We start from the raw sequence: 922,746 nt of genomic DNA, 5'->3' as shown, positions 1-922,746 counted from the left end.
CCGCCAGAGAAACGCGAACCTGGGTGCGCCGGGTTGATCGTCTCAGCGCTCACCTGCGCCATACGCATCCCGTCTCGGGTACGCGCCAGCGTCAGCTCGGAGTTAACCGCGTTACGCTCGCGGTCGGCATATTTTTTATCCAGCAATGGATCGGCAATAGCATCCGCCAGGCGATCCACCGCCCCCACCAGCGCGTCGTTTTCGACTTCAAGATAGAAGGCCGTACGATAAGGCGCAGTGCTGGCATTGTGGCTACCGCCGTGCATTTTCAGGAACTCAGCCAGGCTGTCTGGCTGTGGGTATTTTTTCGAGCCCATCAGACACATGTGTTCGAGATAGTGCGCCAGCCCCTGATGATCGTCCGGATCTTCCAGCGAGCCCACGGGGACTACTAGTGCAGAAAGGGATTTCACGGCCTGAGGATCGGATACCAGCAGCACAACCATGCCGTTATCAAGGCGCACGGCCTGATACTGACGGGTGTCTTTATCGCTTTTACGGATGGTTTCAGCTAAAGGCTGCCAACCGGTATCTGCCTGACTTACGGGAACCCAAAGGGCGACGAACAACAGTAATGCGCTGAACCAGGTGCTGCGGGGCATTCACAAACCTCATCATTAACGAATTCACCTGTTCACTACAAACCACGCATAAATACATGATCTGAACAGGGCAAGACTATGTGCTGAACGAGCCAGCATCTTCTCTTTGTAAGAATCAGTCCGTGACAGAATGCGCATCATAGTGGAAGCCATCGAATTGCGCAATTTTTATACAATCATCATGACTGATTAAAGCGAAAAATCGGTAACAGGTAGCGCTGAGACTGTAAAACAATAGCCTCCTGCGTATCAGCATCCAGTTGACGCCAAAGACGCTGATACCAGATATCATCACCTTCGCCACGTACCATCATGTTGCCTTCATAGGCTTGCAGAAACTTACTGCGCGCTTTTTGCAACGTTGCATCGTCATCTAACATGGCATCATTTGCGGCGTCATAACAGGTTTTTATCCATGCACCGCCGCTTTCGGGCAATACCAGCAACGGTGACGACATGCCTTCCCGATACCCCTCAATGAGTTGCGACAGGTACAGCAACGCCTGTTCTGCATCCAGCGGCGGAAAACGCCATTCTCCGTCTTTACGCAGGAACAATCGGCTCTCTCCCCTACCGCCACTGGCACAATAGACAAGATGTTCCAGCCAAAGTTGCACACCCTGCACAATGCTTATCAAAGATGGGCGCCAGCGCAACAAACCGTCCTCTTGCACCTGCGGCAGCCAACCGGTGATTTGCACGCCGTGACAGTTAAGATCGATTTCCATGCTCTGACAGGGCTGACGACAGGCGATAATGCGTTCAGCCAGCGACTGCATTTCCTGACGCTGCGTATCCCACAGAATTTCGCCAAACGGCCCATAGGGTAGCGCGCCCGCCGCACGAAAACGGCGGAACAGTCGTTCAGCATCGTTCTCTTCAACCAGCGTATTAAGCAATTGCTGATTAAGCTGGTAGCGGGTTAACCCTTCAAGAGTGAAAGGTTCCGTATCCGGGATCTCACTCTCTTCAGAGCGGAAGTTGACCCTTAAACGCATCTGGAAAAAGGCGCGTACCGGATGTGCCCAAAATCGCTGCAGCGTTTCCAGCGTTAGCGTTTCTGGCATTTCAAAGGGCAGAGGCTGCACAAAATCCGTGTGCGCTTTTCCTGACAGACTCGCTGCAGGCAGCCATTCCCGGGCATAGCTTTGCTGTTCGCCCGGCAAATAGTTTTGTGCATCAAAGGGCATACGGGTATGCAAACGGGTTATATGCGCTTTTACCCTTGCCTCGCTTTGATCGCAGGTCAACGATTCATCGCCCGGCAGATAATGGCTTTGTCCAATGTAGTCCATCAGTTCTTGCACCAGCACCGACGGGAAGCGCTCGCTGTTATCCTGAATAGAGCGGCCAATGTAGCTGATGTAGAGCGTCTGCTGTGCCGAAATTAATGCTTCGAGGAACAGATAGCGGTCATCATCTCGACGACTGCGATCGCCCCGCATCGGTTTTTGGCTCATTAAATCAAAGCCCAGCGGCGCAAGCTGACGCGGATAAACCCCATCGTTCATACCCAGCAGGCACACCACTTTGAACGGAATGGAGCGCATCGGCATCAGCGTACAAATGTTAACGGGCCCCGCCAGGAAGCGCTGGCTGATGCGTTCCTGGTCAAGGCGCTGGGCTAGCTCATCACGCAACAGAGAGAGCGGTATAGCATCGCCGTACTCGGCCCCTAAACCTTCGGTAATAATGGCCTGCCACTGCTGTTCAATCAGCGTCATTGCAGCTTCGGTGTCCGCGTCCGGTATGAAGAAATCATTAAGCATTTCCCGACAAACGGGTAGCCACTCTTCCAGCGGTCGTTCCTGCGCTAACCCTCTACGCCAGAGATTAAGCTGCATCAGCAACGAGGCCAGATGCCCTACCAGCTCGGCAATCAGGCCGCTGGACTCATCGTAAGGCAATACCGATTGCCACTCGCCCTGCGAGCTTTCCATCGCGTAGCCGAGCAGCATACGCGTTAAACCAAATTGCCAAGTATGCTGACCTGTAGGTGGAAGTTCCAGTTCACGCACGTTATCGTCGTCAATTCCCCAACGAATCCCGGATTCATTGACCCATAAGCGAAGATAGCGCAACCCTTCTTCATCAATGTTGAAACGCGCCGCCAGCACGGGAACATCCAGTAACGCCAGGACATCCTCTGAGACAAAACGGCTATCCGGCAGCGACAGCAGGCTGATAAAGGCCTGTAAGACGGGATGAGACTGGCGTGCCCGACGGTCAGATATTGCATAAGGTAGGTAACGCTCGGCTGTCGCGCTACCAAAAACCGACTGAATGAATGGGCTGTAGCTGTCGATGTCCGCCACCATCACGATAATATCGCGCGGCGTCAGCGTTGGGTCCGCTTCCAGCATGGCCAACAGCCGGTCATGAAGAATTTCCACCTCGCGCTGTGGGCTATGGCAGACATGAAAAGTCACGCTGGTGTCGTTCAGCTCAAGCCGTCGTTTATTGTCGCTACGGGAATATTCTTCCAGCGTAACGCCCGCCACGGCATGACTTTCAAGTTCCAGAATATCTGATTGAATATTATGCAAAAGGTTGTCAGGCGTAATATCGACAAACGCATCCAGTTCCTGACTATTTTCCAGCTCCGAAAGCAAATAAATGTAATCACGCCCCAGCTTGCCCCACGAGGCCAGCATCGGGTTGCCCACATCCTGTTCGCCATCGCTGTTAAATAATCCTTCGGCTTTCTGATTATCACGAAACAGCGGCAGATGCCGTTCTTCAAAGCTGTGCCGACGCTGACGTGCCATCAGCTTCGCCAGCCAGGCCGGATCTTTAATATCCCCCCAGTAGTAGCGACAAGGGTTGGTAAACAGCAGATGAATATCAATGTGCTTACCCAACGCCTGCAAGGCCTGCAGGTAAACCGGCGGTAGCGCCGAAATTCCGCAAATAAAGACGCGAGAAGGCAGCCCCTGCGGACATTCAGACGCATTTTCCAGGGTCTGAATAAATCGCTGGTATAAATTGGCACGATGCCAGCGCGGCTGGCCCAATTCCGCGGTGTATTCCACCAGCGCTTTCCACAACGGTGCCTGCCAGGCCTGAGACTCGCCAAGTCCCTCAACCTGTCGCCCCGCTTCCCACTGGGTCAACCAGTCAGGGCGGTAGACTAAATACTGGTCGAAAAGGTCAGCCGCGCGCGAGGAAAGCTGAAAAAGCTTACGTTTATCAGTATCGTCCGTCAGATAGTGGCGTAGCAATGCGAAGTCATCGCTATCCAGCAATTGTGGCAACAGCGTCATCAACTTCCAGCTCATACTCTGTTTGCTGAACGCACTCTCTTTCGGGATATCCGGCAGCACGCGCACAAACATATCCCAGATAAAACTCGCGGGCAGCGGAAAATCGATATTGGCGGCAATACTAAACTTCTGTGCAAGAGTCATTTGTAGCCACTGCGCCATACCGGTACTTTGAACCAGGATCATCTCAGGTTCAAAGGGGTCGTCCAGCCGCTCGCGCTCAACGATAAATTCCATTAACGCTTCCAGCACATCCAGACGGTTGGAGTGGTAGACCCTTAACATAGCGACTCCTGACTACTGACGATTCGGGCAATGCAGACGCGTCATCTGACCCTGCCTGCCGAGGGGTGAAGAAATTATAACGTTGATGCTGACACATCCCGCTCTCGTTGTCTGCATTCGGTTAACCTGCCAGTTCACAGGCGATGAAAACGGGTACAGCTGGGTTTGCTGCCAGGCGTGGCGCCAGAGTTGCTGATACTGGTTTCTGATGATAAAGCTGTTCATTAGCACCCGCTGGTATCCTGACAGCGCGGTCACAATCATGATCATCAGTACCATTGCCAGCATCACTTCCGGCAGACTAAAGCCACGCTGTCTGTTCAGGGGATCTGGCATAACGTCTGCTCCTTTAGCGGACAAAAATCGCTCCAGCCATGCGGCGAAAAATTGATATTGCCATCGATAACCTCTCCCTGACGCCATAACGATATCCCTTCATAGTGGGCAATAAGCAGAACAAAATTATTGGTAAGCCGACGCAGGCAAACCGCGGCATCCTGCGTGGGATCGCGCCGACACTGTACGGCGGGTTGTAAGCGCCAGGGCTGCGTACGCCCCCATTCCATCGCGGATTGCACTACCGCCTGACGCTGCAGCGCCTGACTTTGTGTAGCCACACGCGCAGCAAAACTGGCCTCCTGTCTGCTAACGCCTTGCAGCAGCAGACTACCGAGCACCAGCAGCAACAGGACCATTGCCAGAGAGGATACGCCTCTCTCACGGTTCACAGGTTGAATCCCGTAACGCTGTAGACCGCTTCAACAACTTTTTGTGGTTGGTCATTGCTCACTCCACGCAAACGCAGCGTAAGAAGCGGGGAATATCCGCTGAAATTCAGCCTTTCAACCAGGAATGCCTCAATCTGCATCGTGGCCGGATCGGTCATTTTGTCCCATCCTTTGCCAGTGCAGCCGGTGGCTCCACGCACGGTTTCCAACACCTTGTCCTGTAAACGAAACCCAATAGAATCAGCCTCTTTCACGGGACTGCTTTCCCAAACGCCATTGCTGTTGGCATCCCAGCGGGCAATAACACAGTCTCCCTTAGCCGATATCACCAGTCCCTCTCCGACACAGTTTCCCCGGCAATACCCCGCCCGCTGAAGATGCTTCGCCACGGTGTAGACCCGCTGCCATATTTCATCTTCCAGTACTAACTGGCGCGTGTTACGCAGAATCTCTCGCTGTAGCGCCGGTAAAAATCGTGCTGAGCTAAGCAATAAAATACTGCTAATCGCCATGGCAATGAGCATCTCCAGCAGTGAAAATCCCCGTTCATTTACTGACATAATCTCGCCTCATCGCGCTCGCAAAGCCTGATTCGTCCCCAGCCAGACACCACCACGCGCCATTCCCCTGCCGTATTTTTCAGACGTATATGTCCGGCCCATGCCGTATTGCGCAGTCCAAAAAAGGCCAGTGAAGGTGTTATCTCTGCCATTTCGACGTCGTCCCAGGGCGATGTAAAAACCAAAGACGAAGCGGGTCGACACGTGGTTTGCGAAGCCGCAGAGCTGACAAAACACCATGATGTGCCATCCCGAATCACGCTTATCACGTGATCGCGGTTACGCCAGTTAGCATCTTCACGCAGTTGCAGCAGGTAGTCCCGCACCTGGCAGGCGGTCTGCCACAGCCGCTGTTGCTGCTGCCAGCGCTGCCAACCATACAGCCCAGATGCACCAAGCGCCGCGACAATCAGCATCGCAATCAGGGTTTCAAGAAGCGTGTAACCTTGTTGTTTTTTCATGTCGCCAGTATGGCGTGAGGAAAATGAATAACGAGCGGGAAATTCGGTTTCTACGGCGAGCTATGGGGAATATTTAGCGCGTTACAGGCCGTTGCAATATTTCAGGAATCCGCGCCGAAGAACGCGATTTGAGACAAAAAAAACCGACGCACATGGGCGTCGGTTGTGACAGCATGAAACAGGTTAGATAGCTACCGGTGCTTTAATACCCGGGTGCGGATCGTAGCCTTCAATTTCGAAGTCTTCGAAGCGATAGTCAAAGATTGATTCAGGCTTACGTTTGATAACCAGTTTCGGCAGCGCGCGCGGTTCACGGCTAAGCTGCAGATGCGTTTGATCCATATGGTTGCTGTACAGGTGCGTGTCGCCGCCGGTCCAGACAAAATCACCCACTTCCAGATCGCACTGCTGCGCCATCATGTGTACCAGCAAAGCGTAGCTGGCAATGTTAAACGGCAGGCCGAGGAACACATCGCACGAACGCTGATACAGCTGGCAGGAGAGCTTGCCATCCGCCACGTAGAACTGGAAGAACGCATGGCACGGTGCCAGCGCCATTTTATCCAGCTCACCGACGTTCCATGCTGAAACGATGATGCGGCGAGAGTCCGGATCATTTTTCAGCTGGTTTATCACGGTGGTGATCTGGTCGATATGGCGACCATCTGGCGTAGGCCAAGCGCGCCATTGTTTGCCATAAACCGGGCCTAAATTACCGTTTTCATCCGCCCATTCGTCCCAGATTGAGACGTTGTTTTCATGCAGGTAGGCAACGTTAGTATCGCCCTGCAAGAACCACAGCAGCTCATGAATGATCGAGCGTAAATGGCAGCGTTTAGTCGTAACCAGCGGGAACCCTTCCTGCAGATTAAAACGCATCTGATGACCAAAAATGGAAAGCGTTCCGGTTCCGGTACGGTCGTTTTTCTGTGTGCCTTCATCCAGCACTTTTTGCATCAGTTCTAAATACTGTTTCATGGTTCCTCAGGAAACGTGTTGCTGTGGGCTGCGGCGGTACGCCCAAACCATCATAATAATGCCTGCGACAATCATCGGGATAGAGAGGATCTGCCCCATGCTGATGTACTGTACCCAGGTGCCGGTAAACTGCGCATCCGGCTGGCGGAAGAATTCAACAATAATACGAAACGCGCCATAACCAATCAGGAACAGACCGGATACCGAACCCATCGGGCGCGGTTTGCGAATGTACAAGTTCAGAATGATAAACAGCACAACGCCTTCCAACGCCATCTCATAAAGCTGTGAGGCGTGGCGTGGCAGCGAGCCGTAGGTATCAAAAATAGACTGCCATTGCGGGTTAGTTTGCAGCAGTAAAATATCTTCGGTACGGGAGCCCGGGAACAGCATGGCGTACTTGAAGTTCGGGTCAACGCGTCCCCACAGCTCACCGTTGATAAAGTTGCCCAGACGCCCTGCACCCAGGCCAAACGGAATCAGCGGGGCAATGAAATCAGAAACCTGGAAGAACGAACGCTTAGTGCGTTTGGCGAAGATAATCATCACCAGGATCACACCGATAAGTCCACCGTGGAAGGACATACCGCCGTCCCAGACGCGGAACAGATACAGGGGATTATCGAGGAATAACGGGAAGTTATAGAACAGTACGTAACCAATACGCCCACCGAGGAAAACCCCGAGGAAGCCCGCATACAGTAAGTTTTCTACTTCATTTTTGGTCCAGCCACTGCCCGGACGATTCGCGCGGCGCGTCGCCAGCCACATCGCGAAAATAAACCCCACCAAATACATTAAGCCGTACCAGTGAAGCGCGACGGGTCCGATTGAGAAAATGACCGGATCGAAATCCGGAAAATGCAGATAGCTACTGGTCATCTGTCACCACAAGTTCTTGTTATTTCGCTGAAGTCAGACAGCAATTGATAAGCGCGCCTGCATAATGCAGGCGCTCCAAAGGTGCGAATGATAGCACAAGGGGTTAGAAGCGGATGCCGGGAAGATGTAAAAGATCTGTATAGGTAATCTCTATCCCCCGTAATACCTGATAGCGCTACGCTTGTCAGACCTACAATCCCCCGCGAATCAAGCCCCCCATGCCACGACGCTCCATGAAGGCCGCTACCTGATGGCGTACTTCTGTTGCCATCTGTGCCTCCAGGCTGCGCTGCGCCAGCGTTTGCGCCTCATCAAAATCGATATGACGCAGCAGATATTTTACGCGAGCGACAGAACGACCGTTCATCGACAAATGACGGAAACCGAGACCGATCAGAATAGCCACGCACATCGGGTCGCCCGCCATTTCACCACACAGGCGCAAATCGATACCGCTTCTTTCGGCTTCCTGCGCAATCATCGCCAGCGCACGCAACATCCCCGGATGCAGGCTGTCATAAATGCTGGCTACCCGTGTGTTGTTACGATCGACGGCCAGTATGTACTGGGTAAGGTCGTTGGTTCCGACCGAGATAAAGTCTATCCGGTTTGTCAGATGCGGCAGCATGAACACCATCGACGGAACTTCCAGCATGATGCCAATGCGCGGTTTCGGGATCTCGTAACCGATCATCTCCTCCACTTCGCGTCCGGCGCGTTCAATCAAACGTCGCGCTTCGTCCACTTCATCGATGCTGGTTACCATCGGCAGCAAAATGCTCAAGTTTCCGGTTGCCGCATTCGCACGCAGCATAGCGCGAACCTGGATCAAAAAGATCTCCGGCTGATCGAGCGTTATGCGGATCCCTCGCCAGCCAAGGCACGGGTTCTCTTCACTGATCGGCATGTAGGGCAGCTGTTTATCGGCGCCGACATCCAGCGTACGCAGGGTCACCGGCTTGTCGTTAAACATTTGCAGCATACCCTGATACTGCGCAACCTGTTCTTCTTCCGAAGGAAATCCGCTTTGCAGCATGAACGGGATTTCGGTGCGATAGAGGCCAATGCCGTCGATTCGGCTACCCAGCTTTTCTTCATGTTCCGGGCTGAGGCCCGCATTGAGCATCACCTTCACGCGCTCGCCGCTTTTCAGCTGTGCTGGCTGGTTGACGTCGTCTTCCGCCAGGCGGCTCAGCTCAATTTCTTCACTGATAAGACGCTGGTATTCCTGGATTAATACCGGTTCCGGATCGACCAGCAGTTCACCGCGATAACCGTCCACCACCAGCGTACGGCGATGCAGCACCGACGGCTGGATATCGGCCCCCATGACGGTAGGGATACCCAGCGCACGCACCATAATTGCCGCATGAGAGTTGGCTGCGCCGTCCCGGACAACCACGCCAACTAACCGGTCCTGAGGAAGCTCCGCCAGCGTGGTTGCTGAAAGTTCATCCGCCACCAGCACAAAGCGTTCCGGCCAGGCATTCGGCCCCTGGATAGAGTCGTCAAGGTGGAACAGCAGACGCTGGCCCAGCGCGCGTAAATCTCCGGCCCGCTCTTTGAGGTAGTTATCGCTCAGCGCGGCGAACTGTTCGGCAAACTTTTCAATGATCGTTTTAACCGCCCACTCGGCCACCGAACCGTTATCCACTTCCGCAAACAGCTCGCGGCGCAGACGGGTATCGGAAAGCAAGTGCGAGTAAAGATCAAAGATCGCCGCCGTTTCTTTCTGCGCCCCAGCGGTAAAACGCTTGCTGTAGCGGCGGAATTCGTTCGCCGCCTCTTCCAGCGCACCGGTCAGTCGCTCGCGTTCAAGCACAGGATCCAGCGTTGAAGCCTGGTAGACCTGTTCCATCAACGGCAGCGTCGCATCCTGCCAACCTTCGGCTATTGCCACACCGGGAGCGGCAGGCAGCGCACGGATGCGCGTTTGACGGTACTGGCCGAACAGCGCATTTAGCTGCGACTGCGAAAGTATGGCCGCCATTTGCGTGGCGAGCGTGACGAGGAAAGACTCTTCACTTTCATCGTACTGACGCAGTTCACGCTGCTGCACCACCAGCACACCTAAAAGCTGGCGACGCTGAATGATCGGTACGCCTAAGAATGCACGAAAACGCTCTTCTTTTACCGAAGGAATGTATTTGAAGCTGGGATGTTTTTGCGCATCGGCGAGGTTGATAGGTTCCGCCAGCCTGCCAACCAGGCCAACGATACCTTCATCAAACGCGAGTGCGACAGTGCGACCACGTGGTTTTTTTAGTCCCCGGGTCGCCATGAGGTAATAACAACGTCGATCGTGATCGGCCAGATAAACCGAACAGACCTCTGTATCCATCGCAAGACAGATGTCGGTAACCAGTATATTCAGCGCTTCGTTCAGACGCGGAGCACTGGCCACCTTTTCGACTATTTCGCGCAGGCGGGTGAGCATAATTTGCGTAGCTTAACCTCTTTTACGTCTGTACGCAGGTGCGCTTTGCGGTTTAGGAGTGCTCTCCTGAAGCGCCATGACAACACTTGCGAATTCTTTCATCACCCTGCGATAGACATCGCGTTTAAATGACACCACCTGTCGAACCGGATACCAGTAACTCACCCAGCGCCAGCCGTCGAACTCAGGTGTACTGCTGGTTTGCATATTGATTTCAGCATCGCTGCTGACCAATTGCAGAAGAAACCATTTTTGTTTCTGGCCGATACAAACCGGCTTTGTGTCCCAACGCACCAAACGTTTCGGTAACTTGTAACGCAACCAGTTACGAGTAGAAGCAAGGATCCGTACATCTTTACGACTGAGACCCACTTCTTCAAAGAGTTCCCGGTACATCGCCTGCTCTGCTGTCTCTCCTGCATTGATCCCACCTTGTGGGAATTGCCAGGAGTGCTGACCAAATCGCCGGGCCCACATGACCTGCCCCTGGCGGTTACAAATTACTATCCCTACATTCGGGCGGTAGCCATCGTCATCAATCACCGGACTACCTCAACATAAACCTTATATACAAACGATTGTTTCACACTCCTGAGGGGCGGTAAACCACTCTGTTAAGGGTGCGATATTCTAATAACAATTGAATAACTCACAGTTAAAGGCCGAGTTATAAACAGAAGAAGGGCAAGCAAGGCGATTTTATTCACCTTTTCTGTGGATATAGTTGTGAAGAAGTACGGAATTACTATGGGAAAACCCAGAACAGTCCGAATAAGACATTCGTCACATATCAAAAATACTCTTATACATTCATAAAGTTAAAACAGATCCACGCAGATAAACACACAGAAATGTGATGTGCATCACGCATACGATCTTCACGCTGATGAAAGATCGACCAGCGTTGGTTTTATCCACAGATTATGCCAATAAGTTAGGCACAATTTGTGTGAAAATTCGATTTTCGTCGCACGTCAAGGCTGTAAATTGAAACAGTAGTGGGGGTTTTTCACAGTTATCCCATCTTTCTGTGGATAACATGGTGTAAGATCCTGTTCATTGTCAGTGACCAGAATTGGAAAACCCGCTTCGCTGTTGCGCAACTCTGCGAACGTAAATCTAAAAACCAATATAAATCATAGAATTGAATAAAGCATGTGGAAAAAGATAAACTCTGTCCACACGGTATAAAATCATTGCTCATTTTTTCACCTAAGGGTTAACCCGATGCCAGAACTCCGTCCGTTACTTTCTCCCCCTGAATCTGAAGCCCAGTTGCTGAGCCAGGCACGGCAGCTTTCGGGCTACGCGTTAGGAGAATTAGCGGCAATGGCGGGAATCGTTACGCCGAAGGATCTTAAGCGCGATAAAGGCTGGATTGGCGTCCTGCTGGAAATCTGGCTCGGTGCCAGCGCGGGCAGTAAACCAGAGCAGGATTTTGCGGCGCTGGGCGTGGAGCTGAAAACGATCCCTGTGGACAGTCTTGGCAGACCGCTGGAAACCACCTTTGTGTGTGTGGCGCCGTTAACCGGCAATACCGGCGTCACCTGGGAAACCAGCCATGTGCGGCACAAACTCAAACGTGTTCTGTGGATCCCGGTAGAAGGCGAACGCAGCATCCCTCTGGCTGAGCGCCGCGTCGGCTCTCCCCTGCTGTGGAGCCCGAATGAAGAAGAAGACCGGCAATTGCGTCTGGACTGGGAAGAGTTAATGGACATGATTGTGTTAGGACATGTCGAACGCATCACCGCTCGCCATGGGGAAGTACTGCAACTGCGTCCTAAAGCCGCCAACGCCCGCGCGCTTACCGAGGCCATTGGCGCCAACGGCGAACCCATCCTGACCCTGCCACGCGGCTTTTACCTGAAAAAGAACTTCACCCGCGCATTGCTTGAGCGACATTTCTTGTTCCAGGCGCAATAGGCACCGTCCGGCCTTTCACCCGCCGCGTTACGGGCCTATAATTACCGCTTCTTTTTTTTGGCAGGACTTTGTTCGATGTTATTTGCATGGATAACCGATCCTAACGCCTGGCTTGCGCTCGGTACGCTGACGCTGCTGGAGATCGTTCTTGGGATCGACAATATTATTTTCCTTTCTCTGGTTGTAGCCAAACTCCCGACAGCGCAACGCAATCATGCCCGACGTATTGGGCTGGCGGCGGCGATGATCATGCGTCTGGCACTGCTGGCTTCTATCGCCTGGGTAACGCGGCTGACAAACCCGTTATTCGAGCTGTTTGGAGAGGCGATATCAGCACGCGACCTGATCCTTCTGCTGGGGGGATTGTTCCTGATCTGGAAAGCCAGTAAAGAGATCCACGAATCCATTGAAGGTGAGGAAGAGGGGTTAAAAACCCGCGTATCTTCTTTCCTGGGCGCGATTGTACAGATCATGTTGTTAGACATTATCTTCAGTCTGGATTCCGTGATTACTGCGGTTGGTTTGTCCGATCATCTGTTTATCATGATGGCGGCGGTGGTGATTGCCGTAGGCGTGATGATGTTTGCTGCTCGCCCGATTGGTGAGTTTGTCGATCGCCACCCTTCGGTAAAAATGCTGGCGCTCTCGTTTCTGATTCTGGTCGGTTTTACGCTGATTCTGGAAAGTTTCGACGTCCACGTTCCAAAAGGATATATCTATTTCGCCATGTTCTTCTCTATCGCGGTAGAGACCCTGAACCTGTGGCGTAATAAAAAAAATCCGCTCTGATGAAATCCATCGCTCCCCGCAAGGGGAGCGAATGCCAGCCACACCTACCCCTTCTCACAGTTTAAGATTTTACTGCTTTCACCCTGCACAACTTCGCGTTATTACTAAACTATTGTCAGACGCAGGCCATGTGAGGATAAGCAGATGAAAAAATGGGCAGTTTTGATTTCCGCCGTAGGACTGGCTTTTGCCGTTTCCGGATGCAGCAGCGATTATGTTATGGCGACAAAAGATGGTCGAATGATCCTGACCGATGGAAAACCAGAAATTGACGATGATACTGGTCTGGTGAGCTATCACGACCAGCAGGGCAATGCGATGCAGATTAACCGCGATGATGTGTCTCAAATCATTGAACGCTGATGGTTGAGGTCAGCAGCGCGCTGGCCTTAACAATTTTACTTCCCTTTTTCTCTTCCCTCAGCCATTTTTATAATCCTTATGTCGTGATTATAAAAAGGAAACGGCTATGCAATATCACCGTATACCCCACAGCTCGCTGGAAGTCAGTACACTGGGGCTGGGCACAATGACGTTTGGTGAACAAAACAGCGAAGCCGACGCACATGCACAGCTCGATTATGCCGTAGCACAGGGCATTAATTTGATCGACGTTGCCGAGATGTATCCGGTACCGCCGCGTCCTGAAACCCAGGGTCTCACCGAAACCTACGTAGGTAACTGGCTCGCCAAACACGGCAGCCGCGAAAAGCTGATCGTTGCGTCTAAGGTCAGCGGACCATCACGTAACAACGACAGCGGCATTCGACCGAATCAGGCGCTTGACCGTAAAAATATCCGTGAAGCGCTGCACGACAGCCTGAAAAGACTGAAAACCGATTATCTGGATCTGTATCAGGTTCACTGGCCGCAGCGCCCGACTAACTGTTTTGGTAAGTTAGGCTACAGCTGGACAGACTCCGCGCCGGTCGTTTCCCTTCTCGATACGCTGGACGCACTGGCCGAGTTTCAGCGCGCCGGGAAAATTCGCTACATCGGCGTTTCTAATGAAACCGCGTTTGGCGTGATGCGCTATCTGCACCTGGCGGACAAACACGATCTGCCACGCATCGCCACCATCCAGAACCCCTACAGCCTGCTGAACCGCAGCTTTGAGGTTGGACTGGCTGAAGTGAGCCAGTATGAAGGCGTTGAGCTGCTGGCTTACTCTTGCCTGGGCTTCGGTACGTTAACCGGGAAATACCTGAACGGCGCGAAACCTGCCGGTGCACGCAATACGTTGTTTAGCCGTTTCACGCGCTACAGCGGCGAGCAGACGCAGAAAGCCGTTGCGGCCTATGTAGATATCGCGAAACGCCATAATCTGGATCCTGCGCAAATGGCGCTGGCATTCGTGCGTCGTCAGCCGTTTGTCGCCAGCACTTTGCTGGGCGCCACGACGATGGAGCAGCTAAAAACCAACGTTGAAAGTCTGCATCTGGAGTTGAGCGAAGAAGTACTGGCAGAGATTGAAGCGGTGCATCAGGTGTATACCTATCCTGCACCGTGACGATTAGCGCCTGATGGCGCTACGCTTATCAGGCCTACAAAGTGAGCATCCGGCAACAGCATACAACAGACTAATGGCGGCGCTGCCAAATCCACAGCGCCGCAATCGCCAGCGCAAACAGCGCACCAAATCCAATACCAATCGCAACAGCCGGGATCCCCACCAGCACCGCCAGTGAGTAAATACCGAGCATCAACAGCATCGCGCTGTTTTCGCCCAGGTTTTGCACCGCTATCGCATTACCCGCGCCGACGCTTTTCTTACCCCGTTCCTGCAGCAACGCATTCAGCGGCACCACAAAGAAGCCACCCGACACGCCGATAAGCATCAGCAATGCGTAGGCCGGAAGCAGCGAATGTTGAAGAGAGAAAATCAGCACCACGACGCCAATCAGGATCCCCGCAGGCATACAGCGCGAAACGGTTTCCAGCGTTACCAGCTTCGCTGCCGCACCCGCACCGACCACAATCCCGATCGCTACCATGGCATTGAGGTAGGTCGGCGTGGCGTTATCGGTGATGCCGAGCGCCACCGGGACCCACAGCACCAGCAGAAAACGCAGCGTAACACCCGCGCCCCAAAAAAGGCTGGTTCCCACCAACGAGAAGCGTGTTTCACCGTTGCGCCACAACGATGAAGCAGCACAGAAGAAACTGCGCGTCATTTTCCCCAGATGCCAGGACTGGCCAGGACGAGCCGCGGCCAGTTTCGGGATATACAGGTTAGCCACCACCGCGCCAGCATAGGCCAGGGCACAGGCAGAAAGCGCGGCAATCACGTGCCAGTCGGCCAGAACGCCGCCGGCGACAGAACCGAGCAAAATCGCGGCAATGGTGGAGGCTTCCATCAGGCCGTTAGCCTTCACCAGTTTGTCGCCGGTAGTCAGTTCACCGAGAATGCCGTACTTGGCCGGTGAATATGCCGCCGCGCCGATCCCCACCAGCGTATACCCAAGAAACGGATTAATGCCGAAGCAAATACTCGCCGCGCCCAGCAGTTTCAGAGCGTTCGCGAACATCATCACTCTGCCTTTGGCAAAGCTATCCGCCACCTGTCCCACAAAGGGAGCAAACAGAATGTAAGCGCCCACAAACACCATTTGCAGGATTGGCTGACTCCAGTCCGGATAGAATTGTTCTTTCAGCAACGCCAGCGTAGCAAACAGCAACGCATTATCGCCAAACGCCGACAGAAACTGCGCGGCGATAACGGACATCATCCCTTTGGACCAGATTGAAGTGTTAGTGTGCACTGACTCACTCATGTTGTTTTTCCGGCTCATCGACCCAGCTTTTCAGCGTAACAAAATCCGGCTTACCGCTGCCGAGTAAGGGGAGTTGCTTCAGATGGCGAATATCACGCGGTACGGCGAGTTCAGGTACACCGTGCGCCCGCGCATACTGCTGTAGTTTTTCACGTGTCAGCTCGCTGTCGGTAGTGAACAGCACCAGCGCCTCACCTTTGCTGGCATCACTCTTGATCGCCGTGGCGTGCATTTTGTCTGCGGATACCGCCAACGCCAGTTGCTCAACCATTTCCAGCGAAACCATCTCTCCGGCAATTTTAGCGAAACGCTTAGCGCGCCCCTGAATCTGTACAAAGCCGTTTTCATCAAAGCGCACGATGTCTCCGGTGTCATACCAGCCGCGCTCAATCTCACCTTGCGCATTCTCTGCTGTCGGCACTTCCAGCACGCCAGGTTTTTCGACGCGCAAATAGCCGCTCATAATATTAGGACCTTTCAGCTGTAAACGCCCACCGTCCTCAATTCCCGGAACGGCCAACAGTCGAGCATCCATACCAGGCAAGATGCGCCCTACCGTTCCCGATTTTGCCGCCATTGGTACGTTAATCGACACAACCGGCGCACATTCCGTCACGCCATAGCCTTCAAGAACGCGCAGGCCAAATTTCTCCTGCCACAGCTGCTTTGTGCTGTCCTGAAGTTTTTCCGCTCCCGCCACCACATAGCGCAGGCGGTGGAAATCGTACGGATGCGCAAAACGCGCATAGTTGCCGAGGAACGTTGAAGTACCAAACAACACGGTGCAGTTCCGGTCGTATACCAGCTCTGGCACAATGCGGTAATGCAGCGGGCTGGGATAAAGAAACACTTCTGCGCCAGTCAGTAGCGGCGTGAATAATCCCACCGTCAGGCCAAAGGAGTGGAACAGCGGCAGCGCCGACATAAAACGGTCATCGGCGGTGAAATCGGCAATCGTTTTGATCTGCTCAACGTTCGCCAGAATGCTTTTATGACTGTGAACCACACCTTTCGGATGGCCTTCTGAGCCAGAAGTAAAGAGGATCACCGCAGCGTCTTCCGGCTGCTGCTTCACCTGCGCCAGATGCGGTGCCAGCAGATGTGAGAAAATCCACAGCTTATCGCTAAAGGTCACATCAGCTTTTAAGTCTTCCAGATAAACCCAACGCACCTGGGTGAGTTGTTCCGGTAAATGCCAGAGTTTGCCTTTATCGAGAAACTGTCGGGATGTGAAGATCGTTTTGATTTCAGACGCAGTAATGGCGCTGGTTAATCCTTTCACGCCCGCGGTGTAGTTCATCATGGCCGGAATGCGTCGACGCGCAATGGCGCCAAAAATAACCGCCGCGCTGATCCCCGCGTTTGGCAGCATCAGGCCGATTTTTTCACCTTCGACGCTGTATTTTTCCAGAATACGGGCCACAAAGAGCGTCTTTGTCAGCAGCTTGCGGTAGCTGTCCGGGGTAAAGTTAACATCTTCAATGCAGTTTTTGCCTGCGCCAAAACGGTATTTCGCCGCCAGCAGCGACTCGTATAGCGTTTCACGCGGACGAACCGCCATGCGTGCTTCCATCATAATTTGATGCAGCATCTCTCCGGCAATTTTGCGGCGATCGCGAGCACGCGGAGCTTCCGGCATCGGCAGTTGTGTGGGCGGTAGGATGTGTAAGCGGATGCGCGGGAAGAATCGCTGTTTAACCAAACCTTTCAGGCGGCTAAAGCGGGAAAGCTCCGCGCCTTCAATGCGCACAGGGACCACCGTCGCCCCCGACTTAGCGGCAACAAACCCCGCGCCGTCATAAATTTTCATTAACGAGCCGGAGGTCGAAATACGTCCTTCCGGGAAAATAACCACCGGACGGCCCTGTTCGACCAGACGAACCAGATGTTTAATCGACATCGGTTTGGTCGGATCTAACGGTACGAAATCAATCAGCGGAGTTAGCCAGCGCATATACCATTGCTGGCTGATCGAGGTGTAAACAGCGAAGACGGGACGAATCGGTAAAAAGAGCGCCAACAGGATGCCGTCTATAAATGAGACATGGTTGGGAGTGATTAGAACGCGTTCTCCCTGTAGCGCGCTGACATCGCCCGTGACGCGAACGCGGAAAAGCACGCGAAACAGATTACGAAAAAAGCCAAATAGCATCTCAACTCCCTGTGCCATTAATTATATAAACATCAATGGTGGGAGAGTATACGAGTTGGGGAATGGGCGCGACAGGTAACTGGTAAATACAATCCGAAAAAAAACCTGCGCATCCGCGCAGGTTGGTGCAAGAGACAGGTACGAAGTGCGTACCGAATAATCTCACCAATCAATACCTCTGGGATCTTGATTGTGGTCGTCAGCAGCCAGATACGCCAGTGCGAAAACGCAAAGGAATGAACCCAAATGCAACGAGTTGTGTAAATTATCGGTTACTGTTACAGATAGACTGAAGGTAAAAAAAAACCTGCGCATCTGCGCAGGCTGGTGTAATTCTAGTGATCAACCCGAAAGTTGATTTCACCTATCAATACCTCTGGGATCTCAACTCTAGCAATCTGCTCAGTTCCCTCACCAGCGAACAATCGCAACAGCACATCGCAAAGTGTAAGCAAAAATTAGCATTTTCTATTTTCTGTCTTACTTCGCTCGTGTGCGCTCACATTTGCGACGTTCTGACGGGCAATCTGCTTGAACAGCCAGCCATTTTCCGTAACACTGACGGAATGTAAGCGTTTACCCACAACAGGTACTATCATGGCGACCATAAAGGATGTAGCCCGACTAGCTGGTGTATCAGTCGCCACCGTTTCTCGAGTGATTAATGATTCCCCTAAAGCCAGCGAAGCATCGCGCCTGGCCGTAACGAGTGCAATGGAATCACTCAGCTACCACCCCAACGCCAATGCGCGTGCGCTGGCACAACAATCCACTGAAACCATCGGTCTGGTGGTAGGTGATGTGTCCGATCCATTTTTTGGGGCAATGGTTAAAGCTGTCGAGCAGGTGGCGTATAACACCGGTAATTTTTTACTGATTGGTAACGGCTACCATAACGAACAGAAGGAACGACAGGCGATTGAACAGCTCATTCGCCACCGCTGCGCAGCCCTTGTTGTCCACGCAAAAATTATCCCGGATGCTGAGCTGGCATCACTCATGAAGCAAATCCCCGGCATGGTATTGATTAACCGAATTCTGCCGGGATTCGAACAACGCTGCGTTGCCCTTGATGACCGTTTCGGCGCATGGCTCGCAACCCGACACCTCATTCAGCAGGGCCATACACGCATTGGCTATCTGTGCTCCAATCACACGATTTCAGATGCGGAAGATCGTCTGCAAGGCTATTACGACGCGCTGGCAGAGAGCAATATTCCTGTCAGCGATCGACTGGTAACGTTTGGTGAACCGGATGAAAGCGGCGGTGAGCAGGCCATGACCGAGTTACTTGGCCGTGGCAAAAACTTCACTGCGGTAGCCTGCTACAACGACTCAATGGCGGCTGGTGCCATGGGCGTATTGAATGATAACGGCATTGATGTGCCGGGAGAAATCTCGCTGATTGGTTTTGATGATGTGCTGGTTTCCCGCTATGTGCGCCCGCGTCTGACCACGGTGCGCTACCCGATCGTGACGATGGCAACCCAGGCTGCCGAACTGGCGCTCGCGCTGGCGGAGAAGCGTCCCGTGCCTGAAATTACCCACGTTTTTAACCCAACTCTGGTGCGTCGCCATTCCGTTTCGACGCTGACAGAGCCGGGGAATTCATCGTCAAACGAATAACCAGGATAGCGTTATGACTACGATGTTGGACGTTTCACGACACGCAGGCGTCTCAAAAGCGACCGTTTCGCGCGTACTGAATGGCACGGGTCAGGTAAAAGAGAGCACGCGCCAGAAAGTGTTTAAGGCCATGCAGGCACTTGATTATCGGCCTAATTTTTTAGCGCGCTCTTTGGCAAACCGCACCAGCAACAGCATTGGTCTGGTAGTTTCCACATTTGATGGATTCTACTTTGGCCGCCTGCTGCAACAGGCTTCACGCCAGACGGAATCTCACGGCAAGCAGTTGATCGTCACCGACGGCCACGACACACCAGAGCGTGAGCAGGAAGCCGTGCAAATGCTGGCGGACAGGCAGTGCGACGCCATTATTCTCTATACCCGCTATATGAGTGAAAAGGCGATTATGTCGTTGATGAACAGCATTGCTATGCCCTTGCTGGTCATCAACCGTGATGTCAGCCAGGCCCGCGATCGCGCAATTTTCTTTGAACAGGAAGACGCGGCCTATCAGGCGGTCAATTACCTGATCTCCCAGGGCCATAGCGATATTGCTTGTATCACTGTGCCAGGCCATACGCCTACCGGTAAATCCCGCCTGATGGGGTATCGTAAGGCGCTGGAAAAAAACGGTATTCCCTGGGATCCCGATAAGGTCAAATACGGCGACTCCACGATGACGCGAGGCTATGAGGCCTGCCGTGAACTGCTGGAGGAAGGGGTAAAATTTAGCGCCCTGTTCGCCTGTAACGATGACATGGCATTAGGCGCATCAAAAGCGTTACATCAAGCCGGGCTAAGGATCCCAACGGACGTCTCACTGTTTGGTTTTGATGATGCGCCCAGCGCCAAATGGCTGGAGCCGGGGCTGTCTACCGTTTATCTACCGATTGATACCATGATAACCACGGCAATCGACCAGGCTATTCGGCTGGCCAACGGCGAGAGCGTCGAGCCAATCCCACCGTTTACCGGCAAACTGGTACTACGTGACTCAGTAACGCTCGGGCCATACTTTAAGTAATCAAATGCCGGATGGCGGCGCAGTTAATCTTGTAGGCCGGATAAGCGTAGCGCCATCCGGCATTTCACAACGCTGTAATCAGATTAATTCCAGCGCTAACAGCTCATCAATGGTCTGGCGACGGCGAATCAGCCGCGCCACGCCGTTATCGAACAAAACTTCCGGCAGCAGCGGACGGCTATTGTAGTTTGACGACATTGACGCGCCGTACGCCCCGGTATCATGCAGCACCAGATAATCGCCCGGCACCACCGCAGGCAACAGACGGGTTTCCACATTTCCGCCTTCCTGCTGGGTAAACACGTCGCCAGATTCGCACAGCGGCCCGGCTACCACGGTTTCCCGTTGCGGTGTGTGCTCCAGAGAGCGACCATCTCCTGACAGCGCTGAGATATGGTGATAGCTACCGTACATGGCCGGGCGCATTAGATCGTTGAAGCCCGCATCGATCAGCACAAAGTGACGGCTGCCCATTTCTTTTACGCTACGTACCTGCGCCACTAACACGCCAGCTTCCGCGACCAGAAAACGACCCGGCTCTATCTCAAGCGCGACCGGGTGACCCAAGTGTTTAGCAATCTGTTCACGCGCAGCGTTCCACAATCCAAAGTAGTGATCGGTATCGATCGCCTCTTCGCCTTCGCGATACGGGATTGATAAACCGCCACCCGCGGAGATCGCCTCCAGATCCTGGCCAAATTCAACCACCTGGCGCACCATCGCACCGCACACCTGCTCCAGATGCGCATAGTCCACGCCGGAGCCGATATGCATATGAATCCCCACCAGCTTCAGCTTATAGCGCTGAATCACCTCCAGCGCCGCGGGAAGATCGCTATACCAGATCCCGTGCTTGCTGTTTTCGCCGCCGGTATTGGTTTTCTGACTGTGCCCATGCCCAAAGCCAGGGTTTACGCGTAGCCACACGCGATGGCCCGGCGAGACCTGGCCCAGTTGTTCCAGCATATCCACCGACCCGGCATTTACCGGAATGCGCAATTCATGCACCCGCGCGAGCGTCGCTTCATCAATCATATCGGCGGTAAAGACGATTTCATCTTTCCCCGGTACGAAGCCTGCCGCCAACGCACGTTCAATTTCGCCAAGCGAGACTGAATCAACCTTCACGCCCTGCTCGCGCATCAGGCGCAAAATATGAATATTCGAACATGCCTTTTGGGCGAAACGCACCACGTCAAACTGACTCAATTTGGCAATCTGCCCGCGGATAATCTGCGCATCATAGACCCACACCGGGCAGCCGAATTCGGCAGGCAGGCGCAGCAGGTTGTCGGCGGTCAGGTCAGTGTCAGTACTATTGAGTGGGCGTGGCATGGTGTGCTCCGGTATTGGCTTTTTTATGATTACGCCACAGCCCGAAAAGAATAAAAAATATCGTTTTATCGTGAGTCTATGCAAAAATGATATGGATTGATTCATTTGAGGATTGCCCATGCCCGCCGTTAACCTGCGACACATCGAAATTTTTCACGCCATCATGACGGCAGGCAATCTGACAGAAGCCGCGCGCATGCTACATACCTCGCAGCCCACCGTCAGCCGGGAACTGGCCCGATTCGAGAAAGTGCTGGGATTAACGCTGTTTGAACGTACGCGTGGCCGACTGCACCCAACCGTGCAAGGGTTACGTCTGTTTGAAGAGGTGCAACGTTCGTGGTATGGCCTGGACAGAATTGTGAGCGCCGCCGAAAGCCTGCGCGAGTTTCGCCAGGGCGAATTGTCGATTGTTTGCCTGCCGGTATTCTCACAGTCTTTTTTACCGCCGCTGCTGCAGCCATTCCTCGCACGCTATCCACAAGTCAATATTCAGATAGTGCCGCAGGAGTCACCGCTGCTGGAAGAGTGGCTGTCGGCGCAGCGCCACGATCTGGGGTTAACGGAAACGCTGCATACGCCTGCCGGAACGAAACGCACCGAATTGCTGGCGCTGGATGAAGTGTGCGTGTTGCCGCAGGGCCATCCGCTGACTAAGAAAGCGGTGTTAACGCCGCAGGATTTTCAGGGAGAAAACTACATCAGCCTGTCGCGCACCGACAGCTACCGTCAGCTACTGGATACCCTGTTTAATGAGCACCAGGTGAAGCGCCGCATGGTGATTGAAACCCATAGCGCCGCTTCAATTTGTGCAATGGTACGGGCAGGCGTGGGGATCTCGGTGGTGAACCCACTGACCGCGCTGGATTACGCCAGCAGCGGAGTCGTTATCCGCCGCTTCAGTATTTCGGTACCCTTTACAGTCAGCCTGATTCACCCGCTTCATCGCCCCGCCTCGGCGCTGGTTGATGCTTTTACGGCGCATCTGCAGGCCCATCTACCGAGGCTTATTGACCCGCTGGAGGCTATTTTGCATCCACAGCCGAAAGCATAAACGCCACCGCATCTTGCGCATGGATTGCCGCTGTGTCGAAAACCGGTAGTGGGCTTAGCTCGGTGGGAACCAGCAGACCAATCTCGGTACAGCCAAAGATCACCCCTTGCGCCCCCTGTTTCGCCAGTTGGTCGATGACGCCCAGGTAATAATCGCGGGAAGCCTCGCTGAATTCACCGAGACACAGCTCATCGAAAATAATCTGGTTTATTTTCTGACGATCATCAGCTTCAGGGATCAACGTGCTAATGCCGAATTCAGTCTGTAAACGCCCGCGGTAAAAATCCTGCTCCATGGTGTAACGCGTACCCAGTAGCGCCACGTTGTTCATCTGCTGCTTTTGTATCGCCCGCCCCGTCGCGTCAGCAATATGCAGAAACGGCACATCACAGGCGCTTTCAATCGCCTCTGCAACTTTGTGCATGGTATTGGTACACAAAACAATTCCTTGCGCCCCGGCTTGCTGTAGCCCTGTGGCGGCCTGCGCGAGGATCTCACCGGCTCGCTGCCAGTCACCGCTTGACTGGCAGACTTCAATCTCGTGAAAATCCACGCTGTGCAACAGAATCTGTGCCGAATGCAGACCACCCAGACGCTGTTTTACCCCTTCATTAATGAGTCGATAATAAGGAATGGTAGATTCCCAGCTCATACCGCCTAACAGACCGATCGTTTTCATCATTTCCCCTGACTCGTTGTTGTCTCTCCAGTGAACCAAAGATGTGATCAACTTTCCACATCTGTTGGCGTGCATTTCTTTTTTTAATTTTCTGATATAGTTTTAATGAAACATTGTTTTAATTAATTACAGGAAGGCCGGATGTTTATTTTTCATAAAGAGACCACGCTTGACGATCTGGGCAATGGCGTTACCCGGCGTATTCTTGCTCACGACGGTAACATGATGGCGGTTGAGGTGAACTTCGAGCAAGGCGCAATCGGCCCGATGCACAATCATCCGCACGAGCAGCTGACTTACGTGTTGTCCGGTGAGTTTGAATTTACCATCGGCGAAGAAAAGCATATCGTTAGGGCGGGCGATACCCTGTATAAACAGCCCAACATTATGCATGGCTGCGTCTGCTTAAAACCGGGAACGCTGCTGGATACCTTTACCCCAATTCGCGAAGATTTTCTGCACGGGTAAGGCGCTAAATAAAAAAACCGGGTCGCGTTGACGCTTTCCCGGCCTGTAAGAGACTCCACTCGCAGGCCGGATAAGGCTGAACCGCTATCCGGCATGCTTGTCTGACTTACACCCCAATATCTCTTAACTTCTCGCCTGCCATCAGCTTACGTTCGATATGCTCCAGCGTGACGTTTTTGGTTTCTGGAATCAGCCAGAACGTGATGCCAATAAACACGACGTTCAGCGCAGTATAGAGCCAGAACGTACCGGCGGCGCCAATGCTGTCGAGCAGCGTCAGGAACGTTGCGCCAATGATCATGTTCGACACCCAGTTGGTGGTGGTGGAGCAGGTAATACCAAAATCACGGCATTTCAGCGGCTGAATTTCCGAACACAGGATCCACACCACCGGTGCGGCGCTCATCGCATAGCCTGCAATACACATCATCGTCATGCCAACTGACAGCCAGGATAGCCCACTGGAAGCCGTGCCGTTATCAAACTGCATCAGACAATAACCAAGCACCAGCGTCCCGATAGCCATTACGCTGAAACCAATTTTCAGCGCCGGTTTACGTCCTGCTTTGTCGACCGTGAAGACGGCAATAAAGGTGGCGAACATAAACGTTAAGCCAACTACCAGCGTGGCAATCATCTGCTGCTCTGTGGTGGTAAAACCCGCCATTTTAAAAATGCGCGGCGCGTAATACATGATGATGTTCATTCCGGTGAACTGCTGCATCGCCTGCAGTAACATTCCGAGGAAAACCGCACGACGCACGTTACGGTTAATTTTAAACAGCGCCCAACCACCTTGCTTCAGCTTCAGGCTTTCACGGATTTCGTTCAGCTCATCGCGGGCTTTTTCTGACGTATCGCGCAACATGCGCAGTACTTCTTCAGCTTCGATGTGGCGACCTTTCTCCGCCAGCCAGCGCGGGCTGTTGGGCAAGAAAACAACCAGAATAATCAGCAATACAGCCGGAAGCGCCAGCACGCCAAGCATAGCGCGCCAGTTACCGCTGTAGCTGAACGCGGTATCGGACAAAAAGGCCAGAACGATGCCCAGCGTCACCATCAGCTGATACATACTGATCATCTTGCCACGCACATTTTCGCTGGCCATTTCAGAGAGATAGAGCGGTGCGGTGTAAGACGCGATCCCCACCGCTACGCCCAGCACCACGCGGGCAAAAATGAGCATTTCTACGCTGGAGGCAAACGCCGAGCCCAGAGATCCGACGACGAAAAGGATCGCGCCCGCCATCAGGCTGTATTTGCGCCCCAGGCGGAATGACAACCAACCGTTAAACAGCGCACCAATTGCCGCACCCAGCATCATGCTGCTTACCACCCACTCCTGCAGGCGGCTGGTCAACACAAAGTGATCGGTGATAAAAGGCAACGCGCCAGCAATCACGCCAATATCCAGGCCGAATAACAACCCTGCGACAGCCGCAGAGATAGAAACAAACATATTCATACGTCGCGTATCGCGCACTGGGCGCGGCGCTAAAGCAGCATCATTATTTATTGAGACCATTTTTTCCTGCCAGATACAGAGTAACCATGCCATTGAAAGTAAGGGATCCCTTGCAGGAAGCGTCAGGCGGGAAACGGCAAAAACATGGATTAAATAGCTACACCACATGGTTATGTGATGGATATTCCAATTTTAAAATTTACCGACAATCACTCAATTAAATTTAATTCGTTGATATTAAAGAATATTAAAAACAATAAATTTATACGTATGAAATTTAATATGGAATAATTTATAACCACAATATGGATTTTAATGATCCGAATATAAAAAAACCCTGCCAGAGGGCAGGGTTTAACGGTTCTGGAAAGCGAATTAACGTGCCAGCCAGCCGCCATCTACTGCAACGGTATAGCCGTTGATATAGTCAGATGCGCTGGACGCCAGGAACACGACAGGCCCCATCAGGTCGCTCGGTAAACCCCAACGCCCCGCCGGGATACGATCGAGGATCTCTGCGCTACGTTGCTCATCAGCACGCAGCTGTTGAGTGTTATTCGTCGCCATGTAACCTGGTGCAATCGCGTTGACGTTGATGTTATGTTTTGCCCACTCGTTCGCCATCAGACGGGTAACACCCATTACGCCGCTTTTAGATGCGGTGTAAGACGGCACGCGGATCCCGCCCTGGAAGGAAAGCATAGAGGCGATATTGATAATTTTGCCGCCGTTACCCTGAGCGATAAAATGCTTCGCCGCAGCCTGAGACATAAAGAACACGCTCTTAATGTTCAGGTTCATCACGTCATCCCAGTCTTTTTCGCTGAAGTCGATCGCATCGTCACGACGGATAAGACCCGCGTTGTTGACCAGAATATCAATATGGCCGAATTCTGCCACTGCGCGCTCCAGCAGTGCCGGAATACCATCGATTTGACGCAGATCGGCGGTCAGGCTTAAAAAACGGCGGCCCAGTGCGGTCACGCGTTCGATGGTTTCTGTCGGTTCAACAATATTGATACCGACGATATCGCAGCCCGCTTCAGCCAGGCCCAGCGCCATACCCTGACCCAAACCTGTGTCACAACCGGTCACAACGGCGACTTTACCTTCAAGAGAGAATGCATTCAAAATCATTGTAAATCCTTAATTTTTTATAATGCCCGCCGCAGCAGGCACGGCTGTCGCCCGCAACTAGCGCAGATCTTTTACTGCAACATGGTCCATATCATCAAAGACCTGGTTTTCGCCGACCATGCCCCAAATGAACGTATAAGCTTTTGTGCCGACACCGGAGTGAATAGACCAGCTTGGAGAAATCACCGCCTGCTCGTTGTGCATCACAATATGACGCGTTTCCTGAGGCTGACCCATCATGTGGAAGACGCAGGTATCTTCTTCCATATTGAAGTAGAAATAGACTTCCATACGACGTTCATGGGTATGACACGGCATGGTGTTCCACAGGTTACCCGGTGCCAGTTCAGTCAGACCCATGCTCAACTGGCAGGTTTCCAGAACATCCGGCACAAAGTATTTGTTGATGGTACGACGGTTACTGGTGAGGTTATCGCCCAGCGTCACTGGCGCAACGTCTGCAGGCGTGACTTTCTTAGTTGGGTAAGTCGTGTGTGCCGGCGCGCAGTTGTAGTAAAACTTCGCCGGTTTCGCCGTATCAATACTGGCGAATACCACTTCTTTTGCCCCTTTTCCGACGTACAGCGCGTCGCGATGACCAATTTCATAGCACTGGCCGTCAACGGTAATCGTGCCCGGGCCGCCGATATTGATCACACCCAGCTCACGACGTTCGAGGAAATAGGTTACGCCCAGCTGTTTGCCGACTTCGCCACCCACAGAGACGGTTTTGGCCACTGGCATAATGCCGCCAACAATGATGCGGTCGATGTGACTGTAGACCATGGTGTATTCATCTGCGACAAACACTTCTTCGACCAAAAACTCATTACGCAGCCCCTGAGTGTCCAGGGTTTTCGCATGCGCACTATGGATGCTTTGTCTTACGTCCACATTTACCTCCAGTGATAAATTGACCGTGAATGCTTAAACGAATAGCAAAACGCTGTTCCGTTTTATCTTATGCGCTCATGATATCCCTCCCTGAATGTGTTTTCAATTATAAATAAAACGATGTTTCACTTTTTCCGCATCTTATTATCAAAAGTGTAAGTGCGATCACGCTAGCGCATATAAATCGCAAAAATGGTTTCAATAAAATCACTTAAAACAATTAGATAGATAAAAACACAAAAGAGTTAATCATTAGTGGCAGGGATAAGATATTGAAAATACAGCCAGGCTCATACGTCATTCACACACCTTTTCTAACAAAGTGCGCTATCAATCACATGAAATGAAACAACGTTTTGATATGTTGGCAGGGTTTAGAGTGTATGTTTCTGTAACTGGCCTTGCCCTCCTGTTGGAGGGCTTTTTTATAGAGGAAGAGATAACACGGCAGAAAACTGTTCGAGAAGAAAAATATATACCCTAAATAATTCGAGTTGCAGGAAGGCGGCGACGCAGCGAATTCCCCGGAGCGTACATAAGTACGTGACTGGGGTGAGCGAGTAAAGCCAACGCACATGCAGCTTGAAGTATGACGGGGATTAGTCTCGTTCGATAGCGAGCGCCACCCCCTGACCGCCACCAATACACAGCGTTGCCAGACCCTTGTGCGCCCGACGTTTCACCATTTCATGCACCAGCGAAACCAGAATACGACAGCCAGATGCGCCAATCGGATGGCCGAGCGCAATGGCCCCGCCGTTCACATTCACCCGCCGTTCATCCCACTCCAGCATTTTCCCAACGGATAATGCCTGCGCGGCGAAGGCTTCATTAGCTTCGATAAGATCAACATCAGCCAGTTGCCAGCCCACGCGCTCAAGGCAGCGGCGTGTTGCATACACTGGCGCAATCCCCATAAGCGCAGGGTCGACTCCGACGCTGGCAAAGGCGCGAATACGGGCCAACACAGGTAAGTTAAGTTCCTGCGCCTTGGCCTCGCTCATCATCATCACCGCAGCGGCACCGTCGTTGATGGATGACGCGTTACCCGCCGTTACCGAACCGAGTCTGTCAAAGGTAGGATCCAGACGCGCCAGCCCCTCGGCGCTGGCATCGGTACGCGGTTGTTCGTCGGTGTCCACCACGAACGATTGCCCATTACGCTGTGTTACCACCGGCACGATTTCATCTTTAAAGCGTCCGGCATCAATTGCCATCCGCGCTTTGTGCTGCGAGTGCAGCGCGTAGGCATCCTGCAATTCGCGGCTGATTCCGTATTCTCGCGCCAGGTTTTCCGCGGTAACGCCCATGTGATAATCGTTGAAGGCATCCCACAGACCGTCATGTACCAGGCTGTCGACCAGTTGGCTGTTCCCCAGCTGTGCGCCAGTGCGGCTATCGGTAAGGACATGCGGTGCACGGCTCATATTCTCTTGCCCGCCCGCAATCACAATGTCGGCTTCACCACACTGGATAGCCTGGGTCGCCAGATGCAGCGCTTTCAGACCCGAGCCACAGACATCGTTAATGGTGATGGCGGAAACGGTATTGGGTAGCCCACCATTGATGGCAGACTGACGCGCAGGGTTCTGCCCGGCACCTGCGGTAAGCACCTGTCCGAGGATCACTTCATCCACAGCGTGAACGTCCACGCCCGTGCGTTCCAGTAACGCCTTGACCACCATGCTGCCTAACTCAACGGCAGAGTGGCGCGCCAGCGTCCCCTGGAAGCAGCCAATCGGTGTCCTTAATGCCCCGACGATCACAACCTCTTTCATCACTACCTCAGCGCAAAATAACATCGCAATAGTAGATGATTGTTAAAAATAGTTATCAAGGTTGTTTAAAAACGGTGATTTTTATCACAAAGGAAATTCGTATCACTTATTGGTCATCTGAACGCCACTCTGCTGTAAATGGTCACGCAACCAGCTTCCTGCCACACCAGGCGGTGATTTCTTATTCCACAACAGATCGATAGAGATAGCCTTTGGCCAGCCAGGCATCTTTAATTGCACCAGTGGTTTTTCTGCCGCAAACTCCTCCACCAGCGCACAAGGGAGCGCGCACCAGCCGAATCCCTGAACAGCCATACTTAGCAATAACAGATAGTTAGGAGCAGACCAGACGGGGCCGCGCGCCACGTTGGTGCCGCTTTCCAGATAGGTATTCAAGCGCAGCTCGCGCCAGGTGTGTAGCTGCTCCCACTGCAGTTTTTCTTGAGCCGCGAGCGGATGCGACGCTGCAACGTATAATCCCATCCAGGTTTGCATCGGCAGACGCGTAACGCCCATGTCGGTCGGGTAATCTTCCCGCGCCTCGATCAACCCCGCCTGAGCACGTCCTTTTTGCAGCAGATCGATCACGTCTTCATCTTCGCCAATCAGGCATTCAAACTCGGTATGGGGAAACTTGCGATCAAACTGCACCATCAACTCTTCCAGCACATCCGGATGCAGCGTGTCAGACAGCACAAAGGTCAGACGCGCCTCAGTTTCACCCGACAGCGAGATCGCCGCCTCATCGAGACGTTCGCTGGCCGTCAGAATAGCCTGCACATAGCCCAACACCCGCTTACCTTCCTCGGTCAGCGTTGGCTGGCGGGATGAGCGGTCAAACAGCGCAAAACCAAGATCGGCTTCCAGATGCGCAATGGCCGTACTGATAGTGGACTGGCTTTTACGCAACCGCCGGCCCGCCGCAGAAAATGAACCGCAGGAAACGGTCTCCACAAATGCCGTTAATGCTTCAGGAGAATAACGCATGAACTATCTACTTTATCGATGGATACTATCTTTTAGATATCACATAAAACGATAAAATTGCCACCATTCCGTTATCCGGGCATCAAAGAAGGTTTTAGGTTATGCAACACGATACTGTCCAACGCCGCTCGTTAGTTGAGCGTATTTTTCATGCCGTCTGCTTTGAAGGCATTGCCACCGCGATCCTCGCACCAACCACCGCATGGTTGATGCAGCGCTCGGTACTGGAAATGGGCGGACTGACCATTCTTCTCGCCACCACAGCGATGATCTGGAATATCATTTATAACGCCCTGTTTGACCGTTTGTGGCCGTCGCACCTGGTAAAACGTACGGCGAAAGTGCGAGCATTTCACGCGTTAGGCTTCGAGAGCGGTTTTATTGTGATCGGGGTGAGCATCGTGGCGTATGTGCTGAACGTCAGCCTGGTTCAGGCATTCACGCTGGAAATAGGTTTCTTCCTGTTCTTCCTGCCGTACACCATGTTCTATAACTGGGCTTATGACACGTTACGCGAGCGCGTTATGAAGCGCCGCCAGCAGCGCGTTACTGCCTGATAATTAAAATAATAGTCGGAATCTTCTCGGTTCCGGCTATTGTCCCATTCACTCGCCCGCTTGTTCACACCTCCCCCAGCCCCTGCCATTTGTGGTAAATTGCGCTTCTTTTTGTTTATTTTATAGTTGATACGTTCAAATAATGTCGAAATTTTGGTCAAAAGAAGAGACTCTCTGGAGCTTCGCACTATATGGGACTGCCGTCGGCGCAGGAACCCTATTCCTACCCATACAGCTGGGTTCTGCAGGCGCGGTGGTATTGTTTATCACCGCACTCGTCGCCTGGCCTTTAACCTACTGGCCGCACAAGGCGCTATGCCAGTTTATCCTGTCCTCAAAAACGTCGGCTGGTGAAGGGATCACTGGCGCGGTTACCCACTACTACGGTAAGAAGATTGGCAGCCTGATCACCACCCTCTATTTTATTGCCTTCTTTGTGGTGGTGCTGATCTACGCCGTAGCGATAACCAATTCACTCACTGAACAGCTGGCAAAACATATCACTATCGATCTGCGGATCCGCATGTTGGTCAGCCTTGGCGTGGTGCTGGTGCTGAACCTGATTTTTCTGATGGGCCGGCAAGCCACTATTCGGGTCATGGGCTTTTTGGTGTTCCCCCTCATCGCGTACTTTTTGTTCCTTTCGCTCTACCTGACCGGAAGCTGGCAGCCAACGCTACTCACCGGCCAGATGTCTTTCGATCAGCACACGCTTCATCAGGTTTGGATATCTATTCCCGTGATGGTTTTCGCTTTTAGCCATACGCCAATTATCTCTACGTTCGCCATCGACAGACGAGAGAAATACGGCGAGCAGGCCATGGGTAAATGCAAAAAAATCATGAAGGTAGCCTACGTTATCATCTGCCTGAGCGTACTGTTTTTCGTCTTCAGCTGCTTGCTTTCGATTCCGACAAACTATATCGAAGACGCGAAAAATGAAGGCGTGACGATTCTTTCCGCGCTGTCGATGATGCCGAACGCACCGGCATGGCTGTCGATTTCCGGGATCATCGTTGCCGTCGTAGCGATGTCAAAATCGTTCCTTGGCACCTACTTTGGCGTGATTGAAGGGGCAACGGAGGTAGTAAAAACGTCGTTGCATCAGGTGGGTGTGAAGAAAAGCCGGGCCTTTAACCGCGCTCTGTCCATCATGCTGGTCTCGGCTATCACGTTTATCATCTGCTGCATTAATCCTAATGCTATTTCAATGATTTACGCGATAAGCGGCCCGCTGATTGCCATGATTCTGTTTATCATGCCAACATTGTCTACCTATCTGATCCCGGCGCTGAAGCCGTACCGTTCAGTGGGTAACCTGATCACCCTGATTGTCGGTCTGCTGTGCGTATCTGTGATGTTTTTTGGCTAGAACGTGTTGTTTAGCGGCTCATTCTCCTGGAAGTGGGTGCGATGTCGTTCAGTTAACGACTCAATTTCAGAAAGTATCAACCTGTGTTGGCGGAAGTAATGAACATGCTATCTCAGAGAAGGGTTCCGTTCACCTCATGTTCATCGTTTCTCTGAAGCACCGATTCCTGTGAACGTGCAAGGGAGGCTCACCGCCGCCTCCCTTGCAACCCAGGCTCCCGGCGGGAAAATCGTCGCTACGCGATTCATTCGTCTTATGCCGTCTGCCTGTCGGGTCGGGGCCGAGCCTGCGTCCATGCAGCCCGTCCCCTCTGTCCGCATCCCTGCGGACAGCCCCGGTCAGACGTCAACTCCTCATCGATTTTCAGCCGGACCCGAGTCATCGCTTCAACGCTCTGATTTCCAGTTAAATCTGTTTTGCTGTTCAGACCAAAAACGCAGATGGTGAGGTGTGGGCTGGTCCGGCTGAAAATTGCCGACGTGTTTCCGTAAGCCCGGGAGAGCCAGCATGGATGCTGGCTCAGGGCGCGCTTTGCAGGGATGCTTCCTCGCGCCCGACCCGGTAGCCTGGAGGAATAAGCGGAGGGGACCGCGGAGCGGCAATTTTCCCGCCGGGAGCCGGGATTGTAAAGGGCGTGGCGAAGAACGCCCTTTACACGTTCACGGGTATCTGTGCTTCAGATAAATGACACTGCTGAGGTGAACGGAACCCTGAGCAAGAAGAACATGTTCACCCCTGCATGCTTAACTGGACAGTATTGAACGTGGATGAGCCGTTAAACTGACTTATTTGATGTACGAATCCAGCACTTTCAGGACCACATCCAAATCCTCTTCGCGCTTAATTTCATCGCCCTGATGCACAATGTGCTCGGTCAGATGACCTTTAATCACTTCACGCATTAATCCATTTACTGCCCCGCGGATCGCCGCTATTTGCTGCAATACTGCCGCGCATTCATGCGGTTCATCCAGCATGGTTTTCAACGCCGCTACCTGCCCCTGAATCTTGCTGGTTCGGGCTTTCAGCTTTTGTTTGTCGCGGATCGTATGTGACATAACTTTACCTTTTTAACGTCTGGCTGTAGGGACAATACCATCGACATTCTACTGGGGGGTAGTATTTGATACTGGGGGGGAGTAGAATCAGGCGAAATTAAACAACTAAGAATCATTCTCATGGGTGAGTTTTCTACGCTTCTTCAGCAAGGTAACGCCTGGTTTTTCATTCCCAGCGCGATTCTATTGGGTGTGTTGCACGGTCTGGAACCGGGGCATTCCAAGACGATGATGGCGGCCTTTATTATTGCCATTAAGGGGACCATCAAACAGGCGGTGATGCTGGGGCTGGCAGCAACGCTGTCGCATACCGCCGTGGTATGGCTGATTGCGCTCGGCGGGATGTATATCAGCAAAGCGTTTACTGCCCAGGCCGTTGAGCCCTGGCTGCAGTTTGTCTCGGCGATTATTATTCTCGGGACCGCATTCTGGATGTTCTGGCGAACCTGGCAGGGAGAGCAGAACTGGCTGGCCCAGACGCATCACGACCACAATCACGAGCATCATCACCACCATGATCATGATGACCATCATCATGACCACGATGACGATCATCACCATCATCATCACGAACACGAGCATAATCACGACCATGCCGCACTGGCAGGACTCACCGAAGGCTCGAAAGAGTATCAGGATGCCCACGAACGGGCGCATGCCACCGATATTCAGCGCCGCTTTGCGGGCAAAGAGGTCACCAACGGCCAAATATTACTGTTCGGTCTGACCGGCGGGCTTATCCCGTGCCCAGCCGCCATTACGGTGCTGCTGATTTGCATCCAGCTCAAAGCCTTCACGCTGGGTGCGACCATGGTGCTGTGCTTCAGCCTCGGGCTGGCGCTGACGCTGGTAACGGTGGGCGTGGGAGCGGCAATCAGCGTGCAGCAGGCGGCCAAACGCTGGAGCGGATTTAACACGATGGCACGCAAAGCCCCCTATTTTTCCAGTGTGCTCATTGCGATGGTCGGTTTATATATGGGGATTCACGGCTATATGGGGATCGTCGGTTAACACTAAGAGAGCGCAGCAGCGCTTGCCGCTGCGCGTAAAACCAGGCTAGCTTGCGACATTCCCCCACACCAGTTGCCCTTTATGGAAGGTCGCGGTGCGTGGGGAAATTCGCGCGACCGCTTCCGCCGAACAGGAGGCATCCACCAGCACAAAGCTGGCTTCATCCTGCGCTTTCGGCCAGACGCGCTCGCCTTTATCGTTAAGCGGCAACACATCGCCGGTGGCGAGGAACAACGCCCGCGACAGGTTCAGTTCGTTGGGGCGAATATAGAGCTGGGCGTACAGATTCGCCTTCTCCAGCATGTCTCCCAGCCCGTACGGCGACCAGTGGTCAATCACGCTGTCGGTGCCGGTAATCACCTCCACGCCTTTGTCTCGCAGCTGTTTGAGCGGCATATGCAGCGTGCCAATCGGCACCGTCGAGGCAATTGTAATCTGCTGCGCCGCCATACGGGTCGCCAGCGCGTCAACCTGCTGCTCGTTCAGCGTTGCCAGCGCAAACGCGTGGCTGATGGTCAGTTTGCCCTTTAGCTGCGGCGTTTTCTCCACCGTTTCCACCATGTAATTCACCGCCGCCACACCCGCCGGACTGGTTTCATGCAGATGGATATCTACGCCTTTATCGTAATCCAGCGCAATCTGGAACATGGTGTCGAGGGATTTTTCCATCGCCCCATCGACGCTGGTTGGGTCCAGACCGCCGACGTAATGCGCTCCCGCCTGCATCGCTTCGCGCATCAGCGGTTCAGATTTTGATAACAGCAGGCCATGCTGCGGAAATGCCACGATTTCACAGGCAAAACCCGGTTGACGACGCGCCAGCACCGCCTGCAGGTTTTCGAGATTTTTCAGCCCGGAAACCGGTTCGATATTACAGTGGCTGCGCGCGATCGAGGTGCCTTTTGACTGCAGTAGATCGATCAGCTTTTCCGCGCGCTCCTGTGTGTAAGGCTGGAGTTCAGGCAGCAGCTTTTGTTCCAGGCGGATCATATCCTGAATAGTGGTGCCAGCCGGACGGTTCAGCGAACGCCAGGGACCGCCGTAAAAGGTTTTATCCAGATGGATGTGCATGTCGCGCATGGCGGGCAGCATCAGCTTTCCTCCCGCATCATAGTGCGGCAGCGTCGCATCCGGATGCTGCTTATTCTCGCGCAGCGCAACAATTTTCCCGTCCTGGATTTCAACGGTTTGTAGCGCGGTACGGGTATGCACCACCACCGAGTTTTCGTAATCAAACCCGGCTTCCAGCAGGACGTTATCCAGGTAATAGTGCTTATCGTTAATCGTCATTGTGCTCTTCGACCCGCAGGTGTTCCCGACAGGATTAGCAGCATACGCGACCGGAGCCACTGCGCCAAACAGCGCGGCAGCGGTCACCATTTTTCCACTCTGACTTAAAAATTCACGGCGGCTGTTACTTTCCTTCATTCACGTTTCCTCTCAGGAATGGACAATATGGGTGCCCGTTTCGCCACGCAGTGCGGCAGGCAGGCATTCCGGCGTGGTGATGATCACTCGTTTACCGCCACGCTCCAGAAACGCCAGGCTGGCAACGATCTTGGGTAACATGCTGCCCGGCGGGAAATGTCCTTCCTGCATGTAGCGGGTCATCGTTGCGACATCCACCGTATCCAGCGCCTGCTGGTTGGGTTTGCCAAAATGAATACAGACCTGCTCGACGCCGGTGGTGATCACCAAAATGTCGGCGCGGATCTCCTGCGCCAGTAGCGCCGTGGAGAGATCTTTATCAATCACCGCGTCCACGCTCTGGTAATCCCCTTGATCGCTACGCACCACCGGGATCCCGCCGCCGCCCGCGCCAATAACCACAAAGCCTTGCTGGGTCAGCGTTTTGATCGCCTCCGCCTCGACAATGCGCTTCGGTTGTGGAGAGGCGACTACCCGACGGTAGCCGCGCCCCGAATCCTCAACAAAGCGCCAGCCCGGATTGACCCGCTGCAGTTCATCACGCTGCACTTCGCTAAAGAACGCTCCAATGGGCTTGGTCGGATTAGCGAAGCCCGGATCGTTTTTGTCGACCTCCACCTGCGTGACCACCGTAACTGCCCTCTGCTCACCGCGCCGCGCCAGACGGTTATTCAGCGCCTGTTGGATCAGATAACCGATACCGCCCTGCGTATCGGCAACGCAGTTTGCCAGCGGGGTAAGCGGCAGCCCTTCACGCTCGTGCGCGATTTCCGCACGCCGCAGATCCAGCCCTACCTGTGGCCCGTTACCGTGCGTCAGCACAATGTTGTAGTCCGATGCCAGCATCTCCAGCACCGTATCCGCTACCGCTTTCACCGCTTCAGCCTGGTGTTCAATCGACTGGCTGGCGTTATCTTTGATAATGCTGTTGCCGCCAATGGCAACGACCACAAGTTCTTTCATAGTGTTATCTTCCGCTTGCAGGCAATTCAGGTCGTTTTCGTCGGTTCCTGCTCAGGCGCAGTCACCGCTTCACGGCTATCAAGAACATGCTTGAGGACAAACATGCCACTCATCATCAGGTAGGCCACAACAAACATCATCGAGCTGCCTTCCGCAAAGCCAACCGCCGGGGAGTGGATCACGCCAAACAGTGATAACAGTGCGCCAAAGGCTGCGGCAATCGCGCCGCGCAGCGGCTTGTTCATAATGGCGAAGATAACGACGCAGCCCCAAAGCATGCTGGCCAGCGGTGCGCCGCTTCCCAAATGCACCAGTCCGTCGTAATAGACACCTTTGCTGTGCAGCAAGTCACTACCCAGTTTCCCCGCGGAAGTTCCGGCGGCACCCATCACGCTGTTGACGATGGTCAATGCCCAGTTGGCGATCCACGGGAACAGACAGATGAAGATAACGGGAACCTCGACTTTGGGCGTTTCTCGCACCACCTGGTTGGCGGTCACCACGCCGATAAACACCAGAATCGGCACTATCGCGGTCATCGGAATAATGGCGAGCATAAACGCGCCCAACCCAAACAGCGGGACCAGGAACATGGTGATGCCTGAAGCGAGGGTATAGCCGATGCTGGCGCCCATCGCTTTCCAGCCCGCATGCCCAACATATACGGTCACCGGGAACGGGTTACCCAGCATGCAGCCGAGCATGGAGGCAAAGCCGTTCGCCATCATGACCTTACGGGTGTTGTACTCATCGCCCGCCGCGTGCGCACTTTCAATGTTCTCAAGGTCAAAAATATAGTTCGCCAGGCCCAAAGGAACTGCAGAAGCCAGATACGGCAGTGCGTGCGGTAAACCTTGCAGGAAGCTGTCGACATGAATTTCCGGCGGGTTGAAGCCAAAGGAAGACATCGACGCTTTAATGGCTTCCGGGCTTTGTAAACCGGAGATCCACGCCAGGGCCGTACCGGCAATCAGCAGCAGTAAACCGGTAGGAATACGGGCAAAAATCGGCTTCTTACCGAACCAGTTAATGAAGATCAGCAACAGGACGATGAAAGAAACCGTCGGCGCTTCGAATGCCTGCAGCATCGGGTTCATCGCCAGCAGCAACAGCCCCAGGCCGGACAGACAAGAAAGCAGTACCGTACGTGGGATCATCTTGCGGATGGTCTCGCCCAGGAAGGAGCCGCCGACCAAGATCAACGCTTCGACAAAGCACCACACCAGGGCTATCTGGATAGCGAAGTTGGCATCTTTGGTTTGCTGATAAACCGGCATCAGCACCAGGAAGGTCACGGTGAAGATTGACGGTGCACTCGGTCCGGACGGCAGCGCCGTTACGTCGTTACGCCCGGTGTGCTTTGCCATCTGCAGGCCAAACCAGGCGTAGCAGACGCTGGCCACCAGCACCGCCAGACCAAAGGCAGGCGCAATGCGACCATAGACAATTTCGGTAGGGATCCCGACGACAAAAATGAGCAGCCCCATCATTGTCAGCAGGTTAGTCAGGTTGTTGGTCATCAGCCCAAAGTAAGCCGCCCAGTCACCACGTTTCCATTCTAGTTTTATGCTGTTCATGGAATATCCTTAACAGGTTAAGCATCATTTGCGATCGCGGAGATCGCCCGGCCCTGCAGGTAAGCAACGTTTTTCGCTTCGCTACTGTGGGGCTAACCGCGTTAGCCCCGGTTATTGTTATTGGCAGTAGCGGTCGCGCCAGTTGAGGATCGCCTTTTCAAAACAGGCGAACGGCGGGTGAACTATTCCGGCGCCGATCATGCCGATCCCCGCGTCTTTGTGCGCAATAGCGGTGTTGATCACCGGCAGAATGCCGGTGCTGCCTACGCGCGTAATATCAATAGCAGTCGGTACGCCCATAAAACCAAGCAGCGGAATGGTGACGTTGGGGTTTTCGCCGAGAGTGATTTCACGCATCTGGCGAGAGAAATCAACGGCCTCTTCGACCGTACCGCCCACCAGCGCTACGATGGCCGGTGCCGTCGCCATGGCGAAACCGCCAATGCCGTAGGTTTCGGTGATCGCGCTATCGCCGATATCACGTCCGGAATCTTCCGGCTTATAGCCCGCAAACATCGGCCCAATCACCTGCTGCGCCGGACCGGTAAACCACTGGCCCGGTAAGCCACTAATGCGCAGACCGAACTCAACGCCATTGCGCGCCATCGTCGTCACCACGGTGCTGTATTCAATACCGTGTGCAGCGTCCATTGCGGCTTTACACATCGCCATCCAGGTCGGTCCGGAGAAGTAATCACTACTAAGGACGAACTCGAACACCTCACGTTGCTGCTCAACCGGATAACCGGTCTGAATAATCCACGGCGTCAGCGCCTGAATCAGCAGCGCCGTCCCGGCGTTGTTGCGGTTATGGCACTCATCACCCATGTGCAATGCCTGCGCCAGCATCAGGCGCAGATCGATTTCGCCCGCCAGTTTCATAGCGTCGCGCAGCATCGGTCCCAGCACATCGCGCATCCAGTTCAAACGATCGATAACGCTCTGATCGTTCGCGCCCATGCGCAGGATCTTCGCCATCTGCTCGCTCATATTGGTATATGCGCGGTTGCCATAGGTTTTGTTCTCGACGATGTGCATAAACATCGATGCCGATGTCACGCCCGCCATCGAGCCGACACAGTCATGCTCGTGGCACGGAGAGAAGATGATTTCACCCGAGGCGGCCAGTTCGGCGGCTTCATCCAGATCTTTCGCCAGCCCTTCAAAGACCAGCGCCCCGGTTACCGCCCCCTTCATTGCGCCGCACATTTTTTCCCAGCGGATTGGCGGCCCGGCGTGCAGGATGGTGTTACGGGTCATGCCCGGCACGACGTTGATCGCCTGGTCATAGCCAATCAGCACCGGATGCGACTGGATAATGCGTTCCAGCGCCTGCTGGTTAGCGGCCGCGATTTTGTCTGCCAGCGGTGAATCGGCAATGTCGTCCAGTGCCGCTACCACCTGCATGTTGCCCTGGCCCGGCGGCGTCCAGTCGAGCTGGGTCACCGGTACGTTCTGCTTTTTCAGGTCATCGCTGAACATTGCGATACCAACGTTAATCACGTTCAGCGGCTGGTTAAACAGTGTCTGGCTCATCAGGCTTCCTCCCCTTTACAGATAAATTCACGCGCCAGCAATCCGGTGTTGGTGCTACTGCTCGCCCAGATAACCCCGGCGTCGGTCAGCATCTGACACTGTTTTTCCAGCGACGGCGTATCAAGATCGGTTCCCAGCACATAGCCGAGGATCTCAAGCGGACGACCGTCTGCGGCGGCGATCGCTTTGGCTTCAACGATCGCATCGAGCATCACGCCAACCGGATCTTCATGCGATCCAAATCCAAGGACGAAGTCCATCACGATCACGCCAACTTCAGGATCGCGTGCTTCCTGCAACAGACGACTAATGCGGTTGGTGGGATCGATCATTGGGTGCGGTTTGCCATTGGTAAAATCGTCATCACCGAAATCGAGGAAGGTATGCGCCACGCTGCGGTTGAGATCTTTCAGGCGGAATGCCGGATCCGGATGAATGTTGCTGTAAACTTCGGCATGTTTTTCCATGGCAGCAAACATCGCCTCATCGCACAACGTGCCGCCACAGAACAAGCCACGGATGTACTTTTGCTGTGGGGTCAGACGGGCGCGAACCTCTTCAATCAGCGGCCAGTTGAGCGGATGCAGATCCAGACTCTCTTTTTTCACGCCGGTCAGCAGTACCGCTTTCAACGCCGCCTCTTTAGTACCGCGGGCAAACTGCAGGCCTTTTTCATCCGCAGGCGCGGCTTCACGTCCGAGGAAACACACCACCACGGGCTTATGACAGGCGCGCGCACGTTCCAGCACCTTGCGCGCCACCGCTGGCGCAGGTGGTTTGGAGATAAGTGCGATGATCTCAGTTTGCGGATCGGCCTCCAGCATGCCAATCGCGTCAAGCATCATCAGGCCGCCAATCTTTTCGCTAAGATCGCGTCCACCTGTGCCAATCAACTGGGAAATTCCGCCGCCAAATTCGTGAATGCGTACGCTCAGCTCCTGGCTGCCGGTACCGGAGGCACCAATAATTCCGATGTTGCCGCGACGCACCGCGTTGCCAAAACACAGCGCCGCGCCGTTAATGATGGCGGTTCCGCAATCTGGCCCCATCATCAACAGTCCTTTTTCATGTGCCAGTTGCTTAAGCGCCAGCTCGTCCTCAAGAGAGACGTTGTCAGAGAACAGCATCACATTGAGGTTATTTTGCAGCGCCTGGCGCGCTTCACGCGCGGCAAACAGGCCATTGACCGAGATCACCGCCAGATTGCTCTCAGGAACATGCTTCTTCGCGCTGGCAAGCGTGGCATAGCGCGCTTCATGCTGGCCACCCTGCTCTTTATGCGTAAACAGATCGTCAATCGCCACCAGCGTTTGGTCGTTCGCCGCCTCGCTGGCGCCTTTAATGACAATCATCAGATCGCCACTTTTCGCCTCTTCCAGCTCAGGCGTCAGCAGGCCGAGATTCTTCAGCACGCCCTTATTCATCTCTGTCGCCATAGCCACAAACGCCTGCTCAACGCCATCGAGCTTATTTGCGCGCGTGGAGATAGACATCAGTGAGACAGAATCAAAATACGTGTTCTTTTTAACAACTATCCTGATCGACATAATTCCCTCCGGACCTGTGGCTCAGGGCGCAGGCATCCGCCATGCCATACAGCATGTCGCAGCCAGAACTTGAACCGATATTTTTAATGTCAGTAATATATTGCGTAGAAACGAGTTGTTGCTCAGTAATAAATTGGTTCAGCAGCCGGCCGATGCTTTCCCGATAACGCTGATTAAATGCTTCCTCTAGCGTTATTTTGCTAAGTAGCGTTGTGTTATTTCCTGCACGTTGCAATGCTGCTAAAAAATCATCTCGATATTTCCTCAGCGGATGTCCGGGAATAAATAAAATGGTGCTTAAGCCTACTAAATAATCATCCGATGAGGGCGTCAGCCCTATCCCCAAACCAATTAAATGGCTGACCGCCGTAGTAATATTTTCTCCTGTACGCAACGCCATCAGTAATGTTTGTCGGCGGTTGAGTAATTGACGGGTGATTTCCTGAAAAAACGGATTGTCACCCTGGTACAGAAATAATGTGTCGTCGCTTCTTAGCTGTTGGCGGATAACCTCTTCCCAGTGCTGCCAGCCGACTGCGGCAAGGCTTGCTGCATCAGATGTCCACCGTGGTATTCGCCACAGCAGGCAACCGGCGGTTTCTATCCATTTATCATTGCCAACAACTATTCCCGACCCGCTAAAATTGACCCGCTCACCGGGGTGAAACAGGTCTTCACAATGCGTCAACGCCAACCGACAGCTGTTAGGTGCGTTATCACAATCTTCACTCAGTAACGTCAGCAGCCGCTGCTGTTCGGGTATCAACAGGTTTACCGCGTGGGAAAAAACCTGTTCAACCCGTCCCGTTCCCCGGAAAGTGAGAAACGCGCTGTCTGCGGTTAGCGCCCGTACGCATCGCCGTGATGGCGTAGCGATAATGGCGCTCCTGTGTCAGGCTCCGGCCGCAATCAGCAGCTCGGCAATTTCGTGGTACCCTTTCTCTCGCGCCAGTTCCAGCGGGGTTTTACCGTATTTATCCGTCATGTGCGGGTTTGCGCCATGGTCGAGCAGCAGCTTAACGATCTCCTGCTGCTTCGCACCGCCGTCATTTAGCACGATGGCTTCCAGGAGCGGCGTCCAGCCAACAAAATTAGTATGGTTGACATTGATATCGGTACGCAGCAGTAGTTCGCGCACGATCTCGACATGACCTTTTTCGCTGGCAGGTGTAATACCAACGCCGCCAAAACGGCTCAGGCAATTGAGGTCGGGGTCAGCCGGTAATACCGTACGCAACAGCGTTAAATCATTAGTCAGGCAGCTAATCAGGAAGGGATTAAAACAAGTTTGATCTTGTTTATTAATATCGGCACCCGCAGCAATCAATAAAGAAACACAGTCATAATGTTTATTCAGGCTGGCAATAATAATGGCAGTACGCCCCTGGCGGTTGGTGGCGTTAATATCCACATTTTTTGCCAGACAGGATTTTAATCCATCGGCATTGCCCTGCTCTGCCGCCAGCAGAAATTCAGTAATGAGTTCTTTCTCTGACATAATCGCTCTCCTGCAGTTTTTTAGACTTTTTAAATATCCGATAACCTGAGAATAGCAATAGAGTGCAGAGAATAACATCCGCTTAAATTTCATTCATCGTTAGCGCATCGATTATTGAATCAATTTTAACAATGAGAGCAAAACGTGCTGTAGTGCAATCTTTCCCTTATGGCTGGGGCCCTTTTAGCCACTAATCAGTAGTCCGGAAAATCAGGCGGTATGCTGCACGGATAGCGGCCTGCAATTAAAATACAGAAGTGTGATTGCCTTCAAATCAAATGTAAAACTAGTGTTAAATTCTGTTCAAAACTGATTGCTCTGTATAAGGATTACAAATACATTCAACAATCATCGTGGTGCGGATGCGCATTGTCGCCGGAGGGGAGAAAGATGAATTCAATATTTACCGAGGAAAACCTACTGGCATTTACGATGGCTGCCCGCTATAGCAGTTTCAGCAAGGCAGCGGAGGAGCTTGGCTTAACCACATCGGCAATTAGTTACACCATTAAGCGCATGGAAATGGGTCTCGACGTGGTGCTGTTTACCCGCAGTACTCGCAGCATTGAGCTGACCGAGTCCGGGCGTTACCTGTTTCGCAAGGCGACCGACCTGCTCAACGATTTCCACGCCATCAAGCGCAGCATTGATACCATCGCTCAGGGAATTGAGGCTCGGGTGCGCATCTGCATTAACCAGCTGTTGTATACCCCTCAACATACGGCGAGGCTGCTGCAGGTACTCAAGAAACAGTTTCCAACCTGCCAGATAACCGTCACTACAGAGGTGTATAACGGCGTCTGGGATTCGATCATCAATAACCTGGCCAATATCGCCATTGGCGCGCCCGATACATTACTGGACGGCGGCGGAATTGATTACACCGAGATCGGCGCGATCCGTTGGTCGTTCGCGATTGCTCCGGATCATCCGCTGGCGTTTATGCCTGAACCCATCTCTGAGAGCCAACTGCGCCTGTACCCGAACATCATGGTGGAAGACACCGCACACACCATCAACAAAAAAGTCGGTTGGCTGTTACACGGTCAAGAGTCGATTCTGGTTCCCGATTTTAATACCAAGTGCCAGTGCCAGATCCTGGGGGAGGGCATCGGTTTTCTGCCAGACTATATGGTGCGCGAGGCGATGGAAAAGTCATTGCTGGTGACACGGCAGATCCACAACCCACGTCAGGATTCACGAATGCTTTTGGCAACCCAGCATTCGGCAACCGGTCGTGTCACTCAGTGGATTAAAAAAGAGTTTGGCCCACAAGGGATACTGACGGGGATTTATCAGGATTTACTGCATCGGGCGTGATGCACCGGGTGGCTGTTATACCTTCCGGTGCATATAAGATAATCAGGCGCGGATATCGTCGTACTCGCGGGTTTTATCAAATTCATGTTTGGCAAACGGGCACAGCGGAATAACTTTGCGGTTTTCAGCGCGCATCTTCTCTACCACTTTCGCCACCAGCTGTTTGCCGACGCCCTGACCTTTCAGGCTGGGATCGACATCGGTATGTTCAATGATGCTCAGATGCTCGCCCGTCGGCACGAAAACAATCTCGGCAACCTGGTTGCCCTCAGCATCATTGACATAAAACTTGTTATGGCCTGCAAGAATTTCCATGCTTCCCTCACTCATTTTTGGCGATATTTCAGCGCACCGCTCGGACAGGTATCGATGACCTTGATGACCGTGGCAACGTCCACTTCATCCGGAATAATCCACGGTTTACGTTTCAGGTTAAACAGCTTCGCGCTTCCCCGCACGCAATTGCCCGAATGCTGACACATCGCCGTGTTGAAGTAGACGTCAATCTTCTCGCCGGTATAGGCCCGGTAACCTGCATCCAGTAGTTCCTTATCCACGACATTGCCTCGCATTTTTTTATTGTCTGGGTCTAATCATAGACCTATGCGAGGCTGAAGGAAGCGGCTGAAAGCAGAAATATCATTCAGGCTTTTTCTGTATCGACGGCTGCGGCTCTGGCGGCAAATACTCCAGCATCGCAGGCGTCGGCGGCGGGAGGCGGTTATCGGCAATATCCCTGTCCACATCGATATGACTGATTTCGCCATTCTCATGATGGTGGACCGTCAGCACCCTCGCCTTGTTCAGTTCCGTAACCAGCTCCCGGGTAATACGCAAACTTTCTGCCAGCTCATGGTCTTCAAGCCCGGGTCTGCGACTGCGGCGTTCGACCCGAAAACGAAACTGGTTGTACTTCGCCCAGCCAATCAGCACCAGGCCGTTGACCAGGGCGACAAGGATATAAAACGTGACCGTATCCAGCGTGGTGAAAAAGGGTCGCACCCCCATATACGGTGAATGCGCCAGGGCTGTGATCAGCCCTTTATAGATCAAATAGATAAATCCAACCCATGCGATGGCCGTCAACAACACATCGATGATGCGCGGCAGCAAACGCCGCTCCGTGAAGATCAGTGGCTGGTTCATGATTCAATCCTCCCAATACCGCGATCAGGACTCACCCAACGCGCTCTGCCACGTTTGCGTTTGAGCATCACTTTCGGGAACGCGACCAGCGTGGTGAACAGGCTTAGCATCCAGTACACCACCGGGAACCAGATAATCCAGAACAACGAGGCGCCAATGCCTTTTTCATAGCGTCGTTCAATCATCAGGCTCACCGCAAACTGCAACAAGCACACCACGCCGAGGATAAGCCCGGTAAAGGCTGGCGGGAACAGATGCTGTACATACAGCGAGTCCGGCATCGGGATCATCAGCCCTAACAGGAACAGCACGATACTGATCGCATAGGCAAACGACCAGGCGGTAGAAAAACAGAACTCAAGAAACAGCGGCCACATGCGGCGGAACTCCCACGACCACAGGCGACGCATGTTAACGATAAACACCTCTGCACCACCCTGCGCCCAGCGCAAACGCTGCTTCCATAGCCCTTTTAATGTTTCAGGCATCAGGATCCAGCACAGTGCGCGCGGCTCAAAGAATACCGACCAGTGGCGCAATTGCAGCTTCCAGCTGATATCGATATCTTCGGTGATCATGTCCGGGCTCCAGTAACCGACCTCGGCCAACGCGCGACGACGAAACGCCGCAACTACGCCGGAAACGGTAAAGATCTGCCCATAGACTCGCTGAGTACGCTTAATTAAGCCGATAATGGAAGAGAACTCACCGACCTGCACACGACCGATTAACGTAGAGCGGGTTCGAATACGCGGGTTCCCCGTCACTGCACCAACGCGCGGGAACTGGATCAGCGGAGCCACAATATAGGCAACGGCATCACGATCCAGTAACGCATCGCCATCAATGCACACCAGGTAATCACTGCGCGCAGCGGCTGCACCGGTCTTGAGCGCCAGCGCTTTACCCTGGTTTTCAGCAAGATGAATAACCCGCAGGCTGGGGTATTCCACTGCCAGTTGTTCCAGCACGTCGTGAGTGTCATCCGTCGAACCATCGTTGATGGCGATCACTTCGATATTCTTATATCGCTGTGCCAGTGCTGCCTCAATGGTTTCACGCGCATTGATCCCTTCGTTAAAACAGGGGATCAGAATGGACACCAGTGGATTCCCCGGCAGGGTCGGTGGTGGCGTGTCATCTCCCCATTTCCAGTGACGTTCACGGTAAAACCAGAAATAGACCCCGCCGCTTATCCACAAAGCAGACATGAACAAAGGCCAGAAGAAGACGAAGTTCAACATCACTTCACCTGTAAAGATGACAGCCACGCCAAACGGCAGGCTGAACATCAGGCAAAGTATCAGGAAAGCAATAATGCGATCGGTCATTTTTGCGGATACCAGTATGAGGAGAACGTCGAGCGAATCTCTGACATCTCAGGTTTGTCGCTGATGAAATCATCCGGGTAATAGCCGTAGTTACCTGCACCGCTTAATTTCAGCTGGCGCATCCATTCGGCTATTTGTTTTCCGCTGATTTCAGCCTGATCCCCGGATTTACGCCAGTCTCGTGCCTGCAGTTCAAACACGGTTTTATCCAGCGCCCCAGGGGTTTGTGCAACGGCATTCACCAGTCGGTCAAGCCATGCGTTGGCATCATTGGCCGGGATCTGTTCCATGAATGGCATCGCCATCGGCGCCGTCCAGTCATAGGTATTGAGGAAATCATTCAGGTTTTGTGCAAACCAGGCTTCACTTTCAGGCTCCAGTACCGGCATGGCGTAAATATTGCGCGCAGTTTGCACCTGTGGACCGCGAATATTACGCACCGTCCGGGTCAGCTGTTTGGTGAAGTCAATCAGCATCTTACTTTTCAGGCGAGTCCAGCGCTCGAACGCCTGAGGATTATTACGTATTTGCTCGATACTGCCCGGAAGCCCTGCGGCACGGTAGGCGGCTAACGCCTCCGGTGACGCATCTTCAAAATCCGTCAGGAAAGCATCGTCATGGAACAAAATACCTTTGAAGCTGGCGTGCTTCGCCAGGTCTTCATAGATTTCAGTGATGCGTTTGCGCGCTTCGCTGTCCCAGGGCGAGAGACGAACATAGTTCTCGTGATTGATAGCAGTGCGTCCCGTTTTCGGATCCCATGCGGTTACGCGTGGAATGGACGCGTCGAGATCGAAAGCCAGAACCGGCATCCAGGCATACACCGTCACCCCTGCCCGCGTTTGTAACTGCCAAGAGATATAGTTAAAGAGATCGGCACGCATCGGCAGCCAGCGGTTGGGGAAATAGAGTTCGCGAATATTCCCGTCGCCCTGCGGATCGGCGTACGCCTGCAGGAAGACATGAGAAATACGCATGTCATAAACGCGCTGGATCAGCTTATCGATATTTCGCTTCTGCTGAGCAGGGTCTTTGTCATACACGTAATCCAGATCGACATGCATCACGCGCATCGTCTGTGGTTCACGGACCTGAGCGACCTGACTGGCAAAGCGCTTAAGGGATGGGTTATCAGAAATCAGCACGCGCGGAATATCATCGAGAAACGCGGCATTTGCCAACCCTTCATTAAGCGTAAAGGCCATCTTATAGCCATGCTCTTTGGCCAGGTTTAACGTTGTACCGTTGGCTGCGCCGTAAGGCCATACCCACGCGCGCGGCGATTTGCCGGTCACCGCTTTGATCTTGTTAGTGATCAGAGAGATATCCGTGTTTATACGTCGCGTGTACTGTTCGTCCGTTTCGTAAGTGCCGGTTTTCTTATCATACAGGCGGTTCGCCACTGCGGGCTCTTTACTCCCCTGCGGGTTGGCCTCAGCGCCAAAGTGCGAGTTCCAGGTGTGCGCACCGACTTCTACCAACGGCGACTTGCCCATTTCTTCGACCATTTTCCAGGTGGCGAATTTGTCTCGCGCGGTCATTAAGCCGCCAAAATCGACTTTTTTGTTGGCTGGCGCATCAACCCAACTGCCTACTGGTGCCCAGAGTGCAGGCCAGTTGTAGGCTTTCAGCAATGGCCAGACGCGGGTATAAAAACTGCTATATCCGTCGTCAAAGGTGAGTAATACCGCTTTTTCCGGCAGTACAATTTTACCGTCATGGGCGTCCAGAATTTGCTGCACGCTGATCGGCTGATAGCCATTATCACGCAGCCAGGCCATTTGGTCGCTCAACGCGCTGGTACGCACAGAGAGGTAGCGCTGGTCGGCTGCACCATCCTCCACATCATGGTAGCCGAGCACCAGAAAGCTATTTTTCGGCCACGGATGATCCGCCGTCAGCGGTGTTCTCTCTGCGGGAGGAACATAGCGAGGCGTTGTATTGTGCGCGCTGCTGCACGCGGTAATCATCAACCAGCCAGCGATTAATGCGCTAAGCCACAGGCATCTTTTCAGCATGAACAATCCTTAAAACCTGACATTTAAATCGAAAGCGAGGGAGATATTCCGCTCACGTTTACCGTCATAGGGGCGTTTATCCCAAATCAGCATCACCCCGCCATCTACGACGTTGTTCCATTTAAGCCGTTGGCCGTATCCCACCTGGACGATTGCGCCTGCATCTTCACCTTGCTGCCAGTAGCCACCTACGCCAGCCAGACCTTGCTGCGTCCAGACGGTATCATAGTGGCGGTAAAGAACCTGCTCCGCGCTCAGGCCAGGGACAACGGAAAAATCACTCTTCGGGTTGTAATACGGAACATTTTCTTTGGTGTTGGTGCTCCCGCCGATACCCGGCGTAAAGTCCAGCGTGAAGCGCGGCGTGGTCCACATGCGCTCTTTTCCGCTGAGTCCGTATTCGATGCGATCGTTACCGTCCGAGAAATGTGATGCGGCAAACGACAGTTGATATTCACGTCGTTCGTTTTGATACCAGCGAACAAACATATCGCCGCCGTTGGCATACACGCCACTACGCAGCGCGCGCAACGGGGTATTGCGAGAGAGGCGCTCGGCCGACCCACCAACGCGCCAGTTGTCATTAAAGTCATGCCAGCCGGATAGACGCCCGCCAATCTTCTGACCATCGCCATAATTTCGGCCAGACACTTCCATTTCCGCCCAGTAATCGCGGGAAGTCCATTCTGCACCCGCCGCCAGATCGCGGCTGATGCCCTTCCCTTCCTCAAATTCACCAGTAGCAAAGTTGAATCCGGTAAACAGTCGCCAGTTGTCATTAATCGGCGGACTGTAAATAGCCGTGTTGATGTTGAAGTCATTCTTACCGCTGACCGGGCTATCGGACGAGATCCCCTGCGTTCCGCTAATACGCACTTCCGACATTTTGTGGACATCACGAATACGCGCGAGGCGCAGCGTCGCTTCATCATCCGGGCTACGGGCAATAACGTCATCCGTCAGTTCATCTGCCTGTTTCCACTCCTGAAGATCCAGTGCAACGTAAGCCTGCTGACGTTCCAGCTCCAGGTTGCTTGGCTCAATGACTTCCGCCAGCTTAAGCTCTTTCTCCGCCGCATGCGGCAATCCACGCGCTTCAAGCACAGAGGCATAGGAAATGCGCAATCCCTGGTTACCAGAGCCTGTTCGTGCCAGATGCTCTGCGAGCTTTTCTGCCTCTGGCAGTTCATTGGCAGCGATATGATATTGCGTCAGTAGCGACTGTCCGAGCAGCCAGTTATCGTTAGGCTGCGGCGTTGGCGAGCCATAGATACGCCGCAGATACGGACTCTCTTTGATCAAATCATCGACTTGTTTTTTGGCAGCATCGAAGTTTTCATTATCAATGTGCGCGTAGAACAGATCTTGTTGATCCTCAGGACTGAGCGGCGTCACCGGGATAGGTCCATTCGGGTAGTAGATGCTCGCCAGCATCGCTTCGGTTTTTTCCGGCTGGCGTTCGCTTAACCATGCTGATGCCACCCAGCGTTTTGCATAGTTTGGTACTTCGCCGCTTGCAGAAAGGGATTCATACTCATCAATCACTTCGGCAGTACGCTTACGCACCAACAGGGCACCCATACGGTCAATTCTCGCCCGACGGACATCATTCTGCGCAGACGGCTCATCTTTCCAGGCCGCCAGCAACTGGTCATAACGGGCCAGCGCTTTATCGGCCACGATAAAACGTTCTTCTTCATTACGTGCGGACGTATAAGAGGAGCGTACCATTTCAGCCGCCGCATCAAGCTCAAGACGGCGCTTCACTGGATCAGCCGTGGGAACGACCTCCGCCATATTTAAAGCGGGTCCGGAAACACGGTTCGCCGACAGCGCAGATAGCAGCGTGGATTTTGCATTTTTGTTGCCTGGATCAACATCATCCGCCTGGCTGGCAACCAACAGTGCATCCCAGTTTTTCCCCTGAGAATGATATACGTAGGCAAGCAGTGCGTCGGAGTCTGCGCCCGGATGCGCCTGCGCCCATTTATTCGCTTCAGTAAGGGCTTGCTGATTGTAGCGCGCATCCGCCAACGTCATTATCCAGCCGGTGCGTACATCCACGTTATCAGGCTCTTCCTGTAAAACGCTTTCCCACACCGCCAATGAATCATTCCAGTTTTTCTGGTTACGGTACGCACGTGCAGCGGCTACTTTGCCGCGCGCAGGCACATCCATCTGCCCACGATACCGCTGCCAGATTTGAATGGTTGTTTTATCGTTGTTCTCAACCCAACCAGAAACTTGCAGCCAGTCGGCAACCTGATTTGGCGTTAGCGCACTTTTCTTTCCCTGATCCTCAAGGTAGCGCAATAGTGGCGCACTATTCCCCCCCCGCGCTTCAATAACCAAAGCATCATAATCTGATACCGCAGCAGAGATTTGCATAGGGAAAAGAATGCTTGCCGTAAATAAACAGCTTACAGACTTAAAACGTTTAATGAAGTTGGCATGTCGACGCATACTGAACATATCTGCCCTTATATCTTACATCAGAGTAAAAATAAGCGTTTTCAATAAGTTACGGCCATCCCTGACAGTTGCCGACCATGTAAGATGCACTGCCGCTTATTTCGTAATAGGGTTATGAAGCAATTAATTCTTTCGTCTTATTGACTACCCGCACCGCGTCCTCTAATCGTTGGACAGGAGGCATAAACTCGGGAATTTTATCACTCCATGTAGTTCGTGGCTACGCAATAAGAAAAGTCTTAGGCAAAAAAGTATTTTAGACTAAATAATCCTAATACTCTTGGGATTGAATTCTGGGTTTAAACAAAGTTTGCCCGGTGACATCATGTGACGATACTTACTATTGCTGGTTAGCATAGCTACACCGCGCAACTGTTTGCATGGTAACTATTTTGAGAGGTGAATAGAGAAAAATCTGATAATAGGCTCTCTGCTAACAACAAAATATAACTTAATTTTTAGGGCTCAAACAGGGCCAATGAAATGAAAATAAGGGTACAGGCGCAAGAAGAATTAGATACAGTAACAATGCGTTGAAATCAAACAACTTTATTTATCATTTTTCGAAACCTACCATAATTGGTATTTGGAAACTCAATCAAATACGTGCGTGAATAATTGTGTATTACTCTACCTGTTAATATATTTACCAACCTTGCGTACTATTGACAATATCAACCACAATCAATTATTTCCCCTTACAATATGCAAGCCTATTTGCATTACAAGCAACTGATAGAAGCATAATTTTTTGCACTTACCTTCCCCTCAGACTTTCAGGTAATCTGGGCAAAGACGCCAATGGGAGCCGGTCAATGAAAATCGTTAATGCAGAAGAAAAGCACATCCCCGCCATACGCGATATCTATGCACATCATGTTCTTCACGGTACCGGCAGCTTTGAAACCGACCCGCCGGATGCACACGAGATGCTTGCTCGTCTGGAAAAAATCCGCAGCCTCGGGCTGCCGTGGGTCGTCGCTCTGCAGGAAGATAAGGTCATCGGGTATTGCTACCTCACCCGCTACCGCGAGCGCTATGCCTACCGCTATACCCTTGAGGATTCGATTTATATTGCTCCAACGGCTCAGCGTCAGGGTGTAGGAAAAGCCTTACTGCGTCATGTGATTGGCTGGGCTGAAGCACAGGGTTATCGGCAACTGATTGCCATCGTCGGCGACAGCAATAATCAGGGATCGTTAAAAGTCCATCAGCAGGCCGGATTTACGCAAATCGGCACACTGAAAAACATTGGCTTCAAACATGGGCTATGGCTCGACACGGTATTGCTACAACGTAATCTGGGTGAAGGTAACGGCACGCTACCACCGGATTCCGGTGTCGCTATCTAACGTTTTTAAGGATTAACTACAGGGATAGAGTCTTGGAGCGGGCGAAGGGATTAGAATAGACTCTCCAATAAATTGAAAAATATGAAATTTTCAAGTTATAACTTTACTTATACCCCCAAAGATACCCCCAAAGCACAGAAGCTTTGAATTCAAGCAATTACCTTTGTCGATAAATCAGCAGGAAGCGAGATGATACCAAATGGCAGGCATACTCAAAAGCAGCGATACCGTTAGCATCAGACTAATTACGATTCATTAAACCCAGATCGCGACGGGCCCTCATGATATCAATAATCGTGAGATATGGCGTTTGTTCTTGCCAGCTAAACCCTCTGCGATCGATACGAACCAGTTCGTACTTTTCGACTAGAAAGTTAATGGCATTAGCGAGAGTGATACCGGCATCGATATGTTCCTGTATGACGGTTTCATCACAGAAAGGTGTATCGTTTAGTGTCAGGCCATAATGCTGTTCCAGCAGACGACTAAGTAGCATTTGCCAGATAGTCACGGGCGACAAGCATGGCTTCGCCGCCCGCATATTTGTTGTAGGTAGAAATTTCATTTTTTCTCTCGTGAAAGTAATTAACGTTGAGTGGGATAAATGGCGATGTATACGTAGCCACAACTACCAAGCGTATCGGCTTCGCAGGTGAGTCCGTTGTGATAGAGGGTGACACAGTGCTGATGGCGGGGGGAGAGTTCTCCGCTGGTGAGTATCAGCTCCAGCTGCTTGAGTATCAACGGAAAGGCCTGGTCGAGGCGCAACGCATGCTCGTCGCTGAAAGCACCGTTAAACCCGGCGCGGTCAGCGAGAAAATGCAGGCGGTCGCCTTCCTGCACCAGACGTGCTCCAAAACAGGGTGTGATCGTACTCTTTAGCCCCCACTGCTGGCAGGGGGGATTCTCCGGTATGGCACCGGATTCTGAGTGATTGTTCATTATTGTTCCTGATTAAAGTGAAGGATTAATTGAGAGTAACGCTTCGAAGAATGACATAGGGACCATTGCGGTCCTGGCGACGTTCAGCAAACACGGCCAGAACGCCGCGTATGTCCTCCACCTCGCGGCCAGCATAATGACAGATACTACCTGACCATTTATATTTGCTCGTACTGAAGCGAAACAGTCGGGAGCCAGGATGTTGCCGGTACAGGGTCATTGCCTGGCGTTTGCTGATGATTTTCATATCCAGCCTCGCTCTGCGAACGACACAATGCCCTCTGAACCGATGACCAGATGATCGAGCGTGTTCACATCAACCAGTGCTAGCGCTTCTTTAAGCCTGCCCGTAATGTTGCGGTCGCATTGGCTGGGCTCCGGGTCACCGGATGGATGGTTATGCGCCAGTACGACAGCTGCAGCATTGAAGCGAAGCGCTGATTTCACCACCTCACGGGGATGGACCTGGACATGGTTAATCGAACCGGCAAACAGCGTTTCGCTCTCCAGTAAACAGTGCTGGTTATCGAGATAGAGCACCATAAACAGTTCCCGTTCCTGTCTGGCCAGCTGTAGCCGAAGCCAGTCACGGGCAGCAGTACTTGAGGTAAAGGCTATTCCAGGCCGGCGCAGATATTTATCAAGCAAATTGATAGCCCGGCGGATGGTCCGTTGGGCATAAGGTGTCAATCCGGATGTCGCTGGGAGCAGACAACCATGCCGGGTCATAACCGCCAGCGGAAAGAGTTCAGGCTGAGATGACAGCGGGGATAATTCGGTATTCATTTCAGGCATTCCTCAGTCGATGAGATGCATAATGGCGCTGCACTCTGGATGGTGTAGCGCGAAGTCACGTAAGCGATAATAGTGCTCAGTCATCGCATCACATTCGGTATGACAGGCGTGGTGGCTGTATGCCATCAGACAGGCGACTATCCCTGCCGCTTCGCCAGTAAGTTCAGCGCCGTTGCCGTTCATGCTGTTGAACAATGCCCACGTCTTATCGTGCTCTGACTCAGGAGCCATGAAAGCACCGCCGTTGCTGAGCGTCGAAAAGTTCCAGATACCACCGTGGTAATCGACACACAGACGGCTCATCCAGCCAAAGATTCGGGGCTCAAGGGTTATCCATTGTGGGATGGAGCCAAAGTGCTGCGGCCAGAAGCCTATGCGTAACTCGTCAGGGACCACCGAGGCAGTAATTGCTGCCTGCTCAGCGAACTCAAAGTTTTGTGTATTCATTAAACTATCTCCTTATGCCGGAGCGGTTGTTTAACGCCCGAAAAACTCGAGCATGTTTTCTGCCATAACCCACAAGGCGCGATTGAGCTTCACATCGCCATCAATACCGGTAACAGCACGAGTGCGACTGCTTTTCCCCTGAGCGGTTCGCCCTGACAATCCACCTTTCATCAGGTTCTCCTGCACACGCTGGTATACTGTCCACAGGTCATCGCTGTAGTCCTCCCGGCGACGTGGGGTCAGCAACTGCGATACCGTGACCGGTTGGTGGTCTTCACCAAAGCGATACTTCAGAGCGGCATTCGCCAGCGCGTGACGGGCCGGGGCTGGTAACGCCAGCGACTGCATTGCATCGCGTTTCTCATCCACCCGGTCAAAGACCCCGAGCACTTCGTAAGCCCCTTCAATCACCTTCTCAACAACATTCCCTTTATGCGGTACCCGCACTTCTCCGAATGACTGACCGCAGACCAGGCCATTAGTACAGACGCCGCGAAATAATCCCGGCAGCATCTGGTAGCTTGATGAGCCGTCATGGCTATTAAGTAGAATGATTTCCGGCACCTGATGGCCGGTCAGTTGACCGGCACGACGCAGGCGAAGCATGTGTTTGGTGTGCTCCCTCTTGCTCTGGTCGCGAACCTTTGTCTGGCAGGCAAAGAACGGCTCAAAGCCTTCACGCAGCAGGCTTTCGAGGATGGTGATGGTCGGGATGTAGGTGTACCTGTCTGAACGAGATTCATGCTTGTCACTCCCGAACACGCTGGGAACATAGTGAGCAAGTTCATCACGGGTTAAGGGACGGTCACGGCGAACAAGGTTCACCGCACCAAAGCGGGATGCTAATCGCATAATTCACTCCTTTGTGCGTTTATCGGTATAAAAAGAAAAGGCCACGCTCCCGAAGGAACATGGCCTTTAACATTAAAAATGGCGTGGCGGATAAGACGTTATTGCCCCATATATTCAACCCTGGCACCGGTGGCCTTACCATCAGCACCAACGGTCACCACCACCTTATCGTAGATACGATACCCGGCATTGTAGACCTCATAAACCACAGTATTTCCCTCCACTTTGTAGCTGCCAAAATCAGCGGCCTCAGCCGTGTCACGGTCATACTCTTTCGTGTATGCTTCTTTGGCCGCTTTCATGACTGAGCCTTTGTTAATCTCCGGCGCTCGACTCCCGGCACTGGCAGCAAGGCCAGATACGTATTTCGGGCAGACCGTCATCATGTCCCCACGGGTGAATGTCAGTTGCGCACCAAAGACCTGAAGGGTCGATGTTTCCTGACCTGCAATCGAAGCAATTGCCTTTCTGGCGGCTGCAGGTGCCTGCCCGCCTTCAACCTCAACAGCCTTAAATCCTGTTTGCTGGTTGCACAACTGAGACGTGGGTACCAGATTGCCGTTTACACTGATGCGACTCCCCATCAGCTCCTGCGGGCCATTGGGGCAGCCCTGCAACTGACCAAAGATGCCAATGGTGTTGTTTTTCAGCATCACCAGTGCCTGACCATTTTCGGTCAGCGTCTGGCACCAGCCGTTTTTCACAGCCCAGTTACCCGCCTGAGCAGAAACCGAAATGGCTGACAAAACAAGTGCAATCACGGTCTGAATTTTCATATGTCACCTTATTAATGAATCAGAAGCGGCAACGGGGGACGCGGTACACAGAACCTGATGCATCTTTGTATCCTGACCATCACGTCAACGTCCCTGTTCGTCGTGCTCATGAACACTTTTGAGAAAGAAATATCCCTTTGCTTTGATAGGTAAAAGCGATCAATAGGGGGCTTATACATCGATATTTTAATAGATAAAAACGATCGATATTCTATTATCGATCGTTTTTACAGATCAATATACTGTTTTTTGAATGTGGTAATTGAGGGGTAAAGCGGCAGATTTCAGCCAAATATTCGGTCCCATAATGCCGTGGCAAGTTGCACTAACTTTTGTCGGATACTCCTTAACAGAGCAGTCCAGACAGAAGGCAGGTGGTCAGGATTAATCACCGTGTCAAAAGCCTTACCCGCTGCCTCACCAAACTGCTGCCGTACAGCGGCATCAGTGTCCGGGGTCTGATGCTCTGGTTTCAGCTGGCAATACACGGTACTGCTGGCCTGTACGGGCAAGGCATGCACAATCAACTCCACTAGGGCGGGCAGGTTATAGCCGGTATGTGCAGAGACAGCCATGACCGGGAAAGAGGACGGCAACTGACCGGCAACCTGCGCACTGACTGAAGCTAGTGAAAGGCATTGCTCAGAAGAAGGTGATGCCTGCCAGGGCTCACCATCCCTGAGGGGTGGAATACGGTCGGCCTGAGTGAGTACAAACAGGAAACGTGAAGGTTCAGCACCGGCTTCCATCAGTGCCCTGTATGTCGTGATATCCGTTGCCCGGGCACGGTCATCGGCACGCAGTACCCAAATAATCAAATCCAGCTCTCCCAGCAACGCCTTATAGAGCGCCAGATATTCCTCGTCGTATTCCGGTGTTTCGCCCACACCCGGTAAATCCACCAGTGTCATGCTGTGCTCACCAACGGTGAGTAACAGACGCTGGGGTTCGCGGGTGCAGCCTAACAAATCACTGGTCAGACAAACGGGTTGCTGAAAAAGCGCGTTGCATAATGAACTCTTGCCCGCACCACTTTTGCCCATGATGCCTATCACGGGTTCATAGTTAATCGCCTCCTGGAGGCGGGACAGAATACGTTCAGTAGCCTGCCGGGGTAAGAGATTGAGGCAGGTACGCACCACATCACTGGTATCCTGCGGATCGGGGATTTGAGGCATGATTTACTCCTGTGAAAAAACTATGCCGGGAAATTTTTCTCCCGGCGACTCACATGAGTAATGTAGGCGTTATATTTTTTGGAGTTATCGTTGCCTGTCTAGGATGGATTTTTGTAATCAAAAGGCTTGCTTTTATATCTTAGATACTCATCATGAATAAGTTTTTCAATAACTTTAATCTCTTTTTTATTAAGTGCCACTGCTAACTCAGATAATTCCTTGCTGGCTTTGGCAGAGATTGTCAAATCATGTTTTCCAGACCTTCTTTTTCGTTGCTTAAAAGAATCACTCATTTTTTTCAGGAGTGCACTTTTATCATCCAGAAATTTTCTGTAATTTTCCACATCCAGTTTATTCGGGATGGCCCAGCAATCAATCGCGCCCATTACACCAATGTATCGCTCATTAAGGTCTGCGGGTTTAAACCAGGACAGAACATTTCTTTTTATATCCTTTTTCTTTGATAAATACGACCATGCCCACTCAATGCCTTCATTATCATTTTTCTTTAACCATCTGGGGCTTTGAACCTGACTATTAAAAACAAGCCAGATACTACGAATATAATCGAATGTTTTCTTACTTTGATATGGACTGAGGGAACAAGACAGTTTATTCATGAAGGTAATAATTACCCGGCTTCTTTCAGCTGAACTCGTTGGATTACCAGATAGTCTGAAAAAAGAGTATAAGTTTTCCTCTCTTTGATCCCATTCCGGAATTAACACAGCCGTATCTTCAGGTAAATAAAGCTCCCGGGCAGAGGCTTTTCGTATATACGCCCAGAACCAAAAAATAGCACGTGAATTAACCGCCCCCTTCAACCACTTTAAATCGACGTCTTGTAGACATGAAGAATCTTCACCATGAAGACTTTTAGTTTTAACATTGCGTTTTTCCCCGGCCTGCATATTTTGTATTAAACGCTTAAAAGCTTCATCACCCCTGGTGGCGTTATTACTGCTTTCAGACACCGGGGGGCTTGAGATCGGTTCTCCTGTCCTGACTTCAATATCAGAATCCTCGGCCGCCTGCGCAGACTCACCTTCTGGCCAAGAGTCGATACTAAATTCTCTCTCAGGACTGGTAAAGCGGCTCCCTCCCTCAAGGAGAGGTTCTTCTGGCCTTGCTAATTCTTCAGCGCCCAGTTTACCAATCCATTTTGGATAATAATTCTCATTATCACTATCACTCACCGTTACCTCCTGTAGTAAAATCCACCATAAACAGTATGTATAATGAATCGATTATGAAGTAAACAAGTTTTTATTTTGAATGAAAATAGCTCGAAAATTGTAAGTTTTTTGTAAGAGTAAAATCGACGCCAACCTCTAAAATAAAGGGGGTTCCGGCGATTTACCAGGTAAAAATGAACATTCATAAACTTGTACAGCATACATAAATTTGTGGCAGGCATTCACTATGTTTTACATTGTCACGCGCACCGCGAATGTAGCTCACGTCAGTTCTGTTCTTATTATCAGGGTACAGGGCTGGACACGTTGTGTCCTGACAGCACTACTAGCTGGTGAGAACTAGCTGATGTAATTTTCTACTTATCAGCTGATGGTATGAGAAGGATGCCCGTTACTCTATCGATGGCAACTGGCCCTCTCCCGAACTCACACTAAATCGCGGGAGCATTACCATGACAAACAAAACTCATCCGATATCATCCAGCACCCAGACAACCACATCTTTACTGAATGATCAGCTCGTTGATATGACATTCATCACTGGCTATACAAACATGACCGATAAATGGTTCTACCGATTAATTTCAGAAAATGCGTTCCCTGCACCAATTAAACTGGGGCGTAGCTCACGCTGGCTAAAAAGCGAAGTGGAAAAATGGATGCTGGATAGAATACAAGCATCTCGAGGTTAGAACCTTTAATGTTGGTGTTTTACACAGGAAGGTTACGTAATTTAATTTAGGTTTTTTAATATAATTATACTCACTCTCATTTGTTCTTATATTCATCGCTTACTATCAAAGCCCGTTCAAGCCCCCTCGTAAACAATATTTCAACAACCACTATCATCTTTTTAAAGTGATAATTAATTTAAGTGTCAGTTCAGTATTGGCTTAAAGAAAAGCCTTGCATGAAATATCATTAAATTAGTGCTTGTACTGACCTCTCTCATCATATGCAGTGGAATAATCATGCTTAAAAATTCAGATAGAACTTTTAATGAAGACTGGTTCCTGGCTTCACTTCTCAATGCACACATCGATGAAATGATATACAGATACTCATGCCTTTTGGCATTACGTATGGATTTTTTCTACCAAAAGGACAGTGCCCGGTATTCAAGCTTCAATCACCAAACACTTGAACGTGACTTGCGTGAACTAATGGATAAAATGACAAAAGAGAAAGGTGTGGTGGGCTATTTCTGGGTTGTCGAATGGACTGAACGACATAGATACCATGCGCATGTCGTATTCTGGCTGGACAGACAAAAAACACAGCACTCTTATCCCTTTGCCCTTACAGCAAATACACTTTGGGAGGAAATAACGCACCGGGACGGCGTATCGCACCGATGTGAATATCGGCCGCAGTATTCTGGAAATATCAATATACCTGTTCGGTATAACGATCCGGAAAGCATTAACAATATCCGTCATGTTCTGAGCTATCTGGCTAAGGAAGAACAAAAAGAAGGTTTGTGTGCATACGGCTGTAATGACGTTCCTCCACGCTCAGCGGCAGGGCGTCCACGTAAGCCAGGCCCCTGATCCTACGGCTACGCAACTGGCTCGGCATCCTGTACAAACCCCGTTATTACGGCGACAAATAATGTCCTCGCAGTCGTGACCGGACCAGCACACTTGAAGCTTGTCGCTCCAACCGCAGTGAATCAGCAAATCCACAACTCCATTTATACCCGGCAGCTCTCCTGTCGGGTATTTCTCATACCTGTCAAACAAGGGAAATCAAAAATGAAACAGCCAGAGAACACGATCGTGGTAAAGGTGGCGGAATACAGTTTATACATCACCCGGCTTAGGGTCTGCCGGGATAGCCTGGCTGGATGATGTAGTGATGCCGAGCGGCGTGGCTGGCGTTTGAGAGCGCTTGAGCAGTTAAGTAAAGCCTCATCGCTCTACTGCCAAAGGGCTAACTCTGCCGATACCAGCAGTGGAACAGCCCTTCAACTCAGGTTAAGCATCGTGACCACTGGAACCTCCGTTGCAGATTAAGTCGTTTCTCCAGTTTGACTCTCAGGCATGTTGACTATGGTTTCCTGGGAAAATAAGTTATTATTTCCACAATTCCGGAAATATAGAAATAAAATGCAAATGGAGCTTTCAAAAGCAGCAGACACCCTGAAAGAGCTGGGTCATCCTACACGACTGAGCGTGTACAGAGAGCTGGTTAAAGCCGGACATAAAGGGTTACCGGTTGGCGAACTGCAGAAGCGGCTCGACATCCCTGCCTCTACGCTGAGCCATCATCTCTCATCGCTGATATCAGTCTCTCTGGTACGCCAGGAACGTCAGGGCAGAACGCTCTTTTGCCATGCTCGATATGAAAACCTTGAGGCTCTGATTGCCTTCCTGACCGAAGAATGCTGCTCAGGAACTGACGACTGCCTCACCATGCCCCAGAAGACGGAGAACTAAAATGACAGGTGATCTTAAGAATGTTGATTCTGGTTTGTTCGACACCTCAATCACAGAGGCAAGATTCGGTGTTCCTGCCGTTCCCCATCCTCCACGTATCCTCATGTTGTACGGCTCTGTGCGCGAACGTTCCTATAGCCGACTGGCAACGGAAGAAGCGGCAAGGTTACTGACCGCAATGGGCGCAGACGTGCGGATCTTCAATCCTTCTGGCTTGCCTCTTCCTGATGATGCACCTGACTCGCATCCTAAAGTCATGGAACTGCGCGAGCTGGTTCGTTGGTCCGAAGGGATGGTGTGGTGTTCCCCTGAACGCCATGGTGCGATGACCGGCATCATGAAGGCCCAGATTGATTGGATACCGTTATCAGAAGGTGCAGTTCGCCCTTCGCAGGGTAAGACGCTGGCCGTAATGCAGGTCTGCGGTGGCTCTCAGTCTTTCAATGCAGTAAACCAGATGCGCATTCTTGGCCGCTGGATGCGGATGATCACCATCCCGAATCAGTCCTCTGTCGCAAAAGCCTGGCAGGAGTTTGATGAAGATGGACGCATGAAGCCGTCGTCTTATTACGACCGGATCGTGGATGTGATGGAAGAACTGGTGAAATTTACTCTGCTGACCCGAGGTAACTCAGCCTATCTCGTTGATCGCTACAGCGAACGAAAAGAGTCAGCAGAAGAACTTTCCCGGCGGGTTAATCAGAGCAAAATCTGAGGGCTGGTATGAGTGATATAACGGCATTCAACAACTGCATGAGCGTGTTCTGGCGGCAACATGAAGCCGAACTCTCTCGCTTCCTGACATCGAAGACAGGTGATAGCGAAAAAGCAGCCGACCTTCTGCAAGAGCTATTCCTGCGTGCCCGCGCTCATTCAGACAGTTTCTGCGAGATGGAGAATCCGCGAGCCTGGCTATATCGGGCGGCGAGGAATCTGCTGATTGATGAGTACCGCACCACCAGGAAGTTTGTTGAGCTGGAAGAAGATGCCCTATTAACAGACGCATCCCCTGATGCAATCTCAATGCTGGGTATATGCCTGCCTGAAACATTACAGGCTTTACCCGAAGATGAGCGGTGGTTGATTGAAGAGTCCGACCTTAACCGGCGTCCCCAGCAGTCCCTGGCCGATGAACTGGGAATTACGCTTACGGCGTTTAAATCCCGACTACTTCGGGCCAGAAAACACCTGAAAGAGACGATGACAGAACTTTGTCAGATCGAGGCGGATGACACGTCTTCCGTCTGCTGCCACAAAAAAATGAATTAATCGCGCATCTTTTCCCCACCACCTTCGTTTACTTCAGTGTAAAGCCAAATGACTAAACACTGAGGTAAACACTCCATGTCAAAAATTGAGATCTTTGAAGCTGCAGGCTGCTGCGCAACCAGTAGCGTTGTGGTCAGTGACGAAGCCGTCAAATGGAACGCCAGCGCCGAATGGGCGAAAAAGAATGGCGTTGATATACAGCGCTACAGCCTTGCGAATAACCCGCAGCAGTTCCTGAATTCACCGGTCATTAAAGAGTTTCTGAACACATCAGGGATGGAGTCTCTCCCTGTCACCTTGCTCGACGGCAAACTCGTGATGGCAGGCAAACTCCCGACTCGTGAAGATATCGCCCGTTGGGCAGGTATTCCGCTTAGTCAGGACTGGAGTGAAGACAGCACGCAACCACGCTGCTGCAGCATTCCACGTATGCCTTAATTCCAGAGGAGCAATCACTGATGAATATGCCATTTTTAAAAGACATTCCCCCGTTCATCTTTTTCACTGGCAAAGGTGGCGTGGGTAAAACATCCCTGGCCTGTGCTACTGCGGTATGGCTGGCCGATCAGGGTAAGAGAACGCTTCTGGTGAGTACCGATCCGGCTTCCAATGTCGGCCAAGTCTTTAGCCAGACTATCGGCCACCGAATCACAGATATCAGTACCGTAGAAAATCTTGCCGCAATGGAAGTTGATCCGATGGCTGCAGCACAGGCATATCGTGACCGAGTACTCGACCCGGTTCGCGGGCTGATGCCAGCTGATGTGGTCAGCAGCATTGAAGAACAGCTCTCCGGTTCATGCACTACGGAAATCGCGGCATTTGATGAGTTTACTGGTCTTCTTACCAACCATGAGTTGCGGGAAAAGTATGACCATATCGTATTTGATACTGCGCCAACCGGTCATACCATCCGTATGCTTGAGTTGCCGGGGGCCTGGAGCGGTTATCTTGAAGCGAACCCTGATGCCGCCGCTAACCTCGGGCCGCTGGTGGGGCTGCAGAAACAACAGCACCAGTACTCAGACGCGGTTAAGGCGCTGTCTGATGCAGCTCTCACGCGCTTGGTTCTGGTTGCCCGAGCCCAAGCTTCAACACTGAAAGAAGTCTCTCATACGCACGATGAGCTTTCTGCTATCGGTTTGCAGCATCAACACCTTGCCATTAATGGCGTGCTGCCGCCGTTTGCGGGTGAAAATGATCCACTGGCGCAAAGTATTCTGGCTCGAGAAGAAAAAGCATTACAGGCAATGCCAGAGAACCTGGCGAACCTTCCCCGCTCGCAGCTGTATCTGAAGCCATTTAATCTGGTCGGTCTGGAAGCCCTGCGTCTGTTATTTACGGAGAACAAAGCCTCGCTGCCGCTCCCTGCTACCACGCTGAATACTTTGGATTTACCGAAACTTGCCTCTCTGGTAGATGAACTCAGCCAGACAGGCAAAGGGCTGGTCATGACGATGGGTAAAGGCGGTGTGGGCAAAACGACTGTTGCGGCATCGGTGGCGGTATCTCTGGCAAAACGCGGCCATAAAGTCCATCTGACCACGTCCGATCCGGCAGCACATCTGTCTTATACGCTGGATGGCTCGCTGCCAAATCTTCAGGTCAGCCGTATCGACCCGAAAGTTGAGACAGAACGTTATCGCCATTTTGTACTGGAAAATCAGGGGAAAGGGTTAGATGCGGAAGGGCTGGCGGTGCTGGAGGAAGACCTCCGCTCGCCATGTACTGAAGAGATCGCCGTCTTCCAGGCATTCTCGCGGATCATCAAAGAGGCAGACGATCATTTTGTTATTATGGACACCGCGCCAACGGGTCACACACTTCTGCTACTGGATGCAACAGGAGCCTATCACCGGGAAATGGTGCGTCAGATGGGGCAAACACATGACCATGTGATGACGCCAATGATGCAATTGCAGGACCCGGAAAAGACGAAGGTGATTATCGTGACGCTTGCCGAAACGACACCGGTACTGGAAGCAGCAAACCTGCAGCAGGATTTGCGTCGGGCTGAAATTGAACCATGGGCATGGGTAATTAATAGCAGTCTGGCTGCTGCAAAACCGTCCTCACCGTTCCTCGTAACCCGAGCCAGTCGCGAACTGCCGCTGATAAATGACGTTACAGAGCAGTATGCAAAGCGCATTGCATTAGCGGCACTGCAAAATGAAGAACCCGTAGGTACGGCTCTGCTGGCAAAAATGGCAGGCTAACAGATGGGGCTGCGGCCCCATCTTCTGTAGCCAAACTTTTGCTTATACAGGTTATAAGTTTAAGTACTTAACCTGCTGTCGCGAATTCCGGTAGTTTGTAAAACACCATTACTGGAGTAACACGATGCACATTATTAATGCTGAAGAACAGCACATTACCGCGATACGCAATATCTATGCTCACCATGTTCTGCATGGTACAGGTAGCTTCGAAACCGAACCTCCGGATACGCAGGAAATGCTTAACCGACTGAGGAGCATTCAGTCTCGGGGATTCCCTTGGTATGTCGCTCTGCATGGCGATACGGTCATCGGCTACTGTTATATTTCCCGTTACCGCGAACGCCATGCCTATCGGTATACGGTCGAAAATTCGATATATATTGATTCGGCTTATCAGCGACAGGGCGTCGGAAAAGCACTGCTCGATCATGCATTAAAATGGGCCGAGTCCGAAGGCTATCGCCAGATGATTGCTGTTGTGGGTGACAGCGCTAACGTCGCTTCTGTAGCGCTTCATATCCGCGCAGGATTTACTGAAATAGGCACATTAAAGGACATTGGTTTCAAACATGGCCGCTGGCTTGACACGGTTTTGCTGCAAATGAAACTTGGTGAAGGGAATAGTACTCTGCCAGAAGATTCAGATCTTATGCTCTGAGGCAGGAATAAGGGGGCGTCTGCCCCCTTTATGTTTATTTCAATCGCTTACCTGTTTCATCAACGACTTTCTCGCCGTCTTCCTTTGCAAATGCGCCTTTTTGCGCATCCGGAAGAATATCCAGTACCACTTCGGAAGGGCGGCACAGACGCGTTCCCAACGGTGTCACCACAATAGGGCGGTTAATCAGGATCGGATGCTGAAGCATAAAATCGATTAACTGATCGTCAGTAAACTTATCTTCCGCAAGCCCCAGTTCTTCATAAGGCTCGACGTTTTTACGCAGCAGCGCCCGTACTGTAATCCCCATATCTGCGATAAGTTTGACCAGTTCATCGCGTGACGGTGGATTTTCAAGATAATGAATAACGGTCGGTTCATTACCGCTGTTGCGGATCATCTCCAGCGTATTACGCGACGTGCCGCAGGCCGGGTTGTGATAAATGGTGATATTGCTCATATCAGTATCTCATTATAAAGTGAAAGAGAGACGTAGCGCCAGCGCTGCCAGCGTTACAAACAGCACAGGCAGAGTCATGACGATCCCGGTGCGGAAATAGTATCCCCAGGTGATGGTCATATTCTTCTGTGAAAGGACATGCAGCCAGAGCAGCGTTGCCAGGCTACCAATAGGTGTAATTTTAGGTCCCAGATCGCAGCCAATCACGTTGGCATAAATCATCGCTTCTTTGATAACGCCTGTTGCGGTGCTGCCATCAATAGAGAGAGCGCCAACCAGCACGGTAGGCATGTTGTTCATTATGGAAGACAGGAAAGCCGTCAGGAAGCCAGTACCCAGCGTCGCAGCCCAGAGTCCTTTATCCGCCAGTACATTCAGCACACCAGAAAGGTATTCGGTTAGCCCGGCGTTGCGCAGACCGTAGACCACCAGATACATCCCCAGCGAGAAAATAACGATCTGCCAGGGTGCCCCACGCAGCACTTTACCGGTGTTAATGGCATGGCCTCGTTTAGCTACCACAAACAGGATCACAGCGCCAACAGCCGCAATCGCGCTAACTGGAATACCGAGCGGCTCGAGGACAAAGAACCCTACCAGAAGAAGGATCAACACAATCCAGCCGGTTCTGAAGGTTGCCAGATCTTTAATCGCCTTTGCCGGTGCTTTCAGGAGAGCCAGGTCGTAAGTCGGTGGAATATCTTTGCGGAAGAACAGATGCAGCATCACCAGCGTGGCGATAATAGCGGCAATATCCACCGGCACCATTACCGACGCATACTCAGTGAAGCCCAGACCAAAGAAGTCTGCAGAAACGATGTTAACCAGGTTCGACACGATAAGCGGCAGGCTGGCCGTATCGGCAATAAATCCGGCGGCCATGACAAATGCCAGCGTGGTGCCTTTGCTGAACCCTAATGCCAGCAGCATGGCGATGACTATCGGCGTCAGAATAAGTGCCGCACCATCATTGGCAAACAGTGCCGCCACCGCTGCACCGAGCAGAACGATATACGTAAAGAGTAAACGGCCATGACCGTTACCCCAGCGGGAAACGTGCAGCGCTGCCCATTCGAAAAAACCGGATTCATCGAGCAGCAGGCTGATAATAATTACGGCAATAAAGGTCGCCGTCGCGTTCCAGACGATATTCCACACCACCGGAATATCTCCCACATGCACAACGCCAGATATCAGAGCCAGTCCCGCGCCCAGCATTGCACTCCAGCCGATCCCTAATCCCTTAGGCTGCCAGATAACCAAAACAATGGTCAGGACAAAAATAGCGCCTGCCAGTAACATAAAACCTCCTGACAGGGCGACTTTGCCGCCCTGTATATGCAAAAAAATTAACTCATCAACTCTCTGAGCTTTTCAATACCGGCGGGCTCTGACGCCATCACCGGAACAAGCGCTATGCGCTCAGCGTGCTGATTCTTAACAGCCTCAATCTGAGGCAGTTCCTGATGAGCACGCTGGCAAAGCAACGGAGAACGCGTATCCGCAATGGAAAGGCTGTTATTGATAATCCAGCCCCACGGATGAATCCCCGCTCTTTCAAGGTCAGCCTGCAGGTTTGCCGCTTCCAGTACCGGTGTGGTTTCAGGAAGCGTAACAAGCAGAACTTTGGTTCTATCCGGGTCCTGAAGCTGCATCATTGGGGTAGTAAAATGACCTTTACTCCCCATTTTTTTGGCAATCTCTCGGTGGTAAGCCCCGGTCGCATCCAGCAGTAACAGCGTGTGTCCCGTAGGGGCGGTATCCATGACAACAAACCGTTTACCCGCTTCACGAATCACCCGGGAAAAGGCCTGAAACACAGCAATTTCTTCAGTACAGGGAGAACGTAAATCCTCTTCCAGTAGCCGTTTCCCGGCCTCATCCAGATCCCTGCCTTTCGTCTCAAGAACATGCTGACGATAGCGTTCAGTTTCATCGTGAGGGTTGATTCGGCTGACCTGCAGATTCTTGAGGCTGCCATTCAGCGTTGTACTGAGATGTGCAGCGGGATCTGAGGTGGTGAGATGGACATCAAATCCCATATCCGCCAGCCTGACAGCGATGGCTGCAGCCATCGTGGTTTTACCTACGCCACCTTTGCCCATCAGCATAATCAAACCGTGTTCACTGCGAGCGATATCATTGACCAGGCCAGAGAGCGATAAGTTTTCAGGCGTGTACAGGATGTTCGTTACCGGGAGCGGTAATGCCTCAGAATGGGTATCCAGCAGTCCCTTCAATGCTGAAACACCAACCATATTGACTGGCTGTAGTAATAGGGTATCTGTCGGTAGCTCAGATAAACCGGCAGGAAGATTCGCCAGTGCCTCCTGCTCACGTTGCCAAGTCGCTGCGGCCAGGGCGTCATGTTCAGCTTCGGCTTTAGGCAGCACACCATTAATCACCAGATACTGGTTTTTCAGGCCAATTGCGGCGAGTTCTTCATGGGTGCGGGCGACTTCCTGCAGCGTAGATTTTTGCAGTCGTGCAACCAGAACCAGGCGGGTACGTTCAGGATCGGATAACGCCTCTACCGCATGAGCATACTGCTCACGCTGCTTTTCCAGTCCGGCCATTGGGCCAAGACAAGAAGCACCATCTGGATTACTTTCAATGAAGCTACTCCAGGCACCGGGAAGCTGGAGAAGGCGAATCGTGTGGCCCGTCGGCGCTGTATCAAAAATAATGTGATCGAAACGGGTCAGCAGGGAAGCGTCTGTCAATAAGCCGGTGAACTCATCAAACGCCGCAATCTCAGTCGTACAGGCTCCTGAAAGCTGCTCGCTGATACTGTTAACAACGTCATCAGGCAGAAGACCTTTGATAGGCTCAACGATTCTGGCGCGGTATTGCTGGGCGGCTTCCTGCGGATCAATCTCCAGAGCAGAAAGCCCAGGAACTGCTGTCACAGGGCGAATGGTATTACCGATAGCCTGATCGAACACCTGACCGACATTGGAGGCTGGGTCAGTACTGACCAGCAAAACTCGCTTACCCTGTTCAGCAAGGCGGATAGCCGTCGCGCAGGAAATAGAAGTTTTTCCTACACCACCCTTACCGGTAAAAAACAGGTAAGGCGGGATATTCTGTAAGAATTTCATATGTCCTCCTGACATATTCAGCAACAGGAAGTATTACCACCACAGCAGCTGGTGGGAGCTAACCCTACCTTCTCCAGCGGAATACCGAACCAGCGAGCCAGCTCAGCGCGTTTTGGGTATCGCCCTGCCATCACTGTTTCACCGTCCAATAGCAGTAACGGAAGCCCTTCTGCTCCAGATGCTTCGAGGAATGCTTTCGCTTTCTCATTCTGAACAAAGCTCATGGGCTGCTGCGTCAGGTTGTAACGTTCAACCTGTACACCACGTCCTTTCAGCCACTGCACATCAGCAGAAAAATCAACCAGAACCTGATCGACATCTGAGCCACATACGCCGGTACTGCAGCACATTGCCGGGTCAAACACCGTTAACGTCTTCATTCTGAATACCTCACATTCGTAAAATCATATATGTTCAGGCAAATTTTTTAGATGCAAACAGTCTTACCGCTACCAGAGCAGTTTGCCGATGCCAGCTTACGGGCGATGGCCTGTACGTCGTCCTGTTGGCTTAACCAGGCCTGCTCAATCACCTGAGCGGCCCAGGAAGGAATATGCGGGGATAAGCGGTAGTGAACCCACTTGCCCTGTTTACGGTCCAGCAATAGACCACTTTCCCGGAGCATTGCCAGGTGGCGGGAGATCTTGGGCTGTGACTGTTCTAGCGCAGTACAAAGGTCGCACACGCACAGCTCTCCCATCTCTCTAAGCAGCAACACAATGCCCAAACGGGTTTCATCGGAGAGGTTTTTGAAGAGTTGTAATGCTGTAAAAATCATAGTCGTTCCCCTACCTATCTGGCTCTATGATACTCGGCGAAAGATTCCTTGCAAGATCACATATGGTAAATCAAATGTATAGCATTAATAGCGAACGCACAAACTTGTGCGTTCGCTATTAACTAAAGGAATCATTCAGTAAGCCGACAAGTATCGACAAAAATATCGAGGTTTAAATCCAAAGGTTTTGATAAAAATGTTCTCTCATGCTTCCCATCACCAATAAAGAATAAATTCGTACCATCAGGGAAGTATCGATTTTTAATATCTTTAACCTTGGCTCTTCGGAATGCACTTATCTCTTTACCATCTTTCAAGAGGTTATCTTCAGCATACTCAGACATTGATATAAATGATTGAGTATCAGTCGGAAGATTTTTTCCCACAAACGACAGTATGAGATCAAAATTTCTGTCATCGATATCTTCCTTAAGAATTGCGTCAAGCATAAATGGAAGTCGATGTATATTGTCTGTTTTTCTTATTAAAGAATTTAATGCAAAATGATATGACATTACAGTTTTATGAAGTTCAACCCCTTGAAAAGGAAATGAATTTATTTTATAAAGTTCTGTATATCTAGGTTCTGTTACATTGAACAACTGCATATCATTAAGATATTTTTTAAATATTTCCTTGAAATCTTTTTCTTTGTTAAACCGCTCGACAAAAAGAGACTGCTCCTCTCCCATCCCATCAATTAATCCTTTAATTTCATCAGACCTTTTTGTATATTCTTCTATCTCTTCATGAATATTGCCTAACAGACGTATGTTTGCTTTATTATCGATCCATGTGTTGACAGATAAATTTTGTGATTTTTTCTCAAGAAAATATGAATACTTTGAAGATATATCAATTTCTAACTTTTTAATCTTCGCAAGTGAACTATTAATGTCAGACTGTATTTTTTGTATTTTATTATTTATTTGCTCCGATAGTTTATCAGTATCATTGATGTTTTGATAATAACCATATAACCCTTCTAAGGAATAAGGAAGTATTTGCGTACATGCAGGACAACGATCAATATTGTTATAGTTTTGGTTTTTAATATTTCTTTTAGTTCTTCTTAGTATCTTGACATGATTTTTAGTTAAGGATAACTTATTACACAAACCAGTATATACATCACGTTCTTCATCTAATGATGCTACTAATTTAATATAACCATCTATATACTTCTGAGCCTCATCACCAAACTCTTCATCCAGTAATTTAGAAACAACAAAGTGAGGCTCGGCGCTATATTTATTCAATGAGGAGATCTTCGACTGAAGTTGTGCCCGCTCTTTTGTTAATTTATAAAAATATTCTTTATCAAAAGAATTTTCTATGCCAAGATAATAATCAAGATACGTATCTTTAAAGTCTTTATAAAAACCAAGATTAGAGAATGACTCTCTCAAATAAACCCACCCTACAGATTGAGAAATATAATAAGGCAGGAACATGCATTCTATCGATGCTTTTTTTAGCTCACCCTTCTGTTCTAAAAGCATGTTAAAATCAAATAATTGAGATAACATCTCCTTAAGCTTCACATGTTCAACTCGACCATCAGAGTCAATTCCATGAAAACTAAAAACATTTCCCCCATCCTCTTTTAAATATATGCTACCAAGCTCTCTTACTATTATATATTTTTTATCTACGCCTCCTTTAGTGATGCTGAAATCCAATCTGAACGTAGGGTTGTATCGAATAATTTCGCTCAAGCCATCTTTAACATCGTTAATTCCAAAGGTAAATAAAATACTCTGTATTAAAGTACTTTTACCTGAGGTATTACACCCACTTATTATGTTTATTTTATTTGAAAACTTTTGGTCGAAATATAAATTATGACTTTCAGAGACAACAAACAATCTATCAAATTTTATAATTGTCTTCATGGTTTACCTTAATCGTAGCACTCAACGTATGAACACAGAACTGCAAAAAATGTATCAATATTATCTAGGTTTATAGAATGAGATTTTCTAACATTATCAACATATGCAGTTAATGCGTCTTGAAGAGAAAAATATTGAGTTGTGTAATCATTATTTCTAACAAAGTCTTTAATGATTTGATAATCGTAATTACTCATATCCTTGAGTAGTTCAAAAGAGTTAAGTATATAGTTTTCATGATTTTTCTGTATGCTAAGTGGTATTCTGAATTTCATTGAGAATTGCTGTGCTTCGTCACGCCAATAGTCGAATGCCTTTTGCTGTGAATCAATTATATTCATAACTTTCTTAACATCTTCGCCTTCAACCCTTTTTGTTGGATCGAGTAGACATATTTCCTGCCCTTGATTATATACAGTTTCCACATTTCTAAAAAGAGCAAGTATTACCTCGATGGCTGCTTTCGGGTCAGCTATATGAGAAAACTTTCTAGACATAAGTCCAATAAGCGATTCTTTTTGTTTTGCAGCTGTTCTTGGAAAATCTACCCACTGAATTTTTAGGTTACTTAGTTCTTTACGATGGAAAACAGAAGATTCTTCATTACAAATATCTGTAACTTTCTCTTCAATTTTATTCTGAATGTTTTTATGTAATTCATCATAAGCACAGATAGAGTTTTGCTCATTAATCCTTAATATCTGCTCAGTAATACCTTCTTTTTTTAAAGCCTTTGACGGTGAGTATTTTAATTCTATTTCTGTATTTGATATAAATGTTAGCTGGTGTTTATAATCTTCACTTTTTTCAAAAGCATCATTTCTTAAGTTTTCGCCCACCAATAGTATTTTAGATACCATCTCAGAAAACCTAGAATCGATAGTCCATATTTTCCCGCTAAGTTTCTTTGCTTGATAGGCATGTATCTCGTTTATATAACTTAAGCAATCAGTTTTATAACAAAATAGAAAATCATCGTGATGTTCGATACAAATAAAGAACTCTTTATTGATAAAAGAATTGAAATTATCTAACAAAAGATACAATGCACAGTTTCTTTGAAACTCAAAACCAGTTAACGCATCAACCCCGGCGTTTGCCGCTTTATTTTTAGCCACCCTGCTCTCCTACAACAGCTAAAAATTTCCATCGTCATCCAGTGATGGATGTGGATGCAAATTAAACCATTTAAGGCGATGTTTATCACGAAAATCAAAAAAAATAAATTTGTAAGATCACTTTTAGTGATCTAATGCACTGTTTTACATACTGTTTTTTTATACAGTTAAAAGATAGTACTTCTAGGGAAAACTTTAAAAATTAGTTTTCCCTATTTACAGACTTATACAACCTTAGTTAAAGATGCTTCAATATAATCCGCATACCACTGCATCATCTCCTTCCTCCCCTCCAGATATTGAGCATGGTTATACGTTCCACGAATTGAGTTCTTATCGACGTGAGCCAGTTGTAACTCAATCCATGCTGAGTTGAATCCCTGCTCATGCAAAATGGTACTCATCGTGTGGCGGAATCCATGCCCTGTAACGCGCCCGGCATAGCCGATACGCCTTACCAACACAGTTAATGCCATATCACTCATCGGTTTCTTAGGATTATTACGTCCTGGGAACAGCAACGTTCCTGCTCCAGTCATGGGTTTAAGCTGATTAAGCAGGTCAATTGCCTGGCTTGATAACGGAACCAGATGAGGTCGGCGCATTTTCATTCGCTCTGCTGGCACGTTCCAAACCTTCCGCTCAAAATCAAATTCCTGCCACTCCGCTTGCCTCAACTCCCCAGGCCTTACTCCTGTCAGAATAAGTAATTGCATCGCAATCTTAACAAGCACACTACCGGCATAGGTGTTCAGAGTCCGAAGAAACTCTGGCAATTCATCCTGGGTTAAAAAAGCATAGTGCTCTTTCTCATGAGGAGTCACGGCGCTGGCTAGATCTGGTGCTGGATTGTACTCGGCCCTGCCAGTCACAACGGCATACTTCCAGACTTCTCCACAACGCTGGCGAACCTTACGGACCTTCTCAGTTGCTCCTCGAGCTTCTATTTTTGAAAGAACTGCAAGCAACTCCATCGGCTTGATATCTTTGATTGGCCTGTGACCGATATAAGGAAATACATCTTTCTCAAAGGTTCTCAGCATTTCTTCGCGGTAGGAGACAGACCAGCGGTCATAGCGACGCTGATACCACTCCCGTGTGATAGCCTCAAACGAGTTTTCAGCGTCTTGTTGACGACTAAGTTTCTCAATTTTTCGTTCAAGAGAGGGATCGTTGCCAGCCGCTAATGTTCTTTTAGCATCCTCACGCTTACTTCGGGCTTCAGCTAAAGAAACATCGGGATAAACGCCAATAGCGAGCAGCTTCTCTTTACCTAACGAACGGTATTTGAGACGCCAGTATCTTTTACCGTTGGGATTAACCAGCAGGTAAAGCCCACCACCATCGGCCAGTTTGTAGGGCTTCTCTTTGGGTTTCGCAGTTTCAACCTGACGAGCAGTCAGCTTCATTGGGGGTACCTCTCAGCAGGGGGTACAATTATACCCCCATCCATACCCCCACATTGAGCTTGACCCTGGGGGAGTACAATTGAGTTCAATAGACTAATAGAATGCTATAACTGCTGATTTATCAAGGGAAAATTGAGTTTGGTAGACTTCAGGAGACTTGAGTTTGGAGCGGGCGAAGGGAATCGAAACTCTGTTTCATTTTTCCATAACGCGACGGTCATAGAATCAACATAGTAACTATTATTGATACTTGATTGCGAGATTTTAGAGGATCAATCTCATGACAATCAAGGGCCAGGAGTATCTTTATCTTTCACCGGACGGCGTTTGGCAGTTTCAAATCTACGTTCCTGCTTACATGCGCCACATGTTCGGCGGGAAGCGCCTCTACCGGAAAAGCACTGGTACAAGAGACATTTACAAGGCTCGACACTTCCGCAATCACATGCTGGTAGAGTGGAACAACCTGAAAGAACAATTCAAGCCAGATACAGAGGACAGGCGCATCCAGCTTGCGATCACTTCCCTGCACTCACAGATCCGCAAGAATAAAAACAAACCCCTGATTGAGGAGCGAGCCAGTTCTATTCCTCACCTGTGCCTATTACGTGACGAATACGCCACTGCTTACCGGGATCGGCGTTCACTGTCCACACTGAGCAAATCGGCGCGAGCCGTGGAGGTTTTTCTCCAGAGTATCGGGAAAGTTGATATCAGTTTGGATCAGATAGGACGGCGGCTGGTTACGGATTTCATCGAAGAACAGCAGAAACGCGACGTAGCAGGGCAGACGCTGCAAAACTGGTTAACGTCACTGGGAAGCCTCTATGAGTTTGCCAAACGTCGCTACGACGCTATAGCGCCGCTTAATCCGTTTCACGGCATGAACCTCGAAGCACGGCGCACTATTGAGAGCTACCAGCCGTTTGAATGGCATCAACTATCTACCCTGCTCAACGAAGCAGACGAAGAACTACGAGCCGTCATTCTGATCGGTTTGTTCTCTGGTGCAAGGCTGGACGAAATCGCCAGCTTGAAAAAATCAGATGTTGTTATAGTGGAAGGGATACAGACTTTCTTCATTAGCAAATCGAAAACGAAAGCAGGGGTTAGGCACATACCGATCCACGCTTTTCTGATCGGTATGGTGGATTATTATCTGAGTTTGAACACTGGAGATTACCTGTTACCACAGGCTAACAAGATTGAACGCAAAGACGGGAAAAAGGGGCCGTTCTATTCCCAGGCATTCACCCGCTTACGGCGTCGCGTAGTGCCTATGGCTACAGATCGCCAATGCTTTCACAGTTTGAGGGGGCATTTTATCACGTGTCTTGACCGTGCCGGAGTACCCGAACAGCGTATAGGCTACATCACGGGGCACTCTTCCCAAGCCGCAGCCACAGAAGCATTCAAGACATACAGCGCGGGGTGTTCCATGAAAGAATTGTCCGACTATGTGGAAATGGTGGATTATCCAGAGATCATCTTCCCTGAAACGGAAAAAGGGGCGTAAGCCCCTTATTTATAAACAAATTGATTAGATTAATAAGCTATTGTTTATGAATAATACACGCTAATTCTTGCTTTACGAACAAAGCAAGATTAAATAGTAACCAAAAAGCATCAAAGCCACAACACTAAAACCCAAAAAAAACCCACCCAATTCAGTAGGTTACACACTTAAATAACAGAAACCATTATTGATTTTTTGTTACAAAGACCACATTATGAATGAACCTATGTAGAAATTTAAGGTGTTTGTTATGGATACTACATTCATTGCTGAACCTATAGTAAGCATTGACGAAAAGTTGTTGGGCGTTGAGCTTCTCACTCGCTTCATTTCCCCAGATGGACGCCCCCTTCATCCTGAGTTCGTAATTTCATCTTGGGATTTAGATAGGAAACGGCTTTTCCTATACGAACAATGCGGAAACATTGCCAGTATGCAAAAGTGGTTCGAACGAAAGAATCTATTTTGTACACTGAACATTGATCAGCAAATGGCTTTTCTGATACGTCATGACTACATACTTAGACAAACTTTCGAATCGATGCCATTCATCAAACTTGAGCTTTCTGAGAATTTCCTAGGTTTAGATAAAGGATTAAAAAACCCCTTGTTAAAGGCACTGAGCCAGGGTGTAAATGGGCTATGGCTCGATGACCTTGGCGCAGGAAACGCGAATGTAGTTAGTTTGATGGAAGGATACTTTGAGGTTGTAAAAGTAGATCGCTGCTTCTTTAATCAGCAGGTGCAGAAACCAACCTTCTACCCGCTGATTGCTTCCATTCAAAAACACTGCGGCAAAGTTATTATCGAAGGGATTGAGAATCGAGAACATTTGGGAATACTGCGTGAGGTGGGGATTTGGGGATTACAGGGGTATCTTATTAAATCTGTCCCTTTTAAAAATGTGGATTCATTGCTGTAGTGTTGAAACCATCACCCCTTTGATGTATCACCCACCTGTAGACGATTGACCGGACGACATTTGCAGCGTTAGCGACTGAGCAAAGCTGGCTTGAGAAGCTCTCGCCTGGAAATCAATGTAATCGCTTAATCTTGAGCTATCGCTGGCGATAGTGAGCGGTACGGATGCCTCAAGATTTAGATTGAATGTAGGATTCACCGTGTACACTGGCGCATTGCCGCTGCTGAGTGACATTGCGGAACCACGAAGAGAATCAACATTTAGGCTGTATTGATTTGCCGCTGTTCCAGCATTACCGCCACCAACGCCCAACCAATCCATGATAGCTGGCCCCACTGAACGAGTATTGAAGCCCGTCTTATCCTGAATCCAATCCGCTGTAGCATTCGCAGAACCACCCACAGCACCATCGTAGAGGGCCTGGGCCGCTGGCTTATCGCTATTAGTGAACCACTGAGGGAAACGGGAGCGAAGCCCTTCATTCAGATCAGACACTACGCCGGAAATCTCACCAACAAAGCCCGTCACCTGTTTAGCCAGATCTCCTAATCCCTCTCCAAGCATTCCAGCCGATTCGGTGATAACTTGCGTGTTTTTAACAAGCTCGTCGCCACCGTCAGCGAAGCCTTTCATAAAGCCAGTGAATAGACTGTTATCAACACCATTCACCAGATTACCCATTGCAACGGACAGATCGCCGTAAGCGTAGGCTTGTTTGATCTGCTCGTCGTCCAGCGTCTGACCGCTATCAACCAGCTTTTTCAGAGTCGAAATAAATTGTTCACCGTTATTCTTGAAGAGATCGAGGTAATGAGCGCCATCGTCGAAAATGTTTTCCAGAAGGTGGGACAGTTCACCGTCAGAGTATCCGCGTCTTTGCCCTTCGTTAACACTGGCCTGGAGGAAGTCCAGAGGGTTGTCTTCGTATTGTGAAAGCTGCGACTTGTTCCAACCAAACTTGTTGAGGATTTCTTCAATGTTAGAGTTGCCCCCCTTCCATTTACCACTCTTCTGATCGAATTGGCTGTTCATCAGAGTTTCACTGATTTTCTCGCGCGTATCTTTCCCGAAGCCGTCAGTGATTTTGTCCACGCTGGCACTGTCTACGCCGTGTTGCTGTCCCCAGGCGACAATCGCCTTAACAGCATTAGGATTCAGTTTGGTACGTTCGGACATACGGACAAGTTCCAGATTCTCATTCCCTTTGTCACGGATACGAGACAGGATGCCAGCGCCCCCCGCAAGGGCAGCAGTAGCACCAATAAAACCAGCACCGCCGCCGATCACATTCAGCCCCTTCTCTTTGATACCAGCCGCCGCGCCTTTGTAATCCGTGCGTTTAGCGTGTTTGAGTGCTGCCGCCTGTGCCTGAGTAGATGCCGTCACTTTAGCCTGTAAAGCCGCCTCACGGCGCATGAGGGCAATTCTCTCGCGTAGCTCATAGTTCATCTTCTGACTACTGATCTGACCGCTACGGAACAATTCAGTCTGCTGGTGAGCGAATTTAGCAAACTGGTGTTGTGTGGCGGCATTAACGCCGTATTTTCCGGCTATACCTTTCATTTGGAGGTTGGCTGAGCGCCGTTTCAGGTCGGCTGTCTCATTACGTTTGGCAATCTTAGCCGCTTCCCTGGCTTGCGCTTTCCCTGCCTTTTCTGCCTGGCGTTGCTGCTGCTTCAAGTCACTGGGCGTTTTAGGCAAAGCAGATTTTGCATCAGCCACTTGTTCCCGCGCTTTAGTTCTACGTTGCTTTTGAGCCTGAAAACGAATCTTCGGGTCTTTAATCTTAGAAAAATGACGTTGAAGGTCATCTGCGGATTTTTTAGCCTCCGCAATACTCTGCTTGTCCACAACGAAGGTGACGGTATTTTTTATAACACTTGTAGAAATCTCAAGCATCACCACCACCTTTCTGATCCAAAAAGTGATGAACAGCCTGTTCCACCGTCTCACCACGGAAGATGCGCGCTCTAACGCCCGTGTAAGAAATTTCTAATAGCTCGCAAAGCTGGCTCACCTTGAGCAGTCCTTCTGCATCGTCTGCACTCAGTCGAACGTGTAAACCACGATTTGATTTGAGTATGAGTTCCACCTGTATTTTTCCTCTTGTTCTGGGGGAAACAAAAAAGGGATACCACCAGAGCCACAATTGCGCTGTGGATTAGTTTGCATCCCTGATTGAAAGCTCTTCTGTTATTTCCAGACGTGAAGAGCTAACGTCTATCGCTTGTTAAGCCGCTTTGATGTGAACAGAGAAGCCCAATCCGTGGTTAACGCTTAACGCGGAATTTTCCGAAATCACGTTCACTACATCGCCACGTTCGCTTTCATAGCTCCAGCTATAGGTTTCTGCTGGGGTAGCGTCCAGAAGCTGGAAGGAACTCGAAGGAGCACCGTAGATGTTTTGGTAAACACCGGAACCAGCCGCAAATTGCGGGATAGCGATAGCATCAGCATCACCCATCTGTGCGATTAGGAGCGGATCTGTCACCTTGATCACGTCTACATTTGAGCCGGGGATCGAGAAGGTGCTTACACCTGGCAGGAGGTCACGACGCTGGTAAACAACGTTGCTTTCATCCAGTGGAGACACGTAGCGGAAAGCCGCTTCCATCGCAGGACTGAAACGCAGGTCGCTATAGAACGAGGACTTAGCAAAGACAATGATTCGCTCCACTGCCGCCGCCTGGCTTTGTGCCGCTTCGGTAATCTGGCTCACCATGTCATCAATTGCACGTAGTGTGCTGTTGTCTGTAGCAGTGAGATCAAGCGTGGTGTTCATCGGCGCTACGCCGAATAGCTCGCCAAAATCGATCAGCACATCATCAGTTTTCGGCGTATTCACCGTACCGGAGAACAGAGAACGTGCAAGATAGCTCTCACGAGTACGCATAAACGCTACACTGTGCTTGTGAGTGTAATCCGTGAATAAATCGGTGAGGGTTTCTTGTGTGTCCGTGCCAGGCTTGCGCTTGCCCTGAATGTCTGCCGGAGTGATCTGGTCTTCACGCAGGAAATACGGAAGCTCGATCAGCCATTCTTTCCCGTTCTGCCGTGCCGTGGTGTTATGTTCGCTGGAGAACCTTGCAGTAGGCGAATTGAGCAGAGAACGGTTATCCTCAACAAGACGGCTCACCGCCACTTTATGAGAAGAAACGCCCACGCCATCGAACAGCCCCAGCGAGGCAAGCAGATAATTGCGTGTTGGGTTCAGATTGAACAGTGGAGAAAGATCCACGTAGTTTTGACCTAAAATAGCCATGTTATTATTTTCCTTCCTTGATTAACTGGTGAAGAATTCGCGCATCTGGAAGCCTTGAGCAGCCAGAGCAGCTACAGCGGCATCATGTGCGCCATCAGCAGCGGTGAGGTTGTCCGATTTGATGCAGACAAGAGAGCCACGCGCCGGAGAGCGTAGGACGTTGACAGCCTTATTAGAGCCAGCAGTGACAAATTCACTGACCACCACAAAGGCATCAGCGCCGGAGGTGTAGAGAGCGCCTGTAGCGTCCACCACATCGCCGCATTCAACATCAGCAGGAAGAGAGGCAAAAATCTTGCTCTCGATAGAGGCAAAATGGTCAGTTGAATAGCTAACCAGATCCGTTAGTGACAGGCGCTGTGGGAACAGCGTATCAAGATCAATAATCATTTGGTTGAGTCCTTTACTTTGCGTGCGATCAAATCGTCAATGGTTGGCTTTTGTTCTGGTGATTCGTCAGGGAAATACGTTTCCATTGCTTTGATCACGTCGGACACTTCACAACCAGCATACTGCGCCACCATCTCAATCATCTGAGGATTGACGGTAAGCACATCATTTTTATACTTGAGTACACGCGATTTGTTATTAAGTAGAAACATTGTCGTTTCCTTCGCGTTATGTCTGCATGTTTATAACGAAAGCGTTACATGCAGGGTAAAGAGAGGGGCTACCGAAGTAGCCCCAGGAGGAATGCCCTTGTTAGAAAGCATTGGTTAAGGTCATTTTTGATAATTATGATGTTAAACAATGACTTCTAAAAAATGAAGGGCGCAACTGTTACGAATAACAGAGGCAGATCGCCCTTTCATTGCTCCCACTTCAAAACAGAAGCCCTTCTGTCATGGCCAGAAGTGGGAAAGTGGAATCTCGTTATCATCGCTGGAAACAATAATAAGAGAATGCCAGACGTAACAAAGAAACAACTTTGACATTTGTCTGACTGCTTATAATCCCTAAAGGAGGTTATAAGGCGTAAAAAGCAACAATGCTTTCCCGTAAAGAGAGGAGAGCGCGGGGAATTGGTCGCCACTGCCCGACAAAAAGCAGAAACGCCCGCGCATCCTTCGGAACGACAAAGAAGAAAACAACCGTCAAAAGAACATCAACCATTCTTTACGGGAAGACATTGAGGGGAGAGCGCCGCCTATGGGAAACGGCATTCTCGGGAGTGCTCACACTATGGGATAGTGTTTGCAAGTCGTATTGACATACGAGGGAGAGAAACGTGATTCGATACGTTTATAGATACCCTATAAGTCCTATTCTACAACATTTCCGTTACAAAGTCAAGCGATTTATTCATTATAAGTGAATAATTATGCGGATTGGTTTTGTAACAGATCGCTCAGTTCATCCTTACACGCTGCCAGGGACAGCGCCAATTGTGTAACATCCTCTACCAGTGTCTGATCCTCGTGTAGGCTGTCTGTACGCTCCACAGAGAGGATGATCCCTTCCAGTGCTGCCGCTGCAAGGGTGAGCATTTTACCAGCGTCAGAAAGGCTTTCAGACACGTTCTCAGGGCATGCTTTGTATACGGCGTTCACTGCGTCAAGAAGTGGCATGTGTAGCTGTTCGTGGAATTCGTCCAGGGCATCATCAATTTCATACTTAGTCATTTGTTAGCCGTCCCTTTGTTGCTTTGACGATGTTCAGCGCCACTTGAAACGGCGCTATTTCCGTTGCCAGCACATCGAGGAGGTATTCCACCTTATTAACATCTTGTGCCTGTTCAGCCCATTCAGCTTGCTTAACTAAATCCTGCATGTACTGCATTCGCTCTTGAAAGTATTCTTGTTCTGTTATTTCTGTGATCATTCTGTATAGCTGTCTCCAATGTTAAATAGTTCATCAAAGCCCCTAACTCCCGCCACGGTGTTGTTCATTGCGTTGTATGTTAGGTAGTGGCGTAGTGATGTGAATCCGAGGCATTGCCAGCGGCGAAGTTGGCTATCATCGTAGGTGTAAACTTTGCGCTTGCGAGGGCGGTAAAAAACGCCGCTTGAACATTCGAGGAGATCATTTAACGCGGCCCACTCTTCCACAGAGGGCGGTGTTGAATGAACTTCTGTCACTGTTTCGATAAGCTCCCCAGGGATTTCCTCAAGGGATTTGACGTAAAGGCGTTTTGTTCGTATTTGCGAGGCTTTGCCGATCCGGTTGACATTTTCCCGTTCTATACGGGTGAGGGTGTTCCGTTCCTTTTTACTCATTGCACCTCGTCTTAGTGGTTCGAGGTGATGAAAGCAACGTTGTGATTCACGTCAAAATCATAGTGATTGCTGCGCCTGGTTAGCGTGATCACTTTGGCATCTCGCATCAGGAACAGCCAGTAACGGATTCCGCTTTCCGAGTAGCCCAGGGCGGAAGCCAGGGTTTTGACGCTGGAACGGAATGTTCCATTCTCACGGTGTAGGCTGGAAAGGTGATTGTAAATACGTCTGCAAACGTCATTGCAGCCAAATTGAAAGTTTGTATCTTCGTTCAGTAGATAAAGATTGGTCATAATCCTCCTGGTTAAAATGGTATTGGGTCGCAATCGTCGTAGATTGCCGTTGTTCGCGGTGTAAATACTTCTGTCCTTCCGGTGTATTCAGATACCACTCTGGAAAGAAGTTGGTAGGCTGCTTCCTCATCGCCCATTGTCTCTTTTAGCCCCCATGCCACAGCGGCATCAGTGGGATCGCCATTCGTTTTGTAAATAGCTACACCGCCCCAGGGAAGCTCTGGCTTGTCCTGCTGAATGAGGATCGTTGGTGTTGATTGATAATCAGGGTCATCCCAGACACATGGAATGTCATCCCGATCAGGAACTAAATGTTCCTCTGCGGCCTTAACTGGTTCAGGGGCTGGCACTTCGTCAGACACTACTACAGGCTGCGCTGTTAGCGCTTCTGGTGGGGTAATGTGAGCATCAATTAGCGGGAGTGCTCGTAATTCCTTATTTCTCCGTCCTTCGATTTTGGTTCTGGTAATGAGTCCAATTAATTCCATCTGTTCGATCAGGTCGTTTGTCTTTGGTCGAGATAACCTGCAAACTTTTGCAAGATCGCTTTGTTCCTCGTAACAAACACCGCCGGATTTCTCCCAGTCTGCTACGTAACAATACAATTTTTGCATGCTGGCGCTGAACTTCACTCTTCCTTTTTCAAGAAGAGGGGAATAGATAAATGGGATTTCTTTGAAGTAATGCGGAATGTTGAGTGTGCGATCTCTCGTTACGCCGTCTTTGCCTGTGTACTGGTAATCTGCCTTAATCTGGGCGAGGGTTTTTGCCATTGTTGTTTGCTCCTATGTATGCTCAGTAAATTACGAATGCTCTTCATTTGGTTTTCTCCGCTTCTCATTCGTGGGGGGTGGGTTAACGCTGGAACGTAGTTATTACGCGCCAGCCTTCGAGTATTTGACCGCCAGACTTTGGCATTCCTCAAGAAGAAGTGCGCTTACGCTCATTTTTCGGCGCTTTGCTTCTTTGAACAGAATCTGGAATGTGTCATCCGGGATCATTAACGATGTGGACGGCGGTAATTTGGTTTTCTTCTCGATCATACTGGTTTCTCCTTCTGGGTTATTCGTTGGTTGTCGTATCAGCCTGTTCAGCTTTCCACTGATCGTAAAGTTCGATCCCCTTACGTAATCGTTCAGCATGTTCTAAGTAACCTTGACGCTGTGCTGCTGCTCTCTGGCTGTTCATTGCCTTGCGGGTCTTATCACCTGCTTTCAGAGCATCGAAGACAAGCTCTGGATTGAAATACTTAATGTTGGTTCTCCTTGCGTTAGATACACGGAAACACCATCCAGGAAGAACGTTATTAACGTTGCCTGATAGTGCAGTGTGATCTGGATTGTTTGGGTCAGGCTGGATGCCTAAGAAGAGGACGGATGAATGCTTTCATCACCCGACAGAACTTACTATAACATGAAATGATTTCAATGTCAACAGGTAGGTGTTAATTTTTCCCATTACAGATAGTAACACACCTTCCCTGTTGCGATCAACCTCTGTCTTCCATCATAAAACGCGCTGTATCGCGCTATAAGAGGTTTGCATACACATGCACTACATCGGTACTCCCTGCGCCGTTTAAATTGCCCTACGGGCTTCCTGTGCGTTCCGGTGTGTCATGGGCCACCCTCTGGCATTTATTCCCGAAACCAATAGCACAACTACAGACGGATAACGGTAGTTATCAGGATGGTAGGTGTTGGTATTGGATTGAGGCTTAGTGAACCGTAGCACGGTGAGCTTTAGCCCTGCTGCTCTACCTTCGAGAATGAGCACGACTACGGACAACAGGACGTAGGAGGGGTTAATTGTCGTTAGGTAGAGTTGGCATGTGGACGATTACACGTAGTGTAGTTGGGTACATGGTTACATACCGCGCACAGCGCAATGGTATTCGTCAACGGCGAAAGCGATCTCTTGCCGATGGCAAATAATCATTCGTGCCTGACGTTCGTCAGAAACGAAGTTTGCACGAGTCCAGAAGGTACAGAGAATGCTGTCGCTTGTTCCATGAGCGGTACGGGGCTGACCGAGGAGCCAACCAAAGGCGAAACAGGTCACTTGCCCGGAGAGTACCGAGCAGGGACAACGACAAAAGAATTAAAAGATAGTCTTATTAATTAGTAGTCTTGTTTAATCTTATAGTGTGCCGTTTCGTTACTTTAAAAGTACCAAAACGTTACTTTCGTTATGATCTCGAGTACCAAAACGTTACTTTCAGTTACCCATTGGTGCAGATGCCCATCATTTTGATGTATGCCGAAAGTAACAAAATGGTACTTTCAGCCCTTCACCCAACGGTAAATCGTCGCCCTGCTCACTGCGTACCGTCCACGCAACAACACCTAAGATTAATCCGACTAAAGCAGCGGTTAATAACGGTAAACCCGGCGGTAATAGGCAGGTAATGATCAAGGGTAAATGTAGCCTAAGTTAAACTTTCAACTTATAATTCATAATCACTTAACTTTGTTGAAGTCTTACGCTGTGCGACTTACAGCGATCATTGTGGACAATGTACACTTTCACCTGTGCAACATTTGTTGAACGAGTTTTCTCGTTTAATCGTTATAATGTAACAACTCGATTTTCCATGCCAAAACAGCCATTATTGAGAATAATTCTCACTTCCTCAGATCTCATCGCTACAAATGTGAGTAGTTATCATTTGTCATGCTAATTCCTCCCGATTCGATACACTTTCGCAAAGTGTATTATGTAACCTGTTGATTTAACTAACTCAGTACACTTTTCAATCACTTCACCGTGTAAACAGGGGTAACACCCCACCATCGAAAATAAATCTCTTGACACAACCACCGTTTCATGAATCATGAGGTGAAATGTATTTCCACTTATTTTTCAATGGCTTACTGATATTTGCCATTTTCTACCAGTTCAGATCGGGGCCTGGCTTTTTGCCGTTAAGCGACTCAAACAACCGCGCACACATTTTGATCATTTTGTGCTCTTCTAAATAAACGCATCGTGCAACCTATTGAAAATGATAAATTTCTGATCAATGATGTTTTCAACGAAACGAACAAGAGGAGAAATCACGATGAAAGGAATTAGCCAGGCGCTAAAGAGTGCAGACGAAGTAAAGGCAGTGGCAGCAGAGCTACGACGCAATACCAGAACAAACCTGTTCTATTGCTTGTGGGTGTTTATGTATGAATCGGGCTTGCGTATCTCTGACGTGCTCAAGCTCAAGTATGAAGACGTAGAGGGGCAATCTCACCTCAAAGTGAAGCAGGAGAAAACAGGGAACGTGGTAAGGCCAAAAGTTACAGCGTCCATGTTGTCAGTAGTGGCACAACGCAAGGCAGAACAAGCTAAGATGCCTGTAGCTACAGATTACATTTTCAGTGCTGCCACATTACGCAGCAAAGGCCACGCCGTCACACGTAACACCGTGTTTGCGGAGTTTGGGAAGATGGGACGTAGAGCAGGATTCTCAAACGTGGGATGCCATACGCCACGTAAAAGCCGTGGGCGCGTGATGTTCGATGCAGGGGTGGCTATTGAAACTACCGCCCATTTCCTGGGACAGACAGATCCGCGCTCAACTATGTATTACATCGGGTATGGTCAGGACGTGCAAGACGATTTAACAGAGGAGTTTTCTTTAGAATGGTGATCAACATGAAAGGCTTAATTGTGCTCACGCTAGCGCTATTGCCTGCCCTCGCACATGCCGCTACACAATGACCTTTGAAGAGGAGTAATGAGTATGGAGATTATAGAGATGAACGAACACACAACCGCTTTCAGCCCTATTGAGAGCGAAGAAGAATTGAAATTCGCCGTAGCATTTTTGGACATCTGGCAGAGAAGCCAGGAGCACGGCGTGAACTTTGAACAGGTGTTGAAAGATGCAATTCAACAAGCAACACCGAACGAGGATCGTAAATGGGTGAGTATCAAATGACTAACAGTTACGGATTGAAAACGCCTGAACAATGGCAACAAGAAAGTATTCTTACCCTGCTGTTTCATTACGATCACGTTGAAGCCTGTTTCATGGCTGATTCAAGCAAGGAGCTACCAGAGGATCACGACTGGAACAGAGCGGAGGAGTATTTAGAAAGCCTGATAGAATGGCTGGCTGGTTATACGGACGAAAGCGAGGTGAGAAAGGCTATCGAGTGTTACAGCATCAAAGGCAGTGAAGAGCAAACAGAATTTTTCTTAGGTGCAATTCTCGGAGATGAGTATTGAAAAAGGAAGAAGAGCTAATCACCAGCTTTATCTGGTGTGGTGCTACGGTGTGCGTTTATACGCAGGTAGTGAAGTTTGCAGGGACGACGATACAGCGTCACCTGTTACCAACAAACCTTAGAAGAGCAGTTGATCAGCAAGTGGCAGGGGCCGCCAACCACCAAGAAGCCAGCCCCCGCCGTATTCAACATTCCCAACGGAGAGAAGGAAATGCAGAACAGCAGCATTATGGCGTTAGCGCTCGCGCTGTGCAACGCAGAACGAGGTCAAGCGGTTAAAGTACCAGCAATGACTGGAAGCCAGCTTCATTTGCTTATGATGTGGCTACGGGCTTTACAGGAATGATACGAGGGGGCGTGATGCCCCCTTTGTATTTATGGTGTTAGGTGCGTTCGTTGCGTAAGGGCTTAAAGATTAGAAGTATCGCTTGCCACCCTACTGTTTGGAATGTAACGAACAACTGTTTGGGCCATGATCCCAGAAATGACCATCTTACTTAACTCAACCGTAGTTTCAGGAAGTTTCCAGGTTGCTTTATCTGAATCTGAAAACTCAGGTTTCCCATACTTCTGAGTTAACAATTGACTCAATGTGCCAAATTGACTCGCAGCGATACCTTCATTTTTTTTCTCATTACTGGCTACATTCGTTTGTACAAGACGATCTGCGCTATTAAAAAGGAATGTGACAGTATAAAGACCGCTACCGATCGATACATTATCAATCCGCACTTTCCCAAAATTATCTTTATACTTCTCTGGTGAGATCAAATGTGCGCCATTGCCCTGAGCCGCAACAACTTCTGACGGATTCATGTCCCATTTAGTATTTCCATAACCAATACCCTTAGCGAATGAGAGCAGAGGTAAAGTTAGAATCACGAAAGCCATTAGTAATTTTTTCATTCCATCCCCACGAATTGAGTTTATTAATTGTGAACCAGTTTACAATTATCCCATTGCTCAGTGCTTCTTGCGATGCGGTCACTAATTGCAAAGTTCATCAGCGACGAATCATAGGCATACACTTTGCTTTTATCATCTGCCATCATCAACTTACCGTTAGTTTTCAGCTTTGGTGAGAGCAGGTATGTACCGTTTAAACGGTTAGCTTTGAAGCTATCGACATACAACGTTACCTCTGCACTACCCAGCACACGTAAAGCACCTATTCTACCATTCTGTACTGCTGCAATAGCGTACTGACAGAGATAGGTTTTCGCAGTTGAAGCTGTGTTTTTTCCCTCAACCTTCGCTGAAGGGGAATGTGAAGAGGAGTTAGGGATTGAACTATGAAGAGAAGATGATGGGTAAGAGTAAGAATAATTTTTATACGCAGAAGAGGTACTTGATCCAATCCTGCACGTTTTTCCAACCGCAATGCACGAATTACCGCATGGTATACCTTTCTTGCAGTTCTTCGCGTATGTAGAGAACGACAACCCAGCTAATAGAAATGTACCAATGGTTATCCTAACCAACGAAGACCAGCTCATAAACCACCCTTCTTTTAAGATTTTCCCTACATAGTACCATACTTAAATTAAGGGAATAGCAGCCAATAAGCCCGTTGGTGGTAAGACAACGCGCGGAGCCGTTAGGCGACAACATCAGGGTATGTCAGACAGTGAAGTTTATCAGGATGACCATGTACCCGAAGGAGCGAGGCCGAACCGCTGGCAGAGCCGGATCTGTAGCTACCGGAGCATCACCACCATAAAACCTGTTTATTCCCTGCAACGTCATCTCGACGTGTGGCATGTGGGAGCATCGGCAAAAAATGCGCTTCACTGTAAGGTTATGAGAAGTGCGATCCGTCGCTGCCTGGTGTAGGCTTTGCGTTCATTGTTGGACTATCGCGGTAAGAACTTGAAACCACCGCCGACGATTGGCTAAACTCTCATTTCACCGAGTAACCATTCGTGACAAGTGTCAAAGTAGTGAACTATGGTAGAACGCCTCAGCATGTTAGTAAGCACTACTGCGTAACATGCTGGCAGAGCAGCATTTTAGAATGCTTGCTCCACAAGGGGAGATTCTGGAGCGGGCGAAGGGAATCGAACCCTCGTATAGAGCTTGGGAAGCTCTCGTTACTCCATCCCGACATTGTACATATGGCTGTACCTGATGGCGTGATTTTAGAGGATCAAAATCATGACTATCAAGAACAATCAGTATCTTTTTCAAAGTCATTCGGGCGTATGGATCTTTCAGGTCTTTGTACCTGCGTACATGCGTCACTTGTTTGACAACAAACGAGCCTGGCGAAAATCCACCGGGACAAAAGACATCCTTAAGGCTCGTCACTTCAGAAATCACATGTTGATTGAGTTCAACAATCTGAAAGCCCTGTTGAATCCTGATCGGGAAGACATTCGCATCCAGAATGCGATCACCACACTCCACACCACAATCAAACAGGCCAAGAGTACGCCTGTAGCAGTCTCCCCTATCCCAACGTTGGCAGTCATCCGTGATGAATACATGACGGTTTATAGTGAACGTCGGGCATTTTCCACACTCAGCAAATCCGCGCGAGCCGTAGAAGTTTTTCTTCAGAATATCGGTAAAGTTGATATTAGTCTGAACAAGATAGGACGCAGAACGGTTACAGACTTCATCGAAGACCAACAGAAAAAGGCAGCACCGCAGACCGTGCAAAACTGGTTAACCTCATTGGGGAGTCTGTACGAGTTCGCCAAACGTCGATATGACGCAATCCCCGACAGTAACCCGTTTCACGGTCATAACCTCGAAGCACGTCGCACGATAGAGAGCTATCAGCCGTTTAAACCTGAACAATTGCAAGCCCTTATCAGAGAAGCCGATGACGTTATACGTGATGTCATTTTGATCGGGCTTTACTCTGGAATGCGACTTGATGAGATCGCCAGCATCAAGCGGGAAGAGATTGTCATGATGGAGGGTGTGCGTTGTTTCTTCGTCAGTAAGTCAAAAACACTCGCGGGGGTGCGGTATGTTCCGATCCACTCGCTACTGATAGGGATTGTTGATAAGCATCTGGCACAGAACAGCGGTGAATACCTTCTGGCTCAGTCAAATAACATCATTAGGAAGGATGGCAAGCGGGGTCCGTGGTACAGCCAAAAGTTCACCCGGCTGCGTGATAGCGTTTTGCCAACAGCTACAGATCGGCAATGTTTCCACAGCCTACGGGGAATGTTCATCACCTGCTTAGACCGTGCAGGGGTGCCAGAACAACGGATCGGTGCTATCACCGGACACACCGAACAGAAAGCAAAAACTGAAGCATTCAGAACGTACTCACGCGGTGCGGGAATGAAGGAATTGTCAGAGTATGTCGAATTGGTGAATTACTGAAAAATAGGGGGCGAGCCCCCTAAAGTGTTATTTAGGCCATTGTTCTTTAATAAAATTAGCAACCTCTGCCGACAAGTTGAACCAACTTGCAACATTGTTGCTTGCATCAACAACAATTAATTTATCGTCTGCATCCATAGATTTTCGCACAATTTCCGCAGCTTGCGAGGCGGTATAAGTTGAGTTTACATACCAGTTAGACTCTGTAACTTTAGCCCATGCCCCTAATGATTGGATGGCTTTATGTACTGCCGGATAGTCTTTGGTCTTGATCAGGTCGTAAGTAATAAATAAGTTATTAGCCATTAACTTTCTCCCAAAGGACAATAAAAAATAAAGCGCCCCGTAAGGCGCTCATATTTCAATGGTCTTTAAGCCAAGCCTGCACTTTTTTAGCCGAATGACCTACGGCTTGAACAGCTTGAATAAGCTTAGCCTCACTAACGCCAAACTTTTTAGCCCAATCACGTCTTTCGTAATCCTGTTTGATACTTATTAAATCATTGTCAGGTGTACCGATTTTGGTCTTGTCATCAGCCATTTTACTGATTCCTCGTGATACAGGCTTATGCCTGCACATTACTTATATGACTCCTCTGCCGCTTCGTAAACGGTCAGTTATCAAACAATTGACACTGGTCATAAAACCAGTAAAAACTTTTTTCCGAGATTGCTAACCTTGCCGCTTCGCCCCTATCATAACCACTACATATTGTGTTTATTGATATAGAAAATACAATATATCCAAAAATCCATCTAGTGAATAGGTGTTGAAATGGCGAACAATGATAAGCAATCCTCGAAAGATGTAGCTCATCTGGCAGCAGAGACTCTAAACAACCCAAACGCCTCTGCGATTCAGAAAAGTTTAGCGGGTTCGGTGCTATCACAAGCAGGAACAAAAAATCAGACTGGCGCGAACATGGAAGCCAAAGCATCAGCAGCTTTGAAAAACCCACGTTCAAGCGAGGTTACTAAAACCTTAGCTGGTTCGGTTGTTTCCCAATCGAATAAAAAACGCTAAAAAAAGCCGGGATTAACCCGGCTCTTATGTTTTCAGTTTTCGTTTTCTCTGTTCGCTGAGGTAATGCTTGATAGCCCCCTCAAGCCCAAGTCGCTCGACCTTATCGAGAAATGAAGAGCGCGGAATATCTCCTAGTGCCCTGCATAGCCCACTGACATTAATCAGGTCGTTATCCTCTAGAGTCTTGACATGTGAAACCACCAAAGGCAGCCCACCAACACCTGAAATTGTAATTCTCATTATTGTGTATCTCCTCTGGAGATTTGCCGGAGGCAACCCCGCTAACGGGTATCTATCCCCTCTTCATCTATAAATGCGGCGGGGAGCAAATCGCTCCCCGAAAACAACCGTTTGGTTATGCCTCAGCAGTATTCACCGTTAGACGGGTAATCATTGACTGGTTATAGCAAATCGGCAGCAGACCGTACTCGGATTGGACAGTGGTATTGTGCAGGTGGTCCTCCCACGAATACTGGAAGAATTGACTCTCAGCTTCCTCTGCCGCTAGACGCGCATCTCGTGATGCTGGCCCGTGGTAAATTTCGAAGGGTTGCAGGTCGCTGCCAACGAGATTGTTTGCACCGAATACCGGAACCATGAAGGCCTCTCCAGCCGGAATGAATTCACGATACAGCAGACCAGTATTAACAAAGGTCAACCCGTCAATTGTCATCGCCTGGAATGCTGGCAGACTTTCCTTAACACTACCGTTAAACAGATTGCTATCTGGCAGCACACCATGATTGATCAGGGTCAGCATAGACGGATGGAACTTGATCGCCTTGTATGCTTCTGGAGAGCACAGAACAACCACACCACGCATTGAACTTAGCCAACCACCAAGAGCAAAACGCATGTTATTTGCAGCGGTATCCAGATCCTCTAACGGACCATCACCTGCTTTGGTAGCGTCTACGGTAGCTGTTGCTACGGTCTGACCGAATTCATCTTCAAAATCCAAAACGGGGCGGTCTTGCGTATACGGTGATAAAACCTGTCCAGCGAATAATGCGCGAGCGAGATATTCTTCTTTTGTGGCTCGGAATTTCAGATACTGGCGAATACCCTCATCAGAAATTAGTTCATCCCGTAATGTCTGACGCTGAGTCGCGATACGGCGGCGTGACTGGAAGTCGGCAGCGCTCACCGTTCCAACAGTTACAAAATGTGGAATTTCAATCAGGCGGTTTTTTCCGAGTGGGCGTTCTGTCGAATCAACTTCCGTTGAATAGCGGTTAACACTAGCAGAAACGGCCTGCTTATTTTCATGAAGCTCGTCGATCTCCAGCTTAGGCAGTGGAGAAGTTTTATCTTTGAAGATATCCAGCGCCTGAAGCAGGAAATTATCCCCAAACTTCTCTTTATAAGCACCAGTGAAATATTTGACTTTGAAGCCAGAGGTAGAAATTGTCATATTTTGATGTCCTTATCGTTATTATTATTCAGAAACAGAAACACGATTCAGGCCAGAGGCCTCAATTTGAGCGATAGCATTCGCAACGGCGGTTGCATCGGTGCCAATCAATCCGGCTCGATTCAGTACACAACCACGGTCAACCACAATCACAGGGACATTAGAGCCTGCCTTGTGGCTATCAAGAGCGATTAGCAGATCGCTACCGCTGGCGTATGCCTCACCTGTGGAGGTGAGCAATGTTCCGGGAACCGCATCCACCGCTAGTGTGGCAAAGGTTTTGGTCTTGTGTGAAAAGACGGGATCATCACGGTAAATTACGACATCCCGGAATGAACGTTCTTCAGAAGATACAATCATCATTAACTCCATAGATTTTTATATTGTTTGTACATCCGACATATTCGTCAGACGGCAGGCAAGAAAAACGCCAGTTAAGGCGCTTAAACTTATGCTTGGTTTTTGTCAGAAAAAAGCCGAAGCGAGAGTGATCTCGCCCGGAGGCAGGAGAAATAACGATGATGTTATTATTTTCTGACAGTAGGAATGAGGGAGTACAGCAGCGGGAGACCTCATATCTTCGCTGCCGCACTCAATGCCAGTTTGCATCATGGCTGATGACCGGAGGAGAGCCGGATTTAATGGCAAATCCAGACCAGAGGCCCAGACTTTGTACGCCCTAAGGCGAATCTTTTGTGATGTACCGCCCGTTGGCAAACGTCCAGTGAGAGGCTGGAAGCGACACATTACAAAAGAGGCCCGCACGGTGTTCACACAGGCACTTTATATTTCGTAAGGAGAAGGAATGACAACGGCTGTTGTACGCACATACAATTTAAATCATCACCCTATGCAATCATTTTAACACGAATGATTATCATTTGCAACAACAAAAACAATAACATGGCGAATTTAACGGCCCTCTCTCGTGTGGGCCAATTTACTACGTCATTTTTGACGGAACGATGATTTTAGTCCGCAATCCCAAGGATGAGGTTATTCTGCGCCTGGTTGTTTTCCCTTATCTTGGTATCAACCAGCCCTGCGATCTTATCGTCATGGACAAACACATCCATCTGCTGATTAATGTTCGCTTGCCCGGTAACACTGACAGGAATCGGCTGTCGCTGCGTCATGCTATCAATTGTCGGAACCGTGAATGTTGGTTTCTGGGGTGTCAGATAGTTCAGGCCAGGAACATTCAACGCTAGCGCTGGATCGTTATACGCCGTGCCTGAGCCGATATTGCTTGGTGCTGAACTATCCAGCCACGGATAAATCTGCTTAAGCGTTTGACCGATGCTACGAGGATCAAAGCCTGTCTTCTGCTTAATCCAATCGGCGGTGCTATTTGCAGAGTCATCCACAACGGTGTTGTAGACTGCATCCGGCAGTGTCGCGCCTTTCTTGAGTTCTTCACCAACTCGACCAGCGAAGGAGAGAATGTTGGTGGTTAGCTCACCAAGGGCAACGCCGAGGGCATCGGAAATTGGGATCAGTCCAGTCATATTCTGACGTAGAGTGTCAGTATTGGCAGCGTACTGCCCCAGGCCTTCAACAAACGAGGCTGAGAAGTGATCCGCAAGGCTGGTTTGTACTCGGTTGTACTCAGCACCCAAAGCTGCCAGCTTATCAAGGTTGGCCTGCTGTGCATCAGATAGGGTCCATCCTTCAGAAGCGAGTTGATTCATACGCTGGATAAGTCCCTCCCCCTCATCGTTGAACACTTCGAGGAAGACCGAACCATCATTCACAGCCTCAGCCAGGTGCCGGGTCTGGTTGTCCGTCCATTTGAAAGTTTTCTGCAACTGTTTCAGGTAAGTGATGAAGGTCGGAAAATCCAGCTTTTGCAGTTCTCCGATCACCTTCTGTGCTACCTTCTGGTTGCCGTTGGTAGAGGTCAGCACGTTGTTGATGATATCTGCGAACTCGCCACCGCCGCTGAAATTCACCTGTCCAGTTTTCTTGTTACGTTTGAAAGAGCCGGTGTTCAGCAATTCCCCGGCCTTTTCGGTTGTGTCCTTGTTGAGGTCAGCCAGCTTATCAGCACTCAGTGAGTAACCAACACGGCTCATTGATAGATCCTGAAGCGCTGCAAACTCAAGGTTGCTGATCCCGTACTGCTGGAGTTTTTTCACATCGCGAGAACGCTCAAGGCTTCCCTGAAGGGTCTGACCAACACGAGCAACACCCATTGAGCCAATCAGGGAACCACCTGCAATTACACCAGTGGCAGCAAGGCCACCATAACCACGTTCGCTACGTTCACGGGTCAGACGTTGAGCATTGATCCGCCCTGCTCGATCGGCTTTCGCTTTATCTTTAAGAATCTGGCGGTTTAATCTTGCCTGGCGTCTGGTTTCCAGAGTCGCAGCCGCTAGTTCGTGACGCATCTCTGAGATCGTATAACGCTGCTCGGAGTATCCCTTGGTAGCCTCTTTGATTGCCTGCACAGCTTTCATCTTGTCAGCTAGGCTAGCGCCTTCGATATGACTGATAGTTAAACTGGCACGGCGCAGAGTATCGTATGCAGTGCTCTGGCGTTTAAGACTGGCCTCTTTCTCACGCTGGCGCTTTTCTTCTAAGGCCATAGCCCTTTTGGTGGCTGCGATGTCGGCAGCAACAGCACCATGTGAGCGATTCATTGCCGCATTCTGCCTGGCTACAACATCAGGATCGTAATGTTGACCGCCTATGTTAGGGTTGTACGTCATCGCTCGTGATCTGGCAGCGGCCTGCACTTTTGCAGAAATGGCTGCAAGTCTGGCATTCTGCCGTTCTGCCTGTTCCTGCTGAGATAACTGACGCGCCTGTAATGAGGTCATTTTATTGGCGTGGGCGATTGCGTCCCGCTCCATTTTGGCCTGTATCTGAGCTTGTTTCTGTTGCTGTTTTGACAATTGTTCAGCCTGGCGGAGCTTCGCTGTCTGAGCGCGGGCTGCTGCAAGGGCCGCTTTGCCCTCACTCTGAGCGGTCCGCTTCTGGGCCTTCTCAAGCGCTTTAGCTGGTTTCTCATGAGCAGCCTTAAGCGAAATTATCTTCTTTTTGGCTTTTTGATATGAGGCATCGTCTGTGATCCACGAGATTTCGTTTACTAAGCTACTGACGATCTTATTTGTACCGGACATCATTCCCCCTGATTGATAACGTAACCCAGACGCTCAAGTGCGGCGCGTTGTTCAGGTGTTAGCTCATCAAGGCTTGCCTTCATCATGAGACTTACCGGACGCAGATTAGCGCTATAACCTTGGGCCTGGTGGCAGAGTGCGATACCTTTCTCTTTAAGGGTCTTGCCAGCTTTCGGGGCTGATTTGCTGGCTGTTGCAGTCGAAGCGGTCAGATATCCCTCGATAGCATCAGCCAACACCTGATCGGCGCTTTTATTCAGCTCTCCGCTCTCCGGTTCGGCAGCGGCCTGCATTGCCGCGAGAATATCGGCGCGGATGTCGTTTACGTTTTTCATTATTATGTTTCCTGTAGAGGTCCAGGCCGTCACGCAGCCATAGGAAAACGGCTACCGATAACGGCAGGTAAGATAAATATTCAAGTAAGGTCATAGTCCCCGGCAGGGGTTGGTTAGGAGGTTTTGCGGCGCTTTCGCTTCTTCTTCACCGTCGGCAGCTTGCAGATATTCGCGAACACGTCAGGGAAGTACCCCAACATTTCAGCATCGGTGATCCCTGCGTTGTGGAGGTAATAACGCAGGCTGACGTATGACAGACCATCGCAACGCTTGCGGATCTGCTCAGGATGCATCCGATGTGACCACATTTCACGGACAAATTCTGTCCGGGTTGTCGGTGTCATCATCGCCCAGGTCACCGCTTGTTTTTGACGCGCGAGCCGCCAGACTTCAGCGAACGGCAGATCTAGGGTATTAGCGACAATATGCGGTGAGAAACCGCGATTTAATAGCAAACGAGCTTTTCTTTGTGTTTCCGGATCAGATGGTTGAGACCGGGATTTGTATGTCGGGTTCTCCAGGATGGAGAAAAGGCGAGAAAGCTGGTTTTCTTCTTCGGCGCTTAGGCCGTTGGCAACATCACACAATATTCCTCCAAATGTTAAAACGGATAATCTTCTGATTCTTCCTCTTCTTCGTCAGCGGCTGTTGAAGGGTCAGATGGTTGTGGTTCTGGTTTGGATTGACTATCCAAGAGTGGGTTTATAATCTCCAGCGCTCTCCATATCTCATGTTTCTCCTCTTCTTCAGACGTTGCACCTCGTAAACGCGCCCATGCTTTCGCCTCAGGAACTAAGTCACCATTACCTTTAAACGCAGCACGGAACCAAGCAGGCCTGCCATTATCATTACTGCCTTGTTCAGGCTGATCATTCATCACTGAATGATTACTACCGGATAAATCAGCATTGTTGCCAGCATCCACAACAGGTAAAGGTTCTCCGACTCCAGCAACAGGCGCGGCAGTCTCAGGGGCATCAGTAACGGGTTGCTGTTCGTCTTGATCATTTCTCTCCTCAATGAGTGTTTCAATATTCCACCCAAGCGCGGCTAATTTCTCAGTCGCGATCTGAAAAGCAAATTGCATCACCTCTTCATCAGAGAGATCACGATTTGCGATAGTTTTTGCCATCACCTTGATCCCACGGTTAACTGCACGGGGATCAACTTGTCCGGACTTCTTCAGCAAGGAATTGAGCTGTGATTTTTTCAGCGGCTTATCTTGCGGTGTCACTGGCGCGTCAGTCATGCGGGACACGATGACATCAATAGGCGTACAGGTGTACGTATTGCGCCAACCGTCCTTGAATGGCTCTTTACCTACTTCCAGAAGGCCCAGCTCTTGCAGTTTATCGATCCTATCCTGTGCTACTGAGACGGCTCGGCCCATCTCCTTAGCTATTGTTTTAATGCTCTGGTAACACTTATTGCCCTGCGCCTCGAAGGTGTAAAAGTGATTGAACCACTTGAGATCGGTATCAGTTACACGCATCACTGCCCCGGCAGGTGTCATAATGTTTTTGATACCTTTTAACGGGCTGGCGGTTTGGTCGAAGTTGGTCTTAGTTTCTACTATCTCGGACATTGTTCTCTCCTTCAATGGGATTCTTCATATTGGTTCGGATGCGTTCGGCCTCTGCATCCACGAGTCTGTTGATGAACGTTGCAACAGGTGTCCCGGTTCGGCGGCATTCGTGCATAATTGCGTCCATCGTTGAATTGCTAAATGTCAGTTTCATCTCAAGTTCCCTCCGAATGCATAAAAGTTATCGCTCCTGCTATCGCGGATGGCGATCAGGAGTAAGAAGCCGTGTTTGCGGCGATTTCGTTTGGTGGCGTTGCTGCCAACGGAGTAATACAGAGAATGATTATTCGGTTGTGGTCAGTTCTGGAATGGGTTTTCCGGTAATGCCTTCGAGTTCGCCGCCAGACTCAATGATCTTAAGCAGGAGGACCTGCTCATTCATGAGCCCGATACCATGAGAGGCGTAATAGACACGCCAGGCAGACAGCACAGGTTCGATGATCTCCATAACATCACGGCCTTTTGCTAACTCTGCTGAGAACGGTTTAAGAATATCCTGGATGATTTTTGCATTCTTAGCCTGCTGGCGCAGACCTTTGATGATATTCATGGCTTCACGAGTTGCAGGGTATAGTTTGTCTGCTTTCTTGGAGCCGCCAACGCGGGTTCTGAAACTGCGAAGATTTACTAAAGAAGTGATTTTGTTGTCGATTGCAGAAACAATCTCTGAGGCGGTAGCGTTCGAAAAGTCGAACAGGACTGGTTTTGTCATCTAATCTCCTATGTTGTTTTAATGTTTCCTTTTCTCAAGGTATGAATATATTATGTCATAAATCACACTTTTTGTCAAGTTTTTTGTTGCATCATGGATAAAAGTGTGCTAGCAGCATTTTGGGCTGGGCCGCATAATCCCATAAAGCAACATAAAATGTCATTAGCAATTCGTGCTATATCTAATTATATGTATTGCATTCTTATTTTAGGTGGGAAACAATTGAGGGTTACACAAATTACCCATGACGCGCTCTAAGCGATTCCAAGCCGTAGGCAGTACCTATGGGTTACCTCTACCGTTTAAATGCCGTGTAGCGTGTCTGATGCGCTCTGTGAGCCTCCTGTTATCTAGTCTTGATAGTCCGTTGTCAATCAACGGTCACAACAATCAAGATGAATCGGGGATTCACCGCGTAGCGGCTTTGTGAAGTCTGAGGGGGGTGCGCCGCCCCTCCAAGGGGGGAGTTACGTCGCGTTTAAAGCTCCTGACTGCATCGCAGTCGTTCACATTGGACTGACGCGCTTGCGCTTGTCTTCCACACATAGTGTAAACAGGCGAAGCCTGTCTACATAACACCTAACAACTCCAACAATTGAACGCATGTTCAATCTGCCTTTGACCTTAAGGTTTTAGGTCTTAGATCTTGTCAAAGATTTTGTAAGGATCTTGTATGGGTCTAGTTGTTACTGGTAATAACCGGTAAACCCCTCCCTGTTATAACCGGTATACCTTCTCGGTAATAACCGGTAAACCCTTTCTGTTATAACCGGTATACCCCCCCGTAGTAGTAACACCCTCCCCTCTGACAGAAGACACCTGGTGACCACGGAAGATTCTTCCATCAAGTACCTGAGACACCATTCTGTGATCGCCTTATGAAACATGTAAATTAAACACCAGTTAAATAAGGTTTAATGCTCCTTAAATCGCCATTTCTACCACCTGTTGTCACTGGCTCACCTGCGGATGTGGAGATCGTTATGGTGTGGTGTAAACAACGAAGCCAGTAATGGCACGGCCTCGGCAGATCTGTCACTCGTGGTGTGGCTAAACACAATCACCGATCCGCCCTTCCATACCAAAAAATAAATTTTCTTCGCAACCTTCTGAAAGTCCATCTATTTCTGGACGCATTGAGCCGCCTGTATCGCGCTGTGGGAGGTCGTGGATTATCGGTAGGTCAGTTTAATTGTGGGGAAGATGACGCGCTGTAGCGCTTCTGGTGGAGCATACGGGGCTATTGGTGGGGCTGCTTGCGCTGGTGTGGGAAAAGGTACGTATCCGTGACCTGCTAGGGCGGGAGAATTTCGCCTGTTGGAGGCTGACGTAGTGGCCTGCTGGCAGGTATTAGAACTCACCTCTAACTTACACAATGTGAAAGTGTAATTTAGCAAGTCATTGATTCTATTAATATGTATTGTGGGTGAACATCAAAGAAGCGTCTATACGCTGTCTTATGCGCCATTTATGCACGTTCTATGCACCTGCGCTATGTGTGCAAAGAACTGACTCAAGATATTTTGCCAAGATCCTTAACAACTAGCGAGGAGTGTGATTTTCCGCCTAACCCATCTGACGGTGTGCATCCTCGAAGAGACCTTAAGAGCCCCCCAACTTTCGTTTCTCACTGCGCGGGAGTGGGTGCTTTAACATATAAAAAACCCTTTACAATGATCATATTATGATCAATATTTGCATCCTAACTTACATATTGAATATCGGAGAGGGACGCAATGAAGAGAGTCGAACCAGTCAGAGACAAAGAGAAGATCGCAGAGGTTGAAAGACTGCTGCGTCAGAATAACAGCAACGCTATCTACGGTGATTTGTGGGTGTTCCTGAATCAGACAGCGGCGCGTATTGGTGACGCTCTTAAGTTGCGGTATGCCGACTTTAACCATATCGAAGGGAACGTGTTGAACCTGAAGGAACAGAAGACCGGGAAGACACGCTCAATTATGTTGACACCAAAAGCACTTGAATTGGTGGCACAGCGTCGTGCTGATAATCCAGGTCAGGAATACCTGTTCGAAGTGGACAGCAACCGGGCCAAAGGAAAACCGATCAGCCGGGTGACGGTCTCAGCCAAATTCAAAGAAGCCGGGGATATGCTCAATCTTCACATTGCGGCGCACAGCCCACGCAAGAACCTTGGTTATCACGCTATAAAACGTGGGGTAAGTCTGCCGACGCTCACGAAGCTGTACGGGCATTCATCGCAGGCGGTCACGCTAGCGTATTGTGGGATCATGGATAAGGATGTTGAAGACGTATTCCAGGCAATCGATTATTGAGAGTGCAACTATGAAGAAAGTTTTACTTTATGCGCTGATGCTGCTGCCGTTGGCGGCTCAAGCAGGAAAAATCACCATGAGCAACCCCGACGAACAAGAGTTAAAGGGCGGGAAGAGGCTTTGCACTTACGAAAACAGCGTTTATCTGTTTACGCTGGTGACTCGCTCGCAATCCTGCCCTTTCTCAAAAACGTTCGATACCTTGGACAACGAAAAATAAACAGACCACCTAGTTATGTCCATCTTGGGTAACAAGACTAGACGCTACTACACAATATATTAACAATTGATTGATACATCGCTTTTGCATACTTTACAGTGCCATCTATGCCAAACTGCATCATAGTATTTTTCGTAACGTAGCATATGAATTTTCAACTTATCCTTCTCAAAGCAAGTTGCACAAAAAGCAGTATCATCCCCATCTTTGAAATAAACTCCATCGTTAAAGGTAAACGCTTCTTTATCCTTTAGCTGTTCTTCAAGTTGTTTATTCTTCTGTTCGGCTTCGAAAAGCAAAACCTGAGTTGTGACAACTTCCATCTTGACACTAGCAAGCTCCGTCATGAGGTTTGCAAGCTCAAGCTTTAGGGTTGCGTTATCAAGCTCGTCACTCTCATCAGAGAGCTTCTTCGCGATACCAACAGCTTTATCAATAATCCCAACAGCGGCGGCTGTACTTGCTAACATTCCAGACATTGATCATTCCTTTCGTATAAATAACCTATCGTAATCTTCATCATTTCTAATTTTATTTTTATTGAGTGTATCAATGATGATTGAATCTTCAGGGAGCGGGAGTCCTGCCAAGGTTCGTAAGCTAGAAGAAACGTTGTAAAAATAAATCGCAAGGTCTGTCAATTCCTTGGCACGTATTGTTGTAGGATAATCATCGTTTAAATGTTCATCAAATTCATTCCACTCTTTGGCGAAACGTTGCCTCGCATTATTAACTTTTGTGGGAAGTGTAAAAATTTCATGCATTAAATTCACAGGTAACAACTTCCAGTCGATGTCTTCGAACTTCCCAAGGTTAAATTCTGGAAATTCGATGCTATAACCTCTGAACAACGAACCAGAACATCTACCTTCATCTTCATAATAATACTCACGCCCATCATCCTCTGAACACTCTAGGCACAGTGCAACATAACGCTCTAGTTTATAAGTCAGTTTTAGGGATAACACTTCTAAATCTTTTTTATTCTTCGAACTGTTCTTACGCCAATCAGTAAACCAAGCAAAGCCGCCAGTAATGATTGCACCCACAACCGTACCAATAAGACCAGCATAACTATCCGACATAAGCCCCCCTGTTTTTTTCGCATAGTACATCATAAGCCCCGTTGGTGGTAAGACAACAAGCGGAGCCGTTAGGCAACAACATCAGGGGTATGTCAGACAGTGAAGTTTATCAGGATGACCATGTACCCGAAGGAGCGAGGCCGAACCGCTGGCAGAGCTTGCATGTGGTGTGCAAGTACCAAAACCACCATAAACCTGTTTATCCCCTGCAACATCATCTCGACGTGTGGCATATGGGGGCATCGGGCTAAAATGCGCTTCACTGAAAGTTTTGGGAGTTATGCCAGGTATGCGGCTTTTTGTTCGTTGTTGTACTGTCGCGGTAAGAACTTGGAACCACCGCCAGCGTGATGATATGCTCCCTTGTACCACAGACCAATCACGCGACAGGTGCGGGCGTAGAACAATGGGTAGTTTAAGTTGTACCTGCTAAAGCGGGGCAACGTAACTAACTGATAAATCATAACTTGTTGATTTATCAGGAGATTGGAGCGGGCGAAGGGAATCGAACCCTCGTATAGAGCTTGGGAAGCTCTCGTTCTACCATTGAACTACGCCCGCATCGAAGTGCGTAAGGGATTATAAACCTTACGCTCTTCTTGGCAAGGGACTAACCGACTGACTGGCGATTAAATCACCGTCAGCATTTTGGCTTACTGCCCTGCGGCGGCAAATAACGCAGCGGATCGATAGCTGTCGCCCGGTAGCGGATTTGGAAATGCAGCCGCACCGTAGTCGCATCCGAGCTGCCCATCGTCGCAATTTTCTGCCCGGCCTTCACGTTTTGACCGTTGTTCACCAGCATGGTGTCATTATGCGCATACGCAGTGATGTAGTCCTCACTGTGCTTAATCATGATGAGATTACCATAGCCCCGTAGCTGATTACCGACGTAAACCACCTTCCCGGCGCCGGCGGCATAAATCGGTGTACCGCGCGCAGCCGAGATATCAATGCCCTTGTTGCCGCCGTCCGCGGTTGAATAAGGCAGGATCACCTTACCGCTGGCAGGCCACAGCCAGCAACGTTGCCCTACCGGAGGCCAGGAAGACTGCGGTACGGACGAAGACGGTCTGACCGCTGCCGTTTTGGTTGAGGATTTCTTGGTTGTTTTGCCAGAGTTAGAACTGGTTTTCGCGCCACCGCTGACCTTCAGTTTTTGCCCTACTTCAATGGTATAGGGCGGTGAAATATTATTCAGGCGGGCGATCTCTTTCACGCTGGTCCCGGTAGCGCGCGAAATACGGTATAGCGTATCCCCCCGCTTCACGGTATACACGGAGCCGGAATAACTTCCTGTATCAGACGACTTGCTCCCGGAACACCCTGCTAACAGCAGACCGACGCACAGCAACATCACGATACCCAGGCCATTTTTCTTCAGGCGTCCTGCACTCAAAACAATACCTCGCAACATTTTCAGACGCTTTATCATAGCAGCCAGAAACCGGATGCCAAATCATATCGCGCAACGAACAGTCGGCCCTGGCATTTCACACCCTCTGTTAATCAATCTGACTTAATTAAGCATATAATATGAATGCTTAAGATTGATGGTGGACGCTATGCGACAGGAACATGTCATTTTATTGAATGAGCAGGACCAACCCTGCGGAACGCTGGAAAAATATGCGGCGCATACCGCCACAACCCCCCTGCATTCCGCTTTCTCGTGCTGGATATTTAACGAGCTGGGCCAACTGCTGGTCACCCGCCGCTCGCTGCACAAAAAAGCCTGGCCTGGCGTCTGGACCAACTCTGTCTGTGGTCACCCGCAGTTGGGTGAAACCCACGAAGCCGCTATTGTCCGCCGGGCTCGCTTCGAACTGGGTGCAGACATCGACTCGCTCAGCCCCGTGTATGCTGACTTTCGTTATCGCGCTACAGACCCGAGTGGAATTGTGGAAAACGAAGTGTGCCCGGTTTATGCCGCACATATCGTGAGTCCGCTACAGCTAAACCCAGATGAAGTGATGGATTGCCAGTGGAGCAGTCTTGAGGATGTCTTAAGCGGGATTGACGCGACGCCGTGGGCTTTTAGCCCGTGGATGGTAATGCAGGTTGCAGACAAAGAAGCGCGTGCGCTGTTGCGGAATTACTGCCAACAAATTATTGCCTGATGGCGCTACGCTTATCTGGCCTACATAACGAATCGTAGGCCGGATAAGGCGTCAGCCGCCATCCGGCATTTCACATCTTACTTAACCGGGCGCATCGCCGGGAACAGGATCACGTCGCGGATAGTGTGGCTGTTGGTGAACAGCATAACCATACGGTCGATACCAATGCCCAGACCCGCAGTCGGCGGCAGACCGTGTTCCAGAGCGGTAACGTAGTCTTCGTCATAGAACATTGCTTCGTCATCACCCGCATCTTTAGCGTTAACCTGATCCTGGAAACGCTGCGCCTGATCTTCCGCATCGTTCAGCTCGCTGAAACCGTTACCGATTTCACGTCCGCCGATGAAGAATTCGAAGCGGTCAGTGATTTCCGGGTTTTCGTCATTACGACGCGCCAGCGGAGAAACTTCTGCCGGGTACTCGGTAATGAAGGTCGGTTGAATCAGGTGCGCTTCCGCAACTTCTTCAAAGATCTCGGTCACGATACGGCCCAGACCCCAGCTCTTCTCAACTTTGATGCCGATAGATTCAGCAATCGCTTTTGCAGAGTCGAAGTTATCCAGATCGGCCATGTTGGTTTCCGGACGGTATTTCTGAATCGCTTCGCGCATGGTCAGTTTTTCGAACGGCTTACCGAAGTCGAAGACTTCTTCACCGTAAGGCACTTCAGTCGTTCCCAGAACGTTCTGCGCCAGCGTACGGAACAGCGATTCGGTCAGTTCGATCAGATCTTTGTAGTCCGCATAAGCCATGTAGAGTTCCATCATGGTGAACTCTGGGTTATGGCGAACAGAGATGCCTTCGTTACGGAAGTTACGGTTAATTTCGAATACGCGTTCGAAGCCGCCAACCACCAGACGCTTGAGGTACAGTTCCGGCGCGATACGCAGGTACATGTCCAGATCCAGCGCGTTATGATGAGTGATAAACGGACGCGCTGCCGCACCGCCAGGGATCACCTGCATCATCGGGGTTTCTACTTCCATAAAGCCACGAGCAACCATGAACTGACGGATGCCAGCCATAATCTGTGAACGCACTTTAAAGGTATTGCGGGATTCATCGTTAGAGATGAGATCCAGGTAACGTTGACGATAGCGCGCTTCCTGATCCTGCAGACCGTGGAATTTGTCCGGCAGCGGGCGCAGCGCTTTGGTCAGCAGACGCAGTTCGGTGCAGTGAATAGACAACTCACCGGTCTTGGTCTTGAACAACTTACCTTTCGCGCCGAGGATATCGCCCAGATCCCATTTTTTGAACTGCTCGTTATAGACGCCTTCCGGCAGGTCATCGCGAGCAACGTACAGCTGAATACGGCCGCCAACGTCCTGCAGCGTAACGAATGATGCTTTACCCATAATACGACGGGTCATCATACGGCCAGCAACGGATACCTCAATGTTCAGCGCTTCCAGCTCTTCGTTTTCTTTCGCGTCGAAGTCAGCATGCAGTTGGTCTGAGGTATGATCGCGACGGAAATCGTTCGGGAACGGGATCCCCTGCTCACGCAGGCTCGCCAGCTTCTCACGGCGCGTTTTCAGTTCATTGTTAAGGTCGGCTACCGCGTCAGCGCCCTGTACGTGTTGTTCAGACATGTTGGTTCCTCATAACCCTGCTTTCAAACTTGCTTCGATAAATTGATCCAGGCTGCCATCCAGCACCGCCTGCGTGTTACGGGTTTCAACCCCGGTACGCAGATCTTTGATGCGGGAGTCATCAAGGACATAAGAACGAATCTGGCTACCCCAGCCGATATCTGACTTGTTGTCTTCCATCGCCTGTTTCTCGGCATTCTTCTTCTGCATTTCCAGTTCATAAAGCTTCGCTTTCATCTGCTTCATGGCCTGGTCTTTGTTCTTGTGCTGGGAACGGTCGTTCTGACACTGCGTCACAATCCCAGTCGGGATGTGGGTAATACGCACCGCAGATTCCGTACGGTTAACGTGCTGACCACCCGCACCGGAGGCACGGTAAACGTCAATACGCAGATCTGCCGGGTTGATATCGATATCAATATCATCATCAACTTCCGGATAAACAAACGCAGAACTGAACGACGTATGGCGGCGTCCGCCGGAGTCGAACGGACTCTTACGAACCAGACGGTGTACGCCGGTTTCAGTACGCAGCCAACCGTACGCATATTCGCCAGCAATTCTGATGGTTACGGATTTAATACCCGCCACTTCACCTTCAGACTCTTCAATAATTTCAGTCTTAAAGCCGCGCGCTTCAGCCCAACGCAGATACATGCGCATCAGCATGCTTGCCCAGTCCTGCGCTTCCGTACCGCCAGAACCTGCCTGAATATCGAGATAGCAATCTGCGCTGTCATATTCACCGGAGAACATACGACGGAATTCCAACTGGGCCAGTTTATCTTCCAGCGTGTCGAGTTCTGCTACGGCTTCGTTAAAGGTTTCTTCGTCGTCGGCTTCTACAGCCAGTTCCAGCAGGCCGGAGACATCTTCCAGGCCCTGGCTCATCTGATCGAGCGTATCAACGATGGCTTCAAGAGAAGAACGCTCTTTACCCAGCGCCTGCGCGCGTTCGGGTTCGTTCCATACGTCCGGCTGTTCCAGCTCGGCGTTTACTTCTTCCAGACGCTCTTTCTTGGCATCATAGTCAAAGATACCCCCTAAGAACGTCAGAGCGCTCCGTGAGGTCCTGAATGCGGTTATTTACCGGATTAATTTCAAACATTGTCTGATTTCTTTTATTGGACTAGTCAAAATGCGGTGATAAGAGCGGGATTGTAACTAATCCACGCCCTTTTTTATAGCGATTAGTGACGCTAAAGTGGCCAGATATTGTCGATTATAATCTGCAAACTACGGTTGCCGCGAAACTCGTTAATATCCAGTTTGTAGGCAAGCTGAACTTCGCGCACGCCGTTGTCCGGCCAGCAGGTGGTATCGACGTTAAACGCAATACCGTCCAGCAGTGGGCCGCCGCCAACAGGCTCGACCATCACCTTCAGATGACGCTCACCGACCAGACGCTGCTGGAGCAAACGGAAATGCCCGTCAAACAGCGGTTCCGGGAACATTTGCCCCCACGGTCCGGCATCACGCAGCATTTGTGCGACCTCCATGGTCATCTCCGACGCGTTCAGTGGGCCATCCGACACCACTTCACCTTGCAGTAAGGCGGGATCCAACCACTCGGTTACCAGTTCGCCAAAACGCTGCTGGAAACGCTCAAACTGCGCCTCTTCAAGCGATAAGCCCGCAGCCATGGCGTGACCGCCAAACTTGAGGATCATGCCCGGATAAAGGGTGTCCAGGCGCTCCAGCGCATCGCGCATGTGCAGCCCCTGAATCGAACGCCCGGAGCCTTTGAGAGTACCGTCACCTGCCGGGGCAAACGCTATCACCGGGCGATGGAATCGCTCTTTAATACGCGATGCCAGAATCCCCACAACGCCCTGATGCCACTCGGGATGATACATTGCCAGGCCGCCCGGAAGCGTATCGCTACTGCGTTCCAGCTTTTCACACAGGGTCAGCGCTTCGGCCTGCATACCCTGCTCAATCTCTTTGCGCGTCTGGTTGAGTGCATCCAGCTCATTGGCCAGCACGCGCGCTTCACCAATGTTGTCGCACAGCAACAGCGCTACGCCAACGGACATATCGTCCAGACGCCCCGCCGCATTCAGCCGTGGCCCGAGGGCAAAACCTAAATCACTGGCTGCCAGCTTTAGGGGGTCGCGATTGGAAATCTCCAGCAGCGCTTTAATACCAGGGCGGCATTTTCCAGCACGGATACGGCTTAAGCCTTGCCACGTCAGAATGCGGTTATTGGCATCCAACGGGACCACGTCCGCCACCGTGCCAAGCGCAACCAGATCGAGCAAATCCGCCAGGTTCGGCGGTGCAATGCCTCGCTCATCAAACCAGCCTTTGTCACGCAGGAAAGTGCGCAGCGCCAGCATCAGATAGAAGGCTACACCAACGCCTGCCAGCGATTTCGACGGGAACTCACAGTCGTGCAGGTTAGGATTGATGATCGCCTCTGCGCCCGGCAGCGTATCCCCTGGCAGGTGGTGATCGGTCACAACGACCGGGATCCCCAACGTTCTGGCATGTTCGACACCCGCGTGAGACGAGATGCCGTTGTCTACGGTGACAATCAGCTGAGCACCACGGGCATGGGCCTGATCAACGACTTCCGGGCTTAAACCATAACCGTCCTCAAAACGATTTGGCACCAGGTAGTCAACGTTACTGCAGCCCAACGCGCGCATCGCCAGGATGCTTAGCGCCGTGCTGGTCGCGCCATCGGCATCGAAATCGCCAACAACGATGATGCGAGTTCCCGCACGAAAGGCGCTGTAGAGGATCTCAACCGCCTTTTCGACACCGTTTAAATGCTGCCACGGCAGCATTCCTTTGACGCTACGCTCAAGCTCCTGCGCGCTACGTACACCGCGACTGGCGTATAAACGGCGCAGCAGCGGCGGTAAGTCGGCAGGTAGCTCGACTGTCTCGTCGGCTTCACGCCGACGAAGTTGTATCTGTTGTTTCACGCGAATTATTTACCGCTGGTCTGTTTTGCATGTGCGTCGAGGAATTCTTTCATCTCTTTCGGGCCCTGATAACCAGGTACGACATAGCCATTGCTCAGCACAATCGCCGGTGTACCGCTGACGCCAAACTGTACGCCCAGCGCATAGTGGTTAGCGATATCCACATCACAGGTCGCCGCTTTCACGCCCTTGCCAGTCATCGCGTCGTCAAAGGCTTTGTTTTTGTCCTTAGCACACCAGATAGACTTCATGTCTTGCTCAGCCTGGCTGTCCAGCCCCTGACGTGGGAAGGCCAGATAACGTACGGTGATCCCCAACGCATTGTAATCTTTCATCTCTTCATGCAGCTTGTGGCAGTAACCACAAGTGATGTCGGTGAAAACGGTAATGACGTGTTTTTCCTGCGGCGCTTTGTAGATGATCATCTCTTTTTCCAGCGCGTTCAGATGCTTCATCAGCAGTTGGTTGGTGACATTCACCGGACTTGCGCCGCTCACGTCGTACATCGGTCCCTGGATAATATGTTTACCGTCTTCGGTAACGTACAGCACGCCGCTATTGGTCAGTACGGTTTTCATGCCCGCAACCGGAGCAGGTTGAATCTCGGTGCTCTGCACACCCAGCTTTGCTAATGACTGACGAATTGCCGCGTCGTCTGCATGTACCATGCCGGAAAACGCCGTCGCCAGCAGGGTGAACATCATAAAACGTTTTTTCATAGCCTATCCTATCCTGTCAGCACTCACGCTCGCGGGTGATGCTGTTGATGTAGTTGCCGCAAGCGCTCCGTTGCGACATGAGTATAAATTTGCGTTGTCGAGAGATCGCTATGCCCCAGTAGCATCTGCACCACGCGCAGGTCTGCGCCATGGTTGAGCAGATGCGTGGCAAACGCGTGCCGCAGGACGTGCGGTGACAGCTTTTCGCTGTCGATTCCCGCCAACACAGCATAGTGTTTGATACGATGCCAGAAGGTCTGACGGGTCATCTGTTGCGCCCGCTGACTAGGAAACAGCACATCAATCGATACGCCGTTGAGCAACCATGGACGCCCATGCTCCAGGTATGTTTCCAGCCAGTACACAGCCTCCTCACCCAACGGGACAAGGCGCTCTTTGTTGCCTTTACCGATCACCCGTACCACACCCTGACGCAGGCTGACGTCACTCATCGTCAGTCCTACCAGTTCAGACACGCGCAGGCCTGTTGCATACAGCACTTCCAGCATGGCTTTGTCGCGTAGCTCCAGCGGTTGCTCAATAAGCGGCGCTTGTAGCAGCCGCTCAACCTGCGCTTCGCTGAGATCTTTAGGCAGGCGCTGCGGAAGTTTAGGTGATGCAAGCGAGGCGCTGGGGTCATCTTCGCGATATTTTTCGCGGTACAGATGCTGAAAAAAACGTCGCGTCGCACTGAGCAAACGTGCGGAACTAGTGGCTTTATACCCTCCATCCATCCGCTCAGCCAGCAAGGCTTGCAGATCATCACTTTGCGCGGTCGCAAGCGAAGCGCCGCGGTGATGTAACCATTCCACAAGCATGGTCAGATCGCGACGATACGCACTTAATGTGTTTTCCGCCAGATTTCGTTCCAGCCACAGGGCATCAAGAAACTGCTCGATGCGCGCCAGATCCTGTTCCACTCGCGCCCCTTATTCCACTCTCATTTTTGATGCATTATGCCTCATTGTGCCGAGAATGCGGCGATTCTGTTACACTACCCGCAACGCTACAGCAGAATTGAGATGTTTACGTCATGAACATGGGTCTTTTTTACGGTTCCAGCACCTGCTACACCGAAATGGCAGCAGAAAAAATCCGCGATATCCTGGGTCCCGAACTGGTGACACTGCACAACCTCAAAGACGATTCCCCGACCCTAATGGAGCAATATGACGTGCTCATTTTGGGCATCCCAACCTGGGATTTCGGTGAAATTCAGGAGGACTGGGAAGCGGTCTGGGAGCAACTGGACGACCTCAACCTGGAAGGCAAGATTGTCGCACTTTACGGTATGGGCGATCAGTTGGGATACGGCGAATGGTTCCTGGATGCGTTGGGTATGCTGCACGATAAACTGATCACCAAAGGTGTAAAGTTTGTCGGCTACTGGCCCACAGAAGGCTACGAATTCACCAGCGATAAACCCGTCATTGCTGATGGACAGCTGTTTGTTGGCCTGGCGCTGGATGAGACGAACCAGTACGATCTCAGCGATGAACGCATTCAGGCCTGGTGCGAGCAAATTCTTGGGGAAATGGCCGAGCACTGGTCCTGATAACCGATTTGCCGGATGACGGCGTAAATGCCTTATCCGGCCTGCATGACGCACCTAACTGTTGGCCTTCAAGCTGCGCGCCATCAGGCATGTGTCATGCGTTACCCTTGCTTCGCCTTTTGCAGCATCAACCGCCGTAAATCCCGCCACTCTGCATCATCCATACTGTCTGCTGCCAGCCACAAATGTTGACGTTTTCCGGCATCAGATCGCAAGCGTAGCATCATACCTGTTTTAACCATCCAGGGGGCGCTAACGATAGACCACTCTTGCCCTTGCCAGCGCAGACGGCCATCCATCAATAGCCGAATCTCACCCTGACAGGCGTTGATTCGACGCTGACTGCGAACGCTATCGAACACCACCAGAGAGAGCAAAACCAGCCATAATGGGGTGTAGCTCAATGGCCAGGGCATCAATAAAATAAACACCGCGACCAGCCCATGAATTAGCAGTGAAAGCCACTGCGCGCGCCATGATACGCGTAAATCAGATTGCCACTGGACCACGTTCCCGATTCCGTGTCTGGATAAGTCGCACCATCTGTTCCAGCTGCTCATCAGCTGGTTTCCCATGATTCATCAACCAGTTAAATAAATCTGGATCATCACATTCTAGCAGACGGATGAAGATACGTTTTTCTTCGTCACTTAAGCTGTCATATTCATGTTCAAAAAACGGCATGATCGAGATGTCCAGCTCGCGCATACCGCGGCGGCATGCCCAATGAATACGTGCTTTGTTGTTAATATCCATGTTCTTCTCCCTGTCTCGCGAAAACGAAGTATCCCGCTATTGTAACGTGTTTTTCCCGCTCTTTTTACGGGAATATCAGTAAACTGAAGCTCGCTCGCTAAATAAAACCTTATTAAGCCAAAGGATTCACCAATTTTGGATGTCTCCTCGCAAAGCACAATATATGGCACAAATAGCCTGTTTAAACCGCTTGCAATGGGCCATAGCTCTTTTACCATTAGTCATCATCACTGCGTTAAGCAAATCAGGACATTATTATGGCTTTTACATCTTTTCCTCCTCGCCAGCCTTTTGCGTCAACGCGTTTACCTCTGACGCTAATGACGCTCGATGACTGGGCGCTCGCCACCATCACCGGTGTCGACAGTGAGAAGTATATTCAGGGTCAGGTCACGGCGGATGTCAGCCAGATGACCGAGCATCAGCACCTGTTGGCTGCACATTGTGACGCCAAAGGTAAAATGTGGAGCAACCTGCGTCTGTTCCGCCGGGGTGACGGTTTTGCATGGCTTGAGCGCCGTAGCCTGCGTGATGCGCAGCTCACTGAGCTGAAAAAATACGCGGTCTTCTCGAAGGTGGCGATCGCCCCAGACGACGAACGCGTCCTGTTGGGCGTAGCGGGATTCCAGGCTCGTGCAGCGCTGGCCAATATCTTCAGCGAATTACCGAACAGTGATAAGCAGGTCATTACCGAAGGTGCCTCCACGGTATTGTGGTTCGAACACCCTGCCGAACGTTTTCTGCTGATCGTTGATGCCACCACCGCAGAAACCTTGGTTGAAAAGCTGCGTGGCGAAGCTGAGTTAAATAACAGCCAGCAGTGGCTGGCGCTGGATATCGAAGCGGGTATCCCCGTGATTGATACAGCCAACAGTGCACAGTTTATTCCACAGGCTACCAATCTGCAGGCTCTGGGCGGGATCAGCTTTAAAAAAGGCTGCTACACCGGTCAGGAAATGGTGGCTCGTGCAAAATTCCGCGGAGCCAACAAACGCGCCATGTGGACTTTGGCGGGTGCCGCCGGTCGAGTACCGGAAGCTGGCGAAGACCTTGAATTAAAAATGGGCGAGAACTGGCGTCGTACTGGTACCGTACTTGCTGCAGTACAACTGGCCGATGGTCAGGTACTAGTGCAGGTTGTGATGAATAACGACATGGAGGCCGACAGCGTGTTCCGCGTCCGTGACGACGCAAAAACGCTGCGTATCGTACCGCTGCCATATTCGTTAGACGAAGAGTAATTGGTCGGCCTGATAAGCGCAGCGCCATTAGGCAATTCGGCACAGGCCGCCGGATTGCGGCATTGCCTCGTCCGGCCAACAAAATACAGCCCGGGCGAGGCGTTTACGCCGCCCCCGGGGTTGCACTGAATCTATGCGTGTTGCCCCACGTACAGATAGATCGCCAGGAAGTGGCAAACACTGCCGCCCAGCACAAAGCCGTGCCAGATCGCATGGTTATAAGGAATACGCTTACAGACGTAGAAAATTACGCCCAGCGAATACACCACACCGCCAACAGCCAGCAACGTCACGCCTCCCGCCGCCAACTTCACCGCCAGTTGATACACCACAATCAGCGAAAGCCAGCCCATTGTCAGGTAAGTCACCAGCGACAGAATTTTAAACCGGTGTGCGATGGTCAGTTTGAATAAAATACCGATCAGCGCCAGGCTCCAGATAACAATCATAAGTCCACGTGCCAGCGGCGAATCAAGCCCCACCAGCAGAAATGGCGTGTAGGTCCCGGCAATCAGCAGATAAATCGCACAGTGGTCGAACTTTTTCAGCCAGACTTTCGCTCTCTGATGGGGGATCGCGTGATACAAGGTTGAGGCGAGGAACAGCAGGATCATGCTGCCGCCGTATAGGCTATAGCTGGTAATCGCCATAGCGCTGGCATTGGTATCCACTGCCTGAACCAGCAACAACACCAGTCCGACAATCCCAAACACCAGCCCGATACCGTGACTGATGCTGTTGGCTATTTCCTCTGCCAGCGAATATCCCTGCGCGATTAATGGCTTCTGAACCATAACTTACTCCCGAGAAACGAACCCTATCGTGATTGCTCCTCTAGCGTAACTGAGAATGGTTCCAGTGAACACCTGTTAGCTAAAATAATTACCAGATAAATATTTACCATTAAAAATCATGGTGTTAGTTTTTAAATTTCAGCTAACATGCGTACCATTAAAATCAAAGACATTTAAAATCAATCACATAAAATTGCGTCTGATCCGGGTAAATCTCGGCAATGACATGTTTAAGTTCTTCAAGCGTCATATTTTCCTGCTGGGCATGTTTATCCGTCAGCGTATCCAGCGTGACGGTTGAGGTGCCAACAACCTCAATCGTGCAGAAGTAACCGTCATCTTCGAAGCGCCCAACCCGTAAAATGTCCCCGGCTTTGAAGTGTGATTCAGACTCATCACGAATAGTGATGGTCTTGCGTCCGGCCAGAATGTCATCCTGGAAACGCTGAAAAAAAGTGATGTCATTTGGCTGCATGTTATTATTCCCTGTAGATGAAGTCTGATGAGTGAGTTTTGCCATTGTGAGTATGTTCTCCCACGCTGCCATCGCCAGTCTCAACAATCTTGAGATGCTGGTCTACAACTATGTCATCAAAAACCGTGACAAAGTCATGTACATGACCATTCGCGAACTGGCCGATGCCGTGGGTGTTTCCACTACCACCGTACTGCGCTTTTGCCGCAAGCTTAAGTGTGAAGGTTACTCAGAATTTCGCGTGCGCTTCAAATTATATTTAGAGCAGAATGAACCGCAACAGGCTAATTTCGGTGCTAGCGAAATTATCAGCTTCTTTAAAGGCGTTAATAACGATGAGTTCGATAATCTGCTCGATCAGGCTGTTGATATTATATTATCTTCCGAGCGTATTATATTCGTTGGGGCGGGAACATCCGGAGCCTTAGCCAAATATGGCGCACGTTTTTTCTCAAACGTTGGAAAATTCAGTAATCACATTGATGACCCTTATTTCCCGGTAACGAATGACATGGCCAGAAACGCGCTGGCGATCGTGCTTTCCGTTTCCGGTGAAACAGAAGAGATCCTGCGTTTTGCCAGCCAGTTCAGCCTGCATAACTGTAAGGTCCTGTCAGTCACCAGTAATGAACATTCGCGGCTGGCCAAATTGGCTGACTTTAATCTCTCCTGGCACGTTCCACAGACGCGCATTGCCGGGGTATACGATATAACCACACAGATCCCTGTTATTTATATTCTGGAGTCACTCGGCCGCAAGCTGGCGAAAAGAATAGCGTAAAAAAACAATCTGTTTTTTGGATGTAACAAATCACATTAGCGCTATTTTGTTATATCGTGACATTTATCTTTCCTTTGTTAGACTCAAAATCAGATTGTATTAATTTGAGACTGAGCGCAGATGAAAAAACTTACCTTACCAAAAGATTTTTTATGGGGCGGCGCGGTTGCGGCGCACCAGGTTGAAGGCGGCTGGAACAAAGGTGGCAAAGGCCCCAGTATTTGCGATGTACTGACCGGTGGTGCGCACGGCGTTCCGCGAGAAATCACTCAGGAAGTTGTGCCCGGTAAGTACTACCCCAACCACGAAGCCGTCGATTTTTACGGTCATTACAAAGAAGACATTAAGCTGTTTGCCGAGATGGGCTTCAAATGCTTCCGTACCTCAATCGCCTGGACGCGTATCTTCCCCAAAGGGGATGAAAGCCAGCCGAATGAAGAAGGGCTAAAGTTCTACGACGACATGTTCGATGAACTGCTGAAGTACAACATCGAACCGGTCATCACCCTTTCCCACTTTGAAATGCCGCTGCACCTGGTTCAACAATACGGTAGCTGGACCAATCGTAAAGTCGTCGATTTCTTTGTCCGATTTGCTGAAGTCGTTTTTGAGCGCTACAAGCACAAGGTCAAATACTGGATGACCTTTAACGAGATCAACAACCAGCGCAACTGGCGCGCACCGCTGTTTGGTTATTGCTGCTCCGGCGTGGTGTATACCGAGCATGAAAACCCGGAAGAAACCATGTACCAGGTGCTGCATCACCAGTTCGTGGCCAGCGCTCTGGCAGTGAAAGCCGCACGCCGCATCAACCCGGAAATGAAAGTCGGCTGCATGCTGGCGATGGTGCCACTTTACCCGTTCTCCTGTAAGCCTGAAGATGTGATGTTCGCGCAGGAATCGATGCGTGAGCGCTACGTTTTCACCGACGTTCAACTGCGCGGCTACTATCCATCATATGTACTGAACGAGTGGGAACGCCGCGAATTCAACATCCGAATGGAAGCCGGAGATGAGCAAATCCTGCGTGAAGGCACCTGTGACTATCTCGGATTCAGTTACTACATGACCAACGCGGTAAAAGCGGAAGGCGGCAGCGGCGATGCCATTTCTGGTTTTGAGGGCAGCGTACCGAACCCGCACGTAAAAGCGTCCGACTGGGGCTGGCAGATTGATCCGGTCGGTCTGCGTTACGCCTTATGTGAACTGTATGAGCGCTATCAGAAACCGCTATTTATCGTAGAAAACGGATTTGGTGCCTACGACAAAGTGGAAGAAGACGGCAGCATCAACGACGACTATCGCATCGACTATTTGCGCGCCCACGTTGAAGAGATGATGAAAGCGGTAACCTATGATGGCGTAGACCTGATGGGCTACACGCCGTGGGGCTGCATCGACTGTGTCTCGTTCACCACCGGTCAGTACAGCAAACGTTACGGCTTTATCTACGTGAACAAACACGACGACGGCACCGGCGATATGTCGCGTTCACGCAAGAAAAGTTTTAACTGGTACAAAGAGGTGATTGCCAGCAACGGCGAGAAACTTTGATTTTTTGCCGGATGGCGGCGTATACGCCTTATCCAGCCTACAGATTAAATTCCCGTAGGCCGGATAAGCATAGCGCCATCCGGCGATTAAATCCTACTTCCCGCCAGCCAGTTCCAGAAAACTGCCCGTTACGTACGACGCCTTCTCGCTCAGCAGCCAGGTAATCGCCTGCGCGACCTCCTCCGGTTGTCCTCCGCGCTGCATAGGCAACATCGATTTCACGCGATCGACCCTTCCCGGCTCGCCGCCTGAAGCGTGCATTTCAGTGTAGATAAGACCAGGTCGCACGCAGTTTACGCGGATCCCTTGCGCTGCAACCTCCAGCGCAAGGCCGGTGGTGAGCGTGTCCACAGCGCCTTTTGAGGCCGCGTAATCAACATATTCGAATGGCGCACCAAGCCGCGATGCCGCCGAAGACACATTCACAATCGCCCCGCCTTGCCCTCCGTGTTTGAACGACATCCGCTTTACCGCTTCCCGACAACACAAAAAATAGCCGGTAACATTGGTCGCCAGCACGCGGTTAATTCTTTCGGCGGTTAGGCTTTCCACCGTGCTCTGTTCAAACAAAATCCCGGCATTATTCACTAACGCAGTCAGTGGTTCACCTTCGCGGTCAATAGATTCAAACATTGCCACAACCTGGCTTTCATCGCTGATATCAGCCCGTAGAGCAAACGCCTTTCCCCCGACAGCGACAATAATATTCACCACCTCCGTTGCCGCACGGATATTGTGATGAAAGTTAACCGCAACCGTGTAACCCTCTTGCGCTAACTGCAGCGCGGTTGCCCGCCCGATGCCGCGACTGCCGCCAGTAACCAGTGCGATTCCCATGGATACCTCCAGATATGAAAAAGCCGGGAGGCGACTTCGCCTTACCCGGCCTACAAAAGCTTTACTGCGCGGAAAAGTTACTGATATTCGCTCATCGGCACGCAGGAGCAGAACAGGTTACGGTCACCGTAAACATCATCAAGGCGTTTCACGGTCGGCCAGTATTTGTTCGCCACACCAGCCGGGAAGACGGCGATTTCGCGGCTATAACCGTGATTCCACTCCGCGACCAGCTCGTTTTGCGTGTGCGGTGAGTTAACCAGCGGGTTATCTTCCAGTGACCATTCACCGGCTTTCACGCGATCGATTTCAGCGCGGATTGCCAGCATCGCATTGATAAAGCGATCAAGTTCCACTTTGCTTTCAGATTCAGTCGGTTCAACCATCAGGGTACCCGCGACCGGGAATGACATAGTCGGCGCATGGAAACCGTAATCGATCAGACGCTTGGCAATATCCAGTTCGCTGATGCCGGTCTCTTCTTTCAGTGGGCGAATATCGAGAATGCATTCATGCGCCACGCGACCATCGCGACCGGTATACAGTACCGGATAAGCATCTTTCAGACGGCTGGCAATGTAGTTAGCGTTAAGGATAGCTACCTGGCTTGCCTGCTTCAGACCTTCTGCACCCATCATACGGATGTACATCCAGCTGATTGGCAGAATGGATGCGCTACCGAACGGCGCCGCTGAAACTGCGCCCTGACGGGTGAGCATTCCTTCAATCTGCACTACGCTGTGACCCGGTACAAACGGTGCCAGATGTGATTTGACGCCAATCGGTCCCATACCTGGGCCGCCGCCGCCGTGCGGAATGCAGAATGTTTTATGCAGGTTGAGGTGCGAGACATCTGCGCCGATAAAGCCCGGCGTGGTGATCCCAACCTGAGCGTTCATGTTCGCGCCATCGAGGTAAACCTGGCCGCCAAACTGGTGTACAACGTCGCACACTTCACGGATCGTTTCTTCATACACGCCGTGAGTAGACGGATAGGTCACCATGATGCAGGAGAGATTCGCAGCATATTGTTCTGCTTTTGCTCGCAGATCGTCCAGGTCGATGTTGCCGTTCTTATCACACGCGACAACCACAACCTGCATCCCCGCCATCTGTGCGGATGCCGGGTTGGTGCCGTGGGCAGAAGCCGGGATCAGACAGATATCGCGATGGCCTTCGTTACGGCTTTCGTGATAGTGACGAATCGCCAGCAGACCCGCATATTCGCCCTGCGCGCCGGAGTTCGGCTGCATGCAGACGGCGTCATAACCGGTCAGTTTTACCAGCCACTCGGAAAGCTGGCCGATCATCTGGTGATAACCTTCTGCCTGCTCTGGCGGGCAGAACGGGTGAAGTTCAGCGAATTCCGGCCAGGTGATAGGGATCATCTCGGCGGCAGCGTTCAGCTTCATGGTGCAAGAACCCAGCGGGATCATTGCCTGGTTCAGCGCCAGATCTTTGCGCTCCAGCGAGTGCATGTAGCGCATCATTTCGGTTTCGCTGTGATAGCGATTAAACACCGGATGGCTGAGGATCGCATCGTCACGCAGCATGCTGTCCTGAATGGAACGGCTGTCGAGCGCCACATCTTTATCCAGCGTATCGATATTCAAACCGTGGCTGTCGCCCAGCAGAACATTGAACAACTGCACCACGTTTTCACGGGTGGTGGTTTCATCGAGCGTAATACCTACCGCGTTATGGATATCGCTACGCAGGTTGATTTCTGCCGCTTCGGCACGCGCCAGAACAGCCGCTTTGTCGGCCACTTCAACACACAGAGTGTCGAAGTAGTGCGCATGGCGCAGCTTCAGCCCTTTCTGCTGCAAACCGGCCGCCAGAATATCAGTCAGGCGGTGGATGCGATTAGCGATACGTTTCAGGCCAACCGGACCATGATAAACGGCATACAGGCTGGCGATGTTGGCCAGCAGAACCTGCGAGGTACAAATGTTGGAGTTCGCTTTCTCGCGGCGGATATGCTGCTCGCGAGTCTGCATCGCCATGCGCAGTGCGGTATTGCCCGCCGCATCTTTCGATACGCCGATAATACGGCCTGGCATGGAGCGTTTGAATTCGTCTTTAGCGGCGAAGAATGCCGCGTGTGGGCCGCCGTAACCCATCGGTACGCCGAAGCGTTGCGCAGAGCCGAAAACAATATCCGCGCCCTGTTTGCCCGGTGCAGTCAGCAGTACCAGCGCCATAAAGTCGGCAGCAACACTGACCACAACTTTACGGGATTTCAGCTCGGCAATCAGTTTGCTGTAGTCGTGCACTTCACCGGTAGTGCCAACCTGCTGCAACAGCACGCCAAACACATCCTGGTGATCCAGCGCTTTCGCCGCGTCATCAACAATGACGTCAAAGCCAAAGGTCTCTGCACGGGTGCGAACCACGTCCAGCGTTTGCGGGTGAACATCAGCCGCCACAAAGAAACGGTTGGCATTTTTCAGTTTGCTGACACGTTTGGCCATCGCCATGGCTTCAGCAGCCGCAGTGGCTTCATCCAGCAGAGAAGCGGAAGCCATATCCAGGCCCGTCAGGTCCAGTGTGACCTGTTGGAAGTTCAGCAGAGCTTCCAGTCGTCCCTGGGAGACTTCCGGCTGATACGGCGTATATGCGGTGTACCAGCCTGGGTTTTCCAGCATGTTACGCAGAATAACCGGTGGCAACTGCACGGCGGTGTAGCCCATGCCAATGTAGGACGTGAAGCGCTTGTTACGCCCGGCGATGGCTTTTAATTCAGCCAGCGCAGCGTATTCGGTCGCCGCCTCGCCCACCTGTGGCGGGGTTGCGAGCTGAATGTCTTTCGGCACAATCTGGCCGATCAGCGCGTTTAACGACTCGGCGCCAACCGCATTCAGCATCTCTTGCTGCTGCGCGGCGTCCGGTCCGATGTGGCGTTCAATGAAAGCGCCGCTGTTTTCAAGCTGGCTTAACGTCTGTGTCATGGGCGATGGTTCCTGAAACGTGCAGTGAATCGTGATTGTCTCTAACTCAATTGCCCGGTGGCGCTGACGCTTACCGGGCCTACATAAAACCGTAGGCCGGATAAACGCAGTGCCATCCGGCACAATCTTATTCGTCTTCCAGTAATGCCTCGTACGCAGTGGCATCCAACAGCGATTCAATTTCGCTTTCATCGCTGGCTTTGATTTTGAAAATCCAGCCGCCCGCATACGGTTCGCTGTTGACCAGTTCCGGGGAGTCGCTGAGCGCATCGTTAACCGCAACAATCTCACCGCCTACTGGCGCATAGATATCGGATGCCGCTTTTACGGACTCCGCAACGGCGCAATCATCGCCCGCGCTGACGGTGGCGCCAACTTCTGGCAGGTCAACGAAAACCATGTCACCTAACAGCTCCTGAGCGTGTTCGGTGATACCAACGGTGTAAGAGCCGTCAGCTTCTTTGCGCAGCCATTCGTGTTCTTTGCTGTATTTCAGTTCTGCAGGTACGTTGCTCATCAATCAATCTCCAAAAAAGGATGAATTACGCGACGGCTTTGCCGTTACGCACAAAAACAGGTTTAGTCACTTTTACCGGCATTTCACGGTTACGGATCTGTACGATCGCAGTCTCACCGATACCCGCAGGCACGCGCGCCAACGCGATGCTGTAACCCAGGGTTGGGGAGAATGTGCCACTGGTGATAATGCCTTCATGCTGGTTGCCAGAAGCATCGGTGAAACGCACTGGCAGTTCATTACGCAGCACGCCCTTCTCAGTCATCACCAGCCCGACCAGCTGTTCGTGGCCTTTTTCGCGCTGCATTTCCAGTGCTTCACGACCAATAAAGTCGCGGTCGGCAGGTTCCCACGCAATGGTCCAACCCATATTGGCTTCCAGCGGAGAAATCCCTTCGTCCATCTCCTGACCGTACAGGTTCATACCCGCTTCCAGACGCAGGGTGTCGCGCGCGCCGAGACCACAAGGTTTGACACCAGCCTGTACCAGCGCACGCCAGAAATCTGCCGCTTTTTCATTCGGCATGGCGATTTCATAGCCTGCTTCGCCGGTATAACCGGTGGTTGCGATAAACAAATCACCCGCCTGAACGCCAAAGAACGGCTTCATACCTTCTACCGCATGGCGCTGTTCGTCAGTAAACAACGTGGCTGCTTTTTCCTGCGCATTTGGCCCCTGCACCGCAATCAGCGACAGGTCGTCACGAACGGTGATGTCGATGGCGTAAGGTTCAGCGTGTTGGGTAATCCAGGAGAGGTCTTTTTCGCGGGTGGCGGAGTTTACAACGAGGCGGAAGAAATCTTCAGTGAAGTAGTAGACAATCAGGTCATCTATCACGCCGCCCGAAGCGTTGAGCATCCCGGAGTAGAGGGCTTTACCCGATTTCGTTAGCTTCGCAACGTCGTTTGCCAGCAGATAACGCAAGAACTCCCGGGTGCGGCTACCGCGCAGGTCGACGATGGTCATATGCGACACATCAAACATTCCGGCGTCGGTGCGAACAGCATGGTGTTCATCGAGCTGAGAACCGTAATGCAGTGGCATCATCCAGCCATGGAAATCGACCATGCGCGCGCCACATAGCGTGTGTTGTTCGTACAAAGGAGTCTGTTGAGCCATCTTTTCCTCGTTGAATAAGCGGGGCTACCAACTCTTTCGCGGTGAAATTTTCGCCACGAAACCCAGCACCGCAGCCGCTCCAGGGGCTACGACGCAAACGTTCTCTTTGTCCTGAACTTACCACCGAAACAGACGCTAAACCATAAGTCAAAATTAACCATCACATTAGCTTATGGCGAAAAACAGCCAGATCGCCAACAGAATAAAACTCCATACATATAGCAATCAATCAGAACAACAAACAAAGATAAGCGCAAAATTACAGCGCCAATCCACATTAAATGTGGAAAAAATGTCAAAAATGGCGTTATGAAAAAAACGTAATATTAGAAAAACTAATGCGAAAAAAGGCGTGGAATTAGATTATTTCAAATGAGAGAAGCACCCCGGCGCGAAGGCCGGGAGAGGAAAGTGTGACGGGTCTCAAACTCTTAAGATTGTCCTTACGGACACTAACGTAACCACTCGGGAAGATCGTTCAGTCCCATCGCCTGACGGATGAGTTGTGGTTTTACGCCCGGGAGGGTATCGGCCAGTTTCAGCCCAATATCGCGTAGCAGTTTTTTCGCCGGATTCTCGCCTGCAAACAGTTCACGGAAACCCTGCATCCCCGCCAGCATCAGCGCTGCGCTGTGCTTACGGCTGCGCTCGTAGCGGCGTAAATAGAGATACTGCCCAATATCTTTGCCCTGACGCTGTAGCCGCTTAAGTTCATCGATCAGCTCCGCCGCATCCATAAAGCCAAGGTTAACCCCCTGACCCGCCAGCGGGTGGATGGTATGCGCCGCATCCCCAACCAGCGCCAGACGATGGGCCGCGAACTGGCGAGCATAACGTCCCGTCAGCGGAAACGCCTGACGTTCGCTTTCAAGGCTGCACTGCCCCAGACGATTATCAAAGGCGATATTCAGCGCCTGATTAAACTCGTCAACGCTTGCCTGCTGCATACGTTCTGCTTCCTGCGGCGAGAGCGACCAGACGATAGAACACAGGTGTGGATCGCTGAGTGGCAGGAATGCCAGGATCCCCTCGCCATGAAACGCCTGACGCGCAACCGCACCGTGAGCTTCCTGCGTACGGATAGTCGCCACCAGCGCATGATGACGGTAGTCCCAGAAGGTGAGCGGAATGTCCGCTTTATTGCGCAGCCAGGAATTAGCACCATCGGCACCGACGACCAGACGCGCCGTCAGCATTGCGCCATCTTTGAGGCTCAGAAATGCCTCGTTCTCGCCCCAGGCCACCTGCTGTATTTCAGCTGGCGCCATCAGCGTAATATCCGCTGAACGCTGCGCCTTTTGCCACAACGCATAATGGATTCCTGAGTTTTCAACGATGTGGCCCAAATGGCTGTAACCCATGCTCTGGTCATCAAATTCAATGCGTCCAAAGCTGTCTTTGTCCCAGACTTCCATGCCGTGGTAGCAGCAAGCGCGACGGGCAACAATGTCGGACCAGACGCCAAGACGGGTAAGCAGTTTTTCGCTGGCTGCATTAATGGCCGAAACGCGAAGCTGAGGAGGTGCATCCGCCGCCAACGGCTGCGGAACATGTTGTTCTAATACAGCAACGCGCAACCCACTGCCCTGCAGGCCGCAGGCAACCGCCAGCCCCACCATGCCGCCACCAACAATTGCTACATCAACACTTTGCACTGTTTGTACCTCGAAACCTGTAATCCGTAGGCCTGATAAGCGCAGCGCCATCAGGCATTTTTGCGGGGACCCTTGCCGGATGTCGGCGTTGCCTTATCCGGCCTACAGGTCATATTTATCGTGCAACCCAACCCAGGGTCCGCTCCGCCAGCGCATCGCGCGCAGGGGTGAATAATTCCATCGCCATCAACCCGACATTGCGCCCAACAACCAGCGGGGCCCAGTGATTGGCAAACAAATACACTAAATTGTTGGTCACACCAATCGTCGTCTCGCGATCGCGCTCGCGGCGCTGCTGATAGCGTGCCAGCACCGCATAATCACCCACATCTTCCGCGCCGTTCTGCGCCTGCGTCAACGTCTCAGCAAGGCTCATTACATCGCGCAGGCCAAGGTTGAAACCTTGCCCGGCAATGGGATGCAGCGTCTGGGCGGCGTTCCCTACCAGCACGGTACGATGGGTAATCGCTTTCAGCGCCGTAGTTAACGAAAGCGGATAAGCGCTGCGTTTACCAGCCTGGGTAATACGTCCCAGTCGCCAGCCAAAAGCGGTTTGCAGTTCACGGCAAAACTGTTCGTCGGACCAGGCCATGATCTCATCACGCTGCTCCAGCGGATGGCACCACACCAGCGAGCAGCGACCGTCAGACATTGGCAGCATTGCCAGCGGGCCATATTGCGTGAAGCGTTCAAACGCTCGCCCATCGTGCGGTACAGAGGTCGTGACGTTGGCAATCACCGCCAGTTGCTCATAAGGCTGTTGCAGCCAGTCAACACCGCAGGCAGTCGCCAGTGCGGAACGCGTGCCGTCAGCAGCCACCAGCAGGCGACCGGTAATCATCTCGCCATTCTCCAGCGTCACTTCAACGTGCTCCTGCGTGCGCGACACGCTGGCTACGCGGTCGGGGCAGTGCAATGTGACGCCCGGTGCTTTGCGCAGCAGCGCAAACAGACGCAGCCCGACGTCGTGCAGTTCTACCACCTGGCCCAGAGCCGGAATACGGTATTCCTGCGCATCCAGCGTCACAAATCCGGCATGGCCGCGATCGCTGACGTGAACCGTTTTAATGGCCGTTGCGCAATCGGCAATCGCCTGCCATACGCCAATTCGCGCCAGCTGTTGGCAGGTACCTGCCGCCAGCGCGATCGCCCGGGCGTCAAACCCGGGATGGCGGTCAGTTTCAGGTTCGCTCGCTTCTATCAGATGAACCGGCAGAGTCCCATGACTGAGCTGGGAAATGGCCAGCGCCAGCGTCGCGCCAACCATACCACCACCAACGATAATCACGCTCATTGCAGTCGCGCCGCAGCCATTAAGGCTTCAATGTCATCAGCTTTCTTCACTACGCTGGCGGTCAGGTTTTCATTGCCGTCCTCGGTGATGAGGATGTCATCCTCAATACGAATACCGATACCACGATAGGCCGGTGGTACATCGGCATCCGGTGCGATATACAGTCCCGGTTCGACGGTGAGTACCATTCCCGGCTCAAGAATACGTGAGCGGTCCTGACCATAAACGCCGACGTCGTGCACATCCAGACCCAGCCAGTGACTTAGACCATGCATAAAGAATGGGCGGTGCGCATTTTCGGTAATCAACTGATCGACATCACCGTGCAGAATGCCAAGCTTCACCAGGCCCGTAATCATGATACGCACCACTTCGCCAGTGACTTCCTGAATGGACGTTCCGGGACGATACAGACGCAGGCTGGTCTCTAAGGATTCCAGTACGATATCGTAGATTTCACGCTGCGCTGGGGTAAATTTACCGTTTACCGGGAAGGTACGCGTAATGTCACCCGCATAGCCTTTGTATTCGCATCCAGCGTCAATCAGCACCAAATCGCCATCGCGCATTTCACTTTCATTTTCGGTGTAATGCAGGATACAGCCGTTTTCACCGCTGCCGACAATCGTGTTATAGGACGGATAACGCGCGCCATGACGGGTAAATTCATGGTGAATCTCCCCTTCTAACTGGTATTCAAACATTCCCGGACGGCATTTTTCCATCGCGCGGGTATGCGCCAGTGCGGTGATTTCTCCGGCACGACGCATGACCGCAATTTCTTCCGGTGATTTGAACAGGCGCATTTCATGCACCATCGGACGCCAGTCGATAATCGCGGCAGGCGCGTGCAGATTTTGTCTGGAGCCTTTGCGCAGTTTATCCAGCGCCGTGCACACAATCTCGTCTGCCCAGGCATACTCGCCCTGGGCGTGGTATACCGCGTCCAGACCATTGAGCAGCAAATACAGCTGTTGGTTGATTTCACTGAAGGCCAGCGCCCGGTCAACGCCAAGTTTTGCCGGGGCAGCATCCTGGCCCAGACGGCGGCCAAACCAGATTTCCGCCGTCAGATCGCGAACCCGATTGAACAAAACGCTGTGGTTATGAGTGTCATCACTTTTAATCAGCACCAGCACGGCTTCAGGTTCGTTAAAACCGGTGAAGTACCAGAAATCACTGCTTTGGCGGTAAGGGTATTCACTGTCCGCACTACGCGTCGCTTCCGGTGCGGCAAAAATCAGCGCGGCGCTGCCGGGCTGCATTTGTGCCAGTAAAGCCTGGCGACGACGCTGGAATTCTTGCTGAGATATCTCGCTCATCACACTCTCCTTTGCGTTTCGTTCTTAGTGCAGAGTCGGTTTACGGACTTCCGGCGCGGTCGGCTGCTGACGCGTAAACGTGTCATGGCACAGCAAGGCGGCTACGCGCACGTATTCGATGATCTCTTCGAGCGACATTTCCAGCTCTTCCTGATCTTCGTCTTCGTCATATCCCAATTGAGCGATATTGCGCAGGTCGTCAATCGCTTCCCCGGTTTCGCCGGTCACTTTGTCGAGCTTCGGCTGCGTGACGCCAAGGCCCAGTAAAAAGTGGTTTACCCATCCCGCCAGCGCATCGGCGCGATCAAACACGCTGACGTCATCCCCTTCAGGCAGATAAAGCTGAAAAAGGAAGCCGTCGTCTTCGAGGGCATCACTGGTGGCTGAGTGCATTTTCAGCAGCGCCTGAGCCAGCTCATGACCAAAGGCCAGACCTTCGTTCGTCAGGTCGTGCAGCAGCGGCTGCCATGAGCTGTCGTTGTTTCCGCCACAAATCATTCCGCTTATCAAGCCGTGCATTTCGGCCGGGGTTAATCCAGCCCCTTGTTGGTTCAAAAACTGGCTAACTTCGTTGTAACCAGGCATTTCGTTCTGTATAGACATAAGCATTCGTCATCAAAGGGAGGAATATTCATGATATGCTACCACTTTGGACCCTGGTGGACCAGAAAAGGGCTTGTATCTTGATACCAGGGTAGCTATAGTGTCGCCCCTTCGCGGACCCACGGTCTGGAGACGAAGGCAGCGCAGTCAATCAGCAGGAAGGTGGCATGTCTGCACAACCCGTCGATATCCAAATATTTGGCCGTTCACTGCGAGTGAATTGCCCGCCTGAACAAAGGGATGCGTTGAATCAGGCTGCGGACGATCTCAATCAGCGATTGCAAGATCTGAAAGTTCGCACTAGAGTCACAAATACTGAGCAGTTGGTTTTCATCGCCGCGTTGAACATCAGCTATGAATTAACTCAGGAAAAAGCGAAGACGCGTGAGTACGCGGCGAGCATGGAACAACGTATTCGGATGCTACAACAGACCATCGAACAGGCGTTGCTTGATCAGGGTCGCATAACCGAAAAAACGGGCCAAAACTTTGAATAACACTTTTCGGTTTACTGTGGTAGAGTGACCGTGAAGACAAAATTTCTCTGAGATGTTTGCAAGCGGGCCAGTCCCCTGAGCCGATATTTCATACCACAAGAATGTGGCGCTCCACGGTTGGTGAGCATGCTCGGCCCGTCCGAGAAGCCTTAAAACTGTGACGACGCATTCACCTTGAACCAAGGGTTCAAGGGTTACAGCCTGCGGCGGCATCTCGGAGATTCCCTTCTACCTGGCAACAGCCATGACATTACTTTCTGAACTTCCTTTATCCCGGCAAGAAATCCGTCAACTGATTCGGCAGCGTCGTCGCGCGCTTACTTCCGAACAGCAACGACAATACGGTCAGCAAGCCGCGACCCGAATGCTCAGTTATCCCCCTGTTGTACTCGCTCATACCGTGGCGGTATTCCTCTCGTTCGATGGCGAACTCGATACCCAGCCGCTAATAGATCAGCTGTGGCGAGCAGGCAAGCGCGTCTATCTTCCAGTTCTTCACCCCTTCAGCCCTGGCAACCTGCTGTTCCTGCACTATCATCCGCACAGCGACCTGGTAACCAATCGCTTAAAGATCCAGGAACCACGGCTTGATGTACGTGACGTATTGCCGCTCTCACAGCTGGATGTACTGATTACGCCGTTAGTGGCATTTGATGAGGTCGGGCAACGCCTGGGTATGGGCGGTGGATTTTACGATCGAACGCTTCAAAACTGGCAGCAGCATAAGATCCAGCCCGTAGGCTACGCGCACGATTGTCAGCGAGTGGAAAAGCTACCTGTCGAAGAATGGGATATCCCGCTGCCTGCGGTGGTGACGCCGTCCAAAATCTGGGAGTGGTAGCTTTTTTACCAATTGCGGCAAGGCTCGAAAACAGAATGTATGCGTGACAGGAAGAGATTTTGAGGCCGGGAAATCAGAGGAAAGATGGGCAGGTCAACCGCCTGCCCATGTAGAGGAAATCAGTACAGCAGACGAGCGCGAATGGTTCCCGGAAGGGCTTTCATCGCCAGCAGCGCTTTCTCTGCCACATCTTCATCCGCTTCAATATCAATAACCACGTAACCTACCTGTGCGGAAGTCTGCAGATACTGCGCGGCAATGTTGACGCCCTGCTCGGCAAAAATCTGGTTCAGCGCAGTCAGTACGCCCGGACGGTTTTCGTGAATGTGCATCAGACGACGACCGCCGTGCAGCGGCAGCGAAACTTCCGGGAAGTTAACTGCAGACAGCGTAGAGCCGTTGTCGGAATACTTGGTCAGTTTCCCAGCCACTTCCAGACCAATGTTTTCCTGTGCTTCCAGCGTTGAACCACCAATGTGCGGCGTCAGGATCACGTTGTCGAAATCACACAGCGGCGAAGTGAAAGGATCGCTGTTGGTTGCCGGCTCGGTTGGGAATACGTCGATTGCTGCCCCTGCCAGGTGCTTGGTCGCTAACGCGTCGCACAGCGCAGGAATATCAACAACTGTGCCGCGTGCGGCGTTAATCAGCAGCGCGCCTGGTTTCATCAACGCAATCTCACGCGCGCCCATCAGATTTTTGGTGGAGGCATTTTCCGGTACGTGCAAACTGACCACGTCGCTCATATTGAGCAGGTCGGAAAGATGCTGCACCTGCGTGGCGTTGCCGAGCGGGAGTTTATTTTCAATATCATAGAAATAGACGTGCATCCCCAGCGATTCCGCCAGAATGCCTAGCTGAGTACCAATGTGACCATAACCGATGATCCCCAGTTTTTTGCCACGCGCTTCAAACGAGCCGGTAGCCAGTTTATTCCACACGCCGCGGTGTGCTTTGGCGTTAGCTTCGGGTACGCCGCGTAGCAGCAGCAGCAGTTCGCCAATCACCAGTTCCGCAACGGAACGCGTGTTAGAGAATGGTGCGTTAAACACGGGGATACCGCGCTTTGCCGCAGCGCTGAGATCAACCTGGTTGGTGCCGATACAGAAGCAGCCAATCGCGACCAGTTTCTCTGCGGCGTCAATCACATCTTCAGTCAGATGGGTACGGGATCGCAGGCCAATGAAGTGGGCATCACGGATGGACTCTTTCAGTTGTTCAGTGTCCAGAGCGCCTTTATGAAACTCGATGTTGGTATAACCTGCTGCACGAAGGCTTTCGAGCGCTTTTTGATGCACGCCTTCAACCAGCAGAAATTTAATCTTATCTTTCTCCAGTGATACCTTTGCCATTTCCCCGACCCTGTCTTTTTTTGTTCAAACTGATGTGTTGTGTGTGGGATTTTCATCCGTCTCTTCAACATATCAAAAAATAATATTGCGGCAATATGAACGTTTGCGTCGCCGTGCTGAAGAAATGTCATTCAGAGAGAAATGTCAGAGGAAAATACTGGCGATAACTTTTTCTTTGGAGAGATCGGCAGGACAATATTATAAACGTGACACAAGTCACCAAATTTGCCCTGCCAAAATTTTTTTAACGGGAGAAGACACTCCCGTCAGATCATTTTACGATAGTTTTCACGCCGTCTGGCGTACCGATCAGCGCAACATCCGCACCACGGTTGGCAAACAGACCGACGGTTACCACGCCCGGAATCGCATTGATGGCGTTTTCCATCGCGATGGCATCGAGGATCTCCAGACCGTGTACATCAAGGATCACGTTACCATTGTCCGTCACTACGCCCTGACGGTATTCAGGACGACCGCCCAGCTTCACCAACTGGCGAGCCACAGCGCTGCGCGCCATTGGGATCACTTCAACCGGCAGCGGGAAGTTACCGAGAATATCGACTTCTTTGGACGCGTCGGCAATGCAGATAAATTTCTTCGCCACGGAAGCAATAATTTTTTCACGGGTCAACGCAGCGCCGCCGCCCTTGATCATCTGCATGTGGCCGTTGATTTCATCCGCGCCGTCAACGTATACGCCGAGGCTGTCCACTTCGTTAAGATCGAACACGTGGATACCGAGGCTTTTGAGTTTTTCGGTTGAAGCGTCCGAACTGGATACCGCACCTTCAATCTGACCTTTCATTGTGCCCAGCGCATCAATAAAGTGTGCGGCTGTTGAACCTGTACCTACGCCCACAATGGTACCGGGCTGTACATACTGAAGTGCCGCCCATCCTACTGCTTTTTTCAGTTCATCCTGCGTCATGATCGTTTCGCCTGTGGTGTGAATATGGTGGGAAAATTCACGCGCATTATAGAACATTGTGCAGAAAAATGTCCCCACACCCGCTCGCAAGCGGCGGATTTCGTCTTTACCCAACCTAAATTTGTGTCATAGTGCAGAACAAGCAAAATTTTCAGGAGTGCGTCAAAGCAATGAAACGTCCGGACTACAGAACACTACAAGCACTGGATGCGGTTATTCGTGAACGAGGATTTGAGCGCGCGGCGCAAAAGCTGTGCATCACGCAATCCGCGGTTTCACAGCGCATAAAACAGCTTGAGAATATGTTCGGACAACCGCTGCTGGTGCGTACCGTACCACCACGCCCAACCGAACAGGGGCAGAAACTACTGGCGCTTTTGCGTCAGGTTGAACTGCTGGAAGACGAGTGGCTGGGTGATGAACAAACCGGCTCGACGCCGCTGCTGCTCTCACTGGCGGTGAACGCCGACAGTCTGGCGACCTGGTTGCTTCCGGCGCTGGCTCCGGTACTGGCAAATTCGCCGATTCGGCTGAACCTGCAGGTTGAGGATGAAACCCGAACTCAGGAACGTCTGCGTCGTGGTGAAGTGGTCGGTGCGGTGAGTATTCAACATCAGGCGCTGCCAAGCTGTCTGGTGGATAAACTCGGCGCGCTGGACTACCTGTTTGTTGGCTCGAAACCTTTCGCCGAGCGTTATTTCCCTAACGGCGTCACCCGCTCTGCCCTGCTGAAAGCCCCGGCGGTAGCGTTTGACCATCTTGATGATATGCACCAGGCGTTCCTGCAACAAAACTTCGACCTGCCGCCAGGCAGCGTGCCGTGCCATATCGTTAACTCGTCTGAAGCCTTCGTTCAACTGGCGCGCCAGGGAACCACCTGCTGCATGATCCCCCACTTACAGATTGAGAAAGAACTGGAAAGCGGCGAGCTTATCGACTTAACACCGGGCCTGTTCCAACGCCGGATGCTGTACTGGCACCGTTTTGCACCGGAAAGTCGCATGATGCGCAACGTCACCGATGCGCTGCTGGCCTATGGTCACAACGTACTGCGTCAGGATTAAACCGCTCATAACCTCAGAGTGCCGGATGGTGGCGTAACACCCTATCCGGCCGACAAGCCTTTTACCCTATTTTCATGCTATTCCCGCCACGTCTTTGAAATAAATCACAAAATCAAACACGCCACGCGGCAAAAAACGACGCCCTGTTGGCTATTTTTTGCTGGCGACAAGCCAAATGAAAAAGCTCACCGTATTCGCAAAGATTCAACTTATTGCGTAATACGGAGCAAAAAATGGCAAACGTGCAGGAGTGGCAAACACTCGCCAATAAAGAACTCAGTCGACGGGAAAAAACCGTCGAGTCGCTGGAAAGACAGACGGCGGAAGGGATTGCCATCAAGCCGCTGTACACCGAAGAAGACCTCGATAATCTGGAAGTCACGGGCACCCTTCCCGGGCTGCCGCCTTACGTGCGTGGCCCGCGCGCCACCATGTATACCGCGCAGCCGTGGACCATTCGTCAGTACGCCGGTTTCTCAACCGCCAAAGAGTCCAACGCCTTTTACCGCCGCAACCTCGCCGCCGGACAAAAAGGACTTTCCGTCGCCTTTGACCTTGCCACCCATCGTGGCTATGACTCTGACAACCCACGCGTGGCGGGTGACGTCGGTAAAGCAGGCGTGGCGATCGATACCGTCGAAGATATGAAGATACTGTTCGACCAGATCCCGCTGGATAAGATGTCAGTATCGATGACCATGAACGGCGCGGTTCTACCTGTGTTGGCGTTTTATATCGTCGCTGCAGAAGAACAAGGCGTAACGCCGGAACAACTCACCGGGACCATTCAGAACGATATTCTGAAAGAGTACCTGTGCCGCAACACCTACATTTATCCACCAAAACCGTCCATGCGCATTATCGCCGACATCATCGCCTGGTGCTCTGGCAACATGCCGCGCTTTAACACCATCAGCATCAGCGGCTATCACATGGGGGAAGCCGGAGCGAACTGCGTGCAGCAGGTAGCGTTTACGCTGGCAGACGGTATTGAATACATCAAAGCTGCACTCTCCGCCGGACTGAAAATTGATGATTTCGCCCCGCGCCTGTCGTTCTTCTTCGGCATCGGCATGGATCTGTTTATGAACGTCGCCATGCTGCGCGCGGCGCGCTATTTGTGGAGTGAAGCGGTCAGCAGCTTTGGCGCGACCAACCCGAAATCTCTCGCTCTGCGTACCCACTGCCAGACGTCTGGCTGGAGCCTGACCGAGCAGGATCCATATAACAACGTGGTACGAACCACTATTGAAGCACTCGGCGCTACGCTTGGCGGCACCCAGTCGCTGCATACCAACGCCTTTGATGAAGCGCTCGGTCTGCCCACCGATTTCTCCGCCCGTATTGCGCGTAATACGCAAATCATCATTCAGGAAGAATCAGAGATCTGCCGCACCGTTGATCCGCTGGCCGGATCGTATTACGTCGAGTCACTCACCGATCAAATTGTGAAGCAGGCACGCACGATCATCAAACAGATTGACGAGGCAGGCGGCATGGCGAAAGCGATCGAAGCCGGGCTCCCTAAACGGATGATCGAAGAAGCTTCCGCGCGTGAACAGTCGCTGATCGACCAGGGTAAGCGCGTTATCGTCGGCGTCAATAAGTACAAGCTGGATAAAGAAGACGAGACGTCGGTACTGGAGATCGACAACGTGAAGGTGCGCAACGAGCAGATTGCCTCGCTGCAGCATATCCGCACCACCCGCGACAACGATGCCGTTAAAGCCGCGCTCACGGCACTGACCCACGCCGCGCAGCATAATGAAAACCTGCTGGCTGCTGCCGTCAACGCCGCCCGCGTTCGCGCCACGCTCGGTGAAATCTCCGACGCGCTGGAAGTCGCTTTTGATCGGTATCTGGTTCCCAGCCACTGCGTCACCGGGGTGATTGCGCAAAGCTATCACCAGTCAGACAAATCCGCCGATGAGTTCGATACCATCGTTGCGCAAACCGAACGATTTCTCGCGGAAAATGGCCGCCGCCCGCGTATTCTGATCGCCAAGATGGGTCAGGACGGCCACGATCGCGGCGCGAAGGTAATCGCCAGCGCCTATTCCGATCTCGGTTTCGATGTCGATCTCAGCCCGATGTTCTCCACTCCGGAAGAGATCGCCCGTCTGGCGGTAGAAAACGATGTGCATGTAATAGGCGCATCGTCACTGGCGGCGGGCCATAAAACGCTGATCCCGGAACTGGTTACCGCACTCAAAAAATGGGGCGTGAAGATATCTGCGTGGTAGCAGGAGGCGTTATTCCGCCACAGGATTACGCCTTTCTGCACGAGCATGGCGTGGCAGCCATTTATGGCCCCGGCACGCCAATGCTCGACAGCGTCCGCGATGTGTTAACCCGTATCAGTCAGCATCATGATTAATGCCGCCACGCTTGAAGATACCGTCCGCCGTTTGCGACTCGGTGAACGGGCTACGCTCGCCCAGGCGATGACGCTGGTCGAAAGCAACCATCCGCGCCACCAGCCGCTGAGTACGCAATTGCTGGACGCGATTATGCCGTTCACCGGTAACGCCCTGCGCTTGGGGATCACCGGTACGCCGGGCGCGGGCAAAAGCACTTTCCTGGAAGCATTCGGCATGCTGCTTATCCACCACGGATTACGGGTAGCGGTGATCGCCGTCGATCCCAGCAGCCCGGTCAGCGGCGGCAGCATTCTTGGCGATAAAACCCGCATGACGGAGCTGGCCCGCGCCGAATCTGCGTTTATTCGACCGGTCCCTTCCAGCGGTCATTTAGGCGGTGCCAGCCAGCGCGCCCACGAATTAATGCTGCTGTGCGAAGCGGCTGGCTTTGACGTGGTGATTGTGGAAACCGTCGGCGTAGGACAGTCAGAAACCGAAGTCGCAGGCATGGTGGATTGCTTTATCTCACTGCAAATCGCTGGCGGTGGCGACGATTTACAGGGCATCAAAAAAGGACTGATGGAAATGGCGGATCTGGTCGTCATCAATAAGGACGACGGTGATAACCATACCAGCGTTGCCATTGCCCGCCATATGTACGAATCCGCCCTGCATATTCTGCGCCGCAAATATGACGAGTGGCAGCCGCGGGTTCTGACCTGTAGCGCCCTGGAAAAACGCGGTATCGAGGAGGTTTGGCAGGCGATTAGCGACTTTAAAACGTGCCTGACCGCCAGCGGCCGACTGGAAAAAGTTCGCCAGCAGCAGGCGGTGGACTGGTTACACCAGCAGGCTGAAGAAGAAGCCCTGCATCTGCTGTTTGCCCGCACTGATTTCGACCGCTATTTCCAGCAGACGCTACAGGCCGTCAAAAACAATGATCTTTCGCCGCGCACCGGTCTGCGGCACATCAGCGAATTTATTCAGCATCATTACTTTCAATAAAGAGAACATTATGTCTTATCAATACGTCAACGTGGTCATCATCCAGAAAGTCGCGGTTATTGAGTTCAATTACGCCCGCAAGCTCAATGCCCTGAGTAAAGTGTTTATTGACGATCTGATGCAGGCGCTGAGCGATCTCAATCGTGCAGACATTCGCTGCATCATTCTGCGCGCTCCAAGCGGGGCCAAAGTGTTTTCTGCCGGGCATGATATTCATGAACTCCCTACCGGACGTCGCGATCCGCTCTCTTATGACGATCCGCTGCGTCAGATAACCCGTATGATCCAAAAATACCCGAAGCCGGTGATCTCCATGGTCGAAGGCAGCGTCTGGGGCGGCGCGTTTGAGATGATCATGAGTTCCGATCTGATCATTGCAGCCAGTACCTCCACTTTCTCGATGACCCCGGTCAACCTCGGTGTGCCGTATAACCTGGTGGGCATCCACAACCTGACCCGCGACGCTGGTTTTCACATCGTGAAAGAGCTGATTTTTACCGCTTCGCCCATCACCGCTCAACGCGCCATGGCGGTCGGGATCCTTAACCATGTCGTGCCCGTCGAGGAACTGGAAGATTTCACTCTGCAAATGGCGCACCACATCTCGGAAAAAGCGCCGCTGGCCATCGCCGTCATCAAAGAAGAACTGCGCGTGCTGGGTGAAGCGCACACCATGAATTCTGATGAGTTCGAGCGTATTCAGGGCATGCGCCGCGCGGTGTACGACAGCGAGGATTATCAGGAAGGGATGAACGCGTTTATGGAAAAACGTAAACCAAATTTTGTTGGCCATTAATCACGTCCGAGGAAGGAGACGGCCATGAAACGGATGAGCGCCGAACAGGCGGCAGAAATTATCCAGCACGATGATATGGTGGCGTTTAGCGGCTTTACCCCTGCGGGTTCACCCAAAGCGTTACCCAGCGCAATTGCCCAACGCGCCTGCGAACGGCATCAGAACGGGCAGCCTTTTCAGATCCGCCTGCTGACCGGAGCATCAATTGGCGCCGCCGCTGATGATGTTCTATCCGCGGCGGATGCCGTTTCCTGGCGTGCGCCTTATCAAACGTCATCGGGCCTGCGCGAGAAAATTAATCAGGGCCAGGTGAGGTTTGTCGATCTCCATTTGAGTGAAGTGGCGCAAATGGTTAATTACGGCTTTTTTGGCGAGATCGATGTTGCCGTCATTGAAGCCTCCGCCATTGCGCCAGATGGCCGGATTTGGCTTTCCAGCGGTATTGGTAATGCGCCGACCTGGCTGCTGCGGGCGAAAAAAGTGATCATTGAATTGAATCATTACCATAATCCGCGCGTAGCGGAGTTTGCCGACATCGTGATACCCGGTGCGCCGCCGCGGCGTAACAGCGTACCCATTTTTCATACCATGGATCGCGTAGGCAGTCAGTGCGTACAGATAGACCCCAAAAAGGTGGTTGCGGTGGTGGATACCGAGCTGCCCGATGCCGGAAATGCGGCGGATAAAACCAATCCGGTCAGCCAGCAAATTGCCGATAACGTAGTCACTTTTTTGCTGGCAGAAATGGCCCACAAACGTATTCCAGCTGAGTTTCTGCCCTTACAAAGCGGCGTGGGCAATATCAACAACGCGGTAATGGCGCGACTGGGCGAGAACCCGGATATCCCGCCCTTTATGATGTATTCGGAGGTGTTGCAAGAGTCGGTGGTGCATCTGCTGGAAACGGGCAAGATAACAGGTGCCAGCGCCTCCAGCCTGACCATTTCAGCCCCGTCGCTACAGAAGATTTACGACAACATGGACTTCTTCGCCAGCCGGATTGTGCTACGCCCGCAGGAGATCTCCAATAACCCGGAAATCATCCGTCGGCTGGGGGTTATTGCGCTCAACGTCGGTCTGGAGTTTGATATCTACGGCCATGCCAATTCCACGCACGTTGCGGGGGTGAACCTGATGAATGGCATCGGTGGCAGCGGGGATTTCGAGCGCAACGCCTACCTGTCTATCTTTATGGCGCCGTCGATTGCCAAAGGCGGGAAAATCTCCACCATCGTACCGATGTGCAGCCATGTCGACCACAGCGAACATAGCGTTAAAGTGATCGTGACCGAACAAGGGATTGCCGATCTGCGTGGGCTATCTCCGATGCAGCGGGCGCACACAATTATCGATAACTGTGCGCACCCTCTTTATCGGGATTATCTGCACCGCTATCTGGAGAAAGCGCCCGGCGGGCATATCCATCACGATCTCAGCCATGCATTCGATCTGCATCGCAACCTTCTCGAGACTGGATCGATGCTCGGCTAACTTGCGCTACCGTCACGATCTTCAGCAATATGCTGGAGCATGGTGGCGGTATAGCGATGATTTTTCAGCGAATAGAGAAACTCCTGCATATACATGGGGCTGCCGGGCGCATCGAAATACTTTAGCGTCGACGGGTTCACCAGCCGCCAGGCGAAATGAGGGATCACCGTCAAAAACTGTCCGCGCTCTACCGCGCTGATCTTGGCCATAAAGCTGTACGGACGGTAGATAATCGTCGGGTTGATCCCGCAGGGCCGCATGTATGCATCCAGCATCGCCTCAAAGTTGGCGCGATTCTGGAAGCGCATTTGCAGCCAAGGCAGCTCGCGCAGCAGATCCTGCGGCTGTTTTTCTTCGTAGCGCCGGGAAACGAGAAACCCCAGACGCAGCGGAGGCAGCTCGCTAATCGCCAGATTCTCCAGTTCCTGGACGCGGGGGGAAACGTGCTGCGGCGAGATAATAAAATCCAGTTTGCGATCGAACAGGTTATCAATCACCCCATTCTCGCTGAATTCAACGGCCTGAGCCGTCACGCCGTCATACTTATCACCAAGGCTAATCAACTGGTCAAAAATAATCGTTGGGTAGGTATTGTCGATACCGATGACGATTTCCCGCGAGCGGCGAGAGGCGTTGTGGATTTCGTTATCAATGGCAGAAAGGCGCTGATAAACGGGAAACAGCTTCTGATACAGCTCTTGTCCGGCTTTATTCAGGCTGATGTTGTTATCTTTGCGGGTAAACAGCGTATAGCCGATTTGATCTTCCAGTGCGGCAATGCTTTTACCGAAAGGCGATGCGGTCATATGTATTTTTTCTGCCGCTCTGGCGATGTTATTAGTTTGCGCCAGCAGAATGAAATTACGCATCTTTTTCGAGATAAAAATATCCATAGCGTCCCCTTAAAAATCGCTATGGCCTATCCTCATTACGGCGAAAAAAAAGACTGGATGTAGGGTCTCATTTTTACAGTTGCTCACAGAAAAAACCCGGCTGGAAAGCCGGGTCTGCAATGATTACTGGGTTTTGGCTGGCGTTGCTGCTGGTTGCCCCGCCGTCGGCTCAATCTGGAAGACCACATCAACCTGATCGTCAAACTGAATAACCGGCTGTTCGTAGGTTTCCTGAGCGGATGTCGCAGGCGCTGCATCTGCTTTCATCATCCGTACCATCGGGCTCGGTTGATAATTGGAAACGTGGTAGCGCACGCTGTAAACGGGCCCCAGTTTGCTGTTAAAGCCCGCAGCTAACTGCTCAGCCTGATGAATAGCATCATCAATTGCTGCTTTACGCGCTTTATCTTTGTAAGTATCCGGCTGGGCAACGCCAAGCGATACCGAACGGATCTCATTCAGACCGGCCTTCAGTGCACCATCGAGCAGCGCGTTGAGTTTGTCCAACTGACGCAGCGTGACCTCAACGGTACGTACCGCACGATAGCCTTTAAGGACGCTTTTACCATTCTGGTAGTCGTAGTCCGGCTGGGTGCGCAGGTTTGCCGCGCTAATATCTTTCTTCGCTATCTGGTTCTGTTCAAGGAAGGACAGATATTGCGCCACGCGCTCATCAGCCTGCTTCTTCGCTGAAGCCGCATCCTTTGCAGCTACGTTCACTTCAATCGCCAGAGTAGCGATGTCTGGTGTCGCATCCACGCTTGCCGTTCCGGAAGTCACGATGTGCGGTCCATTTGGCAACTCATTTGCCTGTACCGATAGTGCGCTGAATCCGACTAATGCCGCCAGGGCCATTATTTTGAACTTCACGGTCGTTCCTCCATGTTTCATTAATTACCCCGAAACTCAGGGCACATGCAGGCAAGCTTAGCCGATCTCGCTGCGTTGTCCATCAGACAACACTTAGTTGAACAACGCATGAACGTGCGCAACACCTTCTTTTGCCAACTGAAAAGCGATAAACCACATCACCAATCCTACCAGGGTATTGATGATCCGCTGTGCTTTAGCAGTGCGCAAACGCGGAGCGAGCCAAGCCGCAAGCAATGCCAGGCCGAAGAACCACAGGAACGAAGCGCTGACGGTACCCAGCGCAAACCAGCGCTTAGGCTCAACGTCCAGTTGGCCTCCCAGACTCCCCAACACCACAAAGGTATCCAGGTAAACATGGGGGTTGAGCCATGTCACCGCCAGCATAGTAGCGATAATTTTCCAGCGTCCCTGCTTCATCACCTCGGCGCTGGCCAGTTCCAGGTTACTGCTCATCGCCGTTTTTAACGCCCCGAAACCGTACCAGAGTAAAAATGCCACCCCACCCCAGGTGACAAGCGCCATCAGCCATGGTGACTGCATCAGCAAGGCGCTACCGCCAAAGATCCCCGCGCAAATCAGCACTAAGTCGCTGATAGCGCAGAGTAAAGCAATCATGATGTGATACTGGCGACGGATCCCCTGATTCATCACGAAGGCGTTTTGCGGACCGAGCGGAAGTATCATAGCCGCACCAAGTGCAAGCCCTTGAAAATAATACGATAACACGTTAATCATCCCGAACTGTTTCTCTTAGGAGCAGACTATAGCGCGGGGAAAACATTAGCGGAAATGGATAATTTTAATCAGGGATAAGAAGAATTAATACCAAGGGTGGGGAAATGCCGGATGACGGCTGACGCCTTATCCGGCCTACAAAACCTGTGGGCCCGGTAAGCGATAGCGCCACCGGGCACGCGATTACTCTGCCGCGCTCTCTTTCACACGCTTGAAGTTCACATCCATCTGCGGGTACGGGAAGCTGATACCGTTGGCGTCAAACTCGCGTTTAATACGCTCCAGTACGTCCCAGTAGACGCTTTGCAGATCGCTACTGTTGCTCCAGACGCGTACCACAAAATTAATCGAGGAAGCGCCCAGCTCATTCAGGCGCACCGTCATTTCACGATCTTTAAGGATACGCTCGTCAGACTGAATGATATCGGTGAGGATTTTTTTCACCTGATCGATATCGGAGTCGTAAGCCACGCCGATGATAAATTCGTTACGACGAACCGGCTCACGAGAGAAGTTAATGATGTTCCCGGCAATGATTTTACCGTTTGGGATCACAACAATCTTACCGTCTACGGTACGCATAGTCGTGGAGAAAATCTGCACGTTGAGTACGGTTCCCGCTACGCCGCCGAGGTCTACATACTCACCTGCGCGGAACGGACGGAACATCACCAGCAGCACGCCAGCGGCGAGGTTGGACAGCGAACCTTGCAGCGCCAGACCAACGGCTAAACCTGCGGCACCGAGAACGGCAATCACAGAAGCGGTTTGTACCCCAACGCGACCCAAAGCGGCAATCAGCGTGAACGCGATAATCCCGTAGCGCACCAGTGCGGAGAGGAAGTCAGCAACGGTTGCATCAATTTTACGTGCCACCATCAGGCGGTTAACGGTGTTTGATACGATTCGCGCCACAATCATACCGATAATGACAATGGCGATGGCCGCAACGATGTTGACGGCATAGCTTAACAGCAGCTCCTGATTGCGGACCAGCCAGGTGCCCGCACCATTTATGCTGTCGACAACATTCAAATCTTCCATTCAATATTCCTTTTTTGCTTACCCAAATGGGAAAAATAAAGCCGTCCCAACGGGACTGGCAATCTGACAAGGGTAAACAATAAACCTGGATTTTGCCAAACAGATCACAGAATTCTCTGCCAGCAGCATATTGAAATGGCAATAAAAAAGGCCCGCATTTGCGGGCCTCATGTCACGTAGAACGGCGTAAATTACAGAACGTCAACCGCGTTCAGTTCTTTGAAAGCCTGTTCCAGACGGGTGATCATGGTTGCCTGACCAGCACGCAGCCATACGCGCGGATCGTAGTATTTCTTGTTCGGCTGATCTTCGCCTTTCGGGTTGCCCAGCTGGCCCTGCAGGTAAGCTTCGTTCGCTTTGTAGTAGTTCAGAACACCTTCCCAGGTAGCCCATTGGGTATCGGTGTCGATGTTCATTTTCACTACGCCGTAGCTTACGGAGTCTTTGATTTCCTGAGCAGTAGAACCGGAACCGCCGTGGAAGACGAAGTTCAGGCTGTTGTGCGGCAGGTTATGTTTCTTAGAAACATAGTCCTGAGAGTCGCGCAGGATGGTCGGGGTCAGAACAACGTTACCCGGCTTATAAACGCCGTGTACGTTACCGAAGGAAGCTGCGATGGTGAAACGCGGGCTGATTTTGCTCAGCTCGGTGTATGCGTAATCAACGTCTTCCGGCTGGGTGTACAGTGCAGAAGCGTCCATGTGGCTGTTGTCCACGCCGTCTTCTTCGCCACCGGTGCAACCCAGTTCGATTTCCAGGGTCATGCCCATTTTGGACATGCGCGCCAGGTATTTGGAGCAGATTTCGATGTTCTCTTCCAGAGACTCTTCAGACAGGTCGATCATGTGAGAAGAGAACAGCGGTTTGCCGGTTGCTGCGAAGTGTTTTTCACCCGCGTCCAGCAGACCGTCGATCCACGGCAGCAGTTTCTTCGCGCAGTGGTCAGTGTGCAGGATAACCGGAACACCGTAGTGTTCAGCCATCTGGTGAACGTGATGCGCGCCAGAGATAGCACCCAGGATTGCAGCGCCCTGAGGAACGTCAGACTTCACGCCTTTACCCGCGATGAAAGAAGCACCACCGTTGGAGAACTGTACGATTACCGGCGCTTTAACTTTAGCAGCGGTTTCCAGAACGGCGTTGATGGAGTCGGTACCCACGCAGTTAACAGCTGGCAGAGCAAAGTTGTTTTCTTTAGCTACCTGGAAAACTTTCTGTACGTCATCACCAGTGATTACGCCTGGTTTTACGAAATCAAAAATTTTAGACATATTACGAATCCTGTATCTTCGGCCTTGGAAAGGGCGCGCGCTCTAAAGCGCGCTAATAATTGGGCAGGTTTCCCTGCCCATTAAATGCTTACTTTTTAGCGCGCTCTTCGAGCATCGCTACTGCTGGCAATACTTTACCTTCCACGAATTCGAGGAAAGCGCCGCCGCCAGTGGAGATGTAGGAGATTTTGTCAGCAATGCCGAACAGGTCGATTGCTGCCAGGGTGTCACCGCCGCCTGCGATAGAGAACGCTTCGCTGTCTGCGATAGCGTTAGCAACGATTTCAGTACCTTTGCGGAAGTTCGGGAATTCGAACACGCCAACCGGGCCATTCCACAGAATGGTTTTCGCATTTTTCAGGATGTCAGCCAGCTGCTGTGCAGAAGCGTCGCCGATGTCCAGGATCTGCTCGTCTTCTTTCACATCGCTAACGGACTTCAGAGTAGCCGGTGCAGTTTCAGAGAATTCAGTCGCTACGCGAACGTCAGTCGGGACCGGGATGTCGCAAGTGGTCAGCAGACGCTTAGCTTCGTCAACCAGGTCAGCTTCGTACAGGGATTTACCCACGTTGTGGCCTTGAGCGGCAACGAAGGTGTTCGCGATACCACCGCCAACGATCAGCTGGTCAGCGATTTTTGACAGAGAATCCAGAACGGTCAGTTTGGTGGAAACTTTAGAACCGCCAACGATAGCAACCATCGGACGAGCAGGTTCTTTCAGTGCTTTACCCAGCGCATCCAGCTCAGCAGCCAGCAGCGGGCCTGCGCAAGCTACATCAGCGAATTTACCGATACCGTGGGTAGAAGCCTGTGCACGGTGAGCTGTACCGAAAGCGTCCATTACGAATACGTCGCACAGCGCAGCATATTTTTTGGACAGTGCTTCGTCGTCTTTCTTCTCGCCTTTGTTGAAGCGAACGTTTTCCAGAACCACCAGTTCACCGGCAGCGACTTCAACGCCGTCCAGGTAATCTTTTACCAGGCGAACCGGAGCAGACAGTTTGTCTTTCAGGTAGTTAACAACCGGCAGCAGAGAGAATTCTTCGTTGTACTCGCCTTCGGTAGGACGACCCAGGTGGGAAGTTACCATCACTTTCGCACCCTGTTTCAGGGCCAGTTCGATGGTCGGCAGAGAAGCACGGATACGCGCATCGCTGGTTACTTTCCCTTCTTTAACTGGTACGTTCAGGTCCGCACGGATAAAAACGCGTTTACCAGCCAGATCCAGATCGGTCATCTTAATTACAGACATGGTGAATCCTCTCGTTGATTCATAAAGTTTTGTCGACGCTCAAGCGTCGAGCCTGAAACCAATAGCAGCCATCGCTAACGTAGTGTCGAGCATACGGTTAGCAAAGCCCCATTCATTATCACACCAGACCAGCGTTTTGATCAGGTGAGCGCCACTCACACGCGTTTGCGTACCATCAACGATGGCGCTGTGCGGGTCGTGGTTAAAATCTACAGAGACCAACGGTAATTCCGTATAGTCAACTATACCATGAAATGCACCTTGTGCTGCTTTTTGCAGCAACTGGTTGACTTCACTGGCTTTTACTGGTTTTTTCACCGTCACGCTTAAGTCGATCGCCGTCACATTTATGGTCGGTACACGCACCGCTATCGCTTCAAAACGATCGTTAAACTGCGGGAAAATTCGCGTGATGCCCGCCGCCAGTTTGGTATCAACCGGAATAATCGACTGGCTGGCCGCTCGCGTGCGACGCAGGTCAGGATGATAAGCATCAATAACCTGCTGATCGTGCATCGCGGAGTGGATCGTGGTGACGGTACCAGACTCAATGCCGTAAGCATCATCCAGCAATTTAATGACGGGTATTATGCAATTCGTGGTGCAGGAAGCGTTGGAAACGATCCGGTGCTCAGCGCGCAGCTGATCCTGATTAACGCCATACACAACGGTTGCGTCGATGTCGTGACTACCAGGATGTGAAAAGAGCACTTTTTTTGCACCAGCGGCAATATGCGCCTCGCCGTGTTCGCGATTGCCGAAGACCCCCGTACAATCCAGCACGATGTCGACACCCAGTTCGCGCCATGGAAGTGCATCGAGTGTTCGCTCATGCAGAATGCGGATAGCGTCATCGCCAACGATGAGCTGGTCACGTTCCTGACGAACATCCCAGGCAAAACGTCCATGGCTGGTGTCATATTTCAACAAATGCGCCATGCCTGCAGCATCCGCAAGTTCGTTGATTGCCACCACGGTGATTTCCGCCCGACGCCCGGATTCATACAAAGCACGAACCACGTTGCGTCCGATGCGACCGAAACCATTAATCGCTACGCGTACGGTCATAGGTCTCCTGCAAGGATTTCTCAGAAACGATGTGGCAGACAGAGTAATGCAGCAAATCGCTCAGGGAAACCTTACCTGTCGCAAACTGCGACTAATTGGTTAATTGTCGAACATTTAATCGACTGAAACGCTTCAGCTAGAATAAGCGAAACGCGGAATAAAAGGAATGATTGTCCAGCAACAGAACACAGTTATCTGACTTGCGTCACATTTTAACGCCCTTCAACGCTAAATTTATTCCATATTCCAGAATGACGAATAACTTTAGCAAAATTATTTCGTTGTCGTGTTACACACCCTGATTTAAATCAGAAAGCCCCCTAACCTGCATCTAATCACCAGCGCGAGGACCGCGTCCCAGAGCCCTTCAACGATGCCGCAGACGCTCTGGATAGCAGACTGCGCCGTGCGATTGCGCAACGCGCGGCGCGTTGCGGAAAAGCAAAAAAAAACGGGCCGCCTGAGCGACCCGTTTTCACCTGTAATCGAAATTACAGCAGTTCTTTAGCTTTCGCGACAACGTTGTCTACGGTGAAGCCGAACTCTTCAAACAGCAGCTCTGCCGGAGCAGACTCACCAAAGGTGGTCATACCGACGATTGCGCCGTTCAGGCCCACATATTTGAACCAGTAGTCAGCGATACCTGCTTCCACTGCAACGCGAGCGGAAACCGCTTTCGGCAGCACAGACTCACGGTAAGCGGCATCCTGTTTGTCGAACGCGTCGGTAGACGGCATGGAAACCACGCGAGCCTTCACGCCTTCGGCAGTCAGTTTGTCCCACGCAGCCACAGCCAGCTCAACTTCAGAACCGGTAGCGATGAAGATCAGTTCCGGCTGACCGTCGCAGTCTTTCAGCACGTAACCACCGCGAGCGATGTTTGCCAGTTGCTCTTCGGTACGCTCCTGCTGTGCCAGGTTCTGGCGGGAGAGGATCAGCGCGGTCGGGCCGTCCTGACGCTCAACACCGTATTTCCACGCAACGGCGGATTCAACCTGGTCACACGGACGCCATGTGCTCATGTTCGGGGTCACACGCAGAGAAGCAACCTGCTCTACCGGCTGGTGAGTCGGGCCGTCTTCGCCCAGACCGATGGAGTCGTGGGTGTAGACCATGACCTGACGCTGTTTCATCAGCGCAGCCATACGCACCGCGTTACGGGCATATTCCACAAACATCAGGAAGGTGGAGGTGTACGGCAGGAAACCACCGTGCAGGGAGATACCGTTCGCGATAGCGGTCATACCGAATTCACGCACACCGTAATGGATGTAGTTACCGGCAGTATCTTCGTTAATCGCTTTCGAACCAGACCACAGCGTCAGGTTAGACGGTGCCAGGTCAGCGGAGCCGCCGAGGAATTCAGGCAGCAGAGGACCGAAGGCTTCAATCGCGTTCTGAGAAGCTTTACGGCTGGCGATTTTCGCCGGATTAGCCTGCAGCTTAGCAATGAACTCGTTCGCTTTTGCGTCGAAGTCAGACGGCATTTCACCTTTCATACGACGGGTGAATTCAGCCGCTTCCTGCGGGTAGGCTTTCGCATAAGCAGCGAACTTCTCGTTCCATGCAGCTTCTTTTGCCTGACCGGCTTCTTTCGCATCCCACTGCGCGTAGATTTCAGACGGGATTTCGAACGGCGCGTATTTCCAGCCCAGCTGTTCACGGGTCAGTGCGATTTCTGCATCGCCCAGCGGTGCACCGTGAGAGTCGTGAGTACCCGCTTTGTTCGGAGAACCGAAACCGATGATGGTTTTGCACATCAGCAGGGACGGTTTGTCGGTCACTGCGCGTGCTTCTTCTACTGCGCGCTTAATCGCGTCAGCATCGTGGCCATCAACACCACGAACCACATGCCAGCCGTAAGCTTCAAAACGCTTCGCGGTGTCATCGGTGAACCAGCCTTCAACGTGGCCATCGATAGAGATGCCGTTGTCATCGTAGAACGCAACCAGTTTACCCAGCTTCAGCGTACCAGCCAGGGAACATACCTCGTGAGAGATACCTTCCATCATGCAGCCGTCGCCCATGAAAGCATAGGTGAAGTGGTCAACGATGTCGTGACCTGGACGGTTAAACTGCGCCGCCAGCGTTTTTTCAGCGATAGCCATACCCACTGCATTCGCAATGCCCTGACCCAGAGGACCTGTAGTGGTTTCAACACCCGCGGTGTAACCCACTTCCGGGTGACCAGGAGTTTTGGAGTGCAGCTGACGGAAGTTCTGCAGCTCGGACATCGGCAGATCGTAGCCGGTGAGGTGCAGCAGGCTATAAATCAGCATGGAGCCGTGACCGTTGGACAGCACGAAGCGGTCACGGTCAGCCCAGGACGGGTTAGTCGGGTTGTGGTTCAGGAAATCACGCCACAGGACTTCGGCAATGTCAGCCATACCCATCGGGGCACCCGGGTGACCGGATTTGGCTTTCTGTACTGCGTCCATGCTCAGCGCACGAATAGCATTGGCAAGCTCTTTACGTGAGGACATTTTGACTCCAGATCGGATAATGAAGGCTGAGCCCTTAACGACTTGACGACAGCGCGTTTTGGGCTACGCCGGAAAAAAGTGCCAACAATGTAACCCAAGCCGCGTGTCATGTACATGGAGCATCCTTTTGCCGCTTCAGAAATCTCTGGATCGTGCGCGCAAGTTGCGCAATCTTCTCGCCCGCGTATTGTTCTTTTCTTTATACTTAGGCCGAGCGTCGGTTCACCTGCAAACGACGTAATTTTTAGAATAATCCTGACTTTGTGCGGAAGAGAAAAAATGAAAATTCGCGCTTTACTGCTTGCTACGAGCATGGCTGCGGCATTGACCGGCTGCCAGAACATGGACTCCAACGGACTGCTTTCTTCTGGCGCGGAGGCTTTTCAGGCCTACAGTCTGAGCGATGCTCAGGTAAAAGCGCTGAGCGATCAGGCCTGTAAAGATATGGACAGCAAGGCTACTATCGCCCCGGCCAGCAGCGAGTACGCAACGCGTCTTGGCAAAATCGCCGCCGCGCTTGGCGATAACATTAACGGCCAGCCGGTGAACTACAAAGTCTATATGGCGAAAGATGTGAATGCCTTTGCCATGGCAAACGGCTGTATCCGCGTGTACAGCGGCCTGATGGATATGATGACCGACAACGAAGTCGAAGCGGTGATCGGCCATGAAATGGGCCACGTCGCGCTGGGTCACGTGAAAAAAGGTATGCAGGTTGCGCTGGGTACCAACGCCGTACGTGCAGCGGCGGCATCCGCTGGCGGCATTGTCGGCAGCCTGTCGCAGTCGCAATTGGGCGATCTTGGCGAGAAACTGGTGAACTCGCAGTTCTCCCAGCGTCAGGAATCCGAGGCGGATGATTACTCGTATGATTTGTTGCGCAAACGCGGGATCAATCCGGCAGGTTTAGCCACCAGCTTTGAGAAACTGGCCAAACTGGAAGCTGGACGTCAAAGCTCAATGTTTGACGATCACCCGGCATCCGCAGAACGTGCGCAACATATTCGCGATCGCATGAGCGCAGACGGGATCAAATAACCGTTAATCGTGCCGGATGCGGCGTGAACGCCTTATCCGGCCTACAAACATCAACCAGCTGTAGGCCGGATAAGCGTTAGCGCCATCCGGCAAAACAACTTACTCGCCTTTTTTCGCTGCCTGGATGTACAGCATTTCCAGAGCCAGCGTAGCCGCCGCCAGCGCGGTGATCTCAGACTGATCGTAGGCCGGAGCCACTTCAACGACGTCCATCCCGACGATGTTCAGATCTTTCAGACCACGAACCAGCTTGATCGCGCGATCGGAAGTCAGACCGCCAATCACTGGCGTACCGGTACCCGGCGCAAACGCAGGATCCAGGCAGTCGATATCAAAGGTCAGGTACACCGGCATATCGCCGACGATCTGCTTAACCTGGGCGATGATGTCATCCACGCTGCGATCGTTCACCTGGCAGGCATCCAGCACGGTAAAGCCGTTGTCTTTGTCGAATTCGGTACGAATACCAATCTGCACAGAGTGATTCGGATCGATCAGACCTTCGTTCGGCGCAGTGTAGAACATGGTGCCGTGGTCGAATTCGCAGCCGTTCGCGTAGGTATCGGTGTGGGCATCAAAATGCACCAGCGCCATTTTACCAAAATGCTTAGCGTGTGCGCGCAACAGCGGCAGCGTGACGAAGTGGTCGCCGCCGAAAGAGAGCATGCGCTTACCGGCAGAAAGCAGCTTCTCAGCATGAGCCTGCAGTTTTTCACTCATTTCACGCGCATCACCGAAGGCATAAACCAGATCGCCGCAGTCCACCACGTTCAGGCGCTCGCGCATATCGAAGTTCCACGGGAAGCGGTTATGCTCCCACGCCAGATTAGTGGAAACCTGACGGATCGCCGCCGGACCATGACGCCCGCCCGCGCGGCCAGACGTTGCCATATCAAACGGTACACCGGTGATCACCCAGTCGGCGTCGCTGTCGTATGGCATGAAGTTCATCGGCAGACGTAAAAAACCAAAGGCGTTAGAAACCAGGGAGTTGTCGTATTGATGACCTAAGGTGCTCATGTACTGACCTCTTTAAAAATCGAAGAAAAAAAATCCCCTCCGCGTCGTTAAGCCCGACGAGGAAGGGATTGATTTGGTAGCTGCATATTTACGGCAAATTATCGCCGTTATTTTGTACGGATTCAAGTAAGTGCCACAAATGCGGCTTCGCTTTATCCGGCCTACTTTCGTAGGCCCGGTAAGCGTAGCGCCAGCAGGCATTTATCATTACTCATCTTCCAGATAAGTATAACCGTACAGACCGGCCTCAAACTCTTCGAGGAACTGTTGCTGCAGCTCGGTATCCAGATCGGTGTTTTTCACCTGGTCACGGAACTGCGTCAGCAAGGTGTTCGGATCCAACTGCACGTACTGCAACATATCCGCCACGGTATCCCCTTCGTCGGACAGCTCAACTTCTACGCTGCCGTCAGGGAAGACGAACACGTCAACCGCTTCGGTATCACCAAACAGGTTGTGCATGTTGCCGAGGATCTCCTGGTACGCCCCCACCATAAAGAAGCCCAGCATCGGCGGGTTCTCCGGGTCATATTCCGGCATCGGCATGGTGGTCGCAATGCCATCACCGTCAACGTAGTGGTCGATAGCGCCATCAGAGTCACAGGTGATATCCAACAGCACCGCGCGGCGCTCAGGTACCTGATTCAGTCCTTCCAGCGGCATTACCGGGAACAGCTGATCGATCCCCCACGCATCCGGCATCGACTGGAACAGCGAGAAGTTGACGTAAATCTTATCCGCCATACGCTCCTGCAGCTCGTCGATAATCGGGCGATGTGCGCGGTTGCTCGGGTCGAGTTGTTTCTGCACTTCATGGCACATGTTCAGATAAAGCTGCTCAGCCCACGCGCGCTCTTGCAGGCTAAAAGTACCTGAAGAGTAACCAACGTGAATATCGTGCAGATCCATCTGGCTGTCGTGCAGCCATTCACGCAGCGAACGGCGAGTTCCCGGTTCATGCATTTCTTGCCAGGTTTCCCACATACTTTGCAGAGCACGCGGCGCATCATCAGCCGGAGGCGTTGCTTCTGTGTGTTCGCTACGCTCAACGCCGATAATGTTAGATACCAGCACGGTATGGTGCGCGGTAACCGCGCGGCCAGACTCGGTGATTACCGTCGGATGCGGCAGACCGTGTTCTTCACAGGCGTCGCCAATAGCCCAGATGATGTTGTTGGCGTATTCGTTCAGGCCGTAGTTTACGGAACAGTCAGACTGCGAACGGGTACCTTCGTAATCCACGCCCAGACCACCGCCCACGTCGAAGCACTGGATATTGACGCCAAGCTTGTGCAGCTCAACGTAGAAACGCGCCGATTCACGTACGCCGGTGGCGATATCACGAATGTTCGCCATCTGCGAGCCAAGGTGGAAGTGCAGCAACTGAATGCTGTCCAGACGACCGCGCTCGCGCAGAATTTCGACAAGCTGCAGCACCTGGTTTGCCGCCAGGCCGAATTTTGATTTTTCCCCGCCGGAGGACTGCCACTTGCCAGAGCCCTGCGACGCCAGACGCGCACGCACGCCCAGACGCGGAACGACATTCAGGCGTTCAGCTTCATCCAGCACGATTGCAATTTCAGACATCTTCTCGATGACCAGATAGACCTTATGGCCCATCTTCTCGCCAATCAGCGCCAGACGGATATATTCACGGTCTTTATAACCGTTACACACGATCACGCTACGGGTCATTCCGGCATGAGCCAGAACGGCCATCAGTTCAGCTTTGGAACCCGCTTCCAGCCCCAGCGGTTCGCCGGAGTGGATCAGCGATTCAATCACGCGGCGGTGCTGGTTGACCTTGATCGGGTAAACGAGGAAATAGTCACCGTTGTAACCGTAAGATTCACGGGCACGTTTAAACGCGGCGTTAATCGAACGCAGACGGTGTTGCAGGATCTGCGGGAAGCAGAACAATGCAGGCAAACGCTGGCCCTGCGCTTCACGGGCTTTCACCAACTCAGCAAGGTCAACGCGCGCTTCGGGTACGTCCGGATCCGGGCACACGCTAATGTGACCCAGTTCATTGACGTCGTAGTAGTTATTACCCCACCAGGCAATATTGTAAGTACGCAGCATCTTGCTGGCTTCCTGGGAACTCATTGCAACCTCCTGCATGGAGCGTAGTACACCGTGTTCGCCTGCTGACGAAGGCGAACCCAAAGAAATGTCGTCAGACATAGCGAACCTCAATTTTATTAACAAGTGTAAAACAGTTGACTACTATCGCAATCCGAAGACGCGATAACAACCCAAATACAGGCAGAATTTGCAGCAGATAGTGCTGACGCTCCGACTGTGCGACCGGTTTCTTTTTCATATCAATGTAAACACGTAACCGAACTTAATGCTGACGGTTCGGCGAAACCACGAGAAAACTCTTGTTTACCAAGAGCGCCCTTGTTCAGTTCTTAGTGACCGTTACCGGCTCTTGAGTCCTGAGATACGCCGAGATGGGTATACACTTCATCCTTCATGCAGCCTCTTTGTTGGCTACGCTCATTTGCCCTAGTCACGTACTACTCGTACGTTCAGGAGACTCATTCACTTGCCGCCTCGACGCAGCATAAATGATTTTGTGTATATAACATCGACAGGTATGCAAAGCAGAGATGCAGATTGCGGGGGACATATGTACACCAGAACGGTGCGACAGATTCTGCAGAATACAACGGTTCATTATCTCGTATCACCTCCACGGTTGCTCCTTACGGAACGAACCCACAAGCCAAAGCTAAAGTTTTAACCCGGCTGGAAGTGGCAACACGATGAAAACGTCGTGTGCTTTTGTCTATCCTAAATAATTCGAGTTGCGGGAAGGCGGCAACGCAGAGAGTCCCCGGGAGCTTACATGAGTAAGTGACTGGGGCGAGCGAGGAAGCCAACGCACATGCAACTTGAAGTATGACGGATATGAGCCGCGCGCCGCGTTTTATACCGATAAGAAAGTCAAAAAGCAAAAGATAAATATGCACATTGCCAGCACCGTCAGGAAAAATTTCCAGTTACATTTTCAGTACAATGCGACCTCAATCAAAAAAAGCTGGAAATCAGGCGAAGAACTGTCCTAAAATAGCCGTCCAGATGTTAATCCATCTATACCGATTAACACTCAGACTGCCAGTGTCCGTCATCTGCAGACTCATGGTAGAATCTTCTACACATGGCTATTCCACTCGACAGTTTGAGCTAACCAAATTCTCCTTAGGTGAAATTAAATATGGCAAAACACCTTTTTACGTCCGAGTCCGTATCAGAAGGGCATCCTGACAAAATCGCTGACCAAATCTCTGATGCTGTGCTGGATGCAATACTGGAACAGGATCCAAAAGCACGCGTTGCCTGCGAAACCTACGTCAAAACCGGTATGGTTTTAGTTGGCGGTGAGATCACCACCAGCGCATGGGTTGATATCGAAGAGATCACCCGTAACACGGTTCGCGAAATTGGCTATGTGCATTCCGACATGGGCTTTGACGCCAACTCTTGCGCGGTACTGAGCGCGATTGGTAAACAGTCTCCGGACATCAACCAGGGTGTTGACCGTGCCGATCCGCTGGAACAGGGCGCAGGCGACCAGGGCCTGATGTTTGGTTATGCAACCAACGAAACCGACGTGCTGATGCCAGCACCTATTACCTATGCTCACCGTCTGGTGCAGCGTCAGGCTGAAGTGCGTAAAAACGGCACCTTATCCTGGCTGCGTCCGGATGCCAAAAGCCAGGTAACCTTCCAGTATGACGACGGCAAAATCGTCGGTATTGATGCGGTTGTTCTGTCTACTCAGCACTCTGAAGATATCGACCAGAAATCGCTGCAAGAAGCCGTTATGGAAGAGATCATCAAGCCGGTACTGCCGACTGAATGGCTGACCGCTTCGACCAAATTCTTCATCAACCCAACTGGTCGTTTCGTTATCGGCGGCCCGATGGGCGACTGCGGTCTGACCGGTCGTAAAATCATCGTTGATACCTACGGCGGCATGGCGCGTCACGGCGGCGGTGCATTCTCTGGTAAAGATCCGTCTAAAGTTGACCGTTCCGCAGCCTATGCAGCCCGTTACGTAGCGAAAAACATCGTTGCCGCAGGCCTGGCTGACCGTTGTGAGATTCAGGTTTCCTACGCAATCGGCGTGGCAGAACCGACATCTATCATGGTGGAAACGTTCGGTACTGAAAAAGTGCCTTCAGAGCAGTTGACCCTGCTGGTACGTGAGTTCTTCGACCTGCGCCCGTATGGCCTGATTCAGATGCTGGATCTGCTGCACCCGATTTACAAAGAAACCGCTGCTTACGGTCACTTTGGTCGCGAACATTTCCCATGGGAAAAAACCGACAAAGCACAGTTGCTGCGCGACGCTGCCGGTCTGAAGTAATTTAAACCAGACTTAACGCTTATGAAGACCAGCCTCGCGCTGGTCTTTTTTTATACCTATTTCCTCTCCCACATCCATCACCAAACCGCGCTGATTACTATTGCTTTAAATGAAAATGAAAGCGATTACATCACACCATATTTCCCTCTACCTTGAATTAACATCTCTTAGCCAGCATACTTGCATCACTGTTACATTATATTTCATCATTGTCTTAAATTCAGACGACCAACATTATTTAATCCCAATAAATAATGTTAACTTTCAATGAATTAACCAATAACCAGCATGAATGGCAGTGTAAGCGATTACACTAATGTGATGTGATTCGCATTTTTTTACCCCGTACTCACCTACCCTTAACATCAACAAAACTAGCTACCCAACCGGAGGGCATCATGCCTGACAATAAAAAAACGGGGCGTTCCAACAAAGCCATGACATTTTTTGTCTGCTTTCTGGCTGCCCTGGCTGGATTACTTTTTGGCCTGGATATCGGTGTTATTGCCGGTGCTTTACCGTTCATCACCGACGAGTTTCAAATTACCCCGCACACTCAGGAATGGGTGGTGAGCTCCATGATGTTTGGTGCGGCGGTAGGTGCTGTCGGCAGCGGTTGGCTCTCCTTCAAACTGGGACGCAAAAAAAGCCTGATGATCGGTGCGATCTTGTTTGTTGCGGGTTCACTGTTCTCCGCCGCTGCGCCAAACGTTGAAGTCCTGCTGGTTTCCCGCGTGCTGCTCGGCCTGGCTGTAGGCGTTGCGTCTTATACCGCGCCGCTGTACCTGTCTGAAATTGCCCCAGAAAAGATTCGTGGCAGCATGATCTCTATGTATCAGCTGATGATCACCATCGGTATTTTGGGCGCGTATCTTTCCGATACAGCGTTTAGCTACAGCGGCGCATGGCGCTGGATGCTGGGTGTAATCATCATCCCTGCCCTGCTGCTGCTGGTTGGCGTTATCTTCCTGCCGGACAGCCCACGTTGGTTTGCAGCTAAACGTCGTTTTGTTGATGCCGAACGCGTCCTGTTGCGTCTGCGTGACACCAGCGCAGAAGCCAAACGCGAGCTGGATGAAATCCGTGAAAGTCTGCAGGTAAAGCAGAGTGGCTGGGCGCTGTTTAAAGAAAACAGCAACTTCCGTCGTGCGGTATTCCTTGGCGTTCTGTTGCAGGTGATGCAGCAGTTCACCGGGATGAACGTCATCATGTATTACGCACCGAAAATCTTTGAGCTGGCGGGCTACACCAACACCACCGAGCAGATGTGGGGGACTGTTATCGTCGGTCTGACCAACGTGCTGGCAACCTTTATCGCCATTGGCCTGGTTGACCGTTGGGGCCGCAAGCCTACGCTGATCCTTGGCTTTATCGTGATGGCCGTTGGTATGGGCGTGCTGGGTACAATGATGCACGTGGGGATTCACTCGGCATCCGCACAATACTTCGCAGTACTGATGCTGCTGATGTTTATCGTTGGCTTTGCCATGAGCGCCGGTCCGCTGATTTGGGTACTGTGCTCTGAAATCCAGCCGCTGAAAGGCCGCGATTTCGGCATCACCTGCTCTACTGCAACCAACTGGATTGCCAACATGATCGTCGGCGCAACCTTCCTGACGATGCTGAACTCACTGGGCAGCGCCAACACCTTCTGGGTCTACGGCGGCCTGAACGTACTGTTCATCTTCCTGACTCTGTGGCTGATCCCTGAAACTAAAAACGTCTCTCTGGAACACATTGAGCGTAACCTGATGAAGGGTCGTAAACTGCGCGAAATTGGCGCACACGACTAATCACCAAAGGCTTCCTCCCCAGCGGAGGAAGCCTTCCTCTTGCAGTCCCTTCCCTGTCGCACTATCCTCTGGCGTTATGAAAACCTCCCGTCTCCCTATCGCCATCCAGCAAGCCGTTATGCGTAGCCTGCGGGAAAAACTCGCCCAGGCCAATCTCAAGCTCGAACGCCAATACCCGGAGCCAAAGCTGGTTTACCAACAGCGCGGCACCGCCGCGGGCACTGCGTGGCTACAAACCTATGAAATTCGCCTTAATCCCGTCCTGCTGATGGAAAACGTCGACGCATTCATTAACGAAGTTGTGCCCCATGAACTGGCGCATTTACTGGTGTGGAAGCACTTTGGGCGCGTGCCGCCACACGGGAAAGAGTGGAAATGGATGATGGAAAGCGTTCTGGGCGTACCGGCCCGGCGCACGCATCAGTTTGAACTGCAATCGGTGCAGCGCAAGACTTTTACTTACCGATGTAAGTGTCAGGAGCACCAACTGACCGTCCGCCGCCATAACCGCGTTGTGCGCGGTGAGGCCACCTACCGCTGTGTTCACTGCGGCGAACCACTGGTTGCAGAATAATCTTCAGAATTATCAGGAACTTTTCTGACCTAACTGATTGCATACTGGAATAACTTTCGCTACGTTGCGGGCTCGTTTTGACACGGAGTTTGTGATGTACCGTCATTTTTCTTTTGCTGCGGCCCTGTTAGCCGCTGCGTTTTCAGGCCCGGTTTTAGCCGAAGGCATCAACAGTTTTTCTCAGGCAAAAGCAGCAGGCGTCAAGGTTAACGCCGATGCGCCGGGCGATTTCTACTGCGGTTGTAAAATTAACTGGCAAGGTAAAAAAGGGGTCGTTGACCTCGAATCCTGCGGCTATAAAGTGCGAAAAAATGAAAACCGCGCCAGTCGAATTGAATGGGAGCACGTTGTCCCCGCCTGGCAATTTGGTCATCAGCGTCAGTGCTGGCAGGACGGAGGGCGTAAAAACTGCGCCAAAGATCCGGTCTATCGTAAGATGGAAAGCGACATGCATAACCTGCAACCTGCTGTGGGTGAGGTAAATGGCGATCGCGCTAACTTCATGTACAGCCAGTGGAACGGTGGCGAGGGTCAGTATGGGCAATGCACCATGAAGGTCGACTTCAAAGAGAAAGTTGCCGAGCCGCCGGCCCGTGCCCGCGGTGCCATTGCTCGTACCTATTTTTACATGCGCGACCAGTACGATCTAACGCTCTCCCGCCAGCAAACTCAGCTTTTTAACGCCTGGAATAAGCAATATCCGGTCACCGACTGGGAGTGTGAGCGCGACGAACGCATTGCAAAGGTACAGGGGAACCATAACCCATATGTGCAACGCGCTTGCCAGGCGCAAAAGAGCTAACCTACACTAGCGTCAATATTTTTAACCATGCCCTGGCATTTCGTAGCCCAGGGCCATGACGCGGATGTTTAACTATGCGCATTCCTCGCATTTATCACCCTGAGCCAATCACTTCCGGCAGCCAAATTTCACTGTGTGAAGATGCAGCCAACCATATCGGCCGCGTGCTGCGTATGGGACCGGGCCAGGCGCTACAGCTGTTTGATGGCAGCAATCAGGTATTCGACGCTGAAATCACCCACGCCAGTAAAAAAAGCGTGGACGTGAAGGTACTTAACGCTGAACTCGACGATCGTGAGTCGCCCTTGCACATCCACCTGGGTCAGGTGATGTCGCGCGGTGAAAAAATGGAATTCACTATCCAGAAATCGATCGAACTGGGTGTAAGCCTCATTACGCCACTTTTTTCTGAGCGCTGCGGGGTTAAACTGGACAGTGAACGCCTGAACAAGAAGCTCCAGCAGTGGCAGAAAATCGCCATTGCCGCCTGCGAACAGTGCGGTCGAAACCGGGTTCCCGAAATTCGCCCGGCAATGGATTTGGAAGCATGGTGCGCGGAACAGGACGAAGGTCTGAAACTGAACCTGCATCCGCGCGCCAGCGCCAGCATCAATACGCTGCCGCTGCCGGTGGAGCGCATCCGCTTGCTGATTGGCCCGGAAGGCGGGTTGTCGGCAGATGAAATTGCCATGACCGCACGTTATCAGTTTACTGATATTCTGTTAGGACCTCGCGTTCTGCGTACTGAGACAACCGCGCTCACCGCCATTACTGCGCTACAGGTGCGTTTTGGCGATCTGGGCTAAGGCATAAACGGAGAAGAAAATGATCAAGCTCGGCATCGTGATGGATCCCATCGCAAGCATCAACATCAAGAAAGATTCCAGCTTCGCTATGCTGCTGGAAGCGCAACGTCGCGGTTACGAAATTCATTATATGGAGATGGCCGATCTTTATCTGATCAACGGTGAAGCCCGCGCCCATACGCGTACCCTGAGCGTAGAGCAGAACTACGACAAATGGTATGAGTTCAAGAGCGAGCAGGATCTCCCGCTGGCAGACCTGGACGTTATTCTGATGCGTAAGGATCCGCCGTTTGATACCGAGTTCATCTACGCAACCTATATTCTTGAACGTGCAGAAGAAAAAGGGACGCTAATCGTCAACAAACCACAGAGCCTGCGCGACTGCAACGAAAAGCTGTTCACCGCATGGTTTGCCGACCTGACGCCGGAAACGCTGGTCACGCGTAACAAAGCGCAGCTGAAAGCCTTCTGGCAAAAACACAGCGACATCATTCTCAAACCGCTGGACGGCATGGGCGGCGCATCTATTTTCCGTGTGAAGGAAGGCGACCCGAACCTTGGCGTCATTGCTGAAACGCTGACCGAGCACGGTACCCGCTACTGCATGGCGCAGAACTATCTGCCAGCAATTAAAGATGGCGATAAACGCGTCCTGGTGGTCGATGGCGAACCCGTTCCTTATTGCCTGGCGCGTATTCCGCAGGGCGGCGAAACCCGTGGCAACCTGGCCGCTGGCGGTCGTGGCGAGCCGCGTCCTTTGACCGACAGCGACTGGGAAATTGCACGTCGCATTGGGCCAACGCTGAAAGCGAAAGGTTTGATTTTTGTCGGTCTGGATATCATTGGCGATCGTCTGACGGAAATTAACGTTACCAGCCCAACCTGTATTCGTGAAATCGAAGCGGAGTTCCCGGTTTCGATTACCGGTATGCTGATGGATGCCATTGAGGCGCGTTTGCAGAAGTAAATACGTTGCCGGATAGCGACGCCATCGCGTCTTATCCGGCCTGGAATTGCACCCCGCAGGCCGGATTAGGCGAAGCCGTCATCCGGCAATGCTATCTTCAGAGGGTGACATCTTCGAGCTTTGCCCACATACTGGGCTCTGTTGCTTTTTTGAACCAGGAAACAGAACCTCTGACAATGAATTTACAGCATCACTTTCTGATTGCCATGCCTGCTCTCCAGGATCCGATTTTCCGCCGTTCCGTGGTGTACATCTGTGAACATAATGAGAACGGAGCAATGGGGATTATCGTTAATAAGCCTCTGGAAAACTTACAAATTGAAGGGATTCTGGAAAAGCTGAAGATTACCCCAGAAGAACGCGATCCGGCCATTCGTCTGGATAAACCAGTGATGCTCGGCGGCCCGCTGGCGGAAGACCGTGGATTTATTCTCCACACTCCACCGTCACGCTTTGCCTCCAGTATTCGCATCTCAGATAACACCATCATCACAACCTCCCGCGATGTACTAGAAACCCTGGGTACGCAGGAGCAACCGTCCGAAGTGCTGGTTGCGCTGGGTTATTCATCATGGGAAAAAGGTCAACTGGAACAAGAGTTACTGGATAACGCCTGGCTCACGGCGCCCGCAGACCTCAACATCTTATTCAAAACGCCGATTGCCGACCGCTGGCGCGATGCGGCGAAGCTTATCGGGATAGATATTCAGACCATGCCTGGCGTGGCGGGACATGCCTGATGAGCGGAACATTACTCTCTTTTGATTTTGGTACGAAAAGTATTGGTGTTGCTGTTGGTCAGCGCATTACCGGTACGGCCAGACCGTTGCCCGCCATTAAGGCGCAGGACGGTACGCCAGACTGGAGTTTGATTGAACGCCTGCTGAAAGAATGGCAGCCGGATGAAATCATTGTCGGCCTACCACTCAACATGGATGGCACAGAACAGCCCCTTACCGCGCGCGCGCGTAAGTTCGCTAACCGTATTCACGGTCGCTTTGGCGTAACCGTAACGCTGCACGATGAACGCTTGAGTACCGTCGAAGCCCGCTCTGGCCTGTTTGAACAAGGCGGTTATCGGGCGTTGAATAAAGGCAAAGTAGATTCCGCTTCTGCCGTGGTCATCCTCGAAAGCTATTTCGAGCAGGGCTACTAAATCCGCCCCTGCGCCTGACGCTGCTGCTGGCTTTGTGCAAATGTCTGCATACCTGTCTGCTGCCCGGTTTGAATTACGCCGGGTAGCTGATGCGTTTTCCCTTCACGAATCAAATTGCCCACGGCTGGCGTGTTGACGAGCAGCTCAAATAGCGCCACGCGCCCTCCCTGTTTATCTTCCTCCAGCTTTTGCGAAAGTACCGCCCGCAGGCTGTCTGCCAGCTGATTACGCACCGGATCTTTCTCCTGTGCGGGAAAGGTATCCACCAGCCGCGCGATGGCCTGCGCCGCCCCTCGCGTATGTAACGTTGCCAGCACCAGATGCCCAGTTTCCGCTGCGGTTAACGCCAGACGAATGGTTTCCACGTCGCGTAGCTCGCCCAGCAAAATGACGTCGGGATCTTCACGCAACGCGCCGCGTAAACCAGCTGCAAAAGAAGCGCAGTGCACGCCCACCTCCCGTTGTTGAATAAGACAACGCTGGCTGGTGTAGCGATATTCAATCGGGTCTTCCAGCGTCAGAATATGCCCCGCAACTTGCTGATTAAGGTACTCAACCATCGCCGCCAGGGTCGTTGATTTACCGCTACCGGTAGCGCCTGTCACCAGAATTAACCCATTTTCACTGCGCAGCAGTTCAGGTATGACGTCAGGGGTCTGGAGATCGTCTAAACGTGGACAATCAAGCGGGAGCAATCTTAGCGCCAGTGAGGTTCCCTGTTGATGAACAAAAGCACTGGCGCGCAGCCGCCGGGAACCTGCCAGCGCAATAGCAAAATCAATCTGCCCCTGTTCCTGCCACTGTACCAGTTGTTGCTCACTGAGCCAGCACATCAGCAGATTCTCCACGTCAGGCGTAGTAAAGGGTGCGATTTCGACTTTTCCACGTATGCGCCAGCGCGCAGGCCATGCATTGCACAGGTGTAGATCCGACACGTTATGCTTTACACTAAGGGCCACTATTTCTTCCATATTCATATGAACATCCTCGGAAAATGAACGATATCGCGCATAACCTGGCACATGTCCGGGACAAAATCTCAGCCGCCGCGACGCGTTGCGGGCGGTCTTCAGAAGAAGTTACGTTGCTTGCAGTCAGCAAAACCAAACCTGCGAGCGCCATCGAAGAAGCCATTGCCGCCGGGCAGCATGCCTTCGGTGAAAACTATGTGCAGGAAGGGGTGGATAAAATCCGCTACTTCCAGGAAGAAGGCGTCAACGATCTGCAGTGGCACTTTATCGGCCCGCTGCAGTCCAACAAAAGTCGTCTGGTCGCTGAGCACTTTGACTGGTGCCATACGATCGACCGTCTGCGTATCGCTGCCCGTCTGAGCGAACAGCGCCCGGCGGAACTGCCGCCGCTCAATGTACTGATCCAAATTAATATCAGCGATGAGAACAGTAAGTCAGGAATTCCGCTGGCAGAGCTTGATGCACTGGCCGCTGAAGTCGCTGCACTGCCGCGCATTACCCTGCGTGGTCTGATGGCGATTCCGGCTCCAGAGTCAGATTATGTAAGGCAGTTTGAAGTTGCACAGCAAATGGCGGTAGCATTTGCCGGGTTGAAAACACGCTACCCAGGCATCGACACTCTCTCACTGGGAATGTCTGATGATATGGATGCCGCCATCGCGGCGGGTAGCACGATGGTGCGCATTGGCACTGCCATTTTTGGTGCTCGTGATTACACTAAAAAATAAGGAAAACTAAGGAACACCATGAATACGTTGACCTTCCTGCTCTCAACGGTAATTGAGCTGTATACCATGGCGCTGCTGCTGCGCGTGTGGATGCAATGGTCTCGCTGCGATTTTTACAACCCGTTCTCGCAGTTTATAGTGAAAATCACTCAGCCCATCATTGGGCCGTTACGCCGCATTATTCCCCCGATGGGGCCGATCGACAGCGCATCGGCATTAGTTGCGCTCGTTCTCAGCTTTATCAAAGCAATCGTGCTGTTTAAGGTGGTCACGTTCCAGCCGATCATCTGGATCGCCGCCGTACTGATTGTCCTGAAGACTATCGGGCTGTTGATTTTCTGGGTGCTGCTGGTGATGGCAATTATGAGCTGGGTCAGCCAGGGCCGCAGTCCTGTAGAGTACGTGCTGATTCAACTGGCAGATCCGCTGCTGCGTCCTATTCGTCGCATACTTCCAGGCATGGGCGGGATCGATTTCTCCCCAATGATTCTGGTTCTGCTGCTCTACGTTATTAACATGGGCATCGCGGAAGTGTTACAGGCGACAGGCAACATGCTGCTGCCGGGGCTGTGGATGGCGCTATGAGTGCCGTTACACCCTGCGACGACGGTCTGGTTTTACGGCTCTACATTCAGCCTAAAGCCAGCCGTGACAGTATTGTGGGTTTACATGGCGACGAAGTTAAAGTCGCCATTACCGCCCCACCGGTTGATGGCCAGGCCAATAGCCATCTGGTGAAGTTTCTCGGTAAACAGTTCCGTGTGGCAAAAAGCCAGGTCGTCATTGAGAAGGGCGAGCTTGGACGTCACAAACAGGTTAAAATCATTCATCCGCAACAGATCCCGCCCGAAATTGCGGCGTTAACTGATTAGGTATCCCATGCAAAAAGTTGTCCTCGCGACCGGCAATGCCGGTAAAGTGCTTGAACTCGCCTCTCTTCTGAGTGATTTCGGTCTTGATGTTGTTGCCCAAACGGAACTGGGTGTTGATTCTGCAGACGAGACCGGGCTGACGTTTATTGAGAACGCCATTCTGAAGGCGCGTCATGCCGCGCAAATTACCGGCTTACCGGCCATTGCTGATGACTCAGGTCTGGCAGTAAATGCCCTTGGCGGCGCGCCGGGTATCTATTCAGCCCGCTATTCCGGCGAAGATGCGACCGATCAGCAGAACCTGGAAAAACTGCTTCACACCCTGCAGGATATTCCTGATGACAAGCGCCAGGCGCAGTTCCACTGCGTGCTGGTGTATATGCGCCATGCAGACGATCCAACGCCTGTTGTTTGCCACGGAAGCTGGCCGGGCGTGATTACCCGTGAACCTGCCGGAAACGGTGGTTTTGGCTACGACCCGATCTTCTTTGTGCCGTCTGAAGGGAAAACCGCGGCTGAGCTGACCCGTGAAGAAAAGAGTGCGATTTCTCACCGCGGACAGGCGCTGAAGCTGTTGCTGGATGCCCTGCGTAATGGTTAAGCTTCCACCGCTAAGTCTTTATATTCACATCCCGTGGTGCGTGCAGAAATGCCCGTACTGCGACTTCAACTCGCATGCGCTAAAGGGCGAAGTCCCTCATGACGACTATGTGCAGCATCTGCTGAGCGATCTGGATACTGAGGTGGCCCATGCCCAGGGCCGTGAAGTAAAGACGATTTTTATCGGTGGTGGCACGCCGAGCCTGCTTTCTGGCCCGGCGATGCAAACGCTGCTCGACGGCGTGCGAGCACGGCTGAATCTGGCCGAAGATGCAGAAATCACGATGGAGGCGAATCCCGGGACGGTGGAAGCCGATCGCTTTGTGGATTATCAACGCGCTGGCGTCAACCGTATCTCGATTGGCGTACAGAGCTTTAGCTCCGCCAAACTCGAACGTCTGGGACGTATTCACGGGCCGGAAGAAGCCAAACGAGCAGCACACCTGGCGAGCGGTCTGGGGCTACGCAGCTTTAACCTCGACCTGATGCATGGTTTGCCGGATCAGACGCTGGAAGAGGCGCTGGGTGATTTACAGCAGGCCATCGCGCTCAACCCACCGCATCTTTCCTGGTATCAGTTGACCATCGAACCCAACACGCTGTTCGGTTCCCGACCGCCGGTTTTACCGGACGATGACGCGCTGTGGGATATTTTTGAGCAAGGCCACCAGCTACTGACCGCCGCGGGATATCAGCAGTACGAAACCTCAGCCTACGCCAGACCGGGTTATCAGTGTCAGCACAACCTTAACTACTGGCGTTTTGGCGACTATCTTGGCATTGGCTGCGGCGCACACGGTAAGATCACATTCCCTGACGGACGCATCCTGCGCACCACCAAAACACGGCATCCGCGTGGGTATATGCAAGGGCGTTATCTCGAAAGCCAGCGCGATGTCGCCGAAACCGATAAGCCGTTCGAGTTCTTCATGAACCGTTTCCGGCTGCTGGAAGCCGCGCCTCGCGCGGAGTTCACGCAATATACCGGTCTTACCGAAGACGTTATTCGTCGACAGATCGATGAGGCTATTTCCCAGGGCTACCTGAGTGAATGCGATGAGTACTGGCAGATTACCCAACACGGTAAGCTGTTCTTGAATTCGCTGCTGGAGCTGTTTCTGGCGGAGTGATGGCTGGTGAGCGTAGGCCTGATAAGCGTAGCGCCATCAGGCAAATTGCCGGATGGCGGCTGCGTCTTATCCGGCCTACAGGGTTAGGGCGGTAAGCGCAGCCACCTTCATCGATTAATACTGATTAAACATTTCCTGGATCTGCTTAGGATCCTTGGTTTGAGTCAGCGCAAGCTGCAGCAGAACACGTGCTTTTTGCGGGTTCAGGGAACCTGAAGCCACAAATCCGTATTTTGCATCATCAACTTCTGCATCCTGTGTAGTGGCGCCCGTTGGTACACGGGATGAACGCACTACAACGGTACCTTTATGCGCGGCGGTAGCCAGCGTATCGAAAATGGTTTTATACAGGTTACCGTTACCTACACCCGCACTGACGATCCCAGCGTAACCCGCATCCACCAGCGCTTTTGCCGGCAGATCGGAGGCGTTAGCGTAGTTATAAACAATCCCAACTTTCGGCAGCTCGGTCAGCTTAGACACATCGAACGGAGTAGACGTGGTGTGCTTACGCGCAGGCGTACGCTGGTAGTCGATTTTACCGTTATGGATGTAACCCAGCGGGCCGTAGTTAACGGATTTGAAGGTAGCGACGTCGGTAGTGTTGGTTTTAGTCACGTCACGACCATCCATAACGGTGTCGTTCATCACCACCAGCACTCCGCGGTTGGCAGAGGCTTTGTCTGCGGCAGTTACTACCGCGTTATACAAGTTGAACGGGCCATCAGCGCTCATACCCGTAGACGGACGCATTGCACCGACCAGCACCACCGGCTTGTTGCACTTGACGGTCAGGTCGAGGAAATAGGCGGTTTCTTCCATGGTATCCGTACCATGTGTTACCACGAAGCCGTCGGTTTTATCACACTCGGTATTAATCTTTTTCGCCAGCGTTAACCAGACTTCGTCATTCATATCCTGGGAGCCGATATTCACCACCTGCTCGCCTTTAACGACAGCGATATCTTTCAATTGAGGTACGGCCTCAACCAGATTTTCTACGCCAACCTTGCCTGCCGTGTAGTTAGATTTTGTCGCGGAATCACCACCGCCGGCAATCGTCCCACCGGTCGCTAAAATGGTGATGTTTGGCAGTGCAAGCGCCGCGCCGCTGAAACCCATAACCAGTGCGGCAAGTGCCGTTTTCTTGAAAAACTCCATGTTATTTCTCCAGTTACTTGAATTTGCAGCATTATGTCTATCCTACAGATGAATAATGTGACGAGTTCCAATTAACCAGATTTATATCTCCACCAAATTGCCGTTCTTAGAGATGGATATCAAAAAAACAGAAATATACAAAATAAAACGGCACAGAATGTTTCTGTGCCGTTAATAAGAGGTGAAGATTATTTCAGAGTGCTAACCAGCGTTTTACGATCGTTTTCCAGCGTCACAACGCGGGAACAAACATCTTTGCCAAACTGCTGGAAGTCTTGTTCCTGATTCTTCCATTCGTTCTGAATTGAGGTCTGCAAACCACCGAGGCTTCCGAGTACGCCCTGCAGTGGATTACCACCGCCTTTGAGCACGGCTTTCGCTCCCATCTCGTTGATGCTGTCCTGCAAAATGCCGCCCATCGCCTGATTCACCAGCTGTTGTCCGTCCGCGCGGACCTGATCAATCGCCTTATAATGGAAAGTCAGGCCATCAGTTCGATGCTCGATGATGCGGTTCATCTGCTCTTTCAATTGCGCATCCAGCTTGGTTAAGCGGCCACGCATGTTGCTGCTTTCACCGACCTCTTTGGCGATGATTTTGTCCAGCGCCACGCGACCTTTCTCTACGCGCGCTCTGGCACCTTCGTCGATCCACGGCAGGCTGCTACGCAACGCCGCCTGATAATCTTTGGCCTGCTCACGCTGTGCGGCGTTCAGGTTGTACTGTTTACCGTTGAAGGTGACATCACCAGCCTGGGTAATAACCAGGTCGCCATTCTCGCCCTTCACCTGCACCGTTTGTGGGCTCAAAATCACATCGTCACGCGGGGTGACGCTGCACTGGTAATCTGCATGTGCGGCCATCGCCGTGAACGTTAGGACTGCCGCCAGCAGCGTTTTGCGCATCATATCTTTCCCTCAATACAAATCGGGCCGGCATTTGCCGACCCTGTGCTACTTAGTCCCACCAAATATCGAAAAGTTCGCTGGTACGCACTTCTTCGAGTTTGTGCTCTTCCAGCCACTTACGCACGATTGCCTGGTGTTCTTCGGTGCATTTGCCGATTTCCTGCAGACAGATCAGACCTTCCCAGGCCAGATAGCCGCTGCCGTCAAAAGCCAGCTTGTTCGGTTCGATGACTTCATTGATAAAGTCATCAACGATTTGATCGACCTGCTCTCCAGATGTACCTTCCGGGAAACGCCATGCAACCGAAAATCCTACTTCCTGGAATTCTTCGATGTGCATCTTTTTACGCAGACGACGGCTACGGTTCTTTGCCATTATTTCACCCTCTCGAACATTAAGTCCCATACGCCGTGGCCAAGACGATGACCACGTTGTTCAAATTTGGTTACCGGGCGCGATTCCGGGCGCGGTACATAATCGTTACTCTCTGACTGGTTTTTATACCCGTCAATCGAGGACATCACTTCAAGCATGTGCTCCGCATACGCTTCCCAGTCGGTCGCCATATGGAACACGCCGCCCAGCTTCAGCTTACTTAAGATATGCTCAGCAAACGGTACCTGAACGATACGGCGTTTATTATGACGTGCTTTATGCCACGGGTCAGGGAAAAACAGCTGAACCATAGATAAAGAATTGTCAGGAATCATTTTATGCAGGACTTCAACGGCATCATGGCACATGACGCGCAGGTTCTCGACACCCTCTTCATGGGCTGAAGCCAGACACGCACCAACGCCAGGTGAGTGAACCTCAATGCCGAGGAAATTCTGTTCCGGACGCGCTTTCGCCATTGCAACCAGCGACGCTCCCATACCAAAACCGATTTCCAGCGTGACTGGCGCGTCACGGCCAAACAGTTCTGCGAAATCTACAGGCTCTTCGCTGAACTCAACGCCCATCACCGGCCAGTAGTTTTCCAGCGCGTGTTCCTGCCCTTTCGTCAGTCGCCCCTGGCGACGAACAAAACTACGAATCCGGCGCAGAGGGCGGCCGTTTTCATCAAATTCCGGTGAAATGACGTCGTTCTTCATAAAAGTTTAGTCTGCTGTGTTTGAGTTCTGAAAACGGGCATTATCCAAAGTTAGTTGCCGGATGCAAGTAAAGGAAGAAAGTGAGCAGCGGAAAGTTCCGGTTTACACCCCGTTGCCGCTGTGCTGCAATCTTGCCCCCGGCAATAATGAAACGGTAATCATGCAAGCGTCTCAATTTTCGGCTCAGGTTTTGAGCTGGTACGACAAATACGGGCGGAAAACGCTGCCCTGGCAAATTGACAAGACGCCTTACAAAGTATGGCTCTCTGAGGTAATGCTGCAACAAACTCAGGTTGCGACCGTTATCCCTTATTTTGAGCGCTTTATGGCGCGCTTCCCAACGGTAACGGATTTAGCCCATGCGCCGCTGGATGAAGTTCTGCATTTGTGGACCGGGCTGGGTTATTACGCCCGTGCGCGAAATCTGCATAAAGCCGCGCAGCAGGTTGTGACGCTGCATAGCGGTATATTTCCGCAAACCTTTGATGAAGTAGCCGCCCTACCTGGCGTCGGACGTTCAACCGCAGGCGCGATCCTTTCTCTCTCTCTGGGTCAGCATTTTCCGATTCTCGACGGTAACGTCAAACGCGTGCTGGCTCGCTGTTATGCTGTAAGCGGCTGGCCGGGTAAAAAAGAGGTCGAAAAGAAGCTGTGGGAGCTGAGCGAGCAAGTTACGCCGGCCCAGGGTGTTGAGCGTTTTAATCAGGCGATGATGGATTTAGGCGCGATGGTCTGTACGCGCTCAAAACCTAAATGTTCCCTGTGTCCGTTGGAAAATGGCTGTGTGGCGAGCGCCAATGCAAGTTGGGCGCTGTATCCCGGTAAAAAGCCCAAACAGACGTTACCGGAACGAACGGGCTATTTTTTACTGATGCAGCATGATGACGAAGTGCTGCTCTCACAGCGACCGCCCAGCGGCTTGTGGGGTGGTTTATACTGTTTTCCGCAGTTTGACGACGAAGATGGACTGCGCAACTGGCTGGCGCAACGACAAATTAACGCAGATAATCTGACCCAACTTAATGCGTTTCGCCATACCTTTAGCCATTTCCACTTAGATATTGTGCCTATGTGGCTTCCCGTGTCTTCATTCACCTCATGCATGGATGAAGGCAACGCGCTCTGGTATAACTTAGCGCAACCGCCGTCGGTCGGACTGGCGGCTCCCGTGGAGCGTTTGTTACAGCAATTACGTGCCGGTACACACGTTTAACGTACCGGACGATAAAGAGGACTTTTTATGAGCAGAACGATTTTTTGCACTTTCCTGCAACGCGAAGCAGAAGGCCAGGATTTTCAGCTGTACCCGGGCGATCTGGGAAAACGCATTTATAACGAGATTTCTAAAGAAGCATGGGCGCAATGGCAGCATAAACAGACCATGCTGATTAACGAGAAAAAACTCAATATGATGAACGTCGAACACCGTAAGTTACTGGAACAGGAGATGATTAACTTCCTGTTTGAAGGTAAGGATGTGCATATTGAAGGCTATACGCCAGAGTCATAAGAACCGTTGCCGGATGGCGCTGCGCTTATCCGGCCTACGTTTTAATCTGGTCCTTGCAAACAACAAACACAACACGCACTCCCGGAATGATGAAAAAATTTCTCGCGCTTGCCGTTATTGCGCCGTTGCTCATCTCCTGTTCCAGTTCGACCAAAAAAGGCGATTCCTATAACGAAGCCTGGGTCAAGGATACCAACGGTTTTGATATTCTGATGGGGCAATTTGCCCATAATATTGAGAATTTGTGGGGATTTAAGGAAGTGCTGATTGCGGGTCCGAAGGACTACGTAAAGTATACCGATCAGTATCAAACCCGCAGCCACATCAACTTTGATGACGGTACAATAACCGTCGAGACCATTGCCGGGACAGATCCCGCCGGACACCTGCGTCGGGCGATTATCAAGACATTGCTGATGGGCGATGATCCGGGTTCTATCGACCTCTATTCCGATGTCGACGACATTAAGATTTCCAAAGAGCCATTCCTGTACGGACAGGTGGTTGATAATACCGGCCAGCCCATTCGTTGGGAGGGGCGTGCCACCAACTTTGCCAACTACCTGCTGCAAACACGACTTAAAAGCCGCAGCAATGGCCTGCGTATCATCTATAGCGTGACGATCAATCTGGTGCCGAACCACCTTGATAAGCGCGCGCATAAATACGTTGGCATGGTGCGTCAGGCTTCACGTAAGTATGGCGTCGACGAGTCGCTGATTCTGGCTATCATGCAAACCGAATCCTCGTTTAACCCGTATGCGGTGAGCCATGCCGATGCGCTGGGACTGATGCAGGTGGTACAGCACAGCGCCGGGAAAGATGTGTTCCGCTCGCAAGGGCGCTCAGGCACACCAAGCCGTAGCTTCTTGTTTGACCCGGCCAGCAACATTGATACCGGTACGGCCTATCTGGCAATGCTCAACAATGTCTATTTGGGCGGTATCGATAATCCGACCTCACGTCGCTATGCGGTAATCACCGCGTATAACGGCGGCGCGGGCAGCGTGCTACGCGTGTTCTCGAACGATAAAATTCAGGCCGCGAATATCATTAACAGCATGTCTCCTGGTGACGTTTATCAAACGCTGACCACCCGACATCCCTCTGCTGAATCACGCCGATACCTTTACAAGGTCAATTCCGCACAAAAATCCTATCGACGCCGCTAATGTATCCCCCTTCAGCCCCCTAAACCGGGGGCCTGAAGCACCAAAAATGTTAACTCCATCACTCTTTTGCTTTGCAATCAGAAATTGTTTGCAAATATTTGTCACAGGTAACAAAAAAAGAGTGCATCTCATTGATAGAATCACATCATATAGCCACGGCAAATGTGCCTTTTAAAACATTCATCCGCATTACGGTGTGAGGAAATTAACATGAATCTTAAGCTGCAGCTGAAAGTTCTCTCGTTTCTGCAGTTCTGCTTATGGGGTAGTTGGCTCACTACCCTCGGCTCCTATATGTTTGTCACCCTTAAATTCGATGGTGCATCCATTGGCGCGGTGTATAGCTCGCTGGGGATCGCCGCCGTGCTTATGCCAACGCTGTTAGGGATCGTGGCCGATAAATGGATCAGTGCTAAGTGGGTTTACGCCCTTTGCCACCTGGTCGGTGCAGGAACGCTGTTTGCCGCAGCCGAAGTCACCACGCCAGGGGCCATGTTCTTTGTGATCTTGCTTAACTCCCTGGCCTATATGCCAACACTGGGGCTAATCAACACCATCTCCTACTATCGCCTGCAATCTGCCGGGATGGATATCGTTACCGACTTCCCGCCAATTCGTATCTGGGGCACCATCGGCTTTATTCTGGCGATGTGGGCCGTGAGCTTCTCCGGCTTTGAACTGAGCCATATGCAGCTGTACATCGGTGCGACATTGTCCCTGGTACTGGTACTGTTCACCCTGACGCTGCCGCATATTCCGGTTGCCAATCAGCAGAAAAACCAGAGCTGGACATCAATGCTCGGTCTGGATGCTTTCGCGCTGTTTAAAAACAAGCGTATGGCGATTTTCTTCATCTTCTCAATGATGCTGGGCGCAGAGCTGCAGATTACCAATATGTTTGGTAACACCTTCCTGCACAGCTTCGATAACAACCCACTGTTCTCCGGTAGCTTTATCGTGGAACACGCATCGGTGATGATGTCGATTTCACAGATTTCCGAGACGCTGTTTATCCTGACCATCCCGTTCTTCTTAAGCCGTTACGGTATTAAGAACGTGATGCTTATCAGTATTGTGGCGTGGATGCTGCGCTTCGGCCTGTTTGCCTACGGCGATCCAACGCCGTTCGGTACCGTGCTGCTGGTTCTGTCGATGATTGTTTACGGCTGCGCCTTCGACTTCTTCAACATCTCTGGTTCCGTGTTCGTAGAGAAAGAAGTACGCCCTGAAATCCGCGCCAGCGCACAGGGTATGTTCCTGATGATGACCAACGGTTTCGGTTGTATTCTGGGCGGACTGGTGAGCGGTAAAGTCGTTGAACACTATACGCTGAACGGTATTACCGACTGGCAGACCGTGTGGTTGATCTTCGCAGGTTACTCGCTGGTTCTGGCTTTTGCCTTCGTTGCGCTGTTTAAATACAAACACGTACGCGTTCCAGCAGGCACCCAGACTATCGCGCACTAACGTTTACGTATAGAAAAGCGGGTTGCCAAAAGGTAACCCGCTTTTTTTGCACTTACTTCACCACATATCCATACAGACGCTTAATACCGTCTGCATCCGTTTCACTGTAAACACCTTGCAGCTCCGGCGAGAAGCCTGGCAGCAGGTTTACGCCCTCTTCCAGCGCCAGGAAATATTGCTGTACCGCGCCACCCCATACTTCGCCCGGTACCACGCACAGCACGCCCGGAGGATAAGGCAGCGCACCTTCCGCCGCAATGCGGCCAGCTGCTTCACTAATCCGCACCAGTTCAACATCACCACGGATAAAAGCGCTGTTCGCATCCTGTGGGTTCATCGCCACGGCAGGTAAACTTTCCTGACGGAACATCGCTTTTTGCAGATCTTTCACATCAAAGCTGACGTACAGTGAGTGCATCTCCTGGCACAGTTCACGCAGGGTGTAATCCCGATAGCGTACCGGATACTTATTGAAGATGGTGGGCAGCACATCTGCCAGCGGCGTATCGTCTTCAATATGCTGCTCAAACTGCGCCAGCATCGCCACCAGTTGCGCCAGTTTCTCTGCGCTTTCTGCCGGGGTCAGCAGGAACAGAATCGAGTTAAGGTCGCATTTCTCCGGCACGATGCCGTTTTCACGCAGGTAATGCGCCAGAATCGTCGCCGGAATACCAAACTCGGTATATTGCCCGGTTTGTGCGTCAATGCCCGGAGTGGTTAACAGCAGTTTGCAAGGATCGACGAAATACTGGTCGCGCGCGTAACCGGAAAAACCATGCCATTTAGCACCTGGTTCGAAGCTAAAGAAGCGACGCTCGCTGGCAATCACCTGCGTCGGATAGCTTTCCCACGGTTTGCCATCAACTACCGGGGGAACAAACGGCTGAATCATCTTACAGCGGGTAATAATCGCTTTACGGGCCTCAATGCCCAGCGTCACACACTCCGCCCACAGCCGACGACCGCTCTCGCCTTCATGGATTTTGGCGTTAATGTCCAGCGCTGCAAACAGCGGGTAAAACGGACTGGTAGAAGCATGCAGCATAAATGCATTATTCAGACGCTTATGCGGGCAGAACCGCGCCTGACCGCGAATATGGTTATCCTTTTTGTGGATCTGCGAGGTTTGCGAGAATCCGGCCTGCTGTTTGTGTACCGACTGGGTGACAAAGATCCCCGGATCGTTAGCATCGAGATCCAACAGCAGCGGTGACCCATCGGCCATCATCGGAATAAATTGTTCGTAGCCGACCCATGCAGAGTCAAACAGGATGTAATCACACAGATGACCGATCTTGTCGATCACCTGCCGGGCATTGTAGATCGTACCGTCATAGGTGCCGAGCTGAATGATCGCCAGACGGAACGGGCGCGGTTGATCGGCCTTTTGCGGCGCAACCTCGCGAAGTTGCTGGCGCAGATACTCCTCATCAAAGCAGTGCTCGTCAATACCGCCAATAAAGCCAAACGGATTACGCGCCGCTTCCAGATACACCGGCGTCGCACCCGCCTGGATCAGCGCACCGTGGTGGTTCGACTTATGGTTATTACGGTCAAACAGCACCAGATCGCCGCGCGTCAGCAGCGCATTGGTTACTACTTTATTGGCCGCAGAGGTCCCGTTCAGCACAAAGTAGGTTTTATCCGCGTGGAAAACTTTCGCGGCAAATTTCTGCGCATGTTTCGCCGAGCCTTCATGAATCAGCAGATCGCCAAGCTTAACGTCGGCGTTGCACATATCCGCGCGAAACAGATTCTCGCCAAAGAACTCGTAGAAATGGCGCCCCGCGGGATGCTTTTTAAAGAACTCACCGTGTTGATGTCCTGGGCAGGCAAATGTGCTGTTCCCCATCTCGACATACTGAGTCAATGTGTCATAGAACGGCGGCAGCAAATTTTCTTCATACTGACAGGCAGCAGACTCCAGCTCCAGCCAGTCCTGCGCCTGACCGCGAATGACCGCATTCACACCCATCGGCAGATCAACATCCGACTCTGCGAACAGAAACACGGGTATATGAAAACCGGTGCGTTTCAGCAAAGCAAGGATCCCGCTGCGGCTATCCGCAACGGTAATGACGACTGCCGCAACGTCAGTAAAATCAGTACTGTCCAGCGACACCACCTGACGATGGCTGGACAGACGAGAAACCAGTTCTCCACTGGCGGCAATTTTCATTGATTTCATAAGCGCAATAACCCGTTTCGGGAAAATCAAAAGTCCCGGACAAAGCCACATTGCTTTGCCCACGAAATGACAGGTCAAACTGGTTACCAGCCCCGACCGCCAGACATCAGTAAAAGCAGATAGCCTCTGATTTTACTGTTATCCTGCAGTGAGCGTGCGCTGCCCTCACCGCATGGTGGGAGCGTAAAGATAAGTCGCAGGAAGGGGCAAACGTCGCGCAAAAAGGCGATGTTGAATGCGATGTAGGGGGAGTAATATCATCCCAGGCAGCCCCATTCAGACAGGAGAAAATTCGCGCAATCATGGCACCTTTCACTTTCAGGCGCAAGATAAAATCCCGCGCCCGAACCTCACAGATAAACAAGCATTTCGACTGTCAATCGCGGCATAATAATGCAATCTGAAAACATATTTTACCCAGAGAATTGCCTTTAGCATCAAGACGATAATGGGTATGCAGGAGCAAACGTGGTAATTGGACCCTTTATTAATGCTGGCGCTATTTTATTTGGTGGTGTTCTCGGCGCACTACTCAGTCAGCATTTACCGGAACGCATTCGTGCCTCCATGACCTCCATATTCGGACTGTGCTCTTTGGGAATTGGTATTTTGCTGGTTATCAAGTGCGCTAACCTACCGGTGATGGTTCTGGCTACGTTGGTCGGTGCATTAATTGGCGAGTTCTGTTATCTGGAAAAAGGGATCAATACCGCGGTTGCCAAAGCGCAGCAGCTTTTCACCCAGTCGGATGCCAACACCACGCACGAATCCTTCATCCAGAGCTATGTGGCCATCATCGTGCTATTTTGCGCCAGTGGTACCGGGATCTTCGGGGCGATACATGAAGGGATGACCGGCGACCCGAATATTTTAATCGCCAAGTCGTTTCTTGATTTCTTCACGGCCATCATTTTTGCCTGTTCATTAGGTATCGCGGTATCGGCAATTTGTGTACCAATGCTGGCAATCCAGCTAACGCTTGCCACCTGCGCAGCACTTATTTTGCCCCTGACGACACCAGCCATGATGGCCGATTTCAGCGCCGTAGGTGGGCTACTGTTGTTGGCAACCGGTTTACGTATTTGTGGAATCAAAATGTTTGCGGTTGTGAATATGCTTCCTGCCCTTCTGCTGGCAATGCCGCTTTCCGCCGCGTGGACGGCATTTTTTGCCTGAGAATGCGTGCGATAGCAACAATGTGGTGATAGATTGTGCAGTCTGCGTTGATTTGAAGAAATTTCGTTGACGAAACGAAGCGAATCGGTTTTAATGCGCCTCGTTGCCCGGATAGCTCAGTCGGTAGAGCAGGGGATTGAAAATCCCCGTGTCCTTGGTTCGATTCCGAGTCCGGGCACCACTATTTAGAAGAACCCGCCTATGGCGGGTTTTTTGCTTTTGGCGAAACGGACTCTTCATCGAACTTTGCCAACTGCTCACCTCCAATTCGTCTACTCTTATACACAAATTAGATTGGCAGAAGTCGCGCGTAAGCTGCTGGCATCTACCTTTCTCGGCAACACTCAAGAGCATGGGCGAATCCAGGACGTTGAGACACACCGCCCCCCCACCTGTATACCCGAAATCTTAAAATCTGATCCGAAGGAGACGCTTCTTGTCTTACTCTGATGTTGTATATTCCAGAGTTTTCATCATTTATTCCCGGCTTAAATTCATTCAGGAGAACAAACCAATATTAGTGTTAAGGCAATAATATAGTTTTACTCCCGAATATTGCCCCCCCCTAAAAACTCTTCGTACTGTTATAATTCTCCCAATAATACTGCCAGCCAGCCCCACACGGATAAACTGTACTCTGCAATAGGATTGCATATATTTAAATAATACATACAAAACCATCAATTATTATTTAACCGAATGTTTTAATAAACAGCAATTCTCTTTTTAGGTCTTTATTTCATGTGTATAATTCAGTTTGAGTTTTCAGATAAAAAATTGCAGGAAACACCTGACGCCATTGAGGATGCAAATATGAATTCCAGGTCAGCAGTATTTTTATGTACAGCAGTATTTCTGCTAGCTGGCTGCACGCCACACTCTCCTATTGATGCAAAGAAAGCAGGGGCACGGACAGAGAACGGCGTAAGTAAGACTGCTTCAGCACAGAAACTGACGGACAAGGATATTTTTGGCAATGAAACTACGCTGGCGGTGTCCGAAGAGGACATCCAGGCTGCGCTGGAAGGGAATGTATTTCGCGTACCTCTGAGTTCGCCTGTTATTCTGGTACAGTCCGGTAGCCGAGCACCGGAAGCCATCATGCAGCAGGAAATGAGTCGATATTATACCGTCGCAACCTTCTCCGGTATCCCGGACAGGCAAAAGACCGTGACTTGTAATAAAGATAAAAATAAAGACGAGAGCCAGGATATTGCTGTTGTAGAAAACATGAACTGGATGCAGGCTCTGCGTTATGTCGCCGCGAAAGGTCATCAGAAAGCAATCATCGTTTATCAGGATACATTGCAGTCAGGCAAATATGACGCTGCGACAAAAAACATGCTCTGGTCAGATTATAAAAATGAAAAACTAACCGACAATACATCACTACGTTATCTGGTGCGTTTCACTCTAGTGGACGTGGCAACTGGTGAATGGGCTACCTGGTCGCCGGTCAATTATGAAGATAAAATGCTACTACCACTGCCAGGGAAAAAAAATGCTGCAGAAGCAACTGCTGAAAGGCAATTTTCGCAGCTTAAGCAAAAAACCTATGCATCAATGGTTAAAGACCTGGTGAACCGTTACCAGTAATCCGTCCTGGCTACCATTATTGACTTGTAGCGGCGCGTCAGCGAATCCGACGTACCTGCTGCCCCTGGCGGGCTGGAGCAGCAGGGCAAGATTACTCCCCCCGCCAGCCCTATCGGATCAGGACAGAGAATCTCACTGGAGTATGAATCGTAACGTTAGCTTTATATGTAAATCACCAAGCTCATTGCGTCGTAGTCCATACGCCACCGCCACACCTTGATCATTTAAGCCATCGGAACACCATTTATTTTACTATTAAATCATATAGTTAAACACATAAACTCATCCAGAACACGGCGCGCATGAAAGTCGGTTATGTCGGCATCTCCCGTACCAACCGCAAAACCAAAATCCCCACCGGATATACTCGCAGTCCCAGCCTGCACCTTAAGGGCGACTGGCTCGAAGAGGCGGGATTTGAGACCGGGCGCGGCGTGACGGTGAAGATTTCAGACGGATGTATTGTGCTGATGGCGGATAATAACGAGGTGCAGGAGCTGCGCGAACAACTTTATCAGGCTAAACAGGTGGTTAAGGGGATTAAGGATGTGCTGGTTTAGTGGACTGAACGAGGGTTAAATAATAAGAAAGCCGGGAAGATTTTATAACCTTCCCGGTTTTTTGTTTAATAAAGTCTGGAATCTGAACGTGGTTCAATTTCTCTTATACCAAGTTTGCTTGTTTTTTCTAAAATCAAATCATAGCAATAAACAGTATCACCATCCTTTTCTAAATGAATCCCTTCTAGGCTGACTTTATATATTCCTTTAGGAATATCAGCATTATGCCAACCGGTATAATCTTCCCACTCCCAAAAGACCGACATATCGGCAATATATAAATCACCTGTCACATTAAGGTAAAAATATTTATCACTAAATATAACTTTCCTATTTTCATTATCAGGGAGTTCATTTAAAAATAACCGAACAACATAGCTTCCATCATCAATGCCCATGATAGGTAAAGCAATACCTTCATCAAGAACAAGATCCCCTTTATCTGTGGTAGTAAATCCCTGGAGAATATTGTCCCCATTTTCTATTTTCCCACCAAAAGGTACTAGTATCCCCGGATAATCGAAGATAATTATTCCATTAAAATCAACATCGACTTTTATTGTTTTAACCACACTTACCTCCTGAGGTCTTACCCGCTTGTTTATTATTGTACCATTCCAATAATTTTGAATGAGCTTCTTTAGGAGTTACATTTCTGGCTAAGACCTCACCCGTCGAAGGAATTCTTAAATCACCTCTTATATGAGAGACAGAATCTAAATTGCGACTAGTAGCAGTAAATAAATCATCCGCTGTTCCTGTCCACGGCCCTTGAATTTTGCCTATGTCACCTTTAATAGCTCTGTGCAATTCTTCATGCATTCCAGAATTATAAGGATCAGGAAAGAATGTTGGCGTATTTCTCATAGTACCAAGCTCGGTCAGACCGATGCTATTGGCCTTGTTGCGTGGGATTAAATGGTGTCCCATTCCATTAGGATCCCACGCCCACGGCATTAACCCTAAAGGATCTATCCATGTCAGCGGATTAGGAACGTAACTATAGAGGTTGATACCACCCGCCAGCCCTATCGGGTCAGGATGCGCAATCTATGCGTCTTGCTGATCGTACCGTCAACTTCGTATATAAATTATCAAAGTTGCAATGTCATAGTGCCATCGTCTGTCGTCATACATAGATAAATTTACTCATAAACTGGGAAGGGGTAATTTCTTAACCAGTTTTTGATTTGGTAAATTTCAGAAATGAAAATAAAATCACATGATGTGTTCATTCAAAAAATTTAAATGTTTATCATTATTTAATTCGCTGTTTGTATTTCAGTCGTGCTTCTTTCCTCACAAATTCACTAGGATCATTGTCAGCCATTTCTTTTAAAATAGATGTTGGTAATTTTTTATTATAAGTTAATCTAACTCTAATCCCATCATCGGGATCTTTTGATAACAGCAAATAAATATCAAAATCCAAAGGATATTTCGATGATATAGCATCCCTAACAATAGGATTTATATCTCTTGACAAAATATTAATTATTTCTTTTGGTATGGATTTGTTTCTTGCAACCCATACTTTCATATCATGATGATTTTCAATAAGATCCATCCATACATCAAGAGGAGCCTCTTCTGTGGCCGCTCGGTTATACTCATCAGGAATATCACTATTTCTCAATGAGACAAATTCTGCGCTATTTTTTATCATGTCATTAACTCACTTTATTCCTTTACAACCTTTTTTAGGGATACTTCGCCCCGTATTCCCTTTATGTTTATCAGGCATAAACTGACCATTTTCATCAGCATCTGCAATCCATTCTAGAGTGGTTGATGTTTCTCTATATACTTTGTACGCAGACCCACCGTGCCCGGTAGTGTCTTTAGACCACCACAAACCTGTTCTTCCATCTTTATAATATTTCTCTTTAAAAGGACCACCTTGCAAAATAGCTGTAGTCTTATCGCCATCTATTTGCCAACCACTTAATCCAAGAGGATCAATCCACATCAGCGGATTAGGTACATACGCGTAGTTGTTTATTCCCCCACGTAGCCCTATCGGGTCCGGCGTAATAAACCGCCCCATATCCGGCGCATAATACCTGAACGTATTGTAGTGAAGCCCCGTTTCCCTGTCCAGATACTGACCCGCGAACCGCAGGTTCTCTTCCGGCGCACCACCCCATATCTTCCGCCACCTGCTTCCCTCTTCATCCGCGTATTCCGACCGCGTTTCTCCCCACGTATCCACATCCTGACGCCAGTGCAGTTTCCCGTCCTCATCCGTCAGCGCCTGCGGCATACCGTTATGGCTGCAGCGGTAGTAGTCCACACGCTGTTTGTCGCCGGTGCCGTAAATCCTCGCCAGCGGCGTGTAACTCCCCGCCCCTTCGTACACGTACACCAGCGACTGTCCGTTGCGGGTCTCCGCCAGTAGCCGGAACCCTTCCCACACAAAGGTTGTCACCTCCTGCGCCCCGGTGACACGCCCGTCATCCGGCGCAGATACCGTCACCTCGCTGCGCTTTTCTGTTCGTCGCCCAAACGGGTCGTAGGTAAAAATCACCCGGTGTCGCGTATTTCCGGCCCCGGTTACGTCCGGCGTGTCCAGCACCGCTTCCGTCATCCGGTGTTCACTGTCATAACCGTAGCGCCACAGGCCACCCGGGCCCGGTTTCTGCACCATCCGGCCGTAAACATCATACCTGCACGCACCATTACCGCACTGCGTCTGCCGGTTATGTGTCAGCGACTGCCCTGCCTGCGGGGCAGTCAGCAGGTTACCTGCCGCATCGTACGTATGATGCGTCACCCCACGAAAACTGGTGTCGTGGCGACAGACGTGGTCACCGTCATCGTAATGGTAGCCCTGATAGCGGTAGTCGCTGATTTGCGTTTCACTCAGCAGGTTGTGACGGCTGTCGTACTGCCAGTGCCACGCCTCCACCGGCCGCATCCCGTTCTCTTTGCGGTAGATTTCCCGGCGCGCCTGCCGCCCCAGTCGATCATAACGCGTACGTGTCGTCAGGCCGCCCTGCGTTCGACTAATTTCCCGGTGCAGGTTGTCACGGGTAAATTCCGTAATCAGCCGCTCATCCAGGCTGATACTCAGCGCATGACCGCTGCCGTAATACAGCGTCTTCAGGCTGCGACCATCCGGCAGCTGAACGGATGTCCGGTTACCCAGTTCATCCAGGCTGTAGCTCACCCGGCCAGAGTCGTTCTCCTCCGCCGTCAGCCGGCCGAGCCGGTCATGCTCCAGCAGCACGCGCTGTGCAGGACTCTCTGCTCCCGGCGGATAAAACAGCGCCGCCTGCAGAGTCCCTCCCGTCGTGTACCGGTAGACCGTGTGCCCGTCCGGCGTTTGCTTATCGGTCACTTCCCCGGCTGCGTTATACTGCCAGCGGTGCGTCAGCGCATCCGGCGTGCCGGCCGCCAGGTTTTACTGACCACCCGGTCACAGACATCGTATTCGTAGCGGGTGATAACACCATCCAGACCCCGCTCTTCCGTCAGATGCCCATTTATGCCGTGGATAAACCGGTACAGCTCACCACTTTCGTTATACAAACGCGTCAGCCGGTTGCGCGCGTCATATTCACGCCGCACGGTATGGCCCAGCGGGTCAGTCACCACGCTCACCCGACCACAGGCATCATACTGCCAGCGCACCGGATTATTGTGTCCCACCCGGTAGCTTTCCGGCAGCCCCTGTGCCGTCCAGGACAGGCTGGCCGTCCAGTCCTCGGCACCGGAAACCGTTCTTAGCCTGCCTGCCGGGCTGTAAACATAGCGGGTACTCTCCCCGGCCGCATCCACCTCTTCGGCCAGCCGGTAAGCCGCATCGTACCGGTACTGCGTTGTTTTCCCGGAACAGTCCTGAACGCTGATAAGCTGCCCACGCTCATTACAGCTAAAGCGTTGTACGCCGCCCTTTTCATCTGTGAATTCGACGACCTGGCCCCATTCATCACGACGGTAATAACAGCACAGCCCGAGTGCATTGATTTCTGCACGCAGACCAAAGTTCGCATCATAAAAATACTGGTGTACGCTTCCCTCCGGCCCGCTGGCCTGAACAGGCAGCGCCCGGTCTTCAAGCCAGCGTGTACAAACGGCCCGGCCCAGCGGGTCGGTCTCCAGAATCATGTTTCCCGCATTATCATAGTGATATGCTCTGCTGGCACCCAACGGGTCGACGGTACGCGAAAGCTGCCCGTCCTCGTTCCACTCATAGCCCCATACCTGCCCGGATTCATCGGTGTACTTCTCCACCAGATAGCGATGATCCCATTCATGCCGGTGCGTTTCGCCACCGCCATGGGTGACGGTGGTCACGCCCTGTGTCAGGTCATAACCAATCGTGGCGCTGTCGCCTCCGCTGGACTCATAGGCCACCACCCGCCAGCCGTCGCTGAACTTTTTCCACTGATAGCGGTGACGGGCCCCGCCGGGCATCCGGTGCCCTGCCATCAGGGCATCCGGGGTGTAATCAAATTCACGCAGGCAGACATCATCCGCATCGGTCACACGGCACAGTTCCCCCTGCGGGGTGTAGTCGTAGGACATCAGTAGCCGATGAACCGGCTCGCCACCGGGGGGGGCCGGGGTGAGCATGTGCTCAGTGATCCGGGTCGGACGCTGCGGGGAGTGTAAGTCCTGATAATGCAGCACCACCCGCAGGCTTTCCTGGGTATCGGTAATCGCCTGCAGGCGATCCTGTTCGTCATAATGGAGCCGCAAGCCATTGCCATAATTATCCGACAGCAGGTGCAGGCGCAGTTGCGAGGGCGCTGACGGGTGCGGAAGATAGAGCCGCCAGGTGGCGCCGTCCAGATCACCAATCACCACCATGCCCTGTTCGCTCTGCGCAAATAACAGTCCTTCATCGGGACTGAATCCTGCCTCACCCGGCGGGGGACAGACAAAACGGAGTTCGCGTCCCCCTTCATCATGGAAGCAGGTGTATTCCTCCTCCCTGACCACGCGGGTTTCAAATGCGGTGCGCCAGCCGCGACCAAAGAGCCCTTCATGCGGGTTACGGCTGTTGTAGATGCGCTGCCAGATGAGAGGGAAACGGGCCGGGAGCTCAAAATCACAGTCCTCTTCCCCGCTCAGAACCTTCGCGCCCGTCGCGGCATGTACCGGATTCCACAGTGCCCGCACAGATTCGCCAATCTTACTGGCAAGCATTGCCGCCGCCATCCCCATTATCATGCAGGGAAGCTGTTTCAGTAGCTTAGTGGGGCGGCACGTCAGGACGGAAAGCGCGAGCAGCGCGGTTTCCACGCCGGGTGATTTGCCGCTATGAATAGGGCGAACCACAACCGGTTTCCCCCCGATGATGACGTTGGGAGAGACCACCGTAGAAACGGTGCCGCCGCAGGTTGTCCGGTCTCCGGTGCGGACAGCAGGCAGACCATTGATACTGACCTGAGAAGAGCCTTCGGCCATAAACTGTATGGGATTCGGTGGGTGTTTTTCGCATAGCACCACATCGTGCTCAGCTTCCACCACTCCGCCTGACGGCCCGGCCACGACAGGGTTAATCAACTCTCCCAGCAGTTCGCTGCCATAGCTGAACAGTGCAGACACCCCGTTCAGCACTTTCATCCCTGTGGACATCCGGGCGTCCTCTTCTTCCCGCCGTTTCTTCTCTTCCGCCTCCATTTTTTCCCGCGTGGCATTTTCGGCGGCGGTCATCAGACGCCCCGCAGCTCTGGCGGCAGGCAGACCATTGGTCTGCACATTTAAAGAGCCTGTCGCAATTTTCCCCTGCGGTGACGGGGGGGAGATAAAGTTTGCCGCGCCCTGAGCAATATCGCCGACAACCTCAGCAGCGCCCGATAACGAAACGGTCAGCCCTCCGACAATGCCCGCGGCTGTACAGGTTGTTGCGGCGGCTGACGCGGCCGCAACCGTCGCAGCTGACACGCCTGCAGCAGTTGCCGCCGCGGCGGCAAGAGGGGCTGCAGCAGCAACCACGACGACCCCAACAGCAACGCAAATAGCCGCTTCAAAAGCTCCCCCCAGTATATCGGCCAGAATACTGGTATGAATGATGTCGTCGCCCAGACGGGCGGCGTTCGGATTGCTCATGGCAAAACGTCCTCTGTCTGATCTCAGTCCCTGTCCAGCGTATTTTTAACCTGCAGCCAGAACCGTTCGTCCTCTTCGCTAAAGGTATTCAGTGCGGTGCAGGTCAGCATCAGCAGCCACCGTTCTGGCATCAGTACGGCCAGCTGGCGCTGGCAACAAAAATAAGGTTCACGAAGATATGTAGCCGTCGTTTCCCGGGCAGGACAGTCAGGCAATAAAGGCAACGTTAATGTGACGGGTGGCGTCTGTTGATAGTTATCGATCTGTGCAGCCACCTGTGCCCACTGGAATGCCAGTTCGTCATCAAACGACCTGTCCCCGGCAATAACTGCGCGGGTGATCACCAGTGAGGTGTGGGTGCGGGTATTGCGGATAACCTGCATCGTGCAGTCAAGCCAGTCTTCTCCGCTCAGCGCCAGATGTCCTTCATTCATGCGGTAAATGGCGTTCATTTTCCGTCCCCCGTCTCTTCGGGGAATAATCCCTGTATAATGCTGGTTAAGTCTTTTTTATGGCTGTCACCGACAACGCCAATAGCCGGGGCAGGCTCTTCCGGATTCAGGCCCAGCATAGCTGTGCCTGTCGTAATGAGACTGTTACCCTCAGCCACGATGTTAAACGCCTTGCCCTTAAGGTTAATCACGCCCCCGGCATGCAACTCCAGTGCACTCTCCCCACATTCCAGCCGGATCATGGAACCTGAGCCGATGACCACATTTCCCGCGCTTTGCATTATCCTGTCGCCGCCGTTAAAACAGGTCACATCGGTTTTGACATTCACTTCCTGAAACTGCCGAATATTGAGCAGCTGGTGCCCGTCAATTTTGACATCTTCGTTGGCGGTCACGACTTTCAGCCGGTTATTGCCCACTACCAGACTCTGGTTACGAATGATCGCCGTACCCTGATCGTTGAGTACCGTCGTCTTCATGTCCTTCTGCGCATGCATCGACAACAGTTCCTGACCTGTTTTATCCTCGAACATCAGCTCGTTATACCCGCTACCTTTATAGGTTTTCGAGCGGATGGTCATCTGCGTCTTCGTCCCCGGCAGACCGCCCGGCGGCGGGTTATCCGCATGGTACGTCCGCCCCATGATGATTGGCTGGTCAGGGTCCCCGTTCAGGAAGTCCACTATCACCTCCTGTCCCACCCGCGGTATCGCCAGGTTGCCGAACCCCGGTCCCGCCCACGCCTGCACCACCCGTATCCAGCACGAGCTGTCCTGGTTCGCCGGGTTATACCGGTCCCAGTTAAACTTCACCCGCACCCGGCCATGTTCGTCACAGAAGATTTCCTCCCCCTCAGGGCCGGTAACAGTAGCTGACTGCGGGCCGTCCACTGACGGCTTTTCCATTGGCCGGGGTCGCCACGTCCTGTCCGCCGGTATCACCGTAAAATCATTCTCAAGGGTGGTCCCTGAACCGGAACGCCCCGCCACCGCCTGCGGTTGTTTCCCCTGCAAATCGCTGCTCACCACCTGCCATTCCCGGTTCAGGCCCGCCTGCGGATGCTCCGTCAGCTGAATGCGCCGTCCTGGCCATATTGCCGGCGAGCGGCTTTTTCCCTGCGCCTCTTCGGCATTATTGCGCCAGCCCTCCACCTGCCAGCGGGCGAAGTTCTGTCCGTGGCCGTCCTTGAAGCGCCCCGGATAATCAAACACTTCATACTGTGTACGCTGATAATCCTGGTTCTGCCCCTGCTGCTCAAAGCGGCCCGCCCAGCCGGGGCGTTTAAAGGTGTAGTCCTTGCCAATGACAGAAGAGGGGCGTATCTGTGCGCTGTGGCGGAACTGGCTGATGCACGGCGTGCTCACTTCGGTCCGGGTATTCGGGTTCCACGGGATGTCAAACGCCTCCGGCAGAAAGCGCACCGTGTCACACAGCACCAGACTCTGGTCGTCGCTGTCAGGCGAGTGCTCTTCGTAGAAGAACAGTCCTTCCTCCGCCGCCATCCGCGCCAGAAAGTCATAATCCGTTTCACCGTACTGCACGCAGAATTCCCGTGCCGGATGCGCCTCACTGAACAGCGGACTCCAGTCCGTCACCCCGTTTTCCTGCAATATCGTCCCCAGAATGCTTTTAATGTCCTCATTCTGAAAAATACGGGAGTTCTGCCGCAGGGCTGCACGCCACACCGGTGGCCGGACAATCATGCTGTACAGCATCTGATGTCCGTCGTTTTCCCCCTGCTCAAACCAGGTCACAATACCGTTCACCCGGCGCTGTATCTCCGTGCCCTGCCAGATTTTAAGATGGGCTGTTTTTTCCAGTACCTGAGAGAAATCAATGCTGAGAAGCTGCTGGCTGACCAGCGAAATATTGAGGGTGAACAACGAGGAAAGGGACTGCTCCAGGTGAAAGGACGCCACGGCCAGCGCATCCGGTGGCAGGCCGTCCACCTCCAGTGTGAAACGTAATCCTGTTGACATGAATAATCTCCTGAATTAACAGGGAAAAGAAACCACCAGCCGGACTGCGGCGAATGACAGTACAGTGTTACGCTTGCATTATTCAGGCACGCTACCGCCGAAGTTTCCGGCGTCCGCCATCTCCCGTAAAAAACGTAACCCCTTACTGACACTGCTTTTTTGTTTACGATCCCCAACAAAAACAGCACCCTGCCCGTAAGGGTGGGGTGCTGTGGATTCAGCCTTACGCTTCCAGCGGCGCGCGCCAGTCATCAGCACCAGAGGTGCCGGACTTGACGTGCTCCCACTCGATTTTGCGGTAGGCCAGTGAGACTTCGAGCAATTGCGTGAACTCGCGCTTCGCCGGGTCCTGGCAGTGCGGCATATGCAACTTCATATCCACAATCGTCGAGTCCGTCAGGCGGGTGGTGAAATAGTGCTCCTGTTTGCCTTCAACAGAGGTACGCCACCAGTGCAGTTCAGTTTTCGGCAGCATTTCGCCGGAGGCCAGCGCGTTGTACAGCAGTGGTACGGCTTTGTTCAGCGCTACAGTAAAAATGAACGGCTTGTGCGAACGCTGACCACTCGGCTGCCCGGACTGCGGATCGGTGGGTACAGTCACGTTGTGCTGGAATTCCTGTACCAGCATTTCATCCTCGTGCCCCTGCACGTAGATATTGCCGACAGAATCTGCGGTAAATGCACCAGCGGTAATATTCCCCTGGGTTTGCCCCGTAATTGAGATGTAACACGGTGTTGGCATTCATAAACTCCTTGTTAACGATTAACGACACTTACATACATCTGCCAAAAGATATCCGGCAGATAAAAACATGCTTAACACATAAAAAACTCTGTAGTTTAAACTCTCTTGACATGGCAGATTAAACCGTAAACCCAGAGGCTAAAAAGCATATTCCTGATGACTGAATTAAATATTCACACATCCATTATTGTGATATATCAACATTCATTTCTATAAAATAATGACAATATCATATTCATGAATAAATATTATATTCATCATTGTTCCATTACTCCAATCGGTAAAAACCATTCACCAACCAACCCGTCACATAAAGATAATTGCGGTATATTGATTCATGAAAAATATATTAAATACATATAAAACCAAACAAAAACCACATATAAATCATGCAATTAAATAAAAATAAAAATCACTAAAATTTCTTTTAATTTATTCTTAACGAAACCAATACAACCTGAACAATAACCACAACAGAAGGATACTCCTGTATTTCATTTAGAAAAAGTGCTTCTCAAAAAATTTTCTTCGCGTAATAATGATTGCCAGTTGTTTTTTATTGCACGGTATTTCATGGTCTGTACGGAGATGCAGAAAACATAACATAACCTGATGGATGATCTCTATGAGCAAAGATTATAACGGCAGTGTGGCCCCCAAAGAACGCATTAATATTTCTTACGTTCCAAAAACTGACGGCGAGCCTTCTGAGGTGGAATTACCCCTCAATATGTTGATAGTGGGAGATACCGGAAACTCACAAGAAACAGCACCACTTGATGAACGCCAGATGGTTTCTATCGACAAGCATTCATTCAATTCAGTGATGGCAGAAGCTTCCATTAGCCTGAATTTTGCAGTTCCGGCAGCATTGAAGGACGACGCAAAAGATGACGATGAGATGAATGTCTCGCTGGAAATCAAATCCCTGAACGATTTTTCTCCGGACAGTGTGGCAAAACAAGTGCCGGAGTTGAACAAATTGCTGGAACTACGCGAAGCGCTGACAGCATTAAAAGGGCCGCTGGGTAATTTGCCTGCATTTCGCGCCCAGCTTCAGGCATTGCTGGAAAATGAAGAATCCCGCGAACAGTTACTGCGGGAGATCAGCCAGGCAGAAAACCAGTAATCTCTGTTTTTCAGGGAGATTATCCTGGTATGGGCTTGCGGAAAGATACCACCAGAACCGATGACGCAATAACGCAGACAGTGAGCCGGTTATGTATCACTCAGACAGGCGATATCAACACAGAAACACTGGATGTATTGATCGCGGCGCCTGACCAGAGGCTCGGATGTTTGATGGATGAAATCATCCATATCAACGGGTATCAGCAGATGAAGCCACACTGGCGGAAGGTGTTCCACTGACCGTGAAACCTGACTCCAGAAATACAGATCAACACAAGGATTTTCAGTATGTCGTTAAAGGAAGAGGAACTTGTTTCCACCCGCGCTGAACAGGGAAGCCATGCCCCGTCGTTGCTTGATGAAATCATGGCACAAACCCGTATCCAGCCCGGTGCTGACGGTTATGATATTGCCCGACAGGGCGTAACGGCTTTTGTTGCCAGCCTTCTGCAATCCAGCTCACCAGCAGAACCCGTAAATAAACTGGCCGTGGACAGTATGATTGCGGATATTGACGCCCGAATCAGCCGCCAGATGGATGCTATTATTCACGCCCCTCAGTTTCAGCAACTGGAGTCATTCTGGCGTTCAATGAAAGCCCTGGTGGACCGCGTTGATTTTCGCGAGAATATTAAGGTTAATATCCTGCATGTCACCAAAGAAGAACTGCTGGACGATTTCGAGTTCGCGCCAGAGATTACCCAGTCAGGCTTCTACAAGCATGTTTATTCCAGCGGATTTGGTCAGTTTGGTGGTGAACCCATCGCGGCGGTATTAGGCGCATATGAGTTCAAAAATACCACGCCAGACATGAAACTGCTGAACTATGTCAGCGCCGTCGGCGCTATGGCCCATGCGCCGTTCCTTTCTTCCATATCTCCGGAATTTATGGGACTCAATTCATGGACTGAGCTGCCCAATATCAAAGATCTTTATGCCATCTTTGAAAGCCCTGCTTACACAAAATGGCGCGCCCTGCGTGATTCCGAAGACTCTCGCTACCTGGGGCTGACCGCACCGCGTTTTCTGCTCCGCCAGCCCTATTCAGCCACCGAAAACCCCATCAGAAGTTTCAACTACGCCGAAGATGTCAGCCACAGCCACGAGCATTATCTTTGGGGCAATACCGCCTGGATGCTAGCCAGTAATGTGGCCGACTCGTTCGCAAAATATAGATGGGCGCCGAATATTATTGGGCCGCAGAGCGGCGGCGCGGTAAAAGATCTTCCGGTACATTTATATGAATCAATGGGACAGATTCAGGCCAAGATCCCAACAGAGGTGTTGATCACCGACCGCCGTGAGTTCGAACTGGCCGAAGAGGGGTTCATCACGCTGACCATGCGCAAGGGCAGCGATAACGCCGCCTTTTTCTCCGCCAATTCGGTTCAGAAACCCAAGCATTTTCCGGGCAAAGATGCCGAAACCAACTACAAGCTGGGTACACAACTACCGTACCTGTTCATTATCAACCGCCTCGCACACTACATTAAAGTTTTGCAACGCGAGCAGCTCGGGTCGTGGAAAGAGAGAAGTGACCTTGAGCGAGAACTCAATATTTGGGTCCGCCAGTATGTCGCTGACCAGGAGAATCCGCCCACTGACGTCCGCAGCCGTAAGCCCCTGCGTGGCGCTAAAGTTGAGGTTCTGGACGTGGACGGCGAACCAGGCTGGTATCAGGTGGCAATTTCCGCAAGACCCCATTTTAAATATATGGGTGCGTCGTTTGAACTGTCTTTAGTCGGACGGTTAGACAAGTGATACCGGAGCACGAGAGACCTGCCGGATCGCTGTTTGAGCGTCTGGAAAACCCTCCTGCCAGAAACTGGCGGGGGGACAGCAATATAGAGGCATTCAGACAGTCCATTCGCCACAGCCTGCGAAATATCCTGAATACCCGCTCCGGCAGTTGTCGGGGCACCCCGGAGCTCGGCATCGAAGAGCCGGAAGGAGCAGATAATTATCGCAGCGCCATGAGCCAGGCTATCGTGCAGTGCATTGAGCGTTATGAACCCCGAATCTCACATTCTGAGGTTCGGGCGGTGCTTCCCCTTATGGCCAGCCCACAGGAAATAACATTCCATATCACCGCCTGGGTGACATTTAACGACATCGACGATGTGCTTGAGTTTGATATGGCACCGGACGGCAGTCAGCATTATCGGGTGGAGTAGTAAAATGGAATTCGAAGAGCGTTATTACAGGCAGGAACTGAATTACCTTCGCCAGTTAAGTAAACAACTGGCAACCGAAAAGCCGCATCTGGCCCGGTTTCTGGCTGAAAAAGGAGCCGATCCGGATATCGAGCGTCTACTGGAAGGCGTGGCATTTCTGACCGGCAATCTGCGCCAGAAAATTGAGGATGAGTTTCCTGAGCTGACACACGGCTTGATCAAAATGCTGTGGCCCAATTATCTGCGCCCGGTGCCGTCGATGACGCTGATTGAATACAGCCCGGATATGGACAAAACCTCCGTGCCGGTATGCATCCCCCGCAACGAACAGTTCAGAACCGGTTCGAAAGAGACTCAGGGAAACCAGGTATTGTCTGCGTATTCCGGCTATGAACACGATGTAGCCCCGCCCTGTACGTTCACTCTTTGCCGGGATATCTGGCTGCTGCCCGTTCAACTGGATCAGGTAGAGGATCGCAGTACGCCCCGCCATGGCATTATTGATATTACATTTGCCATCGCACCTGGTACAGATTTCACCACTCTGGATCTAAACAAGCTGCGCTTCTGGCTGGGCAACGATGATAACTATACCCGCTACCAGCTGTATTTGTGGTTTTGCGAATATTTACAGGGCGCAGAGTTGCTTACGGGCGAGCAGCCGATCCCGATGCCCGAATTTATGCTGAAAGCTGTGGGGTTTGAACCAGAAGATGCCATGCTGCCCTGGCCCGGTAATGTCCACAGCGGCTACCGCATTCTCCAGGAATTTTTCTGCTACACCGACAGTTTTCTCTTTTTCGATGTCTGTGGCATTCCGGCGCTACTTGACAGATTGAAGGAGAATCGTTTCACCCTGCGGCTGCGTTTTTCGCGCCCTTTACCCGTGGATATCCAGTTACACTGCGACTCCCTGCGTTTATATTGTGCGCCCGCCATTAATCTTTTTTTCCATCATGCCGAAGCGATTACGCTGGATCACCAGCGGGCAGATTATCCACTGATACCCAGCCGCCACTATCCGGATCATTACGACATTTTTTCGGTTAACAGTGTGGTGAGCCAGACGCAGGGTATATTCAGAAAAAAAGAGTTTGGACAACCCATTACAACACCTTCTGTGCGTCAGTGGCCTGCATTTGAAAGTTTCAGTCATCAGATGGAATACAGTCGCAAGCGGGAAGTTGTCTACTGGCAGCACCGGACAAAGACCTCGCTGTTTCAGCGGGGCTTTGATCATAGCCTTGCTTTTATTCACGCTGATGGCGGCCACCCGGATGCCTCGCTGCTTAATAATGAAGTGGTCTCAGTATCGCTGACCTGCACCAACCGTGAGTTGCCGATACAGATCCTGCCTGGCGACATAACAGGTACAACAGGTAAAAACGCGTCAGTGGCATCGTTTCGCAATATCACCCGACCCACGCCGCCACTCTGGCCGGTTATAGACGGCAGCCTGCACTGGTCCCTGTTGTCCGCCATGAACCTGAATTATCTCTCACTGCTGGATGCTGATGCGCTCAAACAGGTCATAGCCAATTTTGACCGCCACGCCATTCATCATCCACAGATGGCTCGCCTGTCACAGCAAAAGCTGGATGCCATTGAACGGCTGGACACCAGACCCGTTGATCGCCTGTTTACCGGGATACCGGTGCGTGGTCTGGCGTCAACTCTGTATATCCATCCGGGACCGTTTGTCTGTGAAGGAGAGATGTACCTTCTGGGTGCAGTTTTGTCGCACTTTCTGTCGCTGTATGCCAGCGTCAATTCATTCCACATGCTGACCGTTGTTAACACGGAAAGCCAGGAGTCATGGAAATGGGCGGAAAGAACCGGGCAACACCCGCTCATCTGACCCCGGACGATGCTCCGGTACAGGATGAACAAAACGCATTACGGGAGAGTTTTCTTCAGGAAGCCTGCGCCTGTAATTTTTTCGCTCTCTCAGAACTGCTGCACCGGCTGGCATCAGAGGGGGGAGAAACACCGGAATTATCGCTGGATACCCCTCCGTCACAGGAGACTATTCATTTCCGGGCTGATGCCAGCCTGGGTTTTCCGGTAAGTGATGTCAGCGCGCTAGAGCAGGAGACCTCCGGGCAGTTCCGGATGACCACCACCTTTATGGGGTTACAGGGCAGCCAGTCTCCCCTGCCAGGTTATTACCTTGATCACCTGGCCTGGAAATCCGCACATGAGCAAAGTCCGGTTGGTGATTTTCTGGATATGTTCAGCCACCGCCTGACACAGTTCGTCTGGCATACCTGGCGTAAGTATCGCTACCACGTCTCTTTCCGTAACGGTGGCGTGGATGTGTTCTCGCAACGGATGTATTCCCTGGTCGGGCTTGGCCACCGGCAACTTCGCGAAAGGCTACCAGTTAATCACAGCAAAATGCTGGCCTATGCCGGAATACTGGCGAATCCGGGACGCTCGCCAGAGATCGTCTGCTCGCTGGTCGCGCACTGTTTCGATTTAAATTTATCAGACGTGACACTGCAAAACTGGCAGCGACGGATGGTGGAAATAGAGCCGGATCAGCAAAACAGTCTCGGATGTTACACGATTAAAAATGGCGAAAAACTGGCCGGTCGATCGGTGCTGGGCAGTTTTGTTCTCGGGACGAGTGTTCCCGACCTCAGCGGTAAATTTCAGTTAAGCATTAACAACCTGAGTCGTAAGCGGTTTCTCTCGTTCCTGCCATCAGGAGAAAGCTTTCTGCCGCTGGCGATGTTTGTCTCCTTCGTCCTGCGCGATCAACTTGCCTGGGATTTGCACCTGGGACTGGCACCGGAGCAGGTGGGCACCATGCGGCTGGGCGATAACAAGAGCGCACTACTGGGCTGGACGTCATTTCTCGGCGAACCGGGAGAACATCCCTCAGTCACCATCAGGGTCAGGGAGTAAAATATAACCATCATGGAGCATGATATGGCGGAAGAAAAAACGCGACAACAAACGCTTTCACTGCATGTCGTCAACGGCAGCGAACTGGAAAGCGGGCGCGCGGCACGGTGTCTGTTCACACAGAGCGGGGATGTGGGCCACAGCAGTGAGTGCCACTGGCCGGTTCAGGGCAGGCATCAGGATGTTCCGGCGAAAGCGTTCAGCATCAGTCTGCATGATGGCGCATTCTGCCTGCATCAGCTGACCGCACCACTATGGCTGAATCAGGCCAAAGTCACGGTAGCCTCGGATCTGGTGCAGTTACGCCAGGGCGATGAGATCCAGACGGGGCATCTGATACTCCGGGTTTATCTGAATCAGGGCGGGATGCGGCATTACGACGAAGAGATGGCTACCCCTGAAACCATTGTTTCTAACCACGACACTTTGTCAGACACGTTGCTGTCCACTGACAGCGCACCGGAATATCCGGGAATGCCGTCCCGCCACCAGCTTGCCGATACCGTTGTGAATGGCTTTTCCACCGACCCATTGCAGGCGCTGCGGACCGAAAGTCTGACCACAAGGGACAATCCTCTTGCGGCAATCACGCCTGTACGTCCATCCGCTCCGTTGTCCGATCCGGTCACACATGGCGGGATCAACACACCGTTTATGGATCTGCCATCAATGTATGCCTATCCGCAGGACAGCGATGATGACGCAATTTCACCGGCAGAGGCGGCACAGCGCCATCTCGCTGTAACCCCGTTACTGCGAGGGTTAGGAGGATCGCTTACTGTGCATAACACGAAAGATGCCGATGATTTTCTGGAAGAAGCCGGGAGGACACTGCAGGCGGCGATTAAAGGGCTGCTTGAGCTACAGCAGCACCGCAACAGCCTATCTGACAAACATCTGCGCCCGCTGGAAGATAATCCGTTGCGCCTGAATATGGACTACGCCACCGCTCTGGACGTGCTGTTTGCCGAAGGAAAAAGCCCGGTTCATCTCGCCGCACCTGCCGCCGTCAGCGAGAGCCTGCGCAATATCCGCCATCACGAAGAAGCCAACCACGCGGCCATTGTGGAATCGCTGCGCGTGCTGCTGGACGCCTTCTCGCCGCAGAGCCTGATGCGCCGTTTTGTGCAGTATCGCCGCAGCCATGAACTACGCAATCCGCTGGATGATGCCGGAGCCTGGCAGATGTACTGCGATTACTACGACGAACTGGCCTCCAGCCGCCAGCAGGGCTTTGAGATGCTTTTTAACGAAGTGTATGCCCAGATCTTTGACCGGGTACTTCGTGAAAAACAGCGGGAGCCGGAAGCATGACAGGGCGTGGTTTCCTCGCCTGGGTATTGGTGGCGTTGTTAACCATCGCCTTGTGTGGTTGTGAAACAGCAAAAAAAATCGGCCAGGTCATTAAAAACCCAGATATTCAGGTCGGAAAACTGGCTGACCAGTCGTCACTGGTGACGATTACGTTGCTGACGGAGCCGGATGCCAACATCAATGCGGACGGTGAAGCTGCGGCGGTGGACGTACAACTGGTTTACCTGAGTGATGATTCGAAATTACAGGCTGCGGATTATGACCAGCTCGCAAGTACGCCGTTACCGGATGCACTGGGGAAAAACTATATCGATCATCAGGATTTCAGCCTGCTGCCCGACACCATAAAAACCCTGCAACCGGTGAAGCTGGATGAGAAAACACAGTTTATCGGCGTGATTGCCTATTTCTCCGACGACCAGACCACGCAATGGAAGCAAATCGAACCGGTGGCAGGGACAGGACACCACTACCGCCTGCTGGTACATATCCGACAGAGCAGTATTGAAATGAAAAAAGAGGATGATTAACGATGGCAACCACGCGAAACAAAGTGATGTGGCGGGAAGGGACACTGATGCGTCCGCACCACCTCCAGCAGCAGCAACGATATAACGATTATGTGAATAATCTGCGTTTCCGGACCATTAATGATCTGTCCTGGGGATTTACCGAGCTTTCGCTTAATAATGAGTCGCTGGCACAGGGCAAAATTATGCTCGACAGTGCGTCCGGTACCCTGCCGGACGGCACGGTGTTCTCCATTCCGGACCAGGATTCGCTGCCCGCTCCGCTGCATCCGAACAGCTTTCCTGAAGAAGAGAGCCGTAATATCTATCTGGCCTTACCCGTTGCCAGTGACGTGAGAGGCGAAGTCAGCTACGGACAGCAGATCGGACGTTACCGACTGCACGATGCCGATGTCCGGGATCTGCATTCAGAGAATGGTGATGCGCGGGCACTGACACTGGGACAGTTAACGCCTCGTATTATGAGCGGGGCTGATGATATGAGCGCATATGTCACGCTACCACTGTGCCGTATCAAAGACAGGCACGCTGACGGCGCCCTGATACTGGATGACAGCTTTATCCCCACCTGCCAGAACATTTACGTTAGCACGCGGCTGCGTGAAATTTTGCGCGAGGTACAGGAAGCGGTTGGCGGCCGGGCTAATGACCTGGCTAATCGTATTGGCTCTCCGGCGCAAAGCGGTATTGCGGACGTGGCGGAATTTATGATGCTGCAACTGCTCAACCGTAACCAAACCCGGTTCACCCATCGCGCCCGCAGATCACAGCTTCATCCGGAAATGTTTTATCTCGATCTGGCCGGACTGCTAGGTGAACTCATGACATTTACCGAATCGTCCCGCCTGCCCTGCCCGCTGGATGTCTACGATCACCGCAACCTGACAGAAACCTTCAAAACACTGTTGCCGGAAGTGAAGCGGGCACTGCATACCGTCCTGTCGCCCAGGGCGGTTAACCTGCCGCTGCATCTGCGCGATGGCATCTGGCAGGCTGACATACATGACTCAGCGCTATTGCAGTCAGCCACCTTCGTGCTGGCGGTGGCGGCGAAAATGGAGACACAGCAACTCCAGCGCCAGTTTATCCAGCAGTCAAAAATTTCCTCGCCGGAAAAAATTCGCAATATGGTCAGTGTGCAAATCCCCGGTATCCCGCTGCATACGCTGATGGTGGCCCCCCGCCAGCTTCCGTACCATGCCGGTTTCAGCTATTTCGAACTGGACAAGAGCGGTCCAGCCTGGGCGGATGTGGCGGCTACCGGTGCCGTCGCCCTGCATGTATCCGGTTCGTTTCCGGATCTGAACATGCAACTGTGGGCTATAAGAGGATAAGACGATGGATGCGCTATCACTGCCCCCTTTACCCGAATACGAAAGCGAAGGCCTCCGTCAGTACCAGCTTACGCTGCGCGGCAACAGCCTGAACCCGATGATCGACGCCGCCACACCGCTACTGGGGATGGTAATGCGTGTTGCGGGGATGAACAGCCATGCCATGCCTGAACACCTGTTCACTCAGGTGGTGACGGATGTGCAGGCAATGGAGCAGCTACTCCAGGAACAGGGCTATGAGCCAGGTGTGATTATCTCGTTTCGTTACATCCTCTGTACTTTTATAGATGAAGCGGCACTGGGTAACGGCTGGTCCAATAAGAACGAGTGGATCAAACAGTCGTTACTGGTGCATTTCCACAATGAAGCCTGGGGTGGTGAAAAGGTCTTTATTCTGCTGGAACGCCTGATGCGCGAGCCAAAACGCTACCAGGATCTGCTGGAGTTTTTGTATATCTGCTTTTCACTGGGCTTTCGCGGGCGCTATAAAGTCGCGCCTCAGGATCAGGGGGAGTTTGAGCAGATATACCACCGCCTGTATCACGTCCTGCATAAACTGCGCGGCGATGCGCCCTTTCCACTGCTGCACCAGGATAAAAAAGCCCATGGCGGACGCTACCAACTCATTAAACGACTGACCATCCGCCATGTTCTGTCCGGCGGTATCATCGTGCTGGCGCTGTTTTATCTGTTCTATCTGCTGCGCCTGGACGGCCAGACGCAGGACATTCTTCACCAGTTAAACCGGCTGCTCGCCAGGTAAGGACACATATGATCCAGATTGATTTGGCCACACTGGTAAAACGGCTTAATCCCTTCGCGAAACAGGCTTTGGAAGCCGCAGCCTCGGAGTGTATGAGCCAGCAGGCGGCGGAAATCACTGTCAGCCACGTACTGCTCCAGATGCTGGCTATCCCGCGCAGCGATTTGCGGGTCATTACTGAACGCGCCGGGATCGGCACCGATGATTTACGCCAGGCGCTGACAGTGGAAAATTACGCCACCACCCGTTCAGTGGATAGCTATCCGTCGTTTTCCCCCATGCTGGTTGAATGGCTGAAAGAGGCCTGGCTGTTGGCGTCCGCTGAAATGCAGCAGACAGAGTTGCGCGGCGGCGTCCTACTGCTCGCCCTGCTCCACTCGCCGCTGCGCTACGTACTGCCCGCCGCCGCCCGACTGCTCACCGCCATCAACCGCGACCAGCTACAGCAGGATTTTGCTGGATGGACGAAGGCGTCAGCCGAGTCGGTTATGCTGAATGCGGACGGGCAGGTCATCAGCGCCGCAACCGATACCGGCGACAGCCTGCTTGCCCGCTACGCCAGAAACATGACCGATGATGCCCGCAACGGCAGGCTCGATCCAGTATTGTGCCGCGATAATGAAATTGACCTGATGATTGATATTCTCTGCCGCCGCCGTAAAAACAATCCGGTGGTAGTCGGTGAGGCAGGCGTCGGCAAAAGCGCGCTAATCGAAGGACTGGCGCTGCGCATTGTCGCAGGCAAGGTACCGGACAAGCTGCGCGATACCGATATTATGACCCTGGATCTTGGTGCACTACAGGCAGGCGCATCGGTGAAAGGCGAGTTTGAGAAGCGCTTTAAGGGGCTGATGGCGGAGGTCATTCAGTCACCGAAACCCGTTATTCTGTTTATCGACGAGGCCCACACGCTGATTGGGGCGGGCAACCAGCAGGGCGGGCTGGATATCTCTAACCTGCTAAAGCCTGCGCTGGCACGCGGCGAGCTGAAAACCATCGCCGCCACCACCTGGAGCGAATATAAAAAATATTTCGAGAAAGACGCCGCCCTGTCGCGTCGTTTCCAACTGGTAAAAGTACGCGAACCCAATGCTGCCGAAGCCACCATTATTCTGCGCGGCCTGTCGGTGGTGTATGAGCAGTCCCACGGCGTGCTGATTGATGATGAAGCCTTACAGGCAGCAGCAACGTTAAGCGAGCGTTATCTTTCCGGGCGTCAGTTACCGGATAAAGCCATTGATGTGCTGGATACCGCCTGCGCCCGCGTTGCGATCAATCTCTCCTCTCCACCACGGCAAATTTCAGCGTTGACCACACTGAGCCATCAGTGCAAAGCAGAAATTTACCAGCTTGAGCGTGAAATCCGCATAGGCCTGCGATCTGATACCTCGCGGTTGAATGAAGTACTGGTGCAGTATGACGAAACGCTGACCGAATTGGATGAGCTGGAAACGGCATGGCACCAGCAGCAGGCGCTGGTACAGGAAATTATCTCGCTGCGTAAAGGGCTGCTGGATGAATCCGTTAACAGTGAAGAAGAAAATGTGCAGTCAGAAGAAGTTGGTGCCGAAAACACCCCCGTTCCGCCAAATGAATTCGCGACGAAGCAACCAGAAACCGTCCCAGAACGCTGCCCTGCAGAACGACTGGCAGCGCTGACCGCCGAACTGAATACTCTGCACCATACGCAGCTTCTGGTTTCCCCACACGTCGATAAAAAACAAATCGCAGCTGTGATTGCCGAATGGACAGGCGTACCACTTAACCGTCTGTCGCAGAACGAGATGTCGGTCATCACCGATTTGCCGCTGTGGCTGGGTGACATTATCAAGGGCCAGAATCTGGCGATTAAGCATCTGCATAAGCACCTGCTGACAGCGCGTGCGGATCTGCGCCGCCCGGGGCGACCTCTGGGTGCATTCCTGCTGGCCGGCCCCAGCGGCGTGGGTAAAACGGAAACCGTGTTACAACTGGCAGAACTTCTCTATGGCGGTCGCCAGTACCTCACCACCATCAATATGTCCGAATTCCAGGAGAAACATACTGTTTCCCGCCTGATTGGTTCCCCTCCAGGCTATGTTGGCTACGGCGAGGGCGGCGTGCTGACCGAAGCGATTCGTCAAAAACCTTACTCCGTAGTGCTGCTTGATGAAGTTGAAAAAGCGCACCCGGACGTGCTTAACCTGTTCTACCAGGCGTTCGACAAGGGCGAGATGGCAGATGGCGAAGGTCGTCTGATTGACTGTAAAAACATCGTCTTTTTCCTCACCTCCAACCTCGGTTATCAGTTGATTGTCGAACATGCTGATAACCCTGAAACCATGCACGACGCGCTGTATCCGGTACTGGCAGACTTCTTCAAACCTGCGCTACTGGCACGCATGGAAGTGGTGCCATACCTGCCGCTGTCGCGTGAAACACTCTCCGTCATTATCACCGGGAAACTGGCGCGGCTGGAGAACGTGTTGCGTACCCGCTTCGGTGCAGAAGTGATAATTGAGCCGGAAGTCACCGACGAAATAATGCAGCGCGTCACCCGCGCTGAAAACGGCGCGCGGATGCTGGAGTCGGTCATCGACGGTGAGATGCTGCCGCCGCTCTCCCTGCTGCTGTTGCAGAAAATGGCGGCGAATATCGCCATTGCCCGTATCACGCTGGGTGTGACAAACGGCTCCTTTATCGCTGATGTGGAAGATGCACCGGAGGATAGCACTGATTCCGACACACAGTCGGAACCAGAAACAGAGGACAAAACCGTTCTATGAGCAGAATACAGACGCTCATGATCATAATGCTGCTGCCGGGATTATTCCCCCGCGCAGTACAGGCGGAAACACCTGCAAAACAGGTGATTGCCGTATTGCCGGGGATTGTGGTGCCGGAAACCAACGCACAGACGACGCTCAGTGCCATGCTGGACTGTCGCCGGGAGCCTGCTGCACTGGAGCGTCTTGACTGCTATGACCATATTCTGGCACCAGAGCAACCCAGCTTTAATGGCGCGCTGGTAAAGGCCCGTTATGAAGGTGAAGCCTGGAAACGGGCTTTCGCCCAGGAGAAACAGCGCCCGGATAATTCCACCGCACTACTGATGACGCAGAGCGATGGCGAACGCCCTACTGTGGTTATTACTACACCTGCCATCGGCAACGTCCCGCCACGCCCGGTACTGATGTTCAGTTGTGTGGACAACATCACCCGGATGCAGGTGGCGCTGACCCATTCCATGACGCAGAACGACATCGCTGTGACGCTGACAACTGACCACGGACGCTTTCAGTCTCATTGGTTTATCCGTGAGAACGGTGTCCTGTTGGAGTCCAGCCGCGGACTATCCGGTATTGACGAAATTAAGCAGCTCTTTGGCGCAAAAACCCTGACCATCAACACCGGTACGGACAGTGCCGCCGGAAAACTGACATTTAACATTGACGGGCTGGCGAAAACCATCGCACCGCTGCGTGACGCCTGCCACTGGGCGGGGGAATAAAAATGGCAATGGACTTACGTAACCCGGATACCTGGATTTCACACCTGCTGGAAAATCTGCCGGAAGATAAACATGCCTCCGCGATGAAAGACGATAATCCCGACTGGGAATATATCGATGGCGAAATGCTTAAACTTGGCTCACTGACGCACAGTCAGTTGGATATCCCGGAAATACAGCGCCGGGGATTAGTGCTTCTGGCGTCGGAAAGCAAAGATTTTCGCCTGCTGGCCCACCTATTACGTACGCTGCAACACGCCGGTGATCCGCTGCTGGCGTTACGTTTACTGACGTTATATGTGGAACATTACTGGACGCAGGCCGCACCGCAAAATGCAGCTCATAAACAGCGTTTCGCCGCCCAGGTACTGAAACGATTTGAATCCGGTGCAGAGAGCTTCGCAGAATCGGCAGATATCACGCAACGCGACAGTCTGCTGGCTGAGCTGGCAAAACTGGCACAGCGCTGGCAGGAGCAAAATATCCCGGCACTGGCGCAGGCCGTCGATGATCTCTCGTCGCAGTATCGCCGGGCATTTCGCGGGGCAAAGCTTGCGCTGTCTGCCCCGTCACCCACGCCATCCGTCGGCGCACCTCCGGCCGCAGCCACACTACCCTCCCCGGTATCGCCATCGGTGTCCGCCCCCGCTATCCCGACCGTCGATATTGACAGTCATGATGATAAGGCCTGGCGCGAAACACTGCTGAAAGTCTCCGCCATTCTCTGTGAGCGCCAGCCGGATTCGCCGCAGGGTTACCGCCTGCGTCGCCATGCGTTATGGCAGGCCATTACATCCGTACCCCAGGCAGAAAGCGACGGGCGAACGCCGCTGGCGGCGGTACCTGCTGATATGACCGCCGATTATCAGACCCGACTGAGCAATGCCGATCTGGCGCTCTGGCAACAGGTGGAAAAAAGCCTGCTTCTGGCCCCGTACTGGCTCGATGGGCATTACCTTTCGGCGCAAACCGCGCAACGCCTGGGTTACTCCAGTGCAGCAGAAGCCATCCGGGATGAAATGGCCCGTTTTCTCGTCCGCCTGCCGCAACTTGCCACCCTGCGGTTTAATGACCGCACGCCGTTTATGAGTGAGCAGACAAAACAGTGGCTGGCGACGTCTCCGGGCAGTCAGACAGCCCCGATTGTGCGGACCGACGAAGACACAGAGGCTGTCCACCAGTGTTTCAGCGAGAAGGGACTGGAAGCCGCGCTGCAATACCTGGAAAAGCTGCCGGAAGGCGATCCGCGCGATCAGTTTCTCCGGCAGTATCTGGGCGCGCAACTGATGGAAGACGCCGGAATGGTGCAGCTTGCACAGCAGCAGTACCGGATGTTGTTTAAAGCAGGGCTGCGTATGACGCTGGCTGACTGGGAGCCGTCCCTGCTGGAGCAACTGGAAAACAAATTCACGGCAGAAAAATAATAACGTAACAAGGAGTTACCGTGTTCAGATTACCAACCCCTCGACTGTTCAGCAGTCTGCGATCCGTCCTCCGATCGGCGATGCCCCGCGTTAAGGTTTCCGCCGCCTGGCTGCTGGCATTGGCGTGGATTGTGCTGCTGGTATGGATCTGGTGGAAAGGCCCGTCATGGTCGTTCTACGACGAGCAGTGGCTTAAACCGCTGACGAACCGCTGGCTGGCGACGGCAGCCTGGGCGCTCACAGCGCTGGTATGGCTTACCGTCAGGGTAATGAAGCGCCTGCAACTGCTGGAAAAACAGCAAAAACAACAGCGTGAAGAGGAAAAAGATCCGCTGACTGTAGAACTGACTGCCCAGCAACGTTATCTCGACCACTGGCTGCTGCGTCTGCAACGCCATCTCGACAACCGTCGCTACCTGTGGCAACTGCCGTGGTATATGGTTATTGGTCCATCCGGAAGTGGCAAAACGTCGCTGCTGCGCGAAGGTTTTCCATCCGACATTATTTACGCCCCGGAGGCCGTGCGGGGAGTGGAATTGCGTCGGTATGTTATCCCACATGTGGGAAAACAGGCGGTCATTTTTGATGCAGACGGCCTCCTGTTTGAGCAACAGGAGGCGGATGTGCTGCACCGTCGCCTGTGGACAACTATGCTGGACTGGCTGGTACAAAAACGCGCCAGACAGCCGCTGAACGGCCTAATACTGACGCTGGATCTGCCCGATCTGCTGACTGCCGACAAACGCCGCCGGGAGCACCTGTTGCAAATTCTGCGCGGACGTTTGCAGGATATACGCCAGCACCTTCACTGCCAGTTACCGGTGTATGTGGTACTGACCCGGCTGGATTTACTGTACGGTTTCGCTGCTCTGTTTCAGTCTCTGGACAGGAACGATCGCGATGCCATTCTTGGCGTTACCTTTACCCGTCATGCTCATGAAAATGACGACTGGCGCGCAGAGCTGAATGCATTCTGGCAGACCTGGAGCGAACAGCTCAATAACGCCCTGCCGGAGCGACTGCTAACCCCCGGCTCCCGCAGTTCCCTGTTCAGCTTTGTTCGTCAGATACAGGGTAGCCGTGAACCGCTGGTATCCCTGTTGAGCGGATTACTGGACGGGGAAAATATGGACGTCATGCTGCGAGGCGTGTACTTAACCTCCTCCCTGCAACGCGGCCAGATAGACGATATTTTTATGCAGTCTGCCGCCCGTCAGTTCCGCCTGGGCAATAGCCCGATGACGGCCTGGCCTTTGGTGGACACGGCCCCCTATTTTACCCGCAACCTGTTTCCACAGACTTTACTGGCAGAGCCTAACCTCGCCGGTGAAAGCCGCGTCTGGCTGATGCAGTCCCGCCGCCGGTTATCGGTGTTTTCCGTCACCGGGGGCATCGCCGCGCTGCTGCTGATTATGGGCTGGCATCACTATTACAATAACAACTGGCGTTCCGGCATCACCGTACTGGAGCAGGCCAAAGCCTTTATGTCGGTTCCTCCACCGCAGGGTATGGATGATTATGGCAACCTGCAACTGCCGTTACTCAACCCGGTGCGTGACGCCACGCTGGCCTACGGTGACTGGGGCGATCGCAGCCGCCTGGCCGATATGGGATTGTATCAGGGCAGGCGTGTCGGCCCGTATGTGGAGCAGACCTACCTGCAACTGCTGGAGCAGCGTTACCTGCCGGCCCTGTTTAATGGTCTGCTCAAAGAGATGAACGCCGCGCCGCCGGAGAGCGAGGAAAAACTTGCGGTACTGCGCGTCATCAGAATGCTGGAGGATAAAAGCGGACGCAGCAACGAGGTAGTGAAGCAGTACATGGCAAAACGCTGGAGCGATAAGTTCCATGGCCAGCGAGATCTCCAGGCGCAGCTTATGTCTCATCTGGACTATGCCCTGCAGCATACAGACTGGCACGCGGAACGTCAGGCAGGCAACGTCGACGCCACCAGCCGCTGGACGCCTTATGACGGCCCGGTGGTGGCGGCCCAGAAAGAACTCAGCAAACTGCCCGTCTACCAGCGTGTTTACCAGAGTCTGAAAACGCGTGCCCTCGGCGTGCTGCCCGCCGATCTGAACCTGCGTGACCAGGTGGGCGCCACGTTTGATCAGGTGTTTACCTCCGGGGATGATAATAAACTTATTGTTCCGCAATTCCTCACCCGTTACGGCTTGCAAAGTTATTTTGTCAAACAGCGCGATGCGCTGGTCGAACTGACGGCGATGGATTCCTGGGTGCTGAACCTGACCCACAGTGTGAAATACAGCGAGGCAGACCGGGCGGAAATCCAGCGTCAGCTCACCGAACAGTATCTCAGCGACTACACCGCCACCTGGCGCGCCGGGATGGATAACCTTAACGTGCGCAATTACGAATCCATCGCTGAACTGACCGGCGCACTGGAGCAAATTATCAGCGGCGATCAGCCACTCCAGCGGGCACTGACGGCACTGCGCGACAATACACAGCCCGCCGTACTCTCTGAAAAATTGGATGACAGAGCGCTTCAGGAAGCCATGGCAGAGTCGGAGTATCAGTTACTGACCCGCCTGGGGCATGAGTTCTCCCCGGAGAACAGCACGCTGGCTGTACAGAAAGACAAAGAAAACACTCTGCAGGCAGTTTATCAACAGTTGACGGAACTGCACCGTTATCTGCTGGCGATCCAGAACGCACCGGTACAGGGAAAATCAGCACTGAAGGCGGTGCAGCTACGGCTTGATCAAAACAGCAGCGATCCGATCTTCGCCACCCGACAGATGGCAAAAACCCTGCCTGCCCCGCTTAACCGCTGGGTGGGCAAGCTGGCGGAGCAAGCCTGGCATGTGGTGATGGTGGAAGCAGTCCATTACATGGAGATTGACTGGCGTGACAACGTGGTGAAACCGTTTAACGAGCAGCTCGCCAACAACTATCCGTTTAACCCTCGTTCGTCACAGGATGCATCGCTGGATGCCTTTGAACGTTTCTTTAAACCGGATGGTTTACTGGACACGTTCTACCAACAGAATTTGCGTCTGTTTATAGAAAACGACCTGAGTCTGGAGGACGGGGATAACAACGTGATTATTCGCGAAGACGTCCAGGAGCAACTGAATGCCGCGCAGGAAATTCGCGATGCCTTCTTCAGCAGGCAAAACGGCCTTGGCGCTCAGTTTGCCGTGGAAACCGTATCGCTTTCCGGCAATAAACGGCGCAGCGTACTCAACCTTGACGGTCAGTTAGTGGACTACAGCCAGGGCCGCAATTATACCGCGCATCTGGTTTGGCCAAATAACATGCGTGAGGGTAATGAAAGCAAGCTGACGCTGATTGGCACCGGCGGCAAAACGCCGCGCAGCATCGGTTTCAGCGGACCGTGGGCACAGTTCAGGTTGTTTGGCGCAGGGCAACTCACCGGCGTACAGGATGGCACATTCAGCGTGCGCTTTAACGTGGACGGCGGCGCAATGGTGTACCGGGTGCATACGGACACGGTAGATAACCCGTTCACCGGCGGGCTGTTCAGCCAGTTCCGGTTGCCGGATACCCTGTACTGAGGAGGCTGAAATGAGCCAAGACATACTCACACAAATTATTGTTACCGGCAGCGATCCTCGCGGCCTGCCGGAATTCAGCGCCCTGCGGGAAGAGATCAATAAATCCTCTCACCCGTCGCAGCCGGAGCTGAACTGGAAACTGGTGGAATCACTGGCACTGGCGATCTTTAAAGCCAACGGCGTGGATCTGCACACGGCGACCTATTACACCCTGGCACGCACGCGTACACACGGGCTGGCCGGATTTTGCGAAGGGGTGGAGCTACTGGCGGCAATGATAAGCCACGACTGGGATAAATTCTGGCCGCAGGATGAATCAGCCCGTACCGGGATGCTTGACTGGCTCAATACCCGGACCGGTAATATCCTGCGCCAGCAACTGTCCTTTTCAGACACTAACCTGCCGTTGCTGTACCGGACTGAGCGCGCATTGCAGTTGATTTGCGACAAACTCCAGCAGGTAGAACTGAAACGCCAGCCGCACGTAGAAAACCTGCTTTATTTTGTGCAGAACACGCGTAAACGACTAGAACCACAGCCAAAAAGCAGCGTGGGTACTCCGTCACAGACCACCGTCAGAACGTTGATTTATGCCCCGGAGAGCACACAGCCCGTCACGGAGGAAAGCCTTCCTCCCCTGCCCGACCTGCCGGAAATGAAGGTGGAAGTCCACAACGGCACCACACCGGTCGCCAGCGCCACGCCAGGCCGGAATTGTAAAGGTTTTATGGCGGGTATTGCCTGTGCGACGGCTGCCGCTGCCGCACTCTGGTGGTGGCAGGTGTACCCGATGCAACAACAACTTTCACAAGTCAGGGATACAGCACAGGGCGCGGCAACAGTCTGGCTGTCGTCGCCTGAACTGGACAGTTACGGGCAACGGCTGCAACAGCTTCCCGACACCTCGCCGCTGCAACTGCTGGAAACAGGCATGCAGATGATGCAAACCGCAGACAGCCGCTGGCCGGAGAGTTTGCAACAGCAGCAGGCAACAGCGCAGTGGAATGAAATCCTGAAAACCCGCGCGCAAAGCAGCCCGCAAATGCGTGGCTTGCAGCAGGCGCGGCAAAATCTGCGTGACTTTGCCGACCTGATGATGCAACGGGAGACAGAGAAACAGGGCTTTACCCTCTCCTATATCAAAACCGTCACCTGGCAGGCGGAACGACTGCTGAATCAGGAAACGCCGCTGGAATCCCTGCTAACACAGTACCAGGACGCCAGGGCACAGGGACGGAATACGGAAGCGCTGGAAAAACAAGTTAATGAACAGATGAATGGCGTACTAAGCCGCTGGCTGCTGCTGAAAAGCAATGTAGTGCCAGAGTCGGCAACTAATGCAAAATCAGGAAAATAATAGTTAACGCGAGGAGAACAACATGGCAAATTTAATTTATTTAACACTGAACGGTGAAAAGCAAGGATTGATTTCAGCAGGTTGCTGTTCACTTGATTCTATCGGTAATAAAGCTCAGTTACTGCATCTTGATCATATTATGGTATATGAACTGACGCATGGATTAAGTCGGGATCAAAATGTCAATCATCATTCAGTTACGATAAAAAAACCTGTCGATAAATCATCCCCTTTGCTGGGAAAAGCAATTAACGATAATGAAATATTGACTTGTACTTTTGATTTTTATCGGACAAATCGATTTGGCATTAATGAAAAATATTACAAACTGGAATTAAAAAAAGCCCGAATTAGTGATATTAATTTCTCGATTGCACATGTAATCATTGACAGCGAAGTACAACCTCAGGAAAGTATTTCTTTTATATATGAATCAATCAACTGGGAGCACTGCATTGCCGGGACCAGTGCGTACAGCTTATGGAATGAGCGTGTTTATTAATTTTCTATATAAAAAGAAGGTTCAAATGGTCAGCAGAGAAAAGTTACATAGGATTCCTGTTACAGAGAAGTCTTTACTTAAATATAAAGATGAAGATAAATTAGCAAATAAAAGATTTCCATTCACACTACGCAATGAATTTGTAACGAATAAAAACAAAGAAGATCATACATTTTTTAATTGGTGTGAAACAAGAAGAATTGCTGTTTTATCTGGAGCACCGGAATGGAACAAATATGATCCGTTAATAAGGAAATTGATGTCTGAAATGAACAGTCATTTGTGGCGAACCACGCCACATTATATGGCAATTGATTGGCGATGGATAAAAGCGATGGCATGGACTGAAACAGGGGCCGTTGATGAACAGTGGGATTCAAATATCATGCAGATAGGAGTTAGTAATGACCCGGGAATACTCGCGGTTATTGATAGTGATAACGAAATGACAAAACTAATCACGCCTCCTGTATCAGAATGGAAAAATCTTCAGAAAGCAAAAATAAGAACAATCCCCGAAATAAACTTTAGAGCTGCAATAATATACTTAATGAGTAGTTTATCGATATCCGGAATACGCTCAGTGAAAAAACCATGTCTTGCCCCATTATCAGTAACTATTTCACGCAAAAATAAATTATCTACATTAGACGATATAATAAAGAAAAAACATACAACAGAAGAGATTCTTAGAGAGATGAATAACATTCCACGCCACCAGCATGATGGTGATGTTTTAAAATATGTTCCAGCAGAAAAAAAACGAGTGATTTCAGGGTGGAATCTTCCAATAAATGCACAGAGAATAGCATTAGCTTATAATGGAGGTGGCGATCCTCAGTATATAGAGAAGATAAAATATGCTTATTCTATTATTATGACCAAGCCGAGTTAAAGATGATGAGAAAGTTCATGATTGCTATTTCAACATTTTACTTTATTTTTTATAGTGAGATTTCAACTGCAGCATCTAACTATTATCTGAATAGTCTCTGTGCCAGTGGTGAAGGGAGTCAGGTTGTCGACTGTTACAAAAACGATTTACTGACAAGCATTGTCGAATTAAAAACGGCAGAAAAAAATATCACTATGCGCATTAAAAAATGGAATGAGATGAACGATGAACGCTTGGATACATCCGTTGACATTGCATTGAAACGTCTAGAAATGTCTAACGAAACTTTTATCCGTTATCGTTTTGCACAATGCTCGTTTGCTCAGATATGGGGAGGGGGTGGCGGGATGGAGAGTTCTACAAGAATTTATTCCTGTGAAGCATATCTAAACAGGCAACGTGCAGAACAGTTAAATAATGCGAATATAGCCAATTTCAATACCGACACTGATTAATAAATGCGAATAATACATACAACTTTCATTTTCAGTATATTTCTTTTACATTGTATTACTGCTATAGCGGATGATTTTGATAAAGAACACATATACAAAAGTGATGAATTATATTACTTATCCATAGAAATACCTGAAGATATTCGAAAGCTAAATTTTCATGCTAGTGCATGCGAAATATATATATCATCACTTTACCTTGGCAATAGCTACTCTCTATCAGAGGGAGAATCCCATGATATGATTAATAAAGAATGTGCCTTTTTAATAAAAAACATTACTACGATAAAATTAAAATATAAGAAAGATGAAAAAATGACCAAACTGCTTTCTATGGCCGATGATACGGCCAAAATATATTATCACGGAAGGAAATGATGATGTTTACACATTCTAAATGATTTTAAAGTGATTACTACACCAAGAAATCCCGTTGGAATCTCTACTGGGCATCTGTGCATAAGGGCACAACGCTGGCTGCCAAGAAAGCTGATTGATAAACGGTAGAGTTGAGAGCGAGAGTTGATATTAACAAACGCCTAAATTAACGATATCAATTAATCGTTAGCATATGTATTAATTGACAGCGAAACACAACCTGGTCATAGAGGGGATCACACCTATGCGGATAAAATCAGATTCACATACGATCTCATTGTTGCAGATGAGATAAAATAACGCTTACAAGGAATAATCAATGAACATAAAAAAAATCTATTTCTTTTTTTATATGTGGTGCAGCCAATGCGCATAACATCGATCCTGCTAAATGTAATAATGAAATACAACAGGGTGACGTCTACTGGTGCCTTATGGACAAATACCAGCAAAGTGTTATCGCTTTAAAAAAAGAAGAAATTAATGCACAAAAAAGGCTGGAAAAATTCGATAATAATGAAGGAAAGAAAAGAGGCCTTAATGAAGATGGGACCCTTGCATACGATTCTAACATTCACCTTGCAAGAATAACCTTCCCCGAACTTCATCGTTATTTTATCATTTACAGGGAAAAACAATGCGGCTATTCATCACTTAGTATTGGAGCGCTTTCAGGTTATGGGGTTCCAATATCTTCATTATATTGCAAAACCGAGATGAATATTTCACAAATAAAATGGCTTAACGATTATATATAGAGATTATTATGCGCAAGGGATTCCTTATTATAATTAATTTCATTATGGTACTTTTTCACTGCAACTATTTATTTGCAGAAAATGTTAACCATATCGTTATTTATGATATGCCGCAAGACTTGCGGAATTTTTTTGAAACCGCTGATTCCTGTGAAGGATGGATAAGAGATTTTGATGTTCGTCAAGAAAAATTGACTTATCAGTTTGTAGAGGATTCGATTAAAAGAGACTGCTCAAACATTGAAAACAAATTACTCTCGATGAAAATAAAATACAAAAATAATAAAGATTATTCGGCAAGACTAACGGTCTATGATGATACCATCATAATATATGACGAATATAAAAAGACGTGGATAAAAAATGAAAGCCATGAGTAACTTTGTGACTATCATTAAATGATCTAATGGATGTAGTTATAATGGTGGTAGCGATTCTAAGTATGCAAAAAAATTGTCTTATATATATGTATTATTTACCTCTGCAACAGGAAATAAAAATCAATGATTAGTATTGTACGGATTTTTCTAATATTAGCCACATTGATAATTTGCATTTCCTCAATCCATAGAGCAAGTGCAAAAAATCTTTATTATCTCAGTAAGAACAATTGTGAATCAGGAGAAGAGGCGGAACTTGTCGACTGCCTGAGAAATGAAGTCATTGAAAGCACTATAACGCTGAGAAAGGCCGAAGAAAATATCAGATTACGTATAAACAAATGGTCTGAAGTCAAAAGTGCAGCACTGGATGATGCTATCCCGATTGCACTTTACAGACTGGATAAATCTAATCAAGAGTTTATTCGTTATCGTCTTGCTCAGTGCTCGTTTGCAGAATCATGGGGAAATGGTGTGGGGAGTTTTACTCGCATATATTCCTGTATGGCTGAACTAAACAGACAAAGAGCCGAACAATTGATGCATGCTGATATTCCTAATTATACAGAGGATATAAAATAACCATGACCCGTTTACTGTTATGCTTTTTACTTTTTGTGTGCAACTCATCATATTCACGCGAGGAGCCAGAATATTCAAAAACATATACCCCAGACGGGTATTATTATTTATCTTCTAAAATCCCCAAAGAAGTTCGTCAACTAAGTTTATACACCGATAATTGTATTGTTTACCTATCTTTTTCAATAACAAAAAACCCAGTTTTGGATGATACCGTAAAAAACATACATAAATACTGTTCAAACTTAGACTCATGGAAAAGTAGACTGAAGATAAAGTATACTAATAACCATGAGACTTTACCAATTCTGACTATGACAGATGATGCTATTTTTCTTTATCATGATTATGAAGGTAAAATTGTTAAATAGGGAATAAGGTTGTCAGAAATCGTCTGTCAATATTACTATAACAAGCCAACACAGAATCATCATTGAATACAAAGGCTGAAGTTTAATTATAGTTACTTACGACTAAAAATTAGCTCACAAAGGAGATTACAACAAACTATAATACTCACATATATTATCATTATTGCGAATGAGAAAAATAATTCTTAAGGATACTAATCAATGAACATAAAAAACATTCTATATATTTTATTTATATATAACACTGCCAGCGCACACGCTATAGAAACATCTGATTGCTCATACGACCAGTTAATACAACAAGATAGAATTTACTGGTGCCTTATGGACAAATACCAGCAAAGTGTTATCGCTTTAAAAAAAGAAGAAATCAATGCACAAAAAAGGCTGGAAATATTCGATAATAATGAAGGGAAGAAGAGGCCTTAATGAAGATGGGACCCTTGCATACGATTCTAACATTCACCTTGCAAGAATAACCTTCCCCGAATTTCATCGTTATTTTATCATTTACAGGGAAAAACAATGCGGCTATTCATCACTTAGTATTGTTAGCGCTTTCTGGTTATAGGGTTCCAATATCTTCATTATATTGCAAAACCGAGATGAATATTTCACAAATAAAATTGCTTAACGATTATATATAGAGATTATTATGCGCAAGAGATTCCTTATTATAATTAATTTCATTATGGTATTTTCTCACTGCAACTATTTGTTTGCAGAAAATGTTAACCATATCGTTATTTATGATATGCCGCAAGACTTGCGGGATTTTTTTTGAAACCGCTCATTCCTGTGAAGGATGGATAAGAGATTTTGATGTTCGTCAAGAAAAATTGACTTATCAGTTTGTAGAGGATTCGATTAAAAGAAACTGCTCAAACATTGAAAATAAATTACTCTCGATGAAAATAAAATACAAAAATAGTAAAGATTATTCCGCAAGACTAACGGTCTATGATGACACCATCATAATATATGACGAATATACAAATTCGCGGACAAAAAATAAAAGTAATGAGTAACTTTATGATTAGCACTTTAGCATTTACACAATAATTTAGAGAGAGAAGTAGTAACCAAACTCACATCATCTGGTTGTGTTTAAACCAGCAGGTTAATCCTGCAATTCGATAAGGGTTCGTTTTGTGGTGGTCTGTCCGATGGTCTTGGCAAACTAAAAAAATAGCATTCTTATTGAAAACAGTTCATTAGCCCAAAGAACTACACCGAGTCCGGCACCACTATTTAAAGAACCCGCCCAAAAGGCGGGTTCTTGCTTTCGAGTATTTCGAAAATTATTCCCATCAAATAACCCCGTGATGGCAACATCACCATCACAGGGGTTGCGCTGTTATTCCTTCACCACAATCAGCGGTTCGATATCGCTCTCTTTTTTAATCACCAGCGACTCGTCACCGCGCAGGCAGGTACCGCCGTAGTTACCACCTACGGTAAAGGTACAAACCTGGATATATTTACCGGCAACTTTTGGCAGACACCAAAGCTGCTGATAAATGTTCTTCTGCTCGGCAAACTTACCGCTGGTTTTATCCAGTAGCTCTTCCTGATGACTCACCAGATCGATGTTGCTGCCACAACGTCCTGCAATAGGTTTCACCGCATAACCGGTTTGCGCCAGCTCTTCATTAACAGTGAAATCCGTATCTAGCAGATAACGGTGGTGCGGGAACAGTTGCCAGAGGATCGGCAGAATCGCTTTGTTGCCAGGGATAACCGTCCACAGAGGTTCGAAGACCAGCACTTCCGGACGCAGCAGCACGTCGATTAAACGCACTTCCTGATTCGTATGCCCGGTACGAATTGGCACCGCGGCGTACTCCGTTTCGCTGACCTCGCGCACCTGCTCAATTGCGGTTTCCCACGCCCAGGTCTTCCAGACGCAGTTCACCAGACGGCCGTCACCGTCAATCAGCTGACCGGCATCATCCCAGCACAGTTCATCCAGACCTCGCAGAATTTTGCTGTCAAACCCGGCCTGACGCAGCGCCTGCTGCATAAACTGCGCGTGATAGTTTTCTTCGATATCCTTATCCTGCATGATGTGGACAAACGGACGTGCGCGGCTGTGCTTCCAGGCCCCTGCCAGTTCGTTGATCAACCCTTCAGCCGGGTTGTGTCCCTGCCCTATGTAACCACGCTCGGCCCATCTTTCGAGAATCAAACCGGCTTCGGTATGGCACGATGCGGAATCGGCGTTGTACTCATACACCTTCAGTCCACGTTCATCCATACAGAAATCCATACGCCCCGTAATCATATGATGCCGACGACGCTGCCAGGAAAGGCGCAGGCGCGGCCAGAGGATTTTCGGGATATCAAACAGCGCCAGCAGGTTGTCGTCTTTCAGCACCTTGTCAGTCGCGTGCAGATACATCAGGTGCAGCTCGTTAGTGGCTTTAATCAGCTCCTGCTCGGCACTCTCGGTAATGGTGAAGTACTGATGCGGGTCCTGATTAATCACATGGCCGTTCGCCAGCACGTAGGCTTTTTGCAGCGGATCCTGCTCATTCAGCCATTTACCGTCAAATTGCCCGTTATCTTCCAGTCGCGCGCCGCCAATTTTTAGCGAGTCATTGGCGATCTCCGGCTGCGGTAGGCTGAAACGGGTATCATCGGTCTGGATCATCCAACCAAGAATAGTCGTATCGTCAAAGGTATCACGCAGGGTGTAACAACCGTTCTCAACCACCATCTCCAGTTCGCGGGTCCACTGCTGTCCGGGAGGCAGCGGCGTATGGAGCACGTTCTGTTCGGCAATACGGATTTTGTTTTCCAGCAACTGGGTGACGACCGCCACATGCCCGGTATCTTTAAATTCACCGCCTTTTTGCCAGATAAGCAGAGCCCCTGCTACCGGCGCGCGGGGCGAACCATTCGGAAATGCCTGTAACGGTAGGATGTTGTCATTCACTACTTCGCGCAGGAAGCGTAAGGAGAAGATCTCCCAGGCCATACCCACATCGGTGAAGACCATGCCATAGTTAAGGAAGAGAAAGCGGCGTGCGAACTCTACGCACTGCCATTTGTGGCCCATGTATTCATCGTCGATATAGCTGCGAAATGCTGCATCATCGTCGTAGTCCCGTGGGTCGAGGGAGCTGTAATCTGAAGAGTAGATTGCTACGCCACCTGGGGCATAGCCCAATAATGTCCCGAATGGGGCATCCTGACTGGTCGTTCCTTTGCTCATGCACCTTACCTCAAAACAATACAGCCTGAGCAGGTTGGCGTGAATTTTTCGCTCTGATTGCCTGCTCTGCGACACTAACCGGACAGAGGTCGACATCATCATACACCTCAACGCAGCGGCTGGCGCTCAGAGGCGAAAAATTCACAGCAGGAACTACGCTTTAGTCAGGGTGACCGGTATGCTTTTATACGCCGGAGTCAAACTTTGTGTATCTACTGCATCCAGCGAAAGCAGGACATTCGCTTCAGGCAGATAAGCGCCAATTGAGCCAGCCGCCATGTTGTAAATCACCACCGTTAAGCCGTACATGATGCGATCCGCGCAGGGCTGACCGTTGTCGTCCAGCGCCTGAACGTTGACCACATCACCCTGGCTCAGACCGCGGCTCGTCGCTTCTTCGGCGCTTAAAAACACCACATCCCGACGGCCAGTAATGCCACGATAGCGATCGTTCATACCATAAATCGTGGTGTTGTACTGATCGTGGCTACGCAGCGTTGCCAGAACCAGTGCATCAGCAGGCTGATGTTCCCGCTCTACCGCCCGCTGATGGCTGACGATAAAGTTGGCTTTGCCATTCTCCGTTCGCCATTCACGGCGCGAAGCAGGTGTATCCATACGAAATCCACCCGGCTCGGCAATACGTGCGTTGTAATCGTGGAACGCCGGGATCACGGCTTCAATGGCGTCACGGATCAACGTGTAGTCCCCGGTAAATGCTTCCCAGTTGATCGGAGAATGCGGCAGCGTGGCACGCGCCATGCCCGCCACAATCGCGGGCTCCGATTTTAGCCAGCGGGAAGCCGGCTTCAGCGCGCCACAGGAAGCGTGAACCATCGACATAGAATCTTCGACGGTGACTGACTGGATCCCCGTCGCCTGCATGTCGCGCTCCGTTCGGCCTAATGCAGGTAGCAGGTAGTTATGCTTTGCCAGCAGCAGATGCGATCTGTTCAGTTTGGTCGCCACATGGACCTGCAGATCCAGGTTTTTCATCGCCGCAAAGGTACGCTGCGGCTGGGGCATCGCTACCGCCAGATTGCCGCCCATGCAGATGAGCGCTTTTGCATCTCCCCGCTCGATGGCCCGAATGCTCTCCACGCTGGAGCGTCCATGCTTGCGCGGAACGCGGATAGAAAAATGCTTCTCAAGTCGTTGCAGGAAGTCTTCGGACGCCGCTTCGTTGATCCCTACAGAACGATCGCCCTGCACATTAGAATGGCCGCGTAACGGGCAGATCCCCGCCCCCGGCTTACCCATATTGCCTTTCAGCAGCAACAGATTTACCAGCTGCTGGACGTTCTCGGTGCCGTTTTTATGCTGGGTGATGCCCAGACCATAACAAACAATCGTGGCGCTGGATTTACTGTAGCTGTGCGCCAGATCTTCCATCTGACTGCGCGTCAGACCCGAGTCCTGTTCCAGCTCCGCCCAGTTATGCTGACGTAAGTCGTCATACAGCGCTGCATATCCCGCGGTATGTTGGTCGATAAACGCATGATCGAGCGTCGGCTGCTGATCCAGTAGGATCCGCGCTTCGTCCATTTCGATCAGCGCCTTCATTATGCCTTTGAGCAACGAGGCGTCTCCGCCCATTTTTACCTGGTAGTAGTCGTTGCTCAGCTCCGTCGCCTGACCGGTGAACATCTCTTTCGCGCTTTGCGGGAAGCTAAAGCGCTCAAGCCCCCTTTCGTTCAGCGGGTTGATGGAGATAATTTTGGCTCCACGTTTGGCAACGTCGCGTAAGGTGGTCAGCATGCGTGGATGGTTAGTACCAGGGTTATGCCCGATACAAATCACCAGATCGCAGTGGTCAAAATCATCAAGTTCAACGGTCCCTTTCCCAAGGCCAATGGCTGGCGTTAGCCCTGCGCTGGTCGGTCCGTGGCACATGTTTGAGCAATCAGGAAAGTTGCTGCTACCATATTCGCGGGCAAACAGCTGATACAGGAACGCCGCCTCATTTGACGTTCTGCCGGAGGTATAAAACTCAACCTGTTGTGCTGAATCATAGCTGCGCAGACGCTCGCCGATCTCCCGAAAGGCGATATCCCAATCCACCGCCTGCCAGGTGTCTGACACTGCATCGTATTTCATTGGATGCGTCAAACGACCAATGTTTTCCAGTTCATAATCGCTGTAGTGCCAGAGTGTGGAAACCGGGTGACGACTGAAAAATTCCGGTGACGCTTTCTTACTGGTTGTCTCCCAGGAAACCGCCTTAACGCCATTTTCGCACAGCTCCATTGGCGCACGATGCCCGGGGTCCGGCCACGCACAGCCCGGACAATCGAACCCTTTCACCTGGTTCATTTTGAACATCGCGATAATGTCGCGCGCGACAGCCTTTTGCGAAAACACCGAAGCAGTGACGGCTTTTACCGCACCCCACCCACCCGCAGGGCCCTGATAACCGCTTACTCCTGGAACACCATTTTTCATTATTACAGCTTATTCACCGCCAATTTTTGATGGTGAATACGGTAGCAATTTCCGTCCAACATTGATTTCCTCTTCATGGAGTACGGGCCAGGTACAATGAACGGGTTAGATTTATCTTCCCCTTTCAGCACAAAGCGACATAAAGTCCCAATCTGTTAAATTGAGTTCTACCTAACTGCTACACTGCATCAACACAACCACTCAGAAGGCAGGTCAATATGTCAGACAATACCTATCAGCCCGCGAAAGTCTGGACGTGGGAAAAATCGAACGGCGGCGCATTCGCCAATATCAACCGCCCGATTTCCGGCGCCACCCACGAGAAGACGCTGCCGGTTGGCAAGCATCCGCTACAGCTCTATTCGTTGGGGACGCCAAACGGGCAGAAAGTGACGATTATGCTGGAGGAGTTACTGGCGCAGGGTGTGAAGGGCGCGGAATATGATGCCTGGATTATTCGCATTGGCGATGGCGATCAGTTTTCCAGCGGCTTTGTTGAGGTGAATCCGAACTCGAAGATCCCGGCACTGCGTGACCACTCGCAAAACCCACCGGTTCGCGTATTCGAATCTGGCGCAATCCTGCTCTATCTGGCGGAAAAATATGGTTATTTCCTGCCGCAAGATTTGGCAAAACGTACCGAAACGCTGAACTGGCTGTTCTGGCTACAAGGCGCGGCGCCGTTCCTCGGCGGTGGTTTTGGCCACTTCTATAACTATGCGCCGGTAAAAATTGAGTACGCTATTAACCGCTTCACCATGGAAGCCAAACGCTTGCTCGACGTGCTGGATAAACAGTTAGCACAGAATCAGTTTGTGGCAGGAGATGAATACACCATTGCCGATATGGCGGTCTGGCCATGGTTTGGCAATGTGGTGCTGGGTAACGTGTACGACGCGGCAGAGTTCCTCGATGCAGGAAGTTACAAGCACGTGCAGCGCTGGGCAAAAGAGGTTGCCGCGCGTCCGGCAGTTAAGCGAGGTCGTATTGTAAACCGCACTAACGGGCCGCTGAACGAGCAGCTTCATGAACGTCATGACGCCAGCGACTTCGACACCAATACCGAAGATAAGCGCCAGGGCTAACGCAAGATGCCGGATGGCGGCATAAATGCCTTATCCGGCCTACATAGAAGGCGTAGGCCTGATAAGCGCATCGCCATCAGGCACTAACCGATTGTCACGCGCTGGTGACGTCGTACTCCATGCGGCGAAGTGCGTCTAACGTGGCTTTAGCTTCATCTTCATCAATGATGCTCATGGCGAACCCTACGTGCACCAGCACCCATTGCCCGACCAGCTCAGCGGTATCACCTTCACAAATCAGGGCAATATTGACATCACGTTTGATGCCGCACACTTCAACCTGCGCAAGCTGGTGAATATCTTCACCAACGGCCAGAACCTGACCAGGGACTCCAATACACATATCTGACTCCGCCCCATAGCAACCTATGGGTTATTCGACTTCAATACTTTTCACTTTCAGTGAATCGCCTGCATCAACCCGCAGACGATCGCCCTGACATAGTGGACACTGCGCATCATGCTGGGTGATTTCCACAACCTGACTGCAATCCCAGCACCATGCCTGGGCTGGTTTGTAATCAATATGTAGCTCACACCCTTGCGCCAGCGTACCCTGACAGACGATGTCGAAACTGAAACGGACGGCGCTCTCTTCAACGCACGAGAGCGCTCCGATTTCCAGCCAAACGCCGGTTACACGTTTGACACCGTGCTGCTCTGCCTGCTGTTGAATAATCTCAACCGCGCTCTGACAAAGGGACAGCTCATGCATTTTCGCAGTTCCGACGACCCAGCAGCAGCGCACGGCGATTTAGCTGCGGCGCATTCGGATCGCTCACCGGCAGCGATAACAGCATGCGCGCGCAATCGTCAGTCAGACGCACACCTTCTTGCGCCGACATACTGTGCGAAAGCGGCGACATCAGTGAACAGGAAAGGTATTGCGATACGCCCTCCAGTTCACCAACGGTAAAGGTCATCTCGCCATACGGCAGACGCAACCCGATTTTTTCACTGACTTTACGCACCGGCCAGATCTGGTCCGGTCCGGGGAAAATCAGTGCGCTGAGCATCCAGGGTGTGATAACACACCCCGTCCACTGTCCTTCAAACAGCGTAAAATCAGAGACATATACCGGCATATTCGGATGCAAGAAAGAGAGATCGTGCATCGAACGCCGGGCAACCTCTTCAAACGCTGCCTGAATCTGCGTCTTCGGGGCCGTCTGAAAACCGACAAACTCCTCAGACATGAGCCGCCTCCCGAGGGATCGCTTCAACGCCTGATTCGCGAAGCGCGGCAAGAACCTGCTCCAGCGCAGGTTCAATCATCGCTTCAACCGTTGGCGTTAGCCCGATATGCGGTTCCAACGATTCCGGAATAACGCCGACTAAGGTCAGCTTTTTCGGAAACTCGCCGGTAAAACGCAGGGCCGACAATACGTCGGCCAGGCCAAGCTGGTGCGGTGAGATTTTGTTGGTAAACAGCGCTGGGATCTCTTCATCCCGCAGGACCATCATCGTTCCTGGCGTGTTTTTCTTCGACACAATGGCGTCAGCAATGATCAGATGCTCTCTGTTCGCCATATCGCCGAGAAGCTCCATCCCAGCCGTACCACCGTCCAGAACATCAACAAAGTCTGGCAGGATGTACCGTTGCTCTAATGCCTCAACGATACGTACCCCGATGGCTTCGTCGGTCAGCAAAATATTGCCGACCCCTAAGACTAATATCCGCATTACAGAACCTTAACTGAGACCACTTCGTTCCCGTCAACGTCCACCACATGCACCGCACATGACATACAAGGGTCGAAGGAGTGAATGGTACGAACCACTTCCAGCGGTTTGTTTGGATCGGCAATCGGCGTACCTACCAGCGAGCGCTCATACGGTCCCACTTCATCATTAAAGTTACGTGGGCCAGAGTTCCAGGTTGACGGTACAACCGCCTGGTAGTTGCTGATAATGCCGTCTTTAATCACCATCCAGTGAGACAGCATACCGCGTGGCGCTTCGAGGAAACCAACACCTTTGAATTCGCCTGTTGCCGGAATATCCGGTTTCACGAAGGTGGTGTGGTCGCCTTTACCGATGTTCACAATCAGCGCGTTGTACTGATCCTGCAGAACGTTCTGCAGTTCACAGCAGTGAACGGTACGGCCAATAATACGGCCCAGCGTAGAGTGCAACTGCGACACTTCGATAGTTTTACCGGTCAGCTTGGTGTAAATCGCGATGATTTCATTCAGCTTGGCATGGGTAGACTCGCGTTTGGCCGCCAGTTTACACAGCATGTTGGCCAGCGGACCCACTTCAACCGTTTTGCCGTAGAAGGTCGGCGCTTTAACCCAGGAGTATTTGCCGTCATCTGACCAACCGGTGTAATCAGGAACCGTTGTGCCTTCCCACGGAGCCTGCGGCGCTTCGTCTTTGTACCACGCGTGTTTCGCACTCTCCTGAATCCCTTTGATCAGGTACTCATCGGAGTGAGAGGTGATCGGACGATAGGTCGACAGATCAGCATCGGTGATGTAACCACCCGGGAACAGGAAGCTGCCGTTTTTACCGTCTGTCGGGAATTCCGGCGCACTCAGGTAGTTAACCGCACCCTGACCACGTTCCAGCCACTCAGGATAGAACGCAGCAATAACCGCGGTATCAACCTTGTACACCTGCTCAACGAAGTCGCTCAGCTTATCGATGAAGGACTTGATGTACATCAGGCGTTCAAGGTTCAGCACGCCTAGGCCGTCAAGGTTAATTGGGTTAGCAACCCCACCTACCGCCAGGTTCTGGATGTGCGGCGTTTTACCGCCCAACAGTGCCACAACGCGGTTGGCATCACGCTGGCATTCCAGCGCTTGCAGGTAGTGTGCGACCGCAATCAGGTTCACTTCCGGCGGCAGCTGCATTGCCGGGTGACCCCAGCAACCGTTAGCAAAAATGCCTAACTGACCGCTGGCAACAAGATCTTTGATCTTGTTCTGAACCTTGGTGAACTCTTCTGCGCTGTTCAGGTGCCAGGAGGACACGCCGTTCAGCATGGCAGACGCTTTCGCTGGGTCGGCTTTCAGTGCAGAAGTGATATCCACCCAGTCCAGCGCAGACAGCTGATAGAAGTGAACAATGTGGTCATGCGTGGTGTGCGCGGCCAGAATGATGTTACGGATATACTGTGCGTTCACCGGAACATCAATATTCAGCGCACTTTCTGCTGCACGAACGGAAGAGATAGCGTGAGTGGTCGTACAAACGCCACAGATACGCTGCACAATCATCCAGGCATCGCGCGGATCGCGGTTTTTCACGATCTCTTCCATGCCGCGCCACATGGTACCGGAAGCCCATGCTTTAGATACCACGCCATTTTCGATTTCGCAGTCGATGCGTAAATGACCCTCAATACGGGTTACCGGATCAATAGTAATTCTCTGGCTCATGCTTTGCTCGCCTCATGACGATTTTGATCGTTTTGTTTTAAAGGAGGAAGTATCGGCAGTAGACGAATGAGTACGATGTATGCACAAATCTCAATAGCCACAAAACCAATAGAAATCAACAGCTCTTCCCAGGTCGGGAAGTAGTGGTAGCCACCACCAGGATTGAACGCCACCAGCGAATAGGACAGACGCCATGTTGCACAACCCAGCAATGCGCTCAGCGCAGACAGATACAGCATGCGCGAGTCATTACGCAGCTTAGTGACACGCAGCACCACCAGCGGGAAGACCATCAGCACGACTTCAAGCCAGAACATCAGGGAGTAAAGATCGCCTGAGAACGCATAGGACAGCTTGTCGCGATAGATCAGTTCGCCAAAGCGCAGGACGACGAAAATCGCCAGCAGCACGCTGATGGTATTCGTCAGCTTGATGAACAAACTTTTCTCGTCCGGACCGTTACCTTTCAGACCGGCTTGTACCAACGAGCCTTCAAAGATGACGATCGAGAAGCCCATAATAAAGGCGGTTAATACCGAGAAAAGCGGCAGCATTTCATAAGCTTGCCATAGCGGATGCACCTTATAACCCGCAGAAATCATCAATGAACCCATTGAAGACTGGTGCATGGTTGGCAGCAGCGCGCCGAGGGCAATAATAAAGAACATCACTTTATTCAAACGTTTGAGGGAAACTTTCCACCCCAAGCGTTCAAACAGAGCCGGAGCAAATTCCAGCGCCATGATGCCGATATAGATGGTCATACAGACCGCCGTTTCGAACAGTACCGAGTTCACGTTGAAGTGGCCCGGAATGTAGAAATACGGCAGGTTCCAGTAACGACCGACGTCAATGGTGATCGACAGACCACCCAACGAGTAGCCAAACAGGCTCGCCAGCAGCGCCGGACGAACCAACGGATGGTATTGTCCTCTGTTGAAAACGTACACCGCCCACGCCAGCGCCCAACCGCCGCACGCGAAGCCAGTACCAATCAACAGGTCAAACGCGATCCATACACCCCATGGGAAACCGCCGTTCAGATCGGAGACTGAGCCCAGTCCGAAGACCAGACGTTTCACGATCAGGAGCATACACAGGACGATAAGCGGCCCAAAAATAATGACCGGTTTGCTGATTATTTTTCCGCCCAGCGGTTTAGGATCATGACTCATGATCGTCTCCTCCATCGTGATGGTCGTTTTTCGTGTTACGACGAACCAGCACGGTTAAGCCCGCCAGCGCAGCCAGGGGTAATATCATACCCTTGTAAAGGGAATGTTGAACATGTTCGGAACGCGCACCAGTTGAAAGATCATCCAGCTTCGGCAGATCCAAATCCTCGTAAGGAACACCCGTCAGTACCATAACCTGCGTACCACCACCTTCTTTCTCACCGTACAGGTGCGGGTAGTACTTCGGTACCGTATGCAGATAGGTATCGCCTGCTTTCACCGTCTGACGCGGATAGTGGTATTCGCTACCAGGCTTCAGCGCGAGACGTTTTTTCGCCTCAGCCATCAGCTCTTCACGCGTACCAAAAATCACCGCACCGGCTGGGCACACTTCAACACAACCCGGTAAACCACCTTTGTCCAGACGCTCAACGCCTTTCTGGTTACACAGTTCACATTTGTGAAGTGCACCAAACGGGTTGTTGTAGTCGTACTTAGGCACGTTGTACGGGCAGGCGACCATGCAATAACGACAGCCCGTGCAGACATCTTTGTCATAATGGACGATGCCGGTTTTCGGATCTTTTTTCAGCGCGGAGACCGGGCAAACGGAAACGCAGTTCGGATCAACACAGTGCATGCACTGTTTCTTGATGTATGCGTAGCCATTTTCTTCCTGGTCTTTGTTAACGCCTGTTCCGCTACGCCACACCTGAATGATGTTATTGGTATACGGCGACAGTTTGTCGTTGTTCGACCAGGTTTGCTCGCCTTCCGGGTTACGCGCCGGGAAGTTGATATCCTGACACTTGGTTACACAGGCCTGGCAGCCTACGCACAGCGTCGAGTCATAGAGCATCCCAAGAGAACCTGGGATCGGCGGACGGTTTTCTGCAGCCGCATGGCTGATGGACGGCGCTGCGCCCAACAGCAATGCCCCGCTGGAGGCTGCTTTGATAAAGTTACGTCTGTTCACGGTTATTCTCCCCGTGAGTCAGCGTTATCTTTCTTCTGCTGACGCCCCAGTTCACGAACCGCCATCACGCTGACACCGGCAACCAGTCCTACTACGCCACCCAGCAGTCCAATCGCTCCGGCAGAAACATTGCCGCCTTCTTTCATGTTGACGTCAGGTTTCTCGGAACGCGGCGTTTGGTTTTCCACGTGAGCAAGCTGGTGAATACCTTTATGGAAGCCGACGCCTTCTTCGTTACAGCCGTAGCAAGGGTGACCGATAGCCACCGGCCACACGCCGCCCACATCGCAGAATTGCAGCGTTGAGCAGTTGCCGTAGGTTTCTGGTCCTTTACAGCCCAGATGGTAGAGGCACCAACCTTCGCGGTGGCCTTCATCACCAAACTCTTTAGCAAAACGACCAGCATCGAAGTGCGGGCGACGTTCGCAGTGTTCGTGAATCAAACGGCCATAGGCGAATGTCGGACGGTTTTTGGTATCCAGCTTCGGCGGCTTACCATAAGTGATGATATGCGCGACCGTTGCGAGGAAGTTATGCGGGTTCGGCGGACAGCCGGGAATGTTGATGATGGTTTTGCCTGGCAGAACTTCTTGCAGGCCGACGGCACCCGTTGGGTTAACGCCAGCGGCAGCAACACCACCCCACGCGGCGCAAGAGCCGATGGCAATGATAGCGGCTGCGCCTTCTGCGGCCCGGCGGATGTGATCCACGATCGGCTCGCCGGCAACCATGCAGTAAATGCCATTATCTTTCAGTGGGATAGAACCATCTACTACCAGAACATATTGCCCTTTGTACTTCTCCAGAGCGTTATGTTTGTTCTCTTCGACCTGATGGCCGAAGGCGGCAGAGAGCACCTCATGGTATTCCAGAGAGATTGTCTCCAGAACGAGGTTTTCCACTGTAGGGTGTGTCGCGCGAAGCAGCGATTCAGTACAACCCGTACACTCCTGAGCACCAATCCAGATAACCGGTGGGCGCTGAGGACGAGAAACTGATTCGGCCATTTCTGCGGCGGCTTTGCTACTGAGCCCCATGGTAGCGGCCAGTGCTGCACAAAGCTTCATGAAATCACGGCGATTAATGCCGCTCGAATTGATGAGAGAGTTATCTCCAGTCATTTTATAGTTATTCCGTTGCGAAGACCTGGCTTTTATTTTGCACCATTCGCATGTTGCATATTGCGATCGGCGCGCCATTACCACACTTTTTATATGGTTATGTGCATTATAATACTTCGGCGGAGCAACAAAACGAAGGCGTAGGTCAATAGTGTAATTAATTAAAGCAAGATAATACCCCTTTCGGATCAAGCTTCGAGTCGATAGCCAGCCATGAAAAACCGAATTGTTGTACTGGACTGGTTCTCTTTAAAGAAATCCATCACCATCTCTTTATCCAGCCCATAACGGCGCGTCAGGATCCCCGCTTCCCACGCGCTGAGCTGTCTATCGCCCGTTTTTTCAAACATTCGATGTGAAAATCCCAGCACAAAACCACGCTTATAATCCGCACAAAAATTCGCCACCGAGCGTGCACTGTCCGCACTTGAGGCGTTTAATCCGGCCATCAGGCCTTTACCAAAATGGTTGTCCATGCATAACCTCCAATCGCTATATAATAAATTATATAGCGATTTTTTAAGCAAAGACCAGAGGTATCACGAACTTTTTATAACGGCTTAAAAGGACACCCATTCATCCGTTTTAGCGGCCGCAGACGTTTTGCTGTCTGCTGAAGAGGAAGTGGTTTGGCTGGCTGCGTATTGCACATCATTAGCGGAAAGGCGGAACTGTTGCACCGAGCGTTGCAGCTCCTCTGTTTGTCGTTCCAGCGCCACTGCCGCGGCGGAAACTTGTTCTACCAATGCAGCGTTCTGTTGCGTTACGCTGTCCATCTGCGTGATCGCCACGCTCACCTGCGAGATACCCTTATTCTGTTCTTCCGAGGCAGAGGCAATTTGCTTCATGATGACAGTCACTTCGGTGGCGCCGCGCAGAATCGCCTCCATGGTTAATCCTGTTTCTTTAACCAGACGAGCGCCCTGATCAACACGACGCGATGACTCGCCAATCAGTGTCTCAATCTCTTTCGCCGCCCCGGCGCTGCGACTGGCAAGGTTGCGTACTTCACCGGCGACGACGGCAAAACCGCGCCCCTGCTCGCCTGCCCTGGCTGCTTCAACCGCCGCGTTCAGCGCCAGAATGTTGGTCTGGAAAGCAATGCTATTAATAACTGACGTGATTTCCGCGATCTGTTTAGAGCTGGCGGCAATGCCGTCCATCGTCTCAACCACTTCCGAAACCAGCGTGCTCCCTTTGCCTGCCGTTTCTGTGGCCGTATCGGCAAGCAGGCTGGCTTCACGCGCATTTTCTGCGTTCAGTTTTACCGTTGCGGTCAGTTGCTCCATGCTGGCAGCGGTCTCTTCCAGTGCCGCAGCCTGCTCTTCAGTACGTGAGGAGAGATCGTTATTCCCGGTGGAAATTTCCGTCGCCCCTCGCCAGATGTTGTCACTACCTGAACGGATGGTACTGACGGCTTCACGCAGGCTATCCTGCATCGCGCACAATAACGGCACCAGTTGACCCACACAGTTACGACCAAAATCTTCGATGGGATGGCTAAGATCGCCCTGCGCAATCTGCTGGAACTGTTGGCGAATACGTCCCAGCGGTTTCACCATCATGGAAACAAGGTAGCGGTCGGTAAAGAAAAGGAGGGCAATCCCAAGGATCACGGCGGTGATAATTAGCGTCCGGATGATAGAGGTTTTGCCATCGACCATCACGCGGGTGGTATCGAGTCGCTCACCTGCCGTGGCGTTAAAACGCTCGGCACTGGCGCCAAATTCACGGCTCAACGCAGGTGTAATAGTGCTGGCATGCTCAGCAAAGGCCGTAAGCGTGCCCTGCTGCGCCAGCTGCATTTGCGGGATCACGCCGTTGTCCAGCAGCGCCTGCCACTTCGTCAGTACTGCGTTAGCGACGTCAGGGTCCATAGGGCCCGGAGATAATGTTTTCATCTCCTGGAGTTTTTTGCTCATATTCTCCAGGGACTGTTGCGCTGGCGCAAAATCAGGCGTTCCGCCACTCATTTTGACATCCATGGCGCGACTTAAGCGCGTTACGAAGCGAAAGTACTGATCGTTGCCCTGACTGAGAACCGTCATCTGATGGACAAGATGACGGTCAATATCATTGCCTTCAGATATTTTTGATAACGAATGAAGACTGAATAAACCCACGCCCGACCAGAGCAGGCAAAAAAGTCCCAGTATTGCCAACATGACAATACGAATAGTGAAGTTTTTCAGCAAACGCATAATAATTTCCTTGCCGTTGATGAGGAATTCGCCATCAGGCGATACTTATCCTTGTTATCGGCAGGCAGTAGAGAAGATATAATGCGTTCTTTATTTTTTTACTTTCTTAAGTACATCCACTCTCTCTCCACACTATATCAATATGAATGCTAATGAAATTAGGTAGCATTATTATTCAGGTAATTAGTTATAAGCATTAAATAATCTATTGTTTTCTATCGCAAATATTTGTTAAACCACGCAAGAGTACGTTCCCAGGCTAAATCAGCGGCAGCTTTATCATAACGGGGGGTCGAATCGTTGTGAAAGCCATGATTAACGCCGGGATAGATATAGGCTTCATAGACTTTCTTATTGGCCTTAAGCGCCGCTTCATAGGCAGGCCATCCCTCATTAATACGTGTGTCTAATTGCGCATAGTGCAGTAATAAAGGCGCGTTTATTTTGGGGACATCTGATGCAGGAACCTGCCGCCCATAAAAAGGCACCGCGCAGGCCAGTTCAGGGAAAGCTACAGCAGCGGCATTCGACACACCACCACCGTAGCAAAATCCGGTGATACCTACCTTTCCCGTCGTCCCTGAATAAGATTGCATAAATTCAATGGCGGCAAAAAAATCATTCATCAACTTTACGGGGTCAACCTGCTGCTGCAATTCCCGACCTTTATCATCATTGCCAGGATATCCCCCTACCGAACTTAATCCATCCGGCGCAAGTGCCATAAAGCCCGCCTTCGCCACCCGTCTCGCCACATCTTCAATATACGGATTCAGCCCACGATTCTCATGCACTACCACCACCGCCGGAACTTTCCCTGTCACCTTCGCAGGTTTAACTAAATATCCCCGCACATCACCATGCCCTTCAGGCGAAGGATAAGTAATATATTCCGCCAGAATATCGGGATCGGTAAATTCTACCTGCGTTGCGAGGGCATAATTGGGTTTCAATAAATTGAATAAAGCCAACGCCGTCATGCCACCCACTGCATATTTCGCTGCCAGATTGAGAAACTCGCGTTTCGTTATTTTGCCATGCGCGTAATAGTCATAGTAGTCGAGCAGTTCTTGCGGAAAATCTTTGGCAGTCAAACGCGGCATCGTCGCACTCCTGATTGGTGTTTTTTTTAAGCAAAGCACAGTGACCTGTTTTTGCCCAGTTTTTCATCTCAGTGTGACCTGGTGAACGGGATATTCACCGTGAACCCGCTAGAATAGAAACGTTGTTTCGAAATTCACCTGCACTAAGGAGATCTCATGGCCTGGTTTACCAATCCTGAACGTTACGAGCAGATGCTCTATCGCTACTGTGGGCGCAGCGGTTTGCGTTTACCCGCGCTATCGCTGGGTTTATGGCACAGTTTTGGGCACGTTCAGGCGCTGGATTCACAGCGCGCCCTGTTGCGTAAAGCATTTGATTTAGGCATCACGCATTTTGATTTAGCCAATAACTATGGGCCGCCACCAGGCAGCGCAGAAGAGAATTTTGGCCGATTACTGCGCGAGGATTTTGCATACTATCGCGATGAACTGATTATCTCCACCAAGGCAGGCTATGACATGTGGCCTGGGCCATACGGTTCTGGCGGTTCGCGCAAATACCTGCTCGCCAGCCTCGACCAGAGTCTGAAACGCATGGGTCTCGACTATGTCGATATCTTCTACTCTCACCGCGTTGACGAAAATACGCCAATGGAAGAGACCGCCTCGGCGCTGGCCCACGCCGTGCAAAGCGGTAAAGCGCTGTATGTCGGCATCTCATCCTATTCTCCGGAACGTACGCAGAAAATGGCCGAGTTGATGCGGGAATGGAAAATTCCATTGCTGATCCATCAGCCGTCTTACAACCTGCTTAACCGCTGGGTAGACAGCAGCGGCCTGCTGGATACGCTGGAATCCAACGGTATGGGCTGCATCGCATTTACGCCGCTGGCTCAGGGACTGCTGACGGGGAAATACCTTAACGGTATTCCGGAAGGTTCACGCATGCAGCGTGAAGGGAAAAAAGTTCGTGGGTTAACGGAAAACATGCTGACGGAAGAAAACCTTACCAGCCTGCGCTTGCTTAATGAGATGGCGCAACAGCGTGGACAGTCGATGGCACAAATGGCCTTAAGCTGGCTGCTAAAAGACAACAGGGTAACGTCGGTATTGATTGGCGCCAGTCGACCGGAGCAACTGGAAGAAAACGTTCAGGCGCTGGCGAATCTGACGTTCAGCGCCGAAGAACTGGCGCAGATCGATAAGCACGTCGCGGACGGTAAGCTGAACCTGTGGCAGGCCTCATCTGACAAATAACTGTAGGTAACACCGTGCCGGGTGGCGGCGTTAGCCTCCCCGGTACGTAATACGGGCCAGCCAGTCCCTCACACCTCTTCTGCTTTGATTTCTGGGCGCTGATATTCCGGCCACACCAGCGCGACAAGTGCAGGATAGGCTTCCAGGCTGAACTCCCTGAAGCACTGACGTAAGTTAAGCACGTCCAGATCGGCATGCGGGACTTTCTCGCCACTCAGGCAGCGTTTTTTAATATTGTCGTAATATTTATACACCGCAGAGTTAAGATCGCTGCAACGCCGCTGTGCATCAAATAGCCCTGGCGTCTCATTCAGCTCCACCATTGTCATCCGTTTGATCGTCGAGTGGATAAAATCGATATATTCGTGATTGACACGCCAATACCAAACCGGAGTAATCGAATTCATCAGTACCGAGAAATGATCTTCACCCTCTTCTTTACTCAGTATTTCCGGCTGGTTTTCAGCGTATCCATTTTCTGCATTACGGTTTTTATTTGCACTGCGCATCAACAAAAGTACCCCGCAGGTCAGCAATAGCAGGGTAATAACAGAATAAAATATACTGTTCATATACTGGCTCCATTTTTTTTGATTTTAAAATTACGCCATGCTATTGTCAACGCGGCATGGTTTATTTAAAACAACATATCATTGGCATCAAAGGATATTTCAACATGCTTCCCGAGCATCTTGTTCCCTCGCGTTTTCACTTATCCAGCTCACCTGACAATACCACCTCCACAGATAATAGTGAAAATTTGACTCAGGGGAAGATAACATTAAGCGATTACGAATCCGATATTTTGATTAGCTCTGCTGCTACCGGCCAGTCACGAAATATGCTATTTGAAGAGTGCGACCGCCATTTAAAAGAGCGCCTGTTTCGTGCAGCAAAAATTGAGTCATTCTCTCGCCTGCTCAATTCACTACAGGCAGAAGGCGACATTAATGCACAAGAATTAAGTAAAATTTTGACTCAAAAAACAGCCATCATAAATGAACAGGGCAACAAAATTTGGCTTAATTTAATTACCCGTGAAACCAGCGACCCTATTTTTTATTCTCTGGAAGAGAAATAAAATGAAAGATGTTGAGGATAATAATGTTTATTTGGCTTTAGATAACCATAAAAGCGATGAGTTTGTCTTAAAGCAAAATTTAGCCGTGTTGATTGCCAATAAAACCGCGACACTGGAAAGCGTTGCTCAGGAGATAGTCTCTATTCCCGCTGCACTGGTGCGGATGAAATGGCAAAATCGCCGTGAAATTTACTCGCTACAGGCTAAAGAAGAGATCTACGGTGCCGCGATCGAAGCCATTATGGAGCAGCAACCAGAACTGCGGGACAAAATCATGGCCCGACTGGAAAGCACCTACCAGCATATACTCGCGCGGGAAACGGCCACCTTACGCCTGACGCGAAAGCTGTCTGAAGGGAACTACGAACCCACCAGGATAACCACGGTCGCGTTAGATGAGAACAGATAAGAACAAGTGTGCGAGGGAGTTGAATCAGGAGAGACACGCCGGGTAAGGCGGCAACCATTACCCGGCAATGAGGAAGATTACTTCGCTTTCACAGTCTCTTCGCCAACCAGACCAATCTTCAGGAAGCCCGCCTGATGCAGCGTATCCATCACCTTCATCATGGTCTCATAATCAACGGTTTTATCTGCCCGGAAGAAAATCGTGGTGTCTTTCTTCCCGTCAGTTAACGCATTTAGCTCGTTAATCATGGTTTCATCCGTCACCTGATTGTTGCCAATAAACATACTCTTATCGGCTTTAACTGACAGGTAAACCGGTTTTTCCGGACGCGGCTGCGGCGTGCTGGTGGAGGCAGGGAGATTCACCTTCACATCTACGGTTGCCAACGGCGCGGCAACCATAAAGATGATCAATAAAACCAACATAACGTCGATAAACGGCGTCACGTTGATTTCATGCATTTCACCGTTATCGTCCAGGTTTTCATTAAAGCTCATAGCCATGGAACATTATCCTACACGTAATTTCTGCGCTGAACGTACCGGATGCGCGGACGCGCTTGCATTCAGGTCCAGATCGCGACTTTGCAGCAACAGCACCTGTGCCGCGACGTCGCCCAGCATCGCTTTATAGCTGCCAATCTGACGTGCGAAAATGTTGTAGATAACAACCGCTGGAATTGCTGCGACCAGACCGATTGCGGTCGCTAACAGCGCTTCTGCAATACCCGGCGCAACAACGGCGAGGTTGGTCGTTTGAGTTTGTGCAATCCCGATGAAGCTATTCATGATGCCCCATACGGTACCGAACAGACCGACGAATGGAGAGATAGCCCCGATGGTGGCCAGGTATCCGTTACCGCGGCCCATATGACGACCTACCGCCGCCACACGACGCTCCAGACGGAAGCCGGTACGCTCTTTAATGCCTTCGTTATCGTCGCTGCCTTCTGACAGTTCCAGCTCGTTCTGCGCTTCGTTAATCAACTGTGCGCCCAGGCTTTTGCCATCGAATCCTGCGGCAATTTCACTTGCCTGATCTAAAGAGCGGGCTTCCGCCAGCAGTTGCTGTTCACGCTTAAGGCGGCGTTTCTGAGTAAAGAACTCAAGGCTCTTACTAAAGAAGATAGCCCAGGTGACCACTGACGCCAAAATCAGCCCAATCATCACGCACTTAACCACGATATCGGCGTGCTGATACATACCCCAGACGGAAAGATCCGTCTGCATCAAATTATTACCCACTCTGTATCTCCAGGACGCAAATCACAAAATCTGAGCGTAATCATATCAAAACGACGTCGAATTGATAGTCGTTCTCATTACTATTTACATATTGCCGCACCTTTGGTTTCTTTTCCTTGCGCTTACGCAGTAAAAAAGTCACCAGAAGCATTTTGAGATTATTTTCTACTGTATGACCGTTCTGCAGGATGCGTCATCTTTGATTCATGGTAGTTTAGACATCCAGACGTATAAAAACAGGTAAGACAACATGGCAGATAAACAACTTGAAACCAAACTCGTTCACGCAGGACGCAGTAAAAAGTACACGCTGGGCTCGGTAAATAGCGTGATCCAGCGCGCTTCTTCGCTGGTATTTGACACCGTAGAGGCCAAAAAACAGGCCACGCACAACCGGGCGAACGGTGCGCTTTTCTATGGGCGTCGCGGAACCCTGACGCATTTCTCTCTGCAGGAAGCGATGTGCGAACTGGAAGGTGGTGCGGGTTGCGCGCTGTTCCCCTGCGGTGCGGCGGCCGTTGCCAACACCATCCTTGCCTTTGTGGAGCAAGGGGATCATGTGCTGATGACCAATACCGCCTATGAACCCAGTCAGGATTTCTGCACCAAAATTCTCGGCAAGCTCGGCGTGTCCACCGGCTGGTTCGATCCGCTGGTTGGCGCCGATATCGTTAAGCACATACAGCCGAACACGAAAGTCGTATTTCTGGAATCTCCCGGCTCTGTCACTATGGAAGTGCATGATGTTCCAGCTATTGTTGCCGCCGTCAGAAGCGTCGCGCCGGATGCAATCATCATGATTGATAACACCTGGGCTGCCGGGGTGCTGTTCAAAGCGTTGGATTTTGGCATTGATATCTCTATTCAGGCAGGCACCAAATATCTGATTGGTCATTCTGACGGCATGGTCGGCACGGCGGTATCTAATGCCCGCTGCTGGGATCAACTGCGCGAAAATGCCTATCTGATGGGGCAAATGCTGGACGCCGATACCGCCTATATGACCAGCCGTGGACTGCGTACGCTGAGCGTTCGCCTGCGTCAGCACCATGAAAGCAGCTTAAAGGTCGCCGAGTGGCTGGCCAGCCATCCGCAGGTCGCCCGCGTGAACCACCCGGCACTGCCCGGCAGTAAAGGGCATGAATTCTGGAAGCGTGATTTTACCGGCAGCAGCGGCCTGTTCTCCTTTGTATTGAATAAGAAGCTCAATAATGAGGAGCTTGCTGCGTATCTGGATCACTTCAGTCTGTTCAGTATGGCCTACTCCTGGGGCGGTTTTGAGTCGCTGATTCTCGCCAACCAGCCGGAACACATTGCGGCAATCCGTCCGCAAGGCGAGGTGGATTTCAGCGGAACGCTCATCCGTTTACATATCGGTTTAGAGAATGTTGACGATCTGATTGCCGATTTGGCCGCAGGATTTGCCCGAATCGAGTAAAATTGCCACAGATGGACATATATGCAGACACTTCTGGTGGAAAAGTCTGCAATTGTTGCGTCCGGGATCAAGGCATCCCGGGCAATTCAGGAGTACAATCCACACATAAATGCTGTTCCACAGGAAAGTCCATGGTAGTCATTCAAGATATTGTCTCCGCGCTCTGGCAACACGATTTTGCCGCACTGGCGGATCCGCACGTTGTGAGCGTGGTGTACTTCGTCATGTTCGCCACGCTGTTTTTAGAAAATGGCCTGCTGCCCGCCTCCTTTTTACCCGGAGACAGCCTGTTATTACTGGCAGGAGCGCTGATCGCTCAGGACGTGATGAGTTTTTTACCTACCATAGCTATTCTGACGGCCGCAGCCAGTCTGGGCTGCTGGCTGAGTTATATTCAGGGACGCTGGCTAGGCAACACGCGCACGGTGAAAGGCTGGTTGGCGCAATTACCGGAAAAATACCATCAGCGCGCGACCTGCATGTTTGACCAACACGGTCTGATGGCGCTGCTGGCAGGGCGTTTCCTGGCGTTTGTTCGCACCTTGCTGCCAACGATGGCGGGCATTTCAGGGCTTCCTAACCGTCGGTTCCAGTTTTTTAACTGGCTGAGTGGCCTGCTGTGGGTCACCGTCGTCACCAGTTTCGGCTATGCGCTGAGCATGATCCCGTTCGTTAAACGCCATGAAGATCAGGTGATGACCTTTCTAATGATCCTGCCGATTGCCCTGTTAACCGCAGGATTGTTGGGAACATTGTTCGTGGTGATTAAAAAAAAATACTGTAGCGCCTGAGTATTATCCGTAGCCGGGGTAATTCCCGGCATTATGCCTGATGGCGCGCGGTTTTAAGGCCTACAAGAAATCAACTCCCCTGCATCATACGAATTCTTGCCGCATCTTCCCCCGGCGTTACGCCAAAGAAACGTTTGAACTCCCGACTGAATTGCGATGCGCTCTCATAGCCAACGCGCATGGCAGCCGCACTGGCCTTCATCCCATCGTGAACCATCATCATCCGTGCTTTATGCAGGCGATAGCTCTTAAGATATTGCAGCGGCGACGTGCTGGTCACCGCTTTAAAATTATGATGAAACGCCGACACGCTCATGTTCGCCTCTGCCGCCAGCTGTTCTACATTGAGGTTTTCGGTGTACTTGGTTTCAATCCGCTTCAGTACCCGGCTTATCAAACTGAAATGCGTCTGGCGACTGACCAGCGCAAGTAACGCGCCGCCGCGCGGTCCGGTCAGCACATGGTAGAGGATCTCGCGAATAATCTGTTTCCCCAGGATGCGCGCATCCAGCGGTCGCTCCATCACATCCAGCAGGCGCTCAGCAGCGCAGAGAATTTCGTCAGAGAGCGTTGCAGAGTTAATCCCGCTGGCCGCCATGGCGGGCTGGAACAGTTCGTCTTCCCCAATGTCCATCAGCAGCTCCTGCAATTGCAGGATATCGACATTCAGATAAATACCGGCCAGAGGAACCTCTGGCGTCGCATAGGTTTCACATTCAAAGGGTAAAGGTACGGTTAGCAGCAGGTATTCGTTGGCGTCATAGCGAAATACGCGCTCATTGATGTAACCAATTTTATGTCCCGAAAAGAGAAATATGATGCCTGGCTGATACATGACCGGTGTACGAGCCGCCGGCTCCGTACCGTGTAGCAGGCGGACATCTGGCAGCAATTCGTTAAGTTTATTTTCATTGTTTTTCAGCTGCTTAATTTTATTTGTCAGCAGAAGACAGATCTCATCACGGTTCATGGGGCACCATTTCATCATCGGTTTTCGACCCTGACATAATGCGCAGATTTATCCGTTTTCTCCAGCAGTCTGTAGAAATGGGCAAGACATCGGCAGAAATGAGCATTGAGAGCAACGCGGCGGGCGACCACAATGTTCATCATCCGGCAGACACTCACCTGCCCTCTTTTATTACCCACCAAAGGGAACGAGCAATGAACAACTTTAATCTCCATACCCCAACACGTATTTTGTTTGGTAAAGGCGCGATTGCTGAGCTGCGCGATCAAATTCCTCAGGACGCTCGCGTACTGGTTACCTACGGCGGCGGCAGCGTGAAAAAAACTGGCGTCCTGGCACAGGTTCAGGACGCGCTGAAAGGCCTGGATGTGCTGGAGTTTGGCGGTATCGAGCCAAACCCGTCTTACGAAACACTGATGAACGCAGTAAAAATCGTGCGTGATGAGAAAGTGACGTTTCTGCTGGCGGTAGGTGGCGGTTCAGTGCTGGACGGCACCAAATTCATCGCGGCAGCTGCACAGTACGCTGACGGCATCGATCCATGGCGCATTCTGGAAACCCATGGCAACGACGTAACAAGCGCCATCCCGATGGGATCCGTATTAACCCTGCCTGCAACCGGCTCTGAATCTAACTCCGGCGCGGTAATTTCGCGTAAAACCACCGGCGATAAACTGGCCTTTATGACCCCGTTTGTGCAGCCAGTGTTTGCCGTTCTGGATCCGGTTTACACCTACACCCTGCCGCCGCGTCAGGTTGCAAACGGCGTTGTGGATGCTTTTGTTCATACCGTGGAACAGTATGTGACTTATCCGGTAGACGGGAAAATTCAGGATCGCTTTGCCGAAGGCATTCTGCTCACGCTGGTAGAAGAAGGTCCGAAAGCCTTGCAGGAGCCGGAAAACTACAACGTGCGTGCGAACGTCATGTGGGCGGCAACCCAGGCGCTGAACGGCCTGATTGGCGCAGGCGTACCGCAGGACTGGGCAACGCATATGCTGGGCCATGAACTGACCGCAATGCACGGTCTGGATCATGCTCAAACGCTGGCCATCGTTCTGCCAGCACTGTGGAATGAAAAACGTGATACCAAGCGTGCCAAACTGCTGCAATACGCAGAGCGTATCTGGAATATCACCGAAGGTTCCGACGACCAGCGCATCGACGCCGCCATTGCCGCTACCCGCGCTTTCTTCGAACAAATGGGCGTACCCACTCGCCTGTCTGACTATGGCCTGGACGGTAGCTCCATCCCGGCATTGCTGGAAAAACTGGAAGCACACGGTGGTACGCAACTGGGCGAACATCAGGACATTACGCTTGAAGTCAGCCGTCGGATTTACGAAGCTGCCCGCTAAGGTTTTTTAACCTCCGCCTTTCGTTTTTGGGTATTTATACCAGGCTTAAGTCACACCTAACTCACCGGGGGCTGCCCCGGTGAACTCAATTTACACCCAATCATTCATGAGGCATCGAGGCGGCAATTAAGTGAATCCCCGGGAGCGTACATAAGTACGTGACCGGGGTAAACGCAAGCAGCCAACAAAGAGGCAGCCTGAAGGATTAAGTGTGGGGGGGAATTATGACCGGTCCAACCATTATCAAGCTACAGGATGGTAACGTCATGCCACAACTGGGCCTGGGGGTCTGGAAGGCAAGCAACGAAGAAGTCATCACCGCCATTCATAAAGCGCTGGAAGTGGGGTATCGCTCAATTGATACCGCTGCGGCGTACAAAAACGAAGAAGGTGTCGGCAAAGCAATACGCGATGCTGGCGTACCACGGGACGAGTTATTCATCACCACCAAGCTGTGGAATGATGACCAAAAACGCCCCCGGGAAGCCTTGCTCGAAAGCATGGAAAAACTCCAGCTTGATTACCTCGATCTGTACCTGATGCACTGGCCGGTTCCGGCGATCGACCACTACGTTGAAGCGTGGGAAAACATGATCGACCTGCAAAAAGAAGGGCTGATTAAGAGCATCGGCGTGTGCAACTTTCAGATCAATCATCTCCAGCGGTTGATGGATGAAACCGGCGTACCTCCGGTGATTAACCAGATCGAACTTCATCCGCTTATGCAACAACGCCAACTGCACGCCTGGAACGCAACGCATAAAATCCAGACCGAATCCTGGAGCCCGCTGGCGCAGGGCGGCAAAGACGTCTTTGATCAAAAGATCATCCGTGACCTCGCTGAGAAATATGGCAAATCACCGGCGCAGATTGTCATCCGCTGGCATCTGGATAGCGGGCTGGTGGTGATTCCAAAATCGGTCACCCCTGCGCGTATCGCAGAAAACTTTAACGTCTGGGACTTCCGCCTGGATAAAGACGAATTAGGCGAAATCGCGAAACTCGATCAGGGCAAACGTCTGGGGCCAGACCCGGATCAGTTCGGCGGTTAACCCCTTCCTCCAGCCCGACACTCTCGTCGGGCCTTTACTGATTTGAAATATCAGGAAACAATTCACACACATATATTGATGTATTTCTTGCAGTCGCTGGAGCAGCATTACGCAACATAACCTGTTAATTATTAAATAAATATATTTATTTGATGAATATATTCACCATATCTATAGGTGCGTAAACGTGACTGAGAAAAAAAGTAGCGGAGTCAAATGGCTCCCATTAATTCTTATAATATTCATTTCTGCCGGACTGTGGCAGCTTACTCCACCTTCCGGGCTAAGTGCGCCAGCCTGGCATTCGGCAATCATTTTCGTCGCGACTATTGCCTCTATCGTGGCAAAAGTTTTACCCATCGGCGCGGTCGGCATTATTGGGATTACGGTTTTTGCACTCGCCTATGCTGCCGGGGATAAAACCGCCAGCGGCGCTATCACCACAGCACTGAGTGAGCTGAACAGTTCACTTATCTGGCTTATCGTCGTGGCTTTTATGATTGCCCGCGGGTTTATCAAAACCGGCCTCGGACGACGCATTGCGCTGCAGATGATCCGTCTGCTCGGCAAGCGCACGCTGGGACTCGCCTATGGTCTGGCCTTTGCCGATCTGATCCTCTCCCCGGCAATGCCGAGTAATACAGCACGCTGCGGCGGCGTCATCTATCCGATTGCTGACTCTCTGGCACGCAGTTTCCATTCGAACCCGGAAGATGAGTCCCGCAGTAAAATCGGTACCTTTCTTATCACCTGTATTGGCAACGTCAACGACGTCACCGCCGCGCTCTTTATGACCGGCTATACCGGCAACCTGTTGGCGGTGAAGCTGGCGGCCAATGCGGGCGTCACGCTGACCTGGGGCGGCTGGTTTATGGCGGCGCTGCTGCCATGCCTGGTGTCCTTACTGCTGGTTCCACTGCTGGTCTACTGGATCGTGCGCCCGGAAATTAAACACACGCCGGATGCCCCTAACCTGGCGCGCAAAGAGCTGGCGGAAATGGGCAGTATGTCTCGCGGCGAATGGCTGATGCTGGCTACCGTCGGCGTGCTGCTGGTGCTGTGGATTTTTGGCGATACGTTAGGCGTCGACGCCACCACTGCTTCGTTCGTGGGACTGTCCATTTTATTGCTAAGCGGCGTTCTGAGCTGGGAAGATGTGAAGAGCGAGAAAGGCGCATGGGACACACTGATTTGGTTTGCCGCGCTGTTGATGATGGCGAACCAGCTGAAAAAACTGGGCTTCACCACCTGGTTTGGCAATCTGATCGGCGATAGCCTGAGCAGTACTATGCACGGTACCAGTTGGGTGATCGTCCTGCTGCTGTTGAACGCCGCCTACTTCTATACCCACTACTTTTTTGCCAGCGGTAATGCACAGATTGCCGCGCTGTACGCCGTTTTCCTTGGTGTCGGTCTGCATCTGAATATTCCCGCAGCCCCCACGGCATTAATGCTGGCCTTCACCAGCAGTTTGTACTGCTCGCTCACCCAGTACACCCACGCTCGCGGTCCAATCCTGTTTGGTGCCGGGTACGTTCCAACGGGCGTCTGGTGGCGTACAGGATTTATCATCAGCTTGTTTAACCAGGCGGTGTTTATCACCGTGGGTCTGATGTGGTGGAAGGTGTTGGGTCTGTACTAAACTGACTGCGTCCTGACGAATCACCTTACCTGCGGAGAAAAGGAATGACCTGTATTTTCTGTCAAATAGTTGAAGGTAAAGCACCCTGCCATAAGGTCTGGGAAGACGAGCATCATCTGGCTTTTCTGTCGATTTTCCCGAACACCGACGGTTTTACCGTGGTGATCCCGAAAAAGCATTATCCCAGCTATGCCTTCGATATGCCGCCGCAGGCACTGGCTGATCTGATGCTGGCGACCCAAAAAGTGGCTAAGAAACTGGATAAGGCTTTCCCGGATGTCAGTCGTACGGGGATGTTCTTCGAAGGTTTCGGCGTAGACCATGTGCACAGCAAATTAAGCCCCATGCATGGCACTGGCGATCTAACCCACTGGAAACCGATTGAAGCGCGGCAGAACAAATTTTTCGAGCAGTATGAAGGATATCTTTCGTCACACGATCATGAACGGGCGGATGATGCAAAACTGGCCGCATTAGCGGCCAGAATTCGTGAAGCATAAATACTGAGTCTCTCTGCCGGATGGTGGTTCAAGCACCTTATCCGGCCTACAAAACTGTGCTATTCGTAGGCCTGATAAGCATTTACCGGGCAAGGCAGATTAGCGCCCTGCCACTTTCCCGCGTTTTTTGTTTGCGGCTGGCGTCTGGCGCTGATGCGCCACCGGTGTGTGCTTGGTCAATGCCGGGCGAGTATAACGGTTCTGGCGACGCGCTTCTCGCATCTCTTCCAGCGTAGGCGCCGGGACCAGACATTCGCGACGACCGCCGATCAGATGCTTTTTACCCATATCTTCCAGCGCCTGGCGGATTAACGGCCAGTTGGCTGGATCGTGGTAACGCAGCAGGGCTTTATGCAAACGACGCTGCTTATCACCTTTCGGCACCACCACATCTTCACTCTTATAACCAATTTTACCCAGCGGGTTTTTCCCGGTGTAATACATGGTTGTGGAGTTCGCCAACGGTGATGGATAGAAGTTCTGCACCTGATCCAGACGGAAACGACGTTGCTTCAACCACAACGCCAGATTCACCATATCTTCATCACGCGTGCCCGGGTGCGCGGAAATAAAGTACGGGATCAGGTACTGCTCTTTACCCGCTTGTTTAGAGTAGGTATCGAACAATTCCTTAAAGCGATCGTAGCTGCCCATCCCCGGCTTCATCATCTTCGACAGCGGGCCTTCTTCGGTATGCTCTGGCGCAATCTTCAGATAGCCGCCAACGTGGTGGGTCGCCAGTTCTTTGATATAGCGCGGGTCTTCAACCGCGATGTCATAACGCACGCCCGAAGCGATGAGGATCTTTTTAATGCCTTTCAAATCACGCGCACGACGATAAAGGTTAATCGTCGGTTCGTGGTTGGTGTCCATATGCGGACAGATATCCGGGTAGACGCATGACAGACGACGGCAGGTCTGCTCCGCGCGCGGTGACTTACAGCGCAGCATATACATGTTCGCCGTTGGGCCGCCGAGGTCGGAAATCACGCCGGTAAAACCTGGAACGGTGTCGCGAATGGCTTCGATTTCATTGATGATCGAGTCTTCAGAGCGGCTCTGGATGATGCGACCTTCGTGCTCGGTGATCGAACAGAACGAACAGCCGCCAAAGCAGCCACGCATAATGTTGATCGAGAAACGGATCATCTCATAGGCCGGAATGCGGCTGTCGCCATACGCCGGATGCGGCACGCGTTTGTACGGCAGCGCAAAGACGCTATCCATCTCTTCGGTAGAGAGCGGAATGGCTGGCGGGTTGATCCAGATGTAGCGATCGCCGTGCTTTTGCATCAGCGCACGCGCGCAGCCTGGGTTGGTTTCGTGGTGCAGGATACGCGACGCATGCGCATACAGCACTTTATCGCCCTTCACTTTTTCGAAGGACGGCAGCAGCACGTAGGTTTTTTCCCACGGTTTCGGGCGCGGCGGCTGTACGGTTACCGCTTTCGCTTCCTGCTTTTTCGGTGCGACCGGCTTGTTGTCAGCACACGGCAGATCTTCACCATACGGATGCGGGATCGGGTCAATCTTACCCGGCGTGTCGAGGCGCGTGGAATCCACCCCACTCCAGCCCGGCAGCGCTTCTTTAACCATAATCGCAGTGTTACGCACGTCGCGGATCTGATCGATGGTTTCGCCCATCGCCAGACGATGCGCCACTTCCACCAGCGGACGTTCGCCGTTGCCGAACATCAGCATGTCGGCTTTGGAATCCACCAGAACAGAGCGACGAACGGTATCGGACCAGTAGTCATAGTGCGCGGTACGGCGCAGGCTGGCCTCAATACCGCCGAGAATAACCGGCACATCTTTCCATGCTTCTTTACAGCGCTGGGTATAGACCAGCGTGGCGCGGTCCGGACGTTTGCCCGCAACGTTGTCCGGTGTGTAGGCATCGTCATGGCGCAGTCGGCGATCGGCGGTGTAACGGTTGATCATCGAGTCCATGTTGCCTGCGGTCACACCAAAGAACAGGTTCGGTTTACCCAAACGCATAAAATCGTCTTTGTTGTTCCACTCCGGCTGGGCGATAATCCCTACGCGAAAGCCTTGTGCTTCCAGCATACGTCCGCAAATTGCCATGCCAAAGCTGGGATGATCGACGTATGCATCGCCGGTAACCAGAATGATGTCGCAGCTATCCCAGCCAAGTTGGTCCATTTCGTCGCGTGACATCGGCAAAAACGGTGCCGGGCCAAAACAGGCAGCCCAGTACTGCGGCCAGGAGAAAAGGTCTCTGTCCGGCTGGATCAGGGATATTGCGCTCATAATGCTTCCAAAAATGGTAAAAAAATAATCAAAGGCCGAGGATTATACGCTGTATGTCGGCAAGAAATGAAGTGGAGTCTGAACCAGACCAGTAGAAAGTTATATAAATTGTTAAATTTTACGACGATCATTTTTATCAATCATAATTAACACCATGCCAGCCAGCTGAGATAACTCTTTTTCGGCGGGGGATTTTTCATTGCGACTCAACGATTCACTGCATATTTCCCAGTTACGGGTTGTTGTTCACCTGTGCGGATTTCTGGTTCTTCTCTACAGCTTTTCTATGCTGCCGCCGATGCTCATCGCTTTGTTAAACAAAGAGCGGAGCTTGTTCGCTTTTTTCAGCACGTTTATGACTTTCTTCACCCTCGGCGGCGGGGCGTGGTTGGCAACCAAACATGCGGGGATTCAACTGCGTACCCGGGATGGTTTCGTCATTATCGTCCTGTTCTGGCTGTTGTTTTCGTTTATCAGCGCGATGCCGATGTGGATGGACGATGGCTTAAACCTCTCTTTTGCGGATGCCCTGTTTGAAGGAGTTTCTGGGATTACCACTACAGGCGCAACGGTGATTGATGACGTCAGCGCCTTGCCGAAGTCGTATCTGTACTATCGGGCTCAGCTCAATTTTATTGGCGGTCTGGGTGTTATCGTCCTCGCCGTGGCGGTATTGCCGCTGCTGGGTATTGGTGGCATGAAGCTGTATCAGTCTGAAATGCCGGGCCCTTTTAAAGAAGAACGCCTCACGCCAAGACTTGCTGATACTGCACGCACGCTGTGGATGACCTATGTCATTCTGGGTCTTATTTGTACTCTGGCCTACTGGGCTGCCGGGATGTCGTTTTTCGACGCCTTATGCCACGGGCTGTCGACGGTCTCTCTCGGCGGATTTTCCACTCGCAGCGAGAGCATCGGCTTTTATAACAGCCATGCCATTGAGCTTGTCGCCGGGATATTTTCACTGCTGTCTGCGTTTAACTTCACCCTCTGGTACGTTGCTATCGTGAAACGTACCTTCAAACCCTTTCGTCGTAATGCCGAATTGCGTTTCTTTTTGCTTATTGCGTTGGTGGTCACTCTGATCGCCACCTGGCAAGTTTGGCGGGCAGGCATGTACGGATTAACGGACAGCCTGGTGCATGCTTTTTTTCTGGCCAGTTCGATGCTGACAGATAATGGCCTGTCGACGGCGGATTACGCGCAGTGGCCTTCGCACACGATCTTCATGCTGCTCAGCGCCAGTTTCTTCGGCGGTTGTGTGGGATCGACCTGCGGGGGGATTAAGGTGCTACGCTTTTTGATTATGTTCAAGCAGTGCCGTCAGGAGTTACACCAGCTCGCGCACCCTCGCGCCCTGCTGAATATCAAAGTGGGCAATAGCGTGGTAAGCGACCGGGTGGTGCGTTCGGTATGGAGCTTTTTCTTTCTCTACGTTTTGTTCACCAGCTTTTTTATCTGGGCGCTCAATCTGATGGGCTACGATCTCTTCTCCTCTTTCGCCACCGTCGCCGCCTGCATCAACAATATGGGGCTAGGATTTGGCGTCACCGCCACGACATTTGGCACCTTAAACGAGGAAGCAAAGCTACTGATGTGCGCGGCCATGATCATGGGGCGTCTGGAGATTTACCCCATTCTGATCCTGTTCTCGCGCATGTTCTGGCGGGCGTAACGAATACCCCGGCGCATTACGGCGCCGGGTTCACCAACATCTGTCCGATTGAGCCACGATCCGCCATTTCCAGCGTCTGGCTATTAAAGTAGAACGGGAAATGGGCCCAGGAAGGCTGTCCGTAATAAACCAGTAATTCAACCTGGCCATCAACCCAGACAGTATCTTTCCAGCCTCTGTCTTCCGGGAACGGCATCGCACCATTCACATTACGGATCAGGAACGAAACACCTTCAATATGGAAGGACTGGGGCATATCCGCCCGCACCGTCCAGCGCTCCCAGGAGCCCTGCTGGGCAGTAATATCCATACGATTGACGTCCCACAGCTGACCGTTGATGCCAGGATCGTCGTCCAGGCTGATATCACGGCTGCGAATCGGCGAACCGCTGAGGATTTCCGTTGGCAGCAGGCGCATTGGCAGGCTATCGGTCACCAGCGGCAGAAGGCCCGTTGGACGCAGAGTCAGCACCAGCGTGGAGATGAGAATACTGGAAGGCTCAAAGAACCCGCGGATCCTGTCGACAATACTGGCCGCCTCACCACAGGTGATAGAGACCTCATTACCGTTCGTCATATCCACCAGGATCTCACGACGCTCGCCCGGAGCCAACGAGAGCTGCTTCACCGAAACAGGCGCAGGTAAAAAACCCTGATCGCCGGAAATCACATGCAGCGCACGGCCATCGCTCATTTGCAGCTGGTAACGACGCGAGTTTGAAGCGTTCAGCAAACGCAAGCGCACCCAGCCGCGGGAGACTTCGACATACGGGCTTTGCGCCCCATTGACCAGCAGCGTATCACCGACAAAGCCACCGCTGCCGGGCTCGCTGTATTCCGGCGTGCCAAAGTTGTCCAGCCGCTTGTCCTGGATAATGACCGGAAAATCATCCACGCCATAGTGGTTGGGAATAGACAGTGATTTACTCACTTCATCTTCAACCAGCCACATCCCGGCAAGACCGTTATAGACCTGCTGAGCAGTACGATTTGGCGTATTAGCGTGATACCACAACGTGGCGGCATTCTGGCGAATCGGTAGCACCGGCGCCCAGTCAGCATTCGGGGACATCATGCGCGCCGGGCCGCCCATCAGCGGGCCTGGTACCTGCAACCCGGCGACAGTCATCGAGACATTTTCAGTCAGACGGTTGCTGTAGATAAGCTTGACGTCATCCCCTTTCCAGACACGGATTGTCGGTCCCAGATAGCGGCCGTTAATTCCCCATACAGGTGCGCGCGTGCCTTGCGTAAAGGACCAGTGCGCACGTTGCAGCGTCATAAATAGCGGCTGCCCCCGGCGGGACTCCAGCAGCGGAGGCACGGGTAACGGTTGTTGCTGACCGGCAGCATTAGCCTTCAGCGGAACAGCACCTGCACACAGTGCGATCCCCGATGCCTGAATGAACTGACGCCGACTGAATGACATATAAACTCCATAAAAAACTGGCTATTAACACGCAGGAAGTCATTTCCTGTAAAAAACCCGAATTGCGCGGATTAAACCTTACCGGCGGCTTCCCGCTCAGCAACTTCTTTATCGAGTTCTGCGATTTTTTGTTCCATCAGCGTGCGGCAATGCGCTGCCAGTTCACGAACCTGATCTTTCCCAAAGTGGCTAATATCCACCGGTGGCAACATCTCGACAATTGCCAGACCATTATTGAGTCGATTGAGTTTTATCTTGTTCGAGGTTGTGGAAACGCACACCGGAATGACCGGGACACCAGCAGCAATCGCTGCATGGAACGCGCCGGTTTTAAACGGCAGCAGACCGCGACCACGGCTACGCGTTCCTTCCGGGAACATCCAGATAGAAATGCGGCGTTTTTTGAAATGATTCACCACGGCAGCAATGGTGCTGTGCGCTTTAGCGCGGTTGTTTCTGTCAATCAACAGGTTACCGGTTAACCAGTACAGCTGCCCGAAGAAAGGGATCCACAGCAGGCTTTTTTTACCTACCGTCACCGTCGGCGGCTGAACGATATTCGCAGCGGTAACCATGTCATAGTTGTTCTGATGGTTACAAATATAGATAGCATTACCATAGTTCTGCGCGTCTGCCGGCATGCGGCACTCGACCTTCAGGCCATAAAGGGGAGCCAGGCGGCCAAACATATGACCGAACGTTGCAACGTGTTTTGGATTTCGTGGGCTGAACAGACAGTATATGCAACCGAAAATACAGACCAGAATGCAGTAAATAACAGTAATGATTAAACGAAAAATATATAGCATAACAACCTCTAAGGCCTAAGAGCCTGGCATTTTACGTCACCTGATTCATCACGCGGTATCAGGTTAGGGCTTTGTTAAGGGCGGCTCTCTGGAAAAGCGTATTGTTAATCGCAACGCACGAATAAACAACGGTTTCACGGGAATTTTTAACGTTGGCTCTCCCTGGGCTTTAACAGGGAGAGCCGGACGGTAGCGTTATTCTTCGCTGTCGCCGTGACTGGCGCGTCGAGGCGAGTCAATCTCAATGCTGTCGATACGCTGCAGACCACGCATTAGCGTGCCGCGACGGCCGCGCTCTCCGGTCACTTTCTGCAACTCTTCAGGACGCAGTTTGATTTTGCGCTTACCGACGTGGATGGTCAGCGTGCTCTGCGGCGGCAGCACGTAAAGTTGCGCCAGGCCATCCTCGCCTTTCGCCGCTTCCGCTGAAGGGATATTAATGATCTTGTTCCCTTTGCCTTTCGACAACTGCGGTAAATCGCTCACCGGGAACATCAACATGCGGCCAGCCTGAGTAATAGCCAGTAGCATGTCGGTTTCATCTTCAATCACCACCGGCTGCATCACGCGCGCATTTTCTGGCAGCGTAATCAATGCCTTACCCGCACGGTTACGTGCGACCAGGTCATTGAAGGTACAGACAAAACCGTAGCCCGCATCGGAGGCCATCAGCAGTTTCTGATCGTCGCCTTCCATCAGCATGTGCTCAACCGTCGCGCCTGGCGGCAGCGTGAGCTTCCCGGTCAGCGGTTCACCCTGACCGCGCGCCGACGGCAGCGTAATCGGGTCGATGGCATAGCTGCGTCCGGTCGAGTCCACGAACACCACCGGCTGGTTGCTCTTACCCTTCACTGCCGACTTAAAGCTGTCGCCCGCTTTATAGCTTAATCCTGGCGCATCGATGTCGTGGCCTTTGGCGCTACGCACCCAGCCACTCTGGGACAACACAATGGTAACCGGCTCAGATGGCAGCATGTCGTGCTCGCTCATCGCCTTCGCTTCTTCACGTTCCTGCAACGGAGAGCGACGATCGTCGCCATAGGCATCTGCATCGGCCTGCAGCTCTTTCTTCAGCAGGTTACTCATTTTACGTTCGGAAGCCAGAATGGCCTGCAACTGATCGCGCTCTTTCGCCAGCTCATCCTGCTCACCGCGGATTTTCATCTCTTCGAGTTTGGCAAGGTGGCGCAATTTCAGCTCAAGGATGGCTTCAGCCTGGGTTTCAGAAATGCCAAACCGCGACATCAGCTCAGGCTTAGGTTCATCTTCATGACGAATAATTTCGATGACTTCGTCAATGTTGAGGAACGCCACCAGCAAACCTTCAAGGATGTGCAGGCGCTTGAGCACTTTTTCCAGACGATAATTCAGGCGGCGACGTACGGTATCGCGGCGGAACGCCAGCCATTCGGTGAGGATCTCCAGCAGGTTTTTCACCGCCGGACGACCATCAAGACCAATCATGTTCAGGTTGATACGGTAGCTCTTTTCCAGATCGGTAGTGGCAAACAGGTGGTTCATCACCTGCTCCATATCCACACGATTAGAGCGCGGGACAATCACCAGACGGGTCGGGTTTTCGTGATCCGATTCGTCGCGCAGGTCGTCTACCATCGGCAGCTTTTTATTGCGCATTTGAGCAGCGATCTGCTCCAGCACTTTTGCCCCGGAAACCTGATGCGGCAGCGCGGAAATCACCACCGCGCCGTCTTCTTTCGTCCATACCGCGCGCATACGTACGGAGCCGCGTCCGTTTTCGTAAATCTTACGAATTTCCGCGCGCGAAGTAATAATCTCCGCTTCGGTCGGGTAATCCGGCCCTTGTACGATATCCAGCAACTGATCCAGCGTCGTTTTCGGCTGCTCAATCAGAGTTATCGCTGCTTTTGCCACTTCACGCAGGTTATGTGGCGGAATGTCCGTTGCCATACCAACGGCAATACCGGTCGTGCCGTTCAGCAGAATATTTGGCAGACGCGCAGGCAGCATCTTCGGCTCCTGCATGGTGCCGTCGAAGTTTGGCACCCAGTCCGACGTTCCCTGACCGAGTTCGCCCAGCAGGACTTCCGCATATTTAGACAGACGGGATTCGGTATAACGCATCGCCGCGAAGGATTTCGGATCGTCCGGTGCCCCCCAGTTCCCCTGCCCGTCAACCAGCGGGTAACGGTAAGAGAACGGCTGCGCCATCAGCACCATCGCTTCATAGCAGGCTATGTCGCCGTGCGGATGGTATTTACCCAGCACGTCACCGACGGTACGGGCGGATTTTTTAAATTTGGCGCTGGCATTCAGCCCCAGTTCGGACATCGCGTATACGATGCGACGCTGAACGGGTTTCAAACCATCGCCAATAAACGGCAACGCCCTGTCCATGATGACGTACATGGAATAGTTCAGATAGGCGTTTTCCGTGAATTCATGCAGCGCCAGGCGCTCTGCCATATCGCTCATTAATCGTGGTTCCTCAACTTTGTACCCCTCTATTGAAGGGCAATATTGCCGCAGATACTACCCTATCTGGCGTGTTGAGTCACAAAGAAAAGGGCCGCGAATGCGGCCCTGATGGGGATTACTTAGCAACTTTGGTAATCTGTTTTACGTCGATTTCAACGGAGTTCCAGTCTTTATCCACTTCACCCTGGATTTCAACCACATCCTGCGGTGTGACGGTTACGCCGTTCCAGCGCTTGTGGTCGATATCCACATTAACCGTGCCGGTCGCATCTTTAAACACGTACAGGTCGTCGGAAATACGCTCAACGATGTTCCCGCGCAGGGTAACCCAGGTGTCATCACGCAGTGATTTGGCACTTTCTACCGTCGTGCTGCTACCGTTAGGGCCGACAAATCCGCCATTTTGGCTCTGCGTGGTGGTTGTCGTTGGCCCAGAGAAGCCGCCCTGCTGAGCTGCCAGCACAGGTGCGGAACACAGTGCCATTACGGCAACCATTGCAGCTAATTTTTTCATCGTCATGTCTCCCTTTCATGTTGGTTTACGACTATTAAATAAATTAATCCTTAACAAGTTCTTAAGGCAAAAAAAGATACTTTTTTTGCTGTACAGAGACTGTAGCCACAGGTTTACTGACTGCAAATGAGTTATCGCAGGGATGAACATATGCGTATTTTACTGATCGAAGATGACACGTTGATTGGCGATGGCCTGAAAACAGGTCTGAGTAAAATGGGTTTCAGCATCGACTGGTTTACCGAAGGTCGCCAAGGGAAAGAAGCACTCTACAGCGCACCTTATGATGCGGTAATCCTCGACCTGACGCTGCCAGGCATAGACGGACGGGACATTTTGCGCGAATGGCGAGCCAACGGAAAGCAGGAGCCTGTGCTGATTCTGACCGCTCGCGACGCGCTGGCAGAACGCGTTGAAGGCCTGCGCCTGGGCGCAGATGACTATCTGTGCAAACCCTTTGCGCTGATCGAAGTTGCCGCCAGACTGGAGGCACTGGTACGTCGTGCCAGCGGCCAGGCCAGCAACACATTGTGCCATGGCCAGGTAACGCTCGATCCCGGCGCGCTGGTCGCCACGGCGGCGGGTGAACCTTTGTCACTCAAACCTAAAGAGTTCGCGCTGCTGGAACTGCTAATGCGCAACAAAGGTCGCGTCCTGCCCCGCAAACTGATTGAAGAAAAACTGTATACCTGGGACGAAAATGTCTCCAGCAATGCGGTTGAGGTCCACGTCCATCACTTACGCCGTAAGCTCGGCAGCGACTTTATCCGTACCGTGCATGGCATTGGCTATACCCTGGGTGGCGCATGAAACTCACACAACGCCTCAGTCTGCGAGTCAGGCTAACGCTTATTTTTCTGATTCTGGCATCAGCAACCTGGGCCGTATCCAGTTTTGTGGCCTGGAGGCAGACTACCGATAATGTCGATGAGCTGTTTGATACGCAGCTGATGCTGTTCGCCAAGCGGCTTAGCACGCTGGATATCAGCGATGTCACCACCTCAAGCAATATGGCCCGCACGCCAAAAAAACTGAAACATGGCCATATTGATGACGACGCACTGGCGTTCGCCATCTACTCCACCGACGGCAAAATGGTGCTACACGATGGCGACAATGGCCAGGATATTCCCTACAGCTACAGCCGGGAGGGGTTTAGCGACGGCCAACTCAGGGGCGACAACGATTCCTGGCGCTTCCTGTGGCTGAATTCCGCTGATGGAAAATATCGCATTGTGGTGGGCCAGGAGTGGGAATACCGGGAGGATATGGCGCTTTCGATCCTTACCGCACAGTTAACCCCGTGGCTGGTTGCGCTGCCGCTGATGTTGCTGATCCTGGTGGTCATGCTGAGTCGCGAACTCAGGCCGCTAAAAAAACTGGCGCAAGCTCTGCGCTGGCGCGCCCCGGAGTCAGAAGAACCGCTCGACCCGAAAGGTGTGCCAAGCGAAGTGCGCCCGCTGGTTGAGTCGCTTAATCAGCTGTTTACCCGCATCCACTCTATGATGGTCCGCGAACGGCGCTTTACCTCTGACGCCGCTCACGAACTGCGCAGTCCGTTGACCGCGCTGAAGGTGCAAACCGAAGTGGTGCAACTGTCAGACGACGACCCGCAAACGCGGGAAAAAGCGCTGGTGCAGCTGCATGCGGGAATTGAACGCGCCACGCGACTGGTCGATCAGCTCCTGACGCTTTCGCGCCTCGACTCCCTCGATAATCTTCAGGATGTGGCAGAAATCTCGCTGGAGGAGCTACTGCAATCCGCGGTGATGGATATCTACCACCCGGCCCAGCAGGCGCATATTGACGTACGTTTGCAGATTAACGCACACAATATCACGCGCACAGGACAGCCGCTTTTGCTGAGCCTGATGGTACGAAATCTGCTGGATAATGCCATTCGCTACAGTCCGCAGGGGAGCATTGTGGAAGTGACGCTCAACGCCCGTAACTTCAGCGTCAAAGATAACGGTCCTGGCGTTGCGCCAGAGGTACTTACACACATCGGTGAACGCTTTTATCGTCCACCGGGACAAAGCGTGACCGGCAGCGGTCTCGGTCTGTCGATTGTCCGTCGTATCGCAACACTGCATGGAATGTCAGCCTCGTTCGGCAACGCTCCGGAAGGTGGCTTTGAAGCAAAAGTCAGTTGGTAATCGCGTTATTGTTGCTCATATAGCAAAAGACTTTGCACATTTTGCTAATTTCACCGCACCGCTGGTGGGAGTAAAATCGTCCTCAAACGTATTTCCTTGAGGACACAAAATGAGCAACATTCTGATTATCAACGGGGCGAAAAAATTCGGCCATTCTAATGGTCAACTGAATGACACCCTGACCGAGGTCGCGGACGGTATCCTGCGCGACCTCGGGCATGATGTTAAAGTCGTACGCGCAGACAGCGATTATGACGTAAAAGCAGAAGTGCAGAATTTCGTCTGGGCCGATGCGGTTATCTGGCAGATGCCTGGCTGGTGGATGGGCGCACCGTGGACCGTGAAAAAATACATCGATGACGTGTTTACCGAAGGTCACGGTACGCTGTACGCCAGCGACGGCCGCACACGTTCAGATGCTTCTAAAAAATACGGCTCCGGCGGGCTGATTCAGGGCAAAAAATACATGCTGTCCCTGACCTGGAACGCACCGATGGAAGCCTTCACTGAAAAAGACCAGTTCTTCCATGGCGTTGGCGTTGATGGCGTCTATCTCCCGTTCCATAAAGCAAACCAGTTCCTGGGAATGGAAGCGCTGCCGACCTTTATCACCAATGACGTGATTAAAATGCCGGACGTCCCGCGTTATATCGCAGAATATCGCAAGCATCTGACCGAAATTTTTGGTTAACTGGTAACCTGGAATTAGAAGGAGTTAACCATGCTTACCGTTATTGCAGAAATCCGTACACGTCCAGGTCAACATCACCGCCAGGCGGTACTGGATCAGTTTGCCAAAATCGTTCCGACCGTACTGAAAGAAGAAGGCTGCCACGGCTATGCGCCGATGGTGGATCATGCCGCAGGTGTGAGTTTTCAGACTACAGCACCAGATTCAATCGTGATGGTTGAGCAGTGGGAAAGCATCGCGCATCTTGAAGCGCATTTGCAGACCCCGCATATGAAAGCCTACAGCGAAGCCGTGAAAGGTGACGTGCTGGACATGAATATTCGTATTCTGGAGTCGGGCATTTAAGATTGTCGATTTGCCGGGTGACGCTTAGCTATCCGGCATAAATCGCTTCGTCAGATGAGAGCCGGATAAGGCATTTTACGCCCGTCTCCGGCTTTTCTACATGCAATTACCCTTCGAGATCCGCCAGGTCGCCTTTCTCCTGCAACCAGTTACGACGATCTTCAGAACGCTTCTTGGCCAGCAGCATATCCATCATTGCGTTGGTACGCTGATCGTCTTCATCATCGATAATGAGCTGCACCAGGCGACGGGTGTTCGGATCCAGCGTAGTTTCACGAAGCTGCATCGGGTTCATTTCACCCAGACCTTTAAAGCGCTGCACGTTCGGCTTGCCTTTCTTGCGCTTTAACTGCTCCAGTACGCCCGCTTTCTCTTCTTCCGTCAGCGCGTAATAGACCTCTTTACCGAGGTCGATACGGTATAACGGCGGCAGCGCCACGTAGACGTGACCGTGTTTCACCAGCGTGCGGAAGTGCTTCACAAACAGCGCGCACAGCAGCGTAGCGATGTGCAGACCATCGGAGTCCGCATCCGCCAGGATACAGATCTTGCCGTAGCGCAATTGGCTTAGATCGTCGCTGTCAGGATCGATACCGATCGCCACGGAAATATCGTGAACCTCCTGCGAAGCCAGCACTTCATCGGAAGAGACTTCCCAGGTATTGAGGATCTTACCTTTCAGCGGCATGATCGCCTGATATTCACGATCGCGCGCCTGCTTGGCCGATCCGCCCGCCGAGTCACCTTCGACAAGGAACAGTTCGGTGCGATTAAGATCCTGTGCGGTACAGTCCGCCAGTTTACCCGGCAGCGCCGGACCGCTGGTCAGCTTTTTACGCACTACTTTTTTCGCCGCACGCAGACGACGCTGCGCGCTGGAAATCGCCATCTCAGCCAGCAGTTCGGCTGACTGCACGTTCTGGTTCAACCACAAACTGAATGCATCTTTCACCACGCCAGAGACGAATGCCGCACACTGACGCGAAGAGAGGCGCTCTTTGGTTTGTCCGGCAAACTGCGGATCCTGCATTTTTACCGACAACACATAAGCACAGCGATCCCAGATATCTTCCGCCGACAGCTTCACGCCACGCGGCAGGATGTTACGGTATTCGCAGAACTCGCGCATCGCATCCAGCAGTCCCTGACGCAGACCGTTAACGTGCGTACCGCCCTGCATGGTTGGGATCAGGTTCACATAGCTTTCGGTCAGCAGCTCGCCGCCTTCCGGCAGCCAGAGCAGCGCCCAGTCCACCGTCTCCGTCTCACCGCTGAAATTACCGATAAACGGTTTTTCCGGCAGCGTCAGTAGGCCATTCACCGCTTCGCTCAGATAGTCATTCAGACCGTCCTGGTAGCACCAGCGCTGTTCGCTGTTGTTGACCTCATCCTTAAAAGTGATCTCAACGCCTGGGCACAGTACCGCTTTTGCTTTCAGTACGTGCGTTAAGCGCGAAACAGAAAAACGCGGGCTGTCAAAGAAGCTTTCATCCGGCCAGAAGTGCACGCTGGTCCCGGTATTGCGTTTGCCGCAGGTACCGACAACCTGTAAATCCTGCACTTTATCGCCATTCTCAAACGCGATGTTGTATACCTGCCCGTCGCGGCGCACGTTCACTTCCACACGTTTGGACAGGGCGTTAACAACGGAGATACCCACACCGTGCAGACCACCGGAGAACTGGTAGTTCTTGTTAGAGAACTTGCCGCCCGCGTGCAGACGACAGAGGATCAGCTCAACCGCCGGAACGCCTTCTTCAGGGTGAATATCTACCGGCATGCCGCGTCCGTCATCAATGACTTCCAGAGACTGGTCGGCATGTAAGATCACGTCCACGCGTTTCGCGTGGCCCGCCAGTGCTTCATCCACACTGTTATCAATCACTTCCTGCCCAAGATGGTTCGGACGGGTCGTATCGGTGTACATCCCAGGGCGACGGCGTACCGGCTCAAGCCCAGTGAGTACCTCAATGGCATCAGCGTTATAAGTTTGCGTCATGGTTTAAATAAGCAATTCGAATTGATCGTCAGAAACTGTGCAGTCCAAGGAAATCGACAATCGGGTTGAAATAATCTTCGAAGCCCGTGAATGCGTGGTTTCCGCCCTCAATAACTGTCTGACGGCAGGAGGCGTAATACGCCACCGCCTGGCGGTAGTCCAACACTTCATCGCCCGTTTGTTGGAGCAGCCAGATCAAATCCGGCGCTTCCAGCGGGTCAATCTGCATGACTTTAAGATCGTAAATATGGCGTGACTCTAGCACATATTGCTGCCCCGTGTAGGGGTTCTCGTTTTGACCGAGATAGTCGACCAGCAGTTCATAAGGCCGTACGGCAGGGTTCACCACCACTGCCGGCAGCATAAAACATTGCGACAGCCAGGTGGCGTAATAGCCGCCTAAAGAGGAACCGACAATCCCCAGCGACTCTCCGCCGTGTTCAAGAATGATCGATTCCAGCATCTCTGCGGCCTGCGCAGGATACGGAGGTAGCTGCGGCACGATCATCTCAACGTGCGGGTGGTGTTCCGCCAGCCAGTTTTTCAGTAAACACGCCTTCGCCGAACGAGGAGAGCTATTAAATCCGTGAAGATAGAGAAGCGTAGACATCAGTAGCCTTCTGAAGCGGTATCAGGGTGGAACCGATTACCCTGCAGGCGACGTACCTGAGTCTGCAACGTCCCGTCGGCAAAAAGCTCCAGCGTCCGCCAGCCTGGGCTGATGGTATCCAATGTGAAGTTGGAACAGTGCGGTTTAAACTGCACGCAGGTCGACGGCGTCGCCAGCAGACGGCGACCGTTCCAGTCCAGATCCAGCTCCTGATGAATATGCCCGCACAATAGATACTTGGCGCGAGGATAATTCACCAGCACGTTATCCAGCTCAGCGGCATTTCGCAGACTGTGCTGATCGAGCCAGCTGCAGCCCGCAGGCAGGGGATGATGATGCAGTAGTAGCAAGGTATTACGCTCTGGCGCATCGGCAAGTTTACGTTCCAGCCATTCGAGCTGGAATTCACTTAACTCACCGTGGGGAACGCCGAACACCTGGCTGTCGAGCAGCAAGATTTGCCACTGTTCGCCAATGAAAATGCGTTTGGCCGGGGAAATGCCCGCATCCTGCAGCGCGCTGTACATTGCCGGCTGAAAATCGTGATTGCCCGGTAGCCAAACGCAGGGCGCACGAAAACTTGCGATGCCCTCAGCAAAATGCTGATAAGCCGCAGCGGATTGATCCTGCGCCAAATCACCCGTCGCGACGATCAGATCGTACTCAGGCGACTCTGCATGTATTGCATCCAGTACGGATTGATAGCTGTCCCAGGTGTTCACACCCAGCAGCGTTTCATGCTTTTCGGCAAACAGGTGAGTATCTGTAATTTGTAAGATCCTGACTCTGGCCTCACCAGCCAAAGGAAGGGTTAACAGGCTTTCCAAATGGTGTCCTTAGGTTTCACGACGCTAATAAACCGGAATCGCCATCGCTCCATGTGCTAAACAGTACCGTAACCAGTCGGCCAAAAACTGATTAATTTGATGCTTTTCGTCGCGTTGATGCAACTTTTTATTTGGATAATCATACCGCGCTTTGAAGCGAAAGATCTGCTGACTTGAACACACTTCAGCCACCCTTGCGTCATGATACAGGCGCACGGTCAATGAAGGCAGGCTCCAGTATGTGACGGCCGGTGCCGTTTGTTCGATCGCAACAAGCGTAGTGTATCGGGTCGATTCCACGATCGTTAACCGATATTGTGCGTTTGCTACCTGATAGCTCACTGTTTCACCGGCTGCATCATTACGTGGCAGCAGGCGGCGCAATTGCGAATAGTTGGTTTCGCACAGACGCATCATTTCAGGGAAGTCAGGTGTGTAACGCTTCATTTTTTCCACTCAGTTTTTAACTCTTGATAGTGCAGCTGTAACCATTGCAAGGCGATGACAGACGCTGCGTTGTCGATTTTCCCCTCTTCAACCCATTGGTAAGCCTGTTCCCGGCTTACCACATGAACACGAATATCTTCGTTTTCATCAGCCAGACCATGGATCCCGCTCGCGGTCGTGGCGTCCACTTCGCCGACTAAAATAGACAGGCGCTCACTGGTGCCACCCGGGCTTGCCAGATAGCTCAGAACGGGCTTCGTCCGTTTAACTTCCAGCCCGGCCTCTTCCATTGCTTCACGACGGGCTACATCTTCAACGGTTTCGCCCTCTTCGATCATCCCGGCCACCATTTCCAGTAACCACGGGCTTTCGCTGGTATCAAATGCCGCGATACGGATCTGCTCGACCAGCACAACTTCATCTCGCTCAGGGTCAAAGGGTAGCAAGACTGCCGCGTGTCCGCGCTCAAAAATTTCGCGCGTTACCTCGCCGCTCATCCCCCCGTTAAACAGGCGATGGCGAAACCGATAAAGATCCAGTGAAAAAAAACCGCGGTATAGCTTTTCTCGTGCAATAATTTCTACATCATTTTTAGTGAAAGTCATTGGCAAGTTGTCTGGTTTACTCATTGTGCTGTCCTGAAACCAATAGTGATTAAAATGTGAATTTCAAGGTCGTTTGACTGATGTTTGAACGCCCTTGTGTTAAATTGATGCAAATTAACGCCGTATGGCACGTAACGCCAACTTTTTGAAGTGGCGGATTCTGCTAGAATCAGCAAATATTTTTACAATTTGATCAGCGCTAAATACTGCTTCACAACAAGGAATGCAAATGAAGAAATTGCTCCCCATCCTTATCGGCCTGAGCCTGTCGGGGTTCAGTACTTTGAGCCAGGCAGAAAACCTGATGCAGGTTTATCAGCAAGCACGCCTGAGCAACCCGGAATTGCGTAAATCCGCCGCCGATCGCGATGCTGCATTCGAAAAAATTAACGAAGCGCGTAGCCCATTACTGCCGCAACTGGGTTTAGGTGCCGATTACACCTACAGCAATGGCTACCGTGATGCAAATGGCGTCAACTCCAACGCCACCAGCGCATCTTTGCAGTTAACTCAGTCTATTTTTGACATGTCTAAATGGCGTGCCCTGACGCTGCAAGAAAAATCAGCAGGCATTCAGGACGTGACCTATCAGACCGATCAGCAAACGCTGATCCTGAATACCGCCACGGCCTATTTTAACGTACTGAACGCAATTGACGTGCTTTCTTATACCCAGGCACAGAAAGATGCGGTCTATCGTCAGTTAGATCAGACCACTCAGCGTTTTAACGTTGGCCTGGTTGCCATCACTGACGTACAAAACGCCCGCTCACAATACGATACTGTACTGGCGAACGAAGTTACCGCGCGTAACAATCTGGATAACGCGGTAGAACAGCTGCGCCAGGTAACCGGTAACTACTACCCGGAACTGGCTTCACTGAACGTTGATGGTTTTAAAACCAACAAACCGCAGGCGGTAAACGCGCTGCTGAAAGAAGCAGAAAACCGCAACCTGTCGTTATTGCAGGCCCGCTTGAGCCAGGATCTGGCACGTGAGCAGATTCGTCTGGCGCAGGATGGTCATTTACCGACTCTGGACCTGACCGCCTCTACCGGGGTATCTGACACCTCGTACAGCGGGTCTAAAACCAACAGCTCCCAGTATGACGACAGCAACATGGGCCAGAACAAAATCGGTCTGAGCTTCTCGCTGCCGCTGTACCAGGGCGGAATGGTTAACTCGCAGGTGAAACAAGCGCAGTACAACTTTGTTGGCGCGAGTGAACAGCTGGAAAGCGCACACCGCAGCGTGGTGCAGACCGTTCGTTCTTCGTTCAACAACATTAATGCGTCTATCAGTAGCATTAACGCTTACAAACAAGCGGTTGTCTCTGCACAAAGTTCTTTGGATGCGATGGAAGCCGGCTATTCCGTAGGTACACGTACCATTGTGGATGTGTTGGATGCCACCACCACGCTGTACAACGCCAAGCAGCAACTGGCGAATGCGCGTTATACCTATCTTATCAACCAGTTAAACGTCAAATCTGCGCTCGGTACGCTGAACGAGCAGGATCTGGTGGCACTGAACAATACGCTGGGTAAACCAGTATCCACGACTCCGGATACGATCGCGCCGGAAAACGCGCAGCAAGATGCCGCGGCGGACGGTTATACGTCCAACAGCGCGACGCCTGCGGCACAGCCGACAGCAGCACGTTCAACCAGCAGCACCGGCAACAACCCGTTCCGTAACTGATGCTGATGACGGGGCTTCGGCCCCGTCTGAACGTAAGACAACGTAAAGATCCGCCCCTTCTTCCGCATTCTCGCCTCTTACCGCTTCAATTTCGACCAGTCATCCTCTATTCTGAGCAGAGTTACCACTGGGTACTGGAAGACATAAATGAAACGGACAAAATCTATACATCACGCCTCGTTCCGCAAAAGCTGGAGCGCGCGCCATCTGACTCCTGTCGCCCTGGCAGTTACCGCTGTGTTTATGCTCGCGGGCTGTGAAAAGAGCGACGAAACGGTTTCGCTTTATCAGAACGCTGACGACTGCTCTGCGGCGAATCCGGGTAAAAGCGCCGAATGTACTACCGCGTTTAACAATGCGCTGAAAGAAGCTGAACGTACCGCGCCAAAATACGCCACTCGTGAAGACTGTATCGCTGAATTCGGCGAAGGCCAGTGCCAGCAGGCTCCTGCGCAAGCGGGTATGGCGCCGACCGGTGAAGGCCAGGCTCAGGCGCAGAATCAAAGCAGCGGCAGCTTCTGGATGCCGCTGATGGCAGGCTACATGATGGGTCGACTGATGGGTGGCGGAATGGGCGCTCAGCAACCGCTGTTCAGCTCGAAAAACCCAGCCAGCCCGGCTTACGGCAAATACACGGATGCCAGTGGTAAAAACTACGGCGCAGCAACGCCGGGTCGCACCATGACCGTACCGAAAACCGCTATGGCACCGAAACCAGCCACCACCTCTACCGTAACCCGCGGCGGATTTGGTGAGTCTGTGGCCAAACAGAGCACCATGCAGCGTAGCGCAAGCGGCACCACCACACGTTCAATGGGTGGCTGATCGTCATGGAAAGAGTCAGTATTGTTGAGCGCCCGGACTGGCGCGACAAAGCCACCGAATACGGTTTCAATTTTCACACTATGTACGGCGAGCCGTACTGGTGTGAAGACGCGTACTATAAGCTCACCCTTGCTCAGGTTGAAAAGCTGGAAGAGGTCACCGCAGAGCTGCATCAAATGTGCCTCAAGGTGGTGGAAAAGGTCATCGCCAGCGATGAGTTGATGACCAAGTTTCGCATTCCGAAGCATACCTGGGGCTTTGTCCGCCAGTCCTGGCAGACACAGCAACCGTCGCTCTATTCACGTCTCGATCTGGCATGGGACGGCACGGGTGAACCCAAGCTTTTAGAAAACAACGCCGATACGCCAACCTCGCTGTACGAAGCCGCGTTTTTCCAGTGGATCTGGCTGGAAGATCAGCTCAATGCGGGCAACCTGCCGGAAGGCAGCGATCAGTTCAACAGTCTGCAGGAAAAACTGATCGAGCGTTTCACCGAGCTGCGTGAGCAGTATGGTTTTCAACTGCTTCATCTGACCTGCTGTCGTGATACGGTAGAAGATCGCGGTACGATCCAGTATCTGCAGGATTGCGCTGCCGAAGCTGAGATCGCTACAGAATTTCTCTATGTAGAAGATATTGGTCTTGGTGAAAAAGGTCAGTTCACCGACATGCAGGATCAGGTAATCGCTAACCTGTTCAAGCTCTATCCGTGGGAATTCATGCTGCGTGAAATGTTCTCCACCAAGCTGGAAGACGCTGGCGTTCGCTGGCTGGAACCGGCCTGGAAGAGCATTATCTCCAACAAAGCACTGTTGCCGCTGTTATGGGAAATGTTCCCGGACCATCCGAACCTGCTGCCAGCGTACTTCGCCGAAGACGACCATCCGCAGATGGATAAATTCGTCGTCAAACCGATCTTCTCGCGCGAGGGGGCTAATGTCTCCATCGTTGAGAACGGTAAAACGATCGAATCCGTGGAAGGACCGTACGGTGAAGAAGGCATGATCGTGCAGCAGTTCCATCAGCTACCGAAGTTTGGCGACAGCTATATGCTGATTGGCAGCTGGCTGATCAACGATCAACCAGCTGGGATCGGCATTCGTGAAGACCGCGCGTTGATCACGCAGGATCTGTCACGTTTCTATCCGCATATTTTTGTCGAATGATTGAAAGTGCCGGGTGGTGGCTTCGCCTTACCCGGCCTACGACGCGAACTTAATGCCCGATAAGCGCAGTGCCATCGGGCATTCATCATCCAACCTGCACCGACAACATACTTAAACTACCCATCTCAATACCATCTACCGGGATAGTGACAGACTCTTTACCATCCCAAGCCCCAAGTACATACAGCAGCGGCAGATAGTGATCCGGCGTCGGGTTCGACAACGATCCACCTTCATGATCGAGATAGTTCACCAATGGGTGCTGCTCAACCGGTCCCTGCCATGTCAGGTTTGCCTTAACATAGTCATTGAATGAAGTCGCCCACGGATAAGGCGTGTTCTCACCGTGCCAACGCGCAGTGCGCAGGTTATGCACCACGTTACCACTGGCCACCAGCATAATGCCTTCATCACGCAGCGCCGCCAGCTTACGGCCCATCTCAAAATGCCATGACGCGGGTTTGGTGCTGTCGATACTCAACTGCACCATCGGAATGTCCGCATTCGGATACATCTTGATCAGCACGCCCCAGGAACCGTGGTCAAAACCCCAGGCTTCTTTGTCCAGGGTCACAGGCACTGGAGCAAGCAAGTCAACCAGATGCTGCGCCAGTTCAGGCGAGCCGGGAGCCGGGTAATGGGTGTCATATAATGCTTGCGGAAAACCGCCAAAATCGTGGATCGTTTTGGGGGCTTCCATCGCAGTCACACCCGTTCCACGGGTGAACCAGTGCGCCGAGACCACCACAATGGCTTTCGGACGCGGCAACGTTTCCCCCAGTTGCTGCCAGGCACGGGTATAAACGTTATCTTCCAGAACATTCATCGGGCTACCGTGACCCAAAAACAATGCTGGCATACGAGTTGAAGACATGATGATATCCTTACTGAGGGAGTCATTTTGATACCACCACAATACGCTTATTCGGTTGATGAAGAACTCAGATAACGATGATGAAGATCATCAGTTATTTTGACGATCCAACCCGGATAGCAGATTGATAAGGAGTTTTATTTGTCGATGTCAGTACCTTTACTTCTGACTTTACTGGCAGGTGCCGCCACGTTTATCGGCGCATTTCTCGGCGTGTTAGGGCAAAAACCGTCTAACCGCGTTCTCGCCTTTTCTTTAGGCTTCGCCGCCGGGATTATGTTACTGATCTCCCTTATGGAGATGCTACCTGCTGCGCTGGCCGCTGAAGGTATGTCGCCGGTATTAGGCTACGGAATGTTCATCGTTGGCTTACTGGGCTACTTTGGCCTGGACCGTCTATTGCCGCACGCGCACCCTCAGGATCTGGTACAAAAAACAACGCAGCCTCTACCCGGCTCTATTAAACGCACCGCGATTTTATTAACGCTCGGCATCAGCCTGCACAACTTTCCTGAAGGGATTGCGACGTTTGTTACAGCCAGTAGCAACCTTGAGCTGGGCTTTGGTATTGCCCTCGCCGTTGCATTGCACAATATTCCTGAAGGATTAGCGGTGGCGGGTCCCGTCTATGCCGCCACAGGCTCCAAACGTACGGCGATATTCTGGGCAGGGATTTCAGGTATGGCAGAAATACTGGGCGGCGTACTGGCGTGGTTAATTCTCGGTAGCCTGATATCACCGGTGGTGATGGCGGCAATAATGGCGGCTGTCGCAGGTATTATGGTGGCGCTGTCCGTCGATGAATTGATGCCGTTGGCAAAAGAGATCGATCCCAATAATAATCCCAGCTATGGGGTGTTATGTGGAATGTCGGTGATGGGATTAAGCCTCGTCATCCTCCAGTCGATGGGAATCGGATAATCCAGAGGGCGGATGCCACCCTGCAAATTTACAGCATCCGCTCATCCATAGCAGAATATGAAGGACTAATCCTGTTCCTTAACCGCGCTGTTATCTTCACCAGAGCGACGAAAGAGTTTGTTTCGCGCTTCAAGTAAGGCATCTCTGTCCTGGCGGAATGCCCGACAATAACGTTTCATATGGCAATAATAACCCACCGCAACGAGTGCAATTAATACAATCCAATACCAGGCAATAAACATTCTTCTACCCTTAAAATTTAACATCATTAAACATTTAACGTTAAAATTTTACACAACCTTATTCTGACATACTCATATAGTGGCATATTTCAGAAACAAATATATGATTTCGATCATATAAATCAGCGGCTAAGCTATTAGCCAAACTCGTTATAAAAAATTAAAACAATGTCGACAAGATCACACTACGCAATAATAAATATTGTTCTTAAAATATCTCACTCATACTATCAAAAAAAATAATTAAAATTAGTTTCTGCAGAATAATACATTTCATCAATATTAATTAATGCATTACAAAAGTAGTATTAGCAATGCTGCTTTATTTTATCAAAACCGTAAAAACATAATATATTCAGCAAGATTATATTTATAGGTAATATAAGGAGATATATCCATGTTTACACAATACCGAAAAACACTTCTAGCAGGGACTCTGGCACTGACATTTGGATTAGCAGCAGGAAACTCTCTTGCCGCTGGTTTTCAACCGGCCCAACCTGCAGGAAAATTGGGCGCAATAGTAGTTGACCCTTATGGAAATGCCCCGCTTACTGCGCTGGTTGAATTAGATAGCCACGTTATTTCAGATGTTAAAGTTACCGTCCATGGTAAAGGTGAAAAAGGCGTTCCGGTGACTTATACCGTCGGCAAAGAGTCACTCGCCACGTACGATGGCATTCCTATTTTTGGCCTTTATCAAAAGTTCGCAAATAAGGTAACCGTTGAATATAAAGAAAACGGTAAGGCCATGAAAGATGATTATGTGGTGCAAACTTCCGCCATCGTAAATCACTACATGGATAACCGCTCAATATCTGATTTGCAGCAAACAAAAGTGATTAAAGTAGCACCGGGTTTTGAAGATCGTCTTTATCTGGTGAATACCCACACCTTTACCCCGCAGGGTGCAGAATTCCACTGGCATGGCGAAAAAGATAAAAATGCCGGCATCCTGGATGCGGGTCCAGCTGGCGGCGCACTCCCCTTTGATATCGCACCCTTTACCTTTGTCGTCGATACGGAAGGTGAATATCGGTGGTGGCTGGATCAGGACACCTTCTATGACGGCCATGACATGGATATCAACAAGCGCGGCTACCTGATGGGTATTCGTGAAACACCGCGAGGCACTTTCACCGCCGTCCAGGGCCAGCACTGGTATGAATTCGATATGCTGGGGCAAATTCTGGCCGACCATAAGCTGCCTCGGGGATTCCTCGACGCGTCGCATGAGTCGGTCGAAACAGTGAACGGCACCGTACTGCTTCGCGTGGGTAAACGCGATTATCGCAAAGAAGATGGCCTTCACGTACATACCATCCGCGACCAGATTATTGAAGTCGATAAATCTGGACGTGTTGTTGACGTATGGGATCTGACACAAATTCTCGACCCGATGCGTGACGCGCTGCTGGGTGCGCTGGACGCAGGCGCGGTATGCGTCAACGTGGATCTCGCTCACGCAGGCCAACAGGCGAAACTGGAGCCAGATACCCCCTATGGTGACGCCCTCGGCGTTGGTGCAGGCCGTAACTGGGCTCACGTCAACTCCATTGCCTATGACGCTAAAGATGACTCCATCATTCTTTCTTCCCGCCATCAGGGTGTCGTCAAAATCGGTCGCGATAAACAGGTGAAATGGATCCTGGCACCGTCTAAAGGCTGGAATAAGGCGCTGGCAAGCAAACTGTTAAAACCGGTTGATGATAAGGGCAACGCGCTGAAGTGTGATGAAAACGGTAAGTGCGAGAATACTGATTTCGATTTTACCTACACCCAACACACCGCCTGGCTCTCCAGCAAAGGAACGCTAACCATCTTTGACAATGGCGATGGCCGTGGACTCGAACAACCGGCTCTACCAACAATGAAATACTCCCGATTCGTCGAATATAAAATTGACGAGAAAAAAGGAACCGTTCAGCAGGTTTGGGAATACGGGAAAGAGCGCGGTTATGATTTCTACAGTCCTATCACGTCGGTAATTGAATATCAAAAAGACCGCGACACGATGTTTGGATTTGGTGGTTCTATTAATTTATTTGACGTTGGACAGCCAACCATCGGCAAAATCAACGAAATTGACTACAAAACAAAAGAAGTCAAAGTCGAAATTGATGTCCTTTCCGATAAACCAAACCAAACTCACTACCGCGCATTACTGGTTCGCCCACAACAATTGTTTAAATAATTTCGTTAGATTAAGGATTAATTATGTCATCTAAATGGATTACTTCATTATTTAAAAGCGTGGTATTAACGGCGGCGCTGGTATCACCATTTGCAGCATCGGCTTTTACTGAAGGTACTGACTATATGGTGCTGGAGAAACCGATTCCCAATGCTGATAAAACGTTGATCAAAGTATTCAGCTACGCCTGCCCATTCTGCTACAAATATGATAAAGCCGTGACCGGCCCGGTGTCAGATAAAGTTGCCGATCTCGTCGCCTTCACACCGTTTCATCTCGAGACCAAAGGAGAATACGGCAAACAGGCCAGTGAAGTATTTGCAGTAATGATTGCTAAGGATCAGGCCGCAGGAATTTCATTGTTTGATGCCAAATCACAGTTCAAAAAAGCTAAGTTTGCTTACTACACTGCCTACCACGATAAGAAAGAACGCTGGTCTGACGGTAAAGATCCCGCTTCATTCATCAAAACAGGACTGGACGCTGCAGGTATGAGTCAAGCAGACTTCGAGAGCGCCTTAAAAGAACCCGTAGTCCAGGAGACACTGGAAAAATGGAAAGCGGCTTATGATGTTGCCAAAATCCAGGGGGTTCCGGCTTACGTCGTCAATGGTAAGTACCTGATCTACACCAAAAGCATCAAATCGATTGATTCCATGGCTGAGCTTGTCAGAGAGCTGGCGACAAAATAAACAGGGAACCGGCTATGGATTTTATCAAAGGATTGTGGCGAGACTTATGTACCGCACCGGTTAATACCCTGGTGAGATGGCAGGAGCGACGCTTTTTGTGGTTGCTAATGGCTTGTGCCATGGGTGGGTTAATTATTCTGGCACACTCGTTCTTCCAAATCTATCTCTACATGGCCCCTTGCGAGCAATGTGTATACATCCGCTTTGCCATGTTTGTGATGGTTTTCGGTGGGCTGATCGCGGCAATAAACCCTAAAAACCTCATTCTAAAACTGGTCGGCTGCATTGCGGCATTTTATGGCAGCATTATGGGCATTAAGTTCTCCATCAAACTTAATGGCATTCATTATGCGGTACATAACCCGGACCCGGATTCGCTCTTTGGCGTACAGGGATGTTCCACCGATCCGACATTCCCTTTCAATTTGCCGCTGGCAAACTGGGCTCCAGAATGGTTTAAGCCCACTGGAGATTGCGGCTATGACGCACCTGTCGTTCCTGATGGCGTGGCGCTTAGCAGTATGCAAAAGTGGTTTGTCGATCTGTACCAGCAGTCCGAAGGCTGGTATCTGCTCCCGCCATGGCATTTTATGAATATGGCGCAGGCCTGCCTGCTCGCTTTTGGTTTGTGTTTAGTGCTGTTGCTGGTAATGAGCGGAGCCTGGGCACTTAAACTGACCAGAAAAAAATAGCCAGGTTGCAATAACAAAAAACCGAAGTCAGAAAACTGACTTCGGTTTTTTTATCCCTACCACGGTTGTCGCGGTAGTCAGCAATTAGCTGGCTTTGCGCTCATGCGCCTGACGGTAGGCCACCAGGTCTTCGATAGTCACTACAGCCATATTATGCTTACCGGCAAATTCGATGCACTCTGGCGCACGGGCCATGGTGCCGTCATCATTGGTCAGTTCGCACAGCACACCGGCTGGTTTAAACCCTGCCAGCGTCATCAGGTCGATGGTTGCTTCAGTATGACCACCGCGGGTCAACACGCCGCCAGCCTGAGCACGCAGCGGGAAAACGTGCCCCGGACGGTTAAGATCGGAAGGTTTTGCACCATCCTTAATTGCCGCACGCACCGTAGTAACACGGTCTGCTGCGGAAACGCCGGTGGTTACGCCTTCTGCGGCTTCAATGGTCACGGTAAAACCGGTACCGTAAGCGCTGGTATTATTTTCCACCATCATTGGCAGATCGAGCTGTTTGCGTCGGTCTTCAGTGATGCACAGGCAAACAATACCGCTACCGTGACGGATGGTCAGCGCCATCTGTTCTACGGTCATGGTTTCTGCCGGGAAAATCATATCGCCTTCGTTTTCACGGTCTTCGTCGTCAAGCACCATTACACCGCGTCCTTCACGCAGCGCAGACAGCGCATGTTCAACACGTTCGAAAGGCGTACCAAAAGAGGAAAGTAGCGTCTGATTCATGGTAAAAAAACCTCACTAAAATTATGGTTACCAGAATCAGGGCAGTCTTAGGAGTACCGTCTAAGCGGCAAAAAAATAACGTGAGCGGGTCCATGCCCGACTGGATCGTTACTCTCTCCCATCCGGACTCTAACCGTCGGCCCCGGAATTACACCGGATCTGCTGACCTTTTTGCCGTAACAAAAAGCGCTCGCGGGCTTTCAACATCAGTTGATTTACCGCCGGTGGGGAATTTCGCCCCGCCCTGAGAATAAGCGGGTTAACTATAACGCTATTGATTACCTTCATCAACGCCTTTACTCGTCTTAGCTTCACACAATTCTGGTTTATGCCTGTGCCAGTTCGCACTACAATAGGCAGCAACACGTACCAGTTCAGGGAAACCACAATGATTGACCCGAAAAAAATTGAGCAGATTGCTCGTCAGGTTCACGAGTCGATGCCGAAAGGGATCCGCGAGTTTGGCGAAGACGTCGAGAAGAAAATTCGTCAAACGCTGCAGACACAGCTGACCCGTCTGGATCTGGTAAGCCGCGAAGAATTCGATGTACAGACTCAGGTTTTATTGCGCACGCGTGAAAAGCTGGCGCTGCTTGAGCAACGTCTGACTGAGCTTGAATCACGTGATAAAACGGCAGACGTTAAGCCTGCCCCCGCGATCCCGTCAGTTGATCCGCAAGAGTAAAAACGACAACGGGCCGCAAGGCCCGTTTTTCTGTTAGTGTTCCAGTTCTAGCTTCCTGGCTTCCGTCGCCTGCTGGCAGTACAGCGCATAGCGTTTGCAAAACCAGCTACGATGTTCTTCATCCATATTCCCGGTTATCGCCTGGATATCAATGGGATGGCCCTCAGCCTGCATCCTGGCAAAACTACGGGCCAGGAAATCGAAATTGTTCAGTGAATACATATTGCTGTTCATGAGCATACCCTCCAGTTATTGAATATCTGCTAAGGCCATATGCTTTTTCTAATTTCAGTATTTCCCTGGATACGAAGTTATTCTGTACATATTGTGCGCAAAACTACTGCGCGGGTTCACAGTTTCCTATGAAATCTAAGAGGGCATGAAATATGGCGGGTATATCAGGGAAAGAGGCGCTGCGGCTGAAGAATAAAGCGAAAAAAAGCCGGATGGCGACGCGAAAGCGTCTTATCCGGCCTACAAACGTTACGTCACGTAGGCCGGATAAGGTGTTCACACCGCCATCCGGCAAACTTTTCAGGTGTTATTTATCGCTGTCTTTCTGGATCTTCTTGATGATATTTGTCGTGGAGCAGCCATCTTCGAAGTTCAGCACCAGCACTTCACCGCCGTTCGCCCACACCTCTTCACTACCCGCAATCTGTTCCGGCTTATAGTCGCCGCCTTTGACCAGCAGATCCGGCAGAATGCCAGCAATCAGACGCTGCGGCGTATCTTCTTCAAAAGAGACCACCCAGTCGACGGATTCCAGCGCGCCCAGTACGATCATACGCTGTTCCAGCGGGTTGACCGGACGCGTTTCACCTTTCAGACGTTTGGTCGAAGCATCGCTGTTGACCGCCACGATCAGGCGATCGCCCAGCTTGCGCGCATTCGCCAGATAGGAAACGTGGCCCGCATGCAGGATGTCGAACACGCCGTTGGTCATTACCACTTTCTCGCCGCGCTTGCGGGCGCTGGCAACGGCCTGTTTCAGCTCAGATTCGCTCATCACGCCAAAGCCAGTATCGGCCCGACCGCGCACGGCGTTTTCCAGTTCAATCGGAGAAACGGTAGAGGTCCCCAGCTTACCGACGACAACACCGGCTGCGGCGTTAGCAAAATAGCACGCCTCTTCCAGTGAGTTACCCGCCGCCAGCGTCGCCGCCAGCACGCCGATAACCGTATCGCCTGCACCGGTCACGTCATACACTTCCTGCGCCTGCGTCGGCATATGCAGCGGCGATTTTCCCGGCTGCAGCAACGTCATCCCCTGCTCGGAGCGCGTGATCAGCAGTGCGGAAAGGTCGAAATCAGCGATCACTTTCATGCCGCGTTCAACCAGTTCATCTTCGCTTTTGCACTTGCCCGCCACCGCTTCAAACTCAGACAGGTTCGGCGTCAGCAGCGTTGCGCCACGGTAGCGTTCAAAATCGGTTCCTTTCGGATCGATAAGCACCGGCACCCCAGCCTTACGCGCCAGAGCAATCATCTGCTGCACGCTTGCCAATGCACCTTTGGCGTAGTCGGAGAGCACCAGAGCGCCGATAGAACCCAGCGCCTGATTAATACGCTCGTGCAGAGGCTGCGGATCTACGCCTTCAAAACCTTCTTCGAAATCCAGGCGAATCAGCTGCTGGTTGCGGGAAAGCACGCGCAGTTTGGTGATCGTCGGATGGGTCGGCACGGAAACGAAATCGCATTTTACGTTCACATCCGCCAGCGTTTTGCTCAGCGCACGCGCCGCGTCGTCAATACCGGTCAGGCCCACCAGACGCGAATTCGCTCCCAGAGAGGCAATGTTCATCGCCACGTTTGCTGCGCCACCGGGACGTTCTTCGATGGTATCGACCTTCACCACCGGAACCGGCGCTTCAGGTGAAATACGGCTGGTAGGACCGTACCAGTAGCGATCCAGCATCACATCACCGACAACCATGACTCCTGCACGTTCAAACTCTGGCAGCGTTACTTTCATTCCTGTCTCCTGAGAGATTCTCTGAGGGTCTTAAAATTTGCGCGCGATAATAGCACACTTCACTCGGCAACCAGCCACTTCCGCCAGCTGTCACGCACCAGCGTACGTTCAGCGTCAAAGTGCTCCAGCGCCACATGGCCTGGAAGTTCCTGCAACGCAAGATGATGAAGTTCATCACGCAACGTCGTATAAGCACGGGTAAGCGCCAGCGCTTCCTGCTCGTCCATAATGTCGTTTTGCGCCAGTAATTCCAGAATGCGCACGTTATCCGACCAGCGCGTCAGCTTCGGTTTTTCATGCGCATAGCGCAGCACCAGATACTGCGTAATAAACTCAATATCTGTGATGCCGCCTTCATCCGCTTTGATATCAAAACGATCGCGATGCTTATTACCCAAATGGGCACGCATTTTCTCACGCATTTCGCGCACCTCGGTCTGCAAGGTTTTCCCATCACGGACGAGGGTCATGATATCGCGACGAATCGCATCAAACTGAGAGGTCAACTGCGGGTCGCCGTACACTACGCGAGCACGCACCAGAGCCTGATGCTCCCATGTCCAGGCTTCGTTACGCTGATAATCGGCAAAAGCGTCAGCTGATGTCACCAGCATCCCCGCCGCTCCTGACGGACGCAAACGCGCATCCACTTCGTACAAAATACCGGACGAAGTACGGGTACTAAAGAGGTGCATAATGCGCTGCGCCAGACGCAGATAGAACTGTCGCCCGTCAATCTCACGCTCACCGTCCGTCATCACGTCCATCGGACAGTCATGCAGGAAGATCAAATCGAGATCCGAGCTGTAACCCAACTCCCAACCGCCCAGTTTGCCATAGCCGACGACGGCAAAACCACGCCCCTCGCGTTCGCTAAGATGAGTGGGTTGACCGTAGCGCGCGACCATCTGCGTCCACGCCTGCTGGACTACCGCATCAATAATAGCTTCCGCCAGCCAGGTTAAATGATCGCTCACCTTCATCACCGGCAGCGTACCGGCGATATCAGCCGCAGCAATACGCAGTAGCTGCGTTTGCTTAAACTGGCGCAGAGCCTCAAGTTGCTGCTCTTCGTCATCTTCCGGCACGCGCAGCAAATACTGGCGCAGCTCATCACGGTAAGCATCCGTCGCGGTAGGTTGATACAGGGTGTTCGGATCCAGCAGTTCATCGAGCAACAGCGGATACCGCGCCAGCTGGCTGGCGACCATCGGCGAGGCCGCACAGAGCGAAATCAGATGCTTCAGCGCCCCGGGGAATTCGCTCAGCAGTTCCAGATAGGTCGTACGGGTAACAATCCCCACCAGCAGAGGGGTAATGCGCGATAGCGGGACTGAGGCATCGTCACGCGTACAGACATCGCTCAGCAGATGCGGCATTAAATGATCCAGCACCTGGCGTCCGCGTGGGCCAATGGTGCGTTTATCCAGCTCTTTGCGGAAATCAGCAATCAGAGACAGCACGCGCCGGCGATCGTCATCCGCCAGATGCGTCAGCACCGGCGTGGTGTCATCTTCCTGTAAGGCGTCCTGCCACAGTTCGCGCCACTGTTCTGAGAGCGACTCTTCCTGGCTTTCAGCTTCGTCATCGCCAATCAGCTCGTTAAATACCCGGCGCACGTTGTCCATATGATTGGCCAGCACATCAGTTAATTGCTGCCAGTCATCAACGTTCATCCCCCACGCCAGCCGCGCGCGATTCAGTTCATCGCCTGGCAGCGTTTGGGTCTGTTCATCATTGATGCTTTGCAGCAGGTTTTCCAGGCGGCGTAAATAGAGATAGGCTGCTCGCAGTTGTTCCGTATCGGTATCAGACAGCAGGTGCAGCGCATTGATGGCACTCAGCGTCGGTAACAGCGAGCGGGATTGCAGCGATGGTTCACGCCCGCCGCGAATCAGCTGGAATACCTGTACGATAAATTCGATTTCACGAATACCGCCCGCCCCCAGCTTGATGTTGTCTTTCAGGCCACGGCGGCGCACTTCTCGGGCAATCATCCCTTTCATGTTACGCAGCGACTGGATCACGCTGAAATCAATATAGCGACGGAAAACAAAAGGCCGCAGCATGGCACGAAGTTCGCTGACGTAAGTGCCGTCGGCATCGCCCATAATGCGGGCTTTGACCATCGCATAGCGTTCCCAGTCGCGCCCTTGCTCCTGGTAATAATCCTCCAGCGCAGAGAAGCTCAGTACCAACGGACCGCTGTCGCCAAACGGGCGTAAACGCATATCCACCCGATAGACAAACCCATCCATTGTGGGCTGATCTAATACCTTGATGAGCCGCTGGCCCATACGGGTAAAGAACTGGGCGTTATCCAGCTCGCGGCGCCCGCCCTGTGTGCTGCCGTGCTCCGGCCAGGCAAAAATCAGATCGATATCGGAGGAAAAATTCAGCTCGCCGCCGCCCAGTTTCCCCATGCCTAAAATCAGCAGCGGCTGCGCCACACCTTCAGGATTACAGGGCGTACCCCATTCGCGACAGCAGGCAGCGTATAACCAGTCGCGCGCGGCGACGATCAACGTTTCAGCCAGATGGCTTAGCTGCTGCAAAATACTCTCTTCGGTCACCAGCGACAGCGTCTGCGCCCAGGCGATACGCACCATAATGCGACGGCGAAACAGGCGTAACTCACGCATCAGCGTGTTTTCATCACTAACGTCAGCCAATGTTTGCTGTAACCAGTCGGCATAGTGTTGCCATTCATCCGCCAGGGGTGGAGCGCTTTCCAGCTCAGCCAGCCATTCGGGATGGGCAATAATGCTGTCACGGACAAAATCGCTGAATGTAAGTACTGACTTCGCCTGAACGCTAAGCGAGGACTCAGATATTGCTGCTGACAGCCGCTCAACAACGGTCGGCCAGTACTGCTGTAACGGTGAAGAGAGCTGCTTCATTTACGGGTTATCCTTTGAATGGTGCCGGATGCGTCTTTTCGCCTTATCCGGCCTACATGACAGTTACACACATCGCGTAGGCCTGATAAGCGCAGCGCCATCAGGCATCCCGGCCTCGGCCCTGATTATCGTTTTCCGCTGTGCAGCCAGAACGGTTCCAGTGCAATTGCCTCGTTACGGAAGTGTTCAATTTCAATATATTGGTTGGCCGCAATGGCGTGGCGCAAACCCTGCCAGTTGGCGATCCATTCTGATGCGACATTTTCGTCGTAGTATCCCGCCAGCATCAGCATGCTATCAATGTTGCGCGTCAAACGAGGAAGCTGATCGGCGTACTGATCGCCCAGCGGCTGCGCAAAAGCGGTCTTCAGCTCAGCGGCATGGCGTGAAAGATGGGTATCAGAGAAACGCTTAAAGGAGTCGGCAATTTTTCCCTGCGCCTTCGCATCAAGGAACGGCTGCCATCCTTTGGTCACCAGCCATTCGGTCAGCGCCAGCTTGGCCATTGCCGTTTGCGTGCTGTAAACCGCCGAAACAGCAGAAACGTCCGACGAAATGATCGCTTCCGACTGGGTCAACAAATCACGTAAGTGAGCGCTCGCTTTTCGCGGCACATTACCGCCAAACAGCATCAGAATGTGACGCACCAGGCCCATAGCCGCCAGCACCTCGGCTTTCGCCCCTTTAACGCCGCGCACCCACAGCTCTTCATGGTACTGCCACTGTGATAATGCCAGCTCCAGCGCCGCTTCCAGCCCCTGCTCAATACTCGCTTTCGCCGGAACTTTCAAAATGCGTGTCGGCTTAAGTTCGCGCGGCGCATTCCCCTGAGCCAGGTGATAACCGCGCGCTGCTTTGCTCAAGCTACCCTGGCGTAAACCGGTTTGCGAAACCAGCTGGTTTGCCAGCTTCAGTACCGCACGGGTATCGCCGCTTAGCAGTTCAAGTTCAAGCTCACAGATAGGTTCTGCAAACTCGCCCGCTTTCACCTCCCCCAGATCGAGGGCAATTTCAATCCGGCTGCCATCAACATCAACCAACCATTTCTCACGGTAAAAATCGGTGCTGAACAACGGCTGCACTTGAGAAGCAAGTTCAGCAGGCTGCTCGCCATCAGGCCAGACTTCCGTTGGGAACAAGGTGAGGTCCAGCTCAGGCGCGTTTAGCGCAACGTTATATTCCGGCCGTTGGTGCAGTCCGCCCGTCACGCGTCCGGCAATTTTCATGGTCATTTCGTAATGACCATTTTCACCGCGAATACGCAGCCCCATATCGTGACCACGCAACCACGCATCCGGTGTTTCGTAGTAGATATTCAGCAACTGGCTGGGCGCATGATGCTCTCCCCCCAGCGTATTCAGACGTTCACGTAGCGCATCTACAGCGTCATTATTGACGATAAATTTTAATTCGATTTCCTGGGCCATGGTCTTGTACTTATGGGTTATGTCACAGTTGAGAAAACTGACTGCGAACTAAGTTCGTTATTTATGGTCAGTAGATAGTATTTTGCGCCAAATTGCCATGCAACGAGCAATTTGACGGGCGTAAAAGTTTCGAGTGGTGGCAAAAAGGACACAGATGATTCCGATTGATGTCGAATGCTTTGCGTAGAGACACTGATGCCACTACTATCGTTCCACTTTCTATGACAATAACGACAGCCTGATGCCAAAATTACGCCTGATTGGATTAACTTTACTCGCACTTAGCGCCACTGCAGTCTCTCATGCCGAAGAAAAGCGCTATGTCTCTGACGAACTGAACACCTGGGTCCGCAGCGGTCCGGGAGATAATTATCGCCTCGTGGGTACGGTTAACGCCGGCGAGGAAGTCACGCTATTACAGACCGATGCCAACACTAACTACGGCCAGGTGAAAGACAGCACCGGACGTACCGCCTGGATCCCACTGAAAGAGCTGAACAGTACGCCGAGCCTGCGTACCCGCGTTCCCGACCTGGAAAACCAGGTTAAGACCTTGACCGATAAGCTCAATAATATCGATACCACGTGGAACCAGCGCACCGCTGATATGCAGCAAAAGGTAGCGCAAAGCGACAGCGTGATCGACGGGCTGAAACAAGAAAACCAGAAGCTGAAAAACGAGCTTATCGTGGCGCAAAAGAAGGTCAGCGCAGCCAACCTTCAGCTTGATGACAAACAGCGCACCATCATCATGCAGTGGTTTATGTACGGTGGCGGCGTGTTGGGTCTTGGTCTGCTGCTCGGCCTGGTTCTGCCACACATGATCCCAAGCCGTAAACGCAAAGATCGCTGGATGAACTGAATCGCCTTCTCCGCCACACTGACATATGATTAAGGGATCATAGTTTTCAAAAGGAAAGTGGCGTGAAGATTTATCTGGTCGGTGGTGCTGTTCGGGATGCGTTATTAGGGCTACCGATTAAAGATAAAGATTGGGTTGTTGTTGGCGCCACGCCGCAAGAGATGCTCGACGCGGGCTACCAGCAGGTAGGCCGCGATTTTCCCGTGTTTCTGCATCCGCAAACCCGCGAAGAGTATGCGCTGGCGCGTACCGAACGTAAGTCAGGCTCGGGGTATACCGGGTTCACCTGCTATGCCGCCGCAGATGTCACGCTGGAGGCCGATCTTCAGCGTCGTGACCTGACCATCAACGCAATCGCCCGCGATGACGACGGGGAGATTATCGACCCGTATAACGGACGCGACGATCTGGAAAACCGTCTGCTGCGCCATGTTTCATCTGCCTTTAGCGAAGATCCGCTGCGCGTGCTGCGCGTGGCGCGCTTTGCTGCCCGCTATGCGCACCTTGGTTTTCGTATTGCTGACGAAACCATGACGCTGATGCGTGACATGACCACCGCTGGTGAACTGGAGCATCTGACACCAGAGCGGGTGTGGAAAGAAACCGAAGGCGCATTAACCACCCGTAACCCACAGGTATTTTTCCAGGTCCTGCGCGACTGCGACGCACTGCGCGTCCTGTTTCCGGAAGTGGATGCTTTGTTTGGCGTTCCAGCCCCCGCGCAGTGGCATCCGGAAATCGACACCGGCATTCACACGCTGATGACGCTGTCGATGGCAGCCATGTTAAGTCCGGAAGTCGACGTGCGTTTTGCTACGCTGTGCCACGATCTTGGCAAGGCATTGACGCCTAAAGCGCTGTGGCCGCGCCATCACGGCCACGGTCCGGCAGGTGTTAAGCTTGTCGAACAATTGTGCCAGCGCCTGCGCGTGCCGAATGACATCCGTGATTTAGCCAAACTGGTTTCCGAGTTCCACGACCTCATTCATACCTTCCCGATCCTGCAGCCGAAAACCATCGTTAAGCTGTTTGATTCCATCGATGCCTGGCGCAAACCGCAGCGCGTGGAGCAAATCGCCCTCACCAGCGAGGCTGATGTGCGTGGGCGAACCGGTTTTGAAGCGGCAGATTATCCGCAAGGCAGACTGTTGCGCGAAGCCTGGCAGGTTGCGCAGGCGGTGCCAACGAAAGACGTGGTTGAAGCTGGATTCAAAGGTCAGGCAATTCGTGAAGAACTGACCCGGCGTCGCATCGCGGCGGTAGCCAGTTGGAAGGAGCAGCGTTGCCCGAAAGCGTAGACACTGCGTTGCCGGATGCGCTGTACTTATCCGATCTACAGGTTCGAAACGGATATAACCCGTAGGCCGGATAAGGCAGAACGCCGCCATCCGGCACCACGGTAAGTCATCAGAAGAACACGACGTAAACGGCAGCCGCCACAATAAAGCGGTAAATCGCAAACGGAATGAACGAGATGCGTTTAATCAGTTGCAGGAAGGTTTTGATCGCCACCAGCGCCACGATAAACGCCGTCACAAATCCGACTGCAAACATCGGGATATCTGATGCGCTGAGGAAAGACCAGCTCTTGTAGAGATCCAGCGCCGTCGCGCCCATCATCATCGGTACGGCCAGCAGGAAGGAGAATTCAGAGGCCGCGTAACGACTCACGCCCATCAGCATGCCGCCAGAAATCGTCGCCCCGGAGCGAGAAAAACCCGGCCACAGCGCCAGACACTGGAAACAGCCAATCATAAACGCCTGGCGATAGGTCATATCATCCAGACCCGGCGCACGCGGTTCTTTCGGCTTCAGGCATTCTGCGGCAATCAGCAGTACACCACCCACCACCAGCGCATACATCACGTTGATCGGGTTAAACAGCGATTTGATGGTGTCGTGGAAGATTAGCCCCAGTACCACGGCTGGAATCATCCCCAACAGGATATGTCCCAGCGTCAACCGACCTTTGCCAGTGCCTTCATGCGGAGCCTTGCCGAAGTGAATGCCGATCAAGCCAAACAGACGTCGCCAGAACATCACCACCACCGCCAGAATAGAGCCCAGCTGAATCACCACTTCAAATGTTTTTGCAGTGTCACCCTCAAAACCCAATAAGTGGCCAACAATAATCATATGGCCAGTACTGGAAACGGGTAAAAATTCCGTCAATCCTTCGACCACACCCAAAATTGCCGCCACCAGCAGCGAGTGCATATCACTCATTAATAAACCCCTAGATAGAGAAACCACGGCAAAAAAGAGCCGACGAAAGGACCCTTTTATACCCGTTTGTTTTAGAAATTATTAAATTAATTATTTTCTTTCAGATTATTGCCACGCTCAATGATAACCCCGACGTTCGCCGCACGGGCTACCGCGCCAGGTTTACTGAGTTTGATCCGTACCCAGGGAGAATTAAAGCGGCTAAGCAGCAGATCCGCCACCTCTTCCGCAACCCGTTCTACCAGCGCAAAGCGCCCACCTTCCACATGATTAACAACCGTTTGAGCAATATCAGCATAGCTCAGGCAATCAGCCACATCATCGCTTTTAGCCGATTTGCGGTTATCCCATGCCATTTCGATATCGAACACCAACCGTTGTTCGATCGTTTGTTCCCAGTCGTAAACACCAATAGTGGTGATTACAGAAAGTTGCTCTATAAATACAATATCCATCACGACCTGCCTGCTTTTTGGCTAACCCGGATACCACTTCCGGCGAAATATGCGTATTATCCACAGAAGTAGCGTTTTACACGACATTTTCAAAACGGAACAGCTTATGAGTGCAATCGCGCCTGGAATGATTATCTTCGCGTACCTCTGTGGCTCAATTTCCAGTGCTATTCTGGTATGCCGCCTTGCTGGATTGCCGGACCCGCGCGACAGCGGCTCTGGGAATCCGGGCGCGACAAACGTGCTGCGCATCGGTGGCAAGGGAGCCGCCGTCGCGGTACTGATTTTCGACGTCCTGAAAGGTATGTTACCCGTCTGGGGTGCCTATGCGCTAGGCGTCAGCCCCTTCTGGCTGGGATTGATCGCAATCGCCGCCTGTCTGGGCCACATTTGGCCGGTGTTCTTCGGCTTTAAAGGTGGGAAAGGCGTTGCCACCGCTTTTGGCGCGATTGCGCCAATTGGTTGGGACTTAACTGGCGTGATGGCAGGGACCTGGCTGCTGACCGTCCTGTTGAGCGGCTACTCGTCGTTAGGCGCTATCGTCAGCGCGTTGATCGCCCCTTTTTACGTCTGGTGGTTCAATCCCCAGTTCACTTTCCCCGTGTCCATGCTGTCGTGCTTAATTCTGCTTCGTCACCATGACAACATTCAGCGTCTGTGGCGTCGTCAGGAGCCGAAGATCTGGACCAAGCTGAAGAAAAAACGCGAACGAGACCCCGAGTGATTTTATTGTCGGATAGCGACGCAACGGCGTCTTATCCGGCGTGGGGGATGTGATACCCCTCCACCGGTTTGCCTAATCGGTTTTGACACCACGTCGCCAGAAATTCCACGCACACGCGCAGCTTCACGCTGCGATACAGCGGCTCCTGATAAACCGCCCAGATATTAGCGCTCTGCGCATAGTCCGGCAGCACACGCACCAGTTCACCGCTGGCCAGAAACGGCTGCACATCCCATTCAGAACGCAGCATGATCCCTTTTCCCTGTAGCGCCCACTGCAACACAATCTCACCGCTGTTAGAGGAAAGATGTCCCGCCACCTTGACCGACTTTTTCTCCTGACCATTGTCCAGTTCCCACACCCCGTGAGTCATATCGCGTTCTTTGGTGACCAGACAATCATGACGACTTAATTCCTGTAACGTCATCGGCTCACCGTATTTTTGTAAATACGGTGGGGCCGCACACAATATTCTTTTGTTTTTCGTTAACAAATGCGCAATATAATAATCCGGTATCTCGTCATTAATACGAATATCCAAATCGATATTATCCTGCGCCAAATCAATTTGCCGATCGTAAAGCTCAAAATGCACCTGTAATTCAGGGTAGCTATGCATCAATTCGGTAATTGCCGGTGCAATATAACTGCGCCCAAAGCCAAAACTACAGCCGATACGAATCATCCCTGCCGGGCGCGTTTTGAGTTGCGTGACGTCATCGACCAGATGCTGATAGCCCGCGAGGATCGCCTGCGCATGTTCATAGCAACGTTGACCACTCTCCGTGAGCGCTACACCACGCGCTGAGCGGCTTAGCAGCGTCGTCCCCAGCGTGGACTCTAGGATCTGAATGCGTTTTGTCACAAACGCCGGCGTTTGCCCCAGCGTCGCGGCGGCGGCGCTGAAGCTGCCGCTATGCACAATTTCAACCAACACCTGCAGGTCTTTCGCAAGGGGATACGTGTTCAGCATGATCGGTCTATCCGTAATGTTGTTCACCGCAGTGTAATTCTCTCATGCGTCTTAAACCCTGCCTTTGCGCAATTTTTATTGCCTTATCCGGACATCATTCACGAACTGTTAATTAGATATTCACAGTGGCAAATAATATTAATCCACATTTTTAGTGGTAGTTTGTGGCGGAGAATTTATTTCCAGATAAATAAAAGAACTGGAGTTAACAAGATGAGCAATCAAAATAACCAAAATGCGATAAATACGCTGACGAACATTGTCGCTGATTTTACCGCCATGATTTCTACCCGCATGCCCGATGACGTCGTGGATAAATTAAAACAGCTGCGTGAAGGCGAAACCTCGCCGATGGGTAAAATCATCTACCACACCATGTTTGACAACATGCAGAAAGCTATCGACCTGAACCGCCCAGCCTGTCAGGACACCGGCGAGATTATGTTCTTCGTGAAGGTCGGTTCCCGTTTTCCGCTCCTCGGCGAACTGCAAAGCATTCTGAAGCAGGCCGTTGAAGACGCCACGGTAAAAGCGCCGCTGCGCCATAACGCGGTCGAGATTTTTGACGAAGTGAATACCGGCAAAAATACAGGTACCGGTGTGCCGTGGGTCACCTGGGACATCATCCCTGATAACGATGACGCGGAAATCGAAGTCTACATGGCAGGTGGCGGCTGTACGCTGCCGGGACGCTCGAAAGTGTTAATGCCTTCTGAGGGCTACGAAGGTGTGGTGAAATTTGTTTTTGAAAATATCTCCACGCTGGCAGTCAACGCCTGTCCGCCAGTGCTGGTGGGCGTAGGTATTGCCACCTCCGTAGAAACCGCCGCCGTTCTTTCTCGTAAAGCGGTGCTGCGCCCTATCGGCTCACGTCATCCGAATCCGAAAGCGGCCGAACTGGAACTGCGTCTGGAAGAAGGACTTAACCGTCTGGGCATTGGTCCGCAAGGATTGACCGGTAATAGCTCGGTGATGGGTGTGCATATCGAATCCGCTGCGCGCCACCCGTCGACTATCGGCGTTGCCGTCTCTACTGGCTGCTGGGCCCACCGTCGCGGCACGCTGTTGGTTCATGCTGACCTCTCCTTCGAAAACCTGTCTCACACCCGGAGCGCGTTATGAAAAAGATCCTCACAACCCCGATCAAAGCCGAAGATCTGGCAGACATTCGCGTTGGCGATGTCATTTACCTGACCGGTACGCTGGTGACCTGCCGTGACGTTTGCCACCGCCGCCTGATCGAACTGAAGCGCCCGATTCCTTATGACCTGAACGGCAAAGCCATTTTCCACGCAGGCCCGATCGTACGTAAGAACGGTGAAAAATGGGAAATGGTTTCCGTCGGCCCAACCACCAGCATGCGTATGGAAGCGTTTGAGAAAGACTTTATCGAACAGACTGGCGTCAAACTGGTGGTCGGCAAGGGCGGCATGGGACCGCTGACGGAAGAAAGTTGCAAGCAGTTTAAAGCGCTGCACGTCATCTTCCCGGCAGGCTGCGCGGTCGTGGCGGCAACCCAGGTTGAGGAGATCGAAGAGGTGCACTGGACGGAACTCGGCATGCCGGAGTCCCTGTGGGTGTGTCGGGTAAAAGAGTTCGGCCCGCTGATCGTTTCCATCGATACCCACGGCAATAACCTGATCGCTGAAAACAAAAAGCTGTTCGCTGAACGTCGCGACCCTATCGTCGATGAAATCTGCGAGCACGTGCATTACATCAAATAACCCTCCCGGAGAGGCGCCACGCCTCTCCCCTTTCGTAGGGATACAACAATGGCACCTTTAGCTGGTTGGTGGCGATACCTGGCTCCGCTGGTGGTCATCGCCATTATTGCTGTTCTACCCGTCCCCACCGGTCTTGAGAGCCACACCTGGCTCTATTTTGCCGTCTTTACCGGTGTGATTGTCGGGCTTATTCTGGAACCTGTACCGGGCGCGGTAGTGGCGATGATTGGCATTTCGATCATCGCCGTCCTTTCTCCGTGGCTGCTGTTCAGCCCGGAGCAACTCGCGCAGGACGGTTTTAAATTTACCGCCAAATCGTTGTCGTGGGCGGTATCTGGCTTTTCAAACTCGGTCATCTGGCTGATCTTCGCGGCCTTTATGTTTGGCACGGGCTATGAGAAAACCGGACTCGGTCGGCGAATCGCGCTGATGCTGGTGAAAAAGATGGGGCATAGGACGCTGTTTCTCGGCTATGCGGTGATGTTCTCCGAACTTATCCTCGCTCCCGTCACACCTTCCAACTCCGCCCGTGGGGCCGGAATAATCTACCCGATTATCCGCAACCTGCCGCCGCTGTATAACTCACAACCCAATAGCGACAGTTCACGCTCTATTGGCTCGTACATCATGTGGATGGGCATTGTCGCTGACTGCGTTACCAGCGCCATTTTCTTAACGGCAATGGCGCCGAACCTGCTGTTGATCGGTCTGATGAAAGGCGCATCCCACACCGCGCTGAGCTGGGGTGACTGGTTCTTAGGCATGCTGCCGCTGAGCATTTTACTGGTGCTGATCGTGCCGTGGCTGGCGTACGTGTTATATCCACCGGAGCTGAAATCCGGCGATCAGGTTCCACGCTGGGCGGATACTGAACTAAAAGCGATGGGACCGCTCTGCGCTCGCGAGAAAAAGATGCTGGTGCTGATGGTCGGCGCGCTGGTGCTGTGGATCTTCGGCGGCGATTATATTGACGCCGCGATGGTCGGATACAGCGTGGTGGCGTTGATGCTGGTACTGCGCATCATTAGCTGGGATGACATCGTCAGCAATAAAGCCGCATGGAACGTCTTTTTCTGGCTGGCCTCGCTGATCACGCTGGCCACCGGGCTCAATAACACCGGTTTTATTACCTGGTTCGGCAAGCTGCTGGCAAACGGGCTGAGCGGTTATTCCCCGATGATGGTGATGGTAGCACTGATCGTGGTGTTCTATCTGCTGCGTTACTTCTTTGCCAGCGCCACAGCCTATACCTCCGCCCTCGCACCGATGATGATTGCCGCCGCGCTGGCGATGCCGGAAATCCCGCTACCGGTCTTCTGCCTGATGGTCGGCGCCGCTATTGGTCTGGGCAGCATTCTGACCCCGTACGCCACCGGCCCTAGCCCTATCTACTACGGCAGCGGCTATTTACCAACGGTAGATTACTGGCGACTCGGTGCTATTTTTGGCCTGATTTTCCTCGTGCTACTGGTGATTACCGGTCTGGTCTGGATGCCCCTCGTTTTACTGTAAAACCCTGGTGGGGCGGCGTATTGTCGCCCCTTTATCCATAAGCTTCTCATATGATCGATTTCCCGACGCGCTGAGGCATACTTTTTTGTATGCAAACACCCTCATGCTGATAGGGGAAACGCTCTGGACACGGTTGCGCACGAGACACTCACACGGGGCTGGCAGGCCGAACTGGATCTGCATTTTACCTGCACCGGGCACAAAACGGTGCTCGCCTCGGCGCGTCATCATGGTCCATTGACGGTTCAACGCCCGTTTTACCCGGAAGAGGACGTATGCCATCTCTATTTACTTCATCCGCCGGCGGGGATCGTCGGCGGGGATGAGCTCCATATCGCCGTAACGCTCGACGAAAACAGCCACGCGTTAATCACCCAGCCTGGCGCGGGAAAGTTTTACCGCAGCCGTGGACCGCAGGCATTACTGCGCCAGCATTTTACCCTCACTCCTCACGCGACGCTGGAGTGGTTGCCGCAGGATACGATCCTCTTTCCCGGCGCCAACGCCGCTATTCAGACCGTCTTTCATCTGACATCCGCAAGCCGCCTGCTGGCCTGGGATCTGCTATGTCTTGGCCGACCGGTTATGCAGGAGACCTTCAATTACGGCACGCTGCAAAACCGCCTGGAAGTATGGCGAGATGGGCAGCCACTGCTGATAGAACGCTTGCAGTTGCAGGAGGGGAATCTGAGCGGCGTCGCACATCATCCCTGGGTCGGCACGTTGCTGTGTTATCCGGCCAGCGAACATATGCTCGAGGGCACGCGGGAGCGGCTTACGGCGCTTGGCGATTACGCCGGGGCAACGCTTAACGATTCGTTGCTGACAATCCGTTTTCTTGCGAACGACAATCTGATCGTTGTGCGCGTTATGCGTGACATCTGGCAATTCCTGCGCCCGCTGCTGACGCACAAAGCACCCGTACTACCGCGAATCTGGCAAACCTAAGAGACCCCTTATGGAACTGACCCCCAGAGAAAAAGACAAGCTGTTGCTATTTACCGCCGCGCTGGTGGCGGAACGTCGCCTGGCCCGCGGGCTGAAGCTGAACTACCCGGAATCGGTGGCGCTAATTAGTGCTTTCATCATGGAAGGGGCGCGGGACGGGCAAACCGTGGCCGCGCTGATGGAAGACGGGCGTCACGTCCTGCGCCGCGATCAGGTGATGGAAGGCGTACCGGAGATGATCCCGGATATTCAGGTTGAAGCCACATTTCCGGACGGATCGAAGCTGGTCACTGTCCACAACCCGATCGTCTAAGGAGCGGCAATGATCCCAGGTGAATATCAGATTGCAAAAGGCATTATTGCGCTTAATCAGGGGCGGGAGATCTGCACGATCGTGGTGGAAAATCATGGCGACAGACCCATCCAGGTGGGATCGCACTATCACTTTTACGAAGTAAACCCGGCGCTGCGCTTTGACAGGCTGGCCGCACGCGGCTTTCGTCTGAACATTGCTGCGGGCACTGCGGTGCGTTTTGAGCCAGGACAAAAACGCGAAGTCGAACTGGTGCGAGTTGCTGGTGCACAAAGGATCGTGGGTTTTCACAGCGAAGTGATGGGCGCACTGGAGGCAGATAATGAGTGACATTTCCCGGCAGGCGTACGCCGACATGTTTGGCCCAACCACCGGCGATAAAGTGCGCCTGGCGGATACCGACCTGTGGATCGAGGTGGAACAAGACTTCACCACCTACGGCGAAGAGGTCAAATTCGGCGGCGGAAAAGTGATCCGCGACGGCATGGGCCAGGGACAAATGCGCGCCGATGCATGCGTGGATCTGGTGATAACCAACGCGCTGATCGTCGATCACTGGGGGATCGTGAAAGCGGATATCGGCATCAAAAACGGCAGGATCTTCGCCATCGGCAAAGCAGGTAATCCCGATATTCAACCCAACGTCACGATCCCGATAGGCGTGGGAACTGAAGTCATTGCCGGGGAAGGCAAGATCGTCACCGCGGGCGGCGTGGATACGCATATTCACTGGATTTGCCCACAGCAGGCGCAGGAGGCGCTGGTTTCTGGCGTGACGACGATGATCGGCGGCGGCACCGGTCCGGCGGCAGGCACTCACGCCACCACCTGCACGCCGGGCCCCTGGTTCATCGCGCGCATGCTGCAGGCGGCAGACACGTTACCGGTTAACATCGGTTTGCTGGGCAAAGGCAATGGTTCAAACCCTGACGCCCTGCGCGAGCAAATCAGCGCGGGCGCAATTGGCCTGAAAATCCATGAAGACTGGGGCGCCACGCCTGCCGCTATCGACTGCGCGCTGACTGTGGCCGACGAGATGGACATCCAGGTCGCGCTGCATAGCGATACGCTCAACGAGTCCGGATTCGTTGAAGATACGCTGGCGGCGATTGGCGATCGCACCATTCATACTTTTCACACTGAAGGCGCGGGCGGCGGCCATGCGCCGGATATCATCACCGCCTGCGCGCATCCGAATATTCTGCCCTCCTCCACGAATCCGACGCTGCCCTATACCGTCAACACCATCGACGAGCATCTCGACATGCTGATGGTTTGCCACCACCTCGATCCGGATATCGCCGAAGACGTGGCCTTTGCCGAATCCCGCATTCGCCGGGAAACAATCGCTGCCGAAGATGTGCTGCATGACATTGGCGCGTTTTCCCTAACCTCGTCCGATTCACAGGCGATGGGGCGCGTGGGCGAAGTGATCCTGCGTACCTGGCAGGTGGCGCACCGCATGAAGGTTCAGCGTGGCCCGTTGGCAGAAGAAACCGGTGACAACGACAACCTGCGCGTTAAACGCTACGTCGCCAAATACACCATCAACCCGGCATTAACCCACGGTATCGCCCATGAAGTCGGCTCCGTTGAGCCTGGCAAACTGGCCGATCTGGTGCTGTGGTCGCCCGCCTTTTTTGGCGTAAAACCGGCGACGATCGTCAAGGGAGGGATGATTGCCTGCGCGCCAATGGGCGATATCAACGCCTCGATCCCCACCCCGCAGCCAGTGCATTACCGCATGATGTTCGGCGCGCTTGGCGCAGCGCGGCACCACACCCGGCTGACCTTTATTTCGCAGGCCGCTGACGCGCAAAACATCCCGCAGCAGCTCAATCTGCAAAGCGCTATCGCCGTCGTCAAAGGCTGCCGGACGGTGAAAAAGGTCGACATGATCCACAACGGCCTGCAACCCAATATCACCGTCGATGCTCAGACTTACGAGGTGCGTATTGATGGCGAACTTATCACCAGCGAACCGGCAGATGTTTTGCCGATGGCGCAACGCTATTTTCTGTTTTGAGGAGTAACGATGATCTATCTGACCCAACGCCTTGACCACGCTCACCGCGTTACTGCAAGCGTCACGCTGCCCATTGATGTCCGGGTAAAAAGTCGCGCCAGGGTAGCACTGAACGACGGTCGCGAAGCCGGGCTAATGCTACCGCGTGGTTTGCTGCTGCGCGGTGGCGATCTGCTAAGTACCGAAGATGGCAGCGAAGTGATCGAAGTGATCGCCGCACCGGAGTCGGTTTCCGTGGTGCGCTGCGCCAATCCTTTCCTGCTCGCCAAAGCCTGTTATCACCTCGGTAATCGCCACGTTCCGCTGCAAATCCTGCCTGATGAACTGCGTTACCATCACGATCATGTGCTGGACGACATGCTGCGCCAGTTCAACCTTGAGGTGACATTCGCCCAGTTGCCGTTTGAACCTGAAGCAGGCGCTTATGCCAGTGAATCACACGGGCATCACCATGGTCATGCGCACTGATGCATAACAGCCAACAGCTACGTCTGATGCAGCTCGCCAGCAGCGCGCTCCCGGTAGGGTCATTTACCTGGTCCCAGGGTCTGGAATGGGCGGTGGAAATCGGCTGGGTGAAAAGCGTCGATGACTTCTCTGCCTGGCAAATCCAGCAGATGGAGCAGAACTTTTTTACCGTTGACCTACCGCTGCTGGCGAGACTGTATCGCGCCTGTGAGCTGGACGATCTCGACGCAGCACGCCGCTGGAGCGCTTACCTGCTGGCCTGTCGCGAAACCCGCGAACTGCGGGATGAAGAACGCAGTCGGGGTGCGGCGTTTACGCGGCTGGTCACCGACTGGGAGTCGGATTGCTCGCGAGAATGGCGCACCCTCTTTGTCGACAGCCAACTCTGCGGCATGGCCTGGCTGGGCGTGCGCTGGAAAATTCCACTGACGGAGCTGGCGTTAAGCCTCGGCTACAGCTGGATTGAGAGCGCTGTCATGGCTGGCGTCAAGCTGGTTCCTTTTGGACAACAGGCGGCCCAGCGTTTGATTATTGCGCTCTGCGATCGCTATGCGCAGGGTTTGGCACAGGCGCTGACGTGTCCTGACACCAGCCTCGGCTCCGCAACGCCGTTGGCCGCTATCGCGTCTGCCCGGCATGAAACCCAATATTCCCGATTATTCCGCTCCTGAGGAGAAAAAATGAGTAACTACAAGCATCCCCTGCGTGTGGGCGTTGGCGGCCCGGTTGGCTCCGGCAAAACGGCGCTGCTGGAAGCGTTATGCAAAGCCATGCGCAGCAGCTATCAGTTGGCGGTGGTGACCAACGATATCTACACCAAAGAAGATCAGCGCATTCTCACCGAGGCGGGCGCACTGGAGCCAGAGAGGATCGTCGGCGTGGAAACCGGTGGCTGCCCGCATACCGCCATCCGCGAAGATGCGTCGATGAATCTGGCCGCCGTAGAAGCGCTGAGCGAGAAATTCGGCAATCTGGATCTGATTTTTGTGGAAAGCGGCGGCGATAACCTGAGCGCCACCTTCAGCCCGGAACTCGCGGATCTGACGATCTATGTGATCGATGTTGCTGAAGGCGAGAAGATCCCGCGTAAAGGTGGTCCGGGGATCACCAAATCCGATTTTCTGGTGATCAATAAAACCGATCTTGCCCCTTACGTCGGCGCATCGCTGGAGGTGATGGAGCGCGATACTTTGCGCATGCGCGGCGAGCGTCCATGGACGTTTAGTAATTTAAAATCTGGAGAAGGCCTGGAAAAAATTATCGCGTTTCTGGAAGAGAAAGGAATGTTGCGGATGTAGTGAGAGCTATCGCCGGGCGGCGGATTCGCCTGACCCGGTCTACGGTTTTGTAAGCCCGGTAAACGCAGCGCCACCGGGCAAAAAAAACTTATGCTGCCGGTAATTCCGCCAGCGGCCAGCGTGGGCGCACGGTCACGCCAAGATCCGCCGTTGCACCCGCTTTAAAGCGCACCATGCCCGCGTAGGCGATCATCGCCCCGTTATCGGTACAAAATTCCGGACGCGCGTAAAACACTTCGCCACGACGTTTTTGCATCATCTCGGCCAGTTTTGCGCGCAGCGTACGGTTCGCACTCACGCCCCCCGCCATCACCAGACGTTTAAAACCGGTTTGATCCAGCGCGCGTTTGCACTTGATCATCAGCGTATCAACTACCGCGTCTTCAAACGCACGGGCGATATCAGCGCGGGTCTGATCGTCATTTTCGTTATTACGAATGGTATTCGCAGCGAAGGTTTTCAAACCTGAGAAGCTGAAATCCAGCCCCGGACGGTCAGTCATCGGACGCGGGAAGACAAAACGTTTTTCAACGCCTTGTGATGCCAGCTTTGACAGCAAAGGGCCACCAGGATAATCCAATCCCAGCAGCTTGGCGGTTTTGTCGAACGCTTCACCGGCAGCATCATCAATCGATTCGCCCAGCAATTCATACTGACCGATACCGGTGACGCTGATCAGCTGCGTGTGACCGCCGGAAACCAGCAGCGCGACGAACGGGAACGCAGGGGGATTATCTTCCAGCATTGGCGCGAGCAGATGCCCTTCCATGTGGTGCACAGGAATTGCCGGTACGCCCCAGGCGAACGCCAGCGAACGTCCTACGGTTGCGCCAACCAGCAGCGCGCCAACCAAACCAGGACCTGCGGTATACGCTACCGCATCAATCTCTTTTGCCGTCAGTCCCGCTTCTTTCAGCGCGGCCTGGATCAACGGTACGGTTTTACGTACGTGATCGCGCGAGGCCAGTTCTGGCACCACGCCGCCGTAGTCAGCATGTAATTTCACCTGACTATACAATTGGTTGGCTAAAAGACCTTTTTCATCGTCGTAAATGGCGATGCCGGTTTCATCGCAGGATGTTTCAATACCCAGTACACGCATGACTTGTTTTACCTCGCTCTATTACCGCGCAGTGTAGGACCAATGCGGGTTGATGTAAAACTTTGTTCGCCCCAGGAGTTTCGCTCGTGTATACTCCTTGTCCTTATAAAAGTCCCTTTCAAAATCGCGTCGGTGCTTTACAAAGCAGCAGCAATTGCAGTAAAATTCCGCACCATTTTGAAATAAGCTGGCGTTGATGCCAGCGGCAAACCGAATTTATTAAAGGTGAGAGTTACATGCCGGTAATTAAAGTACGTGAAAACGAGCCGTTCGACGTAGCACTGCGTCGCTTCAAGCGTTCATGCGAAAAAGCAGGTGTTCTGGCGGAAGTTCGTCGTCGTGAGTTCTATGAAAAACCGACTACCGAACGTAAGCGCGCTAAAGCTTCTGCTGTGAAACGTCACGCGAAGAAACTGGCTCGCGAAAACGCACGCCGTACTCGTCTGTACTAATCCATTGAGAGCCAAAGCTCTCAATTCAGACTGAGTTGTAGTTGTAAGGCCGTGCTTCCGGAAGGAATGCGCGGCTTATTTTCGTTTATACACGTCATCATTCAAGCTGCCTCAGTGTTGGCTGCAGTCGCTCACCCCAGTCACGTACTGCTGTACGCTCCTGAGGATTCGCTTCCTTGCCGCCTTGATGCATCCTGAATGATTTTGTGTATATGAGTCATCAAAAAACAGGGGCTTATGGCTGGACGAATTCCTCGCGTTTTTATCAATGACCTGCTGGCAAGAACCGACATCGTCGATCTCATCGACGCGCGGGTAAAGCTGAAAAAGCAGGGCAAAAATTATCACGCGTGCTGTCCGTTCCATAACGAAAAAACCCCCTCTTTCACCGTAAACGGTGAAAAACAGTTTTATCACTGCTTTGGGTGTGGCGCGCATGGCAACGCCGTCGACTTTCTCATGAACTACGACAAGCTCGAGTTTGTGGAAACCGTCGAAGAACTGGCCGCAATGCACAACCTTGAAGTGCCCTATGAAGCAGGCAGTGGCCCCAGTCAGATAGAGCGCCATCAACGGCAAAGCCTTTATCAATTGATGGACGGCCTGAACACTTTTTATCAACAGTCTTTGATGCAGCCCGCCGCTACCCCTGCGCGCCAGTACCTGGAAAAGCGAGGATTAAGTAGCGACGTTATCACCCGTTTTGCTATTGGTTTTGCGCCCCCCGGCTGGGACAACGTCCTGAAACGGTTTGGCGGCAATGCTGAGAATCGCAAATCGCTGGTCGATGCGGGGATGTTGGTCACCAACGATCAGGGACGCAGTTACGATCGCTTCCGCGAACGGGTGATGTTCCCCATTCGCGACAAACGTGGTCGGGTCATTGGTTTTGGTGGACGCGTGCTGGGCGATGCCCTGCCGAAATATCTGAACTCCCCGGAAACCGATATTTTCCATAAAGGCCGCCAGTTGTATGGCCTTTATGAAGCCCAGCAGGATAACGCCGATCCACAGCGCCTGTTAGTGGTAGAAGGCTATATGGATGTGGTGGCGCTGGCGCAATACGGCATTAACTACGCCGTGGCATCCCTAGGGACGTCAACTACTGCCGATCACATCCAACTGTTGTTCCGCGCGACGAACAACGTAATTTGCTGTTACGACGGCGACCGTGCCGGACGCGACGCAGCATGGCGCGCACTGGAAACCGCACTGCCCTATATGACAGACGGACGCCAGCTACGCTTCATGTTTTTACCTGACGGCGAAGACCCCGATACGCTGGTGCGTAAAGAAGGGAAAGAGGCCTTTGAAGCCCGGATGGAGCAGGCGCTGCCGCTCTCCGCGTTTTTATTTAACAGCCTGCTGCCGCAGGTGGATTTGAGTACCCCGGACGGACGCGCACAGCTCAGTACGCTGGCATTACCTCTGATTACTCAGGTACCAGGCGAAACGTTGCGCATTTACCTGCGACAGGAGTTGGGGAACAAGCTCGGCATTCTGGATGACAGCCAGCTTGAACGTTTAATGCCTAAACTGGCAGAAAATGGGGCTTCCCGCCCTGTTCCACAGCTAAAACGTACGACCATGCGTATACTTATAGGGCTGCTGGTACAGAACCCGGGCCTCGCCCCGCTGGTTCCACCGTTAGGCGCACTGGATAGTAATAAGCTGCCTGGACTTGGCTTATTCAGAGAACTGGTCAACACTTGTCTGGCTCAGCCAGGTCTGACCACCGGGCAACTTTTAGAACACTACCGTGGCACAAATGATGCTGCGACCCTTGAAAAACTGTCGATGTGGGACGATATAGCAGATAAAGATATCGCGGAAAAAACCTTCACCGACTCACTCAACCATATGTTTGATTCGATGCTTGAACTGCGCCAGGAAGAGTTGATAGCTCGTGAGCGCACACACGGTTTAAGCAGCGAAGAACGCCGGGAACTCTGGACACTGAACCAGGAACTGGCCAAGAAATAAGAGAAAGACAAAACAAAGACAAAATCATTCGCGTTGTATCAAGGCAGCAAGTGAACGAACGCCTGGGAGTGTACATAAGTACATGACCAGGAAGAGAGAACGCAGCTAACGCAGAGACAACGTGAAAGATGAAGTATTTAACGGCTTAACTGCCGAATATCGATCGGGAAGCCCCCGACAGCCGCACGGAGAGGCAGCGGCAAAATATAAGTATGCCCTCGTTTTGCCGTTGGCGGTTTTACCGCCCAACACCAATCAAACGAATTAAGTGTGGATACCGTCTTATGGAGCAAAACCCGCAGTCACAGCTGAAGCTTCTTGTCCAACGTGGTAAGGAGCAAGGCTATCTGACCTATGCCGAGGTCAATGACCATCTGCCGGAAGATATCGTCGATTCAGATCAAATCGAAGACATCATCCAAATGATCAATGACATGGGTATTCAGGTGATGGAAGAAGCACCTGATGCCGATGATCTGCTGCTTGCTGAAACCTCCAACAGCACCGATGAAGACGCGGAAGAAGCGGCTGCCCAGGTTCTGTCCAGCGTTGAGTCCGAAATCGGTCGTACGACTGACCCGGTCCGCATGTACATGCGTGAAATGGGTACCGTTGAACTGTTAACCCGCGAAGGCGAAATCGACATCGCTAAACGCATCGAAGACGGGATTAACCAGGTTCAATGCTCCGTTGCCGAATACCCGGAAGCTATCACCTACCTGCTTGAGCAGTACGATCGCGTAGAAGCTGAAGAAGCACGTCTTTCCGATCTGATCACTGGCTTTGTCGATCCAAATGCGGAAGAAGACATGGCGCCAACGGCGACCCACGTCGGTTCTGAACTCTCTCAGGAAGAGATGGATGACGATGAAGATGAAGATGAAGAAGATGGCGACGACGACAGCAGCGATGATGACAACAGCATCGACCCTGAGTTAGCGCGTGAAAAATTCGGTGAACTGCGTACTCAGTACGAAATCACTCGCGACACCATCAAAGCGAAAGGCCGCAGCCATGCTGCCGCACAGGAAGAAATTCAGAAGCTGTCTGAAGTGTTCAAACAGTTCCGCCTGGTGCCGAAGCAGTTCGACTACCTGGTAAACAGCATGCGCGTCATGATGGACCGCGTGCGTACTCAGGAACGTCTGATCATGAAGCTCTGCGTTGAGCAGTGCAAAATGCCGAAGAAAAACTTCATCACCCTGTTCACTGGCAACGAAACCAGTGAAACCTGGTTCAACGCGGCAATCGCGATGAACAAACCGTGGTCTGAAAAACTGCACGACGTTGCAGATGACGTTCACCGCGGCCTGCAGAAACTGCAGCAGATTGAAGAAGAAACCGGCCTGACCATCGAGCAGGTTAAAGATATCAACCGTCGCATGTCCATCGGTGAAGCGAAAGCCCGCCGTGCGAAAAAAGAGATGGTTGAAGCGAACTTACGTCTGGTTATCTCTATCGCTAAAAAATACACCAACCGTGGCTTGCAGTTCCTGGATCTGATTCAGGAAGGTAACATCGGTCTGATGAAAGCGGTTGATAAGTTTGAATACCGTCGTGGTTACAAGTTCTCCACCTATGCAACCTGGTGGATCCGTCAGGCGATCACCCGTTCGATCGCGGATCAGGCGCGTACCATCCGTATCCCGGTACATATGATTGAGACTATCAACAAGCTCAACCGTATCTCCCGTCAGATGCTGCAAGAGATGGGCCGCGAGCCGACGCCAGAAGAACTGGCTGAGCGCATGCTGATGCCGGAAGACAAGATCCGTAAAGTGCTGAAAATCGCTAAAGAACCTATCTCCATGGAAACGCCAATCGGCGACGATGAAGATTCGCATCTGGGTGATTTCATCGAGGATACCACCCTCGAGCTGCCGCTGGACTCTGCGACCACCGAGAGCCTGCGTGCCGCAACGCACGATGTTCTGGCTGGCCTGACCGCCCGTGAAGCGAAAGTTCTGCGTATGCGCTTCGGTATCGATATGAACACCGACCACACGCTGGAAGAAGTGGGTAAACAGTTCGACGTTACCCGCGAACGTATCCGTCAGATCGAAGCGAAGGCGCTGCGTAAACTGCGCCACCCGAGCCGCTCTGAAGTACTGCGTAGCTTCCTGGACGATTAATCTCGCCGTATAAGTTCAAACGCCACCGCTAGGTGGCGTTTTTCTTTACATCCCGCGCATGACCAGCGCATCATCCAACTCGCGATACGCCTCCACCAGCTTATCCAGTGTAATCCGGCTCAATCCGCTGGGATTCGGCAATACCCAAATCTGCGTCGCGCCAATGGTCAGCGTCTGTTTTCCCCACTGCGCCCCACGCTGGCTAAGCCCCTGCTCAAATGCCTGCTTCCCAAGGATAGCGAGCGCGGCTGGCTGATACTCTTCTATTTTCTCAATAAGCAGACGACCGCCGCTACGCATCTCTTGTAGCTTCACTTCATTGGCTTGTACCGTTGGTCTGTCGACAAACTTAGTCACGCCGCAGCGAAAGTCCAGCAGGTGCTGTGCCTCTTCAGGTTTAAGCTGGCGATCGGTAAATCCCGCCTGATGGATAACTTTCCAGAAGCGATTAGCGGGGTGCGCAAAGGGGAATCCTGTACCTGCGGAAGAAAGCCCCGGATTGATGCCGCAAAACACCACCCGCAGCTCCGGTGCCAGTATGTCCTTAACCATAATTACTCCGAACAATACATCAGAGGAACCAGTATAACGGACTGAAAATACATTGTTTATAAAAACAGCATCCGTACGCTTATGTCTGGATTGCAACGCGGAGTTACTTTATAATCCACCGCCACGGCCCCTTAGCTCAGTGGTTAGAGCAGGCGACTCATAATCGCTTGGTCGCTGGTTCAAGTCCAGCAGGGGCCACCAAATAAAACAAGGAGTTAGATGATAAATCGTCTAACTCCTTTTTCTTTGGATGCAATTTGGGTCAGGTAATGGGTCAGGTAAGGAATTGCTACCCTGCCCTCTTCATCTCGTTACAAGCCCTCCCGGATAGTGATGAAAGTCAGTAGCATTGCCTGTAATATTCACCGCACCGAATTTTTACGGCATTGTTGCAACAAGCCAGTTGCCTGCCGCGCTCGCAGAATATCGACAGCCCGAAGGTAAGGGGATTGTTCCTGCCAGCTAAATCCCTTCCTGTCGATACGCACCAGTTCGTATTTTTCCACCAGGAAGTTGACTGCATCGGCCAGGGTAATCCCGGCATCAATATGTTCCTTAATAACAGTTTCATCACTGAACGGCGTGTCGTTTAGCGTCAGGCCATAGTGTTGTTCCAGCAGGCGTGTCAGTAACATTTGCCAGACAGCCACGGGTGACAGGCAGGGCTTCACCGCCCGCTGAGTTGTTGCAGGTAAAGTTTTCATATTTGCTCTCGTGAAATTCGTTAGCGTTGAGTGTGATAGACGGCGATGTATACATAGCCGCAACTGCCAAGGGTGTCGGCTTCGCAGGTGAAATCATTGTGGTACAGGGTGACGCAGTGGGCATGTTGGGGGCTGACTTCACCGGTGGCCAGCATCGATTCCATCTGGCGGATAAAGTGCGGGAATGTTTCATCCAGCTTCCGGCATTCGGCGTCACTGAATCTACCGGTGATGCTGGCCCGGTCAGCCAGGTAGTGCAGTCGGTTACCCTCCTGCACCAGACGGGCTCCCAGGCGCGGCGTGATATTCCGCTGCAGGCCCCAGATGATGTGGGTCATGGCGGCTCTCCTTTTATTGTCAGTTCAGGGTGATGCTCATCAGGCAGGTATAGGGCCCGTTACGGTCCTGGCGGCGTTCGGCGTATACCGCGAGGACTCCGGTGATATCCGGAACGTCCCTGCCGGTGTAATGACAGACGCTACCGTGCCACTGATATTTGCCGGTGCAGTAACGAAAGATTCGGGACTCAGGATGCTGACGGTATATCGTCATTGCCCGGCGTTTACTGATAATTTTCATGTAATACCTCACAACAGACCGTGTTCAGCGAACGAATAGATTTGCCTGCCGCCGACAATCAGATGGTCAGGGACGCGGATATCCACCAGCTGAAGTACCTGAACCAGTCGCTGCGTGAGGGCTTTGTCAGCCTGGCTGGGCGTCGTCTCGCCGGAAGGATGGTTATGCGCCAGTATCACCGCTGTCGCGTTGAAATACAGGGCACGTTTGACCACCTCCCGGGGATGCACCTCGGTACGGTTAATCGTGCCGGTGAAGAGCGTTTCATGGGCAATCAACTGATTCTGGTTGTCCAGATACAACGCCCGGAACTCTTCCCGCTCAAGCGCGGCCATATGCAGTCGCAGCCATTCACGTACGGCGTGGGTAGAGGTGAAGGCCACGCCGGGCTCATGCAGGTGGCGGTCCAGAGCCCTGAGCGCCCGCTGAATGAGACGCCGGTCCTGTGGCGTCATCTCGCCGGGTAAAAAGGAAAGCTGTTTCATCTGTTGCTCCTTCGGTCAGTCGATAATACGCAGAATGGCGTGGGCCTCTGGATGCTGCAGGGCGTAGTCCCGCAGGCGGTAATAGTGTTCAGTCATGGCATCGCATTGGGTGCGACAGGCGTGATGGCTGTACGCAATCAGGCAGACAGCAATACCTGCGGCTTCAGCACTCATATCCGAACCATTACCGTTCATGCCGTTGAACAGATGCCATTTATCGTCACCTTCAACATCAGGGGCCATAAACGCGCCGCCATTGCTGAGGGTGTAGAACGACCAGATGCCACCGCTGTAGGTCGCACAGAAACGCGCCATCCAGGCAAAAATACGCGGCTCCAGGGTTATCCACTGCGGAATGGTGCCAAAGTGCTGCGGCCAGAAATCGATACGCTGTTCATCGGGGACCGGCGTGACGGTCAGTTCAAATTCGGGTCGGTTAGCGGGTGCGAGGTCGTGCTGCGTCTGTGTTGTCATGGGTATGTCTCCGTCAATAAAAACGCCAGCGGCGATGGCTGGCGTATGGGGGTATAAAGTGTGTTCGGGGAGGTGAAATGTTGCGGGTAAATGCTTCGCGGTCAGCGGGTGGAGGTGTCTGTACGGATGCCTGAGGTGCGGATATAGCGGTTAAGACCTTCACCGGCATTCGGCTCAAAGTTCCATGCCCGCCAGACCATCCGGCTTTCAGCGTCACGAACCACCAGGCGGAAGTGACTGCCCTGGTCGTCTTCGAGTGTGATATTGCTGTAAGTGGTAGTGACCGCTTGCGCTTGTCTCCGGGTGAAAGGCCCCGGTGGCAGCAACACGGATTGGGACATTTTCGGGCTCCTGATAAAAGAAAACCCCGGCAGCCTGATGGCTGTCGGGGTGGGTTTGCGTAAGGAGGAACGGCTATCAGTCGTTACCGCAGTCTCCGAGAGTGGACAGAACTTTCTCTGCGTTCTTCCGGTCCACCGTGAAGCTCCCTGCTTTGTGGTCATTGACGTAGACGTCGAACTGCCCGGCCTCAGAGATATTGCTGATGAAGTCAAACCAGGCGTTATCGCCGTTACGCCAGCCCAGGCTGGACGGAATAATATATTGCTGGTGGTTCATCACTACTGTGATAGTAGTGTCGTCATCGTGCGAACTGACCATCTTGTCATCGGCAAGGGTAAGAAAGACTGAATGCTGATAAAAACCATTCTGGTCCGGGTTCCCTGTGCAGTTGATGGTAAACGTCCTCCCGCTGGCTTCGGTCACACTGTATTCCGTATTGCCCTGACCGTAACCCTGCTGCCAGAACCCCGGGATAGCAGAGGCATTAAAGCTCGCGAGCAGTACACCCACCAGCACAAACCGACTTAGTGAACGTATTATCATTTCTGTTTCCTTTATCGTTGTTTTTATTCGTGGTTCTCTGGGTTTGAGGGTATCAGCAGTCGACCCATCAGTTTGCCGTCATGGGCGTACTCAAAGTATCTTTCTTTGGTATACGGGTCCGTCACCTCCTGGTATTCCAGTTTGATGTTATCGGCAATACACAGCGCATTCATCAGTGGCTGGACGCTTTTTTCCTGCATATCCACGAGGTAGTAGTAACTGCCACCCTCGCAGCCATCGGGCGACTGGCGGGTACGTAAAATCTGCAAGGTGGGACCGGATAAGTAGTCAACCTGTGACCATTCTTCGCTGACATCATCCTGACGACTGACCACATCACTGAAGCGCGGCGGGGTGAGGTCCTTGAATTTGCTGATAGCCTTCAGGTCATCACTTCTGTCATCGCATGCGCTGAGAAACAGAGTGGTGGCAACCAGCGCCAGCAGAGGCAGTGTTTTACGTTTCATTATTTTTTTCCTGAAATCAGACGAACCACTTTGGCAAAGACATAAATTCCCACAAAAATACCCACCGGCACGCCGACGAACGGTGTCAGCGCGACACTGGCGGCACCTGCTGCCCCTCCGCCCGTCAGCAGTGCGGCAACAGTGGCAAGGGTCAGGGCCGTGAGGCTGTCGGACACCCCGGTTTTGTTCAGAATGATGACGATGACAACAATGGCGATAATGGCAATAACGGGCATAGGGCTCCTCCCTGTTGCCGGGTTGATAACAACGCTTGCGCTATTCTGGTGAGCTGTTGGCCGGAACAAACGCAAGCAGTGACTGCTGGATAAAGCGAAAATGGGGTAAGGCCTGAATAAACACCGGGTCTTCAACCAGACTGCACAGACTGTCGTTGCGGCGAAAAGTCTCTTGCAAGGGCTGAACCAGATGGATTTCATCCAGGGTGAATACGGCGATATGTCCGTCGTGCTCAGCCACCAGATACCAGGCCTGCTGGTGGATAAGTAACCGGCAGGGAGCCAGCCGCTCACAGCGCTGCCCCTCGGCAATCAGCGTCACCCGCCTGCGCCCGGTAATGGCCTGAATCAGTCGCCAGAAAGACAATGCGCCTGATGGCGAAGGAGCCGGACTGGCGGGTGCTATCACGCAGGGAGACTCATCGCACATCAGCAGAGCGTTCACCAGACGGCGGTCAAGGCCTGGAAAAAGTCCGGCCAGCCCGCTGCGGTGAGCAAAGATAAGCACGTCGGGCACCATCTGCATTTCACTGCCAGCAGTACGTAAGCGGCAATATCCGGACTGATACTCCAGGTCCAGATACATCAGCCGCTCGCGAAAATCACGCCGCAGCGTGCGCACCGACACACCAAACTCAGCGGCCAGCTTACGCACACTCAGCGTTTCCCCCGCCACCAGACGGCTGATTATCAGTGACAGTCTGACAGCCAGCAGGTCATGGCGGCGTTCTGCCTGTGTCATGAGACGTTCTCCGTGAAAGTTAACTGACTGAAAATGATGTGATTACTTTAAATAAGGGGGCGGACAGGGTATGGACACCACAGAAACTATTTTTTATTTCTGCAAAAGCCAGAGGCAGCGGGGGTTACAGGCCATCCCTCGGTGTGTAAGGACCGCCAGCACGTTGCGATGCGGACAGGTGGTGTCCGATATTAACAACGTGTCAACATGAAACGGTCACCGCAGTTGCGTGAGCATCGCTTCCGCCATCACCCACAGTGCCCGGTTAAGTTTCACGTCCCCGTCTATACCGCGAACGGCCCGGGTATGTGACCGTCCCCCTTTGGCATTACGGCCACTGAGCCCGCCCTTAATCAGGTTCTCCTGAATACGCTGATACGTGGTCCACAGGTCGTTACTCTCATCCTGCCAGCGGCGCGGGGAGAGGATCTGCGATTCAGTCACCGGCTGGTGGTCTTCACCAAAGCGGTACGTCAGCGCGACTTTTGCCAGTGCCTGCTGCGCCGGTGGCGGCAACAGCAACGACTGCATCGCATCCCGCTTCTCCTCCACACGGTCAAAAATGCCCAGCACTTCATACGCGCCTTCAATCACTTGACTTACCACGTCCCCCTTGTGCGGCACCCGCACCTCGCCAAATGACTCACCACAGACAAGACCGTTCTGACATACTGCTCTGAATAACCCCGGCAGCATCTGGTACGAACTGGTGCCATCATGTGAATTCAGCAAAATGATTTCCGGCACCTGCTTACCGGTAATCTGCCCCTCCCGACGAAGGCGCAGCATGTGTTTCGTATGTTCACGACGACCCGGGTCACGTACCCGGGTCTGACAGGCAAAGAACGGCTGGAAGCCTTCGCGCTGCAGGCTGTCGAGCAGGGAGATGGTGGGTATATAGGTATAACGCTCACTACGGGACTCGTGTTTGTCCTCACTGAATACACTGGGCACCACGCGAAACAGCTCTTCACGGGTTAAAGGGCGGTCGCGACGGATAAGATTTGCAGCGCCAAAGCGCGAAGCCAGACGGGTCATAAGCAGACTCCTCATAATGGGAAAACAAATAAAAGAAATCTCCGTCGCATCGGCGACAGGGTCAGGGAAATAACAGGGATGGGTTAAATACTCAGAAGAAGAAATCCCAGACTGCGCGGGCTACCGAGACCACGGTGGTGCGCACGGCCTGAATGACGGCCCGCACAGGTGCGGGTATCAGGGGAGAGGCACTGATGCTATCGAGTACGGCCCCGACGGTTTCACCAAAATCGCTACGAGCCTGCTCCTGGACTATCGTCGTGCGAAAGGAAGACTGGAGTTGCGACACTACCGGGCTGGTGGCCTCACGTGGCAGGCACTTTATCATTCGCTCGGCCATCACCCGCAGCCCCCACTGTAGACGGACCGATAAGGCACACACCGGATGGACGGGCTGGAACAGCTCATGCAGCAGACAAATTTTGCGGCTGATATTCTGCTTCTGCTCTGTGGACAATGGCCCCCCACCGCTGGTGGGCTCGGCCTTATCCGACTGGCTGATAACAAACAGCACCTTATGCCGGTATGCCTCCCCAATTACCTGATGATAAAAATGTTCATCCACTGCCAGTGCCCGGTCATCGGCCTTAATCAGCCACAGCACCAGGTCGAGCCGGGGGAGTTGTTCGCGATACAGTGCAGCATACTCGGTATCGCGAGCGCCACTTTCGCCCACGCCGGGCAGATCCACCAGCGTCATATGGCGGTCGCCAACTTGCAGGCGAAAGCGCAGTGGCTCACGTGTACAGGCCGCCACATCGCTGACTGGTGATACCTCACTGGCAAACAGGGCATTGCACAGCGAGGACTTACCCGCTCCAGTTTTGCCCATAATGCCAATCACTGGCTCGTAGTGGGTTAACTGATTTATCTGTTGCAGAATGCGTTCAGACACCCATTGCGGCAAGCCAGAAAGTGAGTTCTGCAGCGGCTGCAGTCCTTCATAATTGTTCATCACTACTCCTATGAAAAATAAAACAAAAACGGCAGGACCATGAGGTTCTGCCGTTAATCAGGTATGTTCAGAAGAATGATATATATCCGAAGAGTTTTCTAATGCACACAAGTGTGGGGAATTGGTAGAGCCTACGAAGCCGATTATCGGGAAAAGGCATTATCTAACTTGATTATAGATACAGTCGATAAGAACAAATTGCGATAAAATCGCAGCAATAGCCGTAACCAAAAATCAATAACAGGATAAAAATGACTAGTCTTCAACAACGTGCAGAACTACACCGTCAAATCTGGGCAATTGCCAATGATGTTCGGGGGTCGGTCGATGGTTGGGATTTCAAACAATACGTCCTTGGTGCGCTCTTCTATCGCTTTATCAGTGAAAATTTTTCCAGCTACATTGAGGCCGGTGATGCTAGCGTCCACTATGCTGCACTGGATGACAGCATCATTACCGATGACATCAAAGATGATGCCATCAAAACCAAAGGCTATTTCATCTACCCGAGCCAGCTGTTCTGCAATGTTGCCGCTAAAGCGAATACCAACGACAGGCTAAACGCTGATTTAAATAGTATCTTCGTCGCTATTGAAAGCTCAGCCTACGGTTATCCGTCTGAAGCTGACATCAAAGGCCTGTTTGCTGATTTTGACACCACCAGTAACCGCTTGGGTAACACAGTCAAAGATAAAAATACCCGCCTAGCTGCTGTGTTGAAAGGTGTTGGGGGCTTAAAGCTGGGTGACTTTAACGACCACCAGATTGACCTGTTCGGTGATGCGTACGAGTTTTTGATTTCTAACTACGCGGCGAATGCTGGTAAGTCTGGTGGGGAGTTCTTCACACCACAGCACGTCTCTAAGCTGATAGCTCAACTGGCAATGCACGGTCAGACCCACGTCAACAAAATCTATGACCCGGCTGCAGGCTCGGGTTCACTGCTGTTGCAGGCGAAGAAGCAGTTTGATGATCACATCATTGAGGAAGGTTTTTTCGGTCAGGAGATTAACCATACGACGTTTAACCTAGCGCGTATGAACATGTTTCTTCACAACATTAACTACGACAAATTTGACATCAAGCTAGGGAATACACTGACTGAGCCACATTTCGGTGATAAGAAACCTTTTGATGCAATTGTCTCTAACCCTCCCTATTCGGTGAAGTGGATTGGCAGTGATGACCCGACGCTGATTAATGATGAACGTTTTGCTCCGGCAGGCGTACTCGCACCGAAATCTAAAGCCGACTTTGCGTTTGTACTTCATGCGCTGAACTACCTCTCAGCTAAAGGCCGTGCGGCGATTGTCTGCTTCCCGGGTATTTTCTACCGTGGCGGTGCGGAGCAAAAAATCCGCCAGTACCTAGTCGATAACAACTACGTTGAAACAGTGATTTCACTGGCACCGAATCTGTTCTTTGGCACCACTATTGCCGTTAACATTCTGGTACTGTCAAAGCACAAAACAGATACCAGTATACAGTTTATTGATGCCAGCGAGCTGTTTAAAAAAGAAACCAATAACAACATCCTGACCGACAACGATGATGAGGACAATCTAGGCCACATCCAGCAGATAATGCGAGTGTTCGCAAACAAAATGGATATCGACTATCTGGCAACATCGGTGCCTTTTGAAAAGGTTGCAGCTAATGGCTACAACCTATCTGTCAGCAGCTACGTGGAAGCCAAAAACACCCGAGAAATCGTTGATATTGCGGAACTGAATGCCGAGCTGAAAACTACCGTCGGCAAAATAGACCTGTTACGTAAAGATATTGATGCGATTGTGGCTGAGATTGAAGGCATTGAGGCGCAGGCATGAGCGAGTTGAGTTATCTGGAAAAACTGCTGGATGGAGTTGAGGTTGAATGGTTGCCATTGGGTGATCTAGGCGAACTAGTACGTGGAAATGGATTACCTAAATCTGATTTCACGGAGTCGGGAGTACCTGCCATTCACTACGGTCAAATATATACTTTTTACGGACTATCAACTGAAACTACAAAATCATTTGTTTCTCATCAAACAGCGGAAAAGCTAAAAAAAGTAAATCCTGGTGATGTTGTTATTACTAATACTAGTGAAAATTTTGAAGATGTTGGCAAGGCGTTGGTATACCTTGGAAAAGAACAAGCCGTTACTGGTGGGCACTCCACGATCTTCAAACCCAATAATGAAATTATTGGGAAATATTTTGCTTACTACACTCAAACGGGATTTTTTGCAAGCGAGAAAAGAAAGTACTCCAAAGGAACAAAAGTAATAGACGTATCGGCAACTGATATGGCGAAAATTACTATCCCAACCCCCTGCCCGAACAATCCGGAAAAGTCCCTCGCCATCCAGTCTGAAATTGTCCGGATTTTGGATAAATTTACCGCAATTACCGCTGAGCTTACCGCTGAGCTTACCATGCGTAAAAAACAGTACAACTACTATCGCGACCAGCTACTGAGTTTTGATCAAGGTGAAGTTGAGTGGAAGCCGTTGGGGGACATTGGTGAATTTATTCGTGGAAAGCGCTTTACTAAAGCTGATTATGTGGAAGAAGGAATCAGCGTTATTCACTACGGTGAGATATATACGCGGTACGGTGTTTTTGCGACCCATGCCCATTCTCATGTCCGAGACGATATGGCTGAATCACTACGCTATGCAATGCCTGGTGATGTTGTAATGGCTGGTGTGGGTGAGACTGTTGAAGATGTTGGTAAGGCTGTGGCTTGGATTGGAAATGAAAAAGTAGCCATCCACGATGACAGTTATGCTCTTCGCCATTCAATGAACCCAAAGTTCATTTCTTATGTGATGCAAACAGCTGCATTCATTGATGATAAGGCGAAACATGTCTCTAGGGGAAAGGTCAATAGGTTATTAATTGATGGAATTGCAAAAGTCAAAATACCAATTCCATATCCCAATGACACTGAAAAATCACTCGCAGAACAGGCTAATATCGTCGCCATTCTCGATAAATTCGATACTCTGACCAGCTCAATCACCGAAGGCCTCCCACGTGAAATTGAGCTACGTCAGAAACAGTACGAATACTATCGTGACCTGCTGTTCAGTTTCCCAAAGCCTGAAGCCGTCAGCAACTGATTAACCGCTGATGCTGACTTTTTTATATGTGCCGGAAGCGACTCAATCCCTCTTCTGGCCTTTACCAACCGGCACACAGGATGCGCTATGACTCACAAAACCCACACCATTGCTGAATCCAATAACTTCATTGTTCTCGAGAAATACACCAGAACCTGGGAGTCTGTTGATAGCTACCAGAGCGAGTCAGACTTAGAGCGTGAAGTGATTCAGGATCTTCGCAATCAGGGCTATGAATTTCTTTCCGTTAAATCACCGACAGCGATGCTGGTCAATGTGCGGAAACAGCTTCAGAGCCTCAATAGTGTGGTGTTTAACGAAAACGAGTGGCGACGTTTCACGGAGCACTACCTGGACAGCCCGAGTGATAGCAGCCTCGATAAGACCCGTAAGATCCACATCGACTATATCTGCGATTTCACCTTCGATGACGGGCGGCTGGAAAATATCTACCTGATCGATAAAAAGAACCTCATGCGCAACAAAGTGCAGGTCATTCAGCAGTTTGAACAGAGCGGCTCACATGCTAACCGTTATGATATCACCATCCTGGTCAATGGTCTGCCACTGGTTCAAATCGAGCTGAAAAAACGCGGCGTAGCTATACGTGAAGCCTTTAACCAGATACACCGTTACAGCAAGGAAAGCTTTAACGGTGACAACTCACTGTTTAAATACCTGCAACTGTTTGTCATTTCCAACGGCACCGATACCCGCTACTTTGCCAATACCACAAAACGGGATAAGAACAGTTTCGACTTCACCATGAACTGGGCGAAGTCCGATAACACGCTGATTAAAGATCTAAAGGACTTTACTGCCACTTTTTTCCAGAAGCATACCCTGCTCAATGTATTGTTTGACTACAGCGTGTTTGACAGCAACCAGACGCTGCTGGTGATGCGCCCGTATCAGATTGCCGCCACCGAGCGAATTTTATGGAAAATTAACAGCTCCTATAAAGCCAAAAACTGGTCAACCCCAGAAAGCGGCGGTTTTATCTGGCATACCACCGGCTCAGGTAAAACCCTGACCAGCTTTAAAGCCGCACGTCTGGCGACCGAACTGGACTTCATTGATAAAGTCTTCTTTGTTGTCGACCGTAAAGACCTCGATTTCCAGACCATGAAGGAATATCAGCGCTTCTCCCCGGACAGCGTCAATGGTTCTGACAATACTGCAGGCCTTAAAAGGAATCTGGATAAAGACGATAACAAAATTATCGTCACCACAATTCAGAAGCTGAATAACCTGATGAAAGCGGAAGCCGACTTATCGGTCTATCAGCAACAGGTCGTCTTCATTTTCGATGAGTGCCACCGCAGCCAGTTTGGTGAGGCCCAGAAGAACCTGAAAAAGAAATTCAAACGCTTTTATCAGTTTGGTTTCACCGGCACGCCCATTTTCCCGCAAAACGCATTGGGCGCTGAAACCACCGCCAGCGTGTTTGGCCGCGAACTGCATTCTTACGTGATTACCGATGCGATTCGTGATGAGAAAGTGCTGAAATTCAAGGTGGATTATAACGATGTCCGCCCGCAGTTTAAGTCGCTTGAAAACGAAACCGACGACAAGAAACTCACGACAGCTGAAAACAATCAGGCTTTTCTACATCCGCGCCGTATTGAGGAAATTACCCGCTATATTCTTGCTAACTACCGTCAGAAAACCCATCGTACTTTTCCGGGGGCAAAAGGGTTCAACGCCATGTTTGCGGTTAGCAGTGTGGATGCAGCCAAAGCCTATTATGAAGCCTTTAAGCAGTTACAGCAGGGGCCAGAAAATCATACTGACACCCGTAAACCACTTAGGGTAGCGACCATCTATTCATTCGCTGCGAATGAAGAACAGAATGCGGTCGGTGACATTACCGATGAAAGTTTCGATGTCAGTGCCATGAACAGCAGCGCCAAAGAATTTCTTGATGCGGCCATTGACGACTATAACCGTCATTTCAAAACCAATTTCAGTACCGACAGTAATGGCTTCCAGAACTATTATCGTGATTTAGCCCAGCGCGTGAAGAAACAGGATATTGACCTGTTAATTGTCGTGGGCATGTTCTTAACCGGCTTCGATGCTCCAACTATGAATACCCTGTTTGTGGATAAGAATCTGCGCTATCACGGCTTGATGCAGGCATTCTCACGCACCAACCGCATTTATGATGCCACCAAAACCTTCGGCAATATCGTGACCTTCCGTAATCTGGAACACGCGACGATTGATGCTATCACGCTGTTTGGTGATAAGAATACCAAAAACGTGGTGCTGGAAAAGAGCTACACAGAGTACATGGAAGGCTTTAACGATATCGTCACCGGTGAAGCGAAACGTGGTTTTATGACTGTAGTCTCAGAGCTGGAGCAACGGTTCCCAGACCCGGCGAATATTGACAGCGAGAAAGAGAGAAAGTCCTTCGTTAAGCTGTTTGGTGAGTATCTGAGAGCGGAAAACATTCTGCAAAACTATGACGAATTTACCACGTTAAAAGCGCTCCAGAAGGTCGATACCAGCAACCCGGAGGCACTCGAAGCCTTCAAGGCCGAGCATTATATCGATGATGAGAAGCTCGCTGAATTACAGACTATTCGTCTTCCTGCCGAACGCAAGCTTCAGGACTACCGTTCAGCCTACAATGACATCCGCGACTGGCAGCGCCGCGAAAAGGCAGCGAATGATAAGGATGACTCAACCACCGACTGGGATGATGTGGTGTTTGAGGTAGATTTGTTGAAGTCTCAGGAGATTAACCTGGACTATATCCTCGGTCTGATATTCGAGCATAACAAACAGAACAAGAGCAAAGACGGGTTGACCGAAGAAGTCAGAAGTCTTATCCGCTCAAGCCTAGGCAACCGAGCCAAAGAAGGGCTGGTCATTGATTTTATTCAGCAGACGAACCTAGATGAACTGTCAGATAAGGCTGGGATTATTGATGCGTTCTTCGCTTTTGCTCAGCGTGAACAGCAGCGTGAGGCAGACGCATTAATAAAAGAAGAAAACCTGAATGAAGAGGCTGCCAAACGCTATATCCGTACGTCCCTGAAACGAGAGTATGCCACCGATAATGGTACTGAGCTAAACGAGACGTTACCAAAACTCAGCCCGTTAAACCCGCAATATAAAACGAAAAAGCAGTCAGTGTTCCAGAAAATCGTCGCATTCATTGAGAAATTTAAAGGGGTGGGTGGGCAGATTTAAGCGTGGGGGTTTGAAGGATATTGGCACTGATAACCTGTCTGTGAGCACAGCACCTCGGACATGGATCCACCTATCACAATAAGGAAATGAGTTAATGACCTTCTGCGATAAACTAAAAATACATCTGGAAAACAGCCAGCAAAATCAACCCCAACTGACAGTTATGATTGTTGAGCAGGCATTGTAGTCATGGGAACTGTATCCTATCAGGTAAAAAAAATCGGGATGCTGCTAGAGCAGCGCCTCGCTATTCCGTCATACCAGCGCCCCTACAAATGGAAACAAAAACACGTCAATCAACTAATTGATGATGTGTTAACCCACCAAAATAAACAGAGCTACCGCCTTGGGACTGTGGTGTTGCACCGGGATAAGTTAAAACCTGCTTATGAAGGTGAGCTCGATATCGTTGATGGTCAGCAGCGCCTTCTGACCTTAACCTTGCTTTGCTCAGTGCTCGATCAGAGTGGTGAGTTTTCAACGCCCCTGTTGGAACAATCTTTTGCTTCAAGGGTTAGCATCAATAACCTTGAGCACAATGCCAAAGTCATTGAGAACCGCCTCGTGGGACTAAATGATAACGAGCGCAAATCACTACTTCACTTCGTGTGTAACAAGTGTGAACTGATCGAAGTGACGCTCGATGATTTGAGCGAAGCCTTTCAGTTTTTCGACTCGCAAAACGCCAGGGGTAAGGCCCTCGCGCCCCATGACTTACTAAAGGCATACCATTTGCGCGAAATGATGGATGCTACAGAGCAAGCGGAACGACTACACCACGTTAGCCTGTGGGAGCAAGGAGTCAGTCCGGATGATGAATCCGCTAATCTACACCTCATTATGGGCGAGTATTTGTTCCGCATGCGCCGATGGCTGGATGGCGATTATGGCGTGCAGTTCAGCCGCCACAATCTTGAAGTGTTCAAAGGCGTCAACCTCTCCACCTCTGATTACCACTATCTGCAGTCTCTGCTCGCCCTGGATTTTGCAGTTGAGCACTACAATAACGACCCTATCAGGAAGTGGGACAAGCAGAAAAAAACTTATCCGTTTCAGGTTAATCAGTTAATAATTAACGGAAAGCGCTTTTTTGAGTATATCCAGCACTACAAATCCCTGCATCACACCCTATTTGAAGGTGACAACGCACTGCTTGGCAATTTCTTAAAAAAACATACCCGCTACGCTGGCAGTTCACGCAAAGGGGATATGTATATTAAAAATCTCTTTATGTGTGCAGTGATGGCCTATTACGATAAGTTTGGCGATAAAGAATTAATTCAAGCCGCAACAATCTGTTTTTGTTGGAGTTACTACTTGCGCTTGCAATATCAAAAAATCGGCATGGACAGTGTTGATGGCTATGCGCGTGAGCCCCGAGGACTATTGAGAGTGCTCGATAAAGCGATCCACCCACAACAATTCCTACGCTTTCAGCCAACGCGTTGTATAAACATTCGTTTTCAAAATGCCAAACCCGTAGAAGATTCAATCGCTCAGATGCAGGGAGAAGTACATGCCACTGAGTAACGATTTAGCCTTGCTGACCATCGAACAGTTATTCAGCGCTGATAGCCATTATGTTATCCCTATTTATCAGCGTAACTACGCCTGGGGCGCGCAGGAGATTGAACAGCTTATTCGGGACATTGCCGATGCTGCTGAAGCCCTTAAAAATGCAGAGCAACAGGAAGACCCGAAATACTATCTGGGCAGCTTGGTGGTATATGTCCGAGATGGCGCTGATAGCGCACACCAAGGCGTAATAGTCTATGAAACGATTGATGGGCAGCAAAGGTACACAACGCTGTCGATTTTGCTCGCATACTTAAAAAAAGTTGCTTGCTGCAGCGAACAAGATTTATCCCCGCTTCACCTAAATCTCGACTTTGACAGCCGTCCTAAATCAGCCCGAACGCTACATAACCTGTTTCAACAGGCTCAGAGCAATGATCCTGAAGAACCCTCAATCCGAGCGGCGTTTACTATTATTGAACGCTACTTTGAGAAAGAGAACATAGACACCAACAACTTTTGCCGATATCTACTCCAGCGCGTCACTATTTTGCGGGTTCCGGTGCCAACAGAGACTGATCTCAACCACTACTTTGAGATCATGAATAACCGAGGTGAACAGCTAGAAAAACACGAAGTGTTGAAAGCGAAATTGATGTCAGTTTACAACGGTGAAACTGCCGCAAGAAACGGCTTTTCTGCCATATGGGATGCCTGCGCTGACATGAATCGATATGTGCAATTGGGCTTTAGCTCAGAGGCTCGCAAAGCATTATTTGGTGAGCAGTGGCTAGGATTCCCGGCGAGTTTTGAGGTGATAAAATGCGCGATAGAAACTAATCGTGATACAGACGAAAAGCTGACTATACGGGATATTATCGAAAGACGACGCTTTCATCACACTGATGACAACGATGAAAAAGCAAAAGAGCAGCGTTTTGATTCGATTATCGATTTCTCCAACTTCCTACTGCATGTGCTAAAAGTGACAGTGGATAATGACGTGTCATTGGACGATAAAAAACTACTTCAGGCATTTGAAATCATAAAAAATGACCGAAAAAAAATCACCCAGTTTGCTTTTAACTTGCTGAAGTTTAGAGTCTTGTTTGACCGCTATATCATTAAGCGCGATCAGGCTGAGAAGTGGAGCCTGCTGACACTTGAGTACTATGCCAGAGACAGGAATTCGAGCTTCAGCTACAACAACTCTTTCGATCAAGATGAACTGTCTGGTGTAAACAAACAACTAGCGATGATCTTGTCGATGTTCCATGTCTCCCACCCTGCCTATGTTTACAAGCGATGGCTCAATCGCTCGCTGGCCATTTTGAATACTCTGGCTTTGGATCAACTGAACGTTGACGGAGCGGCTTACCTCAGAGAGCTTGAGCAACTCAGCCATGAGTTTTTGGCTGAGATTTGTGGTGAAAAGGAGCAATTCGATTCAGAGGCTCTGCACCGCGGTACCGGTGTGCAGAACTTTGTGTTCAATTTGCTCGATTATCGTTTGTGGCGTGATCTTAATGCTGGCCAATCATTTGATGGTAAAGGGCTTAATAATCCCGAGATTAAAAAGCATTTTGACGGCTTCCAGTTTTCACCGAGTCGAACGTCGGTTGAACACTACTTTCCTCAAACCGATCCTTCTGGCGCAAACCAAATGGGGGATGATGTCCATCGTTTCGGTAACCTCTGCCTGATCTCACCAAGCAGCAACTCGAGACTTAGTAATTATTCGCCGGCAGACAAGAAAAAATTCTACGTCGAAACAGAGCGAGCAGAGAGCTTAAAACAAGCAATCATGATGAGCTATGAGGAGTGGGGGCCGGAGGGACAAGGCTTTAAAAACATAGCAAGCCATGAATACGCGATGCTGACATTGCTCAAAGAGCATCGAGATATGACCCTACCAACCAGGAAATAATGCGTGCAACTGTGTTTTATAATATCAAGTGTGATTACAATCGCTGGCGGTGCCATAGTGCCGTTGGCGGTCTCAGCTCTGAACGATTTGAAAACCAAAAACCTGATTAGGGCTGTGTCTACCTTACGTGAGGTGGAACAGTATGTTATACAACCAAATTAGACGTCAGGATTCCAATATTTATGGAATCCTGAAAAGCTTGATACCTGCGACCGAGAATAGTTGTGAAGTATTTAGATCACTGGTGATGATGCAGTGAACCGATTGGACTGTGTCATAACATCTTCCTAGTTTTCGCAAAATTGTCACGGATGTCTAAATGGAGTCGAACGATTCAGGCGGAGTAGCCGCCAAGCACGGTTTCTTATTTCAGGACTGCGTAGCCGCTTACCATGTCACCAGAATGCTTCGTGACAAGACTATTCGCAGTGTTCGCTGCGAGGTCACAGACGATATCGACATTGTATCTGATGGATACATCGACTTCGTTCAGGTAAAAAGCACCGGCAAAGCACGTTGGAACATTTCGGACATCGTTCAGAATTCAAAAGGTGCTGATAAAAAGACGATCCCCTGCAGTTCAATTTTGCACAAATCAATGCAGTGTGAGCCTGACCCGGCCCTTGGACGTAGGTACTCCATCGTCACAGAGGAAAAGGTCAACAAAACCCTTGAGTACTTGACGATCAGCCCAAACGCCCGACTAGATAAGCTAGGTAGACAGGAACTCATCAATGATCTCAACAAGCGCACGAACAATTATTTAACAGACTCAGGTATAAGCGTTTCAGATTGGATCGATGCGGCTAAATGGGAAGTGTTTTCATCCCTGAGAGAACTTGAACTTCTGGGGATCAAGAACATACGGCTGGCCTCCCAAGATCTACATGGGGTCATTCTCAGTTCCGAAACTGTCGCCGAAGACATTTGGTGCCGCATCCTTGATACCGTGACGCGCAAGGGCGAGCATTCTCGACGCATTCACAGTGCTGATGACAAGTCCTACTTACGACCAGACCTGCTTGAGTGGTTCAAGCAGCGTGTCGAAGATGACCAATCTCGGTCAGGCCGCAAAATCTACGTCAAACGGGACTTACCCCACATCCTTACGCCATTTAGAGCGCCTATGGCTTCGGTCTGCGCTAAGCGTAAAGGCCAGGTTCTACATCAGCAGTACTCGCTTAAGAAATACCGCTACAAGCACATCGCGGATAACGTCTGCCAATGGTTGGATGAGGTCTTTCTCCGACCAAAAGAAATGTCTGATATTCATAAACTGACATTCATTGAAAAGCGAGAACGACTAAAGAATTCCGTCTTCAAGTCGCTCCATGACGTCAGCGAATTCCTGGGGCGAGTGTTGTTGCATGCAACGATCCGGCAGCACCACGAAAGCCAGCCTATCCCTTGCATGCTATACGTGGAAAAAGCAGGGGCCGAAAAAATTCTTGAAAACGTGCATATCGTTCGCCGCGATCCAGAAGGTGATCAGCTTTGGATTGGCTTCAGCGAGTTGGTGACTGATATTGACATTGCCGTCAGATTGCCGGAGATACGGGATCAGTTGTACGAGGACATTTCGGATTGCATCGATACAGCACGCAGAAAGATCCTCGACATTAAAGACGATAACTACCTGCTTCGCCACGATATTGACGAAATTCTTGATGGCAGCCAACCTTTCGATGCTCACCTCGATCGTTTCACGTTTGTTCTGTTCGTGGGCTACAACTCGAATCTGCTTACCGAGCCAGAAACGCCGGGGTTCGAGGGTGACCTGGAGAAGGAAACGACGGCGCTATTCGAAAAATTCGCGGCTGACCTTATCGAGGATTCGCCGTTTGCGAATCTTTGCATCCACGTATTCATTTATCCAGCCCCGAGTCTTGAGCGGTTAACCCAATTGGTTGATGAGAAGGTGAGAGAGGTTATATGACAGAGGTCTATGAACAGGCGAAACATAGCCTGCAGGGTGAGGACTTCTCATCTTTCAATTATCTGTTTGCGGTTAACAAGCTGTTGTCTAATCCTGTTTCGTATGACTTGGGACGGGACTTGATCGTGCGAGCTCTCGATTCGCGCGAACTATTTTCCGAGCACACCACAATTTTGAAAAATATGGTGAGAAAATCAGGTTTGTTCCCGTATCTCAAAAAGGAGTTCACTGGCCTGACACCGGATGACCTAAGGGTGCTTGAGCTATACCAGACCCCATTCTCGAATGGTTATGTTTTCCACTCAATGCAGTTCCACATATTTGATCTGCTTAAGTCCGGTCAAAACGTGGTGCTGAGCGCACCTACAAGCATGGGCAAAAGCGCAATCGTCGATTCATTGCTCGGCATGGGAACCTTGAAACGGCTTGTTCTGGTTGTTCCGACAGTGGCTCTTGCCGACGAAACCCGTCGCCGACTGCAAGAGCGATTCGGTGACCGATATCAGATCATCCACCACAGTTCCCAAGTGTGCCATTCCGATCAGGCTGTTTACGTGTTAACTCAGGAGCGAGTGAACGAGCGTGACGACATCGTCAACATTGACCTCTTCGTCATTGACGAGTTTTACAAGTTGGCGTTCCGACAACTGAAAAGCGGGGACATTGATCATCAAGACGAACGAGTCATCGAGCTCAACATTGCGTTGAGCAAACTGCTTAAGGTCTCCAGGCAGTTTTACCTGACTGGACCGTTCGTTAACAGCATTCGCGGTCTCGAAAGACTTGGGTATCCGCATACTTTCGTTTCTACCGACTTCAATACAGTCGCGCTAGATGTTAAGACGTTCGGCATCAAAGCGAATGACGACAAAGCCAAGCTCAACGCGCTAGGGGAAATCGCGCACGCATGCGTCGACGCAACGATCATTTATTGCAAGTCACCAACTGTTGCGGGCCAGGTGGCGCGCGAGCTGATCAGGCTTGGGCATGGCACTCCGACTGAGAGTCCTCATGTCGACTGGGTCAGAGAAGAGTTCGATGCCGACTGGGATTACACAGTCGCACTTAGAAACGGTATTGGCTTGCATTTTGGCGCGCTACCGAGGGCACTGCAGCAATACACCGCCGACCAATTCAATGCTGGAAAACTGCGCTTTTTACTCTGCACCTCCACGATCATTGAAGGAGTCAACACTATCGCTAAGAACGTCGTAATCTACGACAACCGCGATGGAACTCGCAGCATTGACAAATTCACCCATGGGAACATCAAAGGGCGCGCCGGGCGCATGGGCGTTCACTTCGTAGGCAAAATATTTTGCCTAGAGGAAATCCCGGAAGACAACCTCAATCAAGAGGTGGATATTCCGCTCGGTATTCAGGACATTGATACTCCAATCAACCTCTTAGCCAGCGTTCAACCAGACCACTTGTCCGAGTTTTCACAGGATCGCTTTGATGAGGTTTTCATAAACGACCGTGTTTCCATCGACCTTGTGAAGAAGCATTCGTACTTCCGTGTCGAGCAGTTCGAAATGCTGCAAAGTATGTTCGAGATGATGGACGACAACGAATTTTCCTCGTTGGTGTTTCACTGGACCCCCGCGACAAACTTTCTCAAGACCTTTGCAAAAATCATTGCCAGACTGGTTCCCCATACGTTCAGTCGCAATGGGGTCCCTGTTAATCCCACGGATGTCATGATCGCCAAACTTGCCGGTTATTTAAGTGCTGAAAGTTATTCGGAATATCTGAAAAATCAGATCGATTACGCACGACAGTGGGTTTCTGAAGGGGAGAAGCGCACTCTTTCCATTGCCCTCAACAATGATTTAAAGCTCATAACCAATACTTTCGGTTACACGTTACCTAAAGTGCTCAGCTTGATGGAGGATGTAGTTAAATACCACGCTTTGAAGCGAGGTATGCGCAGCAAAGTCGATTACACACATGTCAAATTGGCGTTCGAAAGTTTCCATCTACCACCAGGTGTCAATGCCTTAGAAGAGATTGGCATTCCCATTCAGACGTTACACCGACTGGTAGACTTGCTGGAATTTTCCGACGAGGCTGATGTGGATGAGTTGAGCCAGTATCTTCGGGATACTCAGGACATTTGGAGTAGATCGATTGGGTACGTTGATCAGATGTTTATCAGGCGCGCGCTCGGTATTAGACGACATTGATTTAGGTACGTTTGTCTACGGAACGCGGGAAAGCGACATTTTTGAATAACTCACATCTTCGGTAGGCTAGGTCGTCTACCAGGACGGGCTTCCAACCATCAAAAGATTACCGATATCTTAATACAAACAAATCAGGCCTTTCCAGCCATAAGAAAGGCCATTGTTGTAAAAAATAAATTACCCGCGACTGCAGCCGAAATTACGGTCTCCGTCACCGACTATTTTAGTCCTTACTTTGGTCATGTAATCCACCCTATTCATCAAATCGCTATAGGTCTGCTCAAAGTTGTCCCTTTTACGATTGAGAAGGTATTTGCCATTTGGCGGGTAATTAACTAACTTCCCCGAGCTATCTATAGGGATGCCAAGTGCACTGTACCAAGCTGTCGTTATCATTGTACGTAACGTGTTACGGTTTAAGTCGTAATCACCTAAATGATAATAAGCATCCTGATTGAAACACAGTATCAAATGGTAGTGCCGCTTCCCAATTTTTGTATATTCTCTGACCCATGCGTAACGTAAGGTAGAATGTCGACTCTCAGGCCAGTCTTTTCGTTGAGTTTTGATATGCTTATCGTGTTCAAGCTTTGCTTTTAACGCACTGGTAAAGCGAGATATAGCACCAGAGTCAACCCTAGGTTGAAAGAATGGATTATCCATATTTTCTGTATCAATTGGGTCATGCAGATCAACACGAAGAATCATTGAGTTAGGATGTTCGTTGAGGGAGTCATCAATAACCTGTTTTATTCTATCCCGATATAGGGATACGTGTGATCCGTATTCACTATCGTATGTCATATAGCATCCTGTTTTATGATATTGAAGTAAGTGATGGATTTAATATATATTACCTATCATGATAATAAACCCTTAACTGAGGTGGGCTCATGGTTCATTTTTACTCCTGAATTAAAACATTTACTTAGAATGAAGTTGCGGGGTTCAAACCAGCGAGAGCTATTAATGTAGTTTTCCCCCTCTTCCCTACAAGGATTTTATTTTGAGAGAACAAAGCACTCAGCAATTCATTTGCTTTACTACGATTCCTGAATTTATTAGGGCCATATTGGAGGATGGTGTTTTTCGTGATGAAAGGCTTACAATAACGAATACAATAGTTTTTTATCCAGCTGTAAAGCTCATCTGTTTCCGCAACATCTAAAGAAAACTTTTCTTTTTTGGAGAACAAGAGGATGTATTCTTCAACATACCAGGCCATTATATCCACTGCGGCTTTTACAGCGGCAATAGATATATCGCCCTCATCACCGCTGAAATAATGTAGTAAGGCAGCAAGCCTCGCCATATTCTCCGCCATTTTAGAAGCATAATCCTTAAAATCAGACAGGTAGCCAAGCAGCCTCATTTCTGACTCGACTTTGTTATAAAATTCGAGCCAGTTTTTTTCTGCTTCGGGAGAGAAACGCAGACACTGACGCTCATTTTCCTCATTTCTCGAAATGCTCTCATTAACAATGTCTATCAGCCGTTGATGAAATACCGGCAGATGCTCATTTGAGACAACCGGACTGGTAATTTGCCTGTTGCCCTGTGTTGAACCCGGTTGACATATCAAACATCGGGCGAAGAATCCGATCCCTTTCGCGGCATCGCCTTTTCGTTCCAGATACCCTTTTTTAAACACATCAGGCTGAATCATCAACCCCAGCGTCATTCTGGCATCTTTGATTAATTTATCTGGCTCGCTTTTTCTTTCCACGGAAAACATTGTGCCATCCCACATTTTATTGATGAACGGCAGTTCATTCAGCGCGTAGCCGTTAAAAATGGTGCCAGCTTCATCAGACATAAGCCCGATGGACCGCCAGCGTCCACAGAGAGAGTCTTTTATCGCCGCAGGTGTGGCATCGTTGTATATCTGCCTTAACCGGATCGGTGCTTTTGGAGACACCGCCAGTAGCACTTTCAGCCGTTCATTCGTTGTGGAGTGATCTTTATTACGGCGAATATCGGATTTCAATTTTGACATAAGGGCTTTCTTTTCAATATTAAAAACCGTTTCTTCATTCCTCCAGACAACTAGATCGTGTTTATATTTTTTAAACCATTCTTCTTCCAGTTGATACATTGGCTTCATCAGAAGTTTGTCCACAGTGCTTTTGCGCTCACCAGAATCAGCCAGTGTCAGTAAAAAAAGCGATACAGGGCTGCGCAGATTATTCAATCTGCACACATCAATTCGGTTCTGGCAGGCAAGCGAAATTACTCCCAATACCGATGCGGCAATCAAAGCTTGGGGAGCCTGGGTCTGCTGCTCCACTTCATATACCGCATTTCTAATGATCTGCGGGAACACATGCACAGGGAAAGGGCGACCGTTAAACATATAACACCTCTAATACAATTCAGGTTAAAAATTCCCGCACAAGTTGCTATTCCGCTATTAATAGCGGAATAGCAACTTGTGCGGGTCACTCAAAAAAATGATCCCCCTTAAAACTAACGTTCATTGATCCAATAGAGCAGATCACTTAATAGCCATCCGCAGGATTTCAGGCCAATAGGCTTACGTAGCGGAAACTTTCCAATCTGTTCAAGTTTCCACGCTGTAGAGCGGGAAATGGACGTGATACGCTGGCGCTCTCGTTCACGCACCAGACGATCACCTTGCTCACCATAATCACGCAGGATTTTCAGGCGTTCTTCCGGGGTGGGGGTGATAAATGTTGTACTCATACTGCCTCCTTTGTTTCAGTGGATGCAGCATGTCGCAAGTGGGTAACTGAATGACAGCAGCGGACACCTTATTAAGGTGTTAGCGCTTATTGCGGGGCTTAATGCGGTTGCTGTGTTTCTCGATTCAACTGGCGTGTCCACTCATTGATGATTTTTCCATCTTTAAAGTGGACGAAGCGCCATTATGACGATTTATTACCAGCGGGAGAGGGTCTATTGATTTTCATTCTCAATGCGTTTTATCCACTTAGCGATAGTGTCATCACTGAATGAGTCACTGAATCCATATTTTTTGGATGCCACAGTAAGCATCTCCGCCATTTTTGAAAAATTAACCTCACCATTACCATCAAGATAATGCTCTTTCAGCATGACATACAGGGCTATTCTTTCTGGCCTAGAAATGCGGGTTTGTTTTTCTTTTTTCACGCAGGGCATGCTTTCTACACTTTGTGGTGACAATTCATTTGCATCAAAAAACAATTCTGATTTATTTCGAAAAACTTCACTTGGAAATCTCAAATAATCCCAATCATCTTTACCATATACCGTAATCGCACCTGCAATATTATTATTTTCTCTGAAAGTATCCATATCCGTTAGCACGTAATGGTCTTCCGCAAAACGAGTCACTGGCGTAGCCTTTACCCGCCAGTAACCATGTGCATGCCCATTGTAGGTATAACGACATATCCCCAAGTAACCTTCCAGAAGTCGAGATTCAATTTCTGCATTTTTCTCCGGGTAAAACAGCCTTATTTTAAACTCTGGCATTTTTTCATGCTGATAATAATCCATGCCTGATTTAATTTTCCTCTCCCAATCTTTAAGAAGAAATTGATCTCCACCAAGGTGCCTGACGATCAGGCATGGCAAAGCATCCAACCGAATGTAGAGTGGAACTTTATGATCAAGCCAATCATTCAGTAAATTTTCAGACATGATATGGCACTTTTCAGATGCCATTGACAAAGGGTGAAAATCGGGCCGCTTTAATGTCATTCGACTTGTCGTCCTGTGTGGAGCTTCGCTGCTTGCGCTATATGTGCTTTATATATTGATTTATATAACTGAAAAGTGGCATTCAGTCTATGCCTTGCAAGCAGCCCCGTTACCCTCTAAAATTTCCAGATTAACTTAAGAGAACACAGCATCATGAAGAAAACACCTGTGACAAAAGCCCAAATCTATCGCGCCGTTGCCAGCTCAACCGCAATAGAAACCGGTGCTCCTGTGCAAAAAATTGAGCAGCAGCTTAAACGCAATCAGGCACAGGCAAAAGCCGTTGGCCTCGCCCGTTAATCTGGCAAGATGTCGCTCACCAGTTGCATCATAGGGCTGTAGTTCCCTGAGACACCCGCCTGTATTGCCTTGAAGTAAAACGCCTTGTGCTCATCCCACAGGCTGTAATCAAGTAAGCCCTTCCCTGCCAGAACCGACAGCACATCGCAAAGTAGCCGCGACAGACGCCCGTTACCTTCTCTGAAGGGGTGGATCAAAATAAACTCCACATGGCATTCAGCCAGATAACTTACCAGCTCCAGACGAGCCAGGGATTTGAGTTCACCAGACCGAGAAAGAAACTGCTTCTCGAAGCCATCAAGCAGCAGCGGAATCCTGTCGGCAGCCGCAAACTGAAAGCCATCCTTAGTTAGGTTGGCATTACGCAGCCTCCCCGCCCAGTCGTACACATTCCCCAGCCATTGGCGATGCCACCTGCTGATGTGCTCAAAAACCAGCGCCTCAGGCGGCTGGCTCTCAATAAATAGATGCTCATACAGCATCAGCAGCAAGCCAGACTCCAGCGTATCCATTTCCTGTTCATCAATGATTCCCAGCTTATTAGCCAGCACCAAGTCCCCAGAGCCCGGCTGATACCGTTCTTCCGCTGAATTAAGCTCATATTTTGACAAGCTTTTACCTCCGCCCAAACAAGTTAACAACGTTGTTTTCCTGCTGCCGTTGATAGTTATTAACCCGATCTTCCCAGATCTCAAGCGCCCTGCGCTTTTCAGTCAGATAATCATAGCGGTCATAGTGTTTCGAGCTGACGTCATTTAAAGCGTGTGAATCGCCACAGATAATCTAGACACTTCCGAGCCGCTGATAATATTGGTTTTCGTATTCAGTTGGTGGCATATGATCACTCGAACCATGCCGACGCTTACTGTTATAAAACATTTCGATGTAATCAAAAATATCACCGCGAGCTTCTTCTCGCGTTCCGTAGATCTTTTTCTTTATCCGTTCACGTTTCAGTAGCTGGAAAAAACTTTCTGCGACTGCGTTGTCATGACAGTTACCGCGACGGCTCATACTGCCCTCCAGCCCGTGTGATTTCAGGAACGACTGCTACTCATAGCTTGTGTACTGACTGCCTTGATCAGAATGAACCAGCATCTGCTTTTGAGGATTACGTCGCCACACGGCCATCAGAAGTGCATTCAGGACAATATCCTTTGTCATCCGGGGCTGCATTGACCAGCCAATAACTTTGCGCGAGAACAGGTCAACAACCACAGCCAGATACAGCCAGCCTTCGTCAGTCCGGATGTAGGTGATGTCCGTTACCCAACGCTCATCCGGTGCTTCCGGGTTGAACTGCCGCTGGAGCCTGTTGGGCGTACGATGCTGGTTTCACCCTTACGTGCCCGTGGGCTACGGTACCCGACCTGAGCCCTTATCCCGGCACGCTTCATCAGTCGCCAGACACGGTTAACTCCGCACTGTTGTCCGGTATCCCGCAGGTCGAGGTGGATCTTGCGATAACCATAAACGCAACCCGACTCCAGCCAGAACTGCTTTATCAGCCCCGTCAGCCTCAGGTCAGCATGATGCCGCCGTGAATCCGGCTGCTGAAGCCAGGCGTAAAAACCACTCGGATGCACATCCAGCACCCGACAAAGCAGTCGGACAGGCCAGCAATGGGTGTTGTCACGGATAAAGGCGTACCTCAGTCGGACAGCTTTGCGAAGTACGCCGCTGTAGATTCAATCTGTCAACGCAACACCCCTTTCAATTATCTCTTTAGGTGTTTTGAACTTCAGTGTCTTTCTCGGTCTGTTGTTTAGCTGAGCTGCAACCTGATCCAGCTCATGCTGAGTATATTGGGCAAGGCATGTCTTTTTGGGAAAGTACTGTCGGATTAGCCCATTAGTGTTCTCGTTTGTTCCCCGCTGCCAGGGGCTCTGAGGATCGCAGAAGTAAACTTTAACTCCTGTGCTGTCAGTAAATTCCAGATGTCTGGCCAGCTCCATTCCTCTGTCCCATGTCAGTGATCGCCGGAGTTCAGGTGGTAGGCTCAGGAATTTATCTGTAAGAGCCTGATTCACTGATAAAGCGTCTTTGCCCCTGAGTCTCAGGATGATCGTATAACGTGATTTTCGGTCTACAAGTGTGGCTATATGAGAGTTTTTTGTACCCGAGACTAAATCGCCTTCCCAGTGTCCCAGAGAGCGTCTGTTATCGATATGCCGGGAACGTTCGTGGATTGGCGTTCCGTTCACTATGTTGATAGTGCCTCTTTCACCTTTGCGAGTATGGCGCCTGCCATGACGGAGGCTGTGCGATCGGCGCAGATGCTGTACGTTCAGGTGGTGTAGCGCTTCACGACTACGAAAGTAAAGCGTCTTATAAATTGTCTCAGGTGATATTCGTAGTGTTTTTTGACGCGGTTTCGCTCGCCTTAACCATCCTGATATTTGCTCTGGGGACCACTTCATCTCAAGCTTTTCCAGAACAAGCTCTCGCAACGGCATATTCTGATCCAGTAAGCACGGTTTTGGTCTTTTAGCCATCCTGTTGGCCCGGTTATTCGCATCAACGGCTTTGTAATAGCGCCTGCCACGATTACGCTGGACTTCACGTGAGATTGTCGAAGGGCTACGATTCAGCATTGTAGCGATGGCTCGAATGCTCATTTTAGCTGACAGACCGGCTCGTATTTCCTCGCGCTCAGACAGCGTCAGGTGAGCAACAGCTCGCTTGCGCTCATTGGGTTTTATGCCGCCAGTATCTCTTAACATCGTGAAGATGGTTCCTGGTTTCGAACCCAGGATATTAGCTATCTCACTGAAGCCTTTTCCGTTCTTCCACAGTTCAAAAACAGATGTTTTTTCCTTTGCTGTAAATGTCCGTCTCATCCAACAATCCTCCGCAACTACATGTTTTCACATGACTGTTGCGTTGACCAATTGAATCTACAGCGGCTTTTTTTAATATGTCCCGTTCGTCGGTAACCCGCTTCAGCTCTTTCTGGAGGCGTCGGATCTCGGCCTGAGCGTCTGACTGGACTCTATTGGTTGAGGAATCCGGGCCATATGCCTTTATCCAGGCATAAAGACTATGGGTGGTGATACCGAGACGTGTTGCCACGCTGGAAACAGAATGGCCGCGATCAACAACCTGTTTTACCGCTTCAATTTTAAACTCTTCGGGATAACGCTTACCGCTCATGGGCACCTCTCTTTAAGTCATCTTAAATGACTCTGAGGTGTCTGTTAAACCTGTGGCGATTCAGTTGACGATTTCATGCACTCATATGTTCAAAAAATAACGCCACTGAAGGATGACTTTCACAGCCAACTACTCGTTAGCAGCAGAACGCAACAAGCAGCGCTGACTGTGCACTGACTGCGGTAGTACACTTTCCGAAATTTTTTTACTCAAGTGACCAAGCCACAGGCCGATAACACCTAAAGTTATATTTCACATGATTATCAATATGATAATTTTTCAGGGACAAGACAGCCCTGGTTTAACGGAACTTAAACATCTCTCTATGAATGAAGATCTTATGTCAGCGCACAGTAACAATTCAGCACCGTTTAGACAGCCGTTATCTCCACAAGATGACGACGAAAATGGAAAAAAAAATATACCGACAGACCCGAGATTTACTCTCGATAAAGATGTCATCTTATCCCAGACCACCCGCTCCTCTCTTGATGAATGCATGGCTCGTCTGCGTTTTCATACAACGATCTACCAGGAATGGAATTTTTCAGTCGTTGATCCTATGGGGTCGACGGCGATACTAAATTTTTATGGCCCTCCCGGCACCGGGAAAACGCTTTGCGCCGAGGCACTGGCTGGACAGTTACGAATGCCCTTTATTGCTCTTGGTATTGCAGAACTGGAAAGCAAGTTTATGGGAGAAACGGCTAAAAATATCCAGGCTGCTTTTGCGCAGGCTAAGGAAACCGGAGCGCTGCTCTTTTTCGATGAAGCCGACACGTTACTGGGGAAACGACTCTCCTCTGTCACACAAGGCGTTGATAATGAAGTTAATGCGATGCGCTCTACGTTACTGATCGAGCTGGAGCGTTTTGACGGCATTGTAGTTTTCGCGACTAATTTCGCACGTAACTATGATGAGGCGTTCCGCAGCCGTATTGGCTATCACGTTGAATTTACGCTTCCTGATCTTACAGCCCGTTACCATCTCTGGAACAAATTCGTGGTTGCTGAAATTCCACTCGCAGAAGAAAGAGAAACTCTTCTCACCGCCGCAAGCGAACTATCCGAAGGACTGGCAGGACGAGAGATCCGTACCTGTATGCGTCTGGCACTGCCTAAAGTGCTGCTGGAAGCAGAACGCACCGGAGAGACTGCACAACTTAACATCGCTCATTTACGGAGTGCGATAGAACAAGTTTTGGCCTCCCACCAAGCGATAGCCAATCATTCGGGACGTACAGCCAGTGAAGTCAACACAGCAAAAAAATTATTAGGTATCCAATAAAAACAACAGGAGAAGATTATGGGTTTCTGGTCAAGTGTCGGCAGTTTTTGCAGCAGCGTAGCAAGTGGATTGGCAAGCACTGCCAGCCGGGTATGGAATGGTATTAAAGAAACCGCAGCTAAAACCGTTTCCTGGATGGCAGAGAAAGCTGAGACCTTTGTGGGAAGTGTAAAGAGCATCTGGGAAAAGGTGAAGCCATTTATCAGTAATGTGATTCGCCCTATCGTGCAAAACGCAGCAAAATTAGCTGAAAAGATGTTGCCACAATTCCCGTGGGTGGGTGGCGCTTTGAAAGCGCTGGATAAAGCGTTGGGGCTGTTGGTCGAATGGGATAAGAGTGATCTGGCGAAACGTATTGGCAAGGCCATTGAGTGGGCAATTAATAAAGCCAAACAACTTAAAGATTTGTTTCTTACACCTGAAGAAATGGATGAGGCCAGTGAGCATGAGCAAGCTTTACGCGAAGCGCGTAACCAGATGCGCGGGGAAGCAGCGAGTGCTGTTGATCTGGCGAGCCTGATTACCTTATATGCCCAACTCTCAACGCGTATTAAGGACGTCCTGGATAACATTCAGATCAACGATTTCGAACATTATCTGCGGTTACGCGCTTCGCAGAAGTTACTGAAAGATACTGAGCAGCATCTTACGCGTGCGCAGGACATTGATACGATAACCGATGACGACCTGTTTCTTATTGAAACTGGCAACGAATTGCTAAAACCTAACCCTCAGTTGAGCGATGAGGCAACGCAACGCCTGGATCGTGTTGTGATGGCGCGTTTTGGCAAGAAACTTATCCCCTTCGTGTTCGAAGAAATGATAATGGCCTGGGGGTATAACCTGCAGGATATGGAAAATGAATGGAAATCGCTGAATGACGGTCTGTCGAAAGAACAAGTACTTCTGCGACGTCTACAGATTGGCCAGCGCCTTGGTGATCTTCAGGAAGATGAAGTACCAATGCTCAACGACCTGGAAGCTCGTTTACCAGTGCAACAGGCTGAGATGGAAACAAAACGCAAACGAACCAATGAAATGCGTAATTATGTTTTTGCAGCAGAAGGATTTCTGCAAATGCTAGAAAAAGAGCCTGAAGAATTTGCTGACCAAGAATATTTGATGGAAGACAGCAGCACGATTGGGATGATTATTATTGAGTGTGCTCAGTTTGGTAAGCGTTGGGAAGAACTTAATACCGAGCAACAAAGCTTAATTATCGATTTTGCCAATATCTTTGAAAAAGCCAGCCGCGCACGTGCAAGCAAGCTTGTCGAGGTGGCAGCATGACGTTTCATGAATTTTTTGCCTTTATATTGCCGGAATTCGACGTCATTCAGATGCTGTTTGGCGGCACAATGCTTTTTTTGGTTTTACTGACGATTGGTTTATTGCTCTGGCAGGCAAATCAGCGCTTTTGGGACAGAAAATGGCAAGGTGATGCACTGAATAATGGGGCAGACCATCTCGATGTTGATCATGGTTCAGTCAACGAAATCAGCGCAGCAGTTGCCAGTCCAGCAGAAAAAATGGCCGATATCATGCCGGGCATTTTGTTAATTTTAGGGTTGCTAGGCACTTTCCTCGGTCTGGGAATTGCCCTTAATAAAGCATCGGATATTTTGATTGATGCTAACTCCGCAGGCATGGATAACGCCATGTCGAATCTGATGGGGATGATGGAAGGGCTGGGGACGAAATTTAAAACGTCGACATGGGGGATCATGGCGTATCTGATCCTTAAAGCCTGTGCTGCTGGGTTAGGATATGACGAGAAGCGTTTACGCTGGTGCGCACAGCAGATGAAGCAAGTGTTCGACCAGTCACGAGAGCAAAAGCGCGCTGAACATAAAGAGACCCAGTTACAGTATCTGGCAGCATTACAGGGTTTGAACGACAGAATGCAGGTGGAAAGCGAAGCCACACGGCAGTTGCTGAGCAAGTTCTCTTCAGGTATGGAGTCGTTTTTACAGCCCCTGATTGAGCAGGGCCATGCTGCCGCACAACAACGCAAAATACAGGAAACATATCTGGAACAATTGACAGATATATCCCGTAGTACTCAGCAGCAACATATCGATGGATTGCAGCACGTATGCAACAGTATTCACGAGGAAAGCGAAAATTCCCGGCAAGTTAACCATTCACACCATGCCGAGGTAGCCGCGATATATATGAGGATCGCCGGTCAGGGTGATAACGCTGAACAACAGCGTATTAACCAAAATGAGCAATTGGTAAAACTGCAAGACCTCTTGCATGAAATTCAAAACAATATCGTTAAGGGTACCAAAGATCAGTCTGTGCAAGGGCAACAACAGATAACAGAGTTAACGACGACCCGAGAATCGTTACAGCACTTCATTAATACCAACAGTAGTAACCTGTCTGCCATTCAACATTCAGCCGAAAAAATGTCATCGGCAGCACAAGAAATGGGGGATTCCGCCGGTGATTTGCAACAGGTTATCGGTGATTTCCGTACAGGCATTACCGATATGTTAGGTACGGTTAAAACCGATCTTGGTTCCACCATCTCCCAAATGGGCGAAAGTTTTAGCCAGAATATGGAATCGATATCCACCAGTATGGCAAATGCAACAGATGGCATTTCCAGTGCAGTTACCGACCTTTCTCAAAACGTTGGCACCACAATGAGTGAAGTTCGAATTTCCATCGATCAATCGATGAAAACTCAGCGTGATGCGCAGCGTGAATTTATGATCACCAGTGAAACTTTAAATGAAAAAGTGATCGCTATGACAAAACTGGTTGATGATTTGCGTGAGCAAATAGTTAACGGACTAACAGCGGTATCCAGCAGCAATCGGCAAGTAGCCAGCCTGAACAACCGTTATGCGGAGATGACGACATCAGGTGAAAGAAATGCAGATGCGATTGAAACGCTGGTGAATCAACTCCAGCTCATGCAGAAAGAGAGCCCTCTTCAGCCGGGAATGGACAGGGTCACTGCAGGTGTCGGTAAACTGGTGCACAGCATTGAATCATTACGTGATGAAATGCTGAGTAATACTGATGCCTCTGCTGCACTTTCTTCGCTCGATGACAGATTGATCCGTTCTCTGGAAGAGCTGGGAGGGATTCGTAAAATGCTGTCACCGCCAGAACGGAACCACCTGGTTCAGCAAATTGAAAAAAGCCTGACGCCACTTGCCAATACATTACAACATATCGACCAAACGTTATCGACCATGAACATCGTTAATGATGCAGTCTGAGGTGCTCACTCATGAAAGATAAACCTAATGAGTGGGTCTCGATCTCCGACCTGATGTCGGGAGTAATGGCTGTAGTTATGTTACTGCTGGTGATGTCTGTACTACAGAAAACATGGTCAGATATTAAGCATAAGCAGGAAATGGAACAGGGAGTCAATGCCCAGCGAGCCCGGGTAGGGGAAATGTTGGGAAGTATTAAAACCACACTTGATGGAACGGCAAATGAAGGCTTAGTTGCGCTGGATGTCAACTCGCAAAAAATTACGTTGCGTGATGGAGTTTTCAATCGCGGCAGCGCCTGCATTGCATCTCAGGCAAGCCAGGCATTGGCGACGATTGAAACGCAGGTCGTCAGATTTCTTACCGAATTTAGAAGCGGACAAGTTTATATTGAAGGGTATACGGATAATCTTCCAGTTACCCGTCCGGTGACTAACTTTGAAAGTTTCTGCACTGTCTATGACGATAATTTTACCTTATCGGCAGCGCGTGCAAGAGAGGCGCGTAAATTTATAGTTGGCGATCTTGCTCAGGCTTTTGCACGCCGAGTGATTGTTGCCGGATATGGTGACTCGCAGCCTATTCCCGGTGTTGCACCGGAAGATGCTCGTCAGCGTCGCATTGAAGTTCGGTTCGTGTTGCCAGAAAAGTAGTATTACCTAGCGTGATATTAATCGGAGTGTCTACGTGCTAAAGGCGAGAGCCTGTGCCGCCTTCAATATACTGCCATTTATTAGACGTGACCGCTCAGGCGGTCACCGAAATAAAAAAGAAAGTCTCGTATAGCCCTCCGCCAGTATCTCGGCGGCATCGCAATTTTTTGATGCCGCAGAGAACACCAGCCACACAACGTTCTTACCTGGTAGCCTTGTCCAGATAAATGCTACTTCCGCCCAAACAGGTTCACAACGTTATTTTCCTGCTGCCGCTGATAGTTGTTGACCCTGTCTTCCCAGATCTCAAGCGCCCTACGCTTTTCAGTCAGGTAGTCATAACGATCATAGTGTTTAGAGCTGACGTCATTCAAAGCGTGATTCTGGATACGGTCGCGGATCTCTTTGCTGATCCCCGCCTCCCCCATCAGCGTTTTACAAGTGCGACGTAAATCTCGCGCTGTGAAAACTTTAAACTCAGGATTAAAAGCCCGAAAATACATGATCGAACGCGCCAGGCTATCAGTACGCACCGGGCGCTCACCGTTGGTTGATAGCGGGAATATATAGGGACTGTTACTTTCCTTAGTCAGTTCTTTCACTGAGGCTAATTCCTGTTGTGCCGATTCAGTCAGCGGGATCAGGTGCTCACGCTTGTTTTTCGATACATCGGCAATGACCAGCAACGTCTTTTGCTGCCAGTCAATCGCGCTCCACTGGCTGGCAATCATTTCAAACGGACGCTGCCCGCCAGCATAAACACAGAAGCGAATAAGATGCTGCATCAACGGCCCAACGTTGGTGGCCTCGGCAAACTGTTCCATGACAAAACGTAGCTCCGCCAGCGTTAACCATGTATCACCCACTTTCTCCGCCGAGGACTGCTTCGGTATGGCCGATACCGGGTTAACTTCAAGCCCGAAAGTAATGCCCACGCTGGTATTCATCGGATCGTTATCGGCTTTAAGACCGTAGTTAAAAGCCGCCATCAGGTAGGAACGAATCCGGTTCGCATGGACCACCGCATCACGCTGGATAATGCCAGACAAGATCGTTTTGATCTGTAAGGGCGTGACATCCTTGGCTTTGGTTTCTCGAGGGATAACCGTGTAGCACTCTTTTTCAAGACGTTTCAGAACATCGGCCCAGGTCCGCTTGTTGTCGAGCTTCATCTTGTTAACGTAGCCATGCACCAGTTCTTCAAACGATCCTTGAGAACGATGGATCTGCATGATGTGCTGTTCGGCCAGGCGCTGTTGCTCAAGCTCTTGCTGGGGCTCTTTTCCTTCAACAAGCCAGGCACCATACTTTTTCGCCAGCTCATTGGCCGTCACCAGTTTCATCTCAGGCCAGATGCCCAACTGGATGAACTTCTCTTTCTTCCCTTTCTCAACGTAGTAACGGAAATAAAAAACTTTGCTACCTGAAGGCTGAACCTTAACGCCAAGCCTGCCAGTACCACGCTGAGCACTGTTGCTCCACACGTAGTACGACGTACTTTTTGTCTTCAATCCACGTATAGCAGTCTCGGTAAGATTAGCGGCCATGAGGATACCTTTATGAGAATAAGCCTTACCTGACCCAATGCCCATTCTGGGTCAGGTAATGGGTCAGGTAAGGATAGTACAATGGGGAAATGAGAGAACCAATCAGAAACAAAAACAACTTCAGAACTTATTGATTATAGGCAATTAAAAACACAAGCAGAGACAATAACGAACAATTAAAAACGTGCCAATTTTATGACTCATAATCGCTTGGTCGCTGGTTCAAGTCCAGCAGGGGCCACCAAATTTCAAGGACTTGCGAGAAATCGCAGGTCCTTTTTTTATGGGTATTCCGTAGAAATTGGCATGTAGCAAAAAAGAGTTTGTCCTGGAAAAATCAATACTTGCTTGCATCAATATGTTGAATGAGTACACGGAAGAACATGGCTGGCGGGGGCTAAAGCTATTTACGCGATACACCTGTTCAGAAAACAGCATGTTAATGGCAACCCTATCTGGACGCCGCCATCCTGGGATGGAAACGTCCGTTAGAGTTTAATTCGATAGTCAGCTCACACTAGCTCTTTGAGCTGCTCCTGCATATAGGTTGAAAAATACTCTGGGTTCTTGATAAGGATGCGGTTACCGGAGGCGACTTTTTCTGCCCATCCGGCCACTTTTTTCGTGAACTCGGGATTCCATCCCTCTTGCTCACCCCGTGCCATCACAACTTCCGGACTCGCTGGCACACCTAAGTCATGCAAATACTTTAAGATTCCCTTAGCGGTACTTTCATCCATTGAATGTGGTACTGACGCCGAAGTGTTCATACCACCAATAAAATCCAATGCTTTCTCAATTGCTGTTGGCATGCTCTTATCCTTAAAATTAACCACGTGAGAGACACATTTATACTATGTACCCAACTCCGCCGGGATATCAAAGAGAACATCGCCTTTATTTGACTTACCCCGCAGCTAAACGCTTGCGCGGCTGTTTTCTGCGCTATTTTTTTGCTTCTCCGGCTAAAACCAGCCCAGTTGCCACCGCATTACGCGGCCCTTCGGTACCTCGAATATTACCCTGCCCGGCGACAACGCCGTAATGCGCCAGCGCATCGGTGATCATCTGCGGGATTTCAAAATCCAGCGAAGAACCGCCTACCAGCACCACGAACGTCATATCGCGAATAGAGCCACCGGGTGACACCTGGCGTAACGCGCGCAGGCAGTTGGTCACAAAAACCTTCTCTTTAGCCTGTCGGCGCACCAGACGGATTTTTTCCAGCGAAGTCTGGTTATCTACCGGGATCAGCTCGCCCTCTTTCAAGTACACCACTTTGGCGAATACTGACGGACTGAGCGGTTCGCGGAAAAACTCCACCGCGCCGTTCTCATGGCGAATGCTGAACAGGCTCTCCACTTTTGCCAGCGGGTATTTTTTTATTTCCTCCGCCAGAAATGCATCGCTTAAGCCCAGCTCAGTTTGAATCAACAGGCTGACCATATTCCCCGCGCCGGCCAGATGTACCGCTTTCACTACGCCGTCGCTATTGATGACGGCGGCATCGGTAGATCCTGCGCCTAAGTCGAGGATCGCCAACGGTGCGGCGCATCCGGGCGTCGTTAACGCGCCCGCCACGGCCATGTTGGCTTCCACACCACCGACTTCAACTGGGGTATTTAACCGGGCGCTTAGCTCGCTGGCGATAGCCTGCATCTGTAAGCGATCGGCTTTCACCATCGCCGCAATGCCCACGGCGTTCTCCATTGAACACTCTCCGGCGATGCCGCCCTGCACCTTGCGCGGAATAAATGTATCGACCGCCAATAGATCCTGAATATGCACCGTGTTCATGTCATGACCGGTCAGCGAGGCCATCACCTTACGCACCCGCTCCAGCATGCCGCCTGCGTGCGTACCAGCTTCCCCACGAATATCGCACACGGGCGCACAGGCGCTCATCGCCTGCATAATGGCCTGCGCGCCTTGCGCTACGTCGGCTTCACCGCCACGCTTTTCACCACGGATAAAGATCTTACCCGCCGGGATCACTCTTGATCGCACATCTCCCTGCGGGGTTTTCAGCACCACGGCGGAACGGTTGCCAATCAGCGCTCTGGCGATGGGGACAATAGTTTGCGTTTCCTCAGGGGTCAGGGCAAAGAAGGTCGCGATACCGTAAGGATTCGACAGCACCCGCACCACCTGTCCCGGGGCCGCCACTTCCACCGCCGCCAGCACGCCTTCCGGCACCTTCTCCAGCAGAGTGACTTCATCAACCACCGGTATTGGCCGGTGCAGGCGATTATTCACCAGCACGCCATCATCTTTTTTCAGGATGGCCGCCACCACGTTGACGCCGCGATCCAGCGCTTCATTGATAAACCAAACCGCCTCAAGGAAATCCATCTCCTCACCCACCAACGGTATCCAACCCTGGGCAAATCGATCCTCGCTCAACGCCGCCAACTTCTCCACGGCGATGGTAGTTCCCATGCCCACGCCAACGCCGCCGGGCGTTTGCGGGTTATGGCCAATCATCGTTGATTCGGTAATGATGGTTTCAGTGATGGTTTCCATCGCCACATCGCCAATAACTGGTGCGGCCTCGTTGATGCAGATTTTTGCCACGTCCTGCAGCGACCACGGCGTTTTATCCAGCGCCTGCTGCAGGGACGCGACCACCCCGGCGATATTCTCCCGCGTGCCTTTCATCCCGGTCGTGGCGACAATCCCGCTGCCGATAAACCGGCCATCCTGCGCCAACGCCACTTCAGTGGTGGCGTTGCCGATATCGATCCCTGCAATTAACGGCATGCTGCCTCCGTCACTGGCTGCCTTTACGCAGCTTATTTCTCTGCTGGTATACCTCTGCCGATTCGCGGACAAACCCGGCGTTCACCGTGGCGTGCCAGGTGTGTTCCAGTTCATCGGCAATGGCCTGCAACTCGGCGAACGAAGAACGAAACGGCCTCAGTGCGTTGTAGATCTCCAGAATGCGGGCATCCGGGATCGCAATCAGTTCTGCCGCACGACGAAAATTGCGCGCCACGGCATGACGCTGCATCTGCTCGGCAATCTGCGCCTGGTACTCCAGCGTTTGCTGAGAAATACGCACATCCTGCGGCCCTACGCGGCCCGCCAGCACATTCTCAAGGGTAATGTCGGTTAGCGGCTTGCCGCCAGGCGTCCGGATTTTCTCCGGGCAGCGGGTGGCTAATGGGTAATCCTGCGCGGTCATGATGTTGTCGTTCATGGTCATTCCCTTACCAGTGCAATATGCAACGTGACAGGCGCAGCATCCTGCACCACGTGTTTGGTTTCTTTGATATGAAACAGCGCGGCCTTGGCCATAAATTTAGGGCGCACCATCTGGTCATTGACCACTGGCACCGGCGAAGGCGACTCTTTGCGTGCATAGCGCGCGGCGTTTTTACCAATCTGACGATAGGTTTCCAGCGTCAGCAGCGGAGCCTGAGAAAACAGTTCCAGGTTACTTAGCGGCAGCAGATCGCGCTGATGAATCACCGTGGTTCCTTTCGACTGGATACCAATCCCAATGCCTGAGCCGCTGAGATTTGCCGCATCCCATGCCATAAAAGAAACATCCGAGGTGCGCAAGATCCTCACTACTCGCGCATGCAGTCCCTCTTCTTCGATGCCAGCAACCAGCTCTTTCAAAATCGCGTTGTGCGGCATATCAATCAAGGTTTTATGCTGATACTTATCAAAGGCCGGGCCGACGCCAATCACCACCTCATCCACGCGCTCATCCGCGTTAGCCGCCTCGCCTTCGCTCACCTGTAAGGTGAAAACCGGCTTACGTTCAGTTGTGCATTCCACTGTGTACCGCCTTATTCGATCGAGCCGGGCTGAACCACGCCCGCAATATTTTTAATTTCCGCCCAGCGTTCGGCACTGATGCGATAGCCGGTACCAGGTCCCTGATAATCATTGATGTCGTTGACGGCGCTGACGACGTCGAACTGGCGATCCAGAATGGCCGACGTTTGCAGGTAATCACCGGTAACACGCTGCCTCAGCATGTTGAGGATATTGCTGGCGATATCTTCGAAGCCGCTGCAACTCAACGCGCCGACGATATCCAGCCCGGTGATATTGCGCTTCATCATCTCTTCCACGGCAGCCAAATCCTCAACTACATTACGCGCAGGCATATCTTTGCTGCCGTGAGCATAAGTAGCAGCTTCGACTTCTTCATCGCTAATCAGCGGCAGGCCCAGCTCGCGGAACACTGCCTGAATGGCGCGTGCGGCCTTATTGCGAATGGCGATGGTTTCCTCTTCCGTGACCGGACGCAGACCGCCGTCAACCATCAGATCGCGTTGCAGAATGTTGTAATCATCGAAATCTTCAGCGTCGAAGTTCGACCCGGCAAACATGTTGTCGTAGTTGGGTACCGCGCTGTAACCGGAGAAAATAAAGTCGGTACCCGGCAGCATCTGCATCAGGGTGCGGGCAGTACGGCGAATATCGGAGTGGGAAAAGGTCTGGTCATTGGCGGAGGCCACTTCAAGGTCGAGCATTGAGGCAATCAGGTTTTCCGCCAGCACCGCGCGGATCCCTGACGGCACTGCGCCGGTCATGCCGATACAGCTGACCGCGCCGTTTTGCAGCCCCTGTACGCCCGCGCCTTTGGTGATAAAAATGCAGCGCGACTCCAGATAAAGCATCGATTTACTTTCGGAATAGCCCATCAGCGCTTCCGAGCCGGTGCCGGAGGTGTAGCGCATCTTCAGACCACGCGACGCATAAGCCGAGGCGAGAAACGCTTTGGACCACGGCGTGTCATCACCGTCGGTAAACACCGATTCTGTGCCATACACCGACACCGTTTCGGCATAACTGGTTAGCCCTCGCATGCCCAACTCCAGCTCCGTGGCCTCTTCAACGGAACATTGCGTCAGCACACCGGGGCGACCGCACTGGGAACCCACCAGCAGTGCCAGGGCGTTAAACGGCGCGTAGCGGGCGATCCCGACCGTCGTTTCCTGCTCGGAAAAGCCGCGGATCCCCGCTTCAGCAGCGTCGGCGGCAATCTGTACCGGGTTATCTTTCAGGTTAGTCACGTGGCACTGGTTGGAGGGAGTGCGTCTGGCGCGCATTTTTTGTAGCGCCATCATCATCTCCACCACGTTCATTTGCGCCATCACTTCCACCGCTTTCGCCGGGGTGATGGCGGTGGTAATGGCAATAATCTCTTCCCGACTGACGTGGATATCCACCAGCATTCTGGCGATCTCCAGCGCGTCGAGCTGCATGGCGCGCTCAGCTTCGGCCACGTTAATCGCATAGTCGGCAATGAAACGGTCGATCATGTCGAACTCGGCTCGGCTCTTACCGTCCAGCTCAACAATACGACCATTTTCCACCTTCACCGACGACGTCGGATCGTAGGGGCTTTCCATGGCGATCAGCCCCTCTTCAGGCCATTCGCCAATCAGCCCATCCTGATTTACAGGCCGCTTCGCAAGCACTTCGAATCGTTTTGATCTTCTCATGATTTATTGACTCAAAAGGTAAAAAAATAGGGACGCCGGGCCATATTGCCGGGGACACCACACCCGGTATTCGCCTTTCATCAGCAATGGCCGAACTCTAAATGAGCCAAGCAATAAAAAAATAAAATTAATTTCGTTCCAATTTGGCACCTAATAAAAACGCATCGTTCCATATTGAAACGCAATTCAGGAATATCCATCGTGAATTGTGACGAGGTTAAATGATCATTATCAATAAACGCAAAATCAGGGAAATGAATTCAATCTTTATGAAAAACCCACCCTATTGACTTAATAACGTGCGGCGAGAAAATAAGGTAAAGCCAATGATAAAAATAGCTGTTGCGCGATATATTTCGTGACCTCAGCCCTACAACATTTTCAGGAGAGACTGTGAATAAGAGCCAACAAATTGCCACCATTACGCTGGCGGCTGCAAAAAAAATGGCGCAGGCCGTTGAGGCTAAAGCGCTTGAGATCAACGTTCCGGTGGTCTTTTCCGTGGTGGATCACGGCGGGAATACGCTGCTAATGCAACGCATGGACGATGCGTTTGTCACCAGCTGTGATATCTCTCTTAATAAAGCGTATACCGCCTGCTGCCTGCGTCAGGGTACCCATGAAATTACCGACGCGGTACAACCTGGCGCTTCGCTATATGGTTTGCAGCTTACTAACCAACAGCGCATTGTTATTTTCGGAGGCGGCTTACCTGTCATATTAAACGGTAAATTAATTGGTGCCGTTGGCGTTAGCGGCGGCACTGTCGAACAAGACAGATTATTAGCAGAAACCGCACTGAATTGTTTCTCTGAATTATAATTTAAATCTAAGAAGGTATATTATGAGCTATCGTATGTTTGATTACCTGGTGCCAAATGTGAACTTCTTTGGCCCCAATGCTATTTCCGTTGTCGGCGAACGCTGCAAACTGTTAGGCGGTAAAAAAGCGCTGCTGGTTACTGATAAAGGTCTGCGGGCTATTAAAGACGGTGCGGTAGATAAAACCCTCGCCCATTTACGTGAAGCGGGCATTGACGTGGTGGTTTTTGACGGCGTTGAGCCAAATCCCAAAGACACCAACGTGCGCGATGGTCTGGAGGTCTTTCGCAAAGAGCATTGCGATATCATCGTTACCGTTGGCGGCGGTAGCCCGCATGACTGCGGTAAAGGCATCGGTATCGCGGCAACTCACGAAGGCGATCTCTACAGCTATGCCGGGATTGAAACCCTGACCAACCCGCTGCCGCCTATCGTTGCGGTGAATACCACTGCCGGTACCGCCAGCGAAGTCACCCGCCACTGCGTGCTGACCAATACCAAAACCAAAGTGAAGTTTGTGATTGTCAGCTGGCGCAACCTGCCGTCGGTCTCCATTAACGATCCGCTGCTTATGCTCGGCAAACCCGCTCCGCTGACCGCCGCGACCGGTATGGACGCCCTGACCCACGCCGTAGAAGCTTATATTTCCAAAGATGCCAACCCGGTCACCGACGCCGCCGCTATTCAGGCTATTCGCCTGATCGCACGCAACTTGCGTCAGGCCGTAGCGCTGGGCAGCAACCTGAAAGCTCGCGAGAACATGGCCTACGCCTCTCTGCTGGCGGGCATGGCCTTCAACAACGCCAACCTCGGCTACGTTCACGCAATGGCGCATCAGCTTGGCGGTCTGTACGACATGCCACACGGCGTGGCGAATGCCGTTCTGCTCCCGCACGTGGCGCGCTATAACCTGATCGCTAACCCGGAGAAATTTGCCGATATCGCAGAATTTATGGGCGAAAACACTGACGGACTCTCCACCATGGATGCCGCCGAACTGGCCATTCACGCCATTGCCCGTCTCTCCGCTGACATCGGCATTCCGCAGCATCTGCGCGATCTGGGCGTCAAAGAAGCCGATTTCCCGTACATGGCGGAAATGGCGCTGAAGGACGGCAACGCCTTCTCTAACCCGCGCAAAGGGAACGAGAAAGAAATTGCCGAGATCTTCCGTCAGGCATTCTGATAACGCAGGGGGCGCAATGTCACTTTCATCACCGGGCGTACATCTGTTTTATCACTCACGCTGGCTGGATACTCGCGTGCTTGATGAGCTGTGCTGGGGACTGGAAGAGCAAGGCGTCCCTTGCCGGGCAATCTGTTGCGACGAGCATGACTGCGCGCTGGCATTGAGCAAACTTGCGGCCAAAAGCTCAACGCTACGTGTCGGTCTGGGTCTTAACGCCACGGGTGATATTGCTTTAACCCACGCCCAGTTGCCCGAAGATCGGGCGCTGATCCGTGGGCATATCCGCGCCGGAATTGCGCAGATCCGAACGCTTGGTGCCAATGCCGGTCAACTGGTTAAAGTACTTCCCTTCAGCGAGATAAAATAAATGTACCGCATCTACACCCGAACCGGCGATAAAGGCACGACCGCGCTGTTTGGCGGCAGCCGTATCGACAAAGACGACATCCGCGTTGAGGCCTATGGCACGGTGGATGAACTGATTTCCCAGCTTGGCGTCTGCTATGCCAGCACGCACCAGGCTGAACTACGCCAGGATCTGCACGCCATGCAGAAGATGCTGTTTGTACTGGGTGCGGAACTCGCCAGCGATGAGAAAGGACTCGCTCGCTTACAACAGCGTATTGGCGATGAGGATATTCAGGCGCTGGAGCAGCTTATTGACCGCAATATGGCGCAAAGCGGCCCGCTCAAAGAGTTTGTTATTCCGGGGAAAAATCTGCCATCGGCACAGCTACACGTTGCGCGAACTCTGACGCGCCGACTGGAGCGGATCCTTATCGCAATGAGCAGAACGCTGACGTTACGCGATGAACCCAGGCGTTACATCAACCGACTGTCGGACGCGCTGTTCTCGATGGCGAGAATTGAAGAAACTAGTCCAGATGCTTGCGCTTAAACTGGCTGGCATCAATGTCGTATTGCTTCATCTTGCGCCACAAGGTAGTGCGACCAATGTTCAGCAGTTGCGACATCTCCTGTACGCGTCCGCTGGTGACGCGAGCAGCATGGATAATCGCCTCTTTTTCGATGGCGGTAAAGGTCAGACTGGCTGGCAGCAGTGAAGACGCCGTCTCCAGACCAGGACGTTCGGCAAACAGATAATCCGGTAGATTGCTCAGCCGAATATGGCCGTTATCACTGCTGATGGCGATGTTTTCGATAATGCTGTTCAGCTCAAAGTCATTGCCCGGCCACGAATAGGCCACCAGCTGTGCCAGCGCGTCGTCGTCGATCTTCAAACTGGATGAAAAGCGTTTTTTCAGGCTATTCAGCCGCGTATAAATCAGCGAGGGAATACTGTTACGCCGCGCCCGCAGCGGGGGGATCACTATCTCAAAAGAGTGCAGCGCGTAATACAGCTGACGGCTAAAGCGGTTTTGCTCCACCAGATTGGCGAGATCAACCGTGGTGGTGGCGATCACTTTGACATCCACCGGAATCAACCGACGGGCATCCAGGCGGGTTAATACCCCCTGCTTGATCACCTGTAACAGCGCGGATTGCAGCTCCGGCGCCAGATATTCAATTTTTTCCAGAAACAGCGTGCCGCCGTTCGCCAGTTCAAGACGGCTCAACCGGCCATTTTCATCGTCGGTTGGCGCACTGCCCATAAAATCCTGCCCCAGCACGCTGTTGGCATACAGCTGACAGTTCACGGCGATATACGGCCCGCTGGCGCGCTCGCTTTCGTTGTGAATGGCCTGACTCAGCAGCTCCTTACCAACGCCCTCTTCCCCGCACAGTAGGATCGGGAAACTCCCCCTCGCCGCCTGGCGTCCAAAGTGGATCAAGCGGCGGGTTTCCGGATCGTCAGTCGACATCTGCTCAAAGGTGTGGCTCACCTTGCCAAGCTGGCTGGTCATCAGCTGGCGCATTTGCTCCACCGGATGCAGCAGCAGGATAAAGCTGTTGCCCTGTTCCTCAACAATCGGTTTCAGGGTGATGACGGCATCAACAAACTGATGCTGGCTTTCAAAGGTAACTTCGACGTGATTCAGGCCGCGGGCATGTTTGATCGCCCGGCGCAGCAGCATGGGGAGATTGAGCAGATCGTGAATGTTTTTTCCCTGACTGGCCTGCGCATCGAGATGCAAAAGCAGCGCCGCACGCGCATTGAGGAACTGCAATACGCCCTGTTCGTTCCAGGCCATCACACCATCATCCATACTCTCCAGCAGCCCGTACATCTGGTTCAGATGGCGGTTGGATTCAGCCAGCAGGCTGTCGGTCAGCAAAGAGTTGCCGACTTCTCTGGCAATCGCCAGCGTCAGGGATAAATCAGAAACGCACTCATGCTCCACCAGACAACACAGCGAGATGGAGCCGAACAGTCGACCATGGTTATCGAAGACAGGCGTCGAGCAGAACGACCACGGATGCAGAGCCTGTTTAAAATGCTGATCGCCAGAGGTTTTTGTCGGCTGGCCCGGCATCGTTGCCAGAGAAAGTGCACAACTGCCAATGATGCTTTCCGCACAGTAGCTGCCGTCGCGAAACCCAAGCTCCGCCAACTGTTCCACCGTCTGCGGATCGCCGCAACGGCTGAGGATACAGGCTGATTCATCCAGAATCAGCAGCGCGCACGGGCGGCCGTCCATAAACTCCCAGGCATCTTCCAGCGCAGCCTGAGCAATCGTCAGCAACGCCGTCTTGCGACGACAAATCGACTCAAAGGTCAGCCCTTGCGCCTGATGCGGCGCCTGCCAGGTTTCCCGCTGCATAAACTTGCTGCAACGATGCCATGACTGGGCAATGACTGAAGAGACTTCCTTCCCGATGCTATGCGTGTGCGCCGTCATATCCCTTTCCGCTGTTTAACCATAGACAACCCCTCCGGCAGAGACTGTCAGAGGGGGAGAAGATGCCGGATAAAAACCTACCGACGACTGATTAACGCGCCAGCCACTGCTGTCCCAGCAGGTCTGCCGTCAAAATAGCGGCATGTACGCTTTCAGGCGTTACCGGGAACGGCATATTGTGGATGGTTTCACCTTCTGCACAGGTCGCTTTTGCTACGGCCATGATCTTGCCGTCAACGTCTTCTTTCACGCCCATTTCCGCTAACGTTACCGGCAGGCCTACTTTCTGACAGAAATTCAGCACGGTTTCGATCTCTTCCATCGGGCTGTTTTGCAGCACCAGTTGCGCCAGCGTACCAAAGGCGACTTTTTCACCGTGGTACAAATGGTGGCACTCTTCCAGAATCGTAAAGCCGTTGTGGATCGCATGCGCCCCTGCCAGACCGCTGCTTTCAAAACCGATGCCGCTGAGGTAAGTGTTAGCTTCGACAATACGCTCCAGCGCATCGGTCACCACGCCGGCCTGCGCGGCAAAGCGTGCCTTCTCGCCTTCCGCCAGCAGGGTATCATAGCACAAGCGCGCCAGGCTCAGCGCCGCCACGGTGGACTGTCCGCCCGCCATGCTGGTCGCTCTGGCGTCATAACAGGCTTTCGCTTCAAACCAGGTCGAGAGCGCATCGCCCATCCCGGCCACCAGCAGACGTACCGGCGCTTTGGCAATGATTGCAGTGTCCATTACCACCATATCCGGGTTTTTCGGGTAGATCAGATACTCTTCAAACTCGCCGGCTTCGGTATAGATAACGGACAGCGCGCTGGTTGGCGCATCGGTAGACGCGATAGTCGGGATCACCACCACCGGCAACTTCTGGTAGTAGCCAATCGCTTTGGCGGTATCCAGCGTTTTCCCACCGCCAATCCCAACCACACCGCGGCAACCGTGCTGTTTCAGAATGGCAATCAGGCGATTAATTTCAACATGGCTACATTCACCGTTAAAGCGTTCCGCATGGCAGCTAATGTCGTGGCTGTGCAGGCCGTTGAGTACTTTCTCTCCCGCCAGCTTCATCACGAAGTCATCCGCAATCACGAAAAAGCTGTCCGCCAGATTTTTAGCGTATTGACCAAACAAGGTGGAAGCGTCAGGACCCTGGAGATATTTGGCTGGAGATTGAATAACTTTTAGCATTCCTTTCATCCTCAAATAAGTACATGTTTTTACATGGTGAGCCCTGGCGTTAACCTGTTTAGCCTGATGCTGACGGCGAAAACGGGAGGTACCGGAGCGATGCAATAACTGTATGGCGAGGCGTGCACAAAAAAATCTTTCGTCTTTTTGTTCTGATATGAAACAGATAAAAACGACACATGTTCCATATTGGAACGCTTAACCATAAAAAATATAAGGTTTGCGATCCCGATCCGTTCATTTGCCACCAAATCTCCGGCACAGACGAATCTCACTTTCTCTTTTACCCACTCACTTGCCAAAATACCGGTAAAAAAAAGCTGACAGTACCGTGTGACCTGCATTCATCGCGAGAGGAAAAAGTCGAGCGAGCTCGCATTGTGGTCGTTCACCGTTCTTTTAGGTTTCATTTCGGAACAAAAAACAATAACAACGTTCCGTAATGAAACTCATTTTAACGTTGTTTTTTTCCACGCTGACTTCGCCAGAATCTCTCTATCGCCTCCGCACCATGACCATGCTTCCGGGGGTTTGTCTTACACTCAACCTCAAGGAGCCGTTATGTCTCAATTCTTTTTTAATCAACGCACCCATCTCGTGAGCGACGTCATCGACGGTACGATTATCGCCAGCCCGTGGAATAACCTGGCGCGTCTGGAAAGCGATCCGGCCATTCGCATCGTGGTCCGTCGTGACCTCAACAAAAATAACGTGGCGATCATTTCCGGCGGCGGTTCAGGGCACGAACCCGCGCACGTTGGGTTTATCGGTAAAGGTATGCTAACCGCCGCAGTCTGTGGCGACGTGTTCGCTTCCCCGAGCGTAGATGCGGTACTGACCGCCATTCAGGCGGTAACCGGTGAGGCGGGCTGTTTGTTGATCGTGAAAAATTACACCGGTGACCGTCTTAATTTCGGTCTTGCCGCCGAGAAAGCCCGTCGCCTTGGTTACAACGTTGAAATGCTGATTGTCGGCGATGACATCTCCCTGCCGGATAACAAACACCCGCGCGGCATTGCGGGAACCATCCTGGTGCATAAAATCGCGGGCTATTTTGCCGAACGCGGCTACAACCTCGCCACCGTCCTGCGTGAAGCGCAATACGCGGCCAATAACACCTTCAGTCTGGGCGTTGCGCTTTCCAGCTGTCATCTGCCGCAAGAAACCGACGCCGCCCCGCGTCATCATCCGGGCCACGCGGAGCTGGGTATGGGCATTCACGGCGAACCAGGCGCCTCGGTCATCGACACCCAGAACAGTGCGCAGGTGGTGAACCTGATGGTGGATAAACTGCTGGCTGCCCTGCCTGAAACCGGCCGTCTGGCGGTGATGATTAACAATCTTGGCGGCGTTTCTGTTGCCGAAATGGCCATCATTACCCGCGAACTGGCCAGCAGCCCGCTGCATCCGCGTATCGACTGGCTGATTGGCCCGGCCTCGTTGGTTACCGCGCTGGATATGAAAGGCTTTTCACTGACGGCCATCGTGTTGGAAGAGAGCATCGAAAAAGCGCTGCTCACAGAGGTGGAAACCAGTAACTGGCCGACGCCGGTCCCACCGCGTGAAATCAGCTGTGTACCGTCATCTCAGCGTAGCGCACGCGTGGAATTCCAGCCTTCGGCAAATGCCCTGGTGGCCGGGATTGTGGAGCTTGTCACCACAACCCTTTCCGATCTGGAGACCCATCTTAATGCGCTGGATGCCAAAGTCGGCGATGGCGATACCGGTTCAACCTTTGCCGCAGGCGCGCGCGAAATTGCCGGTCTGCTGCATCGTCAGCAGTTGCCGCTGGATAACCTTGCCACGCTGTTTGCGCTGATTGGCGAACGTCTGACCGTGGTGATGGGCGGTTCCAGCGGTGTGCTGATGTCTATTTTCTTTACCGCTGCGGGGCAGAAACTGGAACAGGGAGCTAACGTTGCCGAAGCCCTGAATACGGGACTGGCGCAGATGAAGTTCTACGGCGGCGCAGACGAAGGCGATCGCACCATGATTGATGCGCTGCAACCGGCTCTGACTTCGCTGCTCACGCAGCCGCAAAATCTGCAGGCCGCCTTCGACGCCGCGCAAGCGGGAGCCGAACGAACCTGTTTGTCGAGCAAAGCCAATGCGGGTCGCGCATCGTATCTGAGCAGTGAAAGCCTGCTCGGAAATATGGACCCCGGCGCGCATGCCGTCGCAATGGTATTTAAAGCGCTGGCAGAGAGTGAATTGGGCTAAGCCATAAATGCCTGATAAGGCACTTGCGCCGCCATCCGGCGAAGATATGCCTGATGCGCTGCGCTTATCAGGCCTACGAGTGCAAACTTTTGTAGGCCGGATAAGGCGCTTGCGCCGCCATCCGGCGAAGAAGTGCCTGATGCGCTGCGCTTATCAAGCCTGCGAGTGCAAACCTATGTAGGCCGGATAAGGCGCTTGCGCCGCCATCCGGCAAAGATACGCCTGATGCGCTGCGCTTATCAGCCCTACGAGTGCAAACCTATGTAGGCCGGATAAGGCGCTTGCGCCGCCATCCGGCAAAAATACGCCTGGTGCGCTGCGCTTATCAGGCCTGCGAGTGCAAACCTATGTAGGCCGGATAAGGCGCTTGCGCCGCCATCCGGCAGTGCGTTAACGATAAACGCGGATCCCGCCCTCTACGCCGCGGCTAAACAGCACCTGCCAAAGCTCAATATCTCTGGCGCGGAAAGCCCCGGCGCAGGCACATAAATAATAATTAAACATTCTTCTGAAGGTGGCGGAGTAACGTGAAGACAGCTCCGGCCAGGCCTGATTAAAGCGCTCATGCCAGGCCATCAGCGTTTTATCGTAATCGCTGCCAAAGTTATGCCAGTCCTCCATCACAAACCGTGATTCGCTGGCCTCGGCAATATGGGAAATCGACGGTAAGCAACCGTTCGGGAAAATGTATTTATTGATCCACGGATCGACGCTCATCCCTTTTTTATTGCTGCCAATGGTATGCAGCAGGAACAGTCCATCCGGTTTTAAACAACGGTCAGCGATGCTGAAATAGGTGTCGTAGTTTTTCGGCCCGACGTGTTCAAACATCCCCACGGACACAATGCGATCGTAGTGTTTATCAAGATCGCGATAATCCTGCAGCAGAATGTTAACGTCCAGCCCTTCACAGCGCTGCTGCGCCATTTTCTGCTGCTCTTTGGAAATGGTAACGCCTTCTACCGCCACGCCATAATGACGCGCCGCATATTCTGCCAACCCTCCCCATCCACAACCGATATCGAGTAAACGCATACCCGGCTTAAGCTGCAGCTTCTCGCAGATCATTTTTAATTTGGCATTTTGCGCTTCGTCTAATGTGGTCGCGTCTTTCCAGTAACCGCAGGAATATTGCATATGCGGATCAAGCATCAGCGCAAAGAGATCGTTACCAATATCATAATGTTCTTTACCGACGATCCATGCACGGCTACGTGACTGCAAATTAAACAGGCGTGCGCTGGCAATGCGTAAAATATCTTTCAGATTACCTGGCATCTGCTGGTCGAGTTTTGCTTTCAGGATTTTGCAGAACAGAATATCGAGCCGTTCGCAGTCCCACCAGCCTTCCATATAGCTTTCGCCAAGCCCTAACGAGCCTTGTTGCAATACCCGTTTAAAGAAACCGGTATGATGAAGTTGAATGTCCCAGGCGCGCGAGCCATTAATTCTGATATCCGCTTGCGAAAGCAGCTCTTTTCCCATTCGGGTCCAGTTATCATTTGTTTCATTGACGATGACAGCATCTGAACAAAGCGAGTTCATGGTATTTACCAAAAGTGGACTAAAAATTATTACGCAAGATTATTATGGAAAAAAGAGTGTATGTATTATGATCCGCGGACAAAATCTATCGAACAGCGGACACACCATCGGGAGCATTGACGATTCATTTATGGAAACTCTCGCGCAAAAACAGTGGAACTCCTTCCCGGATAACTCCATGACCGAACTGCCGCAGGACGTATTCTTTCGCTCTTATGTCCTGGAAGCCAACCACCATGTACCGCAGCATTCACACTCTTTTATGCAGTTTCATTTCGCCCGCAAAGGCAGCATGCGCATTGATGTTGCCGGTAAGTGCTGGATAATCCCGGCGCATTATGGCATCTGGATCCCAAATAATACGGAGCATGCGGTTTGGGCATTAGATGATGTATATTTAGAAAATCTGGATATTAAACCGGGTTTTCTTGAAGAGAGCATCAATGAATGCAAAGTAGTGGCTATCAGTGATTTCGCCAGAGAGTTTATTCATTACGCCACTAATTCAATTTCAGGCCATTATGATAGTCAGTCAAAAGAGGGCAAGCTGGTTAGTGTGCTGGTCGATATTATTCTGCAACTCCCGGAAGTCGCTTTTGTATTACCCTGGCCGCAGGATCGCGAATTAACCAAAGTCTGCCGAACAATACAAGAATCCCCCGCACTGGAGCATTCGGTTGAATACTGGGCGCAGCATTTGGGTATGTCTGCCCGTACCTTTTCACGTCATTTCAAAAAAGAAACCGGATTGCCCTTCAGCGTCTGGAAGCAAAAAATGCGAATACTTGAATCGGTATTAATGCTGAAGAAAAATAAAAGCGTAACCGCCGTGGCACTCGACGTTGGGTATTCAAGTACCGCGGCATTTAGCTACGCATTCCGCCAGGCGTTTGGCGTTCCGCCCTCTAATTACTGATTAACGGCGTTGATGCCAGTAAGCCGCTGCACGAACCCGTTGCTGATCGAACGCCTCGGTTTCAAAACGAGCACTCAGGTTTTTGACCACCTTTCCTTCGCCAGTGATCCAGATGAAATAATCGTCTGTGGGCATGCTTAGCCGCGATAAGTGTTCATTCACCGCCTGCTCGTTATGGCCGATAAACCACTGAAGAGTAAATCCGTCGAGATGGGCAAAATAGTCCTGGTAGGCTGCATCCTGCACGCTAACCAGCGCCGTGACGTTCGGACGTACCACCAAACGGCTGAGCGACTCCAGGCGTCGGCGCAACGCGGGCATTCCCGACTCATCACACACGTAAACCTGATACGCATAATCCTCTGGCACCACCAAAGAACCGCGCGGCCCGCCGATCGTCAGCTTGTCACCCTCACGGGCATTCATCGCCCACGTACTTGCCACGCCGCCGTCATGAATATAGAAATCCAGTGCCAGCTCATGGCGCGCTTCGTCATACAACGGCGTGTAGTCACGGGAGAGCGGACGTACACCGTCCGCCCAGACAATGCCTTCATCGGTGACGACAGGTGGTACAAAGTTGCTGCCCGGTTCAGGGAAAAAGACCTTGGTATGGTCGTCAAAGCCGCGTGAGCTAAAACCGTCCAGCGCGTCACCGCCCAGTACAATACGCTGAAAGCCCGCGCTAATACGCTCTACGCGCAGGACAGTAAGTTCTCGAAAACGCAGTTCATTGCGAACGCGCTGTGGGTAGCGTGAGATGTTTTTTGTCATTTTTTCGCCTTGTGAAGATAATACGATATATCTAAATTGATTTTTTAAATGATAATGATTGCTAATCAAAAATATTGCAAGCACTTTTTGATATAGTTAAATTATGATTACCCGGCTATCACACCCATATAAAAACAGTTAATAATCATCACGTTATACAGAATATAATTTGTAGACTTGCAAACTGATATTTTTTAGATATAAATTAGATATATCTAAATAACATCAGGAGACGATGATGCAAAACCATCATGAAGGTTGCTGTAAGCACACAGAGCACCAACACGAAGGCTGCTGCAAGGGTGAAGGACATCACCATGAAGGCCGCCACAACGAGCACCATGCAGGTTGCTGCAAAGGTGAAGAACATCGCCATGAAGGTTGTAACAAAGAACATCACCACGAGCAGGGTTGCGGACATCGCCACGGTCGTGGTGGCGGCGGTGGTCGTCGTCAGCGGTTCTTTGGCCACGGCGAATTACGCCTGGTGATTCTGGATATCTTGACCCGCGACGCCAGCCACGGCTACGAACTGATTAAAGCGATTGAAACCCTGACTCAGGGTAACTACACCCCAAGCCCGGGCGTTATCTATCCAACGCTGGATTTCTTGCAGGATCAGGCACTGATCACCGTCAGCGACGAGGAAGGTGGGCGTAAACAGATTGCGATCACGACTCAGGGCCAGCAGTGGCTGGATGAGAACCGTGAACATCTGGAACATATCCACGAACGGATTAAAGCCCGCTGCGTGGGTTTTGAATTACGCAAAAATCCACAGATGAAACGCGCGCTGGAAAACTTCAAAGCCGTGCTGGATCTACGCGTCAATCATGGTGATACCAGCGATGCGCAGATCAAAAAAATCATCGGTATTATCGATCGCGCTGCACTGGATATTACTCAGCTGGATTAATCTGCACAGCAGGCGGAACCCGTATGCCCAACGTTCCGCCTGTATTTTTAGTATTAATGCAGCACCGTAACCGCATCTTCCAGACGACCCGCGCGATGTTTCACCATCGCGGAAATCTGCGCACTCTCTTCAACCAGTTCGGCGTTTTTCTGTGTAATGTTGCTTAATTCATTCACCGCGCGGGTCAGGCTGGAAAGACCATCTGACTGTTCCAGCGTGGAGTGGCTGATTTGGGCAATCAGCTGAGTGACGTTTTGCACCTGCGCCACAATATCGTCCATCGTGCGTCCTGCGGCGTGAACCTGGTCAGATCCGGACTGCACCTTGTCAGCGCTGGCATCAATCAGCTTGCGAATATCATTGGCTGCACTGGCGCTACGGCTAGCAAGATGACGTACTTCTCCCGCCACCACGGCGAACCCTTTCCCCTGCTCGCCCGCCCGCGCGGCTTCAACAGCGGCATTCAAAGCCAGAATGTTGGTCTGGAAGGCAATATCGTTAATCAGCGTCGTAATGGTGCCGATCCGCTGGGTGCTGTTGGCGATATCGTCCATGGTTTTGATGACGGTATCCATCGCCTCACCGCCGTGCGTTGCCGCGCTACTGGCGGCAATAGAGAGCTTATCGGCCGCGGCGGCGGTCTCTGAGTTTTGTTTCACCGATGCCGCCATCTGATTCATGGTGGTCACCGTTTCCTGCACGTTCTCGACAGTCTGCTGCGTATGCTTGTTTAAATCATCGCTGCCTTTCGCCAGCGTTTCGCTGTCGCTGCGCACGCAACTCACCTGGCTGGAGACGTCGTGAATGAGCCAGCGACACATTAATCCAAGTTGGCCCACTGCTCGTAGCATCAGGCCCAGTTCATCACTACGGTTAAGATGCGACACGCTGTTCCGCTCACCGGTCGCCACTTTCAGCGCCTGACGGGTGACATTCTCAATAGGACGCACAATTTGCCATTCGAAAATAGCCGTTCCAAAAAGCATCACCAATGCGCTCATCAGCAGTAACGGCCATTCGGCGCCCATTTGCTGCAATGCGACCGCTAGCAGGACAAACATGAATGCCATCACGCTGCGCACCCGCCAGCGAATCGGCATCGCCGGCAGTTTACCCAGCCAGCCTTTGCGTACCACCAGCCCTTTATGAATACGTCGGTTGCAACGTCCTTCGTTCAGCGCTTTATATAAAGGCTCTACCGCCGCAATTTCCTCGTCAGTAGCCCGGGTACGAATCGACATATACCCGGTCACGCGTCCTTCCCGCACCATCGGCACCGCATTGGCCCTCACCCAGTAGTGATCGCCATTCTTACGCCGGTTTTTCACAATCCCGCTCCATGGCTCGCCCTGCTTCAGGGTGTACCACATATCCGCAAACGCCGCTTTTGGCATGTCCGGATGACGAACCTGATTGTGCGGCTTATCGAGCAATTCATTCAGCTGATAGCCACTGACCTGGACAAATGTATCGTTCGCATGGGTGATATAGCTTTGTAAATCGGTGGTAGACATGAGGGTGATATCATCATCCAGCGGTGTATTTTGCTGACTAACGTAGGGATGAGAAGACATGATTGCGTCCTGTGCAGGTTATCTGGTTGTTAACTCTTTCGGCTTATGTTATTTCGGCGATAATTTTTTTATCTTTAGTTGTTAAATTTGATTTAGATCGCAATTTGCGATTAAACCTCAAAATCTGTACGCATTCTAATCCATTGATTTAAAATACTTTCATCTAGTAACTATTCAACGTCACTTCTACCAGCGCACCGTCACAGTGCAAATATTGCCCATTTTTAGCGCAAATTTGCGTTTATTCGATCTGTTTTCAGGCTCCTTACTTGGGCAAAATGCCAGCAAATGTTAAATCGCGGCATTAAATGTTGCGTAAATGAGATGTTTCCTGGTGTTTATCCCGATTTTTGCTAAGCGCGCCGGAATGGCGCAATCCCTGCAATACTTAATTCAGTATCATGTGATACGCGAGCTCCGGGAGCATATTTTGAACAGGTTACCTTCCAGCGCATCGGCCCTGGCCTGCAGCGCACACGCACTGAATCTCATCGAAAAGCGCACGCTTGATCATGAGGAAATGAAATCGTTAAACCGAGAGGTGATTGAGTACTTCAAGGAGCATGTCAATCCGGGGTTCTTAGAGTATCGAAAATCTGTAACTGCAGGCGGGGATTACGGAGCCGTAGAGTGGCAAGCGGGAAGCCTGAATACGCTTGTCGACACCCAGGGGCAGGAGTTCGTCGATTGCCTGGGTGGTTTTGGAATTTTCAACGTGGGGCACCGTAATCCAGTCGTGGTTTCCGCCGTACAGAATCAACTCGCGAAACAACCTCTGCACAGCCAGGAGTTACTTGACCCTCTGCGGGCCATGCTGGCAAAAACCCTCGCCGCACTGGCACCCGGTAAACTGAAATACAGTTTTTTCTGTAACAGCGGGACCGAGTCGGTTGAAGCCGCCCTGAAGCTGGCGAAAGCATATCAATCGCCGCGCGGTAAATTTACGTTTATTGCCACCAGCGGCGCATTCCACGGTAAATCACTGGGCGCGCTGTCCGCTACGGCTAAATCCACCTTCCGTAAACCTTTTATGCCGCTGCTGCCGGGCTTCCGTCATGTGCCGTTTGGCGATATTAACGCAATGCGCACCATGCTCAGCGAGTGTAAAAAGACCGGTGACGATGTCGCAGCTGTGATCCTCGAACCGATCCAGGGTGAAGGAGGGGTGATCCTGCCGCCGCAAGGTTATTTGACCGCCGTTCGTAAACTTTGCGATGAGTTTGGCGCGCTGATGATCCTTGACGAAGTGCAAACCGGCATGGGGCGTACCGGCAAGATGTTCGCCTGCGAACACGAAAACGTGCAACCCGACATTATGTGCCTGGCCAAAGCGTTGGGCGGCGGTGTGATGCCAATTGGCGCGACCATTGCCACCGAAGAGGTGTTCTCCGTCCTGTTCGACAATCCTTTCCTGCATACCACCACGTTTGGCGGCAACCCGCTCGCTTGTGCAGCTGCGCTGGCCACCATTAACGTCCTGCTGGAGCAAAATTTACCGGCTCAGGCGGAGCAGAAAGGCGATATGTTGCTGGATGGTTTCCGCCAGCTTGCGCGGGAATACCCGGACCTGGTGCATGATGTACGCGGTAAGGGAATGCTGATGGCGATTGAGTTTGTCGATAATGAAATCGGCTACAACTTTGCCAGTGAGATGTTCCGCCAGCGGGTGCTGGTTGCCGGCACACTTAATAATGCAAAGACGATCCGCATCGAACCACCGTTGACGTTAACGATCGAGCAATGCGATCTGGTATTGCGATCGACGCGCAAAGCCCTGGCAGCATTACGGGTGAGCGTGGAGCAAATGTAACAACCTTACCCGGCCTATAGAAGACACTCTTTTGTAGGCCGGATAAGGCGTAGCCGCCATCCGGCAATTAACCTAACTTAAACAATCCGCACACCAGCAGGCATAAGGCGTTCTGGCGTCAACAGTACGCTTTCACTACCGTCGTCGGTTTCCGCACACAGCAGCATGCACTCTGATGTCTCACCGCGCATTTTGGCCTTTTGCAGATTACACAGCACCACCACCGTTTTGCCCATCAACTCCTCTTCACTGTAGTAAGGCACCAGGCTGGTTACGGTTTGCAGCGTACGCTCTCCCACATCTACCTGTACGATATACAGCTTATCGGCATTGTCATGGCGCTTTACCTGTGCGATTTTTCCAACACGTATTTCCATTCGGGCAAAATCAGCAAATGCGACGGTATCCATTGTTTTCTCCTTTGGTAAAATTTTACTAAATACTAGCAAAATATTTTCCGGGCATTGTTCTCAAAAGCGGGAAAATGACGTACTCATCACACTCTGAAAGCCCAGTTTTACCCCGGGCATGTCAATTAATCATGCTTTTTTTACTGAAAACAGATGAATAGATAAGCACTTCATTTACAATGCGCAGGTAACTCAGGGAAAAGGCAAACATGGCAACACTTAAAGACATCGCAATCGAAGCTGGCGTGTCCCTGGCGACAGTGTCCCGGGTTTTAAACGATGACCCCACGCTGAATGTAAAAGAAGAGACTAAGCATCGCATTCTGGAGATCGCGGAAAAGCTGGAGTACAAAACCAGCAGCGCCCGAAAGAACCAGACTAGTGCGCTCGGCCCCCAGCATATTCTGGCGCTCTACAGCTATCAGCAAGATTTGGAAATCAACGATCCTTACTACCTCGCGATCCGCCATGGGATTGAAACCCAGTGTGAGAAACTCGGGATCGAACTGACCAACTGCTATGAGCACAGTGGTCTGCCGGAGAGCAAACACATTACCGGCATTCTTATTGTCGGCAAGCCTTCCCCCGCTCTGCGCGAGGCGGCAACAGCGCTTACCGACAACATCTGCTTTATCGATTTCCATGAATCCGGCAGCGAATATGACGCCGTCGATATCGATCTGGCACGCATCAGCAAAGAGAGCATCGACTTCTTCATTGCCCAGGGCGTCACCCGCATTGGTTTCATCGGTGGCGAAGACCAGCCAGGCAAGGCCGATATCCGCGAAGCCGCGTTTGTCGAATACGGTCGTCTACAGCAGGTCGTTTCTGAACAGGATATCTATCGCGGCGGTTTCTCCAGTTCATCAGGCTATGAACTGGCTAAAGAAATGCTGGCGAAACCCGACTATCCCAGCGCCCTGTTTGTGGCTTCAGACTCGATTGCCATTGGCGTTCTGCGCGCCATCCACGAGCGTGGTCTGAATATTCCGCAGGATATTTCGCTGATTAGCGTTAATGATATCCCAACGGCGCGTTTCACCTTTCCTCCGCTTTCCACCGTTCGCATTCATTCGGAAATGATGGGCAGTCAGGGCGTCAACCTGCTGTTCGAAAAGGCCCGTGACGGGCGTGCGCTCCCCCTGCTGGTTTTTGTTCCCAGCAAGCTGAAACTGCGCGGCACCACCCGCTGAAATCCCCCGTTAACCCGCCCGGTTTCTTCTGATGCCGGGCGCGCATTGTCATGCATTCTTTTCCGCGTCCGAATTATTTTCGTGATCCAGTTAAAGTAAATCACCTCACCCGCTATATTTTAGTAAAACTTTTACTAAAATCACCATCAATTACACTTACCCACCATTACAATGAATGGTTCCGATTTTTCTCCACCGGGAGGCCTTATGAATCGCTGGGAAAACATTCAGCTCACCCACGAAAATCGACTGGCGCCACGCGCATATTTTTTCTCTTACGACTCCGTTGCGCAGGCTCGCTCATTTGCCCGCGAAACCAGCAGTCTCTTTCAGCTGCTAAGCGGTCAGTGGAATTTTCAGTTCTTTGAGCATCCTCTGCAGGTGCCGGAAGCCTTTACGTCGCAGTTTATGAGTGACTGGGGCAGCATCACCGTCCCCGGCATGTGGCAGATGGAAGGACACGGCAAGCTGCAGTATACCGACGAAGGTTTTCCTTTCCCGATTGATGTCCCCTACGTTCCGACCAATAACCCCACCGGGGCCTATCAGCGTATTTTCACCCTCAGCGAAGGCTGGCAGGGCAAACAGACGCTGATTAAGTTTGATGGCGTAGAAACCTACTTCGAAGTTTACGTGAATGGTCAGTACGTTGGCTTCAGCAAAGGCAGTCGCCTGACGGCCGAATTTGATATCAGCGCGGTGGTGAAGACCGGTGATAACCTGCTGTGCGTTCGCGTAATGCAATGGGCTGATTCCACCTACGTTGAAGACCAGGATATGTGGTGGTCGGCGGGAATTTTCCGCGACGTCTATCTGGTCGGCAAACAGGCGACCCACATTCAGGATTTTACTGTTCGCACCGAGTTCGATGATGACTATCGCGACGCCACCCTCTCCTGCGACATTGCGCTGGAAAACCTGGCCTCCACGCCAGCGATAGCGTCGCTGGAATACACCTTGTTTGACGGTGAGAAGGCGCTGCATAGCGGTGTGATTAACACCCTGAAGGTGGATAAACAAACGCAGACCGCTTTTCATTTCAAGGTTAGCGCGCCGCAGCAGTGGTCTGCGGAATCGCCGTATCTCTACCATCTGGTGATGACGCTGAAAGATGCCAGCGGCAACATCCTTGAGGTCGTGCCACAGCGCGTTGGATTCCGCGATATTAAAGTTCGCGACGGTCTGTTTTACATCAATAACCGCTACGTGATGCTGCATGGCGTTAACCGCCACGATAACGATCATCTTAAGGGCCGCGCGGTCGGTATGGATCGCGTTGAAAAAGATCTGCTGTTAATGAAGCAGCACAACATCAACTCCGTACGCACCGCCCATTACCCGAACGATCCGCGTTTCTATGAATTGTGCGATATCTACGGCCTGTTCGTGATGGCCGAAACAGACGTTGAATCTCACGGCTTCGCCAATATCGGCGATATCAGTCGGATCACCGACGATCCACTGTGGGAAAATGTCTACGTTGAGCGCATCGTGCGCCACGTCCATGCGCAGAAAAATCACCCTTCGATCATCATCTGGTCGCTCGGTAACGAATCCGGATACGGCTGTAACATCCGCGCCATGTATCACGCTGCGAAAGCGCTGGATGACACGCGTCTGATCCATTACGAAGAAGATCGTGACGCTGAAGTGGTGGATATCATCTCCACCATGTACACCCGCGTGCCGCTGATGAATGAGTTTGGTGAATATCCGCATCCTAAACCGCGCATCATCTGTGAATATGCTCACGCCATGGGCAACGGTCCTGGCGGGCTAACAGAATATCAGAACGTCTTCTATCAGCATGATTGCATTCAGGGGCACTATGTCTGGGAGTGGTGCGATCACGGGATTCAGGCTAAAGATGACGACGGCAACGTCTGGTACAAATATGGCGGCGACTACGGCGACTATCCGAACAACTACAACTTCTGCCTTGATGGCCTGATTTATTCCGATCAAACCCCAGGACCGGGACTGAAAGAGTACAAGCAGGTAATTGCGCCGGTGAAAGTGCGCGCACAGGATCTGGCCCGCGGCGAGCTACGGGTAGAAAACAAACTATGGTTCACCACGCTTGACGACTACACCTTGCATATTGAGGTTCGCGCCGAAGGAGATACGCTCTCTGTTCAGCAGATAAAACTGCGCGACGTTCCTCCCAACAGCGACGCGCTGCTGCAATGTGCACTGCCGGAGCTGGATGCGCGCGAAGCGTTCCTTAACGTCACCGTGACGAAAGATTCCCGTACGTCATACAGCGAAGCAGGGCATCACATCGCGACTTATCAGTTCCCGCTGAAGGCCAGAACGGCGGCTGCCGTACCGTTTAGCCTGCAAAACGCCAACCCTCTGACGCTGGAAGACAGCCGCCAGAGCTGCACCGTTCGCGGTTATAACTTCCATCTGACCTTCTCAAAGCTGACCGGTAAACCGATCGCCTGGAACGTCAATGGCGAAGAGCTGATTACCCGCGAGCCGAAGATTAATTTCTTTAAACCGACCATTGATAACCACAAGCAAGAGTTCGAAGGCCTCTGGCAGCCGAATCATTTACAGATTATGCAGGAGCATCTGCGCGAGTTTACCCTTGAGCAAACCGATGATGCGCTGCTGATAACCAGCCAGACCATTATCGCCCCGCCGGTATTCGATTTCGGTATGCGCTGCACCTATCGCTGGCGCATTGCCGCGGACGGTCAGCTGAATGTGGAACTTTCTGGCCAGCCTTACGGCGAGTACCGGGACATTATTCCGTGCATCGGTTTCACGATGGGCATCAACGGTGATTTGGGCCAGGTGGCGTATTACGGACGTGGTCCAGGTGAAAACTATGCCGATAGCCAGCAGGCCAACATCATCGACATCTGGCGCAGCAGCGTGGATGAGATGTTCGAAAATTATCCTTTCCCGCAAAACAACGGCAATCGTCAGGACGTGCGCTGGGCAACACTAACCAACCGCCACGGCAACGGTCTGCTGGTGGTTCCGCAGCGCCCTGTCAACCTGAGCGCCTGGCGCTATACGTCAGAAAATATCTTTGCCGCACAACACTGCAACGCGCTACAGCGTAGCGATGACATCACCCTGAATCTGGACCACCAGTTGCTGGGCTTAGGTTCCAACTCGTGGGGAAGTGAAGTACTCGATTCCTGGCGCGTCTGGTTTACGTCATTCAGCTACGGCTTCACGTTGTTGCCGGTTTCCGGCAGCGAATCTGGCGCTCAAACCACCGCCAACCGCGCCTTTGGCACCGGGTTCTTTTCCACGAATATGCACAGCGAGAATACAAAATGAGGATCATCGACAACTTAGAGCAGTTCCAGCAACGCTATGCTTCAGGTCGGAAATGGCAACGCTGCGTCGAGGCTATTGAAAATATTGACAATATTCAGCCAGGCGTCGCCCACTCTATCGGTGATTCCCTGAGCTACCGCGTGGAGACAGACTCCGCGACCGATGCGCTGTTTACCGGTCATCGTCGTTATTTTGAGATCCATTACTACCTGCAAGGGCAGCAAAAAATAGAGTATGCCGCCAAAGAGGATCTCCAGGTGGTTGAATATTATCGCGATGAAACCGATCGCGAATATCTGAAAGGTTGTGGAAAAACCGTCGAAGTGCACGAAGGACAAATGGTTATTTGTGACAACCATGAAGCCTATCGTTTTATTTGTAATAACGCAGTGAAAAAAGTCGTACTCAAAGTCACCATCGAAGATGGTTATTTTCATAATAAATAAAAACACAGGCGGCGCCGACGTTGCGCCGCCAGTACCCTATAATAATCAGGAATCGGAGATGTGCTATGTCTGATACCAAACGTAATACCATCGGCAAGTTCGGCTTACTTTCACTCACCTTTGCCGCGGTTTATAGTTTTAATAACGTAATCAACAATAATATTGAGCTTGGTCTGGCATCCGCACCGATGTTTTTCCTCGCGACGATTTTCTACTTTATTCCGTTTTGCTTAATCATCGCCGAATTTGTTTCGCTGAATAAAAACTCCGAAGCCGGTGTCTACGCATGGGTAAAAAGTTCGCTGGGTGGACGTTGGGCATTTATTACTGCCTACACCTACTGGTTCGTTAACCTGTTCTTTTTTACCTCGCTTTTGCCCCGCGTTATTGCCTACGCCTCATATGCTTTTTTAGGCTACGAATACATTCTGACACCGTTCGCAACCACCGTGTTAAGTATGGTGCTGTTTGCCTTCTCCACCTGGGTTTCGACCAATGGTGCAAAAATGTTAGGGCCGATTACCTCGGTCACCTCCACGTTGATGCTGCTGCTGACGCTGTCCTATATTTTACTGGCAGGTACGGCGCTGGTTGGCGGCGTACAGCCTGCTGACCCTATCACCGTAGACGCAATGATCCCGAATTTTAACTGGGCCTTCCTCGGTATCACCACCTGGATTTTTATGGCGGCAGGCGGCGCGGAGTCGGTGGCGGTTTACGTCAACGACGTCAAGGGCGGCTCCAAATCATTCGTGAAGGTCATTATCATTGCCGGGATTTTTATCGGCGTGCTCTATTCCATCTCCTCGGTGCTAATCAACGTCTTCATCAGCAGCAAAGAGCTGAAGTTTACCGGTGGTTCGGTGCAGGTATTCCACGGCCTGGCAGCATATTTCGGCCTGCCGGAACTGGTCGTGAACCGCTTTGTCGGCCTGGTCTCCTTTACCGCGATGTTCGGCTCTCTGCTGATGTGGACCGCCACGCCGGTGAAGATCTTCTTCTCTGAAATTCCGGCGGGTATTTTCGGTAAAAAAACCGTCGAACTGAATGAAAATGGCGTTCCGGCCCGCGCAGCGTGGATCCAGTTCCTGATCGTTATCCCGCTGATGATTATCCCGACGCTCGGCTCCAATACCGTGCAGGATTTAATGAACACTATCATCAACATGACCGCCGCCGCCTCGATGCTGCCGCCGCTGTTTATTATGCTGGCTTACCTGAATCTGCGTGCAAAACTGGACCACTTACCGCGCGACTTCCGTATGGGTTCGCAAAAAACCGGCATTGTTGTGGTGTCGATGCTGATCGTTCTTTTCACCATCGGATTTATTGCCTCTACCTTCCCAACCGGCGGCAATATCATGACCATTATTTTCTATAACGTCGGTGGGATTGTTATTTTCCTCGGTTTTGCCTGGTGGAAATACAGTAAATATATCAAAGGGCTAACCAAAGAAGAAAAAGCTATTGAGGCAGCCCCTGCTTCAGATATCAATTAATGACTAAAACATAATAACAATAAATAATATTCTCCAAGGCTATAACCAAAATAATTCGAGTTGCATGAAGGCGGCAAGTGAGTGAATTCCCAGGAGCATAGATAACTATGTGACTGGGGTGAACGAACGTAGCTAACGCACATGCAGCTTGAAGTATGACGGGTATATAACAATAAAAATTATATTTTATTTGCTTAGGATCGAAGCATGAAAAACATTAGCCATTGTTGCAGGGCAATTATTGCCCTGCCCTTTTTCTGCGTCTCCTCTCTGGGTGCAGAAGAAGTTCGCCCTGCAGAACACGACGACACGAAAACACCAGAAATATCTTCCCCCTCATTTCGCTTTTATGGCGAATTGGGCATGGGAGGATATATGGATTTAGAAGGACAAGACAAACATAAATACAGTGATGGTACCTATATAGAAGGTGGCCTGGAGATAAAACACGGCTCTTGGTTTGGTCTGATCTACGGCGAGGGCTGGACCGTACAGGCCGACCATCAGGGCAATGCCTGGGTTCCTGACCATAGCTGGGGCGGATTCGAGGGCGGGATCAACCGCTTTTACGGCGGTTATCGTACCAATGACGGAACGGAGCTGATGCTCAGCCTGCGCCAGGACTCTTCGCTGGATGACCTGCAATGGTGGGGGGATTTCACTCCAGACCTGGGCTACGTTATTCCCAACACCCGTGACATCATGACTGCCATTAAGGTGCAAAACCTGACCGGTCCTTTGCGCTATAGCGTGACCGCGACGCCCGCCGGACACCACGACGAGAGCAAAGCCTGGCTGCACTTTGGTAAATACGATCGCTACGACGATAAATATACCTATCCGGCCATGATGAACGGCTATATCCAGTACGACCTGACTGAAGGTGTAACCTGGATGAACGGCCTGGAGATAACAGATGGTACCGGACAGCTGTTCCTGACCGGCATCCTTTCGCCCAACTTCGCCGCCCGCGCCTGGCACCACACGGGCCGCGCCGACGGGCTGGATGTGTCCGGCACCGAAACCGGCTATATGGTCAGCGCAATGTATGAAGCGCTAAAAGGCGTTTACCTCTCCACTGCTTATAGCTACGCCAAACACCGACCGGATAGCTATGAGGACGAAACCACTTCCTTTATGCAGTTCGGTATCTGGTATGAATACGGCGGCGGCCGTTTCGCTACCGCCTTCGACAGTCGGTTCTATATGCAGAATGCATCCGGCGACCCGAGCGACCAAATCTTCCTGATGCAATATTTCTATTGGTAACAAGGACCGGAATACCATGAACATGAAACCTATTCTCACGCCGCTGGCCTGTATTCTGCTGATGAACTTCTCCGCACATGCCGCCAGTGCTAACGACTTTAAAAACATCATTAATCGCACCGGTGCGCCGGGCTACATGCATGACTACGATCACGACGACCACCAGCGCTTTAATCCATTTTTCGATCTTGGCGCCTGGCACGGTCATTTGCTCCCGGACGGCCCTGCAACAATGGGCGGCTTTCCAGGCGTGGCTTTGCTGACCGAAGAATACATCAATTTTATGGCCAATAATTTTGACCGTCTGACGGTGTACCAGCACGGTAAAAAGGTCGATTTCGCGCTTGAGGCCTACAGCATTCCCGGCGCGCTGGTGCAAAAGCTGTCATCTAAGCATGTGCAAATAGAGATGACGCTGCGTTTTGCCAGCCCGCGCACCTCGCTGCTGGAAACCAAAATCACCAGCAACACGCCGCTGGATCTGGTGTGGGACGGCGAGCTGCTGGAGAAACTGGAAGCCAAAGAGGGAAAAGCGCTGTCGGATAAAACCATTGATAGCGAATTCCCTGGCTATCAGCGCAAAATCACCGCCACGCACGACGGTCTGAAAGTCACCTTCGGCAAAGTGCGCTCAACCTGGGATCTGCTCACCTCCGGTGAGTCGGAGTATCAGGTGCATAAATCTGTCGCTATGAAAACCACGGTTAACGGTCATCGCTTTACGGGGAAGGCCCATATCAGTGGTTCGACAACCATTTACACCACCTGGTCTCATCTGCTTACCGCCGAGGATGTGGCGAAAGAGCAGCCGCAGATCCGCGATATTCTGGCGCGCCCGGCCTGGTATCTTGCTGCATCACAAAAGCGCTGGGCAGATTATCTGCAAAAAGGCTTAACCAACCCGGATGCCACAACGGAACAAACCCGGGTCGCGGTAAAAGCTATTGAAACGCTAAACGGCAACTGGCGCTCGCCAGGCGGTGCGGTAAAACACAATACCGTGACGCCATCGGTCACCGGCCGCTGGTTCTCCGGCAACCAAACCTGGCCGTGGGACACCTGGAAGCAGGCCTTCGCTATGGCGCACTTTAACCCGGAGATCGCCAAAGAGAATATTCGCGCCGTCTTTTCATGGCAGGTTAAACCCGGTGATCCGGTTCGCCCGCAGGATGCCGGATTCATTCCCGACCTGATTGCCTGGAATCTCAGCCCGGAACGCGGCGGCGACGGCGGTAACTGGAACGAGCGCAACACCAAGCCCAGCCTGGCGGCCTGGTCGGTGATGGAGGTCTACAACGTCACCAAAGACAAGGCCTGGCTCGAAGAGATGTATCCAAAGCTGGTTGCGTATCACGACTGGTGGCTGCGTAACCGCGATCACAACGGCAACGGCGTGCCGGAATACGGCGCTACCCGCGATAAAGCCCACAATACTGACCGCGGCGAAATGTTGTTTACGGTGAAAAAAGGCGACAAGGAAGAAACGCTCTCCGGGCTTAACAACTACGCCACCGTGATCGATAAGGGTCAGTATGACAGCCTGGAGATCCCAGCGCAGGTTGCCGCCTCGTGGGAGTCCGGTCGTGACGATGCGGCTGTATTCGGTTTTATCGATAAAGATCAACTGGATAAATACGTCGCGGGTGGTGGAAAACGCAGCGACTGGGTGGTGAAATTTGCCGAAAATCGCAGTAAAGACGGTAATTTGCTGGGTTACTCGCTGTTGCAGGAGTCAGTCGATCAGGCCAGCTACATGTACAGCGACAACCATTATCTGGCGCAGATGGCAACCCTGCTCGGCAAACACCAAGAGGCGCAACGCTATCGCCAATTGGCGCAAAAACTCGCAGATTACATCAACACCTGCATGTTCGACCCGACAACAAAATTCTATTATGACGTTCGTATTGAGGACCAACCGCTGGCAAACGGCTGTGCGGGTAAACCGATCGTCGAACGTGGCAAAGGGCCGGAAGGCTGGTCGCCGCTGTTTAACGGCGCAGCAACGCAACCCCATGCGGACGCGGTGGTTAAGGTGATGCTCGACCCCAAAGAGTTCAACACCTTTGTCCCGCTTGGCACGGCGGCGCTGACCAACCCGGCTTTTGGTGCGGATATCTACTGGCGCGGGCGCGTCTGGGTGGATCAGTTCTGGTTCGGGCTAAAAGGGATGGAGCGTTACGGCTATCGCGATGACGCGTTAAAACTGGCGGATACCTTCTTCAGCCACGCCAAAGGCCTCACCGCTGACGGTCCGATTCAGGAAAACTATAACCCGCTGACCGGCGCACAGCAGGGCGCACCGAATTTCTCCTGGAGCGCGGCGCATCTCTATATGCTGTATAACGATTTTCTTAAAAAACAGTAGTCTGTGACATAACGCCGGATGGCGCTTCGCTTATCCGGCCTACAAAGACACATTTTCACAGGCCGGATTAGGTGCTTGCACCGATATCCGGCATATTCGTCCTCTGGCTCCACTCCTTTTTTGAATCCCATCACAATCACGGAATTCCCCTTTTCCCTTTTACGCGGCGACGGCTAAATTATTAACTCATCCGACCACATAACAATAATTTTACATACTGGACACCTTTATGAGCTATCCGTCGCTGTTCGCCCCGCTCGATTTAGGCTTCACCACGCTTAAAAACCGCGTGCTGATGGGTTCAATGCATACCGGGCTGGAAGAGTATCCCGATGGTGCAGAACGGCTGGCCGCGTTCTACGCCGAGCGCGCTCGTCACGGCGTAGCGTTAATTGTGAGCGGAGGTATTGCGCCTGCGCTTTCCGGCGTGGGGATGGAAGGCGGTGCGATGCTGAACGACACCAGCCAGCTTGCTCACCATCGCGTCATTACCGATGCTGTGCATGATGAAGGCGGCAAAATCGCCCTGCAAATCCTGCATACCGGACGTTACAGCTACCAGCCGCATCTGGTGGCGCCTTCTGCTATTCAGGCCCCCATTAACCGCTTTACGCCACATGAATTAACGCACGATGAAGTGCTGCAGTTGATTGAAGATTTTGCCCACTGCGCACAGCTGGCGCGGGAAGCGGGCTACGATGGCGTGGAAGTGATGGGGTCGGAAGGGTATCTCATCAACGAATTCCTGACACTGCGTACCAACCAGCGCGATGACCAATGGGGCGGTGAGTATGCCAACCGCATGCGGTTTGCCGTTGAGGTGGTACGAGCGGTACGTCAGCGTGCCGGGAATGACTTTATTATTATCTTCCGCCTGTCGATGCTCGATCTGGTGGAAAACGGCGGAACCTTCGACGAAACCGTTCAGCTGGCGCAGGCTATAGAAGCCGCGGGGGCCACCATTATTAACACCGGTATTGGCTGGCATGAGGCACGTATTCCCACTATCGCTACCCCGGTACCGCGCGGTGCGTTTAGTTGGGTGACGCGTAAGCTGAAAGGGCATGTGACAATCCCACTGGTCACCACCAACCGCATTAACGATCCCCAGGTCGCCGATGACATTTTGGCCCGTGGTGATGCCGATATGGTGTCGATGGCCCGTCCGTTCCTCGCCGATGCCGAACTGCTGTCAAAAGCGCAAACCGGACGAGCGGATGAGATCAACACCTGTATCGGCTGTAACCAGGCCTGTCTGGATCAGATCTTCGTCGGCAAAGTCACCTCTTGCCTGGTCAATCCGCGCGCCTGCCATGAAACCAAAATGCCGATCGTTGCGGCAGCTGTGCCGAAAAATCTGGCGGTTGTCGGTGCGGGGCCTGCGGGCCTCGCCTTCGCCATTAATGCCGCAGCGCGCGGGCATCACGTGACGCTGTTTGACGCACATGGCGAGATTGGCGGGCAGTTTAATATCGCCAAACAGATCCCCGGCAAAGAAGAATTCTATGAAACCCTGCGCTACTACCGCCGGATGATCGACGTGACTGGCGTGACCCTGAAGCTGAATCACTTTGTCAGCGCACACGATCTGCACACCTTCGACGAAGTGATCCTTGCCAGTGGGATCGAGCCACGCATGCCGCCGATCGAGGGGATCGATCATCCTAAAGTGCTGAGCTATCTCGACGTGCTGCGCGATAAAACGCCGGTGGGTAAACGCGTGGCAATCGTGGGCTGCGGCGGGATCGGTTTCGATACCGCAATGTATCTGAGTCAGCCCGGTGAACCCACCAGCCAGAACATAGCGGAGTTCTGCGTGGAATGGGGGATCGACACCAGCCTGCAACAGCCTGGCGGCTTACGCCCGGAAGGTCCGCACCTATCCCGCAGCCCGCGCCAGATAGTGATGCTGCAGCGAAAAGCCAGCAAACCGGGACAAGGTTTAGGTAAAACGACGGGCTGGATCCATCGCGCCACCCTGCTCTCACGCGGCGTGAAAATGATCCCGGCAGTCAGCTATCAGAAGATTGATGATGATGGGTTACACGTTGTGTTGAACGGCGAACCGGTGATCTTTAACGTGGATAACGTGGTGATTTGCGCCGGACAAGAGCCGCGCCGTGAACTGGTCGATCCGCTGCACGCGGCAGGTAAAACGGTGCATCTGATCGGCGGCTGCGATGTGGCGATGGAACTGGATGCCCGACGCGCTATTGCGCAAGGCACCAGGCTGGCACTGGAAATTTAACAGGATGTATTTCGTAGGCCGGATAAGGCGTTAGCCGCATCCGGCACCCGCTATTACCGACGGCGACCTGTTTTGACCGCTTTCAGCACCACGAATTTATTATTGGTGGCGATGGTTACGCAATTGCCGAAAATCTTCTTCAGCTTGTGGAAGTAGTCGAGGTGACGGTTAGCCACAATGTACAGCTCACCGTTGATTTTCAGGCAGCGACGGGCGTGGTGGAACATTTCCCAGGCAATGTTATCCGTCAGCGCGTGCTTCTGGTGGAACGGTGGGTTGCACAGCACAGCGTTAAAGCGGAACGGTTCGACGCCAGACAGCGCGTTGTTAATCATAAACTCGCAGCGATCCAGCGCTTCAGGCATGTTACTTTCCACGTTCAGGCGGCTTGAAGCCACCGCCATTGGCGATTCATCAACAAATACCACACTGGCTTCTGGGTTTTTCGCCAGCAGCGTCATACCGATGACGCCGTTACCGCAGCCAAGGTCAACAATCTCCCCTTCGAGGTTTTCCGGCAGATGCTCGATAAAAAAGCGCGCGCCGATATCCAGCCCGGTACGGGAGAAGACGTTGGCGTGGTTATGGATAGTCCAGTCGGTGCCTTCCAGCTTCCAGCTTAGCGTTTGTGAGGCAGCGGCCAGCTCCGGTTTGCTGAACGTACAGTTGATCAAACGCGCTTTTTTCCACGCCAGCGTCGTGGTGGTTGGACCCAGCACTTTTTCAAACAGTTCCAGCGTCGAGGTATGTACATCACGCGCTTTTGCCCCGGCGATGATGCGCGTTTCTGGCGTTACCACTTCGCGCAGCGCACGCAGTTGCTGCTCCAGCAGCGCCATGGTTTTTGGCAGCTTAATCAGCACCACACCCGGCGCCTGCGGATAGTCAGCGGTACTGTCGAGGAACTTGACGCTCGACTCGGCAATGTCGTTGTGACGCAGGTTCTCGCGCGTGGCAAGCTCGCTGAGATAGGAATCGCCGATGCTGTACGGCGTATGTTCCGCCAGCGCACAGCCCAGCGCGCCGAAGGTATCATTCAGGATCAGCACCGGGCCGCTAATCTCGGTATCGTCCAGCTGTTGCAGCAGATATTCATCTGCAGCTTCCCACGCCAGCAGCGGGTTAACGTCATCCGTTTCCGGGAAACGTTTAAGTGACAGCGAACGGAAACCGTTGTCTATGTGGCTCATCGGCCCTCCTGAATGGTAAAATTTCGGCGTATCCCTGAAAAGGGTGCGTGAGTATACACTTTTATGATTTGCGTGGACATGAATGAACCAACTAACTTACCTCCAGGGCTACCCGGAACATTTGCTTTCTCAAGTGAGAACGCTGATTGCTGAGCAGCGCCTGGGCGCAGTGCTGGAGAAGCGCTATCCGGGTACGCATGACTTCGCGACCGACAAAGCGCTCTGGCAATATACTCAGGATCTGAAAAATCAGTTTCTGCGTAACGCCCCGCCGCTGAATAAAGTCATGTATGACAGTAAGATCCACGTTCTGAATAATGCGTTGGGGCTGCATACCGCCGTCTCTCGCGTGCAGGGCGGTAAGCTCAAAGCCAAAGCGGAGATCCGCGTCGCCACCGTGTTTCGCAGCGCCCCAGAACCCTTTTTACGCATGATCGTCGTTCATGAACTGGCGCATCTGAAGGAAAAAGAGCACGACAAAGCGTTTTACCAGCTTTGCTGTCATATGGAGCCTCAGTATCATCAACTGGAGTTCGATACCCGCCTGTGGTTAACGCAACAATCGTTAAAGCAAACTGCGTAGTCGCGCACTGGCTTTGTCTTCAGGGCATGCTAAATTGACGAAAGAATCCCTTTTCGCAGCCTGAAGGCCTTTATGATACGTTTCGCAGTAATTGGCACAAACTGGATCACCCGCCAGTTTGTCGATGCCGCCCATGAAACCGGCAAATATAAGTTAACCGCAGTCTATTCTCGTAGCCTTGAGCAGGCGCAGACCTTCGCCAACGATTACCCTGTCGAACATCTGTTTACCTCGCTGGAAGCGATGGCGCAAAGCGAGGCGATCGACGCCGTCTACATCGCCAGTCCAAACTCCCTGCACTTTCCACAGACCGAGCTGTTTTTGCGGCACAAAAAGCATGTTATTTGCGAAAAGCCGCTGGCCTCCAATCTGGCGCAAGCCGAAGCCGCTATCGCCTGCGCGCGTGAGAATCGGGTCGTGCTGTTTGAAGCGTTTAAAACCGCCTACCTGCCTAATTTCCTGCTGTTACAGCAATCACTACCCAGAGTAGGAAAAATCAGGAAAGCGTTTATCAATTACTGCCAGTACTCCTCGCGTTACCAGCGCTATCTGGACGGTGAAAATCCGAACACGTTTAATCCGGCGTTCTCCAATGGCTCGATTATGGATATCGGTTTTTACTGCCTGGCCTCAGCGGTTGCGCTGTGGGGCGAACCGCAGAGCGTTCAGGCCAGCGCCAGCCTGCTGGAAAGTGGCGTGGATGCCCACGGCGTGGTAGTGCTGAATTACGGTGATTTCAGCGTTACGCTCCAGCACTCAAAAGTAAGCGACTCGGTATTAGCCAGTGAAATTCAGGGCGAGTCGGGATCGCTGGTCATCGAGCATATCTCCGAATGCCAAAAGGTGTGCTTCGTGCCACGCGGTGGGAAAACGCAGGATCTGACGACGCCTCAACACATCAATACTATGCTGTATGAGGCAGAGGCTTTTGCCCATTTGGTTGAATCTGGCGAAGTGGATCACCCGGCACTGGCCGTCAGCCGTATCACCGCCAAACTGCAAACGGAGATTCGCCGCCAGACCGGCGTGGTTTTCCCGGCAGACGAAGCGGAAACATCGCTGACTGCGTAAAGGTGTGTAAAACGAATGTTGCGGGCCATTGACTGAAAGCATGGCCTGTAATATTTTGTAACCCGCAAAGGGGAGTAACTTCGTTGTCGGTTGATCGTCATTACGATGTGTGAAAAACCACATCCGGTCACCGGGCGATAACAAAGGAATACGCCACCGTATTCCTTTGTTGTTGTAAGTGAGACCTTGCCGAATGGCAAGGTCTATGCATAAAAAGCAGCGGCTAACGTCATTCGGCGTTGGCCGTTTTTTTTATGCATGGGGAAATACAATGAATACTGTCGGCACACCGTTGTTATGGGGTGGCTTCGCTGTCGTAGTGGTAATTATGCTGGCCATCGACCTGCTGTTGCAGGGGCGTCGTGGCGCGCATACGATGTCAATGAAGCAGGCTGCGGCCTGGTCAATCGTCTGGGTAACGCTGTCGTTACTGTTTAACGCTGCCTTCTGGTGGTACCTGGCGGAAACCCAGGGGCGAGCCGTTGCCGACCCACAGGCGCTGGCGTTCCTGACCGGCTATTTGATCGAAAAATCGCTGGCGGTAGATAACGTCTTTGTCTGGTTGATGCTGTTCAGCTACTTCTCCGTACCGCCTGCGTTGCAGCGTCGGGTACTGGTGTATGGCGTGCTGGGTGCGATTGTGCTGCGTACGATCATGATCTTCGCGGGCAGCTGGCTTATCACCCAGTTTGAGTGGCTGTTGTACGTGTTCGGCGCGTTCCTGTTGTTTACCGGCGTGAAGATGGCGCTGGCGAAAGAAGATGCCTCCGGTATTGGCGACAGACCGTTAGTACGCTGGCTGCGCGGTCATTTGCGCATGACCGATACCATCGAAGATGAAAAATTCTTCGTGCGTAAAAACGGCCTGCTGTTTGTTACGCCGCTGATGCTGGTGTTGATTCTGGTTGAGCTGAGCGATGTGATTTTCGCCGTCGACAGTATTCCGGCTATCTTTGCCGTGACCACCGACCCGTTCATCGTGCTGACCTCGAACCTGTTTGCTATTTTGGGTCTGCGTGCGATGTACTTCCTGCTGGCGGGCGTGGCGGAGCGTTTCTCCATGCTGAAGTACGGCTTGTCGGTCATTTTGGTGTTTATCGGTATTAAGATGCTGATCGTCGATTTCTACCATATCCCGATCGCTATCTCGTTAGGCGTGGTATTTGGCATTCTGTTTGTGACGCTGGTTGTTAACGCGTGGGTCAACCACCAGCACGATAAAAAGCAGCAAATACAGTAAGTTTCATCTGCTAGCTGAAAAGCCCGACAGCACACTGCGTGCGTCGGGCTTTTTGTTTATCATGTCAAAATAATGTTAAGTTAAAGTTATAAAATATGATCTCAACGCGGAATCCAGGATATTTCGCTTCCCGAACCGCGTTCTTTCCTTATACTCAGCCATGCAAACATTTGCCCGATCCTGAAAGATGCGTCAACAGAACGCACAAAGGTAAGGCAACAACACAATGAAAGGATTACTACATGACTACGCAACGTTCATCGGGGCTACTCTCGCGTTTGGCGCAAGGGAGCCTGGTTAAACAAATTTTGATCGGTTTGGTACTGGGGATTTTACTGGCACTGGTGTCAAAACCTGCGGCTGAAGCCGTTGGTTTGCTGGGTACGCTGTTCGTCGGCGCATTAAAAGCCGTCGCGCCAATTCTGGTTCTGATGCTGGTGATGGCTTCTATCGCCAACCACCAGCACGGGCAAAAAACCAATATCCGCCCCATTCTGTTCCTCTACCTGCTCGGAACATTTTCAGCGGCATTAACCGCCGTTGTCTTCAGCTTTGCTTTCCCATCAACACTGCATCTTTCCAGCAGCGCGGGGGATATCGTACCGCCATCCGGGATTGTGGAAGTGATGCGTAGCCTGCTGATGAGCATGGTTTCTAACCCAATTGATGCTCTGCTGAACGCCAACTATATTGGTATTCTGGTATGGGCTGTCGGCCTGGGCTTTGCACTGCGCCACGGCAATGAAACGACCAAAAATCTGGTCAATGATATGTCCAACGCCGTCACCTTTATGGTGAAGTTGGTCATTCGTTTCGCACCGATCGGTATCTTCGGCCTGGTCTCCTCCACGCTGGCAACCACCGGTTTCGCAACGCTTTGGGGCTACGCCCAACTGCTGACCGTACTGGTAGGCTGTATGCTGCTGGTGGCGTTTGTGGTCAACCCACTGCTGGTCTTCTGGAAAATTCGCCGTAACCCGTACCCGCTGGTGCTGGCCTGTCTGCGTGAAAGTGGCGTGTATGCCTTCTTTACCCGCAGTTCGGCGGCAAATATTCCGGTGAACATGGCACTGTGTGAGAAGCTGAATCTGGATCGTGATACCTATTCGGTGTCTATCCCGCTGGGCGCCACCATCAATATGGCGGGCGCGGCGATCACCATTACCGTACTGACGCTGGCGGCGGTGAATACGCTGGGTGTTCCGGTTGATTTACCGACGGCGCTGTTACTGAGCGTGGTGGCTTCACTGTGTGCCTGCGGTGCATCGGGCGTGGCGGGCGGTTCTCTGCTACTGATCCCGCTGGCATGTAATATGTTCGGTATCCCGAATGACATCGCCATGCAGGTTGTTGCCGTTGGCTTTATCATCGGCGTATTGCAGGATTCCTGTGAAACGGCGCTGAACTCTTCTACAGACGTCCTGTTTACCGCTGCGGCCTGCCAGGCTGAAGACGAACGTCTGGCAAATAACGCCCTGCGCGGATAATCTCTAAGCCCCTCCGTCATCAGGCGGAGGGGTTCTCTTCTTGTACGCTTTTTTCAATTTTGAACGGATCAATTCCGCGTTTTTGCATCCGCCGGAAGCGAATAATGTTCAGGCCGTTCATCACCAGAAAACTCCCTTCGATCATCGTCCCACCAATCGATCCCAGCCAGAAATTATGGATAACCCAACAGGCAGTTGCGCACCACATGACGCAGCGCACGGTTAACCCTTTGCAGCGAAACAGCGCCCAGGTGCTGGCCAGCGTGCCAATTATCGGCAACAGCTCCATCGCATGCTGTAATTTCGCCAGCCCGAGAACCAGGGTGAGGACAATAAAAAGGGTCATTACCCACAGTTTGCGGGTATGCATTGAGACAAGTGTGCGGATGGTGTTGAGTTCTGCGCTCATGCCTGCAGGCCAGGCGCCCATCAGGAAAAAATGCACGCCAATGGTGGCGCTATAGACGGCGAGTTGCAGCCGGAACCGGCGCTCATCGCGATTGAAAAAGGTGGTAATGCCGATCAGAAAGGCGATGACACCTACGCCCTGGGCCAGCCAATACGCGGTCATGCAAGCAACCCCAATTCTATCTCGTAGGCCGGATAAGGCGAGTTCGCCGCCATCCGGCAACGGTTTGTGCCTGATGGCGCTGCGCTTATCAGGCCTACGGTTTGCGCAGACCTGCATGCAGGTACCATCAGGTATTTACTACAACGTTACGCCGCTTTTAAATATCGCTAACTCTCTAAAATCATTCCGCTCGTTGCAGGTTTGCTTGCCGTTGGCGAAATCGACGATGGTATCGACAAATTCTTCCAGTAACTGCGGCATCGCTTTACCATGGATCAACTGTCCAGCGTCAAAATCGATCCAGTGCTTTTTCTTCGCCGCCAGCTCGCTGTTGGTGGCAATTTTCACCGTCGGCACAAAACCACCGTAAGGTGTACCTCGACCGGTACTGAACAGCACCATATGACAGCCCGCGCCCGCCAGGGCGCTGGTCGCCACCGCATCGTTACCCGGTGCGCTCAGCAGGTTCAGACCATGCGTCTTCAGACGTTCGCCGTAGCGCAGTACGTCCACCACCTGGCTGGAGCCTGCTTTTTGCGTGCAGCCGAGAGATTTATCTTCCAGCGTGGTGATACCGCCCGCTTTGTTGCCCGGCGATGGGTTCTCGTAGATCGGCTGGTCGTGAGCAATGAAGTACTGCTTGAAGTCATTGACCATGGTGACCAGCTTGCCAAAGGTTTCTTCATCGCGGCAGTGGTCCATCAGCAGTTGCTCGGCGCCGAACATTTCCGGTACTTCGGTCAGTACGGTGGTGCCGCCGTTGGCAATCACGTAGTCAGAAAAACGACCCAGCATCGGGTTGGCGGTAATACCGGACAGGCCGTCAGAGCCGCCGCATTCCAGACCAAACTTCAGCTCACCCAGTTTACCTGGCTCACGCTTATCGTTACGCATCACGTTGTACAACTGGTGAAGATGTTCAATCCCCGCTTCCACTTCGTCTTCCTGATGTTGGCAGACCATGAAGTGAACGCGCTCAGGATCGTACTCGCCTAAGGTTTCGCGGAAGGCATCAACCTGGTTGTTTTCACAACCAAGGCCAACCACCAGCACCGCACCCGCATTCGGGTGACGCACCATGTTTTGCAGCATGGTGCGGGTGTTAATGTGGTCGTCGCCGAGCTGTGAACAGCCGTAGGTGTGGCTGAAGAGATGTACGCCGTCGATTCCTTCGGCATCGTTAGTCTCTTTCAGAAAACGGTTCTGCATCTGGCGCGCCATGGCGTTAACACAGCCAACCGTCGGTAGGATCCACAGTTCGTTGCGCACGCCAACATCGCCGTTGGCACGACGGTAGATCTGCACATCGCGATCCGCCGGTTGTGCAACTTCCGCCTGAAAATCAGGGTGGTAGCTATACGTGTCCAGGTCGCTCAGATTGGTGCGCGTGTTGTGAGCATGAATATGCTCACCCGCCGCAACGTCCACCAGCGTATGGCCAATTGGCAAACCGTATTTAATGACGTTTTCGCCTTTCGCAATATCGCGTAAAGCGAATTTATGGCCACGAGAGACCGCCTGACGCAGGGTTACCGCCTGCCCATCAACGGTGACTTCGGTTCCTTCAGCCAAATCAGCGAGCGCTACCGCGACGTTATCCAGCGCATGGATCTTGATGTATTGCATACCTTCACCTGGACCTTAGTTCAGTTCAATGGCGAAGTAATCACGCGCATTGTTAAAGCAAATATTTCTGACCATTTCACCCAGCAACTGGATATCTGCCGGTGCTTCACCTGCAGCAACCCAACGGCCAATCATCTGGCACAGAATCCGACGGAAGTATTCATGGCGCGTGTATGACAGGAAGCTACGGCTATCGGTCAGCATGCCGACGAAACGGCTCAGCAGGCCGAGCTGGGCCAGCTGCGTCATCTGACGTTCCATCCCGTCTTTCTGATCGTTGAACCACCAGCCGGAACCGAACTGCATCTTGCCCGGCATACCTTCGCCCTGGAAGTTGCCGATCATGGTGCCCAGCACTTCGTTATCACGCGGGTTCAGGCAGTAGAGAATGGTTTTCGGCAGCAGGTTCTGTTCGTTCTGCTTGCTCAGCAGTTTGGACAGTTCTTCAGCCATCGGACGGTCATTGATGGAGTCGAAGCCAACATCCGCGCCCAACAGTTTGAACTGGCGCAGGTTGTTATTACGCAGCGCGCCGATGTGGTACTGCTGTACCCATTCGCGACGAGCATATTCCGCACCAAGGAACACCAGCACGGCAGTTTTAAACTGGGCAACTTCATGCTCGCTCAGGGTTTCACCCGCCAGGCGACGCGCCAGAATGCTATCCAGTTCAGATTCGTTAGATTCGGCAAACAGCACCACGTCCAGCGCGTGGTCAGAAACTTTACAGCCGTGAGCCGCGAAGTGATCCAGACGTTTGGTCAGTGCAGCTTGCAGATCGCTGAAGCGGCGGATATCCGTGTCAGACACTTCACCAAGCTTCGCCATGTAGTCATTAAAGGTCGCCAGCTCAATATTAAAGGCTTTATCCGGACGCCAGCTCGGCAGCACTTTCACATCAAAGCTTCCGTCTTTAGCAACGGCCGCATGGTGCTCCAGAGAGTCGATCGGGTCATCGGTAGTGCCGACCATTTTCACATACATCTGCTGCATGATGCCGCGCGCGGAGAATTTATCCTGCGCCAGCAGCTCGTTGCACTGGTTCCAGATTTCATCAGCAGTCGCAGGAGAAAGCAGCTTACCTGTAATACCAAACGGGCGACGTAATTCGAGGTGGGTCCAGTGGTACAGCGGGTTACCGATAGTGTGCGGAACCGTGGCGGCCCATGCGTCAAACTTCTCGCGATCGGACGCATCGCCGGTACACAAGCGCTCAGCGACGCCATTGGTACGCATCGCACGCCATTTGTAGTGATCACCCTTCAGCCAGATGTCATACAGGTTATTAAAACGGTAGTTTTCAGCGATTTGTTGCGGTGGTAAATGGCAGTGGTAATCAAAGATCGGCTGGTCTTTGGCGTAATCATGGTACAGACGGCGGGCAAATTCGGTGTCCAGCAGGAAATCTTCAGTCATAAACGGGGTCATTATCGTCTTCCTCTCAACGAGTGCGTCAGATTGCTTATGTTTTGATGTTGACAAAGTTATCACACCAATTTCCATACACTGAAGATATTTTCGTGAGTTAGATCAACAAATGGTAACAAAAAAATTACTCTCAAAGAGGTAAATCACGCGTCAAGCCGCGCCAGTGCTGGCTTTGCTGAATCGAAATAATGACCACACGAAGATTCACACTTTTGTGATGGCACTCACCTTTTAAAGCTGTATGACAAGTTATCTTTTGGCCGTCGCGATACATAAGCCGACGGAATGCAAATTACCGATGTATCACCATCGGATTGACCGGTACGGAAACCGAATTAGCACAATTATTGACATGGCAAAGTTCGGGGAGTACCGGCTTTTTTTCGGTCCCCCCTCGTAAAAGAACATCCTCCGCCCTGAACTGGAAGATGACCGCTCGTTCGCGGACATAACAAAACGATGAGGTTTTACATGCGTAAAATTAAAGGGTTACGTTGGTACATGATTGCACTGGTGACGCTTGGCACCGTGCTGGGTTACCTGACACGTAACACTGTGGCGGCAGCTGCGCCAACTCTGATGGAAGAGTTACACATCTCCACTCAACAGTATTCCTATATCATCGCAGCGTATTCTGCTGCTTACACCGTAATGCAACCCGTTGCCGGCTACGTGCTCGATGTGCTCGGCACAAAAGTTGGTTACGCGATGTTCGCCGTTCTGTGGGCCGTCTTCTGTGGCGCGACCGCACTGGCTGGCAGTTGGGGTGGACTGGCGCTGGCGCGTGGCGCGGTAGGTGCCGCTGAAGCCGCAATGATCCCTGCGGGTTTGAAAGCCAGTTCTGAGTGGTTCCCGGCAAAAGAACGTTCAATTGCCGTTGGGTACTTTAACGTCGGCTCTTCTATCGGTGCGATGATTGCTCCGCCGCTGGTCGTCTGGGCAATCGTCATGCACAGCTGGCAGATGGCATTCATTATTTCCGGTGCGCTGAGCTTCATCTGGGCGATGTGCTGGCTTGTGTTCTACAAACACCCGCGCGACCAGAAAAAACTGTCTGATGAAGAACGTGATTACATTCTGAATGGTCAGGAATCACAACATAAAAACGCGACCTCGAAAAAAATGTCGCTCGGTCAGATCCTGCGTAACCGCCAGTTCTGGGGCATCGCGCTGCCGCGTTTCCTGGCAGAGCCGGCCTGGGGTACCTTCAACGCCTGGATCCCGCTGTTCATGTTTAAAGTCTACGGCTTTAACCTGAAAGAGATTGCGATGTTTGCCTGGATGCCGATGCTGTTTGCTGACCTGGGCTGTATCGTTGGGGGCTACTTACCGCCGCTGTTCCAGCGCTGGTTCGGCGTTAACCTGATCGTTTCACGTAAAATGGTCGTCACCATGGGCGCATTGCTGATGATTGGCCCAGGGATGATTGGTCTGTTCACCAGCCCGTACATTGCTATCGCCCTGCTGTGCGTCGGAGGCTTTGCTCACCAGGCGCTGTCCGGTGCGCTGATTACGCTTTCTTCTGACGTATTTGGTCGTAATGAAGTGGCAACAGCAAACGGTCTGACCGGTATGTCCGCCTGGCTTGCCAGTACGCTGTTTGCACTGGTTGTTGGCGCACTGGCTGACACTATCGGCTTTAGCCCGCTGTTCGCCGTACTGGCGGTATTCGACCTGCTCGGCGCACTCGTTATCTGGACGGTCTTGCAAAACAAATCGGCCAGCGAGGTCGACTCGGGATCACAGACTGGCGATCCCGCTCCGCAAAATTAACCCGCTGCTTTTCATCAAGGGTATATAATGCAAAGCCGCCAGTCATCTGGCGGCTTTTTTATCGCCGCGAGTGGAGCAGTAATCGCAAAAGTGGTATAACAAATATAGTCTGCCGTATCATGCCTGGAGCGCATATGGAAATCACCGAACCACGACGTTTGTACCAACAACTTGCAGCTGATCTGAAAGAACGCATTGAGCAAGGCGTCTATCTGGTGGGTGACAAACTCCCTGCCGAGCGCTTTATCGCCGATGAAAAAAATGTCAGCCGTACCGTGGTTCGTGAAGCAATTATCATGCTCGAGGTAGAGGGTTACGTTGAGGTACGCAAAGGATCGGGGATCCACGTCATTTCCAACCAACCCAGACATTATGTTGCGCCAGATGAAAACCTGGAATTTGCCAGCTACGGTCCTTTCGAGCTGCTCCAGGCGCGTCAGCTCATTGAGAGTAACATTGCCGAGTTTGCTGCCACCCAGGTGACCAAACAGGACATCATGAAGCTGATGGAGATTCAGGAGAAATCACGAAACGAAAAAAGCTTTCGTGACTCCGAGTGGGATCTCCAGTTCCATGTGCAGGTCGCCCTGGCAACGCAGAACTCGGCTCTGGCCGCGATTGTTGAAAAAATGTGGACTCAGCGCATTCATAACCCCTACTGGAAGAAACTGCACGACCACATCGACCTGCGCACGGTTGATAACTGGTGTGATGACCATGACCAGATCCTTCGGGCGCTGATTCGCAAAGATCCTCATGCCGCCAAACTGGCGATGTGGCAGCATCTTGAGAACACGAAGCAGATGCTGTTTAACGAAACCAGCGATGATTTTGAGTTCAATGCGGACCGTTATCTATTTACCGAAAATCCGGTCGTTCATCTCGATACAGCGGCTAACAGCGCAAAATAAACAATCTTATCAATGCAGGCGCGACCACGCGCCTGTTTCTGACACTTGGTAAGCATTAGGTATAAAATGTCAGCCTGTGTAAATCCTCTCGCCACCCTCCATTGCGATAAGCAAAATCACAGTTCAACAACCGTAATTTCTATAACGGACTACGTTGACCTTTGTTACAATTAGATGCTGTTTGAATTTTTGTGTTTAAGAGCTTGCTAACTTCACAACTTTACAGGGAATAGTTCAGGCCGTGAATTTGTATCAAACCGCGAGTCATGTAAAAAATATTAATAAAATCGTGGTGTTACAAAAACCAGAAAACCGGCATGACGACAACCGATTCTCCAGGAATATTGAATGGAACTACTGACTCAATTACTAAATGCTTTATGGGCTCAGGATTTTGAAACGCTGGCCAATCCTTCCATGATTGGCATGCTCTATTTTGTACTCTTTACCATTTTGTTTCTGGAAAACGGACTGCTGCCAGCAGCCTTTTTACCTGGCGACAGTTTGCTGGTACTGGTCGGCGTACTTATTGCCAAAGGCGCAATGGGTTTTCCGCAAACGGTGCTACTACTCACCACCGCAGCCAGCCTCGGTTGCTGGCTCAGCTATATACAAGGTCGATGGTTGGGCAATACCCGCACAGTGCAAAACTGGTTATCTCATCTTCCTGCACATTACCATCAGCGTGCGCATCATCTGTTCCATAAGCATGGCTTGTCTGCGCTGCTGGTCGGTCGCTTTATCGCGTTTGTCAGAACATTACTGCCGACCATCGCAGGATTGTCCGGCCTGAACAATGCGCGCTTTCAGTTCTTCAACTGGATGAGCGGACTGCTTTGGGTCCTTATTCTCACATCGCTGGGCTATCTGCTGGGCAAAACACCGGTGTTTCTCAAATATGAAGATCAGCTGATGTCTTGCCTGATGCTGCTTCCTGTGGTGTTACTGGTGTTTGGTCTGGCAGGTTCACTGGTTGTTCTTTGGAAAAAGAAATACGGGAACCGAGGGTAAATTATGCTGAAATCATGCATAACGCTCCGACGACTTGCCTGGTCCACCACTTTTATGTTGTTCATCGGCGCGTTGCTCCTGACCTGGTCGGTCATTCGCCAGCAGGAGTCAACGCTTGCCATTCGCGCCGTAAACCAGGGAGCCAGCATGCCTGATGGCTTCTCTATCTGGCATCACCTGGATGCCAACGGCATTCGTTTTAAAAGCATCACTCCGCAAAATGACGCCCTGCTGATTACCTTTGATTCCAGTGCGCAGAGCGCAGCGGCAAAAGTCGTACTGGATCGAACGTTACCGCACGGTTTCGTTATCGCTCAGCAGGATGATAATAATCAGGCGGTTCAGTGGTTATCCCGCTTACGTGAGACCCCACACCGTTTTGGTTAATTTCCAGGAATCTGAATTAGATCACTCACTTTGGTGATTTCACCGTTTAGCGCCTATGATTAATAAACTGGGTTTATGACCCAACGCTTTATTATTCTGGAGCATCGACCCTAAACGAAGAGGTCGAATCACAATGGAAGGTTCAAGAATGAAATACCGCATCGCTTTGGCAATTAGCCTTTTCGCTCTCAGTGCCGGCAGCTACGCCACCACCCTCTGTCAGGAAAAAGAACAAGACATTCAGCGGGAGATTAGCTATGCCGAAAAACACAACAATCAGAGCCGTATCAATGGGCTGAACAAAGCGCTGAGCGAAGTCAGAGCAAACTGTACTGACAGCAAACTGCGCGCTAACCATCAGAAAAAGATCGCCGAGCAGAAAAATGAGATTGCCGAGCGTCAACGTGACTTAGCCGAAGCTAAGCAAAAAGGCGATGCGGATAAGGTAGCAAAGCGTGAACACAAGCTTGCTGAAGCTCAGCAAGAGCTAAAAGAACTCGAGACCCGCGATTACTAAGTACGGTAACTAGCCACTCAACTGGAGAAAACTATGTCGAAAGATAATGCTACGGAAAACCTGCGCGCTGAGCTGAAATCTCTTGCGGATACGCTTGAAGAAGTACTTAGCTCCTCTGGCGATAAGTCGAAGGAAGAGATGAGTAAAATTCGCAGCAAAGCCGAACACGCGCTGCGCGAGAGCCGCCATCGTCTGAGTGAAACCAGCGATGTGATTGCCAAACAGACCCGTGAGGCCGCGGCTAAAGCCGATAACTACGTGCGCGAAAACCCATGGACAGGCGTCGGCATTGGCGCTGCAGTCGGTGTGGTGCTTGGTGTACTGCTGTCGCGCCGTTAACAATGGCTGATTCTCAACACGCACAAGGTCCAGGCAAAGGCGTACTGGGTATTGGACAGCGGATCCTGACGATTCTCGTTGAGATCGTAGAAACACGGCTGCGGCTGGCCGTCGTTGAGCTGGAAGAGGAAAAAGCCAATCTCATCCAGATCCTGCTGATGCTTGGGCTGACTATGCTGTTCGCTGCGTTTGGCCTGATGAGCCTGATGGTGCTTATCATCTGGGCTATTGACCCTCAATACCGCCTGAACGCCATGATTGCCACCACCGTTGTGCTGTTGCTGTTAGCGCTGATTGGCGGGATATGGACGCTGCGTAAAGCACGTAAAACAACGCTGCTACGCCATACACGCCAGGAACTCGCTAATGACAGGCAAGCCCTGGAGGATGATGCATAATGAGCAGCAAAGTCGAACGTCAAAAGCGTAAGGCGCAACTGCTTGGACAGATCCAGCAGCAACGGCTGGATCTGTCTGCTACTCGCCGCGACTGGCTGGAAGCCACCGAGGTCTACGATCGTGGCTGGAAGACGCTACTGAACCTGCGTGGCTGGGTGTTGGTCGGGAGCAGTATTATGGCGGTTCGCACCATCCGCAACCCGAATCTGCTGGTACGCTGGGCTAAGCGCGGCTTTAGCGTCTGGAGTATCTGGCGTCTGGTGAAATCGACCATCAGACAGCAGCAACTGCGCGGCTAATCCTTTCCTTACCCCCAACCTCAAAAATTTTGAAAAATACTGACAGTTTTCCTTGCTAACAATTCTCATTAAGCACGTTTATGATTCTCTCCATCGACAGCAACGACGCGCTCTGCAGCGTCGATGCACAAAAAAACACAATAAGCCGCCTGAGTGGTTTCCTGGAGAGTATGATGAAGAAATTAGAAGATGTTGGTGTACTGGTAGCGCGCATTCTGATGCCAATCCTGTTTATTACCGCAGGTTGGGGAAAAATCACCGGATATGCGGGTACCCAACAGTACATGGAAGCCATGGGCGTCCCAGGATTTATGCTGCCGCTGGTGATTCTGCTTGAGTTTGGCGGCGGTCTGGCAATTCTGTTCGGTTTCCTGACCCGTACAACCGCGCTGTTCACCGCAGGCTTCACATTGCTGACGGCGTTCCTCTTCCACAGCAACTTTGCGGAAGGTGTGAACTCTCTGATGTTCATGAAAAACCTGACCATCGCAGGCGGTTTCCTGCTGCTGGCTATCACCGGTCCAGGCGCATTTAGTATTGACCGCGTGCTGAATAAAAAGTGGTAATCAAACTATACTGAACACATCAAAAAGCGAGGAGATATCTCCTCGCTTTTGCTATCTGAGGAGGCGAAAATCATGGGACAACTGATTGACGGCGTCTGGCATGACACCTGGTACGATACCAAATCAACCGGTGGAAAATTTCAACGTTCTGCATCGGCTTTCCGTAACTGGCTCACCGCGGATGGCGCGCCTGGCCCGACCGGTGAAGGTGGCTTTGCTGCCGAAAAAGACCGCTATCATCTGTACGTTTCTCTGGCCTGTCCGTGGGCGCATCGCACGCTGATTTTGCGCAAACTCAAAGGGCTGGAACCGTTTATTTCCGTTTCTGTTGTGCATCCGCTGATGCTGGAAAACGGCTGGACCTTTGACGATAACTTCCCGGCGGCAACCGGCGATACCCTGTATCAACACGAATTTCTTTATCAGCTCTATTTACACGCCGATCCGCACTACAGCGGTCGGGTCACCGTTCCGGTGCTGTGGGATAAAAAGAACCACACCATTGTCAGCAACGAATCTGCAGAAATCATCCGCATGTTTAACACCGCGTTTGATGCGCTGGGCGCGAAAGCCGGAGATTACTATCCCCCTGCCCTGCAAAGCAAAATCGACGAGCTGAACGGCTGGATTTATGACAACGTTAATAACGGCGTGTATAAAGCCGGATTTGCCACCAGTCAGGAAGCCTACGACGACGCCGTGGATAACGTCTTTCAATCTCTGGCACGACTGGAGCAGATCCTTGGGCAACATCGCTACCTGACCGGCGACCAGCTAACCGAGGCCGACATTCGCCTGTGGACCACGCTGGTACGCTTTGATCCCGTGTATGTCACCCACTTCAAGTGCGACAAACACCGGATTAGCGACTATCTGAACCTGTACGGTTTCCTGCGTGATATCTACCAGATGCCGGGTATTGCGGAAACCGTCAATTTCGATCATATCCGCAATCACTACTTCCGTAGCCACAAAACCATTAACCCGACCGGCATTATTTCTGTTGGGCCGTGGCAGGACCTCAACGAACCTCATGGGCGTGACGAGCGTTTCGCATGATATACACGGGTCCACTTTGGGGTTAGGCCGATTAGTTAAGCATGTATGGCGAACATGTGATTTTTGCTCAGGGTTCCGTTCACCTCAGCTGTGTCATTTCTCTGAAACGCCGTTACCCGTGAACGTGCAAGGGAGGCTCACCGCCGCCTCCCTTGCAACCCAGGCTCCCGGCGGGAAAATCGTCGCTACGCGATTCATTCGTCTTATGCCGTCTGCCTGTCGGGTCGGGGCCGAGCCTGCATCCTTGCAGGCCGTCCCCTCTGCCCGCATCCCTGCGGGCAGACCCGGTCAGCCGTCAACGACTCATCGATTTTCAGCCGGACATGGGTCATCGCTTCAACTCTCGGACTTTCAGTTAAATCTCTTATGCTGTTCAGACATATTCAAATAAAAATACCGGTGGTCAGGCGTGGCTGGTCCGGCTGAAAATTGCCGACGTGTTTCCGTAAGGCCGGGAGAACCCGCAGGGATGCGGGTTCAGGGCGCCCTTTACAGGGACGTTACATCGCGCCCGGCCCGAAAGCCTGAAGGAAAAAGCGGAGGGAACCACGAAGTGGCAATTTTCCCGCCGGGAGCCGGGATTGTAAAGGGCGTGGCGGAGAACGCCCTTTACACGTTCACATGAACCAATGCTTAAGAGAAGCGATGAACATAAGGTGAACGGAACCCTTTCTCTGAGAGTGCATATTCATTACTCCCGCCAACACAGGTTGATACTTTCTGAAACTGAGGCGTTCACTGATAAGTATTACCCATCAGAGGACCAAATAATTAACACTGCAAATATTTACCATCATTTCATTCACAGCTATTCTTAATTTGATTACTTTAAAAACAAGTAATTGAATGCAGAACGAGGCAAAAATGGATTGGTATTTAAACGTATTAAAGAATTACTTTGGTTTTGGTGGCCGCGCGCGTCGTAAAGAATACTGGATGTTTGTGCTGGTCAACATCATCTTCACATTCGTGCTGGGTATTCTGGACAGAATGTTTGGCTGGGAGCGAGCCGGTGGAGAAGGCATATTAACGACGATTTACGGGGTTCTGGTCTTTATTCCGTGGTGGGCGGTACAGTTCCGGCGTTTACATGACACCGATCGTTCAGCCTGGTGGCTACTGGTGCTGCTGATCCCGATCGTAGGCTGGCTGGTGATCATCATTTTCAACTGTCAAAACGGGACTCAGGGGAGCAACCGCTTCGGGCCCGATCCCAAACAGTTATCCTGACGTAGCATATGTAGATGCCTGATGGCGCTGCGCTTATCAGGCCTACAACATACTCCGTCATCCAGGCCGGATAAGGTGCTTCGCACCGCATCCGGCGTAACAGTCAGGCTATTTACCCGCAAACAGCTTGGGGATTTCCCGCAGACACCAGGATTTCGCCTCGCCCATGCTGTCACGACGCCAGGCCATAATAATATCTATCTCGCTTGTCGATTCCGGACTAACGACCCGCAGCCGACCAGCCGCAATATCCTCTTCCACCAGTGGGTACGGCATCGTCGCCACGCCAAGTCCTGCCAACAGCGCCTGACGTTTATCTTCTATCGTACTCACCGTCAGACGCGGCTGCTTATCCAGCAGTTGAACCGTCAGCACCGGACGTTCACGGGCGGTATCCGCCACCGCGATCCCACGGTATTTAACGCGGGTGACTTCCGATAACGGTTCCGGCTCCTGATGGATGGGATGATCCGGGGCCGCTACATAGACGTTCATCAGCGAGTACAGCTTGCGCGAGTTGATTTCTGAGGATGAGCGAAAATGCATATCCGGCGCAATCACGATATCCGCCCGCCCCTGCTCAAGACGCTCCCACGCCCCGGCCAGAACTTCGGTAATAACGGAAAGCTGGGTATTGGCCTTCCCGGCAAGCCTGTCGATCAGCGGGAAAAACGCCGCCGTCGGCACCAGCGCTTCGGTAACGATAGTCAGATGCGTTTCCCAACCGCGAGCCAATGCTTCGGCATCGGTAGTCAGTTTATCCGCAGCTTCCAGCAGTACGCGCCCGCGCTCCAGCAACATACGCCCAACGTTAGTAAATTTTGTGCGGTGGCCTGAGCGGTCAAACAGCACCACGTCCAGCTCTTCCTCCAGCTTCTGCATGGTATAGCTAAGTGCGGAAGGAACGCGTCCCAGTTCGTCTGCCGCAGCAGCAAAACTACCGCGTCTGTCTATTGCGTCCATGACGCGTAACGCTTCAAGCGTTAAAGCCCTTTCTTTGGCCATCTCGTTCTCATTCAGGAAATTTGAACATACCGGGCAGAATATCTGGCTAACAATGCAGCGTCTAGCCATTTAACATAAAAGGAAGTAAAGAGAGGTCAAGAACTATGATTACTACCCGTACAGCCAAACAATGCGGGCAAGCAGACTACGGCTGGCTGCAGGCCCGTTATACCTTCTCCTTTGGACACTATTTTGATCCTAAACTGCTGGGTTATGCCTCGCTGCGTGTTCTGAACCAGGAAGTTCTGGCACCGGGAGCCTCTTTCCAGCCACGGACCTATCCGAAGGTGGATATCGTCAATCTGATCCTCGAAGGGGAAGCGGAGTACCGAGACAGCGAAGGCAACCATATCAAGGCCAAAGCAGGTGAAGTTTTGCTGCTCGCGACACAGCCCGGGATTAGCTATAGCGAACACAATATCAGCAAAGACAAACCGTTAACCCGGATGCAGCTCTGGCTGGACGCCTGCCCACAGCGTGAAAACGCCTGTGTACAGAAAGCCACGCTGAGCACCGGTAAGCATCAGCTGCTGGCCTCGCCGGACGGTGAACAAGGCAGCCTGCATCTGCGCCAACAGGTATGGGTGCACCACGTTGAGCTGCAGCAAGGTGAATCGTTGAGTTTTCAGTTACATGGGCCGCGGGCTTACTTACAGTCGATTCACGGCAGATTCCATGCGGTGACGTCTGGCGCCGAAAAAGAAGCACTCACCTGTGGCGATGGGGCATTTATTCGTGACGAAACTAACATAACGTTAGTCGCCGATACCCCGCTGCGCGCTTTGCTGATAGATTTGCCCGTATAGTCAGGGAAAACAATGGAGTACGACTATTGAGCAAGAAATCATCAAAAAAACGCCAGCCTCAGGTTGAGCCGAAAAAACAGGAAACAGTTACCTTCGGCTATGAAGAAATGCTGACAGAGCTGGAAGCGATTGTGGCCGATGCCGAACTACGGCTGGAAGACGAAGAAGCCGCCTGAACAGGCGGCTTAGACTTATGCCGGGTGGCGCCAACGGCTTACCCGGCCTACAGATTAATGTGCCTTACTGACCATGATCTCAATAATCTGCTTGTCGGTTTCCTGCATCGAACGACACGCCAGCGCGCACAGGTTAGCGATAGATTGTTCCACGTTATGCGCCACAATCCCTTCGTTGCCGGTTACAGCAGTATCATCCAGCGCCATTAGTACCGCTTTCCACGCCGCGGAAGCACTGGTTGAGACTTTCATCGCGCAGCTGTTTGAAGCGCCATCGCATATCATTCCGCTCACGTCACCAATCATGCTGCTGATCGCCATCGCGATGGTGTTGTAGCGACCATCTACGATCCATGCCATCCCCGCAGCTGCCCCCATCGCCGCCGTAGTTGCCGCACACAGTGCAGACAAACGCGGAAGCTGATGATGGATGTAGATAGCGCTAAGATGAGACAACATTAGCGCACGTGCCATTTTCTCCTCATCCGCGCCAAAGTGCTCGGCCACCACCATCACCGGAACAGTCGCGGTAATGCCCTGATTACCGGAGCCGGAGTTGCTCATGGCCGGCAGCGTCGCCCCGCCCATTCGCGCATCCGATGCCGCACTGGTGCGGATCAGAATAGAGGTAGAGAGATCGTTCGCCAGCAGGCCACGCGCACACTGCTTCTCAAGCGTGGTTCCGATGTGCAAACCCCAGTTACCGCGCAGCCCTTCCTGAGACAGCGCACCGTTCAGTTTTGCCGCATCGAGAATGAAGCGGATTGACTCAAACGGTACCGCGTTCACGAACGCCAGAATCTCTTCCAGCGAGGTGTGAGACAGTACCGCCAGCGGCGACTCCTGTTCCTCTTCCTGAGCATTCTGTTCTGTGGTGAACACTACGCCCTTATTGGTCTCGATGTGCACAATGTTGGTATGACCGCCCACAATCGTCACGCACGCCCATCCTTCAGCGCTGTAAACCTTCGCGCGGGAAAAGAGGATGTCCTCGCAAGGCTCCTGCAGCATCACCGCAACCTTGCCAGCGCTCAGCATCGCTTTCGCATCGACGATCGCTTGTGGTGACGCATCTTTCAGTACCTCTAAACCGGCACGGGCATTTCCCCCCAGCGCACCCAGCGCCGCCGCGACAGGTAACCCGACCATTCCGGTACCCGGCACGGTAACGCCCATGCCGTTTTTCATCAGGTTCGGTGAGACCCACGCGTCAATGCGTTCAACCGCGCCGTCCAGCTCAGAGGATGCAACCGCCGCAGCCAGAGCCAGAGAGATAGGTTCTGTACAGCCCAACGCAGGCTTAACTTCTTCCTGCACCGCGCGGATAAAACTATCCCATAATGGATTCAATGTAGTCTCAAACATAACAACAACCTTTGCTCAAATATCTCAGGAAAATGCCAGGAACGGAGAAACGCACAACAGCAGGCCCGTGAAAATAATCAGATACAGGGAAGCGCCTTTGTATTTGTGCAGTGCAGGAACTTTGTAGACTAGCCAGGCCGGGATCAGACAACCCACCATGCCGAAGATAGGGCTACAAATAGAGGTGAAGCTCAGCACCGGCGCGTTGAGCACAATTGCGCTCCAGGCCAGCAGGATGGCAAAAATCATAATGCCGCGCTGAACAAAGGTTTCGTTGATTTTCTCAGCCGGCATATAGCGGCGCAGAATGTTCATCACGATCCCTTGAGTCGCTTCACGGAAACCTAAGTAGACACCGAAGAAAGCGGTCATAACGGCGAAAATGTTCAGAATAACGCTGACGATTTTCACCCAGCCAGCACCCGCACCATTGATAAATTGCGCGGCAATCGCCAGAGCGGAAATGTTCTGCTCATAAGCTTTAACCGCTTCGTCGTGGCCCATCGCCAACGTGAAGGAAACGGCGTAGAAAAAGACGGTAACAAACAGAATACCAAACGCGATGTTCATAGCACGCAGGGCTTTATGGCGCGCTACTTCGATGGATTTGTTGCGTGAACGGTATGAGATAACCATCGGGCTTAAGGTCTGAATAAACAGAATCGAGGTCAGCGTAAACGGCAGAGTGATGATCGCATTTTTGATCAGCAGCGCCATCGGCGGCAGTGAACCCGCGTTATGCAGATGCCACATCCCTACCATCGACACGCCAAGCGCTGCCACAACCAGCAGCTTGGTCATTACCATGCCGGTGGAGATTTTAAACAGCATTTGTTCCCCGCGTGACGAGATAGCCACCAGGATGCAAATCAGTACCAGGCCATAGAACGGGCTGTCGGACAGTAAACCTTCCGTCACACCAAACGTGTGCAGATAGGAGGCACTGTCATTGGTGATGGCGGTGGAATAAACGAACATCCAGATAACCAGCATCACAAAATACAACGCACCTAACAGGATGCCCCAGTTCTTACCCAGATAGCCGCTGATCACGCTCGGGTAGTCTTTACACTCTGGGGACTCAGCCAGCGTGTTGATAAACAGACGCTGGAACAGGTACATGGCTGGGTAGCCGATGATAGAGGAGAGCAAGAACACCCACAGCCCCATCAATCCTACCTGGACAGGAAGAAAAACAATCCCCGCGCCAATTGCCATACCGATACTCATAATGACCCAGCCGGTGTCCGTGCTGTCGAACTTAATGGCTTCACGCCATTCGCTTTCGGTCATTCCCGCCCGACGTGCCGGAGCAGATGCGTCGAGTATTACGCTACTATTCGTTGCCGTTTCCATAATTTCCCGCTCAATGTGTAGGTAGAGGTTTTTATATTTTTTTCGTACTGCATCAATGCGATACGCAGTACTTAGGTGCAGGTGAGCTATTGGAGTAATGAAGAAATCATACGCGCAGGATCAGAGAAAAACTTCACAAACAAACCCCTGTAGTTTCTAAAAGTTAAGAAATATTTTCTCTTTTATATACACATTTAGGATTTAAATTCTATTTTTGAAGCAGATCACAACAAAAAAATGTGCGCCAAAGTGCTAATGCTCATCAGTTAACACCTCACCTTCTGCGTTTTTTGTTAAAACAGCAAAACAGATTTAACTGGAAGTCAGAGGGTTGAAGCGATGACCCCGGTCCGGCTGAAAATCGATGAGGCGTTGACGGCTGACCGGGACTGCCCGCAGGGATGCGGGCAGAGGGGACGGCCTGCATGGATGCAGGCTCGGCCCCGACCCGACAGGCAGACGGAATAAGACGAATAGCTCGCGCAGCGACGATTTTCCCGCCGGGAGCCTGGGATGCAAGGGAGGCGGCGGTGCTTACGCCTTATCCGGCCTACAAACGCACCCTTTCATCTCAGGTACAAACCACTTTAATCGCCAGACCACCGCGTGACGTTTCGCGGTATTTGTCGTTCATATCTTTGCCCGTTTCATACATGGTCTCGATCACTTTATCGAGCGAAACGCGTGGCTCAGATGTGCGACGTAGCGCCATGCGTGCGGCGTTGACGGCTTTTACCGCGTTGATCGCATTACGTTCAATGCAAGGTATTTGCACCTGTCCAGCAACCGGATCGCAGGTCAGCCCCAGGTTATGCTCCATGGCGATTTCTGCCGCAATACAAACCTGCGACGGGCTACCGCCGAGCAACTCGGTCAGCCCGGCTGCCGCCATTGAACAGGCTACGCCAATTTCACCCTGACAGCCGACTTCGGCACCAGAAATAGAGGCGTTCATCTTATACAGCGCCCCTATCGCCCCCGCGGCCAGCAAGTAACGGGCAATGGAGTTTGCATTCACCGGACGGCGGAACTTGTCGTAATAGGCCAATACGGCAGGGATAATTCCACATGCGCCGTTGGTCGGTGCCGTCACAACCCGGCATCCGGCGGCGTTTTCTTCGCTCACGGCCAGCGCGAACATGTTGATCCAGTCAATAACGTTCATCGGGTCGCTGGACAGGTTATCGCTGGAAACCAGCAACCGGCGTAATGCCACGGCGCGGCGCGGGACGTTCAATGGACCCGGCAGGACGCCTTCGGTGTTCATGCCACGCTCAATGCCGGCGTGCATGACGTCCCAGATGGCGGCAAAACCAGCATCGATTTCTTCTTTGCTACGCATCGCCAGTTCGTTCTGCATCATCAGACCGGAAACGGATAGCCCGTTGCGCTCGCACAGTTTCAGCAGTTCGCTGGCGGAATGAAAATTGTAGGGCACGTGTGCTTCAACATCATGCGCCTGACCAAATTGCTCCTCTTCAACGATAAAACCACCGCCGACGGAGTAATAGGTTTTGCTTAATAGCGTCTCGGTGCCGTTCCATGCGGTGATACGCATGCCATTTTCATGGCGCGGCAGCGTTTCGGCGTGAAAGAGGATATTTTTGTCTGGGGAGAAATCGACAATATGCGTGCCCTCTGCAACCGGTAAACGTCCGGTACGGGCCACTTCCTGAGTAAAACCAGCGATAGAGTCTATATTAACGTTTTGCGGACTGTTACCGGCCAGTCCCATCATGATGGCGACATCTGTCGCATGACCTTTTCCGGTCAGGGAAAGCGATCCATAAAGATCGACCACAATATGCGTAGCCTTGGGGAGTTCCCCGCTGCTGACCAACAGATCGATAAAGCTTTTACCTGCGTTCATTGGCCCCACGGTATGGGAGCTGGAAGGTCCAATGCCAATCTTAAAAATATCGAATGCGCTAATCATATCCACACCCTCGGATTGCCGTTCAGTGAAGACCAGGTTTCACACTCATTAAGGATCGGGGCGATCCTGAGATCGCCCCGCAAGGGATTACAGCGTGTCGCCACGTACGGCGATGGCTTCAATCTCCAGTTTCACATCCTTTGGTAAGCGGGCGACCTGCACGCAACTGCGCGTGGGGTAGATTGCCTTATGCTCATCAAAGAACTGCTGGTACACCTGATTAATGGTGGCGAAGTCGTTCAGGTCAGAAACGAAAACGGTCGTCTTCACGATATCGCTCACTTTCAAACCTGCGGACTCGACGATCGCTTTCACGTTTTCCAGGCTTTGACGCGCCTGATCGGCCACGTTTTCAGCCACTTCACCGGTCTGTGGACACACCGGGATTTGACCTGACGTCAACACCATGCTGCCCAGATCCACACCCTGTACGTAAGGCCCAATCGCCCCTGGCGCACATTCGGTTGCAATTACTTTTCTCATAGTCCCTCCGGCGTCAGAGCGCCTGGGTGAAAGTACGTGAAATAACATCCTGCTGCTGTTCGCGGGTCAGCGCGTTGAAGCGCACCGCATAACCAGACACGCGGATCGTCAGGTTCGGATAGTTTTCCGGGTGCTCAATGGCATCCATCAACATTTCACGGTTCATAACGTTAACGTTTAGATGCTGCCCGCCTTCCACATGTGCTTCATGGTGGAAGTAACCGTCCAGCAGACCGACCAGGTTGGTTTTACGCACTCCATCCTCTTTGCCCAGCGCTGCCGGCACAATGGAGAAGGTGTACGAGATACCGTCTTTGGCATAGGTGAACGGCAGTTTGGCAACCGAGGTTAACGACGCCACCGCACCTTTACGATCGCGGCCGTGCATCGGGTTCGCCCCTGGCGCAAACGGCGTACCTGCGCGACGTCCGTCCGGCGTATTACCGGTTTTCTGTCCGTACACCACGTTGGAGGTAATGGTCAGAATGGACTGCGTCGGCACCGCGTTACGGTAGGTTGGCAACACCTTAATTTTCTTCATAAAGCGTTCAACCAAGTCGCAGGCAATGCTGTCTACGCGCTCGTCGTTGTTACCGTATTGCGGATAGTCGCCTTCGATTTCGAAATCAACTGCCAGACCATTTTCATCACGAATCGGTTTCACGCGAGCGTATTTGATAGCCGACAGAGAATCCGCCGCCACGGACAGACCCGCCATACCACAGGCCATCGTGCGATAGACATCACGATCGTGCAGCGCCATCAGCGAAGCTTCGTAGCTGTACTTGTCGTGCATGTAGTGGATGATGTTCAACGCGCTGATGTACTGCACGGCCAGCCAGTCCATAAAGTGGTCCAGGCTCTCCATCACCGTGTCGTAGTCCAACACGTCATCCATCAGCGGTGCCGTTTTCGGCCCGACCTGGATTTTCAGCTTCTCATCCACGCCGCCGTTGATTGCATACAGCAACGTTTTGGCGAGGTTGGCACGCGCCCCGAAGAACTGCATTTGCTTGCCGATAACCATCGGGCTGACGCAGCAGGCAATGGCATAGTCATCGCTGTCAAAGTCGGCACGCATCAGATCGTCGTTTTCATACTGCAAAGACGAAGTGATGATAGACACCTGGGCGGCGTACTTTTTGAAGGCTATCGGTAGCTGCTCAGACCACAGCACCGTCAGGTTCGGCTCAGGTGCCGGGCCCATGGTGTGTAGCGTATGCAGGTAGCGGAACGAGTTTTTGGTCACCAGCGTGCGGCCATCCAGTCCCATACCGCCGATAACTTCGGTCGCCCAGATTGGGTCGCCTGAGAACAGGGTGTCGAATTCCGGCGTACGCAGGAAGCGCACCATACGGATCTTCATAATGAAGTGGTCGATCAGCTCCTGCGCCTGCTGCTCGTTTAAAATTCCCGCTTTGAAATCGCGCTCAATGTAGATGTCGAGGAACGATGCGGTACGGCCCAGCGACATAGCACCACCGTTCTGAGATTTCACCGCAGCCAGGTAAGCAAAGTACACCCACTGCACCGCTTCCTGCGCATTACGCGCCGGACGGGAAATATCGCAGCCGTATTTCGCCGCCATTTCCTGCATTTGCAGCAGGGCGCGACGGTGTTCAGACAGCTCTTCGCGCAGACGAATCGTGGCTTCAAGATTCTGGCCCCACTCCAGGTTCGACTGGAGATCGGCAAACTGCAGTTCACGCTCACGCACCAGATAGCGGATACCGTACAGCGCGACGCGGCGGTAATCACCGATGATACGACCACGACCGTAACCATCCGGCAGACCGGTCAGCACGCCGGATTTACGGCAGCGCAGCATATCCGGAGAGTAGGCATCGAATACGCCCTGGTTATGGGTTTTACGCAGTTCAGTAAACTGGTATTCAAAATCAGCATCCATCTCACGACCATAAGCATCAAAAGAGCTTTTGATCATGTTGATGCCGCCAAACGGATGCAGAGCACGCTTGAGCGGCTTATCCGTTTGCAGACCGACGATTTTTTCCAGTTCTTGTTCAATATAACCCGCATCATGCGCGGTTATCGTGGTAGCAATATTGGTATCGAAATCAACCGGCGCGTGCGTCGAGTTTTCAATACGGATGCCCGCCATGACTTTTTCCCACAATGCAGTGGTCGCAGGCGTTGCTTCGGCGAGGAAAGATTCATCCCCTTCATAAGGCGTATAGTTGTGCTGAATAAAATCACGGACATTAATTTCTTCTTTCCAGTCCGTACCTTTAAAGCCATTCCAGGCTTCGGCATACAGCATATCGCTGGTATCGATATTTACCTTCATGAAAAATAATCTCTCTGCTGAAATTTAATTATGCAAATTCTACTGGTGTATTAATTTTGCCTAAGGCAATGGCATCACGCGCAATCATTTTCTCTTCATTTGTGGGAATAACCGCACAAATAACACGAGCATCTTTATTAGAGATAATTCTTTCGCCATGGGAATTTGGCAGGCTATTCATTTCGCTGTCGATATTCACCCCTAAAACGGCGAGATGTTCAATAACCAGACGACGAATTAATACCGAGTTCTCACCAATTCCGCCGGTGAAAATAATCCCATCAAGACGATGCAGCGATGCGGCATGTCCGGCGATATGGCGTGCAATACGATGCACAAACGTTTTAATCGCCAGCTGCGCACGCTCATGTCCTTCGTGCCAGGCTTTTTCTAACGTACGTAAGTCAGAGGACAGACCGGAAATACCCAGTAAACCGGACTCTTTATTCACTACGCGCTCAAGGTCGCTCAGCGTCTGGTTGGTTTCGCTGGCAATCCACGCCATCGCGCCGAAATCGACGTCGCCGCTGCGTGTGCCCATCATCAGCCCTTCCAGCGGCGTCATGCCCATTGAGGTATCAACGCTCTGTCCATTACGTACCGCACAGATTGACGCGCCGTTCCCAAGGTGCGCCACAACCAGACCGGAGTCACCACTCTGCAGGTCAAGAAGCTCATGCGCCCGTTGAGAAACATAGCGGTGCGACGTGCCGTGGAAGCCATAACGACGAACGCCCAACTCCTCATAATATTTCCACGGTAAACCGTACAGATAGGCTTCAGGAGCCATCGTCTGGTGGAAGCTGGTATCAAATACCGCCACCTGCTGCACGCCTGGGAAAAGGTGCTGAGCAGATTCGATCCCACTCAGGTTCGCATAATTATGTAACGGAGCTAGCGGCGATACCCGACGAATATTATCGATAACTTCGTCAGTAATAATTGCTGATTCGGTAAAGATATTTCCGCCGTGGGCAATGCGGTGGCCAATTAAGGCCACACTGTCCATTAAATTACGTTTCTCCAGTTCAACGGCAATTGCTTTTAATGCGTCTTCGTAGCTGTGGTGAGCCAGCTTAGCTGGCTCTCCCCCATTAATTGCTATGAACGCATTTTCAGAGTTAATACCGTCTGCGATCCCCGCCATTAAAACTTCACAGTTTGCTGCATCCAGCACTGAGAATTTAATGGAAGACGAACCACAGTTAATAACCAGTACTACCGGAAACTCATTCATTTCACTACTCCGCTCATCCTGAGCTTAAGGATTAAAACAGTTTGTAGACGATGTTCAGGATGGTCAGCAGACCAATCACGGTAACAAACACGTTATCCAGACGGCCACGGTATTTCGCCAGTGATGGCGCTTTACGGATGGCATACATCGGCAGCAGGCAGAGCAGAGAGGCAATAATCGGCGCGCCCATTGCTTCAATCAGGTCCAGGATGTTCGGGTTGGCGTAAGCCACAACCCAGGTGGATCCCATGATGAAGATCATGCTGATGGTATTAAGTTTGCCGGCAGAAACTTTCGTTTTATCGCCTTTATAACCAAACTTCAGCACCAGACCGTTCAGACCTTCCAGCGTGCCCAGATAGTGGCCGAAGAAAGATTTGAAGATAGCAACCAGGGCGATGATTGAAGCACCGTACTCCAGAACAGTTGCGAAGGTGGACTTCGTACCGGACAGTGAAGCGAAGTGGTTTGCCAGGTAAGACAGCACAGGAATGTTTTGCGCTTTCGCATCCGCCATGTTTGCCGGAGAGAGCGTGAACAGGCAGCTAAAGGCGAAGAACATTACTACCGCAACCATCAGCATACTGGCGCGGGAGATGATTTTAGAACATTTCTGCTCGGTGAATTCGCGACCGTAATCTTTCTCATACTCTTCGCGTTTAGAGACGACGAAGGAAGAAACGATTGGCGAGAAGTTGAAAGAGAACACCATGATGGAAATACCCAGCCATACGGTAACCAGGATGCCGTCATGGCCAGTCAGGGCGATATTGCTGAGATCAACCTGATCGATAACCGCAGAGTTCCAGTAAGGGATCAGGGACAGAGAAATAAGCACCAGGCTGGCAATGAACGGCCATACCAGGTAGCTCATCACTTTAACCATCAGATCTTTACCAAACCAGATGACGAATGCCATCAACAGCAGCAGGAACAGTGCCACGAAGCCACGGTTTAACGCTGGCATCTGCAGCTGGTTTTCCCAGAAGGTCATAAAGGTGTTGGTAATGGTGACGCCATAAATCCACAGCAGCGGACAAATCGCAAAGAAGTAGAGGAACGTGATAACCACGCCGCCCGTTTTACCAAAGTGCTCTTCAACCGTTTCTGTGATGTTACCGGAAGGGTTAGAACCGGAAAGACACAGGCGTGCCAGCGCACGGTGGCAATAGAAAGCGATGGGGTATGCTAACACCAGCATGATCAGAATGGGGATCAGTCCGCCAAAACCTGCGCGGATAGGGAAGAACAGCACCCCAGCGCCGATGGCTGTACCAAATAAACCCAGTGTCCAGGTGGTGTCCGATTTGCGCCAGGACGACTGTTTTGTCTGGCTGGATACAATGCTATCAGTAGTACTCATATCCTATCCTCAACGAAGTATATTAAGCGTCAACTAAACCAGTAATTTGAGATACACGAGAAAGGTCGATATTACCGCCAGAAATAATGCTGACTGTTTTTCTGTTCTGGATATAGCTATCTAATTTCCCGCTTAATAATGCTGCGCATGCCAGCGCGCCGGCACCTTCAGTCACAACTTTATTTCGCTGAATTAATGCCACCATGCTGTTGCGAATTTCATCTTCGCTGACCAGGACAATGTCATCCACCAATTCACGAACAATTTCATACGTTAAAGTACCCGGGCGGGAAACGTCACAACCATCCGCCAGGGTGCCGGTCGTTCGGTGCGTGGTTATTTCTCCAGCGTGGAAAGAAGCCGCCATGCCGTGAACGTTTTCAGACTGTACGCCAATAATTTTAATGGTCGGGTTAATAGATTTAATTGCCACCGCAATACCAGCAATCAGTCCACCACCGCCAATTGGCACAATCACGTTATCGACATCGTACAAGTCTTCCAGAATTTCCAGACCAATAGTGCCCTGACCAGCAATAACTTTCGGGTCATCATAGGGTGGAATAAAGATGCGGCCTTCAGTTTCCACAATCTCGCTAACCTTAGCGATGGTGTCGTTGAAGTTGTCGCCGTGCAGTACAACTTCTGCGGAATAATCGCAGGTTGCCGCTACTTTAGACTTCGGTGCGCCTTTCGGCATCACCACTTTGCCGTCGATTCCGAGCATAGCGCAGGAGAGAGAAACACCTTGCGCATGGTTACCTGCAGAGCAAGCAACCACGCCCTTACATCTTTCAGCTTCGGTTAATGAACTGAGCTTGTTAAAAGCACCACGGATTTTAAATGAACCGGTACGCTGCATGTTTTCAAACTTGAGGAAAATTTCCCCTTTGCAACGTTCACTAAAATAGTTAGAGCGAGGCATTCCCGTTTTATAAATTTTCCCCGCAAGTCTTTTTTTCGCTTCGAGGATATCTTCAATTGCAACTGGGAGATCGTATGTAATGTGCATTAGAACCTCTTACCTGGGTATTAAAGTAAATAGATAGCCGTAACCATTGTCAGATATAGACAAATGGCGTTTATTTCGTGTTAAAACAAATTCAATCTTTAATCAATTTCAATTAATTGCCTTCGTCTCCGACAATTATATGATGAATACTCTTTGGCTAATTCCACCAAAATAGATGCTGCTTTTTTAATTCGATAATTTTTCGACCACACGGCGGCATAACGCGCGACGGGTAAGGTTTCTTCTACCGGGATAGTAATAAACTGGTTTGAGCCAAACGGTGTGGTCATATCGCAGGGAATTACTGTTAAGAAATCAGCATTGAGAACAAGATTATAAATCGTAACGACAGAGTCTGTTTTAACGATGTTTTCACTGCTGATGCCATTATTCTGTAACGTGGTAAGAAGTTCGCTGTAGTACCCCATATTCGTTTGTGGCAACACCCACTGTTCGTTTTTCAACGCGCTCAGCGAGGTGATGCCGGTGCATGTTCGGGACTTGCTGGCAACCAGGATAAAGTCTGACTCAAAGAGCGGTTCAACATGCAGATCGTGCAGTTTCATCTCATCACTCAGCGTACCGATGGCGAAATCCAGACGTCCGTCACGGATTGCCGGTAAGAAGGAGGAGAGCTGAGCTTCATACATAGAAACCTGCGCCTTCGGGAACACTTCTTTGAATTTTTTAATCATGCCGGACATGATGGTGAAAGCAATCAGTGAAGGAAAGCCAAACGACACATCAACGACCGCGTTGCTCGTCATGCTGTTCATCTCATCAACCATGTTTTTCATTTCACGGGTAATAGATTCAGACCATGAGAGCATTACCTGACCTGCCTGAGTCAATGTCACACCAGTATTTTTACGTACAACTAACTCAATACCGAAATAAGCCTCTACATCATTGATGATTTTACTGACAGCGGGTTGAGTTAAACCTAATTCTTTTGCAGCTGAGCCGATAGAACCGCTTCTAATGACTTCCTGAAAGACCACTAAGTGCTGTGTTTTAGGGAGTGTAATAGTATTCATATCGACCTGCGTTAATTACTTTGTTGACGGCAGGAAGTGTACCAAATTAAGCGAACAAGGATATGTGCTACCCCTCACAAATCCCCTTGACTTACATTTTGTAAGACTATCGTTAAAATTTAAATCACTTAATAATCATATAGATATGAATTACCGATCTCACTTTATCCTGACTTTAGTCAAAAAAAGATGGGGGGATAACGATTTTTTATGGCTATAACACCCCCATTTTTTCCACTATTTTTTAAAACCATGAAAGGCTATATTTCAATCAATTACAGAACAATTATCAGGCAAGATGGTGCTTAAATTTAATAAACAACTTATCAAATTTAATTATATTTTAATGATTATGGCGATTAAATAACGTTATGCATCACATTTTTTCGCCACATTTGTTTGTAAAGAAACATTGCATTCATTAAAATTCAATCTAAAAAATACAAACAATTATCATATGCAACATTATATTAACACTGATTTTGTGCGATTTATTAGCAAGTAATTTTGTGATGGCGATCGATTGCGTTCGATTATTCTCGAGAAAAACGTATCGCACAGCGTTTTGTGTTGGTCGTCACAAAATTAGAAATATCCACCGACACATTCCCCTCAGATAAAAGAAATTCGGTGCATAAATAATAGGGATATAAAAATTAGATAAGAAGGAAATAAGCGCCTGCATCCTCGAAAACCAATCTCAATGCTCGCTGTAAAACCTCTGCCGGATGGCGGTGTAAACACCTTATCCGGCCTACAAAACCAGTCTCTCCCCCAGTAGGCCTGATAAGCGCAGCGCCATCAGGCATGGCAACCTGCCCAGAAAGCAAAAACCCCGCCGAAGCGGGGTTTTATAAAGAGTGAAGCTGGCCGATAAGCCGCGTTCTTTTGAGCATAGCGTCGTGGACAGTCATTCATCTGGCTTACCCAGAAAGCAAAAACCCCGCCGAAGCGGGGTTTTATAAAGAGTGAAGCTGACCGATAAGTCAGGAGATTTCATCCATACGTCAGGCACATACAGGGCCGGGGGTTATCTTGTATCACAAATTGTATCTCATCTTGTATCACTCCGATAGTGATTAGATTGGACTTATCACATCAGCAAGAACATGCTATTCGCAATTTACTCGACATAATCTGAAGATGTTATCCTGCTCACCCAATCGAACATGATTTGCATGTGATTGCCATTGGGTTTCGTCAGCCCAACCTGACAAGCGTTTACCCCTGTGGTTTCTCCGATTACAATCCGCCCATCCAGCATATGGACTTTTATGCCTATACGTTGCTTGAAGCACTTATTGCAAATGGAAAAAAAATCCTTCTTTGTGGGTTCACATTGCTGAATATTGAACAAATCAGAGGTGATAATTTCTGCAACTAGATTAACATTGATGGGTAACTCTTCAAGGGATGCAAGAGACTCCAATCTTACCTCAACCCGATTGCTACCTTTAGCATGATCAGATGCTAAGATCACATTTTCTTTCTGGTTAAACTTTGAAATATAACCAATTATTGATTGACCATTGCAACTGACAAGCTTAATAGGGCGATCATGGAAACGCAGAAACTGCACCCTACGAGCAAGCATAGAATAATCGCGGGGCCATTTTTCGGCCTCCCTGCCATAGGATATATCATTCATGTCTACACTACCTTATAACGAAACAGAAGTGTATTCTAAACAAAAAAGCCCCGTGGAGCCGGGGCTTGATAAAACTTAATGTATTAACGCAGCAGAGACAGAACGTTCTGAGTAACCTGATTGGCTTGGGCAAGAACGGATGTGCCCGCCTGTTGCAAGATCTGCGCTTTGGACATGTTGGATACTTCAGTCGCATAGTCAGCATCTTCGATACGGCTACGAGCAGAAGACAGGTTGTTAACGGTGTTGCCCAGGTTGGTGATGGTAGAATCGAAACGGTTCTGCACCGCACCCAGACCAGAACGAAGAGAATCAACCTGAGCTAAAGCATCATCAATTGCACTCAGCGGATCAACCATCGCTTTGCTCCCCACTGAAACTTTACCAGCGGTCGGTGAAGCTGCATCCAAATCAGCTGTAGCATTATAATAGGATACCTTTCCATCATCTCCAGTATTTTTAATGAAATACTGAGTAGTAGTTTTCCCTGCGTCGTCTTTCACATCGCGCGACAACAATTCGTTTTTGCCTTTAAGTGCGCTATTGACATCTGTCATATCAACTGCAATTGCAGCTTGACCTACAGTTGTTTTCCCTGGGACATCAAGGACATTGTTAGTGCTTGCCTTAGTGTAACCCGTAGTAGCCACCGCAGTGGCATCTTTAGCACCAAGTGTCACCGTACCGTTAGCCAGATCAATTGATGCACCTGAATAAGTATCTGACCCGACTTTAACTAAATAAGCACCAGTATCATCTTTACGATAGACTTCAAACGATGGCGCTGGGGTAGTGTTCCCGTCTTTAAGCGTAGCACCTGCAAGCTTAGCCTGCGAAATGATATCACCATTAGCGTCAACATAAGAATCTTGGTTGCCGTCAACTGGGGTTACAATTGCCGCTTTACTAGAATCGAACGCGATGGTATTTGTCGCTGAGTCATATGATGCAGAATAGTAATCGCTTCCTACTTGAACTGCAAGTGAACCATCATTAAGCACTTTAGTTACTGGGTTAGCAGTAGCTGTTGGGAATTTTAGAGCCAACTTAGTAGCGGGTACCGTTTGAGGTAATACTGCATCTTTTATGTTCGACCCCACAGGATCTAATCCCTTGCTGCTTACTTGATTCGTCAAATCCAATTTATCCAAGCCCAACGTTTTGGAAGTGATTTCTTTCAGATTAATATCGATGGTTTCACCATCATTTGCACCAATCTGAATTTTCAAAGTCTGCTCAGAAGCTAACACTTTTACCCCGTTGAACTGGGTCTGACCGGAAACACGATCGATTTCGTCTAAGCGCTGTTTGATTTCCGCTTGAATTGACTCCAAATCAGAATCAGAGTTGGTACCATTGCTAGCCTGAACTGAGAGTTCACGCACACGTTGAAGGTTATTATTAATTTCAGACAGGGAACCTTCTGTAGTTTGTGCAATGGAGATACCATCGTTGGCGTTACGGGAAGCCTGAGTCAGGCCTCTGATGTTTGAGCTGAAACGGTTAGCAATAGCCTGACCAGCGGCATCGTCTTTAGCGCTGTTGATACGCAGACCAGAAGACAGACGCTCAATAGCAGAGCTCAGAGTTGACTGAGATTTGTTCAGGTTATTTTGGGTCAACAGCGACAGGCTGTTGGTATTGATAACTTGTGCCATAACATTTTCCTTTTGGTTTATTACGCTGGACCTTCGTGCGTTACTCAAGTTATCGACAGCTCAGGATTAAACTTTATATTTTTTTTATATGAGACAACCTTATGTTTTTCCTTTGTTTTTAGAAAATGAACAACTATTAACCCCAATCATGTATGTTTTTCAGCATCCCTTGTCGCAGCTGTTCACCCTACAAAACACCTTCAAAAGGTTGTCAGATCTGCCTAGCAGGTTCTCTCCGCTCGTAAAAGTTGCTCCCGATGTTTGGCAAATATCACACGGGTATCACCGATGGAGGTGATCAGAGTAGTATCAACAATCGAACGTTTTATGACACCAGTAAACCCTACCTTAAATTGGTGTCATTAAATTAGCATATTGACATTATGACACCATTAGTTAATTATGATACCGTTTTTGATACCAATCAGGGGAGCGATTATGAGCCGTACATTTGCATATTGCCGTGTGTCCACCAGCGAACAGTCAACAGAAAACCAGATTATGGCGATTCGTCAGGCTGGCTATGCAGTGAATGATAGCAGGGTGATATCAGAAACCGTGTCAGGGGGAGTACAGGCAATGCAGCGCAAAGGCTTTGCTGATATGGTGACTCATAAACTGGAGGCTGGGGATCAGCTTGTAGTATTGAAACTGGACCGCCTGGGAAGGGACAACATCGACGTGCAGCAAACCATTACGATGCTGGTGGATAAAGGGATTGATGTTGTTTCACTGGATCTGCCTGTGCGTAACCTTTCCAGCGCGGAAGGGAAGTTGATGCTGCAAATGTTTTCTGCGTTTGCAGAGTTCGAAAAATCCCGCATCATTGAACGCACAAAAGAGGGTTTAGTAAGAGCCAGGAAGGAAGGGAAGAAGTTAGGCCGTCCGGTTGCGTCAGATACCCTTCAGCGTGTACAGGAAGCCAGAGCTAAGGGGCTGAGCCAGTCCAAAGCGGCGTTAGCATTGAATTTAAGTCTCCCGACTATCAAACGAAACTGGAACATCAAAGAGGAGTAAGATTTAACCTGTCTTCACTCAGATTCAGATGCTGCCCTGCCAGCGCGTGAGGCTTAATTATGGCTATTTTCGGGTCAATTAATCCGAAATATTCCGGCGACAGTAAATCCAGCGGAGCCGCACACCAGCTTAAATCTACGTGGAAAAGACAGAGATGTGGTGCTATATTTAAAAGTTAAGCCGTGATACATGAGAGAAGGCATTGTTAAACGCAATGAGCGCTATCGTGAGCGCTTTTTGTGGCGTGGGTAATGCGAAGGTACTGCCTCCTGATTTGAAGGCCGTAGAGAGCGTTACGCGAAGGATTTAGCAATTATGGTTTTTATTGCTCAATTTTGATGTTGAGTGTACCCGATCCCCATTTCCGGTCTGATACTTCCCACGCTCTTTCGCCAGATACGATACCCACAGAAAAGGCCCCTCGAGCGTTTTCGGCTTATTTCTTTCGATAATGTAATAATTCGGATATCTTTCCGTTGCCTTTGGCAGCTCCACCAGCGCTGCTTTACCGCCCGTTAGACCCATCCAGATTTCAACAATGCTTCCGGCAATGCCACTTGTGGGTGTCCCAAGGCGTCTGACCTGTCGATGCGGGAGGGCAATCCAGCAATGGTAATGCACCTGTTTTGCTTTCTCTTGCTCCCGTACCCAGCCATAAGCAAAGTTGAGGATCGGTTCTGCCAACCCCACAGGTCGGTTTAATTTAGACTTCAGACGTTCACGTAGTTTTTTAAACAGGTCGCTTACCCACCTGTTGCCTGTGTCTATTGGGGTATTCTCAGGTAAGCGTAAATCGAAGCGAGAGAAGTAAACCCGGCTGTAGATGGATAGTATTGCATCAAGCTGTTCTGCTACTGAGGTAAGGATATCAAGGCGAACACCGGATTGGCCGGTGGTGTTGATCGGGTAGGCATAACCATGACGAATGAAAACATCACCTGTGATGACCCTGTAACGCCCGTGTGTATGAACTTTGGTTGTGTAAGGCGTAGCATGTATGAGCATCGACTGAGCACATCCTTCTTCTGACACAATACCCCATAAGTTAGTTATATAAACAACCCTCGCGTACACGCACACACGTATAAGTTATTACCATCTGACCACCGTAAAACGAAGCGGGTACAGGTAGTGCAAACCCCATCAAGCAAAGCCAGACGGCAAAAAAGATGGATGAAATTTTTTCGAAGAAAGTTTACATGGGATATAGAAAACCAAAATAACAATAACTCAAAACAAATAGCAGTGCAAAGAATATTTAAATCTGCGGTATTTTTCAGGTTTGCTTCTGCAATTTTTCCGTTTTTGCGATACTCCGACATTGTGCTTCCCTGTCGATAAACGCTTAGCTACGGCTCAGCAAACCCATTGAATTAGAATGACTATCACTAAAACCAGTCAACACTATCAACGACTGGAAGCAAATCCGAAACTTTCATCTTGCCCGTGTAAACCTTGGTTTGTCCTTGGTTTGAATGTTCGTGACCTATCGTTTGCTGAACAAGTGTGAGGGTGTGCTTTGCCTGAATTTCAGTTACGAAAGTGTGACGTAAGCTATGCACAATACGTCTATTTTTATAATCATCAAGATAATCAATACCCAATTGTTCACGTATCGCATGAAAAAGCCGCGTTACCTGACTTGTATTAGTGATTTCGGGGAACAAATGAGTATCTGCCTTTTTGCTATCCAAATAATCCAAAAAACCCATATTGATCAAACGTTGTGAGATAGGAACCTGCCGAATCCCTGCCTCAGTTTTACTATCCCCAATCATTATGTAATGTCTCTGACTGTCTTCGTCCAACCGCACATCAGAAACATTCAGTTTTGCGATTTCAGAGCGCCGAGCGCCAGTATACGCCAGTAGCAAAAAAACCCATTTTTTCCAACCATCCAAAGTCGCGAAGTGACATACCAATTTTCGCATTTCTGCTCCGGTGTAATAACCATAGCTGAGGCTTTTAGCTTGGTACGGAACATTAAGTGTTGGTGATGATTCAAGAATATCCTCTTCTTTAGTCAGGTAGGTTGAAAACAGTCCCTGACACAACTTCAGATAATCTTTGACCGTTTTGGGTGAAACCAGGTCTGCTTCTGGAACTTCATCCAAGTCCAAACATTGCTCAATAGTCATTCGGTTATAAGGCCTCTTATTCTGACGAGGTAAACCTTCAACTACCTCAAGCAGGTTTTTAATATCACGTCGAGTAATGTCAGAAACTTGAGTATCAGCTCCCAAAACTGCCTCTATCACTTCATAGTATTTTTCATTCCCCTGCCGAATTTTAGGGGTCCAGCCCGACCTAAATTTTACAAAACCTTTCCATGCCTCAGATAGGGTCAGTTTAGAGCGCAATGGTTTTTCAGGCTTATCCTCTGAGATGGAAACGTTATAATTGTCAGGTCGCATAGAGTTAACGATCTGGCGATAATCAGAATATCGTTGATCCATAAAGGCTATATGTGCATCGCAGTAATGTCTCAAGAGAAGGTCGTACTCTGAGGCCAAATAATCGACTTCATCCGCCATGCCCGTAAGATCAAACTGGCTACCAAGTTGCTCTATGACTGAATCTGTCGACAGCGGTTCAACATCTTGTTTAAAGGTTCCATCAAGTAGTAATCCAAAATCACGCGCATTACGTTTTTCACGAGCCAATGAACCGGATTCTCGCAGGGTGTTACGTACAGTTACGGGAATTTTTTTTGCTGCGGCGTAAAAATTTGCCTGAATTTCAAGCAAATAACGATCAATATCGTCTTGTTCTAACTTCTTCATTTTCTGCACTATATCCAATAGTTGGGCTGGCTCCATCTTGGACGATTTTACAAAAGAAATGAACATCGAGAGACGGGAAGATATAAATCTTGCTCTACTGGCTGAATCGCAGCCCAGCGACACACGAAAGAAACCGCCTGTAGGCAGTCTAAAATGAAGGCTGTAACGGTTACCACGCTTTAGGATATTCGGGATGGAACAGCCGTTGGTGTGCCTCGTCTGTATCACAGTCTGTGTCACATTTTCACCTATTAAGGCCTGAGACACACCAACGTATTGTTTTTGAATGAGTTGAAGCTGACCGATAAGCCGGGTTCTGTCGTGGACAGTCATTCATCTAGGCCAGCAATCGCTCACTGGCTCAAGCAGCCTACCCGGGTTCAGTACGGGCCGTACCTTGTGAACCCCTATTTGGCCTTGCTCCGGGTGGAGTTTACCGTGCCACGGACTGTTACCAGCCGCGCGGTGCGCTCTTACCGCACCCTTTCACCCTTACCTGATCCCACTTGCGTGGGCCATCGGCGGTTTGCTCTCTGTTGCACTGGTCGTGGGTTTCCCCCCCAGGCGTTACCTGGCACCCTGCCCTATGGAGCCCGGACTTTCCTCCCCTCCGCCCGTCTCCCCCGAAGAGGACGACGACGAAGCGGCGACTGTCTGGTCAGCTTCGGCGCGCAGTATAGAGGGTTTGCGGGGCAATGTCACCCCGCACTGCGCATTCCTATCGCTAACGTGGCAGCGATGTTTCTTGAGGCGCGATAAATATTATCAAATGCCCCACGGAAGGCCTCTTCCAGCGTGCTGATGCTGGTCAATACGCTAAATACCGCATCGATACCATATTGATGCACTACCTCCACATCGCGCGTCAGGCTGCCGCCAATACCAATAACCGGCTTGTGGTACTTCTTCGCGACATTCGCCACGCCTACCGGCACTTTGCCGTGAATGCTCTGGCTGTCGATCCGCCCTTCGCCGGTCACCACCAGCGTACAGTCGTGAATATGCTCTTCCAGATTGAGCGCCTGGGTCACAATCTCGATACCGCTGCGCAGCTCGGCGCCTAAAAAAGCCATTAATGCCGCGCCCATTCCACCTGCCGCACCGGAGCCTGGCACATCTTTCACATCGACCCGCAGAGACTTTTTAATAATGTCGGCATAATGAGACAGATTACGGTCCAGTTCGAGAATGCGTTCTTCCGTCGCCCCTTTCTGCGGGCCAAAAATGCGCGAAGCGCCAGAATCGCCGATGAGTGGATTAGTCACATCACAGGCCACGCGAATGGAACAGGTTTTTAAGCGCGGATCCAGACCCGAGATATCGATGGAGTTCAGACTCATCAGGCTTCCACCACCATAGCCAATTTCTGTCCCGTTGGCGTCGCAAAGTTTTGCCCCCAGCGCCTGCACCATACCCGCGCCACCGTCGTTGGTGGCACTGCCGCCGATGCCAATAATGATGCTCTGCGCACCGCTATCCAGCGCCTGCAAAATCAGCTCTCCGGTACCGCGTGACGTAGTGACTAAAGGGTTGCGCTTTTCAGGAGGCACCAACGCCAGACCGCTGGCTGCCGCCATTTCGATAAACGCAGTTTTACCATCTCCAGACATGCCCCAGCAGGCATTCACTTTTTCGCCCAGCGGCCCCGTTACTTGCGCTGAATGTTCACTCCCTTGCGTCGCGGCAATCATGGCTTCAACCGTTCCTTCGCCGCCATCGGCAACCGGAACAGAAACATATTGCGCATCGGGGAAAATTTCCCGAAATCCTTTTTCTATTGCCTGAGCTACCTCGGTGGCAGAAAGGCTTTCTTTATAAGAGTCTGGGGCAATTACGATTTTCATAGTTATGTAGCCTGACTGTGCCGCGCAAGGCAAGAAATACAGGGCGCACATCCGCGCCCTTCTTGTTAGCGAGTGACTTCCACTTTCGCCAGTTTTTCGTAGTAGCATGCGAGCGCACTGTGATCGGCAGTACCCAATCCATCTGCGCGTAGCGCCTGCATCATCTCCATGACTGCTGCAGTCAGCGGCAACTGAGCGCCAACGCCATGAGAGGTATCCAGCGCGTTCGCCAGGTCTTTGATATGCAGGTCAATACGGAAACCTGGTTTAAAGTTGCGATCCATCACCATCGGCGCTTTCGCATCCAGCACGGTGCTGCCTGCCAGCCCGCCACGGATCGCCTGATACACCAGATCCGGATTCACACCCGCTTTGGTCGCCAGCGTCAGCGCTTCAGACATCGCGGCAATGTTCAGCGCCACAATCACCTGATTCGCCAGCTTGGTAACGTTACCCGCACCAATTTCACCGGTATGCACCACGGAGCCTGCCATCGCTTTCAGCAGATCGTAGTACTTGTCGAAAATCGCTTTATCGCCGCCGACCATCACCGACAACGTGCCGTCAATCGCTTTTGGCTCGCCGCCGCTGACCGGCGCATCCAACATATCCACGCCTTTCGCTTTCAGCGCGTCGCTAATTTCACGGCTGGCCAACGGTGCAATGGAGCTCATGTCGATAAGCACTGTGCCCGGTTTCGCCCCTTCAATAATGCCGCCTTCACCCAGTGCCACTTCCTTAACATGCGGAGAGTTCGGCAGCATGGTGATGATCACATCACACTGCTCAGCGATATCTTTCGCCGTGGCGGCAGTTTCAGCACCTGCGGCAATTACTTCCGCAATGGATTCCGGGTTACGGTCAGCAACCACCAGCGAGTAACCTGCCTTGAGGAGGTTTTTACTCATTGGTTTACCCATAATACCGAGGCCAATAAAACCAACTTTCATTGTCATGTCTTTATCTCTCTCTACTGTCGATGGTGGTTATTTCTTAAAAGAATCAGCCAGTTTCTGCGTGGCTGAACGGAACACGCCAAGGTCGCTGCCAACGGCAACAAACGTCGCGCCCCACTCCAGATAACGACGCGCATCCGCCTCTACCGGGGCCAGAATGCCGCTTGGTTTGCCGTGTGCTTTCGCGCGGGCAAAAATGTGCTGGATAGCTTTCTGCACATCAGGATGTGACGCATTGCCGAGGTGACCTAGCGCCGCAGCCAGATCGCTTGGTCCGACGAAGACACCGTCAACGCCTTCTGTCGCCGCGATTGCATCAACGTTATCAACGCCCTGCTGACTTTCGATCTGCACGATGATGGTGATGTTCTTATTCGACTGCGCAAAGTAGTCCGGTACGGTGCCAAACATATTGGCGCGATGGGATACGGACACGCCGCGAATACCTTCCGGCGGATAGCGGGTCGACGCCACAGCGTTAACCGCTTCTTCTTCCGTCTCAACGAACGGGATCAGGAAGTTGTAAAACCCGATATCCAGCAGACGCTTGATAATTACCGGCTCGTTGGTTGGTACACGCACTACCGCCGCGCTGTCGCTGCCTTTCAGCGCCATTAATTGCGGAATAAACGTCGAGATATCATTCGGCGCATGTTCGCCATCCAGTACCAGCCAGTCAAAACCTGCCAGGCCTAAAACTTCGGTACTGATTGGGCTGGCCAATGCAGACCAGCAGCCAATCTGAATTTGTTGCGCCGCGAGGGCCGCTTTAAACTTATTCGGGAAAATCGTGTTATTCATCGCCTATACCTTTGTTTATTTCTGCAATTCCATACGTTTAATGTCACCGACAATAAACAGGTAGCAAACCATTGCCATCAGCGCCGAGCACCCTACAAACATCAGCGCAGCATTAAATGAGTGCAGCTCGCTCACCAGATACCCAATCACCAGCGGGGTGACGATGGAAGCCACGTTGCCAAATACGTTAAATACCCCACCGCACAGACCGACAATCTCTTTCGGCGCGGTATCGGAAATCACCGGCCAACCCAGCGCGCCGAAACCTTTACCGAAGAACGCCAGCGCCATCAGCGCCACCACAAGAGCGGTATTATCGGTGTAGTTACACAGAATAATGGTCGATGCGAGCAACATGCCGAGCACTATCGGCAGCTTACGCGCCAGGGTAATGCTGAAACCACGTTTAATCAGATAATCAGAGAACACGCCGCCGAGCACGCCACCGAAAAACCCGCACAGTGCCGGAATCGAAGCCACCAGGCCCACTTTCAGAATCGACATACCTTTTTCCTGAACCAGGTAAATCGGGAACCAGGTGAGAAAAAACCAGGTAATTGTGTTGATAAAATACTGGCCAAAGAACACACCAAGCATCATACGATTTGTCAGCAACTGCTTGATATAATGCAGTTTAGGACCACCTGACTTCACATCGCCCGGTTTTTTATGGTCCATATCCACGACCGCGCCGTTTTCAGAGATAAACTTCAACTCTTCTTGCGACATGCGCGGGTGATCGGTTGGGTTATGAATAAACTTTACCCACAGTCCGGTAAGCACAAAACCAATCACGCCCATCACGGTAAAGACGTGCTCCCAGCCCCAGGCGAAGGTCAGCCAGCCGAGCAGCGGGGAAAACAGCGCCAGGGAGAAATACTGTGCGGAGTTAAAAATCGCGGATGCCGTGCCGCGCTCTTTCGTTGGGAACCAGGCTGCCACGATACGGGCATTAGCCGGGAAGGATGGCGCTTCCGAGAAGCCCAGCATAAAGCGCATGATGAACATTGAAATACCCGCCCAGGCCAGCGGGAACATGTCCACAAAGCCCTGCAGGAAGGTAAACAGTGACCAGAAGAACAAACTGTAGGTGTAGACTTTCTTCGAGCCGAATTTATCCAGCAGCCAGCCTCCGGGGATTTGCATCAACAGGTAAGCCCAGCCGAAGGCGGAGAAAATGTAACCCATTGAGATGGCGCTGAGATGTAACTCTTTCGCCACTTCAGTTCCGGCAATAGACAGCGTCGCACGGTCCGCATAGTTAACGGCTGTAACAATAAATATTATCAGCAATATTAAATAACGGGTGTGCGTACCTTTCTTTTTCTCGACAACTGTATCCAATATCATTCTATTTACCTCGGGCACATAAAAGGTTTTTATTATTATTTTGTGGGTATTTCTCGTGATAAATTACCGATAATAAAAATAGATAATAATTTATCAGACGTTATGAAACCGTGATTTAGTATAATCATCAGCACAACGTTAATCATTGTGCAAGCGCTCATTAAATACACGTTATTAAATTAATGTTTTGGGCATATGCACACAAGCATGGGCGCTAATGCACACATTTACGTATTGCTACCACTGGTAACGCGGCCTTGCTGAGTTTAAGTGATCATCGTCACATTCTTCACGTTAAACTCCTGACATTCTTATTTCACGATACCGAATCTTTATTACTTACAATTAGATTCAAAATATAAATATCCACACTATTATCACCACCTTGTTGGAGAATACTGGACAATGGCCGACATCGAAATCAGACAAGAATCGCCAACGGCGTTTTATATTAAAGTTCACGAAACAGATAATGTGGCGATAATTGTCAATGACAATGGTCTGAAAGCCGGAACGCGTTTTCCGGACGGACTGGAACTCATTGAACATATTCCCCAGGGTCATAAAGTGGCGCTATTGGATATTCCTGTTCATGGCGAAATCGTGCGTTATGGCGAAGTGATAGGCTATGCCGTTCGCGATATCCCACGCGGCAGCTGGATTGATGAATCAATGGTTGAGCTGCCCAAAGCCCCGCCGCTGGAGACGCTGCCGCTGGCAACTAAAGTGCCAGAGCCGCTGCCGCCTCTTGAGGGTTATACCTTTGAAGGTTACCGCAATGCTGACGGTAGCGTTGGTACCAAAAATCTACTCGGTATCTCCACCAGCGTGCACTGCGTAGCGGGCGTGGTGGATTATGTGGTGAAAATCATTGAGCGCGATCTGCTGCCTAAATACCCGAACGTCGACGGTGTGGTGGGGCTCAATCATCTCTACGGCTGCGGCGTGGCGATCAATGCTCCAGCCGCCATCGTGCCGATTCGCACCATTCACAATATTGCGCTTAACCCGAATTTTGGCGGTGAAGTGATGGTCATCGGCCTCGGTTGCGAAAAACTGCAGCCAGAGCGGCTGCTGGAAGGCACGCACGACGTGAAAAGTATTCCGGTCGACAGCGCCAGTATCGTCAGCCTGCAGGATGAAAAGCACGTCGGCTTTCAATCGATGGTCACCGATATTCTGCAGGTGGCCGAACGTCACCTGGCAAAACTCAATCAGCGCCAACGTGAAACCTGTCCGGCTTCAGAACTGGTGGTCGGCATGCAGTGCGGCGGTAGCGATGCGTTCTCCGGCGTGACGGCCAACCCGGCGGTGGGTTATGCCTCCGACCTGTTAGTACGCTGCGGCGCGACCGTAATGTTCTCTGAAGTAACCGAAGTGCGCGATGCCATCCACCTTCTGACCCCACGTGCGATTAACGAAGAAGTAGGTAAACGCCTGCTCGAAGAGATGGCCTGGTACGATAACTACCTTGATATGGGCAAAACGGATCGCAGCGCCAACCCTTCTCCGGGCAACAAGAAAGGCGGTCTGGCAAACGTGGTGGAAAAGGCGCTGGGTTCGATTGCCAAGTCTGGCAAGAGCGCGATTGTCGAAGTATTGTCGCCGGGTCAGCGTCCAACCAAACGTGGCCTGATTTACGCTGCAACCCCCGCCAGTGATTTTGTTTGCGGTACACAGCAGGTCGCTTCCGGGATCACCGTGCAGGTGTTCACTACCGGTCGCGGTACGCCGTATGGCCTGATGGCCGTGCCGGTGATTAAAATGGCGACACGCACCGAGCTGGCCAACCGTTGGTTTGACCTGATGGACATTAACGCGGGCACCATCGCCACCGGAGAAGAAACCATTGAAGATGTGGGTCTGAAACTGTTCGAATTTATTCTCGACGTCGCCAGCGGGCGTAAGAAAACCTTCTCGGACCAGTGGGGACTGCATAACCAGCTAGCGGTGTTTAACCCGGCGCCAGTGACCTGATTATAGAAACGAAAGCCAACGAAAAAACGGGGATTTATCCCCGTTTTTTATGTCTATGTAACAACAAATAAAGTGATAACGTTCGCATTTTAAGAGGTTTTTTTAAACATCTGTTTTTTTCGATTCAAACCCACAAAATGAACCTAACAACATGAAATTAAACGAAATAATATCGCCATTGTTTTATGTTATATTTTCGTTTTGATAAAAGAGAAACCTACCGAAAGACGACCTTGTTTTAATGCGATAATCCCCTATTTTTTACCGCTTTGACTTTCTCCGATGTAAAACAGATTATTCATAGGCTCCTGTAATTTACCTCATAAGCATTCTGACCTGAATAAAGAGGGAAGTTATGTATACCCTGAATAAAAATAATGTCGCATTGGCCTGTCTTATTTCCTGTTTACTGGCAACTCCTGTCGTCGCGAGTGCTGAAGGCCAATCGGACGCAAAGCCTGTTAAATTACGCTACACGTTATGGGACCGTAATCAACTCCCTGGCGAACAACAGCTCGTTAATGAATTCGAAAAAAACAACCCTGGCATCAAAGTCGAAATTGAATTAACACCTTATGACCAATATTTTATCAAGCTAAGTTCAGCAGTTGGTGGAAATGTAGCACCGGATGTATTCTGGATGAATATGCCTAATTTCCAGCAATATGTTAAAAATGGCATGCTGGAACCACTGAGCAATTATCTGAAAGAGAAATCAGCGCCGAAACTGGATGATTTTGTTAAAAGTTCAGTCGATGCCTATCAATACCAGTCGCAGCAATATGCCATCCCAAGGGATATTGATGCAATTGCCGTCTGGTACAACAAAAAAATGTTCGATCAGGCTGGCGTGAGCTATCCCGATAAAAACTGGACATGGGACGATTTAAAACAAAAATCAGCGCAGTTGCGTAAAGGGCTGGATAAACAGTCTTATCCACTGGCAATGGAATTCAGCAGCGGACAGGACAGTTATTTTAACCTGCTATTACAGGCTGGCGATAAGATTGTCCTGCCTGAGGGCAAAACGGATGTTGCCAATGACAAAGCCATCGCCGTCTATCGCGATGTTCAAGGCATGCTGAACGCGGGACTAATCCAACCGCCAGGCGAGATGGAAGCCTCAGATGTCTTCCAGTCCAACCGAGTGGCCATGGTCTACGCGGGCTCATGGTGGGCATTACCCTTCTCTCAAAATGAGCTTATTAAGGATCACATCGGCGTGGTACCAATGCCTAAAATGGCAGAGCAGGCAGGTGTATCCCATAGCCTGGCATTTGCCATGTCAGCAAAAAGTCAGCATAAAGATGCGGCGTGGAAGTTCATTGAGTTCATGAGTTCTGAGCATGCGCAGCAGACGCTGGCTACGGGAAAAGTCGTGATCCCCGCTAACCAAAAAGTGGCCAAAGAGTGGGCTGAAGGCTTTAAGGGTATTGATGTTTCAGCCTATATCGATTCATTGGCTTTCTCACATAAATATCCAACCGCAGGCTCCAATACCGCCAAGTGGAATAGCATTCTGAATGATGGCTTGAAAAAAGTCTGGACGGGTACTGACCCAGAAAAAGTCATGCCTGGTGTTGCAAAACGCGTTGAACGAGAAATGCAGAAATAATCCTGAGGGAGCCATGCTCCCTCTCGCTTTCGCCCACGCAATATATTTTGGTTGCACAGTGAGCATCCCGGAGTCTGTATGAGCTATTCAGATGAAGCTGCATCCCCACAATTACCAGCCAGGGAAGTGCACAAAAAATCCCTGACCAAGCTGGAAAAAGAAGAACGCTTCTGGGGATGGATAATGATTATGCCGTTACTGGCGGGGTTAATTGTTTTTTACTTTACTCCATTCTTCCAGAACGTTTTTTATAGTTTCACCGACCTCGGCGAGTTTCAGATCTGGACGACGATCAGCTTAGATAACTATATTAATTTATTCAGCGATGATGAGTTTCGTTCAGCAATATATAACACCCTGGCCTATGTTTTTATTTGCGTACCGATAATCACCGTTTTGTCATTGCTGCTCGCAATTGGCCTGAATCAGGCGATTCGCGGTCAGTGGTTGTTTCGCACGCTGTTATTTCTACCCGCTGTCACTATGCCTGCGGCCATTGCTATGGTCTGGCAGTGGTTGATGAACCGAAACTTCGGCTTAATTAATCAGATCCTGGCTTTTTTCGATCTTCCGGCCATCGGTTGGTTATCCGATCCCGATGTCGTCCGCCTGAGCGCCTCGTTGGTTATCATCTGGTCGGCTATTGCGCTGAAGATGATCATTCTGCTCGCTGGATTGCAGGGGATCCCCAAACAAATTTATGAAGCGATGTCGCTGGATGGCATCAGCAAATTGCGTGGATTCTGGTCTATTACCTTACCGCTAATGATCCCAACACTGTTTTTCGTACTGGTGATCTCTTTTATCGAAACGCTGCAAATTTTCGATGTGGTTTATCTGCTGTTTGGCAGTTCATCCATGGTGGACGATCAGACGATGACCATCGCCTATCTCTTCTATAAATACGCCTTTATCTACCATGAAAAAGGGTATGCCTCAGCAATCGCCGTGGTGATTTTCGTTATCACGATGGTCCTGACGCTGCTGCAAATATGGATTGGTAAACGACTTAAAGCACAGTGAGGCACCACGATGTTCATGACAAAACGTGAAAAATGGCTAATTTACGGCCTGATGATCCTCGCGACGCTGGTAACGGTGGTTCCGTTTATCTGGATGATCATCACCTCTTTTAAAACCCAGGCAGAAAGCATCGCCTTTCCGCCGATACTGCTACCCGCCAACCCAGGGTTTCAGGCTTACGGTAAAATCTTGCATGAAATGCCTTTTGGCAGCTTTTACTTTAACTCGATCGTCTCCACGCTGGTCATCGTCATTTTGCAGACGCTGATTGCGGCAATGGCAGCGTACGGTTTCTCCCGACTGCGTTTCAAAGGACGAGATGTCCTGTTTATGCTGTGTATTTCAATTCTGATGGTGCCCGGTCAGATCTTTTTAATCCCACAGTTTTTAACCGTTGAAAAAATCGGTTTGCTGAACTCAATTCCTGGACTGGTGCTACCGGGTTTATTCAGCATATATAGCGCCTTTTTATTACGTCAGTTTTTTCTGTCAGTACCTAAAGAACTGGAAGAGGCAGCCATTATGGATGGGTATAACCATCTGACTATTTTCTTCAAAATTATGCTGCCATTAATTAAACCGGGACTGATTGCCTGCGTCATTATTAACGGACTGTGGAGCTGGAATAATTTAATGTGGCCACTGATCGTCAACACCTCCATGGATAAAATGACATTACCAGTAGGATTAGCCTCACTTTCTGGCCGTTCAGGCGTGGAATATCCGATGTTAATGGCGGGCGCATTGCTGGCGATTATCCCGATGTTGTTACTTTATATCTTCTTCCAGCGCTATTTTATTCGCGGCATCGCTGGTGCCGGAATTAAAGGATAAGGGGCAGTGTTATGTCAGGTATTCAATTACAGGCAGTAAGCAAAGTCTATCCCAATGGCTTTCAGGCGATCCATGGCGTTGATCTTGAAATCCACGACGGCGAATTCATGGTGTTTGTCGGGCCATCAGGCTGCGCCAAATCAACGCTGCTACGCATGATTGCAGGTCTGGAAGATATCACTCATGGCCATATCGCAATCGGAGAGAAGTGCGTCAACGACCTGCTACCAAAGGAGCGAGGCGTTGCCATGGTCTTCCAGAATTATGCCCTCTATCCCCACATGACGATTTATAAAAATATGGCATTCAGTCTGTTAGGGAAAATGAGCAAAGAAGAGATTGATATCCGCGTCCGGGAAGCTGCACACAAGCTGGAAATCGAAACATTGCTCGACAAAAAGCCCGGTCAGCTTTCAGGCGGTCAATGCCAGCGAGTAGCCGTTGGCAGGGCCATCGTGCGTAAGCCAGACGTTTTTTTGTTTGATGAGCCGCTGTCCAACCTGGATGCAAAACTGCGTGTTTCAATGCGCGTGCGGCTGACAGAACTGCATCGACAACTGCGTCACGAAGGCGTGAGCGCAACCATGGTGTACGTCACGCACGATCAGATTGAAGCAATGACGATGGGAGACAGGATTTGCGTTCTAAATGGCGGTCGTATTATGCAGGTGGATACCCCAGGGAATATTTACCATCACCCCAGGAACAAATTTGTTGCTGGTTTTATTGGTAATCCGGCAATGAATATTATGCTGCTTGATATTGACCCCAGCACTCGTGGCCTGCGCCTGGCTGATAATTTAATCCTGCCATTAAATACGCGCTTGAGTAACCTACTGGAGCAATATCCGCACTCCAGCGTCTGGTTTGGCATCCGCTCAGAGGCCATTCAGTTAGCCTCGCAGCATGATGCCTCTGCGTTCGATGCGCACATTACCAACGTAGAAAGGATGGGCAACGAAGACCTTCTGCATTTTGATATTGGTGAGCAACATATGATCTTACGTATTAACTCCTCACCCGACTGGACCCCACTTCCCGGTGAATCTATCAAAGTGAAATTTAATCTGGATGCCGCCTTTTTGTTTGATAAAAAACATGAAGAAAATTTGGCCTGACCGTTATTCAGGCTAAGTGAAAAATGAGAGGTTTATATGTGTGCGAATAAAGTGACCGTATTAGTGGTAGGGGCTGGTGCGCGCGGAGAAATATATTCTCGCTATGCGCTTGAACATCCAGACAGAATGCAGGTGGTAGGCGTTGCCGAGCCCAGAGAGGCATACCGCCAGCAGTTTGTCGCACAGCATAAGATTGACCCAAATAACGTGTTTTGCGACTGGCAAGAAGCTGCGGCCCAACCCAAAATGGCCGATGTGGTACTTATTTGCACGCAGGATAATATGCACAAAGATCCTGCCGTGGCGTTTGCTAATCTCGGCTATCACATTCTGCTGGAAAAACCGCTCGCCCCTACGCCAGAAGATTGCCGGATCATTATTGATGCGGTCAAACGCAACAACGTATTACTGGCCGTCGCGCACGTCCTGCGTTACACCCGCTATACGCAAAAGCTGAAATCACTGCTTGATGATGGCGTAATTGGCGATATTGTCAGCATGCAGCATCTCGAACCCGTAGGTTACTGGCATCAGGCGCACTCGTTTGTACGTGGTAACTGGCGCAATGAAGCAGAATCGTCATTTATGTTGTTACAGAAATCCTGTCATGATTTGGACTGGATCCGCTACATCATGAGCGACAACTGCCAGGACGTAGGATCATTTGGTAGCCTGAGTCACTTTGTGAAAGAGAATCAGCCTGCTGGTGCCGCCGACCGCTGCCTTGATTGTCAGGTTGAATCAACCTGTCCCTGGTCTGCCTGCAAAATTTATCTGGGTGAAAACCACAAATGCACTCCACACTTCCGTCGGGTGCTGACTGCAGATCCTAGCGAAGAGAATGTTCGCCAGGCGCTGCGCGATGGGCCTTATGGTCGTTGCGTTTATCGTTGTGATAATGATGTGGTGGATCATCAGGTTGTTAACTTACGTTTTGCCCACCAGCAGACAGTGACCTTTACCATGACCGCGTTTACCAAAATGGAAGATCGAAAAACGCGCCTGTTTGGTACCAGAGGTTATCTGGAAGGCGATGGCGAGCAGATCCGGGTGTTTGATTTCCTGACAGACAAAGAAACAGTGCATCAGATCGAGGAGATCGCCGCTGGCACACAAACCCAGATGGGGGGGCATGGTGGTGGCGATTACTACCTGATGGATCGCTTCATCCACGCAGTGATGGCCAACGATCAAAATATGATCCTTTCTGGCCCGGATGAATCACTGGAAAGTCACTTAATGGTCTTTGCCGCAGAGCGCGCTCGCAAGGAAAACTGTCTGGTTACGCTGTGAAGCCGGAGGAGATGAGGCATGTTTTACGGTGTTGATATTGGTGGAACCAAAACTGAAATTGTCGCTTTTGATAAGGAAATGCAGGTTTGCTGGCGTAAGCGCGTCGCCACGCCAGTGCAGGATTATGAACTCTTTCTTTCGACCTTTACTTCACTTATTGATACCGCCGACTGGGCGACTGGAACGCAAGGAAAAATTGGCATCGGCATGCCCGGTCTTATGGACAGACATACCGGAAAATTACTGTCATCTAACGTGCCTTGCCTCACAGGACGCCAGGTGATGAACGATCTGGCCCACCGCCTCAATCGTTCGGTTGAACTGGACAATGACTGCTGCTGTTTTGCACTCTCGGAAGCCCATACCCAGCAGGCTCGCCAGTTCTCCCGAATTTTTGGTGCCATTATTGGCACCGGCATGGGTGGAGGGTTAGTCATTGACGGTCAGTTGTATCGGGGTCGCAACCGAATGGCCAGTGAGTTCGGCCATTTACCGCTTCCGGCAACGTTTATGCGTCGTTATCACTTGCCGGAGTTGAAGTGCGGCTGTGGCTTACAAGGGTGTCTGGAACGCTATCAATCCGGTCCTGGTTTACTGTGGCTCCACAAACACTTCAGTGGAGAACAACTCAAAATGGAGACCCTGCTGGAGCATTATCGTCATGGCAATGCCAGCGCCGTTACTACCATAGAAGCATGGATTGATATGTTGGGTTGTACGCTGGCGCAATTGCAGTTGATTCTGGATGTCGATGCTTTTGTTCTCGGCGGTGGAGTTTCCAACATCGAGGAAATTTATACGTTACTGCCGCAGGCCATGTCACGTTACTTGTTCCCGGGATTAGAGCCTGCCCGCGTATTCCCGGCCATCCATGGTGCATCCAGCGGGGTTCGCGGTGCCGCATTGCTGCTGGTTGAACAGGGTACGCTGACCCACTAAAACACTGCTGGCGAGAAAATCTCGCCAGCAATTTCAGTTATTCATCCGCAATCACCACATCCACCCCAAGCTGGATTAACGTCCGGTGATAATTTTCAGGGATACCGCTGTCGGTAATCACCCGGTCAATCCCGCTGATTTCGCTAATCATACAGAAACTTTTGCGGCCAAACTTGCTGGAGTCAGCGACTACCGTGACCTCCTGTGCAACCTCACACATTACCTGATTCAGATGCGCTTCTCCCGGATGTGGCGTGGTTATCCCTGCTTCCAGGCAGAATCCATCAACGCCCAAAAAAAGCTTATCAAACCGGTATTGTCTGAGCTGGTGTTCTGCTGAAGGGCCATACAATGAATAGACGCTTTGCCTGACATTCCCTCCCAGGATCATGACGTCTACGCGCTCAAAATTCGCCAGTTCCCACGCAATGTTGAGCGCATTGGTCATCACCACCAGATCGCGGCGATTCTTTAACATTGGAGGAATGAGCGTGGTGGTCGAACCGGAATCGAGGATTAACGTGTCACCATCTTTCACAAAGCTGGCTGCTTTTTCGGCAATACGCGTTTTCACATCGCGATTCAGCCGGTCCTTATCCTGCAAAGGCCGGTCAAGGGCGAAGTGCTGATTGAGAACCGCACCGCCGTAGGAGCGCATGACGCATCCTTTCTGCTCCAGATAACGTAAGTCGTTGCGGATCGTGACCGATGACACACCAAAATGGACGCTCAGTGGCTCGACACGAACGCTACCCTGATCGCACAGCAGATCAATTATTTGCTCGCGACGTCTTAAGTTATCCAGCATTTCTATTGCTCCATCAAATATTCATGTTGTTTTGTTTTAGCGCTTTAGCACTTTCGTTTTCTTTTGAATATATTACATCAGAAGCAATAAGGTGAATTTGTGCGCACAGACTCAGCGTTTAATTTAACCAAAACTGACTATTTTCTTTCGTTTTAGCAAACCGAAACGAAGAAAACCGAAAAAATGAAAAGACTCAAAACGGGTAAGATGTGAGAAAGAGACGGGAAGCATGCAAAAAACGAAAGCGAGCTACTAAAAAAGCTCGCTTATGGTTTGTTTTTGTTTAATTGAATGGGATCACATTTTTGAATTTTAGAGCGGGACTACTCAACAATGATCACTTCAACACCGCTGCGGCGTAGTTCCTGCAAACTTTCCTCTGGGATACCTTCATCAACAATGATGGTATGGATCCTCTGGGTATCAATGATCTTATGCAGGCTGGAGCGGTTAAACTTCGTCGAGTCGGTAACAACAATAATACGTTCAGCCACTTCACACATCCGACGGTTGAGACGCGCTTCATCTTCGTTGTGCGTGCTAACACCACGCTCTAAATCAATAGCATCAACGCCAAGAAACAGCATGTCGAAGTGATAATTTTGTAGCGACTGCTCAGCCTGATCGCCATAAAACGATTGTGACTGACGACGCAAATGACCGCCGGTCATCAGCAGCTCAACCCCTTCGGCTTCCAGTAGCGCATTGGCGACATTCATACCGTTGGTCATAGCAATGACATTAGTATGCTGGCGCATCAGGCGGGCAATTTCATAGGTCGTGGTACCGGAGTCAAGGATCACGCGGTGTCCCGGTTGAATCAACTCTGCGGCGGCTCTGGCAATACTGCGTTTTACTGCCGTATTAAGTGAACTCTTATCTTCAACAGAAGGCTCCACAACAGGTGCATTGCTTTCGCAAATCAGCGCTCCGCCATAGGCACGTACCGCAATCCCCTGCTTTTCCAGAAAAGCGAGGTCGTTGCGAATAGTGACCGTGGAGACGCCAAAAAATAAGGAGAGATCGTTAACCTGAACGCTTCCCTGCTGCCGTAACCGCTGGATGATCTGCTCACGTCTTTCGCTGGTGCCAATAACGCGCTTGTCTGCAGAGGACTCGGTGTTACTCATAAGAAATCCTTTAGTTGAACCTTTCGTTTTATTTCGTTTTGTCTATTAACGCCTTTCTTTTGCGCGAATGCAAGCCCCGCAAGCAGGGAAGAGCCGGACGAACTTACGCTGAAACCTTTCATTGTGTTTCTTTTGTGAAACAGATCGGAAAACTATTATCTTTCGTTTTATTTTTATAACACCATGATGCAGTATTAAATGAAACAAAACGAAAGATTGATGTCGCAGTAATCTGACCTGGAGAGGAAAGTGAAACATCTAACTAAAATGGTCGAGCAGCATAAACGGGGGAAGGCAAACGGGATTTATGCCGTTTGTTCCGCGCATCCAATCGTACTGGAAGCCGCAATACGCTACGCCCATGCAAGCCATACACCGCTGTTGATCGAAGCAACCTCTAATCAGGTTGACCAGTTTGGCGGCTATACAGGTATGACGCCAGCCGATTTTCGCAGTTTTGTCTGCCGATTAGCCGACTCGCTTGATTTTTCTCAGGATATGCTGATTCTCGGCGGAGACCATCTCGGACCAAACCGCTGGCAAAATCTGCCTGCGGAACAGGCAATGGCCAATGCTGACGATCTGATCAAGAGCTATGTCGCCGCAGGCTTTAAAAAAATCCACCTCGATTGCAGCATGTCTTGTGCCAACGACCCGGTTCCACTGACGGATGAAATCGTCGCTGAGCGCGCCGCACGCCTGGCCAAAGTCGCCGAAGAAACCTGTATGGCACATTTTGGCGAGTCTGACCTGGTCTATGTGATTGGCACAGAAGTTCCGGTTCCTGGTGGCGCACACGAAGCGTTAACCGAACTGGCGGTAACAACGCCAGATGCCGCACGTGCAACGCTGCAGGCCCACTATCACGCCTTTGAAAAGCGCGGGCTGGAAGGTATATGGGCACGTATTATCGCCCTGGTCGTGCAACCTGGCGTTGAATTCGACCACACGCACATCATTGATTATCAACCGCAGAAAGCCGTGGCACTCAGCAAAATGGTGGAAGACTACGACACGCTGGTTTTTGAAGCGCATTCTACCGATTACCAAACGCCACAGTCCTTGCGCCAACTGGTGATAGACCACTTCGCTATTCTGAAAGTGGGACCCGCGCTTACCTTCGCCCTGCGCGAAGCGCTGTTTTCGTTAGCTGCCATTGAAGAAGAATTGCTGCCTGCAAAAGCCAGCTCAGGCCTGCGACATGTGCTGGAAAGCGTAATGCTTGATAGACCAGAGTACTGGCAGAGCCATTATCACGGTGATGGCAATGCACGCCGTCTGGCCCGTGGATACAGCTACTCTGATCGGGTTCGTTACTACTGGCCGGACAGCCAGATTGATGAAGCATTTGAACGTCTGGTACGTAACCTGGCGGACGACCCCATTCCACTACCGCTGATTAGCCAGTATTTACCCTTGCAGTACGTAAAAGTGCGCGAGGGAGATCTCAGCGCCACGCCGCGAGAACTCATCATTAACCATATTCAGGACATACTGCAGCAATATCACTGCGCCTGCCTGGGTGCTCCAGATCGTAACGCATAACAAAAAAGAGAAAAATACCATGCCAAACATTGTATTAAGTCGCATTGATGAACGTCTGATTCACGGTCAGGTTGGTGTGCAATGGGTCGGGTTTGCGGGGGCAAACCTGGTGCTGGTCGCTAATGATGAGGTGGCTGAAGATCCAGTGCAGCAAAACCTGATGGAAATGGTACTGGCAGAAGGGATCGCCGTACGCTTCTGGTCACTACAAAAAGTGATCGACAATATTCACCGTGCCGCCGATCGCCAGAAAATTCTGCTGGTCTGCAAATCGCCTGCGGATTTCTTCCGTCTGGTCGAAGGCGGTGTTCCTGTTAACCGTATCAACGTTGGCAATATGCACTACGCCAACGGCAAGCAACAAATCGCCAAAACGGTTTCTGTAGACGCTGCAGATATTACGGCATTCAACGGGCTCAAAGCCGCTGGAGTGGAATGCTTCGTTCAGGGCGTTCCAACAGAACCCGCCCAGGACCTCTATAAACTTCTCTGAGGGATTCACAATGGAAATCAGTCTGTTGCAGGCTTTTGCGTTGGGTATTCTCGCCTTTATTGCAGGCCTGGATATGTTCAACGGGTTAACGCACATGCACCGCCCGGTTGTTCTCGGGCCGCTGGTCGGCCTGATTCTGGGCGATCTGCATACCGGTATTTTAACAGGTGGTACGCTGGAACTGGTGTGGATGGGTCTTGCCCCACTAGCGGGAGCTCAACCGCCAAACGTGATTATCGGCACTATCGTGGGAACCACGTTTGCCATAACGACCGGAGTGAAACCTGAAGTTGCCGTAGGTGTGGCGGTACCGTTCGCTGTAGCAGTACAGATGGGGATTACCTTCCTGTTCTCTGTGATGTCCGGGGTGATGGCTCGCTGCGATCGCATGGCAGCGAATGCCGATACCGCCGGGATTGAGAGGGTCAACTATCTGGCGTTGCTCGCGTTGGGGACCTTCTACTTTTTATGCGCGTTCCTGCCGATTTACTTTGGCGCGGAACATGCCAAAACCGCGATAGATGTTCTGCCAACGCGTCTGATTGACGGACTGGGTGTGGCAGGCGGCATCATGCCAGCTATCGGCTTCGCCGTACTGCTGAAAATCATGATGAAAAACGTCTATATCCCCTACTTCATCCTGGGTTTTGTAGCAGCAGCCTGGCTCAAACTCCCTGTGCTGGCGATCGCCGCCGCAGCACTGGCAATGGCGCTGATCGATTTTCTGCGTACATCACCTGAACCTACAGCTCCCGCAGCACAAAAAGAGGAATTCGAAGATGGCATCTAATCAAACGGCTCTGCCGAACGTTTCCGAAACCGAAGAAACGCTGCTGTCCGGCACCAATGAAAACGTCTACGAAGACCAGAATATCGGTGCCGAGCTGACGAAAAAAGATATCAACCGTGTTGCCTGGCGTTCAATGCTGTTGCAGGCCTCTTTTAACTACGAACGTATGCAGGCATCAGGATGGCTGTACGGCCTGTTACCTGCTCTGAAAAAGATCCATACCAATAAGCGCGATCTGGCGCGTTCGATGAAAGGCCATATGGGCTTCTTCAACACGCACCCGTTCCTGGTCACGTTTGTTATCGGGATTATCCTGGCGATGGAACGCTCCAAGCAGGATGTGAACAGTATTCAAAGCACCAAGATTGCCGTGGGTGCGCCGCTTGGCGGCATCGGCGATGCCATGTTCTGGTTAACGTTACTGCCTATTTGCGGCGGTATCGGGGCCAGTCTGGCGCTGCAAGGCTCTATTCTTGGCGCAGTTGTCTTTATTGTTATGTTCAACGTGGTTCATCTTGGTCTGCGCTTTGGGCTGGCACACTATGCTTATCGAATGGGCGTTGCTGCCATTCCGCTGATTAAAGCTAACACCAAAAAGGTTGGACATGCGGCATCCATCGTAGGGATGACGGTGATCGGTGCGCTGGTAGCGACCTATGTTCGCCTGAGCACTACGCTGGAAATCACTGCTGGCGATGCGGTAGTGAAACTGCAAACAGACGTGATAGACAAGCTGATGCCTGCTTTTTTACCGCTGGTCTACACATTAACCATGTTCTGGCTGGTCCGCCGTGGCTGGAGTCCTCTGCGCCTTATCGCCATTACCGTGGTGCTCGGCGTCGTAGGTAAGTTCTGTCATTTCCTGTAAATATAAGGGGTTGTAGATGTTAGGTATTATTTTGACGGGTCATGGCGGGTTTGCCAGCGGAATGGAAAAAGCGATGAAACAGATTCTGGGTGAGCAGACTCAGTTCATTGCCATCGACTTTCCGGAAACCTCAACCACTGCCTTGCTCACCTCACAACTTGAGCAGGCGGTGGGTGAACTGGATGCGCAGCAAGACATCGTGTTTCTGACCGACCTGTTGGGTGGGACGCCATTTCGCGTCGCTTCCACGCTAGCCATGCAAAGGCAAGGTACTGAAGTGATCACCGGTACCAATCTACAACTGCTACTGGAGATGGTGCTGGAACGCGACGACCTGAGCAGCGAAGCGTTTCGTTTGCAGGCGCTGGAGTGCGGGCACCGGGGTTTAACCAGCCTGGTGGACGAGCTGGGACGCTGCCGTGAGGAAAAGCCCGTTGAGGAAGGGATATGACACTGCTACTGCGCGCCAGACGTCTACTGACCGAACAGGGTTGGCTGGACGATCATCAATTGCATATTGAAGACGGTATCATTGCGGCAATAGAGCCAATTCCTTCCGGCGTTATGGTCCGCGATGCTGAACTGCTCTGTCCGGCATACATTGATACCCACGTACACGGGGGCGCGGGTGCCGATGTGATGGATGAAGCACCGGACACACTCGACAAACTGGCGATGCACAAAGCACGTGAAGGGGTAGCCAACTGGCTACCCACTACCGTCACCGCTCCATTACCGGATATTCACAAGGCGCTTGAGCGTATCGCCCATCGCTACCATTCCGGAGGGCCAGGCGCACAGGTGCTGGGCAGTTATCTTGAAGGCCCGTACTTTACGCCGCAGAACAAAGGGGCGCACCCGCCTGAGCTTTTCAGAGAACTGGAACTCAGTGAACTGGATGAACTGATTGCGATTTCCCAGCAAACATTGCGCGTCGTTGCGCTGGCACCAGAAAAAACCGGTGCATTGCAGGCCATCGAACATCTGAAGCAGCGCAACGTACGGGTGATGCTGGGACACAGTGCAGCTACCTGGGAACAAACCCGCGCAGCCTTTGACGCCGGCGCTGACGGACTGGTTCACTGCTATAACGGTATGACCGGTTTACATCATCGGGAGCCAGGAATGGTTGGCGCAGGGTTAACCGACCCTCGCGCCTGGCTGGAACTTATCGCTGACGGACACCATGTCCACCCGGCAGCCATGAAACTCTGCTGCTGTTGCGCCAAAGACAGGCTGGTGCTGATCACCGATGCCATGCAGGCTGCAGGAATGCCAGACGGACGCTATACACTCTGCGGTGAGGAGGTGGAAATGCACAGTGGTATTGTGCGTACCGCTTCCGGTGGCCTGGCTGGTAGCACGCTCTCGGTTGACGCAGCCGTACGTAATATGGTCGAGCTCACCGGGATAACGGCAGAAGAGGCAATTCATATGGCCTCTCTCCACCCCGCACGTCTGTTGGGTATCGATCGCCAACTGGGATCGTTAGCAGTGGGAAAACGTGCAGACGCGATCGCGCTCAATAGCGGGCTACATTTACAACAGATCTGGATTCAGGGTCAGGCTCTCCCCCTTTGACCTTTCATTTTGTCTCGTGTTGGCCTGCGGTCTTCGATCGCAAGGCCTTTCTTTTCCTTTCGCTTGAGTAAATACCTAACCATCCTACAACAAGCCTACTTCTTATAGATCAATAAGATAACCACACCTTTCGTTCTCACGATCACAAATTTCGTTTTATTTCATTTTGAATTATTGCTCTTTCGATTTCTTTCCTATAAATTTTAATCAATCGACAAGATGAACAAGTGAAACGAAACGAAAGATAGCGACATTCTCGCCAGCGTCTTATGTGGAATTTACAAGACTAAGGACTTAAGTTATGCCAGAAACCTATACCCCTGTTACCGCGGTAACGGGCACCTGGACCGAAGAAGAGATCCGTCAACAACCTGCCAGTTGGATCCGTTCCCTTACGAATATCGACAACATTCGATCTGCCATTGACAGCTTTCTCGCACCATTACTGCGCAAAAACGATCTGCGGATCATACTGACCGGGGCTGGAACATCAGCATTCATTGGCGACATCATCGCCCCCTGGCTGGCAAGCTATACCGGTAAAAACATCAGCGCTGTGCCGACCACCGATCTGGTCACCAATCCGATGGATTACCTGAATCCCGCACATCCGCTGCTGCTCATTTCTTTCGCTCGCTCAGGTAACAGCCCTGAAAGCGTTGCGGCAGTGGAACTGGCTAATCAGTTTGTGCCTGAGTGTTATCACATGCCGATCACCTGCAACGAAGCAGGTAGCCTCTATCAAAACGCAGTTGCAAGCGACAATGCCTTTGCTCTGTTAATGCCCGCAGAGACACATGACCGTGGCTTCGCGATGACCAGCAGCATTACCACCATGATGGCCAGCTGCCTGGCAGTATTTGCCCCAGAGAAAATCAACAGCCAGACCTTCCGTGACGTGGCCGATCGGTGCCAGGCGATTCTGACTTCGCTGGGCGATTTCAGCGACGGTGTATTTGGCAATGAACCCTGGAAACGGATCGTTTACCTCGGTAGCGGTGGATTACAGGGAGCAGCGCGGGAATCGGCACTGAAAGTCCTGGAGCTGACTGCAGGCAAACTGGCCGCATTCTATGACTCCCCGACAGGCTTTCGTCACGGTCCAAAGTCACTGGTTGATAACGAAACGCTGGTAGTGGTCTTTGTTTCCAGCCATCCGTATACACGTCAATACGATCTCGATCTGCTGGCAGAGTTACGCCGCGATCGGCAGGCATTGCGGGTTGTCGCGATTGCCGCACAAACCCATGAGGTGATTGAAGCAGGCCCACATATTCTGCTGCCACCAGCACGCTCTTTCATCGATATAGAATTGGCGTTCTGCTTCCTGATCTACGCCCAGGTTTTTGCTTTGACGCAATCCATCAATATCGGCAATACACCGGATACGCCTTCTGCCAGCGGCACTGTGAACCGCGTTGTACAGGGCGTTGTTATTCATCCCTGGAACGCCTAAAAGGATCGTTTTATGAGCATTATTTCCACGAAATACCTCCTGCTGGATGCCCAAAAAAAGGGCTATGCCGTACCCGCCTTTAACATTCATAACGCCGAGACGATCCAGGCGATCCTTGAAGTGTGCTATGAAATGCAATCGCCGGTGATCCTGGCTGGAACGCCGGGTACCTTTAAGCATATCGCGCTGGAAGAGATCTACGCGCTGTGCAGCGCTTATTCCACCAGCTACGGTATACCGCTGGCGCTGCACCTCGATCACCATGAGTCGCTGGACGACATTCGTCGTAAAGTGAATGCAGGAGTGCGCAGCGCAATGATTGACGGCAGCCACTTTCCGTTTGAAGAAAACGTGAAGCTGGTGAAATCCGTTGTGGATTTTTGCCATGCCAAAGATTGCAGCGTGGAAGCTGAGCTGGGTCGCCTCGGTGGCGTAGAAGATGATATGAGTGTGGATGCAGAAAGCGCCTTCCTCACCGATCCACAAGAAGCTAAACGGTTTGTTGAGCGTACTGGCGTAGATAGCCTTGCTGTTGCCATCGGCACAGCACACGGTTTGTACACCAAAACGCCCAAAATCGATTTTCAGCGGCTGGGTGAAATTCGTGAGGTAGTCGACGTTCCGCTGGTGCTGCATGGCGCAAGTGATGTCCCTGACGAATACGTCCGCCGCACGATCGAGCTTGGCGTTTGCAAAGTTAACGTCGCGACCGAACTGAAAATCGCTTTTGCCGATGCGGTCAAAGCGTGGTTTGCGGAGAATCCGCAGGGCAACGATCCTCGCTATTACATGCGGGTCGGTATGGATGCGATGAAAGAAGTGGTGCGTAGCAAAATCACTGTATGCGGGTCAGCAAACCGCTTATTAATCAGTGAAACTGCCGCTCAGTCTTAAGCACTGTGTTAGCTAATGGCCATACCCTTGTCGGTTTGGCCATCAGCAATCGGGCTTACTCTCCCTGCTGTTCCAGCGCGTGCTTATACAACGCATTCTTTTTCACGCCATGGATTTCAGCAGCCAGCGCGGCGGCCTTTTTCAGCGGCAGTTCTGCCTGCAGTAAGGCCAACGTACGCAGCGCATCGGCAGGAAGGTCGTCTTCCTGCGCTTTATGCCCTTCGACAATCAGCACCATTTCACCTTTACGACGGTTTTCATCTTCCTTGACCCACGCCAGCAATTCACCGACCGGTGCACCGTGAATAGTTTCCCAGGTTTTGGTCAGCTCGCGCGCCAGCACCACGTAACGGGATTCGCCCCACACGGCAACCATGTCTTCCAGGCTATCCAGCAAGCGGTGGGTAGATTCATAAAAAATAAGCGTACGCGGTTCGGCCTCAATGGCTTTCATCGCATCACGACGCCCTTTCGATTTGGCAGGCAGAAATCCTTCATAGCAAAAACGGTCTGAAGGCAGGCCTGCAGCGCTCAGGGCAGCAATCGCCGCACAAGGACCAGGCAGGGGAACAACGCGGATCCCTGCTTCACGACAGGTACGCACCAGATGGTAGCCAGGATCGTTAATCAGCGGCGTTCCGGCATCGGAAACCAGCGCAATGTTTTGTCCTTCTTTGAGCTTCGCGACCAGCGTTTCGGCCTTTTGCTGCTCGTTGTGGTCATGTAGCGCGAACAGACGCGCGTTAATCGCGAAGTGTTGTAACAATAATCCTGTATGACGAGTGTCTTCAGCGGCAATCAAATCAACGGCTTGTAAAACTTCGAGCGCTCGTTGGGTAATATCAGCCAAATTTCCTATAGGAGTAGGTACAATAAAGAGTTGGCCTTGAGAATTATCCGCCGATTCGTGTTGTTTCATTGTGTCGTCCGTATTGCCGATTTAATATTGAGCATTGAGTAAAAAAATATCACTGGATACAGTATGGTACCCTCAACATTTTCTCGTTTGAAAGCCGCACGCGCGCTACCAGTCATTCTGGCAGCACTGATTTTCGCAGGCTGTGGCACCCAGGCGCCAGACCAGAGTGCAGCCCATATGCAGGGCACTGCGCAGGCTGATTCCGGCTTTTATCTGCAACAAATGCAGCAAAGCTCTGATGATAGCAAGACCAACTGGCAATTACTCGCCATTCGTGCACTGCTGAAAGAAGGCAAGAGCCAGCAGGCTATCGAACTGTTTAACCAGCTACCGCAGAAGCTAAGCGATACCCAGCAGCGTGAGCAGTCACTGCTGGCCGTCGAGATTAAGCTCGCGCAGAAAGATGTCGCTGGCGCACAGGCCCTGCTGGATAAGTTAACTCCCGCCGATTTCGATCAAAACCAACAGGCACGCTACTGGCAGGCGCAAATCGACGTCAACCAGGGTCGCCCGTCTCTGACGCTGCTGCGCGCCCTGATCGCGCAGGAACCGCTGCTGGCCGCGAATGCTAAGCAGAAAAATATGGACGCCACCTGGCAGGCGCTGTCGTCCATGACCCAGGAGCAAGCGCAAGCGCTGGTCATCAATGCTGATGAAAACGTGCTGCAAGGCTGGCTGGATCTCCAGCGCGTCTGGTTCGATAACCGTAACGATCCGGACATGATGAAAGCTGGTATTGCGGACTGGCAGAAACGTTATCCGCAAAACCCAGGAGCAAAACTGTTACCAACACAGTTGGTTAACGTGCAGAGCTTTAAGCCTGCCTCCACCAGCAAAATCGCTCTGCTGTTACCACTGAACGGTCAGGCCGCGGTATTTGGCCGTACTATTCAGCAAGGCTTTGAAGCTGCAAAAAACATGGGCACTCAACCTGTCGCAGCCCCTGTTGCTGTCGCACCTGCCGCAGTTCCAGCTGCCGCGACCACTACAGAACAGCCGCAAACGACTGACGGCGTTGCCAGCCCGTCTCAGGCGTCAGTAAGCGATCTGACCAACGAGACGCCGGCTCAGCCAGAAACACCTGCTGTGCAGCCCGCAGCACCCGCTCAGCCAACAACCGCCAGCGCACCGGCGAATCCATCCGCTGAGCTGAAAATCTACGACACTTCATCACAGCCGCTGAACCAGATCCTGACTCAGGTTCAGCAGGATGGCGCCAGCATCGTGGTTGGCCCACTGTTGAAGAACAATGTTGAAGAGCTGATGAAAAGCAACACGCCATTGAACGTCCTGGCGCTTAACCAGCCGGAGTCGGTGAAAAATCTGCCGAACGTCTGCTACTTCGCCCTGTCGCCAGAAGATGAAGCGCGCGACGCCGCACGCCACATCCGCGATCAGGGAAAACAGACGCCGCTGTTGTTGATTCCACGGAGTTCATTAGGCGATCGCGTTGCCAACGCCTTTGCACAGGAATGGCAAAAACTGGGTGGCGGCGTGGTATTGCAGCAGAAGTTCGGCTCCACCGCTGAACTTAAAATGGGCGTCAACGGCGGCTCGGGGATTTCCCTGACAGGCAGCCCGGTGGCCTCCTCTGTGCCAGCCCAACCCGGCGTGACGATTGGCGGTCTGACCATCCCGGCAGCACCTACCGATGCGCAAATCACCGGCGGCAGCGGTCGTGTTGATGCCGTGTATATTCTGGCGACGCCGGAAGAAATTGCATTTATTAAGCCGATGATCGCCATGCGCAACGGCAGCCAGAGCGGAGCAACGCTGTACGCCAGCTCTCGTAGTGCGCAGGGCACTGCCGGCCCGGATTTCCGTCTGGAGATGGAAGGCTTGCAGTACAGCGAAATTCCGATGCTGGCAGGCGCTAACGCACCTCTTATGCAGCAGGCGCTTGGCGCGGTTCGTAACGACTACTCGCTGGCGCGTATGTATGCCATGGGTGTCGATGCCTGGTCGCTTGCCAACCACTTCTCGCAAATGCGTCAGGTGCAGGGTTTCGAAATTAACGGTAATACCGGGGCCTTAACCGCAACGCAGGATTGTGTGATTAACAGGAAGTTATCATGGCTCAAATACCAGCAAGGACAAGTCGTCCCCGCCAGTTAACGAGTAAACAGACCGGTGACGCGTGGGAATCCACCGCGCGTGACTGGCTGCTGAGCAAGGGACTGCATTTTATCGCCGCCAACGTGCGTGAACGTGGTGGCGAAATCGACCTGATAATGCGTGAAGGCAACACCACCGTATTTGTTGAGGTTCGCTACCGACGCTCAGCACAGTTCGGCGGTGCGGCGGCGAGTGTGACCCGGAGCAAACAACACAAATTATTACAGACCGCCCGCTTGTGGCTTGCGCGCCACAATGGGAGTTTTGATACTGTGGATTGCCGGTTCGATGTGTTAGCCTTCACCGGAAATGATGTTGAGTGGTTTAAGGACGCGTTCAACGACCGCTCATAGTTGAAGATTCAGAGCCTGGTTCTTAAGGATTAGCGTGTTAGATAGAATTAAAGTCTGCTTTACAGAAAGCATTCAAACTCAGATAGCTGCGGCTGAAGCACTTCCGGATGCGATCTCCCGTGCCGCCATGACGCTGGTTCAGTCCCTGCTCAATGGCAACAAAATTCTCTGTTGTGGTAATGGGACGTCCGCTGCCAACGCACAGCATTTTGCTGCCAGCATGATCAATCGTTTTGAAACAGAACGCCCAAGTTTACCTGCGATTGCACTAAATACTGATAATGTGGTCTTAACTGCGATTGCCAACGATCGCCTGCACGACGAAGTTTATGCAAAACAAGTCCGTGCGCTGGGACATGCAGGTGATGTTCTGCTGGCAATCTCTACGCGTGGTAATAGCCGCGATATCGTAAAAGCCGTTGAAGCCGCCGTGACACGCGACATGACAATCGTCGCGCTGACCGGGTATGACGGAGGGGAACTGGCCGGATTACTGGGGCCACAGGATGTTGAAATCCGTATACCCTCACACCACAGCGCCCGCGTTCAGGAAATGCACATGCTGACGGTCAACTGCCTTTGCGATCTTATCGATAACACGCTTTTCCCTCACCAGGATGATTAAGGAGTACACATGAAGGCATTTTCGCCGCTTGCTGTGATTATCGCTGCACTGCTGCTGCAAGGCTGTGTCGCTGCCGCCGTTGTTGGAACTGCAGCTGTCGGGACTAAAGCCGCGACGGATCCTCGTAGTGTCGGCACCCAGGTTGATGACAGTACCCTGGAATTACGCGTCAATACGGCGTTGTCGAAAGATGCCCAGATCAAGAAAGAAGCACGAATCAACGTGAGCGCATATCAGGGTAAAGTGCTGCTGGTCGGCCAGTCGCCGAATAGCGAACTGTCTGCACGTGCAAAACAGATTGCGATGGGCGTAGAAGGTACGACTGAGGTCTTTAATGAGATCCGTCAGGGCCAGCCAATCGGTCTGGGCGATGCGTCCAACGATACCTGGATAACCACCAAAGTACGTTCCCAGTTGCTGACCAGCGATCAGGTGAAATCCTCTAACGTGAAAGTAACGACTGAGAACGGGGAAGTGTTCCTGTTAGGTCTGGTGACCGAGCGTGAAGCGAAGGCAGCGGCGGATATCGCCAGCCGGGTAAGCGGCGTGAAACGCGTCACGACAGCCTTTACGTTTATTAAGTAACACGCCTGTAGATGGCATCTTATCCGGCCTACAGAACGTAATCGTTTGTAGGCCGGATAAGCCTCAGCGCCATTCGGCATTTTTTTATTTAGCCCTTTCGCGTAGCTCGGAAGAGGTCAGGATCGAAACCCCTTCATGCCCAGGTGCCAACGCTTCTGCCAGCATTGCCCGAGCAACATCGCGCGCTTCAATCGACTTCCAGTTACCCGGCAGCAGCCTGAACAACGGCGCTAAAAACATCTCATTCGTCCGCTGTTTGTCCCTATCACCCAGTAGCATTGAAGGCCGGACAATCGTCAGCCGTGGCCAATTCTGCGCGATCAGCGCCTGCTCCATTTCACCTTTCACCCGATTATAAAAAAACGGTGAATTCGCATTGGCGCCCATCGAACTCACCACCAGCATATGCTGGGCGCCTAACCTACGTCCCGTCAGGGCCGTATCTACCACCAGCGTATAGTCAGCATGGATAAACGCCTCTTTGCTGCCCGCTTCACGCCGGGTAGTCCCCAAACAACAAAAGACAATATCGACTGGATCGGTGACCTGCGCCAGAGCATCGGTTAGCTGCGGATCATGGGGGTTATAGATACCAACCGTATCTGCCAGCGGTCGACGCGTTGGTGCCGTGATGGCATTGACCCGGGGTTCATTGAGCAGCATACGCAGCAAATGTCCGCCCACCAGCCCCGTGGCTCCCGTTATTAACACCTGACTCATCGCTTATCTTCCCCAGGTCTTCAATCACTGTTCTAACTATAGATCACGTAACCAATGCATCTTTTTACCAAAGCCCAGCGTGTTGTCCGTGAATTTGACTTCATCCAGTCGAATCTCCCATACGGGCGCTGGCAGCATTCTGGCGACGGGGAAACGGCGGTTGTAGGCTTTACGCGCAGCTTCGCTCTCCTGCCCTTCAAGACGCCGGATTTCCCCTTTAAACTGTACGCCCCGAATCAGAGCGACGGTTTTAGGCTGACCGTTTACCGTACCGGCAATCGGCGCTCGTGGTCCGGACATCTGCGCATGGCGCGTTTTCTCTTCGGTCAGCACATAGAACACCATCTTCTGCGCATCAAACAGGTAAAACGCATTGGCGCACCACAATTCACCTTCATGGTGTACGCACCAGGTCACGACATGCTGTTTTGCCAGCCAGCGAGACACCGCAGTCAGTGTTTCCATTTCTGTTCTCTTTTATACTGTAGGCCTGAAAATTATCACGTCGATGGTAACAATGACACCCTGGTATCTGTACCTGATCCGTACCGCAGACAACGCCTTATACACCGGAATAACCACCGATGTGCAGCGCCGCTATAAGCAGCATCAAAGTGGGAAAGGCGCGAAGGCGCTACGCGGAAAGGGGGAACTCACGTTGGCATTTGCGGCGCAGGTCGGCGACCGTTCGCTGGCCCTGCGCATAGAGTATCGCGTTAAACAGCTCACCAAGCGGCAGAAAGAGCGCCTTGTCGAAGGCGAAGGGTTTGAGGCGCTATTAAGCAGCCTGCAAACCCCGGAAGCTTAAAAGCGATTGAAGTGGTCGTGGTATTCCACAAGTCCCGTCACGCCATCCAGCGCATCGTCCGCCAGGCGATGAACCTGGAACGCGCTTTCGGTGCCCGGCCAGCGGCAACGCAGGTCATGATGGGCCGCCAGCTCAAAGCCAAAGCGGCTGTACAGGGCCGGATCCCCCAGCGTAACCACCGCTGCGTAGCCAAACTCGTTCAGTGAATCGAGTCCTTCATAGACCAGCTGACGCGCCAGGCCCTGCCCCCGGTAGTTTTCATCCACCGCGAGCGGCGCCATGCCGACCCATTGCAGATCTTCACCCTGAACATCGACTGGGCTGAACGCGACGTAACCCACTACCTGACCTTCGTCATCGGTAGCAACCAGACCCAGCGTTAAGAAACCATCTTCACGCAGGTCGTGCACTAATTTCGCTTCCGCATCGCTCTCAAATGAACGGCGCAGCAGCGCATCAATACCAGGGGCATCAATGGGAATTTCAACTCGAATCAGCATGGCTCACCTACCGAGGTCTGTTTGGTTTCTGGCGACGTTTTCATCCCCGCCTCAACAAAATCCGCCAACTGCATCAGCATGACGCGCAACGCTTTAGGCATCTGCTCCAGTTCGATGGCATCCATCAGATTTTTTACGTATAGCCCTAATTCTGTATCACCTTCAATCACCAGACGACGCTGGAAGAAAAGCGTATCCGGATCCTGCTTGCGGGCCACGATCATCAGCAGATCGCTGGCATCGGCGCTAAAACTCACATCCGCATCTGCATTCTGGCTGACGATAAGTTTATCGTTCTCAACAGAGGTATACCATTTGAGGTCAATGTCACGCACATGAATGCTCAGCCAGCGACCTTCGAGAAACTCCAGCTCCCCATCGGCCAGCGCCTGACTAAACTGCCAGCTCAGGACCTGCTCCAGAACCTGGCGCTTCAGCGCAAAGGGCGTCAGTTTAACTGGTACACTCATCAGAGAAGGACCAAATTGTACTAAGCGTGAACGCAGTTTATCCAACACGAGCTTTACTCCCTGTTTCAATAGTCCTGCTATTTTGCCATATCAAATAAACGACATAGCGGCATAAATCAACAATTCGATGCGAAATTGTTACCTCTTTATTGGTGTCACCAATACGACTTTAACTGCCTCAAATCAAAAATTGTCTCAGCAAGGTTAACTAAAATCCCCATTCGTTAACATTTCTGCGCCCATCACGGCGCAACGTTCAGGATAAATTATGGAGCTGCTCTGCCCTGCCGGAAACCTACCGGCGCTTAAGGCGGCCATCGAGAACGGCGCTGATGCTGTCTACATCGGGCTGAAAGATGATACCAACGCCCGTCATTTCGCCGGCCTTAATTTTACCGAGAAAAAATTGCAGGAAGCGGTGAGTTTTGTCCATCAGCACCGCCGTAAGCTGCACATTGCGATTAACACCTTCGCGCACCCGGATGGTTACGCGCGCTGGCAACGTGCCGTTGATATGGCAGCGCAACTGGGTGCAGACGCGCTGATCCTTGCCGACCTCGCCATGCTTGAGTATGCCGCAGAGCGCTACCCGCATATTGAGCGCCATGTCTCTGTTCAGGCATCTGCAACCAATGAAGAGGCAATTAATTTCTATCATCGCAATTTTGACGTCGCCCGCGTGGTGCTGCCGCGCGTGCTGTCTATTCATCAGGTGAAACAGCTCGCTCGCGTCACGCCAGTTCCTCTGGAAGTGTTCGCCTTCGGTAGCCTGTGCATTATGGCGGAAGGCCGTTGCTATCTTTCGTCCTATCTGACGGGTGAGTCTCCTAACACGGTTGGTGCCTGCTCGCCTGCCCGTTTTGTCCGCTGGCAACAGACCCAACAAGGGCTGGAATCCCGTCTTAATGAAGTGCTGATCGACCGCTATCAGGACGGGGAAAACGCCGGTTATCCGACGCTATGCAAAGGCCGCTATCTGGTTGACGGCGAGCGTTACCATGCGCTGGAAGAACCCACCAGCCTGAACACGCTGGAGCTGCTGCCAGAACTGCTGGCTGCCAATATTGCCTCGGTGAAAATCGAAGGTCGTCAGCGCAGCCCGGCCTATGTCAGCCAGGTTGCGAAAGTGTGGCGTCAGGCGATCGACCGCTGTATGGCCGCCCCGCAAAACTACGTCCCGCAGGCCGCGTGGATGGAAACGCTCGGTTCAATGTCCGAAGGCGCACAGACCACGCTTGGCGCGTATCACCGTAAATGGCAGTGAGAGAAGCAATGAAATATTCCTTAGGGCCGGTGCTGTGGTACTGGCCGAAAGAAACGCTGGAAGATTTTTATCAGCAGGCTGCCGTAAGCCAGGCCGACGTTATCTATCTTGGTGAAGCGGTATGCAGTAAACGCCGCGCCACCAAAGTGGGCGACTGGCTCGATATGGCGAAATCGCTCGCCGGCAGCGGTAAACAGGTTGTGCTGTCAACACTGGCGCTGGTGCAGGCCTCTTCTGAACTGGGAGAGCTGAAGCGCTATGTCGAAAACGGTGACTTCCTGCTGGAAGCCAGCGATCTCGGCGTAGTAAACATGTGCGCCGAGCGTAAGCTGCCGTTTGTCGCCGGCCATGCGCTCAACTGCTACAACGCGGTTACCCTGCGTATCCTGCTCAAACAAGGCATGGTGCGCTGGTGTATGCCGGTAGAGCTTTCCCGCGACTGGCTGGCAAACCTGCTCAACCAGTGTGATGAGCTGGGTATTCGCAATCAGTTTGAAGTTGAGGTGCTGAGCTACGGGCATCTGCCGCTGGCGTACTCTGCCCGCTGCTTTACCGCGCGCTCTGAAGACCGTCCAAAAGACGAGTGTGAAACCTGCTGCATCAAATATCCGAACGGGCGCGATGTGCTGTCGCAGGAGAATCAGCAGGTCTTTGTCCTCAACGGGATCCAGACCATGAGCGGCTATGTTTACAACCTCGGCAACGAACTGACATCGATGCAGGGGCTAGTTGATATTGTGCGTCTGTCCCCTTCAGGCACTGAAACATTCGCCATGCTCGACGCCTTCCGCGCCAATGAAAATGGCAGTGCTCCATTACCGCTTGCCGCCCACAGTGACTGTAACGGCTACTGGAAGCGACTGGCTGGACTGGAGCTGCAGGCCTAGCCGGATGCGGCATAAATGCCTTATCGGGCCTACAAATAGCGATCCCGTAGGCCCGATAAGCGCAGCGCCATCGGGCATGTTATATTCGGTGCCCGCCGTATAAAGCTCACTTTGTTAACAACATTCGCTAATCTTTAATGCAGTATTAAAAGATTAACCGGTAACAAAGTGAGCCGTTATGACTGACAAAACTATTCCGTTCTCGGTGCTGGATCTGGCGCCGATCCCTGAAGGATCCTCGGCAAAAGAGGCCTTCACACACTCGCTTGATCTCGCTCAACTGGCTGAAAAGCGCGGTTACCACCGCTATTGGCTGGCGGAACATCACAACATGACCGGCATCGCCAGCGCAGCAACCTCAGTGCTGATTGGTTATCTGGCTGCCAATACCACCACGCTGCATCTCGGGTCTGGCGGCGTGATGTTGCCTAACCATTCGCCGCTGGTGATCGCCGAGCAGTTCGGTACCCTGAACACGCTATATCCGGGACGAATAGATCTCGGGCTTGGTCGCGCACCGGGCAGCGATCAACCAACAATGCGCGCACTGCGCCGCCATATGAGCGGTGATATCGATAACTTCCCACGCGATGTAGCTGAACTGGTGGACTGGTTCGACGCCCGCGATCCTAATCCCCATGTACGCCCGGTTCCCGGCTACGGCGAGCAGATCCCGGTCTGGTTATTAGGCTCCAGCCTGTACAGCGCACAACTGGCGGCCCAGCTTGGTCTGCCGTTTGCCTTCGCCTCGCACTTTGCCCCGGATATGCTGCATCAGGCGCTGCATTTGTATCGCACCCAATTCAAACCCTCGGCGCGGCTGGCAAAACCGTATGCGATGGTGTGCATCAACATTATTGCCGCCGACAGCAATCGCGACGCCGAGTTTCTTTTCACCTCCATGCAGCAGGCCTTTGTGAAGCTGCGTCGTGGCGAAACCGGCCAGCTACCGCCGCCGGTAGAGAATATGCATCAGCTGTGGTCCGCTTCTGAGCAGTACGGCGTACAACAGGCGCTGAGCATGTCGCTGGTCGGTGATAAGGCAAAAGTGCGGCATGGTCTCGACGCCATTTTGCGTGAAACCCAGGCTGATGAGATTATGGTTAACGGCCAGATTTTTGATCATCAGGCACGTCTACATTCGTTTGATTTGGCGATGGATGTGAAGCAGGAATTATTGGGGTAGTGCGTTGTTTTGCCCGGTGGCGCTTCGCTTACCGGGCCTACTTGACCCTGTAGGCCGGATAAGGCGCAGCCGCCATCCGGCACAACAAAGTTACTGATAAACAGGCAACAGATTCACGCTCGACAGAATATGGATAACCGCGTTGCCGATACCGAATACCAGGATCAGCGCAATCATCGGCTTACCGCCCCAGACACGGAATTTCGGGCTACCGAAACGCTCGCGGGATTTACGTGCCAGCAGCGCCGGAACAATGGCGGCCCAGATGGTTGCCGCGAGTCCTGCATAGCCAATGGCGTACAGAAAACCGTTCGGCCACAGCAAGCCACCGATAATTGGTGGGACAAACGTCAGCAATGCCGTTTTGAAACGTCCCATTGCCGAATCATCAAAGCCAAACAGATCCGCCAGATAGTCAAACAGACCGAGCGTAACGCCGAGGAATGAACTCGCCACCGCAAAGTTGGAGAACACCACCAGCAGCAGATCCAGACTGCGGCTGTTTAGTACACCGCTCAGCGCCTGTACCAGCACATCAATGTTACCGCCCTGCTGCGCAATACCGATAAACTCCGGACGCGGAATGTTACCCATCGTCCCCAGCAACCACACGGTATACAGCACCAGCGCCAGCAGCGTGCCGTACACCAGACACTTAACGATGGTCTTCGGATCTTTGCCGTAATACTTCATCAGGCTCGGGACGTTGCCGTGATAGCCGAATGAGGCCAGACAGAACGGCAGCGTCATCAGCAGGTACGGAGTATACGAAGCATTGCTTTCCGCCACGTTAAACAACGTTGTGGGCTGAACGTGTCCCAATAAGCTGCCGAAGGTCAGGAAAAAGGTAATCACCTTCGCGCCCAGCACAATTGCCGTCATGCGGCTCACCGCTTTGGTACTTAACCACACCACAAACGCCACCAGCAGCGCAAAGCCAAGACCTGCCGCACGCGCCGGAACGTTCAACGACATCTCGGAGAAGGTGTGATGCAGGATCGAACCGCTCGCCGAGATATACGCGTAGGTCAGAATATAGAGAACGAAAGCAATCGAGATGCCGTTCACCACGTTCCAGCCTTTGCCCAGCAGATCTTTCGTGATGGTGTCGAAACTGGAGCCAATGCGGTAATTGAGGTTAGCTTCAAGGATCATCAGCCCGGAGTGCAGCATGCAGAACCAGGTGAAGATCAGCGCTGCCATTGACCAGAAGAACCACGCCCCGGACATGACCACTGGCAGAGAAAACATCCCCGCGCCAATTATGGTGCCGCCGATGATCACCACGCCGCCGAGCAGCGAAGGTGACGTTTGGGTGGTGGTTAGTGTTGCCATTTAGCCATCTCTCCAGTCATTTATATTGTGACTACATCTCAATGTGCTGCACTGTACCAGTACACGAGTACAATTGAAATAAAAAAAGCCCCGATTGTTGAGATCGGGGCCGTATATTTTACTTTACAGCTATAAAGCTAAAAGGCTTATGCATCACCGCCGAAACGACGACGACCAGCAGAGTCATCACGACGCGGAGCAGAAGAATCGTCACGACGCGGACCACGGTTGCCTTCACGACGTTCGCCGCTGAAACGACGACCATCGCCACGACCGCCTTCACGACGTTCACCGCTAAAGTTACGACCTTCACCGCGACCACCTTCACGACGCTCACCGCTGAAACGACCACCGCCACGACGCTCACCACCAGTGTGCGGAACTGCATCGCCAACCAGCTGCATGTTCATCGGCTTGTTCAGGATGCGAGTACGGGTAAAGTGCTGCAGCACGTCGCCCGGCATACCTTTCGGCAGTTCGATGGTGGAGTGGGAAGCAAACAGCTTGATGTTACCGATGTAACGGCTGCTGATATCACCTTCGTTAGCAATCGCACCAACGATATGACGAACTTCAACACCGTCATCACGGCCCACTTCAATGCGGTACAGCTGCATGTCACCAACGTCACGACGTTCACGACGCGGACGGTCTTCACCACCACGGTCATTACGGTCACGAGGGCCACGATCGTTGCGGTCGCGCGGACCACGGTCATCACGGTCGCGGAATTCGCGTTTCGGACGCATCGGCGCATCTGGCGGCAGGATCAGAGGACGTTCGCCCTGAGCCATTTTCAGCAGTGCAGCTGCCAGCGTTTCGATATCCAGCTCTTCTTCCGGCTGCATTTTCGCCAGCAGAGCACGGTACTGATCCAGATCGCTGCTTTCCAGCTGCTGCTGTACTTTAGCAGCGAATTTTTCCAGACGGCGTTTGCCCAGCAGATCTGCGTTCGGCAGTTCTACTTCCGGAATAGTCAGCTTCATGGTGCGTTCGATGTTACGCAGCAGACGACGCTCGCGGTTCTCAACGAACAGCAGCGCACGACCCGCACGACCCGCACGACCGGTACGGCCGATACGGTGAACGTAAGACTCGGAATCCATCGGGATGTCGTAGTTGACAACCAGGCTGATACGCTCAACGTCCAGGCCACGGGCCGCAACGTCGGTTGCAATCAGAATATCCAGACGGCCATCTTTCAGACGCTCCAGAGTCTGCTCACGCAGGGACTGGTTCATGTCGCCGTTCAGTGCAGCGCTGCTATAACCGCTACGCTCCAGCGCTTCTGCTACTTCCAGGGTCGCATTTTTGGTACGTACGAAGATAATCGCCGCATCAAAGTCTTCCGCTTCCAGGAAACGCACCAGCGCTTCATTTTTACGCATGCCCCACACAGTCCAGTAGCTCTGGCTGATGTCAGGACGGGTAGTTACGCTGGACTGAATACGTACTTCCTGCGGCTCTTTCATAAAGCGGCGGGTAATACGACGAATCGCTTCCGGCATGGTTGCAGAGAACAGAGCGGTCTGATGACCTTCCGGGATCTGTGCCATGATGGTTTCAACGTCTTCGATGAAGCCCATACGCAGCATTTCGTCAGCTTCGTCCAGTACCAGACCGCTCAGTTTGGAGAGGTCCAGAGTACCGCGCTTCAGGTGATCCAGCAGACGACCCGGCGTACCGACGACGATCTGTGGCCCCTGACGCAGGGCACGTAATTGCACGTCATAACGCTGGCCGCCGTACAGGGCAACCACGTTCACGCCGCGCATATGTTTAGAGAAATCCGTCATGGCTTCTGCTACCTGAACCGCCAGTTCGCGGGTCGGTGCCAGCACCAGAATCTGAGGTGCCTTCAGCTCAGGATCAAGATTGTTGAGCAGCGGTAAAGAGAACGCTGCGGTTTTGCCGCTACCTGTCTGGGCCATACCCAGAACATCGCGGCCGCCCAGCAGATGCGGAATGCACTCTGCCTGGATTGGAGATGGTTTTTCGTAACCCAGATCGTTAAGGGCTTCAAGGATAGGAGCCTTCAGGCCCAGATCTGCAAAAGTGGTTTCGAATTCAGCCATGTAGTACGTGTGCCTCAAAATTAATGGCGGCCAGTCTACATAACTCATCATGAAATTGATCTGCAATTTTCATTGAAAAGTGTGAACCGGCTCAAAGTAGGTGTATTAACGAACAACAACGCCCTCACCCGTGAAGGTGATGGCAATCAAAAAAGATTACGGGCTGATGTGTACGTCAGCTATTGCTGGTCCGATTCTGCCAGGTCATCTTGGTCCTGGCCCAGGAGCGATAATTCCAACAATGCGTATCGGTGCTCAACAAAGTTATGAACGTTGTTAGCCACCGCCAGTTTGAACAATGCCGTAGCGTTGTCCAAATCCCCCAGACTTAGGTAGTACTTACCTAAATAGAAGTTGGTTTCACTGAGATGCTCAGCGAGCGAGGTGTTATCCGTTGCGTCCGCCTTCAGGCGTTCCATCAGCGTTGCTTCGCTAATGTTGCCCAGGTAGAACTCGACAATGTTCCATCCCCATTGCTCTTTATCCGATTTCTCAAAGCGTTGCTTCAACGCTTCTTTAGCCTGCTTCTCATCGAGCTTCTGCTCGGCAAGATAAAGCCACAGACTACGGAAAGGATCATTGGGATCGTCTTGATAAAACGCTAGCAGATCATCTTGCGCTAACTTGTCGCGACCGCCGTAATACAATGCGATACCGCGATTTAAGTGCGCGTAGTTGTAAGTTGGATCAAGCTCAAGTACAGAATCAAACGCTTCATAGGCAGCATCAAAATTGCCTGCCTGCGTTAAATATATACCTAAGTAATTGAATACTTCAGGCATATCTGGTCGGATTGCCAGCGCTTGTGAAAAATCATTTCGCGCCAATGCCCTCAGACCGAGACTATCATACAACACTCCGCGCTCATATAAAAGCTGTGCGCGTTCGTCATCGGTTAAAGCCCGACTGGCAAGAATTTGTTCCATACGTGCCAGAATCACTTCCTGCTGCAAAGTCGGTTGCAATGGTACTGCGAGGACTTCACTCTTTCGCCAGGCGGAATTACTGCATCCAGCCAGCGTGAGTGCTGTCGCAACGAAACACCAGCGCAAAAAAGGCTTCATTTCCCACTCCCGAAGACAACGATTGAATGAACGTCCAGGTTCCCCGGTTGCTAACAAGGCATCCTGCCGGGTTAAAGGCCCTCCGCTTTCACGGAGGGCAATGGCAACCTTACTCGCCCTGGCTTGCCGGAGCTTCCGGTTCGCCTGCAGGCTGAGACTGCTCAGTTGCTTCTTTAATGCTCAGACGTACACGGCCCTGGCGATCAACTTCCAGAACTTTGACCGGTACTTCCTGGCCCATCTGCAGGTAGTCGGTCACTTTCTCAACGCGCTTGTCAGCGATCTGAGAGATGTGTACCAGACCTTCTTTACCGCCACCGATGGCAACGAATGCGCCAAAGTCAACGATACGGGTCACTTTACCATTGTAGATACGGCCTACTTCGATCTCTGCGGTGATCTCTTCGATACGACGGATAGCATATTTCGCTTTCTCACCGTCGGTCGCAGCAATCTTCACGGTACCATCATCTTCGATTTCAATGGTGGTGCCGGTTTCTTCGGTCAGAGCACGGATAACAGAACCGCCTTTACCGATAACGTCTTTGATCTTGTCCGGGCTGATCTTGATAGTGTGGATACGCGGAGCGAACTGAGAAATATCGCCACGCGGAGCGTTGATCGCTTGTTCCATCACACCCAGGATGTGCAGACGCGCACCTTTAGCCTGGTTCAGAGCAACCTGCATGATTTCTTTGGTGATACCTTCAATTTTGATATCCATCTGCAGTGCAGAGATACCGTCGCGGGAACCCGCCACTTTGAAGTCCATATCGCCCAGGTGGTCTTCGTCGCCCAGGATGTCAGACAGAACAACAAAGTTGTCGCCTTCTTTCACCAGACCCATCGCGATACCCGCAACGGCTGCTTTGATCGGCACGCCTGCGTCCATCAGCGCCAGGGAAGCACCACATACGGAAGCCATGGAAGAAGAACCGTTAGATTCGGTGATTTCAGAAACCACACGTACGGTGTACGGGAATTTATCCAGTTCCGGCATTACTGCCAGTACGCCACGCTTCGCCAGACGGCCGTGACCAATCTCACGACGCTTCGGAGAACCGACCATACCGGTTTCACCTACGCAGTACGGAGGGAAGTTGTAGTGGAACAGGAAGTTGTCAGTACGCTCGCCCATCAGTTCGTCGAGGTTCTGCGCATCACGAGTGGTGCCCAGGGTCGCAGTAACCAGCGCCTGAGTTTCGCCACGGGTGAACAGTGCGGAACCGTGGGTACGCGGCAGAACGCCAGTACGCACGTCCAGGCCACGGATCATGTCTTTTTCACGGCCATCGATGCGCGGCTCGCCTGCCAGTACGCGGCTACGAACAACGTTTTTCTCGATAGCGTGCAGGATTTCACCCAGTTCGTTAGCGTCCAGGGTTTCGTCTTCAGCCACCAGAGTCGCGATGGTTTCAGATTTGATCACGTCAACCTGAGCATAACGCTCTTGTTTGTCAGTGATACGGTAAGCATCGCTCAGGCGAGCTTCTGCCAGTGCGGCAACGCGTGCGTTCAGCGCTTCGTTGACGGCTTCTGGCTGCCAGTCCCAACGCGGTTTGCCAGCTTCTTTCGCCAGCTCGTTGATCGCCTGAATCACAACCTGCTGCTGTTCGTGACCGAACACAACAGCGCCCAGCATCTGATCTTCGCTCAGCAGTTCAGCTTCGGATTCAACCATCAGTACAGCTGCTTCAGTACCTGCAACAACCAGGTCCAGCTTGCTTTCTTTCAGTTCGTCCTGAGTCGGGTTCAGTACGTACTGGTCATTGATGTAACCAACACGTGCAGCACCGATCGGGCCGTTGAATGGGATACCAGACAGAGTCAGCGCAGCAGATGCACCAATCATTGCCACGATGTCCGGGTTAACCTGCGGGTTAACGGAAACAACGGTCGCGATAACCTGAACTTCGTTAACGAAGCCTTCCGGGAACAGCGGGCGAACCGGGCGGTCAATCAGACGCGCGATCAGGGTTTCGCCTTCGCTCGGACGGCCTTCACGACGGAAGAAGCTACCCGGGATACGGCCAGCAGCGTAGGTACGCTCCTGATAGTTAACGGTCAGCGGGAAAAAGTCCTGGCCTGGTTTCGCTTTTTTCTGACCAACAACGGTAACGAATACCGCGGTGTCATCCATGCTAACCATAACAGCGGCAGTCGCCTGACGCGCCATCATGCCGGTTTCCAGCGTAACGGTATGCTGACCGTACTGGAATTTACGAACGATCGGATTAAGCAAAATAATATCCTTTCTCTATTTTTTGACGGCACATTTTTGCGCCATCGTTAATACCCGATCTTCTGCGCATCCTCGCGACTAATGACAACCCTAACCCATAAGCATGAGTAAAGCCTCTCATTAGCCGCGCGAACCTCTGCAACGGAAGATCATTCATAGCAACAATACATTAGTTTCCAGCGAATTGCTGCCATCTGCTGGAAAAAAGGGGCCATGAAGGCCCCCTCTTTCTGAAACTCGAAAGAATTAGCGACGCAGGCCCAGACGCTCGATCAGCGCGGTGTAACGTGCAACATCTTTACGTTTCAGGTAGTCGAGCAGTTTACGACGCTGAGAAACCATGCGCAGCAGACCACGACGGCTGTGGTGATCTTTTTTGTGCTCTGCAAAGTGGCCCTGCAGGTGGTTAATCTGTGCAGTCAACAGAGCAACCTGAACATCGGTAGAACCGGTGTCGTTTGCATCACGACCAAACTCAGAAACGATTTTAGCGGTAGCTTCAGTACTTAGAGACATTTTAAAACTCCAAAGTGATAAGAATGAAAGGATGCCGATCTCTAATTCAGCTATCCCAGTGTATACACTTTATCCTTCAAACTGACTCTGCGTTGGCTGCGTCCGCTCACCTCAGTCACTTACCTAAGTAAGCTCCTGAGGATCCTCAGACTTGCCGCCTTGATGCAGCTCGAATGATTTTGTGTATACGCCACGCAGATTGTTAAACAATTCACGCGACGTTAAGCGGCAGTATTCTACTCGCAGCGCCCTTTTATCGCAAGACAGAGAGCGCTATGCAGGATACTCAACCACCAGGCGGCGGGGGGCGACACGACCTTCATCGTCCATCTCCCCCATGCCAATAAACTTGCCGTCATCGCCTTCCGTCACGCGTACCAGCCCTTCCAGCGGGGCGCCTGTCGTCCGTACCGGATTACCATTTTTAAAGTAAACCGACGATGTTAAAGGCAAATTAACAACAGGATAGTCCGATGCCGGACTGTCCATTGGCATCAGCAAAGGATCAAGCAGCTGAGCCGCCGGAATGTTCTGCTGTTCTGCCTGTTCGACCAGCTCACGCAGGTGTTCCAGCGTGACCATACGATCCACCGGATACTTGCTGACCGTCAAACGACGCAGATACGTTACGTGCGCGCCGCAGCCCAGCTTCTCACCGAGATCGTCAACGATGGTACGAATATAGGTGCCTTTGGAGCAGTGAACTTCCAGCTCCAGTTCGTTACCTTCATGACGGATAAACAGCAGCTCATAGACGGTAATCGGGCGCGCTTCACGCGGCACTTCAATGCCCTGACGCGCATATTCGTACAGCTTCTTACCCTGATACTTCAGCGCCGAATACATCGACGGAATCTGCTCGATATCGCCGCGGAAAGTCTCCAGCGCGCTCGCCAGTTGTTCTGCGGTGAAGGTTACCGGACGCTCCTGCACGATCTGCCCATCGGCATCGGAAGTGTCAGTACGCTGGCCCAGACGGGCAACCACGCGATAGCGTTTGTCAGAATCCAGCAAATACTGTGAAAACTTTGTCGCTTCACCAAGGCAGATAGGCAGCATGCCTGTCGCCAGCGGATCCAACGCGCCGGTATGCCCCGCGCGGTTGGCATTGTAGATGCGCTTTACTTTTTGCAGCACGTCATTGCTGGACATGCCCTGCGGCTTATCCAGCAGCAGGACACCATGAATATCGCGACCACGACGACGAGGACGACTCATCAGTCCTCCTTGCTGTCGTCCGCTGGGTTCACACGACGCTCATCGTCATGTTTCACCACGCTGGTCACCAGGTTGGACATGCGCATCCCTTCAACCAACGAGTTGTCGTAGAAGAAGGTCAGCTCAGGCACGATACGCAGACGCATTGCTTTACCCAGCAGAGAGCGGATAAAACCAGAGGCTTCCTGCAGTGCCTTAATGCCGTTTTTCACGGCAGCTTCGTCCTGATCGTTGAGGAAAGTCACGAATACTTTGGCATATGCCAGATCACGGGACATCTCAACACCCGATACGGTGGTCATCATGCCAACACGCGGGTCTTTGATTTCGCGTTGCAGGATGAGTGCGATTTCTTTCTGCATCTCCTGCGCGACACGCTGCGGGCGACCAAATTCTTTCGCCATAATAAATTCTCCAGACAAAAAAGGGGCATTCAGCCCCTTTTGAAAATAATTCGGTGATTAGGCTGTAGGCCTGATAAGCGTAGCGCCATCAGGCATTACATTGCCGGATGTCGGCGTAAACGCCTTATCCGGCCTACACCCGAACAACCTTAAGCAATTGTACGTTTGATCTCGATGATCTCGAACACTTCGATCATATCGCCAACGCGAACGTCGTTGTAGTTCTTAACGCCGATACCACATTCCATACCGTTACGGACTTCGTTGACGTCATCTTTGAAGCGGCGCAGGGATTCCAGCTCGCCTTCATAGATAACCACGTTGTCGCGCAGTACGCGGATTGGGTTGTGACGTTTAATCGTGCCTTCGGTAACCATACAGCCTGCGATAGCGCCGAATTTCGGTGATTTGAACACATCACGAACTTCAGCCAGACCAATGATCTGCTGTTTCAGTTCCGGAGACAGCATGCCGCTCATCGCTGCTTTCACTTCGTCGATCAGATGATAGATGACGGAGTAGTAACGCAGATCCAGGCTTTCTGATTCGATAACTTTACGTGCAGAGGCATCAGCACGTACGTTGAAGCCAACCAGAATCGCGTTGGATGCCGCAGCCAGGGTCGCGTCGGTTTCGGTGATACCACCTACGCCAGAACCGATGATCTTCACTTTTACTTCGTCGGTAGACAGTTTCAGTAAAGAGTCGGAAATCGCTTCTACAGAACCCTGTACGTCAGCCTTCAGCACGATGTTCACTTCGTGAACTTCGCCTTCGGTCATGTTGGCGAACATGTTCTCAAGTTTAGATTTCTGCTGACGAGCCAGTTTAACTTCACGGAATTTGCCCTGACGGTACAGTGCAACTTCACGCGCTTTCTTCTCGTCACGAACAACAGTAACTTCGTCACCCGCAGCCGGAACACCGGACAGACCGAGGATTTCCACCGGAATGGACGGACCTGCTTCCAGTACTTCCTGACCCAGTTCGTTACGCATCGCACGAACGCGGCCGTATTCGAAACCACACAGAACGATATCGCCCTTGTTCAGGGTACCTTCGCGAACCAGGACTGTAGCAACCGGGCCACGACCTTTATCCAGGAAGGATTCGATAACCGCACCGCTCGCCATACCTTTACGCACAGCTTTCAGTTCCAGAACTTCGGCCTGCAGCAGGATCGCATCCAGCAGTTCGTCGATACCGGTACCCGCTTTCGCAGAAACGTGAACGAACTGGCTCTCGCCGCCCCACTCTTCCGGCATGATGCCGTACTGGGACAGTTCGTTTTTAACGCGATCTGGATCCGCTTCCGGTTTATCGATTTTGTTGACTGCAACAACTACCGGCACACCTGCCGCTTTCGCGTGCTGGATAGCTTCGATAGTCTGCGGCATCACGCCGTCGTCTGCTGCAACAACCAGAACAACGATATCCGTTGCCTGAGCACCACGAGCACGCATGGAGGTAAACGCGGCGTGACCCGGGGTGTCCAGGAAGGTGATCATACCGTTGTCAGTTTCAACGTGGTACGCACCGATGTGCTGAGTAATGCCGCCCGCTTCGCCAGAGGCCACTTTCGTTGAACGAATGTAGTCCAGCAGAGACGTTTTACCGTGGTCAACGTGACCCATGATGGTCACTACCGGTGCGCGCGGTTCTGCCGCAGCGCCGGTGTCACGGTCGCTCATTACTGCTTCTTCCAGCTCGTTTTCACGACGCAGGATAACTTTGTGACCCATCTCTTCGGCAACCAGCTGTGCGGTTTCCTGGTCGATGACCTGGTTGATGGTCGCCATTGCGCCCAGTTTCATCATTGCTTTGATGACCTGAGAGCCTTTGACCGCCATCTTGTTCGCCAGATCGCCAACGGTGATGGTTTCGCCGATCACAACGTCACGGTTAACGGCCTGAGCTGGCTTCTGGAAGCCCTGCTGCAGAGCGGAACCTTTACGCTGCTTACCGCCTTTACCGCCGCGAACCGCTGCACGTGCTTCTTCACGGTCAGCTTTAGATTCAGCGTGTTTGTTACCTTTCTTCGCAGGACGCGCTGCTTTAGTGCTGCGAGTACGACCACGACCGCCTTCAACTTCACGATCGTTCTCGTCTTCAGCCTGGCGAGCATGCTGAGAGGTGGTGACGTGATAATCACTGGTGTCTTCGACAGGTTCAGCGTTATTCACACCATTTTTCTCGTTTTCTTCCGCCATACGGCGAGCTTCTTCCGCTACGCGGCGCGCTTCTTCTTCAAGCTTGCGACGTGCTTCTTCTTCCGCTTTACGCTTCAGTTCTGCGGCTTCATTTTCACGGCGGGCTTTTTCGGCCTGGGCGGTTTTAGTCATATCGTCGGTCTGTTGATTGCTCACTTTGTCTTTTTCCGCAGCTTCACGTTTCGCTTTATCAGCGGCTTCACGCTTAGCTTGTTCTGCGGCCTCACGTTCGGCTTTTTGTTGCGCCTCGCGTTTGGCAGCTTCTTCTGCCTCACGACGGGCTTGCTCTTCCGCTTCACGCTGCGCCTGCTCTTCCGCGGCAAGGCGTTCAGCCTCTTGCGGATCGCGTTTCACAAAGGTGCGTGTCTTGCGGACTTCGATTTGTACCGATTTGCTTTTTCCACCGGTACCTGGAATATTGAGAGTACTGCGCGTTTTACGCTGCAATGTCAACTTATCCGGCGCTGAGCCGTTTTCACGGTTCAAATGCGCCAGTAAGGTTTGTTTCTCTTGTGCGGACACAGAGTCGTCAGCAGACTTCGGGATACCGGCATCAGCAAATTGCTGTACCAGGCGATCTACGGAAGTCTGTATCTCTGCAGCCAGCGTTTTTACGGTTACATCTGTCATACTGTTCCTTCCTGCTACAGTTTATTACGCTTCGTCGCCGAACCAGCAAATATTACGGGCAGCCATAATCAGCTCACCGGCTTTTTCGTCGGTCAACCCTTCGATATCAGCCAGATCATCAATGCCCTGTTCAGCGAGATCTTCCAGCGTACAAACACCACGGGCCGCCAGTTTGAAGGCCATCTCACGATCCAATCCTTCCAGATTCAGCAGATCGTCAGCCGGTTTGTTATCACCGAGGCTTTCTTCCTGGGCCAGTGCCAGAGTGGTCAGTGCGTTTTTAGCACGCTCGCGCAGCGCTTCAACGGTCTGTTCATCCAGACCGTCAATTTCCAGCAGTTCTTTCATTGGCACGTAGGCCAGTTCTTCCAGCGTCGCAAAACCTTCTTCCACCAGAACGGTCGCGAAATCTTCATCGATATCGAGATATTTGGTGAAGGTATCGATGGCTGCATGTGCTTCAGCCTGATGCTTCGCTTGCAGGTCATCAACGGTCATCACGTTGAGTTCCCAACCGCTCAGTTGTGAAGCCAGGCGGACGTTCTGACCATTACGTCCAATCGCCTGAGCCAGGTTACCGGCTTCAACCGCGATATCCATGGTGTGTTTGTCTTCATCCACCACGATAGAAGCGACGTCTGCTGGCGCCATTGCGTTAATCACGAACTGCGCCGGGTTATCATCCCACAGGACGATATCGATACGCTCGCCGCCCAGTTCGGTAGAAACCGCCTGAACGCGCGCACCGCGCATACCAACACAGGCGCCGACCGGATCAATACGCTTGTCGTTGGTCTTAACGGCGATTTTCGCGCGCGATCCCGGATCGCGAGCAGCCGCTTTAATTTCGATAACTTCTTCGCCGATTTCCGGCACTTCAATGCGGAACAGCTCAATCAGCATTTCCGGCTTGGAACGGGTTACGAACAGCTGTGCACCGCGCGCTTCCGGGCGAACTGAGTACAGAACACCACGAATACGGTCACCAGGGCGGAAGTTTTCACGCGGCAGCATGTCTTCACGCAGGATCACAGCTTCAGCATTGCTGCCCAGATCCAGAGAAATGTTGTCGCGGTTTACTTTCTTCACCACACCGGTGACGATTTCGCCTTCGTGTTCGCGGAACTGATCAACAACCATTGCGCGTTCAGCTTCACGTACTTTCTGTACGATAACCTGCTTCGCGGTCTGGGTAGTGATACGGTCAAAGGTGACAGATTCAATCTGATCTTCAACATATTCGCCCACGTTCAGACTTTCGTCTTCGAAGCGTGCCGCTTCCAGCGTAATTTCTTTGGTCGGCTGAGTAACTTCTTCTACGATTACCCAACGACGGAAGGTATCGAAATCACCGCTTTTACGATCGATTTCTACGCGAACGTCGATCTCTTGCTCATATTTTTTCTTTGTTGCTGTAGCCAGCGCACTTTCCAGCGCTTCAAAAATTTTCTCGCGTGGCAGCGCTTTTTCGTTGGATACGGCTTCAACAACAGCCAAAATTTCTTTGTTCATCGCGGGCTTTTCACCTCAATCCAGACTGTTAAAAGTGGGGAACCAGGTTCGCCTTCTGGATATTACTCAGCGCGAACACTTCATCTTTGCCTTCGACTGTGACCGTGATCATCTCACCGTCCACCGCTTTGATAACGCCCTGCCATTTACGACGGTTTTGTACCGCCATACGAAGAACCAGCGTGACTTCTTCACCCAGGAAACGCACGTAGTGTTCAGCTGTGAACAGAGGACGGTCGAGACCCGGAGAGGAGACTTCCAGGTTATAGGCAACGGTGATTGGGTCTTCGACATCCATCACGGCGCTTACCTGATGGCTCACATCAGCACAATCATCAACATTGATGCCATCTTCACTATCAATATAGATGCGCAGTGTGGATGTGCGACCACGAATAAATTCGATGCCGACCAGTTCGTAGCCCAGGGCTTCAACTGGCGCTGTAATCATCTCTGTTAATTTTTGCTCTAATGTGGACAAGCCCACCCCCAAGACATAAAAAAAGGGCCTAAAGCCCAGTTATTCTGTAGTCAGATAACAAAAAACCCCGATAAATCGGGGCTTTAGATAACTGAACCCTATAACCGCACCTGCGGTTCGGAGAACCTTCCGAAAGAATTTTTTTCAAATCCAGCTACGAAGGCCTAAGTCTTCACAGTATATTTGAAAAAGAACTCTAAGGGAAAGTGGTTGCGGGGGCCGGATTTGAACCGACGACCTTCGGGTTATGAGCCCGACGAGCTACCAGGCTGCTCCACCCCGCGCCTGAAACGTGGCAAATTTTACTCGTTTTGGGTAAAAAATGCAAATACTGCTGGGATTTGGTACCGAGACGGGACGTAAAATCTGCGCACAGTATATTGATTCACTATGCGTTATGTCAACCTTGTTACGACTATGCAAATCAATGAATGCTGCCCAGCGCTAGCCCAGCAAGATAAATATGCCGCCCACGCCGTTATTTAACGAAATTCTCACTAAACTCTTCCTGTCATCCAGAAAAGATGATTAAATGAAAACTCATTTATTTTGCATAAAAATGCAACTAGTATAATAAGCCGACCTCTTCACCAGTCTATCAAGCAGGGTTTTATTTTATGACGACGATTCTCAAGCATCTCCCGGTAGGTCAACGTATTGGTATCGCTTTTTCCGGCGGCCTGGACACCAGTGCAGCACTGCTGTGGATGCGACAAAAAGGGGCTGTCCCATATGCATATACTGCGAATTTGGGCCAGCCGGATGAGGATGACTATGACGCCATTCCTCGCCGTGCAATGGAATATGGTGCTGAGAATGCTCGCCTGGTAGATTGCCGTAAGCAGCTGGTTGCCGAAGGGATCGCTGCCATTCAGTGCGGTGCATTCCACAACACCACTGGCGGACTGACCTATTTCAATACCACCCCGTTGGGCCGCGCCGTGACCGGCACCATGCTGGTTGCCGCCATGAAAGAAGATGGTGTAAACATCTGGGGCGACGGTAGCACCTATAAAGGTAACGATATTGAACGTTTCTATCGTTACGGTCTGCTGACCAACGCCGAACTGCAGATTTACAAACCATGGCTGGATACCGATTTTATCGATGAACTCGGCGGTCGCCATGAGATGTCCGAATTTATGATTGCCTGTGGTTTCGACTACAAAATGTCCGTTGAGAAAGCGTACTCAACAGACTCCAATATGCTCGGTGCGACTCACGAAGCAAAAGATCTGGAATTCCTGAATTCCAGCGTCAAAATCGTCAACCCGATTATGGGCGTGAAGTTCTGGGATGAGAGCGTGAAGATCCCGGCAGAAGAAGTGACCGTACGCTTTGAACAGGGTCATCCGGTTGCTCTGAACGGAAAAACCTTCAGCGACGACGTTGAGATGATGCTGGAAGCCAACCGTATCGGCGGCCGTCACGGTCTGGGTATGAGCGATCAGATTGAAAACCGTATTATTGAAGCGAAAAGCCGTGGCATCTATGAAGCCCCGGGGATGGCATTGCTGCATATCGCCTACGAGCGTCTGCTGACCGGTATTCACAACGAGGATACCATCGAGCAGTATCACGCGCACGGTCGCCAGCTGGGTCGTCTGCTGTATCAGGGCCGCTGGTTCGACTCTCAGGCGCTGATGCTGCGTGACGGTCTGCAGCGTTGGGTTGCCAGCCAGATTACCGGCGAAGTCACGCTGGAACTGCGTCGTGGTAATGACTACTCAATCCTCAACACCGTGTCTGACAATCTGACGTACAAACCAGAACGTCTGACGATGGAAAAAGGCGACTCCGTATTCTCTCCGGATGACCGTATCGGTCAGTTGACCATGCGTAATCTGGATATCACCGATACCCGCGAGAAGCTGTTCGGCTATGCGCAGTCTGGCCTACTGACAGCCTCTTCCGCAACCGGCCTGCCGCAGGTTGAGAATCTGGAAAATAAGCCGAAGTAAAGATTCACTATCTTAAGGCCGCGCAAGCGGCCTTTTTTATGCGCGAAATATAAGGTGTCTGTAGGCCTGATAAGCGTAGCGCCATCAGGCGTTGTAATAATGTCGGATGGCGGCGTTAACGCCTTATCCGACCTACAGGATAGCCACAAATAACAGACGAAAAAAAAGACGCTTTGCAGCGTCTTTTTTTTGGAATTTGGTACCGAGGATGGGACTCGAACCCACAAGCCCGTTAGGGCACTACCACCTCAAGGTAGCGTGTCTACCAATTCCACCACCTCGGTACAGAATACTTAGCGTGGGATATCGCTGGTCGGCTGAGCCGGAGCAGCTGGCTGAGTTTGCTCGGTTTTCGCCGGTGCGCTCAGATTTTCCCACTCACTTCCTTTATTGGTCTTATTGCTGTTCATGTTACCCAGCACCAGACTGATGATGAAGAACAAGGTTCCCAATACAGCTGTCATACGGGTCATGAAGTTACCAGAACCACTTGAACCAAACAGAGTACCAGAAGCGCCTGCGCCAAAAGAGGCTCCCATATCAGCGCCTTTGCCTTGCTGCAGCATGATCAAGCCTACCAGGCCAATTGCCACAATAAGGAAAACTACTAAAAGAGCTTCGTGCATAATCAACCTGTTCCTTGCGGAGTTGCCGCGTACAATGCTTCGACCATTAAAGCGGGAATATTTACTGTTTCCCACTGAAGCGGGTGTGAATACTAACCAAAGCGAATAACCTTCGCAAGGGCAATTTGTTAGCATTGTATCAACTGCGGAAAAAATCGCCATATCAATCAAAAACGCAGCAACTTCTCCCAGCATCTCTGCATAACGGCACGTTGATCTTCAAGATTCGCCCATACCACAACGGGGATTTCACAAATCAGGTCTGTATTTTCTGGCCAGCAGTGAATAATTTGCTGTTTCACCAACTCTTCCGCCACCATCGATTCAGGTAACCAGGCCATTCCCATATGGCGCAGTACCATTTCTCGTATCGTTTCGCTTAAACCACTCTCAAATACTTTTTTTAGCCGTGGGCGGACGCGTTGTTCTGCCGACTCAATAATACGTCTGACAAAGGTGTAGTCGCTATAGCATAGCCACGGAATCGGAGCATGCGGATCATTAAGCGCATCAGCCAACCGGGCTGAAATAACCGGTATAAATCGCTCATACCGCCATAGTGAACGTTTTAACCCTCCGGCGATCTCCAGCCCCGGCTGGGCAGACGGTAAATCGTAGGTTACCAGTAAATCAATTTGCCGGTTCATCAGGGCATTGAAGTGGTTGTCTATCCCCTGGATACTGGCGTTTACCGTAAAGTTTAACTGCGGCTCACTCTGTCGCAGGTAGTTGATCATATCCGGCAGGATATTCACCGACAGCGTATGCAGGCTGACCATCACCAACGTGTTATCCGTTGCTGGCGTCATCGCCGACAGCTCATGGCGTGCCTCTGTTAACGTGCTGAGAACGTGCCGGGCATAAGGTTCAAAGCGTTCACCATAGCGCGTCAGCGTGACAGGGGTCGTTGTCCGGTCAAACAAAGGCACGCCCAGCACCTCTTCCAGCGCCTTTATACGCCGACTCAACGCCGGTTGAGTAATATGCCGCTGCGCCGCGGCCTGAGAGTAGTTTCCATGCTGGCTCAAGGCCAGAAAATCTTCCAGCCACTTACAATCCACGTTGTGCTCTCCGCCATGCCATAACCGCATCCTCCAATAACAAATCGGTAATAGTCATAGTTATAGTAATGGCTTTATGGTGGGCATCATAACAACAATATTTCGTTTCACCTGCCGACTCTCACCCTCGACGTTTGACAGGACCGCTATGTTTACTTTATTGACCAATGCCCGTGTTTTTTCTCCTGAGGATTTAGGCCTCTGCTCCCTGCTCATTCATGCCGACCGAATTGTGGCGGTAGAAAAAGATATTTCATTGTTTGATGGCATCAACGAGGTCATCGATTGTCGGGGTAAATGGGTTATCCCTGGTATCATCGATCAGCATGTTCATCTTACCGGTGGCGGTGGTGAAGCCGGATTTGCCAGTCGGACGCCCGCCGTCAAGCTGCGCGACCTGATTCAGGCAGGTATTACCACGGTGGTTGGCGTGTTAGGCACCGATGCCATTTCCCGTTCCCCCAAAGATCTCTACGCTAAAATGCAGTCTCTCAACCTTGAGGGATTACGCGCGTTTATGCACACGGGAGCCTACGCCGTTCCCAGCCCAACCATTACGCGATCCATCCGCGATGATATGGCCTTCATTCCGGCAATTCTTGGTGTAAAAATCGCCCTCGCCGATCACCGTGGCTCTTACCCCTCTTTCCAGGAGTTGCTGAGGATAGTGAGCGATATTCGCGTCGCTTCCCTGCTGGCTGGGAAAAAAGGCTTGCTGCATGTGCACCTGGGGAATCTGCCGGAAGGGATGTCGCAACTTATTGAGCTGTGTGATGCGGGTATTCCGATTCACCATATTTCACCGACGCATGTTGCGAGAACTGAGCCCTTGTTCGAACAGGCGATTGCTTTCGCCCATCGCGGCGGCCATATCGATGTTACGTCCGGTGGCAGTCGTTTTATGCCTCAGGAGCAAGCGATTCTCCACGCACTCGAAGCACTGGTTCCGGCGGAGCGCATCACGATCAGTTCTGACGGCAATGGCAGCGTTCCGCGCTTTAACGCTCAGGGTATCGTTGAAGGTTTAAGCGCGGCACCGGTCGCAGGCAATCTTAACCTGCTTCCTCGCCTGATTGATGTCGGGATTCCGGTGCCACAGGCCATCGCGATGCTGACGGCAAACGTTGCGCGCTCGCTGGGTATTTCCGGGGGCGTGCTCTGCGCCGGGGAACGTGCCGATATCTGTGTACTCAATGATGACCTCTCGCTGGCCCATCTGTTTGCCGCGGGTAAACCGTTGCTGCGGGATGGCGAGTGCCTGGTTACCGGCAACTTCGAGTAAGGGGGCAAGAATGTCATTGCTACTGGCGCTAATCGCCATCATTTTTGCCGGACGTCTGATCCTCAAAAAATATCACCCCCAGTCGGTACTGTTATTGACCGGGATTGTGCTGTTGCTTATCGCGCATTTTAGCGGAATGACCTCACTCAGTGGCCTGGTGAAAAAGAGCACCGGATTTGGCCCCTTTGACGCCTTTGAGTTTATTCGCGATACCCTGAGCGTGCGTCTCGGCGGCCTCGGACTGCAAATTATGCTGATTGGTGGTTTTGCCACCTACATGTCAGCCATTGGCGCAAGCCAGGTACTGGTTCGGGTGACGTCTCGTCCTTTGCAACGGCTGAACTCGCCATATCTGCTGCTGGGGCTGGCACTGCTATTGGGTCAATTCCTGTCGCTGTTTATCAGCAGCGCCACCGGATTGGGTCTGCTGCTGATGGCGACGCTTTACCCGCTGCTTACCCGTCTTGGCTGTAGCCGCGCCGCGGTTGCCGCCGTTATCGCCAGTACCTGTGCGGTTGAGTTTGGCCCCGGCTCCGGCAACTCTGTTCTCGCCGCCAAAACCGCAGGCATCGAGGTCGTGAACTATTTCGTGCAGGATCAGTTGCCGATCGTTGTGCCCGTCATTCTTTTCATCGCCCTACTGCATATTGTTGTGCAACGCTTTTTTGACCGTCGGGAAAGTGGCGACAATGCAGCTCAGCAAATGCAGACATTAACGGCGACTGATGAAGCCGACGCACCTATCGCCTGGCTGTTTCTGCCCATGCTGCCGCTGGTATTGATGCTGGTGTGCAGCGATTTAGTATTCAGCTCTCTCAAGATCACGCTGGATACCGCCGTACTGATAAGCCTCGCTATTACGCTGGTTTGTGAGTACTGCCGTCATCGCAAGGCGCGCGAGGTGATGGCTGGCGTACAAAAGGTTTTCGACAGCATGGGCAGCGTTTTTGCCACCGTCGTGACACTGATTATCGCCGGTGAAGTCTTTTCCGCCGGACTGAAAGCCATTGGTGCCGTTGACGCACTGTTGTCACTTTCCGGTGAATTTGGCCTCAGCGCCGCCTCTATTATCCTGCTGATGACCCTGATCACCTTCGCAATTTCAGCGCTGATGGGCTCCGGGAATGCGGCATTTTTCTCCTTCGCACCCATGGTGCCGGACATCAGCCGTCATATCGGTAGCGATATCGCTGTCATGATGTTGCCTATCCAGATCTCGGCGGGTATTGGTCGTACGCTATCGCCCATCGCCGGCGTAATCATTGCTATCGCAGGGATTGCAGGTGTCTCGCCTGTGGATATTGTTAAGCGTACCGCGATTCCGATGCTGGGCGGTTGGCTACTGATGATTGCGTTAACCTTTGCCCGGTCTGGGCATCTGCTGGCGGTTCTGCCGTGGCTGGCAGTCCTTGTGCTACTGATGGTCGGTGGTTACTTCTGGCAGCGCCGACGTAAACAGCCGCTTGCCGTACAGTAAAAAAAAGCCGGAGTCTCAGACTCCGGCTTTCACTTTCTTCGGAATTACACCGCTTTCACAGCATCGGCAATACGGTGGGCGAATTCAGTCACCTGCGCTTCGTCTTCACCTTCAACCATCACACGAATTAACGGTTCGGTACCAGACTTACGCAGCAGGACGCGTCCACGGTTACCCAGCGCCGCTTCCACTTCCGCCATCACCGCTTTCACATTTTCATGTTCCAGTGGATCGCCGCTACCTGCTGTGTATCGTACGTTAACCAGCAGCTGTGGGAACATTTTCATGCCGCTGCACAGGTCGTGCAGGCTCATATGGTTGCGTACCATCGCCGCCAGCACCTGCAGACCCGCCACGATACCGTCACCAGTAGTGGTTTTGTCCAGCAGGATCACATGACCAGAGTTTTCGGCACCGATACGCCAGCCTTTTTCCTGCATTTTTTCCAGCACATAACGGTCGCCAACTTTTGCACGGGCAAACGGAATACCCAGCTGTTTCAGCGCCAGCTCGAGGCCCATGTTGCTCATCAGCGTACCTACCGCGCCACCGCGCAGCTGACCCTGACGCAGGGCTTCACGGGCGATGATGTACATGATCTGATCGCCATCGACCTTATTACCTTCGTGATCAACCATAATGACGCGGTCGCCATCGCCATCCAGCGCAATACCCAGATCGGCTTTTTCCGCAATCACGCGCGCCTGCAGGGCACGGACGTCGGTGGCGCCGACTTCTTCATTGATATTCACACCGTTTGGCTCACAGCCAATGGCAATCACGTTTGCACCCAGTTCACGCAGTACATTTGGCGCAATGTGGTACGTCGCACCGTTAGCGCAATCCACCACAATTTTAAGCTCATTCAGACTCAGTTCGTTCGGGAAGGTGCCTTTGCAAAACTCGATATAGCGACCGGCAGCATCAACGATACGCGTGGCTTTACCCAGTTCAGCGGAATCCACGCAGGTGATCGCTTTTTCCATCTCGGCTTCAATGGCTTCTTCCACTGCATCCGGCAGTTTAGTCCCGTCGGTAGAGAAGAATTTAATCCCGTTGTCATAGTACGGGTTGTGCGAAGCGGAAATAACAATCCCGGCCTCAGCACGGAAGGCGCGCGTCAGATACGCAACGGCGGGTGTTGGCATTGGCCCTGTGAATGAGGCTGAGAGTCCGGCGGCAGCCAGGCCCGCTTCCAGCGCAGACTCCAGCATATAGCCGGAAATACGCGTATCTTTACCAATAATAATTTTACGTGAACCATGACGAGCAAGCACTTTCCCTGCAGCCCAGCCCAGCTTGAGCACAAAGTCAGGAGTAATTGGGGCATCGCCTACGCGACCGCGGATCCCATCAGTGCCAAAATATTTACGATTACTCATAGCGTTTTTTTTCCTTTGCAGACAATGTGGCTTCCACCACACGCATCGCTTCTACGGTTTCTTTGACGTCATGGACACGAACGATCTGCGCCCCCTGCATTGCGGCAATCACCGCGCACGCAAGGCTACCGCTCAGGCGTTCAGATGGCCCCACATTCAGTAACTGGCCAACCATTGATTTTCGTGACATCCCAACCAGCAATGGCAGATTAAAATGATGAAACTCAGACAAACGTGCCAGTAATGTGTAGTTGTGAGTGAGATTTTTACCGAATCCGAATCCGGGGTCGAGCAACAATTTATCTTTTGTGATTCCAGCCCGCTCGCAACGTGCTATTTGCTCAACAAAGTAACGGTTTACCTCAGCAAAAACATCCTCATACTTTGGTGCTTCCTGCATGGTTTTCGGCTGCCCCTGCATATGCATCAGGCAAACCGGTAATCCGGTCTCCGCTGCGGCTTCCAGCGCTCCAGGCTCCGAGAGTGAGCGAATATCATTGATGATATGCGCGCCAACTCTGGCACATTCGCGAATCACTTCGGGTTTTGAGGTATCGACCGAAATCCACACTTCAAAACGCTGAGCAATCGCCTCGACCACTGGGATCACTCGCTGCAACTCTTCTTCCACACTCACATCAGCCGCGCCCGGACGCGTGGACTCACCGCCCACATCAATGATAGTCGCCCCGGCGTTAATCATCAGGTTTGCGTGTTTTACCGCCTCAACCAGAGAGTTGTGCGCTCCACCATCGGAAAATGAGTCTGGCGTGACGTTCAAAATCCCCATGACGTGCGGATGGCTGAGATCCAGTGAAGAACCCTGAGCAAAGAGTTTCATAGTTTTATCCCTGGTAAAATCTTGAATATGCAGATAAGAAAAACCCCGGAGCAAGCCCCAGGGTTTTCAATTAAAACACGGTCATCATCAACGATAACTTATTTGTCGCCCAGTTGCTCTGACATAGTGCCAGAGTCCGGCGCACGCGGTTCATCAACCGGACGCGGTGCACTCGGCTTACCGGTGCTACCAGAGTTGTTGTTAGAAGAACCCGGTTCTTCCCAACCCGCTGGCGGACGTACGTCGCGGCGAGCCATTAGATCGTCAATCTGCGGCGCATCGATGGTCTCATATTTCATGAGCGCATCTTTCATTGAGTGCAGAATGTCCATGTTTTCGTTCAGCAAACGACGTGCACGGTCATAGTTACGCTCAATCAGCAGCTTAACTTCCTGATCGATAATGCGAGCGGTTTCATCGGACATGTGTTTCGCTTTCGCCACAGAACGTCCCAGGAACACCTCGCCTTCTTCTTCAGCGTACAGCAACGGACCGAGTTTATCGGAGAAGCCCCACTGAGTAACCATGTTACGCGCCAGGTTAGTCGCGACTTTAATGTCGTTCGACGCACCGGTAGAAACATGTTCAGCACCGTAGATGATCTCTTCCGCCAGACGGCCACCGTACAGTGTGGAGATCTGACTTTCCAGTTTCTGACGGCTGGCGCTGATTGCGTCGCCTTCAGGCAGGAAGAAGGTCACACCCAGCGCACGACCGCGCGGGATAATCGTTACTTTGTGCACCGGATCGTGTTCCGGTACCAGGCGACCGATAATCGCGTGGCCAGCTTCGTGATACGCGGTAGATTCTTTCTGCGCTTCCGTCATCACCATGGAGCGACGTTCCGCACCCATCATGATTTTGTCTTTCGCTTTTTCGAACTCAACCATCGACACTACGCGCTTGTTGCCACGAGCAGCAAACAGCGCCGCTTCGTTCACCAGGTTCGCGAGGTCCGCACCGGAGAAGCCAGGCGTGCCACGTGCAATGATTGCCGCATCGATATCCGGAGACAGCGGTACGCGACGCATATGCACTTTCAGGATCTGTTCACGACCGCGAACGTCTGGCAGACCAACCACAACCTGACGGTCGAAACGGCCTGGACGCAGCAGCGCAGGGTCAAGAACGTCCGGACGGTTAGTTGCCGCGATAACGATAATACCTTCGTTACCTTCGAAGCCGTCCATCTCAACCAGCATCTGGTTCAGCGTCTGTTCACGTTCATCGTGACCACCGCCCAGACCTGCGCCACGCTGGCGACCTACGGCGTCGATTTCATCGATGAAGATGATGCACGGTGCCGCTTTCTTGGCTTGTTCGAACATGTCACGCACACGAGATGCACCGACACCCACGAACATTTCCACGAAATCAGAACCGGAAATTGTGAAGAATGGAACCTTCGCTTCACCTGCGATAGCTTTCGCCAGCAGGGTTTTACCCGTACCCGGAGGACCAACCATCAGGACGCCTTTCGGGATTTTACCGCCCAGTTTCTGGAAACGGCTCGGTTCGCGCAGATACTCAACCAGCTCAGCGACTTCTTCTTTTGCTTCGTCACAACCCGCAACATCAGCAAAAGTCGTTTTGATCTGATCTTCCGTTAGCATGCGCGCTTTGCTCTTGCCGAACGACATGGCACCTTTGCCACCACCGCCCTGCATCTGACGCATGAAGAAGATCCAGACACCAATCAGCAGCAGCATTGGGAACCAGGAAATGAAGATAGAAGCCAGCAGGCTCGGCTCTTCAGGTGGTTCGCCAACAACCTTGACGTTTTTGGTCAGCAGGTTATCAAGCAGCTTCGGATCGTTAACCGGGATGTAGGTCGTGTAACGGTTACTATCTTTCTTGGTAACGTTAATCTCACGTCCGTTGATCTTCGCTTCACGAACCTGGTCCTGATTGACCTCTTGCAGGAAGGTAGAGTAATCAACCTTACGGCCATTAGACTCGCTGGGCCCAAAGCTCTGGAATACTGACATCAGCACAACGGCAATGACCAGCCAGAGAATTAGGTTTTTCGCCATGTCACTCAAGGGATTAACCTCATATTACAACTGTGTTAAAAACAGCGTCAGGATACTCTATATCCAGTTTCTTTCAAACTTTCGTTTGAAATCTGCCGGTTATGGTTTACGCCCGGTCGCTACAATATACACTTCACGCGAACGGGCGCGAGAAGAGTCCGGCTTACGAACTTTGACCTTCGTAAACAGGGAGCGAATCTCTCTTAGATACTCATCGAAGCCTTCGCCCTGGAACACCTTCACTACAAAACTACCACCTGGCGCTAATACATCACGAGCCATTCCAAGCGCCAGCTCTACCAGATACATGGCCCGGGGAATATCCACCGCCGGTGTTCCACACATATTTGGCGCCATATCAGACATGACAACTTGTACTTTACTGTCACCTACGCGTTCAAGTAACGCTTTCAGGACTAATTCATCACGAAAGTCGCCCTGAAGGAAGTCCACACCAACGATTGGATCCATAGGTAAAAGATCGCAAGCGATAATGCGGCCGGTGTTGCCGATCTGCGTAACTGCATATTGCGACCAGCCACCGGGTGCAGCACCGAGATCAACTATCGTCATCCCCGGTTTAAAAATTTTGTCACTTTGCTGTATTTCATCAAGTTTAAACCAGGCACGGGAACGTAACCCCTTTTTCTGCGCCTGTTGAACATATTTATCGCTAAAGTGTTCCTGAAGCCAGCGACTCGAGCTGGCAGAACGCTTTTTACCTGTCATTTCACATTCCCAAAGGGCAGTTCATCGTAACCAATGGTGTAAATTTCTACACAGCTATTTGGTGATATATGGGAGATGGCGGTAGAATGACCCGTTTTCAATCCCAACGTAAGCAAAAATATACGATGAATCTGAGTACTAAACAAAAACAGCACCTGAAAGGTCTGGCACATCCGCTCAAGCCTGTAGTTATGCTTGGCAATAATGGTTTGACCGAAGGGGTACTGGCCGAGATTGAACAAGCGTTAGAGCACCATGAACTTATCAAGGTGAAAATCGCCTCGGAAGATCGCGATACTAAAACCTTGATCGTGGAAGCTATCGTACGCGAAACCGGCGCCTGCAATGTACAGGTCATCGGCAAAACGCTGGTACTGTATCGCCCGACTAAAGAACGTAAAATCTCGCTGCCACGCTAAGAATATCCCAAAGTTGCACACGAAGTTTGTGTAAAACGCGGGGTTTTCCGCTAGCAGGAGAGCAAAATGCCACGCTCTCTTCGTTGATAAAAGGCCGCTATGCGGCCTTTTTCCTTTCTTTACAATGTATCAACATCTTAACCAAGATGCGAATTACAGGTATTCTACCTTCGTCACTTCATATTCCACTTCGCCGCCCGGCGTTTTGATAACTACGACGTCATCCTGCTCTTTACCGATCAGGCCACGAGCGATAGGCGAGTTCACTGAAATCAGGTTCTGTTTAAAATCGGCTTCATCATCGCCGACAATACGCCAGGTCTGCTCTTCATCGTTATCGAGATTCAGAACGGTAACCGTCGCACCGAAAACAACGCGGCCATTGTTCGGCATTTTAGTAACGTCGATTACCTGCGCGTTGGACAGTTTAGCTTCGATATCTTTAATGCGTCCTTCGCAGAAACCCTGCTGTTCGCGCGCCGCGTGATACTCCGCGTTCTCTTTCAGGTCACCGTGCTCACGCGCTTCAGCGATAGCGGCAATAATTTCAGGACGGCGCACAGATTTCAGAAAATCCAGCTCTTCGCGCAGTTTTTCAGCACCACGTAAGGTCATCGGGATAGCTTGCATTTGTTATACCTCTTGAACATTCCTGTAGGGGGTAGTTGCTCTCACCCCGGCTGCTAAGCCCACCCTGGCGTGTGTCATGCCAGAGTCAGAAGCAAAAAAATACCGACCCGGGGCTCAAGGTCCCAGGTCAGCTACAATTCTCTATTTGATGATCATTTTACCCTGGAGTTCCTTATGGGTCATCGTTTACTTTTTGGGGCGTTGCGCCGTAGTATGACGGCCTGTTTCCAGGTTGTTAGCGCGAGATTATGCGATTTTCCAGATTTACCATCGGATTGACTGCCAGTATAGCGTTCAGCGTTCAGGCTGCGAACGTCGACGAGTATATCAATCAGCTCCCTGCCGGGGCCAACCTCGCCCTTATGGTACAGAAGGTTGGCGCACCTGCACCCGCTATTGATTTTCATAGCCAGCAGATGGCGCTGCCCGCCAGTACCCAGAAAGTAATCACCGCGCTGGCGGCATTGATTCAGCTCGGGCCTGACTTTCGTTTTACCACCACGCTCGAGACCAAAGGCAGCGTGGAAGGTGGCGTATTGAAAGGTGACTTAGTGGCACGATTTGGTGCCGATCCGACGCTAAAACGCCAGGATATTCGCAATATGGTGGCAACCCTGAAAAAATCAGGTGTGACGCAAATTGCCGGGAATGTCCTGATCGACACCTCTATTTTTGCCAGTCATGATAAAGCGCCCGGCTGGCCCTGGAACGACATGACGCAGTGTTTTAGCGCACCGCCCGCAGCGGCTATTGTCGATAGAAACTGTTTCTCGGTTTCACTCTACAGCGCGCAAAAACCCAACGATCTCGCCTTTATTCGCGTGGCATCTTATTACCCGGTCACCATGTTCAGTCAGGTGCGAACTCTCGCCCGAGGTTCTGCGGAAGCGCAATATTGTGAACTGGATGTGGTTCCCGGTGATCTCAACCGCTATACGCTGACTGGATGCCTGCCACAACGTGCCGATCCGCTGCCGCTGGCGTTCGCCATTCAGGACGGTGCCAGCTATGCCGGGGCAATTATCAAAGATGAGCTAAAACAAGCAGGTATCACCTACAGCGGTACACTGCTGCGCCAGACGTTGGTCAACGAACCAGGAACGGTGGTCGCCAGTAAGCAGTCGGCACCGCTGCACGACCTGCTTAAGATTATGCTAAAAAAATCGGACAACATGATTGCCGATACCGTTTTCCGTATGATTGGTCATGCCCGATTTAACGTGCCGGGCACCTGGCGGGCGGGTTCTGACGCCGTGCGCCAGATTTTGCGTCAGCAGGCAGGCGTCGATATCGGCAACACTATTATTGCCGACGGTTCTGGCCTCTCCCGCCATAACCTGATTGCCCCAGCGACCATGATGCAGGTGCTGCAATATATCGCTCAACACGATAACGAGCTGAACTTTATCACTATGCTGCCGCTGGCGGGCCACGACGGCTCTCTGCAATACCGTGCGGGTCTGCATCAGGCTGGTGTGGATGGCAAAGTATCGGCGAAGACAGGCTCGCTGCAGGGGGTTTATAACCTCGCAGGTTTCATCACCACGGCAAGCGGCCAACGCATGGCATTCGTGCAGTATTTATCTGGTTATGCGGTAGAGCCAGCTGACCAGCGTAATCGCCGTATTCCGTTGGTGCGCTTCGAGAGCCGGTTGTACAAGGATATTTATCAGAATAACTGAGTGCATTATTGCCGGATGTCGACGCTAACGCGTCTTATCCGGCCTACGATATGATGCCGTCCGTAGGCCGGATAAGCGCTAGCGCCATCCGGCGACGAGATTAACGCTTGTAGATGAACTCAACGCCTTCTTCGTCGTCTTCGTCCCAATCGTCATCCCAGTCATCTTCCGCTTCGTCTTCGACTTCAGCGAGCTGCTGGCGGTGATAATCATCCCACATGAACTCAACTTTCTCTGGCTGTTTCGCTTCTTCAGCCTGAACAATCGGGTTCTCGATGATAAAGGTCATCACATCCCAGCAGAGATCTTTCACGCCCAGTTGGCTGGCGGCAGAGATCAGGTAATATTTACCTTCCCAATCCAACGCTTCGGCGATCGCTTTCGCTTTCTCTTCCGCTTCAGCCTTGTCCATCAAATCAATTTTGTTGAACACTAACCAGCGCGGTTTAGATGCCAGATCCTGACTGTATTTTTCCAGTTCGCCAATAATGATACGTGCGTTTTCAACTGGATCAGAGCCATCAATCGGATCGATATCGATGAGGTGAAGCAGTACACGGCAACGTTCCAGGTGTTTCAGGAAGCGGATGCCCAGGCCTGCGCCTTCAGCCGCGCCTTCAATCAATCCCGGAATGTCGGCAACCACGAAGCTCTTTTCGTTGTCCATACGCACCACGCCCAGGCTCGGCACCAGAGTGGTAAACGGATAATCAGCGACTTTCGGCTTCGCCGCGGACACCGCACGGATAAACGTCGATTTCCCGGCGTTTGGCATGCCCAGCATACCCACGTCCGCCAGCAGCATCAGCTCCAGCATCAGATCGCGCTTATCACCCGGCGTACCCATTGTTTTCTGACGCGGAGTACGGTTAACCGAGGATTTGAAACGGGTGTTGCCCAGACCGTGCCAGCCACCTTTAGCGACCATCAGACGCTGACCGTGTTTGGTCATGTCGCCCATGGTTTCGCCCGTGCCCTGATCGATAACACGCGTACCAACAGGTACTTTAATGGTAACGTCTTTGCCACGCTTACCGGTGCAATCACGGCTCGCGCCATTCTGACCACGTTCCGCACGGAATGATTTTTCAAAACGGTAATCGATCAGCGTGTTCAGGTTTTCGTCGGCTTCCAGCCAAACGTCACCACCGTCACCACCATCACCACCGTCCGGACCGCCTTTTGGGATGTACTTTTCGCGGCGGAAGCTGACGCAACCATTACCGCCATCACCTGCAACGACCAGAATCGATGCTTCATCAACAAACTTCATTTTACTCTCCGTAAATCATTCGCCTGAGCGGGGTTGCGAAACCACCGTTTCATGCTTACGTAAACCGCCCCAAATTCGATGACCAATGGCGGAATACATCGCGCCCGCAACCACGATAAACGCACCGAGATAACCTAATAGGTTTAGCATCGGTCTGGCGAAGAAATCGGGCCAGGCCAGTGATAATAAATCTGAAAATAACAACGTAAACAGCGGTGTGAGCGTGATAAGAGCGCTCACCTGCGCCGCCTGCCAACGCGCCATCGCTTCCGCGAGAGCGCCATATCCTACCAGCGTATTCAGGCCGCAGAATATCAGGCATGCCAGCTGCCAGTCGCTGAGCTGCGTGATGACACCGGGTTTAGCCAGCGGCAACAACGCAATCGTACATAAAGTGTACAGTAAAAACAGGATCTGCGGTGATGCCAGGCGGCGCAATAACACCTTTTGCGCGACCCCATAGCTCACCCAGACCATCGCCGCACCGACACCAAAGATAACGCCCCAGGTGTAATCGGTGAGTCGGGTAAAAATTTCGATCAGACTGGTATTAAAAAACAGGACCAGGCCGCTCAGAAGCATAATGGCGCCAATCACCTGCGTGCCGCGCATCTTTTCTTTCAGGATAAAGACGCTGGCGATCATCATACCAACCGGTGACAGCTGACCGATAACCTGCGAAGCCGTTGGGCTCAAATACTGCAAGGATGAACTAAACAGAATGAAGTTACCGAACAGCCCACCGGTTGCGATAGCCAGCAACACCAGCCAACGCGCTTTGCGAAAAATACGCAACGGAGGGAGCTTTTTTTTAACCGCAAGAATAGCGCCAAGGCCAACGCTTGCCATTAAAAAACGGTAGAACACCACGGTAGGAGGCTCCATCACCTCCAGCACTTGCTTCATTGCTATTGGCAAAGCGCCCCAACATACCGCCGTTGTGAGTGCTAACAGAATACCAATGCCTGCCTGCTGCTTCATGCCGTATTCCCTGCAAGGGCTCGTTTCCGGGTTGTCACGGCGCGACGAGCGTATTTACCGGCCGTCGAATGTAAAAAGCCCCGCAACGTGTTGCGGGGCTTTTATCCGTTACCGGGACGCGAAAAACTTATTCAGCAACGATGCTGATGAATTTACGGTTTTTCGGGCCTTTCACTTCAAATTTCACTTTACCGTCTGCTTTAGCAAACAGAGTGTGGTCTTTGCCGCAACCAACGTTGGAGCCAGCGTGGAATTTAGTACCACGTTGACGAACGATGATGCTACCAGCCAGAACTGTTTCACCGCCGAAGCGTTTTACGCCCAGACGTTTAGCTTCTGAATCGCGACCGTTACGAGTCGAGCCGCCAGCCTTTTTATGTGCCATTTAATCTGCTCCCCTTAACTTAAGCGCTGATGCCAGTGATTTTCACATCAGTGAACCACTGACGATGGCCCTGCTGCTTACGGTAGTGTTTACGACGACGAAACTTAACAATTTTAACTTTCTCGCCACGACCGTGAGCAACGACTTCAGCTTTGATAACGCCGCCATCAACGAAAGGAACGCCGATTTTGACTTCTTCACCGTTTGCGATCATCAGAACTTCTGCGAATTCAACAGATTCGCCAGTTGCGATGTCCAGCTTTTCCAGGCGAACGGTCTGACCTTCGCTTACTCGGTGTTGTTTACCACCACTTTGGAAAACCGCGTACATAAAAAACTCCGCTTCCGCGCACACCTTTTTGATGATTCAGAGTGCGCTATAAATATTCACAATAGGGCGCGAATATTACGCAAAACGCGAGCCTTTGACAAGTGCTACCGTCAATACATGAAGAAAAAAAACACAACACGTACGGTAACGTTTATCTACGGCGTTTTTTCAGTACAATCAGCATATATTTATAACCCTAAACCCGACGTTACCTTCCCACACAGTAAGGTAATCGGGGCGAGAAGCCCGGCTTTTGCGATGAATTTAGAAAAAATCAATGAGTTAACCGCGCAAGATATGGCGGGGGTCAATGCGACAATCCTTGAACAGCTCAATTCCGACGTTCAGTTGATCAATCAACTGGGGTACTACATCGTTAGCGGCGGCGGAAAACGCATTCGCCCAATGATCGCCGTCCTCGCCGCGCGAGCCGTTGGTTACCAGGAAAATGCGCACGTTACGATTGCGGCCCTCATCGAGTTTATCCACACAGCGACCCTGCTGCACGACGATGTTGTGGATGAGTCAGACATGCGCCGTGGGAAAGCTACGGCAAATGCGGCGTTTGGTAATGCGGCCAGCGTGCTGGTTGGCGATTTTATCTATACCCGTGCATTTCAGATGATGACCAGCCTTGGCTCGTTGAAAGTGCTGGAAGTCATGTCGAAAGCAGTCAACGTCATTGCCGAAGGTGAAGTCTTGCAGTTGATGAACGTCAACGACCCGGACATCACCGAAGAAAACTATATGCGCGTCATCTACAGTAAGACCGCGCGTTTGTTTGAAGCGGCAGCCCAATGTTCAGGTATTCTGGCTGGCTGTAGCGAAGAACAAGAAAAAGGGTTGCAAGATTATGGCCGTTATCTCGGTACCGCTTTCCAGTTAATTGACGATTTGCTGGATTACAGCGCAGATGGCGAGCAACTGGGTAAAAACGTCGGTGATGACCTCAACGAGGGTAAACCAACGCTGCCACTGCTGCATGCCATGCGCCATGGCACCCCAGAACAAGCGCTAATGATCCGCCAGGCCATTGAGCAAGGTAATGGCCGTCACCTTCTGGAACCGGTTCTGGAAGCGATGAATGCCTGTGGTTCTCTGGAATGGACCCGTCAGCGGGCAGAAGAAGAGGCTGATAAAGCCATCGCTGCGCTGCAGGTGCTGCCCGATACACCGTGGAGAGAAGCGCTGATTGGTCTGGCACATATTGCCGTACAGCGCGACCGTTAATTCCCTACAGCATCCTCCCTCATCCCGTGCACTGCACGGGATTTTCTTATAAGTTCCTGTAAGCATTTACCCCTTCCAGATAATCACGCATAACCTTGGCATATTCTGAATATACACACACTTTACATGAACATTTTAGAACATTCGTTCTTCGGGCGTTATAGTGTCGGCACAACCGATCGTGAAACCGTAAGCCGTTAACCAAAGGAGAGATGAATTGATGGAAAGCAAGCTGATTGACTGGCATCCGGCCGACATCATCGCCGGACTGCGCAAGAAAGGGACCTCAATGGCCGCTGAATCACGTAAAAATGGATTGAGTTCATCAACGCTGGCCAATGCGTTAACGAGACCATGGCCAAAAGGTGAGTTGATTATCGCCCGGGCACTGGGAACTGACCCCTGGGTGATTTGGCCGTCACGCTATCACGATGCCAAAACGCATGAGTTCATCGACAGAACGCGGATGATGAGGAGTCGCAGAGAGAAAAAGAATCCGGAATGAACATTGAGCTGTAACCCCCGGCCAACTGAACTGGGGGTTACAAGAGACGTTGACGATTACTCGCCTTTCACGCGCTCAATGTTTGCGCCCAGCGCACGCAGTTTATCTTCGATGCGCTCATAGCCGCGATCGATGTGATAAATACGGTCGACTACCGTCGTACCTTCAGCAATACACCCTGCCAGCACCAGGCTTGCAGATGCGCGCAGATCGGTCGCCATAACCTGTGCGCCAGAGAGCGTTTCCACGCCGTGGCAAATCACGGTATTGCTTTCGATTTCTGCGTGAGCACCCATACGGCTCAGCTCAGGCACGTGCATAAAGCGGTTCTCAAACACGGTTTCCGTGATGAATCCGGTCCCTTCAGCTACCAGGTTCAGCAACGTGAACTGGGCCTGCATGTCGGTAGGGAACGCCGGATGCGGTGCAGTACGCACATTGACCGCTTTCGGACGTTTACCGTGCATATCAAGGCTGATCCAATCATCACCCACTTCAATATCCGCACCCGCATCACGCAGCTTCGCCAGAACGGCATCCAGCGTGTCCGGCTGTGCATTACGGCAGATAATTTTGCCGCGAGAAATTGCCGCCGCCACCAGGAAGGTACCGGTTTCGATACGATCTGGCAGAACGCGATAAACACCACCGCCAAGACGCTCAACGCCTTCGATGGTAATACGATCAGTGCCCTGACCCGTGATCTTCGCGCCCAGCGCAATCAGGAAGTTCGCGGTATCCACGATCTCCGGCTCGCGCGCGGCGTTTTCGATGATGGTAGTGCCTTCGGCAAGCGTTGCTGCGCACATGATGGTGACCGTCGCGCCGACGCTCACTTTGTCCATGACGATATGCGCGCCTTTCAGACGGCCATCAACGGACGCCTTCACATAGCCTTCTTCCAGCTTAATAGTCGCGCCTAACTGCTCCAGGCCGGTAATGTGCAGGTCAACCGGACGTGCGCCGATGGTGCAGCCGCCCGGAAGTGAAACCTGGCCCTGACCAAAGCGGGCAACCAGCGGCCCGAGCGCCCAAATGGATGCACGCATGGTTTTCACCAGATCGTACGGCGCACAGAAGACGTTCACATCACGCGCATCGATGTGCACAGAACCATTACGCTCAACTTTCGCACCCAGTTGGCTCAGCAGCTTCATTGATGTGTCAACGTCCTTCAGTTTCGGGACGTTTTGGATCTCTACAGGTTCTTCAGCCAGCAGCGCCGCAAACAGGATCGGCAGTGCGGCGTTTTTAGCGCCTGAAATTGTGACTTCGCCCTGGAGCTTAGTTGGCCCCTGAACACGAAATTTATCCATTATTCTGTTCTCTGTTAAGAATTTATCTTCGCTACCGGCACATCACCCGTAGCTCAAAAACCGTTAAGTTTGCGATCGCGCGCCCATTCCGCTGGGGTAAACGCCTTAATCGACACGGCATGAATGCGGTTGTCCGCAATGTACTCCATCAACGGGCCATAGACCGATTGCTGCTTCTTGACCCGGCTCATGCCTTCAAACATCTCACCCACGGCAATAACCTGAAAGTGACTGCCGTCGCCAGAAACGTGGACTTCCTGGAGGGAGAGTGCATTCATCAGCACGCTCTGAATTTCATTATTTTCCATGGGCTCTTCATTCGTCAGATAGTGAAAACAGCCCAACATCTTAGAGCAAAGTGGCGCTGTCATAAATAAGCAAAAAGCCTCGCTGATAAATCAGACAAGGCTTTAGTGGCAGATCCCCCTCAGGGGTTTTGCCGGATAGCGGCACAAGACCTTATCCGGCCTGGAAAAATTAACGCGGAAGGACGTCGTCAGGCAGATTGTAAAGCTGCGCCAGCGTGTACACTTTATCGTTAACACCAGTGAGTGAAACGCTGTTTCCCTGCTGCTTGCCCTGATTAATCAGATGCAACAGTAACGCCAGACCGCCGGTATCTACCCGGGATACCTGGTTCAGGTCGATGCAGGATACTCCTTTCATCGCCTCAATTCGCGCATCCCATAATGGGTTTAACACGTCCTGATCCAGCTCCCCCACCAGCACCAGCTTGTCACCTTCACGCGACCAGGTGAGTGACTGCGTCATTATTTTTTCTCTTCCAGCGTGATTTTCTGCTGAGCAATAGATTTCAGCTGCGCCGTCAGGCCATCAATACCTTTGGTACGCAGCAGGTCGCTCCACTCATTTTGTTTGGTGGTGATCATACTTACGCCTTCAGCAATCATGTCATAAGCCTGCCAGTTACCGGTCTGGGAGTTTTTACGCCACTGGAAATCCAAACGTACCGGAGGACGACCGTTTGGATCGATGATGGTTACGCGGATAGGCACGATGGTCGCATCACCCAGCGGTTGCTCTGGTGCAATTTCATAAGTCTGGCCATGGTACATCGCCAGAGCCTGGCCGTAGGCCTGCTTCAGATATTCACGGAATGCGGCAAAATAGGCTTCACGCTGAGCAGGGGTCGCATCTTTGTAGTAGCGCCCCAGTACCAGCGCACCCGCATATTTAACCTGCACGTATGGCAACAGTTCCTGATCGACAACCTGACGCAGGTAATCTGGGTTTGCGCGGATTTTAGGCTGTTCATTCTTCAGACGGTCAAATGTCTTCTGCGCCGCCTCATTCATCTGTTTGTACGGGTTCGTTTGGTCGGCTGCAGTTGCTGCGCTAAGCGGGGCAATCACCAGCATAGCCACCATCATCAATCGTTTAAACATACGTCGATTCTCCTGAGATTATTTCGTTGCGCCCGCAGGCGTAGTGGCTTCATTATTGCCGTCAGTTGCGGCTGGCGCATCGCCAGAATTCTTATTGTCATCACCTTTACTGTTGCTGTTGTAAAGGAACTGACCAATCATATCTTCCAGCACCATCGCGGATTTCGTGTCCTGAATCGTACCGCCATCTTTGAGGATAGACGTTCCCAGCTCAGGATCTTCAAAACCCACATTCAATGCCAGATACTGTTCGCCCAGCAGACCGGAAGTACGGATGCTCAGAGAACTGGTGTCAGGAATATGGTTAAAACGCGATTCGATTTCCAGCGTCACGCGCGGCAGGTACGTTTTCGGATCTAACGAGATGTCCGATACGCGTCCAACTACCACTCCGCCAATCCGCACCGGAGAACGCTCTCTCAGGCCGCCGATATTATCAAAGGTCGCATAAATCGTGTAAGTCGGCTCAGTACGCATTGAGGTAACGTTCGCCGCCTTCAGGCAAACAAACAGCGCTGCCAGCAGCGCAACCAACAGGAATAACCCGACCCAAATTTCATTTTTTTTCGTTTGCATGAACTCAATTCCCAAACATCAGTGCGGTCAGCACAAAATCCAGCCCCAGAACGGCAAGAGAGGCGTGCACAACGGTGCGTGTCGTTGCCCGGCTAATCCCAGCAGAGGTCGGGATCGCATCATAACCATTGAACAATGCAATCCAGGTGACCGTAATGGCGAACACCACGCTCTTAATCAGACAGTTGACCAGGTCCAGACGCCAGTCGACGGCATTTTGCATAGCCGACCAGAAGAAGCCTGCATCAATACCCTTCCAGCTTACGCCAACCAGTGAACCACCCCAGATACCCACTGCGACAAAAATAATCGTCAGCAACGGCAATGAAATGACGCCAGCCCAAAAACGTGGGGAAATCACCCGGCGCAGTGGATCGACGGCCATCATCTCCAGACTGGAAAGCTGTTCGGTCGCCCGCATCAGGCCAATTTCTGCGGTTAAGGCCGACCCGGCCCGCCCGGCAAACAGCAGCGCCGCAACAACCGGTCCCAACTCACGTAACAATGACAGTGCCACCAGCATACCGAGGCTGGTTTCCGCGCTGTAGGTGGTCAGCACCAGGTATCCCTGCAACCCCAGCACCATACCGATGAATACGCCAGAAACAATAATGATCAGCATCGATAAGACACCGACATTATAGAGCTGGCGGATCAGCAGCGGCGCATGTTTGCGAAACTCCGGCTTGCCGACAACCGCATTGAACAACATTAATCCGGCTCGCCCGAACGTCCTGAGGGTTTTTATTCCCCGATGTCCGAGTGATGCCAGCGCATTTAACAACATGGGTGGCTTAACTCCCTGTTTTGAGTAAATCGATGTGGTAGTCGCCCGCCGGGTAACGGAACGGAACCGGTCCATCGGCAATGCCGTCAAGGAACTGGCGTACGCGCGGATCGGCATTTTCTTGTAGTGCCTGAGCACTACCGTAGGCCACTATTTTTTTGTCCGCCATTATATAGGCGTAATCCGCAATACTCAGTACCTCAGGCACATCATGGGATACCACCACACAGGTGACGCCCAGCGCGCTGTTCAGTTCTGAAATTAGCTTCACCAGAACGCCCATGGTGATGGGATCCTGGCCGACGAACGGCTCATCAAACATGATGAGGTCTGGCTCCAGCGCGATAGCACGTGCTAACGCGGCGCGACGCGCCATCCCACCGGATAATTCAGAAGGCATTAATTTGGCCGCACCCCGCAGGCCGACGGCCTCGAGTTTCATCATCACCGTGCTCTTCAGCAACGGCGCTGGCAACGTCGTATGCTCGCGCAGAGGGTACGCGACGTTGTCAAACACATTCATGTCGGTAAATAGCGCACCAGACTGAAACAGCATACTCATGCGCTTACGCACGGTAAATAAACGCGAACGGGACATGGCCGGGACGTTCTCACCGTCAAACAGGATCTCGCCCTTATCCGGGGGGATCTGTCCGCCAATCAGACGCAACAGCGTCGTTTTGCCGATGCCTGATGGCCCCATGATCGCCGTCACCTTACCGCGCGGTACCGTCAGGGAAATATTATCAAAGATGCAGCGGTCACCCCGGGAAAAGCTGACATCGCGCATATCGACTAGATTCGCCACAGACTGCCCCATTGATTCATCCTTTACTATTGCCTCGTTGATCGAAGAGTTTGGCGCTCAATTTAGCCATGAACTCAACATATTTACAGATTATTGCCTGTCCTGGTTAGCGAAAGCTGGCATTTGTTTTACTTTTTAGCCGCATAAAGTCAAAATTAAGACTTCGTTACGGCTTCCAGAAGATCCTTCAAGTGGACCGGCGAGTATACCTGAAGAAAGGACTTTAGATGCTTTTAGCGACGGCGCTGTTAATAATTGGTTTACTTCTGGTGGTCTACGGTGCCGACCGTCTGGTATTTGCTGCATCCATTTTATGTCGAAACTTCGGTATTCCTCCCATTATCATCGGAATGACCGTGGTCAGCATGGGTACGTCGTTACCCGAGATAATTGTCTCCGTTGCCGCATCGATGAATGGGCAACTCGATCTGGCTGTCGGGACCGCTATAGGTTCTAACATCACCAACATTCTGCTTATTTTAGGCCTGTCGGCGCTGATTCATCCTTTTACCGTGCATTCTGATGTTCTGCGTCGTGAATTACCGCTAATGTTGCTGGTAAGTATTTTAGCTGCATCCGTCCTGTATGACGGGCAGTTAAGCCGCAGCGACGGTTTCTTTCTTCTGCTTCTGGCCGTGCTATGGCTGCTATTCATTGTTAAAATCGCCCGTCTGGCCGAGCGACAAGGCAATGACAGCCTGACACGTGAGCAGATAGCTGAGCTGCCGCGCGAAGGCGGATTACCGGTCGCATTTTTGTGGTTGGGCATTGCGCTGATTATCATGCCAATGGCAACACGTATGGTGGTGGACAACGCGACCGTACTGGCGAACTATTTCGCCATGAGCGAACTTACTATCGGGCTGACAGTGGTCGCCATTGGTACCAGCCTGCCGGAGCTGGCAACAGCGATTGCGGGTCTGCGTAAAGGTGAAAATGATATTGCCGTCGGTAACATTATCGGCGCAAACATTTTTAATATCGTTATCGTCCTCGGGCTACCGGCGCTGATTACGCCGGGTGAAGTCAACCCGATGGCCTTCACCCGTGACTATAGCGTCATGCTGCTGGTGAGCGTGATTTTTGCACTACTCTGCTGGCGACGTCCGCGCCAGATTGGTCGCGGCGCAGGTGCGCTGCTGACCGGCGGTTTTATCATATGGCTGGCGATGCTGTATTGGTTATCGCCACTTCTCGTTGGATAACTGGAAACGCATTATGTCGCACTTAGAGTTGCAACCGGGTTTTGACTTTCAGCAAGCAGGCAAGGAAGTCCTGGCAATTGAACGTGAAGGCCTGGCGGAGCTTGATCAGTACATCAACCAAAATTTTACCCTCGCATGCGAGAAAATATTCAGCTGCCCGGGCAAAGTGGTGGTGATGGGAATGGGGAAATCCGGCCATATCGGGCGGAAAATGGCAGCCACATTTGCCAGCACCGGCACCCCCTCATTTTTTGTACACCCAGGCGAAGCCGCACATGGCGATCTGGGTATGGTCTCGCCGCAGGATGTGGTCATTGCCATCTCTAACTCCGGTGAATCCAATGAGATAGCGGCGCTGATCCCGGTATTAAAACGTCTTCATGTACCGCTTATCTGCATGACCGGTCGTCCTGAAAGCAGTATGGCGCGTGCGGCAGATGTGCATCTGTGTGTTAAAGTGCCCAAGGAAGCTTGTCCGTTAGGTCTGGCACCGACCAGCAGTACGACAGCAACACTGGTGATGGGCGATGCCCTAGCGGTGGCATTATTAAAAGCGCGCGGCTTTACCGCGGAAGATTTTGCGTTGTCTCATCCCGGTGGCGCACTGGGTCGTAAGCTTTTACTGCGCGTTAACGATATTATGCATACGGGCGACGAGATCCCGCATGTGACCAAAAACGCCAGCCTGCGTGACGCCTTAATTGAGATCACGCGTAAAAATCTCGGCATGACCGTCATTTGCGATGATGCCATGAAGATTGACGGTATTTTCACCGATGGCGATTTACGTCGTGTCTTCGATATGGGCGTTGATGTACGCCAGTTAGGCATTGCCGATGTGATGACCCCTGGAGGCATTCGCGTGCGTCCGGGTATTCTTGCCGTCGATGCCCTGAACTTAATGCAGTCCCGCCATATCACCTCGGTAATGGTTGCTGATGGCGACCAATTACTCGGTGTGTTACATATGCATGATCTGCTGCGTGCAGGTGTAGTGTAAGAAACTCAAGGATAACGAAAATGAGTAAAGCAGGTGCGTCGCTTGCGACCTGTTATGGACCCGTCAGCGCAGACGTTATCACCCGGGCAGAAAACATCCGTTTGCTGATCCTGGATGTGGATGGCGTACTGTCTGATGGTCTGATTTATATGGGCAACAACGGTGAAGAGCTGAAGGCTTTTAACGTCCGTGATGGTTACGGAATTCGCTGTGCGCTCACTTCCGGTATTGAGGTTGCCATTATTACCGGACGAAAGGCTAAACTTGTAGAAGATCGCTGTGCCACTTTGGGGATCACCCACCTGTATCAGGGGCAGTCAGACAAGCTGGTTGCCTTTGGCGATCTCCTTAGCAAACTGGCGATCGCGCCGGGGAATGTCGCCTACGTTGGCGATGACCTGATCGACTGGCCGGTGATGGCTAAAGTGGGATTAAGCGTCGCGGTGGCAGATGCCCACCCTTTGCTGATCCCGCGAGCTGATTATGTCACCCACATTGATGGGGGACGTGGCGCTGTGCGTGAAGTCTGCGATTTATTACTCCTGGCGCAGGGCAAACTGGACGAGGCCAAAGGGCAATCGATATGAGCAAAACCAGACGTTGGGTTATCATTCTACTGTCGCTGGCTGTCCTTGTGATGATTGGTATTAATCTGGCAGACAAAGATGACACCACTCAGGTCGTCGTCAATAACAACGAGCCAACCTATAAGAGCGAACATACTGATACCGTCGTGTATAGTCCGGAAGGCGCGCTGAGCTATCACTTGATCGCACAACACGTTGAATATTATTCGGAACAAGCGGTTTCGTGGTTTACTCAACCAGTATTAACCACGTTTGATAAGGATAAAGTACCGACCTGGACGATCAAGGCCGACAAAGCCAAATTGACCAACGATCGGATGCTGTATCTGTACGGCCATGTTGAGGTTAACGCCCTGGTGCCTGACTCTCAACTACGCAGAATTACGACCGATAACGCGCAGATTAACCTGGTGACACAAGACGTCACTTCCGATGATCTGGTGACGTTGTATGGCACAACATTTAACTCCAGCGGACTGAAGATGCGCGGCAACTTACGCAGCAAGAACGCCGAGCTGATTGAAAAGGTTAGAACCTCATATGAAATCCAAAACAAACAAACTCAGCCTTAATCTTGTAGTTGCCAGCTCACTTCTGGCCGCCAGCATTCCGGCATTTGCCGTCACCGGCGATACCGAGCAGCCGATTCACATTGAATCGGACCAGCAGTCCCTGGATATGCAGGGCAACGTGGTGACGTTTACTGGCAACGTGATTGTGACTCAGGGCACCATCAAAATTAACGCCGATAAAGTCGTCGTGACCCGTCCTGGCGGTGAAGACGGCAAAGAAGTGATTGATGGCTATGGCAATCCAGCGACGTTTTACCAGATGCAGGACAACGGTAAACCGGTTAAAGGCCACGCCTCTCAGATGCACTATGAACTGGCGAAAGACTTTGTCGTTCTCACCGGCAAGGCGTATCTGGAACAGCTCGATAGCAACATCACGGGCGATAAGATCACTTATCTGGTAAAAGAGCAGAAAATGCAGGCCTTCAGCGATAAAGGCAAACGCGTCACCACCGTTCTGGTTCCGTCGCAGTTGCAGGACAAAAACAAGGCTCCGGCAGAGAAAAAAGGTAACTGATTCGTTATGGCAACATTAACTGCAAAGAACCTTGCAAAAGCCTATAAAGGCCGTCGTGTGGTTGAAGATGTCAGTCTGACCGTCAACTCCGGGGAGATCGTCGGTCTGCTCGGTCCTAACGGTGCAGGCAAGACAACAACCTTTTACATGGTAGTCGGCATTGTCCCGCGCGATGCGGGTAACATTATCATTGATGACGAAGACATCAGTCTGCTGCCTCTGCATGCGCGCGCGCGTCGCGGCATCGGCTACTTACCGCAGGAAGCATCGATTTTCCGTCGCCTGAGCGTGTTTGATAACCTGATGGCGGTACTGCAAATTCGTGACGATCTGACCAGCGAGCAGCGGGAAGATCGGGCCAACGAGCTGATGGAAGAATTCCACATCGAGCACCTGCGCGACAGCTTAGGTCAGTCGCTCTCCGGTGGTGAACGACGCCGCGTGGAGATCGCTCGCGCACTGGCCGCTAATCCGAAATTTATCCTGCTGGATGAACCGTTTGCCGGTGTTGACCCGATTTCTGTTATTGATATTAAACGGATCATCGAACACCTTCGCGACAGCGGCCTTGGCGTGCTGATTACCGACCACAACGTCCGCGAAACGCTGGCAGTGTGTGAGCGCGCCTATATCGTAAGTCAGGGACACCTGATCGCGCACGGCACGCCAACAGAAATACTGCAGGATGAGCACGTTAAGCGCGTATACCTTGGGGAAGACTTCAGACTCTGATAGGGTAGAAGACTTCACGTCACTGCAGGAGAAAACAACTCTGAACATGAAGCAAGGTTTGCAACTCAGGCTTAGCCAACAACTGGCGATGACGCCTCAGCTACAACAGGCTATCCGTCTGTTGCAGCTGTCCACGCTGGAACTTCAGCAAGAACTTCAGCAAGCGCTGGAAAGTAACCCACTGCTCGAGCAAACCGATCTTCACGACGAAATTGATACCCAGGAAAAACAGGACAGCGAAACCCTCGACACCGCAGATGCACTCGAACAAAAAGAGATGCCTGAGGAGTTACCGCTTGACGCCAGTTGGGATGAAATTTACACCGCCGGGACGCCTTCGGGCACCAGCGGAGATTACATCGACGACGAGCTGCCTGTGTATCAGGGTGAGACCACGCAATCACTACAGGATTACCTGATGTGGCAAGTGGAACTGACCCCGTTCTCGGATACCGATCGCGCCATTGCGACATCCATTGTGGATGCGGTAGACGAAACCGGTTATCTCACCGTGACCCTGGACGATATTCTCGAAAGCATGGGCGATGACGACGTCGGTATGGACGAAATCGAAGCCGTGCTTAAACGCGTTCAGCGCTTTGATCCCGTTGGCGTGGCCGCCAAAGATCTCCGTGACTGCTTACTGATCCAACTTTCGCAGTTTGATAAAGCCACACCGTGGCTGGAAGAAGCGCGTCTGATCATCAGCGATCACCTCGATCTGTTAGCTAACCATGACTTCCGCACCCTGATGCGCGTGACCCGGCTGAAAGAAGACGTGCTGAAAGAAGCCGTCAACCTCATCCAGTCGCTTGATCCCCGCCCAGGGCAATCGATCCAGACCGGCGAGCCGGAGTACGTCATTCCGGATGTGCTGGTGCGTAAGCATAACGATCGCTGGGCGGTCGAACTCAACGGCGACAGCATTCCGCGCTTACAGATTAACCAGCACTACGCCGCCATGTGCAATAGCGCGCGCAACGATGCCGACAGCCAGTTTATTCGTAGCAATCTGCAAGATGCGAAGTGGCTGATTAAAAGCCTGGAAAGCCGCAATGATACGTTGCTGCGCGTCAGCCGCTGCATCGTTGAGCAGCAGCAAGCTTTCTTTGAGCAAGGCGAAGAGTTTATGAAACCGATGGTGCTGGCGGATATCGCCCAGGCCGTCGAGATGCACGAATCGACCATTTCCCGTGTGACCACGCAAAAGTATCTGCACAGTCCGCGCGGCATTTTTGAATTGAAGTATTTCTTTTCCAGTCACGTTAACACTGAAGGCGGAGGTGAAGCCTCATCCACAGCTATCCGTGCGCTGGTGAAGAAATTAATTGCTGCGGAAAACCCCGCGAAACCGCTGAGTGACAGCAAGTTAACCTCTATGCTGTCAGAACAGGGTATCATGGTGGCACGCCGCACCGTTGCGAAGTACCGAGAGTCTTTATCCATTCCGCCGTCTAACCAGCGCAAACAGCTGGTGTGACCCAACCGATAAGGAAGACACTATGCAGCTCAACATCACTGGAAACAACGTCGAAATCACCGAAGCCCTGCGCGATTTTGTGAATACAAAATTTGCCAAGCTCGAACAATATTTCGACCGGATTAATCAGGTCTATATTGTGTTGAAAGTGGAGAAGGTTACACATATCTCGGATGCAACACTGCATGTGAACGGTGGCGAAATTCATGCCAGCGCGGAAGGTCAGGATATGTACGCCGCCATTGACGGTTTAATTGATAAACTGGCTCGGCAGTTAACAAAACATAAAGATAAACTGAAACAGCACTAACTTGTCCGGGCAGTTAGCGGGTGCAGGACGGCCTGTTGTGTAGCACAACGGGCCATTTGTACAGTTAGCGCTTAGGTGAAATTATGACAAATAACGATACGACTCTACAACTGAGCACTGTTCTTAACCAGGAATGTACACGCGCAGGCGTTCACTGCCAAAGCAAGAAACGCGCACTGGAAATCATCAGCGAACTTGCGGCAAAACAGCTTAGCTTGCCTGCTCAGGTGGTATTTGAAGCCATTCTGACGCGTGAAAAAATGGGCAGTACCGGCATCGGTAATGGTATTGCTATCCCGCACGGAAAGCTGGAAGAAGACACGATGCGCGCGGTTGGTGTGTTTGTTCAACTCGAAACACCCATCGCCTTCGACGCCATTGATAATCAACCTGTCGATCTGCTTTTCGCCCTGCTGGTCCCGGCAGACCAAACCAAGACGCATTTGCATACGTTGTCACTGGTCGCAAAACGTCTGGCAGATAAAACCATCTGTCGTCGTCTGCGCGCCGCGCAGAGTGACCAGGAGTTGTATCAAATCATCACGGACACCGAAGGTGGACAGGATGAAGCATAACAACCCAATGGCATCCTTTTTTGTCGTTGTGAGGAGAAACAGTACATGGTACTGATGATCGTCAGCGGCCGTTCAGGGTCAGGTAAATCTGTCGCCCTGCGTGCGCTGGAAGATATGGGTTTTTACTGCGTGGATAACCTTCCCGTAGTGCTGTTGCCCGATCTGGCTCGTACACTGGCCGATCGCCAGATTTCTGCGGCCGTCAGCATTGATGTGCGCAACATGCCTGAGTCCCCGGAAATTTTCGAGCAGGCAATGAATAATCTGCCCGAGGGTTTCTCACCACAGCTGCTGTTCCTTGATGCAGACCGTAACACGTTGATTCGTCGCTACAGCGACACGCGCCGTTTACACCCGCTCTCCAGCAAGAACTTGTCTCTGGAAAGCGCTATCGATAAGGAAAGCGATTTGCTGGAGCCTCTACGCTCTCGCGCTGACCTGATCGTTGATACCTCCGAAATGTCCGTACACGAACTGGCAGAAATGTTACGTACCCGACTGCTGGGTAAACGTGAACGTGAATTGACGATGGTATTCGAATCCTTTGGTTTCAAACACGGTATCCCGATTGATGCGGATTACGTCTTTGACGTGCGCTTCCTGCCTAACCCACACTGGGATCCGAAGCTGCGCCCAATGACCGGTCTTGACCGCCCTGTCGCCGCATTCCTCGACAGGCACACAGAAGTACACAATTTTATCTACCAGACTCGCAGCTATCTTGAGCTATGGTTACCCATGCTGGAGACCAACAACCGTAGCTACCTTACCGTAGCCATCGGCTGTACCGGCGGGAAACACCGTTCGGTGTATATTGCAGAGCAGCTGGCAGACTACTTCCGCTCACGCGGTAAAAACGTGCAGTCACGCCATCGTACGCTGGAAAAACGTAAATCATGACCGTGAAGCAAACCGTTGAAATCACCAATAAGCTGGGCATGCATGCCCGCCCAGCGATGAAACTGTTTGAATTGATGCAGGGTTTCGAAGCAGAAGTTTTGCTGCGTAATGATGAAGGAACGGAAGCCGAGGCCAACAGCGTTATCGCTCTGCTGATGCTGGATTCAGCCAAAGGGCGTCAGATAGAAGTCGAAGCCACGGGACCACAGGAAGTAGAAGCCCTGGCCGCAGTGATTGCCCTGTTTAATTCAGGGTTTGATGAAGATTAATCGAGTACACAGTACGTAGCCAGTAGGCCGGATAAGGCGTTTACGCCGCATCCGGCAATAACTACGCTAATACAGCTTATTTTCCCGCATAAACGACTCACCACCTAACTGGCGCATTTGGCGCATAATCCAGGCTTGGCGGTTACGCACATAACCAGAAGGCGCATTCGCCTTAAAACGCAAAGGATTGGGCAATACTGCCGCCAGCAAGGCCGCTTCAGACAGGCTCAACCGACTGGCCGGTTTATGAAAATACCGTTGCGCCGCCGCCTCCACGCCAAATATCCCATCGCCAAACTCGGCGATATTCAAATAGACGGTCAGAATACGTTTCTTACTCCAGACGGTTTCCATACCCAGCGTTAGCCCGGCTTCAAGGCCCTTACGCACCCAGCTACGTCCATCCCACAAAAAGAGGTTTTTCGCCGTCTGTTGCGATAACGTTGACGCCCCGCGAATGCGGTTTTCATTGCGTTCATTGTGCGCCAGCGCTTTCTCTATGGCGGTGACGTCAAACCCCCAGTGGTCTGGAAACTTCTGGTCCTCTGCAGCAATCACCGCCAGTCCCATCCACGGTGAGATCTCATCCATACTCACCCAGTCCGAGTGCGCCACATAGCCGAAATCACCGGACAGCCATGCGCCCAGCTGTCGCTCGACCATTACCGCCGAGAAAGGCACAGGCATCACGCTGAAAAGTGCGATGCCCCCGCCCCAGAATACGGCGAGGACAACCACCACCCGCAGAAAAATACGTCGCAGAAAGGCGGTTACTCCTTTTCTCATTCAGTCAGCACCAGCACACGCGATACCAGTTTATCGATGCCACTCGCAGCCTGAGCGATGTCCTGCGCCAGCATATAGGCAGGCGTGGTGACGATTTTGTTGTCTTCATCGACGACAATGTCATCAACCGGACAAGGCACATGCTCAGCGCCCATCTCTTCCAGCACCTCTGCCGTGTCGATATCAGTGCCGATGGTCAGACGCAGCGGGAAGTCAAAAATTTTTGGTAACATGGCAGGCGCAATGCACATAAACCCCAACGGCTTACCCGCCTGATGCATGGTCACCGCCAGCGCGGCTAAATCGCTGTCAACCCGGCATTCGCTGCCCTGACTGGCAAAATTGCTCAGATTTTTGGCCGCCCCAAACCCACCCGGCACGATCAACGCATCCAGTTCCGATGAGACTGCCTGCGCAAGTGGGCGAATATCGCCACGTGTGATACGCGCGGCTTCAATCAGCACATTGCGAGTTTCCAGCATCGGCTCGCCGGTCAGATGATTAATCACATCCGCTTGTTGTTTATCTGGCGCGAAACAGACAGCCTGAGCGCCGTTGCGGGCAATGGCCAGAAGCGTGAGAACAGTTTCATGGATCTCTGCACCGTCATACACGCCGCATCCGCTGAGCACTACACCCACTTTTTTCATCGTAATACTCCTTTCTCAACTGGCTGAAACATATTAGTTATTATGATTTAAATGCTACGCTTCACACATTTAACTGATTCATGTAACAAATTATTTAAGATTTGCTATCTTAACTGCGTGCGGCCTGAAAATTAGGGCTGCGCCCTTGTAAACAATGATAATAATTTACGGCGCAGCCACGATTTCCCTGGTGTTGGCGCAGTATTCGCGCACCCCGGTCAAGCCGGGGTCATTTTTTTTCCACACTCGCCACCCAGGCTTTTAATACTGCCACGTCGTGCTGCCACTCCTGCTTCATCTCTTCAATCCATTCAGCAACGTTATCTTCCCAGGCAGGAAGATCCGGCGACTGGATTTGCTGACCTAGCTGTTGCAAGTGACGCAGCCCCACTGAACCTGCTGCGCCTTTAATTTTATGGCCTTCCTCAACAACACCTTTTTTATCCCGTGCCGTCAGGTTGGACTCCAGCACGCTCAAATATCCCGGCATCATCTTCTCAAACACCGCCAGCCCGTCGGTAATTAACTTCGGTCCCACCAGCTCGAGGTATTGTTCCAACATAGGAATATCTAACAGCGCTTGCGATTTACTGCTTTCTTCAGATGTCACAGTGCTCTCCTCTTCGTTTCGGGTATCCCAGTATTTTTTGATCATGGCGGTTAGCGCCGGAACCGACAGCGGCTTACTCAGCACGTCGTCCATGCCTGCGTCCAGATACTCTTTTTTATCTTTCAGTACGTTGGCGGTGAGTGCAACCAGCGGTGGCAGATCTTCACGGGCATATTTTTGCGTGAGCTCCCGCGAGATATCCAGACCGGTCATATCCGGTAGCTGAATATCCAGCAACACCAGGTCATATTCACCCGGCGTAAACATTTCCAGCGCGGCTTTCCCGGTCATCGCGACATCCACGCTGTTGCCTAATTTTTCCAGCACGGAGCGCGCAACAATAACGTTCAGCTCAATGTCTTCTACCAGCAGCACATTCAGGGCTGGCAGCGGCAGTTCATCGTCTTCAAAAGCATCTTCAATCTCTTCCGCTACCGCAGGGGCATGTACGGTTAGCGTAAAGATGGACCCTTTTCCTGCCTGGCTGGAAACCGTAATATCACCGCCCATGTTTTTCGCCAGACGCTTCGACACGGCCAAACCAATCCCTGTCCCCGTTGCCGGTTTACCGCCGTTGCTGTCCTTCACCTGATAATACATAGCGAAGATTTTATCCTGCTCATCCTGCGGAATGCCGATGCCAGAATCTTCAACTTCGAAATGCAGCATATTCCCCTGGTCATAGCGCGCCCGCACGGTCACCTGCCCCTGTTGGGTAAACTTCACGGCGTTGCTGATCAGATTCCACAGGATCTGACGCAGACGCGTTCCGTCGGTAATGACCTTATGCGGCAGCGGTAACGTCGGCTCAAGCACAAAGCGCAGCCCTTTTTGCTGCGCCTGTAGGCCAGAGAGGTTTTCCAGATCCGCCATAAAGCTGGTGAAATCGATTGGCTGGTTATCGAGCTGGACTTTACGTCGTTCCATCTTATCCATGTCGATAATATCGTTGAAAATATTCCCCAGCGTCACAGCAGAGACGTGGATTGTTTTCAGGTATTTTTCCTGCTCCGCGGTCAGATCCGTATCCAGCAGGATCCGGCTTAAGCCGACAATGCCGTTAAGCGGGGTGCGCAACTCGTGGCTGATGGTAGAAATAAAGGTGGTCTTATCGCGGCTGGCGCGCTCAAGCGCATCCTGATAACGCTTACGCTCGGTAATATCGCGCCCAAAGCCCATCAGACCATGTCGTTTACCTACGCGGTCATAGTAAGGCACTTTGCGAATTTCAAAGCAGGCTTTGCGCCCGTCCGGGTAGTCCAGCCACTGTTCGTAGGTGAGCGAAACATTATGACGGAACACCTTCTCGTCGGTCTCAATCACCTTTTCAGCCGCTTCAGGAGAGTAAACGTCAGCCGGTTTTAAGTTCACCAGCTGCTTTTCGCTTTTGCCAGTCAGCAGCTCCATAGCACGGTTACAGCCGGAAAACTCCTTATCTTCATTGCGATAAAAAACCAGATCCGGCGAGGCATCAAGGAAAGAGCGTAAAAAGGAAGACTGTTGCTCAAGCTGGATCTGCGCCTCTTCGCGCTCTTTGATTTCAACCTTCAGTTGCTCGAATGTTTCCTGGCGCTCTGCTTCGGCTTTTTCACGCTCAACAATTTCCTGATTGAGCTGGGCAATATTATCTTTCAGCTGCACATTGAGCTTGAGATCGCGCTCGCGCATCTCTTCCAGCTTTTGTACCAGTCGTGACAGGCGTTGCCGGGACTCCTCAAGTTGCTCCACCACCACAGACAAGAAATAGACGGCCCAGGGGGTAATTAACAGACCAAAAAAGATAGAACGGATGACATCAATGCTTTCTACCTGGCCATGCAGCACCATGGTGACAGCCATCTGCACCACAATTGCCAACACGACCAGAGCCAGCGCCAACAGCAGCGAAAAGCGCACCAGACCTAACTTCATCATCAGGTCGACGTAATATTGCGCCAGCATACGGATTTGCTTCATAGAGGGTTCCTTCACGACAACTTGGCACAATAATACTCAATTCTCAGCGTGACGTTGAAGATTGTGCAAGAAATGCGGAGGTTATCGGTGAAATGACCGCGGAGAGGCCATCGTAGGCCTGATAAGCAACGCGCCATCAGGCAATGTGCGCCGGGCCGCCTGATGGCGCTTCGCTTATCAGGCCTACATGACTACGGAGAGTTAGTTCTCAGGCTGTACCCATGGCGTACCGAGCGCCGAGCCTTGCACACCGTACTTGTTAAGGTACTTATCCAGTTCGACCATCCCGGTCCAGCGGTTTTCACACCATAGCGGTGCCAACAGCGTTGGGCGACGCGCGCTGGCGGAAATTCGATGATAAATCACCTCTGGCGGCGTATGACGGATCATCTCCCCGGCGGTAACCGTATAGTCGTCCAGTTCAATTCCGTTCAGCCGCCCGGCTTCCCAGGCTTTCGCCATCGTACTGCCTTTCACAATATGCAGCGGGTGCAGCTTAATACCGTCAACACCCGTCTCCACTACACGTTCCATGGTTTGCAGGCATTCTGCCTGCCCTTCTCCCGGCAGACCGACAATCAGGTGCGAGCACACTTTCAGCCCACGCTCGCGTGCCAGTCGCGTAGTGCGTTGGTAGCAGGCAAAATCATGGCCGCGGTTAATACGATGCAGGGTTTTGTCATGCGCGGTTTGCAAACCGAGTTCCAGCCATACCTCATAGCCGAGGTCTTTATACTCGCAAAGCAGATCGAGTACCGCATCCGGCACGCAGTCGGGGCGCGTCCCAACGCATAACCCGACGATACTGGCCTGGCTAACAGCCTGCTGATACATCGAACGCAGCACCTGCACTTCAGCAAAGGTGCTGGTATAGGCCTGGAAATAGGCCAGATAGCGTTTCGCGCGATTGACCAGATGCGCCTGATGCTCAAGCTGCTCGGCAATAGAATGGTGCTGCTGTGCTTCATCGGCAAACGAGGCGACATTGCAGAAAGTACACCCGCCACGTCCGATGGTGCCATCACGATTTGGACAGCTAAAGCCGCCGTGAAGCGTGAGTTTATGAACCTTTTGCCCATAACGGCGAGAAAGATCCCCACCAAACATATTGACTAATTTCTGTAACTGCATAATCTGGTAGACCGCGCCTTGAAAAGAGGCCAAAGCCTGCCATTTTTTGCCCCAGTCGGCGATGACCTGGATCAATCGCCCTGGCGTGCCTTTATTCATTGCATAACAAATCAAAATAATCGAAATTTCATTCATTCAAAATGAAATTACTTTTCCTTATATCCGACTGTTTTTTTTATCTTCTTATACTCTCAGCATAAAAACAGTATCTTTAAGACGCCAAAACTCTAAAAACCAGCATAAAATGCCAAGCATAGCGATAAACAAAGGGAGGACGGGGGATATACAGCCTTTCTGACAGTGAGACAGATCACACTTCGATCTCCATTCTCCTTGCGTTAAATCAATGTAAAAAAGCCTTAAATTTCAACATATTCATAAAGTTAATCGCCCTATAGCACATTTTTGCATAAATAAGATTGCCATTTGACCTGTGTGTGGATTCCCGATAACGTGGAAATCCGCTGGAAGCTTTCTGGATGAGCAGTCTGCTCATCATATTTATGCAGTAATTGAGATTCCCTCTGAAGCAAGTCCTCAAACTTGTTTGACCTATGCGAAAAGGATAAAGAGGGCGAATGCGAGGTAAGCGTATGACACGCAAACCCCGTCGCCATGCTCTTGGTGTGCCCGTGCGCAACGGTCCAGATGGGAATCCCGCAGAGCCTGGGGAGGTTCACTGATATGTTGTACGATAAATCCCTTGAGAGGGATAACTGTGGTTTCGGCCTGATCGCCCACATAGAAGGCGAACCTAGCCACAAGGTAGTGCGTACCGCCATACACGCACTGGCCCGCATGCAGCACCGTGGCGCAATTCTAGCCGATGGTAAAACCGGCGATGGTTGCGGTTTGCTGTTACAAAAACCTGACCGCTTTTTCCGCATCGTGGCGCAAGAGCGCGGCTGGCGTTTAGCTAAAAACTATGCCGTCGGCATGATCTTTTTAAATAAAGACGCTGAACTGGCTGCGGCTTCTCGTCGCATTGTCGAAGAAGAATTACAGCAGGAGACCCTGTCGATTGTCGGCTGGCGCGACGTGCCGACCAACGAAGGTGTTCTCGGTGAAATCGCCCTCTCCTCCCTGCCTCGTATCGAGCAAATTTTTGTCAACGCCCCTGCGGGCTGGCGTCCGCGTGATATGGAGCGCCGCCTGTTCATCGCGCGCCGTCGCATCGAAAAACGCCTCCAGGACGATAAAGACTTCTACGTGTGTAGCTTGTCGAACCTGGTCAATATCTATAAAGGTCTGTGTATGCCGGCGGATCTGCCGCGCTTTTACCTGGACCTGGCGGACCTGCGTCTGGAATCGGCCATCTGCCTGTTCCACCAGCGCTTCTCCACCAATACCGTACCGCGCTGGCCGCTGGCGCAACCGTTCCGCTACCTGGCGCATAACGGTGAAATCAACACCATCACCGGCAACCGCCAGTGGGCACGCGCACGTACCTATAAATTCCAGACACCGCTGATCCCTGACCTGCACGACGCCGCACCGTTCGTTAACGAAACCGGCTCCGACTCCAGCTCAATGGATAACATGCTGGAACTGCTGCTGGCTGGCGGGATGGACATTATTCGCGCCATGCGTTTACTGGTGCCGCCGGCCTGGCAGAACAACCCGGATATGGACCCGGAGCTGCGCGCGTTCTTTGACTTTAACTCCATGCACATGGAGCCGTGGGATGGCCCGGCGGGCATTGTTATGTCCGACGGCCGCTTTGCCGCCTGTAACCTTGACCGTAACGGCCTGCGTCCGGCGCGCTACGTCATCACCAAAGACAAGCTGATTACCTGCGCCTCTGAAGTTGGGATCTGGGATTATCAGCCGGATGAAGTCGTCGAGAAAGGTCGCGTCGGCCCTGGCGAGCTGATGGTTATCGATACCCGCAGCGGGCGCATTCTGCACTCCGCCGAAACCGATGACGATCTGAAAAGCCGTCATCCGTACAAAGAGTGGATGGAGAAGAACGTCCGCCGTCTGGTGCCGTTCGAAGACCTCGCAGACGATCAGGTCGGCAGCCGCGAACTGGACGATGACACGCTCGCCAGCTATCAGAAACAGTTTAACTACAGCGCCGAAGAGCTGGATTCCGTGATCCGCGTGCTCGGTGAAAACGGTCAGGAAGCGGTCGGCTCAATGGGTGATGATACCCCGTTTGCGGTGCTCTCAAGCCAGCCGCGCATCATTTATGACTACTTCCGCCAGCAGTTCGCGCAGGTGACTAACCCGCCGATCGACCCGCTGCGTGAAGCGCACGTTATGTCGCTGGCCACCAGCATCGGTCGTGAGATGAACGTCTTCTGCGAAGCCGAAGGTCAGGCACACCGCCTGAGCTTTAAATCGCCGATCCTGCTGTACTCCGATTTTACCCAGCTCACCACCATGAAAGAGGAGCATTACCGCGCCGACCGCCTGGATATCACCTTCGACGTGACCGAAACCACGCTCGAAGAGACCGTCAAAGCATTGTGCGATAAGGCGGAACAGATGGTGCGTAACGGTACTGTGCTGCTGGTGCTCTCTGACCGTAACATCGCGAAAAACCGCCTGCCGGTTCCTGCACCGATGGCCGTAGGCGCAGTGCAAACGCGTCTGGTAGAACAAAGTCTGCGTTGCGACGCCAACATCATCGTTGAAACCGCCAGTGCCCGCGACCCGCACCATTTTGCTGTCCTGCTTGGCTTTGGCGCGACGGCCATTTATCCGTATCTCGCGTATGAAACGCTGGGACGACTGATCGACACTCAGGCGATTGCCAAAGATTACCGGACCGTGATGCTGAACTACCGTAACGGCATCAACAAAGGTCTGTACAAAATCATGTCCAAAATGGGCATCTCGACCATTGCCTCTTACCGCTGCTCGAAGCTGTTTGAAGCCGTTGGTCTGCACGATGATGTCGTGGCGCTGTGCTTCCAGGGCGTGGTCAGCCGCATCAGCGGCGCAGGGTTTAGCGACTTCCAGCAGGATCTGCTGAACCTCTCCAAACATGCATGGCTGGCACGTAAACCTATCAACCAGGGCGGTTTGCTCAAATACGTCCACGGCGGCGAATACCATGCCTACAACCCGGACGTGGTGCGCACGCTGCAACAGGCGGTACAAAGCGGCGAGTACAGCGACTATCAGGAATATGCCAAGCTGGTCAATGAGCGTCCGGCGGCCACGCTGCGCGATCTGCTGGCGATTACGCCTGGCGATGAAGCCGTAAGCATTAGCGAAGTAGAACCCGCGACCGAACTGTTTAAACGCTTTGATACCGCAGCTATGTCCATCGGCGCATTAAGCCCCGAAGCACACGAAGCGCTGGCCGAAGCCATGAACAGCATCGGCGGCAACTCGAACTCCGGTGAAGGCGGTGAAGACCCGGCGCGCTATGGCACCAATAAAGTGTCGCGCATTAAGCAGGTTGCTTCCGGTCGCTTTGGCGTAACCCCGGCGTATCTGGTCAACGCCGATGTCATCCAGATTAAAGTCGCTCAGGGCGCGAAACCTGGCGAAGGCGGTCAGTTACCGGGTGATAAAGTCACCCCGTACATCGCCAAACTGCGCTATTCGGTACCGGGCGTGACGCTGATCTCCCCGCCGCCGCACCACGATATTTACTCTATCGAAGACTTAGCGCAGCTGATTTTCGACCTCAAACAGGTCAACCCGAAAGCGATGATCTCCGTGAAGCTGGTTTCCGAACCAGGCGTTGGCACCATCGCCACAGGCGTGGCGAAAGCCTATGCGGACCTGATCACCATTGCTGGCTACGATGGCGGTACCGGCGCAAGCCCGCTCTCCTCGGTGAAATATGCGGGCTGCCCGTGGGAACTCGGTTTGGTGGAAACCCAGCAGGCGCTGGTCGCTAACGGTCTGCGTCACAAGATTCGTCTGCAGGTTGATGGCGGTCTGAAAACCGGTGTCGATATCATTAAAGCGGCGATTCTGGGTGCGGAAAGCTTCGGCTTCGGTACCGGTCCAATGGTGGCGCTGGGCTGTAAATACCTGCGTATTTGCCACCTGAACAACTGCGCAACCGGCGTGGCGACTCAGGATGACAAACTGCGTAAGAATCACTATCACGGCCTGCCGTTCAAAGTGACTAACTACTTTGAATTTATCGCCCGCGAAGTCCGTGAGCTGATGGCGCAACTGGGTGTGAAGCGTCTGGTGGATCTGATTGGTCGTACCGACCTGCTCAAAGAGCTGGAAGGGTTTACCGCCAAGCAACAGAAACTGGAACTGTCTCGTCTGCTGGAAACCGCCGAACCGCATCCGGGTAAAGCGCTGCATTGCACCGAGAACAACCCGCCGTTTGATAACGGCGTGCTGAACGCTCAGTTGTTACAGCAAGCGAAACCGTTTGTCGACGAGCGCCAGAGCAAAACCTTCTGGTTCGATATCCGCAACACCGACCGTTCTGTTGGCGCGTCGCTGTCGGGCTATATCGCGCAAACGCATGGCGATCAGGGGCTGGCGTCTGACCCAATCAAAGCGCACTTCAGCGGTACCGCAGGCCAGAGCTTCGGCGTGTGGAACGCGGGTGGCGTGGAGTTGTATCTGACCGGTGATGCCAACGACTATGTCGGTAAAGGTATGGCGGGCGGTCTGCTGGCAGTGCGTCCTCCGGTTGGCTCTGCCTTCCGTAGCCATGAGGCGAGCATCATTGGTAACACCTGTCTGTATGGCGCCACCGGTGGCCGCCTGTTTGCCGCGGGTCGTGCAGGTGAGCGCTTTGCAGTACGTAACTCCGGCGCAATCACCGTGGTTGAAGGTATTGGCGACAACGGCTGCGAATATATGACCGGCGGCATCGTCTGTATTCTCGGAAAAACGGGCGTCAATTTCGGAGCGGGTATGACGGGTGGATTCGCCTACGTGCTCGACGAAGACGGTGAGTTCCGCAAACGCGTGAACCCGGAACTGGTAGAAGTGCTGAACGTGGACTCGCTGGCTATCCACGAGGAACACCTGCGCGGTTTGATTACCGAGCACGTACAGCATACCGGCTCTTCACATGGCGAAGAGATCCTGGCTAACTGGCCAGCATTCTCGGCGAAATTCGCGCTGGTAAAACCAAAATCCAGTGATGTGAAAGCACTGTTGGGTCACCGTAGTCGTAGCGCAGCAGAGCTGCGTGTGCAGGCGCAGTAAGGGGTAGCAGCAATGAGTCAGAACGTATACCAATTTATCGACCTGCAGCGCGTTGATCCGCCTAAGAAGCCGCTGAAGATCCGTAAGATCGAGTTTATCGAGATCTACGAGCCGTTTTCCGAAGGCCAGGCCAAAGCACAGGCAGACCGCTGCCTGTCCTGCGGTAACCCGTACTGCGAGTGGAAGTGTCCGGTGCATAACTACATCCCGAACTGGCTGAAACTGGCGAACGAGGGGCGTATTTTTGAAGCGGCAGAACTGTCGCACCAGACCAACACTCTGCCGGAAGTCTGTGGCCGCGTGTGCCCGCAGGATCGTCTGTGTGAAGGATCCTGTACGCTGAACGATGAGTTCGGCGCGGTGACTATCGGTAACATCGAGCGCTATATCAACGATAAAGCATTCGAAATGGGCTGGCGCCCGGATATGACCGGCGTGCGTCAAACCGACAAGCGCGTGGCGATCATCGGTGCCGGTCCGGCAGGCCTGGCCTGTGCTGATGTGCTGACCCGCAACGGCGTGAAGGCGGTGGTATTTGACCGCCACCCGGAAATCGGCGGTCTGCTGACCTTCGGTATTCCAGCCTTCAAACTGGAAAAAGAGGTGATGACCCGCCGTCGTGAAATCTTCACCGATATGGGCATTGAGTTCAAATTGAACGTGGAAGTGGGCCGCGATGTACAGCTTGACGATCTGCTGAAAGATTATGACGCCGTGTTCCTTGGCGTAGGTACCTATCAGTCGATGCGCGGTGGGCTGGAAAACGAAGACGCTTCCGGTGTATTTGATGCCCTGCCGTTCCTGATCGCCAATACCAAACAGTTGATGGGCTTTGGCGAAAGCAGCGACGAGCCGTACATCAGCATGGAAGGCAAACGCGTCGTCGTTCTCGGCGGTGGCGATACCGCGATGGACTGCGTGCGGACCTCGGTTCGCCAGAACGCAGCACATGTCATCTGCGCTTATCGTCGTGACGAAGAGAACATGCCGGGTTCCAAACGCGAAGTGAAAAATGCGCGTGAAGAAGGCGTCGAATTCCAGTTCAACGTCCAGCCTTTAGGCGTGGAAGTGAACGCCAACGGTAAGGTATGCGGTGTGAAAATGGCGCGTACCGAAATGGGTGAACCGGATGCGAAGGGCCGTCGCCGTGCGGAGATCGTCGCCGGTTCCGAACACGTTGTTCCGGCAGATGCGGTGGTACTGGCGTTTGGCTTCCGTCCGCACAGTATGGAGTGGCTGGCAAAACACAGCGTCGAACTGGATTCTCAGGGCCGCATTATTGCTCCAGAGCGCAGCGACAACGCCTTCCAGACCAGCAACCCGAAAATCTTCGCCGGTGGCGACATCGTGCGCGGTTCGGATCTGGTAGTCACCGCGATTGCCGAAGGTCGTAAAGCGGCAGACGGTATCCTGAACTACCTGGAAGTGTAATACAGCCTCTTAAGGCATCTCATCTGCCCGGGTGGGTGAGATGCCAAATTCCTGCCGCAATACCGCCAAACCTGCCGATTAAGCCAGTCTGACAACACGTTTAGTAAACAGGGCAAATAACCTTAACACCCCAAACAGATCAACATCATGAATAATAACCATGTAAAAATCAGACGAAAACGTTTGCTTTACGTTGAGAACTGTATATTATGCGGCGGATTTTTTGGGCAAAATTCATGGAGGCGTTGTGTCGCAAGACAACAATTATAGCCAGGGCCCCGTCCCTCTGGCGGCGCGAAAAGGCGTAGTTCCACTAACATTTGTCATGTTGGGACTCACATTCTTTTCCGCCAGTATGTGGACCGGTGGCACACTCGGTACCGGTCTTTCTTATAATGATTTCTTCCTGGCAGTTCTCTTCGGTAATCTTCTCCTCGGTATTTACACTGCATTTCTCGGTTTTATCGGCGCAAAAACAGGGCTCTCAACCCACCTTCTGGCGCGTTACTCATTTGGTGTGAAAGGTTCATGGCTTCCCTCTCTGCTGTTAGGCGGCACACAGGTAGGCTGGTTTGGCGTTGGTGTGGCCATGTTTGCTATCCCGGTTGGCAAAGCGACGGGAATTGACGTCAATATCCTGATTGCGGTTTCCGGTCTGTTGATGACCCTGACCATCTTTTTTGGCATCTCAGCGCTGACCGTTTTATCTATCATCGCCGTGCCTGCCATCGTCGTACTTGGCAGCTACTCCGTCTGGCTGGCAGTGAGCGATGTCGGTGGTTTGGAGCATTTAAAAGCGATAGTGCCACAAACGCCGCTGGATTTCTCCACCGCACTGGCGCTGGTAGTCGGCTCGTTTGTCAGCGCAGGGACGTTAACCGCTGACTTCGTCCGTTTTGGCCGCAACGCCAAAGGCGCGGTGCTGATCGCCATGGTGGCGTTTTTCCTTGGCAACTCCTTGATGTTCATCTTCGGCGCTGCGGGCGCGGCTGCGGTTGGACAGGCGGATATCTCTGACGTGATGATTGCCCAGGGACTGCTGCTGCCCGCGATCATCGTTCTCGGCCTGAATATCTGGACCACCAACGATAATGCGCTGTACGCATCGGGCCTGGGATTTGCCAATATTACCGGCCTTTCCAGCCGTACGCTGTCAGTGGCTAACGGTATTATTGGCACACTGTGCGCACTGTGGCTTTACAATAACTTTGTCGGCTGGCTGACATTTCTGTCGGCAGCGATTCCCCCGATTGGCGGGGTGATCATCGCCGACTATCTGCTGAACCATCGCCGCTATGCCGACTTCAGCAAAGCGCAATTTATTTCCGTAAACTGGATAGCGATCCTGTCCGTTGCACTGGGCATTGCCGCAGGTCACTATATTCCCGGCATCGTGCCCGTCAATGCCGTACTTGGCGGCGTATTCAGCTATATCCTGCTGAATCCACTTTTCAATCGCAGCCTTGCTAAATCCCCGGAGGTCAGCCATGCAGAATAATAACATCACCATTCATCAGGCGCGTTTACAGGGACGTGAAGGGTTATGGCAAATCACGATTGAAAACGGGCGCTTTAGCCGTATTGAGCCTCAAGACGCAGCGACGTTACCACAGGGTGAAGTGCTTGATGCTGAAGGCGGTCTGGCTATCCCACCGTTCGTTGAGCCACATATCCATCTGGACACTACACAAACCGCGGGCGAGCCGAGCTGGAATCAGTCTGGTACGCTGTTTGAGGGCATTGAACGCTGGGCTGAACGTAAGGCAATGCTCACTCACGAAGACGTCAAAGCGCGCGCCATGCAGACCCTGAAGTGGCAGATGGCCAACGGCATCCAGTATGTCCGTACCCACGTTGACGTTTCCGACCCAACGTTGACGGCGCTAAAAGCCATGCTGGAGGTGAAGCAAGAAGTCGCTCCGTGGGTAGAGCTACAGATTGTCGCGTTCCCGCAAGAAGGCATTCTTTCTTATCCCAACGGTGAAGCGCTCCTGGAGGAAGCCGTGCGTCTGGGCGCCGACGTCATTGGCGCGATCCCGCACTTTGAATTCACGCGTGAATATGGCGTAGAGTCGCTGCATAAGATTTTCGCTCTGGCGCAAAAATACGACAAACTTATCGACGTGCACTGTGACGAAATCGATGATGAGCAATCCCGCTTTGTTGAAACCGTTGCAGCGCTGGCGCATCGCTACAATATGGGCGAGCGCGTGACCGCCAGCCATACCACGGCGATGCATTCCTACAACGGCGCGTATGCTTCCCGTCTTTTCCGCCTGTTGAAAATGTCCGGCATTAACTTTGTCGCAAATCCACTGGTGAATATTCACCTGCAAGGGCGCTTTGACACTTATCCTAAGCGTCGTGGTGTTACGCGCGTCAAAGAGATGCTGGAAGCGGAGATCAACGTCTGCTTCGGTCATGATGACGTCTTCGATCCGTGGTATCCGCTGGGCACTGCGAATATGCTGCAGGTGCTGCATATGGGATTACACGTGTGCCAGCTGATGGGATACGGACAAATTAACGATGGGTTGAACCTGGTCACCACCCACAGCGCGAAAACCCTGCATCTGCAGGACTACGGTCTGAACGTGGGGAATTCTGCGAATCTGGTGATTTTGCCTGCAGAAAATGGGTTTGACGCGGTTCGTCGCCAGACGCCTGCCCGTTATTCCATTCGTCATGGTCGAGTCATTGCCGAGACGGTCCCAAGCCAAACCACACTGCATCTGACGCAGCCAGAAACGGTGACGTTTAAGCGCTAAGTCGTTACATTCCATGTCGGATGGCGTTAGCCCTGCCATCCGACACAGTCTCTCATTCTCAAGCTTGTAATAAGCTGGCGCGGACTTTGATCACCACCTTTTTGATGTCCATCGGGGTCTGCACCACACAACCCGGTTTATGCGGCTCGCCCGGCATAAAAATCACAAATTTTCCCGGCTTCAGTACCATAGCCTGTTCATCGGCAATCTGGCTGCACAGCTGATAATCATCCTCGATGTGCATCTCTTCGCAGTGACGAGCAGAATCGGTCATCCCGAACAGAATCCGTTCTTCGCCGGACAACAGCATCTGAATATCAATGTACTGCTGATGCAGCTCCGCTTTCTTATGCTCTGGGCTCTGCGTTGTAAATTGCATGACATTCATAAAAATATTCTCGCCCTGCAACGTGTAGCGCCCAGGCGTTTTCTCCTGCGGATTCGCCGCAATGGCAAGCGTTAACGCCTGCTGCAAGACCGGATGTAATCCGGCAGAAGGCAGTGAATTCAACGCATCTGATATCATCATCATTCTCCCTGGACCAACAGCGCGGCCCCCAGTAATCCAGCGTCATGACGGCAATGCGCCGCCAGCAATTCAACGTGATAGGCCAAAGGCTCTTGTGCCAGATAATGTTCCACCAGCGCCAGATACCCTTCAGCCAGCCCAACGCTGCCGCCAATGACCACGCACTGACAATCGGTCGTGGCCTTCACATCGGCAACAAGCCTTGCCAAAGCACGCGCTGAGCGATGGATCAACCGGCTTGCCTGCTCATCCCCCTGCCCGGCACGGCTAAAAATAGTTTTGGCGTCGCATCCGGCAAGCGCGCCTTCGGCAGCCGCCGCTATTCCACGACCGGATGCGATCGCCTCAACGCAGCCCACACGCCCGCAGCCGCAAACAGGCCCATGCGGATCGGCCAGCGTATGTCCCAGATGCCCAGCCAAACCGCCAACTCCGGTCAGCAGTTTCCCACCGCTGACGACTCCCCCGCCAACGCCTGTGGAGACGGTAATAAACACCAGATCGCGGTACTCACCACCAAGCGCATGGTACTCAGCCCACGCCGCTGCCTGTGCGTCATTGACGGCCAGCGTCGGCAGGCCGGTGATTTGTTCCAGCGTTTGTGTCAGCGGAAAATGCATCAATCCGCCGAGGTTATGCGGATTCAGCGCCAGTAAAGCCCCCTCACGGATAATCCCCGTCGAGGCGATCGCCACCCGATTAGCACGCCCCTGTAGCGGGGCAACCAGTGTTTGTAACGCGGCGCGCAGCGCTTGCGGCGTTTTACTGGCAGGCGTCGGCAGTTCACGCCGCTCGCGGACTTGCAGATTGTTGTCTATCAGCGCGGCAGCCAATTTGGTGCCGCCAATATCAATCGCCAATGTGGTCATGACGCCGCCTCATGCATCGTGGTGGCGCTCTGTAGCTCAAAGAACGACATATTCTTCCCTTACGGCTATTGCCCGGTTCAGCACCGGGCAACTGGATTAACTTTTGGATTTCACCATAGTGCTTTTGTCACCGCCGAACGGCACGGCACCGCTAAACGGTCGACCATCAATGGCATCATGCGTACGCAACGCTTCAGGACGCAGCCAGCGCTGTACACGGGACGGCATATCAAGACCAATCAGCAGGATCACTACAAATGTCAGGCCGAAAGAGAGCGATCCCAGCGCGGTACCCAGATCCAGACGTTGGGCAATCAGCGCGCCGATGATCGGTGCCAGAGCCCCGCCCAGTGCGCCTACGTTATAGGTGAAGCCCAGTCCCGCCGCACGCTGATCGGTATCGAAATAGCCGCCAATCAGTTTTGGTAAGATCCCGGAGATCCCCTGGCCGAGCATTTGTTGGAAAAACAGCAGCAAACCCAGTACCCAGACGTTTGAACCGCCTATCGCAAACACCGGAATAATCAGCAACTGCGAGGCCAGCAGACTGCAGACATAGGCTTTACGCGTGCCCAGCCAGTCACCAAGAAAACCGCCGACGCAACACCCAACCGCCGCACCAAAACCGCTAAAGAAGAGCACTCTGGCCACCGTGGAAGGATCGTACAGCAGTTCCGTTTTCAGATAGGTTGGCAACAGCGCCTGAATCGGCCACGAGTACAGGAAGGCGAATAGCACGACCACCATCAGCATCACGCCCGTCGGCCAGCGTTTCCCGCTGCTTTGCACCATAAAGCTAATGAAGATAAAGGCGCATATCAGTCCCAGGACCGCCACGATAGCCGCATTTTGCAGGTTGCCAGCAAAGCAGAACCACAACGCGGTTGCAGCGGCGAGCGTCATCAGAATATTAATTACCCGATGCTCGCCCCGGTAGAGAATGTCCACCATCGTGCGCACTGGCGCTTTGCCTTCGTGTTTCTCTTTCCAGTCTTCCGCTTCCGGAATATTTTTACGTAGCCAGAGGGCGAAGATAATTGGCAGGATGCCGATGAAGAACAACGCGCGCCATCCCCAGACCGGGACCACTAGACTGTAGACCTGGGCGGCGATCACGGCACCAACGGAAAAGCCGGAAATCAGGAAACCACTGGCTTTGTTTCGCAGGTGTTTAGGCCAACTTTCAATAACATAGGTTGCGCTGGAGCCATACTCACCGGCCATTCCCATACCGATAACCAGGCGGGCGATAAACATGGTGGTGTAGCCCGGCGCAAAGCCGCAGGCCAGCGTCCCTACGGAGAACAGAATGATGCTGGTGACCATCGCCAGGCGGCGTCCGTAACGGTCGCCCATTGCCCCCAGCATTAACCCGCCAAACCAACGGGAGATAAAGGCGGCCGAGATCAGGCTGGCGGCCTGCACCGTCGTCAGTCCGAATTCGCCCTGCACTTCTGTCAGCACCAGGGCGATTAACACAAAATCGAAACCATCAAGCAAATATCCCAGCCAGGCGGCGGAAAATGCCCGCCATTGTGCCCGATTGAGATGGCGATACCACGGGATGCTTTGGGTAGAAGTACTCATTTTACTCTCCCGACGATTTTTGTTGTTGTGCCGGGTGGTGGCTTTGCCTTACCCGGCCTACGGTCGAAAATCCAGGCCGGGCAAGCGAAACGCCCCCGGCGACCCGTGATTACGCCTTTTCCGCCAGCAGTTGGTTTGCCAGCGCTTTCAGTTCCGGCAGATAGTGTTCATCTACCGGGGCAAAGGGTTTACGGCACAGTGGGACAGAAACCACATCCATATAGTGCAGTACCGTTTTCAGGCCGCGGAACACGCCAACCTTAATAAGCAGATCGATAACTTTATTGCACTCGGTTTGCAGCTTTTGCGCCGTGCGGATGTCACCTTCTTTGAGCGCTTTCACAATTCCCTGATAGCGCCACCCCATGATGTTGTAAGTGCTACCGATACCGCCATCTGCGCCCGCAAGCAGTCCGGAAGCAAAGATCTCGTCATAGCCGTTATAAAGCACCAGATCGGGATGAGCGCGGCGGATCTGTTCCATCTGATAGAGATCGCCCGAAGTTTGCTTCAGTGCGCCAACGCCTGGCAGCGTTACCAGCGTGTTGATCTGATCCAGCGTCAGTTTTACGCCGCTCAGCGCCGGAATGTTATAGACCACCATCGGTAAACCATCAGCGGAATCAATAATTGCGCGGTAGTGATCGCAATGTTCTTCAAAGCTGAACGGATAGTAAAACGGTGTAACGGCCGAAACGGCATCAAAGCCGTAACGATGTGCCGCACTCGCCAGCTGTTGGCTCTCTTCAGTACTCACCGTGCCAACATGGGCGATCAGCGTCACCTTGCCTTTCGCCTCTTCGGCAACAATTTCCAGTACCTGCTCTCTTTCAACGCGGTTTTGGACAAAGGCCTCACCCGTTGAGCCACCGACATAGAGCCCGTCTACACCCTGACCAATGTTGAAACGCACCAGGCGGCGCAAACTCTCGATGTCCAGTCTCTGTTGGTTATCGAATGGGGTTAACAACGCTGGCATTACGCCTTTTAAATCTCTTGCCATAACGACCTCTGACGATGATTAGTGTTATCTAACTGCATACCTTTATACCTGTTATACCAGATCAAATAAGCAGCAATACAATACAGAACGCTTATAGTGCGATCTACTTCACTAAACACTTCATCCTTCGAGCCGCCTCTGCGTTAGCTGCGTTCGCTCCCCCCTGTCACATAGTTATCTATGCTCCAGGGAACTCGCTCTCTTGCCGCCTTGATGCAACTTGAATGATTTTGTGTTTAAACGATCGTCGGGATCGCGATCACTTACGCAATTTTTTACTTTTGCTGAAGGCGTGCCAGGTCGCGGAAACGCTATTGAGATGTTCTTGCAGTGCGCGGTCAGCTTCTTCAGGATCGCGCTGGCGAATTGCGTCGACAATAGCGATATGCTGCTGATAACTCACGTTGTTGTGCTCATACAACTCTTGATCGGCGACGGTCGGACGGGCGGCAATCAGCCAATCTAACAGCGCAACATGGATAGCCATAAAGATAGGATTGCCCGGGATCTCAGCCAGTACACGGTGAAAATCAACGTCCGAGCGGATGAACAACGTATTGTCATCGAGCGACTGGCTGTTGATCTCCAGTGCTTTAGCCAGTCTGTCGATTTGCTCATCTGTCGCATGTTCGGCGGCGTATCGTACCAGGCTGGATTCAAAGAACAGTCGCAACTGCTCGAAGTGGGCAATGCCACCGGGATGTGCGAGGAAATCTTTCGCCATACCAGACAGCTCGCTGATGATGGTATCAGCTGAAGGACGCGAAACGCGGGCGCGCTCGCCGTTGTTGATTTGTACCAGACCTTTGCGTTTTAACGCGGCCAGCGCTTCTCGTACAGAAGGACGGCCCACGTTAAAGAAGGCCATCAGCTCCCGCTCAGACGGCAACTGTTCGCCCTCGCCAAATTCCCGACGACGAATCATCTGCTCCAGTTCTTCTTCAACCATTTCAGACAGTTTTTTACGCGCCAACGGGCGATTGCGTAAGCTACGGCCAATGGTGGATGGAGAGTCTTCAGCTTGCGAATCAAATGCGTTCATAGGGTCCATTCAGCTAAGTCGTGGTGACAAACAACAGCGGGTTTATCCTAACACAGGATCGAAAGCAGGGTGAAATGATGGACGATTTGATCCGGCTGGCCTATTGATAATATACGTAACAGCAATATTATTTTAAGCGAGTATCTTCTGCCTCATTTTAATTGAATGGAGTTAAACACCTTCATGAAAATTATGAATATGAACGTGATAATTTATCATAACCTTCTATTTTATAACGATAAATAATTACATCATCGAATTAAAAATAAGATATTCACTCCATAAAAAATGCCCAGAAAAATATAACATCCGTTTTGACAACAGCGTTATTACCGGATTTATCTTCTTCTCTGGCATGGAGTGAAACAATGTTCGGCATCATTATCTCTGTCATCGTTTTATTAACGATGGGTTACCTGATCCTCAAAAACTACAAACCGCAGGTCGTGCTGGCCGCCGCCGGGATCTTCCTGATGATCTGCGGCGTCTGGCTGGGCTACGGCGCGTTGGTCGCTAACGACAAAAGCAGTGGCTATCTACTGGTCGATATTTACAATGAAATTTTGCGTATGCTCTCCAACCGCGCGGCCGGACTGGGGTTATCAATCATGGCGGTGGGCGGTTATGCCCGTTATATGGACAGAATGGGGGCCAGCAGAGCGATGGTTAGCCTGTTAAGTCGCCCGCTCAAGCTAATCCGTTCACCCTATGTAGTGCTTGCCGCCACCTATGTGATTGGTCAGATCATGGCGCAGTTCATTACCAGCGCATCCGGGTTAGGTATGTTGCTGATGGTGACGCTGTTCCCAACGCTGGTTAGTCTTGGCGTAAGCCGTTTATCCGCTGTTGCGGTCATTGCCACTTCGATGTCGATTGAGTGGGGCATTCTGGAAACCAACTCTATTTTTGCCGCGCAGGTCGCGGGCATGAAAATCGCCACCTATTTCTTTCAATACCAGTTGCCCGTCGCGTCGTGTGTCATTGTCGCCGTCGCCATTGCGCATTTTTTCGTTCAGCGTCAATTTGATAAAAAAGCCGCACCGGAAAGTAACGGATTTGCGGAACAAAAGACGCTGGAAAACGTACCCCCGCTCTATTACGCCATTTTGCCGGTGATGCCGCTGATCCTGATGCTGGGCTCGCTTGCCCTTGCACAAATGGGGCTAATGAAAGCAGAGTTGAATCTGGTGGTGGTAATGTTGATGAGCATGACGCTGACTATGTTTGTTGAATTCCTGCATAAACATAATTTGCGCGAAACGATGGATGATGTGCAGGCTTTTTTTGACGGCATGGGGACACAGTTTGCCAACGTTGTCACCCTGGTGGTCGCCGGTGAAATCTTTGCGAAAGGGTTGACGACTATCGGGACAGTCGATGCCGTAATAAAAGGCGCAGAGCATTCCGGTCTTGGCGGTATCGGCGTGATGATCATCATGGCGGTGGTCATCGCCGCCTGCGCAATCGTCATGGGGTCAGGCAACGCGCCGTTTATGTCTTTTGCCAGCCTCATTCCGGATATTGCCGCCGGGCTGCATATTCCTGCGGTAGTAATGATTATGCCGATGCATTTTGCCACTACGCTTGCCCGCGCGGTGTCACCCATAACCGCTGTAATTGTCGTGACATCGGGTATTGCCGGCGTATCGCCCTTTGAAGTGGTAAAACGTACAGCAATCCCGATGGCAGTAGGATTTGTGGTGAATATGGTAGCCACCATCGCGCTGTTTTATTGATACCAAAGCCAGAAAACAGAACAGGCCCCAAAGGGCCTGTTTTTCATTTCACTACTTATTTCACTACGCGCAGTGCTGGACGCCCACCGCGAGGCGGTGGCGGAGTATCATCCGGATCGTTGTCGTCGCCATTATCAGGTTTATCGCCATCAATGACCGACATGACCGTTTCACTCTCAAAACCAGACGTATCGTTGTCGTCATCATTTAAGCTGGCAACATCTTCGTCGTAGGCGGCTTCCGGTTCAAACATCGTACCGGCGCCATTTTCACGTGCATAAATTGCCAGAACGGCAGCCAACGGCACAGACACCTGACGCGGCACACCACCGAAGCGCGCGTTAAAGCGCACTTCATCGTTAGCCAGTTCCAGGTTGCCCACCGCACGCGGTGCAATATTCAGAACAATTTGCCCGTCACGCGCATATTCCATTGGAACCTGCACGTCCTGGAGCGTCACATCCACCACCAGATGCGGCGTGAGCTGGTTGTCCAGCAACCACTCATAGAACGCGCGCAGCAGATACGGACGGCGTGGTGTTAGCTGTGGCAAATCCATACAGGTTAACCCCGGCCCAGACGCATTTCACGTTCAGGCTCAGTCAGAGAAGCCAGGAAAGAGTCACGTTCGAAGACGCGAGTCATGTACCCTTTCAGTTCTTTCGAACCTGCACCGTTGAATTCAATACCCAGCTGCGGTAAACGCCACAGCAGCGGCGCCAGGTAGCAGTCTACCAGGCTGAACTCATCGCTCAGGAAGTAAGGTTTCTGGCCAAATACTGGCGCGATTGCCAGCAGTTCTTCGCGCAGACGCTTACGCGCGACTTCGGCTTCAGATGCAGAACCGTTCACGATGACGTTCATCAGCGTGTACCAGTCTTTTTCAATACGCTGCATGTACAGGCGGCTTTCACCACGCGCAACCGGGTAAACCGGCATCAGCGGCGGATGCGGGAAGCGCTCATCCAGGTATTCCATAATGATGCGAGATTCCCACAGGGTCAGCTCACGATCCACCAGTGTCGGTACGCTCTGATTCGGGTTGAGGTCGATCAGATCCTGAGGTGGATTGTCCTTCTCCACATGCTCAATCTCGAAACTAACACCTTTCTCAGCCAGCACAATGCGGACCTGATGGCTATAGATGTCAGTAGGACCAGAAAACAGCGTCATTACCGAACGTTTGTTGGCAGCGACAGCCATGAAAACCTCCAGGTATATTCAGAATTTTTACTGCTACCAGCCACTCAGTGGCCAGCCAGAAGTGATGTCACCCAGACTCGGGAAAGTCATTACTGTTCAAAATACAAACAAAAAATGAACGATACCGGACATTTGGGCAGAAAATTGGATGATAGTTTACCAGATTTTGTGACCTTTGTGGTGAGTCGATTCTTGAAATGGGGAAAAAGAGGTGGCAATCAGCGGATTACCGTGGATCTGAGGCGATAAATAACGATAAAAAAACCCGCCGAAGCGGGTTTTTTCGCAAATTGTCGTCTGCCGAAGCAGAGTACAATTAACGTTTGGAGAACTGAGGACGACGACGTGCTTTACGCAGACCGACTTTCTTACGTTCAACCTGACGAGCATCACGAGTAACGAAGCCAGCTTTACGCAGTTCGCCACGCAGGGATTCGTCGTACTCCATCAGAGCGCGGGTGATACCGTGACGGATCGCACCAGCCTGACCAGAGATACCACCACCTTTAACAGTGATGTACAGATCCAGTTTCTCAACCATGTCGACCAGTTCCAGCGGCTGACGAACTACCATGCGGGCAGTTTCACGACCGAAGTACTGTTCCAGAGAACGTTGGTTGATTACGATTTTACCACTGCCCGGTTTGATGAAAACGCGAGCTGCGGAACTTTTGCGGCGACCAGTGCCGTAGTATTGATTTTCAGCCATTGCCTATAATCCCGATTAGATGTCAAGAACTTGCGGTTGCTGTGCCGCGTGGTTGTGCTCGTTGCCAGCGTAAACTTTCAGTTTACGGAACATAGCACGACCCAGCGGGCCTTTTGGCAGCATGCCTTTAACCGCGATTTCAAGCACACGCTCAGGACGGCGAGCAATCATCTCTTCAAAGGTCGCTTGTTTGATACCACCGATGTGGCCGGTGTGGTGATAGTACACTTTGTCAGTACGCTTGTTGCCGGTTACAGCAACTTTGTCAGCGTTCAGAACGATGATGTAATCACCGGTATCTACGTGCGGAGTGTATTCCGCTTTGTGCTTACCGCGCAGGCGCAGAGCCAGTTCGGAAGCCAGACGGCCCAGAGTTTTACCGGTCGCGTCAACAACATACCAGTCGCGTTTTACGGTTTCTGGTTTAGCTGTAAAAGTTTTCATTAAAAGCTTACCCAAATAAATAAGTTACACGTTGGTGAACACCCAAACGTTTTGTCAGTTGAGGTTCACACGACATTGTCCAGCAAACCTACCCCTTCGAATAGCCTATGCCGGCGCATAGAAAGTTTTGGGAAAAAAACTCTCTCGTAACGTGGGGTCGCAAGATTATAGAGAAGTCAGGGTCAAAGATCGACCCCTTTATGTGATTTGCGGCAGGTTTAACCGGCTAAATGTTCCCGCTTCAGATACTCTTCGCTTTGCATCTCCTGCAAACGCGACAAACAACGCTGAAATTCAAACTTCAGACGCTCGCCCTGATAAATTTCATAGAGGGGTGATGCCGCACTGACCACCAGCTTGACGTGGCGTTCGTAGAACTCATCCACCAATGCGATAAAGCGTCGCGCTTCACTCTCCATCAGCGGGGTCATGACCGGCACATCAGACAACAGCACCGTGTGAAACAGACGCGACAGCGCAATGTAGTCATGCTGACTCCGGGCATCAACGCAGAGCGTGGTAAACGACACCGCCAGCGTTTGGTTTTCGACGGCCAGCGTCTGCATCGGACGATGATTAATCTCCAGCGTTGGCGCATGTTCACCTTTGGTTCCCGCTAATGCCAGCCAGAGTTTATCCATCTGCTGGCGGGTTTCCTCATTCAATGGCGACAACCACAAATGCGCCTGCGTTAAGGTGCGCAGACGATAATCGACGCCGGCATCGACATTCATGATGTCACAATGCTGTTTGATGGCATCAATGGCAGGAAGAAAACGGGAGCGTTGCAAACCGTTACGATATAGCTCATCTGGCGGAATATTGGAGGTCGCCACCAGCGTAATACCGCGGGCAAACAGCGCTTTCATCAGGCCGCCGAGCAGCATGGCGTCGGTGATATCGGAAACAAAAAATTCGTCAAAGCACAGCACGTCCGTTTCGGCCTTAAAGCGGTCGGCGATGATTTCCAGCGGATCGCTCTGCCCCTGTAAAGCAGTAAGCTCTTCATGGACGCGCAGCATAAAACGGTGGAAGTGCAAACGCTGTTTACGTTCGCCCGGCAGGCTATGGTAGAACAGATCCATCAGCCAGGTTTTTCCGCGCCCAACTCCGCCCCACATATATAAACCACGCACCGGCGCGTTGATCGGTGACTCACGCTTGCCCAGCAACTTACCAAAACGCGCCATCAGTCCACTCTCCTGCGGCGCAGGACGTGCTGGCGTTGTAAGCGCCTGGAAAATTGTTTCCAGTCGATTCACGGCTTCGAGTTGTACGTTGTCGGGTTGATGACTGCCGTCGTTGAGGGCTTGCTGGTAACGCGATGTAGGGGAAAAGCTTTGCATGATGTTATTGTTATTCCTTGAGAATCGATGTGCCGTCGCTCACGGTTGACGAAAAAAAGGCCGTTCTACATTACGTGATATAAACACGGGATTCCACTTCTACGGGATTAGCGGTTATAGTGGCATAATCAGGCGCAGGCATGGAGCCTAAAGCCAACACCCTACGGAAACACAAGACAACGGGAGATGTTCATGACCTGGGAATATGCGCTAATTGGGTTAGTCGTCGGTATCATTATTGGTGCTGTAGCCATGCGTTTTGGTAATCGTAAATTACGCCAACAGCAGGCATTGCAGTACGAACTGGAAAAAAATAAAGCTGAGCTGGAAGAGTACCGCGAAGAGCTGGTGAGCCACTTTGCCCGCAGCGCTGAATTGCTGGATAACATGGCGGACGATTATCGTCAGATTTACCAGCACATGGCGAAAAGCTCCAGCAACCTGCTGCCGGGTATGTCGCCGGAAAACAACCCGTTCCGTAACCGTCTGGCAGAGTCTGAAGCAGGCAACGATCAGGCGCCGGTTCAGATGCCACGTGACTATTCTGAAGGGGCATCCGGCCTGCTGCGTAGCGGCGCAAAGCGCGACTAACCGCACATCGTTAAGAAATTTATTGGGCGCAGCAATTGCGCCCTCCGCTTCTCTTCCTGTCCCAGCTATTATTTAGTCGTTAGCCGCATTGTGACCTAACCGAAAATTCAATAACATCAACCTGTTTTGAATCATCTTCCGTTTACTCAAGGTACGAGAGCAGGATCCATGAAAAAACAAACCCAGCTGTTGAGTGCATTAGCGTTAAGTGTCGGGTTAACTCTCTCGGCGCCATTCCCGGCCGCAGCGTCTATCCCCGGCCAGGTTCCCGGTCAGGCTGCGCTTCCCAGCCTCGCTCCGATGCTGGAGAAAGTGTTACCTGCCGTGGTGAGCGTAAGGGTTGAAGGTACCGCCACTCAGGGGCAGAAAGTCCCGGAAGAGTTCAAAAAGTTTTTTGGTGATGAACTTCCCGATCAACCGTCACAACCCTTTGAAGGGCTGGGCTCAGGGGTCATTATTGACGCAGCCAAAGGCTACGTTCTGACCAATAACCACGTTATTAATCAGGCGCAAAAAATCAGCGTTCAGCTTAATGATGGCCGTGAGTTCGACGCTAAGCTTATCGGCAGCGACGATCAGAGCGATATCGCACTGCTACAAATTCAGCACCCCAGCAACCTGACGCAAATTGCCATTGCTGACTCCGACAAACTCCGCGTGGGTGATTTCGCGGTGGCTGTGGGTAACCCGTTCGGTTTGGGTCAAACAGCCACCTCCGGCATTGTATCTGCCTTGGGTCGCAGTGGGTTGAACCTGGAAGGTCTGGAAAACTTTATTCAGACTGACGCCTCTATCAACCGCGGTAACTCCGGCGGCGCATTGCTCAACCTGAACGGTGAGCTGATCGGTATTAACACTGCGATTCTGGCCCCCGGCGGCGGCAGCATCGGGATTGGTTTTGCAATCCCGAGCAACATGGCGCGCACGCTGGCACAGCAGCTGATGCAGTTTGGTGAAATCAAACGCGGTCTGTTGGGTATCAAAGGCACCGAAATGACCTCGGATATCGCCAAAGCGTTCAAACTGGACGTACAGCGTGGCGCGTTTGTCAGTGAGGTTCTGCCTAACTCCGGCTCCGCAAAAGCGGGAGTGAAATCTGGTGACGTCATTACCAGCCTCAACGGTAAACCGCTCAACAGCTTCGCCGAACTGCGTTCACGCATTGCGACAACTGAACCTGGGACCAAGGTCAAACTGGGCCTGCTGCGTAACGGTAAACCGCTGGAGGTTGAAGTCACCCTCGATACCAGCACATCATCGTCCGCCAGCGCAGAGATGATTGCGCCTGCATTGCAAGGGGCCACGCTCAGCGATGGTCAGTTAAAAGACGGCACCAAAGGCATCAGAATTGATAACGTAGAAAAAAGCAGCCCTGCAGCACAGGCCGGTCTGCATAAAGATGACGTTATCATTGGCGTTAACCGCGATCGCGTAAACTCAATCGCCGAAATGCGAAAAGTGCTGGAAGCGAAACCGTCGATCATTGCTCTGCAGGTGGTGCGCGGTAACGAGAGTATTTACCTGCTCCTGCGATAACGCATGCAACCGGACATCAGCCCCTCGTGTGATGTCCGGTAAACTCGTGATATGCTGCTGCCGTTCCCTTTATTAATGACGCCGCCATCATGTTTGTGAAGCTTTTACGTTCGGTCGCGATTGGTTTAATCGTCGGCGCCATCCTGCTGGCCGCGATGCCCTCTCTGCGAAAAATTAATACGCTTACCGCACCGCAGTTCGACAGTGCAGATGAAACGCCCGCTAGCTATAACCCGGCGGTTCGCCGCGCAGCGCCTGCCGTCGTGAACGTTTATAACCGCAGTATGAACAGTACCGCGCACAACCAGCTTGAGATCCGCACGCTCGGCTCAGGCGTTATCATGGATCAGCGCGGCTATATCATTACCAATAAGCACGTCATTAACGATGCCGACCAAATCATCGTCGCATTGCAGGACGGCCGCGTATTTGAAGCGCTGCTTGTGGGGTCTGATACGTTAACCGACCTTGCGGTGCTGAAAATCAACGCCACTGGCGGGCTGCCAACAATCCCAATTAATAACAAACGCGTGCCGCACATTGGTGACGTGGTACTCGCCATCGGTAACCCGTACAACCTTGGGCAAACCATCACTCAGGGGATTATCAGCGCCACCGGTCGAATTGGCCTGAACCCGACAGGACGGCAAAACTTCCTGCAAACAGATGCTTCCATCAACCACGGAAACTCCGGCGGTGCGCTGGTCAACTCACTGGGTGAATTGATGGGGATTAACACGCTGTCATTTGATAAGAGCAACGATGGCGAAACCCCGGAAGGGATCGGCTTTGCCATTCCGTTTCAGTTGGCGACCAAAATCATGGATAAGCTGATTCGTGACGGGCGCGTGATTCGTGGCTACATCGGCATCAGCGGTCGCGAAATTGCACCACTGCACGCTCAGGGCGGCGGGATGGATCAAATTCAGGGGATTGTGGTTAACGAAGTTTCCCCGGATGGTCCGGCAGCGCAGGCGGGCATTCAGGTTAACGATCTGATTATCTCGGTCAATAACAAACCGGCGGTGTCTGCGCTGGAAACGATGGACCAGGTGGCAGAGATTCGACCAGGTTCAGTTATCTCCGTTGTCGTGATGCGTGATGACAAACAGTTGACGCTGCAGGTAACGATCCAGGAATACCCGGCCACCAATTAACGTCACGTCTGGCGGCCTACTGACCACAAAAAAACCGGAGCATGTTGGCTCCGGTTTTTATTAGGCGATATCGTAGAGAGTTAGTACGTAATGCCTGATGGCGCTACGCTTATCAGGCCTACAAATACACGCAGGCCTTTCTTCGCGTTACTTAACGAACTCTTCGCCCAGAGTAATATCTTTTTTCAGCGTATCCAGCATGCCTTCCAGCGAGCTTTGTTCAAACGCGCTCAGCTTGCCGATAGACTGACGCTCTTCTACGCCGTTTTTACCCAGCAGCAGCGGCTGAGAGAAGAAACGAGCATACTGGCCGTCGCCTTCAACGTAAGCACATTCAACCACACCTTTTTCGCCGCTCAATGCGCGAACCAGGGACAGGCCGAAACGTGCAGCAGCCTGACCCATAGACAGGGTTGCAGAACCGCCACCGGCTTTGGCTTCCACAACTTCAGTACCCGCATTCTGGATACGTTTAGTCAGGTCAGCTGCTTCTTGTTCGGTGAAGCTTACGCCAGGAATTTGTGACAGCAGTGGCAGGATGGTCACGCCAGAATGGCCGCCAATAACCGGAACTTCAACGTCGCCTGGTTGTTTGCCTTTCAGTTCCGCAACAAAGGTGTTGGAGCGGATGATGTCCAGCGTGGTCACGCCAAACAGTTTGTTCTTATCGTATACGCCTGCTTTTTTCAGCACTTCTGCAGCGATAGCAACGGTAGTATTCACCGGGTTGGTGATGATACCGATACACGCTTTCGGGCAGGTTTTAGCAACTTGCTGCACCAGGTTCTTCACGATACCGGCGTTGACGTTGAACAGGTCGGAACGATCCATACCCGGTTTACGTGCGACGCCCGCAGAGATCAGTACCACATCAGCACCTTCCAGTGCAGGGGTAGCATCTTCGCCGCTGAAGCCTTTGATTTTCACAGCAGTAGGGATATGGCTCAAATCAACGGCCACACCAGGTGTTACTGGAGCGATGTCGTACAGGGAGAGTTCTGAACCTGAAGGCAGTTGGGTTTTTAACAGTAATGCTAGCGCCTGACCGATACCACCAGCAGCGCCGAGGACTGCAACTTTCATCCTAAACTCCTTATTATATTGATAAGCAAAATGTCTATTGCTCCGCGGCGGCGACCTTAATTCACAAATCCAATGAATACAACAACCACGCGTCAAGAATGCGTAGTCACGCAAATTTGGCTTTTATGCATTTAACTTACGTAAAATAAAACCTAAGTTACGTAATTCAAAACCACCCACACAGTAGAGCAACTTTCCAACAGGTGCTGACAATATACCCTACCCGCCACTCAAAACAACATCAATTTGATAACATTTAATTTACTTTTAACCTTATTTGCGAGCCGTGACACAGGCATGTTTCTTGATAACGAAATTTGATAAAATTCCGCTCTTTCATAACATTATTTCAGCCTTGAACAAGGCAGACTGTTTGCATAAAAATTCATCTGTATGCACAATAATGTTGTTTCTACCGCCATATTACGGGTGACTTATGCGAAGCTCGGCAAAACAAGAAGAATTAGTAAAGGCGTTTAAAGCGCTACTTAAAGAAGAAAAGTTCAGCTCTCAAGGCGAAATCGTCCTCGCGTTGCAGGATCAGGGCTTTGATAATATCAATCAGTCCAAGGTTTCACGCATGCTGACCAAATTTGGCGCCGTGCGTACCCGCAATGCGAAAATGGAAATGGTGTACTGCCTTCCGGCGGAACTGGGCGTACCCACGACCTCCAGTCCGCTGAAAAATCTGGTGCTGGATATCGACTATAACGATGCGGTCGTGGTTATTCATACCAGCCCTGGCGCTGCTCAGTTGATTGCACGTCTGCTGGACTCATTGGGGAAAGCGGAAGGTATCCTGGGTACGATTGCCGGTGACGATACCATCTTCACCACCCCAGCTAAGGGTTTTACGGTAAAAGATCTGTACGAAGCCATTCTGGAACTGTTCGAACAAGAACTGTAATACCGCCTCCCCGTCGCCTCGCGGCGGGGGAAAACACTCTCTTTTCATCCCCCTCCTTCTCATTTCCACTGCTATTGATTTAACAAATGGTGCGTTTAACCATCAAAATACATTCACATGGTGAATGTGCAGCCTTTAAAACGCACATTTTGCAAAATAAAGCATCTACATGATTTAATTAAATTTATTTTGTATAAGCTGTTTGAAATGCTCTTTTTAATTCCATTGAGTTATAAAAAATCATTTTCTTAACACTCAAAACCCAATGAAACAATTAGCGTGGTATTAATTTATCAGGTGATTAGTGTATACTTGATTTTGTGATGAGGGTCACGAAACACAGACCCCCAATAAAAGAATTCGACGAGGTAAATATCATGAAAATCAAAACTACTATTGCAACCTTAAGCCTTCTTTCTGTTCTCTCCTTCGGTGCAAGCGCCGCGGTTACTCAGGTGAACTCACAAGAAGCACAGAATCTGCAATCCATCGGTAGCGTCTCCGTCTCTCAGATCGGTAGTTCACCAATGGACATGCGTCAGGCCATCGCCGCTAAAGCTGAAAAAGCAGGCGCCAGCAGCTATCGCGTCACCGAACTCCGTGAAGGTGCTCACTGGCACGCTACTGCAGAACTCTACAAATAAACCCTCGTCGTCTAAGTCCGACGACTTGCCCCCGCCTGCCGGGGGCTTTTTTATGTCTTACATTGAGTGACGAACGTTAAAACGCAACTGCCCTTCCAGCTCTTCTTCCGCTTCATCGAACAGTAAAATCAACGCGCCGTATCGCCTGCGCAGCTTGTCCGGTAAATGGACAAATTCAATCTCCAGCGGCAGCGGTAAGACTTCCCCGATCACCACCTCCCACAGAGAATCCAAATCAACCACCTTTTCCCGGGCCAGACCGAATGTGCGCGTGAACTCGCGGTAGAAATCGCCCTGATCTTCTATCTCGTCAAAATCAAATGTATAGATGTTCATCTATAGCCACCATCCCGACGCCAGCTACTCTACAGACCGCCAATATCCAGGGGTCTCTCGCATTTTCAGCTAAGTATAGCCATAAAAAAACCGACGCTTTTAGCGTCGGTTTACAACTCTTAATTACTGACCAGCGCATGCTGGTATTTGTGCAGCATCCCACTGAGTCGTTTTACCGGCTCGGTCACCTGCGGCGGTGCTTGCCAGATAATTAATTTCTCCTGGTAGACCTCGAGCTCCTCCAGTAACTGGCTAAAGTAGCGTCGGCGCTTGTCGTCATTTCCTGCTGAAATTACGTGATCGGCAGTACGACGAAGCTGGCGATGGAATGCGGATAGATCCTCGTTTACCGGTACCGGTGCATCACGCAGGCGCTGGTGCGCGATGATCATCGTCAGCGCCAGGCGAAACTTCGCCAGATCGCCGGGAAACTTGTTCATCAGCAAAAACAGCTGCTGATAAAGTGCCGGAAGATGATTTTCTTTACGACGGACTACATTGGTGGTCATTGCTGAAACCGCCGCCGAAACAAACTGGTTGAGCAATACGCGGCCTGTTCTGTCACGAGAGTTATCACGCACCAGCAGAATGACGATAAACGCCAACACGCAGCCAACAATCTGCCCCAGCGCACTATCAAGGAACTGGCTAAAGTGGAAGGTCATCGGGTTATCCAGCACAATGATATTAATGGTGCTGGCCAGCGCCCCCATCGATCCCAGCCGTCGTTTCTGTACCTCAATCCCCAGAAAGAATCCCAGCACCGCCAGGCTCAGGCACAGTAACAGCATACTTTGTTGCGTATTAGGGATAATCACCAGGAAATAGAGCGCTCCGAGCGGTAACGCTGCCAACGTCCCATAGATAAAGTCTATCGCCACCATGCGAGGATTTGGCAAACGCATTGCCAGCGAGGTGACGACCGCAATCATCACCATTGCACCGCTGCCGGAGGTCCATCCGGTCCATAGCCAGAATAAGGTCCCCAGCACACAAGAAAGCGTGGTACGCCAGAAGTTAACCATCGCATGATGACGCTCGGCAGACTCCACTTTCACCACCGGCTCACCTTGCAGGATCTCTTCTTCCGTAGCGCTAATCTTGGTATTACTCACCACACCACGTTTGAGCAGCAGGTAGCGCGTCGCCGCACCTGCCCAGCTGTATATGGTGACCGGCGTTTCGCGCTCGCCGGTCCAGGCAATCACCCGACGCATCCGCTTCAACTGTTTATGGACATCCTGCACCGTTTCAACCGACGTATCGAACAACTCGCGGAAAGTATCAGTAATCAGTTCCGGTCGGGTGTTCTGAATAAGATAGGTTTCACAGGACTGCGTGATGAGCGTGAGCGACAGCGTGTTCAATGCCTTAAGCCTGCGGTTAGCACGCCCCCAGCGTGAAGACTCCATATTCAGGTTACTGCGCATACCTTCCAGCGCTGCCGTACGACGGACTAAATCGCCCCAGGCTTTATCCACAACCTCGCTGTCGCCGTGCTTAATGCACAACTGCATCAGTTGATATTGCGCCACCAGCAGGCTGTCCAGCTCAACATCAATCTCTTGTTTTATCGAACGGGGAGAGAAAAGTAGATCGGCCACAATGGCACAGACAATCCCCATCACAATTTCACTGCAACGTTCGAGCGCAAATTGCGGCGTCAGCAGCGGTTCGGCCTGAATGGTAATGACGATGATCAGCGCCGTATAGCCCGAAAGCCCCCAGGCATAGGAGTTCTCGATCTTCACCAGTGACGAGATCCAGGTACAAAATCCGGCCCAGATACAGCACACCAGGATCATCAATAACGGAGCGCGGATCATACTGATGATAATGATCAGTCCGGCAATACAACCGATAAATGTCCCGACAATACGCAGCATGCCGCGATAGCGAATAGCCCCTGAATAGGGTTCCCCACCGGCAGCAAAGGCCGGGCCTGCCGCCACAATGGCTGCAGTCAGCACCGCCCAACGCGGAGTCTCAAGTTGGAAGTGAAAACCAACGAACAGCGCCAGTACAATCGCGCACGCCAGTTTTACCGCAAAGCGGATATGCTGATTGGCAATGGAGAAAATACCCATCGCGATTAACCAAACTCGCGCAGGCGGTGCGCCATTTTACGGAAGAAGGACTCCTGGCTTGCATCACGGTCCTGCTTACCGGTAATGACAACGGTAGCCGTTGTCCCGGCAGGCCACAGAGTTCCCTGCTGCTCATCAAGGCGGATTCGTACCGGTACACGCTGCGCCAGGCGCACCCATTCCAGATTTGAATCAATGGTCGCCATACCTTTTGCATCCTGCGTACTGCTGGCATTTGTTACCCCCGCCGCCACGCTATCAACGGTGCCTTTTAAGACATTATTACTGCCCAACGGGGTGATCTCAGCGCGATATCCAGGGCGAACACCTTCCAGTTTGGTTTCCTCCATATAGGCCAGCACATAGAAAGAATGCTGCTTGACCAGCGCCACCGCTGTGGAACCACGCGTAATAAATTCGCCGCTATAAACGTTCAGGTTAGTGACCCAACCGTCTGCTGGTGCGCGAATGACGGTACGTTCCAGATCTAATTTTGCCAGGTCGCGGGTCGCTTGTGCTTTCGCAAGCTGGTGTAATACGGTTTGCAGGACGTTGTTTGACTGGTCAATCTCTTCACGAGACATGGCCTGCACGCCCAGGCGGTTACGACGGCCAGCCTCCTGGCGTTTTTCCTGGGCCAGAACCTGATAATAAGAAACATCAGCTTCGGCCTGCTCAAGGGCTTTCTTATAGCGTGGCTGATCGATGGTGAACAGAATCTGATCCTTTTTCACCAGTTGGTTATCATGGACGTTAACGTTGGAAATAAGACCCGCAACATCCGGCGCAATAGCGACGACATCTGCGCTGAAACGCGCATCACGTGTCCATGGCGACTCGGTGTAATACACCCATGCGCGAAAAATAGCGATGAAGGCCAGAATGACCAGTACGAGAGTCGTGGCCGTACGGGAGAGTTTTTTTGTTAGTGTTTTCACTTCAACCTCAAACGAACAGGCGCGTTATTAAATAGAACAGGCAGCAATACAGCGCGGTGTTAAACAGAGCCGGATGCCAGACAAAATCATAGATGCCGGTTGGAACCAGCATCCGGCGCACCAGCCAGAAAATCGCCAGTGACAAAAGTAATTCGAAAAAAATCGGTGGGAAGGACAAACCAAACACCACGATAACGGGAAACAGACTCATGTTGACCTTGGTAACTTAAGAGAGTGCAGGTGATAGATTTTCTAGCGTATGTCACCGCAGAGAAGGGCAAGGATGAGCCAGGCGAGAGCGACATAGCTGTTATTTGAATAATAATATATTAACGTAACTGTTATGCTGTTATCTATATTATGTGATCTAAATCACTTTTAAGCCAGAGTGAACAATGGAACGATTAAAACGTATGTCGGTGTTCGCCAAAGTCGTCGAACTGGGCTCCTTCACCGCCGCCGCAAGACAGCTACAAATGAGCGTTTCATCGATAAGCCAGACGGTCTCCAAACTGGAAGATGAGCTACAGGTTAAGCTGCTAAACCGCAGTACACGCAGCATTGGGCTGACCGAAGCCGGTAAAATTTACTACCAGGGCTGCCGGAGAATGCTGCACGAAGCGCAGGATGTTCACGAGCAGCTTTATGCCTTTAACAACACGCCCATCGGCACGCTGCGAATTGGTTGTTCTTCAACCATGGCACAAAATGTCCTCGCCGGATTGACCGCGACCATGCTGAAGGAATACCCCGGTCTGACGGTAAATCTGGTAACAGGCATCCCGGCCCCGGATTTAATCGCCGATGGTCTGGACGTGGTTATCCGCGTCGGTGCGTTGCAGGACTCCAGTCTGTTCTCGCGTCGCCTGGGTGCCATGCCGATGGTAGTCTGCGCGGCTAAAAGCTATCTCGCACAGTTTGGTGCCCCGGAGAAACCCGCCGATCTCAGCAACCACTCGTGGCTGGAATACAGCGTGCGCCCGGATAATGAATTCGAGCTTATCGCTCCGGAAGGAATTTCCACCCGCCTGATCCCAGAGGGGCGTTTTGTGACTAACGATCCGATGACATTGGTGCGCTGGCTGGCTGCGGGTGCGGGCATTGCCTATGTGCCGCTGATGTGGGTGATCAATGAGATCAATCGTGGCGAAGTGGAGATCCTCCTTCCCCGCTACCAGTCGGATCCGCGTCCGGTCTATGCGCTATATACCGAAAAAGACAAACTGCCGCTCAAGGTCCAGGTGGTGATTAACTATCTGACGGAGTATTTTGTTGATGTAGCGCAGCTTTTTCAGGGGATGTACGGCCGGGGAAAAGAGAAATAAAAAGAGTATTGGCCGGATAAGGCGTTGACGCCGCGTCCGGAAAGATGCCCGATAGCGCTGGTGCTTATCGGGCATACATCATGATGTTATGCAGTACCACCCACCGTCAGGTTATCCACCTTCAGCGTCGGCTGGCCCACGCCCACCGGCAGGCTCTGCCCTTCTTTACCGCACACACCAACCCCGTTATCCAGCTTCAGGTCGTTACCTACCATTGAAATCTGCTGCATCGCTTCGATACCAGACCCAATCAGCGTCGCGCCTTTCACCGGTTTGGTTACTTTACCGTTTTCAATCAGATACGCTTCAGACGTCGAGAACACAAATTTCCCGGAGGTGATATCCACCTGGCCGCCGCCGAAGTTAGGCGCATAAATGCCGTATTCAACGGATTCGATGATTTCCTGCGGCGTGGATTTCCCCGGCAGCATGTAGGTGTTGGTCATACGTGGCATCGGCAGGTGCGCGTAAGATTCACGGCGACCATTACCCGTTGGCGCGACGCCCATCAGGCGCGCGTTCAGTTTGTCCTGCATGTAGCCTTTCAGAATACCGTTTTCGATCAGCACGTTGTACTGACCCGGTGTGCCTTCATCATCAATAGCCACAGAGCCACGACGGTCCGCCATTGTGCCATCATCCACAACGGTACACAGTTCCGACGCCACCAGCTCACCCATGTGACCGCTGAATACCGAGGTACCACGGCGGTTAAAGTCACCTTCCAGACCATGACCGACCGCTTCATGCAGCAGAACGCCAGGCCAGCCAGCGCCGAGTACTACCGGCAGCGTACCAGCAGGCGCTGCTATCGCGGACAAATTAACTAACGCCATGCGTACGGCTTCTTTCGCCCACGCGTCAGCACGGACTTCACCATCAAGGTCGCCAAGGAAATAGTCATAGCCAAAACGACCGCCACCACCGCTGGCACCGCGCTCGCGCTTACCGTCCTCTTCGACCTGTACGCTTACGGACAGGCGTACCAGCGGACGAACGTCAGCGGCCAACGTACCGTCGGTCGCTGCTACCAGAATCAGTTCATAAACACCGGTCAGGCTGGCGGTTACTTCCTGGACGCGTTTGTCGGCGGCACGGGCCACGCTATCAACGCGACGCAGAATATCCAGTTTATCTTCGCGGCTCATGCTCTGTAACGGATCAACCGAAGTGTAAAGCGCCTGATGCTCAACCGCTCCTAGCGTTTTTACTTTGCCGTCACCGCTGTCACGCACGATAGTACGGGCAGCATGAGCACTTTGCTCCAGCGCCAGCAGGCTGATCTGGTCTGCATAGGCAAACCCTGTTTTTTCGCCGCTGATGGCGCGCACGCCAACACCCTGATCGATATTGTAAGAGCCGTCTTTAATGATGCGGTCTTCTAAAACCCAGGATTCGTGATAGCTCGACTGAAAATAGAGATCGCCGTAGTCAAGACGGCGTTCGGCCAGTTGGCCCAGAATGGCAAACAGATCCTGATGTTTCAGGCCATTCGCCGCTAGCAATTGTTCACTTACCAGGTTCAGACTCATCGTTTTGGTTACTCATTTAATTCTGCCGGATGGCGGCAAAAATGCCTTATCCGGCCTACGTTGTTAGGCTACTGTAGGCCGGATAAGCGCTGCTCCATCCGGCAATACTATGTACTGAGATTGGGGCAATTACTTGCCCCCGTCAAATCATTGCTGGCTTTCTTTGCGCGGCTGACGCAGAACTTCGTTAATCTGCGGTTTATCGACCGGACCGGTGATGCGATAACGCAAAATCGAAACTTTGCTCCACAATGGTCCCAGAACCTTACTGGCAGCAAACACCGCCGCACCGACAATCGGGTTGACAGCAAACGCAGCGGCAACCCCTACGGTGGCAGAAATTTCAGGCGCGACAATGGCTTCCATATCCAGCTCCCGACGGACCAGGTTCACTGAGCCTTTCATCGCAATGTCTGCCTCCAGACCATCCACCAGCGTGTCGTCGGTATGCATCACACCATCTTTGATCCACGCCGTGCTGCGAATCGAGTCGAAATAGAAACCTTCACTGAAGGTATCGCTAAAATCAAAACGCAGTTTACGTAGCAACGCATCAAAGCTCAGCAGTCGCAACAGTTGCCCCGCATGCCCGGTACTGAGTTCGGTAAGCTCACCTTTGCCCAACCGGGTACGCAAAATCCCATTCAGCGAAGCTTCGTCCGGATCCCATGGCGGGTTACGCCAGTGCAGGTCATACTCCACGTTGAACGAAGAATTACGAATCGGGGTCGATACGCCAAAGAAACTGGCAGCGGAGTCAATTTTACTGCCGCTCAGTTTACCCTTCAGTGACGTTCGCTCTTTGCCCGGCGCATTCACCCACACGCCATCGGTGGTCAGTCTGGCAAAGCCCGTATCCAACAGACCGTTGCTCAACGTTAGCGTGTCGCCTTTAATTGCTACATCGGCATCAATGCGCCCATATTTCTGTCCCCACATCCAGCACTCGGCACAGCGTAACTGAAGGTCCGGCCAGCCGCGGAAGCTGAAGTTGTCCACGGCGGAAAACGGCGAGGCTGATGTGTTGCCCGGTGACGCTTTCGCCGCGCTGGGGTTGTAATAAAGATACTTAATATTGGCCAGCCATGGCGCATTATTGCGCATCGCCAGCGTGGCATTAATTTCACGACCCTGCGCCTGCACAATGGAGCCATTGCTCGCAGGCTCAGACACAATACTCAAATTATTCCACTGCTGACCGCCCAGGGATAACGATGGCGTACGCACGGTGATGCGTTGTGGGAAGTTGGCATTAGTGCCAACGTTATCCGCTGCGCCTTTTTGGAACAACGCCAGCCATTGCGCGCCATCCATAGGGGGAAGATTAAGCTCAATGCCTTGCTGATCGGGTAACGCGGGCACAGTACGGCTTTCCGACGTCCAGATAGCGCGGTCAAGCGTCAGTTTCTGATTCAGCAACCAGCGGCTGTTAAAGTGGTTCTTACTGCCAGCATTGCCGGTCAGTTCAAAGCTGCGCAGATTACCGTTGGCCTTAACATTCACCGGCAACGCTTCACCGGGCGCTTTATTCAGCGGAGCAGGTAAGTGACTACTTACATTCTTCAGGTCACCCTTTAGCTCAATGTCGTAAGTCGGCCCGGCATGATACGGAAGATCGATACCCACCTTGCCATTCCACGCCATGCTGCCGCTTAAGGCATCGTTGACCTGCGCCGGTAAAATCCCCATGCGGGTTGGCTGCCAGTCGCCTTGCAGGTTCACGGCTACCTGATAGGCTTTCGCCCCTTCGGTGGTGGAGAAGTCGACGTTCAGCGGCTGATTAAACCAGTTCGCCGTCATCGGCTCGCTCTTCAGATCGCCGTTGATAAAGCTGAATTTACCATTCAAATTCTTCAGCGTGCTGTCGAGTGGTTTAATAAACAAGCTGTTATTACGCAGGTTGACGTCGCCTTTGGCGGTAACCAGCGAGCCGTCTAGCGGAATATCAAGATGTAAGCGAGCATTCACATCGCCGTCAATTTGCAACTGTTCCAGCGTGGCACCGAGAGAATCCTTCAACGGAGTCTCATCAAAATAAGGTCCAACCGCCTTGCCTGGCCCGTTGATATCGGCATCAATCAGTAGCTTTTCTTTTGCATAGTCGGGAATATTAGCCGTCAGGTTACTGGCCTTCACGCCGCCTAGATTGACGCTATCCGTCTTCATCCACAGGCCATCGTTAATGAAGTTCAGTTCGATATTGAGATCGGTTAGCGCAGGCCAGTCAGGTTGGAAAGCAAACTTCGCATTGCGTAGCGGCACCAGGACCTGAAACTGCCCTTCATTGTGCAGATACGGGAACAGATTCGGGTTACCGCCATACACCAGCGTGGCGTTATCCGCCTCGCCGCCTTGAATAGCGCCGCTGAGGTAGTCAACCAGATCCTTACCCATCAGGTTTTCCGGGAAATAACGCCAAGCCTGGGAGCCATCGTCGGTACTGATACCGGCCAGAATGCCCAACCATGGCTCATCATCAGCCGGTTGCAGATAGCGAAAACCACCGCGCGCATGTACCGCTTTCGCTTTAACATCAATGTTGCGCCCGTCTAACTGGAAGCCTTTATCATTCTTCAGCCAGCTTAGCGTCGCCACGCCGTTCTCTATTTCCAACGGCGCGCGGAAGACGGTTTCATACGGCATTTTTGCTTGTTTCATGGAGGCGGTGAGCGCCCCATTTTCAACGCTGCCCGCAAGCGTACCGGAGAAATGTTCTGCCCCCGGCAGCAGCTTCCACTGTTTCCAGGCCAAATCGGTCCACGAGGACAGGAAGCGGGTTTTTTCTGTCGCCTGTAACGGGATATCCAGCGCAAGCACATCTATTTTGCCGCTGGGTTGCGTGGCCCGCCAGATATCACCCAGCGCAGGCGATAGCCTGGACGCCATCGGACGCAGTCCTTCTAACCCGGCCAGTTCCAGATTACTGGCGCGAATGCGTAGCTCATCACTGCGTTTGTTATTCTCACCACCGACTTCCTGCTCAGGGATCCAGGCCAGCGTTAATGCCCCGCTCGGCCAGGGCTTATCATCCATGGTGATACGCGTATCGGGAATAGAGAATTGCCAGCCCGGCTCTTCACGGCTGATGTGCGCCGTCAGATTATCGACGGAGAGCGTGTGCGTACGATTTTCACCCAGCCAACTAGCTCCGCCTTTTTTCAGCCAGACATCACCGCCAGAAACGACGCCTTTGCTGATCGTCATCCATGCTTCCAGGCTAAAACGCGCGGTTTGTAGCGCGACATTATCCTGCATCCATTTGCCCAGCCATGGTTTGACGTCGATGTCGTCTGCCTGCAGCCAAACTCGACCGTTATTCAACAGCCCTTCGTCATCACGCAGGTCCATACGCACCTGCATAATGCCGTGCTGTCCGGTCAGGCTGGAGAGGCTGACCTGACCCTCGGCGCGATGCCGATTTTTACCATTCAACCAGGTAAGCTGGGGGATCGCCAGTTCAGCACGTTGACCTGAGAGGGTTATAAAGCTGATATGGCTGTCGCGTAGATCGAAATGATCAAACTGACGCAGGAAGAGATCGCTGAGATGGCCGGTTTCAATCCCATCTCCGCCTTCGCTGCGCTGGATAGGCGTATTGGTGCGCAACTGCAGTTGCCAGAAGGTGAGATCGCGAAACTGCCAGCGCATGTGTAGCAAACTTTGCCAGACATCCAGCGCCAGCGTGACGCGTTTTACCGAAAATTCTCCCCCATCTTTCAGCTGCGCATGGATATTGCGCGCTTCAAGCGTAGGACCGAAATTTTGCCAGCTGGCAGAAAGCTGGCTAGCGGAAACAGGCAGACCTGTGGCGGATTCAATCTTGCCAAGAATGGCCGGACGCCAGCTATCAAGATGAGGTAACGCAAGGCGCAGTCCACTGACCAGCAGCGCTGCGATGACAACGAATGCGGCTCCAGTGAGCAGTAAAATCCCCGGCAATCGCCTCACGCGCCTCTCCTTGTCTACCAAAAAATATGACTCACACCCCTTGAGTGAATATTGCCGGATAACGGCGCTTGCGCCTTATCCGGCCTACATGCGCGGGTGCCACTACACGATTTACATCATGACGACGTCGAACTGCTCCTGGTTATACAGCGGTTCGATTTGTACTTTGACCTGTTTGCCGACAAAGATCTCAACTTCCGCCAGCGCATGTGACTCTTCACCTTTCAGGGTTTCAGCCACTGCCGGAGAGGCATAAACCAGGAAACGGTCAGAGTCATATGCATGGTGTACGCGCACGATTTCGCGCATGATTTCATAGCATACGGTTTCCACCGTTTTCACCGTACCACGCCCATGGCAGGTCGGACACTCGTTGCACAGTACATGTTCCACGCTTTCACGTGTGCGTTTGCGCGTCATCTCCACCAGGCCCAGCTGTGAAAAACCGTTAATGCTGGTTTTTACGCGATCCTTGCTCAGAGCCTGCTCCAGGGAGTGCAGCACCCGGCGACGGTGATCTTCATTATTCATGTCGATAAAATCGATAATGATAATACCGCCGAGGTTACGCAGACGCAGCTGACGAGCAATGGCCTGCGTTGCTTCAATATTAGTATTAAAGATAGTGTCATCAAGATTACGATGCCCAACAAACGCGCCGGTGTTGATATCCACGGTGGTCATCGCTTCGGTTTGATCGATGATCAGATAGCCGCCGGACTTCAGCTCAACTTTGCGTTCCAGCGCGCGCTGGATTTCATTCTCAACGTCAAAGAGATCAAAAATAGGCTGGCGCCCGCTGTAATGTTCCAGCTTGCTGGTCATCTCGGGGATATATTCCGCCGTAAATTCCAGTAACGCCTCATAGGTCAGACGGGAGTCGACGCGGATGCGGTCAAGCTGCGCATCGGCAAAGTCACGCAACACGCGCTGTGCCAGGGCCAATTCACCGTACATCTGGTAGCGCGTTTGCGGGCGCTTTTTACGCTCCATGACTTTCGTCCAGACGCGCTTCAGGTAGGCAGCATCCGAGGCCAGATCCTCTTCACATACGCCTTCCGCCGCCGTGCGAATGATGAAGCCACCCTGCTCATCGCAGTAATCCGCCACCACTTTTTTCAGGCGTTCGCGTTCGGTTTCGCTTTCGATACGTTGGGATACGCCAACGTGCGAAGCCCCCGGCATAAAGACGAGATAACGGGAAGGAAGCGTGATGTCCGTCGTCAGGCGTGCGCCTTTAGTTCCCAACGGATCTTTTACCACCTGCACCATCAGATCCTGCCCCTGGCGCACCAGTTCAGAGATGTCGCGTACGGTGAACTGTTTTTGTTCTTCACCCGCCACGCATTCGGTGTGCGGCATGATGTCAGAAGCGTGAAGAAATGCGGCTTTATCCAGTCCAATATCTACAAAAGCCGCCTGCATACCCGGAAGTACACGACTTACACGACCTTTGTAGATATTGCCTACGATTCCGCGTCGCGCCTCACGTTCAATATGAATTTCCTGCAGAATACCACCATCAATGTAAGCCACCCGAGTTTCCGATGGCGTTACGTTTACCAACAATTCAGCCGTCATGTTTATCCCTTTTCTCACGCAGTGCGTTAAAATTGGTCAGCAACTCATACGTTTCTACCAGCGGTAAGCCGACTACGGCGTGATAGCTGCCATTTATCTTCCTGACAAAACAGCCACCCAACCCTTGAATACCGTATGCACCTGCTTTATCCATTGGTTCACCGCTGGCAACATAGCCCGCGATGTCCTCATCGGTTAGTGCTCTGAATGTCACTTCCGTCACTACCAGGCAGTCCAGACTGTGCTGGCGATCGGCCAGTGCCACGGCCGTCATAACTTGATGCGTTTTGCCCGACAGTTTGCGCAGCATTGCTGCGGCATGGTCGGCGTCGTGAGGTTTTTCCAGCACTTCGCCATTAAGGATAACGATGGTATCCGCACCCAATACCGGCAAATCGCGCTGGGCCAGCGCTACGCCAGCCTGCGCTTTTTCGCGCGCCAGACGGGAAACGTACTGCTGCGCGCTTTCCTGCGGGTGCCGCTGTTCTTCAATCCCTGGGACCAGTCGTTCAAACGTAACACCAAGCTGAGCGAGCAACTCCTGACGACGTGGAGAACCTGAAGCAAGATACAGAGTATTCATATCAACCTTATTGCACCGCAAACTGCTGACGGACTTTACGCATCAGTAAGAATAGCCATGGCCAAAGCACACCATTCACTACACTACTCCAGAACACTTCAGGTCTGAAAGAGACGTTGATCACTAAAAACTCGGCCCAGAAAACAATAATATCCACGACCAGTGATAACAACATGACCACCAGCGCCTGTTGCCAGAGCGCGAGGTTTCGGAATAGCTGGAATTTCAACGCGACCAGATAAGCAATGATACTCATCGACAATGCGCGCACGCCAAGCGTGGAGCCGCTGATGAGATCCAGTATGGCACCCACCACAAATCCCGTGCCCACATTTACGCGATGCGGCAGTGCCAGGATCCAATACAACAAGATGAGCAGCACCCAGTTTGGCCGGAAAACCAGAATGTCATCCGGCCAGGGCATGACTTGCAGCAACAGTGCAATAAGGAACGAGAGCCAAATTACCCAACGTCCCTGGCTACGATAGCTTGCCACTTACTGTCCTCCCGGCTTACGCGGAGCAGGTTGTGGCGGCGTGGTATCTGCGGGCGCTGGAGCCACGCCTGTTGCAGGTGCTGGCATTGGCGCAGGCGGTCCCATGGTATCTGGTGCAGGCAGAACTTGCGGCATCATTTGCATCAGACGTTCATTCGCAACGCGGTGTACTTCTTCCGGCGTCATCGGGTTTGCGCCATTACGATCGGCACCCCACAACAGCAGCAGATAGCGCAGACGCTGCAGACCCGCAGTCGGACGAGCCTGAATCACGGTATATGCGCGCTGAGTGTCCAGCTTAACGGAAGAAACAACAGCAACCGGATAACCTTCAGGGAAACGTCCACCCAGACCCGAGGTGACCAGCACATCGCCAACGCGAATGTCGGTGTTAGCCGGCAGGTGTTCGAGCTGAAGATCGTCGGTGCAGCCGTTACCCGCAGCGATCACGCGGATATCATTACGCAGTACCTGAATGGGCAGCGCATGCGTCGCATCGCAAATCAGCAGCACGCGGCTGGTCAATTTAGCCACCGCCACGACCTGACCTACTACGCCTTTGTCGCTAATAACCGGCTGGCCTTCGTAGACGCCGTTAACGCTCCCCTTGTCGATCACGACCTGATCGCTGTAAGGGTCATTAACCGTTGAGATGACCTGCGTCACCATCTTTTGTTCGTCCTGACGCAATGGCGATCCCAGCAGCTCACGCAAACGCGCGTTCTCCTGTTTGTATTGCCCCAGCATCAGTAGTTCGCTGTTTTTCAGCAGCAGTTCCTGACGCAACGCCCGGTTTTCAAGTTCGAGTTGGTCACGCGAAGCCAGCGTTTGCGACACGCCGTCGAGTAATTCACGAGGACCATTTGAGATAAAGTAGAAAGGACTGACGGCGGTATCCATGTACGTTCGGATTTGACTAAACGTACCCAGGCGGCTGTCGGCAATAATAACGCCGAGCGCCACCAGCACCGCCAGAATAAGGCGAATCTGTAGCGACGGGCCACGGCTAAAAATTGGCTTCATAGTCTATGCGTATTCTCGTATCAGAGCGGAAGGGCAACCCGCGGGGGCTACCCAACCTGCATCCGATTACTCTTCGCTGAACAGGTCGCCGCCGTGCATGTCGATCATTTCCAGCGCCTTGCCGCCGCCGCGCGCCACGCAGGTCAGCGGATCTTCAGCAACAACAACTGGAATACCGGTTTCTTCCATTAACAGACGGTCAAGGTTACGCAGCAGCGCACCGCCACCGGTCAGCACCATACCGCGTTCGGAGATGTCAGACGCCAGTTCCGGCGGGCACTGTTCCAGTGCAACCATTACTGCGCTCACGATACCGGTCAGTGGTTCCTGCAGGGCTTCCAGAATCTCGTTAGAGTTCAGGGTAAAGCCGCGCGGAACGCCTTCAGCCAGGTTACGACCGCGAACTTCGATTTCGCGCACTTCGTCGCCCGGATAAGCGGAACCGATCTCGTGTTTAATACGTTCTGCGGTCGCTTCACCGATCAGAGAACCGTAGTTACGACGAACATAATTAATGATGGCTTCATCAAAGCGGTCGCCGCCAATACGGACAGAAGAGGAGTAAACCACGCCGTTCAGGGAGATAACGGCAACTTCAGTGGTACCACCACCGATATCCACAACCATTGAACCGGTTGCTTCAGAAACTGGCAGACCCGCACCGATCGCGGCCGCCATCGGCTCTTCGATCAGGAAGACTTCACGAGCACCTGCGCCCTGAGCGGATTCACGGATCGCACGGCGTTCAACCTGAGTTGCTCCAACTGGTACACACACCAGTACGCGCGGGCTTGGGCGCATGAAGCTATTGCTGTGCACTTGCTTAATAAAGTGCTGGAGCATTTTTTCAGTCACGAAGAAGTCAGCAATAACGCCGTCTTTCATTGGGCGAATTGCAGCGATATTGCCCGGCGTACGACCCAGCATCTGCTTCGCATCATGACCTACTGCAGCCACGCTTTTCGGCGAACCGGCACGATCCTGACGAATGGCCACAACAGAAGGCTCATTCAATACGATGCCTTGTCCTTTTACATAAATAAGGGTATTCGCGGTACCCAGGTCAATGGACAGGTCATTGGAAAACATGCCACGAAATTTTTTCAACATACTAAGGGATAATCCTGAAAGCTGGGGCGGAAAACAAAATCCGCTTACTTTACCAACCACACGCAGCAGCGACAAGGCGCAAAAATCATCTGCTACGGTGAAAATTAGTGCAGTTCGTTTCCTTTGTTACAAAACCGGCCTGAGTCCATCAGGGCTGAATAAATCAGCAGCACTCCTCGCTTTTGTTTGCAACCTGTCAAAGGTCATTCACCTGCATGTTTGCTGTTACAACCTGGCGAGCAGGCAAGCACACCCCCAGAAGGCACAGCGCGCGTTATTCTACGTGAAAACAAATTAAACGGCAGGTTAAACCGAGTATCTTTGCGAATATTTTTTCACGTTAGTGTCAAGTGGTTGTGATGCGGCAAAAAAATCTCCTTGCCCACCCGCAACTCCGCGTTCTGTCAGCGTATGCCACTCACTACGCGAACGTACGCCCGTGGCGTAAACCTGCGTGGGTGTTTCCGAACAGGCCTCCACCAGGCTTTGAACCAGAAGCTGATTTTCCGTTCGCTTATCAATGTTCCTCACCAGACTTGGATGAAGCTTCAATAACTCAACGTTAAGCTCTTTGATCCAACTGGTGCTCACCAGCGTTAACCCCGCCTGCGTAACGGCAATACGCACGCCCAGCGCATTCATCAATCTGATGACAGGCTGTAACCGGCTGATATGTTGACAGACATCTGCCTCAGCAAGTTCAATAATTATGCGTTTGCGTAATGATTTTTCGCACTGCATCAGCGTATCACGCAGCCAGCGCTGAAAACGTGGACGAATAAGCGATTCAACCGTTGTCTGCATCGCCAGATTTTCCTGCGGCCAGTAGCCCAAAAGCAGGATCAGACGGCTTATCTGCAAACGGTCATATTCTTCTGCCAGACCAAATTGCAGGACCATCGGCATATATTCCGCCGAAATGACCTCTTCGTTGCCATCAAAAATACGGCACATCAACTCCCGATGGTGCACCCGGCCTTCGCGCGTTACCGCAGGCTTTTGATAAATTCTTGGCCCGCCCCGGCTGAGCATCTGTTCGATCAGCGTTCGCCAGCGTACGTTGCCCCGACCTTTTTCCGGCAGCGAGTCATCATAGACCGACCAGCTATTTCCGCCCTGCAATACCGAATTCCGGGTGGCGGCTTCAGCATGATCCATCACTTGCTCCGGCGACTGACCGCTGCGGCAAACGCAAATGCCAATATGAACCATATCGGCACGATCGATCATTTTATTAGCCGGAAGTGCATCTACCGCTTTTAATAATTGCCCGGCGATACTTTCCGCCTCTTTCAGCGTACGGTGCGGCAGCAGAATAGCAAAATCGCTACGGTGGTAGCGCGCCAGCAACGCGCCCGGATAGCGCGTCATAAAAGTCGACAACAAATTGATCAGCGTCGAGATTTGTTCTTCCGCGAGGGTGATTCCCCAGCTATCGCGCAGCAGCGTAAAGTCCGGCAGGCGCACCATCATCACGACGCCATGCGAGCCTACTTTTTCCTGATCTTCCAGCAGCGTGGCCAGTTGGTTATCAAAGAACAAGCGGTTGCTTAGCCCGGTTTTTGTATCCTGCGCGACATAGGAACGAATCAGCGTATCCAGGCGGCTGCGTTGCTCGCGGGCATTTTGAATTTCAGTCAGCAGCATATCGAGCGCACTGCTGGTACGCGCAGGCCATTCATAGACCGTTCCCCGCACGTTCGGTCCACGTTCGCCGTTCAGAATACGCGTAGAACGGATCTCCAGCAGCTCCTGACCCGAAAGCTGACGCTGAAGCCAGCGCACAGACAAAAAGAGCATCAGAATAATGAAAGCAATGGCTATCGTGAGCGGCGCGGTGGTCAGTAGCGAATGGAAATAGTTACCCATCGGATCCTGATAAACCAGACGCAATGACATACCCGGATGCTTGACCAACGGTACGGTAATCTCGTGGTAGAGATTGTTTGTCCCTGCCGGTCGGTAGCTGCTGGTCCGGGAGTGGTCATACACCACGTTTTCGCCCTGCAACAGTTCGATGCGCACGATATCAACAGAAACCATCAGTTCATCGATTTGCGGGGTTAACGCAACGACATCTCTGGAGACCAGATGCGTATCAATCGCCGTCGCGACCGCATGAACGCGCGTGGTGAACTTATATTGAATAGCGTTGTAGAAACTCAGCGAACAGCCGATCAGAGTCACGAAGATCGTTAACCCAGTAAGCAGCGTGACAAAAGCTGAAAATTTCGTCGTTAATCGCATCCTTGTGTTAACTCCGACAGTTATGAAACAGGCCTGAAAGTGATAAATCGACTCTAAAATGCAAAACTGACCGCAAAATCCGCCAATTTATACAAACTGTGAGGGCATACTACCAAATCAGGTATATCTGGCAATTTATTGCGCAGAATCGGCATCATGTTTTGATTAGCGAGTATAGTCTTCATTATTAATTTTCCAATCCACTATACGATTTGAGGACAGGTTATGCAGGCTTTGATCTTAGAACAGCAGGACGGAAAAACCCTCGCATCCGTTCAACCCCTCGACGAAAATCAGCTACCGGAAGGCGATGTAACGGTGGATGTCCACTGGTCAAGCCTGAACTATAAAGACGCCCTGGCTATCACCGGCAAGGGAAAAATCATTCGTAATTTTCCGATGATTCCTGGTATCGATTTCGCTGGTACCGTGCGTGCAAGCGAAGATCCCCGTTTTCATGCGGGTCAGGAGGTTTTACTGACCGGTTGGGGCGTAGGTGAAAATCATTGGGGTGGACTGGCAGAACGCGCACGCGTGAAAGGCGACTGGCTGGTTGCGCTGCCAAAAGGGCTGGATGGACGTAAAGCCATGGTCATCGGTACCGCTGGCTTTACCGCCATGCTTTGCGTCATGGCGCTTGAAGATGCAGGAATTCGTCCGCAAGACGGTGAGATTGTCGTCACTGGTGCCAGCGGAGGCGTGGGCAGCACGGCCGTTGCGTTACTGCATAAGCTGGGTTATCAGGTTGCGGCGGTTTCGGGTCGTGAAAGCACCCACGACTACCTGAAAAGCCTGGGCGCTAATCGTATTCTTGGCCGTGATGAATTTGCTGAATCTCGCCCGCTGGAAAAACAGCTGTGGGCTGGCGCGGTGGATACCGTTGGCGACAAAGTTCTGGCGAAAGTCCTCGCGCAGATGAACTACGGCGGCTGTGTTGCCGCCTGTGGCCTGGCGGGCGGTTTCGCTCTGCCAACCACGGTGATGCCATTCATTCTGCGTAACGTTCGTTTGCAAGGAGTGGACTCGGTGATGACCCCGCCGGCACGCCGTGCAGAAGCCTGGGCGCGTCTGGTTAAGGATCTGCCGGAATCTTTCTATGCTCAGGCGGCAACGGAAATTACGCTGGCGGATGCGCCGAAGTTCGCCGATGCCATCATCAATAACCAGGTGCAAGGCCGTACGCTGGTGAAGGTGAAGTAACAGACCCTGGCGCAGAAATTTACACTTAATTAACGAAATTTCGCGGCACATCTACAGACTCCCTGCCATATTAACTACGCGTCCCCTGTCAGTTATGACGCGTAAGCCGGGAGTCTGTTATGAAGAAATTACGTCCATTTACAGAAGCCGACGTCACTGACGAGTCGGCTTTTTTTATGCAGCGTCGCCATGTGCTGAAAGCATTAGGGATCAGCGCAGCCGCGTTGTCTTTACCCCACTCTGCGCAGGCTGACCTTCTGAGTTGGTTTAAGGGTAATGACCGCCCGCCCGCGCCCGCGGGAAAGCCGCTTGATTTCAGCAAGCCCGCCGCCTGGCAAAATTCGCTTCCTTTAACCCCAGCGGATAAAGTTTCTGGCTACAACAACTTCTATGAATTCGGTCTCGACAAAGCGGATCCGGCAGCCAACGCAGGTAGCCTGAAAACCGATCCGTGGACATTAAAAATCAGTGGTGAGGTCGCCAAACCACTCACTCTCGATCACGATACCTTGACCACCCGTTTCCCGCTGGAGCAACGGATTTACCGCATGCGCTGCGTGGAAGCCTGGTCAATGGTCGTGCCGTGGATTGGTTTTCCGTTACATAAACTGTTGGCGCAGGTAGAACCCACCAGCAATGCGAAGTATGTCGCGTTCGAAACGCTGTACGCTCCGGAAGAAATGCCTGGGCAAAAAGATCGCTTTATTGGCGGCGGGCTGAAGTATCCCTATGTAGAAGGGTTGCGCCTGGATGAAGCGATGCACCCACTCACACTGCTTACCGTGGGGGTTTATGGTAAGGCCCTTCCGCCACAAAATGGCGCGCCCATTCGCTTAATTGTGCCGTGGAAATATGGATTTAAAGGCATTAAGTCGATCGTGAGTATCAAACTCACGCGCGAACGCCCTCCGACAACCTGGAATCTGGCCGCGCCCAATGAATACGGGTTTTATGCCAACGTGAATCCGCATGTCGATCATCCCCGCTGGTCCCAGGCCACTGAGCGTTTTATTGGCGCTGGCGGTATTCTGGACGTACAGCGTCAGCCTACGCTGATGTTTAACGGCTATGCCGAAGAGGTTGCGTCACTGTATCGCGGACTCAATTTGCAGGAGAATTTTTAAGTGCGACTGACCGCAAAGTATATTACCGGGCTGAAAGTTTGCCTGCATCTTGCCGGTTTTTTGCCGTTTATCTGGCTATTTTGGGCGATAAATCACGGCGGCCTGAGCGCCGATCCGGTCAAAGATATCCAGCACTTTACCGGTAGGACAGCTCTGAAATTCTTGCTGGCGACCTTGCTGGTCTCTCCACTCGCGCGCTACGCTAAACAGCCATTATTGATACGCACACGTCGCCTGTTAGGGCTATGGTGTTTCGCCTGGGCAACACTGCATTTAACCAGCTACGCGTTACTGGAACTGGGCATTAATAATCTGGCGTTGTTAGGGCGGGAATTAATTACGCGACCTTATTTAACCTTGGGCATTGTCAGTTGGGTCATATTATTCGCCCTCACCTTAACGTCCACGCAGGCTGCACAGCGAAAGCTGGGTAAAAACTGGCAGTATTTGCACAACTTCGTCTATCTTGTGGCGATCCTGGCACCCATACATTATCTGTGGTCGGTAAAAACTATCTCCCCTCAACCGATTATTTATGCAGCACTCGCTGCGGTGCTGTTAGCGTGCCGTTACAAGAAGTTTCGCCAGTGGTGGCGGTAGTTTCACGATATGTGCAGTGCGTTGCAAAACACGGACGATCCGATTTTCTTTACATGTTAACGGTTGATTATCTTCCCTGATAAGACCAGTATTTAGCTGCCAATTGCTACGAAATAGTTATAATGTGCGACTTTGCTATCCCCGGTAGCGTTTTTAAGGCGCTGAAAGGGTGACAATCGCATATTGAAGGTATATTTTGTCTTTTACCCGAAAATGGCAGAAGATAGCCGCACAATGACTAACAAGTCTGGCAATCTCACTTAATGGCAGCAGCACCCAGTGCAGCGCCTGAGATGCGTGGCATCTTGTCACTCACTGTTATAAAAATGCTATACAGACGGCGGTAAAACGCCTGTCACAATCTCACTAAACAAAGAGTACGGAACCCACTCATGGATATTCGTAAGATTAAAAAACTGATCGAGCTGGTTGAAGAATCAGGCATCTCCGAACTGGAAATTTCTGAAGGCGAAGAATCTGTACGCATCAGCCGTGCAGCGCCAGCTGCAAGTTTTCCGATGATGCAACAGGCTTATGCTGCACCAGTGATGCAGCAACCAGCTCTGTCTAACGCTGTCGCACAAACTGCCTCTCCAAGTATGGAAGCTCCGGCAGCAGCGGAAATCAGTGGTCACATCGTACGCTCCCCAATGGTTGGTACGTTCTACCGCACCCCGAGCCCGGATGCTAAAGCGTTCATCGAAATCGGACAGAAAGTGAATGCGGGCGATACCCTGTGCATCGTTGAAGCCATGAAAATGATGAACCAGATCGAAGCCGACAAATCCGGCGTAGTTAAAGCGATCCTGGTAGAAAGTGGTCAACCGGTAGAATTTGACGAGCCGCTGGTCGTCATCGAATAACGAGGCGAACATGTTGGATAAAATTGTTATCGCCAACCGCGGCGAGATTGCCCTGCGTATTCTTCGTGCCTGTAAAGAACTGGGCATCAAGACTGTCGCTGTGCATTCAAGTGCGGATCGCGATTTAAAACACGTATTGCTGGCGGATGAGACGGTCTGTATCGGCCCGGCTCCGTCCGTAAAAAGCTATCTGAACATCCCGGCTATCATCAGCGCCGCTGAAATCACCGGCGCGGTGGCAATTCACCCGGGCTATGGCTTCCTCTCTGAGAACGCCAACTTTGCTGAGCAGGTAGAGCGTTCTGGCTTTATCTTCATCGGCCCGAAAGCCGACACCATCCGCCTGATGGGCGACAAAGTGTCTGCAATCACCGCGATGAAGAAAGCGGGCGTACCGACAGTCCCAGGCTCTGACGGCCCGCTGGGCGATGACATGGACGCTAACCGCGCTCATGCTAAACGCATCGGCTACCCGGTTATCATCAAAGCCTCCGGCGGCGGCGGCGGTCGCGGTATGCGCGTCGTGCGCAGCGATGCCGAACTGGCACAATCCATCTCCATGACCAAAGCGGAAGCAAAAGCCGCTTTCAATAACGACATGGTCTACATGGAGAAATACCTGGAAAACCCACGCCACATTGAAATTCAGGTGCTGGCTGACGGTCAGGGTAACGCGATTTATCTGGCAGAACGTGACTGCTCCATGCAGCGTCGTCACCAGAAAGTTGTCGAAGAAGCACCAGCGCCGGGCATTACCCCGGAACTGCGTCGCTACATCGGCGAGCGTTGCGCCAAAGCGTGTGTTGATATCGGCTATCGCGGGGCGGGTACTTTCGAGTTCCTGTTCGAAAACGGCGAGTTCTACTTCATTGAGATGAACACCCGTATTCAGGTTGAACACCCGGTAACCGAAATGATCACCGGCGTTGATCTGATCAAAGAGCAGCTGCGCATCGCAGCGGGTCAACCGCTGTCCATCAAGCAGGACGAAGTTGTGGTTAAAGGCCATGCGGTAGAATGCCGTATCAACGCCGAAGACCCGAACACCTTCCTGCCAAGCCCGGGTAAAATCACGCGTTTCCACGCACCGGGTGGCTTTGGTGTGCGTTGGGAGTCTCATATTTACGCAGGCTACACCGTACCTCCGTACTATGACTCAATGATCGGTAAGCTGATCTGCTATGGCGAAAACCGCGACGTCGCTATCGCCCGTATGAAAAACGCATTGCAGGAACTGATCATCGACGGTATCAAAACCAACGTTGACCTGCAGATCCGTATCATGAATGACGAGCACTTCCAGCACGGTGGAACCAATATCCACTACCTGGAGAAAAAACTCGGACTTCAGGAAAAGTAAGCGTGCGTTAACCGAAAAGGCCGGAAATTCCGGCCTTTTGTTTTTCTCCCCTCCCGCACGTGCCATAAGGTACAATCCCCGCTTTCTTTATCCACAAGGGACAAAAAATGGACGCTCGTTTTGTTCAGGCCCATAAAGAGGCGCGCTGGGCGCTGTGGCTAACCCTTTTATATCTGGTCACATGGTTAGTGGCCGCTTACTTACCAGATTCAACGCTGGGTTTTACCGGCTTACCGCACTGGTTCGAAATGGCCTGCCTGCTAACGCCGCTGGTTTTTATCGTGCTGTGCTGGGCGATGGTGAAGTTTATCTATCGCGATATTCCGTTGGAGGATGACGATGCAGCTTGAAGTTATTTTTCCGCTGGTCGCCTATCTTCTGGTGGTCTTCGGTCTCTCAGTTTATGCCATGCGCAAGAGATCGACCGGTACCTTCCTGAATGAATATTTCCTCGGCAGCCGCTCCATGGGCGGCGTCGTGTTAGCGATGACGCTAACGGCAACCTACATTAGCGCCAGCTCGTTTATTGGCGGTCCTGGTGCCGCTTACAAATACGGACTGGGATGGGTGCTGCTAGCGATGATCCAGTTGCCGGCCGTATGGCTCTCATTGGGGATTCTTGGTAAGAAATTCGCCATTCTGGCACGCCGTTATAATGCGGTTACCCTCAACGATATGCTATTTGCACGCTACCAGAGCCGCCTGCTGGTATGGCTGGCGAGCCTCAGCCTGTTGGTCGCGTTTGTCGGGGCAATGACCGTACAGTTTATTGGCGGCGCACGTTTGCTGGAAACCGCAGCGGGTATCCCCTACGAAACCGGTCTGCTGATTTTTGGCGTCAGCATCGCGTTATACACGGCGTTCGGCGGCTTTCGCGCCAGCGTGTTGAACGACACCATGCAGGGCATGGTGATGCTGATTGGTACTATTGTTTTGCTGGTCGGCGTTGTTCATGCTGCCGGTGGCCTCAGCAATGCGGTGGTAACCCTGCAGACTATCGATCCTAAACTGGTTTCGCCGCAGGGCGCTGATGACATTTTGTCACCCACGTTTATGACCTCATTCTGGGTGCTGGTATGCTTTGGCGTGATTGGCCTGCCGCATACGGCGGTACGCTGTATCTCTTATAAAGACAGTAAAGCGGTACACCGCGGCATTATCATCGGCACCATCGTGGTGGCGATCCTGATGTTTGGTATGCATCTGGCGGGCGCCCTGGGACGGGCGGTAATCCCTGACCTGACGGTACCGGATCTGGTAATCCCTACGCTGATGGTCAAAGTCCTGCCGCCGGTCGCTGCCGGGATCTTCCTCGCCGCACCTATGGCTGCGATTATGTCGACGATCAATGCCCAATTGCTGCAAAGCTCCGCTACGATTATTAAGGATCTGTACCTGAACCTTCGCCCGGAACAGCTGGAAAACGAAACCCGGCTGAAACGCATGTCGGCAGTGATTACCCTGCTGCTGGGCGCGTTACTGTTGCTGGCCGCCTGGAAACCGCCAGAGATGATTATCTGGCTGAATCTGCTGGCGTTTGGCGGGCTGGAAGCCGTCTTCCTGTGGCCGCTGGTGCTGGGCCTCTATTGGGAGCGGGCAAACGCGTCAGGCGCATTGAGCGCGATGATTGTCGGCGGCGTGCTTTATGCTCTACTCGCCACCTTTAACGTTCAGTTCCTGGGCTTCCACCCAATCGTGCCCTCGTTACTGATAAGCTTGCTGGCTTTCCTGATAGGCAACCGTTTCGGTTCCGCCGTCCCGCAAGCCGCCATATTGACTACTGATAAATAAAGAGTTTTGCCATGCCATGGATCCAACTGAAACTGAACACGACCGGTGCCAACGCTGAAGAGTTGAGCGATGCGCTGATGGAAGCGGGCTCCGTTTCCATTACTTTCCAGGATACGCATGATACGCCGGTATTTGAACCTCTGCCGGGCGAGACTCGCCTGTGGGGTGATACCGACGTTATCGGCTTGTTCGATGCAGAAACCGACATGAAAGAAGTAGTTGCTATCCTGGAACAGCATCCGCTGCTGGGTGAAGGCTTCGCGCATAAAATCGAACAGCTCGAAGACAAAGACTGGGAACGCGAATGGATGGATAACTTCCACCCGATGCGCTTTGGTGAACGTCTGTGGATTTGCCCAAGCTGGCGCGATGTCCCGGATGAGAATGCTGTCAACGTGATGCTGGACCCGGGTCTGGCGTTTGGTACAGGCACGCACCCCACTACCTCTCTGTGCCTGCAATGGCTGGACGGTCTTGATCTTAACGGCAAAACGGTTATCGACTTTGGCTGCGGCTCTGGCATTCTTGCCATTGCGGCACTGAAGCTGGGTGCGGCGAAAGCCATTGGCGTGGATATCGACCCGCAAGCGATTCAGGCCAGCCGTGATAACGCCCAGCGTAATGGTGTTTCTGAGCGTCTGGAGCTTTATCTGCCGAAAGACCAGCCAGAGGCGATGAAAGCCGACGTGGTGGTCGCCAACATCCTTGCTGGCCCATTACGTGAACTGGCTCCGTTAATCAGCATACTGCCCGTTGAGGGCGGTTTGCTGGGGCTTTCTGGTATTCTTGCCAGCCAGGCGGAAAGCGTCTGTGAAGCCTATGCCGATCTCTTTACGCTCGATCCGGTTATCGAGAAAGAAGAGTGGTGTCGCATTACCGGTCAGAAAAAATAATCCCTTCCGGCGTGGTTATCTGACCACGCCATTTTCAGACAATTGACCAGCATACCGACACTTTCCTCAGCGATATAATAATCAATTGATTTTGTTATTTTTTATATTGATTCTCGTTGAGTAAACGTATGCGTTTCAACTGTTTTACAACAACTTTGCTGGCAGCATGCATGATGCCACTGACCACACTGGCCGTACCATGGGGATATACCGAAGAAAACGGCCCCGCACGGTGGGGAGAAATCAGCAAAGCGTATGCAACGTGCCAGACAGGCATAAACCAATCCCCCATAGACATCCAGACCACCACAACCAGTAAACTCGGTCTCCCCGCGCTGAACATGCAGTACGTCGATGGCCCAACCAGATTTCGGAGCATTAACCATACGTTGCAAGCAACGATGAGTAGCTACGCATCTAATTCTATTGAAATTGATGAAACGCTTTATTATTTAAAACAATTTGATTTTCATGCCCCGAGCGAACATACCCTCAACGGTAAAACCTATCCGCTGGAGCTGCAGCTGGTCCACAAAAATCAATCCGGAGACATCGCTATCGTGGCGGTTATGTTTGATATCGGCGAACCAAACCAGGCGATTCAAAATTTGTGGGAGTCCTTTCCAACCATGGAGGACAGCAGCATGGCCATCTTCTCGCCGGTCGATATCCACCAGCTTTTACCCGACAATAAAACCTACTGGCGCTACCGTGGTTCGTTAACAACGCCTCCCTGCACCGAAGGCGTCACCTGGACTATCCTGAAAACGCCTGTTGCTCTTTCTGCCGAACAAATGGATAAATTCCACTACATTGTTGGGCCAGCAAACAATCGCCCGCTGCAGCCGTTGAATGAACGCAAGATTACGGACAGCTATTCTGGGGATACCGAGATCCTGTACTAAAATGAGGTAGCGATCACACAATGACGAGGTAATTTGCTGATTAATTCAGCAGAATATCTTGTCAGTACCGTCTGCAGCTGAAGAAAAAATGAGAAGTTACGCAAAATTATATGTGTATATAAAATCGACACATTTTTATAATGCGATGATTTATATGATTAAATATTTTCATGCGTTCACATTTACGGCAATTCATTGATCCACCTCAGTGGATTGGTCAAAGTTTGGCCTTTCATCTCGTGCGAAAAATGCGTAATATACGCCGCCTTGCAGTCACAGTATGGTCATTTCTTAACTCATGCGCATCGGACAATACCAGCTCAGAAATCGCCTGATCGCAGCACCTATGGCTGGCATCACTGACAGACCATTCAGGACGCTGTGCTATGAGATGGGAGCAGGATTGACAGTATCCGAGATGATGTCTTCTAACCCGCAGGTTTGGGAAAGTGACAAGTCTCGTTTACGGATGGTGCACGTTGATGAGCCAGGAATTCGCACGGTGCAAATTGCCGGTAGCGACCCTGTTGAGATGGCCGATGCCGCACGTATTAACGTGGAAAGCGGCGCCCAGATTATTGATATCAATATGGGGTGTCCGGCTAAAAAAGTGAATCGCAAGCTCGCAGGTTCAGCCCTCTTGCAGTACCCGGATTTAGTGAAATCGATACTAACCGAGGTCGTCAATGCAGTGGACGTTCCTGTCACACTCAAGATTCGCACCGGCTGGGCTCCGGAACACCGTAACTGCGTAGAGATTGCCCAACTGGCTGAAGACTGTGGCATTCAGGCTCTGACCATTCATGGACGCACCCGCGCCTGTTTGTTCAATGGAGATGCTGAGTACGACAGTATTCGGGCAGTTAAGCAGAAAGTTTCCATTCCGATTATCGCGAATGGCGACATTACTGACCCGCATAAAGCCAGAGCTGTACTCGACTATACGGGGGCGGATGCCCTGATGATAGGACGTGCAGCTCAGGGAAGACCCTGGATCTTTCGGGAAATCCAGCATTATCTGGACACTGGGGAGCTGCTGCCCCCGCTGCCTCTGGCAGAGGTGAAGCGCTTGCTTTGTGCGCACATTCGGGAACTGCACGACTTTTATGGTCAGGCAAAAGGGTACCGAATTGCGCGTAAACACGTATCCTGGTATCTCCAGGAACACGCTCCGGATGACCAGTTTCGGCGCACATTCAACGCCATTGAAGATTCCAGCGAACAGCTGGCGGCGTTGGAGGCATACTTCGAAAATTTTGCGTAAACAGAAATAAAGAGCTGACAGAACTATGTTCGAACAACGCGTAAATTCTGACGTACTGACCGTTTCTACCGTTAACTCTCAGGACCAGGTAACTCAAAAGCCCCTGCGTGACTCGGTTAAACAGGCACTGAAGAACTATTTTGCTCAATTGAATGGTCAGGATGTGAATGATCTCTATGAGCTGGTACTGGCTGAAGTAGAACAGCCCCTGTTGGACATGGTGATGCAATACACCCGCGGTAACCAGACCCGTGCTGCCCTGATGATGGGCATCAACCGTGGTACGCTGCGTAAAAAACTGAAAAAATACGGCATGAACTGATACTAATCAGTTAAATGTTTGTTTTAAAAGGCGCTACTCGGCATGGGGAAGCGCCTTTTTTATTGACGTCACACGGGAGGCTTTGGCGATGAACGCGAGATGTGAACCTGTCTATTTTGGCGATGAATCTAAAAAGATAATCCTGGGTGACGCGCTAACTGAACTGAAAAAACTGCCGTCTGAAAGCGTTGAACTCATTTTTGCTGACCCTCCTTATAACATCGGGAAAGACTTTGACGGGATGGTTGAATCCTGGGACGAAGAGACCTTTCTGGCGTGGTTGTTTGAGTGCATCGACGAGTGCCATCGCATCCTCAAACCACACGGCACCATGTACATCATGAACAGTACGGAGAACATGCCGTACATTGACCTCAAATGCCGCCCGCTTTTTACCATCAAGAGTCGTATCGTGTGGTCATACGATAGCTCAGGGGTACAGGCCAAAAATTACTTTGGTTCGATGTATGAACCGATCCTGATGATGGTCAAAGATCAGAAAAACTACACATTTAATCGTGACGATATTCTGGTTGAAGCCAAAACTGGCGCTAAACGCGCGCTAATAGACTACAGAAAAAACCCGCCGCAGCCCTACAATCAGAAAAAAGTGCCGGGCAATGTCTGGGAGTTCCCACGCGTACGCTATCTGATGGACGAATACGAAAACCACCCCACCCAGAAACCCAAAGCCCTCCTGGAGCGTATAATTCTGGCGTCCTCGAACCCAGATGACAAGGTACTCGATCCGTTCGCCGGCAGCTTCACCACCGGAGCTACCGCCGTGGAATTGGGTCGCAAGTTTGTCGGGATTGAGATCAATACTGAATACGTAAAAATGGGGCTCAGAAGACTGAGTATCGGTTCTCATTTTTCAGAAATTGAGCTTGCCAAGGTGAAAAAACGTAAGACAAAAAACCTGTCTAAAAAGAGTCGATTGACGGCAAAGAGTGGCGATCTTTCAACAAAGTAAAGGCATTGTAAGTCTGCTTTTCGGCTTAAAAATTTCGTGTATATTCCCTGCACACTTGGGCATGAATACACAGGGTTTAGGAATGATTCGCAAGTATTGGTGGCTGGTTGTTTTTGCGGTCTTCGTTTTTCTTTTTGATGCGCTGCTCATCCAATGGATAGAGCTGATGACAACAGAGCACGACAAGTGCCGGAATATGAACTCAGTGAATCCCCTTAAGCTGGTCAACTGCGTCGACCTCGAATAGCACCTCAGATAACACTTCGACAGCCGTCAGCCTCTGGCGGTAAAAACTATCCGACCTGGTTTTCACTCTGCATTAATTGCATGACGCTACCGTCTGGGCTTAACATTTTTAGTACATTATCAACTAATACTGGAGCTTGCCCATATAGATCATAACTCACTGGATTCATTAACCAGTTTTTTATAATTCCGCTAAAACTACCGTGCAGAATAATGATGATGACATCTAAATCAAGAGTGGTGGCAATCAGATTGTCATCTACACACTTTTGCAGGGAATCACGAATGCTTTGATGACTGATACCTATTTTATCGCGAATAGCCTGCTCAGATATCATATCGTTATGAAATTCACACTTATGATATAAAATCTGCATTAATGCCTGCTGACGAGGGTTCTCTGCAATATATTGTAACCCCACCACAAACTTTTCTCGCAATCGCTGTAAAGGGTTATCACCCCAACGACCAATTAACTTGTCCTGAATAAGATCGCGTAAAGGTGGTTGTTGTAACCATAGCTCATTAAACAATTGAGTTTTATTTTCGAAATGCCAATAGAGCGCGCCACGCGTCACGCTGGCGGCATCCGCAATGTCGTTTAGCGTCGTATTGCTTACGCCACGTGCGGCAAACTGTACAATTGCCGTTTCTATCAGGTGCTGCCGCGTTTTGAGGGCATCAGCTTTCGTTTTTCTGGCCATGGTTCCGACTGTCTGAGGTAGAGTAGAGAATGATTAACTTTCTTATCTAATATTTGCGATACGGAACAAATGTATCACTTAGAATTTATTTAAACGAGTTCTAAAAAATATTATTACGGACTTTGCACACGAATAAACAAAACGAATACCAACAACAAATATATTCATAAACCAAATGTTTATTTCAATTTGTGTTTATGAGAATCATAGTATTGCTATTAACACCACAATGAAACAGCTGTCGATTAATCTTTTTTTGCTTTTACGTGCCGTGTATCGTGCCCATAAATAAGTATTGCTTACATCGCAAGCTAATAATTTGTAGGATAGCCAACTATTATTTTTCTTGTGCGCGTTATCGCCCCTGCGTTACCCGGTTAATAACGAGCGTTCGGTTTTTTAAGGAATAGAAATGACGAAAAATGCCAGGTTTTCACTCCTGCCCTCATTCATCATCGTCTCCGCTGCATTACTCGCCGGTTGTAACGATCAGGGAGAAACACAAGCTCATCCCGCAGAACCGCAGGTGACTGTCCATGTCGTCGAAAAGGCTCCTTTAGCCGTAACGACCGAATTACCCGGGCGCACAACGGCATTCCGAATTGCAGAAGTTCGTCCCCAGGTCAGCGGGATAGTGCTTAAACGGAATTTCACTGAGGGAAGCGATATTGAAGCCGGACAGTCACTTTATCAGATCGATCCCGCGACTTATCAGGCTGACTATGACAGCGCCAAAGGTGAACTGGCGAAGAGTGAAGCGGCGGCTGCAATCGCGCATTTAACGGTAAAACGCTATGTGCCGTTGGTTGGCACCAAGTACATCAGCCAGCAAGAGTACGATCAGGCAATTGCTGATGCTCGTCAGGCCGATGCCTCCGTGATCGCGGCAAAAGCGGCGGTCGAAAGCGCGCGTATCAATCTGGCCTATACCAAAGTGACATCGCCAATTAGCGGACGCATCGGTAAATCTAACGTCACCGAAGGTGCATTAGTCACGAATGGCCAAGCTACAGAGCTTGCTACCGTTCAACAGCTCGATCCCATTTACGTCGACGTGACACAGTCCAGTAACGACTTTATGCGCCTCAAACAGTCCGTTGAACAAGGGAGTCTGCATAAAGACAGCGCCAGCAGTACTGTCGAACTGGTGATGGAAAATGGTCAGTCATACCCGCTAAAAGGTTCTTTGCAGTTTTCTGATGTGACGGTTGATGAAAGCACCGGCTCAATCACCCTCAGAGCCGTGTTCCCTAACCCACAGCACACGCTGTTGCCGGGCATGTTTGTGCGCGCACGCATTGATGAAGGCGTCCAGCCGAATGCCATTCTCGTTCCGCAGCAGGGGGTAACGCGTACTCCTCGCGGTGATGCCACCGTAATGGTCGTTAACGACAAGAGTCAGGTTGAGTCTCGCGCAGTCGTTGCCGCACAAGCTATTGGTGACAAGTGGCTCATCAGCGAAGGCCTGCAACCGGGTGACAAAGTTATCGTGAGCGGCTTACAGAAAGCACGTCCAGGCGTTCAGGTTAAAGCAACCGCCGATACCGAAACCCCTGCCACGAAAGCCCAATAAGGTAACCGGACATGGCTAACTTTTTTATCAGGCGTCCTATCTTTGCCTGGGTATTGGCTATCATTCTGATGATGGCGGGTGCTCTGGCAATCATGCAACTGCCCGTGGCACAGTACCCGACCATTGCGCCTCCTGCGGTCGCCATTTCTGCCACCTACCCTGGTGCAGATGCACAGACGGTTCAGGATACAGTCACACAGGTTATCGAACAGAATATGAATGGTATCGATAACCTGATGTATATGTCCTCCACCAGCGACTCGGCCGGGAGTGTGACTATTACACTGACTTTCCAGTCCGGTACCGATCCCGATATCGCACAAGTGCAGGTGCAAAATAAACTGCAACTCGCCACTCCGCTACTGCCGCAAGAAGTTCAGCAGCAAGGGATCAGCGTCGAGAAATCCAGCAGCAGCTTTTTGATGGTTGCGGGTTTTGTTTCTGACAACCCACAAACCACACAGGATGACATTTCCGACTACGTCGCTTCGAACGTTAAAGACTCAATCAGCCGTCTGAATGGCGTGGGTGACGTGCAGCTGTTTGGTGCACAGTACGCCATGCGCATCTGGCTGGATGCAAACTTATTGAACAAATATCAGCTCACGCCGGTTGATGTGATCAATCAGTTGAAGGTACAGAACGATCAGATTGCCGCAGGTCAGTTAGGGGGGACGCCTGCATTACCTAACCAGCAGCTTAACGCTTCTATCATTGCGCAAACGCGACTGAAAGACCCTGAAGAGTTCGGCAAAGTGACTTTACGCGTGAACAGCGATGGTTCGGTTGTTCACCTGAAAGACGTCGCGCGTATCGAGTTAGGCGGGGAAAACTACAACGTCGTGGCGCGTATTAACGGTAAGCCTGCATCCGGCCTTGGGATCAAGCTGGCAACTGGGGCAAACGCGCTGGATACCGCGAACGCTATTAAAGCCAAGCTGGTTGAACTGCAACCATTCTTCCCGCAGGGAATGAAGGTGGTCTACCCGTACGACACGACGCCATTTGTGACCATCTCCATTCATGAAGTGGTAAAAACACTGTTTGAAGCGGTCGTGCTGGTGTTCCTGGTCATGTATTTGTTCCTGCAAAACATCCGGGCAACGCTCATTCCAACCATCGCCGTACCTGTCGTATTGTTGGGCACATTTGCCGTGCTTGCAGCGTTTGGCTACTCAATAAACACCCTGACGATGTTCGGCATGGTACTCGCCATCGGTCTATTGGTCGATGATGCGATAGTGGTGGTGGAAAACGTAGAACGCGTGATGATGGAGGATCATCTGCCGCCCAAAGAGGCGACGGAAAAATCCATGTCACAAATACAGGGAGCACTGGTTGGTATTGCCATGGTGCTGTCTGCGGTATTTATCCCGATGGCCTTCTTTGGCGGTTCAACCGGGGCTATCTATCGGCAGTTTTCCATCACCATCGTTTCCGCCATGGCGCTTTCAGTACTGGTCGCGCTGATCCTGACTCCCGCACTTTGTGCAACATTGCTGAAGCCCGTATCAGCTGAACATCACGAGAAAAGAAGCGGTTTCTTTGGCTGGTTCAATGCCAAATTCGATCACAGCGTCAATCACTACACCAATAGCGTCAGCGGTATTGTGCGTAAAACTGGGCGTTACCTGGTCGTCTACCTGATAATCGTCATCGGGATGGCGGTGCTGTTTATGCGCCTTCCAACCTCCTTCCTGCCAGAGGAAGATCAGGGCGTCTTCCTGACGATGATTCAACTTCCTGCAGGCGCCACGCAAGAACGCACCCAGAAGGTGCTGGATCAGGTCACCCACTACTACCTGAACAATGAAAAAGCCAACGTTGAAAGCGTCTTTACGGTTAACGGCTTTAGCTTCAGCGGCCAGGGACAAAACTCAGGGATGGCGTTCGTCAGCCTCAAGCCCTGGGAAGAACGTAGCGGTAACGAAAATAACGTTGAATCAATTATCGCCCGCGCTACCCGAGCGTTTAGTCAGATTCGTGATGGTCTGGTGTTCCCTTTCAACATGCCAGCCATTGTTGAACTGGGTACCGCAACCGGCTTCGACTTCGAACTGATTGACCAGGGCGGGTTGGGACATACCGCGTTAACGCAAGCGCGTAACCAACTGCTGGGCATGGTTGCCAAACACCCTGACCTGCTGGTTCGCGTGCGTCCAAACGGTCTCGAGGATACCGCACAGTTCAAGCTGGATGTCGATCAGGAAAAAGCTCAGGCCCTTGGCGTCTCGCTGTCCGATATTAATGAAACCATCTCCGCTGCGCTGGGTGGCTATTACGTCAATGACTTCATTGACCGTGGCCGCGTGAAAAAAGTGTACGTACAGGCCGATGCCAAATTCCGTATGTTGCCGGAAGACATCAATAATCTGTATGTTCGTAGCGCCAATGGCGAAATGGTTCCGTTCTCCACGTTCAGTTCCGCACACTGGATCTACGGCTCACCGCGCCTGGAGCGCTATAACGGTATGCCTTCTATGGAACTGCTGGGAGAAGCAGCGCCTGGCAGAAGTACCGGTGAAGCAATGGCGCTGATGGAAAGCCTGGCGGAAAAACTGCCAAACGGTATTGGTCATGACTGGACGGGGATGTCCTATCAGGAAAGGCTGTCGGGTAACCAGGCACCTGCGCTGTATGCCATCTCGCTAATCGTTGTCTTCCTTTGCCTTGCCGCATTGTATGAAAGCTGGTCTATTCCTTTCTCGGTGATGCTGGTTGTACCGCTCGGTGTTGTGGGCGCATTGTTAGCAGCATCACTGCGTGGGATGAATAACGATGTGTATTTCCAGGTTGGCTTACTAACCACAATCGGCCTCTCGGCTAAGAACGCCATCCTGATCGTCGAGTTTGCCAAAGACCTGATGGATAAAGAAGGCAAGGGGTTGATTGAAGCGACGCTGGAGGCATCGCGCATGCGTCTTCGTCCTATCCTGATGACATCCCTGGCCTTTATTCTGGGGGTTATGCCTCTGGTTATCAGTCACGGTGCAGGGAGTGGTGCGCAGAATGCGGTCGGTACAGGTGTTATGGGAGGAATGCTGACCGCAACATTGTTGGCTATCTTCTTCGTCCCCGTCTTCTTTGTTGTCGTAAGACGGCGTTTTAGTCGGCACAACGATTAAATTGTAAAATAAAGGCGTCTACGGACGCCTTTTTCACCCATGTTACGCCTCTTTATTTATTAATAAGATAGCCATTTATTTCATTTAAAGCATTCCTTTAAACGCGCCCGCGACCTTTCTTTTTATCCATTATTTTTACAATCCACATGAATTGAGATTATTCCTCATGTCAGTCCTTTTTTAAGAAGTGGTAAAATAATCGCCGAGTTCGCAGATGGCTTAGCGTTTGTCTTTGCTCTATTAGCGAAACGCTTATTTTTGAGGTAACACCATGAAAAGATTAATATCCGTTGCACTGCTTACCGCATTCCTGGCTGGCTGTGCACACGATTCTCCTTGCGTACCTGTATACGACGATCAGGGACGCCTGGTTCATACCAATACCTGTATGAAAGGCACCACCCAGGATAACTGGGAAACAGCCGGGGCCATCGCCGGTGGTGCTGCAGCCGTTGCCGGACTGACGCTTGGGATTGTCGCCCTGACCAAATAAATCATCTTAAAAGCGCGGTTATTACCGCGCTTTTAGCAATAAGCATAAAATCTGCATATAAGACAAAACGTTGCTTAATAGAACCTGACATGTAATAAAATTATTATAGATTTAACTCACACATCCGCGATTTGAAATTAGCATTTTTTCTGTTTTTCGTAACACCACATTTTCTTTTCATTATTCTCACGCCATTAATATTAACGCCAGAAATCGTTATCACGCGTCCTGTCTGATTTTTAAATTTTTTGCGCCGAAATGTGGCTTACGTTTCAATTTTGCACCACTTCGGGGCGCTGCATTTATTTTTTCCTGTCTACACTCTGCATATTGCGTCGAATAATCAGGCGCAAAAAACTGGCACTACCTTTGCTTAAAAGAGTATGGCCAAAGCCACTGACAGGTAAAAGACGTTTTCAGAACGTTTCCATAACAATAATTCCTCCACACAGGATGCTCTATGAAAAAGATGATAATCGCCAGCCTGGCTGCGGCCGGTGTGCTGCTTGCTGTTGCAAATCAGGCACATGCCGGCGCAACACTTGATGCCGTAAAGAAAAAAGGGTTTGTGCAATGTGGGATCAGCGACGGCTTGCCTGGCTTTTCTTACGCCGATGCAAGCGGCAAGTTCTCGGGTATTGATGTTGATGTATGTCGTGGCGTTGCCTCCGCCGTATTTGGCGATGATAGCAAAGTAAAATATACCCCGCTCACCGCCAAGGAACGCTTTACCGCATTACAGTCTGGTGAAGTCGACATGCTCTCTCGTAATACCACGTGGACCTCTTCTCGTGATGCCGGTATGGGCATGTCCTTCACTGGTGTAACGTATTACGACGGCATTGGTTTTCTTACCCATAATAAAGCAGGCCTGAAGAGCGCTAAAGAACTGGATGGTGCAACGGTCTGTATTCAGGCGGGAACCGATACCGAACTAAACGTGGCCGACTACTTTAAAGCCAACAAGATGAAGTACACCCCCGTCACCTTTGACCGTTCGGATGAATCAGCCAAAGCTCTGGAATCTGGACGTTGCGATACGCTGGCTTCCGACCAGTCTCAGCTGTATGCCCTACGCATCAAGCTGAGTAATCCTGCGGAATGGATCGTCCTGCCAGAAGTTATTTCTAAAGAACCTCTGGGACCTGTCGTACGTCGTGGGGACGATGAGTGGTTCTCCATTGTTCGCTGGACGCTGTTCGCCATGCTAAATGCGGAAGAAATGGGTGTTAACTCGAAAAACGTCGATGACAAAGCGGCTAATCCAGCAACACCGGATATGGCACACCTGTTGGGTAAAGAAGGGGATTATGGCAAGGATCTGAAGCTTGATAACAAATGGGCCTACAACATTATCAAGCAAGTTGGTAACTATTCGGAGATCTTTGAACGTAACGTTGGATCGGAAAGTCCGCTGAAGATCAAACGTGGACAGAACAACCTCTGGAATAACGGTGGCATTCAGTATGCGCCACCGGTGCGCTAATGCGTAGTGATGTAACGGGCGCCGCAACTGCGGCGCTCAGCCCAGAGTCATAGTTACTGAGGTTTTCTTATGTTCCATCGCCGCTCAACCGTAAAAGGATCGTTATCCTTTTCTAACCCTGCGGTCCGCGCCTGGTTATTTCAAATACTCGCCGTCATTGCGGTTATCAGCATTGCGGTCTATCTCATTCATAACACGATAAATAACCTGAACAATAGCGGTATTACCTCGGGGTTTTCTTTTCTCGATCGCAGCGCAGGATTTGGCATTGTCCAGCATCTGATCGATTACGAGCAAGGCGATACGTATGGTCGTGTCTTTGTGGTCGGCCTGCTCAATACTCTGTTAGTTTCAGCACTGTGCATTGTTTTCGCATCAATTCTCGGTTTCTTTCTCGGACTAGCACGCCTGTCAGATAACTGGTTATTGCGAAAGCTCTCGACGATCTACATCGAAACGTTCCGCAATATACCGCCGCTGCTGCAGATCTTCTTCTGGTATTTCGCCGTATTACGTAATCTGCCCGGCCCACGCCAGGCCGTTAACGCGCTGGATTTGATGTTCCTGAGTAACCGGGGGCTCTATATTCCGGCCCCGCAAATGGGAGAAGGTTTTTTTGCCTTTTGCACCGCTGTCGTTATCGCTATCGTCGTCACCATCGGATTATTTCGCTTCAACAGAATGCATCAGACCAAAACCGGTCAGCTACGTCGGACCTGGCCCACAGCTCTGGCGTTGATCGTACTTTTACCGGTGATTTCACAGTGGATGTTTGGCGCTGCGCTTCACTGGGATATTCCCGCGCTCCGTGGTTTTAACTTCCGTGGCGGTATGGTGCTTATTCCTGAACTGGCGGCATTGACTCTGGCGCTTTCGGTATATACCTCGGCATTTATTGCAGAAATTATTCGGGCGGGCATTCAGGCCGTTCCTTACGGCCAACATGAAGCCGCACGCTCGCTGGGTCTGCCAAATCCGGTGACGCTACGCCAGGTAATCATCCCGCAGGCGCTACGCGTCATCATTCCCCCACTGACCAGCCAGTACCTGAATATCGTCAAGAACTCTTCTCTTGCGGCCGCCATTGGTTATCCGGACATGGTTTCACTGTTTGCCGGCACGGTACTCAATCAAACAGGGCAAGCCATTGAAACGATCGCCATCACCATGTCGGTATACCTGATCATCAGTCTGAGTATTTCTTTGCTGATGAATATTTATAACCGCCGTATTGCACTGATTGAGCGCTAAGGAGCCATGATGACAAAAGCACTGCTGTCTCACCCCTCGCGCCAGCGCAGCAATCCGGCAAGCCGCAGTCTACTCTGGGTGCGTAAAAACCTGTTCTCCAGTTGGTCAAATAGCCTGCTCACCCTGCTATGCGTATGGCTGATTTGGTCATTTCTTCCACCACTGTTGAACTGGGTATTCTTTCAGGCCAACTGGGTCGGTTCTACCCGGGCAGACTGTACCAAAGCCGGAGCCTGCTGGGTGTTCATCCATGAACGCTTCGGGCAATTCATGTATGGGCTTTATCCACACGATCAGCGTTGGCGCGTAAATCTGGCCCTGATAATTGGTCTGGTTTCTATTGTTCCGATGTTCTGGAAAACCATTCCCCACCGAGGCCGTTATATCGCCATCTGGGCAGTCATATATCCGATTGTCGTCTGGTGGCTGATGTACGGTGGTTTTTTCGGGCTTGAACGCGTAGAAACCCGGCAGTGGGGTGGATTAACACTGACGCTTATTATTGCATCCGTGGGGATTGCAGGCGCGCTTCCATGGGGTATTTTACTGGCGTTGGGACGTCGTTCCCATATGCCAGTCGTGCGGGTTTTATCCGTCATTTTCATTGAGTTCTGGCGCGGTGTACCGTTGATTACCGTTCTGTTTATGTCCTCGGTCATGCTTCCTCTGTTTATGTCCGAAGGAACCAGTATCGACAAGCTTATCCGGGCGCTGGTCGGCGTTATTCTTTTCCAGTCGGCCTATGTCGCAGAAGTGGTTCGCGGAGGGTTACAGGCCCTACCGAAAGGTCAGTATGAGGCCGCGGAATCACTGGCGCTAGGGTACTGGAAAACTCAGGGGCTGGTCATTCTTCCGCAAGCCCTCAAGCTGGTTATCCCGGGTCTGGTTAACACGATTATCGCCCTGTTCAAGGATACCAGCCTGGTCATCATCATCGGTCTGTTTGATCTCTTCAGTAGCGTGCAGCAGGCAACTGTGGACCCTGCGTGGCTGGGTATGTCGACAGAAGGATATGTTTTCGCTGCACTGATTTACTGGATCTTCTGTTTCAGTATGTCGCGTTACAGCCAGCATCTGGAAAAACGTTTTAACACCGGGCGTACACCGCACTGAGGAATTTATGAGCCAATTATTAATGCCGTCTACCGACGCGATGATTACGCTGGAAAACGTCAACAAATGGTACGGACAGTTTCATGTCCTGAAAAACATCAACCTGAAGGTAAAACAGGGAGAGCGCATCGTATTATGCGGGCCTTCCGGTTCGGGTAAATCGACAACTATCCGCTGTATTAACCATCTGGAAGAACATCAGCAAGGACGCATTGTAGTGGATGGGATTGAGCTCAATGAAGACATCCGCAATATTGAGCGCGTCCGACAAGAAGTTGGCATGGTCTTTCAGCACTTTAATCTCTTTCCTCATTTAACTGTCTTGCAAAACTGCACGCTGGCGCCTATCTGGGTGCAAAAGATGCCGAAAAAAGAGGCTGAAGTACTGGCAATGCACTACCTTGAGCGGGTCCGCATTGCCGAACATGCACATAAATATCCCGGGCAAATCTCTGGTGGACAACAACAGCGCGTGGCCATTGCACGCTCGCTGTGTATGAAACCCAAAATCATGTTATTTGATGAACCCACATCAGCGTTGGATCCTGAAATGGTAAAAGAAGTGCTGGATACCATGATAGGTCTGGCGCAATCGGGCATGACCATGCTATGTGTAACCCATGAAATGGGCTTTGCCCGCACAGTAGCTGACCGGGTGATCTTTATGGATCTTGGCGAGATTGTGGAACAGGCACCACCGGATGAGTTTTTTGCTCACCCCAAATCGGAACGCACTCGCGCGTTTTTATCGCAGGTTATTCATTAAATATATATATGCCGGATACAGTTCCGGTGGATTTGTCCTCCTCAGGAGAGCGCTCGCCGACAAACAACAGATAAAACAAAAGGCCCAGTCTTTCGACTGAGCCTTTCGCTTTTATTTGATGTCTGGCAGTTCCCTACTCTCGCATGGGGAGACCCCACACTACCATCGGCGCTACGGCGTTTCACTTCTGAGTTCGGCATGGGGTCAGGTGGGACCACCGCGCTACAGCCGCCAGACAAATTCTTTTCTAAGTGCCGAACTTTAACCGAAAAACTGGTGCTGATACCCAGAGTCGAACTGGGGACCTCACCCTTACCAAGGGTGCGCTCTACCAACTGAGCCATATCAGCACACTAAATTTGATGCCTGGCAGTTCCCTACTCTCGCATGGGGAGACCCCACACTACCATCGGCGCTACGGCGTTTCACTTCTGAGTTCGGCATGGGGTCAGGTGGGACCACCGCGCTACAGCCGCCAGGCAAATTCTGTTCATCAACACACCTCCTGGGCATGTCGATGTAATCTGTAATCAAGCTGAATTTCGATGTCTCTTCGCCAAAACATCTTCGGCGTTGTAAGGTTAAGCCTCACGGTTCATTAGTATCGGTTAGCTCAATGTATCGCTACACTTACACACCCGACCTATCAACGTCGTCGTCTTCAACGTTCCTTCAGGACTCTCAGGGAGTCAGGGAGAACTCATCTCGGGGCAAGTTTCGTGCTTAGATGCTTTCAGCACTTATCTCTTCCGCATTTAGCTACCGGGCAATGCCATTGGCATGACAACCCGAACACCAGTGATGCGTCCACTCCGGTCCTCTCGTACTAGGAGCAGCCCCCCTCAATTCTCCAGCGCCCACGGCAGATAGGGACCGAACTGTCTCACGACGTTCTAAACCCAGCTCGCGTACCACTTTAAATGGCGAACAGCCATACCCTTGGGACCTACTTCAGCCCCAGGATGTGATGAGCCGACATCGAGGTGCCAAACACCGCCGTCGATATGAACTCTTGGGCGGTATCAGCCTGTTATCCCCGGAGTACCTTTTATCCGTTGAGCGATGGCCCTTCCATTCAGAACCACCGGATCACTAAGACCTGCTTTCGCACCTGCTCGAGCCGTCACTCTCGCAGTCAAGCTAGCTTATGCCTTTGCACTAACCTCCTGATGTCCGACCAGGATTAGCTAACCTTCGTGCTCCTCCGTTACTCTTTAGGAGGAGACCGCCCCAGTCAAACTACCCACCAGACACTGTCCGCAACCCGGATTACGGGTCTACGTTAGAACACCAGCCATTAAAGGGTGGTATTTCAAGGATGGCTCCATGCAGACTGGCGTCCACACTTCAAAGCCTCCCACCTATCCTACACATCAAGGACCAGTGTTCAGTGTCAAGCTATAGTAAAGGTTCACGGGGTCTTTCCGTCTTGCCGCGGGTACACTGCATCTTCACAGCGAGTTCAATTTCACTGAGTCTCGGGTGGAGACAGCCTGGCCATCATTACGCCATTCGTGCAGGTCGGAACTTACCCGACAAGGAATTTCGCTACCTTAGGACCGTTATAGTTACGGCCGCCGTTTACCGGGGCTTCGATCAAGAGCTTCTCCTTACGGATAACCCCATCAATTAACCTTCCGGCACCGGGCAGGCGTCACACCGTATACGTCCACTTTCGTGTTTGCACAGTGCTGTGTTTTTAATAAACAGTTGCAGCCAGCTGGTATCTTCGACTGATTTCAGCTCCATGGGTAAACCACTTCACCTACATATCAGCGTGCCTTCTCCCGAAGTTACGGCACCATTTTGCCTAGTTCCTTCACCCGAGTTCTCTCAAGCGCCTTGGTATTCTCTACCTGACCACCTGTGTCGGTTTGGGGTACGATTTCGTGTTACCTGATGCTTAGAGGCTTTTCCTGGAAGCAGGGCATTTGTTACTTCAGCACCGTAGTGCCTCGTCATCACACCTCAGCGTTAATAAGGTACCGGATTTACCTGGAACCTCCGCCTACATGCTTAAACCGGGACAACCGTCGCCCGGCTAACATAGCCTTCTCCGTCCCCCCTTCGCAGTAACACCAAGTACAGGAATATTAACCTGTTTCCCATCGACTACGCCTTTCGGCCTCGCCTTAGGGGTCGACTCACCCTGCCCCGATTAACGTTGGACAGGAACCCTTGGTCTTCCGGCGTGCGGGTTTTTCACCCGCATTATCGTTACTTATGTCAGCATTCGCACTTCTGATACCTCCAGCATACCTCACGATACACCTTCAACGGCTTACAGAACGCTCCCCTACCCAACAACACATAGTGTCGCTGCCGCAGCTTCGGTGCATGGTTTAGCCCCGTTACATCTTCCGCGCAGGCCGACTCGACCAGTGAGCTATTACGCTTTCTTTAAATGATGGCTGCTTCTAAGCCAACATCCTGGCTGTCTGTGCCTTCCCACATCGTTTCCCACTTAACCATGACTTTGGGACCTTAGCTGGCGGTCTGGGTTGTTTCCCTCTTCACGACGGACGTTAGCACCCGCCGTGTGTCTCCCGTGATAACATTCTTCGGTATTCGCAGTTTGCATCGGGTTGGTAAGTCGGGATGACCCCCTAGCCGAAACAGTGCTCTACCCCCGAAGATGAGTTCACGAGGCGCTACCTAAATAGCTTTCGGGGAGAACCAGCTATCTCCCGGTTTGATTGGCCTTTCACCCCCAGCCACAAGTCATCCGCTAATTTTTCAACATTAGTCGGTTCGGTCCTCCAGTTAGTGTTACCCAACCTTCAACCTGCCCATGGCTAGATCACCGGGTTTCGGGTCTATACCCTGCAACTTAACGCCCAGTTAAGACTCGGTTTCCCTTCGGCTCCCCTATTCGGTTAACCTTGCTACAGAATATAAGTCGCTGACCCATTATACAAAAGGTACGCAGTCACACCCCAAAGGGTGCTCCCACTGCTTGTACGTACACGGTTTCAGGTTCTTTTTCACTCCCCTCGCCGGGGTTCTTTTCGCCTTTCCCTCACGGTACTGGTTCACTATCGGTCAGTCAGGAGTATTTAGCCTTGGAGGATGGTCCCCCCATATTCAGACAGGATACCACGTGTCCCGCCCTACTCTTCGAGTTCACAACACATGCACTTTTGTGTACGGGACTTTCACCCTGTATCGTGCGACTTTCCAGACGCTTCCACTAACACACATGCTGATTCAGACTCTGGGCTGCTCCCCGTTCGCTCGCCGCTACTGGGGGAATCTCGGTTGATTTCTTTTCCTCGGGGTACTTAGATGTTTCAGTTCCCCCGGTTCGCTTCATTACGCTATGTATTCACGTAATGATAGTGTGACGAATCACACTGGGTTTCCCCATTCGGAAATCGCCGGTTATAACGGTTCATATCACCTTACCGACGCTTATCGCAGATTAGCACGTCCTTCATCGCCTCTGACTGCCAGGGCATCCACCGTGTACGCTTAGTCGCTTAACCTCACAACCCGAAGATGTTTCTTTCGATTCATCATCGACTTGCAAAAATTTGAGAGACTCGAACACACCGCTTTTCATTTCTTATTACGGAGAAATGAAACAGTGTGTCGTTTCAATTTTCAGCTTGATCCAGATTTTTAAAGAGCAAAACTTCGCAGTGAACCTTTTCAGGTACACTCTGAAGTTTTCTTGTGTTTTTGCAGTAAGGATGGTGGAGCTATGCGGGATCGAACCGCAGACCTCCTGCGTGCAAGGCAGGCGCTCTCCCAGCTGAGCTATAGCCCCATCGTAGTTATCTCATTCACCTTAATTCTTGCTGAGACAAGGCGTGGAACGGTGAAGCATACAGAAGTATGCGAGTCGTTTCACAACGCGGTATCAGAAAGAATTTGGTAGGCCTGAGTGGACTTGAACCACCGACCTCACCCTTATCAGGGGTGCGCTCTAACCACCTGAGCTACAAGCCTGCAGAGATTTTCTTACTGCTAATTTTCATCAGACAATCTGTGTGAGCACTACAAAGGTCGGTTCTTTAAGGTAAGGAGGTGATCCAACCGCAGGTTCCCCTACGGTTACCTTGTTACGACTTCACCCCAGTCATGAATCACAAAGTGGTAAGCGCCCTCCCGAAGGTTAAGCTACCTACTTCTTTTGCAACCCACTCCCATGGTGTGACGGGCGGTGTGTACAAGGCCCGGGAACGTATTCACCGTGGCATTCTGATCCACGATTACTAGCGATTCCGACTTCATGGAGTCGAGTTGCAGACTCCAATCCGGACTACGACATACTTTATGAGGTCCGCTTGCTCTCGCGAGGTCGCTTCTCTTTGTATATGCCATTGTAGCACGTGTGTAGCCCTACTCGTAAGGGCCATGATGACTTGACGTCATCCCCACCTTCCTCCAGTTTATCACTGGCAGTCTCCTTTGAGTTCCCGGCCGAACCGCTGGCAACAAAGGATAAGGGTTGCGCTCGTTGCGGGACTTAACCCAACATTTCACAACACGAGCTGACGACAGCCATGCAGCACCTGTCTCAGAGTTCCCGAAGGCACCAAAGCATCTCTGCTAAGTTCTCTGGATGTCAAGAGTAGGTAAGGTTCTTCGCGTTGCATCGAATTAAACCACATGCTCCACCGCTTGTGCGGGCCCCCGTCAATTCATTTGAGTTTTAACCTTGCGGCCGTACTCCCCAGGCGGTCGACTTAACGCGTTAGCTCCGGAAGCCACGCCTCAAGGGCACAACCTCCAAGTCGACATCGTTTACGGCGTGGACTACCAGGGTATCTAATCCTGTTTGCTCCCCACGCTTTCGCACCTGAGCGTCAGTCTTTGTCCAGGGGGCCGCCTTCGCCACCGGTATTCCTCCAGATCTCTACGCATTTCACCGCTACACCTGGAATTCTACCCCCCTCTACAAGACTCTAGCCTGCCAGTTTCGGATGCAGTTCCCAGGTTGAGCCCGGGGATTTCACATCCGACTTGACAGACCGCCTGCGTGCGCTTTACGCCCAGTAATTCCGATTAACGCTTGCACCCTCCGTATTACCGCGGCTGCTGGCACGGAGTTAGCCGGTGCTTCTTCTGCGAGTAACGTCAATTGCTGCGGTTATTAACCACAACACCTTCCTCCTCGCTGAAAGTACTTTACAACCCGAAGGCCTTCTTCATACACGCGGCATGGCTGCATCAGGCTTGCGCCCATTGTGCAATATTCCCCACTGCTGCCTCCCGTAGGAGTCTGGACCGTGTCTCAGTTCCAGTGTGGCTGGTCATCCTCTCAGACCAGCTAGGGATCGTCGCCTAGGTGAGCCGTTACCCCACCTACTAGCTAATCCCATCTGGGCACATCCGATGGCAAGAGGCCCGAAGGTCCCCCTCTTTGGTCTTGCGACGTTATGCGGTATTAGCTACCGTTTCCAGTAGTTATCCCCCTCCATCGGGCAGTTTCCCAGACATTACTCACCCGTCCGCCACTCGTCACCCAAGGAGCAAGCTCCTCTGTGCTACCGTTCGACTTGCATGTGTTAGGCCTGCCGCCAGCGTTCAATCTGAGCCATGATCAAACTCTTCAATTTAAAAGTTTGATGCTCAATGAATTAAACTTCGTAATGAATTACGTGTTCACTCGTTGAGACTTGGTATTCATTTTTCGTCTTGCGACGTTAAGAATCCGTATCTTCGAGTGCCCACACAGATTGTCTGATAAATTGTTAAAGAGCAGTTTCGACGCGCTTTAGCGCTCTGTCGCGAGGTGGCGTATATTACGCTTTCCTCTTTCAGAGTCAACCCTCATTTTCAGGTTTTTCTCTTCAACCGAACCGGCTGTTTGCGTGAAGTGATTCACATCCGCCGTGTCGATGGAGGCGCATTATAGGGATCCCATTTTTTAGCACAAGTATTTTTTGGATCTTTTTTTCTGAATGCTTGTTTTTCACTCCTTTCGCTACATTCCTGCGCAATTTGGCTGATTTTTGATAGCTAAACCACTTGCACAGTCTCAATAATCCAACCAAAGTCTTCATTACTGCTCTATTTTCGTTGAGGTAAACATGTCTGATGTACTGCGTCCTTATAAGGATCTTTTCCCACAGATCGGAAATCGCGTAATGATCGACACCAGCAGTGTCGTCATTGGTGATGCCCGTTTGGCTGATGATGTCGGAATTTGGCCACTGGTCGCCATTCGTGGCGACGTTAACTATGTGCAAATTGGTGCCCGTACAAACATTCAGGACGGCAGCGTTCTCCATGTCACACATAAATCCACGTCTAATCCGCAGGGTAATCCATTGATCGTGGGTGAGGATGTAACGGTCGGTCATAAGGTCATGCTACACGGCTGTATCATTGGCAACCGCGTATTAGTCGGCATGGGTTCGATTCTGCTGGATGGCGTGGTAGTAGAAGACGACGTTATGATTGGGGCTGGGAGCCTGGTTCCCCAAAACAAACGCCTGGAAAGCGGGTATCTGTACCTGGGAAGCCCGGTTAAACAAATCCGTCCATTAAGCGATGAAGAGAAAGCAGGCTTACAATATTCAGCTAACAACTATGTTAAGTGGAAAGATGAATATTTAAGTCAGAGTAACCACACCCAACCTTGAGCATCTTCCTGCTGGGCCTGGATCAATCCTTCAGCTTCTTCTTCCAGATCCCAGCGATGCTGTTGAAAGATTTCTAACCACTGTTCAGGCGTGTCGCCGCCAAAGCGGGACGCCAGCATCTCTCCAGATATGGCACATGTTAACTGCATACCATGAACCATCGCCGGAAACACAACGGCGTTGACATCCGTGCGCCATTCTTCTCGATCGGGAAACTGGATCGCCTGATTCATGCCGATAATTCCTGCTGCATGATTTTAATGACGGGCTCAATCTGCGGCAAAACCCCATGCCAGAGTAAAACGGCGTGCGCTGCTTGCCCCACCAGCATACCCAGGCCATCAGCATATTGTTTCGCCCCATGTTCGGCACACCAGGAGAGGAACGGTGTATCTCCTTTCTGATAAAACATGTCATAACAATAGACAGATGAGTGAATAAGAGATGTCGGAATAGCCGGGATCTCACCGCTAATTCCGCTGGATGTCGCGTTAATAATCAAATCAAAACTGTAATTATCAAGCTCGTCCATTCCTACCGCCTGTACGCTGCCGGTATGGGAGAAGATTTGTGCCAGCTCTTCAGCACGCGAAGCGGTACGGTTAACAATAGTCACCGCACAATCCATAGAAAGAAGAGGTAATAAAACTCCACGGGATGCACCACCCGCACCAATCAGCAGAACTCGCGATCCGGGACGAATGAAAGATAAACGCTCAAGATCGCTCAACAAGCCGATACCATCCGTGTTGTCTCCCAGTAAACGCCCATCCTCCAGCCGTTTAAGGGTGTTGACCGCTCCAGCAAGCGATGCCCGCTCCGTTAGTTCATCGGCACGTGCAAATGCCTCTTCTTTAAAAGGCACGGTGACATTTGCCCCCTTCCCGCCCTCAGCAAAAAAAGCGTTCAGGGTATTCACAAAATCATTGATGGGTGCCAATACACGCCCGTAGGAGTGATCAATCTTCAGCTGCTCTGCAAATTGCTGATGAATAAAGGGCGATTTACTGTGCGCTATCGGATTACCAAAAACAGCATAGGCTTCTTTCATATTACCCCTGTCGAAACTGTTCACCTGTCAGAGCATCACGGATCTCCGAAGGATTCAAACGCCCCCCGGTCTCCCCTTCAACCACGGGAAAGTCTGTACCGAACTGTGCGCGAACTTCCTCTACCGTTCTGCAAGGCGGTAAGCCACTCAAATTAGCACTGGTAGAAACTAACGGTTTGCCATAAGCCTGGCACAACGCAACCACCAGCGGGTGATCGGTGACGCGAACAGCCAGAGAATCAAAGCGCCCGGTCAACCAGCGTGGCGTTGTCGCAAGCGCTGGGAAAACGAAGGTAACAGGACCAGGCCAACGGGCGAAAACAGCGTCACGTTGAGCATCGGTGAGCATGCTATCGTCGATATATGGTTTAAGTTGTTCAAAGTTTGACGCGATTAAAATTAACCCTTTATCGACCGGACGTTGTTTTAGCGCCAACAAACGGGTTACAGCCGTTTCGCTATCGGGGTCGCAGCCGACACCAAATACAGCTTCAGTTGGATAGGCGATGACTTTTTCTTGTTTCAGAACCGCTATCGCCGCAGCGATAGCGTCTGTGGGCAGGCTATTATTCACTTTTTTATTCCGCCGAAATCGGCTTTCCACATTGTTTACTGGCACAGAAATGCTTCACACCCTGCGCGGTTTTCTTTTCGATGAGAAGCGGATAATGACACTCAGGACATTCTCCGGCTAACGGTTTGAAGTTAATGACAAACTGGCACTCCGGATAGCGATCGCAGGAGTAAAAGGTTTTGCCATAACGGGAACGCCGCTGGACAAGATGACCAGTCTGGCATTGAGGACAGACTATTGCTGTTTCATCAGGCTTGTCGATGAGCTCGGTGTGATCGCACGCAGGATAGTCACTGCATCCAATAAACATACCGAATCGTCCCTGTCTCAGCACCAGCTCAGCGCCACATGCAGGACAAAGCTTACCCTCCAGAACTTTGACAACATGTCCGTCCGCGGAAGATTTCAGCGGACGGATGTAATCGCATTCTGGATAGTGTGAACAACCGAGAAACGGACCGTGTTTCCCGGAACGAATAACCAGTTCAGCCCCGCATTGTGGGCAGGGCTCGTTTTTACGCACCGTGAACAGTGCTGATTTAGCCATAACAACTCATACTGAATGAAGATTGATTAATGCAGCATACCTTCATTCACTTCAAAGAGTAATTCTTCCATTTGCTGATAGGCATTTTCACAACCTGGAATGTTGAATAGCACCATCAGAATCACCCACTTCAGGTCTTCCAGATCGAACTCTGCCGTATCTAGCGCGAGTACGCGCTCAATAACCATTTCTCGCGTTTCGAGGTTTAGCACCTGAATCTGCTCCAGGAATAGCAGGAATCCTCTACAGCTTGCATCCAGTCGGTCGCACTCTTCCGCAGTATAAATACGTATAGAAAGAGGGTCCGATGCCAGCTGCATAGGTTCAGCAAGACCATCCTGATAGTCAGCAAGCTTCTCCAGCCAAAGTAACGCGTTGTAAATGTCTTCACGATCAAAACCAGCGTCGGTAAGATCCCGTTCCAGTTTGTCCTGATCCACACGCAGCTCAGCTTCGTTATGGATATATGTCTCAAACAAATACATTAGTACGTCGAACATGGCATGCCCTCCTCAATCGGACATAGCCGCCGGGTACAGCTGCGATCCACCCTGCTAACTCCAGTTCGAGCAGTTGAGCCACTACCTCTGGCACAGGTTGGCCGGCACGTTCAGCGACGACGTCAACAGGTGTTACCTCATCTCCTACGTTAGCCAGGAGCTCCGGAAATGGCAATGCCACCTCTTCGTGATCTGGCGAATAAATTGATTTTTCAGGTTCATCTGGCAACCATTGCAGCCCATATTGCAAATTTTCAAGAATTTCCTCTGGTGTCGTCACAAGCATGGATCCCTGCTGAATAAGCCAATGCGGGCCTTCACTTCCCGGGCTCCCAATCGGCCCTGGTAAAGCAAACACCTCCCGCCCTTGTTCAATTGCACAGCGAGCAGTAACCAGTGAACCACTACGCTGTGCAGCTTCGACAACCAGTACACCTTTACTTAGACCACTGATAATACGATTTCGTCGGGGAAAATTGCGCGGCAAAGGGAGCGTATCTAATGGGAACTCAGACACCAGTGCGCCCCCTGCCTCAATCAGTCGTTCCGCAAGACGGATATGCTGTCGTGGGTGAATGGTCTCAAGTCCATTTCCCAGCACCGCAATACTTGTGCCTTGTCGGTTTATCGCAGCATTGTGCGCCACGCCATCAATCCCCCGGGCCAGACCGCTGGTGATCGTCACCCCACATGCAACAAGCTTTTCACAAAAAAACCGTCCCCAGCGTTCGCCATACCATGAGTGTTGTCGACTACCGACAACGGCAACTTGAAATGAGTGGAGGCATGCGGGAGCTCCTGCAACAAAAAGCACCCCAGGATAATCCTCAATCGCACGGAGCTGTGGCGGATAATGCTCGCTGTCGGCAACCACAAAGTGGTGGTTAGGCTGTTCAAGCCAGCGCAGCGTTTTTTCCAGCGTCAGATCTGAAAAGGTTAAAAAGCGTCTTGCCTGGCGTGGAGAGAATCCAGCCTGCAGGAGTACCGCATTGTTAATACACGGTTGAGTATTGAGCCAGTGAGCAACGCGCACTATCTCATCACCATACAGTTCATTCACTTGCGCTAAACGTAGCCAAATTTCGATTTGGGTCATCCCTGTTCCCCTGCCACAAGCAGTCCTGGCAATCTTTGCGATTGGTCACTGATGCTGTCAATCAGAGGGGGTTTTGTCTAGAATAGAGGTAATAATCTTTTCAACTCCTGAACACAACTCTGGATAACTATGTCAGTTTTGCAAGTGTTACATATTCCGGACGAGCGCCTTCGCAAAGTCGCAAAACCGGTTGAAGAAGTGAATGCAGAAATTCAGCGTATCGTTGATGATATGTTCGAAACGATGTACGCCGAAGAAGGTATCGGTCTGGCAGCAACACAGGTCGATATTCATCAGCGCATCATTGTTATTGATGTCTCTGAAAATCGCGATGAGCAGTTGGTACTCATTAACCCAGAACTGCTGGAAAAAGACGGCGAAACCGGCATTGAAGAAGGCTGTCTGTCTATTCCTGAACAGCGTGCGTTAGTACCGCGTGCAGAGAAAGTAAAAATTCGTGCGCTCGATCGCGACGGCAAATCTTTTGAACTGGAAGCCGATGGCCTGCTCGCTATCTGCATTCAACATGAAATGGATCACCTGGTCGGTAAACTATTTATCGATTATCTGTCTCCGTTGAAGCAACAACGCATTCGTCAGAAAGTTGAAAAACTCGACCGCCTGAACGCCCGAGCTTAAGGACAAGGATCAACGTGTCAGACTCACTACGTATTATTTTTGCGGGTACACCTGACTTTGCAGCGCGTCATCTCGACGCGCTGCTGTCTTCTGGACATAACGTCGTTGGCGTGTTTACCCAACCGGACCGCCCGGCGGGACGCGGTAAAAAGCTGATGCCCAGCCCGGTAAAAGTGCTGGCAGAAGAAAAAGGGATACCGGTTTTTCAACCCGTCTCTCTTCGCCCTCAGGAAAACCAGCAACTGGTTGCTGATTTACACGCAGACGTGATGGTGGTGGTAGCATATGGCCTGATCCTGCCAAAAGCAGTACTGGAAATGCCGCGCCTGGGTTGTATCAACGTTCACGGTTCCCTGCTTCCGCGCTGGCGGGGTGCAGCACCGATCCAGCGCTCACTGTGGGCAGGCGACGCCGAAACCGGTGTTACCATCATGCAGATGGATGTTGGCCTCGACACCGGTGATATGCTGCTGAAGCTGTCCTGCCCAATTACGGCAGAAGATACCAGCGGTTCGTTATATGACAAGCTGGCAGACCTGGGGCCTCAGGGGCTGATTGAAACGCTAAAACAGCTGGCTGCCGGCACAATAAAACCGGTGGTACAAGACGAATCACTGGTTACGCATGCAGAAAAACTCAGCAAAGAAGAGGCCCGTATCGACTGGTCGCTTTCGGCTGTTCAATTGGAACGCTGCATCCGCGCCTTTAACCCGTGGCCAATGAGCTGGCTTGAAATCGATGGTCAGCCAGTGAAAGTCTGGCAAGCTTCGGTTATTGCTGTAAACACCCAGGCCGAGCCAGGCACCATTCTAGAGGCGACAAAGCAGGGTATCCAGGTCGCAACAGGCGACGGCATTCTGAATCTTATCTCTTTGCAGCCTGCCGGTAAAAAAGCCATGAGCGCGCAGGATCTGCTTAATTCGCGCCGGGAGTGGTTCGTGCCCGGAAACCGTCTGTCCTGACGGTTCATCTCTTTAAGCCCGGTGTCTCCGGGCATTTTTATTTTTGCGCTTATGAAAAAACATCTTAATTTACGCAGTATGGCGGCCCAGGCCGTCGAACAGGTTGTCGAGAAAGGACAATCACTAAGTAACGTGCTGCCCGCCATGCAGCAAAAAGTTGCCGATAAAGACAAAGCACTGTTACAGGAACTTTGCTTCGGCGTATTGCGTACACTCTCTCAACTGGAGTGGATGATCCAACAACTGATGGAACGTCCAATGACGGGCAAACAGCGCACCGTTCACTACCTGATCATGGTGGGCTTCTATCAACTGTTGCATACTCGTATTCCAGCACACGCTGCGCTGGCTGAGACCGTAGAAGGCGCGGTCGTTATTAAGCGTCCACAGCTGAAAGGGCTGATCAACGGCGTACTGCGCCAGTTTCAACGCCGTCAGGATGAACTGCTGGCCGAGTTTGCGCAAAGCGATTTGCGCTTCTTACACCCCTCCTGGCTGGTGAAACGTATTAAAAGTGCGTATCCGCAGCAGTGGGAAGCCATTCTTGAAGCCAATAACCAGCGACCGCCGATGTGGCTACGAGTCAATCGTAATCACCATACTCGCGACGCCTGGCTAGACCTGCTTACCGAAGCGGGATTAACCGGTTTCCCGCATCCAGACTACCCGGATGCAGTGCGTCTGGAAACACCGGCTCCAGTTCACGCCCTCCCTGGTTTTGACGAAGGTTGGGTCACCGTTCAGGATGCTTCCGCTCAAGGATGCGTAAATTATCTGTTGCCGGAGGACGGTGAACAGATCCTCGACCTGTGCTGTGCGCCGGGCGGTAAAACCACTCACATTCTGGAAGTTGCTCCGCTAGCTAACGTCATGGCCGTCGATGTGGATGAAAAACGCTTATCGCGCGTTTACGACAATCTGAAACGTCTGGGCATGAAGGCAACCGTAAAACAGGGGGATGGCCGCTATCCACAGCAGTGGTGCGGTGAACAACAGTTTGACCGTATTTTGCTGGACGCCCCATGTTCTGCTACCGGGGTGATCCGTCGCCATCCGGATATCAAATGGCTGCGCCGCGACCGGGATATTGCCGAACTTGCCCAATTACAGGCTGAGATCCTGAATGCGACCTGGTCACATCTTAAATCTGGCGGCACGCTGGTGTATGCAACGTGTTCTATCCTGCCAGAAGAGAACCAGCAGCAAATTGCCGCCTTCCTGGCACGCACACCGGATGCGGTATTAAGCGAAACCGGTACGCCGGAAAAACCCGGACGTCAGAATTTACCGGGTGCGGAAGATGGCGATGGCTTCTTTTACGCTAAGCTAATCAAAAAGTGATGAGATAACGGGTCGCGACTGATGAAAATTATCATTCTGGGCGCAGGGCAAGTTGGCGGTACGCTGGCTGAAAACCTGGTCGGAGAGAACAACGATATCACGGTAGTCGATACCAATGGCGAACGCCTGCGCAGCCTGCAGGACAAGTTTGATCTCCGTGTCGTGCAAGGGCATGGTTCGCATCCCCGCGTATTGCGTGAAGCCGGTGCCGACGATGCCGATATGCTGGTTGCCGTAACCAGCTCAGATGAAACAAATATGGTTGCCTGCCAGGTAGCTTATTCACTGTTTAATACGCCTAATCGCATCGCCCGTATTCGTTCACCAGATTACGTTCGCGATGCCGACAAGCTGTTCCAATCCGATGCGGTACCAATCGATCATCTGATTGCACCTGAGCAACTGGTTATCGATAGCATTTATCGCCTGATTGAATATCCGGGCGCATTGCAGGTGGTGAATTTTGCCGAAGGTAAAGTCAGTCTGGCAGTAGTAAAGGCCTATTACGGCGGGCCGCTTATTGGTAATGCGCTGTCAACAATGCGTGAGCATATGCCGCACATCGACACCCGCGTTGCAGCGATTTTCCGTCATGACCGACCGATCCGTCCGCAAGGTTCTACGATCGTTGAAGCGGGTGATGAAGTCTTCTTTATTGCGGCATCACAGCATATACGCGCCGTAATGAGTGAACTGCAGCGTCTGGAAAAGCCGTACAAACGCATTATGTTAGTGGGTGGCGGTAATATCGGTGCGGGTCTGGCACGTCGTCTGGAAAAAGATTACAGCGTCAAACTGATCGAACGTAATCAACAACGCGCATCCGAACTTGCAGAGAAACTACAAAATACGATCGTCTTTTTTGGTGATGCTTCGGATCAAGAGTTACTGGCCGAAGAACATATCGATCAGGTCGATCTGTTCATCGCAGTGACCAACGATGATGAAGCAAATATCATGTCGGCGATGCTTGCCAAACGGATGGGTGCCAAGAAAGTAATGGTGTTGATCCAGCGCAGAGCATACGTCGATCTGGTGCAAGGCAGCGTGATCGATATTGCGATTTCACCGCAGCAGGCGACCATCTCCGCGCTGCTGAGCCACGTGCGTAAAGCTGATATTGTTGGCGTTTCTTCACTTCGCCGTGGCGTCGCGGAAGCCATTGAAGCCGTCGCACACGGGGATGAAACGACGTCGAGAGTTGTAGGGCGTTCAATTGATGAAATTAAACTTCCGCCCGGAACCATTATTGGCGCCGTTGTACGTGGTAACGATGTCATGATTGCCAACGATAACCTGCGCATTGAGCAGGGCGATCACGTAATTATGTTCCTGACAGATAAAAAGTTTATTACCGACGTCGAGCGACTATTCCAGCCAAGTCCTTTCTTCCTGTAATAATTTGGGCGCTAATACAGCGCCCTTTTTATTTCCCTTTATTTTTCATGGTCTAATAAATTTTCCTTTCGGCAATACATAAATGGAAATTGCCTAAACATTTGTTAAACTTATAAACGTCAGCTGCATAGGGAGAATAAAATGAGCATTATTAAAGAGTTTCGCGAATTCGCGATGCGCGGGAATGTTGTCGATTTGGCAGTGGGTGTCATTATTGGTGCGGCATTCGGTAAGATTGTTTCATCACTGGTTGCCGATATCATTATGCCGCCGCTGGGGCTGTTAATTGGTGGAATTGATTTTAAACAGTTTGCTTTAACGCTACGTGATGCACAGGGAGACATCCCAGCCGTGGTCATGCATTACGGTGTATTTATTCAGAATGTATTCGATTTCATTATTGTTGCGTTTGCTATCTTTATGGCAATCAAACTGATCAACAAACTGAACCGTAAAAAAGCGGAAGAGCCGGCAGCACCGCCAGCTCCATCGAAAGAAGAAGTATTGCTAAGTGAAATTCGTGACCTGCTGAAAGAACAGAATAACCGCTCTTAAGCACTCACTGAAACAAGAAGGCCAGTGGTAAAAAAGTTAATTACTTTCTTGCCACTGGCCTCCCAGTTACCCCGATTGCCATGTTTGCCTTTACGCAGATAACTTCCTTTCCCTTTCTTATTTTTCTCAACGCGCTGTCTGAACAGTGGGTCATGCAGAAGCGCCTCAATGGCGTTGTCCTTTATCTGCCCTTTGGTGTGCTGATAACGACTCATAATATCTCCAGTTTGTAGTAATTTACGCCGCGAGTGTAGACCTGGCAGTTCAAGAAATCAACATCCTGTCGTTGTTCCACTAGCGCCTTGCTCAAGAGCTTCAAGAATAGAGCAGTACACGCTGCTGTGTGCCTTGCCACAGCATGCATCATTCAATCGCTGCAGTGACCGCTGCATCGTCTGAAGTTCAGCAATGCGGGCTTCGACTTCTTGCAGTCTTTCCTGGACGATCCCTTTTGATTCCTGACAAGTATGGTGTTCGGGATCAACCCGGATCGAAAGCAATTCACGGATCGACTCCAGAGTGAAACCAAGCTGCCGGGCATAACGAATAAACTTCAAGCGCTGAAGATCGCTTTCTGTATAGAGGCGAAATCCGCCTTCAGTACGCACTTCATGCTCCATCATCTGCTGCTTTTCATAGTAGCGGATAGTATCCGGCGTCACGTCAGCCAGTTTCGCTATTTCACCAATTCGGTACATGCTCTCTCCGCTATTCATCGTTGATCTTTTTTAGCAGCTTATCTGCGTAGTTACCGCGCAAAAACTCGGTGCTGAGTCCAGCCTGCCGAAGTTTAAGTTCCAGTAGCGACAGTCTTCGGCTCACCTCAGGATAACTGGGATCATCTTTGCGGATCCCCGCGAGTATTTCAAGCAGCTGTATTGCCTCTCTGCGTTGCTCGAGCTCAGGAGGAAGGCAACCTGCATTTTTTAATAAACGGTATCCGGTTCGGAGTTCAGGCGGGACATGGGAGTCATCGTCAAGAGTCAGCGGTTCGCCCGTTCCCGGTAAATCATCAAACTCGCCTTTAGACTGTGCATCAATAATATGGCGCTCTGCCCACTGGTCCAGTAACCACATACAACACTCCAGGGGATGAACAAAAAGAGTACAGATATTGTAGATAAGTGGGGATATGACGGATATAAAAAAACCCGCCGAGGCGGGTTTTTTTACGTTACTACAGATTACTCTGCAGCAGCTTCTGTTTTCTCTGAACGATCAACCAGCTCGATGTATGCCATCGGCGCGTTGTCGCCTGCACGGAAACCACACTTCAGAATGCGAGTGTAACCACCGGCGCGGCTCGCAAAACGCGGGCCCAGTTCGTTAAACAGTTTTGCCACGATCTCGTTATCACGAGTACGGGCGAATGCCAGACGACGATTAGCTACGCTATCAGTCTTGGCAAGAGTAATCAGCGGCTCAACTACGCGACGCAGCTCTTTCGCTTTCGGCAGAGTCGTCTTGATGATTTCATGACGAACCAGTGAACCTGCCATATTGCGGAACATAGCCTGGCGATGGCTGCTGTTGCGGTTCAGTTGACGACCACTCTTACGATGGCGCATGACCTTATCCTTCTCAGTAAAACCTTAACCTGTGATCCGGTTACTCGTCAGCGATGCTTGCCGGTGGCCAGTTTTCCAGGCGCATGCCCAGAGACAGTCCACGGGAAGCCAGCACGTCTTTAATCTCGGTAAGAGATTTTTTACCAAGGTTAGGCGTCTTAAGAAGCTCAACCTCAGTACGCTGTACCAGATCACCGATATAGTGGATAGCTTCTGCTTTGAGGCAGTTAGCAGAGCGGACAGTCAATTCCAGATCGTCAACAGGGCGCAGCAGGATCGGATCGAATTCTGGTTTCTCTTCTTTAACTTCCGGCTGACGTACATCACGTAAATCAACGAAAGCTTCCAGTTGTTCAGCCAGAATGGTTGCCGCACGACGAATCGCCTCTTCAGGATCGATTGTGCCGTTGGTTTCCATTTCGATGACCAGCTTGTCCAGGTCGGTACGCTGTTCTACACGCGCTGCTTCAACATTGTAGGCAATACGCTCTACAGGGCTGTAGCATGCGTCGACCAGCAGACGGCCGATTGGGCGCTCATCTTCTTCCGAATGAATTCGGGTAGAAGCCGGCACATAACCACGACCGCGCTGAACTTTGATACGCATGCTAATAGATGCATTCTCATCGGTCAGGTGGCAGATCACGTGCTGTGGCTTGACGATTTCGACATCACCATCATGGGTAATGTCGGCTGCAGTCACAGGGCCAATGCCAGATTTATTCAAGGTAAGAATAACGTCATCTTTACCCTGAACTCTCACCGCCAGCCCTTTCAGGTTGAGCAGGATTTCCAGGATATCTTCCTGAACGCCTTCTTTGGTGCTGTACTCATGTAGTACACCATCAATCTCAACCTCGGTCACCGCGCAACCCGGCATCGATGAGAGCAGAATACGGCGCAGTGCGTTACCCAAAGTATGGCCAAAGCCACGCTCTAAAGGCTCAAGGGTCACCTTGGCGTGCGTCGAACTCACTTGCTCGATATCTACCAGGCGCGGTTTTAGAAACTCTGTCACAGAACCCTGCATTGTGTCCTCTCTTTGGTACTAAGCTTTACTTGGAGTAAAGCTCGACGATCAGGTGTTCGTTAATGTCCGCAGACAGATCAGAACGCTCCGGCTTACGCTTGAACGTACCTTCCATCTTGCCAGCATCAACTTCCAGCCAGGTTGGCTTTTCACGCTGCTCAGCCAGCTCCAGAGCGGCTTTCACGCGAGACTGCTTCTTCGCTTTCTCACGAATGCTAACAACGTCATTCGGACTAACCTGATAAGAAGCGATGTTAACAACACGACCGTTTACCATAATTGCTTTATGGCTGACCAGCTGACGTGCTTCTGCACGAGTGGCACCGAAGCCCATACGGTATACAACGTTGTCCAGACGACCTTCCAGCAGACCCAACAGGTTTTCACCGGTGTTGCCTTTCAGACGTGCTGCTTCTTTGTAGTAGTTACGGAACTGACGCTCCAGCACACCGTAGATACGGCGAACTTTTTGCTTTTCACGCAACTGCACACCATAGTCAGACAGACGCGGTTTACGCGCACCGTGCTGGCCAGGAGCTTGTTCAATTTTACACTTGGTATCGATCGCGCGAACGCCAGACTTAAGGAATAAGTCAGTGCCCTCACGACGGCTCAGCTTGAGCTTAGGACCCAAATATCTTGCCATTTTCTTTCTCCAACAATCCTAGAAACGACAGCGTTATACGCGACGTTTTTTCGGCGGACGACAACCGTTATGAGGGATCGGAGTCACATCAGTAATATTAGTGATGCGGAAACCAGCGGCGTTCAGAGCACGAACAGTAGATTCGCGACCTGGACCCGGTCCTTTGACCATAACTTCCAGATTCTTGATACCGTATTCTTTTACGGCTTCAGCGCAACGCTCTGCTGCAACCTGAGCTGCAAACGGAGTGGATTTGCGAGAACCACGGAAACCGGAACCACCGGCTGTTGCCCAACCCAGTGCGTTACCCTGACGATCAGTAATGGTAACGATGGTGTTGTTAAAAGAAGCATGGATATGAGCCACGCCGTCAGAGACTTGTTTTCTTACACGTTTACGTGCACGAATTGGTGCCTTTGCCATTATTCAATCACCCCGATTATTTCTTGATCGGTTTGCGCGGACCCTTACGGGTACGTGCGTTGGTCTTGGTACGCTGACCGCGAACCGGGAGACCACGACGATGACGCAAACCGCGATAGCAACCAAGGTCCATAAGGCGCTTGATGCTCATGCTAACTTCACGGCGCAGATCACCTTCAACGACAAATTTGGCAACTTCGTCACGCAGCGTGTCGATTTGTTCTTCAGACAGCTCACTGATCTTAACATCTTCAGCGATACCCGCGGCAGCCAGAATGGCTTTAGAACGGGTCTTGCCGACGCCGTAGATCGAAGTTAATGCGATCACAGCATGTTTCTGATCAGGAATGTTAATGCCTGCTATACGGGCCACTATGCACTCCTACTATTTAATATGTACGCACCATGCTGAAAAGCCCGTTTTCAGGATACTCAAATGGAAACGCACAGACATACAAAAGATTGGCTGGCTAATCTAGCCAGCTCAACCCAACTTTGCAAGAAAAATATGCGAATAAATCAGCCTTGGCGCTGTTTATGCTTCGGCTCGGCACTGCAAATCACACGGATGACACCATCACGCTTAACGATTTTGCAGTTACGGCATAATTTCTTGACGGAAGCACGAACTTTCATTTTTACTCTCCGTAACTTCTCGGGCGACTGTTAACGGCCGTAGCCTTTCAGATTCGCCTTCTTCAATGCAGACTCGTACTGACTTGACATCATCAGAGTTTGCACTTGAGCCATAAAGTCCATAATCACGACAACAACGATAAGCAGTGAGGTCCCACCGAAGTAGAACGGTACTTTCATTGCATCACGCATGAACTCCGGGATCAGGCAGATAAAGGTAATGTAGAGCGCACCAACCAAAGTCAGGCGGGTCATTACTTTATCGATATACTTCGCCGTTTGCTCTCCCGGACGAATTCCTGGTACAAATGCACCGGACTTCTTCAGGTTATCTGCTGTTTCACGCGGGTTGAAAACCAACGCCGTGTAGAAGAAACAGAAGAATATGATTGCAGACGCATAGAGTAACACATAAAGCGGTTGCCCAGGCTGCAAATACAGCGAAATTGTTGTCAGCCAGTTCCAACCAGTCCCGCCCCCGAACCATGACGCGATGGTCGCCGGGAACAGAATAATACTGGAAGCGAAGATTGCCGGGATTACCCCCGCCATATTCACTTTCAGCGGTAAATGTGTGCTCTGTGCAGCATAGACACGACGACCTTGCTGACGTTTCGCGTAGTTTACCACAATACGGCGTTGACCACGCTCAACAAATACAACAAAGAACGTCACTGCGAATACTAATACTGCAACCAACAGCAACACGAGGAAGTGCAGGTCGCCTTGACGCGCTTGCTCGATAGTATGGGCAATGGCTGGCGGGAGTCCCGCGACAATACCGGCGAAGATAATGATTGAGATACCGTTGCCGATACCACGTTCAGTAATCTGTTCGCCCAACCACATCAGGAACATCGTCCCTGTAACCAGACTTACAACAGCGGTGAAATAGAATGCAAAGCCTGGGTTCATCACCAGGCCCTGCATACCAGGCATATTCGGCAGACCGGTAGCAATACCGATCGACTGGAATATTGCCAGCACCAGAGTACCGTAGCGGGTGTACTGGCTGATCTTACGACGACCAGACTCCCCTTCTTTCTTAATTTCTGCCAGCGTTGGATGAACCACCGTCAGCAGCTGGATAATGATCGACGCCGAAATATACGGCATGATCCCCAGAGCAAAGATAGAAGCACGGCTGAGAGCACCACCAGAGAACATGTTAAACATTTCAATGATGGTGCCTCGCTGTTGCTCAAGCAGTTTGGCAAGTACAGCGGCATCAATACCAGGGATCGGAATGAAAGAGCCAATACGGAACACAATCAGCGCGCCGATTACAAACAGCAGTCTGCGTTTCAGCTCGCCTAAGCCACCTTTGGCACTTTGAAAATCTAATCCCGGTTGTTTAGCCATCTGCTACTTATTCCTCGATTTTACCGCCAGCAGCTTCGATAGCAGCACGAGCGCCTTTAGTAACACGCAGGCCACGAACAGTTACCGGAGTAGTGACTTCACCAGCCAGGATCACTTTCGCGAACTCGATCTGGATACCGATAATGTTAGCTGCTTTCAGCGTGTTCAGGTCTACAACACCGCCTTCAACTTTAGCCAGGTCAGACAGACGAACTTCGGCTGTAATCGCTGCTTTACGTGAAGTGAAGCCGAATTTCGGCAGACGACGGTACAGAGGCATCTGACCACCCTCGAAACCGCGACGTACGCCACCGCCAGAACGAGACTTCTGACCTTTGTGACCACGACCACCGGTTTTACCGAGGCCAGAACCGATACCACGACCCAGGCGGCGAGCCGCTTTTTTAGAGCCTTCGGCCGGAGACAGAGTATTTAAACGCATCTCTTACTCCTCAACTTTAACCATGAAGGAAACCGCGTTGACCATACCACGAACAGCAGGAGTATCCTCGCGCTCTACGGTGTGACCAATACGACGCAGACCCAGGCCAAGCAGCGTTGCCTTGTGTTTCGGCAGACGACCGATTGCACTGCGGGTTTGAGTAATTTTAATAGTCTTTGCCATGGTTTATTTCCCCAGAATTTCTTCAACGGATTTACCACGCTTGGCAGCGACCATTTCCGGAGATTTCATATTTTCCAGGCCATCGATAGTTGCACGAACCACGTTAATCGGGTTAGTGGAACCATACGCTTTAGCCAGAACGTTACGAACTCCAGCGACTTCCAGAACGGCGCGCATTGCACCACCGGCGATGATACCGGTACCTTCGGAAGCCGGCTGCATGAATACACGAGAACCCGTGTGAGTACCCTTAACCGGGTGCTGCAGGGTGCCGTGGTTCAGCGCGACGTTAATCATATTGCGACGGGCTTTTTCCATCGCTTTCTGGATCGCTGCTGGAACTTCACGCGCTTTACCGTAACCAAAACCAACGCGACCGTTACCATCACCAACTACAGTCAGAGCTGTGAAGGAGAAAATACGACCACCTTTAACGGTTTTAGATACGCGGTTAACCGCGATCAGCTTTTCCTGCAGTTCGCCAGCTTGTTTTTCGATGTGAGCCATCTTACACCTCTACCTTAGAACTGAAGGCCAGCTTCACGGGCAGCATCTGCCAGTGCCTGGACACGACCATGATATTGGAACCCGGAACGGTCAAAAGAAACATCTTTGATGCCTTTTTCCAGAGCGCGTTCAGCAACAGCTTTACCTACAGCTGCAGCAGCGTCTTTGTTACCGGTGTACTTCAATTGTTCAGCGATAGCTTTTTCTACAGTAGAAGCAGCTACCAGAACTTCAGAACCGTTCGGTGCAATTACCTGTGCGTAAATATGACGCGGGGTACGATGTACCACCAGGCGAGTTGCACCCAGCTCCTGGAGCTTGCGGCGTGCGCGGGTCGCACGACGGATACGAGCAGATTTCTTATCCATAGTGTTACCTTACTTCTTCTTAGCCTCTTTGGTACGCACGACTTCGTCGGCGTAACGAACACCCTTGCCTTTATAAGGCTCAGGACGACGGTAGGCGCGCAGATCTGCTGCAACCTGACCGATCAGCTGTTTATCAGCGCCTTTCAGCACGATTTCAGTCTGAGACGGACATTCTGCAGTGATTCCCGCAGGCAGCTGATGGTCAACTGGGTGAGAGAAACCTAAAGCCAGGTTTACTACATTCCCTTTAACCGCTGCACGATAACCTACACCAACCAGCTGAAGCTTCTTAGTGAAGCCTTCGGTAACACCGACAACCATTGCATTCAGCAGGGCACGCGCGGTACCAGCCTGAGCCCATCCATCTGCGTAACCATCACGCGGACCGAAGGTCAGTGCATTATCTGCATGATTTACTGCAACAGCATCGTTGAGAGTACGAGTCAGCTCGCCGTTTTTACCTTTGATCGTAATAACCTGACCGTTGATTTTTACATCAACGCCGGCAGGAATAACGACCGGTGCTTTAGCAACACGAGACATTTTTTCCTCCGATTAGGCTACGTAGCAGATAATTTCGCCACCAAGACCAGCCTGGCGCGCTGCACGATCAGTCATAACACCTTTAGAGGTAGAAACAACTGCGATACCCATGCCAGCCATAACTTTCGGCAGCTCGTCTTTACGCTTATAAATGCGCAGACCTGGGCGACTGACACGCTGAATGCTTTCTACAACAGCTTTACCCTGGAAATACTTGAGAGTAAGTTCCAGTTCCGGCTTGGTGTCGCCTTCAACTTTAAAATCTTCAATAAAACCTTCTTCCTTCAGCACGTTGGCAATTGCCACTTTCAGCTTGGAGGAAGGCATGGTGACCGCAGCTTTATTCGCGGCCTGACCGTTACGGATACGGGTCAGCATATCCGCGATCGGATCTTGCATGCTCATCTGTCTTTACTCCCGTGATTCAATTGGTAATTACCAGCTAGCCTTTTTCAAGCCTGGTACTTCACCGCGCATGGCGGCTTCACGCAGTTTGATACGGCTCAACCCGAACTTGCCCACATAGCCATGCGGACGACCTGTTTGACGGCAGCGGTTACGCTGACGGGACGGGCTGGAATCACGCGGCAGAGACTGCAGCTTGAGAACTGCGTTCCAACGATCTTCGTCGGTCGCGTTCACATCAGAGATAATAGCTTTCAGTTCAGCGCGTTTTGCGAAGTACTTATCAGCTAAAGCTACGCGCTTTACTTCGCGTGCTTTCATTGATTGCTTAGCCATTCAGTAACCCTACCTTACTTGCGGAACGGGAAGTCAAAGGCAGCCAGCAGAGCACGGCCTTCTTCATCAGATTTCGCAGTAGTGGTAATGGTAATATCCAAACCACGCACGCGGTCGACTTTATCGTAGTCGATTTCTGGGAAGATGATCTGCTCACGGACACCCATGCTGTAGTTACCACGACCGTCGAAAGACTTAGCGGACAAGCCACGGAAGTCACGGATACGTGGAACAGCAATAGTGATCAGGCGCTCAAAGAACTCCCACATGCGTTCGCCACGCAGAGTTACTTTACAGCCGATCGGATAGCCCTGACGGATTTTGAAGCCTGCAACTGATTTGCGTGCTTTGGTGATCAGCGGTTTTTGACCGGAGATTGCTGTCAGGTCAGCTGCTGCGTTATCCAGCAGTTTCTTGTCAGCGATCGCTTCACCAACACCCATGTTCAGGGTGATCTTCTCGACCCGAGGGACTTGCATGACAGAATTGTAGTTAAACTCAGTCATGAGTTTAGCGACTACTTCGTCTTTGTAGTAATCATGCAGTTTCGCCATCGTACTACTCCAAATTACTTGATAGTTTCGCTGTTAGATTTGAAGAAACGGACTTTTTTGCCGTCTTCGAATCTAAAGCCTACACGGTCAGCCTTGCCGGTTGCCGCGTTGAAGATAGCAAGGTTAGAGATCTGAATAGCTGCTTCTTTCTCTACGATGCCGCCTGGTTGGTTCAGGGCCGGAACCGGCTTCTGATGTTTCTTAACCAGGTTGATACCTTCAACAATGACCTTGCCGGAAGACAGGACATTCTTAACTTTACCGCGTTTACCTTTATCTTTACCGGTTAACACGATAACTTCGTCATCACGACGGATCTTCGCTGCCATGATTCGCTCCTTAGAGTACTTCTGGTGCCAGAGAGATAATTTTCATGAACTTCTCGTTACGAAGTTCACGAGTTACCGGCCCAAAAATACGCGTACCGATAGGTTGCTCGCTGTTATTGTTTAAAATAACGCATGCATTACCATCGAAGCGAATGACAGAACCGTCCGGGCGACGAACACCCTTCTTGGTGCGCACCACTACCGCCTTCAGCACATCACCTTTTTTGACCTTACCACGCGGAATTGCTTCCTTGATGGTGATCTTGATGATATCGCCGACGCCTGCGTAGCGACGGTGCGAGCCACCCAGAACCTTGATACACATTACGCGACGTGCACCGGAGTTGTCGGCGACGTTCAGCATAGTCTGTTCTTGGATCATTTTAGTGCTCCGCTAATGTCAACTACTACTGAGACCCGAAAATCAGGTCGTTAAAAAAGCCCCATATCGGGGGCGCGGCATTATAACACCGCTTCAACGATATGGGTAGAAAAAATAAACGGCTCATCGCTGAGCCGTTTATTCGTTGAGAATGCCTACTGTATTACAGAACGGCTTTCTCTACAACGCGAACCAGCGTCCAGGACTTAGTCTTGGACAGCGGACGGCATTCGCGGATTTCAACCACGTCACCAGTACCGCATTCGTTGTTCTCGTCATGTACGTGCAGTTTGGTCGTACGCTTAATGAATTTACCGTAGATCGGGTGTTTCACAAAACGTTCGATAGCAACAACGATGGATTTCTCCATTTTATCGCTAACAACGCGACCTTGCAGAGTACGGATTTTATCGGTCATTACGCACCCGCCTTCTCAGTCAGTAAAGTCTTAACGCGTGCGACGTCACGACGCACTTGCTTCAACAGGTGAGACTGTTGCAGCTGGCCACTTGCAGCCTGCATACGCAGGTTGAACTGCTCACGCAGCAGATTCAGCAGCTCGGTGTTCAGCTCTTCAACACTCTTCTCACGCAGCTCTTTTGCTTTCATTACATCACCGTCTTAGTTACAAAGGTGGTTTTAATCGGCAGTTTCGCTGCTGCCAGCTTGAATGCTTCACGGGCCAGCTCTTCCGGTACGCCGTCCATTTCATACAGGACTTTACCCGGCTGAATCAAGGCAACCCAATACTCCACGTTACCTTTACCTTTACCCATACGCACTGCCAGCGGCTTTTCAGTGATCGGTTTGTCCGGGAATACACGGATCCAGATCTTACCTTGACGCTTAACTGCACGGGTCATAGCACGACGTGCTGCTTCGATCTGACGGGCAGTCAGACGACCACGGCCAACAGCTTTCAGACCGAAGCTGCCGAAGCTAACATCCGCGCCAGCAGCCAGACCGCGGTTACGGCCTTTGTGCATTTTACGGAATTTTGTACGCTTTGGTTGTAACATCAGCGACGCTCCTTATTTACGGCCTTTACGCTGCTGCTTTTTAGGTTGCGCAGCCGGTTTTTCCGGTTGTTCAACAGCAGCCATACCACCCAGGATCTCGCCTTTGAAGATCCACACTTTAACGCCGATTACACCGTAAGTGGTGTGCGCTTCAGAGGTGTTGTAGTCGATGTCAGCACGCAGAGTGTGCAGAGGTACGCGACCTTCGCGGTACCATTCGGTACGTGCGATTTCCGCGCCGCCCAGACGGCCGCTAACTTCAACTTTGATACCTTTAGCGCCCAGACGCATTGCGTTCTGTACAGCACGCTTCATAGCACGACGGAACATAACACGACGTTCCAGCTGAGAAGTGATGCTGTCAGCAACCAATTTTGCGTCCAGTTCAGGCTTACGCACTTCGGCGATATTGATCTGAGCAGGAACGCCAGCAATATCCGCTACGACTTTGCGCAGTTTTTCTACGTCTTCGCCTTTCTTACCGATAACGATACCCGGGCGAGCGGTGTGAATGGTCACACGGATGCTCTTAGCCGGACGCTCGATAACGATACGAGATACAGACGCTTTCGCCAGTTCCTTAGTCAGGTACTGACGTACTTTAAAATCGCTGTCCAGGTTGTCAGCGAATTCTTTGGTGTTCGCAAACCAGGTTGAGTTCCATGGTTTTACAATACCCAGGCGAATACCATTAGGATGTACTTTCTGACCCATTGCTAGTCTCCAGAGTCTCAGCGATCGGACACAACCACAGTAATGTGGCTGGTGCGCTTCAGGATGCGATCTGCACGACCTTTTGCACGCGGCATAATGCGCTTCATGCTCGGGCCTTCGTCTACGAAAATTTTCGTAACTTTCAGATCGTCAATGTCAGCGCCATCGTTGTGTTCAGCGTTAGCAATGGCAGATTCCAGGACTTTCTTAACCAGTACAGCCGCTTTCTTATTGGTGTAGGTCAGAATATCCAGAGCCTGCGACACTTTCTTACCGCGAATCAGGTCTGCAACAAGGCGAACCTTCTGAGCAGAAGAACGAGCATGGCGATGTTGAGCTAAAGTTTCCATCTCTTCCTCCTACCTTATTTCTTCTTCGCTTTTTTATCAGCAGCGTGGCCGCGATAAGTACGAGTCGGTGCGAATTCACCCAGTTTGTGACCGACCATTTCGTCGGAAACAAATACCGGAACGTGCTGACGACCATTATGGACAGCGATGGTCAAACCGATCATGTTAGGAAAGATCGTTGAACGACGGGACCAAGTGCGCAGGGGCTTCTTGTCTCCGCTTTCCACCGCTTTCTCTACCTTCTTCAGCAAGTGCAGGTCAATAAAAGGACCTTTCTTGAGAGAACGTGGCATGGCTTATCCTCTAAAATTATTTGCTACGGCGACGTACGATGAATTTATCAGTACGCTTGTTGCTGCGGGTCTTCTTACCTTTGGTCTGAACGCCCCACGGAGTTACCGGGTGCTTACCAAAGTTACGACCTTCACCACCACCATGTGGGTGGTCGACTGGGTTCATCGCAGTACCGCGAACGGTAGGACGAACACCACGCCAGCGTGCAGCACCTGCTTTACCCAGAACGCGCAGCATATGCTCAGCATTGCCAACTTCGCCCAGAGTTGCACGGCAGTCTGCTTCGACTTTACGCATTTCACCAGAACGCAGACGCAGGGTGACATAAGCACCATCACGAGCAACGATTTGAACGTAAGTACCAGCGGAACGTGCCAGCTGACCGCCTTTACCTGGTTTCATTTCTACGTTATGAACGGTAGAACCAACCGGGATATTGCGCATCGGCAGGGTGTTACCTGCTTTGATTGCAGCATCAACGCCAGACTGAATCTGGTCGCCAGCTTTCAGGCCTTTAGGGGCCAGGATGTAACGGCGTTCACCGTCTTTGTACAGAACCAGCGCGATGTTCGCGGAGCGGTTCGGATCGTACTCAAGACGTTCAACAACTGCCGGGATACCGTCTTTGTTGCGTTTGAAGTCAACAATACGATAAGCCTGCTTGTGACCACCACCGATGTGACGAGTGGTGATGCGGCCATTGTTGTTACGACCACCGGATTTGCTGTTTTTTTCAACCAGCGGAGCAAAAGGTTTGCCCTTGTGCAGCTCTGGGTTGACCACTTTAACAACGTGGCGACGACCCGGAGATGTCGGTTTACATTTAACAACTGCCATTGTATTACTCCTCCGACTTACTCAGCGCCGCCGACGAAGTCCAGATTCTGGCCTTCCTTCAGGGTGACGTAAGCTTTTTTCCAGTCGCTACGACGACCGATACGCTGTCCGTGACGTTTAACTTTCCCTTTAACTACCAGGGTGTTAACGACTTCGACTTCGACTTCAAACAGTTTCTGCACAGCAGCTTTGATTTCTGCTTTGGTCGCGTCTTTAGCAACTTTGAGAACGATGGTGTTAGTTTTTTCCATCGCAGTAGACGCTTTTTCAGAAACGTGCGGTGCGCGCAGCACTTTCAGCAGACGTTCTTCACGAATCATGCCAGCATCTCCTCAACTTGCTTAACAGCATCAGCAGTCATTACGACTTTGTCGAAGGCGATCAGGCTAACCGGGTCGATACCAGTTGCATCGCGTACGTCAACCTTGTGCAGGTTGCGCGCAGCCAGGAACAGGTTTTCGTCCAGCTCACCGGTGATGATCAGCACATCTTCCAGAGCCATGTCTTTCAGTTTCTGTGCCAGCAGCTTAGTTTTAGGCGCTTCTACAGAGAATGATTCGACAACGATCAGACGATCCTGACGTACCAGTTCGGACAGAATGCTTTTCAGCGCGCCGCGGTACATCTTTTTGTTAACTTTTTGACTGTGGTCCTGTGGACGAGCAGCGAAGGTCACGCCACCTGAACGCCAGATCGGGCTCTTGATAGAACCTGAACGCGCACGGCCGGTACCTTTCTGGCGCCACGGCTTTTTGCCTGAACCAGTTACTTCAGCACGAGTCTTCTGAGCACGAGTACCCTGACGAGCACCAGCTGCATAAGCAACAACAACCTGGTGAACCAGCGCTTCGTTGAAATCACGACCGAAGGTAGTTTCGGAAACAGTCAGCGCGCTCTGCGCGTCTTTCAATACTAATTCCATTGCTATCCCCTTACGCCTTCACAGCTGGTTTAACGATCAGGTCGCAACCGGTCGCACCCGGAACACCACCTTTAACCAGCAGCAGGTTGCGCTCAGCGTCAACACGTACTACGTCCAGGCTCTGAACGGTTACACGTTCGTTGCCCAGCTGACCTGCCATTTTCTTGCCTTTGAACACTTTGCCCGGAGTCTGGTTCTGACCGATAGAACCCGGAACGCGGTGAGACAAGGAGTTACCGTGAGTAGCGTCCTGGGTACGGAAGTTCCAGCGCTTAACGGTACCAGCGAAACCTTTACCTTTAGAGGTACCGGTTACGTCAACTTTTTTAACGTCAGCAAACAGTTCAACGCTAATGTTCTGACCAACGGTGTATTCTTCACCATCTGCCAGACGGAATTCCCACAGGCCGCGGCCAGCTTCTACGCCAGCTTTAGCAAAGTGGCCAGCTTCCGGCTTAGTTACGCGGTTAGCTTTTTTAGCACCGGTGGTAACCTGAACAGCGCGATAGCCATCGTTAGCCAGATCTTTAACCTGAGTAACGCGGTTTGCTTCAACTTCGATAACGGTTACTGGGATAGATACGCCATCTTCAGTGAAGATGCGGGTCATACCCACTTTTTTACCGACTAAACCAATCATTGTATCAACCTCTCAATCGCTCGATGACCTGATTAACCCAGGCTGATCTGCACGTCTACACCGGCAGCCAGGTCCAGACGCATCAGAGCATCAACGGTTTTTTCAGTTGGCTCAACGATGTCAACCAGACGCTTGTGAGTACGGATCTCGTACTGATCACGCGCGTCTTTGTTGACGTGCGGGGAGATCAGAACGGTGAAACGCTCTTTGCGGGTCGGCAGCGGGATCGGACCACGAACCTGCGCACCAGTGCGCTTGGCAGTCTCGACGATTTCCGCGGTTGATTGATCGATCAGACGATGATCAAACGCTTTCAAACGGATACGGATTCTTTGGTTCTGCATGAGACCAGAGCTCCAATTATTTTATAGACGAAATAGTTACTCCTCAAACCCATTACGATTGATGGGAGAGTGTAACCGTTCTTACAGAGTTCCCCGATTGGGAACATTGTCTGGTATTGCTTTCGCAGTACCGGTGGCTCATATCGAACCGCTGTCAATATTAGACAAGCCCGCGCATTATACGTAAATCTCAGTCTTAAGCAAGTGCCGCGTAGAAATTAATCACTCGTTCACCAATGTGGCGCTCCTTCCATTCTGATTGTAAGTCCTGTGATGCAACGCGTTTTACGTGGAAGAGAGCATCCATAACCCACATCCCGGGCTTGTAGGGCCGCCGGGTTTACCTGAAGGTAAACTCTTTACCAGATAAGGCTTGCCCATGTATATCGACCTCCCCTTTCTGTTGATTTATGTTTCGCTATCAGGGTTGCTCTTAGTCCATGACCTACGTACCGGGTTGCTGCCCGACAAATTTACCTGCCCTCTTTTGTGGGGCGGTCTTATTTATCATCAGTGCTGCAGACCTGCACAGTTATCCGACGCGCTTTGGGGTGCTGTAGCGGGCTATGGGGTATTTGCTTTGTTCTACTGGGGGTATCGTTTGATATGCCGACAGGAAGGGTTAGGCTTTGGCGACGTCAAATTTCTTGCCGCGCTAGGCGCATGGCATCGCTGGGAATCATTACCACTTTTGGTTTTACTTGCCGCGGGTATGGCATGTTGCCTCAACGGGATTTCCTGCGTCCGTTACGGGAAACAGGTACTAAAAAACCCGCTGCCATTTGGGCCATATCTGGCGGCTGCGGGTTTTGTTATTGGCCTGGTAAGTATGATACAGGGCGGTTAGTCACTGACTTTAATTTGCGATTGCAGATAATTTTGTAAGCCAAGTTTTGCAATCAGGTCCAGCTCGGTTTCAAGCCAGTCAATATGCCCTTCTTCTTCAGTCAGGATCTCAATCATCATATCCCGGCTGACATAATCATGAACGCTATCGGCATAGGCAATGGCTTCACGTAAGTCTTTAGCACCATCGAGTTCGAGTCGAAGATCGGATTGCAGCATCTCTTCAACGTCTTCGCCAATACCCAACTTGCCAAGATCCTGCAAGTTCGGGATCCCTTCTAAGAATAAAATACGCTCGATATATTTATCAGCGTGTTTCATCTCATCGATAGATTCATGGTACTCAACATCATTGAGGCGAGTCAGTCCCCAGTTTTTAAACATACGAGCATGGAGAAAATACTGGTTGATCGCGACAAGCTCATTTCCCAATAGTTTATTGAGATAATTTATGATTTTAACATCACCTTTCATTTTATAGTCCCTCCGCTTCCACTCTTAGAGCGTAGATGGGGCTACAGGGATGTCAAAAAAAAGAGTGTGACTTAGGCGATCTCTTTAAATTCTGGCATTTGCGTTAATTCATCCTGCATGACTTCGCGGGCAGCACGAATGCACTTACCGCATTGATTTCCAACAGGAATAAATTTACGTAATTGCTGAAAAGACTGAGGATGAAACTGGCGAACAGCCTGACGTATTTTTTTATCACTTATCGCATTACACAAACAAACGTACATGATCGCTCCCGTTCAATTTCTGCGCAAAGTGTAAATGAGAATAGTTATGATTACAATAGCACAACGCGATTTACGCAGAGGGAGAATGAATAAAAAATGCGAATAAATATGACAACGACTAAATTGCAGGTAGCAAAAAGGGCGCCGAAGCGCCCTTTTTAAGCTCAAAGCTAATTAATCAATAATTAGCTCATTACTTTGGCAACAACGCCCGCACCAACAGTACGGCCGCCTTCACGGATTGCGAAACGCAGACCGTCGTCCATCGCGATCGGGTGGATCAGGGTAACAACCATTTTGATGTTGTCGCCCGGCATTACCATCTCTACGCCTTCTGGCAGTTCGATGGTACCAGTCACGTCAGTAGTACGGAAGTAGAACTGCGGACGGTAGCCTTTGAAGAACGGAGTATGACGGCCGCCTTCGTCTTTGGACAGAATGTACACTTCAGATTCGAACTTGGTGTGCGGCTTGATAGAGCCCGGCTTAGCCAGTACCTGACCACGTTCGATTTCTTCACGTTTGATACCACGCAGCAGAACACCAACGTTCTCACCAGCACGGCCTTCGTCCAGCAGTTTGCGGAACATTTCAACGCCAGTACAGGTAGACTTAGCAGTCTCTTTGATACCAACGATTTCAACTTCTTCACCAACTTTGATGATACCGCGTTCTACACGACCGGTAACAACGGTACCACGACCGGAGATGGAGAATACGTCTTCGATAGGCAGCAGGAACGGCTTGTCAATCGCACGCTCTGGTTCTGGGATGTAAGAATCCAGGAAGCCAGCCAGTTCGATGATTTTCGCTTCCCACTCTGCTTCGCCTTCCAGCGCTTTCAGAGCAGAACCACGAACGATCGGAGTGTCGTCGCCCGGGAAATCGTACTGAGACAGAAGTTCACGAACTTCCATTTCTACCAGTTCCAGCAGCTCTTCGTCATCAACCATGTCGCATTTGTTCAGGAACACGATGATGTACGGAACGCCTACCTGACGACCCAGCAGGATGTGCTCACGAGTCTGCGGCATCGGGCCGTCAGTCGCAGCAACAACCAGGATTGCGCCGTCCATCTGCGCAGCACCGGTGATCATGTTTTTAACATAGTCGGCGTGGCCCGGGCAGTCTACGTGTGCGTAGTGGCGAGTCGGGGTGTCATATTCAACGTGAGAAGTGTTGATGGTGATACCACGAGCTTTTTCTTCCGGCGCGTTATCGATCTGGTCGAATGCACGAGCAGCACCGCCGTAGGTTTTAGCCAGTACGGTAGTGATTGCAGCGGTCAGGGTAGTTTTACCGTGGTCAACGTGGCCGATGGTGCCGACGTTAACGTGCGGTTTTGTACGTTCAAATTTTTCTTTAGACACGGCTATATTCCTTACTATAGTGCTCTCCCCTATGGAGAGAGCACGGGACTTAGGTTTTAATCCTGTGGATTATTTACCACGGGCTTCAATAACGGCCTGAGCAACGTTGTTCGGCGCATCGTCGTACTTCAGGAACTCCATGGAGTAAGAAGCACGGCCTTTGGTCAGAGAACGCAGCTGGGTTGCATATCCGAACATTTCAGACAGCGGAACTTCAGCATGGATAACAACGCCAGTGACGTTGGATTCCTGACCACGAAGCATACCACGACGGCGGCTCAAGTCACCGATTACGTCACCGGTGTTCTCTTCCGGAGTCTCTACTTCAACCTTCATGATAGGCTCAAGCAGAACTGGTTTCGCTTTCTTAAAGCCATCTTTGAAGGCGATAGAAGCGGCCAGTTTAAACGCCAGCTCAGAGGAGTCAACGTCATGGTAAGAACCGAAGTGCAGACGCACGCCCAGATCAACAACCGGGTAACCAGCCAGCGGGCCAGATTTCAGCTGTTCCTGGATGCCTTTATCAACGGCCGGGATGTATTCGCCAGGAATTACACCACCTTTGATGTCGTTGATGAACTCGTAGCCTTTCGGGTTTGAACCCGGCTCCAGCGGGTACATGTCGATAACAACATGACCGTACTGACCGCGACCACCAGACTGCTTAGCGTGTTTACCTTCGATATCGGTAACTTTCGCGCGAATCGCTTCACGGTAAGCAACCTGAGGTTTACCGACGTTCGCTTCAACGTTGAATTCACGCTTCATACGGTCAACGATGATGTCGAGGTGCAGCTCACCCATACCAGCGATAATGGTCTGGTTAGATTCTTCGTCAGTCCATACGCGGAATGACGGGTCTTCTTTAGCCAGACGGCCCAGAGCCAGACCCATTTTTTCCTGGTCAGCTTTGGTTTTCGGTTCTACCGCGATGGAAATTACCGGCTCAGGGAATTCCATACGTTCCAGAATGATCGGGTGATCCGGGTCACACAGAGTGTCACCAGTGGTCACGTCTTTCAGACCGATTGCAGCAGCGATATCGCCCGCGCGAACTTCTTTGATCTCTTCACGTTTGTTAGCGTGCATCTGTACGATACGGCCGAAACGTTCACGTGCAGTTTTCACGGAGTTCAGGATGGTGTCACCGGAGTTAACCACACCAGAGTACACGCGGAAGAAGGTCAGGTTACCCACGAACGGGTCAGTAGCGATTTTGAATGCCAGAGCAGCAAACGGCTCGTCATCGCTAGCATGACGCTCAGCAGGAGTATCTTTACCGTCGTCCAGAATACCGTTGATCGCAGGTACGTCTACTGGGGATGGCAGGTAATCAATTACCGCATCCAGCATCGCCTGAACACCTTTGTTCTTGAACGCAGAACCACAGGTTACCAGGATGATTTCGTTGTTCAGAACACGCTGACGCAGAGCTTTTTTGATCTCTTCTTCAGTCAGTTCTTCACCACCCAGGTATTTCTCCATCAGCTCTTCTGAAGCTTCTGCAGCGGACTCGATCAGATTCTGGTGCCATTCTTCAGCCAGTTCCTGCATGTCAGCCGGGATATCTTCATAAGTGAAGGTTACGCCTGCATCTTCTTCGTTCCAGTTGATGGCTTTCATTTTCACCAGGTCAACAACACCGGTGAACGCTTCTTCAGCGCCAATTGCCAGCTGCAGCGGAACAGGGTTCGCGCCCAGACGGGTTTTGATCTGACCAACAACTTTCAGGAAGTTCGCACCCATACGGTCCATTTTGTTAACGAACGCAATGCGCGGAACTTTATATTTGTTTGCCTGACGCCATACGGTTTCAGACTGAGGCTGAACACCACCAACTGCGCAGTAAACCATTACTGCACCATCAAGCACACGCATGGAACGTTCTACTTCGATAGTGAAGTCAACGTGCCCCGGGGTGTCGATGATGTTTACGCGATGCGGTTCATACTGCTTAGCCATACCAGACCAGAATGCAGTAGTCGCTGCGGAGGTGATAGTAATACCACGTTCCTGCTCCTGCTCCATCCAGTCCATGGTGGCTGCGCCGTCATGAACTTCACCGATTTTATGGTTTACACCGGTGTAGAACAGAATACGTTCGGTAGTAGTGGTTTTACCGGCGTCGATGTGCGCACTGATACCGATGTTACGGTAGCGCGCGATGGGTGTTGTACGAGCCATTTGATTCCTCGTTTATCTTTTAGGCGTTCAATTTAAGTAGCCCAAAGCGGGCTGCTTACTAGAAGCGCCCGCCTGGTGACTAAAACTCCGAAGGGATTACCAACGGTAGTGTGCGAACGCCTTGTTGGCTTCTGCCATACGGTGAACGTCTTCACGTTTCTTAACTGCAGTACCTTTGTTTTCTGCAGCATCAGAAAGTTCGTTCGCCAGGCGCAGAGCCATGGATTTATCACCGCGTTTACGAGCAGCTTCAACGATCCAACGCATTGCCAGAGCATTACGACGGACCGGACGGACTTCAACTGGTACCTGATAAGTAGAACCACCAACGCGGCGAGACTTAACTTCGACAGTCGGGCGCACGTTTTCGAGAGCTACTTCGAAAGCTTCCAGTTCGTTTTTACCAGAACGCTGAGCCAGGGTCTCCAGCGCGCTGTATACGATAGTTTCGGCAGTAGATTTTTTACCATCTACCATCAGGATATTTACAAATTTAGCCAGCAGTTCTGATCCGAACTTCGGATCCGGCAGAATTTTACGCTGACCAATGACGCGACGACGTGGCATGGAAATACTCCGTTGTTAATTCAGGATTGTCCAAAACTCTAAGAGTTTAGTTTGACATTAATATAAAACGTTTGGCCTTACTTAACGGAGAACCATTAAGCCTTAGGACGTTTCACGCCATACTTGGAGCGTGATTGCTTACGGTCTTTAACGCCGGAGCAGTCAAGCGCACCACGAACGGTGTGGTAACGAACACCCGGGAGGTCTTTTACACGACCGCCACGAATCAGGATCACGGAGTGCTCCTGCAGGTTGTGACCTTCACCACCGATGTAGGAAGTCACTTCAAAACCGTTAGTCAGACGAACACGGCAAACTTTACGCAGTGCGGAGTTCGGTTTTTTAGGAGTGGTAGTATATACACGAGTACATACGCCACGTTTCTGCGGGCATGCTTCCAGCGCAGGCACGTTGCTTTTTGCAACTTTGCGTGCACGTGGTTTGCGTACCAGCTGGTTAACTGTTGCCATTAAATAGCTCCTGGTTTTAGCTTTTGCTTCGTAAACACGTAATAAAACGACCTCATACAATATGAGGACGCAGAATTTTAGGTCGGTGTCGAAAAGGTGTCAAGAAATATACAACGATCCCACAATTACCAGGACATCTGGCTGGGATGCTTCACCGTAAGTCTGACGAAGTCAGTATAGCTAACCCTGACGACACTGTCTGAAATTTGACCACTCAAACCGCGAGCCTTAATGTCTTCTTCCAGTACATAGACCTTAATGGAGGCATTTTGCAGACTTTCAAGGAAACGGCTGCCTTCGATTGCCGCCGTCACGCCATCCTGGAGCAATAAAAGCTCATCGTCTTTATCTACCAGGCGAAGAAGAGAGGAGAAATCGGTAAGCCACGCGGAGCGATGTAGTGTGTGCAGCATGAGAGTCTCAAAACCTTAAAATGACGTCAAAGTTGCCTAACTCACGGCGTAAATCTTCCGGTTCAAGCGCTGTCGCATCGACCACAAAATTAACCCCCTGCTGAAGGCCCCGCTCGCGTAATGAAGCGGCGCACAGCCAACATTGATCGATATCGTACAACCCTAACAGCTTGAAGGTTGCGATATAGTCTCGCGCCAGCACGGCATCCGGTTGTTGTCCCTGGAGGATTTGAAAGACGCCATCGCCGATAAAAAACACGCCGAGGTCTTCCGTTAATGCAGATGTCGCCAGCAATGCATCTAACCCTTCACGGCCAGATGCACTGCCGTGCGGTACGGTAGAAAAGACAAAAGCAACACGTTTCATCAGAACTGCACCACGCGATCGCAGGTCAGGGATGCCTCAGCCAGCGATCCAAGTCCGCTGAGGTTAAAACCTGATTGTAAATTAGCCCCTGCCAGTCCCAGCCGCTTTGCCTCAGTTTCATCAACAATGCCGCGACGCAACGCCGCCGCCACGCAGATATTCAGCGTTACACCATGCTGTTGGTTCAGCTGTTGCCAGGCCCGCACCAGATCATATTCATCACTGGCGGGTGAAGTCAGTAAGTTGGCGTTATATACACCTTCTCGATAGAAAAAGACTCTGCATAACTCATGCCCTTCTTCGAGAAGCGCATGAGCAAATTGCAACGCGCTGCTCGCCTGCTGCGTGCCATAAGCAGGCCCTGTCACCATGATGGCAAAACGCATTACTTGTCTTGCCCCTGGAAATCGCCGCTTTTGAACTGACGAATATAGAGGTAGACCGTATGTTTGGAGATATTCAGCCGATCGGCGACCTGGTTGATGGCATCTTTAATATCGAAGATGCCTTTCTCATATAAATTCAGGACGATCTGGCGGTTCTTCGCGTTGTTGGAAACATTGCGATCGGCATTCACTTCTTCGATCGTGAATTCCAGCGTCTGGGTAACAAGATCTTCCACCGAAGAAGCGAAGTTGACGGCAGAGCCCACTTCCGGGGTTTCCGGTGGGATAAAGGTATTCATTATCTGCGAGAAAGGAACATCAAGGTTCATGTTGATGCACAGCAGACCAATCACGCGATGCTCACGGTTGCGAATGGCAATCGTCACCGACTTCATCAAGACACCGCTTTTCGCACGTGTGAAGTAACACTTCGACACGCTGCTATCCGCACCCGTCATATCATGCAGCATACGCAACGCAAGGTCGGTAATCGGTGAGCCAATTTTACGGCCCGTGTGTTCACCGTTAGCAATGCGGATGGCCGAGCATTTCAAATCCTGCAAAGAGTGCAATACGATTTCACAATGGGAACCAATGAGCATCGCCAACCCGTCCACTACCGCTTCGTAGGATTTGAGGATATCGAAGTCGGTTTGATCGAAAGGACGTTGATCCAGCAAATCTAGCTCACTGGTTTCGTTGGTTAAAAGCGACCTGGACATGAAAAAAAGCACTCCTTTTCAGGAGCCTGTCGTTATGTTGTCAGGGCAGGCTCATCACTATTATAGGGGCATCTAAAGTAATACAGCGCACAAGGCGCTTTCCAGTATTAATTATATCCTGTCGATAATAAAAAACCGCCGCCCTGTGGGCGGCGGTTTCTGTTAGCTTATTTTTTGCTGCTGTCGGCAGCTTTATCTGCCGGTGCAGCATCTGGCTGCGCGTCAGCTTTCGGTGCCGGTTTGATGTCTAACAGTTCAACATCAAAGACCAGCGTAGAGTTGGCCGGAATACCCGGGACGCCCGTTTTGCCGTAAGCCAGATCCGGTGGGATAACCAGCTGGATTTTGCCGCCTTTCTTGATGTTTTTCAGGCCTTCAGTCCAGCCAGGGATGACACCGTCAAGACGGAAAGACAGCGGCTCACCACGGGTGTAGGAGTTATCAAACTCTTTACCATCGATCAGCGTACCTTTGTAGTTAACTACCACGGTATCGCTGTCTTTCGGTGCAGCGCCAGTACCTTCTTTCTCTACTTTGTAGACCAGGCCAGTAGAAGAGGTTTTAACGCCTTTCTCTTTAGCAAATTTCTCGCGGTAAACTTTACCTTTGGCTTCGTTGTCAGCCGCGTCTTTTTCCATTTTCGCCTGAGCGGAGCTCTTCACGCGCGCTTCAAACGCCTGCAGAGTTTGTTCGATTTCCTGGTCAGACAGTTTGCTCTTGTCTGTAAACGCATCCTGAACACCAGCGATCAGCTGATCTTTATCCAGTTTGATGCCCAGTTTTTCCTGCTCTTTCAGAGAGTTTTCCATATAACGACCCAGGGACGCGCCCAGCGCGTAAGCGGCTTTTTGGTCGTCATTCTTGAATGCTGCTTTGCTGTCAGCAGTAGCGGCTGGTTTCGCAGCATCAGCAGCGAAGGTGATCGGGGCATGCAGAGCAACAGCCATTGTGGTCGCCAGCAGCGTTACTTTAAACAGTGATTTCATCCATATCTCCAGGGCCGGGGCATCTCACCCCAGGGTTAGCTAACATAAAAATGTACTATAAAGCGTTGCAGAACAAATCAACATACAGGCACGCCCTATTATCACCACTTTTCAGACTCTTTTTGTTTAAATTAGTTTCGTTACCGAAGATTGAGTGCTGTGCAAACAAGCAAAGTTAAGTAGAATTCGCCGCAGTCCGCGATCTGCCGGAGAAAAAAGAAAGAGGTGAATCATGCAGGATACAACAATGGAAACTCGCCTGGCTGAACTGGAAAGTCGCCTGGCATTTCAGGAGATCACCATTGAAGAGCTCAACGTGACGGTGACCGCGCATGAACTGGAAATGGCCAAACTGCGCGACCATCTGCGTCTGCTGACGGAAAAGCTCAAAGCAACGCAGCCGTCCCACATTGCGTCGCAGTCTGAAGAGACCCCGCCGCCACATTATTGAGACGTAAAAAAAGCGGGGATATCCCCGCTTTTTGTGCCGGATGACGACGTAAACGTCTTATCCGGCCTACGGTAGGCCTGATAAGCGTAGCGCCATCAGGCAATCATACCGATCAGTGGCAACCGCAGCCGCCGCCGTTACCTTTACCGCCACCGCCGCAGCAGCCTTCGCCGCCATGGTCGTGACCGTGGCCGTGACCACCGCAGCAACCGTCATGACCGTGGTCATGATCGTGGTCGTGACCGTGCGCACCGTGAACGTGGCCGTGAGCCAGTTCTTCTTCGGTCGCTTCGCGGATAGCAACAACTTCTACGTTGAATTTCAGATTCTGGCCAGCCAGCATGTGGTTACCGTCAACCACAACGTGGTCGTCTTCCACTTCGGTAATTTCTACCGGTACTGGACCCTGGTCAGTTTCAGCAAGGAAACGCATGCCAACCTGCAGTTCGTCAACGCCCATGAAGACGTCTTTAGGAACGCGCTGCACCAGGTTTTCGTCGTACTGACCGTATGCGTCGTTTGCGCCAACAGCAACATCGAATTTGTCGCCAACTTCATGACCGTCCAGCGCTGTTTCCAGGCCAGAAATCAGGGAACCGTGACCATGCAGGTAGTCCAGCGGTGCACTCACCGGAGACTCATCAACCAACACACCGTCTTCTGTACGTACCTGATAGGCCAGGCTGACCACCAGGTCCTTTGCTACTTTCATGATATCTCCTGAGCATGGAAAGAATAGTGGCGCAGATTGTAGCGGAATTCTGCACCCGTGTACCCTCTAGCTTAAAAAAAGCTGCGCCATATCGCTAGTCCGGATGAAAAATCCCGATCACTTGCTCTTCTTTGCGAACGTGCTCGCGCGCCTCTTTATCTGCTTCCCGCATCTGATGACCGCACTTAACACACTCAACAATATCGATATTATTTTCGCGCCACATCGCCAGCGTATCCTGCGACTGGCAGGACGGACATTTTGCACCTGCGATAAAACGTTTACGAATTGCCATGGTTATCCTCTACTCAAATTCATCCCAGCCATCCAGCTGACGTCGCTCTTGCTGCATCTCTCGTTGGAAAATTTCCTCCAGCTCGCGCCGGGCTTCCCTGGCTCGAGAGATTTGTACCGTATCTGTATGCATGGGGATCAGTTCCCGCAGCATGCGCATATCCAGCCGCCGAAAATGCAGCTGAGCACGCTGAGCCTGGTGCGGATGCATTCCCAGTGTAACCAGCGTTTTACGCCCCAACTCCAGCGCACTGGAGAACGTTTCGCGGGAAAACTGCGTCACACCAGCCTGTAATAACTCATGCGCCTCTACACGTCCGCGCGCTCGCGCAAGAATATGCAAATGAGGAAAATACTGTTGGCACAGTTCCACCAGTTTCATGGTGTCTTCAGGCTCATTACAGGTAATAACAATAGATTGCGCCGCCTCTGCCCCTGCGGAGCGCAACAGTTCCACCTGCGTGGCATCACCGTAATAAACCTTATAGCCATATTTACGCATCAGATTCACCGCGCTGATATCCCGCTCCAAAACGGTAATGCGCATTTTATTGGCCATCAACAGGCGACCAATAACCTGACCAAAACGCCCAAACCCCACCACAATCACCTGCGGTTTATCATCTTCCACCCAGGGTTTTTCGTCTTCCTCATCTATGCCGTTAAACTGGCGGGAGAGCAATTTATCAATCAACTTCATCACCAGCGGCGTAGTCATCATCGACAGCGTGACGGTCACCAGCAGCAACGCCATTTGGTCGCCCTGAAACAGCCGTTGCGAGGATGCCGTTGAAAACAGCACGAAAGCGAATTCACCACCCTGACTTAAAACCCCGGCAAATTGCATCCGTTCAGAGCTTCTCATGCCGTTAAGACGCGCCAGCACATACAACACCAGCATTTTTACGACCACCAGCACGATCACGCTCGCTACCACCCACAGAATATGGGTGTAGAGCACACCGAGGTTGAGCGACATGCCAACGGAGATAAAAAACAGCCCGAGCAACAGGCCTTTAAACGGATCGATTGCCGTTTCCAGCTCATGTCGATATTCGCTTTCCGCCAGCAGCACGCCCGCAATAAACGTTCCCAGCGCCATTGACAGCCCCAGCGCATCCATAAATAGAGCAGACCCCAGCACCAACAGCAGCGTGGCAGCGGTGAACACTTCCCGCACGCCAGAATCCGCAATAAAGCGGAAAACCGGACGCAGCAAATAGCGACCGCCAATCAGCATGCCGGCAAAGGCCAGCACCTTCATTCCCACTTTGATCCAGTCAAAATGTTCGTCAGCAGAACCCGCCAGCAGCGGAACCAGTGCCAGCGCGGGGATCACCGCCAGATCCTGAAACAGCAGTACCGAAAAACCCAGTTGTCCGGATTCACTGCGGTTCATGCCTTTTTCGCGCATCAACTGTAGCGCCATAGCGGTCGATGACATCGCCAGACCAATGCCGCCAACCACTGCCGCCTGCCAGGAGAACGCAGTGAGCATCAATAATCCGGCCAGCACCACCGCGCTCAGCATCACCTGCGCGGCACCGACGCCAAAAATTGAACGCCGCAGTTGCCACAGTTTGGCGGGATTAAGTTCCAGCCCAATGATGAACATCAGAAAGACTACGCCCAGCTCGGAAAAATGCAGGATTTCATCCACATCGCTGATAAATCCTAATCCCCACGGGCCGATAGCAATACCCGCCAGCAAGTAACCCAGCACCGGACCGATACCCAGCTTTGAGGCCAGGGGAACTGCGGCCACCGCCGCGAAGAGGAACAACACTCCCGCTGTCAATAAATCAGAACCTTCCATCAGCGGCCTCCCACAGGGATCGGATTCGCCAGCCAGTCACCATACGCTTTCGCATGGCTGTCCAGCTCCTGCTTCGTTTGCCGTCTGGCCCAGTAAACGATAATTGGGCTCATCCAGTGCATGCGGCACATACCGGCCGTTAGCTCGAAAGGGCGCAGCACATCGCTCATTGGATAACGGTTTAGCGCGTCATAGCGGTAGGCACTTTCCGGTTCTCCGGTAGTGATAACGCTACGCCAGTACTTTCCCGCCAGTTGATTCCCTCCGGGACCGCTGGCAAATCCGCGGCTCAGTACGCGGTCAAGCCATTCCTTTAACAGCGCCGGACAGCTATAGGTATAGAGTGGGTGCTGAAAAACAATCACATCATGCTCACGCAGCAGCGCCTGTTCATGCGGAATATCGATAAAAAAATCAGGATAGTGCGCATAAAGGTCGTGCACGGTAACATTGCTGAGCTGCATGGCCGGTTTAAGCAGAACACGGTTCGCGACCGAGTCCTGAGATTCCGGATGGGCATACAGCAGCAAGACTTTCGCTGGCTGGAACATCATCCCCCTCCCGGTTTTGTCTTTTGTCTATTTTCGACGTTTTGGGCTACCATTGCGCCTCGGTGCGGCAAACGGCCCGCACATTACATTATCATAATGATAAATTAACATAGTCTGAACATACGGCGCCTTATGATTGTTTTCTCATCGTTACAAATTCGTCGCGGCGTGCGCGTCTTGCTGGACAATGCCACGGCCACCATTAATCCAGGGCAGAAGGTTGGCCTGGTGGGTAAAAATGGCTGCGGTAAATCTACCCTGCTGGCATTGCTGAAAAATGAACTCAGCGCCGACGCTGGAGGATTTACCTATCCGGGAAACTGGCAGCTCGCGTGGGTGAATCAGGAAACGCCTGCGTTGCCACAGCCCGCGCTGGAATACGTCATTGACGGCGACCGCGAGTATCGTCAACTGGAAGCGCAGTTGAACGACGCCAACGAACGTAACGATGGACATGCCATTGCCTCCGTCCATGGCAAGCTGGATGCCATCGACGCCTGGACCGTGCGCTCACGCGCCGCCAGCCTGCTGCATGGCCTCGGCTTCTCCAACGAACAGCTTGAGCGCCCGGTCAGCGACTTCTCCGGTGGCTGGCGTATGCGTCTCAACCTGGCCCAGGCGCTGATTTGCCGTTCAGACCTAGTGCTGCTCGATGAACCCACCAACCACCTCGATCTCGACGCGGTGATCTGGCTGGAAAGATGGCTGAAAAGCTATCAGGGTACGCTGATTTTGATCTCCCACGATCGCGACTTCCTCGATCCGGTGGTAGATAAAATTATTCATATCGAACAGCAAACCATGTTCGAGTACACCGGCAACTACAGCGCGTTTGAAATCCAGCGTGCGACCCGCCTCGCACAGCAACAGGCAATGTACGAAAGCCAGCAGGAGCGCGTGGCGCATCTGCAAAGCTATATCGATCGTTTCCGCGCTAAAGCAACGAAAGCGAAGCAGGCACAGAGCCGTATCAAAATGCTGGAACGCATGGAGCTGATTGCCCCAGCGCACGTGGATAACCCGTTCCACTTCAGCTTCCGTGAGCCGGAAAGCCTGCCAAACCCGCTGCTGAAGATGGAAAAGGTCAGCGCTGGCTACGGCGATCGCGTCATTCTCGATTCGATCAAACTGAATCTGGTGCCGGGTTCCCGCATCGGCCTGCTCGGTCGCAACGGTGCGGGTAAATCGACACTGATTAAGCTGCTGGCCGGCGAACTGGCCCCAATCAGCGGTGAGATTGGCCTGGCGAAAGGCATCAAACTGGGCTACTTCGCGCAGCACCAGCTGGAGTTTTTACGCGCCGATGAATCACCCATTCAGCATCTGGCACGCATGGCGCCGCAGGAACTGGAGCAGAAACTGCGTGACTACCTGGGTGGATTCGGCTTCCAGGGCGATAAAGTCAGCGAAGAGACACGCCGCTTCTCCGGTGGCGAAAAAGCGCGTCTGGTACTGGCGTTGATCGTCTGGCAGCGCCCTAACCTGCTGCTGCTCGATGAACCAACCAACCACCTGGACTTGGATATGCGTCAGGCGCTGACCGAGGCGCTGATCGATTTTGAAGGCGCGCTGGTTGTCGTCTCGCACGACCGTCACCTGATCCGCTCCACCACCGACGACCTCTATCTGGTACACGACAAGAAAGTCGAGCCGTTTGATGGCGATTTAGAGGATTATCAGCAGTGGCTGAGCGATGTCCAGAAACAGGAAAACCAGGGCGACGAACCGGCGAAAGAGAGCGTTAACAGCGCCCAGGCGCGTAAAGACCAGAAGCGCCGCGAAGCGGAACTGCGCTCCCTGACGCAGCCGCTGCGTAAAGAGATTACCCGTCTGGAAAAAGAGATGGAGAAACTGCACGCACAGCTGGCGCAGGCGGAAGAAAAACTCGGCGACAGCGAACTGTACGACCAAAGTCGCAAAGCCGAACTTACCGCCTGTTTGCAGCAGCAGGCCAGTGCGAAATCCGGGCTGGAAGAGTGTGAAATGGCCTGGCTGGAGGCTCAGGAACAGCTTGAGCAGATGCTGGCCGAGTAGTCATCATTGCCGGATCCGACGCCAACACGTCTCATCCGGCATTTATGTTGAATTATCCCTGTGTCGCCAGACGCTGGCGAATTTCGTCGAAATGCTCACGGTTAAACAGCTTGCCGTTGAGAAAACGAGTTTTCAGCTCCCCTTCCTGCTCTTGCTCCCAGGTCTGTTCGTCATGCAGACGCAGTTCCCCTTGCTCATCACGTGTGACGCGAAGCAGACCACGGGCTGAACGTTTCAGACCATTATCAGTTTTCGGTTCTTTAAAAATCGTCCGGCCTTTACCGTCGACTTCTCCCCACGTCGCTTTCATCGCAAAACCAAAGGTGTCACGTGTGTTGTATTGATAAGTAAAAGAACCAACGCCAAACACGACGTTTGAACTGGCAAATCCTTTCGCTTCCAGACGACGCAGGATCTCATTCGCTCGCTCAAGGGTGATGGAGTCGCCATAAATCAGTCCGACATGCGGGTCGAGCACCTTGTAACCTTTGGCGTTAATCGTGCCGCCAAAAATCTCCCACAGCACTTCCACGGACCCTTTCTCCTGAGCGGTACGATCGCTGCGGGTATCCTCATCTGCGCCAATACCACACAGGATCTCCACCGGGTTGCCGCTATCCGGACGGAATACCACCCGACCTTCACGCGCCAGAATGATGCTTTTCAGTTCGCGGGTATATTCCGTCAGCACCTGCCAGTAGTCCCAGGTATCAGAGACTATTGATACAAATCCTTGCGGGTAGAGATCGGCAATCAGGCGGCGGAAGGTTTCAATCTCATGCTCGCGCTCACCCATACACATCACGCTGTGTTCGGTAGCCGGAATGCTGGCGCCGATAAAATAGGGCTCGCCGTCGGTGTAGTAATCGCGGGCGTACAGCAGAGATGGAATACTGTCGGTCCCTTTAAAGCTCAACAAATGCCCACTGCCCGCCTGCATGGTGTCCTGTAATCCGGACATACCGCGAAATGAAAAGTCATGGCACTGGAAGTCAAGGTGCGTCAGGTCGCTACAGGTTTGCTCTGCCCAGCGAGCGCAGATTTTGCGGTAGTGGTGAGCTATCGTGGCATTTGTTGACGCCTTCCACAGCTCCGCCGACAGCACGGTCTCCAGGTAATTCACCAGCCAGAAAAACTCGGGTTGGGTGTTGATGATAGTTAAAACCGGTACCGCCATCGGGACTTTGCTGCCTTCATCCAGCGCCTTGATGTGCAGCGGCAGATAGCCCAACTGATGCAGTGCACGAATATGGTCCACCGCCACCACATCTTTGCCCAGATAGCTGTCCATGACCTGTTTGTATTCGCTGACCACCTCGTCTTCCGGGCGGGCAAAGAACGCCTCATTAAACAGGTCGACTAAAAACCACTGCATAAAACCCTGCAGGCCGAAGAATACCAGTTTGCCATCCGCCAACGGCGAGGAGAAAAAGCGATCGCTGCGCGGGGTAAAGTTGGAATACACGCGATGGGTACCCTGCGGATACTGTACGCGATGAGAAACTTTGTAGCCGTCGATAGCCAGAATCGGGTTCATTTTCATAATCAGTCTCTCCCTCAGGCGCGGTAAATCGCGTCAATGTCGATAAGCTCAAGCTGCGGATGTACCAACGCTGGGGCAGCTAAAGAGGTGGTGGTGTAGATCGCGTCAATACCGTTTGCAAACAGGTGATCAACGCCCTTAGAAAAGATACCGTGGGTGACATACAGGCTGACACTGCGGGCGCCAGCATCACGTAACACCTGTGCAGAGCCTATAAACGTACCGCCTGCGTCACACAGATCGTCAACAATCAGCAGATCCCTACCCCTGACGTCTCCGGCCAATAACGCAAATCCCGTCAGGCTGCCGCTTGCCACATCACGTTTTTTGCTCAGGATGGCGTACTGCTCCACACCGGCCACTCTGGCTACGGCATCAATCTTCTTCAGCGATCCCGCATCGGGAGCAACCAGCATCAGCGCGTTTTGCTGAAACAGCCGCGATAATGACGCGCTTTGCATCAGGCAGACCTCCTGGGGGATCGCCACAAAGTTGTCGATTGCAGCCGCCGCCGCATCGCTGTGCGGGTCGAGCACGTTGACCTTGTCAAATTTCAACGTATTGAGCTGACTGGCGAAGACTTTCAGCGCAAAGCTGTCACCCGATACCATATGTCTGTCCTGACGCGCCCACGGCAGCCAGGGAAGGTCGAGATGGCTGACCAGTACATCGGTCTGATGACGTACCGCCTCAACCAGTTGCGCCAGCTGCATAAAATCGTTCATATCGCGCATAGCCGTGGCACGGATGCGCATCAGGCGAGCAAAGGTTGGCAACGCATCGGTGACTTTTAACCAGACAGCACCATCAGGAAAAACACCGCTGGCAACGGCATAGGTCTGGTCGTCCAAAGTTAGTGTCAATTTTATGTTCATCGCGCTCACCTCTTAATTGTGTCCCTTCGACACAATTAATAATGTCCCTGTGACACATATTAAGCAAGCATAAAATGAATTATTTTTAAGCCGTGAGCTAATCCACTGATAAGCAATGAGAAAAAACGAACCTTGCCCCCCGGTGTCGGGCTGGTACACTTGTCAGCGTTACAAATCATCGTGAGTACCTTATGACCACCGAAGCCGACTACCTGAATCAGTACGACGCCAGCCGCTTCCCTTCACCTCTGGTGACGGTAGATAGCGTGTTATTTACCCTGCATCAGCAGGCGCTGTGCGTATTACTGGTCGAGCGGGCAAACCAGCCGCAAAAAGGGCGTTGGGGATTACCCGGCGGCTTTATTGATATCGAAAACGATGATTCAACCCGCGCCACCGCGCTGCGCAAACTCACCGAAAAAACAGGCGTTTCGCCTTCGTGGCTGGAACAACTGGATACCTTTTCTGGCCCTGATCGTGACCCGCGCGGCTGGAGCCTGACGGTCACCTGGTTTGCACTAATCGCCTGGGTAGACTGCGCGCCCCATATCGCCAGCGTCAGCAATGCCCGTTGGGTGCCGGTTGATGAACTGAAAAACTATTCACTCGCGTTTGATCACGAGAAAATCATTACCGCGGCGCTACACCGCTTACGGCAAAAAACGATGTACTCGCTCCTGCCCGTATACTGCTTGCCGGAAACATTTACCCATGGGCAACTGCTCGAAGCCACCGAGGTGATCCTCGGTCAGTCGATCCAGCGTAAAAGTCTGATTCGTCGCTTTGAAGCGTCAGGAATGTTTGAAGATACCGGAGAAAGCGTGGCGACAGGGACGCGTAAAGCCCGCCTGTGGCGACGTAAACCCAACGTCGATTTTCATCTTTTCTCGCGTAACCTGCTGACTGACTAGCGACAAAATCACATATTGGCTAACCCGCACGCGCTGTGCGCGGTATAGTTATTCTTTCCGATTATTAATTGCTCCGGTGTTATGGTTGAAATCACGTCCACAGAAATGACCCCACCTACCGACGATTCGCGAGAATTCCGCCCGATGCGCGGTATCAGTAACCGCCATCTGCAGACGATGCTGCCGCGTTTAATTCGCCGCAAGGTGAAGTTCGACGCCCACTGGCAGCGTCTGGAATTGCCCGACGGTGATTTCGTCGATCTGGCGTGGAGTGAAGATCCGCAACAGGCGAAACACAAACCGCGCCTGGTGGTTTTTCACGGTCTGGAAGGCAGTCTGAACAGCCCCTACGCACATGGCCTGATTGAAGCAGCGCAAAAGCGCGGCTGGCTGGGCGTGGTAATGCATTTTCGCGGTTGCAGCGGCGAACCCAATCGTCTGAACCGCATTTATCACTCCGGTGAAACAGAAGATGGCACCTGGTTTTTACACTGGCTGGAGCGTGAGTTCGGTCGCGTACCGACCGCGGCGGTAGGTTATTCACTCGGTGGAAACATGCTGGCTTGCCTGCTGGCAAAAGAAGGCAACGATATTCCGATAGATGCGGCGGTTATCGTTTCTGCACCTTTCGTGCTGGAAGCCTGTAGCTACCATATGGACAAGGGCTTCTCCCGGGTCTACCAGCGCTACCTGCTCAATCTGTTGAAAGCCAATGCCTCACGGAAGCTTGAAGCTTATCCAGGTTCGTTGCCGGTGAGTCTGGCCCAGTTGAAATCTTTGCGCCGCATTCGCGATTTTGACGATCTAATCACCGCCAAAATCCACGGTTTCGCCGATGCTATAGACTATTACCGCCAGTGCAGCGCCATGCCGTTGCTCAATCGGATCGCCAAACCAACGCTGATTATCCATGCGAAAGACGATCCGTTTATGGATCATCATGTGATCCCGAAACCGGAAAATCTGCCCTCACAGGTGGAGTACCAGCTTACTGAACACGGCGGCCACGTCGGATTTATAGGTGGCACGGTGCGCCGTCCTGAGATGTGGCTGGAATCAAGAATCCCGGACTGGCTGACAACGTATCTGGAGGCATCATCATGATTATCCCCTGGCAAGATATCTCCCCGGACGCGCTGGACAATTTGATTGAAAGCTTTGTCTTGCGCGAAGGCACCGATTATGGTGAACATGAACGCTCGCTCGAACAAAAAGTCGCCGACGTCAAACGCCAACTACAATCAGGTGAAGCCGTGCTGGTGTGGTCTGAACTGCATGAAACGGTCAACATTATGCCGAGGAAGCAGATTCACGAGTAATCCGTAGCCGCCGGCCGACTTTACTATAATTACAACCATTTCATGGAGTTGTTATGTCTGCCAAACATCCGGTGATTGCGGTAACAGGATCCAGCGGCGCGGGGACCACCACCACCAGCCTCGCGTTTCGTAAAATTTTCGCGCAGTTAAATCTGCGCGCCGCCGAGGTGGAAGGTGACAGTTTTCATCGCTATACCCGTCCAGAAATGGACATGGCGATTCGCAAAGCGCGCGATGCCGGGCGGCATATCAGCTATTTTGGCCCCGAAGCTAATGACTTCGGCTTGCTGGAACAAACCTTCATCGAATACGGTCAGACGGGCAAAGGCCAGTCGCGAAAATATCTGCACACTTACGATGAGGCCGTACCATGGAACCAGGTTCCGGGGACATTCACGCCCTGGCAGCCGCTGCCTGAACCGACGGATGTACTGTTCTACGAAGGGCTGCACGGCGGTGTTGTCACCCCGCAGCAAAACGTGGCCCGGCATGTCGATCTGCTGGTTGGCGTGGTACCTATCGTAAACCTGGAATGGATCCAGAAGCTGACCCGCGATACCAGCGAGCGTGGACATTCGCGTGAAGCGGTGATGGACTCGGTGGTACGTTCAATGGACGATTACATCAATTACATCACGCCGCAGTTTTCCCGGACGCATATTAACTTCCAGCGCGTACCGACCGTCGATACCTCCAACCCCTTTGCCGCTAAGAGCATTCCATCACTGGATGAAAGCTTTGTCGTGATTCATTTTCGTAACCTGGAAGGGATCGATTATCCCTGGTTACTGGCCATGCTGCAGGGCTCATTCATTTCCCATATCAATACGTTAGTCGTACCTGGCGGCAAGATGGGTCTGGCGATGGAATTGATTATGCTGCCGCTGGTACAGCGACTGATGGAAGGTAAGAAGATCGAGTGATGTAGTCTTTTGCCGGATGGTGGTTGATGCCTTATCCGGCCTACGCGTTTATATCCTGTAGGCCTGATAAGTGTAACGCCATCAGGCATGGCATCACGCAGCAGCAACCACTTCATAGGAATGGGTAATATTCACTGCCTTTTCCAGCATCAACGCCACGGAGCAGTATTTTTCCGCGGAAAGATCGACGGCGCGGGAGACAGACGCATCTTTCAGATCGTTACCCGTTACGATGAAATGCAGGTTGATGTGGGTAAACAGGCGCGGCGCTTCATCACGACGCTCTGAAGTCAGCTTCACTTCACAGTTGGTCACATCCTGACGACCCTTTTGCAGGATCGATACCACATCAATTGCGCTACAACCGCCAGCAGCCATTAATACCATTTCCATCGGGCTCGGCGCTTTATCACCGGAGTTACCGTCCATCAAAATTTGGTGGCCAGAGGCGGACTCACCGAGGAAGGTTAACCCCTCAACCCACTTTACACGCGCTTGCATATTTCGTAACTCCAATGTTTCAATTTTCCTGACAGATTACGCGCACATAACAATTCTCGCAACGGAAGGCGACCTGCGTCATGCTGAAGCGAGACACCAGGAGACACACGGCGAAAGCTATGCTAAAACAGACGGGATGCTACAGTAATACATTGACGTACTGCATGTATGCAGAGGACATCACATTACAGGCTGCAGTATATTTTTGACAGCCCCTTTCCCAGGTAGCGGGAAGCATATTTTTGCAAACCCAGAGGCAGCGTCGTTTTCTGGCTCTGGAGACAGCTTATAACAGAGGATAACCGCGCATGGTGCTTGGCAAACCGCAAACAGACCCGACTCTCGAATGGTTCTTGTCTCATTGCCATATTCATAAGTACCCATCGAAGAGCACGCTGATTCACCAGGGTGAAAAAGCGGAAACGTTGTATTACATCGTTAAAGGCTCCGTGGCAGTGCTGATCAAAGATGAAGAAGGGAAAGAAATGATCCTTTCTTATCTGAATCAGGGCGATTTTATTGGTGAATTAGGCCTCTTCGAAGAAGGTCAGGAACGTAGCGCCTGGGTACGTGCCAAAACCGCATGTGAAGTCGCTGAAATTTCCTACAAAAAATTTCGCCAATTAATCCAGGTCAACCCGGATATTCTGATGCGCCTGTCTTCTCAGATGGCTCGTCGTCTGCAGGTCACGTCTGAAAAAGTGGGCAACCTTGCCTTCCTCGACGTAACCGGTCGTATCGCGCAGACTCTGCTGAATCTGGCGAAACAGCCTGATGCGATGACCCACCCGGACGGCATGCAGATTAAAATCACCCGTCAGGAAATCGGCCAGATCGTTGGCTGCTCCCGTGAGACCGTCGGTCGTATTCTGAAGATGCTGGAAGATCAGAACCTGATCTCCGCACACGGTAAGACCATCGTCGTCTACGGCACGCGTTAACCCCATCGAAGTGGCGCGTTACCCAGTAATGCGCCACTTTTGTTTACTCCGATGTGGCGAAGACTGATATACCACCCAGAGATCAACTACGCACTACGACAAACGCTGGTGCTATGTTTACCTGTGGCTGTTGGTCTGATCATCGGTCAGCTTCATTTGGGGCTTCTCTTTTCCCTCGTCCCTGCCTGCTGCAACATTGCCGGTCTTGATACCCCGCACAAGCGCTTTTTCAAACGCTTAGTCATTGGTGCATCGCTGTTTGCCGGGTGCAGCTTGATCATGCAGCTACTGCTTGCGCAAACTATACCGCTACCATTGATCCTCACCGGCCTGACGCTGATTCTTGGCGTAACCGCCGAGCTAAGCCCCTTGCATGCGCGATTACTGCCAGCCTCGCTTATCGCGGCGATTTTCACGCTCAGCCTGGCCGGGAATATGCCCGTCTGGGAGCCGCTGCTGATTTACGCGCTGGGCACGTTATGGTACGGCCTGTTCAACTGGTTCTGGTTCTGGATGTGGCGCGAGCAACCGCTCCGTGAATCGCTCAGCTTGCTGTACCGTGAATTAGCCGATTACTGTGAAGCCAAGTACAGCATGCTGACCCAGCATGCCGACCCAGAAAAAGCGCTGCCTCCCCTGCTGGTTCGCCAACAAAAGGCGGTGGATCTGATTACTCAGTGCTATCAGCAAATGCATATGCTGTCGGCACATCACAACAACGAATACAAACGCCTGCTGCGTGCCTTTCAGGAGGCGCTGGATTTACAGGAGCATATTTCCGTTAGCCTCCACCAGCCAGAAGAAGTGCAAAAACTGGTTGAGCGTAGCCACGCGGAGCAGGTAATTCGCTGGAACGCGCGAACCGTCGCCGAACGCCTTCGGGTACTGGCCGATGATATTTTGTATCACCGCTTGCCGACCCGTTTCTCGATGGAAAAGCAGATTGGCACGCTGGAGAAAATCGCCAGGCAGCATCCGGACAATCCGGTGGGGCAATTTTGCTACTGGCACTTCAGCCGTATTGCCCGCGTGCTACGGACCCAGCGCCCGCTATATGCCCGTGACTTAATGGCTGACAAGCAGCGTCGGTTGCCGCTGATCCCTGCCCTGAAAAACTACCTGTCGTTGAAATCCCCAGCGCTGCGCAATGCCGGACGCATCAGCGTTATGTTGAGTATCGCCAGCCTGATGGGCAGCGCCTTACACCTGCCAAAGCCTTACTGGATTTTGATGACAGTCCTGTTTGTTACGCAAAATGGCTACGGGGCGACCCGGGTGCGCATCTTACACCGTTCCGTAGGTACGCTCGTTGGACTGGTTATTGCCGGCGTCACGTTGCACTTTCATATTCCCGAAGGTTTCACGCTGGCGGCCATGCTGCTGATCACCCTGGTGAGCTATCTGATCATCCGTAAAAACTACGGCTGGGCTACCGTCGGTTTTACGGTAACGGCGGTATACACCCTGCAACTGCTGACGCTGAACGGGGAAGAGTTTATCGTGCCGCGGTTTGTCGATACGGTCATTGGCTGCTTAATCGCCTTTGGCGGCACGCTCTGGCTGTGGCCACAGTGGCAGAGCGGTCTGCTGCGTAAAAACGCCCACGATGCGTTAGAAGCCGACCAGGAGGCCATTCGTCTGATCCTCAGCAACGATCCACAGGCCACGCCGCTGGCGTATCAACGCATGCGCGTCAACCAGACGCAAAACACGCTGTTCAACTCGCTGAACCAGGCAATGCAGGAGCCGGGATTTAACTCGCACTACCTTGCAGACATGAAACTGTGGGTCACGCACAGCCAGTTCATCGTTGAACACATCAACGCGATGACCACGCTGGCAAGGGAACATACGATGCTGACGCCGGATTTGGCGCAGCGGTATCTGGAGTCCTGTGAAATTGCACTCCAGCGTTGTCAGCAGCGGCTGGAATATGATGGGCCGGGAAGCTCGGGAGATGTGAATATTCTCGAAGCGCCAGAGATGCTGTCCCATGGTCCGTTAAGCACCCTTGAGCAGCATCTGCAGCGGGTTCTTGGGCATCTGAACACCATGCATACCATTTCGTCGGTAGCATGGCGTCAGCGACCGCACCACGGGATCTGGCTGAGCCGCCGACTACGAGACATGAAAGGTTAAGAGATTTGCCGGATGCGCTACGCTTATCCGGCCTACGAATCACACCTTACCCTGTAGGCCGGATAAGGCGCTCGCGCCGCTATCCGGCAATCAGCCCACCACCTTCGCTACCGCCTGCGCGAAACGCTGCATCCCTTCATCGATATCCGCCTGCTCCACCACCAGCGACGGCGCGAAACGCATTACGTCCGGCCCGGCGTTCAGCACCATCACCCCTTCGTGCGCGGCGGCATAGAGGAAATCGCGCGCCCGGCCTTTAAACTGCGGCTTCAGCTCAGCGCCAATCAGCAGCCCCATCCCGCGAATATCGCTGAAAATGTCGAACTGTTGATCAATCTTGTGCAAATGCTGGACAAACGCCTGACGCCTGGCCTGAATACCTCCCAGCACGTCCGGCGTGTTGATAATATCAAACGCTGCCCCCGCTACCGCGCAGGCCAGCGGGTTACCGCCGTAGGTGGAGCCGTGCGAACCCACGTGGAACGCGGAGGCAATCTCCTGAGTGGTCAACACCGCACTTACCGGGAAGCCGCCACCGAGCGCCTTCGCGCTGGTGAGGATATCCGGCGTCACGCCGTAGTGCATATAGGCAAACAAATCGCCGGTACGCCCCATCCCGCTCTGCACTTCATCAAATACCAACAGCGCCTGGTGCTGGTCACAAAGTTCACGCAAACCTTGCAGGAATTCCGGCGTAGCCGCAGTGACGCCGCCCTCTCCCTGAATAGGCTCAACCACCACCGCGCAGGTGTGATCGTCCATCACCGCTTTGACCGCATGCAGATCGTTAAACGGGACATGGATGATATCCGCCGGTTTTGGCCCAAAGCCGTCGGAGTATTTCGGCTGCCCACCAACGGATACGGTAAACAGCGAACGGCCGTGAAACGCATTATGGAAGGCAATGATTTTGGTTTTGAACGGGCTATGACGCACGCAGGCATAGTGGCGCGCCAGCTTAAAGGCGGTTTCGTTGGCTTCAGTACCGGAGTTCATGAACAGCACGCGCTCGGCAAAGGTCGCATCAATGATTTTACGGCCTAAGCGCAACGCCGGTTCGTTGGTAAAAACGTTGCTGGTATGCCACAGGGTTTCACCCTGGGTTTTTAACGCCTCAACCAATGCCGGATGGCAATGCCCTAACGCGGTCACTGCAATGCCGCCCGCGAAATCAACATACTCTTTGCCCTGTTGATCCCACACTCGACTCCCTTTTCCTTTTACCGGGATAAACTCAGCCGGTGCATAAATCGGCAGAATCACTTCATCGAATGTCGCGCGCGTAATTGCAGTTTGTTCAGTTGCCATGTCATTACCACCCTGTTAAGCAGAAACGCCAGTGAAATTATAATCACAAAATATGAATAAAAAATCACTGAATAGCAACTACAAATCAGCGATTGAGAAAATTAGCCAGCAGCTGATGCCCCTGTTCGCTGAGAATACTCTCCGGGTGAAACTGTACCCCTTCCATATCCCACTCGCGGTGACGAATGCCCATAATCTCCTGCGTTTCACTCCAGGCTGTTACCTCAAAGCACTCGGGAAGCGTCTCAGGGGCAACCACCAGAGAGTGGTAGCGCGTCACCGTTAATGGGTTTGCGAGTCCCTGAAAAACACCCTGCCCGGTATGGGTAATCGGCGAGGTTTTACCGTGCATCACTTTAGCCGCCCGAACTACGCTCGCGCCAAAGGCCTGCGCCATCGCCTGGTGGCCAAGACAAACACCCAACAAGGGAAGCTTACCGGCGAAATGACGAATAACATCCAGTGAGATACCGGCGTCATCCGGTGTGCATGGCCCAGGGGAAATCACGATTTTTTGCGGGGTCAGCGCGTCGATTTGCGCCAGCGTCAGCTCGTCGTTGCGCCGGACAAGGACATCAGCGCCCAGTTCGCAGAAGTATTGGTACAGGTTCCAGGTAAAAGAATCATAGTTATCAATAAGCAGGATCATGGCGGCTCCGGTACATAAGAACCGCGCTATTCTACTCAGTTTCTGGGGCTTCGCTTACCACTTTACGAAATATCGCCCGCAGTGCAGACAGGTCACCCATCGCCCCGCTCTGATTAGCCTGATTCCACTCCTCAACCGGAATGCCATCCCAGCTCAGCATATACCCGGCATGAATCGCTAACTGTTCGAAGAAAATACGCTGCGCCAGGCCACTGCCGATGCGAAACGGATGCAGCACATTGATTTCGCAATAATAGTGCGCAAGACGATCGACAAACTTGTCTTCCGGTAATCCCACCAGCCAGGACTCATCTTCCAGGTCCTGCATCAGCGCATTGCCCTCTTTCTCGATATAGGCGAAGTGGCAAAAGCGAGTATCGCCCTGGTAAATATCGACTTCACGCAGGTGTCCCGCCCAGTCAAAAATATCCCGATACAGCTGGCGATGAATGGCGCACAGGTGCGGTAAGCCCCGTTTAAGCGGCCCCAATTCGATAGTCGCCGCACGCAGCGCTGTCAGTTCATAAGCCGCCTGCGCCAAACGCTGCGCCTGATGAATCCCCAGACGGTTACGCATGACATTCAGGCCCGGATATAAATACGGGTCGCGACCATCACCGAATTTATCGCTCATAGTGCCTCCTCAGCTCTTCAAGACGCGCCAGGGCGTCTTCAGCACTCAGAGTAACCCGTGGAATATCTACGCCTTCCAGCCGTCGGCTGGCCTGGAAATTGGCGTTTCGCCGTTGTTCCCACAGCCTGGACTTTTGTTTATCGGTGAGTTTTTTCACGTGACCTCCCTGAATGAGCCGACACTTGCCACAAGTATAAGCAGCAATTTCGGGTTACGCAGAGAGAGGGGTGAACGCGGGCAAGAACTACCCGCGCAAGATACGATTACGGCAGGACTTTAGCAGAAAGGATAACAATCGGTTTTGACGGGACATTCTGGTATGGACCGACATCATGGGTCTGTACCTGAGAGATCTTATCCGCGACATCCATACCTTTCACAACTTTACCGAAAACAGCGTAGCCAAAGTCACGCTGGCCGTGATCGAGGAAAGCGTTATCTGCAATATTGATAAAGAACTGGCTGGTCGCGCTGTCTTTATCCGCTGTACGCGCCATAGCAATCGTGCCGCGAGTGTTACGCAGTCCGTTATCGGCTTCATTCTTGATTGGCGGGTTAGGTTTCTTCTGCTGCATCTGCTCGGTAAAACCGCCGCCCTGCACCATGAAGCCTGGGATCACACGGTGGAACGTGGTGTTGTTATAGAAACCACTGTTGACATAATCGACAAAGTTTTGCACTGAAACCGGGGCTTTCTGACTGTTCAGCTCCAGCTCAATGTTACCAGCAGAGGTTGTCAGCAGAACATGTGGATCACCTTTTGCTGCCAGTGCTGCGGGGGAGAGAGCAGAAAGAGCGAGAACAGCTGCAACAGCCGCCAGAGTCGATTTGAGCATGAGAATTCCTTAACAAGAGCAGAAATGAAGCAAGTGAATTGATTCTAAAGAGCCTTCAAGGACAAGGCCATCCCTTTACTTAATTTTACGTACCTGAAACAAATGTAACCTCATGGCTGCAAGTATCAATGTGATCAAGATCACATAGAAAAATGTAACGCGCCAAGTTATTACCAATAAATATTTAAATGCGTCACTAAAGCGCCTAAAATCTGCCCGCTCACGGCGCAGTCAATGCGCCTTACACTTCTATACAGGCCAGTCATGACTAACAGCAATCGCATCAAGCTCACATGGATTAGCTTTCTCTCCTACGCCCTGACAGGTGCGTTGGTAATTGTCACCGGGATGGTGATGGGAAACATAGCAGATTACTTCCATTTGCCCGTTTCCAGCATGAGTAACACCTTCACCTTCCTGAATGCCGGCATTCTGATCTCTATCTTTCTGAATGCATGGTTAATGGAAATCGTGCCACTGAAAACCCAGTTGCGCTTCGGCTTTATCCTGATGGTACTGGCCGTTGCCGGACTGATGTTCAGCCATAGCCTGGCCTTGTTCTCCGCCGCCATGTTTGTATTGGGCCTGGTAAGCGGTATCACCATGTCGATTGGTACGTTCCTGGTAACTCAAATGTACGAAGGTCGCCAGCGCGGTTCCCGCCTGCTGTTTACTGACTCCTTCTTCAGCATGGCCGGTATGATTTTCCCAATGGTTGCCGCGTTCCTGTTAGCGCGCAGCATCGAATGGTATTGGGTCTATGCCTGCATCGGCCTCGTATACGTCGCCATTTTCCTGCTGACCTTCGGTTGTGAATTCCCGGCACTGGGTAAACACGCTCAGCAGTCAGACGCGCCGGTAGTAAAAGAAAAATGGGGGATTGGCGTGCTGTTTCTGGCGATCGCTGCACTGTGCTACATCCTTGGTCAGCTGGGTTTTATCTCCTGGGTCCCGGAGTACGCCAAAAGCCTGGGCATGAGCCTGAACGATGCGGGTAAACTGGTCAGCGACTTCTGGATGTCTTACATGGTTGGCATGTGGGCATTTAGCTTTATTCTGCGTTTCTTCGATTTGCAGCGCATCCTGACCGTACTGGCGGGTCTGGCTACCGTCCTGATGTATCTGTTTATCACCGGTACGCCAGAGCATATGCCGTGGTTTATTATGACGCTGGGCTTCTTCTCCAGTGCGATTTATACCACCATCATTACCCTTGGCTCCCAGCAGACGAAGGTCGCCTCACCCAAACTGGTTAACTTCGTTCTGACCTGCGGCACCATCGGCACCATGCTCACTTTCGTCGTCACCGGCCCTATCGTGGCACACAGCGGCCCGCAGGCGGCATTGCAAACAGCTAACGGCTTGTATGCGGTTGTATTCGTGATGTGCTTTATTCTTGGGTTTGTCACGCGCCATCGCCAGCATAACGCCCCAGCAACGCATTAATCTCACTGCCGGATGGTATCCACATCATCCGGCACATTCTCACCCTCCTCTTCTTTCATTGGTCATGTAGGCCAATTCTTACAAAAACCCCTTAATTTGTACGCTATTTATACAAACACGAAAACCCAAATAATTCCGTCACTTATAAAAATGCTGACAAATCAGTTATATACCTCTTAAGGAGTATATAAGGGCGAATTTGATTTGCATCAATAAGCGCGGTTGCTGAATCGTTAAGGTAGGCAGTAATAGAAAAGAAATCGAGGCAAAAATGAGCAAAGTCAGACTCGCTATTATCGGTAATGGTATGGTCGGCCATCGCTTTATTGAGGATCTTCTTGATAAATCCGACGCTGCCAATTTTGATATTACCGTCTTCTGTGAAGAACCCCGCAAAGCGTACGACCGCGTACACCTGTCTTCCTACTTCTCCCACCACACCGCCGAAGAGCTTTCTCTGGTGCGTGAAGGATTCTACGAGAAGCACGGCGTTAAGGTGTTAGTGGGCGAGCGCGCAATTACCATTAACCGCCAGGAGAAGGTAATCCACTCCAGCGCAGGTCGTACGGTTTACTACGATAAGCTGATCATGGCGACGGGCTCTTACCCGTGGATCCCACCGATTAAAGGTTCGGAAACCCAGGACTGCTTCGTTTACCGCACCATCGAAGACCTCAACGCGATTGAGTCTTGCGCGCGCCGCAGCAAACGCGGTGCTGTTGTCGGCGGTGGTCTACTGGGCCTGGAAGCCGCCGGTGCGCTGAAAAGCCTCGGCGTTGAAACCCACGTGATTGAATTCGCCCCAATGCTGATGGCTGAACAGCTGGATCATATGGGTGGCGAACAGTTACGTCGCAAAATTGAAAGCATGGGCGTGCGTGTGCACACCAGCAAAAACACCAAAGAGATCGTTCAGGAAGGCACCGAAGCGCGCAAAACCATGCGTTTTGCCGACGGTAGCGAACTGGAAGTCGATTTCATCGTCTTCTCTACCGGTATTCGTCCACGCGACAAACTGGCCACCCAGTGCGGTCTGGACGTCGCGCCACGCGGCGGTATCGTCATTAACGACACTTGCCAGACATCTGACCCGGACATCTATGCCATCGGCGAATGCGCCAGCTGGAACAACCGCGTGTATGGTCTGGTCGCTCCAGGCTATAAAATGGCGCAGGTTGCCGTTGACCATATTCTCGAAACTGAAAACGCCTTTGAAGGCGCGGACCTGAGCGCCAAGCTGAAGCTGCTCGGCGTTGACGTCGGCGGTATTGGCGACGCGCATGCGCGCACGCCGGGCGCCCGTAGCTACGTCTATCTCGACGAAAGCAAAGAAGTCTACAAACGCCTGATCGTTAGCGAAGATAACAAAACCCTGCTCGGCGCGGTTCTGGTAGGCGACACCAGCGATTACGGCAATCTGCTGCAACTGGTGCTGAACGCCATCGAACTGCCGGAAAACCCGGATTCACTGATTCTGCCAGCGCACGCGGGCAGCGGTAAGCCGTCTATCGGTGTCGATAAACTGCCGGACAGCGCGCAGATTTGCTCCTGTTTTGACGTCACCAAAGGCATGCTGGTTGCCGCTATCAACAAGGGCTGCCATACCGTTGCGGCGCTGAAAGCGGAAACCAAAGCCGGGACCGGCTGCGGCGGGTGTATCCCGCTGGTAACGCAGGTCCTGAACGCCGAACTGGCGAAACAGGGTATCGAAGTTAACAACAACCTGTGTGAACACTTCCCGTACTCACGTCAGGAACTGTTCCATCTCATCCGCGTAGAAGGCATCAAAACCTTCGAAGAGCTGCTGGCAAAACACGGGAAAGGTTACGGCTGCGAAGTGTGTAAACCTACCGTAGGTTCCCTGCTGGCTTCCTGCTGGAATGAGTACATCCTCAAACCGCAGCACACGCCGTTGCAGGACACCAACGACAACTTCCTGGCGAACATCCAGAAAGACGGTACTTATTCCGTGATCCCGCGCTCTGCGGGTGGCGAAATTACCCCTGAAGGCCTGGTAGCTGTGGGCCGTATCGCGCGTGAATTTAACCTGTACACCAAAATTACCGGTTCTCAGCGTATCGGCCTGTTCGGCGCGCAGAAAGATGACCTGCCGGAAATCTGGCGTCAGCTGATTGAAGCCGGTTTTGAAACCGGTCACGCGTATGCCAAAGCGCTGCGTATGGCAAAAACCTGCGTAGGCAGCACCTGGTGCCGTTACGGCGTCGGCGATAGCGTGGGCTTCGGCGTGGAGCTGGAAAATCGCTACAAAGGCATTCGTACCCCGCACAAAATGAAATTCGGCGTCTCCGGCTGTACCCGTGAATGTGCGGAAGCTCAGGGTAAAGACGTGGGTATCATCGCCACTGAGAAAGGCTGGAACCTGTACGTTTGCGGTAACGGCGGGATGAAACCTCGTCATGCAGACCTGCTGGCAGCGGATATCGATCGCGAAACGCTGCTCAAGTACCTTGACCGTTTCATGATGTTCTACATCCGTACTGCCGACAAACTGACCCGTACCGCACCGTGGTTAGACAATCTGGAAGGCGGTATCGAGTATCTGAAGTCCGTCATCATCGACGACAAGTTGGGCCTGAACCAGCATCTTGAAGAAGAGATGGCCCGTCTGCGTGAAGCTGTGGTGTGTGAGTGGACAGAAACCGTTAACACCCCGTCCGCGCAGGTTCGCTTCAAACACTTTATCAACAGCGAAAAACGCGATCCGAATGTCCAGGTTGTGCCTGAACGTGAACAACATCGTCCGGCCACGCCTTATGAGCGTATCCCGGTGACTCTGGTGGAGGAAAACGCATGAGCCAGTGGAAAAACATCTGCAAAATCGATGACATTCTGCCTGCAACAGGCGTCTGCGCCCTGTTAGGTAACGAGCAGGTTGCGATTTTCCGCCCGTATCACAGCGACCAGGTGTTTGCGATCAGCAACATCGACCCGTTCTTTGAGTCCAGCGTGCTTTCTCGTGGGCTGATTGCTGAACATCAGGGCGAATTGTGGGTTGCCAGCCCGCTGAAAAAACAGCGTTTTCGCTTAAGCGACGGTCTGTGCATGGAAGACGAACAGTTCTCCGTGAAACATTACGAAGCGCGAGTGAAAGACGGCACGGTGCAACTGCGCGGTTAATTAATTTTGGGAGGCGCAACGCCTCCCCTTTTTTGACGTATTTGTAGGTCTTTTATTAGTAGGCCTGATAAGCGTAGCGCCATCAGGCAATTGCACAAGCACATTGCCGGATGGCGGCATAAATGCCTTATCCGGCCTACGGTTACGATTTCTTTTTATTGTTTGTACTTCAAGGATAATCAACACATGTTCACAGACACTATCAATAAGTGTGCGGCTAACGCTGCGCGCATCGCACGCCTGTCGGCTAATAACCCGCTCGGATTCTGGATCAGTTCGGCAATGGCGGGAGCCTATGTGGGTCTCGGCATCATTCTTATTTTCACCCTCGGTAATCTGCTCGACCCGTCCGTTCGTCCTCTTGTGATGGGTGCAACCTTTGGTATCGCCTTAACGCTGGTCATTATTGCCGGTTCGGAACTGTTTACCGGTCACACCATGTTTCTGACACTCGGCGTCAAAGCAGGCACCATCAGCCACGGTCAGATGTGGGCAATCCTGCCAAAAACCTGGCTGGGTAACCTGGTCGGTTCCGTGTTTGTCGCTCTGCTTTACAGCTGGGGTGGCGGTAGCCTGCTGCCGGTCGATACCAGCATCGTCCATTCGGTTGCTCTGGCGAAAACGACCGCGCCTGCAATGGTTTTGTTCTTTAAAGGCGCACTGTGTAACTGGTTGGTTTGTCTGGCAATCTGGATGGCAATCCGTACCGAAGGCGCGGCAAAATTCCTCGCTATCTGGTGGTGTCTGCTGGCGTTTATCGCTTCCGGCTACGAGCACTCCGTTGCCAACATGACGCTGTTTGCCCTCTCCTGGTTCGGCCACCACAGCGAAGCCTATACCCTGTCAGGAATTGGTCATAACCTGCTGTGGGTGACACTCGGTAATACTTTGTCCGGTGTCGTATTCATGGGATTGGGTTATTGGTATGCTACGCCAAAATCGGAGCGTCCGGCTCCGGCAAAAATCAATCAGCCAGAGGCTGCTGCCAATAATTAAGGGGTAATGTCGTGGATCATTTGCCTATATTTTGTCAACTACGTGACCGCGACTGCTTGATCGTCGGCGGTGGTGATGTCGCAGAACGCAAAGCGCGGTTACTGCTGGAAGCGGGCGCCCGTTTAACGGTTAATGCGCTGGCGTTTATTCCGCAGTTCAAAGTATGGGCAGATGAAAACATGCTGACGCTGGTTGAGGGGCCGTTCGATGAGTCCCTGCTCGACACCTGCTGGTTGGCTATTGCCGCCACCGATGACGATGCCGTCAACCAAAGCGTCAGCACCGCCGCAGAATCACGTCGTATCTTCTGCAACGTGGTCGATGCGCCAAAAGCAGCCAGTTTTATCATGCCCTCCATTATCGACCGCTCACCGCTGATGGTGGCGGTCTCCTCCGGCGGGACATCGCCAGTGCTGGCCCGTCTGCTGCGTGAAAGGCTTGAATCCGTACTGCCTCAGCATCTGGGCCAGGTCGCGCAGTATGCCGGCAAGTTGCGCTCCCGAGTGAAGCAACAGTTTGCCAGCATGGGTGAACGTCGCCGCTTCTGGGAAAAATTGTTCGTGAATGACCGCCTGGCGCAGTCGTTGGCGAACAATGACCTGAAAGCCGTCGAGGAAACCACTGAGCAAATGCTCAGCGAACCGCTGGATCACCGTGGTGAAGTGGTGCTGGTTGGCGCCGGTCCTGGCGATGCCGGCCTGCTGACGCTGAAAGGGCTACAGCAGATCCAGCAAGCGGATGTCGTGGTCTATGACCGTCTGGTTTCCGACGATATCATGAACCTTGTACGCCGCGATGCAGACCGAGTGTTCGTCGGTAAACGTGCGGGCTATCACTGCGTACCGCAGGAAGAGATCAACCAGATCCTGCTGCGTGAAGCACAACAGGGCAAGCGCGTGGTACGACTGAAAGGTGGCGACCCGTTCATCTTTGGCCGCGGTGGCGAAGAGCTGGAAACGCTGTGCCATGCCGGTATCCCATTCTCTGTAGTGCCGGGTATTACCGCAGCCTCCGGTTGTTCTGCCTATTCCGGCATTCCACTGACCCATCGTGATTACGCTCAGAGCGTGCGTCTGGTTACCGGACACCTGAAAACCGGCGGTGAGCTGGACTGGGAAAACCTGGCAGCAGAGAAACAAACGCTGGTGTTCTACATGGGGCTGAACCAGGCGGCCACGATTCAGGAAAAATTGATCGAATTTGGCATGCAGCCCGATATGCCCGTCGCCCTGGTAGAAAACGGTACCTCCGTGAAACAGCGTGTCGTCAATGGCGAGCTGACTCAGCTAGGAGAGTTGGCGCAACAGGTTGAAAGCCCAGCGTTAATTATTGTTGGTCGTGTGGTAGGCCTTCGCGATAAGCTGAACTGGTTCTCAAACCATTAATTGAATGCAAATAAATGCCCTGACTCTCAGGGCATTTATTTTCTCGTTTATTATTCATGATTTATTCTCAAACCTGAATTAAGAAAGACTAAACTCATTCACCAACAAAATGAATCTGCGCTCTAATTTATAAAAAACACGTAAAATACCCTATTTATATCCGTACAACCCATAAATCTAATTCACATCCTAAATAATACATGACCATTGAGTAATTTGACGAAGCACGGTCATTCAGTGGCAAAATAATAAATTACCTCGAAATAAATTTATGCCTTCAATGGCATATTTTGTGCGTATTTATTTAAGGATGTCGATTATGCAAAGGAAAAAACTCATTGCTGTGGGTATTGCTCTTGCGTTGCAAACTTACTATCTCCCGGCGATAGCCGCAGATAGTAGCGACGATGACAATGATTGCCCTACTGATATATCCGTATTATCAAAAGCCGAACGTAACAAACTCTCCGCACGCTGCCTGGCAGATTATACAGAACAAGACAATCACTGGGGATGGGTCGCGGGTGGTGTCGCTGCGCTAACAGCTGGTGTAGCGATAGGTATCGATAACAATGGCGGCGGCCATTCCCACCATAATGATACTCCGGCAACCCCATCAGATAATGGCGATGTAACGCCCACGCCTCCTGACGACGATAGCGGCGATGTAACGCCCACACCTCCCGACGACGATGGCGGCGATGTAACGCCCACACCTCCCGACGACGATGGCGGCGATGTAACGCCCACACCTCCCGATGACGATGGCGGTGATGTAACGCCCACGCCTCCCGACGACGATGGCGGCGATGTAACACCTACACCACCTGATGATACCTCTGTTATTACCTTCAGTAACGGCGTCACCATCGATAAAGGCCTGAACACACTGACATTTGACGGCATCAAGCTGGATAGCGGCACGGACCTCGGCGGCGCCGTATGGAATTACGTCGAACAGGATGATCGGTGGCAGATCGCATTACAAGACGGTAAAACGCTGCTGGTTTCCGACTGGAAAGTGACCGATGAGAATGCCGCCGTCATTGAAGGTACGGTACAAGGAAGCGGCCTGTACTGGAAATATGACAACCAGGGATACCTGATCGTTGCCGATGACCAGACAACCGTCGTCGCTGGCGATGACGCTTCAAATACTGCCGATCGCGGGGTTGATACCCGTGGTGAAGGTAAAACTGGCGTCATCATCTCCGGCGATCGGACAAGCAACGCGTTAAGCGGTGATTCCTCCGTCAGCGATGGTGCGGTCGGCATCGTCATTACCGGTGACAACACCACCAATACGATTTCAGGACAAAGCACCGTCGACGGCGCAACCGGCGCGCTGATTTCAGGTAACGGCACCACCACCCGCATTTCCGGTGGCATTGACGTCACAGGTGGCGGCACCGGCATGGTGATCGATGGCAACGAAACCACGGTGGCGAATACCGGCACCTCTAACATCAGCGGTCAAGGTTCAACCGGCTCCATCGTCAATGGCGACAACTCGCACGTTATCAACGATGGTGAACTCTATGTGGCCGACGGCGCTACCGGGGCAAAGATTACCGGTGATGATGTCCTCATCGACAATAAAGGCGATACCACCGCCAGCGGCGCAGGTTCTACCGGGCTATTTATTGACGGCGACAACGCAACCATTAACAGCGAAGGGAAGCAGGATATTTCCGGCGGCGCAACGGGCATCCTGATTAACGGCAACAGCGCCACCTTCGATAATATCGGCACCACCGATGTCAGCGGCGCAGGCTCTATCGGTATCAGCATCACCGGCGACAAAACGCGCATTACTAACGATGGCGAACTAAACGTTACCGACGGCGCGACCGGAGCCAAAATGACCGGTGATGGTGCGGTGATTGATAACACCGGCGACTCAACGGTATCCGGCGCGGGGTCTACCGGACTGTACATTGCAGGTAATAAGGCGCTGGTTATTGGCGAAGGAGATCAAACCATTGCGCAGGGCGCAACGGGTACCGTCATTGCGGGCGATAATTCCCGAATCGCGAATACGGGTGATATCACCGTGGATGGCGCGGGCTCGATCGCTGCAGTCATTGATGGAAATAATAATAGCCTGACTCAGGCAGGTGACATACTAGTCACCAACGGCGCGACGGGTATCGTCACTGACGGGTCGGGTAACGAAATCAAAAACACCGGCAACGCGACCGTGCGCGATGCAAACTCCGTGGGTTTTGTGATCGATGGTGAAAGAAATGTCTTTAATAATAAAGGGAATATCGACGTCAGCCTGAATGGTACTGGCGCAAAAATGAGTGGCGACTCGTCACAGGCGACGCTGGATGGTGATATCAATGTGACCGCTGTCGAGGACAGCAACGGCCTATACCGTGGTGCACAGGGCCTCGATATGGCGGGTGATAACAATACGCTGAATATTACCGGCAACGTCACAATCAGCGGTGACTATGACGCAGATAGCCAGATGGCCAGCAACAGCGATACCCTCCAGGGAATCACCGTCAGCGGCACGAACAATCAGGTGGATCTAACCGGCTCGCTTAACATCAATGTTAGCGATGTGAGCACGGTAAGTGGACAGTGGCTGGATACATACGGCCTCACGGTCAAAGGTGATGGCAATACCGTCAATCTGATGGGCGGTATTGATATCAACTACGCCGAAAATGGCGATGGCGAAGTATCGTCTGTTACAGGCATAAATATAGACGGAGCTAGCAGTGTCACATTAAGCGGTGAGTCCACATTGAATATCACCACCCTCCCCGGCGGCTCAGTGACACTGGCCAATGTACAAAACGGCGGCAGCTTAACGTTAGACCAAAACTCTGTAATTAAAATCACAGAAACAGTTTTGCCCAGTGAGCATTACACCTACAACGCAATATTAACCGCAAAAGGCCAGGGTTCATCGATCGATAATCAGGGAGCCATCGTTGATGACGGCGCTGTCGCCCTATTATTCGCCCGCAGCGGCGCACAGGCAAAAAACAGTGGCGATATTAGCGCCTATGCCACAAGCGGTCATGACAACCGTAATGCAATCACTGCGGCTACCGATCAAGGATCGATAGTTAGCAACGCAGCGGGAGGATCAATCACGCTGGTATCGTCACTAACCCCAGGCAGCGATGGAGGAATAGGAACCTTCCCGCTGATTTGGTACAGCAATACGCTGTACGCCATGCTGGCGGAAAACTACGGCGAAGTGAGCAACGAGGCAGGCGCCACAATAAATCTCCAGGGGGCGGGGGTCTATGGCGTATCCGCCAGTAAAGGGACGGCCCTCAATGCCGGAGATATTTACCTGGACGGCTTTGTCCCGACGCTGAACGACGATAATACCGTCGCCAGCAAAAGTTACTGGTCACCATCACAACTCTATCTGACCAGCTCGGCAATGGTGGCAGGCACCACCGACGGTGGTTATGGCGATGCAACCGCCACCAATACAGGCACCATTACCGTCAATAATGCGGGCTTCGGTATGATGGCACTTAACGGCGGCACAGCCATTAACCAGGGCACTATTAACCTGACCGCCGATGCAGGCGTCACCAAAACCGATGATAACCAACTGGTGGGCATGGCGGCGCTGAATGGTGGCATCGTGATTAACGACACCACAGGGACCATCAATATTGATGCCAATTACGGCAAGCCTTTCCTGACTGACAGCAAAAGTACCGTGGTTAACTACGGTACGGTCTGTTATGACAGCAACTGCCAGGGCAGCGACGACTACAACCCAACCGACAGCAACGTTTCCCTTACTTTTGCTGATGGCGATGTCATTACCGCCGCAGGTGAAACGCTTACCGGCGAAACCATCATTACCAATCCGGTCGCAACGGAAACCGTACACATTAGCAACGCGGGCACCGTCAGCGGCGGCAAGGTCATCGTTAAAAATTACGGCGATTTAACCAATGCCGACACCGGCAGCATCAGCAGCGTCAGTATTGCAACAGGCGGCACCTATACCAACGAAGGTACAACAGCGGCGGTCTCCGTTGACGGCGGTGTCTTCAACAATACAGGCACCGTGACCGGGAAAACCGGCACCACAGTCGGCGGTTCCATTATCAACAACAGCGGGTCCATGAACACGGTTGAGCAATGGTCCAGCACCATGAACAATACCGGCATCGTGACGGACTGGACCGGCGCATCGGGTGGTGCGGTACTGAACAACAACGCTGGCGGCGAAGTCGATAAACTCAAATTTACCGCTGCCGCAACCGTCAATAACGCGGGTGTCATTAATAACGGCACCGTCGATAAAAACGGTACGCTCAATAATCTTGAAGGCGGCGTGATGACGCTGGCAGATAACGCCCTGTGGTCCGGTGCCTTCAATAACTGGGGGACAGTGAACAGCGATGCCGATATCGCCACCGGCGGGAGCGGGCACACGCTGTACAACGGCAGCACTGGCGTCATTAACGGGCAGGTCACTACCTCGAAAAATAATGGCGGCAGTAAAGCCATTAACGACGGCACCATCAACATTGATAAAACCAACAATGTGGCGATGTCCGCGCACGGCAGCGCGAAGATGGTCAATAACGGCACCATCAATGTGGGAACCGAAGGTACCACACAAACCGGTATGGTCGGGATGCAGCTGGAATCAGATGCCAAATCCGATGCGGTGATCGAAAATAACGGCACCATCAATATTTACGCCAGCAACTCCTACGCCTTCAGCCAACTGGGCAGTAACGGCCATATCGTCAACAACGGCACGGTCTACATTGATGACAACGTGACTGGCTCCGGCTTTATCAAGCAGGATGGTAAAACCATTGAAGGCAGCGGCGAAAACGGCGACGGTACGGAAGTGCATTATGTTGACTTCACGGCCCCCACGGAACCTGCTATTACCGATGGTACGACAACCGTTACCACCAGCGACAGTGCAGATTCAACGGCCACCAACAACCTGTCGGGCTATGTGGTCGGCACCAGCGCTGATGGCAGCGCCGGTAAGTTGATGGTCAGCAATGCCAGCATGAACGGCGTGGAGATTAACACCGGTTTTACCGCAGGTACTGCCGACACCACCGTCAGCTTTGACAACGTGGTCGAGGGCAGCAACCTGTCCGACGCAGGTGCCATTCAATCCACCTCCGTGGTGTGGAATGCACAGGGCAGCACCGATGCCAGCGGCAACGTTGACGTCACCATGACCAAAAACGCCTATGCCGATGTGGCGACCGATGGTTCCGTCAGTGACGTGGCGCAGGCGCTCGACGCCGGTTACACCAACAACGAGCTGTACACCAGCCTCAACGTTGGCTCCACCGCTGAACTGAACAACGCGCTTAAGCAGGTGAGCGGCAGTCAGGCTATCACCGCGTTCCGTGAAGCCCGCGTGCTAAGCAACCGCTTTACCATGCTGGCCGATGCCGCGCCGCAAATTAAAGATGGCCTGGCGTTCAACGTCGTAGCGAAAGGCGACCCACGCGCTGAGTTGGGCAACGATACCCAGTACGACATGCTGGCATTACGTCAGTCGTTGGATCTCACCGCCAGCCAGAATCTGACGCTGGAGTACGGCATCGCGCGCTTGGACGGTGACGGTTCGAAGACCGCGGGCGACAACGGCCTGACCGGCGGCTACAGTCAGTTCTTTGGTCTGAAGCACAGCATGGCGTTTAATGAAGGTCTGGCGTGGAAGAACAGCCTGCGTTATGACGTACACAACCTCGACAGCAGTCGTTCTGTCTCTTATGGCGACACCAACAAGGTGGCGGATTCCAACGCACGTCAGCAGTATCTTGAGTTCCGCAGCGAAGGGGCGAAAACCTTCACCATGCTCAACGATACGTTGAAAGTCACGCCGTACGCCGGGGTGAAATTCCGTCATACGCTGGAAGGCAGCTATAAAGAGCGTAGTGCGGGGGACTTTAACCTTTCGATGAACGCTGGCAGCGAAACCGCTGTGGATTCCATTGTCGGAATGAAGTTCGACTATACCGGTGAAAATGGCTGGAGCGCCAGCGCCACGCTGGAAGGCGGTCCGAACCTGAGCTACAGCAAAAGCCAGCGTACTGCGTCACTGCAAGGTGCCGCAGGCCAGTCCTTTGGCGTAGACGACGACCAAAAAGGCGGAGGCATCAACGGCCTGGCGACGGTCGGTGTGAAATACAGCGCCAAAGACGCCAGCCTGAATCTGGACGCTTACCAGTGGAAAGAGGACAACATCAGCGATAAAGGCTTTATGTTGAATTTCAGAAAAACATTTCGCTAATTAATTAAACCCGCAGCCTGGTATTATTTATTAATACCAGGCTTTTTTATTTAAATTCAATTCACTAATCGTATGTTTTATATATAAAGCGACATGTCCTTTTCTGGACTACTTAAAGTTTATGTTAGTTGATATCTTATCCGGCGAAAAATGGACTTCATCCATTTAGAAATAGATATCTAACAAGGATTTTGACATGCTGAAATTTGCAAAAATCACCTTAGTTGCTGGTGTTCTGGCAACGCTGACCGCGTGTACTGGTCATATCGAAAACACAAAAAATAACTGCAGCTACGATTATTTCCTGCATCCAGCAATTTCGATTTCAAAAATTATTGGTGGCTGTGGCCCGGCTGCGAATCAGTAATAGAAGCGATTGCGCAGATACAAAAAAACCGGGAACTTCCCGGTTTTTTTAACAACACAGAGCGCATTACGGCTTGGCGACAAAACCAATCGCTTCGTAAACGGCTTTCAGCGTAACAGATGCGCGGGCGCTGGCTTTTTCCGCACCTTCTTTCATCACTTTCTGCAGGAAAGCTTCATCGTTACGGAAACGGTGATAGCGTTCCTGAAGCTCGGTCAGCATACCGGAAACGGCCTCTGCGACTTCACCTTTCAAATGACCATACATTTTGCCTTCGAAGTGCTGTTCCAGCTCCGGAATGCTCTTACCGGTGACGGCGGAGAGAATATCCAGCAGGTTGGAAACACCCGCTTTGTTCTGCACGTCGTAGCGTACAACCGGCGGCTCTTCGGAGTCGGTCATCGCACGTTTGATTTTTTTAACCACAGATTTCGGATCTTCCAGCAGACCGATCACGTTGTTACGGTTGTCATCCGACTTGGACATTTTCTTCGTCGGCTCCAGCAGCGACATCACGCGCGCGCCGGATTTAGGAATGAACGGCTCAGGCACTTTGAAGATGTCGCCATACAGGGCATTAAAGCGCTGGGCGATATCGCGGCTCAGTTCCAGATGCTGTTTCTGATCTTCGCCAACCGGTACCTGGTTGGTCTGATACAACAGGATGTCTGCCGCCATCAGTACCGGATAATCAAACAGACCGGCGTTGATGTTCTCCGCATAGCGCGCGGATTTGTCTTTGAACTGGGTCATACGGCTCAGTTCGCCGAAGTAGGTGTAGCAGTTCAGCGCCCAACCTAACTGTGCATGCTCCGGTACGTGAGACTGCACGAAAATGGTGCTTTTTTCAGGATCGATACCGCATGCCAGATACAGCGCCAGCGTATCGAGCGTTGCTTTACGCAGCTGCTGAGCATCCTGACGAACGGTGATGGCATGTTGGTCAACGATGCAGTAGATGCAATGGTAGTCATCCTGCATGCTCACCCACTGACGCAGCGCACCCATATAGTTGCCAATGGTCAATTCACCTGAGGGCTGTGCGCCACTAAAAACGATGGGCTTAGTCATTTTTTGATTCCTGATTTTCGCTATGCGGAAGCCCGAGAGCGGGCAGTAGTTCATTAATACGGTCGTAAATAACGTCGGGCTGGCTCAGCGCGATCGACTCGCCGTAGTTGTAGCCATAGGTCAGGCCAACGGACGGACAGCCAGCAGCTTTTGCCGCCTGAATATCATTGCATGAATCCCCTACGAAGAGCATTTGCTCAGGCTTGATGCCAAGCTTACTTGCCACCAGCAGCAGCGGATCCGGATGCGGTTTTTTATTCTGCACGTCGTCACCACCGATGACCACGCTAAAGTACTTGGCGATATCTAATGCTTCGAGCAATGGCGCGACAAACGGGGTCGGTTTGTTGGTCACCAGACCCAGCGGCAATCCTTTCGCATGCAGCGCGCCCAGCGTGTCGGCAACATCAGGGAACAGGAATGTCCCCTCTTCTGCGACATCGCCGTAGTATCTGTCGAACAGCTTACGCAAAATACGTACCTGCTCCTCGGCGGGAATATCATCATCAACGGGCGGTTTACCCATCGTTTTACGTAATGTTGCGCGCTCCTGACGGGACCACGCCAGCGCGCGCTCCATCAGTACATCTGCACCGTTACCAATCCAGGTGATAACGCGTTCTTCTCCGGCAACCGGCAGTTCCAGCGCATACAGCGCCATGTCCACCGCTGCGGCTAATCCCGGCGCGCTGTCGACCAGCGTGCCGTCGAGGTCAAATGCAGCGCCCCGAATATCCTGAAACTTATCCATGACTTACCTTCGCCAGTTCATTGCGCATTTCATCAATGACTTTTTTGTAGTCTGGTTGGTCGAAAATGGCGGAGCCTGCAACAAACATATCTGCGCCTGCCGCGGCAATTTCACCAATGTTATTCACTTTGACGCCACCGTCCACTTCGAGGCGGATATCGTAGCCAGATTCATCAATACGACGACGCACTTCGCGCAGCTTATCCAGCGTTTGTGGGATGAAGGACTGTCCGCCAAAGCCTGGGTTAACGGACATCAGCAGGATCACATCGAGCTTATCCATGACGTAGTCCAGATAGCTCAGCGGTGTTGCCGGGTTGAACACCAGGCCCGCTTTACAGCCATGCTCTTTGATCAGCTGTAAAGTGCGATCGACATGCTCGGAGGCTTCCGGATGAAAAGTAATGATGCTGGCGCCAGCGGCTGCGAAGTCCGGGACAATACGATCGACCGGTTTCACCATCAGGTGAACATCAATCGGGGCGGTGATGCCATATTTACGCAGCGATTTCAGTACCATCGGTCCAATGGTCAGGTTCGGTACGTAGTGATTGTCCATGACGTCGAAGTGCACGACATCGGCACCGGCAGTCAGCGCTCTCGCGGTGTCCTCACCCAGGCGGGCAAAATCAGCCGACAGAATTGAGGGGGCGATCAAATACTGTTTCATCCGCTTCTCCTTGAGATTTATTTCTTCGCAGGCGTTACGACTCCTGGTTTATACAGTGCCAGCAGTTCGTTCACCTTTTTACGCGTGCCGCCATTGCTGCTTATGCTGCGCCGCACTTTGACCTGAAAATGTTTCGCCGCTCGGTACCATTCACGGGTATCGGGCGTATCGTGGTTCGAAATTAACACCGGGATCTGCTTACTGACCAGCTTTTCTGCCATCTCGGCCAAATGCGCCTGCTCTTTCGGGCTAAAGCTGTTGGTGTGATACGCAGTGAAATTTGCCGTCGCCGAAAGCGGTGCATAAGGGGGGTCACAATAGACCACAGAGTTGCTATCCGCACGGTTCATGCACTCTTCATAGGAGAGGCAATGGAACTCCGCATTCTGCGCTTTCTCAGCAAAATGGTACAACTCAGCTTCCGGGAAGTAAGGTTTTTTATAACGCCCAAACGGGACGTTAAACTCGCCGCGCAGGTTATAACGGCACAATCCGTTGTAACCAAAGCGGTTCAGATACAAGAACAGCACTGCTCTGCGGAACGGATCCTCGCTGGCATTAAATTCTTCTCTGAACCGATAGTACACCTCAGCCTGATTGGTTTCAGGCATAAACAGCTCACGCGAAGCCTGCACATACTCATCGGTACGCGTCTTCACGATGTTATAGAGACTGATAAGGTCGCTGTTGATATCGGCAAGAATATAACGAGAAAAGTCGGTGTTGAGAAACACCGACCCGGCACCCACGAAAGGTTCAATCAGGCACTCACCCTGAGGTAAATGCCGTTTGATATCATCAAGCAGGGGGTATTTCCCCCCTGCCCATTTCAAAAAAGCGCGATTTTTTTTCATGCTGACTAACTAATTACACCTTCTCCGGCTGTGGAGAAAGCTCCGACAGCATCCTGCGCTTTAGTCTTTGTCCCGCAATTGGGCGAAACATCAAACCATTGCAGAACATATCCTATCTTACTTCAAATCGGCCTGAACCTGATGCAGCGGTTTTGCCCACGGGTTTTTCGCCTGAATATCAGCGGGTAACGTAGACACTGCACGTTTCGCGTCTTCTTTAGACGCATACACGCCTGTCACCAGAACATACCACGGTTGACCGTTACGCGTCGTCTGGTACACCACGTAGTTCTTCAGGTTTTCTTTCTTCGCCCAACCGTTCAGGTTGTCGTAGTTAGAAGAACTGCTGAGCTGCAGCGTGTAATGGCTGGACGGCGCAGATTTTAACGCTCCAACATTACCTGCGCTTTTCGCTCCGCCAGCAACAGGCGTTGTCGTTGTTGCTGTCGCCGTTGGCGCAGGCGTTGCGGTCTGCGTTGGCGTCGCAGTTGCTTTCGGCTCAGCGGTCGCTTTCGGCGTAGCGGTTACCACAGGTGCTTTAGTTGTGGTGGTCGGCGCGGTAGCAGTTACGGTTGGTTTTGCCTGAGCAACAGGTTTCGGCTCTGTCGGCGTCGCTTTCACCGTAGTTTGCGGTTTGCTCTTCGGCTCAATAACGGCCTGTTTACGTTCCTGGCGCGTAGCAGCAGGACGCTCAGTCGTTTCCGTTTTCGCCGTCTGGCGCGCAGCATTACCATTACGCATCGGCGCAACGGTCGCAGGTTCGGTCGGCAGCGTAGAGTTAACCACGGCGTTGTTAACCTGCTCCTGACCCTGCGGTTGTGTCAGAGCATTGTTCAAATCGCCCTGCACTTCAACACGCTGCTGGCCTTCGGTTGCCGCAGGTGCCTGACCTTGAGTCGGGGTAGAGGAAATCGGTGGCAGGGAAACATCCTGCTGGGTATTGCCAGCGGTCTGCTCAGTGCCCGTTGCAGGAGCCGTTGCGCTCGCCTGATCCGTTGCATTGCTGCCAGAAAGATCGATGCTCTTCTCACCAGATGCTGCCTGCTCATTGGAAGAAGATGAGGGGGCTTTCAGCGCAGAACCAATGCCGATAATCAGCAGCAGCAGTACCAGAACACCCACACCCATCATCATATATTGGCGGGAGGCAGGCTTGCTGGCGGCTTTCTTACGCTTGCGCGGACGACGTTCTACACGCTCTTCATCCACGGCATCGTCATCAGATTCATACTCTTCTTCAATGTCCTGCTCTTCTTCACGCTCTTTGCGTGCACGTGCAGGACGGCGATCGTCAGCATCCAGATCAACATCATCAAAATTGATTTGCGGCTCATTATCGCGTTCAGACGATTGACGAGAACGACCAGTACGACGATCGCTGGGATCGGGTTTCAGCTCGTCTTCTGGTTTGAATTCATCCATTTAACACCCCACTCAAAGGTTAATGCTTACGACTTTGCACATAACCTGAAGCTAAAAGACCTACGTTTCGCAACGTAAGCCTGACCTTTCTTGTTGTTACGCCTGCTGGCAATCAGCAATAGCGTTAAGAACCACCTCGTGCGACACTCCGCCGCGCACTTCACTCTTCCCTATCGCTCGCGGAAGCACCAAACGAATCTCTCCCGCTAACACTTTTTTATCTCGCAGCATGTGCGGCAGATAAGCCTCGGTGGACATTTCACGCGGCCCATTCACCGGTAAGCCTGCTCGCTGTAACAGCGTAATGATGCGCTGCGTATCAGCGGAGGTGAACTGACCCAAACGTTCTGACGTACGGGCAGCCATTACCATACCTGCTGCGACTGCTTCACCATGTAACCAATTGCCATAACCCATTTCAGCTTCGATCGCATGGCCAAACGTGTGTCCCAGATTCAGTAAAGCACGTAAGCCCATTTCACGCTCGTCTGCTGCGACAACTTCTGCTTTCAGCTCACAACAACGACGGATACAGTACGCCATTGCCGGACCATCCAGACGCAGTAACGCATCCAGATTGTCTTCCAGCCAGCTGAAAAATTCGCCGTCAAGAATGATGCCGTATTTGATCACTTCCGCCAGCCCCGATGCCAGCTCACGCGCAGGAAGCGTTTTCAGACAATCGAGATCCACCACCACGGAGGCCGGTTGGTAAAACGCGCCAATCATGTTTTTACCGAGGGGATGGTTTACGGCGGTTTTGCCGCCAACGGAGGAGTCGACCTGCGACAACAGAGTTGTCGGGACTTGAATAAAACGAACACCACGTTGATAGCTGGCTGCCGCAAAACCGGTCAGATCGCCAATCACGCCGCCGCCAAGGGCAACTAACGTGGTATCACGACCATGCGGTTTTTGCAGTAACGCGGTGAAAACCGTATCCAGAACCGTCAGGCTTTTATACTGCTCGCCATCGGGAAGGATAACGCTATCAACGTTAATACCCGCCTGTTCAAGTACGCCGCGAACCTTATCGAGATAAAGGGGAGCCAGGGTTTCGTTGGTCACCAACATAACCTGATCGCCCGATTTCAGCGGTAAGAATGAAGCTGGCTCATTGAACAAACCAGCCGCGATGGTGATAGGGTAACTACGTTCCCCGAGAGTGACTGTGATCCTCTCCATTACGCGACATCCACCTTAGTTACTTGTACCCGCAGACGAGTGTGTATTCAGCCAGAATTAGTTGCTTTCCAACATATGAATAATCTGGTTTGCTACGACTTTTGCGCTCTGATCGTCGGTGCGAATGGTCACGTCAGCAATCTCTTCGTACAGAGGATTGCGTTCGTCAGCCAACGCTTCCAGAACTTCACGAGGCGGTGATTCTACCTGCAGCAGCGGGCGTTTCTTGTCACGTTGAGTACGTGCAAGTTGTTTTTCAATTGTCGTTTCAAGATAGACCACGACGCCACGCGCGGAAAGACGGTTACGTGTTTCACGTGATTTTACAGAGCCACCGCCAGTTGCCAGCACAATACCCTGTTTTTCCGTCAACTCGTTGATGACTTTTTCTTCGCGATCACGGAAGCCGTCTTCACCTTCTACATCGAAGACCCAGCCCACATCAGCTCCGGTTCGTTTCTCAATCTCTTGATCAGAATCGTAAAATTCCATATTGAGTTGTTGAGCTAACTGGCGCCCAATAGTGCTTTTTCCGGCACCCATAGGCCCAACCAGAAAGATATTGCGTTTCTCTGCCATTTTTTCGGTACTACTAAGACTATTCGTTAATGGTAAACCCGCTTCGCAGACACCCAGCGCAGCAGGACATGAACTGAAACCTCATAAGATATTGCGAGAGTCAGACTGAAAATTATCTCAATACTCAAGCGGGTTTGGCAACTGAATAAATCACCAAACCTAACGCATTTCTGGTCGTGGCAGGCATGCTACCCTGCAAACATCAGACCTGGCGACGTATCGCGCAGTCAAATGACACCCAATAAGCCTATGGCACACCACCGGAAAGGCAAAGCGTATTCACTGCCGCATAAGTAAAGAAAAGTACCGACGCTCAAATCGGTACTCCTTGTATGCTAAATACACCCTCACGTCAAATCCCTGAAACGTGTTCAGTGCAAAAACAACGGCTTTTCATGCATAAGTTATTCCGTTGAAACCAGTCTGGGCGTAATAAAGACCACTAATTCGCGCCGTTCGTCTTCTTTACCATCATGGCGAAAAAGAGAGCCAAGCCAGGGAATGTCGCCTAATAGCGGCACGCTGTCGGCTGCGGATTTATTCTTATGTGAAAAAATCCCGCCAAGCGCAATCGTCTCGCCGCTTTTTACCTCGACCAGCGTTTCAATCTCCTGCTTGTCGATAGCCAGCACTTCACCATCTGCCTGCTGTAGAACCTGTCCGGGAACATTCTGGCTGATATGCAGTTTCAGCCTGATTCTCCCTTTCTGCAACACCGTTGGTGTTACCTCCATCCCCAGTACCGCTTCCTTGAACTCGACGGATGTCGCACCGCTTTCACCGCTGGAGACCTGATAAGGGATCTCACTGCCCTGCTTAATACTGGCAGGTTGCAGGTGAGATGCCAGTAATCGTGGACTGGCGATGATATCCAACTGCTGTTTTTGCTCCAGCGCAGACAACTCCAGTTCCAGTAAACGACCGTTAATACGGCCAATGTTAAATCCCACACGGGATGTGGCGGTGGCTACAGAAAGGTCGCTGGCGAGCGTCGTGACATTCCCAACCGCCCCCGAGTGTTGTGCGTCAGCCAGCGACCACTTCACTCCCAGCTCGCGCAAACTTTTTTCATTAATAGTCACGATATGCGCCGCCAGTTCGACCTGGGCAACCGGCAAATCCATTTCCGATACCCACTTTTCCAGGGTGTTAAGCGCAACGCTATTATCACGCAGCAGTAAGCGGTTGGTCCGTTTATCCACCGTCATGCTTCCCTTGGCACTGAGCAGCTTTTCTCCTGCTTTTGCCAGCTCGGCAGCATCGGCATAGTGCAAAATAATGCTGCGCTGCTCCAGCGGCATACTGGCCTGAATCCGCGCCTGTTCATTGTCCTGGCGGGCCGCATTTTCACTCTGCCATTGAACAGAATGTACATGCAGGATGTTTCCCTCCTGGCGTAATACCAGTCCGGCACTTTTTACCACCGTCTGCAATGCCTGCTTCCAGGGGACATCCGTCAAATGCAGCGACAGCACACCGCTGACATCTGGCGAAACCACCAGGTTTTTCTGTTCCTGTTCAGCCAGCGCCTGCAATACTTGCGTAACCGGCACATCATCGACCACCAGCGTCACGTTTTGCGGTTTCGTCGCCAGTGCGCTCGTTATCCCGACCGCCAGCGCTATTACTATCCACGCTATCCATCGCTTCATTTACCGCTCCTTGTCGTTGCCACTGCCACCGCGGCGGTTCGCAGTTTTTTTCTGTGCCGAGGGTTATGTTCTGGGCCGTTATCTGCGTAATCGTCCAACCGTTTTTCAGGACGTCATTTGGCTTAACCCGCCGCCATTTTTTCTGGCTATCCTGAACGATGCCAATGGGTCGCGTGCCCTGGCTCACCATGCCCTGAAAACGCCATGTCGACAGCTCAGCAATTTGGCAACGGTCCTCCGGCGGCAGGAAGGGATTACGCATACCGGTGAGCATCAGTACGCTTACGCATATCAACAGCCAGCGTTCAACCGTCATTCAGACGCTCCAGCTGTAGCGTTAGCAGCAGCTCCGTGTCTTCTGCGCTAAGCGAAAATCGGCTGACGTTCATCCCCTGATCCGCCAACTGGACAAACGTCTGCGGGATAGCATCCCAGGCCGATATCAGCGCCATCTCTCCGCCTTGCGCAGAGGGTTGCCAGTGGATAAGACGAGTAAGTGAAGTCTGAAACAGTAGTGGAGAGAACAGGGTCAGTTTCTCTTCCGGCTCTGCTGGTGATGCCGCTAACAGATAGACATCTCGCCATTGCATCTGAATAGCTGCCCGTTGCTGGACCAGCGTCTCGCGTTGCATCGTCCGCTCCCGCGCTACGGGATAAATACATAACGTCACCAGTATGAGTAGCCCCAACATCCAGCCGCACCAGCAGATGAGTCGAAAGCGCGGCGACTGCGCTAACCAGACATCACAGAGCGTTATCATGCGCACCGCTCCGTGTCAGTCGATAGTGGAATTGCCAGCGTCCCTGCGCATCCTGCTGCGTTTCACCGGGGCAGCTCAACTGAAACAATGGTTGCTGGCGTAATTGCGCTTCCAGCGCCTTCAGCGCGGCAAAGTTCAGCGTGTTTCCCGTCAGTTCCAGCGAGCCCTGCTGCCAGGTCATTTTTGTTAACCACGCCTGCTCAGGCAGTAATTCCGCCAGCTCTTGCAAAACCGACTGCCAGCTTCGGGTCTGCTCACGCTGTTTGCTCCGTGCCTGCACCTGTTGCCATCGTTGCTGGCGCTGCTGCATACGCGGCTTTAGCGCCATTAAGGCCTCGACACGCGTCTTTTCGGCATCTGCCAGCAACAATTCAGCCCGATTTTCTACACTCAACACGCTGTAGTAGCGCAACAACACGCCAATACTAAGCAGTAGCGAAGCGCTAAATAAGATGCCCCAGAAGCGCAGGCAAGCGTAACGCCGAGTCTGACGCCAGGGCAGAAGATTAATGGTCGCTATCATCGGTACGCGCCTCCCATAGCGAGTCCCAGCGCAATGGCGAAGTGATGACTTTGCGTTGGAATGGGCGGCTGGCGTACAGACACGGCGCTCAAAGGATCGAAGCCGCCAGGGGAGCATTGCGCAATGGCTGTCGGGGGAAGAGATAATGTCGTGGCAAGCTCATCGATACTGCCAATATCGCCCGTTGATTTACGTCCCCATACCGAACGGGTCGCCCATAACCACTGAGGATCATCACGCCATACCAGACACTGCTGATGTTCTGGCAAGAAGGGAATAAATCGCTGTAACGCGCTGGCATCCGGCGTAATCGCCGTAACGTGTACCTTCAACGTTTGGATAAGCGTCAGAAGCGCTGAAATCTCTTTGCTTTGCGCAGCAGTGACGTTAAATGCCGGGCTCAACGTGTCTTCGCTATAATCAAAATGCAGCGCATCCGGCGCCATATCGAGTTCACGCGCCATCGAACCGGACAACCATGCGGTTTGCTCTGGCTCGCGTAACGTCATTGTCGGACGAGGAAACTTTTTTTGTAACGTCCTGTTGGCGGGAAAAGAGAGATGAATATGGTGTCGGCGAGGAAGCTCCCGGCTCCACGGCAGCAGCGCGGCGACCAGCTGTTCAGGCTCGCGAATGTGGCCATCGACGATAGCCTGAGGCGTCAGCGGTATACGCCACCAGCGTTGCAGATACCAACCTGATGCTTCGCGAACGATAGCGACAGCCAGCGCTTCATGTTGCTGAATATGCAGACCAATTTTCCAGATATTGAAAGCCATTGCTGATGATCTCCTTATCACCCGTCGCTTTAACGGGTATATCAATGCGTCTGGCTTGCCTTTATACTACCGCGCGTTTGTTTATAAACTGCCCAAATGCCACTAAATGGGAAATCTCCAGTGAAGTTCGTAAAGTATTTATTAATCCTTGCAGTATGTTGCATCCTGCTGGGAGCAGGCTCGATTTATGGCCTTTATCGCTATATCGAGCCGCAATTACCTGACGTCGCGACGCTCAAAGATGTGCGTTTACAGATCCCGATGCAGGTTTACAGCGCTGACGGCGAGCTAATCGCGCAATATGGCGAGAAACGTCGAATCCCGGTCACGCTGGATCAGATGCCGCCGGTAATGGTTAAAGCCTTTATCGCCACAGAAGACAGCCGCTTTTATGAGCACCATGGGGTAGACCCGGTGGGGATCTTCCGTGCGGCCAGCGTCGCATTGTTCTCTGGTCACGCGTCGCAAGGGGCGAGTACCATTACCCAACAGTTGGCGAGAAACTTCTTCCTGAGCCCGGAACGTACGCTGATGCGTAAGATCAAAGAAGTGTTCCTGGCGATCCGCATTGAACAACTGCTGAGTAAAGATGAGATCCTCGAACTGTATCTGAACAAGATCTATCTGGGGTATCGCGCCTATGGCGTGGGTGCTGCCGCGCAGGTCTATTTCGGTAAGACGGTGGATCAACTCAGCTTAAGTGAAATTGCGGTGATTGCCGGTCTGCCAAAAGCGCCGTCAACCTTCAACCCGCTCTATTCGATGGACCGTGCAACCGCGCGACGTAACGTTGTACTGTCGCGTATGTTGAGCGAAAACTACATCACGCAAGCCCAGTACGATCAGGCGCGCGGCGAGGCCATTGACGCTAACTACCACGCGCCGGAAATCGCTTTCTCTGCACCGTATCTGTCTGAAATGGTGCGTCAGGAGATGTATAACCGTTATGGCGAGAAAGCCTATGAAGACGGGTATCGCATCACCACCACCATTACGCGCAAAGTACAGCAGGCAGCTCAGCAGGCAGTACGTAACAACGTGATGGATTACGACATGCGCCACGGCTACCGCGGCCCGTCGAACGTGCTGTGGAAAGTGGGCGAAAGCAGTTGGGACAGCAAGAAAATTACCGATACGCTGAAAGCGCTGCCGACTTATGGCCCCCTGCTGCCGGCGGTTGTTACCAGCGCCAATCCGCAGGAAGCCATTGCCGCGTTGGCGGATGGTACATCAGTGTCATTACGGATGGATGGTATGCGCTGGGCGCGTCCTTACCGTTCGGATACTCAACAAGGCCCAACGCCGCGTAAAGTGACCGACGTAGTACAGACTGGCCAGCAAATCTGGGTACGCCAGGTGGGAGATGCCTGGTGGCTGGCGCAAGTGCCGGACGTCAACTCCGCCCTGGTCTCCATCAATCCGCAAAACGGCGCGGTGCTGGCGCTGGTTGGTGGTTTTGACTTCAACCAGAGCAAGTTTAACCGTGCAACCCAGGCGTTACGCCAGGTGGGCTCCAACATCAAGCCATTCCTGTATACCGCCGCAATGGATAAAGGTCTGACGCTGGCGAGCATGCTCAACGACGTGCCGATCTCCCGCTGGGATGCCGGTGCTGGTTCCGACTGGCAGCCGAAGAACTCCCCGCCGCAGTACGCCGGTCCTATCCGCTTACGTCAGGGGCTGGGTCAGTCGAAAAACGTGGTGATGGTACGCGCCATGCGCGCCATGGGTGTGGATTACGCGGCAGAGTATCTGCAACGTTTCGGTTTCCCGGCACAGAACATTGTGCATACCGAGTCACTGGCGCTGGGTTCGGCTTCGTTCACGCCGTTGCAGGTGGCGCGCGGTTACGCGGTGATGTCTAATGGCGGCTTCCTGGTCGATCCGTATTTCATCAGTAAGATCGAAAGCGATATGGGCGGCGTTATCTTCGAAGCGAAGCCGAAAATTGCCTGCCCGGAATGCGATATTCCGGTGATTTACGGCGATACCCAGAAATCTAACGTGCTGGAAAACAGTAACGTAGAAGATGTCGCCGTCTCGCAGGAACAGCAGAATGCCGCCGTGCCTATGCCGCAGCTTGAGCAGGCGAACCAGGCACTGGTCGCGCAAAGCGGAACACAAGAGTACGCTCCGCACGTGATCAACACGCCGCTGGCCTTCCTGATAAAAAGCGCGCTGAACACCAATATCTTTGGTGAACCAGGCTGGATGGGAACCGGTTGGCGCGCAGGTCGCGATTTACAGCGTCATGATATCGGCGGGAAAACCGGGACTACCAACAGCTCTAAAGATGCGTGGTTCTCCGGTTACGGACCAGGGGTAGTAACGTCGGTATGGATCGGCTTTGATGACCATCGCCGCAACCTTGGTCATACAACGGCTTCCGGCGCGATCAAAGACCAAATCTCCGGCTACGAAGGCGGTGCGAAGAGTGCGCAGCCTGCATGGGATGCTTACATGAAATCCGTGCTGGAAGGTGTGCCTGAACAGCCGCTGACGCCACCGCCGGGTATCGTGACGGTCAATATCGATCGCAGCACAGGACAACTGGCGAGCGGTGGCAATAGCCGCGCAGAGTACTTCATTGAAGGCACTCAGCCGACGCAACAGGCGGTGCATGAGGTGGGAACAACCATTATTGATAATGGTGAGACACACGAACTGTTCTGATCGATTGCCGGATGGCGCTTCGCTTATCCGGCCTACAATTTCGGTACAATTATTTGATCTTCCGGAATTTTGTAGGCTGGATAAGGTATCAGTTGGCAATCGTAATTAAAGCCGTCCCTGCCCTTTCAGCCATTCGCGTACGAGGAACAGCGCACTGACATTACGCGCTTCGTGAAAATCAGGGTCTTCCAGCAGGTCCATCAAATGCGCCAGCGGCCAGCGCACCTGCGGTAATGGCTCAGGTTCATCACCCTCCAGCGATTCAGGATATAAGTCCTCTGCCACCACGATGTTCATCTTGCTGGAGAAATAAGATGGCGCCATGCTGAGTTTCTTTAAAAACGTCAGATCTTTTGCGCCAAACCCCACCTCTTCTTTCAGCTCCCGATTCGCCGCCTCAAACACGCTTTCGCCAGGATCGATTAATCCCTTGGAAAAACCCAGTTCGTAGGACTCGGTCCCGACCGCGTATTCGCGAATAAGGATCAGATGGTCGTCAACAATCGGCACAATCATTACCGCTTCACGCGTGGATGGACGCATACGTTCATAAACGCGGCGTACGCCATTGCTGAACTCAAGGTCCACGCTTTCGACCTTAAACAGCCGGGATTGGGCGATGGTTTCCACTTTCAAAATCGTGGGTTTCTGTAATGATTTGCTCATTGTGAGGATCTTTGCTGTGAAATCTGGGGTTATTGTGCGATATACCGCACGGTTTCGGCAATGTGAATTGCCGTTTATTTACATTTATGTAACGTACTAAAAGTTAATCCCTATTTCAAATTAAAAGTCAATAGGTTGAAATAACTCCAGGAATTTGCTGATATTCCATTTTTGGTGATTTTGCTATGATTCGCATTTACTGGGCTGTACTTAAAGATGCTCAAGTTCGACTCCACACTTGCCGATAGCCAACCACAGAATCACGAATATTGAACAGGGTGCGACTGACCACGCCTGACAGACTAAGTAAGATGGGGAAAGCATGAGCACCATTCTGATTTTTTTAGCTGCTTTGCTGGCCTGCTCATTGCTTGCAGGATGGCTACTCAAATCAAAATCCAGGCAGAAAAATTTACCCTTGAGCAGCGTCTTCTCAGACGCCTCGAAACGTAAACTCACACCTGAAGAACGCAGCGCAGTCGAAAACTATCTCGAAAGCCTTAGTCAAATTCAGCAAGTACCCGGTCCCACAGGAGCCAGTGCTGCACCGGTCTCATTAACGTTGAATGCCCAAAGTAATAGCGTCATCGTGCTTACTAGTTCGATTACACGTTACGGCATTACCACCGACGATCCTAACAAATGGCGCTACTATCTTGATTCCGTTGAGGTACATCTTCCCCCTTTCTGGGAACAATACATCAACGACGAAAACAGCGTTGAGATAATCCACACCAATACGATACCGCTGGTTATCTCGTTGAACGGCCATACGCTGCAGGAATATATGCAGGAAGCGCGAGGTTATGCGTTACAGCACACCGCTTCTACCCAGGCGTCCATTCGTGGTGAAGAAAGTGAGCAGATTGAACTGCTGAATATTCGCCAGGAAACCCATGAAGAATATGCGCTCAGCCGCCCTTCGGGATTGCGCGAGGCGTTACTGATAACCGCCTCATTCCTGCTGTTCTTTTTCTGTTTGGTTATCCCGAATACGTTTGTTCCGTGGGCAGTTGGTGGCGCGGTGTTGCTGTTAGCTGCGGGTCTGTGGGGATTGTTCGCCCCGCCGTCCAAAAGCGCCCTGCGGGAAATTCATTGTCTGCGCGGTACGCCACGTCGCTGGGGGTTATTTGGCGAAAACGACCAGGAACAAATTAATAATATCTCGCTGGGTATTATTGATCTGATCTACCCACCTCACTGGCAACCTTACATCGCCCAAGACCTTGGCCAGCAAACGGATATCGATATTTATCTCGATCGCCACGTTGCCCGCCAGGGGCGTTTTTTATCTCTGCGCGATGAAGTGAAAAACTTCCCGTTACAGCACTGGCTGCGCAACGCCGTCATCGCAGGCGGCTCGTTACTGGTACTGCTGATGCTGCTGTTTTGGATCCCGCTGGATATGCCGATAAAGGTCACGCTCTCCTGGATGAAGGGCGCGCAAACTATCGAAGCCACCAGCGTTAAACAGCTCGAAAACGCGGGCGTTCGCGTGGGTGACACGCTGCACCTGAGTGGTACGGGTATGTGTAACATTCATACCCAAGGAAGCTGGAATGCGCAGCCTGCCACGCCGTTTATGCCTTTCGATTGCTCGCAAATTATCTGGAATGACGCGCGCGCATTGCCGCTGCCTGAGTCTGACCTGGTGAATAAGGCTACCGCGCTCACGCAGGCCGTGAGCCGTCAGCTGCATCCCAAACCTGACGATGACTCTCGCGTCAGCGCATCGCTACGCTCAGCAATCCAAAAGTCCGGCATGGTATTACTGGACGATTTTGGTGAGATTGTCCTGAAAACGGCCGATCTGTGTGCAGCCAAAGATGAATGTGTGCGCTTAAAAAATGCGCTGGTTAACCTCGGTAACAGTAAAGACTGGGCCGCGCTGGTGAAACGGGCAAACGCAGGCAAACTGGATGGCGTGAACGTGCTGCTGCGTCCGGTAAGCGCAGAGTCACTGGATAATCTGGTAAATACCTCTACGGCACCGTTTATTTCACGCGAGACTGCGCGAGCAGCCCAGGCGCTGAATAGCCCTGCCCCTGGCGGTTTCCTGATTATCAGTGATGAAGGCAGCGATCTGGTCGATCAGCCGTGGCCGACGACCTCGCTATATGACTATCCTCCCCAGGAACAGTGGAACGCCTTCCAGCGCCTGGCACAGATGCTAATGCAGACGCCGTTTCGCGCGGAGGGGATCGTCACCAATATTTCGACTGACGCCAATGGCACCCAGCACATTGGACTGCACCGTATCCCGGACCGCTCAGGTTTATGGCGCTACCTTGGCACGACGCTGCTGATGTTCTCCATGCTCGGATGCGCTATCTACAACAGCATACAGGCATTCAGACGCTACCAGCGTCACCGCACCCGCATCGCGGAAATTCAGAGCTACTATGAGAGTTGCCTCAATCCAACACTGATTGACAACCCGGAAAGCCTGATTCGATAACACGCTCGCGCGACAGGATATGCTACCCTGTCGCGCATCATGTTTTCTTCTGGGGAGTTTCCATGCAGATCAATATTGCCTGGCAGGATGTCGACACCGTGTTGTTAGATATGGACGGCACGCTGCTCGACCTGGCATTCGATAACTATTTCTGGCAAAAACTGGTGCCGGAAACCTATGGCGCGAAGCAGGGTATCTCTCCTCAGGAAGCTCAGGACTATATTCGTCAGCAGTATCATGCCGTGCAGCATACGCTAAACTGGTATTGCCTGGATTACTGGAGCGAGTGCCTGGATCTGGATATTTGCGCCATGACCACGGAACAGGGACCGCGCGCCGTTTTGCGCGAAGATACCGTACCGTTTCTTGATGCCTTAAAAGCCAGCGGCAAGCGCCGCATTTTGCTCACCAACGCGCATCCGCATAATCTGGCGGTGAAGCTTGAGCATACCGGTCTGGCCTCACACCTTGATTTATTACTTTCCACCCACACATTTGGTTATCCCAAAGAGGATCAGCGGTTATGGCACGCTGTGGCTGAAGAAACGGGAATGAGTGCAGAGAAGACGCTGTTTATTGACGACAGCGAACCCATTCTCGACGCCGCTGCTCTGTACGGTATTCGTTACTGCCTCGGCGTGACCAATCCCGACTCCGGCATCGCCGAAAAACAGTACGCACGCCATCCGTCACTGAATGACTACCGCCGACTGATCCCCTCACTGATGTGAAGGAGACGCCATGAAAGAAAAGCCCTCTGCTGAAGTCAGGCTGGATAAATGGCTGTGGGCTGCACGCTTTTACAAAACGCGTGCGCTAGCCCGCGAAATGGTTGAAGGCGGTAAGGTGCACTACAACGGCCAGCGCAGTAAGCCAAGCAAGATTGTCGAGCTGAACGCCACCCTCACCCTTCGCCAGGGAAATGACGAACGAACAGTCATTATCAAGGCCATCACCGAGCAGCGTCGCCCGGCAACGGAAGCCGTTACGCTGTATGAAGAAACCGCGGAAAGCGTGGAAAAACGCGAAAAAATGGCGCTGGCGCGTAAACTTAACGCGTTAACCATGCCGCACCCGGACAGACGACCGGACAAGAAAGAGCGCCGCGACCTGTTACGATTTAAACACGGCGACAGCGAGTGACTGTCACCTGCAAGAGAGATGATTATGCCGCAACATGACCAATTACATCGTTATCTGTTTGAAAACTTTGCCGTGCGCGGCGAGCTGGTGACCGTATCGGAAACCCTGCAACAGATCCTCGAAAATCATACTTACCCGCAGCCGGTCAAAAACGTACTGGCTGAGCTGCTGGTTGCCACCAGCCTGCTCACCGCCACGCTGAAATTTGCCGGTGATATCACTGTGCAGTTGCAGGGTGATGGTCCGCTGAGCCTGGCCGTCATCAACGGCAACAACAATCAGCAGATGCGCGGCGTGGCCCGCATGCAGGGTGATATTCCTGCAGATGCCGATCTGAAAACGCTGGTGGGCAACGGTTACCTGGTGATCACCATCACCCCGGAAGAAGGCGAGCGCTATCAAGGCGTGGTCGGCCTGGAAGGTGACACGCTGGCAGCGTGTCTGGAAGATTACTTCATGCGTTCTGAACAGCTGCCGACACGCCTGTTCATCCGCACTGGCGACGTTGATGGCAAACCCGCTGCTGGCGGAATGCTGCTGCAGATAATGCCGGCGCAAAACGCGCAGGCAGATGATTTCGATCACCTGACCGCCCTGACCGAAACCATCAAAGCCGAAGAGCTGCTGACGCTGCCGGCCAACGAAGTGCTGTGGCGCCTGTACCACGAAGAAGAGGTTACTCTCTACGATCCGCAGGACGTTGAGTTCAAATGCACCTGTTCACGCGAACGCTGCGCAGGCGCACTGAAAACGTTGCCGGACGAAGAAGTGGACAGCATTCTGGCGGAAGAAGGCGAGATCGATATGCACTGCGATTACTGCGGTAGCCACTATCTGTTTAACGCCATGGATATTGCTGAGATCCGCAGCAATGCCTCCCCTGCCGATCCCCAGGTGCATTAATCACCGTCTTGCCTGATGGCACGGCGCTTATCAGGCCTACGGAAATACTGTCGTAGGCCGGATAAGACGTTCGCGCTGCCATCCGGCAAAAACGATGTCGGCAACACACTCACTCGGTGTAATAAGTCATCGGCAGTCTTTTGCCATCAATAGTGATATCCCGCCAGATTCTGGGGGCTGAGCCCAGTTGCTGATTCGCTACCGCCTGCAGCAATTTATCCCTAGTGAATCCTTCAGGTAGCGTGGCAACAGCTAACAAATCCCATTTGTTTTTTTGCATGCCGAAGACCAGACTCTCCCCATCGCCAAAGGCATATAACACCTGCTCAGGATGACCATCCGCATTGAGGTCCTGACTCACCAGTACGCACGCATTCTGCTCAGCACAAGAGGTGATGCGATACCCCTGTGTTTTGACAAACGCCCAGAACGCATCGTCTGGCTTCTGGCTCCCCGGAGCCATCACAACCTTCGATACTAACTGTGTTGCGCTTAGCTCTTTAACCGGATCCCGGCGCCCTTGCAGCAGAGAATTCAAGTCGCGTCTGCGTTTACTGTCTTGATTAAACGCCACATCTTTTTGTAATGCTTCCAACGCTGCGCGCCCCGGTTTTCCACTGTGATCCAACATATACAGGCTGACTTGATCCGGTTTAATTTTCCCGCTGTGATACAGCCCCATATGGCTGTTAACGCTGATGCGCCAGGCATCAATAACCGGCGATGACAGCAGAACCAACAGCCCCAACGCCAGCAACGAAACGCCAAGAATGACTGGCCCCTGAAGCTCAAGCGGATTGCGCCCGCGGCGCAAAATGCTGGCCAGATAGCCAAACGACCATACCAGCAGCACCACGACCACCAGCACGCCATACATACGCTCAGGCGTCCAACCGTACTGCTGTATTCGCACCCACAGTGACCAACCGGCAATCAGCATATAGATGGGCGCGACAATCAGAGAGCATTTGATCAGGTAGCGTAACGCGCCAGGATAGGGTAACGCCTCTTTTTGCGGTTCACGCACGATAGCCATCAACAGCAACAGGAGCAGCGTCAGCGTTGACATCAACCCGGCCGCAGACACGCGTTGCGAAATAGCCTCCAGCCCGGTGAAGGGTAAGGTCAGTATGAACATCAGCGCCAACAGCGCGACCAGAGGTAACAGACCGGTGGCGATAAACGTCAGTAATTTTTGTACCGCCGTGACCAGACGCGACTGTGTTCGGGCCAGTACCACTGCCAGTGCGGTAATCAGACCAAAGGCCACATAGCCAAACCAGTCGGTATCAAAGAAGAGCGTGCTGAAGAAGGGAATACCGACCAGCTTAAACATCTCGCTCCATAGCAGGAGCACCAGCCAGAACAAACCGTTGGCGACAAAGACAATCAGCAACGTCAACGCATTAAGCCACAATTGCCGATAAAAATGCGGGTAACGCGTCTGCTCACGAGAGACATGAAGCGAGTACTGAATCCAGGGCAAAGCAAGCATCGCCATCAGCAGTAAGCGCCAACCGTAGAACATAAAAACCTCATGTTGCCGCCACTTATCACTGTCCTCGACTTGCCACTTTAGCCAGACGCTCATCGCCAGCACGACAACAAAGATCAGCGCCATCCAGTACCACAGCGCGCGTTGTTTGAAAGAAACAACAGTAAGCAAAAGTGCCAAGGTGATCGCAATCGTCGCAGGCATGCCATAGAACAGCCAGCCGTCATTATGGGGCGCCAGATATGTCATCAGCAGATAGCATAATGTCCCCTGCAACAGGCCGATGAATATCATGCCCCAACGCGTCGTACGTGAAATTTCAGCACTATCCATGTCAGTATCCAGAATGAAGGGAAAAGCTAATTATCGCATCAACTTCACAATTTTGAGCATTGATAGAGCGATTTCAGACCACGACGACGGGAAGTGAATCGATATTGTTTATGTATAACCCACATTCATTTCTTACGTGAATGCGATTACACTCACAAGAATCCCGCCAAAAACACTCTCCATTAACGTTTTAAGAACATTTTCCACAACAAAAAAGGGTTTCCTGCCATAATATCTGCCTCTTTGTGACAGGAGTCGCAGCGCATTCGGTCGCCCGTGATTTTCCCGGATGCGTAAATCTATGAGCCTTGTCGCGGTTAACAATCCCTAAAAAACCTTACTATTCCAGGTAATACATATTGGCTAAGGAGCAGTGAAATGCGTGTGAACAACAGTTTAACCCCGCAAGATCTCAAGGCTTATGGTATCAATGACGTTCAGGATATCGTTTACAATCCAGACTACGACACGCTTTTCCAGGAAGAACTTGATCCAAACCTGGAAGGTTATGAACGTGGCGTGTTAACGAATCTAGGCGCCGTTGCCGTTGATACCGGTATCTTTACCGGACGTTCGCCAAAGGATAAGTACATTGTCCGTGACGACACCACGCGCGACACGCTGTGGTGGTCCGACAAAGGTAAAGGTAAGAACGACAACAAACCGCTCTCCCCGGAAACCTGGCAGCATCTGAAAGGATTAGTCACCCAGCAACTTTCCGGCAAGCGCCTGTTTATCATTGATGCTTTCTGCGGCGCTAACGCCGATACCCGTCTTTCCGTGCGCTTCATTACCGAAGTTGCCTGGCAGGCGCATTTTGTCAAAAACATGTTCATCCGCCCAAGCGACGAAGAGCTGGTTGATTTCAAACCTGATTTCATCGTGATGAACGGCGCTAAATGCACCAACCCGCAGTGGAAAGAGCAGGGGCTGAACTCCGAAAACTTCGTGGCTTTCAACCTGACTGAGCGTATCCAGTTGATTGGCGGTACCTGGTACGGCGGCGAAATGAAGAAAGGTATGTTCTCCGTAATGAACTACCTGCTGCCGCTGAAAGGCATTGCCTCCATGCACTGCTCAGCAAACGTTGGGGAAAAAGGCGATGTGGCAGTCTTCTTTGGCCTGTCCGGCACCGGTAAAACCACGCTGTCCACCGACCCGAAACGTCGCCTGATTGGCGATGACGAACACGGCTGGGATGACGACGGCGTGTTTAACTTCGAAGGCGGTTGCTATGCGAAGACCATCAAACTGTCTAAAGATGCCGAGCCGGAAATCTACAACGCGATCCGTCGTGACGCGCTGCTGGAAAACGTCACCGTGCGCGAAGATGGTTCCATCGATTTCGATGATGGTTCAAAAACTGAGAACACCCGCGTTTCCTACCCGATTTATCACATCGATAATATCGTTAAGCCGGTGTCAAAAGCGGGTCATGCTACCAAAGTAATTTTCCTGACTGCCGACGCATTTGGCGTGCTGCCGCCGGTTTCTCGCCTGACGGCAGACCAAACGCAGTACCACTTCCTGTCTGGCTTCACCGCCAAACTGGCCGGTACCGAACGCGGCGTCACCGAACCGACCCCAACCTTCTCTGCCTGCTTCGGTGCAGCATTCCTGTCTCTGCACCCAACGCAGTACGCAGAAGTGCTGGTGAAACGTATGCAAGCGGCAGGTGCACAGGCGTATCTGGTTAACACAGGCTGGAACGGTACCGGCAAGCGTATCTCTATCAAAGATACCCGTGCGATTATCGACGCCATCCTGAACGGTTCGCTGGATGACGCGGAAACGTTCCGTCTGCCGATGTTTGACCTGGCTATCCCGACCGAGCTGCCGGGTGTGGACACTCGCATTCTCGATCCGCGTAATACCTACGCATCTCCGGAGCAGTGGCAGGAAAAAGCCAATGCACTGGCGAAACTGTTTATCGAGAACTTCGAGAAATATACCGATACCCCTGCAGGTGAAGCGCTGGTTAGCGCCGGACCGAAGCTGTAATTTTTGATTCGTTATATAGCCCCTTATCCGAGAGGATAAGGGGTTTTTTATTGTGTCTATCTTTTAAAATGTACTCCGTACACCTATAATCTGTACTATCAACCCCATGCGCAGGACGCGCTATGTTCACATTTATTGAGCTACAAGGATTTAGTAAACGCCGTCCGTTACTTTTGCCTGACGATGAGTTTCGCGCCTTTCAAGAGACGCTTATAGAGAACCCTGAGGCTGGAGATACTATCGCTGGTACAGGTGGATTCAGAAAAATTCGCTGGAGCCGCTCTGGTATGGGCAAACGCAGCGGTATTAGGGTTATTTATTACAACGTGACGCGCAAAGGTCGAATCTATCTCGCTTTGCTCTATCCTAAAAATGAACAGGATGATTTAACCGAAGAGCAAAAAAGAGTTTTAATGCACTTATCCAATATGCTGATTTAATCATGGGAATTTTAATCATCAGGACACCGCTATCCGGTGTGGTGAGGCCAAAATGAAAGACGAATTATTTGCCGATTTGCTGGCCAGTGCAGAAGAAATGGTGCGTATAGAGAAGGGTGAAGAAACACCTAAGCCTGAACATGTACATACCTTTAGCGAAATTGATGTTAAAGCCATCCGCGAAGCAACAGGGTTACGCCAACAGGATTTTGCCATCGCCGTTGGCGTGAGTTATGACCTGGTTAAAAGCTGGGAAACGAAACGACGCCAGCCCACAGGAGCACCCAGAAAACTGCTTTTATTAATTCAAAGAAATCCTTTTATAATTAATCAATTAAAAGCAATTTAAGTCCGTTATTTTACGGCCTATCCCGCAAACAAAAAGGGAGGCATTTCGCCTTAATGCCAGTCAGTTAGCGCCTCAGTTTCAGTAAACTGGCGGAGGTAAAGAACATGCTATCCCGGAGATAGAGTTCCGTTCACCTCATGCTCATTGTTTCTCTGAAACACGGATTCCCGTGAACGTGTAAAGGGCGTTTTCCGCCACGCCCTTTACAATCCCGGCTCCCGGCGGGAAAATTGTTGCTACGCAATACCCTCCGCTTATTCCTCCAGGCTTCCGGGCCGGGCGCGAGGAAGCGTCCCTGCAAAGCGCGCCCTGAGCCAGCATCCATGCTGGCTCTCCCGGCCTTACGGAAACACGTCGGCAATTTTCAGCCGGACCAGCCACGCCTGACCACCTGAGCTTTTACTTGAATACCTGTGAACAGCAAAACGGATATAGCTGAAAGCCAGAGCGCTGAAGCGACACCCTGGTCCGGCTGAAAATCGATGAGGCGTTGACGGCTGACCGGGACTGCCCGCAGGGATGCGGGCAGAGGGGATGGCCTGCATGGATGCAGGCTCGGCCCCGACCCGACAGGCAGACGGCATAAGACGAATAACTCGCGCAGCGACGATTTTCCCGCCGGGAGCCTGGGTTGCAAGGGAGGCGGCGGTGAGCCTTCCTTGCACGTTCACGGACATCAGCGCTTCAGAGAAATGACATCGCTGAGGTGAACGGAACCCTGAGCAAGAATCACATGTTCACCATACATGCTTAACTGACGAGCATTAAGGCATTTCGCCTCTCTTTGTTATGCGTCTTTCGTGTTGCCCGGCGCGCGAGTGAAGGGAACCGGAAGCCATGCACGAATCGACAACCCACCGCGTTCACTGGTACCAATCTCCAGCATACCGTTATGGTTATCAATAATACGCTGCACAATCGCCAGTCCCAGGCCCGTACCGCTGGTACTGCGCGCGCTGTCACCGCGGACAAACGGCTGGAACAGGTGCTTACGCTGCTCCGGCTTGATACCCGGACCATCATCTTCCACCTGGAACCAGGCGCGATGTTGCTCCATTCCGCTACTGACCTTAATCCAGCCGTTGCCGTAGCGGGCGGCATTAACCACCATATTGGCAACCGCACGCTTGATCGACAGCGGGTGCATCTTCACCTGAATGCTGCCCGGCAGCAGCGCAGTTTCGATTTCACGTTCGTAGCCGCTTTCTGCCGCCACCACTTCACCCAGCACCGAGTTCAGATCTGCCATCTCCATTGGCATCTCCTGACCGGTACGCAGGTAATCGATGAACTGCTCGATGATGGCGTTACACTCTTCGATGTCCTTATTGATGGACTCCGCAAGATAACCGTCCTCTTCGCCCATCATTTCCGTCGCCAGACGAATACGCGTCAGCGGGGTACGTAAATCGTGGCTCACGCCCGCCATTAACAGCGTACGGTCATCGGCCAGCTGCTTCACGCCCGCGGCCATATGGTTAAAGGCTCGGGTTACGGAGCGCACCTCTGAAGCGCCATACTCACGCAACGGCGGCGGAATGATACCTTTCCCCACCTGCAGCGCCGCATGTTCAAGATCCACCAATGGCCGGTTCTGGATACGGATAAACAGCCACGCCCCACCGATAGCCAGCAGCATAATCGCCAGCGTATAGCGGAACAGCGGTGAGAAGTCGCCCTGATGAATTTCCGTAAGCGGCACGCGTACCCAGATATTGGGCGACAGCCAGGTTTTCAGCCACACGACCGGCGAGCTTTTGTTGACCTCAACGCGGACTTCCGTTGGGCCACCCAACTGCTGCGCCATCTGATGGCTTAAGAATTCATAGTGTTGCGCCCAACGCAGTCCGGCCTCTTCAGCAGCCTCGTTGGAATAGAGAGAAATACCCAGCTCACGATAAATTTCCCGGCGGAATGCGGGCGGCACCACCAGTTGCGTACCGTCCTCCAGTTGCAGTTTATCGGTCATCAGCATACGAACTTCGTACGCCAGGACCTTATTAAACTGCTGGAGGCTCGGCAGAATCGCGAAGTTCAGCACTACCAGGTATGTCGTCACCAGGCTGGCAAACAGCAAGGTGACGATGAGCAATAACGTGCGGGCAAACGAACTTCGTGGTGAGAAGCGCATTCGCCTCATGCTTTAGAACCGTCCGGAACAAAGACGTAGCCCAAACCCCATACGGTCTGAATGTAGCGTGGATGAGCCGGATCTTCTTCCACCATGCGGCGCAGACGGGAGATCTGGACGTCGATAGAACGTTCCATCGCGGAATATTCACGACCACGGGCGAGGTTCATCAGCTTGTCGCGGGACAGCGGCTCGCGCGGGTGGCTTACCAGCGCTTTCAGTACCGCAAATTCCCCGCTGGTGAGCGGCATCGGCTCATCTTCGCGGAACATTTCACGCGTACCGAGGTTCAGCTTGAACTTACCAAAAGCGATAACCGCTTCTTCCTGAGAAGGTGCGCCCGGCAGTTCATTCGCCTGACGACGCAGAACTGCACGAATACGTGCCAGCAGCTCACGCGGGTTAAACGGTTTCGGGATGTAATCGTCGGCGCCGATTTCCAGCCCTACGATACGGTCAACTTCTTCACCCTTCGCTGTGACCATAATGATCGGCATCGGGTTGCTCTGGCTGCGCAGGCGACGGCAAATAGACAGGCCGTCTTCTCCCGGCAGCATTAAATCCAGCACCATCAGGTGAAAGGACTCACGGGTCAGCAGACGATCCATCTGCTCAGCGTTTGCGACGCTTCGAACCTGGAAGCCCTGCTCGGTCAGATAACGCTCCAGAAGCGCACGCAAGCGCATGTCGTCATCGACCACCAGAATCTTATAGTTCTCTTGCATTGTTATTACTCCCAAAGGTTCGCAACAATTAAGTGTATATTCTTAAGAAAGCTAACGTGAGTCACCAGCGAATTCTGGTATGAATTCCAGGCTAAATTGTTACAAAGCATATTAAACAGCAGCTTAAGTATACAATGTTTCTCGCAATACATTATTTATTCTGTTGATATGCTCACGTAATACTAATTGTGCGCATCATCACAGAGTCGAAGGTAAAACAATAAGATGAAAACGCCCCTGATAACCCGTGAAGGGTATGAAAAACTTAAACAAGAGCTGAATTATCTCTGGCGTGAAGAGCGCCCGGAAGTCACCAAAAAAGTTACCTGGGCCGCAAGTCTGGGTGACCGCAGCGAAAATGCCGACTACCAGTATAATAAAAAGCGCCTGCGTGAGATCGACCGCCGCGTCCGTTATTTGACCAAGTGCATGGAGAATCTAAAAATCGTCGATTACTCCCCACAGCAGGAAGGCAAAGTCTTCTTTGGCGCATGGGTTGAGATTGAAAATGACGATGGCGACATCCGCAAATTCCGTATTGTTGGCTACGATGAGATCTTCGGTCGTAAGGATTACATCTCAATCGACTCACCAATGGCGCGGGCGCTATTGAAAAAAGAGGTCGGCGATCTCGCAGTAGTAAACACCCCAGGTGGCGAAGCCAGCTGGTACGTGAATGAGATTGAATACGTGAAGTGAGACCGGAACAATCCGAAGCCCCGGCAGATGGCTGGCATTTTTGCCAGTCAATCCGTATAACTATCCCCTGATTTTTTATCCTATAGACGAAGCTATCCATGATGAATGATTCTTTCTGCCGCATTATCGCAGGTGAAATTCAGGCTCGTGCTGAACAGGTAGAAGCTGCCGTTCGCCTGCTTGACGAAGGGAACACCGTGCCGTTTATCGCACGATATCGTAAGGAAATCACCGGCGGTCTGGACGATACGCAACTGCGTAATCTGGAAACCCGTCTGGGATATCTGCGTGAACTGGAAGACCGCCGTCAGGCAATCCTGAAATCTATCGGCGAGCAAGGCAAACTGACCGACGATCTGGCGAAAGCGATCAACGGCACGTTAAGTAAGACCGAACTCGAAGACCTCTATCTGCCGTACAAACCTAAGCGCCGCACCCGTGGGCAGATCGCCATTGAGGCCGGACTGGAGCCGCTGGCAGACCTGTTGTGGAACGAACCGTCTCACGACCCGGAAACGGAAGCCGCAAAATATCTCAACGCCGAAAACGGCGTGGCGGATACCAAAGCCGCCCTCGACGGCGCGCGCTACATTCTAATGGAGCGCTTCGCTGAAGACGCTGCTCTGCTGGCGAAAGTACGTGATTATTTGTGGAAAAACGCCCACCTGGTCGCCACCGTGGTAAGCGGTAAAGAAGAGGAAGGCGCTAAGTTCCGCGACTACTTTGATCACCACGAACCGATTTCTACCGTGCCATCCCACCGTGCGCTGGCCATGTTCCGTGGCCGTAACGAAGGCGTGTTGCAACTTTCACTGAATGCCGATCCGCAATTCGATGAGCCACCAAAAGAGAGCCACGGCGAGCAGATTATCCGGGATCACCTGGGACTACGCCTGAACAACGCCCCAGCAGACAGCTGGCGTAAAGGCGTGGTTAGCTGGACGTGGCGCATCAAGGTGCTGATGCACCTCGAAACGGAGCTGATGGGTACCGTGCGCGAACGTGCGGAAGATGAAGCTATCAACGTCTTTGCCCGTAACCTGCATGACCTGCTTATGGCCGCTCCGGCCGGGCTGCGCGCCACCATGGGCCTCGATCCAGGTCTGCGTACCGGTGTAAAAGTGGCAGTGGTTGACGGTACCGGCAAGCTGGTCGCGACCGACACCATTTATCCGCATACCGGTCAGGCCGCCAAAGCCGCCGTTGCCGTTGCGGCGCTGTGTGAAAAACACAACGTTGAACTGGTGGCGATTGGTAACGGTACGGCGTCGCGCGAAACCGAGCGTTTCTTCCTCGACGTGCAAAAGCAGTTCCCGCAAGTGACCGCGCAGAAAGTGATCGTCAGTGAAGCCGGCGCGTCGGTTTACTCCGCATCCGAACTGGCGGCGCAGGAGTTCCCGGACCTCGACGTATCTCTGCGTGGCGCGGTGTCTATCGCCCGTCGTCTGCAGGATCCGCTGGCTGAGCTGGTAAAAATCGATCCGAAATCTATCGGCGTGGGCCAGTATCAGCACGACGTAAGCCAGACTCAGTTGGCGCGTAAGCTGGATGCGGTGGTGGAAGACTGCGTGAACGCCGTCGGCGTCGATCTGAATACCGCCTCCGTACCGCTGCTGACCCGTGTTGCTGGTCTGACGCGCATGATGGCGCAGAATATCGTTGCCTGGCGTGATGAGAACGGTCAATTCCAGAACCGTCAGCAACTTTTAAAAGTCAGCCGTCTTGGGCCTAAAGCCTTTGAACAGTGCGCGGGCTTCCTGCGTATCAACCATGGCGATAACCCACTGGATGCCTCTACCGTTCACCCGGAAGCTTATCCGGTTGTGGAACGCATTCTGGCCGCCACCGAGCAATCGTTGCGTGACCTGATGGGTAACAGCAGCGAACTGCGTAATCTGAAAGCCGCTGATTTTACCGACGAACGCTTCGGGGTGCCGACCGTCACCGACATCATCAAAGAGCTGGAAAAACCGGGCCGCGATCCGCGTCCTGAATTTAAAACCGCGCAGTTTGCCGATGGTGTAGAAACCATGAACGATCTGCTGCCGGGAATGATTCTGGAAGGGGCAGTCACCAACGTCACCAACTTCGGCGCGTTTGTTGATATCGGCGTTCATCAGGATGGTCTGGTGCATATCTCTTCGCTGTCGAATAAGTTCGTCGAAGATCCGCACACCGTGGTGAAAGCAGGCGACATTGTGAAGGTGAAAGTGCTGGAAGTGGACCTGCAGCGTAAGCGTATCGCGCTGACCATGCGTCTGGACGAGCAGCCGGGTGAAACTAATGCGCGTCGCGGCGGCGGGAATAACGATCGCGCTCAGGGTAATCGCCCGACGCCAAAAGCCGCGAAACCGCGTGGCCGTGACGCACAGCCTGCGGGCAACAGCGCGATGATGGATGCGCTGGCTGCGGCAATGGGTAAAAAACGCTAAGTTTAAACCCTGTGCCGGATGGTGGTATAAACGCCCTGTCCGGCCAGGTTATCGCAATTAATTTGCAGGCCGGATAAGACGCATGAGCGTCGCCATCCGGCATATTTAATCTATGCCCCGCGTTGCACCACAATATATTTATCACTTCATTAACAGATGAAACCTTAATTAAACATTAAGATCCCCAATAATTACTTCCGCGAATCACTCGTTTCCAACCAGAATAAATATTGAGGAATATCAAAATTGGCTCAAATTATTATCCAATTGTACATTCCGTCACATTTATTCTATTGATGATAGAAACCATTCTCATTATCATTGATTTGTTGATTATTTACTCTTTCCTTACGTTGGCTAATCATCTGGTCTCATGCCGCCCTGTCGCCCTGTCGCCCCATGAGGTAATCATCCAGTTAGCGAGATATAAGTAGGTCCCTATGCAATTCACTCCTGACAGTGCGTGGAAAATTACCGGTTTTGCCCGTGAAATCAGCCCGGCTTATCGTCAGAAACTGTTGTCACTTGGCATGCTACCCGGCTCATCCTTCAACGTGGTACGCGTCGCCCCGCTCGGCGATCCTATCCATATCGAAACGCGTCGCGTAAGTCTGGTATTGCGTAAGAAGGATCTGGCGTTATTAGAAGTGGAAGCGGTTTCCTGTTAATACAGTGAGTCTATAAAAATGAAAAAACTAACCATTGGTTTAATTGGTAATCCTAATTCCGGCAAGACAACCTTATTCAACCAGCTCACCGGCGCGCGCCAGCGTGTAGGCAACTGGGCTGGCGTTACCGTTGAGCGTAAAGAAGGCCATTTCGCCACGACGGACCACCAGGTCACGCTGGTCGATTTACCCGGCACCTATTCTCTGACGACAATCTCATCCCAAACCTCTCTCGATGAGCAGATTGCCTGTCACTATATTTTAAGCGGCGACGCGGATCTCTTGATCAACGTGGTCGATGCTTCAAACCTTGAACGCAACCTCTACCTGACGTTGCAACTGCTTGAGCTGGGTATTCCCTGTATCGTCGCACTGAACATGCTGGATATTGCTGAGAAACAGCAAATCCGTATCGATATCGACGCCCTCTCCGCTCGTCTTGGCTGTCCGGTGGTTCCACTGGTTTCCACCCGCGCCCGCGGCATTGAAGCACTGAAGCTGGCGATCGATCGCTACAAAGAAAACGACACCGTTGAGCTGGTCCATTATGCCCAGCCGCTGCTGCAAGAAGCTGACTCCCTCGCCGACGCAATGGCCAAAGATATGCCGCTTAAACAGCGCCGCTGGCTAGGCCTGCAGATGCTCGAAGGCGATATCTACAGCCGTGCTTACGCCGGTGATGCAGCACAAAACCTTGATGCCGCTGTTGCTCGCCTGAGTGAGACAATGGACGACCCGGCGCTGCATATTGCCGATGCACGTTACCAGTGCATTGCTGCTATCTGCGATACCGTCAGTAATACCCTGACGGCAGAGCCGAGCCGTTTCACCACCGCGGTAGATAAAATTATCCTCAACCGCTTCCTCGGTCTGCCGATTTTCCTGTTCGTGATGTACCTGATGTTCCTGCTTGCCATCAACATTGGCGGCGCGCTGCAGCCGTTGTTTGATGTTGGCTCCGTGGCACTCTTTATCCATGGTATTCAGTGGATTGGCTATACGCTGCATTTCCCGGACTGGCTGACCATCTTCCTGGCCCAGGGCCTTGGCGGCGGGATTAACACCGTGCTGCCGCTGGTACCGCAAATCGGCATGATGTATCTGTTCCTCTCCTTCCTTGAAGACTCCGGCTACATGGCGCGCGCCGCATTTGTGATGGACCGTCTGATGCAGGCGCTGGGACTTCCGGGCAAATCGTTCGTCCCGCTGATCGTCGGCTTTGGCTGTAACGTACCGTCAGTGATGGGCGCACGTACGCTGGATGCCCCGCGTGAGCGTCTGATGACCATCATGATGGCGCCGTTTATGTCCTGTGGTGCACGTCTGGCGATTTTCGCCGTCTTTGCCGCCGCGTTCTTTGGTCAGAACGGCGCGCTGGCGGTCTTCTCGCTGTACGTACTGGGTATCGTCATGGCGGTGTTGACCGGCCTGATGCTCAAACACACCATCATGCGTGGCGAAGCAACGCCGTTCGTGATGGAGCTGCCGGTATATCACGTACCGCACATTAAGAGTCTGATCATTCAAACCTGGCAACGTCTGAAAGGCTTCGTTCTGCGTGCAGGTAAAGTCATCATCATCGTCAGCATTTTCCTCAGTGCCTTTAACAGCTTCTCACTGAGCGGGAAAATCGTCGACAACATCAACGACTCAGCTCTGGCTTCCGTGAGCCGCGTCATTACCCCAGTCTTCAAACCGATTGGTGTTCACGAAGATAACTGGCAGGCAACCGTAGGTCTGTTCACCGGCGCGATGGCGAAAGAAGTGGTTGTCGGTACGCTGAACACGCTCTATACCGCAGAAAACATTCAGGAAGAAGAGTTCAACCCGGCAGATTTCCACCTCGGTGATGAGCTGCTCAGCGCGGTAGATGAAACCTGGCAAAGCCTGAAAGACACTTTCAGCCTGAGCGTGCTGGCTAACCCTATCGAAGCCAGCAAGGGCGACGGTGAAATGGCTACCGGTGCAATGGGCGTGATGGGCGAGAAATTTGGCAGCGCCGCCGCCGCGTACAGCTACCTGATCTTTGTTCTGCTGTATGTACCGTGCATTTCAGTGATGGGCGCTATCGCACGTGAATCCAGCCGTGGCTGGATGAGCTTCTCGATTCTGTGGGGCCTGAATATCGCCTACTCTCTGTCGACGCTGTTTTATCAGACGGTCAGCTACAAAGAGCATCCGACCTACAGCCTGGTGTGCATTTTAGCGGTCATCCTGTTTAACATCGTGTTGCTGGGCCTGCTGCGCCGAGCTCGCAGCCGCGTGGACCTCGCACTGCTGGCAACCAACAGGACGGCGAGTTCCTGCTGTTCCAGCACGACTGGCGATTGCCACTAAGGTTATCGACAATGGCATCGCTTATTCAGGTTCGTGATTTACTGGCTTTGCGGGGGCGCATGGAGGCTACACAAATTAGCCACACGCTGCATACCCCGCAGCCCATGATTGACGCCATGCTGAATCAGTTAGAAAAGATGGGCAAAGCGGTGCGGATTCAGGAAGATGCCGACGGGTGTCTTTCCGGAAGCTGCAAAAGTTGCCCGGAAGGTAAAGCCTGCCTGCGCGAGTGGTGGGCTTTACGCTAATCAGATGCTCTTTGCCGGATGGCGCTACGCTTATCCGGCCTACAAATGATGCAAACATCCAGGCCGGATAGCGCGTTTACGCTGATATCCGGCTTTTTTGCGTAATGGATTCCACACAGATTTCATTATTTCAGCAAAAAAGATCTATCTTCCAGCCAGCCACGCATCGTTATTAATCCGTGGATGATTACTGGTAACCTGGGAAGTAGAGTCTCGTCATCTTTTTTCTCAGGTATAGCACCGCGTTTCCACTGATCGATATCACTGTTGTGCCCGATGACGAGATTATGCAGCATCGCCGGATGGCGCTGTTGGAGCTCATCCAAAAGCATATTCGTAAACGCGATTTGATGGGGCTGGTAGAAAAACTGGCAATCCTGCTTGTTAAAGGACACGCTAATGACAACCAGTTGAAAGCCTTGTTTAATTATTTAATGCAGGCTGGTAACACCACACACTTTGGCGAGTTTCTTCATGAAGTCGCCGAACGTTTACCCCAACATAAGGACAAGTTGATGACTATCGCCGAAAGATTACGACAGGAAGGGCACCTTAATGGTCTTCAGGAAGGCCATAGGAAAGGGTTGCAAGAAGGGCTACAGGAGGGGTTACAAACGGGTCTGCAACAAGGCAAACGAGAGGAAGCATTACGTATTGCATCAACCATGCAGGCTGATGGTATAGACCCACTAACCATCTTCAGAATTACTGGCCTGACCGCTGAGGATCTGGCTACGCGCAGCCATTAATCTCAGGCCCGGCGAGCATGGCACCACCGGGCAACACATCAAATTTATAGTTTCTGTTTTAACGCCACAAGCGCTGCACAGAATTCGGCGGGATGCGAGATAAACGGCGCATGCGCCGCTTTGGCAAACACCAAAGACTCGCTCTGCGGCCACAGGGCATCCAGCATCGGGACGACTTTGCGCGGCACCAGCCCGTCAAGATAGCCATACAACCGCAGGAAAGGCATTTCCACCGCGCACAGTGGTTCTCGCAGATCGACCGTTTTCAGGATCTCAAGTCCACCATTGAGCACCTCGACGTTCGGCATGGGTAAAGCCAGTACCGTTTTCTTCAGCGCTCGCGCATCCTGACGCGCAGTTTCTGTGCCCATCGTTTGCAATGCCAGAAAACGCTCCACCGTACGCTGGAAATCTTCGCTCAGCTGCTGCTGGAAGCCTGCCAGCACCTCTGGCTTGATTCCCGGCCACTCATCCCGCGCGCTAAAGCAAGGGGAAGACGCGACTGTCACCAGCGCCTGAACACGCTCAGGATGCGTTAACGCCACCTGACTCGCGACCAGCCCGCCCAGACTCCAGCCGAGCCAGATAGCTTTCTCCGGTGCCTGTTTCAATACCCGCTCAGCCATCTCTTCCAGCGACATTGCACCGAAACCCTGGCTACGACCAAATCCCGGTAAGTCGACAAGATGCAGCGAAAAATGCGAGCTCAGTTCCTCGCTTATGCAATGCCACACTTGCGCATTCAGTCCCCATCCGTGCAGCAGCACAAGATGGCAATTTCCCGAACCCTGGGTCTGCCACCAGATGTCATTCATCAGTTATTGTTCTCTTTTAGCCTGAAAGGATGCATCTATGCTAACAGTACCGGGATTGTGCTGGCTATGCCGAATGCCCCTGACGTTAGGGCATTGGGGGATCTGCTCAGTCTGTACGCGGGCAACGCGTCAACACGCCAGCCTGTGCCCTCAATGTGGACTCCCTGCCGCTCATACCGTCATTCCCTGTGGGCGCTGCCTGCAAAAACCGCCGCCGTGGCAGAGACTGGTTACCGTCAGCGACTATGTTCCGCCGTTGAGCGGGCTTATCCACCAGCTCAAGTTTTCACGACGCAGCGAAACAGCCTCAGCTCTTTCACGTTTGTTGTTGCTGGAGGTACTACAGGCCCGGCGCACCAGCGGCCTTCCTCTACCGGACAGGCTGGTCAGCGTCCCGCTCTGGCAACGCCGACACTGGCGCAGAGGGTTTAATCAGAGCGATTTACTGTGCCGTCCGCTGGCACGCTGGCTGGGTTGCGACTGGGACAGCCGGACCATCTCGCGGGTTCGGGCAACCGCCACACAGCACCATCTCAGCGCCCGATTACGTAAACGTAACCTGAAAAATGCCTTTCGCCTTGAATTGCCGGTGCAGGGACTCCATATGGTTATTGTGGATGATGTCGTCACTACCGGAAGTACCGTCGCGGAAATCGCGCAGCTGCTTTTACGCAACGGCGCGGCGACTGTCCAGGTATGGTGCCTGTGTCGAACCTTGTAGAGCCTCGATGATGGGCGTATTATAACCAAGTAAAATAGTCAACTATTAGGCCATTACTATGATCCATATTTCCGATGCTGCACAAGCGCACTTTGCCAAACTGCTGGCAAATCAGGAAGAAGGGACACAAATCCGCGTATTTGTGATTAATCCCGGCACGCCTAACGCTGAATGCGGCGTTTCTTATTGTCCGCCGGACGCCGTGGAAGCAACCGACACCGCCATTAAATTTGACCTGCTGACCGCATATGTTGATGAACTGAGCGCACCGTATCTGGAAGATGCAGAAATCGATTTCGTTACCGACCAGTTAGGCTCCCAGCTGACCCTGAAAGCACCAAACGCCAAAATGCGTAAAGTTGCCGATGATGCGCCGCTGATGGAACGCGTGGAGTACATGCTGCAATCGCAGATCAACCCACAGCTGGCTGGCCACGGTGGTCGTGTCTCTCTGATGGAAATCACCGATGAAGGCTACGCCATTCTGCAGTTTGGCGGCGGCTGTAACGGCTGTTCAATGGTAGATGTAACGCTGAAAGAAGGTATCGAGAAGCAGCTGCTGGCTGAATTCCCTGAACTGAAAGGCGTTCGCGATTTAACCGAACACCAGCGCGGCGAGCACTCTTACTACTAACGCCCGAACCTGTAGAGTATCCGTAGGCCCGATAAGACGCACCCGCGTCGCTATCGGGCATTAATGCCGGGTGGTAGCGTAATCGCGATCTCCGGCTTACACCCCAATATTTCTTCGCATTTATCCTGCAACAATCCCCCGCATAATTTGACCAGCTTCTCATATTTTAAATTTTGCCTGTCCAGGTGATTTTCAAGCGCAGCATGTTACCCGTATCATTCGTATCAGCACCTAACACACACATAATAGCCAGTTAAACTGATTAGTTTTGAAGGCAACCAGCATTGGTGCTGAGAATACTCTGTTCCCGGTCGGGACAATCGGAATTTGTCATCTAAACACTGACGTTACCCATAACAAAGTAAAGGCCAGGTAAATCATGCCATTAGTCATCGTTGCTATCGGTGTAATCTTGTTACTCCTCCTGATGATCCGTTTCAAAATGAACGGCTTCATCGCTCTCGTCCTGGTGGCGCTTGCTGTCGGATTGATGCAAGGGATGCCACTGGATAAAGTCATCGGTTCGATTAAAGCCGGCGTCGGCGGAACCCTTGGCAGCCTCGCCCTGATTATGGGTTTTGGCGCCATGCTGGGCAAAATGCTGGCGGACTGCGGCGGCGCACAGCGCATCGCAACCACGCTGATTGCTAAATTCGGCAAAAAACACATTCAGTGGGCGGTGGTATTAACCGGATTCACCGTCGGTTTTGCCCTGTTCTACGAAGTCGGCTTCGTGCTGATGCTGCCGCTGGTATTCACCATTGCTGCCGCTGCTAACATCCCGCTGCTGTACGTTGGTGTGCCGATGGCGGCTGCGCTGTCCGTTACTCACGGTTTCCTGCCACCGCACCCGGGTCCAACCGCTATTGCCACCATTTTCCACGCAGATATGGGTAAAACTCTGTTGTTTGGTACGATTCTGGCAATCCCGACCGTTATTCTCGCCGGTCCGGTATACGCGCGTTTCCTGAAAGGCATCGATAAGCCAATCCCGGAAGGTCTGTACAGCGCAAAAACCTTCACTGAAGAAGAGATGCCAGGCTTTGGCGTCAGCGTCTGGACCTCTCTGGTCCCGGTTATCCTGATGGCAATGCGCGCCGTGGCGGAGATGATTCTGCCGAAAGGCCATGCTTTCCTGACGGTTGCAGAATTCCTCGGTGACCCGGTCATGGCAACGCTGATTGCGGTGCTGATTGCGATGTTCACTTTTGGTCTGAACCGCGGACGTTCGATGGATCAGATTAACGACACGCTGGTGTCCTCAATCAAAATCATCGCGATGATGCTGTTGATCATCGGTGGTGGCGGTGCCTTCAAACAGGTTCTGGTTGATAGCGGCGTAGACAAATACATCGCTTCAATGATGCACGGCTCTAACGTTTCTCCGCTGCTGATGGCATGGTCTATCGCTGCAGTACTGCGTATCGCACTGGGTTCCGCAACCGTTGCAGCGATTACTGCAGGTGGGATTGTGGCACCGCTGATTGCAACGACCGGCGTAAGCCCTGAGCTGATGGTTATTGCGGTTGGTTCCGGTTCCGTCATCTTCTCCCACGTGAACGATCCTGGGTTCTGGCTGTTCAAGGAGTACTTCAACCTGACCATCGGTGAAACCATCAAGTCATGGTCAATGTTGGAAACCATTATCTCCGTCTGCGGTCTGGTAGGGTGTCTGCTGCTGGGTATGGTGGTCTGATAAAACTGAGCCTGATGGCGCTACGCTTATCAGGCCTATGTGCTACGAGCCATCACCATAAAAAAGCCGGGGAAATCCCCGGCTTTCTTACTTCTTCTTCGCGGCCGCTTTTCGCCGCTTATCCAAATCCTTAATCAGCTTATTCACGCCCTCATCGGCAAACATCTGCTCCAGCGTGGCGGTGAGCTTACGCCGCCAGTTTTTGTACTGGTCGCTGGTCCCCGGAATGTTGACCGGCTCAGCCATATCCAGCCAGTCTTCCGGTTGCAGGCCCAGTAGCGCACTGTTGCTGTCAGCGATGTAGCGTTGCATGCCGCGATTCAGAATCGGCGTCATCGACATCAGGGACGCCTTGTGACCGGCACGTTTTGGCAGGCAGCCGTATTTGTGCAGCGCGTCCAGCAGCCCCTGTTTCGCCAGTTCCCGGTCCTGATACAACCCGCGCAGCACGACTTCATCCGGATACAGGCCCAGTGCTTTACCCAGCGTCAGATCGCCGCTATCCCAATAACCTTTAAGCGTAGGAAGGTCATGCGTCGCCGCGACTGCCATTGATTGTTCCGGGTACGCTTTCGGCGCACGGAAGTTTTTCTCATGGTCATTCTCAAAATAAAGCACTTTGTAGGAGTAGACGCCACTGTCACGCAGCTTGCTGACGATCTCCACCGGCACGGTACCCAGATCTTCACCAATCACCATGCAGTGATGACGTTTACTCTCCAGCGCCAGAATTGACAGCAGATCGTCGACCGGATAATGCACGTAGGCACCGTGATCGGCTGTTTCACCGTAAGGGATCCACCACAGACGCAGCATCGACATGACATGGTCGATACGCAACGCGCCGCAATTCTGCATATTGGCGCGCAGCAGTTCGATAAACGGTTCGTAGGCGCGTGCCGTGATGATGTGCGGATCCATCGGCGGCAGTCCCCAGTTTTGCCCAAGCGGACCGAGAATATCCGGCGGCGCGCCAACTGAAGCTTTCAGGCAATACAACTCGCGGTCACACCAGGTTTCCGCCCCGCCTTCGGTCACGCCAACGGCCAGGTCGCGATACAGCCCTATCGGCATTGCAAAGCCCTGGCTGGTTTTCCAGCAGTCAGCAAACTGGGTATACGCCAGCCACTGTAACCACAGGTAGAAATCTACGTCATCACGATGTTCTTCGCAGAAGCGTTTTACCTCTGGCGAGTCCACTGACTGGAAAGCTTCTGGCCACACCGGCCAGCCCCAGCGCAATGCGTCCTCTTTCACCTGATGCGCATGCAGCGCATCAAAGGCCGCCTGCCAGTAGAGGCTATCCCCTTCCTGAGCCACAAACTGGCGAAATGCCGCCATCTGCTCATCATCACGCGCAGAGAAGCTTTTCCACGCCATACGTAGTGCCGTCATCTTCAGTGCGGTAACAGCAGAATAATCAACCCACTCGGCATCGCGGGCGCGTTGCAGAGCTTGCTGAGTCGCGGGTTTCTTCCACCACGCCTGCGCCTCTTTACTCAGACGGAAATCATCTACGGCGTTTACATCAATATAAATAACGTTCAACCAGCGGCGTGACGACGGGCTGTACGGGCTGGCACTCTCCGGATTCGCCGGATACAGCGCGTGAATCGGATTAAGCCCGATAAACGCGCCGCCGCGTTGCGCCACATCCACCAGCATGGTGCGGAGATCGCCGAAGTCGCCAATCCCCCAGTTATTTTCCGATCGCAGGGTGTAGAGCTGAACACATGCGCCCCACAGCTTCTGCCCGGCTAACAACGCCTGCGGTTCATAGCAGCGCTTTGGTGCCACGATGATACGACAATGGGAACGCAGCTCGCCCTGGGTCAGGGTCAACGTGTGATACCCCTCCGGCAGCTTCGCCGGAAGGTTAAAAGATTTACCGCCGACGGCATGCCCTTTGTGCTGCACGCCCTCTTCGGTGGTCAGCAGCCAGTTAAACTCTCCGTTTCCCTCAACCGCCAGCGGCATTTTCTTGCCAGCGGTATAGACCATGACATTCGGCACCGGGGTTACCGCCACCTGAGTGGCAGCGGTGGTGCGATGCATGGCGTCAAGCAAACGCCGTTTGGTTTCGGCGCCAATAGACTGCGGTTTACCGTGGGCATTAATGTAATTGGGGCTGATCCCCGCCGCCAGCGCGGCATTATCCAGACGTTTGCTTTCCATCGCGATTCCTTAACGTTTCGCCTGCCAGATACGAGCCTGATAATCGCGGATGGAGCGATCCGAGCTGAACATGCCGCAACGCGCGGTATTCAGAATCGCCGCCCGGGTCCAGGCGTCCTGGTCACGATACAACACGTCAACCTGCTTCTGAGCTTCAACGTAGGCCGCGAAGTCCGCCATCACCAGATACGGATCGCCGCCCTGCTTGCCGATACTGTGCAGCATCTGGTCAAAGGCATGCTTGTCGCCATCACTGTATTTCCCGCTTTCCAGCTCTTTCAGGACAGCATCCAGCACTTTGTCTTTTTTACGCCATTTCACCGGGTCGTAGCCTTTGGCTTTGAGCGCCTTCACCTCTTCCACGGTATGACCAAAGATAAAGATATTCTCGTCACCCACCTTCTCGGCGATTTCGACGTTTGCGCCATCCAGCGTACCTACGGTTAACGCACCGTTCAGCGCCAGCTTCATGTTACCGGTGCCGGAAGCCTCTTTCCCTGCGGTTGAAATCTGCTCAGAGATATCCGCCGCCGGGATCAGCATTTCCGCCGCCGAGACACAATAATCCGGCAGGAAGACGACCTTCAGCTTGTCACCGACTTTCGGGTCGTTATTGATGGTTTGTGCAACCTGGTTGATGGCGAAGATGATATTTTTCGCTAGGTAGTAACCCGGAGCAGCCTTTGCGCCAAACAGGAATACGCGCGGCACGCGATCTGCCTGCGGGTTCTCACGGATTTCTTTGTACAACGCCAGAATATGCAGCAGATTCAGGTGCTGGCGCTTGTACTCATGAAGACGTTTAATCTGAATATCAAAGATAGCGTTAGTCGTTATTTCAATACCGGTGCGCGCTTTAATAAACTTCACCAGACGCTCTTTGTTCGCCAGCTTGATGTCACGATATTGCTGACGGAACTTCGCATCGTCCGCGTATTTTTCCAGGTTAATCAGCTGGTCGAGGTCGTTAGCCCACTCTTTTTTCAGCGATTTATCCAGCAGTGCGGCAAGCGCCGGGTTGCATTGCTTAATCCAGCGACGCGGAGTAATCCCGTTAGTGACGTTATGGAATTTGTTCGGCCAGAGCTGGTGATATTCCGGGAACAGATCTTTCACTACCAGATCGGAGTGCAGCGCCGCCACACCGTTGACCGCAAAACCGCTGACCACGCACATGTTGGCCATACGCACCTGTTTATTGTGCACCACTGCAAGCTTCGCCCAGACTTCAGCATCACCCGGCCAGGTTTTATCAACCAACGTCTTAAAGCGGTCGTTAATCTCTTTGATGATTTGCATGTGGCGCGGCAGGAGTGCTTTCACCAGTTTCTCATCCCAGCACTCTAACGCTTCCGGCATCAGGGTGTGGTTGGTGTAAGCGAAGGTCTTGCTGGTAATCGCCCACGCATCGTCCCAGCTCATCTGGTGCTCATCAATCAGCACGCGCAGCAGTTCAGGGATCGCGATAGTCGGGTGAGTATCGTTAAGTTGAATGACTTCGTAATCAGCCAGTTCGTGCAGCTTACGCCCTGCCAGATGATGGCGGCGCAGAATGTCGGCTACGGAGCAGGCGCACTGGAAGTACTGCTGCATCAGGCGCAGCTTTTTACCCGCGGTGTGGTTATCGTTCGGGTACAGCACTTTCGTCAGTTTTTCAGCGTCGATGCCCTGCTGTTCTGCGCGCAGGAAATCGCCGTCATTAAATTTGGTCAGGTTAAACGGGTGCGCATGGCTGGCCTGCCACAGACGCAGCGGTTGCGCTACGCCGTTACGGTAACCGAGAACCGGCAGATCCCAGGCCTGGCCGGTGATAGTAAACCCTGGCTCCCAGTGCCCTTCTTTGGTGACCTTGCCGCCAATCCCAACCTGCACATCCAGCGCCTCGTTGTGACGGAACCACAGGTAGCTGCCACGATGCCAGTCATCCGGGGCTTCCATCTGTTGGCCATCGGCAAACGACTGACGGAACAGGCCGTACTGGTAGTTGAGGCCATAGCCCGTCGCCGACTGGCCGACTGTCGCCATCGAATCAAGGAAGCAGGCCGCCAGGCGTCCCAATCCACCGTTACCCAACGCCGGATCGATCTCTTCTTCCAGCAGATCAGTCAGGTTGACGTCATGCGCTTTCAGCTCATCGCTCACCGCCTGATACCAGCCGAGGTTGAGTAAATTGTTGCCGGTCAGGCGACCAATCAAAAACTCCATCGAGATGTAGTTAACGTGACGCTGATTTTTTGCCGGTTTCGCCGCAGGCTGGGCGCTGAGTAACTCAGCCAACGCCCCACTCACTGCCTGCCACCACTGGCGCGACGTCATTTCTTGAGCCGACAGTAAACCGAAGCGCTGCCACTGACGCGTCAGGGCAGCCTGAAATTGATCTTTGTTGAAAGTAGGCTGTGACATAGGGGTTCCAGATCCTTAGGTAATAAAACAACGTTATCGCTATTTTGCCTGGCTCGTTGTTGACATTCCTCATCCTGGCACGGATTAGGGAGGGAGGAGGAGCGGGGATGAGCATAAAAGTGTGATCGCTGCCACTTTATTATTACCAACTACGCCAATAAATCGACTGACTTCGCAGTGCACTGTACCAGAGACGCCTCGCCTGATTTGACAAGAATCAGCATAATACCTTGCAAGACGAGATGACAAATTAATAATTATAACTTTTACAACAATTACTACAGCCGCTATTTTAAAAATAACAAGACGGTTGAAATCAAAATAATTCAAGAGCACACTGAGATAAATCTTCGACATAAAAATAAAACAAACAAATACTATCCAAGGATATATATGGCAAACTTATCTTGGATTACTCTGAAAGGTGAATTACAGGGTAATATTTCCGAAAACTGCGGCTCCAGGTACTCTATAGGAAATAAGTCTCAGACAAATCATCTCAACCAAATTATGATTTATGGACTTGAGCATGAAACAACGCGTCAGCAGAACGTTAATCACCACGAACTCTAGATTATCAAACCTGTTGATCGTTCGTCCCCTTTGTTGAACAAAGCGATCAACGATAACGAAACGCTGGAATGCGAAATATCCCTCTATCGAACCACACCTACAGGAATGCAAGAAGTCTATTATAAAATTAAATTATTCAAAGCACATATATCAAACATTAAATTAATAGTCCCTCACAATATCATTAAAAACGGAAACGAAGCACAAGAACGCGTTTCCTTTATTTTTGAATCGATTAGTTGGGAACACTGCATGGCTAGTACCAGCGCTTATAGTTTGTGGAGTGAACGAATTTTCTGACGCCAAACATCTCTTGATAAGGAAAAATCATGCGTAAACGCAACAACGCATTAAATGGCAACTCACTCAGGTTTCAGGACGAACGACCGCAGGCAAGAGATTTTAATAGCTGGAATACCATGAACCCTGTGCAGCGCGATATGGCCTTTATGGATGGCTCATTTATCACGCAAAGTCATCATATCCTTCTGCTCACTCTCGAAGAAGCACAGCAGGTGGCGGACGATTTAATGGGCGGAGTAGATAAATTTTTTTCTTACCGCGCTGCACCCGGCAACTTCAAAGATGGCCTGGATGGCTTCCGCAGTCTCTCTAAGCTTACTACCTATTACAATTCCGCACAGGAGCTGGTCTTTAATTTCAGGGCAATCCGCATTAAAGCCATTGAATACAAAGTCGGTGGGAAAACCTATATCAAAATTACCGGGTATCCCGCCCTGCGCCGGATTCTTAACGGAACCCGCTACGGAGCAAGCCATCCACAGATGCTGGAAATGGCATTGGGTAAACGTGGGCTTTATAACAGCCTTAGAAATGGCGTCAAATATTGCATTTACTTCTCACTTGCCTGGCGGGCAATCGAACTGATCTTTAAGTCCGATTATGACATGGTAGATTTTTTGGTAGATATCTCAATGGATGCAGCAAAAGCGGTGGTATCGGGAGTAGTGATTGGAGTGATGGTTACTGGAGTATTGGCAATATTTAGTGTTCCTGTAGTAATCACGACTCTTGGTATTATTATCGTAGGGTTATTTTTCAACTATGAATTAAATGACCTGGACGATAAAATAGGGCTATCAGTTTCATTAAAGAACAAACTTCGCGACTATCTTCACCATAGTAAACATGAAAATTATGGTTTTAATAGCCCTTATTTTTACTCTTTTTAAGGAAAGCGAATGACTAAGCTCCATTTGCGCCTGATATCTTTCTCTCTTACTATTTTTTTCTGTAGTCTCCTTTATATGATATTCACTGGGAGCATAATGGAAAATTTTCTTTCACTAATTAGAATGGGTGATGTAATTTCCTATAACAAAAATACATGCGCAATAGTAGGAGGAATACCAACAATACTTATATTTTCAATGCTTTCTGTTTTCGTCTTATTTAGTAAGGAAGGCCGTTTGAAAAAACTGCCCACTACTATAGAGTTATGGATGACAATGATTGTAGTAATTTCCTTTCTCATTGGCATTATTGCTAACTGTCTTATTCCCTTTTTATTTCTTGGATTATCATACACATCCTGCCCCCAGAAGAAGCTTCAGGATTTCTACGTTACAGATATCGAACTATGCAAAACTATCGTAGATAAACGCGGCTTGTGGTAGCGGTTTCATCATACTTTTATTCATTTAAGGAATTGAATCGTTATTTTCAAAGAAAATGGGTATAGAACTCTGCAAAAGCCATAGTCACCAATGATTTACATTAAAAATTATCACTAACAGTAATAATTAAGATAATTCTATAACAGCAAATCATGCTTCGTCAGAGGGTGTTCAATCGCCGCCCTTGGTCAAACACTTCAACAGCCGCGCATCCTGACACCGGTTTCAGTACGTGTCTATCATCTTAAGAATTTGTGACCAAGTGCAAATTAAGACAGTCCAATCCCGGACATAACTTGCAATAAATCTTAATCTGGCCGACCTTATATCTATTAATTACGAAGCGCAAAAAAAAATCATTCTTCCCTATTTTCACACAGTGAAGTGACTAACTTATGTTGATTCCGTCTAAATTAAGTCGTCCGGTTCGACTCGACCATACGGTGGTTCGTGAGCGCCTGTTGGCTAAACTTTCCGGCGCGAACAATTTCAGGCTTGCCCTGATAACAAGTCCTGCTGGTTATGGAAAAACGACGCTGGTTTCACAATGGGCGGCAGGGAAAAATGATTTAGGCTGGTATTCTCTGGATGAGGGCGATAATCAGCAAGAGCGCTTTGCCAGCTATCTGATTGCCGCTATCCAACAGGCAACCGGTGGACACTGCACCACCAGCGAAGCGATGGTGCAAAAACGTCAGTACGCCAGCCTGACGTCACTGTTTGCCCAGCTATTTATCGAACTGGCCGAGTGGCACCGCCCGCTCTACCTGGTAGTAGATGATTATCATCTGATCTCTAATCCGGCCATTCACGAAGCGATGCGTTTCTTCCTGCGTCATCAGCCTGAGAACCTCACGCTGGTCGTGCTGTCGCGCAACCTGCCGCAGTTGGGTATTGCTAACCTGCGGGTACGCGACCAGCTGCTGGAGATAGGCAGCCAACAGTTAGCCTTTAACCATCAGGAAGCCAAACAATTTTTCGACCGACGTTTGTCCTCCCCCATCGAAGCGGCTGAAAGCAGCCGAATGTGCGATGACGTTGCTGGCTGGGCCACGGCATTACAACTGATCGCCCTTTCCGCCCGCCAGAACAATCATTCCGCGCACCAGTCAGCACGACGCCTCGCGGGGATCAACGCCAGCCATTTGTCCGATTATCTGGTTGATGAAGTGCTGGACAGCGTCGACCTCGGCACCCGTCACTTCCTGCTGAAAAGCGCCATTCTGCGTTCCATGAACGATGCGCTAATCGTCCGCGTTACCGGGGAAGAAAACGGCCAGATGCGGCTGGAAGAAATTGAGCGCCAGGGGTTATTCCTGCAGCGAATGGATGACGTTGGCGAGTGGTTCAGCTATCACCCGCTGTTTGGCAGCTTTTTACGCCAGCGCTGCCAATGGGAGCTGGCGAACGAACTGCCCGAAATACACCGCGCCGCAGCTGAAAGCTGGATGGCGCAAGGCTTCCCCAGCGAAGCTATCCACCACGCGCTGGCGGCCGGCGACGCCCATATGCTGCGCGATATCCTGCTTAATCATGCGTGGGGACTGTTTAACCATAGCGAGCTGACGTTACTGGAAGAGTCGCTGAAAGCCCTGCCGTGGGAAAGCCTGCTGGAAAATCCGCGTCTGGTTCTGCTCCAGGCCTGGCTGATGCAAAGCCAGCACCGCTACGGAGAGGTTAACACCTTGCTGGCGCGCGCAGAGCAGGAAATGAAAGGCGACATGGAGCCGACACTGCACGCCGAATTCAACGCTTTACGGGCGCAGGTAGCGATTAACGACGGCAATCCTGACGAAGCCGAACGCCTGGCGAAACTGGCGCTGGATGAGTTACCCATCGCCTGGTTCTATAGCCGGATCGTCGCCACCTCGGTGCACGGCGAAGTCCTGCACTGTAAGGGCGATCTCACGCGCTCTCTGGCGTTGATGCAGCAAACCGAGCAAATGGCGCGCCATCATGACGTCTGGCATTACGCACTGTGGAGTCTTATCCAGCAAAGCGAAATTTTGTTTGCCCAGGGCTTTTTACAGGCCGCCTGGGAAACTCAGGAAAAAGCGTTCCAACTGATCAAAGAACAGCACCTGGAACAGCTGCCGATGCACGAATTCCTTGTACGTATTCGCGCGCAGCTACTGTGGGCATGGGCGCGTCTGGATGAATCAGAAGCTTCTGCCCGTAGCGGTATTGAACTGCTTTCCACTTTCCAGCCGCAGCAACAGCTACAGTGTCTGGCGCTGCTGGTTCAGTGTTCACTGGCACGGGGCGATCTCGATAACGCTCGCAGCCTGCTCAACCGTCTGGAAAACCTGTTGGGCAACGGTCACTATCACAGCGACTGGATCTCCAACGCCGATAAGGTGCGGGTGATTTACTGGCAAATGGTGGGCGACAAAAACTCGGCCGCCAACTGGCTGCGCCACACGCCGAAACCAGAATTCGCCAATAACCACTTCCTGCAAAGCCAGTGGCGCAACATCGCTCGTGCACAAATCCTGCTCGGCGAGTTTGAACCGGCTGAGATTGTGCTGGAAGAGTTGAATGAAAATGCGCGCAACCTGCGCCTGATGAGCGATCTGAACCGCAACCTGTTGCTGCTTAATCAGCTCTACTGGCAGGCAGGGCGCAAAAATGACGCCCAGCGTGTGTTACTCGACGCCCTACAGCTGGCGAACCGTACCGGGTTTATCAGCCACTTTGTTATCGAAGGCGAGGCCATGGCGCAACAACTGCGTCAGCTGATTCAGCTCAATACCTTACCGGAACTCGATCAGCACCGCGCCCAGCGCATTTTGCGTGAGATTAACCAGCACCACCGCCATAAATTTGCCCACTTCGATGAAGGATTCGTTGAGCGTCTGCTTACTCACCCGGAAGTGCCAGAGCTTATCCGCACCAGCCCGCTGACCCAGCGCGAATGGCAGGTTCTGGGACTGATTTATTCGGGCTACAGCAACGAGCAGATCGCCGGTGAGCTGGCCGTCGCGGCAACGACCATCAAGACGCACATCCGCAATTTGTACCAAAAGCTCGGCGTCGCACATCGCCAGGATGCGGTGCAACATGCGCAGAAGCTGCTGAAGATGATGGGGTACGGCGTTTAGTTAATGCCTGATACGCAACGCTTATCAGGCCTGGAATTACCTTAGCACAGCTCTAACTGGATATGATGGTCAGCAATCACCTGCATCACACCAGCAGGCGGCAGCGTGTCGGTATACACCGCATCCACCATGCTGATGCTGCCCATATTCACCATCGCGTTACGCCCAAATTTCGAGTGGTCCACCACCAGCATCACATGCCGTGAATTCTCAATGATCGCGCGCTTGGTACGAACTTCGTGATAATCAAACTCCAGCAGAGAACCATCGCTGTCGATGCCGCTGATCCCTAAGATGCCGAAGTCCAGACGGAACTGAGAAATAAAGTCGAGGGTCGCTTCGCCCATAATACCGCCGTCGCGGCTACGCAGTTCACCACCAGCGAGGATTATGCGGAAATCCTCTTTCGCCATCAGCGTGTTCGCCACATTGAGGTTGTTGGTCACAATGCGTAAATTGCTGTGATTAAGCAGCGCGTGAGCCACCGCTTCCGGCGTGGTTCCGATATCAATAAACAGCGTTGAGCCGTTCGGGATTTGCGTGGCAACTTTGCGGGCAATGCGCTCTTTTTCCGCCGTCTGCGTCGCTTTACGGTCATGCCACGGGGTGTTGACCGAGCTGGATGGCAGCGCCGCGCCGCCGTGATGGCGCAAAATCATGTTCTGATCGGCCAGATCGTTAAGATCGCGGCGAATCGTCTGCGGGCTGACGGAGAAATGCTCCACCAGCTCTTCAGTACTGACGTATCCCTGTTTTTTTACCAGCTCGATGATCGCGTCATGTCGTTGTGTTTGCTTCATTAGTGTTCCCTGAAATTTTGCCGGATGCGCTAACGCTTATCCGGCCTACAAAGTTCGTTTCCGCACATTCATCGTATCGGCAAACGCCATTGCCAGACCCACGGCCAATCCGGCGATATGAGCGCCATTCGCCATCGACATGCCGAATAGATCAAACCAGCCGGCAACAATCCAGATCAAAGCAAAGATAATCAAACCACGCTGCAGGAAAATACCACTTTGCGGATCGCGCTCGCCGCGCAACCACACGTAGCCCATCAGCGCATATACCACGCCAGACAGTCCACCAAACCACGGGCCGCTAAATTTCTGCTGAACATAGCCGCTCAATAGTGCGCTGATCACGGTAATAACAATCAGTTTTCCACTGCCCAGACGCTTTTCAACCGCACCGCCGAGATACCACCACCACAACAGGTTGAACAGAATATGCATCAGCGAGAAGTGCATAAAAGCGTGGGTGAAATAACGCCAGAATTCAAATTTCAGCGAAGGGTCAAACGGCCATGCCAGCCAAAGCATCACCGCCTGGTCGCCCAGCACGTTCATCGCGATAAACACCAGCACACACGCGGCCATTACGAACCAGGTTACCGGGCCTGCGCGTTCGCGCAATGTGGCCAGGAATGGATAACGCTGGTAGTGCAGGCCGCTGTCGGTCTGACCCGACTGCCAGCTTGCCGCTAGGTAGCGCGGATCGCCCGGATTCTCCAGAAATCGCGCCAGTTCAGCATGCACGCGCTCGGCCTGGGACTCATCCGCCAGCCAGACATCCGTTTGCTGATGTTGTTGAATCGTCAGGATAACGCCCTGTGTCGCCATATAATCAACAAATGCCTGCGCCACGCGGGGGTTAGCAAAAGAGGTAATCATCAACATGGTTGCTGTCGCTTATTCCACACAAAAGAGGACAGTATATATATCCTGCCCGTTTCAGGCTGCATCTTTGTTAGCTTACGAACCGTATGCCACTTCTGCCGGAAAATGTCGATGCCAGGCGTCGAAGCCGCCGTCAACGCTGTAAACCGCGTCATAGCCCTGCTGAAGAAGATATTGCGCCGCACCTTTACTGCTGTTGCCGTGATAACACATCACCAATACGGCGGTGTCGAAATCATGCTCGCGCATAAACGACCCCAGCGTGTCGTTCGTCAGATGAAACGCCTGCGGGGCATGACCCATGGCATAGCTTTGCGGATCGCGGATATCCACCAACACCGCGCTCCCCTGATGCAGCTTCTGATGCGCTTCTTCGACATTAATACATTCAAACTGATCCATTGCTCTCTCTTCTTTATATAGCAGGTGACGCTTTTCGGACATGTTACTTCTTAGTGTACGTCCCGACGGCAGTTAAACGCCATAATGTTATATGTATCACTGTAAATTGTTTATCCGATGTTACCAATGGCGCGATTCTTTGCTATTATGCTCGATAACGAACATTAATGAGCTATAACGAAAGTGCGAGAGGCCAGCATGGAAACCAAAGATCTGATTGTGATAGGTGGAGGCATCAACGGTGCCGGTATCGCGGCAGATGCCGCTGGACGCGGTTTATCCGTGCTGATGCTGGAAGCGCAGGATTTAGCCTGCGCCACCTCTTCCGCTAGCTCCAAACTCATCCACGGTGGCCTGCGCTACCTGGAACACTACGAATTTCGTCTGGTAAGCGAAGCGCTGGCCGAACGTGAAGTGCTGTTGAAAATGGCACCACATATCGCCTTCCCGATGCGTTTTCGTCTGCCCCACCGCCCGCATCTGCGTCCGGCGTGGATGATCCGCATTGGTTTGTTTATGTACGATCATCTGGGCAAACGCACTAGTTTGCCAAGTTCTACCGGTTTGCGTTTTGGCGCAGATTCCGTAATGAAACCTGAGATTGTGCGCGGTTTCGAATATTCTGACTGCTGGGTAGACGATGCGCGACTGGTTTTGGCAAACGCCCAAATGGTTGTACGTAAAGGCGGAGAAGTATTAACCCGCACTCGCGCCACTTCTGCTCGCCGTGAAAATGGTTTGTGGATTGTTGAAGCTGAAGATATCGATACCGGCAAAAAATACACCTGGCAGGCGCGTGGCCTGGTCAACGCCACCGGTCCGTGGGTGAAAGAGTTCTTCGACGACGGTATGCACCTGCCATCACCGTACGGCATTCGCCTGATTAAAGGCAGCCACATCGTAGTGCCGCGCGTACATACCCAGAAGCAAGCTTATATTCTGCAGAACGAAGATAAGCGTATCGTGTTTGTTATCCCATGGATGGACGAATTCTCGATCATCGGGACGACAGACGTTGAATACAAAGGCGATCCGAAAGCAGTGAAAATTGATGAAAGCGAAATCAATTACCTGCTGAAGGTCTACAACGCACACTTTAAGAAACAACTGGGTCGTGATGATATCGTCTGGACTTACTCGGGCGTGCGTCCGCTGTGCGATGACGAGTCTGACTCACCGCAGGCGATCACCCGTGATTACACGCTGGATATCCACGACGAAAACGGCAAAGCGCCGTTGCTGTCGGTCTTTGGCGGTAAGCTGACCACCTATCGTAAGCTGGCTGAGCACGCGATGGAAAAACTGGCATCGTACTACCAAGGAATTGGTCCGGCATGGACGAAAGAGTGCATTCTGCCAGGCGGTGACATTGGCGGCGATCGCGAAGATTATGCGGCCAAACTGCGCCGTCGCTACCCGTTCCTGACCGAGTCGCTGGCACGCCATTATTCTCGCACCTACGGCAGCAACACCGAATGGGTTATCGGCGAAGCCACCTCGCTTGCTGAGTTAGGTGAAGACTTTGGCCATGAGTTTTATGAGGCCGAACTGAAATATCTGGTCGATCATGAATGGGTTCGTCGTGCGGAAGATGCGTTGTGGCGTCGCACGAAAGAAGGTATGTGGCTGAATGCTGAGCAGCAGTCGCGTATGGCCCAGTGGCTGGCGGAGTACATTGAAAAACACCAGCTGTCGCTGGCGTCCTGATAAAAATGCCGGATGCGGCTAGCGCCTTATCCGGCCTACAAGAGTGCATAAACGTAGGCCGGGCAAGCGAAGCGCCCCCGGCATCGTGTGTTACAACCGCACCGAATCGATATGCCAGATGTTTTCGGCGTACTCTTTTATCGTTCTGTCCGACGAGAAGTATCCCATGTTGGCGATATTAATCATCGACTTGGTGGTCCACTCTTCCGGGTGACGATACAGTTCATCAACCTTATCCTGGCAATCAACGTAGCTGCGATAATCCGCCAGAACCTGATAGTGGTCGCCAAAGTTAATCAGCGAATCCACCAGGTCGCGATAGCGTCCCGGCTCCTCAGGGCTGAATACGCCGCTGCCGATCTGCGTCAGCACCTGGTGCAGTTCTTCGTCTTTCTCGTAATACTCACGCGGCTTGTAGCCCTGACTGCGTAAAGCCTCGACCTCTTCCGCCGTATTACCAAAGATAAAGATATTTTCTGCGCCCACATGCTCCAGCATCTCAACGTTGGCACCGTCCAGCGTCCCGATAGTCAGCGCACCGTTAAGAGCAAATTTCATATTACTGGTACCGGAGGCTTCGGTCCCGGCCAGAGAAATCTGTTCAGAAAGGTCGGCAGCAGGAATAATCACCTGCGCCAGGCTGACGCTGTAGTTGGGGATAAACACCACTTTCAGCTTGTCGCCAATTTGCGGATCGTTGTTGATCACTTTCGCGACGTCGTTGATCAGGTGAATGATGTGCTTCGCCATGTAATAGGCCGAAGCCGCTTTACCGGCGAAGATATTCACACGCGGCACCCACTCAGCGTCAGGATCGGCCTTAATGCGGTTGTAGCGCGTGATCACATGCAGCACGTTCATCAACTGACGTTTGTATTCGTGAATACGCTTTATCTGCACATCAAACAGCGATTTGGGGTTCACCACCACGTTCAGCTGCTGGGCAATGAGCGTGGCCAGACGCTTTTTGTTCTCCAGCTTCGCGCGGCGCACCGCCTGATTTACCAGTGGGTAATCGCAGTGCTGCTCAAGCTCGCTGAGCTGGCTGAGATCGGTGCGCCAGGTACGGCCAATGTTCTCATCCAGCACTTCAGAGAGCGACGGGTTGGCCAGCGCCAGCCAGCGACGCGGCGTCACGCCGTTGGTGACGTTGCAGAAGCGAGTCGGGAAAATCTTCGCAAAATCAGCAAACAGCGACTGCACCATCAGGTTGGAGTGCAGCTCGGAAACGCCGTTAACCTTGTGGCTCACCACCACCGCCAGCCATGCCATACGCACACGACGGCCGTTAGATTCATCGATAATCGACGTCCGCCCCAGCAGAGCGGTATCGTTCGGATACTGTTCCTGCAACGTCTTCAGGAAGTAGTCGTTGATCTCAAAGATGATTTGCAGATGGCGCGGCAAAATTTTGCCCAGCATATCGACGGGCCAGGTCTCCAGCGCTTCGCTCATCAAAGTGTGGTTGGTATACGAGAAGACCTGACAGCAGACCTCAAACGCATCATCCCAGCTGAACTTATGCTCATCGATTAGCAGTCGCATCAGCTCAGGGATCGACAGCACCGGATGGGTGTCGTTGAGGTGAATGGCGATTTTATCCGCCAGGTTGTCGTAGGTTTTGTGCAGCTGGTAATGACGGCTCAGAATGTCCTGCACCGTGGAGGAGACCAGGAAATACTCCTGGCGCAACCGCAGTTCGCGTCCTGAATAGGTGGAGTCGTCCGGGTACAGTACGCGGGAGACGTTCTCGGAGTGGTTTTTATCTTCCACCGCCGCAAAGTAGTCGCCCTGGTTAAATTTACCGAGATTAATCTCGCTACTGGCCTGGGCATTCCACAGGCGCAGCGTGTTGGTGGCGTCGGTGTCGTAGCCGGGGATAATCTGGTCGTAGGCGACCGCGAGGATCTCTTCGGTTTCTATCCAGCGCGTTTTCTTACCTTCCTGCTGAATACGCCCGCCAAAACGCACTTTGTAGCGCGTGTTGTGGCGTTTGAATTCCCACGGGTTACCGTATTCCAGCCAGTAGTCCGGCGACTCTTTCTGGCGGCCATCAACAATGTTCTGCTTGAACATGCCGTAGTCATAACGAATACCGTAGCCGCGTCCCGGCAGGCCCAGCGTTGCCAGTGAGTCCAGGAAGCAGGCCGCCAGACGTCCGAGACCACCATTGCCAAGACCCGGGTCGTTTTCTTCGTCGATCAGATCTTCAAGATCCAACCCCATACCTTCCAGCGCATTTTTGACATCGTCATAAATGCCCAGCGATAACAGTGCATTGGAAAGCGTGCGGCCAATCAGAAACTCCATAGACAGGTAATAGACCTGACGAGTTTCCTGAGATAATTGCGCACGGTTAGAACGCAGCCAGCGCTCCACGAGACGGTCGCGCACCGCGAACAACGTGGCGTTCAGCCACTCATGTTTATTGGCAATGACCGGGTCCTTACCAATCGTGAACATCAGCTTATAGGCAATAGAATGCTTAAGTGCCTCTACGCTGAGTGTGGGCGATGCATAAGTAAATGGAGCATTCATATAGGTGATTCCTGGATATCTATTTCAAGCGATAGTAAAGCTCACGGTATGACTTCGCCGCGACTTGCCAGCTAAAATCCATGGTCATGGCCTGACGTTGTACAAACCGCCAAAGCGAAGGCCGGGACCACAATACGAAAGCACGCCGGATCGCGCGTAACAGCGACCAGGCATTACTATCTTCAAATACAAACCCACTGGCGATACCGTCCGCCAGGTTTTCCAGCGAACTGTCAGAGACTGTATCAGCCAGCCCACCGGTGCGCCGCACCAGCGGCAGCGTGCCGTACTTCAGTCCATACAACTGCGTTAAGCCACATGGCTCAAAACGGCTGGGAACCAATATCACATCGGCCCCACCCATGATGCGGTGCGAGAAGGCTTCGTGATAGCCGATCTGCACACCCACCTGTCCCGGATGTTCCGCCGCTGCGGCGAGGAAACCTTCCTGTAATACCGGATCGCCCGCGCCTAGCAATGCCAGCTGTCCACCCTGCTCTAACAACCCCGGCAGCGCTTCCAGCACCAGATCCAGCCCTTTTTGACTGGTCAGACGGCTCACCACGGCAAACAGCGGTACTTTATCGTTGACCTTAAGACCCATCGCTATCTGAAGCTGACGTTTGTTTTCTGCCTTCTCCTCCAGCGTGTCGCGCGTATATCGCGATGCCAGCAGGAGATCGGTTTCCGGGCTCCAGATTTTTTCATCAACGCCGTTCAGCACGCCGGAAAGGCGCCCTTCGCGATGACGTTGCTGCAACAGACCTTCCATGCCGTAGGCAAACTGCGGCTCGGTAATTTCCCGCGCGTAGGTCGGACTGACCGCCGTAATGTGGTCGGCGTAGTACAACCCTGCCTTCAGAAACGAAATCTGCCCGTTAAACTCCAGTCCGTGCACATTAAAGAACGACCATGGCAATTGGATGTCATCCATATGCTTTGCATAAAACATGCCTTGATACGCCAGGTTGTGGACGGTGAACACCGATTTCGCCGGATGGCCGCGCGCCGCCAGATACGCCGGGGCCAGACCCGCATGCCAGTCGTGCGCATGCACCACATCCGGGCGCCAGAATGGGTCAAGGCCACAGGCCATTTCACAGCCAACCCAGCCCAGCAATGCAAAACGCTGCACGTTATCGGTATACGCAAACAGGTTAGTGTCGTGATACGGGCTGCCGGGGCGGTCATAGAGATGCGGCGCGTCAATCAGGTAAATACCCACGCCATTGAAATGCCCGAACAGCAGCGTGATACGTCCGGCGAAGGTATCCCGACGCGTTACAACCTGCGCATCGGGAATGCCGCGACGAATATCAGGAAACGCCGGGAGCAGCACGCGGGCATCCACGCCGTCCGCTATTTGCGCTGCGGGTAACGCCCCAATAACATCCGCCAGTCCCCCGGTTTTTAACAGGGGGAACATCTCTGAACAAACGTGTAAAACCTGCATTATCGCTCCTGTTTGATCTGCAGTTTGCGTAGCATTTCACGCGTGACCAGCACAATACCTTCCTCTGAACGGTAGAAACGACGCGCATCTTCTTCCGCGTTTTCACCAATCACCATGCCTTCGGGAATAACGCAGGCGCGGTCGATAATGCAACGACGTAAGCGACATGAACGTCCCACCCATACTTCAGGTAACAACACTGCCGAATCAATGTTACAGAATGAATTCACCCGCACTCGCGGGAACAGAACGGACTGCACCACCACCGAACCTGAAATTATGCATCCGCCAGAAACCAGCGAGTTCAGCGTCATTCCGTGGCTGCCGGAACGGTCCTGAACAAATTTCGCCGGTGGCAGCGATTCCATGTGCGTACGGATTGGCCAGTCCTGGTCGTACATGTCCAGTTCAGGCGTCACTGAAGCCAGATCGAGGTTCGCCTTCCAGTAAGCTTCCAGCGTACCCACGTCACGCCAGTACGGCTCGGATTCCGGGTCAGACTGCACGCAGGACAACGGGAATGGATGTGCATACGCCATGCCAGCTTCGGTGATTTTCGGGATAATGTCTTTACCGAAATCGTGACTGGAGTTTTCATCGAGGTCATCTTCCGCCAGCAATTCATATAGATAATCGGCGTTGAAAACGTAGATCCCCATACTGGCAAGAGATTTGGTCGGGTCACCTGGCATAGCTGGCGGGTTGGCGGGTTTTTCAACGAACTCGATAATTTTATCGGTGTCGTCCACGTCCATTACGCCAAACGCGCTGGCCTCTTCAATAGGCACTGGCATACAGGCCACGGTGCAACGCGCGCCTTTCTCGACGTGGTCGATCAGCATGCGTGAGTAGTCCTGCTTGTAGATATGATCGCCCGCGAGGATCACCACATATTCCGCTTTATAGCGTCGAATGATGTCCAGGTTTTGGGTCACCGCATCCGCCGTACCGCGATACCAGTTTTCACCCTGCATTCTCTGCTGGGCAGGCAGCAGATCGACAAACTCGTTCATCTCTTCGCTAAAGAACGACCAGCCGCGCTGAATATGCTGCACCAGCGTGTGGGACTGGTACTGAGTGATCACGCCAATACGGCGGATCCCGGAGTTAATACAGTTGGATAAGGCAAAATCGATAATGCGGAACTTACCGCCAAAGTGCACAGCAGGTTTGGCACGTTTGTTGGTTAAATCTTTTAAGCGGGTACCGCGGCCACCGGCCAGGATCAGGGCAACAGATTTTAATGGCAGCTGGCGCGCCAACATTACACGATCGTTCTTCTCTAAACTCACCATGACTAACTCCTTTTTTATCTTCTCTGGAACACACACAGTCCGTGCGCAGGTCCCTGCCAGACAGCCGTAAGCACCGGATTATCCTCTCCGGCAAATGGGGGAACGGCGCACCATTCCCCTTCAGGTAAAACGATATCTGTCACCTCAAGCGTGGCATTTATTGCAATCAGAAAACGGTCTGAAAGCAGGATTTGCATCTGCCTCGGGCCGTTTTGCCACTCATCCGCACTTAAGGGTTGTGCGTACTTATTTAGCCAACGAACATTGCCATCGCCCTCTTCCCACCAGCGATCACCCGTCAGTGCAGGAATTTGCTGGCGAAGATGGATCAGGGCAGCGGTAAATGTGGTTAGTCCGCTGTTTGCCTGCTGCCAGTCCAGCCAGGTCAGGGCGTTATCCTGGCAGTAAGCGTTATTGTTGCCGTGCTGGCTATGACCATGCTCATCGCCCGCCAGCAACATCGGCGTCCCCTGGGAGAGCAACAGCGTGGATAACAGCGCATGAATGCTGTCGCGCCGCCGCTCAATCAGGTCCAGCGTGCCGCCTAATCCTTCTTTACCATGATTGTCGCTGTAGTTATTGCTAGTGCCGTCGCGATTTTCCTCACCATTCGCTTCATTGTGCTTATTTGTGAAGCACACACAGTCGCGTAGCGTAAAACCGTCGTGCGCAGTCACCAGATTGACCGTCGCGCTGGGTTTGCGACCATCGCGTTTAAACACGTCGCTTGATGCGGCAAAACGCCCGGCAAACTCACCCAACGAGAGATTACGCTGGAGCCAGAAGCGTCGGGTCGCATCGCGGAAATGGTCATTCCACTCGGCAAACGGCGGGGGGAAATTCCCCACCTGATACCCGCCTTCACCAATATCCCACGGTTCCGCAATCAGCTTAACGCGTGAGAGCAGCGGACAGTTTTGGATCGCGGTAAACAGTGGCGCATCCTGACGAAACGCAGGTGTACGCCCCATGACGGAAGCCAAATCAAAACGAAAACCATCCACATGGCAGGTTTCAACCCAGTAGCGCAGGCATTCACATGCGTATTCCACAACACCCGGATGGCTCAGATTGAGGGTGTTCCCACAACCGGTCCAGTTGTAGTAATCACCATCGTCCCTGATCCAATAATAGCTACGGTTATCAATTCCGCGCAGCGAGAAGACGGGGCCTTCGAGATCCAGCTCGGCGCTGTGGTTCAAAACGATATCGAGAATGACCTCAATCCCCGCTTTGTGCAGCGCTTTTACCGCGTCGCGAAACTCATCAAGCGCACTCTCCGGCGAACAGGCATAGGCCGGATGCAGCGCGAACATCGCTACCGGGTTGTAGCCCCAATAGTTCGACAGCCCCAGCCGCTGAAGCCGTGGTTCGCTGGCAAAATGCGCCACCGGCAGCAGCTCCAGCGCGGTAATGCCGAGGCGCTTGAAGTAATCGATCATCACTGGATGGCCCAGCGCTTTGTAGGTTCCGCGAATCTCTTCCGGCAGCTCAGGATGCAAATACGTCAACCCTTTGACATGCGCTTCGTAAATCACGGTATTGCCCCACGGCGTGCGCGGCGGGGTATCATCCTCCCAGTCATAATGATCGGACACCACCACGCCCTTCAGCGCGATGGTGGCATTATCATGATGATCCGGTTCATTTAGCCCACCGTGCAGCAGCGGGTTATCTTTTAACTCGCCATCCACCCGACGGGCGCAAGGGTCAAGCAGCAGCTTGGCCGCATTAAACCGGTGGCCCTGCTGCGGTTGCCATGGGCCATGAACACGATAGCCATAGCGCAGACCGGGCCGGGCGTTGGCCAGATAGCCGTGCCAGACATCACCGCTACGCCCCGGCAGGTCATAGCGAAGTTCGCACCCTTGCTCATCGAATACGCATAATTCAACGCGTTCAGCGTGGGCTGAGAAGAGTGTGAAATTGACACCATGGCCGTCATACGTTGCACCATGGGGGGTGGCGTTGCCGGTTGCCAGTTGCGTCATTACCCCTCCCGGACCAGCCAAATCGTTGCCAACGGCGGTAACGTGAGGCTCAGTGAGTGCTGACGACCATGGCTGGCGATTTCATCGCTGTGCACCGCACCGCCGTTGCCGGTATTGCTACCGTGGTAATGCATCGAGTCGGTATTGAGGATCTCACGCCATTTGCCTGGTTGATTGATACCGAAGCGATAGCCGTGGCGGGGCACAGGCGTAAAGTTGCTGACCACGATGATTTCATTGCCGACCTTGTCACGACGCACGAAAGCCAGCACCGAACGTTCGTTGTCATCTACCACCAGCCACTCAAAGCCATAGGCGTCAAAGTCGAGCTCGTGCAGCGCTTTGTGATGACGGTAGGTGTGGTTCAGATCGCGCACCAGACGCTGTACGCCGTGGTGCCAGTTATCGCCACCTTCCAGCAGGTGCCAGTCGAGGCTGGCGTCATGGTTCCATTCACGTCCCTGCGCAAACTCGTTGCCCATAAACAGCAGTTTTTTGCCCGGGAAGGCCCACATCCAGCCGTAGTAGGCGCGCAGGTTGGCAAACTTCTGCCATGCGTCTCCCGGCATGCGATCGAGAATGGATTTTTTACCGTGTACCACTTCATCATGCGACAGCGGCAGGACGAAGTTTTCGGTGTAGTTGTACAGCATGCCGAAGGTCAGCTTGTCGTGATGGTACTGACGATGAATCGGATCCAGCTTCATGTAGTCCAGCGTGTCGTGCATCCAGCCGAGGTTCCACTTATACCAGAACCCTAAACCGCCCATATCCTGTGGTCTTGAAACGCCGGCAAAGTCGGTGGACTCTTCCGCCATGCTCACCGCACCAGGAACTTGTTCGCCAAGAATTCGGTTGGTATTGCGTAAAAACTCAATGGCTTCGAGGTTTTCACGACCACCAAATTCGTTCGGGATCCATTCCCCTTCTTTGCGGCTGTAGTCGCGATAAATCATCGACGCCACGGCATCCACGCGCAACGCGTCAATACCAAAGCGTTCAATCCAGTACAGGGCGTTGCCCACCAGGTAGTTGCTGACTTCACGGCGACCATAGTTGTAGATCAGCGTGTTCCAGTCCTGGTGATATCCTTCGCGCGGGTCGCTGTGCTCATACAGGTTGGTGCCATCAAACTCTGCCAAACCAAAGTCGTCCGACGGGAAATGACCCGGCACCCAGTCGAGAATGACGTTCAGCCCCGCCTGATGCGCGGCATTCACGAAATAGCGGAAATCATCGCGCGTCCCGAAGCGACGGGTCGGCGCATACATGCCGGTAGGCTGGTAGCCCCAGCTACCGTCGAACGGATGCTCGTTAATCGGCAACAGTTCGAGGTGGGTAAAGCCCATCCATTTGGCGTACGGCACCAACTGATCCGCCAGCTCGCGGTAGCTCAGCCAGAAGTTGTTATCGGTATGACGACGCCATGACCCCAGGTGAACTTCATAGATAGAGATCGGTGCATCAAACTGGTTGGCTTTTTTGCGCGCCTCGCTTTGCACTACTTTTTCCGGCAGACCACAGATAAGCGACGCGGTTTCCGGACGCATTTGCGCTTCGAAGGCGTAAGGGTCCGCTTTGATTCGCAGCTTACCGTTGGCATCGATCATCTCGTATTTATACAGTTGACCATGCTGCGCACCGGGGATAAACAGCTCCCAAATACCGCTTTCTTTACGCAGGCGCATCGGGTGGCGACGACCATCCCAGTAGTTGAACTGCCCAACCACTGACACGCGTTGAGCGTTAGGTGCCCAAACTGAGAAGCGCGTACCGGTTACGCCATCCATGGTATCCGCATGCGCACCCAGCGTTTCGTAAGGTCGCAGGTGCGTACCTTCAGATAACAGCCAGGCATCCATATCCTGGATCAGCGGGCCAAAACGATAAGGGTCATCAATCAGATTCTGTTGTCCATGCCAGACAACGGCCAACTGGTAGCGAAAGAAATTTTTACGGCGGGGAAGTACAGCACAGAAAAAACCGCGAGAGTCGAGGCAATCCAGCTTGCCGACTTTGCGTCCGGTTTTGGGTTCGATCACCCACACTTCGGTGGCGTCAGGTAATAGGGCGCGGACTTCAAGTCCAGCATCAGTTTGGTGCATACCGAGTACGGAAAAAGGATCCGCAAAATGGCCTGCAATTAGCGCATTAATCACGTCTCTATCGATACGAACGGACATGGTTGTCATCCTGTTTTATGGCGTCACCCCTTCCAACTGATTTTCGACATCAGGTAGTGACACTTTTTTTGACCTGAACGGCGCAGCACAATTGTGCATCCTCTCTGCGTCGTCCCACCTTCAGGCAACAACTTAATACCTCCGGTACTAAGTCACCCTTAAAGAATAGCCAATGCTTTATCTTACTCCTGGTAAAAAATGAAACATCTGCGCTTACTCCTGTATTACGCAAAAAAAGGGGTGATTCCTCACCCCTTGATCGTTAACAAACTATTACGCCAATTGGCGCAGCATACGGCGCAATGGCTCCGCAGCACCCCACAGCAACTGGTCGCCCACGGTAAAGGCTGACAGGAACTCCGGTCCCATGTTCAGCTTACGCAGACGGCCTACTGGCGTGGTCAGCGTGCCGGTAACGGCCGCCGGGGTTAACTCACGCATGGTGATATCCCGATCGTTTGGTACAACTTTGGCCCACGGATTGTGCGCCGCCAGCAGTTCTTCCACGGTCGGAATAGACACATCTTTTTTCAGTTTAATGGTGAACGCCTGGCTGTGGCAGCGCAGCGCACCGACGCGCACGCACAGACCATCAACCGGGATCACGGAAGACGTGTTGAGAATTTTGTTGGTTTCCGCCTGTCCCTTCCACTCTTCACGGCTCTGACCGTTATCGAGCTGTTTGTCGATCCACGGAATCAGGCTACCGGCCAGCGGTACGCCAAAGTTATCAACCGGTAGTTCGCCGCTGCGGGACAGGGTCGTTACTTTACGTTCGATGTCGAGAATAGCAGAGGAAGGGGTCGCCAGTTCCTCGGCCACATGGCCATACAGATGACCCATCTGAGACAGCAGTTCACGCATATGGCGCGCGCCGCCGCCGGAAGCCGCCTGATAGGTCGCTACGGAAACCCAGTCAACCAGGTCATTGGCAAACAGGCCACCGAGGGACATCAGCATCAGGCTAACGGTACAGTTGCCGCCGACAAAGGTCTTAATGCCTTTGTTCAGGCCGTCGGTGATGACATCCTGGTTAACCGGATCGAGAATAATGATGGCATCGTCTTTCATACGCAGCGAAGAGGCTGCGTCAATCCAGTAACCCTGCCAACCGCTTTCACGAAGCTTTGGATAGATTTCGTTGGTATAATCGCCGCCCTGACAGGTCACGATGATATCGAGCGCCTTCAGCGCATCCAGATCAAAAGCGTCCTGAAGTGTGCCGGTCGCGGTGCCACCGAACGTCGGTGCCGCCTGCCCGAGCTGGGAAGTAGAAAAGAAAACAGGGCGAATGGCGTCGAAGTCACGCTCCTCAACCATGCGTTGCATGAGAACAGAGCCGACCATACCGCGCCAGCCGATAAAACCAACATTTTTCATAGCGTTTTTTCCTGCAGAGATGTGTGCTGTGTATGCTAACCAGTATCCTACTGGCCTATCCTTCACCATACAAAAAGCAGCCAAAGTCGCAAGTGAAATTAATCAATGATAGCGAAGCCATCAGTAATGCGACTTATCCCGCTGCGCAAGCAAGCAGAAAGTCCGCGGTAATTATCAGGGAATTTGAGTTATGAATGAAATCATTTCAGCGGCAGTTTTATTGATCCTGATTATGGATCCGCTCGGAAATCTGCCCATTTTCATGTCCGTATTGAAACATACCGAACCAAAACGTCGCCGCGCGATTATGATTCGCGAGCTGTTTATTGCGCTGTTGGTGATGCTGATATTCCTGTTTGCGGGCGAGAAAATTCTGGCATTTCTTAACCTGCGCGCGGAAACCGTATCGATCTCCGGGGGCATCATTTTGTTCCTGATCGCCATTAAGATGATTTTCCCCAGCGCCACCGGGAATAGCACCGGGCTTCCGGCTGGTGAAGAGCCATTTATCGTACCGCTGGCGATTCCGCTGGTCGCCGGTCCGACAATCCTGGCCTCATTAATGCTGTTGTCGCATCAGTATCCAAACCAGATGGGGCATCTGGTGATTGCGCTGCTGATCGCCTGGGGCGGTACATTCGTGATTTTGCTGCAGTCTTCGCTGTTTTTACGTCTGCTGGGAGAGAAAGGGGTTAACGCGCTGGAGCGCCTGATGGGGCTGATTCTGGTGATGATGGCAACCCAGATGTTCCTCGACGGCGTTCGGATGTGGATGAAGGGGTAACGCACTCACTTTACGCCGGGTGGCGGCTTCACCTTACCCGGCCTACGGTGTCGATATGTGCTCGTTTGTAGGCCCGGTAAGCGCTAGCGCCACCGGGCAATCAGCGCCGTGAATGTGTTTGTGAGAAACACCTCAATCATTTAAGTCTATGAAAAAGCGTATTTTCATTTCTGCGAGGCGCCTTCCGGAATACGCTCTTGTCAGCATCACGGATAAGCATTATCTTCTCGCTGCACCTGCAAAATCAGGTGCCAGGATTGGTCCCCTGATTACCTCATTCGCGATAAAATTCACTTTTGTCGTGCGACCAGCTACACCTCAATGGTGGGCTGGACGGTGGCGTCACAAGACGCACCGGTATCCAATGAGGCCGGTAGGACCAACTCCGTTCAGCCCGCCACCAAAAGGTTGGTCCCTTCGGTGGTGGATGAAAATCACTCATCGGAGGCTGCCCTATGGCAACGCCCCCTCTCTTTTCACACTCTTTATTTACCCTGCCCTTTAGCCATGCCACGGACTTCACCGAGTTGGCGGATAACTGTGAGCGTTTTGTCGAAGGGCTTGTTGAATGTCATGACCCGGTTGAAAAACTGGCGATGTGCGCGCGCCTGTCGGCCTGTCTGGCACTATTGCAACCAACCTTAACGGAGCCTGTACCGCAGCATCTACAGGCCAGCCTGACGGTAGAAACCTTACCGACCCGCTCTCCCCTCTTTGAACCCGAACCAGATCAGATGGGGCGTTACTGCCAGCTTTTGACGCATTTACTGATGAGCAAAACGCTGTCTGACGAGATGGAACGCGTTGCGGGCGATTTACTGCAGGATTTGGTAGGCTATTTCGCCGATACGTTAAAAGCGCGCGTTGGTTGAAAACCGAGGATGGTGTGATGGTGCTGTAAAAAAGCCGGGTGGCGGCTTTGCCTTACCCGGCCTACGGTGTCGATATGTGCTCGTTTCCAGGCCCGGTAAGCGCAAGCGCCACCGGGCAATGCCATCAGCTCAACAGCTGGAAGGCAATCATACCGACAATCGCGCCGACCGTACCGAGGATGGTTTCCATCATCGTCCAGGTCTTCAGCGTTTGCGCTTCAGTCGCACCGGTAAATTTACCGAACAACCAGAAACCAGCGTCGTTAACGTGGCTGACCACGATAGAGCCGCCCGCGATACAGATAGACAGCGCCGCCATCTGGGCACCGGAGTAGTTCAGTTGCTCAATCACCGGCATCACCAGACCGACCGCCGTTAAGCAGGCCACTGTCGCGGACCCCTGAATGATACGCACCGCCGCCGCCAGCACGAAGCAGGTGATAGCGATCGGCAAGCCCATACCGGTTAACGCTTCGCCCAGTGCAGGGCCAACGCCGGAATCTACCAGTACCTGTTTGAACACGCCGCCCGCACCAATCACCAGCAGAATAATCCCCGCGGGCTGAAGCGCATGGCCGCAGATTTCCATCACGCGGTCTTTTGGCATGCCCTGGCGCACCGCCAGACCGTAAATCGCCACCAGACAGGCAACCAGAATCGCGGTAAACGGATGACCGATAAACTCGAACCATTCGTAGGTTGAAGAACCGACCGGAACAAAGCGTGCGGCGATGGTTTTCAGACCAACCAGCACCAGCGGCAGCAGGATAAGCGATAAGCTGAAGCCAAAGGAGGGCATTTTGCCTTCGCCCAGATGCGGCTCGGTAATGTCTTCCGGTACGTGCAGCTCAACGTAACGGCTGATGAAGTTACCCCACAGCGGCCCGGCGATAATCATGCCCGGGATCGCGGCGCACAGGCCAATCAGGATCATCCAGCCAAAGTCGGCGTGCATCTGAGAGGCCAGCAGCATCGGCGCAGGCCCCGGCAGCAGGAACGCTGCGGCAGCCGCCACGCCCGCAAACAGCGGAATGACCAACTTAACCAGGTTAGTACCGGTATGGCGCGCCATTGAGAACGCTACGCTAATCAGCAGCACAATCGCCACCTCAAAGAACAGCGGCAGCGCGCAAATCAGACCGGCCAGGCCAATCGCGTAATGTGCGCGGCTATGACCGAAGGATTTCAGCATTTTGACGGCAATCTGATCGACCGCGCCGGTCTCATGCAAAATCTTGCCGAACATCGCCCCCAGCGCCACCACAATCGCCAGGAAACCGAGCGTGCCTCCCATCCCTTTTTCCATGGTCGCCGCGATTTTATCGAGCGGCATACCGGAAAAGAGACCTGCACCAATGGATACCACCATCAAAGCAACGAAGGCGTGCATACGCGCCTTCATCACTAAAAACAGCAGTAATAAAACGGACCCTACTGCTGTTAAAACAAGCGTTAATGTGCTCACTACTTACTGCCTTGGTTAATAACCTCAATGGTGCTGGCGACCACACCGTCCAGTGGTTGATCGATATCGACCACCAGTACATCGTTTTCATTCGCACCCGGTTCTTCCAGCGCTTCAAACTGGGTAACCAGCATCTGCGTTTTGAAGAAGTGGCCTTTACGCGCCTTCAGACGGCTTTCAATAACGTCAAAATCCCCTTTCAGATAAATGAAAGAGAGGTTCGGGTTACCGTCGCGCAACTGGTCACGGTAGACTTTTTTCAAGGCAGAACAGACGATCAGCGAAACCTTGTTGGTACGCTGCATCGCAAAAGCGGCGTCATTCAGCGCCTGTAGCCACGGTTTACGGTCGTCATCGTTGAGTGGCTCACCGGAAGCCATTTTCATGATGTTGCTGCGCGGATGGAGAAAATCGCCATCAAGAAACGCGGCCTGCAGTTGATGCGCCACTTCGCTGGCGACAGCAGATTTACCGCTGCCCGATACGCCCATCAGAACGTAAACGTGGTGATCATGATTAGTCGTGCTCAAAGCGTTGCCCCCACTGGTACAAGAATCAGGAAATTGTTACGGGTAACTGTTATCGGTAACATTGTCCAGCCGGATAAATAGAGAAGCAATATCCATTCGTGCTCGAAGTGTATAAGTGTGAGCTACTTCAAACTTGTTGGCTTAAATAGATCCGCCCGGTGACAAGGTGAAACCTAAATCTAACATTTTAGGCGTGACTGCTTCACCACGAATGCGCGCCAGCAGGCGTTCTGCGCCAATGCTGCCCATCCGTTCACGTGGCGTGAGCACACTCGCCAGACGCGGCTCCATCACCTGCCCGATGTCGTGACCGTGGAATCCGGCAATCGCCATGTCATCCGGGATTTTCAGCCCTAAACGCTGGCATTCGAAGGCCGCCCCTACCGCCAGGTCATCGTTGGTACAGAAAACGCCGTCGAGCTGCGGGTATTCACGCCGCGCCTGACGGATGAGTTCAATACCGGAGGAGTAGGAAGAAGACTGTTCCACCATCACGCTGTACGGCACCAGGTTGGCATCGCGCATTGCCTGCTCGTAGCCTCTCTGTTTGATGATAGTACGTTCATCAAGACGAGCGCCAAGATAGGCTACATGACGGTGCCCGCGGGCGATAATAGCGGCAGTCATCTGACGCGCGGCTTCGAAGTTGTCGAAACCGACGGCGATATCCAGACACGGAGACTGGCTGTCCATCAGCTCAACCACCGGGATACCGGCAACTTCAATCATTTTCAGCGTACGGGGCGTATGGCTACGTTCGGTGAGGATCAGGCCATCGATATTCCACGACAGCATCGATTCCAGGCGCTCTTGTTCCATCTCAGGCTTATAGCCGTAGTGCGCGAGCATCGTTTGATAACCATGGGCGTCGGTGACAGCCTCAATGCCGCGTAGCACTTCAGCAAAAACCTGGTTAGTGAGAGACGGTAACAGCACGCCGATAGCGCGGCTGGTGGCGTTAGAAAGGATATCAGGAGCGCGATTGGGAATATAACCCAGCTCATCAAGTGCAGCGGCAATTTTGCCCCGCAGCGCCACGGAGACCTGCTCCGGGTTACGCAAAAAGCGACTGACCGTCATTTTGGTCACGCCCACGCGGTCGGCTACATCCTGAAGTACGGGTCTTTTCTTTTTCATCGTCCTGAAGCGTTAAAAAGGGATAGATTCTCCCAGTTTACCACGGACGTGCGTGAACCTTTGCAGAGAAAAAAAGGAGTTTTTATTGTGATAAATACACAAAATCATTCGAGTTGCATCAAGGCGGCGACGCAGTGACAAATTCGTCAGGAACGAATTTGAACAACCGAAGGTTGCCTCTGGTGAGGGACAAGGATGTCCCTCATTAAATCCCCGGGAGCGTACATTAAGTACGCGACCGGGGTGAGCGAGGAAAGCCAACACAGATGCGGCTTGAAGGATGACGTGTATTTTTATACTGGCGGCAGGTCAAACAGCAACACTTCACTGTCGCTGTCGGCATGAATAGAAATTGCCTGTTCATCCCAGATTGCCAGACCGTCGCTGGTGGTCGCTTTGGTGCCGTTAATCGTCACGTTGCCTTTTACCACCTGGATCCAAACGCGGCGTTCAGCGGCAATCTGATGCACCGACTGCTCATCTTTGACCAGCGCCCAACGGTACAGCTCCATATCCTGGTACACTTTCAGTGAACCATCACGGGCATCCGGCGACAGCACCAGTTGTTTACCCTGAGCGGCATCGAAACGACGCTGTTCATAGCGCGGTGTAATACCGTTCTCCTGCGGCATGATCCAGATCTGATACAGATGCAGCTTCTCAGTATTGCTCGGGTTGTACTCCGAGTGACGGATCCCCGTCCCGGCGCTCATAATCTGAAACTCACCGGCCGGAACCTGCTCTTTGTTGCCCATGCTGTCCTGATGCTCTACCGCGCCTTCCAGCACGTAGGTCAGGATTTCCATGTCTTTATGGGGGTGAGTACCAAATCCCTGACCTGCGTCGATCACGTCATCGTTAATCACGCGCAGTGCTGAGAACCCCATAAAGTTCGGGTCATAGTAGTTGGCAAAAGAGAAGGTATGCCAGGAATCAAGCCAGCCATGATTAGCGTGGCCACGGTCGTTAGCTTTGCGTAAGTAGATCATTGTGTTCACCCCCAGATGTTTTCGATGGAGTAAGTGTGGACTCAATCCGTCTGGGATCATAGAGGGTGAAAATTGACTCCTCTGTTCAAAAAATATGAACAAGCCCAGAGGAGTCTGTGCAGGCTATTTGGCGAGGGTTATCGTGGCAGGCGTTGCCTGTTCAAAGGCGCGTTCGAGGATCTCCAGGTTGGTAAGAACTTCAGATTCCTTGACGTAATTAGGCGTACCGGTGGTCAGCGTCTGGTACAGCGCGTCATACACGCGACCGTAATCCCCCACTTCCGGCTTTACCTCTTCTTTTACCGTGATGCCGTCATCGTTGACGTACTCCAGCATCCCAATGGAATCATCAGCAGCGAAACCTGGCTCACCCGGCATGATATTGGCCTTCAGGCTGGTTTCCTGCTGGTCGATGCCGTACTTCACAAACGAGCCTTTGGTGCCATGGACGATAAACTTCGGATAGTCGATTTTCACCAGATGACTGGTTTTAACAATGGCTTTCAGGTCGCCGTAAAACAGCTGCGCTTCAAAGGTATCGTCCGGGTTCGCTTTGTTGCGCAGGCTGCGGATGTCATAGGCCACATGATCGGGACGTCCGAACAGCGAGATAATCTGATCCATGGTGTGTACGCCCAGACCATAAAACGCGCCGTCCTGCGGCAGTCCCGGCTTGGTTTCTGCTTCAGGACGGTAGTAATCGAAATGGCTTTCAACCTCAACAATCTTGCCGAGCTTGCCGCTCTCAATGGCTTTTTTCGCGGTGAGGAAGCAGGAGTCAAAACGGCGATTCTGATACGGCGTAACGGTCAGTCCTTTGCTTCGCGCCAGTTCGAACAGCTCTTTTGCTTGCGCAAGCGTCGGCGTGAAGGGTTTCTCAACCAGCACATTTTTACCCGCTTCCAGCGCGCGTTTAGCATATTCAAAATGGCTGTCAGCATGGGTACAGACGATCACCAGTTTCACCTGCGGATCGTTTAAGATCTCGTCGAGGTCGCTGGTGAAGTGAATATGCGAATACTGCGGCGCCTGCTCTTCCGGCCTGGCGTTGCGGCGGAAAATGTGCGCGACGTGCCAGCTATTTTTGCGGTTGAGGACGTACGGCAAATGGTAGCGGGTGGTGCTTTTACCAAAACCAATAAATGCGCAGTGTAAGGTCATGAGACGATCCTTTTGAAGGTGATTGTCTACACCATAGCGCAAAGCGGCTGGAGACTGAATCCATCCTGTCATCGTGCCGGATGCGGCGTTGCCTTATCCGGCCTACCGCATTATACAGCCAAAAGATCGGGCGTAAGTGGCGTAGGCAGATTATTCACGGCCTGCGCGCAGCAACCGGAGCGTACACAGAGTACGTGAGGATTGCGAGCACAGCCCGGGATTAAGCTGGTAAGCAAACTAGCCCGAAACCCAGCCAAAAAAAAAGCCAGCAAAAGCTGGCTAAAGTAATACTGGAAGCAATGTGAGCAATGTCGTGCTTTCAGGTTCTCCGTAGGGGTTCCCCTGAACGCAGAGCAATAATAATCATTCTCATTCGCACTTGTCTACTTCTTTTTGCAAAAAAATGCAGTTGACGGATTTTTCTTTCTCAGCGAGTGTAAATGCACAATTAACCCTGCAGGAGATAAGGAATGAGTGAGATAGTGATACGCCACGCTGAACCGAAAGATTACGACGCAATTCGTCAGATCCACGCCCAGCCGGAGGTGTACCACAACACGCTACAGGTTCCTCATCCTTCTCTCGAAATGTGGCAAGCGCGGCTAACCGAGCAAGCCGGTGTCAAACAGCTGGTTGCCTGCATTGATGATATCGTCGTGGGGCATCTCTGTATTGAGGTCGCGCAGCGCCCGCGCCGCAGCCACGTGGCCGATTTTGGTATCTGCGTGGATGGCAGGTGGCACAATCGTGGCGTTGCCAGCGCGCTGATTCGTACGATGATCGACATGTGCGACAACTGGCTGCGCGTCGAGCGCATTGAGCTGACAGTATTTGTTGATAATGAGCCTGCTGTAGCAGTCTATAAGAAGTACGGCTTTGAAATCGAAGGCACCGGTAAGAAATACGGCCTGCGCAACGGTGAGTATGTTGATGCCTACTTTATGGCGCGCGTGAAATAAATTTAAGGGCAAGCCTTATCGCCCTGCTTATTGAAAGGACGCAATAGTGAAAAAGTTTCTTCCCCTGGTTTTGCTGGCCTCGCTCTCCCCTGCTTTTGCCACTACCGTACAAAATCTCGATTCCGTAGCCAGTGCCATCCAACATCCTGAAGGTAAACAGATTTTTGCTGAGCAAATGGCAGGAGCAACCCCTGCGAAAGGATTTGGTGAGCTTCCTCAGGGCTTATCTGAAAAGCAGTGGATTGCCTGGGTTGCACCGAATGAAGATCCTGACAACCTGATCCTGACCGGTGCTAAATCTTGGGGAAAAGACGGTAAATATATTGGCATTGCTTGTTTTGCCGATAATAAGGCTGACGCCGAGCAAGCAAAAAAATACGCGGATAACACCTGCCCGGAAAACTACAGCAACGGGCGCGCTAATAAATTATATCTCGGCGTTTTTTCCTGGCAGAATCCACAGCTAACGCCGATTGCACGCTCGGAAAAACCGTTAAACCAGCTCTCAGAGTGGAATAAAGCCGCTGAAAAAGAGAGCGATGATGAGTCCGTCAGACCGCTGGCTTATTATACAAAGCTGGATCTGGCACCGTACCGGATAGCACCCGATACCCTGGCATTCGGGGTGCGGGGTGGATACTCTGATGCGTATTCCGGCGGCGGCGCATTTTATGAAGTGCTGGAACTCTACACCATCAAAGACAGCAAGATAATCAACGTGTTTTCTGACCTTGTTTATTACTATTCGGACATTGCTGGAGACTGGAATAAAGACGGCACAAGGCAGCACGACATCAGCGAAAGTAAGTACATTCTCAAAATGCGCTCGGCAAAGACGCACGGATTTTATGACTTAGAGCGCGTTAGCCTACAGGATAAAAGCAGCCAAATATTCCGCTGGTCCGAATCACTGCAGCGATATGCACCATAACCTACCGGTCAGGCCTACATCGTTCAGAACGCTGTAGGCCAATCTATTTTAGATCCCACCGAAAAATTCAAGAACGGAAGCGCCATCCAGTCCTGGCATAGAGTTGTTGATTACAGCCTATCGCCTTCCCCCACCGCCATGTTTCGGCTTAACAACCACCTGAATTATATGGTTATTCAGCTTTCTATCTTCATCGCTATTTTTCGTAACTTTAATAATATTAATATTACATTTTTGTTTTTTTTTGGTTTCTGCCATCACTTTATGGTGACAATCACAACAATATACTTCCCCTGGGACTAACTTAACCACGGTGAGGTAAAAAATGAAATTTGAACGCCATCATAGAATATTGAAAGAAATCAGTATTTCGGGAGTTGTAAAAGTTTCAAATCTGGCGAAAAGTCTCAAGGTAACAAAGGAAACTATTCGCTCAGATCTCAATGAACTTGCCGGGCAGGGATATCTCACTCGCTGTCATGGTGGTGCATTTATTACCCTTGACTCTCTTGATAACGTTGCAAAAAACGAAATTGCTTATGTGCTGGAAAAATATGAATCAGCGCAGAAAATAAAAAAAGGTCTCTCTGCCATGAAGAATAATGTATGTGTTATTGGCTCGTTTAATGTTGATATTATCAGTTACCTACCGAGGCTACCCTCGACAGGCGAATCATTACTTGCTGATAAATTTATTTTTTCGCCCGGAGGTAAAGGATGCAATCAGGCATTAGCGGCAAGCTATGCCGATTCTGATGTGCATTTTATTACTAAAGTAGGATCAGACCATTTCAGTGATTACGCCATTAATTTTATAAACTCATCAAAGATCCATAACAGCGTTATCTATCAGACTAAAGAAACACAAACAGGTACAGCGACTATTATGGTGAATGGAGATACCGGGGATAACGTCATCGCTATCTATCCAGGTGCTAACATGACAATTTCACCTGATGAAATAACCATACAAAAAGAAGCCATCGTTCATTCAGATATTGTTCTCGTACAACTGGAGACAAATTACGAGGCACTTCAACAAACCATTCGCCTCGCGCAGAAAAATGATATCCCGGTCATTATCAATCCAGCGCCATATAATGAAATGGTTAATACCATCATTGATGATATCGATTATATCACGCCAAATGAAACCGAAGCTGGTCTGCTGGCAAACATGTCCGTCAACGATATTGAATCAGCCAAATGTGCAGCAAAGATTATTCATCAGAAAGGCGTCAAAAATACCATTATCACATTGGGTAGCAAAGGTTCTCTCGCTTATGACGGAACGCAATTCATCTATTCTCCGGCATTTCCGGCTGTTGTAAAAAATACTGCTGGCGCTGGCGATGCCTTCAATGGCGCACTCGCGTCTGGCCTTGCTAAAGGAAAATCACTGGCATCTGCATTGTGCTACGCCAGCGCATTCGCCTCGCTTGCTGTTGAAACACCGAATGCCTCTGACATGCCAGAAAACGAATCCGTTCTTCATCGCATTCAGGGCTCACATTACAAACAAACTATCTCTACTCACTAAATCAAGGAGCAGACTATGAACAATACGCAGAAAAAACTAAAGGTGCTCTTTATTGGAGAATCCTGGCATATTCACATGATTCATTCAAAAGGCTATGACAGTTTTACCTCCAGTAAATATGAAGAAGGTGCTACATGGTTGCTTGAATGCTTAAAGAAAGGTGGTGTAGAAATTGATTATATGCCGGCTCACACCGTGCAAATTGCATTTCCAGAAAGCATTGATGAACTAAACCGTTATGATGTCATTGTCATTAGCGATATCGGCAGCAATACGTTCCTGTTGCAAAACGAGACGTTCTATCAGCTAAAAATAAAGCCAAATGCTCTGGAATCAATTAAAGAGTATGTCAGAAATGGTGGTGGTCTGCTCATGATTGGCGGTTATCTGTCATTTATGGGCATTGAGGCCAAGGCTAATTACAAGAACACCATTCTTGCCGAGGTTTTGCCAGTTATTATGCTTGACGGCGATGACCGGGTAGAAAAACCAGAGGGTATCTACGCTGAGGCTATCTCCCCGGAACATCCTGTCGTTAACGGATTCTCAGACTACCCTGTATTTCTTGGATATAACCAGGTTGTCGCCAGAGAAGATGCCGATGTCGTTTTAACAATAAATAATGACCCGCTGTTAGTGTTCGGTGAATACCAACAGGGTAAAACCGCCTGCTTTATGAGTGATTGCTCCCCACACTGGGGAACCCAGCAGTTTATGTCATGGCCATTTTATACCGACCTGTGGGTCAACACGCTTCAATTCATCGCCAGAAAATAAAAAACAATGGAGTAACGAAAGTTACTCCTTTAATAAAATATAAGGATTGATGTATGAACAAGAATAAGTACTCAACCCCCTTACTGATGCTTGCCACCATCTTAGCCGGTATGCTCTCCCCGATGCAGTCTGCCGTTAATGGGCAGTTAGGACACTGGTTACAAGACGGTAATGCTTGCGCAGTAATCTCGTTTGCCAGCGGTCTGGTCGTCATGTTTTTTATTATTGTTGCGCGCAAAGAAACACGCCAGCAATTCGCCTCGATCCCGACGCTGATTAAAAAGAGAAAAATCCCGCTATGGAATTGGTTTGCAGGATTATGCGGTGCGATGGTCGTATTTTCTGAAGGCGCATCTGCCAGCGCGTTGGGCGTGGCCACCTTTCAAACTGCATTAATTTCCGCCCTGCTCCTTTCCGGCCTGCTGTGCGACCGATTTGGCGTCGGTGTCGATGAGAAGAAATATTTTACGCCATGGCGCGTTGCTGGCGCATTGTTCGCGGTTATTGCCACGATTTTTGTCGTGTCGCCACAATGGCATTCAACCTCCTTTATCCTGCTCGCTATCCTTCCATTTTTGGCAGGATTACTCGCTGGCTGGCAGCCTGCTGGAAATGCCAAAGTTGCCGAGGCCACGGGTTCTATGCTGGTTTCCATTACCTGGAACTTCATTGTCGGCTTTTGTGTGCTGGGCGCTGCACTGGCGATACGTGTCGCATTAGGCCATGTCACCGTCCAGTTACCCGATACGTGGTGGATGTATCTCGGTGGCCCGCTGGGTCTGCTGTCCATCGGGCTAATGGCGATTCTGGTCAGAGGCTTAGGTCTGTTGATGCTGGGTGTAGCGTCTACCGCAGGCCAGTTGCTTGGGTCGGTATTGATTGATGAATTGATCCCATCCTTAGGCAATACGGTCTATCTGGTCACCATCATCGGCACGTTGTTCGCGTTAGTGGGCGCAATTGTTACCACCATTCCTGAATACAGAGCATCCAAAATGGCGCAAAAAATGGAGGTGTCAGGATGAAAGGTTTCCTGCAAACCGTGACAGGCCCAGTGGCGCACACTGATATGGGGCTAACGCTCCCGCATGAGCATCTGTTTAACGATCTGTCATCCGTTGTTGATGAACCACATTATGCTTTTTCACAGCAACTGGTAGGAAAAAAAGTCAGTGCTGACCTACAGTGGGGACTGAAACACGACCCATACTGCTGCGCCGATAACATGGACAGAAAAGAGATTGATGATGTCATCTTTGAAATCAATAATTTTATGTCACTAGGAGGCAGGACGATTGTCGACGCGACGGGTTCTGAGTCTATCGGTCGGGACGCTTCATCGTTACGGGAAGTGGCAATAAAAACCGGTTTGAATATCGTTGCTTCATCAGGACCTTATCTGGAGAAGTTTGAAAGCACCAGGATCCATAAACCTGTCGATTCATTAGCCGCACTGATTGATAAGGAACTGAATCAAGGGATTGGCGAGACAGATATTCGCGCCGGTATGATCGGTGAAATTGGCGTGTCACCCGCATTTACCCAAGCGGAGCGTAACAGTCTGCGGGCAGCGTCTCTGGCACAACGTAATAATCCCCATACGGCGATGAATATCCATATGCCAGGGTGGCTGCGACTGGGTGATGAGGTGCTGGATATTGTCCTTGAAGAGATGAACGTCTCTCCGGCAAAAGTTTCGCTGGCACACTCGGACCCGTCAGGAAAAGATGTTGCCTATCAACGTAAAATGCTCGACCGTGGCGTATGGCTTGAATTTGACATGATTGGCCTGGACATCACTTTCCCTAAAGAAGGTATCGCCCCAGGCGTTCAGGAGACCGCAGATGCGGTAGCTCATCTGATTGAACTGGGTTACGCCGATCAGATAGTTTTAAGCCATGATGTTTTTCTCAAACAGATGTGGGCAAAAAATGGGGGGAACGGTTGGGGGTTTGTCCCGAATGTTTTCCTCGCCTATCTGGCTGCCCGTGGAGTAGACAACGATACTCTTCGCAAGCTCTGTATTGATAATCCAGCGCGGTTACTCACGGCATAGCCAACAAAACGCCCGGTGCCTGACACCGGGCTATTAATCAAAAATCAGTACCCCGCCGTTAAGTCATCCACGGAACGCGGGTCAGAAGCACCATACAGTGCGCCATCCGGTCCAACCATAATGCTCTGCGTGCTGCCCATCGCCTCTTTCAGCGCTACTTTCTGTCCTTTTTGCTCCAGCAGCTTGATTGTATCCGGGCTGAAGCCCTTCTCGATGCGCAGTTCATCCGGCAACCATTGATGATGGAAGCGCGGTGCGTTGGTCGCTTCGGCGACGTTCATCCCAAAATCAATGCTGTTGACCACCATTTGCAGTACGGTAGTGATGATTCGGCTTCCACCTGGGCTGCCGGTAACCAGCCAGGTTTTCCCGTCTTTTACCACGATAGTCGGCGACATCGACGACAGCGGACGCTTCTTCGGTCCAACCGCGTTGGCATCACCGCCCACCAGTCCATAAACGTTCGGCACGCCTGGCTTAGCGGAGAAATCATCCATTTCGTTATTCAGCAGAATACCGGTGTTACCCGCCACGATGCCGGTCCCGAAGGTGGTATTCAGGGTATACGTTACCGCCACGGCATTGCCGTCTTTATCCACTACCGAGAAGTGCGTAGTCTGGTTGCTTTCATACGGGGCGAGCTTGCCAGGTTTGATCTGGCTGGAGGGCTTAGCCTTGTTGATATCAATCTGATCGGCAAGCGTTTTAGCATAAGCTTTGTTGGTCAGCGCTTGCCACGGCACTTTCACAAAATCCGGGTCGCCCAGATATTCTGAACGGTCGGCGTAAGCATATTTCTCCGCTTCAGCCATAACCTGCATAGCATCGGCGCTGCCAAACCCGTACTTCTTCATATCGAAGTTTTCGAGAATATTGAGGATCTGCACGATGTGAATACCGCCAGAGGACGGCGGCGGCATGGAGAAGACCTGATACCCGCGATAGTCACCGCTGATCGGCGTGCGCTCCACGGCTTTATAGCTGGCTAAATCCTCTTTGGTCATCAGCCCGCCGTTCTTCTGCATTTCCCCGGCTATCTGATCTGCAATCGCCCCTTTATAAAACGCATCCGGACCATTCTCGGCAATCATTTCCAGACTTTTCGCCAGATTCTTTTGCACCAGCTTATCGCCCTTTTTCAGCGGCTCGCCGTCCTTCCAGAAAATGGCTTTGCTGTTCTCGTGATTAGGGAGCACCTCGCTGCCATAGGTTTTCAGATCGTCGGCCAGCGCGTCATTAACCACAAAGCCCTCTTCCGCCAGCTTCATCGCCGGGCGCACCACTTTGTTCAGCGGCATCGTGCCGTATTTCTCCAGCGCCAGCGAAAAACCCGCCACGGTACCCGGCGTACCGGATGCCAGATGCGACGTCAGCGACTTTTTCGCATCGGCGTTGCCCTGCTCATCAAGGAACATATCACGGGTCGCGCCAGCAGGCGCCATTTCACGAAAATCGATCGCGGTGGTGTTACCGTCTTTGGTACGCAGTAGCATAAAACCACCGCCGCCCAGATTGCCCGCCTGGGGATGCGTCACCGCCAGCGCATAGCCAACGGCCACGGCGGCATCGACGGCATTCCCACCCTGTTTAAGAATGTCCACACCAACCTGGGTAGCTAAAGCATCCACAGAGGCCACCATCCCATGCTTAGCACGTACGGGATGGAACACATCTTCCTCGACTCCGTAAGATACCGGCGGTGGCGCAGCCGGCGCGGCAGCAACGCTAAAACAACTTCCTGAGAGCAGAGCAGCAATGGCTACCCGGCGTAAAAACGTCGGTTTTATCATCGTTATTCTCCAGATGTATGGGGGTCGGCCCCCACTAAGCCTGGTGCATAACTCTGAAATAATCATCGTAACGGCGAGAAAGGAGTAAACTTAAGAGATCCCCGAGAGGAGAAAAGCGATGAAACGACTCTTACTTTTAGCCATGCTGTTGCCGTTTGCAGGCTTTGCACAGCCCATCAACACCATGAATAACCCGAACCAACCCGGTTATCAGATCCCGAGTCAGCAGCGTATGCAAACCCAAATGCAAACGCAGCAAATTCAGCAGAAAGGGATGCTCAACCAACAGTTGCAAACGCAGACGCGTATGCAGCAACAGCATCTGGAAAACCAAATTAACACCAACTCCCAGCGGGTCCTTCAGTCTCAGCCAGGCGAGTTGAATCCCAGCCAGCAGCAAATGCTGCCCAACAGCAACGGTGGGATGTTGAGTGGAACCCGTAACCCGGACAGCTCTCTGAATAAGCAACATATGCTGTCAGAGAAAAAGAACGGCGACATGCTGAAGCCCTCCAGCACGCCGCAGCCTAACGTTCCGTTAAAAACGATTGGGCCTTAAAAAGGTTGGAAATCCGGACCAATCGTATCAATGGCATCGGTACAGATGCAGTCCACGCCCCAGCGCAGCAGTTCCGCCGCGCGCTGGGGTCGGTTGACGGTATATACCAGAATACGTAGCCCCGCATCACGCAGCGCATCCACACGCGCTTCATCCAGCAGTTTGTGATTAAGATGAATAGAGACGCAGCCAAGCCGCATGGTCAGCTCGCGCCAGTCCTCGCGCCATTCATCAAGCAGCAAGCCTCTCGGCAGTTCAGGTACCGCCAACTGCGCCGATTCAAGTGCATCAATTTCAAAGGATGACAATAGTGGCGGCGTCATTCCCGCCCACAGTTCCCGCGCGGCCAGCGCCACGACTTTGCCGGTTAACGTTCCGGTACCGGTTGTGGGTTTAATTTCAATATTCGCCATCATACCGTGCTGACGGCAGCGCTCGGCCACTTGCGAGAGCAGCGGCAGCGGTTCACCTTTAAACTCACCGCTAAACCAGCCGCCGGCGTCCACGCGCAATAAATCCTGCCAGTTCAGCTCGCCTGCCACGCCCCAGCCGTTGCTGGTTCGCTCCAGGTTGTCGTCATGCAGTAAGAAGATCTCACCGTCTTTCGACAATTTAGCGTCAAACTCGATCATGGTATGCCCGTATCGCGCCCCCACGTCGATCGCCGCCAGGGTGTTTTCCGGGGCCAGCTTACCGCCGCCACGATGGGCGACAATATGGGGGTAAGGCCAGTTACTCATACGCGTTGTCCTGTTTCGCCATCAAAAAGATGCAGATGATTTTCCGGCAGATGCAGCCACAGCGTGCTGCCTGCCGTTGGGCGATGCTGATGCGCCAGTCGCACCACCAGCTTTTGCTCGCCCCAGCGTCCGTGTGCCAGGTTATCTGCGCCCAGCATTTCCAGTGTATCAACAACCAACGGCACGCCGCCTTCGGCCTGCGAGCTTAGCGCAATATGCTCTGGGCGGATACCCAACGTCATTTTACGCCCAATAGACTCTCTCGCGCTTCTGCCGATGGGTAGCGTCATGCCGCCCTCCAGTTCAAAATGGGTGCCCGAGGTACTGATGCACCCGTCCAGCAGGTTCATCGCCGGGCTGCCGATAAAACTCGCCACAAAGCGGCTGGCAGGCTTTTCATACACCTCAACCGGTGTACCTATCTGCTCGGCAATGCCTTTGTTCATCACCATCACCCGTTGGGCGAGGGTCATCGCTTCAACCTGGTCGTGCGTCACGTATAGCGAAGTGGTTTTCAGGCGGCGATGCAGATGTTGTAACTCCAGACGCATCTGCACGCGCAGCTTGGCATCGAGGTTAGAAAGCGGCTCATCGAACAGGAATACCGCTGGGTCACGCACAATCGCTCGCCCCATCGCTACGCGCTGGCGCTGACCGCCAGAAAGTTCGCGCGGACGACGTTTGAGCAGCTCACCCAGCTCGAGAATACGCGCCGCCTCATTTACCCGTTCAGCAATGTGCTCCTTGCCCATCCCGCGGATTTTCAGCCCCCAGGCCATGTTTTCTTCCACGCTCATATGCGGGTAGAGCGCGTAGTTTTGAAAGACCATCGCAATGCCGCGATCCTTCGGCTCCATCTCGGTGACGCGTTTATTATCAATCCAGATATCGCCACCGCTCACCCGCTCCAGCCCAGCCACCATCCGCAGCAGCGTAGACTTTCCGCAGCCGGATGGGCCAACCATCACGATAAATTCCCCGTCCGCGACGTCCAGCGTCAGCGGTTTAATCACCTGGGTTTTGCCGTCCCAGCTTTTGGTTACTGCCTGTAGTTTTAAACCAGCCATTTTTATTTCTCACTATCGACCAGACCGCGTACGAAGGCACGCTGCATGGCTAACACGATGATTACCGGAGGGATGAGCGTCAGCAGCATGGCAGCCATTACCTGGTTCCACTGCGTGGTGCCTTCACCGGTGGCGATCATGCCTTTGATACCCGCCACCGCAGTGCCCAAATTGACGTCGGTAATAATTAACAACGGCCACAAATACTGGTTCCAGCCGTAGATAAAGGTGATAACGAACAGCGCCGCCAGATTGGTTTTTGACAGTGGTAGTACGATATCGCGGAAAAAACGCATCGGTGACGCACCGTCAATTCGCGCGGCCTCAACCAGCTCATCCGGCAGGGTCATAAAGAACTGTCGGAACAGGAAGGTCGCAGTAGCCGATGCCATCAACGGCAGCGTCAGACCCGCATAGCTGTCGAGCATTTTCAGGTTGGCGATAACCTCCACGGTGGGGAAGATTCGCACCTCAACCGGCAGCATCAGGGTGATAAAAATCATCCAGAAGAACAGGTTGCGCAGCGGAAAACGGAACCAGACGATGGCGAATGCGGAGAGCATGGAGACGGTGATTTTCCCTACCGTAATACTGAACGCCATGATGAAGCTGTTAAGCATCATCAACCAGAACGGCGCGCTGTTGACGCCCACACCGTTGACCCAGATGTATTTCATGTTCTCCAGCAACTGCGTGCCGGGAACCAGCGTCATCGGTGTTTCAAACACCGCTTTGTTGTCCAGCGTCGCCGCGACAAACGCGACGTACAGCGGAAACAGGATCACCATGATCCCCATAATCAACATGGCATGGCTGAATATTGTCAGCCCACGACGGTTCTCAATCATTGGTAACGCACCTTACTTTCCACATAGCGGAACTGCACCACCGTCAAAATAATGACCAGGAACATCAGCACCACCGATTGTGCGGCGGAAGAAGCCAGATCCAACCCGACAAACCCTTCACGGTAGATCTTATAAATCAGCGTGGTCGTCGCCTGCACCGGCCCACCCGCCGTGGCGGCATCAATAACCGGGAAGGTATCAAAGAAGGCATAAACCAGATTCACCACCAGCAGAAAGAAGCTGACCGGGGCTATCAACGGCAGCGCCAGCTTAAAGAAGCGGCGAACCGGCCCTGCGCCATCAATCGCAGCAGCTTCGATCAGCGATCGCGGGATAGACTGCAGTGCGGCAAAGAAGAACAGGAAGTTGTAACTAATCTGCTTCCAGACCGATGCAAACACCACCAGGAACATCGCCTGACCGCTGTTTTGCGCATGGTTCCAGTCATAGCCAAACTCACCGAGAAAATGGGTAATCAGCCCGCGACCTGGGTTAAACAGGAAGATCCACAATACGGCGGCGACGGCAGGCGCGACGGCATAGGGCAACAGCATCAGCGTCTGGTAAAAACGGCTGCCGCGCACCACGTAATTCACCAGTGCCGCAAAAAATAACGACACCAGCAGACCGCTTACCGTGACTAACGTACTGAACTTAATGGTGGTCCAGAATGAGTCGAGGTAGTACGGGTCATGAAACAGCGCGACAAAGTTTTCCAGTCCGACAAACTGGCTGGAAAGACCAAACGGATCAACGGATTGTAGCGAGTACCACAGCGCTTCACCGGCGGGCCAGATAAAGAAAATAACGGTGATAACCAGCTGCGGAGCCACCAATAAATAGGGAAGCCAACGCGAGCGGAATACCGGACGGGATGAAGACATGTAGGTTCTTTTCCTGGAAGGTGCCGGATGGCGGTGCAAGCACCTTATCCGGCCTACAAACTACAAACTTGTAGGCCTGATAAGCACAGCGCCATCAGGCACTTATACACTTAAGACTTGGTCGATTGCTCAAAGCGGCGCAGTAACTGATTGCCACGCTCAACGGCGGCATCCAGTGCCTGCTGCGGGGTTTTCTTCCCGGTCCAGACGCTTTCCAGCTCTTCATCCACAATAGTGCGGATCTGCGGCATATTGCCCAAACGCAGCCCTTTGGTGAACGGCAACGGCGGCTTGTTCAGCATCTGGCGGGTGGCGATATCAGCCCCAGGGTTCTTCTCATAGAAGCCCTGCTCACGGGTCAGGTCGTAGGCAGCGGTGGTGATCGGCAGATAGCCGGTCTTCTGGTGCCATTCGGCAGCAATTTCAGGCTTCGCCAGGAAGTTGAGGAACTGCGCCACGCCTTCGTAGGTTGCTTTGTCTTTACCCTGCATCACCCACAGGCTGGCCCCACCGATAATCGCATTCTGCGGCGCGCCCTTCACATCGGCATCGTACGGCATCATCCCGACGCCATAATTGAATTTAGCGTAGTGGCGGATGTCGGCCAGCGAACCGGAAGAGGCGGTGGTAATGGCACAATCCCCGTTGTAGAACTTCTCAGTGGATTCGTCCTTACGCCCGAAGTAGCTGAAATCACCTTTTTTGTTCAACTCTTCCAGCAGAGCGATGTGTTTCACCTGTTCCGGTTTATTGAACTCCAGCACCGCGTCGGTACCGTCAAAGCCATTGTTTTTGGTTGCTACCGGCAGACCGTTCCAGGCGCTGAAGTTTTCAATCTGAATCCATCCCTGCCAGCCGCTGGCGTAACCGCACTTCATGCCTGCGGCTTTCAGCTTCGCGGTGTACTCCGCCAGATCCTGCCAGGTTTTCGGCGGCTGCTCCGGGTCTAAACCGGCTTTTTTGAAGGCATCTTTGTTGTAGTACAGCACCGGAGTGGAGCTGTTAAACGGCTGGGAGAGCAAGTGTCCGCTTTTAGAGTCGGTGTAGTAACCGGAAACGGTCGGTACGAACTGAGACTCATCGAAGTTAATGCCAGCCTCTTTGAATACTTCATAGACCGGTTTAATGGCTTTTGAGGCCATCATGGTTGCCGTACCCACTTCATAAACCTGCAGCAGCGCAGGCGCGTTTCCGGTACGGAAAGCGGCAATTCCTGCACTCAGGCTCTGCTCGTAGTTACCTTTGTACTGCGGAACAATTTTGTAGTCGGGATTGGCTGCATTAAAACGTTGGGCCAGTGAATCAACTTCTTTACCCAGTTCGCCTTCCATTGAGTGCCAGAACGGGATAGTGGTGACCGCCAGTGCCTGACCTGCAAATGCCAGGCTAAGTGCCAGTCCTAAAGCTGTATGTCGTAACGATATCATCGGTTATCTCTCTTGTTGTGCCGGATGCGCGATATCACGCGTTTTATGCTCGCGGGGGTAACATGACATGCTCGAATGACAGAAAAATAACTTTTTTATTACAAAAAAAAGATAGTAAGGCGACAAACAGATGGCAAGGCGGTGAAAGCGTAGTGACAGGAAAATGCGGGGTGGTGCACAACAAAGCCGGATATCGCTATACCTTCTCCGGCCAGGGTGGCGTTATCTGCTGCTCCAGCAAGGAAGATTAATCCCGACGCCAGCGTCGTTCATATTCATTCTGTAAACGCTGCTGCTCTCGTCGCTCACGTTCACGCTGGATATCTGATTTATCATCTTCCCAGCCAAGGCATACTGAGCTGGTAAACACTTCGCAGGGCGAGTTAGATTGCGCTAACGGGTTGTCCGGCTTTTCTTCCCAAATTGCAGGGTCGCGCGGGTCGAACGCTGGCGATGTTGAGGCCAGGGTGGTTAGTGAAAGCGTCAAAAACAAACTGCCAATCATCATGCAGGTACCTGAACGAATCATCCTTTCTCCATGTTCATTTTTATTATTGATAACTATTCTCAATAATAACATAGAGCAATAAAAAGGGGCCACAGCGGGCCCCTTGTCTATTCAGATAATGATTAACCGCCCAGATACGCACTACGCACCGCTTCGTTAGCCAGTAACGCATCACCGGTGTCTTCCAGCACCACATGACCGTTTTCCAGCACGTAGCCGCGATCGGCGAGCTTCAGCGCCTGGTTAGCGTTCTGTTCGACGAGGAAGATGGTCATCCCCTGCTCGCGCAGCTGTTCGATGGTGTTAAAAATCTGCTGGATGATAATCGGCGCCAGACCTAGCGACGGTTCATCAAGCAGTAGCAGCCTCGGCTGGCTCATCAGCGCGCGGCCTATCGCCAGCATCTGCTGTTCACCGCCGGACATCGTTCCCGCACGCTGAATACGACGCTCATGCAGACGGGGAAACAGGTCATACACCCATTTGATGCGTTCCTGAAACTGGTCCTTTTCGGCAAAGAAGCCGCCCATCGCCAGGTTCTCTTCCACCGTCATGCGGGAAAACACGCGACGCCCTTCCGGCACAATCGCTACCGCTTCGCGCATGATTTTCGCCGTCTGCCAGTCGGTAATGTCTTTACCATCAAAGACGATTCGCCCACTGGTCGCTCGCGGGTCGCCACACAATGTGCCGAGCAGCGTGGTTTTTCCCGCGCCGTTAGCACCAATCAGAGTAACGATTTCACCCTGGTTGATATACAAGCTGACGTCGTGCAGCGCCTGTATCTTGCCGTAGTGGGCGTTGACTTTGTCGAACGATAACATCGCCTTATCCATATTAATCCTCGCCCCCATTATGCTTCACCTAAATAGGCGCGGATAACATCCGGGTTATTACGAATCTGTTCCGGCGTCCCATTCGCCAGCGGCGTGCCCTGGTTCACCACGTAAATACGGTCAGAAATCCCCATCACCAGCTTCATGTCGTGCTCAATCAACAAAATGGTGGTGTTGTGATGGTTACGCAGTTCAGCAATCAGCTCGTCCAGCTCCTTGGTCTCTTTCGGGTTGAGTCCAGCAGCGGGTTCGTCGAGCATCAGGATTTCCGGCTGGGTCACCATGCAGCGGGCTATTTCCAGACGGCGCTGGTCGCCGTAGGCCAGGTTACTGGCCTGACGGTTGGCGTGCTCCAGCAAGCCAATACGCGCAAGCCAGGTGGCAGCGCGATCCAACGCTTCACTCTGCGCGCGACGGAACGACGGGGTTTTCAACAGGCCGGAGAAGACGCCGGTTTTCAGTTGCTGATGTTGCGCCACCAGCAGGTTTTCAATCACCGTCATTTCGCGAAACAGACGCACGTGCTGGAAAGTACGTACCACGCCCATACGCGCGATTTGCTGACCCGGCAACCCTTCCAGGTGCTGGTCGCGCAGCTTAATCGTCCCGCCGGTCGGCTTATAAAAACCGGTCAGACAGTTAAAGACCGTGGTTTTCCCCGCACCGTTCGGGCCGATTAACGAGACAATCTCCTGCGGTCGCAGTTCCAGTTCAACGTTGTTTACCGCCAGCAGACCGCCGAAGCGCATCATCAGGCCGTTAACGGATAATAATGGCTGACTCATGCCTGCTCTCCTTTTGCTTCCCCGTTTTTCAGCTTCAACTGTGGACGGGTCATCGGCAACAAGCCCTGCGGACGCCAGATCATCATCAGTACCATTAAACCACCCAGCATTAACATGCTGTATTCGTTGAAATCACGCATCAGCTCGCGTGACACCACCAGCAGGATAGCTGCGAGGATCACCGCAAACTGTGAGCCCATTCCGCCCAGTACCACAATCGCCAGCACAAAGGCCGACTCGGCAAAGGTGAAGGATTCCGGGCTGACGAAGCCCTGGCGCGCGGCAAACAGCGTACCGGCAAAACCGGCAAACGCGGCGCTGATGGTAAAGGCTGTCAGCTTGATGCGCGTAGGGTTTAAGCCCAGCGAGCGACAGGCAATTTCATCTTCACGCAGCGCTTCCCACGCACGACCCAGCGGCATACGCAGCAAACGGTTAATAACAAACAGCGAGAAGACCACCAGCAGCAGCGCCACCAGATAGAGGAAAATGACGCGGTCAGACGGATCGTACTTGACGTTAAAGAAGTTGCTGAAGGTATCCCAGCCGCCTTCACGGGCGGTACGGCTGAACTCCAGACCGAAAAAGGTCGGTTTCGGGATCTGGCTAATACCGTTTGGACCACCGGTTACTTCGGTGTTGTTGAGCAGCAGGATGCGGACGATTTCGCCGAAGCCTAAGGTCACAATCGCCAGATAATCACCGCGCAGGCGCAGTACCGGGAAGCCGAGCAGGAAGCCCGCAGCAGCGGAAACCAGTCCCGCCAGCGGCAGACAAGTCCAGAAGCCGAGTCCGTAATAGTGGTTCAGCAGCGCGAAGGTGTAAGCGCCGATGGCATAGAAGCCGCCGTATCCCAGCACCAGCAGGCCCGAAAGCCCTACCACCACGTTTAAGCCGAGGCCGAGGATGATATAAATCATCGTCAGCGTGGCGATATCCACCGTACCGCGTGACACCATAAACGGCCACGCCACGGCAATCACCAGCAGCGCCACCAGGAACAGCTTCTGTTTAACGGTGGAGCCATCAATCGCCGGCAGAATAAACTTTGGTCCGGAGACGCTCTTCAGGCCTTTCTGGAAGGCTGGACGCAGCAGTTGGAAAAGAAAGACCACGCCAGTGCCGATAAACACCCACTGCCAGCGGATATCCGCGGCGGTATTGACCACCAGCTTGGTACCGTCCAGCTCTAACTGAACGCCCATAAAAACGCCCGCCAGGACGAAGAACATAGCGGCAGAGAGCAGCGCCATTGCAAAATGCATCGGTTTCATACTTTCTCTACCTCCGGGCGACCCAGAATACCGGTCGGCATCACCAGCAGCACCAGAATCAGCAGCGCGAATGAAACAACGTCTTTGTATTCAGTACTCAGATAAGCAGAGGAGAGCGCTTCCGCAACGCCCAGAATCAGGCCGCCGATCATCGCCCCTGGAATGCTGCCGATGCCGCCCAGTACCGCCGCGGTAAAGGCCTTCATCCCGGCCATAAAGCCGATGTATGGGTTAATTACGCCATAGAACTGACCGAGCAGCACGCCCGCTACCGCCGCCATTGCCGCACCAATCACAAAGGTCAACGCAATCACGCGATCGGTGTTAATGCCGAGCAGGCTGGCCATCTTCAGGTCTTCGGCACAGGCACGGCAGGCGCGGCCCATACGGGAGTAACGGATAAACAGCGTCAGCGCCAGCATCGCCAGGAAGGTTACGATCCAGATAACCAACTGCATGGTGGTGATGGAAGCAGAGAAGTTATCGCTACTGCCGACAGTCCACTGGCCATTAAACAGGCTGGGCAGCGCCACGTCGCGCGAACCTTCCGTCAGGCTGACGTAGTTTTGCAGGAAGATAGACATCCCGATAGCGGAAATCAGCGCGATCAGGCGCTTGGAGCTGCGCACGGGCCGATACGCCACACGTTCAATGCTCCAGCCGTAGGCGCTGGCAATGACAATCGCGCCGACGAAGCCCGCCGCGACCAGTAGCCAGCTGGAATCGATGCCCATCATCATTAGCGCTGCGATGATCATAAAGGAGACATAGCTGCCGATCATATACACCTCGCCGTGGGCGAAGTTGATCATACCGATAATGCCGTACACCATCGTGTAACCGATGGCGATCAGCGCGTAGGTGCTTCCCAGCGTGACGCCGTTAAACATCTGCTGCAAGAAATAGAGGAACTGCTCGGACATAAGGTAACCTTTTTAAACCCGCCCGTTTTGCACGGGCGGTGGGATAACTCGTCTTCAGGTATTACTTCGCGACGGTCGAAGAACCGTCTGCATGCCACTGGAAGACACCAAACTCAAATCCCTTCAAATCGCCTTTTTCATCCCATTTCAGCGGCCCAATCACGGTATCAGCCCCGTGTGCTTTCAGATCTTTCACCAGGTCCAGCGGCTCTTTACTACCGCTGCGATCCATTGCTGTCGCCAATGACTGGACGGCTGCATAAGTGATCCACACGTATGGTCCGGTTGGATCTTTCTTGTCAGCTTTGAGCGCATCGACGATAGCCTTATTCGCCGGATCCTGGTCATAGCGTTTTGGCATGGTTACCAGCATGCCTTCAGCAGCATCACCGGCGATGTTAGACAGCGACGCATTGCCGACGCCCTCAGGTCCCATAAACTGGGTTTTCAGTCCGACGGAACGCGCCTGGCGCAGCATTTGCCCCATTTCCGGGTAGTAGCCGCCGTAATAAACAAAGTCGATATTTTCTTTTTTCAGGCGAGCGATCAGCGCAGAAAAATCTTTTTCCCCGGCGGTGATACCGTCAAAGAAAACGATGTTGGCTTTGCCCGCTTTCAGGCTGTCCTGCACCGAACGCGCCAGACCTTCACCGTATTGCTGTTTATCGTGAATGATGGCGATACGCTGTGGCTTCACCTTCTCCAGAATGTATTTCGCGGCGGTCGGCCCCTGAGAGGAGTCCAGGCCCGCTGTACGCATAATGTGAGCGTAACCGCGCTGGGTCAGTTCCGGGTTTGTGGCACCCGGAGAAATCATCAGAATGCCTTCATCTTCATAGATATCTGATGCGGGTTGCGTGGAGGATGAGCACAGATGTCCAATAACGTACTGAATGCCGTCATTGACGATTTTGTTCGCTACCGCAACGGCCTGTTTCGGATCGCAGGCGTCGTCATATTCCACTGCAACCAGTTTGTCGCCTTTGACCCCGCCTTTGGCATTGATATCTTTAATGGCCTGACGTGCGCCATTAAATTCCATATCGCCCCACTGCGCGACCGGACCTGACATCGCGCCGACAACAGCGACCTTGATATCTTCCGCCATGACCGCGTGTGACATTGCCAGTGCTATCACCCCTGCGATGATTGTTTTCGCATTCCGTTTCATTACCTGAATCCCCATTCGTGACGTAATTAATATTTTGTATTTATGTGGTTAAAAAGCAGTCTGTGCTTTTTTTGAACTGCACTATTTTTACCAGTCTCATTAATGGTTTAGCGCAGTTTTTTAAGCAAAATCAGGCTAAAATCTCTATTTTTCAGTCGATTAAGAAAAGATAATATTCTGCTTTTCACTATAGATAAACAAAAAAAAGCACGTTTGTCAGCATAAAATAACGGCACAAAGAGCCGAATAAAATGCTGCATTCCAGGGTATTATTCTGCCTGTTTTTCAATCTCTACGGTTTCAAACTGTCATTACCGTTGTTACAAAATTATTAATCTGGTTATTCACATAAAAAAGAGAAAGCATCCGGGCGAATTATTTCGGTACACTCATTCCATCTTTTGTGATTTGGACATGCTGTTAATGAAGCTGACCATCGTTCGTTTAGATAACTTTAGCGACCAGGACCAGATTGATCTGGGCAAAATCTGGCCGGAATATTCCGCCTCATCGTTAAGCGTAGATGAAACGCACCGGATCTACGCCGCACGATTTAACGAGCGTCTGTTAGGCGCAGTTCGCGTAACCCTGAGCGGCACGCAAGGTGCATTAGATTCATTGCGCGTACGCGATATCACCCGCCGTCGCGGCGTCGGGCAGTATTTGATCGAAGAAGTCATCCGGGAAAACCCTGACGTGAGTTCATGGTGGATGGCCGACGTCGGCGTTGAAGACCGCAGCGTGATGGCCGCGTTTATGCAGGCGTTAGGGTTTACAGCCCAGGAGAATGGCTGGGAAAAAAGATAAAAAAGCCGGATGGCGCTGACGCTTATCCGGCCTACATGCTGGGAGCAAAAAATAAAAAACCATCTCGCAATTTTCCAAGAATTTCACGTTGCAGGAAGGCGGCAAGTTATGAAGTCCCCGGGAGCTTACATAAGTAAGTGACCGGGGTTGAATAACGTAGCCAACGCATCTGCAGCGCGAAAGGCGCCAGGAAAATTATTTGGCGTCGGTCGCCGTCCCGTTTGCATGCCAGTCAAACACGCCGAATTCGAAGCCTTTCAGATCGCCCTTCGCATCCCATGACAGCGGCCCCATTACGGTTTCCACTGAGTTTGCTTTCAGGTATTTGGCAATTTCAGCCGGGTCGTCAGACTGGTTCAGACCTGCCTGCAAGGATTGCAGCGCGGCGTAGGTGGTCCATACGAATGCGCCGCTCGGATCCTGTTTCTTGGCTTTGATCGCGTCCACAATCGGTTTGTTCGCCGGAACCTGATCGTAGTTCTTCGGTTTCGTTACCAGTAAGCCTTCTGCAGACTCACCCGCGATGTTAGACAGCGACACGTTCGCTACCCCTTCTGGTCCCATAAACTGGGTTTTCAGACCCGCAGCGCGTGCCTGGCGCAGGATCTGCCCCATTTCCGGGTGGTAACCACCGTAGTAAACGAAATCGATATTCTCTTTCTTCAGACGCGCCACCAGCGTAGAGAAATCTTTCTCGCCAGCGGTGATCCCGTCGAAGAACACCACGTCAGCGTTGGCTTTCTTGAGGTTGTCCTGCACGGAACGCGCCAGGCCTTCACCGTACTGTTGTTTGTCGTGAACGATCGCAATGCGCTTCGGCTTCACTTTTTCAACGATATATTTGGCAGCGGTTGGGCCCTGATCGGAATCCAGACCGGTGGTACGCATCACCAGGTTATAGCCGCGCGCGGTCAGCTCAGGCGCCGTTGCCGCTGGGGTGATCATCAGAATGCCTTCGTCTTCATAGATATCTGACGCAGGCTGAGTGGAAGACGAGCACAGGTGGCCGATAACATATTTAATCCCGTCGTTGACCACTTTGTTAGCTACCGCTACCGCTTGTTTCGGGTCACAGGCATCGTCATATTTCACCATGACCAGTTTGTCGCCTTTCACGCCGCCTTTGGCGTTGATATCTGCAATCGCCTGCTCTGCGCCAGTAAATTCCTGATCGCCATACTGCGCTACCGGACCGGACATCGCGCCGACGACGGCAACTTTAATATCCTTAGCAAACGCCATATTGCTCAAAGACAGGGCGATACATCCTGCCAATAACGCTTTACCCTTCATATTCATCCTGACAATCCCCATTATTGTGGTTATTACGTGTGTTGTGATGTTGTTGTTCAGCACTTTATTTCGATTATTGGATAGCCACCCGTGCTTTAGCAGCATACTCTGCTAAAACATACCCGATTTTTATTATTTTGGAATAGCTAAATTTACATCCAGATAACAAATTCGTATCTGGGGAGGGGAGGAAAGGTCGTAGGCCCGATAAGCAAAGCGCCATCGGGCAAAGGTGTTGCCGGATGGCAGCGTAAACGCCTTATCCGGCCTACAAAAAACAAAACCCCCGAATTCACATTCGAGGGTTCATTGGCAATGCGCGAAGATTACGCTTCGATCGCCGCGCGCAGTTTTTTCATGGCGTTCTTTTCAAGCTGACGAACACGTTCAGCGGAAACGCCGTAGCGATCGGCCAGTTCCTGCAACGTCGACTTGTTGTCTTCGTCCAGCCAACGGGCACGAATGATGTCCTGGCTACGCTCGTCCAGACCTTCCATTGCGTGGGTCAGTTTGTTCGCGGCCTGATCTTCCCAGTTATCTTCTTCAATGCCGTCGGCAAAGTTAGAAGATTTATCCTGCAGATACAGCACCGGGGCCATCGGCTGGCTGTCAGACTCATCGTCTGAAGACATGTCAAACGTCATGTCCTGTGCCGCCATACGGGATTCCATTTCGCGCACGTCTTTGCTGGAAACCCCCAGCTCGCGAGCAACCATTTCAACTTCGTCCTGGTTAAACCAGCCCAGACGCTGCTTGGTTTTACGCAGGTTAAAGAACAGCTTACGCTGTGCTTTGGTGGTCGCAACTTTAACGATACGCCAGTTACGCAGAACGTATTCGTGGATCTCAGCTTTGATCCAATGCACGGCGAAGGAAACCAGGCGCACACCCACTTCCGGGTTGAAACGGCGCACAGCTTTCATCAGGCCGATATTACCTTCCTGAATCAGATCCGCCTGCGGCAGGCCATAGCCCGCATAATTACGAGCAACATGAACAACAAAGCGCAGGTGAGACAGGATCAGCGTTTTAGCTGCTTCCAGATCGCCCTGGTAATGCAGCTTTTCAGCCAGTGCCCGCTCCTCGTCAGCCGACAACATCGGCCACGCGTTCGCAGCCCGGATGTAAGATTCCAGGTTACCAACAGGGGCTAAAGCTAAATTTTGCATTTCTTTGGTCATTCAAATCCTCTCAATCTTTTCATCTGGCGCATTGGCTAAAAACTAATTAACAAAAACCAGTAGCAACAACCATGCCAGAGCTTATGAGCAACGAGAATATCATTCAATCTTTTATCAGACAGTGATTTTATCCACAAGTTCCATGTCGTAATGTGTATAGATTACGCACAAAATGTGACATCACAATGAATACGCCGGGAAGAGATCACAGGGACTCTTTCCCTGCAGAGCGAACTACTCAGTGCAGGGAAAGATTATACCAGAGATTTTTTAATCGGGGGTAAAGTGGCGTAAATGTTGAACCGTGGCAAGCCAGGCTGCCACCCAGCCAATCATTGAGCACACCAGCAGCAATAACAGGCACTCATCGAATGATAAGCCATTGATATCAAACTTGGTTCCAAATACCTGTGCCACCTCAGTCACCGCTGACGACAAACGCATCACCAAAATTTCTGACAAAATCAGTGAAAGAAATGCACCGGAAAAACCGAGCAGTGCACCGCCGTAGAGGAACGGACGCAGGATAAATCCATCCGTCGCGCCAATCAGTTTTTGCACGTTAATGGTATCGCGACGCGCAAAAATACTCAGACGCACGCTGTTACCGATGACGAGGAAGACCGCCGCCACCATCAGCACGCCGATCATCGCGGAAACGCGCCCGACAAGGCCCGTCAGCGCCGCCAGGCGAGCGAACCAGCTGTCATCCATTCGCACTTCATCAATACCGTTGATTTGTGCGATGCGGTCACGCAGCGTGTTCAGCGACTCCGTACCCTGGAAGTCCAGTTTCGGGATAACAACCGCCACGGCCGGAAGCGGGTTCTCTTCCAGCATATCCAGCGCGCCGCCAAAGCCAGACCAGTTGCGGAATTCACCCAGCGCGTCGTCACGGGAAAGATAATTCACTTTCTCCACGCCCTGCTCGGCCTGCAACTGACCAACCACCCGCGCCGCCGCATCATCATCCAGCGTTTTTTGCAGGTAAACGGTGATCTGCGGAGACGGATAATACTGGCTTGCCGCATGGTTTACGTTCTTATAAACCATGTAGCACACGCTTGGCAGCGTCAGGGAGATGGCAATAACCATCACCGTCAGAAACGTCGCCAGCGGCTTGCTTTTCAGGTCCTGTAACGCGCCCTGAAACGCATAACGTACCTGCTCGTTAAAGACATTGGTTTTACGCGAATTCGGCTTTGGCGCGGCTTTCGCACGCTTTGGCGTGTTGCGACCGCCGTCACCCGGCGCACCGCCCGATTTACGAAAGCGATCCAGTCGGCCACCGAACTGTTTGATTTGGTTAATAGCGTCACGTCTATTCATGCGCCAGGCCTCCATGCAGATGTCCATCGCTCAGAACCATTTGGCGATAGGAGCGACGGGAGATCAGGCCAATATCGTGCGTGGCCATTAATACCGTGACCCCGACGCGGTTAAACTCTTCGAACAGGCGAAGGATCCCTTCTGACAGCGCGTCATCCAGGTTCCCCGTTGGTTCATCCGCCAGCAGCACCGCAGGTTTGTTCACCACCGCACGGGCGATGCCGACGCGTTGTTGTTCACCGCCGGAGAGCTGAATCGGGAAGTTTTTCGCTTTGTCCAACAGCCCGACCTTATCCAGCGCCGCTGACACGCGACGACGAATATCGTCCCCGCTGGCACCCGCGATGATTAGCGGGATTGCCACGTTGTCAAACACGGTTCTGTCCATCAACAGGTGGTGATCCTGAAAAATCATGCCAATCTGACGACGCAGAAACGGCACTTCACGGTTTTTCAAACGGCTGATGTCATGCCCGCTAAAGTAGATTTTCCCGGCGCTGGGCCGTTCAATTCCACAAATCAGCTTCAGCAGGGTACTTTTCCCCGCGCCGGAGTGGCCGGTCAGAAACGCCATCTCGCCAGGCTGCATATGGAAAGTCACTCCCTGCAGCGCTTGTCTCCCACCGAGATAGGCCTTGCTGACATGTTCAAAGCGAATCATTGTTAATCCTCTCGGGCAAAAAGTGCCTCTATAAAATCGTCCGCTTTAAACGGACGTAAATCCTCGATACGTTCGCCCACACCGATATAGCGGATAGGGATGCCAAATTGATCGGCAACCGAGAAGATAACCCCGCCCTTCGCCGTACCGTCCAGCTTGGTCAGGGTGATACCGGTTAAGCCCACCGCTTCATGGAACAGTTTGGCCTGGCTTATCGCATTCTGCCCGGTGCTGGCGTCGATAGTCAGCATAACTTCATGCGGCGCATCTTCGTCCAGCTTCTTCATGACGCGAACGATTTTTTTCAATTCTTCCATCAGGTGCGATTTATTCTGCAAACGCCCTGCGGTATCAGCGATCAGCACGTCTACGTTACGCGCCTTCGCCGCCTGGATGGCATCAAAGATAACGGACGCGGAATCCGCGCCAGTATGCTGAGCAATCACCGGGATGTTGTTACGCTGACCCCAAACCTGCAGCTGTTCTACCGCCGCCGCACGGAAAGTATCACCTGCCGCCAGCATTACCGATTTACCCTGCTGCTCAAACTGACGCGCCAGCTTACCAATAGTGGTGGTTTTGCCCACGCCGTTGACGCCAACCATTAAGATAACAAATGGTGTTTTGCCATCAACGTTCAGCGGTTCGTCAACCTTCGCCAGAATCTCGCCCATCTCTTCTTTCAACAGACCGTACAGCGCTTCCGCATCTTTAAGCTGCTTACGGCTGGCGCCTTCCGTCAGATTCGCAATGATCTTGCGGGTCGTTTCTACACCCACATCAGCGATCAGCAACTGCTCTTCCAGCTCTTCAAACAGATCATCGTCGATTTTTTTACCACGGAACAGACTGATAAATCCGGAACCGAGGTTTTCTTTTGTTTTCAGCAGGCTGCGTTTCAGACGCGCAAAGAAACCTTCTTTGGTTGGTTTTTCCTGCTCCTGGACCACCTCTTCTTCTACCGGTTCTTCTACAGCAGGTTCTTCTACCGGCACCACCATAACCGCTTCTTCAGCAGCCTCAGCGGCCAGCGCCTGTGCTTCCAGCTCTTCGTCGGTCAGTTGCGGTTCGTTTTCAGCTTCTTCTTCAGCCGCCTCAACGATTTCCACGGTTTCCGCTTCGGCCTGCCATTCTTCGGCAGAAACTTCTTCAGTTTTCACCTCTTCCGGCAGCGGCAATTCTTCGCGTTCGATAACCACCGCTGCTGGCGTTTCCACTACAGTTTCAGCAACGGGTTCAGCAACCGGCTCAATCTCCGGCTGCGCTTGTTCGGCGACAGGTTCTTCTTCCGGCTGCAGTTTTTCGATTTCCGCAACCTGTTCAGTTACTTCAACGACTTCAGCTGCAAAGGCTTGCGTTTCAGCCTCGCTACGGGTTTCCTCGACGTGCGGCTGTTCGTCAACGACGGTAGTTTCTTCAGCAACCGGTTGTTGTTCTTCATTTTTTACTTCTGTCTCGTTTTCCGGTGCCTGCTCTTTTTGACCAAAGCCCAGCCAGGAAAAAAAGCCACGTTTTTTCTCTTTCGCCATTTGCGACTACACTCCCCCGCTGTTGCTTCATGGCACAGCGTCAACGCTATGTACATAGCAGCTAAAAAAATGATGAAATAGTCTATCACTTAACTTAACTCACATCACCGCCTGGAATGACACGTCAGCAGCGGATTGAGCAATAATTGAAATGAAAAAACCGAATCACTCTGGTAGCGGCCAGATCCGCATTATTGGCGGGCAATGGCGTGGCCGTAAACTCCCGGTTCCGGACAGCCCCGGCTTACGTCCGACCACCGACCGTGTGCGCGAAACGTTGTTTAACTGGCTGGCCCCGGTAATGGTCGATGCTCACTGTCTGGACTGCTTCGCCGGCAGCGGCGCGCTGGGGCTGGAAGCCCTCTCTCGCTATGCAGCAAATGCGACGCTTCTGGAGATGGATCGCGCGGTATCTCAGCGGCTACAAAAGAATCTCGCCACGCTGAAAGCCTCCCATGCCCGCGTCGTCAATACCAATACGCTGACATTTTTGGCTCAGGCAGGTACGCCGCATAACGTGGTATTTGTTGACCCGCCGTTTCGCAAAGGATTACTGGAAGAAACATTAACTCTTCTGGAAACTCATGGCTGGCTGGCAAATGAAGCGTATATTTACGTTGAAAGCGAAGTAGAAAACGGCTTACCGCCGGTTCCGGTGAACTGGTCGCTATACCGTGAGAAAGTCGCCGGACAGGTCGCCTATCGCCTGTACCAACGTGAAGCACGAGGAGAACACGATGCTGATTAACCTGGGACGCCTGCTGATGCTGTGCGTCTGGGCATTTTTACTACTGAATATTTTCCAACCCTTTCCACGCCCGCTTAACATCTTCGTTAACGTCGCACTGATATTTATGGTGCTGATGCATGGCATGCAGCTGGCGCTGCTAAAAAGCACCATGCCTAAAGATGGCCCGCAGATGACCAACGGAGAGAAAATCCGTATTTTTCTGTTCGGCGTCTTTGAGCTACTGGTGTGGCAGAAGAAGATTAAAGATCAGTTGAAGAAGTAGCTGTGATCTTTTCGCCCGGCGGCACGTTGCGGGCCGGGGCGAAAAATCTGTAGGCCGGATAAGGCGTAAGCCGCCATCCGGCATCAGTCAGATGACACCTTAGCGTTCAAGCGTAAAATCAACAAATCGCGAACCTTTGTAACTCAGCGTGCCTTTATCCCCGACCGTTAACGCGTGGTACTGCTGCGCATCCAGACGAAACGTCTGCTCCATCCCCCCGTTTTGTGGCTTAAAGCTGGCTTCATAGCGCATGCTGGTTCCTGCCGGGCTTACTTCCTGCTGACGGGATCGTCGATCGTTTAGCGGTTTTTCCCGTTTGTTACTTACCACCACCTGCTTTTGCACCAGCGGCGCCGCATCATTATCGGCTTTTTCTCGCCGCTGCTGAACAAAGCGAAACGACGCAGCGACAACGATTAAGACAATGATAACAATGAAAAAAAGTGGTGGTTTGCTCATATTATTAACCCATCAGAAAATGCGGAAATAAGCATACATCGCCTGTTATGGTGTTGTCATCTGGCTGTGTCGACCTCTACACTGGACAGTAGAGCCGTGAGCACCCCGCTTACGAAAAAATAACGAATTCAAGGAACTAAGATGCTTTGGTCGTTTATCGCTGTCTGTCTTTCCGCATGGTTGTTCGTGGATGCTTCCTATCGTGGACCTGCCTGGCAACGCTGGGTCTTTAAGCCCCTGACGTTACTCCTGCTGGCGCTGCTGGCCTGGCAGGCGCCAATGTTTAACGCTATCAGCTATCTGGTGCTGGCTGGCCTGCTTGCCTCGCTGCTGGGCGATGCGCTGACGCTGTTACCGCGCCAACGCCTGCTGTACGCCGTGGGGGCATTCTTCCTGTCGCATCTGCTGTATACCATTTACTTCGCCAGCCAAATGACGCTGTCGTTCTTCTGGCCTTTGCCGTTGGTGCTGGTAGTGCTGGGGGCGTTGCTGATCGCCGTGATCTGGACGCGTCTGGAAGAGCTGCGTGTCGCTATCTGCACCTTTATCGGCATCACGCTGATGATGGTCTGGATGGCCGGTGAGCTGTGGTTCTTCCGCCCGACCGCCCCGGCGCTGTCGGCATTTATGGGCGCATCCCTCCTGTTCATCGGCAACATTGTCTGGCTGGGCAGCCATTACCGTCGCCGCTTCCGCGCCGATAACGCCATTGCCGCCGCCTGCTACTTCGCCGGACATTTCCTGATTGTTCGTTCGTTGTATCTTTAAAACGCTTGACTCTGGAGTCGACTCCAGAGTGTATCCTCCGGTTAATACGAAATGATTATCAACCGGAGGATGCCATGTCGACACCCGATACCCGTGGCAAAAAAGTCCCACAATTCTCTTCTTTCAAGCCAGCGCCTGCACCACAAAAGGCGGATGACTGCTGCTGCGAAGGAAGCTGCTCCACTACACCAACCGTATCCGATACCGTAATAGGTACCCGCTATTCCTGGAAAGTGGCAGGCATGGACTGCGCAGCTTGCGCCCGCAAAGTAGAGAATGCGGTCCGCCAGGTCAGCGGCGTCAACCAGGTCCAGGTTCTGTTCGCCACTGAAAAACTGGTGGTCGATGCCGGTTCCGATATCCGCCAGCAAGTTGAAAACGCGGTGCAAAAAGCAGGCTATACCCTGCGCGATGAGCACGCGACGGACGCCGCCCCCGAGTCACGTTTTAAAGAAAACCTGCCGCTGATTTCGCTGATTATCATGATGGCGATTAGCTGGGGGCTGGAGCAGTTCAATCATCCTTTCGGTCAGATAGCGTTTATCGCCACCACGCTGGTCGGTCTGTATCCCATTGCCCGTCAGGCCCTGCGTCTGATGAAAACCGGTAGCTACTTTGCCATTGAAACGTTGATGAGCGTCGCCGCTATTGGCGCACTGTTTATCGGCGCGACGGCGGAAGCCGCCATGGTGCTGCTGCTGTTTTTAATTGGCGAACGCCTGGAAGGATGGGCCGCCAGCCGCGCCCGTAAAGGGGTCAGCGCTCTGATGGCGCTCAAACCGGAAACCGCCACACGCCTGCGTAACGGCGAGCGCGAAGAGGTGGCTATCAATACCCTCCGGCCTGGCGATGTTATTGAGGTTGCCGCGGGTGGGCGTTTACCTGCCGACGGCAAACTGGTCTCCGGCTTTGCCAGCTTTGATGAGAGCGCCCTGACCGGCGAATCGATCCCGGTTGAACGCGCCACCGGCGAGAAAGTCCCAGCGGGTGCCACCAGCGTGGATCGTCTGGTAACGCTGGAAGTGCTCTCCGAGCCGGGTGCCAGCGCCATTGACCGTATTCTGAAGCTGATTGAAGAAGCGGAAGAACGCCGCGCCCCCATTGAGCGCTTCATTGACCGTTTCAGCCGGATTTACACTCCGGCCATTATGGCGGTTGCGCTGCTGGTCACCCTCGTTCCACCGCTACTGTTTGCCGCATCCTGGCAGGAGTGGATTTATAAAGGGCTGACGCTGTTGCTGATTGGCTGTCCTTGCGCTCTGGTGATTTCAACGCCCGCAGCCATTACCTCTGGTCTGGCCGCTGCGGCGCGTCGTGGGGCGTTAATCAAAGGCGGAGCCGCGCTGGAACAGTTGGGTAGAGTCACTCAGGTGGCGTTTGATAAAACCGGCACCCTGACCGTCGGTAAACCACGCGTCACGGCGATTCATCCGGCAAGCGGTATTGGTGAGGCTGAACTGCTGGCACTGGCGGCAGCGGTAGAGCAAGGCGCGACACACCCGCTGGCACAAGCGATTGTCCGAGAAGCACAAACGCGCGAACTGACTATTCCTGTCGCAAAAGAGCAACGGGCGCTGGTTGGCTCTGGAATTGAAGCGCTGGTCAACGGCGAACGCGTACTGATTTGCGCCGCTGGTAAGCAGCCTGCCGACGCCTTTGCCGGGCAGATTAGCGAGCTGGAAAGCGCGGGCCAAACGGTGGTGTTGGTGCTGCGTAACGATACTGTACTCGGCGTACTGGCCCTACAGGACACGCTGCGCGATGACGCTCGCAGCGCCATCAGCGAGCTTAATCAGATTGGCGTGAAAGGCGTGATCCTGACCGGTGATAACCCGCGTGCGGCAGCCGCCATTGCCGGTGAACTGGGCCTCGAATTCAAAGCGGGACTCTTGCCGGAAGATAAGGTGCAGGCCGTTACCCATCTTAACCAACAGTCGCCGCTGGCGATGGTCGGCGACGGCATCAACGACGCCCCGGCAATGAAAGCGGCTACCATCGGCATTGCGATGGGAAGCGGGACCGACGTCGCGCTGGAAACCGCCGATGCAGCCCTGACCCACAACCGTCTGCGTGGTCTGGTGCAAATGATTCAGCTGGCGCGGGCCACCCATGCCAATATTCGCCAGAACATTGCGATTGCGCTGGGTCTGAAAGGGATTTTCCTCGTCACCACGCTGCTCGGGATAACCGGATTGTGGCTGGCAGTGCTGGCGGATACGGGGGCGACGGTGCTGGTGACCGCGAACGCGCTGCGGTTGTTGCGTAAAGGGTAGTGCCTGTTTCTCGCCTGATGGCGCTTCGCTTATCAGGCCTACAGATTACTCAGTCTTTATAGGCCGGAGAAGCGTTAGCGCCATCCGGCATGACAAGATTACTGCCCTTTGCGCACTAAATAACGGTACGGCAGCGAGTCGGTCTCTTTGGCCACCAGCTCATGTTCCATAAAGGTACAGAAGCCAGGAATATCGCGGGTTGTTGCCGGATCGTCGGCGACAATCAGCAGCGTTTCACCGGCCTGCATGCCGCGTACGGTTTTACGTACCATCATTACCGGTTCCGGGCAGCGCAGCCCCTGGGCATCAAGAGTATGGTCGGGGGAAGTAAACAGGTCGCTCATCGTCGTCTCATTCATACAAAAACGGCGTTATTTTACGCTCTGTTGTGGCGTAAGCCAATCAGGTTAACGATTGCGTGAAAAACAACCATTGCAATGTGCTCTTAAAGCAGTATCATGCGACGGTTTTTTATTGGGTTCCCTCACCCCATCCAACAAAAAGGTCACAATATGACTCCGTTTACACAAACTCAGCGCGTAAAAGCGTTGTTCTGGCTATCGCTATTTCATCTGCTGGTGATCACCTCCAGCAACTATCTGGTGCAGCTTCCAATCTCCATTTTTGGTTTCCATACTACATGGGGCGCGTTTAGCTTTCCGTTTATTTTCCTCGCGACCGACCTGACCGTGCGTATTTTTGGCGCGCCGCTGGCTCGACGTATCATCTTTGCGGTTATGATCCCCGCACTGCTGATCTCCTATGTCGTTTCATCGCTGTTCTATATGGGATCGTGGCAAGGATTCGGCGCACTGCTGCACTTTAATCTGTTTGTCGCCCGTATCGCCGCCGCCAGCTTTATGGCCTACGCGCTGGGACAAATTCTGGATGTGCATGTCTTTAACCGCCTGCGTCAGAACCGTCGCTGGTGGCTGGCACCGACGGCGTCCACGCTGTTTGGCAATATCAGCGATACGTTGGCCTTCTTCTTTATCGCTTTCTGGCGTAGCCCGGATGCCTTTATGGCCGAGCACTGGATGGAAATCGCACTGGTCGATTACTGCTTCAAAGTGCTGATCAGCATTATTTTCTTCCTGCCAATGTATGGCGTGCTGCTGAATATGTTACTGAAAAGGCTGGCAGATAAATCTGAAATCTCTGCATTGCAGACGAGTTAAAGGTTCATTTTCCGAGTTGTGATAAGATGGACGAATGAGCCGTTATGGCCGTTTATCGAAAGGAAGAAGTCAATGCGCAATCTGGTTAAATATGTCGGTATTGGCCTGCTGGTTATGGGGCTTGCGGCCTGTGATAATAGCGATACAAAAGCGCCAGCCGAGGGTGCTGCCGCAGAAAGTAACGCCACCGGACAACCGGTCAGCCTGCTGGACGGCAAACTCAGTTTTTCCCTGCCAGCGGATATGACCGATCAGAGCGGTAAGCTGGGCACCCAGGCGAACAATATGCACGTATATTCTGACGCAACCGGCCAGAAAGCAGTGATTGTGATTGTTGGCGACAACACCAACGAAGACCTGGCGGTGCTGGCAAAACGTCTGGAAGATCAGCAGCGTAGCCGTGACCCGCAGCTGCAGGTCGTCACCAATAAATCTATTGAGCTGAAAGGCCACACGCTGCAGCAGTTAGACAGCATCATCTCGGCCAAAGGCCAGACCGCATACTCTTCCGTGGTGTTGGGGAAAGTGGACAACCAACTGCTGACGCTGCAAATCACGCTGCCTGCTGACGATCAGCAAAAAGCGCAGACTACTGCAGAAAACATCATTAACACGCTGGTTATCCAGTAACGGTTAAGACGATGACGCGGCCTCCGGTGACACCACCTGAGGCCGTTTTTTTAACCGCCAGGTCAGCAATAACGCCACCGCTACCAGCCCTGCCGCCGCCAGATAGATAACCGGCACACCCGCCCACGTCATGACCAGCCCGGCCAGCGGCCCGGTAACCCCCAGCGATAAATCCATAAACACCGTGTAGGTCGCCAGCGCAGCGCCCTGATTTTGCTGAGGAACGGCTTTTACCGCCACCACGCCCAGCGCCGGGAAAACCAGTGAGAACCCAGCCCCGGCCAGCAGAACGCCGATTTTCGCCATCCACGGCATCGAAGCCATCCCGACCAGCAGTAGCCCGACAATCTCGACACTAAAGCAGATCATCGCCACATTCAGCCCGCCTAAACGGTTGATACCATTTGGGAACAACAAACGAGTACCGACAAACGTGCAGCTAAAAAGCGTCAGCGCGAATGCAGCGCCATCCCAGCCTTTGGCATCATAGAACAAGGTAATGAAGGTAGCGATTACCCCAAATCCGGCGGAGGCCAGGGCCAGCGCCATGCCATACAACCAGACGCGCCCAAGCACCGCGCGAAATGGCAACGGTTTACCTTTACTGGCCTTCACCGCCGGACGAGGGAGCGCCAGCAGGATTGCCAACAGTGCCACGCCCATCACGGTCAGCGCCAGCCCCTGTAAGCCACCCCAGGCATAAAACAGAACACCCAGCGGCGCGCCTATCGCCATCGCGCCATAGGTCACGATGCCATTCCAGGAAATCACCCGTCCGATGTGCATTGAGCCAACCACCCCCACGCCCCACAGCGTAGAGCCGGTCCCGGCAAAGCTTTGCCCGATCCCGAGAATCACGCGCCCCAGACATAGCAGCAGCAGACTGGCCAACGGCCAGCCGTTCGTTGATCCCGCCAGTAAATAGCCCAGGCCACTTAAAAAGCAGCCGCACAGCCCAAATACCACAATCTTCTTTGGCCCCAGCAGATCGGCATAGCGACCGGCATGCGGACGGCTCAGCAGCGTAGCGAAATATTGCAGGCTGATGACCAGCCCAGCCCAGAAAGCGCTAAATCCCATTACATCATGGACGTAGCCAGGCAACACCGCGAGCGGCAGGCCGATGGTCAGGTAGCTGGCGAAGTTAAACATCACCACAGAAACAATACGCAGGTTCAGGCGTAAACCGCTAAGCGTCGGTTCAGCGACGGGTTCGGGCATGGAGGGTCACCACGTTTTCACAACAGTGTTTCATTTCTACCATGTTGCAGAGCAGAAATCAGTAGCCAGTTTAGGAATATCAGTCGCAAGCCAGCCGCTACACTTAATGCAAAAACGCAAACAGGAAGAAGACATGATAACCACCCAGCCCGATAAAACGGGTTTGCACATTTTGCTCAAACTGGCCGCTCTGGTGGTGATCCTCGCAGGTATCCATGCTGCGGCGGATATCATTGTGCAGCTGCTGCTGGCCCTCTTTTTTGCCATTGTATTGAATCCACTGGTCACCTGGTTTATCCGCCGGGGAGTCGGTCGCCCAATCGCTATTACCTTAGTCGTGGTGGTGATGCTGATCGTTCTTACGGCGTTGGTTGGCGTGCTGGCGTCGTCAATCACTGAATTCATGGACCTGCTGCCAAAATACAATAAGGAGCTAACGCGCAAGGTTCTGTATTTGCAAGAGATGGTGCCTTTTCTGAATCTGCATATGTCCCCGGAACGTATACTGCAACGCATGGACTCTGACAAGCTGATGACCTTCACAACCACGCTGATGACGAGTCTTTCTGGTGCCATGGCCAGCGTCTTTCTGCTGGTGATGACGGTAGTTTTTATGCTGTTTGAGGTGCGTCATGTCCCCTATAAGATGCGTTTTGCGTTAAATAATCCGCAAATCCACATTGCGGGGCTACATCGAGCGCTGAAGGGTGTGTCACACTATCTGGCGCTGAAAACGCTGCTCAGCTTATGGACCGGTGCCATAATCTGGCTGGGACTGGCACTGATGGGGATTCAGTTTGCTCTGATGTGGGGCGTACTGGCATTCCTGTTAAACTACGTGCCCAACATTGGCTCGGTCATTTCCGCCGTCCCGCCCATGATCCAGGCACTGCTTTTTAATGGCATTTACGAATGTCTGTTGGTTGGCGCACTGTTTCTGGTGGTGCATATGGTGATTGGCAATATTCTCGAACCCCGAATGATGGGGCATCGGCTGGGATTATCGACGCTAATCGTCTTCCTCTCTCTGTTGGTATGGGGATGGCTGCTCGGTCCGGTCGGCATGTTGCTCTCCGTGCCGTTAACCAGCGTGTGTAAAATCTGGATGGAAACCACCAAAGGCGGCAGCAAACTGGCGATTTTGCTGGGGCCCGGCAGGCCCAAAAGCCGATTACCGGGATAAACTTGCAAACAGCATGTGAAGAATGATACACAACCCCATTATTACTAAAGGTTAGCCCTAATATGTACCGGATCGTTCTTGGGAAAGTTTCTGTTTTAAGCGCTGGTGCACTGCCTGCCGCACTGAGTGAGCAAGCGCCGCAAGGTGCTCGCCGTGCGCGCTGGCTGGCCGGTCGCGTGCTGCTTTCCCATGCCCTTTCGCCATTACCAGACATCGTCTATGGCGAGCAAGGAAAACCGGCCTTTTCTGCTGACACGCCGCTGTGGTTCAATCTCAGCCACAGCGGTGATGATATCGTCCTGCTGCTCAGCGACGAAGGGGAAGTCGGCTGCGATATTGAAGTCGTGCGCCCGCGCGATAACTGGCAAACGCTGGCAAATACGGTATTCAGTCTTGGTGAGCATGCCGAAGTCGAGGCCGAACGCCCAGAGCAACAGCTGGCGGCGTTCTGGCGCATCTGGACGCGTAAAGAAGCTATCGTGAAACAGCGCGGCGGTAGCGCCTGGCAAATCGTCAGCGTCGACAGTACCGCGTTAACTTCCTCACTCTCCGTCAGCCAGTGCCAGCTCGATACCCTGAGCCTGGCGGTGTGCACCCCCACGCCGTTTACCCTGACCGCAGACACCGTGCAGCGCCTGGAAGCCTTAGCGTAAATTTTCCGGAAAGTTTTTCGGCAGCTCGCTCGCCGCACAGGCAATAACGTCATCGTTGTTCGCGCCGCAGTCACGTACGAAAGTGATGGTCGCGAACTCATCAATCACCTCGGTGGGATACGCCGGGCCGGTATCGCGGTACGACATCATTAGCGGAATATGGTCATTCTGGAAGCAGACCGTTTTTTCCGGATTATTGATCACCCAGCGAGGGAAAAAGATGGTGCCGTGAAAGAGTTTGTCACCCAGGTTTACGATCAGGCTGACGTCGGTCCCGGTCGGTTCGGTCCACGAAATTTTATAAACGCTCTCCCCGACCCGCACAATATAGGCCCGCTGATCTTTCACCCAACGATTCCCCACAATACCGCTGTGAATGCGGTAATCCAGGGTAGTGTCGTTTTTCACGTAGATCTCGTAATTCCAGCCATTATCGTAGGTATAGACCAGATGTTTGCCGACAAATCCGCTTAAATCATGTTTATCAAACGCGCTCATATTCGTTCTCCTCTTACTTGATGCGAGGATCTTAACGCTTCAAAATTTGGATGAATAACGCTATGTTTGTATCAAATTCATTCAATTATTAGATGAGTTATGCACAAAACAACCCTCGATCAGTGGGCCCTATTGGAGAAAGTGGTGGAGCTGGGCAGCTTCGCTAAAGCGGCGGAAGAGACCAACCGTAGCCAGTCTTCGGTAAGCTACAATCTGGCACTGTTACAGGAGCGACTTGGCGTAACGCTGCTGACCCCGGAAGGGCGCAGGGCTGTCCTGACACCGGCCGGAGAGCTATTGCTCAATCAGGTCAAACCGTTACTGAAGGCCTTTTTATGGGTGGAAACCCGGGCCGCAACGTTACAAAACGGTACGCGAACGCGGCTGGATTTGATGGTAGATAGTATCTTCCCACGCAAACGCCTGTTTGCCATTCTCAAACAGTTTCAGCAGGCCTGGCCGCAAACGCAGGTGCGTCTGACCGAAGTCCTGGAGAATGGTGATGCTCGACTGGCAGCACATGCCGATGCGGACGTAATGGTCCTGACCCGGCGTCAGGATGTCACCGGACGCGGCGAATGGCTGATGAATATTGACTTCGTGGCCGTGGCCCACCGCGATCACCCACTCTGCATGCTGGATGCGCCGCTGAATGAAGACGCATTACGCGCCTGGCCGCTGATTCGCATTGCCGATCGCGACAACCCACAACAACCGGTGCGCGATGCCTGGACCTTCTCGACCATTGATGCCGCGATTGATGCGGTGATGTATCAGGTCGGTTACGGCTGGCTGCCCGAGGAACGTATTCAGACGCAGCTTGATCAGGGGCTTTTACGCCCACTGCCGTTAAGCCATGGTGCTCGTCGCGCCACGCCTTTGCATCTGATCGTTAAAGATACGCTCGCTCCGCTGGATGAACAGGTCAGTACCCTGCTGCGTTTATTGCGAGAGCATTAACCTTTTCCCCGGATGCCGGACGTGTGTTACAAAATACGCTATTCCCCTTACCCCCTGTGCGCCAACGCGCCACATGAAAGGTTAACTGCAGATGCAACGAGTCACCATTACCCTCGATGACGATTTACTGGAAACGCTCGACGGCCTGAGTCAGCGCCGTGGCTACAACAACCGTTCCGAAGCGATCCGCGATATTCTGCGTGGTGCACTGGCGCAGGAAACTACCCTTGAACACGGCACTCAGGGCTTCGCGGTGCTCTCGTATGTTTATGAGCATGAAAAGCGTGATCTGGCCAGCCGTATTGTTTCTACCCAACACCACCACCACGATTTATCGGTCGCCACGCTGCACGTGCACATCAACCATGACGACTGCCTGGAAATCGCCGTGCTAAAAGGCGACATGGGCGATGTACAGCATTTTGCCGATGACGTGATTTCCCAGCGCGGCGTGCGCCACGGCCATCTACAGTGCCTGCCGAAAGAAGAGTAATTGCCTGTTTCGTTGCCGGATGGCGGCTACGCCTTATCCGGCCTACGTCCGTTATACTTTGTAGGCCAGGTAAGCGAAGCGCCCCGGCAATAATGATTACGCCATCGTACCAATCGTCTTTCTGAAACGCAGCAGTGCTATCAGGAAGAACGCGCTGCCAATCGCCAGCAGCGTCAGAAACTGCGGCCAGACAATGCTAAACCCGGCTCCGCGATAAAGTATCGCCTGCGCGAGACTGACAAAATGAGTAGTCGGCATGGTCAGCATAATGTCCTGCACCGCCTGCGGCATGCTTTCACGCGGTGTGGAGCCACCTGAAAGCATCTGTAACGGCAGCAGTACCAGAATCATCAGCAGCCCCAGCTGCGGCATAGAGCGCGCCAGCGTGCCCATAAAAATGCCGATCGAGGTGGTGGCGAACAGGCTCAGCGCCACGCCCAGCATAAACAACGGTATCGAACCTTCAATCGGCACCCCGAGCACGCCTTTTACCATCAGCATCAGCGACAGACCGGAAACCACCAGCACCACCAGCCCCATCGACCAGATTTTTGCCATCATGATCTCAAACGGCGTCACCGGCATCACCAGCAGATGTTCAATGGTCCCGTGCTCACGTTCGCGAATCAGCGCCGACCCGGTAAGCACAATCGCCAGCATGGTGATGTTGTTGATGATCGCCATTACCGCGCCAAAGCGGGCGGGTTCCAGGTTGGGGTTGAAGCGCATGCGCATTTCCAACGCCACCGGCGGCTCGTTATTATCGCGGTAACGCGCCACAAAGCTGTTCACCTCGCCGCTGATGATATTCTGGATATAACTGTTGCCGGTAAACGCTTGGCTCATGCGCGTGGCATCGACGTTAACCTGTATATCCGGTTGTCGTCCGGCCAGCACATCACGCTGAAAATCAGGCGGAATGTTTACGGCGAAGGTATAGCGCCCGGCGTCCAGCCCGGCATCCATTTCATCGGCAGTGATCATCTCCGGCGGTAAAAACCACGGGCGATAAAAGCTGTTCACAATCCGATTCGACAACTGCGACTGGTCCATATCGGCAATAGCAATCGGTGCCAGATGCAGCGAACCCGGCAGGACGGTCGCGGAAGAATAAACCGAAATCGTGAAGGCGAAGACGATCAGCGTCAGCATCGCTTTGTCACCCAGCAGGCTGCGCAACTCTTTGATGCCGAGGTTATAAATATTGCGTAATCGGCGCATCACCCCTCCTGTTTTTTCAGCAGTAATACGCTCAGACCAATCACCACCGGAATGGCTACCGCCAGCGGAATAAACAGCTGCCAGAGATCGGTCAGATCCAACGCTTTAGAGAACGTTCCGCGCGCGATGGTCAGAAAATGGCTGGTCGGATAAATTTCACCAATCCACCGGCCCGGCCCTTCCAGCGAGGCAACTGGATCGATCATTCCGGAAAACTGCGTCGCCGGGATCAGCGTAATAATCGCCGTACCAAAAATGGCCGCGATCTGGCTTTTCATAAACGTGGAGATTAACAGACCCAGCCCGGTGGCAATGGTGACGTACAGCAGCGCAGCCAGCGTCAGGGTCACAAAGCTCCCCTTATGCGGAACGCCGAATACAAACACCGACAGCGCGCACAACAGCAGGAAGTTCAGCATGCCCAGCACGATGTACGGCAACTGTTTGCCGAGTAAAAACTCGCTGCGGGTCGTGGGCGTAACGTACAGATTGATAATCGACCCCAGCTCTTTCTCACGCACCACGCTGAGGGCGCTGAGCATGGAGGGGATCATCATCAACAGCAGTGGGATCACTGCCGGAACAATCGCCGGCAGGCTCTTCACATCCGGGTTGTAACGATAGCGAGTTTCAATGGTCATCAGCCCGTTTTGCCCGCTGGCATTTGGCTGGCGCGCCATCACATCCTGCAGCCAGGTCTGGTGCATCGCCTGCACGTAACCCCTGACCGTTTCAGCGCGGCTTGGCATTGCGCCATCGACCCAGACGCCAATCTTCACCGGCGTTCCACGTGCGATGTCGCGGCCAAAATTTGGCGGAATTTCAATTGCTACCGCAACTTCGCCAGAACGCATCCGTTTGTCCAGATCGTCATAACTGGTGAGCGGCGGTTGTTCGATAAAATAGCGCGATCCCGCCAGATTCAGCGTCCACGCCTGGCTGCTGACGGTCTGGTCGCGGTCGAGCACCGAAAAACGCAGGTTTTCCACATCCGTGCTGATGCCGTAGCCCATGATAAGCATCAGGATCACCGTGCCCATCAGCGCCAGCGTGGAGCGTACCGGATCGCGCCGTAGTTCCAGCGCTTCACGGCGGCTGTAGCTGAATAAGCGCCGCAGGCTAAAACCTTGCCGCGGCGGCTTACTGTTTTCATGCACTGTCGGGACATTGGCTGGCGCTAACTGAGTTTCCGGCGCCGGGCCTGCCGCTTCCTGCAACCAGGAGATAAACGCCTCTTCCAGACTGGCAGCTCCACGCTGTTTCACCAGTTCCTGCGGCGTACCGCTGGCCAGTACTTTTCCGGCGTGCATCAGCGACATGCGGTCGCAGCGCTCCGCTTCGTTCATAAAGTGGGTGGAGATAAAAATGGTCACTTTGTCCTGGCGCGACAGGTCGACCATCAGTTGCCAGAACATATCCCTCGCAACCGGATCGACCCCGGAGGTCGGTTCATCAAGAATGAGCATCTCCGGGCGATGGATCACCGCCACCGCCAGCGACAGGCGTTGACGGATCCCCAACGGCAGCGCACCGGGCAGCGCATCTTCGACATCGGTCAGCGAAAAGCGCTCGCTCATCTCCTGCACCCGCCCAGGGATTTCTGCTTCGGGGATATGGAACAGCCGCGCATGTAGTTCGAGGTTTTGCCGGACGGTCAGCTCGCTGTAGAGCGAAAATGCCTGCGACATATAGCCTACCCGGCGGCGGGTATCGATATTTTTCGGATCAACCGCTTGCCCAAACAGCCACGCCTCGCCTTCGCTTGCGGGCAGCAGTCCGGTGAGCATTTTCATGGTGGTGGATTTACCGCAGCCGTTGGAGCCGAGAAAACCGAAGATTTCCCCGCGCGGAATGCGGAAGTTAACGTGGTCCACCGCCACAAATTTACCGAAGCGCATGGTCAGGTTTTTCGCCTCGATGGCAATCTCTTCCTGCTCAGCGTGATACGGCGGGATCACTACCGGTTTATGCGCCTGGCGCTGGGCTTCAGGTAACAGCGCGATAAACGCCTGCTCCAGCGTGTTGCTGTTGGTTTGCTCACGTAGCTGCTGCGCGCTCCCGGTGGCTAACACCTCCCCGGCGTTCATCGCCACCAGCCAGTCAAAGCGCTCGGCTTCTTCCATATAAGCGGTCGCAACCAGCACGCTCATGTTGGTCTGCCGCTGACGAATACTGTTAATCAGATCCCAGAACTGGGCGCGGGACAGCGGGTCGACCCCGGTGGTGGGTTCATCGAGAATTAACAGTTCCGGGTCGTGGATTAACGCGCAGCACAGCCCCAGCTTTTGCTTCATCCCGCCCGAGAGTTTCCCGGCAGGACGGTCGCGAAACGGTGCCAGTCCGGTGCTATTCAGCAGCTCGGTAATCCGCGCCTCACGCTCCGCTTTGTCATGCCCAAACAGGCGGGCAAAGAAATCGACGTTCTCATATACCGACAGCGTGTGATACAGGTTTTTCCCTAGTCCCTGCGGCATCCAGGCAATGCGCGGGCAGACATCCCGGCGATGTTTTGGGTCGCGCATATCGCCGCCCAGCACCATCACGTTGCCGTGTTCAATGACCCGCGCGCCGGAGATGAGCGACAGCAGGCTCGATTTTCCGACGCCATCCGGACCAATCAACCCCACCATACAGCGGGCAGGGATATCCAGCGTGATATTGTTCAGCGCTACCGTTTTCCCGTAATGCTGACTCACGCCGTCAAGGTGCGCCACGGGAGGAACGGGAACCAGCGCCAGATGCGTCATTGCGGCAACCTCACCACCAGGTCGTCAGGCCAGGCGCGACTTTCATCAACACGCACCCACGCCATGCCCGGCAGACCGGTTTTCACGTACTCCAGATGCTGCTGCAACAGCTCTGGCGGGATACGCGCTTTGACGCGAAACATCAGTTTCAGCCGTTCATCGCTGGTTTCGACCGTTTTCGGCGTGAACTGCGCGACGCTAGCCACAAAGCTGATGGTCGCCGGAATACGCAGATCCGGCGCAGCATCCAGCACCAGCCGCGCTTCTCCACCAATCTTCAGTAAACCAGCCTGTTCGGTTGGCAAGAAGAACGTCATGTAGACATCGCTGAGATCGACCATATTCAGCACGCGACCGCCCGCGGAAAGCACCTCGCCCGGTTCAGCTACGCGGTACTGTACGCGGCCATCGCGCGGGGCTTTCAACTCGCTGTCATCAATATCAGCCACAATACGACGTTCGGTAGCCTGCGCGGCTTCTACGCGGGTTTGCGCCTGAATGATACTGGTGCGAGCGGCTTCAATTGCGGCTTTTGCCGCAGAGACCTGCGCCTTTGCGGATTCCAGTGCAGCGCGTGCGCTTTCTGCCGCAGCCCTGTCGTCATCCAGCTGTTGCTCAGACACAGCCCCACGCTGAGATAGCGAACGGGAGCGGACGTGGCGTTTAGAGACCGACTGCAGTTCCGCCTCACGCTGTTTTACCACCGACTGCGCGGCGCGCATTTCACTTTGGCGCTGCTCTAACAGCGCCCGCGCCGCCGCCACCGCACTTTCGGCCTCTTTGATTTGGGCTACCGCTTCCAGCCGCTGCTCCTGCAGCACGCGGGTATCCATTTTCGCCAGCACCTCACCCTGACGGACGAACTGCCCTTCCGACACGAGGATCGTGTCAATTCGCCCGGCAATCTTGGTGGCAATATCCACTTCGGTAGCTTCAATTCTGCCATTGCTGGCTGCAAACCCCTCCGGTATTCCCGCAGGACGAAGCATCCACCATGCTATCGCGGCCACCACGACCAGAATGCCCGCCACCCACCACATCATATGACGTTTAAACTTATCCATATTCGACCCGCCGTAATCCCTGTTATCAAACGATGCGTGTCACAAAGCCCACTGAACAGCTATTCAGCGGGAGATTCCATCCGGGATAAGAAGGAATGAAAAACAATGGCCAGAGAGCAGACAGGCATGTAAGCAACCTGCGCCGCGAAGGAAGTGAATGATGAAAATGCTGTGAAATCGGGTAGTAATGTTGTCATCATCAGCGTTCCTGGCCGGAAATGAAACACGCATACTCATTACTGCTGTCTATTGAATACTAACACCTGGATTCAATATGTCTATTCGGTTGTAGCAGGTATGTTGCAGGCAAAAAACCGTGCCCGGCAATCCATTTACCGGGCAAATTTCACAAGTGAGCTTTATGTAAAACGCAGCGGGTCCACGCTCAACGTATCGTCTTCGCTTATTCAGATACCAAATCCTGCGCGCATGCCCAGGCACTCGACCATGCCCACTGGAAGTTATAGCCTCCCAACCAGCCGGTGACGTCCATCACTTCGCCGATAAAGTAGAGCCCTGGCACTTTGCGGGCTTCCATCGTGCGCGATGATAGCTCGTTGGTATCGACGCCGCCCAACGTGACTTCAGCGGTACGATACCCTTCCGTACCGTTCGGCTGCACCCGCCACTCGGTCAGCGTTTCAACCAGCGTTTGCTGATCGCGCACGTTAAGCTGCTTCAGAGACACGTCAGGAATTTGCCCTAACTGCTGCAAGCATTCCACCAGACGCTTTGGCAACTGCATTGCTAAGGTGTTCTTTAAACTCTGGTTAGGGTGTGCGCTACGTTGTTCGTCGAGGAAACTCGTCAGGTCAACATCCGGCAACAAATTAATGCTGACAAATTCGCCTGGCTGCCAAAAACTGGAAATCTGCAAAACAGCTGGACCCGAAAGTCCTCGGTGTGTAAAGAGCAGATTTTCACGAAATACGGTGCCGTCTTCGGCCGTGATAACGGAGGAGACCGACACGCCAGAGAGCACCTGAAGCTGCTCCAGCAGTGGCTTATGCAACGTAAAGGGCACCAGTCCCGCGCGCGTTGGCAACACATTCAGACCAAACTGTTCGGCAATTTTATAACCAAACGGCGTTGCCCCCAGTCCCGGCATGGAAAGCCCACCGGAAGCGATAACCAGTTTTTTCGTGCCGACCGTCATGCCGTTCAGTTCGAGGGTGAAACCTTCATCATCCTGCACCACGCTCAGGACTTCGCTCCGTAACCGCATAGTTACGTTACCTTTTTCACACTCGTCTACCAGCATATCGACAATTTGCTGAGCGGAATCATCGCAGAACAGCTGACCCAGCGTTTTTTCATGCCAGGCAATACCGTGTTTGCCCACCAGGTTGATAAAATCCCACTGCGTGTAACGCGCCAGTGCCGATTTGCAAAAATGGGGGTTTTGGCTCAAATAGGCGGCCGGTTCTACATAAAGATTGGTAAAGTTGCAGCGTCCCCCGCCAGACATGAGAATCTTGCGTCCTGGCTTTTTACCATTATCAATAAGCAGTACTCGACTACCTGCTTGTCCTGCCTGCGCGGCACAAAACATACCCGCTGCGCCAGCGCCTATAATAACGGTATCAAACCTTTCCACGTTGCGATCCTCTCTAAAAAGCGGGTGTGAATTGTAAAGATTCCTCAGTGGTCGCACCAGCACCAAACTACCGATAAAGGGTATTTAACTGAAATATATAGGATAATTCTTTAGTGGTGTAAAACAAAGCAGGAGACAAATCAAAAAAACTCTATATTTCACTTTGCCCGCGCCGCCAAAGTCACTGATAATGCGCCGCGTTCATGTCCTCAAAATGGCGTAACGTCCTATGCTACATTTGTTTGCTGGCCTGGATTTACATACCGGGCTTTTACTATTGCTTGCTCTGGCTTTTGTGCTGTTCTACGAAGCAATTAACGGCTTCCATGACACAGCCAATGCTGTCGCAACCGTGATCTATACCCGTGCAATGCGTTCGCAATTGGCGGTGGTCATGGCTGCGTTGTTCAACTTCTTTGGTGTTTTGCTGGGTGGTCTCAGCGTGGCGTATGCCATCGTGCATATGCTACCAACGGATCTGCTGCTTAATATGGGATCGTCACATGGCCTTGCCATGGTGTTCTCCATGCTGCTGGCGGCAATTATCTGGAACCTGGGTACCTGGTACTTTGGTTTACCTGCATCCAGCTCCCACACGCTGATTGGCGCCATTATCGGTATTGGTTTAACCAATGCACTGATGACCGGTACCTCGGTGGTGGACGCACTTAACATTCCGAAAGTTATCGGTATTTTTGCTTCGCTTATCATCTCGCCAATTGTTGGTCTGGTGGTTGCAGGCGGTCTTATTTTCATTCTGCGTCGTTACTGGAGCGGTACAAAAAAACGTGCCCGTATCCACCTGACGCCAGCAGAACGTGAAAAGAAAGATGGCAAGAAAAAGCCGCCGTTCTGGACCCGTATCGCACTGATCCTCTCCGCTATCGGCGTAGCGTTCTCTCATGGCGCTAACGACGGGCAGAAAGGCATTGGTCTGGTGATGCTGGTGCTGATTGGCGTAGCGCCTGCAGGCTTCGTGGTGAATATGAATGCTTCCGGTTACGAGATTACCCGTACCCGTGATGCAATCAATAACGTCGAAGTCTTCTTCCAGCAGCGCCCTGACCTGCTTAAACAGGCCACAGGCGTAGACCAGCTGATTCCGTCCCCGACGGACGCGGCACCCGCGACGACGACAGAGTTCCATTGCCACCCGGCGAATACCATCAACGCGCTGGAACGTGCGAAAGGTATGCTGGCGAACCTGGAAACCTACGACAAGTTAAGCGTCGAACAGCGTGGTCAGCTGCGCCGTATTATGCTGTGCATCTCTGATACCACCGATAAAGTGGTTAAGCTGCCTGGCGTAAGCGCTGACGATCAGCGTCTGCTGAAAAAACTGAAAGCTGACATGCTGAGCACCATTGAGTACGCGCCTATCTGGATCATTATGGCCGTCGCACTGGCGCTGGGTATTGGTACGATGATTGGCTGGCGTCGCGTTGCCACCACCATCGGCGAGAAAATCGGTAAGAAAGGCATGACTTATGCCCAGGGGATGTCGGCGCAGATGACCGCCGCAGTCTCTATCGGTCTCGCCAGCTACACCGGTATGCCCGTTTCCACCACCCACGTTCTCTCTTCTTCCGTTGCGGGGACGATGGGTGTTGATGGCGGCGGATTGCAGCGTAAAACGGTCACCAGCATTCTGATGGCCTGGGTCTTCACCCTGCCGGCTGCGATTATTCTTTCCGGGGTGCTGTACTGGCTCTCCCTGAAGCTTATCTAAGCGAATGCACGGTAAAAAAGCGGGTCAGGAAGCTGACCCGCTTTTTTTGTATCTGTTGTTGGCATCAGTGCCAGATAATCAGCGCAACCATGCTGATTAGCACCAGGCCGCATAGCGCGCTGGTGAGAATGAACTGACCGCGAACCCGCTCACAGCGGCGAATAAATTCATCATCATGATGATCGCGGTAACGCTGAGCGTAGATATACCACACCAGACGCATCTGCTTGTTCGGTTGCCCATGCGAGGTAAAAAAGCCCCCTCCATCTACATACTGGTAAAGTAATGGATCGCAACCACGAAGTACCACTAACAGTGCGCGTAGCGAAGAAAAATAGCGCGCCATATTAACAATGCAAACGACACATAAAGCCCAGAATAATGCAATGGTGCTTATCATACCTCCTCCCCGGCGACCCGCCCACGGAACTCCTTTCCGGGACTACCGCTCCCCGATACCCTGCCAAACCATTCAATGAAGAGTGCAGCCGAAACCGTTCGTGTTAGTATCACGCATCCGAACGCCTCTTTAGATAGTGTAGGAGATTAGTTAATTTTTTTGCCATAAGGTTAATCGCTATCAATGCAATTAACTAAAAAATTTGTTTAACTATTTGGCAAGCAAGGCGGATTGACGGATTATCCTGGTCGCTATAATGTAAGGATAGTCCTTATATGGTACGTTTTTACGACTGGGCTAGCCCCGCGCACAAGGTTCGCAGGACGCGGATGACGCGGCGGCATATAACGCCAGCAGGCTAGTCATCGACAACTTATGGAAGGAGTAACACTATGGCTTATAAACACATTCTTATCGCGGTTGATCTTTCTCCGGAAAGCAAAGTTCTGGTTGAAAAAGCGGTTTCTATGGCGCGACCTTACAATGCTAAAGTCTCCCTTATCCACGTTGACGTAAACTATTCCGACCTGTACACCGGGCTCATCGACGTGAATCTGGGCGACATGCAGAAACGCATTTCTGAAGAAACCCACCACGCGTTAACCGAGCTGTCCACCAATGCAGGCTACCCTATCACCGAAACCCTGAGCGGTAGCGGCGACCTGGGTCAGGTTCTGGTTGATGCCATCAAAAAATACGACATGGATCTGGTCGTCTGTGGTCACCACCAGGATTTCTGGAGCAAACTGATGTCCTCCGCGCGCCAACTGATCAACACCGTCCACGTCGACATGTTGATTGTTCCGCTGCGTGACGACGAAGAAGCATAAAATGCTTGCCGCCGGAAGTTAACCCGGCCCACTGCAAGTCGTTAAGCCTGTAAACGCCCGCCTTCGCGGGCGTTTTTGTTTTTATCATTCGGTCACAATTAGTACATCAATCCAACAAACAAATCATAATTAGTGTGATCAACTAATTGGATCGAAAACTATCTCTATAATACTCTACCCTTGCGGCCAATAACCGCAGTCTATAACAAAATAAGACTTTTTCGGCGCGTTTAAGCATACGCGTTCATACTTTTCGGGATGGCTTTGAAAGGCGATGGAATATGAATAAAACTGCACCTACGGGCTTGCTGCAGCAACCTCGTCCGTTCTTCATGATCTTCTTTGTGGAATTATGGGAACGATTTGGCTATTACGGCGTACAGGGCATCCTGGCGGTATTTTTTGTTAAGCAGCTCGGATTTTCACAAGAACAGGCATTTGTAACCTTTGGTGCCTTTGCCGCACTGGTTTACGGCCTGATCTCGATCGGCGGCTACGTCGGCGACCACCTGTTAGGCACCAAGCGCACGCTGGTACTCGGTGCCATTGTGCTGGCAATCGGCTACTTCATGACCGGGATGTCGCTGCTTAAGCCGGATCTAATCTTTATTGCTTTGGGTACCATTGCCGTTGGTAACGGGCTATTTAAAGCCAACCCGGCAAGCCTGCTGTCAAAATGCTATCCCCCGAAAGACGCCCGTCTGGACGGTGCTTTCACCCTGTTTTATATGTCGATTAACATCGGTTCGCTACTGTCACTGTCGCTGGCGCCGGTGATTGCCGATAAGTTTGGCTACGCTGTGACTTACAACCTGTGCGGAGCCGGACTAATCGTCGCGCTGCTGGTCTACTTTGCCTGCCGCGGAATGGTGAAAAATATCGGCTCTGAGCCAGACCATAAGCCACTGAATTTCCGTAACCTGCTGTACGTGCTGGCCGGTACGGTAGTGATGGTATTTATCTGCGCCTGGCTGATGCACAACGTGCAGATTGCCAACCTGGTGCTGATCGTCCTGTCGATTGTCGTGACCATCATCTTCTTCCGTCAGGCATTCAAACTGGATAAAACCGGGCGCAACAAGATGTTCGTGGCCTTTATCCTGATGCTGGAAGCGGTGGTGTTCTACGTGCTGTACGCGCAGATGCCGACATCGCTTAACTTCTTTGCGATCAATAACGTACACCATGAAATTCTGGGTTTCGCCATCAACCCGGTGAGCTTCCAGGCGCTGAACCCGTTCTGGGTGGTACTGGCGAGTCCGGTACTGGCCGCAATCTATACCCGTCTGGGCAACAAAGGCAAAGACCTGACCATGCCGATGAAATTTACGCTCGGTATGTTCCTGTGCTCATTGGGCTTCCTGACGGCCGCCGCTGCCGGGATGTGGTTTGCCGATGCACAAGGGCTGACGTCGCCGTGGTTTATCGTGCTGGTGTATCTGTTCCAGAGCCTGGGTGAACTGCTGATTAGCGCCCTGGGACTGGCTATGGTCGCCGCTCTCGTGCCACAACACCTGATGGGCTTCATTCTTGGGATGTGGTTCCTGACACAAGCCGCAGCCTTCCTGATGGGGGGTTATGTCGCTACGTTCACCGCCGTACCAGAGAACATCACCGACCCGCTGCAAACGCTGCCTATCTATACCAACGTCTTCAGTAAGATTGGCCTTGTCACCCTGGCCGTAACGGTTGTGATGGCGATTATGGTGCCATGGCTGAACCGCATGATTAATACGCCGAGTACCGAGCAATAAATAAGCTTATTTTTCACATTAACCGCGAGTCATATCGCGGTTTTTTTGCCTTTCAAGTCCTACATTGTAAGAGTATAGTTTGTACAACCAGGTCATCATGGACGGACATGACCATGAACTATATTGAGTTTATTGAGACTTCAGTTTTCTCACGCCAACGGGAAGCGCTTCTCACCGAGGATGAGTTCCGGGCATTTCAGGAAATGCTCATTATAAATCCATTGGAGGGAGATTTAATTCAAGGGACTGGCGGTTGCAGGAAGATCCGCTTCGCACCTGAAAGTACCAACAAAGGCAAAAGTGGTGGGATTCGCAGTATTTACTATTTTCAAAATGGCGAAGGGCGTATCTGGCTTTTCATGGCTTATCCTAAAAGCAGGAAAGACAGCCTGAGCGGCGAGGAAAAAAACGCACTCAAGGCCATCATTCACCAATTGAAAGAGAGCTCGTTATGAATGATTTCTTTAAAGAACTGATGGAATCGGCAAGCGAGGCCGTTGAAATTAGCCAGGGCCGTAAAGCTGCCGCCCAGGTCACCCGGTATGAACTTCCGGACGTCAAAGCCATTCGTAAACAAGCTAAAATGAAGCAGGATGAATTTGCACAGGCGATAGGTGTTTCATCCTCTTTGATCCAGGCCTGGGAACAAAAAAGGCGTATTCCTACAGGAACCTATTTAAAGGTTCTCCGCGTTATAGAACGCAACCCGGAGATGGTCAATCTTTTCAAAATAGCCTGAGATACAGCCCGGTCGCCTTGCGCTATCGGGCATTTTCACTCACTACCCTTTACGCGCGTCTATCCACTCCTGCACTTCCACCACAAAGGTATCCGGTGCTTTACGGTACATTTTGCGCGCCAAGTCCAGAATCGTATGCTGGCCGAGCGCTTCTTCCATTCGCTGCTGGGCCATGTCCATTACCGAACGCACGCCACAAATGCCTTCACAGGCCCACTCCGGTGGATGTTCCTCAAATACCGCCAGCCGCTGGCGAATTTCACGACATTCAAAGATGCGCTTATCGCCATCAATAGCATTCACCACATCCAGCACCGTGATGTGTTCAGCGGGTTTAGCTAACTGGAAACCGCCACCTTTGCCTTCAATGCTGCGCACCAGACCCGCTTTGGACAGACGGGTGAAAATTTTTGCCAGATAGTCATACGGTACGCTTTGCAGTTCGGCTATTTCCCGCACGCTCATATCCCGCGCGTCGCCCTTACTGTCGACCATACACATCAGGCTATGAATGCCGTACTCAACTCCCGAACTGTAGAATGCCATTCTCTTATCTCAGCCAAAATGAATCTGAGTTTATTGTAGCTTTTTCATCTCATTCATTCCAGACAGCAAAGTACCCCCTTTTCATAACAGAACTTTAAATACATGTTTATCAAACAGATAATCAAAAAACACCACCCTTTGAGGCAAAAAGGATCTCGATCGCATTGCAATTCATAACTACGACAAATAAAATCCGAGTAAATAAATCGTAGTCACCAGTGAGAAAACCCCAATGCGTAAACAAATTCTGATCGTGGGCGCCGGCTTTGCCGGTATGTGGGCAGCATTAAGCGCCGCACGACTGGCGGATAAACATCAGCAGGCCATTGATATTACAGTAATTGCGCCACAACCGGAGCTGCATGTCCGCCCACGATTTTATGAAAGCGCCGTTCATACGCTGGTCGCACCACTGCAACCGCTATTTGACGTTACCGGCGTCAACTTCCTGCGAGGTCACGTCGAGCAAATCCTCCCGGACTCTAAAGAGGTGAGCTGGAAAGATGCCAACGGTGACACTCATCTGCATCGCTATGACCGCCTGGTGCTCGCCAGCGGAAGTCACGTAAACCGCGATACCGTCGCCGGTGCCGCCGAGCACGCGTTTGACCTCGACCAACTCGAGAGCGCCGCCGTACTGGAGCAGCACATTAACAATCTGGCATTACAACCGGAAAGTGAGGCTCGTAATACCGTGGTGGTCTGTGGTGGTGGTTTCACCGGGATAGAGATGGCGCTGGAATTACCGGGTCGTTTGCGCGAAATATTGGGCGCGGATGCTAAGACCAGAGTTGTCGTAGTTGAACGCGGTGCTCAGCCGGGCGGACGCTGGAGCCAGGAATTACGTGACGTGATTATCGAAGCCTCTGCTGAACTGGGCGTCGAGTGGCTGGTCAATGCGGAAGTAGAGTGTGTGGATGCCTCCGGCGTCACGCTGAAAGATGGGCAGGTGATTGCCTCTCAGACGGTTATCTGGACCGTCGGCGTGCAGGCTAATAGCCTGACAGCACAGATTAACGCCCCGCGCGATCGCCAGGGCCGTCTGCATGTGAATGCCAATCTGCAGGTTGTGGGTCACGATGATATCTACGCCACTGGCGATGTGGCCTATGCCGCCACCGACGACAAAGGCAACCATGCGCTGATGACCTGCCAGCACGCTATTTTGTTGGGTAAATTTGCCGGTAATAACGCTGCGGCGGACCTGTTAGACGTAGCGCCATTGCCATATCGTCAGGAAAACTACGTCACCTGCCTGGATCTTGGTGCCTGGGGTGCGGTGTATAGCGAAGGATGGGATCAACAGGTGAAACTGACGCGCGCAGAAGCGAAGAAGCTGAAGGTGTCGATTGTCAGCGAGCTGATTTACCCACCGAAAGCAGACCGAGCAGTAGCATTTGAGATTGCCGACCCGCTGGCACCGTTTGTTTAATAGGTTATGCCGGATGCGGCTAACGCCTTATCCGGACTACAAACCACGCACAGCCGTATGCCTGATAAGCGCAGCACATCAGGCAGCACAGCGCACCAAGCCGGATGCGGCTAACGCCTTATCCGGCCTACAAACCACACGCTGCCGTAGGCCTGATAAGCGCAGCGCATCAGGCAGCACAGCGCACCAAGCCGGATGCGGCTAACGCCTTATCCGGCCTACAAACCACACGCTGCCGTAGGCCTGATAAGCGCAGCGCATCAGGCAGCACAGCGCACAGATCTACAAACTATGCTGTCCCAGCGTAGATATCAAACCGATGCCCTTTCGTGACTACCGCATTCGGCGTGGCGACATCCGCCAGCGGCGGCGCGTAATCTGGGCGCTTCACCACCACACGTTTGGTGGCCAACTGACGCGCAGGCTCCAGCAGCCCATCCGCATCTAAATCCGGCCCCACCAATGACTGAAACACCCGCATTTCTTTTTTCACCAGCGCGCTTTTCTGCTTATGTGGAAACATCGGATCGAGGTACACCACCTGCGGGCGCGGCGTGATATCGGTTAACGCCGTCAGACTCGACGCATGGATCAGCTGTAAACGTTCCTGCAGCCACGGACCGATTTCCGGGTCGGCATAGCCGCGCGCCAGGCCATCATCAAGCAGCGCCGCCACGACCGGATTACGTTCCAGCATTCGTACGCGGCAGCCTACCGAGGCCAGTACAAACGCATCGCGCCCCAGCCCTGCGGTTGCATCGACCACATCCGGCAGGTAATCGCCTTTAATGCCAACCGCCTTTGCCACCGCTTCACCGCGTCCACCGCCAAATTTGCGCCGATGGGCCATCGCACCGCCCACGAAATCCACGAAGATACCGCCGAGTTTGGGTTCATCACGTTTGCGCAGTTCCAGATGTTCCGGCGTCATCACCAGCGCCATCAGGTTATCTTCATCGTGTTCAAGTCCCCAGCGGGCGGCAAGAACAGATAAGGCGCCGTCTCCGGCGCCTGTTTCATCTACTAAGCAGATTTTCAATTCCGCTTTACCCTAAATAATTCGAGTTGCATCAAGACAACAAGTGAAGGAATCCCTGGGAACGTACAAATAGTACGTGACCAGGGTGAGTAAGCGCAGTTGCCGAAGAGGCAGCTTGAAGTATGACGGGTAAATCAGCCTTTGATCCCGTAATGCTCCAGCATTGCATCCAGCTGTGGCTCGCGGCCACGGAAGCGCTTGAACAGTTCCATCGGCTCTTCAGAACCACCACGGGTGAGGATGTTATCGAGGAACGATTGTCCGGTTTGACGGTTGAAAATCCCTTCATCTTCGAAGCGAGAGAAGGCATCTGCCGCCAGTACGTCTGCCCACAGATAGCTGTAGTAACCCGCTGCGTAGCCACCAGCAAAAATGTGGCTGAAGGCATGCGGGAAGCGGCCCCACGTTGGGCCCGGCACCACGGCGACCTGTTTTTTAATTTCCGCCAGCGTCTCGAGGATTTTAGCCCCTTGCTGCGGGTTAAACTCCGCGTGCAGACGGAAATCAAATAGACCGAACTCCAGTTGACGCAGAATAAACAGCGCTGCCTGGTAGTTTTTCGCCGCCAGCATTTTATCCAGCAGTTCCTTCGGCAGCGGCTCACCGGTCTCAAAGTGACCAGAGATAAACGCCAACGCTTCCGGCTCCCAACACCAGTTCTCCATAAACTGGCTCGGCAGTTCGACCGCATCCCATGGCACACCGTTGATACCGGAAACGCCCGCGGTTTCAATACGAGTCAGCATATGGTGCAGACCATGGCCGAACTCGTGGAACAGGGTGATCACTTCATCGTGGGTAAACAGCGCAGGTTTACCGTTCACCGGACGGTTAAAGTTACAGGTCAGGTAAGCGACCGGCTTTTGCAATGTGCCGTCTGTCTTGCGCATCTGGCCGACACAGTCGTCCATCCACGCCCCACCGCGTTTGTGTTCACGGGCATACAGATCAAGATAGAAGCTGCCGCGCAGCTCGTTGTTTTCGTCGTACAGCTCGAAGAAACGAACTTCCGGATGCCAGACGTCAACATCGGTGCGCTCTTTGGCGGTGATGCCATAAATACGTTTAACCACTTCAAACAGACCGTTAACGGCTTTGTTTTCCGGGAAGTAAGGACGCAGCTGCTCGTCGCTGATGCTGTAGAGGTGCTGTTTTTGTTTCTCGCTGTAGTAAGCGATATCCCACGGCTGCAGCTCATCAACACCAAATTCCGCTTTCGCGAAGGCGCTCAGCTGAGCCAGCTCTTTCTCACCCTGCGGACGGGCACGTTTCGCCAGGTCAGTCAGGAAGTCGAGTACCTGCTGCGGGTTCTCCGCCATTTTGGTAGCCAGAGATTTAAAGGCGTAGCTCTCAAAGCCCAGCAGTTGTGCCAGTTCGTGGCGCAGCGCGAGGATCTCTTCCATTATCGGGCTGTTGTCCCATTTGCCCGCGTTTGGCTCCTGGTCAGATGCGCGCGTGGAGTATGCACGATACATCTCTTCACGCAGCCCCTGGTTATCACAGTAGGTCATCACCGGCAGGTAGCTTGGGATATCCAGGGTTAACAGATAGCCTTCCTGCTCTTTGGCTTCAGCCTGCGCTTTTGCGGCGGCCAGCGCGCTTTCCGGCATCCCGGCAAGTTCCGCTTCGTCGGTCACCAGCTTGGTCCAGCCCATCGTAGCATCGAGGACGTTATTGCTGTACAGGTTGCCGAGCTCAGACAGGCGGGTGGCAATCTCACCATAGCGCTGCTGTTTTTCCTTCGGCAGACCAATACCAGAAAGCTCAAAATCGCGCAGCGCGTTATCAACCGCTTTTTTCTGTGCGGTGTTCAGGGTGGCGTAATGATCGCCATCACGCAGGTCGCGGTACGCTTTGTACAGGCCTTCATGTTGTCCAACCCAGGTGCTGTATTCAGACAGCAGCGGCAGCGTTTGTTCGTAGGCTTCACGCAGTTCCGGGCTGTTTTTCACCGAATTCAGGTGACTAACCGGAGAGAAAATACGCCCCAGCACATCGTCGACTTCTGCCAACGGCTGGCAGAGATTTTCCCAGGTGTACGGTGCGCCCTGCGCAACCACTCGCTCAACATTTTCACGGCAATCGTTCAACGCCTTAGTGACGGCAGGCACAACGTGCTCTGGCTGAATTTTAGAAAACGGCGGCAGTTCGAAGGGAGTCAGCAATGGATTGGTCATTAGCGCGGTCCTGTTGAAAAGAGTGAATGAAGCGCGTATCCGGCGCTGTGCATATTAATTTGTACAATGGGGTTAAGTGTAGAGGATTTCAATGCTAACCGTGATGGAAAGACGCCCGGTGACGCTACGCTTACCGGGCCTACGGGTAATCCGTGTCGATCTGCTGTAAACTGTGGCAAATCGTCATTTCAGCGGAATTTCATTACCCATGCTCAGTTATCGCCACAGTTATCACGCAGGCAACCACGCCGACGTCCTTAAACACACCGTTCAGAGCCTGATCATTGAATCGCTCAAAGAGAAAGAAAAACCGTTTCTTTATCTGGACACCCATGCTGGTGCTGGCCGTTATCAGCTGAGCAGTGAGCATGCCGAACGCACCGGTGAATACCTGGAAGGGATCGCGCGTATCTGGCAGCAGGACGATTTGCCTGCCGAGCTGGAACCCTACATTGGCGTAGTGCAGCACTTCAACCGTAGCGGTCAGTTGCGCTACTACCCAGGCTCTCCGTTAATTGCTCGCCAGCTGCTGCGCGAACAGGACAGTCTGCAATTAACTGAACTGCACCCGAGCGACTTCCCTCTGCTGCGCGGCGAATTCCAGAAAGATGAGCGCGCTCGCGTGGCCAAAGCCGATGGTTATCAGCAGCTGAAAGCAAAATTACCGCCGGTTTCCCGTCGTGGGTTGATCCTTATCGATCCACCCTACGAAATCAAAAGCGACTACCAGGCAGTAGTGACCGGTATTAACGAAGGCTACAAACGTTTCGCGACCGGCACCTATGCGTTGTGGTATCCAGTGGTTCTGCGCCAACAAATCAAGCGCATGATCCACGATCTCGAAGACACCGGCATCCGCAAGATTCTGCAAATTGAGCTGGCAGTACGCCCGGACAGCGATCAGCGCGGCATGACGGCATCCGGCATGATTGTGATTAACCCACCGTGGAAGCTGGAGCAGCAGATGAACAACGTCCTGCCGTGGTTGCACAGCAAACTGGTTCCGACAGGAACCGGGCATACTTCCGTAAGCTGGATAGTACCGGAGTAATCGCAGCCATCGGTGGAACCTTTTAATATCAGGTATACAATCGCGAATATTTTGGCGGATGGCGTAACGCTTCTCCGCCCTACAATGAACATAAAGGAGCGGTCATGACCAAGCACTATGATTACATCGCTATTGGCGGCGGCAGCGGCGGTATTGCCTCCATTAACCGTGCAGCAATGTACGGTCAAAAATGCGCACTGATTGAAGCCAAAGAGTTAGGCGGCACCTGCGTTAACGTTGGCTGCGTACCGAAGAAAGTGATGTGGCATGCCGCACAGGTCCGCGAAGCGATCCACATGTACGGTCCGGATTACGGTTTCGACACCACCATCAATAAGTTCGACTGGGATAAACTGATCGCCACGCGTACCGCTTATATCGATCGTATTCATACCTCGTACGACAACGTGCTGGGCAAAAATAATGTCGATGTGATCAAAGGCTTTGCCCGCTTCGTTGATGCAAAAACCGTTGAAGTGAATGGTGAAATCATCACTGCCGATCATATTTTGATTGCCACTGGTGGTCGCCCGAGTCGCCCGGCTGTCCCTGGCGCGGAATACGGCATTGATTCTAATGGTTTCTTTGAGCTGCCAGCGTTACCTGAACGCGTGGCTGTTGTTGGTGCAGGCTACATTGCCGTTGAGCTGGCTGGTGTGATTAACGGCCTGGGTGCCCAAACGCACCTGTTCGTACGCAAACACGCGCCGCTGCGTAGCTTTGACCCGATGATCGTCGACACGCTGGTTGAGGTGATGAACGCCGAAGGCCCGACTCTGCATACTCACGCGATTCCAAAAGCGGTTGTTAAAAACGCTGACGGCAGCCTGACCCTGCAACTGGAAGATGGTCGTAGCGAAACGGTAGACTGCCTGATTTGGGCGATTGGTCGTGAGCCAGAAACGGACAACTTCAATCTGGCTGTTACCGGCGTGAAAACCAACGAAAAAGGCTACATCGTCGTTGATAAATTCCAGAACACCAGCGTGCCGGGTATTTATGCCGTCGGCGACAATACCGGTGCCGTTGAGCTGACGCCGGTTGCCGTTGCCGCGGGCCGTCGCCTGTCCGAGCGTCTGTTTAACAACAAGCCGGACGAGCATCTGGACTACAACAACATCCCGACCGTGGTCTTCAGCCACCCGCCAATTGGCACCGTGGGCCTGACCGAGCAGCAGGCTCGCGAACAGCACGGCGATGACCAGGTGAAAGTGTATAAATCATCGTTTACCGCGATGTATACCGCTGTTACCACACACCGTCAGCCGTGCCGCATGAAGCTGGTTTGCGTTGGTCCGGAAGAGAAAATTGTCGGTATTCACGGTATTGGTTTTGGAATGGATGAGATGCTGCAAGGCTTCGCGGTCGCGCTGAAAATGGGCGCAACCAAGAAAGACTTTGATAACACCGTTGCGATTCACCCAACGGCGGCAGAAGAATTCGTTACCATGCGTTAAGCAATAAATAAACCGGATGGTGCTTTGCCATCCGGTTTTCTCTTATTTACCCTGCATATATGGCGTATACACGCCGTTTAAGCTTTCGAGGAACGCCACGATATCGTCGATATCTTCCTGCGGCAGTTCTTTACCCACCTGATAACGCAGCATCAGTTTTACCGCACCATCGAGCGTAGGCACATCACCGCGATGGAAATAAGGCGCGGTCAGCGCAACGTTACGCAAGCCCGGGACTTTTTGACGCAGCTTGTCACGTAATTCATTAGTGACGTTCATGCGGCCAATATCTGCGGCAGTGACCTCACCGAAATTAAAGTCCTTTTTCAAACCCAATGGCTCAAATGAGCGCCCGCCTAAAATAATACCGCCATGACAGGTCGCACACTTATTATCTTTAAACAATTGATAGCCATGTTTCTGCTGAGCAGTTAACGCCGCTTCATCGCCGCGTAGCCATTTATCAAACGGCGAATTTGGCGTAATTAGCGTTTTCTCAAACTCAGCAATCGCATCGGTAATATTATCCCCGCTGAATCCCTGCGGATAAACCGCGATAAACTCTTGCTTCAATTGCGGATCTTTATCCAGTTTCTGGATAATTTCATCCCAGGATTTAGACGCCATTTCGATAGGGTTCAACGGCGGGCCGCCTGCCTGCGCCTGCAATGTTGGCGCACGACCATCCCAGAATTGTTCAACGTTGAAGACCGAGTTAAACACCGTCGGCGCATTAATCGGGCCAACGGCGCCACCTACGCCGATCGACGTTTTCCGGCCATCCACGCCGCCTGCATTCAGGGCGTGGCAATGCGCGCAAGAAATCGTGCTGTCACCTGAAATACGCGGGTCGTGGTAAAGCGTAAAGCCAAGCGCTACTTTGCGGGCATCGGTTGGGATGCTTTCCGGTATCGGTTGTACCGGTTCATTACGATGCTGCGCGGCGGTATCGTTACTGGCGTAATACTGCTCACGCTGTTTCGCAATCCAGCCCAGGATCTCGGCTCGCTCCGTATCGCTGACCTTCCCGGCCCAGTGCAGCGCGGTATATCGCGTTGGCGGCATGGTGTCGTACTGCATCACCCATTCAATTTTATTCAGGTCGCTTTGCGAAACGGGTTTATCTGCGACCAGCGCCGCACGAACGGCTTCAAGATTGAATGATTTGTATCCCAGTTGAATGTCGTAATTCATCAACTGCTTAGCGACAGGAAAAGAAGAATAGAAAGGTAATTCAGCTGAAGGCGTGTGACAATAATCGCATCCTTTTTCGCGTAAAAATCCTAATACCTTATTATTTTCTTCCAGCGTAGAGGCCTGAACATCAGCCTGTTTGCTACGTTGATTATCGTGATACCACACATAACCGGATAATCCAAAATAACAAATCACGATGCCAGCTATGGCAATCGCGGTAAGACGGGTAATGATTTTCATTATTTTACCCTCACCGTTGTGAGTTATTGTGACCCAGAAAAATTAGAATAATTAATGCACAGTCTTTGTCAGACCTGACCATCATAGGAAATGAGAGAATTACTATTTTGATAAGTATCAAGCAATTACATGGGGGAGAACTATCAATAGAATAGCCTGCGCCTATTATAGAGATAAGGCGTTACCTGTCTCTGTTCACACCTCGTTGCAATCGAATGCTCTGAAAATGGAATATATTCAGATTATGCAGAACTTTGAATTATCCATTATTTTCATTGGGATAGTCTGATTTTTAAATTTTGCTCAGCATTAAAACGTGATCAACCGCACGCTTTACTCACCCGACACCGAAGCGAATGTCTACGCTTAACTGACGACCGGGCAATAGCCTTAATCTTTCAACGTCCATCGGAGGTCTTTCTCATTATGCTCAACCAGAAACTACCCCACGCCCCTTCTGAAGAAATGACGATCGACATCGATCTGCTTTATGAAATGGATCCGTGCGAGTTAAAGCTGGATGAAATGATTGAGGCGGAGCCTGAGCCGGAGATGATTGAAGGACTTCCCGCTTCAGATGCGTTAACCCCTGCCGATCGTTATCTCGAACTGTTCGAACACGTCCAGTCATCCAAACTGTTTGCGGATAGTAAAACCTTCCCAGATTGTGCGCCCAAAATGGACCCGCTCGACATTTTAATTCGCTATCGCAAGGTTAAACGCCATCGGGACTTCGATCTGCGACGCTTCGTCGAGAACCATTTCTGGCTCCCGGAAACGCCCTCCAGCGAATACGTTTCTGACCCGGAAAGTTCGCTGAAAGAACATATCGATCAACTGTGGCCGGTGCTGACTCGCGAGCCGCAGGATCACATTCCCTGGTCCTCGCTGCTGGCGTTACCGCAGTCATACATTGTGCCAGGCGGGCGTTTTAGCGAAACCTACTACTGGGATTCCTACTTTACCATGCTGGGTCTGGCAGAGAGCGGCCGCGAAGATCTGCTGAAATGTATGGCAGATAACTTTGCCTGGATGATTGAAAACTATGGTCACATCCCGAATGGCAACCGTACTTACTATCTGAGTCGCTCACAGCCGCCCGTTTTTGCCCTGATGGTGGAGCTGTTTGAAGAAGATGGTGTACGCGGCGCGCGTCGTTACCTTGATCATCTAAAAATGGAGTACGCCTTCTGGATGGATGGCGCCGATTCCCTGGTACTCAACCAGGCCTACCGCCACGTGATCAGAATGTCGGACGGCTCTCTACTTAACCGCTATTGGGACGATCGTGATACGCCGCGCGATGAGTCATGGCTTGAAGACGTCGAGACCGCCAAGCATTCGGGTCGCCCGCCCAATGAAGTGTATCGGGATTTACGCGCGGGCGCGGCTTCTGGCTGGGATTATTCATCGCGCTGGCTGCGCGACGCAGGCCGCCTTGCCAGCATACGCACCACGCAGTTCATCCCAATTGACCTGAACGCATTCCTCTACAAGCTGGAAAGCACTATCGCCAATATTTCCGCGCTGAAAGGTGACAAAGAAACGGAAGCGCTGTTTCGCCAGAAAGCCAGCGATCGTCGTGATGCGGTAAACCGCTATCTCTGGGACGATGAAAACGGCTGCTATCGCGATTACGACTGGCGGCGCGAACAAATGGCCCTGTTCTCTGCCGCCAGTATTGTGCCGCTGTATGTCGGTATGGCAACGCATGAACAAGCCGATCGGCTTGCTAACGCAGTTCGCAGTCGCCTGCTCACGCCCGGTGGCATTTTAGCCACGGAGCATGAAACCGGTGAGCAATGGGATAAACCCAACGGCTGGGCGCCGCTGCAGTGGATGGCGATCCAGGGCTTCAAACTGTACGGTGACGACCATCTCGGGGATGAAATCGCCCGTAACTGGTTGAAAACGGTGAATCTCTTTTATCAGGAACACCACAAGCTTATCGAAAAATACCACATAGCTGACGCCGCGCCGCGCGAAGGCGGCGGCGGGGAATATCCGTTGCAGGACGGCTTTGGCTGGACCAATGGTGTGGTGCGCAGACTCATCGGTTTGTATGGCGAACCCTAGCGGCTGACGGTCTGAGTCATCAGGCTTTCAGTTAATCGCATCGTACAGCTCGGCGTGAATTTTCTGCCATTTCTTGTTCTCAGGGCTTGGCTGGGCGCGAACACGCAGCTCGGCCTGCTCAAGATCATATTGCTGACGCGCAACGACCGCAGGCACGGAACAAAAACTTTGCAGATAACTTTTATGCAGCGAAGTGAGCGATGCCCCATTCGACATCGCATGGCTGAGCGTAGTCATAAACTGTCGGCATGGTTTGCTTTCATCCATCTGCGAAGGGTAACGCAGCAGCAGTCTCAACACCTCAGTATTGCCCGCCGAAAATGCCTGCTCCGTCCACGCCAGCTTCCAGTCCATCCCGCCCTGCAGGAACAGTGACGTCACGCGGGTGTCATTGCGATCGATAGCCGCCCGCATGTTAAAGGCATCCCAGGTGATGCCCATTCGGGTCACCGCCTCCCGTGCGCTGGGGGCATCGCGTCGCGGTTCCTCCTGCACAATTTCAACGGATTGTCCGGAAGACGTCTGTGGCGCTGGCGAAGTAAATAACCAGAACGCACCCAGCGAAATCGCCAGCACCATCACGCCGACCGCTACCCACAACATGCCGGAAATCAGCTGTTCACGTTCTTCCGCCGTGCGCTTGGCCCGCTTTTCCGGCGGATCAATACTGTCTGCGATTTCATGCTTATCGCCTCCCGCTTGCTCGTCTTTTTGCTTTGCTGTTTCCCAAAACTGGCGGACCATGGCCTCATCAGATTCCAGATACGACGCAGGATTAATGCGCGTACGCCGTTCTTCAAATGCCCGTTGCACAGGATGAGTTATCTGTCGGTACTGGTAGTCCAGCAACATCAGTTGTACCGACGTCAGCGGCTGCTGCGCGATAACGCAGTTACGAGCCAGGCGGCAATCATCCAAAAACATGCGTAGCGTGATACGCGGCTCAACAAATGACATGAGCACCGAAGTATCGTTAAAAATCTGCGTAAAGTGGCGAACGAATAATTTCTTATCGACGACCATCAGCGCCAGCTCGCTAAACATCATACCGTCCAGCGCATCTCGTCCTTCGCCCAACTTTAGCCAGCGACGCAGACGTTCACCACCAAAGTGCTGTTTCAGAAAGCTGTTGAGAGGATGTTGATCCGGCCATACCCGTGCAATCAGAGATTTGAGGGTTAATTCTATTGCGCGAAGTTGACGCTGCGCCCGCATCTGAGCATCCGGCTCCACAGGTGCAATTTCGGTTTGATACTTCAGGATGGGCTGTTGCTGGCGTAATTGTTCCAGAGAAGCCACAAAGCGCAGCGCTGAAATCAGCTGGTTTTCACTGACGTCCTGGCCATTTTCATATTGGGGTACACTCTGTTGAAGATGACGTAGCCGCAGAGTGAACTGGCTCAATTGCGCATCATTCATCTGCAACCGTCTGGCGACAGCCCCCCAGCCGCCCAGATTCAGTCGTGCCTGATCCAGTTGTTCGAGAAACCACCGTGGGTCTTTGCCTTCTGCGGCATGTACGCCTAGCAGCAGTAATATTTCTACCGACGCCTGGCGGATAATCCCCAGACAATGTTCAAAGGGTGTACATGTCGCTTGTAACGCGCTATTGGTCATCATCTTCCCTAAAAGGACCCAAAACGTGAGGCCTCACCATGGTATGTAATTATCTTTTTTAAACGCAACGTTGTGCCGATGTAGACTAGAACACATTCATATAGCAAATAAATAAGTTTTACAGTGACTTCCGCACAATCATTGAAAATTATTCTGGAGATAAGCCTGTGCCTGTACTGCAAACATCACGTCTGCTCTGCCGCCCACTGACAGAAAATGACTGGACGTTCTTCTTAACGCTACAGCAGAACCCAGATGTGATGCGCTTTGTCGCTGACGCACGTACTGAAGAGGAAATACGGACAGCCTTCGACTCCCGCCTGCCTGAATGGTATCCCGGCAGCCCACACTGGCTATGTCTGCTCCTGTGCGATAAGACATCGGGAGCACCGCTTGGTGTGACCGGATATATTCAGAATAACAATGAATGTGCCGAGGTTGGCTTTCTGCTCGCCCCACAGGCACAGGGTAAAGGTTATGGCGCTGAATCTCTGCATGCCGTGTGTGAATACGCTTTTGCCAGCGGCGGTCTGCGGCGGCTAACCGCCTGTGTCACCGCAGGAAACGAAGCCTCACGGCGTCTGTTGGAAAAGGTCGGGTTCATTCATGAAGGCACGCTACGCGCAAGCTACTGGATACATCAAACCTGGCACGATGACTGGATTTTTGGTCTGTTAAAACAGGAATATCAGCCGCCCACGGCATAGGTCGTTTTGCGGTAAATACTGGCTGTCAGGCAACTAGCGTAACGGCGTGTTTTTTTTAGAATAGGTCTCTTTGCACAGAGATGATTATGCCGCTGCGTTCGACGCATTTCACGCCCGCCTGTATTGCATTTATTAAGCAATGGCAGGGCCTGTCGCTGGAAAAGTATCAGGACAAAAATGGCATCTGGGTCATTGGCTACGGGCACGAAATCTCCGCCAATGAATCCTTTGACACCCCAATTACGGTGATGCAGGCAGAAACATTACTGCTCGCAGATATGAGTATCTGCGAGGCATTCATCCATAAGGAAATGACGCAAATAAAAGACAGGTTTCAGCTGGAAGTATTAATTTCGTGGATATTCAGCGTGGGAATTAGCCAATTTTGCGCTAAAAATATCTGGCCAGTGTCTATTTCACAGCCAGAAACATTCTGACCGTGAAATATGTTCCTAGTAAATGGTGTTGTTTAACATCATTGCCGCCTGCGTGCGGTTTTTTACCTCCAGGCGCTGGTACAACGATTCAAGATGGGCTTTTACCGTTCCGGTACTGATATTTAACAGTCGACCAATTTGTTTATTAGATTCTCCGGCGGCCAGCATGGTCAAAATCTCCCGCTGACGTGCGCTGAGCAATCTGATATTTTGCCCACCGCTTTCGGTAGCGGTTATGCAGTCTCTGGGGATAAACATCATACCCATCGCGACGCTATTGAGAGCCAGCGTAAAGGTTTCCGCGTCAGAATCGCGCGGAACAATGGCCAGCACGTTCAGTTTAGTGACCTCTTGCAGCCATTTTTTACGGCAGTCCGTTGCGGTCACCAGCACCTTCACCATCGCAAAGCGCTCTGCTATCTGTTGCAGCAAGCTACAGCAGAACTCAGCATCAAGGTCGCCATCCAATATAACTAATGCCTCGGGTTTATCTTCCAGCGTCAGCCAAAGTTCATCTGCCTGACTGACACCCTGAACATCCACTCCTGGAATACGTTGCTGCAAACTTACATTCATTCCATGAATAAATATTGACTGCCTGTCAAACATTACTACCTGCATTATTTATCTCCATCCGAATAGGATATTAGCCTTAACATGCGGAAGGGTATTACCCATAGGGTAAAATAAGAAGTCACCATTTGGCGGGGGGCCATTTTACCGATAGACGGAGAAGAAAGAAGCAGAAGTTATGAATAGTTACAGCTCAACCCGAAGGATCATACAAAGGAACAAAAACAGGTTCGAAAACTAGGGAAAGTCTTAATATTTGACGCTCATGATAAGACAATGAATATTAATTAATATGATTTTATATTTTTAGCTAAAAATAAGATATCTACGACAATGGATAAATCTGTTACAAAATACAATCTAGCATTAAGTGCTTATTCAACGCATGCCGTGACCTGTTGAATAAGCACCTTATGGGTTTACAGGAACATTCCGCCGGATACCTCGATACGCTGTGCCGTCATCCAGGCCAGTTCATCGCTAAGCAGCGCAGCAATGGCATCGCCGATATCATCCGGCAAACCAACGCGTCCCAGCGCCGTTTGCGATGCAATGTACGCATTCAATTGCGCATTATCCCGCACATTTCCGCCGCTAAAATCCGTTTCTATTGCGCCTGGCGCAATAATATTCGCCGTTATGCCGCGCTCTCCCAGCTCTTTTGCCTGATAACGGGTTAACACTTCCATCGCACCTTTCATGGCTGCGTATGCGCTGTAACCCGGTAGCGCAAAGCGGGCAAGTCCGGTCGAGACATTGAGGATGCGACCACCTTTATTCATCAGCGGTAGCAGGCTCTGCGTCAGGAAAAAGGGGCCCTTAAAATGGATGTTCAAAAGTTGGTCAAATTGCGCTTCAGTAAATGCCGGATACGGTGCGTTAATGCCGATTCCGGCATTGTTCAATAAATAATCAAACACGTTACTTTGCCACTGCGTTTGTAACGTTCCCTGCACCTGTTGAACAAACTGAGGGAATGTAGAAATATCACCGACATTCAACGGTAATGCCGCTGCTTTACCGCCAGATTGGCGTATTTCATCCACAACCTGCTGCGCTTCTTTTTCATTACTGTTCCACGTCAGGATAATACCGATTCCTTTACTCGCCAGCTTCAGCGCCGCGTTTTTACCGAGTCCACGGCCGCCGCCAGTCACCAATGCGATACGTTGCGTCATAAGAAACCTCATTTCAGGTGTTGTGAAGATTGAGACAAAGCTTATTAGGTGATAGAAGAACAATAAATACTGCTAACTGCGCATTACTGTTTCATTTAGAACAACAATAGGGCATGAGAATGGATAAAATTCACGCAATGCAGTTGTTCATCCGCGTCGCAGAACTGGAGAGCTTTTCGCGTGCCGCAGACACCCTCGGACTTCCTAAAGGTAGCGTATCGCGCCAGATCCAGGCTCTGGAAAATCATCTGGGCACGCAGTTGTTGCACCGCACAACACGCCGCGTTCAGCTCACGCAAGACGGCATGATCTATTACGAACGCGCGAAAGATCTGTTGAGTAATCTGGATGAGCTGGATGGGTTGTTCCATCACGATCCGTCCAGCATCAGCGGCAAGCTGCGCGTTGATATGCCGGTCGGTGTAGCAAGAAACCTGGTGATGCCCCGCTTACCGAGCTTTTTGCATCAGTATCCAGGCCTGGAACTCGAACTCAGCAGCAGCGACCGTCTGGTGGATTTGATCCGCGAAGGTTTCGACTGTGTGGTACGCGTGGGTACGCTGAAAGATTCAGGGCTGATTGCGCGCCCGCTGGGGAAACTCACGCAGATTAACTGCGCCAGCCCGCAATACCTCGCCCGCTTTGGTTATCCGGAAAATCTGGAGGATCTTGCCTCGCATGCAGTGGTGCATTACTCGGTCAATTTGGGAACGCGTGCGCAAGGTTTCGAAGTGGCGACAGAAAACGGCACGCAATGGGTTAAAACCGGCGGCATGCTAACGGTAAACAGTACCGAAACCTATCACGCAGCATGCCTTGCCGGTCTGGGCATTATTCAGGTGCCGCGCGTTGGCGTGCGTGATGCCCTGCGCGCCGGTACGCTGGTCGAAGTGTTGCCGCAATATCGCGCCGAGCCAATGCCAGTCTCTTTGCTTTATCCGCATCGGCGCAACCTCTCCCGCCGGGTACATCTGTTTATGGAATGGCTGACTGGCGTGATGAAAGACTATGTGGATTAGTCCATTTTTCAGGATGCGCCCCTGAGCAGGCTATAATGTCATGAGTGAACAAAATAAGGACAACCGATCGGATGACGCAGGAACAAGACGCAAAACACCCTACGCCAGAACATAAATCAGCCTCCGCCTCGCCGGAGAAAAACGCTAAAGCGAACCAGGCGCTGAAAACCGCGCTGACCTTCGCCGATAAAATTCAACGCCAGCCCATCATCGCCCATCTTATTCGTGCCGCAGAGCGGTTTAACGATCGTATGGGAAATCAGTTTGGCGCCGCCATTACCTACTTCTCGTTTCTGTCGATGATCCCAATCCTGATGGTGTCGTTTGCCGCCGCGGGTTTTATTCTCGCTTCGCACCCTACGCTGTTGCAGGATATCTTCAGCAAGATTCTGCTGAACGTCAGCGATCCGACGCTCGCCTCTACGCTGAAAAACACCATCAATACCGCCGTTCAGCAGCGTACGACCGTAGGTTTGGTTGGGCTGGGTATCGCGCTCTATTCCGGCATTAACTGGATGGGGAACCTGCGCGAAGCGATTCGTGCCCAGTCGCGGGATGTTTGGGAACGTACGCCGCAGGATCAGGAAAAAATTTGGGTCAAATATCTGCGTGATTTTGTTTCCTTGATTGGCTTACTGGTTGCGCTGATTGTTACCCTGTCCATTACCTCTATCGCCGGTTCCGCCCAGCAGATGATTATCTCTGCGCTGTATCTCGACGGTATCGAATGGCTGAAGCCCGCCTGGCGGCTGATCGGCCTGACCATCTCTATTTTCGCCAACTACCTGCTGTTCTTCTGGATTTTTTGGCGGCTACCGCGTCACCGACCGCGTAAGAAAGCGCTCATACGCGGTACCTTTATCGCGGCGCTGGGGTTTGAAGTCATCAAAATGATCATGACGTATACGCTGCCATCACTGGTGCAGTCGCCGTCGGGCGCGGCATTTGGTTCCGTGCTTGGACTGATGGCGTTCTTCTACTTCTTCGCTCGTCTGACCCTGTTTTGCGCAGCCTGGATTGCCACGGCGGAATACAAAGACGACCCGCGTATGCCGGGGAAAACACACCGCTAATCTTTGTTAACTGGCCGGATGGGGCTGCGCTGATCTGGCCTACGGGAGAGTTTTGTTGGCCGGATAAGCGCAGCGCCATCCGGCAATTATAATGCCGCCTGTTCTCACTGATTTAGTGAATAAATCCAACCCGTAACTTTTATTTAACCAAAAACCAGTTTTATCATCCAAGCTTTAAATTGTGTGAAGCATTTCATGGAAGTGAAATCTCAAGCCTAAAAATTATCCCCTTTTTGCTCCATTTTTGACCGATCTCAAAGTTTGTTACAGATTGAAATGTCTCTTTTGCTGTGCGTAATATGACCTTTCGTTCGGCCAAAAATAAGAAAATATTATGCAAGCAACAGCCACAACACTCGACAACGAACAGGAACACACCCCGGTCAACTCGCGCAATAAAGTTGTCGTCGCCTCGCTCATTGGCACCGCCATTGAGTTCTTCGACTTCTATATTTACGCCACCGCCGCGGTAATCGTGTTTCCCCATATCTTCTTCCCGCAGGGGGATCCGACCGCGGCTACGCTACAGTCCCTCGCCACTTTTGCTATCGCCTTTGTGGCCCGACCAATCGGTTCCGCGGTGTTCGGACATTTCGGCGATCGCGTCGGCCGTAAAGTCACGCTGGTTGCTTCACTGCTTACCATGGGGATCTCGACAGTCGTCATTGGCCTGCTGCCGGGCTATGAAACTATCGGCATTTTCGCCCCACTGCTGCTGGCGCTGGCGCGTTTTGGTCAGGGTTTAGGTCTGGGCGGTGAATGGGGCGGCGCAGCGTTGCTGGCGACGGAAAACGCACCACCGCGCAAACGCGCGCTGTACGGATCATTTCCTCAGCTGGGCGCGCCTATCGGTTTCTTCTTCGCCAACGGTACCTTTCTGCTGCTCTCCTGGCTGCTGACCGACGAACAGTTCATGAGCTGGGGCTGGCGCGTACCGTTCATCTTCTCCGCGGTGCTGGTGATTATCGGTCTGTACGTCCGCGTTTCATTGCATGAATCCCCGGTTTTCGCCAAAGTAGCCGCGGCGAAAAAACAGGTGAAAATCCCGCTGGGTACTCTACTGACAAAACATGTTCGCGTGACGATCCTCGGCACGTTCATCATGCTGGCGACCTATACGCTGTTCTATATCATGACCGTCTATTCGATGACGTTCAGTACCGCCGCAGCGCCTGTAGGGCTTGGCCTGCCGCGTAATGAAGTGTTGTGGATGCTGATGATGGCGGTCATTGGTTTTGGCGTCATGGTGCCGGTGGCGGGCCTGCTGGCCGATGCGTTTGGTCGCCGCAAGAGCATGCTCATCATCACCACGCTGATCATTCTGTTTGCGCTGTTTGCCTTTAAACCGCTGCTCGGCTCTGGCAATCCGGTGCTGGTGTTCGCCTTCCTGTTGCTGGGCTTAAGCCTGATGGGTCTGACATTTGGCCCGATGGGCGCACTGCTGCCGGAGCTGTTCCCGACCGAAGTGCGCTACACGGGGGCGTCGTTCTCATACAACGTTTCGTCGATTCTCGGCGCATCGGTTGCCCCATACATCGCTGCATGGTTGCAGGCGAATTATGGTCTGGCGGCTGTTGGTACGTATCTGGCATCGATGGCGGCATTGACGCTGATTGCACTGCTGTTGACCCACGAAACCCGCCATCAGTCGTTGTAATTCTTTTGCCGGATGCGGTGTAACCACCTTATCCGGCCTACGTTGAGTATGAAATCCAGGCCGGATAAACATCCGGCCAGACATCACTTCTTCATCTGCGACAGGATCGTCCGGCACTGATTCGCGTCACCCTCTGACGGCGAAATCAGCGCCAACAAGGCCGCCGCAGGAGTAACTAACGTGGCTAATGCGGCAGCAACCGCACCGCGCGCAATCAGCGGTCCGGCCTTCACGCCAGCCTGCGGATTCTTAAATGTGCCGCGAACATACAGCGGCGAACGCAGAGTAATAATACGAATCCCTTTGCTCTCCGGATCGATGGTTAAATCCAGTTGCTCCGACGCAAAGCTTGCCGTACCAGTGACATTGATGACTGCGTTTTCCGTGTCGAAAGCAAAAATCTGCGGACGCGCCACGCCGTTAACAATATCCAGATTCGCCGCCGCGCAGTTCACCCGCACTTCGTCATCACCAAATATCTGCCCGACAAGATAGTTCCCCAGATTCAAGCCCACAATTTCCATCAGATTCCGGCTGATCAAGCCGTCATTCATCAGCAGTTTCAGGTTGCCATTGCTGTTACCCAGCAGCGCCGCTACCGAGTTTCCACTTCCGCTAAACCGGGCGTCCCCGTTCATTTCACCGAGCGTTTTCTGCATCAGTTCCACATCGGGCATCAGCGCTTTTAGCTTCAGCCGCCGCGCCTGAATATCCGCCTGCCCCCGCATCGGCTTTTTATCCCCTTCCAGATGGATGCTGGAGACAATGCTGCCTCCCGCAAGACCAAATTTCAGCGGTTGCAGGCGCAGGTCAGCATTTTTCAGGATGATATGAGTGGAGAGATCGCTGATCGGCAGGCTACTGCCATGCTCAATACGCCGTCCTTTGAAACGCACGTCAGCGTCCATCACGTTCCATTTATCGGTTTCAAAACGGTCATACGGCAAGACCTTGTCCGCTGGCTGAATGCTCTTCTCACCTTTGCGCTGTTCAGATTGTTTTGCCCGTTCCGCCCCTTTGCCTGAATCCACCCCGATCAGCGGCCCCAAATCGGCCAGCCTCAGCTGGCGTGATTCCACATCGCCCTTCAGCATGGGTCGCGGCTTACCGGTGGTATAGGCCAGCGTTCCGTGAATATCGCTGTCGCCAATGCGGCCATTGAAATCGCGATAATCAAAAACAGAGGATTTTTCCGGGTCAATTTTCGCCACCAGACGTCCGTCGGTTTCAAACGGCGGCGTATCCGGGAGCAGTACGCCGGTCAAATCGTACAAATCCCCTAGCGAATCTCCCGAGAATTTAAGCCGCAGATCCGCCCCGCCCATATTCATCGGATCGTTTATCGTGCCGATAAACGCTACGCGCGTATTGCCCGAACGGAAATCAGCCTGAATCGGGAAAGGCGTATCTTCGCCACGCAGCGCCAGCATTCCGCCTATTTTTCCGCTACCGCTTAGCGGTTCGCCGTTATATCGCCCTTGCGCTTTCAGCCTAAACACGTAGTCCTCGACGCGGGCGTTGCTCTCTTTACCTTTTGCGCCGGTCACTTCGCTAAAGGGTAACGGTTTACCCAGCGGATCGACCAGGATCTCAATCTCCGACTTCGTCACCTTATCGTTAATGGCGATACGTCCCTGGTCGAACAGAATGTTATCCAGCCGGAAAGACCATGCTGATGGCGGCGCATCAGGATCGCGGTTTTCGTCCCCAGCTAAGTTAAAGGTCCAGTTATTGTTTTTCTCCGACAGGCGGATCAGCCGCGCATCGGGTTTGACCAGCTTGACCCACGGGAGCCAGACGGTTTTTGTCAGCAGTGCCAGCGGGGCGAGCGTAGCTTCAACACGCGGAAGATGCACCATGGTGACGTCGGGAATGTCCGGCGGGTTGCCGAGGATGATATCTTCAGCATGAACATGCGGCCACGGAACCCAGCTACGCCAGCCAGTTTCCTGCTTCTGGCGTTCCCAAACCACGCCCAGGTCACCCCGTATAGCAAAGGGCCGGTTGAGTTCTGTAGAGACTTTCTGGTTGATGGTCGGTTTGAGCCGGTTCCAGTCAAATGTCGCAATCACAATAATGAGTACGACGATCAACAACAAGAAAACCCCTATTACTGAAGTGGTTATTTTACCTGTTCTCGTCATGTCTAACCTCCTTACTTCCTTCCTTGCCTGTCCTAAAGATAGTCCAGCAGGATGAAAAGGAGGTGCACTACGCCCTCATCAAAGCGACAGGATCACCTCTTCAAGCGTATCCAGAGGCACTGGACGAGAGAGAAAATAGCCTTGCGCAGCGAAAGCCGGTGAGTTTTGCACATCGCGCCACTCTTCCAGCGTTTCAACGCCTTCGACAATGACACCGCGGCAATAGCGGTTCATGAGCTGCAATAGTAGTGTGAAGAGATTACGTCCCTCCGGCGTCTTGCGCAGCATGACGAACAGATCCCGCGCCACTTTGATATAGTCATAACTCACTTCACTAAGCGCCGAGAAGTTCGCCATTCCGGTACCAAAGTCATCCAGCCAGAGCGGGCCGAACTCGCACATTGAGGCGAACGACGACCCCTTCGGCAAGCGGATATGTTCCACCAGCTCAAAACGCAGCCACGGCAGGCCTTCAATGATTTTCAGGATTTCGGGATCCTGACGCATCGCAATGAGTGTTGGTCCATCGACATTCACTGAAGCCAGCAGGTTGTTGGCTCTGAAAAAGCCCCCTTTCAGCTCAAGCTGCAGAAGTTGCTCTTTCACAACATCAACACGATGCCGTACAGCCACTTCAGCAAAATAGCGGTCTGGTGCAATACGTTGGGAAGGGTTATCAGGATGGCTCACGACGGTCAGCAGTTCAACGGCCATCAGCCTTCCGTTGGTCTGGTAAATTGGCTGGTAGGTGTAAGCACGCTCGCACTGCAGCCAATAGCGTCTTTCCAGCAAGCTTTCAATACTCGCATCGGGCGTAATGAGCTGCTGGGTAACCTGCTTTATCATCTGAGATGTCCTGTAAATAAGAGTGTGACTGACCGGACTCGTCAAAGGTTATCGGCGCTCAGACGAAGAACTTTACATTCAGCTGTGCGCAAAAATAAAAACTAAGCGGCAAAAACAACGCAGAACACGTGCTGGCTCAAAAAAATAATGGAACGATGTTTTAATATAGTTGACCACTTAACACCCACAGCGCACACTAACGCTAATTTTTTTCAGAGCAGGTTACGACTATGTCCAGAAAGATTGCCGTGATTGGCGAATGCATGATTGAGCTGTCACAGAAAGGCGCTGACGTTCAGCGCGGATTCGGTGGCGACACGTTGAATACATCCGTTTATATCGCCCGTCAGGTCGATGCGGCGGCACTTTCCGTACACTATGTGACTGCACTGGGTACCGACAGTTTTAGCCAACAAATGCTGGAGTCCTGGCAGGGTGAAAACGTAGACACTTCATTAACTCAGCGCATGGAAAACCGCCTGCCAGGTCTCTACTACATTGAGACCGACAGCACTGGCGAGCGCACCTTCTATTACTGGCGTAATGAAGCCGCCGCAAAATTCTGGCTGGAGAGCGAGCAGTCTGCCGCGATTTGCGAAGAACTGGCGACATTTGACTACTTGTATCTGAGCGGAATCAGCCTGGCGATTTTAAGCCCGGCAAGCCGTGACAAGTTGCTGTCATTGCTGCGTGAATGTCGTGCCAACGGCGGAAAGGTCATTTTTGACAATAACTACCGCCCACGTCTGTGGAGCAGCAAAGAAGAAACCCAGCAGGTGTATCAGCAGATGTTGGAATGCACCAATATCGCATTCCTGACGCTGGACGATGAAGACGCACTGTGGGGTGAAAAACCCGTTGCCGAGGTGATTGCCCGTACTCACGCAGCTGGCGTTCAGGAAGTGGTAGTGAAGCGCGGCGCAGACTCTTGCCTGGTTTCCATTGCAGGCGAAGAACTGATCGACGTTCCGGCCGTTAAATTGCCGAAAGAGAAAGTGATCGATACCACTGCGGCCGGAGACTCCTTCAGCGCCGGGTATCTGGCGGTCCGTCTGACCGGTGGCGATGCCGCCGAAGCCGCAAAACGCGGCCACCTGACGGCAAGCACCGTCATTCAGCATCGTGGGGCGATTATCCCCCGCGACGCCATGCCGCAATAATTTATTGTTCCTGTAGGCCGGATAAGGCGTTAACGCCGCATCCGGCACTGGGTAAGCCGGGAGCGCTTCACTTGCCCGGCTTACAGGTTACGATACCCTTTACTGTACAGGCGGGATATCCGTCACTTCAGGGTGTGATTCATCCGTTTCAACAGACGTTGCCGCTGCGGTAACGGGCGCCATAATGCTATCCCACGTCGCCTGCAGATCCTTCATATTGAATTCAGGTTCACCCTTCGGCTGCAGCAGAATTAACGCCATATCTTGCGACAGCTGCTGACGCAGGTCCTGATTCAGCATCTCAACGCTCAGGCTGTTGAGGAAGCTCTGGCGTAAACGCTGGTACTGTTCAGGCGCAATATCCACCACCTGATTTTGCAGCGAGCGCAAACGCTGGCTGATCAAAATATCGGTATCGGTACGACCATAGGTGGCAAACAGCTTCTGCAGTTCCAGATTCTTTTGCGCTACCAGCGCATTGAACTCTTCTTCCGGCAGTCCCTTATCACGCACTTTCGCCAGCTCACGCGCAACCGTACCCAGATTGGCGTTCAGCTTATCGTTCGGCGACTCAACGTTAATCGCGCACTGCGCGCGCAGGAACAGCACCCGGCAGTCAAATCCGAGGCCAATGTCTTTGGCATTGTTTTTGGTTAGCTCTTGCTGAATGTGCCAGAACAGCGCCTCACGAGCTAAATCAGCGCGCCAGTAACGTAACAGCGCGGCAGATTCACGGATCGGCTGCCACGGCGTATCCCACATAATAGACAGGCGATCCTGGCGTACCGCATCGGTCATAATACTCACGGCTTCTGCTCGCAGCGGAGAGAGCGTGGGAACCGGTGCAGGCGTTTCGCGTTTTCCTTTTAACTCGCCAAAGGTTTTATTGATTTGCTCAGCTACGCTGCGTGCATCAACGTTACCGACGATGATCAGCGTCATCGCGTCCGGGGTATACCATTTCTGGTAGAAAGACTGAATTTTCGACGCGTCTACCGGCGTTTTCAGCGGATCGGCGGGATCGTGCCCCAACAGGGTCGATCCCTTCAGACGGTAACGCCACCACCCTTCTTTGGTATCTGACGGCCAGGTTGCAACCATGTCTTCGCTATTCAGCGCATGATTGACCGTTTCAGAGGTGATGCTCAGATTGCCGGAGATATTTGCCAGATAAGAAAGTGACTCTTTCAGTAGGTCGTTACGGCTGTTCGGCAGACTGAGGTTATACAGCGTTGAATCATAGGAAACGATAACCGGCGGCATGGGACGTTTGGGATCGAACCCCTGCTGCCACAGTGAACGGGCTTGCGTGGCATCGAGGCCACCGCTTTGCGTCAGCGCGATACGCGGGATCGCATGGCTGAAACCACTCTGTTGCGCACTTTCGGTGAGTGAACCGGTATTGACCAGCAGGCGAACCTCAATACGGTCGCTCGGACGCTGGGGAGTGGCTAACACTTGCCACTGTAAACCATTTGCCAGCGTGCCCTGTTGCCACGCTGGATCAGGCTGGAGCGCATCTGCCTGCACATAGCCGGCAGTGGCCATCATCAGCAAGCCGCCCGCTAAAAGTCGAATTTTTGTGCCCTGCATGTGAACCCCTGATCAACTATCCTGGAAATAAAAAGACAGCCCTCGAAAGGACTCTCTGAATATGACGTTAAAAACACTTCGTGTTAGACCGCGAGAACATAAAAATGTCACGGAAGAAGTGAAAAAATCCCGAGCCGCCGAATCGACGGTTTCAGGCACAGGGGGTAATTATGCGCAAACGCCCGCAGTCCTGGAAGGGACTACGGGCATAAGTGACGAGATTAAGAGGATAAATCGTGCGTTTTGCCATCCGGCGCACGATTATTCAGCGTGTCATCCAGCTTTTTGGTATCCAATTCTTTCACCCATTTAGCCACAACGACAGTTGCAACACCGTTACCAATCAGGTTGGTCAGCGCACGGGCTTCAGACATGAAGCGGTCAATACCAAGAATCAGTGCCAGGCCAGCAACCGGTAAATGCCCCACCGCAGAGATAGTCGCGGCCAGAACAATGAAGCCACTCCCGGTCACACCCGCTGCACCTTTTGAGGAGAGCAGGAGCACCACCAACAGGGTTATCTGATGGAAGATATCCATGTGGCTGTTGGTCGCCTGAGCGATAAACACCGCCGCCATAGTCAGATAGATTGATGTCCCATCAAGGTTAAACGAGTAGCCCGTGGGTATAACCAATCCGACAACCGACTTCCGACAGCCCAGTTTTTCCATCTTATCGAGCATACGCGGCAGCGCAGACTCGGAAGAAGAAGTACCCAGAACGATCAGCAGCTCTTCACGGATATAGCGGATGAATTTAAAGATACTGAAGCCGGTTGCGCGCGCAATTGAACCCAGCACCAGCACCACAAACAGAATACAGGTGATGTAGAAGCAGATGATTAGCTGACCCAGTTGCACCAGCGTTCCGACGCCATATTTACCGATGGTAAAGGCCATAGCACCGAAAGCACCGATAGGCGCCAGGCGCATGATCATATTGATGATGCCGAAAATAACCTGCGAGAAACTTTCAATCACGTTGAAAATCATCTGGCCCTTGCTGCCCAGACGATGCAGCGCAAAACCAAACATTACTGCAAACAGCAATACCTGCAGGATGTTACCGCTGGCAAACGCGCCAATGACGCTCGCCGGGATAATATCCATCAGGAAACCTACAATCCCCTGGTCTTTTGCCTGTTCGGCGTAAATCGCAACCGCTTTGGCATCCAGCGTCGCCGGATCGACGTTCATCCCGGCACCGGGTTGCACCACGTTAACAATGATAAGACCGATGATCAGCGCAATCGTACTGACCACTTCAAAATAAAGCAGTGCAACCGCACCGGTGCGGCCTACGGCTTTCATACTTTCCATGCCTGCAATGCCGGTAACGACAGTACAGAAGATGACAGGTGCGATGACCATCTTGATGAGCTTAACGAAGGCATCACCAAGCGGTTTCATTTGGGCGCCTAATTCAGGGTAGTAATGGCCAAGGAGAATACCAATGGCAATCGCTGTCAGGACCTGAAAGTAAAGGCTTTTGAATATAGAGGTTTTCATAGGGTGTCCTTAAAGTAAAAACCACAGGTCTTGTAAGGTTTTGTTTAACCTGCGGCCTTAAAGTAACACCCACACAACTTGACAGAAATGTACCTGGATCATAATTGATACAAAAATGTTAAAAATTTTGAGCTGGCTCGCACAAGCGAGACCTTTTTTAACTTTTGTAATCAGCGCTTTCCGGCGCCAGATAACGTTCTTCGAAGATATTTGCCGGAACCGGTCGGGCAAACAGGAACCCTTGTGCCACTTCCACCCCGGCTTGTGATAGCCATTCACGCTGCGCTTCGGTTTCGACACCTTCGGCGATCATCTGCAAATTAAGGCTGTGGGCCAACTGAATGATGGCGGAGATCATGCTGCAATCCTCAGGTACTCCGTCGACAAACATCTTATCGATTTTGAGGACATCCACCGGTAGCGACTTCATGTGCTGCAGCTGTCGCAGGCCCGCATACCCCATGCCAAAGTCATCCAGTGCGATACGTACTCCCGCATTACGCAATGGGCGCAAAATGGCCACCGCGGCGTGGGGATCATCGATATGTCGGCTTTCAGTCACTTCCAGGATCAACGTACCAGGCTTGATCCGATAGCGGTTTAACAACTCCAGCAGGTCCGAGACCATACTCGGGTGCATTAGCTGTAGTGCGGACAAATTCACCGACAGCGGCAGCATCAGACCCCGTTCCTGCCACGCTGACAGCTGGCGACACGTCTCTTCCAACACCCAGTAACCAACCGTCACCATCAGACCGCAGGACTCAATCCTGTCGATTAACCCTTCGGGCAGCTCCCAGCTTCCGTCCGGCTGCTGCATCCGCAATAATGCTTCTGCGCTCAATACCTTACCGCTGGACATTTCCACCTGCGGCTGCATCCAAAGCGCGAACTGCTGGTTATCCAGCGCGCTGAGAATATCGTTCTCTTCCGTCAAACGCTGCTGCGCCTCTTCCATCTGTAACGGATCAAAGAACTGAATTTGATTTTTACCCTTATGGCGCGAGGTTAACACGGCCGACAGGGCGCGGCGGTAAAGCTGTTCTGCGGTCAAATCACCATAGAACATTGCTACCCCAATGTTGCAGGTAGGACGCAGTTGAATACCCTGAATAGGTAATCGCTCGTTAACGATAGTGAGTACTTGCTGACCTAGAGTAATAGCGTGCCAGGGTTCTTTTACACCATGGGCGATGATGGCGAAGTCATAGCCACTCACTTGGGAAAGCACCATCCTGGGGGCTAATACCGACTTGAGTTTTTCGACCAGCGTAAGCAGCAGGATTTCCCGCTGAGTTTCGGTTAACACCCCCGCGGTGTCACGAAGGGTTTCGCAGGTGACAATCATCAGCGCCGTCGTCTGCTGGCGGGTAACAACCTGCTCCAGCAGCCCCATTAAAAACGACTTATTGGGCAGTTCGGAAACCGGGAAACGCATTGCAAAGTCGCTTTGCTCTTCGCTATGTCGCTGAATCAACTGCTGATTAAGATTGTAGCTACGCACCAGCATACCAATCTCATCATCCTGATGTAGACGCGGCAATGCCAGTTGATAGCCAATCAGATCCTGCTGTTGGATGTCGTTCAGCTCACGGGCAATTTTACGTAAGGGGTGCACAATCAAGCGGTTAATGCACCAGGAGATGGCGACGGTCAGTATTAACGACAAAAGTAAGTAAATGGTCACTAACGTCGAGAGCGTACTCATCACGAATTTGTACATGCGGTACGAATCCGCCTGCAGCACCAGATACGCCAGCGGTTGCGGGTTAGCTGAACGCTCAAGAGAATAGATCGGCAGCGAAATTTGTACCGGAAGCTCAAACAGGCGAGTCACCGTAACAGGAACGGGGCGTTCAGGGATAAAGCTCATCCGCAACGCCTGAAACTGATTGGGCAGCACCACATCGGCGCGACTGACTACACCCGCTGGCCGAATACTTTTTAAAATGGCTTCCGCTTCGGGAATATCCCCTTTCAGGATAGTGTCCGACAGAGGCTCACGGACGGAGCGAGCGATACTTTCCAGTTGCGTAGCCGTGTTATAGCGGTTTTGCTGGACCAGATGGAACAACAAAACGGTGCAAAAAATAAAAACGAACACCATAACAACGGCCGCAACCATTGCCATCTGCTTAATTGTTAACGAGCGACTGACACGCAAACTGACTCTCCACGGATAGACGAAACTGCCGTCAGAGTATACCCGATCGTAGCGGTATTAAGAGAGGCGGTATCTGAAAACTTCCCAGCGTGCATTATCGCGACAGGATAGGCACCTGGCGACGAGATTTATCTGCATTTAAGCCGAAAAAGGCCGCAAGGTCGCCCCCTGCGGCCTGGTTCGGGCGCATGTTGCCATCACGGCAGGCAGACGCCCACAAAGCGCATTACTTCCTGTTACGCAGCCAGCTCACAATCAGGCTGGCAATGGTGCCAGCGATGATTGGAGCCGCTAAATCGTGCCAGAAGGCCACGCCTAACTGTGCGAGCGTCATATAGCCGCCTGTGTTGCAATGGCAACTGTTCGCGGCTATCCTTAACTTGTCTGGAGTCAAGTTAGCCCCCGTCTTGTTGCCTGGTTTATACCGAACAACGTGCGGGGGTTTTCTCTTTCCAGCAACCGATGCCGCCGGGGATCAGGCCCCCGCAACATTGCGCCTCACCGGGAATTCCCGGCTTGCCGCTGATTCTACGGCAGCCCACTTGCCATATCACTGCGCAATATTGCGCTCTGCGTAGCGCCTCGCAATTCACCCATTTTCTTACCAGCACGCTGGAAAGATTCTTTCCAGTTGGCAACATTCCTGCCGACCATTAGTTCAGACAAAAACATAACACATTGATATCTATCAGTTCATTTTCTGGCACAGCGATTGCTATTTGACTGTGAGCTGTTCTGTTCCGAATTAAAGGAGATATCATGTCTGACTGTCGTACTTACGGATTCAACACCCAGATCGTTCACGCGGGGCAACAACCCGACCCTTCAACTGGCGCGCTTAGTACGCCTATTTTCCAGACCTCAACGTTTGTTTTTGACAGCGCCGAACAAGGTGCCGCCCGCTTTGCGCTCGAAGAGTCCGGGTACATTTACACCCGCTTGGGTAACCCCACCACCGATGCGCTGGAGAAAAAGCTGGCGGTACTGGAAAGAGGTGAAGCCGGGTTGGCAACCGCGTCCGGTATTTCTGCTATCACCACAACGCTGTTGACGCTTTGCCAGCAGGGTGACCATATCGTTTCCGCCAGCGCGATTTACGGCTGCACCCACGCGTTTTTGTCGCACAGCATGCCGAAGTTTGGGATTAACGTCAGCTTTGTCGACGCGGCAAAGCCTGAAGAAATCCGCGCCGCCATGCGACCAGAAACCAAAGTTGTGTATATCGAAACGCCCGCCAACCCAACGCTGTCGCTGGTCGACATTGAAACGGTGGCCGGTATCGCCCATCAACAGGGCGCATTGCTGGTGGTGGATAACACCTTTATGTCGCCGTACTGTCAGCAGCCTTTGCAACTGGGCGCGGATATTGTGGTTCACAGCGTCACCAAATATATCAACGGTCACGGGGATGTGATTGGCGGCATCATTGTTGGTAAGCAGGAGTTTATCGACCAGGCGCGGTTTGTAGGCCTGAAAGATATCACCGGCGGCTGTATGAGTCCTTTCAATGCGTGGTTAACACTGCGCGGCGTTAAAACACTGGGCATTCGTATGGAACGCCACTGTGAAAATGCGCTGAAAATCGCCCGCTTCCTCGAAGGGCATCCATCTATTACTCGGGTGTATTATCCTGGCCTGACTTCGCATCCACAGTATGAGCTGGGCCAGCAGCAAATGAGCCTGCCAGGTGGAATTATCAGCTTCGAAATCGCCGGCGGCCTCGAGGCTGGTAGGCGGATGATCAATTCTGTAGAATTGTGCCTCCTCGCGGTCAGTCTCGGTGATACCGAAACCCTCATTCAGCACCCAGCGTCTATGACACATTCGCCCGTTGCACCTGAGGAACGGCTCAAAGCAGGTATTACCGACGGGCTTATCCGTCTTTCTGTGGGTCTTGAAGATCCAGAAGATATTATTAACGACCTTGAACACGCCATCAGAAAGGCAACATTCTGACCAATATGGCCTGAACCGACGTCGTTCGGTTCAGGTTGTTGAGAATCAAGGCACAACAGTCTGGCAATACACGCGATCCTCTTTCGGGGAGAACGTGTATTTTGGGCAGGGGGTTCTATGCAGGACAACACATTACAATTAAGCAACAATACAGCAACCGCCGTACCATTCTCAAAAAAAATACCGTTTACGAAATACGATTTTGGCTGGGTATTACTGTGTATCGGCATGGCCATTGGTGCCGGAACGGTACTAATGCCGGTACAAATTGGCTTAACAGGCATTTGGGTATTTATCGTTGCCTTTATTATTGCTTATCCGGCAACTTATATTGTGCAGGATATTTATTTAAAAACATTATCAGAAAGCGAAACCTGCAATGACTACACTGATATTATAAGTCATTACCTGGGAAAAAACTGGGGCGTATTTCTTGGCGTCATCTATTTTCTGATGATTATTCACGGCATATTTATTTATTCCTTATCCGTGGTTTTTGACAGCGCCTCATATATTAAAACCTTCGGCTTGACCGAGGCCGATCTTTCACAATCGATAATCTACAAAGTGGCCATTTTTGCCGTGCTGGTCGCCATTGCTTCCGGGGGAGAAAAATTGCTGTTCAAAATCTCCGGCCCGATGGTGGTGGTCAAAGTGGGTATCATCATCGTATTTGGTTTTGCGATGGTTCCGCACTGGAACTTCGCTAATATCAGCGCCTTCCCTGAAGCATCGGTCTTCTTTCGTGATGTACTGCTAACCATCCCGTTCTGCTTCTTCTCGGCGGTGTTTATTCAGGTGTTGAACCCAATGAACATCGCCTACCGCAAACGGGTGGCGGACCGGGTGCTGGCTACGCGTATGGCAATCCGTACGCATCGCATCAGTTACATTACTCTGATTGCTGTCATTCTGTTTTTCTCCTTCTCTTTTACCTTTTCCATTAGCCATGAAGAGGCCGTTTCGGCTTTCGAACAAAATATTTCAGCACTGGCGCTGGCGGCTCAGGTCATTCCTGGGCAGATTATTCATATCACCTCAACGGTATTAAATATCTTCGCCGTATTAACCGCGTTCTTTGGTATTTATCTGGGATTCCACGAAGCGATCAAAGGTATTATTCTCAACGTTCTGAGCCGCGTCATTGACGTTGAGAAAATTAATCCGTTGGTGCTTACGCTGGGTATTTGCACCTTTATTGTTATCACCCTGGTCATTTGGGTGTCATTTCGCGTATCGGTACTGGTGTTCTTCCAGCTAGGTAGTCCGCTTTACGGGATTGTGTCGTGTATTATTCCGTTCTTCCTGATCTATAAAGTAACGCAACTGGAAAAACTGCGCGGACTGAAAACCTGGTTGATCCTGCTGTACGGAATTCTGCTGTGCCTGTCGCCCTTATTGAAGCTGATTGAATAACCCATGTATATCGCGCCGTCATACGCTGGCGGCGCTTAACCCACACTCTCCAGCTGATAGCCGCGAATTTTATTCAGCACCGTGGTGTGCGACACGCCCAGCGCTTTGGCGATATGCCGTGACGACACATTATCTTCCACCATCTGTTCAATGAGCTGGCGTTCAGCACACAGAACCTGCTCTTTAAAAGGACGTTCTGTCGGGCCCCGCTCAACGGCAGGCAAATTCACCATCCCTAATTCTTCCCGCGTAATAACATCGGATTCAGCCATCAGCATCAGGCGAATAATGGTATTTTCCAGTTCGCGCACGTTTCCCGGCCAGGTGTGATGGTGCAGGGCATCAAAACAGGCTTTATCCAGAATGATCCGCCGCTGGAATTCCTTTGCGTATTTCTGCACAAAGTGGCGAATCAGCAGGCTGATATCCTGTGGACGCTCGCGCAAAGGTGGAATGGTCAGTGAAAGCACGTTGATGCGGTAATAGAGATCGGCGCGCAGCAGACGTTGTTCTACCATCTCTTCCAGATTGGCATTGGTTGCCACAATAATGCGCACATTGACCGGAATAATATGCGCTCCGCCAACGCGCCGAATCCCGCCATCCTGAAGCACGCGCAGGAGTTTAGCCTGTAAGCTCAGCGACATTTCGCCAAACTCATCGAGAAAAAGGGTGCCTTTATCGGCCATTTCAAACAGCCCTTTTTTGCCTTTACAATCCGCGCCGCTGAAAGCCCCTTTCTCATAGCCAAAGAATTCACTCTCCATTAGCGACTCAGGTAGCGCAGAGCAGTTGACCGGAATAAACGGATAAAAACGTCGCTGCCCGGAATTATGGATAGCCCGGGCCAGCAGCTCTTTACCGGTCCCCGTATCGCCACGGATCAGAACGGTATATTTGCTGTCGGCAATTTTTATCGCCTTTTCGATAAGCGCGTGCATGCTCTGGCTGCTGCAAATAATGTCAGAGAAATAGCGCGGGCGTTCCGGCTCCGGTGTTGACAGCTCGCTTATCTCCTCACAGAGGTAAGCGACATGAATAATATCGGCGCGCTGGCTTAAACAGGATTGCACACAGGAAATATCCTGTAGCTGGCGGCACCAGGATTTAATCAGGATCCGCCCAGGCGTCACTTTCATGGAGATGATATTGATATCACAGCAGGAAAATTCCTTCAGGACATCCTCAACCATCGACAGACGATCAATTGTTTTAATATCCCAGCGTATCGTGACCACATTTGCTCCTGGTAGTTAGCAACTGCGAAATAGATATTTCTGTGACTAGAGGAAATCTGACTACATTCTAGACGCTGTGGAATAATGTTCTGCCAAAGGACTCACATTGTGGACGTAAAGAGAAAATATAAAAAAACCGGAGCACAAGGCTCCGGTTAACGGGTCATAACCCAGGTTTATTGCTGTGGGTTCTCATCCTGGTCAACGGCAAAACAAGCCACCAGTTGACCGCCGTAATCTTTCAACTGCGGCTGAAGCTGGGTACACGGACCAAAGCGACGACGGCAGCGGGCGTTAAACGCGCAGCCCGGCGGCGGATTCAGCGGGCTTGGCAGTTCACCGGTCAGCTTGATACGCTCACGGCGATCGTCCGGGTTCAGACGCGGCGTTGCGGAGAGCAGCGCTTGCGTGTACGGATGACGCGGATTATTGAAGATTTGGTCCTTCGTCCCTTTCTCCACGCAGCGGCCTAAATACATCACCATCACTTCATCGGCAATGTGCTCGACCACCGACAGGTCGTGCGAGATAAAGACGTATGACAGCCCCAGTTCCTGCTGCAAATCCATCATCAGATTCAGCACCTGCGCACGCACCGAGACGTCCAGCGCTGAGACCGGTTCATCGGCAATCACCACGTCCGGGTCAAGCATCAGACCGCGAGCGATGGCAATACGCTGACGCTGACCGCCGGAGAACATATGCGGATAGCGGTCGTAGTGTTCGGTTTTCAGCCCCACTTTCGCCATCATCGCCAGCGCTTTTTCACGACGCTCCTCTTTGCTGAGCGTGGAGTTGATCAGCAGCGGCTCTTCCAGAATCTGTCCCACTTTTTTACGCGGGTTCAGGGAACCGTACGGGTTCTGGAATACAATCTGGATTTTCTGCCGACGCAGCTTTTGCGCCTGCGGGTCGTGCTTAAGCAGATCCTGTCCCTGGTAATACAGCTCACCGCCGGTCGGGACTTCAATCATCGTCAGCAGGCGGCCAAGGGTGGATTTCCCACAGCCCGACTCGCCTACCACCGCCAGCGTTTTACCGCGTTCTAAGGTAAAGGAGACGCCGTCCAGCGCTTTCACCAGGCGCTCCGGGGCGAACATGCCCTTTTTCACCGGGTAGTGTTTTTTCAGATCAATAGCCTGCAACAGCGGCTGTGACAAAGTGGCCTTTTGCGTACTCATAGCCCAGGCCTCCCGGCATCATCAAGTGGGTAGTGGCATTTCGACTGACGACCGCCTTCCAGCAGGTTCAGTTCAGGTTCTTCAGCGCGGCATTTGTCGGTCGCATAGGGGCAGCGTGGGTTCAGCAAACAGCCGCTCGGGCGGTCATATTTCCCGGGAACCACGCCCGGCAGCGAGGCCAGACGTGCTTTATCCTGAGCAAACTCAGGCAGCGCGCGCAGTAGCGCCTGGGTGTAAGGATGACGCGGCGCGCGGAAAATATCCTGCGCGGCTCCGGTTTCTACCACCTGGCCGGCGTACATCACGATGATTTTGTGTGCCGCTTCAGCCACCAGCGCCAGATCGTGCGTGATTAAGACCAGCGCCATGTTCTCTTTTTGCTGCAATTCCAGCAGTAGCTCGATGATCTGCGCCTGAATAGTCACATCCAGCGCCGTTGTCGGTTCGTCGGCAATCAGCAGTTTCGGACGACAGGCTATCGCCATCGCGATCATCACGCGCTGACTCATCCCACCGGACAACTGGTGCGGATATACATCAAGACGCGAGGCCGGATCGGGGATCCCCACCAGCGTCAGCAGGTCTATTGCCCGCTGAACACGCGTTTTTTTGTTGCCGCCCTGGTGCACTTTAATGGCTTCCATAATCTGGTAGCCGACGGTGTAGCAGGGGTTAAGGCTGGTCATCGGGTCCTGGAAGATCATCGCCACTTCCGCACCCACTAACTGGCGACGCTCTTTCTCAGAGATGCGCTTCAGGTCGCGACCATTAAACTCCAGATTTTCGGCCATAACGCGGCCTGGGTAGTCAATCAGTCCCATAATCGCCAGCGAACTGACGGACTTACCAGAGCCGGACTCTCCTACAATGCCAACCACTTCACCCTGATTCACACTGTAGCTAATGCGGTCTACGGCGCGGAATTCGGAACCTACGTCGCCGAAATGCACCGATAATTTATCTACATTTAATAACGCCATCTCGAACCTCTTACTGCTTCAGTTTGGGATCGAGCGCGTCACGCAGACCGTCACCCATCAGGTTAAATGCCAGCACCGTCAACAGGATCGCCAGCCCCGGGAAGGTCACAACCCACCAGGCGCTTTGGGCAAACTGCAGAACGTCAGAGAGCATGGTGCCCCATTCCGGCGTAGGCGGCTGTGCGCCCATCCCCAGGAAGCCGAGGGCAGCCATATCGAGAATGGCGTTAGAGAAGCCAAGCGACGCCTGAACAATCAGCGGCGCAAGACAGTTAGGAAGAATGTTGACGAACATCTGGCGCATCGCGCCGGCTCCCGCCACGCGAGATGCGGTGACGTAGTCGCGGTTAACCTCCACCAGCACGGCGGCGCGCGTCAAACGGACATAGTGCGGCAATGCCACGAACGTCAGCGCCAACGCGGCGTTGCCAATCGAGGGGCCAAATACCGCCACCAGCACCAGCGCCAGCAACAGGCTCGGCAATGCCAGCATGATATCGACCACACGCATGATGACGTTATCGACAATCCCTCCAAAGTAACCGGCGATCAGCCCAAGAACCACGCCCATCAGCAGGGAGAGTACTACCACCAGACAGCCGACCAACAGCGACAGACGCGCACCGTACATCAGGCGGGACAACACGTCGCGGCCTACATCATCAGTACCAAACAGATGCGCCATGGTACCGCCTTCCTGCCACGCGGGAGGAGCCAGCAGCGTATCGCGGAACTGGTCTGCCGGGTTGTAGGGTGCGAGGACGTTGGCAAAGACCGCAATCAGGATCATCACCACAACGTACACCAGCCCAACAACCGCACCTTTGTTGCGTTTAAAATAGTGCCAGAACTCCTGCAGCGGAGTCATCGGCACCGGTGCAGCAATAACTTTATTTTCAGTAACCTGTGACATGATGGCCCCTTACTTCTTATGCCGAATACGCGGGTTCACCACGCCGTACAGCAGGTCTACCAGCAGGTTGACGAGGATAATCATCGTCGCGACCAGCAGCACCCCGCCCTGCACCACCGGATAATCGCGGCGTTGCAGCGCATCGATCAGCCAGCGCCCCAGCCCCGGCCACGAGAAGATGGTCTCGGTCAGGATCGCCCCGGCCAGCAACGTACCAACCTGCAGGCCGATAACGGTCACCACGGGCAGCATCGCGTTACGCAGAGCGTGAATAATGATGACGCGCATACGGGTCAGGCCTTTGGCGCGCGCGGTACGGATGTAATCTTCACCCAGCACTTCCAGCATCGATGAACGGGTCATACGCACAATGACCGCCAGAGGAATGGTCCCCAGCACCATCGCAGGCAGGATCATATGCGCCAACGCATCAATAAAGTTGCCCTCTTCACCCCAGATGGCGGTGTCGATAAGCATAAAGCCGGTTAGCGGATTGGAATCATCAAGGAACACCATGTCGCTCACCCGCCCAGAAACTGGCGTCAGGTTCCACTGCACGGAAACCAGCATGATCAGCATCATGCCCCACCAGAAAATCGGCATGGAGTAACCGGTCAGCGCCAGGCCAACTGCCGTGTGATCGAAAATGGAGCCGCGCTTAACGGCAGCAAGTACACCCACCGGGATACCCACTGCGACGGCGAAAATCATCGCGCAGACGCCGAGTTCCAGCGTTGCTTTGAAGCGAGGTACGAACTCTTCCCACACCGGTAAGCGGCTTTTCAGTGAGATACCTAGATCACCATGCATAACCCCCCAGATATAGTGGAGGTACTGCTGCCACATCGGCTTATCCAGACCGAGTTCAGCCAACAGTTGAGCATGACGCTCAGGGGAGATCCCACGTTCACCCGCCATGATCATAACCGGATCGCCGGGGATCATATGGACGAAGGCAAAGGTGAGAAGAGTGATACCGATAAACGTGGGGATGACGAGTCCCAAACGTCGGAGAATGAACTGCAACATAACCCGGATTCTCTCTAATGACACACGGCCTGGAACCGTGAGTCTGTATTGCTCACAAATCTTATCCCACGCAAACTGCATCGCGGGTAAAGCATTACGCCGGAGGGCGCTGCGCTTATCCGGCCTAAACAACACCGGGGCGCAGCGCTTCCTTAATTGCTTTTAATTATTCGACAGAGACGTTTTCGAAGTGGTGTTTGCCTAATGGATCAACCACATAGCCTTTCACTTCTTTACGCACTGGTTCGTACACGGTGGAGTGAGCAACAATCAGAGCCGGAGCCTGGTCGTGCATAACAACCTGAGCTTGCTTGTACAGTTCAATACGTTTGTTGTGATCGTCGGTCGCACGCGCCGGCTGGATCAGGTCTTCAAACGGCTTGTAGCACCAGCGAGAGTAGTTAGAACCGTCTTTCGCTGCCGCACAGCTGAACAAGGTCGCGAAGAAGTTGTCCGGATCCCCGTTGTCACCGGTCCAACCCATCATCACCGCCTGATGCTCACCCGCTTTGGCGCGTTTCAGATACTCGCCCCACTCGTAGGTCACAATCTTGGCCTGAACGCCAATTTTCGCCCAGTCAGCCTGAACCATTTCTGCCATACGACGTGCGTTCGGGTTATATGGACGCTGTACCGGCATAGCCCACAGCTCAACGGTAAAGCCTTTGTCCTGACCCGCTTCCTTCAGCAGCGCTTTGGCCTTCTCAGGATCGTAGGTGTAGTCTTTAACGTCGTCGTTATAGCCCCACATGGTCGGCGGGATCAGGTTTTTCGCGGCAACGCCAGCGCCCTGATAAACCGCTTTGATGATCGCTTCTTTGTTTACCGCGTAGGTCAGCGCCTGACGGACTTTCACGTCATCAAACGGTTTTTTCTCGGTGTTGAAAGAGAGGTAGCCAACGTTCAGACCCGCCTGTTCCATCAGGTTGATGTTTTTATCCTGCTTCATGCGCGCGATGTCTGCCGGGTTCGGGTACGGCATCACCTGGCACTCGTTCTTCTGCAGTTTGGCGTAACGCACGGAAGCGTCAGGCGTAATGGAGAAGACCAGACGGTCGATCTGCGGCTTGGTGCCCCAGTAACCTTCGAATGCTTTATACAGAATACGGGAGTCTTTCTGGTACTGCTGCAGCTGGAACGGACCGGTACCAATTGGGTTCAGATCCACTTTCTCCGGGGAACCGGCTTTCAGCATGTTGTCAGCATATTCTTTGGAAAGAATAGAAGCGAAGTCCATCGCCAGGTCAGCCAGGAACGGCGCTTCCGGGCGAGTCAGCACGAACTGAACGGTTTTATCGTCCACTTTTTTCACTTCGGAGATCAGATCCGGCAGACCCATCCCTTCGAAGTATTCATAGCTGCCGCCAGAGACTTTATGGTACGGGTTCTGGGCATTTTTCTGACGATCGAAAGAGAACACCACGTCATCGGCGTTAAAATCGCGCGTCGGTTTAAATTCTTTGTTGTCCTGCCACTTCACGCCCTGACGCAGGTGGAAGGTGTAGGTTTTGCCGTCTTCGCTGATTTCCCACTTCTCAGCAAGGCCCGGGATCACTTCAGTCGTACCGGTTTTGAACTCGACCAGGCGGTTATAGATCGGTACGGAGCTGGCATCATAGGTGGTGCCAGAGGTGAAAAGCTGCGGGTTAAAGCCTTCAGGAGATCCTTCTGAACAATAAACCAGAGTTTTAGCCTGTACGCTTGCTGCGACGGTCATAGCCACCAGGCTCAGACCAAGCTTCAGCATCCCTGACTTCTTCAAGGAAATACTCATTCTTCTGCTCCAATGTGATGTTTGTTGTTTTACCCTTTGCAGTGGGTTTGCACCGCCTGGCCTTTTTTGTTTTTTATCCGGCCGGGTCGGCGTTAAGAGGATGGGGATTCCGTTCACATAAGCGACTGAGTTGCAGTGCGGATTCTCCATGAAATGCCCCTCATACCCTACAATCTGTCAACAGAATGTGAAAACGTCAATACAGGTCACCGTGATTTACGCCAACGGTGAGAATTCACAAACAAAGATTAAAAAAAGTGCGGAAGGACATTTTCAGCAGGGAAATTTGTGCTACGCGCACTATGCCAGAATAAACATCTTCATATTTCGCAACATTTGGTGATTAACATTTATGCAATTTATTCAAACTTTCTAAATTAATGCTGCATATCTGAGCGATTAATACCATGAACGTTAAAACGCACAGCGGAAAATGCCAGCTTCAGCCATAAGTAGCGCAAAAAAAGTTTCAAGCAAATATAAAAAAGGCAATGGAATATGTCACAGAATCGTTAACAGTCAGTGGGAAGTGGTGCACAATTTTTGCAGATAAAATGAAGGTCAAACGTGGGGTCGGAAAAACAAAAAATACGCCCTGCCAGCGCTTCGCCTGTAGGCCGGATAAGGCGCCTGCGCCGCATCCGGCAGTGTCTGTTATAGCGTGATGTTTTGCCTGATGGCGCTTCGCTTATCAGGCCTACAAAAGCCACAAATGCAAAAAGCCCGCTCAGAAAGCGGGCTTTTCTAATTTGGTCGGTGATAGAGGATTACTCGCCACTGCGTGGCTCGCCCTGCGGGCCGTTGCTGACGCAACGTTCTCTCGCTACGCTCGAGTCGAACCTCTTGCCCCCGGAGGTTCTCATCCTCGTGGATTCCGGAATGCAAAAAGCCCGCTCAGAGAGCGGGCTTTTCTAATTTGGTCGGTGATAGAGGATTCGAACCTCCGACCCCTTCGTCCCGAACGAAGTGCGCTACCAGGCTGCGCCAATCACCGAATGCGGGGCGCATCTTACTGCTCAGCTGCGCGCCCGTCAATCCCTTAGTATCAAAATGCCATTTGATCGGCGAGAAAGTCAGCAGCTCAGTTACTGGGCTGTAGCCTTATTCGCGTCCGGGATACGACACCAGTTATTATTCTCGTTAATACCGCCATTTGGCGAGGTATAACCGAGGCAACCCAAAATGGTGTCGTACAGTTCCACATGACGACGCGGCACCTTCATATCAGCTTCTTGCTTCAGATGTGCAAACGCCTTCGCATGGTCGGGGTCTTCCAGATATTTGTCAGACATCCACACCATCATAGGAACGCGGAACTGCTCAGGTGGCGCCATTTTACGCGGCGTACCGTGCAGGTGCTCGCGCTCGTTAATCGACTCACCGTGATCGGCGGCGTAAAACACGATCGCTTTCTTATCGCGTAGCTGATCAAACACTTTGGTAATAAAGTGATCAACATAGGTTACCGAGTTATCGAATGAGTTGATCATCTCAGCTTTCGAGCAACCGCTATCAACATTGACACACTCCGGCTTCCACTGCGCATATTCGCGGGTGTAGCGCTGAGTGTAGTTAAAATGCGAGCCTTTCGTATGCAGAATAATCAGACGTTTTCCACTCTTATCATTCTGCTGCAAGGACTGCTGCATCTCGGCGATCAACAGCATATCGTCAACGTTCTTGCCACGGTTGCGCGGCTCTGCGCCAATCTGCTCACGATAGGCGATGTTCTCCGCCATGGTGTTACTGTAGAACCACATCTCGCTTTGCATCGCGTAAAGATCGGTCTTGAACCCTAACTGGCCGAGCACGGAGAAGATGTTTTGTTCTTTCAGGGTACGCTGCGGGTTTTCTTCTGCCCCACCCTCACGCACGAACATGCAACGCAGCGAAAGTTTGGTTGCCGTATCACAGGAATATCCACGGAAGGCGGCCAGATTTTTCTCCTGGGCGAGCCTTGGCGTGGTATTACGCTCATAGCCAAAAATCCCCATATGGTCCCAGCGGGTCGTTTCGCCGATAATAAAGACCACATAGGTGTCGTCGAGGTTTTTGGGGGCAACATAGGTAAACTTCTTCGCCGGGTTCATCAACGATTTGTTGTCTGAGGATTCATCCACCTGTGCCCAGGCGTACAGACCCAGCGCGGAGAGCCAGTTTGACGGCAGATAGGAATTCGCCACTACCCCGCCATAGCTGGGCAAATCGATCCCCGTTGCTCGCTCAACGCTTCTCTGTTGCATACTCAGCAGGCGAATCGGGCCCCATACCATCAGACCAGCCAGTAAAACTACCGCCACGCTGCGCCATCTCATGCCAGGCGTACGGATCTGTTTCATCAGGGTATAGCGGCAGCGATTACTCCAAATCAGAACCAACGGTAAAATGCTGACCGAAACCAGCCACACGACAAAATGCCAGCCAACCACTTCTTTCGATAAATCAATATCCGTGGTCATTACGGAGGCAATAATACCGTAACCAATTACCACATTCAGGAAGGTCATGTAATAGCTGGCACCGGCAGAACACAGCACCACTAAGGTTGTCAGGACACGCCAGGCGCGCCGACCAAATAAAGAGAGAAGTCGTAGTAAAAAGAAAGTCACCAGCACAGTGCCGGCTAATTCAACAACCGCAGAGAGTCCTTTCCAGACGGTAAACTCGTGTGCATATCCGCTAAAGCGCCGGAAAAATACAGCACAGTTCATAAACAAACCGATATAGATTGCCAGCAGGAAACTGAGTTTCTGCTGCGTCATCGACTTAATATATCTCATGCAAACAAACCCTGGGAATCGGGATTAAAACACCCTGAGCAGTAGTCAAACAGACCAGGCAGGGGAAAATGCGACAACAGCAGAAGTGAAATGTCTACGGGCGCGGGTAAGTAGACCACAGGAGGGGGAAAAAGTGCTTATGGAGAATGCAAATGACGCATATATTTTTGTAAATATATGCGCCAGGTATTAATCAGACTACTAATAGGTTTAGGCGTGCGCCTCGGTATATACGCTACGCTGTGGCTGGCGGATGGTGGTGGAGAGTGCCAGCGAGATAATTAACAGCGCAAAGATAACGCAGAAGGTCACATAGAAACCGCCGAACAGCGAGGCGATAATGGAACCACAAATGCTGCCGATACCGAAACCTAAGTAAATGACGCCGTAGTTTTTAGCCAGGTTATTCAAACCGAAGAACTCGCTCACCAGTGACGGGAACACGGTGATGGTACCGCCAAAGTTAAATGCTACGCAGGCAATCGCCGCGAAGAAGGTCGCATCATTCAGCGGGGCGAACAGCAGTGCCGCCATACCGACCAGCGAAACGACCTGCCCAATGGTGATAACGCGAATACGAGAGATTTTGTCGGACAGAATCCCCAGAACCAGACGACCTGACAGGTTAGCGATAGAAATGACGGTAACCGCATTTGCCGCCGTTGCCACATCCATATGCGCCAGGCTTTGTGCAATATCTTTCGCCACGCCAATCACATACAGCCCACTCATACACGCCGTCAGGAACATCACTGCCAGCATCCAGTACTGCGGTTTACGCATGGACTGCGCCAGGGTGTAGTCATTCTCAACCACGCCATTTTTCGTTTTCACTTCCTGATTCGGCGCGTCTTTCATCAGCGTGGAGCCAAAGACGATCATCACCAGCACAATCGCGCCCCAAATCATGAAGGTTTTTTCCAGACCCACAGTGCTCAACAGTTGGCTGTCGATGAATTTAAAACCGAGGCTGCCAAGACCGTAAGAACCGATGGCAAAGGCGGAAATCAGCCCTTTACGCTCAGGGAACCATTTTACACAGTTGGAAAGTGTTAACAGGTAGCCTGCGCCATCCGCCAGACCGACCAATACACCGGCGCTCAGCCACAGCATAATCAGGCTGTCAGAGTGGGCGGTTAAGAAGAAGCCGACACCCAGTAAAATACCGGAGGCCATGGTGACGCGTTTCACGCCAAAACGTTCCTGCAGTTTCCCGGCGACGGAAGAAGAAATCGCCAGCCCGAGGCTCAGCAGGCCAAAGGAAAAGGCAACCTGACTCACTGGCGCATCAAGCTTAGAAGAGAGCGCACCGTTAAACAGGCTCCAGGTATAAACAGAACCTAAAGCAAATTGGGTAATGATGGTGCCGATCAGTGTCAGCCAGCGGGTACGCTGATAATCAGAAGTTTTCATGGCAGTCTTCCTGCATAAACAAAATGGGAAATTCTCTGCCAACAACCATACCGAAGCGCTTTTATGAGCAGGAGAAAACGGCATGAAATGCCGCCAGGACGGAATGAAATGCCTGGAATGCGGAATGAATGACGAGACAAAAAGTCGGGTTACTGAATTTTATCGCATGAGTTAGTACACGCTATCGCTGGAGTGCGTGTGATTGTTGATCTCAACATGTAATCAAGATGTTTATATGCTGATTACTTACGTTAAAATTTGGCACTCACTCCCATGGTGTACATATAGTCGCTGTTGTTGGTACTGTTTTCCGCCTGCGAAAGCGCCGCGTAAGCCGCCATGTGCGGGTTCAACAGCATATCTGCACCGACGGTGACATCCACCCAGTTACCGTCCTGACCCGCTGCTGACATACGGCTGAGACCCGACTGCGCCTTCCAGATATTCTCGCCAAACTGCTGGTTATAGCTGATTTGCGCCCACGGTCGCACATCACCGAACTGCGAATTGACTCGCCAGCCCAACGAGCTCACGCTGGCATGCCACAGCGGATCGTTCTGCGTTACCGAAGTCGCGCTATCGCCAAATTCGTTGTAAGTAGATGTGGTTGAACCATCATAATGCAGCGCGGCAACCGGACCAGTTGTCACCTGCCTTGAAAGCGGGAAGTTCCAGCCCATACTCATGCCGCTGGTCGCATCCATAGGCGTCTCATCCGCCAGATTCACCACGGGACCCGCCACGTTCTGAGTGGAACGAATACGTTCTTCCAGAATGTCGTTATAACGTGGTTGGTGATCGCTGTCCCATGTATAACGTTCAGCCGTATGCCCTGACATCGCATCAACGATATATTCTTGTTGCCAGCCATATGCTGTATTGATGGACAGCGCACAAACTACAACGCTCACCAGAGTTAACCTCTGATGACCACTACTGTTTCTTATAATCATCAACGCGACTCCAGAAAAGAGCCGAATTCGGCAATATTATTGTCATTGTATGAAGGATATGGGCCCATCTGGCCCTGTATTAAATATTGTCTTTTTAGCTGGCGCGTCAAGGCGGGCCGAATGAAATTTTTACGCCAGTAAAAACAGCGAGGAAGAATATGCAGCGTTGCGGATGGGTCAGCCAGGACCCACTTTACATTGCCTACCACGACAAGGAATGGGGCGTCCCCGAAACCGATGGTAAAAAGCTGTTCGAAATGATCTGCCTGGAAGGTCAGCAGGCCGGGTTATCGTGGATTACCGTGCTAAAGAAACGGGAAAATTATCGCCACGCTTTCCACCATTTTGACCCGGAAAAAGTGGCGGCCATGACCGAAGAGGATGTGGAAAGGCTGGTACTGGATGCCGGCATTATTCGCCATCGCGGAAAAATTCAGGCCATTATCGGCAACGCTCGCGCTTTTCTGACGATGGCGCAAAACGGAGAGTCGTTTAGCGAATTCGTCTGGTCATTTGTTGATAACCAACCGCAAGTGACTCGCGCCGCCAACCTGAGCGATATTCCCACCTCCACGCCTGCGTCAGACGCGCTGTCTAAAGCGTTAAAAAAACGCGGATTTAAGTTTGTCGGCACCACCATTTGTTACTCCTTTATGCAGGCGTGCGGCCTGGTCAACGACCATGTCACCAGCTGCATCTGTTATCCGGGAGAACAACATGATTCGTGAATCCAAGGCTGAAGATCTGCCGTCAATTCTGGCGCTGTGGATGGAAAGCACAATCCATGCCCATCCATTTATCGAAGAGCGCTACTGGCGCGAAAGTGAATCCGTGGTGCGGGATGTTTATCTGCCAGCCGCGCAAACCTGGGTTTGGGAAGAAGAAGGCGAGCTCAAAGGCTTTGCCAGCGTGATTGACGACCGCTTTCTCGGCGCGCTGTTTGTCGCACCTGCCGCCATCAGAAGCGGGATCGGCAAAGCGCTGGTGCAGCATGTCCAGCAGCGCTTTTCGATACTCAGCCTTGAGGTCTACCAGAAGAATCAATCAGCGGTGAACTTCTACCATGCACTGGGTTTTCGCATTGAAGACGGCGCATGGCAGGAAGAGACTCACCACCCCACGTGGATTATGGGCTGGCAGGCGGATCAAACGCCGTAAGCGCCAACGTTGGTCCGCTATATTTTTCAAGCCACGCCAGCGCAGTATTGCCCGCGCAGCCATTCCCCAGCTTCGAGCTGGGGAGATCTTTGGTCAGAACGTTGACGGCACCATTTTTACAAATACCGTTCGCTGCGAGATCCAAATCAGGCCAGGCGCCTTCATGAATACAGATGACGCCGGGTTTAATACCCGCCGTCACCACCGCGCCCGCCAGAACTTGCCCGCGCTGGTTCCACACCCTGACCGTATCGCCATCCGCAATGCCGCGCGCGTGGGCGTCCTGCGGATGAATCGTTATCGGCTCACGATCCGCTACCGCGTACTGCTCACGTAGCGCACTGTAGTTAAGCTGACTATGCAAACGGTGCGCCGGATGGGCGGAAAGCAGCTGTAGCTGGTCCGGTTCGGCGTTACCGAACCACTCATCCGGCTCCAGCCACATCGGGTGCCCCCCGCAGTCCGCGTAGCCGTAACCGGCAATCCTCGCGGAGTAGATTTCAATTTTCCCGCTGTCCGTTTTCAGCGGATGCGCCTGCGGGTCGCAGCGAAAATCCGCAAAACGGATAAACTGTGCGCTGGCGGCGTTTTCCGGCATTTCGATCAGGGCGTTGCGCTGCCAAAACTCGGCGAAAGGCGGCAATGTCACCTGCTGACTGGCCCCACGTTGCCCGGCAATATTGTAAAAAGTCTCCAGCCACGCCAGTTCGCTTTTACCTTCGGTGAACCGTTCATATCCGCCCTTTTCCCAGCGCTCACTCAGCTCGGCAAAGACATCAAAATCATTTCGCGCTTCGTCCTGCGGCGGTACGACCTGCTTCATCGGCACCAGGTGCTGGTTGCTGTAATCGCCAGTCATGGTCAAATCATTACGCTCAAAGGAGGTGGTTGCTGGCAGCACGACATCGGCATGCTTTGCTGCGGCGGTCCAGAAACACTCCGAGATGACCACCAGCTCCGGTTTTTGCCAGGCGCGAATTAAACGGTTAGTGTCCTGATGATGGGTGAAGTTAGCCCCGCCCGCCCACCACAGCATACGGATGTCCGGGAAATGGCGGTCCATGCCGTTGTGCTGGTAAAAACCGCCGGGATTTTCCAGCGCTTCGACAATTCGCGCCACCGGGATTTTATCTACCGCGTCGGTGCCGCCTTTAACGCTGCCCTGCATTGAAGCCAGCACCGCAGCCCGGCGCGTTGGGTTGCCGCCATTGGCAAAATGGTACGACAGCCCAAAACCGCCGCCTGGCGTCCCGATTTGTCCGAGCATGGCGGCCAGGGTGACAATCATCCAGTGTTTCTGCTCGCCATACTGTTGGCGCTGCATGCCCCATCCGGCCATCAGCATGGTGGTATTTTGGTGAAATATCGCCGCAAGTTCGCGTATCTTCGCCGTCGGAATGCCACAAATCTCTGCCGCCCATTCTGCCGTTTTTGCAACATCATCAGATTTACCCAGCAGATAGTCGGCAAAACGGTCATATCCGGTAGTACACCGGGCGAGAAAATCCTCGTCATGCCAGCCGTTTTCCACCAGCGTATGCGCGATGCCCAGCATCAGCGCTACGTCGGTCCCCATATGCGGGGCAATCCATTCCATCTTATCGCCAAAGAAATCGACGCTTTCCGATCGCATCGGATCGATACAGATCAAGCGTTTACCGCTGTCACGCAATGCCTCAAAGTACGCGAGGCCCTGCTCATCGGACGCGTTCCAGGCAATCTTCAGGGTATTCAGCGGATTGGCGCTCCACAACACCACCACCTCGCTGTTCTCCAGCACCACCGGCCAGCTGGTTTGCTGCTGGTAAACTTCGTTCCCGCCCACCACGTACGGCATAATCGCCTGCGCAGCCCCCGTCGAGTAATCCCCCAGATGCCCGGTATAACCGCCCGCCAACGCCATATAACGCTGTAACAGGGTCGCCGCTTTGTGTAACACGCCGTTGGAACGCCAGCCGTACGAACCGGCAAAAATTGAGGCCGGGCCGTAGCTGTCACGGATGCGTTTATGCTGCGTATGGATAAGATTCAGCGCGTCGTCCCAACTGACGCGAACAAACTCATCCTGCCCACGTATGCCCTGTGGGTTCTCCGGCGAGGCGAGAAACCCTTTACGCACCATCGGAAAACGTACCCGCGTTTTACTGTGAACCTGGTCGCGCACCACGGTTTGCAAAGAGTTGGGATGAGTGGTGGGCAGCGCGCCACGCGAGGAGAAAACTGTCTCCCCATCAGTGTCGACGAGGATTGGTCCCCAGTGGGCGGCGGTTAACACCGAGTAATGTGCGGGTGAATTAGCCAAGATGGTGCTCCTGAATGCGATGTGACGGCTTATTTATTATGCCGTTCAATGTTACTTACAAATTTCAGAGTCTTCCCTGGAATTTTCTTCATGTTCACACGTCATAATCAACCGCCACGGTCGCTGTGGCAAAGAAGAAAAAGTCATTAAGGAATTAAGATGAAGAAACGTGTATTTGTTATTGCTGCCATCGTGAGCGGCGCCCTGGCGGTTTCTGGCTGCACAACAAACCCTTACACCGGCGAACGCGAAGCGGGTAAATCCGGCATTGGCGCAGGTATTGGCTCTCTGGTCGGCGCGGGCATTGGCGCACTCTCTTCTTCGAAGAAAGATCGCGGCAAAGGCGCACTGATTGGCGCAGCGGCTGGCGCGGCCGTTGGCGGTGGTATCGGCTATTACATGGATGTACAGGAAGCAAAACTGCGCGAAAAAATGCAGGGAACGGGCGTCAGCGTGACACGCAGTGGCGATAACATCATTCTGAACATGCCAAACAACGTCACCTTCGACAGCAGCAGCGCCAACCTGAAGCCTGCGGGTGCTAACACCCTGACCGGCGTGGCGATGGTACTGAAAGAGTACAATAAAACCGCCGTCAATGTGCTGGGCTTCACCGACAGCACCGGCAGCCAGGATCTGAATATGCGTCTGTCACAGCAGCGCGCAGACTCCGTAGCCAGCGCCTTGATCACTCAAGGGGTCGCAGCTAACCGCATCCGCACTCAGGGTATGGGCCCGGCAAATCCGATCGCCAGCAACAGCACAGCGGAAGGTAAAGCGCAAAACCGCCGCGTAGAAATTACCTTAAGCCCGATCCAGTAACGTTTTGTGCCGGATGGAAGCAGACCGCGTCCATCCGGCATGAAGCACTTGCCATCGTTGATTTTCGCGTTAAGGTGTTGTCACCAAATTCAGGGAAATCAGCGATGAGCAAATCAACACGGGCAACCATCAGCGATGTGGCGAAAGCTGCAAAAACCGGCAAGACCAGCATTTCACGTTATCTCAACGGTGAAAAGCACCTGCTTTCCGACGCGCTGCTGGCCCGCATTGAACAAGCCATTGCCGATCTCGACTATCGTCCCAGCCTGATGGCAAGAGGCCTGAAACATGGTCGTACCCGCCTGATTGGCCTGATCATCGCCGATATTACTAATCCCTACTCCGTCAACGTGTTAAGTGGTATTGAAGCCGCCTGTCGCGATAAAGGCTTTACCCCGCTGGTGTGTAACACCAACAACGAAGTGGATCAGGAGCTGCATTATCTCGACCTGCTGCGCAGCTACCAGGTCGAAGGGATAGTGGTCAACGCCGTCGGGATGCGCGAAGAGGGGCTGAACCGCCTGCAACAGTCTGCGCTGCCGATGGTGCTGATTGACCGTAAAATTCCCGATTTCGCCTGTGATATGGTCGGGCTGGATAACACCCAGGCGGCAACGGTTGCCACCGAGCATCTGGTCGAACAAGGTTTTGAAGCCATCCTGTTCCTCAGCGAACCACTCGGCATGGTGAATACCCGCCGCGAACGCCTGAGCGCTTTTCGCGCCACGCTCGCGCAATACCCTGGCGTTATAGCGCAAAATGCCGAAGTCCCGCTCACGGACAATACGCAACTGGACGACACCCTGCGCCAGTTTCACCAGCAGCATCGTGGAATGCGCAAAGCCGTTATCTCTGCCAACGGTGCCCTCACGCTACAAGTAGCCCGCGCCCTGAAACGCATTGGCCTCAACTGGGGGAGCGACATTGGCTTACTCGGCTTTGACGAACTGGAATGGGCTGAGCTGGCGGGCGTTGGTATTACCACGTTGAAACAACCCACCTGGCAGATTGGTTACACCGCCGTTGAGCAGGTTGTGCGCCGGATTGATGGCGGCTCCGCTGCCATTCAGGAACAGGTCTTCTCCGGCGAGCTGATCGTGCGCGGCTCTACCGCCCGTTAAATTACCTTCGTGATGGTGATCATAAATTCGACATCATAGGCTTTTCTTTGGAACCGGTTCCATCTAGCGTTATAACAAGAACGCTAGTCTGGAGTTTCCATGAAAAGAAAAATTATGGTGGTCACCGCCGCTTACGGCCACGACCAGGTACGGGCCGCAGGCGGGCAAACGGCAATGCTGCCCATCATCGCTGAAGCCGGTGCTGACGGCGTCGAAATCCGCCGCGAGCTATTAACCGACGCCGAGCTGAAGACGCTGTCAACGATGGCTTCTGCGATCGAAATCTTCGGCCTGCTGGCCTGTTACTCAGCGCCTGAACCGTTGTTCCTTGAGGACGGTAACCTCAACCCCCGTCTTCCAGAACTACTTGAGGAAGCGCAGGCCTTGCAGGCGCTGTGGTTAAAAGTCTCCCTCGGCCATTTTTCCCATACAAAACAGTTCGACGTTCTACGCCAATGGCTGGACAACAGCGGAATGGAGCTGGTTGTCGAGAACGATCAGACCGACTGCGGACGCCTGCAGCCAATGCAGCGCTTTAACGAAGCCTGTCAGGCGCAAAACCTGCCGATATCTCTGACCTTCGATATGGGCAACTGGCTGTGGGTGGGCGACTCCCCGGAAGAAGCAGCACAAAACCTGGCGTCAACCGTTGGCTATATCCATGTCAAAGCCGCAGTTGCATATCACGACAGCTACCGCGCCGTACCACCTGATGAAGCCGATCCGCGCTGGCTGGCGCTGCTAAAAACGCTGCCCAACGATGTCCCACGCGGCATTGAGTTCCCCCTGGAAGGGCAGGATTTGGTGGCGGTTACCCGCCGCTACGTTGAGCTGTTACGCGAGGAGTAACGCATGAAAAATTCACTGGATGTGGTCACTATTGGTGAAGCGATGGCGATGTTTGTCGCCACGCAAACCGGCGAACTGGCGGATGTGGAGCAGTTTATCAAGCGCGTTGCAGGCGCGGAGCTTAACGTGGCGACCGGTCTTGCCCGTCTGGGCCTGAAGGTCGGTTGGGTGAGCCGCGTAGGCAACGACAGTTTTGGCCGTTTTATCGTTAAGTCGCTGGAAAAAGAAGGGATAGATGCGCAGGGAGTCACCCAGGACGGGCGTTACGCTACCGGCTTTCAGCTTAAATCTAAGGTCGAAAATGGAACCGATCCCATTGTGGAATATTTCCGTAAAGGTTCCGCTGCCAGCCACCTCAGCATTGAAGATTATCACGAGGACTATTTCGCCAGCGCGCGCCACCTGCACCTGAGTGGTGTAGCGGCAGCACTTTCTGCCAGCTCTTATGAACTACTGGCGCATACCGCCCGCACCATGAAGGCCCAGGGGAAGACCATCTCGTTCGACCCGAATTTGCGCCCGGTATTGTGGAAAAGCGAAGCCGAAATGGTGGAAAAACTGAACCGGCTGGCATTCCAGGCTGACTGGGTTTTACCAGGGTTAAAAGAGGGCATGATTTTAACCGGTCAGCAAACGCCTGAAGCCATCGCCGACTTTTATCTGCGCCATGGAGTGAAGGCCGTGATCGTGAAAACCGGGGCTGATGGCGCCTGGTACAAAACCGCCAGCGGCGAACAAGGCTGCGTGGCACCGGTAAAAGTCGACAATGTGGTCGATACGGTCGGCGCAGGAGATGGCTTTGCCGTAGGCGTTATTAGCGCCCTGCTGGAAGGCCGCTCGTTGCATCAGGCGGTGACCCGCGGCAATAAAATTGGCGCACTGGCCATTCAGGTTCAGGGCGACAGCGAAGGATTACCCACACGTGAACAATTAGGGGAATAAACTCCCGGCCAACTCTGTACCCTACATACAGAGGCGGCGTATCAGCATAACCAGAGGGCAGTCTATGAATAGCTCAACTAATGCAGCAAAACGCTGGTGGTACATCATGCCAATCGTGTTTATCACGTATAGCCTGGCGTACCTTGACCGCGCGAACTTCAGCTTCGCCTCCGCCGCCGGTATCAACGAGGACCTCGGCATTACCAAGGGGATCTCTTCCCTGCTGGGCGCACTGTTTTTCCTCGGCTATTTCTTCTTTCAGATCCCGGGCGCAATTTACGCTGAACGCCGCAGCGTACGAAAACTGATTTTTGTCTGTCTGATCCTCTGGGGCGCATGCGCGTCGTTAACCGGCATGGTCAGCAATATTCCAATGCTTGCCGCCATCCGCTTTATTCTTGGCGTCGTTGAAGCCGCCGTGATGCCGGCAATGCTGATTTATATCAGCAACTGGTTTACGAAATCTGAACGCTCGCGCGCAAACACTTTCCTGATCCTCGGTAATCCGGTCACCGTCCTGTGGATGTCCGTGGTTTCCGGTTACCTGATTCAGGCGCTGGGCTGGCGGGAAATGTTCATCATTGAGGGCTTCCCGGCCATCATCTGGGCGTTCTGCTGGTGGGTGCTGGTAAAAGACAAACCGTCTCAGGTCGGTTGGCTGTCAGAATCTGAAAAAGCCGCTCTTCAGGCACAACTGGAAAAAGAGCAGCAAGGCATCAAAGCCGTACGTAACTATAGCGAGGCTTTCCGCTCACGTAACGTCATCCTGCTGTGTATGCAGTATTTCGCCTGGAGTATTGGCGTCTATGGTTTTGTCCTGTGGCTGCCGTCGATTATCCGCAACGGCGGCGCAAACCTGGGGATGGTGGAAGTTGGTTGGCTGTCATCCGTACCGTATCTGGCGGCAACGGCGGCGATGATCCTCGTCTCCTGGGCGTCCGATAAGCTGCAAAACCGTAAGCTGTTTGTCTGGCCACTGTTACTGATCGCGGCGTTCGCGTTTATCGGCTCCTGGGCCGTAGGCGCAGACCATTTCTGGATTTCTTACACGCTGTTGGTTATTGCAGGCGCGGCAATGTATGCCCCCTATGGTCCCTTCTTCGCCATCATCCCGGAAATGCTGCCGCGCAACGTCGCCGGTGGGGCAATGGCGCTGATCAACAGCATGGGCGCGCTAGGTTCATTCTTTGGTTCATGGTTTGTCGGCTACCTCAATGGCGCTACCGGCAGCCCGTCTGCCTCGTACATTTTTATGGGGGTAGCGCTTTTTGTCTCAGTGTGGCTAACTTTAATTGTTAAGCCTGCTAATAATTCTCAAATTCCGGTTGGCGCACGCCACGCTTAAATTTTAACTTACGGAGATTCGCATGAAGCCGTCCATTATTCTCTATAAAGCGTTACCTGACGATTTACTGCATCGCCTGGAAGAACATTTTACTGTGACTCAGGTGCCTAACCTGCGCCCGGAAACGGTCGCACTGCACGCCGACGCTTTTGCCAATGCAGAAGGTCTGCTGGGCTCCAGTGAAGCCGTCAATACCGCTCTGCTGGAGAAAATGCCCAGGCTGCGTGCGACATCTACGATTTCCGTAGGCTATGACAACTTCGACGTCGATGCCCTCAACGCGCGTAAGGTGCTGTTGATGCACACGCCAACCGTGCTGACGGAAACCGTCGCCGATACGGTAATGGCGCTGGTGTTAAGCACCGCTCGCCGCGTAGTGGAAGTTGCCGAACGGGTAAAGGTCGGCGAATGGACCAAAAGTATCGGACCGGACTGGTTTGGTACCGATGTACACCACAAAACGCTGGGGATTGTCGGTATGGGCCGCATTGGGCTGGCGCTGGCACAACGTGCGCATTTCGGCTTTAGCATGCCGATTCTCTATAATGCGCGCCGTCATCATCAGGAAGCAGAAGAGCGCTTCAATGCACGTTACTGCGACCTCGATACGCTGTTGCAGGAGTCTGATTTTGTCTGCCTGATCCTGCCGTTAACCGACGAAACGCATCATCTGTTCAGCACCGAGCAGTTTGCCAAAATGAAGTCTTCCGCCATTTTCATTAACGCCGGACGTGGCCCGGTGGTCGATGAAAAAGCGTTGATTGCTGCCCTGCAAAAAGGCGAAATTCATGCCGCTGGCCTGGATGTATTTGAGCAAGAGCCATTATCGGTAGACTCACCGCTGCTGTCACTGCCCAACGTGGTGGCCGTACCGCACATTGGTTCAGCCACGCACGAAACGCGCTACAACATGGCGGCCTGTGCGGTGGATAACTTAATCGATGCGCTGCAAGGACGCGTTGAGAAGAACTGCGTAAACCCGCAGGTCGCATCATAAACAAAAGGCCGGGTAGCGCTTACGCTCACCCGGCCTTTCATGTATTACCGTATCTTAATTACTGAGCGGCATTCACCGCAGCAGTCCAGGCCTGATTAAATGCCTGATGCTGAGCAGCCAACGGGCCAATCAGCGTATTGTACTGACTTGCCTGCTGTGACGTTGGGAACTGGATACCGTTGGCGACAAAGCTCACCTGCGTATCCTGCTGCGCCACAAAATCACCAACCTGCACCAGCTGCTGCGTGAAAATTTGCGCGGCAGGGATCAGCGGCTGTAAGGCCTCTGCTGGTGCAGTAACAACTTTGTTGTACACCTGATCAAAGACCGGTTTCAGATCTTCGCCCTGCTTCAGCGCGCCATGCGCAGCATCTGCCTGTAGTTTCGCATTCTGCAACTGTTGCCCTAATACACCTAGCGCACCATTTGCCTGACGCAGCGGTTCACGCTGAGTCACATAATCCTGAGGAACACGAATCGCATTTACGCTATCAACCACCGGACGCAGACCGGAGTCCATCGCCTGATTAACCTGTTGCGAATAGCCATACAGAATCGCGTAATCGGACACAAACGGGCCAAACTGTTTTTTCTGATCGGCGGTCAGCGTTGGTAAACGCTCTCCGCTACGCATTGCAGTATTCTGCAGAAAATCGATAAACGCTTTGCGTTGATCGCCTTCTTTATCAAAACACCCACTCAGGCCAACTACCATTAAGAGCGCCAAAACAGGCGCAAACCAGCGAGAGCAGGACTTACCTGTCGCCATTTTAATACTCCTTTCACCCAAAAATGCGCACAACGACACCCGCGTGCCTGACGTTGACAAGGATAGTCCAGGTCAGCCCCGCAAGATACCCTTTCCGCGTAATCTTGTGGGGGAAAATAACCGTTCCCGCCACCGTTCGTTTTGCTAAACAATGCTGCATTTACCACTCGGCGTCATATTTTAGTCATCTTTACAATCGGAATCGATCGTTCGGAGATCCCGACCTTTATCAGTTTGTTAGCCAGCAAAAGATTGTCACCTGCGATCCGCTGAAACGAATCCATCACACAACCCTTAAATCCGGCTTCATTTTTTCCGACTACTCTTAATGAGCTTCGAAGAAATTCACGATCCCGCTGTGTGATTTGTAGGAGTTCTCAATGGAATACAAAGATCCTATGTTTGAACTGCTAAGCAGTCTGGAGCAGATTGTTTTTAAAGATGTATCGCAGACGGTCACTCTGCCGCAAAAAACCAACCCTTTCACCGAATTTGAACAGCTACGACGAGGGACAGGTTTAAAAACAGATGATTTTGCCCGAGTGATGGGCGTGACGGTCGCGATGGTTCATGAATGGGAGTCTAAACGCGTAAAGCCTTCCACTACCGAATTGAAGTTAATGCGCCTGATTCAGGCAGACCCTAGGTTAAGTAAGCAACTGATGGATTGAACTATTTTTCAATTTTGCTTAAGAACGGTCCTGTTTCAGGGCCGTTCTCTTACGAAGGTTATCCACAAAAAAGAAAATAGTAGTTGCATCCACATGCGTAAAATGAGTTAATGCCCTCAACGGTTTGACGTACAGACCATTACAGCAGTTAGTAAGGCAAGTCCCTTCAAGAGTTATCGTTGATACCCTTCGTAGTGAGCATTTCCTTTACTGTTAAAAAATCTGTAAAGCACGCCATATCGCCGAAAGGCACACTTATTTTTTAAAAGGTAATACACTATGTCCGGTAAAATGACTGGTATCGTAAAATGGTTCAACGCTGACAAAGGTTTCGGCTTCATCACTCCTGACGATGGCTCTAAAGACGTGTTCGTACACTTCTCTGCTATCCAGAACGATGGCTACAAATCTCTGGACGAAGGTCAGAAAGTTTCCTTCACCATCGAAAGCGGCGCTAAAGGCCCGGCAGCTGGCAACGTAACCAGCCTGTAAGCTTAAAAAGCTCAAAATTCTGAATCCCTGCCAAACGGCGGGGATTTTTTTTATCTGTACTTCGCAGCACATCCCACCTAAACGCTTCTTTGCATTACTTTACCCGTCGCCCCTTTGACCTTTCCCTAAGGGCAAGCTTTATAGTGAGCCAGTCTATATTCCACAATTTTCACAAGGAATTGAAGCTATGTCGAAATCCTCACTGCTGCTGATTTTAGGTTTGCTCACCACTGGTACTGCGTTCGCGGCAACGCCGGAAGCTACTTTTCTGGCCGAACACGGGCTTAGCGGGAAATCCGTCGAACAAATCGTAGAGACGATTGATCAATCACCGCAGAGCCGCCCGCTGCCGTACTCAGCGTCCATCACCAGCACCGCGTTGAAGCTCTCTTCGGGCGATCAGGTTTATACCCTGCCGCTCGGTGACAAGTTCTATCTGTCATTTGCCCCGTATGAATGGCAAACACATCCTTGTTTCAACCACAGTCTTTCTGGCTGCCAGGGCGAAATGCCGGAGAAGACATTCAATGTCAAAGTGACGGATAACAAGGGTGATGTGGTGGTACAAAAAGCGATGAAGAGCGGCCGAAATGGCTTTGTCGGGGTATGGCTACCACGCAATATGGAAGGCACCATCGCAGTGAGCTACAACGGTAAAACGGCGGAGTATCCTATTAAGACGATGGAAGACAGTCAGACCTGTCTGACAAAATTGCAGTTGCGCTAACAACATAAAAAAATGCCGGATAAGGCGAAGCCGCCATCCGGCATTTTCTAAGTCAGCGCAGGGCCGTTACTGCAGCAGAGAAATATCTGCCACGCGCAGGAACAGCTCGCGCAGTTTTTCGAGCATAGACAGACGGTTAATACGCAGATCTTTATCTTCTACGTTGACCATCACTTTCTCGAAGAACGCATCAACCGGTTCACGCAGTTCCGCCAACTCAACCAGCGCTTCCTGGTAACGACCGGCAGCGAAGACAGGCTCCAGCTTATCGCGCAGCACAACCACCTGCATCGCCAGCGCAATTTCTTCCGGCTCTTTCAGCGTTGCCGCATTCACGCGGTCATTCAGCGTCTCTTCAGACTTCGCCAGGATGTTCGATACACGCTTGTTCGCGGCAGCCAGCGCGGACGCGGCTTCCAGCGTACGGAAGTGCGAAACCGCCTTCATACGTGCGTCAAAATCAGCCGGACGAGTCGGACGACGTGCCAGTACGGCCTGAATGGTGTCGACGGTGTAACCTTCGTCCTGATACCAGGCGCGGAAGCGACCGAGCATAAAGTCGATAACGTCATCCACCACGTTGGCGTTGGTCAGCTTGTCACCATACAGACGAACCGCTTCTTCGGTCAGCGTTTGCAGATCCAGATTCAGGTTCTTCTCAACGATAATACGCAGCACACCCAGCGCAGCACGACGCAGCGCAAACGGGTCTTTGTCGCCTTTCGGATGCTGACCGATACCGAAGATACCCGCCAGGGTGTCCATCTTGTCAGCAATCGCCACGGCACAAGCTACCGGGTTCGACGGCAGGTCATCACCGGCAAAACGCGGCTGATACTGCTCGTTCAGCGCCACAGCTACATCTTCTGCTTCGCCATCGTGACGCGCGTAGTGCATGCCCATCACACCCTGGGTGTCGGTGAACTCGAAGACCATGTTGGTCATCAGGTCACACTTGGACAGCAGGCCAGCACGCGTTGCGTGGTTAACATCAGCGCCAATCTGACCAGCAATCCAGCCCGCCAGCGCCTGGATACGGTCAGTCTTGTCGCGCAGCGTACCCAGTTGCTGTTGGAACAGCACGGTTTGCAGACGCGGCAGATGGTCTTCCAGACGTTTTTTACGGTCGGTATTGAAGAAGAACTCGGCATCCGCCAGGCGCGGACGAACGACTTTCTCGTTACCGGAGATAATCTGGATCGGATCTTTCGATTCGATGTTGGCAACGAAGATAAAGTTCGGCAGCAGTTTGCCGTCGTTCGCGTAAACCGGGAAGTACTTCTGGTCACCTTTCATGGTGTGAACCAGCGCTTCAGACGGAACTGCGAGGAATTTCTCTTCGAATTTCGCGGTCAGCACTACCGGCCATTCCACCAGCGAGGTGACTTCTTCCAGCAGGCTTTCGCTCAGGTCAGCGTTACCGCCAATCTTACGCGCTGCTTCTTCAGCATCGGCTTTGATTTTCGCTTTACGCTCAGCGTAATCCGCAATTACTTTGCCGCGTTCACGCAGGATTTCCGGGTACTGATCGGCAGAATCGATGGTGAATTCCGGCTCGCCCATAAAGCGGTGTCCACGGATCACGCGATCGGACTGAATGCCCAGAATCGTTGCCGGAATCACCTTGTCGCCCAACAGCAGGGTCACGGTGTGAACCGGACGCACGAAGTGGACATCAGACGCGCCCCAGCGCATCAGTTTCGGGATAGGCAGCTTCGCCAGTGACGTGGCGATCATGTTTGGCAGCAGCGTTTCTGCGCTTTCGCCTTTTACATGCGCACGGTACAGCAGCCATTCGCCTTTGTCGGTAGTCAGACGCTCAGCCTGATCAACCGTGATGCCGCAGCCACGTGCCCAACCTTCTGCCGCTTTGCTCGGTTTGCCTTCAGCGTCAAACGCCTGAGCAATGGCCGGACCGCGTTTTTCAACTTCGCGATCGGGTTGAGATTCCGCCAGATTCGCGACTTTCAGCGCCAGACGACGCGGCGCGGCGAACCACTCAACGTTGCCGTGCGCGATGCCAGCGTTATCCAGCTCCGCGGTAAAGTTTGCAGCAAAGGACTCAGCCAGGCTGCGCAGTGCTTTTGGTGGCAGCTCTTCAGTGCCGATTTCCACCAGAAAAGTTTTCTCAGACATGGCCGCCTCTTATTTGTCTTTGTTGCACATCGGGAAGCCAAGGGCTTCACGGGAAGCGTAGTAAGCTTCTGCCACTGCTTTGGTCAGGGTGCGAATGCGCAGGATATAGCGCTGACGCTCGGTGACGGAGATGGCTTTACGCGCATCCAGCAGGTTGAAGCTATGGGCGGCTTTCAGAATACGTTCATACGCAGGCAGCGGCAGCGGATTTTCCAGCGCCAGCAGCTGCTGCGCTTCTTTCTCGTACTGCTCGAAGCAGGTGAACAGGAAGTCCACATCGGCGTATTCGAAGTTGTAGGTGGATTGCTCCACTTCGTTCTGATGGAACACGTCACCGTAAGTGGTTTTACCCAGCGGGCCGTCGCTCCAGACCAGGTCGTAAACGCTGTCTACGCCCTGAATGTACATGGCCAGACGTTCCAGACCGTAAGTAATTTCCCCGGTTACTGGTTTACATTCCAGGCCACCAACCTGCTGGAAGTAGGTGAACTGCGTCACTTCCATACCGTTCAGCCACACTTCCCAACCCAGACCCCAGGCACCCAGCGTCGGGTTTTCCCAGTTATCTTCCACGAAACGGATATCGTGAATGGTCGGGTCCATACCCAGTTCTTTCAGAGAACCCAGGTACAGCTCCTGAATGTTGTCCGGAGACGGCTTAATCACTACCTGGAACTGATAGTAGTGCTGTAAGCGGTTCGGGTTTTCGCCATAGCGGCCATCGGTCGGACGACGAGAAGGCTGCACATAAGCAGTCGCCATCGGCTCCGGCCCCAGCGCACGCAGGCAGGTCATTGGGTGAGATGTTCCCGCGCCGACTTCCATGTCCAATGGTTGAACGATGGTGCAGCCCTGGCGAGCCCAGTAATCCTGTAAGGTCAGGATCAAGCCCTGGAAGGTCCTGGTATCAAACTTTTGCATATTATTTCGTGCTGGATACGTGTGGATTTAAAGGAAGCGATCAGTATACCCGCTGGCTGCAAGATATACAGTACGAAACGGGAAAAAGGGGGAACTTAGCGCATGGAAAGGTGCAAAAACTGCCCGTCTGCATCAAAAGAACAGACAAAACTCTCTTTACGGAAGGTAGAACCACGCATCTCATAGCTGCCCTGGAATTGTTCCAGTCCAGAGATATCAATTTTCTGCGCGCCAGTGTTGTAGCGTTGCGCCGCCTCATTTTTGCACAATGACTCCATATCCAGCGAACGTGTGGCACTGACCTTAACCTTTTGCGCTTTCTGCGCAGGTGCAGACGATTGTGTGTCAGCGCACGCTACCAGCAAAAGGGCAGCGATCGCGGGAAAGAAATACTTCATCATCATTTTATTACCGCCTGGTTTGCTGGTCAGTCTTATTATTAGTGTCTGGAAACAGATCCTATTTTGAGAATCTCATCAGACCATCTCAAGCTTTAGCGTAAGAACTCGGATTATTCCAGTGAGCTACGTTCGCAAAATATCGGTCAGACTTTTTTTAATGGACACAGAGGAACTGATGCAGCCCAAAATTTTCTGGATTGATAACCTGCGCGGGATAGCCTGTTTAATGGTCGTGATGATCCACACCACAACCTGGTACATCACCAATGCGCAAAGCGTCAGCCCGTTGAATTGGGATCTGGCTAACGTGCTCAATTCAGCTTCTCGCGTCAGCGTTCCGCTGTTCTTTATGATTTCGGGCTATCTGTTTTTTGGTGAGCGTAGCGCCAAACCGCGCCATTTCCTGCGCATCGCGCTTTGCATTCTGTTTTACAGCAGCGTGGCGCTGGCCTATATCCTGCTGTTTACCTCGATCAACGCTGAGCTGTCGCTGAAGAACCTGCTGCAAAAGCCGGTGTTCTATCACCTGTGGTTTTTCTTCGCGATCGCCGTCATCTACCTGGTTTCTCCGCTGATACAGGTGAAAAATATCAGCGGCAAGATGCTACTGGCGCTCATGGTTGTGATTGGGGTGATTGCCAATCCCAACACCGTCTCGCAAAAAATCGGCGGCTTTGAGTGGCTCCCAGTCAACCTGTACATCAGTGGCGATACTTTCTATTACATCCTGTACGGCATGCTGGGCCGGGCGATTGGCATGATGGATACGCAAAAGCGTGCGCTCAGCTGGCTCTGTGCGGCGTTATTCATTACCGCAGTATTTATTATTTCTCGTGGCACATTGCATGAACTGCGCTGGCGAGGCAATTTTGCCGACACCTGGTACCTCTACTGCGGCCCAGCGGTATTTATTTGCGCCGCCTCGCTCCTGACGCTGGTCAAAAATACGCTCAGCGCACGTACTCTGCCGCTACTGGGCCTTATTTCTCGCCATTCATTGGGCATTTATGGTTTTCATGCGCTGATCATTCACGCACTACGTACCAACGGAATTGAACTCAAAAACTGGCCACCGCTGGATATACTGTGGATTTTCAGCGCCACGCTGGCAGGAAGTTTACTGTTGTCTATTCTGTTGCAGCGTATTGATACGCGTAGGCTGGTGAGTTAGGTGTCTCCAGGCAGCGCCTGATTACGCGAACGCTGCAGTAAAAATTGCCCCATTAAACACACGAAGAATGCTGCCGGGTATAACCCTATTTCGAAGGGCGCCAACGGGGCATTCCACACCCCCACCAGCAACAGCCCTGCCGTGATGAGCGCCACCATCTGACATACGGAAGCGAAGCGTTCATCGTTTTGATTGAGATTTACTGCGCGCTGATAGGCATACGTTACGAACATCCCCGTCATCAGCGCCCCCAAAAAATACCCCTTGCCGCTCAATAACGGGCATGCACGCCATAAACCGATACTGTAAGTCAGTATGCCTGAGAGGAATAATATCCATGGCAACAGCCTGGTTGTCTTCATTGGGATCTCCTTATCCATCATGGATACAATATGAATAACCCGCTAAAGACAACACAGAAAAAAGCGACTACACAGGACTTTCAGAATACATCCATACGTGTAACTTATTATTTTCGTGGATATATATATGCAGCAAATTCCCCTCTGCTAGCCAGAGGGGAAAGTGGTCAGGACATCAGCGGTTGTAATTGCTGATAGATACGACGGAAAGTTTCTCGACGCTGTTGATAACGAGCATGACGCTCCGCGTCAGGATAATGCGCCTGCTCCAGCGTAAGCTGAGGCAGTAACTCTGATAACGACGTTTGCGGATTCATGGCAACTTGCGCCAGGCGCGCCGCGCCGAGAGCAGGGCCAACGTCACCGCCGGTACGGTAATCCAACTGCAATCCGCTGATGTCAGATAGCATCTGACGCCAGTATTCACTACGCGCCCCACCGCCGATCAGCGTAATGCTGGCGGGCTGAACGCCACAGGCATGTACCACGTCCATACCGTCAGCCAGCGCAAAACCCACACCTTCCAGCACCGCCTGTGCCAGTTCTGCCGGACCATGCTGATGTGTCAGACCGAAAAATACGCCCTTGGCCTGCGGATTGTTATGCGGCGTACGCTCGCCGGACAAATAAGGTAAAAACCAGACCGGCTCCGCGTGTTCATCCGCCTGTTGCGCAGCGTCAATCAACGCAGGAACGCTCGCCAGTCCGGTTAATTTTGCCGCCCAGTCCAGACACGATGCCGCACTTAACATTACAGACATCAGATGCCATCGCTCAGGCAAAGCATGGCAAAAACTGTGAACCGCACTTTCCGGTTTGCTAAGGAAACCATCACTCACCGCAAAATAGACGCCGGATGTCCCCAGCGAAAGCATCGCCTGACCGGCATTCATCATGCCTACGCCAACCGCGCCCGCCGCGTTATCACCACCTCCGGCAACAACCGCAACCTCCTGCATTCCCCAGGCTTTAGCGACGTCTGGCAATAAGGTTCCGGTAATCTCGCTGCCTTCATAGAGCGCAGGCATATGTGCGCGAGTCAGTTTACAGGCAGCCAGCATGACATCGCTCCAGTCACGCTTCGCGACATCCAGCCACATTGTCCCTGCCGCATCAGACATATCGCTGGCAAAATCACCGGTCATGCGCAAACGCAGGTAATCTTTCGGCAGCAGGACTTTATCAATCTGGTTGAAAATCTCCGGCTCGTGGCGTTGCACCCACAGCAGTTTTGGCGCGGTAAAGCCAGGCATCATCAGGTTGCCGGTGATGGCACGAGACTGCGGAACCTGACTCTCCAGCATCTCGCACTCTTCAGCACAGCGACCGTCGTTCCATAAGATAGCCGGACGCAATACCTTCTGTTGTTCATCCAGTAGCGTCGCGCCGTGCATCTGCCCGGCAATCCCCAACGCTTTCACCTCGCGGAGTGAATGCTGCTGACCCAGTGCTTTTACCGCCCGATCCGTTGCCAGCCACCACTGCTCAGGGTCTTGTTCTGACCATAACGGGTGCGGGCGCGAGACGGTGAGTTTCTCCGTTTTTGAAGCCACCACATCGCCCTGCTCATTGAGCAGAATGGCCTTTACGCCTGATGTGCCAAGATCTATCCCGATATACATAAGGCATCGTTCCTTAAAGAAAGGCCCGGTAGCGCTAGCTGACCGGGCTTACGGACGTTCTCAGAGACCCGTTATTTGTCGAACAAATAATGGTTTACCAGATTTTCCAGCAATTCCTGATGACCGCTCTGGTGCACTGGCGCCAGGTTGTGTTGTTCAGCGTACTGCGCAATTTCTGTCAGCGTCATCTGGCCTTTCAGAATTTGCTGGCCCAGCTCACCATTCCAACCGGCATAACGTTTAGCCACACGCTGATCCAGGCCACCGTCTTCAATCATACGGGCCGCAATTTTCAGCGACAGCGCCATGGTATCCATCGCGCCAATATGACCATAGAACAGATCGTATTTATCGGTGCTCTGACGACGTACTTTGGCATCAAAGTTCAGGCCGCCGGTAGTGAAGCCGCCCGCTTTCAGGATTTCGTACATCACCAAGGCATTCTCTTCTACGCTGTTCGGGAACTGGTCGGTATCCCAGCCCAACTGTGCGTCGCCGCGGTTGGCATCGACAGAGCCAAACAGACCCAGCGCGATAGCAGTGGCGATTTCGTGATGGAACGAATGGCCTGCAAGCGTAGCGTGGTTGGCTTCGATATTCAGTTTGATCTCTTTTTCCAGACCGAACTGCTTGAGGAATCCGTACACGGTCGCCGCATCGTAGTCGTACTGGTGCTTGGTCGGTTCCTGCGGTTTCGGCTCGATAAGCAAAGTGCCCTGGAAACCGGTTTTGTGTTTGTGTTCCACGACTAATTGCATGAAACGACCAATCTGCTCACGTTCCTGACGCAGATCGGTATTCAGCAGTGTTTCATAACCTTCACGGCCGCCCCACAGAACGTAGTTTTCACCACCTAACTTGTGCGTGGCATCCATGGCCGTAACCACCTGCGTGGCGGCCCAGCTGAACACTTCTGGATCTGGGTTTGTGGCCGCACCCGCACCGTAGCGTGGGTTAGTGAAGCAGTTTGCTGTACCCCACAGCAGCTTCACGCCGCTCTGTTCCTGTTTTGCCGCCAGCACATCAACCATCTGCGCAAAGTTGTTTTTGTACTCTTTCAAAGACGCGCCTTCCGGCGAAACATCCACGTCATGGAAGCAGTAGTAAGGCACGTTCAGCTTGTGGAAAAACTCAAATGCCACATCCGCTTTGCGTTTCGCCAGCGCCAAAGCTTCACCAGGCTGCTGCCATGGACGATCGAAAGCGCCCATACCGAACATATCCGCCCCGTTCCAGCAGAAGGTATGCCAGTAGCAGGCCGCAAAACGCAGATGATCTTCCATGCGCTTGCCCAATACGATTTCGTCAGGGTTGTAATGGCGAAATGCGAGCGGGTTGGTGGATTGAGTGCCTTCGAAACGAACACGATCGAGTTGGTCAAAATAAGCCGGCATAATAAGCTCCATAATCAGGTAATACGGCAAGTAAACTGCGATATGGCTATACTGGAATTTCCTGATTTATTGCTCAATTACGTTATTTCACACCGCCATTAAGAGAATACCCAAACGTGCGCTGGCTCCCAAAAAAACGCGCTAAATAAAGAAATAAAAAAGCGATCGCGATCGAAGGTTAGTCATTAAACAAAAAACCGTAATGCGCAGATAAAAAATGACAATTGTCATCCCGCGACCAGTATGTAAATTTTGCGTAGCCTCAGGCAATCAGGAATTTTGTCACGCTTCATCAAGCAGTCGTACCTGCGGTTTTGCTAGTATCGACAGGCCCACGTTAACCTTTCCAGGACAGGTTCTTATGTTTGATAAACGTCACCGCATCACTCTGCTATTTAATGCCAATAAAGCCTACGACCGCCAGGTGGTAGAAGGTGTGGGTGAATATTTACAGGCATCGCAATCCGAGTGGGATATATTCATTGAGGAAGATTTCCGAGCCCGTATCGATAATATTAAAGACTGGTTAGGCGACGGCGTTATTGCTGATTATGACGATGATGATATTGCGCAATTACTTGCCGATGTTGAAGTTCCCATCATCGGCGTTGGAGGCTCCTACCATCTGGAGCAAGATTATCCACCGGTACATTACATCGCCACCGACAACCACGCGTTGGTAGAAAGCGCTTTCCTGCACCTGAAAGAAAAAGGGATTAACCGCTTTGCGTTCTATGGTCTGCCATCGTCAAGCGGCAAACGCTGGGCCGCGGAACGTGAATATGCGTTTTGCCAGCTGGTTGCCAAAGAGAAGTACCGCGGCGTTGTCTATCAGGGGCTGGAAACCGCACCGGAAAACTGGCAGCACGCGCAAAATCGTCTGGCGGACTGGCTACAAACACTACCGCCGCAAACCGGTATTATCGCCGTTACCGACGCGCGGGCACGACACGTCCTGCAAGTCTGCGAGCACCTGCATATTCCAGTACCGGAAAAGCTGTGTGTGATTGGGATCGACAACGAAGAACTGACCCGCTATCTGTCACGGGTGGCGCTTTCATCCGTGGCTCAGGGAGCCAGGCAAATGGGGTATCAGGCCGCTAAGCTCTTACATCGTTTACTGGCAAATGAAGAGCTGCCGCTGCAACGTACACTGGTTCCTCCGGTGCGCGTCATTGAACGCCGCTCAACCGACTACCGTTCATTAACCGATCCGGCGGTGATTCAGGCGATGCACTTTATCCGCAACCATGCCTGTAAAGGTATTAAGGTTGAACAAGTGCTGGATTCAGTGGGGATTTCTCGTTCGAATCTGGAGAAGCGTTTTAAAGAAGAGGTCGGAGAGACTATCCACGCCGTGATTCATGCCGAAAAGCTGGAAAAAGCGCGCAGCCTGTTGATATCTACCACACTTTCAATCAACGAAATCTCACAGATGTGCGGCTATCCGTCTCTGCAATATTTTTATTCGGTCTTTAAGAAAGAGTATGACACGACGCCCAAAGAGTATCGCGATGTGAACAGCGAAGTGTTGCTGTGAGGATTATTGCCGGATGCGGCGAAGCCGCCATCCGGCACACAGAATTACATATGCGCGGCGATTAAACGCTGGTTATCCTGATACATTGCGAACAGATAATTGTTGTAGCTCTGTCCTTTAGTAGAATAACCCTTCAGCTTATGAATCATCGCGGTAGCGGTGACTTCCTGATCGGCTTTACGCAGCTGCGCACGTGACTTACGGAATGAAGAGTAAGCCGGATGCGTGTTCAGGTTGATGACGTAAGCATTCACCGACTCTTTCACCGATTCAAACTGTGAGTAGCCTTTCACCTTACCCGGGGCATTGTTACAACGACCTTTGCCACATTTCATGCCAAACAGATTGTTGTTGCTACGCGCCAGCTTCGACGTACCCCAGCCACTTTCAGCCGCAGCCATGGTTGCCACCATACTGGTCGGGATAATGTCTACGCGCTCAAGCAGCGTATTCCATGGGATTTTACGCGTGTTGCCAGACCAGCTCACCTTGTAGCGCTTCGCGATATCTTTCATACGCGTACGCTCAGTCGGTGACCAGCGGTTCTGGTACTGTTTTGAAATCAGCCAGTTACGGTCCGCCGTAATGGCAGCATTTTGACTGGTAATATAAGGCATAACCGTCCGGAGAAACGCTTTTTTCCTTGGTGTTCCGGAAGGGTATTTTCGCAAATCAGGAAGTGAACTACTCTTTGCACTATTGCGAGAATACTCTTGTTTACTGCTTACCTGTGTATTACTTGTCTTGATTACCTGGGGCTTGTGACTCGTTGTCGCCGTGTGTGTCTTTGCCAGCACCTCACCCGAAAATGCAACGGTGAGTAACATAAGAATCATTGCCCCATATCGTCGAATGGGAGTCAATATCATTAGGTCTCCTGGTCGGATTTATACATTCCAACACCTTATATTTTTCACAAAAATGAGAGATGAATCTCAAATCATATCAAAAATAGCCGTCAAGAGCACCCAAAGGAATAGTCCAATTCTGAAACCATGTCACGCATTAACGGTTCAGGGTGCTATTAATTCGAAGAAAATGTGGAGGTTATCGCAAAATGAGTTCATTTTTTGCGCGCGATCGCTCACCCTCACTTCTCCTCCTGGCGGAATCGACTCAAAGGAGGAGTTTCCGACCTGATTTCACTGGCAAACTGGCGAAAATCGCAGCACCAAGGACAGCATTATGAAACTTGCCGCCGTTGCGCTGGCGCTCATGCCCGGCATTGCCATCGCCTCATCATGGACTTCTCAGGGACTCCCCACCTTCGAAGCGGAAGGTACGGGTAAATTCGTCAGCCATGCAGCGTTGACGAAGGGTACGCGTCCTTTAATCCTAAATTTTGACCAACAGTGCTGGCAGCCTGCTGATGCGATAAAACTCAACCAGATGCTGTCGCTAAAACCGTGTGAAGGCGCCCCGCCGCAGTGGCGCTTATTCAAAGACGGCGATTACACACTGGAAGTGGATACCCGCTCCGGAACGCCAACGTTGATGCTCTCGGTAAAAAGCGCCGCAGACCCTGTCACGACCCAGATTCGCCAGTGCCCGAAATGGGATGGTTCGCCGTTAACACTGGATGTGAGCCAGACCTTTCCGGAAGGTGCCGTGGTGCGCGATTTCTACAGCCAGAAAACGGCAACGGTAAAAAATGGGACAATTACCCTACAGCCTGCCGCAGCCAGTAACGGACTGTTGCTGCTGGAACGGGCGGAAACCGATGCCCCGGCCGCTTTCGACTGGCATAACGCTACGGTGTATTTCGTCCTGACAGACCGCTTTGTAAATGGTGACCCGAGCAACGACCACAGCTACGGTCGGCGCAGCGATGGCATGCAGGAAATTGGCACCTTCCACGGGGGCGATTTACGCGGTCTTGCCAGCAAACTCGACTATCTGCAACAACTGGGCGTCAATGCGTTATGGATCAGCGCGCCGTTTGAGCAAATCCACGGCTGGGTCGGCGGTGGCACCAAAGGCGATTTCCCCCATTATGCTTACCACGGCTATTACACTCAGGACTGGACCACGCTCGATGCGAATATGGGTAATGAAGCTGACCTGCGTGCGCTGGTTGACGGCGCTCACCAGCGCGGCATTCGCATCCTGTTTGATGTCGTCATGAATCATACCGGCTACGCCACGCTGGCGGATATGCAGGAGTATCAGTTTGGGGCCCTGTACTTGTCGGGCGATGAACTGAAAAACACGCTCGGTGAACGCTGGACGGACTGGAAGCCAGCCGCCGGGCAAAGCTGGCACAGCTTTAATGATTACATCAACTTCAGCGATAAAGCAGGCTGGGAAAAATGGTGGGGGAAAAACTGGATCCGCACCGATATTGGCGATTACGACAATCCGGGTTTTGACGACCTGACCATGTCGCTGGCTTTCCTGCCCGATCTGAAAACCGAATCCACCACGCCTTCCGGGCTGCCAAACTTTTATCAACACAAACCGGATACGCACGCTAAAGCTATTGCTGGTTATACGCCCCGCGATTATCTGACCCACTGGCTCAGCCAGTGGGTGCGTGATTACGGGATTGACGGGTTTCGGGTCGATACCGCCAAACACGTCGAACTTCCCGCCTGGCAGCAGTTAAAAACACAGGCCAGCGCGGCGCTGGTTGAATGGAAGAAAGCGAACCCGGATAAAGCGCTTGATGACAAACCTTTCTGGATGACCGGCGAGGCCTGGGGTCACGGCGTGATGCAAAGCGACTATTACCGTCACGGCTTTGATGCGATGATCAATTTCGACTATCAGGAGCAGGCGGCAAAGGCCGTCGATTGTCTGGCAAATATGGATGTCACCTGGCAACAGATGGCTGAGAAATTGCAGGATTTCAACGTTCTGAGCTATCTTTCCTCGCACGATACGCGTCTGTTCCGCGAAGGTGGAGACAAAGCCGCCGAGCTATTGCTGCTGGCGCCAGGCGCGGTACAACTCTTTTACGGAGACGAGTCGGCCCGGCCCTTTGGACCAACAGGTTCAGACCCATTGCAGGGTACGCGCTCAGAAATGAATTGGCAGGATGTGGCCGGGAAATCTGCCGCCAGCGTCGCTCACTGGCAGCGCATCAGTCAGTTCCGGGCCAGACATCCCGCCATCGGTGCTGGTAAACAGACCACGCTGACATTGAAGCAGGGATACGGATTTATCCGCGAGCATGGCGACGATAAGGTGATGGTGGTGTGGGCCGGTCAGCCCTGATCCCAACAGGCTTCCCGCTGTGCATACAGCGGGAAGCCCAACACAAAATAAAAAACCAGCCAGGCAAACATCTGCAGCACAAAACATCAATCCAGCTCGTTCCCCCTGATTTGCACCCTGCCATAGGTAGCGCTATGGTTAGCCACTTTACTACTCAGTTCGACAGACCCCCTGCTATGACATTCTCACTTTTTGGCGACAAATTTACCCGCCATTCAGGCATCACCCGCCTGATGGAGGACCTCAACGACGGTTTACGCACCCCAGGCGCCATCATGCTCGGCGGTGGTAATCCGGCGCAAATTCCAGAGATGCAAAATTACTTCCAGTCTCTGCTGACAGATATGCTGGCAAACGGCAAAGCCACTGATGCGCTTTGCAATTATGACGGTCCGCAAGGGAAAACCGAGCTACTGTCTGAACTGGCGAAACTGCTACGTGAGAAGCAGGGTTGGGATATCGAGCCACAAAATATTGCACTGACAAATGGCAGTCAGAGCGCGTTTTTCTACTTATTCAATTTGTTCGCCGGACGCCGCGCTGACGGAACAACGCAAAAAGTGTTATTCCCGTTAGCCCCGGAATACATTGGCTATGCCGATTCCGGGCTGGAAGAAGATCTCTTCGTCTCAGCACGTCCGAACATTGAGCTGCTACCGGAAGGCCAATTTAAGTATCACGTTGATTTTGAACACCTGCACATCGGTGAAGAAACGGGCATGATCTGCGTGTCGCGCCCCACTAACCCGACAGGCAACGTGATCACCGACGACGAGTTGATGAAGCTGGACCGGCTGGCCAACCAGCATGGGATCCCGCTGGTGATTGATAACGCCTATGGCGTACCATTCCCTGGCATTATCTTTAGCGAAGCACGCCCACTGTGGAACCCCAACATTGTGTTGTGCATGAGCCTTTCCAAGCTGGGTCTGCCAGGTTCCCGCTGCGGCATCATTATCGCGAATGAAAAAATCATCACTGCGATTACCAATATGAACGGCATCATCAGCCTTGCACCTGGCGGAATGGGACCGGCGATGATGTGCGAGATGATTAAACGTAACGATCTGCTGCGCCTGTCCGAAACGGTTATCAAGCCGTTTTACTATCAGCGCGTTCAGGAGACGATTGCGATTATTCGCCGCTACTTGTCTGAAGATCGCTGCCTTATCCATAAACCTGAAGGCGCGATTTTCCTGTGGCTATGGTTCAAAGATTTACCGATCACCACCGAACTGTTGTATCAGCGTCTGAAAGCGCGCGGCGTACTGATGGTTCCTGGTGACTACTTCTTCCCGGGGCTGGATAAACCCTGGCCGCATACCCATCAGTGCATGCGGATGAACTACGTGCCAGAGCCGGAGAAAATCGAAGCTGGCGTGAAGATTCTGGCTGAAGAGATCGAACGCGCCTGGCTGGAAGGCTAACGCAAACCCGACCCAAGTGCGGGTCGGGCTCACTTCACAGCGGCTGTGAACGCAGGCGCTGGCGCTGAATACTGACGGCATCAACACACTGCAACGCGCTGGTCGGGCAGGCTTCGACACACGCTGGTCCCGCCTCGCGATGCCAGCACAAATCGCATTTTATCGCCTGCACCCGCGACGAACGGGCAACGACATTCATTGCCCCAAACGGGCAGGCCAGCATACAGCTTTTACAACCAATACAACGTGCCTGTTCAACGAAGATATGCCCATGTTCACGACGAATGGCGTGAGTTGGACAAACATTCGCACAGGGAGCGTCTTCGCATTGATGGCAGGCGACCGCCGTGGTAAAGGCGTCGTCTTTGATGACCCAAATCCTCGGTATAAACGCAGAAGAAGAGACCGAAGCACAGTCCTGATTTTGCTGATGCGCGACGACGCAGGCAACTTCGCAGGTACGACACCCAATACATTTTGCCGCATCCGCCATAATAAACGCGTTCATTGCCCCCTCCCTCTGCGTGAAAACCACAGAGTGCCAGAGAGACCGCCCCTGACGCTTTGATCGGACAGGGGAAACGGTTAAATACTGTCAGGTGCCTGAACGACTTTGGGGATTGCCTGCAATTTTGTAGGCCGGGTAAGCATAGCGCCACCCGGCGATCCTCATTTACGCCGAATTAATATGCTCTTTGCAGTAGCGCCTTTTCCACGCCGCAGGCGTCAGGCTGGTATGCTTACGAAAGATTTTACGAAAGTAACCCACATCATTAAATCCACATTTAATCGCCACTTCGGTAAGCGACAGCGAGTCACTGATCAACAGCTTTTCTGCCGCCCTTACCCGCTGGCGATGCAATGCTTCAGTTAGCGTCAGCCGGAAAGCGCTACGGAATACACGCCCCAGATAATCCGCATTGCAATGCAGCTCTTTCGCCAGAGTTGAGGCACTAATCGGCAGGTGGAACTGGGTGTGGATTATTTGTTGCGCTTTCCATGCCAGCGCATTACCGGGGCTATCTGCGGGTTGCTCGCTAGCCGCCGCGGAGATTTGCTGCAAAATCAGCAGTAGGATCAGTTCCAGCGCAACGCTGCGATGAATATTTTCCTGCTCGCGTAAGAACTGGCGAAACAGCGAAATAATATATTGTGGCTCGCTAACCCGGGCATGCTGAGGAATCGCAAGCAACGGTTCTGTAAGTGAAGCATCGTTTTCTGCTGTCACCTCAAAGTGTAGCCAGTAAAATTTCAAATCAGCCGGAAACTGTCCCACACCAATATGCGAACGCTGCGGCCATAACAGCAAACTTTCTCCAGCATTCACGCAAAAAACGGTCTGACCTTCGCGAATCGTTAATGTCCCTTTTTCGACAAAGATGATTTCCCAGGATTGCAATTGCCGCGCCGGATGGCTTCCCACACCTCGGGAAATAAATAGCCCACCATTTTGCACTTTAATCGGAAGAGACATGGATAATTCGAGCATATATATTCAAATTCCCGCTTCTTGCATTATTTAAACTGCTCTTTATTATTGATTATTCACGATAAACTTGCTTTTCGCTGGATCGAAATCACATTTTTATAATGAAGTCGGAATTGTCATCTTTTTATACTTTTCTCTTCCCTTGTTGACCCAAACATTTCGTGCAGAATAAATAACGTACTTTGCAAATTACAAACAAATAACCCGCAACGTAGCGGGATACTTTCTGAACATCCTCTCCGGGAGTTATTTATGACTTCGGCTCCGATTACGACATCTGATTTGGCACAGCGTGCCCAGGACGACAAATTATCCCTGCGTGAAAAAATAGGTTATGGGTTAGGCGATGCTGGCGGGACGGTAATTACCTGTCTGATCATGAACTTCCTGACATTTTTCTACACCGATGTCTTCGGGTTAACGCCCGCACTGGTCGGCACATTGTTTATTGCCCTGCGTGTATTTGATGCCATTTCCGATCCGATAATGGGCATACTTGCCGACCGCACGCAAAGCCGCTGGGGGCGTTTTCGCCCATGGCAGCTGTGGGTGGCAATTCCCATTGGCATCATTGGCGTACTCACGTTTACCGTCCCTGACGCCAGCATGAGCGTAAAAATCGCCTGGGCATTCGGCACCTATCTACTGCTCTCTGTCGGCTATACCGCCATCAACGTACCGTATTGTGCGCTGATCAACACCATGACGACCCGCCATAACGAGGTGATCGCCTGTCAGTCCTGGCGCTTTGTGCTGTGCGGCGTGGCGGGATTCCTTGTCTCCGTTGGTCTGCCGTGGATGGTGGATATTCTGGGTCAGGGCAATGCCGCGCAGGGTTATCAGTTCGGCGTGGGCATCCTGTGCGCCATCGCTGTGGTGATGTTCCTGTGCTGCTTCTTCTGGGTTCGCGAGCGTGTGCCGCTGGCGATGATGGGGAAATTTACCCTGCGTGAACACATTGGTGGGCTACGCAAAAATGACCAGTTGCTGCTAATGCTGGTGATGTCTTTCCTGCTGATTAACGTCTTCAATATTCGTGGCGGCGGGTACATGTATTTCATTACCTACGTGCTGGAAGGCAGTACCGCTTACACGTCGCTGTTTTTCACCATGGTGACCTTTGCGTCCATCATCGGTTCAGTGGTTGTCAGCCCGCTGACCCGCCGTATAGATACCGTCAAACTCTATTACTACACCAACCTGGTGCTGGCAGCCCTGGCAGTGATGATGTGGTTCCTGCCGACCGGCCCGGCTTATCAAACATTATGGCTGGCGGTTATTCTCGGCAACGGCATTATTCTGGGCTTTACGCTGCCTCTGCACTTCTCGCTGATGGCCTTTGCCGACGATTACGGCGAGTGGAAAACCGGCGTGCGTTCTTCCGGCATGAATTTCGCCTTCAACCTGTTTTTCATCAAGCTGGCCTGGGCCTCAAGCGCGGGGATCATCAGCCTGTTATTTATTTTTGTCGCCTATCAGCCAGGCGCTGGTAACCAAACCGCCAGTTCGCTGCAAGGAATTACCGCGATGGAGACGCTGCTTCCCGCGCTGTTCCACCTGCTGTTGGCGCTGTCTATCCGCATCTGCAAACTCAATAATCCGATGATGTCGCGCATTGCCACCGATCTGCGTCAGCGTCATGTACAGCCTTAAGGAGCACGAAATGAACGTACTGGAAGTCGACCTGCATAAGCTCACCGTCAGCGATCCGTTCCTCGGACAATACCAACAGTTGGTCCGTGATGTAGTGATCCCCTACCAGTGGGATGCGCTGAATGACCGCATTGCAGAGGCGGAACCAAGTCATGCGATAGAGAACTTTCGTATCGCCGCAGGACTGCAGGATGGCGAATTTTACGGCATGGTTTTTCAGGATAGCGACGTAGCGAAATGGCTGGAGGCAGTCGCCTGGTCCCTGTGCCAGAAACCTGATGCGGAACTTGAGAAAACCGCAGATGAGGTCATCGAGTTGGTGGCCGCTGCGCAGTGTGAAGACGGCTATCTCAATACATACTTTACAGTGAAAGCCCCGGATGAACGCTGGACTAACCTCGCCGAGTGTCATGAGTTGTACTGTGCAGGTCATTTGATCGAAGCAGGCGTCGCGTTCTTTCAGGCGACGGGAAAACGTCGTCTTTTAGACGTAGTGTGCCGTCTGGCGGACCACATCGATAACGTTTTCGGGCTTGGAGAGAATCAACTGCGCGGCTATCCGGGACACCCGGAAATTGAGCTGGCGTTAATGCGCTTATACGAAGTGACCCAGCAACCACGCTATATGGCGCTGGTAAATTACTTTGTGGAACAGCGCGGCGCGCAACCCCATTTCTATGACGAAGAGTACGAAAAGCGCGGCCAAACCTCTTACTGGCATACTTACGGCCCGGCATGGATGGTGAAGGATAAACCCTATAGCCAGGCTCATCAGCCCATTTCAGAACAGCAAACGGCGATCGGCCATGCAGTACGTTTTGTTTATCTGATGACCGGCGTGGCGCATCTGGCACGCTTGAGTCAGGACGAAGGCAAGCGTCAGGATTGCCTGCGTCTGTGGAAAAACATGGCCCAGCGTCAGTTGTACATTACCGGCGGGATCGGTTCACAAAGCAGCGGCGAGGCGTTTAGCAGCGATTACGATCTGCCTAACGACTCCGTGTATGCGGAAAGCTGCGCCTCAATCGGTCTAATGATGTTCGCCCGCAGAATGCTGGAGATGGAGGCCGACAGCCAGTATGCCGACGTGATGGAGCGCGCCCTGTATAACACCGTATTGGGCGGGATGGCGCTCGATGGCAAGCACTTCTTCTATGTGAACCCGCTGGAAGTGCATCCTAAATCATTAAAATTCAATCATATTTATGACCACGTGAAACCCGTTCGTCAGCGCTGGTTTGGCTGCGCCTGTTGCCCGCCGAATATCGCCCGCGTACTCACCTCTATTGGTCATTACATCTACACACCACGTCAGGACGCGCTGTATATCAATATGTACGTGGGCAATAGCATGGAAGTCCCCGTGGCGGATGGCTCGCTCAAGCTGCGCATTAGCGGGGATTATCCATGGCATGAGCAGGTGAAAATCGCCATCGAATCACCGCAGTCGATATATCACACCCTGGCCCTGCGCCTGCCAGACTGGTGCACCGCACCGCAGGTTTTACTGAATGGTCAGCCAGTTGAGCAGGATATTCGTAAAGGATATTTGCACATCAGCCGAACCTGGCAGGAAGGCGATACGCTCAGTCTGACCCTGCCAATGCCGGTGCGTCGGGTGTACGGAAATCCATTAGTGCGTCATGTTGCCGGTAAGGTCGCCATTCAGCGTGGACCGCTGGTGTATTGCCTGGAGCAGGCCGATAACGGTGAGGAATTGCATAACCTGTGGTTGCCAAAAGAGAGTGAGTTCAGAGTATTCGAGGGTAAGGGATTGTTCAGCCATAAAATGTTAATTCAGGCTGAAGGCGTGAAGCAAAGTACTGCCGATGCAGCACAACAATCGTTGTGGCACTACGATGTTTCCCCAGCTTCGCGCCAGGCGCATACATTGACGTTTATTCCGTGGTTTAGCTGGGCGAACCGTGGTGAAGGCGAAATGCGTATCTGGATAAACGAGCAGTAATAATAAGGCGGATGGCGGCGGTTAGCCCCCATCCGTCAATGTCTCATGAAAAGATTGCCCTCCTCCCTGAGGACAAACGGGTGAGAATCAGAAACGCCAGGTCAGACCGGACATAAAGGTGAAGCTGTCATCACGATCAACCATCGGACTATTTTTAATGTCATCCGGCAGTGCGCTATAGTTGGCGCTTGCCAGCAGCGTCAGGTTAGTGGTTAATGCGTATTTAGCGGACAGGCCAACATACGGTGTCCAGCTATCGCCTGGGGAATAGCTTGATAAGCCACTACGACGGGACTCATTACCCGAAATGCCGTAGTAGTATTCATTGAATTTTTCGTCATAGTAGAGCACGCCAATTGATGGCGTCAGCGTCAGCTTGCCCATCGGCATTGGACGGAACAGTGAAACTTCCCCTACCCAGCCATTACTGTTGTCCAGCACATCCGCAGCAGCGGAGACTTTCACGCTACCCCATCTTTCATGGTGATACCACGCGGCACCCGCCATTGCAGTTGCGTCACGCTTATCCAGCGTTTTCATCGCGTGATCGTCATTGTCGCCGGGATCAAACTCAAGCGGCATATAAGAGGCAGTAATACTAAATTCATTACTTTCACTCTTAGACAAAATATAACCTAGCGTTGTTTGCCTAAAATAAAATGATTCACTTTCATAACTGACAAGCGGTACTGCGTGAACATTATCATTATACCCGCGATAAGGTGATTCATTATATACAGCGCCAGCGCCAATAGAAAATTCTGCGGCAGTTGCACTCGCCATAAAAGAAAAGGCGAGCAGCGCCACAATATTGTGTTTAATTAACATGCCAACATTCCATTTTAAAATAAGCTACAAAGCGGGTGCATAATAATGCTTACAATTTCATCGGTGCAAGATTCATATTTATATAGTAATATATATAAAATTATATATATTGGGCTTGGCGATGAATAAATTACAACTTAAACACCGGGAACTGAAGATTATTTCGGTAATTGCTGCCAGTGAAAATATCAGCCATGCCGCTACTGTTCTCGGCATTGCTCAGGCCAATGTAAGTAAGTATCTTGCTGATTTTGAATCAAAAGTTGGGCTAAAGGTATTTGACCGCACCACCCGACAACTGACCCTCACGCCGTTTGGTATAGCGTTACTTCCTTACATCAATGACATGTTAGACAGAAATGATCAGTTAAATAATTTCATTGCTGATTATAAGCACGAGAAACGTGGAAAAGTAACGGTATATGCACCAACCGGAATTATTGCTTACTTATCGCAACATGTTATTGCAAAAATTATGGATATTGGCGATATCAGTCTGGTGCTAAAAACCTATAACCTGGATCGCAAAGCATTTTATGAAGGCGTCGACTTTCCTGACGATTGTGATATTTTACTTTCCTATGCTCATCCTAAAGATGAATCACTGGTCGCCAGTTTTATCACTAAATATGCGGTTATTGCTTTTGCCAGCCAGGAATATCTCACAAAGCATCCCATTAGCAGCCCTGATGAATTAGTCAACCACTCCTGTATTCTAATTGATTCTATGATGATTGATGATGCCAACATTTGGCGATTCAATTCTGCTGAAGACAAAAAGATGCGCGACTATCGTGTGACGGGAAATTACATCTGCGACAATACACAATCCGCACTGGCGCTGGCACGTAATCATTTGGGGATTGTTTTTGCGCCAAATGAAAGTGTGCAAAGAGATTGTCGTTCCGAGATGCTGGTCCCGTGTTTCTCGGAGCAACATGAATGGTGGCTGGATTTAGTGGCGATTTTCCGCAAGCGTGAATACCAGCCCTGGCGAGTGCAGTATATTCTCGATGCAATGCTCGCGGAGATACGTCAGCAGCTTGCTCAGGCGATACGACAGCCTGAGTAAGCGAAATAGCCTGCGCTTAGTGGTCGAGATACAGGTAATGCACCCAACTGGTCATCCGCAGCAACACCTTGCGCATTACCGACACATGTTCGAAGTGGTCAGAGTAAACGGCGACCTGCGCGTAGATCCCATCAGGCAACGCATTCACATCCGCATTGTCGTTCAGCTCAATCGTGGCGATTACCCCTTCCGAACCAGGCGTAGAGTTTAAAGATTGCAGTGCCCCGTTCGACTGGTATGTACCACCCGGTACTGCCGGACTAATGGCGGCCAGTTTACCGCTAAACACCTTACCCGGCAGGGCGTTAAACACCACTTCAGCTTCATCGCCTGGTTCCAGTCGCAACAGCGAGTTTTGACGGAACTGGGCGATAATTTGTCGTTTCTGATCCGGGATGAATACCATGACCGGACGCATCGGCAGCGCGGCGGCATAGGTTCCTGGGCGCATCAGCACCTGAGTGACGTAACCATCGCTGGGCGCGCGAACCACGGTCTGGTCCAGGTTGAACTCTGCTTCCGCTAGCTGTGCTTTCAGGCTGGCAATTTGCGAATTCTCACCCAGTACCAGGCTGTCCAACTGGCTCTGAATTTGCTGTTGTTCTGCAACGGAGGATTTCACCGAGGCTTCCTGTGCCAGGTAGTTTTGGCGCGCCGCATCGATATCGCGTTCAGAAAAAGGATTCACTTTCGCCTGACTCCCCTGCGCATAGCGCTGGTAATCTTTTGCCAGTTTGTCACGCGTGGCCTTTGCCCGCTGCGTGTTGGCTTTCATTTCGTCTAACTGCGCAACCAGAGCCTGCTCTTTATGCTGTGCGGTGACAATATCAGCCTTCAGGCGATCGACCCGCGCCTGATAACGCCCTGGATTAAGCTTAAACAGAACCTCGCCTTTTTTGATTAGCGTATTCTTCTTATCCGTCACTTCTGTCACTACACCCGTTACCTGCGGCACCACGGGAATAGAAATTACCGCTTTTTGTGCCTTAAATGTATACGGATGGTTATAATTCATCAGTAATATAAGTCCGCAAACAATGAATATACCGCCTAATGCCGCGGTAGGAACTGTCCATTTATTTACAGGAATTTTAAAAATTTTAAATATTGACCATGCACACGCCACATAGGTCAGAACAATCAGTAAATCCATCGATATTACTCCGCCGGAGAGGTCTTGGCCTCACCCAGTTTCTTTTCCAGATCCGCAACCCTTGTCTGAAGCTGGATCAGGGAAGAATCCGCGCTCTGCATGCCCCACCCGCGTTCCGGGCGATAAAGCGTTGCCCAGATCCATAAAAAGGGCCAAATAACATGTAAGGTAAACAAACTAACCCAACCCGCAACATGTATTGCGTCGGCATGAGGATGGTTACGTTTCTTTGCAATTAGATAGGGAATATCATGCAGAATAATAATCCCGTAAAAAATGACCAGGAATACAAAAATAAGCACTCCTAATGCAAAATAATTAAGGAACATATTTGCCTCAGGGATTTAAATTAAGAAATTCGGATGCAATTTGATTTAAACAATAGAGTTGATAATAGTATTGGAATGATCAGATTGGATGCAATTATCTTATTTATATAACGATATATGGGTTTATATATACCCGTCGTCTTTCGAGCTGCTTCTTTGTTGGCTGCGTTCTGTCATCCCAGCCACTTACCTGAGGACATAACTTGATGCCCGGTACGCTAAACGCGACCGGGCAGTAGGTGACGTGAAATTAAAACAGCCCCAGTGGTTTATCAGAGTAGCTCACTAACAGGCATTTGGTTTGCTGATAATGCTCAAGCATCATCTTATGCGTCTCGCGCCCGATACCCGACTGCTTGTAGCCGCCGAACGCCGCATGTGCCGGGTAAGCATGGTAACAGTTGGTCCAAACTCGCCCCGCCTGAATCCCACGCCCCATTTTGTAAGCCAGATTTCCGTTTCGACTCCAGACACCAGCGCCAAGCCCATATTGGGTGTCATTAGCGATTTCCAGCGCTTCCTCCATAGTTTTGAAGGTCGTGACGGCCAGCACCGGTCCGAAGATCTCCTCCTGAAAAACCCGCATGTTGTTCTTACCAAACAGAATAGTCGGTTCGAGGTAGTACCCCTCTTTTAACTCGCCATCCAGCTGCTTGCGCCGCCCGCCGGTGAGAACATCTGCCCCTTCTTTTTTACCAATGTCGATGTAATTCAGAATGGTTTCCAGTTGACCATGCGACACCTGTGCGCCCATTTGCGTCACGCTGTCTAACGGGTTGCCGCTACGGATACTTTCCACCCGACGAATGGCTCTTTCCATAAAACGTTCGTAAATGGATTCTTGTACCAGCGCCCGACTCGGGCAGGTACATACTTCGCCCTGGTTGAAGGCAAACAATGCAAAACCTTCCAGCGCTTTGTCAAAGAACGCATCTTCTTCATCCATCACGTCCGCGAAGAAGATATTGGGGGATTTCCCGCCCAGCTCCAGCGTGACAGGGATAATGTTCTGCGTGGCGTACTGCATGATCTGCTGCCCAACTTCCGTTGAGCCGGTAAACGCCACTTTTGCAATGCGTTTTGACGTCGCCAGATACTCACCGATTTCCCCACCCGCGCCGTTTACCACGTTCACCACGCCAGGCGGGAGCAGATCGCCGACAACTTCCATCAGCAACAACACGGACAGCGGCGTCAGGCGCGCAGGTTTAAGCACGACACAGTTACCGGCAGCCAGGGCGGGCGCCATCTTCCAACTGGCCATCAACAGCGGGAAGTTCCACGGGATAATTTGCCCCACCACGCCAAGAGGTTCATGGAAGTGATACGCCACGGTATCGCTATCAACTTCGCTTATTCCCCCTTCCTGTGCACGAATACAGGACGCGAAATAGCGGAAATGGTCAATCGCCAGCGGCACATCTGCCGCGCTGGTTTCACGGATGGGTTTACCGTTATCCCAGGTTTCAGCCGTCGCCAGCAGCTCCAGATTTTGCTCCATACGATCGGCAATTTTGAACAAAATCGCCGCCCTGTCCTGCACGGAAGTCTGCGCCCATTTGTCTTTTGCTTTGTGCGCGGCATCCAGTGCCAAATCGATGTCCTTTTTGCCGGAAGAGGCCACTTCGCACAGTAATTGCCCGGTTACCGGCGTCAGGTTTTGGTAATACTCACCGTCCACCGGTGCGACCCAGTCACCGCCGATAAAGTTATCGTATCGGGCTTTTAACTTCAGAGGGTAACCATACTCGCCGGGATAAATACGCGTTGAAGGGGGGTTATTGGTCATGACCGTCTCCTTGCTGTAGGGGTACTACAAGGGTAGACGGGACTGGCGAATTATTCGCCAGCCTTTTACTGCTTTACGACAGGTATCACGAATTACATGGCAGCACGATAAATCGCCATGATTTCTTCATGTGTCGCCTGAATCGGGTTAGTGAAACCACAGGCATCTTTCAGGGCATTAGTCGCCAGAACGGCAAAATCTTCTTCTTTCACGTTCAGCTCACGCAGCCCAGCCGGAATATTCACTTTCTGCGCCAGTTCGCGGATCGCCGCGATGCAGGCTTCTGCCCCTTGCTCTTCGCTCAGACCAGCAACGTTCACACCCATTGCCGAGGCGCAATCGCGCAGGCGGGCGGCAGCAACTTTGCTATTAAATACCTGTACGTGCGGCAGCAGTACGGCATTACATACTCCGTGTGGCAGATCGTAGAAGCCACCCAGCTGGTGCGCCATCGCATGCACGTAGCCAAGAGAGGCATTGTTAAAGGCCATGCCTGCGAGGAACTGCGCATAGGCCATGGCTTCGCGCGCCTGAGCATTGCCGCCCTCTTCCACGGCGACCGGCAGGTTTTCCGCAATCATGGTGACAGCTTTAAGCGCGCACGCATCGGTAATGGGGGTCGCAGCAATAGAAACATAGGCTTCGATAGCGTGAGTCAGCGCATCCATACCGGTAGCCGCCGTCAGAGACTTCGGCATACCGACCATCAGCGAGGAGTCATTGACGGACAGCAGCGGTGTAACATGCTTATCCACAATCGCCATTTTAATGTGGCGTACTTCATCAGTGATGATGCAGAAGCGGGTCATTTCAGATGCCGTACCCGCCGTGGTGTTGATGGCGATCATCGGCAGTTGCGGTTTTGCAGAGCGGTCTACGCCTTCGTAGTCACGAATATCGCCACCATTAGCCGCCACCAGCGCAATGCCCTTCGCACAATCATGAGGAGAGCCGCCACCGAGAGAAATAACGCTATCACAGTCATTTTCTTTCAGCATTTTCAGGCCAGCGGCAACGTTACTGGTCGTGGGGTTAGGATGCGTACCATCGTAAATTACGCTGGAAATATCATGTTCCTGTAGCGCTTTTTGAATATCGCCAGCCATACCTAATTTCGTCAGCATGGCATCCGTAACAATCAGCGTACGGCGAAAACCATATTCCGCCATTGTATTCATTGCGTCTTTTAATGCGTCAGCGCCGATTACATTCACGGAAGGAATAAAAAATGTTGAAGCAGCCATTGTACGATCCTTAATTACTCTAAAGAGGTAGGAAGCATACGAGTGAAATTTCCAACAAAATATGATCGTGGTTGTTATTTTAATAACACTTACAATTAAAAAGCACATTAGGTTCATAATCTAATGTGCTTATTTCAATCAACATCTATTTTGTATTAATTCATTTAATCCATGAATTAATTGTTTCATTATTTTTCAGGGAACAGCAAGGCATCGCGTAATAAATGATCATTTCCCCGACGACGAGTAAAACCAATGCGGTCAAAATATTCCAGAATTTGGATAGCCAATTTGCGCCCAACGTTAAGCCTGTCGCGAAAATCGGCGGCACATGTCGATCCCCTTTCCTGATCCAGTTCGCGGATCATATTGGCAAAGGCCACAATCCGATCGTTACGGTAATAACGATCTTTCACGATCGCGGTAATGATGCCTTGCTGTGCCGCTTGTCGTAACGCCACACGCATCATCTGTTCATCCGTTCCCGTCTGTTTTGCCAAATCGCGCACCCACCACGGCTCATCGCCAAAAAGCGGTTCTACTTTTTGCCAGATTGCCAACTGCTCATCGCTGAAACCCGCCTTATGTTCCGGCAAATGCAACCAGCCATGATGGCTATGAATAGCGCCACTCTCGCGCATCTTTTCAATTAGCAGCAATACCAGCGCTTCGTCTTCCATCGGCAAAGCCATACGGCGCAGGCGCTCGCGCCCGGGCCCTGGTTCATCACGGTGCTGCTCATGGTAGGTCGCCAGCGTATCGAGAACTTTCCGCTGCCAGCGCGCGGCAACGGGGGCATTCAACAGGCTGTATCCCGCCTGAATAAATCCATGTTGCTCAATCAACGGACGCATACCATTGCCATTGAGCTGACGCGCCCAGGCAAAGTCAGGAATATTCACCGCCCCACGCGCCAGGTGCAGCGCCAGAGCGTCACCGTCAGTCTGCGCGTTTTCCAGCGCCGACAGCCACTGCAAATATTCCGGCTTACGCTTTCCGCGTCGCGGCGGATTAAGCGTCACAACACGTGCACCTGCCAGCGTTGTACGGGCAGAAATATCACGCAGCACCAGACGGTCGTTATCGGCAAGCCAGAGTGGTGTATCAAACACCAGTTCAGCTAGTGTCCCTTCAAGCAGAGAGATACGCCCGGTAACATGGCTAGCCGCGTGGTGAATATGCAACGGTTGCCACTGCATCAGCGGCGCGGCATGTTCTAAAGAAACAATCACGCGGGTAAAAGCCTCTGGCGGCGCATCGGAAAGCAGCCAGTCGCCGCGGTTTAGTTCTTCTTTTTGCGCATCACCGGCAATATTCAGCGCAATACGTTGTCCCGCTTGCGCGCGGTCGGTGGCCTGATTTTGTGCATGCAGGCTACGTACGCGCATCGGTTTGTTGACGCCCGTGAGCCACAGCGTGTCACCGACATTCACTTCACCGCTGAGCGCCGTCCCGGTCACCACCAGCCCTGCGCCTTTGACCGTAAAGGCACGGTCAATCGCCAGGCGGAAGCTGTGATCGCGGGCATGCTCGCGCGACGTTAATTGCAACAAATGGTCACGCAGTTCCTCGATGCCACGGCCTTCACTGGCCGCAGTGACGAAAAGCACCGACTCCGCGAAACCATAATTCCCCAGCGTGGCCTGAATCTCCGCACGCACCTCTTCAATTCTTGCTTCGTCTACGCGGTCGGCTTTCGTGAGTGCCACGGTGATCTGCGGATTGCCCGTCAGCTGCAGAATTTGCAAATGCTCACGGGTTTGCGCCATTACGCCATCATCACACGCCACCACCAGTAACGCGTGATCGATGCCGCCGACCCCCGCCAACATGTTGGACAGAAACTTTTCGTGTCCAGGAACGTCGATAAACCCCAGCACCCGCCCATCCGGCTGCGGCCAGTAGGCATAGCCGAGATCGATGGTCATGCCGCGCTTTTTTTCTTCCGGCAGACGGTCGGCATTCACACCGGTAATCGCCTGTAATAACGTTGTTTTTCCGTGGTCAACGTGTCCGGCGGTTGCAATAATCATTTCAGCATCATCTCCATAAACCGGGTCTCGTCTTCAAGGCAGCGCAGATCCAGCCATAAGCGGCCATCATAAATTCGCCCAATAACCGGCACGGGCAGCGTACGCCAACGGGCTGCCAACGCTTCAAGGCGGCTCCCGCGCCCGTCATGTGGGGTAAAGGTTAGCGCCGCGCTGGGCAGCCTATCAACAGGTAGTGAGCCGCTGCCAATCTGCGACAGGCAAGGCATCACATTCAGGGCGAACTCATCACCGTAATGCTCTGCAAGCTGTGCCTGTAATTGCTGTGCCTGCGCGTGGATCGCTTCTTGTGAGCGGGTGAGCTGGCGCAATGTGGGCAACTTCTCCGCCAGTGCTTCCGGGTGCAGATAGAGCCGTAGCGTAGCTTCCAGCGCAGCCAGTGTCATTTTATCTGCCCGTAATGCGCGTTTCAGCGGATGGCTCTGCAAACGAGCGATCATCTCTTTTTTACCGACAATTATCCCAGCCTGCGGCCCGCCCAGCAGTTTATCGCCGGAGAAACTCACCAGACTGACGCCAGCGGCAATCAGTTGCTGCGGCATCGGCTCCTGCGGCAAACCATACTGGCTGAGATCGACCAGCGAACCACTGCCCAGATCCGCCACCACCGGTACATCCAGCTCCTGGCCAATTACGGCCAGCTCCGCCTCATCCACCGACTTTGTGAAGCCTTCAATGCTGTAATTACTGGTATGCACTTTCATCAGCAGACCGGTGTTTTCATTCACTGCCTGGCGGTAATCTTTCGCATGGGTCCGGTTGGTGGTCCCCACCTCGCGTAGAATGCATCCGGCCTGACACATGACGTCCGGAATACGAAACGCGCCGCCAATTTCCACCAGCTCGCCGCGAGACACAACCACCTCTTTGCCGTTCGCCGTGGCGGCCAGCATCAGCAGAACAGCTGCCGCATTGTTATTGACGATACAGGCGTCTTCCGCCCCCGTCAGACGGCAGAGTAAATCCGCCAGGGCCCGATCCCGATGTCCCCGCCCGGCATCATCCAGACTATATTCCAGCGTCACCGGCGTGCGCATCGCCTGTACCACCGCTTCAATTGCTTCTTCAGCCTGCGACGCGCGCCCAAGGTTGGTATGCAGCACCGTTCCGGTCAGGTTAATCACCGGGCGTAGCGCGCTTTGCGATTCTCGTTCCAGCCGGGCGCTGGCTTCTTGTGCCCAGTCCTCACACCATGCCGGGAGCGCGTGCGTGTCGCGAATAGCTTCTCTGGCTTCGTCGAGCATGTGACGCAGCAGGTCAACCACCCGGGTATGGCCGTGAGATTCACGTAAGGCTGGGAAGGCGCTATCGCGCAATAAACGATCGATAGCAGGAAGCTGGCTGTAGAGTGAACGCATGTCGGTTGTCATGAAAGGGCCTGGCTGTTGGTGGCCCTCTCCACCGTGGAGAGGGATATCGATATAGGAAGGATTGTACCGTGACTTTGCTCAGGCGGACATAATACGCATCAAGCCTTTGGCGGTTCTGTACGGGCAAAACTCTCGCGTTGAAAGAGCGTTTCCACCAGTTTGACCAGACGGGGGCGATCAACACACCAACCGGGCGCAACCCGACGGAAATTGAGATAACCGACGGCGCAGGCAATCGCAATGGTTGCCAGGTTAACCGTATCCGTTTTCAGCGTACCATCCGCCAGATAGCCTTCCAGCACATCCAGACTACGGGTGATCTTCTCACGCTGACGTAACAATTCAGTTTCTGACTGCTGCGCGGCAGGGCGAGCCTGTTCGCGCACCGAAACTAAACCGGCATCCATAATGCCGTCTGCCAACGCTTCCAACTGGCGTACCTTCAGCGCAGCCAGCGGATCACGCGGCAGCATGGCTGGTGCAATATCCAGTAGCTCTATATATTCCGCGATGATAGGAGAATCAAACCAATACTCGCCCGCATCGGTGACCAACGCGGGTACTTTACCTAACGGGTTATAGCGCGCCACGCCGCTATCCGCGTTATAGGGGAGTTCATTCACAAATTCGAAGGTGATGCCCTTTTCCAGTAACAGAATAGAAATTTTACGCACAAAAGGGCTGGTATAGCTGCCAATGAGTTTCATGCCGGGTCCTTTTTACCAACAAAAAAGCGGTGCCCAACGATAGTGGGACACCGCTTAGTATGGCTCAGGTCACTGAAAATGGCAGGTGATGGCAGTCTCAATGATCCAAATAAAGGTAATGCATCCAACTGGTCATGCGCAGCAGTACTTTACGCATTACCGACACGTGGGCGAAATGGTCGGAATAGACTGCAACCTGAGCATAGATACCGTCCGGCAGCGCATCCACATCGGCATTCGGATCCAGCTCAATCGTGGCCAGCACGCCATCGGTACCCGGCACCACCGTTAAGGACTGTAATGCGCCCTGCGCCTGATAAGAACCGCCCGGAACGACCGGAAGAATACTGGTCAGCTTGCCGGTGAAAACCTGTCCAGGCAGCGCATTAAACACCACTTCCGCTTCATCGCCCGGCTTAAGGCGCAGCAGCGAGTTCTGGCGGAATTGCGCCACGATTTGCCGTTTTTGTTCAGGAATAAACACCATTACCGGACGCAAAGGTAATGCTGCTGCGTAAGTCCCCGGACGAATTAAAATCTGCGTGGCATAACCGTTGCTGGGGGCACGAACTACCGTCTGTTCAAGATTGTATTTAGCCTCGGCAAGCTGGGCACGTAGGGACGCAACCTGAGATTGCTCACCGTTGACCATACTGTCTAATTGGCTCTGTATCTGCGTCTGTTCTGCAACAGAGCCTTTGACCAGCGCATCCTGTGCCAGATAGTTTTGCCGGGCGTTATCGATATCGCTTTCAGAGAACGGGTTAACCTTCGCCTGACTGCCTTTCAAATAGCGTTGATAATCTTTATACAGACGGTCACGTTCAGCAGATACACGGGTGGTATTGGCGACCGCTTCCGACAACTGTGCTTTCAGGTTGTCGATGTTGTGCGTAGCGGTAACCAGATCAGCCTGCAGCCTGTCGACACGCGCCTGATACCGTACCGGATCGAGCTTAAACAGCACATCGCCTTTTTTAATTAGCTGATTATTTTTATCCGTTACCTCACTAACAATTCCTGTGACTTGCGGAGTGACCGGAATTGAAATAACCGCTTTTTGCGCCGTAAAGGTATATGGGTGGTTATAGTTCATTAATAAAATCAATCCCGCAACAATGAACACCCCACCTAATGCAGCGGTAGCAAGCGTCCATTGGTTTACCGGAATACGGAATATTTTAAAGATGGCCCAGGCAAAGGCCACATAGGTCAGGACTATCAACAAATCCATGATTAAATCTCCGGAAAGGTGGAGTTATCGGTTTTTTTCTCCCCATCCAGTCTTTTTTCCAACTGGGTGATTCGCGCTGCCAGCGCGGCAATCTCAGGGTCTGACTCCTTTCCGGTCGGTGTGATGTGTGACTGCATTCCCCATCCCTTTTCAGGCTGGTAGAGCGTGGCCCAGATCCACAGGAACGGCCAAATAACATGAAGAGTGAACAAGCTCACCCATCCTGCAGTATGGATGGCATCGGCATGGGGATGGTTACGTTTTTTAGCCATGTTATAGGGAATATCGTGAATGGCGATGATTCCGTAAAACAGAACCAGAAAAACGAAGATCAGCACGCCCAACGCGAAATAATTTAGAAACATACCTGCCTCGAATTCACGCTAATTAGAGTTTTTTTATGCCGGCAGCCGTATGCACCCTGGCTGATGTTTTGAACATAACTGGAGTTAAGGGTTTTTGCCATACCACAAAATAAATATTTTTTCTGGTGAGAAGTTGCTTTGTTTTGCAATAAAAAATGTCGGGGGTAGAACCTGCCGCAGATCACATCTGAAAAATTTCAGATGAAAATACTTTGCGATTCACATCACAAAAATCCAACAAACAAGGAAAGCAAAAATGTGAATCACTTCACATTTAATCCTCATTTTCAGCGAATTATTGCACTGCGATGTTTTTTTGTACCGGTATTTTGTGATGAAAATCACATTAACTAACGCCATACACCCTATATTTACGTGACGAATGTCACATAAAAGGCCGTCGACTGGACAGTTGAACGATTCAGTGCCAGATTTCGCAGTATCTACAGGGTCCGGCTACCTCCTGCCGCTACATTAACAAACCTCGGGCTTTCAGCCTGCGTGATAGCAAACATAAGAAGGGGTGTTTTTATGTCATCCGATATTAAGATCAAGGTGCAAAGCTTTGGTCGATTCCTCAGCAACATGGTGATGCCAAATATCGGCGCGTTTATCGCGTGGGGTATTATCACCGCATTATTCATTCCGACAGGGTGGTTGCCGAACGAAACGCTGGCGAAGCTGGTCGGCCCGATGATCACCTATCTGCTGCCGCTACTGATCGGTTATACCGGTGGTAAACTGGTTGGCGGCGAGCGTGGCGGCGTAGTTGGTGCAATCACCACCATGGGCGTTATCGTCGGCGCGGACATGCCAATGTTCCTCGGCGCGATGATTGCAGGTCCACTGGGCGGCTGGGCGATCAAACACTTCGACAACTGGGTAGACGGTAAGATCAAATCCGGTTTTGAGATGCTGGTGAATAACTTCTCCGCTGGCATCATCGGTATGATCCTCGCCATTCTGGCATTCCTTGGCATTGGTCCATTGGTTGAAGCACTGTCCAAAATTCTGGCGGCAGGCGTTAACTTCATGGTTGTCCATGACATGCTGCCGCTGGCATCGATTTTCGTTGAACCGGCGAAAATCCTGTTCCTCAACAACGCCATTAACCACGGTATTTTCTCACCGCTGGGTATTCAGCAGTCCCATGAGATGGGCAAATCCATCTTCTTCCTGATTGAAGCAAACCCGGGTCCGGGTATGGGCGTCCTGCTGGCGTACATGTTCTTCGGTCGCGGCAGCGCTAAGCAATCTGCAGGCGGCGCGGCTATCATCCACTTCCTGGGTGGTATCCACGAAATTTACTTCCCGTACGTGCTGATGAACCCGCGCCTGATCCTGGCCGTTATTCTCGGCGGTATGACTGGCGTATTTACCCTGACTATCCTGAACGGCGGTCTGGTTTCTCCGGCGTCTCCGGGTTCTATCCTGGCCGTGCTGGCAATGACACCTAAGGGAGCTTACTTCGCTAACATCGCTGCTATCTGTGCGGCTATGGCAGTCTCCTTTGTGGTCTCAGCCATTCTGCTGAAAACCAGCAAAGTGAAAGAAGATGATGACATTGATGCCGCAACCCGTCGTATGCACGACATGAAAGCGGAATCCAAAGGCGCATCCCCGCTGGCGGCTGGCGACGTCACCAACGACCTGAGCCATGTGCGTAAAATCATCGTTGCCTGCGATGCCGGTATGGGTTCCAGTGCCATGGGTGCGGGCGTACTGCGTAAGAAAGTACAGGATGCAGGGCTGTCTCAGATTTCCGTCACTAACAGCGCGATTAACAATCTGCCGCCGGATGTGGATCTGGTCATTACCCACCGTGACCTGACCGAACGCGCGATGCGCCAGGTGCCTCAGGCACAGCACATTTCGCTGACCAACTTCCTCGACAGCGGTCTGTACTCCAACCTGACCGAACGTCTGGTCGCTGCGCAGCGCCACAACGTGAACGAGGAGAAAGTTCGCGACCACCTGAAAGACAGCTTTGAAGAGGGTGATACCCACCTGTTCAAACTGGGTGCGGAGAACATCTTCCTTGGCCGTAAAGCGGCTAACAAAGAAGAAGCGATTCGCTTTGCTGGTGAGCAACTGGTGAAAGGCGGTTACGTTGAGCCAGAATACGTCGAGGCGATGCTGGACCGCGAAAAACTGACCCCGACTTACCTGGGTGAGTCCATCGCAGTACCGCACGGTACGGTTGAAGCCAAAGACCGCGTGCTGAAAACCGGTGTGGTGTTCTGCCAGTACCCGGAAGGCGTTCGCTTCGGTGAAGAAGAAGACGATATTGCCCGTCTGGTTATTGGTATCGCAGCGCGTAACAACGAGCACATCCAGGTGATTACCAGCCTGACCAACGCTCTGGATGATGAATCCGTGATCGAACGTCTGGCCCATACCACCAGCGTGGATGAAGTTCTGGAACTGCTGGCAGGTCGTAAGTAAGCGTTATTGCCCGGTGGCGATCACGCTTACCGGGCCTACAAAATCCTCTCCCTTGTGGAGAGGGTTAGGTTGAGGGGAAATCAATGCAGTCCCTCACCCCAGCCCTCTTGGGTAAAAACATTAATGAAGGTTAATACTATGAAAGCATTACATTTTGGCGCAGGTAATATCGGTCGTGGCTTTATCGGCAAACTGCTGGCGGACGCGGGGATACAGCTGACGTTCGCGGATGTAAATCAGGTCGTTCTCGATGCCCTGAATGCCCGTCATAGCTATCAGGTTCATGTCGTGGGTGAAAATGAGCAGGTTGATACCGTCTCCGGCGTCAACGCTGTAAGCAGTATCGGCGATGATGTTGTTGAACTGATTGCCCACGTAGATTTAGTCACTACCGCCGTCGGTCCGGTTGTACTTGAGCGTATCGCTCCAGCCATCGCCAAAGGACTGGTTAAACGCAAGGCGCAGGGCATCGCTACTCCACTAAATATCATCGCTTGTGAAAACATGGTGCGCGGAACGACCCAGTTGAAAGGCCATGTAATGAACGCGTTAGCAGATGAAGATAAAGCCTGGGTTGAAGAACATGTTGGCTTTGTCGATTCTGCCGTGGACCGCATTGTTCCGCCTTCAGCTTCAGCAACCAACGATCCGCTGGAAGTTACCGTCGAAACCTTCAGTGAGTGGATTGTCGACAAAACACAGTTCAAAGGTGAACTGCCAAATATCCCAGGAATGGAATTAACTGATAACCTGATGGCATTTGTCGAACGTAAACTCTTCACGCTGAACACCGGGCATGCTATAACCGCGTACCTCGGAAAATTGACCGGTCATCAGACCATCCGTGACGCGATTCTCGACGAGAAAATCCGCGCAGTGGTAAAAGGTGCGATGGAAGAGAGCGGCGCGGTACTGATCAAACGCTATGGCTTTGATGCAGCAAAACATGCGGCATACATTCAGAAAATCCTCGGTCGTTTTGAAAACCCGTACCTGAAAGATGACGTTGAGCGCGTGGGTCGTCAGCCGCTGCGTAAGCTGAGCGCAGGCGACCGCCTGATTAAACCGCTGCTGGGTACGCTGGAATATGGTTTGCCGCATGCGAATCTGGTTACCGGTATTGCGGCAGCGATGCACTATCGCAGCGAAGAAGATCCGCAGGCACAGGAACTGGCCGCGCTGATTGATGAAAAAGGCCCACAGGCCGCGCTGGCGCAAGTTTCCGGGCTGGATGCCAATAGTGATGTCGTGCTTGAGGCTGTTAACGCGTATAACGCAAAGAAATGATGCAGGACCTGGCGCAGGATATCCTGCGCCTGAATAATAGATTGTCAGATATGCAGGCAATAATGGAACAAACGCAGGCCTTTGAAAATCGTGTGCTTGAGCGTCTGAATGCTGGCAAAACCGTACGCAGCTTCCTCATCACCGCCGTAGAACTGCTCACCGAGGCGGTGAATATCCTTGTGCTTCAGGTATTTCGCAAAGACGACTATGCGGTGAAATACGCCGTAGAACCGCTGCTAGACGGCGATGGTCCGTTGGGCGATCTTTCTGTTCGTCTGAAGTTAATCTACGGCCTGGGCGTACTCAGTCGCCCGGAGTACGAAGATGCGGAGCTGCTGATGGCGCTGCGGGAGGAGCTGAATCACGACGGCAATGAATACGCATTCACCGACGACGAAATTCTTGGACCGTTTGGTGAACTTCACTGCGTGACGGCACTCCCGCCGCCACCCCAGTTTGATACCTCAGACTCTGGTTTGCATGCCATGCAGATCCAGCGTTACCAGCAGATGGTACGATCCACCATGGTCCTTTCCCTGACCGAGCTGATTTCTAAAATCAGCTTAAAAAAAGCCTTTCAAAAATAAGACGATGTTTGCTTATTTCTCTTCCTGCTGCGGTCGATACAGCTGCCGATAGTACGCCAGACGTTGCAGATACAGCTGCGCGTTTTCCTGCGGTATTTCTGAAGGGACAACGTTGCGCGGCGGTGTTTTATTCAAATATTCGCGAAAAGCCTGGCTTGAAGCCATAAAATCGACAGTTTTATCAATCAGGATTGAAACGTTCTCACCTATTTTCGCCATAATCTTCCCTCCTCCATGTATTAACCGCGCTCAGCCTGTGCGGTTGATCATTTAAGTTTAGGATCAGTTGGGTGTTTATATTGAGGAAAACGTGCTTCACCACGAACACGCCAATAAAAAGCACCACGGCCGATCTTATCGCTTAAAATTCCTTGTTAATCAATGCAGTAACATTATCATTAGCTAATTAATACTTACGGTATTTGATTATTTATCTTCGAGCAGTTGTGAATAATCCCGCTCTGCGCGCATACTATAGGGCATTCATCCTATTTTTATCAGAAGCTATCCTATGAAAGAAGTCGAAAAAAACGAAATTAAACGCCTGAGCGATCGTCTGGACGCTATTCGTCACCAGCAGGCAGACCTGTCCCTGGTTGAAGCCGCCGACAAATACGCCGAGCTGGAAAAAGAGAAAGAAACTCTGGAAGCCGAGATCGCACGCCTGCGTGAAGTTCACGGCCAGAAGCTGAGCAAAGAAGCGCAAAAGCTGACAAAACTTCCGTTCCGTCGGGCCATCACCAAAAAAGAGCAGGCTGACATGGGCAAACTGAAGAAAAGCGTGCGCGGCCTGATCGTCGTCCACCCGATGACCGAGCTTGGCCGTGAAATGGGCCTGAAAGAGATGACTGGCTTTGCGAAGAACGAGTTCTAAACACTCTCGTATCACAGGCTCTCAAGACACCCGTCGTACAGCGGGTGTCTTGAGAGCATCGGGCTATATTCCGAATTTTTCCCCATAAATATTTACACCGCTTATATACAAGTTCATTTTTAACGGCCCTCCCTGCTTTTCATGAAAATAAATTACTCCACCATGTCCATTTGTATTTATACAATGAATTTTTTCTTCCACTTTTCTCATGACCCGCAGAATATAATTGACCCACAAAATTAAATAACATTATCATCTATAAAACAATGCCCCATACATAAATATTATGATTATATTTTTATAAGGCATTGCCATGGGTAATTAATTAAAATTATCGAGCAATGGCTCAATCCTATAAAAGCAATGAATGTGTTCATTATAACCATGTATTAACGGGTTATTGACAATACTCGCAGGATGATGAGTTAGCTGTATAAATAATAGGTTAACTATTAATACTACATTAGTAATTAATAAGGATATTTTATATGCACAAAAATGGAAAATTCATTCCCCTGATTGTTTTGGGATTCACATTCTTGTTATCTGGTTGTGATTACTTTGCAGATAAACACCTTGTCGAAGAACTAAAAAAACAGCAAAAAGAACAAGAAGCAAAGATAGACCTTTTAGAAAAACAACAAACTACGCTTATCCAGGCGACCCAAAAGGTCGCCGAAGTCGTTGGCCGCATTGAACGTAAACAACGACTATTCGACTACACAGAACTGGACCCATCACAAACGCACTATTTTATTATTAACAACGGCAATATTGGATTAGCCGGGCGTATTTTATCTATTGAGCCAATAGATGATGGAAGTGTTATTCATCTTGATTTGGTTAACTTACTCAGCGTTCCCGTATCAAACCTGGCGTTTAATATGACGTGGGGTACGAAAAAACCTTCCGAGGCAAAAGATCTACCTCGCTGGCGACAACTCTTGCTCAACACGCAAATGGATTCGACAATCGAACTCTTACCGGGAGCATGGACCAATGTCACGCTGACATTAAAAGGCGTATCGCCCAATAATCTTAAGTATCTAAAAATAGGCATTAACATGAAGAATGTTATTTTCCAAAGCACACAACCTATTAACGATACAAAAAAGAAGCCCAAAAAATAATAGCTATTGATACAACTATTTTAGAAAAGGAAAGCATTTATCCATGAACAGAATATTTAAAGTCCTCTGGAATGCCGCTACGGGAACATTTATTGTCACCAGCGAAACCGCAAAAAGCCGCGGGAAAAAAAGCGGCCGTAGAAAGCTGGCGGTTTCCGCACTCATCGGTCTTAGCAGTATTATGGTTTCTGCGGATGTATTGGCCAATGCAGGTAAAGATACTGGCGACGGCGTTACTCCAACGGGTACCCAGACAGGAGGAACAGGGTGGATTGCAATTGGTACCGATGCCACAGCAAATACTTACACCAACGTTGATGGCGCAAGCGCCGCGATGGGTTATCACGCCTCCGCGATGGGGAAATGGAGTACCGCTATTGGTTCATACAGTGATTCATCCGGTGACTCTTCGCTAGCGCTCGGCGTAAAAGCAAGCTCAACCGGCAACCGTGCCATTGCGATGGGTGCCTCATCTTCAGCCGCGGGAAGTTATTCAATGGCAATGGGTGTTAATGCCAATTCGAGCGGTGAAAAATCGGTTGCATTAGGTAATAAAGCCACTGCGAGCGGAGCTACATCCGTTGCATTAGGCAATCAATCCACTGCGAGCGGCGACGACAGCACTGCATTTGGTAATGGCGCAAAAGCGATAGGCACCAACTCAGTTGCTCTTGGCACAGGCTCTACCGCCCAGGAAGACAATTCCGTCGCCGTGGGTAACAGCACCACGCAGCGGCAGATCACCTACGTTGCTAAAGGCGACATCAATTCCAGCAGTACAGATGCAGTCACAGGTGCGCAAATTTATTCTTTAAGTCAATCCGTCGCCGACCGACTCGGCGGAGGAGCTTCCGTTAATTCTGATGGTACAGTAAATGCGCCCCTCTACGAGGTAGGCACAGGCATCTACAATAACGTAGGCAGTGCGTTAAGCGCACTTAACACTTCTATCACGAATACAGAGGCCTCTGTCGCAGGGTTAGCCGATGACGCGTTGTTGTGGGATGACAGCGCAAGCGCATTCAGCGCCAACCACAGTGGAAGCGACAGCAAAATCACCAATCTGGCGGCAGGCACCCTGGCCGCAGACAGCACTGATGCGGTTAACGGCTCCCAGTTGTTTGATACAAATGAGAAAGTGGATCAGAATACTGCTGATATCACCACCAATACCGACAGCATCAACCAAAACACTGCCGATATTACCGCCAATACCGATAGCATTAACCAGAACACAACCGATATCGCCGCTAATACGACCAGCATTAACCAGAACACCACTGATATCGCCACCAATACCACCAATATCAATAACCTGAGCGACTCTGTTACCACGCTCACCGATGATGCCCTGCTGTGGGATGCTGACTCTGGTGCATTCAGCGCTAACCACTCGGGAAGCGCCAGCAAGATCACCAATCTGGCGGCAGGCACCCTGGCCGCGGACAGCACCGATGCCGTTAACGGCTCCCAGTTGTTTGATACAAATGAGAAAGTGGATCAGAACACTGCTGATATCACTACCAATACCGACAGCATTAACCAGAACACAACCGATATCGCCACCAACACCACCAATATCAATAACCTGAGCGATTCTGTTACCACGCTCGCCGATGATGCTCTGCTGTGGGATGCTAACTCTGGTGCATTCAGCGCTAACCACTCGGGAAGCGCCAGCAAGATCACCAATCTGGCGGCAGGCACCCTGGCCGCGGACAGTACCGATGCCGTTAACGGCTCCCAGTTGTTTGCCACCAACGAAAATGTGTCTCAGAACACCACTGATATCGCCACCAACACCACCAATATCAACAACCTGAGCGACTCAGTTACCACGCTCACCGATGATGCCCTGTTGTGGGATGCAGCCTCTGGCGCTTTCAACGCTAACCGCAACGGAAGCGCCAGCAAAATCATTAATGTCGCCGCCGGCGACCTTTCTGAAGACAGTACAGACGCGGTGAACGGCTCACAGCTGTATGAAACCAACCAGAAGGTAGATCAAAACACATCAGATATTGCAGATATCAATACGACGATCACCAACCTTAGCACTGATGCACTGAGCTGGGATGAAACAACGAGTTCGTTCTCTGCCAGCCACGGAAGTAGTACGGCAAACAAAATCACCAACGTTGCTGCCGGGGACCTTTCTGAGAGCAGTACCGACGCGGTTAACGGCTCGCAGTTGTTCGAAACCAATGAAAAAGTGGATCAGAACACGACCGATATCGCCGCCAATACCACCAACATCACTCAGAACAGCACCGCGATTGAGAACCTGAATACTTCTGTCTCCGACATTAATACGTCCATTACCGGCCTCACTGATAACGCTCTGTTATGGGACGAAGACATCGGAGCTTTCAGCGCAAACCACGGTGGAAGTACCAGTAAAATCACCAATGTCGCCGCCGGGGAGCTTTCTGAGGACAGTACCGACGCGGTAAACGGCTCACAGTTGTATGAAACCAACCAGAAGGTAGATCAAAACACCTCTGCTATCGCGGATATCAATACGTCCATCACCAACCTTGGTACCGATGCACTGAGCTGGGATGACGAAGAGGGTGCGTTCAGCGCCAGCCACGGTACCAGCGGTACCAATAAGATAACCAATGTAGCAGCAGGTGAAATCGCCAGTGACAGTACTGACGCCGTTAATGGCGCTCAGTTGTATGAAACAAACCAATTAATCGCACTGAATAATGAAGTTATTTCCAATTTAGCTGGTGATACCAGCGAAACCTACATCACTGACAACGGTACTGGTGTGAAATATATTCGCACTAACGACACCGGGTTAGCTGAAGATGACGCACATGCTTCTGGCGTAGGTGCAACAGCAGTTGGTTACAATGCAGTTGCATCAGGTGTTAGCAGTCTCGCTTTGGGTAAAAATAGTAGCAGCACAATTGATACAGGTATTGCGCTGGGTAGCGGATCTACATCAAACCGCGCTATTTCATCAGGCATACAAGCAACGAGCGTAACAAGCGATGGCGTCGTCATTGGTTACGATACAACAGACAGAGAGTTGCTGGGCGCGTTGTCATTGGGGACGGATGGAGAAAGCTATCGTCAAATTACCAACGTTGCGGACGGCTCTGAAGCACAAGATGCAGTAACAGTTCGTCAGTTACAAAATGCCATTGGTGCGGTCGCCACTACACCGACCAAGTACTACCACGCAAACTCAACGGAAGAAGATTCACTGGCTGTCGGGACTGATTCACTGGCAATGGGTGCGAAAACCATCGTCAATGCTGATGCAGGTATTGGTATTGGTCTGAATACACTGGTGATGGCTGATGCCATCAACGGTATTGCTATCGGTTCTAACGCACGCGCCAACCATGCAAACAGTATTGCAATGGGTAATGGTTCTCAGACCACTCGCGGCGCACAGACTGACTACACCGCCTACAACATGGACGCACCGCAGAACTCTGTCGGTGAGTTCTCTGTCGGCAGTGAAGACGGTCAACGTCAGATCACTAACGTCGCGGCGGGTTCGGCAGACACCGATGCCGTAAACGTTGGTCAATTGAAAGTCACCGACAGCCACGTTGCCGCAAATACCGAAAGCATCAATAACCTGAATACGCAGGTGAGTAGCCTTGATACCCGTGTCACCAATATCGAAAATTCTGTCGGCGATATTGTCACTACGGGGAGCACCAAGTACTTCAAGACCAACACCGATGGCGTAGATGCAAATGCCCAAGGTACGGACAGCGTCGCGATGGGTTCCGGATCTATTGCGGCTGCTGAAAACAGCGTGGCGTTAGGTACAAATTCAGTCGCAGATGAAGCTAATACGGTGTCTGTCGGTTCTTCTACTCAGCAACGTCGTATTACCAATGTTGCCGCAGGGGTGAACAACACTGACGCGGTTAATGTGGCGCAACTGAAAGCCTCAGAAGCAGGTTCCGTTCGTTATGAAACCAATACCGATGGCTCGGTTAACTACAGTGTGCTCAACCTGGGAGATGGGAGTGGCGGTACCACTCGGATCGGCAATGTTTCAGCGGCGGTGAACGATACGGATGCGGTGAACTATGCGCAATTGAAACGCAGCGTAGAAGAAGCAAATACCTATACCGATCAAAAAATGGGTGAAATGAACAGTAAAATCAAAGGAGTAGAAAACAAGATGAGCGGCGGTATTGCCTCAGCAATGGCCATGGCTGGTCTTCCACAAGCTTACGCACCGGGAGCCAACATGACCTCGATTGCTGGGGGTACGTTTAATGGTGAAAGTGCCGTCGCCATTGGTGTCTCCATGGTAAGTGAAAGCGGGGGCTGGGTGTATAAATTGCAAGGAACCAGCAACAGCCAGGGCGATTACTCTGCAGCCATTGGTGCTGGCTTCCAGTGGTAATGAAGTAACAATACTCCCGACATCAAAGGCAATGGCATCATGCCATTGCCTTTTCACTTCTCTTTGTTGCCCTCACCCCTCAATTGGCCCTACCAATTTTAGCCAGATCATACCAACACCTCACATTTCATTAAAATGTGAGTACAATAGCGTTGCCAATAAATAACATTTGATTAACCATTCATTGTCATTACCCCTACACAACAATATTGGCAGGGCCACTTTTACACATAGTGTGACGAAGATTTGAGCAAAGACTCATTCCATTATGTCGGCGGCCCCCAGGAGACCTGCAATGAATCTCTGGCAACAGAACTACGACCCGGCCGGTAATATCTGGCTTTCCAGCCTGATCGCATCGCTCCCTATCCTGTTTTTTTTCTTCGCCCTGATTAAGCTCAAGCTGAAAGGCTATGTTGCGGCGTCCTGGACGGTGGTGATTGCTCTGGCAGTCGCCCTGCTGTTTTACAAAATGCCGGTCGATCACGCGCTGGCATCCGTAGTGTACGGTTTCTTCTACGGTCTGTGGCCAATTGCCTGGATCATTATCGCCGCGGTATTCGTCTATAAAATCTCGGTGAAGACCGGACAGTTCGACATTATCCGATCATCGATACTCTCGATTACCCCAGACCAGCGTCTGCAAATGCTGATTGTCGGTTTCTCCTTTGGGGCATTCCTCGAAGGAGCGGCAGGCTTTGGCGCTCCGGTAGCGATTACCGCCGCACTGCTGGTTGGTCTTGGCTTTAACCCGCTGTATGCGGCAGGTTTGTGCCTGATCGTAAATACCGCGCCGGTCGCTTTTGGCGCAATGGGCATTCCGATTCTGGTCGCCGGTCAGGTTACCGGACTGGACAGCTTCGAGATTGGCCAGATGGTAGGTCGTCAGCTGCCGTTCCTGACCATTATCGTGCTGTTCTGGATTATGGCGATTATGGATGGCTGGCGTGGTGTCAAAGAAACCTGGCCTGCGGTGATGGTCGCTGGCGGATCGTTTGCTATCGCACAGTACCTCAGCTCTAACTTTATCGGGCCGGAACTGCCGGACATCATCTCTTCTCTGGTCTCACTGGTGTGTCTGACGCTGTTCCTGAAACGCTGGCAGCCGGTACGCATCTTCCGTTTTGGCGATATGGGCGCTTCGCAGGTCGATATGGATCTGTCACGCACCCGCTACACCGCTGGGCAGGTGGTACGCGCCTGGTCACCGTTCCTGTTCCTGACCGCTACCGTCACGCTGTGGAGCATACCGCCGTTTAAAGCGCTGTTTGCGCCAGGCGGCGCGATGTACCACTGGGTGGTCAATATTCCGGTTCCGTTCCTCGACAAGCTGGTTGCCCGTATGCCGCCGGTCGTACACGAAGCCACGGCCTACGCGGCGGTGTACAAATTTGACTGGTTCTCCGCGACCGGTACCGCAATACTGTTTGCCGCCCTGCTGTCTATCGTCTGGCTGAAAATGAAGCCATCTGCTGCGCTGCAGACCTTTGGTAGCACGCTGAAAGATCTGGCGCTGCCTATCTACTCCATCGGGATGGTGCTGGCGTTCGCGTTTATCTCTAACTACTCCGGGCTTTCATCCACCCTGGCACTGGCCCTGGCACATACCGGCAGCGCATTTACCTTCTTCTCGCCGTTCCTTGGCTGGCTGGGGGTATTCCTGACCGGGTCCGACACCTCATCAAACGCATTGTTCGCCGCCCTGCAGGCCACGGCCGCTCAGCAAATCGGCGTTTCGGATGTGCTGATGGTGGCCGCAAATACCACCGGCGGCGTGACCGGCAAGATGATCTCTCCACAATCTATCGCTATCGCCTGTGCGGCAGTGGGATTAGTGGGGAAAGAGTCTGATCTGTTCCGCTTTACCGTGAAGCACAGTCTGATTTTCACCTGCATGGTGGGTGTGATTACCACGCTGCAGGCCTATGTCTTAACCTGGATGATTCCATGATAGTGATGCCCAGACGCCTGTCAGACGAAGTCGCATCTCGTGTGCGGGCGCTGATTGAAGAACAACAGCTGGAGGCGGGCATGAAGTTGCCCGCTGAGCGCCAACTGGCCGTACAGCTCGGCGTATCGCGCAACTCGCTGCGCGAGGCGCTGGCGAAACTGGTGAGCGAAGGCGTGTTGATTAGCCGTCGTGGCGGCGGGACGTTTATCCGCTGGCAGCATGAGGCATGGTCTGAACAAAACATCGTTCAGCCGCTGAAAACTCTGCTGGCAGACGACCCTGATTACAGTTTCGATATTCTGGAAGCCCGCCACGCCATCGAAGCCAGCACCGCCTGGCATGCAGCTATGCGTGCCACTGCTGCCGACAAAGAGAAGATCAGACTCTGTTTCGAGGCCACACAAAGCGAAGATCCAGATCTCGCCTCGCAGGCAGACGTTCGCTTTCATCTCGCCATTGCGGAAGCCTCGCACAACGTGGTGCTGTTACAGACCATGCGCGGTTTCTTCGACGTATTACAGTCTTCGGTGAAACAGAGCCGTCAGCGTATGTACCTTGTGCCGCCCGTATTTTCGCAACTGACGGCGCAGCATCAGGCCGTCCTGGATGCGATTGTTGCCGGAGATGCCGACGGAGCGCGTAAAGCAATGATGGCGCACCTCAGTTTTGTCCACACCACGATTAAACGATTTGATGAAGATCAGGCCCGCCAGGCGCGTATCACCCGCCTGCCCGGTGACCCTGGTGAGAATAGCAGGGAGAACAACACATGATTATTTCAGCAGCCAGCGACTATCGCGCCGCAGCCCAGCGCATCCTACCCCCCTTCTTGTTCCACTATATAGACGGTGGGGCGTATGCAGAGCACACTCTGCGCCGTAACGTGGCAGACCTGTCTGAAGTGGCACTTCGCCAGCGCGTGCTGAAGAATATGTCCGACCTGAGCCTGGAGACAAAGCTGTTCAACGAAACGCTCTCCATGCCGGTGGCCCTTGCACCTGTCGGTCTGTGCGGCATGTACGCGCGCCGGGGCGAAGTTCAGGCCGCCGCCGCCGCTGATGCCAAAGGCATTCCATTTACGCTTTCCACGGTATCCGTATGTCCGATTGAAGAAGTCGCCCCAACCATCAAACGTCCGATGTGGTTTCAGCTATATGTTCTGCGCGATCGTGGCTTTATGCGCAACGCGCTGGAGCGCGCCAAAGCGGCAGGTTGCTCCACGCTGGTCTTTACCGTCGATATGCCAACACCGGGTGCACGCTACCGTGACGCCCATTCCGGGATGAGCGGCCCAAATGCCGCACTACGCCGCTACTGGCAGGCAGTCACCCATCCACAGTGGGCATGGGACGTTGGCCTGAACGGTCGCCCACATGATTTAGGCAATATCTCGACTTACCTTGGTAAACCTACCGGTCTTGAGGATTACATCGGCTGGCTGGCGAATAATTTCGATCCGTCGATTTCCTGGAAAGACCTCGAGTGGATCCGCGAATTTTGGGATGGTCCGATGGTGATCAAAGGGATCCTCGATCCCGAAGATGCCCGAGACGCCGTACGCTTTGGTGCGGACGGTATCGTTGTCTCTAACCACGGTGGTCGCCAGTTAGACGGCGTGCTGTCTTCAGCTCGCGCGTTACCCGCTATTGCCGATGCGGTAAAAGGCGATATCACCATTCTGGCAGACAGTGGGATCCGCAACGGTCTGGACGTCGTACGTATGATTGCGCTGGGCGCGGATAGTGTTCTGCTGGGACGTGCTTATCTGTACGCGCTGGCCACCCACGGTCAGGCCGGGGTGGCGAATCTGCTGAATCTGATCGAGAAAGAGATGAAGGTGGCAATGACCCTTACCGGGGCGAAATCGATAAGCGAAATCAGCCGTGATTCGCTGGTACAGGAACTGGGCAAACAGGTGGCTGACTACCCGATGCAGCCCAAACGTGGAAATGCGGCGTAAACGTTAATTTGCTATGCTGCCCCGTACTTAAGGGGGCAGCATGCTAAACATCGTTTTATTCGAACCAGAAATCCCGCCAAATACCGGCAATATTATCCGTCTTTGCGCCAACACCGGCTTTCGTCTGCATATTATTGAGCCAATGGGCTTTACCTGGGACGACAAGCGCCTGCGTCGCGCGGGGCTGGATTACCATGAATTTACCGCTGTGCTACGCCACCCTGATTACGCCGCCTTCGTCGCCGCAGAAAATCCGCAACGTCTGTTTGCCCTGACCACCAAAGGTACGCCAGCGCATAGCGCGGTAAGCTATCAGGATGGGGATTATCTGATGTTTGGCCCGGAAACTCGCGGTCTGCCAGCCAGCATCCTCGACGCGTTGCCAGCCGAACAAAAAATTCGTATTCCGATGATGCCGGACAGTCGCAGCATGAACCTGTCGAATGCGGTGTCGGTGGTGGTGTATGAGGCCTGGCGCCAGTTAGGTTATCCCGGCGCAGTATTGCGTAGTTGATTTTTGTCGGATGGCGGCTGACGCCTAATCCGACCTACGAAAGAATTTACCGTTATTTTTCGAGCGTTATCGGCGCAGTCAGGTTGGACACGGACTGCGCTTGCCGACCTGCGCGTATACGTAGTACGTGAGGATGGCGAGCACAGCCCGGGTTCAAGATGACAAGTAAGATAGCTCGAAATCAGATGCCATCGCCGTATTCGAACGTATGATGTATCCCGTTGAAATGCTGATCCATATCCATAGACGGTTTATCGCTGTCTGGCTTACCGACGATGCGCGCCGGTACGCCTGCGGCGGTGGTATGCGGCGGTACGGGCTGTAGCACGACCGAACCTGCGCCAATCTTCGCGCCGCGCCCGACTTCAATGTTGCCGAGAATTTTTGCGCCCGCGCCAATCATCACCCCTTCACGAATTTTTGGATGACGATCACCGCCGGCTTTACCGGTCCCGCCAAGCGTAACGGATTGCAAAATAGAGACATCGTTTTCAATTACGGCGGTTTCACCCACCACAATACCGGTGGCGTGATCGAGCATAATCCCACGGCCAATTTTTGCCGCCGGATGAATGTCTACCTGGAAGGTAACGGACACCTGATTTTGCAGGAAGATCGCCAGCGCCTGACGCCCCTGATGCCACAGCCAGTGACCGATACGGTAGGCCTGAAGCGCATGAAAGCCCTTCAGATACAGCAGTGGAGTGGAATATTTATCGACAGCCGGGTCACGCGTGCGTACTGCCTGAATATCGCAGGCCGCTGAGGCAATCATTTCAGGATCGGCCGCGTAGGCCTCTTCTACGACTTCGCGAATCGCAATGGCGGGCATGATTGGAGAAGCGAGTTTATTCGCCAGCATATAGCTTAGCGCACTGCCGAGATTTTCATGCTTGAGCAGCGTTGCGTGGTAAAAACTGGCCAGCATTGGCTCACATTCCGCCAGTGCCCGGGCTTCCGCTTTAATGTTTTTCCAGACGATATCCAGTTCTTCACACGGCATTGCGTACTCCAAAAGGTAGCAAAACGACCGATCCGTTCTTCGCGGATCGGGTCGTTATATTCAACAGTTCCTTACAGCTAGTGGCGACTCAGCTCGTCCTTGCGTGCACGGCCTAATAACGTCAATGCTGCCTCGCGCGCGTTTTTTCCGCAATACAATACTTGATAAATTTCCTCGGTTATTGGCATCTCAACACCAAAACGGTGCGCCAATTCACGAACTTCTTTCGTATTGCGATAGCCTTCAACCACTTGGCCAATCTTGTCCTGCGCACCCTGCACGTCCATCCCCTGGCCGAGCATCATGCCAAAACGACGGTTGCGCGACTGGTTGTCGGTACAGGTCAGCACCAGATCGCCTAAACCCGCCATCCCCATAAAGGTGGCAGGATCGGCCCCCAGCGCCGCACCAAGACGAGACATTTCGGTCAACCCACGGGTGATCAATGCGGTTCGTGCATTCGCGCCGAAACCGATGCCGTCAGACATCCCTGCGCCAATGGCAATGACGTTTTTCACCGCACCGCCAAGCTGTACGCCAATGAAATCCGGATTGCTGTATACGCGGAAGCTTTTGCCGCAGTGCAGCAACTGCTGGAGATCGTCAGCAAAGGTGTCGTCCGTCGAGGCCAGAGAAATCGCCGTCGGCATGCCCGCAGCCAACTCTTTGGCGAACGTCGGGCCGGAAATAACCGCCAGTGGAATTGAGTCCCCCAGCGCTTCACGCGCGACGTCCTGCAGCAGACGCCCTGTTTCCGCTTCCAGACCTTTTGTCGCCCAGACCAGTCGTGCGTCAGGACGCATCAATGGTTTGATGTTACGCAGCACTTCGCCAAAGACGTGGCTCGGCACCACCACCAGAATATTACGACTGGCGGCCAGTGCAGTGGCTAAATCACTTTCCAGGCGCAGCGTGTCGGGAAAAGGCACATCAGGAAGGAACGCGACGTTGCAGCGATCGTGCTCGAGAGTCGCGATATGTTTAGGATCATGGCCCCACAGGACAACCTGATGGCCATTTCTTGCCAGGGTGATGGCAAGAGCGGTGCCGTACGAGCCGGCACCAATCACAGTCATTGAAGCATTACTTTGGTTCATCAGGCATCCTGATGTTCTTCAGTACCTTCGCCAGCCTGCTGCTGTAAATAGTTCATGAACAGCGCATCAAAGTTGACCGGCGCAAGGTTCAGTTGCGGGAACGTACCGCGTGAAACCAGGCTGGTGATGCATTCGCGGGCATACGGGAACAGAATGTTCGGGCAGTATGCGCCCAGGCAATGCGCCATCTGAGTCCCTTCGATACCACTGATGGAGAAAATACCGCCCTGCTGAACTTCGCACAGGAACGCAGTTTCTTCACCCAGGGAAGCCGTTACGGTGACACGCAGCACTACTTCATACACGTCATCTGCCAGTTGGGTAGATGCGGTATCAAGATCCAGTTTAACCTCTGGCTGCCAATCTTTCTGGAAAACATGCGGTGCATTTGGCGCTTCGAAAGACACATCCTTGGTATAAATACGTTGGATCTGGAAAGCCATTTCAGTGTTATTTTGTTCTGACATGTTGAGAAAACCCTTTAGTGTTGTCCTTTAAATACTTCGGTACGCCTTAACGCAGCAACGGATCCAGTCCACCACGCGCATCCAACGCATACAAGTCGTCACAACCACCAATGTGCTGTGCATCAATAAAAATCTGCGGAACCGTAGTACGGCCACTGCGCTTGATCATTTCTTCACGCTTCACGGCATCACCGTCAATCGGAAGCTCCTGGAAACTCACACCCTTGCTGTTTAACAGCGCCTTTGCGCGATGGCAAAACGGGCAGGTTGCTTTGGTATAGATCTCAATATTGGCCATGACTTATCTCCAGTGTTCTTTTTACCCTGCGGCATGAAAGAAGACGGGTAAATTACTTGCCGCGAACCAGTGGCAGATTCTCACCACTCCAGCCCGCTACGCCATCTTTCAGTACAGACACCTGCTCAAAACCGGCTTTGATCAGCGCAGTTGCTGAATCCTGGCACTGCATGCCTGAACCATCAACCACAATCACAGGTTTGTTTTTGTGTTTTTCCAGTTCGCCAAAGTTGTTGGCTTTGATTTCGCTCGGCAGCAGGTTAGTGGAGCCTGCGATATGGCCTTTGCGGAAGTCGTCGCGCTGACGTAAATCCACGACAACGGCGTCTTCTTTATTGATGAGACGTGTGGCTTCTCCGCGCGTAATCACCTTCACTTTGGAAGTCAGGCTCTTAAACGTGGTAAATAATACAGCCGCCAGTAACGCAATCCAGGCGATACTCAATACAGGGTGGCGACTAACAAATTGCATAATTTCTTGCATGGGGGGTAACAACTCCCGACTCAGTGATTAAAAAAACCAGGAAAGGAGTATACCTGCGCGTTGGCGCAAATACAGCCAGAGCGTGCATTGGATTGCATTTTTGCGGGGCGCTACGGAAAAAAAAACCTAAAACCACGCCCTCTGCGGCGCGCTCTGGTCGATTATTTGATCTTCGGGGGCTACTTTATCGATTCAGCTGTAGTAAAATTACGCAATTATTTTTTATCTATTGAGTGTGAGGTTGTCGCAATGTCGGTTTCTAAAAAACCTATGGTACTGGTGATTCTGGATGGCTACGGCTATCGCGAAGACAGCCAGGATAACGCCATTTTTAGTGCTAAAACCCCGGTAATGGATGCCCTGTGGGCAAAACGTCCGCATACCCTGATTGATGCGTCTGGCCTGGAAGTTGGCCTGCCCGATCGCCAGATGGGCAACTCCGAAGTCGGTCACGTCAACCTGGGCGCGGGCCGCATCGTGTATCAGGACCTGACCCGTCTGGATGTAGAAATTAAAGAGCGTACTTTCTTCGCTAACCCGGTGCTGACCAATGCGGTCGACCAGGCAAAAAATAGCGGCAAAGCGGTTCACATCATGGGTCTGCTCTCTGCGGGCGGTGTTCACAGCCACGAAGATCACATCATGGCGATGGTAGAAATGGCTGCTGAACGCGGCGCGGAAAAAATCTATCTGCACGCTTTCCTTGATGGCCGCGATACCCCGCCGCGCAGCGCTGAACATTCACTGCAGAAATTCGAAGAGAAATTTGCCACACTGGGCAAAGGCCGCGTAGCGTCCATCATCGGTCGTTACTACGCGATGGACCGCGACAACCGTTGGGATCGCGTTGAACAGGCTTATGACCTGATGACGTTGGCCAAAGGCGAGTTCCAGTTCGCTACGGCGGTTGAAGGCCTGCAGGCTGCTTATGCCCGCGACGAAAACGACGAATTCGTGAAAGCGACCGTGATCCGTGCTGAAGGCCAGGCTGAAGCCGCCATGGAAGACGGCGATACGCTGATTTTCATGAACTTCCGTGCCGACCGTGCGCGTGAAATCACTCGTGCGTTTGTTAATGCTGATTTCGACGGCTTCGCCCGTAAGAAAGTCGTTAACCTCAACTTTGTGATGCTGACCGAATACGCGGCCGACATCAAAACTGCGGTTGCTTACCCACCAGCGTCTCTGGCTAACACCCTTGGCGAGTGGATGGCGAAAAACGACAAAACGCAGCTGCGTATTTCCGAAACCGAAAAATATGCGCACGTGACCTTCTTCTTCAATGGCGGCGTAGAAGAGCCGTTCAAAGGCGAAGATCGCATCCTGATCAACTCGCCGAAAGTTGCGACCTACGATCTGCAGCCGGAAATGAGCTCTGCTGAGCTGACCGAAAAACTGGTTGCGGCGATTGAGAGCGGAAAATACGACACCATCATTTGTAACTACCCGAACGGCGACATGGTTGGTCACACCGGCGTAATGGAAGCAGCGGTTAAAGCGGTTGAAGCGCTGGATCACTGCGTTGAGCAGGTGACTAAAGCGGTTGAGTCCGTTGGCGGCCAGTTGCTGATCACCGCAGACCACGGTAACGCAGAGCAGATGCGCGATCCGTCCACCGGTCAGGCGCACACTGCGCACACCAACCTGCCCGTTCCGCTGATTTATGTCGGTGGTAAGAACGTTAAAGCAGTCGAAGGCGGCAAACTTTCTGATATCGCCCCGACGATGCTGACGCTGATGGGTATGGAAATCCCGCAAGAGATGACTGGTAAGCCGCTGTTCATCGTGGAATAATCCCTCCCCATGAGGGGAAAGGCGATTAATACCATCACTCGGGCCGTGAAACCGCGTAAGTTTTCAGTCAGGCCCTTGTTCTACGCCAGCGCGCTTAGCGCTGGCGTATTGCTGTGCGCCTTTTCCGCCCACGCGGACGAACGCGACCAGCTCAAATCTATTCAGGCTGATATCGCGGCAAAAGAACGCGCGGTACGCCAACAGCAACAACAACGCGCCACCCTCCTCGCTCAGCTTAAAGCTCAGGAACAAGCCATCGCCGTTGCCGCAAGGCAGTTGCGCGAAACGCAAAACTCACTGGCACAGCTGAATGCGCAAATCGCAGAGATGAACGCAGCACTCGCGAAGCTGGAAAAACAGCGGGCCGCGCAAGAACGCAGCCTGGCAGCCCAACTCGACGCAGCTTTTCGCCAGGGCGAACACACCGGCATTCAGCTCATTCTTAGCGGTGAAGAAAGCCAGCGTGGGCAACGCCTGCAGGCCTATTTCGGCTATCTGAACCAGGCGCGACAGGAAACCATCGCGCAGTTGAAACAAACCCGCGAAGAGGTCGACTCGCAAAAAGCCGAGCTGGAAGATAAGCAGAGCGAGCAGCAGACGCTACTGTACGAACAGCGCGCTCAGCAGGCTAAGCTGGAACAGGCACGTAACGAACGTCAAAAAACGCTTTCGAGTCTGGAATCATCGATTCAACAGGGTCAACAGCAACTGGGCGAAATGCGCGCCAACGAATCCCGTCTGCGCAACAGCATTGCCCGTGCCGAAGCCGCAGCCAAAGCGCGTGCGGAACGTGAAGCACGCGAGGCGCAGGCCGTGCGCGATAAGCAACAGGATGCGTCACGAAAAGGCTCAACCTATAAACCGACCGAAAGTGAAAAATCACTGATGTCGCGTACCGGCGGTTTGGGCTCGCCACGCGGTCAGGCGTTCTGGCCCGTTCGTGGTCCAACGTTACATCGTTATGGCGAACAGCTGCAGGGTGAGCTACGTTGGAAGGGGATGGTTATTGGTGCATCCGAGGGCACCGAAGTTAAAGCCATTGCCGATGGTCGTGTCATTCTGGCGGACTGGCTGCAGGGCTATGGCCTGGTGGTCGTCGTTGAACACGGTAAAGGCGATATGAGCCTGTACGGTTATAACCAGAGCGCACTGGTCAGCGTCGGTACGCAGGTTCGCGCCGGGCAGCCTATAGCACTTGTGGGTAGCAGCGGCGGTCAGGGCAGGCCGGCACTCTATTTCGAAATTCGTCGCCAGGGTCAGGCGGTCAATCCACAGCCGTGGTTGGGAAGATAAGTTTTGCCACAACAATTTCGTCGTCTACTACTCTCTCTCGCCAGTCTGCTGGCCTTCGCAACACCTGTATTTGCTGGCAAACTCGCCATCGTCATTGATGATTTCGGCTATCGCCCACACACTGAAAACCAGGTACTGGCGATGCCTTCTACCATCTCCGTTGCCGTTCTGCCTAACGCCCCACATGCGCGTGAAATGGCAATCAAAGCGCATAACAGCGGGCATGAAGTCTTAATCCATCTGCCAATGGCGCCGCTGAGCAAGCAGCCGTTAGAGAAAGACACGTTACGCCCTGAAATGAGCAGCGAAGAGATTGAGCGGATTATTCGCGACGCGGTAAGCAAAGTACCGAATGCGGTCGGTCTGAACAACCATATGGGCAGCGCGATGACCTCCAGTCTTTTCGGCATGCAGAAGGTGATGCAGGCGCTGGAACGCTACGACCTCTACTTCCTGGACAGCATGACCATCGGTAACAGCCAGGCAATGCGCGCAGCGTCAGGCACAGGTGTGAAGGTCATCAAACGCAAAGTCTTCCTGGATGACACGCAAAACGAAGCCGATATTCGCCGTCAGTTTAATCGTGCCGTCGAGCTTGCGCGCCGCAACGGTTCCGCAATCGCCATTGGCCACCCTCACCCGTCTACGGTTCGCGTCCTGCAGCAGATGCTGTATAGCCTGCCAGCCGACATCACGCTGGTTCGCCCAAGCAGTTTGCTCAATGAACCACAGGTGGATACCTCCAGACCAAACCTCACACCACCGAAGAACGGTACGCCTGATGCGCCGCGTAATCCTTTCCGCGGGGTGAAATTATGCAAACCGAAACAGCCGTTAGAGCCGGTGTACGCCAGCCGCTTCTTCAGCGTGCTCGGCGAAAGCATCACCCAAAGCACGCTGGTGCAGTATATGCGCCTGCAGTGGCAGGGCTGGCAATAATCAGTCTTTACTATCCAGCGTTAAATGGGCCAGGCGGCGCGGCGTCAATGATTTATCGCGCCACTGGCTAAAACGGATAGCCCACAACAGCACCTGATAACCCAGCTTAACGCTGCAGATATTACTCACCATACGCTTGAACATACCCGATACAAATACTTCAGCAATCATGCGCTGGCGGATTTTCTCGTCCGGCTCTTTGCGTATGCAATGACAAACACGTAGCGCTTCGTAAATCACCTGCTGTTTGAATTCCGGGTAAATTGGAATACGTCCGGCGTAGTCGTGATTCATCTTATCCAGCAGACGGGTAATTTTGATGTAGTGGCGCTGGTAAGCGAGGTTTTTCAGCCCGGTGCGCGGCAGACGGCTAACAGATGCGCCGTGCAGGAAGTATTTGTACAGCGGGACTTCCGTGTAACGCGCGCGCTTCGCATTAAACATAAACTCCGTTGTCCAGATAATATCCTGGTGGTGCAGGCCAGACAGGAAGGTCAGCCCCGCGTCGCGGATAGTCTGATGACGATAAACGCCCATCCAGACAACGTGCCGCCAACGGCGGCTGGCTAACGCTTTGCGTAACCAGTCTGGCCCGGTCATCACGCCGGTAGAACGAATACGATCGGTAGGAATGGATGCCCAGGTGTGGCCCGTCTCAGCAATACACCAGTCAGCGTTGCACTGCGCAACATCCAGGTTGTCTTTCAGCGCCATATTCATCAGCGTTTCATACATTTCCGGATAGGCAATATCATCGCCGTCTACGTACGCGATGTACTCCCCCCTGGCAACTTTCATACCGGTATTGCGCGCCGCAGAAACGCCCCCATTGCGCTGGTGCAGCAGATGAACGTGCGGATAACGATCCGCATAAGACTGAGCAAGCTCCGCAGAGTTATCCGTAGAGCCATCATTAACAATAATGATCTCCAGGTTCTTCCAGGTTTGCGCAATCAGTGAATCCATACACGCAATGAACGGCTCACCCGTGTTGTAAAGCGGCATAATGACGCTCAGGAGACCAGGGGTATAGGTCATATCAAATCCTGCCAAACAGTAGAGTTATCGGCACTTTTTAGCATATTAAGCGGTAGATTTTCAGAAAAAAATATTAATTCTTTAGCGGAAAATGCGCCGGGCAGGAGGAAGCAAAAAAGCCCCGGACGGTAATGATAATCAACATCCGGGGACAACACACAGAATCCACAGGGTGGATACGGTTAATCCCAGCTCAGGATCACTTTCCCTGACTGGCCTGAACGCATCGCGTCAAAGCCCTGCTGGAATTCATCGATGGAGAATCGATGGGTGATGATCGGCGACAAATCCAGACCAGACTGGATCAGTGCAGCCATTTTATACCAGGTTTCAAACATCTCACGACCGTAGATACCTTTAATAAACAGCCCCTTAAAGATAACTTTGGTCCAATCGATTGACATATCAGATGGCGGAATACCCAGCATAGCAATACGGCCACCGTGGTTCATGGTGTCCAGCATGGCGCGAAACGCTGGCGGCGCCCCGGACATCTCCAGACCCACATCAAACCCTTCGGTCATACCCAGTTCAGCCATCACGTCGGTCAGATTCTCTTTCGACACGTTGACCGCGCGGGTGATACCCATTTTGCGCGCCAGCTCAAGGCGATACTCATTAACGTCGGTGATCACCACGTGGCGTGCGCCAACATGCTTCGCGACCGCTGCCGCCATAATACCGATTGGACCCGCACCGGAAACCAGCACATCTTCCCCAACCAGATCGAACGACAGCGCCGTGTGCACTGCATTACCGAACGGATCGAAGATAGACGCCAGGTCGTCGGAGATATTGTCCGGGATTTTAAATGCGTTAAATGCCGGGATCACCAGGTACTCCGCAAAGCAGCCAGGGCGGTTTACACCGACACCGGTCGTATTGCGGCACAGGTGAGTACGCCCACCGCGGCAGTTACGGCAATGCCCGCAGGTGATATGACCTTCGCCTGAAACGCGATCGCCGATTTTAAAGCCTTTAACTTCCTGACCGATGCCAACAACTTCGCCGACATATTCATGCCCAACGACCATCGGTACCGGGATGGTTTTTTGCGACCATTCATCCCAGTTATAAATGTGAACGTCAGTCCCGCAGATGGCTGTTTTACGGATTTTAATCAGCAAATCGTTATGACCGACTTCCGGTTCAGGAACGTCGGTCATCCAAATGCCCTCTTCCGCTTTCAGTTTGGATAACGCTTTCATTTCACATCCTCAGGCAATAACGCCCAGTTGTTTACCAATGCGTGTGAACGCCTCAACAGCACGCGTAATCTGCTCAGGGGTATGCGCCGCAGACATCTGGGTACGGATACGCGCCTGGCCTTTTGGAACCACCGGATAGAAGAATCCGGTAACGTAAATCCCCTCTTTTTGCAGCTCGCGGGCGAATGCCTGCGCCACTACTGCATCACCCAGCATAACCGGGATGATCGCGTGATCCGCACCGGCTAACGTAAAGCCTGCGGCAGACATTTGCTCGCGGAACTGACGTGCATTCGCCCACAGGCGATCGCGCAGATCGCTGCCAGCTTCAACCATTTCCAGCACTTTAATGGAAGCCGCAACAATCGCCGGTGCCAGTGAGTTGGAGAACAAATAAGGGCGGGAACGCTGACGCAGCCACTCAACAACTTCTTTGCGCGCTGCGGTGTAACCACCGGATGCGCCGCCGAGTGCTTTACCCAGCGTACCGGTGATGATGTCCACGCGCCCCATCACGTCACAGTATTCATGGGAGCCACGACCATTTTCGCCGACAAAACCGACGGCATGGGAATCATCAACCATGACCAGCGCGTCGTATTTATCCGCCAAATCGCAAACGCCTTTCAGGTTAGCGATTACCCCATCCATAGAGAACACGCCATCAGTGGCGATCAGGATATGACGAGCGCCCGCTTCACGCGCTTCTTTCAGGCGAGCTTCCAGTTCCACCATATCGTTGTTGGCGTAACGGAAACGTTTTGCTTTACACAGACGTACGCCATCAATGATAGAAGCGTGGTTCAGGGCATCGGAAATAATTGCGTCTTCTGCACCCAGCAGCGTTTCAAACAGGCCGCCGTTGGCGTCGAAGCAGGAAGAGTAAAGGATGGCATCTTCCATACCGAGGAATGCCGCCAGTTTTTGCTCCAGTTGCTTATGGCTGTCCTGGGTACCGCAAATAAAGCGAACCGAAGCCATACCAAATCCGTGAGAATCCATACCCGCTTTTGCCGCTGCAATCAGTTCCGGATGGTTAGCCAACCCCAGATAGTTGTTCGCACAAAAGTTAATAACGTGGCTTCCATCCGCCACGGTAATATCCGCCTGCTGGGCAGATGTAATAATGCGTTCTTCTTTAAACAATCCTTCCGCACGTGCGGTTTCGAGATCGTTCGTTAACTGTTTGTAAAAATCCCCACGCATTTCAATTCTCCAGACTGGGCAAATTTCAGCACATATTACCCAAAGCTATACGTTGATACGAGATGACGCATCATCACTTCTTCAAAATGAAGCATAAATCACGTGTACCCGCACGGCTTATCGGTGAATGGCTGAAGCCTAAGCCATGTAGTGATATGATAGAAGTATTCGTGTCTGAGATTGTCTCTGACTCCATAATTCGAAGGTTACATTTATGATCATCGTTACCGGCGGCGCGGGCTTTATCGGCAGCAACATCGTTAAGTCCCTGAATGATAAAGGCATCACCGACATCCTGGTGGTGGACAACCTGAAAGACGGCACCAAGTTTGTTAACCTGGTGGATCTGAATATTGCTGACTACATGGACAAGGAAGACTTCCTGATCCAGATTATGGCCGGGGAAGATTTCGGCGATATCGAAGCGATTTTCCACGAAGGCGCATGCTCTTCCACCACCGAGTGGGACGGCAAGTATATGATGGACAACAACTATCAATACTCCAAAGAGCTACTGCACTACTGCCTGGAGCGTGAAATCCCGTTCCTGTACGCGTCCTCTGCCGCCACCTACGGCGGTCGCACTTCTGATTTCATCGAATCCCGTGAATATGAGAAACCGCTGAACGTCTACGGCTACTCAAAATTCCTGTTCGACGAGTACGTGCGTCAGATCCTGCCAGAAGCCAATTCTCAGATTGTTGGCTTCCGCTATTTCAACGTTTACGGACCGCGTGAAGGCCACAAAGGCAGCATGGCAAGCGTTGCTTTCCACCTCAACACCCAGCTTAACAATGGCGAAACGCCAAAACTGTTTGAAGGCAGTGAAAACTTCAAACGTGATTTCGTTTATGTAGGCGACGTGGCTGCGGTAAACCTGTGGTTCCTGGAAAATGGGGTTTCCGGCATCTTTAACCTCGGTACAGGTCGTGCGGAATCTTTCCAGGCCGTTGCCGATGCTACGCTGGCGTACCACAAAAAAGGCAGCATTGAGTACATTCCATTCCCGGAAAAACTGAAAGGCCGCTACCAGGCATTTACCCAGGCAGATCTGACGAACCTGCGCGCAGCGGGCTATGACAAGCCGTTTAAAACCGTCGCCGAAGGCGTCACGGAATATATGGCCTGGCTGAACCGCGACAACGCTACAAATTCACAAAATCATTCGAGCGGTATCAAGGCGGCAACTAAGTGAACCTCCGGGAGCTTACAAGAGTAAGTGACCGGAGTGAACGCAGGCAGCCAACGCAGAGACAGCTTGAAGGATGAAGTGAATGAAGATTTTGGTGGTTGGCCCGTCTTGGGTGGGCGACATGATGATGTCGCAAAGTCTCTATCGCACGCTCAAGGCGCGCTATCCCCAGGCGATAATCGACGTGATGGCACCTGCGTGGTGCCGTCCGTTATTGTCGCGCATGCCAGAAGTCAACGAAGCTATCGCCATGCCGTTGGGGCACGGCGCGCTGGAGATTGGCGAGCGCCGTAAACTCGGCCACAGTCTGCGTGAGAAGCGCTATGACCGCGCTTATGTGCTGCCTAACTCGTTTAAATCCGCTCTGGTGCCATTCTTTGCGGGTATTCCCCATCGTACCGGTTGGCGTGGCGAGATGCGCTACGGTCTGCTGAACGATGCGCGCGTACTGGATAAAGACGCATGGCCACTGATGGTCGAGCGCTATGTGGCTCTGGCTTATGATAAAGGCGTGATGCTGACGGCCAAAGATTTGCCGCAGCCTCTGCTATGGCCACAGTTGCAGGTCAGTGAGGGTGAAAAATCGCTAACCTGTAGCCAGTTCTCCCTTTCAGCCGAACGCCCCATCATCGGTTTTTGCCCAGGTGCGGAATTTGGTCCAGCAAAACGCTGGCCACATTACCACTACGCAGAGTTGGCGAAGCAGTTGATCGATGAAGGCCATCAGATTGTGCTGTTTGGCTCAGCAAAAGACCATGAAGCTGGCAATGAGATCCTGGCAACGCTGAGCACTGAACAGCAAGCCTGGTGCCGTAATCTGGCGGGCGAAACACAGCTGGAACAGGCCGTCATTCTGCTCGCCGCCTGCAAAGCGGTCGTCACCAACGATTCTGGATTAATGCACGTGGCCGCAGCACTGAACCGTCCACTGGTCGCATTGTATGGTCCAAGCAGCCCGGATTTTACGCCCCCGCTTTCCCACAAGGCACGTGTCATTCGCCTGATTACGGGGTATCACAAAGTGCGTAAGGGCGATGCGGCAGAAGGCTATCACCAGAGCCTGATTGACATCACACCCCAGCGCGTACTGGAAGAACTCAACGACCTGTTGTTACAAGAGGAAGCCTGACGGATGCGGGTTCTGATCGTTAAAACGTCGTCTATGGGCGATGTACTGCATACGTTGCCCGCATTAACCGATGCGCAGCAGGCTATTCCGGGTATTCAATTTGATTGGGTGGTGGAAGAAGGGTTCGCTCAAATCCCCTCCTGGCATTCAGCCGTTGACCGGGTTATTCCAGTAGCGATCCGTCGCTGGCGTAAAGCCTGGTTTTCAGCGCCGATTAAAGCCGAGCGTAAAGCGTTTCGTGATGCGGTGCGTTTACAGCAGTATGACGCGATAATCGATGCTCAGGGTTTGGTTAAAAGCGCGGCGTTAGTGACACGTCTGGCACGTGGCATCAAGCATGGTATGGACTGGAGCACAGCCCGCGAACCGCTGGCAAGTCTGTTTTATAATCGCAAACATCACATAGCCAAACAGCAGCACGCGGTGGAACGTACCCGTGAACTGTTCGCCAAAAGTCTGGGGTATGCTAAACCGCAGTTGCAGGGTGATTACGCGATTGCGCAGCATTTTATGAATGAACATAAGGCTGATGCAGGCCAGTATGCTGTATTTCTGCACGCCACGACACGTGATGATAAGCACTGGCCAGAAGCCAACTGGCGGGAGCTGATTGGCCTGTTAAATAATACGGGCATCCGTATTAAACTCCCCTGGGGTGCTCCTCATGAAGAAGAGCGCGCCAAAAGGCTGGCAGAAGGGTTTCCCTACGTTGATGTCCTGCCGCGAATGAGTCTGGAAGATGTGGCTCGCATTCTGGCGGGGGCAAAGTTTGTGGTGTCGGTTGATACAGGATTGAGCCATTTAACCGCCGCGTTGGATCGCCCCAATATTACGTTGTATGGCCCAACGGATCCCGGACTGATTGGGGGATATGGGAAGAATCAATACACACAGCAAAGCCATTCCGGAAAATTGCAGGATCTGGATGCTAACTTAGTCAACATATCGCTAGTTGATAATCATTTGCTTTAACTTTAAGAGATGAACCATGCTTCGCCAACACATGTTTTCTCGCTTTATTTGTAGTATAAGAAATAACCCATTCGATTTTATATACTTCTTATTTTACGCTGGGATCCTGGCAACGCTTGCGATGGTGTTGGTCAATCCAGATGAATCGCTGAAGGTATTTATTTTCTCCACGGCGCTATCTCTACCGCTTATAGGCAAAAATATAAAACATGTGTGCAGCAACAAACAAAACCTGGTTTTACCTGTTATGTTGTTGCTCTTCGGTTTACTCCAGATTATTTGGGTAGAAATATTCAAACAGCCAGGATCTGCTTTTACCGGAGCCTATAGGTCATACCAGAACGGTGGCAAAGTGATGATTTTTGCCGCACTGGTTATGACCGCTTTGGCATCGCGAGAGCCATGTGCCAACACAACTCGCATCACCAGTATCTGGACAATTCTTACAGCAATAGGTCTGTATCTTTTCGCAGGCTACGAGGTCGCCGGGGCACCAGATATTATGACCTACCGTGTTGCGCTGGGCTTTGAACACCAAACCGGCACAGCCTACGCTCTGACGCTAATTGCATTATTAGCCTCTCAGGCCATTATTAATCTGCGTCTAAAACACACTGTTGCACTCTATCTGTTACATTTTTTGATATCGCTGGCAGTCATCATCACAACGCAAACTCGAGCCGCTATTTTGGTATACCCGATCCTGAGTGTCGGCCTATTCCTGATGTACTATCGTCACAACCGCACCATGCTATTAAGGGCACTGCTGGGTTTTGTAATACTGGTGGGGGCTGCTGCAATCCCCTTAAAACCAATCATTGAAAGCCGCTATCAGAACTTCCTGGTTGATCTGCACTCTTATAATCAAAACAATAGTAATACTTCTATCGGCGCGAGACTGGCGATGCAACGGGCAGGTATTGAAGCCGGGAAAGTGCACCACTGGGGACAGTCACTCGAACAACGCGGAGCAGAAATTCAGCGACTTGCGGTGCAGGACACCTCGCTGCAAGGGGCACTGGTCTTCATTGATGTCCACCTGCATAACGAAATGGTTGATACCTTCTCACTAAAAGGCATCCCTGGTGTTGTTGTGCTACTCTTGCTCTATACTGCCATGTTTTTAATAGCTTACTGGCAACGTAGTCCTCTGTTGTTCGTCGTCTCAGGCGCTATCGCTGTCTATGGCTTGAGTGATTTATTATTGTATGCCAAAGGTGAAGCCCTGAGCAGCGTGCTGGCGTTATGTGTAGCAGCAGTACTGAGCTCGAATCCAACAAGAGAACGATGCCATGGTTAACGCTTCCGGTTATTTACTGAGCATTATTATACCTACATACAACAACGCTGAACTCATCACAGCGACGTTGGCGTCTATACATCAGAGCATCACTGATGATGTTGAGGTAATAATTGTTAATGATGGCTCTACGGATTTAACCGAAGAGCGTATAAATGCGTTTTACCGCGAAAAAGATTGTCATAATGTTAAATATATAAGTCAAAAAAATCAGGGTGTTGCAATCACCCGCAACGTTGGGCTTGCTCATGCGACAGGGAAATATATTGGCTTTGTAGACAGTGATGATATTGTCTGCCAGAATTATTTTACAATTCTCCTGCCTAAGTTAAGAGACGAAAAATATGACATCATCGAATTTAACTTAACTCGAGATATAAACAATTTGTATAAGAACGCGCCGAAAATGGAAAACAACATTACCCAGCGCGAAATAATCTTATCAGATGACAATTACGCCCCTCTATTACCAATATTCAAGGCAGGGCAATGGCATCTGATGACAAAAATCTTTCACCGTAATATCATTGGTAGCGATAAGTTCGAGGAACATCATCGCTACGAAGACATGATTTTTTGTCCATTCCAGTATTTTAAATGTCATAAGATTCTAAAAATCGAGAATAAGTTATATTACTACCGAGTAAACGATAAAAGTATTACCGAGAACATTATTGATAGTGACGCTGACAGCATTTTCTTTGCTATGCGAAAAATGTATAAATATATTAATGAAAATAGTTCCAAGCGTACTGTTGCGACATTTATGATTATCAATTGCTTTCTCGAAGGACGTAAACTTTTACGCAAGAAAAAAGGCTATTATCGCTATAGCGAGAGTATGCTAAATGACATTCAGAATGCACTTGCATGCTGCGATACGAAAATCGTTAAGAAGAAAATAATTCTGAAGATGAAATACCCCCATATCGATCGTTCTATTTCTGAAACAAGATATAAGATAATATCTGCTTGCAAAAGCTTATTCTTGCGAAAGGGATTTTAACATGTTTGAAAAAGTTGACCGGATTCTTATTTGCAAGCTCAAGTTTTATGGGGATGTTCTGCTAACTACACCTGTTATTGCCAGCATTCGGGCTCGTTATCCGCAAGCTAAGATCGATTTGCTGCTCTATAAAGATACCAAAGCAATCTTAGCCGCCCATAAAGATATCAATAATTTTTATCTGATTGAGAAAAAGCAAGGCCTGCTGTCAACAGTGAAAAATTACCTTTCAGTGCGTCAAAAACTGAAGAAAAATCACTACGACCTGATCGTTAACCTCACCGAACAATGGCCGATCGGCGCTCTTATAGCCTCTTTGCGTTGCCCTTCAATTGCTTTTGAGCGCGAAAAAGATCAGTGGAACCGACTTTTTACGCGAGTAACGCCATCCATTGGAACGCATATTGTTGAACAAAATTTATCTATTCTAAAAGGTATTGGGTTTAGCGAAACAGAACTGAAGAAAGAGATGTCTCTTTGTTATCGCCCTGACGACTATCAACATTTAGTTACCCTACTCCCGGAATTGCCTTCACAAAAATATGTCGTTATTCAACCCACTGCCAGACAAGAGTTTAAATGCTGGGACGATGAAAAATTTGCGCATGTTATAGACCACCTTCATCGGCGTGGTCTGCATGTTTATCTTACCTGTGGGCCAGCGCTAAGTGAGCAGCAGCAGGTTCAGCGCATTGCTGAACTGTGTCAATCCTCCCCTGATCTGACGCTGGCAGGTAAAACCACCTTTTTGCAATTGGCTGCATTGATCGATCATGCAGTTCTGTACATTGGCGTCGATTCTGCTCCTATGCATATGGCAGCGGCGCTAAAGACACCGCAGGTCTGCCTGTTTGGTGCCACCAATTATCAACAGTGGAAGCCATGGTCAAATAAAGCTTTATTGATTTGGGCTGGCGATTATCATCCGATGCCTTCTCGAGATAAACTCGACAGATCTAAAAAATATCTAACATGGATACCGGAGCAAGCTGTGATTGACGCTATCGATAAGGTACTTCATGATAGTGACAATATAAAAGGTAATGAGAAAGCATAAATGGACAGCCAAAAAAACGTTATTAACATTGCTTACTGTACAGATGCCAATTATCTGGAATATGTAGCAGTGTCCATTATGTCTGTCATAATGAATAATCCGGGGCAAAACCTGTCATTTTTCGTCTTTGTCTATGACGTTACAGATGAAGAAATCAATAAACTACGTTCTACCAGTGATAAAATTCAGGTTATTAATATCGATAAGGAAGAGATTGAAAAGTATAACAATGACTTTGCAATCAAACACCTGAACCGTTCTACCTATATGCGTCTGGCCGTACCGCGCTTACTTAAAGATAAGGTTGAACATTTTATCTATTTAGATGCTGATACACTATGTTTTGATAAGCTCAATGATATTAACAGCATTGATATTAGCAATGTCATTTGCGCTGTCAGCCATGATTCTCTCGATATTCATGATACAAAAAATGCCAAACGTCTGAGCCTCAGTACTGGTCATTATTTCAATGCTGGTTTTTTATATATTAACATTGAAAACTGGATCAAGTTTGACATTGAAAATAAAGCAAATACAGTGTTATTTGAACAAGGTAAATCCTTACCTTACTTTGATCAGGATGCACTGAACGTCGCAATGAACGGTAACGTTAAATTTATTGATAAGCGATGGAATTTCTTATTTAACTGGTTCACAGACCAGCAAAAAGATACCTTTTTTTACCAAAAAGATATCCTGCCTCGCATTATTCATTTTACTGGTGGGAGAAAACCCTGGTATAAAGAACATACTGGGCTTTCACAGCAACTTTATCTTTTCTACCATCATTTCACACCATGGCGAAACACAGAAATGCGTTCTTATGCTCCACGCATGAGACCTACTGATTACCGGGTCTATTCACGCCAGGAAGCTAAAAAAGGGAATTATTTCACCTCATTCAAATGGTATTTGAAATACCTTAAGACTAAATTACGTTAATAAAAAACTCCCTTACGGGAGTTTTTTTACTTACTTTTTAATTTTTCACGCAAATAACCAATATAGCTTATTACCGAGGCGAAATACTTCCCTTGTAATCTTTCATGGCGTGATTTCTTTTTATACTGTTTTGGCGTTCTGGCTGGTAGCAGTGGAACATCCGCCCAAGGCGAAGCCTTCCAGGCTTCAACAAAGTACTGTGCAGAGGGATAGCTAGCCCATGAATTCCATGGTTTAGTTACACCTATATAATGGATAAGAATCGTTTCAGGCGTTATATACTCTTTATATTTCGAAAGGTTCTTGCTTTTTAATTCTTGCTTAATACCATAGATAGCATTAAATCTTCTTTCCAGAAAAATCACTTTTTTAAAGAAAAGAATATTCAAGACATCCTGATCCGGAAATGAAAGTTTGTTATTTTTGTCTAATAAGATATCAAAAGCTGCATTGATAAAATTCTGCTCTTTCCACTTTTTCAGGTTTGCAAATATGACACCTGAATTGAAATAATCTTTATTTATCTCAATATCTCTGGCAGGGCTATCATCCACATCAGTAATTACCGCTGCGACATATTCTCCAAGATCAATCTGCGTGAGTTCAAAAAGTGAACCTTTGCACATCACATCCGCATCAATGTATAAAAGTGAATCAATTTTCTCACCAAGATATTCAAAGGCAATAAATCTGAAGTACATTGCGTGTGACCAAGCGTGGCCACTTGGTAAAACCTTTAACCCATTAGCATCCATAACATAAATTGAGATGTTTGTGGAAAATTGCTCTGCTAATTTAGCAATCCGCTGCTGGTAATCAGCATCAATGTAGTCAGTAAAAAGATGAAAATGGATATTTAAATCTCTATTATTCAATAATACCGATGTCATCGAAATTGCAGCACCAAACATAAAATTTTTGTCCACACCCCAGGCGATATTGAGCTGTGTTTCTTGTTCAGATGGTGCTTGATTAAAATCAAGGATCTTTTTTATAGACTGATGACAATTAAAGTTCATTCGCTACACCTATTTAATTTATTATCAATAAGTTACTATCTTTAATTTCAATGAGCCTTGGAGTTATGTAACTTATTTTTTATATACATAACATGACTTAGCACTGAACGGATATATTTTCGTTGCACTCTTTCATGTCGTGACTTACGTTTATACAACCTAGCTGTGTTTGCGTTTAACAGAGACTTTTCTGCCCATGCAGATTTCTGATATGCTTCAATAAAAAACTTAGCCACCGGGTATTTGGCCCATGAATGCCATGGTTTAGTGACACCAGTATAGTGAATTAATACCGTATCGTCGGTAATGAAGTCCTGATAAACCTTATCATTTTTGTTTTTGAGTTCTCGATCGACTTCATAAATACAGTTAAAGTCTCTTCCCAGGAAAATAACATTACCGACAAACAAGATGTTCAGCACATCCTGATCAAAATAAAGAAGCTCTTTTTGGCGTTTATCTAAGACAGAAAATGCTTTGGTCAGCAACTGCTGTTCACGCCACGCTTCGAGATTGGCAAATATCACGCCAGAGTTAAAGTAACCGTTACTCAGTTCAGGAATACCGAGTCTGTTTCCGGATTTAATCCGTACTTCATCGATATCATTGACGACAGCCGCATATTCCCCACGGAAATTAACTTCGGTAAACTCGCGGAGAGATCCTTTGCAAATAATATCGGCATCAAGATACAGTACAGAACTTAATTCTGTGCTTAAATATTCAAATGCAAAATAACGATAGTACATCGCATAAGTCCATGATTTCGTACTCGGTAGTTCACGAAATACCGTGTTATCGAACACAAGGAGCGTCACAGTTGTACTATACATTTGGGTCAGGCGTCTTACACTCTCCAGATAATCATCATCTATATAGTCTGTTGCTATATAAAAGTGAATATCAATATCAGGGTTATTCACTAATACTGAGGTCATTGAAATGCCAGAACCAAATAAAAAATTACGGTCGACACCATACGCAACACTTAGTTTTTTACTCTTCTCATGCGTAGAGCTGTCTATGACGTGTTTTTGAATAACTAGCTTCTGGAAATCAATGTTCATAATAAAATGGCCTCAAACTTTATGTGTGATTTATAGCGCTTTTCTTATTGTTCTTCGTCTTATTTTTTGCGCTTTTGTGACAGCCTGTTCAAACAACCTGACTTCCTGACGAAAGATTTCACGAAGTGGCATCGAAAAATAGACACGTAAAAAACGGTAGATATCTCTGGACGTCAGACCGATCTCAAGTGAAGAGAAATAGAGTCCGATCAAGTCCTTGTCTCGCCAGCGGCGCGGTACATGTTGACGAATTTGTGCACGATGCAGATCGATTACGGAAAGTTTGATATCCGCAATATTTTCTGGCATCGGTTGTTGGAGTAAAAAATGGCAAATATAGCAATCCCGATGATTTACTCCACCTCGATGCATTTTACCCACCATTTCTGCCACACGGGTAATAATGGTCCGTTTTAATACAAAATCAGGACGCTCAACTCCCCACCCGGCACAAAAATCTTCAAGGCTGATGGCGGGAGAAAGGTCCTCAGTGATGATAAACGAGGTTCGCTCTAACGGATTCAGACCTTTTTGACCAAATGCAACCCCTGTCATAGTATCAACATTCAGTTCTTTTAAGCGGTGAATCGCCAGCCACTCACGGTCGGCACCCAGTACAGGCATACGCAGAGATATAAGGTTCTTCACCACTTCTTTAAGCGTGGTTCCATGATGATATTTAAGAAAATAACCCTTTCCCATCATCTCAAAACGTAGGGTACGCCGTGTTTCCAGAGCGCGAAAAACCTCACCATCCAGCTTAGTGACTTCAGTAAACGGGTCTTTTCCTTGCCACTGCGTGGCAAATGGTTCTTTTAATTCAATCATTCTTAGGACCTAAAATGATATCTGCAGCTTTATCTGCCAGGCTGTAGAGATCTTCTGTATCAGCAAAATGCCGCGCGTTCCCGGCCCAACGACTTCTCTGCTCATTATTTTGCAGCGCATCGAAAAGTGCTGTATTCAGATTTTCCTGCTCAAAAGGTTCAGGAATCACCACCCCACATTGTGCGGCGTTGATATAACCCGCATAGCCGCAAACTTCGGTAGTTAATACTGGTAGCCCGGCAACTACAGCTTCTAGCAAGACAATACCGGCAGCTTCCTGTACAGCGGGGTGAAGTAATAAATCAGCAGCAGACATCAATTCTGCGACATCGTCTCGCCCCGAGAAGAACTGCACTTGTTCTTCAACCCCCAATTGACGAGCCTGAGCGCGATAGCGATCGGCCTTATCCTGACCAACAACCATCAATCGCGTGCGGTGGCGGATGACATCAGGCAAAGAAGCCAACGCCTGTAATGTTCTTGGCACGCCTTTGCGTTTGAAATCGGAACCTACCTGTAAGAGTAAGTACTGATCGAGACCAATACCGTTTTTTTCTCTGACAACCTGCCGGCTGTTTTCAGGTTGTTGGCTGTACTTTCGGTCAGGATAGATTCCTGGTGGCAGGATACAAAAACGCTGGCTCTCAGTTTGGTAATGATGTTTGAAGTCACCAATTTGCTTATCGGTTAACATCAAAAGCGTAGTGCCGGCACCCTGCTGAAATACGGCTTTTTCAAATGCAGAATAGTGTCGGTACCTGCGCGTCAATTTGTAGAAAAAGCCTTTCTCGCGGGCGACCTTTTCTGCATAGCAAACGTCCGCAGCGTAATACACATCCAACCCAGGCATTTTATTAAAACCAACGACACGATCGACGGGATGTTGAGTTAAATAATTCTGAACCCACTGATAATATTGCTCGTTTTTCCCATGATTCGTTCTGGATGTGACGGGGACGAGTATAATCTCCAGCCCTTTCGGACGCTCGCCCTGCCATGACTGGGTAAATACCTGAACATGATGGCCACGAGAAGCAACCGTCAGCGCTACCCGCAAGAAATCACGTTGTAACCCACCATAGGGAAAATACTTGTACAAACAAAAAGCAATATTCATGCATTAATATCCGCATCGCGTCGCCAGGCATGTCAGGTTTGAAGCATCAGAATCGTGTAATCCTTGCCTAAAGCATCCAAAGATGACTTTCTGTGCTTTCGAAACGTTTCTGCCCGCTAGCTACCTGAAATTGCGCAGTAGTATATCATTTATTATCACGCATTCCGAAATGAATATTTTTTGAACAAAATACAAAATAAGCCATTAAAAACATACAGATAAAAAAGAAACCAGTTCATCAGAAAACGTACACCGCACAAGAGGTTAAGACATATAAATGCGGCCATGTGCATTTTTGAAATAGCCATCAGCGAAATCAGTCCCTCACCAATTCCATCGTTTTGATACAACCTGGATAAAAATGATGGTAAAGCCATAGTTAAATACATAGAATCCCCAGCACATTCATAAGTCAGCTACCATTATGCTCGAATTGCTTTACACCGCCCTTTTCTACCTTATTCAGCCTTTGATCTGGATACGGCTTTGGGTGCGCGGACGTAAGGCTCCGGCCTACCGTAAACGCTGGGGCGAACGCTACGGCTTTTATCGCCGCCCGCTAAAACCTGGCGGCATCATGCTTCATTCGGTTTCTGTGGGCGAAACGCTGGCTGCAATCCCATTAGTTCGCGCTCTGCGACATCGTTATCCCGACTTGCCGATCACGGTAACCACCATGACGCCAACCGGTTCCGAGCGCGTACAATCTGCTTTTGGCACTGACGTTCAGCACATTTATTTGCCATACGATTTACCGGATGCCCTGAACCGTTTTCTGAATAAAGTTGACCCCAAACTGGTGTTAATTATGGAAACCGAGCTGTGGCCAAATCTGATCGCGGCACTCCATAAGCGCCACATTCCTCTGGTCATTGCCAACGCACGTCTTTCTGCTCGTTCAGCCGCTGGTTATGCGAAATTAGGTAAATTTGTTGGCAGACTACTGCGTCGAATTACGTTGATTGCCGCACAAAACGAAGAAGATGGCGCACGTTTTATTACGCTTGGCGCCAGAAGCAATCAAGTCACCGTTACTGGCAGCCTGAAGTTTGATATATCCGTCACACCGCAACTGGCCGCAAAAGCGGTGACATTACGTCGTCAATGGGCGCCTCACCGCCCGGTATGGATTGCAACCAGCACCCACGACGGTGAAGAAAGCATCATCATTGCCGCTCATCAGGCGTTATTAAATCAGTTCCCGAATCTTTTATTGATTCTGGTTCCCAGACATCCAGAACGGTTCCCGGATGCCATTAACCTCGTACGCCAGGCTGGACTAAGCTATACCACTCGTTCTTCGGGTGAAGTTCCGTCATCAGGTACTCAGGTTGTGATCGGCGATACCATGGGTGAGCTGATGTTGCTGTATGGCATTGCCGACCTTGCTTTTGTCGGCGGTTCACTGGTTGAACGTGGTGGACACAACCCGCTGGAAGCGGCAGCGCATGCTATTCCGGTGTTGATGGGACCACATACGTTTAATTTTAAAGATATTTGCGCCCGTCTCGAACAGGCAAGCGGATTGATCACCGTCACCGACGCAACTACGCTGGTGAAAGAGGTTTCTTCCTTACTGACCGATGCAGATTATCGTAATTTTTATGGCCGTCACGCAGTTGAAGTTCTGTATCAAAATCAGGGCGCGCTACAGCGTCTTCTGCAACTGCTGGAACCTTACCTGCCACCCAAAACGCATTGAGGCAAGTCATGCAAAAACGGGCGATTTATCCAGGAACCTTTGATCCTATTACTAACGGCCACCTCGATATCGTGACGCGTGCGACAAGCATGTTTGATCACGTGATTCTGGCAATAGCCGCAAGTCCCAGTAAAAAGCCGATGTTTACTCTGGAAGAGCGTGTTGAGCTGGCACAACAGGCAACGGCGCATCTTGGCAATGTGGAAGTGCTGGGATTCAGCGATCTGATGGCAAACTTTGCCCGTGATAATCAGGCGAACATTCTGATCCGTGGCCTGCGCGCGGTAGCCGATTTTGAGTATGAAATGCAGCTGGCCCATATGAACCGCCACCTCATGCCACAGCTGGAAAGCGTTTTTCTGATGCCATCTAAAGAGTGGTCATTTATCTCATCGTCACTGGTGAAAGAAGTTGCCCGCCACCAGGGTGACGTGACGCACTTTTTGCCGGAAAACGTCCATCAGGCATTAATGAGTAAACTGAAGTAATGCACCAGGCCGGATGCAGCATCCGGCCTGCAATAACACTATTTCTGACAGCGACGGCAATAGAACGTTGTACGCTGGGCGTGTTTTGTCGCAACAATCGGTGCGCCGCATGCACGACACGGTTCACCTTCTCTCCCATAGACCTGCAGCTCCTGGGCAAAATAGCCAGGCTTACCGTCACTTTGCAGAAAGTCCTTCAGCGTCGTCCCACCCTGCTCGATAGAACGCAGCAACACCGCCTTGATAACGCGTACCAGCAATTCACACTCATCTTTCGACAGTGATGACGCAAGACGGTCAGGATGAATCCCAGCCGCAAATAGCGACTCGCTGGCGTAGATATTACCCACACCCACCACCAGTTTGTTATCCATCAGCCAGGGTTTAATCGCCGTTTTCTTCTTCGCACATTTCTGCTGTAGATAATTGGCGTTGAAATCATCGCTCAGCGGCTCAGGGCCAAGATGAGCGAGGACATTATGTCCATCCAGTTCTTTAGTCCACAGCCAGGCGCCAAAGCGGCGGGGATCGGTATAACGCAGAACTTTGCCGTTGCTCATCACTAAGTCAACGTGGTCGTGCTTGTCTGCCGGAAGCTCTTCAGGAAGGATACGCAAGCTACCCGACATCCCCAGATGAATGATTATCCAGCCATCCGCCAGTTCTAGCAGCAGGTATTTCGCGCGCCGCTGTACGCTGAGGACAGGTTGATCACTCAGACGATAGATTTCCTCAGATACTGGCCAACGCAAACGACCGTTACGCACCGTCGCGTGCATAATCGTTGCCCCCACCAGATGCGGCTCAATACCACGGCGGCTGGTTTCGACTTCAGGTAATTCAGGCATAGTATCTCCGGCGGTATGTCAGGTCTCATTAATATGGGGACGGCCAGAAAACAAAAAACCCCGCCGAGGCAGGGTTTTTCTTTACATCAAAACGAAAATTATTTGATTTTCGCTTCTTTGTATAAAACGTGCTGACGAACAACTGGATCGAACTTTTTCAGTTCCAGTTTTTCCGGCTTAGTACGTTTGTTCTTCGTAGTGGTATAGAAGTGACCAGTACCAGCAGAAGAAACCAGCTTGATTTTCTCACGAATACCTTTAGCCATGATTTATTTCCTCTTAGTACTTAGTACTTTTCGCCACGGGCACGCAGTTCAGACAGAACTGTTTCGATGCCTTTCTTATCAATAACACGCATACCTTTAGCAGATACACGCAGGGTGACAAAACGCTTCTCGCTCTCAACCCAAAAACGGTGAGAGTGCAGGTTAGGCAGGAAACGGCGTTTAGTCGCGTTCAGTGCGTGGGAACGGTTGTTACCGGTCACCGGACGCTTGCCAGTAACTTGGCAGACTCGGGACATGTCTATTCTCCAAAAATCAAATTAGCTCGAGCTTCGTATGGGGTATTGGCGCCTCGTCAGGCTTCTCAGCCCGGTTATCGCAGTTCAATACACTTAATCTTTCAATGTTGCCTCGTCATTGGACGCAACAAGAATGATTTTGCGTATTTGCGAACTCTCGATTGCCAGGCCCAAATGCCAAACCCGAGATTCTCAAAGGTGGCGTAGTATACGCTGAGTCAGCGATGTGCTCAAGTCCCGAACAGACAAAGATCCCGATGGATCGCGTAAAGTGCGTTAAATCCAACCGCGTTCCGCAAAAGAAACGTACTCTCCGCGCCCAATGACCAGATGATCAAGCACCCGGATATCCATGAACTGACAGCATTTCACAACACGCTCGGTGATGAGTTTATCTGCTTTACTCGGCTCTGCACACCCCGAAGGGTGATTATGCGCAAGGATCACCGCAGAAGCATTCATTTTTATCGCTTCACGGACAATTTCTCTCGGATGCACCTCGACATGGCTAAGCGTACCGGAAAAAAGTTTGCTGTGTTTAATCACGCGATGTTGAGAATCCATAAAGATCACCAAAAAGATCTCGCGTTCCTCTTGCGAAAGCTGGCTTTGCAGAAATTCACGCGCCATTTCCGGACTAAGTAGAGCCCGCTCCTCTATCATTCGCACGTTGTAGTAGCGTCTTGCCAGCTCCGCAATCCCCTTCAACTGCGCGTACTTCGCGATACCGATTCCCTGAACATAGCTAAAATCCATGTAATCAGCAGACAACAGGCCATACAGCGACTCAAAATGCTGAAGCATCTCTTTCGCCAGCGTAAGCACATCTTTACCCTGCATGCCGGTACGTAAAAAAAGAGCCAAAAGCTCAACATCGGTCAGAGAACTGGCCCCCTGCGCCAACAGCTTTTCCCGGGGCATCATACTTCCTGTATTTTCCATGCTTCTCCCTCCTCTCGCGTCCGCATAGTGGCATAACACCGAAGGTGATTCGACGCGTTGTTTTCACTTCTTCGTAGCGCCTCGCAAAGTGGAGTACGGTCAAAAGCACGACAAATTGCGGATTGTGATAAAATATCCGCCTTCTGGTGAAACCCAACAGGAAAGATTATGATGAGCCTGGCCGGTAAAAAAATCGTACTTGGCGTCAGTGGCGGTATTGCTGCGTACAAGACCCCTGAGTTGGTGCGTCGTTTACGGGAACGCGGCGCTGACGTCCGCGTGGCGATGACCGAAGCGGCAAAAGCATTTATTACTCCCCTGAGTTTACAGGCGGTTTCAGGTTATCCCGTTTCCGACAGCCTGCTTGACCCCGCAGCCGAAGCCGCGATGGGCCACATCGAGCTGGGGAAATGGGCCGATTTGGTCATCCTGGCACCCGCTACTGCAGACCTGATTGCTCGTGTCGCCGCAGGTATGGCCAACGACCTGGTGTCAACGATTTGTCTGGCAACGCCTGCTCCTGTTGCTGTACTGCCAGCCATGAACCAGCAGATGTACCGCGCTGCCGCGACCCAGCACAACCTGGGTATTCTTGCCTCACGCGGTTTACTCATTTGGGGTCCTGACAGCGGTAGTCAGGCATGTGGTGATATCGGCCCTGGGCGCATGCTGGATCCGTTAACGATTGTGGATATGGCGGCAGAACATTTTTCACCTGTCAACGATCTGCAACATCTCAACATCATGATTACGGCGGGTCCGACGCGTGAACCGCTTGATCCCGTGCGTTATATTTCCAACCACAGTTCCGGGAAGATGGGGTTTGCGATCGCGGCCGCTGCCGCAAAGCGCGGTGCAAACGTCACACTGGTATCGGGTCCCGTTTCGTTATCCACACCACCATTTGTTCAACGGGTTGATGTGATGACCGCGCTGGAAATGGAAGCCGCTGTGCAGTCTACGGTGCAACAACAGCATATTTTTATCGGCTGCGCTGCAGTCGCTGATTATCGCGCTGAAACTGTCGCCCACGAAAAAATAAAAAAACAAGCGACGCAGGGTGATGAATTAACAGTAAAAATGGTCAAAAATCCGGACATTATCGCCGGTGTTGCCGCACTGGATGCTAACCGTCCTTTTGTCGTTGGGTTTGCCGCCGAAACAAATAATGTGGAAGAATATGCCCGGCAAAAACGCATCCGCAAAAACCTTGATGTGATCTGTGCGAACGACGTTTCGCTGTCAACTCAAGGGTTTAACAGCGATAGCAACGCATTACACCTTTTTTGGCAGGATGGAGACAAAGTCTTACCGCTTGAGCGTAAAGAACTCCTGGGCCAATTATTACTCGACGAGATCGTGACCCGTTATGATGAAAAAAATCGACGTTAAGATTCTGGACCCGCGCGTAGGGCAACAATTTCCGCTCCCGACGTACGCCACTTCTGGTTCTGCCGGACTTGACCTGCGTGCTTGTCTTGATGACGCCGTAGAGCTGGCGCCGGGCGCAACAACGCTGGTGCCAACCGGGTTAGCTATCCACATTGCCGATCCTTCTCTGGCAGCGGTAATGCTCCCGCGCTCCGGGCTGGGTCATAAGCACGGTATCGTGCTGGGCAATCTGGTTGGTTTGATTGATTCCGACTACCAGGGCCAACTGATGGTGTCCGTCTGGAACCGTGGTCAGGACAGCTTCACTATTGAGCCGGGCGAACGTATCGCGCAGATGGTATTTGTACCGGTCGTGCAGGCTGAATTTAATCTGGTGGAAGAATTTGAAGCCACCGATCGTGGCGAAGGTGGCTTCGGCCATTCCGGGCGCAAGTAACCCGCAGAAAAGTATCCCATAGCGTAATAACGCAATAACACACCGCAAACAACAGTTTGCGGTCGCTGTGTGGATGCCTGCCTGGCAAGAGCTTATTTTCAGGGGTATTTTGTAACATGGTAGAAAAGCAAACTGCGAAAAGGAATCGTCGCGAAGAAATACTTCAGTCTCTGGCACTGATGCTTGAGTCCAGCGATGGTAGCCAACGCATCACCACAGCAAAGCTGGCAGCCTCAGTTGGCGTATCCGAAGCGGCATTGTATCGCCATTTCCCCAGCAAGACCCGTATGTTCGATAGCCTGATTGAGTTTATCGAAGATAGTCTGATTACGCGTATCAATCTGATTTTGAAAGATGAAAAAGACACCAACGCGCGTCTGCGTCTGATCGTTCTGCTGATTTTAGGGTTTGGTGAGCGTAATCCAGGCCTGACACGAATTCTGACCGGACACGCGTTGATGTTCGAGCAAGACCGTCTGCAAGGTCGCATTAACCAACTTTTTGAGCGCATTGAAGCGCAGTTGCGCCAGGTTCTGCGAGAAAAAAGAATGCGTGAAGGTGAAGGCTACACCGTGGATGAAACGCTGCTGGCCAGCCAGTTACTGGCTTTCTGCGAAGGTATGCTGTCCCGGTTTGTGCGTAGCGAATTTAAATACCGCCCAACGGATGATTTTGACACCCGCTGGCCGTTGGTTGCCGCTCAATTGCAGTAGCGATTTCGTCTTGTCCGGCCTACGGGGTTACGTAGGCCGGACAAGCGCAGCGCCATCCGGCAGTTCTTAAACTCCGTACGCTTCGCGATAGGCCCGTACTGCCACCAAATGCTCCGCCATCTCTGGTTTCTCTTCCAGATACGCAATCAGATCTTTCAGGGTAATGATAGAAATCACCTTGCAGCCATAATAGCGTTCCACTTCCTGAATCGCGGAAATCTCGCCGCGACCGCGTTCCTGACGATCGAGAGAAATCAGTACCCCCGCCAGAGTGGCGCCATTCGCCTGGATAATTTCCATCGACTCACGAATCGCCGTACCTGCGGTGATAACATCATCCACCAGCATCACGCGTCCCTCTAGTGCGCTACCGACCAGATTCCCGCCTTCACCGTGGGTCTTCGCCTCTTTACGGTTAAAGCAGTACGGCAAATCTTTATCGTGGTGTTCCGCCAGCGCAACGGCCGTTGTGGTCGCAATCGGAATACCTTTGTAGGCAGGGCCAAACAGCAAATCGAACTCAATACCGGAATCCACCAGCGCTTCGGCATAAAAACGGCCTAACAGTGCCAGGTCGCGCCCGGTATTAAACAGCCCGGCGTTGAAGAAATAGGGGCTTTTGCGCCCGGATTTCAGCGTAAATTCGCCAAACTTTAGTACCTGCTTGCTAAGCGCAAACTCAATAAACTGGCGCTGATACGGTTTCATGGATTCGCTCCTCATCTCACTTTATTACAGACAAAAAAAAGGCGACTCATCAGTCGCCTTTAAAATCAATTTTCTAACGCCGCCTTCTGCGTCGCTACAATGGATTCGATTCCCCCTCGGGCCAATGCCAGTAGGGTGAGAAGTTCTTCATGGCTGAACGGTTCGCCTTCCGCCGTACCCTGAACCTCTATAATGCGACCGTCCTCAGTCATCACTACGTTCATGTCGGTTTCAGCAGCAGAGTCTTCGACATACTCAAGGTCACAGAGTGCTTCACCGTTCACAATGCCCACGGAAACCGCGGCGACCATCCCTTTCATCGGGTTAGTTTTCAGCTTACCGCTCGCCACCAGCTTGTTCAGCGCATCAGCCAACGCAACGCATGCGCCGGTAATTGATGCGGTGCGCGTACCGCCATCGGCCTGAATAACATCGCAGTCCAGCGTAATTGTGAATTCGCCGAGCGTTTTCAGGTCAACAGCTGCGCGCAGCGCGCGGGCGATCAGACGCTGGATTTCCATGGTACGACCGCCCTGCTTACCTTTTGCCGCTTCACGGGCGTTACGGGTGTGCGTAGCGCGTGGCAGCATGCCATATTCTGCGGTGATCCAGCCCTGGCCCTGACCTTTCAGAAAACGCGGTACGCCTTCATCAATAGAGGCGGTACACAGCACTTTGGTATCACCAAATTCGACCAGCACGGAGCCTTCAGCGTGTTTTGTATAATTACGGGTCAGGGTGACGGGACGCACCTGATTGGCACTACGACCTGCTGGACGCATGATAAAATCTCCGGCTTGAAACGAATGTGGCTGCGCATTATACGGACTTCCGACTGTTATTCCTATCCTGACAAGACGTGGATGGCTATAATCCTCCCATCTCATCTTTAAAAACAGGAACGTCTATGATCCGCAGCATGACCGCCTACGCCCGGCGTGAAATCAAGGGTGAATGGGGTAGCGCCACCTGGGAAATGCGCTCGGTAAACCAGCGTTATCTGGAAACTTATTTTCGCCTGCCGGAGCAGTTCCGTAGTCTCGAACCCGTTGTTCGCGAACGTATTCGCACGCGTCTGACGCGCGGTAAAGTCGAATGTACGCTGCGTTTTGAGCCTGATGCCAGCGCGCAAGGCGAGCTGATTCTGAATGAAAAACTCGCTAAACAGCTCGTTAGCGCTGCTAACTGGGTCAAAATGCAGAGCGATGAAGGTGAAATCAACCCGGTTGATATCCTGCGCTGGCCAGGCGTAATGGCTGCCCAGGAGCAGGATCTGGACGCCATTGCCGCCGAAATCCTCGCCGCGCTTGACGGTACGCTGGATGACTTCATCGTTGCGCGTGAAACCGAAGGTCAGGCGCTGAAAGCGCTGATCGAGCAGCGTCTGGAAGGCGTCAGCGCTGAAGTCACAAAAGTGCGTGCTCATATGCCGGAAATCCTGCAATGGCAGCGCGAGCGTCTGGTAGCCAAACTGGAAGACGCCCAGGTGCAACTGGAAAATAACCGCCTTGAGCAAGAGCTGGTGCTGATGGCGCAACGTATCGATGTGGCGGAAGAATTAGATCGTCTGGAAGCCCACGTCAAAGAAACCTACAACATTCTGAAGAAAAAAGAGGCGGTTGGCCGTCGTCTGGACTTTATGATGCAGGAATTCAACCGTGAGTCGAACACTCTGGCATCGAAGTCTATCAATGCCGAAGTGACGAATTCCGCGATTGAACTGAAGGTACTGATCGAGCAAATGCGCGAGCAAATTCAAAATATCGAGTAAATACTTAAGAGCTATCACAAAGACGCACAAAACCAGCAAAGCCCGCATTTAGCCGGGCTTTTTTGTTATCATGGGCTATCATAAAGACGCAACAAAGCGCATAGTTAAGGTGTACCCAACGGTGTACCCAATGAGTTTTGTGTACATCACTTTGGGTACACCCTCTATTCAAAGTTTGGATATTCGCAAAATGCCAAAACTGACAGACATGCAGATCCGTGCGTGGATAAAAGCCGGAGAACGCTTCGAAGGACGCGCAGATGGTGGCGGTCTATACCTCCGATACCGACAGGTAGACCAATCCCCAAGCTGGCGATTCCGCTATAAGTTCTCTGGTAAGCAACGGGCTATGGTTATTGGCTCCTATGCCGAGCTATCACTATCTAAAGCCAGAGAGACCGCCAAAGAACTAGCCGCCCGCGTTGCGCTTGGTTATGACGTGGCAGGAGAAAAACAGGAACGGAAAGCCAAGGCCCTGGCGAAGATGGAAGCAGAAAAAAACGCCATGCGCGTTTCAGATCTTGCCGCCGAATACTTTGAACGCCAAATACTGCCTCGCTGGAAGCATCCAGACATACTACGCCGCCGGATCGACAAGGATATTAATCCCCATATTGGACGCATGAAGGTGGAGGACGTAAAGCCACGGCACATTGATGACATGCTTAAAGCTATTGTTGACCGTGGAGCACCGACCATAGCGACAGACGTTCTACGCTGGACACGCCGCATATTCGACTACGGAATCAAACGGCACGCACTGGAGATTAACCCATGTTCCGCATTTGAGGTTTCGGACGCTGGTGGGAAGGAGGTTAGCCGTGACCGCTGGTTAACCCGTGATGAGTTAATCCAGCTATTTAGGGCCATGCGCACCGCAAAGGGATTCAGTCGACAGAATGAGATCACTTTCAAACTATTGTTAGCCCTATGCGTTCGTAAAATGGAGTTATGCGCCGCCCGCTGGGAAGAGTTCGACCTGGACAAAGGCATTTGGCACTTACCAGAAGAACGCAGCAAAAATGGTGACGCAATAGATATTCCGCTGGCACCACCAGCAGTTGAATGGCTAAGAGAGCTTTACACGTTCTCATGCAACAGCGCATGGGTATTGCCAGCCAGAAAGATGCAAAACAGGATGATTCCACACATTCAGGAAAGCACTCTGCCCGTGGCGCTGGCAAAGGTACGCGCAGAAATGCCGGACGTGCCGAACTTCACCATTCATGACTTCCGCCGTACAGCTCGTACACATTTAGCGGCATTGGGAGTTGACCCGGTAGTCGCAGAAAGATGTCTAAATCACCGTATCAAAGGCGTAGAGGGTATCTATAACCGGCACCAGTATTTTGATGAACGCAAAGCAGCGCTGGCACAATGGGCCGATCTGCTGGTGGCGCTGGAGAGCGGTGAAGATTACAACGTAACACCAATAAGAATAGTGAAGTAAGCGGACAGATTGAGCCTAGCCCGACGGGGCGAAAAGCGGAAGCCTTGCCGTCTGACTCAATCGCTCATTAAGGCATAGCGTGAAAGGTGACGCGATGACAAAGAAAAACGATAAACAAAATGATATGAATGTATGGAAACGTAACAACATTCCTGCATTAGAATTTTGTTCTCTGCCAAGGGCAGCAGAACTGCTTAACTGCCATCTAAATGATTTAATTCATTTTATTCAAGTTGGCGCCATTGAAATTTGTTTAGCCCTGCATGATTTTGAAGCAGCATTATTTACACTTGGCGCTTGGGAAGAATCAAATGAATGGGAGGAGAAATTCCCTCCTAAACTGATGACAAAGTACACAAACAAATCACCTTTAAGCCTGTTTATGCCAAAAGCTGAATTTGATATGAATCCGACAGCGACTGCGCGAGTTAGACGGCTTTATCAAAATAAGGACATTCCCGGACTAAAGAAACCGATCTTGAATCTTTCCGGATTATGGGCGCTATCATTAAGTCACCTACCTCACTCATTCTTCAACGCATTAAAAAATAATGAAGAAATTTCATTCACCTCTTTTAACCTTTCCTTTAAAGAGGCAGACGTTCCGTTAAATCTCGATAATTATGATGATTATGTGATTATGGCCCAACCTTTAACAGAGCATCTCTACGCATCTGGATTGCTAAACGAAGCAGATGTTAAGCCAATTGCGACTATCACAGTAAAAGATATTTTTATTACCAGATGTCAAATTGAAAAAATATACAGCTACATTGGGCAAGATATACCAAATTTCATCAATGGAGGAGTTCGCCAGTCACAACCAAATGAATTGATGATAGAAAAAAGCGTTCCAGAAGTGAACACTAATAAGGTTGGCGAGTTCTTGGAGATGTTAATCAGGTGTGTACCAGAATTGGGGGATGACGTCATGAAGGCGACTGCTAACAAGCGCCACAGCATACTAAGCGCATTTCTTGAAAGGCAGCAGAAGGAGGGTAAATTTAACAATATGAAAATGCCAGCCTCAGCAACCATTGAAAAATACTTCAAAATTTGAAACTGACAGTTTTAAATTTGCAACATTGCTCACTGATATTGCCATTTAATACCCGTAACAACCGCTATCAACAGGAGTTACGGGGAAATGACAAAGCAATCAACCATTCCTACTACTGGATACATCCGCCGGTATAGATTGCCGGAAATGTTGGGTGTATCTATGCCAACTATCGACCGCTGGGTTAAGAATGGTACGCTGCCACGACCAGTAAAACTCACCGACAACGTAACCGCATTTGACGCGGTAGAGATTCATAATTGGCTGGCAGAACGCCGCGGGAAGGTGGCGTAATGGAAAAGAAAAACCGCCCAGTACAGCAGGCGGCTAACTCAGATATTCGCGGATCCGATGTTACGCCACCAGCCCACTCTATTCAACAGATGAAGCGTACGCCGAAAAAGCATCGTGCCCGCGTCTATATGCTGCGCACTGGCGTAGAGGGATGGACAGAGAACGATATTCTTCGCTACTGCCGTCTTTCGTCTGGCCGCAACTATGCATCTGAAATAGAACGCCGCCTTGATATTCAGCTTGAGCGTATCGACGAGAAAAACCCGGATGGCATTGGCTCACACCTACGCTACCGCCTTGTAAGCCGTGGTGACGTGATGCGAGTCATCCAGTTGGTTAACAGCAATGCTGTTACGGGTGGTTATCAGGGGCTTACTCAGTCTGAAATAACCGACATTCTCAACCTATACCCGGACGCATTTACCGCCGCATAACGGAGTCTGAAATATGAAACTCGAAAAAAGCCGATTCACTTCGGAGGCCGCCCCACAATCTAACGTAGGCCAGAGCGTAATTATCAATAACGACTTTGCCGCTATTGTGCCGGTTAATTCAGGTCTGATTGGCGGGCGTGAAGCCAATATTGTGAGCGCTAAGGCGTTGCATAAAGTGCTGGGAGTGGGGCGTGACTACTCAACGTGGCTTTCTGACCGTATCAAGGATTACGGCTTCGAGCAGGGCGTTGATTACGTGGTGTTTGATTCCCCCATTTTGGGGAACCAAAGCGCAGAAAATAACCAGCTCGACGGCGGCTGGGTAACGAAACGCGGAGGGGATCGGCGTAGCAAAGATACCGGGCTTTCTCTTGGTATGGCAAAAGAGATGGCTATGGTTGAGCGCAACGAGCAGGGCCGAGCCGTTCGACGTTACTTCATCCAGTGTGAGGAAGAACTACAGCTCAGCGTACCGGAGATTGCCGCCCGGTATCGCCAGCATCTTAAAGCCCGCATCAATGCGGCTGGTCGTTTCACCGCTATGTGTGAAGCGCTTGAATTAGCGCGAATGGAGCAAGGTAAAACCACACAGCGCCATCACTACACCAATGAGAGCAACATGCTGTCTCGCATTGTTCTTGGTGGCCTGACAGCTAAGCAATGGGCGCAGACAAATGGTGTAGAGGGTGAGCCACGCGACAGCATGAACGCTGAGCAACTTGAGCACCTTGCTTACCTTGAGAATACCAACATCACGCTGATCGATATGGGCATGGAGTTTGATCAGCGCAAAGCAGAATTAACCCGCCTGTCACAACGCTGGATGGCAAAGCATCTGGAGGTTGCTCATGACTAAGTCCACCAGCATCCCACGGCCGCAGCAGCGCTTTAAGGACGCGCACGGCGCTAAGGTGACGGTTGAAAGCGTTACATCCAATCGCGTGACGTTCTACCGCGACGGATATCATTCATCATGTGTACAGCCGCTGGAACGCTTTACCAAAGAATTCCGGGAGGTAGCGCAATGATGGCTACCGTCCAGAGCAAGAGCTTTCCACTGGCTGGCCTGTTAGCAAATGTTAACCCGCAGAACCTTATAAAACCCAATGTCGCGAACGGCTGCCTGTTATCAATTGTTATGGTTAATGGCTTAGCAAAACTTAGCCTGAACCTCACAAAACCTGACATCCACGCACGGGGAATGACGACAAATGATGACATTTTAAACCAAGAAATAATCACCTCTAAAAAGCTGATTGTGGGGAATAAATTCCCCCTGCTGGCTGGTGGTATGAACTGTATTGCTACCGTTGTGAACCGTTCCACATCGACTTTCGCGACAAATACGCGTGCGCTGGAAGATTTTTTAGGGGTCGTTACGCGAGGGAGAGAGTTTTCGGAGTCCATAAAAAAGGGCAGCCATAAGGCCACCCTTTGGAACGTTACCAGCGCGGATCACTCCTCTGGCGTGTCAGTTTTCGATTTGCGGCGTTGGCGTCGCTTTATCTCACCACGCATGGCGGTAACGATAAATTGCGCATCGCTTTCCCCTTCCTCTTTGACCAACTCAACATCGGTGAGCACATCAAGAGGAACTCTTGCTGTTTTCTGCCGAGATTTGTTGTTGGTTGTACCCGTTGCCATATCTGTAACTCCTCGCATTAGGTGGGAGTCATTATGCACTAAAAAAGTAGGATGTAAACACTTGAGGTGGGAGTCACTTTGGTGTAGTGTTTATTCCATAGGTGCAAGTCACCTACAGAGTTTAAAAGCAACGAAACCCGGCAGTGCGTCAACACTAACCGGGCTTCTCACCACCAGCGTTATCGACAGTAACGAGGTAGCTATGAGCAATCGTACCACACACCCGCAAGGGCGGGATTCTTACACCCTTAAAAAATTCACATGGTGTTTTCTCGCTATCAACCGCCACGACAAAAAGGCCAAACCATGCCGCCTGTCTGTTGAGGCTGAAACTGAGCGCGAAGCACGCAGCATCTTAGCCCCGCATTTCATTCTCTCTTTGGCTGCCCGCCTGCCAGTTGTCGGAGGGAGCCATGCGTAAAAAACCATTGAAAAGCAGCATTGCGATTGCCCTCAGATCCATTGAGCAGGCTTCCGCTGTACTGATTGCTGTCCGCCACGCAGCCGGAGAAATGGAGCCTTGCGATATTTCAGACGCTATTGATGCGTGTTCTGGTTTGGTCAATGAGGCGCGTTGTGAGCTGGCAATTCTGGAGGGTGAAGAATGAATAAGTACCGTGTGTTAGTTAACTGTTTCGACCGTGCGGGCGCACCGATCCCAGTGACATGGTATGGCAACGCCACCAGCCCCAGTGACGCAATCCGAAAAATGAACCATGAAGCGCAGAGCAATGGCTGGAGTGTTGGAAAAATCATTTGTGTACAGCAAAGAAAAATCAGTCAGGAAATGGAGGTCGCAGCATGAATATCAACGCAATCTATCGCCACCCGGCGGAACTGAATGCCGAAGAAATGCTAGCCCGTGAACATCCCTACCCCGAATCATTCGCGCTCGCCGAGCGTACCGTGGAACGAATGAGCCGCGCCCGTACAGGCCTGGCTCATGTGATGACGGAGTTGCTTCCCGAACTCGACGAAGAACAGGGGGTAGTACTGAATTGCTGGTTAAACAAAATCCTGACGATTATCGATATTACCCGTATTGATGCGGAGGGGAGAGCATGAGCCAGTTACAACTTATTGATGCTACCCGCCAGGTTGAGCAGGCACAGGCCGTTTTATCTATGTGGGTGGAAAGAACCCCACAATGCCCAAGTCCAGAATTAACACGCCTTATCGGTTCAATTCTCACTTTACTGCATGGCGTTCCAGAGGCGATGAGCGAGGCAGAAAGCCAGCTGGCGGACTATGTGATGCGTGATTACCGGGAGAACAAGGCATGAATGAGATTAAAGCGATTCCTGAAGGAATAATTATCAACGGGAAGCTGCAGGCCTACTCGGACGTCATCAGTTTGTTTGAGAACGGCACATATGATTCCTGCCCGATTGATGCTTATCAGGCTTTACAGGAAATAAACGATGCCCATCAGCGTGGCTGGGTTGATCCCGATATGGACCAGCAGATTGTTATGTGGCGGTGGCTGGTGGCGGGCATGTTCATCCGTGAACTTGCTAAAAACGGTTGTGAGTCAGAAAGCATCACGCCGGGTGAGGATAAATATTACACCTATGCAGGGGGCGGGATCCCTGTGCCTCTGAGAATGAGGAATGTGCGCAATGCGCTTATGTGCCTGGTGGAAACGCAACTACTGCAGATTTTGGGCGGTGATGAGGGAAGGGTTGCCTGCACAGAAGCCTACCGGGCAATGGTGACAAATTCCCCTGAGGATGGTGGCTTGATTTTGTCTGCCGAGGGCATGAGGCAAATCACCGGATTTTTGGATGCTTTTGTCACTATGGCTGTTACCGGCGCGTTCCCTGATAACCGGGCCATTCACTGATGGAGAGGACTATGAACTATTTCGCAGAGGCCACTCCTGATGGCGTAACCATCGTAACCCGAAGTAATGCCGGAGTATGTGGGCATACTGCTCTCCTCGGTTTTGAGGAGGCTATAACGCGTCTGGATGCTGGCGAGTATGACAATAATTTAGATGAGGGTTTTGCAATCCATCTTGCTGTAGCTAAAGGTGGCAACGCTGGCTGGTTCGATTATACCGCACAGCATAACGCCACCATGTGGCGATGGCTAATTGCTGCCGCATTCATTGCCGAAATGAAGCGCGAGAACGGCACAACCATTGTGACTGATTTAGACGGTACAACCTCATGGGCAGCGCTTTATTCCAATGGAGATACAACAATCCCGCTGTATCCCTTAGCTGAAAGACTGGCGATGGCAAACAACATCGAGGGAGCCATGCTCGAGCGTTACGGTGTTGAGCAAGGGATAGAGAATATCATTATTTTCTATCGTTCCATGCTGGATGTTGAGCTGGGCGAGCTAACGCCGTTCGGGCGTGAAGTACTGGCAGAGCTACATGATCACTTTATTAGCGATCTGGAAGTAAACGGCTGGCCTGAAACGCCAGTGGCGCACTGAGGAGAGAGAACATGATTACTAAAAACTTTCGACTGAATGCGCTGGCTAACCAGTATGCGGCGGCACTGTATGACCATATTACAGCGACCAACGGCGGTGATTATTTCATGATTGACGCAAATGGTGAGTCTGTTCGCGTGGAGGTTATCGGCGGTATCAAAGGGATACGTGACCTTGTTGATGGTTACGCACTGGAAGCACTCAAAGAGCATTATCCGGCAGCACAATGGGAAAGTATCGGGATCGCGTATCTGTCCCGGTGCGTTGATGCTGAGGGAATTACGGATGACGGGATCAGCGCATGGACAAGCATGACTGCCGACATGGGCGCAACGGCAGGGGGAAATAATGCGTAATATCGACCTTATTCGTGAAGTGACCAGCGCCGCAGCGAACAACTGGCCTCATGTGCTGGCTGGCTTGAATATCGATGTTCCCGACTCACCTCACCGCCACGCAGGATGTCCAGCATGTGGCGGGACGGATCGCTTCCGGTTCGACGACAACGGGCGCGGCGCTCACATCTGCAACCAGTGCGGTGCTGGCGACGGCTTAGACCTGATTAAGAAGGTGAACAACTGCGACACCACAGAAGCGGCGAAGCTTGCCGCTGGCGTGCTGGGTATTGATTCCCGGGCAGAGGAACAGGACGAAGCGAAAGCCAGCCAGAGGCGAAAGCAACTGGAGACTGAGAGCCAACGACGTGAGCAGGAGCGCCAGCAGCGGGCAGAAAATGACGCAACGCAGCGCCGGGCGACATTTACCCGTCTGTTTGATGGGATGCGTCAGAATGCCGCGCAGGGCGAATCTGAGTACCTTATTGCTAAGGGGCTGAGTGGATTCACCCTCCCCATTCTTACCGATGGATCAATCTTATTGCCGCTGGTGGACGAATCCGGCTTTGTAACTGCCGCACAGACCATTACGCCAAAGGGAGAAAAGCGACTCCTGACCGGTTCTGCAAAGCGCGGTGCATATCACGCCGTAAACGCACCAGAATCGCCGCAGAGCGTTTTAATTGCCGAAGGGCTGGCAACGGCATTGTCTGTTCACCTGATGCGACCTGACGCGCTGACAGTGGCAGCAATCGACGCTGGCAACCTACTCCCCGTAGCGGAAGTGATGCGCCGGAAACTCCCGGACGCAGAAATCATTATCGCTGCAGATAACGACCACCACGAAGACGGTCAGCCCAATACAGGGAGGGAGGCTGCAGAAAAAGCGGCCTTATCAGTAACGGGATCGGTATCGCTGCCTCCGACAAGCAATAAAGCCGACTGGAATGACTACCACCAGCAAAACGGGCTGGAAGCGTCTGTATTAGCTTTTAACGAATCTGCATATCAGCCGCAGGCGGAAACTCAGGACAACAAGATCACAACAAGAAATTGTCCCGACAACGGCAAGATTACGGCAATGGATTTACCTGATGACGGTAAGAACACGGTAAGTGAACCGAGTGATAAAGACACATTAAAACCCCGCATTGAAAGCCGGAATGATGGCGTTTTCTACGTGTCTCCAAAGGTGGATAAAGACAGCGGGGAGATTATCAACAATGAAAGCTGGTTGTGCTCACCGCTGGAAGTTATCGGCACCGGGCGAGACGACAAAGATCAGTACCTGATTATTCGCTGGCTGGCCTTTGGCGCAGATATCCCGACTACCGCAGCAATCCCCCTGGCCGATATTGGTGAGCGTGAAGGCTGGCGCACCCTGAAAGCAGGAGGGGTGAACGTCACAACCAAAAGCAGCCTACGGGCGATTCTGGCCGACTGGCTACAGCGCAGCGGTTCCCGTGATTTGTGGCGCGTGGCTCACGCTACCGGCTGGCAATGTGGGGCGTACATCATGCCAGATGGGGAAATCATTGGTACGCCAGCGCACCCCGTTTTGTTCAATGGGCGAAGCTCTGCCGCCGCCGGTTATACCGTGCAGGGTACCACTGGTAGTTGGCGGGATGGTGTGGCACATCTGGCCTTCGGCAACTATTCCATGATGACCGGGATCGGCGCAGCTCTCGCAGCTCCGTTAATCGGGCTGGTGGGCGCGGATGGATTCGGGATCCACTTTTATGAACAATCGAGCGCGGGCAAGACCACTACGGCGAACGTGGCAAGCAGCTTATACGGCAATCCAGACTTACTCCGCCTGACGTGGTACGGCACAGCGCTGGGGCTGGCAAACGAAGCCGCCGCCCACAATGACGGGCTGATGCCACTGGATGAAGTTGGACAGGGTTCAGACCCGATAAGCGTGTCACAGTCTGCCTATGCGCTGTTTAACGGCGTGGGTAAATTGCAGGGAGCTAAGGACGGCGGGAACCGGGATCTAAAACGCTGGCGTACTGTTGCCATCAGTACTGGTGAGATGGATTTAGAGACCTTCATCGCCACCGCCGGACGCAAAACCAAAGCAGGCCAACTGGTTCGCTTGCTCAATATTCCGTTGAGTAAGGCGGTGCGCTTTCATGAGTATCAGAACGGCAAGCAGCATGCTGACGCACTGAAAGACGCATATCAACACCACCACGGCGCAGCCGGCAGAGAGTGGATTAAGTGGCTGGCAGACCACCAGCAGCAGGCGATTGATACTGTCCGTGAGTGCGAGGAGCGCTGGCGCAGTCTGATACCTGCCGACTATGGCGAACAGGTACACCGTGTAGGCGCTCGCTTTGCCATTCTGGAGGCCGCTTTATTGTTGGGAGAGGTAGTTACGGGGTGGGACGCTCAGACCTGCCGTGATGCGATACAGCACAGCTACAACGCATGGGTAAGAGAGTTCGGCACAGGTAACAAAGAGCATCAGCAAATAATTGAGCAGACAGAAGCGTTTTTAAATGCGCATGGCCTGAGCCGGTTCGCCCCATTCCCATACAGTCCTGCAGATCTGCCTATAAAAGACCTTGCCGGGTATCGACAGAGAGGGGAACACGAGGAAAGCCCGATGATTTTCTACACTTTCCCCTCGGCCTTTGAGCAGGAAATCGCGAAGGGATTTAATGCTAAACAGTTTGCTGAAGTCCTGAAAAGCTCAGGAATGCTCAACCCGCCCACCAGCGGGCGCGGGTACCAAAGGAAATCACCACGCATTCAGGGACGGCAATTTAACGTGTATGTCCTGAGTTACCAGCCAGAGGAATACAGCCAGCAAGAAGAATAATCTTTCACATACGTAGTTTAGGTGTTGGTTCAGTTGGTTCAGTTGGTTCAGTTGGTTCAGTTGGTTCAGTTGGTTCAATTTGTAATAATCGTTGTTTTATAAGGTTTTTTATTTTCACTTTGAACCAACACTGAACCAACAAATGACCTGATTGAACCAACACCAACAGAGCGAGCCATTCTTCCTGGCTGGGAGTGAACCAACAGATAGCCCCGCTGAACCAACACAAAATCGCCGATGTTGGTTCAGCAAAACCCAGTGCTGGCGCGGGCTGGCGGGCAGTGAACCAACTGAACCAACTGAACCAACACTATTTCTGCTTATTATGCGAAAAAGTTAAGTGTGAACGTTGAGGGAAATATATTGATGGCGGAAGTACGTGATAGCAAAGCCGAGGCTCTGGAGGAAAAAGGACTCTACCGTCGAGCGGCTGCAAGGTGGATGGAAGTTATGCAGCTATGCACTGACAACGACGATCGGGAATGGATAATGCGACACCGTGAAGCGTGTCTCGAAAAGGTAAAGCGACCCCCGGTCAAAGTTGATGACTTTGGCGATCTCCACAAAGCCGCAAAAGAGACGCAGCATCGCATGGGGATAGCTCAACCGAACGGAGATGCTTTCAGACTTCCAGCCAGTAAGGGGCGCTCACAAGGGCGTGGGTAGCGTCACATGGAGGGGATTACGTCCCCTACCTCATGAGAGGGTGATAAAACTTCACATTCGGAGATAAAAATGGCTGATGAACATCGTCGTAAGCGCTATCGGGAATGGGCTAAATCGCCATTTGGAACAATGCCATTTCCGGAGGAATGCCGAGGCATGACCTGTGGAGCGAAAACCCGCAAAGGAACGCCGTGCAAGCTGACATCTCTCTACGGATCCGGGCGTTGTAAATTACACGGGGGCATGAGCACTGGAGCAAAAACGCCGGAAGGTAAAGCGAGGCAGTTAGAAGGCTATCGCCGCTGGCAGGAAAAGCGGCGTCAGACCACCAGCAAAACAGAATAACCCTAAGGTTACACTAAGGTTCGCGGTGTCGGTTCGCAGACAGGTTCGCACCTGAACACCTGCAAAATTTGTACTGTTCTTGACGGATTCAGAACCAGAACGACGCAGAAGCCGCGCCAGAAGCAACGCTGGCGCATAAATGTGATTTGAGTCGTCAAAAATTTCAGTCTCTCCATTAAGCACGACTGTTTCCTTATCTGTTAATCAATTCCCCTTCTGGTAATGATCGAATTTACTCTTTCATTAATTGCAATAAATATGGTGATCGTTTCATTTATTGCAACTAAAATAACTGTATAAATATCAGGAGGTGGCAAATGTCTAAACAAAGCGTCAAGCCTGTATTGCTCAGTGATGCGCAGTTGCAGGCCATTCGAAATATTCAGGAGCAACAACGCAAACAGTCAGGGCTCGGGGTTGCGCCCTCTATTCATGAAATCGCTCGCGGGCTGGTGGATAGCGCACTGGCGATGCACGCAAAAATGAAGGTGTCCGCATGATCATTCAAGAGCTGGCCTACAAGGTCACAGTAAAAACAGATGAATTCCTGAACGGTAAGCGCAAAGTTAGCGAAGAGGTTGGCAAGCTAAACAGAGAGCTTTCACGTGCTGAGAAAGAGCGCGAGAAAGAGCTTAAAAAGCAACGCGAGGAACTTGAGAAGTTTGGCAAGACAGCCACGTCTGCTTTTCGCAACGTTACGGCTGCTGCCGCTGGCTTTCTCGGTATTGGTGCAGGTCTGTACGGTATCAAGCAACTGTTCACATCTACAGCTGATGAAATCGTTCGTGCGAGCACTCAGGCAAAGTTCTTTGGCACTGACGTGAACAAGATGTTCGGTGTCCGCCGTGGATTCCAGCAGGCGGGCCTTAATGCTGACTCCTTCATCGGCGCTTCCGGTAACGCACGTATGGCGCTGGCTAACATCAAAGACCCGACAATCTTTGGTGGGCTAACCGGAGCGGCGCAAAACCTGATGGTGTTGGGCGCGCGTACCGGTCTGAACATCAATAACCTTGGCGACCCAAATAAGGCACTGAGTGAATTCACCCGTTACGGTAAAGGCCACTCTCAGGAAAACCTGATGCAGGTGATGGCGGCAGCCGGATTCGACCCGACAGACGCAGCCAAGATTAAATCTGGTGAGCTAAAATCCTTGGTCGACTCGGAAACGAAGAAGTCGAACATCACCGCCGCTCAGGTGAAAGAGCAGGAAAATTTGCTAGTCAAGATGGGTGAACTAAGTTCACAGGTTGAGCGTGTAGCTCAGGGGATCGCAACGGCGTTTACCCCTACCGTGATAGAGGCCATGGATTCATTTGGAAAGTGGATAGAATCCCATCAAGGGGACATCATTGGTTTCTTTGAGAATGCCGAGGACAAAGTAAAGGCGTTCACTGATGCCGTTGGTGGCGCTGAAAATGCCTTAAAGATTCTTGCTGGTCTGTACATTGGTAAAAACGCGCTTGGGTTAGCTGTGGCAGGGGCCGGGGCAGGGTCTGGCGGAAAAGGATTTGGCGCACTTCTTGGCAGGTTAGGATTGCTAGGGGCTGGAGTTTATTTCAGTGGTGACATTGCTGACGCAACAACGCCAAGCTCAGTGTTGGGCATGAGGGATGAAGACAAGCCATTACTATATCAAAAGTACTGGATGGAAAGGTTGCTGGGCTTGGATTACCAAGAGGATATTCCGCCATCAGAGAGAAATCCTTCAGGAAGGACGCTGGCAGACAAAAACAACAATCCAGGAAATATTCGGGGACGTAATGGTATTGGCGGTTTTTCTGGATACACTACAGAGCAGGAGGGTTGGGATGCCATGTCCAACCAGCTGATGCGATATTTTAACGGGCAAACAACTGGTAAAAAGCTAAGGACGGTCAGCGATATCATTAGCACCTGGGCTCCCCCTTCAGAAAATGATACCGCATCATATATCAAGCAAGTCGCTGGTTTTGTTGGTGTTGGTGAAAATCAGGAGCTAAATCTTGCTGATCCAAATGTCATGGCAAAACTAAGAACTGCCATGGCTAAGCATGAAGGTTTTGGAAATTGGAAGAATGGTTTAAACATTGGTGGAGCAAATCAGTTTCAGAATGAGTATTACCTTCAGCAGCAAAAACTGGCTAACTCCCGGCCACCAACTAACGCCTCGAATGTTGATAATAGCAGGACAAGCAGCACCAATATCAACACAGTGGTAGTTAACAGCAATCCTCAGTCAGTAGATGCGTTAACTAAAGGCATTAACCAGCAGGTAAGTAGGGCTTCGACAAACGCAGCGTTCTCTAGTTCTGTGAGATAGCTTTTCTATTCTCGTAGTATGAATGAGCCATTTTAGCGACAACCTTGATCACCGAAGCTTTGTATTTGTCTCTCTCGAAATTTACACCCGATAACTCTCTAAGACTTGCCTTTTCCCATAGGTCGATTTCATTTGGGGATTTAGCTTCTGTGGCAGCTCGGTAGCCTAACATGCAGTAATAATCTACCGTTCTACGGATGTCCACTGGAGATTCGCCTATTTCTGCCAGGGATTCTCCAGAGCTTTCAACTAGGTTATCTCCGTACTTCTGGCAGTCCTTTATTGAAGGGGAGTCGCTTTCCATATCGGAGGCGTATGAATTAATTGAAAGTGTAAACGCGATCAAAGTGCAGGCAAACACGTTCATAACATATTGCTTTTTCATTATGGAGTCCTTGTGCTGTTTCCCTGATTCTATCTGTTAACTGGAGCAAAAACACGCAACAGTCCGCTAATAATTAACATTTATCAACCAGCCTCGGCAATCGCCGGGGCTTTTTTATACCTGCATTTCACCGCGCACCGCACGCGCACTTCAACCAAGAACCTTTCAGGATGCACCTTGAGGAACCGGCTGGCTGTCGGAGCCTTCTTGGGGCCGTATTCCTGTGCGACAAGGTTCATCACTAAAAGGTATCTCCGATGTCTAACATTATTCCTATGAATTATGATGACCGTTCATTTCCTTTTGCTTCTGACTGCTGGTTTAATGCCACTGTTGCCGCGAAACACCACGGTAGGAAAGTCACTGAGTGGTTGCGCCTACCTTCCACAAAAGAATATATGGCGGAACTATGCCAGGAGCTTGGTATAGAAGGGTTTAATTTTAAAGGTGGGATTTTCCCACCTTTAGTTCGCATTGAAAAAGGTCGATACGGCGGCACCTGGCTTCATCCTGAATTAGCTGTTGAGTTCGCCCGCTGGCTGTCTGTTAAATTCGCCCGCGCCTGTGACCGCCACATTAAAAATCTGCTGCTGAGTAAAAACTTCCAGCTCACTGAAGACCAGATTGTCGGCCTGATGGTCTGCCAGCAACCAACGTCTTGGGAAAAACGATTTAAAGACCCGTTTTACCAGGCGCTTTCGAAAATGTCCGGCCTTCCTTATTTCGGGCACGTTGGCGGATGTCCGGCATTGTTCGGTCAGATCACCGCTCGCTGGGTGTATGCGGTAGCACTGCCTGACTATGTTTATCAGGCGGCAAAACAGGCGGCTGGAGAAAGTAAAGAGAAAATTCACCAACACCTTAAGCCAGATGCTTTGGAAAAAGTTGAACAGCAGCTTGTCGCGGTAACAAATATTGCTGCAACCAGTGTGGATCAGAAGGACTTCGAAGCGCGGTGCATGTCGGCATTCCCTGTAAAGGGTCAGATGAAATTGCTCTATGCAGCGGCGTGATTAAACAACGCCCACCCAGGTGGGCTTTTTTCTCAGACTATGGATTGTTGGATTTAGCATGCCCCATTCCTACCCCGTGAGGTGTTAGGATTTGTTAAGATTGAAAGCTTTTGGCGCGACAACTCGTCGTTTATGCATGGCTTCATGACGTTCACGTCCAACACTATGTTTGAGTAATTACCAGAAAGAAAGGAGACAAAAATATGGTAGAGGAGCAGAAATTTTTGTTGCAACCCAATAAATGGGTTACTGAGCAGAAACTGATAGAAATAACCGGTCTTCGCTCAGGAACGATTGAAGCTGCGCGTAAAAAATCGTGGCTTGTTGGACGGGAGTATCTTCACGTTGCGCCTGATGGAATCCCGAAGGAAAACAGTGAGTGCATGTACAATCTTGAAGCCATTAATCGATGGATAGAAGGCCAGGCAAAACGACAGCCTCAAAAGTAGTTCTGCAAGAAAGACATCGCCATCTATTGCCCCGCGGATCTCTTCCCCTATGGGCAGCAGGAGTTTATATGGGAAATTTAGAGCCAGTGCTAATTACCAGAACAGATATTCAGAACATGCTTGGCGGCATTTCCCGCACAACCTTCTATCGCATGCGTCAACGATGGAAACGAGAAGGTACGCCATTCCCGGAACCCGTTAACGACATCATGCCACCAAGGGGCGGAACACTATACCGGCATAAGGAGGTTATGGCGTTTTTCAACGCTAAGGGGTACCTGTAGCCGGGATTATGCTCACACCACAAAAATAATTTTCTCTATATGCTGTAGTTGGGATAGGTCGATTTTAAAGGCAGATTTATGTCAGATAAAAGCATAATCCAACTAGTTCCCAACAAATGGGTTTCTGAAGAGTTATTGATGGCTATTACTGGCCTGACAAAGAACGCGATCAAGTCAGCACGCACACATTCATGGATGGAGGGACGAGAGTATCGGCACTACTCAGGGGACTGCCAACCCAAGGAGAACTCCCCTATTCTTTACAACCGACACGAAGTCGATAACTGGGTTGAACGCCAGCAACCAGCCCAGCCAAGAGCTAAAAAATAGTAACCCTACACGCTGACCACCAGCGTAGAGAATCAATCTCACGTTTAATGGATGATACATAGGGTCACTTTTCGCCAATAAGTGACCCTATGTTGAAACTGCATAGGGTCACTTTTTTTAAAAGTGGCACTATGAGGCAGAATGCATAGGGTCACTTTTTCTAAAGAAGTGGCACTAGATATATGTATAACTATCTTATGAAACCGCCCTTGTAGAAAGCGTATTTTTGTTAATTGGCATTAACTAACGATAGGCGCTGGTTAACATTCTTAAGTGGTAAGCATGGACTTACTGGTCGCCTTAATCCGCCCTATCCCCTTTATGACTGTGAGGTTACTCATGCCGATCTTTCGAAGAGGAAATATATGGTATTGCGACTATCAGACTCCTGATGGGAAAAGGAGGAGAAGATCACTAAAAACCTCAGATAAAAAGTTAGCGGAAGAACTCCATGACAAACTGAAATACGAGTCCTGGAGGATTGCTAACTTAGGCAGCTTTCACATAGCCACTTTCGAGGAGGCTTGCGCAAGATGGATTAAGGAAAAAGCAGATAAGAAAACACTTCTGGACGACAAGAGCCGGATTGCCTTCTGGATGGAGAGCTTCGCAGGTAAAACGCTTGACGAGATTACAGAGGACAAAATCTACAACGCAATTGAAAATATGACTAATCGCCGGCACGCGGAAAACATAAAGAACAGAATTGCGGCCACGAAATTGGCAAAGTTACCCTCTCCATTGTTTATCCCCCGTAAAGTAGCTACCGCGACTAAAAACACTCATTTGGCATTTCTTAAGGCCATGCTGAGGAAAGCGTTTTTTGAGTGGAAATGGATTACAAATGTACCCTACATCCGCCTGTATCCTGTTAAAAACAACCGCGTTCGTTGGTTGCTACCACATGAAGCACAGAGGTTAATCGAAGTCTGCAATGAGCCCTTAAAATCAGTTGTCGAATTTGCGTTGGCAACTGGGCTAAGGCGTTCGAACATCATCAATCTGGAATGGAAACAAGTCGATCTAGCGCGAAGAGTTGCATGGATAACTGCGGAAAACTCCAAAACAGGCAAAGCGATCGGCATAGCTTTAAATAAGACAGCCTGTAGCATTCTTGAGCGTCAAAAAGGTAATCACCCATGCTGGGTCTTTGTACACACGAAAGCAAAGCCAAAACCAAACGGAGAAATGACCCCATCGGTGAGAAGAATGCGTGTTGATGATAACAACGCATGGCGCTTGGCACTGACCCGGGCGGGAATTGAAGATTTCCGTTTCCACGACCTGAGGCATACATGGGCAAGCTGGTTGGTTCAGGCTGGAGTCCCATTATTTGTTTTGCAGGAAATGGGCGGGTGGGAAAGCCTCGAAATGGTCAAGAGATATGCGCATTTATCACCAACGCACTTGGCAGAGTATGCTTGTAGGCTAGATGACATCTTGCCACACAGCAGGACTTAGCTTGTTAACGCTGGCGCAACCAATGAGGTATCTAGGCGGCAGGCAACCACTTAAACAGTGGTTAATGTCAGTAAGCAGCCAGGCAAAAAAGAACAACTATGCCAGCCGTGAGATATCTCCTGAATAACAATATAATACTGTACACCACCAGCATGGGGACAAATAATGACGCCACGAGAGATCGGGTTGCTGGCTATAGCAAAGCTTGAGCATGACGGCCACCAGCTTACTCCAGCAGATCAGCGGGAGATAGAGCGCACCATTAACGCGGATATAGTACGGCGCAACAGGTTCCGGGATATGATGAGAGCACCGACCTACCAGTGGAAGAAACCGAGGATAGTTAGATAATTGAGCTTAGATAATTTAATTAATAGGAAAAATTAATTGACGCATTCTGTAGTAGCCAATCGACCGAATAAAAACCACATATAGTGTTTTTACTGTTCTACTGGGGACTGTGGGAGGAACATATTGTGACATGTCACATTGACATGCTGCTATCTTAGGGTACAGTTATCAGCAACCGAGCCCGATCCCCTGTTTCTCCGTAGCCAATTTGGTCTGTGAGTCTCACGGTCGGGCCTTTTATTTTCTGAATCCGTATAACTGAATGATTGCAGCCAAGCCGCATAAAGAATATCGCCAGCAGCTCGAGCTTTTGTTGAGCCGAGGTATGGTCATTGATGATCGTCATCGGGCGATGAGAAAGCTATCTCAGGTTGGTTATTATCGTCTTTCGGGCTTCTGGTATACCTCGCGAATTATTCGCACTAGTGATGATGGCCTGTCATTTAGGAGTGATGATTTTCTTGCAGGTACGTCATTCGAACAGGCTTACGATCTTTATCTTTTCGATAAAAAACTGCGAATGTTGATGATGGATGCTCTTGAGCGTATTGAGATTCACATTCGGTCAGTCATTGCCCATGAGGTGGGTCGCCATGACCCTCTCGCTTACAGAAAAGAATCCTATATCAAACAACATCTACGCAACGACGGCCGGGATGGGAAGCCCAGTACCTTTGAAAAATGGCTGAAAAAACTTGATCTGAAAATTCAAGACAGTAGAGATGAGTGTATTATGTGGCATCTCAGCCAACAAAAAGAAATTCCTTTCTGGGTTGCTGTTGAGACATGGGATTTTGGTCAGATGTCAAAATACTACGCCATGCTTAATGGCGGTATGCAGGCTAAAATTATCAAACGTCTTCAACTCGATAACAAACAGACTCTGATGAAGTGGTTGCAATGTCTGAATTTGCTTCGTAATCGCTGTGCCCATCACTCGCGTATCTGGAACCGCAAGCATGTAGCCGTCCCAATTCCAGAATCTGTTTTTTTCAATGAGCTAAAGATTGATGCCAGGGCATGTGAGCGTCTATACAGCGCCATATGCATAATGTGGTATCTGGTGAAAATGATTGGTCCGGGTTCTACTTGGATCAGACAAGTTGCAGAACTCTTTGATAAAAAACCTAATATGCCTGGTTGTTCATATGAATCGATGGGCGTTCCGAAATCCGGATTTCCGAGAGCCAGATTTGGAGATGCGTTAGGATTCGTCCGTGCAGACAATGACCCCATTCATGAAGATTTAGAAGGTGCCTAACCTCCATTTTACACTCTTTTCGTTTCCCGCGTCTGTGGCCCAGATAAACTAGAGTTATCATATTGCTTCCGCAAGCAACTCAGCGTTACGCCCAGCTGATTCCACACGCTGTAGATATCTTTATCCCATGCCTTGTTCGCTTTGACCTGATAACCAGCCTCATTAAGGAATGACAATAAGGATCCGAGCTTGGGATGACGGAAAGAAAACTGCGGGACTACGAATGTTTCGTAGTTAAAAAAACAAGCAAAAAATAATAGCACCTCAAAAATACGTGTACACATGGGTGTACACAATGAAAAAAAGCATTGCATGAAACCCAGTAACCATAAGGTATAAGCCCACCTACTCTACAAACAAATTCAACATCGAGTAAGCAACCATTCTACGTAGCCCGCCAATAAATGGCGAGGCTACGTATTTTTCCCGACGCTTTGATACTCCCTTGTTCAATTCGAATTATATTTTCTCATCATTCTTTATTGAAGCTCATAATACAAAGCGCATATCACCACGCATTTTCAGCAAATTCGCATTAGCTGTAGTTATTAAAATCACTTCACCTTAGAAAATCTCAATCGTGACAAGGCGCACAAATCGTTAACCTTAGCCCCCAGCAAATCAGGGGGAATACATGCTGTTACACGTTTTATATTTAATTGGTATTACTGCCGAAGCCATGACCGGTGCGCTTGCTGCTGGGCGTCGTCGTATGGATACATTTGGCGTCATTATCATTGCCACCGCGACGGCCATTGGCGGCGGATCGGTACGCGATATTCTTCTCGGCCACTATCCGCTTGGCTGGGTAAAGCACCCTGAATACGTCATTATCGTAGCGACCGCTGCGGTACTCACCACCATTATTGCTCCCGTCATGCCCTATCTGCGCAAAATATTCCTCGTACTGGATGCGCTGGGCCTGGTGGTCTTTTCTATTATCGGTGCTCAGGTGGCACTGGATATGGGTCATGGACCGATTATCGCCGTGGTCGCTGCGGTCACGACCGGCGTCTTCGGTGGCGTATTACGCGATATGTTCTGCAAACGCATCCCGTTAGTGTTCCAGAAAGAGTTGTATGCTGGCGTATCATTCGCCGCTGCTGTGTTGTACATCGTGCTACAGCATTATGTCTCCAGTCATGATGTAGTGGTTATCTCTACTCTGCTCTTCGGCTTTACCGCCCGATTACTGGCGCTGCGCCTGAAGTTAGGTCTGCCGGTATTTTACTATCGCCACGAAGGCCATTAAGGCATAAAGCCCGCGATCCGCTGAGCAGCTAACCAGTTGCTCAGCGCTGTGACCTCTCGATCCTCCAGCCATTGAATAACCTGCCGTGCCCGCCGTTCTCCCATGAAAGGGAGCTGCCGCCAGCTTTGTTCATCGCGTTCTTTTAATTGCTGCCACGAACCATCCCGGCTGGCATTTAGCGTTGCCTGTGTTAACGGTATTCCCATGGCAATCACCCAGCGCGTGAACGGGAGATCGCGCGACAGGTTGAACTGATGCCACAGCTTCTCCCCTTTGATTACACCAAGTGCAGACTCTAACTGTTCCTGAGTTAACCCAAGCCAGGAAAAGATATGTTCAAAGCGATACACCTGGTTGAGCTCTCGCCATCCCGCCTCGCCGATCCCCTCCAGCCCCAGCACCTCTTTGCCGCCCAGCCAGACCAGTCTGGCAACAAACTGTTCCTGGCACTCCGCTGTAGCATAAAAACAGGTTAATGAATTGAAGCGCCCCTCGGGGGGTATTGGCTTAGTACGCTGAGTGCTGCGCCAGACCACCTCGTCTATACGGGGTATCCCTTGTCCAGCCAGGCTCACCAGAATCTGATCGCCAGGCGCGATATCCCATTCATTCCAGCGTCGGACGGAGCCAATATTGACGCGCTGTACGCGTTTATCATCCAGCATGACGGGAGTCAGCAATGCAACCACCGCAATTTTCCCGCTTTTACCAACGGAGAACTGAATACCAGTAACCTCAGATACCCTCGTCACGGGAGGATATTTCCACGCCGCCAGCCACTCACCCTGCCCGGGTAGCCAATACTTTGCCCGTGGCTCTTTTGCCGTTCGCACCACGACACCATCTGTCACAAAAGGTAATGCTGAACTCCACCACCTGGCGCGCGACTTTTCGACGTCATCCGCATTCTTCACGGCCTGAGTATAACGTTGCGTGTAACTGAACCCGGCAGCCGTGAGCTGCTCCAGTCTTTCAGGCATGACCGCCGGACCATAAGGCCAGGCCCAGATAAAAATTGCCAGCGAGCGTAACATTTCCGGATTGCCCTGGCGCATCATTAATCCAGCAAACTTCGAGCGGGCATTCATTCCCCCTCTCTGCTTCTGAATATGCCCCTCTTGCTGCAAAAATATCTCACCCTGCAACGTACTGTTAGCGAGTTTCCCCTTGGTGGAATGTGGTACGGAAGGGATCTGCAGAACCTTTTGCGTCCAGTCTTCGCCTTTCAGGCCATTACCACGGCTAATCGCCCGTACCAGATTGCCATTGCGATAGACTAACGTCACCGCCACGCCATCCACCTTCGGTTGCACCCAGAGATCGCTGCGAGCGAGCATCCATTGCTGTAGCGCTTGCTTATCAGCTAGTTTTCGAACGCCCGTGTGGGGAACTGGATGCGAGACGGTGCCACTTATTGGGGGCACAGACAGATCTGGTGGGACTTCATCGCCAAAACAGCGCTGCTATTGAATTAGTTGCGCATTGAGCTGGTCATAAACGCCGTCGTCTACGGCACTTTCCCCTTGTTTCCAGTAACTGTCATTCCACTGTGTAATCTGCTGCTGTAGTCGTGAAATTTCCTCGTTTGCCCTGGCAGGCGACCAGACGGGGCATACCGCCCACGCAGGTAAATGCCACACCAGTAAAACCAGCCCTATGCATTTCCATAATCCCATGCTATCTCCGCTGAACGATACGTTTCCCGGCAGGTATAGCGCGAAGTGAAATAGAAACAGAGCGGCAAAAATTCATCCTGCGAACAGCTTTCCGGACATTTGCATGTATTGCTGCAAATCATCGATAAAACAGGAAACTGGTACGCAAAACGCAATAAACATGCGCAAAAAGTGTGACAAGGGCTACGTCACATAGCGGCTACGTGTATAATAAGCCCGTATGTAGGCTCTCTTTCGACAATCACATACATTAAGATACTCATGGCTCAAGGCACGCTTTATATTGTTTCTGCCCCCAGTGGCGCGGGTAAATCCAGCCTGATTCAGGCTTTATTAAAGACCCAACCGTTGTATGACACCCAGGTTTCTGTTTCGCACACCACGCGCGCACCGCGCCCGGGGGAAGTGCACGGTGAACACTATTTCTTTGTGAACCATGATGAATTCAGAACCATGATTGGCAGAGACGCGTTCCTGGAACACGCGGAGGTTTTCGGTAATTACTACGGCACCTCGCGTGAAACCATTGAGCAAGTATTAGCATCCGGCGTAGACGTCTTTTTAGATATCGACTGGCAAGGTGCGCAGCAAATTCGTGAAAAAATGCCGCATGCGCGCAGTATTTTTATTTTGCCACCGTCTAAGATTGAGCTGGACCGCCGCCTGCGTGGCCGCGGTCAGGATAGCGAAGACGTGATCGCGAAACGTATGGCGCAAGCTGTTGCAGAAATGAGCCATTACGCCGAATATGATTATCTTATTGTGAATGATGATTTCGACACCGCCCTGGGCGATTTGAAAACCATCATTCGCGCCGAACGTCTGCGCATGAGCCGCCAAAAGCAGCGTCATGACGCTTTAATCAGCAAACTGTTGGCAGACTGAACCCACATTCAGTATCATGCCCAGTCATTTCTTCACCTGTGGAGCATTTTAAGTATGGCACGCGTAACTGTTCAGGACGCTGTAGAGAAAATTGGTAACCGTTTTGACCTGGTACTGGTCGCCGCGCGTCGCGCTCGTCAGATGCAGGTAGGCGGAAAGGATCCGCTCGTACCGGAAGAAAACGATAAAACTACCGTTATCGCGCTGCGCGAAATCGAAGAAGGTCTGATCAACAACCAGATCCTCGACGTGCGTGAGCGCCAGGAACAGCAAGAGCAGGAAGCCGCTGAATTACAAGCCGTTACCGCTATAGCTGAAGGTCGTCGTTAATCACAAAGCGGGTCGCCCTTGTATCTGTTTGAAAGCCTGAATCAACTGATTCAAAACTACCTGCCGGAAGACCAGATTAAGCGTCTTCGGCAGGCGTATCTCGTTGCACGTGACGCTCACGAGGGCCAGACACGTTCAAGCGGTGAACCCTATATCACGCACCCGGTAGCGGTAGCCTGCATTCTGGCCGAGATGAAACTCGACTACGAAACGCTGATGGCTGCGCTGCTGCATGACGTGATTGAAGATACCCCAGCCACCTATCAGGACATGGAACAGCTTTTTGGTAAAAGCGTTGCAGAGCTGGTAGAAGGGGTATCGAAGCTTGATAAGCTTAAGTTTCGCGATAAGAAAGAGGCGCAAGCTGAAAACTTTCGCAAGATGATTATGGCAATGGTGCAGGATATCCGCGTCATTCTCATCAAACTTGCCGACCGCACCCACAACATGCGCACGCTGGGTTCATTACGCCCGGACAAGCGTCGCCGCATCGCCCGTGAAACTCTCGAAATCTATAGTCCGCTGGCACACCGTTTAGGTATTCATCACATTAAAACCGAGCTGGAAGAGCTGGGTTTTGAAGCGCTGTACCCAAACCGCTATCGCGTGATTAAAGAAGTGGTTAAAGCCGCTCGCGGCAACCGCAAAGAGATGATCCAAAAAATCCTCTCGGAAATCGAAGGGCGTTTGCAGGAGGCAGGTATTCCGTGTCGCGTAAGCGGGCGTGAGAAGCACCTGTACTCTATTTACTGCAAAATGGTGCTCAAAGAGCAGCGTTTTCACTCCATCATGGATATCTACGCATTTCGCGTCATCGTTCATGATTCCGATACCTGCTATCGCGTACTCGGCCAGATGCACAGCCTGTACAAACCACGCCCTGGTCGCGTGAAAGACTATATCGCCATTCCGAAAGCGAACGGATATCAGTCTTTGCACACCTCAATGATCGGCCCTCATGGCGTCCCGGTTGAAGTACAGATTCGTACTGAAGACATGGACCAGATGGCAGAGATGGGTGTCGCAGCGCACTGGGCTTACAAAGAGCACGGCGGCGAAAGCAGCACCACTGCGCAAATCCGCGCTCAGCGCTGGATGCAAAGCTTGCTGGAACTGCAGCAGAGCGCCGGTAGCTCGTTTGAATTTATTGAAAGCGTCAAATCTGATCTCTTCCCGGATGAGATTTATGTTTTCACACCGGAAGGGCGCATTGTCGAACTGCCCGCCGGTGCAACGCCTGTCGACTTCGCCTACGCCGTGCATACCGATATCGGTCACGCCTGCGTCGGCGCGCGCGTCGACAGACAGCCTTACCCGCTTTCACAACCGCTCTTTAGCGGCCAGACCGTTGAGATTATCACCGCGCCGGGCGCACGTCCGAACGCAGCGTGGCTAAACTTCGTCGTCAGTTCGAAAGCGCGCGCCAAGATTCGCCAACTGTTGAAAAACCTCAAGCGCGATGATTCCGTCAGTCTGGGTCGTCGACTGCTCAACCATGCCCTGGGCGGTAGCCGTAAACTGGCTGAGATCCCGCCAGAGAGCATCCAGCGTGAGCTTGAGCGTATGAAGCTCGCCACGCTTGACGATCTGCTCGCAGAAATCGGTCTGGGTAACGCCATGAGCGTGGTGGTAGCGAAAAACCTCCAGCAGGGCGAAGCAACAGCGAACGTACCAGCACAATCTGGCCATGGTCATCTGCCAATCAAAGGCGCAGACGGCGTGCTGATCACCTTCGCGAAATGCTGTCGTCCAATTCCAGGTGATCCAATCATTGCCCACGTCAGTCCGGGTAAAGGTCTGGTGATCCACCATGAGTCCTGCCGTAATATTCGTGGCTACCAGAAAGAGCCAGAGAAGTTTATGGCGGTGGAATGGGATAAAGAGACGGAGCAGGAATTCATCACCGAGATTAAGGTGGATATGTTTAACCACCAGGGTGCTCTGGCGAACCTGACGGCGGCAATCAACACGACCACCTCCAATATTCAAAGTCTGAATACGGAAGAGAAAGATGGCCGCGTTTATAGCGCCTTTATTCGCCTGACCGCTCGCGATCGTGTGCACCTGGCGAATATCATGCGCAAAATCCGCGTCATGCCGGACGTGATAAAAGTCACCCGTAACCGAAACTAGTCTTATGAATGAACAGCGCTATGCACGTATCCGCGAGATGCTCGCACGTCGTCAGCCCGATCTGACCGTCTGCATGGAGCAGGTTCACAAACCTCATAACGTTTCTGCGATTATTCGTACTGCAGATGCGGTTGGCGTGCATGAAGTCCACGCCGTCTGGCCGGGTAGCCGTATGCGCACCATGGCCTCTTCTGCCGCAGGCAGCAACAGTTGGGTTCAGGTGAAAACTCACCTTACCATTGGCGATGCGGTCACACATTTAAAAAGCCGGGGCATGCAGGTCCTGGCAACCCATCTGTCAGATAAAGCTGTGGATTTTCGCGAGATTGATTACACGCGCCCCACCTGCATCCTGATGGGCCAGGAGAAAACCGGCATCACTCAGGAAGCGTTGAATCTGGCTGATCAGGACATCATCATTCCCATGACTGGCATGGTGCAGTCACTGAACGTTTCTGTCGCCTCCGCGCTGATTCTGTACGAAGCACAGCGCCAGCGGCAAAACGCGGGGATGTACCGACGAGAAAACAGCATGCTGCCACAAGAAGAGCAGCAGCGCTTACTGTTTGAAGGCGGTTATCCGGTGCTGGCGAATGTCGCTAAGCGCAAAGGTCTTCCCTACCCTCACGTAAACACGCAGGGCGAAATTGAAGCCGATGCAACGTGGTGGGCCACTATGCAATCTGCGAGATAAACGCGATGAAAGGCCGTTTACTGGATGCCATCCCACTCAACTCTCTGACCGGCGTTGGCGCAGCGCAAAGCAGTAAACTGGCGAAAATTGGCCTGCACACCGTGCAGGACCTCCTGCTCCACCTCCCTCTGCGTTACGAAGACCGTACCCATCTGTACCCAATTGGCGAACTGCTGCCGGGTGTCTATGCCACCGTTGAAGGCGAAGTGCTGAACTGCAATATCACCTTCGGCGGCCGCCGGATGATGACCTGTCAAATCAGCGATGGCTCAGGGATTCTCACCATGCGCTTTTTCAACTTCAGCGCAGCGATGAAAAACAGCCTCGCTACCGGGCGTAGGGTACTGGCCTACGGCGAAGCCAAACGCGGGAAATACGGCGCAGAGATGATTCACCCGGAATACCGCGTACAAGGCGATCTCAGCACGCCAGAATTGCAGGAAACACTCACACCAGTATATCCAACCACCGAAGGTGTGAAGCAGGCCACGCTGCGCAAGCTGACCGATCAGGCACTGGATCTACTCGATACCTGCGCCATTGCCGAACTGCTGCCGCCAGAGCTGTCACAGGGCATGATGAGCCTACCCGAAGCACTGCGCACGTTGCACCGCCCCCCACCGTCGCTGCAACTCAGCGATCTGGAAACCGGACAACATCCGGCGCAGCGACGTCTGATTCTCGAAGAACTACTGGCGCATAATCTCAGCATGCTGGCACTACGCGCCGGGGCACAGCGTTTTCACGCCCAGCCGTTAAGTGCTAACAACGCGCTAAAAGATAAGCTGCTGGCAGCATTGCCGTTCAAACCTACTGGCGCACAGGCCCGCGTTACCGCTGAGATTGAACGCGATATGGCACTGGATGTGCCGATGATGCGCCTGGTGCAGGGTGATGTCGGCTCCGGTAAAACGCTGGTTGCCGCGCTGGCCGCGCTGCGGGCTATCGCACATGGTAAGCAGGTTGCGCTAATGGCTCCTACCGAACTATTGGCTGAACAACATGCAAATAACTTCCGCAACTGGTTCGCGCCACTGGGCGTTGAAGTGGGCTGGCTGGCGGGCAAGCAGAAAGGTAAAGCGCGTCTGGCGCAACAAGAAGCCATCGCCAGCGGTCAGGTGCAGATGATTGTCGGCACGCACGCGATTTTCCAGGAACAGGTGCAGTTCAACGGGCTGGCGCTGGTTATCATCGACGAACAGCACCGCTTCGGCGTTCATCAGCGCCTGGCGCTGTGGGAAAAAGGTCAGCAGCAGGGTTTCCATCCACACCAGCTAATCATGACCGCCACGCCGATTCCACGTACCCTGGCGATGACGGCCTATGCTGACCTCGACACGTCGGTCATTGACGAACTCCCTCCGGGGCGTACGCCGGTCACTACGGTCGCCATTCCGGATACCCGCCGCAGCGATATCATTGTTCGCGTGCGCAACGCCTGTACCCACGAAGGACGTCAGGCATATTGGGTCTGTACGCTGATTGAAGAGTCTGACTTGTTGGAAGCTCAGGCGGCAGAAGCGACGTGGGAAGAGCTTAAACTGGCGCTGCCAGAACTCAATATTGGCCTGGTACACGGGCGCATGAAGCCCGCCGAGAAGCAGTCAGTAATGGCGGCCTTTAAGCAGGGTGAACTGCATCTGCTGGTTGCCACGACGGTGATTGAAGTGGGCGTGGACGTGCCAAACGCCAGCCTGATGATAATTGAAAACCCGGAACGCTTAGGCCTGGCCCAGTTGCACCAGTTGCGTGGTCGCGTAGGCCGTGGCGCGGTGGCTTCCCACTGCGTTCTGCTCTACAAATCACCGCTGTCTAAAACCGCGCAGAAACGCCTGCAGGTTCTGCGAGACAGCAACGACGGGTTCGTAATTGCGCAAAAAGATTTAGAGATTCGCGGCCCCGGCGAGCTGTTAGGTACTCGCCAGACCGGAACGGCAGAATTCAAGGTCGCAGATTTACTGCGCGATCAGGCGATTATCCCGGAAGTTCAGCGCATTGCCCGCCATATTCACGAACGTTATCCGCAACAGGCCGTGGCACTGATAGAGCGCTGGATGCCGGAAACCGAACGCTACTCCAACGCGTAGTTAATTCATAGCGGCGGCGGACGTTACCCCGCCGCACAGCCGTTATTGCGCGAAAATCGGTAACAGCAGATACAGCTTAATCACCAACGCGTTGACGATATCGATAAAGAACGCCCCCACCATCGGCACCACCAGAAACGCCATATGGGATGGTCCAAAACGTTCGGTAATCGCCTGCATGTTGGCAATCGCCGTCGGCGTCGCGCCGAGGCCAAAACCGCAGTGTCCGGCAGCCAGCACGGCGGCATCGTAGTTCTTACCCATCATGCGCCAGGTGACGAATATCGCGTACAGCGCCATGAAAATAGTCTGCACAACCAGGATTGCCAGCATCGGCAAGGCCAGTGAAGCCAGTTCCCACAGCTTCAGGCTCATCAGCGCCATCGCCAGAAACAGCGACAGACTAACGTTACCCAGTACAGAAACCGCACGTTCGAACACCCGATAAAAACCCAGTAGCGCCAGACCGTTACTGAGGATCACCCCAACAAACAGCACGCAGACGAAGGTCGGCAATTCCAGCACTGTTCCAACCAGCATTTGCGCAACGATTTTACCCACCGTCAGACAGATAGCGATCAGAGCAATGGTTTCAATCAGCACCAGCGAGGTGATCATGCGCCCAACGTCCGGCTTTTCAAATGCGGTCGGCACGGCCTGATCGTCCGGCATACCGTCTGGCGTGGTGGAGTGTTTGACCAGATAGCGTGCCACCGGGCCGCCAATCAGCCCACCCAACACCAGACCAAACGTTGCGCAAGCCATCGCCACTTCAGTCGCATTGGTGAAGCCATAACGTTCAATAAACAGCTTGCTCCACGCGGCCCCGGTTCCGTGTCCACCAGAGAGGGTGATCGAGCCAGCGATCAGACCCATCAGCGGGTCCAGACCCAGCAGGGTCGCCATACCAATACCGATGGCGTTTTGCATCAGCAACAAGCCAACAACCACAATCAGAAAGATACCCACCACGCGGCCACCAGCACGCAGACTGGCGATATTGGCGTTCAGACCGATAGTGGCGAAAAAGGCCAGCATCAGCGGATCGCGCAGGGTCATATCGAAGTTCACTTCCCAACCCATGCTTTTTTTCAGCACCAGCAGCGCAATCGCCACCAGCAATCCGCCTGCAACGGGTTCGGGAATGGTGTATTTTTTCAAGAAGGAAACAGACTGGACGAGCTTACGTCCCAGCAGCAACACAAGGGTTGCCGCAACCAGCGTTGATAACGTATCGAGATAAAACATTTACAGCTCCATTAGTGCGTTTAGCACAATCACGCACGATGCATTCCAGACCGATTTTTAGCTCTTATTGAGTTTTCGGAGTGGATTTTAAGCAGAAAATGATGAAAAGTTATATAAAAATGTTTGTTTATCCGTTTTAAATATTAAGAACACCTGCTAGCAAACGTTTGCTTTTCTGCCCTGGTCAGATAAAATCACCGCTTTTCCACCATGGGATTGCCTCTGATGTCCGTTAACGCCGTAGAGTCAACAAATGCGCAACCGGTTGCGCAGACTCACAACAGTGAACTGATTTACCGTCTTGAAGATCGCCCCCCGTTAGCCCAGACCCTGTTTGCCGCCTGTCAGCATCTGCTGGCCATGTTCGTCGCGGTGATCACCCCTGCTCTGTTAATTTGCCAGGCGCTTGGTTTACCGGCTCAGGATACTCAACACATTATCAGTATGTCGCTGTTCGCCTCCGGCGTGGCTTCTATCATCCAGATCAAAGCCTGGGGGCCGGTCGGCTCAGGGCTGCTATCCATTCAGGGCACCAGCTTTAACTTTGTTGCGCCACTGATTATGGGCGGTACGGCGCTAAAAACCGGTGGCGCAGATGTCCCAACCATGATGGCGGCGCTGTTCGGTACGCTGATGCTGGCAAGCTGCACCGAGATGGTTATCTCGCGTGTCCTGCACCTGGCGCGTCGTATTATTACTCCGCTGGTCTCAGGGGTGGTAGTGATGATTATCGGCCTGTCGTTGATTCAGGTGGGTCTGACATCGATTGGCGGTGGCTATGCCGCAATGAGCGACAACACCTTTGGTGCGCCGAAGAATTTACTGTTGGCAGGCGTGGTGCTGGCGCTAATCATCCTGCTTAACCGTCAACGCAACCCGTACCTGCGCGTTGCGTCATTGGTGATTGCGATGGCGGCAGGCTATCTGTTGGCCTGGTTTATGGACATGCTGCCGCAAAATACCGCACCGGTAAGTCAGGACCTGCTGATGGTGCCAACGCCGCTGTATTATGGCCTGGGCATCGACTGGAGTTTACTGCTGCCGCTGATGCTGGTCTTTATGATCACGTCACTGGAAACCATCGGCGATATTACGGCCACCTCTGATGTCTCCGAGCAGCCGGTTTCTGGTCCGCTGTATATGAAGCGCCTGAAAGGCGGCGTGCTGGCGAACGGTCTGAACTCGTTTGTTTCCGCCGTGTTCAACACCTTCCCGAACTCCTGTTTTGGCCAGAACAATGGGGTTATTCAGTTAACAGGCGTTGCCAGCCGCTACGTTGGTTTTGTGGTGGCGCTGATGTTGATCGCGCTGGGCCTGTTCCCGGCAGTCAGCGGTTTTGTACAGCATATTCCTGAGCCGGTACTGGGCGGCGCAACGCTGGTGATGTTCGGTACTATCGCAGCATCCGGTGTGCGTATCGTGTCCCGCGAGCCGTTGAACCGCCGCGCGATTCTGATTATCGCGCTGTCGCTGGCCGTTGGTCTGGGTGTTTCCCAGCAGCCGCTGATTCTCCAGTTCGCCCCGGATTGGGTGAAAAACCTGCTCTCTTCCGGTATCGCCGCTGGCGGTATTACCGCAATCGTTCTGAATCTGGTATTCCCGCCAGAAAAGCAATAAGCAAAATGCGGCGTTGGTTCTGAATCAACGCCGCTGTAACGCTCTTTCACCATTCCCGCCTTGAGCATTGCGCCTAAATCGTGCATAACTTGACTATGTGCACTTCGCGGGATGGAAGACCATGAAATTTATTGGAAAGCTGCTTCTTTACGTGCTGATCGCCCTTGCAGTGGCGATTCTCGGCCTTTATTTTCTACTGCAAACCCGCTGGGGGGCAGAGCACGTCAGCGCCTGGGTTTCGGAGAACAGCAGCTACCATCTGGCGTTTGATGCCATCGATCACCGGTTTTCCTCCCCTTCCCATATTCTGCTGGAAAACGTCACCTTTGGCCGGGATGGTCAGCCCGCAACGCTGGTCGCTAAAACGGTCGATATTGGGCTGAGTAGCCGCCAAATCACCGACCCGCTGCACGTAGACACCATTTTGTTGCAAAACGGCACACTGAATCTTTCCCAGCAAACCGCACCGCTACCGTTCCAGGCCGATCGCCTGCAAATGCAGGATATGGCGCTTAACAGCCCCGGCAGCGAGTGGAACCTCAGCGCCCAGCGCGTTAACGGCGGCGTCATTCCCTGGAGCCCTGAGGCAGGTAAAATTCTCGGGAGCAAAGCGCAAATTCAGCTCAGCGCCAGTTCGTTGACGCTCAACGATGTTCCAACTACCAACGTCTTGATTGAAGGCAGCATCGACCATGACCGGGTGACGCTAAGCAATATTGGCGCTGACGTGGCGCGTGGGGCATTAACCGGCGTAGCGCAACGCAATGCAGACGGAAGTTGGGTTGTGGAGAATCTGCGCCTGAACGATATCCGGCTGCAAAGCGACAAATCGCTGGCCGACTTTTTTGCCCCGTTAAGCACTATTCCTTCCCTGCAAATTGGTCGTCTGGAAGTGACGGATGCCCGTCTGCAAGGCCCCGACTGGGCGGTGACGGATCTCGATCTGAGCTTACGCAACATGACCTTCAGCAAGGACGACTGGCAAACTCAGGAAGGCAAACTGTCGATGAATGCCAGCGAGTTTATTTACGGCTCTCTGCACTTCTTCGATCCGATTCTGAACGCCGAGTTCTCACCGCAGGGCATTGCGCTGCGCCAGTTCACCACCCGCTGGGAAGGCGGTATGGTCAGAACATCCGGAAACTGGATGCGCAGCAACAAAGCGCTGGTCCTTGACGATGCCGCTATTGCTGGTCTGGAATACACGCTGCCGGAAAACTGGAAGCAGCTGTGGATGAAACCCCTGCCAGCGTGGCTAAACAGCCTGACGCTGAAGAAATTCAGCGCCAGCCGCAATCTGGTGATTGATATCGACCCGAATTTCCCGTGGCAGCTCACCGCGCTGGACGGCTACGGCGCTAACCTCGGGCTGGTACAGAACAATCAGTGGGGGATCTGGAGCGGGAGCGCCACCCTCAACGCTGCCGCAGCCACCTTTAACCGTACGGATGTGCGTCGTCCTTCTCTGGCGCTAACGGCAAACAGCAGCACCATCAATATCAGCGAACTGAGCGCCTATACGGAAAAAGGACTGCTGGAGGCCACTGCCAGTATTTCGCAGCTACCTCAGCGCCAGACGCAGGTCAGCCTGAACGGGCGCGGCGTGCCAATGACGATCCTGCAGCAGTGGGGCTGGCCCGCACTGCCGCTTTCCGGCGATGGCAACATCCAGCTTACCGCCAGCGGCAATATTCAGGCCGATGCGCCTCTCAAGCCAACGGTCAACGGTCAGCTGCATGCGGTGAACGTGGAGAAACAGCAGGTAACGCAAACCATGCAGGCGGGCGTGGTTTCGGGGAGTGAAGTCACTGCACCACCACCTGCACAATGATTTATTGCCCGGTGGCGCTTCGCTTACCGGGCCTACTCACGCTCATAAGCGAATATATTCACTGCACAACAGCCATTTCACCGGCTCGTCTTCTTCAATCACCGGGAAGCGACCGCCAGGTTCCAGAAAGTGGTTGTCATGCTGGTCGTCATTGACCATCGAGATTTCCCAGCCCAGCACAAACGCCTTCTCCGCCCAAAAGCGATGATACAAGCGCGGTGGCAGGCACACTCCTTGTCCCGGTTTCAATACCAGCGTCTCGCCAGCGTTAACGGTACGCCGCTGACCATCCACGCTAACCTCAACAACGCGTCGGGCGTCATACTCATCATCAGGCGTGACCCACGCCAGCTGCATACATAAATCACCGCCGCCGCGATTAACGATATCTTCCATTTTATGGCGATGAAAATGCCATGGCGTTTGCTGATCCTGCTGAATTTGCAGCATCTTTTCGGCATACGGTTTGGGGTAATCCGCTGACCCCATCAGACCATTGCGCAACGTTAGTAACGTCAGCCCCGTTTGCGCAAAATCTCCGTGCCCGAAGTCGGTAATATCCCAGCCCAACTGGAGATCGCGCACTTCACGCCACAGAGTTTGATCCTGTTGCCGCCAGGCATCGACCGTAAAATATGCGAAATCAGGCAGACAGACCCGAAAAGTCTCAGCGATGGCATGCGCTTTATCGACGGCATAATTAATGTGTGAACGCTTCATTCCACTTTTCCTTGTTGCGAAAGAGGCGGGTCGCCCCGCCTGCATGCCGTTAGTAAAGTGATGCTTTGCCGGTTGAACCGAACAGTTTCATTTTGTGGCGGATCACGTCCCGCGCGGCGCTAATGGCTTCCGGATAGATTACGTTCGGGTCCCACCAGGTTTCTTTCGCCAGGATTTCGCGGACTTTCTGGAAGTAGGCGTATTTCATATCGCTGGAAATGTTGATTTTGCCAACGCCCAGCGTCACGGATTCGGCAATTTCCGCATCCGGGTTCGCGGAACCACCGTGCAGCACCAGCGGAATATCCACACGCCCGGCGATATCGCGCAGGATGTTCATTTGCAGCTCAGGCTGCATCCCTTTCGGGTAGATCCCGTGCGCGGTTCCAATCGCCACCGCCAGCGTGTCTGCACCGGTTCGGGCGATAAAATCCTCTGCCTGAGCAGGATCGGTATAAGTAACCTTCGACACGCCGCCTTCCACTGACGTCCCGGTCTGGCCAATCGTTCCCAACTCCCCTTCCACCGAAACACCTACCGCATGCGCCAATTTGACCACTTCGCGGGTCAGCGCCACGTTCTCTTCATATGGCAGCAGCGAGCCATCAATCATCACCGAGGTAAACCCACACTGAATCGCCCGCAGGACATGCTCAACCGAAGCGCCGTGGTCCAGATGCAGAGTAAAGGGAACCGGGCTACGCATGGTGATATCACGGACGTAGCTAAAAAACGCATCGCCGACAAAATCATGTTCGCTGGGGTGAATGGAGATAATCGCCGGGGTATTGGTCGCTTCCGCTTCTTCCACTACTGCGCGTACAAAGCAGCTGTCCGCCACGTTGAATGCGCCGATGGCAAAACCGTGCTGACGGGTAGGTTGCAGTAATTCTTTCATCGAAACTAACATGTTAATTCTCCAGTTTCAGGGTGTAGAAAGCCCTGCCAGTGCGTCATCGCAGAGGCATAGAAGGCGTTACAGAAAATGAATCAGGCTTTGCCGATAGCGCCGCTGGCCTGCAGGTACGGAATAATGGCTTCCTCGCAGGCCTGTTCCATCAGGGCCAGGGCATCAACGAGTTCACCGGATGTGTCGCGACACAGGGTATGCAGTAGCGCAGCCTTTCCGGCTTCGAAAACCGCCGCACCAACGTTTATCTTGGCGACACCAAACGTCGGACAGCGCTGTAGCTGGTCAAACGGCGTTCCGCTGCCGCCATGCAGCGCCAGCGGCACCGTTGATAACCGGGCTATTTCCTCCAGCCGCTGGAAATCAATAGCAGGAGTGATACCCGGCGCGTACATGCCGTGTGCCGTACCCACCGACACCGCCAGCAAATCGATCCCGGTCTGTTGGATGAAGGGTTCCACGTCGGCGGCCTGGGTCATCAAATCAGCGTTAGCGGCGTGGTCATAGCACGGAGCATCGGCCAGATGGCCCAGCTCGCCTTCCACGCACAGAGAAACGCTGGCTGCAAGCTCAACCACCGCCCGGGTCTGGCGAATGTTCTCCTCCAGCGCAAAGGCGGAGGCGTCGATCATTAAGCCGCTGAATCCGGCGCGAAAAGCCTGGCGAATGCGTACAGGATCCTTTCCATGATCCAGCGCCAGCGCGACCGGAACCGAGGCTTCCTCTGCCAGCGTTTTGACCACCGCTGCCGCTATCGGGGCCGGAAAATGCTCCAGATGCCCCTGATACAAATTCAGAATGATGGGCGCACGGTGTTTCTCCGCCACTCGCACTGCTGCGCGGGCGCTTTCCAGGTTCATACAGTTGATGGCCAGCAGCGCGTACTGCTCGCGCCAGGCTTTGGTCACCATGCTTTTCATATCGGCAAACATACGGCCTCCGGTTATTCCAGGGTGAAGGTGATTTCTTCGTCTTTCAGCTTTTGATCGCTGAGTTCGTCAAACTCTTCATCACGCTCGGTTACCGGTTTCTTCCACAGCGACAGCATGACGCCACAAATCACCGTACCGATCCCCAGCGCCAGGCAAAACAGCAGCGGATGCGTAAAGAGCGGAACCACAAACATGCCGCCGTGCGGTACCGGACTTTCGACACCCCACACCATAATCAGGCCACCCGCAATCGCCGAGGCCACCACGCAGGAGCCCACCACGCGCAGCAGGTCGCGCGCCGCAATCGGAATAACCCCTTCGGTAATCATGCAGATCCCCATCGGGAATGCGGCCTTCAGCGCCTCACGTTCCGCACGGGTGTACTTGTGACGCGTCAGCAGGAAAGAGAGCGTAATGCCAAATGGAGGGATCATCGAACCAACAAACTTCACCGCTTCCGGACCGTACACGCCGCTGACCAGCATGCCGTCAGCAAACAGCGACATGGTTTTATTCACCGGCCCACCGAAGTCGAATGTCGCCATCGCACCGAGGATAGCGCCCATCAGAAAGCGGGATCCGCCCTGCATGGACTCCAGCAGATGAATCAACGCGTCCTGCAGCCAGGCAATCGGCTTGCCAATCAGCGTCATCATCAACAGGCCGCCAATGACGGTACTCAGTACCGGCAGCACCATAATGGGCATCAACCCCTGCATCGACTGCGGCAAACGGATATAGCGCTTGAGCAGCAGGACGGTATAACCGACCAGAAATCCGCCCAGCATCCCACCGATAAAACCGGTATGAATTTCTCCGCAGACGAAGCCGACAATCAGGCCCGGCGCGAATCCCGGACGGTCAGCAATGGAGTACGCAATCGCCGCACTAATCAGCGGTACGATTAACCCCATCCCCCAGCCGCCAATCTGGTTGAGCATCCAGGGAATAGTTCCTGTTTTTTCACCGACGTTAGTGCCGCCAAGTATTTGCCCGAGAGCAATACAGATCCCGGCGGCGACAATTAACGGGATCATCCACGAAATTCCCGTTAATAAATGTTTTTTTATTTCCTGAGATAGCGGAATTTTATTTTCACTCATGTGAAACCCCTCCAGAATGAGGATCGCTACTGGTTATTATTAACTAATGATTTCTCGACCTTTTCAAGAAACTGAATGGGCGATTTTATGACGATTTCAGTTTTTACTCGCACAATGCGTTTGTTTGAAAATCGCTCCTCACCTTTTATTTTTACATCGACGGCAAGAATCACGACATCAGCTGAAGAAATATCTTCTGTCAGCAGTTCGTTTTCTGTGCCAATGGTGCCCTGGGTTTCAACTTTTATATTATGACCAAGCGCTTTAGCACCTTTAATTAACTTCTCACGGGCAATATAGGTGTGCGCAATACCCGCCGTACAGGCGGCAACACAAACAATATTCATAACATGCTCCACATTTTATTTAGCAGACATTGGATTCAGCATATTGGCTAAAAAGCTCAATAATTTTTTGTGGACTACTTTCAACTAATAGTTGTTCAATAATGTCGTCATCTGCCAACGCGCCAGCAACCTGCGAAAGCAGACGAATATGGGTGGTGTTTTGATCTTCAAGACGTACGGCAAACAGAATAATGCACCGTACATTGCTGCCGTCCAGGGTTTCCCAGGGAATATCCTGGCGGGTACGCCCAATCGCCAGCGTGGTATTGACCACCGCCGAGGATTTCCCGTGCGGGATCGCAATATGGTTTTCGAAGCCGGTCGAGCCTTCTGACTCACGTTGCCAGACATCCTGAATAAACGTTTCGCGACAGCTAATTGCTCCATCTTTTTGCAGAATATCCGTCAGTTCCTCAATAGCCTCCGTTTTGCTTGTAGCCTTCATGTCCAAAATAACGCGATTTGTATTGAGTATTTTCGTGATGTCCATCAATCATACCTCATGGAGTTCAGACATTAATTTTCAACGACCAGCGACGTCGCCCGATGTAATTTTTCCGTAATAACCGTTTCTGTTACCCGCTTAATATCCGCATCATTGAAGAAGGCAGTGACATACACGACCGGCATGGCAACCGCGGGTAAATTAATCGTCGATACCACCAGTTCAATATCGTCCGTCAGTACAGTGGGCAGGCTGCCTGCCGACACCACGCCGACGATAGTCCAGTCCGGAAAGGCGCGCAGAATACGGCTTTTGAGTAAGTGAGAAGTGCCGATACCCGTTGAACAGACCAGCAGCACGCGTTTACGCGCTATCTGACGCTCCATTGCGGCCTGAAAATGCACGGTTAAATATCCCACTTCATCTTCCGACACGGCCCGCTCGCCCCAACCGCTAAACACCCTATTCACCGCACACTGGGTCAGACGCCACACGTCCTGCAACTCGCCTTTGATATCCTCCAGCAACGGATTACGAATGCGGATCTGGTAGTTCAGTCGGTTAATCAGCGGCTTAATGTGGATCAGCAATCCGTCATACAGCGCCGTGTCCTGGCTAAGATCGCTGTCGACCATCTCGGCGAAGGTGGCAATCAACCGATGGGTAATCAAACGCGCTTCGTCGCTGGAGTGCATATGGCCAATCACACTCACGTCATTATGCTCTTCAATCACCACACCCGAGGAGATAATGTATTGATATATAAACCAGACTTCGTCTTCCGGCAGCGGGTGGGCAATGCGTTTTTCGATATGCTGGATCATGCGACTGGCAATGGAAAATATGTTCTCATCACAGGTAGAGATGCTCTCTTCTTTTCTCGGAAGCGCATTGCCCCGCGTGATGCGGTACATCATGATCAGAATATGGGTAAAGATATTGACGTAATAAGGCTCGCCGAGCGACCAGCACAGGTCGTTCTCCATTTCCTGCAATAACGTCTGGACAAATAAAACGTCTTCTTCGCCAAAGTAATGCACTAACGCTTTATAACTGCCCGGATCCAGGCGTGAATAAATCACGCTGCCGGGTTCATTATGGTTAATCACGCCGTTAATCAACGATGCCATCGCCTGGCGCACACCGCTCTCGCTACCTTCAATGTGCGTGCCGCTCTGACTACGAATCAACGACAGGCCCAACGGGGTAATCCAGGATTCAATTACTTTCAGATCGTTAACAATCGATGCGCTACTAATGAAATAACGTTCGGATAATTTACTGATCGACGTTTCATGCGGCGTTTCGCTTAATAACTGTGAAGCTATCTTGACTCGCCGTGAATTATTCATCATGCCGTCAGCATCATCACCCTCCGATCCTAATAACTGGTCCATATATAAAAGGTCGGTAATATTATCGGCACTTAATATCACCCCAGCACCAGCACGTTTATCGATAGTTATTTTCCATTCTGATAACCATGGTTCCAGTAAGCGCAGATCGCGCTGCACAGTTTTCTCTGAAACAGATAAATACTCGGCAATTTTCAGCAGCGTGACATATTCCTTCTTAGACAGAAGAAATTTTAATAATCTGTTTTGTCGCGAGGTAATCATTTGCATTATTTACCCTTATTACATACCAGATTAAATATCTATACCCGTCATACTTCAAGCTGCATGTGCGTTGGCTTTCCTCGCTCACCCCAGTCACGTACTTATGTACATTCAGGGGATTCGCTGCGTCGCCGCCTTCCTGCAACTCGAATTATTTAGGTTATAAAGAAGCATTTATGCTCCACGTGTAATCCGTGATGATAAATATAAGAGGACTACGATGCGCCAACAATACTAAATCGTGTCCTGTATTCCGGACAGAAATAAGACAAAAACGGGAAATAGTGAGATATTTACGGCGCAGATCACATTTTTAGTGGGATTCAGAGTGATATCGCTCGCAAATATGGGGAGATAAAAATTTAATTCAGGATGTTTTGGATTTTCAGATCTGGAATGCTGCTCGCAGCGTGGACCGGATAAAACGCATTGCATCGCCATCCAGCCCACGTTGAGATTTACTTACAGGGTAATCGTCAGCACATCCGCATTCGGCGTGACAACCGTTCCCCACTCACTGCCCACAGACGAGCCGCCCTTCACGCCGCTAACCTGCGTAATATTACGCAGACACAGCGTCCAGTTACGCGCTTCGCCACTTCCTTGCACGGTGATGGTATTACCCGTGCGCGTCGCTTTCAGCGTGAAGATAACCGAGCCGTCAGCCGCCGGGACTTCACAAATCGCCTCCCGACCCTCCTGCAGATGGAACAGCTGGAACGCCGTCCCTTCGTGCCAGGCGTAGTCCGGCTTCTGGTTATTGCAGCCCAGCGCCAGCAGTGTATTGTCGCGCACATAAACCGGCAGACTCAGGAAGTCATGCTGCTGCTTATGCCAGCGGCTGCCCGCCACCTCGTCGTTACGCCACAGATGTGTCCAGCGTCCTTCCGGCAGATAGAACTGCACATCACCCGCCTCGCTAAACACCGGCGCAACCATCACGCTATCGCCCAGCATGTACTGGCGGTCGAGATAATCACATGCCGGATCGTCCGGGAACTCCAGCATCATTGCGCGCATCATCGGTGTTCCGAGTTCATTGGCGCGCGCCGCTTCGCGATACAGGTATGGCATCATGCGGCATTTCTGCTCAGTGAAGTAGCGTACCACGTCGCAGGATTCATCATCGTACGCCCATGGCACACGGTAGGATTTACTACCGTGCAGGCGGCTGTGGCTGGAGAGCAGCCCGAACGCACACCAGCGCTTGTAGACGTGCGCCGGGGCGGTATTCTCAAAGCCGCCAATATCGTGACTCCAGAAACCAAAGCCGGACAGACCAATGGACAACCCGCCACGCAGACTTTCGGCCATCGATTCATAGTTGGCGTAGCAGTCGCCGCCCCAGTGCACCGGAAACTGCTGCGCACCCACCGAGGCCGAACGGGCGAACAGCACTGCCTCTTCTTCACCGACGGTCTCTTTCAGCACGTTCCATACCAGTTCGTTGTAGATGTACGCATAATGGTTGTGCATTTTCTGCGGATCGGCACCGTCAAACCACTTAACGTCAGTAGGAATGCGTTCGCCAAAGTCAGTTTTGAAGCAGTCAACGCCGATATCCACCAGACCTTTCAGCTTGTTGGCATACCATTCGCAGGCTTCAGGATTGGTAAAGTCATAAATCGCCAGGCCCGGCTGCCATTTATCCCATTGCCACAGGGAGCCGTCCGGGCGCTTGAGCAGATAACCTTTCTCTTTCAGTTCATTGAACAGCGGGGATTTCTGGCCGATATAGGGGTTTATCCATACGCAGACCTTCAGCCCTTTCTCTTTCAGGCGGCGGATCATGCCTTCCGGGTCAGGGAAGGTCACCGGATCCCACTCAAAGTCGCACCACTGGAAGGCTTTCATCCAGAAGCAGTCGAAATGGAAGACGTGCAGCGGCAGATTGCGCTCGGCCATCCCGTCGATAAAACTGTTCACCGTCGCTTCATCGTAATTAGTGGTGAACGATGTAGTCAGCCACAAACCGAATGACCAGGCTGGCGGCAGCGCCGGACGACCGGTAAAGCGGGTATAGCGATCCAGCACCGCTTTCGGCGTAGGGCCGTCGATGACGAAATATTCCAGATACTCGCTTTCAACGCTGAACTGCACTTTTGACACTTTCTCAGAGCCAATTTCAAACGACACGCACTGCGGATGGTTTACCAGCACGCCGTAACCACGGTTGGTGAGATAAAACGGGATGTTCTTGTAAGACTGCTCGGTACTGGTGCCGCCATCGCGGTTCCATGTTTCCACCGTCTGGCCGTTACGTACCAGCGCAGTAAAGCGCTCGCCCAGACCGTACACCGTTTCGCCAACGCCCAGATCCAGGCGTTCAAACATATAGTTTTTCCCGCTGTTGGTGTCCTGCACGTAGCCGTTATTTTTCAGCTGGCTGCCGGTAATACGTTCGCCGTTACGCAGGAAATCCAGCGACCAGAACTCACCTTTAGTGACCCGCACGCTCAAATTTCCGCTTTTCAGTTCGGCAAATTCAGCGGTGTTTTGTATCTCTACATTGATGTCCTGCAGCACGTTCAGCGGATAGTGCGGACCGTTATTCAACGCGCCCTGGAAATGTTCCATACGCACGCCCACCACGCCTTCCTGCGGCGAGAAAAAGCGCAGGGTGAAGAGTGGAGTATCCAGTTGCCAGGTACGTTCACGCACATCGCGCGGCGCAACGTAGACAATCATCTCGTTACCCTGTTGCTCAACCTCGAATACCTGAATCAGGTGAGTTAAATTCAGGCCAGGCTGCGTCAGCCAGTTTCCGTCGCTAATTTTCATCGTTGGTTCCTTAGTTCTGTAATTCTTTCGTCGAAAAATCCTGCTGATTGCGGTGCGCACCCTGAGCCAGCTGACTCATGATTTCCGTCAGATACGGCGTTTTCAGGGTATAGAAGCGTTTGGCAATCACGGCACTCAACAGGTAACAAATAGCCGGGACAATCGTGAACAATGCGATAATGATGCTAATGGTGGCGCTGTTCTGGGTTTTCGCTGCGGCATCGTAACCGCCGCCCGCCAGCATCCAGCCGATCATCGCCCCGCCGAGCGCCAGACCCAGCTTGAGCACGAACAGCGTGCCCGCGAAGCTGATCCCCGTCAGACGTTTTCCGTTACACCACTCGCCGTAATCAACGGTGTCGGACATCATCACCCACTGGATTGGCGTCACGAGCTGATGCAGTACGCCAATCACGAAGATGAAGGCGAACATGGTGAGATTTGCGTGCATCGGCACAAAGAACATTGCCAGACTGACGACCGCCAGCAGGGCGTTCGTCCACCAGAAGACGCTGACTTTGCATTTCCAGTCAGTCAGCGGTTTTGCCAGCGCAGAGCCGATAAGATTGCCGACGCAATAGGTGGTGAGGAAGGCGACAAACACTTCCGGGGTACCCAGAATCCAGGTGACGTAATACATCATCGCCCCGCCGCGAACGCAGACGGCAAGGATGTTGAGGATGGTCAGCAGGCCGACGATACGCCATTGGTCGTTCTGCCAGATGTCGCGCAGGTCTTCACGCATTGAGTTGCTGCTCGGCGGCGCTTCCACACGTTCTTTGGTAGTAAAGAAGCAAAACGCCAGCATCAGGAACGCCACAACCGAAAGCACGGCAATCCCGCCCTGGAAGCCCAGCGCTTTATTTTCACCGCCAATCAGATTCACCAGCGGCATCATCAGCACGGTGGAGAGCATGCCGCCCGCCGTCGCCAGCACAAAGCGCCATGACTGCAGGGAGATACGCTGCGTTGGGTCATTGGTTATCACACCGCCCAGCGCGCAGTAGGGAATATTAACCACGGTATAAAGCAGGGTCAGCAGCGTGTAAGTGATTGCGGCATAAATCATTTTGCCGTGCAGGCTGAGATCCGGCGTGCTGTAGGCGAGCACACAGACCAGACCAAATGGCAGAGCGCCAAACAGCACTCACGGGCGGAATTTCCCCCAGCGCGAACGGGTGCGGTCGGCGAGCAGTCCCATGCAAGGGTCTGAAATAGCATCCAGCGCGCGAGCCAGTAAGAACATCGTGCCGACAAAACCGGCCGGGATACCAAAAATATCGGTATAGAAGAACATCATATATAACATAACGTTATCAAAGATGATGTGGCTGGCGGCATCGCCCATGCCGTAGCCAATCTTCTCTTTAACGGACAAAATCTCACTTTTCATTACGCATCCTTGTTAGCACTTTCACACGCACTGATACCGGTTACAGTTCTTGTAAACCATCCCTGTGAGCGCGGGTATTCCGATATCTCGTTATCAAATTACGATTCTTGTTTTCTGTGATCAGAGTAGCGTCAAAAAATGTGTCTAAGTGTAAGTAATGGATTTTGCGGGGATTTATTTGAAACTGGTCATGGTATGGAGAAACGGAAGTTAAAAAAGTGAGTGAGGGGGTGTGGAAACGTTTGGAAGTAGCTATAATGCGCCCCGCCTCCATGTAGCAATCGAGGCGCGGAAGATCGTCATCTCCGGTGAGGTGGCTGGACTTCAAATCCAGTTGGGGCCGCCAGCGGTCCCGGGCAGGTTCGACTCCTGTGATCTTCCGCCAAAATTCCTATCTTATTCCAGTCATTTGCCATATTTTCTCTGCTCAAAAAGGCTTTCTTGATTCTCGTCCGAAATTATCCTTTCCGACAGGTAACTACGCGCAGTTGGGTTTGATATCGGGTAGAAAATTACCGTCAAAGTAATGAACGGTTGTATCGCCCTGATGGTCTACAGTGAGCAATAACAACGGTTGCAGGATGAGCTGAAAGAGGCCAATCTGAAGTTAAATAGAATTGAGAGCACGCTGGCGACTCTTCAGTGAAGCAAGGCTAAACCTGTAAGCGTTACTTACAGGTTCAGTTGGTGCCGGATGGCGCTTACGCTTATCCGGCCTACTTTCACAATACCCTCTGTCTGACCACCCACCTCATAGTGACCCCCAGAAAGATATCGACTATAATGAATGAATCGAACGATTCATGCGAAATGGTGGCAATATGCATACTCTTACGGCAAATGAAGCCAAAACCCAGTTTGGCGATATGCTACTTAAAGCGCAGCGAGAACCTGTGCAAATTAGTCGTAACGGTAAGCCTGTTGCAGTTGTCGTCTCCATTGAGGACTATGAACAAATGGAAGCCATGAAACTCCAGTTACTGAAGGCCAAAATTCAGCGTGCTCAAAGCGATATTCATTTGGGCAATACTGTCGATGGTGATGCTTTTTTTGATGAGTTGATGGATCAACACAAAGGATAAAAAGTGAGTTACAAACTTACTGGAGAAGCACAGCGCGATATTATTGAAATCCGTGATTACACATCAAGAAATTGGGGCGCTAAACAGTCCAGGGATTATCTTAGAAAATTACGGGGCGTTCTCTCTCAGTTAGCTGAAATGCCAGGCATGGGGCATCATCGCATTGATGATTTTGGTGCAGATGTTTACAGCTTTCCTTATGTTAGCCATATGATTTACTACTGTGCACAGGACACAAATATTGTTGTATTGGCAGTCTTACACCAAAGCCGAGTACCAACAAAACATCTGGGACAACGTTTGTAACCCACCACCTTAATGCCGGATGGCGCTAACGCTTATCCGGCCTACGATTCCCAGAAAAAATAAAGCCGCTGATCGGTTAATCAGCGGCTCTCTATTACCTGTGATGCATCAGAAGTTATATTTCACGCCGAGCATACCGCGGGTATCGCTGTAGCCTTTATCCCCGACCTGTTGGGCCACGTTGCTCCACACGTTGAGGCGCGGAGTGATTTGACCTTCAACGCCGACTTTCAGCTCACCGATGTTTTTGGTGCCGCGCATGTCGTTGCTCACATCGTCCATCTTCACGCTGGTTGTCTGTGTGTTGTGGATCCAGTTGGCTTCAACAAACGGCTGGAACTCGCGAGATTTACCGTCGTCGATGGCGTTGTGACCGTTGATAAAGGCTTTCACACCCAGACGGGTCATCAGGTTGCCATCGGTATTATCCTTCACGCGGGTACCGTTCGCTTCGCGGTGACTGTCGGCTTGCACGTCCATCCATACCACCTGCGCTTTTGGTTGCAGCCAGTAGCTGTTGCGCTCGCTTTCACCCAGTTTGAAGCTGTAACCGGCTTCAACCGAAGCGGTTATCCCGCTGGATTTGTATTTCTCTGCTGCCTGCTCCTGGCCCATCACTTTGTTATCAAACCAGTTGTACAGCGCCCAGGTATCCACGTAGGTGCCGGTCTTGTCGGCGTCGTTGGCATACCATGTGCCGTACAACCCCACGCTGTAACCGGTGACCTGGCCACGTGAATGGTAGCCGGTCAGGCTGGACTGCGTGCGGTTCTGGCTGTTGGCATAACCTGCCATCGCGCCAAGGTGCCAGCGGTCAAGACCGTCGCTACTCCACTGCGCCAGGTCGCCGCCTAGCTGCATTACATAGCTGTTGCTTTGGGTTTTCAACTGCCCGCTACCGTCTTTGAAGCGGGTATGCGCCCCAACGTTACGCATCCACAGGCTGGTAACTTTCTTCTCGCCTGTCAGCATATCTACGTACTGCGTTTCACCCAGACGATCGTGCAGTCGGGTCATAAACAGCGTGTTAGCCGCATAGTTGTTCGCCAGATAACTGCCTGCTTCCGGACGGTATTGCTGCTCAGTGACAGGAGGCGCAACAGGTTCTTCCGGCTCAGGGATAATCGGGTCTACAGGATCGACCGGGTCTGGATCAATAGGGTCAACCGGGTCCGGATCAACAGGGTCCGGGTCATGCGGATCGACGGGGTCCGGGTCTTCCGGATCCGGCGGAGCAGGAATAAAGCTGGTCAGATACCAGTTACTGCCTTTCTGCACCACGTTATAGTCGTACGCACCGGCAACAATACGGCCCGCTTTCTCAAAAGTACCGTCAGAATTACCGGCCACTTCGATGATCTCAATACCTTCAATGGTCTGCGCCCCGGTTCCGCCAATGTTATTCACCGCCACAAACGCATTACCCGCGGTGTTGCCGAGCACTTTCAGCTTGTCGGTTTCGGAGGTATCGTCATTCAGGACAGTATTGAAAACCAGTTTGCCGCCGTTCCCGGTAAAATCTTCATTGATGGTAAGCGTCTGCCACGGTTCGCCGTCAGCATGCCCAAAGTTCACCACTGACCCGCCGTTCAGCGTCAGGTCGGTGAGCGTTGAGCTGTTAGTCATGTTCCAGGTCGCGTCGCTCATTTGCAGCGAGATAACACCCGTCCCGGCAGTGGCGCTGGTGATGTATGACGCCCCGCTCCACAACGAGTTGTCGGTCATGTTGAGCTTAATGGTACTGTTTTGCTGCGGCAGGCTGCTGGTTGCAGCAGTCGCGCCATCGGCATGAAGATCGCCGTCGATAAGAAAACGCCCGCCAGTAGAACCGTCTACGATGCCGCCCGTTTCGGTGCTGATGGCATAACTTTCGTTGCTGTGATCGCCCGCCATGGTAATGGCGGCACCGCCTGCCAGGTTTATCGCCCCGCGTGAAGTCGCATACAGGCCGCGTGGCGCTTTGCTGTATGACGCCGCTTTCGCCGAACTGTTCACGTTGATCGTTGCGTTTTCACCGAGATTCACGGTCGCGTTGGTGGAATAAACCGCATGAGCGCTGACGCCGTTGACCGTAATCGTCGCGTTGTTGCCCAGTTCCGTTTTGGACGATGAGGCGGCATAAATCCCCGTTGAAGAAGCACCCGAAGTCTCAATGGTGGCGTCATTGCCAAGCAGTATCGAGGAACCGCTCTGCCCGGTGCGAAGACCCTCTGAACTGTCACCTGTCGTCACAATGTGTGCCCGGTCGCCAACCACAATTGTATTTTTGGCCTGCGTGGCGTCTTTCATCGCGTTTGCTGTGATACCACGTCCCTGGGAACCGGTGGTTTGAATATACAGATCGTCGCCGACGTAAATGCTGGCCGAGCCCTTCCAACCCTGGCTATAGGAGTTGTAACCGGCGTTAATACCGTCACCATCCTGACCGTCCACATAAATGCTGGTGCGATCCCCGGTGATGATAAAGACCGGGTTATCCGGCGTATTGGCCCCGTGCGTGCGGATACCGTCAACATCTTTACCATTATTGGCGGCATTCTTCGACTGCGTGCGAATCGTCAGGTCGTCCCCAAAAATAACGCCCGGACTACCCGTTGTACTGTTCTGAATAACGGTAACAGAGTGCTCAAAAGCTTCAGCGCCGGGTCCATTAATCGTTAATCCATTGCCATAAACGGGAATCGTGCCCGCACTCCATTGATAAACATAATTCGGCATGGCGCTGGTTTTAGCGAAACTGGCATTTGCCTGCGCTGGAATTATTGCCTGCAATTCCGGGGGCAGACTGCTAACCAGTCCGGTGGAGGGTAGACTATCAACGTCAACCCATGCTGCTTGAGTTGAAAATACCATAGAGGTTAATGCGGCTGAAACCGCTATGGCAATACGAGAATAAGATTTGGGATTTGGCATATTAGCCTCCTGCTTTCAGGCGTAGAGCGTCCACCACATCGCAAGGATGTGAAAATAATAAAACTCAAAAAAACGTTATAAAATATTCGACAATATTTGATGAATACTATGGCCTAACTTATCTTCAAGCCTGAGCTTGTAGACATATATTTTCTTAATATCGATATTATCTATTTTGGTAATTTGCTGAATACTTTTCCCTGACACAAAACTCTTCAGTAATATCATTTCAGTATAGTTAAGTGAGCGTCCACGTTTGCTGTTAGCGAGATGACCCGTAAAGAGTCGCCTAATTTTCTGATGTTGAACTTCGTCATCATCATCAGAATATATAATCCCTTGTATTTTATTGCTTTTGGACAGCCAGTAGTTGGCTAACGGCGCCAGGTTCCTGTCTGCTATCAACACAATATGCATACCGCTGTAGGCAAGCCGGTCAACCCATTGCGGGTCGGCAAACAGGCGCAGATTCGGGAAAGAAAAGTCCACAAAAATAAACCCACGCGACAAATGGTTTTGATTATTAAGCAGAAGCTTTTCAATAATTCCTTTTTGCAGAAAGCCATTCCCCTCAGGCCAGATCGCAAATGCGGCACGGTGACAGTAACTGGCACGAACCGCAGTATCCGGAAATAATTGACAGGATAATTCACAGCTTATGCAACGAACAGTCTGTGACGGTGATCTCTTCATCAAAAATGACTCCTGTTATTTTTCCATAAATATTTCATTGGTAAATAAATGTGTCAATCCAACACGTAGTACGTTCCTTGTCAGCTAATAACAGTGGCGCTAATAAAATGTAATAAACTCCTGATGCACTAATATGTATGGTCTGTGAGTAATACGATTGCGCTAAGCTTATTTACGCTTTATCTCAGAATAACAACCTATGCATTAGGAATTTTATGCATAAATTCAGATTCCAGGATAAACAGTAAAAAAGCACTATTTGCTAAAAAATAACCTGCGTAAAAGTTACTTACTAATTACGTAATTCTGATAACTCAATCACCCTTGTCATGTTGTGGACAAATATAAAGATAATTCAGATAAAACTGTAATGAATTCTCATTATTTAACCTTAGTTAATTCTCACCTAAGAAATAAGATTGCTAACATATTGTATTTAAAGAGATTTTAACAAATTAGTGAAATTCTTATCTTCGTTCATGAACAAAGAGTGAGGCGCATTTTCGATTTGGATGTAAAATTTAAAGGATGCGTTAGCACACGCTGTGATTCGTTTTGGTTACTGAGGGCTGGGCAATTGTACCTTATCAATCAGTTGGTCGAATTTAATCCTGATAGCAAAAGTCTGGTCAATCGTCAGACCGGGCGAGCAATTCAGCTCCAGCTCCCTGCCTCGCTCTGTTTTCTCTATTTAATTACTCACGCAAGTGACATTGTTTCCCAGAACACGTTGATGACAATTGGTTGGGGTGAAAGAAATAATGTGACCACCACCAACACATTTTACCAGGCTATTCTGACGCTACGAAACGCGCTGGCGGACGTGGGGTTGCCTCGTGATACGGTGAAAACTATTTCCCGACGCGGGCTCAGATTAAATGAGAATACGCAAGTAGAGACAATAATGCTTCAACAGAGTGAAGTTTCCCCGCCGCCGGTTATTGAAGAAATCCCCCCCGTAAAGATAATTCCTTCGACACCACAACAAACGACGCAGATACCCTGGTTTGAGGTTTTATTTAGCGCCAGTGTCGTGATTGCCACGTTGATCATCTGGCTGGTGTGGTATCAAACGCGCCCTGTTATGCCGTTTAGTAAATTTGTCCAGGCTTCCATGCAGACGCCATCGCGGCAAAATTGCAAAATCTATTACTCACCAAATGAACACGACCAGCAAGGCTATTTCAATCTGATGCAGTTACATCCCTATCTCTGTGAAAACAACAAGCACGTGTTTCTTACCGGTTACAGCAAAGCGGAAAGGATCGTGGCATTTGTCTGTGATAAAGATGCACGGGTGGATGCTAACGCATTTTGTACTACTCATTATTACTGGATGCGCGGGCAATGAAAAAAACACGCCACCTTATAGTGCTCGTGGCCGGGCTGGTTACTGTGCTCGGTTCAGGCGGATGGTTATGGCATTCACGCTATGCCGACAAACCGCTGAATTGCATCGGTAACATGGAATGGAATATTGGCAGCAACCGCTTTACGGGTACGTTATCGTTTCGGATGTACAACAGTGAAGGCCTGGCCACTATTACCGGCAAACTGTACGGGCGTAATACCTCAGACATTAGCAGGAACATCTATTTTAACTACACCCAAAAGCGCGATGCCCGAGTGCTACAGGCGATGCAGGTCGTCAAAACCTTCGCTGACACCGCTGATGAAGCGGATATTAACGACACATTACCTGGATTTTACCGCCAAAGCGGACGAAGCCTGAGCCTGGTCATGGAGGAGTATAAAGGTGCATGGATTTTTGCCAGCTCCAATGTGCCCTCGCTGTATTGCCGCAAAAGGTAGCGTCATATCCGGAAACAAAAAGTACGGCCCCTCAATGAAATTCACATTTGTCATCATTGACTTACGCGACATGGGTCACTGAATCCACACATAACCCATTGCTATTCTTCATCGCGAATCAGGAAACATCCTGAATATCATAATATCCGTTGCGTAATAATTAAGCGAAATGGGCGTTATATTTTGCCCAGAAGACTTCAACCTACGGATGGATATTTGGAGAAGACGTGGGCAGGGGCGTTTATCTCTCTCGCGAGCAATGTCTGAGCGTTCAGGCGTTATCGCATTTCAGGAAACGGTGTGTTTCCGGTGTATTTTTGGCGTACATATGAGGGATACGTAATGTTTACTTTTAAAAAGTGCCTGATTGCACTTTCTATAAATTTGGCCGTTGTTTCATCAGGTTTTGCTTGTACGACCCTGCTGGTCGGCAACGAAGCATCAGCGGACGGCTCCATGCTGGTCGCCCGTAGCGCAGACAGCGATGCCCTGAAAGCACAGCATTTTGTCATTCATCCGGCAAAGCAAAATCAGACCGGGGTATACAGCACCAAAGCACATAATGGTGCGAATGATTTTACCTGGCCACTGCCGAAAAACTCTCTGCGTTATACCACTGTCCCAAACTGGAAAACCCAACTGCACGGCGCGACCGGATTTAACGAGCTGGGTGTCGGCGTGAGCGGTACAGAATCCATTTTTGCCTCACCGAAAGCA

At 51.8% G+C, this 922,746-nt stretch carries 869 protein-coding genes, 10 tRNA genes, 4 rRNA genes, 3 other RNA genes, 14 pseudogenes and 1 riboswitch (2 of these 901 only partly in view); of the genes and pseudogenes, 412 read left to right on the top strand and 488 right to left on the bottom strand.

The annotated features are described in order from the left end of the window. From ptrA to rppH, 10 genes are all read right to left on the bottom strand, one after another. Positions 1-602, bottom strand: partial view of a pitrilysin gene (gene ptrA / locus GHC22_RS04760; RefSeq protein WP_153752325.1) — the beginning only. Its footprint begins 2,287 nt before the window's first position; 602 of the gene's 2,889 nt are visible here — the first part of the coding sequence; the start codon lies at positions 600-602; its stop codon lies off the left edge, out of view. Positions 603-781: 179 nt separating this feature from the next. Beyond that, entirely contained in the window at positions 782-4,150 is a 3,369-nt protein-coding gene (gene recC / locus GHC22_RS04755; protein WP_153752323.1) for an exodeoxyribonuclease V subunit gamma, read from the bottom strand. Between the two features lie 12 nt (positions 4,151-4,162). Then, positions 4,163-4,486: a prepilin-type N-terminal cleavage/methylation domain-containing protein gene (locus GHC22_RS04750; protein ID WP_008785708.1), complete on the bottom strand. Its 324-nt coding sequence runs from the start codon at positions 4,484-4,486 to the stop codon at positions 4,163-4,165. Then, positions 4,471-4,878, bottom strand: a complete 408-nt coding sequence (locus tag GHC22_RS04745; protein ID WP_153752322.1) for a DUF2509 family protein — start codon at positions 4,876-4,878, stop codon at positions 4,471-4,473. Before GHC22_RS04745 ends, GHC22_RS04750 begins: the two co-directional genes overlap by 16 nt. Further along, positions 4,875-5,438 (bottom strand): prepilin peptidase-dependent protein, encoded by a 564-nt coding sequence (locus tag GHC22_RS04740; RefSeq protein WP_153752320.1) that lies wholly within the window; start codon positions 5,436-5,438, stop codon positions 4,875-4,877. Before GHC22_RS04740 ends, GHC22_RS04745 begins: the two co-directional genes overlap by 4 nt. After that, positions 5,429-5,899 carry a prepilin peptidase-dependent protein gene (locus GHC22_RS04735; protein WP_048215628.1) on the bottom strand — a complete coding sequence of 157 codons (471 nt, stop codon included), beginning with the start codon at positions 5,897-5,899 and terminating at the stop codon, positions 5,429-5,431. Before GHC22_RS04735 ends, GHC22_RS04740 begins: the two co-directional genes overlap by 10 nt. A 183-nt stretch (positions 5,900-6,082) precedes the next feature. Beyond that, positions 6,083-6,877 carry a thymidylate synthase gene (thyA, locus tag GHC22_RS04730; RefSeq protein WP_153752319.1) on the bottom strand — a complete coding sequence of 265 codons (795 nt, stop codon included), beginning with the start codon at positions 6,875-6,877 and terminating at the stop codon, positions 6,083-6,085. Positions 6,878-6,883: 6 nt separating this feature from the next. Continuing rightward, a complete protein-coding gene (gene lgt, locus GHC22_RS04725) occupies positions 6,884-7,759 on the bottom strand; it encodes a prolipoprotein diacylglyceryl transferase (protein WP_003825606.1) in 876 nt (291 codons plus the stop codon). Between the two features lie 190 nt (positions 7,760-7,949). Then, positions 7,950-10,196, bottom strand: coding sequence for a phosphoenolpyruvate--protein phosphotransferase (gene ptsP, locus GHC22_RS04720; protein WP_003825604.1), 2,247 nt, complete (start codon positions 10,194-10,196; stop codon positions 7,950-7,952). Between the two features lie 12 nt (positions 10,197-10,208). After that, positions 10,209-10,739 carry an RNA pyrophosphohydrolase gene (rppH, locus tag GHC22_RS04715; RefSeq protein WP_003825602.1) on the bottom strand — a complete coding sequence of 177 codons (531 nt, stop codon included), beginning with the start codon at positions 10,737-10,739 and terminating at the stop codon, positions 10,209-10,211. A 684-nt stretch (positions 10,740-11,423) separates the two neighbouring features. On the opposite strand from rppH, the gene mutH reads away from it, so the two are divergent. From mutH to GHC22_RS04695, 4 genes are all read left to right on the top strand, one after another. Beyond that, positions 11,424-12,119, top strand: coding sequence for a DNA mismatch repair endonuclease MutH (mutH, locus tag GHC22_RS04710; RefSeq protein WP_003033965.1), 696 nt, complete (start codon positions 11,424-11,426; stop codon positions 12,117-12,119). Between the two features lie 75 nt (positions 12,120-12,194). After that, positions 12,195-12,908 carry a TerC family protein gene (locus GHC22_RS04705; RefSeq protein ID WP_003033961.1) on the top strand — a complete coding sequence of 238 codons (714 nt, stop codon included), beginning with the start codon at positions 12,195-12,197 and terminating at the stop codon, positions 12,906-12,908. Between the two features lie 144 nt (positions 12,909-13,052). Continuing rightward, a complete protein-coding gene (gene ygdR, locus GHC22_RS04700; RefSeq protein ID WP_000758660.1) occupies positions 13,053-13,271 on the top strand; it encodes a lipoprotein YgdR in 219 nt (72 codons plus the stop codon). A gap of 106 nt (positions 13,272-13,377) precedes the next feature. Then, positions 13,378-14,418 carry an NADP(H)-dependent aldo-keto reductase gene (locus GHC22_RS04695; protein WP_003825597.1) on the top strand — a complete coding sequence of 347 codons (1,041 nt, stop codon included), beginning with the start codon at positions 13,378-13,380 and terminating at the stop codon, positions 14,416-14,418. Between the two features lie 70 nt (positions 14,419-14,488). On the opposite strand, the gene lplT is transcribed toward GHC22_RS04695, so the two are convergent. Beyond that, positions 14,489-15,682 (bottom strand): lysophospholipid transporter LplT, encoded by a 1,194-nt coding sequence (lplT, locus tag GHC22_RS04690; RefSeq protein ID WP_008785713.1) that lies wholly within the window; start codon positions 15,680-15,682, stop codon positions 14,489-14,491. Beyond that, the gene (aas, locus tag GHC22_RS04685) at positions 15,675-17,834 is read right to left on the bottom strand and encodes a bifunctional acyl-ACP--phospholipid O-acyltransferase/long-chain-fatty-acid--ACP ligase (RefSeq protein WP_003825593.1); all 2,160 of its coding nucleotides are present in this window, start codon (positions 17,832-17,834) and stop codon (positions 15,675-15,677) included. The genes lplT and aas overlap by 8 nt, the downstream gene beginning before the upstream one ends. Positions 17,835-18,431: 597 nt before the next feature. Between aas and galR the strand changes: the two genes are divergently transcribed. After that, complete coding sequence (gene galR / locus GHC22_RS04680; RefSeq protein ID WP_048215625.1) at positions 18,432-19,460, top strand: HTH-type transcriptional regulator GalR; 1,029 nt, start codon at positions 18,432-18,434, stop codon at positions 19,458-19,460. 13 nt (positions 19,461-19,473) lie between these two features. Further along, positions 19,474-20,484 (top strand): LacI family DNA-binding transcriptional regulator, encoded by a 1,011-nt coding sequence (locus tag GHC22_RS04675; RefSeq protein WP_008785715.1) that lies wholly within the window; start codon positions 19,474-19,476, stop codon positions 20,482-20,484. Between the two features lie 78 nt (positions 20,485-20,562). On the opposite strand, the gene lysA is transcribed toward GHC22_RS04675, so the two are convergent. Beyond that, positions 20,563-21,819, bottom strand: coding sequence for a diaminopimelate decarboxylase (lysA, locus tag GHC22_RS04670; RefSeq protein WP_103284760.1), 1,257 nt, complete (start codon positions 21,817-21,819; stop codon positions 20,563-20,565). 118 nt (positions 21,820-21,937) lie between these two features. Here lysA and GHC22_RS04665 point away from each other — a divergent pair, with 118 nt between their 5' ends. Continuing rightward, positions 21,938-22,873 (top strand): LysR family transcriptional regulator, encoded by a 936-nt coding sequence (locus tag GHC22_RS04665; protein WP_008785717.1) that lies wholly within the window; start codon positions 21,938-21,940, stop codon positions 22,871-22,873. Here the strand turns inward: GHC22_RS04665 and GHC22_RS04660 are convergent. Further along, entirely contained in the window at positions 22,845-23,552 is a 708-nt protein-coding gene (locus tag GHC22_RS04660) for an aspartate/glutamate racemase (protein ID WP_032944864.1), read from the bottom strand. The two genes, GHC22_RS04665 and GHC22_RS04660, sit on opposite strands and share 29 nt — an antisense overlap. Before the next feature lie 141 nt (positions 23,553-23,693). Between GHC22_RS04660 and GHC22_RS04655 the strand changes: the two genes are divergently transcribed. Continuing rightward, positions 23,694-24,020, top strand: coding sequence for a cupin domain-containing protein (locus GHC22_RS04655; protein ID WP_048225407.1), 327 nt, complete (start codon positions 23,694-23,696; stop codon positions 24,018-24,020). Between the two features lie 106 nt (positions 24,021-24,126). On the opposite strand, the gene araE is transcribed toward GHC22_RS04655, so the two are convergent. From araE to GHC22_RS04630, 5 genes are all read right to left on the bottom strand, one after another. Then, positions 24,127-25,545, bottom strand: coding sequence for an arabinose-proton symporter AraE (araE, locus tag GHC22_RS04650; protein WP_003033926.1), 1,419 nt, complete (start codon positions 25,543-25,545; stop codon positions 24,127-24,129). Positions 25,546-25,860: 315 nt separating this feature from the next. Next, on the bottom strand, positions 25,861-26,622 hold the full coding sequence (gene kduD / locus GHC22_RS04645; protein WP_003033923.1) for a 2-dehydro-3-deoxy-D-gluconate 5-dehydrogenase KduD: 762 nt from the start codon (positions 26,620-26,622) through the stop codon (positions 25,861-25,863). 57 nt (positions 26,623-26,679) lie between these two features. Further along, a complete protein-coding gene (kduI, locus tag GHC22_RS04640) occupies positions 26,680-27,516 on the bottom strand; it encodes a 5-dehydro-4-deoxy-D-glucuronate isomerase (protein ID WP_008785720.1) in 837 nt (278 codons plus the stop codon). 599 nt (positions 27,517-28,115) lie between these two features. Beyond that, entirely contained in the window at positions 28,116-29,294 is a 1,179-nt protein-coding gene (locus GHC22_RS04635; protein WP_032944867.1) for an acetyl-CoA C-acetyltransferase, read from the bottom strand. 102 nt (positions 29,295-29,396) lie between these two features. Further along, entirely contained in the window at positions 29,397-30,281 is an 885-nt protein-coding gene (locus tag GHC22_RS04630) for a LysR family transcriptional regulator (protein WP_153752317.1), read from the bottom strand. A gap of 101 nt (positions 30,282-30,382) precedes the next feature. On the opposite strand from GHC22_RS04630, the gene GHC22_RS04625 reads away from it, so the two are divergent. Continuing rightward, complete coding sequence (locus GHC22_RS04625) at positions 30,383-30,838, top strand: multidrug/biocide efflux PACE transporter (protein ID WP_008785723.1); 456 nt, start codon at positions 30,383-30,385, stop codon at positions 30,836-30,838. Between the two features lie 142 nt (positions 30,839-30,980). After that, positions 30,981-32,210, top strand: coding sequence for an amino acid permease (locus tag GHC22_RS04620; protein WP_008785724.1), 1,230 nt, complete (start codon positions 30,981-30,983; stop codon positions 32,208-32,210). A 785-nt stretch (positions 32,211-32,995) separates the two neighbouring features. On the opposite strand, the gene rcnR is transcribed toward GHC22_RS04620, so the two are convergent. Beyond that, positions 32,996-33,268, bottom strand: a complete 273-nt coding sequence (gene rcnR, locus GHC22_RS04615; protein ID WP_003825567.1) for a Ni(II)/Co(II)-binding transcriptional repressor RcnR — start codon at positions 33,266-33,268, stop codon at positions 32,996-32,998. Between the two features lie 120 nt (positions 33,269-33,388). Here rcnR and GHC22_RS04610 point away from each other — a divergent pair, with 120 nt between their 5' ends. Then, the gene (locus GHC22_RS04610) at positions 33,389-34,279 is read left to right on the top strand and encodes a nickel/cobalt efflux protein RcnA (protein ID WP_153752315.1); all 891 of its coding nucleotides are present in this window, start codon (positions 33,389-33,391) and stop codon (positions 34,277-34,279) included. A 45-nt stretch (positions 34,280-34,324) separates the two neighbouring features. Here GHC22_RS04610 and GHC22_RS04605 read toward each other — a convergent pair whose 3' ends face one another. From GHC22_RS04605 to GHC22_RS04575, 7 genes are all read right to left on the bottom strand, one after another. After that, positions 34,325-35,707, bottom strand: a complete 1,383-nt coding sequence (locus GHC22_RS04605; RefSeq protein WP_153752313.1) for an amidohydrolase family protein — start codon at positions 35,705-35,707, stop codon at positions 34,325-34,327. A gap of 12 nt (positions 35,708-35,719) precedes the next feature. Further along, positions 35,720-36,670 (bottom strand): carbamate kinase family protein, encoded by a 951-nt coding sequence (locus tag GHC22_RS04600; protein WP_008785727.1) that lies wholly within the window; start codon positions 36,668-36,670, stop codon positions 35,720-35,722. A gap of 26 nt (positions 36,671-36,696) precedes the next feature. After that, on the bottom strand, positions 36,697-38,247 hold the full coding sequence (locus tag GHC22_RS04595) for a xanthine permease (protein ID WP_153752311.1): 1,551 nt from the start codon (positions 38,245-38,247) through the stop codon (positions 36,697-36,699). 117 nt (positions 38,248-38,364) lie between these two features. Next, entirely contained in the window at positions 38,365-39,783 is a 1,419-nt protein-coding gene (locus GHC22_RS04590; protein ID WP_008785728.1) for a DUF1116 domain-containing protein, read from the bottom strand. Beyond that, positions 39,783-41,330, bottom strand: a complete 1,548-nt coding sequence (gene fdrA / locus GHC22_RS04585; RefSeq protein WP_060683284.1) for an acyl-CoA synthetase FdrA — start codon at positions 41,328-41,330, stop codon at positions 39,783-39,785. The genes GHC22_RS04590 and fdrA overlap by 1 nt, the downstream gene beginning before the upstream one ends. Beyond that, complete coding sequence (locus GHC22_RS04580) at positions 41,308-42,096, bottom strand: DUF2877 domain-containing protein (RefSeq protein ID WP_153752309.1); 789 nt, start codon at positions 42,094-42,096, stop codon at positions 41,308-41,310. The genes fdrA and GHC22_RS04580 overlap by 23 nt, the downstream gene beginning before the upstream one ends. 126 nt (positions 42,097-42,222) lie before the next feature. Next, the gene (locus GHC22_RS04575) at positions 42,223-42,828 is read right to left on the bottom strand and encodes an ankyrin repeat domain-containing protein (protein ID WP_008785731.1); all 606 of its coding nucleotides are present in this window, start codon (positions 42,826-42,828) and stop codon (positions 42,223-42,225) included. 390 nt (positions 42,829-43,218) lie between these two features. On the opposite strand from GHC22_RS04575, the gene GHC22_RS04570 reads away from it, so the two are divergent. Then, on the top strand, positions 43,219-44,148 hold the full coding sequence (locus GHC22_RS04570; RefSeq protein ID WP_003825551.1) for a LysR substrate-binding domain-containing protein: 930 nt from the start codon (positions 43,219-43,221) through the stop codon (positions 44,146-44,148). Positions 44,149-44,190: 42 nt separating this feature from the next. Here GHC22_RS04570 and GHC22_RS04565 read toward each other — a convergent pair whose 3' ends face one another. The 6 genes from GHC22_RS04565 to pgaA form a co-directional block, all read right to left on the bottom strand. Beyond that, on the bottom strand, positions 44,191-44,463 hold the full coding sequence (locus GHC22_RS04565) for a GNAT family N-acetyltransferase (protein WP_003033869.1): 273 nt from the start codon (positions 44,461-44,463) through the stop codon (positions 44,191-44,193). A gap of 11 nt (positions 44,464-44,474) precedes the next feature. After that, the gene (gene yjdI, locus GHC22_RS04560) at positions 44,475-44,705 is read right to left on the bottom strand and encodes a 4Fe-4S mono-cluster protein YjdI (RefSeq protein ID WP_003825544.1); all 231 of its coding nucleotides are present in this window, start codon (positions 44,703-44,705) and stop codon (positions 44,475-44,477) included. Positions 44,706-44,787: 82 nt separating this feature from the next. Beyond that, a complete protein-coding gene (gene pgaD, locus GHC22_RS04555; protein WP_003825542.1) occupies positions 44,788-45,294 on the bottom strand; it encodes a poly-beta-1,6-N-acetyl-D-glucosamine biosynthesis protein PgaD in 507 nt (168 codons plus the stop codon). After that, positions 45,291-46,625 carry a poly-beta-1,6-N-acetyl-D-glucosamine synthase gene (gene pgaC, locus GHC22_RS04550; protein WP_003033859.1) on the bottom strand — a complete coding sequence of 445 codons (1,335 nt, stop codon included), beginning with the start codon at positions 46,623-46,625 and terminating at the stop codon, positions 45,291-45,293. The genes pgaD and pgaC overlap by 4 nt, the downstream gene beginning before the upstream one ends. Next, on the bottom strand, positions 46,622-48,643 hold the full coding sequence (gene pgaB, locus GHC22_RS04545; protein ID WP_048215612.1) for a poly-beta-1,6-N-acetyl-D-glucosamine N-deacetylase PgaB: 2,022 nt from the start codon (positions 48,641-48,643) through the stop codon (positions 46,622-46,624). The genes pgaC and pgaB overlap by 4 nt, the downstream gene beginning before the upstream one ends. Before the next feature lie 9 nt (positions 48,644-48,652). Then, positions 48,653-51,115 carry a poly-beta-1,6 N-acetyl-D-glucosamine export porin PgaA gene (pgaA, locus tag GHC22_RS04540; protein ID WP_057067439.1) on the bottom strand — a complete coding sequence of 821 codons (2,463 nt, stop codon included), beginning with the start codon at positions 51,113-51,115 and terminating at the stop codon, positions 48,653-48,655. Between the two features lie 815 nt (positions 51,116-51,930). Here pgaA and GHC22_RS04535 point away from each other — a divergent pair. Further along, positions 51,931-52,467 carry a GNAT family N-acetyltransferase gene (locus GHC22_RS04535; protein ID WP_032944886.1) on the top strand — a complete coding sequence of 179 codons (537 nt, stop codon included), beginning with the start codon at positions 51,931-51,933 and terminating at the stop codon, positions 52,465-52,467. Between the two features lie 241 nt (positions 52,468-52,708). Here GHC22_RS04535 and GHC22_RS04530 read toward each other — a convergent pair whose 3' ends face one another. From GHC22_RS04530 to GHC22_RS04490, 9 genes are all read right to left on the bottom strand, one after another. Further along, positions 52,709-53,032: a TA system toxin CbtA family protein gene (locus tag GHC22_RS04530; RefSeq protein ID WP_001546951.1), complete on the bottom strand. Its 324-nt coding sequence runs from the start codon at positions 53,030-53,032 to the stop codon at positions 52,709-52,711. A 20-nt stretch (positions 53,033-53,052) separates the two neighbouring features. Beyond that, positions 53,053-53,409 (bottom strand): type IV toxin-antitoxin system YeeU family antitoxin, encoded by a 357-nt coding sequence (locus tag GHC22_RS04525; RefSeq protein WP_049116113.1) that lies wholly within the window; start codon positions 53,407-53,409, stop codon positions 53,053-53,055. Between the two features lie 25 nt (positions 53,410-53,434). Beyond that, positions 53,435-53,656, bottom strand: a complete 222-nt coding sequence (locus GHC22_RS04520; protein WP_047644100.1) for a DUF987 family protein — start codon at positions 53,654-53,656, stop codon at positions 53,435-53,437. Next, entirely contained in the window at positions 53,653-54,195 is a 543-nt protein-coding gene (radC, locus tag GHC22_RS04515; RefSeq protein WP_048215610.1) for a DNA repair protein RadC, read from the bottom strand. The genes GHC22_RS04520 and radC (GHC22_RS04515) overlap by 4 nt, the downstream gene beginning before the upstream one ends. Before the next feature lie 12 nt (positions 54,196-54,207). Continuing rightward, complete coding sequence (locus GHC22_RS04510) at positions 54,208-54,651, bottom strand: antirestriction protein (protein ID WP_048215609.1); 444 nt, start codon at positions 54,649-54,651, stop codon at positions 54,208-54,210. 30 nt (positions 54,652-54,681) lie between these two features. After that, on the bottom strand, positions 54,682-55,503 hold the full coding sequence (locus GHC22_RS04505; RefSeq protein ID WP_048215608.1) for a DUF932 domain-containing protein: 822 nt from the start codon (positions 55,501-55,503) through the stop codon (positions 54,682-54,684). Between the two features lie 98 nt (positions 55,504-55,601). Further along, positions 55,602-56,279 carry a hypothetical protein gene (locus tag GHC22_RS04500; protein ID WP_048215607.1) on the bottom strand — a complete coding sequence of 226 codons (678 nt, stop codon included), beginning with the start codon at positions 56,277-56,279 and terminating at the stop codon, positions 55,602-55,604. 284 nt (positions 56,280-56,563) lie between these two features. Then, a complete protein-coding gene (locus GHC22_RS04495) occupies positions 56,564-57,457 on the bottom strand; it encodes a GTPase family protein (RefSeq protein WP_048215606.1) in 894 nt (297 codons plus the stop codon). Positions 57,458-57,555: 98 nt separating this feature from the next. Further along, the gene (locus GHC22_RS04490) at positions 57,556-58,653 is read right to left on the bottom strand and encodes a hypothetical protein (RefSeq protein ID WP_153752307.1); all 1,098 of its coding nucleotides are present in this window, start codon (positions 58,651-58,653) and stop codon (positions 57,556-57,558) included. A 452-nt stretch (positions 58,654-59,105) separates the two neighbouring features. On the opposite strand from GHC22_RS04490, the gene GHC22_RS04485 reads away from it, so the two are divergent. The 8 genes from GHC22_RS04485 (at position 59,106) to GHC22_RS04445 (ending at position 65,237) form a co-directional block, all read left to right on the top strand. Continuing rightward, positions 59,106-59,345: an AlpA family transcriptional regulator gene (locus GHC22_RS04485; RefSeq protein WP_048215604.1), complete on the top strand. Its 240-nt coding sequence runs from the start codon at positions 59,106-59,108 to the stop codon at positions 59,343-59,345. Positions 59,346-59,624: 279 nt separating this feature from the next. Further along, positions 59,625-60,203 carry an inovirus-type Gp2 protein gene (locus GHC22_RS04480; protein ID WP_048215603.1) on the top strand — a complete coding sequence of 193 codons (579 nt, stop codon included), beginning with the start codon at positions 59,625-59,627 and terminating at the stop codon, positions 60,201-60,203. A 564-nt stretch (positions 60,204-60,767) separates the two neighbouring features. Beyond that, positions 60,768-61,091 (top strand): helix-turn-helix transcriptional regulator, encoded by a 324-nt coding sequence (locus tag GHC22_RS04470; protein WP_038423487.1) that lies wholly within the window; start codon positions 60,768-60,770, stop codon positions 61,089-61,091. Between the two features lies 1 nt (position 61,092). Continuing rightward, positions 61,093-61,806 carry an arsenical resistance protein ArsH gene (arsH, locus tag GHC22_RS04465; RefSeq protein ID WP_032410135.1) on the top strand — a complete coding sequence of 238 codons (714 nt, stop codon included), beginning with the start codon at positions 61,093-61,095 and terminating at the stop codon, positions 61,804-61,806. An 8-nt stretch (positions 61,807-61,814) separates the two neighbouring features. Beyond that, entirely contained in the window at positions 61,815-62,360 is a 546-nt protein-coding gene (locus GHC22_RS04460) for a sigma-70 family RNA polymerase sigma factor (protein ID WP_048215602.1), read from the top strand. A gap of 75 nt (positions 62,361-62,435) precedes the next feature. Continuing rightward, positions 62,436-62,798, top strand: coding sequence for an arsenic metallochaperone ArsD family protein (locus GHC22_RS04455; RefSeq protein ID WP_149335530.1), 363 nt, complete (start codon positions 62,436-62,438; stop codon positions 62,796-62,798). Between the two features lie 20 nt (positions 62,799-62,818). Next, entirely contained in the window at positions 62,819-64,576 is a 1,758-nt protein-coding gene (arsA, locus tag GHC22_RS04450) for an arsenical pump-driving ATPase (RefSeq protein ID WP_062914428.1), read from the top strand. Between the two features lie 124 nt (positions 64,577-64,700). Next, positions 64,701-65,237 carry a GNAT family N-acetyltransferase gene (locus tag GHC22_RS04445; protein ID WP_048215599.1) on the top strand — a complete coding sequence of 179 codons (537 nt, stop codon included), beginning with the start codon at positions 64,701-64,703 and terminating at the stop codon, positions 65,235-65,237. 34 nt (positions 65,238-65,271) lie between these two features. On the opposite strand, the gene arsC is transcribed toward GHC22_RS04445, so the two are convergent. From arsC to GHC22_RS04405, 8 genes are all read right to left on the bottom strand, one after another. Further along, positions 65,272-65,697 carry a glutaredoxin-dependent arsenate reductase gene (gene arsC / locus GHC22_RS04440; protein ID WP_017880248.1) on the bottom strand — a complete coding sequence of 142 codons (426 nt, stop codon included), beginning with the start codon at positions 65,695-65,697 and terminating at the stop codon, positions 65,272-65,274. 12 nt (positions 65,698-65,709) lie between these two features. After that, the gene (gene arsB / locus GHC22_RS04435) at positions 65,710-66,999 is read right to left on the bottom strand and encodes an arsenite efflux transporter membrane subunit ArsB (RefSeq protein ID WP_143722412.1); all 1,290 of its coding nucleotides are present in this window, start codon (positions 66,997-66,999) and stop codon (positions 65,710-65,712) included. Between the two features lie 47 nt (positions 67,000-67,046). Next, positions 67,047-68,798, bottom strand: coding sequence for an arsenite efflux transporter ATPase subunit ArsA (gene arsA, locus GHC22_RS04430; protein WP_153752306.1), 1,752 nt, complete (start codon positions 68,796-68,798; stop codon positions 67,047-67,049). Positions 68,799-68,815: 17 nt separating this feature from the next. After that, on the bottom strand, positions 68,816-69,178 hold the full coding sequence (gene arsD / locus GHC22_RS04425) for an arsenite efflux transporter metallochaperone ArsD (protein ID WP_048215596.1): 363 nt from the start codon (positions 69,176-69,178) through the stop codon (positions 68,816-68,818). 47 nt (positions 69,179-69,225) lie between these two features. Next, entirely contained in the window at positions 69,226-69,576 is a 351-nt protein-coding gene (arsR, locus tag GHC22_RS04420; RefSeq protein WP_048215595.1) for an As(III)-sensing metalloregulatory transcriptional repressor ArsR, read from the bottom strand. Positions 69,577-69,707: 131 nt separating this feature from the next. Then, on the bottom strand, positions 69,708-71,471 hold the full coding sequence (locus tag GHC22_RS04415) for a hypothetical protein (protein WP_049116110.1): 1,764 nt from the start codon (positions 71,469-71,471) through the stop codon (positions 69,708-69,710). A gap of 8 nt (positions 71,472-71,479) precedes the next feature. After that, on the bottom strand, positions 71,480-72,589 hold the full coding sequence (locus tag GHC22_RS04410) for a hypothetical protein (protein ID WP_039290551.1): 1,110 nt from the start codon (positions 72,587-72,589) through the stop codon (positions 71,480-71,482). A gap of 224 nt (positions 72,590-72,813) precedes the next feature. Next, positions 72,814-73,998 (bottom strand): tyrosine-type recombinase/integrase, encoded by a 1,185-nt coding sequence (locus tag GHC22_RS04405; RefSeq protein WP_048215593.1) that lies wholly within the window; start codon positions 73,996-73,998, stop codon positions 72,814-72,816. Positions 73,999-74,278: 280 nt separating this feature from the next. Between GHC22_RS04405 and GHC22_RS04400 the strand changes: the two genes are divergently transcribed. Both GHC22_RS04400 and GHC22_RS04395 read left to right on the top strand, forming a co-directional pair. Then, the gene (locus tag GHC22_RS04400) at positions 74,279-75,514 is read left to right on the top strand and encodes a tyrosine-type recombinase/integrase (protein ID WP_003033850.1); all 1,236 of its coding nucleotides are present in this window, start codon (positions 74,279-74,281) and stop codon (positions 75,512-75,514) included. Positions 75,515-75,764: 250 nt separating this feature from the next. Next, on the top strand, positions 75,765-76,436 hold the full coding sequence (locus tag GHC22_RS04395) for an EAL domain-containing protein (protein WP_003033848.1): 672 nt from the start codon (positions 75,765-75,767) through the stop codon (positions 76,434-76,436). A gap of 27 nt (positions 76,437-76,463) precedes the next feature. Here the strand turns inward: GHC22_RS04395 and GHC22_RS04390 are convergent, their stop codons facing one another. The 11 genes from GHC22_RS04390 to GHC22_RS24560 form a co-directional block, all read right to left on the bottom strand. Beyond that, entirely contained in the window at positions 76,464-78,335 is a 1,872-nt protein-coding gene (locus tag GHC22_RS04390) for a hypothetical protein (protein ID WP_044699790.1), read from the bottom strand. Then, positions 78,328-78,528, bottom strand: coding sequence for a hypothetical protein (locus GHC22_RS04385; protein WP_003846423.1), 201 nt, complete (start codon positions 78,526-78,528; stop codon positions 78,328-78,330). The genes GHC22_RS04390 and GHC22_RS04385 overlap by 8 nt, the downstream gene beginning before the upstream one ends. Before the next feature lie 138 nt (positions 78,529-78,666). Next, complete coding sequence (locus tag GHC22_RS04380; protein ID WP_003846421.1) at positions 78,667-79,698, bottom strand: major capsid protein; 1,032 nt, start codon at positions 79,696-79,698, stop codon at positions 78,667-78,669. Between the two features lie 21 nt (positions 79,699-79,719). Then, a complete protein-coding gene (locus GHC22_RS04375) occupies positions 79,720-80,088 on the bottom strand; it encodes a hypothetical protein (protein ID WP_003846419.1) in 369 nt (122 codons plus the stop codon). Then, positions 80,085-80,300 (bottom strand): hypothetical protein, encoded by a 216-nt coding sequence (locus GHC22_RS04370; protein ID WP_003846417.1) that lies wholly within the window; start codon positions 80,298-80,300, stop codon positions 80,085-80,087. Before GHC22_RS04370 ends, GHC22_RS04375 begins: the two co-directional genes overlap by 4 nt. A gap of 717 nt (positions 80,301-81,017) precedes the next feature. After that, positions 81,018-81,320, bottom strand: a complete 303-nt coding sequence (locus tag GHC22_RS04365) for a hypothetical protein (protein ID WP_044700780.1) — start codon at positions 81,318-81,320, stop codon at positions 81,018-81,020. Then, on the bottom strand, positions 81,313-81,519 hold the full coding sequence (locus GHC22_RS04360) for a hypothetical protein (RefSeq protein WP_044700783.1): 207 nt from the start codon (positions 81,517-81,519) through the stop codon (positions 81,313-81,315). The genes GHC22_RS04365 and GHC22_RS04360 overlap by 8 nt, the downstream gene beginning before the upstream one ends. After that, a complete protein-coding gene (locus GHC22_RS04355) occupies positions 81,516-81,914 on the bottom strand; it encodes a hypothetical protein (protein WP_003846410.1) in 399 nt (132 codons plus the stop codon). The genes GHC22_RS04360 and GHC22_RS04355 overlap by 4 nt, the downstream gene beginning before the upstream one ends. An 11-nt stretch (positions 81,915-81,925) precedes the next feature. Continuing rightward, positions 81,926-82,207, bottom strand: a complete 282-nt coding sequence (locus tag GHC22_RS04350) for a hypothetical protein (protein ID WP_044700784.1) — start codon at positions 82,205-82,207, stop codon at positions 81,926-81,928. Between the two features lie 11 nt (positions 82,208-82,218). Then, complete coding sequence (locus GHC22_RS04345) at positions 82,219-82,980, bottom strand: MarR family winged helix-turn-helix transcriptional regulator (protein WP_044700786.1); 762 nt, start codon at positions 82,978-82,980, stop codon at positions 82,219-82,221. Positions 82,981-83,082: 102 nt separating this feature from the next. Beyond that, positions 83,083-83,250 carry a hypothetical protein gene (locus tag GHC22_RS24560; protein ID WP_162934427.1) on the bottom strand — a complete coding sequence of 56 codons (168 nt, stop codon included), beginning with the start codon at positions 83,248-83,250 and terminating at the stop codon, positions 83,083-83,085. A gap of 2,018 nt (positions 83,251-85,268) precedes the next feature. On the opposite strand from GHC22_RS24560, the gene GHC22_RS04340 reads away from it, so the two are divergent. The 4 genes from GHC22_RS04340 to GHC22_RS04325 all read left to right on the top strand — a co-directional run bounded on the left by GHC22_RS04340 (position 85,269) and on the right by GHC22_RS04325 (position 86,773). Next, positions 85,269-85,847 (top strand): tyrosine-type recombinase/integrase, encoded by a 579-nt coding sequence (locus GHC22_RS04340; protein ID WP_044700788.1) that lies wholly within the window; start codon positions 85,269-85,271, stop codon positions 85,845-85,847. 93 nt (positions 85,848-85,940) lie between these two features. Then, a complete protein-coding gene (locus tag GHC22_RS04335) occupies positions 85,941-86,138 on the top strand; it encodes a hypothetical protein (RefSeq protein WP_044700790.1) in 198 nt (65 codons plus the stop codon). Then, positions 86,120-86,428 carry a hypothetical protein gene (locus GHC22_RS04330; protein WP_170864030.1) on the top strand — a complete coding sequence of 103 codons (309 nt, stop codon included), beginning with the start codon at positions 86,120-86,122 and terminating at the stop codon, positions 86,426-86,428. The genes GHC22_RS04335 and GHC22_RS04330 overlap by 19 nt, the downstream gene beginning before the upstream one ends. Positions 86,429-86,503: 75 nt before the next feature. Continuing rightward, the gene (locus GHC22_RS04325) at positions 86,504-86,773 is read left to right on the top strand and encodes a hypothetical protein (protein WP_044700792.1); all 270 of its coding nucleotides are present in this window, start codon (positions 86,504-86,506) and stop codon (positions 86,771-86,773) included. A 62-nt stretch (positions 86,774-86,835) separates the two neighbouring features. Here the strand turns inward: GHC22_RS04325 and GHC22_RS04320 are convergent, their stop codons facing one another. Beyond that, positions 86,836-87,333 (bottom strand): hypothetical protein, encoded by a 498-nt coding sequence (locus GHC22_RS04320; RefSeq protein WP_044700793.1) that lies wholly within the window; start codon positions 87,331-87,333, stop codon positions 86,836-86,838. Between the two features lie 23 nt (positions 87,334-87,356). After that, positions 87,357-87,923 (bottom strand): hypothetical protein, encoded by a 567-nt coding sequence (locus GHC22_RS04315; protein ID WP_080528468.1) that lies wholly within the window; start codon positions 87,921-87,923, stop codon positions 87,357-87,359. Between the two features lie 658 nt (positions 87,924-88,581). On the opposite strand from GHC22_RS04315, the gene GHC22_RS04310 reads away from it, so the two are divergent. Beyond that, positions 88,582-89,769, top strand: coding sequence for a tyrosine-type recombinase/integrase (locus GHC22_RS04310; RefSeq protein WP_076730447.1), 1,188 nt, complete (start codon positions 88,582-88,584; stop codon positions 89,767-89,769). 27 nt (positions 89,770-89,796) lie between these two features. On the opposite strand, the gene GHC22_RS04305 is transcribed toward GHC22_RS04310, so the two are convergent. Further along, positions 89,797-90,075: a hypothetical protein gene (locus GHC22_RS04305; RefSeq protein WP_076730446.1), complete on the bottom strand. Its 279-nt coding sequence runs from the start codon at positions 90,073-90,075 to the stop codon at positions 89,797-89,799. 55 nt (positions 90,076-90,130) lie between these two features. Continuing rightward, positions 90,131-90,310 (bottom strand): DUF3606 domain-containing protein, encoded by a 180-nt coding sequence (locus GHC22_RS04300; protein ID WP_032968401.1) that lies wholly within the window; start codon positions 90,308-90,310, stop codon positions 90,131-90,133. Between the two features lie 234 nt (positions 90,311-90,544). Here GHC22_RS04300 and GHC22_RS04295 point away from each other — a divergent pair, with 234 nt between their 5' ends. After that, positions 90,545-90,793: a hypothetical protein gene (locus tag GHC22_RS04295; RefSeq protein WP_000002667.1), complete on the top strand. Its 249-nt coding sequence runs from the start codon at positions 90,545-90,547 to the stop codon at positions 90,791-90,793. Positions 90,794-90,817: 24 nt separating this feature from the next. Here GHC22_RS04295 and GHC22_RS04290 read toward each other — a convergent pair whose 3' ends face one another. The 8 genes from GHC22_RS04290 to GHC22_RS04255 all read right to left on the bottom strand — a co-directional run bounded on the left by GHC22_RS04290 (position 90,818) and on the right by GHC22_RS04255 (position 97,967). Continuing rightward, positions 90,818-91,033, bottom strand: coding sequence for a hypothetical protein (locus GHC22_RS04290; protein WP_076730445.1), 216 nt, complete (start codon positions 91,031-91,033; stop codon positions 90,818-90,820). Between the two features lie 115 nt (positions 91,034-91,148). After that, positions 91,149-92,207, bottom strand: coding sequence for a major capsid protein (locus tag GHC22_RS04285; protein WP_153752304.1), 1,059 nt, complete (start codon positions 92,205-92,207; stop codon positions 91,149-91,151). 24 nt (positions 92,208-92,231) lie between these two features. Further along, positions 92,232-92,570 carry a hypothetical protein gene (locus GHC22_RS04280; protein WP_228553234.1) on the bottom strand — a complete coding sequence of 113 codons (339 nt, stop codon included), beginning with the start codon at positions 92,568-92,570 and terminating at the stop codon, positions 92,232-92,234. A 608-nt stretch (positions 92,571-93,178) separates the two neighbouring features. After that, a complete protein-coding gene (locus GHC22_RS04275; protein ID WP_228553232.1) occupies positions 93,179-95,338 on the bottom strand; it encodes a chemotaxis protein in 2,160 nt (719 codons plus the stop codon). After that, positions 95,335-95,670, bottom strand: a complete 336-nt coding sequence (locus GHC22_RS04270) for a hypothetical protein (RefSeq protein ID WP_153752302.1) — start codon at positions 95,668-95,670, stop codon at positions 95,335-95,337. Before GHC22_RS04270 ends, GHC22_RS04275 begins: the two co-directional genes overlap by 4 nt. Before the next feature lie 113 nt (positions 95,671-95,783). Beyond that, positions 95,784-96,257, bottom strand: a complete 474-nt coding sequence (locus GHC22_RS04265; protein ID WP_151451379.1) for a hypothetical protein — start codon at positions 96,255-96,257, stop codon at positions 95,784-95,786. Between the two features lie 14 nt (positions 96,258-96,271). Further along, on the bottom strand, positions 96,272-97,255 hold the full coding sequence (locus GHC22_RS04260) for a hypothetical protein (protein ID WP_076730439.1): 984 nt from the start codon (positions 97,253-97,255) through the stop codon (positions 96,272-96,274). A 283-nt stretch (positions 97,256-97,538) separates the two neighbouring features. Continuing rightward, complete coding sequence (locus GHC22_RS04255) at positions 97,539-97,967, bottom strand: hypothetical protein (RefSeq protein ID WP_151451380.1); 429 nt, start codon at positions 97,965-97,967, stop codon at positions 97,539-97,541. Positions 97,968-99,703: 1,736 nt separating this feature from the next. Here GHC22_RS04255 and GHC22_RS04250 point away from each other — a divergent pair. Together GHC22_RS04250 and GHC22_RS04245 are read left to right on the top strand one after the other, a co-directional pair. Then, positions 99,704-100,264, top strand: coding sequence for a tyrosine-type recombinase/integrase (locus GHC22_RS04250; protein WP_153752300.1), 561 nt, complete (start codon positions 99,704-99,706; stop codon positions 100,262-100,264). A gap of 10 nt (positions 100,265-100,274) precedes the next feature. Continuing rightward, positions 100,275-100,484, top strand: coding sequence for a hypothetical protein (locus GHC22_RS04245; protein WP_076730442.1), 210 nt, complete (start codon positions 100,275-100,277; stop codon positions 100,482-100,484). A gap of 59 nt (positions 100,485-100,543) precedes the next feature. Here GHC22_RS04245 and GHC22_RS04240 read toward each other — a convergent pair whose 3' ends face one another. The 4 genes from GHC22_RS04240 to actS form a co-directional block, all read right to left on the bottom strand. Then, positions 100,544-100,963, bottom strand: coding sequence for a hypothetical protein (locus GHC22_RS04240; protein WP_076730443.1), 420 nt, complete (start codon positions 100,961-100,963; stop codon positions 100,544-100,546). Positions 100,964-100,966: 3 nt separating this feature from the next. Next, complete coding sequence (locus tag GHC22_RS04235) at positions 100,967-101,569, bottom strand: hypothetical protein (RefSeq protein ID WP_151451381.1); 603 nt, start codon at positions 101,567-101,569, stop codon at positions 100,967-100,969. 487 nt (positions 101,570-102,056) lie between these two features. Next, positions 102,057-102,130, bottom strand: a tRNA-Gly gene (locus GHC22_RS04230). A 79-nt stretch (positions 102,131-102,209) separates the two neighbouring features. Beyond that, a complete protein-coding gene (actS, locus tag GHC22_RS04225; RefSeq protein ID WP_020996306.1) occupies positions 102,210-102,968 on the bottom strand; it encodes an amidase activator ActS in 759 nt (252 codons plus the stop codon). 166 nt (positions 102,969-103,134) lie between these two features. Between actS and idi the strand changes: the two genes are divergently transcribed. Further along, entirely contained in the window at positions 103,135-103,689 is a 555-nt protein-coding gene (gene idi, locus GHC22_RS04220; RefSeq protein ID WP_048215592.1) for an isopentenyl-diphosphate Delta-isomerase, read from the top strand. Between the two features lie 77 nt (positions 103,690-103,766). On the opposite strand, the gene lysS is transcribed toward idi, so the two are convergent. The 5 genes from lysS to xerD form a co-directional block, all read right to left on the bottom strand. Further along, a complete protein-coding gene (lysS, locus tag GHC22_RS04215) occupies positions 103,767-105,284 on the bottom strand; it encodes a lysine--tRNA ligase (protein WP_003026911.1) in 1,518 nt (505 codons plus the stop codon). 9 nt (positions 105,285-105,293) lie between these two features. Beyond that, positions 105,294-106,392, bottom strand: a protein-coding gene (gene prfB, locus GHC22_RS04210; RefSeq protein ID WP_100194817.1) for a peptide chain release factor 2 whose coding sequence is annotated in 2 segments (ribosomal slippage) — positions 105,294-106,316 and positions 106,318-106,392 — 1,098 coding nt in all. Because the reading frame shifts where the segments join, the coding sequence is not laid out codon by codon here. 91 nt (positions 106,393-106,483) lie between these two features. Then, positions 106,484-108,217, bottom strand: a complete 1,734-nt coding sequence (gene recJ, locus GHC22_RS04205; RefSeq protein ID WP_153752298.1) for a single-stranded-DNA-specific exonuclease RecJ — start codon at positions 108,215-108,217, stop codon at positions 106,484-106,486. A gap of 5 nt (positions 108,218-108,222) precedes the next feature. After that, entirely contained in the window at positions 108,223-108,936 is a 714-nt protein-coding gene (gene dsbC / locus GHC22_RS04200) for a bifunctional protein-disulfide isomerase/oxidoreductase DsbC (protein WP_003825520.1), read from the bottom strand. A 23-nt stretch (positions 108,937-108,959) separates the two neighbouring features. Beyond that, a complete protein-coding gene (gene xerD / locus GHC22_RS04195; protein WP_003825519.1) occupies positions 108,960-109,856 on the bottom strand; it encodes a site-specific tyrosine recombinase XerD in 897 nt (298 codons plus the stop codon). 113 nt (positions 109,857-109,969) lie between these two features. Here xerD and fldB point away from each other — a divergent pair, with 113 nt between their 5' ends. Next, the gene (gene fldB, locus GHC22_RS04190; RefSeq protein ID WP_003026933.1) at positions 109,970-110,491 is read left to right on the top strand and encodes a flavodoxin FldB; all 522 of its coding nucleotides are present in this window, start codon (positions 109,970-109,972) and stop codon (positions 110,489-110,491) included. A gap of 101 nt (positions 110,492-110,592) precedes the next feature. Here fldB and GHC22_RS04185 read toward each other — a convergent pair whose 3' ends face one another. Next, complete coding sequence (locus GHC22_RS04185) at positions 110,593-111,000, bottom strand: protein YgfX (protein WP_003825515.1); 408 nt, start codon at positions 110,998-111,000, stop codon at positions 110,593-110,595. Continuing rightward, entirely contained in the window at positions 110,981-111,247 is a 267-nt protein-coding gene (gene sdhE, locus GHC22_RS04180) for an FAD assembly factor SdhE (RefSeq protein ID WP_003825514.1), read from the bottom strand. The genes GHC22_RS04185 and sdhE overlap by 20 nt, the downstream gene beginning before the upstream one ends. Before the next feature lie 257 nt (positions 111,248-111,504). Between sdhE and ygfZ the strand changes: the two genes are divergently transcribed. After that, positions 111,505-112,488: a tRNA-modifying protein YgfZ gene (ygfZ, locus tag GHC22_RS04175; protein WP_153752296.1), complete on the top strand. Its 984-nt coding sequence runs from the start codon at positions 111,505-111,507 to the stop codon at positions 112,486-112,488. 131 nt (positions 112,489-112,619) lie between these two features. On the opposite strand, the gene GHC22_RS04170 is transcribed toward ygfZ, so the two are convergent. Together GHC22_RS04170 and yqfB are read right to left on the bottom strand one after the other, a co-directional pair. Beyond that, positions 112,620-113,282, bottom strand: a complete 663-nt coding sequence (locus GHC22_RS04170) for a hemolysin III family protein (RefSeq protein ID WP_071445549.1) — start codon at positions 113,280-113,282, stop codon at positions 112,620-112,622. Between the two features lie 163 nt (positions 113,283-113,445). Continuing rightward, positions 113,446-113,757 carry a N(4)-acetylcytidine aminohydrolase gene (gene yqfB / locus GHC22_RS04165; protein ID WP_048225466.1) on the bottom strand — a complete coding sequence of 104 codons (312 nt, stop codon included), beginning with the start codon at positions 113,755-113,757 and terminating at the stop codon, positions 113,446-113,448. A 52-nt stretch (positions 113,758-113,809) separates the two neighbouring features. On the opposite strand from yqfB, the gene GHC22_RS04160 reads away from it, so the two are divergent. Both GHC22_RS04160 and bglA read left to right on the top strand, forming a co-directional pair. After that, positions 113,810-114,538: a MurR/RpiR family transcriptional regulator gene (locus GHC22_RS04160; RefSeq protein WP_153753956.1), complete on the top strand. Its 729-nt coding sequence runs from the start codon at positions 113,810-113,812 to the stop codon at positions 114,536-114,538. 120 nt (positions 114,539-114,658) lie between these two features. Next, entirely contained in the window at positions 114,659-116,092 is a 1,434-nt protein-coding gene (gene bglA, locus GHC22_RS04155) for a 6-phospho-beta-glucosidase BglA (protein ID WP_103284743.1), read from the top strand. Between the two features lie 93 nt (positions 116,093-116,185). Here the strand turns inward: bglA and GHC22_RS04150 are convergent, their stop codons facing one another. From GHC22_RS04150 to GHC22_RS04115, 8 genes are all read right to left on the bottom strand, one after another. Further along, the gene (locus GHC22_RS04150) at positions 116,186-116,929 is read right to left on the bottom strand and encodes an SDR family oxidoreductase (protein WP_153752294.1); all 744 of its coding nucleotides are present in this window, start codon (positions 116,927-116,929) and stop codon (positions 116,186-116,188) included. A gap of 77 nt (positions 116,930-117,006) precedes the next feature. Continuing rightward, on the bottom strand, positions 117,007-119,880 hold the full coding sequence (gcvP, locus tag GHC22_RS04145; RefSeq protein ID WP_103015234.1) for an aminomethyl-transferring glycine dehydrogenase: 2,874 nt from the start codon (positions 119,878-119,880) through the stop codon (positions 117,007-117,009). A gap of 127 nt (positions 119,881-120,007) precedes the next feature. Further along, on the bottom strand, positions 120,008-120,397 hold the full coding sequence (gcvH, locus tag GHC22_RS04140) for a glycine cleavage system protein GcvH (RefSeq protein WP_003026965.1): 390 nt from the start codon (positions 120,395-120,397) through the stop codon (positions 120,008-120,010). Between the two features lie 25 nt (positions 120,398-120,422). After that, the gene (gene gcvT / locus GHC22_RS04135) at positions 120,423-121,517 is read right to left on the bottom strand and encodes a glycine cleavage system aminomethyltransferase GcvT (RefSeq protein WP_008785747.1); all 1,095 of its coding nucleotides are present in this window, start codon (positions 121,515-121,517) and stop codon (positions 120,423-120,425) included. A gap of 452 nt (positions 121,518-121,969) precedes the next feature. Further along, positions 121,970-123,172, bottom strand: a complete 1,203-nt coding sequence (gene ubiI, locus GHC22_RS04130; protein WP_153752292.1) for an FAD-dependent 2-octaprenylphenol hydroxylase — start codon at positions 123,170-123,172, stop codon at positions 121,970-121,972. Between the two features lie 115 nt (positions 123,173-123,287). Then, complete coding sequence (gene ubiH / locus GHC22_RS04125) at positions 123,288-124,466, bottom strand: 2-octaprenyl-6-methoxyphenyl hydroxylase (protein WP_153752291.1); 1,179 nt, start codon at positions 124,464-124,466, stop codon at positions 123,288-123,290. Next, positions 124,463-125,788 carry a Xaa-Pro aminopeptidase gene (pepP, locus tag GHC22_RS04120; protein ID WP_048215582.1) on the bottom strand — a complete coding sequence of 442 codons (1,326 nt, stop codon included), beginning with the start codon at positions 125,786-125,788 and terminating at the stop codon, positions 124,463-124,465. The genes ubiH and pepP overlap by 4 nt, the downstream gene beginning before the upstream one ends. Positions 125,789-125,812: 24 nt before the next feature. Then, complete coding sequence (locus GHC22_RS04115; RefSeq protein WP_003026978.1) at positions 125,813-126,391, bottom strand: YecA family protein; 579 nt, start codon at positions 126,389-126,391, stop codon at positions 125,813-125,815. Positions 126,392-126,558: 167 nt separating this feature from the next. Here GHC22_RS04115 and zapA point away from each other — a divergent pair, with 167 nt between their 5' ends. From zapA to GHC22_RS04100, 3 genes are all read left to right on the top strand, one after another. After that, positions 126,559-126,888: a cell division protein ZapA gene (gene zapA / locus GHC22_RS04110; protein ID WP_003026980.1), complete on the top strand. Its 330-nt coding sequence runs from the start codon at positions 126,559-126,561 to the stop codon at positions 126,886-126,888. Between the two features lie 41 nt (positions 126,889-126,929). Continuing rightward, a non-coding RNA gene (ssrS, locus tag GHC22_RS04105) (6S RNA) lies at positions 126,930-127,113 on the top strand. Positions 127,114-127,132: 19 nt separating this feature from the next. Next, on the top strand, positions 127,133-127,729 hold the full coding sequence (locus GHC22_RS04100; RefSeq protein ID WP_003825482.1) for a 5-formyltetrahydrofolate cyclo-ligase: 597 nt from the start codon (positions 127,133-127,135) through the stop codon (positions 127,727-127,729). A 119-nt stretch (positions 127,730-127,848) separates the two neighbouring features. Here the strand turns inward: GHC22_RS04100 and serA are convergent, their stop codons facing one another. Both serA and rpiA read right to left on the bottom strand, forming a co-directional pair. Beyond that, positions 127,849-129,081 (bottom strand): phosphoglycerate dehydrogenase, encoded by a 1,233-nt coding sequence (gene serA, locus GHC22_RS04095; protein ID WP_003825480.1) that lies wholly within the window; start codon positions 129,079-129,081, stop codon positions 127,849-127,851. Positions 129,082-129,352: 271 nt separating this feature from the next. After that, entirely contained in the window at positions 129,353-130,012 is a 660-nt protein-coding gene (gene rpiA / locus GHC22_RS04090) for a ribose-5-phosphate isomerase RpiA (RefSeq protein WP_003825479.1), read from the bottom strand. Between the two features lie 170 nt (positions 130,013-130,182). Here rpiA and argP point away from each other — a divergent pair, with 170 nt between their 5' ends. The 5 genes and pseudogenes from argP to GHC22_RS04065 all read left to right on the top strand — a co-directional run bounded on the left by argP (position 130,183) and on the right by GHC22_RS04065 (position 136,728). Further along, on the top strand, positions 130,183-131,076 hold the full coding sequence (gene argP / locus GHC22_RS04085) for a DNA-binding transcriptional regulator ArgP (protein WP_003825477.1): 894 nt from the start codon (positions 130,183-130,185) through the stop codon (positions 131,074-131,076). 233 nt (positions 131,077-131,309) lie between these two features. Next, positions 131,310-133,453, top strand: a pseudogene (gene scpA, locus GHC22_RS04080) (methylmalonyl-CoA mutase). Continuing rightward, a complete protein-coding gene (gene meaB / locus GHC22_RS04075; protein WP_153752289.1) occupies positions 133,446-134,441 on the top strand; it encodes a methylmalonyl Co-A mutase-associated GTPase MeaB in 996 nt (331 codons plus the stop codon). Before scpA ends, meaB begins: the two are co-directional and overlap by 8 nt. Before the next feature lie 10 nt (positions 134,442-134,451). Next, positions 134,452-135,237, top strand: a complete 786-nt coding sequence (gene scpB, locus GHC22_RS04070; protein WP_008785757.1) for a methylmalonyl-CoA decarboxylase — start codon at positions 134,452-134,454, stop codon at positions 135,235-135,237. A 24-nt stretch (positions 135,238-135,261) separates the two neighbouring features. Further along, entirely contained in the window at positions 135,262-136,728 is a 1,467-nt protein-coding gene (locus GHC22_RS04065; RefSeq protein ID WP_048225482.1) for an acetyl-CoA hydrolase/transferase family protein, read from the top strand. On the opposite strand, the gene GHC22_RS04060 is transcribed toward GHC22_RS04065, so the two are convergent. The 8 genes from GHC22_RS04060 to tkt all read right to left on the bottom strand — a co-directional run bounded on the left by GHC22_RS04060 (position 136,725) and on the right by tkt (position 146,347). After that, positions 136,725-137,621, bottom strand: a complete 897-nt coding sequence (locus GHC22_RS04060; RefSeq protein WP_003026999.1) for a LysR family transcriptional regulator — start codon at positions 137,619-137,621, stop codon at positions 136,725-136,727. The genes GHC22_RS04065 and GHC22_RS04060 overlap by 4 nt on opposite strands. A 123-nt stretch (positions 137,622-137,744) precedes the next feature. Beyond that, entirely contained in the window at positions 137,745-138,491 is a 747-nt protein-coding gene (locus GHC22_RS04055; RefSeq protein ID WP_003825465.1) for an oxidative stress defense protein, read from the bottom strand. A gap of 93 nt (positions 138,492-138,584) precedes the next feature. Beyond that, positions 138,585-139,220, bottom strand: coding sequence for an arginine exporter ArgO (gene argO / locus GHC22_RS04050; protein WP_003027005.1), 636 nt, complete (start codon positions 139,218-139,220; stop codon positions 138,585-138,587). Between the two features lie 192 nt (positions 139,221-139,412). Beyond that, positions 139,413-140,273: a small-conductance mechanosensitive channel MscS gene (locus GHC22_RS04045; RefSeq protein ID WP_003825461.1), complete on the bottom strand. Its 861-nt coding sequence runs from the start codon at positions 140,271-140,273 to the stop codon at positions 139,413-139,415. Positions 140,274-140,464: 191 nt separating this feature from the next. Further along, positions 140,465-141,544 carry a class II fructose-bisphosphate aldolase gene (gene fbaA / locus GHC22_RS04040; protein ID WP_003027029.1) on the bottom strand — a complete coding sequence of 360 codons (1,080 nt, stop codon included), beginning with the start codon at positions 141,542-141,544 and terminating at the stop codon, positions 140,465-140,467. Between the two features lie 88 nt (positions 141,545-141,632). Continuing rightward, on the bottom strand, positions 141,633-142,796 hold the full coding sequence (gene pgk, locus GHC22_RS04035; protein ID WP_003027032.1) for a phosphoglycerate kinase: 1,164 nt from the start codon (positions 142,794-142,796) through the stop codon (positions 141,633-141,635). Between the two features lie 39 nt (positions 142,797-142,835). Continuing rightward, positions 142,836-143,864: an erythrose-4-phosphate dehydrogenase gene (epd, locus tag GHC22_RS04030; RefSeq protein WP_008785759.1), complete on the bottom strand. Its 1,029-nt coding sequence runs from the start codon at positions 143,862-143,864 to the stop codon at positions 142,836-142,838. Between the two features lie 491 nt (positions 143,865-144,355). Then, positions 144,356-146,347 (bottom strand): transketolase, encoded by a 1,992-nt coding sequence (tkt, locus tag GHC22_RS04025; protein ID WP_003825453.1) that lies wholly within the window; start codon positions 146,345-146,347, stop codon positions 144,356-144,358. A gap of 279 nt (positions 146,348-146,626) precedes the next feature. Between tkt and GHC22_RS04020 the strand changes: the two genes are divergently transcribed. Next, the gene (locus GHC22_RS04020) at positions 146,627-147,385 is read left to right on the top strand and encodes a M48 family metallopeptidase (protein WP_003825452.1); all 759 of its coding nucleotides are present in this window, start codon (positions 146,627-146,629) and stop codon (positions 147,383-147,385) included. Between the two features lie 99 nt (positions 147,386-147,484). On the opposite strand, the gene speB is transcribed toward GHC22_RS04020, so the two are convergent. The 4 genes and pseudogenes from speB to GHC22_RS24830 all read right to left on the bottom strand — a co-directional run. After that, entirely contained in the window at positions 147,485-148,405 is a 921-nt protein-coding gene (speB, locus tag GHC22_RS04015) for an agmatinase (RefSeq protein WP_003027056.1), read from the bottom strand. Between the two features lie 207 nt (positions 148,406-148,612). After that, on the bottom strand, positions 148,613-150,589 hold the full coding sequence (gene speA / locus GHC22_RS04010) for a biosynthetic arginine decarboxylase (protein WP_071692619.1): 1,977 nt from the start codon (positions 150,587-150,589) through the stop codon (positions 148,613-148,615). Beyond that, the gene (gene yqgB / locus GHC22_RS04005; RefSeq protein ID WP_071692618.1) at positions 150,582-150,728 is read right to left on the bottom strand and encodes an acid stress response protein YqgB; all 147 of its coding nucleotides are present in this window, start codon (positions 150,726-150,728) and stop codon (positions 150,582-150,584) included. The genes speA and yqgB overlap by 8 nt, the downstream gene beginning before the upstream one ends. A gap of 258 nt (positions 150,729-150,986) precedes the next feature. After that, positions 150,987-151,088, bottom strand: a pseudogene (locus tag GHC22_RS24830) (hypothetical protein); the annotation flags it as partial. A gap of 540 nt (positions 151,089-151,628) precedes the next feature. Between GHC22_RS24830 and metK the strand changes: the two are divergent. From metK to ruvX, 8 genes are all read left to right on the top strand, one after another. Next, complete coding sequence (metK, locus tag GHC22_RS04000; protein WP_020996311.1) at positions 151,629-152,783, top strand: methionine adenosyltransferase; 1,155 nt, start codon at positions 151,629-151,631, stop codon at positions 152,781-152,783. A 398-nt stretch (positions 152,784-153,181) separates the two neighbouring features. Next, complete coding sequence (gene galP, locus GHC22_RS03995; protein WP_008785766.1) at positions 153,182-154,576, top strand: galactose/proton symporter; 1,395 nt, start codon at positions 153,182-153,184, stop codon at positions 154,574-154,576. A gap of 76 nt (positions 154,577-154,652) precedes the next feature. Continuing rightward, a complete protein-coding gene (locus tag GHC22_RS03990) occupies positions 154,653-155,150 on the top strand; it encodes a SprT family zinc-dependent metalloprotease (protein ID WP_003825440.1) in 498 nt (165 codons plus the stop codon). A gap of 94 nt (positions 155,151-155,244) precedes the next feature. After that, positions 155,245-155,952, top strand: coding sequence for a deoxyribonuclease I (gene endA / locus GHC22_RS03985; protein ID WP_153752287.1), 708 nt, complete (start codon positions 155,245-155,247; stop codon positions 155,950-155,952). Between the two features lie 74 nt (positions 155,953-156,026). Further along, positions 156,027-156,758 (top strand): 16S rRNA (uracil(1498)-N(3))-methyltransferase, encoded by a 732-nt coding sequence (gene rsmE / locus GHC22_RS03980; protein WP_008785768.1) that lies wholly within the window; start codon positions 156,027-156,029, stop codon positions 156,756-156,758. Between the two features lie 19 nt (positions 156,759-156,777). After that, positions 156,778-157,725, top strand: a complete 948-nt coding sequence (gshB, locus tag GHC22_RS03975) for a glutathione synthase (RefSeq protein ID WP_003027083.1) — start codon at positions 156,778-156,780, stop codon at positions 157,723-157,725. A 176-nt stretch (positions 157,726-157,901) separates the two neighbouring features. Next, positions 157,902-158,465 carry a YqgE/AlgH family protein gene (locus GHC22_RS03970; RefSeq protein ID WP_003027086.1) on the top strand — a complete coding sequence of 188 codons (564 nt, stop codon included), beginning with the start codon at positions 157,902-157,904 and terminating at the stop codon, positions 158,463-158,465. Then, positions 158,465-158,881 carry a Holliday junction resolvase RuvX gene (ruvX, locus tag GHC22_RS03965; protein ID WP_008785771.1) on the top strand — a complete coding sequence of 139 codons (417 nt, stop codon included), beginning with the start codon at positions 158,465-158,467 and terminating at the stop codon, positions 158,879-158,881. The genes GHC22_RS03970 and ruvX overlap by 1 nt, the downstream gene beginning before the upstream one ends. Here the strand turns inward: ruvX and GHC22_RS03960 are convergent. Continuing rightward, complete coding sequence (locus GHC22_RS03960) at positions 158,878-159,858, bottom strand: type IV pilus twitching motility protein PilT (protein ID WP_153752286.1); 981 nt, start codon at positions 159,856-159,858, stop codon at positions 158,878-158,880. The two genes, ruvX and GHC22_RS03960, sit on opposite strands and share 4 nt — an antisense overlap. A 17-nt stretch (positions 159,859-159,875) precedes the next feature. Here GHC22_RS03960 and GHC22_RS03955 point away from each other — a divergent pair, with 17 nt between their 5' ends. Genes GHC22_RS03955 through hemW form a run of 5 tightly spaced genes read left to right on the top strand, consistent with a single transcriptional unit; the run spans position 159,876 to position 163,182 of the window. Beyond that, the gene (locus GHC22_RS03955) at positions 159,876-160,580 is read left to right on the top strand and encodes a YggS family pyridoxal phosphate-dependent enzyme (protein ID WP_153752285.1); all 705 of its coding nucleotides are present in this window, start codon (positions 159,876-159,878) and stop codon (positions 160,578-160,580) included. Positions 160,581-160,598: 18 nt separating this feature from the next. Beyond that, complete coding sequence (locus tag GHC22_RS03950; RefSeq protein ID WP_003825417.1) at positions 160,599-161,165, top strand: YggT family protein; 567 nt, start codon at positions 160,599-160,601, stop codon at positions 161,163-161,165. Continuing rightward, a complete protein-coding gene (gene yggU / locus GHC22_RS03945; RefSeq protein ID WP_003027101.1) occupies positions 161,162-161,452 on the top strand; it encodes a DUF167 family protein YggU in 291 nt (96 codons plus the stop codon). Before GHC22_RS03950 ends, yggU begins: the two co-directional genes overlap by 4 nt. Before the next feature lie 7 nt (positions 161,453-161,459). After that, positions 161,460-162,053: an XTP/dITP diphosphatase gene (locus GHC22_RS03940; protein ID WP_153752284.1), complete on the top strand. Its 594-nt coding sequence runs from the start codon at positions 161,460-161,462 to the stop codon at positions 162,051-162,053. Next, positions 162,046-163,182, top strand: a complete 1,137-nt coding sequence (gene hemW, locus GHC22_RS03935; protein ID WP_137377727.1) for a radical SAM family heme chaperone HemW — start codon at positions 162,046-162,048, stop codon at positions 163,180-163,182. Before GHC22_RS03940 ends, hemW begins: the two co-directional genes overlap by 8 nt. Positions 163,183-163,296: 114 nt before the next feature. Here the strand turns inward: hemW and ansB are convergent, their stop codons facing one another. The 4 genes from ansB to trmB all read right to left on the bottom strand — a co-directional run bounded on the left by ansB (position 163,297) and on the right by trmB (position 166,346). Continuing rightward, positions 163,297-164,343 (bottom strand): L-asparaginase 2, encoded by a 1,047-nt coding sequence (ansB, locus tag GHC22_RS03930; RefSeq protein ID WP_003027108.1) that lies wholly within the window; start codon positions 164,341-164,343, stop codon positions 163,297-163,299. Positions 164,344-164,531: 188 nt separating this feature from the next. Continuing rightward, positions 164,532-165,251: a DUF2884 domain-containing protein gene (locus GHC22_RS03925; protein WP_003825409.1), complete on the bottom strand. Its 720-nt coding sequence runs from the start codon at positions 165,249-165,251 to the stop codon at positions 164,532-164,534. 49 nt (positions 165,252-165,300) lie between these two features. Further along, on the bottom strand, positions 165,301-165,627 hold the full coding sequence (locus GHC22_RS03920) for a YggL family protein (protein WP_003027115.1): 327 nt from the start codon (positions 165,625-165,627) through the stop codon (positions 165,301-165,303). Next, the gene (trmB, locus tag GHC22_RS03915) at positions 165,627-166,346 is read right to left on the bottom strand and encodes a tRNA (guanosine(46)-N7)-methyltransferase TrmB (protein WP_003825406.1); all 720 of its coding nucleotides are present in this window, start codon (positions 166,344-166,346) and stop codon (positions 165,627-165,629) included. The genes GHC22_RS03920 and trmB overlap by 1 nt, the downstream gene beginning before the upstream one ends. Positions 166,347-166,506: 160 nt before the next feature. On the opposite strand from trmB, the gene mutY reads away from it, so the two are divergent. From mutY to GHC22_RS03895, 4 genes are all read left to right on the top strand, one after another. Beyond that, positions 166,507-167,559, top strand: coding sequence for an A/G-specific adenine glycosylase (mutY, locus tag GHC22_RS03910; RefSeq protein ID WP_032941749.1), 1,053 nt, complete (start codon positions 166,507-166,509; stop codon positions 167,557-167,559). A gap of 27 nt (positions 167,560-167,586) precedes the next feature. Then, complete coding sequence (locus tag GHC22_RS03905) at positions 167,587-167,856, top strand: oxidative damage protection protein (RefSeq protein WP_003027126.1); 270 nt, start codon at positions 167,587-167,589, stop codon at positions 167,854-167,856. Positions 167,857-167,942: 86 nt separating this feature from the next. Then, positions 167,943-169,028: a membrane-bound lytic murein transglycosylase MltC gene (mltC, locus tag GHC22_RS03900; RefSeq protein ID WP_008785777.1), complete on the top strand. Its 1,086-nt coding sequence runs from the start codon at positions 167,943-167,945 to the stop codon at positions 169,026-169,028. A gap of 210 nt (positions 169,029-169,238) precedes the next feature. Beyond that, positions 169,239-170,495 (top strand): nucleoside permease, encoded by a 1,257-nt coding sequence (locus GHC22_RS03895; RefSeq protein ID WP_071445575.1) that lies wholly within the window; start codon positions 169,239-169,241, stop codon positions 170,493-170,495. 52 nt (positions 170,496-170,547) lie between these two features. On the opposite strand, the gene GHC22_RS03890 is transcribed toward GHC22_RS03895, so the two are convergent. Then, positions 170,548-172,683, bottom strand: a complete 2,136-nt coding sequence (locus tag GHC22_RS03890; RefSeq protein WP_153752283.1) for an ornithine decarboxylase — start codon at positions 172,681-172,683, stop codon at positions 170,548-170,550. A gap of 468 nt (positions 172,684-173,151) precedes the next feature. On the opposite strand from GHC22_RS03890, the gene GHC22_RS03885 reads away from it, so the two are divergent. The 4 genes from GHC22_RS03885 to GHC22_RS03870 all read left to right on the top strand — a co-directional run bounded on the left by GHC22_RS03885 (position 173,152) and on the right by GHC22_RS03870 (position 176,015). Beyond that, the gene (locus tag GHC22_RS03885) at positions 173,152-173,859 is read left to right on the top strand and encodes a DUF554 domain-containing protein (protein WP_153752282.1); all 708 of its coding nucleotides are present in this window, start codon (positions 173,152-173,154) and stop codon (positions 173,857-173,859) included. A gap of 105 nt (positions 173,860-173,964) precedes the next feature. Then, a tRNA-Phe gene (locus GHC22_RS03880) sits at positions 173,965-174,040 on the top strand. 632 nt (positions 174,041-174,672) lie between these two features. Beyond that, positions 174,673-175,455 carry a hypothetical protein gene (locus GHC22_RS03875; RefSeq protein WP_153753955.1) on the top strand — a complete coding sequence of 261 codons (783 nt, stop codon included), beginning with the start codon at positions 174,673-174,675 and terminating at the stop codon, positions 175,453-175,455. 302 nt (positions 175,456-175,757) lie between these two features. Beyond that, positions 175,758-176,015 carry a SymE family type I addiction module toxin gene (locus tag GHC22_RS03870; protein WP_048215568.1) on the top strand — a complete coding sequence of 86 codons (258 nt, stop codon included), beginning with the start codon at positions 175,758-175,760 and terminating at the stop codon, positions 176,013-176,015. A gap of 65 nt (positions 176,016-176,080) precedes the next feature. Here the strand turns inward: GHC22_RS03870 and GHC22_RS03865 are convergent, their stop codons facing one another. The 8 genes from GHC22_RS03865 to GHC22_RS03830 form a co-directional block, all read right to left on the bottom strand. Next, positions 176,081-176,587: a hypothetical protein gene (locus GHC22_RS03865; protein ID WP_153752281.1), complete on the bottom strand. Its 507-nt coding sequence runs from the start codon at positions 176,585-176,587 to the stop codon at positions 176,081-176,083. Then, positions 176,580-176,945, bottom strand: a complete 366-nt coding sequence (locus GHC22_RS03860) for a hypothetical protein (RefSeq protein ID WP_228553230.1) — start codon at positions 176,943-176,945, stop codon at positions 176,580-176,582. The genes GHC22_RS03865 and GHC22_RS03860 overlap by 8 nt, the downstream gene beginning before the upstream one ends. Positions 176,946-177,273: 328 nt before the next feature. Further along, positions 177,274-177,681: a hypothetical protein gene (locus GHC22_RS03855; protein WP_048215566.1), complete on the bottom strand. Its 408-nt coding sequence runs from the start codon at positions 177,679-177,681 to the stop codon at positions 177,274-177,276. A gap of 9 nt (positions 177,682-177,690) precedes the next feature. After that, positions 177,691-179,355, bottom strand: a complete 1,665-nt coding sequence (locus tag GHC22_RS03850; protein WP_153752279.1) for an RHS repeat-associated core domain-containing protein — start codon at positions 179,353-179,355, stop codon at positions 177,691-177,693. A gap of 32 nt (positions 179,356-179,387) precedes the next feature. Then, positions 179,388-182,075: a DUF6531 domain-containing protein gene (locus GHC22_RS03845; RefSeq protein ID WP_153752277.1), complete on the bottom strand. Its 2,688-nt coding sequence runs from the start codon at positions 182,073-182,075 to the stop codon at positions 179,388-179,390. 23 nt (positions 182,076-182,098) lie between these two features. After that, positions 182,099-182,527, bottom strand: coding sequence for a DcrB-related protein (locus tag GHC22_RS03840; protein ID WP_153752275.1), 429 nt, complete (start codon positions 182,525-182,527; stop codon positions 182,099-182,101). Then, the gene (locus GHC22_RS03835; protein ID WP_153752273.1) at positions 182,524-184,506 is read right to left on the bottom strand and encodes a type VI secretion system tip protein VgrG; all 1,983 of its coding nucleotides are present in this window, start codon (positions 184,504-184,506) and stop codon (positions 182,524-182,526) included. Before GHC22_RS03835 ends, GHC22_RS03840 begins: the two co-directional genes overlap by 4 nt. Positions 184,507-184,729: 223 nt before the next feature. Continuing rightward, positions 184,730-185,248: an Hcp family type VI secretion system effector gene (locus GHC22_RS03830; RefSeq protein WP_032944948.1), complete on the bottom strand. Its 519-nt coding sequence runs from the start codon at positions 185,246-185,248 to the stop codon at positions 184,730-184,732. 628 nt (positions 185,249-185,876) lie between these two features. On the opposite strand from GHC22_RS03830, the gene tssB reads away from it, so the two are divergent. The 23 genes and pseudogenes from tssB to GHC22_RS24870 all read left to right on the top strand — a co-directional run bounded on the left by tssB (position 185,877) and on the right by GHC22_RS24870 (position 210,569). After that, positions 185,877-186,380 carry a type VI secretion system contractile sheath small subunit gene (tssB, locus tag GHC22_RS03825; protein ID WP_032944951.1) on the top strand — a complete coding sequence of 168 codons (504 nt, stop codon included), beginning with the start codon at positions 185,877-185,879 and terminating at the stop codon, positions 186,378-186,380. 290 nt (positions 186,381-186,670) lie between these two features. Then, complete coding sequence (gene tssC, locus GHC22_RS03820; RefSeq protein ID WP_032944954.1) at positions 186,671-188,143, top strand: type VI secretion system contractile sheath large subunit; 1,473 nt, start codon at positions 186,671-186,673, stop codon at positions 188,141-188,143. After that, positions 188,140-188,556, top strand: a complete 417-nt coding sequence (gene tssE, locus GHC22_RS03815) for a type VI secretion system baseplate subunit TssE (protein WP_125362913.1) — start codon at positions 188,140-188,142, stop codon at positions 188,554-188,556. Before tssC ends, tssE begins: the two co-directional genes overlap by 4 nt. Before the next feature lie 4 nt (positions 188,557-188,560). Continuing rightward, the gene (gene tssF / locus GHC22_RS03810; RefSeq protein WP_153752272.1) at positions 188,561-190,414 is read left to right on the top strand and encodes a type VI secretion system baseplate subunit TssF; all 1,854 of its coding nucleotides are present in this window, start codon (positions 188,561-188,563) and stop codon (positions 190,412-190,414) included. Further along, positions 190,378-191,466: a type VI secretion system baseplate subunit TssG gene (gene tssG, locus GHC22_RS03805; protein ID WP_032944960.1), complete on the top strand. Its 1,089-nt coding sequence runs from the start codon at positions 190,378-190,380 to the stop codon at positions 191,464-191,466. Before tssF ends, tssG begins: the two co-directional genes overlap by 37 nt. 24 nt (positions 191,467-191,490) lie before the next feature. Then, the gene (gene tagH, locus GHC22_RS03800) at positions 191,491-192,780 is read left to right on the top strand and encodes a type VI secretion system-associated FHA domain protein TagH (RefSeq protein WP_048236751.1); all 1,290 of its coding nucleotides are present in this window, start codon (positions 191,491-191,493) and stop codon (positions 192,778-192,780) included. Continuing rightward, a complete protein-coding gene (gene tssJ, locus GHC22_RS03795) occupies positions 192,777-193,310 on the top strand; it encodes a type VI secretion system lipoprotein TssJ (RefSeq protein ID WP_032944963.1) in 534 nt (177 codons plus the stop codon). The genes tagH and tssJ overlap by 4 nt, the downstream gene beginning before the upstream one ends. Positions 193,311-193,312: 2 nt before the next feature. Continuing rightward, positions 193,313-194,644: a type VI secretion system baseplate subunit TssK gene (gene tssK / locus GHC22_RS03790; RefSeq protein ID WP_153752270.1), complete on the top strand. Its 1,332-nt coding sequence runs from the start codon at positions 193,313-193,315 to the stop codon at positions 194,642-194,644. A 4-nt stretch (positions 194,645-194,648) separates the two neighbouring features. Beyond that, positions 194,649-195,407: a type IVB secretion system protein IcmH/DotU gene (gene icmH, locus GHC22_RS03785; protein WP_153752268.1), complete on the top strand. Its 759-nt coding sequence runs from the start codon at positions 194,649-194,651 to the stop codon at positions 195,405-195,407. An 8-nt stretch (positions 195,408-195,415) separates the two neighbouring features. Beyond that, entirely contained in the window at positions 195,416-198,172 is a 2,757-nt protein-coding gene (gene tssH, locus GHC22_RS03780) for a type VI secretion system ATPase TssH (protein ID WP_153752266.1), read from the top strand. After that, positions 198,169-198,897 carry a type VI secretion system-associated protein VasI gene (vasI, locus tag GHC22_RS03775; RefSeq protein WP_032944972.1) on the top strand — a complete coding sequence of 243 codons (729 nt, stop codon included), beginning with the start codon at positions 198,169-198,171 and terminating at the stop codon, positions 198,895-198,897. Before tssH ends, vasI begins: the two co-directional genes overlap by 4 nt. Positions 198,898-198,899: 2 nt before the next feature. Continuing rightward, entirely contained in the window at positions 198,900-200,321 is a 1,422-nt protein-coding gene (tssA, locus tag GHC22_RS03770) for a type VI secretion system protein TssA (RefSeq protein ID WP_153752264.1), read from the top strand. 110 nt (positions 200,322-200,431) lie between these two features. Continuing rightward, positions 200,432-203,863, top strand: a complete 3,432-nt coding sequence (tssM, locus tag GHC22_RS03765; protein WP_153753954.1) for a type VI secretion system membrane subunit TssM — start codon at positions 200,432-200,434, stop codon at positions 203,861-203,863. A 10-nt stretch (positions 203,864-203,873) separates the two neighbouring features. Continuing rightward, on the top strand, positions 203,874-205,220 hold the full coding sequence (locus tag GHC22_RS03760; protein ID WP_153752262.1) for a VasL domain-containing protein: 1,347 nt from the start codon (positions 203,874-203,876) through the stop codon (positions 205,218-205,220). A 22-nt stretch (positions 205,221-205,242) separates the two neighbouring features. After that, a complete protein-coding gene (locus GHC22_RS03755; RefSeq protein WP_153752260.1) occupies positions 205,243-205,722 on the top strand; it encodes an Hcp family type VI secretion system effector in 480 nt (159 codons plus the stop codon). Continuing rightward, positions 205,712-206,617, top strand: a complete 906-nt coding sequence (locus GHC22_RS03750) for a hypothetical protein (protein WP_153752258.1) — start codon at positions 205,712-205,714, stop codon at positions 206,615-206,617. The genes GHC22_RS03755 and GHC22_RS03750 overlap by 11 nt, the downstream gene beginning before the upstream one ends. 17 nt (positions 206,618-206,634) lie before the next feature. Beyond that, positions 206,635-207,072 carry a lysozyme inhibitor LprI family protein gene (locus tag GHC22_RS03745; RefSeq protein WP_071992572.1) on the top strand — a complete coding sequence of 146 codons (438 nt, stop codon included), beginning with the start codon at positions 206,635-206,637 and terminating at the stop codon, positions 207,070-207,072. Between the two features lie 3 nt (positions 207,073-207,075). Further along, positions 207,076-207,450 carry a hypothetical protein gene (locus GHC22_RS03740; protein WP_032944979.1) on the top strand — a complete coding sequence of 125 codons (375 nt, stop codon included), beginning with the start codon at positions 207,076-207,078 and terminating at the stop codon, positions 207,448-207,450. A gap of 434 nt (positions 207,451-207,884) precedes the next feature. Then, positions 207,885-208,208 carry a hypothetical protein gene (locus tag GHC22_RS03735; protein ID WP_228553228.1) on the top strand — a complete coding sequence of 108 codons (324 nt, stop codon included), beginning with the start codon at positions 207,885-207,887 and terminating at the stop codon, positions 208,206-208,208. 8 nt (positions 208,209-208,216) lie between these two features. Beyond that, on the top strand, positions 208,217-208,588 hold the full coding sequence (locus GHC22_RS03730) for a hypothetical protein (RefSeq protein ID WP_153752257.1): 372 nt from the start codon (positions 208,217-208,219) through the stop codon (positions 208,586-208,588). A 123-nt stretch (positions 208,589-208,711) separates the two neighbouring features. Further along, on the top strand, positions 208,712-209,170 hold the full coding sequence (locus GHC22_RS03725) for a lysozyme inhibitor LprI family protein (RefSeq protein WP_032944984.1): 459 nt from the start codon (positions 208,712-208,714) through the stop codon (positions 209,168-209,170). Positions 209,171-209,742: 572 nt separating this feature from the next. After that, positions 209,743-209,970, top strand: a complete 228-nt coding sequence (locus GHC22_RS24635) for a hypothetical protein (RefSeq protein ID WP_228553226.1) — start codon at positions 209,743-209,745, stop codon at positions 209,968-209,970. A gap of 226 nt (positions 209,971-210,196) precedes the next feature. Next, positions 210,197-210,569, top strand: a pseudogene (locus GHC22_RS24870) (hypothetical protein). 329 nt (positions 210,570-210,898) lie between these two features. On the opposite strand, the gene gss reads toward GHC22_RS24870, so the two are convergent. Continuing rightward, the gene (gene gss / locus GHC22_RS03715; protein ID WP_153752255.1) at positions 210,899-212,758 is read right to left on the bottom strand and encodes a bifunctional glutathionylspermidine amidase/synthase; all 1,860 of its coding nucleotides are present in this window, start codon (positions 212,756-212,758) and stop codon (positions 210,899-210,901) included. 153 nt (positions 212,759-212,911) lie between these two features. Then, positions 212,912-215,200 carry an FdhF/YdeP family oxidoreductase gene (locus GHC22_RS03710; RefSeq protein WP_153752253.1) on the bottom strand — a complete coding sequence of 763 codons (2,289 nt, stop codon included), beginning with the start codon at positions 215,198-215,200 and terminating at the stop codon, positions 212,912-212,914. Positions 215,201-215,418: 218 nt separating this feature from the next. Here GHC22_RS03710 and yghU point away from each other — a divergent pair, with 218 nt between their 5' ends. Next, the gene (gene yghU, locus GHC22_RS03705) at positions 215,419-216,285 is read left to right on the top strand and encodes a glutathione-dependent disulfide-bond oxidoreductase (protein WP_008785803.1); all 867 of its coding nucleotides are present in this window, start codon (positions 215,419-215,421) and stop codon (positions 216,283-216,285) included. Between the two features lie 94 nt (positions 216,286-216,379). Here the strand turns inward: yghU and hybG are convergent, their stop codons facing one another. From hybG to yghX, 11 genes are all read right to left on the bottom strand, one after another. Next, entirely contained in the window at positions 216,380-216,628 is a 249-nt protein-coding gene (gene hybG / locus GHC22_RS03700; protein ID WP_003024459.1) for a hydrogenase maturation factor HybG, read from the bottom strand. A gap of 30 nt (positions 216,629-216,658) precedes the next feature. Then, on the bottom strand, positions 216,659-217,000 hold the full coding sequence (gene hypA / locus GHC22_RS03695; protein ID WP_153752251.1) for a hydrogenase maturation nickel metallochaperone HypA: 342 nt from the start codon (positions 216,998-217,000) through the stop codon (positions 216,659-216,661). Further along, a complete protein-coding gene (gene hybE / locus GHC22_RS03690) occupies positions 216,993-217,481 on the bottom strand; it encodes a hydrogenase-2 assembly chaperone (RefSeq protein ID WP_008785804.1) in 489 nt (162 codons plus the stop codon). The genes hypA and hybE overlap by 8 nt, the downstream gene beginning before the upstream one ends. Next, positions 217,474-217,968: a HyaD/HybD family hydrogenase maturation endopeptidase gene (locus tag GHC22_RS03685; RefSeq protein WP_153752249.1), complete on the bottom strand. Its 495-nt coding sequence runs from the start codon at positions 217,966-217,968 to the stop codon at positions 217,474-217,476. Before GHC22_RS03685 ends, hybE begins: the two co-directional genes overlap by 8 nt. Then, positions 217,968-219,671, bottom strand: a complete 1,704-nt coding sequence (gene hybC, locus GHC22_RS03680) for a hydrogenase 2 large subunit (RefSeq protein WP_003828353.1) — start codon at positions 219,669-219,671, stop codon at positions 217,968-217,970. The genes GHC22_RS03685 and hybC overlap by 1 nt, the downstream gene beginning before the upstream one ends. Further along, positions 219,668-220,846, bottom strand: a complete 1,179-nt coding sequence (gene hybB / locus GHC22_RS03675) for a Ni/Fe-hydrogenase cytochrome b subunit (protein WP_003828354.1) — start codon at positions 220,844-220,846, stop codon at positions 219,668-219,670. The genes hybC and hybB overlap by 4 nt, the downstream gene beginning before the upstream one ends. Then, entirely contained in the window at positions 220,836-221,822 is a 987-nt protein-coding gene (gene hybA / locus GHC22_RS03670; protein ID WP_003828357.1) for a hydrogenase 2 operon protein HybA, read from the bottom strand. Before hybA ends, hybB begins: the two co-directional genes overlap by 11 nt. A gap of 2 nt (positions 221,823-221,824) precedes the next feature. After that, positions 221,825-222,943, bottom strand: coding sequence for a hydrogenase 2 small subunit (gene hybO / locus GHC22_RS03665; protein ID WP_003024486.1), 1,119 nt, complete (start codon positions 222,941-222,943; stop codon positions 221,825-221,827). 188 nt (positions 222,944-223,131) lie between these two features. Continuing rightward, the gene (locus GHC22_RS03660; RefSeq protein ID WP_003024490.1) at positions 223,132-223,419 is read right to left on the bottom strand and encodes a DUF2623 family protein; all 288 of its coding nucleotides are present in this window, start codon (positions 223,417-223,419) and stop codon (positions 223,132-223,134) included. Between the two features lie 84 nt (positions 223,420-223,503). Beyond that, positions 223,504-225,144, bottom strand: a complete 1,641-nt coding sequence (locus GHC22_RS03655) for a methyl-accepting chemotaxis protein (protein ID WP_057068274.1) — start codon at positions 225,142-225,144, stop codon at positions 223,504-223,506. 215 nt (positions 225,145-225,359) lie between these two features. After that, positions 225,360-226,247 (bottom strand): YghX family hydrolase, encoded by an 888-nt coding sequence (gene yghX, locus GHC22_RS03650; protein ID WP_079934127.1) that lies wholly within the window; start codon positions 226,245-226,247, stop codon positions 225,360-225,362. A gap of 156 nt (positions 226,248-226,403) precedes the next feature. Here yghX and GHC22_RS03645 point away from each other — a divergent pair, with 156 nt between their 5' ends. Next, entirely contained in the window at positions 226,404-227,444 is a 1,041-nt protein-coding gene (locus tag GHC22_RS03645; RefSeq protein ID WP_153752248.1) for an aldo/keto reductase, read from the top strand. Between the two features lie 68 nt (positions 227,445-227,512). Here GHC22_RS03645 and GHC22_RS03640 read toward each other — a convergent pair whose 3' ends face one another. After that, positions 227,513-228,016 (bottom strand): ESA_00282 family adhesion-associated protein, encoded by a 504-nt coding sequence (locus GHC22_RS03640; protein ID WP_008785809.1) that lies wholly within the window; start codon positions 228,014-228,016, stop codon positions 227,513-227,515. A 104-nt stretch (positions 228,017-228,120) separates the two neighbouring features. On the opposite strand from GHC22_RS03640, the gene GHC22_RS03635 reads away from it, so the two are divergent. Together GHC22_RS03635 and GHC22_RS03630 are read left to right on the top strand one after the other, a co-directional pair. Further along, positions 228,121-228,525 carry a hypothetical protein gene (locus GHC22_RS03635; RefSeq protein WP_008785810.1) on the top strand — a complete coding sequence of 135 codons (405 nt, stop codon included), beginning with the start codon at positions 228,121-228,123 and terminating at the stop codon, positions 228,523-228,525. Between the two features lies 1 nt (position 228,526). Then, entirely contained in the window at positions 228,527-228,934 is a 408-nt protein-coding gene (locus tag GHC22_RS03630) for a hypothetical protein (protein WP_057068268.1), read from the top strand. Between the two features lie 77 nt (positions 228,935-229,011). Here GHC22_RS03630 and exbD read toward each other — a convergent pair whose 3' ends face one another. Beyond that, on the bottom strand, positions 229,012-229,437 hold the full coding sequence (gene exbD, locus GHC22_RS03625; protein WP_008785812.1) for a TonB system transport protein ExbD: 426 nt from the start codon (positions 229,435-229,437) through the stop codon (positions 229,012-229,014). 6 nt (positions 229,438-229,443) lie between these two features. Further along, positions 229,444-230,178, bottom strand: a complete 735-nt coding sequence (exbB, locus tag GHC22_RS03620; protein WP_032945006.1) for a tol-pal system-associated acyl-CoA thioesterase — start codon at positions 230,176-230,178, stop codon at positions 229,444-229,446. A gap of 250 nt (positions 230,179-230,428) precedes the next feature. On the opposite strand from exbB, the gene metC reads away from it, so the two are divergent. Both metC and yghB read left to right on the top strand, forming a co-directional pair. Further along, complete coding sequence (gene metC / locus GHC22_RS03615) at positions 230,429-231,616, top strand: cystathionine beta-lyase (protein ID WP_032945009.1); 1,188 nt, start codon at positions 230,429-230,431, stop codon at positions 231,614-231,616. Positions 231,617-231,747: 131 nt separating this feature from the next. Continuing rightward, positions 231,748-232,407, top strand: a complete 660-nt coding sequence (gene yghB, locus GHC22_RS03610) for a DedA family general envelope maintenance protein YghB (protein WP_003024510.1) — start codon at positions 231,748-231,750, stop codon at positions 232,405-232,407. A 70-nt stretch (positions 232,408-232,477) separates the two neighbouring features. Here yghB and GHC22_RS03605 read toward each other — a convergent pair whose 3' ends face one another. Beyond that, positions 232,478-233,377, bottom strand: coding sequence for an AraC family transcriptional regulator (locus GHC22_RS03605; protein ID WP_153752246.1), 900 nt, complete (start codon positions 233,375-233,377; stop codon positions 232,478-232,480). A 194-nt stretch (positions 233,378-233,571) separates the two neighbouring features. On the opposite strand from GHC22_RS03605, the gene yqhD reads away from it, so the two are divergent. From yqhD to GHC22_RS03585, 4 genes are all read left to right on the top strand, one after another. Continuing rightward, positions 233,572-234,735, top strand: coding sequence for an alcohol dehydrogenase (gene yqhD, locus GHC22_RS03600; protein WP_048215537.1), 1,164 nt, complete (start codon positions 233,572-233,574; stop codon positions 234,733-234,735). A gap of 224 nt (positions 234,736-234,959) precedes the next feature. After that, positions 234,960-235,787, top strand: coding sequence for a 2,5-didehydrogluconate reductase DkgA (dkgA, locus tag GHC22_RS03595; protein WP_008785816.1), 828 nt, complete (start codon positions 234,960-234,962; stop codon positions 235,785-235,787). Between the two features lie 187 nt (positions 235,788-235,974). Then, on the top strand, positions 235,975-237,429 hold the full coding sequence (locus tag GHC22_RS03590; protein ID WP_003828381.1) for a DASS family sodium-coupled anion symporter: 1,455 nt from the start codon (positions 235,975-235,977) through the stop codon (positions 237,427-237,429). Positions 237,430-237,473: 44 nt separating this feature from the next. Beyond that, positions 237,474-237,929 carry an HIT family protein gene (locus GHC22_RS03585; protein ID WP_008785817.1) on the top strand — a complete coding sequence of 152 codons (456 nt, stop codon included), beginning with the start codon at positions 237,474-237,476 and terminating at the stop codon, positions 237,927-237,929. A 99-nt stretch (positions 237,930-238,028) separates the two neighbouring features. Here GHC22_RS03585 and GHC22_RS03580 read toward each other — a convergent pair whose 3' ends face one another. Then, a complete protein-coding gene (locus GHC22_RS03580; RefSeq protein ID WP_111464931.1) occupies positions 238,029-240,200 on the bottom strand; it encodes a YgiQ family radical SAM protein in 2,172 nt (723 codons plus the stop codon). Between the two features lie 199 nt (positions 240,201-240,399). On the opposite strand from GHC22_RS03580, the gene GHC22_RS03575 reads away from it, so the two are divergent. Next, on the top strand, positions 240,400-241,875 hold the full coding sequence (locus GHC22_RS03575; RefSeq protein ID WP_020996330.1) for a TrkH family potassium uptake protein: 1,476 nt from the start codon (positions 240,400-240,402) through the stop codon (positions 241,873-241,875). 16 nt (positions 241,876-241,891) lie between these two features. On the opposite strand, the gene ftsP is transcribed toward GHC22_RS03575, so the two are convergent. The 4 genes from ftsP to GHC22_RS03555 form a co-directional block, all read right to left on the bottom strand. Beyond that, positions 241,892-243,304 carry a cell division protein FtsP gene (gene ftsP, locus GHC22_RS03570; protein WP_008785819.1) on the bottom strand — a complete coding sequence of 471 codons (1,413 nt, stop codon included), beginning with the start codon at positions 243,302-243,304 and terminating at the stop codon, positions 241,892-241,894. Positions 243,305-243,375: 71 nt separating this feature from the next. Continuing rightward, positions 243,376-244,113: a 1-acylglycerol-3-phosphate O-acyltransferase gene (gene plsC / locus GHC22_RS03565; protein ID WP_043017631.1), complete on the bottom strand. Its 738-nt coding sequence runs from the start codon at positions 244,111-244,113 to the stop codon at positions 243,376-243,378. A gap of 195 nt (positions 244,114-244,308) precedes the next feature. Next, a complete protein-coding gene (gene parC, locus GHC22_RS03560) occupies positions 244,309-246,567 on the bottom strand; it encodes a DNA topoisomerase IV subunit A (protein WP_057068261.1) in 2,259 nt (752 codons plus the stop codon). A gap of 118 nt (positions 246,568-246,685) precedes the next feature. After that, positions 246,686-247,084 carry a YgiW/YdeI family stress tolerance OB fold protein gene (locus GHC22_RS03555; protein WP_003024544.1) on the bottom strand — a complete coding sequence of 133 codons (399 nt, stop codon included), beginning with the start codon at positions 247,082-247,084 and terminating at the stop codon, positions 246,686-246,688. A gap of 150 nt (positions 247,085-247,234) precedes the next feature. Here GHC22_RS03555 and qseB point away from each other — a divergent pair, with 150 nt between their 5' ends. The 4 genes from qseB to GHC22_RS03535 all read left to right on the top strand — a co-directional run bounded on the left by qseB (position 247,235) and on the right by GHC22_RS03535 (position 250,276). Next, positions 247,235-247,894 (top strand): quorum sensing response regulator transcription factor QseB, encoded by a 660-nt coding sequence (qseB, locus tag GHC22_RS03550; RefSeq protein ID WP_048225546.1) that lies wholly within the window; start codon positions 247,235-247,237, stop codon positions 247,892-247,894. After that, positions 247,891-249,240, top strand: coding sequence for a quorum sensing histidine kinase QseC (gene qseC / locus GHC22_RS03545; RefSeq protein ID WP_048225549.1), 1,350 nt, complete (start codon positions 247,891-247,893; stop codon positions 249,238-249,240). Before qseB ends, qseC begins: the two co-directional genes overlap by 4 nt. Before the next feature lie 109 nt (positions 249,241-249,349). Next, positions 249,350-249,931: an NAD(P)H-dependent oxidoreductase gene (locus GHC22_RS03540; RefSeq protein WP_003828397.1), complete on the top strand. Its 582-nt coding sequence runs from the start codon at positions 249,350-249,352 to the stop codon at positions 249,929-249,931. Between the two features lie 30 nt (positions 249,932-249,961). Further along, the gene (locus tag GHC22_RS03535; RefSeq protein ID WP_003024557.1) at positions 249,962-250,276 is read left to right on the top strand and encodes a putative quinol monooxygenase; all 315 of its coding nucleotides are present in this window, start codon (positions 249,962-249,964) and stop codon (positions 250,274-250,276) included. Positions 250,277-250,382: 106 nt separating this feature from the next. Here the strand turns inward: GHC22_RS03535 and parE are convergent, their stop codons facing one another. The 5 genes from parE to nudF are packed head-to-tail and all read right to left on the bottom strand — an operon-like array spanning position 250,383 to position 254,788. Continuing rightward, positions 250,383-252,275 carry a DNA topoisomerase IV subunit B gene (gene parE, locus GHC22_RS03530; protein ID WP_153752244.1) on the bottom strand — a complete coding sequence of 631 codons (1,893 nt, stop codon included), beginning with the start codon at positions 252,273-252,275 and terminating at the stop codon, positions 250,383-250,385. Between the two features lie 28 nt (positions 252,276-252,303). Next, positions 252,304-252,885, bottom strand: a complete 582-nt coding sequence (gene yqiA / locus GHC22_RS03525; RefSeq protein WP_003024575.1) for an esterase YqiA — start codon at positions 252,883-252,885, stop codon at positions 252,304-252,306. After that, on the bottom strand, positions 252,885-253,712 hold the full coding sequence (gene cpdA, locus GHC22_RS03520) for a 3',5'-cyclic-AMP phosphodiesterase (RefSeq protein ID WP_153752242.1): 828 nt from the start codon (positions 253,710-253,712) through the stop codon (positions 252,885-252,887). The genes yqiA and cpdA overlap by 1 nt, the downstream gene beginning before the upstream one ends. Before the next feature lie 24 nt (positions 253,713-253,736). Next, entirely contained in the window at positions 253,737-254,159 is a 423-nt protein-coding gene (locus tag GHC22_RS03515; RefSeq protein ID WP_003024582.1) for a DUF1249 family protein, read from the bottom strand. Further along, the gene (nudF, locus tag GHC22_RS03510) at positions 254,156-254,788 is read right to left on the bottom strand and encodes an ADP-ribose diphosphatase (protein ID WP_048215533.1); all 633 of its coding nucleotides are present in this window, start codon (positions 254,786-254,788) and stop codon (positions 254,156-254,158) included. The genes GHC22_RS03515 and nudF overlap by 4 nt, the downstream gene beginning before the upstream one ends. Before the next feature lie 199 nt (positions 254,789-254,987). On the opposite strand from nudF, the gene tolC reads away from it, so the two are divergent. From tolC to GHC22_RS03495, 3 genes are all read left to right on the top strand, one after another. Continuing rightward, positions 254,988-256,466, top strand: coding sequence for an outer membrane channel protein TolC (gene tolC / locus GHC22_RS03505; protein ID WP_153752240.1), 1,479 nt, complete (start codon positions 254,988-254,990; stop codon positions 256,464-256,466). A gap of 147 nt (positions 256,467-256,613) precedes the next feature. Further along, complete coding sequence (locus tag GHC22_RS03500) at positions 256,614-257,291, top strand: DUF1190 family protein (RefSeq protein WP_003024591.1); 678 nt, start codon at positions 256,614-256,616, stop codon at positions 257,289-257,291. A 5-nt stretch (positions 257,292-257,296) separates the two neighbouring features. Further along, positions 257,297-258,457, top strand: a complete 1,161-nt coding sequence (locus GHC22_RS03495) for a glutathionylspermidine synthase family protein (protein WP_008785828.1) — start codon at positions 257,297-257,299, stop codon at positions 258,455-258,457. Between the two features lie 85 nt (positions 258,458-258,542). Here GHC22_RS03495 and ygiD read toward each other — a convergent pair whose 3' ends face one another. Next, complete coding sequence (gene ygiD, locus GHC22_RS03490) at positions 258,543-259,331, bottom strand: 4,5-DOPA dioxygenase extradiol (RefSeq protein ID WP_032945034.1); 789 nt, start codon at positions 259,329-259,331, stop codon at positions 258,543-258,545. 147 nt (positions 259,332-259,478) lie between these two features. Here ygiD and zupT point away from each other — a divergent pair, with 147 nt between their 5' ends. Then, complete coding sequence (gene zupT / locus GHC22_RS03485) at positions 259,479-260,252, top strand: zinc transporter ZupT (protein ID WP_003024600.1); 774 nt, start codon at positions 259,479-259,481, stop codon at positions 260,250-260,252. A 65-nt stretch (positions 260,253-260,317) separates the two neighbouring features. Here the strand turns inward: zupT and GHC22_RS03480 are convergent, their stop codons facing one another. Next, entirely contained in the window at positions 260,318-260,494 is a 177-nt protein-coding gene (locus tag GHC22_RS03480; RefSeq protein ID WP_071446370.1) for a hypothetical protein, read from the bottom strand. Between the two features lie 397 nt (positions 260,495-260,891). Here GHC22_RS03480 and GHC22_RS03475 point away from each other — a divergent pair, with 397 nt between their 5' ends. Genes GHC22_RS03475 through dsbI form a run of 3 tightly spaced genes read left to right on the top strand, consistent with a single transcriptional unit; the run spans position 260,892 to position 264,072 of the window. Continuing rightward, entirely contained in the window at positions 260,892-262,688 is a 1,797-nt protein-coding gene (locus tag GHC22_RS03475) for an aryl-sulfate sulfotransferase (RefSeq protein WP_153752238.1), read from the top strand. A 23-nt stretch (positions 262,689-262,711) separates the two neighbouring features. Continuing rightward, positions 262,712-263,380, top strand: a complete 669-nt coding sequence (locus GHC22_RS03470) for a thiol:disulfide interchange protein DsbA/DsbL (protein ID WP_008785833.1) — start codon at positions 262,712-262,714, stop codon at positions 263,378-263,380. Positions 263,381-263,394: 14 nt separating this feature from the next. After that, positions 263,395-264,072 (top strand): protein-disulfide oxidoreductase DsbI, encoded by a 678-nt coding sequence (dsbI, locus tag GHC22_RS03465; RefSeq protein WP_153752236.1) that lies wholly within the window; start codon positions 263,395-263,397, stop codon positions 264,070-264,072. A gap of 84 nt (positions 264,073-264,156) precedes the next feature. On the opposite strand, the gene ribB is transcribed toward dsbI, so the two are convergent. Then, positions 264,157-264,810 (bottom strand): 3,4-dihydroxy-2-butanone-4-phosphate synthase, encoded by a 654-nt coding sequence (gene ribB / locus GHC22_RS03460; protein WP_003828424.1) that lies wholly within the window; start codon positions 264,808-264,810, stop codon positions 264,157-264,159. A 106-nt stretch (positions 264,811-264,916) separates the two neighbouring features. Beyond that, positions 264,917-265,066: riboswitch (FMN riboswitch) on the bottom strand. A 132-nt stretch (positions 265,067-265,198) separates the two neighbouring features. Here ribB and ubiK point away from each other — a divergent pair. Further along, positions 265,199-265,495 (top strand): ubiquinone biosynthesis accessory factor UbiK, encoded by a 297-nt coding sequence (gene ubiK, locus GHC22_RS03455; protein ID WP_153752235.1) that lies wholly within the window; start codon positions 265,199-265,201, stop codon positions 265,493-265,495. Positions 265,496-265,528: 33 nt separating this feature from the next. Here ubiK and glgS read toward each other — a convergent pair whose 3' ends face one another. The 4 genes from glgS to GHC22_RS03435 all read right to left on the bottom strand — a co-directional run bounded on the left by glgS (position 265,529) and on the right by GHC22_RS03435 (position 271,797). Further along, positions 265,529-265,735 carry a cell surface composition regulator GlgS gene (gene glgS / locus GHC22_RS03450; protein WP_008785836.1) on the bottom strand — a complete coding sequence of 69 codons (207 nt, stop codon included), beginning with the start codon at positions 265,733-265,735 and terminating at the stop codon, positions 265,529-265,531. A 301-nt stretch (positions 265,736-266,036) separates the two neighbouring features. Beyond that, positions 266,037-267,470 (bottom strand): bifunctional D-glycero-beta-D-manno-heptose-7-phosphate kinase/D-glycero-beta-D-manno-heptose 1-phosphate adenylyltransferase HldE, encoded by a 1,434-nt coding sequence (hldE, locus tag GHC22_RS03445; RefSeq protein ID WP_048215525.1) that lies wholly within the window; start codon positions 267,468-267,470, stop codon positions 266,037-266,039. Positions 267,471-267,529: 59 nt separating this feature from the next. Next, a complete protein-coding gene (gene glnE / locus GHC22_RS03440; RefSeq protein ID WP_153752233.1) occupies positions 267,530-270,370 on the bottom strand; it encodes a bifunctional [glutamate--ammonia ligase]-adenylyl-L-tyrosine phosphorylase/[glutamate--ammonia-ligase] adenylyltransferase in 2,841 nt (946 codons plus the stop codon). 125 nt (positions 270,371-270,495) lie between these two features. Continuing rightward, entirely contained in the window at positions 270,496-271,797 is a 1,302-nt protein-coding gene (locus tag GHC22_RS03435; protein ID WP_153752231.1) for an inorganic triphosphatase, read from the bottom strand. Between the two features lie 241 nt (positions 271,798-272,038). Between GHC22_RS03435 and GHC22_RS03430 the strand changes: the two genes are divergently transcribed. Both GHC22_RS03430 and GHC22_RS03425 read left to right on the top strand, forming a co-directional pair. Further along, the gene (locus GHC22_RS03430; protein WP_003828434.1) at positions 272,039-272,659 is read left to right on the top strand and encodes a TIGR04211 family SH3 domain-containing protein; all 621 of its coding nucleotides are present in this window, start codon (positions 272,039-272,041) and stop codon (positions 272,657-272,659) included. 62 nt (positions 272,660-272,721) lie between these two features. Continuing rightward, positions 272,722-273,957 carry a multifunctional CCA addition/repair protein gene (locus tag GHC22_RS03425; protein ID WP_048215522.1) on the top strand — a complete coding sequence of 412 codons (1,236 nt, stop codon included), beginning with the start codon at positions 272,722-272,724 and terminating at the stop codon, positions 273,955-273,957. Between the two features lie 109 nt (positions 273,958-274,066). Here the strand turns inward: GHC22_RS03425 and bacA are convergent, their stop codons facing one another. Further along, positions 274,067-274,885 (bottom strand): undecaprenyl-diphosphate phosphatase, encoded by an 819-nt coding sequence (gene bacA, locus GHC22_RS03420; RefSeq protein ID WP_003828439.1) that lies wholly within the window; start codon positions 274,883-274,885, stop codon positions 274,067-274,069. Positions 274,886-274,971: 86 nt separating this feature from the next. Then, positions 274,972-275,340 carry a bifunctional dihydroneopterin aldolase/7,8-dihydroneopterin epimerase gene (gene folB, locus GHC22_RS03415; RefSeq protein WP_003024659.1) on the bottom strand — a complete coding sequence of 123 codons (369 nt, stop codon included), beginning with the start codon at positions 275,338-275,340 and terminating at the stop codon, positions 274,972-274,974. Between the two features lie 106 nt (positions 275,341-275,446). Between folB and plsY the strand changes: the two genes are divergently transcribed. Next, positions 275,447-276,064 carry a glycerol-3-phosphate 1-O-acyltransferase PlsY gene (plsY, locus tag GHC22_RS03410; protein ID WP_003828443.1) on the top strand — a complete coding sequence of 206 codons (618 nt, stop codon included), beginning with the start codon at positions 275,447-275,449 and terminating at the stop codon, positions 276,062-276,064. 31 nt (positions 276,065-276,095) lie between these two features. On the opposite strand, the gene GHC22_RS03405 is transcribed toward plsY, so the two are convergent. Further along, positions 276,096-277,037 carry a LysR family transcriptional regulator gene (locus GHC22_RS03405; RefSeq protein WP_032945042.1) on the bottom strand — a complete coding sequence of 314 codons (942 nt, stop codon included), beginning with the start codon at positions 277,035-277,037 and terminating at the stop codon, positions 276,096-276,098. Between the two features lie 213 nt (positions 277,038-277,250). Between GHC22_RS03405 and ttdA the strand changes: the two genes are divergently transcribed. The 10 genes from ttdA (at position 277,251) to ureG (ending at position 285,326) form a co-directional block, all read left to right on the top strand. After that, positions 277,251-278,159 (top strand): L(+)-tartrate dehydratase subunit alpha, encoded by a 909-nt coding sequence (ttdA, locus tag GHC22_RS03400; protein ID WP_003828445.1) that lies wholly within the window; start codon positions 277,251-277,253, stop codon positions 278,157-278,159. Next, on the top strand, positions 278,156-278,761 hold the full coding sequence (gene ttdB / locus GHC22_RS03395) for a L(+)-tartrate dehydratase subunit beta (RefSeq protein WP_153752229.1): 606 nt from the start codon (positions 278,156-278,158) through the stop codon (positions 278,759-278,761). The genes ttdA and ttdB overlap by 4 nt, the downstream gene beginning before the upstream one ends. Positions 278,762-278,809: 48 nt before the next feature. Continuing rightward, the gene (locus tag GHC22_RS03390) at positions 278,810-280,273 is read left to right on the top strand and encodes an anion permease (RefSeq protein ID WP_153752227.1); all 1,464 of its coding nucleotides are present in this window, start codon (positions 278,810-278,812) and stop codon (positions 280,271-280,273) included. Positions 280,274-280,396: 123 nt separating this feature from the next. Next, the gene (locus GHC22_RS03385; RefSeq protein WP_208924122.1) at positions 280,397-281,221 is read left to right on the top strand and encodes an urease accessory protein UreD; all 825 of its coding nucleotides are present in this window, start codon (positions 280,397-280,399) and stop codon (positions 281,219-281,221) included. 10 nt (positions 281,222-281,231) lie between these two features. Then, the gene (locus GHC22_RS03380) at positions 281,232-281,534 is read left to right on the top strand and encodes an urease subunit gamma (protein ID WP_003024678.1); all 303 of its coding nucleotides are present in this window, start codon (positions 281,232-281,234) and stop codon (positions 281,532-281,534) included. 9 nt (positions 281,535-281,543) lie between these two features. Further along, positions 281,544-281,864 (top strand): urease subunit beta, encoded by a 321-nt coding sequence (locus tag GHC22_RS03375; protein WP_153752223.1) that lies wholly within the window; start codon positions 281,544-281,546, stop codon positions 281,862-281,864. Continuing rightward, a complete protein-coding gene (gene ureC / locus GHC22_RS03370; RefSeq protein WP_153752221.1) occupies positions 281,857-283,560 on the top strand; it encodes an urease subunit alpha in 1,704 nt (567 codons plus the stop codon). The genes GHC22_RS03375 and ureC overlap by 8 nt, the downstream gene beginning before the upstream one ends. A gap of 9 nt (positions 283,561-283,569) precedes the next feature. Next, positions 283,570-284,028: an urease accessory protein UreE gene (ureE, locus tag GHC22_RS03365; RefSeq protein ID WP_153752220.1), complete on the top strand. Its 459-nt coding sequence runs from the start codon at positions 283,570-283,572 to the stop codon at positions 284,026-284,028. Further along, entirely contained in the window at positions 284,028-284,699 is a 672-nt protein-coding gene (locus tag GHC22_RS03360; RefSeq protein WP_003828461.1) for an urease accessory protein UreF, read from the top strand. Before ureE ends, GHC22_RS03360 begins: the two co-directional genes overlap by 1 nt. 9 nt (positions 284,700-284,708) lie before the next feature. Then, positions 284,709-285,326 carry an urease accessory protein UreG gene (ureG, locus tag GHC22_RS03355; RefSeq protein ID WP_003828463.1) on the top strand — a complete coding sequence of 206 codons (618 nt, stop codon included), beginning with the start codon at positions 284,709-284,711 and terminating at the stop codon, positions 285,324-285,326. A gap of 88 nt (positions 285,327-285,414) precedes the next feature. Here the strand turns inward: ureG and tsaD are convergent, their stop codons facing one another. Next, positions 285,415-286,428, bottom strand: a complete 1,014-nt coding sequence (tsaD, locus tag GHC22_RS03350) for a tRNA (adenosine(37)-N6)-threonylcarbamoyltransferase complex transferase subunit TsaD (RefSeq protein WP_048236797.1) — start codon at positions 286,426-286,428, stop codon at positions 285,415-285,417. Positions 286,429-286,664: 236 nt separating this feature from the next. On the opposite strand from tsaD, the gene rpsU reads away from it, so the two are divergent. From rpsU to rpoD, 3 genes are all read left to right on the top strand, one after another. Continuing rightward, on the top strand, positions 286,665-286,880 hold the full coding sequence (gene rpsU, locus GHC22_RS03345; protein WP_001144069.1) for a 30S ribosomal protein S21: 216 nt from the start codon (positions 286,665-286,667) through the stop codon (positions 286,878-286,880). Between the two features lie 237 nt (positions 286,881-287,117). Continuing rightward, positions 287,118-288,863 carry a DNA primase gene (gene dnaG, locus GHC22_RS03340; protein WP_003828467.1) on the top strand — a complete coding sequence of 582 codons (1,746 nt, stop codon included), beginning with the start codon at positions 287,118-287,120 and terminating at the stop codon, positions 288,861-288,863. Positions 288,864-289,147: 284 nt separating this feature from the next. After that, complete coding sequence (gene rpoD / locus GHC22_RS03335; protein ID WP_003024699.1) at positions 289,148-290,995, top strand: RNA polymerase sigma factor RpoD; 1,848 nt, start codon at positions 289,148-289,150, stop codon at positions 290,993-290,995. Positions 290,996-291,040: 45 nt separating this feature from the next. On the opposite strand, the gene mug is transcribed toward rpoD, so the two are convergent. After that, positions 291,041-291,547: a G/U mismatch-specific DNA glycosylase gene (gene mug, locus GHC22_RS03330; RefSeq protein ID WP_008785849.1), complete on the bottom strand. Its 507-nt coding sequence runs from the start codon at positions 291,545-291,547 to the stop codon at positions 291,041-291,043. Positions 291,548-291,672: 125 nt separating this feature from the next. On the opposite strand from mug, the gene GHC22_RS03325 reads away from it, so the two are divergent. Further along, positions 291,673-291,748: transfer RNA gene (locus tag GHC22_RS03325), tRNA-Ile, on the top strand. A gap of 161 nt (positions 291,749-291,909) precedes the next feature. On the opposite strand, the gene GHC22_RS03320 is transcribed toward GHC22_RS03325, so the two are convergent. From GHC22_RS03320 to GHC22_RS03265, 12 genes are all read right to left on the bottom strand, one after another. Continuing rightward, positions 291,910-292,251, bottom strand: a complete 342-nt coding sequence (locus GHC22_RS03320; protein WP_106929604.1) for a TA system toxin CbtA family protein — start codon at positions 292,249-292,251, stop codon at positions 291,910-291,912. Between the two features lie 20 nt (positions 292,252-292,271). Next, positions 292,272-292,589, bottom strand: a complete 318-nt coding sequence (locus GHC22_RS03315) for a type IV toxin-antitoxin system YeeU family antitoxin (protein WP_106929602.1) — start codon at positions 292,587-292,589, stop codon at positions 292,272-292,274. A 19-nt stretch (positions 292,590-292,608) separates the two neighbouring features. After that, positions 292,609-292,830: a DUF987 domain-containing protein gene (locus tag GHC22_RS03310; protein WP_106929599.1), complete on the bottom strand. Its 222-nt coding sequence runs from the start codon at positions 292,828-292,830 to the stop codon at positions 292,609-292,611. An 8-nt stretch (positions 292,831-292,838) separates the two neighbouring features. Beyond that, complete coding sequence (gene radC / locus GHC22_RS03305) at positions 292,839-293,315, bottom strand: DNA repair protein RadC (RefSeq protein WP_106929597.1); 477 nt, start codon at positions 293,313-293,315, stop codon at positions 292,839-292,841. Positions 293,316-293,330: 15 nt separating this feature from the next. Continuing rightward, positions 293,331-293,789, bottom strand: coding sequence for an antirestriction protein (locus tag GHC22_RS03300; protein ID WP_106929595.1), 459 nt, complete (start codon positions 293,787-293,789; stop codon positions 293,331-293,333). 101 nt (positions 293,790-293,890) lie between these two features. Then, complete coding sequence (locus GHC22_RS03295; protein WP_106929593.1) at positions 293,891-294,130, bottom strand: DUF905 domain-containing protein; 240 nt, start codon at positions 294,128-294,130, stop codon at positions 293,891-293,893. Positions 294,131-294,206: 76 nt separating this feature from the next. Beyond that, entirely contained in the window at positions 294,207-294,674 is a 468-nt protein-coding gene (ykfB, locus tag GHC22_RS03290) for a protein YkfB (protein ID WP_106929591.1), read from the bottom strand. A 23-nt stretch (positions 294,675-294,697) separates the two neighbouring features. Beyond that, positions 294,698-295,141, bottom strand: coding sequence for a YfjS/YafY family lipoprotein (locus tag GHC22_RS03285; protein WP_153752218.1), 444 nt, complete (start codon positions 295,139-295,141; stop codon positions 294,698-294,700). Further along, entirely contained in the window at positions 295,141-295,377 is a 237-nt protein-coding gene (gene ypjK / locus GHC22_RS03280; RefSeq protein ID WP_032181217.1) for a protein YpjK, read from the bottom strand. The genes GHC22_RS03285 and ypjK overlap by 1 nt, the downstream gene beginning before the upstream one ends. Positions 295,378-295,417: 40 nt before the next feature. Then, entirely contained in the window at positions 295,418-296,119 is a 702-nt protein-coding gene (locus GHC22_RS03275; protein ID WP_153752216.1) for a WYL domain-containing protein, read from the bottom strand. 216 nt (positions 296,120-296,335) lie between these two features. Continuing rightward, the gene (locus GHC22_RS03270; RefSeq protein ID WP_153752214.1) at positions 296,336-297,157 is read right to left on the bottom strand and encodes a DUF932 domain-containing protein; all 822 of its coding nucleotides are present in this window, start codon (positions 297,155-297,157) and stop codon (positions 296,336-296,338) included. 91 nt (positions 297,158-297,248) lie between these two features. Beyond that, positions 297,249-298,112, bottom strand: coding sequence for a GTPase family protein (locus tag GHC22_RS03265; RefSeq protein WP_153752212.1), 864 nt, complete (start codon positions 298,110-298,112; stop codon positions 297,249-297,251). Positions 298,113-298,363: 251 nt separating this feature from the next. On the opposite strand from GHC22_RS03265, the gene GHC22_RS03260 reads away from it, so the two are divergent. The 7 genes from GHC22_RS03260 (at position 298,364) to GHC22_RS03230 (ending at position 311,989) form a co-directional block, all read left to right on the top strand. Further along, entirely contained in the window at positions 298,364-299,941 is a 1,578-nt protein-coding gene (locus GHC22_RS03260) for a type I restriction-modification system subunit M (RefSeq protein ID WP_153752210.1), read from the top strand. Then, positions 299,938-301,221, top strand: coding sequence for a restriction endonuclease subunit S (locus tag GHC22_RS03255; RefSeq protein ID WP_153752209.1), 1,284 nt, complete (start codon positions 299,938-299,940; stop codon positions 301,219-301,221). The genes GHC22_RS03260 and GHC22_RS03255 overlap by 4 nt, the downstream gene beginning before the upstream one ends. An 87-nt stretch (positions 301,222-301,308) precedes the next feature. Continuing rightward, positions 301,309-304,425, top strand: coding sequence for an HsdR family type I site-specific deoxyribonuclease (locus tag GHC22_RS03250; RefSeq protein WP_153752207.1), 3,117 nt, complete (start codon positions 301,309-301,311; stop codon positions 304,423-304,425). A gap of 189 nt (positions 304,426-304,614) precedes the next feature. Next, the gene (locus GHC22_RS03245; protein ID WP_153752205.1) at positions 304,615-305,955 is read left to right on the top strand and encodes a DUF262 domain-containing protein; all 1,341 of its coding nucleotides are present in this window, start codon (positions 304,615-304,617) and stop codon (positions 305,953-305,955) included. After that, on the top strand, positions 305,942-307,867 hold the full coding sequence (locus GHC22_RS03240; RefSeq protein ID WP_153752203.1) for a DUF262 domain-containing protein: 1,926 nt from the start codon (positions 305,942-305,944) through the stop codon (positions 307,865-307,867). Before GHC22_RS03245 ends, GHC22_RS03240 begins: the two co-directional genes overlap by 14 nt. A gap of 319 nt (positions 307,868-308,186) precedes the next feature. Then, the gene (gene abpA, locus GHC22_RS03235) at positions 308,187-309,803 is read left to right on the top strand and encodes an anti-bacteriophage protein AbpA (protein ID WP_153752201.1); all 1,617 of its coding nucleotides are present in this window, start codon (positions 308,187-308,189) and stop codon (positions 309,801-309,803) included. Next, entirely contained in the window at positions 309,800-311,989 is a 2,190-nt protein-coding gene (locus GHC22_RS03230) for a DEAD/DEAH box helicase (RefSeq protein WP_153752199.1), read from the top strand. The genes abpA and GHC22_RS03230 overlap by 4 nt, the downstream gene beginning before the upstream one ends. Positions 311,990-312,166: 177 nt before the next feature. Here GHC22_RS03230 and GHC22_RS03225 read toward each other — a convergent pair whose 3' ends face one another. From GHC22_RS03225 to GHC22_RS03210, 4 genes are all read right to left on the bottom strand, one after another. Beyond that, the gene (locus tag GHC22_RS03225; RefSeq protein WP_153752197.1) at positions 312,167-312,793 is read right to left on the bottom strand and encodes an inovirus Gp2 family protein; all 627 of its coding nucleotides are present in this window, start codon (positions 312,791-312,793) and stop codon (positions 312,167-312,169) included. 124 nt (positions 312,794-312,917) lie between these two features. Continuing rightward, a complete protein-coding gene (locus GHC22_RS03220; RefSeq protein WP_153752196.1) occupies positions 312,918-314,342 on the bottom strand; it encodes a YfjI family protein in 1,425 nt (474 codons plus the stop codon). A 113-nt stretch (positions 314,343-314,455) separates the two neighbouring features. After that, positions 314,456-314,692, bottom strand: a complete 237-nt coding sequence (locus GHC22_RS03215; RefSeq protein WP_153752194.1) for an AlpA family transcriptional regulator — start codon at positions 314,690-314,692, stop codon at positions 314,456-314,458. A gap of 213 nt (positions 314,693-314,905) precedes the next feature. After that, a complete protein-coding gene (locus tag GHC22_RS03210; protein WP_227675403.1) occupies positions 314,906-315,634 on the bottom strand; it encodes a hypothetical protein in 729 nt (242 codons plus the stop codon). A gap of 213 nt (positions 315,635-315,847) precedes the next feature. On the opposite strand from GHC22_RS03210, the gene GHC22_RS03205 reads away from it, so the two are divergent. Further along, positions 315,848-315,994, top strand: coding sequence for a hypothetical protein (locus GHC22_RS03205; RefSeq protein WP_153752190.1), 147 nt, complete (start codon positions 315,848-315,850; stop codon positions 315,992-315,994). Here GHC22_RS03205 and GHC22_RS03200 read toward each other — a convergent pair. The 5 genes and pseudogenes from GHC22_RS03200 to GHC22_RS03180 all read right to left on the bottom strand — a co-directional run. Next, positions 315,991-316,605 (bottom strand): Fic family protein, encoded by a 615-nt coding sequence (locus GHC22_RS03200; protein WP_182945211.1) that lies wholly within the window; start codon positions 316,603-316,605, stop codon positions 315,991-315,993. The two genes, GHC22_RS03205 and GHC22_RS03200, sit on opposite strands and share 4 nt — an antisense overlap. A gap of 4 nt (positions 316,606-316,609) precedes the next feature. Then, positions 316,610-316,762, bottom strand: a pseudogene (locus tag GHC22_RS03195) (integrase); the annotation flags it as partial. Between the two features lie 15 nt (positions 316,763-316,777). Continuing rightward, positions 316,778-317,670 (bottom strand): annotated as a pseudogene (locus GHC22_RS24795) (IS3 family transposase); the annotation flags it as partial. 12 nt (positions 317,671-317,682) lie between these two features. Then, on the bottom strand, positions 317,683-318,834 hold the full coding sequence (locus tag GHC22_RS24790) for an IS30-like element IS30H family transposase (protein WP_039025592.1): 1,152 nt from the start codon (positions 318,832-318,834) through the stop codon (positions 317,683-317,685). Between the two features lie 64 nt (positions 318,835-318,898). Next, positions 318,899-319,147: pseudogene (locus GHC22_RS03180) on the bottom strand (transposase); the annotation flags it as partial. Between the two features lie 256 nt (positions 319,148-319,403). Here GHC22_RS03180 and GHC22_RS03175 point away from each other — a divergent pair. From GHC22_RS03175 to GHC22_RS03160, 4 genes are read left to right on the top strand one after another with little or no spacing between them, the layout of a single operon-like run. After that, complete coding sequence (locus GHC22_RS03175; RefSeq protein ID WP_227675402.1) at positions 319,404-320,435, top strand: ATP-binding protein; 1,032 nt, start codon at positions 319,404-319,406, stop codon at positions 320,433-320,435. An 18-nt stretch (positions 320,436-320,453) separates the two neighbouring features. After that, positions 320,454-321,725: a hypothetical protein gene (locus GHC22_RS03170; protein ID WP_153752188.1), complete on the top strand. Its 1,272-nt coding sequence runs from the start codon at positions 320,454-320,456 to the stop codon at positions 321,723-321,725. Positions 321,726-321,775: 50 nt separating this feature from the next. Then, positions 321,776-323,674: a hypothetical protein gene (locus GHC22_RS03165; protein ID WP_153752186.1), complete on the top strand. Its 1,899-nt coding sequence runs from the start codon at positions 321,776-321,778 to the stop codon at positions 323,672-323,674. An 11-nt stretch (positions 323,675-323,685) separates the two neighbouring features. Continuing rightward, entirely contained in the window at positions 323,686-324,327 is a 642-nt protein-coding gene (locus tag GHC22_RS03160) for an OmpA family protein (protein ID WP_049121188.1), read from the top strand. 230 nt (positions 324,328-324,557) lie between these two features. Here GHC22_RS03160 and GHC22_RS03155 read toward each other — a convergent pair whose 3' ends face one another. The 6 genes from GHC22_RS03155 to GHC22_RS03130 form a co-directional block, all read right to left on the bottom strand. Then, positions 324,558-325,874, bottom strand: coding sequence for a site-specific integrase (locus tag GHC22_RS03155; protein ID WP_153752184.1), 1,317 nt, complete (start codon positions 325,872-325,874; stop codon positions 324,558-324,560). Positions 325,875-326,386: 512 nt separating this feature from the next. Beyond that, entirely contained in the window at positions 326,387-326,710 is a 324-nt protein-coding gene (locus GHC22_RS03150) for a DUF1889 family protein (protein ID WP_001573898.1), read from the bottom strand. A 109-nt stretch (positions 326,711-326,819) separates the two neighbouring features. After that, positions 326,820-328,634, bottom strand: a complete 1,815-nt coding sequence (locus GHC22_RS03145) for a diol dehydratase reactivase subunit alpha (RefSeq protein ID WP_079935253.1) — start codon at positions 328,632-328,634, stop codon at positions 326,820-326,822. Positions 328,635-328,644: 10 nt separating this feature from the next. Next, positions 328,645-329,073, bottom strand: coding sequence for a diol dehydratase small subunit (locus GHC22_RS03140; protein ID WP_007372193.1), 429 nt, complete (start codon positions 329,071-329,073; stop codon positions 328,645-328,647). Between the two features lie 2 nt (positions 329,074-329,075). After that, on the bottom strand, positions 329,076-329,660 hold the full coding sequence (locus tag GHC22_RS03135) for a propanediol/glycerol family dehydratase medium subunit (RefSeq protein ID WP_008785852.1): 585 nt from the start codon (positions 329,658-329,660) through the stop codon (positions 329,076-329,078). A gap of 11 nt (positions 329,661-329,671) precedes the next feature. Next, positions 329,672-331,339: a propanediol/glycerol family dehydratase large subunit gene (locus GHC22_RS03130; RefSeq protein WP_048215504.1), complete on the bottom strand. Its 1,668-nt coding sequence runs from the start codon at positions 331,337-331,339 to the stop codon at positions 329,672-329,674. Between the two features lie 393 nt (positions 331,340-331,732). On the opposite strand from GHC22_RS03130, the gene GHC22_RS03125 reads away from it, so the two are divergent. Genes GHC22_RS03125 through GHC22_RS03110 form a run of 4 tightly spaced genes read left to right on the top strand, consistent with a single transcriptional unit; the run spans position 331,733 to position 334,248 of the window. Next, the gene (locus GHC22_RS03125; protein WP_003828504.1) at positions 331,733-332,161 is read left to right on the top strand and encodes a heme-binding protein; all 429 of its coding nucleotides are present in this window, start codon (positions 331,733-331,735) and stop codon (positions 332,159-332,161) included. A 22-nt stretch (positions 332,162-332,183) separates the two neighbouring features. Further along, the gene (gene dhaT, locus GHC22_RS03120) at positions 332,184-333,347 is read left to right on the top strand and encodes a 1,3-propanediol dehydrogenase (RefSeq protein ID WP_003024734.1); all 1,164 of its coding nucleotides are present in this window, start codon (positions 332,184-332,186) and stop codon (positions 333,345-333,347) included. Positions 333,348-333,363: 16 nt separating this feature from the next. Then, positions 333,364-333,717, top strand: coding sequence for a glycerol dehydratase reactivase beta/small subunit family protein (locus GHC22_RS03115; RefSeq protein ID WP_032945057.1), 354 nt, complete (start codon positions 333,364-333,366; stop codon positions 333,715-333,717). Then, a complete protein-coding gene (locus GHC22_RS03110) occupies positions 333,718-334,248 on the top strand; it encodes a cob(I)yrinic acid a,c-diamide adenosyltransferase (protein WP_008785856.1) in 531 nt (176 codons plus the stop codon). On the opposite strand, the gene dhaR is transcribed toward GHC22_RS03110, so the two are convergent. Both dhaR and GHC22_RS03100 read right to left on the bottom strand, forming a co-directional pair. After that, on the bottom strand, positions 334,226-336,151 hold the full coding sequence (gene dhaR / locus GHC22_RS03105) for a dihydroxyacetone kinase operon transcriptional regulator DhaR (RefSeq protein WP_003828512.1): 1,926 nt from the start codon (positions 336,149-336,151) through the stop codon (positions 334,226-334,228). The genes GHC22_RS03110 and dhaR overlap by 23 nt on opposite strands. Positions 336,152-336,242: 91 nt before the next feature. Next, on the bottom strand, positions 336,243-337,340 hold the full coding sequence (locus tag GHC22_RS03100; RefSeq protein ID WP_003024745.1) for a glycerol dehydrogenase: 1,098 nt from the start codon (positions 337,338-337,340) through the stop codon (positions 336,243-336,245). A 561-nt stretch (positions 337,341-337,901) separates the two neighbouring features. Here GHC22_RS03100 and GHC22_RS03095 point away from each other — a divergent pair. Beyond that, positions 337,902-339,560, top strand: coding sequence for a glycerone kinase (locus GHC22_RS03095; RefSeq protein WP_153752182.1), 1,659 nt, complete (start codon positions 337,902-337,904; stop codon positions 339,558-339,560). A 390-nt stretch (positions 339,561-339,950) separates the two neighbouring features. Here GHC22_RS03095 and cfa read toward each other — a convergent pair whose 3' ends face one another. After that, positions 339,951-341,105 carry a cyclopropane fatty acyl phospholipid synthase gene (gene cfa / locus GHC22_RS03090; RefSeq protein ID WP_048225647.1) on the bottom strand — a complete coding sequence of 385 codons (1,155 nt, stop codon included), beginning with the start codon at positions 341,103-341,105 and terminating at the stop codon, positions 339,951-339,953. A gap of 67 nt (positions 341,106-341,172) precedes the next feature. On the opposite strand from cfa, the gene GHC22_RS03085 reads away from it, so the two are divergent. After that, on the top strand, positions 341,173-342,021 hold the full coding sequence (locus tag GHC22_RS03085; protein ID WP_153752181.1) for an AraC family transcriptional regulator: 849 nt from the start codon (positions 341,173-341,175) through the stop codon (positions 342,019-342,021). Here GHC22_RS03085 and GHC22_RS03080 read toward each other — a convergent pair whose 3' ends face one another. Beyond that, the gene (locus GHC22_RS03080; RefSeq protein ID WP_048225649.1) at positions 342,022-342,795 is read right to left on the bottom strand and encodes a siderophore-interacting protein; all 774 of its coding nucleotides are present in this window, start codon (positions 342,793-342,795) and stop codon (positions 342,022-342,024) included. 235 nt (positions 342,796-343,030) lie between these two features. Between GHC22_RS03080 and GHC22_RS03075 the strand changes: the two genes are divergently transcribed. Continuing rightward, complete coding sequence (locus GHC22_RS03075) at positions 343,031-343,711, top strand: PadR family transcriptional regulator (protein ID WP_165612482.1); 681 nt, start codon at positions 343,031-343,033, stop codon at positions 343,709-343,711. Between the two features lie 53 nt (positions 343,712-343,764). On the opposite strand, the gene GHC22_RS03070 is transcribed toward GHC22_RS03075, so the two are convergent. Beyond that, complete coding sequence (locus GHC22_RS03070) at positions 343,765-345,285, bottom strand: PAS domain-containing methyl-accepting chemotaxis protein (RefSeq protein WP_008785863.1); 1,521 nt, start codon at positions 345,283-345,285, stop codon at positions 343,765-343,767. 430 nt (positions 345,286-345,715) lie between these two features. Here GHC22_RS03070 and ygjG point away from each other — a divergent pair, with 430 nt between their 5' ends. After that, entirely contained in the window at positions 345,716-347,095 is a 1,380-nt protein-coding gene (gene ygjG, locus GHC22_RS03065) for a putrescine aminotransferase (RefSeq protein ID WP_167371260.1), read from the top strand. A gap of 77 nt (positions 347,096-347,172) precedes the next feature. On the opposite strand, the gene GHC22_RS03060 is transcribed toward ygjG, so the two are convergent. Then, positions 347,173-347,505 carry a tRNA-binding protein gene (locus GHC22_RS03060; RefSeq protein WP_016157522.1) on the bottom strand — a complete coding sequence of 111 codons (333 nt, stop codon included), beginning with the start codon at positions 347,503-347,505 and terminating at the stop codon, positions 347,173-347,175. A 209-nt stretch (positions 347,506-347,714) separates the two neighbouring features. On the opposite strand from GHC22_RS03060, the gene ebgR reads away from it, so the two are divergent. The 7 genes from ebgR (at position 347,715) to GHC22_RS03025 (ending at position 359,828) form a co-directional block, all read left to right on the top strand. Beyond that, positions 347,715-348,698: a transcriptional regulator EbgR gene (ebgR, locus tag GHC22_RS03055; protein ID WP_032945068.1), complete on the top strand. Its 984-nt coding sequence runs from the start codon at positions 347,715-347,717 to the stop codon at positions 348,696-348,698. A 207-nt stretch (positions 348,699-348,905) separates the two neighbouring features. Next, entirely contained in the window at positions 348,906-351,998 is a 3,093-nt protein-coding gene (gene ebgA / locus GHC22_RS03050; protein ID WP_153752179.1) for a beta-galactosidase subunit alpha, read from the top strand. Next, positions 351,995-352,444: a beta-galactosidase subunit beta gene (locus GHC22_RS03045; protein WP_003828536.1), complete on the top strand. Its 450-nt coding sequence runs from the start codon at positions 351,995-351,997 to the stop codon at positions 352,442-352,444. Before ebgA ends, GHC22_RS03045 begins: the two co-directional genes overlap by 4 nt. A gap of 65 nt (positions 352,445-352,509) precedes the next feature. Then, a complete protein-coding gene (locus GHC22_RS03040) occupies positions 352,510-353,943 on the top strand; it encodes an amino acid permease (RefSeq protein WP_153752178.1) in 1,434 nt (477 codons plus the stop codon). 207 nt (positions 353,944-354,150) lie between these two features. Next, positions 354,151-355,212 carry a protein YgjJ gene (ygjJ, locus tag GHC22_RS03035; protein WP_153752176.1) on the top strand — a complete coding sequence of 354 codons (1,062 nt, stop codon included), beginning with the start codon at positions 354,151-354,153 and terminating at the stop codon, positions 355,210-355,212. 16 nt (positions 355,213-355,228) lie between these two features. Further along, positions 355,229-357,580, top strand: a complete 2,352-nt coding sequence (gene ygjK, locus GHC22_RS03030; protein WP_153752174.1) for an alpha-glucosidase — start codon at positions 355,229-355,231, stop codon at positions 357,578-357,580. 229 nt (positions 357,581-357,809) lie between these two features. After that, positions 357,810-359,828 carry an NADPH-dependent 2,4-dienoyl-CoA reductase gene (locus GHC22_RS03025; protein ID WP_103284688.1) on the top strand — a complete coding sequence of 673 codons (2,019 nt, stop codon included), beginning with the start codon at positions 357,810-357,812 and terminating at the stop codon, positions 359,826-359,828. 53 nt (positions 359,829-359,881) lie between these two features. Here the strand turns inward: GHC22_RS03025 and rlmG are convergent, their stop codons facing one another. Beyond that, entirely contained in the window at positions 359,882-361,018 is a 1,137-nt protein-coding gene (gene rlmG / locus GHC22_RS03020; protein WP_008785866.1) for a 23S rRNA (guanine(1835)-N(2))-methyltransferase RlmG, read from the bottom strand. Positions 361,019-361,100: 82 nt separating this feature from the next. Between rlmG and GHC22_RS03015 the strand changes: the two genes are divergently transcribed. From GHC22_RS03015 to sstT, 4 genes are all read left to right on the top strand, one after another. Next, positions 361,101-361,601 carry a M48 family metallopeptidase gene (locus tag GHC22_RS03015; protein ID WP_003828546.1) on the top strand — a complete coding sequence of 167 codons (501 nt, stop codon included), beginning with the start codon at positions 361,101-361,103 and terminating at the stop codon, positions 361,599-361,601. Between the two features lie 72 nt (positions 361,602-361,673). Next, the gene (locus GHC22_RS03010) at positions 361,674-362,672 is read left to right on the top strand and encodes a Gfo/Idh/MocA family protein (RefSeq protein ID WP_008785868.1); all 999 of its coding nucleotides are present in this window, start codon (positions 361,674-361,676) and stop codon (positions 362,670-362,672) included. A 271-nt stretch (positions 362,673-362,943) separates the two neighbouring features. After that, positions 362,944-363,912 carry a TerC family protein gene (locus GHC22_RS03005; RefSeq protein WP_048216385.1) on the top strand — a complete coding sequence of 323 codons (969 nt, stop codon included), beginning with the start codon at positions 362,944-362,946 and terminating at the stop codon, positions 363,910-363,912. A gap of 242 nt (positions 363,913-364,154) precedes the next feature. Beyond that, a complete protein-coding gene (gene sstT, locus GHC22_RS03000; protein WP_048215489.1) occupies positions 364,155-365,399 on the top strand; it encodes a serine/threonine transporter SstT in 1,245 nt (414 codons plus the stop codon). A 19-nt stretch (positions 365,400-365,418) separates the two neighbouring features. Here the strand turns inward: sstT and GHC22_RS02995 are convergent, their stop codons facing one another. The 3 genes from GHC22_RS02995 to uxaC all read right to left on the bottom strand — a co-directional run bounded on the left by GHC22_RS02995 (position 365,419) and on the right by uxaC (position 369,024). Beyond that, complete coding sequence (locus tag GHC22_RS02995) at positions 365,419-365,970, bottom strand: YgjV family protein (RefSeq protein ID WP_048236817.1); 552 nt, start codon at positions 365,968-365,970, stop codon at positions 365,419-365,421. 138 nt (positions 365,971-366,108) lie between these two features. Then, entirely contained in the window at positions 366,109-367,596 is a 1,488-nt protein-coding gene (locus tag GHC22_RS02990) for a UxaA family hydrolase (RefSeq protein ID WP_008785871.1), read from the bottom strand. 15 nt (positions 367,597-367,611) lie between these two features. Continuing rightward, on the bottom strand, positions 367,612-369,024 hold the full coding sequence (uxaC, locus tag GHC22_RS02985) for a glucuronate isomerase (RefSeq protein WP_153752172.1): 1,413 nt from the start codon (positions 369,022-369,024) through the stop codon (positions 367,612-367,614). A 471-nt stretch (positions 369,025-369,495) separates the two neighbouring features. Here uxaC and GHC22_RS02980 point away from each other — a divergent pair, with 471 nt between their 5' ends. From GHC22_RS02980 to GHC22_RS02930, 11 genes are all read left to right on the top strand, one after another. Further along, the gene (locus GHC22_RS02980) at positions 369,496-370,797 is read left to right on the top strand and encodes an MFS transporter (protein ID WP_003828557.1); all 1,302 of its coding nucleotides are present in this window, start codon (positions 369,496-369,498) and stop codon (positions 370,795-370,797) included. A 134-nt stretch (positions 370,798-370,931) separates the two neighbouring features. After that, positions 370,932-371,708 carry a transcriptional regulator ExuR gene (gene exuR, locus GHC22_RS02975; protein ID WP_003828559.1) on the top strand — a complete coding sequence of 259 codons (777 nt, stop codon included), beginning with the start codon at positions 370,932-370,934 and terminating at the stop codon, positions 371,706-371,708. A gap of 348 nt (positions 371,709-372,056) precedes the next feature. After that, positions 372,057-372,719, top strand: coding sequence for a DedA family general envelope maintenance protein YqjA (yqjA, locus tag GHC22_RS02970; RefSeq protein ID WP_003828561.1), 663 nt, complete (start codon positions 372,057-372,059; stop codon positions 372,717-372,719). 18 nt (positions 372,720-372,737) lie between these two features. Then, on the top strand, positions 372,738-373,106 hold the full coding sequence (gene mzrA, locus GHC22_RS02965) for an EnvZ/OmpR regulon moderator MzrA (RefSeq protein WP_162623447.1): 369 nt from the start codon (positions 372,738-372,740) through the stop codon (positions 373,104-373,106). A 148-nt stretch (positions 373,107-373,254) separates the two neighbouring features. Further along, positions 373,255-373,623 (top strand): DUF1090 domain-containing protein, encoded by a 369-nt coding sequence (locus tag GHC22_RS02960; protein WP_032941739.1) that lies wholly within the window; start codon positions 373,255-373,257, stop codon positions 373,621-373,623. Positions 373,624-373,656: 33 nt separating this feature from the next. Further along, a complete protein-coding gene (locus GHC22_RS02955; RefSeq protein WP_003024832.1) occupies positions 373,657-373,962 on the top strand; it encodes a YqjD family protein in 306 nt (101 codons plus the stop codon). Between the two features lie 2 nt (positions 373,963-373,964). Continuing rightward, on the top strand, positions 373,965-374,360 hold the full coding sequence (locus tag GHC22_RS02950; protein ID WP_003828567.1) for a phage holin family protein: 396 nt from the start codon (positions 373,965-373,967) through the stop codon (positions 374,358-374,360). After that, positions 374,360-374,659 carry a YqjK-like family protein gene (locus tag GHC22_RS02945; RefSeq protein WP_003828569.1) on the top strand — a complete coding sequence of 100 codons (300 nt, stop codon included), beginning with the start codon at positions 374,360-374,362 and terminating at the stop codon, positions 374,657-374,659. Before GHC22_RS02950 ends, GHC22_RS02945 begins: the two co-directional genes overlap by 1 nt. Before the next feature lie 173 nt (positions 374,660-374,832). Continuing rightward, positions 374,833-375,225: a DoxX family protein gene (locus GHC22_RS02940; protein ID WP_003024847.1), complete on the top strand. Its 393-nt coding sequence runs from the start codon at positions 374,833-374,835 to the stop codon at positions 375,223-375,225. A 72-nt stretch (positions 375,226-375,297) separates the two neighbouring features. Beyond that, positions 375,298-376,284, top strand: coding sequence for a glutathionyl-hydroquinone reductase YqjG (yqjG, locus tag GHC22_RS02935; RefSeq protein WP_008785878.1), 987 nt, complete (start codon positions 375,298-375,300; stop codon positions 376,282-376,284). 864 nt (positions 376,285-377,148) lie between these two features. Beyond that, positions 377,149-377,514, top strand: a complete 366-nt coding sequence (locus tag GHC22_RS02930; RefSeq protein WP_008785879.1) for a DUF805 domain-containing protein — start codon at positions 377,149-377,151, stop codon at positions 377,512-377,514. A gap of 108 nt (positions 377,515-377,622) precedes the next feature. Here the strand turns inward: GHC22_RS02930 and yhaJ are convergent, their stop codons facing one another. Then, entirely contained in the window at positions 377,623-378,519 is an 897-nt protein-coding gene (gene yhaJ / locus GHC22_RS02925) for a DNA-binding transcriptional regulator YhaJ (RefSeq protein ID WP_003024855.1), read from the bottom strand. A gap of 104 nt (positions 378,520-378,623) precedes the next feature. Here yhaJ and GHC22_RS02920 point away from each other — a divergent pair, with 104 nt between their 5' ends. After that, the gene (locus tag GHC22_RS02920; RefSeq protein ID WP_060683154.1) at positions 378,624-379,325 is read left to right on the top strand and encodes a pirin family protein; all 702 of its coding nucleotides are present in this window, start codon (positions 378,624-378,626) and stop codon (positions 379,323-379,325) included. A 26-nt stretch (positions 379,326-379,351) separates the two neighbouring features. After that, entirely contained in the window at positions 379,352-379,501 is a 150-nt protein-coding gene (locus GHC22_RS02915; protein WP_003828578.1) for a hypothetical protein, read from the top strand. A 54-nt stretch (positions 379,502-379,555) separates the two neighbouring features. On the opposite strand, the gene GHC22_RS02910 is transcribed toward GHC22_RS02915, so the two are convergent. The 11 genes from GHC22_RS02910 to GHC22_RS02860 all read right to left on the bottom strand — a co-directional run bounded on the left by GHC22_RS02910 (position 379,556) and on the right by GHC22_RS02860 (position 394,904). Next, positions 379,556-380,866: a serine dehydratase subunit alpha family protein gene (locus tag GHC22_RS02910; protein ID WP_153752170.1), complete on the bottom strand. Its 1,311-nt coding sequence runs from the start codon at positions 380,864-380,866 to the stop codon at positions 379,556-379,558. Positions 380,867-380,890: 24 nt separating this feature from the next. After that, complete coding sequence (locus GHC22_RS02905) at positions 380,891-382,222, bottom strand: amino acid permease (protein WP_020996346.1); 1,332 nt, start codon at positions 382,220-382,222, stop codon at positions 380,891-380,893. A 571-nt stretch (positions 382,223-382,793) separates the two neighbouring features. Next, positions 382,794-384,158, bottom strand: coding sequence for an L-serine ammonia-lyase (tdcG, locus tag GHC22_RS02900; protein WP_008785882.1), 1,365 nt, complete (start codon positions 384,156-384,158; stop codon positions 382,794-382,796). 87 nt (positions 384,159-384,245) lie between these two features. Continuing rightward, complete coding sequence (locus GHC22_RS02895; RefSeq protein WP_003828585.1) at positions 384,246-384,641, bottom strand: enamine/imine deaminase; 396 nt, start codon at positions 384,639-384,641, stop codon at positions 384,246-384,248. 13 nt (positions 384,642-384,654) lie between these two features. After that, positions 384,655-386,949 carry a formate C-acetyltransferase gene (gene pflB, locus GHC22_RS02890; protein ID WP_043017750.1) on the bottom strand — a complete coding sequence of 765 codons (2,295 nt, stop codon included), beginning with the start codon at positions 386,947-386,949 and terminating at the stop codon, positions 384,655-384,657. Positions 386,950-386,977: 28 nt separating this feature from the next. After that, positions 386,978-388,186, bottom strand: coding sequence for a propionate kinase (gene tdcD / locus GHC22_RS02885; RefSeq protein ID WP_153752168.1), 1,209 nt, complete (start codon positions 388,184-388,186; stop codon positions 386,978-386,980). A gap of 31 nt (positions 388,187-388,217) precedes the next feature. Then, the gene (tdcC, locus tag GHC22_RS02880) at positions 388,218-389,549 is read right to left on the bottom strand and encodes a threonine/serine transporter TdcC (protein WP_057067551.1); all 1,332 of its coding nucleotides are present in this window, start codon (positions 389,547-389,549) and stop codon (positions 388,218-388,220) included. Positions 389,550-389,571: 22 nt separating this feature from the next. Then, positions 389,572-390,561 (bottom strand): bifunctional threonine ammonia-lyase/L-serine ammonia-lyase TdcB, encoded by a 990-nt coding sequence (gene tdcB / locus GHC22_RS02875; RefSeq protein WP_003828594.1) that lies wholly within the window; start codon positions 390,559-390,561, stop codon positions 389,572-389,574. A 98-nt stretch (positions 390,562-390,659) separates the two neighbouring features. Next, a complete protein-coding gene (gene tdcA / locus GHC22_RS02870; RefSeq protein ID WP_003828596.1) occupies positions 390,660-391,598 on the bottom strand; it encodes a transcriptional regulator TdcA in 939 nt (312 codons plus the stop codon). Positions 391,599-392,721: 1,123 nt separating this feature from the next. Beyond that, positions 392,722-393,246, bottom strand: a complete 525-nt coding sequence (locus GHC22_RS02865) for a phase 1 flagellin transcriptional repressor (protein WP_153752166.1) — start codon at positions 393,244-393,246, stop codon at positions 392,722-392,724. An 83-nt stretch (positions 393,247-393,329) separates the two neighbouring features. Next, positions 393,330-394,904 carry a flagellin gene (locus GHC22_RS02860; RefSeq protein ID WP_153752164.1) on the bottom strand — a complete coding sequence of 525 codons (1,575 nt, stop codon included), beginning with the start codon at positions 394,902-394,904 and terminating at the stop codon, positions 393,330-393,332. Between the two features lie 438 nt (positions 394,905-395,342). On the opposite strand from GHC22_RS02860, the gene GHC22_RS02855 reads away from it, so the two are divergent. Further along, on the top strand, positions 395,343-395,921 hold the full coding sequence (locus tag GHC22_RS02855; protein ID WP_153752162.1) for a recombinase family protein: 579 nt from the start codon (positions 395,343-395,345) through the stop codon (positions 395,919-395,921). 306 nt (positions 395,922-396,227) lie between these two features. Here the strand turns inward: GHC22_RS02855 and GHC22_RS02850 are convergent, their stop codons facing one another. The 7 genes from GHC22_RS02850 to garP form a co-directional block, all read right to left on the bottom strand. Beyond that, positions 396,228-396,926 carry an inovirus-type Gp2 protein gene (locus GHC22_RS02850; protein WP_153753952.1) on the bottom strand — a complete coding sequence of 233 codons (699 nt, stop codon included), beginning with the start codon at positions 396,924-396,926 and terminating at the stop codon, positions 396,228-396,230. A gap of 383 nt (positions 396,927-397,309) precedes the next feature. Next, positions 397,310-398,704, bottom strand: a complete 1,395-nt coding sequence (locus GHC22_RS02845) for a tyrosine-type recombinase/integrase (RefSeq protein ID WP_228553224.1) — start codon at positions 398,702-398,704, stop codon at positions 397,310-397,312. Between the two features lie 289 nt (positions 398,705-398,993). Next, an RNA gene (rnpB, locus tag GHC22_RS02840) (RNase P RNA component class A) lies at positions 398,994-399,370 on the bottom strand. A 32-nt stretch (positions 399,371-399,402) separates the two neighbouring features. Further along, entirely contained in the window at positions 399,403-400,548 is a 1,146-nt protein-coding gene (gene garK / locus GHC22_RS02835) for a glycerate 2-kinase (protein ID WP_032934186.1), read from the bottom strand. A gap of 65 nt (positions 400,549-400,613) precedes the next feature. Further along, a complete protein-coding gene (gene garR / locus GHC22_RS02830) occupies positions 400,614-401,504 on the bottom strand; it encodes a 2-hydroxy-3-oxopropionate reductase (protein WP_003828600.1) in 891 nt (296 codons plus the stop codon). A 30-nt stretch (positions 401,505-401,534) separates the two neighbouring features. Further along, positions 401,535-402,305: a 2-dehydro-3-deoxyglucarate aldolase gene (gene garL / locus GHC22_RS02825; RefSeq protein ID WP_008785889.1), complete on the bottom strand. Its 771-nt coding sequence runs from the start codon at positions 402,303-402,305 to the stop codon at positions 401,535-401,537. 15 nt (positions 402,306-402,320) lie between these two features. After that, positions 402,321-403,655 (bottom strand): galactarate/glucarate/glycerate transporter GarP, encoded by a 1,335-nt coding sequence (garP, locus tag GHC22_RS02820; protein ID WP_008785890.1) that lies wholly within the window; start codon positions 403,653-403,655, stop codon positions 402,321-402,323. Between the two features lie 405 nt (positions 403,656-404,060). Here garP and garD point away from each other — a divergent pair, with 405 nt between their 5' ends. From garD to GHC22_RS02785, 7 genes are all read left to right on the top strand, one after another. Then, positions 404,061-405,632, top strand: coding sequence for a galactarate dehydratase (garD, locus tag GHC22_RS02815; RefSeq protein ID WP_057067637.1), 1,572 nt, complete (start codon positions 404,061-404,063; stop codon positions 405,630-405,632). Positions 405,633-405,987: 355 nt separating this feature from the next. Next, a complete protein-coding gene (locus GHC22_RS02810; protein WP_071445996.1) occupies positions 405,988-407,247 on the top strand; it encodes a sugar ABC transporter substrate-binding protein in 1,260 nt (419 codons plus the stop codon). A 78-nt stretch (positions 407,248-407,325) separates the two neighbouring features. After that, the gene (locus GHC22_RS02805) at positions 407,326-408,270 is read left to right on the top strand and encodes a carbohydrate ABC transporter permease (RefSeq protein WP_048236826.1); all 945 of its coding nucleotides are present in this window, start codon (positions 407,326-407,328) and stop codon (positions 408,268-408,270) included. Between the two features lie 9 nt (positions 408,271-408,279). Beyond that, on the top strand, positions 408,280-409,104 hold the full coding sequence (locus tag GHC22_RS02800) for a carbohydrate ABC transporter permease (protein WP_003024907.1): 825 nt from the start codon (positions 408,280-408,282) through the stop codon (positions 409,102-409,104). A gap of 11 nt (positions 409,105-409,115) precedes the next feature. Continuing rightward, positions 409,116-410,222, top strand: coding sequence for an ABC transporter ATP-binding protein (locus GHC22_RS02795; RefSeq protein WP_008785894.1), 1,107 nt, complete (start codon positions 409,116-409,118; stop codon positions 410,220-410,222). 36 nt (positions 410,223-410,258) lie between these two features. Then, entirely contained in the window at positions 410,259-411,515 is a 1,257-nt protein-coding gene (locus GHC22_RS02790; RefSeq protein WP_048236827.1) for a Gfo/Idh/MocA family protein, read from the top strand. An 18-nt stretch (positions 411,516-411,533) separates the two neighbouring features. Continuing rightward, a complete protein-coding gene (locus GHC22_RS02785) occupies positions 411,534-412,454 on the top strand; it encodes an ROK family protein (RefSeq protein WP_008785896.1) in 921 nt (306 codons plus the stop codon). A 37-nt stretch (positions 412,455-412,491) separates the two neighbouring features. On the opposite strand, the gene agaR is transcribed toward GHC22_RS02785, so the two are convergent. Further along, positions 412,492-413,262 (bottom strand): transcriptional repressor AgaR, encoded by a 771-nt coding sequence (gene agaR / locus GHC22_RS02780; protein WP_003024920.1) that lies wholly within the window; start codon positions 413,260-413,262, stop codon positions 412,492-412,494. Between the two features lie 323 nt (positions 413,263-413,585). Then, positions 413,586-414,392, bottom strand: coding sequence for a DeoR family transcriptional regulator (locus tag GHC22_RS02775; protein ID WP_003024922.1), 807 nt, complete (start codon positions 414,390-414,392; stop codon positions 413,586-413,588). 267 nt (positions 414,393-414,659) lie between these two features. On the opposite strand from GHC22_RS02775, the gene kbaZ reads away from it, so the two are divergent. The 8 genes from kbaZ to kbaY all read left to right on the top strand — a co-directional run bounded on the left by kbaZ (position 414,660) and on the right by kbaY (position 422,019). Next, positions 414,660-415,937 (top strand): tagatose-bisphosphate aldolase subunit KbaZ, encoded by a 1,278-nt coding sequence (gene kbaZ / locus GHC22_RS02770; protein ID WP_060683144.1) that lies wholly within the window; start codon positions 414,660-414,662, stop codon positions 415,935-415,937. 19 nt (positions 415,938-415,956) lie between these two features. Further along, entirely contained in the window at positions 415,957-416,430 is a 474-nt protein-coding gene (agaV, locus tag GHC22_RS02765; RefSeq protein ID WP_003024925.1) for a PTS N-acetylgalactosamine transporter subunit IIB, read from the top strand. Positions 416,431-416,440: 10 nt separating this feature from the next. Then, positions 416,441-417,220 carry a PTS N-acetylgalactosamine transporter subunit IIC gene (gene agaW, locus GHC22_RS02760; RefSeq protein ID WP_103014953.1) on the top strand — a complete coding sequence of 260 codons (780 nt, stop codon included), beginning with the start codon at positions 416,441-416,443 and terminating at the stop codon, positions 417,218-417,220. After that, on the top strand, positions 417,210-418,088 hold the full coding sequence (gene agaE, locus GHC22_RS02755; RefSeq protein WP_003024929.1) for a PTS N-acetylgalactosamine transporter subunit IID: 879 nt from the start codon (positions 417,210-417,212) through the stop codon (positions 418,086-418,088). The genes agaW and agaE overlap by 11 nt, the downstream gene beginning before the upstream one ends. Before the next feature lie 16 nt (positions 418,089-418,104). Next, the gene (agaF, locus tag GHC22_RS02750; protein ID WP_008785899.1) at positions 418,105-418,539 is read left to right on the top strand and encodes a PTS galactosamine/N-acetylgalactosamine transporter subunit IIA; all 435 of its coding nucleotides are present in this window, start codon (positions 418,105-418,107) and stop codon (positions 418,537-418,539) included. Beyond that, positions 418,536-419,669, top strand: a complete 1,134-nt coding sequence (nagA, locus tag GHC22_RS02745; protein WP_103284676.1) for an N-acetylglucosamine-6-phosphate deacetylase — start codon at positions 418,536-418,538, stop codon at positions 419,667-419,669. The genes agaF and nagA overlap by 4 nt, the downstream gene beginning before the upstream one ends. 301 nt (positions 419,670-419,970) lie before the next feature. After that, positions 419,971-421,125, top strand: a complete 1,155-nt coding sequence (locus GHC22_RS02740) for an AgaS family sugar isomerase (RefSeq protein WP_153752160.1) — start codon at positions 419,971-419,973, stop codon at positions 421,123-421,125. A 12-nt stretch (positions 421,126-421,137) separates the two neighbouring features. Then, entirely contained in the window at positions 421,138-422,019 is an 882-nt protein-coding gene (kbaY, locus tag GHC22_RS02735) for a tagatose-bisphosphate aldolase subunit KbaY (protein WP_016151042.1), read from the top strand. A gap of 55 nt (positions 422,020-422,074) precedes the next feature. Here the strand turns inward: kbaY and rsmI are convergent, their stop codons facing one another. Then, the gene (rsmI, locus tag GHC22_RS02730) at positions 422,075-422,938 is read right to left on the bottom strand and encodes a 16S rRNA (cytidine(1402)-2'-O)-methyltransferase (RefSeq protein WP_003024942.1); all 864 of its coding nucleotides are present in this window, start codon (positions 422,936-422,938) and stop codon (positions 422,075-422,077) included. A gap of 63 nt (positions 422,939-423,001) precedes the next feature. Between rsmI and GHC22_RS02725 the strand changes: the two genes are divergently transcribed. From GHC22_RS02725 to dolP, 4 genes are read left to right on the top strand one after another with little or no spacing between them, the layout of a single operon-like run. Beyond that, entirely contained in the window at positions 423,002-425,053 is a 2,052-nt protein-coding gene (locus GHC22_RS02725; RefSeq protein ID WP_100271868.1) for a penicillin-binding protein activator, read from the top strand. Then, positions 425,011-425,406 carry a YraN family protein gene (locus GHC22_RS02720; protein WP_003828625.1) on the top strand — a complete coding sequence of 132 codons (396 nt, stop codon included), beginning with the start codon at positions 425,011-425,013 and terminating at the stop codon, positions 425,404-425,406. The genes GHC22_RS02725 and GHC22_RS02720 overlap by 43 nt, the downstream gene beginning before the upstream one ends. A 34-nt stretch (positions 425,407-425,440) precedes the next feature. Next, complete coding sequence (gene diaA / locus GHC22_RS02715; RefSeq protein ID WP_003024948.1) at positions 425,441-426,031, top strand: DnaA initiator-associating protein DiaA; 591 nt, start codon at positions 425,441-425,443, stop codon at positions 426,029-426,031. A 9-nt stretch (positions 426,032-426,040) separates the two neighbouring features. Next, positions 426,041-426,616: a division/outer membrane stress-associated lipid-binding lipoprotein gene (gene dolP, locus GHC22_RS02710; protein ID WP_008785904.1), complete on the top strand. Its 576-nt coding sequence runs from the start codon at positions 426,041-426,043 to the stop codon at positions 426,614-426,616. An 84-nt stretch (positions 426,617-426,700) separates the two neighbouring features. On the opposite strand, the gene GHC22_RS02705 is transcribed toward dolP, so the two are convergent. Both GHC22_RS02705 and GHC22_RS02700 read right to left on the bottom strand, forming a co-directional pair. Next, a complete protein-coding gene (locus GHC22_RS02705; RefSeq protein WP_003828632.1) occupies positions 426,701-427,336 on the bottom strand; it encodes an NAD(P)H-binding protein in 636 nt (211 codons plus the stop codon). A gap of 36 nt (positions 427,337-427,372) precedes the next feature. Then, positions 427,373-427,801, bottom strand: a complete 429-nt coding sequence (locus tag GHC22_RS02700; protein ID WP_032945092.1) for a YhbP family protein — start codon at positions 427,799-427,801, stop codon at positions 427,373-427,375. Positions 427,802-427,853: 52 nt separating this feature from the next. Here GHC22_RS02700 and GHC22_RS02695 point away from each other — a divergent pair, with 52 nt between their 5' ends. After that, positions 427,854-428,144, top strand: coding sequence for a GIY-YIG nuclease family protein (locus GHC22_RS02695; protein WP_032945094.1), 291 nt, complete (start codon positions 427,854-427,856; stop codon positions 428,142-428,144). Here the strand turns inward: GHC22_RS02695 and GHC22_RS02690 are convergent. After that, entirely contained in the window at positions 428,141-428,644 is a 504-nt protein-coding gene (locus GHC22_RS02690) for a GNAT family N-acetyltransferase (protein WP_008785907.1), read from the bottom strand. The two genes, GHC22_RS02695 and GHC22_RS02690, sit on opposite strands and share 4 nt — an antisense overlap. Beyond that, a complete protein-coding gene (locus GHC22_RS02685) occupies positions 428,638-429,162 on the bottom strand; it encodes an SCP2 domain-containing protein (RefSeq protein WP_003828637.1) in 525 nt (174 codons plus the stop codon). The genes GHC22_RS02690 and GHC22_RS02685 overlap by 7 nt, the downstream gene beginning before the upstream one ends. A gap of 220 nt (positions 429,163-429,382) precedes the next feature. Here GHC22_RS02685 and GHC22_RS02680 point away from each other — a divergent pair, with 220 nt between their 5' ends. The 3 genes from GHC22_RS02680 to GHC22_RS02670 all read left to right on the top strand — a co-directional run bounded on the left by GHC22_RS02680 (position 429,383) and on the right by GHC22_RS02670 (position 432,451). Beyond that, on the top strand, positions 429,383-430,378 hold the full coding sequence (locus tag GHC22_RS02680) for a peptidase U32 family protein (protein ID WP_153752159.1): 996 nt from the start codon (positions 429,383-429,385) through the stop codon (positions 430,376-430,378). Beyond that, entirely contained in the window at positions 430,369-431,265 is an 897-nt protein-coding gene (locus tag GHC22_RS02675) for a U32 family peptidase (RefSeq protein ID WP_008785909.1), read from the top strand. The genes GHC22_RS02680 and GHC22_RS02675 overlap by 10 nt, the downstream gene beginning before the upstream one ends. 178 nt (positions 431,266-431,443) lie before the next feature. Next, entirely contained in the window at positions 431,444-432,451 is a 1,008-nt protein-coding gene (locus GHC22_RS02670; protein WP_153752157.1) for a luciferase-like monooxygenase, read from the top strand. A gap of 90 nt (positions 432,452-432,541) precedes the next feature. Here GHC22_RS02670 and mtr read toward each other — a convergent pair whose 3' ends face one another. The 12 genes from mtr to GHC22_RS02610 form a co-directional block, all read right to left on the bottom strand. Beyond that, the gene (gene mtr / locus GHC22_RS02665) at positions 432,542-433,786 is read right to left on the bottom strand and encodes a tryptophan permease (RefSeq protein ID WP_003828642.1); all 1,245 of its coding nucleotides are present in this window, start codon (positions 433,784-433,786) and stop codon (positions 432,542-432,544) included. Positions 433,787-433,932: 146 nt separating this feature from the next. Further along, positions 433,933-435,861: a DEAD/DEAH family ATP-dependent RNA helicase gene (locus GHC22_RS02660; RefSeq protein ID WP_003828643.1), complete on the bottom strand. Its 1,929-nt coding sequence runs from the start codon at positions 435,859-435,861 to the stop codon at positions 433,933-433,935. Then, positions 435,854-435,934 (bottom strand): protein YrbN, encoded by an 81-nt coding sequence (gene yrbN / locus GHC22_RS02655; protein WP_010723222.1) that lies wholly within the window; start codon positions 435,932-435,934, stop codon positions 435,854-435,856. Before yrbN ends, GHC22_RS02660 begins: the two co-directional genes overlap by 8 nt. 106 nt (positions 435,935-436,040) lie before the next feature. After that, positions 436,041-436,925: a lipoprotein NlpI gene (gene nlpI / locus GHC22_RS02650; RefSeq protein ID WP_003024982.1), complete on the bottom strand. Its 885-nt coding sequence runs from the start codon at positions 436,923-436,925 to the stop codon at positions 436,041-436,043. Positions 436,926-437,034: 109 nt separating this feature from the next. Beyond that, positions 437,035-439,167: a polyribonucleotide nucleotidyltransferase gene (gene pnp / locus GHC22_RS02645; RefSeq protein WP_008785911.1), complete on the bottom strand. Its 2,133-nt coding sequence runs from the start codon at positions 439,165-439,167 to the stop codon at positions 437,035-437,037. Positions 439,168-439,413: 246 nt separating this feature from the next. Continuing rightward, positions 439,414-439,683 carry a 30S ribosomal protein S15 gene (gene rpsO, locus GHC22_RS02640; protein ID WP_000059465.1) on the bottom strand — a complete coding sequence of 90 codons (270 nt, stop codon included), beginning with the start codon at positions 439,681-439,683 and terminating at the stop codon, positions 439,414-439,416. 273 nt (positions 439,684-439,956) lie between these two features. Continuing rightward, entirely contained in the window at positions 439,957-440,901 is a 945-nt protein-coding gene (gene truB, locus GHC22_RS02635; RefSeq protein WP_003828704.1) for a tRNA pseudouridine(55) synthase TruB, read from the bottom strand. Continuing rightward, entirely contained in the window at positions 440,901-441,305 is a 405-nt protein-coding gene (gene rbfA / locus GHC22_RS02630) for a 30S ribosome-binding factor RbfA (RefSeq protein WP_003024988.1), read from the bottom strand. Before rbfA ends, truB begins: the two co-directional genes overlap by 1 nt. Before the next feature lie 149 nt (positions 441,306-441,454). Continuing rightward, a complete protein-coding gene (infB, locus tag GHC22_RS02625) occupies positions 441,455-444,145 on the bottom strand; it encodes a translation initiation factor IF-2 (RefSeq protein WP_003828710.1) in 2,691 nt (896 codons plus the stop codon). A 24-nt stretch (positions 444,146-444,169) separates the two neighbouring features. Then, on the bottom strand, positions 444,170-445,657 hold the full coding sequence (nusA, locus tag GHC22_RS02620) for a transcription termination factor NusA (RefSeq protein ID WP_003024992.1): 1,488 nt from the start codon (positions 445,655-445,657) through the stop codon (positions 444,170-444,172). A 28-nt stretch (positions 445,658-445,685) separates the two neighbouring features. Further along, on the bottom strand, positions 445,686-446,138 hold the full coding sequence (rimP, locus tag GHC22_RS02615) for a ribosome maturation factor RimP (RefSeq protein ID WP_003024996.1): 453 nt from the start codon (positions 446,136-446,138) through the stop codon (positions 445,686-445,688). 207 nt (positions 446,139-446,345) lie between these two features. Continuing rightward, a tRNA-Met gene (locus GHC22_RS02610) sits at positions 446,346-446,422 on the bottom strand. Positions 446,423-446,755: 333 nt separating this feature from the next. On the opposite strand from GHC22_RS02610, the gene argG reads away from it, so the two are divergent. After that, the gene (gene argG, locus GHC22_RS02605; protein WP_153752155.1) at positions 446,756-448,099 is read left to right on the top strand and encodes an argininosuccinate synthase; all 1,344 of its coding nucleotides are present in this window, start codon (positions 446,756-446,758) and stop codon (positions 448,097-448,099) included. 197 nt (positions 448,100-448,296) lie between these two features. Here argG and GHC22_RS02600 read toward each other — a convergent pair. The 3 genes from GHC22_RS02600 to GHC22_RS02590 form a co-directional block, all read right to left on the bottom strand. Then, positions 448,297-448,383 (bottom strand) — tRNA-Leu (locus GHC22_RS02600). 9 nt (positions 448,384-448,392) lie between these two features. After that, positions 448,393-448,725: a preprotein translocase subunit SecG gene (gene secG, locus GHC22_RS02595; protein WP_003025000.1), complete on the bottom strand. Its 333-nt coding sequence runs from the start codon at positions 448,723-448,725 to the stop codon at positions 448,393-448,395. A gap of 167 nt (positions 448,726-448,892) precedes the next feature. Beyond that, positions 448,893-449,786: a LysR family transcriptional regulator gene (locus GHC22_RS02590; RefSeq protein ID WP_153752154.1), complete on the bottom strand. Its 894-nt coding sequence runs from the start codon at positions 449,784-449,786 to the stop codon at positions 448,893-448,895. A gap of 148 nt (positions 449,787-449,934) precedes the next feature. Here GHC22_RS02590 and iadA point away from each other — a divergent pair, with 148 nt between their 5' ends. After that, on the top strand, positions 449,935-451,068 hold the full coding sequence (gene iadA, locus GHC22_RS02585) for a beta-aspartyl-peptidase (RefSeq protein WP_153752152.1): 1,134 nt from the start codon (positions 449,935-449,937) through the stop codon (positions 451,066-451,068). 10 nt (positions 451,069-451,078) lie between these two features. Further along, positions 451,079-452,545: a C4-dicarboxylate transporter DcuC gene (gene dcuC, locus GHC22_RS02580; RefSeq protein ID WP_003025006.1), complete on the top strand. Its 1,467-nt coding sequence runs from the start codon at positions 451,079-451,081 to the stop codon at positions 452,543-452,545. 44 nt (positions 452,546-452,589) lie between these two features. On the opposite strand, the gene glmM is transcribed toward dcuC (GHC22_RS02580), so the two are convergent. From glmM to rlmE, 4 genes are all read right to left on the bottom strand, one after another. Further along, positions 452,590-453,927 (bottom strand): phosphoglucosamine mutase, encoded by a 1,338-nt coding sequence (gene glmM / locus GHC22_RS02575; RefSeq protein WP_153752150.1) that lies wholly within the window; start codon positions 453,925-453,927, stop codon positions 452,590-452,592. After that, the gene (folP, locus tag GHC22_RS02570; protein ID WP_048225717.1) at positions 453,920-454,768 is read right to left on the bottom strand and encodes a dihydropteroate synthase; all 849 of its coding nucleotides are present in this window, start codon (positions 454,766-454,768) and stop codon (positions 453,920-453,922) included. The genes glmM and folP overlap by 8 nt, the downstream gene beginning before the upstream one ends. Positions 454,769-454,866: 98 nt before the next feature. Beyond that, the gene (gene ftsH / locus GHC22_RS02565) at positions 454,867-456,801 is read right to left on the bottom strand and encodes an ATP-dependent zinc metalloprotease FtsH (protein WP_003025013.1); all 1,935 of its coding nucleotides are present in this window, start codon (positions 456,799-456,801) and stop codon (positions 454,867-454,869) included. 99 nt (positions 456,802-456,900) lie between these two features. Then, complete coding sequence (gene rlmE / locus GHC22_RS02560) at positions 456,901-457,530, bottom strand: 23S rRNA (uridine(2552)-2'-O)-methyltransferase RlmE (protein ID WP_003025015.1); 630 nt, start codon at positions 457,528-457,530, stop codon at positions 456,901-456,903. 125 nt (positions 457,531-457,655) lie between these two features. Between rlmE and yhbY the strand changes: the two genes are divergently transcribed. Beyond that, positions 457,656-457,949, top strand: a complete 294-nt coding sequence (gene yhbY / locus GHC22_RS02555; protein ID WP_003025016.1) for a ribosome assembly RNA-binding protein YhbY — start codon at positions 457,656-457,658, stop codon at positions 457,947-457,949. 153 nt (positions 457,950-458,102) lie between these two features. Here yhbY and greA read toward each other — a convergent pair whose 3' ends face one another. Next, complete coding sequence (gene greA, locus GHC22_RS02550; protein ID WP_003025019.1) at positions 458,103-458,579, bottom strand: transcription elongation factor GreA; 477 nt, start codon at positions 458,577-458,579, stop codon at positions 458,103-458,105. A gap of 248 nt (positions 458,580-458,827) precedes the next feature. Here greA and dacB point away from each other — a divergent pair, with 248 nt between their 5' ends. Next, entirely contained in the window at positions 458,828-460,261 is a 1,434-nt protein-coding gene (gene dacB / locus GHC22_RS02545) for a serine-type D-Ala-D-Ala carboxypeptidase (RefSeq protein ID WP_032945109.1), read from the top strand. Between the two features lie 100 nt (positions 460,262-460,361). Here the strand turns inward: dacB and cgtA are convergent, their stop codons facing one another. From cgtA to rplU, 4 genes are all read right to left on the bottom strand, one after another. Continuing rightward, positions 460,362-461,534 carry an Obg family GTPase CgtA gene (gene cgtA / locus GHC22_RS02540; protein ID WP_153752148.1) on the bottom strand — a complete coding sequence of 391 codons (1,173 nt, stop codon included), beginning with the start codon at positions 461,532-461,534 and terminating at the stop codon, positions 460,362-460,364. Positions 461,535-461,549: 15 nt separating this feature from the next. Further along, on the bottom strand, positions 461,550-462,515 hold the full coding sequence (locus GHC22_RS02535) for a DMT family transporter (protein WP_008785922.1): 966 nt from the start codon (positions 462,513-462,515) through the stop codon (positions 461,550-461,552). 127 nt (positions 462,516-462,642) lie between these two features. Continuing rightward, complete coding sequence (rpmA, locus tag GHC22_RS02530; RefSeq protein ID WP_003025030.1) at positions 462,643-462,900, bottom strand: 50S ribosomal protein L27; 258 nt, start codon at positions 462,898-462,900, stop codon at positions 462,643-462,645. A gap of 19 nt (positions 462,901-462,919) precedes the next feature. Next, on the bottom strand, positions 462,920-463,231 hold the full coding sequence (gene rplU / locus GHC22_RS02525; RefSeq protein WP_003025032.1) for a 50S ribosomal protein L21: 312 nt from the start codon (positions 463,229-463,231) through the stop codon (positions 462,920-462,922). A gap of 258 nt (positions 463,232-463,489) precedes the next feature. Here rplU and ispB point away from each other — a divergent pair, with 258 nt between their 5' ends. Further along, positions 463,490-464,461 carry an octaprenyl diphosphate synthase gene (gene ispB / locus GHC22_RS02520; protein ID WP_003839953.1) on the top strand — a complete coding sequence of 324 codons (972 nt, stop codon included), beginning with the start codon at positions 463,490-463,492 and terminating at the stop codon, positions 464,459-464,461. Positions 464,462-464,681: 220 nt separating this feature from the next. Beyond that, entirely contained in the window at positions 464,682-464,966 is a 285-nt protein-coding gene (sfsB, locus tag GHC22_RS02515; protein ID WP_003025035.1) for a DNA-binding transcriptional regulator SfsB, read from the top strand. 56 nt (positions 464,967-465,022) lie between these two features. Here sfsB and murA read toward each other — a convergent pair whose 3' ends face one another. The 7 genes from murA to mlaF all read right to left on the bottom strand — a co-directional run bounded on the left by murA (position 465,023) and on the right by mlaF (position 469,871). Further along, the gene (murA, locus tag GHC22_RS02510; protein ID WP_003839949.1) at positions 465,023-466,282 is read right to left on the bottom strand and encodes a UDP-N-acetylglucosamine 1-carboxyvinyltransferase; all 1,260 of its coding nucleotides are present in this window, start codon (positions 466,280-466,282) and stop codon (positions 465,023-465,025) included. A gap of 53 nt (positions 466,283-466,335) precedes the next feature. After that, entirely contained in the window at positions 466,336-466,590 is a 255-nt protein-coding gene (gene ibaG / locus GHC22_RS02505; protein WP_003025040.1) for a BolA family iron metabolism protein IbaG, read from the bottom strand. Positions 466,591-466,759: 169 nt separating this feature from the next. Further along, positions 466,760-467,053, bottom strand: a complete 294-nt coding sequence (gene mlaB, locus GHC22_RS02500; RefSeq protein WP_071444702.1) for a lipid asymmetry maintenance protein MlaB — start codon at positions 467,051-467,053, stop codon at positions 466,760-466,762. Beyond that, positions 467,053-467,688 (bottom strand): phospholipid-binding protein MlaC, encoded by a 636-nt coding sequence (mlaC, locus tag GHC22_RS02495; protein WP_008785928.1) that lies wholly within the window; start codon positions 467,686-467,688, stop codon positions 467,053-467,055. The genes mlaB and mlaC overlap by 1 nt, the downstream gene beginning before the upstream one ends. A gap of 18 nt (positions 467,689-467,706) precedes the next feature. Next, positions 467,707-468,264 carry an outer membrane lipid asymmetry maintenance protein MlaD gene (mlaD, locus tag GHC22_RS02490; protein ID WP_003828747.1) on the bottom strand — a complete coding sequence of 186 codons (558 nt, stop codon included), beginning with the start codon at positions 468,262-468,264 and terminating at the stop codon, positions 467,707-467,709. A gap of 4 nt (positions 468,265-468,268) precedes the next feature. Further along, positions 468,269-469,051: a lipid asymmetry maintenance ABC transporter permease subunit MlaE gene (gene mlaE, locus GHC22_RS02485; RefSeq protein ID WP_003025053.1), complete on the bottom strand. Its 783-nt coding sequence runs from the start codon at positions 469,049-469,051 to the stop codon at positions 468,269-468,271. Between the two features lie 7 nt (positions 469,052-469,058). Continuing rightward, a complete protein-coding gene (mlaF, locus tag GHC22_RS02480) occupies positions 469,059-469,871 on the bottom strand; it encodes a phospholipid ABC transporter ATP-binding protein MlaF (RefSeq protein ID WP_003828749.1) in 813 nt (270 codons plus the stop codon). 215 nt (positions 469,872-470,086) lie between these two features. Between mlaF and GHC22_RS02475 the strand changes: the two genes are divergently transcribed. The 11 genes from GHC22_RS02475 (at position 470,087) to npr (ending at position 478,006) form a co-directional block, all read left to right on the top strand. Continuing rightward, positions 470,087-471,064: a calcium/sodium antiporter gene (locus GHC22_RS02475; protein ID WP_003828751.1), complete on the top strand. Its 978-nt coding sequence runs from the start codon at positions 470,087-470,089 to the stop codon at positions 471,062-471,064. 13 nt (positions 471,065-471,077) lie between these two features. Beyond that, positions 471,078-472,064, top strand: coding sequence for an arabinose-5-phosphate isomerase KdsD (gene kdsD / locus GHC22_RS02470; protein ID WP_003025063.1), 987 nt, complete (start codon positions 471,078-471,080; stop codon positions 472,062-472,064). 20 nt (positions 472,065-472,084) lie between these two features. Continuing rightward, complete coding sequence (kdsC, locus tag GHC22_RS02465) at positions 472,085-472,651, top strand: 3-deoxy-manno-octulosonate-8-phosphatase KdsC (RefSeq protein WP_153752146.1); 567 nt, start codon at positions 472,085-472,087, stop codon at positions 472,649-472,651. Continuing rightward, positions 472,648-473,223 carry an LPS export ABC transporter periplasmic protein LptC gene (lptC, locus tag GHC22_RS02460; RefSeq protein ID WP_008785932.1) on the top strand — a complete coding sequence of 192 codons (576 nt, stop codon included), beginning with the start codon at positions 472,648-472,650 and terminating at the stop codon, positions 473,221-473,223. Before kdsC ends, lptC begins: the two co-directional genes overlap by 4 nt. Next, entirely contained in the window at positions 473,192-473,740 is a 549-nt protein-coding gene (gene lptA, locus GHC22_RS02455) for a lipopolysaccharide ABC transporter substrate-binding protein LptA (RefSeq protein WP_153752144.1), read from the top strand. Before lptC ends, lptA begins: the two co-directional genes overlap by 32 nt. Before the next feature lie 6 nt (positions 473,741-473,746). After that, positions 473,747-474,472, top strand: coding sequence for an LPS export ABC transporter ATP-binding protein (gene lptB / locus GHC22_RS02450; RefSeq protein WP_003828761.1), 726 nt, complete (start codon positions 473,747-473,749; stop codon positions 474,470-474,472). A 46-nt stretch (positions 474,473-474,518) separates the two neighbouring features. Next, positions 474,519-475,952: an RNA polymerase factor sigma-54 gene (rpoN, locus tag GHC22_RS02445; RefSeq protein WP_137378316.1), complete on the top strand. Its 1,434-nt coding sequence runs from the start codon at positions 474,519-474,521 to the stop codon at positions 475,950-475,952. Between the two features lie 22 nt (positions 475,953-475,974). After that, the gene (gene hpf / locus GHC22_RS02440; protein ID WP_003025078.1) at positions 475,975-476,262 is read left to right on the top strand and encodes a ribosome hibernation promoting factor; all 288 of its coding nucleotides are present in this window, start codon (positions 475,975-475,977) and stop codon (positions 476,260-476,262) included. 83 nt (positions 476,263-476,345) lie between these two features. Next, positions 476,346-476,837, top strand: a complete 492-nt coding sequence (ptsN, locus tag GHC22_RS02435; RefSeq protein ID WP_032945121.1) for a PTS IIA-like nitrogen regulatory protein PtsN — start codon at positions 476,346-476,348, stop codon at positions 476,835-476,837. A gap of 45 nt (positions 476,838-476,882) precedes the next feature. Further along, positions 476,883-477,737 (top strand): RNase adapter RapZ, encoded by an 855-nt coding sequence (gene rapZ, locus GHC22_RS02430; protein ID WP_003025085.1) that lies wholly within the window; start codon positions 476,883-476,885, stop codon positions 477,735-477,737. Further along, positions 477,734-478,006 (top strand): PTS phosphocarrier protein NPr, encoded by a 273-nt coding sequence (gene npr / locus GHC22_RS02425; RefSeq protein ID WP_003828770.1) that lies wholly within the window; start codon positions 477,734-477,736, stop codon positions 478,004-478,006. Before rapZ ends, npr begins: the two co-directional genes overlap by 4 nt. Before the next feature lie 66 nt (positions 478,007-478,072). On the opposite strand, the gene mtgA is transcribed toward npr, so the two are convergent. The 4 genes from mtgA to GHC22_RS02405 form a co-directional block, all read right to left on the bottom strand. Further along, positions 478,073-478,792: a monofunctional biosynthetic peptidoglycan transglycosylase gene (gene mtgA / locus GHC22_RS02420; RefSeq protein ID WP_003828772.1), complete on the bottom strand. Its 720-nt coding sequence runs from the start codon at positions 478,790-478,792 to the stop codon at positions 478,073-478,075. After that, positions 478,789-479,442, bottom strand: a complete 654-nt coding sequence (elbB, locus tag GHC22_RS02415; RefSeq protein ID WP_153752142.1) for an isoprenoid biosynthesis glyoxalase ElbB — start codon at positions 479,440-479,442, stop codon at positions 478,789-478,791. Before elbB ends, mtgA begins: the two co-directional genes overlap by 4 nt. A gap of 229 nt (positions 479,443-479,671) precedes the next feature. Beyond that, positions 479,672-482,008: an aerobic respiration two-component sensor histidine kinase ArcB gene (gene arcB, locus GHC22_RS02410; protein WP_003828775.1), complete on the bottom strand. Its 2,337-nt coding sequence runs from the start codon at positions 482,006-482,008 to the stop codon at positions 479,672-479,674. A 201-nt stretch (positions 482,009-482,209) separates the two neighbouring features. After that, on the bottom strand, positions 482,210-483,139 hold the full coding sequence (locus GHC22_RS02405; RefSeq protein ID WP_103014945.1) for a TIGR01212 family radical SAM protein: 930 nt from the start codon (positions 483,137-483,139) through the stop codon (positions 482,210-482,212). 684 nt (positions 483,140-483,823) lie between these two features. Here GHC22_RS02405 and gltB point away from each other — a divergent pair. The 4 genes from gltB to GHC22_RS02385 all read left to right on the top strand — a co-directional run bounded on the left by gltB (position 483,824) and on the right by GHC22_RS02385 (position 492,483). Next, positions 483,824-488,284 carry a glutamate synthase large subunit gene (gene gltB, locus GHC22_RS02400; protein WP_125362924.1) on the top strand — a complete coding sequence of 1,487 codons (4,461 nt, stop codon included), beginning with the start codon at positions 483,824-483,826 and terminating at the stop codon, positions 488,282-488,284. A 12-nt stretch (positions 488,285-488,296) separates the two neighbouring features. Next, on the top strand, positions 488,297-489,715 hold the full coding sequence (locus tag GHC22_RS02395) for a glutamate synthase small subunit (protein ID WP_032945128.1): 1,419 nt from the start codon (positions 488,297-488,299) through the stop codon (positions 489,713-489,715). Positions 489,716-489,962: 247 nt separating this feature from the next. Beyond that, complete coding sequence (codB, locus tag GHC22_RS02390; RefSeq protein ID WP_032945130.1) at positions 489,963-491,213, top strand: cytosine permease; 1,251 nt, start codon at positions 489,963-489,965, stop codon at positions 491,211-491,213. Continuing rightward, positions 491,203-492,483 carry a cytosine deaminase gene (locus GHC22_RS02385; RefSeq protein ID WP_032945132.1) on the top strand — a complete coding sequence of 427 codons (1,281 nt, stop codon included), beginning with the start codon at positions 491,203-491,205 and terminating at the stop codon, positions 492,481-492,483. Before codB ends, GHC22_RS02385 begins: the two co-directional genes overlap by 11 nt. Positions 492,484-492,541: 58 nt before the next feature. On the opposite strand, the gene nanQ is transcribed toward GHC22_RS02385, so the two are convergent. The 5 genes from nanQ to nanR all read right to left on the bottom strand — a co-directional run bounded on the left by nanQ (position 492,542) and on the right by nanR (position 497,522). Beyond that, entirely contained in the window at positions 492,542-493,009 is a 468-nt protein-coding gene (gene nanQ / locus GHC22_RS02380) for an N-acetylneuraminate anomerase (RefSeq protein ID WP_057067638.1), read from the bottom strand. A gap of 2 nt (positions 493,010-493,011) precedes the next feature. Next, positions 493,012-493,881: an N-acetylmannosamine kinase gene (nanK, locus tag GHC22_RS02375; protein ID WP_153752140.1), complete on the bottom strand. Its 870-nt coding sequence runs from the start codon at positions 493,879-493,881 to the stop codon at positions 493,012-493,014. Between the two features lie 96 nt (positions 493,882-493,977). Further along, positions 493,978-495,468, bottom strand: a complete 1,491-nt coding sequence (gene nanT / locus GHC22_RS02370; protein ID WP_048215451.1) for a sialic acid transporter NanT — start codon at positions 495,466-495,468, stop codon at positions 493,978-493,980. A gap of 109 nt (positions 495,469-495,577) precedes the next feature. Beyond that, entirely contained in the window at positions 495,578-496,471 is an 894-nt protein-coding gene (gene nanA / locus GHC22_RS02365; protein WP_003828793.1) for an N-acetylneuraminate lyase, read from the bottom strand. 259 nt (positions 496,472-496,730) lie between these two features. After that, complete coding sequence (nanR, locus tag GHC22_RS02360; protein WP_008785946.1) at positions 496,731-497,522, bottom strand: transcriptional regulator NanR; 792 nt, start codon at positions 497,520-497,522, stop codon at positions 496,731-496,733. A gap of 359 nt (positions 497,523-497,881) precedes the next feature. On the opposite strand from nanR, the gene dcuC (GHC22_RS02355) reads away from it, so the two are divergent. After that, positions 497,882-499,249 carry an anaerobic C4-dicarboxylate transporter DcuC gene (gene dcuC / locus GHC22_RS02355; RefSeq protein WP_060683127.1) on the top strand — a complete coding sequence of 456 codons (1,368 nt, stop codon included), beginning with the start codon at positions 497,882-497,884 and terminating at the stop codon, positions 499,247-499,249. A gap of 55 nt (positions 499,250-499,304) precedes the next feature. On the opposite strand, the gene sspB is transcribed toward dcuC (GHC22_RS02355), so the two are convergent. The 5 genes from sspB to zapE form a co-directional block, all read right to left on the bottom strand. Continuing rightward, positions 499,305-499,808 (bottom strand): ClpXP protease specificity-enhancing factor, encoded by a 504-nt coding sequence (gene sspB, locus GHC22_RS02350; protein WP_032945142.1) that lies wholly within the window; start codon positions 499,806-499,808, stop codon positions 499,305-499,307. Between the two features lie 5 nt (positions 499,809-499,813). Then, entirely contained in the window at positions 499,814-500,452 is a 639-nt protein-coding gene (gene sspA / locus GHC22_RS02345) for a stringent starvation protein SspA (RefSeq protein WP_003025132.1), read from the bottom strand. A gap of 316 nt (positions 500,453-500,768) precedes the next feature. Then, positions 500,769-501,161 carry a 30S ribosomal protein S9 gene (gene rpsI / locus GHC22_RS02340; RefSeq protein ID WP_003025138.1) on the bottom strand — a complete coding sequence of 131 codons (393 nt, stop codon included), beginning with the start codon at positions 501,159-501,161 and terminating at the stop codon, positions 500,769-500,771. Positions 501,162-501,176: 15 nt separating this feature from the next. Then, complete coding sequence (rplM, locus tag GHC22_RS02335) at positions 501,177-501,605, bottom strand: 50S ribosomal protein L13 (RefSeq protein ID WP_003025141.1); 429 nt, start codon at positions 501,603-501,605, stop codon at positions 501,177-501,179. A gap of 218 nt (positions 501,606-501,823) precedes the next feature. Continuing rightward, entirely contained in the window at positions 501,824-502,951 is a 1,128-nt protein-coding gene (gene zapE, locus GHC22_RS02330; RefSeq protein ID WP_103284666.1) for a cell division protein ZapE, read from the bottom strand. A 192-nt stretch (positions 502,952-503,143) separates the two neighbouring features. On the opposite strand from zapE, the gene zapG reads away from it, so the two are divergent. From zapG to degS, 3 genes are all read left to right on the top strand, one after another. Beyond that, on the top strand, positions 503,144-503,542 hold the full coding sequence (gene zapG, locus GHC22_RS02325) for a Z-ring associated protein ZapG (RefSeq protein WP_003025147.1): 399 nt from the start codon (positions 503,144-503,146) through the stop codon (positions 503,540-503,542). Between the two features lie 168 nt (positions 503,543-503,710). After that, positions 503,711-505,078 carry a serine endoprotease DegQ gene (degQ, locus tag GHC22_RS02320; RefSeq protein ID WP_008785951.1) on the top strand — a complete coding sequence of 456 codons (1,368 nt, stop codon included), beginning with the start codon at positions 503,711-503,713 and terminating at the stop codon, positions 505,076-505,078. 89 nt (positions 505,079-505,167) lie between these two features. Continuing rightward, entirely contained in the window at positions 505,168-506,235 is a 1,068-nt protein-coding gene (gene degS / locus GHC22_RS02315; protein WP_008785952.1) for an outer membrane-stress sensor serine endopeptidase DegS, read from the top strand. A 147-nt stretch (positions 506,236-506,382) separates the two neighbouring features. Here degS and mdh read toward each other — a convergent pair whose 3' ends face one another. Next, positions 506,383-507,318 (bottom strand): malate dehydrogenase, encoded by a 936-nt coding sequence (gene mdh, locus GHC22_RS02310; protein WP_008785953.1) that lies wholly within the window; start codon positions 507,316-507,318, stop codon positions 506,383-506,385. 436 nt (positions 507,319-507,754) lie between these two features. Here mdh and argR point away from each other — a divergent pair, with 436 nt between their 5' ends. Beyond that, on the top strand, positions 507,755-508,225 hold the full coding sequence (argR, locus tag GHC22_RS02305; RefSeq protein WP_003025162.1) for a transcriptional regulator ArgR: 471 nt from the start codon (positions 507,755-507,757) through the stop codon (positions 508,223-508,225). 377 nt (positions 508,226-508,602) lie between these two features. After that, positions 508,603-508,869, top strand: coding sequence for a peroxide/acid stress response protein YhcN (yhcN, locus tag GHC22_RS02300; protein WP_003828812.1), 267 nt, complete (start codon positions 508,603-508,605; stop codon positions 508,867-508,869). 57 nt (positions 508,870-508,926) lie between these two features. Here yhcN and GHC22_RS02295 read toward each other — a convergent pair whose 3' ends face one another. The 4 genes from GHC22_RS02295 to aaeX form a co-directional block, all read right to left on the bottom strand. Further along, the gene (locus GHC22_RS02295; protein ID WP_003025168.1) at positions 508,927-509,205 is read right to left on the bottom strand and encodes a hypothetical protein; all 279 of its coding nucleotides are present in this window, start codon (positions 509,203-509,205) and stop codon (positions 508,927-508,929) included. Positions 509,206-509,324: 119 nt separating this feature from the next. Beyond that, positions 509,325-511,292 carry a p-hydroxybenzoic acid efflux pump subunit AaeB gene (gene aaeB / locus GHC22_RS02290; RefSeq protein WP_153752138.1) on the bottom strand — a complete coding sequence of 656 codons (1,968 nt, stop codon included), beginning with the start codon at positions 511,290-511,292 and terminating at the stop codon, positions 509,325-509,327. A gap of 5 nt (positions 511,293-511,297) precedes the next feature. Further along, positions 511,298-512,230 (bottom strand): p-hydroxybenzoic acid efflux pump subunit AaeA, encoded by a 933-nt coding sequence (gene aaeA / locus GHC22_RS02285; protein ID WP_057067981.1) that lies wholly within the window; start codon positions 512,228-512,230, stop codon positions 511,298-511,300. 7 nt (positions 512,231-512,237) lie between these two features. After that, positions 512,238-512,441: a p-hydroxybenzoic acid efflux pump operon protein AaeX gene (gene aaeX / locus GHC22_RS02280; RefSeq protein WP_003828816.1), complete on the bottom strand. Its 204-nt coding sequence runs from the start codon at positions 512,439-512,441 to the stop codon at positions 512,238-512,240. Positions 512,442-512,625: 184 nt separating this feature from the next. Between aaeX and aaeR the strand changes: the two genes are divergently transcribed. Continuing rightward, a complete protein-coding gene (aaeR, locus tag GHC22_RS02275; RefSeq protein WP_008785957.1) occupies positions 512,626-513,555 on the top strand; it encodes an HTH-type transcriptional activator AaeR in 930 nt (309 codons plus the stop codon). An 86-nt stretch (positions 513,556-513,641) separates the two neighbouring features. Here the strand turns inward: aaeR and tldD are convergent, their stop codons facing one another. The 7 genes from tldD to mreB form a co-directional block, all read right to left on the bottom strand. Further along, positions 513,642-515,087: a metalloprotease TldD gene (tldD, locus tag GHC22_RS02270; protein ID WP_153752136.1), complete on the bottom strand. Its 1,446-nt coding sequence runs from the start codon at positions 515,085-515,087 to the stop codon at positions 513,642-513,644. Positions 515,088-515,234: 147 nt separating this feature from the next. Then, a complete protein-coding gene (gene yhdP / locus GHC22_RS02265) occupies positions 515,235-519,035 on the bottom strand; it encodes an AsmA2 domain-containing protein YhdP (protein WP_020996360.1) in 3,801 nt (1,266 codons plus the stop codon). Positions 519,036-519,146: 111 nt separating this feature from the next. After that, complete coding sequence (gene rng, locus GHC22_RS02260; RefSeq protein WP_003025190.1) at positions 519,147-520,616, bottom strand: ribonuclease G; 1,470 nt, start codon at positions 520,614-520,616, stop codon at positions 519,147-519,149. Further along, a complete protein-coding gene (locus tag GHC22_RS02255; protein WP_008785959.1) occupies positions 520,606-521,199 on the bottom strand; it encodes a nucleoside triphosphate pyrophosphatase in 594 nt (197 codons plus the stop codon). Before GHC22_RS02255 ends, rng begins: the two co-directional genes overlap by 11 nt. 7 nt (positions 521,200-521,206) lie before the next feature. Next, the gene (gene mreD, locus GHC22_RS02250) at positions 521,207-521,695 is read right to left on the bottom strand and encodes a rod shape-determining protein MreD (protein ID WP_003025196.1); all 489 of its coding nucleotides are present in this window, start codon (positions 521,693-521,695) and stop codon (positions 521,207-521,209) included. Beyond that, entirely contained in the window at positions 521,696-522,718 is a 1,023-nt protein-coding gene (gene mreC, locus GHC22_RS02245) for a rod shape-determining protein MreC (protein ID WP_003828827.1), read from the bottom strand. Positions 522,719-522,784: 66 nt separating this feature from the next. Next, a complete protein-coding gene (mreB, locus tag GHC22_RS02240; protein WP_000913396.1) occupies positions 522,785-523,828 on the bottom strand; it encodes a rod shape-determining protein MreB in 1,044 nt (347 codons plus the stop codon). Between mreB and GHC22_RS02235 the strand changes: the two genes are divergently transcribed. Further along, on the top strand, positions 523,806-524,126 hold the full coding sequence (locus GHC22_RS02235; protein WP_153752135.1) for a hypothetical protein: 321 nt from the start codon (positions 523,806-523,808) through the stop codon (positions 524,124-524,126). The genes mreB and GHC22_RS02235 overlap by 23 nt on opposite strands. Before the next feature lie 8 nt (positions 524,127-524,134). Here the strand turns inward: GHC22_RS02235 and csrD are convergent, their stop codons facing one another. Continuing rightward, complete coding sequence (csrD, locus tag GHC22_RS02230) at positions 524,135-526,075, bottom strand: RNase E specificity factor CsrD (RefSeq protein ID WP_153752133.1); 1,941 nt, start codon at positions 526,073-526,075, stop codon at positions 524,135-524,137. 225 nt (positions 526,076-526,300) lie between these two features. Between csrD and GHC22_RS02225 the strand changes: the two genes are divergently transcribed. The 13 genes from GHC22_RS02225 to GHC22_RS02165 all read left to right on the top strand — a co-directional run bounded on the left by GHC22_RS02225 (position 526,301) and on the right by GHC22_RS02165 (position 537,617). Beyond that, entirely contained in the window at positions 526,301-527,275 is a 975-nt protein-coding gene (locus tag GHC22_RS02225) for an MDR family oxidoreductase (protein ID WP_003828832.1), read from the top strand. 119 nt (positions 527,276-527,394) lie between these two features. Then, positions 527,395-528,399 carry a protein-methionine-sulfoxide reductase catalytic subunit MsrP gene (msrP, locus tag GHC22_RS02220; RefSeq protein WP_057067970.1) on the top strand — a complete coding sequence of 335 codons (1,005 nt, stop codon included), beginning with the start codon at positions 527,395-527,397 and terminating at the stop codon, positions 528,397-528,399. Further along, positions 528,400-528,999, top strand: coding sequence for a protein-methionine-sulfoxide reductase heme-binding subunit MsrQ (msrQ, locus tag GHC22_RS02215; protein WP_153752132.1), 600 nt, complete (start codon positions 528,400-528,402; stop codon positions 528,997-528,999). It begins immediately after the preceding gene. Between the two features lie 392 nt (positions 529,000-529,391). Then, entirely contained in the window at positions 529,392-529,862 is a 471-nt protein-coding gene (gene accB / locus GHC22_RS02210) for an acetyl-CoA carboxylase biotin carboxyl carrier protein (protein ID WP_003025210.1), read from the top strand. A gap of 10 nt (positions 529,863-529,872) precedes the next feature. After that, positions 529,873-531,222, top strand: coding sequence for an acetyl-CoA carboxylase biotin carboxylase subunit (gene accC, locus GHC22_RS02205; protein WP_003828838.1), 1,350 nt, complete (start codon positions 529,873-529,875; stop codon positions 531,220-531,222). A 107-nt stretch (positions 531,223-531,329) separates the two neighbouring features. Continuing rightward, positions 531,330-531,572, top strand: coding sequence for a YhdT family protein (locus GHC22_RS02200; RefSeq protein WP_003828839.1), 243 nt, complete (start codon positions 531,330-531,332; stop codon positions 531,570-531,572). Next, positions 531,562-533,013, top strand: coding sequence for a sodium/pantothenate symporter (panF, locus tag GHC22_RS02195; protein WP_020996361.1), 1,452 nt, complete (start codon positions 531,562-531,564; stop codon positions 533,011-533,013). The genes GHC22_RS02200 and panF overlap by 11 nt, the downstream gene beginning before the upstream one ends. An 11-nt stretch (positions 533,014-533,024) precedes the next feature. Then, positions 533,025-533,906 (top strand): 50S ribosomal protein L11 methyltransferase, encoded by an 882-nt coding sequence (gene prmA, locus GHC22_RS02190; protein WP_100271853.1) that lies wholly within the window; start codon positions 533,025-533,027, stop codon positions 533,904-533,906. 170 nt (positions 533,907-534,076) lie between these two features. Continuing rightward, positions 534,077-534,811 (top strand): carbonic anhydrase, encoded by a 735-nt coding sequence (locus GHC22_RS02185; protein ID WP_223849040.1) that lies wholly within the window; start codon positions 534,077-534,079, stop codon positions 534,809-534,811. A 298-nt stretch (positions 534,812-535,109) separates the two neighbouring features. Next, entirely contained in the window at positions 535,110-536,075 is a 966-nt protein-coding gene (gene dusB, locus GHC22_RS02180) for a tRNA dihydrouridine synthase DusB (RefSeq protein WP_008785970.1), read from the top strand. Between the two features lie 25 nt (positions 536,076-536,100). Next, complete coding sequence (fis, locus tag GHC22_RS02175; RefSeq protein ID WP_000462905.1) at positions 536,101-536,397, top strand: DNA-binding transcriptional regulator Fis; 297 nt, start codon at positions 536,101-536,103, stop codon at positions 536,395-536,397. 88 nt (positions 536,398-536,485) lie between these two features. Then, a complete protein-coding gene (gene yhdJ, locus GHC22_RS02170; RefSeq protein ID WP_032945161.1) occupies positions 536,486-537,370 on the top strand; it encodes an adenine-specific DNA-methyltransferase in 885 nt (294 codons plus the stop codon). Between the two features lie 82 nt (positions 537,371-537,452). After that, positions 537,453-537,617 carry a DUF2556 family protein gene (locus tag GHC22_RS02165; protein WP_003025279.1) on the top strand — a complete coding sequence of 55 codons (165 nt, stop codon included), beginning with the start codon at positions 537,453-537,455 and terminating at the stop codon, positions 537,615-537,617. Between the two features lie 46 nt (positions 537,618-537,663). On the opposite strand, the gene envR is transcribed toward GHC22_RS02165, so the two are convergent. After that, positions 537,664-538,320, bottom strand: a complete 657-nt coding sequence (envR, locus tag GHC22_RS02160) for an acrEF/envCD operon transcriptional regulator (RefSeq protein WP_048225757.1) — start codon at positions 538,318-538,320, stop codon at positions 537,664-537,666. Between the two features lie 412 nt (positions 538,321-538,732). On the opposite strand from envR, the gene GHC22_RS02155 reads away from it, so the two are divergent. The 7 genes from GHC22_RS02155 to GHC22_RS02125 all read left to right on the top strand — a co-directional run bounded on the left by GHC22_RS02155 (position 538,733) and on the right by GHC22_RS02125 (position 548,127). Continuing rightward, the gene (locus GHC22_RS02155; protein ID WP_008785974.1) at positions 538,733-539,893 is read left to right on the top strand and encodes an efflux RND transporter periplasmic adaptor subunit; all 1,161 of its coding nucleotides are present in this window, start codon (positions 538,733-538,735) and stop codon (positions 539,891-539,893) included. A gap of 11 nt (positions 539,894-539,904) precedes the next feature. Then, positions 539,905-543,018, top strand: coding sequence for an efflux RND transporter permease subunit (locus tag GHC22_RS02150; RefSeq protein ID WP_153752130.1), 3,114 nt, complete (start codon positions 539,905-539,907; stop codon positions 543,016-543,018). Positions 543,019-543,289: 271 nt separating this feature from the next. Continuing rightward, positions 543,290-543,511, top strand: a complete 222-nt coding sequence (locus GHC22_RS02145) for a lipoprotein (protein WP_003025292.1) — start codon at positions 543,290-543,292, stop codon at positions 543,509-543,511. Positions 543,512-543,971: 460 nt separating this feature from the next. After that, positions 543,972-544,997: an amino acid ABC transporter substrate-binding protein gene (locus tag GHC22_RS02140; RefSeq protein ID WP_048225761.1), complete on the top strand. Its 1,026-nt coding sequence runs from the start codon at positions 543,972-543,974 to the stop codon at positions 544,995-544,997. A gap of 69 nt (positions 544,998-545,066) precedes the next feature. Further along, positions 545,067-546,248: an amino acid ABC transporter permease gene (locus GHC22_RS02135; RefSeq protein WP_003844801.1), complete on the top strand. Its 1,182-nt coding sequence runs from the start codon at positions 545,067-545,069 to the stop codon at positions 546,246-546,248. A gap of 9 nt (positions 546,249-546,257) precedes the next feature. Continuing rightward, on the top strand, positions 546,258-547,361 hold the full coding sequence (locus tag GHC22_RS02130) for an amino acid ABC transporter permease (protein WP_063941628.1): 1,104 nt from the start codon (positions 546,258-546,260) through the stop codon (positions 547,359-547,361). Between the two features lie 7 nt (positions 547,362-547,368). After that, positions 547,369-548,127, top strand: a complete 759-nt coding sequence (locus GHC22_RS02125) for an amino acid ABC transporter ATP-binding protein (RefSeq protein ID WP_003025300.1) — start codon at positions 547,369-547,371, stop codon at positions 548,125-548,127. Positions 548,128-548,247: 120 nt separating this feature from the next. On the opposite strand, the gene rrf (GHC22_RS02120) is transcribed toward GHC22_RS02125, so the two are convergent. The 7 genes from rrf (GHC22_RS02120) to GHC22_RS02090 form a co-directional block, all read right to left on the bottom strand. Then, positions 548,248-548,363: ribosomal RNA gene (rrf, locus tag GHC22_RS02120) — 5S ribosomal RNA — on the bottom strand. A gap of 38 nt (positions 548,364-548,401) precedes the next feature. After that, positions 548,402-548,477: transfer RNA gene (locus GHC22_RS02115), tRNA-Thr, on the bottom strand. Between the two features lie 14 nt (positions 548,478-548,491). Continuing rightward, positions 548,492-548,607 (bottom strand): 5S ribosomal RNA (rrf, locus tag GHC22_RS02110). A 97-nt stretch (positions 548,608-548,704) separates the two neighbouring features. Next, positions 548,705-551,612 (bottom strand): 23S ribosomal RNA (locus tag GHC22_RS02105). A 208-nt stretch (positions 551,613-551,820) separates the two neighbouring features. Continuing rightward, positions 551,821-551,896: transfer RNA gene (locus GHC22_RS02100), tRNA-Ala, on the bottom strand. A 105-nt stretch (positions 551,897-552,001) separates the two neighbouring features. Continuing rightward, a tRNA-Ile gene (locus tag GHC22_RS02095) sits at positions 552,002-552,078 on the bottom strand. Positions 552,079-552,149: 71 nt separating this feature from the next. Then, positions 552,150-553,691 (bottom strand): 16S ribosomal RNA (locus tag GHC22_RS02090). Together the 16S, 23S and 5S rRNA genes with 3 tRNA genes alongside form the textbook arrangement of a ribosomal RNA operon. Positions 553,692-554,165: 474 nt before the next feature. Between GHC22_RS02090 and GHC22_RS02085 the strand changes: the two genes are divergently transcribed. Then, complete coding sequence (locus GHC22_RS02085) at positions 554,166-554,720, top strand: gamma carbonic anhydrase family protein (RefSeq protein ID WP_003031171.1); 555 nt, start codon at positions 554,166-554,168, stop codon at positions 554,718-554,720. On the opposite strand, the gene GHC22_RS02080 is transcribed toward GHC22_RS02085, so the two are convergent. The 6 genes from GHC22_RS02080 to dprA are packed head-to-tail and all read right to left on the bottom strand — an operon-like array spanning position 554,696 to position 558,488. Then, positions 554,696-554,953: a DUF1488 domain-containing protein gene (locus GHC22_RS02080; protein ID WP_008786281.1), complete on the bottom strand. Its 258-nt coding sequence runs from the start codon at positions 554,951-554,953 to the stop codon at positions 554,696-554,698. The genes GHC22_RS02085 and GHC22_RS02080 overlap by 25 nt on opposite strands. Next, positions 554,950-555,771 carry a shikimate dehydrogenase gene (gene aroE, locus GHC22_RS02075; protein ID WP_100271850.1) on the bottom strand — a complete coding sequence of 274 codons (822 nt, stop codon included), beginning with the start codon at positions 555,769-555,771 and terminating at the stop codon, positions 554,950-554,952. Before aroE ends, GHC22_RS02080 begins: the two co-directional genes overlap by 4 nt. 1 nt (position 555,772) lies before the next feature. Beyond that, positions 555,773-556,345, bottom strand: coding sequence for an L-threonylcarbamoyladenylate synthase type 1 TsaC (tsaC, locus tag GHC22_RS02070; RefSeq protein WP_008786283.1), 573 nt, complete (start codon positions 556,343-556,345; stop codon positions 555,773-555,775). A gap of 4 nt (positions 556,346-556,349) precedes the next feature. Continuing rightward, positions 556,350-556,892: a type I DNA topoisomerase gene (locus tag GHC22_RS02065; protein WP_008786284.1), complete on the bottom strand. Its 543-nt coding sequence runs from the start codon at positions 556,890-556,892 to the stop codon at positions 556,350-556,352. Positions 556,893-556,918: 26 nt separating this feature from the next. After that, positions 556,919-557,392 (bottom strand): DUF494 family protein Smg, encoded by a 474-nt coding sequence (gene smg, locus GHC22_RS02060; protein WP_003031162.1) that lies wholly within the window; start codon positions 557,390-557,392, stop codon positions 556,919-556,921. Continuing rightward, complete coding sequence (gene dprA, locus GHC22_RS02055; RefSeq protein ID WP_153752128.1) at positions 557,364-558,488, bottom strand: DNA-protecting protein DprA; 1,125 nt, start codon at positions 558,486-558,488, stop codon at positions 557,364-557,366. The genes smg and dprA overlap by 29 nt, the downstream gene beginning before the upstream one ends. A gap of 129 nt (positions 558,489-558,617) precedes the next feature. Here dprA and def point away from each other — a divergent pair, with 129 nt between their 5' ends. The 5 genes from def (at position 558,618) to mscL (ending at position 563,383) form a co-directional block, all read left to right on the top strand. Next, complete coding sequence (gene def, locus GHC22_RS02050) at positions 558,618-559,127, top strand: peptide deformylase (protein WP_003828283.1); 510 nt, start codon at positions 558,618-558,620, stop codon at positions 559,125-559,127. A gap of 14 nt (positions 559,128-559,141) precedes the next feature. After that, entirely contained in the window at positions 559,142-560,089 is a 948-nt protein-coding gene (gene fmt, locus GHC22_RS02045; protein ID WP_153752127.1) for a methionyl-tRNA formyltransferase, read from the top strand. 51 nt (positions 560,090-560,140) lie between these two features. Next, positions 560,141-561,430: a 16S rRNA (cytosine(967)-C(5))-methyltransferase RsmB gene (gene rsmB / locus GHC22_RS02040; protein WP_032945172.1), complete on the top strand. Its 1,290-nt coding sequence runs from the start codon at positions 560,141-560,143 to the stop codon at positions 561,428-561,430. A gap of 21 nt (positions 561,431-561,451) precedes the next feature. Next, positions 561,452-562,828, top strand: coding sequence for a Trk system potassium transporter TrkA (trkA, locus tag GHC22_RS02035; protein WP_003031153.1), 1,377 nt, complete (start codon positions 561,452-561,454; stop codon positions 562,826-562,828). A 141-nt stretch (positions 562,829-562,969) separates the two neighbouring features. Further along, the gene (gene mscL, locus GHC22_RS02030) at positions 562,970-563,383 is read left to right on the top strand and encodes a large-conductance mechanosensitive channel protein MscL (protein WP_003031152.1); all 414 of its coding nucleotides are present in this window, start codon (positions 562,970-562,972) and stop codon (positions 563,381-563,383) included. Here mscL and arfA read toward each other — a convergent pair. The 31 genes from arfA to rpsJ all read right to left on the bottom strand — a co-directional run bounded on the left by arfA (position 563,380) and on the right by rpsJ (position 578,217). Then, entirely contained in the window at positions 563,380-563,598 is a 219-nt protein-coding gene (gene arfA / locus GHC22_RS02025) for an alternative ribosome-rescue factor ArfA (RefSeq protein ID WP_003828276.1), read from the bottom strand. The genes mscL and arfA overlap by 4 nt on opposite strands. 57 nt (positions 563,599-563,655) lie before the next feature. Next, a complete protein-coding gene (gene zntR, locus GHC22_RS02020; RefSeq protein WP_048236923.1) occupies positions 563,656-564,081 on the bottom strand; it encodes a Zn(2+)-responsive transcriptional regulator in 426 nt (141 codons plus the stop codon). A 10-nt stretch (positions 564,082-564,091) separates the two neighbouring features. Beyond that, complete coding sequence (locus GHC22_RS02015) at positions 564,092-564,460, bottom strand: DUF1992 domain-containing protein (RefSeq protein ID WP_153752125.1); 369 nt, start codon at positions 564,458-564,460, stop codon at positions 564,092-564,094. A gap of 107 nt (positions 564,461-564,567) precedes the next feature. Beyond that, positions 564,568-564,951: a 50S ribosomal protein L17 gene (gene rplQ, locus GHC22_RS02010; RefSeq protein ID WP_001216370.1), complete on the bottom strand. Its 384-nt coding sequence runs from the start codon at positions 564,949-564,951 to the stop codon at positions 564,568-564,570. Between the two features lie 40 nt (positions 564,952-564,991). After that, positions 564,992-565,981, bottom strand: coding sequence for a DNA-directed RNA polymerase subunit alpha (gene rpoA / locus GHC22_RS02005; protein ID WP_003031139.1), 990 nt, complete (start codon positions 565,979-565,981; stop codon positions 564,992-564,994). A 25-nt stretch (positions 565,982-566,006) separates the two neighbouring features. Beyond that, positions 566,007-566,627, bottom strand: coding sequence for a 30S ribosomal protein S4 (gene rpsD, locus GHC22_RS02000; RefSeq protein WP_003031138.1), 621 nt, complete (start codon positions 566,625-566,627; stop codon positions 566,007-566,009). Between the two features lie 33 nt (positions 566,628-566,660). Then, positions 566,661-567,050 (bottom strand): 30S ribosomal protein S11, encoded by a 390-nt coding sequence (gene rpsK / locus GHC22_RS01995; RefSeq protein ID WP_003031137.1) that lies wholly within the window; start codon positions 567,048-567,050, stop codon positions 566,661-566,663. A 16-nt stretch (positions 567,051-567,066) separates the two neighbouring features. Continuing rightward, positions 567,067-567,423 carry a 30S ribosomal protein S13 gene (rpsM, locus tag GHC22_RS01990; RefSeq protein ID WP_003031135.1) on the bottom strand — a complete coding sequence of 119 codons (357 nt, stop codon included), beginning with the start codon at positions 567,421-567,423 and terminating at the stop codon, positions 567,067-567,069. Between the two features lie 146 nt (positions 567,424-567,569). Then, a complete protein-coding gene (gene rpmJ, locus GHC22_RS01985; RefSeq protein WP_000868187.1) occupies positions 567,570-567,686 on the bottom strand; it encodes a 50S ribosomal protein L36 in 117 nt (38 codons plus the stop codon). 30 nt (positions 567,687-567,716) lie between these two features. After that, complete coding sequence (secY, locus tag GHC22_RS01980) at positions 567,717-569,048, bottom strand: preprotein translocase subunit SecY (RefSeq protein WP_001118864.1); 1,332 nt, start codon at positions 569,046-569,048, stop codon at positions 567,717-567,719. Positions 569,049-569,055: 7 nt separating this feature from the next. Then, positions 569,056-569,490 carry a 50S ribosomal protein L15 gene (gene rplO, locus GHC22_RS01975; protein ID WP_003031132.1) on the bottom strand — a complete coding sequence of 145 codons (435 nt, stop codon included), beginning with the start codon at positions 569,488-569,490 and terminating at the stop codon, positions 569,056-569,058. Positions 569,491-569,493: 3 nt separating this feature from the next. Further along, a complete protein-coding gene (gene rpmD / locus GHC22_RS01970; protein WP_001140434.1) occupies positions 569,494-569,673 on the bottom strand; it encodes a 50S ribosomal protein L30 in 180 nt (59 codons plus the stop codon). A 3-nt stretch (positions 569,674-569,676) separates the two neighbouring features. Next, positions 569,677-570,180: a 30S ribosomal protein S5 gene (gene rpsE, locus GHC22_RS01965; protein WP_003031131.1), complete on the bottom strand. Its 504-nt coding sequence runs from the start codon at positions 570,178-570,180 to the stop codon at positions 569,677-569,679. Positions 570,181-570,194: 14 nt separating this feature from the next. After that, positions 570,195-570,548: a 50S ribosomal protein L18 gene (gene rplR, locus GHC22_RS01960; RefSeq protein WP_000358960.1), complete on the bottom strand. Its 354-nt coding sequence runs from the start codon at positions 570,546-570,548 to the stop codon at positions 570,195-570,197. A 9-nt stretch (positions 570,549-570,557) separates the two neighbouring features. Next, positions 570,558-571,091, bottom strand: coding sequence for a 50S ribosomal protein L6 (gene rplF / locus GHC22_RS01955; RefSeq protein WP_003031129.1), 534 nt, complete (start codon positions 571,089-571,091; stop codon positions 570,558-570,560). Positions 571,092-571,103: 12 nt separating this feature from the next. Continuing rightward, positions 571,104-571,496 (bottom strand): 30S ribosomal protein S8, encoded by a 393-nt coding sequence (rpsH, locus tag GHC22_RS01950; protein WP_003031127.1) that lies wholly within the window; start codon positions 571,494-571,496, stop codon positions 571,104-571,106. Between the two features lie 30 nt (positions 571,497-571,526). Further along, positions 571,527-571,832, bottom strand: coding sequence for a 30S ribosomal protein S14 (gene rpsN / locus GHC22_RS01945; RefSeq protein WP_003031125.1), 306 nt, complete (start codon positions 571,830-571,832; stop codon positions 571,527-571,529). A 14-nt stretch (positions 571,833-571,846) separates the two neighbouring features. Next, positions 571,847-572,386: a 50S ribosomal protein L5 gene (gene rplE / locus GHC22_RS01940; protein WP_003031123.1), complete on the bottom strand. Its 540-nt coding sequence runs from the start codon at positions 572,384-572,386 to the stop codon at positions 571,847-571,849. Positions 572,387-572,400: 14 nt separating this feature from the next. Continuing rightward, a complete protein-coding gene (rplX, locus tag GHC22_RS01935) occupies positions 572,401-572,715 on the bottom strand; it encodes a 50S ribosomal protein L24 (RefSeq protein WP_003031122.1) in 315 nt (104 codons plus the stop codon). A 10-nt stretch (positions 572,716-572,725) separates the two neighbouring features. Beyond that, complete coding sequence (gene rplN / locus GHC22_RS01930; protein WP_000613954.1) at positions 572,726-573,097, bottom strand: 50S ribosomal protein L14; 372 nt, start codon at positions 573,095-573,097, stop codon at positions 572,726-572,728. A gap of 163 nt (positions 573,098-573,260) precedes the next feature. Beyond that, a complete protein-coding gene (gene rpsQ / locus GHC22_RS01925) occupies positions 573,261-573,515 on the bottom strand; it encodes a 30S ribosomal protein S17 (RefSeq protein WP_003031120.1) in 255 nt (84 codons plus the stop codon). Beyond that, positions 573,515-573,706, bottom strand: coding sequence for a 50S ribosomal protein L29 (rpmC, locus tag GHC22_RS01920; RefSeq protein ID WP_000644742.1), 192 nt, complete (start codon positions 573,704-573,706; stop codon positions 573,515-573,517). Before rpmC ends, rpsQ begins: the two co-directional genes overlap by 1 nt. Next, the gene (rplP, locus tag GHC22_RS01915) at positions 573,706-574,116 is read right to left on the bottom strand and encodes a 50S ribosomal protein L16 (protein ID WP_000941208.1); all 411 of its coding nucleotides are present in this window, start codon (positions 574,114-574,116) and stop codon (positions 573,706-573,708) included. Before rplP ends, rpmC begins: the two co-directional genes overlap by 1 nt. 12 nt (positions 574,117-574,128) lie before the next feature. Continuing rightward, positions 574,129-574,830, bottom strand: coding sequence for a 30S ribosomal protein S3 (gene rpsC, locus GHC22_RS01910; RefSeq protein ID WP_000529945.1), 702 nt, complete (start codon positions 574,828-574,830; stop codon positions 574,129-574,131). A gap of 17 nt (positions 574,831-574,847) precedes the next feature. Beyond that, complete coding sequence (gene rplV / locus GHC22_RS01905; RefSeq protein ID WP_000448832.1) at positions 574,848-575,180, bottom strand: 50S ribosomal protein L22; 333 nt, start codon at positions 575,178-575,180, stop codon at positions 574,848-574,850. A gap of 14 nt (positions 575,181-575,194) precedes the next feature. Continuing rightward, positions 575,195-575,473: a 30S ribosomal protein S19 gene (rpsS, locus tag GHC22_RS01900; RefSeq protein ID WP_001138115.1), complete on the bottom strand. Its 279-nt coding sequence runs from the start codon at positions 575,471-575,473 to the stop codon at positions 575,195-575,197. 16 nt (positions 575,474-575,489) lie between these two features. Next, positions 575,490-576,311 (bottom strand): 50S ribosomal protein L2, encoded by an 822-nt coding sequence (gene rplB / locus GHC22_RS01895; RefSeq protein ID WP_000301869.1) that lies wholly within the window; start codon positions 576,309-576,311, stop codon positions 575,490-575,492. A 17-nt stretch (positions 576,312-576,328) separates the two neighbouring features. Next, on the bottom strand, positions 576,329-576,631 hold the full coding sequence (rplW, locus tag GHC22_RS01890; protein WP_000617546.1) for a 50S ribosomal protein L23: 303 nt from the start codon (positions 576,629-576,631) through the stop codon (positions 576,329-576,331). After that, positions 576,628-577,233: a 50S ribosomal protein L4 gene (gene rplD, locus GHC22_RS01885; RefSeq protein ID WP_003031119.1), complete on the bottom strand. Its 606-nt coding sequence runs from the start codon at positions 577,231-577,233 to the stop codon at positions 576,628-576,630. The genes rplW and rplD overlap by 4 nt, the downstream gene beginning before the upstream one ends. Positions 577,234-577,243: 10 nt before the next feature. Continuing rightward, positions 577,244-577,873 (bottom strand): 50S ribosomal protein L3, encoded by a 630-nt coding sequence (gene rplC / locus GHC22_RS01880; RefSeq protein ID WP_003031117.1) that lies wholly within the window; start codon positions 577,871-577,873, stop codon positions 577,244-577,246. 32 nt (positions 577,874-577,905) lie between these two features. Then, positions 577,906-578,217, bottom strand: a complete 312-nt coding sequence (rpsJ, locus tag GHC22_RS01875; protein ID WP_001181005.1) for a 30S ribosomal protein S10 — start codon at positions 578,215-578,217, stop codon at positions 577,906-577,908. A 379-nt stretch (positions 578,218-578,596) separates the two neighbouring features. On the opposite strand from rpsJ, the gene GHC22_RS01870 reads away from it, so the two are divergent. Then, the gene (locus GHC22_RS01870; RefSeq protein WP_153752123.1) at positions 578,597-579,064 is read left to right on the top strand and encodes an A24 family peptidase; all 468 of its coding nucleotides are present in this window, start codon (positions 578,597-578,599) and stop codon (positions 579,062-579,064) included. Here GHC22_RS01870 and bfr read toward each other — a convergent pair. The 11 genes from bfr to fkpA all read right to left on the bottom strand — a co-directional run bounded on the left by bfr (position 579,061) and on the right by fkpA (position 587,268). Beyond that, complete coding sequence (gene bfr, locus GHC22_RS01865) at positions 579,061-579,537, bottom strand: bacterioferritin (protein ID WP_003827773.1); 477 nt, start codon at positions 579,535-579,537, stop codon at positions 579,061-579,063. The genes GHC22_RS01870 and bfr overlap by 4 nt on opposite strands. A gap of 71 nt (positions 579,538-579,608) precedes the next feature. After that, positions 579,609-579,803, bottom strand: coding sequence for a bacterioferritin-associated ferredoxin (gene bfd / locus GHC22_RS01860; protein WP_003031111.1), 195 nt, complete (start codon positions 579,801-579,803; stop codon positions 579,609-579,611). Between the two features lie 185 nt (positions 579,804-579,988). After that, entirely contained in the window at positions 579,989-581,173 is a 1,185-nt protein-coding gene (gene tuf / locus GHC22_RS01855) for an elongation factor Tu (protein WP_003031109.1), read from the bottom strand. A 69-nt stretch (positions 581,174-581,242) separates the two neighbouring features. Beyond that, positions 581,243-583,357 (bottom strand): elongation factor G, encoded by a 2,115-nt coding sequence (gene fusA, locus GHC22_RS01850; RefSeq protein WP_003023659.1) that lies wholly within the window; start codon positions 583,355-583,357, stop codon positions 581,243-581,245. A gap of 96 nt (positions 583,358-583,453) precedes the next feature. Continuing rightward, a complete protein-coding gene (gene rpsG / locus GHC22_RS01845) occupies positions 583,454-583,924 on the bottom strand; it encodes a 30S ribosomal protein S7 (RefSeq protein ID WP_003023657.1) in 471 nt (156 codons plus the stop codon). A 95-nt stretch (positions 583,925-584,019) separates the two neighbouring features. Then, the gene (rpsL, locus tag GHC22_RS01840) at positions 584,020-584,394 is read right to left on the bottom strand and encodes a 30S ribosomal protein S12 (protein ID WP_003023654.1); all 375 of its coding nucleotides are present in this window, start codon (positions 584,392-584,394) and stop codon (positions 584,020-584,022) included. A gap of 125 nt (positions 584,395-584,519) precedes the next feature. Then, the gene (tusB, locus tag GHC22_RS01835) at positions 584,520-584,807 is read right to left on the bottom strand and encodes a sulfurtransferase complex subunit TusB (protein WP_008786292.1); all 288 of its coding nucleotides are present in this window, start codon (positions 584,805-584,807) and stop codon (positions 584,520-584,522) included. A gap of 7 nt (positions 584,808-584,814) precedes the next feature. Beyond that, on the bottom strand, positions 584,815-585,174 hold the full coding sequence (gene tusC / locus GHC22_RS01830; RefSeq protein ID WP_003827771.1) for a sulfurtransferase complex subunit TusC: 360 nt from the start codon (positions 585,172-585,174) through the stop codon (positions 584,815-584,817). Beyond that, complete coding sequence (tusD, locus tag GHC22_RS01825; protein ID WP_153752122.1) at positions 585,174-585,560, bottom strand: sulfurtransferase complex subunit TusD; 387 nt, start codon at positions 585,558-585,560, stop codon at positions 585,174-585,176. Before tusD ends, tusC begins: the two co-directional genes overlap by 1 nt. Continuing rightward, complete coding sequence (locus tag GHC22_RS01820) at positions 585,560-586,282, bottom strand: transcriptional regulator (RefSeq protein WP_003023643.1); 723 nt, start codon at positions 586,280-586,282, stop codon at positions 585,560-585,562. The genes tusD and GHC22_RS01820 overlap by 1 nt, the downstream gene beginning before the upstream one ends. Before the next feature lie 167 nt (positions 586,283-586,449). Continuing rightward, positions 586,450-587,268 (bottom strand): FKBP-type peptidyl-prolyl cis-trans isomerase, encoded by an 819-nt coding sequence (gene fkpA / locus GHC22_RS01815; RefSeq protein ID WP_153752120.1) that lies wholly within the window; start codon positions 587,266-587,268, stop codon positions 586,450-586,452. Positions 587,269-587,500: 232 nt separating this feature from the next. On the opposite strand from fkpA, the gene GHC22_RS01810 reads away from it, so the two are divergent. Then, a complete protein-coding gene (locus GHC22_RS01810) occupies positions 587,501-587,719 on the top strand; it encodes a protein SlyX (RefSeq protein WP_003023639.1) in 219 nt (72 codons plus the stop codon). A gap of 112 nt (positions 587,720-587,831) precedes the next feature. Here the strand turns inward: GHC22_RS01810 and slyD are convergent, their stop codons facing one another. The 4 genes from slyD to kefG all read right to left on the bottom strand — a co-directional run bounded on the left by slyD (position 587,832) and on the right by kefG (position 591,092). Next, positions 587,832-588,431: a peptidylprolyl isomerase gene (gene slyD, locus GHC22_RS01805; RefSeq protein ID WP_153752118.1), complete on the bottom strand. Its 600-nt coding sequence runs from the start codon at positions 588,429-588,431 to the stop codon at positions 587,832-587,834. 94 nt (positions 588,432-588,525) lie between these two features. Continuing rightward, on the bottom strand, positions 588,526-588,726 hold the full coding sequence (locus GHC22_RS01800) for a YheV family putative zinc ribbon protein (RefSeq protein WP_003023632.1): 201 nt from the start codon (positions 588,724-588,726) through the stop codon (positions 588,526-588,528). A gap of 9 nt (positions 588,727-588,735) precedes the next feature. Then, complete coding sequence (kefB, locus tag GHC22_RS01795) at positions 588,736-590,541, bottom strand: glutathione-regulated potassium-efflux system protein KefB (RefSeq protein WP_153752116.1); 1,806 nt, start codon at positions 590,539-590,541, stop codon at positions 588,736-588,738. Further along, positions 590,541-591,092 (bottom strand): glutathione-regulated potassium-efflux system ancillary protein KefG, encoded by a 552-nt coding sequence (gene kefG, locus GHC22_RS01790; RefSeq protein ID WP_003023629.1) that lies wholly within the window; start codon positions 591,090-591,092, stop codon positions 590,541-590,543. Before kefG ends, kefB begins: the two co-directional genes overlap by 1 nt. A gap of 132 nt (positions 591,093-591,224) precedes the next feature. On the opposite strand from kefG, the gene GHC22_RS01785 reads away from it, so the two are divergent. Continuing rightward, positions 591,225-593,126: an ABC transporter ATP-binding protein gene (locus tag GHC22_RS01785; RefSeq protein WP_153752114.1), complete on the top strand. Its 1,902-nt coding sequence runs from the start codon at positions 591,225-591,227 to the stop codon at positions 593,124-593,126. Positions 593,127-593,178: 52 nt separating this feature from the next. Here GHC22_RS01785 and GHC22_RS01780 read toward each other — a convergent pair whose 3' ends face one another. Beyond that, the gene (locus GHC22_RS01780) at positions 593,179-594,669 is read right to left on the bottom strand and encodes a nicotinate phosphoribosyltransferase (RefSeq protein WP_153752113.1); all 1,491 of its coding nucleotides are present in this window, start codon (positions 594,667-594,669) and stop codon (positions 593,179-593,181) included. 14 nt (positions 594,670-594,683) lie between these two features. After that, positions 594,684-595,544: a ribose-phosphate diphosphokinase gene (gene prs, locus GHC22_RS01775; protein WP_153752111.1), complete on the bottom strand. Its 861-nt coding sequence runs from the start codon at positions 595,542-595,544 to the stop codon at positions 594,684-594,686. Between the two features lie 191 nt (positions 595,545-595,735). Between prs and GHC22_RS01770 the strand changes: the two genes are divergently transcribed. The 4 genes and pseudogenes from GHC22_RS01770 (at position 595,736) to GHC22_RS01755 (ending at position 598,697) form a co-directional block, all read left to right on the top strand. Continuing rightward, the gene (locus GHC22_RS01770; RefSeq protein ID WP_008786298.1) at positions 595,736-596,455 is read left to right on the top strand and encodes an NUDIX domain-containing protein; all 720 of its coding nucleotides are present in this window, start codon (positions 595,736-595,738) and stop codon (positions 596,453-596,455) included. Between the two features lie 35 nt (positions 596,456-596,490). Beyond that, positions 596,491-597,559 (top strand): annotated as a pseudogene (locus tag GHC22_RS01765) (hydrolase). Next, positions 597,556-597,774, top strand: coding sequence for a YheU family protein (locus tag GHC22_RS01760; RefSeq protein WP_003023615.1), 219 nt, complete (start codon positions 597,556-597,558; stop codon positions 597,772-597,774). Before GHC22_RS01765 ends, GHC22_RS01760 begins: the two are co-directional and overlap by 4 nt. Before the next feature lie 53 nt (positions 597,775-597,827). Continuing rightward, positions 597,828-598,697 (top strand): phosphoribulokinase, encoded by an 870-nt coding sequence (locus tag GHC22_RS01755; protein WP_008786301.1) that lies wholly within the window; start codon positions 597,828-597,830, stop codon positions 598,695-598,697. A 93-nt stretch (positions 598,698-598,790) separates the two neighbouring features. Here GHC22_RS01755 and GHC22_RS01750 read toward each other — a convergent pair whose 3' ends face one another. Next, positions 598,791-599,198 (bottom strand): OsmC family protein, encoded by a 408-nt coding sequence (locus GHC22_RS01750; RefSeq protein WP_003827750.1) that lies wholly within the window; start codon positions 599,196-599,198, stop codon positions 598,791-598,793. Between the two features lie 308 nt (positions 599,199-599,506). On the opposite strand from GHC22_RS01750, the gene crp reads away from it, so the two are divergent. Then, positions 599,507-600,139 carry a cAMP-activated global transcriptional regulator CRP gene (crp, locus tag GHC22_RS01745; protein WP_000242758.1) on the top strand — a complete coding sequence of 211 codons (633 nt, stop codon included), beginning with the start codon at positions 599,507-599,509 and terminating at the stop codon, positions 600,137-600,139. Between the two features lie 51 nt (positions 600,140-600,190). After that, positions 600,191-602,278, top strand: coding sequence for a YccS/YhfK family putative transporter (locus GHC22_RS01740; RefSeq protein WP_008786302.1), 2,088 nt, complete (start codon positions 600,191-600,193; stop codon positions 602,276-602,278). 90 nt (positions 602,279-602,368) lie between these two features. Here the strand turns inward: GHC22_RS01740 and GHC22_RS01735 are convergent, their stop codons facing one another. The 5 genes from GHC22_RS01735 to ppiA form a co-directional block, all read right to left on the bottom strand. Beyond that, positions 602,369-603,586: an aspartate aminotransferase family protein gene (locus tag GHC22_RS01735; protein WP_008786303.1), complete on the bottom strand. Its 1,218-nt coding sequence runs from the start codon at positions 603,584-603,586 to the stop codon at positions 602,369-602,371. Between the two features lie 85 nt (positions 603,587-603,671). Continuing rightward, the gene (gene pabA, locus GHC22_RS01730) at positions 603,672-604,235 is read right to left on the bottom strand and encodes an aminodeoxychorismate synthase component 2 (RefSeq protein ID WP_153752109.1); all 564 of its coding nucleotides are present in this window, start codon (positions 604,233-604,235) and stop codon (positions 603,672-603,674) included. A 31-nt stretch (positions 604,236-604,266) separates the two neighbouring features. After that, positions 604,267-604,869: a putative adenosine monophosphate-protein transferase Fic gene (locus tag GHC22_RS01725; RefSeq protein ID WP_005121664.1), complete on the bottom strand. Its 603-nt coding sequence runs from the start codon at positions 604,867-604,869 to the stop codon at positions 604,267-604,269. After that, entirely contained in the window at positions 604,859-605,026 is a 168-nt protein-coding gene (locus tag GHC22_RS01720) for a YhfG family protein (protein WP_003827708.1), read from the bottom strand. Before GHC22_RS01720 ends, GHC22_RS01725 begins: the two co-directional genes overlap by 11 nt. A 106-nt stretch (positions 605,027-605,132) precedes the next feature. Beyond that, positions 605,133-605,705 carry a peptidylprolyl isomerase A gene (gene ppiA / locus GHC22_RS01715; protein WP_003023595.1) on the bottom strand — a complete coding sequence of 191 codons (573 nt, stop codon included), beginning with the start codon at positions 605,703-605,705 and terminating at the stop codon, positions 605,133-605,135. A 264-nt stretch (positions 605,706-605,969) separates the two neighbouring features. Here ppiA and tsgA point away from each other — a divergent pair, with 264 nt between their 5' ends. The 7 genes from tsgA to GHC22_RS01680 all read left to right on the top strand — a co-directional run bounded on the left by tsgA (position 605,970) and on the right by GHC22_RS01680 (position 619,305). Beyond that, a complete protein-coding gene (tsgA, locus tag GHC22_RS01710; RefSeq protein ID WP_032945197.1) occupies positions 605,970-607,151 on the top strand; it encodes an MFS transporter TsgA in 1,182 nt (393 codons plus the stop codon). Between the two features lie 271 nt (positions 607,152-607,422). Beyond that, on the top strand, positions 607,423-609,966 hold the full coding sequence (nirB, locus tag GHC22_RS01705; RefSeq protein WP_008786307.1) for an NADPH-nitrite reductase large subunit: 2,544 nt from the start codon (positions 607,423-607,425) through the stop codon (positions 609,964-609,966). Beyond that, complete coding sequence (nirD, locus tag GHC22_RS01700) at positions 609,963-610,289, top strand: nitrite reductase small subunit NirD (RefSeq protein ID WP_003023590.1); 327 nt, start codon at positions 609,963-609,965, stop codon at positions 610,287-610,289. The genes nirB and nirD overlap by 4 nt, the downstream gene beginning before the upstream one ends. Before the next feature lie 186 nt (positions 610,290-610,475). Then, on the top strand, positions 610,476-611,285 hold the full coding sequence (gene nirC, locus GHC22_RS01695) for a nitrite transporter NirC (protein ID WP_008786308.1): 810 nt from the start codon (positions 610,476-610,478) through the stop codon (positions 611,283-611,285). A gap of 11 nt (positions 611,286-611,296) precedes the next feature. Further along, a complete protein-coding gene (cysG, locus tag GHC22_RS01690; RefSeq protein WP_008786309.1) occupies positions 611,297-612,670 on the top strand; it encodes a siroheme synthase CysG in 1,374 nt (457 codons plus the stop codon). A 319-nt stretch (positions 612,671-612,989) separates the two neighbouring features. Next, a complete protein-coding gene (locus GHC22_RS01685) occupies positions 612,990-618,938 on the top strand; it encodes an autotransporter adhesin BigA (RefSeq protein ID WP_153752107.1) in 5,949 nt (1,982 codons plus the stop codon). A gap of 196 nt (positions 618,939-619,134) precedes the next feature. After that, positions 619,135-619,305, top strand: a complete 171-nt coding sequence (locus tag GHC22_RS01680) for a YhfL family protein (RefSeq protein ID WP_003827690.1) — start codon at positions 619,135-619,137, stop codon at positions 619,303-619,305. A 66-nt stretch (positions 619,306-619,371) separates the two neighbouring features. On the opposite strand, the gene trpS is transcribed toward GHC22_RS01680, so the two are convergent. From trpS to GHC22_RS01620, 12 genes are all read right to left on the bottom strand, one after another. Further along, positions 619,372-620,376 carry a tryptophan--tRNA ligase gene (gene trpS, locus GHC22_RS01675; protein WP_003827687.1) on the bottom strand — a complete coding sequence of 335 codons (1,005 nt, stop codon included), beginning with the start codon at positions 620,374-620,376 and terminating at the stop codon, positions 619,372-619,374. Then, complete coding sequence (gene gph / locus GHC22_RS01670; protein ID WP_153752106.1) at positions 620,369-621,127, bottom strand: phosphoglycolate phosphatase; 759 nt, start codon at positions 621,125-621,127, stop codon at positions 620,369-620,371. Before gph ends, trpS begins: the two co-directional genes overlap by 8 nt. Further along, positions 621,120-621,797, bottom strand: a complete 678-nt coding sequence (rpe, locus tag GHC22_RS01665) for a ribulose-phosphate 3-epimerase (RefSeq protein ID WP_003023561.1) — start codon at positions 621,795-621,797, stop codon at positions 621,120-621,122. The genes gph and rpe overlap by 8 nt, the downstream gene beginning before the upstream one ends. Positions 621,798-621,814: 17 nt before the next feature. Further along, the gene (dam, locus tag GHC22_RS01660; protein ID WP_003827684.1) at positions 621,815-622,651 is read right to left on the bottom strand and encodes an adenine-specific DNA-methyltransferase; all 837 of its coding nucleotides are present in this window, start codon (positions 622,649-622,651) and stop codon (positions 621,815-621,817) included. Positions 622,652-622,768: 117 nt separating this feature from the next. Further along, entirely contained in the window at positions 622,769-624,073 is a 1,305-nt protein-coding gene (gene damX / locus GHC22_RS01655) for a cell division protein DamX (RefSeq protein WP_071446675.1), read from the bottom strand. 96 nt (positions 624,074-624,169) lie between these two features. Next, positions 624,170-625,258: a 3-dehydroquinate synthase gene (gene aroB, locus GHC22_RS01650; RefSeq protein WP_153752105.1), complete on the bottom strand. Its 1,089-nt coding sequence runs from the start codon at positions 625,256-625,258 to the stop codon at positions 624,170-624,172. Between the two features lie 57 nt (positions 625,259-625,315). Continuing rightward, positions 625,316-625,837: a shikimate kinase AroK gene (aroK, locus tag GHC22_RS01645; RefSeq protein ID WP_003023552.1), complete on the bottom strand. Its 522-nt coding sequence runs from the start codon at positions 625,835-625,837 to the stop codon at positions 625,316-625,318. Positions 625,838-626,241: 404 nt separating this feature from the next. Further along, entirely contained in the window at positions 626,242-627,489 is a 1,248-nt protein-coding gene (gene hofQ, locus GHC22_RS01640; RefSeq protein ID WP_153752104.1) for a DNA uptake porin HofQ, read from the bottom strand. Next, positions 627,392-627,805, bottom strand: a complete 414-nt coding sequence (locus GHC22_RS01635) for a HofP DNA utilization family protein (RefSeq protein WP_057067153.1) — start codon at positions 627,803-627,805, stop codon at positions 627,392-627,394. The genes hofQ and GHC22_RS01635 overlap by 98 nt, the downstream gene beginning before the upstream one ends. Further along, a complete protein-coding gene (locus GHC22_RS01630) occupies positions 627,795-628,250 on the bottom strand; it encodes a hypothetical protein (protein WP_153752103.1) in 456 nt (151 codons plus the stop codon). The genes GHC22_RS01635 and GHC22_RS01630 overlap by 11 nt, the downstream gene beginning before the upstream one ends. Beyond that, positions 628,234-628,773 (bottom strand): PilN domain-containing protein, encoded by a 540-nt coding sequence (locus tag GHC22_RS01625; protein WP_153752102.1) that lies wholly within the window; start codon positions 628,771-628,773, stop codon positions 628,234-628,236. Before GHC22_RS01625 ends, GHC22_RS01630 begins: the two co-directional genes overlap by 17 nt. Further along, positions 628,770-629,552, bottom strand: a complete 783-nt coding sequence (locus GHC22_RS01620; RefSeq protein WP_153752100.1) for a DNA utilization protein HofM — start codon at positions 629,550-629,552, stop codon at positions 628,770-628,772. Before GHC22_RS01620 ends, GHC22_RS01625 begins: the two co-directional genes overlap by 4 nt. A 120-nt stretch (positions 629,553-629,672) precedes the next feature. On the opposite strand from GHC22_RS01620, the gene mrcA reads away from it, so the two are divergent. Further along, the gene (gene mrcA / locus GHC22_RS01615) at positions 629,673-632,225 is read left to right on the top strand and encodes a peptidoglycan glycosyltransferase/peptidoglycan DD-transpeptidase MrcA (protein ID WP_003827669.1); all 2,553 of its coding nucleotides are present in this window, start codon (positions 629,673-629,675) and stop codon (positions 632,223-632,225) included. A gap of 105 nt (positions 632,226-632,330) precedes the next feature. On the opposite strand, the gene nudE is transcribed toward mrcA, so the two are convergent. Beyond that, positions 632,331-632,891, bottom strand: coding sequence for an ADP compounds hydrolase NudE (nudE, locus tag GHC22_RS01610; protein WP_048236942.1), 561 nt, complete (start codon positions 632,889-632,891; stop codon positions 632,331-632,333). A gap of 322 nt (positions 632,892-633,213) precedes the next feature. Between nudE and igaA the strand changes: the two genes are divergently transcribed. From igaA to hslO, 4 genes are all read left to right on the top strand, one after another. Next, on the top strand, positions 633,214-635,349 hold the full coding sequence (gene igaA, locus GHC22_RS01605; protein ID WP_153752098.1) for an intracellular growth attenuator protein IgaA: 2,136 nt from the start codon (positions 633,214-633,216) through the stop codon (positions 635,347-635,349). A 62-nt stretch (positions 635,350-635,411) separates the two neighbouring features. Then, complete coding sequence (gene yrfG / locus GHC22_RS01600; protein ID WP_016157638.1) at positions 635,412-636,080, top strand: GMP/IMP nucleotidase; 669 nt, start codon at positions 635,412-635,414, stop codon at positions 636,078-636,080. Between the two features lie 10 nt (positions 636,081-636,090). Then, entirely contained in the window at positions 636,091-636,492 is a 402-nt protein-coding gene (hslR, locus tag GHC22_RS01595; RefSeq protein WP_003837900.1) for a ribosome-associated heat shock protein Hsp15, read from the top strand. Between the two features lie 24 nt (positions 636,493-636,516). Further along, entirely contained in the window at positions 636,517-637,395 is an 879-nt protein-coding gene (gene hslO, locus GHC22_RS01590) for an Hsp33 family molecular chaperone HslO (RefSeq protein ID WP_153752097.1), read from the top strand. Positions 637,396-637,504: 109 nt separating this feature from the next. On the opposite strand, the gene GHC22_RS01585 is transcribed toward hslO, so the two are convergent. Next, positions 637,505-639,223 carry a DUF4153 domain-containing protein gene (locus tag GHC22_RS01585; RefSeq protein ID WP_153752095.1) on the bottom strand — a complete coding sequence of 573 codons (1,719 nt, stop codon included), beginning with the start codon at positions 639,221-639,223 and terminating at the stop codon, positions 637,505-637,507. Between the two features lie 378 nt (positions 639,224-639,601). Here GHC22_RS01585 and pckA point away from each other — a divergent pair, with 378 nt between their 5' ends. The 3 genes from pckA (at position 639,602) to nadS (GHC22_RS01570) (ending at position 642,013) form a co-directional block, all read left to right on the top strand. Further along, positions 639,602-641,224 (top strand): phosphoenolpyruvate carboxykinase (ATP), encoded by a 1,623-nt coding sequence (gene pckA, locus GHC22_RS01580; RefSeq protein WP_003023529.1) that lies wholly within the window; start codon positions 639,602-639,604, stop codon positions 641,222-641,224. Between the two features lie 122 nt (positions 641,225-641,346). After that, a complete protein-coding gene (locus tag GHC22_RS01575; protein ID WP_047408175.1) occupies positions 641,347-641,664 on the top strand; it encodes a toxin HigB-2 in 318 nt (105 codons plus the stop codon). A gap of 52 nt (positions 641,665-641,716) precedes the next feature. After that, a complete protein-coding gene (gene nadS / locus GHC22_RS01570) occupies positions 641,717-642,013 on the top strand; it encodes a NadS family protein (RefSeq protein WP_048236945.1) in 297 nt (98 codons plus the stop codon). A 787-nt stretch (positions 642,014-642,800) separates the two neighbouring features. Here the strand turns inward: nadS (GHC22_RS01570) and envZ are convergent. Next, positions 642,801-644,153 (bottom strand): two-component system sensor histidine kinase EnvZ, encoded by a 1,353-nt coding sequence (gene envZ / locus GHC22_RS01565; RefSeq protein WP_003827658.1) that lies wholly within the window; start codon positions 644,151-644,153, stop codon positions 642,801-642,803. Next, on the bottom strand, positions 644,150-644,869 hold the full coding sequence (ompR, locus tag GHC22_RS01560; RefSeq protein ID WP_001157751.1) for a two-component system response regulator OmpR: 720 nt from the start codon (positions 644,867-644,869) through the stop codon (positions 644,150-644,152). Before ompR ends, envZ begins: the two co-directional genes overlap by 4 nt. Before the next feature lie 225 nt (positions 644,870-645,094). Here ompR and greB point away from each other — a divergent pair, with 225 nt between their 5' ends. The 6 genes and pseudogenes from greB to GHC22_RS01530 all read left to right on the top strand — a co-directional run. Next, entirely contained in the window at positions 645,095-645,568 is a 474-nt protein-coding gene (greB, locus tag GHC22_RS01555; protein ID WP_003023524.1) for a transcription elongation factor GreB, read from the top strand. A 98-nt stretch (positions 645,569-645,666) separates the two neighbouring features. Then, on the top strand, positions 645,667-648,000 hold the full coding sequence (locus GHC22_RS01550) for a Tex family protein (RefSeq protein WP_153752093.1): 2,334 nt from the start codon (positions 645,667-645,669) through the stop codon (positions 647,998-648,000). A 440-nt stretch (positions 648,001-648,440) separates the two neighbouring features. Continuing rightward, on the top strand, positions 648,441-648,668 hold the full coding sequence (feoA, locus tag GHC22_RS01545) for a ferrous iron transporter A (RefSeq protein ID WP_003023519.1): 228 nt from the start codon (positions 648,441-648,443) through the stop codon (positions 648,666-648,668). An 18-nt stretch (positions 648,669-648,686) separates the two neighbouring features. After that, positions 648,687-651,005 (top strand): Fe(2+) transporter permease subunit FeoB, encoded by a 2,319-nt coding sequence (gene feoB, locus GHC22_RS01540; protein WP_008786334.1) that lies wholly within the window; start codon positions 648,687-648,689, stop codon positions 651,003-651,005. 11 nt (positions 651,006-651,016) lie between these two features. Beyond that, on the top strand, positions 651,017-651,253 hold the full coding sequence (feoC, locus tag GHC22_RS01535; protein ID WP_003023516.1) for a [Fe-S]-dependent transcriptional repressor FeoC: 237 nt from the start codon (positions 651,017-651,019) through the stop codon (positions 651,251-651,253). A gap of 233 nt (positions 651,254-651,486) precedes the next feature. Further along, a pseudogene (locus tag GHC22_RS01530) lies at positions 651,487-652,002 on the top strand (Rpn family recombination-promoting nuclease/putative transposase); the annotation flags it as partial. A gap of 44 nt (positions 652,003-652,046) precedes the next feature. On the opposite strand, the gene bioH reads toward GHC22_RS01530, so the two are convergent. Continuing rightward, on the bottom strand, positions 652,047-652,817 hold the full coding sequence (gene bioH / locus GHC22_RS01525; RefSeq protein ID WP_153752091.1) for a pimeloyl-ACP methyl ester esterase BioH: 771 nt from the start codon (positions 652,815-652,817) through the stop codon (positions 652,047-652,049). Positions 652,818-652,854: 37 nt separating this feature from the next. On the opposite strand from bioH, the gene gntX reads away from it, so the two are divergent. From gntX to gntT, 3 genes are all read left to right on the top strand, one after another. Continuing rightward, entirely contained in the window at positions 652,855-653,538 is a 684-nt protein-coding gene (gene gntX, locus GHC22_RS01520) for a DNA utilization protein GntX (protein ID WP_008786337.1), read from the top strand. Between the two features lie 58 nt (positions 653,539-653,596). Continuing rightward, entirely contained in the window at positions 653,597-654,172 is a 576-nt protein-coding gene (gene nfuA, locus GHC22_RS01515) for a Fe-S biogenesis protein NfuA (protein WP_003023509.1), read from the top strand. A 379-nt stretch (positions 654,173-654,551) separates the two neighbouring features. Further along, positions 654,552-655,868, top strand: coding sequence for a gluconate transporter (gene gntT, locus GHC22_RS01510; protein ID WP_003023507.1), 1,317 nt, complete (start codon positions 654,552-654,554; stop codon positions 655,866-655,868). Positions 655,869-655,955: 87 nt separating this feature from the next. Here the strand turns inward: gntT and malQ are convergent, their stop codons facing one another. Together malQ and malP are read right to left on the bottom strand one after the other, a co-directional pair. Further along, a complete protein-coding gene (gene malQ, locus GHC22_RS01505) occupies positions 655,956-658,043 on the bottom strand; it encodes a 4-alpha-glucanotransferase (RefSeq protein WP_153752089.1) in 2,088 nt (695 codons plus the stop codon). A 9-nt stretch (positions 658,044-658,052) separates the two neighbouring features. Then, positions 658,053-660,446, bottom strand: coding sequence for a maltodextrin phosphorylase (gene malP, locus GHC22_RS01500; protein WP_153752087.1), 2,394 nt, complete (start codon positions 660,444-660,446; stop codon positions 658,053-658,055). A gap of 393 nt (positions 660,447-660,839) precedes the next feature. On the opposite strand from malP, the pseudogene GHC22_RS01495 reads away from it, so the two are divergent. From GHC22_RS01495 to malT, 4 genes and pseudogenes are all read left to right on the top strand, one after another. Then, positions 660,840-661,319, top strand: a pseudogene (locus GHC22_RS01495) (Hcp family type VI secretion system effector). A 29-nt stretch (positions 661,320-661,348) separates the two neighbouring features. Beyond that, positions 661,349-662,212: a hypothetical protein gene (locus GHC22_RS01490; protein WP_153752085.1), complete on the top strand. Its 864-nt coding sequence runs from the start codon at positions 661,349-661,351 to the stop codon at positions 662,210-662,212. Between the two features lie 9 nt (positions 662,213-662,221). After that, positions 662,222-662,656: a DUF1240 domain-containing protein gene (locus tag GHC22_RS24865; RefSeq protein ID WP_153752083.1), complete on the top strand. Its 435-nt coding sequence runs from the start codon at positions 662,222-662,224 to the stop codon at positions 662,654-662,656. A gap of 395 nt (positions 662,657-663,051) precedes the next feature. Beyond that, positions 663,052-665,757, top strand: coding sequence for an HTH-type transcriptional regulator MalT (gene malT, locus GHC22_RS01480; RefSeq protein WP_003827634.1), 2,706 nt, complete (start codon positions 663,052-663,054; stop codon positions 665,755-665,757). 41 nt (positions 665,758-665,798) lie between these two features. Here the strand turns inward: malT and GHC22_RS01475 are convergent, their stop codons facing one another. The 3 genes from GHC22_RS01475 to glpE all read right to left on the bottom strand — a co-directional run bounded on the left by GHC22_RS01475 (position 665,799) and on the right by glpE (position 667,838). Continuing rightward, on the bottom strand, positions 665,799-666,557 hold the full coding sequence (locus GHC22_RS01475; protein ID WP_003023499.1) for a DeoR/GlpR family transcriptional regulator: 759 nt from the start codon (positions 666,555-666,557) through the stop codon (positions 665,799-665,801). Between the two features lie 45 nt (positions 666,558-666,602). After that, complete coding sequence (glpG, locus tag GHC22_RS01470; RefSeq protein WP_103284628.1) at positions 666,603-667,436, bottom strand: rhomboid family intramembrane serine protease GlpG; 834 nt, start codon at positions 667,434-667,436, stop codon at positions 666,603-666,605. A 75-nt stretch (positions 667,437-667,511) separates the two neighbouring features. After that, on the bottom strand, positions 667,512-667,838 hold the full coding sequence (gene glpE, locus GHC22_RS01465; protein ID WP_003827629.1) for a thiosulfate sulfurtransferase GlpE: 327 nt from the start codon (positions 667,836-667,838) through the stop codon (positions 667,512-667,514). 198 nt (positions 667,839-668,036) lie between these two features. On the opposite strand from glpE, the gene glpD reads away from it, so the two are divergent. Next, positions 668,037-669,545: a glycerol-3-phosphate dehydrogenase gene (glpD, locus tag GHC22_RS01460; protein WP_153752081.1), complete on the top strand. Its 1,509-nt coding sequence runs from the start codon at positions 668,037-668,039 to the stop codon at positions 669,543-669,545. Positions 669,546-669,635: 90 nt separating this feature from the next. On the opposite strand, the gene glgP is transcribed toward glpD, so the two are convergent. The 6 genes from glgP to asd form a co-directional block, all read right to left on the bottom strand. Continuing rightward, the gene (glgP, locus tag GHC22_RS01455) at positions 669,636-672,083 is read right to left on the bottom strand and encodes a glycogen phosphorylase (protein ID WP_003827624.1); all 2,448 of its coding nucleotides are present in this window, start codon (positions 672,081-672,083) and stop codon (positions 669,636-669,638) included. 19 nt (positions 672,084-672,102) lie between these two features. Then, on the bottom strand, positions 672,103-673,536 hold the full coding sequence (glgA, locus tag GHC22_RS01450; protein ID WP_003827622.1) for a glycogen synthase GlgA: 1,434 nt from the start codon (positions 673,534-673,536) through the stop codon (positions 672,103-672,105). Beyond that, a complete protein-coding gene (gene glgC / locus GHC22_RS01445) occupies positions 673,536-674,831 on the bottom strand; it encodes a glucose-1-phosphate adenylyltransferase (protein WP_003827621.1) in 1,296 nt (431 codons plus the stop codon). Before glgC ends, glgA begins: the two co-directional genes overlap by 1 nt. A gap of 14 nt (positions 674,832-674,845) precedes the next feature. Next, positions 674,846-676,822, bottom strand: coding sequence for a glycogen debranching protein GlgX (glgX, locus tag GHC22_RS01440; RefSeq protein WP_128611229.1), 1,977 nt, complete (start codon positions 676,820-676,822; stop codon positions 674,846-674,848). Further along, positions 676,822-679,005 carry a 1,4-alpha-glucan branching enzyme gene (gene glgB, locus GHC22_RS01435; RefSeq protein WP_032945237.1) on the bottom strand — a complete coding sequence of 728 codons (2,184 nt, stop codon included), beginning with the start codon at positions 679,003-679,005 and terminating at the stop codon, positions 676,822-676,824. The genes glgX and glgB overlap by 1 nt, the downstream gene beginning before the upstream one ends. A gap of 273 nt (positions 679,006-679,278) precedes the next feature. After that, positions 679,279-680,385 carry an aspartate-semialdehyde dehydrogenase gene (asd, locus tag GHC22_RS01430; RefSeq protein WP_003827614.1) on the bottom strand — a complete coding sequence of 369 codons (1,107 nt, stop codon included), beginning with the start codon at positions 680,383-680,385 and terminating at the stop codon, positions 679,279-679,281. A gap of 190 nt (positions 680,386-680,575) precedes the next feature. On the opposite strand from asd, the gene yhgN reads away from it, so the two are divergent. Together yhgN and GHC22_RS01420 are read left to right on the top strand one after the other, a co-directional pair. Further along, positions 680,576-681,169 (top strand): NAAT family transporter YhgN, encoded by a 594-nt coding sequence (gene yhgN / locus GHC22_RS01425; protein ID WP_003023480.1) that lies wholly within the window; start codon positions 680,576-680,578, stop codon positions 681,167-681,169. 455 nt (positions 681,170-681,624) lie between these two features. Then, positions 681,625-682,070 (top strand): annotated as a pseudogene (locus tag GHC22_RS01420) (hypothetical protein). Between the two features lie 95 nt (positions 682,071-682,165). Here GHC22_RS01420 and gntU read toward each other — a convergent pair. From gntU to GHC22_RS01395, 5 genes are all read right to left on the bottom strand, one after another. Further along, positions 682,166-683,506: a gluconate transporter gene (gntU, locus tag GHC22_RS01415; RefSeq protein WP_003827609.1), complete on the bottom strand. Its 1,341-nt coding sequence runs from the start codon at positions 683,504-683,506 to the stop codon at positions 682,166-682,168. Continuing rightward, the gene (gene gntK, locus GHC22_RS01410; RefSeq protein ID WP_003023475.1) at positions 683,506-684,036 is read right to left on the bottom strand and encodes a gluconokinase; all 531 of its coding nucleotides are present in this window, start codon (positions 684,034-684,036) and stop codon (positions 683,506-683,508) included. The genes gntU and gntK overlap by 1 nt, the downstream gene beginning before the upstream one ends. A gap of 141 nt (positions 684,037-684,177) precedes the next feature. Next, on the bottom strand, positions 684,178-685,173 hold the full coding sequence (gene gntR, locus GHC22_RS01405) for a gluconate operon transcriptional repressor GntR (protein ID WP_008786351.1): 996 nt from the start codon (positions 685,171-685,173) through the stop codon (positions 684,178-684,180). 293 nt (positions 685,174-685,466) lie between these two features. Continuing rightward, positions 685,467-686,162 carry a quercetin 2,3-dioxygenase gene (gene yhhW / locus GHC22_RS01400; protein ID WP_003023472.1) on the bottom strand — a complete coding sequence of 232 codons (696 nt, stop codon included), beginning with the start codon at positions 686,160-686,162 and terminating at the stop codon, positions 685,467-685,469. Positions 686,163-686,285: 123 nt separating this feature from the next. Continuing rightward, positions 686,286-687,323, bottom strand: a complete 1,038-nt coding sequence (locus tag GHC22_RS01395) for an oxidoreductase (protein ID WP_071446689.1) — start codon at positions 687,321-687,323, stop codon at positions 686,286-686,288. 470 nt (positions 687,324-687,793) lie between these two features. On the opposite strand from GHC22_RS01395, the gene yhhY reads away from it, so the two are divergent. The 6 genes from yhhY (at position 687,794) to GHC22_RS01365 (ending at position 693,586) form a co-directional block, all read left to right on the top strand. Continuing rightward, positions 687,794-688,282 (top strand): N-acetyltransferase, encoded by a 489-nt coding sequence (yhhY, locus tag GHC22_RS01390; protein ID WP_008786353.1) that lies wholly within the window; start codon positions 687,794-687,796, stop codon positions 688,280-688,282. Between the two features lie 46 nt (positions 688,283-688,328). Next, positions 688,329-689,213 carry a hypothetical protein gene (locus GHC22_RS01385; protein WP_048236954.1) on the top strand — a complete coding sequence of 295 codons (885 nt, stop codon included), beginning with the start codon at positions 688,329-688,331 and terminating at the stop codon, positions 689,211-689,213. 325 nt (positions 689,214-689,538) lie between these two features. Next, on the top strand, positions 689,539-690,753 hold the full coding sequence (locus GHC22_RS01380) for a PfkB family carbohydrate kinase (protein ID WP_079934300.1): 1,215 nt from the start codon (positions 689,539-689,541) through the stop codon (positions 690,751-690,753). Positions 690,754-690,768: 15 nt separating this feature from the next. After that, positions 690,769-691,530 carry a glutamine amidotransferase gene (locus GHC22_RS01375; protein WP_079934301.1) on the top strand — a complete coding sequence of 254 codons (762 nt, stop codon included), beginning with the start codon at positions 690,769-690,771 and terminating at the stop codon, positions 691,528-691,530. A 53-nt stretch (positions 691,531-691,583) separates the two neighbouring features. Beyond that, entirely contained in the window at positions 691,584-692,555 is a 972-nt protein-coding gene (locus tag GHC22_RS01370) for a DMT family transporter (protein WP_111464607.1), read from the top strand. Further along, a complete protein-coding gene (locus GHC22_RS01365) occupies positions 692,552-693,586 on the top strand; it encodes a phosphotriesterase (protein ID WP_003827595.1) in 1,035 nt (344 codons plus the stop codon). The genes GHC22_RS01370 and GHC22_RS01365 overlap by 4 nt, the downstream gene beginning before the upstream one ends. A 44-nt stretch (positions 693,587-693,630) precedes the next feature. On the opposite strand, the gene ggt is transcribed toward GHC22_RS01365, so the two are convergent. Beyond that, positions 693,631-695,376, bottom strand: a complete 1,746-nt coding sequence (gene ggt / locus GHC22_RS01360; protein ID WP_048215387.1) for a gamma-glutamyltransferase — start codon at positions 695,374-695,376, stop codon at positions 693,631-693,633. 118 nt (positions 695,377-695,494) lie between these two features. Between ggt and GHC22_RS01355 the strand changes: the two genes are divergently transcribed. Next, positions 695,495-695,935, top strand: coding sequence for a DUF2756 family protein (locus GHC22_RS01355; protein WP_048215386.1), 441 nt, complete (start codon positions 695,495-695,497; stop codon positions 695,933-695,935). Here GHC22_RS01355 and ugpQ read toward each other — a convergent pair. The 11 genes from ugpQ to livK all read right to left on the bottom strand — a co-directional run bounded on the left by ugpQ (position 695,932) and on the right by livK (position 706,398). After that, on the bottom strand, positions 695,932-696,675 hold the full coding sequence (ugpQ, locus tag GHC22_RS01350; protein ID WP_111464603.1) for a glycerophosphodiester phosphodiesterase: 744 nt from the start codon (positions 696,673-696,675) through the stop codon (positions 695,932-695,934). The two genes, GHC22_RS01355 and ugpQ, sit on opposite strands and share 4 nt — an antisense overlap. Next, positions 696,672-697,742 (bottom strand): sn-glycerol-3-phosphate import ATP-binding protein UgpC, encoded by a 1,071-nt coding sequence (locus GHC22_RS01345; protein WP_008786359.1) that lies wholly within the window; start codon positions 697,740-697,742, stop codon positions 696,672-696,674. The genes ugpQ and GHC22_RS01345 overlap by 4 nt, the downstream gene beginning before the upstream one ends. A gap of 2 nt (positions 697,743-697,744) precedes the next feature. After that, entirely contained in the window at positions 697,745-698,590 is an 846-nt protein-coding gene (gene ugpE / locus GHC22_RS01340) for a sn-glycerol-3-phosphate ABC transporter permease UgpE (protein ID WP_003023450.1), read from the bottom strand. Then, positions 698,587-699,474, bottom strand: a complete 888-nt coding sequence (gene ugpA / locus GHC22_RS01335; RefSeq protein WP_003837841.1) for a sn-glycerol-3-phosphate ABC transporter permease UgpA — start codon at positions 699,472-699,474, stop codon at positions 698,587-698,589. Before ugpA ends, ugpE begins: the two co-directional genes overlap by 4 nt. 110 nt (positions 699,475-699,584) lie before the next feature. Next, the gene (gene ugpB, locus GHC22_RS01330; protein WP_003827583.1) at positions 699,585-700,901 is read right to left on the bottom strand and encodes a sn-glycerol-3-phosphate ABC transporter substrate-binding protein UgpB; all 1,317 of its coding nucleotides are present in this window, start codon (positions 700,899-700,901) and stop codon (positions 699,585-699,587) included. 247 nt (positions 700,902-701,148) lie between these two features. Further along, positions 701,149-701,430 (bottom strand): hypothetical protein, encoded by a 282-nt coding sequence (locus GHC22_RS01325; RefSeq protein ID WP_153752079.1) that lies wholly within the window; start codon positions 701,428-701,430, stop codon positions 701,149-701,151. A 101-nt stretch (positions 701,431-701,531) separates the two neighbouring features. Then, positions 701,532-702,245, bottom strand: coding sequence for a high-affinity branched-chain amino acid ABC transporter ATP-binding protein LivF (livF, locus tag GHC22_RS01320; RefSeq protein ID WP_003827581.1), 714 nt, complete (start codon positions 702,243-702,245; stop codon positions 701,532-701,534). A 17-nt stretch (positions 702,246-702,262) separates the two neighbouring features. Further along, a complete protein-coding gene (livG, locus tag GHC22_RS01315) occupies positions 702,263-703,030 on the bottom strand; it encodes a high-affinity branched-chain amino acid ABC transporter ATP-binding protein LivG (protein ID WP_003827578.1) in 768 nt (255 codons plus the stop codon). After that, positions 703,027-704,304 carry a branched chain amino acid ABC transporter permease LivM gene (livM, locus tag GHC22_RS01310; protein WP_153752078.1) on the bottom strand — a complete coding sequence of 426 codons (1,278 nt, stop codon included), beginning with the start codon at positions 704,302-704,304 and terminating at the stop codon, positions 703,027-703,029. Before livM ends, livG begins: the two co-directional genes overlap by 4 nt. Beyond that, positions 704,301-705,227, bottom strand: coding sequence for a high-affinity branched-chain amino acid ABC transporter permease LivH (gene livH, locus GHC22_RS01305; protein ID WP_003827575.1), 927 nt, complete (start codon positions 705,225-705,227; stop codon positions 704,301-704,303). Before livH ends, livM begins: the two co-directional genes overlap by 4 nt. A 61-nt stretch (positions 705,228-705,288) precedes the next feature. Next, positions 705,289-706,398 carry a high-affinity branched-chain amino acid ABC transporter substrate-binding protein LivK gene (gene livK, locus GHC22_RS01300; protein WP_003023433.1) on the bottom strand — a complete coding sequence of 370 codons (1,110 nt, stop codon included), beginning with the start codon at positions 706,396-706,398 and terminating at the stop codon, positions 705,289-705,291. Positions 706,399-706,821: 423 nt separating this feature from the next. On the opposite strand from livK, the gene panM reads away from it, so the two are divergent. After that, positions 706,822-707,205 (top strand): aspartate 1-decarboxylase autocleavage activator PanM, encoded by a 384-nt coding sequence (gene panM, locus GHC22_RS01295; RefSeq protein WP_003827573.1) that lies wholly within the window; start codon positions 706,822-706,824, stop codon positions 707,203-707,205. After that, positions 707,190-707,317 (top strand): annotated as a pseudogene (locus GHC22_RS24860) (hypothetical protein). The gene panM and the pseudogene GHC22_RS24860 overlap by 16 nt, the downstream one beginning before the upstream one ends. An 83-nt stretch (positions 707,318-707,400) precedes the next feature. Here the strand turns inward: GHC22_RS24860 and livJ are convergent. The 5 genes from livJ to ftsY all read right to left on the bottom strand — a co-directional run bounded on the left by livJ (position 707,401) and on the right by ftsY (position 713,198). Beyond that, positions 707,401-708,504: a branched chain amino acid ABC transporter substrate-binding protein LivJ gene (gene livJ / locus GHC22_RS01290; protein WP_139153507.1), complete on the bottom strand. Its 1,104-nt coding sequence runs from the start codon at positions 708,502-708,504 to the stop codon at positions 707,401-707,403. A gap of 320 nt (positions 708,505-708,824) precedes the next feature. Continuing rightward, a complete protein-coding gene (gene rpoH / locus GHC22_RS01285) occupies positions 708,825-709,679 on the bottom strand; it encodes an RNA polymerase sigma factor RpoH (RefSeq protein WP_003023425.1) in 855 nt (284 codons plus the stop codon). A gap of 270 nt (positions 709,680-709,949) precedes the next feature. Further along, the gene (ftsX, locus tag GHC22_RS01280) at positions 709,950-711,008 is read right to left on the bottom strand and encodes a permease-like cell division protein FtsX (protein WP_020996073.1); all 1,059 of its coding nucleotides are present in this window, start codon (positions 711,006-711,008) and stop codon (positions 709,950-709,952) included. After that, complete coding sequence (ftsE, locus tag GHC22_RS01275) at positions 711,001-711,669, bottom strand: cell division ATP-binding protein FtsE (RefSeq protein ID WP_003023420.1); 669 nt, start codon at positions 711,667-711,669, stop codon at positions 711,001-711,003. The genes ftsX and ftsE overlap by 8 nt, the downstream gene beginning before the upstream one ends. Before the next feature lie 2 nt (positions 711,670-711,671). Then, positions 711,672-713,198: a signal recognition particle-docking protein FtsY gene (ftsY, locus tag GHC22_RS01270; protein WP_008786366.1), complete on the bottom strand. Its 1,527-nt coding sequence runs from the start codon at positions 713,196-713,198 to the stop codon at positions 711,672-711,674. Between the two features lie 151 nt (positions 713,199-713,349). Here ftsY and rsmD point away from each other — a divergent pair, with 151 nt between their 5' ends. After that, a complete protein-coding gene (gene rsmD / locus GHC22_RS01265) occupies positions 713,350-713,946 on the top strand; it encodes a 16S rRNA (guanine(966)-N(2))-methyltransferase (protein WP_153752076.1) in 597 nt (198 codons plus the stop codon). Beyond that, positions 713,936-714,211 carry a DUF1145 family protein gene (locus tag GHC22_RS01260; protein ID WP_003023415.1) on the top strand — a complete coding sequence of 92 codons (276 nt, stop codon included), beginning with the start codon at positions 713,936-713,938 and terminating at the stop codon, positions 714,209-714,211. Before rsmD ends, GHC22_RS01260 begins: the two co-directional genes overlap by 11 nt. A 99-nt stretch (positions 714,212-714,310) precedes the next feature. Here GHC22_RS01260 and GHC22_RS01255 read toward each other — a convergent pair whose 3' ends face one another. Further along, positions 714,311-714,670: a DUF2500 domain-containing protein gene (locus GHC22_RS01255; RefSeq protein WP_048236961.1), complete on the bottom strand. Its 360-nt coding sequence runs from the start codon at positions 714,668-714,670 to the stop codon at positions 714,311-714,313. A gap of 141 nt (positions 714,671-714,811) precedes the next feature. Between GHC22_RS01255 and GHC22_RS01250 the strand changes: the two genes are divergently transcribed. Both GHC22_RS01250 and zntA read left to right on the top strand, forming a co-directional pair. Beyond that, entirely contained in the window at positions 714,812-715,438 is a 627-nt protein-coding gene (locus GHC22_RS01250) for a lysoplasmalogenase (protein ID WP_003827558.1), read from the top strand. Positions 715,439-715,512: 74 nt separating this feature from the next. Beyond that, on the top strand, positions 715,513-717,711 hold the full coding sequence (zntA, locus tag GHC22_RS01245) for a Zn(II)/Cd(II)/Pb(II) translocating P-type ATPase ZntA (protein WP_060682898.1): 2,199 nt from the start codon (positions 715,513-715,515) through the stop codon (positions 717,709-717,711). A gap of 98 nt (positions 717,712-717,809) precedes the next feature. Here zntA and tusA read toward each other — a convergent pair whose 3' ends face one another. Next, entirely contained in the window at positions 717,810-718,055 is a 246-nt protein-coding gene (gene tusA / locus GHC22_RS01240; protein WP_003827551.1) for a sulfurtransferase TusA, read from the bottom strand. 168 nt (positions 718,056-718,223) lie between these two features. Between tusA and GHC22_RS01235 the strand changes: the two genes are divergently transcribed. Beyond that, positions 718,224-718,889, top strand: a complete 666-nt coding sequence (locus tag GHC22_RS01235; RefSeq protein ID WP_003827549.1) for a 7-cyano-7-deazaguanine/7-aminomethyl-7-deazaguanine transporter — start codon at positions 718,224-718,226, stop codon at positions 718,887-718,889. A 72-nt stretch (positions 718,890-718,961) separates the two neighbouring features. After that, on the top strand, positions 718,962-719,519 hold the full coding sequence (locus GHC22_RS01230; protein WP_003827547.1) for a DcrB family lipoprotein: 558 nt from the start codon (positions 718,962-718,964) through the stop codon (positions 719,517-719,519). A 3-nt stretch (positions 719,520-719,522) separates the two neighbouring features. On the opposite strand, the gene GHC22_RS01225 is transcribed toward GHC22_RS01230, so the two are convergent. Further along, complete coding sequence (locus GHC22_RS01225) at positions 719,523-720,740, bottom strand: MFS transporter (RefSeq protein ID WP_003827545.1); 1,218 nt, start codon at positions 720,738-720,740, stop codon at positions 719,523-719,525. Between the two features lie 133 nt (positions 720,741-720,873). Here GHC22_RS01225 and GHC22_RS01220 point away from each other — a divergent pair, with 133 nt between their 5' ends. Both GHC22_RS01220 and acpT read left to right on the top strand, forming a co-directional pair. Continuing rightward, positions 720,874-721,923, top strand: a complete 1,050-nt coding sequence (locus GHC22_RS01220; protein WP_079934309.1) for an AI-2E family transporter — start codon at positions 720,874-720,876, stop codon at positions 721,921-721,923. 62 nt (positions 721,924-721,985) lie between these two features. Continuing rightward, the gene (gene acpT / locus GHC22_RS01215) at positions 721,986-722,576 is read left to right on the top strand and encodes a 4'-phosphopantetheinyl transferase AcpT (RefSeq protein WP_153752074.1); all 591 of its coding nucleotides are present in this window, start codon (positions 721,986-721,988) and stop codon (positions 722,574-722,576) included. Here acpT and GHC22_RS01210 read toward each other — a convergent pair. Then, positions 722,568-723,074 carry a phenolic acid decarboxylase gene (locus GHC22_RS01210; RefSeq protein WP_048215363.1) on the bottom strand — a complete coding sequence of 169 codons (507 nt, stop codon included), beginning with the start codon at positions 723,072-723,074 and terminating at the stop codon, positions 722,568-722,570. The genes acpT and GHC22_RS01210 overlap by 9 nt on opposite strands. A 99-nt stretch (positions 723,075-723,173) precedes the next feature. Between GHC22_RS01210 and GHC22_RS01205 the strand changes: the two genes are divergently transcribed. Next, the gene (locus GHC22_RS01205; RefSeq protein WP_153752072.1) at positions 723,174-724,034 is read left to right on the top strand and encodes a LysR family transcriptional regulator; all 861 of its coding nucleotides are present in this window, start codon (positions 723,174-723,176) and stop codon (positions 724,032-724,034) included. A gap of 91 nt (positions 724,035-724,125) precedes the next feature. Then, positions 724,126-724,527 (top strand): nickel-responsive transcriptional regulator NikR, encoded by a 402-nt coding sequence (gene nikR / locus GHC22_RS01200; protein WP_003827507.1) that lies wholly within the window; start codon positions 724,126-724,128, stop codon positions 724,525-724,527. A gap of 96 nt (positions 724,528-724,623) precedes the next feature. Here the strand turns inward: nikR and GHC22_RS01195 are convergent, their stop codons facing one another. The 4 genes from GHC22_RS01195 to GHC22_RS01180 form a co-directional block, all read right to left on the bottom strand. Next, on the bottom strand, positions 724,624-725,748 hold the full coding sequence (locus GHC22_RS01195; protein ID WP_020996068.1) for an ABC transporter permease: 1,125 nt from the start codon (positions 725,746-725,748) through the stop codon (positions 724,624-724,626). Then, positions 725,748-728,495 carry a ribosome-associated ATPase/putative transporter RbbA gene (gene rbbA / locus GHC22_RS01190; protein ID WP_153752071.1) on the bottom strand — a complete coding sequence of 916 codons (2,748 nt, stop codon included), beginning with the start codon at positions 728,493-728,495 and terminating at the stop codon, positions 725,748-725,750. The genes GHC22_RS01195 and rbbA overlap by 1 nt, the downstream gene beginning before the upstream one ends. Then, complete coding sequence (locus tag GHC22_RS01185; protein WP_060682909.1) at positions 728,492-729,559, bottom strand: HlyD family secretion protein; 1,068 nt, start codon at positions 729,557-729,559, stop codon at positions 728,492-728,494. Before GHC22_RS01185 ends, rbbA begins: the two co-directional genes overlap by 4 nt. A 403-nt stretch (positions 729,560-729,962) precedes the next feature. Beyond that, positions 729,963-731,156, bottom strand: a complete 1,194-nt coding sequence (locus tag GHC22_RS01180; protein WP_153752069.1) for an NAD(P)/FAD-dependent oxidoreductase — start codon at positions 731,154-731,156, stop codon at positions 729,963-729,965. A gap of 229 nt (positions 731,157-731,385) precedes the next feature. Between GHC22_RS01180 and pitA the strand changes: the two genes are divergently transcribed. Then, positions 731,386-732,885 (top strand): inorganic phosphate transporter PitA, encoded by a 1,500-nt coding sequence (gene pitA / locus GHC22_RS01175; RefSeq protein WP_153752067.1) that lies wholly within the window; start codon positions 731,386-731,388, stop codon positions 732,883-732,885. Between the two features lie 64 nt (positions 732,886-732,949). On the opposite strand, the gene uspB is transcribed toward pitA, so the two are convergent. Continuing rightward, the gene (uspB, locus tag GHC22_RS01170) at positions 732,950-733,285 is read right to left on the bottom strand and encodes a universal stress protein UspB (RefSeq protein WP_003023371.1); all 336 of its coding nucleotides are present in this window, start codon (positions 733,283-733,285) and stop codon (positions 732,950-732,952) included. Positions 733,286-733,677: 392 nt separating this feature from the next. On the opposite strand from uspB, the gene uspA reads away from it, so the two are divergent. The 4 genes from uspA (at position 733,678) to nadS (GHC22_RS01150) (ending at position 736,608) form a co-directional block, all read left to right on the top strand. Further along, on the top strand, positions 733,678-734,115 hold the full coding sequence (gene uspA / locus GHC22_RS01165) for a universal stress protein UspA (RefSeq protein WP_003023368.1): 438 nt from the start codon (positions 733,678-733,680) through the stop codon (positions 734,113-734,115). A gap of 281 nt (positions 734,116-734,396) precedes the next feature. Continuing rightward, positions 734,397-735,869, top strand: a complete 1,473-nt coding sequence (gene dtpB, locus GHC22_RS01160; protein WP_003827469.1) for a dipeptide/tripeptide permease DtpB — start codon at positions 734,397-734,399, stop codon at positions 735,867-735,869. Positions 735,870-735,982: 113 nt separating this feature from the next. Next, positions 735,983-736,324, top strand: a complete 342-nt coding sequence (locus GHC22_RS01155; protein ID WP_323849054.1) for a type II toxin-antitoxin system RelE/ParE family toxin — start codon at positions 735,983-735,985, stop codon at positions 736,322-736,324. Next, complete coding sequence (gene nadS, locus GHC22_RS01150; RefSeq protein WP_087050783.1) at positions 736,321-736,608, top strand: NadS family protein; 288 nt, start codon at positions 736,321-736,323, stop codon at positions 736,606-736,608. Before GHC22_RS01155 ends, nadS (GHC22_RS01150) begins: the two co-directional genes overlap by 4 nt. A gap of 42 nt (positions 736,609-736,650) precedes the next feature. Here the strand turns inward: nadS (GHC22_RS01150) and GHC22_RS01145 are convergent, their stop codons facing one another. Next, entirely contained in the window at positions 736,651-737,154 is a 504-nt protein-coding gene (locus tag GHC22_RS01145) for an Rrf2 family transcriptional regulator (RefSeq protein ID WP_003023361.1), read from the bottom strand. A gap of 232 nt (positions 737,155-737,386) precedes the next feature. On the opposite strand from GHC22_RS01145, the gene GHC22_RS01140 reads away from it, so the two are divergent. Continuing rightward, complete coding sequence (locus tag GHC22_RS01140; RefSeq protein WP_153752064.1) at positions 737,387-738,586, top strand: NAD(P)/FAD-dependent oxidoreductase; 1,200 nt, start codon at positions 737,387-737,389, stop codon at positions 738,584-738,586. A gap of 289 nt (positions 738,587-738,875) precedes the next feature. Here the strand turns inward: GHC22_RS01140 and rsmJ are convergent, their stop codons facing one another. Both rsmJ and prlC read right to left on the bottom strand, forming a co-directional pair. Continuing rightward, positions 738,876-739,625: a 16S rRNA (guanine(1516)-N(2))-methyltransferase RsmJ gene (gene rsmJ / locus GHC22_RS01135; RefSeq protein ID WP_003827462.1), complete on the bottom strand. Its 750-nt coding sequence runs from the start codon at positions 739,623-739,625 to the stop codon at positions 738,876-738,878. 134 nt (positions 739,626-739,759) lie between these two features. Next, the gene (prlC, locus tag GHC22_RS01130; RefSeq protein WP_153752062.1) at positions 739,760-741,802 is read right to left on the bottom strand and encodes an oligopeptidase A; all 2,043 of its coding nucleotides are present in this window, start codon (positions 741,800-741,802) and stop codon (positions 739,760-739,762) included. A 208-nt stretch (positions 741,803-742,010) separates the two neighbouring features. On the opposite strand from prlC, the gene GHC22_RS01125 reads away from it, so the two are divergent. Continuing rightward, on the top strand, positions 742,011-742,853 hold the full coding sequence (locus GHC22_RS01125) for a 23S rRNA (adenine(2030)-N(6))-methyltransferase RlmJ (protein ID WP_003827459.1): 843 nt from the start codon (positions 742,011-742,013) through the stop codon (positions 742,851-742,853). A 104-nt stretch (positions 742,854-742,957) separates the two neighbouring features. Then, positions 742,958-744,310: a glutathione-disulfide reductase gene (gene gorA / locus GHC22_RS01120; protein WP_057068834.1), complete on the top strand. Its 1,353-nt coding sequence runs from the start codon at positions 742,958-742,960 to the stop codon at positions 744,308-744,310. A gap of 42 nt (positions 744,311-744,352) precedes the next feature. Here the strand turns inward: gorA and GHC22_RS01115 are convergent, their stop codons facing one another. Next, positions 744,353-745,747 (bottom strand): cytochrome-c peroxidase, encoded by a 1,395-nt coding sequence (locus tag GHC22_RS01115; protein WP_008786400.1) that lies wholly within the window; start codon positions 745,745-745,747, stop codon positions 744,353-744,355. A 426-nt stretch (positions 745,748-746,173) separates the two neighbouring features. Here GHC22_RS01115 and GHC22_RS01110 point away from each other — a divergent pair, with 426 nt between their 5' ends. Continuing rightward, positions 746,174-747,823, top strand: coding sequence for an alpha,alpha-trehalase (locus tag GHC22_RS01110; RefSeq protein ID WP_003827453.1), 1,650 nt, complete (start codon positions 746,174-746,176; stop codon positions 747,821-747,823). Positions 747,824-747,850: 27 nt separating this feature from the next. Here the strand turns inward: GHC22_RS01110 and GHC22_RS01105 are convergent, their stop codons facing one another. Then, positions 747,851-749,440: an STY4199 family HEPN domain-containing protein gene (locus GHC22_RS01105; RefSeq protein WP_153753950.1), complete on the bottom strand. Its 1,590-nt coding sequence runs from the start codon at positions 749,438-749,440 to the stop codon at positions 747,851-747,853. 167 nt (positions 749,441-749,607) lie between these two features. Between GHC22_RS01105 and GHC22_RS01100 the strand changes: the two genes are divergently transcribed. Then, positions 749,608-750,147 (top strand): GNAT family N-acetyltransferase, encoded by a 540-nt coding sequence (locus GHC22_RS01100; RefSeq protein ID WP_153752060.1) that lies wholly within the window; start codon positions 749,608-749,610, stop codon positions 750,145-750,147. 86 nt (positions 750,148-750,233) lie between these two features. Next, the gene (locus GHC22_RS01095) at positions 750,234-750,584 is read left to right on the top strand and encodes a lysozyme (RefSeq protein WP_153752058.1); all 351 of its coding nucleotides are present in this window, start codon (positions 750,234-750,236) and stop codon (positions 750,582-750,584) included. 15 nt (positions 750,585-750,599) lie between these two features. Here the strand turns inward: GHC22_RS01095 and GHC22_RS01090 are convergent, their stop codons facing one another. Continuing rightward, a complete protein-coding gene (locus GHC22_RS01090; protein WP_003827446.1) occupies positions 750,600-751,205 on the bottom strand; it encodes a response regulator transcription factor in 606 nt (201 codons plus the stop codon). A gap of 371 nt (positions 751,206-751,576) precedes the next feature. Beyond that, positions 751,577-752,335, bottom strand: coding sequence for an SDR family NAD(P)-dependent oxidoreductase (locus GHC22_RS01085; RefSeq protein WP_032945309.1), 759 nt, complete (start codon positions 752,333-752,335; stop codon positions 751,577-751,579). Between the two features lie 119 nt (positions 752,336-752,454). On the opposite strand from GHC22_RS01085, the gene GHC22_RS01080 reads away from it, so the two are divergent. The 3 genes from GHC22_RS01080 (at position 752,455) to GHC22_RS01070 (ending at position 756,084) form a co-directional block, all read left to right on the top strand. Further along, complete coding sequence (locus GHC22_RS01080) at positions 752,455-753,354, top strand: LysR family transcriptional regulator (RefSeq protein ID WP_008786405.1); 900 nt, start codon at positions 752,455-752,457, stop codon at positions 753,352-753,354. Between the two features lie 71 nt (positions 753,355-753,425). Next, on the top strand, positions 753,426-754,427 hold the full coding sequence (gene yhjD / locus GHC22_RS01075; RefSeq protein WP_020996065.1) for an inner membrane protein YhjD: 1,002 nt from the start codon (positions 753,426-753,428) through the stop codon (positions 754,425-754,427). 334 nt (positions 754,428-754,761) lie between these two features. Continuing rightward, entirely contained in the window at positions 754,762-756,084 is a 1,323-nt protein-coding gene (locus tag GHC22_RS01070) for an MFS transporter (protein WP_003023312.1), read from the top strand. 83 nt (positions 756,085-756,167) lie between these two features. Here the strand turns inward: GHC22_RS01070 and GHC22_RS01065 are convergent, their stop codons facing one another. Beyond that, a complete protein-coding gene (locus GHC22_RS01065) occupies positions 756,168-758,228 on the bottom strand; it encodes an AsmA family protein (RefSeq protein ID WP_153752056.1) in 2,061 nt (686 codons plus the stop codon). Between the two features lie 78 nt (positions 758,229-758,306). Then, the gene (pdeH, locus tag GHC22_RS01060) at positions 758,307-759,074 is read right to left on the bottom strand and encodes a cyclic-guanylate-specific phosphodiesterase (RefSeq protein ID WP_008786408.1); all 768 of its coding nucleotides are present in this window, start codon (positions 759,072-759,074) and stop codon (positions 758,307-758,309) included. 230 nt (positions 759,075-759,304) lie between these two features. Here pdeH and GHC22_RS01055 point away from each other — a divergent pair, with 230 nt between their 5' ends. Then, complete coding sequence (locus GHC22_RS01055; RefSeq protein WP_008786409.1) at positions 759,305-760,234, top strand: sugar kinase; 930 nt, start codon at positions 759,305-759,307, stop codon at positions 760,232-760,234. Between the two features lie 99 nt (positions 760,235-760,333). Here the strand turns inward: GHC22_RS01055 and GHC22_RS01050 are convergent, their stop codons facing one another. From GHC22_RS01050 to GHC22_RS01035, 4 genes are all read right to left on the bottom strand, one after another. Next, a complete protein-coding gene (locus GHC22_RS01050) occupies positions 760,334-761,827 on the bottom strand; it encodes a pitrilysin family protein (RefSeq protein ID WP_153752055.1) in 1,494 nt (497 codons plus the stop codon). A gap of 221 nt (positions 761,828-762,048) precedes the next feature. Beyond that, positions 762,049-763,335, bottom strand: a complete 1,287-nt coding sequence (gene dctA / locus GHC22_RS01045; RefSeq protein ID WP_008786411.1) for a C4-dicarboxylate transporter DctC — start codon at positions 763,333-763,335, stop codon at positions 762,049-762,051. Between the two features lie 157 nt (positions 763,336-763,492). Further along, entirely contained in the window at positions 763,493-765,499 is a 2,007-nt protein-coding gene (gene hmsP / locus GHC22_RS01040) for a biofilm formation regulator HmsP (RefSeq protein ID WP_020996063.1), read from the bottom strand. Between the two features lie 226 nt (positions 765,500-765,725). Continuing rightward, positions 765,726-765,833, bottom strand: a complete 108-nt coding sequence (locus GHC22_RS01035; protein ID WP_003827426.1) for a type I toxin-antitoxin system toxin Ldr family protein — start codon at positions 765,831-765,833, stop codon at positions 765,726-765,728. A 425-nt stretch (positions 765,834-766,258) separates the two neighbouring features. Between GHC22_RS01035 and megL the strand changes: the two genes are divergently transcribed. Next, positions 766,259-767,455, top strand: coding sequence for a methionine gamma-lyase (gene megL / locus GHC22_RS01030; protein ID WP_153752052.1), 1,197 nt, complete (start codon positions 766,259-766,261; stop codon positions 767,453-767,455). A 117-nt stretch (positions 767,456-767,572) separates the two neighbouring features. Next, positions 767,573-768,871 (top strand): aromatic amino acid transport family protein, encoded by a 1,299-nt coding sequence (locus GHC22_RS01025; protein ID WP_043018665.1) that lies wholly within the window; start codon positions 767,573-767,575, stop codon positions 768,869-768,871. Between the two features lie 35 nt (positions 768,872-768,906). Here GHC22_RS01025 and GHC22_RS01020 read toward each other — a convergent pair whose 3' ends face one another. The 11 genes from GHC22_RS01020 to GHC22_RS00970 form a co-directional block, all read right to left on the bottom strand. Beyond that, positions 768,907-770,109 (bottom strand): sigma-54-dependent Fis family transcriptional regulator, encoded by a 1,203-nt coding sequence (locus tag GHC22_RS01020; protein ID WP_153752051.1) that lies wholly within the window; start codon positions 770,107-770,109, stop codon positions 768,907-768,909. A 176-nt stretch (positions 770,110-770,285) separates the two neighbouring features. Beyond that, the gene (dppF, locus tag GHC22_RS01015) at positions 770,286-771,290 is read right to left on the bottom strand and encodes a dipeptide ABC transporter ATP-binding subunit DppF (protein ID WP_008786417.1); all 1,005 of its coding nucleotides are present in this window, start codon (positions 771,288-771,290) and stop codon (positions 770,286-770,288) included. Further along, positions 771,287-772,270, bottom strand: coding sequence for a dipeptide ABC transporter ATP-binding protein (gene dppD, locus GHC22_RS01010; RefSeq protein WP_048236981.1), 984 nt, complete (start codon positions 772,268-772,270; stop codon positions 771,287-771,289). The genes dppF and dppD overlap by 4 nt, the downstream gene beginning before the upstream one ends. Before the next feature lie 10 nt (positions 772,271-772,280). Then, positions 772,281-773,183, bottom strand: a complete 903-nt coding sequence (gene dppC / locus GHC22_RS01005; protein WP_003024315.1) for a dipeptide ABC transporter permease DppC — start codon at positions 773,181-773,183, stop codon at positions 772,281-772,283. A 9-nt stretch (positions 773,184-773,192) separates the two neighbouring features. Beyond that, positions 773,193-774,212, bottom strand: coding sequence for a dipeptide ABC transporter permease DppB (dppB, locus tag GHC22_RS01000; RefSeq protein WP_003827415.1), 1,020 nt, complete (start codon positions 774,210-774,212; stop codon positions 773,193-773,195). Between the two features lie 166 nt (positions 774,213-774,378). Next, the gene (gene dppA, locus GHC22_RS00995) at positions 774,379-775,986 is read right to left on the bottom strand and encodes a dipeptide ABC transporter periplasmic-binding protein DppA (protein ID WP_003827414.1); all 1,608 of its coding nucleotides are present in this window, start codon (positions 775,984-775,986) and stop codon (positions 774,379-774,381) included. Between the two features lie 750 nt (positions 775,987-776,736). Further along, a non-coding RNA gene (locus tag GHC22_RS00990) (RtT sRNA) lies at positions 776,737-776,869 on the bottom strand. Between the two features lie 34 nt (positions 776,870-776,903). Then, positions 776,904-776,980 (bottom strand) — tRNA-Pro (locus GHC22_RS00985). 91 nt (positions 776,981-777,071) lie between these two features. Continuing rightward, positions 777,072-778,766, bottom strand: coding sequence for a kdo(2)-lipid A phosphoethanolamine 7''-transferase (eptB, locus tag GHC22_RS00980; RefSeq protein WP_153752049.1), 1,695 nt, complete (start codon positions 778,764-778,766; stop codon positions 777,072-777,074). A gap of 210 nt (positions 778,767-778,976) precedes the next feature. Beyond that, on the bottom strand, positions 778,977-780,179 hold the full coding sequence (locus GHC22_RS00975; RefSeq protein ID WP_020996062.1) for an MFS transporter: 1,203 nt from the start codon (positions 780,177-780,179) through the stop codon (positions 778,977-778,979). Between the two features lie 251 nt (positions 780,180-780,430). Beyond that, entirely contained in the window at positions 780,431-781,132 is a 702-nt protein-coding gene (locus GHC22_RS00970) for an autotransporter outer membrane beta-barrel domain-containing protein (RefSeq protein WP_020996061.1), read from the bottom strand. A 158-nt stretch (positions 781,133-781,290) separates the two neighbouring features. Here GHC22_RS00970 and tag point away from each other — a divergent pair, with 158 nt between their 5' ends. Both tag and GHC22_RS00960 read left to right on the top strand, forming a co-directional pair. Beyond that, a complete protein-coding gene (gene tag, locus GHC22_RS00965; RefSeq protein ID WP_003846107.1) occupies positions 781,291-781,860 on the top strand; it encodes a DNA-3-methyladenine glycosylase I in 570 nt (189 codons plus the stop codon). Further along, positions 781,850-782,290: an N-acetyltransferase gene (locus GHC22_RS00960; RefSeq protein ID WP_003827401.1), complete on the top strand. Its 441-nt coding sequence runs from the start codon at positions 781,850-781,852 to the stop codon at positions 782,288-782,290. The genes tag and GHC22_RS00960 overlap by 11 nt, the downstream gene beginning before the upstream one ends. Here the strand turns inward: GHC22_RS00960 and GHC22_RS00955 are convergent. Beyond that, positions 782,259-784,592 (bottom strand): molybdopterin guanine dinucleotide-containing S/N-oxide reductase, encoded by a 2,334-nt coding sequence (locus GHC22_RS00955; protein WP_153752048.1) that lies wholly within the window; start codon positions 784,590-784,592, stop codon positions 782,259-782,261. The genes GHC22_RS00960 and GHC22_RS00955 overlap by 32 nt on opposite strands. A gap of 159 nt (positions 784,593-784,751) precedes the next feature. Here GHC22_RS00955 and GHC22_RS00950 point away from each other — a divergent pair, with 159 nt between their 5' ends. The 6 genes from GHC22_RS00950 to ghrB all read left to right on the top strand — a co-directional run bounded on the left by GHC22_RS00950 (position 784,752) and on the right by ghrB (position 790,668). Further along, positions 784,752-785,414, top strand: coding sequence for an OmpA family lipoprotein (locus tag GHC22_RS00950; protein WP_003827397.1), 663 nt, complete (start codon positions 784,752-784,754; stop codon positions 785,412-785,414). Positions 785,415-785,518: 104 nt separating this feature from the next. Next, positions 785,519-786,535: a LacI family DNA-binding transcriptional regulator gene (locus GHC22_RS00945; protein ID WP_005133828.1), complete on the top strand. Its 1,017-nt coding sequence runs from the start codon at positions 785,519-785,521 to the stop codon at positions 786,533-786,535. 99 nt (positions 786,536-786,634) lie between these two features. Next, positions 786,635-787,384: a sugar phosphate isomerase/epimerase gene (locus GHC22_RS00940; protein ID WP_071446718.1), complete on the top strand. Its 750-nt coding sequence runs from the start codon at positions 786,635-786,637 to the stop codon at positions 787,382-787,384. 3 nt (positions 787,385-787,387) lie between these two features. Then, positions 787,388-788,326, top strand: coding sequence for a sugar kinase (locus tag GHC22_RS00935; protein ID WP_153752047.1), 939 nt, complete (start codon positions 787,388-787,390; stop codon positions 788,324-788,326). 64 nt (positions 788,327-788,390) lie between these two features. After that, positions 788,391-789,671, top strand: a complete 1,281-nt coding sequence (locus GHC22_RS00930) for an MFS transporter (RefSeq protein ID WP_048215328.1) — start codon at positions 788,391-788,393, stop codon at positions 789,669-789,671. Between the two features lie 22 nt (positions 789,672-789,693). Beyond that, complete coding sequence (gene ghrB / locus GHC22_RS00925) at positions 789,694-790,668, top strand: glyoxylate/hydroxypyruvate reductase GhrB (protein ID WP_153752046.1); 975 nt, start codon at positions 789,694-789,696, stop codon at positions 790,666-790,668. A 58-nt stretch (positions 790,669-790,726) separates the two neighbouring features. On the opposite strand, the gene GHC22_RS00920 is transcribed toward ghrB, so the two are convergent. Further along, complete coding sequence (locus GHC22_RS00920) at positions 790,727-791,437, bottom strand: DUF3053 domain-containing protein (protein WP_003827386.1); 711 nt, start codon at positions 791,435-791,437, stop codon at positions 790,727-790,729. A 380-nt stretch (positions 791,438-791,817) separates the two neighbouring features. Here GHC22_RS00920 and GHC22_RS00915 point away from each other — a divergent pair, with 380 nt between their 5' ends. The 3 genes from GHC22_RS00915 (at position 791,818) to cueP (ending at position 793,327) form a co-directional block, all read left to right on the top strand. Then, positions 791,818-792,108: an HTH-type transcriptional regulator gene (locus tag GHC22_RS00915; protein ID WP_003827383.1), complete on the top strand. Its 291-nt coding sequence runs from the start codon at positions 791,818-791,820 to the stop codon at positions 792,106-792,108. A 279-nt stretch (positions 792,109-792,387) separates the two neighbouring features. Next, positions 792,388-792,600, top strand: coding sequence for an RNA chaperone/antiterminator CspA (gene cspA / locus GHC22_RS00910; RefSeq protein WP_000014594.1), 213 nt, complete (start codon positions 792,388-792,390; stop codon positions 792,598-792,600). Positions 792,601-792,787: 187 nt separating this feature from the next. Beyond that, a complete protein-coding gene (gene cueP / locus GHC22_RS00905; protein WP_032945331.1) occupies positions 792,788-793,327 on the top strand; it encodes a copper-binding periplasmic metallochaperone CueP in 540 nt (179 codons plus the stop codon). Between the two features lie 66 nt (positions 793,328-793,393). On the opposite strand, the gene glyS is transcribed toward cueP, so the two are convergent. The 3 genes from glyS to GHC22_RS00890 form a co-directional block, all read right to left on the bottom strand. Further along, entirely contained in the window at positions 793,394-795,463 is a 2,070-nt protein-coding gene (glyS, locus tag GHC22_RS00900) for a glycine--tRNA ligase subunit beta (protein ID WP_008786433.1), read from the bottom strand. A gap of 9 nt (positions 795,464-795,472) precedes the next feature. Then, entirely contained in the window at positions 795,473-796,384 is a 912-nt protein-coding gene (glyQ, locus tag GHC22_RS00895; RefSeq protein WP_001168551.1) for a glycine--tRNA ligase subunit alpha, read from the bottom strand. 95 nt (positions 796,385-796,479) lie between these two features. Continuing rightward, the gene (locus GHC22_RS00890) at positions 796,480-796,788 is read right to left on the bottom strand and encodes a YsaB family lipoprotein (protein ID WP_020996059.1); all 309 of its coding nucleotides are present in this window, start codon (positions 796,786-796,788) and stop codon (positions 796,480-796,482) included. 172 nt (positions 796,789-796,960) lie between these two features. Here GHC22_RS00890 and GHC22_RS00885 point away from each other — a divergent pair, with 172 nt between their 5' ends. Continuing rightward, positions 796,961-797,956, top strand: coding sequence for an acyltransferase (locus GHC22_RS00885; RefSeq protein WP_048216379.1), 996 nt, complete (start codon positions 796,961-796,963; stop codon positions 797,954-797,956). Here the strand turns inward: GHC22_RS00885 and yiaB are convergent. From yiaB to xylA, 3 genes are all read right to left on the bottom strand, one after another. Continuing rightward, positions 797,953-798,318: an inner membrane protein YiaB gene (yiaB, locus tag GHC22_RS00880; RefSeq protein WP_048227297.1), complete on the bottom strand. Its 366-nt coding sequence runs from the start codon at positions 798,316-798,318 to the stop codon at positions 797,953-797,955. The genes GHC22_RS00885 and yiaB overlap by 4 nt on opposite strands. A gap of 167 nt (positions 798,319-798,485) precedes the next feature. After that, positions 798,486-799,940, bottom strand: coding sequence for a xylulokinase (gene xylB / locus GHC22_RS00875; RefSeq protein ID WP_079934334.1), 1,455 nt, complete (start codon positions 799,938-799,940; stop codon positions 798,486-798,488). Positions 799,941-800,011: 71 nt separating this feature from the next. Next, entirely contained in the window at positions 800,012-801,334 is a 1,323-nt protein-coding gene (gene xylA, locus GHC22_RS00870) for a xylose isomerase (protein ID WP_003024252.1), read from the bottom strand. Positions 801,335-801,695: 361 nt separating this feature from the next. On the opposite strand from xylA, the gene xylR reads away from it, so the two are divergent. Further along, positions 801,696-802,874, top strand: a complete 1,179-nt coding sequence (gene xylR, locus GHC22_RS00865) for a D-xylose utilization transcriptional activator XylR (protein ID WP_008786439.1) — start codon at positions 801,696-801,698, stop codon at positions 802,872-802,874. A gap of 44 nt (positions 802,875-802,918) precedes the next feature. Here the strand turns inward: xylR and GHC22_RS00860 are convergent, their stop codons facing one another. Next, a complete protein-coding gene (locus GHC22_RS00860; protein WP_008786441.1) occupies positions 802,919-803,743 on the bottom strand; it encodes a protein bax in 825 nt (274 codons plus the stop codon). Positions 803,744-804,059: 316 nt separating this feature from the next. Here GHC22_RS00860 and malS point away from each other — a divergent pair, with 316 nt between their 5' ends. Both malS and avtA read left to right on the top strand, forming a co-directional pair. After that, positions 804,060-806,090, top strand: coding sequence for an alpha-amylase (gene malS / locus GHC22_RS00855; protein WP_048236993.1), 2,031 nt, complete (start codon positions 804,060-804,062; stop codon positions 806,088-806,090). A gap of 176 nt (positions 806,091-806,266) precedes the next feature. Further along, complete coding sequence (avtA, locus tag GHC22_RS00850) at positions 806,267-807,517, top strand: valine--pyruvate transaminase (protein WP_003837697.1); 1,251 nt, start codon at positions 806,267-806,269, stop codon at positions 807,515-807,517. A 34-nt stretch (positions 807,518-807,551) separates the two neighbouring features. Here the strand turns inward: avtA and GHC22_RS00845 are convergent, their stop codons facing one another. Together GHC22_RS00845 and GHC22_RS00840 are read right to left on the bottom strand one after the other, a co-directional pair. Then, positions 807,552-808,025, bottom strand: coding sequence for a 4Fe-4S dicluster domain-containing protein (locus GHC22_RS00845; protein ID WP_153752045.1), 474 nt, complete (start codon positions 808,023-808,025; stop codon positions 807,552-807,554). A 165-nt stretch (positions 808,026-808,190) separates the two neighbouring features. Further along, positions 808,191-809,006, bottom strand: coding sequence for a helix-turn-helix domain-containing protein (locus GHC22_RS00840; RefSeq protein WP_003827350.1), 816 nt, complete (start codon positions 809,004-809,006; stop codon positions 808,191-808,193). A 252-nt stretch (positions 809,007-809,258) separates the two neighbouring features. On the opposite strand from GHC22_RS00840, the gene GHC22_RS00835 reads away from it, so the two are divergent. Together GHC22_RS00835 and GHC22_RS00830 are read left to right on the top strand one after the other, a co-directional pair. Then, positions 809,259-810,659 (top strand): MFS transporter, encoded by a 1,401-nt coding sequence (locus GHC22_RS00835; protein WP_008786444.1) that lies wholly within the window; start codon positions 809,259-809,261, stop codon positions 810,657-810,659. A gap of 10 nt (positions 810,660-810,669) precedes the next feature. Then, positions 810,670-812,625 carry a glycoside hydrolase family 127 protein gene (locus GHC22_RS00830; protein ID WP_153752044.1) on the top strand — a complete coding sequence of 652 codons (1,956 nt, stop codon included), beginning with the start codon at positions 810,670-810,672 and terminating at the stop codon, positions 812,623-812,625. An 87-nt stretch (positions 812,626-812,712) separates the two neighbouring features. Here GHC22_RS00830 and GHC22_RS00825 read toward each other — a convergent pair whose 3' ends face one another. Continuing rightward, the gene (locus GHC22_RS00825; protein WP_032945338.1) at positions 812,713-813,453 is read right to left on the bottom strand and encodes a MipA/OmpV family protein; all 741 of its coding nucleotides are present in this window, start codon (positions 813,451-813,453) and stop codon (positions 812,713-812,715) included. A 121-nt stretch (positions 813,454-813,574) separates the two neighbouring features. Between GHC22_RS00825 and GHC22_RS00820 the strand changes: the two genes are divergently transcribed. Beyond that, positions 813,575-814,525 (top strand): LysR family transcriptional regulator, encoded by a 951-nt coding sequence (locus tag GHC22_RS00820; protein ID WP_137376952.1) that lies wholly within the window; start codon positions 813,575-813,577, stop codon positions 814,523-814,525. Between the two features lie 16 nt (positions 814,526-814,541). On the opposite strand, the gene GHC22_RS00815 is transcribed toward GHC22_RS00820, so the two are convergent. The 9 genes from GHC22_RS00815 to GHC22_RS00775 all read right to left on the bottom strand — a co-directional run bounded on the left by GHC22_RS00815 (position 814,542) and on the right by GHC22_RS00775 (position 824,767). Then, entirely contained in the window at positions 814,542-815,678 is a 1,137-nt protein-coding gene (locus GHC22_RS00815; RefSeq protein WP_003827345.1) for an HlyD family secretion protein, read from the bottom strand. A 5-nt stretch (positions 815,679-815,683) separates the two neighbouring features. After that, the gene (locus GHC22_RS00810) at positions 815,684-816,007 is read right to left on the bottom strand and encodes a DUF3302 domain-containing protein (protein WP_153752043.1); all 324 of its coding nucleotides are present in this window, start codon (positions 816,005-816,007) and stop codon (positions 815,684-815,686) included. Between the two features lie 250 nt (positions 816,008-816,257). Next, on the bottom strand, positions 816,258-817,796 hold the full coding sequence (aldB, locus tag GHC22_RS00805; protein WP_048215318.1) for an aldehyde dehydrogenase AldB: 1,539 nt from the start codon (positions 817,794-817,796) through the stop codon (positions 816,258-816,260). Between the two features lie 92 nt (positions 817,797-817,888). Further along, positions 817,889-819,040, bottom strand: a complete 1,152-nt coding sequence (yiaY, locus tag GHC22_RS00800) for an L-threonine dehydrogenase (protein WP_008786450.1) — start codon at positions 819,038-819,040, stop codon at positions 817,889-817,891. 188 nt (positions 819,041-819,228) lie between these two features. Further along, on the bottom strand, positions 819,229-821,073 hold the full coding sequence (gene selB, locus GHC22_RS00795) for a selenocysteine-specific translation elongation factor (protein WP_103284579.1): 1,845 nt from the start codon (positions 821,071-821,073) through the stop codon (positions 819,229-819,231). Continuing rightward, on the bottom strand, positions 821,070-822,461 hold the full coding sequence (gene selA / locus GHC22_RS00790) for an L-seryl-tRNA(Sec) selenium transferase (RefSeq protein WP_008786452.1): 1,392 nt from the start codon (positions 822,459-822,461) through the stop codon (positions 821,070-821,072). The genes selB and selA overlap by 4 nt, the downstream gene beginning before the upstream one ends. A 98-nt stretch (positions 822,462-822,559) precedes the next feature. Further along, positions 822,560-823,168, bottom strand: a complete 609-nt coding sequence (locus GHC22_RS00785) for a glutathione S-transferase (protein WP_008786453.1) — start codon at positions 823,166-823,168, stop codon at positions 822,560-822,562. A 97-nt stretch (positions 823,169-823,265) separates the two neighbouring features. Continuing rightward, positions 823,266-824,402, bottom strand: a complete 1,137-nt coding sequence (locus GHC22_RS00780; protein ID WP_003827339.1) for an HlyD family secretion protein — start codon at positions 824,400-824,402, stop codon at positions 823,266-823,268. 2 nt (positions 824,403-824,404) lie between these two features. Beyond that, entirely contained in the window at positions 824,405-824,767 is a 363-nt protein-coding gene (locus GHC22_RS00775) for a DUF3302 domain-containing protein (RefSeq protein WP_003827338.1), read from the bottom strand. 531 nt (positions 824,768-825,298) lie between these two features. On the opposite strand from GHC22_RS00775, the gene mtlA reads away from it, so the two are divergent. The 3 genes from mtlA (at position 825,299) to mtlR (ending at position 829,086) form a co-directional block, all read left to right on the top strand. Continuing rightward, on the top strand, positions 825,299-827,212 hold the full coding sequence (gene mtlA, locus GHC22_RS00770; protein ID WP_008786455.1) for a PTS mannitol transporter subunit IICBA: 1,914 nt from the start codon (positions 825,299-825,301) through the stop codon (positions 827,210-827,212). 138 nt (positions 827,213-827,350) lie between these two features. Beyond that, a complete protein-coding gene (mtlD, locus tag GHC22_RS00765; RefSeq protein WP_020996057.1) occupies positions 827,351-828,499 on the top strand; it encodes a mannitol-1-phosphate 5-dehydrogenase in 1,149 nt (382 codons plus the stop codon). Next, positions 828,499-829,086: a mannitol operon repressor MtlR gene (gene mtlR / locus GHC22_RS00760; protein ID WP_003024179.1), complete on the top strand. Its 588-nt coding sequence runs from the start codon at positions 828,499-828,501 to the stop codon at positions 829,084-829,086. Before mtlD ends, mtlR begins: the two co-directional genes overlap by 1 nt. A 12-nt stretch (positions 829,087-829,098) precedes the next feature. Here the strand turns inward: mtlR and GHC22_RS00755 are convergent, their stop codons facing one another. Then, positions 829,099-829,305, bottom strand: a complete 207-nt coding sequence (locus GHC22_RS00755) for a hypothetical protein (RefSeq protein ID WP_032945348.1) — start codon at positions 829,303-829,305, stop codon at positions 829,099-829,101. A gap of 292 nt (positions 829,306-829,597) precedes the next feature. Here GHC22_RS00755 and GHC22_RS00750 point away from each other — a divergent pair, with 292 nt between their 5' ends. From GHC22_RS00750 to trmL, 7 genes are all read left to right on the top strand, one after another. After that, positions 829,598-829,960: a YibL family ribosome-associated protein gene (locus GHC22_RS00750; RefSeq protein WP_071446115.1), complete on the top strand. Its 363-nt coding sequence runs from the start codon at positions 829,598-829,600 to the stop codon at positions 829,958-829,960. Between the two features lie 488 nt (positions 829,961-830,448). Further along, complete coding sequence (locus tag GHC22_RS00745; protein ID WP_153752042.1) at positions 830,449-831,090, top strand: DUF3251 domain-containing protein; 642 nt, start codon at positions 830,449-830,451, stop codon at positions 831,088-831,090. 43 nt (positions 831,091-831,133) lie between these two features. Then, positions 831,134-835,477 carry a trimeric autotransporter adhesin SadA gene (gene sadA, locus GHC22_RS00740; RefSeq protein ID WP_153752040.1) on the top strand — a complete coding sequence of 1,448 codons (4,344 nt, stop codon included), beginning with the start codon at positions 831,134-831,136 and terminating at the stop codon, positions 835,475-835,477. Positions 835,478-835,772: 295 nt separating this feature from the next. Further along, complete coding sequence (gene lldP, locus GHC22_RS00735; protein ID WP_048215310.1) at positions 835,773-837,428, top strand: L-lactate permease; 1,656 nt, start codon at positions 835,773-835,775, stop codon at positions 837,426-837,428. Next, a complete protein-coding gene (gene lldR / locus GHC22_RS00730; RefSeq protein WP_003024170.1) occupies positions 837,425-838,201 on the top strand; it encodes a transcriptional regulator LldR in 777 nt (258 codons plus the stop codon). Before lldP ends, lldR begins: the two co-directional genes overlap by 4 nt. Then, positions 838,198-839,388: an FMN-dependent L-lactate dehydrogenase LldD gene (gene lldD, locus GHC22_RS00725; RefSeq protein WP_008786460.1), complete on the top strand. Its 1,191-nt coding sequence runs from the start codon at positions 838,198-838,200 to the stop codon at positions 839,386-839,388. Before lldR ends, lldD begins: the two co-directional genes overlap by 4 nt. A 40-nt stretch (positions 839,389-839,428) precedes the next feature. After that, positions 839,429-839,902 (top strand): tRNA (uridine(34)/cytosine(34)/5-carboxymethylaminomethyluridine(34)-2'-O)-methyltransferase TrmL, encoded by a 474-nt coding sequence (trmL, locus tag GHC22_RS00720; protein WP_003827329.1) that lies wholly within the window; start codon positions 839,429-839,431, stop codon positions 839,900-839,902. Positions 839,903-840,083: 181 nt separating this feature from the next. On the opposite strand, the gene cysE is transcribed toward trmL, so the two are convergent. The 5 genes from cysE to GHC22_RS00695 form a co-directional block, all read right to left on the bottom strand. Then, positions 840,084-840,905, bottom strand: a complete 822-nt coding sequence (gene cysE, locus GHC22_RS00715) for a serine O-acetyltransferase (protein WP_003024160.1) — start codon at positions 840,903-840,905, stop codon at positions 840,084-840,086. Positions 840,906-840,982: 77 nt separating this feature from the next. Then, complete coding sequence (gpsA, locus tag GHC22_RS00710; RefSeq protein WP_008786462.1) at positions 840,983-842,002, bottom strand: NAD(P)H-dependent glycerol-3-phosphate dehydrogenase; 1,020 nt, start codon at positions 842,000-842,002, stop codon at positions 840,983-840,985. Next, entirely contained in the window at positions 842,002-842,469 is a 468-nt protein-coding gene (gene secB, locus GHC22_RS00705; protein ID WP_003024155.1) for a protein-export chaperone SecB, read from the bottom strand. The genes gpsA and secB overlap by 1 nt, the downstream gene beginning before the upstream one ends. Before the next feature lie 46 nt (positions 842,470-842,515). Further along, complete coding sequence (grxC, locus tag GHC22_RS00700; RefSeq protein WP_003024152.1) at positions 842,516-842,767, bottom strand: glutaredoxin 3; 252 nt, start codon at positions 842,765-842,767, stop codon at positions 842,516-842,518. A 52-nt stretch (positions 842,768-842,819) separates the two neighbouring features. Next, entirely contained in the window at positions 842,820-843,251 is a 432-nt protein-coding gene (locus GHC22_RS00695) for a rhodanese-like domain-containing protein (protein ID WP_003024148.1), read from the bottom strand. A 249-nt stretch (positions 843,252-843,500) separates the two neighbouring features. Between GHC22_RS00695 and gpmM the strand changes: the two genes are divergently transcribed. The 3 genes from gpmM to GHC22_RS00680 are packed head-to-tail and all read left to right on the top strand — an operon-like array spanning position 843,501 to position 847,277. Beyond that, positions 843,501-845,045 (top strand): 2,3-bisphosphoglycerate-independent phosphoglycerate mutase, encoded by a 1,545-nt coding sequence (gene gpmM / locus GHC22_RS00690; protein WP_153752033.1) that lies wholly within the window; start codon positions 843,501-843,503, stop codon positions 845,043-845,045. A gap of 33 nt (positions 845,046-845,078) precedes the next feature. Then, positions 845,079-846,338, top strand: coding sequence for a murein hydrolase activator EnvC (gene envC / locus GHC22_RS00685; RefSeq protein WP_231504629.1), 1,260 nt, complete (start codon positions 845,079-845,081; stop codon positions 846,336-846,338). A gap of 3 nt (positions 846,339-846,341) precedes the next feature. After that, positions 846,342-847,277: a divergent polysaccharide deacetylase family protein gene (locus tag GHC22_RS00680; protein WP_003024138.1), complete on the top strand. Its 936-nt coding sequence runs from the start codon at positions 846,342-846,344 to the stop codon at positions 847,275-847,277. Here the strand turns inward: GHC22_RS00680 and GHC22_RS00675 are convergent, their stop codons facing one another. The 3 genes from GHC22_RS00675 to kbl all read right to left on the bottom strand — a co-directional run bounded on the left by GHC22_RS00675 (position 847,278) and on the right by kbl (position 850,729). Further along, entirely contained in the window at positions 847,278-848,315 is a 1,038-nt protein-coding gene (locus GHC22_RS00675; protein WP_048215306.1) for a glycosyltransferase, read from the bottom strand. A 182-nt stretch (positions 848,316-848,497) separates the two neighbouring features. After that, positions 848,498-849,523, bottom strand: coding sequence for an L-threonine 3-dehydrogenase (gene tdh, locus GHC22_RS00670; RefSeq protein ID WP_003024132.1), 1,026 nt, complete (start codon positions 849,521-849,523; stop codon positions 848,498-848,500). 9 nt (positions 849,524-849,532) lie between these two features. Next, complete coding sequence (gene kbl / locus GHC22_RS00665) at positions 849,533-850,729, bottom strand: glycine C-acetyltransferase (RefSeq protein WP_003827313.1); 1,197 nt, start codon at positions 850,727-850,729, stop codon at positions 849,533-849,535. A 214-nt stretch (positions 850,730-850,943) separates the two neighbouring features. Here kbl and rfaD point away from each other — a divergent pair, with 214 nt between their 5' ends. The 7 genes from rfaD (at position 850,944) to GHC22_RS00630 (ending at position 858,330) form a co-directional block, all read left to right on the top strand. After that, entirely contained in the window at positions 850,944-851,924 is a 981-nt protein-coding gene (rfaD, locus tag GHC22_RS00660) for an ADP-glyceromanno-heptose 6-epimerase (RefSeq protein ID WP_048227317.1), read from the top strand. 79 nt (positions 851,925-852,003) lie between these two features. After that, on the top strand, positions 852,004-853,050 hold the full coding sequence (gene rfaF, locus GHC22_RS00655; RefSeq protein ID WP_071446339.1) for an ADP-heptose--LPS heptosyltransferase RfaF: 1,047 nt from the start codon (positions 852,004-852,006) through the stop codon (positions 853,048-853,050). A 3-nt stretch (positions 853,051-853,053) separates the two neighbouring features. Then, positions 853,054-854,022: a lipopolysaccharide heptosyltransferase RfaC gene (gene rfaC, locus GHC22_RS00650; RefSeq protein ID WP_153752031.1), complete on the top strand. Its 969-nt coding sequence runs from the start codon at positions 853,054-853,056 to the stop codon at positions 854,020-854,022. A gap of 16 nt (positions 854,023-854,038) precedes the next feature. After that, a complete protein-coding gene (locus GHC22_RS00645; RefSeq protein WP_194841954.1) occupies positions 854,039-855,322 on the top strand; it encodes an O-antigen ligase in 1,284 nt (427 codons plus the stop codon). Continuing rightward, positions 855,315-856,328: a glycosyltransferase family 2 protein gene (locus GHC22_RS00640; RefSeq protein WP_048215303.1), complete on the top strand. Its 1,014-nt coding sequence runs from the start codon at positions 855,315-855,317 to the stop codon at positions 856,326-856,328. The genes GHC22_RS00645 and GHC22_RS00640 overlap by 8 nt, the downstream gene beginning before the upstream one ends. A 1-nt stretch (position 856,329) precedes the next feature. Continuing rightward, a complete protein-coding gene (gene rfaQ, locus GHC22_RS00635; protein WP_048215302.1) occupies positions 856,330-857,385 on the top strand; it encodes a lipopolysaccharide core heptosyltransferase RfaQ in 1,056 nt (351 codons plus the stop codon). Further along, positions 857,386-858,330, top strand: a complete 945-nt coding sequence (locus GHC22_RS00630) for a glycosyltransferase family 8 protein (RefSeq protein ID WP_153752029.1) — start codon at positions 857,386-857,388, stop codon at positions 858,328-858,330. A 26-nt stretch (positions 858,331-858,356) separates the two neighbouring features. On the opposite strand, the gene GHC22_RS00625 is transcribed toward GHC22_RS00630, so the two are convergent. From GHC22_RS00625 to GHC22_RS00610, 4 genes are read right to left on the bottom strand one after another with little or no spacing between them, the layout of a single operon-like run. Continuing rightward, positions 858,357-859,349: a glycosyltransferase gene (locus GHC22_RS00625; RefSeq protein ID WP_153752028.1), complete on the bottom strand. Its 993-nt coding sequence runs from the start codon at positions 859,347-859,349 to the stop codon at positions 858,357-858,359. Between the two features lie 47 nt (positions 859,350-859,396). Continuing rightward, positions 859,397-860,416: a glycosyltransferase gene (locus GHC22_RS00620; protein ID WP_153752026.1), complete on the bottom strand. Its 1,020-nt coding sequence runs from the start codon at positions 860,414-860,416 to the stop codon at positions 859,397-859,399. A gap of 30 nt (positions 860,417-860,446) precedes the next feature. Beyond that, positions 860,447-861,244, bottom strand: a complete 798-nt coding sequence (rfaP, locus tag GHC22_RS00615; protein ID WP_048215298.1) for a lipopolysaccharide core heptose(I) kinase RfaP — start codon at positions 861,242-861,244, stop codon at positions 860,447-860,449. Next, entirely contained in the window at positions 861,237-862,361 is a 1,125-nt protein-coding gene (locus tag GHC22_RS00610; protein ID WP_079934349.1) for a glycosyltransferase family 4 protein, read from the bottom strand. The genes rfaP and GHC22_RS00610 overlap by 8 nt, the downstream gene beginning before the upstream one ends. Positions 862,362-862,785: 424 nt before the next feature. On the opposite strand from GHC22_RS00610, the gene waaA reads away from it, so the two are divergent. Together waaA and coaD are read left to right on the top strand one after the other, a co-directional pair. Continuing rightward, positions 862,786-864,063 carry a lipid IV(A) 3-deoxy-D-manno-octulosonic acid transferase gene (gene waaA / locus GHC22_RS00605; RefSeq protein ID WP_048237015.1) on the top strand — a complete coding sequence of 426 codons (1,278 nt, stop codon included), beginning with the start codon at positions 862,786-862,788 and terminating at the stop codon, positions 864,061-864,063. Positions 864,064-864,071: 8 nt separating this feature from the next. Beyond that, entirely contained in the window at positions 864,072-864,551 is a 480-nt protein-coding gene (gene coaD, locus GHC22_RS00600) for a pantetheine-phosphate adenylyltransferase (RefSeq protein ID WP_003024099.1), read from the top strand. Between the two features lie 38 nt (positions 864,552-864,589). Here the strand turns inward: coaD and mutM are convergent, their stop codons facing one another. The 4 genes from mutM to radC (GHC22_RS00580) form a co-directional block, all read right to left on the bottom strand. Next, positions 864,590-865,399 carry a bifunctional DNA-formamidopyrimidine glycosylase/DNA-(apurinic or apyrimidinic site) lyase gene (gene mutM / locus GHC22_RS00595; RefSeq protein ID WP_003827288.1) on the bottom strand — a complete coding sequence of 270 codons (810 nt, stop codon included), beginning with the start codon at positions 865,397-865,399 and terminating at the stop codon, positions 864,590-864,592. 98 nt (positions 865,400-865,497) lie between these two features. Then, positions 865,498-865,665 carry a 50S ribosomal protein L33 gene (gene rpmG, locus GHC22_RS00590; RefSeq protein WP_003024094.1) on the bottom strand — a complete coding sequence of 56 codons (168 nt, stop codon included), beginning with the start codon at positions 865,663-865,665 and terminating at the stop codon, positions 865,498-865,500. A 20-nt stretch (positions 865,666-865,685) separates the two neighbouring features. Beyond that, positions 865,686-865,922 carry a 50S ribosomal protein L28 gene (gene rpmB / locus GHC22_RS00585; RefSeq protein WP_003024071.1) on the bottom strand — a complete coding sequence of 79 codons (237 nt, stop codon included), beginning with the start codon at positions 865,920-865,922 and terminating at the stop codon, positions 865,686-865,688. A 276-nt stretch (positions 865,923-866,198) separates the two neighbouring features. Beyond that, positions 866,199-866,864, bottom strand: coding sequence for a DNA repair protein RadC (gene radC, locus GHC22_RS00580; protein ID WP_048227329.1), 666 nt, complete (start codon positions 866,862-866,864; stop codon positions 866,199-866,201). A gap of 171 nt (positions 866,865-867,035) precedes the next feature. Here radC (GHC22_RS00580) and coaBC point away from each other — a divergent pair, with 171 nt between their 5' ends. The 3 genes from coaBC to slmA all read left to right on the top strand — a co-directional run bounded on the left by coaBC (position 867,036) and on the right by slmA (position 869,405). After that, positions 867,036-868,256 (top strand): bifunctional phosphopantothenoylcysteine decarboxylase/phosphopantothenate--cysteine ligase CoaBC, encoded by a 1,221-nt coding sequence (coaBC, locus tag GHC22_RS00575; RefSeq protein ID WP_100272877.1) that lies wholly within the window; start codon positions 867,036-867,038, stop codon positions 868,254-868,256. Then, positions 868,234-868,692 (top strand): dUTP diphosphatase, encoded by a 459-nt coding sequence (gene dut, locus GHC22_RS00570; RefSeq protein ID WP_003827259.1) that lies wholly within the window; start codon positions 868,234-868,236, stop codon positions 868,690-868,692. Before coaBC ends, dut begins: the two co-directional genes overlap by 23 nt. A gap of 116 nt (positions 868,693-868,808) precedes the next feature. Beyond that, positions 868,809-869,405, top strand: a complete 597-nt coding sequence (gene slmA / locus GHC22_RS00565) for a nucleoid occlusion factor SlmA (RefSeq protein ID WP_003827257.1) — start codon at positions 868,809-868,811, stop codon at positions 869,403-869,405. A 66-nt stretch (positions 869,406-869,471) separates the two neighbouring features. Here slmA and pyrE read toward each other — a convergent pair whose 3' ends face one another. Both pyrE and rph read right to left on the bottom strand, forming a co-directional pair. Then, positions 869,472-870,113: an orotate phosphoribosyltransferase gene (gene pyrE, locus GHC22_RS00560; protein WP_153752024.1), complete on the bottom strand. Its 642-nt coding sequence runs from the start codon at positions 870,111-870,113 to the stop codon at positions 869,472-869,474. 65 nt (positions 870,114-870,178) lie between these two features. Beyond that, complete coding sequence (rph, locus tag GHC22_RS00555; RefSeq protein ID WP_003024054.1) at positions 870,179-870,895, bottom strand: ribonuclease PH; 717 nt, start codon at positions 870,893-870,895, stop codon at positions 870,179-870,181. Between the two features lie 125 nt (positions 870,896-871,020). Between rph and GHC22_RS00550 the strand changes: the two genes are divergently transcribed. The 7 genes from GHC22_RS00550 (at position 871,021) to GHC22_RS00520 (ending at position 876,150) form a co-directional block, all read left to right on the top strand. Next, complete coding sequence (locus GHC22_RS00550; protein WP_003024052.1) at positions 871,021-871,884, top strand: YicC/YloC family endoribonuclease; 864 nt, start codon at positions 871,021-871,023, stop codon at positions 871,882-871,884. A 130-nt stretch (positions 871,885-872,014) separates the two neighbouring features. Beyond that, a complete protein-coding gene (locus GHC22_RS00545; protein ID WP_172740567.1) occupies positions 872,015-873,334 on the top strand; it encodes a site-specific integrase in 1,320 nt (439 codons plus the stop codon). 94 nt (positions 873,335-873,428) lie between these two features. Beyond that, positions 873,429-874,394 (top strand): hypothetical protein, encoded by a 966-nt coding sequence (locus tag GHC22_RS00540; RefSeq protein ID WP_061066837.1) that lies wholly within the window; start codon positions 873,429-873,431, stop codon positions 874,392-874,394. An 87-nt stretch (positions 874,395-874,481) separates the two neighbouring features. Beyond that, positions 874,482-874,688, top strand: a complete 207-nt coding sequence (locus GHC22_RS00535; RefSeq protein ID WP_061066838.1) for an AlpA family transcriptional regulator — start codon at positions 874,482-874,484, stop codon at positions 874,686-874,688. Further along, the gene (locus GHC22_RS00530; protein WP_061066839.1) at positions 874,688-875,122 is read left to right on the top strand and encodes a hypothetical protein; all 435 of its coding nucleotides are present in this window, start codon (positions 874,688-874,690) and stop codon (positions 875,120-875,122) included. The genes GHC22_RS00535 and GHC22_RS00530 overlap by 1 nt, the downstream gene beginning before the upstream one ends. A gap of 13 nt (positions 875,123-875,135) precedes the next feature. After that, positions 875,136-875,978 (top strand): antA/AntB antirepressor family protein, encoded by an 843-nt coding sequence (locus GHC22_RS00525; protein WP_153752023.1) that lies wholly within the window; start codon positions 875,136-875,138, stop codon positions 875,976-875,978. Then, positions 875,971-876,150, top strand: coding sequence for a DUF4222 domain-containing protein (locus GHC22_RS00520; protein WP_153752021.1), 180 nt, complete (start codon positions 875,971-875,973; stop codon positions 876,148-876,150). The genes GHC22_RS00525 and GHC22_RS00520 overlap by 8 nt, the downstream gene beginning before the upstream one ends. Before the next feature lie 427 nt (positions 876,151-876,577). Here the strand turns inward: GHC22_RS00520 and GHC22_RS24620 are convergent, their stop codons facing one another. Further along, positions 876,578-876,766 carry a YlcI/YnfO family protein gene (locus tag GHC22_RS24620; protein WP_228553221.1) on the bottom strand — a complete coding sequence of 63 codons (189 nt, stop codon included), beginning with the start codon at positions 876,764-876,766 and terminating at the stop codon, positions 876,578-876,580. A gap of 202 nt (positions 876,767-876,968) precedes the next feature. Between GHC22_RS24620 and GHC22_RS24615 the strand changes: the two genes are divergently transcribed. The 13 genes and pseudogenes from GHC22_RS24615 (at position 876,969) to GHC22_RS24610 (ending at position 885,686) form a co-directional block, all read left to right on the top strand. Beyond that, positions 876,969-877,187 (top strand): host cell division inhibitor Icd-like protein, encoded by a 219-nt coding sequence (locus tag GHC22_RS24615; protein ID WP_228553219.1) that lies wholly within the window; start codon positions 876,969-876,971, stop codon positions 877,185-877,187. After that, a complete protein-coding gene (locus GHC22_RS00510; RefSeq protein WP_079938915.1) occupies positions 877,180-877,374 on the top strand; it encodes a hypothetical protein in 195 nt (64 codons plus the stop codon). The genes GHC22_RS24615 and GHC22_RS00510 overlap by 8 nt, the downstream gene beginning before the upstream one ends. Further along, a complete protein-coding gene (locus GHC22_RS00505) occupies positions 877,371-877,571 on the top strand; it encodes a hypothetical protein (protein ID WP_153752017.1) in 201 nt (66 codons plus the stop codon). The genes GHC22_RS00510 and GHC22_RS00505 overlap by 4 nt, the downstream gene beginning before the upstream one ends. Beyond that, positions 877,568-877,831 carry a nicotinic acetylcholine receptor subunit beta gene (locus GHC22_RS00500; protein ID WP_153752015.1) on the top strand — a complete coding sequence of 88 codons (264 nt, stop codon included), beginning with the start codon at positions 877,568-877,570 and terminating at the stop codon, positions 877,829-877,831. Before GHC22_RS00505 ends, GHC22_RS00500 begins: the two co-directional genes overlap by 4 nt. Then, positions 877,828-878,049, top strand: a complete 222-nt coding sequence (locus GHC22_RS00495; protein ID WP_130715289.1) for a hypothetical protein — start codon at positions 877,828-877,830, stop codon at positions 878,047-878,049. The genes GHC22_RS00500 and GHC22_RS00495 overlap by 4 nt, the downstream gene beginning before the upstream one ends. Continuing rightward, on the top strand, positions 878,046-878,609 hold the full coding sequence (locus tag GHC22_RS00490; RefSeq protein ID WP_153752013.1) for a hypothetical protein: 564 nt from the start codon (positions 878,046-878,048) through the stop codon (positions 878,607-878,609). Before GHC22_RS00495 ends, GHC22_RS00490 begins: the two co-directional genes overlap by 4 nt. After that, positions 878,609-879,211, top strand: coding sequence for a hypothetical protein (locus tag GHC22_RS00485; protein WP_153752011.1), 603 nt, complete (start codon positions 878,609-878,611; stop codon positions 879,209-879,211). The genes GHC22_RS00490 and GHC22_RS00485 overlap by 1 nt, the downstream gene beginning before the upstream one ends. 11 nt (positions 879,212-879,222) lie before the next feature. Further along, entirely contained in the window at positions 879,223-879,567 is a 345-nt protein-coding gene (locus tag GHC22_RS00480) for a hypothetical protein (RefSeq protein ID WP_119173960.1), read from the top strand. Continuing rightward, complete coding sequence (locus GHC22_RS00475) at positions 879,560-882,373, top strand: TOPRIM and DUF927 domain-containing protein (RefSeq protein WP_153752010.1); 2,814 nt, start codon at positions 879,560-879,562, stop codon at positions 882,371-882,373. Before GHC22_RS00480 ends, GHC22_RS00475 begins: the two co-directional genes overlap by 8 nt. Positions 882,374-882,739: 366 nt before the next feature. Further along, positions 882,740-883,039, top strand: a complete 300-nt coding sequence (locus tag GHC22_RS00470) for a PerC family transcriptional regulator (RefSeq protein WP_153752008.1) — start codon at positions 882,740-882,742, stop codon at positions 883,037-883,039. A 69-nt stretch (positions 883,040-883,108) separates the two neighbouring features. Further along, positions 883,109-883,261, top strand: a pseudogene (locus tag GHC22_RS24855) (hypothetical protein); the annotation flags it as partial. Between the two features lie 440 nt (positions 883,262-883,701). Next, positions 883,702-883,884 carry a hypothetical protein gene (locus GHC22_RS00460; RefSeq protein ID WP_079938906.1) on the top strand — a complete coding sequence of 61 codons (183 nt, stop codon included), beginning with the start codon at positions 883,702-883,704 and terminating at the stop codon, positions 883,882-883,884. Then, positions 883,881-885,686: a lytic transglycosylase domain-containing protein gene (locus tag GHC22_RS24610; RefSeq protein ID WP_228553217.1), complete on the top strand. Its 1,806-nt coding sequence runs from the start codon at positions 883,881-883,883 to the stop codon at positions 885,684-885,686. Before GHC22_RS00460 ends, GHC22_RS24610 begins: the two co-directional genes overlap by 4 nt. Here the strand turns inward: GHC22_RS24610 and GHC22_RS00445 are convergent. Next, complete coding sequence (locus GHC22_RS00445; protein WP_153752006.1) at positions 885,670-886,071, bottom strand: hypothetical protein; 402 nt, start codon at positions 886,069-886,071, stop codon at positions 885,670-885,672. The two genes, GHC22_RS24610 and GHC22_RS00445, sit on opposite strands and share 17 nt — an antisense overlap. Before the next feature lie 257 nt (positions 886,072-886,328). Between GHC22_RS00445 and GHC22_RS00440 the strand changes: the two genes are divergently transcribed. From GHC22_RS00440 to GHC22_RS00415, 7 genes are all read left to right on the top strand, one after another. Beyond that, a complete protein-coding gene (locus GHC22_RS00440; protein WP_153752004.1) occupies positions 886,329-887,084 on the top strand; it encodes a KilA-N domain-containing protein in 756 nt (251 codons plus the stop codon). Positions 887,085-887,287: 203 nt separating this feature from the next. Next, complete coding sequence (locus GHC22_RS00435) at positions 887,288-887,533, top strand: excisionase family protein (RefSeq protein ID WP_153752002.1); 246 nt, start codon at positions 887,288-887,290, stop codon at positions 887,531-887,533. 362 nt (positions 887,534-887,895) lie between these two features. Continuing rightward, positions 887,896-888,147 (top strand): excisionase family protein, encoded by a 252-nt coding sequence (locus tag GHC22_RS00430; RefSeq protein WP_153752000.1) that lies wholly within the window; start codon positions 887,896-887,898, stop codon positions 888,145-888,147. A 339-nt stretch (positions 888,148-888,486) separates the two neighbouring features. After that, on the top strand, positions 888,487-889,608 hold the full coding sequence (locus GHC22_RS00425) for a site-specific integrase (RefSeq protein WP_153753948.1): 1,122 nt from the start codon (positions 888,487-888,489) through the stop codon (positions 889,606-889,608). A gap of 165 nt (positions 889,609-889,773) precedes the next feature. Then, entirely contained in the window at positions 889,774-889,959 is a 186-nt protein-coding gene (locus GHC22_RS24605; protein ID WP_228553215.1) for a hypothetical protein, read from the top strand. A 262-nt stretch (positions 889,960-890,221) separates the two neighbouring features. Continuing rightward, positions 890,222-891,220: an Abi family protein gene (locus tag GHC22_RS00420; RefSeq protein WP_049014606.1), complete on the top strand. Its 999-nt coding sequence runs from the start codon at positions 890,222-890,224 to the stop codon at positions 891,218-891,220. A gap of 634 nt (positions 891,221-891,854) precedes the next feature. Then, positions 891,855-892,472: a trimeric intracellular cation channel family protein gene (locus GHC22_RS00415; protein WP_003024049.1), complete on the top strand. Its 618-nt coding sequence runs from the start codon at positions 891,855-891,857 to the stop codon at positions 892,470-892,472. Here GHC22_RS00415 and ligB read toward each other — a convergent pair. Then, positions 892,469-894,148, bottom strand: a pseudogene (gene ligB, locus GHC22_RS00410) (NAD-dependent DNA ligase LigB). The gene GHC22_RS00415 and the pseudogene ligB overlap by 4 nt on opposite strands. 261 nt (positions 894,149-894,409) lie before the next feature. On the opposite strand from ligB, the gene gmk reads away from it, so the two are divergent. From gmk to recG, 5 genes are read left to right on the top strand one after another with little or no spacing between them, the layout of a single operon-like run. Further along, on the top strand, positions 894,410-895,033 hold the full coding sequence (gene gmk / locus GHC22_RS00405; RefSeq protein WP_003024042.1) for a guanylate kinase: 624 nt from the start codon (positions 894,410-894,412) through the stop codon (positions 895,031-895,033). A 54-nt stretch (positions 895,034-895,087) separates the two neighbouring features. Then, on the top strand, positions 895,088-895,363 hold the full coding sequence (rpoZ, locus tag GHC22_RS00400) for a DNA-directed RNA polymerase subunit omega (protein ID WP_000135058.1): 276 nt from the start codon (positions 895,088-895,090) through the stop codon (positions 895,361-895,363). 18 nt (positions 895,364-895,381) lie between these two features. Continuing rightward, positions 895,382-897,496, top strand: a complete 2,115-nt coding sequence (gene spoT, locus GHC22_RS00395) for a bifunctional GTP diphosphokinase/guanosine-3',5'-bis pyrophosphate 3'-pyrophosphohydrolase (RefSeq protein ID WP_003024038.1) — start codon at positions 895,382-895,384, stop codon at positions 897,494-897,496. Between the two features lie 4 nt (positions 897,497-897,500). Then, positions 897,501-898,190, top strand: a complete 690-nt coding sequence (gene trmH / locus GHC22_RS00390; protein ID WP_048237018.1) for a tRNA (guanosine(18)-2'-O)-methyltransferase TrmH — start codon at positions 897,501-897,503, stop codon at positions 898,188-898,190. Between the two features lie 5 nt (positions 898,191-898,195). Beyond that, on the top strand, positions 898,196-900,277 hold the full coding sequence (gene recG, locus GHC22_RS00385; RefSeq protein ID WP_153751999.1) for an ATP-dependent DNA helicase RecG: 2,082 nt from the start codon (positions 898,196-898,198) through the stop codon (positions 900,275-900,277). Positions 900,278-900,319: 42 nt separating this feature from the next. Here recG and gltS read toward each other — a convergent pair whose 3' ends face one another. Further along, entirely contained in the window at positions 900,320-901,525 is a 1,206-nt protein-coding gene (gene gltS / locus GHC22_RS00380; protein WP_003024029.1) for a sodium/glutamate symporter, read from the bottom strand. Positions 901,526-901,750: 225 nt separating this feature from the next. On the opposite strand from gltS, the gene xanP reads away from it, so the two are divergent. Then, entirely contained in the window at positions 901,751-903,142 is a 1,392-nt protein-coding gene (gene xanP / locus GHC22_RS00375; protein ID WP_003024026.1) for a xanthine/proton symporter XanP, read from the top strand. A gap of 121 nt (positions 903,143-903,263) precedes the next feature. Beyond that, positions 903,264-904,973 carry an AsmA family protein gene (locus GHC22_RS00370; RefSeq protein WP_103284561.1) on the top strand — a complete coding sequence of 570 codons (1,710 nt, stop codon included), beginning with the start codon at positions 903,264-903,266 and terminating at the stop codon, positions 904,971-904,973. A gap of 42 nt (positions 904,974-905,015) precedes the next feature. Here GHC22_RS00370 and GHC22_RS00365 read toward each other — a convergent pair whose 3' ends face one another. The 9 genes and pseudogenes from GHC22_RS00365 to GHC22_RS00325 form a co-directional block, all read right to left on the bottom strand. Continuing rightward, entirely contained in the window at positions 905,016-905,693 is a 678-nt protein-coding gene (locus GHC22_RS00365) for a D-lyxose/D-mannose family sugar isomerase (protein ID WP_103014667.1), read from the bottom strand. A 49-nt stretch (positions 905,694-905,742) separates the two neighbouring features. Next, entirely contained in the window at positions 905,743-906,603 is an 861-nt protein-coding gene (locus GHC22_RS00360) for a ketose-bisphosphate aldolase (protein WP_003827236.1), read from the bottom strand. Between the two features lie 80 nt (positions 906,604-906,683). Then, on the bottom strand, positions 906,684-907,535 hold the full coding sequence (locus GHC22_RS00355; protein ID WP_032945395.1) for a class II fructose-bisphosphate aldolase: 852 nt from the start codon (positions 907,533-907,535) through the stop codon (positions 906,684-906,686). Between the two features lie 11 nt (positions 907,536-907,546). Further along, complete coding sequence (locus tag GHC22_RS00350) at positions 907,547-908,638, bottom strand: PTS fructose transporter subunit IIC (RefSeq protein WP_003827232.1); 1,092 nt, start codon at positions 908,636-908,638, stop codon at positions 907,547-907,549. 26 nt (positions 908,639-908,664) lie between these two features. Continuing rightward, positions 908,665-908,985 (bottom strand): PTS fructose transporter subunit IIB, encoded by a 321-nt coding sequence (locus GHC22_RS00345; protein ID WP_103284560.1) that lies wholly within the window; start codon positions 908,983-908,985, stop codon positions 908,665-908,667. A 19-nt stretch (positions 908,986-909,004) separates the two neighbouring features. After that, positions 909,005-909,475 (bottom strand): PTS sugar transporter subunit IIA, encoded by a 471-nt coding sequence (locus tag GHC22_RS00340; RefSeq protein ID WP_008786490.1) that lies wholly within the window; start codon positions 909,473-909,475, stop codon positions 909,005-909,007. A 26-nt stretch (positions 909,476-909,501) separates the two neighbouring features. Continuing rightward, complete coding sequence (locus tag GHC22_RS00335) at positions 909,502-911,055, bottom strand: transcription antiterminator (protein ID WP_153751997.1); 1,554 nt, start codon at positions 911,053-911,055, stop codon at positions 909,502-909,504. A gap of 456 nt (positions 911,056-911,511) precedes the next feature. Further along, positions 911,512-913,830, bottom strand: coding sequence for an alpha-xylosidase (gene yicI / locus GHC22_RS00330; RefSeq protein WP_153751995.1), 2,319 nt, complete (start codon positions 913,828-913,830; stop codon positions 911,512-911,514). Between the two features lie 10 nt (positions 913,831-913,840). Next, positions 913,841-915,223: pseudogene (locus GHC22_RS00325) on the bottom strand (glycoside-pentoside-hexuronide family transporter). A 290-nt stretch (positions 915,224-915,513) separates the two neighbouring features. Between GHC22_RS00325 and GHC22_RS00320 the strand changes: the two are divergent. The 3 genes from GHC22_RS00320 to GHC22_RS00305 all read left to right on the top strand — a co-directional run bounded on the left by GHC22_RS00320 (position 915,514) and on the right by GHC22_RS00305 (position 916,611). Next, positions 915,514-915,608 (top strand) — tRNA-Sec (locus tag GHC22_RS00320). A 436-nt stretch (positions 915,609-916,044) separates the two neighbouring features. Beyond that, entirely contained in the window at positions 916,045-916,305 is a 261-nt protein-coding gene (locus tag GHC22_RS00310; RefSeq protein WP_103284557.1) for a type II toxin-antitoxin system Phd/YefM family antitoxin, read from the top strand. 3 nt (positions 916,306-916,308) lie between these two features. Beyond that, positions 916,309-916,611: a type II toxin-antitoxin system RelE/ParE family toxin gene (locus GHC22_RS00305; RefSeq protein WP_153751993.1), complete on the top strand. Its 303-nt coding sequence runs from the start codon at positions 916,309-916,311 to the stop codon at positions 916,609-916,611. A 108-nt stretch (positions 916,612-916,719) separates the two neighbouring features. Here the strand turns inward: GHC22_RS00305 and misL are convergent, their stop codons facing one another. Together misL and GHC22_RS00295 are read right to left on the bottom strand one after the other, a co-directional pair. Then, positions 916,720-919,524, bottom strand: coding sequence for an intestinal colonization autotransporter adhesin MisL (gene misL / locus GHC22_RS00300; RefSeq protein ID WP_153751991.1), 2,805 nt, complete (start codon positions 919,522-919,524; stop codon positions 916,720-916,722). Between the two features lie 75 nt (positions 919,525-919,599). Further along, positions 919,600-920,217: a helix-turn-helix transcriptional regulator gene (locus GHC22_RS00295; RefSeq protein ID WP_153751989.1), complete on the bottom strand. Its 618-nt coding sequence runs from the start codon at positions 920,215-920,217 to the stop codon at positions 919,600-919,602. A gap of 577 nt (positions 920,218-920,794) precedes the next feature. Here GHC22_RS00295 and GHC22_RS00290 point away from each other — a divergent pair. The 3 genes from GHC22_RS00290 to GHC22_RS00280 all read left to right on the top strand — a co-directional run. Next, positions 920,795-921,568, top strand: a complete 774-nt coding sequence (locus GHC22_RS00290; RefSeq protein WP_153753947.1) for a transcriptional regulator — start codon at positions 920,795-920,797, stop codon at positions 921,566-921,568. Then, the gene (locus tag GHC22_RS00285; protein ID WP_003827183.1) at positions 921,565-922,029 is read left to right on the top strand and encodes a hypothetical protein; all 465 of its coding nucleotides are present in this window, start codon (positions 921,565-921,567) and stop codon (positions 922,027-922,029) included. Before GHC22_RS00290 ends, GHC22_RS00285 begins: the two co-directional genes overlap by 4 nt. A gap of 342 nt (positions 922,030-922,371) precedes the next feature. Next, a protein-coding gene (locus GHC22_RS00280) for a C69 family dipeptidase (protein WP_032945412.1) crosses the window boundary here: on the top strand, positions 922,372-922,746 show its 5' portion. The gene runs 1,122 nt beyond the window's last position; 375 of the gene's 1,497 nt are visible here — the first part of the coding sequence; the start codon lies at positions 922,372-922,374; the stop codon falls past the right edge of the window.

This window comes from Citrobacter sp. H12-3-2 (assembly GCF_009649895.1).
Taxonomy (GTDB): domain Bacteria; phylum Pseudomonadota; class Gammaproteobacteria; order Enterobacterales; family Enterobacteriaceae; genus Citrobacter; species Citrobacter portucalensis.
Note: the sequence above shows the minus strand (reverse complement) of the source record. Positions and strands in the feature narration are given on the sequence as shown.

What these genes read in the sequence shown, in the direction of transcription:
- recC (WP_153752323.1), bottom strand. Translation starts at nt 4,150, where the DNA reads ATGTTAAGGGTCTACCACTCCAACCGTCTGGATGTGCTGGAAGCGTTA.
- GHC22_RS04750 (WP_008785708.1), bottom strand. Translation starts at nt 4,486, where the DNA reads ATGCCAGATCCCCTGAACAGACAGCGTGGCTTTAGTCTGCCGGAAGTG.
- GHC22_RS04740 (WP_153752320.1), bottom strand. Translation starts at nt 5,438, where the DNA reads ATGTCAGTAAATGAACGGGGATTTTCACTGCTGGAGATGCTCATTGCC.
- GHC22_RS04735 (WP_048215628.1), bottom strand. Translation starts at nt 5,899, where the DNA reads ATGAAAAAACAACAAGGTTACACGCTTCTTGAAACCCTGATTGCGATG.
- thyA (WP_153752319.1), bottom strand. Translation starts at nt 6,877, where the DNA reads ATGAAACAGTATTTAGAACTGATGCAAAAAGTGCTGGATGAAGGCACA.
- lgt (WP_003825606.1), bottom strand. Translation starts at nt 7,759, where the DNA reads ATGACCAGTAGCTATCTGCATTTTCCGGATTTCGATCCGGTCATTTTC.
- ptsP (WP_003825604.1), bottom strand. Translation starts at nt 10,196, where the DNA reads ATGCTCACCCGCCTGCGCGAAATAGTCGAAAAGGTGGCCAGTGCTCCG.
- mutH (WP_003033965.1), top strand. Translation starts at nt 11,424, where the DNA reads ATGCCAGAACTCCGTCCGTTACTTTCTCCCCCTGAATCTGAAGCCCAG.
- GHC22_RS04705 (WP_003033961.1), top strand. Translation starts at nt 12,195, where the DNA reads ATGTTATTTGCATGGATAACCGATCCTAACGCCTGGCTTGCGCTCGGT.
- ygdR (WP_000758660.1), top strand. Translation starts at nt 13,053, where the DNA reads ATGAAAAAATGGGCAGTTTTGATTTCCGCCGTAGGACTGGCTTTTGCC.
- GHC22_RS04695 (WP_003825597.1), top strand. Translation starts at nt 13,378, where the DNA reads ATGCAATATCACCGTATACCCCACAGCTCGCTGGAAGTCAGTACACTG.
- lplT (WP_008785713.1), bottom strand. Translation starts at nt 15,682, where the DNA reads ATGAGTGAGTCAGTGCACACTAACACTTCAATCTGGTCCAAAGGGATG.
- aas (WP_003825593.1), bottom strand. Translation starts at nt 17,834, where the DNA reads ATGCTATTTGGCTTTTTTCGTAATCTGTTTCGCGTGCTTTTCCGCGTT.
- galR (WP_048215625.1), top strand. Translation starts at nt 18,432, where the DNA reads ATGGCGACCATAAAGGATGTAGCCCGACTAGCTGGTGTATCAGTCGCC.
- GHC22_RS04675 (WP_008785715.1), top strand. Translation starts at nt 19,474, where the DNA reads ATGACTACGATGTTGGACGTTTCACGACACGCAGGCGTCTCAAAAGCG.
- lysA (WP_103284760.1), bottom strand. Translation starts at nt 21,819, where the DNA reads ATGCCACGCCCACTCAATAGTACTGACACTGACCTGACCGCCGACAAC.
- GHC22_RS04665 (WP_008785717.1), top strand. Translation starts at nt 21,938, where the DNA reads ATGCCCGCCGTTAACCTGCGACACATCGAAATTTTTCACGCCATCATG.
- GHC22_RS04660 (WP_032944864.1), bottom strand. Translation starts at nt 23,552, where the DNA reads ATGAAAACGATCGGTCTGTTAGGCGGTATGAGCTGGGAATCTACCATT.
- GHC22_RS04655 (WP_048225407.1), top strand. Translation starts at nt 23,694, where the DNA reads ATGTTTATTTTTCATAAAGAGACCACGCTTGACGATCTGGGCAATGGC.
- araE (WP_003033926.1), bottom strand. Translation starts at nt 25,545, where the DNA reads ATGGTCTCAATAAATAATGATGCTGCTTTAGCGCCGCGCCCAGTGCGC.
- kduD (WP_003033923.1), bottom strand. Translation starts at nt 26,622, where the DNA reads ATGATTTTGAATGCATTCTCTCTTGAAGGTAAAGTCGCCGTTGTGACC.
- GHC22_RS04635 (WP_032944867.1), bottom strand. Translation starts at nt 29,294, where the DNA reads ATGAAAGAGGTTGTGATCGTCGGGGCATTAAGGACACCGATTGGCTGC.
- GHC22_RS04630 (WP_153752317.1), bottom strand. Translation starts at nt 30,281, where the DNA reads ATGCGTTATTCTCCTGAAGCATTAACGGCATTTGTGGAGACCGTTTCC.
- GHC22_RS04625 (WP_008785723.1), top strand. Translation starts at nt 30,383, where the DNA reads ATGCAACACGATACTGTCCAACGCCGCTCGTTAGTTGAGCGTATTTTT.
- GHC22_RS04620 (WP_008785724.1), top strand. Translation starts at nt 30,981, where the DNA reads ATGTCGAAATTTTGGTCAAAAGAAGAGACTCTCTGGAGCTTCGCACTA.
- rcnR (WP_003825567.1), bottom strand. Translation starts at nt 33,268, where the DNA reads ATGTCACATACGATCCGCGACAAACAAAAGCTGAAAGCCCGAACCAGC.
- GHC22_RS04610 (WP_153752315.1), top strand. Translation starts at nt 33,389, where the DNA reads ATGGGTGAGTTTTCTACGCTTCTTCAGCAAGGTAACGCCTGGTTTTTC.
- GHC22_RS04605 (WP_153752313.1), bottom strand. Translation starts at nt 35,707, where the DNA reads ATGAAGGAAAGTAACAGCCGCCGTGAATTTTTAAGTCAGAGTGGAAAA.
- GHC22_RS04600 (WP_008785727.1), bottom strand. Translation starts at nt 36,670, where the DNA reads ATGAAAGAACTTGTGGTCGTTGCCATTGGCGGCAACAGCATTATCAAA.
- GHC22_RS04595 (WP_153752311.1), bottom strand. Translation starts at nt 38,247, where the DNA reads ATGAACAGCATAAAACTAGAATGGAAACGTGGTGACTGGGCGGCTTAC.
- GHC22_RS04590 (WP_008785728.1), bottom strand. Translation starts at nt 39,783, where the DNA reads ATGAGCCAGACACTGTTTAACCAGCCGCTGAACGTGATTAACGTTGGT.
- fdrA (WP_060683284.1), bottom strand. Translation starts at nt 41,330, where the DNA reads ATGTCGATCAGGATAGTTGTTAAAAAGAACACGTATTTTGATTCTGTC.
- GHC22_RS04575 (WP_008785731.1), bottom strand. Translation starts at nt 42,828, where the DNA reads ATGTCAGAGAAAGAACTCATTACTGAATTTCTGCTGGCGGCAGAGCAG.
- GHC22_RS04570 (WP_003825551.1), top strand. Translation starts at nt 43,219, where the DNA reads ATGAATTCAATATTTACCGAGGAAAACCTACTGGCATTTACGATGGCT.
- GHC22_RS04565 (WP_003033869.1), bottom strand. Translation starts at nt 44,463, where the DNA reads ATGGAAATTCTTGCAGGCCATAACAAGTTTTATGTCAATGATGCTGAG.
- pgaD (WP_003825542.1), bottom strand. Translation starts at nt 45,294, where the DNA reads ATGAACCAGCCACTGATCTTCACGGAGCGGCGTTTGCTGCCGCGCATC.
- pgaC (WP_003033859.1), bottom strand. Translation starts at nt 46,625, where the DNA reads ATGACCGATCGCATTATTGCTTTCCTGATACTTTGCCTGATGTTCAGC.
- pgaB (WP_048215612.1), bottom strand. Translation starts at nt 48,643, where the DNA reads ATGCTGAAAAGATGCCTGTGGCTTAGCGCATTAATCGCTGGCTGGTTG.
- pgaA (WP_057067439.1), bottom strand. Translation starts at nt 51,115, where the DNA reads ATGTTCAGTATGCGTCGACATGCCAACTTCATTAAACGTTTTAAGTCT.
- GHC22_RS04535 (WP_032944886.1), top strand. Translation starts at nt 51,931, where the DNA reads ATGAAAATCGTTAATGCAGAAGAAAAGCACATCCCCGCCATACGCGAT.
- GHC22_RS04530 (WP_001546951.1), bottom strand. Translation starts at nt 53,032, where the DNA reads ATGAAATTTCTACCTACAACAAATATGCGGGCGGCGAAGCCATGCTTG.
- GHC22_RS04525 (WP_049116113.1), bottom strand. Translation starts at nt 53,409, where the DNA reads ATGAACAATCACTCAGAATCCGGTGCCATACCGGAGAATCCCCCCTGC.
- GHC22_RS04520 (WP_047644100.1), bottom strand. Translation starts at nt 53,656, where the DNA reads ATGAAAATCATCAGCAAACGCCAGGCAATGACCCTGTACCGGCAACAT.
- radC (WP_048215610.1), bottom strand. Translation starts at nt 54,195, where the DNA reads ATGAATACCGAATTATCCCCGCTGTCATCTCAGCCTGAACTCTTTCCG.
- GHC22_RS04510 (WP_048215609.1), bottom strand. Translation starts at nt 54,651, where the DNA reads ATGAATACACAAAACTTTGAGTTCGCTGAGCAGGCAGCAATTACTGCC.
- GHC22_RS04505 (WP_048215608.1), bottom strand. Translation starts at nt 55,503, where the DNA reads ATGCGATTAGCATCCCGCTTTGGTGCGGTGAACCTTGTTCGCCGTGAC.
- GHC22_RS04500 (WP_048215607.1), bottom strand. Translation starts at nt 56,279, where the DNA reads ATGAAAATTCAGACCGTGATTGCACTTGTTTTGTCAGCCATTTCGGTT.
- GHC22_RS04495 (WP_048215606.1), bottom strand. Translation starts at nt 57,457, where the DNA reads ATGCCTCAAATCCCCGATCCGCAGGATACCAGTGATGTGGTGCGTACC.
- GHC22_RS04485 (WP_048215604.1), top strand. Translation starts at nt 59,106, where the DNA reads ATGACAAACAAAACTCATCCGATATCATCCAGCACCCAGACAACCACA.
- GHC22_RS04480 (WP_048215603.1), top strand. Translation starts at nt 59,625, where the DNA reads ATGCTTAAAAATTCAGATAGAACTTTTAATGAAGACTGGTTCCTGGCT.
- GHC22_RS04470 (WP_038423487.1), top strand. Translation starts at nt 60,768, where the DNA reads ATGGAGCTTTCAAAAGCAGCAGACACCCTGAAAGAGCTGGGTCATCCT.
- arsH (WP_032410135.1), top strand. Translation starts at nt 61,093, where the DNA reads ATGACAGGTGATCTTAAGAATGTTGATTCTGGTTTGTTCGACACCTCA.
- GHC22_RS04460 (WP_048215602.1), top strand. Translation starts at nt 61,815, where the DNA reads ATGAGTGATATAACGGCATTCAACAACTGCATGAGCGTGTTCTGGCGG.
- GHC22_RS04455 (WP_149335530.1), top strand. Translation starts at nt 62,436, where the DNA reads ATGTCAAAAATTGAGATCTTTGAAGCTGCAGGCTGCTGCGCAACCAGT.
- arsA (WP_062914428.1), top strand. Translation starts at nt 62,819, where the DNA reads ATGAATATGCCATTTTTAAAAGACATTCCCCCGTTCATCTTTTTCACT.
- GHC22_RS04445 (WP_048215599.1), top strand. Translation starts at nt 64,701, where the DNA reads ATGCACATTATTAATGCTGAAGAACAGCACATTACCGCGATACGCAAT.
- arsC (WP_017880248.1), bottom strand. Translation starts at nt 65,697, where the DNA reads ATGAGCAATATCACCATTTATCACAACCCGGCCTGCGGCACGTCGCGT.
- arsB (WP_143722412.1), bottom strand. Translation starts at nt 66,999, where the DNA reads ATGTTACTGGCAGGCGCTATTTTTGTCCTGACCATTGTTTTGGTTATC.
- arsA (WP_153752306.1), bottom strand. Translation starts at nt 68,798, where the DNA reads ATGAAATTCTTACAGAATATCCCGCCTTACCTGTTTTTTACCGGTAAG.
- arsD (WP_048215596.1), bottom strand. Translation starts at nt 69,178, where the DNA reads ATGAAGACGTTAACGGTGTTTGACCCGGCAATGTGCTGCAGTACCGGC.
- arsR (WP_048215595.1), bottom strand. Translation starts at nt 69,576, where the DNA reads ATGATTTTTACAGCATTACAACTCTTCAAAAACCTCTCCGATGAAACC.
- GHC22_RS04415 (WP_049116110.1), bottom strand. Translation starts at nt 71,471, where the DNA reads ATGAAGACAATTATAAAATTTGATAGATTGTTTGTTGTCTCTGAAAGT.
- GHC22_RS04405 (WP_048215593.1), bottom strand. Translation starts at nt 73,998, where the DNA reads ATGAAGCTGACTGCTCGTCAGGTTGAAACTGCGAAACCCAAAGAGAAG.
- GHC22_RS04400 (WP_003033850.1), top strand. Translation starts at nt 74,279, where the DNA reads ATGACAATCAAGGGCCAGGAGTATCTTTATCTTTCACCGGACGGCGTT.
- GHC22_RS04395 (WP_003033848.1), top strand. Translation starts at nt 75,765, where the DNA reads ATGGATACTACATTCATTGCTGAACCTATAGTAAGCATTGACGAAAAG.
- GHC22_RS04390 (WP_044699790.1), bottom strand. Translation starts at nt 78,335, where the DNA reads ATGCTTGAGATTTCTACAAGTGTTATAAAAAATACCGTCACCTTCGTT.
- GHC22_RS04380 (WP_003846421.1), bottom strand. Translation starts at nt 79,698, where the DNA reads ATGGCTATTTTAGGTCAAAACTACGTGGATCTTTCTCCACTGTTCAAT.
- GHC22_RS04375 (WP_003846419.1), bottom strand. Translation starts at nt 80,088, where the DNA reads ATGATTATTGATCTTGATACGCTGTTCCCACAGCGCCTGTCACTAACG.
- GHC22_RS04370 (WP_003846417.1), bottom strand. Translation starts at nt 80,300, where the DNA reads ATGTTTCTACTTAATAACAAATCGCGTGTACTCAAGTATAAAAATGAT.
- GHC22_RS04365 (WP_044700780.1), bottom strand. Translation starts at nt 81,320, where the DNA reads ATGACTAAGTATGAAATTGATGATGCCCTGGACGAATTCCACGAACAG.
- GHC22_RS04360 (WP_044700783.1), bottom strand. Translation starts at nt 81,519, where the DNA reads ATGATCACAGAAATAACAGAACAAGAATACTTTCAAGAGCGAATGCAG.
- GHC22_RS04355 (WP_003846410.1), bottom strand. Translation starts at nt 81,914, where the DNA reads ATGAGTAAAAAGGAACGGAACACCCTCACCCGTATAGAACGGGAAAAT.
- GHC22_RS04350 (WP_044700784.1), bottom strand. Translation starts at nt 82,207, where the DNA reads ATGACCAATCTTTATCTACTGAACGAAGATACAAACTTTCAATTTGGC.
- GHC22_RS04345 (WP_044700786.1), bottom strand. Translation starts at nt 82,980, where the DNA reads ATGGCAAAAACCCTCGCCCAGATTAAGGCAGATTACCAGTACACAGGC.
- GHC22_RS24560 (WP_162934427.1), bottom strand. Translation starts at nt 83,250, where the DNA reads ATGATCGAGAAGAAAACCAAATTACCGCCGTCCACATCGTTAATGATC.
- GHC22_RS04340 (WP_044700788.1), top strand. Translation starts at nt 85,269, where the DNA reads ATGAAAGGAATTAGCCAGGCGCTAAAGAGTGCAGACGAAGTAAAGGCA.
- GHC22_RS04335 (WP_044700790.1), top strand. Translation starts at nt 85,941, where the DNA reads ATGGAGATTATAGAGATGAACGAACACACAACCGCTTTCAGCCCTATT.
- GHC22_RS04330 (WP_170864030.1), top strand. Translation starts at nt 86,120, where the DNA reads ATGGGTGAGTATCAAATGACTAACAGTTACGGATTGAAAACGCCTGAA.
- GHC22_RS04320 (WP_044700793.1), bottom strand. Translation starts at nt 87,333, where the DNA reads ATGAAAAAATTACTAATGGCTTTCGTGATTCTAACTTTACCTCTGCTC.
- GHC22_RS04315 (WP_080528468.1), bottom strand. Translation starts at nt 87,923, where the DNA reads ATGAGCTGGTCTTCGTTGGTTAGGATAACCATTGGTACATTTCTATTA.
- GHC22_RS04310 (WP_076730447.1), top strand. Translation starts at nt 88,582, where the DNA reads ATGACTATCAAGAACAATCAGTATCTTTTTCAAAGTCATTCGGGCGTA.
- GHC22_RS04305 (WP_076730446.1), bottom strand. Translation starts at nt 90,075, where the DNA reads ATGGCTAATAACTTATTTATTACTTACGACCTGATCAAGACCAAAGAC.
- GHC22_RS04300 (WP_032968401.1), bottom strand. Translation starts at nt 90,310, where the DNA reads ATGGCTGATGACAAGACCAAAATCGGTACACCTGACAATGATTTAATA.
- GHC22_RS04295 (WP_000002667.1), top strand. Translation starts at nt 90,545, where the DNA reads ATGGCGAACAATGATAAGCAATCCTCGAAAGATGTAGCTCATCTGGCA.
- GHC22_RS04290 (WP_076730445.1), bottom strand. Translation starts at nt 91,033, where the DNA reads ATGAGAATTACAATTTCAGGTGTTGGTGGGCTGCCTTTGGTGGTTTCA.
- GHC22_RS04285 (WP_153752304.1), bottom strand. Translation starts at nt 92,207, where the DNA reads ATGACAATTTCTACCTCTGGCTTCAAAGTCAAATATTTCACTGGTGCT.
- GHC22_RS04280 (WP_228553234.1), bottom strand. Translation starts at nt 92,570, where the DNA reads ATGATGATTGTATCTTCTGAAGAACGTTCATTCCGGGATGTCGTAATT.
- GHC22_RS04275 (WP_228553232.1), bottom strand. Translation starts at nt 95,338, where the DNA reads ATGATGTCCGGTACAAATAAGATCGTCAGTAGCTTAGTAAACGAAATC.
- GHC22_RS04270 (WP_153752302.1), bottom strand. Translation starts at nt 95,670, where the DNA reads ATGAAAAACGTAAACGACATCCGCGCCGATATTCTCGCGGCAATGCAG.
- GHC22_RS04260 (WP_076730439.1), bottom strand. Translation starts at nt 97,255, where the DNA reads ATGTCCGAGATAGTAGAAACTAAGACCAACTTCGACCAAACCGCCAGC.
- GHC22_RS04255 (WP_151451380.1), bottom strand. Translation starts at nt 97,967, where the DNA reads ATGACAAAACCAGTCCTGTTCGACTTTTCGAACGCTACCGCCTCAGAG.
- GHC22_RS04250 (WP_153752300.1), top strand. Translation starts at nt 99,704, where the DNA reads ATGAAGAGAGTCGAACCAGTCAGAGACAAAGAGAAGATCGCAGAGGTT.
- GHC22_RS04245 (WP_076730442.1), top strand. Translation starts at nt 100,275, where the DNA reads ATGAAGAAAGTTTTACTTTATGCGCTGATGCTGCTGCCGTTGGCGGCT.
- GHC22_RS04240 (WP_076730443.1), bottom strand. Translation starts at nt 100,963, where the DNA reads ATGTCTGGAATGTTAGCAAGTACAGCCGCCGCTGTTGGGATTATTGAT.
- GHC22_RS04235 (WP_151451381.1), bottom strand. Translation starts at nt 101,569, where the DNA reads ATGTCGGATAGTTATGCTGGTCTTATTGGTACGGTTGTGGGTGCAATC.
- idi (WP_048215592.1), top strand. Translation starts at nt 103,135, where the DNA reads ATGCGACAGGAACATGTCATTTTATTGAATGAGCAGGACCAACCCTGC.
- lysS (WP_003026911.1), bottom strand. Translation starts at nt 105,284, where the DNA reads ATGTCTGAACAACACGTACAGGGCGCTGACGCGGTAGCCGACCTTAAC.
- dsbC (WP_003825520.1), bottom strand. Translation starts at nt 108,936, where the DNA reads ATGAAAAAACGTTTTATGATGTTCACCCTGCTGGCGACGGCGTTTTCC.
- fldB (WP_003026933.1), top strand. Translation starts at nt 109,970, where the DNA reads ATGAACATGGGTCTTTTTTACGGTTCCAGCACCTGCTACACCGAAATG.
- sdhE (WP_003825514.1), bottom strand. Translation starts at nt 111,247, where the DNA reads ATGGATATTAACAACAAAGCACGTATTCATTGGGCATGCCGCCGCGGT.
- ygfZ (WP_153752296.1), top strand. Translation starts at nt 111,505, where the DNA reads ATGGCTTTTACATCTTTTCCTCCTCGCCAGCCTTTTGCGTCAACGCGT.
- GHC22_RS04170 (WP_071445549.1), bottom strand. Translation starts at nt 113,282, where the DNA reads ATGGTTCAGAAGCCATTAATCGCGCAGGGATATTCGCTGGCAGAGGAA.
- yqfB (WP_048225466.1), bottom strand. Translation starts at nt 113,757, where the DNA reads ATGCAGCCAAATGACATCACTTTTTTTCAGCGTTTCCAGGATGACATT.
- GHC22_RS04160 (WP_153753956.1), top strand. Translation starts at nt 113,810, where the DNA reads ATGTTCTCCCACGCTGCCATCGCCAGTCTCAACAATCTTGAGATGCTG.
- bglA (WP_103284743.1), top strand. Translation starts at nt 114,659, where the DNA reads ATGAAAAAACTTACCTTACCAAAAGATTTTTTATGGGGCGGCGCGGTT.
- GHC22_RS04150 (WP_153752294.1), bottom strand. Translation starts at nt 116,929, where the DNA reads ATGGGAATCGCACTGGTTACTGGCGGCAGTCGCGGCATCGGGCGGGCA.
- gcvP (WP_103015234.1), bottom strand. Translation starts at nt 119,880, where the DNA reads ATGACACAGACGTTAAGCCAGCTTGAAAACAGCGGCGCTTTCATTGAA.
- gcvH (WP_003026965.1), bottom strand. Translation starts at nt 120,397, where the DNA reads ATGAGCAACGTACCTGCAGAACTGAAATACAGCAAAGAACACGAATGG.
- gcvT (WP_008785747.1), bottom strand. Translation starts at nt 121,517, where the DNA reads ATGGCTCAACAGACTCCTTTGTACGAACAACACACGCTATGTGGCGCG.
- ubiH (WP_153752291.1), bottom strand. Translation starts at nt 124,466, where the DNA reads ATGAGCGTGATTATCGTTGGTGGTGGTATGGTTGGCGCGACGCTGGCG.
- pepP (WP_048215582.1), bottom strand. Translation starts at nt 125,788, where the DNA reads ATGAGCGAGATATCTCAGCAAGAATTCCAGCGTCGTCGCCAGGCTTTA.
- GHC22_RS04115 (WP_003026978.1), bottom strand. Translation starts at nt 126,391, where the DNA reads ATGTCTATACAGAACGAAATGCCTGGTTACAACGAAGTTAGCCAGTTT.
- zapA (WP_003026980.1), top strand. Translation starts at nt 126,559, where the DNA reads ATGTCTGCACAACCCGTCGATATCCAAATATTTGGCCGTTCACTGCGA.
- GHC22_RS04100 (WP_003825482.1), top strand. Translation starts at nt 127,133, where the DNA reads ATGACATTACTTTCTGAACTTCCTTTATCCCGGCAAGAAATCCGTCAA.
- serA (WP_003825480.1), bottom strand. Translation starts at nt 129,081, where the DNA reads ATGGCAAAGGTATCACTGGAGAAAGATAAGATTAAATTTCTGCTGGTT.
- rpiA (WP_003825479.1), bottom strand. Translation starts at nt 130,012, where the DNA reads ATGACGCAGGATGAACTGAAAAAAGCAGTAGGATGGGCGGCACTTCAG.
- argP (WP_003825477.1), top strand. Translation starts at nt 130,183, where the DNA reads ATGAAACGTCCGGACTACAGAACACTACAAGCACTGGATGCGGTTATT.
- meaB (WP_153752289.1), top strand. Translation starts at nt 133,446, where the DNA reads ATGATTAATGCCGCCACGCTTGAAGATACCGTCCGCCGTTTGCGACTC.
- scpB (WP_008785757.1), top strand. Translation starts at nt 134,452, where the DNA reads ATGTCTTATCAATACGTCAACGTGGTCATCATCCAGAAAGTCGCGGTT.
- GHC22_RS04065 (WP_048225482.1), top strand. Translation starts at nt 135,262, where the DNA reads ATGAAACGGATGAGCGCCGAACAGGCGGCAGAAATTATCCAGCACGAT.
- GHC22_RS04060 (WP_003026999.1), bottom strand. Translation starts at nt 137,621, where the DNA reads ATGGATATTTTTATCTCGAAAAAGATGCGTAATTTCATTCTGCTGGCG.
- GHC22_RS04045 (WP_003825461.1), bottom strand. Translation starts at nt 140,273, where the DNA reads ATGGAAGATTTGAATGTTGTCGACAGCATAAATGGTGCGGGCACCTGG.
- fbaA (WP_003027029.1), bottom strand. Translation starts at nt 141,544, where the DNA reads ATGTCTAAAATTTTTGATTTCGTAAAACCAGGCGTAATCACTGGTGAT.
- pgk (WP_003027032.1), bottom strand. Translation starts at nt 142,796, where the DNA reads ATGTCTGTAATTAAGATGACCGATCTGGATCTGGCTGGTAAACGCGTT.
- epd (WP_008785759.1), bottom strand. Translation starts at nt 143,864, where the DNA reads ATGACCGTACGCGTAGCGATTAATGGTTTCGGTCGCATCGGACGCAAC.
- tkt (WP_003825453.1), bottom strand. Translation starts at nt 146,347, where the DNA reads ATGTCCTCACGTAAAGAGCTTGCCAATGCTATTCGTGCGCTGAGCATG.
- GHC22_RS04020 (WP_003825452.1), top strand. Translation starts at nt 146,627, where the DNA reads ATGAAAATTCGCGCTTTACTGCTTGCTACGAGCATGGCTGCGGCATTG.
- speB (WP_003027056.1), bottom strand. Translation starts at nt 148,405, where the DNA reads ATGAGCACCTTAGGTCATCAATACGACAACTCCCTGGTTTCTAACGCC.
- speA (WP_071692619.1), bottom strand. Translation starts at nt 150,589, where the DNA reads ATGTCTGACGACATTTCTTTGGGTTCGCCTTCGTCAGCAGGCGAACAC.
- yqgB (WP_071692618.1), bottom strand. Translation starts at nt 150,728, where the DNA reads ATGAAAAAGAAACCGGTCGCACAGTCGGAGCGTCAGCACTATCTGCTG.
- metK (WP_020996311.1), top strand. Translation starts at nt 151,629, where the DNA reads ATGGCAAAACACCTTTTTACGTCCGAGTCCGTATCAGAAGGGCATCCT.
- galP (WP_008785766.1), top strand. Translation starts at nt 153,182, where the DNA reads ATGCCTGACAATAAAAAAACGGGGCGTTCCAACAAAGCCATGACATTT.
- GHC22_RS03990 (WP_003825440.1), top strand. Translation starts at nt 154,653, where the DNA reads ATGAAAACCTCCCGTCTCCCTATCGCCATCCAGCAAGCCGTTATGCGT.
- endA (WP_153752287.1), top strand. Translation starts at nt 155,245, where the DNA reads ATGTACCGTCATTTTTCTTTTGCTGCGGCCCTGTTAGCCGCTGCGTTT.
- rsmE (WP_008785768.1), top strand. Translation starts at nt 156,027, where the DNA reads ATGCGCATTCCTCGCATTTATCACCCTGAGCCAATCACTTCCGGCAGC.
- gshB (WP_003027083.1), top strand. Translation starts at nt 156,778, where the DNA reads ATGATCAAGCTCGGCATCGTGATGGATCCCATCGCAAGCATCAACATC.
- GHC22_RS03970 (WP_003027086.1), top strand. Translation starts at nt 157,902, where the DNA reads ATGAATTTACAGCATCACTTTCTGATTGCCATGCCTGCTCTCCAGGAT.
- ruvX (WP_008785771.1), top strand. Translation starts at nt 158,465, where the DNA reads ATGAGCGGAACATTACTCTCTTTTGATTTTGGTACGAAAAGTATTGGT.
- GHC22_RS03960 (WP_153752286.1), bottom strand. Translation starts at nt 159,858, where the DNA reads ATGAATATGGAAGAAATAGTGGCCCTTAGTGTAAAGCATAACGTGTCG.
- GHC22_RS03955 (WP_153752285.1), top strand. Translation starts at nt 159,876, where the DNA reads ATGAACGATATCGCGCATAACCTGGCACATGTCCGGGACAAAATCTCA.
- GHC22_RS03950 (WP_003825417.1), top strand. Translation starts at nt 160,599, where the DNA reads ATGAATACGTTGACCTTCCTGCTCTCAACGGTAATTGAGCTGTATACC.
- yggU (WP_003027101.1), top strand. Translation starts at nt 161,162, where the DNA reads ATGAGTGCCGTTACACCCTGCGACGACGGTCTGGTTTTACGGCTCTAC.
- GHC22_RS03940 (WP_153752284.1), top strand. Translation starts at nt 161,460, where the DNA reads ATGCAAAAAGTTGTCCTCGCGACCGGCAATGCCGGTAAAGTGCTTGAA.
- hemW (WP_137377727.1), top strand. Translation starts at nt 162,046, where the DNA reads ATGGTTAAGCTTCCACCGCTAAGTCTTTATATTCACATCCCGTGGTGC.
- ansB (WP_003027108.1), bottom strand. Translation starts at nt 164,343, where the DNA reads ATGGAGTTTTTCAAGAAAACGGCACTTGCCGCACTGGTTATGGGTTTC.
- GHC22_RS03925 (WP_003825409.1), bottom strand. Translation starts at nt 165,251, where the DNA reads ATGATGCGCAAAACGCTGCTGGCGGCAGTCCTAACGTTCACGGCGATG.
- GHC22_RS03920 (WP_003027115.1), bottom strand. Translation starts at nt 165,627, where the DNA reads ATGGCAAAGAACCGTAGCCGTCGTCTGCGTAAAAAGATGCACATCGAA.
- trmB (WP_003825406.1), bottom strand. Translation starts at nt 166,346, where the DNA reads ATGAAGAACGACGTCATTTCACCGGAATTTGATGAAAACGGCCGCCCT.
- mutY (WP_032941749.1), top strand. Translation starts at nt 166,507, where the DNA reads ATGCAAGCGTCTCAATTTTCGGCTCAGGTTTTGAGCTGGTACGACAAA.
- GHC22_RS03905 (WP_003027126.1), top strand. Translation starts at nt 167,587, where the DNA reads ATGAGCAGAACGATTTTTTGCACTTTCCTGCAACGCGAAGCAGAAGGC.
- mltC (WP_008785777.1), top strand. Translation starts at nt 167,943, where the DNA reads ATGATGAAAAAATTTCTCGCGCTTGCCGTTATTGCGCCGTTGCTCATC.
- GHC22_RS03895 (WP_071445575.1), top strand. Translation starts at nt 169,239, where the DNA reads ATGAATCTTAAGCTGCAGCTGAAAGTTCTCTCGTTTCTGCAGTTCTGC.
- GHC22_RS03890 (WP_153752283.1), bottom strand. Translation starts at nt 172,683, where the DNA reads ATGAAATCAATGAAAATTGCCGCCAGTGGAGAACTGGTTTCTCGTCTG.
- GHC22_RS03875 (WP_153753955.1), top strand. Translation starts at nt 174,673, where the DNA reads ATGAATTCCAGGTCAGCAGTATTTTTATGTACAGCAGTATTTCTGCTA.
- GHC22_RS03870 (WP_048215568.1), top strand. Translation starts at nt 175,758, where the DNA reads ATGAAAGTCGGTTATGTCGGCATCTCCCGTACCAACCGCAAAACCAAA.
- GHC22_RS03860 (WP_228553230.1), bottom strand. Translation starts at nt 176,945, where the DNA reads ATGGGACACCATTTAATCCCACGCAACAAGGCCAATAGCATCGGTCTG.
- GHC22_RS03855 (WP_048215566.1), bottom strand. Translation starts at nt 177,681, where the DNA reads ATGATAAAAAATAGCGCAGAATTTGTCTCATTGAGAAATAGTGATATT.
- GHC22_RS03845 (WP_153752277.1), bottom strand. Translation starts at nt 182,075, where the DNA reads ATGAGCAATCCGAACGCCGCCCGTCTGGGCGACGACATCATTCATACC.
- GHC22_RS03840 (WP_153752275.1), bottom strand. Translation starts at nt 182,527, where the DNA reads ATGAACGCCATTTACCGCATGAATGAAGGACATCTGGCGCTGAGCGGA.
- GHC22_RS03835 (WP_153752273.1), bottom strand. Translation starts at nt 184,506, where the DNA reads ATGTCAACAGGATTACGTTTCACACTGGAGGTGGACGGCCTGCCACCG.
- GHC22_RS03830 (WP_032944948.1), bottom strand. Translation starts at nt 185,248, where the DNA reads ATGCCAACACCGTGTTACATCTCAATTACGGGGCAAACCCAGGGGAAT.
- tssB (WP_032944951.1), top strand. Translation starts at nt 185,877, where the DNA reads ATGAGCAAAGATTATAACGGCAGTGTGGCCCCCAAAGAACGCATTAAT.
- tssC (WP_032944954.1), top strand. Translation starts at nt 186,671, where the DNA reads ATGTCGTTAAAGGAAGAGGAACTTGTTTCCACCCGCGCTGAACAGGGA.
- tssF (WP_153752272.1), top strand. Translation starts at nt 188,561, where the DNA reads ATGGAATTCGAAGAGCGTTATTACAGGCAGGAACTGAATTACCTTCGC.
- tssG (WP_032944960.1), top strand. Translation starts at nt 190,378, where the DNA reads ATGGGCGGAAAGAACCGGGCAACACCCGCTCATCTGACCCCGGACGAT.
- tagH (WP_048236751.1), top strand. Translation starts at nt 191,491, where the DNA reads ATGGCGGAAGAAAAAACGCGACAACAAACGCTTTCACTGCATGTCGTC.
- tssJ (WP_032944963.1), top strand. Translation starts at nt 192,777, where the DNA reads ATGACAGGGCGTGGTTTCCTCGCCTGGGTATTGGTGGCGTTGTTAACC.
- tssK (WP_153752270.1), top strand. Translation starts at nt 193,313, where the DNA reads ATGGCAACCACGCGAAACAAAGTGATGTGGCGGGAAGGGACACTGATG.
- icmH (WP_153752268.1), top strand. Translation starts at nt 194,649, where the DNA reads ATGGATGCGCTATCACTGCCCCCTTTACCCGAATACGAAAGCGAAGGC.
- tssH (WP_153752266.1), top strand. Translation starts at nt 195,416, where the DNA reads ATGATCCAGATTGATTTGGCCACACTGGTAAAACGGCTTAATCCCTTC.
- vasI (WP_032944972.1), top strand. Translation starts at nt 198,169, where the DNA reads ATGAGCAGAATACAGACGCTCATGATCATAATGCTGCTGCCGGGATTA.
- tssA (WP_153752264.1), top strand. Translation starts at nt 198,900, where the DNA reads ATGGCAATGGACTTACGTAACCCGGATACCTGGATTTCACACCTGCTG.
- GHC22_RS03760 (WP_153752262.1), top strand. Translation starts at nt 203,874, where the DNA reads ATGAGCCAAGACATACTCACACAAATTATTGTTACCGGCAGCGATCCT.
- GHC22_RS03755 (WP_153752260.1), top strand. Translation starts at nt 205,243, where the DNA reads ATGGCAAATTTAATTTATTTAACACTGAACGGTGAAAAGCAAGGATTG.
- GHC22_RS03745 (WP_071992572.1), top strand. Translation starts at nt 206,635, where the DNA reads ATGATTGCTATTTCAACATTTTACTTTATTTTTTATAGTGAGATTTCA.
- GHC22_RS03740 (WP_032944979.1), top strand. Translation starts at nt 207,076, where the DNA reads ATGCGAATAATACATACAACTTTCATTTTCAGTATATTTCTTTTACAT.
- GHC22_RS03735 (WP_228553228.1), top strand. Translation starts at nt 207,885, where the DNA reads ATGGACAAATACCAGCAAAGTGTTATCGCTTTAAAAAAAGAAGAAATT.
- GHC22_RS03730 (WP_153752257.1), top strand. Translation starts at nt 208,217, where the DNA reads ATGCGCAAGGGATTCCTTATTATAATTAATTTCATTATGGTACTTTTT.
- GHC22_RS03725 (WP_032944984.1), top strand. Translation starts at nt 208,712, where the DNA reads ATGATTAGTATTGTACGGATTTTTCTAATATTAGCCACATTGATAATT.
- GHC22_RS24635 (WP_228553226.1), top strand. Translation starts at nt 209,743, where the DNA reads ATGAACATAAAAAACATTCTATATATTTTATTTATATATAACACTGCC.
- gss (WP_153752255.1), bottom strand. Translation starts at nt 212,758, where the DNA reads ATGAGCAAAGGAACGACCAGTCAGGATGCCCCATTCGGGACATTATTG.
- GHC22_RS03710 (WP_153752253.1), bottom strand. Translation starts at nt 215,200, where the DNA reads ATGAAAAATGGTGTTCCAGGAGTAAGCGGTTATCAGGGCCCTGCGGGT.
- yghU (WP_008785803.1), top strand. Translation starts at nt 215,419, where the DNA reads ATGTCAGACAATACCTATCAGCCCGCGAAAGTCTGGACGTGGGAAAAA.
- hybG (WP_003024459.1), bottom strand. Translation starts at nt 216,628, where the DNA reads ATGTGTATTGGAGTCCCTGGTCAGGTTCTGGCCGTTGGTGAAGATATT.
- hypA (WP_153752251.1), bottom strand. Translation starts at nt 217,000, where the DNA reads ATGCATGAGCTGTCCCTTTGTCAGAGCGCGGTTGAGATTATTCAACAG.
- hybE (WP_008785804.1), bottom strand. Translation starts at nt 217,481, where the DNA reads ATGTCTGAGGAGTTTGTCGGTTTTCAGACGGCCCCGAAGACGCAGATT.
- GHC22_RS03685 (WP_153752249.1), bottom strand. Translation starts at nt 217,968, where the DNA reads ATGCGGATATTAGTCTTAGGGGTCGGCAATATTTTGCTGACCGACGAA.
- hybC (WP_003828353.1), bottom strand. Translation starts at nt 219,671, where the DNA reads ATGAGCCAGAGAATTACTATTGATCCGGTAACCCGTATTGAGGGTCAT.
- hybB (WP_003828354.1), bottom strand. Translation starts at nt 220,846, where the DNA reads ATGAGTCATGATCCTAAACCGCTGGGCGGAAAAATAATCAGCAAACCG.
- hybO (WP_003024486.1), bottom strand. Translation starts at nt 222,943, where the DNA reads ATGACTGGAGATAACTCTCTCATCAATTCGAGCGGCATTAATCGCCGT.
- GHC22_RS03660 (WP_003024490.1), bottom strand. Translation starts at nt 223,419, where the DNA reads ATGGACAACCATTTTGGTAAAGGCCTGATGGCCGGATTAAACGCCTCA.
- GHC22_RS03655 (WP_057068274.1), bottom strand. Translation starts at nt 225,144, where the DNA reads ATGCGTTTGCTGAAAAACTTCACTATTCGTATTGTCATGTTGGCAATA.
- yghX (WP_079934127.1), bottom strand. Translation starts at nt 226,247, where the DNA reads ATGCCGCGTTTGACTGCCAAAGATTTTCCGCAAGAACTGCTCGACTAC.
- GHC22_RS03645 (WP_153752248.1), top strand. Translation starts at nt 226,404, where the DNA reads ATGGCCTGGTTTACCAATCCTGAACGTTACGAGCAGATGCTCTATCGC.
- GHC22_RS03640 (WP_008785809.1), bottom strand. Translation starts at nt 228,016, where the DNA reads ATGAACAGTATATTTTATTCTGTTATTACCCTGCTATTGCTGACCTGC.
- GHC22_RS03635 (WP_008785810.1), top strand. Translation starts at nt 228,121, where the DNA reads ATGCTTCCCGAGCATCTTGTTCCCTCGCGTTTTCACTTATCCAGCTCA.
- GHC22_RS03630 (WP_057068268.1), top strand. Translation starts at nt 228,527, where the DNA reads ATGAAAGATGTTGAGGATAATAATGTTTATTTGGCTTTAGATAACCAT.
- exbD (WP_008785812.1), bottom strand. Translation starts at nt 229,437, where the DNA reads ATGGCTATGAGCTTTAATGAAAACCTGGACGATAACGGTGAAATGCAT.
- metC (WP_032945009.1), top strand. Translation starts at nt 230,429, where the DNA reads ATGGCAGATAAACAACTTGAAACCAAACTCGTTCACGCAGGACGCAGT.
- yghB (WP_003024510.1), top strand. Translation starts at nt 231,748, where the DNA reads ATGGTAGTCATTCAAGATATTGTCTCCGCGCTCTGGCAACACGATTTT.
- GHC22_RS03605 (WP_153752246.1), bottom strand. Translation starts at nt 233,377, where the DNA reads ATGAACCGTGATGAGATCTGTCTTCTGCTGACAAATAAAATTAAGCAG.
- yqhD (WP_048215537.1), top strand. Translation starts at nt 233,572, where the DNA reads ATGAACAACTTTAATCTCCATACCCCAACACGTATTTTGTTTGGTAAA.
- dkgA (WP_008785816.1), top strand. Translation starts at nt 234,960, where the DNA reads ATGACCGGTCCAACCATTATCAAGCTACAGGATGGTAACGTCATGCCA.
- GHC22_RS03585 (WP_008785817.1), top strand. Translation starts at nt 237,474, where the DNA reads ATGACCTGTATTTTCTGTCAAATAGTTGAAGGTAAAGCACCCTGCCAT.
- GHC22_RS03580 (WP_111464931.1), bottom strand. Translation starts at nt 240,200, where the DNA reads ATGAGCGCAATATCCCTGATCCAGCCGGACAGAGACCTTTTCTCCTGG.
- ftsP (WP_008785819.1), bottom strand. Translation starts at nt 243,304, where the DNA reads ATGTCATTCAGTCGGCGTCAGTTCATTCAGGCATCGGGGATCGCACTG.
- plsC (WP_043017631.1), bottom strand. Translation starts at nt 244,113, where the DNA reads ATGCTATATATTTTTCGTTTAATCATTACTGTTATTTACTGCATTCTG.
- parC (WP_057068261.1), bottom strand. Translation starts at nt 246,567, where the DNA reads ATGAGCGATATGGCAGAGCGCCTGGCGCTGCATGAATTCACGGAAAAC.
- GHC22_RS03555 (WP_003024544.1), bottom strand. Translation starts at nt 247,084, where the DNA reads ATGAAAAAATTAGCTGCAATGGTTGCCGTAATGGCACTGTGTTCCGCA.
- qseB (WP_048225546.1), top strand. Translation starts at nt 247,235, where the DNA reads ATGCGTATTTTACTGATCGAAGATGACACGTTGATTGGCGATGGCCTG.
- qseC (WP_048225549.1), top strand. Translation starts at nt 247,891, where the DNA reads ATGAAACTCACACAACGCCTCAGTCTGCGAGTCAGGCTAACGCTTATT.
- GHC22_RS03540 (WP_003828397.1), top strand. Translation starts at nt 249,350, where the DNA reads ATGAGCAACATTCTGATTATCAACGGGGCGAAAAAATTCGGCCATTCT.
- GHC22_RS03535 (WP_003024557.1), top strand. Translation starts at nt 249,962, where the DNA reads ATGCTTACCGTTATTGCAGAAATCCGTACACGTCCAGGTCAACATCAC.
- parE (WP_153752244.1), bottom strand. Translation starts at nt 252,275, where the DNA reads ATGACGCAAACTTATAACGCTGATGCCATTGAGGTACTCACTGGGCTT.
- yqiA (WP_003024575.1), bottom strand. Translation starts at nt 252,885, where the DNA reads ATGTCTACGCTTCTCTATCTTCACGGATTTAATAGCTCTCCTCGTTCG.
- GHC22_RS03515 (WP_003024582.1), bottom strand. Translation starts at nt 254,159, where the DNA reads ATGAAGCGTTACACACCTGACTTCCCTGAAATGATGCGTCTGTGCGAA.
- nudF (WP_048215533.1), bottom strand. Translation starts at nt 254,788, where the DNA reads ATGAGTAAACCAGACAACTTGCCAATGACTTTCACTAAAAATGATGTA.
- tolC (WP_153752240.1), top strand. Translation starts at nt 254,988, where the DNA reads ATGCAAATGAAGAAATTGCTCCCCATCCTTATCGGCCTGAGCCTGTCG.
- GHC22_RS03500 (WP_003024591.1), top strand. Translation starts at nt 256,614, where the DNA reads ATGAAACGGACAAAATCTATACATCACGCCTCGTTCCGCAAAAGCTGG.
- GHC22_RS03495 (WP_008785828.1), top strand. Translation starts at nt 257,297, where the DNA reads ATGGAAAGAGTCAGTATTGTTGAGCGCCCGGACTGGCGCGACAAAGCC.
- ygiD (WP_032945034.1), bottom strand. Translation starts at nt 259,331, where the DNA reads ATGTCTTCAACTCGTATGCCAGCATTGTTTTTGGGTCACGGTAGCCCG.
- zupT (WP_003024600.1), top strand. Translation starts at nt 259,479, where the DNA reads ATGTCAGTACCTTTACTTCTGACTTTACTGGCAGGTGCCGCCACGTTT.
- GHC22_RS03480 (WP_071446370.1), bottom strand. Translation starts at nt 260,494, where the DNA reads ATGTTTATTGCCTGGTATTGGATTGTATTAATTGCACTCGTTGCGGTG.
- GHC22_RS03475 (WP_153752238.1), top strand. Translation starts at nt 260,892, where the DNA reads ATGTTTACACAATACCGAAAAACACTTCTAGCAGGGACTCTGGCACTG.
- GHC22_RS03470 (WP_008785833.1), top strand. Translation starts at nt 262,712, where the DNA reads ATGTCATCTAAATGGATTACTTCATTATTTAAAAGCGTGGTATTAACG.
- dsbI (WP_153752236.1), top strand. Translation starts at nt 263,395, where the DNA reads ATGGATTTTATCAAAGGATTGTGGCGAGACTTATGTACCGCACCGGTT.
- ribB (WP_003828424.1), bottom strand. Translation starts at nt 264,810, where the DNA reads ATGAATCAGACGCTACTTTCCTCTTTTGGTACGCCTTTCGAACGTGTT.
- ubiK (WP_153752235.1), top strand. Translation starts at nt 265,199, where the DNA reads ATGATTGACCCGAAAAAAATTGAGCAGATTGCTCGTCAGGTTCACGAG.
- glgS (WP_008785836.1), bottom strand. Translation starts at nt 265,735, where the DNA reads ATGCTCATGAACAGCAATATGTATTCACTGAACAATTTCGATTTCCTG.
- hldE (WP_048215525.1), bottom strand. Translation starts at nt 267,470, where the DNA reads ATGAAAGTAACGCTGCCAGAGTTTGAACGTGCAGGAGTCATGGTTGTC.
- glnE (WP_153752233.1), bottom strand. Translation starts at nt 270,370, where the DNA reads ATGAAGCAGCTCTCTTCACCGTTACAGCAGTACTGGCCGACCGTTGTT.
- GHC22_RS03435 (WP_153752231.1), bottom strand. Translation starts at nt 271,797, where the DNA reads ATGGCCCAGGAAATCGAATTAAAATTTATCGTCAATAATGACGCTGTA.
- GHC22_RS03430 (WP_003828434.1), top strand. Translation starts at nt 272,039, where the DNA reads ATGCCAAAATTACGCCTGATTGGATTAACTTTACTCGCACTTAGCGCC.
- bacA (WP_003828439.1), bottom strand. Translation starts at nt 274,885, where the DNA reads ATGAGTGATATGCACTCGCTGCTGGTGGCGGCAATTTTGGGTGTGGTC.
- folB (WP_003024659.1), bottom strand. Translation starts at nt 275,340, where the DNA reads ATGGATATTGTATTTATAGAGCAACTTTCTGTAATCACCACTATTGGT.
- plsY (WP_003828443.1), top strand. Translation starts at nt 275,447, where the DNA reads ATGAGTGCAATCGCGCCTGGAATGATTATCTTCGCGTACCTCTGTGGC.
- GHC22_RS03405 (WP_032945042.1), bottom strand. Translation starts at nt 277,037, where the DNA reads ATGCTGAACACGTATCCCCTTGCGAAAGACCTGCAGGTGTTGGTTGAA.
- ttdA (WP_003828445.1), top strand. Translation starts at nt 277,251, where the DNA reads ATGAGCAATCAAAATAACCAAAATGCGATAAATACGCTGACGAACATT.
- ttdB (WP_153752229.1), top strand. Translation starts at nt 278,156, where the DNA reads ATGAAAAAGATCCTCACAACCCCGATCAAAGCCGAAGATCTGGCAGAC.
- GHC22_RS03390 (WP_153752227.1), top strand. Translation starts at nt 278,810, where the DNA reads ATGGCACCTTTAGCTGGTTGGTGGCGATACCTGGCTCCGCTGGTGGTC.
- GHC22_RS03380 (WP_003024678.1), top strand. Translation starts at nt 281,232, where the DNA reads ATGGAACTGACCCCCAGAGAAAAAGACAAGCTGTTGCTATTTACCGCC.
- GHC22_RS03375 (WP_153752223.1), top strand. Translation starts at nt 281,544, where the DNA reads ATGATCCCAGGTGAATATCAGATTGCAAAAGGCATTATTGCGCTTAAT.
- ureC (WP_153752221.1), top strand. Translation starts at nt 281,857, where the DNA reads ATGAGTGACATTTCCCGGCAGGCGTACGCCGACATGTTTGGCCCAACC.
- ureE (WP_153752220.1), top strand. Translation starts at nt 283,570, where the DNA reads ATGATCTATCTGACCCAACGCCTTGACCACGCTCACCGCGTTACTGCA.
- GHC22_RS03360 (WP_003828461.1), top strand. Translation starts at nt 284,028, where the DNA reads ATGCATAACAGCCAACAGCTACGTCTGATGCAGCTCGCCAGCAGCGCG.
- ureG (WP_003828463.1), top strand. Translation starts at nt 284,709, where the DNA reads ATGAGTAACTACAAGCATCCCCTGCGTGTGGGCGTTGGCGGCCCGGTT.
- tsaD (WP_048236797.1), bottom strand. Translation starts at nt 286,428, where the DNA reads ATGCGTGTACTGGGTATTGAAACATCCTGCGATGAAACCGGCATCGCC.
- rpsU (WP_001144069.1), top strand. Translation starts at nt 286,665, where the DNA reads ATGCCGGTAATTAAAGTACGTGAAAACGAGCCGTTCGACGTAGCACTG.
- dnaG (WP_003828467.1), top strand. Translation starts at nt 287,118, where the DNA reads ATGGCTGGACGAATTCCTCGCGTTTTTATCAATGACCTGCTGGCAAGA.
- rpoD (WP_003024699.1), top strand. Translation starts at nt 289,148, where the DNA reads ATGGAGCAAAACCCGCAGTCACAGCTGAAGCTTCTTGTCCAACGTGGT.
- mug (WP_008785849.1), bottom strand. Translation starts at nt 291,547, where the DNA reads ATGGTTAAGGACATACTGGCACCGGAGCTGCGGGTGGTGTTTTGCGGC.
- GHC22_RS03320 (WP_106929604.1), bottom strand. Translation starts at nt 292,251, where the DNA reads ATGAAAACTTTACCTGCAACAACTCAGCGGGCGGTGAAGCCCTGCCTG.
- GHC22_RS03315 (WP_106929602.1), bottom strand. Translation starts at nt 292,589, where the DNA reads ATGACCCACATCATCTGGGGCCTGCAGCGGAATATCACGCCGCGCCTG.
- GHC22_RS03310 (WP_106929599.1), bottom strand. Translation starts at nt 292,830, where the DNA reads ATGAAAATTATCAGTAAACGCCGGGCAATGACGATATACCGTCAGCAT.
- radC (WP_106929597.1), bottom strand. Translation starts at nt 293,315, where the DNA reads ATGAAACAGCTTTCCTTTTTACCCGGCGAGATGACGCCACAGGACCGG.
- GHC22_RS03300 (WP_106929595.1), bottom strand. Translation starts at nt 293,789, where the DNA reads ATGACAACACAGACGCAGCACGACCTCGCACCCGCTAACCGACCCGAA.
- GHC22_RS03295 (WP_106929593.1), bottom strand. Translation starts at nt 294,130, where the DNA reads ATGTCCCAATCCGTGTTGCTGCCACCGGGGCCTTTCACCCGGAGACAA.
- ykfB (WP_106929591.1), bottom strand. Translation starts at nt 294,674, where the DNA reads ATGATAATACGTTCACTAAGTCGGTTTGTGCTGGTGGGTGTACTGCTC.
- GHC22_RS03285 (WP_153752218.1), bottom strand. Translation starts at nt 295,141, where the DNA reads ATGAAACGTAAAACACTGCCTCTGCTGGCGCTGGTTGCCACCACTCTG.
- ypjK (WP_032181217.1), bottom strand. Translation starts at nt 295,377, where the DNA reads ATGCCCGTTATTGCCATTATCGCCATTGTTGTCATCGTCATCATTCTG.
- GHC22_RS03275 (WP_153752216.1), bottom strand. Translation starts at nt 296,119, where the DNA reads ATGACACAGGCAGAACGCCGCCATGACCTGCTGGCTGTCAGACTGTCA.
- GHC22_RS03270 (WP_153752214.1), bottom strand. Translation starts at nt 297,157, where the DNA reads ATGACCCGTCTGGCTTCGCGCTTTGGCGCTGCAAATCTTATCCGTCGC.
- GHC22_RS03265 (WP_153752212.1), bottom strand. Translation starts at nt 298,112, where the DNA reads ATGAACAATTATGAAGGACTGCAGCCGCTGCAGAACTCACTTTCTGGC.
- GHC22_RS03260 (WP_153752210.1), top strand. Translation starts at nt 298,364, where the DNA reads ATGACTAGTCTTCAACAACGTGCAGAACTACACCGTCAAATCTGGGCA.
- GHC22_RS03255 (WP_153752209.1), top strand. Translation starts at nt 299,938, where the DNA reads ATGAGCGAGTTGAGTTATCTGGAAAAACTGCTGGATGGAGTTGAGGTT.
- GHC22_RS03250 (WP_153752207.1), top strand. Translation starts at nt 301,309, where the DNA reads ATGACTCACAAAACCCACACCATTGCTGAATCCAATAACTTCATTGTT.
- GHC22_RS03245 (WP_153752205.1), top strand. Translation starts at nt 304,615, where the DNA reads ATGGGAACTGTATCCTATCAGGTAAAAAAAATCGGGATGCTGCTAGAG.
- GHC22_RS03240 (WP_153752203.1), top strand. Translation starts at nt 305,942, where the DNA reads ATGCCACTGAGTAACGATTTAGCCTTGCTGACCATCGAACAGTTATTC.
- abpA (WP_153752201.1), top strand. Translation starts at nt 308,187, where the DNA reads ATGGAGTCGAACGATTCAGGCGGAGTAGCCGCCAAGCACGGTTTCTTA.
- GHC22_RS03230 (WP_153752199.1), top strand. Translation starts at nt 309,800, where the DNA reads ATGACAGAGGTCTATGAACAGGCGAAACATAGCCTGCAGGGTGAGGAC.
- GHC22_RS03225 (WP_153752197.1), bottom strand. Translation starts at nt 312,793, where the DNA reads ATGACATACGATAGTGAATACGGATCACACGTATCCCTATATCGGGAT.
- GHC22_RS03220 (WP_153752196.1), bottom strand. Translation starts at nt 314,342, where the DNA reads ATGTTTAACGGTCGCCCTTTCCCTGTGCATGTGTTCCCGCAGATCATT.
- GHC22_RS03215 (WP_153752194.1), bottom strand. Translation starts at nt 314,692, where the DNA reads ATGAGTACAACATTTATCACCCCCACCCCGGAAGAACGCCTGAAAATC.
- GHC22_RS03210 (WP_227675403.1), bottom strand. Translation starts at nt 315,634, where the DNA reads ATGTCTGAAAATTTACTGAATGATTGGCTTGATCATAAAGTTCCACTC.
- GHC22_RS03205 (WP_153752190.1), top strand. Translation starts at nt 315,848, where the DNA reads ATGAAGAAAACACCTGTGACAAAAGCCCAAATCTATCGCGCCGTTGCC.
- GHC22_RS24790 (WP_039025592.1), bottom strand. Translation starts at nt 318,834, where the DNA reads ATGAGACGGACATTTACAGCAAAGGAAAAAACATCTGTTTTTGAACTG.
- GHC22_RS03175 (WP_227675402.1), top strand. Translation starts at nt 319,404, where the DNA reads ATGATTATCAATATGATAATTTTTCAGGGACAAGACAGCCCTGGTTTA.
- GHC22_RS03170 (WP_153752188.1), top strand. Translation starts at nt 320,454, where the DNA reads ATGGGTTTCTGGTCAAGTGTCGGCAGTTTTTGCAGCAGCGTAGCAAGT.
- GHC22_RS03165 (WP_153752186.1), top strand. Translation starts at nt 321,776, where the DNA reads ATGCTGTTTGGCGGCACAATGCTTTTTTTGGTTTTACTGACGATTGGT.
- GHC22_RS03160 (WP_049121188.1), top strand. Translation starts at nt 323,686, where the DNA reads ATGAAAGATAAACCTAATGAGTGGGTCTCGATCTCCGACCTGATGTCG.
- GHC22_RS03155 (WP_153752184.1), bottom strand. Translation starts at nt 325,874, where the DNA reads ATGGCCGCTAATCTTACCGAGACTGCTATACGTGGATTGAAGACAAAA.
- GHC22_RS03145 (WP_079935253.1), bottom strand. Translation starts at nt 328,634, where the DNA reads ATGCCGTTAATTGCAGGGATCGATATCGGCAACGCCACCACTGAAGTG.
- GHC22_RS03140 (WP_007372193.1), bottom strand. Translation starts at nt 329,073, where the DNA reads ATGAACGACAACATCATGACCGCGCAGGATTACCCATTAGCCACCCGC.
- GHC22_RS03130 (WP_048215504.1), bottom strand. Translation starts at nt 331,339, where the DNA reads ATGAGAAGATCAAAACGATTCGAAGTGCTTGCGAAGCGGCCTGTAAAT.
- dhaT (WP_003024734.1), top strand. Translation starts at nt 332,184, where the DNA reads ATGAGCTATCGTATGTTTGATTACCTGGTGCCAAATGTGAACTTCTTT.
- GHC22_RS03115 (WP_032945057.1), top strand. Translation starts at nt 333,364, where the DNA reads ATGTCACTTTCATCACCGGGCGTACATCTGTTTTATCACTCACGCTGG.
- GHC22_RS03110 (WP_008785856.1), top strand. Translation starts at nt 333,718, where the DNA reads ATGTACCGCATCTACACCCGAACCGGCGATAAAGGCACGACCGCGCTG.
- dhaR (WP_003828512.1), bottom strand. Translation starts at nt 336,151, where the DNA reads ATGACGGCGCACACGCATAGCATCGGGAAGGAAGTCTCTTCAGTCATT.
- GHC22_RS03100 (WP_003024745.1), bottom strand. Translation starts at nt 337,340, where the DNA reads ATGCTAAAAGTTATTCAATCTCCAGCCAAATATCTCCAGGGTCCTGAC.
- GHC22_RS03095 (WP_153752182.1), top strand. Translation starts at nt 337,902, where the DNA reads ATGTCTCAATTCTTTTTTAATCAACGCACCCATCTCGTGAGCGACGTC.
- cfa (WP_048225647.1), bottom strand. Translation starts at nt 341,105, where the DNA reads ATGAACTCGCTTTGTTCAGATGCTGTCATCGTCAATGAAACAAATGAT.
- GHC22_RS03085 (WP_153752181.1), top strand. Translation starts at nt 341,173, where the DNA reads ATGATCCGCGGACAAAATCTATCGAACAGCGGACACACCATCGGGAGC.
- GHC22_RS03080 (WP_048225649.1), bottom strand. Translation starts at nt 342,795, where the DNA reads ATGACAAAAAACATCTCACGCTACCCACAGCGCGTTCGCAATGAACTG.
- GHC22_RS03075 (WP_165612482.1), top strand. Translation starts at nt 343,031, where the DNA reads ATGATGCAAAACCATCATGAAGGTTGCTGTAAGCACACAGAGCACCAA.
- GHC22_RS03070 (WP_008785863.1), bottom strand. Translation starts at nt 345,285, where the DNA reads ATGTCTTCTCATCCCTACGTTAGTCAGCAAAATACACCGCTGGATGAT.
- GHC22_RS03060 (WP_016157522.1), bottom strand. Translation starts at nt 347,505, where the DNA reads ATGGATACCGTCGCATTTGCTGATTTTGCCCGAATGGAAATACGTGTT.
- ebgR (WP_032945068.1), top strand. Translation starts at nt 347,715, where the DNA reads ATGGCAACACTTAAAGACATCGCAATCGAAGCTGGCGTGTCCCTGGCG.
- ebgA (WP_153752179.1), top strand. Translation starts at nt 348,906, where the DNA reads ATGAATCGCTGGGAAAACATTCAGCTCACCCACGAAAATCGACTGGCG.
- GHC22_RS03045 (WP_003828536.1), top strand. Translation starts at nt 351,995, where the DNA reads ATGAGGATCATCGACAACTTAGAGCAGTTCCAGCAACGCTATGCTTCA.
- GHC22_RS03040 (WP_153752178.1), top strand. Translation starts at nt 352,510, where the DNA reads ATGTCTGATACCAAACGTAATACCATCGGCAAGTTCGGCTTACTTTCA.
- ygjJ (WP_153752176.1), top strand. Translation starts at nt 354,151, where the DNA reads ATGAAAAACATTAGCCATTGTTGCAGGGCAATTATTGCCCTGCCCTTT.
- ygjK (WP_153752174.1), top strand. Translation starts at nt 355,229, where the DNA reads ATGAACATGAAACCTATTCTCACGCCGCTGGCCTGTATTCTGCTGATG.
- GHC22_RS03025 (WP_103284688.1), top strand. Translation starts at nt 357,810, where the DNA reads ATGAGCTATCCGTCGCTGTTCGCCCCGCTCGATTTAGGCTTCACCACG.
- rlmG (WP_008785866.1), bottom strand. Translation starts at nt 361,018, where the DNA reads ATGAGCCACATAGACAACGGTTTCCGTTCGCTGTCACTTAAACGTTTC.
- GHC22_RS03015 (WP_003828546.1), top strand. Translation starts at nt 361,101, where the DNA reads ATGAACCAACTAACTTACCTCCAGGGCTACCCGGAACATTTGCTTTCT.
- GHC22_RS03010 (WP_008785868.1), top strand. Translation starts at nt 361,674, where the DNA reads ATGATACGTTTCGCAGTAATTGGCACAAACTGGATCACCCGCCAGTTT.
- GHC22_RS03005 (WP_048216385.1), top strand. Translation starts at nt 362,944, where the DNA reads ATGAATACTGTCGGCACACCGTTGTTATGGGGTGGCTTCGCTGTCGTA.
- sstT (WP_048215489.1), top strand. Translation starts at nt 364,155, where the DNA reads ATGACTACGCAACGTTCATCGGGGCTACTCTCGCGTTTGGCGCAAGGG.
- GHC22_RS02995 (WP_048236817.1), bottom strand. Translation starts at nt 365,970, where the DNA reads ATGACCGCGTATTGGCTGGCCCAGGGCGTAGGTGTCATCGCCTTTCTG.
- GHC22_RS02990 (WP_008785871.1), bottom strand. Translation starts at nt 367,596, where the DNA reads ATGCAATACATCAAGATCCATGCGCTGGATAACGTCGCGGTAGCGCTC.
- uxaC (WP_153752172.1), bottom strand. Translation starts at nt 369,024, where the DNA reads ATGACCCCGTTTATGACTGAAGATTTCCTGCTGGACACCGAATTTGCC.
- GHC22_RS02980 (WP_003828557.1), top strand. Translation starts at nt 369,496, where the DNA reads ATGCGTAAAATTAAAGGGTTACGTTGGTACATGATTGCACTGGTGACG.
- exuR (WP_003828559.1), top strand. Translation starts at nt 370,932, where the DNA reads ATGGAAATCACCGAACCACGACGTTTGTACCAACAACTTGCAGCTGAT.
- yqjA (WP_003828561.1), top strand. Translation starts at nt 372,057, where the DNA reads ATGGAACTACTGACTCAATTACTAAATGCTTTATGGGCTCAGGATTTT.
- GHC22_RS02960 (WP_032941739.1), top strand. Translation starts at nt 373,255, where the DNA reads ATGAAATACCGCATCGCTTTGGCAATTAGCCTTTTCGCTCTCAGTGCC.
- GHC22_RS02955 (WP_003024832.1), top strand. Translation starts at nt 373,657, where the DNA reads ATGTCGAAAGATAATGCTACGGAAAACCTGCGCGCTGAGCTGAAATCT.
- GHC22_RS02950 (WP_003828567.1), top strand. Translation starts at nt 373,965, where the DNA reads ATGGCTGATTCTCAACACGCACAAGGTCCAGGCAAAGGCGTACTGGGT.
- GHC22_RS02945 (WP_003828569.1), top strand. Translation starts at nt 374,360, where the DNA reads ATGAGCAGCAAAGTCGAACGTCAAAAGCGTAAGGCGCAACTGCTTGGA.
- GHC22_RS02940 (WP_003024847.1), top strand. Translation starts at nt 374,833, where the DNA reads ATGAAGAAATTAGAAGATGTTGGTGTACTGGTAGCGCGCATTCTGATG.
- yqjG (WP_008785878.1), top strand. Translation starts at nt 375,298, where the DNA reads ATGGGACAACTGATTGACGGCGTCTGGCATGACACCTGGTACGATACC.
- GHC22_RS02930 (WP_008785879.1), top strand. Translation starts at nt 377,149, where the DNA reads ATGGATTGGTATTTAAACGTATTAAAGAATTACTTTGGTTTTGGTGGC.
- yhaJ (WP_003024855.1), bottom strand. Translation starts at nt 378,519, where the DNA reads ATGGCCAAAGAAAGGGCTTTAACGCTTGAAGCGTTACGCGTCATGGAC.
- GHC22_RS02920 (WP_060683154.1), top strand. Translation starts at nt 378,624, where the DNA reads ATGATTACTACCCGTACAGCCAAACAATGCGGGCAAGCAGACTACGGC.
- GHC22_RS02910 (WP_153752170.1), bottom strand. Translation starts at nt 380,866, where the DNA reads ATGTTTGAGACTACATTGAATCCATTATGGGATAGTTTTATCCGCGCG.
- GHC22_RS02905 (WP_020996346.1), bottom strand. Translation starts at nt 382,222, where the DNA reads ATGGAAACGGCAACGAATAGTAGCGTAATACTCGACGCATCTGCTCCG.
- tdcG (WP_008785882.1), bottom strand. Translation starts at nt 384,158, where the DNA reads ATGATTAGCGCATTCGATATTTTTAAGATTGGCATTGGACCTTCCAGC.
- GHC22_RS02895 (WP_003828585.1), bottom strand. Translation starts at nt 384,641, where the DNA reads ATGAGAAAAGTAATTGCAACCGAATGTGCGCCAGGGGCGATTGGGCCT.
- pflB (WP_043017750.1), bottom strand. Translation starts at nt 386,949, where the DNA reads ATGAAGGTAAATATCGATACCAGCGATATGCTGTATGCCGAAGCCTGG.
- tdcD (WP_153752168.1), bottom strand. Translation starts at nt 388,186, where the DNA reads ATGAATGAGTTTCCGGTAGTACTGGTTATTAACTGTGGTTCGTCTTCC.
- tdcC (WP_057067551.1), bottom strand. Translation starts at nt 389,549, where the DNA reads ATGAGTACTACTGATAGCATTGTATCCAGCCAGACAAAACAGTCGTCC.
- tdcB (WP_003828594.1), bottom strand. Translation starts at nt 390,561, where the DNA reads ATGCACATTACATACGATCTCCCAGTTGCAATTGAAGATATCCTCGAA.
- tdcA (WP_003828596.1), bottom strand. Translation starts at nt 391,598, where the DNA reads ATGAATACTATTACACTCCCTAAAACACAGCACTTAGTGGTCTTTCAG.
- GHC22_RS02865 (WP_153752166.1), bottom strand. Translation starts at nt 393,246, where the DNA reads ATGAATGATATATCCTATGGCAGGGAGGCCGAAAAATGGCCCCGCGAT.
- GHC22_RS02860 (WP_153752164.1), bottom strand. Translation starts at nt 394,904, where the DNA reads ATGGCACAAGTTATCAATACCAACAGCCTGTCGCTGTTGACCCAAAAT.
- GHC22_RS02855 (WP_153752162.1), top strand. Translation starts at nt 395,343, where the DNA reads ATGAGCCGTACATTTGCATATTGCCGTGTGTCCACCAGCGAACAGTCA.
- GHC22_RS02850 (WP_153753952.1), bottom strand. Translation starts at nt 396,926, where the DNA reads ATGCTCATACATGCTACGCCTTACACAACCAAAGTTCATACACACGGG.
- GHC22_RS02845 (WP_228553224.1), bottom strand. Translation starts at nt 398,704, where the DNA reads ATGAAGAAGTTAGAACAAGACGATATTGATCGTTATTTGCTTGAAATT.
- garK (WP_032934186.1), bottom strand. Translation starts at nt 400,548, where the DNA reads ATGAAAATCGTAATTGCCCCAGACTCTTATAAAGAAAGCCTTTCTGCC.
- garR (WP_003828600.1), bottom strand. Translation starts at nt 401,504, where the DNA reads ATGACAATGAAAGTTGGTTTTATTGGCCTCGGTATTATGGGTAAACCA.
- garL (WP_008785889.1), bottom strand. Translation starts at nt 402,305, where the DNA reads ATGAATAACACGATTTTCCCGAATAAGTTTAAAGCGGCCCTCGCGGCG.
- garP (WP_008785890.1), bottom strand. Translation starts at nt 403,655, where the DNA reads ATGATATTGGATACAGTTGTCGAGAAAAAGAAAGGTACGCACACCCGT.
- garD (WP_057067637.1), top strand. Translation starts at nt 404,061, where the DNA reads ATGGCCGACATCGAAATCAGACAAGAATCGCCAACGGCGTTTTATATT.
- GHC22_RS02810 (WP_071445996.1), top strand. Translation starts at nt 405,988, where the DNA reads ATGTATACCCTGAATAAAAATAATGTCGCATTGGCCTGTCTTATTTCC.
- GHC22_RS02805 (WP_048236826.1), top strand. Translation starts at nt 407,326, where the DNA reads ATGAGCTATTCAGATGAAGCTGCATCCCCACAATTACCAGCCAGGGAA.
- GHC22_RS02800 (WP_003024907.1), top strand. Translation starts at nt 408,280, where the DNA reads ATGTTCATGACAAAACGTGAAAAATGGCTAATTTACGGCCTGATGATC.
- GHC22_RS02795 (WP_008785894.1), top strand. Translation starts at nt 409,116, where the DNA reads ATGTCAGGTATTCAATTACAGGCAGTAAGCAAAGTCTATCCCAATGGC.
- GHC22_RS02790 (WP_048236827.1), top strand. Translation starts at nt 410,259, where the DNA reads ATGTGTGCGAATAAAGTGACCGTATTAGTGGTAGGGGCTGGTGCGCGC.
- GHC22_RS02785 (WP_008785896.1), top strand. Translation starts at nt 411,534, where the DNA reads ATGTTTTACGGTGTTGATATTGGTGGAACCAAAACTGAAATTGTCGCT.
- agaR (WP_003024920.1), bottom strand. Translation starts at nt 413,262, where the DNA reads ATGCTGGATAACTTAAGACGTCGCGAGCAAATAATTGATCTGCTGTGC.
- GHC22_RS02775 (WP_003024922.1), bottom strand. Translation starts at nt 414,392, where the DNA reads ATGAGTAACACCGAGTCCTCTGCAGACAAGCGCGTTATTGGCACCAGC.
- kbaZ (WP_060683144.1), top strand. Translation starts at nt 414,660, where the DNA reads ATGGTCGAGCAGCATAAACGGGGGAAGGCAAACGGGATTTATGCCGTT.
- agaV (WP_003024925.1), top strand. Translation starts at nt 415,957, where the DNA reads ATGCCAAACATTGTATTAAGTCGCATTGATGAACGTCTGATTCACGGT.
- agaW (WP_103014953.1), top strand. Translation starts at nt 416,441, where the DNA reads ATGGAAATCAGTCTGTTGCAGGCTTTTGCGTTGGGTATTCTCGCCTTT.
- agaE (WP_003024929.1), top strand. Translation starts at nt 417,210, where the DNA reads ATGGCATCTAATCAAACGGCTCTGCCGAACGTTTCCGAAACCGAAGAA.
- agaF (WP_008785899.1), top strand. Translation starts at nt 418,105, where the DNA reads ATGTTAGGTATTATTTTGACGGGTCATGGCGGGTTTGCCAGCGGAATG.
- nagA (WP_103284676.1), top strand. Translation starts at nt 418,536, where the DNA reads ATGACACTGCTACTGCGCGCCAGACGTCTACTGACCGAACAGGGTTGG.
- GHC22_RS02740 (WP_153752160.1), top strand. Translation starts at nt 419,971, where the DNA reads ATGCCAGAAACCTATACCCCTGTTACCGCGGTAACGGGCACCTGGACC.
- kbaY (WP_016151042.1), top strand. Translation starts at nt 421,138, where the DNA reads ATGAGCATTATTTCCACGAAATACCTCCTGCTGGATGCCCAAAAAAAG.
- rsmI (WP_003024942.1), bottom strand. Translation starts at nt 422,938, where the DNA reads ATGAAACAACACGAATCGGCGGATAATTCTCAAGGCCAACTCTTTATT.
- GHC22_RS02725 (WP_100271868.1), top strand. Translation starts at nt 423,002, where the DNA reads ATGGTACCCTCAACATTTTCTCGTTTGAAAGCCGCACGCGCGCTACCA.
- GHC22_RS02720 (WP_003828625.1), top strand. Translation starts at nt 425,011, where the DNA reads ATGGCTCAAATACCAGCAAGGACAAGTCGTCCCCGCCAGTTAACGAGT.
- dolP (WP_008785904.1), top strand. Translation starts at nt 426,041, where the DNA reads ATGAAGGCATTTTCGCCGCTTGCTGTGATTATCGCTGCACTGCTGCTG.
- GHC22_RS02705 (WP_003828632.1), bottom strand. Translation starts at nt 427,336, where the DNA reads ATGAGTCAGGTGTTAATAACGGGAGCCACGGGGCTGGTGGGCGGACAT.
- GHC22_RS02700 (WP_032945092.1), bottom strand. Translation starts at nt 427,801, where the DNA reads ATGGAAACACTGACTGCGGTGTCTCGCTGGCTGGCAAAACAGCATGTC.
- GHC22_RS02695 (WP_032945094.1), top strand. Translation starts at nt 427,854, where the DNA reads ATGACACCCTGGTATCTGTACCTGATCCGTACCGCAGACAACGCCTTA.
- GHC22_RS02690 (WP_008785907.1), bottom strand. Translation starts at nt 428,644, where the DNA reads ATGCTGATTCGAGTTGAAATTCCCATTGATGCCCCTGGTATTGATGCG.
- GHC22_RS02680 (WP_153752159.1), top strand. Translation starts at nt 429,383, where the DNA reads ATGGAGCTGCTCTGCCCTGCCGGAAACCTACCGGCGCTTAAGGCGGCC.
- GHC22_RS02675 (WP_008785909.1), top strand. Translation starts at nt 430,369, where the DNA reads ATGGCAGTGAGAGAAGCAATGAAATATTCCTTAGGGCCGGTGCTGTGG.
- GHC22_RS02670 (WP_153752157.1), top strand. Translation starts at nt 431,444, where the DNA reads ATGACTGACAAAACTATTCCGTTCTCGGTGCTGGATCTGGCGCCGATC.
- mtr (WP_003828642.1), bottom strand. Translation starts at nt 433,786, where the DNA reads ATGGCAACACTAACCACCACCCAAACGTCACCTTCGCTGCTCGGCGGC.
- GHC22_RS02660 (WP_003828643.1), bottom strand. Translation starts at nt 435,861, where the DNA reads ATGGCTGAATTCGAAACCACTTTTGCAGATCTGGGCCTGAAGGCTCCT.
- yrbN (WP_010723222.1), bottom strand. Translation starts at nt 435,934, where the DNA reads ATGAAAATTGCAGATCAATTTCATGATGAGTTATGTAGACTGGCCGCC.
- nlpI (WP_003024982.1), bottom strand. Translation starts at nt 436,925, where the DNA reads ATGAAGCCTTTTTTGCGCTGGTGTTTCGTTGCGACAGCACTCACGCTG.
- rpsO (WP_000059465.1), bottom strand. Translation starts at nt 439,683, where the DNA reads ATGTCTCTAAGTACTGAAGCTACCGCTAAAATCGTTTCTGAGTTTGGT.
- truB (WP_003828704.1), bottom strand. Translation starts at nt 440,901, where the DNA reads ATGAGTCGTCCTCGTCGTCGTGGTCGCGATATTCATGGTGTCCTGCTG.
- rbfA (WP_003024988.1), bottom strand. Translation starts at nt 441,305, where the DNA reads ATGGCGAAAGAATTTGGTCGCCCGCAGCGTGTCGCGCAGGAGATGCAG.
- infB (WP_003828710.1), bottom strand. Translation starts at nt 444,145, where the DNA reads ATGACAGATGTAACCGTAAAAACGCTGGCTGCAGAGATACAGACTTCC.
- nusA (WP_003024992.1), bottom strand. Translation starts at nt 445,657, where the DNA reads ATGAACAAAGAAATTTTGGCTGTTGTTGAAGCCGTATCCAACGAAAAA.
- argG (WP_153752155.1), top strand. Translation starts at nt 446,756, where the DNA reads ATGACGACGATTCTCAAGCATCTCCCGGTAGGTCAACGTATTGGTATC.
- secG (WP_003025000.1), bottom strand. Translation starts at nt 448,725, where the DNA reads ATGCACGAAGCTCTTTTAGTAGTTTTCCTTATTGTGGCAATTGGCCTG.
- iadA (WP_153752152.1), top strand. Translation starts at nt 449,935, where the DNA reads ATGTTTACTTTATTGACCAATGCCCGTGTTTTTTCTCCTGAGGATTTA.
- dcuC (WP_003025006.1), top strand. Translation starts at nt 451,079, where the DNA reads ATGTCATTGCTACTGGCGCTAATCGCCATCATTTTTGCCGGACGTCTG.
- glmM (WP_153752150.1), bottom strand. Translation starts at nt 453,927, where the DNA reads ATGAGTAATCGTAAATATTTTGGCACTGATGGGATCCGCGGTCGCGTA.
- folP (WP_048225717.1), bottom strand. Translation starts at nt 454,768, where the DNA reads ATGAAACTCTTTGCTCAGGGTTCTTCACTGGATCTCAGCCATCCGCAC.
- ftsH (WP_003025013.1), bottom strand. Translation starts at nt 456,801, where the DNA reads ATGGCGAAAAACCTAATTCTCTGGCTGGTCATTGCCGTTGTGCTGATG.
- rlmE (WP_003025015.1), bottom strand. Translation starts at nt 457,530, where the DNA reads ATGACAGGTAAAAAGCGTTCTGCCAGCTCGAGTCGCTGGCTTCAGGAA.
- yhbY (WP_003025016.1), top strand. Translation starts at nt 457,656, where the DNA reads ATGAATCTGAGTACTAAACAAAAACAGCACCTGAAAGGTCTGGCACAT.
- greA (WP_003025019.1), bottom strand. Translation starts at nt 458,579, where the DNA reads ATGCAAGCTATCCCGATGACCTTACGTGGTGCTGAAAAACTGCGCGAA.
- dacB (WP_032945109.1), top strand. Translation starts at nt 458,828, where the DNA reads ATGCGATTTTCCAGATTTACCATCGGATTGACTGCCAGTATAGCGTTC.
- cgtA (WP_153752148.1), bottom strand. Translation starts at nt 461,534, where the DNA reads ATGAAGTTTGTTGATGAAGCATCGATTCTGGTCGTTGCAGGTGATGGC.
- GHC22_RS02535 (WP_008785922.1), bottom strand. Translation starts at nt 462,515, where the DNA reads ATGAAGCAGCAGGCAGGCATTGGTATTCTGTTAGCACTCACAACGGCG.
- rpmA (WP_003025030.1), bottom strand. Translation starts at nt 462,900, where the DNA reads ATGGCACATAAAAAGGCTGGCGGCTCGACTCGTAACGGTCGCGATTCA.
- rplU (WP_003025032.1), bottom strand. Translation starts at nt 463,231, where the DNA reads ATGTACGCGGTTTTCCAAAGTGGTGGTAAACAACACCGAGTAAGCGAA.
- ispB (WP_003839953.1), top strand. Translation starts at nt 463,490, where the DNA reads ATGAATTTAGAAAAAATCAATGAGTTAACCGCGCAAGATATGGCGGGG.
- sfsB (WP_003025035.1), top strand. Translation starts at nt 464,682, where the DNA reads ATGGAAAGCAAGCTGATTGACTGGCATCCGGCCGACATCATCGCCGGA.
- murA (WP_003839949.1), bottom strand. Translation starts at nt 466,282, where the DNA reads ATGGATAAATTTCGTGTTCAGGGGCCAACTAAGCTCCAGGGCGAAGTC.
- ibaG (WP_003025040.1), bottom strand. Translation starts at nt 466,590, where the DNA reads ATGGAAAATAATGAAATTCAGAGCGTGCTGATGAATGCACTCTCCCTC.
- mlaB (WP_071444702.1), bottom strand. Translation starts at nt 467,053, where the DNA reads ATGACGCAGTCACTCACCTGGTCGCGTGAAGGTGACAAGCTGGTGCTG.
- mlaC (WP_008785928.1), bottom strand. Translation starts at nt 467,688, where the DNA reads ATGTTTAAACGATTGATGATGGTGGCTATGCTGGTGATTGCCCCGCTT.
- mlaD (WP_003828747.1), bottom strand. Translation starts at nt 468,264, where the DNA reads ATGCAAACGAAAAAAAATGAAATTTGGGTCGGGTTATTCCTGTTGGTT.
- mlaE (WP_003025053.1), bottom strand. Translation starts at nt 469,051, where the DNA reads ATGTTGTTAAATGCGCTGGCATCACTCGGACATCGGGGAATAAAAACC.
- mlaF (WP_003828749.1), bottom strand. Translation starts at nt 469,871, where the DNA reads ATGGGGCAGTCTGTGGCGAATCTAGTCGATATGCGCGATGTCAGCTTT.
- GHC22_RS02475 (WP_003828751.1), top strand. Translation starts at nt 470,087, where the DNA reads ATGCTTTTAGCGACGGCGCTGTTAATAATTGGTTTACTTCTGGTGGTC.
- kdsD (WP_003025063.1), top strand. Translation starts at nt 471,078, where the DNA reads ATGTCGCACTTAGAGTTGCAACCGGGTTTTGACTTTCAGCAAGCAGGC.
- kdsC (WP_153752146.1), top strand. Translation starts at nt 472,085, where the DNA reads ATGAGTAAAGCAGGTGCGTCGCTTGCGACCTGTTATGGACCCGTCAGC.
- lptC (WP_008785932.1), top strand. Translation starts at nt 472,648, where the DNA reads ATGAGCAAAACCAGACGTTGGGTTATCATTCTACTGTCGCTGGCTGTC.
- lptA (WP_153752144.1), top strand. Translation starts at nt 473,192, where the DNA reads ATGAAATCCAAAACAAACAAACTCAGCCTTAATCTTGTAGTTGCCAGC.
- lptB (WP_003828761.1), top strand. Translation starts at nt 473,747, where the DNA reads ATGGCAACATTAACTGCAAAGAACCTTGCAAAAGCCTATAAAGGCCGT.
- rpoN (WP_137378316.1), top strand. Translation starts at nt 474,519, where the DNA reads ATGAAGCAAGGTTTGCAACTCAGGCTTAGCCAACAACTGGCGATGACG.
- hpf (WP_003025078.1), top strand. Translation starts at nt 475,975, where the DNA reads ATGCAGCTCAACATCACTGGAAACAACGTCGAAATCACCGAAGCCCTG.
- ptsN (WP_032945121.1), top strand. Translation starts at nt 476,346, where the DNA reads ATGACAAATAACGATACGACTCTACAACTGAGCACTGTTCTTAACCAG.
- rapZ (WP_003025085.1), top strand. Translation starts at nt 476,883, where the DNA reads ATGGTACTGATGATCGTCAGCGGCCGTTCAGGGTCAGGTAAATCTGTC.
- npr (WP_003828770.1), top strand. Translation starts at nt 477,734, where the DNA reads ATGACCGTGAAGCAAACCGTTGAAATCACCAATAAGCTGGGCATGCAT.
- mtgA (WP_003828772.1), bottom strand. Translation starts at nt 478,792, where the DNA reads ATGAGAAAAGGAGTAACCGCCTTTCTGCGACGTATTTTTCTGCGGGTG.
- elbB (WP_153752142.1), bottom strand. Translation starts at nt 479,442, where the DNA reads ATGAAAAAAGTGGGTGTAGTGCTCAGCGGATGCGGCGTGTATGACGGT.
- arcB (WP_003828775.1), bottom strand. Translation starts at nt 482,008, where the DNA reads ATGAAGCAAATCCGTATGCTGGCGCAATATTACGTCGACCTGATGATG.
- GHC22_RS02405 (WP_103014945.1), bottom strand. Translation starts at nt 483,139, where the DNA reads ATGCAGTTACAGAAATTAGTCAATATGTTTGGTGGGGATCTTTCTCGC.
- gltB (WP_125362924.1), top strand. Translation starts at nt 483,824, where the DNA reads ATGTTGTACGATAAATCCCTTGAGAGGGATAACTGTGGTTTCGGCCTG.
- GHC22_RS02395 (WP_032945128.1), top strand. Translation starts at nt 488,297, where the DNA reads ATGAGTCAGAACGTATACCAATTTATCGACCTGCAGCGCGTTGATCCG.
- GHC22_RS02385 (WP_032945132.1), top strand. Translation starts at nt 491,203, where the DNA reads ATGCAGAATAATAACATCACCATTCATCAGGCGCGTTTACAGGGACGT.
- nanQ (WP_057067638.1), bottom strand. Translation starts at nt 493,009, where the DNA reads ATGATATCAGATGCGTTGAATTCACTGCCTTCTGCCGGATTACATCCG.
- nanK (WP_153752140.1), bottom strand. Translation starts at nt 493,881, where the DNA reads ATGACCACATTGGCGATTGATATTGGCGGCACCAAATTGGCTGCCGCG.
- nanT (WP_048215451.1), bottom strand. Translation starts at nt 495,468, where the DNA reads ATGAGTACTTCTACCCAAAGCATCCCGTGGTATCGCCATCTCAATCGG.
- nanA (WP_003828793.1), bottom strand. Translation starts at nt 496,471, where the DNA reads ATGGCAAGAGATTTAAAAGGCGTAATGCCAGCGTTGTTAACCCCATTC.
- nanR (WP_008785946.1), bottom strand. Translation starts at nt 497,522, where the DNA reads ATGGACCCTATGAACGCATTTGATTCGCAAGCTGAAGACTCTCCATCC.
- dcuC (WP_060683127.1), top strand. Translation starts at nt 497,882, where the DNA reads ATGTTCGGCATCATTATCTCTGTCATCGTTTTATTAACGATGGGTTAC.
- sspB (WP_032945142.1), bottom strand. Translation starts at nt 499,808, where the DNA reads ATGGATTTGCCACAGCTAACACCACGCCGTCCGTATCTGCTGCGCGCG.
- sspA (WP_003025132.1), bottom strand. Translation starts at nt 500,452, where the DNA reads ATGGCTGTCGCTGCCAACAAACGTTCGGTAATGACGCTGTTTTCTGGT.
- rpsI (WP_003025138.1), bottom strand. Translation starts at nt 501,161, where the DNA reads ATGGCTGAAAATCAATACTACGGCACTGGTCGCCGCAAAAGTTCCGCA.
- rplM (WP_003025141.1), bottom strand. Translation starts at nt 501,605, where the DNA reads ATGAAAACTTTTACAGCTAAACCAGAAACCGTAAAACGCGACTGGTAT.
- zapE (WP_103284666.1), bottom strand. Translation starts at nt 502,951, where the DNA reads ATGCAAAGCTTTTCCCCTACATCGCGTTACCAGCAAGCCCTCAACGAC.
- zapG (WP_003025147.1), top strand. Translation starts at nt 503,144, where the DNA reads ATGACCTGGGAATATGCGCTAATTGGGTTAGTCGTCGGTATCATTATT.
- degQ (WP_008785951.1), top strand. Translation starts at nt 503,711, where the DNA reads ATGAAAAAACAAACCCAGCTGTTGAGTGCATTAGCGTTAAGTGTCGGG.
- degS (WP_008785952.1), top strand. Translation starts at nt 505,168, where the DNA reads ATGTTTGTGAAGCTTTTACGTTCGGTCGCGATTGGTTTAATCGTCGGC.
- mdh (WP_008785953.1), bottom strand. Translation starts at nt 507,318, where the DNA reads ATGAAAGTTGCAGTCCTCGGCGCTGCTGGTGGTATCGGTCAGGCGCTA.
- argR (WP_003025162.1), top strand. Translation starts at nt 507,755, where the DNA reads ATGCGAAGCTCGGCAAAACAAGAAGAATTAGTAAAGGCGTTTAAAGCG.
- yhcN (WP_003828812.1), top strand. Translation starts at nt 508,603, where the DNA reads ATGAAAATCAAAACTACTATTGCAACCTTAAGCCTTCTTTCTGTTCTC.
- GHC22_RS02295 (WP_003025168.1), bottom strand. Translation starts at nt 509,205, where the DNA reads ATGAACATCTATACATTTGATTTTGACGAGATAGAAGATCAGGGCGAT.
- aaeB (WP_153752138.1), bottom strand. Translation starts at nt 511,292, where the DNA reads ATGGGTATTTTCTCCATTGCCAATCAGCATATCCGCTTTGCGGTAAAA.
- aaeX (WP_003828816.1), bottom strand. Translation starts at nt 512,441, where the DNA reads ATGAGTCTGTTTCCCGTTATCGTGGTGTTTGGTTTGTCCTTCCCACCG.
- aaeR (WP_008785957.1), top strand. Translation starts at nt 512,626, where the DNA reads ATGGAACGATTAAAACGTATGTCGGTGTTCGCCAAAGTCGTCGAACTG.
- tldD (WP_153752136.1), bottom strand. Translation starts at nt 515,087, where the DNA reads ATGAGTCTGAACCTGGTAAGTGAACAATTGCTAGCGGCGAATGGCCTG.
- rng (WP_003025190.1), bottom strand. Translation starts at nt 520,616, where the DNA reads ATGACGGCTGAATTGTTGGTAAACGTAACGCCATCGGAAACTCGGGTG.
- GHC22_RS02255 (WP_008785959.1), bottom strand. Translation starts at nt 521,199, where the DNA reads ATGAATACTCTGTATCTTGCTTCAGGTTCTCCACGTCGTCAGGAGTTG.
- mreC (WP_003828827.1), bottom strand. Translation starts at nt 522,718, where the DNA reads ATGAAGCCAATTTTTAGCCGTGGCCCGTCGCTACAGATTCGCCTTATT.
- GHC22_RS02235 (WP_153752135.1), top strand. Translation starts at nt 523,806, where the DNA reads ATGCCACGAAATTTTTTCAACATACTAAGGGATAATCCTGAAAGCTGG.
- mreB (WP_000913396.1), bottom strand. Translation starts at nt 523,828, where the DNA reads ATGTTGAAAAAATTTCGTGGCATGTTTTCCAATGACCTGTCCATTGAC.
- csrD (WP_153752133.1), bottom strand. Translation starts at nt 526,075, where the DNA reads ATGCGATTAACGACGAAATTTTCAGCTTTTGTCACGCTGCTTACTGGG.
- GHC22_RS02225 (WP_003828832.1), top strand. Translation starts at nt 526,301, where the DNA reads ATGCAGGCTTTGATCTTAGAACAGCAGGACGGAAAAACCCTCGCATCC.
- msrP (WP_057067970.1), top strand. Translation starts at nt 527,395, where the DNA reads ATGAAGAAATTACGTCCATTTACAGAAGCCGACGTCACTGACGAGTCG.
- accB (WP_003025210.1), top strand. Translation starts at nt 529,392, where the DNA reads ATGGATATTCGTAAGATTAAAAAACTGATCGAGCTGGTTGAAGAATCA.
- accC (WP_003828838.1), top strand. Translation starts at nt 529,873, where the DNA reads ATGTTGGATAAAATTGTTATCGCCAACCGCGGCGAGATTGCCCTGCGT.
- GHC22_RS02200 (WP_003828839.1), top strand. Translation starts at nt 531,330, where the DNA reads ATGGACGCTCGTTTTGTTCAGGCCCATAAAGAGGCGCGCTGGGCGCTG.
- panF (WP_020996361.1), top strand. Translation starts at nt 531,562, where the DNA reads ATGCAGCTTGAAGTTATTTTTCCGCTGGTCGCCTATCTTCTGGTGGTC.
- prmA (WP_100271853.1), top strand. Translation starts at nt 533,025, where the DNA reads ATGCCATGGATCCAACTGAAACTGAACACGACCGGTGCCAACGCTGAA.
- GHC22_RS02185 (WP_223849040.1), top strand. Translation starts at nt 534,077, where the DNA reads ATGATGCCACTGACCACACTGGCCGTACCATGGGGATATACCGAAGAA.
- dusB (WP_008785970.1), top strand. Translation starts at nt 535,110, where the DNA reads ATGCGCATCGGACAATACCAGCTCAGAAATCGCCTGATCGCAGCACCT.
- fis (WP_000462905.1), top strand. Translation starts at nt 536,101, where the DNA reads ATGTTCGAACAACGCGTAAATTCTGACGTACTGACCGTTTCTACCGTT.
- yhdJ (WP_032945161.1), top strand. Translation starts at nt 536,486, where the DNA reads ATGAACGCGAGATGTGAACCTGTCTATTTTGGCGATGAATCTAAAAAG.
- GHC22_RS02165 (WP_003025279.1), top strand. Translation starts at nt 537,453, where the DNA reads ATGATTCGCAAGTATTGGTGGCTGGTTGTTTTTGCGGTCTTCGTTTTT.
- envR (WP_048225757.1), bottom strand. Translation starts at nt 538,320, where the DNA reads ATGGCCAGAAAAACGAAAGCTGATGCCCTCAAAACGCGGCAGCACCTG.
- GHC22_RS02155 (WP_008785974.1), top strand. Translation starts at nt 538,733, where the DNA reads ATGACGAAAAATGCCAGGTTTTCACTCCTGCCCTCATTCATCATCGTC.
- GHC22_RS02150 (WP_153752130.1), top strand. Translation starts at nt 539,905, where the DNA reads ATGGCTAACTTTTTTATCAGGCGTCCTATCTTTGCCTGGGTATTGGCT.
- GHC22_RS02145 (WP_003025292.1), top strand. Translation starts at nt 543,290, where the DNA reads ATGAAAAGATTAATATCCGTTGCACTGCTTACCGCATTCCTGGCTGGC.
- GHC22_RS02140 (WP_048225761.1), top strand. Translation starts at nt 543,972, where the DNA reads ATGAAAAAGATGATAATCGCCAGCCTGGCTGCGGCCGGTGTGCTGCTT.
- GHC22_RS02135 (WP_003844801.1), top strand. Translation starts at nt 545,067, where the DNA reads ATGTTCCATCGCCGCTCAACCGTAAAAGGATCGTTATCCTTTTCTAAC.
- GHC22_RS02130 (WP_063941628.1), top strand. Translation starts at nt 546,258, where the DNA reads ATGACAAAAGCACTGCTGTCTCACCCCTCGCGCCAGCGCAGCAATCCG.
- GHC22_RS02125 (WP_003025300.1), top strand. Translation starts at nt 547,369, where the DNA reads ATGAGCCAATTATTAATGCCGTCTACCGACGCGATGATTACGCTGGAA.
- GHC22_RS02085 (WP_003031171.1), top strand. Translation starts at nt 554,166, where the DNA reads ATGTCTGATGTACTGCGTCCTTATAAGGATCTTTTCCCACAGATCGGA.
- GHC22_RS02080 (WP_008786281.1), bottom strand. Translation starts at nt 554,953, where the DNA reads ATGAATCAGGCGATCCAGTTTCCCGATCGAGAAGAATGGCGCACGGAT.
- aroE (WP_100271850.1), bottom strand. Translation starts at nt 555,771, where the DNA reads ATGAAAGAAGCCTATGCTGTTTTTGGTAATCCGATAGCGCACAGTAAA.
- GHC22_RS02065 (WP_008786284.1), bottom strand. Translation starts at nt 556,892, where the DNA reads ATGGCTAAATCAGCACTGTTCACGGTGCGTAAAAACGAGCCCTGCCCA.
- smg (WP_003031162.1), bottom strand. Translation starts at nt 557,392, where the DNA reads ATGTTCGACGTACTAATGTATTTGTTTGAGACATATATCCATAACGAA.
- dprA (WP_153752128.1), bottom strand. Translation starts at nt 558,488, where the DNA reads ATGACCCAAATCGAAATTTGGCTACGTTTAGCGCAAGTGAATGAACTG.
- def (WP_003828283.1), top strand. Translation starts at nt 558,618, where the DNA reads ATGTCAGTTTTGCAAGTGTTACATATTCCGGACGAGCGCCTTCGCAAA.
- rsmB (WP_032945172.1), top strand. Translation starts at nt 560,141, where the DNA reads ATGAAAAAACATCTTAATTTACGCAGTATGGCGGCCCAGGCCGTCGAA.
- trkA (WP_003031153.1), top strand. Translation starts at nt 561,452, where the DNA reads ATGAAAATTATCATTCTGGGCGCAGGGCAAGTTGGCGGTACGCTGGCT.
- mscL (WP_003031152.1), top strand. Translation starts at nt 562,970, where the DNA reads ATGAGCATTATTAAAGAGTTTCGCGAATTCGCGATGCGCGGGAATGTT.
- arfA (WP_003828276.1), bottom strand. Translation starts at nt 563,598, where the DNA reads ATGAGTCGTTATCAGCACACCAAAGGGCAGATAAAGGACAACGCCATT.
- zntR (WP_048236923.1), bottom strand. Translation starts at nt 564,081, where the DNA reads ATGTACCGAATTGGTGAAATAGCGAAACTGGCTGACGTGACGCCGGAT.
- GHC22_RS02015 (WP_153752125.1), bottom strand. Translation starts at nt 564,460, where the DNA reads ATGTGGTTACTGGACCAGTGGGCAGAGCGCCATATTATTGATGCACAG.
- rplQ (WP_001216370.1), bottom strand. Translation starts at nt 564,951, where the DNA reads ATGCGCCATCGTAAGAGTGGTCGTCAACTGAACCGCAACAGCAGCCAT.
- rpoA (WP_003031139.1), bottom strand. Translation starts at nt 565,981, where the DNA reads ATGCAGGGTTCTGTGACAGAGTTTCTAAAACCGCGCCTGGTAGATATC.
- rpsD (WP_003031138.1), bottom strand. Translation starts at nt 566,627, where the DNA reads ATGGCAAGATATTTGGGTCCTAAGCTCAAGCTGAGCCGTCGTGAGGGC.
- rpsK (WP_003031137.1), bottom strand. Translation starts at nt 567,050, where the DNA reads ATGGCAAAGGCACCAATTCGTGCACGTAAACGTGTAAGAAAACAAGTC.
- rpmJ (WP_000868187.1), bottom strand. Translation starts at nt 567,686, where the DNA reads ATGAAAGTTCGTGCTTCCGTCAAGAAATTATGCCGTAACTGCAAAATC.
- secY (WP_001118864.1), bottom strand. Translation starts at nt 569,048, where the DNA reads ATGGCTAAACAACCGGGATTAGATTTTCAAAGTGCCAAAGGTGGCTTA.
- rplO (WP_003031132.1), bottom strand. Translation starts at nt 569,490, where the DNA reads ATGCGTTTAAATACTCTGTCTCCGGCCGAAGGCTCTAAAAAAGCGGCT.
- rpmD (WP_001140434.1), bottom strand. Translation starts at nt 569,673, where the DNA reads ATGGCAAAGACTATTAAAATTACTCAAACCCGCAGTGCAATCGGTCGT.
- rpsE (WP_003031131.1), bottom strand. Translation starts at nt 570,180, where the DNA reads ATGGCTCACATCGAAAAACAAGCTGGCGAACTGCAGGAAAAGCTGATC.
- rplR (WP_000358960.1), bottom strand. Translation starts at nt 570,548, where the DNA reads ATGGATAAGAAATCTGCTCGTATCCGTCGTGCGACCCGCGCACGCCGC.
- rplF (WP_003031129.1), bottom strand. Translation starts at nt 571,091, where the DNA reads ATGTCTCGTGTTGCTAAAGCACCGGTCGTTATTCCTGCCGGCGTTGAT.
- rpsH (WP_003031127.1), bottom strand. Translation starts at nt 571,496, where the DNA reads ATGAGCATGCAAGATCCGATCGCGGATATGCTGACCCGTATCCGTAAC.
- rpsN (WP_003031125.1), bottom strand. Translation starts at nt 571,832, where the DNA reads ATGGCTAAGCAATCAATGAAAGCACGCGAAGTAAAGCGCGTAGCTTTA.
- rplE (WP_003031123.1), bottom strand. Translation starts at nt 572,386, where the DNA reads ATGGCGAAACTGCATGATTACTACAAAGACGAAGTAGTCGCTAAACTC.
- rplX (WP_003031122.1), bottom strand. Translation starts at nt 572,715, where the DNA reads ATGGCAGCGAAGATCCGTCGTGATGACGAAGTTATCGTGTTAACCGGT.
- rplN (WP_000613954.1), bottom strand. Translation starts at nt 573,097, where the DNA reads ATGATCCAAGAACAGACTATGCTGAACGTCGCCGACAACTCCGGTGCA.
- rpsQ (WP_003031120.1), bottom strand. Translation starts at nt 573,515, where the DNA reads ATGACCGATAAAATCCGTACTCTGCAAGGTCGCGTTGTTAGCGATAAA.
- rpmC (WP_000644742.1), bottom strand. Translation starts at nt 573,706, where the DNA reads ATGAAAGCAAAAGAGCTGCGTGAGAAGAGTGTTGAAGAGCTGAACACC.
- rplP (WP_000941208.1), bottom strand. Translation starts at nt 574,116, where the DNA reads ATGTTACAACCAAAGCGTACAAAATTCCGTAAAATGCACAAAGGCCGT.
- rpsC (WP_000529945.1), bottom strand. Translation starts at nt 574,830, where the DNA reads ATGGGTCAGAAAGTACATCCTAATGGTATTCGCCTGGGTATTGTAAAA.
- rplV (WP_000448832.1), bottom strand. Translation starts at nt 575,180, where the DNA reads ATGGAAACTTTAGCTCAACATCGCCATGCTCGTTCTTCTGCTCAGAAG.
- rpsS (WP_001138115.1), bottom strand. Translation starts at nt 575,473, where the DNA reads ATGCCACGTTCTCTCAAGAAAGGTCCTTTTATTGACCTGCACTTGCTG.
- rplB (WP_000301869.1), bottom strand. Translation starts at nt 576,311, where the DNA reads ATGGCAGTTGTTAAATGTAAACCGACATCTCCGGGTCGTCGCCACGTT.
- rplW (WP_000617546.1), bottom strand. Translation starts at nt 576,631, where the DNA reads ATGATTCGTGAAGAACGTCTGCTGAAAGTGCTGCGCGCACCGCACGTT.
- rplD (WP_003031119.1), bottom strand. Translation starts at nt 577,233, where the DNA reads ATGGAATTAGTATTGAAAGACGCGCAGAGCGCGCTGACTGTTTCCGAA.
- rplC (WP_003031117.1), bottom strand. Translation starts at nt 577,873, where the DNA reads ATGATTGGTTTAGTCGGTAAAAAAGTGGGTATGACCCGCATCTTCACT.
- rpsJ (WP_001181005.1), bottom strand. Translation starts at nt 578,217, where the DNA reads ATGCAGAACCAAAGAATCCGTATCCGTTTGAAAGCGTTTGATCATCGT.
- GHC22_RS01870 (WP_153752123.1), top strand. Translation starts at nt 578,597, where the DNA reads ATGTATATCGACCTCCCCTTTCTGTTGATTTATGTTTCGCTATCAGGG.
- bfr (WP_003827773.1), bottom strand. Translation starts at nt 579,537, where the DNA reads ATGAAAGGTGATGTTAAAATCATAAATTATCTCAATAAACTATTGGGA.
- bfd (WP_003031111.1), bottom strand. Translation starts at nt 579,803, where the DNA reads ATGTACGTTTGTTTGTGTAATGCGATAAGTGATAAAAAAATACGTCAG.
- fusA (WP_003023659.1), bottom strand. Translation starts at nt 583,357, where the DNA reads ATGGCTCGTACAACACCCATCGCGCGCTACCGTAACATCGGTATCAGT.
- rpsG (WP_003023657.1), bottom strand. Translation starts at nt 583,924, where the DNA reads ATGCCACGTCGTCGCGTCATTGGTCAGCGTAAAATTCTGCCGGATCCG.
- rpsL (WP_003023654.1), bottom strand. Translation starts at nt 584,394, where the DNA reads ATGGCAACAGTTAACCAGCTGGTACGCAAACCACGTGCACGCAAAGTT.
- tusB (WP_008786292.1), bottom strand. Translation starts at nt 584,807, where the DNA reads ATGCTGCACACACTACATCGCTCCGCGTGGCTTACCGATTTCTCCTCT.
- tusC (WP_003827771.1), bottom strand. Translation starts at nt 585,174, where the DNA reads ATGAAACGTGTTGCTTTTGTCTTTTCTACCGTACCGCACGGCAGTGCA.
- tusD (WP_153752122.1), bottom strand. Translation starts at nt 585,560, where the DNA reads ATGCGTTTTGCCATCATGGTGACAGGGCCTGCTTATGGCACGCAGCAG.
- GHC22_RS01820 (WP_003023643.1), bottom strand. Translation starts at nt 586,282, where the DNA reads ATGTCCAGGTCGCTTTTAACCAACGAAACCAGTGAGCTAGATTTGCTG.
- fkpA (WP_153752120.1), bottom strand. Translation starts at nt 587,268, where the DNA reads ATGAAATCACTGTTTAAAGTAACGCTGCTGGCGACCACAATGGCTGTT.
- GHC22_RS01810 (WP_003023639.1), top strand. Translation starts at nt 587,501, where the DNA reads ATGCAGGATACAACAATGGAAACTCGCCTGGCTGAACTGGAAAGTCGC.
- slyD (WP_153752118.1), bottom strand. Translation starts at nt 588,431, where the DNA reads ATGAAAGTAGCAAAGGACCTGGTGGTCAGCCTGGCCTATCAGGTACGT.
- GHC22_RS01800 (WP_003023632.1), bottom strand. Translation starts at nt 588,726, where the DNA reads ATGGCAATTCGTAAACGTTTTATCGCAGGTGCAAAATGTCCGTCCTGC.
- kefB (WP_153752116.1), bottom strand. Translation starts at nt 590,541, where the DNA reads ATGGAAGGTTCTGATTTATTGACAGCGGGAGTGTTGTTCCTCTTCGCG.
- kefG (WP_003023629.1), bottom strand. Translation starts at nt 591,092, where the DNA reads ATGTTCCAGCCAGCGAAAGTCTTGCTGCTGTATGCCCATCCGGAATCT.
- GHC22_RS01785 (WP_153752114.1), top strand. Translation starts at nt 591,225, where the DNA reads ATGATTGTTTTCTCATCGTTACAAATTCGTCGCGGCGTGCGCGTCTTG.
- GHC22_RS01780 (WP_153752113.1), bottom strand. Translation starts at nt 594,669, where the DNA reads ATGAAAATGAACCCGATTCTGGCTATCGACGGCTACAAAGTTTCTCAT.
- prs (WP_153752111.1), bottom strand. Translation starts at nt 595,544, where the DNA reads ATGAACATAAAATTGACACTAACTTTGGACGACCAGACCTATGCCGTT.
- GHC22_RS01770 (WP_008786298.1), top strand. Translation starts at nt 595,736, where the DNA reads ATGACCACCGAAGCCGACTACCTGAATCAGTACGACGCCAGCCGCTTC.
- GHC22_RS01760 (WP_003023615.1), top strand. Translation starts at nt 597,556, where the DNA reads ATGATTATCCCCTGGCAAGATATCTCCCCGGACGCGCTGGACAATTTG.
- GHC22_RS01755 (WP_008786301.1), top strand. Translation starts at nt 597,828, where the DNA reads ATGTCTGCCAAACATCCGGTGATTGCGGTAACAGGATCCAGCGGCGCG.
- GHC22_RS01750 (WP_003827750.1), bottom strand. Translation starts at nt 599,198, where the DNA reads ATGCAAGCGCGTGTAAAGTGGGTTGAGGGGTTAACCTTCCTCGGTGAG.
- crp (WP_000242758.1), top strand. Translation starts at nt 599,507, where the DNA reads ATGGTGCTTGGCAAACCGCAAACAGACCCGACTCTCGAATGGTTCTTG.
- GHC22_RS01740 (WP_008786302.1), top strand. Translation starts at nt 600,191, where the DNA reads ATGTGGCGAAGACTGATATACCACCCAGAGATCAACTACGCACTACGA.
- GHC22_RS01735 (WP_008786303.1), bottom strand. Translation starts at nt 603,586, where the DNA reads ATGGCAACTGAACAAACTGCAATTACGCGCGCGACATTCGATGAAGTG.
- pabA (WP_153752109.1), bottom strand. Translation starts at nt 604,235, where the DNA reads ATGATCCTGCTTATTGATAACTATGATTCTTTTACCTGGAACCTGTAC.
- GHC22_RS01725 (WP_005121664.1), bottom strand. Translation starts at nt 604,869, where the DNA reads ATGAGCGATAAATTCGGTGATGGTCGCGACCCGTATTTATATCCGGGC.
- ppiA (WP_003023595.1), bottom strand. Translation starts at nt 605,705, where the DNA reads ATGCTCAAATCGACTCTGGCGGCTGTTGCAGCTGTTCTCGCTCTTTCT.
- tsgA (WP_032945197.1), top strand. Translation starts at nt 605,970, where the DNA reads ATGACTAACAGCAATCGCATCAAGCTCACATGGATTAGCTTTCTCTCC.
- nirB (WP_008786307.1), top strand. Translation starts at nt 607,423, where the DNA reads ATGAGCAAAGTCAGACTCGCTATTATCGGTAATGGTATGGTCGGCCAT.
- nirD (WP_003023590.1), top strand. Translation starts at nt 609,963, where the DNA reads ATGAGCCAGTGGAAAAACATCTGCAAAATCGATGACATTCTGCCTGCA.
- nirC (WP_008786308.1), top strand. Translation starts at nt 610,476, where the DNA reads ATGTTCACAGACACTATCAATAAGTGTGCGGCTAACGCTGCGCGCATC.
- GHC22_RS01685 (WP_153752107.1), top strand. Translation starts at nt 612,990, where the DNA reads ATGCAAAGGAAAAAACTCATTGCTGTGGGTATTGCTCTTGCGTTGCAA.
- GHC22_RS01680 (WP_003827690.1), top strand. Translation starts at nt 619,135, where the DNA reads ATGCTGAAATTTGCAAAAATCACCTTAGTTGCTGGTGTTCTGGCAACG.
- trpS (WP_003827687.1), bottom strand. Translation starts at nt 620,376, where the DNA reads ATGACTAAGCCCATCGTTTTTAGTGGCGCACAGCCCTCAGGTGAATTG.
- gph (WP_153752106.1), bottom strand. Translation starts at nt 621,127, where the DNA reads ATGGATAAGTTTCAGGATATTCGGGGCGCTGCATTTGACCTCGACGGC.
- rpe (WP_003023561.1), bottom strand. Translation starts at nt 621,797, where the DNA reads ATGAAACAGTATTTGATCGCCCCCTCAATTCTGTCGGCTGATTTTGCC.
- dam (WP_003827684.1), bottom strand. Translation starts at nt 622,651, where the DNA reads ATGAAAAAAAATCGCGCTTTTTTGAAATGGGCAGGGGGGAAATACCCC.
- damX (WP_071446675.1), bottom strand. Translation starts at nt 624,073, where the DNA reads ATGGATGAATTCAAACCAGAAGACGAGCTGAAACCCGATCCCAGCGAT.
- aroB (WP_153752105.1), bottom strand. Translation starts at nt 625,258, where the DNA reads ATGGAGAGGATCACAGTCACTCTCGGGGAACGTAGTTACCCTATCACC.
- aroK (WP_003023552.1), bottom strand. Translation starts at nt 625,837, where the DNA reads ATGGCAGAGAAACGCAATATCTTTCTGGTTGGGCCTATGGGTGCCGGA.
- hofQ (WP_153752104.1), bottom strand. Translation starts at nt 627,489, where the DNA reads ATGAAGCGATGGATAGCGTGGATAGTAATAGCGCTGGCGGTCGGGATA.
- GHC22_RS01635 (WP_057067153.1), bottom strand. Translation starts at nt 627,805, where the DNA reads ATGACGGTTGAACGCTGGCTGTTGATATGCGTAAGCGTACTGATGCTC.
- GHC22_RS01630 (WP_153752103.1), bottom strand. Translation starts at nt 628,250, where the DNA reads ATGATAACGCTCTGTGATGTCTGGTTAGCGCAGTCGCCGCGCTTTCGA.
- GHC22_RS01625 (WP_153752102.1), bottom strand. Translation starts at nt 628,773, where the DNA reads ATGATAGCGACCATTAATCTTCTGCCCTGGCGTCAGACTCGGCGTTAC.
- GHC22_RS01620 (WP_153752100.1), bottom strand. Translation starts at nt 629,552, where the DNA reads ATGGCTTTCAATATCTGGAAAATTGGTCTGCATATTCAGCAACATGAA.
- nudE (WP_048236942.1), bottom strand. Translation starts at nt 632,891, where the DNA reads ATGAGCAAATCATTACAGAAACCCACGATTTTGAAAGTGGAAACCATC.
- igaA (WP_153752098.1), top strand. Translation starts at nt 633,214, where the DNA reads ATGAGCACCATTCTGATTTTTTTAGCTGCTTTGCTGGCCTGCTCATTG.
- yrfG (WP_016157638.1), top strand. Translation starts at nt 635,412, where the DNA reads ATGCAGATCAATATTGCCTGGCAGGATGTCGACACCGTGTTGTTAGAT.
- hslR (WP_003837900.1), top strand. Translation starts at nt 636,091, where the DNA reads ATGAAAGAAAAGCCCTCTGCTGAAGTCAGGCTGGATAAATGGCTGTGG.
- hslO (WP_153752097.1), top strand. Translation starts at nt 636,517, where the DNA reads ATGCCGCAACATGACCAATTACATCGTTATCTGTTTGAAAACTTTGCC.
- GHC22_RS01585 (WP_153752095.1), bottom strand. Translation starts at nt 639,223, where the DNA reads ATGGATAGTGCTGAAATTTCACGTACGACGCGTTGGGGCATGATATTC.
- pckA (WP_003023529.1), top strand. Translation starts at nt 639,602, where the DNA reads ATGCGTGTGAACAACAGTTTAACCCCGCAAGATCTCAAGGCTTATGGT.
- GHC22_RS01575 (WP_047408175.1), top strand. Translation starts at nt 641,347, where the DNA reads ATGTTCACATTTATTGAGCTACAAGGATTTAGTAAACGCCGTCCGTTA.
- nadS (WP_048236945.1), top strand. Translation starts at nt 641,717, where the DNA reads ATGAAAGACGAATTATTTGCCGATTTGCTGGCCAGTGCAGAAGAAATG.
- envZ (WP_003827658.1), bottom strand. Translation starts at nt 644,153, where the DNA reads ATGAGGCGAATGCGCTTCTCACCACGAAGTTCGTTTGCCCGCACGTTA.
- ompR (WP_001157751.1), bottom strand. Translation starts at nt 644,869, where the DNA reads ATGCAAGAGAACTATAAGATTCTGGTGGTCGATGACGACATGCGCTTG.
- greB (WP_003023524.1), top strand. Translation starts at nt 645,095, where the DNA reads ATGAAAACGCCCCTGATAACCCGTGAAGGGTATGAAAAACTTAAACAA.
- GHC22_RS01550 (WP_153752093.1), top strand. Translation starts at nt 645,667, where the DNA reads ATGATGAATGATTCTTTCTGCCGCATTATCGCAGGTGAAATTCAGGCT.
- feoA (WP_003023519.1), top strand. Translation starts at nt 648,441, where the DNA reads ATGCAATTCACTCCTGACAGTGCGTGGAAAATTACCGGTTTTGCCCGT.
- feoB (WP_008786334.1), top strand. Translation starts at nt 648,687, where the DNA reads ATGAAAAAACTAACCATTGGTTTAATTGGTAATCCTAATTCCGGCAAG.
- feoC (WP_003023516.1), top strand. Translation starts at nt 651,017, where the DNA reads ATGGCATCGCTTATTCAGGTTCGTGATTTACTGGCTTTGCGGGGGCGC.
- bioH (WP_153752091.1), bottom strand. Translation starts at nt 652,817, where the DNA reads ATGAATGACATCTGGTGGCAGACCCAGGGTTCGGGAAATTGCCATCTT.
- gntX (WP_008786337.1), top strand. Translation starts at nt 652,855, where the DNA reads ATGCTAACAGTACCGGGATTGTGCTGGCTATGCCGAATGCCCCTGACG.
- nfuA (WP_003023509.1), top strand. Translation starts at nt 653,597, where the DNA reads ATGATCCATATTTCCGATGCTGCACAAGCGCACTTTGCCAAACTGCTG.
- gntT (WP_003023507.1), top strand. Translation starts at nt 654,552, where the DNA reads ATGCCATTAGTCATCGTTGCTATCGGTGTAATCTTGTTACTCCTCCTG.
- malQ (WP_153752089.1), bottom strand. Translation starts at nt 658,043, where the DNA reads ATGGAAAGCAAACGTCTGGATAATGCCGCGCTGGCGGCGGGGATCAGC.
- malP (WP_153752087.1), bottom strand. Translation starts at nt 660,446, where the DNA reads ATGTCACAGCCTACTTTCAACAAAGATCAATTTCAGGCTGCCCTGACG.
- GHC22_RS01490 (WP_153752085.1), top strand. Translation starts at nt 661,349, where the DNA reads ATGCGTAAACGCAACAACGCATTAAATGGCAACTCACTCAGGTTTCAG.
- GHC22_RS24865 (WP_153752083.1), top strand. Translation starts at nt 662,222, where the DNA reads ATGACTAAGCTCCATTTGCGCCTGATATCTTTCTCTCTTACTATTTTT.
- malT (WP_003827634.1), top strand. Translation starts at nt 663,052, where the DNA reads ATGTTGATTCCGTCTAAATTAAGTCGTCCGGTTCGACTCGACCATACG.
- GHC22_RS01475 (WP_003023499.1), bottom strand. Translation starts at nt 666,557, where the DNA reads ATGAAGCAAACACAACGACATGACGCGATCATCGAGCTGGTAAAAAAA.
- glpG (WP_103284628.1), bottom strand. Translation starts at nt 667,436, where the DNA reads ATGTTGATGATTACCTCTTTTGCTAACCCCCGCGTGGCGCAGGCATTT.
- glpE (WP_003827629.1), bottom strand. Translation starts at nt 667,838, where the DNA reads ATGGATCAGTTTGAATGTATTAATGTCGAAGAAGCGCATCAGAAGCTG.
- glpD (WP_153752081.1), top strand. Translation starts at nt 668,037, where the DNA reads ATGGAAACCAAAGATCTGATTGTGATAGGTGGAGGCATCAACGGTGCC.
- glgP (WP_003827624.1), bottom strand. Translation starts at nt 672,083, where the DNA reads ATGAATGCTCCATTTACTTATGCATCGCCCACACTCAGCGTAGAGGCA.
- glgA (WP_003827622.1), bottom strand. Translation starts at nt 673,536, where the DNA reads ATGCAGGTTTTACACGTTTGTTCAGAGATGTTCCCCCTGTTAAAAACC.
- glgC (WP_003827621.1), bottom strand. Translation starts at nt 674,831, where the DNA reads ATGGTGAGTTTAGAGAAGAACGATCGTGTAATGTTGGCGCGCCAGCTG.
- glgX (WP_128611229.1), bottom strand. Translation starts at nt 676,822, where the DNA reads ATGACGCAACTGGCAACCGGCAACGCCACCCCCCATGGTGCAACGTAT.
- glgB (WP_032945237.1), bottom strand. Translation starts at nt 679,005, where the DNA reads ATGTCCGTTCGTATCGATAGAGACGTGATTAATGCGCTAATTGCAGGC.
- asd (WP_003827614.1), bottom strand. Translation starts at nt 680,385, where the DNA reads ATGAAAAATGTTGGTTTTATCGGCTGGCGCGGTATGGTCGGCTCTGTT.
- yhgN (WP_003023480.1), top strand. Translation starts at nt 680,576, where the DNA reads ATGAATGAAATCATTTCAGCGGCAGTTTTATTGATCCTGATTATGGAT.
- gntR (WP_008786351.1), bottom strand. Translation starts at nt 685,173, where the DNA reads ATGAAAAAGAAAAGACCCGTACTTCAGGATGTAGCCGACCGCGTGGGC.
- yhhW (WP_003023472.1), bottom strand. Translation starts at nt 686,162, where the DNA reads ATGATCTACTTACGCAAAGCTAACGACCGTGGCCACGCTAATCATGGC.
- GHC22_RS01395 (WP_071446689.1), bottom strand. Translation starts at nt 687,323, where the DNA reads ATGACCTTACACTGCGCATTTATTGGTTTTGGTAAAAGCACCACCCGC.
- yhhY (WP_008786353.1), top strand. Translation starts at nt 687,794, where the DNA reads ATGAGTGAGATAGTGATACGCCACGCTGAACCGAAAGATTACGACGCA.
- GHC22_RS01380 (WP_079934300.1), top strand. Translation starts at nt 689,539, where the DNA reads ATGAAATTTGAACGCCATCATAGAATATTGAAAGAAATCAGTATTTCG.
- GHC22_RS01375 (WP_079934301.1), top strand. Translation starts at nt 690,769, where the DNA reads ATGAACAATACGCAGAAAAAACTAAAGGTGCTCTTTATTGGAGAATCC.
- GHC22_RS01370 (WP_111464607.1), top strand. Translation starts at nt 691,584, where the DNA reads ATGAACAAGAATAAGTACTCAACCCCCTTACTGATGCTTGCCACCATC.
- GHC22_RS01365 (WP_003827595.1), top strand. Translation starts at nt 692,552, where the DNA reads ATGAAAGGTTTCCTGCAAACCGTGACAGGCCCAGTGGCGCACACTGAT.
- ggt (WP_048215387.1), bottom strand. Translation starts at nt 695,376, where the DNA reads ATGATAAAACCGACGTTTTTACGCCGGGTAGCCATTGCTGCTCTGCTC.
- GHC22_RS01355 (WP_048215386.1), top strand. Translation starts at nt 695,495, where the DNA reads ATGAAACGACTCTTACTTTTAGCCATGCTGTTGCCGTTTGCAGGCTTT.
- ugpQ (WP_111464603.1), bottom strand. Translation starts at nt 696,675, where the DNA reads ATGAGTAACTGGCCTTACCCCCATATTGTCGCCCATCGTGGCGGCGGT.
- GHC22_RS01345 (WP_008786359.1), bottom strand. Translation starts at nt 697,742, where the DNA reads ATGGCTGGTTTAAAACTACAGGCAGTAACCAAAAGCTGGGACGGCAAA.
- ugpE (WP_003023450.1), bottom strand. Translation starts at nt 698,590, where the DNA reads ATGATTGAGAACCGTCGTGGGCTGACAATATTCAGCCATGCCATGTTG.
- ugpA (WP_003837841.1), bottom strand. Translation starts at nt 699,474, where the DNA reads ATGTCTTCATCCCGTCCGGTATTCCGCTCGCGTTGGCTTCCCTATTTA.
- ugpB (WP_003827583.1), bottom strand. Translation starts at nt 700,901, where the DNA reads ATGATATCGTTACGACATACAGCTTTAGGACTGGCACTTAGCCTGGCA.
- GHC22_RS01325 (WP_153752079.1), bottom strand. Translation starts at nt 701,430, where the DNA reads ATGATTCGTTCAGGTACCTGCATGATGATTGGCAGTTTGTTTTTGACG.
- livF (WP_003827581.1), bottom strand. Translation starts at nt 702,245, where the DNA reads ATGGATAAGGCGATGTTATCGTTCGACAAAGTCAACGCCCACTACGGC.
- livG (WP_003827578.1), bottom strand. Translation starts at nt 703,030, where the DNA reads ATGAGTCAGCCATTATTATCCGTTAACGGCCTGATGATGCGCTTCGGC.
- livM (WP_153752078.1), bottom strand. Translation starts at nt 704,304, where the DNA reads ATGAAACCGATGCATTTTGCAATGGCGCTGCTCTCTGCCGCTATGTTC.
- livH (WP_003827575.1), bottom strand. Translation starts at nt 705,227, where the DNA reads ATGTCCGAGCAGTTCCTCTATTTCTTGCAGCAGATGTTTAACGGCGTC.
- livK (WP_003023433.1), bottom strand. Translation starts at nt 706,398, where the DNA reads ATGAAACGGAATGCGAAAACAATCATCGCAGGGGTGATAGCACTGGCA.
- panM (WP_003827573.1), top strand. Translation starts at nt 706,822, where the DNA reads ATGAAGCTGACCATCGTTCGTTTAGATAACTTTAGCGACCAGGACCAG.
- livJ (WP_139153507.1), bottom strand. Translation starts at nt 708,504, where the DNA reads ATGAATATGAAGGGTAAAGCGTTATTGGCAGGATGTATCGCCCTGTCT.
- rpoH (WP_003023425.1), bottom strand. Translation starts at nt 709,679, where the DNA reads ATGACCAAAGAAATGCAAAATTTAGCTTTAGCCCCTGTTGGTAACCTG.
- ftsX (WP_020996073.1), bottom strand. Translation starts at nt 711,008, where the DNA reads ATGAATAGACGTGACGCTATTAACCAAATCAAACAGTTCGGTGGCCGA.
- ftsE (WP_003023420.1), bottom strand. Translation starts at nt 711,669, where the DNA reads ATGATTCGCTTTGAACATGTCAGCAAGGCCTATCTCGGTGGGAGACAA.
- ftsY (WP_008786366.1), bottom strand. Translation starts at nt 713,198, where the DNA reads ATGGCGAAAGAGAAAAAACGTGGCTTTTTTTCCTGGCTGGGCTTTGGT.
- rsmD (WP_153752076.1), top strand. Translation starts at nt 713,350, where the DNA reads ATGAAAAAACCGAATCACTCTGGTAGCGGCCAGATCCGCATTATTGGC.
- GHC22_RS01260 (WP_003023415.1), top strand. Translation starts at nt 713,936, where the DNA reads ATGCTGATTAACCTGGGACGCCTGCTGATGCTGTGCGTCTGGGCATTT.
- GHC22_RS01255 (WP_048236961.1), bottom strand. Translation starts at nt 714,670, where the DNA reads ATGAGCAAACCACCACTTTTTTTCATTGTTATCATTGTCTTAATCGTT.
- GHC22_RS01250 (WP_003827558.1), top strand. Translation starts at nt 714,812, where the DNA reads ATGCTTTGGTCGTTTATCGCTGTCTGTCTTTCCGCATGGTTGTTCGTG.
- zntA (WP_060682898.1), top strand. Translation starts at nt 715,513, where the DNA reads ATGTCGACACCCGATACCCGTGGCAAAAAAGTCCCACAATTCTCTTCT.
- tusA (WP_003827551.1), bottom strand. Translation starts at nt 718,055, where the DNA reads ATGAGCGACCTGTTTACTTCCCCCGACCATACTCTTGATGCCCAGGGG.
- GHC22_RS01235 (WP_003827549.1), top strand. Translation starts at nt 718,224, where the DNA reads ATGACTCCGTTTACACAAACTCAGCGCGTAAAAGCGTTGTTCTGGCTA.
- GHC22_RS01230 (WP_003827547.1), top strand. Translation starts at nt 718,962, where the DNA reads ATGCGCAATCTGGTTAAATATGTCGGTATTGGCCTGCTGGTTATGGGG.
- GHC22_RS01225 (WP_003827545.1), bottom strand. Translation starts at nt 720,740, where the DNA reads ATGCCCGAACCCGTCGCTGAACCGACGCTTAGCGGTTTACGCCTGAAC.
- GHC22_RS01220 (WP_079934309.1), top strand. Translation starts at nt 720,874, where the DNA reads ATGATAACCACCCAGCCCGATAAAACGGGTTTGCACATTTTGCTCAAA.
- acpT (WP_153752074.1), top strand. Translation starts at nt 721,986, where the DNA reads ATGTACCGGATCGTTCTTGGGAAAGTTTCTGTTTTAAGCGCTGGTGCA.
- GHC22_RS01210 (WP_048215363.1), bottom strand. Translation starts at nt 723,074, where the DNA reads ATGAGCGCGTTTGATAAACATGATTTAAGCGGATTTGTCGGCAAACAT.
- GHC22_RS01205 (WP_153752072.1), top strand. Translation starts at nt 723,174, where the DNA reads ATGCACAAAACAACCCTCGATCAGTGGGCCCTATTGGAGAAAGTGGTG.
- nikR (WP_003827507.1), top strand. Translation starts at nt 724,126, where the DNA reads ATGCAACGAGTCACCATTACCCTCGATGACGATTTACTGGAAACGCTC.
- GHC22_RS01195 (WP_020996068.1), bottom strand. Translation starts at nt 725,748, where the DNA reads ATGCGCCGATTACGCAATATTTATAACCTCGGCATCAAAGAGTTGCGC.
- rbbA (WP_153752071.1), bottom strand. Translation starts at nt 728,495, where the DNA reads ATGACGCATCTGGCGCTGGTTCCCGTTCCTCCCGTGGCGCACCTTGAC.
- GHC22_RS01185 (WP_060682909.1), bottom strand. Translation starts at nt 729,559, where the DNA reads ATGGATAAGTTTAAACGTCATATGATGTGGTGGGTGGCGGGCATTCTG.
- pitA (WP_153752067.1), top strand. Translation starts at nt 731,386, where the DNA reads ATGCTACATTTGTTTGCTGGCCTGGATTTACATACCGGGCTTTTACTA.
- uspB (WP_003023371.1), bottom strand. Translation starts at nt 733,285, where the DNA reads ATGATAAGCACCATTGCATTATTCTGGGCTTTATGTGTCGTTTGCATT.
- uspA (WP_003023368.1), top strand. Translation starts at nt 733,678, where the DNA reads ATGGCTTATAAACACATTCTTATCGCGGTTGATCTTTCTCCGGAAAGC.
- dtpB (WP_003827469.1), top strand. Translation starts at nt 734,397, where the DNA reads ATGAATAAAACTGCACCTACGGGCTTGCTGCAGCAACCTCGTCCGTTC.
- GHC22_RS01155 (WP_323849054.1), top strand. Translation starts at nt 735,983, where the DNA reads ATGAACTATATTGAGTTTATTGAGACTTCAGTTTTCTCACGCCAACGG.
- nadS (WP_087050783.1), top strand. Translation starts at nt 736,321, where the DNA reads ATGAATGATTTCTTTAAAGAACTGATGGAATCGGCAAGCGAGGCCGTT.
- GHC22_RS01145 (WP_003023361.1), bottom strand. Translation starts at nt 737,154, where the DNA reads ATGGCATTCTACAGTTCGGGAGTTGAGTACGGCATTCATAGCCTGATG.
- GHC22_RS01140 (WP_153752064.1), top strand. Translation starts at nt 737,387, where the DNA reads ATGCGTAAACAAATTCTGATCGTGGGCGCCGGCTTTGCCGGTATGTGG.
- prlC (WP_153752062.1), bottom strand. Translation starts at nt 741,802, where the DNA reads ATGACCAATCCATTGCTGACTCCCTTCGAACTGCCGCCGTTTTCTAAA.
- GHC22_RS01125 (WP_003827459.1), top strand. Translation starts at nt 742,011, where the DNA reads ATGCTCAGTTATCGCCACAGTTATCACGCAGGCAACCACGCCGACGTC.
- gorA (WP_057068834.1), top strand. Translation starts at nt 742,958, where the DNA reads ATGACCAAGCACTATGATTACATCGCTATTGGCGGCGGCAGCGGCGGT.
- GHC22_RS01115 (WP_008786400.1), bottom strand. Translation starts at nt 745,747, where the DNA reads ATGAAAATCATTACCCGTCTTACCGCGATTGCCATAGCTGGCATCGTG.
- GHC22_RS01110 (WP_003827453.1), top strand. Translation starts at nt 746,174, where the DNA reads ATGCTCAACCAGAAACTACCCCACGCCCCTTCTGAAGAAATGACGATC.
- GHC22_RS01105 (WP_153753950.1), bottom strand. Translation starts at nt 749,440, where the DNA reads ATGACCAATAGCGCGTTACAAGCGACATGTACACCCTTTGAACATTGT.
- GHC22_RS01095 (WP_153752058.1), top strand. Translation starts at nt 750,234, where the DNA reads ATGCCGCTGCGTTCGACGCATTTCACGCCCGCCTGTATTGCATTTATT.
- GHC22_RS01090 (WP_003827446.1), bottom strand. Translation starts at nt 751,205, where the DNA reads ATGCAGGTAGTAATGTTTGACAGGCAGTCAATATTTATTCATGGAATG.
- GHC22_RS01085 (WP_032945309.1), bottom strand. Translation starts at nt 752,335, where the DNA reads ATGACGCAACGTATCGCATTGGTGACTGGCGGCGGCCGTGGACTCGGT.
- GHC22_RS01080 (WP_008786405.1), top strand. Translation starts at nt 752,455, where the DNA reads ATGGATAAAATTCACGCAATGCAGTTGTTCATCCGCGTCGCAGAACTG.
- yhjD (WP_020996065.1), top strand. Translation starts at nt 753,426, where the DNA reads ATGACGCAGGAACAAGACGCAAAACACCCTACGCCAGAACATAAATCA.
- GHC22_RS01070 (WP_003023312.1), top strand. Translation starts at nt 754,762, where the DNA reads ATGCAAGCAACAGCCACAACACTCGACAACGAACAGGAACACACCCCG.
- GHC22_RS01065 (WP_153752056.1), bottom strand. Translation starts at nt 758,228, where the DNA reads ATGACGAGAACAGGTAAAATAACCACTTCAGTAATAGGGGTTTTCTTG.
- pdeH (WP_008786408.1), bottom strand. Translation starts at nt 759,074, where the DNA reads ATGATAAAGCAGGTTACCCAGCAGCTCATTACGCCCGATGCGAGTATT.
- GHC22_RS01055 (WP_008786409.1), top strand. Translation starts at nt 759,305, where the DNA reads ATGTCCAGAAAGATTGCCGTGATTGGCGAATGCATGATTGAGCTGTCA.
- GHC22_RS01050 (WP_153752055.1), bottom strand. Translation starts at nt 761,827, where the DNA reads ATGCAGGGCACAAAAATTCGACTTTTAGCGGGCGGCTTGCTGATGATG.
- dctA (WP_008786411.1), bottom strand. Translation starts at nt 763,335, where the DNA reads ATGAAAACCTCTATATTCAAAAGCCTTTACTTTCAGGTCCTGACAGCG.
- GHC22_RS01035 (WP_003827426.1), bottom strand. Translation starts at nt 765,833, where the DNA reads ATGACGCTCGCACAGTTAGGCGTGGCCTTCTGGCACGATTTAGCGGCT.
- megL (WP_153752052.1), top strand. Translation starts at nt 766,259, where the DNA reads ATGTCTGACTGTCGTACTTACGGATTCAACACCCAGATCGTTCACGCG.
- GHC22_RS01025 (WP_043018665.1), top strand. Translation starts at nt 767,573, where the DNA reads ATGCAGGACAACACATTACAATTAAGCAACAATACAGCAACCGCCGTA.
- dppF (WP_008786417.1), bottom strand. Translation starts at nt 771,290, where the DNA reads ATGAGTACGCAAAAGGCCACTTTGTCACAGCCGCTGTTGCAGGCTATT.
- dppD (WP_048236981.1), bottom strand. Translation starts at nt 772,270, where the DNA reads ATGGCGTTATTAAATGTAGATAAATTATCGGTGCATTTCGGCGACGTA.
- dppC (WP_003024315.1), bottom strand. Translation starts at nt 773,183, where the DNA reads ATGTCACAGGTTACTGAAAATAAAGTTATTGCTGCACCGGTGCCGATG.
- dppB (WP_003827415.1), bottom strand. Translation starts at nt 774,212, where the DNA reads ATGTTGCAGTTCATTCTCCGACGTTTGGGACTCGTCATCCCCACGTTT.
- dppA (WP_003827414.1), bottom strand. Translation starts at nt 775,986, where the DNA reads ATGAGTATTTCCTTGAAGAAGTCAGGGATGCTGAAGCTTGGTCTGAGC.
- eptB (WP_153752049.1), bottom strand. Translation starts at nt 778,766, where the DNA reads ATGAGATATATTAAGTCGATGACGCAGCAGAAACTCAGTTTCCTGCTG.
- GHC22_RS00975 (WP_020996062.1), bottom strand. Translation starts at nt 780,179, where the DNA reads ATGAAAACTTCTGATTATCAGCGTACCCGCTGGCTGACACTGATCGGC.
- GHC22_RS00970 (WP_020996061.1), bottom strand. Translation starts at nt 781,132, where the DNA reads ATGATTATAAGAAACAGTAGTGGTCATCAGAGGTTAACTCTGGTGAGC.
- tag (WP_003846107.1), top strand. Translation starts at nt 781,291, where the DNA reads ATGCAGCGTTGCGGATGGGTCAGCCAGGACCCACTTTACATTGCCTAC.
- GHC22_RS00960 (WP_003827401.1), top strand. Translation starts at nt 781,850, where the DNA reads ATGATTCGTGAATCCAAGGCTGAAGATCTGCCGTCAATTCTGGCGCTG.
- GHC22_RS00950 (WP_003827397.1), top strand. Translation starts at nt 784,752, where the DNA reads ATGAAGAAACGTGTATTTGTTATTGCTGCCATCGTGAGCGGCGCCCTG.
- GHC22_RS00945 (WP_005133828.1), top strand. Translation starts at nt 785,519, where the DNA reads ATGAGCAAATCAACACGGGCAACCATCAGCGATGTGGCGAAAGCTGCA.
- GHC22_RS00940 (WP_071446718.1), top strand. Translation starts at nt 786,635, where the DNA reads ATGAAAAGAAAAATTATGGTGGTCACCGCCGCTTACGGCCACGACCAG.
- GHC22_RS00935 (WP_153752047.1), top strand. Translation starts at nt 787,388, where the DNA reads ATGAAAAATTCACTGGATGTGGTCACTATTGGTGAAGCGATGGCGATG.
- GHC22_RS00930 (WP_048215328.1), top strand. Translation starts at nt 788,391, where the DNA reads ATGAATAGCTCAACTAATGCAGCAAAACGCTGGTGGTACATCATGCCA.
- ghrB (WP_153752046.1), top strand. Translation starts at nt 789,694, where the DNA reads ATGAAGCCGTCCATTATTCTCTATAAAGCGTTACCTGACGATTTACTG.
- GHC22_RS00920 (WP_003827386.1), bottom strand. Translation starts at nt 791,437, where the DNA reads ATGGCGACAGGTAAGTCCTGCTCTCGCTGGTTTGCGCCTGTTTTGGCG.
- GHC22_RS00915 (WP_003827383.1), top strand. Translation starts at nt 791,818, where the DNA reads ATGGAATACAAAGATCCTATGTTTGAACTGCTAAGCAGTCTGGAGCAG.
- cspA (WP_000014594.1), top strand. Translation starts at nt 792,388, where the DNA reads ATGTCCGGTAAAATGACTGGTATCGTAAAATGGTTCAACGCTGACAAA.
- cueP (WP_032945331.1), top strand. Translation starts at nt 792,788, where the DNA reads ATGTCGAAATCCTCACTGCTGCTGATTTTAGGTTTGCTCACCACTGGT.
- glyS (WP_008786433.1), bottom strand. Translation starts at nt 795,463, where the DNA reads ATGTCTGAGAAAACTTTTCTGGTGGAAATCGGCACTGAAGAGCTGCCA.
- glyQ (WP_001168551.1), bottom strand. Translation starts at nt 796,384, where the DNA reads ATGCAAAAGTTTGATACCAGGACCTTCCAGGGCTTGATCCTGACCTTA.
- GHC22_RS00890 (WP_020996059.1), bottom strand. Translation starts at nt 796,788, where the DNA reads ATGATGATGAAGTATTTCTTTCCCGCGATCGCTGCCCTTTTGCTGGTA.
- GHC22_RS00885 (WP_048216379.1), top strand. Translation starts at nt 796,961, where the DNA reads ATGCAGCCCAAAATTTTCTGGATTGATAACCTGCGCGGGATAGCCTGT.
- yiaB (WP_048227297.1), bottom strand. Translation starts at nt 798,318, where the DNA reads ATGAAGACAACCAGGCTGTTGCCATGGATATTATTCCTCTCAGGCATA.
- xylB (WP_079934334.1), bottom strand. Translation starts at nt 799,940, where the DNA reads ATGTATATCGGGATAGATCTTGGCACATCAGGCGTAAAGGCCATTCTG.
- xylA (WP_003024252.1), bottom strand. Translation starts at nt 801,334, where the DNA reads ATGCCGGCTTATTTTGACCAACTCGATCGTGTTCGTTTCGAAGGCACT.
- xylR (WP_008786439.1), top strand. Translation starts at nt 801,696, where the DNA reads ATGTTTGATAAACGTCACCGCATCACTCTGCTATTTAATGCCAATAAA.
- GHC22_RS00860 (WP_008786441.1), bottom strand. Translation starts at nt 803,743, where the DNA reads ATGATATTGACTCCCATTCGACGATATGGGGCAATGATTCTTATGTTA.
- malS (WP_048236993.1), top strand. Translation starts at nt 804,060, where the DNA reads ATGAAACTTGCCGCCGTTGCGCTGGCGCTCATGCCCGGCATTGCCATC.
- avtA (WP_003837697.1), top strand. Translation starts at nt 806,267, where the DNA reads ATGACATTCTCACTTTTTGGCGACAAATTTACCCGCCATTCAGGCATC.
- GHC22_RS00845 (WP_153752045.1), bottom strand. Translation starts at nt 808,025, where the DNA reads ATGAACGCGTTTATTATGGCGGATGCGGCAAAATGTATTGGGTGTCGT.
- GHC22_RS00840 (WP_003827350.1), bottom strand. Translation starts at nt 809,006, where the DNA reads ATGCTCGAATTATCCATGTCTCTTCCGATTAAAGTGCAAAATGGTGGG.
- GHC22_RS00835 (WP_008786444.1), top strand. Translation starts at nt 809,259, where the DNA reads ATGACTTCGGCTCCGATTACGACATCTGATTTGGCACAGCGTGCCCAG.
- GHC22_RS00830 (WP_153752044.1), top strand. Translation starts at nt 810,670, where the DNA reads ATGAACGTACTGGAAGTCGACCTGCATAAGCTCACCGTCAGCGATCCG.
- GHC22_RS00825 (WP_032945338.1), bottom strand. Translation starts at nt 813,453, where the DNA reads ATGTTAATTAAACACAATATTGTGGCGCTGCTCGCCTTTTCTTTTATG.
- GHC22_RS00820 (WP_137376952.1), top strand. Translation starts at nt 813,575, where the DNA reads ATGAATAAATTACAACTTAAACACCGGGAACTGAAGATTATTTCGGTA.
- GHC22_RS00815 (WP_003827345.1), bottom strand. Translation starts at nt 815,678, where the DNA reads ATGGATTTACTGATTGTTCTGACCTATGTGGCGTGTGCATGGTCAATA.
- GHC22_RS00810 (WP_153752043.1), bottom strand. Translation starts at nt 816,007, where the DNA reads ATGTTCCTTAATTATTTTGCATTAGGAGTGCTTATTTTTGTATTCCTG.
- aldB (WP_048215318.1), bottom strand. Translation starts at nt 817,796, where the DNA reads ATGACCAATAACCCCCCTTCAACGCGTATTTATCCCGGCGAGTATGGT.
- yiaY (WP_008786450.1), bottom strand. Translation starts at nt 819,040, where the DNA reads ATGGCTGCTTCAACATTTTTTATTCCTTCCGTGAATGTAATCGGCGCT.
- selB (WP_103284579.1), bottom strand. Translation starts at nt 821,073, where the DNA reads ATGATTATTGCAACCGCCGGACACGTTGACCACGGAAAAACAACGTTA.
- selA (WP_008786452.1), bottom strand. Translation starts at nt 822,461, where the DNA reads ATGACAACCGACATGCGTTCACTCTACAGCCAGCTTCCTGCTATCGAT.
- GHC22_RS00785 (WP_008786453.1), bottom strand. Translation starts at nt 823,168, where the DNA reads ATGAAACTCATTGGCAGCTATACCAGCCCTTTTGTGCGTAAAATTTCT.
- GHC22_RS00780 (WP_003827339.1), bottom strand. Translation starts at nt 824,402, where the DNA reads ATGGATTTGTTGATAGTCCTGACCTATGTGGCCTTTGCCTGGGCCATC.
- GHC22_RS00775 (WP_003827338.1), bottom strand. Translation starts at nt 824,767, where the DNA reads ATGTTTCTAAATTATTTCGCGTTGGGCGTGCTGATCTTCGTTTTTCTG.
- mtlA (WP_008786455.1), top strand. Translation starts at nt 825,299, where the DNA reads ATGTCATCCGATATTAAGATCAAGGTGCAAAGCTTTGGTCGATTCCTC.
- mtlD (WP_020996057.1), top strand. Translation starts at nt 827,351, where the DNA reads ATGAAAGCATTACATTTTGGCGCAGGTAATATCGGTCGTGGCTTTATC.
- mtlR (WP_003024179.1), top strand. Translation starts at nt 828,499, where the DNA reads ATGCAGGACCTGGCGCAGGATATCCTGCGCCTGAATAATAGATTGTCA.
- GHC22_RS00755 (WP_032945348.1), bottom strand. Translation starts at nt 829,305, where the DNA reads ATGGCGAAAATAGGTGAGAACGTTTCAATCCTGATTGATAAAACTGTC.
- GHC22_RS00750 (WP_071446115.1), top strand. Translation starts at nt 829,598, where the DNA reads ATGAAAGAAGTCGAAAAAAACGAAATTAAACGCCTGAGCGATCGTCTG.
- GHC22_RS00745 (WP_153752042.1), top strand. Translation starts at nt 830,449, where the DNA reads ATGCACAAAAATGGAAAATTCATTCCCCTGATTGTTTTGGGATTCACA.
- sadA (WP_153752040.1), top strand. Translation starts at nt 831,134, where the DNA reads ATGAACAGAATATTTAAAGTCCTCTGGAATGCCGCTACGGGAACATTT.
- lldP (WP_048215310.1), top strand. Translation starts at nt 835,773, where the DNA reads ATGAATCTCTGGCAACAGAACTACGACCCGGCCGGTAATATCTGGCTT.
- lldR (WP_003024170.1), top strand. Translation starts at nt 837,425, where the DNA reads ATGATAGTGATGCCCAGACGCCTGTCAGACGAAGTCGCATCTCGTGTG.
- lldD (WP_008786460.1), top strand. Translation starts at nt 838,198, where the DNA reads ATGATTATTTCAGCAGCCAGCGACTATCGCGCCGCAGCCCAGCGCATC.
- trmL (WP_003827329.1), top strand. Translation starts at nt 839,429, where the DNA reads ATGCTAAACATCGTTTTATTCGAACCAGAAATCCCGCCAAATACCGGC.
- cysE (WP_003024160.1), bottom strand. Translation starts at nt 840,905, where the DNA reads ATGCCGTGTGAAGAACTGGATATCGTCTGGAAAAACATTAAAGCGGAA.
- gpsA (WP_008786462.1), bottom strand. Translation starts at nt 842,002, where the DNA reads ATGAACCAAAGTAATGCTTCAATGACTGTGATTGGTGCCGGCTCGTAC.
- secB (WP_003024155.1), bottom strand. Translation starts at nt 842,469, where the DNA reads ATGTCAGAACAAAATAACACTGAAATGGCTTTCCAGATCCAACGTATT.
- grxC (WP_003024152.1), bottom strand. Translation starts at nt 842,767, where the DNA reads ATGGCCAATATTGAGATCTATACCAAAGCAACCTGCCCGTTTTGCCAT.
- GHC22_RS00695 (WP_003024148.1), bottom strand. Translation starts at nt 843,251, where the DNA reads ATGCAAGAAATTATGCAATTTGTTAGTCGCCACCCTGTATTGAGTATC.
- gpmM (WP_153752033.1), top strand. Translation starts at nt 843,501, where the DNA reads ATGTCGGTTTCTAAAAAACCTATGGTACTGGTGATTCTGGATGGCTAC.
- GHC22_RS00675 (WP_048215306.1), bottom strand. Translation starts at nt 848,315, where the DNA reads ATGACCTATACCCCTGGTCTCCTGAGCGTCATTATGCCGCTTTACAAC.
- tdh (WP_003024132.1), bottom strand. Translation starts at nt 849,523, where the DNA reads ATGAAAGCGTTATCCAAACTGAAAGCGGAAGAGGGCATTTGGATGACC.
- kbl (WP_003827313.1), bottom strand. Translation starts at nt 850,729, where the DNA reads ATGCGTGGGGATTTTTACAAACAGTTAACGAACGATCTCGAAACCGCA.
- rfaD (WP_048227317.1), top strand. Translation starts at nt 850,944, where the DNA reads ATGATCATCGTTACCGGCGGCGCGGGCTTTATCGGCAGCAACATCGTT.
- rfaF (WP_071446339.1), top strand. Translation starts at nt 852,004, where the DNA reads ATGAAGATTTTGGTGGTTGGCCCGTCTTGGGTGGGCGACATGATGATG.
- rfaC (WP_153752031.1), top strand. Translation starts at nt 853,054, where the DNA reads ATGCGGGTTCTGATCGTTAAAACGTCGTCTATGGGCGATGTACTGCAT.
- GHC22_RS00645 (WP_194841954.1), top strand. Translation starts at nt 854,039, where the DNA reads ATGCTTCGCCAACACATGTTTTCTCGCTTTATTTGTAGTATAAGAAAT.
- GHC22_RS00640 (WP_048215303.1), top strand. Translation starts at nt 855,315, where the DNA reads ATGGTTAACGCTTCCGGTTATTTACTGAGCATTATTATACCTACATAC.
- rfaQ (WP_048215302.1), top strand. Translation starts at nt 856,330, where the DNA reads ATGTTTGAAAAAGTTGACCGGATTCTTATTTGCAAGCTCAAGTTTTAT.
- GHC22_RS00630 (WP_153752029.1), top strand. Translation starts at nt 857,386, where the DNA reads ATGGACAGCCAAAAAAACGTTATTAACATTGCTTACTGTACAGATGCC.
- GHC22_RS00625 (WP_153752028.1), bottom strand. Translation starts at nt 859,349, where the DNA reads ATGAACTTTAATTGTCATCAGTCTATAAAAAAGATCCTTGATTTTAAT.
- GHC22_RS00620 (WP_153752026.1), bottom strand. Translation starts at nt 860,416, where the DNA reads ATGAACATTGATTTCCAGAAGCTAGTTATTCAAAAACACGTCATAGAC.
- rfaP (WP_048215298.1), bottom strand. Translation starts at nt 861,244, where the DNA reads ATGATTGAATTAAAAGAACCATTTGCCACGCAGTGGCAAGGAAAAGAC.
- GHC22_RS00610 (WP_079934349.1), bottom strand. Translation starts at nt 862,361, where the DNA reads ATGAATATTGCTTTTTGTTTGTACAAGTATTTTCCCTATGGTGGGTTA.
- waaA (WP_048237015.1), top strand. Translation starts at nt 862,786, where the DNA reads ATGCTCGAATTGCTTTACACCGCCCTTTTCTACCTTATTCAGCCTTTG.
- coaD (WP_003024099.1), top strand. Translation starts at nt 864,072, where the DNA reads ATGCAAAAACGGGCGATTTATCCAGGAACCTTTGATCCTATTACTAAC.
- mutM (WP_003827288.1), bottom strand. Translation starts at nt 865,399, where the DNA reads ATGCCTGAATTACCTGAAGTCGAAACCAGCCGCCGTGGTATTGAGCCG.
- rpmG (WP_003024094.1), bottom strand. Translation starts at nt 865,665, where the DNA reads ATGGCTAAAGGTATTCGTGAGAAAATCAAGCTGGTTTCTTCTGCTGGT.
- rpmB (WP_003024071.1), bottom strand. Translation starts at nt 865,922, where the DNA reads ATGTCCCGAGTCTGCCAAGTTACTGGCAAGCGTCCGGTGACCGGTAAC.
- radC (WP_048227329.1), bottom strand. Translation starts at nt 866,864, where the DNA reads ATGGAAAATACAGGAAGTATGATGCCCCGGGAAAAGCTGTTGGCGCAG.
- coaBC (WP_100272877.1), top strand. Translation starts at nt 867,036, where the DNA reads ATGAGCCTGGCCGGTAAAAAAATCGTACTTGGCGTCAGTGGCGGTATT.
- dut (WP_003827259.1), top strand. Translation starts at nt 868,234, where the DNA reads ATGATGAAAAAAATCGACGTTAAGATTCTGGACCCGCGCGTAGGGCAA.
- slmA (WP_003827257.1), top strand. Translation starts at nt 868,809, where the DNA reads ATGGTAGAAAAGCAAACTGCGAAAAGGAATCGTCGCGAAGAAATACTT.
- pyrE (WP_153752024.1), bottom strand. Translation starts at nt 870,113, where the DNA reads ATGAAACCGTATCAGCGCCAGTTTATTGAGTTTGCGCTTAGCAAGCAG.
- rph (WP_003024054.1), bottom strand. Translation starts at nt 870,895, where the DNA reads ATGCGTCCAGCAGGTCGTAGTGCCAATCAGGTGCGTCCCGTCACCCTG.
- GHC22_RS00550 (WP_003024052.1), top strand. Translation starts at nt 871,021, where the DNA reads ATGATCCGCAGCATGACCGCCTACGCCCGGCGTGAAATCAAGGGTGAA.
- GHC22_RS00545 (WP_172740567.1), top strand. Translation starts at nt 872,015, where the DNA reads ATGAGTTTTGTGTACATCACTTTGGGTACACCCTCTATTCAAAGTTTG.
- GHC22_RS00540 (WP_061066837.1), top strand. Translation starts at nt 873,429, where the DNA reads ATGACAAAGAAAAACGATAAACAAAATGATATGAATGTATGGAAACGT.
- GHC22_RS00535 (WP_061066838.1), top strand. Translation starts at nt 874,482, where the DNA reads ATGACAAAGCAATCAACCATTCCTACTACTGGATACATCCGCCGGTAT.
- GHC22_RS00530 (WP_061066839.1), top strand. Translation starts at nt 874,688, where the DNA reads ATGGAAAAGAAAAACCGCCCAGTACAGCAGGCGGCTAACTCAGATATT.
- GHC22_RS00525 (WP_153752023.1), top strand. Translation starts at nt 875,136, where the DNA reads ATGAAACTCGAAAAAAGCCGATTCACTTCGGAGGCCGCCCCACAATCT.
- GHC22_RS00520 (WP_153752021.1), top strand. Translation starts at nt 875,971, where the DNA reads ATGACTAAGTCCACCAGCATCCCACGGCCGCAGCAGCGCTTTAAGGAC.
- GHC22_RS24620 (WP_228553221.1), bottom strand. Translation starts at nt 876,766, where the DNA reads ATGGCAACGGGTACAACCAACAACAAATCTCGGCAGAAAACAGCAAGA.
- GHC22_RS24615 (WP_228553219.1), top strand. Translation starts at nt 876,969, where the DNA reads ATGAGCAATCGTACCACACACCCGCAAGGGCGGGATTCTTACACCCTT.
- GHC22_RS00510 (WP_079938915.1), top strand. Translation starts at nt 877,180, where the DNA reads ATGCGTAAAAAACCATTGAAAAGCAGCATTGCGATTGCCCTCAGATCC.
- GHC22_RS00505 (WP_153752017.1), top strand. Translation starts at nt 877,371, where the DNA reads ATGAATAAGTACCGTGTGTTAGTTAACTGTTTCGACCGTGCGGGCGCA.
- GHC22_RS00500 (WP_153752015.1), top strand. Translation starts at nt 877,568, where the DNA reads ATGAATATCAACGCAATCTATCGCCACCCGGCGGAACTGAATGCCGAA.
- GHC22_RS00495 (WP_130715289.1), top strand. Translation starts at nt 877,828, where the DNA reads ATGAGCCAGTTACAACTTATTGATGCTACCCGCCAGGTTGAGCAGGCA.
- GHC22_RS00490 (WP_153752013.1), top strand. Translation starts at nt 878,046, where the DNA reads ATGAATGAGATTAAAGCGATTCCTGAAGGAATAATTATCAACGGGAAG.
- GHC22_RS00485 (WP_153752011.1), top strand. Translation starts at nt 878,609, where the DNA reads ATGGAGAGGACTATGAACTATTTCGCAGAGGCCACTCCTGATGGCGTA.
- GHC22_RS00480 (WP_119173960.1), top strand. Translation starts at nt 879,223, where the DNA reads ATGATTACTAAAAACTTTCGACTGAATGCGCTGGCTAACCAGTATGCG.
- GHC22_RS00475 (WP_153752010.1), top strand. Translation starts at nt 879,560, where the DNA reads ATGCGTAATATCGACCTTATTCGTGAAGTGACCAGCGCCGCAGCGAAC.
- GHC22_RS00470 (WP_153752008.1), top strand. Translation starts at nt 882,740, where the DNA reads ATGGCGGAAGTACGTGATAGCAAAGCCGAGGCTCTGGAGGAAAAAGGA.
- GHC22_RS00460 (WP_079938906.1), top strand. Translation starts at nt 883,702, where the DNA reads ATGTCTAAACAAAGCGTCAAGCCTGTATTGCTCAGTGATGCGCAGTTG.
- GHC22_RS24610 (WP_228553217.1), top strand. Translation starts at nt 883,881, where the DNA reads ATGATCATTCAAGAGCTGGCCTACAAGGTCACAGTAAAAACAGATGAA.
- GHC22_RS00445 (WP_153752006.1), bottom strand. Translation starts at nt 886,071, where the DNA reads ATGAAAAAGCAATATGTTATGAACGTGTTTGCCTGCACTTTGATCGCG.
- GHC22_RS00440 (WP_153752004.1), top strand. Translation starts at nt 886,329, where the DNA reads ATGTCTAACATTATTCCTATGAATTATGATGACCGTTCATTTCCTTTT.
- GHC22_RS00435 (WP_153752002.1), top strand. Translation starts at nt 887,288, where the DNA reads ATGGTAGAGGAGCAGAAATTTTTGTTGCAACCCAATAAATGGGTTACT.
- GHC22_RS00430 (WP_153752000.1), top strand. Translation starts at nt 887,896, where the DNA reads ATGTCAGATAAAAGCATAATCCAACTAGTTCCCAACAAATGGGTTTCT.
- GHC22_RS00425 (WP_153753948.1), top strand. Translation starts at nt 888,487, where the DNA reads ATGCCGATCTTTCGAAGAGGAAATATATGGTATTGCGACTATCAGACT.
- GHC22_RS24605 (WP_228553215.1), top strand. Translation starts at nt 889,774, where the DNA reads ATGACGCCACGAGAGATCGGGTTGCTGGCTATAGCAAAGCTTGAGCAT.
- GHC22_RS00420 (WP_049014606.1), top strand. Translation starts at nt 890,222, where the DNA reads ATGATTGCAGCCAAGCCGCATAAAGAATATCGCCAGCAGCTCGAGCTT.
- GHC22_RS00415 (WP_003024049.1), top strand. Translation starts at nt 891,855, where the DNA reads ATGCTGTTACACGTTTTATATTTAATTGGTATTACTGCCGAAGCCATG.
- gmk (WP_003024042.1), top strand. Translation starts at nt 894,410, where the DNA reads ATGGCTCAAGGCACGCTTTATATTGTTTCTGCCCCCAGTGGCGCGGGT.
- rpoZ (WP_000135058.1), top strand. Translation starts at nt 895,088, where the DNA reads ATGGCACGCGTAACTGTTCAGGACGCTGTAGAGAAAATTGGTAACCGT.
- trmH (WP_048237018.1), top strand. Translation starts at nt 897,501, where the DNA reads ATGAATGAACAGCGCTATGCACGTATCCGCGAGATGCTCGCACGTCGT.
- recG (WP_153751999.1), top strand. Translation starts at nt 898,196, where the DNA reads ATGAAAGGCCGTTTACTGGATGCCATCCCACTCAACTCTCTGACCGGC.
- gltS (WP_003024029.1), bottom strand. Translation starts at nt 901,525, where the DNA reads ATGTTTTATCTCGATACGTTATCAACGCTGGTTGCGGCAACCCTTGTG.
- xanP (WP_003024026.1), top strand. Translation starts at nt 901,751, where the DNA reads ATGTCCGTTAACGCCGTAGAGTCAACAAATGCGCAACCGGTTGCGCAG.
- GHC22_RS00370 (WP_103284561.1), top strand. Translation starts at nt 903,264, where the DNA reads ATGAAATTTATTGGAAAGCTGCTTCTTTACGTGCTGATCGCCCTTGCA.
- GHC22_RS00365 (WP_103014667.1), bottom strand. Translation starts at nt 905,693, where the DNA reads ATGAAGCGTTCACACATTAATTATGCCGTCGATAAAGCGCATGCCATC.
- GHC22_RS00360 (WP_003827236.1), bottom strand. Translation starts at nt 906,603, where the DNA reads ATGTTAGTTTCGATGAAAGAATTACTGCAACCTACCCGTCAGCACGGT.
- GHC22_RS00355 (WP_032945395.1), bottom strand. Translation starts at nt 907,535, where the DNA reads ATGTTTGCCGATATGAAAAGCATGGTGACCAAAGCCTGGCGCGAGCAG.
- GHC22_RS00350 (WP_003827232.1), bottom strand. Translation starts at nt 908,638, where the DNA reads ATGAGTGAAAATAAAATTCCGCTATCTCAGGAAATAAAAAAACATTTA.
- GHC22_RS00345 (WP_103284560.1), bottom strand. Translation starts at nt 908,985, where the DNA reads ATGAATATTGTTTGTGTTGCCGCCTGTACGGCGGGTATTGCGCACACC.
- GHC22_RS00340 (WP_008786490.1), bottom strand. Translation starts at nt 909,475, where the DNA reads ATGGACATCACGAAAATACTCAATACAAATCGCGTTATTTTGGACATG.
- GHC22_RS00335 (WP_153751997.1), bottom strand. Translation starts at nt 911,055, where the DNA reads ATGCAAATGATTACCTCGCGACAAAACAGATTATTAAAATTTCTTCTG.
- yicI (WP_153751995.1), bottom strand. Translation starts at nt 913,830, where the DNA reads ATGAAAATTAGCGACGGAAACTGGCTGACGCAGCCTGGCCTGAATTTA.
- GHC22_RS00310 (WP_103284557.1), top strand. Translation starts at nt 916,045, where the DNA reads ATGCATACTCTTACGGCAAATGAAGCCAAAACCCAGTTTGGCGATATG.
- misL (WP_153751991.1), bottom strand. Translation starts at nt 919,524, where the DNA reads ATGCCAAATCCCAAATCTTATTCTCGTATTGCCATAGCGGTTTCAGCC.
- GHC22_RS00295 (WP_153751989.1), bottom strand. Translation starts at nt 920,217, where the DNA reads ATGAAGAGATCACCGTCACAGACTGTTCGTTGCATAAGCTGTGAATTA.
- GHC22_RS00285 (WP_003827183.1), top strand. Translation starts at nt 921,565, where the DNA reads ATGAAAAAAACACGCCACCTTATAGTGCTCGTGGCCGGGCTGGTTACT.